At 62.0% G+C, this 726782-nt stretch carries 723 protein-coding genes, 7 tRNA genes, 7 pseudogenes and 3 riboswitches (1 of these 740 only partly in view); of the genes and pseudogenes, 339 read left to right on the top strand and 398 right to left on the bottom strand.

All coding sequences use genetic code 11. The features are described 5' to 3' along the window. The 3 genes and pseudogenes from NANH_RS0119675 to NANH_RS0119665 form a co-directional block, all read left to right on the top strand. Positions 1 to 444, top strand: a 444-nt coding sequence (locus NANH_RS0119675; protein WP_027263622.1) for an ATP-binding protein, incomplete at its 5' end; no start/stop codon positions are given. Positions 445 to 496: 52 nt separating this feature from the next. Then, positions 497 to 811 (top strand): annotated as a pseudogene (locus NANH_RS26625) (Lin0512 family protein); the annotation flags it as partial. Then, positions 804 to 1190, top strand: coding sequence for a Lin0512 family protein (locus NANH_RS0119665; RefSeq protein ID WP_027263621.1), 387 nt, complete (start codon positions 804 to 806; stop codon positions 1188 to 1190). The pseudogene NANH_RS26625 and the gene NANH_RS0119665, both read left to right, overlap by 8 nt. Here NANH_RS0119665 and NANH_RS0119660 read toward each other — a convergent pair. Continuing rightward, entirely contained in the window at positions 1160 to 1417 is a 258-nt protein-coding gene (locus NANH_RS0119660) for a BolA family protein (RefSeq protein WP_027263620.1), read from the bottom strand. The two genes, NANH_RS0119665 and NANH_RS0119660, sit on opposite strands and share 31 nt — an antisense overlap. A gap of 106 nt (positions 1418 to 1523) precedes the next feature. Here NANH_RS0119660 and NANH_RS0119655 point away from each other — a divergent pair, with 106 nt between their 5' ends. Then, positions 1524 to 2150, top strand: a complete 627-nt coding sequence (locus NANH_RS0119655; RefSeq protein WP_027263619.1) for a DnaJ domain-containing protein — start codon at positions 1524 to 1526, stop codon at positions 2148 to 2150. Positions 2151 to 2154: 4 nt separating this feature from the next. Here the strand turns inward: NANH_RS0119655 and NANH_RS0119650 are convergent, their stop codons facing one another. Next, a complete protein-coding gene (locus NANH_RS0119650; protein ID WP_027263618.1) occupies positions 2155 to 2370 on the bottom strand; it encodes a hypothetical protein in 216 nt (71 codons plus the stop codon). Between the two features lie 217 nt (positions 2371 to 2587). On the opposite strand from NANH_RS0119650, the gene cobS reads away from it, so the two are divergent. Genes cobS through cobT form a run of 3 tightly spaced genes read left to right on the top strand, consistent with a single transcriptional unit; the run spans position 2588 to position 6953 of the window. Then, positions 2588 to 3571 (top strand): cobaltochelatase subunit CobS, encoded by a 984-nt coding sequence (cobS, locus tag NANH_RS0119645; protein ID WP_027263617.1) that lies wholly within the window; start codon positions 2588 to 2590, stop codon positions 3569 to 3571. Beyond that, positions 3571 to 5082 carry a glycosyltransferase family 25 protein gene (locus NANH_RS0119640; protein WP_027263616.1) on the top strand — a complete coding sequence of 504 codons (1512 nt, stop codon included), beginning with the start codon at positions 3571 to 3573 and terminating at the stop codon, positions 5080 to 5082. The genes cobS and NANH_RS0119640 overlap by 1 nt, the downstream gene beginning before the upstream one ends. Next, complete coding sequence (gene cobT, locus NANH_RS0119635; protein ID WP_027263615.1) at positions 5079 to 6953, top strand: cobaltochelatase subunit CobT; 1875 nt, start codon at positions 5079 to 5081, stop codon at positions 6951 to 6953. Before NANH_RS0119640 ends, cobT begins: the two co-directional genes overlap by 4 nt. Positions 6954 to 7005: 52 nt before the next feature. On the opposite strand, the gene NANH_RS0119630 is transcribed toward cobT, so the two are convergent. Next, entirely contained in the window at positions 7006 to 7356 is a 351-nt protein-coding gene (locus NANH_RS0119630) for a hypothetical protein (protein ID WP_027263614.1), read from the bottom strand. Between the two features lie 233 nt (positions 7357 to 7589). Between NANH_RS0119630 and NANH_RS0119625 the strand changes: the two genes are divergently transcribed. Together NANH_RS0119625 and NANH_RS0119620 are read left to right on the top strand one after the other, a co-directional pair. Next, entirely contained in the window at positions 7590 to 9380 is a 1791-nt protein-coding gene (locus NANH_RS0119625) for an aminopeptidase P family protein (protein ID WP_027263613.1), read from the top strand. A gap of 67 nt (positions 9381 to 9447) precedes the next feature. After that, positions 9448 to 9792 carry a DUF427 domain-containing protein gene (locus NANH_RS0119620; RefSeq protein WP_027263612.1) on the top strand — a complete coding sequence of 115 codons (345 nt, stop codon included), beginning with the start codon at positions 9448 to 9450 and terminating at the stop codon, positions 9790 to 9792. A 37-nt stretch (positions 9793 to 9829) separates the two neighbouring features. On the opposite strand, the gene NANH_RS0119615 is transcribed toward NANH_RS0119620, so the two are convergent. The 16 genes from NANH_RS0119615 to ftsW all read right to left on the bottom strand — a co-directional run bounded on the left by NANH_RS0119615 (position 9830) and on the right by ftsW (position 27171). Beyond that, a complete protein-coding gene (locus NANH_RS0119615; RefSeq protein WP_027263611.1) occupies positions 9830 to 10486 on the bottom strand; it encodes a hypothetical protein in 657 nt (218 codons plus the stop codon). 101 nt (positions 10487 to 10587) lie between these two features. Beyond that, positions 10588 to 12276 carry a chloride channel protein gene (locus NANH_RS0119610; RefSeq protein ID WP_027263610.1) on the bottom strand — a complete coding sequence of 563 codons (1689 nt, stop codon included), beginning with the start codon at positions 12274 to 12276 and terminating at the stop codon, positions 10588 to 10590. 555 nt (positions 12277 to 12831) lie between these two features. Next, positions 12832 to 14481, bottom strand: a complete 1650-nt coding sequence (gene recN / locus NANH_RS0119605; RefSeq protein WP_027263609.1) for a DNA repair protein RecN — start codon at positions 14479 to 14481, stop codon at positions 12832 to 12834. Between the two features lie 39 nt (positions 14482 to 14520). Continuing rightward, on the bottom strand, positions 14521 to 15366 hold the full coding sequence (locus tag NANH_RS0119600) for an outer membrane protein assembly factor BamD (RefSeq protein WP_027263608.1): 846 nt from the start codon (positions 15364 to 15366) through the stop codon (positions 14521 to 14523). Between the two features lie 129 nt (positions 15367 to 15495). Next, a complete protein-coding gene (gene lpxC / locus NANH_RS0119595) occupies positions 15496 to 16416 on the bottom strand; it encodes a UDP-3-O-acyl-N-acetylglucosamine deacetylase (RefSeq protein ID WP_027263607.1) in 921 nt (306 codons plus the stop codon). A gap of 210 nt (positions 16417 to 16626) precedes the next feature. After that, the gene (gene ftsZ / locus NANH_RS0119585) at positions 16627 to 18261 is read right to left on the bottom strand and encodes a cell division protein FtsZ (protein ID WP_027263606.1); all 1635 of its coding nucleotides are present in this window, start codon (positions 18259 to 18261) and stop codon (positions 16627 to 16629) included. A 175-nt stretch (positions 18262 to 18436) separates the two neighbouring features. Next, a complete protein-coding gene (ftsA, locus tag NANH_RS0119580; RefSeq protein WP_027263605.1) occupies positions 18437 to 19771 on the bottom strand; it encodes a cell division protein FtsA in 1335 nt (444 codons plus the stop codon). A 3-nt stretch (positions 19772 to 19774) separates the two neighbouring features. Next, on the bottom strand, positions 19775 to 20647 hold the full coding sequence (locus NANH_RS0119575) for a cell division protein FtsQ/DivIB (protein WP_027263604.1): 873 nt from the start codon (positions 20645 to 20647) through the stop codon (positions 19775 to 19777). Beyond that, positions 20635 to 21555, bottom strand: a complete 921-nt coding sequence (locus NANH_RS0119570; protein WP_027263603.1) for a D-alanine--D-alanine ligase — start codon at positions 21553 to 21555, stop codon at positions 20635 to 20637. The genes NANH_RS0119575 and NANH_RS0119570 overlap by 13 nt, the downstream gene beginning before the upstream one ends. 105 nt (positions 21556 to 21660) lie before the next feature. Next, the gene (murB, locus tag NANH_RS0119565) at positions 21661 to 22596 is read right to left on the bottom strand and encodes a UDP-N-acetylmuramate dehydrogenase (RefSeq protein ID WP_027263602.1); all 936 of its coding nucleotides are present in this window, start codon (positions 22594 to 22596) and stop codon (positions 21661 to 21663) included. Then, a complete protein-coding gene (locus NANH_RS0119560; RefSeq protein WP_027263601.1) occupies positions 22593 to 22889 on the bottom strand; it encodes a hypothetical protein in 297 nt (98 codons plus the stop codon). Before NANH_RS0119560 ends, murB begins: the two co-directional genes overlap by 4 nt. A gap of 22 nt (positions 22890 to 22911) precedes the next feature. Next, positions 22912 to 23178, bottom strand: a complete 267-nt coding sequence (locus NANH_RS0119555; RefSeq protein WP_027263600.1) for a DUF2484 family protein — start codon at positions 23176 to 23178, stop codon at positions 22912 to 22914. Beyond that, on the bottom strand, positions 23175 to 23432 hold the full coding sequence (locus NANH_RS0119550) for a DUF2484 family protein (protein WP_027263599.1): 258 nt from the start codon (positions 23430 to 23432) through the stop codon (positions 23175 to 23177). The genes NANH_RS0119555 and NANH_RS0119550 overlap by 4 nt, the downstream gene beginning before the upstream one ends. Before the next feature lie 59 nt (positions 23433 to 23491). Beyond that, entirely contained in the window at positions 23492 to 24889 is a 1398-nt protein-coding gene (gene murC, locus NANH_RS0119545; RefSeq protein WP_027263598.1) for a UDP-N-acetylmuramate--L-alanine ligase, read from the bottom strand. A gap of 24 nt (positions 24890 to 24913) precedes the next feature. Then, a complete protein-coding gene (locus NANH_RS0119540; RefSeq protein WP_027263597.1) occupies positions 24914 to 26008 on the bottom strand; it encodes a UDP-N-acetylglucosamine--N-acetylmuramyl-(pentapeptide) pyrophosphoryl-undecaprenol N-acetylglucosamine transferase in 1095 nt (364 codons plus the stop codon). Next, a complete protein-coding gene (gene ftsW, locus NANH_RS0119535; RefSeq protein ID WP_027263596.1) occupies positions 26005 to 27171 on the bottom strand; it encodes a putative lipid II flippase FtsW in 1167 nt (388 codons plus the stop codon). Before ftsW ends, NANH_RS0119540 begins: the two co-directional genes overlap by 4 nt. A gap of 127 nt (positions 27172 to 27298) precedes the next feature. Between ftsW and NANH_RS0119530 the strand changes: the two genes are divergently transcribed. Beyond that, positions 27299 to 28480 (top strand): BaiN/RdsA family NAD(P)/FAD-dependent oxidoreductase, encoded by a 1182-nt coding sequence (locus NANH_RS0119530; RefSeq protein WP_027263595.1) that lies wholly within the window; start codon positions 27299 to 27301, stop codon positions 28478 to 28480. Positions 28481 to 28575: 95 nt separating this feature from the next. Here NANH_RS0119530 and murD read toward each other — a convergent pair whose 3' ends face one another. From murD to NANH_RS0119480, 10 genes are all read right to left on the bottom strand, one after another. After that, positions 28576 to 29976 carry a UDP-N-acetylmuramoyl-L-alanine--D-glutamate ligase gene (gene murD, locus NANH_RS0119525; protein ID WP_027263594.1) on the bottom strand — a complete coding sequence of 467 codons (1401 nt, stop codon included), beginning with the start codon at positions 29974 to 29976 and terminating at the stop codon, positions 28576 to 28578. Beyond that, on the bottom strand, positions 29973 to 30548 hold the full coding sequence (locus NANH_RS0119520; RefSeq protein ID WP_027263593.1) for a DedA family protein: 576 nt from the start codon (positions 30546 to 30548) through the stop codon (positions 29973 to 29975). Before NANH_RS0119520 ends, murD begins: the two co-directional genes overlap by 4 nt. A gap of 57 nt (positions 30549 to 30605) precedes the next feature. After that, on the bottom strand, positions 30606 to 31688 hold the full coding sequence (gene mraY, locus NANH_RS0119515; protein WP_027263592.1) for a phospho-N-acetylmuramoyl-pentapeptide-transferase: 1083 nt from the start codon (positions 31686 to 31688) through the stop codon (positions 30606 to 30608). 11 nt (positions 31689 to 31699) lie between these two features. After that, entirely contained in the window at positions 31700 to 33124 is a 1425-nt protein-coding gene (locus NANH_RS0119510) for a UDP-N-acetylmuramoyl-tripeptide--D-alanyl-D-alanine ligase (RefSeq protein ID WP_027263591.1), read from the bottom strand. Then, positions 33121 to 34614: a UDP-N-acetylmuramoyl-L-alanyl-D-glutamate--2,6-diaminopimelate ligase gene (locus NANH_RS0119505; RefSeq protein ID WP_036050100.1), complete on the bottom strand. Its 1494-nt coding sequence runs from the start codon at positions 34612 to 34614 to the stop codon at positions 33121 to 33123. The genes NANH_RS0119510 and NANH_RS0119505 overlap by 4 nt, the downstream gene beginning before the upstream one ends. A gap of 15 nt (positions 34615 to 34629) precedes the next feature. Then, positions 34630 to 36414 carry a peptidoglycan D,D-transpeptidase FtsI family protein gene (locus tag NANH_RS0119500; protein WP_027263589.1) on the bottom strand — a complete coding sequence of 595 codons (1785 nt, stop codon included), beginning with the start codon at positions 36412 to 36414 and terminating at the stop codon, positions 34630 to 34632. Then, positions 36411 to 36761, bottom strand: a complete 351-nt coding sequence (gene ftsL, locus NANH_RS0119495; protein ID WP_027263588.1) for a cell division protein FtsL — start codon at positions 36759 to 36761, stop codon at positions 36411 to 36413. Before ftsL ends, NANH_RS0119500 begins: the two co-directional genes overlap by 4 nt. Then, positions 36758 to 37753: a 16S rRNA (cytosine(1402)-N(4))-methyltransferase RsmH gene (gene rsmH / locus NANH_RS0119490; protein ID WP_027263587.1), complete on the bottom strand. Its 996-nt coding sequence runs from the start codon at positions 37751 to 37753 to the stop codon at positions 36758 to 36760. The genes ftsL and rsmH overlap by 4 nt, the downstream gene beginning before the upstream one ends. A gap of 4 nt (positions 37754 to 37757) precedes the next feature. Further along, the gene (gene mraZ / locus NANH_RS0119485) at positions 37758 to 38276 is read right to left on the bottom strand and encodes a division/cell wall cluster transcriptional repressor MraZ (RefSeq protein ID WP_027263586.1); all 519 of its coding nucleotides are present in this window, start codon (positions 38274 to 38276) and stop codon (positions 37758 to 37760) included. Positions 38277 to 38925: 649 nt separating this feature from the next. Then, positions 38926 to 39996, bottom strand: a complete 1071-nt coding sequence (locus NANH_RS0119480) for an Mrp/NBP35 family ATP-binding protein (protein ID WP_027263585.1) — start codon at positions 39994 to 39996, stop codon at positions 38926 to 38928. Positions 39997 to 40229: 233 nt separating this feature from the next. On the opposite strand from NANH_RS0119480, the gene NANH_RS0119475 reads away from it, so the two are divergent. After that, positions 40230 to 40436 (top strand): DUF1127 domain-containing protein, encoded by a 207-nt coding sequence (locus NANH_RS0119475; RefSeq protein WP_027263584.1) that lies wholly within the window; start codon positions 40230 to 40232, stop codon positions 40434 to 40436. Positions 40437 to 40733: 297 nt separating this feature from the next. Beyond that, entirely contained in the window at positions 40734 to 42161 is a 1428-nt protein-coding gene (gene cls / locus NANH_RS0119470; protein ID WP_036050097.1) for a cardiolipin synthase, read from the top strand. Between the two features lie 105 nt (positions 42162 to 42266). On the opposite strand, the gene NANH_RS0119465 is transcribed toward cls, so the two are convergent. Continuing rightward, positions 42267 to 44627, bottom strand: coding sequence for an ATP-dependent helicase (locus tag NANH_RS0119465; RefSeq protein WP_027263582.1), 2361 nt, complete (start codon positions 44625 to 44627; stop codon positions 42267 to 42269). A gap of 307 nt (positions 44628 to 44934) precedes the next feature. Here NANH_RS0119465 and NANH_RS0119460 point away from each other — a divergent pair, with 307 nt between their 5' ends. Next, positions 44935 to 46092, top strand: a complete 1158-nt coding sequence (locus NANH_RS0119460; protein WP_036050094.1) for an alpha-hydroxy acid oxidase — start codon at positions 44935 to 44937, stop codon at positions 46090 to 46092. Positions 46093 to 46227: 135 nt separating this feature from the next. Next, positions 46228 to 49668 (top strand): pyruvate carboxylase, encoded by a 3441-nt coding sequence (locus tag NANH_RS0119455; protein ID WP_027263580.1) that lies wholly within the window; start codon positions 46228 to 46230, stop codon positions 49666 to 49668. 226 nt (positions 49669 to 49894) lie between these two features. Here the strand turns inward: NANH_RS0119455 and NANH_RS0119450 are convergent, their stop codons facing one another. Continuing rightward, entirely contained in the window at positions 49895 to 50248 is a 354-nt protein-coding gene (locus NANH_RS0119450; protein WP_027263579.1) for an MmcQ/YjbR family DNA-binding protein, read from the bottom strand. A 420-nt stretch (positions 50249 to 50668) separates the two neighbouring features. On the opposite strand from NANH_RS0119450, the gene NANH_RS0119440 reads away from it, so the two are divergent. After that, positions 50669 to 50743: transfer RNA gene (locus NANH_RS0119440), tRNA-Gly, on the top strand. A gap of 130 nt (positions 50744 to 50873) precedes the next feature. Here NANH_RS0119440 and NANH_RS0119435 read toward each other — a convergent pair. Beyond that, complete coding sequence (locus NANH_RS0119435; protein WP_027263578.1) at positions 50874 to 51113, bottom strand: Lrp/AsnC ligand binding domain-containing protein; 240 nt, start codon at positions 51111 to 51113, stop codon at positions 50874 to 50876. A 167-nt stretch (positions 51114 to 51280) separates the two neighbouring features. Here NANH_RS0119435 and hisB point away from each other — a divergent pair, with 167 nt between their 5' ends. Next, positions 51281 to 51868 (top strand): imidazoleglycerol-phosphate dehydratase HisB, encoded by a 588-nt coding sequence (hisB, locus tag NANH_RS0119430; RefSeq protein WP_027263577.1) that lies wholly within the window; start codon positions 51281 to 51283, stop codon positions 51866 to 51868. A 4-nt stretch (positions 51869 to 51872) separates the two neighbouring features. Further along, entirely contained in the window at positions 51873 to 52511 is a 639-nt protein-coding gene (gene hisH / locus NANH_RS0119425; protein WP_027263576.1) for an imidazole glycerol phosphate synthase subunit HisH, read from the top strand. A 12-nt stretch (positions 52512 to 52523) separates the two neighbouring features. Here hisH and NANH_RS0119420 read toward each other — a convergent pair whose 3' ends face one another. From NANH_RS0119420 to NANH_RS0119370, 11 genes are all read right to left on the bottom strand, one after another. Beyond that, positions 52524 to 53891: an aspartate aminotransferase family protein gene (locus NANH_RS0119420; RefSeq protein ID WP_027263575.1), complete on the bottom strand. Its 1368-nt coding sequence runs from the start codon at positions 53889 to 53891 to the stop codon at positions 52524 to 52526. A gap of 98 nt (positions 53892 to 53989) precedes the next feature. After that, complete coding sequence (locus tag NANH_RS0119415) at positions 53990 to 55687, bottom strand: Na(+)/H(+) antiporter subunit D (protein ID WP_027263574.1); 1698 nt, start codon at positions 55685 to 55687, stop codon at positions 53990 to 53992. Next, on the bottom strand, positions 55680 to 56027 hold the full coding sequence (locus NANH_RS0119410; protein WP_027263573.1) for a hypothetical protein: 348 nt from the start codon (positions 56025 to 56027) through the stop codon (positions 55680 to 55682). The genes NANH_RS0119415 and NANH_RS0119410 overlap by 8 nt, the downstream gene beginning before the upstream one ends. Beyond that, positions 56017 to 57501: a proton-conducting transporter transmembrane domain-containing protein gene (locus NANH_RS0119405; protein WP_027263572.1), complete on the bottom strand. Its 1485-nt coding sequence runs from the start codon at positions 57499 to 57501 to the stop codon at positions 56017 to 56019. Before NANH_RS0119405 ends, NANH_RS0119410 begins: the two co-directional genes overlap by 11 nt. Before the next feature lie 9 nt (positions 57502 to 57510). Next, positions 57511 to 59037, bottom strand: a complete 1527-nt coding sequence (locus NANH_RS0119400) for a monovalent cation/H+ antiporter subunit D family protein (protein ID WP_051372513.1) — start codon at positions 59035 to 59037, stop codon at positions 57511 to 57513. Further along, the gene (locus NANH_RS0119395; RefSeq protein WP_036050085.1) at positions 59037 to 59471 is read right to left on the bottom strand and encodes a cation:proton antiporter subunit C; all 435 of its coding nucleotides are present in this window, start codon (positions 59469 to 59471) and stop codon (positions 59037 to 59039) included. The genes NANH_RS0119400 and NANH_RS0119395 overlap by 1 nt, the downstream gene beginning before the upstream one ends. Positions 59472 to 59473: 2 nt before the next feature. Next, entirely contained in the window at positions 59474 to 59914 is a 441-nt protein-coding gene (locus NANH_RS0119390) for a Na(+)/H(+) antiporter subunit B (RefSeq protein WP_027263569.1), read from the bottom strand. Beyond that, complete coding sequence (locus tag NANH_RS0119385) at positions 59914 to 60453, bottom strand: DUF4040 domain-containing protein (RefSeq protein ID WP_281171044.1); 540 nt, start codon at positions 60451 to 60453, stop codon at positions 59914 to 59916. The genes NANH_RS0119390 and NANH_RS0119385 overlap by 1 nt, the downstream gene beginning before the upstream one ends. 8 nt (positions 60454 to 60461) lie before the next feature. After that, entirely contained in the window at positions 60462 to 60830 is a 369-nt protein-coding gene (gene mnhG / locus NANH_RS26620) for a monovalent cation/H(+) antiporter subunit G (RefSeq protein WP_245601471.1), read from the bottom strand. Continuing rightward, a complete protein-coding gene (locus NANH_RS0119375; protein ID WP_245601470.1) occupies positions 60823 to 61113 on the bottom strand; it encodes a monovalent cation/H+ antiporter complex subunit F in 291 nt (96 codons plus the stop codon). The genes mnhG and NANH_RS0119375 overlap by 8 nt, the downstream gene beginning before the upstream one ends. Then, positions 61110 to 61592: a Na+/H+ antiporter subunit E gene (locus NANH_RS0119370; RefSeq protein WP_036050082.1), complete on the bottom strand. Its 483-nt coding sequence runs from the start codon at positions 61590 to 61592 to the stop codon at positions 61110 to 61112. Before NANH_RS0119370 ends, NANH_RS0119375 begins: the two co-directional genes overlap by 4 nt. A 273-nt stretch (positions 61593 to 61865) precedes the next feature. Here NANH_RS0119370 and NANH_RS26615 point away from each other — a divergent pair, with 273 nt between their 5' ends. Beyond that, on the top strand, positions 61866 to 62351 hold the full coding sequence (locus NANH_RS26615) for a rhodanese-like domain-containing protein (RefSeq protein WP_036050079.1): 486 nt from the start codon (positions 61866 to 61868) through the stop codon (positions 62349 to 62351). Next, complete coding sequence (locus NANH_RS0119360) at positions 62348 to 63172, top strand: alpha/beta hydrolase family esterase (RefSeq protein ID WP_245601469.1); 825 nt, start codon at positions 62348 to 62350, stop codon at positions 63170 to 63172. The genes NANH_RS26615 and NANH_RS0119360 overlap by 4 nt, the downstream gene beginning before the upstream one ends. Here the strand turns inward: NANH_RS0119360 and mdoH are convergent, their stop codons facing one another. From mdoH to NANH_RS0119330, 6 genes are all read right to left on the bottom strand, one after another. Beyond that, complete coding sequence (gene mdoH, locus NANH_RS0119355; protein WP_027263564.1) at positions 63173 to 65038, bottom strand: glucans biosynthesis glucosyltransferase MdoH; 1866 nt, start codon at positions 65036 to 65038, stop codon at positions 63173 to 63175. Next, positions 65035 to 66537, bottom strand: coding sequence for a glucan biosynthesis protein (locus NANH_RS0119350; RefSeq protein ID WP_027263563.1), 1503 nt, complete (start codon positions 66535 to 66537; stop codon positions 65035 to 65037). Before NANH_RS0119350 ends, mdoH begins: the two co-directional genes overlap by 4 nt. Further along, positions 66534 to 67778, bottom strand: a complete 1245-nt coding sequence (locus NANH_RS0119345) for an OpgC family protein (RefSeq protein ID WP_027263562.1) — start codon at positions 67776 to 67778, stop codon at positions 66534 to 66536. The genes NANH_RS0119350 and NANH_RS0119345 overlap by 4 nt, the downstream gene beginning before the upstream one ends. Before the next feature lie 23 nt (positions 67779 to 67801). Continuing rightward, positions 67802 to 69169: a tetratricopeptide repeat protein gene (locus tag NANH_RS0119340; RefSeq protein ID WP_027263561.1), complete on the bottom strand. Its 1368-nt coding sequence runs from the start codon at positions 69167 to 69169 to the stop codon at positions 67802 to 67804. Positions 69170 to 69410: 241 nt separating this feature from the next. Further along, positions 69411 to 71030, bottom strand: coding sequence for a thiamine pyrophosphate-binding protein (locus NANH_RS0119335; protein ID WP_027263560.1), 1620 nt, complete (start codon positions 71028 to 71030; stop codon positions 69411 to 69413). A gap of 78 nt (positions 71031 to 71108) precedes the next feature. Next, on the bottom strand, positions 71109 to 71585 hold the full coding sequence (locus NANH_RS0119330; RefSeq protein WP_051372512.1) for a DUF302 domain-containing protein: 477 nt from the start codon (positions 71583 to 71585) through the stop codon (positions 71109 to 71111). A gap of 123 nt (positions 71586 to 71708) precedes the next feature. Between NANH_RS0119330 and selD the strand changes: the two genes are divergently transcribed. Beyond that, a complete protein-coding gene (selD, locus tag NANH_RS0119325) occupies positions 71709 to 73874 on the top strand; it encodes a selenide, water dikinase SelD (protein WP_027263558.1) in 2166 nt (721 codons plus the stop codon). Here selD and mnmH read toward each other — a convergent pair. Genes mnmH through NANH_RS0119310 form a run of 3 tightly spaced genes read right to left on the bottom strand, consistent with a single transcriptional unit; the run spans position 73850 to position 77266 of the window. Beyond that, positions 73850 to 74926, bottom strand: a complete 1077-nt coding sequence (gene mnmH, locus NANH_RS0119320) for a tRNA 2-selenouridine(34) synthase MnmH (RefSeq protein ID WP_027263557.1) — start codon at positions 74924 to 74926, stop codon at positions 73850 to 73852. The genes selD and mnmH overlap by 25 nt on opposite strands. A 42-nt stretch (positions 74927 to 74968) precedes the next feature. Then, the gene (locus NANH_RS0119315; RefSeq protein WP_027263556.1) at positions 74969 to 75631 is read right to left on the bottom strand and encodes an SOS response-associated peptidase; all 663 of its coding nucleotides are present in this window, start codon (positions 75629 to 75631) and stop codon (positions 74969 to 74971) included. 57 nt (positions 75632 to 75688) lie between these two features. Then, positions 75689 to 77266, bottom strand: a complete 1578-nt coding sequence (locus NANH_RS0119310) for a bifunctional metallophosphatase/5'-nucleotidase (RefSeq protein WP_027263555.1) — start codon at positions 77264 to 77266, stop codon at positions 75689 to 75691. A 134-nt stretch (positions 77267 to 77400) separates the two neighbouring features. On the opposite strand from NANH_RS0119310, the gene NANH_RS0119305 reads away from it, so the two are divergent. The 3 genes from NANH_RS0119305 to arsC are packed head-to-tail and all read left to right on the top strand — an operon-like array spanning position 77401 to position 79135. Further along, positions 77401 to 77739 (top strand): DUF952 domain-containing protein, encoded by a 339-nt coding sequence (locus tag NANH_RS0119305; RefSeq protein ID WP_027263554.1) that lies wholly within the window; start codon positions 77401 to 77403, stop codon positions 77737 to 77739. Further along, positions 77736 to 78794 carry a quinone-dependent dihydroorotate dehydrogenase gene (locus NANH_RS0119300; RefSeq protein ID WP_027263553.1) on the top strand — a complete coding sequence of 353 codons (1059 nt, stop codon included), beginning with the start codon at positions 77736 to 77738 and terminating at the stop codon, positions 78792 to 78794. The genes NANH_RS0119305 and NANH_RS0119300 overlap by 4 nt, the downstream gene beginning before the upstream one ends. After that, positions 78791 to 79135, top strand: a complete 345-nt coding sequence (gene arsC / locus NANH_RS0119295; RefSeq protein ID WP_027263552.1) for an arsenate reductase (glutaredoxin) — start codon at positions 78791 to 78793, stop codon at positions 79133 to 79135. The genes NANH_RS0119300 and arsC overlap by 4 nt, the downstream gene beginning before the upstream one ends. On the opposite strand, the gene NANH_RS0119290 is transcribed toward arsC, so the two are convergent. From NANH_RS0119290 to NANH_RS0119280, 3 genes are read right to left on the bottom strand one after another with little or no spacing between them, the layout of a single operon-like run. Beyond that, positions 79132 to 80460, bottom strand: a complete 1329-nt coding sequence (locus NANH_RS0119290) for an MATE family efflux transporter (protein WP_027263551.1) — start codon at positions 80458 to 80460, stop codon at positions 79132 to 79134. The genes arsC and NANH_RS0119290 overlap by 4 nt on opposite strands. Then, positions 80453 to 80974, bottom strand: a complete 522-nt coding sequence (locus NANH_RS0119285; protein WP_036050076.1) for a PaaI family thioesterase — start codon at positions 80972 to 80974, stop codon at positions 80453 to 80455. The genes NANH_RS0119290 and NANH_RS0119285 overlap by 8 nt, the downstream gene beginning before the upstream one ends. After that, complete coding sequence (locus tag NANH_RS0119280) at positions 80974 to 81393, bottom strand: PaaI family thioesterase (RefSeq protein ID WP_027263549.1); 420 nt, start codon at positions 81391 to 81393, stop codon at positions 80974 to 80976. Before NANH_RS0119280 ends, NANH_RS0119285 begins: the two co-directional genes overlap by 1 nt. A gap of 121 nt (positions 81394 to 81514) precedes the next feature. On the opposite strand from NANH_RS0119280, the gene NANH_RS0119275 reads away from it, so the two are divergent. The 6 genes from NANH_RS0119275 (at position 81515) to NANH_RS0119250 (ending at position 88809) form a co-directional block, all read left to right on the top strand. Beyond that, positions 81515 to 81883 carry a MerR family transcriptional regulator gene (locus tag NANH_RS0119275; protein WP_027263548.1) on the top strand — a complete coding sequence of 123 codons (369 nt, stop codon included), beginning with the start codon at positions 81515 to 81517 and terminating at the stop codon, positions 81881 to 81883. A 216-nt stretch (positions 81884 to 82099) separates the two neighbouring features. Continuing rightward, a complete protein-coding gene (locus tag NANH_RS0119270; protein WP_027263547.1) occupies positions 82100 to 82501 on the top strand; it encodes a MerR family transcriptional regulator in 402 nt (133 codons plus the stop codon). Positions 82502 to 82555: 54 nt separating this feature from the next. Next, positions 82556 to 84337, top strand: a complete 1782-nt coding sequence (locus NANH_RS0119265) for an acyl-CoA dehydrogenase C-terminal domain-containing protein (RefSeq protein ID WP_027263546.1) — start codon at positions 82556 to 82558, stop codon at positions 84335 to 84337. Positions 84338 to 84729: 392 nt separating this feature from the next. Then, positions 84730 to 85365: a glutathione S-transferase family protein gene (locus NANH_RS0119260; RefSeq protein WP_027263545.1), complete on the top strand. Its 636-nt coding sequence runs from the start codon at positions 84730 to 84732 to the stop codon at positions 85363 to 85365. Positions 85366 to 85375: 10 nt separating this feature from the next. Then, positions 85376 to 86587: an acetyl-CoA C-acetyltransferase gene (locus NANH_RS0119255; RefSeq protein ID WP_027263544.1), complete on the top strand. Its 1212-nt coding sequence runs from the start codon at positions 85376 to 85378 to the stop codon at positions 86585 to 86587. Between the two features lie 23 nt (positions 86588 to 86610). After that, on the top strand, positions 86611 to 88809 hold the full coding sequence (locus NANH_RS0119250; RefSeq protein WP_027263543.1) for a 3-hydroxyacyl-CoA dehydrogenase NAD-binding domain-containing protein: 2199 nt from the start codon (positions 86611 to 86613) through the stop codon (positions 88807 to 88809). Between the two features lie 66 nt (positions 88810 to 88875). On the opposite strand, the gene NANH_RS0119245 is transcribed toward NANH_RS0119250, so the two are convergent. Beyond that, complete coding sequence (locus NANH_RS0119245; protein WP_027263542.1) at positions 88876 to 90036, bottom strand: WD40/YVTN/BNR-like repeat-containing protein; 1161 nt, start codon at positions 90034 to 90036, stop codon at positions 88876 to 88878. An 83-nt stretch (positions 90037 to 90119) separates the two neighbouring features. Continuing rightward, positions 90120 to 90785 carry a sulfotransferase family protein gene (locus NANH_RS0119240; RefSeq protein ID WP_027263541.1) on the bottom strand — a complete coding sequence of 222 codons (666 nt, stop codon included), beginning with the start codon at positions 90783 to 90785 and terminating at the stop codon, positions 90120 to 90122. A 112-nt stretch (positions 90786 to 90897) separates the two neighbouring features. Here NANH_RS0119240 and NANH_RS0119235 point away from each other — a divergent pair, with 112 nt between their 5' ends. Next, on the top strand, positions 90898 to 92523 hold the full coding sequence (locus tag NANH_RS0119235; RefSeq protein WP_027263540.1) for an AMP-binding protein: 1626 nt from the start codon (positions 90898 to 90900) through the stop codon (positions 92521 to 92523). A 91-nt stretch (positions 92524 to 92614) separates the two neighbouring features. Beyond that, a complete protein-coding gene (locus NANH_RS0119230; RefSeq protein WP_027263539.1) occupies positions 92615 to 93628 on the top strand; it encodes a hypothetical protein in 1014 nt (337 codons plus the stop codon). A 13-nt stretch (positions 93629 to 93641) separates the two neighbouring features. Here the strand turns inward: NANH_RS0119230 and NANH_RS0119225 are convergent, their stop codons facing one another. Continuing rightward, positions 93642 to 94040, bottom strand: coding sequence for a DUF2147 domain-containing protein (locus NANH_RS0119225; RefSeq protein ID WP_027263538.1), 399 nt, complete (start codon positions 94038 to 94040; stop codon positions 93642 to 93644). 131 nt (positions 94041 to 94171) lie between these two features. Between NANH_RS0119225 and hisA the strand changes: the two genes are divergently transcribed. Further along, a complete protein-coding gene (hisA, locus tag NANH_RS0119220; protein WP_027263537.1) occupies positions 94172 to 94894 on the top strand; it encodes a 1-(5-phosphoribosyl)-5-[(5-phosphoribosylamino)methylideneamino]imidazole-4-carboxamide isomerase in 723 nt (240 codons plus the stop codon). A gap of 4 nt (positions 94895 to 94898) precedes the next feature. Here the strand turns inward: hisA and NANH_RS0119215 are convergent, their stop codons facing one another. Next, positions 94899 to 95351 carry a DUF302 domain-containing protein gene (locus tag NANH_RS0119215; protein WP_027263536.1) on the bottom strand — a complete coding sequence of 151 codons (453 nt, stop codon included), beginning with the start codon at positions 95349 to 95351 and terminating at the stop codon, positions 94899 to 94901. A gap of 121 nt (positions 95352 to 95472) precedes the next feature. Here NANH_RS0119215 and hisF point away from each other — a divergent pair, with 121 nt between their 5' ends. Then, entirely contained in the window at positions 95473 to 96234 is a 762-nt protein-coding gene (hisF, locus tag NANH_RS0119210; RefSeq protein ID WP_027263535.1) for an imidazole glycerol phosphate synthase subunit HisF, read from the top strand. Continuing rightward, positions 96231 to 96548 carry a phosphoribosyl-ATP diphosphatase gene (locus NANH_RS0119205; protein WP_027263534.1) on the top strand — a complete coding sequence of 106 codons (318 nt, stop codon included), beginning with the start codon at positions 96231 to 96233 and terminating at the stop codon, positions 96546 to 96548. Before hisF ends, NANH_RS0119205 begins: the two co-directional genes overlap by 4 nt. A gap of 114 nt (positions 96549 to 96662) precedes the next feature. Here the strand turns inward: NANH_RS0119205 and NANH_RS0119200 are convergent, their stop codons facing one another. The 3 genes from NANH_RS0119200 to NANH_RS0119185 form a co-directional block, all read right to left on the bottom strand. Further along, on the bottom strand, positions 96663 to 97133 hold the full coding sequence (locus tag NANH_RS0119200; protein WP_027263533.1) for a CoA-binding protein: 471 nt from the start codon (positions 97131 to 97133) through the stop codon (positions 96663 to 96665). Between the two features lie 191 nt (positions 97134 to 97324). Then, the gene (locus tag NANH_RS0119195) at positions 97325 to 97789 is read right to left on the bottom strand and encodes a YHS domain-containing (seleno)protein (protein ID WP_245601468.1); all 465 of its coding nucleotides are present in this window, start codon (positions 97787 to 97789) and stop codon (positions 97325 to 97327) included. Positions 97790 to 97895: 106 nt separating this feature from the next. After that, positions 97896 to 98216: a hypothetical protein gene (locus NANH_RS0119185; protein WP_027263531.1), complete on the bottom strand. Its 321-nt coding sequence runs from the start codon at positions 98214 to 98216 to the stop codon at positions 97896 to 97898. Between the two features lie 120 nt (positions 98217 to 98336). On the opposite strand from NANH_RS0119185, the gene NANH_RS0119180 reads away from it, so the two are divergent. Next, the gene (locus NANH_RS0119180) at positions 98337 to 99209 is read left to right on the top strand and encodes a hypothetical protein (protein WP_245601467.1); all 873 of its coding nucleotides are present in this window, start codon (positions 98337 to 98339) and stop codon (positions 99207 to 99209) included. A gap of 1 nt (position 99210) precedes the next feature. Here NANH_RS0119180 and rlmB read toward each other — a convergent pair whose 3' ends face one another. Beyond that, positions 99211 to 99984 (bottom strand): 23S rRNA (guanosine(2251)-2'-O)-methyltransferase RlmB, encoded by a 774-nt coding sequence (gene rlmB / locus NANH_RS0119175; RefSeq protein WP_027263529.1) that lies wholly within the window; start codon positions 99982 to 99984, stop codon positions 99211 to 99213. A gap of 120 nt (positions 99985 to 100104) precedes the next feature. Here rlmB and NANH_RS28660 point away from each other — a divergent pair. Next, positions 100105 to 100188: transfer RNA gene (locus NANH_RS28660), tRNA-Tyr, on the top strand. A 403-nt stretch (positions 100189 to 100591) separates the two neighbouring features. On the opposite strand, the gene NANH_RS0119170 is transcribed toward NANH_RS28660, so the two are convergent. Then, the gene (locus tag NANH_RS0119170; protein ID WP_161631375.1) at positions 100592 to 101605 is read right to left on the bottom strand and encodes a helix-turn-helix domain-containing protein; all 1014 of its coding nucleotides are present in this window, start codon (positions 101603 to 101605) and stop codon (positions 100592 to 100594) included. A 140-nt stretch (positions 101606 to 101745) separates the two neighbouring features. Between NANH_RS0119170 and NANH_RS26610 the strand changes: the two genes are divergently transcribed. The 7 genes from NANH_RS26610 (at position 101746) to NANH_RS27555 (ending at position 105663) form a co-directional block, all read left to right on the top strand. Next, positions 101746 to 102093: a hypothetical protein gene (locus tag NANH_RS26610; protein WP_027263527.1), complete on the top strand. Its 348-nt coding sequence runs from the start codon at positions 101746 to 101748 to the stop codon at positions 102091 to 102093. A gap of 115 nt (positions 102094 to 102208) precedes the next feature. Continuing rightward, a complete protein-coding gene (locus NANH_RS28655) occupies positions 102209 to 102421 on the top strand; it encodes a hypothetical protein (protein ID WP_139236357.1) in 213 nt (70 codons plus the stop codon). A gap of 47 nt (positions 102422 to 102468) precedes the next feature. After that, positions 102469 to 102843: a YmgD family protein gene (locus tag NANH_RS0119155; protein WP_027263526.1), complete on the top strand. Its 375-nt coding sequence runs from the start codon at positions 102469 to 102471 to the stop codon at positions 102841 to 102843. Between the two features lie 60 nt (positions 102844 to 102903). Beyond that, positions 102904 to 103974, top strand: a complete 1071-nt coding sequence (locus NANH_RS0119150; RefSeq protein WP_081710488.1) for a DUF1214 domain-containing protein — start codon at positions 102904 to 102906, stop codon at positions 103972 to 103974. 41 nt (positions 103975 to 104015) lie between these two features. After that, positions 104016 to 105020, top strand: a complete 1005-nt coding sequence (locus NANH_RS26605; RefSeq protein WP_036050071.1) for a DUF1214 domain-containing protein — start codon at positions 104016 to 104018, stop codon at positions 105018 to 105020. Positions 105021 to 105088: 68 nt separating this feature from the next. Next, a complete protein-coding gene (locus tag NANH_RS27560) occupies positions 105089 to 105313 on the top strand; it encodes a hypothetical protein (protein WP_051372511.1) in 225 nt (74 codons plus the stop codon). A gap of 2 nt (positions 105314 to 105315) precedes the next feature. Next, positions 105316 to 105663 carry a hypothetical protein gene (locus NANH_RS27555; protein ID WP_051372510.1) on the top strand — a complete coding sequence of 116 codons (348 nt, stop codon included), beginning with the start codon at positions 105316 to 105318 and terminating at the stop codon, positions 105661 to 105663. A gap of 405 nt (positions 105664 to 106068) precedes the next feature. On the opposite strand, the gene NANH_RS0119135 is transcribed toward NANH_RS27555, so the two are convergent. The 17 genes from NANH_RS0119135 to NANH_RS0119055 all read right to left on the bottom strand — a co-directional run bounded on the left by NANH_RS0119135 (position 106069) and on the right by NANH_RS0119055 (position 123348). Further along, the gene (locus NANH_RS0119135; protein ID WP_051372509.1) at positions 106069 to 108795 is read right to left on the bottom strand and encodes a TrlF family AAA-like ATPase; all 2727 of its coding nucleotides are present in this window, start codon (positions 108793 to 108795) and stop codon (positions 106069 to 106071) included. Between the two features lie 34 nt (positions 108796 to 108829). Next, on the bottom strand, positions 108830 to 110320 hold the full coding sequence (locus NANH_RS0119130; protein ID WP_027263523.1) for a class I SAM-dependent DNA methyltransferase: 1491 nt from the start codon (positions 110318 to 110320) through the stop codon (positions 108830 to 108832). Then, the gene (locus NANH_RS0119125; RefSeq protein ID WP_027263522.1) at positions 110317 to 111234 is read right to left on the bottom strand and encodes a GIY-YIG nuclease family protein; all 918 of its coding nucleotides are present in this window, start codon (positions 111232 to 111234) and stop codon (positions 110317 to 110319) included. Before NANH_RS0119125 ends, NANH_RS0119130 begins: the two co-directional genes overlap by 4 nt. Further along, positions 111231 to 112718 (bottom strand): restriction endonuclease subunit S, encoded by a 1488-nt coding sequence (locus NANH_RS26595; protein ID WP_027263521.1) that lies wholly within the window; start codon positions 112716 to 112718, stop codon positions 111231 to 111233. The genes NANH_RS0119125 and NANH_RS26595 overlap by 4 nt, the downstream gene beginning before the upstream one ends. Continuing rightward, positions 112715 to 115471: a type I restriction endonuclease subunit R gene (locus tag NANH_RS0119115; RefSeq protein ID WP_027263520.1), complete on the bottom strand. Its 2757-nt coding sequence runs from the start codon at positions 115469 to 115471 to the stop codon at positions 112715 to 112717. Before NANH_RS0119115 ends, NANH_RS26595 begins: the two co-directional genes overlap by 4 nt. Positions 115472 to 115647: 176 nt before the next feature. Then, positions 115648 to 115845: a hypothetical protein gene (locus NANH_RS0119110; protein ID WP_027263519.1), complete on the bottom strand. Its 198-nt coding sequence runs from the start codon at positions 115843 to 115845 to the stop codon at positions 115648 to 115650. Positions 115846 to 116009: 164 nt separating this feature from the next. After that, positions 116010 to 116174, bottom strand: a complete 165-nt coding sequence (locus NANH_RS28650; protein ID WP_154665586.1) for a hypothetical protein — start codon at positions 116172 to 116174, stop codon at positions 116010 to 116012. A 329-nt stretch (positions 116175 to 116503) separates the two neighbouring features. After that, a complete protein-coding gene (gene mobV / locus NANH_RS27550) occupies positions 116504 to 117649 on the bottom strand; it encodes a MobV family relaxase (RefSeq protein ID WP_074920580.1) in 1146 nt (381 codons plus the stop codon). Positions 117650 to 117902: 253 nt separating this feature from the next. Continuing rightward, complete coding sequence (locus tag NANH_RS0119095) at positions 117903 to 118085, bottom strand: hypothetical protein (RefSeq protein ID WP_139236355.1); 183 nt, start codon at positions 118083 to 118085, stop codon at positions 117903 to 117905. A gap of 80 nt (positions 118086 to 118165) precedes the next feature. Continuing rightward, positions 118166 to 118570, bottom strand: a complete 405-nt coding sequence (locus tag NANH_RS0119090; RefSeq protein ID WP_139236353.1) for a hypothetical protein — start codon at positions 118568 to 118570, stop codon at positions 118166 to 118168. A gap of 5 nt (positions 118571 to 118575) precedes the next feature. Continuing rightward, entirely contained in the window at positions 118576 to 119580 is a 1005-nt protein-coding gene (locus NANH_RS0119085; protein ID WP_074920578.1) for a type IV secretion system protein, read from the bottom strand. A gap of 2 nt (positions 119581 to 119582) precedes the next feature. Next, positions 119583 to 120077, bottom strand: a complete 495-nt coding sequence (locus NANH_RS0119080) for a hypothetical protein (protein WP_027263515.1) — start codon at positions 120075 to 120077, stop codon at positions 119583 to 119585. 88 nt (positions 120078 to 120165) lie between these two features. Beyond that, positions 120166 to 120954 carry a hypothetical protein gene (locus NANH_RS0119075; RefSeq protein ID WP_027263514.1) on the bottom strand — a complete coding sequence of 263 codons (789 nt, stop codon included), beginning with the start codon at positions 120952 to 120954 and terminating at the stop codon, positions 120166 to 120168. Between the two features lie 14 nt (positions 120955 to 120968). Then, the gene (locus NANH_RS0119070; RefSeq protein WP_036050069.1) at positions 120969 to 121166 is read right to left on the bottom strand and encodes a hypothetical protein; all 198 of its coding nucleotides are present in this window, start codon (positions 121164 to 121166) and stop codon (positions 120969 to 120971) included. Positions 121167 to 121261: 95 nt separating this feature from the next. Continuing rightward, positions 121262 to 121930 (bottom strand): hypothetical protein, encoded by a 669-nt coding sequence (locus NANH_RS0119065; protein ID WP_027263512.1) that lies wholly within the window; start codon positions 121928 to 121930, stop codon positions 121262 to 121264. After that, a complete protein-coding gene (locus NANH_RS0119060) occupies positions 121923 to 123113 on the bottom strand; it encodes a tyrosine-type recombinase/integrase (RefSeq protein WP_027263511.1) in 1191 nt (396 codons plus the stop codon). Before NANH_RS0119060 ends, NANH_RS0119065 begins: the two co-directional genes overlap by 8 nt. A 147-nt stretch (positions 123114 to 123260) precedes the next feature. Beyond that, a tRNA-Ser gene (locus NANH_RS0119055) sits at positions 123261 to 123348 on the bottom strand. A gap of 1072 nt (positions 123349 to 124420) precedes the next feature. On the opposite strand from NANH_RS0119055, the gene NANH_RS0119045 reads away from it, so the two are divergent. Both NANH_RS0119045 and cydB read left to right on the top strand, forming a co-directional pair. After that, positions 124421 to 125833: a cytochrome ubiquinol oxidase subunit I gene (locus NANH_RS0119045; RefSeq protein WP_027263509.1), complete on the top strand. Its 1413-nt coding sequence runs from the start codon at positions 124421 to 124423 to the stop codon at positions 125831 to 125833. After that, complete coding sequence (gene cydB, locus NANH_RS0119040; RefSeq protein WP_211237101.1) at positions 125796 to 126830, top strand: cytochrome d ubiquinol oxidase subunit II; 1035 nt, start codon at positions 125796 to 125798, stop codon at positions 126828 to 126830. The genes NANH_RS0119045 and cydB overlap by 38 nt, the downstream gene beginning before the upstream one ends. 72 nt (positions 126831 to 126902) lie before the next feature. Here the strand turns inward: cydB and NANH_RS0119035 are convergent, their stop codons facing one another. Then, positions 126903 to 127442, bottom strand: a complete 540-nt coding sequence (locus NANH_RS0119035) for an adenine phosphoribosyltransferase (protein ID WP_027263507.1) — start codon at positions 127440 to 127442, stop codon at positions 126903 to 126905. A gap of 70 nt (positions 127443 to 127512) precedes the next feature. After that, positions 127513 to 128142: a LysE family translocator gene (locus NANH_RS0119030; protein ID WP_027263506.1), complete on the bottom strand. Its 630-nt coding sequence runs from the start codon at positions 128140 to 128142 to the stop codon at positions 127513 to 127515. A 282-nt stretch (positions 128143 to 128424) separates the two neighbouring features. Here NANH_RS0119030 and NANH_RS0119025 point away from each other — a divergent pair, with 282 nt between their 5' ends. Then, entirely contained in the window at positions 128425 to 129129 is a 705-nt protein-coding gene (locus tag NANH_RS0119025) for a hypothetical protein (protein WP_027263505.1), read from the top strand. A gap of 17 nt (positions 129130 to 129146) precedes the next feature. On the opposite strand, the gene NANH_RS0119020 is transcribed toward NANH_RS0119025, so the two are convergent. From NANH_RS0119020 to coxB, 12 genes are all read right to left on the bottom strand, one after another. Then, positions 129147 to 130022, bottom strand: coding sequence for an S-methyl-5'-thioadenosine phosphorylase (locus NANH_RS0119020; protein WP_027263504.1), 876 nt, complete (start codon positions 130020 to 130022; stop codon positions 129147 to 129149). Between the two features lie 93 nt (positions 130023 to 130115). Beyond that, complete coding sequence (locus NANH_RS0119015) at positions 130116 to 131531, bottom strand: FAD-binding oxidoreductase (protein WP_027263503.1); 1416 nt, start codon at positions 131529 to 131531, stop codon at positions 130116 to 130118. Positions 131532 to 131558: 27 nt separating this feature from the next. Next, entirely contained in the window at positions 131559 to 132389 is an 831-nt protein-coding gene (locus NANH_RS0119010) for an MBL fold metallo-hydrolase (RefSeq protein ID WP_036050066.1), read from the bottom strand. Between the two features lie 146 nt (positions 132390 to 132535). After that, complete coding sequence (locus NANH_RS0119005) at positions 132536 to 133120, bottom strand: GNAT family N-acetyltransferase (protein WP_027263501.1); 585 nt, start codon at positions 133118 to 133120, stop codon at positions 132536 to 132538. A 21-nt stretch (positions 133121 to 133141) separates the two neighbouring features. Continuing rightward, a complete protein-coding gene (locus tag NANH_RS0119000) occupies positions 133142 to 134404 on the bottom strand; it encodes a M16 family metallopeptidase (protein ID WP_027263500.1) in 1263 nt (420 codons plus the stop codon). After that, positions 134401 to 135789, bottom strand: coding sequence for a threonine synthase (thrC, locus tag NANH_RS0118995; RefSeq protein WP_027263499.1), 1389 nt, complete (start codon positions 135787 to 135789; stop codon positions 134401 to 134403). Before thrC ends, NANH_RS0119000 begins: the two co-directional genes overlap by 4 nt. Before the next feature lie 5 nt (positions 135790 to 135794). Next, complete coding sequence (locus tag NANH_RS0118990) at positions 135795 to 136466, bottom strand: SURF1 family protein (protein ID WP_027263498.1); 672 nt, start codon at positions 136464 to 136466, stop codon at positions 135795 to 135797. Positions 136467 to 136562: 96 nt separating this feature from the next. Beyond that, positions 136563 to 137375, bottom strand: a complete 813-nt coding sequence (locus NANH_RS0118985; RefSeq protein WP_027263497.1) for a cytochrome c oxidase subunit 3 — start codon at positions 137373 to 137375, stop codon at positions 136563 to 136565. A gap of 22 nt (positions 137376 to 137397) precedes the next feature. Beyond that, entirely contained in the window at positions 137398 to 137973 is a 576-nt protein-coding gene (locus tag NANH_RS0118980; RefSeq protein ID WP_027263496.1) for a cytochrome c oxidase assembly protein, read from the bottom strand. Next, complete coding sequence (locus NANH_RS28975; protein WP_169730252.1) at positions 137973 to 138134, bottom strand: hypothetical protein; 162 nt, start codon at positions 138132 to 138134, stop codon at positions 137973 to 137975. The genes NANH_RS0118980 and NANH_RS28975 overlap by 1 nt, the downstream gene beginning before the upstream one ends. Then, on the bottom strand, positions 138131 to 139072 hold the full coding sequence (gene cyoE / locus NANH_RS0118970; RefSeq protein ID WP_027263494.1) for a heme o synthase: 942 nt from the start codon (positions 139070 to 139072) through the stop codon (positions 138131 to 138133). Before cyoE ends, NANH_RS28975 begins: the two co-directional genes overlap by 4 nt. A gap of 64 nt (positions 139073 to 139136) precedes the next feature. Further along, positions 139137 to 140003, bottom strand: coding sequence for a cytochrome c oxidase subunit II (coxB, locus tag NANH_RS0118965; RefSeq protein ID WP_027263493.1), 867 nt, complete (start codon positions 140001 to 140003; stop codon positions 139137 to 139139). Positions 140004 to 140183: 180 nt separating this feature from the next. Between coxB and tldD the strand changes: the two genes are divergently transcribed. The 5 genes from tldD (at position 140184) to NANH_RS0118940 (ending at position 147313) form a co-directional block, all read left to right on the top strand. After that, positions 140184 to 141605, top strand: a complete 1422-nt coding sequence (tldD, locus tag NANH_RS0118960) for a metalloprotease TldD (protein WP_027263492.1) — start codon at positions 140184 to 140186, stop codon at positions 141603 to 141605. Between the two features lie 225 nt (positions 141606 to 141830). Continuing rightward, the gene (gene dprA / locus NANH_RS0118955; protein WP_027263491.1) at positions 141831 to 142982 is read left to right on the top strand and encodes a DNA-processing protein DprA; all 1152 of its coding nucleotides are present in this window, start codon (positions 141831 to 141833) and stop codon (positions 142980 to 142982) included. Between the two features lie 280 nt (positions 142983 to 143262). After that, a complete protein-coding gene (gene topA / locus NANH_RS0118950) occupies positions 143263 to 145911 on the top strand; it encodes a type I DNA topoisomerase (RefSeq protein WP_027263490.1) in 2649 nt (882 codons plus the stop codon). 82 nt (positions 145912 to 145993) lie between these two features. After that, entirely contained in the window at positions 145994 to 146689 is a 696-nt protein-coding gene (locus tag NANH_RS0118945) for a CoA transferase subunit A (protein WP_027263489.1), read from the top strand. 3 nt (positions 146690 to 146692) lie between these two features. Beyond that, positions 146693 to 147313, top strand: coding sequence for a 3-oxoacid CoA-transferase subunit B (locus NANH_RS0118940; protein WP_027263488.1), 621 nt, complete (start codon positions 146693 to 146695; stop codon positions 147311 to 147313). A gap of 63 nt (positions 147314 to 147376) precedes the next feature. On the opposite strand, the gene NANH_RS0118935 is transcribed toward NANH_RS0118940, so the two are convergent. After that, positions 147377 to 148270 (bottom strand): lytic transglycosylase domain-containing protein, encoded by an 894-nt coding sequence (locus NANH_RS0118935; protein ID WP_081710486.1) that lies wholly within the window; start codon positions 148268 to 148270, stop codon positions 147377 to 147379. Positions 148271 to 148620: 350 nt separating this feature from the next. Here NANH_RS0118935 and NANH_RS0118930 point away from each other — a divergent pair, with 350 nt between their 5' ends. The 14 genes and pseudogenes from NANH_RS0118930 to NANH_RS29380 all read left to right on the top strand — a co-directional run. Continuing rightward, positions 148621 to 148806, top strand: a complete 186-nt coding sequence (locus NANH_RS0118930) for a hypothetical protein (RefSeq protein ID WP_027263486.1) — start codon at positions 148621 to 148623, stop codon at positions 148804 to 148806. Between the two features lie 96 nt (positions 148807 to 148902). Beyond that, positions 148903 to 149079, top strand: coding sequence for a hypothetical protein (locus NANH_RS28970; RefSeq protein ID WP_169730251.1), 177 nt, complete (start codon positions 148903 to 148905; stop codon positions 149077 to 149079). Between the two features lie 151 nt (positions 149080 to 149230). Continuing rightward, positions 149231 to 150088, top strand: coding sequence for a Flp pilus assembly protein CpaB (gene cpaB / locus NANH_RS0118920; protein WP_027263485.1), 858 nt, complete (start codon positions 149231 to 149233; stop codon positions 150086 to 150088). A 194-nt stretch (positions 150089 to 150282) separates the two neighbouring features. Next, positions 150283 to 151707 (top strand): type II and III secretion system protein family protein, encoded by a 1425-nt coding sequence (locus NANH_RS0118915; RefSeq protein WP_027263484.1) that lies wholly within the window; start codon positions 150283 to 150285, stop codon positions 151705 to 151707. Between the two features lie 16 nt (positions 151708 to 151723). Next, positions 151724 to 152356, top strand: a complete 633-nt coding sequence (locus NANH_RS0118910) for an OmpA family protein (RefSeq protein ID WP_027263483.1) — start codon at positions 151724 to 151726, stop codon at positions 152354 to 152356. 199 nt (positions 152357 to 152555) lie between these two features. Beyond that, positions 152556 to 153794: an AAA family ATPase gene (locus NANH_RS0118905; RefSeq protein WP_027263482.1), complete on the top strand. Its 1239-nt coding sequence runs from the start codon at positions 152556 to 152558 to the stop codon at positions 153792 to 153794. A gap of 19 nt (positions 153795 to 153813) precedes the next feature. Then, positions 153814 to 155274, top strand: a complete 1461-nt coding sequence (locus NANH_RS0118900; protein WP_027263481.1) for a CpaF family protein — start codon at positions 153814 to 153816, stop codon at positions 155272 to 155274. Next, a complete protein-coding gene (locus NANH_RS0118895; protein WP_027263480.1) occupies positions 155274 to 156242 on the top strand; it encodes a type II secretion system F family protein in 969 nt (322 codons plus the stop codon). The genes NANH_RS0118900 and NANH_RS0118895 overlap by 1 nt, the downstream gene beginning before the upstream one ends. A gap of 10 nt (positions 156243 to 156252) precedes the next feature. Next, entirely contained in the window at positions 156253 to 157236 is a 984-nt protein-coding gene (locus NANH_RS0118890; RefSeq protein ID WP_027263479.1) for a type II secretion system F family protein, read from the top strand. Between the two features lie 4 nt (positions 157237 to 157240). Further along, on the top strand, positions 157241 to 157831 hold the full coding sequence (locus NANH_RS0118885; protein WP_027263478.1) for a tetratricopeptide repeat protein: 591 nt from the start codon (positions 157241 to 157243) through the stop codon (positions 157829 to 157831). A 28-nt stretch (positions 157832 to 157859) separates the two neighbouring features. Next, a complete protein-coding gene (locus tag NANH_RS0118880; RefSeq protein WP_027263477.1) occupies positions 157860 to 158708 on the top strand; it encodes a tetratricopeptide repeat protein in 849 nt (282 codons plus the stop codon). Between the two features lie 5 nt (positions 158709 to 158713). Then, a complete protein-coding gene (locus tag NANH_RS0118875) occupies positions 158714 to 159208 on the top strand; it encodes a prepilin peptidase (protein WP_027263476.1) in 495 nt (164 codons plus the stop codon). Between the two features lie 155 nt (positions 159209 to 159363). Further along, positions 159364 to 160671, top strand: a complete 1308-nt coding sequence (locus NANH_RS0118870; RefSeq protein ID WP_027263475.1) for an ATP-binding protein — start codon at positions 159364 to 159366, stop codon at positions 160669 to 160671. Between the two features lie 71 nt (positions 160672 to 160742). Beyond that, positions 160743 to 161261 (top strand): annotated as a pseudogene (locus NANH_RS29380) (DEAD/DEAH box helicase); the annotation flags it as partial. A 492-nt stretch (positions 161262 to 161753) separates the two neighbouring features. On the opposite strand, the gene NANH_RS27545 reads toward NANH_RS29380, so the two are convergent. Further along, the gene (locus NANH_RS27545) at positions 161754 to 162521 is read right to left on the bottom strand and encodes a LytTR family DNA-binding domain-containing protein (RefSeq protein WP_051372506.1); all 768 of its coding nucleotides are present in this window, start codon (positions 162519 to 162521) and stop codon (positions 161754 to 161756) included. A gap of 131 nt (positions 162522 to 162652) precedes the next feature. Between NANH_RS27545 and NANH_RS0118850 the strand changes: the two genes are divergently transcribed. Further along, positions 162653 to 163093 (top strand): PaaI family thioesterase, encoded by a 441-nt coding sequence (locus tag NANH_RS0118850; RefSeq protein ID WP_027263473.1) that lies wholly within the window; start codon positions 162653 to 162655, stop codon positions 163091 to 163093. Here NANH_RS0118850 and folD read toward each other — a convergent pair. The 17 genes from folD to ruvC form a co-directional block, all read right to left on the bottom strand. Beyond that, positions 163090 to 163983, bottom strand: coding sequence for a bifunctional methylenetetrahydrofolate dehydrogenase/methenyltetrahydrofolate cyclohydrolase FolD (folD, locus tag NANH_RS0118845; protein WP_027263472.1), 894 nt, complete (start codon positions 163981 to 163983; stop codon positions 163090 to 163092). The two genes, NANH_RS0118850 and folD, sit on opposite strands and share 4 nt — an antisense overlap. A 53-nt stretch (positions 163984 to 164036) precedes the next feature. After that, complete coding sequence (locus NANH_RS0118840; RefSeq protein WP_027263471.1) at positions 164037 to 164348, bottom strand: chorismate mutase; 312 nt, start codon at positions 164346 to 164348, stop codon at positions 164037 to 164039. A gap of 185 nt (positions 164349 to 164533) precedes the next feature. After that, the gene (locus tag NANH_RS0118835; RefSeq protein WP_027261753.1) at positions 164534 to 166210 is read right to left on the bottom strand and encodes a formate--tetrahydrofolate ligase; all 1677 of its coding nucleotides are present in this window, start codon (positions 166208 to 166210) and stop codon (positions 164534 to 164536) included. Positions 166211 to 166386: 176 nt separating this feature from the next. Then, positions 166387 to 166965, bottom strand: coding sequence for an MOSC domain-containing protein (locus tag NANH_RS0118830; protein WP_027263470.1), 579 nt, complete (start codon positions 166963 to 166965; stop codon positions 166387 to 166389). 148 nt (positions 166966 to 167113) lie between these two features. After that, entirely contained in the window at positions 167114 to 169027 is a 1914-nt protein-coding gene (gene ftsH, locus NANH_RS0118825; protein ID WP_027263469.1) for an ATP-dependent zinc metalloprotease FtsH, read from the bottom strand. A 76-nt stretch (positions 169028 to 169103) separates the two neighbouring features. Next, positions 169104 to 170357: a tRNA lysidine(34) synthetase TilS gene (tilS, locus tag NANH_RS0118820; RefSeq protein WP_074920619.1), complete on the bottom strand. Its 1254-nt coding sequence runs from the start codon at positions 170355 to 170357 to the stop codon at positions 169104 to 169106. Continuing rightward, positions 170354 to 171202 (bottom strand): tol-pal system protein YbgF, encoded by an 849-nt coding sequence (gene ybgF, locus NANH_RS0118815; protein ID WP_036050059.1) that lies wholly within the window; start codon positions 171200 to 171202, stop codon positions 170354 to 170356. Before ybgF ends, tilS begins: the two co-directional genes overlap by 4 nt. A 1-nt stretch (position 171203) precedes the next feature. Then, positions 171204 to 171710, bottom strand: a complete 507-nt coding sequence (pal, locus tag NANH_RS0118810) for a peptidoglycan-associated lipoprotein Pal (RefSeq protein ID WP_027263466.1) — start codon at positions 171708 to 171710, stop codon at positions 171204 to 171206. 70 nt (positions 171711 to 171780) lie between these two features. Further along, positions 171781 to 173100, bottom strand: a complete 1320-nt coding sequence (tolB, locus tag NANH_RS0118805; RefSeq protein WP_027263465.1) for a Tol-Pal system beta propeller repeat protein TolB — start codon at positions 173098 to 173100, stop codon at positions 171781 to 171783. Beyond that, positions 173097 to 174125 (bottom strand): hypothetical protein, encoded by a 1029-nt coding sequence (locus tag NANH_RS0118800; protein ID WP_027263464.1) that lies wholly within the window; start codon positions 174123 to 174125, stop codon positions 173097 to 173099. The genes tolB and NANH_RS0118800 overlap by 4 nt, the downstream gene beginning before the upstream one ends. A 9-nt stretch (positions 174126 to 174134) precedes the next feature. Further along, complete coding sequence (gene tolR / locus NANH_RS0118795) at positions 174135 to 174608, bottom strand: protein TolR (protein WP_027263463.1); 474 nt, start codon at positions 174606 to 174608, stop codon at positions 174135 to 174137. A gap of 3 nt (positions 174609 to 174611) precedes the next feature. After that, the gene (gene tolQ, locus NANH_RS0118790) at positions 174612 to 175307 is read right to left on the bottom strand and encodes a protein TolQ (RefSeq protein WP_027263462.1); all 696 of its coding nucleotides are present in this window, start codon (positions 175305 to 175307) and stop codon (positions 174612 to 174614) included. A gap of 104 nt (positions 175308 to 175411) precedes the next feature. Further along, positions 175412 to 175798, bottom strand: a complete 387-nt coding sequence (ybgC, locus tag NANH_RS0118785; protein ID WP_027263461.1) for a tol-pal system-associated acyl-CoA thioesterase — start codon at positions 175796 to 175798, stop codon at positions 175412 to 175414. Next, positions 175795 to 176418 carry a hypothetical protein gene (locus NANH_RS0118780; RefSeq protein WP_027263460.1) on the bottom strand — a complete coding sequence of 208 codons (624 nt, stop codon included), beginning with the start codon at positions 176416 to 176418 and terminating at the stop codon, positions 175795 to 175797. Before NANH_RS0118780 ends, ybgC begins: the two co-directional genes overlap by 4 nt. 62 nt (positions 176419 to 176480) lie before the next feature. Then, positions 176481 to 177500, bottom strand: a complete 1020-nt coding sequence (gene ruvB / locus NANH_RS0118775; RefSeq protein WP_027263459.1) for a Holliday junction branch migration DNA helicase RuvB — start codon at positions 177498 to 177500, stop codon at positions 176481 to 176483. A gap of 49 nt (positions 177501 to 177549) precedes the next feature. Further along, positions 177550 to 178215: a Holliday junction branch migration protein RuvA gene (ruvA, locus tag NANH_RS0118770; protein ID WP_027263458.1), complete on the bottom strand. Its 666-nt coding sequence runs from the start codon at positions 178213 to 178215 to the stop codon at positions 177550 to 177552. After that, positions 178212 to 178709 (bottom strand): crossover junction endodeoxyribonuclease RuvC, encoded by a 498-nt coding sequence (ruvC, locus tag NANH_RS0118765; RefSeq protein WP_027263457.1) that lies wholly within the window; start codon positions 178707 to 178709, stop codon positions 178212 to 178214. The genes ruvA and ruvC overlap by 4 nt, the downstream gene beginning before the upstream one ends. Before the next feature lie 361 nt (positions 178710 to 179070). Here ruvC and NANH_RS0118760 point away from each other — a divergent pair, with 361 nt between their 5' ends. Next, positions 179071 to 179289, top strand: a complete 219-nt coding sequence (locus tag NANH_RS0118760) for a DUF1127 domain-containing protein (RefSeq protein WP_027263456.1) — start codon at positions 179071 to 179073, stop codon at positions 179287 to 179289. Between the two features lie 592 nt (positions 179290 to 179881). On the opposite strand, the gene NANH_RS0118750 is transcribed toward NANH_RS0118760, so the two are convergent. The 3 genes from NANH_RS0118750 to NANH_RS0118740 are packed head-to-tail and all read right to left on the bottom strand — an operon-like array spanning position 179882 to position 183387. Further along, complete coding sequence (locus NANH_RS0118750; protein WP_027263454.1) at positions 179882 to 180754, bottom strand: 50S ribosomal protein L11 methyltransferase; 873 nt, start codon at positions 180752 to 180754, stop codon at positions 179882 to 179884. After that, positions 180754 to 182148 carry an MATE family efflux transporter gene (locus NANH_RS0118745; protein ID WP_027263453.1) on the bottom strand — a complete coding sequence of 465 codons (1395 nt, stop codon included), beginning with the start codon at positions 182146 to 182148 and terminating at the stop codon, positions 180754 to 180756. The genes NANH_RS0118750 and NANH_RS0118745 overlap by 1 nt, the downstream gene beginning before the upstream one ends. A 6-nt stretch (positions 182149 to 182154) precedes the next feature. Then, positions 182155 to 183387 (bottom strand): MFS transporter, encoded by a 1233-nt coding sequence (locus NANH_RS0118740; RefSeq protein WP_027263452.1) that lies wholly within the window; start codon positions 183385 to 183387, stop codon positions 182155 to 182157. 127 nt (positions 183388 to 183514) lie between these two features. Here NANH_RS0118740 and NANH_RS0118735 point away from each other — a divergent pair, with 127 nt between their 5' ends. Beyond that, positions 183515 to 184576 carry a YeeE/YedE family protein gene (locus NANH_RS0118735; protein ID WP_027263451.1) on the top strand — a complete coding sequence of 354 codons (1062 nt, stop codon included), beginning with the start codon at positions 183515 to 183517 and terminating at the stop codon, positions 184574 to 184576. A gap of 12 nt (positions 184577 to 184588) precedes the next feature. Here NANH_RS0118735 and NANH_RS0118730 read toward each other — a convergent pair whose 3' ends face one another. Both NANH_RS0118730 and NANH_RS0118725 read right to left on the bottom strand, forming a co-directional pair. Beyond that, entirely contained in the window at positions 184589 to 185056 is a 468-nt protein-coding gene (locus NANH_RS0118730; protein WP_027263450.1) for a hypothetical protein, read from the bottom strand. Positions 185057 to 185123: 67 nt separating this feature from the next. Beyond that, entirely contained in the window at positions 185124 to 185576 is a 453-nt protein-coding gene (locus NANH_RS0118725) for a methylated-DNA--[protein]-cysteine S-methyltransferase (protein WP_027263449.1), read from the bottom strand. A gap of 287 nt (positions 185577 to 185863) precedes the next feature. Here NANH_RS0118725 and NANH_RS26575 point away from each other — a divergent pair, with 287 nt between their 5' ends. Continuing rightward, positions 185864 to 186526 carry a VPLPA-CTERM sorting domain-containing protein gene (locus NANH_RS26575; protein ID WP_139236426.1) on the top strand — a complete coding sequence of 221 codons (663 nt, stop codon included), beginning with the start codon at positions 185864 to 185866 and terminating at the stop codon, positions 186524 to 186526. A gap of 88 nt (positions 186527 to 186614) precedes the next feature. On the opposite strand, the gene NANH_RS0118715 is transcribed toward NANH_RS26575, so the two are convergent. The 7 genes from NANH_RS0118715 to NANH_RS0118685 all read right to left on the bottom strand — a co-directional run bounded on the left by NANH_RS0118715 (position 186615) and on the right by NANH_RS0118685 (position 195212). Further along, entirely contained in the window at positions 186615 to 187454 is an 840-nt protein-coding gene (locus tag NANH_RS0118715) for a DMT family transporter (protein ID WP_027263448.1), read from the bottom strand. A 64-nt stretch (positions 187455 to 187518) separates the two neighbouring features. Next, a complete protein-coding gene (gene ileS, locus NANH_RS0118710; RefSeq protein ID WP_027263447.1) occupies positions 187519 to 190440 on the bottom strand; it encodes an isoleucine--tRNA ligase in 2922 nt (973 codons plus the stop codon). 213 nt (positions 190441 to 190653) lie between these two features. Next, positions 190654 to 191370 carry a VIT1/CCC1 transporter family protein gene (locus tag NANH_RS0118705; protein WP_027263446.1) on the bottom strand — a complete coding sequence of 239 codons (717 nt, stop codon included), beginning with the start codon at positions 191368 to 191370 and terminating at the stop codon, positions 190654 to 190656. A gap of 77 nt (positions 191371 to 191447) precedes the next feature. After that, a complete protein-coding gene (locus NANH_RS28820) occupies positions 191448 to 192197 on the bottom strand; it encodes a class I SAM-dependent methyltransferase (protein WP_051372503.1) in 750 nt (249 codons plus the stop codon). Between the two features lie 161 nt (positions 192198 to 192358). Continuing rightward, on the bottom strand, positions 192359 to 193354 hold the full coding sequence (locus NANH_RS0118695; RefSeq protein WP_027263445.1) for a YcjF family protein: 996 nt from the start codon (positions 193352 to 193354) through the stop codon (positions 192359 to 192361). Continuing rightward, a complete protein-coding gene (locus tag NANH_RS0118690) occupies positions 193351 to 193800 on the bottom strand; it encodes a GNAT family N-acetyltransferase (protein WP_027263444.1) in 450 nt (149 codons plus the stop codon). Before NANH_RS0118690 ends, NANH_RS0118695 begins: the two co-directional genes overlap by 4 nt. After that, positions 193797 to 195212: a YcjX family GTP-binding protein gene (locus NANH_RS0118685; protein ID WP_027263443.1), complete on the bottom strand. Its 1416-nt coding sequence runs from the start codon at positions 195210 to 195212 to the stop codon at positions 193797 to 193799. Before NANH_RS0118685 ends, NANH_RS0118690 begins: the two co-directional genes overlap by 4 nt. Positions 195213 to 195309: 97 nt before the next feature. Here NANH_RS0118685 and truA point away from each other — a divergent pair, with 97 nt between their 5' ends. Beyond that, on the top strand, positions 195310 to 196077 hold the full coding sequence (gene truA, locus NANH_RS0118680; protein ID WP_027263442.1) for a tRNA pseudouridine(38-40) synthase TruA: 768 nt from the start codon (positions 195310 to 195312) through the stop codon (positions 196075 to 196077). A 252-nt stretch (positions 196078 to 196329) separates the two neighbouring features. Here the strand turns inward: truA and NANH_RS0118670 are convergent, their stop codons facing one another. From NANH_RS0118670 to gcvT, 4 genes are all read right to left on the bottom strand, one after another. Next, positions 196330 to 196509, bottom strand: coding sequence for a hypothetical protein (locus NANH_RS0118670; RefSeq protein ID WP_027263441.1), 180 nt, complete (start codon positions 196507 to 196509; stop codon positions 196330 to 196332). A gap of 235 nt (positions 196510 to 196744) precedes the next feature. Next, positions 196745 to 199594, bottom strand: coding sequence for an aminomethyl-transferring glycine dehydrogenase (gene gcvP, locus NANH_RS0118665; RefSeq protein WP_027263440.1), 2850 nt, complete (start codon positions 199592 to 199594; stop codon positions 196745 to 196747). A 103-nt stretch (positions 199595 to 199697) separates the two neighbouring features. Then, a complete protein-coding gene (gene gcvH, locus NANH_RS0118660) occupies positions 199698 to 200057 on the bottom strand; it encodes a glycine cleavage system protein GcvH (RefSeq protein ID WP_027263439.1) in 360 nt (119 codons plus the stop codon). A gap of 21 nt (positions 200058 to 200078) precedes the next feature. Next, positions 200079 to 201203 (bottom strand): glycine cleavage system aminomethyltransferase GcvT, encoded by a 1125-nt coding sequence (gcvT, locus tag NANH_RS0118655; protein ID WP_027263438.1) that lies wholly within the window; start codon positions 201201 to 201203, stop codon positions 200079 to 200081. Positions 201204 to 201290: 87 nt separating this feature from the next. After that, positions 201291 to 201353, bottom strand: a riboswitch (glycine riboswitch). Positions 201354 to 201357: 4 nt separating this feature from the next. Next, positions 201358 to 201444, bottom strand: a riboswitch (glycine riboswitch). 173 nt (positions 201445 to 201617) lie between these two features. Here gcvT and NANH_RS26565 point away from each other — a divergent pair. Continuing rightward, complete coding sequence (locus NANH_RS26565) at positions 201618 to 202733, top strand: DUF2855 family protein (protein ID WP_051372502.1); 1116 nt, start codon at positions 201618 to 201620, stop codon at positions 202731 to 202733. A gap of 223 nt (positions 202734 to 202956) precedes the next feature. Here the strand turns inward: NANH_RS26565 and NANH_RS0118645 are convergent, their stop codons facing one another. After that, entirely contained in the window at positions 202957 to 203232 is a 276-nt protein-coding gene (locus NANH_RS0118645) for a DUF1467 family protein (protein WP_027263437.1), read from the bottom strand. A 21-nt stretch (positions 203233 to 203253) separates the two neighbouring features. Then, positions 203254 to 203658, bottom strand: a complete 405-nt coding sequence (mce, locus tag NANH_RS0118640; RefSeq protein WP_027263436.1) for a methylmalonyl-CoA epimerase — start codon at positions 203656 to 203658, stop codon at positions 203254 to 203256. A 152-nt stretch (positions 203659 to 203810) separates the two neighbouring features. Here mce and NANH_RS0118635 point away from each other — a divergent pair, with 152 nt between their 5' ends. Together NANH_RS0118635 and NANH_RS29595 are read left to right on the top strand one after the other, a co-directional pair. Next, positions 203811 to 204530, top strand: a complete 720-nt coding sequence (locus NANH_RS0118635) for a response regulator (RefSeq protein WP_027263435.1) — start codon at positions 203811 to 203813, stop codon at positions 204528 to 204530. A 1-nt stretch (position 204531) separates the two neighbouring features. After that, a complete protein-coding gene (locus NANH_RS29595; protein WP_281171032.1) occupies positions 204532 to 204660 on the top strand; it encodes a hypothetical protein in 129 nt (42 codons plus the stop codon). Between the two features lie 29 nt (positions 204661 to 204689). On the opposite strand, the gene NANH_RS0118625 is transcribed toward NANH_RS29595, so the two are convergent. The 6 genes from NANH_RS0118625 to NANH_RS0118600 all read right to left on the bottom strand — a co-directional run bounded on the left by NANH_RS0118625 (position 204690) and on the right by NANH_RS0118600 (position 211677). Further along, positions 204690 to 205412 (bottom strand): GNAT family N-acetyltransferase, encoded by a 723-nt coding sequence (locus tag NANH_RS0118625; protein WP_027263434.1) that lies wholly within the window; start codon positions 205410 to 205412, stop codon positions 204690 to 204692. A 29-nt stretch (positions 205413 to 205441) separates the two neighbouring features. Next, entirely contained in the window at positions 205442 to 206593 is a 1152-nt protein-coding gene (locus tag NANH_RS0118620; RefSeq protein WP_027263433.1) for a DUF1501 domain-containing protein, read from the bottom strand. Positions 206594 to 206603: 10 nt separating this feature from the next. Then, positions 206604 to 207977, bottom strand: coding sequence for a DUF1800 domain-containing protein (locus tag NANH_RS0118615; protein WP_027263432.1), 1374 nt, complete (start codon positions 207975 to 207977; stop codon positions 206604 to 206606). Positions 207978 to 208092: 115 nt separating this feature from the next. After that, positions 208093 to 209871 (bottom strand): aspartate--tRNA ligase, encoded by a 1779-nt coding sequence (gene aspS / locus NANH_RS0118610; RefSeq protein ID WP_027263431.1) that lies wholly within the window; start codon positions 209869 to 209871, stop codon positions 208093 to 208095. A 64-nt stretch (positions 209872 to 209935) separates the two neighbouring features. After that, the gene (locus tag NANH_RS0118605) at positions 209936 to 210601 is read right to left on the bottom strand and encodes an aminotransferase class IV family protein (protein ID WP_027263430.1); all 666 of its coding nucleotides are present in this window, start codon (positions 210599 to 210601) and stop codon (positions 209936 to 209938) included. Then, positions 210556 to 211677, bottom strand: a complete 1122-nt coding sequence (locus NANH_RS0118600) for an aminodeoxychorismate synthase component I (RefSeq protein ID WP_027263429.1) — start codon at positions 211675 to 211677, stop codon at positions 210556 to 210558. The genes NANH_RS0118605 and NANH_RS0118600 overlap by 46 nt, the downstream gene beginning before the upstream one ends. Before the next feature lie 186 nt (positions 211678 to 211863). On the opposite strand from NANH_RS0118600, the gene carB reads away from it, so the two are divergent. Then, complete coding sequence (gene carB / locus NANH_RS0118595; RefSeq protein ID WP_027263428.1) at positions 211864 to 215220, top strand: carbamoyl-phosphate synthase large subunit; 3357 nt, start codon at positions 211864 to 211866, stop codon at positions 215218 to 215220. Positions 215221 to 215253: 33 nt separating this feature from the next. Here the strand turns inward: carB and NANH_RS0118590 are convergent, their stop codons facing one another. Then, complete coding sequence (locus NANH_RS0118590) at positions 215254 to 216321, bottom strand: hypothetical protein (protein WP_027263427.1); 1068 nt, start codon at positions 216319 to 216321, stop codon at positions 215254 to 215256. A 137-nt stretch (positions 216322 to 216458) separates the two neighbouring features. Further along, complete coding sequence (locus tag NANH_RS28645; protein WP_154665584.1) at positions 216459 to 216629, bottom strand: hypothetical protein; 171 nt, start codon at positions 216627 to 216629, stop codon at positions 216459 to 216461. 8 nt (positions 216630 to 216637) lie between these two features. On the opposite strand from NANH_RS28645, the gene NANH_RS0118580 reads away from it, so the two are divergent. Next, the gene (locus NANH_RS0118580; protein WP_027263426.1) at positions 216638 to 216886 is read left to right on the top strand and encodes a ParB N-terminal domain-containing protein; all 249 of its coding nucleotides are present in this window, start codon (positions 216638 to 216640) and stop codon (positions 216884 to 216886) included. A gap of 163 nt (positions 216887 to 217049) precedes the next feature. Here NANH_RS0118580 and NANH_RS0118575 read toward each other — a convergent pair whose 3' ends face one another. Further along, a complete protein-coding gene (locus NANH_RS0118575) occupies positions 217050 to 217271 on the bottom strand; it encodes a hypothetical protein (RefSeq protein ID WP_139236429.1) in 222 nt (73 codons plus the stop codon). 217 nt (positions 217272 to 217488) lie between these two features. On the opposite strand from NANH_RS0118575, the gene NANH_RS0118570 reads away from it, so the two are divergent. Together NANH_RS0118570 and NANH_RS0118565 are read left to right on the top strand one after the other, a co-directional pair. After that, on the top strand, positions 217489 to 218613 hold the full coding sequence (locus tag NANH_RS0118570) for a beta-ketoacyl-ACP synthase III (RefSeq protein WP_027263424.1): 1125 nt from the start codon (positions 217489 to 217491) through the stop codon (positions 218611 to 218613). Positions 218614 to 218618: 5 nt separating this feature from the next. Further along, positions 218619 to 218876: a hypothetical protein gene (locus tag NANH_RS0118565; RefSeq protein ID WP_154665583.1), complete on the top strand. Its 258-nt coding sequence runs from the start codon at positions 218619 to 218621 to the stop codon at positions 218874 to 218876. Between the two features lie 108 nt (positions 218877 to 218984). On the opposite strand, the gene NANH_RS0118560 is transcribed toward NANH_RS0118565, so the two are convergent. The 5 genes from NANH_RS0118560 to NANH_RS0118540 all read right to left on the bottom strand — a co-directional run bounded on the left by NANH_RS0118560 (position 218985) and on the right by NANH_RS0118540 (position 222166). Continuing rightward, positions 218985 to 219935, bottom strand: coding sequence for a 2-hydroxyacid dehydrogenase (locus NANH_RS0118560; RefSeq protein ID WP_027263422.1), 951 nt, complete (start codon positions 219933 to 219935; stop codon positions 218985 to 218987). Next, entirely contained in the window at positions 219935 to 220273 is a 339-nt protein-coding gene (locus NANH_RS0118555; RefSeq protein WP_027263421.1) for a tRNA-binding protein, read from the bottom strand. Before NANH_RS0118555 ends, NANH_RS0118560 begins: the two co-directional genes overlap by 1 nt. Then, positions 220266 to 221081, bottom strand: a complete 816-nt coding sequence (gene proC, locus NANH_RS0118550) for a pyrroline-5-carboxylate reductase (RefSeq protein ID WP_027263420.1) — start codon at positions 221079 to 221081, stop codon at positions 220266 to 220268. The genes NANH_RS0118555 and proC overlap by 8 nt, the downstream gene beginning before the upstream one ends. 32 nt (positions 221082 to 221113) lie before the next feature. Next, the gene (locus NANH_RS0118545) at positions 221114 to 221614 is read right to left on the bottom strand and encodes a type III secretion system chaperone family protein (protein ID WP_027263419.1); all 501 of its coding nucleotides are present in this window, start codon (positions 221612 to 221614) and stop codon (positions 221114 to 221116) included. Between the two features lie 303 nt (positions 221615 to 221917). Further along, positions 221918 to 222166, bottom strand: coding sequence for an accessory factor UbiK family protein (locus NANH_RS0118540; protein ID WP_027263418.1), 249 nt, complete (start codon positions 222164 to 222166; stop codon positions 221918 to 221920). Positions 222167 to 222261: 95 nt separating this feature from the next. Here NANH_RS0118540 and lgt point away from each other — a divergent pair, with 95 nt between their 5' ends. The 4 genes from lgt (at position 222262) to NANH_RS0118520 (ending at position 225904) form a co-directional block, all read left to right on the top strand. After that, the gene (lgt, locus tag NANH_RS0118535) at positions 222262 to 223152 is read left to right on the top strand and encodes a prolipoprotein diacylglyceryl transferase (protein ID WP_027263417.1); all 891 of its coding nucleotides are present in this window, start codon (positions 222262 to 222264) and stop codon (positions 223150 to 223152) included. Then, positions 223149 to 224216: a class I SAM-dependent methyltransferase gene (locus NANH_RS0118530; protein WP_027263416.1), complete on the top strand. Its 1068-nt coding sequence runs from the start codon at positions 223149 to 223151 to the stop codon at positions 224214 to 224216. Before lgt ends, NANH_RS0118530 begins: the two co-directional genes overlap by 4 nt. Further along, positions 224213 to 224968 (top strand): peptidoglycan editing factor PgeF, encoded by a 756-nt coding sequence (gene pgeF / locus NANH_RS0118525; protein ID WP_027263415.1) that lies wholly within the window; start codon positions 224213 to 224215, stop codon positions 224966 to 224968. The genes NANH_RS0118530 and pgeF overlap by 4 nt, the downstream gene beginning before the upstream one ends. Positions 224969 to 225118: 150 nt before the next feature. Beyond that, positions 225119 to 225904 (top strand): Hint domain-containing protein, encoded by a 786-nt coding sequence (locus NANH_RS0118520; protein ID WP_027263414.1) that lies wholly within the window; start codon positions 225119 to 225121, stop codon positions 225902 to 225904. A 12-nt stretch (positions 225905 to 225916) separates the two neighbouring features. On the opposite strand, the gene NANH_RS0118515 is transcribed toward NANH_RS0118520, so the two are convergent. Continuing rightward, positions 225917 to 226417 carry an Lrp/AsnC family transcriptional regulator gene (locus tag NANH_RS0118515; RefSeq protein WP_027263413.1) on the bottom strand — a complete coding sequence of 167 codons (501 nt, stop codon included), beginning with the start codon at positions 226415 to 226417 and terminating at the stop codon, positions 225917 to 225919. A gap of 214 nt (positions 226418 to 226631) precedes the next feature. On the opposite strand from NANH_RS0118515, the gene trxB reads away from it, so the two are divergent. Continuing rightward, positions 226632 to 227573, top strand: a complete 942-nt coding sequence (gene trxB, locus NANH_RS0118510) for a thioredoxin-disulfide reductase (RefSeq protein ID WP_027263412.1) — start codon at positions 226632 to 226634, stop codon at positions 227571 to 227573. Positions 227574 to 227786: 213 nt separating this feature from the next. Then, positions 227787 to 229502: a bifunctional sulfate adenylyltransferase/adenylylsulfate kinase gene (locus NANH_RS0118505; RefSeq protein ID WP_027263411.1), complete on the top strand. Its 1716-nt coding sequence runs from the start codon at positions 227787 to 227789 to the stop codon at positions 229500 to 229502. 387 nt (positions 229503 to 229889) lie between these two features. Here the strand turns inward: NANH_RS0118505 and NANH_RS0118495 are convergent, their stop codons facing one another. From NANH_RS0118495 to NANH_RS0118480, 4 genes are read right to left on the bottom strand one after another with little or no spacing between them, the layout of a single operon-like run. Beyond that, on the bottom strand, positions 229890 to 230756 hold the full coding sequence (locus tag NANH_RS0118495) for a glycosyltransferase family 10 domain-containing protein (protein ID WP_027263409.1): 867 nt from the start codon (positions 230754 to 230756) through the stop codon (positions 229890 to 229892). Beyond that, complete coding sequence (locus NANH_RS0118490; RefSeq protein ID WP_027263408.1) at positions 230753 to 231640, bottom strand: PhzF family phenazine biosynthesis protein; 888 nt, start codon at positions 231638 to 231640, stop codon at positions 230753 to 230755. The genes NANH_RS0118495 and NANH_RS0118490 overlap by 4 nt, the downstream gene beginning before the upstream one ends. A gap of 38 nt (positions 231641 to 231678) precedes the next feature. Next, the gene (locus NANH_RS0118485) at positions 231679 to 231903 is read right to left on the bottom strand and encodes a DUF1150 family protein (RefSeq protein WP_027263407.1); all 225 of its coding nucleotides are present in this window, start codon (positions 231901 to 231903) and stop codon (positions 231679 to 231681) included. A gap of 3 nt (positions 231904 to 231906) precedes the next feature. Next, entirely contained in the window at positions 231907 to 232320 is a 414-nt protein-coding gene (locus NANH_RS0118480) for an Hsp20 family protein (RefSeq protein WP_027263406.1), read from the bottom strand. Positions 232321 to 232480: 160 nt separating this feature from the next. Here NANH_RS0118480 and NANH_RS0118475 point away from each other — a divergent pair, with 160 nt between their 5' ends. From NANH_RS0118475 to NANH_RS0118465, 3 genes are read left to right on the top strand one after another with little or no spacing between them, the layout of a single operon-like run. Beyond that, positions 232481 to 232705 (top strand): YdcH family protein, encoded by a 225-nt coding sequence (locus NANH_RS0118475; protein ID WP_027263405.1) that lies wholly within the window; start codon positions 232481 to 232483, stop codon positions 232703 to 232705. 49 nt (positions 232706 to 232754) lie between these two features. After that, positions 232755 to 233243 carry a 5-(carboxyamino)imidazole ribonucleotide mutase gene (gene purE / locus NANH_RS0118470; protein ID WP_027263404.1) on the top strand — a complete coding sequence of 163 codons (489 nt, stop codon included), beginning with the start codon at positions 232755 to 232757 and terminating at the stop codon, positions 233241 to 233243. Next, complete coding sequence (locus NANH_RS0118465; protein ID WP_027263403.1) at positions 233236 to 234309, top strand: 5-(carboxyamino)imidazole ribonucleotide synthase; 1074 nt, start codon at positions 233236 to 233238, stop codon at positions 234307 to 234309. Before purE ends, NANH_RS0118465 begins: the two co-directional genes overlap by 8 nt. Positions 234310 to 234395: 86 nt before the next feature. Here NANH_RS0118465 and NANH_RS0118460 read toward each other — a convergent pair whose 3' ends face one another. From NANH_RS0118460 to NANH_RS0118450, 3 genes are read right to left on the bottom strand one after another with little or no spacing between them, the layout of a single operon-like run. After that, positions 234396 to 235547 (bottom strand): alpha-D-ribose 1-methylphosphonate 5-triphosphate diphosphatase, encoded by a 1152-nt coding sequence (locus NANH_RS0118460; RefSeq protein WP_027263402.1) that lies wholly within the window; start codon positions 235545 to 235547, stop codon positions 234396 to 234398. Beyond that, positions 235544 to 236317, bottom strand: a complete 774-nt coding sequence (locus tag NANH_RS26560) for a lipase family alpha/beta hydrolase (protein WP_036050054.1) — start codon at positions 236315 to 236317, stop codon at positions 235544 to 235546. The genes NANH_RS0118460 and NANH_RS26560 overlap by 4 nt, the downstream gene beginning before the upstream one ends. Positions 236318 to 236353: 36 nt before the next feature. Further along, on the bottom strand, positions 236354 to 237208 hold the full coding sequence (locus tag NANH_RS0118450; protein ID WP_027263401.1) for a DMT family transporter: 855 nt from the start codon (positions 237206 to 237208) through the stop codon (positions 236354 to 236356). Positions 237209 to 237538: 330 nt separating this feature from the next. Here NANH_RS0118450 and NANH_RS0118440 point away from each other — a divergent pair. The 6 genes from NANH_RS0118440 (at position 237539) to NANH_RS0118410 (ending at position 242116) form a co-directional block, all read left to right on the top strand. Continuing rightward, positions 237539 to 237612 (top strand) — tRNA-Gly (locus NANH_RS0118440). Positions 237613 to 238164: 552 nt separating this feature from the next. Next, positions 238165 to 239040: a TIGR01459 family HAD-type hydrolase gene (locus NANH_RS0118430; protein ID WP_027263399.1), complete on the top strand. Its 876-nt coding sequence runs from the start codon at positions 238165 to 238167 to the stop codon at positions 239038 to 239040. Between the two features lie 102 nt (positions 239041 to 239142). Next, positions 239143 to 239586, top strand: coding sequence for a MaoC family dehydratase (locus tag NANH_RS0118425; protein ID WP_027263398.1), 444 nt, complete (start codon positions 239143 to 239145; stop codon positions 239584 to 239586). 87 nt (positions 239587 to 239673) lie between these two features. Beyond that, entirely contained in the window at positions 239674 to 240606 is a 933-nt protein-coding gene (locus NANH_RS0118420; RefSeq protein WP_027263397.1) for a bifunctional riboflavin kinase/FAD synthetase, read from the top strand. Beyond that, positions 240603 to 241073: a YcgN family cysteine cluster protein gene (locus NANH_RS0118415; protein ID WP_027263396.1), complete on the top strand. Its 471-nt coding sequence runs from the start codon at positions 240603 to 240605 to the stop codon at positions 241071 to 241073. The genes NANH_RS0118420 and NANH_RS0118415 overlap by 4 nt, the downstream gene beginning before the upstream one ends. Then, positions 241073 to 242116 (top strand): threonine aldolase family protein, encoded by a 1044-nt coding sequence (locus NANH_RS0118410; RefSeq protein ID WP_027263395.1) that lies wholly within the window; start codon positions 241073 to 241075, stop codon positions 242114 to 242116. Before NANH_RS0118415 ends, NANH_RS0118410 begins: the two co-directional genes overlap by 1 nt. A 275-nt stretch (positions 242117 to 242391) precedes the next feature. Here NANH_RS0118410 and NANH_RS0118405 read toward each other — a convergent pair whose 3' ends face one another. Beyond that, a complete protein-coding gene (locus tag NANH_RS0118405; protein ID WP_027263394.1) occupies positions 242392 to 242994 on the bottom strand; it encodes a 2-hydroxychromene-2-carboxylate isomerase in 603 nt (200 codons plus the stop codon). Positions 242995 to 243101: 107 nt separating this feature from the next. Between NANH_RS0118405 and NANH_RS0118400 the strand changes: the two genes are divergently transcribed. Continuing rightward, the gene (locus NANH_RS0118400; protein ID WP_027263393.1) at positions 243102 to 244121 is read left to right on the top strand and encodes a ribose-phosphate pyrophosphokinase; all 1020 of its coding nucleotides are present in this window, start codon (positions 243102 to 243104) and stop codon (positions 244119 to 244121) included. Between the two features lie 241 nt (positions 244122 to 244362). On the opposite strand, the gene NANH_RS0118395 is transcribed toward NANH_RS0118400, so the two are convergent. Next, complete coding sequence (locus tag NANH_RS0118395; protein ID WP_027263392.1) at positions 244363 to 245319, bottom strand: L-malyl-CoA/beta-methylmalyl-CoA lyase; 957 nt, start codon at positions 245317 to 245319, stop codon at positions 244363 to 244365. Between the two features lie 276 nt (positions 245320 to 245595). Here NANH_RS0118395 and dgcN point away from each other — a divergent pair, with 276 nt between their 5' ends. The 4 genes from dgcN (at position 245596) to NANH_RS0118375 (ending at position 249843) form a co-directional block, all read left to right on the top strand. Further along, positions 245596 to 246597 carry an N-acetyltransferase DgcN gene (gene dgcN, locus NANH_RS0118390; RefSeq protein WP_027263391.1) on the top strand — a complete coding sequence of 334 codons (1002 nt, stop codon included), beginning with the start codon at positions 245596 to 245598 and terminating at the stop codon, positions 246595 to 246597. A 68-nt stretch (positions 246598 to 246665) separates the two neighbouring features. Then, positions 246666 to 247631, top strand: coding sequence for an N-acetyl-D-Glu racemase DgcA (gene dgcA / locus NANH_RS0118385; RefSeq protein ID WP_027263390.1), 966 nt, complete (start codon positions 246666 to 246668; stop codon positions 247629 to 247631). Positions 247632 to 247644: 13 nt separating this feature from the next. After that, positions 247645 to 248505 carry a D-amino-acid transaminase gene (locus NANH_RS0118380; protein WP_036050051.1) on the top strand — a complete coding sequence of 287 codons (861 nt, stop codon included), beginning with the start codon at positions 247645 to 247647 and terminating at the stop codon, positions 248503 to 248505. 387 nt (positions 248506 to 248892) lie between these two features. Then, complete coding sequence (locus NANH_RS0118375; protein ID WP_027263388.1) at positions 248893 to 249843, top strand: alpha/beta fold hydrolase; 951 nt, start codon at positions 248893 to 248895, stop codon at positions 249841 to 249843. Positions 249844 to 249851: 8 nt separating this feature from the next. Here NANH_RS0118375 and NANH_RS0118370 read toward each other — a convergent pair whose 3' ends face one another. From NANH_RS0118370 to NANH_RS0118360, 3 genes are all read right to left on the bottom strand, one after another. After that, positions 249852 to 250166: a DUF1244 domain-containing protein gene (locus tag NANH_RS0118370; protein WP_027263387.1), complete on the bottom strand. Its 315-nt coding sequence runs from the start codon at positions 250164 to 250166 to the stop codon at positions 249852 to 249854. Between the two features lie 78 nt (positions 250167 to 250244). Next, positions 250245 to 250484: a DUF6868 family protein gene (locus NANH_RS0118365; RefSeq protein WP_027263386.1), complete on the bottom strand. Its 240-nt coding sequence runs from the start codon at positions 250482 to 250484 to the stop codon at positions 250245 to 250247. A 123-nt stretch (positions 250485 to 250607) separates the two neighbouring features. Beyond that, entirely contained in the window at positions 250608 to 251342 is a 735-nt protein-coding gene (locus tag NANH_RS0118360; RefSeq protein WP_027263385.1) for an N-formylglutamate amidohydrolase, read from the bottom strand. Between the two features lie 130 nt (positions 251343 to 251472). Here NANH_RS0118360 and pyk point away from each other — a divergent pair, with 130 nt between their 5' ends. The 5 genes from pyk (at position 251473) to NANH_RS0118335 (ending at position 255036) form a co-directional block, all read left to right on the top strand. Continuing rightward, the gene (gene pyk / locus NANH_RS0118355; RefSeq protein ID WP_027263384.1) at positions 251473 to 252918 is read left to right on the top strand and encodes a pyruvate kinase; all 1446 of its coding nucleotides are present in this window, start codon (positions 251473 to 251475) and stop codon (positions 252916 to 252918) included. Between the two features lie 30 nt (positions 252919 to 252948). After that, a complete protein-coding gene (locus NANH_RS0118350; RefSeq protein WP_027263383.1) occupies positions 252949 to 253173 on the top strand; it encodes a hypothetical protein in 225 nt (74 codons plus the stop codon). Positions 253174 to 253411: 238 nt separating this feature from the next. Continuing rightward, complete coding sequence (rpmI, locus tag NANH_RS0118345; protein WP_027263382.1) at positions 253412 to 253612, top strand: 50S ribosomal protein L35; 201 nt, start codon at positions 253412 to 253414, stop codon at positions 253610 to 253612. A gap of 15 nt (positions 253613 to 253627) precedes the next feature. Continuing rightward, positions 253628 to 253993 carry a 50S ribosomal protein L20 gene (gene rplT / locus NANH_RS0118340; RefSeq protein ID WP_027263381.1) on the top strand — a complete coding sequence of 122 codons (366 nt, stop codon included), beginning with the start codon at positions 253628 to 253630 and terminating at the stop codon, positions 253991 to 253993. A 353-nt stretch (positions 253994 to 254346) separates the two neighbouring features. Then, positions 254347 to 255036, top strand: a complete 690-nt coding sequence (locus NANH_RS0118335; protein ID WP_245601465.1) for a VPLPA-CTERM sorting domain-containing protein — start codon at positions 254347 to 254349, stop codon at positions 255034 to 255036. Between the two features lie 62 nt (positions 255037 to 255098). On the opposite strand, the gene NANH_RS0118330 is transcribed toward NANH_RS0118335, so the two are convergent. Continuing rightward, positions 255099 to 255749, bottom strand: coding sequence for a GntR family transcriptional regulator (locus NANH_RS0118330; RefSeq protein WP_027263379.1), 651 nt, complete (start codon positions 255747 to 255749; stop codon positions 255099 to 255101). A 48-nt stretch (positions 255750 to 255797) separates the two neighbouring features. After that, positions 255798 to 256478, bottom strand: a complete 681-nt coding sequence (locus NANH_RS0118325; RefSeq protein ID WP_027263378.1) for a M48 family metallopeptidase — start codon at positions 256476 to 256478, stop codon at positions 255798 to 255800. A gap of 103 nt (positions 256479 to 256581) precedes the next feature. Between NANH_RS0118325 and NANH_RS0118320 the strand changes: the two genes are divergently transcribed. Beyond that, positions 256582 to 256908, top strand: coding sequence for a TIGR02300 family protein (locus NANH_RS0118320; protein ID WP_027263377.1), 327 nt, complete (start codon positions 256582 to 256584; stop codon positions 256906 to 256908). A gap of 78 nt (positions 256909 to 256986) precedes the next feature. Beyond that, positions 256987 to 257062, top strand: a tRNA-Ala gene (locus tag NANH_RS0118315). Here NANH_RS0118315 and NANH_RS28065 read toward each other — a convergent pair. From NANH_RS28065 to NANH_RS28060, 6 genes and pseudogenes are all read right to left on the bottom strand, one after another. After that, positions 257033 to 257497, bottom strand: coding sequence for a hypothetical protein (locus tag NANH_RS28065; protein ID WP_027263376.1), 465 nt, complete (start codon positions 257495 to 257497; stop codon positions 257033 to 257035). The genes NANH_RS0118315 and NANH_RS28065 overlap by 30 nt on opposite strands. A gap of 291 nt (positions 257498 to 257788) precedes the next feature. Beyond that, positions 257789 to 258217, bottom strand: a complete 429-nt coding sequence (locus tag NANH_RS0118305) for a VOC family protein (RefSeq protein WP_027263375.1) — start codon at positions 258215 to 258217, stop codon at positions 257789 to 257791. Positions 258218 to 258614: 397 nt separating this feature from the next. Continuing rightward, a pseudogene (locus NANH_RS0118300) lies at positions 258615 to 259055 on the bottom strand (hypothetical protein); the annotation flags it as partial. Continuing rightward, positions 259040 to 259228 carry a hypothetical protein gene (locus NANH_RS29835; protein WP_027263373.1) on the bottom strand — a complete coding sequence of 63 codons (189 nt, stop codon included), beginning with the start codon at positions 259226 to 259228 and terminating at the stop codon, positions 259040 to 259042. The gene NANH_RS29835 and the pseudogene NANH_RS0118300, both read right to left, overlap by 16 nt. Before the next feature lie 198 nt (positions 259229 to 259426). Next, the gene (locus NANH_RS0118285; protein ID WP_027263371.1) at positions 259427 to 260392 is read right to left on the bottom strand and encodes a TIR domain-containing protein; all 966 of its coding nucleotides are present in this window, start codon (positions 260390 to 260392) and stop codon (positions 259427 to 259429) included. Positions 260393 to 260521: 129 nt separating this feature from the next. Then, positions 260522 to 261277, bottom strand: a pseudogene (locus NANH_RS28060) (IS5 family transposase). A 249-nt stretch (positions 261278 to 261526) separates the two neighbouring features. Between NANH_RS28060 and NANH_RS0118270 the strand changes: the two are divergent. After that, a complete protein-coding gene (locus tag NANH_RS0118270) occupies positions 261527 to 262486 on the top strand; it encodes an IS110 family RNA-guided transposase (protein WP_036049701.1) in 960 nt (319 codons plus the stop codon). Between the two features lie 307 nt (positions 262487 to 262793). Here the strand turns inward: NANH_RS0118270 and ychF are convergent, their stop codons facing one another. Further along, positions 262794 to 263891 (bottom strand): redox-regulated ATPase YchF, encoded by a 1098-nt coding sequence (gene ychF / locus NANH_RS0118265; protein WP_027263370.1) that lies wholly within the window; start codon positions 263889 to 263891, stop codon positions 262794 to 262796. A 110-nt stretch (positions 263892 to 264001) separates the two neighbouring features. Here ychF and ttcA point away from each other — a divergent pair, with 110 nt between their 5' ends. The 9 genes from ttcA (at position 264002) to NANH_RS0118220 (ending at position 273038) form a co-directional block, all read left to right on the top strand. After that, a complete protein-coding gene (gene ttcA / locus NANH_RS0118260; RefSeq protein ID WP_027263369.1) occupies positions 264002 to 264877 on the top strand; it encodes a tRNA 2-thiocytidine(32) synthetase TtcA in 876 nt (291 codons plus the stop codon). A gap of 247 nt (positions 264878 to 265124) precedes the next feature. After that, positions 265125 to 266672, top strand: coding sequence for a putative bifunctional diguanylate cyclase/phosphodiesterase (locus tag NANH_RS0118255; protein WP_027263368.1), 1548 nt, complete (start codon positions 265125 to 265127; stop codon positions 266670 to 266672). Positions 266673 to 266922: 250 nt separating this feature from the next. After that, entirely contained in the window at positions 266923 to 268740 is a 1818-nt protein-coding gene (yidC, locus tag NANH_RS0118250) for a membrane protein insertase YidC (protein WP_027263367.1), read from the top strand. Further along, positions 268737 to 269480, top strand: a complete 744-nt coding sequence (locus tag NANH_RS0118245) for an MOSC domain-containing protein (protein WP_027263366.1) — start codon at positions 268737 to 268739, stop codon at positions 269478 to 269480. The genes yidC and NANH_RS0118245 overlap by 4 nt, the downstream gene beginning before the upstream one ends. Continuing rightward, on the top strand, positions 269480 to 270130 hold the full coding sequence (yihA, locus tag NANH_RS0118240) for a ribosome biogenesis GTP-binding protein YihA/YsxC (RefSeq protein ID WP_027263365.1): 651 nt from the start codon (positions 269480 to 269482) through the stop codon (positions 270128 to 270130). The genes NANH_RS0118245 and yihA overlap by 1 nt, the downstream gene beginning before the upstream one ends. 56 nt (positions 270131 to 270186) lie before the next feature. After that, positions 270187 to 271050, top strand: a complete 864-nt coding sequence (gene argB, locus NANH_RS0118235; protein ID WP_027263364.1) for an acetylglutamate kinase — start codon at positions 270187 to 270189, stop codon at positions 271048 to 271050. Positions 271051 to 271218: 168 nt separating this feature from the next. Further along, a complete protein-coding gene (locus NANH_RS0118230) occupies positions 271219 to 271905 on the top strand; it encodes a hypothetical protein (protein ID WP_036050044.1) in 687 nt (228 codons plus the stop codon). Beyond that, positions 271902 to 272396, top strand: a complete 495-nt coding sequence (locus tag NANH_RS0118225) for a SixA phosphatase family protein (RefSeq protein ID WP_027263362.1) — start codon at positions 271902 to 271904, stop codon at positions 272394 to 272396. The genes NANH_RS0118230 and NANH_RS0118225 overlap by 4 nt, the downstream gene beginning before the upstream one ends. 213 nt (positions 272397 to 272609) lie before the next feature. Continuing rightward, the gene (locus NANH_RS0118220) at positions 272610 to 273038 is read left to right on the top strand and encodes a GNAT family N-acetyltransferase (RefSeq protein ID WP_027263361.1); all 429 of its coding nucleotides are present in this window, start codon (positions 272610 to 272612) and stop codon (positions 273036 to 273038) included. A gap of 54 nt (positions 273039 to 273092) precedes the next feature. Here the strand turns inward: NANH_RS0118220 and NANH_RS0118215 are convergent, their stop codons facing one another. From NANH_RS0118215 to NANH_RS0118115, 20 genes are all read right to left on the bottom strand, one after another. Beyond that, entirely contained in the window at positions 273093 to 273884 is a 792-nt protein-coding gene (locus NANH_RS0118215) for an amino acid ABC transporter ATP-binding protein (RefSeq protein WP_027263360.1), read from the bottom strand. A 12-nt stretch (positions 273885 to 273896) separates the two neighbouring features. Then, on the bottom strand, positions 273897 to 275267 hold the full coding sequence (locus tag NANH_RS0118210; RefSeq protein WP_027263359.1) for an amino acid ABC transporter permease: 1371 nt from the start codon (positions 275265 to 275267) through the stop codon (positions 273897 to 273899). 1 nt (position 275268) lies between these two features. Further along, positions 275269 to 276537 carry an amino acid ABC transporter permease gene (locus NANH_RS0118205; RefSeq protein ID WP_027263358.1) on the bottom strand — a complete coding sequence of 423 codons (1269 nt, stop codon included), beginning with the start codon at positions 276535 to 276537 and terminating at the stop codon, positions 275269 to 275271. Between the two features lie 131 nt (positions 276538 to 276668). After that, positions 276669 to 277685 carry an amino acid ABC transporter substrate-binding protein gene (locus NANH_RS0118200; protein ID WP_027263357.1) on the bottom strand — a complete coding sequence of 339 codons (1017 nt, stop codon included), beginning with the start codon at positions 277683 to 277685 and terminating at the stop codon, positions 276669 to 276671. A 212-nt stretch (positions 277686 to 277897) separates the two neighbouring features. Then, entirely contained in the window at positions 277898 to 278602 is a 705-nt protein-coding gene (locus NANH_RS0118195) for an ATP12 family chaperone protein (RefSeq protein ID WP_027263356.1), read from the bottom strand. After that, positions 278599 to 279282 (bottom strand): HAD-IA family hydrolase, encoded by a 684-nt coding sequence (locus NANH_RS0118190; protein ID WP_027263355.1) that lies wholly within the window; start codon positions 279280 to 279282, stop codon positions 278599 to 278601. Before NANH_RS0118190 ends, NANH_RS0118195 begins: the two co-directional genes overlap by 4 nt. Further along, a complete protein-coding gene (locus NANH_RS0118185) occupies positions 279279 to 280322 on the bottom strand; it encodes an RluA family pseudouridine synthase (protein WP_027263354.1) in 1044 nt (347 codons plus the stop codon). Before NANH_RS0118185 ends, NANH_RS0118190 begins: the two co-directional genes overlap by 4 nt. Beyond that, a complete protein-coding gene (gene crcB, locus NANH_RS0118180; RefSeq protein WP_027263353.1) occupies positions 280319 to 280699 on the bottom strand; it encodes a fluoride efflux transporter CrcB in 381 nt (126 codons plus the stop codon). Before crcB ends, NANH_RS0118185 begins: the two co-directional genes overlap by 4 nt. A gap of 129 nt (positions 280700 to 280828) precedes the next feature. Continuing rightward, positions 280829 to 282133: a replication-associated recombination protein A gene (locus NANH_RS0118175; protein ID WP_027263352.1), complete on the bottom strand. Its 1305-nt coding sequence runs from the start codon at positions 282131 to 282133 to the stop codon at positions 280829 to 280831. A 3-nt stretch (positions 282134 to 282136) separates the two neighbouring features. After that, positions 282137 to 283519, bottom strand: a complete 1383-nt coding sequence (locus NANH_RS0118170) for a trypsin-like peptidase domain-containing protein (protein ID WP_027263351.1) — start codon at positions 283517 to 283519, stop codon at positions 282137 to 282139. 62 nt (positions 283520 to 283581) lie between these two features. Beyond that, positions 283582 to 283995, bottom strand: coding sequence for a hypothetical protein (locus NANH_RS0118165; protein WP_027263350.1), 414 nt, complete (start codon positions 283993 to 283995; stop codon positions 283582 to 283584). An 85-nt stretch (positions 283996 to 284080) separates the two neighbouring features. Further along, on the bottom strand, positions 284081 to 284500 hold the full coding sequence (gene rplQ, locus NANH_RS0118160; protein ID WP_027263349.1) for a 50S ribosomal protein L17: 420 nt from the start codon (positions 284498 to 284500) through the stop codon (positions 284081 to 284083). Positions 284501 to 284617: 117 nt separating this feature from the next. After that, positions 284618 to 285634 carry a DNA-directed RNA polymerase subunit alpha gene (locus NANH_RS0118155; RefSeq protein WP_027263348.1) on the bottom strand — a complete coding sequence of 339 codons (1017 nt, stop codon included), beginning with the start codon at positions 285632 to 285634 and terminating at the stop codon, positions 284618 to 284620. Positions 285635 to 285752: 118 nt separating this feature from the next. Next, positions 285753 to 286142, bottom strand: coding sequence for a 30S ribosomal protein S11 (gene rpsK / locus NANH_RS0118150; RefSeq protein ID WP_027263347.1), 390 nt, complete (start codon positions 286140 to 286142; stop codon positions 285753 to 285755). Positions 286143 to 286154: 12 nt separating this feature from the next. Continuing rightward, entirely contained in the window at positions 286155 to 286523 is a 369-nt protein-coding gene (gene rpsM, locus NANH_RS0118145) for a 30S ribosomal protein S13 (RefSeq protein ID WP_027263346.1), read from the bottom strand. A gap of 545 nt (positions 286524 to 287068) precedes the next feature. After that, complete coding sequence (locus NANH_RS0118140) at positions 287069 to 287713, bottom strand: adenylate kinase (protein ID WP_027263345.1); 645 nt, start codon at positions 287711 to 287713, stop codon at positions 287069 to 287071. Continuing rightward, positions 287710 to 289074 (bottom strand): preprotein translocase subunit SecY, encoded by a 1365-nt coding sequence (gene secY / locus NANH_RS0118135; protein WP_027263344.1) that lies wholly within the window; start codon positions 289072 to 289074, stop codon positions 287710 to 287712. Before secY ends, NANH_RS0118140 begins: the two co-directional genes overlap by 4 nt. 111 nt (positions 289075 to 289185) lie before the next feature. After that, positions 289186 to 289659 (bottom strand): 50S ribosomal protein L15, encoded by a 474-nt coding sequence (gene rplO, locus NANH_RS0118130; protein WP_027263343.1) that lies wholly within the window; start codon positions 289657 to 289659, stop codon positions 289186 to 289188. A 511-nt stretch (positions 289660 to 290170) separates the two neighbouring features. Beyond that, positions 290171 to 290377, bottom strand: coding sequence for a DUF1127 domain-containing protein (locus NANH_RS0118120; protein ID WP_027263341.1), 207 nt, complete (start codon positions 290375 to 290377; stop codon positions 290171 to 290173). A 218-nt stretch (positions 290378 to 290595) separates the two neighbouring features. After that, positions 290596 to 291033 carry a GFA family protein gene (locus NANH_RS0118115; RefSeq protein ID WP_027263340.1) on the bottom strand — a complete coding sequence of 146 codons (438 nt, stop codon included), beginning with the start codon at positions 291031 to 291033 and terminating at the stop codon, positions 290596 to 290598. 391 nt (positions 291034 to 291424) lie between these two features. On the opposite strand from NANH_RS0118115, the gene NANH_RS0118110 reads away from it, so the two are divergent. From NANH_RS0118110 to NANH_RS0118060, 11 genes are all read left to right on the top strand, one after another. After that, complete coding sequence (locus NANH_RS0118110) at positions 291425 to 292300, top strand: branched-chain amino acid aminotransferase (RefSeq protein WP_027263339.1); 876 nt, start codon at positions 291425 to 291427, stop codon at positions 292298 to 292300. Positions 292301 to 292367: 67 nt separating this feature from the next. Next, positions 292368 to 292823, top strand: coding sequence for a universal stress protein (locus NANH_RS0118105; RefSeq protein WP_027263338.1), 456 nt, complete (start codon positions 292368 to 292370; stop codon positions 292821 to 292823). A 166-nt stretch (positions 292824 to 292989) separates the two neighbouring features. Then, positions 292990 to 293553, top strand: a complete 564-nt coding sequence (locus tag NANH_RS0118100; protein WP_027263337.1) for a NifU family protein — start codon at positions 292990 to 292992, stop codon at positions 293551 to 293553. Beyond that, positions 293543 to 294142 (top strand): tRNA (adenosine(37)-N6)-threonylcarbamoyltransferase complex dimerization subunit type 1 TsaB, encoded by a 600-nt coding sequence (gene tsaB, locus NANH_RS0118095; protein ID WP_027263336.1) that lies wholly within the window; start codon positions 293543 to 293545, stop codon positions 294140 to 294142. Before NANH_RS0118100 ends, tsaB begins: the two co-directional genes overlap by 11 nt. Next, on the top strand, positions 294142 to 294555 hold the full coding sequence (locus tag NANH_RS0118090; RefSeq protein WP_027263335.1) for a GNAT family N-acetyltransferase: 414 nt from the start codon (positions 294142 to 294144) through the stop codon (positions 294553 to 294555). Before tsaB ends, NANH_RS0118090 begins: the two co-directional genes overlap by 1 nt. Positions 294556 to 294713: 158 nt before the next feature. Then, on the top strand, positions 294714 to 295712 hold the full coding sequence (locus NANH_RS0118085; RefSeq protein WP_027263334.1) for a BMP family lipoprotein: 999 nt from the start codon (positions 294714 to 294716) through the stop codon (positions 295710 to 295712). A gap of 8 nt (positions 295713 to 295720) precedes the next feature. Further along, a complete protein-coding gene (locus NANH_RS0118080; RefSeq protein WP_027263333.1) occupies positions 295721 to 297277 on the top strand; it encodes an ABC transporter ATP-binding protein in 1557 nt (518 codons plus the stop codon). Between the two features lies 1 nt (position 297278). Then, entirely contained in the window at positions 297279 to 298373 is a 1095-nt protein-coding gene (locus NANH_RS0118075) for an ABC transporter permease (protein ID WP_027263332.1), read from the top strand. Further along, positions 298373 to 299380, top strand: coding sequence for an ABC transporter permease (locus tag NANH_RS0118070; RefSeq protein ID WP_027263331.1), 1008 nt, complete (start codon positions 298373 to 298375; stop codon positions 299378 to 299380). The genes NANH_RS0118075 and NANH_RS0118070 overlap by 1 nt, the downstream gene beginning before the upstream one ends. Positions 299381 to 299477: 97 nt before the next feature. Then, a complete protein-coding gene (locus NANH_RS0118065) occupies positions 299478 to 300401 on the top strand; it encodes a sulfite exporter TauE/SafE family protein (protein WP_027263330.1) in 924 nt (307 codons plus the stop codon). A gap of 2 nt (positions 300402 to 300403) precedes the next feature. Then, the gene (locus NANH_RS0118060) at positions 300404 to 301162 is read left to right on the top strand and encodes a TIGR02186 family protein (RefSeq protein ID WP_036050042.1); all 759 of its coding nucleotides are present in this window, start codon (positions 300404 to 300406) and stop codon (positions 301160 to 301162) included. Positions 301163 to 301191: 29 nt separating this feature from the next. Here NANH_RS0118060 and NANH_RS0118055 read toward each other — a convergent pair whose 3' ends face one another. From NANH_RS0118055 to NANH_RS0118025, 7 genes are all read right to left on the bottom strand, one after another. Continuing rightward, on the bottom strand, positions 301192 to 301926 hold the full coding sequence (locus NANH_RS0118055; protein WP_027263328.1) for an SDR family oxidoreductase: 735 nt from the start codon (positions 301924 to 301926) through the stop codon (positions 301192 to 301194). After that, positions 301923 to 303452 (bottom strand): ATP-dependent DNA helicase, encoded by a 1530-nt coding sequence (locus NANH_RS0118050; protein ID WP_027263327.1) that lies wholly within the window; start codon positions 303450 to 303452, stop codon positions 301923 to 301925. The genes NANH_RS0118055 and NANH_RS0118050 overlap by 4 nt, the downstream gene beginning before the upstream one ends. 61 nt (positions 303453 to 303513) lie before the next feature. Continuing rightward, positions 303514 to 304152, bottom strand: coding sequence for an acyl-homoserine-lactone synthase (locus tag NANH_RS0118045; protein WP_027263326.1), 639 nt, complete (start codon positions 304150 to 304152; stop codon positions 303514 to 303516). Between the two features lie 82 nt (positions 304153 to 304234). Then, positions 304235 to 304954 (bottom strand): helix-turn-helix transcriptional regulator, encoded by a 720-nt coding sequence (locus NANH_RS0118040; RefSeq protein WP_027263325.1) that lies wholly within the window; start codon positions 304952 to 304954, stop codon positions 304235 to 304237. Then, positions 304893 to 305111, bottom strand: coding sequence for a hypothetical protein (locus tag NANH_RS28965; RefSeq protein WP_036050039.1), 219 nt, complete (start codon positions 305109 to 305111; stop codon positions 304893 to 304895). Before NANH_RS28965 ends, NANH_RS0118040 begins: the two co-directional genes overlap by 62 nt. Before the next feature lie 217 nt (positions 305112 to 305328). Beyond that, the gene (gene ccrA / locus NANH_RS0118030; RefSeq protein WP_027263324.1) at positions 305329 to 306615 is read right to left on the bottom strand and encodes a crotonyl-CoA carboxylase/reductase; all 1287 of its coding nucleotides are present in this window, start codon (positions 306613 to 306615) and stop codon (positions 305329 to 305331) included. A 109-nt stretch (positions 306616 to 306724) separates the two neighbouring features. Then, positions 306725 to 308158, bottom strand: coding sequence for a 1-acyl-sn-glycerol-3-phosphate acyltransferase (locus tag NANH_RS0118025; RefSeq protein WP_027263323.1), 1434 nt, complete (start codon positions 308156 to 308158; stop codon positions 306725 to 306727). A 146-nt stretch (positions 308159 to 308304) separates the two neighbouring features. On the opposite strand from NANH_RS0118025, the gene NANH_RS0118020 reads away from it, so the two are divergent. From NANH_RS0118020 to deoD, 3 genes are all read left to right on the top strand, one after another. Beyond that, complete coding sequence (locus NANH_RS0118020; protein ID WP_027263322.1) at positions 308305 to 310272, top strand: protein meaA; 1968 nt, start codon at positions 308305 to 308307, stop codon at positions 310270 to 310272. Between the two features lie 112 nt (positions 310273 to 310384). Next, on the top strand, positions 310385 to 310708 hold the full coding sequence (locus NANH_RS0118015; RefSeq protein ID WP_027263321.1) for an H-NS histone family protein: 324 nt from the start codon (positions 310385 to 310387) through the stop codon (positions 310706 to 310708). 18 nt (positions 310709 to 310726) lie between these two features. Then, a complete protein-coding gene (gene deoD / locus NANH_RS0118010) occupies positions 310727 to 311434 on the top strand; it encodes a purine-nucleoside phosphorylase (RefSeq protein ID WP_027263320.1) in 708 nt (235 codons plus the stop codon). 99 nt (positions 311435 to 311533) lie between these two features. Here the strand turns inward: deoD and NANH_RS0118005 are convergent, their stop codons facing one another. The 16 genes from NANH_RS0118005 to NANH_RS0117930 form a co-directional block, all read right to left on the bottom strand. Beyond that, positions 311534 to 312382 (bottom strand): urea carboxylase-associated family protein, encoded by an 849-nt coding sequence (locus tag NANH_RS0118005; protein ID WP_036050036.1) that lies wholly within the window; start codon positions 312380 to 312382, stop codon positions 311534 to 311536. A gap of 122 nt (positions 312383 to 312504) precedes the next feature. Continuing rightward, complete coding sequence (locus NANH_RS0118000; protein ID WP_036050951.1) at positions 312505 to 313686, bottom strand: type III PLP-dependent enzyme; 1182 nt, start codon at positions 313684 to 313686, stop codon at positions 312505 to 312507. Positions 313687 to 313882: 196 nt separating this feature from the next. Then, on the bottom strand, positions 313883 to 314098 hold the full coding sequence (locus tag NANH_RS0117995; protein WP_027263317.1) for a hypothetical protein: 216 nt from the start codon (positions 314096 to 314098) through the stop codon (positions 313883 to 313885). 33 nt (positions 314099 to 314131) lie between these two features. Beyond that, the gene (locus NANH_RS28960; RefSeq protein WP_169730250.1) at positions 314132 to 314281 is read right to left on the bottom strand and encodes a hypothetical protein; all 150 of its coding nucleotides are present in this window, start codon (positions 314279 to 314281) and stop codon (positions 314132 to 314134) included. A 119-nt stretch (positions 314282 to 314400) separates the two neighbouring features. Then, positions 314401 to 315120 (bottom strand): ZIP family metal transporter, encoded by a 720-nt coding sequence (locus NANH_RS0117985; protein ID WP_175543416.1) that lies wholly within the window; start codon positions 315118 to 315120, stop codon positions 314401 to 314403. A 24-nt stretch (positions 315121 to 315144) separates the two neighbouring features. Beyond that, positions 315145 to 315924 (bottom strand): succinate dehydrogenase iron-sulfur subunit, encoded by a 780-nt coding sequence (locus NANH_RS0117980; RefSeq protein ID WP_027263315.1) that lies wholly within the window; start codon positions 315922 to 315924, stop codon positions 315145 to 315147. 67 nt (positions 315925 to 315991) lie between these two features. After that, entirely contained in the window at positions 315992 to 316819 is an 828-nt protein-coding gene (locus NANH_RS0117975; protein WP_027263314.1) for a hypothetical protein, read from the bottom strand. A gap of 10 nt (positions 316820 to 316829) precedes the next feature. Further along, positions 316830 to 318635, bottom strand: a complete 1806-nt coding sequence (gene sdhA, locus NANH_RS0117970; protein ID WP_027263313.1) for a succinate dehydrogenase flavoprotein subunit — start codon at positions 318633 to 318635, stop codon at positions 316830 to 316832. A gap of 49 nt (positions 318636 to 318684) precedes the next feature. Next, entirely contained in the window at positions 318685 to 319056 is a 372-nt protein-coding gene (gene sdhD, locus NANH_RS0117965) for a succinate dehydrogenase, hydrophobic membrane anchor protein (RefSeq protein ID WP_027263312.1), read from the bottom strand. Between the two features lie 13 nt (positions 319057 to 319069). Then, positions 319070 to 319456 (bottom strand): succinate dehydrogenase, cytochrome b556 subunit, encoded by a 387-nt coding sequence (gene sdhC / locus NANH_RS0117960; protein WP_027263311.1) that lies wholly within the window; start codon positions 319454 to 319456, stop codon positions 319070 to 319072. Between the two features lie 188 nt (positions 319457 to 319644). Then, the gene (locus NANH_RS0117955; protein WP_027263310.1) at positions 319645 to 320316 is read right to left on the bottom strand and encodes a DUF1194 domain-containing protein; all 672 of its coding nucleotides are present in this window, start codon (positions 320314 to 320316) and stop codon (positions 319645 to 319647) included. A gap of 84 nt (positions 320317 to 320400) precedes the next feature. Then, on the bottom strand, positions 320401 to 320847 hold the full coding sequence (locus NANH_RS26545; protein WP_036050026.1) for a DoxX family protein: 447 nt from the start codon (positions 320845 to 320847) through the stop codon (positions 320401 to 320403). 103 nt (positions 320848 to 320950) lie between these two features. Further along, entirely contained in the window at positions 320951 to 321982 is a 1032-nt protein-coding gene (locus NANH_RS0117945; RefSeq protein WP_027263309.1) for a MaoC family dehydratase, read from the bottom strand. Between the two features lie 15 nt (positions 321983 to 321997). After that, positions 321998 to 322204: a DUF1737 domain-containing protein gene (locus tag NANH_RS0117940; RefSeq protein ID WP_027263308.1), complete on the bottom strand. Its 207-nt coding sequence runs from the start codon at positions 322202 to 322204 to the stop codon at positions 321998 to 322000. Positions 322205 to 322224: 20 nt separating this feature from the next. Then, on the bottom strand, positions 322225 to 322779 hold the full coding sequence (locus tag NANH_RS0117935; protein WP_027263307.1) for an NnrU family protein: 555 nt from the start codon (positions 322777 to 322779) through the stop codon (positions 322225 to 322227). A 6-nt stretch (positions 322780 to 322785) separates the two neighbouring features. Beyond that, positions 322786 to 323643, bottom strand: coding sequence for an HpcH/HpaI aldolase/citrate lyase family protein (locus NANH_RS0117930; RefSeq protein ID WP_027263306.1), 858 nt, complete (start codon positions 323641 to 323643; stop codon positions 322786 to 322788). A gap of 311 nt (positions 323644 to 323954) precedes the next feature. Here NANH_RS0117930 and NANH_RS0117925 point away from each other — a divergent pair, with 311 nt between their 5' ends. The 10 genes from NANH_RS0117925 to lpdA all read left to right on the top strand — a co-directional run bounded on the left by NANH_RS0117925 (position 323955) and on the right by lpdA (position 335720). Next, positions 323955 to 324272, top strand: a complete 318-nt coding sequence (locus NANH_RS0117925; protein WP_027263305.1) for a hypothetical protein — start codon at positions 323955 to 323957, stop codon at positions 324270 to 324272. A gap of 408 nt (positions 324273 to 324680) precedes the next feature. Then, positions 324681 to 325643 carry a malate dehydrogenase gene (gene mdh / locus NANH_RS0117920; protein WP_027263304.1) on the top strand — a complete coding sequence of 321 codons (963 nt, stop codon included), beginning with the start codon at positions 324681 to 324683 and terminating at the stop codon, positions 325641 to 325643. A 255-nt stretch (positions 325644 to 325898) separates the two neighbouring features. After that, positions 325899 to 327092 (top strand): ADP-forming succinate--CoA ligase subunit beta, encoded by a 1194-nt coding sequence (sucC, locus tag NANH_RS0117910; protein ID WP_027263302.1) that lies wholly within the window; start codon positions 325899 to 325901, stop codon positions 327090 to 327092. Between the two features lie 2 nt (positions 327093 to 327094). After that, entirely contained in the window at positions 327095 to 327421 is a 327-nt protein-coding gene (locus NANH_RS0117905) for a hypothetical protein (RefSeq protein WP_027263301.1), read from the top strand. Positions 327422 to 327433: 12 nt separating this feature from the next. Further along, positions 327434 to 328315 carry a succinate--CoA ligase subunit alpha gene (gene sucD / locus NANH_RS0117900; protein ID WP_027263300.1) on the top strand — a complete coding sequence of 294 codons (882 nt, stop codon included), beginning with the start codon at positions 327434 to 327436 and terminating at the stop codon, positions 328313 to 328315. A 3-nt stretch (positions 328316 to 328318) separates the two neighbouring features. After that, entirely contained in the window at positions 328319 to 328858 is a 540-nt protein-coding gene (locus tag NANH_RS0117895; RefSeq protein WP_027263299.1) for a DUF805 domain-containing protein, read from the top strand. Then, positions 328855 to 331815, top strand: coding sequence for a 2-oxoglutarate dehydrogenase E1 component (locus NANH_RS0117890; protein ID WP_027263298.1), 2961 nt, complete (start codon positions 328855 to 328857; stop codon positions 331813 to 331815). Before NANH_RS0117895 ends, NANH_RS0117890 begins: the two co-directional genes overlap by 4 nt. 6 nt (positions 331816 to 331821) lie before the next feature. Then, a complete protein-coding gene (odhB, locus tag NANH_RS0117885) occupies positions 331822 to 333336 on the top strand; it encodes a 2-oxoglutarate dehydrogenase complex dihydrolipoyllysine-residue succinyltransferase (protein WP_027263297.1) in 1515 nt (504 codons plus the stop codon). Between the two features lie 440 nt (positions 333337 to 333776). Continuing rightward, entirely contained in the window at positions 333777 to 334166 is a 390-nt protein-coding gene (locus NANH_RS0117875; RefSeq protein WP_027263295.1) for an MAPEG family protein, read from the top strand. Between the two features lie 165 nt (positions 334167 to 334331). Further along, positions 334332 to 335720, top strand: a complete 1389-nt coding sequence (gene lpdA, locus NANH_RS0117870) for a dihydrolipoyl dehydrogenase (RefSeq protein WP_027263294.1) — start codon at positions 334332 to 334334, stop codon at positions 335718 to 335720. A gap of 36 nt (positions 335721 to 335756) precedes the next feature. Here the strand turns inward: lpdA and NANH_RS0117865 are convergent, their stop codons facing one another. Genes NANH_RS0117865 through NANH_RS0117850 form a run of 4 tightly spaced genes read right to left on the bottom strand, consistent with a single transcriptional unit; the run spans position 335757 to position 338659 of the window. Further along, positions 335757 to 336359 (bottom strand): pyridoxamine 5'-phosphate oxidase family protein, encoded by a 603-nt coding sequence (locus tag NANH_RS0117865; protein ID WP_027263293.1) that lies wholly within the window; start codon positions 336357 to 336359, stop codon positions 335757 to 335759. Beyond that, positions 336346 to 337086 carry a lysophospholipid acyltransferase family protein gene (locus NANH_RS0117860; protein ID WP_027263292.1) on the bottom strand — a complete coding sequence of 247 codons (741 nt, stop codon included), beginning with the start codon at positions 337084 to 337086 and terminating at the stop codon, positions 336346 to 336348. Before NANH_RS0117860 ends, NANH_RS0117865 begins: the two co-directional genes overlap by 14 nt. Continuing rightward, positions 337086 to 337985: a cell division protein FtsX gene (locus NANH_RS0117855; protein WP_027263291.1), complete on the bottom strand. Its 900-nt coding sequence runs from the start codon at positions 337983 to 337985 to the stop codon at positions 337086 to 337088. Before NANH_RS0117855 ends, NANH_RS0117860 begins: the two co-directional genes overlap by 1 nt. Continuing rightward, complete coding sequence (locus NANH_RS0117850; protein WP_027263290.1) at positions 337982 to 338659, bottom strand: cell division ATP-binding protein FtsE; 678 nt, start codon at positions 338657 to 338659, stop codon at positions 337982 to 337984. The genes NANH_RS0117855 and NANH_RS0117850 overlap by 4 nt, the downstream gene beginning before the upstream one ends. Positions 338660 to 338841: 182 nt before the next feature. Here NANH_RS0117850 and NANH_RS0117845 point away from each other — a divergent pair, with 182 nt between their 5' ends. Further along, positions 338842 to 339573 (top strand): zinc-ribbon domain-containing protein, encoded by a 732-nt coding sequence (locus NANH_RS0117845; RefSeq protein WP_027263289.1) that lies wholly within the window; start codon positions 338842 to 338844, stop codon positions 339571 to 339573. A 43-nt stretch (positions 339574 to 339616) separates the two neighbouring features. Here NANH_RS0117845 and NANH_RS0117840 read toward each other — a convergent pair whose 3' ends face one another. From NANH_RS0117840 to argH, 5 genes are all read right to left on the bottom strand, one after another. Next, positions 339617 to 342175: a TIGR02302 family protein gene (locus NANH_RS0117840; protein WP_027263288.1), complete on the bottom strand. Its 2559-nt coding sequence runs from the start codon at positions 342173 to 342175 to the stop codon at positions 339617 to 339619. 34 nt (positions 342176 to 342209) lie between these two features. Further along, positions 342210 to 343475, bottom strand: coding sequence for a diaminopimelate decarboxylase (gene lysA, locus NANH_RS0117835; protein WP_027263287.1), 1266 nt, complete (start codon positions 343473 to 343475; stop codon positions 342210 to 342212). A gap of 70 nt (positions 343476 to 343545) precedes the next feature. Further along, a complete protein-coding gene (locus NANH_RS0117830; RefSeq protein WP_027263286.1) occupies positions 343546 to 343725 on the bottom strand; it encodes a hypothetical protein in 180 nt (59 codons plus the stop codon). A 13-nt stretch (positions 343726 to 343738) separates the two neighbouring features. After that, positions 343739 to 343939, bottom strand: a complete 201-nt coding sequence (locus NANH_RS28955; protein ID WP_027263285.1) for a hypothetical protein — start codon at positions 343937 to 343939, stop codon at positions 343739 to 343741. Next, on the bottom strand, positions 343939 to 345327 hold the full coding sequence (gene argH, locus NANH_RS0117820) for an argininosuccinate lyase (protein WP_027263284.1): 1389 nt from the start codon (positions 345325 to 345327) through the stop codon (positions 343939 to 343941). Before argH ends, NANH_RS28955 begins: the two co-directional genes overlap by 1 nt. Positions 345328 to 345349: 22 nt before the next feature. On the opposite strand from argH, the gene NANH_RS0117815 reads away from it, so the two are divergent. Further along, on the top strand, positions 345350 to 345907 hold the full coding sequence (locus NANH_RS0117815; RefSeq protein WP_027263283.1) for a TlpA family protein disulfide reductase: 558 nt from the start codon (positions 345350 to 345352) through the stop codon (positions 345905 to 345907). Positions 345908 to 346005: 98 nt separating this feature from the next. Continuing rightward, positions 346006 to 346215, top strand: coding sequence for a DUF3955 domain-containing protein (locus NANH_RS0117810; protein ID WP_027263282.1), 210 nt, complete (start codon positions 346006 to 346008; stop codon positions 346213 to 346215). Here NANH_RS0117810 and NANH_RS0117805 read toward each other — a convergent pair. Then, complete coding sequence (locus tag NANH_RS0117805; protein WP_027263281.1) at positions 346212 to 346796, bottom strand: DNA-3-methyladenine glycosylase I; 585 nt, start codon at positions 346794 to 346796, stop codon at positions 346212 to 346214. The two genes, NANH_RS0117810 and NANH_RS0117805, sit on opposite strands and share 4 nt — an antisense overlap. 148 nt (positions 346797 to 346944) lie before the next feature. Between NANH_RS0117805 and NANH_RS0117800 the strand changes: the two genes are divergently transcribed. The 3 genes from NANH_RS0117800 (at position 346945) to phbB (ending at position 349955) form a co-directional block, all read left to right on the top strand. Beyond that, positions 346945 to 347781: an EAL domain-containing protein gene (locus NANH_RS0117800; RefSeq protein ID WP_027263280.1), complete on the top strand. Its 837-nt coding sequence runs from the start codon at positions 346945 to 346947 to the stop codon at positions 347779 to 347781. A gap of 194 nt (positions 347782 to 347975) precedes the next feature. Beyond that, positions 347976 to 349151: an acetyl-CoA C-acetyltransferase gene (locus tag NANH_RS0117795; RefSeq protein WP_027263279.1), complete on the top strand. Its 1176-nt coding sequence runs from the start codon at positions 347976 to 347978 to the stop codon at positions 349149 to 349151. 81 nt (positions 349152 to 349232) lie between these two features. Further along, the gene (gene phbB, locus NANH_RS0117790; RefSeq protein ID WP_027263278.1) at positions 349233 to 349955 is read left to right on the top strand and encodes an acetoacetyl-CoA reductase; all 723 of its coding nucleotides are present in this window, start codon (positions 349233 to 349235) and stop codon (positions 349953 to 349955) included. Between the two features lie 197 nt (positions 349956 to 350152). On the opposite strand, the gene NANH_RS26540 is transcribed toward phbB, so the two are convergent. The 3 genes from NANH_RS26540 to NANH_RS0117775 all read right to left on the bottom strand — a co-directional run bounded on the left by NANH_RS26540 (position 350153) and on the right by NANH_RS0117775 (position 351426). Beyond that, positions 350153 to 350317 carry a YdcH family protein gene (locus tag NANH_RS26540; RefSeq protein ID WP_074920517.1) on the bottom strand — a complete coding sequence of 55 codons (165 nt, stop codon included), beginning with the start codon at positions 350315 to 350317 and terminating at the stop codon, positions 350153 to 350155. Between the two features lie 123 nt (positions 350318 to 350440). Next, positions 350441 to 351214 carry a tRNA1(Val) (adenine(37)-N6)-methyltransferase gene (locus tag NANH_RS0117780; protein WP_027263277.1) on the bottom strand — a complete coding sequence of 258 codons (774 nt, stop codon included), beginning with the start codon at positions 351212 to 351214 and terminating at the stop codon, positions 350441 to 350443. Continuing rightward, positions 351211 to 351426 carry a putative signal transducing protein gene (locus NANH_RS0117775; RefSeq protein ID WP_027263276.1) on the bottom strand — a complete coding sequence of 72 codons (216 nt, stop codon included), beginning with the start codon at positions 351424 to 351426 and terminating at the stop codon, positions 351211 to 351213. Before NANH_RS0117775 ends, NANH_RS0117780 begins: the two co-directional genes overlap by 4 nt. A 54-nt stretch (positions 351427 to 351480) precedes the next feature. Here NANH_RS0117775 and NANH_RS0117770 point away from each other — a divergent pair, with 54 nt between their 5' ends. Beyond that, positions 351481 to 352479 (top strand): polyprenyl synthetase family protein, encoded by a 999-nt coding sequence (locus NANH_RS0117770; protein ID WP_027263275.1) that lies wholly within the window; start codon positions 351481 to 351483, stop codon positions 352477 to 352479. 6 nt (positions 352480 to 352485) lie between these two features. Here the strand turns inward: NANH_RS0117770 and NANH_RS0117765 are convergent, their stop codons facing one another. The 4 genes from NANH_RS0117765 to soxR form a co-directional block, all read right to left on the bottom strand. Next, the gene (locus NANH_RS0117765; RefSeq protein WP_027263274.1) at positions 352486 to 353358 is read right to left on the bottom strand and encodes a 4-(cytidine 5'-diphospho)-2-C-methyl-D-erythritol kinase; all 873 of its coding nucleotides are present in this window, start codon (positions 353356 to 353358) and stop codon (positions 352486 to 352488) included. Then, positions 353345 to 355066: a tetratricopeptide repeat protein gene (locus NANH_RS0117760; protein WP_027263273.1), complete on the bottom strand. Its 1722-nt coding sequence runs from the start codon at positions 355064 to 355066 to the stop codon at positions 353345 to 353347. Before NANH_RS0117760 ends, NANH_RS0117765 begins: the two co-directional genes overlap by 14 nt. Positions 355067 to 355168: 102 nt before the next feature. Beyond that, on the bottom strand, positions 355169 to 356818 hold the full coding sequence (locus NANH_RS0117755) for an electron transfer flavoprotein-ubiquinone oxidoreductase (RefSeq protein WP_027263272.1): 1650 nt from the start codon (positions 356816 to 356818) through the stop codon (positions 355169 to 355171). A gap of 181 nt (positions 356819 to 356999) precedes the next feature. Then, entirely contained in the window at positions 357000 to 357452 is a 453-nt protein-coding gene (gene soxR, locus NANH_RS0117750; protein ID WP_027263271.1) for a redox-sensitive transcriptional activator SoxR, read from the bottom strand. A gap of 79 nt (positions 357453 to 357531) precedes the next feature. Here soxR and NANH_RS0117745 point away from each other — a divergent pair, with 79 nt between their 5' ends. From NANH_RS0117745 to NANH_RS0117720, 5 genes are all read left to right on the top strand, one after another. Then, positions 357532 to 357912: a VOC family protein gene (locus tag NANH_RS0117745; protein ID WP_027263270.1), complete on the top strand. Its 381-nt coding sequence runs from the start codon at positions 357532 to 357534 to the stop codon at positions 357910 to 357912. A gap of 130 nt (positions 357913 to 358042) precedes the next feature. Further along, on the top strand, positions 358043 to 358513 hold the full coding sequence (gene greA / locus NANH_RS0117740) for a transcription elongation factor GreA (RefSeq protein WP_027263269.1): 471 nt from the start codon (positions 358043 to 358045) through the stop codon (positions 358511 to 358513). Between the two features lie 11 nt (positions 358514 to 358524). Next, the gene (locus NANH_RS0117735) at positions 358525 to 359544 is read left to right on the top strand and encodes a hypothetical protein (RefSeq protein ID WP_027263268.1); all 1020 of its coding nucleotides are present in this window, start codon (positions 358525 to 358527) and stop codon (positions 359542 to 359544) included. 472 nt (positions 359545 to 360016) lie between these two features. Beyond that, a complete protein-coding gene (locus tag NANH_RS0117725; RefSeq protein ID WP_027263266.1) occupies positions 360017 to 360724 on the top strand; it encodes a Crp/Fnr family transcriptional regulator in 708 nt (235 codons plus the stop codon). Beyond that, positions 360721 to 361281, top strand: a complete 561-nt coding sequence (locus tag NANH_RS0117720) for a DUF4202 domain-containing protein (protein WP_027263265.1) — start codon at positions 360721 to 360723, stop codon at positions 361279 to 361281. The genes NANH_RS0117725 and NANH_RS0117720 overlap by 4 nt, the downstream gene beginning before the upstream one ends. On the opposite strand, the gene NANH_RS0117715 is transcribed toward NANH_RS0117720, so the two are convergent. The 8 genes from NANH_RS0117715 to NANH_RS26535 all read right to left on the bottom strand — a co-directional run bounded on the left by NANH_RS0117715 (position 361271) and on the right by NANH_RS26535 (position 370201). Next, the gene (locus NANH_RS0117715; protein WP_036050012.1) at positions 361271 to 361540 is read right to left on the bottom strand and encodes a cytochrome C oxidase subunit IV family protein; all 270 of its coding nucleotides are present in this window, start codon (positions 361538 to 361540) and stop codon (positions 361271 to 361273) included. The genes NANH_RS0117720 and NANH_RS0117715 overlap by 11 nt on opposite strands. Next, positions 361537 to 362097, bottom strand: a complete 561-nt coding sequence (locus tag NANH_RS0117710; RefSeq protein WP_027263263.1) for a cytochrome c oxidase subunit 3 — start codon at positions 362095 to 362097, stop codon at positions 361537 to 361539. The genes NANH_RS0117715 and NANH_RS0117710 overlap by 4 nt, the downstream gene beginning before the upstream one ends. Further along, positions 362094 to 364025, bottom strand: coding sequence for a nitric oxide reductase activation protein NorD (locus NANH_RS0117705; RefSeq protein ID WP_407694960.1), 1932 nt, complete (start codon positions 364023 to 364025; stop codon positions 362094 to 362096). Before NANH_RS0117705 ends, NANH_RS0117710 begins: the two co-directional genes overlap by 4 nt. A gap of 3 nt (positions 364026 to 364028) precedes the next feature. Continuing rightward, positions 364029 to 364835: a CbbQ/NirQ/NorQ/GpvN family protein gene (locus NANH_RS0117700; protein ID WP_027263261.1), complete on the bottom strand. Its 807-nt coding sequence runs from the start codon at positions 364833 to 364835 to the stop codon at positions 364029 to 364031. 5 nt (positions 364836 to 364840) lie between these two features. Further along, complete coding sequence (locus NANH_RS0117695; RefSeq protein WP_027263260.1) at positions 364841 to 366238, bottom strand: cbb3-type cytochrome c oxidase subunit I; 1398 nt, start codon at positions 366236 to 366238, stop codon at positions 364841 to 364843. A gap of 15 nt (positions 366239 to 366253) precedes the next feature. Continuing rightward, complete coding sequence (locus NANH_RS0117690) at positions 366254 to 366706, bottom strand: c-type cytochrome (RefSeq protein ID WP_027263259.1); 453 nt, start codon at positions 366704 to 366706, stop codon at positions 366254 to 366256. A gap of 166 nt (positions 366707 to 366872) precedes the next feature. After that, entirely contained in the window at positions 366873 to 368066 is a 1194-nt protein-coding gene (locus NANH_RS0117685) for an NnrS family protein (protein WP_027263258.1), read from the bottom strand. Beyond that, on the bottom strand, positions 368063 to 370201 hold the full coding sequence (locus tag NANH_RS26535; RefSeq protein ID WP_245601464.1) for a NosR/NirI family protein: 2139 nt from the start codon (positions 370199 to 370201) through the stop codon (positions 368063 to 368065). The genes NANH_RS0117685 and NANH_RS26535 overlap by 4 nt, the downstream gene beginning before the upstream one ends. Before the next feature lie 36 nt (positions 370202 to 370237). Here NANH_RS26535 and NANH_RS0117675 point away from each other — a divergent pair, with 36 nt between their 5' ends. The 15 genes from NANH_RS0117675 (at position 370238) to NANH_RS0117605 (ending at position 382146) form a co-directional block, all read left to right on the top strand. Next, positions 370238 to 371992 carry a nitrite reductase gene (locus NANH_RS0117675; protein WP_027263257.1) on the top strand — a complete coding sequence of 585 codons (1755 nt, stop codon included), beginning with the start codon at positions 370238 to 370240 and terminating at the stop codon, positions 371990 to 371992. A 77-nt stretch (positions 371993 to 372069) separates the two neighbouring features. Continuing rightward, the gene (gene cobA / locus NANH_RS0117670; protein ID WP_027263256.1) at positions 372070 to 372855 is read left to right on the top strand and encodes a uroporphyrinogen-III C-methyltransferase; all 786 of its coding nucleotides are present in this window, start codon (positions 372070 to 372072) and stop codon (positions 372853 to 372855) included. Further along, on the top strand, positions 372821 to 373156 hold the full coding sequence (locus NANH_RS0117665; RefSeq protein ID WP_074920510.1) for a c-type cytochrome: 336 nt from the start codon (positions 372821 to 372823) through the stop codon (positions 373154 to 373156). Before cobA ends, NANH_RS0117665 begins: the two co-directional genes overlap by 35 nt. Beyond that, complete coding sequence (locus NANH_RS0117660; RefSeq protein ID WP_027263254.1) at positions 373153 to 374295, top strand: cytochrome D1 domain-containing protein; 1143 nt, start codon at positions 373153 to 373155, stop codon at positions 374293 to 374295. The genes NANH_RS0117665 and NANH_RS0117660 overlap by 4 nt, the downstream gene beginning before the upstream one ends. 3 nt (positions 374296 to 374298) lie before the next feature. Continuing rightward, a complete protein-coding gene (gene ahbB, locus NANH_RS0117655) occupies positions 374299 to 375291 on the top strand; it encodes a siroheme decarboxylase subunit beta (protein ID WP_027263253.1) in 993 nt (330 codons plus the stop codon). Beyond that, a complete protein-coding gene (locus NANH_RS0117650; RefSeq protein ID WP_027263252.1) occupies positions 375288 to 375737 on the top strand; it encodes an Lrp/AsnC family transcriptional regulator in 450 nt (149 codons plus the stop codon). Before ahbB (NANH_RS0117655) ends, NANH_RS0117650 begins: the two co-directional genes overlap by 4 nt. Beyond that, positions 375734 to 376222 (top strand): siroheme decarboxylase subunit beta, encoded by a 489-nt coding sequence (gene ahbB / locus NANH_RS0117645; protein ID WP_027263251.1) that lies wholly within the window; start codon positions 375734 to 375736, stop codon positions 376220 to 376222. The genes NANH_RS0117650 and ahbB (NANH_RS0117645) overlap by 4 nt, the downstream gene beginning before the upstream one ends. Before the next feature lie 4 nt (positions 376223 to 376226). Next, positions 376227 to 377447, top strand: coding sequence for a heme d1 biosynthesis radical SAM protein NirJ (nirJ, locus tag NANH_RS0117640; protein WP_027263250.1), 1221 nt, complete (start codon positions 376227 to 376229; stop codon positions 377445 to 377447). Then, positions 377419 to 378966: a nitrite reductase gene (locus NANH_RS0117635; protein ID WP_027263249.1), complete on the top strand. Its 1548-nt coding sequence runs from the start codon at positions 377419 to 377421 to the stop codon at positions 378964 to 378966. The genes nirJ and NANH_RS0117635 overlap by 29 nt, the downstream gene beginning before the upstream one ends. Next, complete coding sequence (locus NANH_RS26530; RefSeq protein WP_051372499.1) at positions 378923 to 379672, top strand: CbiX/SirB N-terminal domain-containing protein; 750 nt, start codon at positions 378923 to 378925, stop codon at positions 379670 to 379672. The genes NANH_RS0117635 and NANH_RS26530 overlap by 44 nt, the downstream gene beginning before the upstream one ends. Continuing rightward, positions 379669 to 379905, top strand: coding sequence for a hypothetical protein (locus NANH_RS0117625; protein WP_027263248.1), 237 nt, complete (start codon positions 379669 to 379671; stop codon positions 379903 to 379905). Before NANH_RS26530 ends, NANH_RS0117625 begins: the two co-directional genes overlap by 4 nt. A 282-nt stretch (positions 379906 to 380187) precedes the next feature. Continuing rightward, the gene (locus NANH_RS0117620) at positions 380188 to 380394 is read left to right on the top strand and encodes a cold-shock protein (RefSeq protein ID WP_027263247.1); all 207 of its coding nucleotides are present in this window, start codon (positions 380188 to 380190) and stop codon (positions 380392 to 380394) included. 114 nt (positions 380395 to 380508) lie between these two features. After that, on the top strand, positions 380509 to 380859 hold the full coding sequence (locus NANH_RS0117615; RefSeq protein WP_027263246.1) for a DUF3147 family protein: 351 nt from the start codon (positions 380509 to 380511) through the stop codon (positions 380857 to 380859). A gap of 139 nt (positions 380860 to 380998) precedes the next feature. Further along, positions 380999 to 381553 (top strand): L,D-transpeptidase, encoded by a 555-nt coding sequence (locus NANH_RS0117610; RefSeq protein ID WP_027263245.1) that lies wholly within the window; start codon positions 380999 to 381001, stop codon positions 381551 to 381553. A 62-nt stretch (positions 381554 to 381615) separates the two neighbouring features. Continuing rightward, complete coding sequence (locus NANH_RS0117605) at positions 381616 to 382146, top strand: DUF4329 domain-containing protein (protein WP_051372498.1); 531 nt, start codon at positions 381616 to 381618, stop codon at positions 382144 to 382146. A gap of 22 nt (positions 382147 to 382168) precedes the next feature. On the opposite strand, the gene NANH_RS0117600 is transcribed toward NANH_RS0117605, so the two are convergent. Next, positions 382169 to 382786: an SOS response-associated peptidase gene (locus NANH_RS0117600; RefSeq protein ID WP_027263243.1), complete on the bottom strand. Its 618-nt coding sequence runs from the start codon at positions 382784 to 382786 to the stop codon at positions 382169 to 382171. A 3-nt stretch (positions 382787 to 382789) separates the two neighbouring features. Continuing rightward, entirely contained in the window at positions 382790 to 383458 is a 669-nt protein-coding gene (locus NANH_RS0117595; protein WP_027263242.1) for an arylesterase, read from the bottom strand. Positions 383459 to 383485: 27 nt separating this feature from the next. On the opposite strand from NANH_RS0117595, the gene NANH_RS0117590 reads away from it, so the two are divergent. Continuing rightward, positions 383486 to 384181 carry an ABC transporter ATP-binding protein gene (locus NANH_RS0117590; RefSeq protein ID WP_027263241.1) on the top strand — a complete coding sequence of 232 codons (696 nt, stop codon included), beginning with the start codon at positions 383486 to 383488 and terminating at the stop codon, positions 384179 to 384181. Next, positions 384178 to 386706, top strand: coding sequence for an ABC transporter permease (locus NANH_RS0117585; protein WP_027263240.1), 2529 nt, complete (start codon positions 384178 to 384180; stop codon positions 386704 to 386706). Before NANH_RS0117590 ends, NANH_RS0117585 begins: the two co-directional genes overlap by 4 nt. On the opposite strand, the gene NANH_RS0117580 is transcribed toward NANH_RS0117585, so the two are convergent. Continuing rightward, entirely contained in the window at positions 386707 to 387153 is a 447-nt protein-coding gene (locus NANH_RS0117580; protein ID WP_027263239.1) for an RrF2 family transcriptional regulator, read from the bottom strand. It lies immediately after the preceding gene. Positions 387154 to 387246: 93 nt separating this feature from the next. Between NANH_RS0117580 and NANH_RS26525 the strand changes: the two genes are divergently transcribed. Beyond that, positions 387247 to 387822: a gamma-glutamylcyclotransferase family protein gene (locus NANH_RS26525; protein WP_036050006.1), complete on the top strand. Its 576-nt coding sequence runs from the start codon at positions 387247 to 387249 to the stop codon at positions 387820 to 387822. Between the two features lie 39 nt (positions 387823 to 387861). Here NANH_RS26525 and gltX read toward each other — a convergent pair whose 3' ends face one another. Together gltX and NANH_RS0117565 are read right to left on the bottom strand one after the other, a co-directional pair. Continuing rightward, positions 387862 to 389190 (bottom strand): glutamate--tRNA ligase, encoded by a 1329-nt coding sequence (gene gltX / locus NANH_RS0117570; protein WP_027263238.1) that lies wholly within the window; start codon positions 389188 to 389190, stop codon positions 387862 to 387864. A gap of 62 nt (positions 389191 to 389252) precedes the next feature. Beyond that, positions 389253 to 389681, bottom strand: coding sequence for a DUF1801 domain-containing protein (locus tag NANH_RS0117565; protein ID WP_027263237.1), 429 nt, complete (start codon positions 389679 to 389681; stop codon positions 389253 to 389255). 116 nt (positions 389682 to 389797) lie between these two features. On the opposite strand from NANH_RS0117565, the gene NANH_RS0117560 reads away from it, so the two are divergent. After that, on the top strand, positions 389798 to 390724 hold the full coding sequence (locus NANH_RS0117560) for an MBL fold metallo-hydrolase (protein WP_027263236.1): 927 nt from the start codon (positions 389798 to 389800) through the stop codon (positions 390722 to 390724). 120 nt (positions 390725 to 390844) lie between these two features. Beyond that, complete coding sequence (locus NANH_RS0117555) at positions 390845 to 391237, top strand: metallopeptidase family protein (RefSeq protein ID WP_027263235.1); 393 nt, start codon at positions 390845 to 390847, stop codon at positions 391235 to 391237. A 21-nt stretch (positions 391238 to 391258) separates the two neighbouring features. On the opposite strand, the gene NANH_RS0117550 is transcribed toward NANH_RS0117555, so the two are convergent. Beyond that, positions 391259 to 392917 (bottom strand): NAD+ synthase, encoded by a 1659-nt coding sequence (locus NANH_RS0117550; protein ID WP_027263234.1) that lies wholly within the window; start codon positions 392915 to 392917, stop codon positions 391259 to 391261. Positions 392918 to 393073: 156 nt separating this feature from the next. Here NANH_RS0117550 and NANH_RS0117545 point away from each other — a divergent pair, with 156 nt between their 5' ends. The 4 genes from NANH_RS0117545 to NANH_RS0117530 all read left to right on the top strand — a co-directional run bounded on the left by NANH_RS0117545 (position 393074) and on the right by NANH_RS0117530 (position 397781). Then, on the top strand, positions 393074 to 394507 hold the full coding sequence (locus NANH_RS0117545; RefSeq protein ID WP_051372497.1) for an MORN repeat-containing protein: 1434 nt from the start codon (positions 393074 to 393076) through the stop codon (positions 394505 to 394507). Positions 394508 to 394748: 241 nt separating this feature from the next. Beyond that, positions 394749 to 396323 (top strand): 2-isopropylmalate synthase, encoded by a 1575-nt coding sequence (locus NANH_RS0117540; protein ID WP_027263232.1) that lies wholly within the window; start codon positions 394749 to 394751, stop codon positions 396321 to 396323. Between the two features lie 210 nt (positions 396324 to 396533). Then, entirely contained in the window at positions 396534 to 396845 is a 312-nt protein-coding gene (locus NANH_RS0117535) for a hypothetical protein (protein WP_027263231.1), read from the top strand. Positions 396846 to 396941: 96 nt separating this feature from the next. After that, positions 396942 to 397781 carry an amino acid ABC transporter substrate-binding protein gene (locus NANH_RS0117530; protein WP_027263230.1) on the top strand — a complete coding sequence of 280 codons (840 nt, stop codon included), beginning with the start codon at positions 396942 to 396944 and terminating at the stop codon, positions 397779 to 397781. Between the two features lie 28 nt (positions 397782 to 397809). Here NANH_RS0117530 and NANH_RS0117525 read toward each other — a convergent pair whose 3' ends face one another. Further along, the gene (locus NANH_RS0117525; protein WP_027263229.1) at positions 397810 to 398385 is read right to left on the bottom strand and encodes a PA14 domain-containing protein; all 576 of its coding nucleotides are present in this window, start codon (positions 398383 to 398385) and stop codon (positions 397810 to 397812) included. 310 nt (positions 398386 to 398695) lie between these two features. On the opposite strand from NANH_RS0117525, the gene NANH_RS0117515 reads away from it, so the two are divergent. The 6 genes from NANH_RS0117515 to NANH_RS0117490 all read left to right on the top strand — a co-directional run bounded on the left by NANH_RS0117515 (position 398696) and on the right by NANH_RS0117490 (position 405275). Continuing rightward, entirely contained in the window at positions 398696 to 399742 is a 1047-nt protein-coding gene (locus tag NANH_RS0117515; protein ID WP_027263228.1) for a rod shape-determining protein, read from the top strand. Positions 399743 to 399803: 61 nt separating this feature from the next. Then, positions 399804 to 400715, top strand: coding sequence for a rod shape-determining protein MreC (gene mreC, locus NANH_RS26520; protein WP_036050003.1), 912 nt, complete (start codon positions 399804 to 399806; stop codon positions 400713 to 400715). Then, a complete protein-coding gene (locus tag NANH_RS0117505) occupies positions 400708 to 401247 on the top strand; it encodes a hypothetical protein (RefSeq protein ID WP_027263227.1) in 540 nt (179 codons plus the stop codon). Before mreC ends, NANH_RS0117505 begins: the two co-directional genes overlap by 8 nt. Next, the gene (gene mrdA, locus NANH_RS0117500; protein WP_027263226.1) at positions 401244 to 403187 is read left to right on the top strand and encodes a penicillin-binding protein 2; all 1944 of its coding nucleotides are present in this window, start codon (positions 401244 to 401246) and stop codon (positions 403185 to 403187) included. The genes NANH_RS0117505 and mrdA overlap by 4 nt, the downstream gene beginning before the upstream one ends. Then, complete coding sequence (gene rodA, locus NANH_RS0117495; RefSeq protein WP_027263225.1) at positions 403184 to 404335, top strand: rod shape-determining protein RodA; 1152 nt, start codon at positions 403184 to 403186, stop codon at positions 404333 to 404335. Before mrdA ends, rodA begins: the two co-directional genes overlap by 4 nt. Before the next feature lie 7 nt (positions 404336 to 404342). Continuing rightward, positions 404343 to 405275: a 2-hydroxyacid dehydrogenase gene (locus NANH_RS0117490; protein ID WP_027263224.1), complete on the top strand. Its 933-nt coding sequence runs from the start codon at positions 404343 to 404345 to the stop codon at positions 405273 to 405275. Positions 405276 to 405354: 79 nt separating this feature from the next. Here NANH_RS0117490 and NANH_RS0117485 read toward each other — a convergent pair whose 3' ends face one another. The 6 genes from NANH_RS0117485 to NANH_RS0117460 all read right to left on the bottom strand — a co-directional run bounded on the left by NANH_RS0117485 (position 405355) and on the right by NANH_RS0117460 (position 411960). Then, complete coding sequence (locus tag NANH_RS0117485; RefSeq protein ID WP_027263223.1) at positions 405355 to 407370, bottom strand: M3 family metallopeptidase; 2016 nt, start codon at positions 407368 to 407370, stop codon at positions 405355 to 405357. Between the two features lie 72 nt (positions 407371 to 407442). Next, on the bottom strand, positions 407443 to 408507 hold the full coding sequence (locus NANH_RS0117480; RefSeq protein ID WP_027263222.1) for a HesA/MoeB/ThiF family protein: 1065 nt from the start codon (positions 408505 to 408507) through the stop codon (positions 407443 to 407445). Beyond that, positions 408507 to 408962, bottom strand: coding sequence for a dUTP diphosphatase (gene dut, locus NANH_RS0117475; RefSeq protein WP_027263221.1), 456 nt, complete (start codon positions 408960 to 408962; stop codon positions 408507 to 408509). The genes NANH_RS0117480 and dut overlap by 1 nt, the downstream gene beginning before the upstream one ends. A gap of 25 nt (positions 408963 to 408987) precedes the next feature. Then, positions 408988 to 410190: a bifunctional phosphopantothenoylcysteine decarboxylase/phosphopantothenate--cysteine ligase CoaBC gene (gene coaBC / locus NANH_RS0117470; protein ID WP_027263220.1), complete on the bottom strand. Its 1203-nt coding sequence runs from the start codon at positions 410188 to 410190 to the stop codon at positions 408988 to 408990. A gap of 76 nt (positions 410191 to 410266) precedes the next feature. Further along, a complete protein-coding gene (locus NANH_RS0117465) occupies positions 410267 to 411085 on the bottom strand; it encodes a ChaN family lipoprotein (RefSeq protein WP_036049998.1) in 819 nt (272 codons plus the stop codon). After that, positions 411082 to 411960 (bottom strand): RNA polymerase factor sigma-32, encoded by an 879-nt coding sequence (locus NANH_RS0117460; RefSeq protein WP_027263218.1) that lies wholly within the window; start codon positions 411958 to 411960, stop codon positions 411082 to 411084. Before NANH_RS0117460 ends, NANH_RS0117465 begins: the two co-directional genes overlap by 4 nt. 103 nt (positions 411961 to 412063) lie before the next feature. Between NANH_RS0117460 and cobU the strand changes: the two genes are divergently transcribed. From cobU to NANH_RS0117440, 4 genes are all read left to right on the top strand, one after another. Then, complete coding sequence (gene cobU / locus NANH_RS0117455) at positions 412064 to 412585, top strand: bifunctional adenosylcobinamide kinase/adenosylcobinamide-phosphate guanylyltransferase (RefSeq protein WP_027263217.1); 522 nt, start codon at positions 412064 to 412066, stop codon at positions 412583 to 412585. Beyond that, positions 412582 to 413160, top strand: coding sequence for a histidine phosphatase family protein (locus NANH_RS0117450; protein WP_027263216.1), 579 nt, complete (start codon positions 412582 to 412584; stop codon positions 413158 to 413160). Before cobU ends, NANH_RS0117450 begins: the two co-directional genes overlap by 4 nt. Positions 413161 to 413219: 59 nt before the next feature. After that, positions 413220 to 413906, top strand: coding sequence for a glutathione S-transferase (locus tag NANH_RS0117445; RefSeq protein WP_027263215.1), 687 nt, complete (start codon positions 413220 to 413222; stop codon positions 413904 to 413906). 75 nt (positions 413907 to 413981) lie between these two features. Beyond that, a complete protein-coding gene (locus NANH_RS0117440) occupies positions 413982 to 415490 on the top strand; it encodes a YifB family Mg chelatase-like AAA ATPase (RefSeq protein ID WP_027263214.1) in 1509 nt (502 codons plus the stop codon). A 3-nt stretch (positions 415491 to 415493) separates the two neighbouring features. Here NANH_RS0117440 and gshB read toward each other — a convergent pair whose 3' ends face one another. The 3 genes from gshB to rsmI form a co-directional block, all read right to left on the bottom strand. After that, positions 415494 to 416429: a glutathione synthase gene (gshB, locus tag NANH_RS0117435; protein ID WP_027263213.1), complete on the bottom strand. Its 936-nt coding sequence runs from the start codon at positions 416427 to 416429 to the stop codon at positions 415494 to 415496. 61 nt (positions 416430 to 416490) lie between these two features. Continuing rightward, positions 416491 to 416862 carry a YraN family protein gene (locus NANH_RS0117430; protein ID WP_027263212.1) on the bottom strand — a complete coding sequence of 124 codons (372 nt, stop codon included), beginning with the start codon at positions 416860 to 416862 and terminating at the stop codon, positions 416491 to 416493. Between the two features lies 1 nt (position 416863). Continuing rightward, positions 416864 to 417721 carry a 16S rRNA (cytidine(1402)-2'-O)-methyltransferase gene (gene rsmI / locus NANH_RS0117425; protein ID WP_027263211.1) on the bottom strand — a complete coding sequence of 286 codons (858 nt, stop codon included), beginning with the start codon at positions 417719 to 417721 and terminating at the stop codon, positions 416864 to 416866. Between the two features lie 85 nt (positions 417722 to 417806). Between rsmI and NANH_RS0117420 the strand changes: the two genes are divergently transcribed. The 3 genes from NANH_RS0117420 (at position 417807) to murJ (ending at position 423548) form a co-directional block, all read left to right on the top strand. Further along, positions 417807 to 418982, top strand: a complete 1176-nt coding sequence (locus tag NANH_RS0117420) for a penicillin-binding protein activator (RefSeq protein WP_027263210.1) — start codon at positions 417807 to 417809, stop codon at positions 418980 to 418982. After that, the gene (locus NANH_RS0117415) at positions 418942 to 421779 is read left to right on the top strand and encodes a [protein-PII] uridylyltransferase (protein ID WP_027263209.1); all 2838 of its coding nucleotides are present in this window, start codon (positions 418942 to 418944) and stop codon (positions 421777 to 421779) included. Before NANH_RS0117420 ends, NANH_RS0117415 begins: the two co-directional genes overlap by 41 nt. Positions 421780 to 421952: 173 nt before the next feature. Next, the gene (murJ, locus tag NANH_RS0117410) at positions 421953 to 423548 is read left to right on the top strand and encodes a murein biosynthesis integral membrane protein MurJ (RefSeq protein ID WP_027263208.1); all 1596 of its coding nucleotides are present in this window, start codon (positions 421953 to 421955) and stop codon (positions 423546 to 423548) included. 7 nt (positions 423549 to 423555) lie between these two features. Here the strand turns inward: murJ and NANH_RS0117405 are convergent, their stop codons facing one another. After that, positions 423556 to 424242: a rhomboid family intramembrane serine protease gene (locus NANH_RS0117405; RefSeq protein WP_027263207.1), complete on the bottom strand. Its 687-nt coding sequence runs from the start codon at positions 424240 to 424242 to the stop codon at positions 423556 to 423558. A 100-nt stretch (positions 424243 to 424342) separates the two neighbouring features. Between NANH_RS0117405 and trpS the strand changes: the two genes are divergently transcribed. Together trpS and NANH_RS0117395 are read left to right on the top strand one after the other, a co-directional pair. Further along, entirely contained in the window at positions 424343 to 425368 is a 1026-nt protein-coding gene (trpS, locus tag NANH_RS0117400; RefSeq protein WP_027263206.1) for a tryptophan--tRNA ligase, read from the top strand. A 99-nt stretch (positions 425369 to 425467) separates the two neighbouring features. Next, positions 425468 to 425950: a VOC family protein gene (locus tag NANH_RS0117395; protein WP_027263205.1), complete on the top strand. Its 483-nt coding sequence runs from the start codon at positions 425468 to 425470 to the stop codon at positions 425948 to 425950. 128 nt (positions 425951 to 426078) lie between these two features. On the opposite strand, the gene NANH_RS0117390 is transcribed toward NANH_RS0117395, so the two are convergent. The 18 genes from NANH_RS0117390 to NANH_RS0117305 all read right to left on the bottom strand — a co-directional run bounded on the left by NANH_RS0117390 (position 426079) and on the right by NANH_RS0117305 (position 439464). Further along, positions 426079 to 426489 (bottom strand): GFA family protein, encoded by a 411-nt coding sequence (locus tag NANH_RS0117390; protein WP_027263204.1) that lies wholly within the window; start codon positions 426487 to 426489, stop codon positions 426079 to 426081. Between the two features lie 200 nt (positions 426490 to 426689). Beyond that, a complete protein-coding gene (rpmD, locus tag NANH_RS0117385; RefSeq protein ID WP_027263203.1) occupies positions 426690 to 426878 on the bottom strand; it encodes a 50S ribosomal protein L30 in 189 nt (62 codons plus the stop codon). A 12-nt stretch (positions 426879 to 426890) separates the two neighbouring features. After that, the gene (gene rpsE / locus NANH_RS0117380) at positions 426891 to 427463 is read right to left on the bottom strand and encodes a 30S ribosomal protein S5 (RefSeq protein WP_027263202.1); all 573 of its coding nucleotides are present in this window, start codon (positions 427461 to 427463) and stop codon (positions 426891 to 426893) included. 104 nt (positions 427464 to 427567) lie between these two features. Continuing rightward, positions 427568 to 427927 (bottom strand): 50S ribosomal protein L18, encoded by a 360-nt coding sequence (gene rplR, locus NANH_RS0117375; protein ID WP_027263201.1) that lies wholly within the window; start codon positions 427925 to 427927, stop codon positions 427568 to 427570. A gap of 11 nt (positions 427928 to 427938) precedes the next feature. Next, entirely contained in the window at positions 427939 to 428472 is a 534-nt protein-coding gene (gene rplF / locus NANH_RS0117370; protein ID WP_027263200.1) for a 50S ribosomal protein L6, read from the bottom strand. A gap of 10 nt (positions 428473 to 428482) precedes the next feature. Further along, positions 428483 to 428875 (bottom strand): 30S ribosomal protein S8, encoded by a 393-nt coding sequence (gene rpsH / locus NANH_RS0117365; RefSeq protein WP_027263199.1) that lies wholly within the window; start codon positions 428873 to 428875, stop codon positions 428483 to 428485. A gap of 13 nt (positions 428876 to 428888) precedes the next feature. Continuing rightward, positions 428889 to 429194, bottom strand: coding sequence for a 30S ribosomal protein S14 (gene rpsN / locus NANH_RS0117360; protein ID WP_027263198.1), 306 nt, complete (start codon positions 429192 to 429194; stop codon positions 428889 to 428891). Positions 429195 to 429212: 18 nt separating this feature from the next. After that, the gene (rplE, locus tag NANH_RS0117355; RefSeq protein ID WP_036049995.1) at positions 429213 to 429776 is read right to left on the bottom strand and encodes a 50S ribosomal protein L5; all 564 of its coding nucleotides are present in this window, start codon (positions 429774 to 429776) and stop codon (positions 429213 to 429215) included. After that, positions 429769 to 430080 carry a 50S ribosomal protein L24 gene (rplX, locus tag NANH_RS0117350; RefSeq protein ID WP_027263196.1) on the bottom strand — a complete coding sequence of 104 codons (312 nt, stop codon included), beginning with the start codon at positions 430078 to 430080 and terminating at the stop codon, positions 429769 to 429771. Before rplX ends, rplE begins: the two co-directional genes overlap by 8 nt. 2 nt (positions 430081 to 430082) lie before the next feature. Continuing rightward, the gene (gene rplN, locus NANH_RS0117345) at positions 430083 to 430451 is read right to left on the bottom strand and encodes a 50S ribosomal protein L14 (protein WP_011567679.1); all 369 of its coding nucleotides are present in this window, start codon (positions 430449 to 430451) and stop codon (positions 430083 to 430085) included. A 70-nt stretch (positions 430452 to 430521) separates the two neighbouring features. Continuing rightward, the gene (gene rpsQ / locus NANH_RS0117340) at positions 430522 to 430752 is read right to left on the bottom strand and encodes a 30S ribosomal protein S17 (RefSeq protein ID WP_027263195.1); all 231 of its coding nucleotides are present in this window, start codon (positions 430750 to 430752) and stop codon (positions 430522 to 430524) included. A gap of 13 nt (positions 430753 to 430765) precedes the next feature. Next, entirely contained in the window at positions 430766 to 430975 is a 210-nt protein-coding gene (gene rpmC / locus NANH_RS0117335) for a 50S ribosomal protein L29 (RefSeq protein WP_027263194.1), read from the bottom strand. A 521-nt stretch (positions 430976 to 431496) separates the two neighbouring features. Continuing rightward, a complete protein-coding gene (locus NANH_RS0117330) occupies positions 431497 to 433986 on the bottom strand; it encodes a GcvT family protein (protein ID WP_027263193.1) in 2490 nt (829 codons plus the stop codon). Between the two features lie 181 nt (positions 433987 to 434167). Continuing rightward, positions 434168 to 434326: a cbb3-type cytochrome oxidase assembly protein CcoS gene (gene ccoS / locus NANH_RS0117325; protein WP_027263192.1), complete on the bottom strand. Its 159-nt coding sequence runs from the start codon at positions 434324 to 434326 to the stop codon at positions 434168 to 434170. Positions 434327 to 434330: 4 nt separating this feature from the next. Further along, complete coding sequence (locus tag NANH_RS0117320) at positions 434331 to 436511, bottom strand: heavy metal translocating P-type ATPase (RefSeq protein ID WP_027263191.1); 2181 nt, start codon at positions 436509 to 436511, stop codon at positions 434331 to 434333. Between the two features lie 6 nt (positions 436512 to 436517). Then, positions 436518 to 436976, bottom strand: coding sequence for a FixH family protein (locus NANH_RS0117315; RefSeq protein WP_027263190.1), 459 nt, complete (start codon positions 436974 to 436976; stop codon positions 436518 to 436520). A 3-nt stretch (positions 436977 to 436979) separates the two neighbouring features. Continuing rightward, positions 436980 to 438425, bottom strand: coding sequence for a cytochrome c oxidase accessory protein CcoG (gene ccoG, locus NANH_RS0117310; RefSeq protein ID WP_407694965.1), 1446 nt, complete (start codon positions 438423 to 438425; stop codon positions 436980 to 436982). A 169-nt stretch (positions 438426 to 438594) separates the two neighbouring features. Next, a complete protein-coding gene (locus tag NANH_RS0117305) occupies positions 438595 to 439464 on the bottom strand; it encodes a LysR family transcriptional regulator (protein WP_027263188.1) in 870 nt (289 codons plus the stop codon). Between the two features lie 101 nt (positions 439465 to 439565). Here NANH_RS0117305 and NANH_RS0117300 point away from each other — a divergent pair, with 101 nt between their 5' ends. Then, the gene (locus NANH_RS0117300; protein WP_139236261.1) at positions 439566 to 439748 is read left to right on the top strand and encodes a hypothetical protein; all 183 of its coding nucleotides are present in this window, start codon (positions 439566 to 439568) and stop codon (positions 439746 to 439748) included. Positions 439749 to 439775: 27 nt separating this feature from the next. Here the strand turns inward: NANH_RS0117300 and NANH_RS0117295 are convergent, their stop codons facing one another. The 5 genes from NANH_RS0117295 to ccoN form a co-directional block, all read right to left on the bottom strand. Further along, complete coding sequence (locus NANH_RS0117295; protein WP_036049991.1) at positions 439776 to 440819, bottom strand: fatty acid desaturase; 1044 nt, start codon at positions 440817 to 440819, stop codon at positions 439776 to 439778. Positions 440820 to 441111: 292 nt separating this feature from the next. Continuing rightward, positions 441112 to 441990, bottom strand: coding sequence for a cytochrome-c oxidase, cbb3-type subunit III (ccoP, locus tag NANH_RS0117290; protein ID WP_027263185.1), 879 nt, complete (start codon positions 441988 to 441990; stop codon positions 441112 to 441114). Continuing rightward, positions 441987 to 442196: a CcoQ/FixQ family Cbb3-type cytochrome c oxidase assembly chaperone gene (locus NANH_RS0117285; protein ID WP_027263184.1), complete on the bottom strand. Its 210-nt coding sequence runs from the start codon at positions 442194 to 442196 to the stop codon at positions 441987 to 441989. Before NANH_RS0117285 ends, ccoP begins: the two co-directional genes overlap by 4 nt. Positions 442197 to 442205: 9 nt before the next feature. Continuing rightward, positions 442206 to 442931: a cytochrome-c oxidase, cbb3-type subunit II gene (gene ccoO / locus NANH_RS0117280; protein ID WP_027263183.1), complete on the bottom strand. Its 726-nt coding sequence runs from the start codon at positions 442929 to 442931 to the stop codon at positions 442206 to 442208. 13 nt (positions 442932 to 442944) lie between these two features. Continuing rightward, a complete protein-coding gene (ccoN, locus tag NANH_RS0117275) occupies positions 442945 to 444552 on the bottom strand; it encodes a cytochrome-c oxidase, cbb3-type subunit I (protein ID WP_027263182.1) in 1608 nt (535 codons plus the stop codon). A 206-nt stretch (positions 444553 to 444758) separates the two neighbouring features. Here ccoN and NANH_RS0117270 point away from each other — a divergent pair, with 206 nt between their 5' ends. Beyond that, positions 444759 to 445598 carry a universal stress protein gene (locus NANH_RS0117270; RefSeq protein WP_027263181.1) on the top strand — a complete coding sequence of 280 codons (840 nt, stop codon included), beginning with the start codon at positions 444759 to 444761 and terminating at the stop codon, positions 445596 to 445598. A 52-nt stretch (positions 445599 to 445650) separates the two neighbouring features. Here NANH_RS0117270 and NANH_RS0117265 read toward each other — a convergent pair whose 3' ends face one another. Then, on the bottom strand, positions 445651 to 445905 hold the full coding sequence (locus NANH_RS0117265; RefSeq protein ID WP_027263180.1) for a GlsB/YeaQ/YmgE family stress response membrane protein: 255 nt from the start codon (positions 445903 to 445905) through the stop codon (positions 445651 to 445653). A gap of 91 nt (positions 445906 to 445996) precedes the next feature. Between NANH_RS0117265 and NANH_RS0117260 the strand changes: the two genes are divergently transcribed. Beyond that, entirely contained in the window at positions 445997 to 446248 is a 252-nt protein-coding gene (locus tag NANH_RS0117260) for a hypothetical protein (protein WP_027263179.1), read from the top strand. A 278-nt stretch (positions 446249 to 446526) separates the two neighbouring features. Here NANH_RS0117260 and fnrL read toward each other — a convergent pair whose 3' ends face one another. Then, positions 446527 to 447270 carry a transcriptional regulator FnrL gene (gene fnrL / locus NANH_RS0117255; protein ID WP_027263178.1) on the bottom strand — a complete coding sequence of 248 codons (744 nt, stop codon included), beginning with the start codon at positions 447268 to 447270 and terminating at the stop codon, positions 446527 to 446529. A gap of 60 nt (positions 447271 to 447330) precedes the next feature. Between fnrL and hemN the strand changes: the two genes are divergently transcribed. Then, positions 447331 to 448686: an oxygen-independent coproporphyrinogen III oxidase gene (gene hemN, locus NANH_RS0117250; protein WP_027263177.1), complete on the top strand. Its 1356-nt coding sequence runs from the start codon at positions 447331 to 447333 to the stop codon at positions 448684 to 448686. A gap of 16 nt (positions 448687 to 448702) precedes the next feature. Here hemN and NANH_RS0117245 read toward each other — a convergent pair whose 3' ends face one another. After that, a complete protein-coding gene (locus NANH_RS0117245) occupies positions 448703 to 450928 on the bottom strand; it encodes a primosomal protein N' (RefSeq protein ID WP_175543394.1) in 2226 nt (741 codons plus the stop codon). A 61-nt stretch (positions 450929 to 450989) separates the two neighbouring features. Between NANH_RS0117245 and fsa the strand changes: the two genes are divergently transcribed. The 8 genes from fsa to NANH_RS0117205 all read left to right on the top strand — a co-directional run bounded on the left by fsa (position 450990) and on the right by NANH_RS0117205 (position 458276). Beyond that, the gene (gene fsa / locus NANH_RS0117240; RefSeq protein ID WP_027263175.1) at positions 450990 to 451643 is read left to right on the top strand and encodes a fructose-6-phosphate aldolase; all 654 of its coding nucleotides are present in this window, start codon (positions 450990 to 450992) and stop codon (positions 451641 to 451643) included. Between the two features lie 156 nt (positions 451644 to 451799). After that, positions 451800 to 452507, top strand: coding sequence for a DUF484 family protein (locus NANH_RS0117235; RefSeq protein ID WP_027263174.1), 708 nt, complete (start codon positions 451800 to 451802; stop codon positions 452505 to 452507). Then, a complete protein-coding gene (locus tag NANH_RS0117230; RefSeq protein WP_027263173.1) occupies positions 452504 to 453424 on the top strand; it encodes a tyrosine recombinase XerC in 921 nt (306 codons plus the stop codon). Before NANH_RS0117235 ends, NANH_RS0117230 begins: the two co-directional genes overlap by 4 nt. An 86-nt stretch (positions 453425 to 453510) precedes the next feature. Then, the gene (locus NANH_RS0117225) at positions 453511 to 454218 is read left to right on the top strand and encodes a CDP-alcohol phosphatidyltransferase family protein (protein WP_027263172.1); all 708 of its coding nucleotides are present in this window, start codon (positions 453511 to 453513) and stop codon (positions 454216 to 454218) included. Positions 454219 to 454369: 151 nt separating this feature from the next. Next, complete coding sequence (locus tag NANH_RS0117220) at positions 454370 to 455332, top strand: metal ABC transporter solute-binding protein, Zn/Mn family (RefSeq protein WP_027263171.1); 963 nt, start codon at positions 454370 to 454372, stop codon at positions 455330 to 455332. A gap of 1 nt (position 455333) precedes the next feature. Beyond that, positions 455334 to 456140 carry a metal ABC transporter ATP-binding protein gene (locus tag NANH_RS0117215; protein WP_027263170.1) on the top strand — a complete coding sequence of 269 codons (807 nt, stop codon included), beginning with the start codon at positions 455334 to 455336 and terminating at the stop codon, positions 456138 to 456140. A gap of 4 nt (positions 456141 to 456144) precedes the next feature. Then, positions 456145 to 457350: a metal ABC transporter permease gene (locus NANH_RS0117210; protein WP_027263169.1), complete on the top strand. Its 1206-nt coding sequence runs from the start codon at positions 456145 to 456147 to the stop codon at positions 457348 to 457350. After that, complete coding sequence (locus tag NANH_RS0117205; protein WP_027263168.1) at positions 457347 to 458276, top strand: metal ABC transporter permease; 930 nt, start codon at positions 457347 to 457349, stop codon at positions 458274 to 458276. The genes NANH_RS0117210 and NANH_RS0117205 overlap by 4 nt, the downstream gene beginning before the upstream one ends. A 4-nt stretch (positions 458277 to 458280) precedes the next feature. On the opposite strand, the gene NANH_RS0117200 is transcribed toward NANH_RS0117205, so the two are convergent. Both NANH_RS0117200 and NANH_RS0117195 read right to left on the bottom strand, forming a co-directional pair. Beyond that, positions 458281 to 460299, bottom strand: coding sequence for a DEAD/DEAH box helicase (locus tag NANH_RS0117200; protein ID WP_027263167.1), 2019 nt, complete (start codon positions 460297 to 460299; stop codon positions 458281 to 458283). Positions 460300 to 460400: 101 nt separating this feature from the next. Then, the gene (locus NANH_RS0117195; RefSeq protein WP_027263166.1) at positions 460401 to 463976 is read right to left on the bottom strand and encodes a hydantoinase B/oxoprolinase family protein; all 3576 of its coding nucleotides are present in this window, start codon (positions 463974 to 463976) and stop codon (positions 460401 to 460403) included. Positions 463977 to 464099: 123 nt separating this feature from the next. Between NANH_RS0117195 and mutL the strand changes: the two genes are divergently transcribed. The 4 genes from mutL (at position 464100) to rarD (ending at position 468664) form a co-directional block, all read left to right on the top strand. Continuing rightward, positions 464100 to 465944, top strand: a complete 1845-nt coding sequence (gene mutL / locus NANH_RS0117190; protein WP_027263165.1) for a DNA mismatch repair endonuclease MutL — start codon at positions 464100 to 464102, stop codon at positions 465942 to 465944. Next, entirely contained in the window at positions 465941 to 467170 is a 1230-nt protein-coding gene (locus NANH_RS0117185) for a DNA recombination protein RmuC (protein WP_027263164.1), read from the top strand. Before mutL ends, NANH_RS0117185 begins: the two co-directional genes overlap by 4 nt. Positions 467171 to 467284: 114 nt before the next feature. Then, positions 467285 to 467602, top strand: coding sequence for a DUF3775 domain-containing protein (locus NANH_RS0117180; RefSeq protein WP_027263163.1), 318 nt, complete (start codon positions 467285 to 467287; stop codon positions 467600 to 467602). 141 nt (positions 467603 to 467743) lie between these two features. Beyond that, on the top strand, positions 467744 to 468664 hold the full coding sequence (gene rarD, locus NANH_RS0117175) for an EamA family transporter RarD (RefSeq protein ID WP_027263162.1): 921 nt from the start codon (positions 467744 to 467746) through the stop codon (positions 468662 to 468664). Positions 468665 to 468831: 167 nt separating this feature from the next. Here the strand turns inward: rarD and NANH_RS0117170 are convergent, their stop codons facing one another. Together NANH_RS0117170 and NANH_RS0117165 are read right to left on the bottom strand one after the other, a co-directional pair. Further along, complete coding sequence (locus NANH_RS0117170) at positions 468832 to 469584, bottom strand: hydroxypyruvate isomerase family protein (RefSeq protein ID WP_027263161.1); 753 nt, start codon at positions 469582 to 469584, stop codon at positions 468832 to 468834. Positions 469585 to 469726: 142 nt separating this feature from the next. Beyond that, the gene (locus NANH_RS0117165; protein WP_027263160.1) at positions 469727 to 470308 is read right to left on the bottom strand and encodes a DUF1285 domain-containing protein; all 582 of its coding nucleotides are present in this window, start codon (positions 470306 to 470308) and stop codon (positions 469727 to 469729) included. Positions 470309 to 470376: 68 nt separating this feature from the next. Here NANH_RS0117165 and NANH_RS0117160 point away from each other — a divergent pair, with 68 nt between their 5' ends. The 4 genes from NANH_RS0117160 to NANH_RS0117145 are packed head-to-tail and all read left to right on the top strand — an operon-like array spanning position 470377 to position 477057. After that, positions 470377 to 471384, top strand: coding sequence for an AAA family ATPase (locus NANH_RS0117160; RefSeq protein ID WP_027263159.1), 1008 nt, complete (start codon positions 470377 to 470379; stop codon positions 471382 to 471384). Then, entirely contained in the window at positions 471381 to 472256 is an 876-nt protein-coding gene (locus NANH_RS0117155) for a DUF58 domain-containing protein (RefSeq protein ID WP_027263158.1), read from the top strand. Before NANH_RS0117160 ends, NANH_RS0117155 begins: the two co-directional genes overlap by 4 nt. Continuing rightward, positions 472253 to 475018 (top strand): DUF4159 domain-containing protein, encoded by a 2766-nt coding sequence (locus tag NANH_RS0117150; protein ID WP_027263157.1) that lies wholly within the window; start codon positions 472253 to 472255, stop codon positions 475016 to 475018. The genes NANH_RS0117155 and NANH_RS0117150 overlap by 4 nt, the downstream gene beginning before the upstream one ends. After that, a complete protein-coding gene (locus NANH_RS0117145; protein WP_027263156.1) occupies positions 475015 to 477057 on the top strand; it encodes a DUF7408 domain-containing protein in 2043 nt (680 codons plus the stop codon). The genes NANH_RS0117150 and NANH_RS0117145 overlap by 4 nt, the downstream gene beginning before the upstream one ends. 20 nt (positions 477058 to 477077) lie before the next feature. On the opposite strand, the gene pbpC is transcribed toward NANH_RS0117145, so the two are convergent. Together pbpC and NANH_RS0117135 are read right to left on the bottom strand one after the other, a co-directional pair. Beyond that, entirely contained in the window at positions 477078 to 479120 is a 2043-nt protein-coding gene (pbpC, locus tag NANH_RS0117140; protein ID WP_081710479.1) for a penicillin-binding protein 1C, read from the bottom strand. Next, positions 479117 to 484549 (bottom strand): alpha-2-macroglobulin family protein, encoded by a 5433-nt coding sequence (locus tag NANH_RS0117135; protein WP_027263154.1) that lies wholly within the window; start codon positions 484547 to 484549, stop codon positions 479117 to 479119. The genes pbpC and NANH_RS0117135 overlap by 4 nt, the downstream gene beginning before the upstream one ends. Positions 484550 to 484686: 137 nt before the next feature. On the opposite strand from NANH_RS0117135, the gene NANH_RS0117130 reads away from it, so the two are divergent. After that, entirely contained in the window at positions 484687 to 487143 is a 2457-nt protein-coding gene (locus NANH_RS0117130) for a response regulator (RefSeq protein WP_027263153.1), read from the top strand. 21 nt (positions 487144 to 487164) lie between these two features. Here NANH_RS0117130 and yaaA read toward each other — a convergent pair whose 3' ends face one another. The 3 genes from yaaA to NANH_RS0117115 form a co-directional block, all read right to left on the bottom strand. After that, on the bottom strand, positions 487165 to 487935 hold the full coding sequence (gene yaaA / locus NANH_RS0117125) for a peroxide stress protein YaaA (RefSeq protein ID WP_027263152.1): 771 nt from the start codon (positions 487933 to 487935) through the stop codon (positions 487165 to 487167). 33 nt (positions 487936 to 487968) lie between these two features. Next, positions 487969 to 490008: a DNA helicase RecQ gene (gene recQ, locus NANH_RS0117120; protein WP_027263151.1), complete on the bottom strand. Its 2040-nt coding sequence runs from the start codon at positions 490006 to 490008 to the stop codon at positions 487969 to 487971. A gap of 77 nt (positions 490009 to 490085) precedes the next feature. Next, entirely contained in the window at positions 490086 to 490373 is a 288-nt protein-coding gene (locus NANH_RS0117115; protein ID WP_027263150.1) for a YggT family protein, read from the bottom strand. 125 nt (positions 490374 to 490498) lie between these two features. Here NANH_RS0117115 and NANH_RS0117110 point away from each other — a divergent pair, with 125 nt between their 5' ends. The 10 genes from NANH_RS0117110 to NANH_RS0117065 all read left to right on the top strand — a co-directional run bounded on the left by NANH_RS0117110 (position 490499) and on the right by NANH_RS0117065 (position 499317). Next, the gene (locus NANH_RS0117110; RefSeq protein WP_027263149.1) at positions 490499 to 491047 is read left to right on the top strand and encodes an acyl-CoA thioesterase; all 549 of its coding nucleotides are present in this window, start codon (positions 490499 to 490501) and stop codon (positions 491045 to 491047) included. A gap of 44 nt (positions 491048 to 491091) precedes the next feature. Next, positions 491092 to 492459 carry an MFS transporter gene (locus tag NANH_RS0117105; protein ID WP_027263148.1) on the top strand — a complete coding sequence of 456 codons (1368 nt, stop codon included), beginning with the start codon at positions 491092 to 491094 and terminating at the stop codon, positions 492457 to 492459. Next, positions 492456 to 493334: a penicillin-insensitive murein endopeptidase gene (gene mepA / locus NANH_RS0117100; protein WP_027263147.1), complete on the top strand. Its 879-nt coding sequence runs from the start codon at positions 492456 to 492458 to the stop codon at positions 493332 to 493334. The genes NANH_RS0117105 and mepA overlap by 4 nt, the downstream gene beginning before the upstream one ends. Beyond that, positions 493307 to 494218: an esterase-like activity of phytase family protein gene (locus tag NANH_RS0117095; RefSeq protein WP_027263146.1), complete on the top strand. Its 912-nt coding sequence runs from the start codon at positions 493307 to 493309 to the stop codon at positions 494216 to 494218. Before mepA ends, NANH_RS0117095 begins: the two co-directional genes overlap by 28 nt. A 63-nt stretch (positions 494219 to 494281) precedes the next feature. Continuing rightward, positions 494282 to 494911: a queuosine precursor transporter gene (locus tag NANH_RS0117090; protein ID WP_027263145.1), complete on the top strand. Its 630-nt coding sequence runs from the start codon at positions 494282 to 494284 to the stop codon at positions 494909 to 494911. Between the two features lie 270 nt (positions 494912 to 495181). Continuing rightward, on the top strand, positions 495182 to 495601 hold the full coding sequence (gene arfB / locus NANH_RS0117085) for an alternative ribosome rescue aminoacyl-tRNA hydrolase ArfB (RefSeq protein ID WP_027263144.1): 420 nt from the start codon (positions 495182 to 495184) through the stop codon (positions 495599 to 495601). A gap of 57 nt (positions 495602 to 495658) precedes the next feature. Next, a complete protein-coding gene (locus NANH_RS0117080) occupies positions 495659 to 496405 on the top strand; it encodes an SDR family oxidoreductase (protein ID WP_027263143.1) in 747 nt (248 codons plus the stop codon). After that, positions 496402 to 497415, top strand: coding sequence for a P1 family peptidase (locus tag NANH_RS0117075; protein ID WP_027263142.1), 1014 nt, complete (start codon positions 496402 to 496404; stop codon positions 497413 to 497415). Before NANH_RS0117080 ends, NANH_RS0117075 begins: the two co-directional genes overlap by 4 nt. A gap of 43 nt (positions 497416 to 497458) precedes the next feature. Further along, positions 497459 to 497992 (top strand): isopentenyl-diphosphate Delta-isomerase, encoded by a 534-nt coding sequence (gene idi / locus NANH_RS0117070; RefSeq protein ID WP_027263141.1) that lies wholly within the window; start codon positions 497459 to 497461, stop codon positions 497990 to 497992. A 68-nt stretch (positions 497993 to 498060) separates the two neighbouring features. Continuing rightward, complete coding sequence (locus NANH_RS0117065) at positions 498061 to 499317, top strand: flavin-dependent oxidoreductase (protein WP_027263140.1); 1257 nt, start codon at positions 498061 to 498063, stop codon at positions 499315 to 499317. Between the two features lie 128 nt (positions 499318 to 499445). On the opposite strand, the gene NANH_RS0117060 is transcribed toward NANH_RS0117065, so the two are convergent. After that, positions 499446 to 500462, bottom strand: a complete 1017-nt coding sequence (locus NANH_RS0117060; RefSeq protein WP_027263139.1) for an alpha/beta fold hydrolase — start codon at positions 500460 to 500462, stop codon at positions 499446 to 499448. A gap of 353 nt (positions 500463 to 500815) precedes the next feature. On the opposite strand from NANH_RS0117060, the gene pnp reads away from it, so the two are divergent. From pnp to NANH_RS0117045, 3 genes are all read left to right on the top strand, one after another. Further along, positions 500816 to 502948, top strand: a complete 2133-nt coding sequence (gene pnp, locus NANH_RS0117055) for a polyribonucleotide nucleotidyltransferase (RefSeq protein WP_027263138.1) — start codon at positions 500816 to 500818, stop codon at positions 502946 to 502948. Positions 502949 to 503066: 118 nt separating this feature from the next. Continuing rightward, positions 503067 to 503441 (top strand): hypothetical protein, encoded by a 375-nt coding sequence (locus NANH_RS26515; protein WP_036049986.1) that lies wholly within the window; start codon positions 503067 to 503069, stop codon positions 503439 to 503441. Between the two features lie 84 nt (positions 503442 to 503525). Further along, on the top strand, positions 503526 to 504242 hold the full coding sequence (locus tag NANH_RS0117045) for a glycosyltransferase family 25 protein (protein WP_027263137.1): 717 nt from the start codon (positions 503526 to 503528) through the stop codon (positions 504240 to 504242). A 41-nt stretch (positions 504243 to 504283) separates the two neighbouring features. On the opposite strand, the gene NANH_RS0117040 is transcribed toward NANH_RS0117045, so the two are convergent. Beyond that, the gene (locus tag NANH_RS0117040) at positions 504284 to 504934 is read right to left on the bottom strand and encodes a peroxiredoxin (protein WP_027263136.1); all 651 of its coding nucleotides are present in this window, start codon (positions 504932 to 504934) and stop codon (positions 504284 to 504286) included. Positions 504935 to 505105: 171 nt separating this feature from the next. Between NANH_RS0117040 and NANH_RS0117035 the strand changes: the two genes are divergently transcribed. Continuing rightward, the gene (locus tag NANH_RS0117035) at positions 505106 to 506545 is read left to right on the top strand and encodes an aldehyde dehydrogenase family protein (RefSeq protein WP_027263135.1); all 1440 of its coding nucleotides are present in this window, start codon (positions 505106 to 505108) and stop codon (positions 506543 to 506545) included. A gap of 187 nt (positions 506546 to 506732) precedes the next feature. Here the strand turns inward: NANH_RS0117035 and rnr are convergent, their stop codons facing one another. The 3 genes from rnr to NANH_RS0117020 all read right to left on the bottom strand — a co-directional run bounded on the left by rnr (position 506733) and on the right by NANH_RS0117020 (position 510598). Beyond that, entirely contained in the window at positions 506733 to 509012 is a 2280-nt protein-coding gene (rnr, locus tag NANH_RS0117030; protein ID WP_027263134.1) for a ribonuclease R, read from the bottom strand. Between the two features lie 77 nt (positions 509013 to 509089). Beyond that, positions 509090 to 510232: a succinyl-diaminopimelate desuccinylase gene (dapE, locus tag NANH_RS0117025; protein WP_027263133.1), complete on the bottom strand. Its 1143-nt coding sequence runs from the start codon at positions 510230 to 510232 to the stop codon at positions 509090 to 509092. A 30-nt stretch (positions 510233 to 510262) separates the two neighbouring features. Continuing rightward, positions 510263 to 510598 (bottom strand): hypothetical protein, encoded by a 336-nt coding sequence (locus NANH_RS0117020; RefSeq protein WP_027263132.1) that lies wholly within the window; start codon positions 510596 to 510598, stop codon positions 510263 to 510265. Positions 510599 to 510817: 219 nt separating this feature from the next. Here NANH_RS0117020 and NANH_RS0117015 point away from each other — a divergent pair, with 219 nt between their 5' ends. Then, a complete protein-coding gene (locus NANH_RS0117015; RefSeq protein ID WP_027263131.1) occupies positions 510818 to 512389 on the top strand; it encodes a choice-of-anchor L domain-containing protein in 1572 nt (523 codons plus the stop codon). A 68-nt stretch (positions 512390 to 512457) separates the two neighbouring features. On the opposite strand, the gene dapD is transcribed toward NANH_RS0117015, so the two are convergent. Both dapD and NANH_RS0117005 read right to left on the bottom strand, forming a co-directional pair. Then, positions 512458 to 513285 carry a 2,3,4,5-tetrahydropyridine-2,6-dicarboxylate N-succinyltransferase gene (gene dapD / locus NANH_RS0117010; RefSeq protein ID WP_027263130.1) on the bottom strand — a complete coding sequence of 276 codons (828 nt, stop codon included), beginning with the start codon at positions 513283 to 513285 and terminating at the stop codon, positions 512458 to 512460. A 72-nt stretch (positions 513286 to 513357) separates the two neighbouring features. Beyond that, positions 513358 to 514293 carry a threonine/serine dehydratase gene (locus NANH_RS0117005; protein WP_027263129.1) on the bottom strand — a complete coding sequence of 312 codons (936 nt, stop codon included), beginning with the start codon at positions 514291 to 514293 and terminating at the stop codon, positions 513358 to 513360. A 79-nt stretch (positions 514294 to 514372) separates the two neighbouring features. Between NANH_RS0117005 and NANH_RS0117000 the strand changes: the two genes are divergently transcribed. Beyond that, positions 514373 to 515215, top strand: a complete 843-nt coding sequence (locus NANH_RS0117000; RefSeq protein WP_027263128.1) for an LOG family protein — start codon at positions 514373 to 514375, stop codon at positions 515213 to 515215. 30 nt (positions 515216 to 515245) lie between these two features. Here NANH_RS0117000 and NANH_RS0116995 read toward each other — a convergent pair whose 3' ends face one another. From NANH_RS0116995 to NANH_RS0116985, 3 genes are all read right to left on the bottom strand, one after another. Then, a complete protein-coding gene (locus tag NANH_RS0116995) occupies positions 515246 to 516007 on the bottom strand; it encodes a DsbA family protein (RefSeq protein WP_027263127.1) in 762 nt (253 codons plus the stop codon). Between the two features lie 10 nt (positions 516008 to 516017). Next, entirely contained in the window at positions 516018 to 517193 is a 1176-nt protein-coding gene (gene rlmN, locus NANH_RS0116990) for a 23S rRNA (adenine(2503)-C(2))-methyltransferase RlmN (RefSeq protein WP_027263126.1), read from the bottom strand. 123 nt (positions 517194 to 517316) lie between these two features. After that, on the bottom strand, positions 517317 to 517847 hold the full coding sequence (locus NANH_RS0116985; protein WP_027263125.1) for an invasion associated locus B family protein: 531 nt from the start codon (positions 517845 to 517847) through the stop codon (positions 517317 to 517319). A 169-nt stretch (positions 517848 to 518016) separates the two neighbouring features. Here NANH_RS0116985 and NANH_RS0116980 point away from each other — a divergent pair, with 169 nt between their 5' ends. Next, entirely contained in the window at positions 518017 to 519030 is a 1014-nt protein-coding gene (locus tag NANH_RS0116980) for an asparaginase (RefSeq protein ID WP_027263124.1), read from the top strand. Here the strand turns inward: NANH_RS0116980 and NANH_RS0116975 are convergent. The 4 genes from NANH_RS0116975 to serB are packed head-to-tail and all read right to left on the bottom strand — an operon-like array spanning position 519017 to position 521089. Then, positions 519017 to 519331, bottom strand: a complete 315-nt coding sequence (locus NANH_RS0116975; RefSeq protein WP_027263123.1) for a YciI family protein — start codon at positions 519329 to 519331, stop codon at positions 519017 to 519019. The genes NANH_RS0116980 and NANH_RS0116975 overlap by 14 nt on opposite strands. Positions 519332 to 519346: 15 nt before the next feature. Beyond that, positions 519347 to 519820: an SRPBCC family protein gene (locus NANH_RS0116970; RefSeq protein ID WP_027263122.1), complete on the bottom strand. Its 474-nt coding sequence runs from the start codon at positions 519818 to 519820 to the stop codon at positions 519347 to 519349. Continuing rightward, positions 519817 to 520152: an ArsR/SmtB family transcription factor gene (locus NANH_RS0116965; protein ID WP_027263121.1), complete on the bottom strand. Its 336-nt coding sequence runs from the start codon at positions 520150 to 520152 to the stop codon at positions 519817 to 519819. Before NANH_RS0116965 ends, NANH_RS0116970 begins: the two co-directional genes overlap by 4 nt. Positions 520153 to 520210: 58 nt before the next feature. Further along, the gene (gene serB / locus NANH_RS0116960) at positions 520211 to 521089 is read right to left on the bottom strand and encodes a phosphoserine phosphatase SerB (RefSeq protein ID WP_027263120.1); all 879 of its coding nucleotides are present in this window, start codon (positions 521087 to 521089) and stop codon (positions 520211 to 520213) included. 221 nt (positions 521090 to 521310) lie between these two features. On the opposite strand from serB, the gene NANH_RS0116955 reads away from it, so the two are divergent. The 4 genes from NANH_RS0116955 to NANH_RS0116935 all read left to right on the top strand — a co-directional run bounded on the left by NANH_RS0116955 (position 521311) and on the right by NANH_RS0116935 (position 524612). Further along, on the top strand, positions 521311 to 521961 hold the full coding sequence (locus NANH_RS0116955; protein ID WP_027263119.1) for a 50S ribosomal protein L25/general stress protein Ctc: 651 nt from the start codon (positions 521311 to 521313) through the stop codon (positions 521959 to 521961). Between the two features lie 135 nt (positions 521962 to 522096). Continuing rightward, positions 522097 to 522783, top strand: coding sequence for an aminoacyl-tRNA hydrolase (pth, locus tag NANH_RS0116950; RefSeq protein ID WP_027263118.1), 687 nt, complete (start codon positions 522097 to 522099; stop codon positions 522781 to 522783). A gap of 275 nt (positions 522784 to 523058) precedes the next feature. Then, complete coding sequence (locus tag NANH_RS0116940; protein WP_027263116.1) at positions 523059 to 524222, top strand: serine hydrolase domain-containing protein; 1164 nt, start codon at positions 523059 to 523061, stop codon at positions 524220 to 524222. A 12-nt stretch (positions 524223 to 524234) separates the two neighbouring features. Beyond that, positions 524235 to 524612 carry a DUF2237 family protein gene (locus NANH_RS0116935; protein WP_027263115.1) on the top strand — a complete coding sequence of 126 codons (378 nt, stop codon included), beginning with the start codon at positions 524235 to 524237 and terminating at the stop codon, positions 524610 to 524612. 11 nt (positions 524613 to 524623) lie between these two features. On the opposite strand, the gene NANH_RS0116930 is transcribed toward NANH_RS0116935, so the two are convergent. From NANH_RS0116930 to miaB, 18 genes are all read right to left on the bottom strand, one after another. After that, positions 524624 to 525475, bottom strand: coding sequence for a hypothetical protein (locus tag NANH_RS0116930; RefSeq protein WP_027263114.1), 852 nt, complete (start codon positions 525473 to 525475; stop codon positions 524624 to 524626). A 182-nt stretch (positions 525476 to 525657) separates the two neighbouring features. Then, positions 525658 to 526890, bottom strand: a complete 1233-nt coding sequence (gene trpB, locus NANH_RS0116925; protein ID WP_027263113.1) for a tryptophan synthase subunit beta — start codon at positions 526888 to 526890, stop codon at positions 525658 to 525660. A 157-nt stretch (positions 526891 to 527047) separates the two neighbouring features. Continuing rightward, entirely contained in the window at positions 527048 to 527542 is a 495-nt protein-coding gene (locus NANH_RS0116920) for a fasciclin domain-containing protein (protein ID WP_027263112.1), read from the bottom strand. 105 nt (positions 527543 to 527647) lie between these two features. Next, positions 527648 to 528301: a phosphoribosylanthranilate isomerase gene (locus NANH_RS0116915; RefSeq protein ID WP_027263111.1), complete on the bottom strand. Its 654-nt coding sequence runs from the start codon at positions 528299 to 528301 to the stop codon at positions 527648 to 527650. Positions 528302 to 528308: 7 nt separating this feature from the next. Next, positions 528309 to 528659 carry a lipopolysaccharide assembly protein LapA domain-containing protein gene (locus NANH_RS0116910; RefSeq protein WP_027263110.1) on the bottom strand — a complete coding sequence of 117 codons (351 nt, stop codon included), beginning with the start codon at positions 528657 to 528659 and terminating at the stop codon, positions 528309 to 528311. 4 nt (positions 528660 to 528663) lie between these two features. Next, positions 528664 to 528945, bottom strand: coding sequence for an integration host factor subunit beta (gene ihfB, locus NANH_RS0116905; protein WP_027263109.1), 282 nt, complete (start codon positions 528943 to 528945; stop codon positions 528664 to 528666). A gap of 279 nt (positions 528946 to 529224) precedes the next feature. Beyond that, complete coding sequence (gene rpsA, locus NANH_RS0116900; protein WP_027263108.1) at positions 529225 to 530904, bottom strand: 30S ribosomal protein S1; 1680 nt, start codon at positions 530902 to 530904, stop codon at positions 529225 to 529227. Between the two features lie 225 nt (positions 530905 to 531129). Then, positions 531130 to 531336: a hypothetical protein gene (locus tag NANH_RS0116895; RefSeq protein ID WP_027263107.1), complete on the bottom strand. Its 207-nt coding sequence runs from the start codon at positions 531334 to 531336 to the stop codon at positions 531130 to 531132. A gap of 136 nt (positions 531337 to 531472) precedes the next feature. After that, positions 531473 to 532090 (bottom strand): (d)CMP kinase, encoded by a 618-nt coding sequence (gene cmk, locus NANH_RS0116890; protein ID WP_027263106.1) that lies wholly within the window; start codon positions 532088 to 532090, stop codon positions 531473 to 531475. Further along, positions 532087 to 532623: a hypothetical protein gene (locus tag NANH_RS0116885; RefSeq protein ID WP_027263105.1), complete on the bottom strand. Its 537-nt coding sequence runs from the start codon at positions 532621 to 532623 to the stop codon at positions 532087 to 532089. Before NANH_RS0116885 ends, cmk begins: the two co-directional genes overlap by 4 nt. Beyond that, on the bottom strand, positions 532623 to 533984 hold the full coding sequence (gene aroA / locus NANH_RS0116880; protein ID WP_027263104.1) for a 3-phosphoshikimate 1-carboxyvinyltransferase: 1362 nt from the start codon (positions 533982 to 533984) through the stop codon (positions 532623 to 532625). The genes NANH_RS0116885 and aroA overlap by 1 nt, the downstream gene beginning before the upstream one ends. Positions 533985 to 534108: 124 nt before the next feature. Beyond that, a complete protein-coding gene (trmB, locus tag NANH_RS0116875; RefSeq protein WP_027263103.1) occupies positions 534109 to 534810 on the bottom strand; it encodes a tRNA (guanine(46)-N(7))-methyltransferase TrmB in 702 nt (233 codons plus the stop codon). Positions 534811 to 534864: 54 nt separating this feature from the next. After that, a complete protein-coding gene (gene metK, locus NANH_RS0116870; RefSeq protein ID WP_027263102.1) occupies positions 534865 to 536046 on the bottom strand; it encodes a methionine adenosyltransferase in 1182 nt (393 codons plus the stop codon). 5 nt (positions 536047 to 536051) lie between these two features. Further along, positions 536052 to 536100, bottom strand: a riboswitch (SAM-SAH riboswitch). A gap of 50 nt (positions 536101 to 536150) precedes the next feature. Further along, positions 536151 to 537641, bottom strand: a complete 1491-nt coding sequence (gene lnt, locus NANH_RS0116865; RefSeq protein ID WP_027263101.1) for an apolipoprotein N-acyltransferase — start codon at positions 537639 to 537641, stop codon at positions 536151 to 536153. Continuing rightward, positions 537638 to 538537, bottom strand: coding sequence for a hemolysin family protein (locus NANH_RS0116860; RefSeq protein ID WP_027263100.1), 900 nt, complete (start codon positions 538535 to 538537; stop codon positions 537638 to 537640). Before NANH_RS0116860 ends, lnt begins: the two co-directional genes overlap by 4 nt. A 23-nt stretch (positions 538538 to 538560) precedes the next feature. After that, complete coding sequence (ybeY, locus tag NANH_RS0116855) at positions 538561 to 539073, bottom strand: rRNA maturation RNase YbeY (protein ID WP_027263099.1); 513 nt, start codon at positions 539071 to 539073, stop codon at positions 538561 to 538563. Between the two features lie 56 nt (positions 539074 to 539129). Next, entirely contained in the window at positions 539130 to 540146 is a 1017-nt protein-coding gene (locus tag NANH_RS0116850; RefSeq protein ID WP_027263098.1) for a PhoH family protein, read from the bottom strand. Positions 540147 to 540299: 153 nt separating this feature from the next. Beyond that, positions 540300 to 541628, bottom strand: coding sequence for a tRNA (N6-isopentenyl adenosine(37)-C2)-methylthiotransferase MiaB (gene miaB, locus NANH_RS0116845; RefSeq protein ID WP_027263097.1), 1329 nt, complete (start codon positions 541626 to 541628; stop codon positions 540300 to 540302). A 125-nt stretch (positions 541629 to 541753) separates the two neighbouring features. Here miaB and NANH_RS0116840 point away from each other — a divergent pair, with 125 nt between their 5' ends. Beyond that, on the top strand, positions 541754 to 542620 hold the full coding sequence (locus NANH_RS0116840) for a hypothetical protein (protein ID WP_027263096.1): 867 nt from the start codon (positions 541754 to 541756) through the stop codon (positions 542618 to 542620). A 4-nt stretch (positions 542621 to 542624) separates the two neighbouring features. On the opposite strand, the gene NANH_RS0116835 is transcribed toward NANH_RS0116840, so the two are convergent. From NANH_RS0116835 to irrA, 3 genes are all read right to left on the bottom strand, one after another. Further along, positions 542625 to 543410, bottom strand: coding sequence for an ion transporter (locus NANH_RS0116835; protein ID WP_027263095.1), 786 nt, complete (start codon positions 543408 to 543410; stop codon positions 542625 to 542627). A gap of 49 nt (positions 543411 to 543459) precedes the next feature. Next, on the bottom strand, positions 543460 to 544263 hold the full coding sequence (locus NANH_RS0116830; protein WP_027263094.1) for a phytanoyl-CoA dioxygenase family protein: 804 nt from the start codon (positions 544261 to 544263) through the stop codon (positions 543460 to 543462). A gap of 91 nt (positions 544264 to 544354) precedes the next feature. Continuing rightward, the gene (gene irrA, locus NANH_RS0116825) at positions 544355 to 544771 is read right to left on the bottom strand and encodes an iron response transcriptional regulator IrrA (RefSeq protein ID WP_027263093.1); all 417 of its coding nucleotides are present in this window, start codon (positions 544769 to 544771) and stop codon (positions 544355 to 544357) included. A gap of 287 nt (positions 544772 to 545058) precedes the next feature. Between irrA and NANH_RS0116820 the strand changes: the two genes are divergently transcribed. The 5 genes from NANH_RS0116820 to NANH_RS0116800 all read left to right on the top strand — a co-directional run bounded on the left by NANH_RS0116820 (position 545059) and on the right by NANH_RS0116800 (position 549187). Beyond that, positions 545059 to 545922: a DUF2189 domain-containing protein gene (locus tag NANH_RS0116820; protein ID WP_027263092.1), complete on the top strand. Its 864-nt coding sequence runs from the start codon at positions 545059 to 545061 to the stop codon at positions 545920 to 545922. 130 nt (positions 545923 to 546052) lie between these two features. Then, the gene (fabA, locus tag NANH_RS0116815) at positions 546053 to 546565 is read left to right on the top strand and encodes a bifunctional 3-hydroxydecanoyl-ACP dehydratase/trans-2-decenoyl-ACP isomerase (protein WP_027263091.1); all 513 of its coding nucleotides are present in this window, start codon (positions 546053 to 546055) and stop codon (positions 546563 to 546565) included. 34 nt (positions 546566 to 546599) lie between these two features. Next, positions 546600 to 547829: a beta-ketoacyl-ACP synthase I gene (gene fabB, locus NANH_RS0116810; RefSeq protein ID WP_027263090.1), complete on the top strand. Its 1230-nt coding sequence runs from the start codon at positions 546600 to 546602 to the stop codon at positions 547827 to 547829. A 9-nt stretch (positions 547830 to 547838) separates the two neighbouring features. Beyond that, positions 547839 to 548630 carry an enoyl-ACP reductase FabI gene (locus NANH_RS0116805; RefSeq protein WP_027263089.1) on the top strand — a complete coding sequence of 264 codons (792 nt, stop codon included), beginning with the start codon at positions 547839 to 547841 and terminating at the stop codon, positions 548628 to 548630. A gap of 116 nt (positions 548631 to 548746) precedes the next feature. Continuing rightward, positions 548747 to 549187: a PACE efflux transporter gene (locus tag NANH_RS0116800; protein ID WP_027263088.1), complete on the top strand. Its 441-nt coding sequence runs from the start codon at positions 548747 to 548749 to the stop codon at positions 549185 to 549187. A gap of 19 nt (positions 549188 to 549206) precedes the next feature. Here NANH_RS0116800 and NANH_RS0116795 read toward each other — a convergent pair whose 3' ends face one another. Then, complete coding sequence (locus NANH_RS0116795; protein WP_027263087.1) at positions 549207 to 549635, bottom strand: FKBP-type peptidyl-prolyl cis-trans isomerase; 429 nt, start codon at positions 549633 to 549635, stop codon at positions 549207 to 549209. A gap of 97 nt (positions 549636 to 549732) precedes the next feature. Next, positions 549733 to 550077, bottom strand: coding sequence for a hypothetical protein (locus NANH_RS27540; RefSeq protein WP_051372495.1), 345 nt, complete (start codon positions 550075 to 550077; stop codon positions 549733 to 549735). A gap of 121 nt (positions 550078 to 550198) precedes the next feature. Between NANH_RS27540 and NANH_RS0116785 the strand changes: the two genes are divergently transcribed. The 10 genes from NANH_RS0116785 (at position 550199) to NANH_RS0116740 (ending at position 559065) form a co-directional block, all read left to right on the top strand. After that, on the top strand, positions 550199 to 550885 hold the full coding sequence (locus NANH_RS0116785; protein WP_027263086.1) for a haloacid dehalogenase type II: 687 nt from the start codon (positions 550199 to 550201) through the stop codon (positions 550883 to 550885). Beyond that, positions 550885 to 551715 carry an alpha/beta fold hydrolase gene (locus tag NANH_RS0116780; protein ID WP_027263085.1) on the top strand — a complete coding sequence of 277 codons (831 nt, stop codon included), beginning with the start codon at positions 550885 to 550887 and terminating at the stop codon, positions 551713 to 551715. The genes NANH_RS0116785 and NANH_RS0116780 overlap by 1 nt, the downstream gene beginning before the upstream one ends. Beyond that, positions 551712 to 552689, top strand: coding sequence for a threonine ammonia-lyase (locus NANH_RS0116775; protein ID WP_027263084.1), 978 nt, complete (start codon positions 551712 to 551714; stop codon positions 552687 to 552689). The genes NANH_RS0116780 and NANH_RS0116775 overlap by 4 nt, the downstream gene beginning before the upstream one ends. Before the next feature lie 33 nt (positions 552690 to 552722). Next, positions 552723 to 553511 (top strand): 3-oxoadipate enol-lactonase, encoded by a 789-nt coding sequence (pcaD, locus tag NANH_RS0116770; protein WP_027263083.1) that lies wholly within the window; start codon positions 552723 to 552725, stop codon positions 553509 to 553511. 21 nt (positions 553512 to 553532) lie between these two features. Next, positions 553533 to 554876 (top strand): lyase family protein, encoded by a 1344-nt coding sequence (locus tag NANH_RS0116765; RefSeq protein ID WP_027263082.1) that lies wholly within the window; start codon positions 553533 to 553535, stop codon positions 554874 to 554876. Positions 554877 to 554918: 42 nt separating this feature from the next. After that, on the top strand, positions 554919 to 555992 hold the full coding sequence (locus NANH_RS0116760) for an MFS transporter (protein WP_245601463.1): 1074 nt from the start codon (positions 554919 to 554921) through the stop codon (positions 555990 to 555992). Between the two features lie 84 nt (positions 555993 to 556076). Continuing rightward, on the top strand, positions 556077 to 557162 hold the full coding sequence (locus NANH_RS0116755; protein ID WP_027263080.1) for a Zn-dependent alcohol dehydrogenase: 1086 nt from the start codon (positions 556077 to 556079) through the stop codon (positions 557160 to 557162). Between the two features lie 22 nt (positions 557163 to 557184). Continuing rightward, a complete protein-coding gene (locus tag NANH_RS0116750; protein ID WP_027263079.1) occupies positions 557185 to 557442 on the top strand; it encodes a hypothetical protein in 258 nt (85 codons plus the stop codon). Beyond that, the gene (locus NANH_RS0116745; RefSeq protein WP_027263078.1) at positions 557439 to 558671 is read left to right on the top strand and encodes a mandelate racemase/muconate lactonizing enzyme family protein; all 1233 of its coding nucleotides are present in this window, start codon (positions 557439 to 557441) and stop codon (positions 558669 to 558671) included. Before NANH_RS0116750 ends, NANH_RS0116745 begins: the two co-directional genes overlap by 4 nt. A 109-nt stretch (positions 558672 to 558780) precedes the next feature. Next, the gene (locus NANH_RS0116740; RefSeq protein ID WP_051372642.1) at positions 558781 to 559065 is read left to right on the top strand and encodes an ArsR/SmtB family transcription factor; all 285 of its coding nucleotides are present in this window, start codon (positions 558781 to 558783) and stop codon (positions 559063 to 559065) included. A gap of 35 nt (positions 559066 to 559100) precedes the next feature. Here NANH_RS0116740 and NANH_RS0116735 read toward each other — a convergent pair whose 3' ends face one another. Further along, complete coding sequence (locus tag NANH_RS0116735; protein WP_175543393.1) at positions 559101 to 562163, bottom strand: ABC transporter transmembrane domain-containing protein; 3063 nt, start codon at positions 562161 to 562163, stop codon at positions 559101 to 559103. A gap of 163 nt (positions 562164 to 562326) precedes the next feature. On the opposite strand from NANH_RS0116735, the gene NANH_RS0116730 reads away from it, so the two are divergent. Then, complete coding sequence (locus NANH_RS0116730; RefSeq protein ID WP_027263075.1) at positions 562327 to 562725, top strand: DUF3307 domain-containing protein; 399 nt, start codon at positions 562327 to 562329, stop codon at positions 562723 to 562725. A 24-nt stretch (positions 562726 to 562749) separates the two neighbouring features. On the opposite strand, the gene NANH_RS0116725 is transcribed toward NANH_RS0116730, so the two are convergent. Both NANH_RS0116725 and NANH_RS0116720 read right to left on the bottom strand, forming a co-directional pair. Beyond that, entirely contained in the window at positions 562750 to 563169 is a 420-nt protein-coding gene (locus tag NANH_RS0116725) for a RidA family protein (RefSeq protein ID WP_027263074.1), read from the bottom strand. An 80-nt stretch (positions 563170 to 563249) separates the two neighbouring features. Continuing rightward, positions 563250 to 563708: an Lrp/AsnC family transcriptional regulator gene (locus tag NANH_RS0116720; RefSeq protein WP_027263073.1), complete on the bottom strand. Its 459-nt coding sequence runs from the start codon at positions 563706 to 563708 to the stop codon at positions 563250 to 563252. A 139-nt stretch (positions 563709 to 563847) separates the two neighbouring features. Here NANH_RS0116720 and NANH_RS0116715 point away from each other — a divergent pair, with 139 nt between their 5' ends. Then, positions 563848 to 567279: an indolepyruvate ferredoxin oxidoreductase family protein gene (locus tag NANH_RS0116715; RefSeq protein WP_027263072.1), complete on the top strand. Its 3432-nt coding sequence runs from the start codon at positions 563848 to 563850 to the stop codon at positions 567277 to 567279. Between the two features lie 243 nt (positions 567280 to 567522). Here the strand turns inward: NANH_RS0116715 and NANH_RS0116710 are convergent, their stop codons facing one another. The 5 genes from NANH_RS0116710 to NANH_RS0116690 all read right to left on the bottom strand — a co-directional run bounded on the left by NANH_RS0116710 (position 567523) and on the right by NANH_RS0116690 (position 572471). Beyond that, a complete protein-coding gene (locus NANH_RS0116710; protein ID WP_027263071.1) occupies positions 567523 to 568692 on the bottom strand; it encodes an acetyl-CoA C-acetyltransferase in 1170 nt (389 codons plus the stop codon). A 63-nt stretch (positions 568693 to 568755) separates the two neighbouring features. Beyond that, positions 568756 to 569385: a glutathione S-transferase family protein gene (locus NANH_RS0116705; RefSeq protein ID WP_027263070.1), complete on the bottom strand. Its 630-nt coding sequence runs from the start codon at positions 569383 to 569385 to the stop codon at positions 568756 to 568758. A gap of 10 nt (positions 569386 to 569395) precedes the next feature. Continuing rightward, positions 569396 to 570550 carry an acetate/propionate family kinase gene (locus tag NANH_RS0116700; protein ID WP_027263069.1) on the bottom strand — a complete coding sequence of 385 codons (1155 nt, stop codon included), beginning with the start codon at positions 570548 to 570550 and terminating at the stop codon, positions 569396 to 569398. A 13-nt stretch (positions 570551 to 570563) separates the two neighbouring features. Then, positions 570564 to 571934 (bottom strand): bifunctional enoyl-CoA hydratase/phosphate acetyltransferase, encoded by a 1371-nt coding sequence (locus NANH_RS0116695; protein WP_211237100.1) that lies wholly within the window; start codon positions 571932 to 571934, stop codon positions 570564 to 570566. A 39-nt stretch (positions 571935 to 571973) separates the two neighbouring features. Beyond that, the gene (locus tag NANH_RS0116690; RefSeq protein WP_027263067.1) at positions 571974 to 572471 is read right to left on the bottom strand and encodes a class I SAM-dependent methyltransferase; all 498 of its coding nucleotides are present in this window, start codon (positions 572469 to 572471) and stop codon (positions 571974 to 571976) included. Positions 572472 to 572701: 230 nt separating this feature from the next. Between NANH_RS0116690 and NANH_RS0116685 the strand changes: the two genes are divergently transcribed. The 6 genes from NANH_RS0116685 to NANH_RS26505 all read left to right on the top strand — a co-directional run bounded on the left by NANH_RS0116685 (position 572702) and on the right by NANH_RS26505 (position 579399). Continuing rightward, entirely contained in the window at positions 572702 to 574474 is a 1773-nt protein-coding gene (locus NANH_RS0116685) for an ABC transporter ATP-binding protein (protein ID WP_027263066.1), read from the top strand. Beyond that, entirely contained in the window at positions 574467 to 576425 is a 1959-nt protein-coding gene (locus tag NANH_RS0116680; RefSeq protein WP_036049979.1) for an ABC transporter substrate-binding protein, read from the top strand. The genes NANH_RS0116685 and NANH_RS0116680 overlap by 8 nt, the downstream gene beginning before the upstream one ends. Beyond that, entirely contained in the window at positions 576425 to 577453 is a 1029-nt protein-coding gene (locus tag NANH_RS0116675) for an ABC transporter permease (protein ID WP_027263064.1), read from the top strand. Before NANH_RS0116680 ends, NANH_RS0116675 begins: the two co-directional genes overlap by 1 nt. After that, entirely contained in the window at positions 577450 to 578604 is a 1155-nt protein-coding gene (locus NANH_RS0116670; protein WP_027263063.1) for an ABC transporter permease, read from the top strand. The genes NANH_RS0116675 and NANH_RS0116670 overlap by 4 nt, the downstream gene beginning before the upstream one ends. Then, positions 578594 to 578920 (top strand): hypothetical protein, encoded by a 327-nt coding sequence (locus tag NANH_RS0116665; RefSeq protein ID WP_027263062.1) that lies wholly within the window; start codon positions 578594 to 578596, stop codon positions 578918 to 578920. The genes NANH_RS0116670 and NANH_RS0116665 overlap by 11 nt, the downstream gene beginning before the upstream one ends. 122 nt (positions 578921 to 579042) lie before the next feature. Further along, positions 579043 to 579399 (top strand): hypothetical protein, encoded by a 357-nt coding sequence (locus tag NANH_RS26505; protein ID WP_081710477.1) that lies wholly within the window; start codon positions 579043 to 579045, stop codon positions 579397 to 579399. A gap of 228 nt (positions 579400 to 579627) precedes the next feature. On the opposite strand, the gene NANH_RS0116655 is transcribed toward NANH_RS26505, so the two are convergent. The 3 genes from NANH_RS0116655 to NANH_RS0116645 form a co-directional block, all read right to left on the bottom strand. Continuing rightward, a complete protein-coding gene (locus tag NANH_RS0116655; RefSeq protein ID WP_027263061.1) occupies positions 579628 to 579888 on the bottom strand; it encodes a hypothetical protein in 261 nt (86 codons plus the stop codon). Between the two features lie 99 nt (positions 579889 to 579987). Next, entirely contained in the window at positions 579988 to 580179 is a 192-nt protein-coding gene (locus NANH_RS0116650) for a hypothetical protein (protein ID WP_027263060.1), read from the bottom strand. Positions 580180 to 580204: 25 nt separating this feature from the next. Continuing rightward, positions 580205 to 582550, bottom strand: a complete 2346-nt coding sequence (locus tag NANH_RS0116645; protein ID WP_036049976.1) for a mechanosensitive ion channel family protein — start codon at positions 582548 to 582550, stop codon at positions 580205 to 580207. 347 nt (positions 582551 to 582897) lie between these two features. On the opposite strand from NANH_RS0116645, the gene NANH_RS0116640 reads away from it, so the two are divergent. From NANH_RS0116640 to rpe, 8 genes are all read left to right on the top strand, one after another. Then, positions 582898 to 584109, top strand: coding sequence for a glycosyltransferase family protein (locus NANH_RS0116640; RefSeq protein ID WP_027263058.1), 1212 nt, complete (start codon positions 582898 to 582900; stop codon positions 584107 to 584109). After that, positions 584106 to 585350 carry a glycosyltransferase family 4 protein gene (locus NANH_RS0116635; RefSeq protein ID WP_027263057.1) on the top strand — a complete coding sequence of 415 codons (1245 nt, stop codon included), beginning with the start codon at positions 584106 to 584108 and terminating at the stop codon, positions 585348 to 585350. Before NANH_RS0116640 ends, NANH_RS0116635 begins: the two co-directional genes overlap by 4 nt. Continuing rightward, positions 585350 to 586438 carry a glycosyltransferase family 4 protein gene (locus NANH_RS0116630; protein ID WP_081710476.1) on the top strand — a complete coding sequence of 363 codons (1089 nt, stop codon included), beginning with the start codon at positions 585350 to 585352 and terminating at the stop codon, positions 586436 to 586438. The genes NANH_RS0116635 and NANH_RS0116630 overlap by 1 nt, the downstream gene beginning before the upstream one ends. Continuing rightward, positions 586435 to 587022, top strand: a complete 588-nt coding sequence (locus tag NANH_RS0116625; RefSeq protein WP_027263055.1) for a histidine phosphatase family protein — start codon at positions 586435 to 586437, stop codon at positions 587020 to 587022. The genes NANH_RS0116630 and NANH_RS0116625 overlap by 4 nt, the downstream gene beginning before the upstream one ends. Then, the gene (locus NANH_RS0116620; RefSeq protein WP_027263054.1) at positions 587013 to 588146 is read left to right on the top strand and encodes a glycosyltransferase family protein; all 1134 of its coding nucleotides are present in this window, start codon (positions 587013 to 587015) and stop codon (positions 588144 to 588146) included. The genes NANH_RS0116625 and NANH_RS0116620 overlap by 10 nt, the downstream gene beginning before the upstream one ends. Further along, positions 588143 to 588910, top strand: a complete 768-nt coding sequence (locus tag NANH_RS0116615; protein ID WP_027263053.1) for a polysaccharide deacetylase family protein — start codon at positions 588143 to 588145, stop codon at positions 588908 to 588910. Before NANH_RS0116620 ends, NANH_RS0116615 begins: the two co-directional genes overlap by 4 nt. Then, positions 588897 to 589373 (top strand): class I SAM-dependent methyltransferase, encoded by a 477-nt coding sequence (locus NANH_RS0116610; protein ID WP_027263052.1) that lies wholly within the window; start codon positions 588897 to 588899, stop codon positions 589371 to 589373. Before NANH_RS0116615 ends, NANH_RS0116610 begins: the two co-directional genes overlap by 14 nt. Before the next feature lie 72 nt (positions 589374 to 589445). After that, positions 589446 to 590135: a ribulose-phosphate 3-epimerase gene (gene rpe, locus NANH_RS0116605; protein ID WP_027263051.1), complete on the top strand. Its 690-nt coding sequence runs from the start codon at positions 589446 to 589448 to the stop codon at positions 590133 to 590135. A gap of 133 nt (positions 590136 to 590268) precedes the next feature. On the opposite strand, the gene NANH_RS0116600 is transcribed toward rpe, so the two are convergent. The 8 genes from NANH_RS0116600 to NANH_RS0116565 all read right to left on the bottom strand — a co-directional run bounded on the left by NANH_RS0116600 (position 590269) and on the right by NANH_RS0116565 (position 599138). After that, positions 590269 to 590631: a hypothetical protein gene (locus tag NANH_RS0116600; protein ID WP_027263050.1), complete on the bottom strand. Its 363-nt coding sequence runs from the start codon at positions 590629 to 590631 to the stop codon at positions 590269 to 590271. A gap of 132 nt (positions 590632 to 590763) precedes the next feature. Continuing rightward, entirely contained in the window at positions 590764 to 592272 is a 1509-nt protein-coding gene (locus NANH_RS0116595; RefSeq protein WP_027263049.1) for a class I adenylate-forming enzyme family protein, read from the bottom strand. After that, the gene (locus tag NANH_RS0116590; RefSeq protein WP_027263048.1) at positions 592269 to 593045 is read right to left on the bottom strand and encodes an oxepin-CoA hydrolase, alternative type; all 777 of its coding nucleotides are present in this window, start codon (positions 593043 to 593045) and stop codon (positions 592269 to 592271) included. Before NANH_RS0116590 ends, NANH_RS0116595 begins: the two co-directional genes overlap by 4 nt. Further along, positions 593042 to 593455 carry a PaaI family thioesterase gene (locus NANH_RS0116585; protein ID WP_027263047.1) on the bottom strand — a complete coding sequence of 138 codons (414 nt, stop codon included), beginning with the start codon at positions 593453 to 593455 and terminating at the stop codon, positions 593042 to 593044. Before NANH_RS0116585 ends, NANH_RS0116590 begins: the two co-directional genes overlap by 4 nt. Then, positions 593445 to 594572: an acyl-CoA dehydrogenase family protein gene (locus NANH_RS0116580; protein ID WP_027263046.1), complete on the bottom strand. Its 1128-nt coding sequence runs from the start codon at positions 594570 to 594572 to the stop codon at positions 593445 to 593447. The genes NANH_RS0116585 and NANH_RS0116580 overlap by 11 nt, the downstream gene beginning before the upstream one ends. A gap of 4 nt (positions 594573 to 594576) precedes the next feature. Next, positions 594577 to 595767: an acyl-CoA dehydrogenase family protein gene (locus NANH_RS0116575; protein ID WP_027263045.1), complete on the bottom strand. Its 1191-nt coding sequence runs from the start codon at positions 595765 to 595767 to the stop codon at positions 594577 to 594579. A gap of 102 nt (positions 595768 to 595869) precedes the next feature. Beyond that, entirely contained in the window at positions 595870 to 597045 is a 1176-nt protein-coding gene (locus tag NANH_RS0116570) for an acetyl-CoA C-acyltransferase (RefSeq protein ID WP_027263044.1), read from the bottom strand. Further along, positions 597045 to 599138: an FAD-dependent oxidoreductase gene (locus tag NANH_RS0116565; RefSeq protein WP_027263043.1), complete on the bottom strand. Its 2094-nt coding sequence runs from the start codon at positions 599136 to 599138 to the stop codon at positions 597045 to 597047. Before NANH_RS0116565 ends, NANH_RS0116570 begins: the two co-directional genes overlap by 1 nt. A gap of 358 nt (positions 599139 to 599496) precedes the next feature. On the opposite strand from NANH_RS0116565, the gene NANH_RS0116560 reads away from it, so the two are divergent. From NANH_RS0116560 to NANH_RS0116525, 8 genes are all read left to right on the top strand, one after another. Next, positions 599497 to 600315: a cyclase family protein gene (locus tag NANH_RS0116560; protein WP_027263042.1), complete on the top strand. Its 819-nt coding sequence runs from the start codon at positions 599497 to 599499 to the stop codon at positions 600313 to 600315. Further along, positions 600315 to 600719 (top strand): carboxymuconolactone decarboxylase family protein, encoded by a 405-nt coding sequence (locus NANH_RS0116555; RefSeq protein WP_027263041.1) that lies wholly within the window; start codon positions 600315 to 600317, stop codon positions 600717 to 600719. Before NANH_RS0116560 ends, NANH_RS0116555 begins: the two co-directional genes overlap by 1 nt. A gap of 285 nt (positions 600720 to 601004) precedes the next feature. Continuing rightward, the gene (locus tag NANH_RS0116550; protein WP_027263040.1) at positions 601005 to 601229 is read left to right on the top strand and encodes a DUF1127 domain-containing protein; all 225 of its coding nucleotides are present in this window, start codon (positions 601005 to 601007) and stop codon (positions 601227 to 601229) included. Between the two features lie 186 nt (positions 601230 to 601415). Then, complete coding sequence (locus NANH_RS0116545) at positions 601416 to 602912, top strand: caspase family protein (protein ID WP_245601462.1); 1497 nt, start codon at positions 601416 to 601418, stop codon at positions 602910 to 602912. Between the two features lie 444 nt (positions 602913 to 603356). Further along, positions 603357 to 603875, top strand: a complete 519-nt coding sequence (locus NANH_RS0116540) for a sigma-70 family RNA polymerase sigma factor (RefSeq protein ID WP_051372639.1) — start codon at positions 603357 to 603359, stop codon at positions 603873 to 603875. Beyond that, on the top strand, positions 603872 to 604507 hold the full coding sequence (locus tag NANH_RS0116535; RefSeq protein WP_027263037.1) for a ChrR family anti-sigma-E factor: 636 nt from the start codon (positions 603872 to 603874) through the stop codon (positions 604505 to 604507). The genes NANH_RS0116540 and NANH_RS0116535 overlap by 4 nt, the downstream gene beginning before the upstream one ends. Positions 604508 to 605205: 698 nt before the next feature. Continuing rightward, on the top strand, positions 605206 to 607626 hold the full coding sequence (locus tag NANH_RS0116530) for a GcvT family protein (protein WP_027263036.1): 2421 nt from the start codon (positions 605206 to 605208) through the stop codon (positions 607624 to 607626). 753 nt (positions 607627 to 608379) lie between these two features. Continuing rightward, the gene (locus NANH_RS0116525) at positions 608380 to 608682 is read left to right on the top strand and encodes an SH3 domain-containing protein (protein ID WP_027263035.1); all 303 of its coding nucleotides are present in this window, start codon (positions 608380 to 608382) and stop codon (positions 608680 to 608682) included. Positions 608683 to 608946: 264 nt separating this feature from the next. On the opposite strand, the gene NANH_RS26500 is transcribed toward NANH_RS0116525, so the two are convergent. The 5 genes from NANH_RS26500 to trpA form a co-directional block, all read right to left on the bottom strand. Then, positions 608947 to 609786, bottom strand: coding sequence for a CpsD/CapB family tyrosine-protein kinase (locus NANH_RS26500; protein WP_051372493.1), 840 nt, complete (start codon positions 609784 to 609786; stop codon positions 608947 to 608949). A 37-nt stretch (positions 609787 to 609823) separates the two neighbouring features. Next, on the bottom strand, positions 609824 to 611368 hold the full coding sequence (locus NANH_RS0116515) for a GumC family protein (protein ID WP_027263034.1): 1545 nt from the start codon (positions 611366 to 611368) through the stop codon (positions 609824 to 609826). Continuing rightward, the gene (locus NANH_RS26495; RefSeq protein ID WP_051372492.1) at positions 611365 to 612222 is read right to left on the bottom strand and encodes an ExeA family protein; all 858 of its coding nucleotides are present in this window, start codon (positions 612220 to 612222) and stop codon (positions 611365 to 611367) included. The genes NANH_RS0116515 and NANH_RS26495 overlap by 4 nt, the downstream gene beginning before the upstream one ends. Before the next feature lie 179 nt (positions 612223 to 612401). Further along, positions 612402 to 613565, bottom strand: coding sequence for an alpha-hydroxy acid oxidase (locus tag NANH_RS0116505; protein ID WP_027263033.1), 1164 nt, complete (start codon positions 613563 to 613565; stop codon positions 612402 to 612404). 78 nt (positions 613566 to 613643) lie between these two features. Beyond that, positions 613644 to 614435 carry a tryptophan synthase subunit alpha gene (gene trpA / locus NANH_RS0116500; protein WP_027263032.1) on the bottom strand — a complete coding sequence of 264 codons (792 nt, stop codon included), beginning with the start codon at positions 614433 to 614435 and terminating at the stop codon, positions 613644 to 613646. A gap of 146 nt (positions 614436 to 614581) precedes the next feature. On the opposite strand from trpA, the gene NANH_RS0116495 reads away from it, so the two are divergent. From NANH_RS0116495 to NANH_RS0116480, 4 genes are all read left to right on the top strand, one after another. Continuing rightward, the gene (locus NANH_RS0116495; RefSeq protein WP_027263031.1) at positions 614582 to 615148 is read left to right on the top strand and encodes a helix-turn-helix domain-containing protein; all 567 of its coding nucleotides are present in this window, start codon (positions 614582 to 614584) and stop codon (positions 615146 to 615148) included. A 107-nt stretch (positions 615149 to 615255) separates the two neighbouring features. After that, positions 615256 to 616443: a glycine C-acetyltransferase gene (locus tag NANH_RS0116490; RefSeq protein ID WP_027263030.1), complete on the top strand. Its 1188-nt coding sequence runs from the start codon at positions 615256 to 615258 to the stop codon at positions 616441 to 616443. Beyond that, on the top strand, positions 616440 to 617477 hold the full coding sequence (gene tdh, locus NANH_RS0116485; RefSeq protein ID WP_027263029.1) for an L-threonine 3-dehydrogenase: 1038 nt from the start codon (positions 616440 to 616442) through the stop codon (positions 617475 to 617477). Before NANH_RS0116490 ends, tdh begins: the two co-directional genes overlap by 4 nt. A 73-nt stretch (positions 617478 to 617550) precedes the next feature. Next, positions 617551 to 618519, top strand: coding sequence for a PLP-dependent cysteine synthase family protein (locus NANH_RS0116480; protein WP_027263028.1), 969 nt, complete (start codon positions 617551 to 617553; stop codon positions 618517 to 618519). On the opposite strand, the gene NANH_RS0116475 is transcribed toward NANH_RS0116480, so the two are convergent. The 5 genes from NANH_RS0116475 to dnaE form a co-directional block, all read right to left on the bottom strand. Continuing rightward, the gene (locus NANH_RS0116475; protein ID WP_036049973.1) at positions 618504 to 619232 is read right to left on the bottom strand and encodes a metallophosphoesterase; all 729 of its coding nucleotides are present in this window, start codon (positions 619230 to 619232) and stop codon (positions 618504 to 618506) included. The two genes, NANH_RS0116480 and NANH_RS0116475, sit on opposite strands and share 16 nt — an antisense overlap. Positions 619233 to 619294: 62 nt before the next feature. After that, complete coding sequence (gene serA / locus NANH_RS0116470) at positions 619295 to 620890, bottom strand: phosphoglycerate dehydrogenase (RefSeq protein WP_027263026.1); 1596 nt, start codon at positions 620888 to 620890, stop codon at positions 619295 to 619297. Between the two features lie 83 nt (positions 620891 to 620973). Continuing rightward, entirely contained in the window at positions 620974 to 622128 is a 1155-nt protein-coding gene (locus NANH_RS0116465; protein WP_027263025.1) for a phosphoserine transaminase, read from the bottom strand. Positions 622129 to 622425: 297 nt separating this feature from the next. Next, positions 622426 to 623811: a glutamate decarboxylase gene (locus NANH_RS0116455; protein WP_027263023.1), complete on the bottom strand. Its 1386-nt coding sequence runs from the start codon at positions 623809 to 623811 to the stop codon at positions 622426 to 622428. A 162-nt stretch (positions 623812 to 623973) separates the two neighbouring features. Continuing rightward, the gene (gene dnaE / locus NANH_RS0116450; protein ID WP_027263022.1) at positions 623974 to 627486 is read right to left on the bottom strand and encodes a DNA polymerase III subunit alpha; all 3513 of its coding nucleotides are present in this window, start codon (positions 627484 to 627486) and stop codon (positions 623974 to 623976) included. A 341-nt stretch (positions 627487 to 627827) separates the two neighbouring features. Here dnaE and xdhA point away from each other — a divergent pair, with 341 nt between their 5' ends. The 7 genes from xdhA (at position 627828) to NANH_RS0116415 (ending at position 637132) form a co-directional block, all read left to right on the top strand. Beyond that, on the top strand, positions 627828 to 629195 hold the full coding sequence (gene xdhA / locus NANH_RS0116445) for a xanthine dehydrogenase small subunit (protein WP_027263021.1): 1368 nt from the start codon (positions 627828 to 627830) through the stop codon (positions 629193 to 629195). Continuing rightward, on the top strand, positions 629192 to 631513 hold the full coding sequence (xdhB, locus tag NANH_RS0116440; protein WP_027263020.1) for a xanthine dehydrogenase molybdopterin binding subunit: 2322 nt from the start codon (positions 629192 to 629194) through the stop codon (positions 631511 to 631513). Before xdhA ends, xdhB begins: the two co-directional genes overlap by 4 nt. Further along, the gene (gene xdhC / locus NANH_RS0116435; protein ID WP_027263019.1) at positions 631503 to 632438 is read left to right on the top strand and encodes a xanthine dehydrogenase accessory protein XdhC; all 936 of its coding nucleotides are present in this window, start codon (positions 631503 to 631505) and stop codon (positions 632436 to 632438) included. Before xdhB ends, xdhC begins: the two co-directional genes overlap by 11 nt. Then, entirely contained in the window at positions 632435 to 633952 is a 1518-nt protein-coding gene (locus tag NANH_RS0116430) for an ABC transporter ATP-binding protein (protein WP_027263018.1), read from the top strand. The genes xdhC and NANH_RS0116430 overlap by 4 nt, the downstream gene beginning before the upstream one ends. Positions 633953 to 634024: 72 nt before the next feature. Further along, on the top strand, positions 634025 to 635104 hold the full coding sequence (locus tag NANH_RS0116425; RefSeq protein ID WP_027263017.1) for an ABC transporter permease: 1080 nt from the start codon (positions 634025 to 634027) through the stop codon (positions 635102 to 635104). 1 nt (position 635105) lies between these two features. Continuing rightward, positions 635106 to 636026 (top strand): ABC transporter permease, encoded by a 921-nt coding sequence (locus NANH_RS0116420; RefSeq protein WP_027263016.1) that lies wholly within the window; start codon positions 635106 to 635108, stop codon positions 636024 to 636026. A 32-nt stretch (positions 636027 to 636058) separates the two neighbouring features. Beyond that, positions 636059 to 637132 (top strand): BMP family ABC transporter substrate-binding protein, encoded by a 1074-nt coding sequence (locus NANH_RS0116415; protein WP_027263015.1) that lies wholly within the window; start codon positions 636059 to 636061, stop codon positions 637130 to 637132. Between the two features lie 166 nt (positions 637133 to 637298). On the opposite strand, the gene NANH_RS0116410 is transcribed toward NANH_RS0116415, so the two are convergent. Continuing rightward, positions 637299 to 637706 (bottom strand): hypothetical protein, encoded by a 408-nt coding sequence (locus NANH_RS0116410; protein ID WP_051372491.1) that lies wholly within the window; start codon positions 637704 to 637706, stop codon positions 637299 to 637301. A 96-nt stretch (positions 637707 to 637802) separates the two neighbouring features. On the opposite strand from NANH_RS0116410, the gene NANH_RS26490 reads away from it, so the two are divergent. Beyond that, entirely contained in the window at positions 637803 to 638612 is an 810-nt protein-coding gene (locus tag NANH_RS26490) for a LysR family transcriptional regulator (RefSeq protein ID WP_051372490.1), read from the top strand. A 139-nt stretch (positions 638613 to 638751) separates the two neighbouring features. Here the strand turns inward: NANH_RS26490 and def are convergent, their stop codons facing one another. Further along, complete coding sequence (def, locus tag NANH_RS0116400) at positions 638752 to 639270, bottom strand: peptide deformylase (RefSeq protein ID WP_027263013.1); 519 nt, start codon at positions 639268 to 639270, stop codon at positions 638752 to 638754. A gap of 94 nt (positions 639271 to 639364) precedes the next feature. Between def and NANH_RS0116395 the strand changes: the two genes are divergently transcribed. Continuing rightward, a complete protein-coding gene (locus tag NANH_RS0116395) occupies positions 639365 to 640561 on the top strand; it encodes a MalY/PatB family protein (RefSeq protein ID WP_036049962.1) in 1197 nt (398 codons plus the stop codon). On the opposite strand, the gene NANH_RS0116390 is transcribed toward NANH_RS0116395, so the two are convergent. Further along, positions 640562 to 640912: a hypothetical protein gene (locus NANH_RS0116390; protein WP_027263011.1), complete on the bottom strand. Its 351-nt coding sequence runs from the start codon at positions 640910 to 640912 to the stop codon at positions 640562 to 640564. A gap of 217 nt (positions 640913 to 641129) precedes the next feature. Between NANH_RS0116390 and NANH_RS0116385 the strand changes: the two genes are divergently transcribed. Then, positions 641130 to 642119: a glutathione S-transferase family protein gene (locus NANH_RS0116385; protein ID WP_027263010.1), complete on the top strand. Its 990-nt coding sequence runs from the start codon at positions 641130 to 641132 to the stop codon at positions 642117 to 642119. Here the strand turns inward: NANH_RS0116385 and NANH_RS0116380 are convergent. After that, positions 642101 to 642463, bottom strand: coding sequence for a response regulator transcription factor (locus tag NANH_RS0116380; protein ID WP_027263009.1), 363 nt, complete (start codon positions 642461 to 642463; stop codon positions 642101 to 642103). The genes NANH_RS0116385 and NANH_RS0116380 overlap by 19 nt on opposite strands. A 189-nt stretch (positions 642464 to 642652) precedes the next feature. Here NANH_RS0116380 and cobD point away from each other — a divergent pair, with 189 nt between their 5' ends. Together cobD and cbiB are read left to right on the top strand one after the other, a co-directional pair. After that, positions 642653 to 643615 carry a threonine-phosphate decarboxylase CobD gene (gene cobD / locus NANH_RS0116375; protein WP_051372488.1) on the top strand — a complete coding sequence of 321 codons (963 nt, stop codon included), beginning with the start codon at positions 642653 to 642655 and terminating at the stop codon, positions 643613 to 643615. Continuing rightward, a complete protein-coding gene (cbiB, locus tag NANH_RS0116370; protein WP_027263007.1) occupies positions 643612 to 644535 on the top strand; it encodes an adenosylcobinamide-phosphate synthase CbiB in 924 nt (307 codons plus the stop codon). The genes cobD and cbiB overlap by 4 nt, the downstream gene beginning before the upstream one ends. A gap of 18 nt (positions 644536 to 644553) precedes the next feature. Here cbiB and NANH_RS0116365 read toward each other — a convergent pair whose 3' ends face one another. Continuing rightward, positions 644554 to 644928, bottom strand: a complete 375-nt coding sequence (locus tag NANH_RS0116365; RefSeq protein WP_027263006.1) for a hypothetical protein — start codon at positions 644926 to 644928, stop codon at positions 644554 to 644556. A 215-nt stretch (positions 644929 to 645143) separates the two neighbouring features. On the opposite strand from NANH_RS0116365, the gene NANH_RS27535 reads away from it, so the two are divergent. After that, on the top strand, positions 645144 to 645698 hold the full coding sequence (locus NANH_RS27535) for a PRC-barrel domain-containing protein (protein WP_139236253.1): 555 nt from the start codon (positions 645144 to 645146) through the stop codon (positions 645696 to 645698). A 56-nt stretch (positions 645699 to 645754) separates the two neighbouring features. On the opposite strand, the gene smc is transcribed toward NANH_RS27535, so the two are convergent. Together smc and NANH_RS26480 are read right to left on the bottom strand one after the other, a co-directional pair. After that, positions 645755 to 649210 carry a chromosome segregation protein SMC gene (smc, locus tag NANH_RS0116355; RefSeq protein WP_027263005.1) on the bottom strand — a complete coding sequence of 1152 codons (3456 nt, stop codon included), beginning with the start codon at positions 649208 to 649210 and terminating at the stop codon, positions 645755 to 645757. Positions 649211 to 649371: 161 nt separating this feature from the next. Next, positions 649372 to 649779, bottom strand: a complete 408-nt coding sequence (locus NANH_RS26480) for a hypothetical protein (RefSeq protein WP_074920504.1) — start codon at positions 649777 to 649779, stop codon at positions 649372 to 649374. Between the two features lie 119 nt (positions 649780 to 649898). Here NANH_RS26480 and NANH_RS0116345 point away from each other — a divergent pair, with 119 nt between their 5' ends. After that, positions 649899 to 650666, top strand: coding sequence for a FadR/GntR family transcriptional regulator (locus NANH_RS0116345; RefSeq protein ID WP_027263004.1), 768 nt, complete (start codon positions 649899 to 649901; stop codon positions 650664 to 650666). Positions 650667 to 650751: 85 nt separating this feature from the next. Here NANH_RS0116345 and NANH_RS0116340 read toward each other — a convergent pair whose 3' ends face one another. The 6 genes from NANH_RS0116340 to NANH_RS0116315 all read right to left on the bottom strand — a co-directional run bounded on the left by NANH_RS0116340 (position 650752) and on the right by NANH_RS0116315 (position 654451). Continuing rightward, entirely contained in the window at positions 650752 to 651618 is an 867-nt protein-coding gene (locus tag NANH_RS0116340) for a DUF5672 family protein (protein ID WP_027263003.1), read from the bottom strand. Positions 651619 to 651820: 202 nt separating this feature from the next. Further along, entirely contained in the window at positions 651821 to 652381 is a 561-nt protein-coding gene (locus NANH_RS0116335; protein ID WP_027263002.1) for a F0F1 ATP synthase subunit B, read from the bottom strand. Between the two features lie 5 nt (positions 652382 to 652386). Then, the gene (locus tag NANH_RS0116330; protein WP_027263001.1) at positions 652387 to 652962 is read right to left on the bottom strand and encodes a F0F1 ATP synthase subunit B'; all 576 of its coding nucleotides are present in this window, start codon (positions 652960 to 652962) and stop codon (positions 652387 to 652389) included. Between the two features lie 83 nt (positions 652963 to 653045). Further along, positions 653046 to 653282 (bottom strand): F0F1 ATP synthase subunit C, encoded by a 237-nt coding sequence (locus tag NANH_RS0116325; RefSeq protein WP_027263000.1) that lies wholly within the window; start codon positions 653280 to 653282, stop codon positions 653046 to 653048. A 65-nt stretch (positions 653283 to 653347) separates the two neighbouring features. Continuing rightward, positions 653348 to 654103 (bottom strand): F0F1 ATP synthase subunit A, encoded by a 756-nt coding sequence (locus NANH_RS0116320; RefSeq protein WP_027262999.1) that lies wholly within the window; start codon positions 654101 to 654103, stop codon positions 653348 to 653350. 18 nt (positions 654104 to 654121) lie between these two features. Further along, positions 654122 to 654451 (bottom strand): AtpZ/AtpI family protein, encoded by a 330-nt coding sequence (locus NANH_RS0116315; RefSeq protein ID WP_027262998.1) that lies wholly within the window; start codon positions 654449 to 654451, stop codon positions 654122 to 654124. A gap of 230 nt (positions 654452 to 654681) precedes the next feature. Between NANH_RS0116315 and NANH_RS0116310 the strand changes: the two genes are divergently transcribed. Next, positions 654682 to 655014: an ArsR/SmtB family transcription factor gene (locus tag NANH_RS0116310; RefSeq protein WP_027262997.1), complete on the top strand. Its 333-nt coding sequence runs from the start codon at positions 654682 to 654684 to the stop codon at positions 655012 to 655014. Between the two features lie 124 nt (positions 655015 to 655138). Here the strand turns inward: NANH_RS0116310 and NANH_RS0116300 are convergent, their stop codons facing one another. Both NANH_RS0116300 and NANH_RS0116295 read right to left on the bottom strand, forming a co-directional pair. After that, on the bottom strand, positions 655139 to 656020 hold the full coding sequence (locus NANH_RS0116300) for a DMT family transporter (protein WP_027262996.1): 882 nt from the start codon (positions 656018 to 656020) through the stop codon (positions 655139 to 655141). Positions 656021 to 656031: 11 nt separating this feature from the next. Then, positions 656032 to 656910, bottom strand: coding sequence for a LysR family transcriptional regulator (locus tag NANH_RS0116295; protein WP_027262995.1), 879 nt, complete (start codon positions 656908 to 656910; stop codon positions 656032 to 656034). 115 nt (positions 656911 to 657025) lie between these two features. Between NANH_RS0116295 and NANH_RS0116290 the strand changes: the two genes are divergently transcribed. From NANH_RS0116290 to fahA, 16 genes and pseudogenes are all read left to right on the top strand, one after another. After that, on the top strand, positions 657026 to 657607 hold the full coding sequence (locus NANH_RS0116290; protein ID WP_027262994.1) for an FMN-dependent NADH-azoreductase: 582 nt from the start codon (positions 657026 to 657028) through the stop codon (positions 657605 to 657607). Between the two features lie 239 nt (positions 657608 to 657846). Beyond that, positions 657847 to 658659, top strand: a complete 813-nt coding sequence (locus tag NANH_RS0116285; protein WP_027262993.1) for a peptidoglycan-binding protein — start codon at positions 657847 to 657849, stop codon at positions 658657 to 658659. 199 nt (positions 658660 to 658858) lie between these two features. Continuing rightward, complete coding sequence (gene ffh / locus NANH_RS0116280; protein ID WP_027262992.1) at positions 658859 to 660352, top strand: signal recognition particle protein; 1494 nt, start codon at positions 658859 to 658861, stop codon at positions 660350 to 660352. A 6-nt stretch (positions 660353 to 660358) separates the two neighbouring features. Further along, a complete protein-coding gene (locus NANH_RS0116275) occupies positions 660359 to 660922 on the top strand; it encodes a GNAT family N-acetyltransferase (RefSeq protein WP_027262991.1) in 564 nt (187 codons plus the stop codon). Further along, a complete protein-coding gene (locus NANH_RS0116270; protein ID WP_027262990.1) occupies positions 660919 to 661524 on the top strand; it encodes a GNAT family N-acetyltransferase in 606 nt (201 codons plus the stop codon). The genes NANH_RS0116275 and NANH_RS0116270 overlap by 4 nt, the downstream gene beginning before the upstream one ends. A gap of 110 nt (positions 661525 to 661634) precedes the next feature. Continuing rightward, on the top strand, positions 661635 to 661931 hold the full coding sequence (locus NANH_RS0116265; RefSeq protein WP_027262989.1) for a chorismate mutase: 297 nt from the start codon (positions 661635 to 661637) through the stop codon (positions 661929 to 661931). 58 nt (positions 661932 to 661989) lie between these two features. Then, positions 661990 to 662361, top strand: coding sequence for a 30S ribosomal protein S16 (gene rpsP / locus NANH_RS0116260; RefSeq protein WP_027262988.1), 372 nt, complete (start codon positions 661990 to 661992; stop codon positions 662359 to 662361). Beyond that, the gene (gene bluB, locus NANH_RS0116255) at positions 662362 to 663009 is read left to right on the top strand and encodes a 5,6-dimethylbenzimidazole synthase (protein ID WP_027262987.1); all 648 of its coding nucleotides are present in this window, start codon (positions 662362 to 662364) and stop codon (positions 663007 to 663009) included. A gap of 159 nt (positions 663010 to 663168) precedes the next feature. After that, positions 663169 to 663675, top strand: a complete 507-nt coding sequence (gene rimM / locus NANH_RS0116250) for a ribosome maturation factor RimM (RefSeq protein ID WP_027262986.1) — start codon at positions 663169 to 663171, stop codon at positions 663673 to 663675. Positions 663676 to 663755: 80 nt separating this feature from the next. After that, the gene (locus NANH_RS28055) at positions 663756 to 663917 is read left to right on the top strand and encodes a DUF1328 family protein (RefSeq protein WP_027262985.1); all 162 of its coding nucleotides are present in this window, start codon (positions 663756 to 663758) and stop codon (positions 663915 to 663917) included. 50 nt (positions 663918 to 663967) lie between these two features. Next, on the top strand, positions 663968 to 664813 hold the full coding sequence (trmD, locus tag NANH_RS0116240; protein ID WP_027262984.1) for a tRNA (guanosine(37)-N1)-methyltransferase TrmD: 846 nt from the start codon (positions 663968 to 663970) through the stop codon (positions 664811 to 664813). A 260-nt stretch (positions 664814 to 665073) separates the two neighbouring features. Next, complete coding sequence (rplS, locus tag NANH_RS0116235) at positions 665074 to 665457, top strand: 50S ribosomal protein L19 (protein WP_027262983.1); 384 nt, start codon at positions 665074 to 665076, stop codon at positions 665455 to 665457. A gap of 11 nt (positions 665458 to 665468) precedes the next feature. Further along, positions 665469 to 665690, top strand: coding sequence for a 50S ribosomal protein L31 (gene rpmE / locus NANH_RS0116230; protein WP_027262982.1), 222 nt, complete (start codon positions 665469 to 665471; stop codon positions 665688 to 665690). A 256-nt stretch (positions 665691 to 665946) separates the two neighbouring features. Further along, positions 665947 to 666756, top strand: a complete 810-nt coding sequence (locus NANH_RS0116225; RefSeq protein ID WP_027262981.1) for a division plane positioning ATPase MipZ — start codon at positions 665947 to 665949, stop codon at positions 666754 to 666756. A 132-nt stretch (positions 666757 to 666888) separates the two neighbouring features. After that, positions 666889 to 667335: pseudogene (locus NANH_RS26475) on the top strand (homogentisate 1,2-dioxygenase domain-containing protein); the annotation flags it as partial. Positions 667336 to 667415: 80 nt separating this feature from the next. Beyond that, positions 667416 to 668672 carry a fumarylacetoacetase gene (gene fahA, locus NANH_RS0116210; protein ID WP_027262978.1) on the top strand — a complete coding sequence of 419 codons (1257 nt, stop codon included), beginning with the start codon at positions 667416 to 667418 and terminating at the stop codon, positions 668670 to 668672. Positions 668673 to 669230: 558 nt separating this feature from the next. Here the strand turns inward: fahA and NANH_RS0116200 are convergent. From NANH_RS0116200 to NANH_RS28050, 4 genes are read right to left on the bottom strand one after another with little or no spacing between them, the layout of a single operon-like run. Next, positions 669231 to 670244, bottom strand: coding sequence for an imelysin family protein (locus tag NANH_RS0116200; protein ID WP_027262976.1), 1014 nt, complete (start codon positions 670242 to 670244; stop codon positions 669231 to 669233). Next, entirely contained in the window at positions 670241 to 671716 is a 1476-nt protein-coding gene (locus NANH_RS0116195) for a di-heme oxidoreductase family protein (protein ID WP_027262975.1), read from the bottom strand. The genes NANH_RS0116200 and NANH_RS0116195 overlap by 4 nt, the downstream gene beginning before the upstream one ends. A gap of 22 nt (positions 671717 to 671738) precedes the next feature. Further along, complete coding sequence (bfr, locus tag NANH_RS0116190) at positions 671739 to 672224, bottom strand: bacterioferritin (RefSeq protein WP_027262974.1); 486 nt, start codon at positions 672222 to 672224, stop codon at positions 671739 to 671741. Then, positions 672172 to 672405, bottom strand: a complete 234-nt coding sequence (locus NANH_RS28050) for a (2Fe-2S)-binding protein (protein ID WP_245601538.1) — start codon at positions 672403 to 672405, stop codon at positions 672172 to 672174. Before NANH_RS28050 ends, bfr begins: the two co-directional genes overlap by 53 nt. Here NANH_RS28050 and NANH_RS29375 point away from each other — a divergent pair. After that, positions 672355 to 672492 carry a hypothetical protein gene (locus NANH_RS29375; RefSeq protein WP_245601546.1) on the top strand — a complete coding sequence of 46 codons (138 nt, stop codon included), beginning with the start codon at positions 672355 to 672357 and terminating at the stop codon, positions 672490 to 672492. The genes NANH_RS28050 and NANH_RS29375 overlap by 51 nt on opposite strands. Positions 672493 to 672625: 133 nt before the next feature. On the opposite strand, the gene NANH_RS0116180 is transcribed toward NANH_RS29375, so the two are convergent. The 5 genes and pseudogenes from NANH_RS0116180 to NANH_RS26470 all read right to left on the bottom strand — a co-directional run bounded on the left by NANH_RS0116180 (position 672626) and on the right by NANH_RS26470 (position 676284). After that, positions 672626 to 673888, bottom strand: a complete 1263-nt coding sequence (locus tag NANH_RS0116180; RefSeq protein WP_027262973.1) for an imelysin family protein — start codon at positions 673886 to 673888, stop codon at positions 672626 to 672628. Between the two features lie 11 nt (positions 673889 to 673899). Next, positions 673900 to 674361 (bottom strand): hypothetical protein, encoded by a 462-nt coding sequence (locus NANH_RS0116175; protein ID WP_051372638.1) that lies wholly within the window; start codon positions 674359 to 674361, stop codon positions 673900 to 673902. 5 nt (positions 674362 to 674366) lie between these two features. Further along, positions 674367 to 674531, bottom strand: a complete 165-nt coding sequence (gene hemP / locus NANH_RS28045; protein WP_074920624.1) for a hemin uptake protein HemP — start codon at positions 674529 to 674531, stop codon at positions 674367 to 674369. Positions 674532 to 674900: 369 nt separating this feature from the next. Continuing rightward, positions 674901 to 675521, bottom strand: coding sequence for an enoyl-CoA hydratase/isomerase family protein (locus NANH_RS0116165; RefSeq protein ID WP_027262971.1), 621 nt, complete (start codon positions 675519 to 675521; stop codon positions 674901 to 674903). Beyond that, positions 675518 to 676284: pseudogene (locus NANH_RS26470) on the bottom strand (SDR family oxidoreductase). Before NANH_RS26470 ends, NANH_RS0116165 begins: the two are co-directional and overlap by 4 nt. A 125-nt stretch (positions 676285 to 676409) precedes the next feature. Between NANH_RS26470 and NANH_RS0116155 the strand changes: the two are divergent. The 6 genes from NANH_RS0116155 (at position 676410) to lpxK (ending at position 682766) form a co-directional block, all read left to right on the top strand. Beyond that, positions 676410 to 677936, top strand: coding sequence for a hypothetical protein (locus NANH_RS0116155; RefSeq protein ID WP_027262970.1), 1527 nt, complete (start codon positions 676410 to 676412; stop codon positions 677934 to 677936). A 174-nt stretch (positions 677937 to 678110) separates the two neighbouring features. Continuing rightward, a complete protein-coding gene (locus tag NANH_RS0116150; protein ID WP_027262969.1) occupies positions 678111 to 679457 on the top strand; it encodes a TldD/PmbA family protein in 1347 nt (448 codons plus the stop codon). Then, positions 679444 to 680232, top strand: a complete 789-nt coding sequence (locus NANH_RS0116145; protein WP_027262968.1) for a 3'(2'),5'-bisphosphate nucleotidase CysQ — start codon at positions 679444 to 679446, stop codon at positions 680230 to 680232. The genes NANH_RS0116150 and NANH_RS0116145 overlap by 14 nt, the downstream gene beginning before the upstream one ends. A 66-nt stretch (positions 680233 to 680298) precedes the next feature. Then, positions 680299 to 680541 carry a DUF4170 domain-containing protein gene (locus NANH_RS0116140; RefSeq protein WP_027262967.1) on the top strand — a complete coding sequence of 81 codons (243 nt, stop codon included), beginning with the start codon at positions 680299 to 680301 and terminating at the stop codon, positions 680539 to 680541. 4 nt (positions 680542 to 680545) lie between these two features. Next, a complete protein-coding gene (locus NANH_RS0116135; RefSeq protein ID WP_051372480.1) occupies positions 680546 to 681781 on the top strand; it encodes a 3-deoxy-D-manno-octulosonic acid transferase in 1236 nt (411 codons plus the stop codon). Next, positions 681768 to 682766: a tetraacyldisaccharide 4'-kinase gene (gene lpxK, locus NANH_RS0116130; RefSeq protein ID WP_027262965.1), complete on the top strand. Its 999-nt coding sequence runs from the start codon at positions 681768 to 681770 to the stop codon at positions 682764 to 682766. Before NANH_RS0116135 ends, lpxK begins: the two co-directional genes overlap by 14 nt. A 35-nt stretch (positions 682767 to 682801) precedes the next feature. Here lpxK and NANH_RS28950 read toward each other — a convergent pair whose 3' ends face one another. From NANH_RS28950 to NANH_RS0116110, 5 genes and pseudogenes are all read right to left on the bottom strand, one after another. Continuing rightward, on the bottom strand, positions 682802 to 683101 hold the full coding sequence (locus NANH_RS28950) for a hypothetical protein (protein WP_169730243.1): 300 nt from the start codon (positions 683099 to 683101) through the stop codon (positions 682802 to 682804). Beyond that, positions 683058 to 683260, bottom strand: a pseudogene (locus NANH_RS28040) (IS21 family transposase); the annotation flags it as partial. The gene NANH_RS28950 and the pseudogene NANH_RS28040, both read right to left, overlap by 44 nt. Before the next feature lie 262 nt (positions 683261 to 683522). Next, positions 683523 to 684647, bottom strand: coding sequence for a CaiB/BaiF CoA transferase family protein (locus NANH_RS0116120; protein WP_027262963.1), 1125 nt, complete (start codon positions 684645 to 684647; stop codon positions 683523 to 683525). Continuing rightward, positions 684647 to 685315 (bottom strand): DsbA family protein, encoded by a 669-nt coding sequence (locus NANH_RS0116115; RefSeq protein WP_027262962.1) that lies wholly within the window; start codon positions 685313 to 685315, stop codon positions 684647 to 684649. The genes NANH_RS0116120 and NANH_RS0116115 overlap by 1 nt, the downstream gene beginning before the upstream one ends. A 12-nt stretch (positions 685316 to 685327) precedes the next feature. Continuing rightward, a complete protein-coding gene (locus NANH_RS0116110) occupies positions 685328 to 685834 on the bottom strand; it encodes a DUF721 domain-containing protein (protein ID WP_027262961.1) in 507 nt (168 codons plus the stop codon). A gap of 82 nt (positions 685835 to 685916) precedes the next feature. On the opposite strand from NANH_RS0116110, the gene mutY reads away from it, so the two are divergent. Together mutY and NANH_RS0116100 are read left to right on the top strand one after the other, a co-directional pair. Further along, on the top strand, positions 685917 to 686969 hold the full coding sequence (gene mutY / locus NANH_RS0116105) for an A/G-specific adenine glycosylase (protein ID WP_027262960.1): 1053 nt from the start codon (positions 685917 to 685919) through the stop codon (positions 686967 to 686969). 70 nt (positions 686970 to 687039) lie between these two features. Next, a complete protein-coding gene (locus NANH_RS0116100; RefSeq protein ID WP_027262959.1) occupies positions 687040 to 688173 on the top strand; it encodes an alkane 1-monooxygenase in 1134 nt (377 codons plus the stop codon). Between the two features lie 157 nt (positions 688174 to 688330). Here the strand turns inward: NANH_RS0116100 and NANH_RS0116095 are convergent, their stop codons facing one another. The 5 genes from NANH_RS0116095 to NANH_RS26455 form a co-directional block, all read right to left on the bottom strand. Next, positions 688331 to 689434: a site-specific DNA-methyltransferase gene (locus tag NANH_RS0116095; RefSeq protein ID WP_027262958.1), complete on the bottom strand. Its 1104-nt coding sequence runs from the start codon at positions 689432 to 689434 to the stop codon at positions 688331 to 688333. Positions 689435 to 689548: 114 nt separating this feature from the next. After that, a complete protein-coding gene (locus NANH_RS0116090; RefSeq protein WP_027262957.1) occupies positions 689549 to 690157 on the bottom strand; it encodes a ribonuclease HII in 609 nt (202 codons plus the stop codon). A 73-nt stretch (positions 690158 to 690230) separates the two neighbouring features. Next, positions 690231 to 690914: a 5-formyltetrahydrofolate cyclo-ligase gene (locus NANH_RS0116085; protein WP_027262956.1), complete on the bottom strand. Its 684-nt coding sequence runs from the start codon at positions 690912 to 690914 to the stop codon at positions 690231 to 690233. Next, complete coding sequence (locus tag NANH_RS26465) at positions 690907 to 691938, bottom strand: NAD(P)H-dependent flavin oxidoreductase (RefSeq protein WP_036049946.1); 1032 nt, start codon at positions 691936 to 691938, stop codon at positions 690907 to 690909. Before NANH_RS26465 ends, NANH_RS0116085 begins: the two co-directional genes overlap by 8 nt. A 141-nt stretch (positions 691939 to 692079) precedes the next feature. Next, a complete protein-coding gene (locus NANH_RS26455) occupies positions 692080 to 692526 on the bottom strand; it encodes a group III truncated hemoglobin (RefSeq protein ID WP_051372479.1) in 447 nt (148 codons plus the stop codon). A 101-nt stretch (positions 692527 to 692627) separates the two neighbouring features. Here NANH_RS26455 and NANH_RS0116070 point away from each other — a divergent pair, with 101 nt between their 5' ends. The 5 genes from NANH_RS0116070 to NANH_RS0116050 all read left to right on the top strand — a co-directional run bounded on the left by NANH_RS0116070 (position 692628) and on the right by NANH_RS0116050 (position 697184). Further along, positions 692628 to 693050 carry an Rrf2 family transcriptional regulator gene (locus tag NANH_RS0116070; protein WP_027262955.1) on the top strand — a complete coding sequence of 141 codons (423 nt, stop codon included), beginning with the start codon at positions 692628 to 692630 and terminating at the stop codon, positions 693048 to 693050. Between the two features lie 35 nt (positions 693051 to 693085). Next, complete coding sequence (locus tag NANH_RS0116065; protein ID WP_027262954.1) at positions 693086 to 693319, top strand: hexameric tyrosine-coordinated heme protein; 234 nt, start codon at positions 693086 to 693088, stop codon at positions 693317 to 693319. Then, entirely contained in the window at positions 693316 to 693594 is a 279-nt protein-coding gene (locus NANH_RS0116060) for a DUF6522 family protein (RefSeq protein ID WP_036049942.1), read from the top strand. Before NANH_RS0116065 ends, NANH_RS0116060 begins: the two co-directional genes overlap by 4 nt. 191 nt (positions 693595 to 693785) lie before the next feature. Then, the gene (locus NANH_RS0116055; RefSeq protein WP_027262952.1) at positions 693786 to 696092 is read left to right on the top strand and encodes a coiled-coil domain-containing protein; all 2307 of its coding nucleotides are present in this window, start codon (positions 693786 to 693788) and stop codon (positions 696090 to 696092) included. 30 nt (positions 696093 to 696122) lie between these two features. Further along, a complete protein-coding gene (locus NANH_RS0116050) occupies positions 696123 to 697184 on the top strand; it encodes a TAXI family TRAP transporter solute-binding subunit (protein WP_036049940.1) in 1062 nt (353 codons plus the stop codon). Between the two features lie 142 nt (positions 697185 to 697326). Here the strand turns inward: NANH_RS0116050 and NANH_RS27530 are convergent, their stop codons facing one another. The 3 genes from NANH_RS27530 to pheT form a co-directional block, all read right to left on the bottom strand. Further along, the gene (locus tag NANH_RS27530) at positions 697327 to 699816 is read right to left on the bottom strand and encodes an AAA family ATPase (RefSeq protein ID WP_051372475.1); all 2490 of its coding nucleotides are present in this window, start codon (positions 699814 to 699816) and stop codon (positions 697327 to 697329) included. A gap of 167 nt (positions 699817 to 699983) precedes the next feature. Then, positions 699984 to 700844, bottom strand: a complete 861-nt coding sequence (locus NANH_RS0116040; RefSeq protein WP_027262950.1) for an SDR family oxidoreductase — start codon at positions 700842 to 700844, stop codon at positions 699984 to 699986. Between the two features lie 694 nt (positions 700845 to 701538). Then, on the bottom strand, positions 701539 to 703935 hold the full coding sequence (gene pheT / locus NANH_RS0116035) for a phenylalanine--tRNA ligase subunit beta (protein WP_027262949.1): 2397 nt from the start codon (positions 703933 to 703935) through the stop codon (positions 701539 to 701541). Positions 703936 to 704152: 217 nt separating this feature from the next. Here pheT and NANH_RS0116030 point away from each other — a divergent pair. Further along, positions 704153 to 704228 (top strand) — tRNA-Thr (locus NANH_RS0116030). 127 nt (positions 704229 to 704355) lie between these two features. Here NANH_RS0116030 and NANH_RS27525 read toward each other — a convergent pair. Continuing rightward, positions 704356 to 704916 (bottom strand): phage minor head protein, encoded by a 561-nt coding sequence (locus NANH_RS27525; RefSeq protein ID WP_027262948.1) that lies wholly within the window; start codon positions 704914 to 704916, stop codon positions 704356 to 704358. Positions 704917 to 705032: 116 nt separating this feature from the next. Here NANH_RS27525 and NANH_RS0116020 point away from each other — a divergent pair, with 116 nt between their 5' ends. Both NANH_RS0116020 and NANH_RS26440 read left to right on the top strand, forming a co-directional pair. Further along, on the top strand, positions 705033 to 705638 hold the full coding sequence (locus NANH_RS0116020) for a hypothetical protein (protein ID WP_211237099.1): 606 nt from the start codon (positions 705033 to 705035) through the stop codon (positions 705636 to 705638). Continuing rightward, positions 705635 to 706582 (top strand): AAA family ATPase, encoded by a 948-nt coding sequence (locus NANH_RS26440; RefSeq protein ID WP_051372473.1) that lies wholly within the window; start codon positions 705635 to 705637, stop codon positions 706580 to 706582. The genes NANH_RS0116020 and NANH_RS26440 overlap by 4 nt, the downstream gene beginning before the upstream one ends. A gap of 358 nt (positions 706583 to 706940) precedes the next feature. Here NANH_RS26440 and NANH_RS0116010 read toward each other — a convergent pair whose 3' ends face one another. Together NANH_RS0116010 and NANH_RS28035 are read right to left on the bottom strand one after the other, a co-directional pair. Beyond that, positions 706941 to 707993: a hypothetical protein gene (locus NANH_RS0116010; RefSeq protein WP_027262946.1), complete on the bottom strand. Its 1053-nt coding sequence runs from the start codon at positions 707991 to 707993 to the stop codon at positions 706941 to 706943. Between the two features lie 1648 nt (positions 707994 to 709641). After that, complete coding sequence (locus NANH_RS28035; protein ID WP_211237098.1) at positions 709642 to 709866, bottom strand: helix-turn-helix domain-containing protein; 225 nt, start codon at positions 709864 to 709866, stop codon at positions 709642 to 709644. Between the two features lie 102 nt (positions 709867 to 709968). Between NANH_RS28035 and NANH_RS0115995 the strand changes: the two genes are divergently transcribed. The 12 genes from NANH_RS0115995 (at position 709969) to NANH_RS0115935 (ending at position 721215) form a co-directional block, all read left to right on the top strand. Then, entirely contained in the window at positions 709969 to 710190 is a 222-nt protein-coding gene (locus NANH_RS0115995) for a hypothetical protein (RefSeq protein ID WP_139236440.1), read from the top strand. A gap of 198 nt (positions 710191 to 710388) precedes the next feature. Beyond that, positions 710389 to 710991, top strand: a complete 603-nt coding sequence (locus tag NANH_RS0115990; protein ID WP_027262943.1) for a hypothetical protein — start codon at positions 710389 to 710391, stop codon at positions 710989 to 710991. Then, on the top strand, positions 710991 to 712976 hold the full coding sequence (locus tag NANH_RS27520; RefSeq protein ID WP_051372471.1) for a head maturation protease, ClpP-related: 1986 nt from the start codon (positions 710991 to 710993) through the stop codon (positions 712974 to 712976). The genes NANH_RS0115990 and NANH_RS27520 overlap by 1 nt, the downstream gene beginning before the upstream one ends. Before the next feature lie 388 nt (positions 712977 to 713364). Beyond that, complete coding sequence (locus NANH_RS26425) at positions 713365 to 714453, top strand: tyrosine-type recombinase/integrase (RefSeq protein WP_051372469.1); 1089 nt, start codon at positions 713365 to 713367, stop codon at positions 714451 to 714453. A 198-nt stretch (positions 714454 to 714651) separates the two neighbouring features. Further along, the gene (locus tag NANH_RS0115970; protein ID WP_027262942.1) at positions 714652 to 715956 is read left to right on the top strand and encodes a tyrosine-type recombinase/integrase; all 1305 of its coding nucleotides are present in this window, start codon (positions 714652 to 714654) and stop codon (positions 715954 to 715956) included. Further along, the gene (locus NANH_RS0115965) at positions 715953 to 716801 is read left to right on the top strand and encodes a hypothetical protein (protein ID WP_027262941.1); all 849 of its coding nucleotides are present in this window, start codon (positions 715953 to 715955) and stop codon (positions 716799 to 716801) included. The genes NANH_RS0115970 and NANH_RS0115965 overlap by 4 nt, the downstream gene beginning before the upstream one ends. Before the next feature lie 31 nt (positions 716802 to 716832). Beyond that, the gene (locus NANH_RS28030; protein WP_027262940.1) at positions 716833 to 717018 is read left to right on the top strand and encodes a helix-turn-helix transcriptional regulator; all 186 of its coding nucleotides are present in this window, start codon (positions 716833 to 716835) and stop codon (positions 717016 to 717018) included. 3 nt (positions 717019 to 717021) lie between these two features. Further along, the gene (locus NANH_RS0115955) at positions 717022 to 717414 is read left to right on the top strand and encodes a winged helix domain-containing protein (RefSeq protein ID WP_245601461.1); all 393 of its coding nucleotides are present in this window, start codon (positions 717022 to 717024) and stop codon (positions 717412 to 717414) included. Positions 717415 to 717505: 91 nt separating this feature from the next. Then, a complete protein-coding gene (locus NANH_RS0115950; RefSeq protein WP_027262938.1) occupies positions 717506 to 718390 on the top strand; it encodes a DUF7146 domain-containing protein in 885 nt (294 codons plus the stop codon). Next, positions 718387 to 719883, top strand: a complete 1497-nt coding sequence (locus NANH_RS26420) for a YfjI family protein (RefSeq protein WP_051372467.1) — start codon at positions 718387 to 718389, stop codon at positions 719881 to 719883. The genes NANH_RS0115950 and NANH_RS26420 overlap by 4 nt, the downstream gene beginning before the upstream one ends. Before the next feature lie 326 nt (positions 719884 to 720209). Then, positions 720210 to 720764, top strand: a complete 555-nt coding sequence (locus NANH_RS27515) for a hypothetical protein (RefSeq protein WP_139236436.1) — start codon at positions 720210 to 720212, stop codon at positions 720762 to 720764. 28 nt (positions 720765 to 720792) lie between these two features. Beyond that, positions 720793 to 721215, top strand: coding sequence for a hypothetical protein (locus NANH_RS0115935; protein WP_211237097.1), 423 nt, complete (start codon positions 720793 to 720795; stop codon positions 721213 to 721215). 378 nt (positions 721216 to 721593) lie between these two features. On the opposite strand, the gene NANH_RS0115925 is transcribed toward NANH_RS0115935, so the two are convergent. The 4 genes from NANH_RS0115925 to NANH_RS0115910 form a co-directional block, all read right to left on the bottom strand. Further along, positions 721594 to 721670 (bottom strand) — tRNA-Arg (locus NANH_RS0115925). Positions 721671 to 721724: 54 nt separating this feature from the next. Next, positions 721725 to 723113 carry a sensor histidine kinase gene (locus NANH_RS0115920; protein WP_027262936.1) on the bottom strand — a complete coding sequence of 463 codons (1389 nt, stop codon included), beginning with the start codon at positions 723111 to 723113 and terminating at the stop codon, positions 721725 to 721727. Positions 723114 to 723129: 16 nt separating this feature from the next. Further along, positions 723130 to 724548 carry a dihydrolipoyl dehydrogenase family protein gene (locus NANH_RS0115915; RefSeq protein ID WP_027262935.1) on the bottom strand — a complete coding sequence of 473 codons (1419 nt, stop codon included), beginning with the start codon at positions 724546 to 724548 and terminating at the stop codon, positions 723130 to 723132. Positions 724549 to 724552: 4 nt separating this feature from the next. Then, positions 724553 to 725287 (bottom strand): TVP38/TMEM64 family protein, encoded by a 735-nt coding sequence (locus NANH_RS0115910; RefSeq protein ID WP_027262934.1) that lies wholly within the window; start codon positions 725285 to 725287, stop codon positions 724553 to 724555. Positions 725288 to 725579: 292 nt separating this feature from the next. Between NANH_RS0115910 and rpmH the strand changes: the two genes are divergently transcribed. From rpmH to yghU, 4 genes are all read left to right on the top strand, one after another. Next, positions 725580 to 725714, top strand: a complete 135-nt coding sequence (rpmH, locus tag NANH_RS0115905; protein WP_027262933.1) for a 50S ribosomal protein L34 — start codon at positions 725580 to 725582, stop codon at positions 725712 to 725714. Between the two features lie 23 nt (positions 725715 to 725737). Further along, on the top strand, positions 725738 to 726160 hold the full coding sequence (rnpA, locus tag NANH_RS0115900; protein ID WP_027262932.1) for a ribonuclease P protein component: 423 nt from the start codon (positions 725738 to 725740) through the stop codon (positions 726158 to 726160). Then, complete coding sequence (gene yidD, locus NANH_RS0115895; protein WP_027262931.1) at positions 726157 to 726405, top strand: membrane protein insertion efficiency factor YidD; 249 nt, start codon at positions 726157 to 726159, stop codon at positions 726403 to 726405. The genes rnpA and yidD overlap by 4 nt, the downstream gene beginning before the upstream one ends. Positions 726406 to 726554: 149 nt before the next feature. Continuing rightward, on the top strand, positions 726555 to 726782 hold the beginning of the coding sequence (yghU, locus tag NANH_RS0115890; RefSeq protein WP_027262930.1) for a glutathione-dependent disulfide-bond oxidoreductase. 654 nt of this gene lie beyond the right edge of the window; the window shows 228 of its 882 coding nt (coding positions 1-228); its start codon is at positions 726555 to 726557; the stop codon falls past the right edge of the window.

Below are 726782 nucleotides of genomic sequence, written 5' to 3'. Positions count from 1 at the left end.
CATGTCGCCACCGCTCTTGGCATCCAAGCGATCGAACATCACCGTAAACGCGTCCGCTTCTTCTCGACGGTTGAGTTGGTCAATGCGCTGGAGCAGGAAAAGGCCCAAAACAAGGCGGGGAAGATCGCTGAGGCGCTGGTGAAAACCGACTTGGTGATCCTGGATGAGTTGGGATATCTGCCGTTCAGCGCTTCGGGAGGCGCGTTGTTGTTCCACCTTCTCAGTAAACTCTACGAGCGCACCAGCGTCGTCATCACCACGAACTTGAGCTTCAGCGAATGGGCCAGCGTGTTCGGCGATGCGAAAATGACCACCGCGCTACTCGACCGCCTTACCCACCGCTGCCACATCCTGGAGACCGGCAATGACAGCTATCGGTTCAAGGCCAGCTCGGAGACAGCGAAAAAGAAACGAAAGGAGACAGCAGCATTGACGCCATCATGACGCAAAGAACATAACAGCTGGGTGGGTCAAGTCTCGGTGACAATGCCGGGTCAGTTCTCAGCGACAATCAACAACCCAAGCCGCCAAACGCGCGATCGAGGACGCCCTGTGGCACAACTCGATCAACATGGCCGAACTGTTTGGGTTCCCCAAAGAGGCGATGCAGATCAGCGTCGAGATCGGCGTGCAACAACCCGACCGCGTCCAGGTTGCCGATCTGTTGGACATCTTCCCCTATGGGCAGCCCACCGTGACGCTGCACGAGGGCGGGCTGGACATCCCGCGCCCAGACGGCGACGGCAACCCGACGCTCATCGCCAATGCCGCCCTGTCGGTCAGTTTCGACATGGAGCGCGCCAATGGCTGAACACCGCATGATCATCGAAATGGGCATGGGCAACGACCAGTATGGTATGGATTACACCAAGGCCGCCGCCCGCGCGATCGAGGACGCGATTCGCCATTCGGCCCTGCCGATCTTTGCTACGCTGGAGTTGACCACCGACGCGATGCGGGTTCACGTGACGGTGGGCGTACAAGAGCCTGACGAGGTTGATACCGACGCCCTGGCAGCCCGCCTGCCCCGCGGTCATGTCCAGGTCCGCGCTGTAAAGGGCGGGCTGAACGTGGTCAATCCGGCCGGCAACACCATCGTCATCGCAAGCGCGGCGGTCGAGGCATTCCTGCCCAAACAGGTCGGTTGGAAACTAAAGCATCAGACGTCGATATCCAGCGACAGCGCGTGAATACGCCCGACCAGACTGGCCCCCAGAGCCGCATGTACCGCGCGGTGCCGCTGAATGCGGGACTGGCCCTGAAACGCCTGTGACCGAATGCGGACATTGAAATGGCTCTCGCCTCCCTCACGGTGTCCGGCGTGACCACGATGGCTTTCGCTGTCGTCCACCACCTCGAGCACGGACGGGTCAAACGCCTCCTGCAGCCGGTCTTGAATGTCTTGTGTTACGCTCATCTGGTTCAATTGCGGAAAAAACTTTGCCGCACCCTCTTCTATCTGCCCACACATACTCTAAACTCCTGTCTCCGAGTCGAAAAGATGTGTCGAGAAGGTGCCCACAATGACAAAATCAGACCCGTTCGGTTTCGACATGTCCGTCAAGTCGGCCAAAAAGAAGAATCCACGCGGACGGCGCGGCATGTCCGGCGCGTCCGAAACCTCGGTGCGGCAGTGCCATCACGACGGATGCCAGGAGGCCGGCAAGTTCCGCGCACCGAAGGCTCCGGATGTGCTGGATGACTTTTTCTGGTTCTGCCAACAGCATGTGCGCGAATATAATCTGAAATGGAACTTCTTTGACGGCACGACCGAGGCCGAGATCAACGCGCAACAGACCAAGGACAAGGTCTGGGAACGCGCGACCAAACCGATGACCGACCCCGAAGCCCGTGCCTGGGCACGGCTGGGCATCGAAGATCCGCATCAGGTGCTGGGCGCAAACGCGACGCAGAATCCGGGTCGCAACGGCGGTGCCGCCAAACGTCTGCCACCCACGGAACGCCGTGCGGTCGAGATTCTGGAGGCCAAGGACAACTGGACCAAAACCGAAGTACGCAAGGCCTATAAGAAGCTGATCAAGGTGCTGCACCCCGACATGAACGGCGGCGACCGCAGCCAGGAAGAGCAATTGCAACTGGTGGTCTGGGCCTGGGATCAGATCAAGGCCAGCCGCAACTTCAAGGACTGACGCTTCATTCGCTTTCCCCGAACCGTGACGCCTGTCTTTTGATCCATGCGGGTCCTTCAAGCAGCACATAGGCACGTTCGGTGAACGGGTCGGCGACAATGCCGGAAAAAGCGGCCGCATAGGGATTGATGACAGGCACGGCTGCGGTTGGCCGCACAATGAACGGGAGCCTGCCGTCCTTCACTATCAGAACGGCGATGAATCCGGCCGCCGCTCCCATCGGCGCGTCGGCAGTCTGACGGATGTTGATCGGTTGCTCGGCGACCGCCCCTTTAGAGGGGCGCGCGTCTTTCCCGTTTCAGTTGTGGTCCTCTGCGGTATTCCTCGTGTACCGTGAGAATTTCCACAGCGCTCCCCTTGCCCTTGGGCGCGATATGTTGCACCACGTCTGAGTTTCGGGGGCGGTTCCCAGAGCAGCAGCAACGAGGACGACGGGCATGGCCGATGGCGTGATTGACATGAATGCGAAACCCACCGAGGACATCTCGGTCCAGGATGTGTTCGGAATCGACACGCCGATGGTGGTCAAGGGCTTTGCCGAGGCCACCGACCGCGTGCCCGAAGTCGACAATACCTACAAATTTGATCCTGACACGACACTGGCGATCCTGGCTGGCTTCAGCCACAATCGCCGGGTGATGATCCAGGGCTATCACGGCACCGGGAAATCGACCCACATCGAACAGGTTGCGGCGCGGCTGAACTGGCCCACCGTGCGGGTCAACCTGGACAGCCACATCAGCCGGATCGACCTGATCGGCAAAGACGCGATCAAACTGCGTGACGGCAAGCAGGTGACGGAATTCCACGAGGGCATCCTGCCTTGGGCGCTGCGCAACCCGACCGCCATCGTGTTCGATGAGTACGATGCCGGTCGCGCCGATGTGATGTTCGTGATCCAGCGCGTGCTTGAACATGACGGCAAGCTGACCCTGCTGGACCAGAACGAAATCATCACTCCAAACAAGTATTTCCGCCTGTTCGCCACCTCGAACACTGTCGGTCTGGGCGACACCACCGGGCTGTATCACGGCACCCAGCAGATCAACCAGGCGCAGATGGACCGCTGGAGCCTTGTGGCGACGCTGAACTATCTCAGCCACGATGCCGAAAGCGCAATCGTGCTGGCAAAGTCGCCGCATTACAACACCGCAGAGGGCCGCAAAAAGATCGGTCAGATGGTGACCGTCGCCGACCTGACCCGTACCGCGTTCATGAATGGCGACCTGAGCACTGTGATGAGCCCGCGAACGGTGATCACCTGGGCACAGAACGCCGAGATTTTCCGCAATGTGGGCTATGCTTTCCGCCTGTCGTTCCTGAACAAATGCGACGAACTTGAACGTCAGACCGTTGCCGAATTTTATCAGCGCTGCTTTGACGAGGAATTGCCGGAAAGCGCTGCGTCGCTAGCAGTGTGATGGCTGTCGGCAAGGGCCTTGCCGAAGGTATGGCTGTCGATCTGCTGCCTGAATGGATTGGGGATCGGATCGTGGTCAGCCTTGCCGATGACCGTGTGCGCCGCAACAGGATGAAGAGCTACCTCCCGGCCAATGGAATCGCCGCGGCCCGCTTTTTCGATGCCAGCGCCCCCGGATCTGCCGACGTTCGTGCGTTGTATGATGACGACAAGGTGCGCCGCTATCCTTCCTGTTTTCGATGCAACAGGCTTCGCTGTGCAAATGACGCATGCAACAATGTGCTTATTCCGCCTCAAGTGGCGAATTTTGCGTCCTTCCTGCGGGTCTGGCAGCACATCTGTGAAACCCAACTCATCACTCTTGTTATGGAAGACGACATCTGCGTGCATCCCTGGTTCGAAGCGGGAATGGCATGGTTGGACGCTGGCCTTGCCAAGGGGCGCATAGATTTCAGTCCGGATTTGCCACGGCTTATCCGGCTGGGTTGGGCATTGAACGACGATCACGAACAGGCCGGATCTTTTCAGCTGAGGGAAATAACGCGCATGAGCAACTGCATGCACATCCTGACCCCGGCCTATGCCCAAAAAATGCTGGAGCGATTTGAGGGCGTCGACACCACTTCAGATATCTATCTCCACAAAAACGCTGCCCGCCCGGGTGAAACCATGACGCTTTTCCCTCCGCTCGCATCCGAACTCTCTTGGTCGACCGGGCAAATCCCCAGCCGGATTCATCCCAAGGAAAAACACAGCGTCTACCTTCGATCCATCGGCGCCGAAAAAGATGCGCAAGAAAACGATCGCCTGATCGCAACTCATTTCAAACACATCTATTACCGTCCGCTCTTGATCACCGGCCACCCAAGATCAGGAACCGGCTATGCGGCAGGGCTGTGCCAGCAGCTGGGTCTGGACGTGGGGCACGAAAACGACGGCCAGGATGGCGTATCGTCGTGGATGATGGCGGTTGAGGCCGACGAAAACCCCTGGGCGGGGCACCCCGTCGCCAAATCGCGCAAAGCATTTCATTGCGATCTCATGATACAACTGGTCCGGGACCCGCGCACAGCAATCCCGTCGATCATACGTGAAAACCGCCATGCACCGAAGTCATTGGCGTTTCGTCGCACGCACATTCTGTCGCACACTGGTGTGGATATCGTCGAGAACCGTACGGAGATGGAAACCGCCTGTCTTTCTCTTTGCCTTTGGGCCGGGATAATCCGGTTGCAGCACCCCGGTTTTGTGTCCCGACTAGAGGACAAGCCCGAGATTTTGAGCCGCTTTCTTGAACGGTCCGGATATCCTGTCAAAAAGGTGACGCGGTTCGATACCACCAGGATCAACGCAGGCAAGCGATATCAGGGGTGCGTCTACCCCAAGCCGGACCTGACCGGTGCGGATTGGTCGGGTCTAACGATTGACGTGGTGGAACTTCTCGATGACTACTGCAAAACATATGGATACGCTCGGATTACGCCCATGAATGAGGATGCAGGCAGGACATGAACAAGCGCTCTGACAACCCCGCCGACCCGTTCAAAAAGGCCCTGGCCGAAGCCACCAAGGTGATGGCAGACGATCCCGAACTGAACATCAGCTATACGGTCGACCCCTCGGGCATGACCGGCGATTCGATGCGCCTGCCCCAGGTCAGCCGCCGGATGACCCGCGACGAGGTTTTGCTCGCGCGCGGGACCGCCGACGCGCTGGCCCTGCACCGCAAATACCATGACGCGGGCACCCATACGCGCTATGCCCCCCCCGGCGACATGGCACGCGATCTCTACGAGGCCATGGAAACCGCCCGCTGCGAAGCCATGGGTGCGCGCGAAATGCCCGGCACCGCTGGCAATATCGACGCCAAGATCGGCAACGACGCACTGCGCCGCGGCTATGACCAGATCACCCAGGCCTCTGAGGCACCGCTGGCCACGGCGGCGGGCTATCTGATCCGGCATCTGGCCACCGGGCGCGACATGCCACGCGGCGCGCAAAACGTGATGGACCTGTGGCGCGGCTTCATCGAGGATCAGGCTGGCGGAACACTGGAGAGCCTGCAGGAGCAACTGGCGGATCAGGCCGGTTTTGCGCGGTTTGCACGGCAGGTGATCTCGGACCTCGGCTATGGCGATCAGCTGGGCGACGATCCGGATATGGAAGACGAGAACCAGGAAGACGAGGCCGAAGATGACCTCCAGGACGAACAGGATCCCGACAGCACCGGCCAGGATGACGACGATCAGAACGCCGATGCCGACCCCGAACAATCCCAGGAAGACCAGCAGGACCAGTCGCAGGCTCAGGTCAGCGCCGATGACTTGGCCGATCAGGAGATGGGTGAAGACGCCGAGATGCCCGAGGGCGACGCGCCGCTGGAGCCCCCCGCGCCACAGCCGATGTCAGAGGCTGACCCCAGCTACAAGGTCTATCTCGCCGCACATGACGAAGAGATCGCCGCCGAAGACCTGGCCGAACCGGTCGAACTGGAGCGGCTGCGGGCCTATCTGGATCAACAACTGGAACCGCTGAAGGGGGCCGTGAGCCGTCTTGCCAACAAGCTGCAACGCCGCCTGCAGGCGCAGCAGAACCGCAGTTGGGAATTTGACCGGGAAGAGGGTATTCTGGACGCCGGTCGGCTGGCCCGCGTGGTTGCCAACCCAACCACACCGCTCAGCTTCAAGGTCGAAAAGGACACCGAATTCCGCGACACTATCGTGACCCTGCTGCTGGACAATTCCGGCAGCATGAGGGGCCGCCCGATCTCGATCGCCGCAATTTGTGCCGACGTCCTGGCGCGCACATTGGAACGCTGCAACGTCAAGGTCGAGATTTTGGGCTTTACCACCCGGGCCTGGAAGGGCGGACTGGCACGCGAGGCGTGGCTTAACGATGGCCGTCCGCAACAGCCGGGGCGTCTGAACGATCTGCGCCACATCATCTATAAACGCGCAGACGCCCCGTGGCGGCGGTCGCGGGACAATCTGGGCCTGATGATGAAAGAGGGGTTGCTTAAGGAGAACATCGACGGCGAGGCTCTGGAATGGGCACATCGGCGCATGGTCAACCGCCGCGAGGCGCGCAAGATCCTGATGGTGATTTCCGACGGCGCTCCGGTCGACGATTCGACCCTTTCGGTCAACCCGGCGAGTTATCTGGAAAAGCACCTGCGCGACGTGATCGCCATGGTCGAGAAACGCAAGGCCGTGGAACTACTGGCTATCGGTATTGGCCATGACGTGACCCGGTATTATGACCGCGCGGTGACCATCACCGACGTGGAACAGCTGGCCGGTGCGATGACGGAACAGCTGGCGGCGCTGTTTGACAAGGACCCGCGCGCGCGGGCGCGGTTAATGGGCATCCGCAAGGCCAGCTAGGGCATGTTGCGTTCAGTCCCGGACCTCGCATGCGAAACGCCGGGCCGACCCGTCAGTTCCGGTGGGTCTTGTAGCTTTCGCTGTAACAATCGCTGAACAGGCCGGTGACATTGCGTACCGATGTTACCTCGGTCCTGTCGGCGTTAAAGGTCATCTGCCAATACGTCAGGCCGATAAAATTTCCGTTGGCGTCATGCGCGTTGCTGGTGGCACAGATGACTGCATGGCCGCCAGAGCCATAGACCGGAGACAACTCCAGCCCCCGGATATGCTGAGGCCCGCCGACCTTTTCGAACAGCGCATCGGCAGCAAGATCCGCCGGATCGACCTTTTCCTCGCTGCCCTGCGCAAGCGCGGCGACTGGCAAGGCCATCAGGCAGGCGGCAAGGGTCAATCGCGTCATCGGCTCGCATCTTTTCTGACTTCACTGCCACGGTAGAGCGGACGCACCGAAAACAAAACAGAATTTACCTCTCACCAATCGCTCTGCCGGTGAATGTGCCCCCGGGGGCGCGGAAAATTTACCTGGCGCTGCCCATATCGCTGCGCACGATTGCCCCACAGGACGGCGCGCTGGACATTTGCACGCCGCACGCTCAGGTTTCCGCACATATCGGTGAATCAGACAGGATGCGCATGTTCCAAAGTTTCGAAGTGACCGCCCGCCCCGAACAGGGTCCGCCCCGTCTGGACCGGCTTCGTGCCGAATTGCAGGCCGAGGGGCTGGACGGCTTTCTGGTGCCGCGAGCCGACGCCCACCAGGGTGAATATGTGTCCGATCACGACGCCCGGCTGGCCTGGCTGACCGGCTTTACGGGATCGGCAGGGTTCTGCGCTGCGCTGCGCGAGGTGGCGGGCGTGTTCATCGACGGGCGCTATCGCACCCAGGTCAAATCGCAGGTGGCGGATGTTTATACCCCGGTGCCCTGGCCCGATGTCACCCTGCCCGACTGGCTGAAACAGCAACTGCCCGACGGCGGGCGCGTCGGCTTTGATCCGTGGCTGCATACCCTGGCCGAGGTCGAGCGCTGGGGAGAGGCTCTGACCGATTCGGGGATCGAGATGGTGCAATGCGCCAATCTGGTCGACCGTATCTGGACCGACCAGCCGGCCCCGCCGATGGCACCAATCAAAGCCCATCCGCTGGAATTCGCGGGCGAAACCGCAGGTGACAAATGCACCCGGCTGGCGGCTGAACTGCGCGAGGCCGGGCATGATGCGGCGGTGCTGACACAGCCGGACTCGATCATGTGGCTGCTCAACATCCGCGGCGCGGACATCCCCCGCAACCCGGTGGCGCATGGTTTTGCAGTCCTGCACGACGACGGGCGGGTCGATCTGTTTATGGCGGCGCAGAAACTCTCGGATCTGGGCACCCACCTGGACCGCCACGTGACGGTCCACGACCCCCAGGCCTTTCTGTATGCGCTGACACAGCTGTCGGGCCGGGTGCGGCTCGACAAAACATCGGCACCGCAAAAGGTCGCCGATGCGCTGGGGGACAGGGCGGTTCCCGGCGACGATCCCTGCGCCCTGCCCAAGGCCCGCAAAAACGCGGCCGAGATTGCAGGCAGCGCAGCCGCACATCTGCGCGACGGGGCCGCGCTGGTCGAACTGCTGGCCTGGCTGGACAACCAGCCCGCCAACAGCGTCACCGAAATCCAGGTGGTCCGCCGTCTGGAGGAACTGCGCCGCCGCGACAACGCCCTGCAGGATATCAGCTTTGAGACCATTGCCGGAACCGGACCCAACGGTGCGATCATGCACTATCGGGTCAGCGAAGATACCGACAGTCGGCTGCAGGACGGTCACCTGCTGGTGCTGGACAGTGGCGGGCAATATCTGGACGGCACCACCGACATCACCCGCACCATCGCCATCGGCCAGGTCGGAGAGGAAGAACGCGCCGCATTCACCCGCGTATTGCAGGGCATGATCAACATGTCCCTGCTGCGCTGGCCGCGCGGTTTGGCCGGGCGCGATATCGAAGCGGTGGGCCGGATGCCATTGTGGCTGGCGGGGCAGGATTTCAACCATGGCCTGGGCCACGGGGTCGGCGCCTATCTCAGCGTACACGAAGGCCCGCAGCGCCTGAGCAGGCTATCTACCGTGCCGCTGGAACCGGGTATGATTCTGTCCAACGAGCCGGGGTATTACCGCGAAGGCGCATTTGGCATCCGGATCGAGAACCTGATCGTGGTGCAAGACGCGCCCGCGCTGCCCGGCAGTGACGCGGAACGGCAGATGCTGACGTGGCGGACGCTGACCTATGTGCCCATCGACCGGCGATTGATCGTCACCGACATGCTGACATCCTCACAGCGCAAATGGCTGAATACCTATCACGCCGAGGTCCGCGAAAAGATCGCCCCACGGGTGGGCAAGGCGGCAAATCTGTGGTTGGATGCGGCAACAACCCCGTTGTGAACCCGGGGAAAGCCCTGTCGCGGCCCGTTCCAGTCGGCCGCGACGTCCGTTTCAGGGAGTGAAAACGATGGCCGATCATATTCGTATCCGCAAGGCGGGCGGCACCTGGACCGTGCGATCAGGCGGGGCCGTACTGGGGGAAACAACCAATGCGCTCGAACTGAGCGAGGGCGATTACCCCCCGGTGATCTATTTTCCGCGCGCCGACATCGCCATGGCAATGCTTGAGCCAACCGACACATCGACCCATTGTCCACACAAGGGAGACGCGCGCTACTTTGACATCGTCAATAAATCGTCGGTCAGCAAAGATGGCGCCTGGAGCTACGAAGAACCGCTGAACACCGTGGCCGGGATCAAGGATCATCTGGCATTCTACACCAATGACTCGGTCAAGGTCGAACAGATCTGAAGCCCCTTTCCGGGCCGGGTATCCGCAGTACCGGGACCTAGCCGATCAGTTGCGCGCCCAGGGCGAAAGCCACCGCAATCACGCCGCCGCATGCCGCCAGAATCGACCAAAGCTGGGCCGGGCGCATCGCGCCAATGATCTGTCCGATGGTCAAGGTTTCAGGCGTCAATGGCGCTGTGTCCTGCGCCGGTACCGCCTGATCTCCGGGTGGTTTCAACTTCTCCTTCCAACTGGCTAGGATCCCGTTGAATGCCTGGGAATTCAGAGCGCTGACATCCAGCGGCACCGCATGGACATACCAGTCATAGCCCGGCTCCAGCAGCCCCTCTTCGCGGATCCCTTCCTGGACCAGAACCAGCAACGGCAAGCCACGGCTGTAGGACATCGCCGCTTCGATCTGGTTCCAGGGGGTGGCCAGCCGGGTTTCACCCATTGCCTGTTCCTTGTCGCCTCCGCGCTTTTGGACGCCCTGCGGGAAATAGGTTCGCTCCAGCGCAACCACGATGGTTCCCGAACAGGCGCTCATCAGCCGCTCGACCGTGGTGAGCGGAGCATCCGAAGAAAACGTGTTGCGCCCGACCGTGTTGGGCACCAGCCCCTCGGCGCGCAGCCGTTGTTCCAGCGCGGTGACAAACGCCTCTTGCCGATCATTCGCCGTGCCTCCTACGCTTAGAAAAACATCCTTTCCCGACACTGAACCATCCTTCTCGCCAAGAGATCTTTAGCATGGACGCAATACCTGAGTTGGGCAAGCTCCACCCCAATCGCCCCCGCTCCAAACGGCCCCCGTCCCGGTCAGGAATGTTCCTCGGCTGCGGTTTCCGCCAGCGCGCGATTATACGCCTTGAGCGCATCGATGTGAAACAGCGCGCCAACCAGACGCGGGGTCGCATCGTTCTTGTCCAGGATGACCACAGGAACAAACCCATCTTCTGACCGTTCCAGTTGCGCCAGGGCCGTTTCCAGCGTGACCGAGGGCGTGATGCATATGCCCTGCGCAACCAGTTCGGCACAGCGGTCCGGATCTGCGGCCCGGTCATCTTCGGTCGTGCGCATCACCCCGCCGACTCGGATCATCGACATCAAATAGGCCTGTGGGCCGGCCGCCAAATGAATGTCGCGGCGTTCCAGTTGCGTCAAAAAGAACGACCGGTCCACCAACCGGCTGGCCAGGGCCGTGGACATGCTGATCGAGACCATGACCGCAATCCCGATCTGCCAATCCCCCGTCAGCTCGAACACGATCAGCGTGGTCGAGATCGGCGCGCCCAGTACGGCGGCGGCCACCGCCCCCATCCCGGCAAAGGCATACAATGTGTAAGCACCCGATACATCCGGCAGAACCCCGGTCGCGATGATGCCAAACGCCAGCCCGGACAGCGCGCCCACCATCAGCGACGGGGAAAACACCCCGCCTCCCATACGCCCGCCAAAGGTGATGGCCACCGCGACGGTTTTCAGAACCGCGAACACGATCGCCTCGTTCAGCAGCAACTGGCCCTTCAGTGCCAGCAGCGTGGTTTCATAGCCGACCCCGATGATATGGGGATACCAGATCGCAATCCCTCCCAGCATCGCCCCCGCCAGGGCCGGGCGCAACCATCGCGGAATCCCGAAACGGTCCTGCACATGGCTCCCCATATCCTCGGCCCAGAAAATCGACCGCATGAACACGGCCGCGATCACGCCGCAAACCAGACCCAGAATCAGGAACGCGGGCAGTTCGACATAAAACTGCAATGCACCGGGCGTGATCAGGTTGAACTCGGCCACGTCGCCAAAATTCAACCGGTTAATCACCGTTCCGGCCACCGAGGCAATCACGATCGGCGCAAAGGCATGCACCGCAAAATGGCGCAACACGACTTCGAGCGCGAACAGCGCTCCGGCAATCGGGGCATTGAAACTGGCCGACACGGCCGCCGCAACGGCACAGCCCAGCAGGTCGCGCCCGGTGATGCCGTCCGCATGGATACGATCGCTGACCCAGGTCGAAATCACCCCGGCCATATGCACAACCGGTCCCTCGCGCCCGGACGAGCCGCCCGAACTGAGCGTGATCAGCGAGGCGAAAACCGACGCAATCCCTGCGCGGGTTTCAACCCGACCTTCACCCAAAGCGGACCCCTCGATCACGTCCGCAACGGCGCGTACCCGGGCATCATCGGTGAAACGGTGCAGGATCAGCCCGACAATCAGCCCCCCGGCAATGGGAATGCCCAGGATCCAGTACCACGGCAACGATACCGCATGACTGTGCAGAAGCTGAACGTCATCCGTGCCATAAAGCGCGGCCTGCAATTCCGAAATACCCAGACGAAATCCGAGCGCGGCGAACCCTGCCGCGATTCCGATGACCAGGGCGATGAACCAGAACTGGATCTGGCTGGGGCCGCGGTGCCGCAATACCTGCAAACCCTGCTTGCAGGCGGCCCCTGCCTGCGCAAGCTGCTGTGACAGGATCGAGCGGAGAGAAACGGCCATCAGAGCCTCGCGCGGGGTCGTTGGGCTTCCTGTTTAGGACAGGGTCAGGGCCGGGAAAACCCCGGACCTGAATTCAGGTCCGGGCCGAGACGTTTATGCCGCGATCCCAGTCGATACTGCAGATATCCACACCCGGGCGGATCCGGCCTAAAAACAGGGATCCAGCTTGTCGCCCCTGCAGACTTGATCGGGAACCACGAACCCCGGAGGGGCGTTGCGGCTGACCCGATCGACTCGACCGTTGCGCCTGAACGGGTCGTTGCTTTCGCCACCAGCTTCTGCAGCGGCGGGGGTAGGATCCGGCGCGGCCGGCGTGGGATCCGGCGCAGGCGATGGACCCACAACCGCAGAGGCAGCCGAAGCAGACAGAAGTGCGCATGCAAAGAGAAGAGAGGGCGCACAGCGCCGAACGACACTAACAAACGTCATAATAATCACCACAAAACTAGGTACAACTTGATAAAAATACACCCATACGGCGTCGTGTCAAAATCAAACACCCTGCAACCGGGAAATTCGTCGGCCGTGGTTAACTCGGCCAACGGGCGGATTCGGTCACCCGCCCAACAGCGCCCGAGCCGCGGCGCGGGCCTCGGCGGTGATGGTGTCGCCGGCCAGCATCCGCGCAATCTCGTCGGTTCGCTCATCCCCGGGCAGCGCCACCACCTCAGACAGCGTCGCGCCATCCACAACCTGTTTCTGCACCCGCCAGTGATGCGTGCCCCGGGCCGCCACCTGCGGGCTGTGCGTGACGACCAGAACCTGGCCGCCCCGCGCCAGGTCCGCCAGCCGCCGCCCGACCGCATCCGCCGTCGCACCGCCCACCCCCCGGTCGATTTCATCGAAAATCATCGTCAATCCGCTATCGGTTCCCGTCAGACACACCTTGAGCGCCAGCAGAAAACGGCTCAGCTCCCCCCCCGAGGCGATCTTGTTCAGCGGCCCCGCCGGAGCACCGGGATTGGTGGCGACGGTAAAGGTGGCGGTGTCCGTGCCTTCGGGGCCGGGATCGGCGGGGGTCAGGACCGTGTGGAACTCGGCCCGCTCCATCTTGAGCGGTGCAAGCTCGGCCATCACCGCCCGATCCAGCGCCTGACCGGCCTGCGCACGTTGCGCACTCAGCGATTGAGCGGCCCCATCATACACGGCCTGCGCCGCCTGCAATTCCGCCTGTTGCCTGGCCAGATCGGCATCGCCGGCATCCAGCGCCGCCAATCGGCCTCGCAGGCTTTGGGCCAGATCGGCCAGCTCATCCGGCGCGGTGTCGTGTTTGCGCGCCATGGCCCGGATCGCGAACAGGCGCTCTTCGGTCGCCTCCAACTCGTTGGGGTCAAACTCCAGCGCATCCAGGCTGGCCTGAACCCCCGCGTGCGCCTCGCCCAGTTCAATCATCGCCCGGTTCAACGCCGCCAGCGGCGCCTCCAGCGTCCCGTCGGCCCGTTCGATCACCCCGTCCAGCCAGCGTAACGCCTCGCCCATGGAGCCTTCGGCACCGTTACTGCCCAACAGATCATAGGCGCGCGCGACATCGTCGCGTATCCGCGCAGCGCCCTGCATCCGGCGGCGATCCGCGTCCAGCGCGGCGTCCTCGCCCGGCTGAGGATCCAGCGTGTCCAGTTCTGCGACGGCATGGCGCAGGAATTCCTCTTCGCTGCGGATCGCATCCAACGCGGCCTGCGTCGCCGCCACCGCCTTGCGCGCCACCCCAAGCGCAGCCCAGGCCGCACGCGTCGCATCGCGCGCCGCCTCAAGGCTCCCGAACGAATCCAGCATGGCACGATGTCCGCGCGGGTCCAGCAGGCCCCGATCGTCATGCTGTCCGTGCAGCTCGACCAGCGTCTCCGACAGTGCCCGCAGCACCTCTCCCGAGCAACGCCGGTCATTGACCCAAGCCGTCTTGCGCCCGTCCACGGTATTGATGCGCCGCAGAATCAGCTCGTCACTGTCGGGCAGCCCCGCTGCGGCCAGAACCGCGTGGGCCGCATGGCCTGCGGGCAGATCAAAGACCGCGACCACTTCACCTTGAGCGGCACCCTGACGCACCAGTTCGGCCCGGCCACGCCAGCCCAGAACGAACCCCAGCGAATCCAGAAGAATCGATTTCCCCGCCCCGGTTTCGCCGGTCAGCACGTTCAGCCCCGGTTGAAACGCAAGGTCGAGCCGATCGATGATCAGCATGTCGCGAATATCAAGCGTGCGCAGCATATTCAGCTTCGCGGATCGGGCATCGGGCCCACCGCGCCCCTACAACCACTGGCCCTTGACAGATTGACGATAGATGTTGCTCAGCCAATTGTTGCCCCGGTCCTTCATCTTCAGGCCCTGGCTTGTAAGCAGTTTGTACGCATCCTGGTACCATTCCGAGGATTGATAGTTGTATCCCAGAATCGCTCCGGCGGTTTGTGCCTCGTCAACCAGCCCCAGCGACAGATAGGCCTCGATGAGGCGGAACAGGGCTTCGGCGGTGTGGCTGGTGGTCTGGAAATCCTCGACCACGACCCGGAACCGGTTGATCGCCGCCGTGAAATGATTCCGCCGCAGGTAATACCGCCCGATCTCCATTTCCTTGCCCGCCAGGTGGTCGAACGCCAGCTCGAACTTCAGGATCGCCGTGGTGGCATATTCACTGTCCGGATACACTTCGATCACCGTGCGCAGCGCCTGCAGGGCCTGAAAGGTCAACCCCTGGTCGCGCCCGACCTCGTCGATCTGATCATAATAGGACAGCGCCAGCAGATATTGGGCATAGGCCGCATCTTCGTCCGCCGGGTAAAAGTCGATATAGCGCTGCGCGGCCGAGCGGCTGTTGGGGTAGTCCTTGTCCTGATGATAGGAATACGCCTGCATGATCAGCGCCCGTTTCGCCCAGGTCGAATAGGGATACAGGCGCTCGACCTCGGAAAAGAAATAGGCCGCGTTTTCGTTCTGATCGCGCTCCAGTTCGAATTCGCCACGCTGATAGATTTGCTCGGGCGAATAGGCATCCAGCGACTCGGTACGATCAACCCTGTCCCTGCCGCTGCATGCGGCCAGAACAGCCATGATTAGAACGGCACCAATGAACTTGGCCCTGGATTTACCACCGATCATGCTTGACCAACCTCGTCGCCCTCTGCGGGGTCTTCCCCTGCTCGCGCTTGGGTCTAGCACATTAATTTCTGGTGCAAAACGTCTTAAAGTCATTGGCAGAGGCGAACTTGGCACCGCGTGTGTGAACGGCTATGCGACCTGGGGTATTTCCGACCAGACAAGCCCCTGCCCCGGCAGACGCGACGCCATGTCGCCATCACAGACAACCATACGCACCGCACCGGGTGTCGCAAAGAGTTCACGCAACAGGGTGTTCGTCAGCGAGTGCCCCGAACGTTCGCCAACATAGCGCCCCAGAATTGGTCCACCCGCCAGTGCCAGGTCGCCCAAGGCATCCAACATTTTGTGGCGCACCGCTTCGTCCACATGACGAAATCCGCCGGGACTCAGCACATCGTCGCCATCAACCACGACCGCGTTGTCCAATGTGCCGCCCAGGGCGAGCCCATGCTCGTGCATCGCATCCACATCCGCCTGCCGGCAGAAGGTGCGGCTGTCACACAGCTCGCGGGCAAAGGCACCGTTGCGCATGTCCAGAACCTTGCTCTGGCGACCGATCGCACTGTCTTCGAAATCGATATGAAATTCGATCTCGAACCTGTCGGACGGCAGCAGCGAAGCCCGCGCGCCATCCTTTTCAACCGTGACCGGTTTCAGAATTTCAAGAGCCAGCACCGGCGCGGCCTGCACCTGTACACCCCGTGCCATTATGCCGCGCACAAAGGGGGCCGCCGAGCCGTCCAGAATCGGAACTTCGGGACCGTCGATTTCAATCAGCGCATTGATGACACCGCAGCCCGACAGCGCGGCCATTACATGCTCCACGGTGGAAACCGACACACCGGCCTCGTTCACCAACCGGGTACACAGCGGGCTGCGGTCGACTTTGCTCCAGACGGCCGGAATGACGGCGTTGCCCAGTTCGATATCGACGCGGCGAAACCGGATGCCATGGCCGGGCTGTGCCGGACGCAGAACCATACGTGTCGCCGCACCGCTGTGCAGTCCGACACCTTCAAACACGACGGGGCCTTTAAGCGTATGTTGCAAGATGAGCCTCTATCCGTTGCTCCAGCCACGTTCGGGCTGGTGTGCAATCAGTTAAGATGCTGTGCCGCCAGGCTCAACTCAATCTTTGCAACCGATTGAAACATGGCTGTAACATATCGGCAGAACACCGCTTCGCGCATTGTAATGCCATGTTTTAAAATGAAAAAGGGCCACGAAACCGTGGCCCTCAAATCGCATTTTGTGACGAGTTCAGTTCGCCTGGCGGCGCAGAAATGCCGGGATCTCGATCCGATCCTGATCCTGGGCCGCCTCGTCCCGCGCCTGTTCCCTTACGTCAGGCTGGCGCATCGTGGGCTGGTGCCGCACCGCCTGCGCACCACGGTCCGCCGGTGTGTCGGCGGCATGGCCGGTCATACGGTTGATCAACGAGTTGACACTGAAACGGGCCTTGTCCGCACCGGACTGGGCATTCTGAACATCCTGACCGCCTTGCACCACATTCATGCCCCGCTGCGGTGTCGGAGTTGCCTTTTGCGCTGCGACCTGCAACCGCTTCAGCGTATCAGGCGAAGGCGTGCCCGGCGCAGGTGCGCGCGGTGCGACAAATGTATCCGGCTCGGCATCCATCTGCGCGGTGCGCGGTTCAAACGCGGGCATCTGCGGCTTGTAGGCCGGGGGCGGCAACCCGTCATCCTCGATCCGTTCGTCGAATTCGGGTTCGAACAGATCCTGAGCCTGCGCGGCGATCGCTTCGCGCGGTTGAGGGTCGCCAAACAATTCCGGTTCGTCTTCGGCTTCGCTCACCGCGGCCATGACCGGCTGCGGCGCGTCTTCGCGGTGTGTCTCTTCGGCGGCCACGGTCTGGCGCAGCGGCGTGGACATCGAGCGGCGCGGCACCGGGATTTCGGTATTCACATCCATTGCATCGATGCCGGTGGCCACGACGCTGACCCGCATGGTGCCTTCCATCGCGGTGTCAAGCGTGCTGCCGACGATGATATTGGCTTCGGGGTCGACCTCTTCACGGATCCGGTTGGCGGCCTCGTCCAGTTCGAACAGGGTCAAATCGTGGCTGCCGGTGATGTTGATCAGAACGCCCTTGGCGCCCTTGAGGCTGATTTCGTCCAGCAGCGGGTTTGCAATGGCCTTTTCGGCAGCCTGGATGGCGCGGTCTTCGCCCTCGCCCTCGCCGGTGCCCATCATCGCCTTGCCCATCTCGTCCATCACCGCGCGCACGTCGGCAAAGTCGAGGTTGATCAGGCCGGGGCGCACCATCAGGTCCGTCACACCCTTGACGCCCTGATACAGCACATCGTCCGCCATGCTGAAGGCTTCGGTAAAGGTGGTCTTCTCGTTGGCCAGACGGAACAGGTTCTGGTTCGGGATGATGATCAGCGTATCGACCATCTTCTGCAGCGTCTCAACGCCATCCTCGGCCTGGCGCATGCGCTTGGCACCTTCGAACTGGAACGGTTTGGTGACGACGCCTACGGTCAGCACACCCAGTTCCCGCGCCGCCTGTGCGATGATCGGGGCCGCGCCGGTGCCGGTGCCCCCGCCCATGCCCGCCGTGATGAAACACATATGCGCGCCCGCCAGATGGTCGACGATCTGCTCGATGCTTTCCTCGGCGGCTGCCGCGCCGACACTGGCCCGTGCTCCGGCTCCCAACCCTTCGGTCACCTTGACGCCCAACTGAACGCGGTTCTGCGCCTTGCTTTGTTGCAGCGCCTGCGCATCGGTGTTGGCGACCACGAACTCGACCCCGTCGAGTTGCTTTTCGATCATGTTGTTGACCGCGTTGCCGCCTGCCCCCCCAACACCGAACACGGTGATCCGAGGTTTCAAGTCGTCCTGTCCGGGCATCGAAAGGTTCAATGTCATTGTAGGTTCCGCCTGTGCTGCCGACCCGCATTCGCGAGTGTTTTTACCGTAATATTCCCCCGACTCTACCTGTCTGCGTGTCGGGCGTCACCAAAAAAACGCAAAAATACCCCAAAATATGGGCAGAATCATGCTTGTCCCCGCGCGATCTGGCTGAACTCGCCAGATATAGCGATCACCAATTGTCCCGGAACCATTTGACCGCCCGCTTGAGCGAGCGTTTCGGATAGCGGTCCACGGGAATTTCGAAATCCCACCACTCGTCCTGGGGATGGGCCGCGAACAGAGACAACCCCACCGCCCCGGCAAAACCCGGCCCCGTCGCAGCCTGCGGCAGACCGTGAACCCGCAGGGGGCGGCCCAGCCGAACCTGTTGTCCCAACATGCGGCTGGCCAGCCCGCCAAGGCCCGGAATCTGACTGCCGCCACCGGTCAGCACGATCTGCTGGCTGGGCAGGTGCTCAAAACCCGCCGCGTCCAGCCGGATGCGAACCTCTTCCAGTATCTCCTCGACGCGGGGGCGCATGATGCCGATCAGTTCGGCACGCGATACGCGACGCCGGTCGTGTTCATAGTCACCGGTATCGCCGCCGATCTCGATCATCTCGCGGTCGTCCATGCCGGTCGCATGCACCCCGCCATAAAAGGTCTTGATCCGCTCGGCATTGGCCGCCGGAATACCCAACCCCATGGAAATGTCGCTGGTAATGTGATCACCCCCCATGCGGACGCAATCGGCATAGATCAGGTGTTTCTTCATAAAGATCGACACACCGGTCGATCCGCCGCCCAGATCGATACAGGCCGCACCCAGTTCCTGTTCGTCCTCGACCAGCGCGGAAATTCCGCTGGCATAGGCGGAACTGGCGATCCCGGCCAGTTCCAGATCGCAGCGTTTGACACAATGGACCAGATTCTGCACCGCATCCGCATCCACGGTCAGCATGTGCATGTCCACCGACAGGGTCTGGCCCAATTGTCCGCGCGGGTCCGACAGCCCCGAGCGGTGATCCAGCGCAAAGTTCACCGGCTGCGCATGCAGCACCTCGCGCCCGGTGCCGTATTCCGGCACCTCGCAGGCGGCCAGCACGCGGGCGACCTCGTGTTCGGTGACGACCTGACCTTCCAGCTCGGTCTGCGCATCCAGCCCATAGCTGCGCGGATTGGCGCCCGAAAAACAGGCGATCACGTGATCGACACGTATCTCGGCCATCTTCTGCGCCGCCTGCACCGCCGTGCGGATCGCCCGTTCGGTTTCCTGCATCGCGGTGATTTCACCAAACTGCACCCCGCGCGAGCGGGTGGTGGCCGCGCCGATGACGCGAAATCCCGATTGCCCCGCCAGCGAGCCGATCGAGTTGTCCTCGCTCAGCCGCCCGATGCCGTCAAAGCGCAGCACCAGACAGGCGGTCTTGGAACTGCCCACATCCAGAATGGCAATGACACCGCGTTGCAGGGCCTGCCGCCGCATCTGCCGCATCGCGCGTTGGGTATGATAGAAATCCGCCATTCTTTACTGCCCGCTTCCGTTGATTTCCCGGATTCGCCACCATTCCTGAACGGCGTCCGATGTCATTCTTAGGGTTGGCCGGTTTGCCAGCCGCAAATCGACCACCGCCACATCCCGTTCCAGCATGTCCTGCGCCTCGCTCAGCGCAATGACCCGTTCCAGCGCCCCCACCGGACGGTCCGGCGGCAGCAATATGCGCTGATCCCGGTCCAGCACCACATCCCAGCGGCGCTCGCCGATCCGCACCAGTCCGCGCAGCCGCGCCTTCAACGGTTTTGCCGCTGCGATCAGCGCCAACGCCTCGTCCACGGCACCATCGGCACCTTCCCCGGCGATCAGCGGCAGATCCGCGCGCTCGGTCCGGTTCGGGATCGCATAGATATGGGCACCGGTCGCATCCAGCAACGACACGCCGGCGCGGGTGCGCCAGACAATCACCGGGACCCGTTCGGTTACATCCACCTGCAACACACCGCCCGGACGGATGCGCAACCTGACCGACTGTACCGGGTCCAGCCCGGCAATGGTTGCGCGGATGGCCTCCAGATCCAGATCGAACGAGCTGGCCGGAAATTCCAGCGGAACCGCATCGCGAATCTCTTGCGCCAGAGTCGGACCGGCCCCATCGATCGCCATCAGTTCCACCATGAACTCGGGGCGTTCCTCGATGCTGGCACGCAGATCGGCCACAAACTGAACCAGCCCGTCGCGGCGGCCCTGATCGGCCAGATACCCAGCAACGCCAGCCACAATCAGCGCCAGCGGAATACCGATCCGCATTCCATGCCGGATACCGGGCGTCAGCATCCAGCGCTGCAACCTGTACCGCAGGCGCGACGGCGCCGGATCGCGTGGAATAGGAGTCATCGATTGCATGACGCGTCCTCGACCATCCAGCGGCACAGAGCCCCAAAACCCAGCCCCGCCGCCAATGCCTGTTCGGGCGACAGCGAAGTCGGCGTCATGCCCGGCTGCGTGTTGGTTTCCAGCAAATACAGCCCCTCGACCCCGCGCGCTTCATCCCATCGGAAATCGGTGCGGCTGACACCGCGGCACCCCAACGCCCGATGCGCACGCAAGGCATAGTCCATGCACAGGTCGAAAATCTTGTTCGGGATGTCGGCAGGCACCACATGGCGCGACCCGCCAGGCTTGTATTTGGCGTCATAGTCATACCAGCCATCCGTCAGAATATCGGTCACCGTCAGGGCCCGATCGCCCATCACCGTCGTGGTCAGCTCGCGCCCCGGCACAAAGGTTTCCACCATCACCCGTTCGGGCATCTCAGCCGACAGCTGCGGCGGCCCGTTTGCCGCCTCATGCACCAGATAGACACCGACCGACGACCCTTCGCTATTGGGTTTGACCACATAGGGCGGCGCCATCACATGCCGCGCCATCACGTCGATCTTGTCGCGGATCTGGCTGTCCGCCACCGGCAGACCGGCGGCCCGGAACACGGCTTTCGTGCGCTGTTTGTCCATCGCCAACGCCGAGGACAGAACACCGGAATGGGTATAGGGCAGACCCAGCCATTCCAGCAGGCCCTGGACACAACCGTCTTCGCCCCAGCGACCATGCAGGGCGTTGAACACAACATCAGGAGACAGGGCGCGCAAACGCCCACAGAGGTCTGCACCGGCATCCAGCTCGGTGACCTCAAATCCTTCGCCCCGCAGAGCGGCTGCGCACTCGCGCCCGCTGGACAGTGACACCTCGCGTTCAGCCGAGGGTCCGCCCATCAATACCGCCACCGTCAGGGGAGTCCTGCTCGACTGACCCACGACAATTGCCTCGATTTGCCCGGACCTTATAAATGGCCGGTGCCTTGCATTTTCCCCGTCTGCACCGCGTCCGTTTTTGCCTGTCGGTGTCGCGGTCGGAGAGTTTTATGTATCCGCGGGTTCGCCGACCCGCATGATTTCCCACTCTAGCGTGATCCCGCTGGAATCGTAAACCTTTTTTCGCACTTCTTCGCCCAGACCCTCGAGATCGGCGGCGCTGGCTGTGCCGGTGTTGATCAGGAAATTCGGGTGTTTCTCGCTCATCTGGGCGCCACCGCGCCGCGCGCCGCGCAGCCCGGCCTGATCAATCACCTTCCACGCCTTGAGGTCATGCACATCGTCCGCGCGCCCGGTGCTGGAAAATCCGGCCGGATTGCGAAATGTCGACCCGGCGCTGCGGTCGCGGGTGGGTTGGGTTTCATCGCGCTTTTGCAGCTGCGCCGCCATACGCGCGTGCAATTCCTTGCTGTCGGCCCTTGGCCCGGTCAGCACCGCCTCGATCAGCACCGCCCCTTCGGGCAGATCGGACTGGCGGTAGCGCAGGTTCAGATCCTGCGGCGTCAGCGTCACGATCTCACCCGACCGGGTAACCGCACGGGCCGAGACCAGATGGTCGGCCACATAGCTGCCGTAACAGCCCGCATTCATACGCACGGCACCGCCGATACTGCCCGGAATCGTGCGCAAAAAGGTCAGATCCACCCCGGCATCCGCCGCTTTGCGCGCCACATGCCCATCCAGGGCCGCAGCGCCAGCGGTGACGCTGTCGCCTTCGATCCCGATGCCGTTGAACCCGCGCCCCAGCCGGATCACCACCGCACGCAGGCCTCCATCCCGCACGATCAGATTGCTGCCAACGCCCATCGGGAACACCGCGACCTGCGGATCCAGAGCGGCCAGAAACCGTGCCAGATCCTGTGCATCGGCGGGCTGAAACAGCCAATCAGCAGCCCCGCCGACCCGCAACCATGTCAAATCCGACAACTCCCGGTTCGGCGTCAGGCGGCCGCGCAGAGTCAGCGGGTCAGGGATGGCAGTCATGCGTCCAGGGTGCGTTTGCGCAGAGCCCGCCCGCCCATGGTCCCCATGATCGACGCAAACAACGCTGGCAACACACCGCCGGTCAGCCACACAAAAGGTCCAAAAGCCGCCTCTTCATTGCCCGGCTGGATCATCGCCAGCTGCACGATCAGCACCAGCGCCCACACCGACAGCGCAACAATCAGCACCCACAGCCCGCGACCGGTCAGAAAGCGCCCGCAGATCAGCCCCGCAATGGCCCCCGCAATCATCGCGGTGAGCGGCAGATAGGCAATGGTTCCGGATACGTCCATGTTTCTCGTCCTCCAGCAAGCGTCAGTCCTCGGCGGCGGTCTTGCCCTGCATCAGGCGCTTTGTCCAGCGGCCCAGATAAATCACTGGCCAACGCAGCATCCACATGCCCGCCAGCAAGACCGCCATCCCGACCCACGGGCCGTTCTGAAAGGTGACATAGCCCAGAATCGGAATGCCCACGATGATCAGGCCGTATGCCCGCCGCCAATGGTTGTCACGACTGGGCAGCATCGCGAGAATATTCGCACCCAACGCCCAAAGGGCTGCCAGAATCAGGGACGGGGTCATTTCGGCTCCTTCGTCAAAACCCGGGCGCGCCATATGGACCCGTAATACCGCAGCGGCGTACGAAACATCGACGCAAGGCCCAGCAGCCCCGCCGTCGCGGCGATCCAGCCATGCTGGACCCCCAGAAACACAATCAGACCCGGAGCGATCAGCAACAGCGCACCGCCGGGCAAATACTGACGTTGCATCGGCAGCAAGGCAACCGTGGTTGCCGCCACCGCCCAGAGCGCCGCCAATGTGATCGACAGGCTCATGCCGGTGGCCCGATCGTCAGCGGTTCACTCCGGATGTCGATCCTTGCCCGCATCGCCCGTCACCCCTTCAGGCGCTCCGGCAAGCCATTGGCCCAGGTGCTGATGGTCCCGGCGCCCAGACAGACCACCATATCGCCCGGCTTGGCCTGTTCACGCACCAGGCGCGTCAAGTCGTCCTCATCGACGATGGCGCGGGCATGACGGTGACCGTGCCGGATCAGGCCCGCCACCAGATCGTCGCGGCTGGCCCCCGGAATCGGGTCTTCGCCCGCCGCAAAGACTTCGGCGATGGCAACTACATCGGCGTCGTTGAAACAAGCGCAGAAATCGTCGAACAGGTCGTGCAACCGGGTATATCGGTGCGGCTGGTGCACGGCGATCACGCGGCCCTCGGTGGCCTGTCGCGCGGCGCGCAATACAGCGGCGATTTCCACCGGATGATGGCCATAATCGTCAATGATGGTGACGCCATCGATCTCGCCCACCTTGGTGAAACGCCGGTTGACCCCACCAAAATTTGCCAGCGCGCTGCGGATTTCGCCGGTCTTCATGCCCAGATGGCGGGCAACGGCCACCGCCGAAAGGGCGTTGGACACGTTGTGATCGCCCGGCATCGGCAGGGTACAGCCCTCGATCACGCGATCCTCGGTCTGCAACTGGATATCGAAATGCGCTACACCGGCCTTGTAGGTCAGGTTCACGGCGCGCACATCCGCCTGGGCATTGAACCCATAGGTCACCACCCGGCGATCCGTGATCCGCCCGACCAGCGCCTGTACCTCGGGGTGGTCGGTGCAGCAAACCGCCACGCCGTAGAACGGGATGTTGGACACGAAATCCAGAAACCCGTTGCGCAGAGTATCGAAATCGCCCCAATGCTCCATGTGCTCGGGGTCGATATTGGTGACGATGGCAATGGTCGCGGGCAGCCGGTTGAACGTGCCATCGGACTCGTCCGCCTCGACCACCATCCATTCGCCCTGTCCCATACGGGCGTTGGAGCCATAGGCGTGGATGATCCCGCCATTGATCACCGTTGGATCGAACTGTCCGGCCACCATCAGCTCGGCCATCATCGTGGTGGTGGTGGTCTTGCCATGGGTGCCGGCCACGGCGATGTTGGATTTCAGCCGCATCAGCTCGGCAAGCATCTCGGCCCGGCGCACCACCGGCAACCCGCGCGCACGCGCCTCGTCCAGTTCGGGGTTGCCGCATTTGATCGCGGACGAAATCACCACCACCTCGGCTTCGCCCAGGTTCTGCGCATCCTGTCCGACAAACACGGTCGCCCCCAGGGTCTGCAACCGCTCGGTAATCTTACTGGATTTCAGATCGCTGCCCTGCACGGTGTATCCGTGGTTCAACAGAACCTCGGCGATGCCCGACATGCCGATACCGCCGATGCCCACAAAATGGATCGGTCCCACATCGAGGGGCAGTTTGGTTGCAGCATTCATAACAGGGCTTCCATCCATCATGGGTCAGTCGGTCCTTTCCGCCAATTCGGTTACAACGGCAACCAGACGTTCTGTCGCGTCCGGCAGCCCTGCGGCCAGCGCCGCCTGGCTCATGTGCAGCGCCGCGTCCGGATTGCTCAGGACGGCGGCCATTTGCGCCCCCAGGCTGGCGACGTCAAGCGCCGATTCCGGAATCAGGATGGCCGCCCCGGCGTCAACCAGCCCACGGGCGTTGGCGGTCTGGTGATCGCCCGCCGCCGCCGCATAGGGGATCAGAATCGCCGGGCGGCCGATCACCGTCAGATCGGCGATCGAACTGGCCCCGGCCCGGCTGATCACCAGCTGCGCCTCGCTCATGCGGCGTGGCACGTCCTGAAAAAACGCCTGTACCTCGGCATCGATGCCCAACGCGCCATAGCGAGCGGTCACCCGGTCGATATCCTCGGGCCGGGCCTGATGGCCGACCCGCAGATGCCGCCGGATATCGTCCGGCAGGTTGGCAATGGCATCCGGAACGACGTCCGACAGAATGCGCGCGCCCTGGCTGCCACCCATCACCAGAATCGACATCGGGTAGTCGCCGGGCACGATATAGGACGCCCCGGCACGGTCCAGAACCGCCTTGCGCACAGGATTTCCCACATACACGCCACCCGCCCCTTCGGGCAGATCGGTGGGCCAGACCCCACAGGCAACACAGGCGACACGGCTGGCAAACAGCTGGTTCACCCGCCCCAACACTCCGTTCTGTTCATGGATCATGCGCGGTCGCTTCAACAGCACCGCCGCCCCCAGCGCCGGGATCGACGGGTAACCGCCAAACCCCACCACCACATCGGGACGATCCCGCATCATCTGCCGCGCCGCCGACAGCACACCGGCGGCGATGCGCGGCGCCACCATCGCCTTGGCCACCAGACCGCCACGGGCAAACGTGGCGCTCGACACCTCGGTGATTTCGGTGGAATGGGAAAACCCGCCAGTGTACCGCGCGCCACGCGCATCGGTCGACAGGCGCACCCGCCAGCCCCGGTTCAGCATCGCTTCGGCCAGGGCCTGGGCCGGGAACATATGGCCCCCGGTCCCGCCCGCCGCCATCAACAGCAGCGGCTGGCTCATTGCCGATACCCCCGCAACAGATCGCCGAACTCACCCTGCGGTCGCGTGCGGGTAAAGGCCAGCAACATGCCCACGGCGATCCCTCCCGCAATCAGCGACGAGCCGCCATAGCTGACAAAAGGCAGCGTCATGCCCTTGGCTGGCAGCAAGCGCACGGCAACGCCCATGTTGATCATCGCCTGAACTCCGAACACACAGGCCAGACCGGTGCCCGCCAGCCGGATGAACGGATCGCGCTCGCGCATCAGCCGCAACAGCGAACGCACCACAATGCTGGCATAAAGCGCGATGATGATCAGCACCAGAACCAGCCCGTACTCCTCGGCGGCAACGGCGACGATGAAATCCGTATGCGCATCCGGCAGCGACCATTTCACCTGCCCCTCGCCAACGCCAACGCCAAACAATCCGCCCTCGCGGATCGCATTTGTGGCATAGCCAAGCTGCGTCGTCGGATCGACGTCCGGCGACAGAAACCCGTCGATCCGGCGCGCGAAATGTTCCGAGTTCGAATAGGCCAGCGTTCCGCCCAGCACCACCAGCGCCGCCATCCCGACCAACAGGATCATCGGCGCCCCGGCGACAAAATACATCACGCCCCAGCCGAACAGGATCAGACAGGCCTGGCCGAAATCGGGTTGCAGCGCCAGCATCAGCACGATGGCGACACACAGGGCAAAGGACCAGGCCGTACCCGGCGGGCCGTTGATCTGCTGGTTCGCCGCCAGCATCCAGGCCGCCACAACGATGAAACCCGGCTTCAGAAACTCCGAGGGCTGCACACTGGCAAATCCCAGCGAATACCAGCGCACCGCACCCTTGCCGAAATCGGTGCCCAGAACCGGCAGCAGGGCCAGCGCGACAAAGGCAACCAGAAACCCCAGCACCGCCAGCCGCCGCACCATCGTGGTCGACATCATCGAGGTGAGCAGCATCGCGATCAGCGCCGCAAAGCCGAACACCGCCTGCCGGGTCACGTAATGGAACGGGTCGAATCCGTTGCGCGCCGCCAGCGGTGGGCTGGCCGCCAGCCCCAGCAGCAGACCGATCACGAACAGCATCAGAACACAGGACATGGACCACTTGTCCAGCGTCCGCCACCACTTGGGAAGAATAGGCTCGCCACCCCGCTCGGGGAGCGCGCCATACACCATTTCTGTCATGGTTAACCGCCGTTTTTGCCTCAGATCGCCCCTTTGCGGGGTCTATAGCCGCAAGCTACAGCAAAAATCCGGTTCAGGCCAGTCTCTTCCTCTTGTCTTTGGCGCTAATCCACGCCAACCGGCGCCCATGGAGTTTCAAACTGTCATCCTGGGCGCCGGTGCCGCCGGCCTGATGTGCGCCGCCCATGCCGGGCCGGGCGTGCTGCTGGTGGATCACGCCAGGGCACCGGGCGAAAAGATCCGCATTTCCGGAGGCGGGCGCTGCAACTTTACCAACATGCATGCGACCCCCGAGAATTTCCTGTCACAGAATCCGCATTTCGCCAAATCGGCGCTGGCGCGCTACACCCAATGGGATTTCATCGACCTGGTGGATCGCCACGCCATCGCCTGGCATGAAAAGACGCTGGGGCAATTGTTCTGCGACGGCTCGGCAAAACAAATCGTCGCCATGCTGCTGGCCGAACTGGACCGCGCCGGGGCCGGTCTGTGGCTGAACACATCGCTGCGCGAACTGCGCAAGACCGACGACGGCTTTGCGCTCGATCTCGACCGTGACGGCGCACGCTGTCGCGTGAGCTGCCGCAATCTGGTGCTGGCCACCGGCGGCAAATCGATCCCCAAGATGGGCGCGACCGGGCTGGCCTATGACATCGCGCGCCAGTTCGACCTGCCGCTGACCGAAACCCGCCCGGCGCTGGTGCCGCTGACTTTCGACAACGCCCGCTTTGCGGCGCTGGCCGGTGTCGCGCTGCCCGCGCGGCTGTCCAATGCCCGCACCAGCTTTGACGAAGCCCTGCTGTTCACCCACCGCGGACTGTCCGGCCCGGCGATTCTGCAACTGTCGTCCTATTGGCGCGAAGGCGAAGAGATCCGCGCCAACCTGATTCCCGACCTGCCGCTGATGGATCTGCTGCGCGCTCAACGCCAAAGCGCGGGGCGCCGCCAGCTCGGCACCGAACTGGCGCGTCACCTGCCGGCACGGCTGGTCGATCACCTGGCCACCTTCCTGCCCCTGACGGGACGGCTGGCCGATCAGTCCGACACCGCCCTCGCGGCGCTGGTGGATGCACTGGCGGACTGGGTCCTGACGCCCTCGGGCAGCGAAGGGTATCGCACCGCCGAGGTCACGCTGGGCGGCATCGACACGTCGGCCCTGTCCTCGCGCAGTATGCAAGCCAGGTCCGTACCCGGCCTCTACGCGATCGGAGAAGCGGTGGATGTCACCGGCTGGCTGGGCGGATTCAACTTTCAATGGGCCTGGTCCTCGGGCCATGCCGCCGGAACCGCCATCGCCGCCGGGTCCTGACCGGCCTGCCGCGCCGCCCCCTTTCCTCTTGCAAAAAAATACTCCGGGGGTGAACGGAGGAAATCTGCGATTTTCGCCGGAGGGGGCAGCGCCCCCTACCCGGCCAACCGCCCCAGCACCTGGGCGGCAAAATCATCGCCGCGCTGCTCGAAATTGTCGTATTGATCGAAACTGGCCGCCGCCGGGGCCAACAGCACCGTATCGCCCGGCTCGGCTTCGGCCACCGCGCGCGCCACCGCCTCGGCCATGGTGGTGCAGATCTCGGTCTCGACATCCAGCTGCAACGCGAACCCGGCGGCCTCGCGTCCGATGACATAGGCCTTGGCCACTGCACCGGTCGCCCCCAGCAGTATGTCCAACCCCCCGTCCTTCTGCAATCCGCCACAGATCCAGCGGATCCGCTTGAACGCGCTCAGGGCCTTGGCAGCGCTGTCGACATTGGTGGCCTTGCTGTCGTTCACATAGGTCACGCCACCCGCTTCGGCGATGATCTGGCTGCGATGCGGCAGGCCCGGATAGCTGTGCAACGCCTGCTCAATCACCCGCGGTGCCAGCCCCAGAGATCTACAGGCCGCATAGGCGGCACAGGCGTTTTGGTGATTATGCGCCCCGGGCAACCCGCGCATCGGACGCAGATCGATCGACGCTGCCTGTCGCCCCTTGCGATATTCCGACAAAAAGCCCTTGCGCGCAAAAACCTGCCAACCCCGCCCGGTCAGCTTTTGGGTGACCGACACCCGGATCACCCGATCGTCTGTCGGCCCTTCGGCCAGCTGCCCGGCCAGATACTGCCCTTCGTCCTCATCCACGCCGATTACCGCGCGATCCGGCCCGCCTTCGGCAAACAACCGCCGTTTGGCCGCGAAATAGCCGCCGATGCCCCCGTGCCGGTCCAGGTGATCCGGCGACAGGTTGGTAAACACCGCGATATCCGGCGTCAGGGCCCGGGCCAGGTCGGTCTGATAGCTGGACAGTTCCAGAACGACCACCTCGCCATCGCGCGCCGGATCGATATCCAATACGCCGCGGCCGATGTTGCCTGCCAGCTGCGTCGGCCTGCCCGTCGCGGTCAGGATGTGATGGATCAAGGCCGAGGTGGTGGATTTGCCGTTTGATCCGGTGATGGCGATCACACGCGGCGTGGTGTCGAAACTTTCCCAATCCGAGGTCGCGAACGAGCGAAAGAACAGCCCGATGTCGTTGTCCACCGGCACCCCGGCGCGCAGCGCTGCGGCGACCACCGGGTTGGGCGCAGGATAGAGATGCGCGATGCCGGGGCTGACGATCAGCGCCGCGACATCGTCAAACGCCCCCGGCCCGTGCAGATCGCGACAGGCGAACCCCTCGGCCTCGGCCGCATCGCGCGCCGCCGGGTTATCGTCCCAGCACAGTGCCGTCGCTCCGCCCGCGCGCAACGCCCGCGCCGCACTCAGCCCCGAACGCCCCAGCCCCAGCACCGCCACGTCTTGATCCGCCACACCCGCCACAGTGATCATTGCCGCTCTCCCGTCTGTTTGCGCCGCCGATGCAGCACCTGCCCCAATGCCGCCACCGCAACCAGAAACATCGCCACGGCAATTGCAAGGTGCAAATGCAGCTTCAAGCGACCGAACGCAGCCGCAATCGCCGTTCCGGCACCATAGCCCAGCCCGACAAGCACCAGCGCCCACAGCAGCACACCCACCGCATCCAGCAGTACGAACCGCAGCCAGCCGATCCGGGTCGTCCCGATCAGAATCGCACCCGCGGATTTCATGCCATAGATGAACCGAAAGCCCAGGATCGCCGGCACCGGATACCGCTCCAACCGGTCTCGCAGCGCCAGAACCGGCCCGCGCGCCAACTGCCGCTGCACAAACGGTCGCTGACCGGCATGACGCCCGACCAGAAACAGCACCAGATCGATCAGCGCCGCCCCAAGTGCCGCCGCCAACACCACCCCCGGAAACGACAGGATCCCGCGATGGGCAATGACCCCGCCCAAAAAGGCGATCGCATCGCCCTCGATTACCGTTCCGACGACAACGCCCGGCAGACCGAAATTCTGGATTATCGTTTCAAGTGACATCGCGGCCCCCGGCGCATAATCCTCGGGACGGCACCCAGTGCGCACACGGGGCGCGCGTTACCGAACCTTGAGCGTGGCCAGACCGATCATCGCAAGAATTAGCGAGATGATCCAGAAGCGGATGACGATGGTCGGTTCCGCCCAGCCTTTTTTCTCGTAATGGTGATGGATCGGGGCCATCAGGAACACGCGCTTGCCGGTCTTCTTGAAATAGAGCACCTGAATGATCACACTCAGCGCCTCGACCACAAACAGACCGCCGACGATCGCCAGCACCAGTTCGTGCTTGGTGACGATGGCAATGGCCCCCAGGGCACCGCCCAGGGCCAGCGATCCGGTATCGCCCATGAACACGGCCGCCGGCGGCGCGTTATACCACAAAAAGCCCAGCCCGCCGCCAAACAGCGCGGCGGTAAAGATCAGGATTTCGCCGGTTCCGGGCACATAATGCACGTCCAGATATTCGGTAAAGTCGACCCGCCCGACCGCATAGGCGATAACCCCCAGCGTCGAGGCCGCGATCATCACCGGCATGATCGCCAGCCCGTCCAGCCCGTCGGTCAGGTTGACCGCATTTGCGGCCCCGACAATGACGCAGATCGAAAACGGGATATAGAAATAGCCCAGATTGACCAAAGTATCCTTGAACACCGGCAACGCCAGACGGCCCTGCAACTCGACCGGGTGAAATTGCGCCGCCCACCAGGCGGCGATCGCCGCGATCAGGATCCCCAGCAGCAACCGCACCTTGCCCGGCACCCCGGATGTGTTCTGTTTGCTGACCTTGGCATAGTCATCCGCGAACCCGATCACAGCAAAGGACAGGGTGACAAACAGCACCAGCCAGACAAACGGATTGTCCAGCCGCGCCCACAGCAATGTCGCCGTCACCAGCGCCCCGACAATCAGCAAGCCCCCCATGGTCGGCGTTCCCGCCTTGACGAAATGTCCCTCGGGGCCGTCGTCGCGGATCGGCTGACCCTTGCCTTGCCGGCGGCGCAGCACGTTGATCAGGGGGCGGCCGAAGACGAACCCGAACACCAGCGCGGTCAGAAACGCCCCGCCCGCGCGGAAGGTGATATAGCGGAACAGGTTAAAGACATCGCCCCCGTCCGACAGCGCGGTCAGCCAATAGAGCATGTCAGCAGGTCCTATTCGTCATCTTGTGTCACCAGATCGCGCTGCGCATGGCCCATTTTTCGGATGGCGTCAACGATCAGCCCCAGTTTCATGCTCAGAGATCCCTTGACCAGAACCGCATCACCGGGGGCCAGACACCTGCGCAAGGTCCGGGCCATCGCGGCGCTGGTGTCATGATGGCTGCCGCGCTTTTCCTGCGGCAACGCCGCATAGAGGGCCTGCATCAGCGGACCGATGCAATGCACCTGGTCGATCCGTTGCATCGCTGGCAGATCGGCCAGATCGGCATGGAACCGTTCCGCATTTGGACCCATTTCCTTCATGTCGCCCAGAATTGCGATGCGCCGCCCCACCCCCGTGCCCGAGGCGGCCAGCACCTCGAGCGCCGCCGCCATCGAGGTGGGATTGGCGTTATAGGCGTCATCCAGCAGAGTCATCCGCTGATCGCTCAGGGACGGATCCAGCGTGATGGTCTCACGCACGCCGCGCCCCTGATAGGGGCTCCAGCGCCCCAGCGCCAGCGCGGACAACGCCGGATCTGCCCGCACCGCGGCACAGGCGGCCAGCGCGCCCAGCCCGTTCATCGCAAAATGCTGACCGGCGGTGGCGATCTTGAACAGTATCGGCTCGCCCCAAACCTCGGCACGGGCCACTGTCGTTTCCCCCTGAACCGCAACATCCAGCAGACGATAGCCCTGTGCGCTGAATCCGAAATCCACCACATTTGCGCCGATTGCATCTGCTGCATCGCGCAGGATCGCGGCCTGTTCGATATCGGCATTCAGCACCGCCGTACCGCCCGGCTCCAGCCCCTGCAGGATCGCGGCCTTTTCGCGGGCAATGTCGTCGACGCTGTCGAACGCGGCCAGATGCACCGCCGCAACCGTGGTGATCATCGCCACATGCGGGCGCGCCATCCGGGCCAGCGGCGCGATCTCGCCGGGGTGGTTCATGCCAATCTCGATCACCGCAAACTCTGTGTCGCGCGGCATCCGCGCCAGGGTCAGCGGCACACCCCAATGATTGTTGTAACTGGCGACGCTGGCGTGGGTCACCCCCTGATCGCCCAGCATCCGCGCCAACATTTCCTTGGTCGAGGTCTTGCCGACGCTGCCGGTCACCGCCACCACCCGCGCCGTGCTGCGCCCGCGCCCCGCCCGGCCCAGAGCTTCCAGCGCCGCCTGGACGTCCTCGGCGATCAACAGCGGCGCATCCTCCGCCACGCCATCGGGAATATGCGACACCAGCGCAGCCGCCGCGCCCTTGGCCAGCGCCTGCGCCACAAAAGCATGCGCGTCGCGCTCGGCCTTGAGCGCCACAAACAAATCGCCCGGCTGCAGGGTGCGGGTGTCGATGGACACTCCGCTTGCAGTCCACTCGCCCTGCGCCCGCCCACCCGTTGCGGTGGCGGCTTCGGCGGCGCTCCACAGACTCATGCGCTTCCTCCATCCAGGGCGGCCACAGCCACGCTGGCCTGTTCAACATCGTCAAAGGGCAGGATATCGTCGCCGACGATCTGCCCGGTTTCATGGCCCTTGCCCGCGATCAGCAGCGCATCCCCCCGCCCCAGCGCATCGACCCCGCGCAGGATCGCCTCGGCCCGGTCGCCGACCTCGCTCGCGTCGGGCGCACCGGCCAGCACGGCGGCCCGAATCGCCGCCGGATCCTCGCTGCGCGGATTGTCATCGGTCACGATCAGCAGATCGGCGTTTTCCGCCGCTGCCCGGCCCATCAGCGGGCGTTTCGTGGTGTCGCGATCGCCCCCGGCGCCAACAATGGCGATCAGACGTCCCATCACATGCGGACGCAATGCCCGCAGTGCCGTGGCGACCGCATCCGGCGTATGCGCATAATCGACAAACGCCGTTGCGCCATTGGCCCGTGTCGCGGCCAGCTGCATCCGGCCGCGCACGGTGGTCAGCCGCTCCAACGTATCGAACACGTCCCCCGCCGCATCGCCACAGCTGATGGCCAGCCCACAGGCCATCAGCACGTTCTGCGCCTGAAACCCGCCGATCAGGTTCAGCCGGGTCTGATAGACCCGCTCGCCATGACCAAAGCGCAGGTCCTGTCCGGTGGCGTCAAACCGCTGGCTCAGCAGGTTGATGTCGCCGACCCCCTGCCCGACGGTGATGACCCGCTGGCCCCGGGCCGCCGCAATGGCGCGCATCTCGGCCCCGCGCGAATCGTCCAGATTGACCACCGCCGTCCCATCGGCGGGCAATACCCGTCGAAACAGCCCCGCCTTGGCGGCAAAATACGCCTGAAACGTGTCGTGATAATCCAGATGGTCCTGGGTGAAATTGGTAAATCCGGCCGCTTTCAGACTGACCCCATCCAGACGGCGCTGCTCCAGCCCGTGACTGGACGCTTCCATCGCCGCATGGGTGATTCCCTGCGCCGCCGCCGCCGCCAGGGCACGATGCAAAGTGATCGGTTCGGGCGTGGTATGGGCCAGCGGCGCGCTCCAGGCTCCCTCGACGCCGGTGGTGCCCAGATTGATCGCCGCATGTCCCAGCTCGATCCAGATCTGCCGCAGGAATGTCGCCACCGAGGTCTTGCCATTGGTGCCGGTGACCGCCGCCATCGTTGCCGGCTGTGCCCCAAACCAAAGTGCGGCGGTAAAGGCCAGCGCCTGGCGCGGATCCTCGGCCACCACCAGCGCCGCCCCCGACGCCGCCAGTTCCGTTTCGGCAAGGCGCGCGCCCTCTGCATCGGTCAGAATCGCCGCCGCCCCCATCCGCAACGCGTATTGGATGAACTCGCCGCCATGTACCCGAGTGCCCGGCAGGGCGGCAAACAGAAAGCCCTCGCGCACCTCGCGGCTGTCCACGGCCAGCCCGGTGACTATTGGATCCGCCCCGCCGCGCGAACTCAGCGCCAACTGGCTCAGCGGTTTGGCCGCAGGTGTTTCAGCAATGCTCATCCGACGGCCCCCGCCTCAGTTCGAGGCCAGCGTTATACCAGCGAATTGTCCGGGTTCAACGTCCGGTCGCAGCCCCAGCAAGGGCGCAATCCGGCCAATCATCTCGGCGGCCACCGGAACCGCCGTCCAGCCGGCAGTCCGGCGGGGTTTCTTGCCCGAGTTCTCGGATGGCTCGTCCAGGGTCACGATCAGCACATATTTCGGATCATGCGCCGGGAACATGCTGGCAAAGGTGGCGATCACCTTGTTTTCGTAATAGCCGCCGCGCGGTTTGGGCTTGTCCGCCGTGCCGGTCTTGCCCCCCACCGCATAGCCCGGCACCTCGCCAAAGCTGGCGGTGCCGTCTGTCACCACCTGGCGCAGCATCCGCCGCGATGCCGCCGCCGCCTGCGATGAAATCACCTGCGGGCCGTATTGCGGACCCTCCTGCCGCAGGATCGTCGGTTTGACGTAATATCCGCCATTGGCAATTGCGGCATAAGCCGCCGCCAGATGCATCGGGCTGACCGACAATCCGTGACCATAGGAAATCGTCATCGCGCTCAGCTCGGACCAGTTCTTGGGCAACAGCGGCTGCGCGCCCGTGGCCTCGACAATCTCGAACGGGGTCGAATCCAGCATTCCCAGCGCAGTCATGAACTCTCTCTGACGGCTCACGCCGATCTGCTGGGCCAGCCGGGCGGTGCCGATGTTGCTCGATTTCACGATGATCTTGGTCACCGACAGTTCAGGACCATAGTTTTTAAAGTCACGGATCCGGAACTTGCCCCAGCGCAGCGGGCCGCGGATGTCGACAATGGTTTCCGGCCCCACCAGCCCCAGATCCATCGCCTGTGCCACCGCAAATATCTTGAAAGTAGAGCCCAACTCGTACACGCCCTGCACCGCGCGATTGAACAGCGGACTGTCCGATGGGTCGTCCCCGCTTGTCGGTGGACGCGGACGCTTGTTGGGATCGAAATCCGGCAGCGACACAACCGAGATCACCTCGCCGGTCTGCACATCCATCAGAATCGAGGTCGCGCCCTTGGCATTCATCAGCTTCATGCCGCCATACAGCACCCGCTCGGCGGCAGCCTGCACTGTCAGATCCAGCGACAATTGCAACGGTTTGGCCCCGTTGGCGGGATCGCGCAGATAGTCGTCGAACTGCTTTTCCACCCCGGCAACGCCAATCACCTCGGCGGCGTTCACCCCTTCCTTGCCGAAACTTGCACCGCCCAGAACATGCGCCGCCAGCGTGCCGTTGGGATACAGACGCATTTCGCGCGGGCCGAACAGCAGGCCGGGATCGCCCAGATCGTGCACCGCCTGTTTCTGCTCGGGGCTGATCTTCTTCTTGATCCAGACAAATTTGCGCTTGCCGCTGAAATCCCTCAGCAGCCGTGCCTCGTCCAGATCCGGAAAAATCCGCACCAGCCCCGCCGCGGCCGCAGCGGGATCGATCAGATTTGGGGGCTGGGCATACAGCGAATGGGTTTCGAAATTGGTCGCCAGGATACGACCGTTGCGATCCACGATATCCGCACGTTGCGTAGCAATGGCGCTGCCGCCCGCGCTGGCGCGCGGCTCGACCGCTTCCGAGGTCGCCAACAGCCCCATGCGCCCGCCCACCACAGCAAAAGCACAGAAAAAGAACAGCCCCAGCACCAACAACCGTCCTTCGGCGCGGCTGCGGGCGCGGTCGCGCATGTCCTCATGGCGGCGGCGGATATTCTCGCGTTCGATGACGTCTGGATTTTCGCCCTTGGCGCGGGCCGACAGGATGCGGGCCAGCGGGCGCAGCGGTGTGCGGATCACAGCGGATCCTCCTCTGCCATGGTCGACACATCCACCGGATTGGTGATTGGCAACAGATTGACGACCGGATAATTGACTTCGTCCACCCGCCCGAACTGATCCGGGCGCAGAGGCAACAGACCCAGCCGGTCAAAATTGATCTCGGCCAGATCCCGCAGCCGGTTCGGCCGGTTGAGATAGGCCCATTCCGCCCGCAGCACCGACAGGCGCACCTGCGCCTTGCCGATCTGGAGTTGCAGGCGCTGGGTTTCGGACAGGGCGCGCTGGGTGGCGTAATTTTCGCGATAGGCCCAAAAGGCCAGACCGAATACCGCCAGCGCCGCCAGAACATAAGCGATGCTTTTCATGTCCGGGTCTCCCTGAGACGCGGCATCCCGATAGAGTACGACTCGATCGCCCCCGCCGGTGCATCTGTGCGGACGGCAACCCGCAGCTTGGCCGACCGTGATCGCGGGTTGTCCGCCAGTTCCGCGTCGTCCGGGCCTATCGCCTTGCGCGATCTGACGATGAATTGCGGCGCGTCCTGTTGGGTTTCCGGGGCATAGCGGTTGGCCCGCCCGCCCTGTCCGGCCCGCGCGGTCAGGAACCGTTTGACCATCCGGTCCTCGATGGAATGAAAGGTGACAACCGCCAGTTGCCCACCGGGCTTCAATGCCCGCTCTGCCGCCATCAGCCCCTTGAACAGCTCGTCATATTCCTCGTTCACCGCGATCCGCAACGCCTGAAAACTGCGGGTGGCCGGGTGCGATTGCCCCGGCTTGGGACGCGGCAGGCAGGATTCGATGATCCCCGCCAGTTGCAACGTGGTGGTGATCGGCGCCTCGGCACGGGCGCGCAGGATGGCGCGGGCAATGCGGCGGCTTGCGCGTTCTTCGCCATAGTGAAACAGGATGTCCGCCAGCACGCTCTCGCCCGCCGTATTGACCAGATCCGCCGCCGACTCACCGGTCTGGGACATGCGCATGTCCAGCGGCCCGTCCTTCATGAAAGAAAATCCGCGCTCGGCCAGATCCAGCTGCATCGACGACACGCCCAGGTCCAGCACCACGCCATCCAGCTCGCTGGCATAGCTGTCCAGACGCGAAAACACGCCCTCCTGCATCACCAGCCGGTCGCCATATTGCCCCGCCCAGCCCCGCGCCATCTCAAAGGCCAGGGGGTCGCGATCCACCGCGATCACCCTGTCCGCCCCCGCCTGCAACAGCGCGCGGGTATAGCCGCCAGCGCCAAAGGTGCCGTCCAGCCAGGTGCCCGCGACCGGTGCCACCGCCGCCAGAAGCGGGCGCAGCAGAACGGGAATATGGGACTCGGTATCTTTGGGGGGGTGGGCAGCGGCCATCGTCTCAGCCCTCGCCCGCGCCATCCGGTTGGGCGCCATCCAGGTAGACAAGCGGATCGAAATCATCAGGCAACTCGTCCAGCCAGGCCTCGGCCTTGGCCAGCTCCTCTTCTTCGTAGGTTGTCGGGTTCCAGATCTGAAAGGTATCGCCGGCGGCGATAAAGAACGCCTCGCCGTCCAGTCCGATCTTGCTGCGCAGCTTGGCCGGCAGAACCAGCCGGCCGGTTTCGTCCACATTGGTGGGAAAGGATTGTCCGTGAAACATGCGCTGCAACATCTTTCGCTGCATCGAGCCCCGCGGCAATGCATCGATCTTGGCGTCGACCTCATCGATCGCCTCCATCGTATAACATTCCAGGTATGTGCGTCTGTGATCGCCATACACGATCACCAGTTCGGGGCTTTCGCCGGATTTCCAGTTCGGGTCACCGGCTTCCAGTACACGGCGGAAAGAGGCCGGGATCGACACCCTGCCCTTTGCATCCACCTTGTGCTGGCTTTCGCCCCTGAACCTGCGGCCCAACTGTCCCGTCCCTTATTCTTGCGCGCCCCCGCGTCCGAAATCCTGCCCCCTGAATGTGAAAACGACGGGTTGATCCGCTGCCACTGATCAACCCGCCGCCCTCGTCCCGCTGTGCGGGTAAGTCCAGTCGCGCGCGCCACCTGGGGGGATGTCTGCTCGCTCACGCGCCGGATCTCTTGGTCTGATGAAGTCGAAGCCTGTATGAAACCTGCTTATTATTGGTTCGGGGTCGTTTGGTGCCCCTGCTGTCTTCCTCATCCGATGAACAAGGGATGCCATGGGAATTCATGGGTGGCAACAGTTTTTTGTGGGAAAACGTATATTCTCTTGGGAGATCGAGAGATGATCGCAAGAAAAATCCGGTAACCTTTGCTTAATACTTCGCCCTTTTGGTAGGCATGTGGCCGCCAAGCCACAAGATATGGCACATGGGCGGCAAAACAGAAGCTGGCCCACGATTTCCCAAAAAACTTTGACCCATTTGTTCGATTTTTTGATATTCGCGCTTTGTTCCCAACAGGATTGCCAATTTCACCTCCGCAACCGGAGGCCGAAACAGCGATTCCCGTCGCGCGCCGACTGCGTCAGGCCGCCCCGTCCCACGATTTCCCATACCGCATCCCGCAATTTTCCGCGACGCGGCGGCCCGTCAGGCCATGCCCCCCGCGATCAACCGTTCCGCCATCTGCGCATAGGCCTGTGCTGCCGGCCCATCGCCCGCCGCAATCGGCGTGCCCGCATCCCCGGCCAGCCGGGTGTCCAGATCGATCGGCAAGCTCCCCAACAGCGGTACACCCATCTTTTCGGCCTCGGCCGCCACGCCGCCATGGCCGAAAATCCGATGTTCCGATCCACAATCGGGACAGACAAAGGTCGACATATTCTCGATCAAACCCAAAACCGGTGTCTTGAGCGTGGCAAACATGTCCAGCGCCTTGCGCGCATCGATCAGCGCCACATCCTGCGGCGTGCTGACCACGATGGCCCCGGTCAGCTGGCTTTTGGTACATAATGTCAGCTGCACATCCCCGGTGCCCGGCGGCAGATCGACAATCAGCACGTCCAGCTTGCCCCATTCGACCTGACCCAGCATCTGTTGCAACGCCCCCATCAGCATCGGTCCGCGCCAGATCACCGCCTTGCCCTCTTCCATCATGAAGCCGATCGACATCAGCGTGACCCCATGGGCCTGCAGCGGAATGATGGTCTTGCCATCCGGGCTGGCGGGACGTCCCGATGCCCCCATCATCCGCGGCTGGCTGGGACCGTATATATCCGCATCCAACAGGCCCACCTTGCGCCCCGCCCGCGCCAGCGCCACCGCCAGATTCGACGAGACCGTCGATTTGCCCACCCCGCCCTTGCCCGATGCAATCGCCAGAATGCGATCCACGCCACCCGGTTTGGTCGGGCCGTCCTGCGCCTTGGGATGCCCGCCGATCTTCAGGCCCGGCGCCGCCGGTTTCTGCGCGGGGCCATGGGCGGTCAGCGCCACCGACACGCTCTCGACCCCGTCCAGCGCGGCCACTGCCGCCTCGGCCGCACGCCGCAGCGGTTCCATATGGCGCGCAATCTCGGGTGTCGGAGCCTCGATCACAAAGCGCACCGCGCGCCCTTCGATGGTCAGGGCCCGAATCATATCGCGGCTGACAAGGGTGCCGCCATCGGGCAATTCCAGCTTTGACAGGCTGTTTTCGATTTCCGTGCGTGTGACGGCCATGCCGTTTTCTCCCATCTATCAAAGGTGACGTGGCATCCTATGCGCAGAGCGCACAAATGGCGATCATTCGTGACAACTGTTTCGCGCAAGTGCCGGATATTTAGCCATTTCTCCTATGCATTTTCTGCATAGCAGCAATGACTTTGTGTCTATTGTGCAAGTGCAGCAATTGGCTATCTTGGTTGCAAGTTAAGGCGCTAACAGTCGCGCCGATTACACGAAGGTTCAAGACCATGGCTCATGCCCTGACCGCATCACACGAGGCCCCGCGGCTGATACGCCTCCTGCAGACCGTAAAAGAGCGGTTTATACGCCACCGTCTGTTCCGGCAGACCGTTGACGAGCTGTCAGGCCTCAGCAACCGGCAACTGGCCGATCTGGGCATGAACCGTTCGATGATCCGCCGCGTTGCCTATCAGGCGGCGTACGACATGCGCTGAGGCGCAAAACAGTTTTTCCAGTTCAGGCTTGCCTCTCCTCCTCCCTGGCAATTCTGTTGATCGCGGCGGCACCTCTCCTCCTCCCTGGTGTCGCCGCACCTAATACCGGTCTCAACACCGGATCCGTATACACCGGGCGCTCTCCTCCTCCCTGCGTTTCGGTGTTGCAAGAGAACGGCGGCACCTCTCCTCCTCCCTGGTGCCGCCGTTTTCACTGCAACGCAGCTTCGTTGCCAAACCCGCAAAAATGCTCTCTTTTAGGCCCGTCGCCTTTTGGCTTATCGGACCGGACGCTTGATGCTTGTTCTCTCACTACACATCCTGCTTCTGGCCGGGTTTTCACTGAGATTGCTGCTGCGCGACGATCTGGCCGCAGCGACCCGACTCAGCTGGTTCATGGTCATTCTCGTGCTGCCGTTTTTTGGCAGCCTGATCTATTTCCTGTTTGGCGAGGCCAACCTGGGCTATTCCACCCGCGACCGGATTGCCGAGGTGGCGCATTCGGTACACGGACACGCCGCAGAATTGTTCGGCACCGGCGCGTCTGCATTGCACGCCCTGCCGGAACGTTTTCGCCCCGCATTTCTCTATAGCCAGTCGATCAACGGGTTCCCGCCCGTGGCCGGAAACGCCGCCGAACTGATGCCCGATGCCGCCACCGCCCGCCAGCGGTTGATCGCGGATATCGACGCGGCCCAAAACCATGTGCATGTTCTTTATTATATCTGGCTGGATGACGAGACCGGCACCAACACCGCCCGGGCCCTGATCCGAGCCGCGCAGCGCGGCGTGACCTGCCGCGCCATGGCCGACGGGCTGGGCTCGCGTCATTTCGTGCGCTCGCCGCTGTGGCAACAGATGCGCGACGCCGGGGTGCAGGTGGCCGTGGCCCTGCCCATCGGCAATCCGCTGGCCACAGTGCTGAAAAGCCGTCTGGACCTGAGAAACCATCGCAAGATTACCATTATCGACGGCGAAATCACCTATTGCGGCAGCCAGAACTGCGCCGACCCCGAATTTCGCGTCAAAGCCAAATACGCGCCCTGGGTGGACATCATGTTGCGCGCCAAGGGGCCGGTGGTGGCGCAGAATCAGCTGCTCTTTGCCGGCGACTGGATCGCCCATTGCGGCGGCACCCTTGCGGATTTCCCCCTGACCGCCACGCCGCAGGACCCCGGTTTTGTGGCGCAGATCATGGGCGACGGCCCAACCGAACGCCGCCTGGCGACACCGCACTTGTTCGCCGCGCTGATGAACGCGGCCCAACGCCGGGTGATCATCTCGACACCCTATTTTGTGCCCAATTCCATCGTTTTGGAATCCCTCTGCGCCGCCGCTTTCCGGGGCGTGTCGGTGACGATGATCTTTCCCCGCGTCAACGATTCCTGGATCGTCGCCGGTGCCAGCCAATCCTCCTATCACCGCCTGCTCGAGGCCGGTGTGACGATCTGGGAATACGATGGCGGCTTGCTGCACGCCAAAACGCTGACGATCGACGATGAAATCAGCTTTATCGGCTCGTCCAATCTGGACCTACGCAGCTTCGATCTGAACTATGAAAGCAACATATTGCTGCACGACTACGCAATCACCCGGGCCATCGCCCAACGGCAGGCCGACTATATCGACGCATCGCAACCGGTCACCCTGGCGGATGTGAAATGCTGGCCGGCCCATAAACGTATGTGGAACAACGCCATCGCCACGATGGGGCCGGTGCTCTAAAGCGTTTGCACTTTGACCCGAGATATCGGACCCCACCTATCGCATTGAAACCTTTATTTTTCAGGCCGCGTCAGGTGAGACCGGTTTAGGACGAAATGCCCGCGCCTAGAACGGAATGTCATCGCTGGCTGAAACGTATCGCGCAACGATCTTTTTCACCCCGGCCTTTTCGAAATCGACCTCCAGCTTGTCGCCTTCGATCCCGGTCACCGCGCCATAGCCGAACTTCTGGTGAAACACCCGCTCGCCGACGGTAAAGCTGCTGACCGCGTTCAGATCGATCACCGTGTTGCGGCTTTCCTTGGGTTGCGCCATGCCGCGTTGCGCCGCGCGGGCCTGCAACCGCTTCCAGCCGGGCGAATTATAGCCATCCGCCTGCGCCACCCGGTCGGAAATATCGGAATGTTCCGCAGGCGACGACGCCATGCCCGCCGCCCCGTACCCACCGCCATACAGCCCCGGCGGCGTCAGCACCTGCACATGGGCCTCGGGCAGCTCGTCAATGAACCGCGACGGCAACTGCGACTGCCACTGCCCGAACACCCGCCGGTTGCCCGCAAAGGAAATCGTACAGATCTCCTCGGCCCGCGTGATCCCCACATAGGCCAGCCGGCGTTCCTCTTCCAACCCCTTCAGCCCGCTCTCGTCCATGCTGCGCTGGGACGGAAACAGCCCGTCCTCCCAGCCGGGCAGGAACACGGCGGGAAACTCCAGCCCCTTGGCCGCATGCAGGGTCATGATGCTGACCTTTTCCTCGTTGTCGTCGCTGCTGTTGTCCATGATCAGGCTGACATGTTCCAGAAACCCTTGCAGGTTCTCAAACGATTCCAGTGCCTTGATCAGTTCCTTTAGGTTTTCCAGCCGCCCCGGCGCCTCGGGCGTCTTGTCGTTCTGCCACATCCCGGTATAGCCGCTTTCGTCCAGGATGATCTCGGCCAGCTCCATATGGGTCATGCCCGCGTCGCCCGCCATCCGGCCCCAGCGCGCGATGCCGTCGACCAAGGCGCCCAAGGCGCTGCCGCCCTTGCCCTTGATCAGCCCGCCCTGCACCGCCAGCCGCGCCCCTTCCAGCAGCGACACGCCATTGCTGCGCGCCGTGGTCTGGATGGTCTGCTGCGCCTTATCGCCCAGCCCGCGTTTGGGCGTGTTCACGATGCGCTCGAACGCCAGATCGTCGTCGGGGCTGACCACGACGCGGAAATAGGCCATCGCGTCGCGAATCTCCATACGCTCATAAAATCGCGGCCCGCCGATCACCCGATACGGCAGCCCGATGGTCAGGAACCGGTCCTCGAACGCCCGCATCTGGTGGCTGGCGCGCACCAGAATCGCCATCTCGTCCAGCCCGATGGCGCGCATGCCCCGCGTGCCGCGCTGCATCGCCTCGACTTCCTCCCCGATCCAGCGCGCCTCTTCCTCGCCGTCCCAATGGCCGATCAGCCGCACCTGTTCGCCGCCCTCGGCCTCGGTCCACAGCTCTTTGCCCAACCGTCCCTCGTTGCCGCGAATGACCCCGCTGGCCGCACCCAGAATATGCGCTGTGCTGCGATAATTCTGCTCCAGCCGCACCACATGGGCACCGGGAAAATCCGCCTCGAACCGCAGGATATTCCCCACCTCGGCCCCGCGCCAGCCATAGATCGACTGGTCGTCATCGCCGACGCAACAGATGTTCTTGTGCCCGCCCGCCAACAGCCGCAGCCACAGGTACTGGGCGATATTGGTATCCTGATACTCGTCCACCAGAATATAACGGAACCAGCGTTGATATTGCTCCAGAATATCCGGATGGGCCTGGAAAATCGTTACCATATGCAACAGCAGATCGCCGAAATCGACCGCGTTCAGCTCGCGCAGGCGGATCTGGTACTGGCCGTACAGCGCCACACCCTTGCCGTTATAGGCCCCCGCATCGGCGGCGGGCACTTTGGTCGGTGTCAGCGCGCGGTTCTTCCAGCCGTCGATCACTCCGGCCAGCTGGCGCGCGGGCCAGCGTTTGTCATCGATCCCGGCCGCCGCCACCAGTTGCTTGAGCAACCGCAGCTGATCGTCGGTGTCCAGAATGGTGAAATTGCTTTTCAGCCCCGCCAGCTCCGCATGCCGCCGCAACAGTTTCACACAGATCGAATGGAACGTGCCGAGCCACGGCATCCCCTCGATGCTTTGCCCCAGCATGCCGCCGACACGGTTCTTCATCTCGCGCGCGGCCTTGTTGGTAAAGGTCACCGCCAGGATCTCGTTGGGGCGCGCGTTGCCGGTGGTCAGCAGATGCACGATTCGCGCCGTCAGCGCCTTGGTCTTGCCGGTTCCGGCCCCCGCCAGCATCAGCACCGGCCCCTGCAGGGTCTCGACCGCCCGGCGTTGTTCGGGGTTCAGGCCATCCATATAGGGCTGCGGACGCGCGGCCATCGCGCGCGCCGACAGCGAGGCGCCTTCAAAGGCGTCAGTCTCGTCAAAACCGCTCATGATGCGACCATATCCCAGCGCGCCGGGCAGGGAAAGATCTGTTCCAGTAATGTTCCATCCGATTTTTTCACCAAACCACCCCGTTTTCCGGCGGACGGACTCCACCGGCCCGGGGCGCGAAGCGGCATTAAGGTTTTGCAAACCACGATCCGTTCGCGGCATAGTCGACGCATGGAACAGAGCCCGCCGACCGCCGTTCAAACGCGGCATTCGTTTTTTGTCAAACCGGACGGGTGCTCGGGCATCCGCCGCGACAAGCACAGACCAAGACCGGCGACCCGGCCGTGCATGTTCAGGGTCGCCTGACGTGAGCGAAACCGATTTGCAGGCACGGTTTCCCGGCGTTGCCGATCTCAGGGCGCGCGCCCATCGGCGGTTGCCGACATTCGTCTGGGACTATCTCGACAGCGGCACCGGGATGGAAACCACCAAGGCGCGCAACCGCGCCGCACTGGACCGGGTCGGCTTCATGCCGTCGATTCTGCATGGCCAGATCGACCCGGATCTGTCCACCACCTTTCTGGACCGCGCGTTCGCACAGCCTTTTGGCATCGCACCCATCGGCATGTCCGGGCTGATCTGGCCCGATGCCGAGCACCTGCTGGCCCGTGCCGCGCGCACGGCGGGTCTGCCCTTTTGCCTGTCCACCGTCGCCAGCCGCAGCCCCGAGGACCTGGCCCCCGATCTGGGCGACCATGCCTGGTTTCAGCTCTATCCGCCAAAGGCGCCGGAAATTCGCCGCGACCTGCTGGACCGCGCCCGTGCCGCCGGGTTTTCGACGCTGGTGCTGACGGTGGATGTGCCGATGGCCTCGCGGCGCGAACGCCAGACCCGCTCGGGTCTGACGCAACCGCCCCGAATGACGCCGCGCCTGCTGGCGCAGATCGCCCAGCGTCCCGCCTGGGCGATGGGCATGGCGCGGCGCGGCCTGCCTCGGATGCGCACGCTGGACAAATACATCACCGGCGCGCAGGCAAACCTGCCCCCCACCGCCCATATCGGCTATCTGCTGCGCACCTCGCCGGACATGGACTACGTGAAATGGCTGCGCGACCACTGGGACGGGCCGTTCATCGTCAAAGGTGTGCTGCGCGCGCCGGACGCGGCCTCGCTTGAGGCGGCAGGTGTCGATGCGCTATGGGTGTCCAATCATGCGGGGCGGCAATTTGACGGCGCTCCGGGCGGCATCGAATGCCTGCCCGATCTGCGCGCCGCCACCCGCCTGCCGCTGGTGTTTGACAGCGGCATCGAGGGTGGGCTGGACATTCTGCGCGCGCTGGCGTTGGGGGCCGATTTTGTCATGCTGGGGCGCACCTTTCACTTTGCCCTTGCCGCCCTGGGGGCCACAGGCCCTGCGCATCTGATCGACATGCTTTGCAAGGACATGCAGGCCAACATGGGCCAGATCGGCGCGCATACACTGAGCGATCTGCCGCCCGCGATCCAACTGTCCGGCACGGTCTGAACCGCTCTGCCAACGGCCCCCGGCGTCTCGTATGCAAGTGCAGCATAAATTTCGCATTCTGCGGCAAGGAAACATTTACGTGACGTCACAACCCGCCTACACAGTCCTGCAACACTTTCCTGAACCGAGGCCCCGATGACAGTTTTCCACAAGATCCTGATAGCGAACCGCGGCGAGATCGCCATTCGTGTGATGCGTGCGGCGAATGAAATGGGCAAGCGGACGGTGGCGGTTTATGCCGAAGAGGACAAGCTGGGCCTGCACCGTTTCAAGGCCGACGAAGCTTACCGCATCGGCGAGGGCATGGGGCCGGTTGCCGCCTACCTCAGCATCGACGAGATCATCCGCGTGGCGCGCGAATGCGGCGCCGATGCCATCCACCCCGGCTATGGGCTGCTGTCGGAGAACCCGGATTTCGTCGACGCCTGCGACGCCGCCGGCATCGCCTTTATCGGCCCGCGCGCCGAAACCATGCGCGCGCTCGGCGACAAGGCCAGCGCGCGGCGTGTCGCCGTCGAGGCCGGGGTGCCGGTGATCCCGGCGACCGAAGTGCTGGGCGATGACATGGACGTCATCCGCGCCGCGGCCGAGACCGTCGGCTATCCGCTGATGCTCAAGGCGTCCTGGGGCGGCGGCGGGCGCGGCATGCGCCCGATCCAGTCCCCCGACGAGCTGGCGGAAAAGGTCCGCGAGGGCCGCCGCGAGGCCGAGGCCGCATTCGGCAATGGCGAGGGCTATCTGGAAAAGATGATCCTGCGCGCGCGCCATGTCGAAGTGCAGATCCTGGGCGACAAGCACGGCGGCATGTACCACCTGTTCGAACGCGACTGTTCGGTGCAGCGGCGCAACCAAAAGGTCGTCGAACGCGCCCCCGCCCCCTATCTGAGCGACGCCCAACGCGCCGAGATCTGCGAACTCGGTCACCGGATCTGCAAACATGTGAACTATGAATGCGCCGGCACCGTCGAATTCCTGATGGATATGGACGACGGCAAATTCTATTTCATCGAGGTCAACCCCCGCGTTCAGGTCGAACACACCGTGACCGAAGAGGTCACCGGCATCGACATCGTGCGCGCCCAGATCCTGATCGCCGAAGGCAAGACCATCGCCGAGGCCACCGGCAAACCGGCACAGGACGACATCCGCCTCAACGGCCACGCGCTGCAAACCCGCGTCACCACCGAGGATCCGCAGAACAATTTCATCCCCGACTATGGCCGCATCACCGCTTACCGCTCGGCCACCGGCATGGGCATCCGGCTGGACGGCGGCACCGCCTATGCCGGCGGGGTGATCACGCGCTATTACGACAGCCTGCTGACCAAGGTCACCGCCTGGGCCCCTACGCCCGAGGCGGCGATCGCCCGCATGGACCGTGCCTTGCGCGAATTCCGGGTGCGCGGCGTGTCCACCAACATCGCCTTTGTCGAGAACCTGCTGAAACACCCGACCTTTCTGGACAACAGCTATACCACCAAATTCATCGACACCACGCCCGAGCTGTTCCAGTTCGCCAAGCGCCGCGACCGCGGCACCAAGGTGCTGACCTATATCGCCGACATCACCGTCAACGGCCACCCCGAGGTCAGGGATCGCCCCCGCCCGCCCGCCGACCTGCGCCTGCCGCGCGCCCCCGCCCGGCACGGCGAACCGATGATGGGCACCCGCAACCTGCTGGAACAGAAAGGCCCGCAGGCGGTGGCCGACTGGATGAAGGCACAGCGCCAGCTGCTGATCACCGACACCACGATGCGCGACAGCCATCAATCGCTTCTGGCGACCCGGATGCGCAGCATCGACATGATCCGCGTCGCCCCGGCCTATGCCACCAACCTGCCCGGCCTGTTCTCGGTCGAATGCTGGGGCGGGGCAACATTCGACGTGGCCTACCGCTTCCTGCAGGAATGCCCCTGGCAGCGCCTGCGCGATCTGCGCGCCGCCATGCCCAACGTGATGACCCAGATGTTGCTGCGCGGCTCCAACGGCGTTGGCTACACCAACTATCCCGACAACGTGGTGCAGGAATTCGTCCGTCAGGCCGCCGAGACCGGCGTCGATCTGTTCCGGGTCTTTGACGCGCTGAACTGGGTCGAAAACATGCGCGTGGCGATGGATGCGGTGCTTGAGTCCGGCAAGCTCTGCGAAGGCTCGATCTGTTATACCGGCGACATCAACGACCCGGACCGCGCCAAATACAACCTGAAATACTACGTCACCGCAGGCAAGGAACTGCGCGATGCCGGGGCGCATATCCTGGGCCTGAAAGACATGGGCGGCCTGCTCAAACCCACCGCCGCCAAGGCGCTCGTCAAGGCGCTGAAAGAAGAGGTCGGCCTGCCGATCCACTTTCACACCCATGACACCGCCGGGGTCGGCTGCGCCACCATCCTCGCCGCCAGCGAGGCCGGGGTGGATGCGGTCGATTGCGCCATGGACGCGCTGTCGGGCAACACCAGCCAGCCGACCCTGGGTTCGGTGGTCGAGGCGCTGCGCCGCACCGACCGCGACACCGGGCTGAACATCGGCGCGATCCGCGAAATCAGCGAATACTGGGAGGCGGTGCGGGCGCAATATGCCGCGTTCGAATCCGGGCTTCAGGCCCCCAATTCCGAGGTCTACCTGCACGAGATGCCCGGCGGGCAGTTCACCAACCTCAAGGCCCAGGCCCGCAGCCTCGGACTCGAGGACCGCTGGAGCGATGTGGCCCAGACCTATGCCGACGTGAATCAGATGTTCGGCGACATCCCCAAGGTGACGCCCAGTTCCAAGGTGGTCGGGGACATGGCGCTGATGATGGTCAGTCAGGGGCTGACCCGCGCCGATGTCGAAAACCCCGATGTCGACGTGTCCTTTCCCGACTCGGTTGTGGGCATGATGCGCGGCGATCTGGGCCACCCGCCCGGCGGGTTCCCCGATGTGATCGCCCGCAAGGTGCTCAAGGGCGACGCGCCCAACATGGAACGTCCGGGCAAACATCTGCCCGCCGTCGATCTGGAAGCGATCCGCGCCGAGGTCAGCAAGGAACTCGAAGGCAAGGCGGTCGATAACGAGGATCTGAACGGCTATCTGATGTATCCCAAGGTGTTCCTGGACTACATGGGCCGCCATCGCCTCTATGGCCCGGTGCGCACCCTGCCGACCACGACGTTCTTTTACGGCATGCAACCCGGCGAAGAACTGAGCGCCGAAATCGACCCCGGCAAGACACTGGAAATCCGCATGCAGGCGGTGGGCGAAACCGACGAGGCGGGCGAGGTCAAGGTGTTCTTCGAACTCAACGGCCAGCCCCGCGTGGTGCGCGTGCCCAACCGCATGGTCACCGCCACCACCGTCACCCGCGCCAAGGCCGAACCGGGCAACGCCAACCACATCGGCGCGCCGATGCCCGGCGTGGTGGCCACCGTCGCCGTCACCGCGGGCCAGCAGGTCAAGGAGGGCGATCTGCTGCTCACCATCGAAGCGATGAAGATGGAAACCGGCCTGCACGCCGAACGCGACGCAACCGTCAAAACGGTGCACGTCGCCCCAGCCAGCCAGATCGACGCCAAGGATCTCCTCATCGAAATGGAATAGCCATCGGCGATCGGCGGAGCCGTGCCCGGCTCCGCCGTTTGCAATCCGCCATCGCACGCGGTGTTTACCCGGCCGATCCCCACCGGGATGGCCATCGCGTATGTACGGCATATGTCCAGGATATGTACGCGGTCCATACGGCACCCTGACCATGACACACAGGCGTTGACGCCACGATCGCCGTAGCGCGCGAATTTGGTTTACAGACTGTTGCGCACCCCAGCTGTCACAGCCCCAATTCGGCGCGCAGCTTCTTGGTCAGCTTGGCAACGATCATGTCATAAGACAGGCGGATGTGGCGCTGCAACTCGGCGTCCGACAGGCCCGGCGCCGCATAATGCTGTAACCATTTCATCCCGCGTGACGCCAGATAGGGCGCGGGCCGGATGCCCGGCATATCGCCCAGAACCTCGAACGCGATCTCGCTGACCTTAAAGGTGAACGCGTCCTCGCCATCGGCCCAGCCGCAGATCGCAAACACCTTGCCGCCGACCTTCCAGACATCGGCATTGCCCCATTGCACCACATGCGTGGTCTGAGGCAAACCCTTGCAAAATAGGTTGAATTCCTCGCGTGTCATGCCAGCCTGCCCCTGTTTGCGCCCCTGCCCGACGTCCATCGCGACGCCCGGTGCAGGGTTGATATGGCACGCCTCCGACGCGCCGCGCAACCGGGGCTGGCGCTCACATGACCCGGCGCGGCTCGATCTTCTGCGTCTTTACGGCAGGCGGCCCGCTGAACCCCGTGGATAGCAAAGCCTGCCTCTCCTGCGTATCCGGCAGCGCCAGAGCCACGCAGATGCAGCTGATCAGAATACCCAATTTGACCGTTTCCCGGCAGATCATCGCATTCCCTTCCCGCCTTTGACCTGGTGTTACGATGTTCAACGCATGACCACGCCGGATCCGTCGTGCGGCGGGTCAATTTTTTTTACGATTCTCTTTGTTTTTCCTCTTGCGGGTTCGGTCAGTTGTTTATATCTCACGCCTCACCCAAGGACGCGGGCGTAGCTCAGGGGTAGAGCATAACCTTGCCAAGGTTAGGGTCGTGAGTTCGAATCTCATCGCCCGCTCCATTTTCACCAGACACGATCGGAAATGGGGCGCCGCCGGGGTCGGTAGAGACAAATAAAATGTCCAAGCTTCAATGCCATGTCGGCAGGCTTGTCCTGACGTGGACAAGCGCGCCGTTTTTCCCGTCCGGCGTTAGAACGCCTTGAACGTGATCGTTGTCAGCGAGCGTTCGATTCCCGGAATGCTCAGCAGATTCTCGTTGATATACTTCCCCACATCCGCGTCACCCGGAATATACAGCTTCATCAGCAGATCATATTCGCCACTGGTCGAATAAAGCTCGGAATGGATTTCACGCAGGGCGATTTCTTCCGCCACCTTGTAGGTGGTGCCGGGTTTGCAGCGCAGCTGAATATAGACGCAGGTGGTCATCGGGTGGCCTCATTTCTGGTTTGCGGGCACGCTGGCACGACGCGCGTCAGGGTGCAATCCCCTGCTGTCGCGGCTTGGCAGCCACAGGCAGGGCGTGACGGGCCCGGAACCGCTTGGAACCCAGCCCCGCTGGCCCTATAAGCGGCCCAAGCAGACAGGACAGCACCATGCGCAGCGCCACCATCACCCGTAAGACCGCAGAAACCGACATTACCGTGCAGATCGACCTGGACGGCACCGGGGCCTATGACAACAAGACCGGTGTGGGGTTCTTTGACCACATGCTGGATCAGTTGGCCCGCCATTCGCTGGTCGACTTGACGATCCGCGCCACCGGCGATCTGCACATCGACGATCATCACACGGTCGAGGACGTCGGGATCGCGCTGGGACAGGCCCTGGCGCAGGCCCTGGGCGACAAGCGCGGCATTCGCCGGTACGGTGCCTGCCTGTTGCCGATGGACGACGCGCAGGTGCGCACGGCGCTGGATCTGTCGGCGCGCCCGTTCCTGATCTGGAACGTGGATCTGCCAACACCCAAGATCGGCACGTTTGACACCGAACTGGTGCGCGAATTCTTTCAGGCGCTCTCGACACATGGCGGCATCACACTGCACGTGGACCGGCTGCACGGGCTGAACAGCCATCACATCGCCGAAGCGGCGTTCAAATCCGTGGCCCGCGCCCTGCGCGAGGCGGTCGAGATCGATCCGCGCAAGGCCGATGCCGTGCCGTCCACCAAAGGCGCGCTGTGATGCGATGCTGACAGCGATCGTCGATTACGAAAGCGGCAACCTGCATTCCGCCGAAAAGGCGTTTCAGCGCATGGCCCGCGAGGTGGACGCCGGCACGGTTGTGGTAACGGGTGACGCAGACGTGGTGGCCCGCGCCGATCGTGTGGTCCTGCCCGGCGACGGTGCCTTTCCCGCCTGCGCAGCCGCCCTGCGCGACCATTCGGGGCTGTTCGATGCCCTGGTCGAAGCGGTCGAAATCCGCGCCCGCCCCTTTCTGGGCATCTGCGTCGGCATGCAACTGATGGCCAGTTGGGGCCGCGAATACGAAGATTCGCCCGGGTTGGACTGGGTCAAGGGCGAGGTGGTTCGTATCACGCCCGCAGATGCAGCCCTGAAGGTGCCGCACATGGGCTGGAACGATCTGGTCATCGACACGCCGCACCCTGTGTTCGACGGCATCGAGACGGGCGATCACGCCTATTTCGTGCATTCCTACCAGTTCCACGTCGCCGATCCCGCCCAGCGGCTCGCGCATGTGGATTATGGCGGAGATGTCACCGCCGTGATCGGTCGGGGCACCATGCTCGGGATGCAGTTCCATCCCGAGAAAAGTCAGGCGGCGGGCCTCCGGATGATTGCCAATTTCTTGCGCTGGACTCCATAGGTCCAACCGGCCTCAACCAAATTCGACCAGCGTTTCATCCAGAGATTTGCGCAGGGCAACCAGCAATCCATCAATGTCGGATCGCGTCACGATCAGGGGCGGGCACAGGGTGATGGTATCCACTGCCGCCCGTGAAATCACGCCGTGTTCGAACAACCTTGCTGCCGCATACCCGCCCAGCTTGCCCGGCGTTTCCGCCGCTGTCTTGGCGGCCTTGTCCAGTACCAGTTCGATCCCTGCAATCAGGGCGACGCCGCGCACCTCGCCCACCAGAGGATGGTCCGCCAGCGTGCGCAGTTCGGCCTGCAAATAGCCGCCGACCTCTGCCGAATTGGCCACCAGGTCGCGCTCCTGGATGATGGCGAGGTTTTCCAGTGCGATGGCTGCGCCAACCGGATGCCCGGCACCGGTGAACCCGTGGCCCAGAACGCCGATCCGGTTGCTTTCGTCGGCGATCGGTTCGAACACACGCGCGTTGATCATGAATGCGGACAGCGGGAAATAGGTCGAGGTCAGTTGTTTGGACATCACCAGGATGTCCGGTTTCATACCATAGGTCTGCGAGCCAAACATCTGCCCGGTACGGCCAAAGCCACAGATCACCTCATCCGCGATCAGCAGGATATCGTGCCGGTTCAGCACCTGCTGGATCTTGTCCCAATAGGTCGCCGGGGGGACCACAACGCCCCCCGCGCCCATCACCGGCTCGGCGATAAAGGCCATCACGGTTTCCGGCCCCTCGGCCTGAATCATCGCTTCGAGATCGTCCGCCAAACGGGTGGCAAACTGCTCTTCACTCTCACCCTCCAGCCCCTCGCGATAATGGTGCGGACAGCCGGTGTGCAGCACATTGGCAATCGGCAGATCAAACGACGCGTGGTTGATCGGCAGGCCCGTCATGCTGGCCGAGGCGATGGTGACCCCGTGATAACCACGCAGCCGGCTGATGACCTTCTTGCGGTGTGGCTGGCCCATGGCGTTGGATCGATACCACAGCAGTTTGAGCACGGTGTCGTTGGCCTCGGACCCAGAATTGGTAAAGAATACCTTGCTCATGGGCACCGGCGCGAGTTCGATCAGCTTTTCCGCAAGATCGATGGCCGGCCCGTGCGAGCGGCCGCCAAAGCTGTGGTAATAGGGCAGCTTCTCCATCTGCCGCGCCGCCGCCTGTGCAAGGCGCCGCTCGCTAAAGCCGACGGCGGTGCTCCACAACCCGGCCATGCCCTCGAAATACCGGTTGCCTTCGCTGTCGTAGACATAAGCACCCTCGCCCCGCTCGATCACCACCGGTCCAGTCTGTTGATGGGCACGCGCATTGGTATATCCATGCAGGTGATAAGCGACGTCGCGGGCTTCGGCTGAGTTGGGGTGCAGGGTCATGGCAGCGGTCCAATATTTCGGTAACAAGGCAAGTATTTACGCACCATGCACCGGCCTGCGCAGCATTTCCAGACCTTTAACGCCGCCCAGGGACTGCCTCAGCTGGCATAGCTTACCATCAGCGTGATCCCCAACAGAACAGCGATCCAAAGCACCATCGCACCGGTTGGCCAGAACTGTGACGTCCGTCCCTGCGGGCCGAATGAGTGGTACAGGGTGATGATCATCCCTTTCAGCCATGTGGTTTTCAGGATTTCGATGCCCTTGAAAATCCCGCCCACCGGGCCGGACAGCCATTGGATCAGGCGGGGCAGCATCCGCCGATAGGTCCAATCGGTGTCCAGATTTATGGCCCGGATCTCTGCCGGATGAATGCCGGTGCGCATCAGGAAGCAGAAGGCGAGAAGCGCAAAGCACAACAACTGCAGCTGCGTCACCACATGCCCCACGGTATAGGGCTGATATTCGACCTCATATGGCAGCAGAGCATACAGCGGTTCAGGAAAGATGCCGATCAGGATGCACAGGGCTGCGGTGATGCCCATGGCCAGTTGCATGTGCACCGGTGCCTCTTTGGGACGTTTGCCACTGTCATGGGCGAAAAAGGTGAAATACGGAATCTTGATGCCCGAGTGGCTGAGAACACCCGCCGAGGCAAACAGCATAATGGCCCAGATCCACGGGTAATTCTCTTCCGCCGTGGCGCTCATAACCAGCGATTTGGTGACAAACCCCGAAAACAGCGGAAAGGCCGAGATCGACGCGGCACCGACGAGACAGAACATGGCGGTGCGCGGCATGGTGCGATACAACCCGCCCAGCTCCGACGCCTTGGATGTGCCGGTTCGGAACATCACCGCCCCCACGCTCATGAACAACAGCGCCTTGTACAGGATATGCGCAAAAGCATGGCTGGCGGTGCCGTTCAGCGACATCTCGGTGCCGATGCCGATGCCCACGACCATGAACCCCAACTGGTTGTTCAGGCTATAGGCCAGCACCCGGCGCAGATCGTTTTCAATCTCGGCAAAGAAAATCGGGAACAGCGTCATGATCGCGCCGATATAGATCAGGATTTCGGTGCCCGCGAACCCACGCGCCAAGGCATATACCGCCAGCTTGGTGGTAAAAGCCGACAGGATCACCGTGCCTGTGACAGTTGCCGCCGGATAGCTGTCCTGTAGCCAGTTGTGCAGCAACGGAAAGGCACATTTGATCCCGAAGCTGAGAAAGATCAGCCAGGTCGCCGGGCTACCAAGCTCCATGCGCTCAAAGGCGATGCTGCCGGTATCCACATACATCAGGATAACCCCGGCCAGCAGGATCACACCCGATCCGACCTGAATGATCAGATACCGCATGCCGGTATGAAACGACCCCACCGTCCTCCTTGCCCAGATCAGAAAGACCGAGGAAATCGCGGTGCCTTCCCAATAGAAAAACAGGGTGATCAGATCGCCCGCAAACACCGCCCCGATGGCCGCACCTGCATACATCAGCGCCGCGACCTGCTGTACGATATCGCGCACATGCCACGCGTAGAGATTACCCAGAAACGCGGCGATACAAAAAATCAGCGCAAAAACCCGGCTCAGCTTGTCGACCCGCATCAGATCCAGTGAAAAGCCAAAAAACTCGAGCTGCACCAGATTGCCCAACGGCAAGGACCAGACCTGCAAGGCTGCGATCGCCGGTATCGCCAGCAGCACAACACCGCGGATTGCGCCGCGGGGCAGCACCGGCAAGGCGAGCGCCGCCAGAAAGTACAGGAATGCGGTGGGGATCTGCTCAAGCATCGTAATCCACCTCGTCCAACTCATCCACAGGGTATTCCTCGCGGTCGATCGCCTTGTCGCCGTAATAATTCTCGGGTCGTTTGATAAAGAACCGCAGGGTCTTGGCCACCAGGATCAGGGCGGAGAACATGACAAAACCGTAGATGCCGTAAAATCCGGGAATTTCTTCAGCGGTGAAATACGGGTGCTTTTTATAGGTGAAATCGGCGAGAAAGAGCACCACGCAAACGCCTGCCAGCGCATAAACGATCTTGTCCACGTTGCCGGGACCATCGACCCACAACAGCGCACGCCCCAAAGGCGGAAATCTGTCTGGGTTGTCGGGTTTCTTATTGGCCATTGCTCACCCCCGTTTCTGCGACCAGCGGCATCAGGAAGGTCTGGATATCGCCTGCATAGAAGAACAGCACCAGGCAGCCAAACGCGGTCAGGGCCGGGGGCAGCCAAACCAGAACCCCGGCTTCCGCCGATTTGGCACCGGCCGCGATCTCGGGGTTCGGAAGAAAGAACCCGCGCCCGACGATGGACAACAGATAGGCCACGTTCAGCAGCGAGCTGACCATCAATACGACGATCATCACCCACTGCCCGGTATCCGCCGCGCCCATGACCAGCAGCCATTTGCTCCAGGATCCACCCAAAGGCGGCAGGCCGATGATTGACAGCGCGCCAATCAGAAACGCACCAAAAGTGATCGGCATAACACGACCCAATCCGGTCATCTGGCTGATTTCCGTCTTGTGCACCGCTACATAGATCGAGCCTGCGCACATGAACAACGTGATCTTGCCCATCGCGTGCATGGCAATATGCATGCCGCCGCCCAGCACCCCCATTGACGTCGCCAGCGCCATGCCCAGCGTGATGTAACTCAGCTGGCTGACGGTGGAATAGGCCAGCCGCGCCTTAAGGTTATCCTTGGTCATCGCGACGATGGATGCGGCAACGATGCTGAACGCGGCCAGCCACATCAGCCACTCGGACGCACCGGTTTCGGCCAGAAAATCGATACCAAAAATATAGATCCCGACCTTGAGCATGGTGAACACCCCGGCCTTGACCACGGCGACGGCGTGCAGCAGCGCGGACACCGGCGTCGGGGCCACCATGGCGGCAGGCAGCCAGCGATGAAACGGCATCAACGCCGCCTTGCCGACGCCAAAGGCATAGAGCGCCAGCAACACCGCTACCATCGGCCCGGCGATGTGCCCTTCAAGAATACCGCCCTTGGTGAAGTCCAGCGTGCCGGTGATGGTCCAGGTCCAGATCACCGCCACCAGTTGCAGACCGATCGACGTACCGATCAGTATGCCCAGATAGGTGCGCGCGCCTGCGGTCGCCTCGGGCGTGCCCTTGTGTGCGACCAGCGGGAAGGTGGACAGGGTCAGCGCCTCGTAGAACAAGAACAGGGTGAACATATTGGCGGAAAAGGCGATACCCATGGTGGTCGAGATCGCCACCGAGAAGAAACAGAAGAACCGGGCGTGGTTATCCTCGTTGTTGCCGCGCATATAGCCGACGCCATACAGATGCGTGACAATCCACAAACCGCTGGCAACGATAGCAAACAACAGACCCAGGGGTTCGACGTTGAACGCCAGATCCAGTCCCGGCATCACCGAGAACAGGACCAGGGGCTCGGTGGTGCCGTTGCCTTCGTTGTACAGGATGTTCAGAACGCTGCCAAAGGTCAGGATCGCCGCAACCAGCGTCATGCCATCCCGCAGGTTGGGGGAATCGCGCAGCACCAGATTGCCGATGGCCGCCAGGGCCGGGATCAGCATGCAGGCCAGAATGGCGGTATTGGTATCCATGCCGACCCCCTATCGCATTCCGGCGGAACCGGACATCAGACCCTGTGCGGCGGTCTGGGCCGCGCTCAGGGTGAGGTCCGTGTTCAGGCCGAAATAAATACACGCCAACGCCGCGATCCACATGGGAACCACCATCGACATGGGGGCTTCACGCACCTCGCAGTTTTCTGGCGTCGGGCGCATATACAGCACCTCAATCACCCGCCAGACATAGATCACCGCCAACAGGCTGGACGCAACGATCAGAATGGCCACCGGCCACCAGCCCTTTTCCAGCGCGCCCTGCACCAGCACCCATTTCGAGATGAACCCGGCGGTTCCCGGCACGCCGATCAGGCTGAGCCCGCCGACGACCACCGCTGCCGATGTCAGCGGCATCCGCCGCCCCAGCCCCTGGATCGTATCGTAATAGGATCCGTTGGCGGTGAAGACATAAGCGCCGACAGCCATGAACAGCGTCGCCTTGGTGATGCCGTGATTGAACAGATGCGCAACCGCTGCGGTCACACCGGTTTCCGTCAGAAACGAAATCCCCAGCAGTATATACCCAATTTGCGCCACACTTGAAAAGGCCAGCATCATCTTGAAATCGCTTTGAAAGATGGCCACGAAACTGCAAGCAAACATGGCGATAAGCGCGAAGGGCAGGATGATAAATTCCAGCGTATTGAATTCGAACAGGAAATTTGGCTGGAAAACCGAAAAGATGAACCGCAGCATCACATAGACCGCAACCTTGGTCGCCGTTGCCGCCAGAAACGCGGTTACCGCCGAAGGCGCATATGTATAGGCGTTTGGCAGCCACCTGTGCAGCGGGTACATCGCCACCTTCAGCCCGATCCCGACAACGATAAAGGCAAAGGCGGCGCGGATCGTGCGGTTGCTGCCCTGCTCGGCAATCCGATCGGCGATATCCGCCAAGTTCAGCGTTCCCGTCGCCATATAAAGAAACCCGATGCCAATGACGAAAAAGGTCGCGCCGACGGTCCCCATGATCAGATAGTCGTAGGCCGCCGTCAGCGCCCGTTTGTCCCGCTCGGCCCCTTGGGCGATCAGCACATAGGTAGACAGCGACGACACTTCCAGGAAGACAAAGACGTTGAACGCATCCCCGGTGATGGTCACTCCCAACAGCCCGCTGAAGCACAGAAGATAGGCAGCATAGAAGGCGGTGTGATGCCGGGTCGAGATTTCCTTGCTGAAACTGGTGCGGGCATAAGGCAGCACCACGGTGCTGATGGCCGCGACCAGGAACAGCACAAAGGCATTGGCTGCATCCACCCGGTATTCGATCCCCAAAGGCGGCGCCCAGCCCCCCATGCGATAGGAAATGATGCTGCCATCCAGAACCTGGCTCAACAAAATGGCGGCAATGACCAGTGACAGCGCGCTGGCGGCAAAGGCAATCGGCCATGCCAGGCGACGGCTTCCGAGAACGACAATCAGCGGGGCCGCGATGAACGAGACCAGAATCTGAAGCGCGGGCAATTGGTCGACCAGCGTCAACGCCGTGTGGAGAACAGTTTCCGTAGCCATCAGCCGCGCTCGCCGATCACTTCACTATGCTGGCGAACATCCTGCAGAGCCATTTCCTTTTCAATCTTTAGAATCTCGTCTTCCTCGATGGTGCCATATTCCTCGCGGATGCGTACAATCAGCGCCAAGCCCAGCGAGGTCGTGGCGATGCCAACGACAATGGCTGTCAGGATCAGAACGTGGGGCAGCGGGTTCGAGTACACGACTGCCGGATCAACATTCATGTCCAGCGGAAAAATCGGCGCAGTGCCTCCCGTGACCTTGCCGATCGAGATGTACAACATGAAAACGGCGGTCTGAAAGATGTTCAGCCCAACAATCTTCTTCACCAGGTTTCCCTTGGCCACAACGATATAAAAGCCGGTCATCATCAACACGATGAACAGCCAGTAATTTATGTGGCCGACTACGAACTCCCAATCGATTGCCTGCATCGTCACCACGCCTCATCATCCATGATCGGGGTCCGCGAGGTGAAGGCATAGTAGATTGTCACCATGACCCCGGTCACGGTAACACCAACCCCCAATTCGACCAGAAGAATCCCATAATGCTGGCCCTTTTCCGGGTAATCCGGGCTGAGCGCAGTATAATCCAGAAAGCCGTATCCGACGAACAGGCTGTAGACACCCGTCGCGGCATAGATCAGAACCCCCAGCGCCGCCATCTTGTGAACCACCCACGGCGGCAACACGCGCTGTGCCTCGTCGAGGCTGAACACCACGCCGTAAATGATAAAGGCCACCGCCATGATCACACCGGCCTGAAAGCCCCCGCCGGGCGAATAGTCGCCGTGAAACTGCACATACAGCGCGAACAACATGATCGAACCGATCAGAAGCTTGGTAATCACGCGCAAGATCAGGTGATGACGCATCAGACGTCCTCTCTCTTGTTCCGGCGACGGCGACGCAACCCGCTGAGCAGCAACAGCACGCCGATCCCGGCGGTGAAAACCACCGCCGTCTCGCCCAGCGTGTCAAAGCCACGATAACTGGCAAGAATGGCAGTCACGATATTGGGTACGCCGATCTCATGCACGCTGCGCTCGAGATACTCGGGTGCCACATGTACCTGCGCTGGCGCCGTTGCCGAACCGAAATTCGGCATATCCAGCGTGCCATAGATCAGCGTTGCACCTGTCACCAGGACCACGAACAGCGGAATCGCAGGCGAATGGGACGGCGCGCTTTCAAAACGACGCGTCAATGCCAGCGTTCCCAGCATCAGAACGGTCGAAATTCCAGCCCCGACGGCGGCCTCGGTAAAGGCGACATCGACAGCATCCAGCACCACCAGCAACAGCGCCGACAACAGGCTGAACACCCCCGACAGCATGGCGGTGGCAAACAGGCTTTGCGTGCGCACAACCGCCAGCGCCGTCGCGACCAGCAAGGTGAACAGGGTGATATTGATAAAAGTTTCTATGTCGGGCCTGCCTTGTCGTCCTGTGTGGCCGCGTCGGCGTCGTCGCGGTCCACCGATGATCTGGGTTTCAGGCCGGACACCAGCGCCGCATTGGCCACCGCATGGGTCGATGTCGGGCCGGTGATGAACAGAAAGGCCAATATGAGCAACAGCTTCACGGTCACCAGGGTCAGCCCGGCCTGCAATGCCATTCCAACGATCAACAGGATCACCCCGGCGCTATCAGTCACCGAAACCGCGTGCAGCCGCGACCAGAAGTCCGGGAACCGGACCAGCCCGACGGCCCCGACGATCGCAAAGAACGATCCGCCGATGATGAAGATCCAGCTCAGGATATCGATCACTGCCTGCATGTTCTCACCCATCCGTTTCGGCCGTATCGCGCCGCACATCGCCAATGGCACGGTAACGGAAAAATTTCAGGATCGCGATGGTCCCGACAAAATTGATCAAGGCGTACAACAGGGCTATGTCCAGGAAGTCGGGACGGCCGTTCAAAAAACCGACCACGCCGATGAACAGCACCGTGTGTGTCCCGAACGAGTTCAGCGCCAGAACCCGGTCATACAGCGACGGTCCCACGAACAGGCGAATCAGCACCAGTACCATGGCAATGAACAGGGCAATGACAGCCAGAATGAACATCATGCCACCTTCGGGTGTTCAATGGCACTGACCCGCCCGTCCATGTCCGCCAAGGCGTCCATGTCCTCGGGGGCATAGGCCAGCGCATGCACTAGGAAATAACCCAGATCGGTTTCGACCGTCAGGGTCCCCGGCGTCAGCGTGATCGAATTGGCAAAGATCACCTGGCCCAGATCGGTTTTCTGCGTATGAGGCACCGAGAACAGATGTTGAACGATTGGCATTTTCGGCGACAGGACAATCCGCGTTACGGACCAGCTCGACTTGGCGATTTCAGCCAACAGCCAAATAAAATATCCGACCGACGCCAGCGGCTTCAGCCGGATTTCGACCCGGTCACCGTCTACTGTATCCATGCGTTGCAGCACGTAGACCACCAGCACGACAGAAACGGCACCCAGCCCGACCACCATCGTGGTGTAAACACCCGACATCAGCAGCCACAGGCCAGCGAGAACAACAGCAGTTCCGATTACGCGCACCCGAAGCCCCCACCCTGTCGACAGCCGCAGCCATGAATATCAGGGGGCACTGGCCGTTCTTGTTTTATCGATTCGGATAATTGTAAAAAAACTTTTCATCTTTGTACACCGGAACCCATTGGCCCTGCACAATTCTGGTGGCGATTGACGGCTCAGGACAAGCAGCGCAATTGTGCTGACGGGATCTTGATCGGGCGTGCCTCTGGCAAACCGGATCAAAACGGTGTTTCGTGGGGAGCAAACCCGGCCCCATGGAACCCCCCAGGACACCAGATGCCAGAGACCGAAACAGACGAAACGCGGCCAGACCGGCGCTCGGTGCTGCTCGTGGGGCTTGGGATCCTAGTCACAGGGGGGCTGGCCTATCGCGAAATCTGGCTGGCACCGGATTATGCGGGCAAGGCATTCAGCGTCTCCGAGGCCTACGATCTGGCTTCGGCAGGGCATATTTTGCTGATTGACATCCGCCGCCCGGACGAGTGGCGCGACACCGGCCTGCCCCAAGGTGCACTTCCGATCGACATGCGCAGCGACGATTTTACCGCCGCCCTGATCAAGGCTGCCGGAACCGACTTGACCAAGCCCATCGCCCTGATCTGTGCGCGGGGGGTACGCTCGGCCCGGCTGGCCAACCGTCTCAGCCAGGCGGGTTTTATTAACGTTGTCGATGTTCCCGAGGGCATGTTGGGATCAAGCGCGGGTCCCGGCTGGCTGGCCGCGAACCTGCCGGTGGAGCCCTATACCGGAGACGCGCAGTGATCCGAGCCCTGGGTCTTGTACTGGGCCTGTGCGTGATCGCGTCCACGGCACAGTCCGCCTGCGGTTCCGCCCCGACGGCCTGCAAGATGCCTGCCGGCGAATACCACATTGCGCTGCCGGAGTCCGGGTCCGCGCCAATCGTCGTATTCCTGCATGGTGCGGGCAGCAACGGGGCGAACGTGATGCGCAACACAGGCATGGTGAACAGCCTGCGCAGGCGGGGCTATGCCGTGCTGGCCCCGACCGGAGCCCGGATCTTTGGCAAAGGGCCGGGGCGCAGCTGGAATTTCCTGCCCGAAATGCAGGGCCGCGACGAAACCCGGTTCCTGCAGGATGTCGTTGCCGACGCCGCCGACCGCTTTGATCTGAACCCCAAGCGGGTGCTGCTGGCCGGGTTTTCCGCCGGCGGGTTCATGGTCAACTATCTGGCCTGCACCGCCCCTGACACATTTGCCGCCTATGCCCCGGTGTCAGGCGGCTTCTGGCGACCGCAACCCGAGCGTTGCGGCGGGCCGGTCAGGCTGTTTCACACCCACGGCTGGCGCGACGCCACCGTACCGCTTGAGGGTCGTTTTCTGGGCGAGGGCCGCTATCAGCAGGGCGACATCTTTGCCGGGCTTCAGCTCTGGCGCGCCACCAATCTGTGCGGCGATGAAAAACCCAGCAGCACCGCCCTGACCGATCCGTTCTGGCGCCGCAAATGGGAGGACTGCACCCAGGACAGCGCGCTGGAACTGGCGTTGTTTTCCGGCGCGCACCAGGTTCCGCCGGGCTGGGCCGACATGGTGCTCGACTGGTTCGAGACCCCGCTGAAAAATTGACTATTCCGCCGCGGTCGCCGCCGCGCGCCGATCAAGCCGGGCTTTCAACTCGCTGCGGTAATGCCGCGCCGCGCGCGTAATCAGCGGTTCGCGGTACACTTCGCGGGTGCCCATCCAGCCCCCCGCCATCGACAGGCCGCTCAAGGCCGACAGCGGCACGGCGCAGATCAGGCTGACGGCAATCGGCAATAACCAGGGCGAGACCACCCCCGCCACAATGCCGCTCGTCAACACCACTCCGCTCAGGGTTTCCAGCGCATGGCATTTCATCAGCGTGCCCAAGCCATATCGCCCGCCTTCGCGGGCCTGCGGTGACCAGCCGTGCTGCAAGCCCAGCCAGGTGCGGAACACGGCGATCATCTGTTGTACCATCAGGATCGGCGCATACAGCACCGACAGCAGCACTTCGGACAAGAACGACAGCGCAAACCGCCAGCCGCCACCAAAATCGCGGAACCGCGACCCCGTCAGCGGCAACGCGGCGATGCCCAACAGTTTCGGCGCCAACAGCATGGCATACATCAGCACGATGATCAGCACATGCCGCGCCTCGGTCATCTCCGGCCAGGTCGGCATCAGCGGGTTGGTTTCGCTGAAATAGGTCAGAACGCTGGCGTCCTCGGCCACCCCGATCAAGGCCCACATCACCAGCAGCGCAAACCAGATCGGCGACATCAGATAGCCCACCGCGCCGTGGAACATATGAAACCGGCTGATCGAACGGAAGCCCCGCGACCACAGCAGATTGAGGTGTTGCAGGTTGCCCTGACACCAGCGCCGGTCCCGCAGGATATGGTCGACCAGAGTCTGTGGCGTTTCCTCATAGCTGCCCCGAATGCGCGGCAAGAATCGCACGCCCCATCCGGCGCGGCGCAACAGTCCGGCCTCGACGAAATCGTGACTCATGATCAGCCTGTCCTGACCGCGCCAGGTGCGCAGATGCGGCAACCCGGCACAGGAGGCAAAGGCCTCGGTGCGGATGATAGCATTGTGCCCCCAATAGTTGCCTTCCTGACCGCACCAGCGCGACACCCCCTCGGCGAGGGCGGCACCATAAACACCGTTGGCAAACTGCTGCATCCGCGCAAACACCGATTGCGCACCGATCAGCTGCGGAAAGCTCTGGATCAGCCCTGCGCCCGGATCGGCCGACAGCGCCTCGGTCAGCCGCAGAATCGCCCGCCCGGTCATCAGGCTGTCGGCATCCAGAACAAGCATCGCCGGATAGTTTCCGCCCCAGTTTGCCACCCAGTCGGCAATGTTGCCCACCTTGCGATCCGTATTCTGTTGCCGACGGCGATAGTACAGGTTGACGCCCGGCAACAGCGAAGCCTGCAAGGCCAGAACGCTCTCCTGCTCTTGCGCCGCGATGGCGTCGTCCTGCGTATCGCTGAGGATGAACATCGAATAGTCATGCCCACCGCCATGGGCGCGCAGTTCTTCCAGCATCGATCGCGCATTGCCCAGAACATACCATGGCACCTCGTTATAAATCGGCATCAACAGAGCGACTTTCAGAGGCTGCGACCGGGTGCGAACCGTAGGGACACGCCGCTGCGACAACGAGAACATTCCCAACCCAACGGTGCTGACGGTGAAGGCGATCCAGAAAAAGTTGAAACAGATCAGAACCAGCAGGATTGCCTCGACCGCGCTCAGCCCTGCGTCGTCAAACCAGCCGTATATCACCCAGGTCAGGCCCAGCGTAGCCAGGATGGCCGGGCTGAACGCCATCAGACGCGCCCGCCAAAGGCCGCGCACCGGTGCCGCGCCAGGCGCGCTGCAGTCATGGAATACAGTATTGAAATCCTGTTCCGGCATCGCCACTGGTGCGCGTGGTGGCATGATATGCAAATCGCCGCTCATGCGGTCCACCGATACAGCCAGACTTCACTGGCCATCTGGTCGCCCTTGCGCAACTGGGCCCGCAATTCCACCATCTGGCGGTCGCCAGGCTCAAAGCCAAAGGCCAGACGCAGACCGCCGGTTTCAGGGTTGTGCTGCAACACGCCGGGCGTGGTCTCGACCTGCGGCGAGCTGACATGGATCTGAAGCGCGTCAATCCCGTCGTCAAACAGCGGATCGGCTTCGAAATCCACGGTCACCACGCGATTGCCGTGAAATCCCTGCCCCATCCGTGTGTTCAGCACGCGGGGATATTGCACCGCAACCGGCGCCTGCCCCCCCCAGCTGAGCCGATAGGACAGATCGATCCGCGCTCCGGGCGGATACGCGGTCGCAGGGCGCCAGAACGCGACGATATTGTCATAGATCTCGCGATCTGCCGGGATTTCGACCAGCGTCACCGCCCCGTTGCCCCAATCGCCGCGCGGTTCGACCCACACGCCGGGGCGACGATGGTAATGCGCTTCGAGATCGGCAAAATCCGACAGTTTGCGCGCGCGCTGCATCAACCCGAACCCGCGCGGTGCTGAATCGACAAAAGACGACACCTGCAACTGTTTTGGATTGGCCAGCGGTCGCCACAACACCTCGCCCGCGCCGTTCAGGATCATCAGACCGTCGCTGTCATGCACCGCCGGGCGGAAGTCGTCGAAACGATTGCGGTTGGTCTCGTCGAACAGGAACATGCTGGTCAACGGCCCGAACCCGACATGGTCCAGTTCCGCGCGCGCAAATAGCGTCGCCTGCACGTCCATGACGCAGGCGGCACCGGGGGTGATTTCGAACCGGTATGCCCCGGTCACGCTGGGGCTGTCCATCAGGGCGTGCACCACCATGCTGCGCTGGCCCGGTTCCGGACGCTCCAGCCAGAACCGGACAAAATCGGGGAACTCTTCGCCCGCCGGGTCGCCGGTGCGCAGGGCCACCCCCCGCGCGGACAGACCATAGACCTGACCCAGCCCGATGGCGCGAAAATAGCTGGCACCCTGAAACACGCAAAACTCGTCGGTCTGTCCCGGGCGGTGCATCTCGGTGCGCAACCGCAATCCCGAGAACCCCAGCGTCTCGTCCACCGGCAGATCGGGAACGCTCTCGGATTTCTCGAACATCGACAGATCGAACGCCACCTGCGATGCGGTGCCGTCTTGAACTGTGTCGACCTTGATCGCGCGGGGAAAGTACAATCCGGGCGTAAAGAAATCGACGTTGAAGGGCGCGTCGCTGCCATACCACAGGGCGGCCTCGGGTCGAAAACGGATCAGCTTGTACTGTTCATATGTCAGATCGCGCCACACCTGCGGCACGGTCTCGCGCGGCGTGTATCTGGTTGCGGCGCGGGCCTCGGCCATGGCCACGATCTGCGCGGGATCGAAGCCCGCGCCAGTGGCCCCGGCCACACCGGACGCAGCCAGTGCAAAGGCCGAAGTGGTGGCTAAAAAATGTCGACGTGTCAATGTCATGCGCGTTTGCTCCGCCACGGATGCGACTTGAACCAACCCGCGATATAGGCAACCGCAATAATCATTGCAAAGCCCGCGAGATTGACCAGCAAAACGGCGGCGGAACTCCGCCCGATCTGATCCAGAACAAAGCCCAACAGGCGGGCGACCGCCATCGAAAACACAAAAACCGCCAGCGATTGCTGACCGACCTTGGTGATGATTTTCAACACCACCTGCCAGACCTGTGCAAACGCACCGGTGCCCGCCGCGCGCAACCGCTGCCCACCCTCTCCGGCGGCGATCCAGGCCAGATAGGCCAACGCCAGAAAATGCAGGTACCGCAGCACGCCAAAGTTGGTCTTGTCGCGCAGGCTGAACCCGGTGGCGGTCTCTTGCGCGCTGAACAACGACCAGACCTCGCGGAAGCGCTCGCCCAGAGCCGGGCTGGCATCGTTTACCCAGTTGAACACCTTCCACGACCCGAATGGCGCGGTCAGGATCAGAAAGGCAAAACAGGCCCAGGCCAGCGTCCGCGACACCGGCGGAGCGGGCAACCAACCGCGCATCAGGGCGAAGCCGGTGAAAAACAGCAACTGCCAGCCAAACGGATTAAAGAACCACGGCCGTTCGGACCAGGGCTCGGCGGGCAGCGACAACAGGTTCAGCGTCGCCCCCAGCCAGATCACGATACTGGCAACGGCCACGGCCCGCAGATCGATACGGGCCAGCGCCATGAACAGCGGCATCAGCGCCAGCACCACCAGATACATCGGAAGAATGTCGAAATAGTTCGGCACATAGGTCAGGGTGAACATGCCGACGATCTGCGGCATCGGATCGGCAAAAAAGCGACCCAGGTTCAGCCCGTCGACATAGCTTTTATCGAACACGCCATAAGTGTCGAGCGCCGCCATCAGCATCGCAACAAAGAAGAACAGCCCGATATGCGCCCAATAGACCTGCCAGACCCGAAACACGACCCGCGCTGTGCCCATTGCCCAGCCCCTGCGCGCATAGGCCCCGCCAAAGGCGATGGCCGACGCCATGCCCGAACAGAACACAAAGATCTCGGTGGCATCGGACCAGCCGAACCGGGCCGGAATCCAGCTGCTCCAGGGGTTGAACGGGATATGCGCGATCAGGATGATGAACATCGCGATGCCGCGGTAGAAATCAAGCCGCGGGTCACGTTGGGCCGCCGCCGCAACAGGTGTCGCAGGCGGAGACAGGAATTGCGTGGGGGGCGAAACTGTCGCCATTGTCGTGTCCTGAGTAAGTAAAATCACTGAGCCGGAAGGCTTTGGGCACCGGCCTGCCCGCGACCAACCGCAATCAGATCGCGCCGGGCAGCGGCATAGGCATCCTCGGTTCCGGCACGGTACAACTGACGTTCGTTCAGAATCGCCTCGGCCTGATCAAGATGCCCGGCCCGCAGCCCTGCGTCGATGGTCAGGCGTTCAAATACATCACGTTGTGCGTGACTGCCACCCGCCATCTGCATGGCTGTGCGCGCGTGCAACAGTTGTGCAAAAGCCTCGCCATAACGCGCCTCGCCAAAGGCGCTCAGGCCCTGCGCCGCAGCCAGGCCCGGATCTGCCATTCGGGCATTCATGTCACCGGTACCCTGCGCATCCCGATGCATTCGGCCCAACATCTGTGCCACCTCGGCCTCGCGATTGTCCGCCGTGAGGGCCAGCAGATAGTGCAGGTCGGCAAAGATCAAACAGCCATCTTCCGTGCGCGCCGCGCTGAGATCGGCCAGTTCCCGCCACCGCGCTCCGACGTCGAAACCTTCCAGCTCCAACCGCATCAACAGAGAGGTGGCATTGGAGATGTCGCGGTAATCATCGGTCTTGTCGGCCCGGATGGCCGTGTCATACAGATCCAGCACCGCGTCGATCTGGCCCTGATCCAGATGCATCAGTGCCTTGTGCCACCAGACGTGGTAGCGGAAGTTGTTGCAATGGGACCAGGCCGCTTCGCGCCCCGCCAGCCAATCCAGCCCCTTGGCGGCGTTGCCTGTCATGTCATGCACATGCGCAACCGCATGCAGCCCCCATGCATCGTCCGGCGCGGTCCAAAGCGCCTGGCGCCCGACGATCTCGGCCCGTTCATAGTCGCCGGTTTCCTCGAGCGCAAAGGCGTGGCATCCCAACACGTACCCGTGCGCGGCATGGTCGGAGCGATAGGCAGGCAACACCCGCTCCAGCGACCGGCGCATGCCCTTGGCATCGCCCAGCACAAAGCGAACCGCATGGATGAGCTTCATTGCCAACGCGTCTTCGGGATGATCGCGCAGCACGTCTTCGAGCAGGCCGACAGCCCGCCGGGGCCAGCCTTGCATCCAGCTATCCAGCGCCTGGACATAACGCCGTTCGCGCAGATCGGCATGACCGGCGGCAAGACCGGACTGCGCCGCCGCAAGATCGTCGCGGGCAACCGTCAGCAGCTCTCGTCGCCCCAACAGCAGATAGAACATCCCCTTGACCGCATGTCCCAGAGCAAATCCCGGTTCGGCCTGCAAAACGGCCAGCAGATGCTTGGGCGTCACCGCAGCATGGGCCAAAAATCCCAGCATCGCGGCATTCCAGTCCTGCAGGCTGCCGGTTTGGGTCAGACTGGTTGGCTGGCCGAAAATGTCGTGCTGCATGCGCAAGTCCTGTTCTGTTAAGTGCGGTTCGCTCCGCATGACGCTTAACAAACTGTAAGCCCTTGAAATATCTCTATCGACGCCACTCGCGTATTGGTGAAAGCCCGTGTGGGCAATGCGAGGATTGTTGCCATCGGCCGCTCGTCATTTGGGCGGATTGCCGCGCGGCGTGGGGCCAAATGATGCGGCGGAACGACAACAAGGCCAACGCCCCGCCACCAGCGGCGCAATCGAATCGGGGTCAGAGACGGCCGTCGTAGGCCGCCGGATCGATCTGCGCCGCAATCACCGTAAACCGATCGGCATCCATCGCATGCTGCAAGGCCGCGCGCAGCTCGCCGCGGTTGCGCACCGTGACCCCGTTGCCGCCAAAGGCCTGCCCCATCGCGGCAAAATCGTGCCGGGCGAAATCAACGCCGAGATTGGGCATCTGACGCTGACGCTGTTTCAGCTCGATCAACGCCAGACTGGCATCGACAAACACGACAAAGATCGCCGCCGTGCCAAGTTCGGCTGCCGTTGCCAGTTCGCCCGCCACCATCAAAAGGCCCGCGTCGCCGGAAAAGCTGACCACCGGTCGGGCCGGTTCCGACAACTTTAGTCCGATGGCCATTGGAACCGCACACCCCATGGTGCACAGCGCCGAAGACTGGATCAGACCACGCGCCTCGTGACAGGACCACATCTGCGACAGCAGGATGCGGTGTGCGCCGCTGTCGGCGGTGGCCAGCGTCTCGGCGGGCAACACAGCGCGGGTTTCGGCGATGATGGCGGCCGGACCCCATGGCTCGTCTACCGGAAAGGCCTGTGCCAGACCGGCCTTTGCCGCAGCCGGTTCGCCCCGAGGCCAGGTCGCCTGAGCCTTGACGTTTTGTGCCAGCGCTTCCAGCGTTGCGCCGATATCCGCCACAAAATGCAGGCCGGCCTGATGCATATAGTGGCTGTTCGCTTCTGCCGCGATGTCGATGACGTTCTGGCGCAGCGGATCCCAGGCCTCGCGCCAGCCGGGGCGCATCTCGATCGGATCGTACCCGATGGCAAGTATCAGATCGGCCCGTTCCACCAGCGGCAAAAGCTGGCGGTCGGCCAGCGGGGACAGCCCCGCCGCCCCCAGACACAGGGGATGATCCTCGTCGACCACGCCTTTTGCCTTGTAGGTGGTCACAAAGGGAATGGCGAAATGCTCGACAAACGCCCGCAGCACCGGGCCGATGTCCGCGCTCAACACATCCAGACCGATCACCACCAGCGGTCGCTCGGCCTGTGTCAGCCACGCCTTGGCCAGCGCCAGATCTGCCCCTTGGGGCACCACCTTGCCGATCGCCGCGCGCCGCCGCCGTGGCGCTGACGGGGCCGGCGCATCCGCAACATTGATCGGAACGTCAACATGCACCGGGCCCGGGCGCGGGTCGGTCGCGATTGTCACCGCCTTGTCGGCAATTGTATCCGCCCCCCCGGACGTCAGCCGGAAACTTGCCTTGGTGATCGGGCGAAACACCGCCTGATGATCCAGAACCTGATGGGTATAGGTCAGCGCCTCGTCGGCATCGACACAGCCGGTCAGGACGATCATCGGCACCCGGTCTTGCAACGCGTTGGCCACCACATTGACACCGTTCATCGCGCCGGGTCCCAGCGTCGCCACCAGAAGGGCCGGTGCATGGTCGCGATGATGCACGCCTTCGGCCATGAAACCGGCAGCATTTTCGTGCTTGGCCAGATGAAAGGCAATTCCGGCCCGCTCCAACGCATCAACCAGCGTCAGAACCTCGCCGCCGGGCATACCGAATGCATGGCGGCACCCCGCCTCGTACAACCGTTGCGCCAAAACATCGGCGGCACGAAGGGTCTGGTCGGGCATGAGGCGGGCTCCGGTGATTTCTGCCGGTGCAGATTGCCCGGCCCGGCTCCCTTCGCAACCCCGGTCACAGCAGTGTGACTACTGTGTCGCAGCCGTGGCGATGGCGGCAAACCGGGCATCCAGCGCCAGGGCCAATGCCGCCAGGTCCTCGCCACCTTCTTCCATATAGGGCATGAGGACATGGCTCGGGGTCTTATAGGACAGGGTGCCTCGGCCATCCGGATTTTCGGTGACATAGAACCGGATCGGCGTCTCGATCATCGCCGCTGTGGACAGCGCAAGAATCTGAACTGCAAAATCATTGTTGAACACGCCAATGACCCGGTTGCCGGCAATGGTGATGCCACGGCTGGCCGCCCTCTGGGTCGGGCCGGCCTCGGTCACAACGCCCATGCCATTGGCTCCGGCCGCGGATTTCACCGCCTCGATCAACTCGGCATAGGGTTTGTCGGTTGCCTGTACCACCCAGCCTTCGCGCGCGGTCAGCCCCTGTGCCAACAGGCTGTTGACCCAGATCAGGCTGCAAATCGGGATCCAAAGCAGGCCTGCGCGCATCGGGTCTCTCGTGTTGTGCCGGTTCAGACCACCCTGCACGCGCCAGCCGCGTTTGGATAGTCACAATCACGTATTGCGGCAGCCCCCGCTTGCACGGCGATCAAAAGCGGATAGAACCGCGTCATGCAGCATCCTGACCTTCCCCTTACCCATGACCTGGTCCTGATCGGCGGCGGCCACACACATGCGCTGGTTCTGCGCAAATGGGGCATGCGCCCGCTGCCCGGTGCGCGGGTCACGCTGATCAACCCCGGTCCGACCGCCCCCTATTCCGGCATGCTGCCCGGATTTATCGCCGGTCACTATACGCGCGACGAATTGGATATCGACCTTATCCGACTGGCGCGATTTGCCGGGGCGCGGATCGTGTTGGGCGCAGCACAGGACATCGACCTCACCCACCGGCACGTGATCGTGCCGGACCGCCCGCCGATTGCATTTGACGTCTGCTCGATCGATGTGGGCATCACCTCGGCCATGCCGACCCTGCCAGGCTTTGAAGACCACGCGATACCGGCCAAACCACTGGGCCGGTTCGCCGCACAGTGGGACACCTATCTGGCGGGCACCACACCTGCACGGATAGTCGTGCTGGGCGCGGGCGTCGCCGGGGCGGAGCTGGCGATGGCCATGACCCATGCGCTGCGGACGCGTGACCGGGACGGCACCGTCACCCTGATCGACCGCTCCGACGCCCTGACGGCCATTGGGGCCGCCGCAGGCGACCGGGTTCTGCGGCAGATGAATGACCTGGGTATCACGGTGCTGACCAACACCAAAATCGCCAGGGTGACCGGGCAGGCTGTCATGTTGTCAGATGGCCGCGCCATTGAGGCCGATTTTGTCACCGGTGCCGCCGGAGCGCGGCCTTATGACTGGCTGGCGAACACCGGTCTGACACATGACCACGGGTTCATTTCGGTCGATGCCACACTGCAAACCAGCGACCCGGCGGTCTTTGCGGTCGGGGACTGTGCCCAAATGACGGCCGCGCCACGCCCCAAGGCCGGGGTCTATGCGGTGCGGCAGGCACCGATCCTGTATGACAACCTGTGCGCCGCACTCGCGGGTGGCCCGATGCGACGGTACCGGCCACAGCAGGGCTATCTCAAGCTGGTATCTCTGGGCGGACAATCGGCGCTGGCAGAGCGGTTCGGGCTTGCGCTCAGCGGTCCCTCGATGTGGCGCTGGAAGGATCGTATCGACCGCAAATTCATGAACCGGTTCCGCGATCTGCCCGCCATGGGGGCCGTCGATCTGCCGCCGGTGCACACCACCGGGCTGGTCGAGGCGATGGGCGACAAACCGATGTGCGGCGGATGTGGGGCCAAGGTCGGGCGCGGGGCGCTGCGCGACGTCCTGGCGGAGTTGCCCGCCAATCAACGTGACGACATCACCGCCCTTCCCGGCGACGACGCGGCCTTGCTGCAAACCGGCGGTGCGCAGCAGGTGATGACATCCGACCACCTGCGCGCCTTTGTGAACGATCCGGTGATCATGACCCGCATCGCCGCCATTCACGCGCTGGGGGATATCTGGGCGATGGGGGCCGCGCCACAAGCCGCCACCGCAACCGTCATTCTGCCGCGCCTGTCTGCGCCGATGCAGCAACGCACCCTGCTTGAAATCATGCAGACCGCCAACGAAACCATCCGCGCCGCCGGGGCCGAGATCGTTGGTGGCCACACCTCGGTCGGCAGTGAGCTGACCATCGGGTTCACCCTCACCGGCCTGTGCGACCGCGCCCCGATCACCCTGGCGGGCGGGCGGGCGGGAGATGTGCTGATCCTGACCAAACCGCTGGGAAGCGGGGTTCTGATGGCGGCAGAAATGGCCGGAAAGGCCAAAGGGGCGTGGATTGCAGCGGCGATCCGGCAAATGACTCAATCACAGGCGAAGGCATCGCAGATTCTGGCCATGGCCCATGCAATGACCGACGTCACCGGGTTTGGCCTGGCCGGTCATCTGCTTGGGATCTGCGAGGCCTCGGGTACCGGTGCGACGCTTGATCTGGCCGCGATACCGGTGATGGCGGGCGCAGAGCAGATGGCCGGTGCCGGGGTGCGCTCCACCCTGTTCGCCGCCAATCGTGTGCAGGTTCCCTCGCTTCCTGACGGCGGCAAGGCCGATCTGCTGTTTGATCCGCAAACCGCGGGCGGGCTGCTTGCGGCGGTCAAGGCGGATCGGGCCGATGATATGGTAGCGGAGCTAAAGCAACAGGGTTATCCTGCGGCCAGGGTCGGCGTGCTGACCTCTGAAACCGCTCAGATTGCGCTGGGGTCCGGCTGAACACCGGCCATCAACACCCGTTCTATTTCTGACGCCGCCCTGTCCAGCCCGGATGCGTCCAGGGCAGAGGCCTGCACCCGCGCAATCACCGGGGCATCCACGGCCAGGCGCGACTTGTCGTAAGACGGGTCGTAGTGCTGCTGCATCAGATCGCGGGTCAATCCGGGCTTGTCTCCGGCCTCGATCCGTTCGAACCAGCCATCGACGATGGCGTGACCACGATGGGGCCGCAGCTTGTCCAGTTGCGTCATCAGGCTGTCGGCCTCTGACAAGATATCATCATAAGCCCGCACCAGATAATCGGTCCGCGCCGAAATCGGGGCGGTGATCGCGATCCGGGGGGCCGTTTTCATCGCCCCCCATACACTCGGCGGCAGAAACAGCCGCCCGATCTTGCTGGACTCTGCCTCAATCAGCACCGGTCGCGCCGGATCCAGCGCGCTCAGGGCCACGGCCAGTCGGGTCTCGAACGCTTTCTGACTGGGCTGACCGCCCGGCATCTGCCCCAAAAGCGATCCGCGATGCCCGGCCAGCCCCTCAAGGTCCAGCATCTGCCCGCCGCGCGCCTCCACCAGATGCAGCAATTCGGTCTTGGCCGTGCCGGTGTACCCGTCCAGCGCAATCAGGCGATGCGGCAGCGGCTGTTGGTACAGGGCCGCATTCACCAGCCTGCGATAGCTGCGATAACCGCCTTCGATCACTTCGGACCGCCAGCCGATCTGGCCCAGCATCCAGCCAAACGAGCCCGACCGCTGCCCGCCTCTCCAGCAATAGACCAGAGGCCGCCAGCCGCCGTCGAAATCGCGCAGGGTGGTGTCGATATGTGCGGCGGTGTTGCGAAACACCAGTGCCGCACCGATCTTGCGGGCCAGAAACGGGCTTTGCTGCACATAGATCGTTCCGACCTCGGCGCGTTCGTCATTGTCCAGCACCGGCAGGTTGATCGCCCCGGGCACATGATCTTCGGCATATTCGGCGGGGCTGCGCACGTCGATCACGGTATCAAAGCCGTGGTTCAAGAGGGCGGTCAGCGTATCAAAGCGTTGCGACATACCCCCCTGTAGCGCGCCGCGTGTCCGGGCGAAAGTCCGCGATTATGCGACCAGTGGATCGATCAGCCCGGCCCCGGTGGCGCGGTTGGCATTCACCGCCGGATCGACCCGATGAAATTGCAGCACATCCTCTGCGCCCGGTCGCATCAGCTGCGCCGCCCCTCTGCCCGCCTCTCCCAGCCACAATGGCCAGTCCGACGGCTCCAGGATCAGCGGCATCCGGCGGTGTATGCCCGACAGGGTGCGATTGGCCGCCGTGGTGACGATAGCGCAGGTATCTTGGGGCATTTCCCTGCCCCACCCCTGCCAGACACCGGCAAAGGCAATCGCGGCCGCATCGGTTCGCCGGATATACCATGGCAGCCGGTTGCCGGCCTCGTCTTTGGTCCATTCATAAAAACCGCTCGCAACGATCAGGCACCGCCGCTTGCGGCAGGCCAGACGAAACGCCGGCTTTTCTGCCAATGTCTCGGCGCGGGCGTTGATCAGCAGGGGCCCGGCATTCTCCGCCGTGTACCAATGCGGCAGAAACCCCCAGCGCATCGCCACCAGCCGCCGCCCGGTTTCCCCCTGGCACACCACATGCACGGCGTTGGTCGGGCAGACGTTATAGTTGGGCACCTGCGGCATCCTGTTCGCCGGCCGCGCGGCAAACAGTTGCGCCATGGCATCGCCGGGCAGGGTTATGGCAAAGCGTCCACACATGCCGGTCAGCAAGGACCGGAACGAAGTGCGCGGCCATTCCGCACCATCGTCCGGCGGTTACTTCTGGCTGATTCGCCCGTCCAAATAGGGCTGATAAGGCTTGTTTTCCGCCAGGAATTCGGCCGTCACATCGGCCAGATCGGGACCATAGTCATAAGCGTCCTTGTCATCGCCCGCGAACATCTTGAAGCCGTCGCCGCCATTGCGGACATAGTTGTTGGTGACCACCAGATAGCTGGCCGCCGGATCGATCGGGGCAAAACCGTCCTCGGTGGCAACCATCACCTCGATGATGCGGCCTTGGTTCGGGGCCACGGACGGATCCCAGGTGAATTTCAGCCCGGCCACTTGCGGGAACCGGCCCTTGACCTCTTCCACCTGGCTGACCCCGTTCTCAAGCGCGTCGATCACGGTCTGTCCACTGATCCGAAAAGTCGACAACGTGTTCTGGAACGGCAGCACGGTCAGGACCTCGCCCATGGTCACGTCGCCCGCATCGATACTGGCGCGCAGCCCGCCGGAATTGGCAATCGCGATCTGTGCGCCCTGATCCGCGACCCGGTTCAGCATCGCATCGGCCACAAGGTTGCCCATCTCGCATTCCTGCACCCGGCAAACATCACGCTCGCCATTGATCGGAGCCGCCGCCGCCGCCACCACCTGATTACGGATTTCCTCGAGCGGGGCGGCCAATTCGGCAATCCGTGTCACGGTCGCCTCGTCCTGCACCACGGTGCCATCCATCACAATCGGCTCGCCCACCGCCTGGGTCAAGTTGCCGTTGTCATCAAAGGTAACGTTCAGCTCGCCCAGGAACTTGCCATAGGCATAGGCCTGCACAATCGCCGTATCGCCCACCATCGTCGGATAGGGACCGACGGCACCGTCCCTGGCGTTACTGAGCAGGGTGTTGGAATGCCCGCCCACGATCACGTCGACCCCGGTCGTTTCCGCCGCGACCCGCTTATCGACCGCATAGCCGGAATGGCTGAGCACGATGATCTTGTTGACCCCCTCGGCCGTCAGGCGATCGACCTCGGCCTGTACCGCCGCGACCGGGTCGGAAAAGGTGATGTTCGGTCCCGGCGCGGCCAGATCGCCGGTGTCCTCGGGTGTCAGCCCGATCAGACCCAGCTTTTGCCCGCCGCGTTCGATCACGGTGGATTTCTGCAACTTGCCTGCCAGCAATTCTTCGGCGGATATGTCGGCATTGGACATCAACACCGGAAAATCGACCGCATCCATAAAACCGCGCAATACTGCGGGGCCATCGTCGAATTCGTGGTTGCCCACGGTCATCGCATCATAGCCCAGCTTGTTCATCATCTCAGCCGCGACCTTGCCCTTGTAATAGGTATAAAACAAAGTGCCCTGGAACTGGTCGCCCCCATCCACCAGGATCGATGTGTCCGACCGTGCCCGCGCATCCGCAATCGCCGTGACCAGCCGGGCGATGCCGCCAAAACACTTGCCCTCGGCATTGTCCGCAGGGTCGCAACCGCTGTCATATTTGCTGATCGGCTCGAACCGGGCGTGAAAGTCGTTGGTATGCAGGATGGTCAGCGCATAGTCGGCGGTCGCAACACCGGCGGTCAGGCCAAGGGCCGCAGCGCAAGTCAGAAGGCGGGTCAGCATGATGGATCTCCCAGGTTTTTTTCGTTTCGTATTTGGCCAGATCGTGCGCCGCTTTGGCGCGCGTGTCAAAGGGAGAGGCGGCACATTGCCAAACCGGCTTGACCCGTGAAACCGTGCAGGGCATCACCGCCACCATGCTGATATACAAAATTTTCCGCGCCGACGAATGGGCCACCTTGCAACAGCAGGGGGAAACCACCGGCGCGCCGGTCGATCTGGCCGATGGTTTCGTGCATTTTTCGACCGCAGCACAGGTGGCGGAAACTGCGGCCAAGCACTTTGCCGGGGTCGACCACCTGCACCTGCTGGCGATGGACTCCGATGCGATGGGCGATGCGCTGAAATGGGAACCTTCGCGCGGCGGAGCACTGTTTCCGCATCTTTATCGCCCTCTGCGGCTGGACGAGGTGATCTGGGCCAAACCCCTGCCGCTGATCGACGGAACACATGTGTTTCCGGGCGGCATGACATGAGCCGGCTGGAAAAGCTGGGTCTGGCGCTGTTGCACCGGGTTGATCCGGAAACTGCACACGGGCTGGCCATGCGCGCGTTGCAGGCCGGGCTGACCGCCACGCCAGGGCCGGTCACGTCGGATCGCCTGCGCTGTACCCTGGCCGGGATCAACCTGCCCAACCCGGTCGGGCTGGCGGCCGGGTTCGACAAGAACGCCACCGCCCTGCGCCCGCTGTCGCGCGCCGGATTCGGGTTCATCGAGGTTGGAGCCGCCACCCCCCGCCCGCAACCGGGCAACCCGCGCCCGCGCCTGTTCCGGCTGACCGAAGACCGGGCCGCGATCAACCGGTTCGGCTTTAACAACGAGGGCATGCAAGCCATCGGCGCGCGCCTCACGCAACGCCCAGCCGGTGCGGTGATCGGGCTGAATCTGGGGGCCAACAAGGACAGCGACGACAGGCCCGGAGATTTCGCGCGGGTTCTGCGTCACTGCGGGGCACATCTGGACTTTGCCACTGTCAACGTGTCGTCCCCCAACACCGAGAAACTGCGCGACCTGCAAGGCAAGGCGGCACTCAGCGCGCTGCTGAACGATGTGCTGCAAACCCGCGACACCCTGCCCCGCCCCATTCCGGTGTTCCTGAAAATCGCACCGGATCTGACCCCGGACGAGCTGGCCGATATCGCGGACGTGGCCCGCGAAACCCGCATCGATGCGGTGATCGCCACCAATACAACGCTGGACCGCGACGGGTTGCACAGCGCCCATCGCGAACAGGCCGGCGGGTTGTCGGGCGCGCCGCTGTTTGACAAATCCACCCGCGTTCTGGCCCATCTCAGCCGTCGGCTGGATGGCTCTATCCCGCTGATCGGGGTCGGGGGCATCGGCAGCGCCGAGCAGGCCTATGCCAAGATCTGTGCCGGAGCGTCGGCGGTGCAGCTCTATACCGCGCTGGTCTATGGCGGGCTGGCGCTGGCCCATGACATTGCAAGCGGGCTGGACCGCTTGCTGAAACGGGACGGATTTGCCAACGTGTCCCAGGCCGTGGCAAGCAAACGAGAGGATTGGCTGTGATCGAATTCTGGCACAACCCGCGCTGTTCCAAATCGCGTCAGGCGCTGACGCTGTTACAGGCGCGCGGCATCGAGATTCGCGAGCGGCGATATCTGGAAGAGGCCCCCAGCCTGGAGGAACTCGCATCGGTCCGCGCAGCCCTGGGACAGCCTCCGGCGGTCGATATGATGCGCGTGGGCGAGAAGCTGTTTCGCGAGCTGGGGCTGAGCAAGACGGACGATGACGCCACCCTGATGCAGGCCATGGCCGATCATCCGATCCTGATCGAGCGCCCGTTGGCCATCTCCGGCCGCCGCGCGGTGATCGGCCGTCCGCCTGAACGGGTACTGGAACTGCTTTAGAGTGCCCCCGCCCCGGCCGCACGTTCCAGAGCCGGATAGCGCGCGCCCAGGGTGATCGCACGGGCGACGAAGGAAAACAGAAAGGCGATCCACAGACCGTGATTGCCATGATCCGGCACCAGCAACAGCGCCGCCACGACATAGGCCCCGGTAGACAGGATCGCCATGTTGCGCATGTCTCTGGTACGGGTTGCGCCGATGAACACACCATCCAGCATCCAGCTGGCCACCCCCAGCAACGGCACCATCAACATATAGGACAGATAGACGCGCGCTTCGGCCCGCACTTCGGGCGCTTTGGCCATCAGATCGATGATCGCCCCGCCCCACAGCGCAAAGGCCAGCGACAACAGCACTGTGCCCACCACGGCCCAGAACGACGCCAGCAGGATGCTACGGCGCAGGCGCGTCACACTGGCGGCCCCCACGGCCTGCCCCACCAGCGCCTCGGCGGAAAACGCAAAGCCGTCCAGCGCATAGGCGGTGATCTCGATGAACTGCAACAACACCTGGTTTGCCGCCAGAGTCACATCGCCAAAGCCGGAGCCCAAGAACAGGAACGACACAAAGATCGCCATCAGCAGCAGCGAACGTATCAGGATATCCACGTTGACCACCACCATGTGCCGCAGCCGTTCGCGGTCAAACACCCGCGCCCAGTTGCGCCAGGCCGGATTGGCAAATGCGTCCCGGCACAGCCACAAGGCCAGCGCAAAACCGCTCCACTCGGCCAGAAAGGTGGCAAAAGCGACCCCGTTCACACCCCAGCCCAGCCCCAGCACGAACCACAGATCCAGCAGGATGTTCAGCCCGTTCATCCAGACCTGCAACACCAGCACGCCGCGGGTGCGCTCCTGTGCGATAAGCCAGCCGGTGATGCCGAAAATCGCGATTGCCGCCGGGGCGGACCAGACCCGGATCTGCATATATCCGCGCGCCATCGCCTCGACCTCGCGCGAGGCCGGGGACACCTGAAAAGCGCCCCAGAACAGCGGCACCTGCAACACGATGACCGCCGTTCCGCCCAACACGCCAACCATGACCGCACGGGTCAACAACGCGGTGACCTCGCCCATCCGCCCGGCCCCCAGCGCCTGGCTGGTCAACCCCGTGGTGCCCATGCGCAGAAAGCCAAAGAACCAGTACAGCGAGGCAATGATGATCGCCCCGATCCCGACCGCTCCAATCGGAGCGGCCAGCCCAAGCTGGCCCACGACGCCAGTATCCACCGCACCCAGAATCGGCACCGTAGCATTGGAAATGACAATCGGAATCGCGATCTTCAGCACCCGGGCATGGGTAATGCCCGGCGCGGTCTCAGCCATTGTCGGGCGCGTCGCGCGGCGGCATCAGAAAATGCCCGGCGGCCTGGGCGAACAGCTTGTCGCGATTGTCCTGCCAGGCTTCGACCCGCATCGAGGCATAGCGCCGCCCGGACCGGCTGACCGTGGCGCGGGCATAAGCATCCCGCGGCAGCCCCGAGCGCAGATAATCGACGGTAAAGTTGATCGTCTTGGGCAGGCGGGGCAGATCCTCGGCCCCCATCTTCTCGGGGTCGAAAGCCCCCGATTCGATATCCGGCCACAGATAGGCCCAGCTGAGCGTGATGATCATCGTGGTTTCCAGGAACGCCGCCGTGACACCGCCGTGGATCGCGGGCAGGAACGGATTGCCAATCAGCTTGTCGTCAAAATTCAGCAACGCGGTCAACTCGTCTCCGCGGCGTTCGAATTCGATTCCCAGAAAGCGGATATAGGGCACGCCTTCGACCAGCGCCTTGAGCGCGGCATCGCGGCGCTGCTTGACCACCTGGATCGGTTCGGGACGGGGGCGCGACATCAGCGACGCTCGACCGTGAATGCGCCGGACGCCGTCGCGACCGGGCGGTCTGCGTCATCATCCGTCGCCGTGGCGCGGACAAAGGCGACCGACCGGGTGATGTGATAGCAGGTGGCCGAGGTCCGGATTGTCTGCCCCGGCGTGGCGGCGCGCATATAATCGATGCGCAGATCGATTGTGGCCGTACCGCCCGGGGCCGACGGGTGGCTCATCACTGCCGCACCACAGCAGGTATCCATCATCGCCGACACCGCCCCCCCATGCACGACGCCGGTTTTCGGGTCGCCCACCAGTTTCTTGTCATACGCCATTTCAATCTGCGCATTGCCAGCGCCGATATCGGTCAGCCGCATGCCCAGCGCCTTTGCGTGTGGAATCGCCTCGATGAATTTCCGCGCCAGTTCCACCTTGTCCACCATGGCCGATCCCCTTGTCTTGCCTTTACCGCCTTTATGATCAGTGCGGCGACAAAAGGGCAACCCCGGCGGTTGCGCTTGGCGAAACATGGGCTTACCGTCAGCGCAACGAAAAGAGGGATCCATGGCTGACTTACGTTTGTCATTCAAGGAGATGTGCGCCGAGTTCGATGTGACTCCGCGGACACTGCGGTATTACGAATACATTGAATTGCTTCAGCCCGACCGCGAGCGTCGCGCGCGCTTCTATGGGCCGCGCGAATGCGCCCGCATGAAACTGATCATGCGCGGTCGCAAGTTCGGGTTTCAGCTGGAAGAGATCCGCCAATGGCTGATGATCTACGAAAACGAAGGCAATGCAGCCCAGATGCAGGCCTTCGTGGACATGGCCGACCGTCAAATGCAGGAATTGGAAAACCAGCGCGAGCAGCTGGACGAGGCTATGTCCGAATTGAAAACCCTGCGCGACGCAACAGCCAAGATCGTGACCTGATTGCGCCACATCTGCCTGCTAGCAGAGCGCATCGAACTGGTCCGGGCGTGATTCACGGATCCGTTTCATTGTCGGCGGTGGGATCGGGGAAATGCTCTTACGTCACAAAATGCGTGACGCAACGTCCGACTTACGTCAACGTCAATCACATGTTGTAAACCCACCAAATGATCCTCATCTCATTGCCACAGTGGATGGCAAACGGGAGTATTCTTGATGTCTGAAGAGACAATGACGATCCGCCAAATGTGCGACGCCTTTGATGTGACGCCCAGAACCTTGCGCTTTTACGAGTCCAAGGAACTGCTGTTCCCCGAACGCGCGGGCCAGAAGCGGCTGTTTACCAAACGTGACCGGGCCCGGCTGAAACTGATCATGCGCGGCAAGCGGTTCGGCTTCAGCCTTGAGGAAATCCGCCAGTTGCTGGACCTGTACCATTTGGGCGACCAGCAACAGACCCAGTTGGCGCGCACCGTTGCAATTGCACGTGATCGCCTGGCCGACATGGAGCGTCAGCGCGACGATCTGATCCAGACCATTAACGAAATGAAGATGCAGCTGGAATGGGGAGAAAAGATCCTCGCCAGTGCGGCTGAACAGAAAAAGGCAGCCGAATAAGGCCCGTCTTCAATCCAGAACTCAAAAATTCCCGGAAAATCTCGGAGTCCAGATATGCCCAGCTATACCGCGCCAACCAAAGACATGCAGTTTCTACTGCACGACGTTCTCAAGATCACCGAAGCCGAGATTCCCGGCTATGACGAGTTGGAGCGCGATTTCACCGGCGCGATCCTGGAAGAGGCCGGCAAGATCAGCTCTGCGGTTCTGCAACCGCTGAACACCATTGGCGATACCGAAGGCTGCACGCTGGAAAACGGCGTCGTGCGCACCCCGACCGGGTTCAAGGCCGCATTTGAGCAGGTCAAGGAAGGCGGCTGGCCCGGTCTGGACATGCCCGAAGAATACGGCGGGCAGAACATGCCCTACGTTCTGGGCACGGCGGTCGGGGAAATGTTCTCGGCCTCCAACCAGGCCTTTACCATGTATCAGGGCCTGACCCACGGTGCCGCCAGCGCGATCCTGGCCCATGGCAGCGACGAGCAGAAAAACACCTACCTGCCCAAGATGGTCGCCTGCGACTGGACCGGCACCATGAACCTGACCGAGCCCCATTGCGGCACCGACCTGGGCCTGATGCGCACCAAAGCCGAACCGCAGGCCGACGGCAGCTTCAAAATCACCGGCCAAAAGATTTTCATCTCGGCCGGCGAGCATGACATGTCCGACAACATCATCCACCTGGTGCTGGCCAAGATCACCGGCGGCCCCGAAGGCATCAAGGGCGTGTCGCTGTTCATCGTTCCCAAATTCATGGTCAACGAAGATGGCAGCCTGGGCGCGCGCAACGGTGTCGCCTGTGGCAATCTCGAAGAAAAGATGGGCATCCACGGCAACTCGACCTGCGTGATGAACTATGACGGCGCCACCGGCTATCTGCTGGGTCAGGAACACAAGGGCATGCGCGCCATGTTCACCATGATGAACGAAGCCCGTCTGGGCGTCGGAATGCAGGGGCTGGCGCAGGCCGACGCCGCTTATCAGAATGCGGTGATCTATGCCAAGGACCGCCTGCAGGGCCGCGCCGTGACAGGCGCCGAAAACCCCGATGGCCCCGCCGATCCGTTGATCGTACACCCGGACATTCGCCGCAGCCTGATGGATCAGAAATCGTTCACCGAGGGCGCGCGGGCTTTCATCCTTTGGGGGGCCACGATGATCGACCGGGCCCACCGCGGCGGCGATGCCGATGCGGACGGGCTGATCTCGCTGCTGACACCGGTGATCAAGGGCTTCCTGACCGACAAGGGCTATGACATGACCGTGCAGGCACAGCAGATTTACGGCGGGCATGGCTATATCGAAGAATGGGGCATGTCGCAGTACACCCGCGATGCCCGTATCGCGATGATCTATGAAGGTGCCAATGGCGTTCAGGCGCTGGACCTGGTGGGGCGCAAGCTGGCGCAGGACGGCGGCAAACACGTGATGGCATTCTTTGACATGGTGAAATCCTATATCAAGGAGAACGCCGGTCAGGACGACGCCTTTGACCGGGATTTCATCGAGCCGCTGAAAGCCGCGTCCAAGGACCTGCAGGCCGCTGGCATGTACTTCATGCAGAACGGCATGAAGAACCCCAACCACGCGCTGGCCGGGTCCAACGACTTCATGCACATGTTCGGCCATGTCTGCCTGGGTCTGATGTGGGCACGGATGGCCAAGACCTCGGCCGATGCGCTGGCCGCAGGCACAGGGGACGCTACGTTCCACGAGACAAAGCTGGCCACCGGGCGCTATTACATGGCGCGTCAGCTTCCTGCGACAGCCATGCATCTGACCCGCATCCAAACCGGAGCGGATACGGTGATGGCGCTGGACGCCGCCAACTTCTGATCGCCCAATGGCGGCCCGGTTTCCGCCGGGCCGCTGTGGGCATCTTCTTGATTTGGGTTGGAAATGCCAAAGCGCTTTCGCCTGCCCCGTGCGTGCCGGATGCACTGACCAAAACGCTGCTGCGATCAAGGAAACGGATGAATACCCAGGCGACGGCCTTCCCCGGATGGGCAGCCCCACCGGAACGACACGAATTTGGGCATGTCTCGGTCCGGCGGGGCATTGCCGTTTACCGCATTGGCTCTCCAGCCGACGTGGCATGAAAAAAATGCGGCGTTAATCTTAACAAAAGGTAAAGGCAAATCGCGGATAGGTTGTTTTCTTAATAAAATTTTCACAACTTGCGCCAGCACGGCATCGTGGCAACAGGCGACTTCGGGGAGAAACGGACAATGACAATCAAGCTTTATTGCTTTGGCGAAAGCGGCAATGCCTACAAGGCGGCCCTGACCCTACAACTCAGCGGGCTGGAATGGGAACCGGTCTATGTCGACTTTTTCAACGGCGAGACCCGCACCCCCGAATTTCGCGCCATCAACGCGATGGGCGAAGTCCCGGTCATGGTCGACGGCGATCTGACCCTGTCGCAATCGGGCGCGATTCAGGATTTCATCAGCACCCGCTCAAGCAAGATGGGCGGTCACAGCGCCAATGAACGCCGCGACATCATGCGCTGGATCCTGTGGGACAATCACAAACTGTCGTCGGTGGCGGGCCTGACCCGATTCCTGATAAACTTCTTGCCCGAAGACAAACGCCCCGCCGAAGTAATCGCGTTTAACCAGGGACGGCTCAAGGCCGCCTATACCATCCTGAACGATGAACTGGCCGACAAGGACTGGCTGGTCGGGGATCGCCTGACCATCGCCGACATCGCCTGTTGCGGTTACCTGTTCTATCCCGAACCGTTCGGTTTTGACCGCGCGGATTGGCCCCATATCGACGCCTGGCTGACCCGCATCAGCGATCAGCCTGGCTGGAAAGCACCCTATGACCTGATGCCCGGCAACCCGTCGGATCGAGCTTGAGGAGACAACTATGACCGAAGCCTATATTTATGACGCGCTGCGCACCCCGCGCGGCAAGGGCCGCAAAGACGGCAGCCTGCACGAGTTGACCAGCCTGCGGCTGAGCGCACAGACCCTGAATGCGGTCAAGGAGCGCAACAATCTGGACGGCCACGCCGTCGAAGACGTGATCTGGGGCAACGTGACCCAGGTTATGGAACAGGGGGGGTGCCTCGCGCGCTCGGCGGTTCTGGCCTCGGATCTTGACGAATCCATTCCCGGCCTGGCCATCAACCGCTTCTGCGCCAGTGGCATGGAGGCCGTGAACCTGGCCGCCAATCAGGTGCGCGGCGGTGCCGGCGAGGCCTATATCGCTGGCGGGGTCGAGATGATGGGCCGGGTTCCCATGGGCAGCGACGGTGCCGCCATTGCCGTCGATCCCAGCGTCGCCTTTGACACCTATTTTGTGCCCCAGGGCATTTCGGCGGATATCATCGCCACCGAATACGGCTTTACCCGCGATCAGGCCGATGCCCTGGCGGTGGAAAGCCAGCGCCGCGCCAAGGCGGCGTGGGACGACAAGCGGTTTGCGAAATCCGTCATCACCGTGCGCGACCAGAACGGGCTGCCGATCCTGGACCATGACGAATACATGCGCCCGCAGACCGACATGCAGTCCCTGGGCGCGCTGAACGCCAGCTTTGCCATGATGGGCGAGCAGATGCCCGGTTTCGACAAGATCGCGCTGATGAAATACCCGCATCTTGAGCGGATCAACCACATCCACCATGCAGGCAACAGTTCGGGCATCGTCGATGGCGCCGCCGCCGTTCTGATCGGCAACAAGGAATTTGGCGAAAAGCATGGCCTGAAACCCCGTGCCCGCATCAAGGCCACGGCCAAGATCGGCACCGATCCGACGATCATGCTGACTGGGCCGGTACCGGTGACACAGAAAATTCTGGCCGAAAACGGCATGACCATTGGCGACATCGACCTGTTCGAAGTCAACGAAGCCTTTGCATCCGTGGTGCTGCGTTTTCAGCAGGCGTTTGACGTCGATCCCGAACTGGTCAACGTCAACGGGGGCTCGATCGCCATGGGCCACCCGCTGGGCGCCACCGGAGCCATCATCATCGGCACGCTGCTGGACGAGTTGGAACGCACCGGCAAACAGACCGGCCTCGCCACCCTGTGCATCGCATCCGGCATGGGTGCTGCAACGATCATCGAGCGCGTGTAAACGAGCGGATCAGGAGATAACACATGACTGATTTCACCATGAAGACAGACGCCGACGGCGTCGCCATCATCACCTGGGATTGCCCCGGCCTGACCATGAACGTGATGAAGACCGAAGCCTTCCGCGTGCTGGACGACCTGATCGACCAAGCGCTGGCGGATGATGCGGTCAAGGGCATCGTCATCACCAGCGGCAAGGCGGATTTCGCCGGCGGCATGGACCTGAACGAACTGGGCGCGATGCGCGATGCGGCCGGCGACAACCCGGCACAGGGGCTGTTTGACGGCGTCATGCAGATGCACACCGTCCTGCGCAAGATCGAGCGCGCCGGCATGGACCCCAAGACCAACAAGGGCGGCAAGCCGATTGCCTCCGCCCTGCCCGGCACCGCAGTCGGTATTGGCCTCGAACTGCCGCTGGCGACCCACCGCATCTTTGCCGCCGACAATTCCAAGGCCAAGATCGGCCTGCCGGAAATCCTGGTCGGTATCTTTCCCGGCGGCGGCGGTACCACCCGTCTGGTGCGCAAGCTGGGCGTGATGGGCGCTTCGTCCTTCCTGCTCGAAGGCAAACTGGTCGCACCTGACAAGGCCAAGGCCGCCGGTCTGATCGATGAGGTAACCGCCGACCCGGTCGCCGCAGCCCGCGACTGGGTGCTGAATGCCAAGGATGCCGATCTGGTCAAGCCGTGGGATGCCAAAGGTTATAAAATGCCCGGCGGAGCCCCCTATCATCCGGCCGGTTTCATGACCTTTGTCGGCGCCACCGCTATGGTACACGGCAAGACCCAGGGCGCTTTCCCCGCCGCCAAGGCGCTGCTCAGCGCGGTCTATGAAGGCGCGCTGGTGCCATTTGACACCGCGCTCAAGATCGAGGCGCGCTGGTTCACCAACGTGCTGATGAATCCCAGCTCCAGCGCCATGATCCGCTCGCTGTTCGTGAACAAGGAAGCGCTTGAGAAAGGTGCGGTCCGTCCCAAGGACGTGCCGGATCAGCGGGTCAAGAAACTCGGCGTTCTGGGGGCGGGCATGATGGGCGCGGGCATCGCGCTGGTCAGCGCGCAGGCGGGCATGCAGGTGATCCTGATCGACCGTGATCAGGCTGCGGCCGACAAGGGCAAGGCCTATACCGAAGCCTATCTGGACAAGGGCATCGCGCGTAAAAAGATCACCCCCGAAAAGAAAGAGACGATGCTGGGTCTCATCACCGCGACGCCGGATCTCGACCAGTTGAAAGACTGCGATCTGATCATCGAGGCGGTGTTCGAAGACCCCAAGGTCAAGGCCGAGATGACCCAGAAAGTCGAAGCGATCATCCCCGAGGATTGCATCTTTGCCTCCAACACCTCGACCCTGCCGATCACCGGGCTGGCCAAGGCCTCCAAACGCCCCGAGCAGTTCATCGGCATCCACTTCTTCTCGCCCGTCGAACGGATGCTGCTGGTCGAGATCATCAAGGGCCGCGAAACCGGCCCGCGCGCCGTCGCCAAGGCGCTGGATTATGTGCGCCAGATCCGCAAGACGCCGATCGTGGTCAACGACGCGCGGTTCTTCTACTGCAACCGCTGCATCATCCCCTACGGCAACGAAGCGGCCCGCATGGTCACCGAGGGTGTCGCGCCGGTGCTGATCGACCACGCGGCGCAACAGCTGGGCTTCCCGGTGGGTCCGATCCAGCTTGGCGATGAAACCAGCATCGATCTTGCCGCCAAGATCACCCGCGCCACCAAAGAGGCGATGGGCAATGACTATCCCGCATCCGAGGCGGACGATCTGGTGTTCTGGATGGAAGATCTGGGCCGTCTGGGCCGCAAATCCAAGGCCGGATACTTCGACTATGACGACAAGGGCAAGCGTCTCGGCTACTGGAAAGGCATCCACGACAAATACCCGCTGGCCGAAGAGCAGCCCGACCTGATCGAGGTGCAGGAACGGCTGATGTTTGCCCAGGTTCTGGAAGCCGTGCGCGCGCTGGAAGAGGGCGTGGTCGAGGACATCCGCGAAGCCGACGTGGGCGCGATCCTGGCCTGGGGCTTTGCACCCTGGTCCGGTGGCCCGCTCAGCTGGCTCGATATTCTCGGTGCGCCCTATGCGGCCGAACGCTGCGATCAGCTCGAAGCCAAATTCGGCGAACGGTTTAAATGCCCGGCGCTGCTGCGTGAAATGGCCGAAAAGAACCAGACGTTCTATGGCCGCTTTGCCGCCAGGGCACAGGCCGCCTGATCCCGGTCGCACCAAGGATCGACCCGGGGGCGCAGCGATGCGCCCCTTTTCTTTCTGGCGCGGGGTTCAGGCGCGGTCCATCGCCTCGACGGCCAGAATGGTCGGCAAGTGACGGACAATTTCGTCCCATGTGTCGCCCTCATCCAGGCTGGCAAACACCGACCCGCTGTTGGTGCCAAAATAGACCCCCGCCGGGTCACGCGCGTCTCCGGCCATCGCCTGGCGCAGCACCGTAAAGAAACAGCTTTGCTGTGGCAGGCCAGCGCGCAGATCATGCCAGCTTTGCCCGCCGTCGCGCGACCGCCACACCGCCGCCGCCGCATCCGGCGGATAGCGCCCGGTGCTGTCGCCATTCAGCGGCAGGGTCCAGATTGTATCCGGATCGCGCGGATGCACCCGAATCGGAAATCCAAAGGTCGACGGCAACCCCGGCGTGATGTCCTCCCAGCTGCGCCCGCCGTCGCCGGACCGCCAGACGCCATGGTGGTTCTGTTGATACAGCAGATCCCCGGTCCCATTGGCGCGCATCATGTTGTGCACGCAATGTCCGGTTTCTCCGTCGCGCGGTGCCGCCGGATGGTCATGCCCCGCGCAAGCCCCGGCGTTGGACAGCCGGTTGCGCCGCTCCCATGTCGCGCCCCCGTCCTCGGTCGCAAACACCCCCGCCGCCGAAATCCCGACCCACAGCTTTTGCGCATCCGCCGGATTGCTGACGATGGTGTGCAGCACCAGCCCCGCCGCGCCGGGGTTCCAGCCCTGCGCCGTGGGGTGGTCGCTCAGCCCCTGCACCCGGTGCCATGTCTCGCCGCCGTCCCTGCTGGCCAGCAGGCCAGCAGGCTTGGTTCCGGCATAAAGCGTGCCATGCGCCTGCGCCAGCGACCAGATCTGGGTGAACTCGTCGCCAAAGGGCAAAGGTTGATCGGTCCAACCGATCAGTGCCGCAAAATCGGGATCGTTCGCTGCCCAGTCATCCGTCGTGCCCTTGGTCAACCGCACATTCTGCCAACTGGCGCCGCCGTCGCACGATTTCCAGACGCCCGCGCCAGTCCACTCGCCGCCGCCCCCGGCCCACAGGGTTCCGGTTTCGGCGTCGCCAATGATATGGTTGATCGGCCAGCCGTCGCAATACGGGCCCTCAACGGCCCACCCGCCCCGGTCCTGTCCACCGCAAGCCAGGAAAACACCCTTGGTGGTTCCCAGCAAAAGGGTCAATCCGGATGCGACCATGACACCCTCCCGCGCCTGAAAATTTGCGCCAGCATACCACGGATCCAGAGCCGCCGACAGCGTCCCGGACCATCCAAGCGGCATCAGCCCGCCGGGTCGAGCGCGCCGAACCCATAGCCGAACCGCGCGATATCCTCGGCGCAGCTGTCAGCAACCGCATCCGCGGCAGCGTCCGTATAATACCGCCGATAGTCCCGGTCCCGTTGCGATGCGTTCAGACGCGGCAGGGTCAGATCGAACCCCAGATGGGCCATCAGAGACGCGGCATCGCGTTCAAACCGCTCGATCCGGATATAGGCGCTACACTGTTCGACCCCATCCGCCCGGCGCATATAGCGCGCCGCCGGCCAGGCCCGGAACCCGTCCCGCGTCTGCGCATGGGTCGCAAAGGCGTCAAACGGCAATCGCCGCGCCAGGTCCACCGCCGGATGGTCAAAGCTCTGCCCCTGCAACCAGTGGTAATAACTGACCGCCCGGTCCCAGGGATTGCGCACCAGAGTAAAGGCAAACAGCCCCTCCAGATCCGGACCGGGCACCAGACCGTCAATATCCGCCATCGTCGCATGTTTCCACAACCGGCCCCGCGCGGCGACGGTGTTCAATCGCCGCCGCCGTCTGTGCGCCTTGGGCGTGTCCCCCAGCAGGATGTCATCCTTCATCGCCCGCGCCTCTAGCGCCATGGCCAGTGAGGTTCCACCGGTCTTGGGAATATGAATGAATACAAAACGGCGACCGGTGCTCAGGATCATGGGTACAGGCTAGCGGAATCAACGCCAATCGCAATGATCTCAACGCGGGCTTTTCTTTGCCGCGCCCGCGTCGCAGTATCACGCCGAAACCAAATCCATTGCGGAGGATGACATGGGCTGGATGCAAGATGAAACCGGGCTGGAAAAAACCGCCGCGAACCATGTGCCGCTGACGCCGCTGTCCGCGCTGCGCCGGGCGGCGCATGTCTTTGCCGATGAGATGGCCGTGGTCTACGGAGCGCACCGCAAGACCTATGCCGAGCATTACGACCGCTGCACCCGGCTGGCCTCGGCTCTGGCGGGCATGGGTGTTGAGCCTGGCGATGTGGTGGCCACGATTCTGCCCAACATCCCCGCCCATGCCGAGGCGCATTTTGGTGTGCCTGCCTGCGGCGCGGTGCTGAATGCGATCAACACCCGGCTGGATGTGGGCACGGTGGCCTATATTCTGCAACACGGCGGCGCCCGGGTCGTTCTGGTGGACAGCCAGTTCCTCGAACTGGCCGAGACCGCAATCAAGCGGCTTGAGGGCCGCGCTCCGCTGATCATCGAAGTCCCCGACATGCCCGCCGGTCACCCGGCCAGCGGTCGCCACGCCACCTATGAACAGGTGCTGGGCAATGCACCTCACGATTTTGACTGGATTCTACCGCAGGACGAATGGGAAAGCATTGCGCTGAACTATACCAGCGGCACCACCGGACGCCCCAAGGGCGTGGTTTATCACCATCGCGGCGCTTATCTGAACGCGATGGGTCAGGTGATCAGCTGGGGCATGGTGCTGCGCCCGCGCTATCTGACCATCGTGCCGCTGTTTCATTGCAACGGCTGGTGCCATACGTGGATGATGCCCATGGTCGGGGGCACAATTGTCTGCTGCCGCGACATCACCGCTCCGGCGATCTTTGACGCCATCGCCGACGAAGGCGCGACCCATTTCGGCGGCGCACCCATCGTGCTGAACATGCTGGTCAACGCGCCCGACAGCGAACGCCGCAGCTTTGATCACACGGTTCAGGTCTTTACCGCCGGTGCGCCCCCCGCCCCGGCCACGCTGGCGAAAATCGAACCGATGGGCTTTCACGTCACCCAGGTCTATGGGCTGACCGAGGTATACGGCCCGGCGACCGAATGCACCTGGGGGCCGCATCTGGATCATTTAGAGGGCAAGGAACGCGCCGCGATCAAAGCCCGGCAAGGCGTGGCCATGCCGTTCATGGAACATATCACCGTGGTGGACGATCAGATGGGCCAAATCCCGATGGACGGGGTCGCACAGGGCGAAATCGTGATGCGCGGCAATGGCGTGATGAAGGGCTATCTGAAAAACCCCGAGGCCACCGCCGAAGCGTTCAAGGGCGGCTATTTTCACACGGGCGACATCGCGGTGCAGCATGCCGATGGCTATATCCAGATCGCCGACCGGGCCAAGGACATCATCATCTCGGGCGGCGAAAACATCAGCTCGGTCGAGATCGAAGGCGTGCTGATGGGACACCCCGACGTGCTGCTGGCCGCCGTCGTCGCCAAACCGGATGAAAAATGGGGCGAGGTGCCTTGCGCCTTTGTCGAACTCAAACCCGGTGCCAGCGCCACCGAGGCCGATCTGATCGCATTCACACGCGAAACCCTCGCGGGCTTTAAAACCCCCAAGCGGGTGGTGTTTCAGGAACTGCCCAAGACCTCGACCGGCAAGATCCAGAAATTCGAGCTGCGCCAGATCGCCGCCACCGCATGATGCGTCGGCCTCAGCGGTGCAAAGCGGTTTGCCGCACGCCTGACCGCCATGCTAGACCCGCGCAGAAATACAGGCGCGGTACAGTCAAATCATGACGGCACTCAAGGAATACGAACGGCTCGAGGCTTCGGGCCTTTGGCGTCCCGGTCCCGAAGAACAGCGCCGCGAAGTCGTCCTGTCGATCGGCGAGGCGACGCTGACCATTTCCGACATGCGCGACCGCCCTCTGGCCCATTGGTCGCTGGCGGCGCTGGACCGGCTGAATCCAGGCACGTTGCCCGCGATCTATGCGCCGGACGGCGATCCCGGCGAGACGCTTGAGATTGCCGAGAACGAAACCGACATGGTGGCCGCCATCGAAAAGCTGCGCCTGGCCATCGAACGCGCCAGGCCCCGGCCGGGCCGTCTGCGGATGGCCAGCACCCTGACCGTGATCGTGGTTGTCGCCGCCGCCCTGCTGCTGTGGCTGCCCGGGGCGCTGACGCGCCACGCGGTCAATGTCGTGCCCCAGATCCAGCGCCAGGCCATTGGCCTTTCCCTTTTGGGGCGCATCGAACGGGTGGCCGGGCGGGCCTGCGCATCCACCGATACCGCGCCGGTTCTGGCCCGGCTCGCGCGCCGCACCAAGGTGCGAAAACTGGTGGTTCTGCGCACCGGGCTTGCTGATGCACGCCACCTGCCCGGCGGCATCGTACTGCTCAACAAGGCCCTGATCGAAGATTTTGAGGACCCGGCGGTCGTCGCGGGCTATATCCTTGCCGAACGCACCCGCGCCCAGGGGGCGGACCCGCTGGCGGCCCTGCTGCGGGCCAGCGGGCCGTTTGCGACCTTCCAGTTGCTCACGACCGGCAAGCTAAGCCGCGAAAGCCTCGATAACTATGGCGAAACCGTGCTTGTCGCGCCCGCCGCACCATTGCCGGACGCGCCGCTGTTGCAGGCCTTTGCCGCCACCGCAGTCCCGTCGACGCCTTATGCCTATGCCCGCGACATCACCGGCGAATCTGTTCTGCCCCTGATCGAAGCCGACCCGATGGCCGGACAATCCCCCGCCCCCGTACTCAGCGACCGCGACTGGGTGCTGCTGCAAAGCATCTGTGGCGGCTGACCCGTCGCGACAGTTACTTGATCCGGGTCCAGGTCTGATCGAAACACAGCAACCCGCCCAGAACACAGCCCGCCGGGTACAGCGTGTCGCCCTTCAGGGTCATCTTGCCGATATAGGTCTTGCCATTGGACGGCCTCCAAGCCTTGCCTTTGTAGGTTCCATCACCCTGTGGCACCATGTCGAGGATCAGCTTCTTGCCGATATTGGGCGATTTGTACTCGCCCCCGCTGTTGAACGTGCGCACCATCGTGCCACAGAATGCGCCGCCGCAGGGGGCCATCGCCACATGCGCATAGGCACCGTCATCCACTTCGGTCTGCCAGGTGCCCTCAACCGGGTCCGCCATCGCCCCCCCGGCCAGACCCAATGCCACCACGGCTCCCAAAACGATTTTCTTCCCGATCCGCCTCATCCGGCCGCCTCCTCTGCTTGACGCAATCTGACCTCGCCCCGGGCGCCGTGGCAAGCCTGATCTTGCGGCGCGTTGCAATCCCGCCCCGCCCCGTGCCATATCGCGGCCAAACTGTCGCGAAAGGCCCCCCAATGATCCTCTATCCCGCAATCGACCTGAAAGATGGACAAGCCGTGCGCCTGGTGCGCGGCGAGATGGAGCAGGCCACCGTATTCAACGACGACCCCGCCGCCCAGGCCCGCGCCTTTGTCGAGGCCGGATGCGAGTGGCTGCATCTGGTCGATCTGAACGGTGCCTTTGCTGGCACACCGGTCAACGCCGCCCCGGTCGAGGCGATTCTGGCCGCCTGTGACGTGCCCGCCCAGCTGGGCGGCGGCATCCGCGACATGGCCACCATCGAAAGCTGGCTTTCCAAGGGTCTGGCCCGCGTCATCCTGGGCACCGTGGCGGTGGAAAACCCCGATCTGGTGCGCGAGGCGGCCCGCGCCTTTCCCGGCCAGGTCGCGGTCGGTATCGACGCGCGCAACGGCATGGTCGCCACCAAGGGCTGGGCCGAGAAAACCGACGTGAACGTCACCGATCTGGCAAGATCGTTCGAAGACGCGGGCGTCGCCGCCATCATCTATACCGACATCAACCGCGACGGCGCGATGCAGGGCCCCAACGTCGCGGCCACCGCCGCGCTGGCCCGCGCGGTTTCGATCCCGGTGATCGCCTCGGGCGGGGTGTCCTCTCTGGATGACCTCATCGCGCTACGCGATTGTGGCGTTGCGCTGAACGGCGCGATCTCGGGCCGGGCGCTTTATGACGGCGCGCTGGACCTGAAACAGGCCCTGGCAACGCTGAGGGGCTGACCACTCAGCCGCCCGCCGCTTTGGCCGTCAGCTTGTCCAGCGCACCCTGCATCTTGCCGATCGCCGGCAAATCGTCGTCGACCGCCAGATCGTCCAGCATTTCGGCGGGGTCCTGATAGGCCAGCCAGACCTGCCCGTCGCCATCGGCATAGGCCAGCACCTTCAGCGGCAGGAACAGCCCGGCCAGGGGGTCGGCCTGCATCACCGGCGTGCCCAGCTTGGGATTGCCGAAGATGAGCAGTTCGGCATCGTTCATTTCAAGGCCCGCGCCGCGTGCGCCCGCGGCATGATCGACGCGCGCGAACACCGTTGCCCCGGCCCCTTCGACCGCCGCCTGCAACGCGTCCATCGCCGCATCCACCGATTTGCCGGTCTTGACCCGTACCAGATCATCCGCCCCGGCCTGTCCGGCCCCCGCCAGCGCAACCGCCGCCGCCAGAATGATATGTCCACGCATGTCGAACTCCTTTCCGTTTATCCGATGACCCGCATGTCTTCATGCCCGGCGGGACGGGTCCAATCACTTCTCTGGTATCGGCGCGATTTTGCGATTAGGACATGGCTCAAAAGGACCGGACATGCTCAAGACCCGCATCATCCCCTGTCTCGACGTTGCCGATGGCCGCGTGGTCAAGGGTGTCAATTTCGTCGATCTCGTCGATGCCGGCGACCCGGTGGAATCCGCCCGTGCCTATGACGCCGCCGGGGCCGACGAGCTGTGCTTTCTGGACATCCACGCCACCCATGAAAACCGCGGCACCATGTTCGACGTGGTGCAGCGCACCGCCGAGCAGTGTTACATCCCGCTGACCGTCGGCGGGGGTGTGCGCAGCCGCGAAGACGTGCGCGACCTGCTGCTGGCCGGGGCTGACAAAGTGTCGTTCAACTCGGCCGCCGTGGCCCGCCCTGACGTCGTGGCCGAAGCCGCCGATCAGTTTGGCAGCCAGTGCATCGTTGTCGCCATCGACGCCAAGACCGTCAGCCCCGGAAAATGGGAAATCTTCACCCATGGCGGGCGCAAACCCACCGGCATCGACGCAGTGGAGTTTGCGCGCACCGTGACCGCAAAAGGCGCGGGCGAAATCCTGTTAACCAGCATGGATCGCGACGGCACCCGCGCCGGGTTCAATCTGCCCCTGACCCGTGCCATATCGGACGCGGTAAGCGTGCCGGTGATCGCCAGCGGCGGTGTCGGTACGCTGGATCACCTGGTGCAGGGCGTGACCGAGGGCGGTGCCAGCGCCGTGCTGGCCGCGTCGATCTTTCATTTCGGCGACTTCACCATCGGTGAGGCCAAACAGCATATGGCCGCCGCCGGCATCCCAATGAGGCTGACATGAGCATTCTGACCGAGCTTGCCGAAACCATTGCCGCCCGCAAGGATGCCGACCCTGACAGCAGCTGGACCGCCAGGCTGTTGGCCAAGGGCCCCGAGAAATGTGCTGAAAAATTCGGCGAAGAAGCGGTCGAGGCGATCATCGAAGCGGTCAAGGGCGACCGCGCCGCGCTCACATCCGAGGCCGCCGACGTGCTCTATCACCTGCTGGTCATGCTGGCCGCGCGCGACGTGCCCCTGTCAGACGTTCTGAACGAACTGGCCCGTCGGCAGGGCGTCAGCGGCATCGCAGAAAAATCCGGGCGTAAGGCGCAGTAGAATCGGGTCCACAGCAGGTCCGAGCCTCACAGTGTATGTACGGGGTATGTACAACATCTGTACGCCCGGCTCAGGCGCGTTTTTCGTAAATTCGGGCCTGCGGACCTGCCCCAATCACAATTTGGACGAGATGATCCCGGTGGCGAATCCGCCCATGCGCAATTCGCCGAACAGGCGCTGATACTCGATTTTGGGGCACCGGTTCTGAATCACCGTCACCCCGCGCGCTTCGGCCCTGGCCGCCGCCTCGGCATGCTCTACTCCGATCTGCATCCAGATCGTCTGCAACGCCGGAAACGCCTGCAACGCTTCGTCCACAATCGGCGGAACCGCGTCGGATCGGCGAAAAATATCCACCATATCCACCGGCCCCTCAATGTCCGACAGCGACGCCATCACCGTTTCGCCGAACAGTTCGGCACCGGCATGCCCCGGATTGACCGGGATCACCCGGTATCCCTTGAGCGCCAGATATCGCGCCACATAAAAGCTGGGGCGTACGGAATTCATCGACACACCGACCACGGCAATCACCTTGGTCCGCTTCAGAATCTGTCTGAGATGGTCATCGGAATAGTTGGTCATGGGATCAGTCTAACCGCTTCTGCCGTCATAAAAAAGCGCCCAAGACCGAATAAGGTCCAGGGCGCAGGTATCGGAACGAGGGACAGTGAAATGATCCACGGAAGTTCCAGTCCGTGGTCCCAATTGATATAGGAACGAATCCGGTCCGTTGAAGCCCCGCTCGCAAAGCCGTGAAACCCCGGTGCCAGAAATCAATGAGAAGCCAGAACCCGGGGCCAATTGGCATCCGCCCGCTCTATGTTGCCCGGTACGTCCTGGATCCATTTGTCCCAGACCGCGGCATTGTGGATCAGATACAACTTGCCATCGCGGATCTGCCAGACACGCGGATCCGTGCGCAGAACCAGCCCCGACGACACCCCATAGGCGCAATAGCCGCCGAATTGCGGCGCATAGGCACGCGGGTTGGCCTCGAATCTCTCGCGATTCTCATCCGATATAAAAAGCCAGACCGCGCCTTTCCACAGCACCGCAATATCCGGATCGCCCGACGTCGGTTCGCCTGTCGTGAAATAGGCCACCACATCATACCCGTCGATGGCCGCCCCATCGCGCGCATTAAAAATGGGCTCGTCCGCCCGGGCCGCAATGGCCCAGAACACAATGGCCCCACCCAAGAGGCAAAGCCGGATGGCGGGCAAGAATGGAAAGCGCACGGATCTTGTCATTGGCAGACAATGGCAACTGTCGCGCGGTCTGAAAACCCGGGAAACGCAGATGTGAAGCGCGCGTGGCGCAGCTGTGATCATTGTTTCAACGGGTTCAGTCCAGCAAATCCTCGATCGCGTCCCAGGCCTCTTCCATCAACTTGTGCATCAGGCCCTTGCGCTTCTTTCTCGGCTTGTTCCCGATCTTCTTGACCGGCTTGCGACGTGGCGAAAGAGCCGCAGATGCGCCGACCCGGGATTTGCCAAGCACAGGCCGGTCCGGTCTGGCCATGGCATCGCACCGCAGGCGTTTCAGCTCGTGCAGGGGGGCGCCACAGGCAGAACAGGCCAGTTCGTGTCGCATTGCCTTGCCCAGCACCAGCGCCGCTCGGGTACCACAGTAACAACATGTGGCGATCTTGGTCGTCTGGAGCATCTGCGCGGGCCTCGAAACTAATCAGTTCTCAATATCGTGCCGTACGCCCTGTTTACAACATGCACACCAATTCTTGTCCTGTTTGACGCAGTAAATCGCACCCTGAAAAGGATGAAATTCATGCCGGACATCTCGCCTGATCTGCCCTTTTCCATCAGCCTGCGCCGAGTTAACCAATGCGTCGGATATGTTGCATTGCTACTGCCTTTGGCCCTGGTCGCACTGACCCTCCTGGGAGGGCTTTGTTTTCGCGCATCCATCAGCCACTATTATTTCAGTCGTCTCGGCGGCGATCTGTTTGTCGGGGCGCTGGTGTTTGTCGGCCTGTTGCTGGCTGCGTTCTATGATTTCGAGCCGCAGGAGACCGAGGGTTGCCTGCAACACCGCTGGTACGATCTGTGGCTCGTCAGGCTGGCGGGGATCTGCGCTCTGGGGGTTGCCTTTGTGCCGACAGCGGATTCCGGCTGCGCCTATCAGCCATCCGATGTCGCCCGCGTGTTCCTGACCCAGCCCCAGGGTTCCGAGACCGCGTCCGTTCCCGGCGGGCGAGTCACCGGCACCATCAGTCATGATTTCTGGGCCAGCTTCGAAGGTTTGGGCGGTGGCGATACGGTGCCGGTGGCCCTGCGCATGCTGCATGTCTCGATGGCAGGCGTGATGTTGGTCATCCTGGCCTACTACGCGTTCTTCGTCTTTACCCGAGGCAATAGTTCGGCCTCATCGGGTCCGGTCCCTCCCGGCAGCCGCAAAGCCCTGCGCAACCGCTGCTATCGCGTTTTGGGGCTGGCAATTGCCCTGTCCGTCGCCGCCATCGCGACCAAGACCGGCTGCGTGAACTGGCTGTTGTCCGCCACTCAGGCCCAAAGGCTCGATGCCTGGTGGGACGCGCGGCGGCTGACCTTTGTTCTGGAAACAATTGCCCTGGGAAGTTTCGGCCTGAGTTGGCTGATCAAGGGGCGTTTTATCTCGCTGCTAAAGGACGAAGGGCCGTGAATCATCCTCGACGCGACGCGTATAGTGCGACCGCTGCGGCGTTGGACACATTCAAAGACCCAAATAACCCGGCGGCATCAATCCGGACCAGTTGATCGACGGTCTCTTTGGTCTTCTGACGCAGCCCCGGCCCCTCGGCCCCCAGAACCAGAGCCACGGCCCGATCTGCCCGCCCGGCCACAGCGGTTTCGATCGTATCCTCCGCCTCGCCGTCCAGACCCAGAACCAGATATCCCATGTTCTGCAATTCGGTAATTGTATCCGCGAGGTTGCGCATCCGCAGATAGGGCTGACGCTCCAAAGCACCGCTTGCGGTTTTGGCCAACGCGCCGGTCTCGGGCGCCGAGTGATGCCGTGTGCCGATCACGGCGCTGGCCCCCAGCACCTCGGCACTGCGCAAGATCGCGCCGACATTGTGCGGATCGGTCACCCGGTCCAGCAGGATGACCCTGGGGGCATGTGCCCCGATGCAGACTTCGCTCAGGCTGCCCCAGGACAACGGCTTGACCTCCAGCGCCGCGCCCTGATGCACCGAACCGGGATCGATAGGCGCGGAAAACCTCCGCGCATCGTCCAGTTCCGGCGTAATTCCGGCCTCGGCAATGGCATCGGCCAGCTTGGCCTGGGCATTCAGCGTCACGATCAGCCGCAATTTCTCGCGGCGCGGATTGACCAGCGCATCGCGTACCGCGTGCAGACCGAACAGCCAGACTGTTTCGTCCCCTTGCGCCTTGCGTGCCTGTTCCTTTTCGACCACCCACTTTGGTTTTTTCATCGCGCCGTCCTCTGAGCCAAGCAACTGAAAATCGAGACCATATCAGCAGATTTTCCTGTTGACGCCCCTTGGGTGCGCTTGTAATCACGCCTCCACGTCAGGCGCAATGCGCATGACAGTGGGCGACAGGCCGCAAGGTGTGGCAGGGGACTGTAACTCCCTCGCGGAGACGCACGCCTGGTTCGATTCCAGGGTCGCCCACCATTATCCATTGAATATATTGGATAGATTCGGATTGTACGGCTTTTGCTAAGCATCGCCTAAGCCGTGGATTCTGGTAAACGGCCTGAATGCGTGCTGGGTCGATAACAGAAACGTGCACCGCTCAAGCAAGGTGTGTACTATCGCTTAGGTGTTCAGGACCGGCCCGCCCGTCACGGCACCACGCATCTGGAAGCCGTCTTTTACAGCCCCGACGCCAATGATTGAAATCTCTCCCATAGACGCTCTCTCCTTCAGCCTGTGCTACGACACCACGAGTTCGGCACATGCAATTTCGTCAGCGGAGAGCGGCATTTAATCCATTTCCAACTCAGGACTGCATTGTAGCTGCCAGTACTGCGAACAACCGGGCATCGGCGGGCGCTGCGAGGCCGCCCTGGCCACCTCAAGCGGTGTTTTTCTGAAACTGCCCTGCGGACCGGTAGCCCATCGGCGACACTCCGGTCCATCGCTTGAACGCACGCCGGAAACTTTTCGGTTCGGAATATCCCAGGTTCTCGCCAATCTTCTCAATTGGCATGTCGGTATCGCGTAATAGCGACTGCGCGCGATGCTCTATGAAATCATCACGAATACGGCGAAAGGATGTGCCTTCAGCCTTCAGCGCGCGCTGCAAGGTTCTGGGTCCGATGGCCAGTAGACGGGCTACGGCGTCCTCCGACGGTATTGCCCTAATCTGCATGATGTTCATCACCTGAACCACCGCCTCTTGCATCGTCTGCACCGGTTTGACGCCCATCAGCGACCCAAGTTCCTCAAGCGACAAGGCCCGGTCCGACCTCGGCGGCCCGGGATTCCGCGCGGCAAGGTCGGCCAGAGGAATTGAAATTGCGGGCACCCTGCATCCCAGGCGAACCGGGGCATCCACCAGCTTGCCGAGCGTTACGGCTTCGCTTTCGCAGGTCGCGGGGATTTCCACCCAGGCTGGCCGCCACTCATTTCCAAGGAAATGGCGTGCCACGTGTCCGATCACCAACAGCGCGCCCTCGTCCAGGTGCCGGTGACCGATCACGGAAAAACCCTCGGAATTGCGCCCGACAACTAGGTGGTGTTCGGTTTCCCGAATGACGATCTCCGAGCCGGGGTGGGTCAGGGACAAGGCGCGTCTGCCCCGGTCGAGTGCCGAGGCGAGATCGGGCGCCCCCAGCACGTAATGTGCATAGGCACCATAGGCTGCATAGTCGAATTCCAACCCGATCCGGGCGCCAAGGTGCCGGTCGCCAATGGCCCGCGCGACGGTTTCGAAAAGGATGGCTTCGCTGTCATAGGGCAGGAAACCCGTGCTGCCGGAAAACATGGCGCGGTCCAGACCAACGGACCGCAGCGCCCTGTCGACGATGGCACGCGACGCGTGGCGGTCCAGCAGTTCGATCACGTGTCTCAGCTCAAGGAGATTCACCAGTTTCCTATGCATGGACCCAAATTGTCGGAAAATGACCGGTAGGACAATGATAGAACCTTACCGAGCGGTTTGACTGGTCGCAAGATGACCGCTCGTACCAGTGTTAAACTCACGGACGACGAAGAGGCACGACCGAAATGCGAGCAGCAATCCTGACCCTGATCCTGACCCTTGCCGGGCCATTGCGCGCGCAATCGCTTCCCGATTGGGAGTTCCGGCTCACGCCCTATCTCTGGATGGCGGGGCTGCAAGGCCAGGTCGGCACCGTTCCCGGCCTGCCGCCGGTGGATGTGGACCTGTCCTTTTCCGATATCCTCGACGACCTGGAATTCGGCAGCATGGTCATGGGATCGGCGCGCAACGGGCCGTGGGTAATCTATCTGGACACCACCCATGTGCAGCTGTCCACCACCGAACCGCTGGGCGGGGTGATGTTCGATGTCGCCCAATCCGGCCCGACCCCGGGGGTGACATTCCGGTTCTGACCCTGGTCCGCATTTCGGTGACCCGGCTGCGTGACACAAAACAGCTCGCCCGCCCCGCGCGGAACGGCCTTGAGACAACCCGACGCCTCGCAGAGGCCACCTTGGAGGCAGCATCATGAAAACACTTCGAATTCCAGTCCTCGGCACGGTCCTTCTCGGCCTCGTGCTCACTGTGAGTGCGCCGTCGCCCGCCGAGGCCAACCGCAAGCGGGCCAAGAACACGGTTGGCGGCGCGGTGATCGGCACAGGCGTCGGCTATCTCGTCGGCGGCAGCAAGGGCGCGCGCGCCGGAGCCGTGGTCGGTGCGATCGCGGGGGCCACCAAATGACGACCGGGCGGGCCCGGGGCACGCATCAGGGAAAGGGAGGTTTGCCCATGTCGAAGATTTCCACAACGGCGGCGGCGGCCCTCTGCTTGCTCGCATGGGCCGGGCTGGCGCAGGCCGATGACCAGATGGAGCAGATCCTGGATGCGGCCATGCCCCACATGCACCACAGCTGTGAAAGCGTGATCGACACCTACCCGGACGACGCGGATCAGGTTGCCGAGATCGTCCGCCTGATGGCCATGGTGGCGCTCTACAATCGCCAGATCGACGTTCTGGCGGTCATCCCGGACAAGGCCGACCGCGCAGGCCTCAAGGATGAGTTCGTCGAAGAGCTGGAAGACGCCTGTGACGACGATCCGGGCCGGCTTCTGGCCGGGGCGGTGGATCTTGCCGTCCGGGATACGATCGACGCCTTCGACTGATGCCCTGAGCCCCGTCCCGAAGGGGCGGGTTTCCAAATTCGATAGCAAATGAGTGAGCCCATGAAGACACCCACCTTCCGCCGCACCGCACCGCTGGCCCTGACCCTGGCCCTTGGGACCCTCCTCAGCGCCCCGGCCTCGGCCCAGATTGCCGACGACAACCTCGACGCACAGCTGGAGGCACGCGAAATCTCCGTGACCATCGACAATTTCAACCGCGCGGCCACCGATATCGAACTGGCAAAATACGTGGCGCTGGCGGGCGGGGTGAACCGCTTTTACCATTTCCGCGAACCGACCCCGGTCGAGGATCAGCCCACGATCCGCATGAACCGCGACACGCTCTACAGCACCGCTGTGGTCGATATCCGCAAGGGCGCGACACTGACCCTGCCCGACGCCGGCGATCGTTACATGTCGGCGATGGTGGTCAACCAGGATCACCACATCAACGCGGTGTTCCACGGCGGCGGCAGCTACACGCTCGACATGGAGACGCACCATACGCCCTATGTGATCGTCTACATGCGCACGCTGGTCGATGCCGCCGACCCGCAGGACGTGGCCGGGGTCAACGCCCTTCAGGACCGGATGACGATCGAGGCCGCCTCGGCTCAACCCTTCATCCCACCGCCCTATGACTCGGAAAGCTATGAGGGTCTGGTGCGCGCCATCCTCGGTCTCGTGCCGTACATCCCGGACAGCACCCGCGTGTTCGGATCGAAGGACCAGGTGGACCCGCTGCGCCATTTCATGGGCACCGCGATCGGCTGGGGCGGATTGCCCGAGACCGAGGCGTTCTATGTCGGTGTCGACCCAAAGCTTCCCGTGGCAGCATACAGGATCGAGGTGCCCGCGGATGTCCCGGTGGGCGCCTTCTGGTCGGTCAGCCTCTACAATGCCGCCGGGTTCTTTGAACCCAACGCGCTCGACGGATATGTGATCAACTCGGTGATGGGAACGCGCAACGCGGACGGCTCCATGACCGTGCATCTGGGCGGCTGCGAGGACGGACGCGTGAATTGTCTGCCGCTGATGGAGGGCTGGAACTACACCGTGCGGATGTATCAGCCGGGGCCGGAAATTCTCGACGGCCGCTGGCGATTCCCAAGCGTTCAGCCTGTGAATTGACCCGCACGCGCAACCAAGTGTTTACCAGGAAAGGACAAAAAATGAAACGCCTTCTCACCCTGTTCTTCATATTTGCCAGCCCCTTCGCCCTTGCCGAGGAGGTGACGCTCGACAATGTCGTGCGAGCCGAATCCGACCACATGTTCCGGGCGACGTTGGCCGGCTATGGTGTGGGCCTGGGCGAGATCGTCCACGAGCGCAATACCGTGAGCGCCGAGGGCCCCCAGCCGATCATCCGCGCCAACCAGGACACGCTCTATTCCGCGATCGTTCTGGACCTGTCCGAGCCGGTGACCATCACCCTGCCCGAGAGCGACGGCCGCTTTCAGTCCATGCTGGTCATCAGTCAGGACCATTACAACTTCGTCGAGGTCAAGCCGGACATCTACACGCTGACCCAGGACGAGGTCGGCACGCGCTTTGCCTTCATCCTGTTCCGCACCTTCGTCGATGCGGGCGACCCGGATGACCTGGCCAAGGCCCATGCGACCCAGGACGGCATCGCCATCAGCGGCGGCGGCGACGGGCCGTTCGAGACCCCGGACTGGGACCAGGAGAGCCTGGCCGAGGCGCGCAAGGCCGTCAGCGACCTGGCCAGCGCGGTGGGGTTCGACGTGGCCCGCGCCTTTGGTCGCAAGGACGAGGTCGATCCCGTCGACCACCTGGTCGGCGCCCTGGCCGGCTGGGCCGGGCAGCCCGCCACCACCGCCTCGGCCATCCTCGACGCGGTGGGCGCCAATGATGGCGAGACCCCGCATGTGGTGACGGTCAAGGATGTGCCGGTCGACGCGTTCTGGTCGATCACGGTCTATGACGCCGACGGCTATCTGGCGCCGAACGATCTGGGCCGGAACAGTTACAACAACACCTCGGCCATGCCGAACCAGGACGGCTCTTTCACCATTCATTTCGGCGGCTGCGTGGACGGGCGCGTGAACTGCATCCCGGTGACGCCCGGCTGGAACTATACCGTGCGCCTCTACCAGCCGCGCGAAGAGATCCTGAACGGCAGCTGGACCTTCCCCGAGGTGGTCCCCGCGGACTGACCCAGGACCTGGCCAACCCAATCGCGGCCATCATCTCACTGCCCTTCCAGCTGAATTACGACGACGACTTGGGCGCGGCGGGAACAGGCACACGCACCACGCTGAATTTCCTGCCGGTGGTGCCCTTCGCGCTGGAAAACGGCGCCAATATCGTGACCCGCACCATCATCCCCTATGTCCGGCAGCGCGACGTGGTGCCCGGCACCTCGCAAAGCGGGGTTGGCGACATCCTTCTGAACGCCTGGTATGTTCCGCCCACGGTGAACGGGCTGACCTGGGGGGGCCGATCCTGAGTGTGCCCACCGGCAGCCGCGTCTCGACCGATACCTGGGCGGCGGGGCTGACGGGCATCGTGCTGAAACAGACCGGCCCCTGGACCTTTGGCGCGATGGCCAACCATCTGTGGGATCTCGAAAGCAATCCCGCCACGCCAACCAACGCGACTTTCGTTCAGCCCTTCTTCGCCTATACGACGCCGGGCGCCTGGACCTATTCGCTGCAAAGCGAAAGCACCTATGACTGGAACTCCGAACAATGGTCGGTCCCGGTCAATGTCTCGGTCTCCAGGCTCGCGGTAATCGCGGGACACCCCGTGAACCTGCAGGCCGGTGCCGGATACGGTCGTGTCCATTTGCTCCGATAGCATCAAGATGAACTTAGGGCCTGCCAGCTTTTCGAACGTCGAACGAACTTCAAAGGTATCATTCGTGTTTATCAAGGGTGTGAACCGCACGGTTCCACCTTCCAAAACGTTGCCGACACGCTCCGCAGAGAGATACTTGTACAAAAATCGGGGCGGTGGTGGCGGGTTGTCGAAGTCGTCTAGATCGAAGGTTTCGGCCATTCCAAGGCCCTTTCAGGCTGTGGGCACTTCGTGGGCAGATTGGCCGACGTTAGATTTAATCTAATGAAATCAATGTGAAATGGCGGAGACGATGTCTTACGCATTTTTTAGTTAAATATTTGATTCAAAAGGTATCTTCAACATACCAATAAGCCCATACCACAACTTATACCACTAGACGTACTGAGTTCTGTGCAGCCAAGCTCAGAAACCATACTTGGTTCGACGGGTTGTGAACGCCTGCTCGCCCCCCTCGAGCAAGTCCTTGATGAGCTGCTGGACCGAAACCTTGTCAATCGAGCCACAGTCATCATCGAAAACTTTAGTGCGATCACTGGCATCCTCAACTGTTGGTGTCAGCCCGATGATCTGATCGGCATCGCCAAGAACTGGTATGTTTGGGTTGTGGCTGGAAAAGATGAACTGCCGTCGCTTTTTTCCAGTACGCATGATCGGGACGACCCGACCTGCAATGAACTGGTTGTCCAAATCATCTTCCGGTTGGTCGATAATCAAGGGCGCATCGGCGTCCAGTAGCAGCAACAGAAGGACCGCAGTTGCTTTTTGCCCAGCCGACAAGTTTTCGAGCCTTTTCCAGTTGTCGCTACCATCTCGGCCAACGTTGAGTTCGATCAGGGCTTCTGGGGGTATCCGGCATTCCTCCACCTCCAGTGCAAGCGCCTCGCCAGCATCAGCGATCTTCCTCGCGCTGGTTTCTGTGAATCCATACTCGGTCATCAGAGCTTGGGCCCCGTCCCGGATTCTCTCTGCAAGCTTTGACAGAGATAGTGCCTCAACCTCTTCGAGCTTGCCAAATGCTTGACTTATGTTGCCATCAACGTGGCTGCGGAAGACCTCCCGCAGCGGTTCGATTGTCGAACTGGGTTGAATTACAGCCTTGACGGTGCCTTTGAGTTTCTTCGAGACCCGCTTCGCTGCCTTCTCCAACTCTGTGTAGGCTTGAGTATCCGCCTTTTCCCATTCATCTATAATCCCCTGCCTTGCTTGGCGAAGCGACGCCAGTTCGCCTTCAAGCCCCTGCTTTTCCGCCTGTTTTGGTTCAAGACGGGCCACCTGATCATCGAGACTGACATATTCGTCGGGATTATGCCCTTCTTCTGCAAGCAGGGCCTTCAGGTCTTCGAAGCGCTTGTTCGCCGCATCCCGCAATGGCTCCCAGCTCGTCTTTACCGCTGCAAGGTCTGCCTCAGTGGCTTTGTGCGCTGTAGTAAGTGTATCTGATGCTGAGCGTAGGGCGTCGTTTATGCCCTGAACGATCCTCTGAAGTGGTTCCAAAGTCGAACGATGCGGAAGCTTTTGATCGGTTTCATTGGGCAAAACAGGTTCTGCCGTATCTTGCGTTGGTCGCAGCTTCTTCGACTGGGCCTCAAGCTCCGCTACCATGCCCGCCACTTTTTCGATCAATCTAGCTTCAGCCTGAACCGCTGTTTTTTCCTCAGCATGCTCCTTAAGGTTTGTGGCCTGGAACCTCTTTAGTTTTTCGCGCAGGCCCGGCAGTGCGGCCAACGCTTCATTCAACTCCTCGATCTTCTGACGTTTGCCGGCAATCCCGCCCCGAGACTCTCTAAGACGTGAACGTAGGTTGTCCATCGCGACGCTCACTCGATCATCGTCGCCGACAAACCGCTTGAGTAATTCGGCGAGCTTGGCTTTGTCCCGTGTCAGCTCAGAGATTTCGTGCTGACCATAGACCTCAAGTCCAGGAACCAAATCTATCGGCTTGAGGTCATTGATGATGTCGCCGTTCTGATCCTTTACGCGCGGGTCTTGGCCATAAACGCGCTCAACAAGGTAGTAGCCGGGAGAGGGTCGTGGCGAGTGCAACAAGACAGCGACACTGGCTTTCTGCCCCATCAACTCCTTCATCATGGCCTTGTGCGTAGCCGATGCGTCCTTGCCTTTCGGCTCCAGTCCAAAGGCATAGCGGATGCTCTCGACTACAGTAGATTTGCCCGCACCGCGGCCGCCGATCAGGACGTTCAGACCGGCGTTCAGGGCGACCGATTGCTCTGACAGCAACCCGCGATCCCATGACAAGGCAACCAGGCGTGTATAGTCGGAAGGAACGCCGTCCGAGTTAAGCAATATACGCCCCTCTGCGTCGAGAAACGCTTGCTTCAAGCCCTCTATAGACACGTCCGTCATCTTAACAAGACACGTTGCGCTATCTTTCTTGAAATCGTCAGGCTTCGAAACATCTGATGCGTTAACGAACGCGATAGCACGGCTGCGCTTATGCTGTGCGTCCTTATTCTTACAGATTTGGCTGTAGTCGGTCGGCACATCTTCAACCGGCCCCGGAATGGCCGCCGCAAGATGATAATCAGACTTCCATACATTCATCCGGGTTTGACCGCTCAGGTTTTTGAGCATACCAGCAGCTGACGTGACATGTGCAGAGATTGCGATTCCTCCCAACTCTTGGACGAGCCGCATCAACTGCTCGCAAGTTTTGTTCGATATTGGGGACTCTGCCTTTAGATCGCGGACTTCACATGCGCCAATGTGCGTGTTCATCTCCGATCCTGTGGTTTCTGGTGGAAACAGGCAGAGTATGTGCACGCCCTCTGAAGAGTTGGCCTCGAACCCTGGAAAGACGACAATGCCATCCGCCCGGAGGCGCTCGGCTAGTTTCTCGGAACTGTCGAAGCGGAAATGGTCAGTAACTGCAACGACTTGGATACCATTTTCCCGGCAGGCCTTAGCCACCGCATCGTTGTAATCGTCTTCTGACGAAAACCCTGCGTCTTTGGCGTGACGCTGGCCGTACTGATGCGGATTCACTTGAAACGCGCAGCGATAGAACCGGCTTCCGCTCGGCTTTCCGAGGGCTTCAACTATGCCCTTGGGCGTTGCCGTATGAGCGATCAGCGTTTCAAGACTTGAATCGTGTTGGTAAGTCACTTCCATTCTCAATCAATCTCCAGCCCGCGGGGAAGGCCATTTACCTTTCTGCTCCAGTCAACTCTGCTTGTACGCTGCGAAAGCTCTCCAAACCTGCCTCAAGCTCTTCAATAATCTCCTCAGCCAGTATGTCAGGTGCAGGCAAATTCTCCATGTCCGTCAGGCTCTTGTCCTTCAGCCAGAACACGTCAAGGCTGGCCTTGTCCCGGTCGAGCAGCTCTTTCAGATGATACTTCCGCCAGCGGCCGTCTGGCGCATCTTCAGACCAGGTTTCGGCCCGTTGGTGCGTCTCGCCAGCTTTGAAACACGCCACGAAGTCCGCCAGGTGCTCATAGGTCATCGGCTTTTTCTTCAACGTGTGATGCACGTTCGTACGGTAGTCGTAGAACCAGACCTCTTTCGTCTGGGCATCTGGGCTCGCTGGCTTATTGTCGAAGAACAAGACATTCGCCTTCACGCCTTGCGCATAGAAGATACCTGTCGGCAAGCGTAAAATGGTGTGCAGATCGGTGGATTGCAGCAACTTGCGCCGGACCGTCTCACCTGCGCCTCCCTCGAACAGCACGTTGTCTGGCACCACGACAGCCGCGCGACCGTTACTCTTCAGCATCGATCGTATATGTTGGACAAAGTTCAACTGCTTGTTCGATGTGGTCGCCCAGAAATCCTGCCGGTTGTAGGTCAGGTCATCCGTTTCTTGCTCACCCTCGTCATTGGTAAAGCTCATTGAACTTTTCTTGCCAAAAGGCGGGTTGGCCAGGACGTAATCGAAAGTCTGCGGTGAGGCCGTCACAAGCGCATCATTGGGCGACACGCAGCTCTCGCCGTCAATCTCGCCAATGTTGTGCAGCATCATGTTCATCAGGCACATCCGGCGCGTATTGGCGACGATCTCGTTCCCGAAAAAGGTATCGTGTTTAAGGAACGCTTTCTGATCGCGGTCCAGACCACCGTGTCTTGGGTCGTTTAGATAGTCGTATGCCGCGAGAAAAAAGCCACCGGTTCCGCAAGCTGGGTCCGCAATCGTCTTGCCCGGTTCTGGCGCCAGGCATTCCACCATGGCTGAAATCAGGGAACGAGGCGTGAAGTACTGGCCTGCACCAGATTTTGTATCCTCGGCGTTCTTCTCCAGAAGACCTTCGTAGACATCCCCCTTCACGTCAGCGCCAAGCATCACCCAATCGACGCCATCCACCATGTCGATTAACCGGTAGAGCTTCGCCGGATCCTGAATCTTGTTCTGCGACTTCGTGAAGATCTGTCCCAACATCCCCGGCTTAGTACCAAGCGTTCGAAGCAGATCGACGTAGTGAACCTCAAGCTCCGCGCCGCGCTTTGCCTTCAGCGATGCCCAGTCAAAACCCTCAGGCACACCGACGCTCCGATTGTGTGGTGGCTTGGAATACTCATCAGCCATCTTGAGAAAGATCAGATAAGTCAGCTGTTCCAGATAGTCGCCATACCCCACGCCGTCGTCACGCAGAGTAGTGCAGAAGCTCCAGACCTTTGAAACAATGGGGGCTGTATTCATGTTGTTGCCTCTTCCTCTGTCTGCTCTGCCTTCGCGGCTTCATAGTCGCCATAGTTCTTCGTTTGATCACTCTCCAGCAGCCAAGCACCTGTGCCTGACGTTGGTCGCCCTGTCACAACCGATGCGGCAGCACTCACGCTGTTAAAGGCATAGCTTTGCAGAAATTTCCTAGCCCCGTCTTGATCCCCGATCACGCCTTGCGACACGAGCGATTCATAGAGCCGGCCATATGTTGAATCCTTGCTTGTTGATCCGACCCACTTGCTACGTGCGTCCGAACCTTCCTCAACGACAAAATCTCCACCCTCTTGCCTCGCTCGAGCGGCTACTTCCTTAGTCGAAAGCACAAAGAACACGGGCTGATTTTCAGGCTCACTCGACGTGGTGGCAACCTTCGGCTTGGTTTGTTCCGTCAGGAAATCAAACCTCAATGCAGGCAAAACCAGCCGCAAATTCTTCAGAAAGTCCTCCATATGTGCGAGGGCTGCTTTGCTGAGCGGGCTTTCAGTAGGAGCCTTATTGTTTGCCAGTGCAACCTTTGAGATCCGCGATGCCAGCCCATAAATCCGGCTTTCAAGATAGCGCGCATGCGCCTTGTTGAGTGGCTCGCCTTGCGCCGTCACAAAGATAGCCCGCTCCCACCAGTCCTTGGACGCATCCTTGATGTGCTGATTGATCCTTGTGCGGATTTCGTCCGTCTCTCCCACGTAAAGCGTCAGGCCGTTTTCGGTTTCGCCGACCAAAAGGTAGATGCCAGGCTGCGACGCCTCCGGCTCCTTAAGTGCGTCGAAAACCTGCGTTCGGTTTGTGACCAGAACATGCCCTGTCCACTGAAATGGGATTGTTGCCGTCGTCATTCCATCGGGGTCGCCGTCATGGAAGAAGAGTTCGATTGAGCGTCCTTGCGATGTCATGCGGGCGTCTTTCGTTTGCGCTTAGGCTTTGGGGCTGCATCCCGCTCGGCCTTGATGCGGGCGAGGAGAGCTGATGCGGGTTCGTCGGTGGGGTCTTGGGGGACGAGTTTGCCCTCAAAAGCGCGTTTGAGGATGGACTGTCGCAGTGCGCGCGAGCGTGCGAGCTGGCGGTCGATGTCCGCCTCAAGCGCGTCGAGGGTGGAGAGTTTGGCTTCGAGGCGGCTGACGATTTCGGCTTGTTCAGCAGGCGAGCAGAGCGGAAAAACAAATCCCGAGATATGATCTTGATTAATCTTGTAGATTCCTGCTGTGGTTCTTGCAGCTTCCTCGATTTGGTCCCTGAGTATGCGTGAATTCCACACCCTCCCGAAGTACCCAGACGCCACCACGCCAAGGTCCAATCGCAATCGTATCATGGTGTCGGGGAAGGCCGTCTCAAACGTCACGTTGCTCGCGAGAGAGCCAAGTCCAACTAGCTTCTTGCTTCCGTTCCCGCGGGCGACGTAGAAATCGCCCTCTTCAACTAAGTATGGCAAAGCCTCTGATCGGTTCCACGCACCATTCTTATATTCCGAAAGATCAAGTTTTTCACCTTTTAGCGCTGTCAATCGCAGAACGGGAAACCCATCTGCTCGGTCTTTAACTGACCGCCCATTGATCAATGGAGCGCGAAGGAGCGAAAGCACTGAAACCCAAATCCAAGACTCGCAAGTGTGATAATTGTCCGGCGGGTCAACTCTTTCAGTCGCCGGTGGACGCTTCGGCTTCGCGGGCTTTTTCCCCTCTTCCCCATCAGCGCGCCATTTGGTCAGGGCGGTTTGCCAGTCGTCGAGGGCTTGTTTGTAGCGGGCGTCGCGTTCTTCCTGGATGCGGGTCAGGAGGGTTTCGGGGTCTTCGAGTTTGTCGGGGTTGGCGGCGCGCCAGTCGGCGGTCAGGTGGCCCTCGAAGGCGTGTTTGAGCAGGGATTGCCGGTACAGCCCCGCCTTGTCCCGCGCCGCCCGCAAGCTCTCCTCGCCCTTGTCAAGCAAGTCAAAAAGCTGCTCGATCTTCTCAACGATGCGGCGTTGTTCAAATGACGGAGGAAGCAAAAATGGGCGATCGAAAGACGCTTTTGTTTTTACAAAGGGCTGACCGCTTCCACCCTTGACCCAAAACTCTTCGTTGTTCAGGAGATACCAGAAGAACTTGGCATTTAGCTCGCCACTGGCAGGCTTGACCACATGTGTATTTGCGATAGCCGTCCATTTACCTTTTGCGAGAAAACACTTTCCGCAACGTGCACCAACGGCAGAGATGATGATCGCAGTGCCCTCTTGCTCGTAGTGGTCCAACCAAACGTCGGCCCCAGATGCACTGAAGCCTTGGTATCTGCCCTCACTGGGAGAGCTATGCAGCTTGCCCTTGATGAGTTTTGAGTTCCCGCTGTGGTGCCCAAGAATCTCGGAGAATTTGGTTTCGGCCCACCCACTCGGTAATTCACTCATCCTGCCACAGCCTCATTCATCTCTGCCATCAGTGGCTCCATGTCATCCCCGAACAGTTGGTACATCCGGCCCAGTCCGCCTTGCCCGTCAAAGGGGGCAAAGTCCAGATCATCCCTTTCGATGTGGAAGCTACTGGCCAGATGATCGCGGATCATGCGCAGCCAGGTCATTTGCTCCTCGTCAAACTTGGCACCTTTGCCCGCATGACGTTTCAGAACCCAGTTCTGGAAATTCTTGCGAACACGATCCGCATGGGGCGTAAGCTTGTTATCCAACCCAACCACGCGGCGGATCAGGGCAACCAGCGCCTCCAACTCTTTCTCGGGCGCTGCCCCCTGCACCTCGTCCAGATGCGCGTAGGCCCGCCACACATTGAGCGGGGCCAAGCGCGGGGCATCAGCGCGCAATGCCTCCAACACATCGCGGATCATGGCGAATGTGATCTCTGACCGGCGTGCTGGCTGGTTAAAGAATATCGTTAGCGCCTCAAGCCGGTCACGATTGTCATTGAGATAGGCCTCAAAATCCTGGCTGAGCGCTTTTGCGTTCTCATCCGTATCGCCCGCCCATTCAGCCTTGGTCACATGATCAAGGTTTTCGTGATCAACCGTTTGTTCCAGATCGCGCCGAATGGTTTCGAGCGTATTGATGAGCGTGCCGCTCAGCATCTTGGCCGCTTCACCCACTCGTTTGGCCCGCGCCGCGTCCTGAGCGGCCTCGTCAGGCTCATCCTGGCCCGTTGCGGCCTTGGCATCGGCCAAGACATCATCAGCGTCGATGGCATCAAACAAGCCCTTGATCACCGAGCGCAAGGTGCGACCCGCAGCAGTCTCTACCTGCGTGCGTTGCTGATCATCAATTTGTCTATCGATCCGCGCAAGGCGGCCCGCAAGGGACGTGACTGATGCCTCATCCCGCGCAGCACCCATCATAACACCCATTGCGAGGTCTTTGAGAGGAACGGAAGGCTTGGTGTCCAAAGGCTGGCTCGCCGTTTTCACCGACTTCGTCACGCCGATCGCATCGACAATCACATAATGACTTTTTGCGCGGGCTGACGGCGTGACCTTTTTCAGATCGTCAGCTTTCACCACACGGGTGCCGCGCCCTTTCATCTGTTCAAAGTAGTTCTTCGACTTCACGTCGCGCATGAACAGCAGGCATTCGAGCGGTTTGACATCAGTTCCCGTGGCGATCATGTCCACTGTGACCGCGATGCGCGGGTAGAAGTCATTGCGGAAAGCCGCCAGGACGGATTTCGGATCGCCGTCGGTCTTGCTGGTGATCTTTTTGCAGAACTCGTTGCCCTCGCCAAATTCCTGCCGCACGGTTTGAATGATGTCGTCGGCGTGGCTGTCGGTCTTGGCAAAGATCAGCGTTTTAGGCACTTCGTTTCGACCCGGAAAGATGTTGGGCAGGTTGTCCTTGAAAGCCCTGATGACCGTCCGGATCTGGTCAACATTCACAACTGAGCGGTCGAGTTGCTTTGCCGAGTAGGCCTCATCCTCGTCTTGCTGTTCCCAGCGTTTCTTTCTGGTCAGCTTTTCGCGGCGCTCGACCTGCTGCTTTGCGACCAGTTTTGCCCCCTTCTGGGTAACTTCGGTTTCGATCACATAAATTTCGTTGCCGACATTCACGCCATCAGCAACGGCGTCTTCATGCGTGTATTCGCTCACAACATTCTTCTGGAAAAACCCGAAAGTGCGATCGTCGGGCGTGGCCGTGAGACCAATCAGGAAAGCATCAAAATACTCAATGACCTGACGCCATAGGTTATAGATCGAGCGGTGCGCCTCATCGATGACAATAAAATCGAAATACTCAGGCGGGATCTTCTCGCTATAGACCACAGGAAGAGGCTCACGTTTGCGCTTCCATTGTTCGGCTGGGTTTTCATCTTCTGCGCCTTCTGGCAGCTCCTCATCCTTGAGGATCGCGTACATGCGTTGGATGGTTGAGATGCAAACCTGGCTATCCCCGGCGATGTGGCGCGACTTAAGACGCTGGACGTTGTAAAGCTCGGTGAATTTCCTGTTATCGTCGTTTGGGACATAGGACATGAACTCTTGCTCGGCCTGTTCCCCAAGGTTCTTGGTGTCGACAAGGAAAAGAACCCGCTTGGCATCCGCGTGCTTGAGCAGCCGGTAGATTTCTGTGATCGCCGTGAAGGTCTTGCCCGATCCCGTAGCCATCTGGATCAGCGCCCTGGGGCGGTTTTCCTTGAGAGATCCCTCCAGCTTAGTAATCGCGCTGGTTTGGCATTCCCTTAACCCATCTTCGTTCAGCCCAGGCAGGTCTTGCAGCGCTGCTCTGAGAGACTGGGCTTGTTTGCTCCACTCCGCCAGAGTCTCTGGTCTATGAAACGAAAACACTTCCCGAGATCTTGGTTTGGGATCACGGCCGTCTGTGAACCGGGTAATTGCGCCGGTGCTTTCGTATACAAACGGCAACGGGCTGGAATTGCTGATCCATTTCAGCTGCGCTGACGCATAGCCCCCGGATTGCTCTTCAACTGTTGTAAGCTTTTGCCCCCATTCCTCGGGCTTGGCTTCCAATACCCCCACAGCAAGACCGTCGACGAACAAGACATAATCAGCCGGGCCAATGTCGGTCTGGTATTCACGAACTGCGACACCCTGTGATGCCGAGGGGTTGAGCTCTGACTTGCTCTGAACAACCCAACCCGATGCTCGAAGCAGTTCGTCAATCTTGTCGCGTGCAATCTGTTCCGGATTTTGGTTGATTTCGTTCAATTCGTTCTCACCTACTTTTCACCGCAACCTTAAAGTGTAAGCAGATGATTGAAAATGAAAAACAATGAACAGAATGGAAAACTACTGAACCAGATTGTTGTGTCGCCCTGAGCATATTGGCTTACACGCAGAAACAACCCACCGAACTCGCCCCCTGGTAAAACTTTGCACCCTCTTTACTCGCGCGGGGATAACCGTTCCTTCAGCGCGTCCACCATCAATTGTTCTATGTCAGCCAGGCGCATATCCTCCTCATAAGCCAGGCGGTAAACCAGATCGGCGATTTCTGAATTCTTGGGGCCAAAGTGGTGCCAGTCGTTCAGCTCATGAGAATCTGGATGGTGCCTGCTACGCAAAGGGTTTGAACCAGTCATCGTATTTCCTTCGTCTTCAACGCGACAACTCTCCCAACATACTTCAAGAGGTACACTCGCGCATTGAATTACCGAATTTGGGCAAATTGGGTGCGACAGGCAGTTTACTTCATCAGCTGCCGCCCACCAGCACATAGCCTTGGCTTGCCTCGACCGCAGCCATGTCAACCGAATCCGATCATCGAGTTCAAGACGACCACACCAACAACAATCGTGAGCATAAAGACTTGAGCCGTCAGAACCGATTGGCAAACATCTGACTTCTTAAGCATGTTCCTCTCGATTTGATCGAGGCGCAACATCAGGTGTTTAAACCGTTCTTCGCTCATTTACTCACTCACGATGAAGTTCATTCACAATTTAGGCTGAAAACCACCGAGGAGCAATAAAATCGCTGCCCCGATTGGTCATGCCCACAAAACCGAACGCGGGCAACGCCCTCTGAGAGGCACCGAAGCACCGAAGCACCGAAGCACCGAAGCACCGAAGCACCGAAGCACCGAAGCACCGAAGCACCGAAGCACCGAAGCACCGAATTTCGGCAAATTTTGACGCGACAGGCAAGAAATTTCGTCTGGTGACGACTGTCGTCTGACGGCTTTAGCTGGCCTCGCCTGAGCTATGCAGGGCTCCGCTCGGCCAGCTTGAGCCAGGATGGCTAAAGGTCCAAATCAGTTTCTCTACTTCGGCCCCGTTTTTTACCCATTTCTATTGGTTCCAGCGAAAAATCTTGAACAAGAGACGTCTGAATCGTTTCCTTGGCAGCGTCCGGTAACTTACTCCATGATCGTTTCGTCTCACTGACAAACCTGTCGATAAGACCCTTTTGATCCTCCTTCGGGCTACGGAGAATGCCATCGAGGGCGCAAAGAGCTGCAACCCCGAGGCTCGAACGATCTGCAATTTCGCGATTGAATTGCACTTCCGTGCGCGCTTCCATTAGCTGCGCCTGCAAATAGTCGATGTCGCGAGACAACTCCCCCCGTTCGGCCAGCGAGACCGCGATTGTTTGGCGAAGGGCTTCACTCGCCTCAGCTGAAGCACGCTCGCGCCAATCCTCATCTTTTTCGGGCAAATCTGAGCCTACACTGACCGAACGCTCTGGCAGCTCAACGGAGATTTGATCCAAAGCCGCCAACTGAGCATAGTATTTCTTGATGCTTTGATGGGTTGCGCCGGAACGTTCCAACCCGCGCTCCAATCCGAAGTTTGCCCCCACCCGCGTAGCAAACTCCGTCTGCATGGCAGACAGCTGCCCTTTGCCTCCGATCAATCCACGTGCATTCAACCGCCCACGGTGATCGATCGGAATAATCAGGGCCTGAAGGTGAGGTGTCGTTTCGTCATCGTGGATCACAGCCGAGAGGATGTTTTCCTCACCGTGACGCTCTTTCAACCAATCCAGGGCTTGTTCGAGATAGGCATTTGAATTCTCGGCCCCAATCCGTTCCATCGCTTCTGGCGAGGCTGTTACCACATACTCTAACGCCCGCACTGCGTTCTTTCGCACCTTTTCGGGTGCCCGAGCATTCCACAGCTCTGCTATCTCTTCAGATCCAGTAGCTCCCAAAAGAACCTGATTGCTATCCTTACGGTTCGGGTCGGCATTGTCGGCATCTCGCTCGCGAAAATTGTGGCGCGCCGCCGCCGCCAAATCGCCGGCTGTCTTGATCTTTTTCACGCGAAGGATCGCATACCGCCTTTGACCCTTCGGCGGACGGACTCTTGGCCCACGCGTATCAGATGAACCTGGAGCGAAGCGGGATTTCAGCGGTTCGAGCTCTGGTACGATTTCATTGTTCATAGTGAGGTCCTCAATCGATATTTTTTTAAATGTCCACTCACTAGACAATTTGCTTCGCAATTGTCGTTCGACCCGATCGGGTCGGGTACTTGGACATTTAAATCCACTCTTTCCGCATTTCCGCTTTTCCGGTTTTCCGGTTTTCCGGTTTTCCGGTTTTCCGGTTTTCCGGTTTGAAGCAATTACCGACATCCTGAGGTGTCAAGAAGACCCAGAAATTCAAACATCAAACGGCCCTAATTATCAGGTTGGTTCACTCGTCATCGCGGTCCGAGTAGGAAAGCTCCACCTCTCTGCCATCATGGCTGCGCCGCACCCAAACGCCATCTGAACGGCGCTGAACAAGAGGTGTTCCGCGCAATTGTTGGTCTCGCAGGAGCTTTCGCTGTTTGGCTTGGACGCTGCCCATATTTGCTTTGCATTGATCATCGGCCATTCTTCCCTCACGCTTTGTCATAACAACGCTACTCCATGCCCTGGAATGCTGCCGCGGTCAGCAAGCATTGGTCATAAATATCAAAGATGGTCAGCCCGTCCTTGCCAAATCTCCGCCCACCCACTCGCGCCTCTGGCGGTGGCTCGTACACCCAGCTCGGCGGCTGCATATTTTCGAACAAATCTATGCGCTTGCTCATCCTCGTATGCATTCGTTAATTCAGATTCTGACGGAACGACGCAGCTGCAGACGACACGAAAAAACGAAATAAGCGCGAACAAGAAGGCGAGGACAAAGGCGACCTTTACCGATGCTTTGACGTATGAGTCACCATCTTCGAAGATCGAGACCCCGTGCATGGTCGAATACGCAAAACCTACGGCGACGGCAATAATGGCGGCTATGAACAGCGCCCAAGGAGAGCGCGAGAAATCGAGTATTTCGAGCTGATCGTTCACCGCCGCCAACACAACTTTCCAACTCATGATCACTACCTCATTCGTGACGCGAGATACCGCACCTTATCCACGGTATTGTAGCCGACTTGCCGCGCGGCTGAAGACGCCTGTGGTAGTTCTCGGCCAATTCCCGCTTCCGCTGCTCCCCTCATACCAGCCCCGACATCCCGAACCGCACCAGAGCTGAGTCTCGCTGCTCCGGTGCCCATACGCTCAGCATTGCGGGCGACGGCTCCGATCTCAATGCGCGTTTGGGCCAGTGCTTCGGCCCATCCCGGCACCTGGCGAAGCAATAGCAGCCCAAGCCCCATGGCGAACACAAACCCGAGCGCATCTCCGATAGCTGCCACATTTTCGCTATTGCCTGGCGAAAGTTGATTTTCGAAAGCGATCACAACCCCCAACGCGGCGGCGACCAACAACGATACCATCGCAGCCCCCAGCGAGACCTTAATCCACCCCTCGAAAAGTGGTGCAGATTGCTTGAACAAGGTGGCAGCGATTGCGACCGGCGCGACCACGATCATGACTGCAAGAACTGTCTTGGCGATGATCAGTATCCCGACGGCCACTACCAGCGTTATCATCGTCACGCCCACGATAGCGATGCTGGCGAGGGCACCGGAAATATAACCGCTGCCATCAACAACGGCCTGCCCGAGATCGAGACTTTCCTGAAGGAGGCGGTCCAACTCCGGATAGAGACCGGCAATATCCTGACTATATCCGAGCGTTGACAGCACCACACCGCCGACTTGTTCTGGTGCCTGCGTCAAAGCCATATAGACCAAAGAAAAGTTCGCCCAAGAAGGCAGAAATACCATGACCACTGAAAGGCGGATGATCAGATTCACGCCATTTGCCAACGACATCGGAACCGCCTGGATCATCAGATTTATTCCGAGGATCGCGATGACAAGAACCGCTGAAAGCTGGAAGGCAGGCATCAGCGCCGCGCCTACTTGATCGTAGGCGCTTTGACCGACCGAGGCGACGACCGTGTCAACAAACGCCATGAGGGATGCTATGTAATCCACGATCAATCTCCTTGGCAGTTTGCGTTGCGGAACTCGGTATAGCGGCCGAGAATGTCTGAGAGCTCCTGCGATCTCCAATCGCGTAGCTGAATGACATCATCCTGCGTAAGTTCGTTAGGCGATTTTCCCAAATGCCCGAGAACGAAGGAGGAGAAAGACCAATCGAACATGCAAGGACAGCTGCCTTCCTCAAGAAAGCGCTTTTGCGCGGCTAGTTGATAGGCTTGTTCGACGTGCATCCGGTTCGCAAAATGCTGGGAGAAAACCGGCAACTCTGGCACGTTCATGACGCATGTCGATGCTGTAGGCTGGAAAACCCACATTTTGCGGCGGCGGATCTCCTCCATCGCTGCCATCAGGTTTTCATGATCACCAGCTTCAACCGCATCTCGCACGGCGGTTTTCAACTCCGGTTTGGAAAGGCTCGCCAACCCTTCAGCTACAATTTGGTGGGTTGTTGCCAGCAGCAACAAAGCCGCGGCTTGAAGGAGTTTCATCGCGGCCCCCCTACCAACAACGCCTCACCAAGCGGCGGACAACCATGTCGGACATTGGCCGATTTGCTCTTTGCCATTCGCAACCGCTTCATTTCTGCGATCCCCTCGCTTCCATAGCCAATCGACTATTCATTGTTTCCGATAGAGGCGAAGCGCTCACGATGTGCTTTCCATCATGGACGACGTTTGTTTTCTTTTGATTTTTTATATTCTCCTCTCCTGTCATCTCTTGTTTCGAAACGGTTTCGAAACCCTTTCGAAAGGGTTCCACCGTGCTTGGGCCACCGCTGGAAAGCATGTGAAATACGGCCTGGATAGCGCCGAATGTATCCTTCCCCGACGCGTTGATCTCATTCTCAAGGATTTCACCGAAGCCGGTCCCAAACTTGAAATGCAAATATTTCAAGAAAGTTCTGAAGGCGTCATTAACCTTGCGATGTTCCGGGCTGTCGTTTTCCCAAAGAGAGGCAGCCGAGAAACTCGAAACGGTAAATTCGGCGACCGAACGGCACAGCATTTCTGGATCACAACGAGACAGGCCTAGGAAGCTCTTGATGTGCCCCTTCATTTGGTTCCCATTGCGGGGTCCATTCAAGGTGTAAAACCAGCCAATCAGTCTCAATGTTTGAGTGTCTTGATCATATTCAACCAAGCCTTTTGCTTCTAGCTCTGAAAGAGCTGCTTGAATTTCTGCTGGCTTGACGTTGGAATCGTAGCTCCAAATCTCGATTGGATAGCGAAAGATCCCTAAGTAATTGCTGAGCTTTGAGCAATGCGCCGTCAGATAGATGAACCGTACATCGTTTGAGGAAAGGCCTCTAAACTTTGGGTCCGAGAATAGATCAAACTCGATCTGCGCGTAGTGTTTTACCGCCATTGTCGCACCCAAACTCAACCAGCCGGAGAGACGCGATTTTCTTCAACAAACGCGTTCAGATCTGTACCCAGGTATTTCACTCGCCGCCCAAATTTGACGAAAGCCGGCCCAACGCGACGATGGCGCCATTGCGCACGTTTGTTCCTTGTTGCGATCAGATCCAGTTCAGGATCAGCGTCATCATAAACACGTTCATCTTCAAAGACTTTCATTCGCTTCACCGCTCCTTGTTTTGCAAGTCATCATTGCGGTTCAGCATTTATCGTTTGCATTCAGCGACCTACTGAATAAGAAATTCAAAAACAAATCATTCAAAATCAAGATGATAGAGAGCGTCAATTTTGAGCGGTCGAGACTTGGAAATCTTGCCAATCTGGTAAAGGAAGATCTCAGGCATATACTTCAGGTCTTCGAATTGGACGTTCCCTGAGATTTCTCTGGCGGCAACCTGCTGTCGGAGCGTTTCTGCGTATACATATGGAAGAACCACCTCATATTTATTCCAAAGCTCTCCAAGAGTCCGAGCACCTTTCCCCTGGTAAAAGAGGGATGCTCGCTCAGCATCCCCCTCGTCGCGCAGGAGCTTTGCGGCTTGCTGGCTTTCTTGTTGCAGGTATTCCAGAGCTTTGGTTTTCGGCATCTTCTTGATAAACATTGCGCTCAGAACCCTGTTCATCTGCAGCAAATCCAAACGCATCTTCTTGCTGCCTGCTGCAAATTGCCCGACGGCGAAGCGAACCAGTAATTCCATCTCCCTTCTTGTTAAAGACTGCGACTTCCCAAATTGTTCTTCAGCATCTCCGGTTTCGTCGGCATCTCTTGACTTGAGAGAGAGGAGGCCAAGATAAAGGGTTTGGAAATCAGAACCACTGCTACAAGACAGGATCAATGCCCGCACAGCCATCCACGCTGCGTCTTCCGGTGTTACGAAGCTTAAACCGAATACCTTTGCTGGAGTTCTGACGAAGTCAGTCATTGGAATTCTCCAGCTTACTACACACGAACTCGGACCAACGCCGCAACAGTTCGCGTCTTCGGTCGAGCAAGTCGGACCGCGCATAGGCCCGTTCAACTTCGGTCCCTACTTTGTGCCCAAGGCTCATTTCCGCGACTTCTCGGGGAGTATCGCCTTTCTCGGATGCCCAATCCCGAAACGCGGATCTGAACCCATGTACCGTGACGTTTTCGACGCCCATTCGCCGAAGCAACATCAGCATCGACATGTTCGACAATGGCTTGTGTCGACGCTGCCCCTCAAAAACGCTTTCTGATCGCAAAGCCTTCAGAGGTTCGAGAATCTCAAGCATTTGATCGGTAAGCGGCACGCGATGTTCCGCCCCGGTCTTCGTCCGATCCTGTGGGATGATCCACAGCAGATCATCAAAACTGAATTCGTCCCACGAAGCGTTTAGAACCTCTCCAGTCCGGCAAGCCGTCAGACATGTAAACATCAACGCACTTGCGGCTGTGCCCTTTTGCTCGGACAGCTGAGCATAGAATGCTGGTACATCCTGCCACCGCATCGCGTTGTGGTGCTTCACTTTAGCCTTCACACGTGGCAGCACCCTGGCATCCATCACCACCGTCACGGGGTTTTCCCCTTCGCGATAGCCCCGTGATCGCGCCACATCGAGGACTGCCTTCATCCGCTGCGCCACTCTGCGCGCAGTTTCATGCTTCTCGGTCCAAATCGGCGACAGTACCTGCAAGATTTCCGGTTGGTCGATATCCGAAACCGGCATCCGACCGATCTTGGGGAAAGCATAGTCGGCAAGCGTGTTGATCCACTGTTGCCCGTGCTTCGGGTTCTTCCAAGTGGGCAACCGCTCGATATGAACTTGCCTTGCGACTTCCTCAAAGCAAGGCACGTCCTGACCGCGGTGATATTTCGGGTTCAACCCTTGCTTGGCTAAGCGGCGGTATTCTAGGGCACGCTCTCGCGCGACGTTGAGTGTCACCACATCCGCGCCACCGAGGCCGAAATCGGTACGCAGAGGTTTTCCCTGGCGATTCCGCTGCCCTTTAACCGTGACACGCACAATCCAGCGTCTTGCACCGGACGGGTCGACAACAAGATACAGCCCGTTACCATCACCATGCCGGCCTGATCCGAGCGTTCGAACGAGATTCTTGGTCAGTTTCCCCGCAAGATAGGCCATGAAGATACCACCTTTCATACCACGAAATGAACAGAACCCAATGCAATCGAAGAAAACCGAAAACAGCAAATCAATGCTAATGGGTGCGTTTTATCAACAGTTTATACGCTAAACCGCTGCTCTGTGCAGATCAATGAAAATGGTGGGTGGCGGAGACGATGGGATTCGAACCCACGAAACCTTGCGGTTTACTCCCTTAGCAGGGGAGCGCCTTCGACCACTCGGCCACGTCTCCACAGACGCGTATAGCCAAGTGAACATATGGGTTACAAGGCGAAAATCCCCGATTTTGAGATTTTTCTGCTCGGGACGAAATCCTCTCAAAATGGCCTTGAGAGCCACAGAATGGCACTGGGTTTGGGAGACATTTGGGCAATTTCCCTTGCAGGCAAAGCGCCTTGGGCTTGGGCTGCCGGAGCAGGCAGAGGCTATCACTTGAGATCGCTTATGGCGATTTAAGCAACGGCCCCACCCGCACCAACCGACCAGTACCGCACGGACTCATCAAAATAATTCTCACTATAACCTGGGCTTGGCGCGGATTGTGCCGCTCCTTGGAGCACGCGTCATGTCACAAAGGAGAACAGCCATGGCATCGCGACAGAACCCGCGGTTTCGCGTTGAAGCGGTTTGCGTGGCATTGACGAGGGGCTTGGCAAAGAACCGCCCTTACCAATGGAACGGCTGGTCACCGTGCCCTGGGCATGATGGATGCGCTGGCCACCCTCCCTGCCGAGGGCACAAGGCCGACACCGCGATCATACCCTGATCGATACAGGCGGGCGGCACAAAACCGCGCCATGCGTCGCCACCCCGTGGCGCAGCGCGCGCCCGCAGCCGTCAAGCGGTTCCCTCAGCGAAGCCAACTGAACCTCTGCGGCGAACCTTGGATGGGTGGCTAGGCAACAGGTATGTTTTCCAATAGCATAGGATGCAAATGAGCAGGGAGAACCTGAGGAGCGCCGCCATCAAACATCTCCTGATCCTTGGCACAGCTTGGTTGTTTTCGGGTGGCATCGGAAGCGGGTTCACCGCCCCCCGCCCTCTTGTGAAAACCAACGCTCCGGCCAAATGGCCGTCTCGCGGCCTCCACGACGGTTGGGTGCCGGCTTGCAATCTCAAGACCGGCGACCGCCAGCGCAAGACCACCGTTGCCAATAACAGGATGATGTGCGCCGCCCACGCCCAAGACACCGGCAAGGGCTGCGGACGACGCTTCAATGCAAGCAGCGTTGGCGCACACCTGTCCCAAGGGGCTTTCCCGAAACCGCCGATGCCCGGTACCGCTGCGGATCGCGAGGCCTGACATGGACATTCTCGACCCGGTAACCTTGTCGCGGATCCAGTTCGGGTTCGTGATTTCATTCCACATCATCTTCCCGTCCTTCACCATCGGACTGGCGGCGTGGCTGGCCACGATCGAGGCGATGGGGCTGGCGACCGGCAATCTTCTGTATCGGCGCGTCTTCGATTTCTGGCTGAGGGTGTTTGCGGTATCCTTTGGCCTCGGCGTGGTGACGGGGATCGTGATGGCCTTCCAGTTCGGCACCAACTGGGGTGTCCTTGCCGAAAGGACCGGCTCGATTCAGGGACCGCTGCTGGGCTACGAAGCCTTTACCGCCTTCCTGCTCGAGGCGACATTCTTCGGGGTGATGCTTCTGGGCCGCGATCGGGTTTCGCCGCGCTTTTACCTGTTTGCCTGCTGCATGGTTTCGCTTGGCACGATGTTCTCGTCCTTCTGGATCCTTGCCAACAATTCCTGGATGCAGGTTCCGGTGGGTCACGAGATCGTCGATGGCCGGATCGTTCCCGCCGACTGGCGCGAGATCGTGCTTGGACCGGTGATGATGGTGCGCTGGCCACACATGCTGCTCGCGGCATTCCTGACCACGGCGATGTGCGTATCGGCCACCGGGGCGTGGTATCTGCTGCGGCGGGTCCACTTTGCCGAAGGCCGGGCGATGCTGCACTGGGGCCTCGGTCTGGCGGCGGTTCTGATCCCGGTGCAACTGTATTTCGGGCATCTGACCGGGCTCTACGTGTACAAACACCAACCGGCGAAATTCGCCGCGATCGAGGCGCGCTGGCATACCGAGCAACCCGCGTCCGAGGTTCTGATTGCCTGGCCGGATCAGTCCGAACGCCGTAACTTGTTTGCGGTCACGGTGCCCGGGCTCGGCAGCTTCATCGCGTCGGGCAACTGGACATCGCGCGAAACCGGACTCGACGCGTTTGCGCCCGAGGATCAGCCGCCGGTGCTGATCCCCTTCTTTGGCTTTCGCATCATGGTGGCGATGGGGTTGATCATGCTGGCGCTCTCGTGGGGCGGCGCATTGCTGCGTCTGGCCGGGCGGCTTGAGACCGCGCGCTGGTTCTTGTGGCCGACCTTTTTGGCCTTCCCCACCGGCTTTGTCGCCATCCTCAGCGGTTGGTACACCGCCGAGGTCGGACGCCAGCCCTGGGTGGTTTACGGTATCCTGCGGACCAAGGATGCGGTGACACCATCGCTGCAAACCGGCGACGTGCTGGTGTCGCTGATCGGCTATATGATTGTCTATGCCATCGTCTACAGCTTTGGCATCCGGTATATTTATCTGCTGCTGCGCGAAGGCCCTGCGGCGCAGGCCGAGACGGGGCCATACGCAACGCCAAGCCGGCCAATGGCTCTCGCAGGAGACGCCGATGACGCAAACGGGCCTGGAGGAAACCGCGATGGATGATCCAAGCAATCTCGCGCTGTTCTGGGCGGCGGCGATTGCCGTTTCAATCCTGATCTATGTGCTGCTGGACGGTTTCGATCTCGGGGTCGGCATCCTGTTCGGAACCACCCGGGACGAAGCGATGCGCGAACGGATGGTGCAAAGCATCGCGCCATTCTGGGACGGTAACGAGACCTGGCTGGTGGTCATAGGCGCAAGCCTCTTTGCGGCGTTCCCGGCGGTCTACACGGTGTTTCTCGGTGCGTTTTACCTGCCGGTGCTGCTGATGCTGTTCGGACTGATCTTTCGCGGCGTGGCGTTTGAGTTCCGCTATCGCAGCAATCGCATGCGCGGGGTTTGGGACCGCGGCTTCTTTCTCGGTTCGCTCGTCGTCGCCTTTGTGCAGGGGGCAGCGGTCGGCGCGCTGATGCGCGGCATTCCGGTGCGCGACAATCAATATGCCGGCGGCGGGCTGGACTGGTTGCATCCGTTCCCCATCCTGACCGGGATCGGGCTGGTGCTCGGCTATATGCTGCTCGGCGCGGGATGGCTGATCCTCAAGAACGACGGGGCATTGCGCGACTGGGCCTATGCCCGGCTAAAGACCTTGGCGCTGGCGACGTCGGCCGTGCTGGCCCTGGCATTCCTGATCGTGGTGACCGTCGATATCAGCGTCGGCCTGACCCTGGGCGCCTCGCGGCTCGACCGCTGGATGTTGGGTCTGCCGGCCCTCTGCGCCGCGGCACTCGCGGGGGTCGCAACAGGCGCGCACTGGCGCATCGACGCGCTGCCGTTTGCGCTGACCGCGGTGTTCTTTGTCGCCGCCTTGCTGACACTGGGGCTGATGATGTGGCCCTTCATGATCCCCTATTCCATCACCGTGGCCGACGCCGCCGCCCCACAGGCATCGCTCAGCTTCTTTTTCTGGGGCGGGGTGGTCGTTTTGCCGGTGATCGGGGCCTACACAATCGGAGTTTACTGGGTTTTTCGTGGTAAATCGGACCGTATCGGACAGTAAAGGCCACCTGATGCCAATGAAACCGCCGCTTTGAAAACGATCCGCACGACACAGCCCCCAGATCAGTCCCGATCAGTCCCCCTCAAAGGCGCAGAGGGCATGCACATCCATGCCCAGGTTCTCCAGAACCTTGCGCCCGCCCAGATCCGGCAGGTCGATCACAAACGCGCACGAGACGATTTCGCCGCCCAGCCGTTCAATCAGCTTGATCCCCGCCGCCGCAGTGCCACCTGTCGCCAAAAGGTCGTCCACCACCAGGATCTTTTCGCCCGGCCGAATCGCGTCGTCATGGATCTCGACGATCGCCTCGCCATATTCCAGCTTGTAATCCTGGCTGATCGTGGTGCCGGGCAGCTTGCCCTTCTTGCGGATCGGCACAAAGCCGACCGATAACTGATGTGCGATCGCCCCGCCCAGAATAAATCCTCGCGCCTCAAGCCCCACCACCTTGTCGATCTGCTCGCCCGCATAGGGATGCAGCATCTGGTCGATGGCCATGCGAAACCCCCGCGCATCGGCAAACAGGGTCGTGACATCGCGAAACATGATACCCTCGTGCGGGAAATCGACGATGGTGCGGATATAGTCGCGTACCGTGGTCTTCTTGGGCATCGGTGCCTCGCAAATTGCAAATGTATTCCTGCGGTGTCGCCAATCCGGTGGCGTTGCGCAAGAGCTGGTATCAGGTGGGACGGCGCAGCAAGGCCGTCGCGATCCCCATCCCAATCAAAGTCGCGCCACCCGTTCGCGTCAGCCCGGCGATGACACCCGGCCGTCCGATGGTGCGCCGCAGCCGGTCCGCCAACAGCGCATAGGCCAGCGCATTCAGCCAGGCCAGGGCAACAAACGTGGCGATCAGAATGGCAAATTGCGGCAACAGCGCCAGTTCCGGGCGCAGGAACTGCGGCACAAAGGCAATGAAAAAGGCGATGGATTTGGGATTCAGCGCCGTGACCGCCGCCGCATGGGAAAATACCGCCCGTGCGCCGACATCGGGGGCCGCCGATACGGCGTTTCGCCCGGTTGACGGGGCGCTGCGCAACAACCGGACCCCCAACCACACCAGATAGGCGGCACCGACCCATTTTAGCGCCACAAACAGCGTCGCCGAAGCTGCAACCAGCGCCCCCAATCCGGCCAAGGACGCGCTCATCGCGATCAGATCGCCCAGGGCAACGCCCGTGGCCGACGCCACCGCCACACCGCGCCCTTTGGACAGGGCATAGCTCAGCACCAGCAAGACCGTTGGGCCGGGGATCAAAAGCAATGCCGTCGAGGCGGCAACAAAGGTCAACCAGAGATCGAGGGGCATCGGCAATTTCCACTTTTGAAATGACGTCGAAGTTCTTGCAGATCGAAACGCCGGGATCAAGTTGCCCGCTGTGTAATCCAGGTTACATCGGGCGGCACACACCTATGGTATAAAGGTCACATTATTAGAAAATCTTAAGTTGAATGCTCGCACGAAAGGAGAGAAAACAATGAAATTCATTTCCGCTTTGGCTGCCGCCGCATTTTTCGCTTCCACCACTGCCGCGTTCGCCGCCTGTCCACAGGGGTATTACAACTGTGGCAGCAACCTGTGTTGCCCCGGATGACCTCCTCCAGCCCCCCGCAAACCGCCACGTCGCCCCGAAAGGTGGACTATAAATTCTGGACCATTGCGGTGCTGATCGTGTCCGGCCTCGGCTTCAACGTTATCGAGCGCCTTGTGCTGGATGCCGACGAGGCCGATATCAGCTATGCCCGACTGATCGTTCCGGCAAACCGCGTTACCGATCCGCACCCCGGCGACATCTTTGTTTTCAATCATGAAAACGACGCCTTTGTCGAAAGCAAGTTTTGCTCATTGCAGTATTTCGAAGAACCGCAGCCGATTTCCGAACATCTGACCGCCTCCAACCTTTGGGGCAGCAGTGTAAACGATACAATCGCGTCGATGGCTGACTATGTCCCGAATAAGATCTCGGGCCTGGCAAGGGTCGACAATGCCGAGAAAACCTGGACCTATTCGAAAACCCACCGCAAAGAAGTCCGCGCCCCGATGGAAGCGGCCTGCCTGCAAACCGTGGTCGCCACGGCGTTCAACCCCAACCTGACCCCCTTTGTCGTCGATGCGATCTATCAGGTCGACGATGCCGTCGGTCAATCCAAATGGGTACGGTTCGCCAATCCTCTGATGCTGGACCCGGCCTCGTGCCAGGATGGTTGCCCACAACCGAAACGCCTGAAAGAAATCGTGCAGGCCGACGCTATCACCCGCTTCAAGGCGGCATGGGGTATCGTGCGCATCGAATAGCCGGTGCAGGTGGCGCGTCAGGTCAACACCCGCCCGGCCACCGCATCCAGCTTTGCCACCAACTGACCGTCCCGGGCCTCTGGGGCGGTCAGAATCGCATGCTCCAACGCCCGGTCACAGCCATGCGGGCACGACGCGCGATCCGTCCCCAACAGGTCGGGCAACCGCTCAACCAACGCGCGCGCCTTGTCCGCATTCCCCGCCAGTGTCGCGATGATATCGGTAATATCCACCGCCCCGTGGTCCGGATGCCAGCTGTCGAAATCGGTAATCATCGCCACGCTGGCGTAACAAAGCTCGGCCTCACGGGCCAGTTTGGCCTCGGGCATGTTGGTCATGCCGATCACGTCACAGCCCCAGACATCGCGGTACAGCCGCGATTCCGCCATGGTCGAAAACTGCGGCCCCTCCATCGCCAGATAGGTGCCACCGCGATGCACCGTAACCCCGGCCCCCCGCGCCGCCGTTTCGCAGGCCTCGCTCAGCCGCGCACAGGTCGGATGCGCCACGCTGACATGGCCGACGCAGCCGGGGCCGAAAAAGGACGTATCGCGCGCAAACGTACGGTCGACAAACTGATCCACGATCACAAAATCGCCGGGGGTCATATGCTCGCGAAACGAACCACAAGCCGAAACGCTGATCACATCCGTCACCCCCAGCCGCTTGAGCGCGTCGATATTGGCACGGTACGGAACGCTGCCGGGACTGTACACATGTCCCCGCCCATGCCGCGGGAGAAACGCCATCTCGACGCCCGCCAGCTGCCCGGTCAGGATCGCATCCGAGGGCGCTCCCCAGGGGCTGTGCACATCAACCCGTCGCGGGTTCTGCAAGCCATCAATCTCATACAGCCCCGATCCGCCGATGATCCCGATTTTTGTCAAAGCCATGGGGTCTCCCGTTCACATACCGTGCAGCACCTGGCCGCCTGACCGCGATCTTTTCGGAATTTTGCGCCGCCAACAACCCAATTCGGCTGCCCCTTATCCCCGCAGCACCGCGCCAGGGTTCATGATGCCATGCGGGTCGAGGGCGGCCTTGATCGCCCGCATCGCCGACAGCTTGACCGGGTCGCCATAATGCTCCAGATCCGCCACCTTCAACCGGCCGATACCATGCTCGGCGCTGAACGATCCGCCCAGCGACGCCACCAGATCATGGATAACCTGTCGAATCCGCGCGCCGTACTGTGTGTAATCGGCCCTGTCATGGCCCCGCAACGGAAACACATTGTAGTGCAGGTTGCCGTCGCCCAGATGGCCGAAACAGTTGATGCGAAATGCCCCGATCCCGGCAATCGCCGCTCCGGCGCGCGCGATGAACTCGGGCAAGACTCCCAGCGGCACGGAAATGTCATGGCTGGATACCGACCCGACGCGCCGGTTCGCCTCGGGGATCTGCTCGCGGACCGCCCATAACGCGTCGCGCTGCGCCGCAGATTGCGCGATCACCCCGTCACTGGCCAGATCCAGCTGCTGCGCGCTCTCGAACAGCCCGGCCAGCGCCGCCTGCGGGTCCAACCCGGCGGCCACGCCAATCTCGATCAGAACACACCATTCCGGCGGGCTGGCAAAGGGCTGGCGCAGATCGGGCAATTCTTCGGCCAGAAACTCCAGCCCCTGCCGGTGCATCAGCTCAAACGCGCTGACCGTCTCGCCCAGCCGATCCCGCGCCAACGTCAACAGCTTCAGCGCCGCCTCGGGCGACGGCACCACAATCAACGCCGTCCCCTCGCCCGCCGGGATCGGCGCCAGCTTCAGCGCCGCCGCCGTGATAATGCCCAATGTGCCCTCGGCCCCGATCAGCAGGTTTCTCAGATCATAGCCGGTGTTGTCCTTGCGCAACCGCGTCAACCCGTTCCAGATCCGCCCGTCCGGCAGCACCGCCTCCAGCCCCAGACACAGATCGCGGGCATTGCCATACCGCAGCACATTGACCCCGCCCGCGTTGGTCGACAGGTTGCCCCCGATCCGCGCCGACCCTTCCGAGGCCAGCGACAGCGGAAAAAACCGCCCCACCCCGCGCGCTGCCGCCTGTACATCGGCCAGAATGGTGCCCGCCTCGGCGATCAGCACGTTTTCCTGCGGATGCACGCTGCGCACCGCCGTCATCCGCTCCAGCGAAATCAGCAACGGTGCCGGGCCGTCCGGGGCAATCTGCCCACCGACCAAGCCGGTTCCGCCGCCAAATGGCACCACACCCACCCGCGCCGCGGTAGCCGTGGCGATCAAAATCGCGACCTCCTGCGCACTGCGCGGCAGGGCCAGCACGCCCGCCTGCCCCCGATACAACCCGCGCGGCTCTTGCAGGTAACGCGGCGCAACCGGGCGCAGCACCGCCTCCGGCAGCTTGGCGCGCAACTGTGCCGCAAACCCTTCATCGGCTGAATTGAGTGTCATGTCTGTCCTGCTGTCGATTGCCTCGGTTCAATCCACATCTGTCAGATATTGCGGCCGCAACACAACCACCGTCGGGCGGTTCGGCAAATCGCGCAGCGACAGGTCGATCGACGAGGTGCCGGGGCGCGAGATGGTGAAATCTTCGGCCATGCCGATCAGAAAGGCATCCAGCGCAAAGCCGCTGAACCAATGCATCGGAATCACCACCGAAGATTTCAGCCGTTGCAGCACCGCGATCATCTCGGGCAACGGCAGCGTCAGCCCGCCATCCACCGGGGCCATCACCACATCCAGCCGCCCCAGGGCGGCGAATTGTTCGTCGTTGGGCACGTGATGCAAATGCCCCAGATGGCCGATGCACAGCCCGGCGACTTCAAAGACAAAGATCGAATTGCCGTTGTCCTCGACGCCGCCAAACCGCGACCGGATATCGGTCGATACATTGCGCACCAAAATCTCGCCCAGATCCAGATGATGGTCGATCCCCTCGCCAAATGCGCCCCAACCGGGCAGCGCATAAGGGATCGCCGGATCCGGAAAGGCAGTCCAGTGCGTCTCATGCGCATGGTTCATCGTGACCACATCCGGGACCATGTCCGCCGTGCCGATGAAACCGGTAAAATCGGTCACCACATTCAGCCCGCCGGATGTCTGCAACAGGAAACTGGCATGGGCGATATAGGATAGGCGCACCGCATACTCCGGCACCGGATCGCGCCACGCGGCCTGATGCAGATACTGCAGTCCCGGCGCTGCATCGGCAATCGCGATGCAATGGCTGGGGCGGCGATCCTGCGCCGCTGCCGCCGTGGCCAGCATCACCAGCCCTGCCAGCAGACATGAACCCGGTTTCCTCATGAGACACAGGATAGATCGGTTGGCGCAAAAGTCAGCAGGGATTCCCGCATATTTGGCGGATCACAACGGGTCCGCCTGCGTCAGACAAAACATGAAATGCGCCGCAAGGCGCGCCTTTGGATCAAACCCGGCCCAAAGGCACGCGCTCAGCCGGCGTCGGTCCGCCCCCGCCGATCGCTGCGCAGCGCCGCATACAGCACATGGGTGCGCCAGCGCCCGTTGATCTGCAAATAGGATTGCGCCACGCCCTCGTATTTGAACCCGGTGCTTTCCAGCAACCCGCGCGACGCCGCGTTTTCCGGCAGACAGGCGGCCTCTATCCGACTCAGATCCAGCTGCGAAAACGCGTGATGCACCACAGCCACGATGGCTTCACGCATATATCCCTGCCGCGCAAAGCACTGTCCGGTCCAATAGCCCAGCGTACCCGCCTGGGCCGGGCCTCGGCGGATATTGTCCAGCGTGATCGCACCCAGCAGTTCCTGATCGCCGCGCCGCAACAGAAACAGCGGCACCGCCGAGCCGCCCGAAACCGAGCGCTGCGCCCAATAGACCCGATTGGTAAAGGCCTTGCGGGTCAGATGGTCCGGCGCCCAGCTGGGTTCCCACGGGGTCAGGAATTCGCGGCTCTGATGCCGCAGCGCCGTCCAGGAGTGAAAATCGCCATGGGTCGGCGGGCGCAGCGTCAGCCGCTCGGTTTCGATCTTCAGTTTGCGTTTGACCAACAGCATCGGGCGCGGTTCAGGCCAGCATCAGGCGGCCCGCCTGTCCTGCAACTCGGCAAGGCTGGGGGCGGCCTCGATCGGGCCATACAGCGCCAGCGCCATCGGTGCCTGCGCGGCGATATGTTCGGCAAATTCGCGCACATCGCCGGTGTTCACCGCATCGATATGGGCGATGGTGTCCTCCAGCGGCGGCACCACATCCCAGATCTGCACCAGCCGCGCCAACCGTTCGGCGCGGTTGGACGGGCTCTCCAGCCCCATCAGCATCCCCGCCTTCATCTGTGCGCGGGCACGGGCAACCTCTTCGGGGTTCATGTCGCTGGCCGCGCGCTTCATCTCGTCAAAGGTGATCGCGGCCAACTCCTCAATCTGCGCCGCACTGGTGCCGGCATAAATCGTAGTGGTGCCGGTATCGGCATAGGCCCCTGTCTGGGCAAAGATCGTGTAACACAGCCCGCGCGCCTCGCGCACCTGCTGGAACAGGCGGCTCGACATGCCGCCCCCCAGCGCACTGGAATAGATCTGCGCGGTATAGATCGCATCCTCGCGATAGCCCGGGCTCTCGAACGCCAGCGCAAAATGCGCCTGCTCCAACGCCTTGACATTACGGGTCTCGCCACCGGTGAACCGCGCGATGTCAGGCGTGAACAGCGGCGTTGGCTTCAGATGTCCGAACAGGGCCTCTGCCGTGCGCACCAGCGCGTCGTGGTCCACCGCTCCGGCAGCCGACAGGATCATCTGCTCCGGGCCATAATGCTCGGCGACAAAGCCAGACAGATCCTCGCGTGAAAAGGCGCTGACCCGCTCGGTCGGACCCAGAATGGTGCGCCCGAGCGGCTGATCGCGATAGCTATCGGCCTGCAACCAGTCGAAAATCACGTCGTCCGGCGTATCGTGCGCCTGTCCGATCTCCTGCAGGATCACCCCGCGCTCCACCTCGATCTCGCCCGCATCGAACACCGGATTCAACACGATATCGGCAATCACATCCAGCGCCAGCGGCACGTCATTCTGCAACACCCGTGCATAATAGGCCGTGACCTCGCGGCTGGTATAAGCGTTGATATAGCCGCCCACATCCTCGATCGCCTCGGCAATCTGAACCGAGCTGCGCCGTTTCGTGCCCTTGAACGCCATATGTTCAAGGAAATGCGCGATGCCGTTCTGCTCGACCCGTTCATGCCGCGCCCCGGCAGTCACCCAGATGCCAATCGAGGCCGATTGCAGCCCCGGCATGTTCTCGCTGACAATGCGAAAGCCGTTGGCCAATGTGTGTTGCTGAACCGTCACTTGGCGATATGCCCCCTGATGTAATCTTTCATCGCGTCCAGATCGTTGGCGATCCGGTGCACGCGTTCCGGCCTCTCATACAGATCCGACATCCGGGGGGGAAGAGGCGGATGTATGCCGCTTGCCTTCTGCACCGCGGCCGGAAACTTGGCCGGATGCGCGGTGGCAAGGGTGATCATCGGAACCTCCGGATTGCGCAGCTCCCTGGCCACTTTCACACCCACGGCGGAATGCGGGCACAACAGTTCGGTACTGTCGCGCAGCGTTTCGCTGATGGCTGCCAGCGTTTCCGCCTCCGAGGCCCGGCCCGAGTCGAACTGCTCTTGCAGGAACTCCATCGCCCCCTGACTGACGTCAAAGCCACCTGCGTTCAGTTCCGCCATCAACTGCGCCACCGCAGCCCCGTCGCGACCATAGGCATCAAACAGGACGCGCTCAAAGTTTGAACTGATCTGGATATCCATCGACGGGCTGATCGACGGGTGCGTCGGTCCCTTGTGATATCCCTGCCCGCTCAGACAGCGATGCAGGATATCGTTCTGGTTGGTCGCCACCACCAGCCGGTCGATGGGCAACCCCATCCCCTTGGCGATATAGCCCGCAAAGATGTCACCGAAATTTCCGGTGGGCACGGTAAAGCTGACCTTGCGATCCGGCGCACCCAGACTGACGGCGGCGCTGAAGTAATAGACCACCTGCGCCAGAACCCGCGCCCAGTTGATGCTGTTGACCCCGGCCAGCCTGACCCCGTCGCGGAACTGAAAATCGTTGAACATGTCCTTCAACGCGGCCTGACAATCGTCGAAATCGCCATCCACCGCCAGCGCATGCACATTCGATTCGGTCGGTGTGGTCATCTGACGGCGCTGCACCTCGGAGACCCGGCCATGGGGAAACAGGATGAACACATCCACATTGGACAACCCCTTGAACGCCTCGATGGCGGCAGACCCCGTGTCGCCGCTGGTGGCCCCCACGATTGTCACCCGGTCGCCACTGCGTTCCAACGCCGCCTGAAACAGCTGACCGATCAGCTGCATGGCAAAATCCTTGAACGCCAGCGTCGGGCCGTGAAACAGCTCGAGCAGGAAATGGTTCGGCGCCAGTTGCACCAGCGGCGCGCGGGCGGCATGGCCGAACCCGTCATAGGCCCGCGCGATGATGGCGCGGAAATCCTCGTCGTTGAACGTATCGCCGACAAACGGGCGCATCACCCGGAACGCGGTCTCCTCATAGGACAGACCGGCCAACGCGGCGATCTCGGCAGCGGTCATCCGGGGCACCTCGGCGGGTACATACAGCCCGCCGTCGCGCGCCAGCCCGGTCAACATCGCCTCTTCAAAGCTCAGCTCAGGCGCGGTGCCCCGGGTCGAGATATATTTCATGTCAGTCAGCCCTTGTCGCCGGCGCGGGTGCGCCACAGAAAATAGCCGGTCATCAAAGCCCAGATCAGGGCCAGCGAAAACCAGGTGATTGCATATTGCAAGTGATCGTTCGGAATACCCGCCGTGTCCACCGGCAACGGCGTCACCGCAGGGCCGGTTTGCGACCGCGCCACCACCAGGACCGGCTGCGTCTCCAGCGCCGCCGCCATGGCGGGAACGTCACGTGCGAACCAGATGTTGGCGGCCATATCCGGCACAGGCGTATAGCTGTCGGTCTCCTGCGGCCAATGCAGGTTGCCGGTCACGGTCAGCGGCCCGGTGCTGCGTGCCGCGTCAGCGGCTTCGGTGCGCACAAAGCCGCGGTCCAGCAGAATGCGGCGGCCATCGTCGGTCAGGAACGGCGCGATAATGCGATAGCCGGGTCCGACACGCTTGATCGATACCAGCACATGCAATTCGCCCGGCAGAACCGTACCGTCGACCGTCACTGGCAGATACTTGTCTTCCGCCGGGTCGGGCGTGGCGGGCAACGGCACCGGATCGGCCCCGATGCGGCTGTCCATCTGCGCCAGAACGCCCTGTTTCCAATCCAGACGCTGCATTTGCCATGTGGCCAGCCCGATCAGCACGGAACATCCGGCCACGCCAAAGATCAACAGGAACAGGATGCGGCGCATCGGCAATAGGCCTCTTGGTAAATGACAAAGCGCGCGGAAACCCCGCGCGCTTCGCTTGATAAGGTCTGAGCGCGGTTTTTCAACCGCAATCGCAGATCAGCCCAAGTTGGCCGTGCCCCAGATATAGACAACCACGAACAGAAACAGCCAGACCACATCGACAAAGTGCCAATACCAGGCGGCGGCCTCGAACCCGACATGTTGCTCGGGGGTGAAATCGCCCTTGATCGAACGGATCAGGCAGACAGTCAGAAAGATCGTGCCGATCACAACGTGAAAGCCGTGAAAGCCGGTGGCCATGAAGAAGTTGGAGTAGAAGATGTCGTCGCCGAACTTCCAGCCTTCATGCAACAGGTGCGAGTATTCATAGGCCTGCAGCGCGGTAAACCCGATGCCCAGCACAACGGTCAGCGCCAGCCCGGCAATCATGTCCTTGCGGTTGTTTTCATGCACCAGCGCATGGTGCGCCCAGGTCAAGGTACAACCCGACAGCAGCAGGATCACAGTATTGATCAGCGGCAATTCGAACGGCTCGACCGGATAGATATAGGGCTGAATATACTCGGTGCCGGCATATTCCTGCATGGAATAGATCAGATGCTTGAACACCGACCAGAACCAGGCCGCAAAGAACATGACTTCGGACATGATAAACAGGATGAAACCATAGCGCAGGCCGATCCGTACCACCGCTGTGTGGTCGCCGACATGGCTTTCATGCACCACTTCGGACCACCAGCCGAACATGGTGTAAAGCACACCCACCAGCCCGATCCAAAAGACATAGGGCGTGATCGAATGCATCCACAGCACCGCGCCAGCCAGCATGACAAAGCCGGCGGCAGCGCCCAGAAACGGCCAGACCGAAGGATGCAGAATGTGATAATCGTGGTTCTTTGCGTGTGCCATTAATGTCCCTCACCTTGCGGCGTTAGTTCGTTTTTGTTTGCGATCCCGTGTCAAGAGCCGCCTGGCCCCCGGGCAGATCGATTTCGTAGAAAGTGTACGACAGCGTGATCGTATGCACATATTTTGCGTCCCTGTCGGTGACGATTTCCGGATCTATATAGAAAGTTACCGGCATCTGCACCCGTTCACCGGGCTGCAGCACTTGCTCTGTAAAGCAGAAACACTCGATCTTGTTAAAGAACGGTCCCGCCTCGTAGGGAAAGACATTATAGCTGGCCTGCCCTGCAATCGGCTGGTCGGTCGGATTGTAGGCCTCGTAGAAGGCCAGCCCGGTCTCACCGATCTGCAACTCCATTTCGCGCACCACCGGCTTGAACGTCCAGGGCATGCCACGCGTCAGCGAGCCGTCAAAACGAATCTTGATGGTCTGCTCCAGCACCTCGTCCGCCCCGGCCGTATCGACCTGGGTGGTGCCGCCAAAGCCCGTGACCCGGCAGAACCAGTTATAAAACGGGACCGAGGCCCAGGCCAACGCCCCCATGGTGATCACCACGGTCACCAATTGCAGCACGGTCCGGTTGGGTCCCGACATTGCCATCAGTTAAAGCTCTCCGCGCTGGGAACTTCAAAATCGCCGCTGGTCACCTTGACCATGGTCAGGCCAAAGACCAGTGCGGCAAACGCCGCCAGAATCAGCCCGACTCCAAGGTTGCGCCCGAACCGGCGATGATGCAACTCGTGCGTGGTCTTGATACTCATGTCCAGCCTCCCAGGCCATAGGGCCGCAATACCGCTTCGGCCAGGATCGCGCCGAAATGCAGGAAAAGATACAGCAGCGACAGCTTGAAGAACCGCCGCTCGACGGCAAAATTGTCGCCCTCGGCATCGGTTTCGTCGCGCCTCCAGATACGTACGGCGCCCAGCAGGAACAAACCGTTCAGCACCACCGACACGGTCAGATAGATCGGCCCGCCGATGCCGGTAAAGCTTGCTCCGATCGCAAGCAGCGCAAGCAGCACGGTATAGACGAGAATATGCACCCGCGTCGCGCGACGACCGTGTGTCACGGTCAGCATCGGCACACCGGCATCATCGTAGTCGCTGCGCATGAACAGGCACAAGGCCCAGAAGTGCGGCGGCGTCCACATGAACACCAATGCAAACATCAGCCACGGCTCGACCGCCATCGTCCCGGTTGCGGCCAGCCAGCCGATCACCGGCGGGAACGCCCCCGCCGCGCCGCCGATCACAATGTTCTGCGGCGTGCTGCGTTTCAGCCACATCGAATAGATCACGACGTAGAAAAAGATGGTAAAGGCCAGCATCGCACCGGCCATCAGGTTGGTGGCCAGCGCCAGCATCATCACCGACAGCCCCGACAGCGCCAGCCCGATCGCCAGCGCATCCTGCCCGCTCACCTTGCCGGACGGGATGGGGCGATTGCGGGTGCGGCGCATGATGCGGTCGATATCGGCATCCCACCACATGTTCAGCGCGCCCGACGCACCGCCGCCGATGGCAATGAACAGCACGGCGCTAAATCCGATCAGCGGATGCACCGATACCGGGGCAGCCACCAGTCCGACAAGGGCGGTGAACACGACCAGCGACATCACCCGCGGCTTGAGCAGGGCGAAGAAATCGCCAAACTCCGCCTCGCCCTCGCGCAGGCCTGTATTGAAACTGACGTCGCTCATCGCAAACCCTTGTGGCGCAAATGGCACGGCGGGCTTACCCGCCATGCGCTTTCAACTCAAATCTTCAGTTCGACGCGACGGTCACACTGCGCGGTTTGCCCGCGTATTCCTCGATCGCGCCGTCCAGCCATGCGTCATAGGCTTCCTGGCTGACAACTTTGACGGTGATCGGCATATAGGCGTGGTCCTTGCCGCACAGTTCGGAACACTGACCGAAATAGATGCCTTCCTTTTCGGCGGCGAACCACAGCTCGGCCAGACGGCCCGGAACCGCATCCTGCTTGACGCCAAAGGCCGGGATCGTCCAGCTGTGGATCACATCCGCGCCGGTCACCTGCATCACCACGGTCTTGCCCACCGGCACCACCACGGCAGTGTCGGTCGCCAGCAGGAATTCATCTTTGCTATAGCCCGCCTCTTCCAGCTCGGCGATCACCTCGTCGTTCAGAACCTTGCCATCGCCGATCAGGAAGCTTTCAAAGCCGAATTCGTGATCGACATATTCATAGCCCCAGTACCACTGATACCCGGTCACCTTGATGGTAATGTCCGCCTCGGGGATCTCCTGCTGCTTGAACAGAACCGGCAGGCTGAAGGCGCCGATGAACACCAGAATCACGATCGGAATGATCGTCCAGGCCACTTCCACCGGCGAATTGTGGGTAAAGCTGGCCGGATTCGGGTTTCTGCTGCGGCTGTACCGGAACATCGCATACAACAGCAGTCCGGTCACAAAGACGCAGATCGCGGTGATGATCACGAGAATCAACCAGTCCAGCGACTGTTGGTCGCGGGCCAGTTCGGTCGCCGCAGGCTGAAACCCGGTCAGACCGTCGACCGGCTTGCCGATGATTTCAAGCCCGTCTTGCGCCAGTGCAGGAAGGGCCGAAAGGGCTGTAACGACCCCGGAAAGCGTGAAAGCGTTCTTCATGTTATGTCCTGATCGTTTGATCGCGTTTTTCGGTGAGGTACAGGCGGATTCATCAAAACGCACCTGCCCCGTTGTCTTTAGTGTCGCTAGAAACCATATTCCGGCAAGCAGATAAAGCCATCTGATTGCGTCAAACGGACGCTTTTTTTTGATTTAGATCAAATCGAGAGGTCTCCGGCGATGACAAATACCCCCTTCCGCCCCTTTGAAACCACGCTGCCGCTGGACGCCGCGCTGTCAGAGCTGCGCGCGGCCACCGACGGGGCGGATGACGGCGAAATCTTTGCCGAACGTCGCAAATCCGAAGCGCTTGTGTTCGATGACGGGCGGCTCAAGACCGCCAGCTATGACGCTTCCGAAGGATTCGGGCTGCGCGCTGTCAACGGCGAGGTGACCGGCTATGCCCATGCGACCGAGATGAGCATCGCGGCGCTGAAACGGGCCGCTGAAACCGCCCGGCTCGCGGTCGGCAATGGCGGCGGCACTCTGGCGGACGCGCCGCAACCGACCAATGCGCGTCTCTATACCGATGCCGATCCCATCGCCGGACAGCCCTTTCCGGTCAAGATCGACACCCTGCGCGAAATCGACGCTTTTGCCCGCGACATGGACAGCCGCGTCGTCCAGGTCTCGGCCAGCCTCGCGGCCTCTTTGCAAGAGATCGAGATCCTGCGCCCGGACGGGGTGCATCTGCGCGACGTGCGTCCGATGACGCGGGTCAATGTCTCGGTCATCGTCGAACAAGGCGGGCGGCGCGAAACCGGCAGCGCCGGCGGCGGTGGCCGCATCGGGCTGGACGGGCTGATCGCCCCCGCCGATTGGCAGGCCAAGGCGCGCGAGGCGCTGCGCATCGCTCTGGTCAATCTCGATGCGGTCCCCGCCCCCGCCGGGGTGATGGAGGTCGCGCTTGGCCCCGGCTGGCCCGGCATCCTGCTGCACGAAGCCATCGGCCACGGGCTCGAAGGCGACTTCAACCGCAAGGAGACCAGCGCCTTTGCCGGGCTGATGGGCCGGCGGGTTGCCTCGCCCGGCGTGACGGTTCTGGATGACGGCACACTCCCGGATCGGCGCGGCAGCATCACCATCGACGACGAAGGCACGCCCTCGCGCCGCAATACGCTGATCGAGGACGGTATCCTGGTCGGGTATATGCAGGACCGCCAAAATGCGCGGCTGATGGGGGTTTCGCCCACCGGCAACGGACGGCGGCAAAGCTATGCCCATGCGCCGATGCCGCGCATGACAAACACCTATATGCTGGGCGGCGATTCCGATCCGGCCGATCTGGTGGCCCAGATCAGGGACGGGATCTGGGCGGTCGGGTTCGGCGGCGGGCAGGTCGACATTACCAACGGCAAGTTCGTGTTCTCCTGCACCGAGGCCTACCGCGTCCAGGACGGCAAGATCGGCGCCCCGGTCAAGGGCGCAACCCTGATCGGCGATGGCGCCACCGCCCTGACCCGGATTCGCGGGCTGGGCAATGACATGGAACTGGACCCCGGCATGGGCAATTGCGGCAAGGACGGCCAATGGGTGCCCGTGGGCGTCGGCCAGCCAACAGTGCTGATGGGCGGGCTGACCGTGGGCGGCTCGGCCGCCTGAACTGATCGCAGGAACGCATCGGCCCGGCGCGCCGATGCGTACATGCCGTATGTACGGTGTATGTACGCGATCCGTACGGCTGCCATATCGCAAATTGGCCACGAAATCCGAGCCTCAAACCTGTTCCCGGCGCTTTTGTGAAAAATGCACAAAAAATCTGTCGCGCTTTACGACCTGTTAACCTCGTGGGCGCTACACCTTCCCTGCAAGCAGGCGGAGCGACGGATGACCGAGGAAACGATTTCTTCCACTCACCCCCCACTCCCACCCACCACGGAAGACGATCGGTTTGCGTGGCTCCGTCTGTTGCGCTCGCGCAGGGTCGGTATCACCACGTTTTACCGCCTGCTGGCAGAGCATGGTACAGCGCAGAACGCGCTGGCCGCGTTGCCCGAAGTGGCGCGCGCCGCCGGAGTAGACGGGTATGAAATATGCCCGGCCGGCGTCATAGCCGCAGAAATGAAGGCCGCAAAAGCCGCGCGTGCGCGGCTTTTGTGCCTTGGCGATGCGGCATATCCGAACATGCTGACAGACCTGTCCGACGCCCCGCCGATGCTGTGGGTGATCGGCGATATATCGCTGCTCGGCCGCCCCACCGTGGCGGTGGTGGGAGCCCGCAACGCCAGCTCTCTAGGTACCCGCATGGCCCGCGCCCTGTCGCAGGATCTGGGAACCCAGGGGAACGTCATCGCCTCGGGTCTGGCGCGCGGAATTGACACAGCCGCCCATATCGCGGCGCTGAAAACCGGTACCATCGCGGTGATGGCCGGCGGAGTCGACGTGGTTTATCCGACCGAAAACACCCAGCTGGCCCGCGACATCGCCGCCACCGGGCTGCTGGTCTCGGAGCAGCCTATGGGCACCACGCCACAGGCCCGCCATTTTCCTTGCCGCAACCGGATCATTTCGGGACTGGCCCAGGCGGTCGTGGTGGTCGAGGCCGCCGCCAGGTCAGGCAGCCTGATCACCGCACGCGACGCCCTGGACCAGGGCCGCGAGGTCCTGGCCGTGCCAGGCCATCCGTTTGACGCCCGTGCGGCAGGCAACAACATGCTGATCCGCGACGGTGCGACCCTGGTGCGCAATGCAGAAGACGTGATTGCCGCCCTGCCCGACACCGCGCCACCCCCCATGCAGGTCCAGCCCGACATGCTGGACGATCTGCCGCCGCCACCGCCCGAGCGCCGCAATCTGGGACAGACCGCAGCCCTGCATCAGCAAATTCTGTCGCGGCTGGGCCCCTCGCCGGTGGCCGAAGACCAATTGATCCGCGATTTATCCGCCTCGGCAGGCGAGGTGGCTCCGGCCTTGGTCGATCTGGAACTCGAGGGCAAGATCAAGCGCCAATCGGGCGGGTTGCTGTCACTGGATCCGTGAGCGGTGCGCCACGCCCCGTTTCTGAGCCGATCGGCGATACAGCACCCAGTTGGACACTCTATCGATACACTCAAGATCCCGTTTTCCACAGATGAATGCCAGAGGGCGGGAGAGCAGGTGTTTTCGCCCCATTCTGAACCGACGTCGATCCCGGTCGTCAAGGCCCAGCCTGTCCTGCGAACATGCGCCCATTTTGCACGGATTGACAATCGGGACTTGCACCCCACATCTTGCCCCGCCATAGAAGCCCAACCGTCCGCCGCATGAGGTTACCCGTTAAATGCCTGTAGTTGTTGTAGAATCCCCAGCCAAAGCAAAAACCATCAATAAATACCTGGGTCCCGACTACACGGTTCTCGCGTCCTATGGCCATGTGCGCGACCTGCCCCCCAAGGATGGATCGGTCGATCCCGACCAGGATTTCGACATGAAATGGGAGGTCGCAAGCGACAGCAAGAAGCACGTGAAGGCCATCGCCGATGCACTGGCCAAAGACAACGCTTTGATCCTCGCGACAGACCCCGACCGCGAAGGCGAAGCGATCAGCTGGCATCTGCAAGAAGCGCTGACCAAGCGCAAATCGATCAAGAAGGATACGCCGGTTTCGCGCGTCACTTTCAATGCCATCACCAAGGCTGCCGTTGAAGAGGCCATGGCCCACCCCCGGCAGGTCGACATGCCGCTGGTCGAAGCCTATCTGGCCCGCCGGGCGCTGGATTACCTCGTCGGTTTCAACCTGTCGCCGGTGCTGTGGCGCAAATTGCCGGGTGCAAAATCGGCCGGGCGGGTGCAATCGGTCTGCCTGCGTCTGATCGTCGAGCGCGAAATGGAGATCGAAGCCTTCCGCGCCCGGGAGTACTGGTCGGTCAAGGCCCTGCTGGCCACGCCGCGCGGTCAGGAATACGAGGCGCGTCTGACGCTGCTGGCCGGCAAGAAATTGGACAAGTTCGATATCGAAAACGAAACCCAGGCCGAACTGGCGGTACAGGCGATCACCAGCCGCGACCTGACCGTCAAGTCGGTCGAGGCCAAGCCGGCCAACCGCAATCCCAGCGCGCCCTTCATGACCTCGACCCTGCAACAGGAAGCCAGCCGCAAATTCGGAATGGGCGCGCGGCAGGCCATGAGCGTCGCCCAGCGGCTGTATGAGGCCGGGCACATTACCTATATGCGGACCGACGGCATCGATATGGCGCCCGAGGCGGTGCATGCGGCGCGCGATGCAATCAAGGACCGGTTTGGCGCCGAATACGTGCCCTCCAGCCCGCGGATGTACAAGAACAAGGCCAAGAACGCGCAGGAGGCGCATGAATGTATCCGCCCCACCGACATGACCAAGGACACCGCCGCGTTGAAACTGATGGATGCGGATCAGCGCAAGCTGTACGATCTGATCTGGAAGCGCACCCTTGCATGCCAGATGGAAGGCGCACGCCTTGAGCGCACTACAGTCATCGTTGCCAGCAAGGATGAACAGGTCGAGATGCGCGCAACCGGTCAGGTGCTGCTGTTTGACGGTTTCTTGCGAGTTTACGAAGAAGGCCGCGACGATGCTGTCACGGACGACGACGACAAGCGACTGCCGCAGATTTCACAGGGTGAGCCGGCGGCCAAGCGCAGCGTCACCCCCGAACAGCATTTCACCCAGCCGCCACCGCGCTATACCGAGGCAACACTCGTCAAGCGGATGGAAGAACTGGGCATCGGACGGCCCTCGACCTATGCCAGCATTGTCACCACGATTCAGGACCGCGAATATGTCCGAAAGGACAAGAACCGGCTGATCCCCGAGGACAAGGGGCGCTTGGTGATCGCGTTCCTGCAGAACTATTTCCGCAAATATGTCGGCTATGATTTTACCGCCGGTCTCGAAGACGAACTGGATCAGGTCAGCGCCGGGGATGCGGACTATAAGGCCGTTCTGAACCGGTTCTGGCGCGACTTTTCCGCTGCCATCGCCGAAACCAGCGATTTGCGCATCACCGAAGTGCTGGAAAAGATCAACGAGGTGCTTGAACCACACCTGTTTCCGCCCAACGAGGACGGCACCGACCCGCGGCTGTGTCCGAATTGCGGCGCCGGACGGCTGTCCATGCGCACAGCACGCTCGGGAGGGGCATTCATCGGCTGCTCGAACTACCCCGAATGCCGCTATACCCGCGCCTTCGGCCCTCCGGGGGCCGAAGATGACGGCGCGATCCCGCCCGACGGCAAGCTGTTGGGCGAAGACGCGGGCGACGAGATCCGTGTGTTCAAGGGGCGGTTCGGCCCCTATGTGCAGCGTGGACCGGTCACCGAAGAGAACAAGAAACCGCCGCGTCAATCCGTGCCCAAGGACTGGCCCCCCCAGGAGATCGATCTGGCACAGGCGCTGAAATTACTGTCCCTGCCCCGTCCCATCGGCCCGCATCCCGAAGATGGTGTGATGGTCTGGGCTAATATCGGGCGTTATGGGCCATATCTGAAACATGCGGCCAGCACCTCGGAACGCGGTGGCACCAATGCCAACCTCGAGTCGCTTGACGAAGTGTTTACCGTTGGCATGAACCGGGCTGTGCAATTGCTGGCCGAAAAGGTCGCCAGCCGGGGCGGGCGCGGTGCTGCCGCCAAGACCCTGCGTGAACTGGGCGAGCACCCCGACGAAGGCGGTCCGGTCAATATCATGGAAGGCAAATACGGCCCCTATGTGAAATGGGACAAGGTCAACGCCACCCTGCCGAAAGAGATCGAGGCGACGGCCCTGACCATGGAACAGGCGGTCGAACTGATCGCCGAAAAGGCCGCCAAAAAGGGCACTCGGCGCAAGGCCGCTCCAAAAAAGAAGGCTCCGGCCAAGAAACCGGCGACAAGAAAAACCGCGTCCGCCAAGGCCCCCGGAAAGAAGCCCGCGGCAGCAAAGGCGACCGACAAGAAGCCGGCGGCAGAATAGCCGACCGGCCGCCTGCCATTTCGTTGACTCTCCTGCGGTGCAGCGGCACAAGCATGGAACACCAATTTTCGGGGAGTTTTCCATGAAGAAAGTCTATTCCACCGCCACCGAGGCCTTGGAGGGGCTGCTGTCGGACGGCATGACGATCGCAGCCGGCGGGTTTGGCCTGTGCGGCATTCCGGAACTGCTGATAGACGCGCTGGTGGACAGCGGCGTCAAGGATCTGACCATCGCGTCCAACAATTGCGGCGTCGACGGGTTTGGTCTGGGCAAATTGCTCGACACCAAGCAAATCAGGAAGATGATGTCGTCCTATGTGGGCGAAAACGCCGAGTTCATGCGCCAGTACCTGAGCGGCGAGCTTGAGCTGGAATTCAACCCGCAGGGCACCCTGGCCGAACGGATGCGCGCGGGCGGCTGCGGCATTCCGGGCTTTTATACAAAGACCGGTGTGGGCACGGTGATCGCCGACGGCAAGGAGAGCAAGGAATTCGACGGTCAGGACTATATTCTGGAACGCGGCATCGTCGCGGATCTGTCGATCGTCAAGGCTTGGAAGGCCGATGACACCGGCAACCTGGTGTTTCGCAAGACCGCGCGCAACTTCAACCCGCCGGCGGCCATGTGCGGCAAGGTCTGCGTCGCCGAGGTCGAGGAAATCGTGCCACGCGGCAGCCTGGATCCCGATACGATCCATCTGCCCGGCATCTATGTTCACCGCCTGATCCAGGGCGATCACGAAAAGCGCATCGAACAGCGCACCATCCGGGAGGCCTAAGCTATGTGGGATCGCAATCAGATGGCCGCACGGGCCGCGCAGGAACTTGAAGACGGCATGTATGTCAACCTGGGCATCGGCATTCCGACGCTTGTGGCCAACTATGTCGGCGACAAGGACATCACCCTGCAAAGCGAAAACGGCATGCTGGGCATGGGTCCATTCCCGACCGAGGACGAGATCGACCCCGATCTGATCAACGCCGGCAAACAGACCATCACCGAACTGGCGCGCACCAGTTATTTCGACAGCGCCACAAGCTTTGGCATGATCCGGGGCGGCAAGATCGCCGCCGCGATCCTGGGCGCCATGGAGGTGGCCGAAAACGGCGACCTGGCAAACTGGATGATCCCCGGCAAGCTGGTCAAGGGCATGGGCGGCGCGATGGATCTGGTCGCGGGCGTCGGGCGCGTGGTGGTGGTGATGGATCACACCAACAAGCACGGCGACAGCAAGGTGCTGAAATCCTGCACTCTGCCGCTGACCGGCAAGGCGGTGGTCGACCGTATCATCACCAACCTCGGCGTGCTGGACGTGGTGCCGGGCGGATTGAAGATCGTCGAATGCGCCGACGGCGTCACCGAAGACGACCTGCGCAACGCAACAGAGGCAACCATCGTCTAGGCTTGCCGCCCTCGTGAAGATCAAATCGGGGCCGGCATCCACACCGGCCCCATCAAGCCCAGATCAGTTCATCGCCACGAACACACAGCCGTCGCTGATCAACTCCGGCGGCGTCGCGCATAATCCGCTGGCAACCTGAAACGCCGCCAAGACCTTGGGCACATAGTCCCGGGTTTCGGCATAGGGCGGCACACCGGCGTGGCTATAGACCGAACCCTCCCCCGCATTGTAACCGGCCAGAACCAGGATGGGGTCATTGTTGAATTCCCCCATCAACCAGTCCAGGTACTTCACCCCTCCGGCGATGTTCTCATCCGGTTTCAGGCTGTCATGCACCCCGAACCGCGCCGCGGTATCGGGCATCAGCTGCATCAACCCCTGCGCCCCGGCCCCGCTGACTGCGTCCGACCGCCCGGCGGATTCGACCGCAATCACTGCCAGCACCAGTGCGGGAGATACCCGGGTTCCAACGGTCGAGCGCAGGATCGGAACGCCCTGCATGCGGGCAATTTCCTGCATCGCCTGCAGGCGCGGCGCAGAAATCTTGCCGGACCCGTTCAACGTTTTCAGCGCCTCCGGCAGCCTTCCTGGGCCGGTGCTCGTCATTTCAGGTGAAATCGCGTCCCAGAACCAGGTGTATTTGCCGACCGGTTCGCGAACCGACACAGGAACGTCCGCCAAAGGCGGCAACGGTGCCGGTCGTTGTGCGTCGGGATCGATCTGAATTGTGATACGCTTGGCGGCATCGGACGTGGGTGGTCTGACCCGCCGCGCCTGAAAATCGCTGAACGGCTGGGGCGCGCGTCTAGAGACCGGTTTTGCCACGGGTATCGATGTTTCATCGATCTGTTCAGGCCGCTCCGATACCTCTCGCAGTACCAGACGTTCGGCAAGGGATGGTCCGGCACTACAAAGGCAGAACACGATTGCAGGCACGATCCAGGCACGCTTGAACATTTGCAGGCCTCACTGCTCGGTTTTTTGCAACTGTTCTCCAAATCCCGTTCCAAAGCCAGAACTGCGGCCCGAATTCTGTCGATTTTGCCCGATTTGGGTCCTGTTTGCATCGCCGGAACGAAGCGAGCCACCCCCAAAAATCACAAATACGCGTTATATTTCATGCTCTTAGAAAATATCTTATCGAAATATTAAATGTGGCAGAAGAATCCATTTTTCCGCCCAACTCCTGCCATCGGCACCCGTCTATATGGCTGCATACCACGTCGGACATGGGTCAAGCGAAGAAACGTCCCGATCAGAACGACGCGGTTTGCAGGTAAAGCAATGATCCTTAGGAGGGACAAGACATGATCAAATTTTTCAAGAATTTCCGCAAGGACGAAGACGGTGCCGTGACCGTCGACTGGGTTGTGCTGACAGCAGCCGTCGTTGCCCTGGCCGTTGTCGCCTATGAGTCGATCGGCAACAACACCAAGCTGTTGTCCGACGCGGTTGCAACCGAAGTTGGCACAACATTGCCGACCTTCGAGTGATCGCAATACGTGGCCATACTACAGAAGGGCTGCGTCATTGCATTGCAAGACGCAGCCCTTCTGCACTTTAGACCCGGCTCATCTGGAGGGCGTGACGTGATCAATATCATGAAAACATTCCTGTCCGACCAAGAGGGCGCGGTGACGGTCGATTGGGTCGTGTTGTGTGCTGCTGTGGTCGCTCTGTCGGCCATCGGTATGAACAAGATTGCCGACAACACTTTGGACCTGGGGGGCGCTGTCGGAACCGAGATCGCAAGTCAGGCCGAGTGACAAACGAATAACGGTGCTGCACGGAACCGGCCACATTACGACAACGTCAAAAACCCCGTACGGTCGTGTTTCGCCGCAAGGCTGGCAAACCTGCGTTGTCGGGCCCCGGGCAAGACCCAGGCCGAAATCACAACAACGGAAAGGGTAGAGCATGCGAACAGTATTTGGATTGGTCCTGATCGTCGGGGTCGCCCTTGCGGGTGGTGCCGTCATGATGGCGAAGAATTATATCACCGCCTATCAGGCCGAATTGCAAAAGGAACGCGCTGCGCGCGCCCAGGTCGTGCCGACGGTAGAGGTTTTCGTCGCCACGCGGTCGCTGAAATATGGCGAGTCCCTGAATCCGGACGACGTACGCAAGGTGCGTTGGCCCGAAAACGCCATTCCCGAAGGGGCCTTTATCAATCAGAGCATTCTGTTTCCGCCCGAATTGACCGAGCGGCGCGTGGTCCTGCGCGCAATGGAAAAAGACGAGGCGATCATGGCGCTCAAGGTGACCGAACCAGGCAAGGACGCCGGCCTGACCTCGCAGCTGGACCGCGGCATGCGCGCCTTTGCCATCAAGGTTGACGTTTCGTCTGGCGTGTCGGGCTTTCTGCGGCCCGGAGACCGGGTCGACATCTATTGGACCGGTGGTATTGGAGATGCGGTCGAAGGGGCGCGGGGCGATGTGACCCGGCTGATCGAGGCAAATGTCTCGCTGATCGCAGTGGACCAAAGTGCCGGCGGTGATGTGGACAGCACAACAATTGCGCGCACGGTCACTGTCGCGGCCCGGCCCGAACAGGTCGCCGCACTGGCCCAGGCTCAGACCACGGGTAAACTGTCTCTGTCTCTGGTCGGGGCCGAAGATGACACGATTGCCTCTGCGATCGAGGTCAACCAGCGCTCGCTGCTGGGGCTGGGAGCGGTCGAAATAGCACCTCAGCAAGCTGAAAAGAAGGTTTGTACGATCAGAACCCGCCGTGGTGCTGAAGTGGTCGAGTTGCCGATACCCTGCACAAACTGAAACGATACCAAAGCCTTATCACAACCATGACGTGCATTGCGCATGTCAGGTTTTTTGTATTGTTGCCAGATGTCCACATAAGAAAGACTGCGGAAGCCGTTGATTCTTGCAAAAAATATCGATGTGGCGCACAGTGCTGTCTAGATCGGGCAACAAGACCCGACCAACGAGGCGTGATCGGAGAGGCAGGTCACATGAAATTCGACAGTACCCTTAAGGCCGCCCTGTTCGGGCTTTCATTGGCGTTTGCCCCGGTTGCGGGCAGTGCGCAGGCTGAAAGCCTGACTGTGGTCAAGAAAGGCACCGAGGCAACGCTGGATGTTCCGATGAACCGGGCCGTGGTTGTCGAGAGCGACGTGCCCTTTGCCGAACTCAGCATCGCCAATCCCGGAATCGCCGACATTTCATCCCTTTCGGACCGCACTATCTATGTGCTGGGTAAATCTCCGGGCATGACCACCCTGACACTGCTGGACGCAACCGGACGGCTGATCACCAATGTGAATGTGCGGGTTGCGGCGGATGTGACCGAATTCAAGGAACGCCTGCGCCAGATCCTGCCCGGCGAACGCATCGAGGTGCGCACCGCCAATGACGGCATTGTCCTGTCCGGTGTCGTGAGCAGCACGGCGCGTCTGCAACGGGCGCTGGACTTGGCCGAACGGTATGCGCCCGAACGGGTCTCCAACCTGATGAGCGTCGGCGGCGTGCAACAGGTGATGCTCAAGGTCCGGTTTGCCGAAATGCAAAGATCGGTTTCCAAGTCACTCAGCGCATCGCTGGGGTTCAACGGTACGATCAACGGTGGCAGCACCGGCCTGAACGGTGGCACCGGCCGGTTCAGCAATCAGCTCGGCCAGTCGAACGGCCAAGCGGGCAGGCTGCCGTTGGCGAATGACAATACCGGCGCGGTGCTGTTCGGGTTCAATGCCGGTTCTGTACAGGTCGGCCTGCTGCTGGAGGCGCTGGAACAGAAAGGCGTCGTGCGCACCTTGGCCGAACCCAACCTGACGGCGTTGTCTGGCCAAGAAGCCAAATTTCTCGCCGGTGGCGAATTCCCGATCCCCGTCGCGCAACGAGACGGGCTGTTTTCGATTGAATACAAACCCTTTGGCATCGAGCTGAATTTTGTCCCGCGTGTGGTGGACAAGGATGTGTTCAATCTGGAAATGATGGCGGCCGTCTCGGCCATCGACCCCACCTTGGGCGTCGATATCAACGACATGCAGGTCCCTGCCTTTTCCCGCCGTGAAACATCGACAACGGTGGAGATGCGTGACGGTGAAAGCTTTGCCATTGCCGGGTTGATACAGGATGAATTCCTGGACAATGCCTCGCAGATCCCGTGGCTGGGCGACGTGCCGGTGCTGGGCATGCTGTTTCGCAGCGCCGACTATCAGCGCAAGCAAACTGAACTGGTAATCATCGTAACGGCCCACCTTGTGACGCCGACACGCGGCGAGGCTTTGGCCCTGCCGACAGACCGCATTACTCCGCCCAGCGAAAGCGAGTTGTTCATGTTCGGTCAGATGAGCAAGGTTGGACAGGGCAAGGATCGCGCTGCCAATGAGGTCGCGAAACAGGATTTCAGCGGCTCTTATGGCTATGTCATGGACTGAGCAGAGGAACGGGACTATGCAGAAACTCATCCTTGCGGCGGGCATGACCCTGACCCTGGCGGGGTGCGCCCAGGAAGCCGGGGACTTTGTCAGAACCGGAGATTTCGGCGAAGCCACGATGAACAACGGCCTGGTGATGCGCGGCGACAAGAGCTATGCGATCAGCCTGGGTCAACGATTCGCCCGCGAAACGCCGACCACGGTCAATTTTGCCTTCAACAGCGATCGACTGGATGGCGAGGCGCAGCAGATCCTCGATCGGCAGGCAGACTGGATACGCCAGTTTCCCGAAGTTCGGTTTGCCGTCTATGGCTATACCGACGAGGTGGGCACCCAATCCTACAACTATGGCCTGGGGCGCAGACGCGCGACCGCGGTGGTCCGTTATCTGTCCTCGCGAGGGATCAACCGTTCCCGGCTGAAAGCCTTGGTGTCATATGGCGAGACCCGCCCGGTCATCGATGTCCCCGGACCGGAACGCGCAAACCGCCGCAGCGTAACCGAAGTGGCCGGTTTTGTGGAGCGCCACCCCACGGTACTGGACGGCAAATACGCCGAAGTCATTTATCGTGAGTATGTCATCAGCGCCCAGCCCATCGACCGGCTGACCCGGCGCAACAACACCGGCGGGTTTGGCGAAACACAATAACCGCAGTTATTGCCTGATCGTCGCTCAATTCCCTACAATTGGGGTTTTTTGGCCCAATTCTCGCCCAGATTTCCGGCAACATTGTCCTCAATAGGTGATGTGCGACCAGTTGCGGTCAAACGTCGGCGAAAGCAGGACAGCAAGAACGGGCCCGGCCCGCAGCACCCTGCCAAGCCTCGCAGTTTTGAGGATAAAGGCAATGAGCAGTGGACACGCACACCCCGAGATGAATCCGATCGTGGCCTGCACGATCAGTCGAGACGTTCAGAATTTCGATCTGCTGATCGAGGACATGGAGGCCGCCCTGGGCGAAAGCTGGGGCGATCTTGGGTTTGCAGAGGCCCTGGTTTTTTTCAGCCAACCCGAGGCCGATGCGCTGGAGTTCGTGGCCCTGGCACTGGACAGCAGCGACGAAGATAACCTTGTCCTGATGGGTGAGATCATAAACCAGGCCAAGGCCCGCGGCATCCGGGTGATCCTGATTGCCGAAGACGTGACACCGGCTTCACTGCATCAACTGTTGCGCCAGGGGGCCGATGAATTTGTCCCCTATCCGCTGCCCGAAAATGAATTGCAGTCCGCCATCGACCGGCTGAACGCACCCGAACCCGAACCCGAGGCGATGCAACACAATACGCATCAGCTGACATCCGGAACCTCCAAGGAAGGCGCGGTGGTGGTCGTGCACGGGTTGGCCGGGGGGGTCGGTTCGACAACCATGGCGGTCAATCTGGCCTGGGAACTGGCCAATATCGATGACGCAACGCCTCCCAGCGTCTGCCTGCTGGATCTGGACCTGCAATTTGGCTCGGTGGCTACCTATCTTGACCTGCCGCGGCGCGAAACCGTGTTCGAGATGCTGTCGGATCTCGAGAATATGGACGAAGAGAATTTTGGTCAGGCCCTGCTCAGCTTCGAAGACAGGTTGCAGGTTCTGACGGCCCCGGCCGAGTTGGTCCCGCTCGATGTTCTGGGGCCAGCAGACATCGAACAGGTGATCGCCATGGCACGCAGCCATTTTGACTATGTCGTGATCGACATGCCCTCGACGCTGGTGCATTGGTCCGAAACCGTTCTGCAAGCAGCGCATGTCTATTTTGCGCTGGTCGAACTGGACATGCGATCGGCGCAGAATGCACTGCGGCTCAAAAAGGCGCTGCAATCCGAAGACCTGCCGTTTCAGAAAATGCGCTTTGCGTTGAACCGGGCCCCCAAATTCACCGATCTCTCCGGCAAGAGCCGCGTCAAGCGCCTGGCGGAAAGCCTGGGCATCTCGATCGACTTGCAATTGCCCGATGGGGGGAAACCCGTCAGCCAGGGCGCCGATCACGGGCTGCCGCTGGCAACATCGGCCGCCAAGAACCCATTGCGCAAGGAAATCGCCAAGTTGGCGCAATCCTTGCACCAACTGGGCAGCAGCGACGTCAAAGCAGCGTAAAACTCAGGGGCACGACCAGATGTTTTCCAGATACAAGAAATCCGCTCCAGCTTCTCCGGCAACGAGATCCTCCGCAAAGGTCGCCAAGATTGCCGAGATACAACCCGCCGCCAAAGACATCGGCATTCAGGCAGCCAGCCTGCGCCGTCCGATGCCGCTCAAGGCAGCCGAAGCCAGTTCGGCAGACAAGGATCGCAAGCGCAAGGAACGTTTGAGCGAAATCAAGGTCGAGATGCATCGATCCCTTTTGGACAACCTGAACCTGGCGGCACTGGAACGCGCCAGCGAGGCCGAACTGCGCACCGAGATCAGCAACATCGCCAGCGAACTGCTCGAAGAAAAGGGTATCGTGCTGAACCGCGAGGACCGGCAGACCCTGAACAAGGAGTTGTATGACGAAGTAACCGGCCTCGGCCCGCTGGAAAGCCTGCTGCAAGACGATAGCGTCAACGATATTCTGGTGAACGGCCCGCAACAGGTGTTTGTCGAACGCGACGGCAAGCTGGAACTGAGCGACATCACCTTTAAGGATGAACGCCATCTGCTTCGGATCATCGACAAGATCGTCAGCGCCGTCGGCCGGCGGGTGGATGAATCCAATCCTTATGTCGACGCCCGCCTGGCAGACGGGTCTCGCTTCAACGCCATGGTGCCGCCAATCGCAGTGGACGGCAGCCTGGTGTCGATCCGCAAATTCAAAAAGGACAAGCTGGGCATCGACGATCTGGTCCGCTTTGGTGCCTTCTCCGAGGAAATGGCCGCATACCTGCAGGCCGCTGTCGCCACCCGGTTGAATGTAATCGTGTCAGGCGGCACCGGGTCGGGCAAGACGACAACGCTGAACGCGCTCTCCAGCTTTATCGACAATGCCGAACGTATCCTGACCATCGAGGATACGGCGGAACTGCAATTGCAGCAGATCCATGTGGGCCGGATGGAAAGCCGCCCTCCGAACGTCGAAGGCAAGGGCGAGGTCAGCCCGCGCGACTGTCTCAAAAACGCTCTGCGGATGCGCCCGGACCGGATCATCGTCGGCGAAACCCGAGGCGAGGAAGTCATCGACATGCTCCAGGCGATGAACACCGGCCACGACGGGTCGATGACCACGATTCACGCCAACAGTGCGCGAGACGGGGTCAGCCGCCTGGAAAACATGATCGCGATGGCCGGCATCGAGATGCCGCTCAAGGCGGTGCGCAGTCAGATCTCGTCGGCTGTCAACCTGATCGTGCAAGCTTCTCGTCTGCAGGACGGCAGCCGCCGCATGACCTCGATCACCGAGATCACCGGCATGGAGGGCGACGTGATCTCGATGCAGGAAATCTTCAAATACCAACGCGTCGGTCTGACACCGGACAACAAGATCATTGGCCATTTCACCGCCACGGGTGTGCGCAGCCACTTTGCCGAACGGTTCCGGATGTGGGGCTATGACCTGCCGGCCTCGATCTATGAACCCACCGCGATGGAGCAGAACTGATGGAACTGAGTGCCGAACCGATAATCTATGGCCTGATCTTTGTCGGGGTCCTGGTTCTGGTCGAGGGCATCTATCTTGTCGCCTTTGGCAAGTCGATCAGCCTGAACAGCAGAGTAAACCGCCGCCTGGAAATGCTGGACAAGGGCACCGGGCGCGAACAGGTTCTGGAACAGCTGCGCAAGGAAATGCAGCAACACATGAAATCGCGCACCATCCCGCTGTATTCGTTGCTGGGGGAAAAGGCGCAAAAGGCGGCGATCGCGTTTACCCCCCGGCAGTTGATCCTGATCATGGGAGGCTTGTCGGTGGTGGCCTTTGTCGGGCTGACAATCGGAACCGTAACCGAATTGCCGGTGCGTATTGTGGCCTCGGTCGGGATCGGGATCGGCGGGGTGTATTTCTGGGTCAACTCAAAGGCCAAGAAACGCATGGCAATGATCGAGGAACAACTGCCAGATGCCGTCGAACTGATGGTGCGCAGCCTGCGGGTCGGACATCCGTTTTCCTCCGCCATTTCGATTGTATCCAAAGAGATCGAAGACCCGTTGGCCACCGAATTCGGCATCATCGCCGATGAGAACGCCTATGGCCGCGACGTTGGCGAGGCGCTCAAGGACATGGCCGAACGGCTGGATATGCAGGATATGCGTTTTCTCTCTGTTGCCGTCAGCATCCAGCAGCAGTCGGGCGGAAATCTGGCCGAAATCCTGGCCGGATTGGCCCAGGTGATCCGTGCCCGTTTCCGCCTGTTCCGCAAGGTCAACGCAATCACCGCCGAGGCGAAATGGTCGGGCAAGTTCCTGTCCGCCTTTCCGCTGGTCTGCCTGTTAATCATCACCGTGAACGATCCGAACTACTATGACGAAGTGTTGGATCATCCATGGTTTATCCCGGCCTGTTTTGTCGTCGGCATCCTGCTGGGCATGAATTTGGTGGTGATGCGGTTTCTTACCAACATCAAAGTCTGAGGAGACGCCGATGGATTTTCTGACCCCGATCAACGACATGATTACCGATTCGCTGGGCGCGTTCGGCCCAATCCTGTTACTTGGCGTCGTGGGCCTGTTCATGGTGCTGGCGACTATCCCGTTCATGTTGAACCAACGCGAAGATCCGCTGAAAAAGCTTCAGCGTACCAACGCCGCGAACGGCAGGGCGGACTCCAAGAAGGAGCGCCTGCGCCAGACCGGGCGCAACGAACAATTGCAGAAATTCGCAACCTTCCTAGAGCCCAAGGACGAAGAAGAGCTGTCGGCGATTCAGCTGAAACTGCGTCAGGCCGGATATCAATCCAAGGATGCGGTACGGTTCTATCATTTTGCCCAGTTCGCGCTTGGTATCCTGGGCCTGATTGCGGGCGCAGCTTATGTTGCCATGCTGAATTCCCAGGGGCAGGAATTGGACAACAAGATGCTGCTGTTGTACGTTCTCGGCCCAGGTGGCGCAGGCTATATGATCCCGAAATACTGGGTGACCCGCCGTGTCGCCGCCCGCAAGGAGGCGATCGAACAGGGGTTTCCCGACTCTCTGGACATGATGTTGGTCTGTGTGGAAGCCGGGCAATCTCTGGATCAGGCCATTGTCCGTGTCGCGACCGAATTGCGCGCCTCTTATCCCGAACTGGCCGAGGAATTCGAGGTTGTGGCCTATGAGATGAAGGCGGGCAAGGACAAGAGCGCGGTCCTGCGCGATATGGGGGTGCGGTGCGGCGTGCAGGACGTGCAGTCGTTTGTGACTGTGCTGATCCAATCCTCGACTTTCGGCACTCCGATTGCAGACGCATTGCGGGTTTATGCCAGCGAGATGCGCGACAAGCGTGTGATGCGGGCGGAAGAGGCCGCAAACAAGTTGCCAACCAAAATGACCCTTGCCACAATGGGGCTGACGGTGCCGCCGTTATTGATCATCCTCGTCGGACCTTCGGCACAAGGCATCTCGAATTTGGGCAACATGAGCAAATAACCCCATGGCATCACCGCGAGCGACGCCACACGCGACGACCCGCAACGTTATTCTGGCCACCGCCCTTGCAGGGGCGATGGCTGGCTGTGCGCCAGACCCCGGTGCGGACCTGACCCAAGGGCCCTATGCCCCTGGTGTAGATCACAAAAAGACGGCCATCGACGGCCTCGACGTCGGCAATCGCCTGATGTCTGCAGGCGAGTATGAACTGGCGCTGGATGCTTTTACCCGTGCCGCGTTGGACCAGGGCATGACCCCCGAGGTTCTCACCGGGTTGGGGACTGCCAATCTGGGGTTGGGGCGGCTGGGGCAGTCCGAACGACAGCTGCGCCGCGCGGTGGCGGACGCGCCCGACTGGCCCGAAGCCTGGAACAACCTCGGGGTTGTATTGATGGAACAGGGCAAGCTGGGCGAAGCGCAACAGATCTTTCGCAAGGCCTATGCCCTGGACAATGGCCAAAGTGACTCAATCCGGGACAATTTGCGCTTGGCCCTCGCAAAAACCGAAAATTCTGCTAATACTGCTGGACAAAATGAAGACTATAAATTGGTGCGGCGGAGTGGCAGCGAATACCTGATCCGCAAGATACCATGATCGAGGCAACAGCAGCAGAGGACGCAGGATGCGCCACCTTTTTCGGATTTCGGTCGTATTGGCGGCTGGCTTGGGTCTGGTCGCCTGTGCTGACAAGGGCGATGAAACGGTCGAGCGGGCATTTCAGGACGTGAATGTCGTCGACGAAAGCGACCTGAACGATGTGATGCTAACCGTCGCCGACCCGAACGAGGCCGTCGACTATTTCAAGCGCAGCTTGCAACAAAATCCGAACCGGCTTGACCTGCAGCGTGGGCTGGCCCTGTCTCTGGTGCGAGCCAAACGCAATCCCGAGGGCGTCGCCGCCTGGACCAAGCTGGTCGGAATGACCGGATCGACCCCGGACGACAAGGTTGAACTTGCCGATGCCCAGATCCGCAACGGCGACTGGGCCGCAGCGGAAAAGACCCTGGACAAAGTGCCCCCCACCCACGAAACCTTCAAGCGTTACCGGCTCGAGGCAATGGTCGCGGATGCAAACAAGGAATGGACAAAATCCGACAGTTTCTATGAAACCGCCGTCGGATTGACCACCAAACCGGCCGGCGTGATGAACAACTGGGGCTATTCAAAACTGACCCGCGGCGACTATTCCGGCGCGGAACGCCTGTTTGGCCAGGCCATCCGCCAGGATCCATCCCTGTTTACCGCCAAGAACAATCTGGTCCTGGCCCGCGGCGCACAGCGCAATTATTCCCTGCCGGTGGTCCCGATGGATCAGATAGAGCGCGCAGAACTGCTGCACACCATGGCGCTGACAGCGATCAAGCAGGGCGATATCAAGACGGGCGAAGGACTGCTGCGCGAAGCAATCGACACCCATCCACAGCATTTCGAAGAAGCGGCCCGGTCCCTGCGGGCGCTGGAAAGCTCCTGACCGCGATGTCGGTTTCTGCATCGGCCGCATTCTGGTTCCTGCCATTTGTCCTGCCGATCTGTTTCTACGTCTCCTTTACCGACCTGCGCGAGATGCGCATCACCAATCAGGCGGTCCTCTTGTTGGCAGCGGTTTTCGTTCTGGTTGGCCCGATTATTTTGCCACTGACCGCCTATGGCATGGGTCTGGTGCAGATGGGTGCGGTTCTGGTAATCGGCATCATCCTGAATGCCGCTGGCGCTGTCGGTGCAGGCGACGCCAAATTCGCCGCCGCCGCCGCCCCCTTCATCGCGGTTGGCGATCTGCGCCTGTTGATCGCGATCTTTGCCGCCAACCTGATGGCCGCTTTTTTCTCACACCGGCTGGCAAAACACAGCCCACTGCGCCGCATCGCGCCAGGCTGGAAAAGCTGGGACGCAGGCCTGAAATTTCCGATGGGGTTGTCGCTGGGCGGCACTTTGGCGATCTATCTGATTCTGGGGGCCAACTTCGGTCTCTAGGCAACCGGATCACATTCATCAATTCTCAAGCCCTATGTCGCAGATTCGCGCGTAACGCGGGGACCATGATCGCAATCGTGTGCCTCCGCCGCAAGAATGCCCGATTTCCCAGCTAGGCTCGATAGCCGAACCCACCTTTGACACAGGCAAATTCTATGAACATGCACACCACCGCCGTAATGGCTCCACCGGCCCCCCGAGGCATGGCCGAGATGCAATTACCGATGGTGATGATGCGGGATATCCTGCTAAAGACGATGTTTCGCAAGAACGCCGACACCGTATCCGAAATTGCGCAAGCCATCTGTTTGCCGATTCAGGTGACTCAGGAATTGGTCGACATCGCACGCGATCAGCGCCTACTCGAAGCAACCGGCACGCTGAACGCCAACAGCGGCAACGAGATGGGGTATCAGCTGACCGATGTTGGCAAGGCTCGCGCATTGGATGCCTTGGCGCAGTCCGAATATTTCGGCGCCATGCCCGTTCCGCTGGATGTTTACCGCGAACAGGTGAAACGCCAGTCAATTCGCAATATCCAGGTCAGCCGGGACCAACTGACCAGTGCGATGGGACATCTGGTCCTGCCCGATAGCCTGCTGGATCACCTTGGGCCGGCCGTCAGCGCGGGCCGCTCGATCCTGATGTACGGCCCACCGGGAAATGGAAAATCCTCGATTTCCAACGGTATTCGGGATGCGCTTGGCGACAAGGTCTATGTGCCTCGTGCCATTGAATATTCCGGCCAGGTGATCACTGTGTATGACCCGATCGTACATTCCGCCGTCGAGGAAATTCGCGACGATCCCAATGCGTTGCGCCGCATAAAACGGTTCGATACCCGCTATGTCTGCTGTGAACGGCCAACTGTTGTCACCGGTGGCGAACTGTCGTTGAAAATGTTGGATCTGGTCTACAATCCAACGGCGCGCACCTATCAGGCTCCGCTTCAGTTAAAATCCACCGGCGGGATCTTCATTGTCGACGACCTCGGTCGGCAAGAGGAACCTCCGCAGGCTCTGATCAACCGGTGGATCGTGCCACTGGAAGAGAACAAGGACATTCTGGGGCTGCAATCGGGCGAGAAATTCGAGGTACCCTTTGACACGTTGGTCATTTTCTCGACCAATTTCCACCCGAACGAGATTTTCGACCAGGCCGCACTGCGCCGGATCTTTTTCAAAATCAAGATCGACGGCCCAAGCCAGGAGAACTTTCTCAAGATCTTTGCTCTGGTTGCCCGAAAAAAGGGGATGCCGCTGAATGAACCCGCTCTGCTGCACCTGCTCAAGGTCAAATATCCGACCATCGGCAACATATATGCCAACTACCAGCCGGTTTTCCTGATCGACCAGATGATCGCAATCTGCGAGTTCGAAGGGCTTCCCTATCAGATGTCACCAGACTTGATTGACCGGGCTTGGGCCAACATGTTCGTCAAAGACGAGACCATCGTAAATTAGCGAGCCGCGCAAAATTCCCACATGGAGTGCCAAGGCCTTTCCACATGTCTTGACCGCGCTATCTCAGGGGCATGCAATTGCCCCCGCCTATCATGGACTGGTTTACCATCTGCGGCTGGCACCTTCATTCGCACCGGCAAAAGATGCTGACCGCGGCGGATCAGTCCGCCACCCTGCTGATCGCGTCTACGGGCGGGGGCAAGACAATGACCGGATTTCTGCCCATATTGGCGAACCTGGCCACAGCCCCCAAGATGGCTTGTTCCTGCCGTATATCAGCCCGCTAGCAGCCCTGGCTGCCGGCACTGAACGCACCCTGCCTACCCCCAGTGAATGAAATTGGACTGCCGATCCGGATCGAGAGCCGGTCTGGCGACACGCAAGAAACGCCAGCGTGCCAAAACGGCAATGGTACGCGGCGAGTTGTACGCAATCGTCTGCACCGGAAGCCTGGATTTGGGCATCGACTGGAGAGACGTGGATCTTGTGATCCGAATCAGGGTGCTCAAGAACGTAACCGGCTGGTTCAACGCATCGGTCGCGCCAACCTTCGTTACAACGCTCCGTCAAAGGCACCCTTGGTGCCCGCTACCCTGACGGTTCGGTTGAACGGTTTTGATGCGCAAGCAACAGGACATGAACGGAATACCCTTCTCCCTGTACATGGCACAGTTGGTCGTTTTGCCTTCGGGTGGCCTGAGCAGCGGTTGTTGTGTGTCACCGATCTGCATCTGGGCAAGTCCAGACGTATCAGCCGATGCAGCCGCCCCTATGCTTTCGGCATATTGCCAAACCCGCCGCCTGCGACGAACTATCCGGCCACGACCCTGCCAAATCGCAATTGCGAGCCCGGCACGCACAGTCACGCGTCCCGCCTTTCCCATGGATCGTAGTAACAGGGCGATCCTTCCGGCCTTTGGCATCTACACCGCAGGATTGCACAGCCACGGCCCGGTTCTGAATCAACTGATGCAACCGGACGCTGTGGCCCTGCTGACGGGTGCGACCGTTAACGCCATCCCGTTTCCACGATCAGACCGCTAAAGCACACGATATGACCTCTGCCAATTTCCACGCGGTCATCATAACAACCCGGCCTCTTCCAACTCAGGTCGATATTTGCGACTGACCGGCACCAGATCGCCATTGGTCAAGAGCAAAAAAATCTTTTCTTTCTTCCACTCGCTGCCAACGATTGCATCGCGCGCCACCCAATGCGATCGGTGTGTGTAATGCCCAACAACGGTATCCATCTCGTCAATGGCGTCCGCAAACCGCGAACGAATTGTTTCGATCCCTGCGGCGGAGACCACATCGACAAAGTGGTCTCGCACGGCGAGCCGCAGGATCGGCCCCTGGAACTCCGGAGACAGCCGACGGGTCAGCCGCGGCGGCGCTGTCGGCTCCTGAACCGACGTTCCAAAGTATCCGACGGTTTCGAAACCCGGCAAAATGCGGCGCGCCACACAAATCGCTATGGTAATTGTCGCGACATGGTAGGAAAGTCTCGCCAATACCGGCCCATTCTCGGTCGGATGGATCAGCACCCCGTTGGTGAGGGCCCAAAGCAGCGGCGTGAAAATCACTGTCATCAACGCACTCATCAGCAGATCTGTCAGAATCGGACGGTGCCTTGGAACCAGATGGCGGGCGATCTCGTGACACCCATGTCCGATCAGAACAGAAGAAATACCCACCAGCCCCCAATAGATCAGCCGCCTCAAAAAGCTCTGCGATTCGAACGTGCCAAACGGGCCGATCATTGCCGCAATCAGGACGCACAGGCCCAGAAGGCCCAAGTTGCGCCACGTGAGCAGCGCTTTATAACTTTCTTTGATGGGCTTGATCATTCGGAAGCTGTCAAAAATTTCATTTCTGCACCGCGTCCAATCTACTTTAAAGTGTATACGCCATCAATCGCGAGACCAATGCGCATCCCTTACCCCTTTGCGCAATTATGGACCCAAGAATAGGGAAATAAATGTCTGAAAACAATGCACACGCTGTCAGCCGCCGGATCTGCGCAAGTTTCAGCCAACAGGGGCTGATGGCGACATTTGGCGCCCGGGTCGCGTCGGTCGCTCAAGGCCAGGTTGTGATTACCGCCCCCTTGCAGCCCTCGACCAGCCAGCAGCACGGATTCGCCCATGCCGGGCTGACCTTTGCACTTGGCGACTCTGCCGCGGGCTATTCAGCCCTGACTTTGATGCCTGCGGATCAAGAGGTCATGACCGCTGAAATCAAAATTAATTTATTGGCCCCCGGAAAGGGTGACTTCCTGCGCGCCACCGGGCGGGTCATCAAGCCCGGCCGCCGCCTGATGATCGTTTCCGCCGAAGTTCATGCCGTCGACGGCGATACCGAAACCCTGGTGGCGGTATTGATGGGCACGATGGTGCCGGTCGCAATCTCTACCACCTAAGCCGTCAGGCCAGTTGTTTCTGGGATATTGTTGTCTCTGCAGGTTGCGGTGAGGGTGTTGGCGAGGAGGCAGGCGATGGTCATGGGGCCTACGCCGCCGGGGACGGGGGTGATGGCGCCGGCCACGGCGGCGCAGCTGTCATAGTCGACGTCGCCGACCAGCCGGGTGCCGCCCCCGTCCTTTTCGATCCGGTTGATGCCCACGTCGATCACCGTGGCGCCAGGTTTGATCCAGTCGCCGGGAACCATCTGTGCGCGCCCCACGGCGGCGACCACGATGTCGGCGCGGCGCACCACGGCGGGCAGATCCCTGGTGCGGCTGTGCGCGACGGTCACCGTACAGCTGTCGCCCAGCAGCAGCTGCGCCATCGGTTTGCCCACGATATTGGAACGCCCGATCACCACCGCGTCCAGGCCCGACAGGGATCCATGGTGCGCGCGCAACATCATCAGGCAGCCCAGCGGCGTGCAGGGCACCATCGATTTCTGCCCCGTTCCCAACAGCCCCACATTGCTGATGTGGAACCCGTCCACATCCTTTTGGGGCGCGATGGAATTGATCACCAGGTCTTCGTTCAGATGATCCGGCAAAGGCAATTGAACAAGGATACCATTGACTTGCGGGTCATTGTTCAACTTATCGATCAACGCCAGAAGATCTGCCTCGGAGGTGTCGGCCGCAAGCTTGTGCTCAAAGCTGTTCATCCCGACCTCGACTGTCATCTTGCCCTTTGAGCGCACATAGACCTCGCTGGCCGGGTCCGCGCCCACCAGCACCACCGCCAGCCCCGGGATGAGACCGTGATCCGCCTTCAACCGCGCCACCTGCTCGGCCACCTGGCCCCGCACCTTGGCCGCAAAGGCCTTGCCGTCGATGATCGTCGCTGTCATGTCCTGTTCCTCTTTCGCTTTGCCGCAGGGCGGGTTACCGCGCCCGGGATCTGTCAATTCTCGGGGATGGTCCGCGCCTCACGGACGATCGACCACTCTACCAGCACCTGCCACAGCGCCTCGGCCAGCGCCGGATCCAATCCCGCCTGCCCGGCCGCGGCGCGCGCGTTCGCGATCACCTGCTCGACCCGCTCCGGGATCCGCGCCGGCCAGCCATTGGCCGCCTTCAGCTCGGCTGCCCGGTCGATATAGCCCGCACGCTGCGCCAGCAGTTGCACCAGGTCTGCGTCCAGCCGGTCGATCTGCGCCCGCACCGACCCCATATCGGCACAGTCGGCGGGGGATTGGGCGTCCGGCTGGTTCATCTCTGGCTCCTGCGGTCCGGTTGTCTGTCCGGGCCGCTTGTATCCGCATGGCGCGGGGCGTGCCAGCAGATCCCGGAGACACCGTTGCGCGGACCCACCCCTTTGTGCGCCATTTTCGCGGTGTGGGGTCCGCAGGTCTTGCAGGCAAGACCCCCTATACCCCACCCCGTTTTGACCGGCGCTCCCTAAAACAGGCCTTCGATCTGGCCGTCGGAGTTGAGGCGGATGTTTTCGGCGCTGGGGGTTCTGGGCAGGCCGGGCATGGTCATGATCTCGCCGCAGACCACCACCACAAACCCCGCCCCCGCGCTCAGGCGCACTTCGCGCACCGGCACCGAATGCCCGGTGGGTGCCCCGCGCCGGTTCGGGTCGGTGGTAAAGCTGTATTGCGTTTTGGCCATGCACACCGGCAGGTGGCCATAGCCCGCCGCCTCCCAGTCGCGCAGCTGGGTGCGGATCTTGGCATCCGCCAGCACCTCATCGGCGCGGTAGATCCGCTTGGCGATGGTTTCGATCTTGTCGAAAAGTCCCATCTCGTCCGGGTAGATCGGCGAGAAATTCGCCTGACCGGCATCGACGATCTCGACCACCTTGCGGGCCAGATCCTCGGCCCCTTCGCCGCCCAGTTCCCAGTGCCGGCTCAGCACCGCCTGCGAGCCGTGGCTGGTCACGTAATCCTTCACCGCCGCCACCTCGGCATCGGTGTCGGTGACAAAATGGTTGATCGCCACCACCACCGGTACGCCAAAGGACTTAACATTTTCGATATGCCGTCCCAGATTGGCGCAGCCGGCGCGCACCGCCGCGACATTTTCCGCCCCCAGATCCGCCTTGGCCACGCCGCCGTTCATCTTCATCGCCCGCACCGTCGCCACCACGACCACCGCCGACGGCGCGATCCCGGCCTTGCGGCACTTGATGTTCATGAACTTCTCGGCTCCCAGATCGGCGCCGAAACCCGCCTCGGTGACCACATAATCGGAAATCTTCAGCGCCGTCTTGGTCGCGATCACCGAGTTGCAGCCATGGGCGATATTGGCGAAGGGGCCGCCATGCACAAACGCCGGGTTGTTCTCCAGCGTCTGCACCAGATTGGGCTGCATCGCGTCCTTGAGCAGCACCGTCATCGCCCCGTCGGCCTTGATGTCACGCGCATAGACCGGCGTCTTGTCGCGCCGATACGCCACGATGATGTCCCCCAGCCGCTTTTCCAGATCCCCAAGGTCGTTGGCCAGGCACAGGATCGCCATCACCTCGGACGCCACGGTGATGTCGAACCCCGCCTCGCGCGGAAAGCCGTTGGACACCCCGCCCAGAGACGCCGTGATCTGGCGCAGCGCCCGGTCGTTCATGTCCACCACCCGGCGCCACACCACCCGGCGGGTGTCGATGCCCAGCTCGTTGCCCCAGTAGATGTGGTTGTCGATCATCGCGCTCAGCAGGCTGTGCGCGCTGGTGATGGCGTGAAAATCGCCGGTGAAATGCAGGTTCATGTCCTCCATCGGCACAACCTGCGCCTGACCGCCACCCGCGGCCCCGCCCTTCATGCCGAAGTTCGGACCCAGGGACGCCTCGCGGATGCAGATCATCGCCTTCTTGCCGATCCGGTTCAGACCGTCCCCCAGACCAACCGTCGTCGTCGTCTTGCCCTCGCCCGCAGGCGTCGGGTTGATCGCCGTCACCAGGATCAGCTTGCCGCTCGCATTCCCCTGAACGCTGTCGATAAAACCCTGGCTCACCTTCGCCTTGTCATGCCCGTACGGCAAAAGATCGTCACTCCCGATCCCCACCTTGCCACCAATCTCCACGATCGGTAACTTAACCGCGCCTCGCGCTATCTCTATGTCGCTCTTAAAGGGCATTGCTGGATTCCCGGCTGGCTGTTTTCTATTGTCTCTTGGGTAACCGTCCTCCGGACAAAGACAACGCCGGAATCCGACATTTCCGCATCGCGATGCGTCGTCGCGCGACCCAACGCATTCCCCAGCATCAATATCGGCGCGCACGGTCGCGGATCGGAAACCGGCCCGCGCGGGGTTCAGGGCGACCAGGCGGCCTGATCGGGAACGAAGAGGCACAAGCGGTCTCCGAGGGCCAGGACACCGGGGCATTCGACCCAGGCCGTTACGCCACGGCGATTCCGCGCCGCAGGTTTGAACAGTTTGCCATGACCTGGAAATTCGGCTTCGATCTCACGGCCCGGAAAGACACAGGGGCCATTTTCCAGATCCACGGTCACGACCGCACCCGAAGGGGCCTGCAGCCGCGAAGCCGGTGGAACATGCGAAAAATCCCCGATCCCGCGCAGCACCATTGATGCGCCAAGCAGTCCGGGGTCCAGATCGGACAATCCCATAGCGGTGGCGATTGCCGCGAGTTCTTCGGCAGACAGAATGCTGAGTTGGCGGCTGTTCACGATTTGCGTACCGCGCGGATAGAGGTTGGTCACCCGCGCGCAGGAGGGGCGCTGAAGGCCATGATGCCGTTCGCCTTCGACGCCGCCAAACTGCAAATCCAGCCTGTCCCGGGAACTGGATCGCAGCGACCCACCATCGACCGGAATATGCCCAAGCCAGACGATTTCACCGACAAACCCGGTCTTTCTGAGCTCAGCCATACGCTTTCCCGTGCCCATCCGCGGCGCAAGCTTTGCGCCATCGCCGATACGAACCATACCTATCCTGGCCGTGGAGAACCAGATGAAAAGGAAACGCCCGAAGCGCGGTTCACACTTCGGGCGATATCAGATCAATATGTACCTGAATTCAAACGCTAGGTTCAGGCTCCATCCCGCCTTCGGGCGGCGATTTCTTGGGCTTGGTTTTCGGGATCGCCGTCACGCTGGGTGCACTGCCCTCATCCGATGTATCGTCGCCGTCGTCCACATTCGGCGGATCGCCCGCCATCACCCGCTTGATTTCGTCCCCGGTCAGGGTCTCATATTCCAGCAAGCCCTGCGCCAAGCGCTCCCACTCCTCGGATTTGTCCTGAAGGATACCGTAAGCACGCGCATACGCCTCTTCGATGAACCGTTTGACCTCTTCTTCGATCAGCTCTTTGGTATGAGCCGAGACAGAGAACCCGGGGGTCTGGCCGGAATAGCCTTCGTGCGCCTCGGCATAGTCGATGTTGCCGACCTTTTCCGACATTCCCCAGCGCAATACCATGGCACGGGCCAAGGCGCTTGCCTGCTGGATATCACCGGCCGGGCCGTTGGAAACGTTGCCTTCGCCCCATTTCAGGATTTCTGCGGCCTTGCCCGCCATGGTCATGGCCAGCTTTTGTTCGCATTCGGATTTGTGCCAGTTCAGCCGATCGATTTCCGGCAAGGACACCACCATACCCAGCGCACCGCCACGCGGGATAATTGTGGCCTTATAGACAGGATCGCATTCCGGCAGGTTCATCCCGACAACCGCGTGGCCCGCTTCGTGATAGGCGGTCTTTTCCTTTTGTTCGGCGGTCAAAACCATGCTGCGGCGCTCGGCCCCCATCATGACCTTGTCCTTGGCGTTCTCGAAATCTTCCATCGTGACAAAGCGTCGTCCGACACGTGCCGCCATCAGCGCCGCCTCGTTCACAAGGTTGGCCAGATCAGCCCCCGAGAACCCCGGCGTGCCGCGTGCAATGATCCGCAAATCGACATCCGGACCCAGCGGAGTCTTGCGGGCGTGAACGCCCAGGATTTTTTCGCGCCCCTTGATATCGGGGTTGGCCACAGTGACCTGACGGTCAAAGCGTCCCGGACGCAGCAATGCGGGGTCCAGCACGTCCTTGCGGTTGGTCGCGGCCAGGATGATGACACCTTCGTTGGCCTCAAACCCGTCCATTTCAACCAGCAGCTGGTTCAGGGTCTGCTCGCGCTCGTCATTGCCACCGCCATAGCCGGCACCACGATGGCGGCCCACGGCGTCAATCTCGTCGATGAAGACGATGCAGGGCGCGTTCTTTTTGGCCTGTTCGAACATATCGCGCACGCGGGACGCACCGACACCGACAAACATCTCCACGAAATCCGAACCGGAAATGGTGAAAAACGGCACACCCGCCTCACCCGCGATTGCCCGCGCCAACAACGTCTTACCGGTCCCCGGAGGCCCCACCAGCAATGCGCCCTTGGGTATCTTACCGCCCAGACGGCTGAATTTCTGCGGATTACGCAGGAATTCGACGATCTCTTCCAACTCTTCCTTGGCTTCGTCAATGCCCGCAACATCGTCAAAGGTCACGCGGCCGTGCTTTTCGGTCAGCATCTTGGCCTTGGACTTGCCAAATCCCATCGCGCCGCCTTTGCCTCCGCCCTGCATGCGGTTCATGAAATAAACCCAGACACCAATCAAAAGCAGGAAAGGCAGCAGGGTCATCAGGAACGACTGAAAGCCGGATTGCTCCTGCTTTTCGGCCCGCACCGGTATTTCATTGGCAATCAGCAAGTCGGTGATCGCGGCATCCGCAGGTTTGACGGCCATATAGTCGCCGCCGTCAGCGCCGCGGAAACGAATCTGTTCGCCATCCAGGGTAACCTGACTGACCTCGCCGCTTTCGACCGAGGTAACGAATTGCGAATATGGAATTTCACGGCTTTGCATCGTTCCGCCCGGACCGCTGAACAGGTTGAACAGTGCAAGGATCAACAGGAACAGGACGACCCAAAAGGCTATATTGCGTGCATTTCCCAAGGGAACTCTCCTAAATACAGGGCGGCAAAGCTTTGCCGCCCGCTTGCCTCTTAAAATAGAGAGGAAACGCGCAGGTTCAATGCGATAATAGCGATGAAAGGAATGTGTCCCTGCTGCCGGACATCTGTATCTGCCAACCTTGCGGCCAACCGGCCAGTGGCGCGGCAATCAGACGCCCCCCATGCCACAGGCCCGGAGTCGCCATCAAGGCGGCACGGGGGCGCCCGGCGGCCCGCCAATCGGGGCATTGCGCCAATCCCTTGGGACCCAAAGCGGCCAGACAGGATTCGGGTTCGGGTTCGCCGATCAGCCGCCAGCGCCGGTCCCAACAGTGCCTTGCCGGAACCCGCAGATCACGCACTGCGGCATATTCGCGGCAGAGCCGGATCGTAGAGCCGCCGCACAGCAGGCGACAGCCTGCCAACGTCATCCCGCGCCCGGCCCGGATTGCCGCCAACGCATCCAGCACCGGTGCCCGTCGGGGGGGATGCTGTGCGCCACCAATCCAGCAGATCGCTCCTACCAGCAGCCGCCGCGCAATTTCAGTTGGCAGCTTCCTTACCCCGTGTGCGTCCAATACAATATCACCGCCATCGATCTGCATCAGCTCACATGCCGCCCGATGGGTGGCGTGATCCAACGCGGCGCGGGCGTCGGCCATGTTGCCGGCCACATCCACTAGCGCCTGCGCGGTCAACCCCAGCGGCTCCAATAGCGCCAGGGCGGCACGCGCCCGGACCCGGTCAAACCGGGTGTCGTCGTTTGACGGATCTTCGGCCCACCCGATGTCATGTCCCGTCAGATAGTCGCGCAGATCCTGACGCGTCAGGTCCAGCAGCGGGCGGATTACCTTCAGACCGAACAGCGTGCACTGCATCGGCATCGCGGCAAGACCATCCACGCCCGACGCGCGCGCCAGTCGCATCAGGACCGTCTCGGCCTGATCGTCCGCCGTGTGCCCCAGAGCAACCATGTCCAGGTTCAGCGGCTCCGCCCATTCGTGCAACAGCCTGTATCGTGCTTTTCGCGCCTGATCCTGCAAATTTCCGCTGTGGTTCCAACCGGTCCAGTGCAATGTGTTGTGGGGCAGGCCCATTTGCCCGGCCAGTTGCGCCACGGCCTGGGCCTCGACTGCGGCTTCGGAGCGCAACCCGTGATCGACTGTTGCCACATGCAACTGAACCGTCCCGGCGTCGAAACAGCGTGACAATATGTGCATCAGAGCGACCGAATCACCCCCGCCGGAGACCGCAACCCCTATACGCGCCGGGGGCGTATCGCCAAGCCTGGCCCGGACACGAACCAGGATATCGGCATCCGAAAGCGTCAAGAGCAGCCCAGGGTGTCCATTTCCTGACGCGCCGAGTTCACCGCATCGGCGGTCGGGAACCGGGCCGACACCTCACCCAGCGTGACACAGGCCTGATCCTTCTGCCCCAGCCGCCCCAGAGCCGCACCCAGCTCATACAGGGCCGTGGGGGCCTCGGCCCCGGTGGTATTGGCGGTAAAGCTGGCCAGATAGGCACGCGCCGCCTCGCGGGTGTCGCCCATCGCGTCCAGCGCCCGGCCCCGGTTCAGTTCGGCCTGCGCGGATAATGGACTGCCGGGATAGGCGGTATTGAACTGCGCGAACAGGTCTGCGGCCCGGACATTGTCCCCCTCTTCCATCGCAGCGATGGCCGCCTTGAAATCGGCCTCCTCTCCCACCGCGAGCTCTCCGGTTTCCAACACCGGTTGCGGTGGGGTCGGGACTGCGGGCACGGGCGCTGCGGTGGCCGTAGTCTGACCGCCCAGTGTCGTGGTCTCGCCCAGCTTGCTGACATCGCCCCCTTCCAGTTCTACCAGCCGGAATTCCAGATCACCGATCCGGTTGGTGCCGTCAGTCACCACGCGGTTGATCCGGTTCTCAAGCTGTTCGGACTGGGCGGTCAGGCGCTGCAGCTCCGCCTCGAACGCGCTGACCCGGTCCAGTACACTGGACCCGGACAGCGTACCGCCCGCCGTGCCGGTGGTAGACAGTTCGCGCTTGAGTTTCTGCACTTCGACATACAACACTGTCAGCTCCTGACGGATATCCGCCAGAGTCTGCTGATCCTGCGCAGCCAGAGAAACCGGCCCAAGGGCCAAAACCCCTGCCAGTGTCACTGCTGCGATACGCCCCGCAAAACTGCGCATCTCAGCCGGTCAATCCCGAGGACAGCACCGTGACCGCACGCCGGTTACGGGTGTAACACGCTTCTTCGCTGCAAATCTCGATCGGGCGTTCCTTGCCAAAACTGACGGTCTTCAGCCGGTTGCCGGCCACACCGCGCGAAATCAGGTATTCGCGCACCGAATTGGCACGGCGCGCGCCCAGGGCCAAGTTATATTCCCGCGTGCCCTGTTCATCCGCGTGGCCCTCGATGACCGCATTGTAATCGGCATTGGCCGTCAACCACTGGGCCTGGCCGTTCAGAATGGTCTGGTTCTCGGTCGAAATTGTCGACTGATCCACCGCAAACAGCACCCGGTCGCCCACGGCCTGTTGGAAATAGGCGACCGACGTCGGATCCGACGGCAGTCCCGTACCGATGATACCGGCCCCGGTTCCACCGCTGCCCGCGCCGCCCAACCGGGACGGGTCGTTACAGGCCGCCAATGCCAGGACGGCACCCACCATCAGGAATTTATTCAGAAATTTCATGCCACGTGCCTCGCCATTCGGACTTGTTAACGATTTTCTACCACAGCCCGTTCCCCTTGTGAACGGACCCTTATTTCTGCAGCGGGGACCAGGACGGATCCGATGCCCCGTCCGGCGTACGCACCTGCTTAAGATTGCGCCCGGTAATATCCACTGAATACAGCGACGCCCGCCCGCCTGCGCCCTGGGTTTCACGGGCAAACATGATCACCCGCCCATTCGGTGCCCAGGTCGGCCCCTCATCCAGAAAGGATGCCGTCAACAGACGCTCTTCACTACCGTCCAGTCGCATGACGCCAATATGAAACCGCCCCTTGCTCTGCTTGGTAAAGGCCACGAGATCACCGCGCGGCGACCACACCGGAGTACCATAGCGCCCCTGCCCAAAGCTGATCCGCTGAGCCTCGCCACCAGTGGCTGGCATCACATACAACTGCGGCGATCCGGACCGATCGCTTTCGAATACGATCTGGCGACCGTCGGGCGAAAAACTGGGGGCGGTCTCGATCGACGGCGCGTTGGTCAGCCGGGTTTGTGCGCCACTGCCGATATCAAGCGAATACAGATCGGTATTGCCACCCTGTTCCAGCGAAAACAAAACCGTGCGCCCATCCGGCGCAAAGCGGGGTGCAAAGCTCATGGTGCCTTCGGTTTGTTCCAGCAGCCTGCGCTGCACCTTGCCCACGTCCAGCACATAGATGCGGGGAAAGCCGCTTTCATAGCTGGTATACAGAACTCGGTCGCCAGTCGGCGAAAACCGCGGCGCCAACACAATCGACGAACTGTCGGTCAGGTACTGCACGTTGGCACCGTCATAATCCATGATCGCAAGCCGCTTGTGGCGGTCGTCCTTGGGTCCGGTTTCTGAAACGAACACCACCCGACTGTCGAAGTAGCCCCCCTCTCCGGTGATCCGACTGTACACTTCATCCGCAACCTTGTGCGCCATGCGCCTCCAGCCATCTGTACTGCCCGCAAACTGCAGCCCGGTCCCCAGTTCTGCCCCGGAAAACACATCATACACCCGGAACCGCACAGTCAGCTTGCCATCCGACACGTTGACCGCCCCGGTGATCAGCGCCTGGGCGTTGATGGCTTTCCAGTCGGCATATTGAACCGGCGCGGCGAAATCCGTGACCTGGCTGATAAAGGCGCTGGACGGGATCTCGCGAAACAGCCCGGTGCCGGTCAGGTCCGCCGCAATCACCTGTGACAGTTGCCGGGCCGTATCGGCAGCCCCGGGTGTGTCGGGAACAAACCCGGGAACCGCAAAGGGCAGCGGTTCGATCACGCCTTCGGTTATTTCAATGCGCAACGGCCCGGTCTGAGCCGCAAGCGGGGCCGCAAACAGGGTTGCGCCAATCAGCAGGCCAGTCAGAATTCTGATCATTTGATCCGCATCCTTTCGGGATTGAATGTCATCTCGATATCCCGCCATTGACCATATTTTTCGGCCGGCAGGTCAAATCCTTTCGCACCGCATCGAATAATAGCCCGCCGCGCCGCGCCAAACGCATCCCGCGCCGACCCGTCACTGCCACCGGAACTGGACAGCATCCGGATCGAATCGGCGATCGGCTTGCCATCCGGCGTCATCGATACAGCGACCACCACCGTGGTCTTGAGCGCATCCGACGACAACGACCCCACATTCCAGCATTGCGACACGGCCACCCGCAGCGCGTCCTTTTCCACCGCCGACAGGGGCGGGCCGGTGGGAGCGTCGGGAACCGGGTCGCCGCCGGCCAGAGCCTCGGCCAGGGCCGCGTTGACCGCGTTTGCGGTTTCCGGCGCGGGCGTCGGGTCGGGCTGGGCCGCAGGTATCACCGCCGGTTCGGGGCGGTCCGGCCGTACCTTGGGTGGGCGTCGCGACTGCAACGGTGCAAGCGTGGCGGTCTCATCCGCCTCGGTCACGATACGATCGACGGCTTCTTCCGGCGCGCGCGCCTGCTGCTGCTCCTGCGGCGTATCCGCCCCCTGATCCAGCGTCACGTCTGGCTGCGCCACGACATCGGGCCTTGCCTCTTCGGGCGGGGCTTCGACCGGATCCGGCGCGACACGTTCGACCGGACGGATTGCCGGCGGCTCGGGAGCGATCGCCGGTGCGGGCTCGTCCGGAACCTCGGGCTCTTGCGGCGCGACAATGGGTTCGGGCTGCACCGGAGTGGTTTCAGGTGTCGGCGCGGGGTCCGGCGGTGTTTCTGCAACCGGTTCCGGTACGGCGGGTTCTTGCGGTTGCGGGGCGGTCCCGGCAGGTTCGCGCGGCGCTGTCAGTGCGGCATAGTCCTCGGCCGAGATCATTGACACCTCATGCACCTCGAACGGCAACGGTTCGCTGCGAAACGCCCCGCCAAAGACCGCCACGGCGATCAGCGCCGCATGGGCGCCTGCTGAAATTTTGGTGCCGGTTTGCAAACCGCCGCCTCACTGCCCGTCGCTGTCCAGAGTCGGACCGCCGACATCTGTCACCAGACCCACGTTGGAAAATCCACCCGCATTCAGCGCGCCCATCACCTGCATCACCGCCTCATAGGGGATCGACCCATCGGCACGCAGAAAGACCCGGTCGGTCTCGCGCTCGGCGGCAATGGCGCGCAGCTTGCCGACCAGTTCGCCGCGCACGGTCGGCGTGGTCTGGATCTGTACTTCGCCGGTGGCGGTGATGGTCACAGTCAGCGGTTCCTCGGAATCTGCGGCCAAGGCATTGGCGGCGGTCTTGGGCAGCTCTACCGGCACACCGACCGTCAACAGCGGCGCGGCGACCATGAAGATAATGAGCAGCACCAGCATCACGTCGACAAACGGCGTGACGTTGATCTCGGCCATCGGCCGCGTGCGCCCACGTCCGCGCCTGCGGCGACGTGCGCCGCCATCCGCCTGTTGAACCGCAGCCCCCATCGCTCAGCTGTCCAGCTGACGCGACAGAATCGTCGCGAATTCGTCGGCAAAGGCTTCGTAACCCGCAACGATACGGTCGCTGTCGGCACTCAGCTTATTATAGAAAATGACCGCTGGGATCGCCGCCAACAGCCCCAGACCGGTGGCCAGCAGCGCCTCGGCGATGCCCGGCGCAACCACGGCCAGATTAGTGTTCTGCTGCTCTGCAATCTCGATAAACGCATTCATGATGCCCATGACGGTACCGAACAGCCCGACAAAGGGCGCGGTCGACCCCACGGTGGCCAACACCGGTAATCCCTTTTGCAGCGCTTCGGCTTCTTTGTTGATGGCAACGTCCATGGATCGGTCGATGCGCGATTGTGCCCCCGCGATCAACCCGCCGTCCTGACGGTGGCTGCGCCGCCATTCGGTCATTCCGGCGGCAAATATCTTTTGCGAACTCCCGTCGGGCTGCACCCCTATTTCTTCGAACAACCCGTCCAGCGGCTCGCCAGACCAGAACGCGCGATCAAACACCTCGGCTTCGGCCCGGGCGGCACGATAGGCGATCAGTTTCTGGATAATGATCGACCAGGACCAGAACGAGGCGACAATCAGCAGGATCATCACCAGCTTGACGGTAAAGGTCGCGCGCGCGAATAGGCCCCACAACGAGAAATCAATCTCCTGTGCCAGCGCCAGGGTTTCTGCTTCCATTTGCCTGCTCTTTGCCTGTTTCCGCTTGTGTGCGGTCTATTGATTGCGGCGATTCTATCCCAGATCGGGTCGGATTGCCAACAGTACCACCGATCACATCTGCATCACGTCAGCAATGCGCGAATCTCCGCTGGCAATCGCACCGGCTTGCCGGCCGTGGTCATGCAGACCGCCGTGACCACGGCGCGAAAGATCTCTTCGTCGCCGCGTTTCACCACCTGGTCCATCACCAGCCGCGCCGGGGACAGCCGATTGATGCTGGTTTCCACAACCAGTTCGTCCTCGAATTTGGCCGTCGCCAGGTATTCCGCCTCAAGCCGCCTCACCACCCAGACCAGCCCACCGTCTCGCATAGCGTTCTGGTCGTTGCCCAACTGGCGCACCCACTCGCTGCGGGCGCGTTCGATATAACGCAGATAATTGGCGTGATAGACGATTCCCCCCATGTCGGTATCCTCGTAATAGACGCGCACTGCGAACCGGTGAGTCACCTGGCAACCTCCAGTCGGGCAAACAAGCGCAACGCGTGGGACGCCTCCTGCGTCGCTGCGGGCAGCACCGGATCATAGGCGGCGCGGATCACCCCGGCAATGTCGGGCCTCAAAATCACCGTCTCCTGCGCGATCGCCAGGGGCGAACGGTCGGCAAAAGCACGATCCGACCACAACAGCACCGTCTGCACCACCTGCCCCAGCATCAAGGTCTCGGCCGGCATCTCGGCCAATTCCGCATCCATACGCAAGAACACAAAAGCCGCCTTGATCGCCCCGGCCTCGTCGAAGCGAAACACCCGGTACTGGTTGGCATCCGTCGCTTTCAACCGTTCGACAATCGACACAAGACCCGGCACCAACCGGTCCAGATCGGGCACCTCGGGCAATTCATCCCAGGCGCGGCAAAAAAACACCATACAGTTGCTGCCCAACTCGGGGTCGGTTTGCGCCATCTGGAGCCCGGCCAAGGCGCAAACCGCCTCAAACGCACCCTTTATCACCGGCAGGGTCTGATCCTGCACGCCAAACGCGATAGGCACGACAGGCCGCCCCCAACGGGCAAAGACAAAGGACCCGTCATTGCGGGTGAACAGGGCTTCGATCTCTTGCGGTGTCACGCCTTGGCTTCCTCTTGCCGGAAATACTCCCGCCGGAGGCATAGAATCTGTGGCCCGACAGTTCAATCAAACAGATCGTTCCGCCCCCTGGGCGCGGCCATTCCCAGATGATCCCACGCCTTGTGCGCCAGCATACGGCCGCGCGGGGTGCGTTGAATCAGCCCTTGCTGCAACAGAAAGGGTTCGATCACGTCCTCCAGCGAATCGCGGCTCTCGCTCAGGGCGGCGGACAGGGTTTCGATCCCCACCGGCCCGCCCATGTAATTCTCGGCGATCAGCCGCAGATACCGCCGGTCGGCCCCGTCCAGGCCCAGATGATCGACACCCAACCGGGTCAACGCCCCATCGGCCAATGGTTGGTTGATCGTGCCATCGCCCTCGACCACGGCAAAATCCACCACCCGGCGCAGCAAGCGCCCGGCAATCCGTGGCGTGCCGCGCGCGCGCTTTGCGATTTCCCGCGCGCCCGCCGAATCCGCCGGGGTTCCCAACAGGCGGGCATTGCGAGTGACGATCTCGTGCAACTCATCCACCGTATAAAACTGCAACCGGGTCGGGATGCCAAAGCGGTCGCGCAAGGGCGTGGTCAGCAATCCCATACGTGTCGTCGCCCCGACCAGGGTAAAGGGCTGCAATTCAATCCGCACCGTGCGCGCCGCCGGCCCCTCGCCGATCACCAGATCCAGTTCGAAATCCTCAAGTGCGGGGTACAGCACCTCTTCCACCGCCGGGTTCAGGCGATGGATCTCGTCGATGAACAACACGTCACGGGCTTCGAGATTGGTCAGAATCGCGGCCAGATCGCCCGCCTTTACCAGAACCGGACCGCTGGTCATGCGAAAGTTCACCCCCAGTTCGCGCGCCATGATCTGCGCCAGCGTAGTCTTGCCCAGGCCGGGCGGGCCATGAAACAGCGTGTGATCCATCGCTTCGCCCCGACGCCGCGCGCTTTCAATAAAGATCTTTAGATTCGCACGGGCCTCGGCCTGTCCGATAAACTCGTCCAGCCCCTGCGGGCGCAGGGCACGATCATTGTCCTCAGGCAACGGCTCGGGCCGCACGGTTGGGTCGGTCTCCATCATCGCACCTCTCCCGCGAGACCGCCCGACACACCGAAGGTATGCACCCGGATCATCCTTTTGGCGCCAACAGCTTCAGCGCGGCGCGGATCAAATCGGCCTCGCTTGCCTCCGGCAGGGCACCGGCCGCCTCGGCCACCGCCGCCGCCGCATCACTGGGCCCATATCCCAGGTTCGACAGGGCCGACAGCGCATCGGCCTGCGCCGAATGACTGGCACCCGCTGGTTTCGATGCCCTGGCAGCGGGTTCGATCACCTCGTCGGTCGGGGCCCGCAACGGCGTTTCGCCGCGGGCATGAGCGCCCATCGCCATCACGCCCGGTGCCTTGTCCTTGAGATCCAGAACCACACGTTGCGCTGTCTTGGGGCCGACCCCCTTTGCCACCGTCACGCTTTTCCAATCGCCCAGAGCAATTGCACGCCCAACGCCATCCGCCCCCAGCGCCCCCAGGATCGCCAGAGACGCCTTGGCCCCGATCCCCTGCACGCTCATCAGCAGGCGATGCCATTCCTTCTCGACCAGGCTGGTGAACCCAAACAGCTGCAACAGATCTTCGCGCACCAACAGATCGGTATACAGCGACACCGCCTCGCCCACACCGGGCAGGGTCGCCAGCGTCCGGTCCGAGCAGAACACGATATAGCCGACCCCCTGCACGTCGATCAGGATGTGATCGATCCCCCGATACTCCAGCCTGCCCCGCAGCCGCCCGATCATGCCCGCACCTCGCGCAACTCGGGCCGCGCGGCCCCGCCATAGAACGCATGGCAGATCGCAATGGCCAGCGCATCCGCCGCGTCTGGGCCCGCCGGTTCGCATCCCGGCAACTGCAGCCGCACCATGTGCATCACCTGCCCCTTGTCCGCGTGTCCCACGCCGACCACCGTCTTCTTGACCCGGTTGGGCGCGTATTCCCCGACGGTCAGCCCGGCCTGCGCGGGAACCAGCATCGCGATCCCGCGCGCCTGCCCCAGCTTCAGCGTGCCGGCCCCGTCCTTGTTGACAAAGGTCTGCTCGACTGCTGCGGCCTCGGGCGCGTATTGCAGCAATACCTGCCGCAATTGGTCATACAGAGACAGCAACCGCGCGCCCAGATCTGGCCCTTCGGACCGAATCTGCCCGTTGGCAACATGACTCAGCCGCGATCCTTCCGAGTCGATGATGCCCCATCCCAGGGTTCGCAGCCCCGGATCAATGCCCAAAATCCGCATGTACCGCCCGTTTCTGCCTGTTTTCGTTGCGCCCACACCGGATGGTGCAGCCGGTTTGTTGCTTTTTTGATGCACTAGCACGAAACGCGAACACGGTCCAAGCGTTTTGCGTCACCGCACAAATACGGCACCTCTGACCCATGCGCGACAAGACAGGCTGTTTCCGACCTGCCCAAAGTTCGAAAACGACATATCGACGTCCGCATTTTTGTGTTTCTTTAAAGATGGTTAAGGCGCAGGTGAGCCATGCAAAAAACGCATAATAAGGTTGCGTTTTCTGCGGTTGCACCAAGCATTTCCCACCTCTATCTGCAGCTGGTCACGAAACAAAAGTCACACTCTTAAACAAAGGACGATGGATATGGCTGCTTTTGACACCACCCGTACCACCTATGGCTCCCACGGCCTGACTGGCCGTATCGGCGGCCTTTTCGCAACTCTTGGCGGAATGTTCGCCGCTTGGAACGACGCACGGGTCACCCGCAACGCGCTGTCCGGTCTGACCGACCGCGAACTGGAAGACATCGGTCTGGTCCGGGGCGACATTGACGCCGTGGCAACCAGCCGGGCGCGGTTCTGAGCTGCCTCACGGCAGACAATCGGTATTTGGAAACAGCCGTATGCCAAAAGGCATGCGGCTTTTCATTGGCCAGAAACTGAGTGCAGGAGCGTCCCGATCTGACGCGCGATGTGCTCGATCCCACGGTTTGATGGTGCGACCCTTTCTCAGGCTTGGAAGGAAGCATTATGGGACAAGTTCGTCAGGGGAACGACGACCCAAATCACCCGGCAGGTCCAGATAGTCTTCCCAGGGTCAACCTTGCTCTTCGATCGGACCGTCCCAACGGATTCCAGGGGTGTCGATGACGTCCCAGTTAGGACCAGATGGCAGACGACGGGCGTTTTCGGCTTCGTCTGAAAGCTCGCCACGCAAACGTCGGGATCACTCGTATCACCGCGCCGCCCTTTGCGCCGCAACAGCTTTGCGGCCAATCCCGCCGGGGCCACGGAATCGAATGACGTGATTTTCTTTTTCCTGCAGTTTTGGCGGCCAGAAGAGTCAAGGGTTCGTGGCGTTCCACATGACAGCCTCGCAGCAACTGGCCCCCAGTTGACGCCGATCATTATGTGCAAAATGTGGCAAAACCGGGACAGCGGCCATGCCCCCCGGTTTACGCCTTATTGTTCAGGATTAGCGTGGTCCAGTCGCCAATCTGTTCGCGCCCCGCCAGATCGTTTCCGCATTCGCCATAGACTGCGACCACATCGTCGGCCTGTTCGTTCAGAATCCCCGACAGGATGGCATATCCGCCCGTGCGCAGATGCGCCGTAAGATCGGGGGCCAGAGCCACCAGCGGTCCTTTGAGGATATTGGCAAAGATCAGATCATACGGGGCAGACGCCTGCAATTCGGGATGGTCGAACCCGGCGGCTTCGACACAATGCACCTGCCCGATCATCCCGTTGGCGCGCAAATTGGCCTCTGCCACATCAACGGCGACCCGGTCGATGTCGCTGGCCAGGATGGTGCCGCTCCAGACCCGTGCCGCCGCCATCGCCAGAACCGCAGTTCCACAGCCGATATCGGCAACGCGGTCGGCAACAAACCCCTGCCCGATCAGCGTTTCAAGCGCCCTCAGGCAGCCCAGCGTGGTGCCATGGTGCCCGGTGCCAAAGGCCATCGCCGCCTCGATCAGCAGCGGTTCGCAATCATCAGGCACCTTGTCGGCATCGTGGCTACCATAGACAAAGAACCGTCCCGCCTGCACCGGTGCCAGTTCGCGACGCACATGTGCCACCCAATCGGTTTCCGGCACTTCGGAGATAACAAAGGGCTTGGCGTCAAACGCTGCCGCCAGCAAGGCCAGCGCCGCCCCGTCAGGCTCCGCCTCGAAATAACCGCCAACCTCCCACAGGCCAGAGCCATCCTCGACCTCAAACACACCGACCCCGGTCGGTTCCGGGGCAAGGCGTTCCATGGCGTCGCCCAAGGCTTCGGCACCCGGTTTTCCAGTCAGCGTGGTCAGGGCAGTATAAGTCGGCATCATCGTCTCCTGAAGCGGTCCGCATGGGCGTAGGGGCGCGGCGGCTCAAGGTCAAGCGGCGGACGCATGTCCCGGCCAAGCCCGACAACATAACGCCAGCCCCAGGCCGCCGCGCCCAACCCGATCACCACGCCGGTCGCGGCCTGGGCATAAACCACACCCTGTGCCCCGAACCACCCGGCAAAGACCATCCCGAACGGCAAGGTCAGTCCGGCCTCGCGCAGCCAGTTCAGCAGGGTCGCCCGGATCGGACGTCCCAGCGCATTGAACGCCGAATTGGCAACATACAGGCCGACCGTAAACAGAAACCCGCCAGCAGCGAGATTGGTAAAGGACAAAACCACATCCACGCCCTGTGCCGTCAGCCCAAAGGCGCGCGCCACCGTCCCGCCAAGCAGCGCCAGCAGCGCCCAGGTCGCCAGCACATACAGCAATCCGAACAACAGCGCATCGCGATAGGTCTGCATCACACGTCGATGTTCGCAGGCCCCGAAATTCTGCCCAAAAATTCCGCCGATCGCCCCCGCCAACGAAAAGACGCCGCCAAAGGCAACCACCAGCAGCCGCCCGACCACGGCCCAGCCCGCCATCGCGTCATCGCCGAACTGCGACATCACCCCGGTCAGCATGTAATTTCCGACCGGCGTTGCCAGCTGGGTCAGGATCGCAGGCAAGGAAATGGCGAAATAGGGCGCAAAACTGGCGCGAATATCGACCAGACGCGGGCGCGCGATCAAGTCATGCGTGCCGATGGCAAACCGCAGCGCGACGGACAGCATGACGCATCGAAACAGCACCAGGCCGATCGCGGCACCATCCAGCCCCCAGCCCAGACCGTAGATCATGACCGGATCCACAATCATCGCCACCGCGCCGGAAAACAGTGTGACGAACATCGAACGCCGCCCGTCGCCCTCGGCCCGCAAGGTGCCATTGGCGATCATCCCCACCGCCATGAGGCCCAGCGAAGGCAGCGAGATCAACAGATAGCGCGCGGCCAGCGCCGCAGTCTCACCCGTGGCTCCGGCCATTGCCAGCACCTCGTGCCGGAACGTTACCAGCAGCAACGCGATACAGCTTTGTACAACGGCCGCCATGACAACGGCACTGCCCGCCTGTCGCCGCGCCAGACCCCGGTCGCCCGCTCCGATGGCGCGGGAAACCAGCGCGGTACTGGCAATCATCAGACCGATTCCGGACGAAACCGAGAAGAACTGAACCGCAAAGGCAAACCCGACCGCCGCCATCAGCTGCGGATCACCCAGTTGCGAAACCCAGAACAGGTTGGCGGCATCGACCACAAAGACAAAGGTAATGCCCATCGCCCCTGTCATCGTCATGCGCACCACGTGTCCCATGGTCGAGCCGGTCAAAAAGCGGCCGCGCTGGCTCATGCCGGTCTACTCTGCCGGGGCGGGCAATCCGCGGGCAAAGACGGTTTCATACCCCGGTTCAGGATGGCGCGGGATCAGCATCGCCAGCGACAACGAAATCAGCGCCATGCAGGCCGCCAGCGCGAACACCGCCGCCGGTGACACCACCCACAACAGCCCCAGCAGCACCGGCAGAAACACCGCCGCGATGTGATTGATGGTAAAGGCCACCGCCGCCGTCGGGGCAATGTCGCCAGGATCCGCAATCTTTTGGAAATAGGTCTTCAGCGCCAGCGCAAAACCGAACAGGATATGATCGATCACATACAGCGTCGCCGCCAGAAAGACGCCCCAGCCGAACCAATAGATGCCGCCATAGGCCGCAAACACGATCGCAAGCCCGATGTATTCGCAGATCAGGGCCCGGCGTTCACCGAAATAGCCCACCGCCCGGCCCAGAAACGGGGCTGCCAGCATGTTGACCACCAGATTGATCAGATACAGCCCGGTCAGTTCATGCACCTCAAAGCCGAATTTCTCGACCATCATGAACCCGGCAAACACCATGAAAATCTGCCGCCGCGCGCCCGACATGAATTGCAGCGCATAATACAGCCAATAGCGTTTACGCAGAATCATCTTCTTGATCTGCGGATGCGGGGCCTCAAATTGCGGATAGGCGAACAGACACACCACCGCCATGACAAGGGTAAAGCCGCCCGCCGTCATGAACACCAGGTTATAGGTCAGCCCCAGCGGTTCCCACATCAGCACGATCAATACAAAAACCACCAGCGTCATGGCCGAACTCGCACCCATGATCCAGCCCAGCATTTGCGGCGCACGGTCCTGTGGCAGCCATTGCAATTGCAGCGACTGGTTCACGGTTTCATAATAATGAAATCCGATCGAGCTGAGCAGGGTCAGAAACAACAGCCCGCCGAGGCTGGGGAACCAGGCGGTGAACGCGGTCGCGACCCCCAGCATGGCCAGCGACACCAGCCCCAGCACCTGTTCGCGTACAAAGATGATGATGGCAATGACACCCACGGCCAGAAAGCCGGGAATTTCGCGCACCGTGTGCAACAGCCCGATGTCAGCGCCGTCAAACCCCGCCACCTCGATGACAAAGTTGTTCAGCAGCGCATACCAGGCGTAGAACGCCACCGGCATCGACATTGCCATCACGAACAACAGCGTCACAGGCCTGCGCCAGACCGGCATTTCCATGGCATCCGATATGGGCACAATGTTTGTCATGTGAACCACATACGCCTGTCGGGCGAACTTGGCGAGACAAAACCACAGAATGCACATCTGATCTGCATCAAAGCACGCATTCACGGGACCGAATACCTTGGCGCTGATTTTCGGATCGGAGCCCTGAATGGATCTTGTCACCCTGATCGACCGCATCGGCGAAGCCCCCACCGCAGCCCTGTTCGGCCTGCTGACCGGAACGGCGTTCGGAATCGCAGCGCAACGTTCACGGTTCTGCCTGCGCGCGGCTACGGTCGAGTTTTCCCGGGGTCAGATGGGCGACAAGGTCGCGGTCTGGCTCCTGACCTTTTCGACGGCTCTGGTCTGGGTGCAAAGCGCCCAGTTGCTGGGTCTGATGGACGGTGCGGACGCCCGCATGATGGCGGTCCCGGGCAGTTGGTCGGGTGCAATTCTTGGCGGGTTGATGTTCGGTGCCGGTATGGTTCTGGCGCGCGGCTGCTCGGGACGGCTGCTGGTTCTGGCGGCCACCGGCAACCTGCGTTCGGTGGTGTCCGGGCTTATCTTTGCCGTGGTCGCGCAGATGAGTCTGTCCGGGATCCTGTCGCCTCTGCGCGACCGGCTCGCTGCATTATGGATCACCTCGGGCGGGCGTAACATGGATCTGCTGGCCGCGCTGGGTCTGCCCCAGGTGGCCGGGCTGGGGCTGGGACTGGCAATCGCGGTGCTGGCGCTTGTCCTGTCTTACCGCAACCGGATTGGCATTGCCCGTCTGATCTTTGCCTCGGGCGTCGGCTTTGCCGTGGCCATGGGGTGGGTTCTGACCTATGCGCTCAGCCAGGTGGCCTTTGATCCGGTACAGATCGAAAGCGCGACCTTCACCGGACCCTCTGCCCATACGCTGATGTTTTTCCTGGATCGCAATTCGGTGCTGGAATTCGACATCGGCCTGGTGCCGGGCGTGTTCCTGGGGGCAATGATCGCCGCCGGACTGGCCGGTGAAATGAAACTTCAGGCGTTCGACGGCCCGGTTACCATGCGCAAGGCGATGATCGGTGCCGTTCTGATGGGCTTTGGCGGCATGCTTGCAGGGGGCTGCGCCATCGGTGCGGGGGTCACCGGCGGGTCGATCTTTGTCGGCACCGCATGGTGCGCGCTGGTATTCATGTGGATCGGCGCGATGGCCACCGACTACCTGATCGACCAGCCCGCGCGCGCAGCGATGGCCTGACCCGACCGTGGTTCAGAGCACCTCGTCCAGGGTCATTTCACGCCCGTTAAAGGAAAAGGCATCGCCCGCCTGCAACCCGTCGATAGCCTTGTAGATCGGGCTTTGCGTCGAAATCCCCATATAGGTAATGCCATCGCAATCGAACCTCGCCGTCGATACGACGACGACAAAGTGCCGATTGTTGAACGACACCACCGCACCGGGCCGTACCGTGTCGGTCAACGAGAAATCAGTGTTTTCGATGGCGTCGATCTTGGCATGATGCGCCTGGACCGGATGATCGAAGGCCGCAGCCAGATCGGCGTTTTCACGCGCATCGGCGATATCGTCCTTGTCATGCGCCTCGCGCCGGTCCAGTTGCGCTTCCTTAAGAAAACTCTCGTAATGCGCTTTGGCCGTTGCCAACTCGGCCGCTTCCAGCGACATCAGCTTGTCATGTACCGCCTGTTTGCGGGCGGCGCGATCCTGGGTTTTGCTCACCGGTTGTCTCCTCTTGTTCCGACCAAAGTGGGGTGCGGGGCCGCAGGATGCAATCGCAAACTGCGGCTCAGATCAGCAAACCCGCCGCCCGTTCGTGACGCAACAGCGCCACCTTGGTTTCCACACCACCGGCACCGGAAAATCCCCCGAGCCCATTGGCACCCAGGACGCGGTGGCATGGGATGATGATGGGGATCGGATTGCCGCCACAGGCCTGCCCGACCGCTTGGGCAGGACTTCCAAGATCGCGGGCAATCGCGCCATAAGTACGTGTCTCGCCCGGCGGTATCGCCCGCATGAGATCGCAGACGGCCCGCTGAAACTCCGAACCTTCAATCCGAAGGGGCAGATCGAACCGGAATTCGGGGTCTGCAAAATACGCGATCATCTGCACCGCGGCCCGATCCAGAACCAGGCTATGATCGGCACCCTGCCCGCCCCATTCCACCCGCGTGATCGCACCATCTTTTTCGTTCAGGGTTACCGGGCCGGTCGGGGTGTCTACGGTCAGCTTGGGCATGGGGTCAGTATCGCAGGACGGCCAGCAATGGACCAGCCCTCGCAGGCCTGTCTGCACTTGCGAATCATCCAGGCAATCACCGGTGCCACCGGCCGTTAACGTTAAGCGGGATTAACATATGCGCCATCTCAACTGTCACGAGAGAGCAGCCGCCACAGATTTCGGGATTTGCACGTATACTGGGCCAAAACATCGAAACCGGCTGCGGATTCATTGTCGATTTTTCGAAAATAGGTTAACGTAATGCGATACTAAACTTGGATTTTACCAGCGGAATTGGGGTTATCATGAAAACTGTATTAATTGCATCGGCCATGGCGGCTTTTTCCATAGTAGGGTCTGCTGGCGCGGCAACGTTGAACGGAACATTCTCTTTCGACATATACCAGAGGACCGACGCGAATTCCGCACAGTCCGAAGCGACCACGGGAAACATCGCCGCCAGCACCTTTCTGCAGAACGTCACCTATTCCGGCGACATCGATTTTGGAACGTTCAACGGCAACGCGACAACCATCGGCGATTGGCTCGGATCCGGCGTCAACGGTGCGGTTAGCGGTTTGACCAACGCCGTCGCCGCATTGCAGTTGAGCAAATCCGATATCGGCAACGGTACGGCAACAACCACCTTCTTTGATATCACCGCAACTTTTGCCTCGAGCTTTGATTCCATCATCCGCCATGACGATGGCATCACCGCTTTTGACGATGGCATCGCCTATGCCACGTCGGCCCAGCCGACCACGGTCATCGACACGATTGCAAACGGGTTTGACGGCGGCCAATGGCGACTGATCTACGCCGCGACCAACAACGACCCCTCGGTGCTGAAGGTAACAGGCGACAATCTGCCAACACCGACTCCGGTTCCGCTGCCCGCGGGCGGTCTGCTGCTGATCACCGGCATGGGGGCTGTCGCGGCCCTGCGCCGTCGTAAGAAAGCGGCCTGATCCACCGATCTGAGACAGATTTCCAAAGGGCCGATCACATGTCGGCCCTTTTTCTATTTGATCCCGCCGTTTCCGGGTGCGCCGAGCTTTATAGCCGCGTCATTACCATGCCCAGAACGATCAAACCCGCCGCCAGCGCCTTGGCGCGATCCATGCGATCGCCCAGGACCAGCCAACCGATCAATACCGCAAACAGGATCGATGTCTCGCGCAGCGCCGCCACCAAGGCAATAGGTGCCTGCGTCATTGCCCACACCGCAATCGCATAGGCCCCATACGAGGCCACCGCCGCCAGGCTGCCCAGCAGCCAGTCCCGGCGTCTGGACCGGAAGACCACCGCTGTGCCGCGTAGCGCAAGACAGACCGGCGTAAACATCACCGCGTCCAGCGCAAACATCCAGCCGACAAACAAAACCGCGTCTCCGGCGACGCGCGCCCCCAACCCGTCGACCAGCGAATAGCCTGCCGTCATCATCGCCGATCCCAGCGCCAGCGGCACAAGGCGCCGCGATTCGCCGTTGGCAAAAGCACCCCTCGCCATCACCGCTATCCCGCCGCCAAGCACAAAGATCCCGGCGTATTCCATTGGCGCGATCACATCCGCCAAGACCAGGGCGCTGACCGCCGTCACGATCATCGGCGCGGTCCCGCGGGCAATCGGATAGACCCGGCTCAGGTCGCCCTGTTCATAGGCATAGGCAAGAAACAGCTTGTAGGCCGAGTGAAACAGCCCGGATGCCAGCAGCCAGACCCAGACGTCAGCACCCGGCCAGGGCCGCGTCAGCGCAATCGCCAGACCGACGATACCCTGCACCAGCGTCAGGATCAGCATGCCGGTCATCTTCGACGTCCCGGTCTTGATCAGCGCGTTCCACAGAGCATGCAGAAACGCCGCGACCAGGACCGAAACAAAGACAAACAGGCTCATTTACGAAACCGGACCGCAACCGACGTCACGGCCCCTGCACCCCGGTCTCGGGATACCGGACGGTTCAGTTCAATGCCGCGTCGCATCGGTCGCACACCCCGGTGTGGTCGTGGCGTCCGACATCCGGCAGGATCTTCCAGCAGCGCTGGCACTTCTCGCCCTCAGCCTTCTCGAACACCACGCCAACCCCATCGATTTCCGGCAGACGAAAGGCTTCGGCCGGGCTGGGGTCGGATGTCGTGGTGATGGCCGAGGTGATGCAGATGTCATCGAACGGCACCGATTTCAGCACCGCCAGAACGTCAGCTTCGCGCACATGCACCACCGGCGCGGCCTCAAGGCTGGCACCGATCACCTTGTCGGTGCGCTGCACCTCAAGCGCGGCGGTCACCACCCGGCGCACCTTGCGGATCTCGGACCATTTGGCCGCCAACGCCGCATTCCGCCATTCCGCCGGGGTTTCGGGCATATCGGTCAGGTGAACCGAACTGTCGTCCCCGGGGAACCGCTCCAGCCAGACCTCTTCCATGGTGAACACCAGGATCGGTGCCAGCCACGTGGTCAGACGGTGAAACAAAATATCCAGCACCGTGCGTGCCGCGCGGCGGCGCTCGGTGTCGCCATCGCAATACAGCGCGTCCTTGCGGATATCGAAATAGAACGCGCTCAGATCGACTGTGGCAAAGGTGAACACGGCCTGAAACACGCCCTGGAAATCGAACGCGCCATAGCCTTTGCGCACCACCTCGTCCAATTCGGCCACCCGGTGCAACACCCAGCGCTCCAGTTCGGGCATTTCGGCGGGATCCATCCGGTCACTGTCGCTGAAGTCGTTTAGCGAGCCCAGCATGAACCGCATGGTGTTGCGCAGCCGGCGATAGCTGTCGGCAACCCCTTTCAGGATTTCGGGGCCGATACGCTGGTCGCTGGTATAATCCGTCTGGGCCACCCACAGGCGCAGGATATCGGCACCGTATTGCTTGACCACGGTATCCGGCACGATGGTGTTGCCCAGCGACTTGGACATTTTCGCGCCTTTTTCATCCAGCGTGAACCCATGCGTGACCACGTTGCGATAAGGGGCGCGTCCCAGCGTGCCGCAGGCCTGCAACATCGAGGAATGGAACCAGCCCCGATGCTGGTCGGTGCCCTCCATATAGACATCCGCGATACCATCCGCCGTTCCGTCAGCCCGGTCGCGCAGCACAAACGAATGGGTCGATCCGGAATCAAACCACACATCCAGCACGTCGAACACCTGCTCATAGGCCTCCGGATCGGCGGCATTGCCGATGAACCGCTCTTTCGCGCCCTCGGCATACCAGGCATCCGCACCCTCGATCTCGAATGCGTCGGTAATACGGGCGTTCACCGCCCCGTCGCGCAGCAGGTAATCGGGGTCTGTGGGCATCGCACCCTTCTTGACGAAACAGGTCAGCGGCACGCCCCAGGCGCGTTGGCGGCTCAGCACCCAGTCTGGCCGCGCCTCGATCATCGAATACAGCCGGTTGCGCCCGGTCTTGGGCGTCCATTTCACCAGCTGATCGATCGAATTCAGCGCCCGTTCTCGGATCGTGGTGCCGTAGGTGTCCAGCCCGTCGCCCACCGTCTTGTCGATGGCCGCGAACCACTGCGGCGTATTGCGATAGATCACCGGTGCCTTAGAGCGCCAACTGTGCGGATAGCTGTGCTTGATCTTGCCGCGCGCCAGCAGCCCGCCAACCTCGACCAGCTTGTCGATCACCGCCTTGTTGGCATCGCCTTCCTTGCCGTTGGGTTTCAGGATCGCCTTGCCGCCAAACAGCGGCAAATCGGCGCGGAAACGGCCATCGGGATCGACATTATAGGTGATCACCTCGGCCAGCATTCCGGCGTCGCGATACAGCTCGAATTCGTCCATCCCGTGGCTGGGCGCGCAATGCACGAATCCGGTGCCGTCCTCGTCGGTGACAAAGGGCGCGGCACGGAAATCGCGCGGCTGATCCCATTCGCCGTTGCCGCCTTCGACCCCGGCCAACGGGTGCATCAGGGACAAGTCAGCCAATTCATCCGAACTGACATCCCTGACACGTTTCCACATGCCATCTTCCAGCCGCGCACGGCTCATCACATCCCCGGCCCGCTTGTCCGCCAGAATGAAGCGGTCGCCGACATTGGCCCAGGATTCATCCGGCGTGCCGGTGATCTCATACAGACCATAGTCATAGTCCTGACCATAAACGACGCCCTTGTTGGACGGGATGGTCCAGGGCGTGGTGGTCCAGATCACGACATATGCGCCGTTCAGGTCGGCTGCCGCGGCCTCGGAAACTGCAAACTTCACCCAGATGGTGAAGCTCTCCTTGTCGTGATACTCAACCTCGGCCTCGGCCAGCGCGGTCTGCTCGACGGGGCTCCACATCACCGGCTTGCTGCCCTGATACAGGGTGCCGTTCATCAGGAATTTCTGGAACTCGGCGGCGATCACCGCCTCGGCGTGGAAATCCATCGTCAGATACGGATCGGCCCAGTTTCCGGTGATGCCCAGACGCTTGAACTCCTCGCGCTGGATCTCGACCCAGCCCTCGGCGAATTTGCGGCATTCGGCGCGGAAATCGTTGATCGGCACCTCGTCCTTATCCTTGCCCTTGGCGCGGTACTGTTCCTCGATCTTCCACTCGATCGGCAGGCCGTGACAGTCCCAGCCCGGCACATAGCGCGCATCAAACCCCATCATCTGGTGGCTGCGTACGATCATGTCCTTGATGGTCTTGTTCAGCGCGTGGCCGATATGCAGATGCCCGTTGGCATAGGGCGGCCCGTCATGCAGCGTGAACGGCGTGCGGTTCTGTTTTTCGCGCAGACGGTCGTAAACACCGATCCGCTCCCAGCGTTCCAGCCACTCGGGTTCGCGCTTGGGCAGGCCCGCGCGCATCGGAAAGTCGGTTTTCGGCAGGTTCAGCGTGGATTTATAGTCGGGCGTCTGGGTCGTCGTGTCGGCGCACATGTGGGGCGTCCTTTGGATCTGTCGTGTCGGAAATTGCAGCAAGCGGTCGGTGCGATGGCTCAAACACCTTTGCCCGGCGTCTGAAGGTCAGAGCGCCGGGGAGATAATTCGAATAATGCTGAGACTGAAACGGCTCATGCGCGCGGTTATAGGCGCGTGTGTGGCCGGGGTAAAGTGGCGCATTCCCGCAGGGGAAAACGCGCCGAACCGACGCTAGGGCACGGCCTGAAACAGGGTGCCCACCCCATAGGCGATGGCGGCCGCAATCCCTCCGATCGTCAGGGTTTCCAGCCCCGAGCGCCACCAGGGCGCCAGCGACCAGCGGCTCTTTGCGGCGCCGATGGCGAAAAACACCCCCAGCGTCATACCTGCGGACAGGGTGAACGCCTCTGGCAGCGCCAACAGGAACGGCAGCAGCGGGATCATCCCCGCCACCAGAAACGCACCAAAGGTCGCCAGCGCCGCGCGTATCGGGTTCGGATCGATGCCGCCCAGCCCGTACTCGCCTTCCAGCATCAGACCGATCCAGTTTTCCTTGTCGGCGGTGATCGCGCGGGCCGCGTCCTGCAACACCTGACCGCTCAGACCCTTTTGCGCCAGTATCTCGACCACCTCGCGGCGCTCGCCCTCGGGATAACGGGCGATGTGGCGTTCCTCGACGGCACGGATGCGGCGGATGTTGTCCTGTTCGGCCTTGGTGCCGGAATAGTTGCCCGCCGCCATGGAAAACCCGTCCGCCAGCACATTGGCCAGCCCCAGCGCAACGATGACAAACGGCGACAGCCCCGCCCCGGCCACCCCGGCAACGATGGCAAATGTGGTCACCGATCCGTCAATCGCGCCGTAAACCAGGTCGCGCAACACGCCCCGCCCCTGGGGCGCATTGATGCGCGCGGCAATTTCCTGCTGGCTGTGCCCGTGTTCCGGCATGGCTGGCCCTCTCGTTCCTGACAGAACCAGAGTGATTGACAGCTGCCGCAGCCGCCTTGCGCCAGATCAACCGCCCCCTACTCAGGCAAACAGGCGATGATCTCAATCGGGGCTATGTGCCCCGCGTCCAGCGCCGCGACCAGGTTCGCGCGTTTGGCCGGGAAATCCTCGCCCATAACCAGATGCTGCCCCAATGGCGGAGCCCCCCCGGCCGCCGCCTGCGCTGCCGCCAGGCGGACAAAAAAGGCCTGGGCTGCCTCGCTCCGGTCGGTTTCGGATACGATCTTGAAACCGGCGGAGTCCAAGGCTTCGCGATAGGTTTGCCGCGATGCCAGCGCGCTGTGTTCGGGTTTGGACGCCCATGGTACCGGAAAGACCACCGGATTCTCGTGCATTGCCATCACATCATAGACACCGAACTGTCCGCCGGGCTTGAGCACCCGCGCGACCTCGGCGAACAGTGCCTCCTTGTCGCCGATATTCATCCCCACATGAATCATATAGGCGACGTCGAATCGCGCCTCCTGAAACGGCAGGTCCATAATGTCCCCCTGCCGCAGATCGACCAGATCCACCATCAGGGCCATGCCGGTCAACTCGCGTCCGGTTTCGATAAATTCGGCGGACAAATCCACCCCCGCCACCCGCGCCCCCGTCGCTCCCGCGATGTAACGCGCGGGGCCACCCAGACCGCAGCCCAGATCCAGCACCCGGCTGCTGGCATTAATCCGCAGATTTTTCACAAAGGCTTTGGTGGCCTGGCGTCCCCCGATGTGAAACTCATCAAACAACGCCAGAGTGTCCAGATTCAGGGGGGGGATGAACACCCGATCGTGCCAACCCGTCCTTAATCCGCTCCAGCAGTCCGCCGCTGCTGTAATGCGCGGCCACTTGGGATGTATCCGGCATCTTCCTGCCCCCCATTCGTCGGCCACCCTATCACATCTTTTTGATGTTCTAAATGCCAGACGCGCAACCACGGCGGTATTCAGGCGGATTTTGTGCCGAACACCCCGCTCAGGGCTCTTCCGATGATGCCACGCACCGAAGGGCGGCGGTTGCGGCTGAATGGCAGGGGTCGGCAGACCTCCATCGCCGCCACGCCCACCCGGGCCGACAGCGCACCATTGACCAGCCCCTCGCCGAACCGGCGCGACAGCTTGGACAGGATCGACCCCCCCAGCACCGGTTCCAGCAGATCGTCCCCGACGGCCACAGCCCCCGTTGCCACCAGATGGGTGAACACCGCACGGGTCAGACGCCACCCGCCGATCAGCCCCGAACGCCCGCCATAGATCTCGGCCACCCGCCGGATCATCCGCAGATTGGCGGCCAGGGCCGTCGCCACGTCGGCCAGCGCCAGCGGCACCAGTGCGGTGACGGTTGCAACCTGACGGGCCGCGGCCTCGACCTCGCGGCTGGCGGCAGCATCCAGCGGCGCCAACAGCTCGTCTTCTGCCAATTGCAACAGGGCGACGGCATCGAACTGCTCGCCCATACGCTCGGCCAGCCGTTGCCGCCCCCATCGCGTGTCATCGCGCCCGGCATAGAACGCGATCAACCGGTCGGTCAGCGCACGGGCTTGCGCCAGATCCCGATCCGCCAAGGCCGCATCTGCGGCGCGGTGCAGGCTGTCGATCCGCCCCAGACGGAAAATCGCCGCCATCTCGCGCAGCGCGATCACCGCCAGCACCAACAGCAGCGCCGCGATCAGACCGGTGACGATCCAGCCCAGAACCGGCGCACGATCCACCATCCCGGCGGCAAAATCCCATGCCGCAACCGAAATCATCGCCCCAACCAGCGACGCCGCCAGCCCCCAGAACCACCGCGCCAGCCGCGAGGGGCGGCGCGCGGCGACGCGGGCGGCCATCTGCATCGCCTGCCCGGTGGGCGCTTCGATGTCCGGCACCGGAGGGGCGTCGGCCACCGGAACCGGCGGGGTATCGTCGTCCAGATCGATCAGAACCGGGCCCTGGGTCATCGGGCAGCCTCCTTTGGCCAAACATAGGTGATATCGGGCAGGTTTTCGGCGTTGTCGCGGCCGTCGCAGCGCGCGACCTCGACAAATCCGGCCCGCCGATAAAAGCGATTCGCGCGGGCGTTGGCCTCAAAACTGCGCAGGCGCAGCGCGCGCGCCTGGCTTTTGGCATCGTCCAACAGCAGGCGGGCAATCCCCTTTCCCCAGACCGCACGGTTCAGATACAGCGCACAGATCTCCTGGCCATCGCGCGCCAGAAAGCCAACGATCCGCCCGTCGGCCTCTGCCACTGTCACCCATCCCCGGTCGATCATCTTGCCGCAAAAGGCGATGGTTTGCGCCCCTGAATACAGATTGGGCATCCACCCGGTTTCACGCAGGTACCGCCAAAGGATCTCGCCCGTTGCGCCCGCGTCCAGGGGCCGCGCCGCGCGCAGAACCACGGTCACAGCCGATCGCCGATCAGAAATTGCGCCGCCCGGTCCAGCCGGATATGCGGCGGCCCGTCTCCGGGTTTCAGGCTCAGTTGCGCGGGCGCGAAATTCATCACCTGGTACTCCGCATCCAGCCATGCATCGGCCCCCGCACGCGCCGGACCCAGCAATCGCGCCGGATCGTCGGGCAGCGCGCCGGGGTAAAACGCCGCAGTCTTGCCGGTCTCAAGCAGCGTTCCGCGCACACAATTCAAGTCGCGCCCATCGTGGCTTCGGGTCTCTTCTGTCGTGGCCCGCAACGACGCGATGGCCATGGCGGCGGTCTCGGCCCCGGCAAAGCTGGCCCGGTCGCGCGCCTCACGGATCAGCGCCTCGATGATCGCTGTCAACCGGCCATGTTGAAGATGGTGCAGATGATCCGCCTTGGTGGCGGCGAACAGTATTTTCTCGACCCGCCGGCCCAACAGCAGACGGGTCAGAAACGCATTGGTTCCGGGGCGAAAGGCGGACAGGATGTCGGCCATGGCCCCGCGCATATCCTCGACCGCCTGCGGTCCCTTGTGGATTGCACCCAACGCATCGACCAACACCACCTGCCGGTCGATGCGCGAGAAATGATCGCGGAAAAAGGGTTTGACCACCTGCGCCTTGTAGGCCTCGAACCGCCGCTCCATCTCGCGCCACAGCGACCGGCGCGGCGCGCCCGATTCGGGCGGCAGCGGCGCAAAGGTCAGAACCGGCGATCCCGCCAGATCGCCCGGCAGCAGGAACCGCCCCGGTGTGCAGTCATAGAACCCGGCGTCCCGCGCGGCGTTCAGATAGGCGGTGAACGCCTTGGCCAGCGCCTGCGCGCGGGTCTCCTCCAGCGCCTGGGCGCTGTCTTCGGCCTGCGCCCGCGCGACGAACTCCGCCGCCGTGTCCCGATCGGTAATTCGGGTCAGGGTTTCTTCGGACCACTGCCCATAGGATTTTTCAAGCAATGCCAGATCCAGCAGCCATTCGCCGGGATAATCGACGATATCCAGATGCACCGTGCGCGGCCCCTGCAACCCGGCCAACATCCCCGTGGGCCGCACCCGCAACGACAGGCGCAGTTCGGAAATCGCGCGCGTGCTGTCAGGCCAGTGCGGGCTGCGCGCGGTCAGCGCCCCAAGGTGGGTTTCATAGTCGAATCGCGGCACCGTATCGTCGGGCTGCGGCTGCAAAAACGCCGCCTCGATGCGCTCCTCCTGGGCGGCCACCAGCCCCGGCATGCGGCCCCGGTCCATCAGGTTGGCCACCAGCGAGGTGATGAATACCGTCTTGCCCGAGCGCGCCAGCCCGGTCACCCCCAGCCGGATCACCGGCTCGAACAGTGTTTCGTTGATACTGTCGCCGACGGTTTCGAACCCCCGAACCAGCCCGTCCGCCAGGGATGAAATGACCAAACCCGTGCCCTGCCCAAATTGTTTGCCCCAAGATAGTTCGCACCCGCGCGCGATACCAGCCTTGCCGTTGCGCGACACACAGGATAGCAGCGCGGCCATGCCCCGCTACGCGCTGAAAGTCGAATATCAAGGTGCCCCTTTTTCCGGCTGGCAAAAGCAGAAAGAGCTGCCGTCGGTTCAGGGGGCGATCGAGGCCGCTCTGGCCCGGCTGGAGCCGCGCGCCCATACCATTGCCGCCGCCGGGCGCACAGATGCCGGGGTGCATGCACTGGGTCAGGTAGCCCAGTGTGACATGGCCCGCGACTGGGATCCGTTTCGCTTGTCCGAAGCGCTGAACCACCATCTGAAACCCGCCCCCGTTGCCATCGTCGCCTGTGCGCAGGTGGACGACAGCTGGCACGCGCGTTTCTCGGCAGTCGAGCGGCAATATTTGTTTCGCATCCTGATGCGCCGCGCCCCGGCGACCCACGAAGCCGGACAAGTCTGGCGGATCAACCGCACGCTGAACGTCGCGGCCATGCAGGCCGGGGCCGATCAATTGATCGGGCGGCACGATTTCACCACCTTCCGCTCGTCAATCTGTCAGGCTGCCAGCCCGCTCAAGACACTGGATGAGTTGCGCGTACAGGCGGTCGACGGGTTTTCCGGACCCGAAGTGCATTTTCACGTGCGCGCCCGGTCGTTCCTGCACAACCAGGTGCGCAGCTTTGTCGGAACCCTGGAACGGGTCGGTGCCGGTGCCTGGTCGCCTGATGACGTGGGAGCGGCCCTGCGGGCCCGCGACCGCGCCGCCTGCGGTCCGGTCTGCCCGCCGCATGGACTCTATCTGGCCGCGGTGCGCTATCCGCAATCCCCGTTCGGCTGAATCCGGCTCCGGGCGATCAGCGCCATCTTGCCGTCGCGCCCCGCATATCAGTACCGATCGTCCCGGTTTTTCGGCGCGGTGCCCTTTGCATGGGCGGCGGACATCTCGGCATCCAGCTTGGCCACATACACCCTAGGCCCCGCCCCGCAGAGAGCGAGGCCGGGCCGCAGCATCGCAGAGGTTTTCAAGGTCGCGACGGACCAGTCCGGCACCGCCCAAAAAGGCGATGCCCCTGGTCAACGTCGAAACGCTTCAGATCGGCGCGCAGACGGTTGCGCCGGTCTCGGTGGTTGCCAGCTGATAGCCTGCCGTACAGCTTGCGTTGCCGGCCTTGTCAAATGTCGGTTGCACATAGACCGGGACTGGCTCGGGCTGGGCGCAGGCGGCCAGCGTCAGGGCGGCGGCGGTCAGGGCGGAAAACGGGAGTTTCATTGGCTTCAATCCTCTTGCTATCGTACAAAAAATTCTGTCGCACGTACCGATTGAGCGTAATCGACGCATTGCAAGCTGGCAACCTTTGCCTGGTCTTATGGCCGATATCTGCCGGACACATCGCCGACCGGGGCGACACGCACCCCGCCCCTTGCCGGTTGCGGTTCCCGTTCACCCCGATCGCAAGCAAGGCGGGACCAGATGCCCCGCCTTGCCCCAGCCGATCCGCCGACCGTTATTCTGCCGCCTCGGCGTATTCCTCCATCGGCGGGCAGGAACAGATCAGATTGCGGTCACCATAGACATTGTCGACCCGGTTGACCGGCGGCCAGTATTTATCGACCCGAAAGGCTCCCGGCGGAAAACAGCCCTGTTCACGCGAATAGGGACGGTCCCAATCGCGCACCAGATCCTCCATCGTGTGCGGCGCGTTCTTCAGCGGGTTGTTGTCCTTGTCGATCCGGCCCTCTTCGATATCGGCAATCTCGCCCCGGATCGCCAGCATCGCATCACAGAACCGGTCCAGTTCGGCCTTGGTCTCGCTTTCGGTCGGCTCGATCATCAGCGTCCCCGGCACCGGAAAGCTCATCGTGGGGGCGTGAAACCCGCAATCCATCAGCCGCTTGGCGATGTCATCCACCGTGACGCCGGCGCTGTCGGCAAAGGGGCGGGTATCGATGATACACTCATGCGCCACCCGCCCGGTCTTGCCGCGATACAGCACCTCAAACGCGCCCTCCAGCCGCCTGGCGATGTAATTGGCGTTCAGGATCGCCACCCGCGTCGCCTGGGTCAGCCCCTCGCCGCCCATCAACAGGCAATAGGCCCAGCTGATCGGCAGGATCGAGGGCGAACCGAACGGCGCCGCCGACACCGGACCTTCGGTGCCCCCGGTTTCCGGGTGGCCCGGCAAATGCGGCTCCAGATGCGCCTTGACGCCGATTGGACCCATGCCGGGACCGCCGCCACCATGCGGAATGCAGAACGTCTTGTGCAGATTCAGATGGCTCACGTCCCCGCCCAGATCACCGGGCCTCGACAACCCGACCATGGCGTTCATATTGGCCCCGTCGATATAGACCTGCCCACCATGCTGATGGGTGATCGCGGTAATATCGGTCACGGTTTCCTCGAACACACCATGGGTGCTGGGATAGGTGATCATGCAGCCGGCCAGATTGTCGCTGTGCTTTTCCGCCTTGGCGCGGAAATCGTCCAGATCGATATCGCCATTGGCCGCCGTCTTGACCGGCACCACCTTCCAGCCGACCATATTGGCGCTGGCCGGGTTGGTGCCATGGGCGCTGACCGGAATCAGGCAGATGTTGCGATGCCCCTGCCCGTTGGCACGATGCCAGGCCGAGATCGTCAGCAACCCGGCATATTCCCCCTGCGCGCCGGAATTGGGCTGCATCGAAATCGCGTCATAGCCGGTGATCTGGCACAGCTTGGCCGACAGATCCGCGATCAACTCGCCATACCCCCGGGCCTGATCGGCAGGGCAGAACGGATGCAACCGCGAAAACTCGCGCCAGCTGACCGGCATCATTTCGGCGGCCGAATTCAGCTTCATCGTGCAACTGCCCAGCGGGATCATCGCCCGGTCCAGCGCCAGATCGCGATCCGCCAACCGGCGCATATAGCGCATCATCTCGGTTTCGGCCCGGTTCATGTGGAAAATCGGATGGGTCAGATAATCGGTCTGACGGTGCAAATCTTCGGGTACGCGATATTGCGCATCAAACACGTCATCCTTTTTGAAAATGCCAAAGGCCCGCCAGACCGATTCGACATTCTCCGGGCGGGTGCATTCGTCCAGGCTGATGCCAACACGATGCTCGCCGACACGGCGCAGGTTGATCCCCTCATCCACTGCCGATTTCAGCACCGCCGCCTGCAACGGGCCGACATCCACCGTGATCGTATCAAAGAACACCTTGGGATCTACCTTGAACCCCGCCGCCTCCAGCCCGTTGGCCAGGCGCACGGTCTTGCGATGAATGCGCTGCGCGATGGCTTTCAACCCCTTGGGGCCGTGGAACACCGCATACATCGACGCCATAACCGCCAACAACGCCTGCGCGGTGCACACATTGCTGGTGGCCTTCTCGCGGCGAATATGCTGCTCGCGGGTCTGCAGCGACAGGCGATAGGCGCGGTTGCCGTGACTGTCCACCGACACGCCGACCAATCGGCCCGGCATGGCGCGCGCATGGCCCGCCTTGGTCGCCATATAGGCCGCGTGCGGGCCGCCATATCCCAATGGCACGCCAAACCGCTGGGTGCTGCCCACGGCAATGTCCGCACCCATCTCGCCCGGCTCTTTCAACAGCGTCAGGGCCAGCGGGTCGGCGGCAACGATGCCGATGGCCTGCGCCGCGTGCAGGGCGGAAATCTGATCGGTGAAATCGCGCACATGGCCATAGGTTCCGGGGTATTGAAACAGCGCACCAAAAACCTTGTCGGCCTCCATCTTGTCCGGATTGCCCACAATCACCTCGATGCCCAACGGCGCGGCACGGGTCTGAATCACGGCTATGTTCTGCGGATGACAATCCCGGTCGACAAAGAACGCCTTGGCCTTGGATTTGGCCAGCCGCTGCGCCATGGTCATCGCCTCAGCACAGGCGGTGGATTCATCCAACAGCGACGCATTGGCAATCTCCAGCCCGGTCAGGTCGCTGACCATGGTCTGATAGTTCAGCAGCGCCTCCAGCCGGCCCTGGCTGATCTCGGGCTGATAGGGCGTATAGGCGGTGTACCAGGCCGGATTCTCCAGAATGTTGCGCTGGATCGCGGGCGGCGTCACCGTGCCGTAATACCCTTGCCCGATAAGGCTGGTCAGGACCTTGTTCTTGGCCGCCGTCAGACGCACATGATGCAGCAGTTCGCGCTCGGACTTGGCTTTGCCGAAATCCAGCGGTGCATGCTGCCGGATGGCGGCCGGGACGGTGTCGTCGATCAGCGCCGTCAGGCTCTCGGCCCCCACGGTCTCCAGCATCGCCGCCATCTCTTCTTGCGACGGGCCGATGTGGCGGCGATTGGCGAAATCATAAGGCAGATAGTCAGTTGGCGTGAACGACATTCCATGTCTCCCGTAAACACAGAGGCCACCAGCTGCGGCGCGCCCCTGTTCTTTCTCTTGCCGAAAATATCCCCGCCGGAGGCACCCGCCCCCGGCCACGGGCTCAGGCGATAAAGTCCTTATAGGCGGCTTCATCCATGTAATCGTCCATCGGGCTGAGGTCCGACGGCTTGATCTTGAAGAACCACGCCCCGCCCTCGGCATCCTCGTTCACCAGACCCGGCTTATCGGTCAGCGTCCCGTTCACCTCGACAATCTCGCCATCCAGCGGCGCCAGGATATCGCTGGCCGCCTTCACGCTCTCGATCACCACGATCTCTTCATCCTTGGTGACTTCGGTGCCCGCCTCGGGCAGCTCGACAAACACCACGTCGCCCAGCTGTTCGGCCGCATGCTCGGTGATGCCGACCACGATCAGATCGCCTTCTTCCAACAGCCATTCGTGTTCTTCCGTGTATTTCATATGTCCTGTTTCCTTGTTGGACTAGCGTTTGAAATTCGCCGCCACAAAGGGCAGCCGGGTGACCGTCAGCGGCAGACGCTTGCCGCGCAGCTCGCCGTAAACCGTGGTCCCGGGCGCGGCCTGATCCGTCGGGACATACCCCATCGCCACCGGCCCGCCGACGGTGGGCCCAAACCCGCCCGAGGTGATCGCACCGATCCGTTCACCGCCGCTGTCGGAGGCAAACAGCGCCACACCCTCGCGCATCGGCGCGCGACCTTCGGGCCGCAGACCGACCCGCTTGCGTGCCGCGCCCTGCACGATCTGGTCCAGCACCGCATCGGCGCCCGGAAATCCGCCCGCGCGATCGCCGCCATGGCGGCGCACCTTCTGGATCGCCCAGCTCAGCCCCGCCTCCGCAGGCAGAGTCTGTGTATCGATGTCGTGACCATACAGGCACAGCCCCGCCTCAAGCCGCAGCGAATCCCGCGCTCCCAGGCCGATCGGCATCACGTCCTCATGCTCCAGCAACAGCCGCGCCAGCGCCTCGGCATGGCGCTCGGGGACCGAAATCTCGTACCCGTCCTCACCGGTATAGCCCGACCGCGACACCCAGCATTCAACCCCGTCCAGCATCACCGTCGCGACATCCATGAAATCCATGTCGGCAACGGCGGCGTTGATCTTCATCAATGCGACTTCCGCCTCGGGACCCTGCAACGCAATCAGGGCGCGGTCGGTCACCTCGGTCACCTTCACGCCCGGCTCCAGCGCCGCTTTCATGCGGGCGATATCCTCATGCTTGCAGGCCGCATTGACCACCACAAACAGATGATCGCCGCGATTGGCGAACATCAGATCATCCAGAACGCCCCCCGCCTCGTTCAGAAACAACCCATAGCGTTGCCGCCCCCTGGGCAGTCCGATCACATCCATCGGCACCAGCGCCTCGAACGCCGCCGCGATCTCGGCCATCGGCGCGCCGGACAGGATCACCTGCCCCATATGGCTGACATCGAACAACCCGGCCTTGGTGCGCGTGTGGATGTGCTCCGCCATGATCCCGGCCGGAAACTGCACCGGCATGTCATAGCCGGCAAACCCCACCATCTTGCCGCCCAGCTCATCATGCAAAGCATGCAATGGCGTCATCCGCAAATCGGTCATATCCGCTCCTGTCGTTACAGGCCGTGGTGATTCTGCTAAATCATCCGGCATCTCATTGCCGCACACAAGTGCGCTCTGCGATGCCCCCTCTGTCTTTTTGCCTGAGATCGTTATCCCGTCGGCGGACGCTGCCTGCGCCTCTCTCCAGAGTCCGTGTACGCCCGCGGTCCCTTCGGCCTGAGAGTTTCCGGGGCGGTTGCTCCTTCGGCACCGGTAAATCCGGTTCTCCCGCATGCGCAGGTATACCGTAGCGCCCGGCGTCACGCCCGGCAAGAGGCAGCTTGGCCCGACCTGCAACAAACTGCCGAACCGGTGCGGCCCCATCGGATACCCCGGCAGATCGCGCTTGCCGTGCCGCCCCGCTGATGCATGATGGTTCAACCGCCGTTGCCTGCCCACAGCCAAGGACCGCCCATGCTCGATACCAGCCCCGCTTTGCATAGCCAGATCAGCCGCAATGTCATCGTTCGCCGCACCGACCTGACCCAGGCCCGCGTTGAAACCGCCGACCTGCCGGACACCCTGCCCACGGGCAGCTGCCTGCTGAACATCGACGGGTTTGCGCTGACGGCCAACAATATCACCTACGGAGTCGCAGCGGACATGCTGGGATATTGGGATTTCTTCCCGACAGACTCTGCCACGGACGGCCGCATCCCGGTCTGGGGATTCGCCACCGTCGTCGCCTCGACCCATGCCGACATCGCCCGGGGCACGCACGTCTATGGCTATCTGCCCATGTCCACCCATCTGATCGTGCAACCGGGACAGGTCACCGCCTATGGCTTCATGGATGCCGCCCCGCATCGCGCCGCGCGCGCCGAGATCTACAACACCTACACCTTCTGCCGCGCCGACCCGCAATGGCAGCCCGAACTGGAACCGCTGATCAGCCTGTTCCGCCCGCTGTTCACCACCTCCTTTCTGCTGGATGACCTGCACCGCGAAAACAAGTCCTTTGGCGCCGAACAGATCATTATCTCCAGCGCCTCCAGCAAGACCGCGATCGGCCTGGCCTTTCTGCTGTCGCAACGCGCGCCCGAAGGCGTATCGGTGGTCGGGCTGACCGGTGCCGCGAACCGGGACTTCGTCCAGGGGCTGGGCTGTTATGACCGCGTGTTCTGCTATCACGATATCGACGACCTGCCCCGCGCGCCCGCGGCCTATGTGGACATGGCCGGCAATGCCGATCTGCGCCGTCAGGTCCACGAACACTTCACCGACGCGCTCTACAGCAGCCGTGCCGTGGGCATGACCCATTGGCAGGACTCCTCGGGCCTGGGCGGCGATCTGCCCGGCGCGCGGCCCGAATTCTTCTTTGCCCCCACCTATGCCCGTGACCGGATTCAGGCCCTGGGGCGAAAACAGTTCCAGACCCGGCTGAACACCGCCTGGACAGCCTTTGCCGAACGGGCTCAGGGCTGGTTCACCATCGTGCACGATCAGGGCGAAGAGGCGGTCCTGGCGCGGTATCACGCGCTGCTTGAGGGACGGATCGATCCGTCACAGGGCTATTACCTGACGCTGTAACACCGGATAACACTGGCACACATGTGCTGTCACAGCGACCGACGGAAACCACATCGATCCGCGTGGTCGGCGAAACCGTCTCGTTCCACAAGTTCTGGACCCCAGATTCTTGGCCGCAGGTTATGGGTTGGGGGTTTGGGGGGCCAGGCCCCCCAAAGGCCTGCGTGGCCTGAACGCAAAAAATCGAATGCGCCGCAGGCGCACCTTCAGAAAACCGGCCCCCCTACTGTTGCGCGCCCATCCGGTTGAACCAGTCCAGATCCCGCACACTGATCACGCCGGACAGGATGATGGTCACCGTGATGCCCCAGATCACCACGGCAACGGCGGTGGTGATCAGCGCCTTTTTCTTCAGGTTGTGCACCTCGGGTGCCCCGGCATGGGTACCCGGCACCACGTCGCCCGCATCGCCCTGGGTGGTGACCCGGATCGGCAGGGCAATCAGAAACGTCATGAACCAGATGACGGCGAACAGCACGATTGCCGATGTGATGGCCATATGGCCCCCTTTCCGGTCCGCTCAGACCTGTTCCAGTTCCACCAGGCAGCCATTGAAATCCTTGGGGTGCAGGAACAGCACCGGCTTGCCATGGGCACCGATCTTGGGCGCGCCATCGCCCAGCACCCGCGCGCCGGTCTGTTGCAGGTGATCGCGCGCCGCGATGATATCCTCGACCTCGTAGCAGACATGGTGAATGCCGCCCGACGGGTTCTTGTCCAGAAAGCTCTGGATCGGGCTGTTCTCGCCCAGCGGGTACAACAGCTCGATCTTGGTGTTGGGCAACTCGATGAACACCACCGTGACCCCATGATCTGGTTCGTCCTGCGGTGCCCCCACCTTTGCTCCCAGGGCATTGGCATATTGCGCCGATGCGGCCTCCAGATCAGGGACGGCGATAGCGACATGGTTCAGGCGGCCGATCATGGCAGAGCTCCTTGTTCAACTCGGGTTCAATTCGATTGCGCGCCTTATGCAGCGCGGCGGTACCGGCGGCAAGAGGACCAATTCGCACGCCCGTTAACGGCCTGTTAGCCAACGGTGCCTAGCGTGAGTCGCGTCTGCAAGAGGAGCTTACCATGGACGAGTTTGATCCGTTCTCTGCCCCGCACCGCATTTCAACCGCGAACCGGCCGCTGCTGGGTCTGACCATTCTGGTTGTCGAAGACAGCCGCTTTGCCTGCGAGGCGATGCGTCTGCTGTGTCTGCGCAGCGGCGCGCGGATCCGCCGAGCGGATTGCCTGAAATCGGCGCGACGGCACCTGCAGGTCTATCGCCCGGCGGTTCTGATCGTCGACCTCGGCCTTCCCGATGGCTCCGGAACCGACCTGATCGAGGAACTGGCGCGCGCCGCGCCGCGGGTGCCGGTGATCCTGGCCACCTCGGGCGACGAATGTGTCGAAGACGCGGCCATCGCCGCCGGGGCCGACGGCTTTCTGGCCAAACCGATCACTTCGCTGGCAGTGTTTCAGGACGCGGTCCTGTCCCGCCTGCCCCCCGAACAATGCCCGCTGGGTCCACGCGTGATCAATGACGAAGTGATCTGCCCCGACCCGATCGCCTATCAGGACGACATGGCCCATGTGGCAGATGTGCTTAGCGAACAGGCCGAGGGAACGACCCTGGACTATGTGGCGCAGTTTGTCGGCGGGGTGGCACGCAGTGCACAGGACACTATTCTGGCCCAGGCTGCGGACTCCCTGGCCCAGGCGCGAAAACGCGGCGGACCGGTTGCCATCGACACCGCGCGCATCGCCGGGCTTGTACAGGAGCGCCTGAACCAGAAAAGGGCAATCTGAGATGTTGGCCAGTTTTTTCATCGCACTGTGTTCGCTGGGTCTGGTGCTGACCATACAGGCCCGCTTGGCCGCGCGCGAACAGCGCCGCCACCAAGACCACACCGGACGCGGCACAACCGCCTGGCGCTGATCGCGGGCGCGCCCGCTGACGGCACGTCGCTACAGCGTTGGGTCCGACGCGACCCGCACCGGCGCAGTCAGGTCGCCCAAACGACCGATCTGGTGCCCCGCTTCATCGAAATTGTCTGGGGCCAGCCATTGCTGGAACGCCCGGCGCAGCGCAGGCCAATCGCTGTCGATCGCGGCAAACCAGGCGGTATCGCGGTTGCGCCCCTTGACCACCAGCGCCTGCCGGAACACGCCCTCATAGCTAAAGCCCAGCCGCTGCGCCGCGCGCCGCGACGGCGCATTCAGCGCGTTGCATTTCCACTCGTACCGCCGGTATCCCGCGTCAAAGGCCCACCCCATCATCAGGGCCATCGCCTCGGTGGCGGCACGGGTGCGCTGCAAAGCGGGACCGTAATTGATATTCCCCACCTCGATCGACCCAGCCTTCGGATCGATCCTCAGATAGCTGGCCACCCCCCCGACAACACCGCTTTGCAGATCCGTGATCGCATAAAACAGGTGCCCCGGATCGGCCACCGTGTCGCGGATCCAGTCGGCGAACGCGGCCTCGGTGTCAAACGGGCCATAGCCCATATAGTCCCACAGCGCGTCATGCCCGCCATAGGCCCGGTGCAGTGCCCCGGCATGGGTGTCCGCATCCAACGGGTCCAGCCGCGCATATCGCCCCTGCAGCACCGCGCCGGTCGGAACCGGCGGCGGGGTCCAGTTTGCAACCAGCGGACCAATCGGGCGGGGGGCGGAAACATCACTCATGGCGCGACACTAGGCCCAGCCTTGCACCTTCACAACAGCAGACCGGGATCGCGCCCCATATCCAGCCCGGGAAACACCACCCGCTCCAGCGCGGACCGCTCCAGCCCTGCCAGGCCCCGCATCAGCCAGGCGGCCGGCGCGCGCACATCGCCGGTGGGCATCAGGTCACGACGGCCATAAAGGTCCGCCTCGTCCAACCCCGGCCAGTCGCCCAGAACCCGCCCACCGCGAATCGCACCGCCCGCCAGCACCATCGCGCCACCGGTGCCGTGGTCCGTGCCGCCAGTGCCATTCAACCGGGCGGTCCGCCCGAATTCGGTCATCGCCACAATCGCCGTGCGCTCCCAAATCGCCGCGCCCACCCCGTCACGCAGCGTCAGAATTGCATCGGATAATCGCCCCAGCGCACCGTTCAGCGCCCGCTGCTGGGCGCGGTGCGTATCCCACCCGTTGATCGAAAACGACGCCACCCGAGTGTCGCCGCGCAGCTGTTCGGCCACAAACGCCGCGATCTTCTGATGCGGTTTACCCTTGGTCCGCGTGCCCCGGGTCTGCGACAACATCGCCGCTTCGGACAACGCGGCGTGAAAGGCCGGGTCGTCCTGCATCACCAGCTCCGCCAGCCGCATCGCCTGCGGGCTGATCGTCAGCTTGGCATCCGGGGTCCAGTCGGCAACCGGAGCCGGCCCGGCCAGCACCTTCATCTCGCCGCGCCCGACGGCAAAGGCGGTACGGGCCTGCACCCCCGTCATCTGCCCCAGCATCCGGTTCAGCCAGCCATCGCGCACCCCCTCCAGGGTCACAGTGCCCGCCTCCAGCAGATCCTGACCGTCAAAATGACTGCGCTTGTCGCGATACGGGGTCGACACCGCATGAACGAAGCCCAGATCGCCCCGCGCCCACAGCCCCATCAGCGGTGCCAGCGCCGGGTGCAGGGCAAAAAACCCGTCCAGATCCGGCCCGGCCTGCCGGTCGGGCCGCAACCCGGCGTATTCCGGCGCGCCATGCGGCTGCACCACCGCCAGCCCGTCCATCCCGCCGCGCAGGATGATCACCACCAGCCGCGTTTCCCAGGGGGCCGCGGCAAAGCTGACCGGCGTCACCAGCGGGCTGGCCGCCAGCGAACAGCCCGCAATCGTGCTGCGGGCGAGAAAGGCGCGGCGACTAAGGGGCGCGGGCATCGGGTCTCTCCTATCTGCGTTGAAAGCCGGGCGCGGCCAGAACCAGCCCGATGGCATCGGACCGGCTTTCGGCGGCACCGGCGGCAAACCGCACCGGTTGGGTGGCCCGCTCTCCCAGCGCCCGATCGACAAAATCTCGCGGATCCGGCAGATCGGTACACAGCACCCCTGGCGCGGACAACGCCCATCGCAGCCGCGCCGACACCGCCTGTGGCGTCACCCACGCGGCATCGTCTTCGGGCCAGCCGTCTGGCCCGTTAGGGCGCATCAACGGCTGCCCCATCAGGGCCAGCGGGCGCAGCAGGTGATGCTGTACCTGTTTGCGCGAAAGCCCCTGCAGGGCTTCGGGCCGCACCGCCAGTGCGCGACAGGCGCTGGCGATAAAATCGAGCGGTGGCTTGACGTTCCCCGCCTCGCTGCCCCATGCGGCGGGATGTTCGATCAGTGCGCCATACACCGCCATCAGATCGCCATCGGTTGCCAGATACCGGGCCTGCACATGCGCCACCAGCGCCGGATCGGGGGTATCGGCGACAAAATGCACCGCCAGCTTGCGTGCGATATGCTGCGCCGTGGCCGGATGCGCCGCCAGATCGCGCAGCGCCGCGTGGATCGGTGCCAAGGCCGACGTGCCGCCATAGCGTGCTCCCATGACGGTCTCCGCCCCCGGCTCGGCCAGGTTCTTGCGAAACCGGAACCCGGCACCGTATCGATAGGTCAGTCCGGTGAACAGCTCGGCCAGCTGCGTCACGTCGGCCTGCCCATACGGCCCCCCAACCCCCAGCGTATGCAGTTCCAGAACCTCGCGGGCCAGGTTCTCGTTCAGCCCGCGCATCCGTTTCACCCGCCCCGCCGCCGCGCTGTTGGGACCGATCGAGCCGCTCTGATCCAGAAAATGCAGCATCAGCGGATGAGTCACCGCTGCGATCAACAGATCGGCGAACCGGCCCGGCAGGTTGGGCCGAATCGCATCCTCGACATAGGGAAACCCGGCCGACGCCATCAACATGACCTTGCCCCGCGCCGTGAAATGGTCGGCCCAGAACAGCGCCAGCCGTTCGCGCAGCGGGGCCTCGGTCCAGCTCCAGCGCAGCAAGGTGTTCACAAACCAGCCGCGATGCTCCGCGGCCAAACCCTTGCCGATCTCCACGATCCTGGGCCGGTCCGTGTCCCTCGCACCCGTCTTGCGCGCCCGAAGGCGGATCCGGGCGACCTCGGCCAGCTGGCGGTCGTAATCGGCAAACCCGGCAATCGGGAACCGCTCTGCCACGCTGTCCGGCGCGCGCAGCCCGTCGAGCAGACCCACAGCGTCAGACGGCGGCGTCAGGACCGGCGACAATCCACATCCGAAACGGATGGCGGCCAGTTGGGGGGCAAAGGGCACGGGCGAAACCTGTGATAGGGCCAGTTAGCGACAGGATATAACACCGACGGCGGTGGGTTTCACCACCGCCCGTGCAATTCTTCCCGCCGTCGCCCTTGCCTGCGCGCCGACCCGCTCAGTCGTCCTGCGGGATAACCCGCAGGCCCAGCTCCATCAGCTGATCGCTGGTCGGATCAGAGGGCGCGGCCATCATCAGATCCTCGGCGCGCTGGTTCATCGGGAACATGATGACCTCGCGGATATTCGCCGTATCCGCCAGCAGCATCACGATCCGGTCGATGCCCGCCGCACAGCCCCCGTGCGGCGGCGCGCCGTACTGGAACGCGTTGACCATGCCGCCAAAGCGTTTCTCGACCTCGTCCTTGCCATAACCGGCGATTTCGAACGCCTTGAACATGATCTCGGGCTTGTGGTTGCGGATCGCGCCGCTCACCAGCTCATAGCCGTTGCACGACAGGTCGTACTGATACCCCAGCACGCTCAGCGGATCGCCCTCCAGCGCGTCGATCCCGCCCTGCGGCATCGAGAACGGGTTGTGTTCAAAGTCGATCTTGCCGGTTTCCTCGTCCTGCTCGTAGATCGGGAAATCGACGATCCAGGCAAAGGCAAAGCGGTCCTTTTCGGTCAGCCCGAGATCCGCACCGATCGCGTCGCGCGCCTTGCCGGCCACCTTCTCGAACACCTTGGGCTTGCCGCCCAGGAAAAACGCCGCATCGCCGACACCCAGACCCAGCTGCTGGCGGATCGCCTCGGTGCGCTCGGGTCCGATGTTCTTGGCCAGCGGTCCTGCGGCTTCCATGCCCTCGCCCTGATCGCGCCAGAAGATATAGCCCATCCCCGGCAGGCCCTCTTTCTGCGCGAACGCGTTCATCCGGTCGCAGAACTTGCGCGACCCGCCGGTGGGGGCGGGAATGGCGCGGATCTCGGTGCCGTCCTGTTCCAGCAGCTTGGCAAAGATCGCGAACCCCGAGCCGCGGAAATGCTCGGAGCAGTCCTGCATCTTGATCGGGTTGCGCAGGTCGGGCTTGTCGGTGCCATACCACAGCGCGGCATCGCGATAGCTGATCTGCGGCCAGTCGGCATCGACCTTGGCCCCCTGCCCGAATTCCTCGAACACGCCCCGTAACACCGGCTGGATGGTGTCGAACACATCCTGCTGGGTGACAAAGGACATCTCAAGGTCAAGCTGATAGAAATCCGTGGGCGAGCGGTCGGCGCGCGGGTCCTCGTCGCGAAAACACGGTGCGATCTGGAAATACTTGTCGAACCCGCTGACCATGATCAGCTGTTTGAACTGCTGCGGCGCCTGCGGCAGCGCATAGAACCGGCCCGGATGCAGACGGCTCGGCACCAGGAAATCGCGCGCGCCCTCGGGGGAACTGGCGGTGATGATCGGCGTCTGGTATTCGCGGAATCCCTTGTCCCACATCCGGCGGCGCATGCTGGCCACCACGTCGCTGCGCAGGGTCATGTTGCGCTGCATCGCCTCGCGGCGCAGATCCAGATAGCGATAGCGCAGGCGGGTTTCCTCGGGATATTCCTGATCGCCGAATACGATCAGCGGCAATTCCTCAGCCGCGCCCAGCACTTCGACCTCGCTGACATAAACTTCGATCTCGCCGGTCGGCAGCTTGGCGTTGACCAGATCGGCGGCGCGCGCCTTGACCGTGCCATCGATACGCACGCACCATTCGCTGCGCACCTTTTCCAGCGCGGCAAAAGCGGCGCTGTCGCCATCGCACAGCACCTGGGTGACGCCGTAATGATCGCGCAGGTCGATGAACAGAACCCCGCCGTGATCGCGGACCCGATGGACCCAACCGGACAGGCGGACGGTATCGCCGACATTGGCGGCGGTCAGATCGGCGCAGGTATGGCTGCGATAGGCGTGCATGGGAAATGCCTCGTTTTGGGTGGTTTCTGGCGTCGCGCCGGTACACAAGGCTGCGCCGCAAAAGTCAAGCCGTGTTGACCCCGCCCCTGACCTGAAACCGCCCCCGTATCAGCCCGCGCAGCGCATTTCCGACCCAGATCGCCACCGCGTCGTGCAAATCGTCCGGCCTCAGCACCTGTTCGCCCCACTCGCCACTGGCCAGCAACCGCCCCCGCAAGACCCCCGGCAACAGCCCGCAGGACAGGGGTGGCGTGACCTGCCGCCCGTCCCCCAGCCGCACAAAGAGACTGGTGATCGTGCCCTCGCACAGCGCGCCACGTTCATTCAGAAACAACAGCTCGTCCACGCCCTCCGGCAGCGCCGCGCGACACCGGTCATACAGGCCGCGATTGGTGGTCTTGTGCCGCAACCAGGGATCGTCCGACCTCACCCGTTCGGTGGCCAGCGCCAGCGTCCAGACCGGCGCTGACGCCCCCAACGGCGCGGTCGTCAGCGCAATATCCCCGTCCAGCCTCAGCGTCAGACGGCAGCGCAGCGGACGATCTCCCGTCAGCTCCGCCAACAGCTTCGCGGCCCGGACCCGATCGAACCCAACGCCCAGCGTGCGCGCCGACGCCGCCATCCGCTCAAGATGCGGATCCGCATCCACCGCCCCCAGCCCCGGTCGCCAGGCCAGGGTCTCGATCAGACGGGTATCGGGTGGGATATCTTTGAAAACCGGGCTTTCCATAATGCCTCGTCATATTCGCTGTCGGCGTCGCTGTCATAGACCACACCGCCGCCGACATTCAGCCGCGCCTGCCCGCGCTCCAGCAGAACGGTGCGGATCGCCACGTTGAAACCGGCCCGCCCATCCGGCGCGACCCAGCCGATACTGCCGCAATAGATGTCCCGCGCCCCCATCTCCAGCGCGCGGATCACCTCCATGGCGCGGATCTTGGGCGCCCCGGTGATCGACCCACAGGGATAGAGCGCCCGCAGAATGTCCCCCACCCCGGCGCCGGGCTGCAATTGCGCCACCACCTGCGACACCATCTGGTGCAGGGTCTCATAGGTCTCGACATGATACAGTCGCGGCACCCGCACCGATCCCGGCAGGCTGACGCGCGACAGATCGTTGCGCAACAGATCGACGATCATCAGGTTTTCGGCCCGGTTCTTGATGTCGCTTTCCAGAAACGCCCGCCGCCGCGCATCTTCGGCGGCATCGCGCCCCCGCGGCTGAGTGCCTTTCATCGGCATCGTCTCGACCCGCCCAGCGCCATCCGTGCGAAAAAACAGTTCGGGCGAGCGGCACAGCAGATCGGGCAACCCGTCCTGTTCCACCAACGCGCCAAACCCCACCGGCTGGCGCGCCGTCAACGCCGCATACAGCGCCTGCGCCCCGCCCTGCGCCGTCGCGTGCAAGGGAAAGGTCAGATTCGCCTGATAGATATCCCCGGCGCGGATCAGCGCATGCACCCGTTCAAATGCCCGGCGATACTTGGTCCGGCTCCACCCCGGCACAAACCGCCCGAAACCGGCCTCGCCCCCGGCCAGCGCCCCCTGCTGCGGTGCGTCGTAAACCCCGAAACAGATCAAAGGCAACCGTCGCCGCTGCGGAATCAAACCCGTCAGCCGCGGTTCCAGCGCATAGCCCAGTTCGTAACTGCAATATCCGGCCAGCCAGTACCCTTCGGCCTGCGCCGCTTCCAGCCCGGCCAGGGCCATCGCCACCTGCCCCGCCTCATCGGCCCGGATCAGACGCCGCGGCCTGCGAAACCAGTCGCCCGGCCCCTGTGGCCCATGATCGAAGCGAATATCCAACTGTGTCACATGCCCCCGCCAATCGCGCCCTCATAGCGGCAACACCGGCACCCGGCAACCGATGCAGATCCCCCGATACGGATTCTTGCCGCTTCGGCCCTTGCACCCGCGCGGCCCATCCCTATAACGCAGGACAATTTGGGCACATGGGGGTGCCCGGGACTCACCAGCCAGAGGGGCCGCACCATGCCGAAGAGAACCGACATCCAGTCGATCATGATCATCGGAGCCGGGCCCATCGTCATTGGACAGGCCTGCGAGTTCGACTATTCCGGGGCCCAGGCCTGCAAGGCGCTGCGCGAAGAAGGCTACCGGGTCATTCTGGTCAACTCCAACCCGGCCACGATCATGACCGACCCGGGCATGGCCGACGCCACCTATATCGAACCCATCACCCCCGAAGTTGTCGCCAAGATCATCGCGAGTGAACGCCCCGACGCGCTGTTGCCGACCATGGGTGGCCAGACCGGGCTGAACACCTCGCTGGCGCTCGAAGAAATGGGCGTGCTGGCCAAATACGGCGTCGAAATGATCGGTGCCAAGCGCGAGGCCATCGAAATGGCCGAAGACCGCAAGCTGTTCCGCGAAGCCATGGACCGGTTGGGCATCGAAAACCCCAAGGCCACCATCGTCACCGCCCCCAAGGACGCAAACGGCAAAAAGGATCTGGCCGAAGGCGTGCGAATCGCGCTGGAAGCGCTGGAAGAGGTCGGTCTGCCCGCCATCATCCGTCCCGCCTTTACCATGGGCGGCACCGGCGGCGGCGTGGCCTATAACCGCGACGATTACGAACATTTCTGCCGCTCGGGCATGGATGCCAGCCCGATGGGCCAGATCCTGATCGACGAATCCCTGCTGGGCTGGAAGGAATTCGAGATGGAGGTGGTGCGCGACACCGCCGACAACGCCATCATCGTGTGTGCCATTGAAAACATCGACCCGATGGGGGTGCACACCGGCGATTCGATTACCGTGGCCCCGGCGCTGACCCTGACCGACAAGGAATACCAGATCATGCGCAACGGCAGCATCGCCGTCTTGCGCGAGATCGGCGTCGAAACCGGCGGCTCCAACGTGCAATGGGCGGTGAACCCGGCGGATGGCCGCATGGTGGTGATCGAAATGAACCCCCGCGTCTCGCGGTCCTCGGCGCTGGCGTCCAAAGCGACCGGCTTCCCGATCGCCAAAATCGCCGCCAAACTCGCTGTCGGCTATACGCTGGACGAGCTGGACAACGACATCACCAAGGTGACACCGGCCAGCTTTGAGCCGACCATCGATTATGTCGTCACCAAGATCCCGAAATTCGCGTTCGAAAAATTCCCCGGCTCCGAGCCCTACCTGACCACGGCGATGAAATCCGTGGGCGAAGCCATGGCGATTGGCCGCACCATCCACGAATCGCTGCAAAAGGCGCTGGCCAGCATGGAATCCGGGCTGACCGGCTTTGACGAAATCGCCATCCCCGGCCTGACCGTCGGCCAATGGGACATCGCCGAAGACAAGACCGCCGTGATCAGGGCGATCAGCCAGCAGACGCCCGACCGCATGCGCACCATCGCCCAGGCCATGCGCCACGGCATGACCGACGACGAGATCCACGCCGTGACCATGTTCGACCCCTGGTTCCTGGCCCGCATCCGCGAAATCGTCGAGACCGAGGCAAGCCTGCTCAAATCCGGCCTGCCCACCACCGCCCAAGGGCTGCGCGACCTCAAGATGATGGGCTTCACCGACGCCCGACTCGGCGCGCTCACCGGGCGGGACGAGGACAACGTGCGCCGCGCGCGCCACAACATGGGCGTCACCGCCGTGTTCAAACGCATCGACACCTGCGCCGCCGAATTCGAAGCCCAGACCCCCTATATGTACTCGACCTACGAAACCCCGATGATGGGCGAGGTCGAATGCGAGGCCCGCCCGAGCGATCGCAAAAAGGTGGTGATCCTGGGCGGCGGCCCCAACCGTATCGGTCAGGGGATCGAGTTCGACTATTGCTGCTGTCACGCCTGCTATGCGCTGACCGATGCGGGCTATGAAACCATCATGGTCAACTGCAACCCGGAAACCGTATCCACCGACTATGACACCTCCGACCGGCTGTATTTCGAACCGCTGACCTTCGAGCATGTGATGGAAATCCTGCGGGTCGAACAGGAAAGCGGCACCCTGCACGGCGTCATCGTGCAATTCGGCGGCCAGACGCCGCTGAAACTGGCCAATGCGCTGCAAAACCAGGGCATCCCGATCCTGGGCACCACGCCCGACGCCATCGACCTGGCCGAAGACCGCGAACGCTTCCAGCAGCTGGTGCAGAAACTCGGCCTGAAACAACCCCACAACGGCATCGCCAGCACCGACCAACAGGCGTTCGAAATCGCCAAGGACATCGGCTTTCCACTGGTGATCCGCCCCTCCTATGTGCTGGGCGGGCGCGCGATGGAGATCGTGCGCGATCAGGCCCAGCTCGAACGCTATATCTCTGACGCCGTGGTGGTCTCCGGCGACAGCCCGGTGCTGCTCGACAGCTACCTGTCGGGCGCGGTCGAACTGGACGTCGATGCGATCTGCGACGGCACCGATGTGCATGTCGCCGGTATCATGCAGCATATCGAAGAGGCCGGCGTGCATTCGGGCGACTCTGCCTGCTCCCTGCCGCCCTACTCGCTGTCCGCCGAGATCATCGCCGAGGTCAAGACCCAGACCCGCGCCCTGGCCCATGCGCTGAACGTGGTCGGGCTGATGAACATCCAGTTCGCGGTGAAAGACGGCGAGATCTTCCTGATCGAGGTCAACCCCCGCGCGTCGCGCACCGTGCCCTTTGTCGCCAAGGCCACCGATTCGGCAATCGCCAGCATCGCCGCGCGCGTCATGGCCGGTGAAAAACTGGCCGATTTCCCGATGCGCCCGGCCTATGACGTCGATGCCGATTACGACACCGTGCTGCCGCTGGCCGACCCGATGACCCTGGCCGATCCCGACATGCCGTGGTTCTCGGTCAAAGAGGCCGTGCTGCCCTTTGCCCGCTTTCCCGGCGTCGATACCATCCTGGGTCCGGAAATGCGCTCCACCGGCGAGGTCATGGGCTGGGACCGCGATTTTCCCCGCGCGTTCCTCAAGGCCCAGATGGGCGCGGGCATGGTGCTGCCGACCTCGGGCTGCGCGTTTCTGTCGATCAAGGACGCCGACAAGACGCCGGAAATGTTGCAGGCGGCGCAGATCCTCACCGGCCTTGGCTTTACCATCGTCGCCACCCGCGGCACCCAAAGCTGGCTCGCCGCTCAGGATATCCCCTGCGGCGTCGTCAACAAGGTCTACGAAGGCCGCCCGGACGTCACCGACATGATGAAGGACGGCGGCATCCAGCTGGTGATGAACTCGACCGAAGGCGCGCAGGCGGTCGAGGATTCGAAATCCATCCGCACCATCGCGCTTTATGACAAGATCCCCTATTTCACCACCGCCGCAGGTTCGCACGCCGCAGCACTTGCCATCAAGGCCCAGGCCGAAGGCGATGTGGGGGTCAAGCCGTTGCAGGGGTGATTTCACCACGACCTGCAACAAACGCCCACACAGTCAGCTTTTCGGTTTCCTTTGCGTGGATTCGACGACCAGTTTGTTCAACCGCTCCAACATGCTTATGAAACTGTTCTGCGCAAATCCGAAAATAAACGCCAGCAGGGACGCCCCTGCGGCACCGCTGGCATAAACCGGTGAAACTATGGCGCTGGGAATGATCAGCGTTGCCACCAGCAACCCCACAAAGCCGCCAAATACCGTGCGCAGCAACACCTCACCGAACCGCGGCTCTTTCGGATCATTGTTTATCATCAAATTCAAACAGTAGATGATCGCGCCCAAAGCCCCGTTCAAAATGGGCAACCACCATCGGGTCACAACCGACAGCCTGGAGTTCAATTTTTGCACTAGGACCTCGTTTGACCCTGGCCCTACCCCGCTCAGCATCAGCGACGCGGCCGAAATTTCCAGTAATGAGGAAAAATCCGTCAAACTTGCCTGCCAGATTTTCGTCCGCGATGCCAAATCTCCCCGCCCGGCAGATATGCTTTCGCAGAACTCCTTTGCCGACGTGTTTTCCTTGGCAATTGGCATCAACAATTGCTTTTGCGGAATTTCCGGCTTTTTCCTGAACAGACTGCCAACACTGAATTTCAATTGTTCCAGGGTAAACGTGTTGATCAATTCGGTTGCGCCGCCTCGGGCGTACAGAAACAAGGCCTGATGTTTTTGCAACGAGCGCCCCAAACGCATTATGCGCGCAACGTCGGCTGACGACAGGTCCTTTTCGGCTTGATGACAAATGTCATAAGTCAAAACCAGATCCGTGTAATCCACTTGATCGAAAACAGCGTTAACCAGCTGAAAGTTTGCAAAAACGTTTTTTGCCTGAATAACCCAACTGTTCCAGAACAGCGTGAGAGCCATCAGAATCAATCCAATCACGGCGGTCCAGATCTGGGTCGAACTGCCTCTGAAGCCTCGTTTTCTTGGGCTGTCCGGCTGGCGCTGGTCGGCCTCGGCTGAATCGGTCATCAGAACAGGGTGCCGGGTATTGGGTCCCCATCCGGCCCCGGACAGGAACACGGTGCGCCCGGCACGCCCGGAACGATAGCCCAGCACCACCCCAGTTCAGTTCCGCACCGCAATCCCGGCGCCTGCGCGAACTCGGCCAGTGCCCCAGAACTGTGAGACGTGGTTGCAACAGCAATCAGAACCAAGGCACAACAGGTTTTCGAATTGATCTTCAAAAATGAATGCATTCAACTACCTTTCTGCCCCATCACGAAATAACGTGGGCGAACAAAATTTTCAGCGAACACCTGAAAGTAGCAGAAAAACGGGATTTTTGCAAACATCTTGATATTTGCACGTGTTATCCAGGGGCAAACATCCACATCAAGTGTCTGGTCAAATCCTCCCAGCCCGGTCATGCTCGCGCATGCTCGTAAAACAAACGATCGCCCTCACCGACATCCGCGTCCCCGCCAAGCGGGCCAAAACGCTGGATGCGGACAAGGTGCAGACCCTCGCCGAAGACCTGATCGACAATGGCCAGACCACCCCGATTCAGGTCCGCGCCGATGGCACCGGCTTTATCCTCGTCGAAGGGCTGCACCGGCTCGAAGCGATGCGGGCGCTGGGGGAAACCACAATCACCGCCTATCTGGTGCGCGCCCGCCTGCACTGACCCCGCCAAAGCGTGTTGCGCTCGATTGCATTCAGGTGATGGCCCGAACGCATTTGCAAGAAAACGCTGTCTCTGGCCGTCGCCTGAATACCTGTTTCTGATTGTCCGCAACCCGCCCTATTCCCCGCGATGTTCGCGCATCATCTTGCCCAGATCGCCGAACTCAGGCCGGTCGCGGTCGGCCCAGCGGGTCTCGCGGTATTCCGTCATCGTCTCGCCGCCCCCCCATCAGCACGTCCTGTTTCACCCGCATGGTGATCCTGCTCTTGTGATGGCAGCGGTCGGTATAGATCTGCTCCCATTCGACCGGGATGCGCCGCATGTGGTTCAGATGGATGTGCAGATCGTATTCCAGCCGCTGCAACGCCTCGTTGACGCAATACACATTCTCGCCTCGCGTTTCGTCGTTTCGGCTTGCCACCCACGTCCGGTGTCATCGTGGTCTCCCTGTTTCGGATCTGGGATCAATTCTGCTGCCAAATCCGAAACAACCGGCTGTACCACCGGTCTGTACGCAGTATGTACGCGTGCCATACCCCGCTGTGGCTTGACCTTGCGCCGGGTTTGGGTCCACATCTGACGACCCTTTTCAGGAGCCCGTCATGCACACGCCCGCCATCACCGGCACCGGTGTTTTCACCCCCGAACTGACCATCACCAACGCCGAACTGGTGGTTGCCTTCAACGCCTATGCCGACCGCTACAATGCCGAAAACGCAGACGCGATCGCCGCCGGAGAACTCGACGCCAAAGACCATTCCAGCGAGGATTTCATCGTCAAGGCATCGGGCATCGAACAACGCTATGTCATTGACAAATCAGGCGTTCTTGACCCGACCCGGATGTACCCGGCGCTGCGCCAACGCGCCGACGACGAACCCGCCCTGATGGCCGAAATGGGTGTCGATGCCGCGCACAAGGCACTGGCCGCGGCCGGGCGCACGGCGGCTGAGGTGGATCTGGTGATCTGCGCCGCCTCGAACATGGAACGCGCCTATCCCGCCGTGGCCATTGAAATCCAGAATCTTCTGGGTATTCAAGGCTTTGCCTTTGACATGAACGTCGCCTGCTCCTCGGCCACCTTCGGCATCCAGGCCGCTGCCGACATGGTCCGCACCGGCTCGGTCAGCAAGGCGCTGGTGGTGAATCCGGAAATCTGCTCGGCCCATCTGGAGTGGCGCGACCGCGATTGCCACTTCATCTTTGGCGACGTTGCCACTGCCACCCTGATCGAACGCGCCGAAGACGCAAAAGGGGCATATTTCGAAATAAAATCAACTCGTTGCGCAACCTCATTTTCCAACAACATTCGCAACAACAACGGATTTTTGCGCCGCTCGCGCCCGGATGGCGTCAAAGAGAGGCGCGACATGCAGTTCATGCAGAACGGGCGCAAGGTGTTCAAGGAAGTGCTCCCCATGGTCAGCGCCCATATCGCCGATCACATCGCGGCAGAGGGTATTCACGCGTCGGATCTCAAACGCCTGTGGCTGCATCAGGCCAACAAGGCGATGAACGATTTCATCGGCAAAAAGGTTCTTGGCCGCGCCCCGACCCCCGGCGAGCAGCCCAACATCCTGCAGGATTACGCCAACACATCCTCGGCCGGTTCGATCATCGCATTCTCAAAATATTCCAGCGACTTGCAGGATCGTGACCACGGGCTGATCTGTTCCTTCGGGGCCGGATACTCGGTGGGATCGGTGCTGGTTCAGCGCCACGGGTGAGCGGGGTGCCAAACCAGAAATCGCGTGCGCCGCAGGCGCTCCGCCAGGGAACGGCCCCGACGCTTTCTTCTTCCAGAGAACCCTTTATTTCGATCAACACCTGTTGCAACATCAAGGTTTCACGCAACAAGCGTTTTGCCTCGTTGATTGAGATCGCCCCATCCACGATGGGCTGCCGATACGAGGCCATCGGCATGGAAACCCGCAGTCTCAACGCGGTTACGTCCGAATTGGCGCCGTCTGTCCCTTGGGTGTTTGACTGACGGTTGTCGCCACTCTGACCGTATCCCGTGCCGTGGCTTCCGCTCCGATCGCGGTCCTTCATTAGGCGACGGCATCCGGGGTGTTGCAATTGTGTCGGCCACCGCTTGTCACACCGGATTTGGCAATTCCGCTCCGTCAAAAAACGCGGCGACATTGTCCAGCGCCATGTGCCCCATCGCCGTACGAACGTCCAGCGCTCCGGTTCCGAGATGCGGCAGCAGCACCACGTTTTCCATATCGATCAACGCTTGCGGAACCTGTGGCTCAAACTCGTAAACATCCAGCCCCGCCCCGGCGATGCGCCGCTGACACAGCGCATCAATCAATGCCGTCTCATCCACCACATTCCCGCGCGAGATATTGACCAGATACGCGCCGGGGCGCATCGCGGCCAGAACGTCGGCGTCAATCAGATGATGCGTCTGCGGACTGCCGGGCACTGCGGCCACCAGCACATCCACCCCGGAGGCCAGTTCCGCCAAACTACCGGCCCGCTGCGCCGGAAACTCGACAGTCTTGGCCGAGCGCGAGTGATAGTGAACAGTCATTCCAAACCCGTAATGACACCGGCGGGCGATGGCTTGGCCGATGCGGCCCATCCCGACAATGCCAACAGTCCGCCCAGTGACATGCATCCCCAACAATTGCGTCGGATGCCATCCCTGCCAACGGCCCGCCCGGACCAGACGCTCGCCTTCGCCAGCCCGACGCGCACTCATCAGAATCAGCGTCATGGCAATATCCGCCGTCGCATCCGTCACTGCACCGGGCGTGTTGCTCACCGCGATCCCCACCGCCCGCGCCGCAGCAACGTCAATGTGGTTATACCCAACGCCGAAGTTGGCCAGCACCTTGCACCGCGGCTGTTGTGCCGCATCAAAGATCTCGGATGTGAACCGGTCGCCCAAGGTAGGCATCACCGCATCGAACCCCTGCAACGCGTTGATCAACTCGCCACGATCCAGCGGCGCGTTACGCTCGCGGATCTCACAGTCAAATGCAGCGGTGGCCCTGTCCTGAACCTCGGCTGGCATCGGTCGCGTTATCAGCAGGCGCATCAGTGCATCCTCCCACCATTGGGCACCGATCCGTCGGGACCGATGAGCACGATCTGCCCCGCCGCATCCGGCAATCCCAATACCAAAACCTCGGACATGAATTTGCCAATCTGGCGCGGCGGGAAATTGACCACCGCCAGCACCTGTTTTCCGACCAAGGCCTCCGGCTGGTAATGCGCCGTAATCTGCGCCGAGGTTTTCCGCTCGCCGATCTCGCCACCGAAATCGACCCACAGCTTGATCGCAGGCTTGCGCGCCTCGGGATACTCTTCGGCCCGCAGAACCGTTCCGACGCGAATGTCCACCTTCAGGAAATCATCAAACGATATGTCAGCCACGGGACAACTCCCTGGATCTTTCGGTCGCTGCGGCGACGGCGCGCTCCAGCAAGGCGGGAAAGCCGGATGTCTCATTCATCAGCACCTCCAGCGCGGCCTGTGTCGTGCCATTCGGACTGGTGACATTCACCCGCAATTGGGTTGGGTCCTCCCGGGCGGTCTCTGCCAGCGCACCTGCCCCGGCAACGGTCGCCTTTGCCAGCTTCATCGCCAGATCGGCTGGCAACCCCTGCGCCTCGCCGGCCGCTGCCAGAGTTTCAATCAGATGAAACACATAGGCCGGACCCGATCCACTGACCCCGGTCACAGCGTCCATCTGCGCCTCGGTGTCCAGACGCACCGTCTGGCCAACGGCCGATAACAACGCCTCGGCAAGGTCCAGATCTTCGGCTCCCGCAGTGGCATTGCCGATCAGCGCCGTGATCCCACGCCCCACGGCTGCAGGGGTATTCGGCATCGCGCGCACGATCGGCGTGTCAGCCCCGAACGCGGCTTCAAACGCCGCAATCGGGGTGCCCGCCGCGACCGAGACGAACAGCGTCTTGCCGCCCCCCAGTTCCGCCAAAGCCGGCAAAGCCTCGCCCATCATCTGTGGCTTGACCGCCACCAGAACAATCGCCGGTTGCGGCGGCAGGCGTTCGTTCAGATGCAGCCCCTGCGCCTTGACCCAATCGGAGGGCTTCGGATCAATCACCCAGACCGAGCCGGCAGCCAATCCACCATCCAGCCATCCGGCCAACATGGCGGACCCCATCTTGCCACATCCCAGCAATACCAAGCCGCGTTCGGCAACCCTCGACATATCCATGAAACCCCTCCCCATCCGGTTCAGGGCGGGGTTTACGCGCGCCCGTAAGCCTCTGCAATGGCGACCTGCATCGCCTCGCGCGGGGTGCGGTCGCCCCAGACCATCAATTGGACTGCCGGATAATAGCGCTCGGCGCTCAATACCGCGGCGCTGATCATCGTATCGATCTGCTCGGGGCTGGCCATCTGGCCGCCGCTCAACACCAGACCGTAACGATAGACCATCAGCTTCTGTTCGCCCCAATAGGTAAAGGCACCGGCCCAGCATTGATCGTTCATCTCGTTGATCAACTCATAAAGCTGGCCCAACTTGTTCTCGGGCGGATCCATCTCGAAGGTACAGACCATACGCAGGGTTTCGTCATATCCGGACCAGGCAAGCGTGATCGAATAGGTGCGCCATTGTCCTTCGACCGCCATCGCGATCTGATCGTCGCCGATGCGATCGAAATCCCAATCGTGATCGGACGCGATGTGCTCGACGATATCGATCGGGTGAATGTCGTCTTCCAGATACTGCTCGGAAAGGGCCATGATGCCACCTCACTGATCTCTAGCGAAGGGGTCTGTGCAGCGCCCCAAGCGCTAGCTGCCTGCTCTACAGACCGGGGCGATCCCCCGTATCCATACCAGATATGGTGCGCCGAGGGTGGCGCTGTGACAACCCCCTATTTGGGGGGAGGCCGCAATAAGTTGTGGATAGCCTGCACTTTTGGCCGAGATGTCGCGGGCAGCCCGTACAAAAGGCATCCGGGCAAGGGAAAGGCGCGACACCGCTGTGGTGCGTCGCGCCTGAAAAACGGTGGATAAGATTGGCGCGGCAGCGCCGCCTTTGGATCAGTCCTGGCTCTTGGTCTCCAGCGCCGCGATGCGCGCAGCAAGCGTCTCGTTTTCCTCGCGCGCCTTTTGCGCCATGGCGCGCACTGCATCGAATTCTTCGCGCGTGACAAAATCGCGATCGGCCAGCCAGCGGTCCAACATCGATTTCATCGCTGTTTCCGCTTCGTCCTTGGCCCCTTGGGCGACGCCCATGGCGTTGGTCATCAACTGCGAAATGTCGTCCAGGATCTTGTTGCGGGTTTGCATCTGTCATCTCCGTGTCGCGATGCCCTCTTTATGGGCAATACAAACCGCAGGGACAAGGTTGACTTCCGCATTATCCCACGGGCATTGAAGCGCCCATGTATGCAGTTCTCCAATTTCCCGATCTGTCCCCCAACCTCTTCTCGATCTCGCTGTTCGGGATGGAGTTCGCTCTGCGCTGGTATGCTCTGGCCTATATCGCCGGCATTCTCATCGCCTGGCGATTGGGAGTCGCGGCGGTGCGCCGGTCCAACCTGTGGCCGAACGACACCGTCCCCATGACGCCTGAACAGATCGAAGACATGCTGACCTGGATCATCCTGGGGGTGATCCTGGGCGGGCGGCTGGGATTCGTGCTGTTTTACCAACCCGCATATTACCTGCAGAACCCGGTCGAGATCCTTCGCATCTGGCAGGGGGGCATGTCGTTTCACGGCGGGCTGACAGGGGTCGTCATCGCCGTCTGGCTCTACACCCGCCGACATCGGCTGCCCGCGTTGGGCGTGGCCGATCTGGTCGCCCACACGATACCCGCGGGGTTGTTACTGGGTCGGCTCGCCAATTTCATCAACGCCGAACTGTGGGGACGGCCCACCGACCTGCCCTGGGGCGTTATCTTTCCCGGTGCGGCAGCACAGGATTGCCCCGGTATTGCGGGCCTGTGCGCACGCCACCCCTCGCAATTGTACGAAGCGGTGCTCGAAGGCGCGCTCCTGGGTGCCCTGTTGTTGTGGCTCGTCTACCGGCGCAGCGGTTTGAAACGGCCTGGCCTGGTCAGCGGAACGTTCTTTGCCGGATATGGTCTGGCGCGGTTTCTGGTGGAGTTCGTGCGCCAGCCAGACGCCCAGTTCGTCACCCCCGGCAACCCATTGGGATTGGCCTGGCATCTGAGCGGATATGGGCTGACCATGGGACAAATCCTGTCGCTGCCGATGATCGCACTCGGGCTGTGGCTCGTCCTGCGGGCGCGGTGCAGAGGCGCCATATGACGCCAAAGCAACGCCTTGTCGAACGCATCCGTCACGACGGACCGATCAGCATTGCCAGCTTTATGCACGACTGCCTGCTGCACCCGACGCTGGGATACTACACAACCCGCGACCCGCTGGGCGCGGATGGGGATTTCACCACCGCGCCCGAAATCAGTCAGATGTTCGGCGAGCTGCTCGGGCTGGCACTGGCGCAATCCTGGATCGATCAGGGCCGCCCCACTCCGTTTACCCTGGCCGAGCTTGGGCCTGGCCGCGGCACGCTGATGGCGGATCTGCTGCGTGCCACCCACGCCGTGCCCGGATTTCATCAGGCCGCGCAGATCGCGTTGATCGAAGCTTCGCCCACCCTGCGGGCAAAACAGGCGCTGGCGCTGGCCGGTCATGCCCCCGAATGGCTGCAGGAAGCCGACCGGTTGCCTGACCGGCCCTTGTTCATTATCGCCAATGAGTTCTTTGACGCGCTGCCAATCCGCCAGTTCGTCCGCGCAGGCGATTGCTGGCAGGAACGGAGAGTCGGCGTTTCAGGGGATGATCTGGTCTTTGGCCTGACCGAACCCACGCCAAACCCAGCGCTGGCATATCGGATCGGCGACACCCAGGACGGCGATCTGATCGAGACCTGCCCCGCCGCCAGCGCGATCATCGATGCGGTGGCCCGGCGAATCGCCAGCCATGGCGGGGCCGCTCTGATCGTCGATTATGGCGACTGGCGCTCGTTGGGGGACACGTTGCAAGCGCTCCGACATCACGAAACAACGGACGTTCTCGCCTCACCGGGAGAGGCCGATCTGACCGCACATGTGGATTTCGAGGCGCTAGCCACCGCTGCCGGCGCCGCAGGTTGTGCCCATAGCCGCCTGACAACGCAGGGGGTTTTTCTGGAACGGCTGGGCATCACTACGCGCGCCCGGGCCCTGGCAGGCACATTGCAGGGCGCGGCGCTGGAAGCGCTGATCGCCGCACATCGCCGGTTGACGCATCCCGATGAAATGGGAAACCTGTTCAAGACGCTGGCCCTGTTCCCTGCCGAAAGCGTTCCGCCACCCGGATTTGATCGATGACCCTGGAAATATTGACAGCTGACATATTGTCACCTCTGCGCCACGGGTTCTTCACCCGGCGCGGCGGGGCATCCTCCGGCGTGTTCACCGGGCTGAACTGTGGTAGTGGATCGTCCGATCAGACCGACATGGTGACGATCAACCGCGCCCGCGTCGCCGATGCGATGCAGGTCGATCCCCAGGCGCTCGTCGCAGTCCATCAGGTGCATTCCCCCGACGTGGTGTGCGTAACGGCCCCGCTGCCCGACAAGCCACGCGCCGATGCATTGGTGACTGCAACGCCGGGTCTGGCCCTGTCGGTGCTGACCGCCGATTGCCAGCCGGTGCTGTTTGCGGATGCACAGGCGGGCGTGATCGGTGCAGCCCATGCCGGATGGCGCGGAGCACTGGACGGAGTGCTCGAGGCAACCGTGGACGCGATGGAACAGCTCGGCGCGGAGCGTCAGAACATCGCGGCGGTGATCGGCCCCTCGATCAGCCAGCGGGCATATGAGGTCGGGCCAGAGTTTCTGGACGCGTTCATGGCCGATGACACCGAAAACGCCCGGTTCTTTGCCAATGGCGAGGGTGATCGGCTGCAATTCGACCTGCCCGGCTTTGGATTGCACCGGCTGCGCCGCGCCGGTGTCGGTCAGGCCGAATGGACCCGGCACTGTACATATTCCGATCCCGACCGGTTCTATTCCTATCGCCGCAGCACCCACAAAAAAGATGCGGACTATGGGCGGCTGATCTCTGTCATCCGACTGTAGAGGGTTAACCAAACCGCCGACAGTTCGTTGACATTTTTAATGAAATTCGGCCAAAACTGTCCCCATGCAGATTTGATACACACCTGTGTCGATCTGCGTTGTCGGTGGGGGCCGACGCAGATTCGACCCGCCGGAACGGACCGACCGACCATGACACCGCCAGCCCCATTGCCGCGCTCTGTCCAGCGCGCATTGCAAACCGCACCATTTGCAATAAACGATCCTGCCGCCCTGCGCGCCCAACACAAACCGCAATTGCGCCGATACGAGGTTCTCTCCCTGCGCCCCGGAGGCGGGATTGCCGAGACTTGTCATGTCGCCCCTGCCCTGCAGCTGTTCGAGGATGCGTTCTGTGCCTTTTCACGCGGCTCGATGGTCGAAACCGAGACCGGGCTTGTCGCGGTCGAAGACCTGTTGCCGGGCGACCGGATCATCACCGGCGACGGAACCGCGCAGCCTCTGCTTTGGAAGGGACGGACCACCCTGGTGCCGGGACGCCCGGGCTCGCAGGGCCGCAATCTGCGCCTGACCCGGATCATGGCGGACAGTTTTGGCATCCAGCGTCCGATGTCCTACGTCCTGGCCGGCCCATCCGCCCGGTTGTTGAACACGCCCGATCACCTGCGCGCCCAGGCGGACGGCATGCGTGTCCTGACGCCGGTGCAACAGTTTCAGGATGGGATGAACGTGATCGAAACCGCACCGCCGACTGCCGTCGAACTGTTCCATATCTGCCTGCCGCGTCATGCGGTGATCCGTGTCGCGGGGCTGGAGTTCGAAACCTACCACCCCGGCCCCGACGCGCTGCGCACGCTCAGCCCCGCAATGCGCGCGGTTTACCTGAACCTGTTTCCCCATATCGATCAATGTGCAGATTTTGGAGATCTGGCCCATGCCCGCGCGGGCGACGGGCCGATGGATGCACGCGATACCTGAGCGGCAACGCAATCAGGCGCTGCGGCTCAGGCGCTGTTCCAGAATATCGAACGGCACGCCCGGGTCGTCTTTGGCCCCCCGGATCACCAGCGACGTCTTGACGCTGCCCACGTTCGGAGTGCTCAGCAATTCACCCGTCAAAAAGCTCTGAAAACTGCTTAGATCCGGGGCGACGCATTTCAGGATGAAATCCACTTCGCCGTTCAGCATGTGGCATTCGCGCACCAGCGGCCAGTTGCGGCATCGTTCTTCAAAGGCGATCAATTCGGCTTCGGCCTGACTGTCCAGCCCGACCATGGCAAAAACCTGCACCTCGAATCCAAGTTCGCGGGCATCGACTTCGGCGTGATAACCGCGGATCAGACCTGATTCTTCCAACGTCCGCACGCGGCGCAGGCAAGGCGGCGCCGAAATCCCGACCCGCTTGGCCAGTTCCACGTTGGTCATCCGACCATCAGCCTGCAATTCCGACAGGATCTTGCGATCAATCGGATCAAGGCGTATTGCGACCATTTTCTGCTCCCAGGGATTTTCGTTTCTTATAGCAGTGCAACCGGTACACGCAATAATGTTTCCCCAAACGTCGCGACCGTTTGTAGGGGCGGACCCACCCCGGCGTCCCCAGGGCACCCCTCGTGGATATGGGGTTTAAGCTCGTCGGGTCCATCGCTATATCGACTTTCCGAAGGGCCAATGGCCTACACATCACACTGCAATGGGGATTGTCATGGGCGAATCGCGTCACACCAGGGTTCTGATTATCGGCTCGGGCCCGGCGGGCTATACTGCGGGCGTCTATGCCAGCCGCGCGATGCTGAACCCTCTTCTGGTGCAGGGGCTTGAACCCGGAGGACAGCTGACCACCACCACCGAGGTCGAAAACTGGCCCGGTGATTCCGAGGTGCAAGGCCCCGATCTGATGCTGCGGATGGAAGCCCATGCCAAGGCGATGGGCTGCGAGATCGTGGGCGACATCATCACCGATCTGGAGCTGTCCAAACGCCCTTTCACCGCCAAGGGGGACAGCGGCACCACCTATACCGCCGATGCGGTCATCCTGGCGACCGGAGCGCGGGCGAAATGGCTGGGCCTGCCATCCGAGGAGAAGTTCAAGGGCTTTGGCGTCTCTGCCTGTGCCACCTGTGACGGGTTTTTCTATCGCGGTCAGGAAATCGTGGTGATCGGCGGCGGAAACACCGCCGTCGAAGAGGCACTGTTTCTGACCAATTTCGCCAGCAAGGTGACATTGATCCATCGCCGTGACGAGTTGCGTGCCGAAAAGATCCTGATCGACCGTCTGATGAAGAACCCCAAGATCGTACCGATGTGGTTCCACGAACTGGACGAGGTTGTCGGCACCGAAAGCCCGCTGGGCGTCGAAGCCGTGCGGGTGAAACACGTGCAAACCGGTGAAATCACCGAAATCCCGGCCATGGGAGTCTTTGTCGCCATCGGCCATGCCCCGGCCAACGAACTGGTCAAGGACGTGCTGGAAACCCACATGGGCGGCTATGTCGTCACCAAACCGGACAGTACCGAAACCAGCATTCCGGGTGTTTTTGCGGCCGGCGATCTGACAGATCACAAATACCGCCAGGCGGTGACCAGCGCGGGTATGGGCTGTATGGCGGCGCTGGAAGCAGAGCGGTTCCTGGCCGAACAGGACTAGCTGCCGCGCGTCGAAACTGCGGCGGAACTGCCTCTTTCGCCCCGGTCGGATTCGCGGAATATTGTCGCGAATCTGCCGCAAGCTGCGCCATAACCTCCCGATTTACAGGTTTTGCGTCCAATTCCCTAGACTTCTCCGATGCTCCGGGTCTATGCCGCGCGCGACCGGGCTGATCGCGGCCCGATGCACACACGCACAGCTGAGAGAGTACCGATGACGATGCTAGCCAACCTGGCTCCGATCCCCGAGCTATATGTTTCCTATGACTCCGCCCAAAAGCTGAAGGTCGAAGCCGGTGACCTCAAAAGTCATGACCTGACCCCGCGCCAGATCTGTGATCTGGAACTGCTGATGAATGGCGGCTTCAACCCGCTCAAGGGGTTCCTCGACCAAGCCGATTATGACAGTGTTGTCGAGAATATGCGCCTGGCGGACGGCACTCTTTGGCCGATGCCAATCAATCTGGATGTCTCCGAAGCCTTCGCGGAGTCCCTGGAAATTGGCGAGGACATCGCCCTGCGCGACCAGGAAGGCGTGATCCTGGCGACCATGACCGTTGCCGATCGCTGGACACCCAACAAGGCGCGCGAGGCGAAGATGGTGTTTGGCGCCGATGACATCGCGCATCCGGCGGTAAATCATCTGCACAACCAGGCCGGCGCGATCTATCTGGGTGGCCCGGTAACCGGTATTCAGCAGCCCGTGCATTACGACTTCCGGGGCAGCCGCGACACGCCGAACGAGTTGCGCGCCTATTTCCGCAAGCTGGGCTGGCGCCGGATTGTCGCGTTTCAGACGCGCAACCCGCTGCACCGTGCGCATCAGGAGTTGACCTTTCGTGCCGCGCGCGAAGCACAGGCCAACCTGTTGATTCACCCGGTTGTCGGCCTGACCAAACCTGGCGATGTCGATCACTTTACCCGCGTGCGGTGTTACGAGGCGGTGCTGGACAAGTATCCTGCCGCCACCACCTCGATGAGCCTCTTGAATCTGGCAATGCGCATGGCCGGCCCGCGCGAGGCGGTCTGGCACGGGCTGATCCGCAAGAACCACGGCTGCACCCACTTCATCGTCGGACGTGACCATGCCGGCCCTGGCAAGAACAGCGCGGGCGAGGATTTTTATGGCCCTTACGATGCCCAGGATCTGTTTCGCCAGCACCAGGACGAAATGGGCATCGAAATGGTCGATTTCAAACACATGGTCTATGTGCAGGAACGCGCCCAATACGAGCCCAACGACGAGATCGAAGATCGCGACAATGTCACGATCCTGAACATCTCCGGCACCGAACTGCGCCGCCGGCTGCAGGAAGGTCTGGAAATCCCCGAATGGTTCAGCTTTCCCGAGGTTGTAAAAGAGCTGCGCCGCACCCGTCCCCCCCGGTCCAAGCAGGGCTTTACCGTGTTTTTCACCGGCTTCTCGGGGTCGGGAAAATCCACTATTGCCAACGCACTTATGGTCAAGCTGATGGAAATGGGCGGACGTCCGGTGACGCTGCTGGACGGCGATATCGTGCGCAAGAACCTGTCCAGCGAGTTGGGATTCAGTAAAGAACACCGCGACCTGAACATCCGCCGCATCGGTTACGTGGCCAGCGAGATCACCAAGAACGGCGGCATCGCCATCTGCGCCCCGATCGCACCATATGCCACGACCCGGCGCGCCGTACGCGAGGACATCGAAGCTTATGGCGCGTTTCTCGAAGTCCATGTCGCCACCAGCATCGAGGAATGCGAACGCCGCGACCGCAAGGGCCTGTACAAGCTGGCGCGCGAAGGCAAGATCAAAGAATTCACCGGAATCTCCGATCCCTACGACGTCCCCGAAAACCCCGAACTGCGCGTCGAAACCGAAGGCACCGATGTGGATAACTGCGCCCATCAGGTTCTGTTGAAGCTGGAAAACATGGGCCTGATCGCCGGGTAGGCTGCCAGCCCGATGCATGACCCTATGTCCGCCGCCTCGTGCGGCGGGCCTATGCCTTTAGCCCAAGCCGGAATTGGAGCTACCGTACCAACTGACCCAGGTCGTTTGACCGCAGGTGAGCGACCGCAGATCAAGCACGGGCTTTCTTGCAGGCTGAGCGTATTTCGAACCGGTGACGCTGCCCCGATCAATGCGCAGGCCGCGCATTCGGACGGCCGGCGGGAACCGGCAGACACAACCGGAATATCCATCAATATCGGATTTCAGAGTGGCCATAACCCAGCCCTGCAGGTGAAAGGCGGCCTGCCCGATGGCAGTATCCGGCAGCACAACAACATGCGGTCCTTTATCGCGCTGTATTTACTGCAAGAAATCCAGAGCAACACCTTACATGCTGTCACGCAACGCCGTAGCCGCGCGGGTTTCCAGGTGATCGTACGCCGCTGCGACGGGCTTTAGCTCCTGTAGCGCCGCCAGACGGCGGTCATAGTCTGCAGCGGATGCCGACCGGATCGCCGCCTGCATTTGCGCCGCATCCTGACACAGAATCATGGCCGATGTGTCCATGAAATCGCTGATGTTCGGACAGCCCCAATAGATTGGCACGGTTTCACACAAAATTGCATCGATCAGCTTTTCGGAGAAATAGTTTCGCTGCTGGACGTTCTCGATCACGATCGAGAACCGGAACGGCGCCAGCCCGTCGGATTTCTGCTCGAACGGCGTATATCCGCGCCCCATCACCTGAACATCCAGGCCCTGATTCTGTACAAATTCGACCATGTCATGGCGCAGCTTGTGACCCGGATGATCCCGTTTCCCCGAGGCGATCAGCGACATCGTTGCGGTCTTGTCAATCTTCAGATCCCGCCAGTCCGGCACCCAGGTCGTGCCATAGGGCAAAAACAGGCCATTCGGAATTCGCGCCAGAAAATCTTCATCATAACTGAACACGCGAAAGAACCGCCTGTGGGTTGCCCGCAGCAACCGCAGATGATGACCATGCATGATGTTGGGTTCGACGACCATGATCGACACCCGCGCCGGGCAGTGCCAACGCAGCCGGAAATGCAATGCCGTCTTGGGATAGACGATCAGGTGATCTGTCGGAGCCAGATCTGATATGCGCCCGCCCCGCAACCGGTCCGGGCAGCCCAGAGGCCAACTCAAATCGACCAGCGGCCGATCCGCCGCCTCAGCCCCCAGCGTCAGCCCATAGGGCAGAACCGCGATGGCTGGCTCAGATGCGCTCACCGTTGCGGCTCGGGCAGGTCAATTTCGCCCCGCATCAACACATATCCCTCGCCCGCCACCTTGATCCCGGTCATGGCGTCTCTGGGACCAACGCGAATGACCCGCGCCTGACCCGGGCGGCCCATCCAATGGCCCTGCTGGGCGATGAAACAATCCTTGTCGATCAATCCGTGGTGCCACAGATAGGCCGCCATCGCCCCCGTAGCCGATCCGGTAAATGGATCTTCGGGCGGGCTGGGCGGCGCCAGAAGCAGCCGAGAGAACGTGTCGCCCTCGACCGTTGCGCCGCCCAGCGTGACCAAAAACGGTTCCATGACATCGGTGTCGTCATGGCCCAACTCGACCGCGAGATTCCGCAGGGCTTCAACGTTCAGCCGTGCGGCGCGCAGATCGGCCTGGTCCCGCAGCACGGTGATGCAGAACGGCAGCCCGGTAGACACCAGTTGGGGCGGCGCGACAATGGTCTCGGGCATCAGGCCAATGGCCATCGCCACCCGCGCAGCATTGGGTTTTGCACCGAACTTTGGCGCGACCTGGGTCATTTCGATCAGATCGCCATCCAGTGTCACCGTCACCAGCCCGGCACCGGTCTCCAGCGTCAGGCTGTTGCTTTCGATCAGACCGCGCGATCGCATTGCGGCGACGGTTGCGATGGTCGGATGCCCGGCAAAGGGGATCTCACGGCTGGCCAGAAAGTAACGCACACGGATATCCGCCACACGCGAAGGCCCAGTAAAGGTGCACTCGACCAGCGATGTCTCGCGCACAAAGGCCATGCAGACGTCTGCATCCAGGTCAGCGCCCTGATGCACGACTGCACAGCCATTGCCGCTGAACGGGCGGGCGGTAAAAGCATCCACCCAGTCAAAAAGATAGGTCGCCATGGCAGCCCTTTCCTGTCAGGCGGACAGCCTGCGAGAAGTCAGTGTACCGCCACCGGCGCATAGTCATGCTGGCGCGCAAGCGTAAAGGCCATCCGCCGATCGGCGACCAATGCCAGTTGCTCTCCGTCCACGGTATGCACCGAATAGAGTTGCGTCAAATCACCCACCTCGGCCTGCACCTCGTCGGGCAAATCTGCAACGTCTACGGTTTTGACATAGACGATCCGATTGTCCATGTGATCGAAATTGTAAGGAGTATCCATAACTTACCCTTTCCTGATATTGATGGTTTGCACTACGGCCTCGGGCACCGCCCGCGTCAGATCCACGTGCAGCAGGCCGTTTTCCATGACCGCTTCGCCCACTTCGACGCCGTCGGCCAGAACGAACATGCGTTGGAACTGGCGCGCTGCGATGCCACGATGCAAAAACACCCGCCCCTCGCTGTTGTCGCTTTGACGGCCACGAATAACCAATTGCCGGTCCTCGACCGTGATCGACAGATCCGCCTCGGCGAAACCGGCCACGGCCAGTGTGATCCGATAGGAAAAATCCGAGGTCTGTTCGATATTGAACGGGGGATAACCTTCATTGCCGGTCTTTGAGGACCGTTCCAACAGGCGTTCCAATTGCTCAAATCCCAGCAGATGCGGATAGGAGCCCAGAGTAAGTTTCGACACGTTTTCGTCCTTTGGTATCTAAAGCGACGGTGCGCGCGGTCCCGGTTCGGCAACCGCACGCAACAAATATGGGGGGAAACCTTGTTCGCAACAAGGTCTAGGTTAAAACATCTTATCCGCGTATCCTTGCGACAATGCCGAAACGATTCTGGATCCGCCAATGAACGTCCAATCCGATCTGTCGATGAAAACCGATGAAGTGTTGCGTGTCGAACTGGAGGTCTTTCGCCGCCAGCATCGCGACCTGGACGAGGCAATCGCGGCGCTGGTTGAACGCGGTACGGCGGACCAACTGACCCTGAAGCGCCTGAAAAAGCAAAAATTGCGACTGAAGGACATTATCGCAAGGATTGAAGACCGTTTGACCCCGGACATCATTGCCTAGGCGCGCTATCCCGATATAGTGCGCGCTCTTTTGATTGCGAGGGCGGGCAATGACCGAGACTAACGTGGGCATCATCATGGGCAGCCAGTCGGACTGGGCGACCATGAAACCGGCCGCCGACATTCTGGATGAACTGGGCATATCCTACGAGAAACGCATCGTGTCAGCACATCGCACGCCGGACCGCTTGTGGGACTACGGCAAAACCGCCGTGGCGCGCGGATTGCGGGTGATCATCGCCGGGGCTGGCGGGGCGGCGCATCTGCCGGGCATGATGGCATCAAAGACCCGCGTGCCGGTGATCGGCGTCCCGGTACAGACCCGCGCGCTGTCCGGTGTGGATTCGCTGTATTCGATCGTGCAGATGCCCAAGGGGTTTCCCGTTGCCACCATGGCCATCGGCGCGACCGGGGCTGCCAATGCCGGGCTTATGGCCGCTGGTATCCTCGCCCTTGGGGATGTCGCTCTGGCCGGGCGACTGGACAACTGGCGCGCAGCGCTCTCCGCATCCATCGCCGAGGAGCCGATCGATGAGTGATCCGTTGCAGCCCGGTGCCGTCATCGGAATTCTGGGCGGAGGCCAATTGGGGCGCATGCTGTCGATGGCGGCCGCACGGCTGGGCTTTGCCACCCATATCTTTGAACCCGGTGCCAACCCGCCTGCCGGTCAGGTTGCCGACCGGGTGACAACCGCCGCCTATGACAATACGGATGCGCTGGCCGCTTTTGCCAAAAGCGTCGATGTCGTCACCTATGAATTCGAGAACATCCCCACCGCCGCTTTAGACGTGTTGGAGGCACACCGCCCGATTCATCCCGGGCGCGAGGCACTGCGGATCAGCCAGGATCGGTTGACGGAAAAGACTTTCCTGCGGCAACTGGGTCTGCAAACCGCCGCCTTTTCCGATGTCTATGATCTTGCCAGCCTTGCGGCGGCCATCGCTGAAACCGGCACCCCGGCAATCCTCAAGACCCGGCGCCTGGGCTATGACGGCAAGGGCCAGGCACGGCTGTCTGGGCCACAAGACGCCTCCCGGGCACTTGAAGAGATGGCGGGTGCCCCGGCCCTGCTCGAAGGGTTTGTGGATTTCAGTCACGAGGTTTCCGTGATCGCCGCGCGCGGTTTGACCGGCGAGGTCGCATGTTTCGATCCGGGCGAGAACGTTCACCGCGATGGCATCCTGCATACCACCACCGTGCCAGCCCGCCTGTCCTCCGCACAGCGCACCGACGCGGTTCTTCTGGCCGCCAACATCCTGAACGCGCTGGATTATGTCGGTGTTTTGGGTGTCGAACTCTTTGTCACGCCACAGGGGCTGGTCGTCAATGAAATCGCTCCGAGGGTGCATAATTCGGGCCACTGGACTCAGAACGGCTGTGCGGTGGACCAGTTCGAACAGCACATCCGCGCCATTGCGGGTTGGCCATTGGGCAACGGGCAACGCCATGCCGATGTGGTGATGGAGAACCTGATCGGTGCGGATATGGACCGCGTGCCCGATCTCGCCCGCGATCCCGACACCGCATTGCATCTTTATGGCAAGGCCCAGATCAAACCCGGACGCAAGATGGGTCACATCAATCGAATCCAGCGCACCGGCTGAGCCACGCGCCTCGAAAATCCCGCGGATTTTCGTGCGCGGCAACGACGGCTCAACGAGCCCGAGGCGTCGCGCGCCCCTTTTGCGGCCTATCTCAAAAACCGCGCGGCGACATCGCCGGTCATATAGCTTACCCTGCCCCCCGAAAGCGTTGCCGCAACCCGGTGGGATTTCTGCTCCAGAATCACCAGATCCGCCCGCTGTCCGGGCGCGAGCTCGCCGCGATCGGCCAGGCCCAGCACCCTTGCGGGTTCACGCGACACCAACCCCCATGCATCGGAAAATTCACAAATCCCGCTGCGTGCCAACATCAACGCCGCCCGGCGCGGGCTGGGATAATGATAGTCCGAGGCCAACGCATCGCATAATCCCATCGCCACCAGCTCGAGCGCACTGACATTGCCCTTATGCGACCCGCCCCGCACCAGATTCGGAGCCCCCAGCACCACGCTATCCCCGCCTGCGCGCGCCGCCTCGGCGGCCTCGAGCGTTTCTGGGAACTCGGCAATCCGCACCCCGCGCGCGCGCCATCTGTCGCGATCCGCCGCCGTTCTATCGTCGTGGCTGCCCAAACGAACACCCGCCTTGACCAATCTGGGCGCCAAATCGTCCAGCGCGGCCTGAACGTCACTGCCAGCCGCATGCAAATCCCGCAACAACTGCAAATGCCGATCCGGATTGCGCCCCGCTTTCAACGCCTGCCCGGTCAAGCGCGGTGGAATTTTTCCCGCAGCAAGCCGCTCGTGGGGCAAATGATCGTTGAACACCACATAGGATACCCCCCAGTTTGCAAGCCGTTGGGGCAGATCGGCATAGTCCGCCAACAGATGCGTTTCAAACCGCAATTGAGGGATGACATCCGTCACCACCCCGTCGCGCATCTGCCGGATGGCCATAAACACCTGTTCGGCAAACTCGGGACCGCGCAACCCACCCTCCCAGCTGTAGAACTGGGCCAGAACGGCGGTGGTCATGCCATTGGCGGCCAGCTCGGCTTCGGCGGCGATCACCCCTTCGGACATCTGCTTCATCGCACCCCGTCGGGGGGCCATATGGCGCTCGAACCCGTCCCCATGGATGTCGATGATGCCCGGCAGCACCAGATAGCCCGACAAATTCACCCGTCGGCCCACCGGATCGGCCTGGATCAACCCATCCGCCAGGGACAAGGTCGCGGGCCCCAGCCCAGCCTGGGGCAGCAGAACCTCGGCCCCGTGCAGATCCAGCGCCAGGCTGTTCACGGTTGCTCCTTATGCGGCTGCGGCGCGTCGCACAGACCGGTCTCGCACAGCGTCTCGATCGTGCCGAATACGGCATCCATCCACGAGATATCCGGATCGAAACGGCCGAATTCTATGAAATGCAACGCCTCGGCAATAACACGCGGATTGTTCATCATGAATGTATGGGTAACCGGAAGCTGGATATGGTCCGTCATCCCCTGAACGCGGGTCGACTGTACCGAGACCTTGCCATCGTCCGGCCCGTCGATAAGGGCCGAGAACAGCGGGTTCAGCGAATTGGTTCCGGCGATTACCCCCAATGGAAAGTCCACCGGCGGCAACCGGCGCGGCAGACTGTCGCGCCCGGTGCCCAGTTGCAGCCCGGCGGGACCGTTCAATACCCCGAAAACCTCTAGATCGCCCAGTTCATCGACCAGCTCACTGCCCTGATTGGGCGGGCCCAACATCACAACCCGGCCCAGTTTTTCGGGCCTCGTGCGACGAAACCAATAGCGGATCAGGATGCCCCCCATCGAATGGGCGATGAAATGCACGGTCTGATCGCCACATTGTGCAACCGCCTCAGGCAGTGTCTGTTCGGCCAGAGCAGGGATTGGCAGGTCGGTCGACGGGTATCCGGGCCGCACCACGTCATAGCCGCGGGCCAGCAGAACCTGCTCCATGATCGCAAAGGATGCTTCGGTCCGCGCCAGCCCGTGCAGCAGCACAACGCAATCCGCCCGACCGGATGTGGGCAGCATAAGCAACAAGAGGAACGCCAGTCTCATATGCGCCGAATACGCCGGATCCGGACGCGGGGAAAGTCACTTGGTCGTATTCGACTCCGGGGTCATGCGCACCGACAGGGCGATCCCGCCCAGAACCAGCACTGCCCCCGCCACCAGTCGCAGACTGGCCACCTCTCCCAAGAGCAATACGCCTGCAATCAGGGCGATCACGGGGGCCGCCAATTGCACGATCGCCGCCATCGCCGGAGAAAACCGCCCCACCACCGAATACCAAAGCGCATAGCCAAGCCCCGACGTCACCGCGCCGGACAGCACCGCGAATGCCGCACCGGTCAGGCTGACAACCGGCTCGCCGCCCAGAATCAGTGGCGCCAGCAGCACCGGCGGCAGGGCCATGCAGAAATTCGCCGCCGTGCCCGCAAGCGCGTCCGGCTCGCTGCGCCCCGCGAGAGTATAGACAGCCCAGCCCACGCCGGCGGCGGCCATGAACGCCACCCCGGCGGGATCGACGACCACTGTCTCCGATGGCGACAAAACCCAGGCCAGCCCACCAAAGGCAATCGCCGCCCCCACGATCTGGCGAAGCTGCGGCGGAGCACCGCGTAGGCTGGCCAACACAAAGATGGTGATCTGCACCACTCCGAACAGGATCAGCGCCCCCAACCCGGCGTCCAGCGTCAGATACGCAGCCGAGAAACCGATCATGTACAGCACCAGCGATCCCGCCCCGATGATGCGGCGCGGCACCAACAGCGGCAGAGATCGGCCCCGCCACCGGACCAGCAGGGCCAGCACCAGGGCACCCGCCGCCACCCGCAACACTGCAAAGCTGGCCGGATCGATGGTTCCGCTGTCCACCGCCAACCGGTTCAGAATCGAATTTGCCGCAAATGCGGTCATGGTCAGGGCGGTCAATAAAAACAGGCGCATGCGTTCTGAATAGCGACATCAGGCCGAATGATAACGTAGAAAATCAATCGCCCCTTCGATTTCCGCACCGCTCAGGAGGTGCCGATCGCCCCGGAAGCCGACCATTTTATGGCACGCAATCTCAGCGCCCGCAGCTTCGCCCGGGCGCGGCCTGAAATCTGATTCCAGAATCGATGAATGGCGCACTGGACAAACGAAATCTGATACGGCCGACCGGCCAAAGGTCAGGCCCGGGCTGGAAAACCGGATGACCCCGAGGCTCATAAACTGCGATTGGCGACATACCACTTGACGCGAAAAGTCCTATGAAATAGTGAGCAAATCCAGTACGCGGGCGTTGTGTAATGGTAAGACCTCAGCCTTCCAAGCTGATGATGCGGGTTCGATTCCCGCCGCCCGCTCCATTGGCGCCCGTCAGGTCACTCACACTCTGTAGATAATCTGATGCGCGCCGTTGGCCCAAGACCCCTTCCAGGACAGATGGGGCGCAAATCGAAATGCCTGTCGTCATGAATTGGAACGTCACCGACGGCGTGTAAATGGAGCGTACACCGGGCCTGCTCCGATCTTGCCGTTCCCAATACTCAATCATACGGCCCGCAATTCCGAAGCCCGGGGCCGGCTTTCCGGGGTTAGGCCCCGGACAACGACGGGCCGTTGGCGCAAATTTGCCTCGATCGCCGTGGTCCAGACGTGATGTCCGACAACCTGAACATCATGAACGGAATGACAGAGGGAAACCCAAATTGTCCTGCTCTGGTTGACCGGGGCGCCCCCGACCGAACCCACGCCACATCGGCAATGATATTCACAGCCCCGGCCTTGGTGTTTCAAATGCAAGCGCGCGGCACCTAAATGCGGTGGGATGCCATCGCGCCGTATAATCGCAATCGGGTTTCGGGCTTGCGGTCTGCCGCCTGTACGATCACGGTCATGCCAAACCAGATGAGGATGCCATGACCCAGATCATTTCCGCGCTCAGCGAGATTTCAGACCGCTACAAGGCCCTGTTTGTCGACCTGTGGGGCTGTGTGCACGACGGAGTGCGTGCGCTGCCCGGTGCGGTCACGGCTTTACAGACCTATCGTCAAACCGGCGGAACCGTGGTGCTGGTCACCAACTCGCCCAAACCCCGTGCTGGGGTGCGGGACCAACTTGTGCAATTTGGCGTGCCGGACGACGCATGGGATACCATTGCCACATCGGGCGACAGCGCACGCGCCGCCATGTTTCGCGGCGCGGTGGGGGAAAAAGTCTGGTTCATGGGCGAAGAGGTCCGCGATGCCGGCTTTTTCGAACCGCTCGCGGTCATCGACAACCCGGTACAAATCACCCGCGTGCCGCTGGATCAGGCCGAGGGCATCGTCTGTTGCGGCCCGTTCGATCCCATGGCGGACCCGGCCGAGAACCGGCCGCAATTTCTGTATGCCAAGCAGAAGGGCCTGAAACTGCTGTGCGCCAACCCGGATATCGTTGTCGATCGCGGCGAGACCCGCGAATGGTGCGCCGGCGCGCTGGCCCGGCTGTATACCGAGATGGGTGGCGAGAGCATGTATTTCGGCAAGCCATATCCGCCGATCTACGATCTGGCCCGTCGTCGGCTGGCAGAACTGGACCGGATGGTGCCTGATTCGTTGATCCTGGCCATCGGCGACGGCATCCACACCGACATATCGGGGGCCATGGGCGAAGACATTGATTCTCTCTTCATCACCGGCGGGTTGGCCGCAGCGGAAACCAGGACCGCCGATCACCCGGATACCAAGGCGCTAGAGCTCTATCTTCAAAAGGAAAAAATCAGCCCGCGCTACAGCATAGGTAAATTGCGCTGACCTAAAAAAAGCTTGATTTTCTGCACCTGCAAAGTAATAAAGTTACCAACCGACGCAGCGTTGCTGTATTTTTATTACCTGCACGATGACGAAAGAGGAACCATGTTGGACAATCTGCCCCGCGGAACGATCTGTATCGAAGATATCGAGATGGGCATGTCGCGCCATCTGCGCAAAACCGTGACCGATCAGGATATCGAAATGTTCGCACAAGTGTCCACGGATCGGAATCCGGTACATCTGGACGATGACTATGCCCGCGACACAATCTTCGAAGGGCGCATCGCGCATGGCATGCTGACGGCGGGGCTGATCTCGGCAGTGATCGGCGAACAATTGCCCGGTCATGGAACGGTCTACATGGGTCAGTCGCTGAAATTCCTGGCTCCGGTGCGCCCGGGCGATACGGTCTATGCCGAGGTCAAGGTCATCGATATCGATATGGGCAAACGCCGGGTCAAGCTCGAATGCCACTGTGCGGTGGACGGCAAGAAGGTTCTGATCGGCGAGGCCGTGGTTCTCGCCCCCAGCCGCAAGTTCGACTGACGATCCCCCCCGTTCAGGCAAAATCAGGGCCCGCAAAAGCACATCCGGGCTCTTGCGCAACCGCGCCATGAAAGCTACGCAACGGCCATGCGGATCGTGCGGGATTATCAGTTTGTCGAACCCCAGGATCGCGGCGCCAGCGTCGCGATCGGCAATTTCGACGGTGTTCATCTGGGCCATCAATCGGTCATGGATCTTGCGCGGCACGCGGTTCGCGGCGCCCCGTTCGGCGTGCTGACCTTTGAGCCCCATCCGCGTGAGTTTTTTGCGCCCGACGCGCCTCCTTTCCGCCTGATGGGTCGGCAGGCCCGCTGCCACCGGCTGGAAAAACTGGGCGTGCAGCGGCTGTATGAGCTGGCATTCAACACCGGTTTGGCAGGCCTCAGCCCCCGCGAATTCGCACGCAACGTCATCACCGACGGGCTTGGCCTGTCCCATGTGGTTGTCGGTGCCGATTTCTGCTTTGGCAAGGGGCGCGCCGGACGCGCCCGGGATCTGGTTCAATTCGGAAAAGACATGGGCTTTGGCGTCACCATCGCGCCGCTGCTGGAGAACGGAGAGCACACCGTATCCTCGACCGCCATCCGCCAGGCGCTCAGCGACGGGCGCCCCCGGGATGCGGCGGCAATGCTGGGGCACTGGCACAGAATCGAAACCAAAGTGATCAGCGGCGAACAACGTGGCCGCGACCTCGGCTTTCCCACCGCCAACATGTCTATCGACGGCCTTCACCCTCCGGCATTTGGCGTCTATGCAGTCCTCGTCGATGTGCTGGACGGCCCCCACAAGGGCAGCTATCAGGGCGCGGCATCGATTGGCGTGCGCCCCATGTTCGGCGAAAATCGCGCCAATCTGGAAACCTTCCTTTTCGACTTCTCCGGCGATCTCTACGGCACCACCCTGTCCGTAGCCTTGGTCGCATATTTGCGCCCCGAGGAAAAATTCGACTCGCTCGACGCCCTGATCACCCAGATGGACGCCGACTGCGCCCGCGCCCGCGCCCTCCTGAGCGCCGAATGAACGATCCGATCAATCGCGCCGGGCTCGGCCATCGGTTCTGGGAGCGCAAACCGCTCTCCAAGCTGTCCCAACAGGAATGGGAAGCCCTGTGCGACGGTTGCGGCAAATGCTGTCTGAACAAGCTGGAAGACGAAGACACCGGTGAAGTCGAGCTGACCCGCGTCGCCTGTCGGCTGCTGGACGACAGCACCTGCCGCTGTTCGCAATACGATATCCGCCATCAATTTGTACCCGAATGCATCGTGCTGACACCCCGGAACATCGACAGCCACGCCTATTGGATGCCTTCGACCTGCGCCTATCGCTTACTGTACGAGGGCCAGCCGCTCTATGATTGGCACCCGCTGATTTCCGGCACCGCGCAATCGGTTCACGATGCGGGCGTATCGGTGCAGGGCTGGACCGTGCCAGAATTCGAAATCCCCGAAGAAGAGTGGGAAGATCACATAATCGTGGAGCCAATCTGATGTTTTTTGCCTCAGACAATGCGGGTCCAGCCCACCCCCAGGTGATGGCAGCCCTGAATGACGTCAATGCCGGTTTTGCGATGCCCTATGGGGTCGATCCGCTGATGGACGAGGTGCGCGCGCAGATTCGCGACCTGTTTGAGGCCCCCCAGGCCGCCGTCTATCTGGTCGCCACCGGCACCGCCGCGAATTCTCTGGCTCTGGCCACCCTGACCCCCCCCTGGAAGACGATTTTCTGCTCACCCGTCGCCCATATCCACGAAGATGAATGCAATGCGCCCGAATTCTTTACCGGCGGCGCCAAGCTGACACTGGTGCCCGGCCCGGACAAAATGACCGCCGCGGCGCTGGCCGCAACCATCGCCAAGGAAGAAACCCGCGGTGTCCATGGGCCGCAGCGCGGAGCCGTTTCGATCACCCAGGTCACAGAGCGAGGTTCAGTTTATTCCCTGGCCGAGTTGCGGGCAGTGAGCGATGTTGCAAAGGCGCATGGCCTGCCGGTGCATCTGGACGGCGCGCGCTTTGCCAATGCGCTGGTTCAACTGGGCTGCACCCCTGCCGAGATGACCTGGAAATCGGGGGTCGAGGCGGTGTCCCTTGGGGGCACCAAGAACGGCTGTATGGGGGTCGAGGCGGTGGTGTTTTTTGACCCTGAAAAAGCCTGGGAGTTCGAATTGCGTCGCAAGCGGGGCGCACACCTGTTTTCCAAACACCGCTACCTGTCCGCCCAGATGGCCGCCTATCTGCGCGACGATCTGTGGCTGACACTGGCGCGCACGGCAAATGCCGCCTGTGCGCGGCTCTCCACCGGGTTGCAAGCCGCCGGAGCCGAATTTCTGCATCAACCTGACGCCAACATGATTTTTGCCGCATTCCCCCGCGCCGCGCATCAACGCCTGCACGATGGCGGTGCGGTGTATTATATCTGGGAGGGCGAACTGAAGGGCGACGATCCCGACGAAATGCTTGCGGCGCGGCTGGTCTGCGACTGGTCAATCACGGATCAGCAGATCGACCGGTTCCTGGCGCTTCTCGCCGGCTAGCGGGTCGGCCTGGACGGTGCGCAGGTCGGATCGAAAGCGGGCGAAGACGCGGGGTGATGGGCAACATATGCCCGCACCGGCAATTTGCACCTGCACGCTTTACGCCGCGCCGACACGTCATCCTGCACGCAAATCACCCTGTGACATGTCTCTCTCAGCACCAAAGTCGGCATCGCGCCCCGCTTCGCAACACTCGGCGCAAGCATCCCGGCGCGCTCGTGATACAAGGCGCATCGCAGGCCGGAACCACACCTGCGGGGCCTTGTCGGCCTTCCTCATGCCTTCAGTTTGGCCAGATGCGCGTCCAGATCCTCCAACCGGTCCTGCCCCCAGAACCGCCCGCCGTCCGACGTGATATAGAACGGCGCGCCGAACACGCCGCGTTCGGCGGCTTCCTCCAGGTTGGCGGCATAGGTTTCAGCCCCTTGCAACAATCCACTGTCGGCCAGTGCCGGATTGAATCCAGCCGCTTGCAGGCAGGCGCGGATTACATCGTCCTGGGCAATGTCCTTTTCCTCGGCCCAGCAGGCGCGCAGAAAAGACTGCACCAGCGCGCCAACATCGCCCCCGCCCGCCAATTGCGCCGCGATGATGGCATATGAGGACGGTGCCATATTGGTCGGCCAATGCGCCGGTTTAAGGTTGAACGGCATCTTCAGCTTGGCGGACTGGCGCAGCAATTCGATGGCGCGGTATTCCTGCCGCGCCGGGTGCCGGTCCCTGGGCGGCACCCCGCCTGTCCGGCCGAACAGGGCGATCAGGTCAAGCGGCTTGTAAGCGATTTTGGCCCCGTGTTTTTCCGCAATCCGCTCCAACCGGTCGCCCGCCAGATAGGCATAGGGCGATAACGTCGCAAAAAAGTAGTCGATGTCAGCCATATGTCGATTTCCTTCCGCCAATTTGTTTGCGCGACGGTAAGGCCATGCTAAGCGGTGTCAACATCACGAATCTGTCACATTGCCCTAGCTGCCCGGGAACCCAAACCATGCCGACACTGACCGAACCCAAGCTGATCGCGGGGAACGCCAATCTACCATTGGCCCAGGCGATCGCCAGACGGATGACCATGCACCGTGGCGTGCATACGGGGCTGGTCGACGCCCGCGTCGAGCGGTTCAACGATGGCGAGATATTTGTCGAAGTCTACGAGAACGTGCGCGGCGAGGACATGTTCATCGTTCAGCCCACCTCGAACCCGGCGAATGACAACCTGATGGAACTGCTGATCATGGCCGATGCATTGCGCCGGTCCTCGGCCGCGCGCATCACCGCCGTATTGCCCTATTTCGGCTATGCACGCCAGGACCGCCGCACCAAGGCACGCACGCCGATTTCCGCCAAGCTGGTCGCCAACATGCTGGTGGGTGCCGGGATCGAGCGGGTGTTGACGATGGATCTGCATGCCGCCCAGATTCAGGGGTTCTTCGACATCCCGGTGGACAACCTTTATGCCAGCCCGGTTTTTGCGTTGGATATCAAGACCCACTTCAAGGACCAGATGAACGATCTGATGGTGGTGTCGCCCGACGTCGGCGGAGTGGCACGCGCACGCGAGCTGGCCAAGCGGATCAACTCGCCGCTGGCGATCGTGGACAAACGCCGCGAAAAGGCCGGCGAAGTGGCGGAGATGACCGTGATTGGCGACGTAAAAGACAAGATCTGCCTGATCGTGGATGACATGTGCGACACCGCCGGTACCCTGTGCAAGGCGGCCGAGGTGCTGTTGGAGAACGGTGCCAAAGAAGTGCACTCCTATATCACCCACGGCGTGATGAGCGGCCCCGCTGTCGAGCGGGTGACAAACTCGGTGATGAAATCTCTTGTCATCACCGATACGATTCAGCCCACCGCCGCCGTACAAGCGGCACCCAATATCCGGATCGTGCCAACCGCGCCGGTCTTTGCCCAAGCGATTCTGAACATCTGGAACGGCACGTCCGTATCGTCCCTGTTTGATGACGACACCCTGACCCCGATCTACGAGTCGCTCTATTCGGCGGCCTGATCTTATCGGCGGCTCGCCCGCCCAAAAGGTTCACAAACAGGCTTGCCGAACGTCATCCGAACAGGGTCCTCGACCTCGTCGCAGGTGTTGCGGCCGGAAAAATCCAGGATAGAGACTCCGCCGGACAAAACGCCAGCGGCGCCCATTGCCCGGTGGTCCCCCTGCCGCCAGTCCGCCCCCCATGGCGCGGGGCGGGACGGCGGGCCTTGCGGTCGCTCGTGCGCCCGCCCCGCAGAGGGTACTAGCCGGCAATCATCTCGGATTGACGCACGATCACCTCGGCCTGTTTGATGCTGGCAATATCGACCAGCCGCCCCTTGTAGACGGTGGCGCCTTCGCCATTTGCCTTGGCCTGTTCCATCGCCGCCAGGATCTCGCGCGCCTCGGCGACCGCCTCATCGGACGGGGTGAACACCTCGTTGGCCAGGGCGATCTGCTTGGGGTGGATCGCCCATTTACCAACCATGCCCAGCGTCGCCGAACGCCGGGCCTGGGCCCGGAACCCTTCGTCATCCGAGAAATCGCCGAATGGGCCGTCAACCGGCAACACGCCGTGGGTGCGGCAGGCGGCGACGATGGCGGTCTGCGCCCAGTGCCACGGATCGGACCAATGTTTCTGGCCCTCGTGAAGCATGTAATAGTTTTCCTGCGTACCGCCGATGCCGGTGGTTTGCATGCCCATCGACGCGGCAAAATCGGCAGCGCCCAGGCTCATGGCGACCAGCCGGGGCGACGCGGCGGCAATCTCTTCGACATGGGCGATGCCCGCAGCGCTTTCGATGATCACTTCGAAATCGATCCGCTTGCCGCGTCCCTTTGCGGCCTCGATCGCGGTGACCAGGGCATCGACCGCATAGAGATCGCCTGCGCAGCCGACCTTGGGGATCATGATCTGGTCCAGACGTTCGTCCGCCTGCTCCAGCAGGTCGACCACGTCGCGATACCACCATGGCGTGTCCAGCCCGTTGATGCGCACCGACAGCGTCTTGGTGCCCCAATCGAGCGCACCGATGGCCTGGATGATATTCGCGCGGGCCGCGTCCTTGTCGGTGGGGGCAACCGAATCTTCCAGATCCAGATTGATCACATCCGCCGCGCTGGCTGCCATCTTTTCGAACAGAGCCGGGCGCGAGCCGGGGCCGAACAACTGACAGCGGTTGGGACGGGCCGGTGCGGCTGGCTGGAGGCGGAAGCTCATGATCGGGGCCTTTCGGGTAAGGATGTTGCGATATCTTTCCCTGGCGGGATATTAAATTGCGCAGACCGGCGCAAGCGGGATTATGCAGCTGCAGCAAGCGAACCGCCCTCGCGGGAGAAACAGCGAATCTTATGCCAGAGTTGTGCAAGAAAGCCCGACCTAAAGCGCCGTTATCAGAATAATCGTGCGACTTTCTGCAGTTGCACAACCGAAAACGCGACACACTCGTTCTGCACCTGCTTTAGGGTGCCGATAATTTACAAGGAGTGCAGCCCGATGATCGAGACCCCATATCTTTTGTTTCTGGGCGATGCGCCTGACCAACTGGCCGCCAAGGTGGCCCAGGGCATCAAGGACTGGCGACCCGAAAATGCGGTTGGACAATTCCGCATGGCGGGGTGCAAGGCCGATGTCGGGCTGTCCGACATGACGTTGGCCGAGGCGAAATCTGCCGGGGCCAAAACCCTGGTGATCGGCGTCGCCAACCGTGGCGGCGTGATTTCACCGGCATGGAAAGAGGTGCTGATCGCCGCCCTTGAAATGGGCTTTGACCTGGCGTCGGGGCTGCACAACCTGTTGCGTGACGAAGGCGACCTGGTGGCGGCCTCCCAGACCCATGGCGGAACCCTGCATGATGTGCGGGTGCCGTCGGTGGGCTATCCGATTGCCAACGGCATCAAGCGCAGCGGCAAGCGGGTTCTGGCAGTGGGCACCGATTGCTCGGTCGGCAAGATGTACACGGCACTGGCGCTGGACGAGGCGATGCGCAAGCGGGGCCTGAAAAGCACCTTTCGCGCCACCGGGCAGACTGGCATCCTGATTACCGGACACGGGGTGCCGCTGGATGCGGTGATTGCCGATTTCATGGCCGGTTCGGTCGAGTATCTGACGCCGGACAATGACGATGACCACTGGGATATCATCGAGGGGCAAGGCAGCCTGTTTCACGTCTCGTTCTCGGGCGTGACCATGGCGCTGATTCACGGTGGGCAACCCGACGCGCTGATCCTGAGCCACGAGCCCAGCCGGGCGCATATGCGGGGGCTGCCGGGCTATACATTGCCCAGTCTCGAAACACTGCGTGACACGGCGCTGCCGCTGGCCCGGATCTCGAACCCGGCGTGCCAGGTGGTCGGAATCGCGGTGAACACCCAGCACATGACCGAGGACGAAGCGCTGAGCTATCTGGCCGAGGTCGAGGCGCGCATGGGGCTGCCTGCGGTGGACCCTTATCGTCAGGGGGCCGATCGTCTGGTGGACGCTCTGGCCGCAGTATAGGCACGGCCTGGGCCGGTGGCATCAGTCGGGTGCCACCGGCGGGCGTATTTAAGGCAAGGGGAAGCACCGTGCGAATTGATGTAACTCGCGATATTTTCAAGCTGGCGCAAGCGTTTACCATTTCACGCGGGTCACGCACCGAAGCCCGGGTTCTGACGATAACGGTGACAGACGGGGGCCATCGCGGCTGGGGTGAATGTGTGCCCTACGCCCGTTATGGCGAAACGCTGGACAGTGTGCAGGCACAGATCGAATCGCTGTCGGGTGAAGTGACACGCGCCAGGCTGGCGGCAGCGCTGCCAGCGGGTGCGGCGCGCAATGCGCTGGACTGCGCGCTGTGGGACCTTGAGGCCAAGCGCGCGGGAAAACGGGTCTGGGAGCTGGCTGGCCTGCCTGTTCCCGGTCCGGAAATCACTGCCTATACCCTGTCGCTGGACACTCCGGAAGCGATGCGGGCGCAGGCCGAAAAGAACGCGCATCGCCCGTTGCTGAAGATCAAACTGGGTACGCCAGACGACATGCCCCGGCTGGAAGCGGTGCGCGCGGGGGCACGCAATTCGCGCATCATCGTGGATGCCAACGAAGGCTGGAGCGCGCCGGTCTATGCCGATCTTGCGCCGCATCTGGTGCGGTTGGGTGTGGCGCTGGTGGAACAGCCCCTGCCCGCCGGCGAGGACGAGGCGCTGATCGGGATGGACCGCCCGGTGCCGGTCTGTGCCGATGAAAGCTGTCACGACCGCGCCAGCCTGCCGGCGCTGACCGGCAAGTATGATGTGGTCAATATCAAGCTTGACAAAACCGGCGGCCTGACCGAGGCGCTGGCACTGAAATCTGCTGCGGTATCAGCCGGTTACGGCGTCATGGTGGGCTGTATGGTTGGGTCGTCTCTGGCGATGGCCCCGGCCACCCTGCTGGCGCAGGGGGCGATGGTCACAGACCTTGACGGGCCGCTCCTGTTGGCCGAAGACCGTGACAACCCTTTGACATTCGATGACAAGGGCGTGCATCCGCCGATCGCGGCACTTTGGGGATAGGAGAACAGACATCATGCGCACCGTCTATGTGAACGGCGAATACCTGCCGGAAACCGAGGCCAAGGTCTCGATCTTTGATCGCGGATTCCTGATGGCCGACGGGGTCTATGAGGTGACCAGCGTGCTGGGAGGCAAGCTGATCGATTTCGACGGTCACGCGGTGCGGCTCGAGCGCAGCCTGCGCGCGTTGGAGATGGCCAGCCCGGTCACCAAGGACGCGTTGCTGGAGATTCACCGCGAACTGGTCAGACTGAACGGCATCGACGAGGGCATGATCTATCTGCAGATCACCCGTGGTGCGCCCGGCGATCGGGATTTTGCCTTTCCCGACCCCGGTCGAACCCCCGCCACCGTGGTGCTGTTCACCCAGAACAAGCCCGGTCTCGCCAATAATCCAGTAGCGAAAAAGGGCATCAAGATCATCAGCATAGACGATATTCGCTGGGGCCGGCGCGATATCAAGACGGTACAGTTGCTGTATCCCAGCATGGGCAAGATGATGGCCAAAAAGGCCGGGGCCGACGATGCCTGGATGGTCGAGGATGGGTTCGTGACCGAAGGCACCAGCAACAATGCCTATATCGTCAAGGGCAACAAGATCATCACCCGTGGCCTGAGCCATGACATCCTGCATGGCATCACCCGCGCCGCCGTTCTGCGGTTTGCCCGCGAGGCGCAGATGGAGGTGGAAGAGCGCAATTTCACCCTTGAGGAAGCGCGCGAGGCGGACGAGGCTTTTGTCACCTCGGCCAGCACGTTCGTGATGCCGGTGGTTGAAATCGACAGTGCCCGGATCGGAACCGGAGCTCCGGGCCGCGTGGCGCCGCGTCTGCGCGAAATCTATCTTGAAGAAAGCCTGAAGACCGCGATCTGAGACGGGCCGCGCAACGGCTTGGCAAGGGCAGCCCCGGACATCGGGTTACGCCCTTGTCTTCAAGGCCGGGTGGCCGCTGGCTCACGGTACATACCGCGTACATACGCGGCGTAGGAATTCGGGCGAAAACCGACGGTTAACGCGGCGTGCGGCCCCAGGCGTTGCCAAAAGGTCACCCCAGCCGCCGGGCCGCGCCGCGTCTGCTGCGGTGTGCGTGACGGAAAACCGGTTTCCCTGCCCCGGCTGGCGTTCCATGGCGTTTCGTCCTTGGCCCGGGACATCGCCTAGCGCGTTGAAATCTCTGATCTCCGACAGCGATAGACGATACAAGTTTGAGACAGGATGCTTTAGGCTTCGGATCTCATCCACCTTGCGGAGCCTGATTTCATGTCCCCGATCCTTTGGCTGATCGTCATCCTTGTTCTGGCTCTGTTGGCCCTGGCTGTCCTGCGCACCCGCAGCATGGCGCGTCAGGCGGAACGGCTGGTGCCGCAGGTCGGGCAGATCCAGACCGTGCGGGGCGGGTCGGTGCATTATATCGAGACCGGGGCCAGGGACGCGCCGCCGGTGGTGCTGATTCACGGGCTGAGCGGGCAGTTGCAGCATTTCACCTATGCCATCGCCGATCTGTTGGCGGATGAGTTCCGGGTGATCGCGGTGGACCGGCCGGGATGCGGCTATTCGCGGCGCGACAGTGACGATCTGGCCACCCCGACCGAACAGGCGCGGATGATCGGCGAGGCGCTGGATGCGCTGGGAATCGAACGCCCGGTTCTGGTTGGCCATTCCCTGGGCGGCGCGGTGGCCCTGACCATGGCGCTGGAGCGCCCCGAAAAGACCGGGGCGCTGGCCCTGCTGTGCCCGGCGACCCAGGATCAGACCGAGGTGCCCGAAGTGTTCAGGGGATTGCAGATAAAATCGCCATGGCTGCGCCGCCTGATCGGCAACACCATCGCGGTGCCATTGGCGGCGGCAACCAAGGACAAGGTGCTGGCGATCGTCTTTGCGCCCGAGCCCTGCCCCGAGGATTTCATGATTCGGGGCGGGGCGGTGCTGGGGATGCGCCCGCAGGCCTTTGTCGCCGCCTCGGCCGATGTGGTGGGGATGCAAAGCGACGCGGCGCGGGTCTCGGCGCGCTATGCAGCCGAACTGACTGTTCCCGGCGGCATCCTGTACGGCGCGGCGGATGCGATCCTGTCGCCGGCGGCGCATGGTCACACGATGCAGGCGCACGGGCTGGACTATGAAACCCTGGAAGCGCGCGGCCACATGATTCCGATCACCGCCCCTGCGGACTGCGCCGATTTCATCCGCCGGATGGCGGCCAGGGCCCGCTGAACCGGCCGTCAGTCCTTGCCGGTGACATTCTCGGCAAAGGACACCTTGAAGTCGGCCTGCTGCTGCGGGCTGGCGTCGGTCTGATAGGTTGCTTTCCACTCGGCCATGGTCATTCCGTAGAAATGTTCGCGCGCGGCCTCTTTGCCGATGTCGATACCCTTTTCGGCGGCGGCTTCCTGGTACCAGCGCGACAGGCAATTGCGGCAGAACCCGGCCAGATTCATCAGGTCGATGTTCTGAACATCGGTGCGATCCTGCATCAGATGTTTTTGCAGGCGACGAAACGCGGCGGCCTGAAGTTCGATTTCGGTTTGTTCATCCATGGCGGTGATCCTTTTGCAATACAGCGGGAGGGGCAAGACGTTTGTGAACGCCCTGCCCGGTTGGGCAACCGGGCCTGTCTACATCAGTCTGAGCGCGACATAAGGCACGATGCTGAACACCATCGCCGCGATCTTGTAGTTTCCGAGCCAGGTGAAATAGGCGAGTCTGAGGTCGGTTTCGTCCACGGGGAACATGCGTTGATGGATGCCAAGCACCCAGTTCTGCACCCCCAGAAGAGCCAGGGCCGCCAGGGTCAGATAAGCGATGTTCAGAACCGCCATCCAGCCGAAGAACGTTGTCAGGGTTTCCACAGTCATTTCAAACCTCCGGTTTCGGGCAGCAAATGGACCTGCCTGCCCGAAATATGGCGTGGGCGGTTGCGCGAAACAAGCGACGCCGGGATCTGGCATCGGGATCCGCACCGCGCCCATGGCGGTCGATCAGATCGCCGCCGCCGTCAGCGCCGCCGTCAGGATCGGGGCCAGACGGTCCGCCCACTGCCTTTGCCCGGCGTCATCGGCGATCAGGTCGTTGCGCAGCTCGATCAGCACGTTGGGTCGGCCCTGGGCGATGGCGTGCTTGTCGATCGAATCCCCCGGCAGGTGGCCCGAATAGGGTTCGTTGTCGCCGACACACATCCCGTCGGCGGCCAGCAGCTCGATCAGCGGGCGCGCCAGCCTGTCGTCGTCGGCATACAGTACGCCAACCTCCCAAGGGCGCGGTTCACGGCCCCGGAGCTGACGGGTATAGCTGTGGACCGACAGGATCACCGCATGGGGCAGCGCGGCCATGCGTGCAAGTTCGTTGTGATAGGGGCGATAGCACAGGTTCAGACGGCGCTGGATCTCGGCGGCATCGGCGTGGCGGTTGGCCGGTATGACCGAGCCGTCGTAGAGTTTCATCAGCAGGGTCGGATCGTCCTCGCCCCGGTTGGGGTCGATCACCAGACGCGAGAAATTCGATGCGATCACCGGTGCATCCAGCAGCACGCCCAGATGCTGTGCCAGCCCGTAAGCACCGACATCATAGGCAATGTGGCGCTCCATGTCTTCGCGGGGCAGGCCAAGATCGCCGCCCGCCACCAGCGGTGGCACGGTGTTGGTTGCGTGATCGCAGGTGATGAGCCAGCGGTTGGGCCGGGTTTCGCCGTAGAGGTAAAATGGGGTATATGTCATGGGCCTGTCATTTTGTTGCGTACAGCTTTAGGCCAGTTGCCTGCAAATGGGAATTGCGCCATAAGCGGCACCGATATGTTTGCGATAACATGTTTGCTACAACATATATGAAATTGGGGGCAGTCTGCCGATGAAACGCCAGCGTAATGTCAAGATCGTGGCCACCCTGGGGCCCGCTTCGGATACATATGAGATGATCCGGGCGCTGCACGAGGCCGGTGTCGATGTGTTCCGGCTGAACATGAGCCACGGCACCCAGGACGAGATCCGCCAGAAGCACGAGATTATCCGGCAGGTGGAACAGGATCTCGACAGCCCGATTGCGATTCTGGCCGATTTGCAGGGACCCAAGCTGCGGGTTGGGAAATTTGCCGGCGGCGCGCACGATCTGGACGTGGGGGCGTCGTTCCGGATGGATCTGGACACCGCCGATGGCGACGCGACGCGGGTGTGCCTGCCCCATCCCGAGATCTTTGCGGCGTTGCGGCCCGGCGTGTCGCTGTTGGTGAACGATGGCAAGATCCGCTTGAAAGTCGAGAAATGCGGCCCCGATTTCGCCGAATGCACGGTGATAGCGGGCGGCACCATCAGCAACCACAAGGGCGTCAACGTGCCGGATGTCGAATTGCCGCTGGCGGCGCTGTCGGACAAGGATCGCAGCGATCTGGAGTTCGCCTGCGCGCTGGGGGTCGACTGGCTGGCGCTGAGCTTTGTGCAGCGGGTACAGGACGTGGCCGAGGCGCGCGACCTGGTCAAAGGGCGGGCGGCGATCATGTGCAAGATCGAGAAACCCAAGGCGGTCGAGCGCTTCGACGACATTCTGGCGGTCAGCGACGGCATCATGGTGGCGCGCGGCGATCTGGGCGTCGAACTGCCCGTGCAGGCGGTGCCGCCGATCCAGAAGCGGCTGGTGCGCCGGTGCCGGGCGGCGGCCAAACCGGTGATCGTGGCGACCCAGATGCTGGAAAGCATGATCGAAAGCCCGATGCCCACCCGCGCCGAGGTCAGCGACGTCGCCACGGCGATCTACGAAGGCTCGGATGCAGTGATGTTGTCGGCAGAGTCGGCGGCCGGACGGTTTCCGGTGCAGGCGGTGCAGACCATGGACCGGGTGGCGATCGAGGTCGAGGCCGACCCGACCTATGCCCAGATCATCGCCGCCTCGCGCAATGTCAAAGGCACCAGCGTGGCGGACGGCATCGTCGCGGCGGCACGGGAAATTGCCGAAACCACCGATATCAAGGCAATCTGCTGTTTCACCCAAAGCGGCACCACCGCCCTGTTGACCGCGCGTGAACGCCCCGGCGTGCCGATCATCGCGATGACATCGCAGCGCGGCACCGCCCGGCGTCTGGCGCTGAGCTGGGGCTGTACCTGTGTGATGACGGTGGAATTGCAGCGGTTCAAGGGCGCGGTGGTCAACGCCGCCCGTGCCGCCCGCGCCGGAGGGTTCGCCACCGAGACCGACCAGATCGTGATCACCGCCGGGGTGCCGTTCAACGTGCCCGGAACCACCAACATTCTGCGCGTCGCTCCCTGCGATGAACGATTGATTTACCGAACTGATCCAGAATAGCGCCCCAGAGGCGAAAATGGGACAGTTACGATGGAACCGGATCTGGCACTGACACTGGGTGTGATCGTGGGGGTATTCTCGATCCCCTCGATCCTGTCGGCAATCAGCGGCAGGCGCGCGCCGCGGGCTCCTGCGCTGACGATCCTGATTGCGGGCGGGTTGATTCTGTTCGCGCTCAGCACCAAGCCCGGCGGCTATCGGATCGACCAGATCCCGGATACGGTGTTGGGCGTGATCGCGGGCATCGCGTCATAGATATCGCGTCACAATCGTTGTTTCCGCCGCCGCGCTGACCGGGGGCGGGGCAGCAAAATCCGCCTGTATGCCCGGTTTTGCCGGAAGCCCTGTTATTTTCCGGCAAACGGGCCGATTTCCCGCCTGCGCCCCTTGCCAGCCCGATCCGATTTGCGTAACAGGCGCTTCTGACCGCGCGACCGGCCAAAGTGGCATGCCGAGTCGCGTTTTGTACCGACCCAAGAACGAGGAGACGGAAATGCCCAAGATGAAGACGAAATCGAGCGCCAAGAAGCGCTTTAAGGTGACGGCCACTGGCAAGGTCATGGCCGGCCAGGCCGGCAAGCGCCACGGGATGATCAAGCGGACCCGCAAGTTCATCCGCGATGCGCGTGGAACCACCACTCTTTCTGCCCCCGACGCGAAAATCGTCAAGGGCTTTATGCCCTACGACCGCTGATAGGAGGCTGAACATATGTCACGCGTAAAAAGCGGTGTGGTCACCCACGCCCGTCACAAGAAAGTCATCAAGGCCGCCAAGGGCTATTACGGCCGCCGCAAGAGCGCCTTTAAGGTCGCGACCCAGGCGGTCGACAAGGCGAACCAGTATGCCACACGCGACCGCAAGAACCGCAAGCGCAACTTCCGCGCGCTGTGGATCCAGCGGATCAACGCCGCCGTGCGCAGCCATGACGAAGCGCTGACCTACAGCCGCTTTATCAACGGCCTGTCGCTGGCCGGCATCGAAGTGGACCGCAAGGTTCTGGCCGATCTGGCCGTGCACGAACCCGATGCGTTCGGTGCCATCGTTGCCAAGGCACAGGCGGCGCTGACCGCCTGAGGGCGGCACAGAATCGATCTCAATTGGACCCGCCGGATTTCCGGCGGGTCTTTTTGTTGGCAGCGGACAATCCTGGGCGCGCGCAGCGATTGTTGCACCATCCGCTACACGCCGCGCCCGCCCCGGAACTTTTCGAAGTATCGCCCGTCGCCCTTGAATCGGGGAAAACCCGGCAAGAAACGTCAAAAAACCGCATATTCCGGCCAGAACCGGCGTTTCTGACATCATGCCGCCACCGGATCATGCGACCCGGCTCTTGACGGATTGGCAACCTTTCACCTATGGACCTCGGCAAGTCGCGCAAATTGTATCTATCGGCGCGGCATGTATGTGTAACGAATTGGATTTTGACGATGAAGACGATGCGATTGGCCGCTGCGGCGGCACTGGCAACCTTTGTGGCTGCAAACGGCGCTTCGGCGCTCTCCCTGGAATTCGATGGCTGGACCAACGGCAATCAGAGCGTGAATGTCACCGCTCCTGGCTATAACGGGGCCGCCGGCGCCTTTGAAATGAAGGACACCAGCACCCAGAACAGCTTTGTGGTGTTTTGCCTGGATATCATTGGCAAGATCTATTCCGGCCAGACCTATGATTACGCACCCACGGCGACTCCGTTCAGCAACAGCACCGATCTGATTGCAAATGGCGGTGTGAACCGGATCCAGAAGCTGTTTGACTCGGGCTTTGACACCGCGCTGAACAGCACCGTTGAATCGGCGGGCTTTCAGGTCGCGCTGTGGAATGCTGTCTATGACACCGACTGGAGCGTCTCCAATGGCGATGGCGTGTTCTATGAAACCGCTGCCAATAATGGCGTTCAGGCACAGGCCAACGCATACTTGGCCGATGCCGAATCCTATACCGGACCCAGCATTTGGGATCTGACCTATTTCGAAGGCCTGAATACCGACCCGAACCGGGTACGCAGCCAGAACCTGGTGACCGCCGAGCTGGCCCCCGTGCCGCTGCCCGCAGCCGGTATCATGCTGGTGACGGCACTTGGCGGTCTGTTTGCCGCGCGCCGCCGCAAGGCCGCCTGAGAGCCCAGTTTCCGGTGTGAAGACAAAAGGCCGTCCGTTTGGGCGGCCTTTCTGCTTGCCCGTCAGCCGGTCAGCATCCGCAGCCCCTGGGTCACGTCCGAGCGCACCGCCAGACGCAGCCCCGGCTCGTCTCCGGCCTTGAGCGCAGCGATGATCAGCTTGTGGAAATGCGGGGCCTCGGTGCGGCGCAAACGGCCATAAAGCGCCCGCATGGTCGGACCCAGTTGCAGCCAGACGGTTTCGGCCATCGCCAGCATCGCGGGGGCCTGAGCGCGCAGGTACAGCGCACGGTGAAATTCCAGATTGGTGCGGATGTAACCGACAGCGTCACGGTTGGACACGGTTTCGGTAATGGTGCCGTTGATGGTCTGCAACCGGTCGATCAAAGCCATGTGGGCGCGCGGCAGGGCGCGGCTGGCCAGTTCAACCTCGAGCAGGGCGCGCAGGGCGGCCAGTTCCTCGATCCGCTCCTGGCTGAGTTCGGGGGTCGAGACCCGGCCCGAACTCGACAGGAACAGCGCGCCTTCGGCCACCAGACGCCGCACGGCTTCGCGGGCCGGGGTCATCGAGACGCCGAATTCCTTGCCGATGCCGCGCAGGGTCAGTGCCTGACCGGGCGCGATGTCACCATGCATGATACGCGCGCGCAGGGCGCGATAAACGCGGTCATGCGCCGCAACCAGGGTCGGTTCGTTGGGACGGGTGGTCAGCATGGGGTCTTTTGTGATCACAACCGCCCCCAAGGTCAAGTCTCGTCGGACTCAGAACCGAAACCCGTGCAGATCGTTGCCATGCCGACGCAGCCACTGCCGCTGATCCCTGTAGGGGCCGTGCAGGCGCTGCACCGTGGCCCAAAAGGCGGGCGAGTGGTTCATCTCGGCCAGATGGGACACCTCGTGGGCGACGACATAGCGCAGGATTTCGGGCGGCGCGAGGATCAGCCGCCACGAGTACATCAGCGCGCCCCGTGACGTGCACGAGCCCCAGCGCGACCGTGTATCGCGCAGGGTCATACGCGCATAGGGCCGCCCCAGAGCGGCGGCATAGTGATCTGACGCCGCGGTCAGCCGGTCGCGGGCCAATTCGCGCAGCCAGCCCGCCAACCGGCGTCCGGCGGCATCGGGGGGCACCGCAATTTCGCCCTCGCGCACAGTCACCCGCCGTCCCTGCGCGGCCACCACGCGGTGCAACGCCCCCTCGATCGGGATTTCGGTTCCGACGCCGACATCGGTCGGCTCCACCCGCGCCTCGAGATGATCGCGGATCCAGTCCTGTTTTGAACGCGCAAAGGCCAGCGCCTCGGAATCCGGCACCCCCGGTGGCAGGGTAAGCGTGACCTGCCCGTCCAGCCGCGAAATTCTCAGGGTGATCCGGCGCGCGCGCCCGGACCGGCGCAACGTCACCGCCACTGGTGGCGCACCGGGCAACAGATGTTCCGCCATGTCCACGTCCCTTTCAACCGCTTAAGGCTTTGACAGTGCCCACCTCATATGGCATGCGACCTGAATCGTCGATCCGACTCATCAGATAATCAAGGGGATTCACATGCCCAACGAAGAATGGGGCACAAAGCGTTTGTGCCCGACAACCGGTAAACGGTTTTATGACCTGAACAAAGACCCCATCGTCAGCCCCTATACGGGCGAAACGGTTGTTGTCGTCGCGGGCAAAGGCCGCATGATCGCCGCCGATTCCGAAGACGCCGCGACCGTGAAAGCCAAGCAAAAGGCGGCCCCGGACGACGATGCTGTTCTGGATGACGATGACACTGTCGATGTCGATCTGGACGATGATATCCTGGAAGACGACGACGACGATGACGATGTCTCGCTGGAAGAGATCGCGGACGTCGCTGTCGAGGATGACGACTGACGCAGCAAATCTGCGACGGGCGGGATTTTTTCACTTGATCCCGCCCGATCTTGCGCCTAGACACCGGCGCACGGTAACGGGGCCTTAGCTCAGCTGGGAGAGCGCTTGCATGGCATGCAAGAGGTCAGGGGTTCGATCCCCCTAGGCTCCACCACTCCGCACTTAATTGCAGAAAAATCCCTAACATATTGAATGGTAAGGTCGTTTTTGCGGTTCGAAGCCCTGTTTTTCGGCAGTAGGAAACAGGCTCGGAGAACGCCATCCTGATCACCGTTCGGCGCAGTCCAAGGTGTCCCGTTTCCCATATTTTCCAAGGGTTTGAGAGAAACCTCATTGCGAGTTCGAACATCTCCTCGAAGGAGGCGGCTGGCTTACCCGCGTTTTGCATTCGATCCTCCAGCAATCTCTTGTCATGCTGCATGCGTTCTATCCGCTGTTCATAGGCTTTCACGACGCTGTCAGAGTCAGCGTCCACAAGACGATCAACCAGCCTGTCGATCTTCAGCTGGAGCTGCTGAGCGTCTTGCTTCATGAACAGGGCTGTTTTGGCGCTATCCTCACGACGCAGTTCCCATGCATCGCGGAACATCGCGCGGCATATGCGGAACAGTGATTCCTTCGGGCGGAGGCTCTTAAGCACATCCTCGAATGGCTCCTCGATATCCGCGCGGCGGACAGACTTGCGCTTGCTCAGGCCGCCAACTGGCCCAAAACCTCTGACGACGGACAGGTTCGGGGTTCTATGGTGAAACAGCCCTTCGCTGCCGTTGACGGGAGGGTCCGCAGTGCGGGACTTTGCCGCCGTTCACCATGCAAAACTCAGTGTCGACTCTTCAGAACGGGAGCGAAGCTGCAAACCAGCCGCGTGTTGATCTTAGTATTAGAATTCGATCACTACCGATGGCACGCTGCGCTGTGCCTCACCATGGTATACGGCCTCAATGTTGTTTCCGTCAGGGTCAAGCACGAAAGCAGCGTAATACCCCGGATGATAGGCCCGCTCACCGGGCGCGCCGTTATCACGCCCTCCATGGGCCAGCGCCGCGCGATAAAAGGCATCCACCCTCGCGCGGTCCTTTGCTTGAAAGGCGAGGTGGTGTCGGCCCGTCAGAGCGCCAAGCGCCGCTGGGCTTTCAGCAGAGGATACCACGAGTTCGTCAGCCCAGAAGAAGTCCTCACGCGTTCCCACGATAGGGATCTCCAACACGGCCAGAACCGCCGTGTAGAAGTCCTGACTGGCTTTAAAGTCGCGTACGACAAGTTGGACGTGGTCGATGAGCCGACCACGATGCAATTGATTGGTTTCCATAGTCATTCTCCATACCAAAACGGCAACATCGGCCTGTAGCACCTCTTCCGACCTTGATAAGAGAAAACTGGCCGATTTGTGGGGCGAAATTACAAGGACACGATGACAGAAGCGGCCATTAGCCGCATCACAGCGCAGCGTGACATTGGGCTCGGAGCAGCCTTGTGGCGGCGCGGCGAGAGCCGATCGGATAGCGGACAAAGCCGACCTCCCCCCTGCACGCGCCCTGTGAATCTAAAATTCCCAGTCGACACGATGGCAAAGGTAGAGCGTGGGAATGACTACGATCTGACCCTGCCAATGCGTCGGAAAGACTACAATCTCACTATTTAACTCAGGTTGCTGCTAGCAAAAAACTCTCCCTTGGCTGCGTCAGCTCGCTATAACTGGATACCTCTCAAGTCATGCCTTTCGGGTCCAGTAATCGCCCCATGCCTTTACCGCCGAGCGCGGCAATTTCGCTCGGACGGTAGGATGCCGCCTGAAGACAGTTCTCATCCTCGCTCAATCCATTTTCGAAACCGTCCCACTTAGCAGCCGCGATAGTTTCGTCAATCTGCCCAAGGCCTTTGAGAAGCCGCTCATCGGGCGGGGGCGCATCAGACGCAGGCGGGAACCATTCTGCGTAGCCGGGCCGAAGATTTCGGATGACATCCAGTGTCGCACCGCCAAACCCACCGGCCAAGTACAGCGGTTGCTTACGCTCCAGCGCAAGCAGGACCTCTTCAAGAATGCCTGGCATGATACCCTGGAATCCGGCGCGTTTGCCGCCGATGACTATGCGCGCGCTGGTATTGGTCGTCACGTAGGTCCGCAAACCTGTCAGAGAGCGGGAGCACTCGTCGGCTGGCGGATCACTGTGCGGGCCAACTCCCCGAGCGTCATCCGAAAATGCGTATCCAGCAGCCCCAGCCGGTCAAGATCGGGACTGTCGGATACCGATAAGCCAAGCTGTTTACCGTGTAGGGCATCCGCCGAAAGCAGATCGGTCCTGTGCTGTTCAGCGGCCACTGTTTTCCCCTCTCGTCGCAAGCTGGCGCGGGGTCATGGTATCGATCTCCCGTCCAAGGCGGGTTGTCCGCGCATGGTTCATGAGTACGTCCCGCTCTTCGGGACCCAGCGGCGGATCGGGATGCAGAATCCGGACAGTCTCATCTCTACCGACGTCGCCGTTATGTTCCAGGTAGATATCGATCCAGCGCGACAAAGTCAGCGGTTCGGGTGCATGCGGTGCCCATCACGCAACATCGAGTTCAGGGTGATCGTGAGCGAGTTCTTTCTGGTGCATCCAGAGCGCGCGCTTCTGCATTCATCGACCAGGAGATTGAGGGCGCGATAGACGTCCTGTCGTTGCCAGCATCCGTCCGCTTTCCTGACTGCGATCCGCCGCATATGGTCCATCAGGAACGATCCGCGCTCTTCGCCGGTGCCGATGGCATCCATCATGATCACCGGCATGCCATGCGTCTTGGCGATAGCCACCTCGCGCTGACACCATTCCCGGCTGGAATACAGGTCCGTGCGCGGCGCGAGCATCGCGCTTGTACCGGATTTGTCGCGCAGTTCCTGATCCCAGGCGGTGCCCGGTTGCAGGTCGTTGGCATCGAAGAACTCGTTTAGGCGCGTGTTGCGGATGACCTCCCGCACCAGATCGACCAAGGCATCGACATCTTCACCTTCCCCCTGGCTGTGCCGCTTGGTGTGGCTGATAAACACCGTCAATCGGTCCATCTCATCAGGGGATACCAACTGCGCAAGCCCCTGCGTCAGGTCACGGCAAAGCATGCTTTTGACATCTTCGCCGCTCCGGTCGGGATTGCCCGCCGCCACGAATTGGAAAGTCCCCAGAATATCCTGAAGCTTTGTGCCGTTCGTGGCCCCTGCATCCAATGCGTAGGGGAACACGCCGACACGTTCGGGCGATGCCTGATGCAAGTCCCGGATCGCATTTACATAGCCATGCCACTGTGTGTTCTCGTTTTCGACACACGCCGCCATTTCAGTACCGAGCAAGGGCACCACAACCACGAAGCTTGCGGGCCGGATACCGTCCGGCGCGGCTTGGCCTTCGGCACAGACAGGTCTGGGCACGCTGCCCGGACCGTCCCATCCCGTGCTTCGCAAAGAGACCTGCACACCGCCGCCGATCACACCGGAGAAGGTTGGCCCTTCCATGAAGTGATCGAAGATCGTCTCGGCGAACTCTGCGCCTTACTGGTCGTCCGGGTGCCAGAGCACGAAGATTTCAAGGAGGGACGGTAGCATCTAATTCCTATCGATTACAGGACGATCTAGGATCAGGACTCATAGCCAAGAGATGACGGTTACGGCGGGCGCGATTGCCGAAAGGAAGACCTTGGGACATCGATCATATCGGGTTGCCACGCGCCGCCAATCCTTGAGCCTGCCGAACACGATCTCGATGCGGTTGCGCCGTTTGTAGCGGCGCTGGTCGTACTTCACAGCCTGCTTGCGTTGCTTTGCCGGGGATGCAGGCGCGTATGCCTTTGTCTTTCAACACTTCTCGGAACCAATCCGCATCGTAACCTCGATCTCCGAGCAACCGATCCACGTTCGGCAGGCTGCCCAGCAATGCTCGCGCACCGATGTAGTCCCTGACATGTCCGGCGGTGACGAACAGGTTGATCGGGCGCCCCTGGCTGTCGCAGAGGGCGTGCGGTTTGGTGTTCATGCCGCTCTTTTTGCGCCCGATCAGGCGTCCACGCGCCCCTTTTTCACGCCCGTGCTGCTCGCGGTTCTGTGGCACTTGAGATAGGTTGCGTCGATCGTGACGGCCTTCGTCTCGCCGTGCTCGGCGGCCAAACCAGCCATCATCCGGGCGAAGACGCCCTTGTCGCGCCACCGATTCCAGCGATTGTAGAGCGTCTTGTGCGGGCCGTATTCCTTGGGCGCATCGCGCCACCTTAAGCCATTGCGATCGATGAAGATAATCCCACTCGACACGCGCCGGTCGCCAACGCGCGGTTTGCCGTGAGGCTTCGGGAAGTATGGTTTGAGACGTGCCATTTGCGCGTCGCTCAGCCAGAAAAGATCAGACATGTTCACCGCTCGTTTTCAGACCGTGAATCACGCAGCCAGGCGGAAATCAATGGGTCCTGACCCTTCTGTATCTGCGCTTTGCTAATCTCCTCCCACCACCGACCTTGGCCGAGGCCGGTGGTGGGACGGTGTATGGCGTCTGAGCCTTGTGGCCTGACCACGTTTGCTAGCGAGCCAGCACCGTCTCTCTTCATCGTCTCGAACAGTTGAATGTGGCCGATCAGGACCACGAAGCAGAAGGAAGAGAGCATGGAAACGGTAGCACACGACCGGATCATCGGCATAGATGTCTCGCGGGATTGGCTGGACATTCATTGCCTGCCGGATGGCAAGTGGTTGAGATTGCCGAACGCGGATGAGGGGCACGAACAGCTGGTGCGGTTGGCTCGGGACGTCAACGGCCTGGTCTGCTTCGAGGCAACCGGAGGCCAGGAATGGCGTTTATGGGCGGCGCTGGAGGCCGCCAGCGTGGCGACGCGACAATTGCCGCCAGCGCAAATCAAGGCCTTCGCCGCAAGCCGGGGCACACGGGCCAAAACGGATCGGATAGATGCGGAACTCATCGCCCGGTTCATGATGTTCCGGCCCGGTGCCGGGCGCAGTCTGCCACATGAAAAGCTGCGGGTTCTCAGAGCCTTGACGTCAAAGCGCGGGCAGCTCGTTGAGAGCAGAAAACGCCTTCTGGCACAGATAAAGGCGCATGGGAAACTGGGATCTGCCGAGATGTTCGCGAGTATGGACGACCAGCGGCGCACGCTTCTCGACCGCCAAATCGCGGATCTGGAGGCGCGGATTGAACAGACCATCGCTGCAGACGATGAACTGGCCGCAACTGCCGGTATCCTGCGGTCCGTCCCCGGGGTCGGCCCGGTTGCCAGCTCGATGTTGATCGCCGAGATGCCAGAACTTGGTCAGATCACAGGCGAGCAGGCCGCCGCGCTCGCGGGCCTCGCACCGATTGCACACGACAGCAGAGCGATGCGTGGTAAGCGCGCTATCGGCGGAGGGCGACGACTGCTCAGGCACGTAATATTCCAGGCGGCCCTCGTTGCCAGCCACCACAATCAGGTCCTGAAAACCTTCGCGGATCGTCTGCGTGCCGCAGGTAAACCACACAAGGTCGTCATTGTCGCCGTCGCCCGAAAGCTTGTGACCATCGCAAATGCCCTCGTCAAATCAGGGCAAAAATGGACGCCTCATCCAGAATGAACAATACAGTTGCTAGGTTCCAGACTCATTGATTTACAGCCAGAACAAGACGGTGGGCTTGGAAGGGCTCGCACACCGCATGAGCGCGTTGGCGCCATGGCCATCAGCCGCCGCCGGTACGATCCCGGTTTGCGCGCAATGTTGCGACCGATGACACGGGCAAGTGATTGGCGGTGTTTTGCACCCTGCCCTGTTGGCACCACATATGAGTCGTGGCCGAAGTTCACTCGCCGAATATGCGGTCACCACTCACGGCGACGGGTGCGGCATCCTTCATGCGGCACCCGTTTGCCCGAAGAGAGACGGCTTATGTATTGAACAGGAAATGCAACACGTCGCCATCCTGAACCACATAGGTCTTGCCCTCGGCGCGCATCTTGCCCGCTTCCTTGGCGGCCTGTTCGCCGCCCAGCGACACAAAGGCGTCATAGGCGATGGTTTCCGCCCGGATGAACCCCTTTTCGAAATCGCCGTGGATCACCCCGGCGGCCTGCGGCGCACGGGTGCCGGTGCGGATGGTCCAGGCGCGGGCCTCTTTCGGGCCGACAGTGAAGTAGGTTTCCAGATGCAGCAGCTCGTACCCGGCGCGGATCAACCGGTCGAGCCCGGCTTCGGTCAGGCCCATCTCTTCGAGGAACATCTGTGCCTCGTCCAGATCGAGCTGGCTGATTTCCTCTTCGATCTGTGCACTGATGACCACATGGGCATTGCCTTCGGCCGCGGCCATCTCGGCCACTCTGGCGGAATGGGCATTGCCGGTGGCGGCATCGGATTCGCTGACGTTGCAGACGTACAGAACCGGCTTGGTGGTCAGAAGCTGCAACAGTTTCCAGGCCCGCACATCGTCTTCGTCGACCGGGACGACCCGCGCCGGCTTGCCCTGCTCCAGCACTTCCAGCGCCTGTTTCAGCAGCCGCTCCTGCTGCACCGCGTCCTTGTCGCCGCCGCGCACCTTGCGCACCAGCCCTTGCAGGCGTTTCTCGATGCTTTCGATATCGGCCAGCATCAGTTCGGTCTCGATGGTCTCGGCATCCGCCACCGGATCGACCCGGCCCTCGACATGGGTCACGTCGCCATCCTCGAAACACCGCAACACGTGGGCAATGGCATCGACTTCGCGGATATTGGCCAGAAACTGGTTGCCCAGCCCCTCGCCCTTGGACGCGCCCTTGACCAGCCCGGCGATGTCCACAAAGGTCATCCGCGTCGGGATGATCTGTTTGGACCCCGCAATCTCGGCCAGCTTGTCCAGCCGCGCGTCGGGCACCGCAACCTCGCCGACATTGGGCTCGATGGTGCAGAACGGGAAATTGGCGGCCTGTGCGGCAGCGGTGCGCGTCAACGCGTTGAACAGGGTGGATTTGCCCACATTGGGCAGGCCCACGATTCCCATCTTAAAACCCATGGTGGTCTCCGATCTGGTGTCGGGCCGCTTCTAGTGACCCGCAAGGGGCGGCGCAAGCGCAACTGCCTGCGGGGCTTGCCGGGTCATGGCAACTCGACTAAAGCAACGCCATGTTGGATCAGGACGATGACATCCATGCGCTGTTTGCCGGCGCGCCGCGCACCACCGCGTTCAGGAAGCTGCGCAAACGCATCGTGCGCCAGACGCGCGAGGCAATCGAACAGTACGGAATGGTTGCCCCCGATGCCCATGATCCCGCAGCACCGCGTGCGCGCTGGCTGGTCTGTCTGTCGGGCGGCAAGGACAGCTATACCCTGCTGGCGGTGCTGCATGAATTGCAATGGCGCGGGTTGTTGCCGGTGGATCTGCTGGCCTGCAACCTCGATCAGGGCCAGCCCGGCTTTCCCGCCACCGTCCTGCCCGCGTTCCTGGAGCAGATGGGCGTCTCCCATCGCATCGAATATCAGGACACCTATTCCATCGTGATGGACAAGGTGCCCGCCGGTCGGACGTTTTGCGCGTTGTGTTCGCGGCTGCGGCGCGGCAACCTGTATCGCATCGCCCGCGAGGAAGGCTGCAGCGCCGTTGTGCTGGGCCATCACCGCGATGACATCCTGGAAACCTTCATGATGAACCTGTTTCACGGCGGGCGGCTGGCGACCATGCCGCCCAAGCTGGTAAACGAAGCGGGCGATCTGTTCCTGTATCGGCCGCTGGCCCATGTGGCCGAAGAAGATTGCGACCGCTTCGCCAGGGCAATGAACTATCCGATCATCCCCTGCGATCTGTGTGGATCGCAGGACGGGCTGCAACGCCAGCAGGTCAAGCAGATGCTCGACGGCTGGGAGGCAAATCATCCCGGGCGGCGGCAAAAGATGTTCCGCGCCCTGATGAATGCACGCCCCTCGCATCTGCTGGATCCCGACCTGTTCGATTTCGCGGCCCTGTCTCGCGATACCGACAAGGGCGACCGCGCCGACGGTTAACCCTGACACGCCAGCGCGCGGTTCCGCCGCCTGTCGGCGCAACCTGTTCCCCCGAATCAGAACACACTCGGACCCACACCCGTTTCCAGGCGGTACTGCCTCTGCACGCCAATTTTTACCCACCGTCAACCAACGGGACAAAATAGGAGCAATTCGCACGAAATACATCTCCTGCGTTAACCTCGGGGTCAGAACGCACTGCCTAGGTTGATCCGTGCCACTGTGCCAGAAAGTGAAAGGTTCGATCATGTCCAAGCAGCCGTCCGGCCCGTTGACCCGACTTCAAAATCGGATCATTCCGGTTCTGACCGGACCGCCAATCCTGGCCTTTCTGCCTGCCGTGACACTGGGGGCGTTCTGGTTGGGCGGCGAACAGGCGTTGGTCGTGGCATCATTGCTCCTGCCGCTGGGTTTTGCTTTGCTGGGCGCGTTCGGAGGCTGGCCCAATCGGACCGGGGTGCCCCGGGACAGCGTCACCGGGCTGATCTTGCGGGACGGTTTTGACGCCGTCATCGCACAGGTTTACGAGGATACCGAGACATCGGGCCTGCGCTCGGCCTGTTTTGTTCTCGAATTGGATGACTATCAAGAGGTGGTCGACCGTCACGGGCAGGCCGCCGCCGACATCGTCGCGCAGCGCTGCGGCGAGCGGATCATCTCGACCCTGCGCGACGGGGACACCGTGGCCAGAATGGGCGACAGCCGGTTTGCCATATGCCTGCTCGCGGTGCGCCAGCTCGACCTTGAGCTTTGCATCCAGATTTCCGGACGCCTGCAGTCCGCGATCGAGGAACCTGTCTCGCTGGACGGTCTCTCGGTCTATGTGTCCTGTTCCATCGGGTTCTGCCTGCGCAGCAGGTCGCCGGGCAACACCGGCCAGGACTGGATGGATGCGGCTTCGGCGGCTTTGAGCGATGCAAAACAGACCTCTCCCTCCGCAATCCGCGCCTATTCGGTCGAGATTCACCGCAAGACCAAGGCCCGCAGCGACCTGCGCGACGATGCGGTCGCCGCGTTGGAAAACGGTCAGATCCAGCCCTGGTATCAACCGCAGATCTCGACCGACACCGGCAAGGTCACGGGATTCGAGGCCCTGGCACGCTGGGCGCACCCGGTGCATGGCCTTATTGCGCCGGACACCTTCCTGCCGACGATGGAAGAATCCGGTCTGATGGAACGTCTGGGGCAAGTCATGTTGTATCATGCTCTCACCGCGCTCAAGGCGTGGGACAGCGCCGGCGTCGACGTGCCGCGGGTCGGAGTCAATTTTGCCACGGACGAGCTGCGCAATCCCGGGCTGGTGGACAAGGTGCGTTGGGAGCTGGACCGTTTTGAGCTGGCCCCCGAACGGCTGTCGGTTGAAATCCTTGAAACCGTCGTCACCGATTGTCCGGACGATGTCGTGACGCGCAATATCGCCGGGCTGGCCGCCATGGGGTGCCGGATCGATCTGGACGACTTTGGCACCGGCCATGCGTCGATCGCGTCAATCCGCCGTTTTGCCATCTCACGCATCAAGATCGACCGCTCCTTCGTGATGAAGGCGGATCGCGATCCCGAACAGCAACGCCTGATCGGTGCCATACTGACAATGGCGGAACGGCTCGAATTGGAAACTCTGGCAGAGGGGGTGGAAACCGTCGGCGAACACGCGCTGCTGGCGCAGCTGGGGTGCGATCACGTGCAGGGGTTTGGCATTGCCCGCCCGATGCCGTTCGACCAGACCCTGGACTGGATCACCTCCCATCAGGCAAAACTGCAGGATGCCCCACGGATCGGTCGCGACGTCAGCTGAGCAACGTCTCGCATCCGCGTGGCCCGCCGCGGCCTGACGCGCAACGGCACGCCAGCCCTGATCCCGGGCATCGGATCGAAATGTCCCAGCCAGTTTTGCACGGCGGTCAGACCCGCCGGGGGCCTTCCGTGCCGCCCCGGACTGTGTGATTGTGCACCGGCAGCACGCGATCCGGGCGAATCCGCTTGACCTTTTGGGCGCACCTCTGTTGAACCACCGTGTCTTTGCAAGCACAAGGTGGCAGTCCCCGATGGACGATCAGAACAAGAACCTCATCCTCGCAACCGCGCTCAGTTTTGCGGTGATTCTGATATGGTTCGTTCTTTTTCCGCCCCCGGAAGCCGACCCTGTGCCGGAAACCGAAACGGCGGTCCAGATCGGCGAAGGCGACGCTTTGGCCACGGCCCCGACCACTGCCGAAGCCCAGGCCACGGCGACTGCGCAGGTCGAAACCCGCCAGGACGCGCTTGCCGAAGCCCCCCGCGTGCAGATTGATACCCCCCGCCTGACCGGCAGCATTTCGCTGCTTGGCGGACGGATCGACGATCTGTCTCTCAAGGACTATCGCAAAACCATCGACCCGGATTCGCCCATTGTCACGCTGCTGTCTCCGGTCGGCACGCCGTCGGCGTATTACGCGCTGTATGGCTGGGCCCCCGGTGCCGGTCTGCTGCCCGGGGACGTGCCAGGGGCAAATACCGAATGGGCCCTGGAAAGTGGCGAGACGCTTGGTGTCGATACCCCCGTCACCCTGACCTGGGATAACGGCAAGGGGCTGACCTTCCGTCGCGAACTGGCGATTGACGACAACTATATGTTCACCGTCACCCAGTCGGTCGAAAACGCATCCGGCGGCCCGGCCAGCATGGCGCCCTACGGCATACTTGCGCGGCACGGCGAACCGCAGGATCTGAAGAATTTCTTCATCCTGCATGAAGGCGTGGTGGGGATGGCCGACGGCACCCTGACCGAGACCGACTATGACGACATGACCGACTTCCCGAGCGACACCCGTGAAGGCGCGCGCGCCGAGGTGGTACAGGTCACCGAAAACGGCTGGATCGGATTTACCGACCACTATTGGATGTCCACCCTGATCCCGGCTCCCGGCAGCGCCTTCAAATCGGTCGCCAAATACGACGACCGCCGGGACATCTATCAGACCGAGGCAGTCCTGCCGACCGAAACGGTGGCCGATGGGCAAACCGTCACTGTCACCACCCAACTTTTCGCCGGGGCCAAGGAATGGGAAGCACTGCGCACCTATGAAACGAGCGGCATCCAGAATTTTGTCGACAGCATCGACTGGGGCTGGTTCTTTTTCCTGACCAAGCCGATTTTCTGGCTGTTGCACAACATCCACAATCTGATCGGCAACATGGGCTGGTCGATTATCGGCCTGACCCTGATCCTCAAGGCGCTGCTGTTCCCGCTCGCGTTCAAGTCCTATGTTTCCATGGCGAAAATGAAGGAATTGCAGCCGCAGATGGAGGCCCTGAAGGAAAAGGCAGGCGACGACCGCCAGAAGATGCAGCAGGGCATGATGGAACTGTACAAACGGGAAAAGGTGAACCCGGCGGCGGGCTGCCTTCCGATCCTGCTGCAGATCCCGATCTTCTTTTCGCTGTACAAGGTGATCTTTGTCACCATCGAACTGCGTCAGGCGCCCTGGTTCGGCCCGTTTCAGGATCTGTCGATGCCGGATCCGACCTCGATCATGAACCTGTTTGGCCTGCTGCCCCTCTCGGGTCCCGAGCCCGGCACGATCATGGCGACGATCTTTATCGGCATCCTGCCCTTGCTGTTGGGGATTTCGATGTGGTTGCAGCAAAAGCTGAACCCGGCGCCTTCGGATCCGACGCAGCAGATGATCTTTGCCTGGATGCCATGGGTATTCATGTTCATGCTGGGCAGCTTTGCCAGCGGGCTGGTGGTGTACTGGATCGCCAACAATACCATCACCTTTACCCAGCAGTATCTGATCATGCGCAGCCAGGGCTATAAGCCGGATGTGTTCGGCAACATCAAATCCGGCTTTGGCAAAAAGGCGAAAACGGAAAAGAAATGACCGGTTCCGTCACCAGCCTCTGGCGCCACCCGATCAAGGCGCACGGGCGTGAACCCTTGCAAACCGTCACGCTGATCGCCGGGCAGACCATGCCCGGCGATCGCATTTGGGCGGTAGCGCATGAGGCAAGCAAGGCCGACGGCAGCGCATGGGTGCCCTGCGCCAATTTCAGCCGCGCCGCCAAGGCGCCGGACCTGATGGCGATCACCTCCCGGCTGCACGAGGACGGCGCGCGGATCACGCTCAGCCACCCGTCCCGGCCGGACCTGAGTTTTGCGCCGGACGGGCCCCCCGAGGTTTTTCTGGACTGGGTCAGACCGCTAATGCCCACAAGCCGCGCGGCGTCTGCCCGGCTGATCCGGGTGCCGGGACGCGGCCTGACAGACAGCGACTTTCCCTCGGTCAGCCTGTGCAACATGGCCAGCCACAGGGCGGTCGAGCAACAGATCGGCCAGGATCTGTCGATCCATCGCTGGCGCGGCAACATCTGGTTCGACGGGCTGCCGGACTGGGCCGAATTCGACTGGATCGGCCGCGAGGTACAGATCGGCGGCGCCGTCTTGCAGGTGCGTCAGCGGGCCACCCGCTGTGCCGCAACCACGGCCAATCCCGAAACCGGCGAACGGGACGCGGCGATTCTGGAGACATTGGATCGCTGGGGGCACCGCGACTTCAGCGTCTATGCCCAGGTTGTGCGGGACGGTCCGGTCCATATTGGTGACAAGCTACAGGTGCTGTAATGCAGATGACATTTCCCGAGGCCGACGCGCCTGACGAAATCACCACGGAAAGGGGGCGGCTGCTGTTTGCCCGTGAATCCATATTCGTCAAGGGTGTGGTCGCCATGTCCGGCCTGCCGCCGGCAGATCGGCTCGAAGTCTGCTTCGCCGGACGCTCCAATGTCGGTAAATCGACCCTGATCAACGCGTTGACCGGCACCAAGGCATTGGCGCGGGCGTCAAACACCCCCGGCCGCACGCAGGAAATCAACTATTTCACCCAGGGTGACGATCTATACCTGGTCGATTTGCCCGGCTATGGCTATGCCAACGCCCCCCTGCCGGTGGTCGAAAAATGGCAGAAGCTGTTGAAACAATACCTCTCCGGGCGTCAGACCCTGCGCCGGGCGTTTGTGCTGATCGACGCACGACACGGGGTCAAACCCGTGGACGACGAAATCATGAGCCTGCTCGACAGCGCCGCCGTGACCTTTCAATGCGTGCTGACCAAGACCGACAAGATCAAGGCCGCCGACCGTACCCGCGTGCTCGATCAGGTGCGCAAGGCGCTTGCCAAACATCCCGCAGCCTATCCGGAACTGGTGCTGACCAGTTCGGAAAAGGGTGACGGGATCGCCACGCTGCGCGCGATCATTGCCGGGTTGACGTAACGGCCCTTGCGGTCTCCCGGCGAACCATGACATCCCTGCACAAACGGATGGCCCAGATGAAGACACGAGATATGAACCGCGACTGGATTGCCACGGCAGCAACGCTGTCAAGCGCCCTGCCCTATCTGCAACGCTATACCGACGCCATCGTCGTCATCAAGCTGGGCGGGCACGCCATGGGCAGCGACGAGGCCATGGATACGTTTGCGCGTGACATCGTGCTGATGCAGCAGGTCGGGGTGAACCCGGTGATCGTGCATGGCGGCGGGCCGATGATCAATGCCATGCTGGACAAGCTGGACATCAAATCCGAATTCGTGAACGGCAAGCGGGTGACCGACAAGGCGACGGTCGAAGTGGTCGAAATGGTGCTGTCGGGCCTGGTGAACAAGCGCATCGTACAGGCGATCAACCGTCAGGGCGGTCGCGCCGTGGGCCTGTCGGGCAAAGACGCCAACCTGATGATCTGCGAGCAGACCGACCCGTCTCTGGGATTTGTCGGCACGCCCAGCCAGATGGACCCCAAGCTGCTGCACACCCTGTTTGAACGTGACATGATCCCGGTGATTGCGCCGCTCGGGGCCGGAACCGAAGGCGAAACCTATAACGTCAACGGCGACACCGCCGCCGGGGCCATTGCCGCCGCGCTCAAGGCCGACCGCCTGTTGCTGCTGACCGACGTGTCCGGCGTGAAAAATGCCGATGGCGATGTTGTGACCGAACTCAAGGCCGGGCGAATCCGTCAAATGACCGAGGACGGCGTGATTGCTGGCGGCATGATCCCCAAGACCGAGACCGCGCTGGATGCGATTGCCGGCGGGGTGCGGGCGGTGGTGATCCTGGACGGGCGCGCGCCCAATGCCTGCCTGCTGGAGCTGTTCACCGAACATGGCGCGGGTTCGCTGATCCGCCCGGACTGAACCCCCTGTTGCGCCCGGTCTGCGCAAGCTGCCGTGGTCTGCGGCCCGGTCTCTTTTGATTTCAACCGGTTACACGGATTTGTTTCGCGCGCGAAACGGTGCGTACGGTCAGAGACCGTTTACCAATCGGGTTTGACAGGCGCGGCACAACCTGCCACCCAGAGGGCAATGAGTCAGCTTTCGGGGCCTATGTCGCAAGATTTCCATACCAGGATCTGCCTGGCCGCCTCTGCCGCCGGGCTGTTGCCAATGGGCGCATTGCATCCCCACCGCGTCGCGGCCCGGGGGTTGGATCACGGCACCCTTGTCCTGCTGGGCACCGGTTCCGGGTTCTGGACCGCCTTTCAGACCTCGCCGGAGTTTCGCGATGGCGCGCCCGATCCGGTGGATCGCTGGTCGCGCCGAATCGTGGATACGCTGGCAGAGCGCTTCGGTGCCACCGCGCTGTATCCTTTTGGCGGTCCTCCCTATCTGCCCTTTATCGACTGGGCCGAAAAATCCGGGCGCGCGCATCCCAGCCCCACCGGAATGCTGGTGCATAACCGCGTCGGGCTGATGATCTCGTATCGCGGTGCGCTGCATTTTTCCGACTGTTTCGACATTCCCGACGCCGACCAGCCCGCCCCCTGCAAGACCTGCGACCGCCTGCCCTGCACCACGGCCTGTCCGGTCGGGGCGCTCTCGGCCACTGCCCCCTATGATGTCGCCGCCTGTCATGCTTATCTGGACACGGCGGCAGGCCGGGACTGTTTGGACAATGGCTGCGCCGCCCGCCGTGCCTGCCCCGTCAGCGCGGGCGCTGCGCGCAGCCCCGCCCAATCCGCCCTGCATATGAAAGCGTTCCATCCCAAATGACCCGCACCTTGATCCTGATGCGCCACGCCAAGTCCAGCTGGGACAACCCGGTTCTGGACGACCACGACCGCCCCCTGAACAAACGCGGCAAACGCGCCGCCAAATCGCTGGGAAGATGGCTGCGCGGACAGCTCTGGCAGCCCGATCAGGCGATCGTATCGACCGCAATCCGCACCCGTGACACCTTTGGCGGCCTGGGATTGGCGCTGGGCGCGGAATTTTCGCCCGAACTTTATCACGCCAACTCTGCCGAAATGCAGATGGTATTGGAAATGGCCAGCGGCGAAACCGTGCTGATGATCGGCCACAACCCCGGTATCAGCGAATTCGCCAATGACATGGCGGCCCGGGCGCATTCGCACGAACGATTCCCCGACTTTCCCACCGGCGGGACGGTGGTGATGCGATTTGACATCGCCACATGGGATCAGGTCGAACCGGGCACCGGTCAGGTTCTCGACTTTGTGGTGCCGCGCGAATTGCCCGAGTGAATCGCGGGCAGGCTTGCCAACATCGGCGCGGCAGGCCAAACTGGCATCGTGAAAATGGAGATTTGATGTCCCGCTGAACGCGGCACCACGGTGCCACCCGGCAATCTGAAACGAAAACACCGGCGCCACCGGCGCTGTGGTGTTGTCTGATTGCCACGTTCCATACACATCAATGCGCTGCCACCGGCAGCATCCAGCAAGGACATCCTGACCATGATCAGATCCTACGCCGCGACCGACAAAGAGGTCGTTCTTTCAATCTGGCGCGACGCCAGCGCCCTGGCCCACCCGTTTCTCAGTGCGCAAGCCACCGAACAGGCCCACGCCATGATCCGGGACAGGTTTCTGGACATGGCCGAAACCCATGTTGCCGTAGTTGACGGCCAGCCGGTCGGCTTTATCGCCCTGATCGGCAATGAGGTCGGCGGCTTGTTTGTGCGCCCCGCCTTTCATGGTCAGGGGCTGGGCACGGCCCTAATGGACAGGGCTGTGGCCCTGCGGGGCAGCGTCGAACTGAGCGTTTTCAGCGCCAACGCCATCGGGCGGCGGTTTTATACCCGGTACGGCTTTGCCGAGGGCGAGGAACGGATCGCCGCGTTTTTCGGCCACCCGGAAATCCGGATGCACTATCCGTCCTCGTGACAAAAAGGCCCCCCGGTGCAGACCGGGGGGCCGGTCGTTACACCGTGTCCGCCATCAGTGCCCCAGGATCTGGCTCAGGAACAGTTTGGTGCGCGGGTTCTGCGGGTTGTTAAAGAACTCTTCGGGCTCGTTCTGTTCAACGATCTGGCCCTCGTCCATAAAGATCACCCGGTTGGCAACCTGGCGTGCAAAGCCCATTTCGTGGGTCACGCACAGCATGGTCATGCCCTCTTCGGCCAGTTCGATCATGGTGTCGAGCACCTCCTTGATCATCTCCGGGTCCAATGCCGAGGTCGGTTCGTCAAACAGCATGATGCGCGGCATCATGCACAGGCTGCGCGCAATCGCCACGCGCTGCTGCTGGCCGCCCGACAACTGACCGGGGTATTTGTCGGCCTGCTCGGGGATCTTGACCTTTTCCAGATAGTGCATCGCGCGTTCCTCGGCCTCGCGGCGCGGCGTCTTGCGCACCCAGATCGGTGCCAGGGTCAGGTTTTCCAGAATTGTCAGATGCGGGAACAGATTGAAGTGCTGGAACACCATCCCGACCTCGCGCCGGATCTTGTCGATGTTCTTGAGATCGTTTGACAGTTCGGTGCCATCCACCACGATCCGTCCCTGCTGGTGTTCCTCGAGCGCGTTCAGACAACGGATCAGCGTCGATTTACCTGACCCCGAAGGGCCGGCAATGACGATCCGCTCGCCCTCATTCACCGTAAGGTTGATGTCGCGCAGCACATGAAAAGCGCCGTACCACTTGTTCATATTGCTGATTTCAATCGCAATTTCGTCGCTGACCTGCATTTTGCTGCGGTCGACTTTCCGATCGGTAGCCATATCAGACATGTTCATGTTTCCTTATCTGTGGCCAGTCTGAAGCTTGCGCTCCAGATACATGGAATAACGGGACATGGTGAAACAGACGACAAAGAACAGGGCACCGATAAAGGCGAACAGTTCCCAGTAGATGCCATTCCATGCGGTATCGGCGCGGATTGCACTGGCCAGGCCGATCACGTCGAACAGGCCGATGATCGACACCAGCGTGGTATCCTTGAAGATGCCGATGAACGTGCTGACGATGCCGGGGATCGAGATTTTCAGCGCCTGCGGCATGATGATCAGCCGCTGCGCCTGCCAATAGTTCAAACCCAGACTGTCGGCCCCCTCGTATTGCCCCTTGGGAAGGGCAGCCAGGCCACCGCGCACCACTTCGGCCATATAGGCGGCGGCAAACAGCGTCATCATGATCATGACCCGCAGGATCAGGTCGAAGTTCGTACCCGGCGGCAGGAAATAGTTCAGCAGCAGCGAGGCCACGAACAACAGGGTGATCAGCGGCACGCCGCGAATGAACTCGATGAAACCGATGCACAGGTACTTGACGATCATCAGATCCGATTGCCGCCCCAGCGCCATGAGAACTCCCAGCGGCAACGAGCACCCGATGGCAACCACGCCCAGCACGATCGCCAGCATGTAGCCGCCGAAATCGCGGCTTTGCACCGGCGCGATGCCGATATCAAGAACCGATGACAGCGCTCCGGAAACCGGACCGACCGCAAACAGCCACCACAGCAGCGGCAACACGACCGCGGCAATCAGCGCACTCAGCGCCCCCAATCGCGGCGAGATCAGGACAAAGGCAAGATACCCGATGCCAAACCCGGCTGCGACCAGCAGCGGAACCCAGATCGCCCCGCCCCACAGCAACCAGGGCAGGATGAACGGATAGGCCGCCGACAGATACAACAGCTTGCGCGGCGCGCCCGAGAACAGCACCGGCAACAGCGCCAGGATCAGCAGGATCAGGGTCAGGTTGGGCCGGAAATAGGCCGGCCACCAGTGACCGTCCGGCGGGGCGCTGAAATTCGCGTCCGGATAGGCCGGGTACGGCGGGTAAAAGCCGTACAGCAGTTGCAGCCAGCGATCCTTGATCACCCCCCAACAGGCATGGCCATGGGTATCGCCCCAGGTCGCGGTCATGATCTCGCGGCATTCGGTCAGCGAATTCGCATTCCAGACCGACTGAAACACCCAGGGCAGGATGCCGGACAGCACGTAATAGATGAACGCCAGTGACACCAGCGTCAGAATGGTGTTCAGAACGCCGGAAAACAGGTTGGCGCGCATCCAGCCAATCGGCCCGACCGTGGTCAGCGGCGGTTCCTGTTGCGGCAACATGGTGTCGCGTACGAAGGTGACGGTCTCTGCATGTGTGTCGCCCATTCTACCGCTCCACCAATTTCATGCGTTTGTTGTACCAGTTCATCACCGACGAAATGCACAGGCTGATCGCCAGGTAGACCAGCATCAGCAACAGAACGCATTCCAGTTCGCGCCCGGTCTGGTTCATGGTGATACCGCCCAGCGTGCCGGTGATGTCCATATAGCCCACGGCGATTGCCAGCGAACTGTTTTTGGTCAGGTTGAGATAGTTCGAGATCATCGGCGGAATGATGACACGCATCGCCTGGGGCAGAACCACCAGCCGCATGATTCTGCCCGAGCGCAAACCCAGTGCGGCGGCGGCCTCGGTCTGGCCATGGGAAATCGCCAGGATGCCACCGCGTACGATCTCGGCGATGAAGGCGGCGGTATAGAGTGACAGGGCGAGCCACAGGGCGATCAGCGAATTGCGCAGATGGGTGCCGCCGGTAAAGTTGAATCCCTTGAGCTCGGGATACCCGAGGTAAAATCCCAGTGCGACCAGCAGGGTCAGCAACGGAACGAACAGGATGCCAAGCTGGATGTACCAGGTCTTGGGCCGCACGCCGGTCTCTTCCTGGATCCGCGCGGCGCGGGCCGCAACCTTGCGCATGGCAAAGATGCTGGCCGCCAGCACCGCCAGGACAGCGACCAGATCCAGCGATATATCGAAACGCAGGCTGCTGTCGCCAAATATGTGCAGGTTGCCAAGGCTGTTTGTGAACAGCGGTTCGGGAATATAGACCCCGCGGTTGGTGATGGCGACCGTCCCGAACATATCCATCGTGGCCGCCGGGTCTTCGCCGCGAAAATCGCGCGGGCTGGGCAGGCTCTCGATCAGGATTGCCATGGCAAAGACGATCCACAGCAGAACCGGCACATTGCGAAAGATCTCGACATAGACGGTCATGATCCGGGCCACCAGCCAGTTGCTGGACAGGCGCAAGATGCCGACAAAAACCCCGATGATCGTCGCGGTGATACAGCCCAAAACCGCCACCACAAGGGTGTTGAGCAGACCGATCAGCGCCGCCCGCAGATGGGTATCGCGCGAGTCGTATTCAAGCAGCCGCTGGTTGATGTCATAGCTGGCGGATTCGGTGAAAAAGCTGAAAGAGATCGGTTTTCCCAGTGCGGCCAGGTTTTGCGCCGCATTGCTGATCAGCCAGGCGGCCAGCAGCATGAATCCGAACATTGCGAGAACTTGAATGGTGGCTGAACGATACCGTGTATCGTAAAGCAGCATCGACAGGCGGAACTGTTGTTTCGGCGGGTCGCTGAGTGTCGTCATGACAGTCGTCCCTGTTGTTTTCCGGTTCGATTTCCAGGCAAGGTTTGTTCCTCGCTCCGCAAAAACCGGATGTTATTGTCAGTCTTAATAATAAGGGCGCAGGAAACCCTGCGCCCTTATCGTTTCAGCCCTTAGCGGAAGGGCGGTGCGTACAGCAGGCCACCGTCGGTCCACTGTGCGTTCAGACCGCGTGCCAGCCCGATCGGAGTGGTTTCGCCGATGTTCTGGGCAAAGACCTCGCCATAGTTGCCACCGGCCAGAATTGCCCGCTTGGCCCATTCGTTGTCCAGACCCAGCATCTCGCCCAGCGTGCCTTCGGTGCCCAGAAGACGCCGGATTTCCGGGTTCTCGGTGTTGCTGGCGATCTCGCTGACATTGGTCGAGGTAACACCCAGCTCTTCGGCGGTGATCAGCGCGTTCAGGGTCCAGCGCACCACATCGCCCCAATTGTTGTCACCATGGCGTACCAGCGGGCCCAGCGGTTCTTTCGAGATGATTTCCGGCAGGATCACATGCGCCGACGGATCTTCGAACGCGGCCCGTGTCGCCGCCAGACCCGACGCGTCCGTGGTATAGGCGTCGCAAGCACCGGCAAGGTACTGCTGCTGGCCTTCGGCATTGGTTTCGATCGGAACCGGCTCGTAGCTGATGTTGTTGACCCGGAAGAAGTCCGCCAGGTTCAGCTCGGTCGTGGTGCCGGTCTGGATACAGACGGTTGCGCCGTCCAGTTCCTTGGCCGAGCTCACGCCCAGTTCCTTGGGCACAAGAAAGCCCTGGCCGTCATAATAGTTCACACCGATGAAATCGAACTTCAGGTCGACATCGCGCGAAAATGTCCAGGTGGTGTTGCGGGCCAGAAGGTCGATTTCGCCCGAGGCCAGCGCCGTAAAGCGGGTCTTGCCGGTGGTCGGCACAAATTCCACGGCAGATGCATCGCCCAGAACCGCAGCGGCAACCGCACGGCAGATCGCGACATCAAAACCCTTCCATTCGCCATTCGCATCCGGCGCGCCAAAGCCCGCCAAACCGGTGACCACACCACAGTTCAGCTTGCCGCGTGCCTTGACATCATCCAGCGTTCCCGCAGCAGCAGCGCCCGCTGCCAAGCTGGCGACCGTAAGTGCGCCAAAAAGTACGGATTTCTTCATTTTAACCTCTTCCTGATTTTCCGCCACGCTCTGGGGCGGTTTACCCGGCACTGATCGCGCCGGATCGTACACCGAAAAAGGGGGCATCCCCTTCAGTGGGGCCAAGTTTGGGCGGATTCATCCCCAAACGTCAAGGCATTGATCCAACAATTCCACTGGCCGTCCGGCAGATCGCCCCTTGCGGGCGAATGGGATTTTCGCCGCTGGCTTGCTCAGGAAAAGTCAAAAAACCGTTTGGCGTGCAAAAACGCCTGTCGTTTGATTTCCGCCATTTCCTGCGCTTCTTCGTCAGGACCCCATTGTTCCTGTTGCCACAGCTCGTCCAGCCGGGACAGGGTCCAGATCCCGTCGGCATCGCGCCAGCCGCGCGCTGCGGCAAAGCCCAGCACCAGTGAACCCGACAATGTCACCAAATCGTGAAACCCCGCCAGCTGAAATGGCGTCATCGCATGGACCCGTTTGGCCAATGCGGCCAGGGCATCGGCATCCTGCGGATGGTGAATCACGCCGCGGTGCGGGGTCAGCCGCGCGCCCAGGGCCGCATGCGCCCAGTCCAGCACCGGATCCCATGCCTCGGATTGGCGCGCCACCAATTCTTCGGGGGCCTCGGCGCGGTAGCACAGCAAATCGGCATCGCCATAGGCCGCCAGCATCTCGGCCACCTCGGCCTGCTGCGGGATCACCTTGTCGATGGCGCTGTTGGCGGAACGGGTGACCGGCATCGTCAGCGGGTTGATCGCATCGGCCTGCGCGTCCCATTCGGCGGCCATCGCGTCGGCCATCGGGCGGGACGGCAGGATCAGCGGTGCCTTGCCCGGCGTCCTGACCCACCGCCCGTCCAGCTCGACCGCATGGCCATCGTCAACCGCAACCACGGTCACCGCCGTCCAGAACCGCTTTTGTTTCCACTCGCTCATGCCGTCGTCTTCCAGATCTCGTTCAGGCAGGCCGGCAGCGCGTCGAACCCGTCGATCACCTGCCGCGCCGCGCTGAGCTGCGCGCGCCCGTGATAGCCCCAACTGACACCGATCCCGGCGACATTCGCGGCACGGGCCATGTCCATATCGTAGCTGGTATCGCCAATCATTACCGTCTGCTCCGGCGCAACACCGGTCTCGGCCATCGCGGTCAGGATCATCGACGGGTGCGGCTTGGACGGGTGATGGTCGGCCACCTGCGTGGTGACGAACATCCGCTCGAGCCCATGTGCCGCCAACAGCGCCCGCAAGCCGCGTTGCGATTTGCCGGTGGCCACACCCAACAGCGTGCCGGGCGCGGCGTTCAGCTGTTCGAGCATTTGCAGCGCGCCGGGATACAGCGGCGATCCCCGCGCCGCGCCATCGGCCTGGCCCTGTGCGTTATAGGCGTGTTTGTATCCCGCGACCAGCTCCGCCTGTCGCGTGCGGGGCAGATCGGGGGCCAGCCGCGCCATGGCGTGATCCAGCGACAGCCCGACAATGGACAGGATCGCCGCACGCGCGGGCACGTCCAACCCGAGACCTGCAAACGCCGCCGTCATCGCCGCCACGATTGCGCCCTGGCTGTCCACCAGGGTGCCGTCGACGTCAAACAGGATCAGGCACGGCGGAGCGCTCATTGCAGTGTTTCGAACGGATCGTCGGCGGCCAGATCCTCGGTCCAGCCAAAGGTGTCCCAGCTGGCTTTCATGTGATCCGGCAACGATGCGGTGATCGACACCGGCTTGCGCGTGACGGGATGTTCGAATTGCAGGCTGCGGGCGTGCAGATGCAGTTTCTTGCTGATGATCCCGCCCAGTTGCGCGCCCCAGCCGTCACCCTGGTTGTCCTGACCCGACCCGCCATATTTGCCATCGCCCACGATCGGATGCCCGATACCGGCCATATGCGCGCGCAGCTGATGGGTGCGGCCGGTCACCGGCTCCATCGCCACCCACGAGGCCCGCCCGGCCACCCGGTACAGGGTGGCGTAATAGGTATGCGCCCGTTTCGCGCCCGGCGTCTGGTCGATCTCGGACGGATCGACGGCGATCATCTTTTCGCCCTCGCCCTGACCTCCGTGGCCCATGGCCTTGACCAGCCCGGTCTTGATCTCGCCCAGATAGGGCGTCGGCACCCCGGCGACCAGCGCCCAATAGATCTTGCGGGTGTTGCGGTGACGGAACGCCGCCGTCAGCCCCTTGGCCGCCTCGCGCGTGCGCGCCAGCAGCAGAACCCCCGAGGTGTCCTTGTCCAGCCGGTGCACGAGGCGGGGTTTTTCGTCTAATCCAAAGCGCAGCGCATCCGACAGCCCGTCCACATGGCGGCTCTGTCCGCTGCCGCCCTGCACCGCCAGCCCGGCGGGCTTGTTCAGCGCGATCACGTGATCGTCACGATAGATCACGCAGGCCTGCATCATCTTGCTGTCCGCCTCCGAAATCCGCGTTTGCAGCGGCGCGGGGCGATGTTCGCTGTCGGGCAGCGGCGGAATGCGCACCTTTTGCCCGGCCGTTACGCGGGTTGCGGGTTTGACCCGCCCGCCATCGACGCGCAGTTCGCCCTTGCGGCACATCTTTTCAATGCGCCCCTGGCTGACATGCGGCAACAGGCGGCGCAACCAGCGGTCCAGCCTCTGATCGGCGTCCGCGTCCTCGACCGTGATGGTTTGCACACCGCTCATGCCAGTATCTCCCTTGTTGCGATCAGACCCAGTGCCAGCGCTCCGACCGACAACCCCACCGACAACAGGATGTACAGCCCTGCCTGCGCGGTCTGGCCGCGCTCGACCAATGTCATGGTTTCCAGCGAAAAGGCCGAAAACGTGGTGAACCCGCCGAGCAGGCCGGTCATCACGAAGGGGCTGTAATGGGTCAGCCCGCGATGCGCCGCCAGCACCACAAAAACCCCCATCAGAAACGACCCGATCACGTTGACGGTGATGATTGCGAGCGGAAAGTCATGATGGCCGAACAGCCGCAGCACGCCGATACCGGTCAGGTATCGCAACGCCGCACCGATCGCGCCGCCAAACGCCACAAGGGATACTGTTGTTATCATGGGCGGGATGTCGCGCGGTACGCGCGCTAAGTCAAGGACCTGCGGTACGCGCGCTAAGTCAAGGACCTGCGGTACGCGCGCTGAGTCAAGGACCCGCAGCACGCGGGCGAAGCCTGCGACCGCGGAGCGTCAGCCCTGGCGCTGCGTCCGCAGCCTGGCAAAGTAATCCAGCCGCTTTTTCAACTCGCGTTCGAACCCGCGCTCGACCGGAGCATACAGAACCGGGCGTTTCACATCGTCGGGGAAATAGTTCTGGCCTGAAAACCCGTCTTCGGCGTCGTGATCATAGGCATAGCCGGCACCATACCCCTGATCCTTCATCAGCCCGGTGGGCGCATTCAGGATATGCTTGGGCGGTGGCGTGCTGCCAGTCTGTTTCGCCAATCGCATCGCGGCCTTGAACCCGGCGTATCCGGCGTTGGATTTCGGTGCCAGCGCCAGATAGGTCACCGCCTGCGCCAGCGCCAGTTCGCCCTCGGGGCTGCCCAGCCGTTCATAGGTTTCCCAGGCATGCAGGCACACCGACTGGGCCTGCGGATCGGCCAGCCCGATGTCTTCGACCGCCATCCGGGTGATGCGCCGGGCCAGATATCGCGGATCTTCGCCGCCGGTCAGCATCCGGGCAAACCAATACAGCGCCGCGTCCGGGTCCGAGCCGCGCACCGATTTGTGCAGCGCCGAGATCAGGTTGTAATGCTCATCGCCCGACTTGTCGTATTTGGTCGCCCGCCGCATCAGCCGCTTGCCCAGGGCTTCGGAATCCAGCGGCGCATCGCAGCTCCAGGCCGCAACCTGCTCGACCAGATTCAGCAAGGCGCGCCCATCGCCATCGGCCATTTCCTGCAACGCGTCGCGCGCTGATCCGGTCAGTGGCAACGTGCGGCCCAGTTCCTGTTCCGCGCGCTGGGTCAGATGCTCCAGCTCGACCAGGTTCAGCCGTTCGAGCACCAACACCTGTGCACGGCTCAGCAGGGCGGCATTCAGCTCGAAACTGGGGTTTTCCGTTGTCGCCCCCACCAGCAGGATGGTGCCATCTTCCATATGCGGCAGGAATCCGTCCTGCTGGGCCTTGTTGAAACGGTGGATTTCATCGACGAACAACAGCGTGCCCTGCCCGTTCTGCCGCCGGATCCTTGCCGCCTCGAACACCTTTTTCAGCTCTGGCACGCCGGTGAAAATAGCGCTGATCTGCACAAAATGCAGATCGCTTTCATCCGCCAGAAGCCGTGCGATGGTGGTCTTACCCACGCCGGGCGGACCCCAGAACACCAGACTGCTCAGGCTGTCTGACGCCAGCATCGCCCCCAGCGGCGCCTCCGGGCCAAGCACCTGACCCTGTCCGATCACCTCGGCCAGGGATTTGGGCCGCAACCGATCCGCCAGCGGGCGATTGCGCGACGGTTCGGCCGCCCCGGTATCGAACAGATCCACCACCGCCTACAGCCGGAACCGAAGGCCCAGCCGCTGGCCCCGGCGCAGCAAGTCCAGGCTGACCGTGCGCCCGGGCCGGGTCAGCGCCGCCTTGACGTCGCCGCTGGTGTGCATTTCGTCGCCGTTGATCGCGCGGATCACGTCACCCGTCTCCAGCCCCACGCGCGCCCCCAACGGGCCGGGATCGGTCACCAGCACCCCCTGCGTGGTCAGCGACAGGCCGAACCGGGCAATCACCGCCGGGTTGGCCCGCGCCACGGTCAGATCCGGCAGCACCGTACCTTTGCCCAGGGTGATTTCCTGCGCCGGAGGCTCGTCCGGGGCGGCCAGCATCGTCACCGTGCTGTCGCGTTGCTCGGAATCGCGCATCCAGCGGACCTGCGCCGTCTCGCCGATCCCGGCCACGGTCATGCGAAACAGCATTTCCTGCGGTGAATTCACCGGCTGCCCGCCCACATGGGTGATCACGTCGCCGACGGTCATGCCCGCCTGCGCAAACGGGCTGGACGGGTGCAGATCGGAAATCACGATGCCATCGGGCACCGCCAACCCCAGCGATTCGGCCAGATCCGAATTCACCGGCTGCCCGGACATGCCCGCCCAGGGGCGTTCGAACCGGTCATTGCCCGCCCGCGCCTGATGCACGAATTCGGCCACCAGCCTGGCCGGGATGGCGAACCCGATGCCGTTGGAGCCGCCCGAGCGGCTGAGGATCGAGGTGTTGATGCCAATCAGATCGCCGTTCACGTCAATCAGCGCCCCGCCCGAGTTGCCCGGGTTGATCGCCGCATCGGTCTGGATGAAATAACCCCGCGCCTGCCCGGTGGCCGCGCCGGAGCGCGCCAGCCCGGACACGATGCCGCTGGTGACGGTCTGCCCGACGCCAAACGGGTTGCCGATGGCCATGGCCAGTTCGCCGACCTCGACCTGATCGGAATCGCGCAGGGTCAGGTAGGGCAGGTCTTCGGCCTGCTCCAGTTGCAGGATCGCCAGATCGCTTTCCCGATCGCCCAGAAGCACCCGCGCCGAATATTCCCGCCGATCCGTCAGCACCACACGAATGTCGGTCGCCATGCCCACGACATGATAATTCGACACCACGATCCCATCCGCCGACAGGATCACCCCCGACCCCAGCGAGTTCTGAACCCGCGGCTGCGGGTTGGCAAAACTGCGAAAGAAATCCTCGAAAAACGGATCGTTCATGAACGGGGTCTGGCGCGCCTCGACCACGCGGCGGGCATAGATGTTCACCACCGCCGGAGCGGCCTGTTTGACCAGAGGCGCAAACCCCAGCGAAATCTCGGTCCGGGATTGCGGAATGCGGGTCTCGGCCTGAACCGGCAGGGAAACCGTCAATGTCAGAAACAACAGCAGGGAACGGATCATTCGGGGCCTCACCTTTTTGCCCTGATATGCGAGCCAGACCAGGGAAATGCAAGCGCCGCGGATCAGCGGCGGCGTCTGAGAAATTTCAGCCCGGACCAATCCGCATCCACGGCGCAGACCTTTACATCCACCCAGCCCAGAGGCAGCACGGCTGCGCGCAAGGCATCTTCGGTCACTCCGACATGCAGCGCAGAGGATTTCTTGGCCCAGGAGAGCCACAACATGCCGCCGGGTTTCAGCCTCTCGATACCCCGCATCGCCACCGTGGCGATCCCGTCGGTGTCGCGCAGAAACAGGTGCGCCGCGTCATAAGCGGCTTGCCCGCCTGAATGATCCAGCACCACGCCGTGCCCGGCTCCCAGCAGATCGTCATACCGCTTTGGCGCGTTTGACACCCGGACATGCCAGCCGGACCTGAACCCCAGCTTCCGGATCAAGGGCGTCCCGGAATACCCGGCGTCGGATGCGCTGTTCATGTCCGTACATTACGCGATTCAGCGCAACAAAAAAACCCCCGCCGGTCCCGGCGGGGTTCGAACATCGGCCTAACGGCGGGATGCCTTATTCGTCTGCGGCCTCTTCGGTCGCTTCGCGGGCCTTGTCAGCGGCACCCTTGGCATCGCGATCGCGATCGACGAATTCGATGATCGCCATCGGCGCCATGTCCCCATAGCGGAAACCCGCCTTCAGAACCCGGACATAGCCGCCCTGACGATCCTTATAGCGCGGACCCAGAACGTCGAACAGCTTGGCGACGTCCTTGTCTTCTTTCAGCTTGCTGGCCGCCTGACGGCGGGCATGCAGATCGCCGCGTTTTGCCAGGGTGATCATCTTTTCGATGATTGGGCGCAATTCCTTGGCCTTGGGCAAGGTCGTCTTGATCTGCTCATGTTCGATCAGCGAACCGGCCATGTTCGAGAACAACGCTTTGCGGTGTTCATGTGTCCGGTTCAGGCGGCGGTAACCACGTGCGTGACGCATTTTCAACTTCCTTCTACAGGTTTATACTTTGTACGGCCCCTGATGCGTGTCAGGGGCTCTGTTGGGGCATCAACGCCCGGATGTCCCCGCCTGCGCGGGCATTGGCGAAGACGCGCCTTAGAACGCGTCTTCGAATTTCTTGGCCAGATCCTCGATGTTGTCTGGCGGCCAGTCTTCGACATCCATCCCCAGATGCAGCCCCATGCCCGACAGCACTTCCTTGATCTCGTTCAGGGACTTGCGGCCAAAGTTCGGCGTGCGCAGCATTTCGGCTTCGGTTTTCTGGATCAGATCGCCGATATACACGATGTTGTCGTTCTTCAGACAGTTGGCCGAGCGCACAGACAGTTCCAGCTCGTCGACCTTCTTCAACAGCAGCGGGTTGAATTCCAGACCGTCATCGTCATCCTGACGCGACGCGCTTTCCGGCTCGTCGAAGTTGACAAAGATGCTCAGCTGATCCTGAAGAATGCGCGCGGCGAACGCCACCGCATCGTCCGGGGTCAGCGACCCATCGGTGACGATCTTCATTGTCAGCTTGTCATAGTCCAGAACCTGACCTTCACGGGTGGGCTGCACGTCATAGCTGACCCGTTTGACCGGCGAATAGATCGCGTCGATCGGGATCAGACCGATGGGAGCATCCTCGGGCTTGTTCTTTTCAGCCGAGACATAGCCCTTGCCGGTGTTCACGGTCAGTTCGATGAACAGATCGGCCCCATCGTCCAGGTGACAGATGACGTGATCGCGGTTCAGAACCTCGATCCCGGAGGATTCAGAGATGTCGCCAGCGGTCACGACCGCCGGACCCTTGGCCTGAATCGACAGGCGCTTGGGGCCTTCGACTTCCATCCGCAGGCTGACGCCCTTGAGGTTCAGGATGATGTCGGTCACGTCTTCACGCACACCGGCAACGCTGGAAAACTCGTGCAGAACGTTGTCGATCTGTACCGAGGTGATTGCAGCGCCCTGCAGGCTGCTCATCAGGATACGGCGCAAGGCGTTGCCCAGCGTCAGGCCAAAGCCGCGTTCCAGCGGTTCGGCGATGACGGTGGCCTGACGCGCGGGATCATTACCCGGTTTCACGTCCAGCTGAGTCGGTTTGATCAGCTCTGCCCAATTTTTGTGGATCATGTGTCCCTCCATTCCTGCGTGCACCCCATGACCAAATCAGATGCAAGCGCCCGAGGTTTCAACAAACGCCATACTGGGGCCGTGCGAATACACGCGACCCCAGTACGATAATCAGTCCTTAGACGCGGCGGCGCTTCGGTGGGCGGCAACCGTTGTGCGCCATCGGCGTGACGTCGCGGATCGAAGTGATGTTGAACCCGACAGCCGCCAGCGCGCGCAACGCACTCTCGCGGCCCGAACCGGGACCCTGCACTTCGACTTCCAGCGTTTTCACGCCGTGATCCTGGGCCTTTTTGCCCGCATCTTCTGCAGCCATCTGGGCGGCATAGGGGGTCGATTTGCGCGATCCCTTAAAGCCCATGGTGCCCGCAGACGACCAGGCAATCGCGTTGCCTTGAACGTCCGAGATCAGGATCTTGGTGTTGTTGAAGCTGCTGTTCACATGCGCCACACCGGCGGCGATGTTCTTGCGCTCTTTTTTCTTGGTGCGTGTCTTTTCGCGTGCCATGGATCAGACCCCCTATTTCTTCTTGCCGGCAATGGCCTTTGCAGGGCCTTTGCGGGTGCGAGCGTTGGTGTGGGTCCGCTGTCCACGGACAGGCAGGTTACGACGATGACGCAGACCGCGATAGCAGCCCAGGTCCATCAGACGCTTGATGTTCATCTGCGTTTCACGACGCAGGTCGCCTTCGACGTTGCAATTGGCGTCGATGTATTCGCGGATCTGCAAAACTTCGCTGTCGCTCAGTTCATTGACGCGACGGGACAGGTCGATGCCCACGGCCTCGCAAATGGTCTTGGCGGTGGTGTTGCCGATTCCGGTGATATAGGTCAGGGCGATTGGTACCCGCTTGGCAGTCGGGATGTTTACGCCGGCAATACGTGCCACGTGTCACTTTCCTTTTCGTTGCGGGTCCGTAGCGCCAGACCCTTTTTTCACAACGCTTAGCCTTGGCAGTGCCGCCAGCGGACTCAGCATTCCATGAGGTGGTCCCGCACGCCAGGACAGACGGCGCACGGATTCGATTCTCTTGCGAGATGGCGTGAGATATGGGCATTGACGTCAGAGGTCAACCCCTTGGATGCCGCACCCGCAAAAAGCGTGATCGCGGGCCGAAAATCCGCCGCGGACTCTGCTATCGGACATGGCAGATCCCGGCAAGGGGTGTCTGGTTTTCCACCGGATGCGAACACCGCAAAGACGTTGCACCACAGCGGCATAGGGACGAAACCCACGTCGCAGATTTCCCTGCTCACGGCGGGTTCATACCGGCTGTTTGCCCCGAGCCGCTTTTGACAAACGAAGTCGTGCGTGGCTATTTTGCCGTGCCTATCGCGATCCGCCGATATCGTGCCAGCCCGGCTGGTGCACAAAGCGTCTGAGGTCTGGCCTGCGGTCCCTCCGACCGCCCGAGACCGCCCGACCGACAGGATCTATTGCTTCAGGACGCCCGCGATTTCACTTTGGACGGCGTCGATATCGCCCAGCCCGTCAACGGTGAAAAGCTGTCCCTTGGCATAATAGTACCCGATCAGCGGCGAGGTTTTCTTGTAATATTCCATCAGCCGGGTTTTCAGGCTGTCCTCGTTGTCATCCGCGCGGCGGCGAAAATCGCTGGCGCCGCAGTTGCTGCATTTGCCATCCGCGGGCTGCGGTTTGGTCAGGTCGTTATAGACCTCGCCGCAGGCGCCACAGGTCGACCGCGCGGTGATCCGCGCCACAAGCGCGGCGTCATCCACCGCCATCTCGATCACCGCATCGAGCTTGTGACCGGTGGACTGCAACAGCGCGTTCAGGGCATCTGCCTGTGCCAGCGTGCGTGGGAAACCATCGAAAATGAACCCCGACCCGCCACCGGACTCCAGCTTTTCGCGGATCAGGCCGATCACGATCTCGTCGGTGACCAATTCGCCGCGTGCCATCACCGCCGCGACGCGCTGGCCCATCTCGGTGCCGCTGTCCTTGGCCTCGCGCAGCATGTCGCCGGTACTCAGCTGCACCATGCCGCGGGTGTCGACCAGATGACGGGCCTGGGTGCCTTTGCCCGCCCCCGGCGGTCCCAACAGAATGATGTTCATCTGCGCGCTGGTCCCCGCTTGGTGCGTTTCTTGGATTTGCCGCGCAGCTGCGACTTTTCGATCAGACCTTCATACTGATGCGCCAACAGATGGCTCTGCGCCTGCTGGATCGTATCCATCGTCACGCTGACCACGATCAGCACCGATGTGCCGCCGAAATAGAACGGAATGGCGAATTGCCCGCGCAGGATTTCCGGCAGCAGACAGACAGCCGCCAGATAGGCCGACCCCAGCACCAGAACCCGGTTGACCACATATTCCAGATATTCCGCCGTTTTCTTGCCCGGACGAATACCCGGCACAAACCCGTTCTGGTTTTTCAGGTTGTCGGCCACCTCATCGGGCTTGAACGACACGTTGAACGTATAGAAATAGGCGAAGAACACGATCATGCTGACGAAGAACAGCAGGTACAGCGGCTGACCGGGACCAAAATTGGCCAGCAGCCACGACATCACCGGACCCGATGCGGTTCCCTGGCTGAACGCCGAGATCGTCACCGGCAACAGCAGCAGCGAGCTGGCGAAGATCGCCGGAATCACGCCCGCCGGGTTGACCTTGACCGGCAGATGGCTGGAGCCGCCGTCATAGACCTTCATGCCGACCTGGCGGCGCGGGTACTGAATGTGGATCTTGCGCAGGGCGCGTTCCATAAACACCACAAAGGTGATCGTCGCGACCACCATCAGGATCACCCCGACAATCACCGCCGGGCTGACCGCGCCCGACCGGCCCGAGGCCAGGAACTGAGCGATCGCGGCGGGCACTTCGGCGATGATGCCGACAAAGATGATCAGCGAAATACCGTTGCCGATGCCACGGGCGGTGATCTGCTCGCCCAGCCACATCAAAAACATGGTGCCGCCCACCAGCGTGATCATACAGGCCATGCGAAAGAACATGCCCGGATCGGTCGCCAGATCGCCGCTTTCCAGCGACACCGCCAGGCCATAGGCCTGAACGGTGGCCAGAGCCACGGTGCCGAACCGGGTGTATTGGTTGATCTTCTTGCGCCCCTGCTCGCCCTCTTTCTTGAGCTGCTCAAGGGCCGGCACCATCGAGGTCAGCAACTGCACGATGATCGAGGCCGAAATATAGGGCATGATGCCCAGCGCAAAGATCCCCATCCGGCCCAGCGCGCCGCCGGTGAACATGCTGACCATGCCGCCGATGCCCTGGCCCGCCTGCTCCATGAACTCGCGCAGCGCAAGCCCGTCGATGCCGGGAACCGGGATATAGGTGCCCAGACGATAGACGATCAAAAGGCCGAGGGTGAACAGGATGCGATTACGCAGGTCGGTCGCCTTGCCCAGCGACGCCCAGCTTGTATTCGCCGCCATTTGTTCTGCTGCTGATACCATGAAATGGGGTCTCTTTTATAACAACGCCGCCCGGAACCGTTTTCCGGCTCGGGCGGCGTCATGGGAAAACTTGCGAGTTATGTAAGCGGCATCCTCACCGCTCACAACCCGTTATTCTGTGGCAGCCGCAGTTGTGACCGTCAGTGAACCGCCCGCCTTCTCGACCGCCTCGACGGCGGACTTGGACGCGCCGGTGACTTCCAGCGTGACCTTGGCGGTGATGTCGCCCTTGGCCAGCACCCGGATACCGTCCAGCTTGCGCCGCACCAGACCGCTTTCGATCAGCGCATCCTCGGTGATCGGCTTGCCGGCGTCGATCTTCTTGGCGTCGATGAATTTCTGGATCAGGCCCAGGTTCACAACAGCAAAAGCCTTGCGGTTCGGCTTGGTAAAGCCACGCTTGGGCAGACGCTGGTACAGCGGCATCTGGCCGCCCTCATAGCCGTTGATGGCCACGCCCGAACGCGAATTCTGACCTTTGATACCACGGCCACCGGTCTTGCCCGTTCCCGAACCCGGACCACGGCCAATGCGTTTGCGTTTCTTGGTTGCGCCGTCGTTATCGCGCAGTTCATGCAGTTTCATGTCGCTTCTCCTTTTGCCGGATGCGACCCCCAGCGACGGGAGCGGCCGAACGCGGCGTTTCAAGACTGAGTCGTGCGGACTGCGTCAGCCCACCGGGGGCGTATAGACGCGGATGGCCTGCGGTTCAAGCCATGTCTGCGCCGTCATGGCACTGACCTCGCCAGCGCGCGCTTCAGTGGCAGTGAACCCTGCCTTTTTTTGTATCCATATGACAGCATTGGCCCGGAGGAGAGCTTTTTCTGCATCCTCCCCCATGAAAAACGGGGCCTTCACTGGATGAAACGGTCACCTCCGCGATTGCGCCGGAAATAGCCGGGGCTGGAACGACCATTGAGGCGACGCCGGAGACTAAAACAAAGCAAAAAGACAAACGCATTCCGAACCCCTGAACAAGCGAAAGATATCCGGCCTTGTTGCCCGTCCCCCCACGCGAACGCAAGTGAGTACAGGGAACAATCCGGTCGGTATCGCCGCCCCGAACCGCTCTAGCGCTTCTTGTGCACGGAAGCCGTCAGGCCTGTTCGGCCTGGTCCCGCGCCAGGTCGACCAGATCGGAGCGGTGCAACCCGAACTCCATCAATTCCCGGTCGCTCAGCATCTGCAACTCGGCATAGGCGCGGTTGAAAGCCGCGCGGCGGGCCTGTGCGGCTTTGAAACCGGCGATCAGCCGGTGGACAAGGCCAAGGCCTTCAAAAGGCAGTGTCAGTGCATGTGTCATTTCGTGGATCCATTCCTGTGATGGCGGTGGCGCAGTCCGGCCAGCCAGCCTCATAATTCGATCTGCTTCAGGTAAGGCGCACCGCGAGCGGTAACAACGGCCAGAACGGACATGCCGCCATGCAGGGACCGCATGGCGCGAATACCGCCAGCGCGACACACTGCGGGCACCCCGATGCCGCCGGAGCGCCCTATGTCATCCGGAATGGGACGTTGTGGTCAGGACCCCTGCGGCCAGACGAAATCGGGGCGCAGGGCTTCATGCACCGGTTTGCCGTCGTTTGGGCGCGCAACCCCGGTCGCCGGGTCATAAAAGGCGTGATAGGTGGTATCGGGAAACGAGTCCGCATAGCCCATCAGGTTGGGCACGATCACCCGGATACGGTTCTGCTTGTCGTCCAGCATGATCGGCGTGCCGCAGTCCTTGCAGGTGCACAGTTCCAGCGGCCCGTCCGGGTTGTTGGCATTGAACGGTTGGCGGTTCAGCCCGTCGGGATTGTCCACCTCGACATCGTCATGGTTGAAAAAGGCGACATGGGTGGTCGGCTGACCAGTCACGCTTTTGCAGACCGAACAGTGACAGGTATGGTTGTCGATCGGATCGTGATCCGCATGGGTATGCACATGATCGCAACCGCCGGAATATTTGTGAGACATGGTTTCCTCCCGTTGAAACATTGATGTTCTGACGCACGGGTCAGAGTCAGATTAATGCCGATGCGGGCCGATCCGTACAGATAGACATAGGCATGTACTGGGGCATGTACTGAACCGTGCCCGGCGTTGGCCGTTATCCATTGATTAAGGTTTCGCACCGCACACCGTGTTGAGCGGGATCGTGGCATGCGCGCGTATGTACTATGTACGCGGTATGTACAGGCTATGTACGGGTTGCCATCGGGCGGATTTCCCACCGGCCATGGCGATTAACGCCGTTTCGCGGCCCTCGGGCAAAATCCGGGTGCGGACGTTGCGCGCGACCGGTTGTCACAAGGTCTGGACGCCTGACCTAATCACGCCTACGGTCGCGCGCAGGAGGACTTGGCACATGGCGACCGGCAGCAATATCCGCACTTATTTCAACGGCACCTGGCAGGACGGCGACGTCGCGATCATGCGCGCGGCGGACCACGGATCGTGGCTGGGCAGCGGCGTGTTCGATGGCGCGCGCATGTTCAATGGCCTGGCCCCGGACCTGCGCCCGCACTGTGCCCGCGTCAACCGGTCTGCCAGGGCGCTGATGCTGACGCCGACGGTCGGGACCGATGAGATGACCGCCATCATCCACGAGGGGCTGGCCGCCTATCCCAAGGATGCCGCCGTCTATATCCGTCCGATGTACTGGGGCATCGACGGCGATCTGACCGCCATCGTGCCCAGCCCCGACACCACCGGCTTTGCCATCTGCCTCGAAGAAATCCCGATGGCCCCGCCCGACGCCAGTGCCACCCTGACCCGCACCCGCTTTCGCCGTCCGGTGATGGACGACGCGGTGGTCAACGCCAAGGCTGGCTGTCTTTATCCCAACAATGCCAGGATGTTAGCCGAAGCGCGCAGCAAGGGGTTTAGCAACGCACTGGTGGCCGATGCGATGGGCAATGTGGCGGAAACCGCGACCGCCAACATCTTCATGATCCGCGATGGCGAGGTTCTTACCCCGATTCCCAATGGCACTTTTCTTGCCGGGATCACCCGCGCGCGCCACATCTCCAACCTGGCCGCCGACGGGGTCACGGTGCATGAAACGGTGCTGGGCTTTGACGATTTTGCCACCGCAGACGAAGTGTTCATGACCGGCAACATGTCCAAGATCACCCCTGTCACCGCCCTTGACGACAGGCAATACCAGATCGGCCCGTTCACCCGGCGTCTGCGCGACATGTATTGGGACTGGGCCGCGTCCGAAGCGGCCGCAGCAGCCTGAGGCGTCTAAATCATTGCCAGTACGATACGGCTGCGGCATGATTGTGCCGCAAAAGGAAAGAACCGCCATGCGCAAGTTTCTTGTCGTCCTGGACGACAGCCGAGAATGTCTGAACGCAATGCGTTTTGCCGCCATGCGCGCCGCCCATACCGGCGGTGGCGTGGCGATCCTGTCGATCATTCCACCGGATGAGTTCAACCACTGGATCGGCGTCGGCGAAGTGATGCGCGAAGAGGCCCGTGAACGCATTCATGTCCATTTCGAGGTCTTCGCCAAATGGATGCGCGACCGTCAGGGAATCGACCCCGAACTGGTGATCCGCGAAGGCGAGGCGGTTGCCGAGATCATCGCTCAGATCAAGGACGACCCCGAAATCGGCGTTCTGGTTCTGGGTGCGGGTGTCGACAAGAAAGGCCCCGGCCCGCTGGTGTCGCAACTGACCCGGACCTCGGGGTCCCTGCCGATTCCGATCACCATCGTGCCCGGCGATCTGAGCAAGGAAAAGCTGGAAGCGATCACCTGAATCGGCGCGCCGCGCGATCACATTTTGCCGCGCATACGACCTGTTCTTGTCCACACCGGCCCATACCGGCCCGGCCCAGGTGACAAATCTTAGAATCATTCCAATCCTTGACCTTAGAGGGTCGCGGGCTCATATAGTGTTGCAAAGCAAGAAAGGCGCATCTCAGATGTTCATACAGACGGAATCGACTCCGAACCCCGCGACACTGAAATTTCTGCCCGGACAGACTGTGCTCGCTGCTGGCACTGCTGATTTTCCCGCACCCGACACCGCAGAAAAGTCGCCGCTGGCCCGGCGCATCTTTGCGGTCGATGGGGTGTGCGGCGTCTTCTTCGGCAATGATTTCGTCACCGTCACCAAACAGGACGGGATCGAATGGGACCACATCAAACCCGCCATTCTGGGCGCGGTCATGGAGCATTACCAATCCGGTCAACCGGCGATGGACGACGGCAGCACCGCCGCTTCGGGCCATGCGGAACACAGCGGTGAAGACGCCGAAATCGTCAATCAGATCAAAGAGCTTCTGGACAGTCGTGTGCGTCCCGCCGTGGCACAGGATGGCGGCGACATCACGTTTCACGGCTTTGAGCGCGGCGTTGTCTATCTGCACATGCAGGGGGCCTGCGCCGGATGCCCGTCTTCGACGCTGACCCTGAAAATGGGCATCGAAAACCTGTTGCGCCACTATATTCCCGAAGTCACCGAGGTGCGGCCGGTTGCCGTCTGATGCACTGATTCTGGGCTTTGACACATCGGCCGCGCATTGCGCGGCCGCTTTGCTGTTGGGTGACCGGGTTCTGGCCGCCCGGTGCGTGCCGATGCAGCGGGGCCAGGCCGAAAGCCTGATGCCGCTGCTCGAAGAGATCCTTTCCGAGGGCCGGCATGTCTGGGGCGACCTTGACGCCATCGGAGTCGGGGTCGGCCCGGGCAATTTCACCGGCATCCGGATTGCGGTTTCGGCGGCCCGGGGGCTGGCGCTGGGCCTGGAGATTCCGGCCGTCGGCGTTACCGGATGCGAGGCGCGCAGGCTGCTGGATCCGGCGGCGGATCATGCCATTCCGGCACCGCGCGACCAAGTGTACCTGTGTACGCCCGGCGATCCGACGGCAATGCCCCGGCTGATGCCGCTGGCCGAGGCCGAAGGCCTGGCACAGCGCCGTCTTGTCGCGGACCCCAGCCCGCAAGGCTTGGCCGAGGCAATCGCCCGCGTGGCCGCCACCCGCTGGCGCACGACCACACACCCACCGGCCCCGCTTTATGCCCGCGCCGCGGATGCGGCCCCGTCCCGCGATCTGCCTCCGGTCTTGCTGGACTGATGACTCCGCAAGACCTGGCAACCACCCATGCGGCGGCGTTCAGAACCGCCAGACCCTGGAGCGCAGAGGAATTCGCGACCCTTCTGGACAACCGGTTTTGCCACGTCTTTGGCGACAGCCGCTGTTTTGCCCTGATCCGGGTGATTGCGGACGAGGCCGAACTGCTGACCATCGCCACCCTTCCCGACGCCCAGCGCCAGGGCCTGGCCCGCGCTTGTATGGAGCGATGGCAGTCTGCGGCGGTGAAACTGGGGGCAACACGCGCTTTTCTGGACGTGGCGGCCGACAACCGGGCGGCGCGGTCGCTCTATGCCGCTTGCGGCTATGATCGCTGCGGACAGCGTGTCGGGTATTATGCCCGAGAAACCGGCGATCCGGTCGACGCCATCCTGATGGCGCGTGCCCTGCCCTGACGGCGGCCGCGCAAATCCCGGACCCGGCAGATAAAAATCGGTTGACCCTTAGCACGGCCTGCGTCCTTATTTATCCCATCGCGGCAGAATTGCCCACGGACCGGGCCAACGGGACTTTCCGATGGCCCCAAACACAAAAACCAACCGGGAGACTCTACATGACTCTAATGAAATCCCTGATGGGTGCAGCCGCCGGCCTCGCGCTGACAGCGGGCGCGGCCCTGGCTGAACCGGCGCTGATCTTTGATTTGGGCGGCAAGTTCGACAAATCCTTCAACGAGGCTGCATTCAACGGCGCGCAACGCTGGGCCGACGAAACCGGTGGCAGCTTTCGCGAAATCGAGATGCAATCCGAAGCGCAGCGCGAACAGGCCCTGCGCCGCTTTGCCGAGGCCGGAGCAAATCCGGTGATCACCATGGGCTTTGGCATGGCTGACCCGCTCAGTTCGGTTGCGCCGGATTACCCCGATACCAAATTTGTCGTGATCGATGTGACATGGCTGGACGCTGCGAACATCCGTCAGGTCGGATTTGCAGAACACGAAGGATCGTACCTGGTCGGCATGTTGGCGGCAATGGCCAGCAAGACCGGCACGGTCGGCTTCATCGGTGGCATGGACGTGCCGTTGATCCGCCACTTTGGCTGCGGTTTTGCACAGGGCGTCAAGGCGGCGAACCCGGATGCGACGATCATTGCCAACATGACCGGCACCACCCCCGCAGCCTGGAACGACCCGGTTAAGGGATCCGAACTGACCAAGGCACAGATCAGCCAGGGCGCGGATGTGATCTATGCCGCTGCGGGCGGCACCGGCGTGGGCGTTCTGCAAACCGCTGCTGACGAAGGTATTCTGTCCATCGGTGTCGACAGCAACCAGAACCACCTGCACCCGGGCAAGGTGCTGACCTCGATGCTCAAACGCGTCGACGTGGCCGTGTATGACGCCATGAAGGCCGGTACGGACGTGGAAACCGGCGTGTTCGTTCTGGGTCTGGCCGAAGACGGAGTCGGCTATGCCGTGGACGAAAACAACGAAGCCCTGCTGACCGACGAGATGAAAGCCGCCGTCGATGCCGCCCGCCAGAGCATTATCGATGGCGACACCAAGGTCGTCAGCTATTATGAGAACGACAGCTGCCCGGACCTGAGCTTCTGACGGTGGGAATGCAAGACGATACGGGGCGGCCGACCACCGCCGCCCCGGCGATTGAACTGCGCGGGATCTCCAAGGCGTTTGGACCCGTACAGGCCAACAAGGATATTTCCATCCGCGTGATGCCCGGAACGATCCATGGCATCATTGGTGAAAATGGCGCCGGCAAGTCGACCTTGATGAGCATCCTGTATGGGTTTTACAGGGCCGACGCGGGCGAGATTTTTATCGCGGGCAAGAAGACGGAAATCCCCGACAGCCAGGCCGCCATTGCGGCCGGTATCGGCATGGTGTTTCAGCATTTCAAGCTGGTCGAGAATTTCACCGTTCTGGAAAACATTATCCTCGGTGCCGAGGACGGCCGGCTGTTGAAGCCCAGTCTGGCCAAGGCCCGCGCGAGTCTGATTGATCTGGCGCAGGAATACGGGTTGAACGTCGACCCGGATGCGCGGATCGAAGAGATCGGTGTTGGCATGCAGCAGCGTGTCGAAATTCTCAAGGCGCTGTATCGGCAGGCCGATATCCTGATCCTGGACGAGCCCACCGGTGTGCTGACCCCGGCTGAGGCCGATCAGTTGTTCCGTATCCTGCATCGGCTGCGCGAAGAGGGTAAAACCATCATCCTGATCACCCACAAGCTGCGCGAGATCATGGACACCACAGACACCGTCAGCGTGATGCGGCGCGGACAGATGACAGCGACGGTCAAGACCAGCGAAACCGGCCCCGAGCATCTGGCCGAACTGATGGTCGGTCGCAAGGTGCTGTTGCGGGTCGACAAGGTACCGGCCACACCGGGCAAGGCGGTCCTGCAGATCGAGAACCTGCATGTGGTTGACGACAAGGGTGTCGAGCGGCTCAAGGGCATCGATCTGACGGTGCGCGCGGGCGAGATTCTGGGCATTGCCGGGGTCGCCGGGAACGGGCAGTCTGAACTGTTGGAAGTGCTGGGCGGAATGCGTCCCGGCACCGGAAGCATCCGTCTGAACGGAGTCCCCCTGGCCCTGTCCGGCCCCGATGCGGACGGGCAAGCCCGACGCGCACAACACATCGCACATGTCCCCGAAGACCGTCAGCGCGAAGGGCTGATCATGGAGTTCCACGCCTGGGAAAACGTCGCATTCGGGTATCATCGCGACCCGGCCTATCGCTCTGGCCCGCTGATGAACAATGCCGTCTTGCGCGCGGATACCGAGGCCAAAATGGAAAAATTCGATGTCCGCCCGCCGGATCCGTGGCTGGCGGCCAAGAACTTCAGCGGCGGCAATCAGCAGAAAGTCGTCGTGGCGCGGGAAATCGAGCGCAATCCCGACCTGTTGCTGGTGGGCCAGCCCACACGCGGCGTGGATATCGGGGCCATTGAATTCATTCACAAACAAATCGTCGCGCTGCGCGATCAGGGCAAAGCGATCCTGTTGGTCAGCGTCGAGTTGGAAGAGATCTTTGGCTTGGCCGACCGGATCGCGGTGATGTTTGACGGCCAAATCATGGGCGAGCGTCTGCCGGGCCGAACCGATGAAAAGGAACTGGGCCTTTTGATGGCCGGTGTCAACGGAGAGGCCGCGTAACATGGAAGTGATGCCGAAATGGGCCGACGTGGTTCTGATCCCGCTGATCAGCCTGCTGCTGGCGGCGATCCTGTCCGCGCTGGTCATCATCGGCATCGGTGAAGACCCGATTGCCGCCGTCAAACTGATGGTCGAGGGCGCGCTGGGGTCCACCTATGGCTGGGGCTATACGCTGTATTATGCCACCAATTTCATCTTTACGGGGCTTGCGGTTTCGGTCGCCTTTCACGCCCGCCTGTTCAATATCGGCGGCGAAGGTCAGGCAATGCTTGGCGGGCTGGGCGTTGCCCTCGTCTGTATCTATCTGCCCTGGCCGCACTGGTCGCTGGCCCTGATCTTTGCCAGCCTCGCCGGTGCCCTGTTTGGGGCGGCCTGGGCTGCCATCCCCGCCTATCTGCAAGCCCGTCGGGGCAGCCACATCGTGATCACCACGATCATGTTCAATTTCATTGCCGCGGCGGTTCTGAATTATGTCCTGGTCAACCTGATGCGGCCCAAGGGGTCGATGGACCCCGCATCCCAACGATTTCCCGACGCGGTGCACCTGCCATCGTTTCAGGACATGTTCTCGACCGCTGAAACCGCCTTGTTTCGTGGGGCTCCGGTCAATGTCACGTTTTTTGTGGCGGTTCTGGCCTGCGTGGCGGTCTGGCTGCTGATCTGGCGCACCCGTCTGGGCTATGAAATCCGCGCCTATGGCCATTCCGAAACCGGAGCGCTGTACGCCGGTATCTCGCCTTTTCGCATCACCATGATCGCGATGCTGATCTCGGGCGGATTGGCTGGGCTGATGGCGATCAACAACGTGATGGGTGAAGCCGAGCGTCTGGTGCTGAACGCCACCGAAGGCGCCGGGTTCATTGGCATCGCTGTGGCCCTGATGGGGCGCAGCCACCCGTTCGGGGTGTTCCTGGCCGCCATCCTGTTCGGTTTTCTGTATCAGGGCGGCGCAGAGCTGGCCCTGTGGACGACCATCCCGCGTGAGCTGATCGTGGTCATTCAGGCGCTGGTGATCCTGTTCACCGGCGCGCTGGACAATATGGTACGGATGCCTCTGGAGCGGTTGTTCCTGTGGCTGCGTAAAAGGAGCGGCTGATGGATTTTCTGACGATCATCCAGGTGCTGGACAGCACCATACGTCTGGCAACGCCGCTGTTGCTGGCCTGTCTGGCCGGTCTGTTTTCCGAACGTGCCGGGATCTTTGACATCGGGCTCGAAGGCAAGATGCTTGCCGCAGCCTTCTTTTCCGCCGCCGTGGCCGCCATCAGCGGCTCTGTCTGGCTGGGCCTGCTGGCCGGAATCGTCGCCTCGCTGGTGCTGGCGGCACTGCACGGGTTGGCTTCAATCACCTTTCGCGGCAACCAGCTGATTTCCGGCGTCGCGATCAATTTCCTGGCCGCCGGCATGACGGTTCTGATTGCGCAGGACTGGTTCAAGCAGGGCGGGCGCACCCCGTCCTTGCTGACGCAGGGACGCTTTGGCGGCATCGAGTTGCCTTTTGCCATCGGCCCGTCGGACGCCGCGGCATACGGTCGGCCCTTGTCGGAATTGATTTCCGAAACCAACGTGGTCCAGCAAGTGTATTCCGAGCTGATCTCCGGACATTCGATCCTGGTTTACGCCGCTTTTCTCGCCGTTCCGCTGACTTGGTGGATTCTGTTTCGTACCCGCTTCGGTCTGCGCCTGCGCGCGGTCGGGGAAAACCCCGCGGCAGTCGATACCGCGGGCGTTTCCGTGGTCGGTTTGCGTTACGCCGCCGTTGCAATCTGCGGTGTCCTGTGCGGCATTGCAGGGGCCTATCTGGCCACGGCGCTGCAAGCCGGGTTCGTCAAGGACATGACGGCCGGGCGCGGTTTCATCGCCTTGGCCGCGCTGATCTTTGCCAAGTGGCGGCCCTGGCACGCGCTTTACGCCTGTTTGCTGTTCGGTTTTCTGCAGGCCGTCGCCCTGCGGTATCAGAACATCCACCTGGGCAGTTTCGTGATCCCGGTTCAGGTGATGGATGCCCTTCCGTACATTCTGACGGTTGTTATCCTGGCCGGATTTGTCGGCAAGGCGATCCCTCCGCGCGCCGGCGGCGAACCTTATGTGAAAGAACGCTAAGCTGAATTGCCCGTATTCCATCACAGGCCAGCTGGGTTGCTGCTGCATGGCAGCATCCGTGGTTGATTTTGGACGTTAGAGGGGGCTAACAAGGATCATGCAGATCTATCTCCCCATCGCAGAAGTCTCAGTGAACCTGTTCCTGGTTCTTGGGCTGGGCGGGCTAGTTGGCATATTGTCGGGCATGTTCGGTGTCGGCGGCGGATTCATCATGACGCCGTTGCTGTTCTTCATCGGGATTCCCCCCGCCGTCGCCGTCGCAACCGGCGCAAATCAAATCGTCGCCTCGTCGATTTCCGGTGTACTCGCGCATTTCCGCAGAAAGACCGTCGACCTGAAAATGGGCACGGTGCTGCTGATCGGTGGCCTGATTGGCGCGGCTCTGGGCATCGTCGTGTTCAACTATCTGAAAAGCGTGGGTCAGGTCGATCTTCTGGTGCAGATGTGCTATGTCGTCTTCTTGGGCATCATCGGCGCGCTGATGTTCGTCGAAAGCCTGAACGCCATCCGCAAGAGCCGCAAGGCGGGGGGCAAGACCCCGTATGTCCGCCGCCAGCGGACCTGGGTTCACGCGCTGCCGTTCAAGATGCGGTTCCGCACCTCGGGTCTGTATATCTCGGTCATTCCGCCGTTGGGCGTTGGTCTGCTGGTCGGCGTCCTGGCCGCGATCATGGGCGTCGGCGGTGGTTTTATCATGGTGCCGGCGATGATCTATATTCTGGGCATGCCGACCAAAGTTGTTGTCGGCACATCCCTGTACCAGATTATTTTTGTAACCGCCTTTACCACCCTGCTGCACGCCACAACGAATTTTACCGTGGACGTCATTCTGGCTCTGCTGCTGCTGATCGGTGGGGTGATCGGCGCCCAGGTCGGAACGCAGATCGGTTTGCGGATGAAGGCGGAACAACTGCGGGTCCTGCTGGCCCTCATGGTGTTGGTCGTCTGCGGCAAGCTGGCCCTGGACCTGTTGCTGCAACCTCGCGAGCTTTACTCGCTGGCAACTTCCGGAGGCATGTGATCATGCGCCTCGTTCTGTGGCTGGCAGTATTGATGACCCCCGTTTCCCTTGCCGCCGAAGAGGTGGTGCTAGGTCTGAGCAAAGACAAGGTCGCCATCACGACCAGCTTTGACGGATCCGAGATCCTGATTTTTGGTGCGGTCAAACGCGAAGAACCCATTCCCACGGATGCCCCGTTGCAAGTGGTCATAACAGTGGCCGGACCATCCCATCCGATCACGGTTCGGCGCAAGTCGAAACAATTTGGCATCTGGGTCAACACCGATGCGGTCGAGGTCGATCGCGCGCCCAGCTTCTATGCGGTTGCCACGACCGGACCGTTCTCGGAGGTCCTGAGCAATGTCGAAGACCTGCGGCACGGGATCTCCATCAATCGGGCGATCCGCGCGGTTGGTGCCCCTGCGACGATCTCCGATTCAGCCAGCTTTACGGATGCCGTCATCCGGATCCGCAGCAAAGCGGGGCTTTATCAGCAGCTCGAAGGCCAGGTCGCTCTGGATCAACAGACCCTGTTTCGCACCGCGCTCAAGATGCCGGCGGATCTGACCGAAGGCGACTATGATACCCGCATCTTTCTGACCCGCAACGGCAACGTGGTGTCGGAATACTCGACCCGCATAGACGTCCGCAAGGTCGGGTTGGAACGCTGGCTGTTCAGCCTGTCCCGCGAACAACCGCTGGTCTATGGCCTATTGTCTCTGGCCATCGCCATTGCGGCCGGTTGGGGGGCATCCACAGCATTTCGGTTGTTGCGCAGCTAAGTACTGTCGCCCGACAGGACAATGTGCGTCTACCCTCGTCCGATATAGGCCATCTTGGTCGCCATCACCGTCATGAACTGTACATTCGCGTTCAGCGGTAGGCTAGCCATGTGCAGCACCGATTCTGCCGCGTCCCGCACAGACATCGTGGGATCCGGTTCCGCCTGCGGGTCGGCCTTCAGTTTTCTTGCGTTCAAAGCTTCCACCATCGGTGTCTCGGCATTGCCGATATCGATCTGGCCACACGCAATATCGAACGGGCGCCCATCCAGCGACAGACTGCGGGTCAGGCCGGTAATCGCATGTTTTGTGGCCGAATAGGGTATGGAGCCGGGACGCGGCACATGGGCGGCAATCGATCCGTTGTTGATGATGCGCCCGCCCTGTGGGGTCTGGGTCCGCATCACGGCAAAGGCGGCACGTGCGCACAAGAACATCCCGTTCAGGTTTACGTTCACCGCTGCGTACCAGTCCGCGATGTCTATTTCGTCGATCGTCCCTGACGGCGTAAAGATTCCGGCATTGTTGAACAACAGATCCAGACGCCCGACCCTGTCCACAAACGAGTCGAACGCCGCCGCAACCGCGTCCGGGTCGGTTACATCCGCGACGAGGGGAATCGCCTCGGGAAATCGGTCTGCCAATTTCTGCAGCGGCGCAGCGCTGCGCGCCAAAGCGCCGACCCGCCAGCCCCGGTCCAAAAACAATTCTGCTGTCGCGCGGCCAATACCGGAACTGGCTCCGGTGATCAAAACGGACTTCATTGTTCTTCCACATCTAGGGTCAAGGACGGCGCGGCAACACTGCGCAGATCATCGACGCGCAGCCCGTGCGTGGGCTTTGACAGCCTATTGCGTACAACCCAGATGAGCCGCTCCTGCGCGCGGGTAATCGCGACATAGGCCAATCGTTTCCACAGCGGTTGGCCCGCCTCGACCCGCCCCATGCGTGCGGCGACAAAAAGGTCTGGCGCAAACACCTGTACCGTGTCCCATTGCGAGCCCTGCGCCTTGTGGATCGTAACGGCCGCACCGTGCAGAAAGGTTGCGCCCATGCGCGCTGCATAGGGGATAAAAGGTTCTTCTTCGTCGGGCATCTCTATTTTGACAATCGAGGCCGCGCTGACCTGCGGGTCCTCGGCTCCTATGACGTGCAGACGGGAAAAACCCGACCGCTTCCCCGAACCAAGATAGACAACCTGAGCGCCTTTGATCAGCCCGCGCGCCTCGAGGTCGAGCCGTTTCTTACGGTGTTTCAGCGGCAGTTCGATCCCGTCGCAGATCAGCGGCTCACCTTCCAGAAGCGCATCTTCGGGTGCCCCGTGAACGGTTCGAAACGCATTGATCAGCCTGATGCGCGTGGCATTGCGCCAGACAAGAACCGGGCTGCGCGCCATCAGATCGACTTCGACCCGTTGGCCCCAGACTACCCTGTCGTCGCGACCGGCCGTTTCTTCGACCATCCGTTCAAAATCGTGGAACTCGAGTTGCGGGTCGGCCAAAGCGTGTGCCAGATCCAGAATCGGGTTATCCGCATCCTGCCGATGCACCCGGTGCAGTTCCAGTTTGCGTTCGCCCGGAAGGCTGTCAAACACCATGCTTCCCGATTGGTTCACCGGAGCAAGCTGCGCCGGGTCGCCGAACAGAACCAGCGTTGGGAAAATGTCTTTCAAATCCTCGAACTGGCGGTCATCCAGCATTGATGATTCGTCGACGAACCCGATATCGAGCGGGTCTTCGCGACGCTTCCAACCGGTAATGAAATCGGAACCGCGCAATCCTGCAGCAGCCAAGGCCCCTGGAATCGACTTGTTGTTGGCATAAAACGCAGCGGCACGATCCAACGCCTGGTCCGTTAGGGCTTCGATGTCGGGCCGCTCGCCGTTGTTCGCCAACCATTCGGCAATTCGCTCGTATTCCGGATCATAGACCGGAGTATAGAGGATCCGGTGGATCGTGGTGGCCGGCACGCCCCGCAAACGCAAAACGCTGGCGGCCTTGTTGGTCGGAGCAAGAATCGCAAGCGTGCGTTTGTCCTTGCGGCGGCGGCTTTCGAAATCGCCGGACACGATCTCGACGCCAGCCGCTTGCAAAGCATGGTACAGTTCGGCCAGCAGCAAGGTTTTTCCTGACCCCGCCTTGCCAACCAGCGCCATGACGCCCGAGCCACTGTCGCGCGGTGGCGCAAGCAGGCTGTTGTCCAGATCGATTCCCGCGTTCCGCACCAAGTCAGCCACGCTGTCGTAGGCGGCTGCCTGGTCTTCTGAAAAGGTCAGCTTTGGCGCGGTCATGACAAGACCCTACAACCGCGCTTATCGGTTCACCAGATGTCACAGACGTTTTTGGTCTGGATCACGCCGTCATTGCAAACTGCTGTCTCATCGACGCCCCAAACGCTCGGCTAAACCACAGCTTGGACAGTTCGGGCGATATGCCAGCACGGCGGGCGATTTGGGCTTTGGCTTCGGGTGAAAAGGCCCACAGGCCAACGCTGATCTTGTCGCGCCCTTCGCCATCGCTGCCCAACACCTCGGGCGAAGATCCTATCAGGCGATATATCCGCACCATCCGTGCATCAAATACGCCGACGAAGTGGCGAACGCCAAACCCGTTCATGATTTCCCCCCCTGCCAACATCAAGGCGGCGGCAACATTTGAACCGGCTTTGCGCGACAGGCAAAAGCGCGTGCATTCCCAGATCAACGGACTTGAAATGGTGGTCCCACCGGTCAAATGCCCGAACACGTCGTTTACCATCACCGGACCTGTCGTCGGCAGAAAGCGCATCGAACCGCCATGGCTGCCATCGGGCTGCTCCCAGATAACATACAACGGATTCAACCGGTCGTAGCTGTCTTTTTCCTGCCCCTTGGCATCGATATCAACATCCCACCCCAACCGTGTCTTGAACTGGTCGGCCCGGTCTTCAAACATAGTACGCGCAAGTTTCGGATGATTGTGAAGGTCGTTTGCATAAATATAGCGCAGCATGATCATGTCCCCTTGTCGTCCTGGCTGAGAACAAAGGTAGGACAAAGATAGTTAACATAGCGTCAGCAGCCCGCGCGGCGGGTCAAACCACGATTAACCCGCGGCTCATTGCACGGGCTACGGCGTGGGTCGTATTCAATGCGCCCAGCTTGAACCGGGCGCTTTCGATGTAGACACGTAGTGTGTGTTCTGAGATCGAAAGCGTGTCGGCAACCTGTGCCCGGCTGTAGCCCATCGCCAGCAACGTCATCGCATCCACTTCGCGCGGGGACAGCGCTCGGGATTGTTCCGGTTGCCGGGTCTTTTCGAATTCGAGCGCCTTGCGGTTGAAGAAATGTGCAATCAGGATCAAATCCCGACCGTGCGCCTCGGTAAAGTCTGCCCAGATTGCGTCTTCACAATTGTGGCTGACCGTAAATAACGCGAATTGCCCGTTTGGTCCGCGGATCGGAATGGAAAAACCCTGGTTGCCGACACCATACGCCAATGCTTCGGTGTGAAAGTGCCGCGCCGCCTTGCTGGACCAGTCCAGCCGCTTCCAATCTACCGGATGGAACCGTTGGAAACAGCCGATAATAACCGGATCGATCCGATGGTAGTTTTGTACGACATAGCGGTCTCTCCATTCATCTGAATATGTTCCGCAGCCGTATTGGTCGCCTGCGCTGTCTACCCAATGATACACCATGTGATCGACGCGAAAGGCATCACGCAGCGCCACAATGATGTCTTGCAGATCCTCAAGCGCGCTGGTGGCGTCCAAGTCCTGTAATATTTGATCCAAGTTGACCGTGTTCGCCATTTAGTTGCGCACGCGCCTCTTCCTTTTGGGACGCGATTTCAGCGGCGGCGATCAGCGTGGTGTCATCCAGCTGTTCGGCCAAGGCACCCAAGCCATTTGCAGAGGCAAATGATTTGAGGTCCGCCAGAACGTCCAGTATCCAGTCATTTTGCATCATCAGAGTCGCCCCGGAGTAGTTAACGAAAGATTAACACAACTCTACCACGAGCGGATATGTTAGGAAATTCGCTGGTTTCCACTCCCCAGAAACAGCGAGGAAGGTAATCGCAAGCCCCTGATATTACAAAACCGGGCATCTCATGCCGAAACGCCCGCGACACAGTGAAGTGATTCGCGGGCGTTTGCAGTGTGGTCAGCTTATCTTAACAAAGGCTTCAGTTGCCGGCGTCGAGCACTTCTTCGATGGTGCGCAAGCCCGTGACTGGCGATTGCACCAATACTGACATGTTTCCGGGCTTGTGCTCGTTTCGCAGCATCTTCATATGCGCCTGTGGCAGGTCGGCCCAAGAGAACACCTCGGACATGCAAGGGTCGAGCCGTCGCTCCAGCATCAATTTGTTCGCAGCGCTGGCCTGCTTGAGATGGGCGAAGTGGCTGCCCTGAAGCCGCTTTTGATGCATCCACATGTACCGCACGTCAAAGGTCAGGTTGAACCCCGAGGTGCCGGCGCAAATTACAACCATGCCGCCCTTCTTGACCACCAGGGTCGACACCGGAAAGGTTGCTTCGCCCGGATGCTCAAAGACCATATCCACGTTCACACCTTTGCCGGTGATGTCCCAGATCGCCTTGCCAAACTTGCGCGCTTCTTTGAGCCAGTCGTTATATTCCGGCGTGTTGACCGTGGGCAGTTGACCCCAACATTTGAAGTCGCGCCGGTTGATCACACCCTTGGCACCAAGATCCATGACGAAGTCGCGCTTGCTCTCATCCGAAATCACGCCGATCGCATTGGCCCCTGCGGTATTGATCAGCTGGATCGCATACGAGCCCAGCCCGCCCGACGCCCCCCAGACCAGAACATTCTGCCCGGGCTTCAGATCGTGCGGCTCATGGCCAAACAGCATGCGATAGGCCGTGGCAAGCGTCAGCGTATAGCAGGCGGCCTCTTCCCAGGTCAGATGCTTGGGCCGCGGCATCAGCTGCTGCGCCTGCACCCGCGTGAACTGGCTGAACGATCCGTCAGGCGTCTCGTATCCCCAGATTCGCTGGCTGGGCGAATACATCGGATCGCCGCCGTTGCATTCTTCATCGTCGCCATCGTCCTGGTTACAGTGCACCACGACCTCGTCGCCAACCTTCCAGCGCTTGACCTTGTCGCCAACCGCCCAGACGATGCCTGCGGCATCGGAACCGGCAATGTGGTAAGGTTGTTTATGGCCGTCAAACGGGCTGATTGGTTTTCCCAATGCGGCCCAAACCCCGTTATAGTTTACGCCTGCGGCCATCACCAGAACCAGCACATCATGGCTGTCCAGCGTCGGCACTTCCACGACCTCTTGCAGCATTGCCGTGTCGGGTTCGCCGTGGCGTTCCTTGCGAATGGCCCATGCATACATCTGCTTGGGAACATAGCCCATGGGCGGCAGTTCGCCAATTTCATACAGGTCCTTTTCAGGTGCCTCGTAGGGGGCAATGTCGCTGTTGGTGTCCAAAGCCATGCTGGCCTCCTTTATGCTCGTGGTCGCTGCGATGCAGAATCACATTTATCAGATTGGGATATGAACAGCCACGCAATATTGCAACAGCAATCCGCCCCATTTGGTAATTTTATGACCCTGCGACCGCAGAATAATCCTTCGCAACCGCAGAATAATCCTTCGCAACCGCAGAATCCACCTTGGCCGGGGTGGGCATGAGATGACGGATCGAATTGGCATAAAAGCGCAGAATGTCCACCTGCCCCGCATCCGGAACATACCGGCCCCGCTCTGATCTCAGGATCTTTCGCTCTACCAGCTGGCGCACTCCCACCTCGACCGCATAGACCCGATTGTTACGGGGCAGATGCGTGTGGGCATCCGGGCTCATGTTCAAAACCTTCGCAAATCCCAATTCAATCTCTTCACGCGTCATAGGCCCGTTCTGCATAACGAGCCACGCCACCAGAGGTACAGGCAGAATCGGCACGATGGCACCGATATCCCGCATCAACATCCGCGCCAGCGGCACAGTTGGATCCCCGTCCACACGCGCGACAACCGCCCGCAGAGACACCGGCTTGCCAAAGCTGACGGCGGCATAGCCAAACCGGTGATAGCGCCCGGTCGCACGCAACCACACTTGCTTCAGAGCCTTGCCGGTCACTACTCCAATACTTGCCTTGAACCGCCCCTTGGGGTCCCTGGCGGCCGCCACAAGAATACGATCTTCCAGCACGCGGTCATAGTTCAGCGCAACCGGCACAAAGACGACATCCCGGCCTTCGGGGTCAAACTCATCGACGATGTATTTCAGCAAACCCAGTTTTGGCGGCATCAGCGCCCCGGACTGGCTCAGCCCTCCTTCGGGAAACATCGCTTGGGTCACCCCTGCGTCGGTGGCCAATCTGACGTAGCGGGCCAGAACCTTGCGATACAGTTCGTTGCGCGATTTGCGACGAATGAAATACGCCCCCATTGCCCGGATCAGCCCGCTGAGCGGCCAGACCTGCGCCCACTCCCCCACCGCATAGGACAAGGCGGACCGTTCCGCAGCCAGATAGGTCACCAGCACGTAGTCCATGTTGCTGCGGTGGTTCATGACAAAGATCACAGTCGCCTCGGGATCAATGGCCTTCAGGCCGGCTTCGTCCTGATGGCCCAGACGCACGCGATACAGCGCGTTCGACAGAAACCGCGCCGCCCGGATGGCAAAGCCGAAATAGGCCGAGGCGGAAAACGAGGGCACGATCTCTCGCGCATAGCGGCCGGCCTCCTCAAACGCGACGCTTTCGGGAATGCCTTGCGCGCGCGCATGATCGCTGACCGCCTGACTGACCATGGGGTCATAAATCAGCCGTTGGATCATGTCGTACCGGCGCGCCAACTTGAACGGCTGGATCGGACGCTCCAGCCTTTGGTTCACCCGCGCCACAACGCGCTCCAGCCTGCGGCGGAAAAACCACCGCACCGAAGGAATCATCACCTTGTCCAATGCCGCTATCAGGGCAAAGCCCAGGATCAGCATCAGCAGCCAAAGGGGTATTTCCACGGATTGCGTCATTCACGCAACTTGACAGTAAACGGAACGGCTCACAATGTTTTCAACCACCACGGATGCCGCGACGCAGCGAATTGACATATGCCGAAAATTTCTGTTTAGACGTCTGTGACGTAATATTATTGCTCAAGTGACTCGCGAGGCTCGAAATGACGCAGATGCAGAAAGACCGCCCATGGCTGATCCGGACCTATGCGGGTCATTCCACTGCGCAGGCCAGCAACGCCCTGTACCGCGGCAACCTGGCCAAGGGCCAGACGGGCCTGTCGGTCGCCTTCGATCTGCCGACACAGACCGGATATGACAGCGATCACACCCTGTCACGCGGCGAAGTCGGCAAGGTCGGCGTTCCGGTGGCGCATCTCGGGGATATGCGCGCGCTGTTCGATCAAATCCCGCTTGAACAGATGAACACGTCGATGACGATCAATGCCACGGCACCTTGGCTGCTGGCTCTCTATATTGCGGTCGCAGAAGAACAGGGCGCCGACATCAGCAAACTGCAAGGTACGGTTCAGAACGATCTGATCAAGGAATACCTAAGCCGGGGGACTTACGTCTGCCCACCCAAGCCGTCGCTCAAGATGATCGCGGACGTAGCCGAATACTGTTATACGAACGTCCCTAAATGGAACCCGATGAACGTGTGTTCCTATCATTTGCAAGAGGCCGGCGCGACGCCGGAACAGGAATTGGCCTTTGCGCTCGCAACCGCAATCGCCGTATTGGACGAATTGCGTCCCCGCGTGCCCGCCCAGGATTTCCCAATGCTGGTTGGCCGTATTTCATTTTTTGTCAACGCAGGCATCCGTTTCGTGACCGAAATGTGCAAGATGCGCGCCTTTGTCGATCTGTGGGATGAAATCTGCGAAACCCGCTATGATGTAGACGATGCCAAGATGCGCCGCTTCCGCTATGGGGTACAGGTCAACTCTCTGGGTCTGACCGAGCAGCAGCCGGAAAACAACGTCTATCGCATTCTGATCGAGATGCTGGCAGTCACCCTGTCCAAAAATGCCCGTGCCCGCGCTGTGCAATTGCCCGCCTGGAACGAGGCATTGGGTCTGCCACGCCCCTGGGATCAACAATGGTCGATGCGGATGCAGCAAATCCTGGCCTATGAAACCGATCTGTTGGAATTCGACGACCTGTTTGACAACAATCCTGCCGTAGATGCCAAGGTCGAGGAACTCAAGGCGGGTGCGCGGGCCGAACTGGCCAATCTGGACAGCATGGGCGGCGCGATCTCTGCCATCGAATACATGAAGTCGCGGCTGGTCGAATCCAATGCCGACCGTCTGAACCGGATCGAGGCAGGGGAAACCACGGTTGTCGGTGTGAACAGGTTCACCACCACCGAACCCTCGCCCCTTATGAGCGAGGACGGTGGGATCATGGTTGTAGACCCCGCAGTCGAACAAGAGCAGATCGACCGACTGAATGCCTGGCGCGCGCAGCGCGACGATACAACGGTCACCGCAGCCTTGCGAACGCTGCGCGAAGCCGCCGCCAGTGGCGCAAATGTGATGGAACCGTCGATTGCCGCCGCCAAGGCCGGTGCGACCACCGGCGAATGGGCCGAACAGATGCGGCAGGTTTTCGGCACCTATCGTGGGCCAACCGGTGTTTCCGGATCGCCGTCAAACAAGACCGAAGGCCTGGACGAAATTCGGGAAGCGGTCAACGCGGTCAGCGATCGGTTGGGCCGTCGGCTGAAGTTTCTGGTCGGCAAACCAGGGCTGGACGGTCATTCCAACGGTGCCGAACAGATCGCGTTTCGGGCACGCGATTGTGGCATGGACATATCTTACGACGGAATTCGCCTGACGCCCGAAGAAATTGTTGCCAGGGCGATATCCGAAAATGCACATGTCGTTGGTCTCTCGATCCTGTCCGGAAGCCATATTCCTTTGGTTCAGGAATTGGTGATGCGAATGAACGAAGCGGGACTATCTCGGATTCCGGTGATCGTGGGTGGAATTATTCCAGATGATGACGCCCAAAGGTTGATGGAAATTGGCATTTCCAAGATTTACACGCCCAAGGATTTTGAGTTGAACACGATCATGATGGATATCGTATCTTTGGCCGATCCAAAGGCGATTGCCGCTCAATAGGTCGATTTTTGCCAATAGGCGAAAAATGGCACTGATATAATTGAAAAAAACGTTACTATGCTCTGTAGCGGGGTAGAACTAGCCCGTTGCGGAACAAAAAAAGGAACGACGAATGGCAATTGATCTGAAGTCAATGTCGCGCAAGGATCTGAACCAGCTTAAAAAAGATATCGACAAGGCTCTGAAAGATGCTGAGCTTCGCGAACGCCGGGAGGCTCTTAAAGCCGCCGAAATGGCCGCAGCGGAATACGGTTTCTCGCTTGATGAGCTGTCCAGTGACAAAAAGGTGCGCGGCACCGCAAAAGCTTTGAAAGCCATGCCAAAGTACCGCAATCCCGAAAACCCAGAGCAAACCTGGTCGGGCCGCGGGCGCAAACCGAAATGGATTCACGATGCACTGGCGAAGGGCGTCAAGATTTCCGATCTGGAAATCTGATCACACCGGAGCCAATCCATGACAATTCATATCGGCGCCGAGCAGGGTGCCATTGCAGAAACGGTGCTGCTCCCCGGCGATCCCTATCGCGCGAAATGGGCTGCGGAAACCTTTCTGAGCGATGTACAACTGGTCAATCAGGTGCGTGGGATGCTGGGGTTCACCGGTACGTGGAACGGGCATCGTGTAACCATCCAGGGCAGCGGTATGGGAATGCCGTCACTGTCGATCTATGTCAACGAACTGATCCGGGACTACGATGCCAAGACCTTGATTCGGATAGGATCTTGTGGCGGCATGCAGGATCATGTCGCGGTTCGGGACGTGATCGTGGCGATGACGGCCAGCACGGTGACGACACCGTCGCGGGGGATCTTCAAAGAGTTCAATTTCGCGCCTTGTGCGGATTGGTCTTTGTTGCGCGCCGCCGTGACCGCCGCTGAGGAACGGGGCACCAAAACCCATGTCGGCGGGATTTATTCGTCAGATGTTTTCTACGACGAACGTCCCGATCTGAATGAACAAATGGTGCGTCACGGTATTCTGGGCGTCGAGATGGAAGCGGCGGAGTTGTACACTTTGGCCGCGCGCTATGGACGTCGTGCGCTGGCGGTTCTGACGGTGTCCGATCACCTGATCACCGGTGAAGCACTGCCTTCGGATCAGCGCGAAACCAGTTTCGGCGATATGGTCGAGATTGCGTTGACGGCTGCGTTCAACACATAAACAGCGGCACAGGGCGGGGAGGAAATCCGCCCTGTGCCAAGCCTACATACCCCGTACATACGCCGTACCTACGCAGCGTGCCGCCCATCCGCCCCGGCATCATCGCCCGTGCGAGCGGTCATATCCGTTGGCTGGCGGGCGGGACCATCCGGTCAGCGCATCGGCGGACGGTGCAAAAATCTCGACCAGCAGCGGATGGCAGGATGCCGTATCGCTGGAATGCTCGGAACTGCAATCGCCACCTGGACAGGCGCTGAGGCCACCCAGCAGGTCGATCTCGGCAAAGAGTTCGAGATAATCGCCCGGACGTACCGGGCTGGCCTTCATGAAATACTGGCCGGTGTCGCGCGTAAAGCCGGTGCACATGAACACGTTCAGAACGTCGTGCACATGCAGTTCAGCCTGCTCCAGAGAAATCTCCAGATGATCCGCCAGGGCGCGGGTCAGGTTGGAATGGCAACAGTGATGATATTGCCCGCCTGACAGCAGGTTGCCGGTATAGGGGTCGCAACGGGTGCCGATCACGTCATGTACCGACCCGCCAAATGCGTCCTTGCCGTACCAATCCAGCGTGTCGGTGACGATGGTGGCCATGGGCCGCAGATGGGGAAAGCTGCTCCACATGCGCTGGCCGGTGGTCAGGTGGGTGCCGTGCAGGGCGCGGGTCTTGCCGGAATAGAACCGCTCGGTCAGATCGCTCGCATTCCACAGGTTCAGATCGCCGACCTGCGGCCCCTGGACACTGGTGATACGAAAGAAATGCCCGGCCGGTACGGTGAAACAGGCGGCGGTGCGAGGCGGCACCAGCACTTCGCCGGTCCTGACCGCGTCCGCGCGGGCGGCCCGGTACAGCGCCAGATCAGGGTGCGGCAAGTCGTCGGTAGGATAGCAGATGACGGGCGGAATGGCGCGACGAGAGTCGGCATCTGCGGGGGGATCAAAGGGCATCTGGCACGCTCCGTGGATGTCTGATCCCGAGAGTGCGCCAGACGGGCGGGCAAGGAAACCCCTGCCCTGCCAGATCTTCTCGCTGTAGAGCCCCAGGCGATTCCTGCTGACCCGGACCCGTTTTAGATCACCACGATGTCCAGCGGCGGGAAGCCATTGAAACCGATCGAGGCGTAGGTCGAGGTATAGGCACCGCAGTTGCGGATCAGGACCCGATCACCCGACCGCAGACCCAGCGGCAGAGCCACGGGGCGTTTTTCATACAGCACGTCGGCGCTGTCACAGGACGGACCGGCCAGAATGCAGGGGCCGGTGCTCTCGTGATCGCGGTCGGTGACGAACTGATAGCGGATCGCTTCGTCCATGGTTTCGGCCAGCCCCGAAAATTTTCCGATGTCCAGATAGACCCAGCGGTGCAGATCACTGTCCGACTTGCGGCTGACCAGCAGCACTTCGGCGGCGATCATGCCAGCTTCGGCCACCATGCCCCGGCCCGGTTCGGCCATGATCTGCGGCACGTCGCCGAACCGCTGGGTAATCAGGTCGATGACCTTGGCGGCATAGGGGGTGGGCGATTCGATTTCTTCGCCGTAGAACGCAGGGAAACCGCCGCCGATGTTCAGCAGGGTCAGGTGGTGACCGGCGGCTTTGGCGTCAAACCAGATCTGCGCCACCTGATCCAGGGTTGTGGTCCACATTTCGGCCTGCCGGGTCTGGCTGCCGACGTGGAACGAGAACCCGACCGGGTCCAGACCCAGTTCGACCGCCATATCCAGCAGCTTGATCGCCTTATCCCGCGCGCAGCCGAATTTGCGCGACAGAGGCCAGTCGGCCTGAGACGCATCGACGATCAAGCGGATATAGACGCGGGAGCCGGGCGCATGCTCGGCGATCTTTTCCAGCTCTTCCTCGGCATCTGCCGCAAACAGGGTGACCCCGGCGTGATAGGCAAATGCAATATCCGAAGCGCGTTTGATCGTGTTGCCGAAAGAGATGTGATCGACATCCGCACCCAGCGACAGGCACAGTTCGATTTCTGCACGGCTCGCGGCATCAAAGCCCGAGCCCAGATTCACCAGCTCTTCGATGATTTCGCGCTGCGGGTTGGCTTTGACGGCATAGTGGATCTGCGCACGGCCCAGACCGGCCTGCAGGGCGCGGAACTGGCGGGCCACGGCCGCGATGTCCAGAACCAGCGTCGGACGCTCAAACCGGGCGGTTTGCAGGAAGGTCTCGATACGGTTCAGAGGGGCGACGGGCGCAATACGTGCGGCTGCCGACAAATCGGTTACGATAGCGTTCATGGTCATCTCCAACAGACCCGGCCATATATGACCGCTCACTTCTATTCAGAGACGTTACCGTCGCTACGTAACCATGGGGGCTAACCCTGGGGACAGAGGCGCGTGCGTTGGCGTCTTATTCGCGCATATCGGGCCAAACGCGATTCCAATCAAGAGGGAAAATTGGCCTGTTTCAATTTTTATGCGTTCCGGGGCCTCAGTCCGAATTGCGTGGCACGCGCGCCACACAATGACGCGGTGGGGTGCCATTGTCGGTCCGGGTCTGCCCGCCACAGCTGGCACAGCTATATCGACCGGGGCCAGCGGCGCGATCGGCGCGCCACCGGCAGTTGCGGGTCAAGCTGCTGCCGCGACGGCTCAGATAAACCCAGAACAGCAGACCGATGCCCAGCGGGATCAGCAGGAACAGCATTGCGCCGCCCGCCCGATCCGCAGGCCGCTTGGGTCAGGCCGCCGGAGCATATTCGTAATATTCCACCTGAGCCTTTCTGGCATCCGGTGTGGGGGCTTTGGGTGTGTAATAGGCATAGGCCTGCTCCAGCGCTTCAACAGCTTCGCGGGCCTTGACGTCGGGCAGCTTTGTCAGGGTGTTCATGGGTCTCTCCGAGGGGTGTTGTCCCTCCCCAACGCCAATTTAGTCCTTGCTCACACAATTTGCACCCGATGATTGGACAATGCAGCCATGCGTGATCCGAAGGGCCGGCGCGCCCATGGTCACACCACCATCATGTGACCGGCCAGCCCCAGACCGAATCCCGCCACCGCGCCAAGGGGTGGAGCCCAGTGGCGTTCCAGCGGCACCTGCGGAGCGACATCTTCGAACAGCAGGTACAGGATGCCGCCACTGGCAAACATCATCACCGCCCCCAGATGCGCCGGATGATCCGCCAGATAGGTGCGCCCAAGATGCGCCGCCAGTGGACCGATCGGCACCATGAACACGAACAGCACCAGCAGCCTCATGCGCGAGGCTCCGCCGTCCTGGGCCATTTCGCGGAAGGCGTTGAACCCTTCGGGCAGGTTCTGCAGTGCAATCAGCACCGCCATCAGGATGGCCAGCTCCAGGTTGTCCGCGAGCAACGCGCCCAGGGCCATCGCCTCGGGTACATAATCGAGCATCATCGCCAGAAATTGCGCCGCGTGGCCACCTCTGGCTGCAAGCGTCCGGTCGATGAGAAAGAACGCCAGCCCGCCCAGTGCGAACCACACCAGCGTCGGCGCGATCGCCAGGCGGGCCGCCCCTTCGGGCACCAGCACAAGCGCCACCGCCGACATCAACGCACCGCCGCCAAAGGCGACAACCGAATGGCGGAACTCTTCCTGCAGCCAACCGGGCAGAAAGCGGTCATAGGTGGACAGGGCCGCGCCAATAGGGATCGAGGCCCCGGCGAGTGTGGCCAGGGCCGTCGCGATATAGAATTCGTCGCTGATCATCGCCATTTGCCCGTTGAACCGGGGCTAGACGGCGCGTTCGACCATCATCTTTTTGATTTCAGCAATCGCCAGCGCCGGGTTCAGCCCCTTGGGGCAAGTCTTGGCACAGTTCATGATGGTGTGGCAGCGGTACAGCTTGAACGGATCTTCCAGCTCGTCCAGACGCTCGCCGGTGGCTTCGTCGCGCGAATCGATGATCCAGCGATAGGCATGCAGCAGGGCGGCGGGACCGAGGTAGCGGTCGCTGTTCCACCAGTAGGACGGGCAGGATGTCGAGCACGACGCGCACATGACGCATTCATAGAGACCGTCGAGTTTCTTGCGGTCTTCGATGGACTGTTTCCATTCCTTGGCCGGGCGATTGGTCTTGGTTTCCAGCCAGGGCATGATGCTGGCGTGCTGGGCATAAAAATGCGTCAGGTCCGGGATCAGATCCTTGACCACCTCCATGTGGGGCAGCGGATAGATTTTGACGTCGCCCTTGATCTCGTCCAGCCCATAGATACAGGCCAGCGTGTTGATGCCGTCGATGTTCATAGCGCAGGATCCGCAGATGCCTTCGCGGCACGAGCGGCGGAAGGTCAGGGTCGGGTCGATCTCGTTCTTGATCTTGATCAGCGCGTCCAGAACCATGGGGCCGCATTTGTCCATGTCGAGAAAATAGGTGTCGACGCGGGGGTTCTGACCGTCGTCCGGGTTCCAGCGATAGATCTGCACCTTGCGCAGATTGGTGGCCCCTTCGGGCTTGGGCCAGGTTTTGCCGGTGGTGATCCGCGAATTTTTCGGCAGAGTCAGTTGGACCATTGGGTTGCCTCCTGGGGAATGGCGGGTTTTGCAGTCAAAGACGCAAATTGGGGGAACGGGGCGGGCATCATGCGGGCTCCGAGACAAACAGGGAATGCTGGGCGGTGACCAGATCGGCGACACGGCGGCGCGCCGGCCTTTCCAGACCCAGAGTGTTGAGCAGGCGCAGGAATTCCAGCGCCCCGGCGTTCAGGGCCGGATTGCTGCGCGCCCGTTGTGGTTTCAGTGCGGCGATGTCGTCCGCGGTCAGCCCGGCGTGGCGCAACAACTGGCTGCCGGGACGCGTGGGGTCGGTTTCGTCCTCGACCCGGAAGATGCGAACCCGCTCCGCCCCCAGATGGCCGATCAGACGCTGGCACAGATCATCCCATGTACCGCAACCGGCGGTTTCGGCCAGAAAATCCGCCAGTGGTTTGCCGTACCGGTCCGAACGCACCGCCTGACCGTAAACGCTGTGTTTCCAGTCGGCCATGTCGCGGGTGTAGAGCACAAAGTCACAGTCCATCGGCGCAAAAGCGTCTGTCAGGACGGTGACAATCGTTTCCAGATGCGGATACAGCGTATTGGTGCCACCATTACCCAGCATCGCGCCGGGCAGGTTTTCGTGGCTGATCAGCACCGGCGTGGTCCCATCCGCCAGTTGATCGCGCAACTGACGCGCGGTTTCGGCCAGCGCTGTGCGGGTCTTGGCATTGGGGGTCAGGCTGAACCGGGTCGCAGCACGCCCCAGATCGCGGGTCACGGACCCTTTGGTCGGGGTCAGCACAGTCAGCCGGTCGGCCAGGGCCGCCCCGTTGCGCCCCAGCATATGGTGCAGCGCAGTCGAGCCGGTTTTCTGAACACCCAGATGGAGGATCAGCCGCCGGCCCGTGGATATGCTTGCGTGCGGTGCCAATTCGCGCGCCTCAGAACGTCCGTGCCTTGGGGGCGATTTTCTTCAGCGCAATGCCGCCCTCGGCCTCGGTGGTCAGCGGGTCGACCACAACCGGACGATGCGCCAGCGTCACATCCTTGCCGTTGACCCGGCTGATGGTGTGCACGCGCCAGTTCTCGTCGTCGCGGGTGGCAAAGTCTTCATGCGCATGCGCACCCCGGCTTTCATGCCGGGCCTCGGCCCCGACGATGGTGGCCAGCGCATTGGGCATCAGATTGGTCAGCTCCAGAGTCTCCATCAGGTCGCTGTTCCAGACCAGACTGCGGTCGGTGACCTTGAGGTCATCCAGCTTGGCGGCGATGGTGTCCATCTTCTGCACCCCCTCGGCCAGGGTTTTGGAGGTGCGGAACACGGCGGCGTCAGCCTGCATGCATTTCTGCATTTCCAGCCGCAGTTCCGCTGTCGGCACACCCCCATTTGCGTTGCGCAGCCTGTCAAAGCGATCAAACGCCGCATCCACCGAGGCCTGATTGAGTGTCGGGTTGGGCGCATCGGCGTCCACCACCTTGCCGGCACGAATCGCGGCGGCGCGGCCAAACACCACAAGGTCGATCAACGAGTTGCTGCCCAGACGGTTGGCACCATGCACCGAGGCGCAGCCTGCTTCGCCCACGGCCATCAGGCCGGGAACAACGGCGTTCTGGTCCTGTTCCGTCGGGTTCACCACCTCGCCCCAATAGTTCGTCGGGATGCCGCCCATGTTGTAATGCACCGTCGGGATCACCGGGATCGGTTCCTTGGTCACGTCGACCCCGGCAAAGATACGCGCGCTTTCCGAGATGCCCGGCAGACGTTCGTGCAAGGCTTCGGGCGGCAGGTGCGACAGGTTCAGGTGGATATGGTCGCCTTCGGCGCCGACACCGCGGCCTTCGCGGATTTCCATCGTCATCGAGCGGCTGACATAGTCGCGGGGGGCAAGGTCCTTGTAGTTGGGCGCGTAGCGCTCCATGAACCGCTCGCCTTCGGAATTGGTCAGATACCCGCCCTCGCCGCGCGCGCCTTCGGTGATCAGGCAGCCCGAGCCGTAGATGCCGGTGGGGTGGAACTGAACGAATTCCATATCCTGCATCGGCAAACCCGCGCGAGCGATCATGCCGCCACCGTCACCGGTGCAGGTGTGCGCCGATGTGGCACTGAAATAGGCGCGGCCATAGCCGCCGGTGGCCAGCACGACCATCTTGGCGTTGAAGACATGCATGGTGCCGTCGTCGAGCTTCCAGCAGACGACGCCCTGGCATTGCCCGTCGTCGGACATGATCAGGTCGATGGCGAAATATTCGACGTAGAATTCGGCGTTGTTCTTCAGGCTTTGGCCATAAAGCGTGTGCAGGATGGCATGGCCGGTGCGGTCGGCGGCGGCACAGGTGCGCTGCACCGGGGGACCATCGCCGAATTCGGTGGTGTGCCCGCCAAACGGGCGCTGATAGATCTTGCCCTCTTCGGTGCGCGAAAACGGCACGCCGTAATGCTCCAGCTCGTAGACCGCCTTGGGCGCTTCGCGAGCAAGGTATTCCATCGCGTCGGTATCGCCCAGCCAGTCGCTGCCCTTGACGGTGTCGAACATGTGCCATTGCCAGTTGTCCGGACCCATGTTGGACAGCGAGGCGGCAATGCCACCCTGGGCGGCCACGGTATGGCTGCGGGTCGGGAACACCTTGGTCACGCAGGCGGTGCGCAGCCCCTGTTCCGCCATCCCCAGGGTGGCGCGCAGACCGGCACCGCCGGCCCCGACCACAACGACGTCATATTCATGTGTTTCGTATTCGTAAGCAGCCATGTGTCAGCGTCTTTCGTTGCGGGTTAGAGCGCGATGCGCGCGATAGCAGTCAAAGCGCGATACGCGCTATGGCAAACAGGCCGGTTGCCGCTGCGGCGTAGGACAGGCAGATCACGCCAATGATCAGCACCTTTTGCGCCAGACCGTGCACGTAATCCTCGATCAGCACCTGCGCGCCATCGGCAAAATGCTTGAAGCCCACGATCATGGTGAGCGCGGCGACGATCGCGGGGAACGGCCGTGAGAAATGGTCGATCACCGCGTCATGCGGCGCGCCCAGCATCGGACCGAAGGTAAAGACAAACAGCGGAATCAGGATCAGCAGCGCGACCGAGCTGACCTTCATGGCCCAGAAATGGGCGACCCCGGATTTGGCCGAGCCCATGCCCACGGCGCGTTTGCGGTCGGTGAGGTAATTCATTGATACGTCTCCGTTACGCGATGACGACGAGGGTCAGCAGAGTCAGGACGACCGAGCCGCCGATGACCGCATAGCCCAGTTTATAGGCGGTGGGGATGTCCAGGCCGATGGCATTGTCCCAGATCAGGTGCCGCACACCGGCCAACAGGTGATACCACAGCGCCCACAGCGACAGGGTCATGATCAGATCGCCAAGGAACGAGGTGATGACCGCATCGGCCAGCGCAAAGGCTTCGGGCGAAGTTGCAGCGGCAAGGAACCACCAGACGATCAGCATTGCAGCCAGCAGCAGGGCGTTGCCCGTGATCCGCGTCAGGATCGATGTCAGCGAGGTCAACTGGGGGCGATAGATCGTGAGATGTGGCGAAAGCGGGCGTTTGCCCCGGTTCACATCGGCCATGACAACTCCTTTTGCGGTCAGCGCTGGCTTGTTTTTATACCTTTTTCAGCCGCTGTCACCCGCATCGCACATATCAAGGCGCGGTTTTTTGGCGCGGTTCGGCACAAATCACACGGTCTGTGATCACAGCGCGGCAACCTGTGATCACAGGATTGGGCGCGAATCATGTTGCCCGGCATTCGGGCGCGTCATTGCCCCGGTACAAAGCCCCGGGCGGTCTGACGTGTGACTTCGCGCAGCAGTTTCTTGCGGATCCGCGCGGGATATTCGGCAAAGCTGCGGGCCGGGACCACAAACGCCCCCTCGCCCACAATCACATTCTCGTAGAAATAAGCGGTGAGATCCGATTCGCTGGCCTCGATGGCGATGGCGTTGACAGTGATTCCCGCTCGTTTCAGGCCGGGATGCAGCGCAGTCGGCGCAATGCCTTCGTTGGACAGCCCATCGCCGGAAATGTCGATCAGGTGACGTTTGCAATGGCCGACCTGCTGAAAGGCGGGCATCACAAAGGCCAGCGCCTCGCCGATGGCGGTGGAATAGTTGCGCCAGATCCGGTTATCGGCGGCGACCCGGTCGGCGAACTGATCCAGCGCGGCAAAGCTGTCGATCCGCATCCAGGGGACGGTGATCTGCTGGCGGCTGGACCCGGTCCATTGCACCAGCATGACCTCGGCCCGACCGCGCACCAGAGCTTCGGAAATGACCCCATCGCGCAAAGCCGCGGCCAGACCGTCCATCTGGATGCGATATTCCTGTGCATCCACCGATCCGGACACATCCACCGCCAACGCCAGTGCCAGATCGCAGCACACTGCCGGCCCGCCAAGGACCGTGAGAAGAGATGCAACAGTCAGGCGCATGGGCCAACAGTAGCCCGGTTTGCTGACCTTGTCCTGCCATGTCGCAGCGATCACACCAAAGTTCCCCTGAACCGGCAAGCCGGATCAGACGCTGTTACCTCTGAAAACAAAGTACATGCCGATGGCAATCAGCGTCACCTGAAACTCCATCCCACCCAGCGGATGGGTGGCGGTTGGCGCAAAGCTCCATTGCCCCCAATGTGCCACGGAAATCGCACCGATCAGCACCGCAATGGCGCACAGGCCGCCAAGGCGCGTCATCAGATCGCCCAACTGGCTGGTCATCAGACCGCCCAGACACAGCGCAACCGGGGCGGTCAGTTCCACCATGGCGGCGACGGTCAGAATCTCGGGCGACAGGCCAAAATTCTGGGCCGTGGCCGCAGGATCGCCCAGCTTGCCAAGCCCGTGGAACAGAAATGTCGCCGAAAGCGCGGCACGCAGCAGCCAATGCGCCATCGGCGCATCGGTGGTGGCAATGATTTCAATGTTGTCGGGAAGATAGTCCAATTCTTTATGGCGTTCGGTCACAGTTTCACCCTCTTTATGGCGTGTCCCTCACCATTCCGCGAGCATAACAGATTCGGCCCCGCTTGTGCGGGGCTGATTGCGATGTGATCGATATTGTGACCGCTTACAGCGGCATCAGTGCCCAATAATCCAGATCGAGCAGCACATGAGAGCGGTATTTGCCATCTTCGCCGCGCAGATCGAACGGCGCATGGCCTTTGGTCGCGACCAGCCTCAGGCGAATCGCCCCGACGCCGGGCGCGGCGGTTGGTGCCTTGTCCAGCACTTCGGACCAGGCATGGATCGTATCGCCAGACAGGCAGGGGTTGGCGTGCGCGCCCGCGTTCAGTCCGGCAACCATCTGCGCATTGGCCAGCCCGTTAAAGGACAGCGCACGTGCCATGGAAATCACGTGACCGCCATAGATCAGGCGGGTGCCATCGGGACGCGCCCCGACGTCAAAATGCACCTTGGCGGTGTTCTGCCACAGACGGGTGGCCATCATGTGTTCGGCTTCCTCGACGGTGACGCCGTCGACATGGTCGATCTGCTCACCGATGGCATAATCGCCCCAGCGGTGCGGCTCGCCCGCCAGCGCAAAATCGTAGCCGGTGAAATCCAGCCCCTGCGGAATCGCGAGCGACGCCGGCTCTACCGCCTTGGCCAGTTCGGGCACCACCGGGTCGGGTGCGGCGGCGTCCGTGTCGCGTTTGCGCACCATGACCCAGCGCACATAGTCCATCACCACTTCGTCGCGCTGGTTCATTCCGCGGGTGCGCACCCAGACCACACCGGTCTTGCCGTTGCTGTTCTGCTTGACCCCGATCACCTCGGAGACCGACCGCAACGTGTCGCCGGGATAGACCGGCACCCGCCAGCGCCCCTCGCCATAGCCCAGATTGGCGACAGCATTCAGCGACACATCCGGCACGGTTTTGCCGAAAACCACGTGAAAAGCGGCCAGATCATCCAGCGGGCTGGCGGGCAGACCGCAGGCGCGGGCGAACTCGTCTGACGAATACAGTGCGTGCCGGGCCGGATACAGCGCGTGATACAGCGCCCGCTCGCCACCCGATACCGTGCGGGGCACCGCATGAGCCAGCACGTCGCCGACGGCGTAATCCTCGAAAAAGCGGCCCGGATTGGTCTTGGCGATGGTGTCAGCCGGCATTCATTGCTCTCCCAGTTTCATGTCGGGGGTATAGTCGGCGGCAACCTCCTTGATCACCGCCTGGCCACAGCGCATCACGCCATACGTGGCGTCAAAACTCTGGGTCGGCGACCCGTAGAGCGTCCATCCCTGGGCCAGCGCCTTGCTGACTTTGTGGCAAAAGGCCGATGTGTCCTGTTCCGACAGGAAGCGATACAGCGTGCTCATGTAAGGATCCTGTTCTGCCCTTAACCGGGGAAGGGCCAGTAGCCCAGCCAGCCGTGAATATAGCCGATCACCGCCAGCAACACGATGGATGCCGCCATGAACATGGCATCCTTGGCCAAGGTTCCCGGCTCGCCCGGTGCCCACTCGGGCTCGGCCCGGTTGATGACCACGACCTCAAGCATGCCCCAGACCAGCAGGCCGCCAAACAGGAGGATCGAAGCCAGATCGCCGTTGACCAGCAGATGCGCCATCGCCCAGGCCCGGAACCCCATCAGCATCGGATGGCGGACCTTGTTCAGGATCAGCCCCTTTTGACCGGCCGGACTCATCATCCAGATGGCGATCAGCACCAGCAGGTTATTCACGTGAACCATGAAGGACGGCGGCGTCCAGACCGCGACATAGGGCGTGGCGCGAAAGCCGATAACCATCAGGACGATGGACGCGACAATGGCCAGGGCAACGATGCCCTTGCCCGCATTGCCCATCGCCGCGCGGCGCGCAGGCATCAGGCGTTTGAAAAAATGCGCCGCCCACCACAGGGCGACCCCCAGTATCAGAAGAACCCAGCCCATCTCGGACTACCCCGCTTGCAAAGCCTCTATCATTTCTGCTTTTGCCAGCAATTCGCGGGCAGTTGCAACGTGAAGGTTTTCCACGATGCGCCCATCGACCACGGCGACTCCCTGCCCTTGCGCTTCGGTTTCCTCAAACGCAGCGATCTGACGACGGGCCAGTTCGACTTCTTCGGGGGAAGGTGCAAAGGCGCTGTTGGCGATTTCAACCTGCGCTGGATGGATCAGCGATTTGCCGTCAAAGCCCATATCGCGGCCCTGAATGCACTCTTGCTCCAGCCCTGCGTCGTCCTTGAACGCATTATAGACCCCGTCGATGATGATGACGCCCTCGGCCTTGGCGGCCAGCAGGCACAGGCCCAGCGACGTCATCAGCGGGGCGCGGTCGGTGCGAAAGCGAGCGTTCAGCTCCTTGGCCAGATCGTTGGTGCCCATGACAAAGCCGGCCATCAACGGGTGCGACGCGATGGCGTGGGCGTTCAGCATCCCCTGCGGCGTTTCCAGCATCGCCCAGATCGGTTTGTCTCCGGTGATCGCCGCCAGCGCATCCACATCCGCCGGGCTGCCGACCTTGGGCAGCAGGATTGCATCGGCATCCATGTCACGCGCGGCCTCGGCGTCCGCTTGGCCCCATTGCGTGTCCAGCCCGTTGATCCGCACCAGCCGCGTGCGGTTGCCATAGCCGCCCTGAGCCAGGGTTTCCGCCAGCAGGGCCCGCGCGTTGGGCTTTTCCTCGGCGGTGACGGCGTCTTCGAGATCAAAGATGATCGCATCCACCGGCAGGGACCGCGCCTTGTCCAGCGCCCGCGATTTGGAGGCCGGAATATAAAGGACGGATCGGTACGGGCTGGCGATGGTCACCATGAGTCTCTCCAAAAGTCATTTTGTTGCGCGGAAGAGGGCATTTTTGATGTAAAAGATCAAGCGCAAATCGCCGCGACGCAGCATTTTGATCGCGGATCCCGTCGCACCGCACGGGCCATTAACCACTTTTCAGCACTCATTTGGCAGTGTTTTGGCGTCAGCTTCGATCACGACAGACCGTTTCGGTGAGGCCACCGATCCATCGGGCAGCGGGGCGGACAGCGGACCAACACTGGGCGTGCCGGCCCGGCGCACCGGGCAACCGGCGGGCCTAACCGGACAGGCAGGCCTCAGGGGAAAGGGTAAAACCCATGAAGAAGACAATTTTGAACATGACGATCGGGCTGGGTGTGATGGTTCTGGCGGCGCAGCAGGTCGCGGCCCAGCAATCTCGCAACTGCGCCCCGCGCGATACGGTGGTCGAACGCCTGGCCACGGGATACGGCGAAACTCGCCAAAGCATCGGGTTGGGCGCTCAGGGCACGGTGGTCGAGGTGTTTGCCTCCGATGATACCGGGTCCTGGACGATCACGGTCACCACTCCGAACGGTTTGACCTGTCTGGTGGCGTCGGGTCAGTCGTTCGAGCAATTGGCCGAGGCGCTGCCGCCTAAGGGCAACGACGCCTGAGCCTGCGCGGTGACATAGGCCGGGCACCGACGGACCTGGCCTGTCGCCACCCGCCGACGGGCCACCAGAATCGGCACGGATAGGTTTCCGGCAAAATCCGACCGCCAAAGCCAGATCTGTTTTGGCGGTACCGACACCAGAATCGAGCCCCTATCAGAGCCGTTCCGGTGCCGCAGCGCTTGGTCAACCGCTTGCTGGATACGCCGATCGGGGACGAAACCGCAAAATTCCAATCCTTCCGCCTGGACATTCTGGACCACCTAGAACTCTAATATATATATACTTTCTCTGAAATCCGTATGCCCGCGCCGGTTCCGCGCTCGCCTATGCCGCAGCGCAGAACGCTTGCGCGGAGCAGCGTTAGGCACTAGGCAACGCGCAATTTTCATCGGATCGGAGACAATACCAATGGCCAGACCCAAGATTGCGCTGATCGGCGCAGGTCAGATCGGCGGCACGCTCGCCCACCTCGCAGCCCTGAAGGAACTGGGCGACGTCGTTCTGTTCGACATTGCCGAGGGCACCCCCGAAGGCAAGGCGCTGGACATCGCGGAATCGGGCCCCTCCGAAGGCTTCGATGCCACCATGAGCGGCACCCAGTCCTATGCCGATATCGCCGGCGCGGACGTTTGCATCGTCACCGCCGGCGTGCCACGCAAGCCTGGGATGAGCCGGGACGACCTGCTGGGCATCAACCTGAAGGTCATGAAATCGGTTGGCGAAGGCATCCGTGATCATGCGCCGAACGCGTTTGTGATCTGCATCACCAATCCGCTGGACGCGATGGTCTGGGCCCTGCGCGAATTTTCGGGCCTGCCGCATGAAAAAGTCTGTGGCATGGCGGGCGTACTGGACAGTGCACGGTTCCGCCATTTCCTGGCCAGCGAATTCAATGTGTCGATGAAAGACGTCACTGCCTTTGTGCTGGGTGGCCACGGCGACACCATGGTGCCGCTGGTCCGCTATTCGACCGTTGCCGGTATCCCGCTGCCCGACCTGATCAAGATGGGCTGGACCACCCAGGAAAAGCTGGACGGGATCGTTCAGCGCACCCGTGACGGCGGTGCTGAAATCGTCGGCCTGCTCAAGACCGGTTCGGCGTTCTATGCGCCCGCCACCAGCGCCATCGAAATGGCCGAAGCCTATCTGAAAGACCAAAAGCGGGTTCTGCCCTGTGCTGCCTATGTCGACGGTGCGCTGGGGCTGAAAGGCATGTATGTGGGTGTGCCGACCGTGATCGGGGCCGGTGGCATCGAGCGGGTCATCGACATCAAGATGACCAAGGACGAACAGGCGATGTTCGACAGTTCGGTGGCCGCGGTCAAAGGCCTGGTCGAAGCCTGCAAGGGCATCGACAGCTCGCTGGCCTGATCGGTTCCAACGTTGCCCTAAAGGAACGCCGCCCTGGACCGGGCGGCGTTTTTTTGTGCCCTGGCGATTCGAAACACAAGGTCCCGGCGGGCAAGCCTGACCCCTCCGGCAATATTTGTGATCACGCGTTTTTCCCACGTGATCACATATGTCGCTTTTTTCGCCAATTCCTGCCCCTGCGTCAAAATTTCGTTTAACTGCACGTCATAAGCGCGCGTATACCGCCTTCAATTGCAGCCAAACGGGACAGATTCCATGAACATCCACGAATATCAGGCCAAGGCCCTTCTTCGCAGTTATGGCGCGCCGGTGTCCGATGGGCGCGTCGTACTTCGCGCCGAGGAAGCTAAGACAGCGGCCGGCGAAATGGACGGCCCGCTGTGGGTGGTCAAGGCTCAGATCCACGCCGGTGGACGCGGCAAGGGGTCGTTCAAGGAGGCCGATGCCGGTGAAAAGGGCGGTGTACGCCTGACCAAATCGGTGGAGGAAGCCGCCGAAGAAGCCAAAAAGATGCTGGGCCGCACCCTGGTGACGCACCAGACCGGCCCGGTCGGCAAGCAGGTCAACCGCATCTATATCGAGGACGGCAGCGGCATTCAGACCGAGATGTATCTGGCGCTTCTGGTGGATCGTCAGACCAGCCGCGTCAGCTTTGTCTGCTCGACCGAGGGCGGCATGGACATCGAAGAGGTTGCCGCCAGTACCCCGGAAAAGATCCTGTCGTTTTCCGTCGATCCGGCCACCGGCTATCAGCCCTTCCATGGCCGCCGCATCGCCTTTAACCTGGGGCTGAGCGGCAAGCAGGTCAAACAATGCGTCGCGCTGATGGGCACGCTGTATCGCATGTTCATCGAAAAGGACATGGAGATGCTGGAAATCAACCCGCTGATCGTCAGCGACACAGGCGATCTGAAATGCCTGGACGCCAAGATGGGCTTTGACGGCAACGCGGTCTATCGTCATGCCGACATCGCCGAGTTGCGCGACACCACCGAAGAAGACCCCAAGGAGCTGGAAGCGTCCAAGTTCGATCTGAACTATATCGCTCTGGACGGCGAGATCGGCTGCATGGTCAACGGCGCGGGCCTGGCGATGGCGACGATGGACATCATCAAGCTCTACGGTGCGGAACCGGCCAACTTTCTGGATGTGGGCGGCGGCGCGACCAAGGAAAAGGTCACCGAGGCGTTCAAGATCATCACCTCGGACCCGCAGGTCAAAGGCATTCTCGTCAACATCTTCGGCGGTATCATGCGCTGTGACGTGATCGCCGAGGGCGTGGTTGCCGCGGTAAAAGAGGTCGGCCTGAAAGTGCCGCTGGTGGTGCGCCTGGAAGGCACCAACGTCGAAGAGGGCAAGAAAATCATCAACGAAAGCGGTCTGGACGTGATTGCGGCAGACAACCTCAAGGACGGCGCCCAGAAGATCGTCAAGGCGGTGAAGGGCTGAACATGGCGTCTCCGATCGAAGGAAAAGCTATCCGGATCACGGGGGGGAATGTGGATAACAACCACATTCCGATAACCTATGTGAAAGAACTATTTCCTGCGGACTGTTTCGGCGGCTCAAGCAAGTCGAATAGCGGCAATCCGGTTCAGATCGACTTGGACGGTGTCGGCCTCATTGAGACCGACATCGCCTCTGAAAAAAACATTCTTCGCATCCGCGAACAGAGTGCAGTTGCAAAATTCTACAAGCTTGGAGGCGCTAAAGACGGTTCGCGAGTTTTCTTTGAAAGACTCGAACCGCGCCAATTCCGGGCAACCGTAATCAAATAAGGAGCCAAAACCATGGCAGTCCTCATCGACGAAAACACCAAAGTCATCTGTCAGGGCCTGACCGGCAGCCAGGGCACATTTCACTCCGAACAGGCAATCGCCTATGGCACCAAGATGGTTGGCGGCGTGACCCCCGGCAAGGGCGGGATGACCCATATCGGCCTGCCGGTGTTCAATTCGGTCCACGAGGCCAAGGCGAAAACCGAGGCCAACGCCACGGTGATCTACGTGCCGCCGCCCTTTGCCGCCGACAGCATCCTCGAGGCGATCGACGCAGAGATGGAAGTCATCGTGGCCATCACCGAGGGCATCCCGGTGCTGGACATGATGCGGGTCAAACGCGCGCTCGAAGGCTCCAGCAGCCGCCTGATCGGGCCCAACTGCCCCGGTGTCATCACCCCCGACGCCTGCAAGATCGGCATCATGCCCGGCCACATCCACAAGCGCGGCTCCTGCGGCGTGGTCAGCCGCTCGGGCACCCTGACCTATGAGGCGGTCAAGCAGACCACCGATGTCGGTCTGGGCCAGTCCACCTGCGTCGGCATCGGCGGCGACCCGATCAAGGGCACCGAGCATATCGACGTGCTGGAATGGTTCCTGGCGGATGACGAGACCCATAGCATCATCATGATCGGCGAGATCGGTGGCTCCGCCGAGGAAGAGGCGGCGCAGTTTCTGGCCGACGAGAAAAAGAAAGGCCGCTGGAAGCCGACCGCCGGGTTCATCGCCGGACGCACCGCGCCTCCGGGCCGCCGCATGGGCCACGCGGGGGCCATTGTTGCCGGTGGCAAAGGCGGTGCCGAAGACAAGATCGAGGCGATGAAGGCCGCCGGGATCGTCGTCGCCGAAAGCCCCGCAGGGCTGGGCGAAGCGGTGCTGGAAGCGATCGGCTAAGCCATGGGCTTTGGCGAATCCATAAAGGCGTGTTTCGCCAGATACGTCACCTTTTCAGGGCGGGCCTCTCGCCCTGAATATTGGTATTTCTTTCTGTTCACGTTGATCGTGAGCATTGCCGCCGGGCTGATCGACTGGCTGTTTTTCACCTCCATCACCACGCTGGAAACCGAAACGTCCAGCACGACCACCGCCATCAGCGACGGCCCGGTTCAGGGGCTGGCGGCGCTGGTCCTGTTCTTGCCCCAACTCGCGGTCGCCTGGCGGCGGATGCACGATACCGGGCGCAGCGGCTGGTACGTTTTGCTGCCGACCTTGCTGGCGGCGGGCGCGTTCGCGGTGCTGATCCTGGGCATCGGCGCGGCCAGCCATTTCCACGGCGGCACGATGGACCGCCTGCTGACCGACGCAACCCTGCTGATCCTGATCCCGACGCTGATCGTCCTGCTTGTCTCGCCCTTGATCGTGCTGTGGTGGCTGACCCGCCCCAGCCAGCCCGGCGCAAACCGATACGGTCCCAACCCACATGAGGTAATCCCTTGACCGAACAAATCCCCAATGACCAGTTCCATGCCTCAAGCTTTATGCAGGGACACAATGCGGAATATCTGGAGCAGCTCTATGCCCAGTTCGCCAACGATCCCAACGCGGTCGATGCCGCCTGGGCCGAGTTCTTCAACCAGTTGGGCGATGCGGAGCTGGATGTAAAAGCCGACGCCAACGGCCCCAGCTGGGCGCGCCGCGACTGGCCGCCGGTCCCGCATGACGATCTGACCAATGCGCTGACCGGTGAATGGCCGGAACCCGCTGTCGAGGCCAAGGCCGCGGGCCGAAAGATCGCCGACAAGGCCAGTGCCGCCGGGATCAAGGTCTCTGACGAGCAGATCAAGCGTGCGGTGCTGGATTCGATCCGCGCCCTGATGCTGATCCGGGCCTATCGCATCCGCGGCCATCTGGTGGCCGAACTCGACCCGCTGGGCATGCGCGATCAGTCCGTACACCCGGAGCTGGACCCCAAGACCTATGGGTTTTCCGAAGGCGACATGGATCGTCCGGTGTTCATCGACAACGTGCTGGGCCTGCAAATCGCGTCGATGCGCCAGATCGTCGAGATCGTGAAACGTACCTATTGCGGCACATTCGCGCTGCAATACATGCATATTTCCAACCCCGAAGAAGCCGGCTGGCTCAAGGAACGGATCGAAGGGTTTGGCAAGGAAATCCAGTTCACCCGCGAGGGGCGCAAGGCGATCCTGAACAAGATGGTCGAGGCCGAAGGCTTTGAGAAGTTCCTGCATGTCAAATACATGGGCACCAAGCGGTTCGGTCTGGACGGCGGCGAGTCGCTGATCCCGGCGATGGAGCAGATCATCAAGCGCGGCGGTGCGCTGGGGGTCAAGGACATCATCATCGGCATGCCGCACCGGGGCCGCCTGTCGGTTCTGGCCAATGTGCTGCAGAAACCCTATCGCGCCATCTTCAACGAATTCCAGGGCGGCAGCTTCAAGCCCGAGGATGTCGACGGATCGGGCGACGTAAAATACCATCTTGGCGCCAGTTCGGACCGCGAGTTCGACGACAATTCGGTACACCTGTCGCTGACCGCCAACCCCAGCCACCTCGAAGCGGTGAACCCCGTGGTTCTGGGCAAGGCCCGCGCCAAGCAGGACCAGAACAACGACAAGGACCGCACCAGCGTTCTGCCGATTCTGCTGCATGGCGACGCCGCCTTTGCCGGACAGGGCGTGGTCGCCGAGTGTTTCCAGCTGTCTGGTATTCGCGGCCACCGGACCGGCGGCACCATGCATGTCGTGGTCAACAACCAGATCGGGTTCACCACCGCGCCGCATTTCAGCCGCAGCTCGCCCTATCCCACGGATATCGCGCTGATGGTCGAGGCCCCGATCTTCCACGTCAACGGCGACGACCCCGAGGCGGTGGTGCATGCCGCCAAGGTCGCCACGGAATTCCGCCAGAAGTTCAGCAAGGACGTGGTGATCGACATCTTCTGCTATCGTCGCTTCGGTCACAACGAGGGCGACGAGCCCATGTTCACCAACCCGATCATGTACAAGCGGATCAAGACCCACAAGACCACGCTGTCGCTGTACACCGAACGGCTGGTCAAGGACGGGCTGATCCCCGAGGGCGAGATCGAGGACATGAAGGCGGCGTTTCAGGCGCATCTGAACGAAGAGTTCGAGGCCGGAAAGGACTATAAACCCAACAAGGCCGACTGGCTGGACGGGCGCTGGTCGCATCTGGACAAGAACAAAGAGGAATATGTGCGCGGCAAGACCGCCATCAGCAAGAAGACCTTTGCCGAGGTCGGGACCGCCCTGACCCGCGCGCCGGAAGGGTTCCCTCTGCACCGCACGGTGACCCGCCTGCTGGCGGCCAAAAAGGAAATGTTCGACACCGGCAAGGGGTTCGACTGGGCCACTGGCGAGGCGTTGGCCTTTGGCTCGCTGCTGACCGAGGGCTATCCTGTGCGCCTGTCCGGGCAGGACGCGGCCCGCGGCACCTTTAGCCAGCGCCATTCCGCGCTGATCGATCAGGACACCGAAGAACGCTATTATCCGCTGAACAACGTGCGTCAAGGCCAGTCACATTACGACGTGATCGACTCGATGTTGTCGGAATACGCGGTGCTGGGGTTCGAGTATGGCTATTCGCTGGCCGAACCCAATGCGCTGGTGCTGTGGGAGGCCCAGTTCGGAGATTTCGCCAACGGTGCGCAGATCATGTTCGATCAGTTCATCAGCTCGGGCGAAAGCAAATGGCTGCGCATGTCCGGTCTGGTCTGCCTGCTGCCGCATGGCTACGAAGGCCAGGGCCCGGAACACTCCAGCGCCCGGCTCGAGCGATTCCTGCAGATGTGCGGTCAGGACAACTGGATCGTTGCCAACTGTACCACCCCGGCCAACTATTTCCACATCCTGCGCCGACAGATCCACCGCAGTTTCCGCAAGCCGCTGATCCTGGTGACGCCGAAATCGCTGCTGCGCCACAAGCTGGCGATTTCCGATGCCGCCGATTTCACCACCGGCTCCAGCTTTCATCGGGTATTGTGGGATGACGCGCAAAAGGGCAACTCGGAAACCCGACTGGTCGCGGACGACAAGATCAAGCGCGTGGTGATGTGTTCGGGCAAGGTCTACTACGATCTTCTGGAAGAGCGCGACGCCCGCGGCATCGACAATATCTATCTGATGCGGATCGAACAGTTCTATCCCTTCCCGGCCATCTCGCTGGTCAAGGAGCTGGAACGCTTCAAGGGGGCCGAAATGGTCTGGTGTCAGGAAGAGCCCAAGAATCAGGGGGCCTGGACCTTTATCGAACCCAACATCGAATGGGTCCTGAACCGGATCAAGGCCAAGCACAATCGCCCGGCCTATGTCGGTCGTGCCACCTCTGCCTCGCCCGCCACCGGGTTGGCCAGCCAACACAAAGCCCAACAAGACGCGCTCGTGAACGACGCGCTGACCATCGAAGGATAACCGAAAATGACAACCGAAGTCCGCGTCCCGACCCTGGGCGAATCCGTCACCGAGGCGACTGTCGCGACCTGGTTCAAGAAACCGGGCGACAGCGTCGCCGTCGATGAAATGCTGTGCGAGCTGGAAACCGACAAGGTGACTGTCGAAGTACCCAGCCCCGCCGCAGGCAGCCTGGGCGAAATCGTCGCCGCCGAAGGAGAAACCGTCGGGGTCGACGCCCTGCTGGCCACCATCGCCGAAGGCGCATCCGCCGCCGCCCCTCAGGCGGATGCCGCCCCCGCAGAAGCCGCACCGGCCAAATCCGCAGACGCGTCGCCCTCGGTCGACGTGATGGTGCCCACCCTGGGCGAATCCGTCACCGAAGCCACCGTCAGCACCTGGTTCAAAAAGGTCGGAGATACCGTCGCCCAGGACGAGATGCTGTGCGAGTTGGAGACCGACAAGGTCAGCGTCGAGGTGCCCGCTCCCGCCGGCGGCGTGCTGGCCGAAATCACAGCGCCCGAAGGCTCGACAGTGGACGCCTCCGCCAAGCTGGGCGTGATCAGCGGTGCCGCCGATGGGGCCGTGGAACCCACCCCGCGTCCCGACAAGGCCGAGCCAGCCGCGACGACACACAGCGGCGATGTCGAGGATGCCCCCAGCGCTAAAAAGGCAATGGCCGAGGCCGGACTGTCACGCGATGCAGTCACCGGAACCGGCCGCGACGGGCGGATCATGAAAGAGGACGTGGCCCGCGCCGTGTCTTCGGCAGCGGTCGCCCCGGCGCCTTCGGCGACCGCGCCCGCCCCCGCCCCAAGAGCTCCGGTGCCAGCCGATGACGCCGCCCGCGAGGAACGGGTCAAGATGACCCGCCTGCGCCAGACCATCGCGCGCCGCCTCAAGGACAGCCAGAACACCGCCGCCATGCTGACCACCTATAACGAGGTCGACATGACCGAGGTGATGGCCCTGCGCAGCACCTACAAGGACCAGTTCGAAAAGAAGCACGGCGTGCGGCTCGGCTTTATGTCCTTCTTCACCAAGGCCTGCTGCCACGCCCTGCGCGAAGTGCCCGAGGTCAATGCCGAAATCGACGGCACCGACATCGTCTACAAGAACTTCGTGCACATGGGCGTCGCCGCCGGCACCCCCACCGGCCTTGTGGTGCCGGTGATCCGCAATGTCGACACAATGTCCTTTGCCGACATCGAAAAGGCCATCGCCGAGAAAGGCAAGCGCGCCCGCGACGGCAAGCTGTCGATGGCGGAAATGCAGGGCGGCACCTTCACCCTGTCCAACGGCGGCGTCTACGGCTCGCTGATGTCCAGCCCGATCCTGAACCCGCCGCAATCCGGCATCCTCGGCATGCACAAGATCCAGGACCGCCCGATGGCCATTGACGGGCAGGTCGTCATCCGCCCGATGATGTACCTCGCCCTCTCTTACGACCACCGCATCGTCGACGGCAAAGGGGCCGTGACCTTCCTCGTGCGGGTGAAAGAGGCGCTGGAAGACCCGCGGCGGTTGCTGATGGATTTGTGAGGAATAGAGCCTTGTTGATGTCCAGCCGCATCTTGTGCGCCGCGGAAGAAAATTTGGCCTTGCAGAGCGCCTATGAGTGATCACCGGGAGAAGGTAATCGAAGAGTTGGGGATGTTGGCTCTCAGGAGTCTTATCACCCTTAACGCTGGAGCATTCATTGTGTTACTGACATTTGTGGGTAATACGTCTGCTGATAGTGCGTTCCAACTCTCGATATCTGCGCTTAGAAATAGTCTCATCTGCTTCGCGACAGGTCTCGGCTTCACTTCCGTCGCCATTGTCATTGCATATCTTACCGCACAAGCACTCGTAGACGAAGCACCGCCAAAGATACTGGCAGGCACCAAGCGGTTTTTAGTGATTACAATGACATGCCCCTTGTTGGCCCTTGTGTCATTTCTTACCGGTGTCGGATTTGCGATTTCGGGGGTCACGGTGACATGACCCCCGAACTCACCGCCCTCACCCTCGCCGCCCTGCTGCAAGTGCTCCAGTTCACCGCCTACTCGGTCACGGCCAATCGTCAGGTCGGCAGCAAAGCCGCCCTCGGCCCCCGCGACACGCCCACGCAACTGACCGGCAACGCGGGCCGGTTGCAACGCGCAATGAACAACCATTTCGAAGGGCTGATCCTCTTCACCATCGCCTGCACAGTGATCGCCCTCAGCAACCAGTCCACCCCCTACACCGCCGCCTGCGCCTGGACCTATTTCGCGGCCCGCATCCTCTATGTCCCCGCCTACGCCCTCGGCCTGTCCCCGTGGCGTTCGCTGATCTGGCTGGTCGGGCTGCTCGCCACCCTGCTGATGCTGTTGGCGGCGCTGACATGATCTTCCTCTTGCACGAAATATCCCGGGGTGAGGCGCGGCACGCGCCGAGGGGCAGCGCCCCTTTCCCCGGCCCAACTCGCACGCCCCCGGTGGTACACGCGTATATACGCGGTATGTACGGCATATGTACGCCCGGCAAACCCCGAATTCTGATAGGAGACCCCCATGGCAAACTATGACGTCATCATCATCGGCGCTGGCCCCGGCGGCTATGTCTGCGCCATCCGCTGCGCGCAGCTGGGCCTGAAAACCGCCGTCGTCGAAGGCCGCGAAACTCTGGGCGGCACCTGCCTGAACGTCGGCTGCATCCCCTCCAAGGCGCTGCTGCACGCCAGCCACAGCCTGCACGAGGCGCAAGAGAATTTCCCGAAAATGGGCCTCAAGGGCAAATCCCCCTCGGTCGACTGGACCCAGATGAAGGCCTATAAGGACGACGTCGTGACAACCAACACCAAAGGCATCGAATTCCTGTTCAAGAAGAACAAGATAGACTGGCTCAAGGGCTGGGGGTCGATCCCGGAGGCCGGCAAGGTCAAGGTCGGCGACGAGATCCACGAGGCCAAGAACATCGTCATCGCCAGCGGCTCGGAGCCGTCATCCCTGCCCGGTGTCGACGTCGACGAAAAGGTGGTCGTCACCTCGACCGGCGCGCTGGTTCTCAACAAGATTCCGCGCAAACTGGTGGTGATCGGCGCCGGTGTGATCGGGCTGGAACTGGGCAGTGTCTATTCCCGCCTCGGCTCCGAGGTCACGGTGGTGGAATATCTCGATGCCGTCACCCCCGGCATGGATGCAGAGGTTCAAAAGACATTTCAGAGAATACTGAAAAAACAAGGTCTTGAATTCATCATGGGCGCGGCGGTTCAAAAAACCGAAGCCACCAAAACCAAGGCCAAGGTGCACTACAAGCTGCGCAAGGATGACAGCGAACATGTGCTGGATGCCGATGTGGTACTGGTGGCAACCGGGCGCAAGCCCTTTACCGACGGGCTCGGCCTTGAGGCGCTTGGCGTCGAGATCACACCGCGCGGGCAGATCAAGACCGGCAAGGACTGGCAGACCAACATCAAAGGCATCTATGCCATCGGCGACGCCATCGACGGTCCGATGCTGGCCCACAAGGCCGAAGACGAAGGCATGGCCGCAGCCGAACAGGTCGCGGGCAAGCATGGCCATGTGAATTATGGCGTCATTCCCGGCGTGATCTACACCTGGCCGGAAGTTGCCAATGTCGGGGCCACGGAACAGGATCTGAAAGAAGCAAAGCGCGCCTATAAGGTTGGCAAGTTCAATTTCATGGGCAACGGTCGCGCCAAGGCGAACTTTGCCGGTGACGGGTTCGTCAAGATTCTGGCTGACAAAGACACCGACCGCATCCTGGGCGCGCATATCATCGGTCCCAGCGCGGGCGAGCTTATCCACGAGATCTGCGTCGCGATGGAATTCGGCGCGTCGACCGAGGATCTGGCCATGACCTGCCATGCCCACCCGACTTATTCCGAAGCCGTCCGCGAGGCCGCACTGGCCTGCGGGGATGGCGCGATTCACGCCTGATTCAGCGCCTCCAGGCGGAAACAGACACGCGCGCAGCTACCACAGGCTGCGCGCGGCGCGGGCGGGCCACTCGCGGTCATAATCGGCGCCGCCTTCCTCACCATCGGTCATCTCGTCCAGGATTTCACCCGCGCCCGGCAAATCGGCGCTGTCATCCCGGCTCCAGATCCCGGCGCGCATCAGCGCCCGGGCACATTGGGTGTAAACCTCGGATATCTCGATCACGATAACCGTCGCAGGCAGGCGGCCCTGGCGCGCAAAGCGCCCGCGCAGCGTTTCCTCTGCGGTCAGCCGTGCCTGCCCGTTGACCCGCACAACCGAATTTGACCCCGGCACCAGAAACATCAGCGACACACGCCCATCGAGGACGATATTGCGCAGCGAATCCAACCGGTTGTTGCCGCGCCAATCTGGCATCGCCAGGGTTCCGGGGTCCAGTTCGGCGACCACGGGGCCGTCATCTCCCCGAGGGCTGCCATCGGTGCCTTCCGGTCCCACGGTCGTCAACACGCACAGGCGCGATGTCATGATCCATTTGCGGTAAAGCGGCGTCAGGCGGCGCGCCACCTTGCGCAGCGCAGGCGCGCCGGGTTTGCCATACAGCGCTTCCAGAGCGGCGATGCTGTCAAGAAATTCCATCAGGATCAAACCCCGCTTCGCGCATCAAGGCATCCGAACGCGCCTCGACCGTGTCTTCCAGTTGCCGCATGAACCTGTCACGCTCAACGCCCGGCGCAATCGGGTCCAGAAATTCGACCACCGCCAGCCCCGGTTTGCGCAGAATTCCCTTGCGCGGCCAGAACACACCGACGTTTGTCGCCGCAGGCACACAGGGCTGGCCAAGCGCCCCGTACAGAATGCCAGTCCCGACCTTATAGGGTTTTTTTGCCCCCGGCGCGACGCGTGTGCCCTGTGAATAGATCACCAACTGCCCCGGTTCGGAAAACTCGGTGGCCACATCCCGCACCATTTGCGCAATCGCCGCGCCGCGTTTGCCGCGATTGACAGGAATACACCCCAGACGCTTGGCATAAAGACCGATCACGGGGGTCCACAGCAATTCACGTTTCATGATGAACTTGGCATGGGGAACCGCGTCAAAGATCAGCAGAATATCGAAAAACGATTGATGTTTCGCGGCGATCATAACCTCGCCCGTCGGGACCGTCCCACGCACCTGGCTGCGCAAGCCCAGCATCCAACCGGCCAGCCAGATCGTACTGCGCGCATAGGTCTTGCAGGCGCGCAACGCACCACGTTTGGAAAAGATCGCATAAGGCAGAAACAGGATGCCCAGCACCACCATCCACAGGTAGATCACGATGATGAAGATCAGGGAACGCAACCACTGAAACGCATGGGACATCAGCTCAACTCCGACAGGCTGCGCCGCGCAGCTGCCCATGTGGCGGCAAAGGCGACCGCCGCGCCCAGGATGGGGATCAGCAGCGGCACCAGCCATCCAGCCCCCTGAAAGCCCAAACCTGTGAGAAATCCGCCGCCTTCGCTGGCCGAGGGCATCAGCGCCACGCCCAGCATCCCCAGGAACATGCCCGCCCCGGCACCGATCAGGGCGCGCAGGGTAAAGCGGCGCACAAAGGCCTGTGCAATATAGCGATCCAATGCGCCGACCAGCCGCAGCACCTGGATCACCTGCGCATTTGCCGACAGAGCCGCATTGGCGGCCAGGGTGATCATCGCCGCCGTCGCCCCGCCGATCAACAGGATCGAAATCAGCCCCAGCCGCCGCAGGCTATTGGCCGCATCGACCAGCGGCGCGCGCCAGCGGGTGTGATCGTCCAGCACCGCTCCGGGCACTTCTCCGCTCAGCCGCAATCGCAGCCCGGCGGCGTCATAGGCCGGATCGCCCGCGATTATCTCGATCAGCTGCGGCACCGGCAGGCTTTCGAGGGGCAGATCCGGGCCGAACCACGGTGCCAGAAGGTCGGCCTGCTCCGCAGCGCTCAGCGCACGCGCAATGGCGACACCGGGGGTCTGATGCAGAATGTCCAGTGCCGCCTGGGTCTGGGCCGCGCGCTGATCCGGAGGTGCCGAAATGCGCAGGGTCGCGCTGCGGGCCAGTTCCTCGGCCCACCGGTCCGCCAACCGCCCCGACGCCATGGACAGGGCCAGTGCAAAGACCGCCAGAAAGGCCATTGCCCCTGAGACGAACAGGGTCAGATGCGCGGTAAAGCCGCTGGGCGGAACCACACGATCGGCCTGGGCATCGCCGACCAGGAAAGCGCGGATTGCGCCCCGGCTCACAGGTCCGCCCCCGCAAGTTGCAGGGTCTTGTCCGAAATCCGCAGCACCCGGGCCTGAACCTGGCTTTTGGCGGCCCGGATCAGCGCCAGATCGTGGCTGGCAATCAGCACCGTCTTGCCCATCTTGTTCAGTTCAAGCAACAGGCGCAGCAGGCGCTGGGACATCTCCCAATCCACGTTTCCGGTGGGCTCATCCGCAAGAATCAGATCCGGCGACATGATGACGGCACGGGCCAGCGCCGCACGCTGGCGCTCGCCCCCCGACAGTTCCGGCGGCAAGGCATCGGCGCGTTCGGACAGGCCGACCCAGTTCATCAGTTCCCCAAGATTGCTGTTTTCGGCCCCCATGTCGCGACCGGATACGGTCAGAGGCAGGGCGATGTTGTCCGCCAGCGGCAGATGATCGAGAAACCGGCAATCCTGATGCACAACACCGATACGACGGCGCATCATCGCCACCTGGTCGCGGTCCAGCGTCGACACGTCCAGATCAAAGGCTTGCACCCGCCCCGATGTCGGCACCAGCGCACCATAGCACAGTTTCAGCAAGGTCGTTTTACCCGCACCCGACGGCCCGGTCAGGAAATGGAACGATCCCGGCGCCAGGCGCACGGAAACATCGCTCAGCAACGCACCGCCGCCATAGCTATACCCAACATGCTCCAGCTCGATCACGGCTCATCCCCTGATATCCGCCCGCCTTGTGCCTCAGGTCTGCGACAGTTTCAATGCCAAGCGGTTCCCCGTCTCGGGTTGGGCGGCCAGACCGGGAATTTCCAGCTATGCCAAGGAAACGTAAACACATATGGTTTAGCACATGAGTCCAGGCACAAGCAGGCAGCGATCAGGAGGGGCCCATGCGATTGACATGCCCGAAATGTAACGCCCGGTACGAGGTCGGCCAGGCGGCGCTCCCGACCGAAGGGCGCGATGTCCAGTGTTCCGGATGCGGAAACACCTGGTTTCAGGCCCATCCCGATCACCCGTCACAACCGGATAGGGCGGCGGCAGCTGGGGACATGCCGGGACGCGATCATCAACCACCCGACACAAACGAAGCCTTTGTCGCGGAGCGGGCACATCGCGAGCTTGATCCCGCCGTCATCGAGATCCTGCGCCATGAAGCCGAGCGCGAATCCCGTCTGCGGGCGTTGGAACGCGGTGCCGGGCTGGAAAGCCAGCCGGATCTGGGGCTGGACTTTGCCGGTCCCGGGGCTCCCGGTCAAGCGCCGCGCAGGGGCGGCGGATCTCGTCCTGCAAGCTTGCCCTCACATGCAGAGGGCAGTGGAGCCTTGCCCGACGTCGGCAACCTGAACGCGACGCTGCGCCCCCAGGCCGATCCCGATTTCGAGGCCGAGCCGGTTCCCGCGGCGACCCGCGCCGGGTCATCCAGCGGTTTCGTGTCCGGGTTCGGTTTGGTTGCGGTCACGGCGCTGGCGCTGGTCCTTGTCTATTCCAATGCGTCGCGGATCAGAAATTCGTTGCCGCAGGTCGCGCCAGTGATGGACATCTATGTCGCCAAGGTCGATCGCGGCCGGGTCTGGCTGGACAGCACAATCGGCAGCTATGTGCCGAAACAGGTGCCATAGCGCCAGACGGGTCGGCAACCGCAATGGGAGGGCTCCGCACCGGTCAGAACCGTTCCAGCAACCGTTGCAGATAATTGCGTTCCACTTCGGGGCGCTCGCCTTCGCCCGAGCGGCGGCGAATTTCATCCAGCAACTCGCGCGCCCGTCGATAGACATCCTCTCCCTGCAACAGATTCTCTGGCGAGCCGAGCGATCCGTTTGACCCCGTATTGCGACCCAACGGGTCGCGGTTCTGGGTCTGCATATCGCCTTCTGCGCTGCCCTGCCCCGGTTGGCTTTGCTGTTGCTCGGCCATCGCCTCACCCAGCGCCCGCATGCCCTCGCGCAGGGCCTCCATCGCCTCGGATTGTTGGTCGATGGCACCTGCATAGTCGTCCTGACGCAAGGATTGCTCGGCCCCTTCCATGGCCCGCCCGGCCCGGTCCAGCGCCTCGCGCGCGGCATCGCCTGCCGGCGTTCCGGCACCGGGCATGCGGCCCTGCTGGCGGCCCAGTTCATCGCGCAGCGCCTGCTGGCGATCCGCCAGCGACTCCTGACCCTGTTGTGTCCCATCGCCGTCGTCACCGTCCGCCTGACCACGGCCCTGGCCCTCGCCCTGGTGGCTTTGTCCACGCCCCTGACCGCCATTGCGGCCTTGGTTGCCCTGGCTTTCGCCCGCCTGCGCACCGGGGTTGAACTGTTCCTGCAAATCGCGAAAGGCCTGATCCGACAGCCCCTGCTGTTCACGCAGGGTCTCGGCCAGCCCCTCCATCGCCTGCTGGCCCGCAGATTGACTGCCCTGTCCCTGGCCTTGCGTCACGCGCATGTTTTCCATCATCTGCTGCAACTCCTGCAGCGCCTGTTCTGCCTCGGCCATGCGGCCCTGTTCCATCAACTCCTGGATCCGGTCCATCATCCGTTGCAGGTCGTCCTGGGTCATCTGCATCGAATTCTGCGCCTGCTGCTGGTCGCCTTGCTCGCCGTTTTGCTGAGCCTGGCGCGACAGTTGCTGCAGATAGTTATCGGTGGCCTGGCGCAATTCCTGCATCAACTCAGCGATCTCCTGATCGCTGGCACCGTCTTTCATCGCCTCGCTCAGCCGTTCCTGCGCCCGGCGCAGACGTTCCAGCGCGTCGGCCAGGTCCCCCTCTTCCAGTTGAATCGCCAAGTCCCACAGCGCCTCGGCCAACTCCTCTTGCTGTTCCGCTTTCAGCCCCCGGATCGTCGCGGTTTCCAGTCGACGCAGAATGAAACGCAGCCGCAGATAGGCGGTCTGCGAGCGGAACAGATCCTCTGGCCGGTGTGACACCGCCCGCAGAATCTGCGCCACGCGCGGCGCATTCGCCCGCGCCCACAACAAGTCACGACGCTGTTCGATGACCGCAGCGGCCAGCGGATCAAAGAACCGGCGTGCGGGCAGGACCATGGCAGTGGCGGGCGTCTGCGTCACCTGCCCGGCGGCATCTTCGACCGACAGGGTAAAAGTGACCGGCAGATTGGCCCAGGCGTGTTTGGAATAATCCTCGATGAGGGTTTCGCTGAACGCCCGTCGATCCCCGGCAATCGGCATCGGCAAAGGCACCAGCAAAGCCTCGCGCGCATCGGGATCGGCGGCCAGACCATAGCGGCGCACGATCGCGTCCTGATCCAGCGCAATCACCGCCTGCCCCGCGATCACACCATAATCGTCGCTGGCCGTGAACGGCAGTTTCATCTCGCCCGTGGCCTCGGCCTCGGCGGTCCCTTCGATGGCGATTTCCGGGGCGGCGTCGGGCACGATCCGCACAGCCCAGCCGCGCCCACCCGGTCCGTCGATACGCAATTCGCCGTTCCGCGCCACGGTGAAATCCTGTACCGGATCGGATGCGGGCGGCGCCTCACCGCGCTGCGAGACAGTTTCCGCCAGACTCAGCGCGCCCACTTCACCGTAAAAGCGCAGGGTTATGCGGCTGCCCTCGGGCACCGGCAGATCGTTGCCCCTGACATCCGCCAGATACAGGGTTGGCTTCGCGGTATAGCGGGGCGGCTCGACCCAGCCTTCCCAAGCGGGTCCAGACGCCAGATCCAGCTTGCTGGGGGCCATATCCGCCACTGTGGCCACGCGCCAGATCGATCCAAACAGCAAGGCGACAAGAAAGGTCAGCAAAGCCACATACCGCAGCGCAAACGGATCGCTGCGCGCCAGACGCAGATCAGGTGCCGGGGCTTGTGCCGTAGCGACGCGTTCGGCCATCCGCGCCTGATGCGCCCGCCAGACTGCAACCGAAGCCGCGTCCGTGGATCCGATCGCCTGATCGTCCAGCAGCGCCTGGATCGGACGCCCGGGCAGGGTTTCGTCCAGCCGCGCCAAAGCCTGAGCCTGGGTTGGCCATTGCAACCGCCGGATGCCCCGAATGCCGGTGACAACCGCCGCCAATACGCACAGCGCCCCCATGCCCCAGACCACTTCGACCGGCACCAGATCGTGAAGTCCCAGCATCGTCAGGGCCAGGGCAAACAACACAATGCTGATCAGCGGCCAAAAGGCACGCAGAACCGCTTGGGCCATCAGCCCGCCCCACGTCAGGGCCAGCGGCAGACGCAGCTTGCGCATCACGAGACCGGGGCCTTTGGGCAGGGCCATCACATACTCCGAACGGCCAGACCGCAGGATTGCGTCACAGCCACTCGGGGATGGTATCGCGATTTATCATTTCGTCAAAGGTCGGACGCGGGCGAATGACCGCAAATTGATCGCCATTGACCAGAACCTCGGGGATCAGAGGCCGGGTGTTGTATTCGCTTGCCATCACTGCGCCATAAGCACCGGCGCCGCGAAAGGCGATCAGATCGCCAGCGGCAAGCGGTGGCATATCGCGTTGCCTGGCAAAGGTATCGCCGCTTTCGCAGACCGGCCCAACGATATCATAGGGCTGTTGTTCGGTGCCCGCCGCCGGTTCGATCACCGGCACGATGTCGTGATGCGCGTCATACATGGCCGGGCGGATCAGGTCGTTCATCGCCCCGTCGATGATCAGGAAATCCCGCCCTTCACCGGATTTCAGGTAAATCACCTTGCTGACCATGATGCCCGCGTTGCCCGCAATCAGTCGGCCCGGTTCGATTTCGATTTCGCACCCCAGATGCGCCAACGTACGTTTGATCAGCGCGCCATAGTCCAGCGGCAGCGGTGGCGCGCTGTTGGAGCGCTCATAGGGGATGCCCAGACCGCCCCCCAAATCGAGGCGGCGAATGTCATGCCCGTCGGCGCGCAGCTGTTCGGTCAGTTCCGCAACCTTGGTATAGGCCGCCTCGAAGGGCGCGAGATCGGTCAGCTGACTGCCGATATGCACGTCGATGCCGATCACATCGAGCCCCCGCATTGCCCCGGCCATGGCATAGACCGCGCGGGCCCGGGCTATGGGAATGCCAAATTTGTTCTCGGATTTTCCGGTGGCGATCTTGGTATGGGTTTTGGCATCCACGTCCGGATTCACCCGGATGGTAATCGGAGCAACCTTGCCGAGCGACAGGGCCACCGCGTTCAGCACCTCCATCTCGGGTTCGGATTCGACGTTGAACTGACGGATACCGCCCTGCAACGCGGTGCGGATTTCGTCACCGGTCTTGCCGACGCCAGAAAACACGATCCTTTCGCCCGGCACCCCGGCGGCACGCGCACGCAGGTATTCGCCCATCGACACCACGTCCATGCCCGCCCCGGCCTGTGCCAGTGTCCGCAGGATCGCCTGGTTGCTGGCCGCTTTCATCGCATAGCAGACCAGATGGTCGGTGCCCGCGAGCGCCTCGTCGAACAGTGCGAAATGACGCAGCAGCGTGGCGGTCGAATACAGATAGAACGGCGTGCCCACAGCGGCAGCGATCTCGGTGACAGGCACGTCTTCGGCGTGCAGGACACCATTGCGATAGAGAAAATGATCCATACTGCGCGATTAGACCGAAACCACAATCCGGATCAAATGGAATCGCCGCGCCCGCAGCGAACGGACGGCTTCAGAAACCCAGATAGACCGAAAGCGGTCCCTGAAAAAAGCCGACACCGCCATAGGTGTTCACTCCGCCAGACCCAACCCCGACGCCCAGGTTGACCGCGGGTTGAACCGGCTCCTGAGAGGCATCGCACCCGCTTAGCAGGAACGCGATCGTCAACAGGCCAGTTGCAAGCGCGCGCACGGGCATTGCCCCCTTAACCGTTTGGGTCACTGGAGGGCAGCGACCACAGCGGAGTCACTGCGCCACGGGTGATCGCGATCCCGGCACGCGCCTCGCCGGAGACTCGAATGCCGGACTTTTTCTCGGGCTTGGGCGCGGGCGGAATTGGCTCGCCATCCACCCCGCAACCGATCAACGGCAGCATCAGCATACAGGCGCAAAACATACGGATCATCACAGAATTGCCTTCCAACGTTTGATCTGGGCGCGGACCTGTTCAGGCGCGGTGCCCCCATAGGACATACGTGAGTTTACCGAATTTTCCACCCCAAGGACACCAAACACATCCGCAGTGATGCCTGCATGGGCCGATTGCATCTCATCCAGGCTCAGGTCGGGCAGGTCGCAGCCCTTGCTTTCGGCCAGCGCCACCAGAGATCCGGTGACATGATGTGCGTCACGGAACGGCAGCCCAGGCACCCGCACCAGCCAGTCGGCAAGATCGGTCGCGGTGGAGAACCCGCTGCCCGCCGCCGCCGCGAGACTGTCGCGGTTGGCGGTCATGTCGCGCACCATACCCTCCATCGCCGCCAGAGCCAGCATCCAGTTGTCGGCGGCGTCAAACACCTGTTCCTTGTCTTCCTGCATGTCCTTTGAATAGGCCAGCGGCAATCCCTTCATCACCATCATCAATGCGGTATTGGCGCCAAAAATACGCCCGACCTTGGCGCGGATCAGCTCGGCGGCGTCGGGGTTCTTTTTCTGCGGCATGATGGACGATCCGGTCGAGAACCGGTCAGACAGAATCACAAACCGGAACTGGGCCGAGGACCAGATCACCAGCTCTTCGGCCATACGCGACAGGTGCATGGCGCTGATACTGGCCACGCTCAGAAACTCCAACGCGAAATCCCGGTCGCTGACCGCATCCAGAGAATTGGCGGCGGGCCGGTCAAACCCCAGCGCCCTGGCGGTCATCTCGCGATCAATCGGGAAACTTGTGCCCGCCAGGGCCGCCGCGCCCAAAGGCGATTCGTTCATCCGCGCGCGCGCGTCCCGAACCCGGCTCAGGTCACGCCCGAACATTTCCACATAGGCCATCATGTGATGGCCCCAGGTCACCGGCTGCGCGGTCTGCAGATGGGTGAAACCCGGCATCACCCAATCGGCCCCGGCCTCGGCCTGCCCCAACAGGGCGCGGATCAGCACCGACAGCCCCTGTTCAGCAGCGTCCAGCTGGTCACGCACCCACAGTTTGAAGTCGGTGGCGACCTGGTCGTTCCGGGAACGACCGGTGTGCAGACGCCCCGCCGGCTCGCCGACAATCTCTTTCAACCGTGCCTCGACATTCATGTGAATGTCTTCGAGTGCGGTGGAGAACTCGAATGTCCCGCCTTCGATTTCTGACAATACGGTGAGCAGGCCTTTCCCTATCGCTTCGGCATCGCTATCGCTGATCACGCCTGTTGCGGCCAGCATCGCCGCATGGGCCCGCGAGCCGGCAATGTCTTGCGCCGCCATCCGACGGTCGAACCCGATCGAGGCATTGATCGCCTCCATGATCGCGTCCGGTCCGGCGGCAAAGCGGCCGCCCCACATCTGGTTCGAGGATTGATCTGTCATGCCGTGCACCCCTGGAGGAAATATGCGCCTGTTCCGTTCCGCTCTCCTTTATCTAGCCCTGTCTCTGGGTGCAAACACAGCGGCTGCCGCCGACATCGCCACGCTTGATGCGCTGCGCGAGGGCGACATGAAAAAGTTGACGTTCCACGCCGAGCCGAAACCGGTCGGCGCCGCAACGTTCGAGTTGGCGGATGGCGCCGGGACAGCAACGCTGGCCGATTGGCAGGGCAAATACGTGCTGCTGAATTTCTGGGCCACCTGGTGTGCACCCTGCCGCAAGGAGATGCCGATGCTATCCGCCCTGCAGGAGCGTTACGGCGGCGAGAATTTCGAGGTTCTGACCCTGGCCACCGGGCGTAACTCGCCGGTTGGCATCCAGAAGTTCTTTGACGAGATCAAGGTAACCAACCTGCCGCGCCATCAGGACCCGAAACAGGCTGTTGCGCGTGAGATGGCGGTCTTGGGTCTGCCGATTACCGTGATTCTGAACCCCGAGGGCCAGGAAATCGCCCGCCTGATCGGCGATGCGGATTGGAATTCGGACAGCGCCCACGCAATTCTGGATGCGCTGCTGAACTGACGAACACGCCCGACCGACACCGCCTGCGACTTGAGGGCTGAGGTTGCAATCCGGAAGATCGAGACTAAGTGCGTCCGGAACCTTTCCGGAGCCTGAATATGTCCAGACCCTTCCTCATCTTTCTGACCCTCGGGCTTGCAGGCTTGGGTTGCACGCTTCTGTATTCGGTCATTGGCTCCAGTGTCGACGCCCAAGGTGTCTTGCGCGAACCGTTCTTTCTGATTCCGATCGGATTTGCCATGGTGTTTCTCGGGGTGATCGGAACCCTGGGAACAACAATCGTACGGCTGTTTCGGAGAACCGCCTAAGTGGCTCGACTTGCGCCCGCCTGCCGCGCCACCAGGTCGTGGCACGGGCAAGTGATCAGGTGGTCGTTGACCATTCCGACCGCCTGCATGAATGCATAAACGATAGTCGGGCCGCAAAACCGGAACCCCGCCTTTTTCAGATCCTTCGATATCTGCATGGAGAGCGGCGTAAAGGTCGGCACCTCAGCCAAACTGGCCCATGTATTCTGAACCGGTTTTCCACCGACATACCTCCAAAGGAACCGGTCGAACCCCTGTTCCCGCTCAATCTTCTGCCAGGCATGCGCATTGCCGATTGTGGCCTCGATCTTGCCACGATGACGAACGATGCCGGGGTCACCCAACAGCCGCTCGATCTCGGGTTCGCCCCACCCCGCAACGACATTCGGGTCGAAACCCGCAAATGCGCTGCGAAAATTGTCTCGCTTTCTAAGGATCGTGATCCAGCTCAGCCCGGCCTGAAAGCCGTCGAGGATCAGTTTTTCCCACAAGGCGCGGCTGTCATATTCCGGCACCCCCCACTCAGTATCATGATATTGCAGGTAAATCTGTTCTTGCCCGGCCCAGCCGCAACGTTCCATTGCCGTCTCCTGTCCTATTGCATCAGAAGTGACTCAAAACCGCGCCAAATGCGAGCTTTAAGACGGGCTTTACCCCGGCGAGTCAGGTGTCTTGCAACGCGATTCATCGGGGTCGCCAGAAATTCGACCGCTACCAGCCGGGGGCCACATGCTGACACGCCGAAAAATGTATGCCGATGTGCCTGCCGGCCAATACAGCCCGCTGGAGGCCGCTGTTGGCGCGCGCGATGGCGGCACCATAGAGATGGTGGAACAGGCTGTGCGGCACCGCCAGACCATGCTGGCCTATCAGCCGGTGATGCAGGCACATCCGCCTCACCAGACCGCATTTTACGAGGGGCTGATCCGCATTCTGGACGACACCGGACGGGTGGTGCCCGCCCGCGACTTCCTGCCAATGGTCGAAAACACCGAGCTGGGTCGGGAAATCGACTGTGTGACACTGGAAACCGGGCTGCGCACGCTGGCCGAAAATCCGTCGGTGCGGTTGTCACTGAACATGTCGGCCCGCTCGATCGGCTATAAACGCTGGATGCGCATCCTGGACCGTCACCTGAACAAGGACCAAACCCTGGGCGAGCGGCTCATGCTTGAAATCTCCGAGGCCTCGGCAATGACGGTTCCAGAACTGGTGATCGACTTCATGGACCGGTTGCAGGACCGCAGCATTGGCTTTGCGCTCGACGACTTCGGCGGCGGTATGACCGCATTCAGATATCTTAAGGATTTCTTTTTCGACGCGGTCAAGATCGACAGCCAGTTCGTACGCGGCGTGCATGCCGATGCGGACAATCAGTCGGTAGTGCGCGCCCTTATCGCAGTGGCCAAGCAGTTCGACATGCTGATCATCGCCAATCAGGTGGAAACCGTCGAAGATGCCGAGTTCCTGGCCGCCAATGGAGTAGATTGCCTGCAGGGCTACCTTTTTGGCGCACCCACGGTCCGCCCGCCCTGGATCCCCGAGGGGAAATCAGCAACCGGCTGACCGGAGCGCAAAGCGGGCGCGGGCACCAGCCGGCCACGCGCGAAAATTTCTCTGAGACACACTGCCCGTTGCTGACCCAACGGCAATCCTTTATGTCCGTCTCGGGAGGAGGGGGATTCCCGGATGCGTAGCGTCGCAGGGCGATACGGATCCGTCGGCCCCCGCTAACGCTCAGTGGCAAAGGATTCACAGAAATGACGAACGTAGTAATAGCATCGGCCGCCCGAACCGGGGTTGGCAGCTTTGGCGGTTCTTTCGCCAATACAACCGCCCACGACCTGGGTGCCGCCGTGCTGGAAGCCGTGGTCGCTCGCGCCGGTGTCGACAAGGCCGACGTGTCAGAAACCATCCTGGGTCAGGTGCTGACAGCGGCACAGGGACAAAACCCGGCACGCCAGGCGCATATCAACGCCGGTCTCCCCATCGAAAGCGCCGCCTGGGGCATCAACCAGGTCTGCGGATCCGGCCTGCGGGCCGTGGCATTGGGTGCGCAGCATATTGCTCTGGGTGACGCGGACATAGTCGCCGCCGGCGGCCAGGAAAACATGTCCATGTCGCCCCATGCCGCCAACCTGCGCAACGGCCACAAGATGGGCGACATGAAATATATCGACACCATGATCCGCGACGGGCTGTGGGATGCGTTCAATGGCTATCATATGGGCCAGACCGCTGAAAACGTCGCCGAGAAATGGCAGATCAGCCGCGAGCAACAGGACGAGTTTGCCGTCGCCAGCCAGAACAAGGCCGAAGCGGCACAGAAAGCCGGAAAATTCGCCGATGAAATCGTGCCCTTCATCATCAAGACCCGCAAGGGCGACATCGTGATGGATCAGGACGAATACATCCGCCATGGCGCCACCATGGAAGCCATGGCCAAGTTGCGCCCTGCCTTCACCAAGGACGGATCGGTCACCGCTGCCAATGCATCGGGGTTGAATGATGGCGCAGCCGCCGTGCTGCTGATGTCCGCGGACAATGCCCAAAAGCGCGGGATCGAGCCAATGGCCCGCATCGCGTCCTATGCAACCGCCGGTCTGGACCCGTCGATCATGGGCGTCGGCCCGATCTATGCCTCGCGCAAGGCGCTGGAAAAGGCGGGCTGGAAAGCCGAGGATCTGGACCTGGTGGAAGCCAACGAAGCCTTTGCCGCCCAGGCCTGTGCCGTGAACAAGGACATGGGTTGGGATCCCGCAATCGTGAACGTGAACGGCGGCGCCATCGCCATCGGCCATCCTATCGGTGCCTCGGGTGCGCGGGTCCTGAACACGCTGCTGTTCGAGATGAAGCGACGCGACGCCAAGAAAGGTCTCGCCACCCTGTGCATCGGCGGCGGGATGGGTGTTGCCCTCTGCGTCGAACGCGACTAAACGGAACTGGGTGCGCAATATAATTGCGCACCCAGACCAATTTACCGCAACTAAGTTGCTTACGCATTATTGGAGACAAGAATGGCTCGAACAGCTCTCGTAACCGGAGGCAGCCGCGGTATCGGCGCCGCCATTTCCACCGCCCTGAAAGCCGCCGGATACTCGGTTGCCGCGACCTATGCCGGCAATGACGAAGCCGCTGCCAAGTTCACCGAAGAAACCGGCATTAAGACTTACAAGTGGAACGTTGCCGATTACGACGAAAGCAAGGCCGGCATCTCACAGGTCGAAGCCGATCTTGGCCCGATCGACGTTGTCGTTGCCAACGCCGGCATCACCCGCGACGCCCCCTTCCACAAAATGTCTCCGGAGCAGTGGAAAGAGGTCATCGACACCAACCTGACCGGCGTATTCAACACCGTACATCCGATCTGGCCGGGGATGCGCGAACGCAAGTTCGGCCGCGTCATCGTGATCAGCTCTGTCAATGGCCAGAAGGGCCAGTTCGCACAGGTCAACTATGCCGCCACCAAGGCCGGCGATCTGGGCATCGTCAAGTCCCTGGCCCAGGAAGGCGCGCGCGCCGGCATCACCGCCAATGCCATTTGCCCAGGTTATATTGGCACGGATATGGTCATGGCCGTGCCGGAAAAGGTGCGCGAAAGCATCATCGCGCAGATCCCCGCAGGACGTTTGGGCCAACCCGAAGAGATTGCCCGTTGTGTGGTCTTCCTGGCCTCCGACGACTCTGATTTCATCAACGGATCCACCATCAGCGCAAACGGAGCCCAGTTCTTCAGCTGAGCCACTCCCGGGCAACCGAATCATCATACGACAAGGGGCCAGTCCTGATCCGACTGGCCCTTTTTCATTGGGTGCCGGGCATGGGGCATGTTACCCCGCGATCCGCAAAACAAAAACGGCGCCTGGGCAAATGCCAAGCGCCGCAGCGAGTTCCGGAAGGCGACCCAGTTAACTTACGGATCGCGAAACAAACCTGTCTAGACCGACAGTCGCTCGATTTCTTCCTTGAGTTTCAGTTTCTGTTTCTTGAGGTCCGCCACATGTAGCCCATCAACACCCGGTGCGCGCTGCGCCTCTTCGACTTCCGTACTCAGGTGCTGGTGCTTCTTTTTCAGTTCCGTCAGGTGCGAGCTCAAGCTCATGGCAATCCTCCTCTGAATAAGTTGCGCACCCGATTTGAGCATATTCCCGACCTCCTGTCACGCAACATACACAATAGAATTGTAGCTTGGTGTTGAGTGCGCAAAAATCCACTCAACCTTCGGTCACGATATTGGCCACTCCAGCGCCCGCCCGTCACGCAGAATCCGGTTGAGTTCGGCTGCATAGCTTTCCCCATCCTCCTGATGGCGCGGCCCATCATGCAAAATCACCGGCGCATGCAGCCGGAACGCCGCTCGTCCCTCTTTACGCGCGCGCAGGATGACAAGATGCGGCGCTCGCCCCGCCCGCGCCGCAAAAGGCAACAGTTCAACCGAGCCCAGACGCTTTTCGCACGCCGCCAGCATGTCGGGCACCCGATCCACCCGCTGGATCATGTGCAGATAGCCCTTGGGCACCAGACGTCGCGCTGCAACCGTGATCCAATCGGACAATTGCGTGGCACGCTCGCCCAGGGCCAGGGCACGCCCATCGTCCCGCGCGGGGCTATGGGCCCCGGCGCGATAATAGGGCGGATTGGCCAGAACATGGTCAAAACGGGAGTGGCGCACAGGCTGAGGAAGTTCTGACAGATCGGCCGTGACCACCGCCAGGTCGATTCGATTGTCATGCGCGTTGCGCCTTGCCAGTTCGGCATAGGCGGGTTGCAATTCGACTCCTACCGACGACAAATCCGGCACCCTTGTTGCGAGACATAACACCGCAGCCCCCGCGCCACAGCCCAGTTCCAGCACCGATTGACCGGGTCGCGCCGGAATGCTGGCCGCCAAAAGCACGGGATCAATGCCCGCACGATACCCATCGCGTGGCTGAAACAGATGCAGGCGCCCGCCCAGGAACGCATCCCGCGTCAAATGTTCCGCACAAAAGGCTGTCACAGGCTCACATCGATCTTGTTGTCGCGCATCACCCGAACCGCACGCGCATAATCCGCGCTGCGCACCAGCATCCTGCGCGGGAAAATTCCGATGCCTCCTTCGAGGATGCTCATATTTACGTCCATCTGAAAGCAGTCTATATCCTCGCCCTGAAGAAGGGCGGACGCAAATGCCATCACAGTGGGATCGGTGCTACGCAAAAGTTCCTTCATGACGGGGATTTAAGGGCAAGGATCGCAGTTGTCGAGCCTTGTAGCGGGAGCGTGATGAACACCAGCGCAGCGACAAAACCACACGATATGCTGGCGCAAGCACTGGCAGAGGAAATGGCCGCCGTAAACCGGCTGATCCAGCAGCGGATGGCATCCGAACATGCGCCGCGGATTCCCGAGGTGACGGCGCATCTGGTCGAAGCGGGCGGCAAGCGTCTGCGCCCGATGTTGACGTTGGCAGCGGCCCGGCTGTGCGGCTATGACGGCCCTCATCACATCCACCTCGCGGCGACGGTCGAGTTCATCCATACGGCAACCCTGTTGCATGATGACGTGGTCGACGAAAGCGGCCAACGACGCGGTCGCCCCACCGCTAATCTGCTGTGGGACAATAAATCCAGCGTTCTGGTGGGCGACTATCTGTTTGCGCGCAGTTTCCAGTTGATGGTGGAAACCGGGTCGTTGCGGGTGCTTGACATCCTGGCCAATGCCGCCGCCACGATTGCAGAGGGCGAAGTGTTGCAGCTGACTGCCGCGCAAAACCTGGCCACCGACGAATCCGTTTATCTGCAGGTAGTGCGCGGCAAGACGGCAGCGCTGTTTTCCGCCGCAACCGAGGTTGGTGGCGTGATCGCAGGCGCACCTGCGGCTCAGATTCAAGCGCTATATAAGTATGGCGATTCCCTGGGCGTCGCGTTTCAGATCGCTGACGACTTGTTGGACTATCAGGGCGACAGCATGGCAACCGGCAAGAACGTGGGCGATGATTTTCGCGAACGCAAGTTGACGTTGCCCGTGATCAAGGCCGTGGCCCGTGCCACCCCGCAAGAACGGGCGTTTTGGCAGCGCACCATCGAGCAGGGCAAGCAACACGATGGCGACTTGCAGACGGCAATGGCCCTGATGGAGAAACACGGCACGATCAAGGCCACGCGCGATGACGCGGTCGGCTGGGCTGACAAGGCGCGCATGGCGCTGGACACCTTGCCCGATGATCCGCTCCGGGACATGTTGCGGGATCTCGCGGCCTATGTGGTGGCACGTCTGAATTGATCGCGGTCAGGCTGGTCTAGAGAGGCGCGGCGCCAGCGTCGTTGCCCGGATCCACCACCCCAAACGGGCCTCGGTCAGGGCCCGCGCGGCTGCCGTCGCGGTTGCAAGGCTGTCAAATAGCCCAAAACAGGTGGCGCCCGACCCGCTCATCCGGGCCAGCACAGCGCCTTGGTTTTCCAAGGCGTCCAGCACCACGCCCACGACCGGAACCATATTCACCACCGGTGCCTGCAGATCGTTGCGCTGTGCAGCCAGCCAATCGCAACAGGCTGCGGTATCGGCAAAGTCGGGAATCGAGGGCATTGCCGCACCGTTCTTGATCATCAAGGCGCGAAACGCGTCGGGTGTATGGACCTGAACACCTGGATTGATCAGAACCGCCGCAAGCGACGGAAAGCCCGCTACGGGTGCGAGACGCTCGCCAATGCCCGACATGCGGGCTGTCGTCGCAGCCAGGCACACGGGAACATCCGCCCCCAGGCGCAACAGCCTACCTCCGGACAGGGGCCGCACCTTGTGGCTGCGCGTCAACGCCCGCAATACAGCCGCCGCATCTGACGATCCCCCGCCAATTCCCGAAGCGGCAGGCAGATGTTTGTCCAAAGTGATTTCGGCTCGGGTCACACCGGCGGCGTGTGCGGCGCGCAGGACCAGATTGCTGTCATCCACCGGCACACCGGCGGCCATCGGGCCTGTCACCTTGAACCGCATCCGGTCCGCGCGCCGAACCGCGATCCGGTCGCCCACATCGGCGAACACGACCAGTGAATCCAACAAATGATAGCCATCGGGCCGCTGGCCGGTGACATGCAGCGTCAGATTGATCTTGGCCGGTGCAAACTCCTGTACGGCGTCGGCGCAGGGTTCAGCCGCCGTCATTGACCACCTTCAGCGGCGGCGATCCCTCTTCGGCCAGCACAGCGTCAAGCCCGACCTTGAGCTTGCTACGGATCCTTTCGGGATCGGCCTCGCTGTCAGTATCTTCCGGGTCAATGAAGGACAGCGCGCGCCTCCACTGGAATTCGGCCTCGCGCAGACGTCCGACAGCCCAATAGACATCGCCAAGATGATCATTGACCACAGGATCCACCGGCATCAGTTCAACCGCTGTCTCCATGTGATCGACCGCTTCGTCATAGCGTCCCAGGCGATAGAGAACCCAGCCCAGGCTGTCGACAATATAGCCGCTGTCGGGGCGGGCGGCGACGGCCTGTTCGATCATCGCCAGCGCCTCATCCAATTTGATCTGCCGCTCAACCAGAGAATAGCCCAGATAGTTGAGCACCTGCGGCTGATCCGGATTGATCTCAAGCGCGCTGCGAAAATCTGCTTCGGCCCGCTCCCAATGCTTGAGCCTCTCATGGCTAATGCCGCGCGCATAAAACAGGAACCAGCGCGCCCGCGCTTCGGGGTCTGAATATTCCAGCGCCCTGTCATAGGCCTGAATGGCGGCGGCATATTGCTCCTGTTGCCGCAGCAGATCGCCAAGGGCGGAATGCACCGGAGCCAATGTCGGCTGCTCGCGCGCCAGTTGTTCCAGCACCTCGATCGCCGCATCGGGTTTGGCGGCACGGCGCAACGCCTCGGCCCGGCCCATTTCAGCGGCATGATAGTCGGGGCTGGATTGTGATATCTGCTTGTAGGTTGCGACGGCCAGATCGTACTGGCCCAGCTTGTCCAGCAACTGCGCGCTCAGCAACAATGAATCGATGTGATTTGGGCGCAGATAGGTTGCGGTGCGAATATAGACCAGCACAAAGTCATCCGCCGCTTCGCCGTTCAGCGCCTGTCCGATGGAATAGAAGACTTCGGCCATGCCATCGCGCACCGACGTGACATGGTCAAACGCAAGCTGTTCGCCCGCTTCCAGCCGGTCCGCCAGAGCCTGCAGACCGGGATCCAGCGTCGCGCCAAAGGCATTGTGCAGATAATCCAGCGCGTCTTGATTGCGCTGAAGTTGCGACAGCACCTGTGCCCGCGCGACACCCGCGCCCCGCGACAGCAGGGACACGCCCGAGGTCTCGTCGGCAAATATCGCTTCGGCCCCTTCGAAATCGCCAACAGACGCCAGCGCCAGCGCCTTGTGATACAACGCAAAGGCGCGCAGGCCGTTTTCCTCGGCAACCGAATCGAACTGCGCAAGGGCCTGCGCGACCGAGCCCGCGCCCACATGCGCCCAGGCCGTCACCAACCCATCCACCAAGGGCCCGATGCCCAGGGTTTCAACATCGCGTGCCAACAGCTCGTCATATTTTTCAGTGGCGATCAGGTCGGCAACCACAACCATATGGGCCACCTGACTGCGATAGCCTCGGCTTTCCATCAACCTGGCAACCGGCAAAGCCTTGTCGATCCGGCTGAGTGCCAGTTGCGACAGGACCAGGTTTTCCATCAGCCTGGGGTTATCGCGATCCCGGCTAAGCGCGCGCGCGTAATATTCGGCAGCCGAGTCGAAATTGCTGTCGATGATCGCCTGCCGTCCGGCCAGATAGGCCCCGGCGGCCGTGTCCGCCTGCGCGACCGCGGGGGCCAACAGTGCAGCGGCGACCACCGCAAGTGCCGTGGCGCGAAGAAATGATGTGTTCAAAAGACCTGCCTCGTCGGATGCTCTGCCCGACAAAATAGGCCCTTGTCCGCAGCTAAGCAATGGCACAGCCGGTGCTGGCTGTGCCATTATGACGGATTTTGCCTACATATTGGGGTAATTCGGCCCGTCTCCGCCCTGCGGAGTGACCCAGGTGATGTTCTGGCTGGGGTCCTTGATGTCGCAGGTCTTGCAATGCACGCAATTCTGGAAGTTGATCACGAACTTGGTGTCCTTGCCCGCCTCTTCGACAAACTCGTATACGCCGGCCGGACAATAGCGCGCGGCAGGGCCGGCATATTTCGGCAGGTTGACCTGAACCGGAACGGAGGGGTCTTTCAGTTGCAGATGCGCCGGCTGGCTTTCCTCGTGGTTGGTAAAGGAAAACGCGACGTTGGTCAGGCGGTCGAACGACAGCGTGCCATCCGGTTTCGGGTACTCGATCGGCTGATGCTTGCTGGCCTCTTCCGTCGCGTCGGCGTCGGTCTTGCCATGTTTCTGGGTACCGAACAGGGAAAAGCCAAGCGTGTTGGTCCACATGTCGAACCCGCCCAGAACCAGCGACGGCATCAGCCCCCATTTGGACCAAAACGGCTTGACGTTGCGAACCTTTTTCAGATCCCGACCAATCGCACCGGTGCGCACTTCATCCTCGTAGGCCGACAGTTCGTCGCCCGCGCGCCCAGCCGCGATGGCGGCATGGGCGGCTTCGGCGGCCGCCTTGCCCGACAGCATCGCGTTATGGTTGCCCTTGATGCGCGGCACGTTGACCATGCCCACCGAACAGCCCAGCAAGGCCACACCGGGCGCAACCATCTTTGGCATCGATTGATATCCGCCTTCGGAAATCGCCCGCGCGCCATACGCCACGCGCTTGCCACCCTTCAGCAGGTCGGCGACCATTGGATGGTGCTTGAATCGCTGGAATTCCATATAGGGGAACAAATACGGGTTCTTATAGTTCAGATGCACCACGAACCCGACGTAGACCTGATTGTTTTCAAGGTGGTAGATGAACGACCCACCCCCGGCATTTCCGCCCAGAGGCCAGCCCATTGTGTGGGTGACCGTGCCTTCGCGGTGCTTGGCCGGGTCGATCTCCCAGATTTCCTTCATTCCGATGCCGAATTTTTGCGGCTCGTGGCCCTGGCTCAGATCGTATCTGGCAATCACTTCCTTGGACAGCGATCCGCGCACGCCTTCGGACAGGAACACGTATTTGCCGTGTAGCTCCATGCCCGGTTCATAGTTCGCTCCGTGACGACCATCGGCCTCTTTGCCGAATTCACCCGCGACCACGCCCTTGATGCCGCCCTTGTCGTCGAACACCAGTTCCGAGCAAGCCATGCCAGGAAATATCTCGACCCCAAGTTCTTCGGCCTGCTCCGCCATCCAGCGGCAGACGTTGCCCATGCTGACAATATAGTTGCCGTGGTTGTTCATCAGCGGCGGCATCGGCCAGTTCGGCACCCGGATCTTTCCGGCTTCGCCCAGCATATAAAAATTGTCTTCGCGCACGGGCACGTTCAGCGGCGCGCCTTTTTCCTTCCAATCGGGGATCAAGGCATCCAGACCGCAAGGATCCAGAACCGCGCCCGACAGGATATGCGCCCCGACTTCACTGCCTTTTTCCAGCACAACTACGTTGATATCCGCGTCCAACTGCTTGAGACGGATCGCAGCGGATAACCCGGCAGGGCCGGCACCGACGATCACAACGTCATACTCCATCGCTTCGCGTTCAGTCTCGGCCATCGGGGCGCTCCTTGGCTAACGGTTCAATGGCGCCTTCCCAGGCGCAATTATGTTTCGCGGCTGATACCTTTTGTCAGGCCACAGCGTCAATCGCAACACTGCGTCAGACCCTGTTAACGCAACCAGGCAAGGTCAAAGCCGGAATTCTCGCAATCGATACGCCTTGCGCATGCGCCAAACGCTATTCCGGCCTGTCCCCCATCAGATACCGTGGCCCGCGCCCCTTGCTGCGCACCCGGTCATCCGGATTGTACAGCTTGCATTTGGGCAGGGACAAACAGCCACATCCGATGCAGCCATCCAGGTTGTCACGCAGGTTTTGCAAAGCCTCGATCCGCTGATCCAACCGGTTGCGAAAACCGGTACTGAGTCTGCGCCAATCTGCAGGTGTCGGGGCACGACTGCCCGGTAACTGATCCAGCAACGCGCGGACCTCGGGCAGTGAAAAACCGAACTGCTGCGCGATCATTACAAAGCTCAACCGACGGATGTCGGCGCGCAAGAACCTGCGCTGGCCACCTGCATTACGCCAGGGCGAGATCAAACCCTGAGACTCGTAGTACCGGATGGCCGAAACCGCCAGACCGGTCCGGTCCGCCAATGCCCCGATGGAAAGGCCGTGGGATGTCGTCATGTTTCGCCCGAAAAAATTCCTTGACCTCAAGTTAGGTTAAGGAATTACCGTCAGAAAATCAACCGAGAAAGGACTTCTGATGACTGCAAGACTGGAACATGCAAATTTCACCGTCGCCGATCCCGACGCCACTGCCGCCTGGATGTGCGCGCTGTTTGGCTGGCATGTGCGCTGGTCAGGCGCGGCGATGCAAACCGGGCGCACCGTGCATGTGGGCACCGACACCGCCTATCTGGCGCTCTTCTCCCCCGGCGATCCCGCCAAACCCACGGATGACAATTATCAAACGATTGGCGGGCTGAATCACATCGCCGTCGTGGTCGATGACATTGCGGCGCTCGAAGATAAGGTTACGGCCGCCGGATTCACTCCGATAAACCACGCCGATTACGAACCTGGCCGCAGGTTCTATTTCCACGACGGCGATGGCATTGAATACGAGGTGGTGCAATACGACTAGGCCGGGTTTTGCCGCACGAACGACCCTGCCTCTTGCAATCCTGCGCGCGATTGGGTCAGGTATCGCTTGACCTAATCTATCGTCCCGGCGTTTTTACGGCGGGGCGTCTCATTTTGTGTGGATCAACAGCATGGAAAAAGTTCCGATGACCCCGGCCGGCCACGCCGCGCTTGAAACCGAGTTGAAGCAGCTCAAGTCGATTGAGCGGCCCGCGATCATCAAGGCCATTGCCGAAGCGCGCGAACATGGCGATCTGTCGGAAAACGCCGAATACCACTCGGCCCGCGAAAAGCAGTCCTTTATCGAAGGCCGCATCAAAGAGCTTGAGGGCGTGCTGTCACTGGCCGACGTGATCGACCCCAAGAAACTGACCGGTGCGATCAAGTTCGGCGCCAAGGTGACGCTGGTGGACGAGGATACCGACCAGGAAAAAACCTGGCAGATCGTGGGAGAATACGAAGCCAGCATCGAAAACGGCCTGCTCAATATCAAATCACCGATTGCCCGCGCGTTGATCGGCAAGGAAGAAGGTGACAGTGTAGAGGTGCGCACGCCCGGTGGCCAAAGGTCGTATGAGGTCGTGAGCATCGAGTATTCCTGACGGAGCGCGTCATGTCCCGTTCCAAGTCCGATCCAGAAGGCGCACGACCGACGCCATTGGGGATCTATGACAGGCCCAGCCTGCAATCGATCACCGGCATCGAGATCACCGCGATCGCCCTGACCGTGATCTGGCTGGGCGGGTCATTTGTGCTCTATTTACTGGCCCCCGACGGCGAAAGCACCGGGTTTGACGGGCTGCGGTTCGCCATCACGATGCTCACCGTGTTCATGCCGGTCGCGATGATCTGGGTCGCGGCCACGGCAGCGCGCTCCAACCGGGTGATGCGCGAAGAGAGTCGGCGGCTTCAGGCCGCTATCGATGGCATTCGCCATGCCTATGTCGCGCAGGCGCAGCGCGGCGTGATGGGGCCGGAGCCTTCGGTCACCAAGAAACTGGACGAAATTGCCGCCGCCGCCAAAAAGACCGAAACCGCCCTGGCCACATTCTCGACTCGCCGCGATCCCGACCGCGCCCCCGCGACCAGACCGGCGGTCGTACAACCGCCGGCCGGTCAGGGCTCTCTGGCATTAGGAACTTCGGCCGAGGACCTGGCCCCGCCACTGGCCACCCAGGATTTCATACGCGCGTTGAATTTTCCGGAAACCACCGACGACGAGGCCGGGTTCGACGCCCTACGCCGGGCATTGAAGGATCGCAAGGCGGCGCAGCTGATCCAGGCCAGCCAGGATGTGCTGACATTGCTCAGCCAGGATGGCGTTTATATGGACGATCTGCGCCCTGACATGGCCCGCCCCGAGATCTGGCGCCAATTCGCCCGTGGCGCGCGTGGGCGCGAGATCGCTGCCCTGGGCGGGGTGCGCGACCGCACGTCACTGGCCCTGACTGCCGGGCGGATGAAACAGGACCCCATCTTTCGTGACGCGGCACATCATTTCCTGCGTCTGTTCGATCGAATGTTCGCCGAATTCGAGACCGAGGCCTCGGATGCCGACATTTCCGCCCTGGGCGACACCCGAACAACAAGGGCTTTCATGTTGCTGGGCCGCGTTGCCGGCACCTTTGACTGAAGACTGACCGCCGTCGGGCGTTGACGCATCTCTTGCCTGCAAGGATGGCCCCGACATTCAGGGCGTTTGAAATCAGCGCCATTCAGCGCTGGACACAGCCGATACAAATCGCCCTTCGTTGCTGCGTGCATTGCCTGCGGCCCCTGGTGTTTGCGACCACGATCGCGAACGACGCGGGCATGCTCGGCATGGCCGTAACGGTACCGATCAGCGAACGTTTCCATTCGAATGTATCACCGGCATCGCAATGATCCATATTCCGTCGGTGATACGCGCCATGTTCCCTTGCCGGCCTTCTCGCGGCTGGCGAGATTTTGCGCCGTGGGTCACCAGTAACGATGGGTTGCGGATCGGCCTGTGCTAAAATGGCCGATTGCGTTACATTGATCCATGGGCAAAACCGCACCCCGTAAGTCAGCTCATTAAGAACTACCCCAAACGGCGGACACGAATCGCCAGAGATAAGGCCGCAATGACCATAGAAACAGATCTGAATGTGGCGCGTAATTCACTGTTGTTAAAAAGTCTGCCAGAGGAAATTAGCGAAACCCTGCTACGCGGCGCGACAACCCGTCATGCCGGGCGCGGCGAGACCCTGTTTCTGCAGGGGGAAACCGCCCATGTGGTGCACATCGTGCTGGATGGCTGGGTCAAACTGTATCGGATCTCTCCGAACGGGAACGAGGCGGTGGTCAGCGTATTTTCCCGCGGCAGCAGCTTTGGCGAGGCAGTGGCCTTTCGCCACGCCGACTATCCCGTCTCGGGCGAAGCAGTCACCGATTGCGTTTTGTTGCTTATCCAGGCCAACGCCTTTGTAGCCTTGATGAAAGACAGCCCTGAAATCTGCATGTCGGTTCTGGCCTCGACCTTTCAGCACCTCCATTCACTGGTCGGGCAGATCGAACAGATCAAGGCCCAGACCGGGGCACAGCGCGTTGCCGAATTCCTGTTGGGTCTGTGCAATTCCAACACCGGCAGCTGTGTGGTTACCCTGCCCTATGACAAGGTGCTGATTGCCGGACGACTGGGCATGAAACCGGAAAGCCTGTCGCGCGCCTTTTCCAAGCTGCGTCAGCAAGGGGTGCGTATTGCCAAGAACCATGCATCCATAGACAATATCGAAACGCTTCGCGATTACGCAGATACCGACCCTGCCACAGCCTGGAACAAAGCCTTATGAGTGATCTTGCCGCCGCGCTCGCCGCGATCGACACCGCCAATGCGTCCGACCCGGACCTGTCCGAAGGCACGCCCGCCGCGCAGCTCTATGGCCAGCGGATGAGCGCGGAACTGGCCCGGCTGTTTCCCGATGCCTCGGAACCGCTGCAGATCGCCGCGCGCGGCCAGCATATCGAACGCTGGGTCCTTAAACGGGCGGACTACCCGAATGGGCGCGAGGGGTATCTGAACTGGCGGCGCGATCTGGCCAAACACCACGCTGAACGCGTCGGGCAAATCATGCGCGACACCGGATATTCCGATGCCGAGGCCGAGGCCGCCGGCAAGATGATCCGCAAGGAAGGAATCAAGCGAGACGCACAGGTCCAGACACTGGAAGATGTGATTTGTTTCGTGTTCCTGAAGTGGTATTTCGCGCCGTTTTCCTCCACACAGGACCCCGAAAAACTGCGTCGCATCGTTGTCAGGACCGCTCGCAAGATGTCCGATGCGGCCCGCGCCCGGGTTCTGGACGAATTCAAGTTGCCCGAGGAACTGGCCGCCGCATTCAAAACATGAGCGGGGCCAGATAGAGCCCCAGCAACAGGACACAGAACAGTCCCAGCGCGATGCCAAAACCACGCGCCCAGAACGGGGCGCTGTCCAAGCCCAGATAGCGGCCGAGAATCACCCGCGCCTTGAGCCAGGCCAGTATCAGAATGGCAGTTCCGGCGAGCGCCTGCCATCCATCCGGAAACGACCACAACGAAATCACCGTCGAGATCAGGCTGAGCGCCATCAGGGTGAGCCACCCGGTTCTCAGGGCGCGCTGACTCATTGCAGCAGATAGATGACGGGAAACAGCAGCACCCAGACCAGATCGACCATGTGCCAGAACGCGGCCCCCACCTCGATATTACGTGGGGCGTCACGCCAGGCAACCAGCCATAGAATCAACACACCAAACACCACATGCGCCGCGTGAAACCCGGTCAGCAGATAGTAGAAAGTGAAAAAGGCATGGCTCTCCCAATTGATGCCATGGGCCGCCTTATCCGCGAACTCGGCCCCTTTGATGACCAGAAACAGCACCCCCAGCAGGGAGGCCGCGATCAACGCCAGTCGCGCGCGCGCATTTTGCCCGGCTTCGCGCAACGGCAGCGCCAAGGCCGCCAGGAATCCGCTGGTCACCAGAACGATGGTGTTGATGCCAGCCGCGGTGCGGTTCAGCAGGTTCTGCGCTTCGGCAAACCCCACCGGATCGGTCACGCGCACCGCAAGAAACGCCGTCAGACCGGCCCCGAACACCAGCAGCTCGCTGATGATCAGAACCCACATCATCAGATCGCCGGGAAGCTCATCCAGCACAGACAGTTCGGAAGCGGCCTCGCTCATGCACCGACCAACTCTCGATAGATCTGCGGCAGGGCTTCGGTCAATCGGTCGGGATGCGGGATCACATGAAAGCCACCGCGCCCGAACAGGCGTGGGAACCAGCTTTTGGCCTGTTTATCTATGGTGACGCCGAACACCGAATGCCCGGCCCGACGGGCTTCGCGCACGGCCATAGCGGTGTCTTCGATGCCGTGACGCCCTTCGTAATGGTCCAGATCGTTGGGCTTGCCATCGGTGATGACCAAAAGCAGGCGACGCTTCTTGCTCTGGCGCGCCAGATCGGCCGAGGCATGGCGCACCGCGGCACCCAGCCGCGTATAGAATCCGGGACGCAACGCACCGATGCGATCTTCGATACCCGTGTTCATCGCCTCTCCAAAGGCTTTGCATTGCTGGATATAAACCCGATCCCGTTTCAGCGACGAAAATGCGTGGATGGCGAAATCGTCGCCGCAAGCGTCCAGCCCCCAGGCCAGCGCCGCAAGCGCTTCACGTTCGATGTCGATGACCGCCCGCCCGGTGACGGCGCTTTCGGTCGAGCGGGACACATCCAGCAGGATCGACACCGCCAGATCGCGGGCCTGTGGCAGCGATTGCCGCCAGATGCGGTTGCTGCCGACGCCATTGGCCAGAATATCGACCCGCGCACGCACCACCGCCTCCATGTCCAACTCGTCACCATCAAGGCATCCAGGCACAAAGACACGGCCCGGACGCAACGCCTCGAACTGACGTTTGACCTGGCGAATGCGGCGCATGGCGCGTGGATCCTCGCGAAACGAGGGGACGCAATCCCCCGCTTCTGCAATGCTGTGCAAGACACGCACATGGTCCGGCAGATAGGCCCCCGCCCGCGCGTCCCATTCGGGATAGGTATGGATGCCGGACAGGCGTTCGCGGTCCACATCCTCGGGCGCGAGGTCAAGATGCAGTTTCAGCCGCGTGGCCGGGGCCTTGGAAATCTGGCCCAACCCGATCTCGTCCTGATCGTCGGCCGCCTTCTTGGCATTGTCGGGGTCATCGTCGTCGACCCGCCTGTTCAGGTTCAGGAACTCGGCCCAGGACAGGATCGCCTCGAACTTGTGCAGGATCAGGCTATCCTTGCGCTCGGCCTGATCGGCCTGGCGGCGGCGGGCGCGGTGGGTGCCTTCGGCCCCGTCTTCGGGCGGGCCGTCGCTGTCGCGGGATTCGACCGTATCGGACGCGCTGAAAGACAGCTCGCGCAGGTCCGGCCACAGCGGCACCGGCTGAAACGGCTGGTAATTGCCCGGTGCATAGACCGTCTCGACCGGTTTCTGCTGCAATTGACGCGCCGGCTCTGACAGCGGAGCGGGATCCCCGAGAGCCTGACGCACCAGAGCCTCGATGGCGGCCTCATACAGCGGCAGCCGCGCCACGCGGCGCTGATGCAAGGCGGCCTGACACAGGGTTCGGTACAGATCATGCAGCCCCGGGGCCTGTTCCAGCGCCGCTTCGACCGTCACCCGCGCCGCCGCGATCGCGCGCAGGTCGGCGCGCAAGGCATCGGTTTCAGCGGCGGGATCCTGTGCATGGGCGGCTGCGGCGGTCAGCCACAGGTACAGTGCGCCGTTGGCTTCGCGGCTGGGAAAAACCCCGAGACGATCTGGCAGGCGCAGGATTTCCCCATCGAAGCTGGCCCGCGGCAGGATTTCGGCCTCCGCCCCCAAGCGCCGCAGAAAACTCAGCCGGTGGCGGCTGACTTCGGGGCTGACGGCGCGCAGTTCGACCGAATGCGCGCCACCCAACCCGCGGAAAAAAACAGCCAGCCGCCCGCTGACCTCGGAAAGGTCGACGCTGGCTCCGTGATGCACCTGTGGCGCATCCAGACGGCTGGCAAAGGCGTGCCACAGTTTCCCGACGGTTTCTTCGGGTTCCCATGGCTCGATTTCAATCTTGCCCACGGCCATGCCTCACCCAAAGATGGCCGCGACAAGATCTAGGAGCCCGCGTTTCACGTCGGCGTCGTCGGTCAGGGGCTCGATCATTGCCGCCTCGACCGCACGGTCGATGGACATGCCCTGCGCGATCAGCGACGCGGCATAGACGATCAGCCGGGTCGAAACGCCTTCTTCCAGATCCTGTCCCTTGAGCGCCCGCAGCTTGCCGGCCAGACGCACAAGCGGCTTGACCCGCTCGGGCGCAAGACCGCTTTCGCGCGCGACCACCTCGATTTCCACATCGGGTGTCGGGAAATCGAACTCGACGGCCAGGAACCGTTGGCGGGTCGACGGTTTGAGGGTCTTCAGAATATTCTGATAGCCGGGGTTATAGGACGCCACCAGCATGAAGCCGGGCGCAGCTTCCAGTTCTTCGCCGGTGCGGTCGATGGGCAGAATACGCCGGTCATCGGTCAACGGGTGCAGAACCACGGTCACGTCCTTACGCGCCTCGACAACCTCATCAAGATAACAGATCGCTCCTTCGCGCACCGCACGGGTCAAAGGCCCGTCGACCCATACGGTTTCCCCGCCCTTAAGCAGATAACGCCCGATCAGGTCGGCAGCAGACAGGTCATCGTGACAGGCAACCGTATACAAAGGGCGACCCAGCCGAGCGGCCATGTGGGAGACAAAGCGTGTCTTTCCGCATCCGGTCGGTCCTTTCAGCAGGATCGGCAGGTTGTTGGCGCTTGCGGCCTCAAACAGGGCGCATTCGTCGCCCTGCGCCAGATAGAAGGGGGCGTCCGCCGCCCCCTTCAGATTGGTATGTGCGTTCATCGCCATCACTCCGCGGGAATATGGTCGGGATCATCTTCAAGGCGATGACGTTCGATCGGGCCGGGCCGCACCATTTCGCGGCGTGGCATGAAGACCGAATAGAGGAACAGCGCAACACCCAGAAACACAACCACACCGGCCCCCAGACGCATCCAGTAGAAGATGGCGATGCTGTCCTGCACGTCCATGTAGTAGTCGCCGATGACACGCTGCATATGGGTCTGCACAGTACCGGCAAAGGTCAGGGTGAAGGTCATGAACACCATCCCTCCAGACATCAGCCAGAAAGACGCCATATTCAGCACCTGGTTGTACGGATCGCGCTGTTTCAGGATCGGCATGGCATAGGTTATCATCGCCAGATTCAGACAGACATAGGCCCCGTAGAACGCCAGGTGGCCATGTGCCGCGGTGATCTGTGTGCCGTGGGAGTAATAGTTAACCCCATGCAACGTGTGCAAAAAGCCCCAAACGCCGGCGCCGAAAAACGCCAGAACCGAACAGCCCAGCGACCACAACAGCGCCGCCTTGTTCGGGTGATCGCGGCGGCCTTTCCAGACCATGACGAAAGCGAATGACATCATCGCAAAGAACGGAACGATCTCGAGCGTCGAGAAGATCGACCCGATCCACTGCCAGTAGCCCGGCGCGCCAATCCAGTAATAGTGGTGACCGGTGCCCAGGATACCCGAGAACAGCGCTGCCGCAACGATGACATACAGCCATTTCTCGACGATTTCACGGTCCACCCCCGTCAGCTTGAGCATCAGGTACGCCAGGATCGAGGCCATGATCAGCTCCCAAACACCCTCAACCCAAAGGTGAATCACGTACCACCAATACATCTTGTCCAGCGCCAGGTTGGATGGGTTGTAAAACGCAAACAGGAACAGCAGCGCCAATGCCCAGAGGCCCAGCAGCAGGATGTTGGTGATCGCGGTTTTCTTGCCTTTCAATACCGTCATGGTGACGTTGTAGAGAAACAGCAACGCAGCAACGACGATCCCCATCTTGACCCATTTGGGCTGTTCCAGAAACTCGCGCCCTTCCTTGCCCAGCAACCAGTTGCCCTCGAAGAGGTTGAACAGGTAGGTCACCACCACACCCAATGTGCCGACCACCAGGATGATCAACTGCAGATAGGCAATCTTGGGCGAATGTATTTCGCGTTCCGATTCCTCCGGGATCAGGAAATACGCCGCCCCGAAAAAGCCCAGCAACAGCCACACGATCAGAGAATTGGTATGCAACATCCGGATGATATTGAACGGCACCAGTTCGGACAGGGTATTTGGCATGACATAGACAACCCCCGCCAACAGCCCGCCCAGGATCTGCACCGCGAACAGGGCAAGCGCGACCCCGAAATACGCGTATGCGATTTTCTGAGATTGATATTTCATCACTCGTGTCCTTTCTCAGCCGGCGTCGTTGGGCGGCCAGCCCTGTGCGTCGATTTCGCCGGTCCACAGCAGGAAATCGCTGAGGGCGCGGTATTCTTCGTCTGTCAGATCGAAATACGGCATCTGGCGGCGGCCCTCGACACCCGTGGGCATCGCCTGCATCCAGCCTTTCAGCGTTTCAAAGGCCGCCTCGGGATCGTCCTGCACCCCCCAGCGTGTCATCACGTTCATCAGCTCGGGGGCGAAATACGCACCCTCGCCCATGATCGTATGACAGTTGATGCACGCATTGCGTTCCCAAACGTGTTTTCCAAGCACAACGCTTTCGGTGAGACCCTCTTTGTCGGTCGAAGTGTTCACCATGTAGTTGTGTGTATGGGCGGTCAGCCCGACGAAAATGATAATAAAGAACAGTGACCCGCCAAAAAAGATATTGCGGGCCATGCTCTTTGTCATGACTTCGCGCATTGCGCTCTCCTTTGCGCTGCGTTGATTATGGCTGCACCATGGCGATCAGAGCGACAATCATCCTTGGCAAAAGTCAAGTCAACCGGAATGGAACCGAGATTTATACCTGCCAATAAGGCGGCGCGGCCCGGCATGGGGGCTTTGCTGGATGTCGCGTCTGTTTCCGCTAGAGGTTGTGGCGCGACAAACGCGCCGACAAAATTGCCGGAGCAAGTGCAGCCAGAAACAGGACAAAGGCCAGAATCCAGGTCGCACCGGCCGCCAGCACGAGGCAAATGTCGATTTCCGCCGACACTTCCGAGCCGAGCCAGCGCAAAGCAGCTGAAAACGCTATCAGAGCATAAGCAATGGCCACACTCTTTGGAGCCAGAATCTCGCGCCCCGTATGGCTGAGAATTGCGCGGCTCATGATCGCCAGCGTCATGCCCCCCAACGCCCCGATGCCCAAGACATGCAGCGCCGCGATTTCGCTGCCGATCCCCTGCAGACCTGCGCCATACGACACCAGACCAAGCGCCAGCATCAGCAGCGCCAAATGCAGTGACCAAAGGATCGGTTGCCGCCAGATGCGATAGCCGCGCCACAGCGCCAGGCGGATCAGTTGCGCCCCCCCGGCAGCGATTGCCAGGGCCGCAATTGCTGGATCCGCAAGGTCGAGCAACACGGCAACGGGCAGCAATAGCGCCAGACCGTTCGCCGCCTGCGACACCCCTGCCGGGCTGCGCGGCCAAAGCGTTTCCGCCACCCCTTCGCGTTTCATCGCGTTGCGGGTGAATCCTGGCGCAACGCGGCCACCCAGAACCGAGATCATCGCGCAAAAGGCGAACAATCCAGCGGTCAGTCCGCGATCCAGCGTATCGTCGGTCAGGCCAACCCATTGCAAATGCATCATAAGGTTCCCGGTCCAGACCAATATCACGAACAGCAGGAACACCAGAATCTGCGGCTTGGGTCGCCGCAGAGCCTGAATCACCAGCCTGACCGCCATCAGGGGCAGAAAGGCCAGGTCGACCGCCGCCACCGTGACAGGCGAAAATACCCCCGCCCCCCAGACCCCCAGCCGCCCGGCCAGCCAAAGCGCAACTGCCACTGCAATGAACAGATGCGGTCGCCCCCGCGCGCCGGTCCAACCGGGTGTCGCGGTCAACAGAAACCCGCCCATCGCCGCAGTGCCATAGCCAAAAACCATTTCGTGCGCGTGCCACAGACTGGGGGACATGCCAGATGGCAGATCAGGAAAACCGCCCTCTGTGAGCAGCCAGAGTTCCCAGATCAGGACCGCCAGCGCCGCAAACACACCCGCGGCCAGAAAAAACGCCCGAAACCCTTCGCTGAACACCCGTTTGACGGGGGTCATCATGTGCTGGCGCTTGCCGGTGCTGTCTGACGTTTGCGTCGCTTCAGCACCGGGCAGGTATTGTCGTCGTTCATCACGACCTGACAGCGCAGGCACAGCACGCATTCGTTCGGATTGATCCGCCCGAGCGGGTCGATAGCGCCGACGGTACATTTTGTTTCGCACAACCGGCATTCGCGTCCGCATTGGGGCCGCCGATGCAACCAGTCAAACACTTTCAGCTTGGCGGGAATGCCCAATGCGGCCCCCAGCGGGCAAAGATAGCGACAATAGAACCGCTCGATGAACAATCCGGCGCCAAGCAGGACCAGCACGAACAGCACGAACGGCCAGCCCCGCATCATGCGCATCGAGATCGCGGTCTTGAACGGTTCAGCCTCGGCCAGGATCAGCGCGTCTTTCATCGAATAGAACGACAAGGCCAGGATGGCCACAAACAGGGTGTATTTGATGATCCACAGCCGTTCATGCAGCGCATGCGGCACCGCGATCTGACGCACGCCCAGCTTTTGCGCCAATTGATTTGTCAGCTCCTGCAAAGCTCCGAACGGGCATAGCCAGCCGCAGAACACGCCCCGGCCCCAGAACAGCAGACCCAGTGCGACGCCACCCCACAGGGTGAAAATGATCGGCTCGATCAGAAAGGTTTCCCAGTGAAACCCGGTCAGCAATGATTGCAGAAAGGCGATCACCTGAACCACCGACAGTTGCCCGTTCAGCACCCACCCCAGCCACACCAGTGTCACACTGAGAAAGGTCAGCCGGGTCGCGCGCCACAGGCGCGGACGGCGCACCAGCGATTCCTGAAACAGCAGGATCAGGGTCAGCAGAACCTGCATCGCCGCCACGGTGACGACCGCCACTTTCTTGTCCTCCCAGGTCTGCCGCCACAGGGGCGCGGCCTCGGGCGGGGGCGCCAGGACATAGCGGCCAGGCAAGGCATAGGGTATCGTCACGACAAATGAGACATCGCCGCCTACTGCCGCAGGGCGCGACGCCGTCAGTTCCAACGCAAAGGGTTCTGTCGGGTCGAACCCGTTGCCGCCAATTCGAAACAGGCTGCGCTCCTTGAGGTCAGGCGCATCCGCTATCGGCAACTTGTCGATCCTGATATAGCCTGCGTCGGTTAACGGCAGCCGAAGTTGGCCCTGTACAAGGGTCAGCCGGTCAAACACACCGCTGCGCCGCCATGCCGTCCCGCGATGGGAATACAACCCGCGAGAAGCAACAAACAGCACCACCTCACCCGGACCCAACGCCCCAACCGCACGGGAATATTGCTGTTGTCCCAATATGTTGCGACCGATGGTTGGCGGATCTGCCAGTGCGATCCACAGCTCGACAAATGGCGCATCCCCAGTGGGAACCGGCGGCGTGGAACCAGCCAGCCGGTCGCGCGCTTCGCTGAGCGTCACTCTTATATGGCTGATCGCCTGTTCGGCCTGCAACACCGCCCAACTGGCCGGGTCAAACCCGACGCGATCGATGCCGCCGCCCGGCAGCAACCCCCGCCCAATGGCCAGGGTTCGCGCCGTACGCAGTATCGAATCGCGGATCACCCCGGTCGAAACCGTGGCGCGGGAAATGATATCGGGCATGTCCGGACCGGTTTTGACACCATCCGGGTCCATCAGGTCGATCCCCGCGAACCCGCCGACAAAGCGCTCGATGTCCGCATCCGACAATCCAAGGGTCAGAATCGGTTCGCTGTGCCGCATCAACTGTGCGGCGGCAATCCGCCCCTCGGGCTCGACGGCAACCAGAACATCCAGAGGCCGCCCGGAATAGCCGACGGAACCGGCGACCTCCCATGTCGATGCAATGTGACCCACAAGCCCGTCAGGACCGGTGACGGTCCAACCCGGCACAGGGGCGTCATCGCGCAGGACAACGGGCAACGCGTCCAGGGCGAACATCTGCGCCGCAAGCTGTGCGGTCGGTGCAACCGGCGCGATCGTTTGCTCGAACGCAGGCCGTAACGCCTGAGAGTGCGCGGGCGCGACGAAGCCGACCCCGAGCAAAGCAATCGCCGCGACAAACAGCTGTTTCGCACCGAACCAATTCATGGCCTCTTGTCGCGTCAGGATCGCCGGATTGCCTTGATTAAGGTCAAGGCGGGTTTTTTTGAATCCGGTCACCTTCGCGCTGCCTCACCAGCGAACGGAGTATTCGTAATGAAATCCACAACAGCCATCCGGCGTGCCACGCTTATGACAAGCGCGGCGGTCGCTTTGGGTCTTGCCGTCAGCGGTGCATCCGCTCAGGACAAGCCAAAGGACCATGCCGACAGCGCCGCTGACATGTATGTCCCCTCAATGACCACACTCGGCGAGATCCAGGTCGAAATCCCCGGACGCAAACCTGACGATCCGGTCCTGACCGACGAAGAGTTCCAGCGTGCCACCAAGATCTATTTCGAGCGTTGCGCCGGTTGCCACGGCGTGTTGCGCAAGGGTGCGACGGGCAAGGCCCTGACCCCCGACATCACCCGCGAAAAGGGTTTTGAATACCTGCGCGACTTTATCACCTATGGCTCGCCTGCCGGCATGCCCAACTGGGGGACTTCGGGCGACATGACCGAGGCGGACGTCGACATGATGGCCCGCTACGTGTTGCTGGAACCGCCTGCGCCGCCCGAATTCGGGATGGACGACATGCGCGCCACCTGGAAAGTGCATGTCGCGCCCGAAGACCGCCCGACTGAAAAGATGAACGACTGGGACATCGACAACCTGTTCTCGGTCACGCTGCGCGACTCGGGTGAAATTGCCCTGATCGACGGGGCCTCCTACGAGATCAAGAAAATTCTCAAGACCGGGTATGCGGTACATATCAGCCGGATTTCCGCTTCGGGCCGCTATCTCTTCGTGATCGGCCGCGATGCCAAGGTCAACATGATCGACCTGTGGATGGAAAGCCCCGACACTGTGGCCGAAATCAAGATCGGGGCCGAAGCCCGGTCGGTCGAGACCAGCAAGTTTGAAGGCTACGAGGACAAGTACGCCATCGCCGGGGCCTATTGGCCGCCGCAATTCGTGATCATGGACGGCGATACGCTGGAACCGTTGCGGATCAAGTCGACCCGTGGCATGACCTATGACGAACAGACCTATCACCCTGAACCGCGCGTCGCGGCGATCCTCGGATCGCACTACAAGCCCGAGTTCCTGGTCAACGTCAAGGAAACCGGCAAGATCATGATGGTGGACTACTCCGACATCGAGGCCTTGAAGATCACCGAGATCAATGCCGAGCGCTTCTTGCACGATGGCGGTCTGGACAGCACCCAGCGGTACTTCCTGACGGCAGCCAACGCACGTGGCAAAGTGGCGGTAGTCGACACCAAGGAAAGCAAGCTTGTAGCGGTGGTCGAAACCGAAGGCCAAACGCCGCACCCGGGCCGCGGTGCCAACATCGACCACCCGACCTATGGGCCGGTCTGGGCGACATCGCATCTTGGGGATGACACCGTGGCGCTGATCGGGACCGACCCCGAAGGTCACCCCGAAAATGCCTGGAAAATGGTGCAGCAGCTCTATGGTCTGGGTGGCGGGTCGCTGTTCGTCAAGACCCACCCGGAGTCAGAGCATCTCTATGTCGATGCAACCCTGAACCCGGATGCTGAAACCTCTGGCTCGGTCGCCGTGTTCAAGGTCGCCGATCTCGTGGAGGAAGAACCCGAATTCACGGTTCTGCCGATCGTCGAATGGGCCGGTATCGCCGAAGGGCAACCACGCGTCGTTCAGGGCGAATTCAATCAGGCCGGCGACGAGATCTGGTTCTCGGTCTGGAACGCCAAGGACCTGGAATCGGCCATCGTCATCGTCGATGACAAGACGCTGGAGCTGAAACACGTGATCAAGGACCCGCGCCTGATCACGCCGACCGGCAAGTTCAACGTCTACAACACCCGCGCCGACGTTTATTGATCAGCGCCGTCCGGGGGCCGCACGTCGGTCCCCGGGCCTTTCCCGAATTCATGCAGCCACGATCCAGGAGCCAGCATATGACCCCGACGGGCAAGGTATATTTGATCGGCGCGGGCCCCGGCGATGCCGAACTGCTGACGCTGCGCGCATTGCGCATGCTGCAAGAGGCCGATGCGGTGGTCTATGACCGGCTGGTGTCCACCGAAATTCTCGAACTATCGCCTGCTGGCGCGCGGATGATCGCGGTCGGCAAGGCCCCGAAATGCCACACCGTCCCGCAACACCGCATCAATGAAATCCTCGCTGAACTGGCCGCCGAGGGTCTGACCGTGGCCCGATTGAAAGGCGGCGATCCGCTGATCTTTGGTCGCGGTTCGGAAGAGGCTGCCTATCTCGTGCAGCGCGGTATCGCGGTCGAATACGCCCCTGGCATCACTGCCGCGCAGGGCATGGCGGCCGCCACCGGCGTGCCTCTGACCCATCGCGGTCTGGCCACCGGCGTGCGCTATGTGACCGGTCACCGCGCTGCCGATCAGCGACTGGATCTGGATTGGGCCAGCCTAGCCGATCCCGATACCACGCTGGTGGTCTATATGGGGGCGGCCAATATCCCGGAAATCGCCCTGAATTTGATGCGCGAAGGCATGCCCGCCGGCCTGCCCGTGCTGGCGATCTGTGCTGCGACGACGCCGCAGGAACGACGGTTCGTGTCCCGGCTTGGCCAGATCGGTGTCGATATCCGGACCATGCCGATGCCAGCCCCGGTGCTGTTCGTCATCGGGCATGTGGTATCGCTCTATGCTGCCCGACCGGGAGAAATCAGACATCATGCAGAGCACGCGGCGGTCGCGGCTGGTGAATAGGGTCCTGTTTTACCTGGCGATGAGCGGTGCCGCCGCAGCGGGCGAGACCGCTGCGGTTGATGCGCCGGCATTGGAACGGCTGGTTCGCCAGGATTGCGGATCGTGCCACGGTCTGACGCTGAAAGGCGGGCTGGGTCCGGATATCCGCCCGGACGCATTGGCGCATTACGACGCCGACACCCTGTCGGCGGTGATTCTGGACGGTGTCCCAGGCACCCCGATGCCACCTTGGCGCCCCTTGCTGACTCAGCCCGAGGTCGATTGGATCGTGACCTATCTTTTGAATGGAGACACACGATGAAACGGTTTGTTCTGGCGGCAATGGCCAGCCTTACCCTGTGGGTGCCCGCGCTCGCACAGTCGACCGGCGATCTGGGTCTGGTTGTGGAACGGGCCAGCGGCTCGTTGTTGGTGGTCGATCAATCCGAACGCGCCCGCATCGGGCGGATCACCGGGCTGGGCGATTTGTCCCATGCCTCGCTGGTTTATTCTCCGGATGAACGGTTCGCCTATGTGTTCGGTCGCGATGGCGGTCTGACCAAGGTCGATATTCTGGAACAGTCCATCGTAAAGCGGGTGATGCAGGCGGGAAACTCCATTGGCGGTGCGATTTCAGACGATGGGCTCTATGTCGCGGTCTCCAACTATGAGCCCGGTGGCGTGCGGGTGTTTGACGCCGAAACCCTGGATCTGGTTGCCGATATTCCAACCGGGTCCAAGACCATCGGGCTGGTGGACGTTCCCGGAACCCGGTTTGTGTTTTCCCTGTGGGACACGGGCGAGACATGGATCGCGGATCTGTCCGGCGCAACGCCGCAGATCACCAGGATCGCCGGTATGGGCGCCAACCCCTATGACGCGCTGGTCACGCCGGACGGGCGCACCTATATCGCCGGCCTGTTCGGTGATGATCGTCTGACCGCGCTGGACCTGTGGCAGGATCCGCCAACACCGCAACCGATCCTGCAGGGCTATGCCGCCGACCGCGAAGGATTGCCGGTCTATAAGATGCCCCATCTGGAAGGCTGGGCCCTGGCGGGCGGCGAATTCGTTCTGCCAGCCGTCGGACAGCACGAGGTCCTGTGGGTCGATGCCCGCAGCCTGCGCGAAACCGGACGAACCGCGACCCACGGTCAGCCGGTGTTTGCCATCGCGCGCCCAGACGGGCGGCATGTCTGGGTCAATTTTGCGCATCCCGACAACGATACGATTCAGGTCATCGACACGATGACCAAACAGGTCGTCCACGAATTCAAACCCGGCCCCGGCGTGTTGCACATGGAATTCACGCCCCGCGGGCACGAGGTCTGGCTGTCGGTACGCGACGCGGGCAAGGTGATGGTTTATGACACCGAGACATTTGAAAAACTGCGCGAGATCGATGCCGAAAGCCCCTCGGGCATCTTTTTCACCGCCCGGGCGCACAGGACGGGGTTATAGACCATGGAAGGCGTAAACGACCCGCTTGATCAGGCCCTTCTGGACGACTGGCAGCGCAATTTTCCGATCACGCCGCAGCCCTTTGCAGAACTGGCGTGCAGCCTTGGGCTAAGTGAAAATGAAGTGATCGCGCGCCTGCAACGGCAAGTGGACAATGCCCGCGTCACCCGCGTCGGAGCCACCTGTGCGCCCAATATTATCTCGGCCAGCACCTTGGCGGCGGTGGCCGCACCCGAAAGCCGCATAGAAGAGGTCGCCGCCGTCATCGGCGCGCAGCCCGGTGTCAACCATTCGTATCTGCGAGAAAACGACTGGAACCTGTGGTTCGTCGCAACCGGTCCCGACCGGGCGCATGTGGATGCCACGCTGGCCCAAATCGCCGCGCAGACCGGGTTGCGTGTGCTGGATCTGCGACTGGTGCGGGCGTTCAATGTCGATCTGGGGTTTGCACTGCGCGGCAAAACGACGGTCTGGAAGCCGGGCCGTACGGTGGACGCCGCAGCCTTTCAACCGGGCGACCGCGCGATCCTGCAGATGTTGATGAAGGGACTGCCGCTGGTGCCACGCCCCTATCGGGTTGTGGCCCAATCCCTTGACCTTGATGAACAGTCGGTTCTGGATCGGGTGCGGGTGCTCACCGGGGCGGGGATCATCGCCCGGCTGGGCATCATCGTGCGACACCGCGCGCTTGGCTGGCGCTCGAATGCGATGGTGGTCTGGGACATGACGCACGCGCAAATCACGCGGGCGGGTCCAATCCTGGCCGCCCAGCCAGGTATCACCCTGTGTTACGAACGAACACCGGTGCCTGGGGTCTGGCCCTATCGGTTGTATTCGATGATTCATTCGCGCAGCCGCGTTGATGCAATGGCAACATTGACACAGGTGTGCACTCTGCCCGAATTTGCCGAGGTGCCGCATCTGCCGCTGTTCTCGCTACACTGTTTCAAACAGACCGGTGCCATGGTGGCCGCGCCGGAAAAGGAAATCGCATGACGCTGGACGATACAGATCGCCGCATCTTGAACCGGCTGCAGGATGGTTTTCCGATCACCCCGCGCCCTTTTCACGATGTGGCCGCAGAACTGGGCATCGCTGAACCGGACTTGCTCTCCCGCCTTGAGGCGATGAAATCCGCCCGCATCATGACGCGGTTCGGACCGTTCTTTGACGCCGCGGCCATGGGCGGGGCCTTCTGCCTGTGTGCCATGGCGGTGCCCGAGGCTCGATTTGATGCGGTGGCCGAGCAGGTCAACGCCCGCCCTGAAGTGGCGCATAACTATCAGCGCACGCATCGCCTGAACATGTGGTTCGTCCTGGCGACGGAAACCCCTGACGAGATCCAGCAGGTGGCCGATCAGATAACCCAGGACACCGGGATCAAGGTGTTGTGCTTTCCCAAGTTACAGGAATTCTTCATCGGTTTTCGGGTGGCAGCATGAGCATCGACGCCATCGACCGCCGCATCATCGAGGCCACGCAGGCGGGACTGCCGCTGGTGCCGCATCCCTATGCTCATGTGGCGCGGGGGCTGGATCTGACCGAAGAAGACCTGTGCGCCCGCATGCGCACCCTGCAGGACAGCGGCGTGATCCGGCGAATCGCTCTGGCTCCGAACCATTACAAGCTGGGCATGACCGCCAATGGCATGTCGGTCTGGGACGTGGCCGACGACCGTCTCGCGGACCTGGGCCAGCAAGTCGGCAACCTGGCCTTTGTCAGCCATTGCTACGAACGCCCCCGCGCGCTGCCGGACTGGCCCTATAACCTGTTTGCCATGTTGCATGGAACCTCGCGCGACGAGGTCGAAGACCTGCGCGCGCAGGTGGCCGGGCTGCTGGGAGAAGCCTGTCGCGGACATGATATCCTGTATTCCACCCGTATTCTGAAAAAGACCGGGCTGCGTCTGCGCAGCCAGAAAGGCTGACCGAATGTTTCGCATGTCCGAATACATGCACCAATTGGTGCACCCAACTCCTGTCAAGATCCGACGTGGCAGTGGCGGCGTAAAGCCGGTTGTGATCTGGAATCTCACCCGACGGTGCAATCTGCGCTGCCGGCATTGTTACACGGTCTCGGCCGATGTTCATTTTCCCGGCGAGCTGACACATGAACAAGCGATGGCCAATGTGCAGGACATGGCCGATTTTGGCATCCACGCCCTGATCCTGTCGGGGGGCGAGCCCCTGGACCGGTTCGACTTTTTCGACATTGCGCGTGCCGCGCGTCCGCATACGCGGATGCTGGCCCTGTCCACCAATGGCACCAAGATCCATGGCGAGAATGCCGACAAGGTGGAACAGATCGGCTTCGACTATGTCGGGATCTCGATCGACGGGATCGGCGCGACAAATGATTGGTTCCGGGGCGTCGACGGTGCCTTTGACGATGCGGTCCGCGGGGTGCGCGAATGCAAGCGGCGCGGCATCAAAGTAGGTCTGCGTTTTACCCTGACGCGCGACAATGCGGAGCAACTGCCCGATCTGCTCAAGCTGTGCGATGACGAGGGCGTGGACAAGTTCTATCTGTCACACCTGGTCTATGCCGGGCGCGGCGACAAGAACCGGGGCGAAGACGCGGTGCATGACCACACCCGCGCCGCATTGGACCTGCTGATCGAGCGCGCCTGGCGCAATGCAAGCGACGGCCATCCGCTGGACATCGTCACCGGCAACAACGATGCCGACGCGGTTTACATGATGCGGTGGGCGCGGGACCGGTTCGATGAGGCGCGGCTGAGCAACCTGCGCGACCATCTGCAGGCCTGGGGTGGCAATTCGTCGGGGCTGGGCGTGGCCAATATCGACCCGCAAGGCAATGTGCATCCCGATACCTATTGGTCCGACTACACCGTGGGCAGTATCAAGCACACCCCGTTTTCGCGACTTTGGACCGGCACCGACCCGATGCTGGCGCAGCTGCGCCGCCGTCCGCGGCCGCTCAAGGGGCGCTGCGGGGCCTGTGCCCATCAGTCGATCTGCGGCGGCAACACCCGCATCCGCGCCCTGCAACTGACCGGTGATCCCTGGGCCGAAGATCCGGCCTGTTACCTGTCCAACGCCGAAATCGGTGTCGCAGATACCGATGACCGCCTGACCGTCACGCCATTTCGGGGAAAACGCCATGATCCGGCGCATGATTTCAGCCTCTAGCCTGCTGTTTCTGGCCTCTTTCGCGATGGCGGACCCGGCGCGGGACTACGCCGACAATTGTGCTGCCTGTCATGGCGAAACCCGTCTTGGCGGGACCGGTCCGGCGCTGATTCCGCAAACCCTCAAACGGATGCGGGGGCCAAATCTGGAAAAGGTCATCACCCATGGCCGTACCGCGACCCAAATGCCGGCATTCGCCGAGACATTGACGGCGCAGGCGATCGCCGATCTGGCCGCGTATCTGCAAACGCCGCTGGACACCGCACCGGAGTGGGGCGCGGACCGGATCGCCGAAACGCTGTGGCTGGACCCTGACTATGTGCCTGCAACATCCCCGGCTTTCGACGCCGATCCGATGAACATCACGCTGGTGGTCGAAACCGGCGATCATCATATCAGCGTGCTGGACGGCGACACATTCGAGGTTCTGGACCGGTTCGAGACCCCTTTTGCCGTGCATGGCGGACCCAAGTTTTCGCCTGACGGGCGTTTTGTCTTTATCATGTCCCGCGATGGCTGGGTGCAAAAATACGACATCTGGTCCCTGCATCAGGTCGGTCGCATCCGTGCCGGGCTGAACAGCCGCAACATCGCCATCAGCCGCGATGGGTTGCATCTGGCGGTGGCAAACTATCTGCCGATGACCCTGACCCTGCTGTCCACAGCCGACCTAAGCGTCGAAAAGGTAATGCCGGTGATCTCGAAATCCGGGGTCCACAGCCGGGTGTCTGCGGTCTATCAGGCCCCCCAACGGGACAGCTTTATCCTGGCGCTCAAGGACGCCCCGGAAATCTGGGAGGTTGCCACCGATCCAAACGCGGAACCGGTTTACGAAGGGTTCGTACACAGCCGCGAAAAGAACATGATCGAGGCGATCCCCTCATCCCAGGGGCTTTTCGCGCGCCGCCGGATCGAGATCGCCGAGCCGCTGGACGATTTCTTTTTCACCGACGACTATCGCCACCTGATCGGGGCGGCGCGCGATGGCGCCCGCGGCGTGGTGGTGAACCTGAATGTCGGTCGCGAAATTGCGGAATTGCCGCTCCCCGGCATGCCGCATCTGGGCAGCGGGATCAGTTGGGAAAAAGACGGTCGCCGGATCATGGCCACCCCGCATCTGAAAGAGGGCAAGCTGTCGGTGATCAATACCGAGGACTGGTCGATCCTGCAGACCATCGACACCAAGGGGCCGGGTTTTTTCCTGCGCAGTCACGAAAATTCGCCGTATTTCTGGTCGGACGTGTTCTTCGGACCAAATAAGGACCTGATGCATGTGATCGACAAACAGAGCCTGGAAATCGTCAAGACGCTGCAGCCGGAGCCCGGCGCAACCGTGGCGCATGTGGAATTCACCCGCGATGGGCGCTATGCACTGGTGTCGATCTGGGAGGACGACGGCGCGGTGATCGTCTATGACGCCGCCACGCTGGAAGAGCTTCGCCGCCTGCCGATGCGCAAACCGTCGGGAAAGTACAATGTCTGGAACAAGATCACATTTTCGGAGGGCACAAGCCATTAATCGCCGCGCCATCATCGTCAGCCATGGTCAGCCCTCCGATCCAGCCCCGGCCGAGGCGGCCCTGGCCGAGCTGACCGCCCACGTCGCCGCCTTGATGCCGGGCTGGTCCTTGTCCAGCGCCACGCTGGCGGCGTCGGGCGCACTGGACGCCGCAGCCGAGGCGGCGGGGACCGGCGCGCTGATCTATCCGCTGTTCATGACCGACGGCTGGTTCACCCAAACCACTCTGCCCAAGCGGCTGAAAGGACGAAACGTCAGGATTCTGCCGCCGCTGGGGACCGACCCGACGCTGCCGGATCTGGCATGCAACTGGCTGGCTGCGGAATTGCAAAACCGTGGCTGGCAGATGCGGGATACCTGCCTGATCGTCGCCTCGCACGGATCGGGCAAAAGCCGCAATTCGGCCCGCGACACGGAACGGTTTGTAACGGCTCTGGCCGAGCGGACCGGTTTCGCCGACATCCGCACCGGCTATATCGAAGAACCGCCTTTTCTGGGCGACGTTGTGTTCGACACCGGGTCCCGGGCAATCTGTATGCCGTTCTTTGCCGCCGGCGGCGGCCATGTCGTGGAAGATATCCCCGAAGCGCTGGATCTCGCCGATTTTGAGGGGGTGCGCCTGCCGCCGATCGGCATCCACCCGCAGGTGCCGCGCCTGATCGCGGCGGCGTTGCTTTCAGAGGCAAAACAGGTGAACGCGGCATGACCACGACCGAAAGCCCCTCGTTCGGCAGGCTCTATGCGCTGCTGTATGTCTTTACCACCGGGGCCGTCGCGATCAATCTGTTCATGCTTGGCCTGATGGCTCAGGCCATTGGTCTGCCCGCCTTGTCCCCGGTTGCGGCATTGCTGCTCAGCATCCCCTTGGGGCTCCCCGCCAACTGGCTGGTGACGCGTTGGGTACGCCGCCTGATCGACGAGGCGGAAGGCCGCAGATAGGGCGGTCCGCTTTTCACAATGACCCTTTGCAACAGGCGTTTGGACGCCCGTCTGGCATGGCGCGCAGCCGGGAAAAGGGCTGCCACTGGCACTTTTCTGCCAGTTGCTCCGACACACAAGATTTATCTTGCCTAGAATCAGCCAACCTGCCATACGGCACATCGCTAACGGTACTCTTTTTCGACCCACTGTCTCCTTTCACGGCGCTCAGTCTTCGATCCAGACCAACCACGCCGGGCTGTCGCACTTCCGCGGACAGCGACTACTACAGGAGACACGGATATGGCCACTGGCACCGTGAAATGGTTTAACTCAACCAAAGGCTTCGGCTTCATTGCACCCGATGGCGGCAGCAAGGACGTTTTCGTCCACATCTCTGCTGTTGAGCGCGCAGGCCTGACCGGTCTGGCCGACAACCAGAAAGTCACGTTCGACATCGAAGCAGGCCGTGACGGCCGCGAGAGCGCGACCAACCTGGCTCTGGCCTAAGGTCCAGGCTTCGGCCTGACAGGAATGCGAAGGCGGGCAATTTGCCCGCCTTCTTTGCGTTTGGGTCCCGTGTTCGCAATTGCATGACCCAGTTCTACGCAGCAAACTGCGCCCATGGGTTATTTTCTGTTCAAGGCGCTGTTATCCGGCGCGATCATTGCTCTCGTTTCCGAGGTCGCCAGGCGCCAGCCGGTATTCGGCGCCCTGATTGCCTCGTTACCGTTGATTTCAGTGCTGGGCATGATCTGGCTTTGGCGCGACAAACCAGACGCCGTGAACATGGCGCACCATTCCGCCGCGACCTTCTGGTACGTGCTGCCATCGCTGCCCATGTTTCTGCTGATCCCGGCGCTGTTGAGTCGGGGGTGCACATTCTGGGCCGCGCTCGGACTGGGATGTCTGCTGACCGTTGTACTGTATCTCTGCGTGGTCTGGATGGCCGGACATTTCGGATTTGACCTCTGATAGGTCGATTTTTCGGCGTTTTCCTGTGCCTTTACCGCCGCAACCGCGATCACATCACGCTGAACTGCGCCGCCACGGCATTGACCCACCGTCCACATCAAAGAAAAATGGCGCTGTTCCTATCCTAGCGAGACCGGTCATGATCACACGCCGTACATTCCTTGCCTCGACCGCCGCTGCGGCCTTTGTACCGCGCGGCACACAGGCCCAGGCCCCCGATTTCGATCCCACCCCGCAATACGTCCGGATCAAAAAGGACTTTCTGCCCGGGCAGATGCTGATCCTGCCTCGGTCTTACTATCTGTATTTCGTGACCGAACCGCGCAAGGCGATTCGCTATGGTGTCGGCGTCGGCAAGGCCGGGCTGGAGTTCACCGGCACAGCGGTAATCCAGGTCAAGAAGGAATGGCCAACCTGGCGCCCGACCGACGAGATGATCGAACGGGACCCCCGATCCTATGCCCGTTTCAAGGACAACGACTATGTGCAACCGGGTGGGCCGGACAACCCGCTGGGCGCAAGGGCGCTGTACCTGTTTCAGAATGGCGTCGACACCTATTTCCGCATCCATGGAACGACCCAGCCGCAAACCATCGGACAATCGGCCTCGAACGGCTGTATCCGCATGCTGAACGCGCATGTCACGGATTTGTACGAACGTGTCCCGATCGGTACCGTGGTCACGGTTCTTTGACGCCTCTACGCAATTGCGCGAAGACATCCCGCACCGTGTCCACGACCGGCTGAGCGGACGCGATGCTTGCCGCCCTGACCCTGATCGCGCTGTCGCTGTTGCTGCACGGTCCCACGGCCACCTTGCCGCCTCAGTCGGAACATGCCGCCGCGCTACAATGGCTGGCCCGCGCACAGCGGCTGTCCTTTGCGACCGACCGCGAATATTGTGGCTATTTGGGCCGCACCGCGGAGGGCGAGATCGGTTTCACCCAGATGCAACGCGGCGGTCACGATGGCTGTACCCCGCTTCTGCCCGACACCGGGCTTAAACTGATTGCGTCGATGCACACACATGGGGCCTATGATCCGGACGTTCCTGCCGAGTTCCCGACCGCGTTGGACATTGCCAGCGACGCCCGAGAAGGTGTCAACGGATATATCTCGACCCCAGGCGGGCGGCTCTGGTATGTCGATGGGACCGCGCAGGTGGCCATTCAGCTATGCGGTCTGGGCTGCATGCCGCAGGACCCGGCCTTTCACGCCGGCGATGACGGGCCGATCCGCATGACGTACAGCCGGGCGCAATTGTTGCGACTAGAGGCGTCGCACTGAATTCGCGGCCCGGGCTTCACCGTCACGGCCCGCTCCAATCGACATCCTTTGCCATTTCGACCTGCAAACGCCCTTCCGGCCAGGGCACCATCACGCCGGTCAGAGCGTCTGGTGCCCCCCGCAACCAACGCATCACGTCGCCGGGCGCCAGGATCACGGCCATGCGGTCGTGGACATCACGCACATCCGCCGAGGGCGCACAGGTGACCGTCGCCAGCTGCGGCACCTTCTGACCGCCCGGGGCGGTCCAGACATCGGTGATCGCGGCAAACAGCAGCAGCCCACCTTGGCGCGGACGAATGCGCCAGGCGGTCTTGCGGCGGGTCTTGCCGGTCCATTCGTACCAACCGCTGACCGGCATGACCGCGCGCCCCACACCGGCAAATGCGGATTTTTGAAACAGGGTCTCAGAGCGGGCATTCACAATCGTCTCCATCACCGGACGACCGCGCGCATTCACCCGCCCCACCGGGATCATACCCCAGCGCATCCGCGTCAGCCCATCGCCTGTCAAGGCGATCACCTGTTGCCCCGGTGCAATGTTGTGGCGCGACGGTTCGTCGGCCATCGGATCGGACGACACCCCCAATGCCGCGGCGATGGCCGCAGGTGGATCAGTCAGGAACACCCGACCCGGCATCGGTCAATTGCCCGCTCGGGCCAGTGCGACAAGCTGCAACACGCTGGGCCCCAGTGCCTCGACAATGCGCCGGACACCTTCGGGGTTGGGATGGATTCCATCCGCCTGCATAAAGGCGCGCATTTCAGATGGGTCTGCATCCTCTCCGGCGATACCGGTAAAAAAACTGTCGGCATAGAGCGTTCCGTAAGTTTCGGAAAGCTCGGGATAGATTGCATCGAACGCGATCTTGTATTCAGGACCATAGTTGCCCGGCGCCTGCATCCCGACCAGAAGAACGGGTACATCCGCCACCTGTGCCGCTGCCAGAATCGTTTCAAGGTTCGCCCGGCTCACTTTCGGGTCCAGGCCGCGCAACAGATCGTTGCCCCCCAGCGCGACGATCATACCGTCCACATCCGGCGTCAGGGTCCAGTCCACGCGCGCCGCCCCGCCTGCCGTGGTGTCACCCGACACGCCCGCGTTGACAAGGACAACCTCGGCCCCCTGCGCGCGCAGCCAGCCCTGCAGCTGCGGCACAAAGCCGTCCTGCTGGACAAGGCCATATCCTTGGGTCAGGCTGTCCCCCAACGCGGCGATCGTCACTGGCTCGGCAGCCGCCGCAAATCCGCACAAAGAAAAGGCAAATGCCGCCAAGACCTTGCGCATTTCGCTCATCGCTCCATATGCCATCAAATACACCTCTGAAATGTAGGGCCCATGACCGACCCAATCCTTTCCCTCAAAGATGCCTCTTTGTCGCTGAATGGCAATGCCGGCCCTGTCGATATCCTGCATTCGATCACACTGGATGTGGCCCGGGGCGAAACGCTTGGCCTGATCGGCCCATCCGGATCCGGCAAATCCTCGCTGCTGATGCTGATGGGGGGGCTGGAACAGGCCACGGGCGGTTCGATCACGGCGCTGGGGCATGACCTGACCGCAATGGGCGAAGACGCGCTGGCGCGGTTCCGCCGCGATCACATGGGGGTGGTGTTTCAGTCGTTTCATCTGATCCCGACCATGACCGCACTGGAAAACGTCGCAACGCCGCTGGAACTGTCCGGTGCCCGCGACGCCTTTGAACGCGCTGCCGCCGAGCTGGAAACCGTGGGTCTGTCCAACCGGGCCAATCACTATCCGGCGCAGATGTCGGGTGGCGAACAGCAGCGCGTGGCGCTGGCGCGCGCCTCGGCCCCGCGCCCGCATATCCTGTTGGCAGATGAACCCACCGGCAATCTGGACGAAGCCAATGGCGCCGCGATCATGGATCTGTTGTTTGGTCTGCGTGATCGCCATGGCGCGACTCTGGTGCTGGTCACCCATTCGCATGAGCTTGCGGCGCGCTGCGACCGGATAATCCGGTTGCGTGACGGCCATATAGCCCCCGAAACGGCCCGGAAAGCCGCCGAATGAGCCTGCGATTAGCGGCCAGATTTGCCCGGCGCGAACTGCGTGGCGGCTTGCACGGGTTTCGCATTTTTCTGGCCTGCCTGACGCTGGGCGTTGCCGCTATCGCTGCGGTAGGATCGGTCCGCTCCGGCATCGAGGCCGGGCTCGCCCGCGAAGGCGCGTCGCTGCTGGGGGGCGACGCCGAAATGCGGTTCACCTATCGCTTTGCCTCGGACGCCGAACGGATCTGGATGCGCGACACCGCCACCGAACTCTCCGAGGTGGTCGATTTCCGCTCGATGGCCGTCGTCGATCGCGACGGGACCACCGAACGGGTGCTGACCCAGGTCAAAGCCGTCGATGCGGCCTATCCGCTGGTTGGCACACCGCGGCTGGATCCAGAAATACCGCTGGAACAGGCGCTGGCGGGCGAAAACGGCCTGCCCGGCGGTGTGATGGCCCGCGTTCTGATCGACCGCCTCGGCCTCGTCCCCGGTGACAGCTTTCGGCTGGGCACGCAGGATTTCGTATTGATGGCGGCGCTGGTGCACGAACCGGACGGCGCGGCGGATGGCTATGGTCTGGGCCCCCGCACTCTGGTGGCCACCGATGGCCTGCAAAAGTCGGGTCTGTTGGCACCGGGGACCTTGTTCGACACCAAGTACCGTATGATCCTGCCCCCCGGCAGCGACCTGGACCGTCTGGCCATCGAGGCGCGCGCGCGGTTCGATGGCACCGGAATGCGGTGGACCGATGCCCGCAACGGCGCGCCGGGCGTGGCCAGTTTCGTGCAACGGCTCGGGTCATTCCTGGTTCTGGTCGGCCTGTCCGGGCTGGCGGTCGGCGGGGTGGGCGTGTCCGCTGCCGTGCGGGCGTATCTGGCAGCCAAGACCGGCGTCATCGCCACCCTTCGCACCCTGGGGGCGGATCGCGCCACGATCTTCCAGACCTATTTCCTGCAAATCGGCATCCTGTCGCTCGTCGGCATTGCCATGGGTGTGGTTCTGGGCGCGCTGGTGCCGGTGCTGCTGGCACCGCTGATCGAGTCCCGCCTGCCAATTCCGGCGGCGTTTGCAGTCTATCCCGCCCCGCTTGCCGAAGCCGCGATCTATGGGCTGCTGACGGCGCTGATCTTTACACTTTGGCCGCTGGCCCGCACCGAAGAGGTGCGCGCCGCAACCCTGTTTCGCGATGCGCTGGACAGCGCCCGCCTGCTGCCACCCTGGCGGTATCTGCTGGCCATCCTGATTGGCCTCGCCGCGCTGGTCGGTCTGGCCGCATGGTTCAGCGGCACGGCGCGGCTGACCCTGTGGACCACGGGCGGTCTGGCGTTTGCCCTGGTGCTGCTGACGGTCTCGGCCATGGCCATTCGCACGCTGGCCCGCCGCAGCGGCATTGCCGCGCGGGGCCACCCGGCGCTGCGATGGGCGCTTTCCGCGATCTCGGGCCCGCGTGAAGGCGCGGCTTCGGTGGTGCTGTCGCTCGGATTGGGCCTGTCGGTGCTGGCCGCAGTCGGGCAGATCGACGGCAACATGCGCAACGCGATATCCGGCAATCTGCCCGACATTGCGCCGTCCTATTTCTTTGTCGATATTCAAAAGGACCAGATCGACGGTTTCACCAAACGCCTGACCCATGACCCGACCGTTAGCCGGGTGGAAACTGCGCCGATGCTGCGTGGCGTTGTCACGCGGATCAATGGCAAACCGGCACGCGAGGTCGCGGGTGACCACTGGGTCGTGCGCGGCGACCGGGGCCTGACCTATGCCACCGAATTGCCCGAAACCACCCGTCTGGTCGCCGGAACCTGGTGGGGGCCGGATTATGACGGTCCGCCCCAGATCAGCTTTGCCGCCGCAGAGGCCGCCGAGATGGGCCTGTCCCTTGGAGATACTCTGACCGTCAACATCCTGGGCCGGGACATCACCGCCACCATCACCAGCTTTCGCGAGGTCGATTTCTCGACCGCCGGGCTGGGGTTTGTGCTGACAATGAACCCCTCGGCGCTGTCGGCTGCGCCGCACAGCTTTATCTCGACGGTCTATGCCGAAGAGACGGCCGAAGCAGAAATTTTGCGCGATCTGGCCACCGCCTATCCCAACATCACAGCGATCCGGGTCCGCGATGCAATCGACCGGGTGTCCGGGGTTCTGGCCGGAATCGCCGCCGCCACATCTTATGGCGCCGCCGCGACCCTGTTGACCGGATTTCTGGTGCTGATCGGTGCTGCGGCGGCGGGCGAGCAGGCCCGCACCTACGAAGCAGCGGTCCTGAAAACGCTCGGGGCATCGCGCCGCCGCATCCTGAGCAGCTTTGCCCTGCGCGCCGCCATCCTGGGTGCCGCTGCCGGGATCGTCGCCCTGGCCGCGGGTATTGCAGGCGGCTGGGCGGTCAGCCGGTTTGTCATGGAGACCGGTTTTACCGTGATCTGGCCCTCGGCTCTGGGCATCGTGACCGGCGGGGTCGTGGCAACTCTGCTGGCCGGGCTGGGGTTTGCCTGGCGCCCGCTGGCCGCCCGCCCCGCACAGGTTTTGCGCGGTCGCGAATGATCAGCGCGGACAGGATGCCGGCTGGAGGATCTTGATCAGGTCAAAATTGTCACAGACCAGCGAGTCCAGCGAAATCGCATCCAGCGACGCATAGAACGCCTGTGCCGCGTCGGTCAGCGCCACGCGCAGACGACAGGCCGACACCAGCGGACAGGTGTTATCCGCATCCGCGAAGCATTCTGCGATCGGCAGCCCGCCCTCGACATCGCGAAAGACATCCCCGATGCGGATATCGGCGGCCGGGCGGCCCAGACTCATGCCGCCGTTCCGCCCTCTCTGGGTGCTGAGATAGTTCAGCTGGCTCAATTGATTGATGACCTGCGCAAGGTGATTCTCGGAAATGTTGCAACATTGCGCAATCTCGGCCTTGGTCACCAACCGGCCACCATTGGTGGCGCAATACATCAGCAACCGAACCGCGATATTTGTCCGCTTGGTGATTCGCATGGGATCGCTCCTCGCATAGCCCTGATTGAAGTTTGTCGCATATCGCTGCAAAAGTTGGTTTGACTTACATCAATAAGACAATGGTGCACCCGGATGACAACAGATCCCTATTTCTTTGGATATGGCAGCCTGGTGAACCGTACCACGCATGATTTTGCCAATCCGCAACCGGCGCAGTTGTCCGGCTGGTGTCGGGCATGGCGGCACACCGATCTGCGCTCGGTCGCGTTTCTGACGGCCATTCCCGCGCCCGGATGCGTCATCGATGGCATGATTGCCCATGTCCCTGACGGAGACTGGCTGGCGCTGGACAAACGTGAATGGGCCTATGATCGGGTGCCCGCCAACGGCTCAGTCGACCATGCACTGGGCGACGGGATCGACGTGGCGGTCTATGCGGTCCCCGAGGATCGGCACACGCAGCCGACCGACCGCTATCCGATCCTGCTCAGCTATATCGACGTCGTGGTTCAGGGGTATCTGCACGAATTCGGCCCGGATGGTGCGGAACGCTTCTTTGAAACCACACAGGGATGGGAGACGCCTGTGCTCAACGACCGCGCGGAACCGCGCTATCCGCGCCATCGGCAACTGTCACCGAGCGAAACCGCATTTGTCGACGACCGGCTGTCCGGGGTTGGCGTGCGGACCGTGATGCCCACGTCCTGACCGGCCACCCCGCCGGGACCCGCACCGGATGCGCCCGCCTCAGGCGCGGGCGCGCACCACCTGTAACAGCGGCATCAGGGCGGCCATCTCTGGCCCACGTTCGCGCCCTGTGACAGCCTTGCGCAGCGGCATGAACAGGCCTTTGCCCTTGCGCCCGGTTGCGTCTTTGACCGCGGCCGTCCAGGTGCTCCATGTGTCGACGTCAAACGGGCCATCGGGCAGCAGACCCATCGCCTCGGCGATAAACGCTCGGTCCTCATCCGCGATCAGCGGATCGGCCCCGTCGCGGCACAACTCCCACCAGCCTCGCAGATCGGCCAGCGTTGTAATGTTGTCGCGCGCCATCAGCCAGAAGGGTTCGGCCAGATCGTCAGGCACACCCAGTGCCGCCACGTGATCGCGCACAGCCGACAGCGGCAGCCCCTGCAGATAATGCGCGGTCAGAGGGAACAGATCTTCGACATCGAACTTGGTGGGCGCACTGCCAAACCGGGTGATGTCGAACCCGTCGATCAACTCGCTCATCTCTGTGCGCAGCTCGACCGGATCCGAAGACCCCAACCGCGCCATCAGGCTGAGCAGCGCCATCGGCTGCACGCCGCGTTCGCGCAGGTCGCGCAGGGCCAGCACCCCCAGTCGCTTGCTCAGGGCTTCGCCCTGCGGCCCGGTCAGCAGCGAATGATGGGCAAATTGCGGCACCGTTCCGCCCAGCGCCCTGATGATCTGAATCTGCGTCGCCGTGTTGGTGACATGATCCGACCCACGCACAACGTTGGTCACCCCCATTTCCGTGTCATCCACCACCGAGGCCAGCGTATACAGCACCTGCCCGTCGGCCTTGATCAGCACCGGGTCGCTGACGCTGGCGGCGTCTATCGAAATGTCGCCCAGGATCCCGTCGGGCCATTCGATCCGCTCGTGATCCAGCTTGAACCGCCATACACCCTGCCCGCGTTCGGCCCGCAGCGCATCCTTTTCGGCCTCGCTGAGCGCCAGCGCGGCGCGGTCATAGACCGGCGGCTTGCCCATGTTCAGTTGCTTCTTCTTGCGCTTCAGATCCAGTTCCGTGGGGGTCTCGAAAGCCTCGTAGAACCGCCCCATTTCACGCAGACGGTCGGCGGCCTCGGCATACCGGTCCAGCCTTTGCGACTGTCGCTCGACCCGGTCCCAATGCAGACCCAACCATTCCAGATCCCGCTTGATCGCGTCGACGTATTCTTCTTTCGACCGCTCGGGATCGGTATCGTCGATGCGCAGGATAAAGGTTCCGCCGGCCTTGCGGGCGATCAGATAGTTCATCAGCGCCGTGCGCAGGTTTCCGATATGGATGTAACCGGTGGGCGAAGGGGCAAAGCGGGTGGTGGTCATGGCTGTCTCCTGTTGCGCGATCTGTTGTCACAGGGCCGCGCCTTTGTCCAGCGACCCGCAGTTCAGACCGGATGAACAGGCCACCTTTGGTCCAGATCGTCCAGCCCGGCACGGATCAGTCTGGCCAGAACCCCCAAGTCGATATCGGCCAGCTTGGCCACATACAGGCAGGACTTGCCGATGCGGTGTTTGCCCAGCCGGTCCAGAATTGAACTGAAATCCGTGTACCCAGGCAGGATATAAATCGAAAATGCCGCCTTGCGCGGTGCGAACCCGGTGGCCAGCAAGTCCCCCTGCCGCACGCTGTCATAGACATAGCAGTACCGCCCATAGCCGATGATCGACGCGCCCCACATGCGTGGGGCAAAGCCGGAAACCTCCTGAAAAAGCCGATCCAACCGGCGCGCATCCTCTGCCTTGTGCGCGGGCAGAACAGTGCTCAGAAACGCCTCTACATCGGCATTGTTCTGTTGGGTCTTGTTCCGGGTCATGCCTTTCAGCCTATCACAGAGTGCGCGCACGGACAGGAACCTCGCAAATTTGTCAGTCGCCCACGGCGCGATACACGCTATGTCTCGAATACCGATCACACCCAGAGGATCCAGACATGTCCAGAACGAATGCCCAGATCACCCGCCGCGCCGCGATGGTCGGCGCCGCCGCGCTGCCGCTGACCGTTGCAGCAACGGCGTCGCGTGCCGCCGCCCCGATGATGGGGGCCGCAAGCGCGCCCTTCAACCGCCTTAAGCTGGGCGATTTCGAGGTCACCACCATTCTGGCCGGCAGCCGAACGGTCCCGGATCCGCAGCAGATCTTCGGCATGAACGCGTCACCCGAAGAATTCGCCAAGGTCTCCGCCGACGCAAATCTGCCCATCGACCGGGCCCGGTTCTTCTTTACCCCGACCCTGGTCAACACAGGGTCCGAGCTGATCCTTTTTGACACCGGGCTGTCGGCTGTGGGAACCACGGCGGCACTGACCGCCGCGGGATATACGCCGGACATGGTTGATATCGTGGTGATCACCCATATGCACGGCGATCATATCGGCGGGCTGATGAACGGCGACGCCCCGACCTATCCCAACGCACGCTACGTCACCGGGTCGGTGGAATTCGACGCCTGGGACATGGCCGGGAACGACACATTCGAGACCCAGATGCGCCCGTTGGCAGAACAGACCGCCATGATCGCGGGCGGCGCCGATGTTGCCCGCGGCATCACGGCAATCGAGGCGTTCGGCCATACGCCGGGTCACATGGCCTATATGCTTGAAAGCGGTGGCAAACAGCTGTTGCTGGGCGCGGATTTTGCCAACCATTACGTGTGGTCCCTGGCGCACCCGGACTGGGAGGTCAAGTTCGACCGCGACAAGGAGATGGCCGCCAAAACCCGGCGCAGGCTGCTGGATATGCTGGCCGCCGACACCGTGCCGATGATCGGCTATCACATGCCCTGGCCCGCAGTTGGGTATGTGCAGACCGACGGAGATGGCTATCGCTATGTGCCGCACAGCTATCAGCTGATGCTGTAGCGACGCGCCGGGGCCGGGTCCGGACCGGATGCCGGGCCTGATCCCGCTGCCATCGCCGCGCCACGGCCGGACAAGTGGCCCCCCCTTCCCTAGACCGCTGGCAATGGGCATATGCACCCAATGACCCAGGATACGTCACTTGCCCATTTCGAAATCATTGCCCGTGCCACGGTGTCGGACCTGCCACCTGCCTTTCACCCTGCAGCTGACGCGGTCGCGGTGCGGGTTGTGGATTGGCCGGATACGCCGATGCTGCGTGACTTGGGAATGGCCGACCGGTTGCAGTTGACCGGACTGTACGAGGGCGTGCCTCTGACCCAGAAATCCGTCTGGGATCAGCCCATGGGGCCAGATCTGGTCTGGCTGTTTCGCCAGCCGATTCTTGCCGAATGGCGCGAGCGGGGCGATGTCGCGCTGGACGACCTGATTGCCCATGTCACGATCCACGAATTTGCCCATCACTTTGGCTGGTCCGACGACGACATTGCACAAATCGACCGGTGGTGGGAATGAGCGCCGGACCGGGCCTTGCGCTCAGCCGGGGTCGCGCCATCGGTTAACGATGGGATACCGCCGATCCAGCCAGAACGCCCCCTTGGTCAGCCGCACACCGGGGGCGGACTGAAACCGCTTGTATTCGCTGATATAGATCAGATGCTCAACCTTCTTGGCCGTGGTCCGGTCGAACCCCGCAGCCACGCAATCGGCGATCGAGCCGTCGCGATCCACCAAAATCTCAAGCATTGCGTCCAGATCCGGATAATCCGGCAAGCTGTCGCTGTCCTTCTGATCCTCGCGCAGCTCGGCCGATGGCGGCTTGTCGATCACGCCCGCGCGGATCACCTCGCCCGCAGGGCCCATCATCCAGTCGCGGTGATTGGCATTGCGCCAGCGGCAGGTCTGAAACACGCGGGTCTTGTACAGATCCTTGATCGGGTTGTAACCGCCCGCCATGTCGCCATAGATCGTGGCATAACCCACCGCAACTTCGGATTTATTGCCGGTGGTCAGCAACATCTCGCCGAATTTGTTGCTCATCGCCATCAACAGCAACCCGCGCAGGCGGGACTGGATGTTCTCCTCGGTCAGGCCGGGTTCCAACCCTTCGAACAACGGTGCCAGCGTGCTGGTGATCGCGGCCCGCCCTTCGCTGATCGGCACATAATCGTATCGGCACCCCAGCGCACCGGCAACCGCCTCGGCGTCCTCAAGACTTTCGGCGCTGGTGTATTCCGACGGCAGCATGACGCAGCGCACATTATCCGCCCCCAATGCGTCCACCGCGATTGCGGCCACAATTGCGCTGTCCACCCCGCCTGAAAGGCCCAGCAGCACCTTTTTGAACCCGGTCTTGGCCATATAATCGCGCAGGGCGAGAACCATGGCATGGTAATCCTGCTCATACGCATCGGGATGGGCATGTTCCACACCCGGCACGATGCGCCAGCCTGTCTCGCCGCGTTCCAGATCCAGATGGGTGACATCTTCCTCAAAAAAGGGCATCTGCAACGCCAGTTCACCGCCCGGGTTCAAGGCGAATGTCCCGCCATCGAACACCTGATCGTCCTGTCCGCCCACCATGTTCAGATAGATCAGCGGCAGACCCGTTTCGACGACCCGCGCAACCATATGGTTCAACCGGGTTTCGAACTTGCCGCGGTAATAGGGAGAACCGTTCGGGACCAGCAGGAACTCGGCCCCCGTTTCGGCCAGGGTCTCGGCAACGTCCTCATGCCAGGCATCCTCGCAGATCGGGCTGCCGATGCGCACGTTGCCCACCGCATAGGGTCCGCCCAGCGGTCCGGCGTCAAATATCCGCACCTCGTCGAATACGGTTTCATTGGGCAGGTGATGCTTGCGTACCGTACTGACGATCTGGCCGCCCTTCAGGATCAGATAGGCGTTGTACAGCTGCGCCCCTTCCAGCCACGGACCGCCGATGGCCAGCGCCGGGCCATCGGCGCAGTCGGCGGCCAGCGCCCGCATCGCCTCGATGGCAGCAGTGTGAAAGGCGGGCTTCATCACAAGGTCTTGTGCGTTATAGCCGGTGATGAACATTTCCGGCAGCGCCACGAGATCGGCCCCCGCATCGGCCCCCCGCCGCCAAGCGGCGCGAGCCTTGGCGGCGTTGCCCGCCAGATCCCCGACCACCGGGTTCAACTGCGCCAATGTCACGCGAAATCGGTCAGCCATCCTGCCCTCATGCCATTCCCTGTTGCATGCCATTTACCAGATCAGACCGTGAGGGAAAGACAACATGACCAAAAGACATTGCCCCTGCGCCTGTGCTGGCCTAATTTCCCCGCAGATGACACGACGCCGGACAATTGCGGGGCAACGGACCATTTCATGACTCATCTCGGAACCTTTCGCCTCACCGGGCCAGGATTACTCCTGTCTGCGGCCCTCGTGCTGTCGCTGACCCTGGGCGCGGCCAGCCTCGCGCAGGCGCAGGACGGCGACGTGCTGACCACGCAGGACGACATCGGCGGGGTCTATAATGGCACCTTTCGAGGTGGCTTGCAGCACGGCACCGGCACCTACACCCTGCCCAACGGCTATGAATACACCGGCGAATGGGTCGATGGAGAAATCAAGGGCAAGGGCGTGGCCCGGTTTCCCAACGGCGCGATCTACGAAGGCGAGTTCGCAAAGGGCAAACCGGAAGGCGTGGGCAAGATCACTTTTGCCGACGGCGGAACCTACGAGGGCGAATGGGCTGACGGCGTGATCCAGGGTCAGGGCATCGCGACCTACGCCAACGGCGTGCACTATGAAGGCGGCTTTCAGAACGCGCAACACCACGGCACCGGCACCATGCGCACCCCGACGGGCTATGAATACACCGGCGACTGGGTTCAGGGCGCCAAGCAAGGCAAAGGGGTCATCACCTATTCCGACGGCGCGGTCTATGACGGCGAGATCAAGTCCGGCAAGCGCAGCGGTCAGGGCAAGCTGACCCTGCCGGACGGGCTGATTTATGTCGGCAGCTGGAGCAACGACCAGTTCGATGGCAGCGGCAAGCTGACCCAACCCAATGGCGACGTCTATACAGGCCAGTTCGTCGGCGGTCGGCGGCAGGGCAAAGGCCGGGTGGAATATGCCAATGGCGATATCTATGATGGCGATTTCACCGAAGACCGCCGCGACGGGGTCGGAACGTTCACCGGCACCGATGGCTATGTCTATATCGGCGACTGGAAGGCCGGCCAGATCGAAGGCACGGGCAAGGTCACCTATCCGGACGGCTCGGTCTATGTCGGGGACTTCATTGCCGATCTCGCGGACGGCACCGGCAAGATCACCTATCCCGACGGAGCAACATACGAGGGCAGCTGGGCCGCGGGCGTGATCGATGGCACCGGCACGGCAACCTATCCCAACGGCGTGGTCTACAAGGGCGAATTCAAGAACGCCTTGAACCACGGACAGGGCGTGATGACCTATTCCGATGGCTACCGCTATGAAGGCGAATGGGCACAGGGTCAGCGCGACGGCACCGGCGAGGCAACCTATGCCGATGGCACCGTTTATACCGGCCAGTTTCAGGCCAACCTGCGCCACGGCACCGGCGAGATCGTGATGGCAAACGGATTTAAATACGCCGGTCAATGGCAGAATGGCGAGATCAACGGCGAAGGTGTTGCCACCTATGCCAATGGCGACGTTTACGAAGGCAGCTTTAAGGACGGAAAACGCCAGGGCAACGGCACGATGCGCTATTCCAGTGGGCAGGAAGCGACCGGAAACTGGAAAAACGGCGCGCTGAATGACGGCGGCTGAACCGCGCGCTATCCTGGGGCGGACCAATCGGCAAAATTCGGCCTTCCCATTTCTGATCATCGCGATATAAGCTGACTCCATGACCAATGCCGCACATATCCCTATGCCGACCGCCACCTGTGGCGCGTCGCTGCGCGGCCTACTGATCCTAACGCGCCTCTGAGCGTGCCATTCGGCGCGCCCGCTCAGAGGATGCAGCCCGCGCGCCATTGGCCTTAGGACAGATACGAAAGAACCCGACATGACACAGACCACCGACAAAGATCGCGTATGGATCTTCGACACCACACTGCGTGACGGCGAGCAAAGCCCGGGCGCGACCATGACCCACGATGAAAAGCTCGAAATCGCCGGCCTGCTGGACGATATGGGCGTGGATATCATCGAGGCCGGCTTTCCCATCGCCTCCGAAGGCGATTTCAAGGCGGTATCGGACATCGCCAAAAACGCCCGAAACAGCGTGATCTGCGGTCTCGCACGCGCCAACCTGACCGATATCGACCGCTGCTGGGAAGCGATTCAGCACGCCGGGCGGCCGCGCATCCACACATTTATCGGCACTTCGCCGCTGCATCGCGCCATTCCCAACCTCACGATGGACGAAATGGCCGACCGCATCCATGAAACCGTGACCCATGCGCGCAACCTGTGCGACAATGTGCAGTGGTCGCCTATGGATGCCACCCGCACCGAATGGGACTATCTCTGCCGGGTCGTCGAAATCGCGATCAAGGCCGGAGCCAGCACCATCAACATCCCCGATACCGTGGGTTACACCGCCCCGGTGGAATCCGCCGAACTGATCCGACGGCTGATCGCCGAGGTGCCGGGGGCCGAAGACGTGATCTTTGCCACCCATTGCCACAACGATCTGGGCATGGCGACCGCCAACAGCCTGGCGGCTGTGGCCGGGGGTGCACGTCAGATCGAATGCACGATCAACGGGCTGGGCGAACGCGCCGGCAACACCGCGCTGGAAGAGGTGGTGATGGCGCTCAAGGTCCGTCACGACATCATGCCCTGGCGCACCGGGGTCGACACCACCAAGATCATGAACATCAGCCGCCGCGTCGCCACGGTCAGCGGTTTTCCCGTGCAGTTCAACAAGGCCATCGTCGGCAAGAATGCCTTTGCCCACGAAAGCGGTATCCATCAGGACGGGATGCTGAAAAACCCCGAGAACTTCGAAATCATGCGTCCGTCGGACGTGGGGCTTTCGGATACCAATCTTGTGATGGGCAAACATTCGGGCCGCGCCGCGCTGCGCGCCAAGCTGTCGGATCTGGGATTTGAGTTGGGCGACAACCAGCTCAAAGACGTGTTCGTGCGCTTCAAGGAACTCGCGGATCGCAAGAAAGAGGTCTATGACGACGATCTCGTCGCGCTGATGCGGGTGGGCGAAGACCCCGAAAACGACAGGCTCAAGATCAAGTCGCTGGCCGTGGTCTGCGGCACGGATGGCCCGCAAAAAGCCGATCTGGTGATGGCGATCGACGGGGTCGAGCACTCGACCACACAGACCGGCGACGGTCCGGTCGATGCCACGTTCAACGCGGTCAAGGCACTGTTCCCGCATGACGCGCAATTGCAGCTCTATCAGGTGCACGCCGTGACCGAGGGCACCGACGCCCAGGCCACCGTGTCCGTTCGGATGGAAGAGGACGGGCGCATCGTCACCGGCCAGTCCGCCGATACCGATACCGTCGTCGCCAGCGCCAAGGCCTATGTCAACGCGCTGAACCGGCTGATCGTGCGGCGGGCGAAATCCGCCCCCGGCAGCGACACGCGCGAAATCAACTGGAAAGACGTCAGCTGAGGCCAGACCCAAAGGTCCGGGCGGGATGTGACACGCCCGGACCCCCCGTGCCAGAGCGCGATTGGACTGGGCGGGGCAACTATATTGGCAGAACCGCGCAATTGTTACGTCACGCGGCGGGTTCCGGACCCTCCGATTGCCCCGATGCACAATTTATGTTTATCCTTTTTGGCGTGCAATTGTGAACGGCACTTAAGAAAGGATTAACGAATGGCTTTTTTCTTTGTAACTTTCGATATCAACCACGACGATGGATACGAACACTATCCGAAATTTGTCGAAGAGCTGAACAAGATACGGGCGCATCGCATCATGAACAACGCCTGTCTGGTCAATGTGAAAACCGGCAGCGCCAAAGCTCTGGTTGAGCACCTCAAAGCCCTTCTGGAAGAGACCGACCGCATCTTTGCAGCGCGGCTCGACACCGAAAACTCGTATTTCCTGCACGCCTATCCGGGAACCAACGAATGGCTCGAGCACAACCCTCTCCCGACCCCGGCTCCGATCAAACTGGACTCCTGACGCGTTCTCTCGGGGACCGGGCATCGCGCGACATTTCGGATTGCGCCGGGGACGGCGCAGTCTAAGCTGGCCCGAACCCCACAGAGAGGACATTCGATGCGAAACCCGATTTACCCGCTGCTGGCAGCGGCCTTGTTTGCGTTGCCCGCCTCGGCACAGACGCTGGAGCGGATCAAGGAAACCGGCGAGGTGCATTTCGGCTATCGCGTCGATGCCGCACCCTTGTCGTATCAGAATGCCAACGGCGATCCGGCGGGATATGCGCCGTTGATCTGCGTCCACATCGGTCAGGCCATCGCCAATTCGCTACAGATGACGGATCTCGAAGCGTCCTTTGTTCCGGTCGATGCCTCCAACCGGTTCGACAAGGTCGCCAGCGGCGAGATCGACCTTCTGTGTGGCGCGTCCACGATCACATTGACCCGGCGCGAGACGGTCGATTTCTCGGACCCGATCTATGTGGACGGAACGGCAATCCTGCAACTTCAGGGTGCATCCGGTAGCTTTCCGGATCTGGCGGGCAAGAAGCTCGGCGCACGCGATGCCACCACCACGCTTGAGGCGCTGAACACCACATTAGGAGAAACCGGGATGCAGGCCGACGTCGTGACCTTTGCCGACCATGACGCCGCAATTGCGGCGCTGGAGGCCAAGGACATCGACGCCTATTTCGCCGATCAGTCGATTCTGGCCAGCCTGATAGCCAACAGTGGCAAGGCCGAAACCCTGCAAATGTCCAGTGAAATCATGACCATCGAGAAACAAGGCCTGGCGCTGGCACGCGGCGACGCCGATTTCCGTCTGCTGGTCGATTTTGCCCTGTCCGAGCTCTATGCCAGTGGCCGTATGCGAGCGATTTTCGACGAGGCGATGCCCGGCGCGAAACCGGGCGCGGCCCTGCAGGCCATGTATCTGCTGGCCCCTACCGCGCGCTGATCTCCAAACAGTCCTGGGGTTCGGGCGTTCAGCGTCCGAACGCCGAATTCGCCACCCACTGGCGTTTCTTCCCGGCGGGGCCCATCTTCATCATCAGACAAGCGGTCCCGGCGTTCTGGAAATAGAACAGGTTCAGGTCGTACCACCCGGCAACCGGCGCTTCGACCTGGGTCACAACCGTGCCTTCGCAGGGATTGATGCCATCCGCGTACCCCACCTGCTGACCGCCAATCGTGGCCTCAAGCCCGTCATTGACGAAGAACTCGATGTCATAGACCCCCGGCGCGTCAATCTTGAAATACCCGGTGATCTGCGCCGCCAGATACCAGGGCGCAGTTGCCGTCAGCGCGTTTTCGCCAAACTCGGTATCGCGATAATCCAGCCCCCGCAACGGCTTGCCCGGTTTGGCAGTCGAGTTGTAGATGCTATGTGCAAGTCGCAGCGATTTGAACTTGTCCGACGCATAGCCGTATTTGACGTTCAGACCGCTCTTGAGCCCGCTCGGTTGCGGGTTGGCAGGTTTCAGCTTGAGCGGCGCGGCTGACAGTGCCGAGGTGCAGGCCAGACCTAACGCGGCGACAATCCCCAATACAACAGACTTCATGACGTTCCCCCTGTTTTGACAGAACCCTAGAACAGCACCGTCCCTGCGACAAGATTGCCGCGGCGTTCCCCTTCATATGCCCTGGCCGATTGTCAGATCGCACAATCACACCCGCAAATGGGGAAGTTTTCGCGCACTCAACCCGCTGTCCGCCCTGCGGCAGTCCGATTCGCCGGGCGTGCTGGCGAATTCGCGCTGACCGGTGCGCATTCGGACCTTTCACCTATGTCTGTGGAAGCCTATAACACAGTCGGCCTGCTTGCTTTCACGAGTCGCGGACCCAATGGCAGTACACTACAGGATCCCGCACATGTCTTGGTTTGGAAATTTTGGTGGACTCTTTGCTGCGGACATGGCGATCGATCTGGGCACGGCCAATACATTGGTCTACGTCAAGGGGCGCGGCATAATCCTCAGCGAACCGTCGGTGGTGGCCTATCACGTCAAGGACGGCGTGAAAAAGGTGCTGGCCGTGGGAGAGGACGCCAAGCTGATGCTGGGCCGCACCCCCGGCAGCATTGAGGCAATCCGCCCGATGCGCGAAGGTGTGATCGCCGATTTCGACACCGCCGAAGAGATGATCAAGCATTTCATCCGCAAGGTGCATAAACGCTCGACCTTCTCCAAGCCCAAGATCATCGTCTGCGTCCCCCATGGCGCAACCCCGGTGGAAAAACGCGCGATCCGCCAGTCGGTCCTGTCCGCCGGTGCCCGCAAGGCCGGGCTGATCGCAGAACCCATCGCGGCGGCCATCGGCGCGGGCATGCCCATCACCGATCCCACCGGAAACATGGTGGTGGACATCGGCGGCGGCACCACCGAGGTCGCGGTGCTGTCCCTGGGCGACATCGTCTATGCCCGCTCGGTGCGGGTCGGCGGAGACCGCATGGATGAGGCGATCATTTCCTATCTGCGGCGCCAGCAGAACCTGTTGATCGGCGAATCCACCGCCGAACGCATCAAGACCAGCATCGGCAGCGCCCGGATGCCCGACGACGGGCGCGGGGCCTCGATGCAGATCCGTGGTCGCGACCTGTTGAACGGTGTCCCCAAGGAGATCGAGATCAGCCAGGCCCAGGTGGCCGAGGCGCTGGCCGAACCGGTGCAGCAGATCTGCGAAGCGGTGATGACCGCGCTGGAAACCACACCGCCCGACCTGGCCGCGGATATCGTCGACCGGGGCGTGATGCTGACCGGCGGTGGCGCGCTGCTGGGCGATCTGGATCTGGCGCTGCGCGAACAGACCGGGCTGGCGGTGTCGATTGCCGATGAATCGCTGAATTGTGTTGCTCTGGGCACCGGCAAGGCCTTGGAATACGAAAAACAGCTGCGCCACGCAATTGACTACGACAGCTAGGGCGCGCACCCTTTAGTAATGTGAACAACCGGCGTCAAACCGCGCCGTAGCAGAGGTTCCATTGGCCAAGGACCGTTCGCACCGCGATGATTATGCTGGCCCCCTGCGTCGCTTTCTGCTGGGGGTGATTTGCCTGTGTCTGCTGGCAATCTTTCTGGTCTGGCGCATCGACAGCCCCCGCGTCGAGCGGTTTCGCGCTCAGGTGACCGACCGGGTCGTGCCGGGCATGAGCTGGGCCATGGCGCCGGTCACGGGCGCAATCAATCTGGTGCGCGATTTCCAGAGCTATCAGCGCCTGACCGAACAGAACCGGGAACTGCGCAGCGAACTGCGTCAGATGCAGGCCTGGAAAGAGGCGGCGTTGCAGCTGGAGCAGGAAAACGCCCGGCTGCTGGATCTGAACCATGTCCGTCTTGACCCGCGTCTGACCTATGTGACCGGGGTGGTGATGGCCGACAGCGGCTCGCCTTTTCGCCAATCGGTGCTGTTGAACGTGGGCGCGCGCGACGGCATTGTCGACGGATGGGCCGCAATGGACGGTATCGGGCTGGTCGGGCGAATCTCGGGCACCGGTCAATCCACCGCACGGGTGATTCTGCTGACCGACGCGGCCAGTTCGGTGCCCGCATTGATTCAGCCTTCGGGCCAAAGCGCGCTGATTGCGGGTGACAATTCCGCCGCGCCCGTGATCGACTTTCTCGAGAACCCCGATCTGGTGCGCCCCGGCGACCGGGTGGTCAGTTCAGGCGATGGCGGCGTTTTCCCCCCCGGATTGCTGATTGGCCAGGTCGCAGCCGACCCTTCCGGTCGGCTGCGGGTACGTCTGGCTGCGGATTACGAGCGGCTCGAATTCCTGCGGGTGCTGCGCCATCACGGTGCCGAGGGCATTGCCGATCCAGGCGGAATTGTCAGCGATGGCGCGCCGCCCAGTTTGATCGGCCCCAAACAACCCACAGGTGGCGCGGATGGGTAAGCTGTCGGTGCCCCATATCTGGTCCATGCGCATCTGGTTCCTGGGTCTGGCGCTGGCGATCATGTTCTTTCATCTGTTGCCGCTGGACACGCAGCCGCGTCGCTGGGCACCGCCGGACCTGTTGATCGCCTTTGGGTTCGCATGGATCATGCGCAGGCCGGACTATGTTCCAGCGTTCTTGCTGGCCGGTGTGATGCTGTTGGCCGACCTGCTGTTCCAACGCCCCCCCGGCCTGCTTGCCCTTCTGGTGGTGCTGGGAAGCGAATACCTCAAGAACCAGGCCGCCGGGCTGAGCGAGGCCAGCTTTGTGGGGGAATGGATTTCGGTCTGTTTCGTTATCGCCGCAATCACGCTGTTGTATCGGTTGGTCCTAACCCTCACATTGGTGCAGCAGGCCCCGCTGGCGCTCAACCTGATCCAGATGGTGCTGACCATGGTGGTATACCCGCTGGTGGTATTTGTGACGCAAACCCTGATGGGCGTGCGCAGATTGTCGCCCGGCGACGCCGAAGTCTTTGGAGCGCGCGGATGAAACGAAACCCGAAAGAGCTGGACAGCATCCACCGCAAGCTGACCCGCCGTACGCTGATTCTGGGCGCGGCACAGCTCGGCGTGGTCGGCACGTTGGGCATGCGGATGCGCTATATGCAGGTCGAGCAGGCCGACCAGTTTCGTCTGCTGGCCGAAGAAAACCGCATCAACATCCGCCTGATCCCACCCGCGCGGGGCGAGCTGTTCGACCGCAACGGCAAGGTTATCGCGCAAAACTCGCCCAGCTATCGCATCATCATCGTACGGGAAGACGCCGGTGACGTCGAAAAGGTGATCGCCGACCTGTCACGGCTGGTCAAACTGGACGAAGAAGATCTGAACCGGGCGATGACCGAAATGCGTCGCAGCCCGCCGTTTCTGCCGATCACCCTGGCCGATCAGGTCACCTGGAACGAAATCAGCAAGGTTGCCGTCAATGCCCCCGCACTGCCCGGCATTACTCCCGAGGTCGGCCTGACCCGCGACTATCCGCAGGGCGCGGATCTGGCGCATGTGGTCGGCTATGTCGGGCCGGTCAGCGATTATGACCTGGGCCAGATCGCCGATCCCGAACCGGTGCTGCGCATTCCGCGATTCCAGATCGGCAAGGTCGGCCTTGAAGCCAAGCGCGAGGACGTTTTGCGCGGCAAGGCCGGGGCCAAGCGGGTCGAGGTCAACGCGACCGGGCGCATCATGCGCGAACTGGACCGGCGCGAGGGTCAGTCAGGCGCGGATCTGCAATTGTCGGTCGATGCCGATCTGCAAGGCTATGTGCAGGCCCGCCTGGGCAGTGAAAGCGCCGCCGCCGTGATCATCGATTGCGAAACCGGCGATTTGCGGGCGATTTGCTCATCACCCAGCTTTGACCCAAACCTGTTCGTACGCGGCATCTCGGTCGCGGATTATCGCGGCCTGACCACCAATCCCTACCGCCCGCTGGCAAACAAGTCGGTCCAGGGCACCTACCCACCCGGGTCGACCTTCAAGATGGTGACCGGTCTTGCCGCGCTCGAGGCGGGGTTGATTGGCGCGGGCGACACCGTCTGGTGCCCCGGTTACCTCGAGGTTTCGGGACGCCGCTTTCACTGTTGGAAACGCGGCGGCCATGGCCACGTCAACCTGAATGCATCGCTCAAACGCAGCTGCGATGTCTATTATTACGATGTGGCGCTCAAGGTCGGAATCGACAAGATCTCGGAAATGGCAAAACGCCTTGGCTTGGGCGTGCGGCACGACCTGCCGATGTCCGCCGTCGCCGAAGGCCTGGCACCCGATCGCGCCTGGAAGCAACGGGTGCATGACGATGTCTGGCGCGTCGGCGACACCGCCAACTCGTCGATCGGTCAGGGTTTTATGCTGGCTTCGCCACTGCAGCTGGCGGTCATGTCTGCGCGCATTGCCACCGGCCGTGCCGTCACGCCGCGGTTGGTGAAATCGATCAACGGCGTCGAACAACCCAGCGGCGCGGGAGATCCCATGGGGCTGAACGAAAACAACCTGCGCCAGGTCCGGCGCGGCATGTATGACGTCAGCAACGATCGGCGCGGCACCGCCTATCGCAGCCGCATCATCGCCGAGGAATTCCGCATGGCCGGCAAGACCGGCACCAGCCAGGTGCGCAACATCACCAAGGCCGAGCGCGCCGCCGGCGTCATCAACAACCGCGACCTGCCCTGGGAACGGCGCGACCACGCACTGTTCGTTTGCTTTGCGCCCTTTGACAAACCGAAATATGCGGTCTCGGTGGTGGTGGAACACGGCGGTGGGGGCTCGACAGCCGCAGCGCCGATCGCACGGGACCTGCTGTTGCAAGCGTTGTACGACGGCACGCCGCCGCTGACCGCCTATCCAAAAGGCGATCGCGGCAAGATCCGGGCCCAGCAGGAACAGCTGCATCGCGATTACCCCGGCATCGCCGCCCCGGCAAGCGACCGCGCATGAGCTATCTCGAACATAACGTCAAATCGACTCCGACCGGGGTCCGCAAGATATTGCATATGAACTGGCCCCTGACCCTGCTTCTGTGCAGCGTCGCCAGCGTCGGTTTCCTGATGCTGTATTCGGTCGCCGGCGGATCGTTCACGCCCTGGGCCGAACCGCAGATCAAGCGCTTTGTGCTTGGGCTGGCGGTGATGACGGTGGTGGCCATGGTGCCAATCTGGTTCTGGCGCAATATGGCGGTGGTGGCCTATGGCCTGTCAGTGCTGCTGTTGATCCTGGTCGAAGTCATGGGGACGGTCGGCATGGGTGCCCAGCGCTGGATTGACCTTGGGTTCATGCGCCTGCAACCCAGCGAACTGATGAAAATCACGCTGGTGATGCTGTTGGCGGCCTATTACGACTGGCTTCCCGCCAAACGCACGTCGCACCCGTTCTGGGTGTTGATACCGGTGATCATGATCCTTTTCCCGACCTTCCTGGTGCTGCGTCAACCGGATCTTGGCACCTCGATCCTGCTGGTGACGGCAGGGGGCGGACTGATGTTTCTGGCCGGGGTTCACTGGGTGTACTTCGCCGCCGTGATTGCCGCAGCGATTGGTCTGGTCAGCGCCGTGTTCCAGAGCCGCGGCACCGATTGGCAATTGCTCAAGGACTATCAGTACCGGCGCATCGATACCTTCCTGGACCCGTCCACCGACCCCCTTGGCGCGGGTTATCACATCACCCAGTCCAAGATTGCGCTGGGGTCGGGGGGCTGGACCGGGCGCGGTTTCATGCAGGGCACCCAGTCGCGGCTGAATTTTCTGCCGGAAAAGCACACCGATTTCATCTTTACCACATTGGCCGAAGAATTCGGCTTTGTCGGCGGCTTCTCCCTGCTGACGCTCTATACCCTGATTATTCTGTTCTGCATCGCCACCGCAATGGCCACGCGCGACCGGTTTTCCGCGCTGGTCACCTTGGGGATCGCGATCAACTTCTTCCTGTTTTTCGCCGTCAACATGTCGATGGTCATGGGCCTTGCCCCGGTGGTGGGCGTGCCCCTGCCGATGGTCAGCTATGGCGGCTCGGCCATGCTGGTGCTGATGGTCGCGTTCGGCATTGTCCACAGTGCCCATATCCACCGCCCCCGCCAACAAGGATACTGACCTTACAATGACCGTGAACATCCTGTTTGCCGCCAAGGCAGAACGCTGGGACAGCTATCGGACCCCGCTCACCGCAGCCCTGCGCGCCGCCGGGATTGATTTTGATTTACGAACCGATTTTGCACCCGCCGATGTGGACTATATCGTCTATGCCCCCAACAGCACGGTACAGGATTTCACCCCCTACACGCGCCTTAGGGCCGTGCTCAACCTCTGGGCCGGAGTCGAGGATGTGGTTGACAACGACACTCTGCACGTGCCGCTGGCCCGGATGGTCGATCATGGACTGACCCAGGGGATGATCGAATGGGTGACAGGCCACGTGCTGCGCCACCACCTGGAGATGGACAAGCACCTATTCGGTCAGGATGGCGTCTGGCGCACCCACGTTCCGCCGCTGGCGCAGGACCGCCCGGTCACCATCCTGGGCATGGGCGAACTTGGCAGGGCCTGTGCCGCGACCCTTGCGGGTTTGGGCTTTCCGGTCACCGGCTGGGGCCGCACCGCCCGCACGGTGCCGGATGTCACCACCTGTCATGGGGCAAACGGGCTGGACGCCGCCCTCTCACAGGCGCAGATCCTTGTGCTGCTGCTGCCCGATACTCCGGCCACCGCCAACATCCTGTCCGCGGATACTCTGGCCATGTTGCCCCGTGGAGCGCACATCCTGAACCCGGGGCGCGGCACGCTGATCGACGACACCGATCTTCTGGCGGCCCTGGACAGCGGCCATATTGCCCGCGCCACGCTGGACGTGTTCCGCACCGAACCCTTGCCCGCCAATCATCCCTATTGGGCGCATCCAAAGGTCACGGTCACCCCGCATATCGCCTCGGCCACCCGGGAAACCAGCGCCAGCCGTGTCATCGCCGAAAACATCCGGCGCGGGGAAGCGGGCGAGCCGTTTCTCAACCTCGTCGACCGCAGCCTCGGCTACTGACCACGCCCTTTCCTCTTGCCGGAAATATCCCCGCCGGAGGCTTGCGCCAAAGGCGCAATCGGTTCCATAGCATTTCGCCTTAACCCGCGCCCAATCCACGCCCCTTCAGCAATGCCTCGACACCGGGCAACCGCCCCCGGAATGCCTTGTACAAAACATCCGGTTCCCTTGATCCGCCGGTTGACAGGATGTTATCTTCAAGCGCCTGCGCACGTTCGGGGTCAAACGCGCCGCCCGCCTCTTCAAAGCCGGCAAAGGCATCCGCATCCATCACCTCGGACCACATATAGCTGTAATAGCCGCTCGAATATCCATCCCCGGCAAAGACATGGGCAAAATGCGGCGTAGCGTGGCGCATGCCGATGGCATCGGGCATCCCCAGATCGGCAAGAACCTCGGCCTGTCGCGCCATCGGATCGGCAGGCGGCTCACCTTCGTGAAAGGCCAGATCGACCAGTGCCGAGGCGATGTATTCCACGGTCTGGAACCCCATGTCGAAATTCGCTGCGGCCAAGACCTTGTCCAGCATCGCCTTGGGCATCGCTTCGCCGGTTGTTGCATGGGTGGCGAATTCGCCCAGAACCTCGGGCACTTCCAGCCAATGCTCATACAGCTGGCTGGGCAATTCGACAAAATCCCGCGCCACCGAGGTGCCGGAAATACTTTCATAGGTCACATCCGACAGCATCTGGTGCAGCGCATGACCAAATTCGTGAAACAGGGTGCGCGCATCGTCCCAGGACAACAGCGCCGGATCGCCCTTGGCGAAATTACACACGTTGATCACCACCGGGGCCTGCGGCTGTGGAAATTTGGCCTGGGCGCGCATCGCGCTGCACCATGCACCCGAGCGTTTGCTGCCGCGGGCGAAATAGTCTCCGATGAACACCGCCACATGCGCGCCGTTTCGGGTCACCTCCCAGGCGCGGCAGTCCGGGTGATACAGCGCGATGTCCAGCGGCGCGAACTGCAGTCCGAACAGACGGTTGGCGCATGAAAACGCCGCCTCGATCATCCGCTCAAGCTGCAGATAGGGCTTCACCGCCGCTTCATCCAGATCGTGCTCGGCCTTGCGGCGCTTCTGCGCATAATAGCGCCAGTCCCAGGCTTCCAGCGCCCCGTTCACCCCGTCGGCCTGCATCATCCGCGTCAGCAGCTCGGCATCCGCATCCGCGCATGCCCTGGCCGGTGCCCAGACCGCCATCAACAGGTCGCGCACCTTGTCCGGGCTGCGCGCCATCTCGGTTTCCAGCTTATAGTCGGCAAAGCTGTCATAGCCCAGCAGCGCCGCCCGTTCCGCCCGCAACTTCAGGATCTCGGCCGCAATGGCCCGGTTGTCCGTTTCCCCACCGTTCGCGCCACGCGCCGCCCAGGCCCGATAGGCCCGTCGGCGCAGATCCCGCCGTGGCGAAAACTGCAAAAACGGCACGATGATCGACCGCGACAGGGTAACGATCGGCCCGTCCAGCCCCTTGTCCCTGCCCGCCGCAACTGCGGCATCGACGACAAATTGCGGCAGCCCCTCCAGATCGGCCCGATCCAGTTCCATGTGCCAATCGCGCTCATCCGCCAGCAGGTTCTGGGTGAACTGGGTGCCCAGCGTCGCCAACCGGCCCTTGATGTCTTTCATACGCCCCTTCTGCGCCCCTTCCAGGGCTGCGCCCGCGCGCACGAAACCGCGATGTGTCAGCATCAGCACCCGCGCCTGCTCATCCGTCAGCCCCAGATCGTCCCGGCGCGCCCACAAATCTTCCACACGCCGAAACAGTACCGTGTTGGCGGAAATATCGGCATAATGCGCCGCCAGCTTCGGCGAAAACATCCGTTGCAACTCTTCCCGTCTGGGATTGCTGTCCGCCCCCGCAACGGTGAAGAACACCGACAAAACCTTGTCCAGTGCCGCGCCCGCCGCCTCCAGGGCCTCGACCGTATTGGCAAAGCTGGCCGTATCCGGATTGTCGGCGATGGCCACAATCTCGGCCTGGTGTTCCGCCAGGGCCGTGTCCAGCGCCGGGGCGAAATCCTCGTCGGAAATCGCATCGAACGGCGCAATCTGAAACGGCGTGGTCCAGTCGGACAGGATCGGGTTGCTCATGCTGGGTCTCCTTTGGCCCCAAGCTAGGCACCCGCCCCAGCGCCTGCAATGGCGGAAATGGAGCTTACGCGATCACGGACCGGGTGCGCGCCGTTTGAGGCCACCGCACACCGGGCAATCGGCACGCGATTTCAGCCGGATGGTGCGGGTTTCGCCATAAAGCGCGTCATAGATCAGCATCTGCCCGCGCAGGGGCGATCCGGCCCCGGTGATCAGCTTGATCGCCTCGACCGCCATCATGGTGCCGATCACGCCGGGCAACGGGCCGATCACCCCGGCCTCGGCGCAGGACGGTGCCAGTCCGGGGGCCGGAGCTTCGGGGAAAATGCACTGATAACACGGACCGTCCCGGCCCGGATCGAACACGCTCAGCTGCCCTTCCCATTGCGACAGAGCGCCCGACACCAACGGTTTGCGCGCCGAGACAGCCGCCGCATTGGCCAGATACCGGGTTTCGAAATTGTCCGTGCCGTCCAGAATCACATCGTAATCGGCGAACAGCTCGGTCGCGATCTCTTCGGTCAATCGCCGGTGATAAGGGCGCACATCCACCGCCGGGTTCTGCGCCTGCATCGCCGCCTGGGCCGAAAACACCTTGGGCATGCCGATATCGGCATCTCGGTGAATGACCTGCCGTTGCAGATTGGCGTTCTCCACCGCATCGTCGTCGATCACACCGATGGTCCCGATCCCCGCGGCCGCCAGATATTGCAGCGCCCCGGCCCCCAGCCCGCCTGCCCCGATCACCAGGACGCGAGCCTGTTTCATCCGTTTTTGCCCGGGTCCGCCGATTTCGCGCAGCACGATGTGGCGGGCATACCGGCTCAGTTCGGCCTCGGTGAACGTCCCCGCGGGATTTGGTTCGGGCGCGGGCGTATTTTTTCCGGCGCGTTTGCGCAACACCGACACGCCCCGCCCATACAGCGCCACCATCGCCGCGAACCCACCCAACAACAGCCACAAGGCGGGGGATTGCCCGGTCGCCTCGCGGATCGGATGCCCATCCGGCAACACCAGCTGCATCAGCATCACCACACCAAACAGCACCGCCAGCAGGCTCAGCCGCGCCCCACGCGACACCCCCATCAGCGCGCCCAGCCCCCATAGCAGGGCCGCAAGAAACAGAACCAGCAACATCAGCCGCGCCCGGTCGAGCCAAATCCGCCCGCGCCGCGCGCGGTGTCGCCCAGATCGTCGGTCACCTCAAACCGTGCCTGCACCACCGGGGCCACCACTATCTGCGCGATACGGTCGCCATGCGCGACGACAAACGGGGCCTCACCGGCATTCATCAGAATCACGCCCAACGGCCCGCGATAGTCGCTGTCTATGGTTCCCGGCGCGTTTGGCACGGTAATACCATGTTTCAGCGCCAGCCCGGACCGCGGCCGGATCTGCACCTCGTACCCGGTGGGAATCGCAATCCGCAGCCCGGTCGGAACCAGCGCCCGCGCCCCCGGCGCCAGCGTGATGTCTTGCCGGTCCGGCAGGTTTGCGCGCAGATCCGCCCCCGCCGCGCCGTCGCTTTCATAGCTGGGCAAGGCCACGTTGGTGTCGGCCCCATCCTCATGTTTCATCTGGACGACAACCATGCCGCACACCCCTGTTACTGTCCGGTCAATTCGATGCGCCCAGCGCCTGGGCAATGCGGTCTGCCAGCCGCCGGGCCACCGCGTCCTTGTCCATGCGGGGCCAGGTCTCCGCCCCCTTGTCGCTGATCAGCACCACCGCGTTTTCGCTGCCGCCCATGATTCCGGTTGCCGGGCTGACGTCGTTCGCCACGATCCAGTCACAGCCCTTGCGCAGCCGCTTGGCGGTGGCATTGTCCAACACATCGTCGGTTTCAGCGGCAAAACCGACCACCAGACCGGGGCGCCCCCGGGTCATCCGCGACACCGAGGCCAGAATGTCGGGGTTCTCGGCAAATTCCAGCTTTGGCATGCCGTCGCGGGTCTTTTTCAACTTGCGGTCACTGGCGCTGGCCACGCGCCAATCCGCCACCGCGGCGGCGAATACACCTGCGTCCACTGGCAGCGCATCGTGAACGGCCTCGGCCATCTGCTGCGCGGTCTGAACCCGCACCACCTGCACGCCCTCGGGCGGCGGGACGTCTGCAGGACCGGTGACAAACACCACCTCGGCCCCCAGCCCGGCCAGCGCACGGGCCACCGCCGTGCCCTGCGATCCGGACGAGCGGTTGGCGATATAGCGCACCGGGTCGATCGGCTCGTGCGTCGGCCCCGAAGTGACCAGCACACGCCGCCCCCGCAACGGACCCTCCGCCAGCGCCGCGTCAATTGCCGCGATAATTTCCATCGGTTCGGCCATGCGGCCGGGACCGAATTCGCCGCAGGCCATGGAGCCGTCGTTGGGGCCGACCACGCGAATTCCGTCTGCACGCAATTGCACCAGATTGCGCTGCATCGCCGGGTGTTGCCACATCCGCACGTTCATCGCCGGCGCGATCAGAACCGGAGTGTCGGTTGCCATCAACAGGGTCGAGGCCAGATCGTTGGCCAACCCATTCGCCATCTTGCCCATCAGATCCGCCGTGGCCGGGGCCACCACCACCAGATCGGCACTGCGCGACAGCTGGATGTGGCCCATTTCGGCCTCGTCCCCCAGATCGAACAGGTCGCGGTAAACCTTTTGCCCGGCCAGCCCCGACACGGACAGCGGCGTGACAAATTCCTCGCCCGCGCGGGTCAGCACCGGCGTCACCAATGCGCCGCGATCCTGCAACCGACGGATCAGTTCAAGCGATTTATAGGCGGCAATCCCGCCGCCGATGATCAGCAATATGCGTTTGGATGCTGGCATTTGGCGCTTCCTTTGTCCGGGCCGTCCCGACCATAGGCCCGCGCGCCCCGATCTGCCAGTGCTTATCGGCGCGGTTTCACTCGCTGCCTGTGAACGCCGCGCAGGGATCTTCGCGCGGCACCGGTAGGCTGTCCAATACCACGTCGAATTGCCCTTCGATCTGGCCCTGTTCGGATTGTCCCAGCACAAAGATCTTCGTTCCCGGCCGGACCCTTTCTACATATACCGGAATACCCCAATCGCGCCTCGCATGGCCGTTGCCGGTAATCACCGCTACCGGCCCGCCGGTTTCCTTCAATGCGCGCAATGCCTCGCGCGCCAGAACCGCATCGCGCAGCCGCTGAATACCGACCATTGCGGCCAGGCGATCCTGCGGCATCGCTCCGCAATGGGCCTGCATCTGCAACAGTTCGCGCGCGGCCTGCTGCTCCGGCGGCAGACCGATATTCAGCCCGTACCGCGCCGCATCCGCGCCAAACGCCACGGCCGGACCGGCCTGCATCGCCGCCCGCGCCGCCTGCCTGGGCACCTCGCCACCGTAAAGCCGCGCGTCGGGGGCGGCCTGAAAAATCGGCAGGTACATCGAAAAGTCAGGCCAACGGGAGTCGGCCCATTGCAGCACCTGTTCCAGCTTTTCCGGGTCGCGGATCAGCGTCGCGTTGACCAGGCCTGCCTCTTTTGCGGTCAGCATTTCCCAGACAACGGCCTTGGGCATCAATTCCGCAACGATCCGGGCCTGGATCTCGTGATGGGCGGGATTGTCATGCATCTCGCCCAGGATCACAACCTCTGCTGCCGCGGCCCGGGGCATCAGATCCGGCTGCAAAGAAGCCGCCCTGATCGGGGCGGCCCACAGCGCAACGGATGCGCAAATCAGAAGATATGTCAGTCTCATGCGAGAAACTGTTGCACCTCACACGATTGGGATTCAAGGTTCTTTCGCATCTTCTGGAACGCCACGACCTCAAGCTGGCGCACCCGCTCCTTGGACAGGCCCAGATCGTCCCCCAGGCTGGCCAGCGTCCGTGGCTTTTCGCGCAGCTTGCGCTCGCGCACGATCAGCCGCTCGCGCTCGGTCAGGGTCTGCATCGCTGCCAACAGCCATTCACGCACCTGTCGCCGGTCATGCCGCTCCTCGACCACTTCTGCGGCCTGCGCACGATCATCTTCCAATGCGTCGATCCACTCACGGCCTTCGTCTTCGGTGGACTGGGTTGCGTTCAGCGAAAAATCCGACCCGGACAATCGCCCCTCCATCATCTCGACATCGCGCAACGGCACGCCGATCTCCGACGAGATCAATTGCCGCAACTGGTGCCTGTCCAGCTTTTCACCCTGCGCAGCCGCCTCGCGTTCCAGACGTGCCTGCACCCGCCGCATGTTGAAGAACAACGATTTCTGGCTGCTGGTCGATCCGGTGCGCACCATAGACCAGTTGCGCATCACGTAGTCCTGGATCGACGCCTTGATCCACCAGACCGCATAGGTCGAAAACCGCACCCCCCGGTCCGGATCGAACTTGTCCGCAGCCTTCATCAGCCCCAGCCCGGCCTCCTGGATCAGATCGCTCATCGGCGCACCATAGCGGCGGAATTTGCTGGCCATCGAAATCCCCAGACGCATATAGGCGTTGATCAACCGGTGCAGCGCCGCCTCGTCCCGATGATCGCGCCATGCACAGGCCAGCCTTCGCTCGGTCTCCGCATCCAGAAATTCGGCCTTCATCGCCCGTCGCGACATCGAGTCTCCGGTCGGTGCATCCAACGCCATGTTTCACCTCCAAGGTCAGTGAACGGTATCTGCGGCTTGTCTTGCCTTTATGTGACGATTACGCAGGGTAGCGGAGTTTGGATCAACCAAAGGTAACATATACGTGCACCCAGCAGTCACCCTGGTTCTCGGCGGCGCGGCCTCGGGCAAGTCAGATTTTGCCGAATCCCTCGCCGTGCACTCGGGCAAGGCACGGGTCTATCTGGCCACGGCACAGGCATATGACGCCGAAATGCGCCACAAGATCGACCGCCATATCGCTCGGCGCGGCGCGGGCTGGACCACGGTCGAGGCCCCGCTGGATCTGGCCCCGGCGCTGCAGGGGCTGACCGGCCAACAGGTCTGTCTGCTGGATTGCGCCACCATGTGGCTGAGTAACCAGATGATGGCCGAAACCGATATTGGCACAGCACAGGCCGGGTTCCTGTCCGCGCTCGATGCCTGCCAGGCCCAGGTGATCGTGGTGACAAACGAGGTCGGACAGGGCGTCGTCCCGGACAATGCGCTGGCGCGCCAGTTTCGCGAGGCGCAGGGACGGCTGAACATCGCCCTCGCGACCCTTGCCGACCGGGTGGTGCAGGTCACCGCGGGCCTGCCGCTGGCCCTGAAAGGGAAACTGCAATGACAACGTTCCATTGGGTCCGCCACGGGCCGACACACGAAAAAACCTTTGTCGGCTGGCGCGATGTTCCGGCGGATCTGTCCGACACCGCCCGGATCGCCCGCCTGCACGCTCATCTGCCGTCCACCGCGGTGCTGGTGTCCTCCGACCTGTGCCGTGCCTCGGCCACGGCGGATGCGGTGGCAATGGGGCGTGCCCGCCTGCCCGACGATCCGCATCTGCGCGAGTTCGATTTCGGCGACTGGGATGGCAGGCATTTCTCCGACGTGGCCCAATCGCACCCCGACCTCAGCCGGGCCTATTGGGAAACCCCCGGCGACATCGCCCCGCCCAACGGCGAAAGCTGGAACGCCGCCGCCGCCCGCGTCAATGCCCGCGTCGATGCCCTTTGCGCCGCACACCCGGGTCAGCAGATCATCGCCGTCGCGCATATCGGCGTGATCCTGACGCAGGTGCAGCGCGCCCTTGGCCAACCGGCCAGCGACATCATCGCCCACAAGATCGACAATCTGTCCGTAACCAGCCTGACACGGTCGGAAACCGGCTGGCAGCTCGGGCGCATCAATCATCTGCCGTGATGATGCGGCGCACAAATCGTCGATTTACCGGGGCGCCGCAGCCCGCCTAATCTGCCCGCATGACATACGATCTTTTTATTGGCGACCGGATGTATTCCAGCTGGTCGCTGCGCGGCTGGCTCATGTTCGAGAAATTCAACATCCCCTGCCGCACCCACATGGTCGGCCTTTACACCGGCACCATGGCGCAGGACATGGCCGCCCTCGCGCCGGCCCGGCTGGTGCCCGCCATCCGCACGCCCGAGGGCACGGTGATCGGCGAAAGCCTCGCCATCGCCGAAACCCTGGCCGAGCGTCACCCCGACGCCGGTCTGTGGCCAAAGGATACCGCCGCCCGCGCCACCGCCCGCTGGCTCTGTGCCGAGATGACCGCCGGATTCACCGCCCTGCGCACTGACTGCCCGATGCAGTTTCAGCACTGCTATTGCCGGTTCGATCCACGTCAGCCAGTGCTGGATGACCTTGGCCGTATTGAAACCCTCTGGGCCCATGCCCGTGCTGTGTCTGGCAGCGACACAGGCTGGCTGATGGGGGATTATTCGCTGGCCGATGTGTTCTACACCCCCGTCGCCGCCCGCATCGTCGGCTACGGCCTGCCCGTCAGCGATGCGGCGCAGGCCTATTGCGCCGCCCTGCTGGGCGATGCCGCCGTGCGCGACTGGCGTCGGGCCGCAAAACAGGTTCGCTATGACCCCGAACCCTATGCGCTGGACCTGCCAAAAGCGCCTTGGCCGGATTTTGTCTAGCGGGGCATCGTTAACCATTCCTAAACCCCGCATCCGTTAGCGGTTAACCGGTCGTTTACCGGGTTGGGGGTTCAGATGGTCGCACGGGCCTATACGGTTGCATTCCAGGGGGTCGATGCCCGCCTGGTCGAGGTGCAATGCGCGGTCAGCCCCGGATTGCCTGCCTTTTCCGTGGTCGGATTGCCCGACAAGGCGGTTTCCGAAGCCCGCGACCGGGTGCGCGCGGCACTTGCTTCGATGGCCATCGCCCTGCCATCCAAACGCATCACCATCAACCTGTCGCCCGCGGATCTGCCCAAGGAAGGCAGCCATTTCGATCTGCCCATCGCGCTGGCCCTGCTGGCGGCGCTCGACATCGTGCCCGCCGATGCCACCGAAGGCGTTGTGGCGCTGGGGGAATTATCGCTGGATGGCTCGCTGATACCGGTGCTGGGGGCTTTGCCCGCCGCGATGGCCGCCGCCGAAGCCGAATGCGGCCTGCTCTGCCCGCAGGCCTCGGGGGCCGAGGCCGCCTGGGTCGGGGCCGCCCAGGTCATCGGCGCGCCCAGCCTGGCCGACGTGGTGCGCCATTTCACCGGCCAGTGTCCGATTGTCCCGGCTGAACCGGGCGAGGTCAAATCACCGCCGCTGGACCGCGACCTGCGGGACGTCAAGGGTCAGGAACGCGCCAAGCGCGCCCTTGAAATCGCCGCCGCCGGGCGTCATCACCTGATGCTGGTCGGCGCGCCGGGATCCGGCAAATCCATGCTGGCCGCCCGCATCCCCGGTATTCTGCCGCCTTTGACGGCACCCGAGGCGCTGGAAACCTCGATGATACAGTCCCTGTGCGGCCTGCTCGACGAAGGCGGCATCAACCGCGCCCGCCCGTTCCGCGAACCACACCACACCGCTTCAATGGCCGCAATCGTCGGCGGCGGGCGCAACGCCAAGCCTGGCGAAATCAGCCTGGCGCACAACGGCGTGCTGTTCATGGACGAATTCCCCGAATTCAGCCGCGCCGTCCTGGAAACCCTGCGCCAACCGATCGAGACCGGCGAAATCATGGTCGCCCGCGCCAATGCCCATGTGAAATACCCCTGCAAATTCATGCTGGTGGCGGCGGCTAACCCGTGTAAATGCGGCGATCTCACCGACCCGGCGCGTGCCTGTGCCCGGGTTCCGGCCTGTGGCCAGGATTACATGGGACGCATATCCGGCCCGCTGATGGACCGGTTCGACCTGCGCCTCGAAGTCCCGCCCGTGGCCTTCACCGATCTCGATCTCCCCCCCGCCGGAGACAGTTCGGCAACGGTCGCCGCGCGTGTCGCCGCCGCGCGGCAGGTACAGGCGGACCGGTTCGATGGTGCCGCCGGGCTGCGCCAGAATGCCGATGCCGAAGGTGCAAAGCTCGAAGACATCGCCACCCCCGATGCGGACGGGCGCGATCTGCTGATCCGCGCCGCCGAACGGTTCGGCCTGTCGGCGCGCGGCTATCACCGGGTTCTGCGCGTCGCGCGCACCATTGCCGATCTGGATCACTCGGGCGACGTGCGCCGCCCGCATGTGGCCGAAGCGCTGAGCTTTCGGTTGACCAACGCCGCGTGACCGTCAGCCCCGTTTCGCCTCGATCGCCTGCCAGATCTTTTCGGCCACATTGATCCCGTCAAACCGTTCCAGTTCCTGTATGCCGGTGGGCGAGGTGACATTGATTTCCGTCAGATAGTCGCCAATCACGTCGATGCCGACAAAAATCTGGCCCTTTTCGCGCAACAGCGGCCCGATCCGGGCGCAGATCTCGCGGTCGCGCTCCGACAGCGCAATCTTTTCCGGCCGTCCGCCCACATGCATGTTCGAACGGGTTTCCCCCGCCGCCGGCACCCGGTTGATCGCACCGGTCGCGTCGCCATCCACCAGGATCACCCGCTTGTCGCCATTGCTGACATCGGGCAGGAATTTCTGCACGATCAGCGGCTCGCGCGAAAAGCCGGTGAACAGCTCGTGCAGAGACGTCAGATTGCGGTCGTTGGCGTCCAGCCGGAACACCCCGGCACCGCCATTGCCATACAACGGCTTCAGGATGATGTCGCCATGTTTGGCCTTGAACGCCTTGATCGTGTCCAGATCGCGCGCCACCGTGGTCGGCGGTGTCAGGTCCGGAAAATCCAGCACCAGCAGCTTTTCGGGGTAATTGCGCACCCAGAACGGGTCGTTCACCACCATGGTCGTGGCCTTCAGCCGATCCAGCAGATGGGTCGAGGTGATGTAATGCATGTCGAACGGCGGGTCCTGGCGCAGCCAGACCACATCGAACTCGGCCAGATCGACCTCGCGCGGCGCGCCCAGAATCGCCGGGTTGCCCGCGATCCGCTGCACCGTCATATCCTGTCCGCGCGCGGTGATCCGGCCCTCCTGATAGGCCAGCCGGTCCGGGCCGTAGAAAAACAGCTCGTGCCCGCGCGCCTGTGCTTCTTCAGCCAGCCGGAAACTGCTGTCGGCGTCGATATCCACGTCCCCGATCGGGTCCATCTGAAAGGCGATCTTCATGGCACAGGCTCCTGTTCTGCCCCTCGTACATGGCGCAGCCGGTCACAGGGTTCAATCCCGATCAGCCGTGGCCAAATGCGTTTTCGATGATTTCAAACGCACCGCTGGCATCCACCAGCGCCACGTCGAACCGCATCGGGGTCAACTGCCCCATCGGCTCGCTCTCCAGGAAATCTAGCGCCGAGGCATAGATCCGCGCCATCTGCCGGCGGCCGAGCCGCTCCGCCGCGGCGTCACGGGTGTGGCTTTTCTTGACTTCGACAAAGACGACCTCGCCGCCATCCCGCACGATCAGGTCGATCTCACCGCCCGCACCCCGCCAGCGGCGGCAGGCCACAACATGACCGCGCCGTTCATAATCCTGCGCGATCTGCAATTCCGCCGCCGCGCCCCCGTAATGGGCCATCTGTCCCCGGCTTGTCGAATCGGCCATGTCACTCCCTGGTCAGGTTCAGCGCCATCTGATAGGCCTTGCGCCTGGGAATGCCGTGAATACCCGACACCATATCGGCGGCATCGCGTACCGAATGATCCACCAGCGCGGCCCTCAGATCCTGTTCTATGTCCGAATCCTTAACAACCACCGAACCGGCACGATCCACCACCAGAACGATCTCGCCCCGCACCTTGCCGTCGGTCAGCTCCTCGGTCAGGCTGGCCAGAGTGCCGCGCCGGATCTCCTCGAATTTCTTCGTCAGCTCCCGGCACAGCGCGGCAGGACGGTCGCCGCCCAGAACCTGCACCATGTCCGACAGGCTGGCCGCAACCCGTTTCGGTGATTCGTAGAATACCAGCGTACCGGGGACCTCTCTCAGCACCTCCAGCCGCGCCTTGCGGGCCGCGGTGGCATTGGGCAGGAACCCGGCAAAGAAAAACGCATCCGTCGGCAACCCGGCCAGCGTCAGCGCCGTCAACACCGCCGAAGCGCCGGGCGCGGCGGTCACGAGATGGCCCGCCGCACTGGCATCCCGGCTCAGGTCGTACCCCGGATCGGCGATCAGCGGCATTCCCGCCTCGGACGCGTAAGCCACCGATTGGCCCTGCTCCAGCGCTGCCAAAAGCCGTGTACGCGCGCCCTGGCCACTGTGATCGTGATAGGACAGCAACGGCCGTCCCTCCAGCGGGACGCCGTGTATGTCCATCAGGTGACGCAGGCTGCGGGTGTCTTCGGCGGCGATCACATCCGCCGAGGCCAACACATCCAGCGCCCGCAAAGTGATGTCGCGCGCCGTGCCGATCGGAGTCGCGACAAAATATAGCCCGGGGGCCAATCTGACCTTTTGATGATTCAACGCTGGACCCGCCCTTGCTGACGTTTATTATCCCGGATCGACAAAGCAGCGGCACCAAGCCGCCGGAAAAGGGAGCTGCCATCTCATGTTTGCCGTTTTTTCCACGCCCCGCAAGGTGGCCCTGTATTTCATGGCGCTTGTGTCGCTGTTGGTCCTGTCCGCCTGCGATACCCTGCCCGGCGGGGGGGGGCCGACGATCAACACCAACGCCCCGGTGCCCGTGGCGCTGTTGGTGCCGCGCAGTTCGGCCCAGTCCGGCGATTCGGTGCTGGCGCAAAGCCTCGAGAACGCGGCGCGCCTCGCCATCGCCGATCTGGGCGGCACCGTACAGATCGACCTGCGGGTCTATGATACCGGCGGCAACGCCTCCACCGCAGCCGCGCAGGCGACACAGGCGGTGAACGATGGGGCCCGGATCATTCTGGGACCGGTCTATGCCGAATCCGCCAATGCGGTCGGGCTGGCGGTGCGCGGCCAGAACGTCAATGTGCTGTCGTTTTCCAACAACGCCTCGATTGCCGGCGGCAACGTCTTTGTGCTCGGGCCGACCTTTGACAACTCTGCCGAGCGGCTGACCCAGTTCGCCGCCCGCCAGGGCAAGCGGAGCATCGTTCTGGTGCATGGCACGGACCTGTCCGGACAGTTGGGGGCCGCCGCCATTCAGCGTGCGATCAGCGGAAGTTCGGCACGATTGGCAGGCACCGTCGCCTACGATCTGTCGCAACAGGCGGTCATCGGTGCCGTTCCGCGCATCAAGAGCGCAGTCGAAAGTTCCGGCGCCGATTCGATTTTCCTGACCTCGACCACCGCCGGTGCGCTGCCGCTTTTCACCCAATTGCTGCCCGAATCGGGCGTCTCGCCAGCCACGACCCAGTATATCGGCCTGACCCGCTGGGATATTCCATCCCAGACTCTGGCTTTGCCCGGCGCGCAAGGCGGCTGGTTCGCTCTGCCTGATCCCTCCAGGTCGCAACAGTTCGTGTCCCGCTACTCCGCCGCCTACGGCGCCGCTCCGCATCCGATCGGGGGGCTGGCCTATGACGGGATTGCCGCCATCGGTGCGCTGGTCGGGGCCGGCAAATCCGATGCGCTGACCGGCGCGGCCCTGACACAGGGTGCGGGATTTCAGGGCGTTAACGGCATCTTCCGGCTGCGCCCGGACGGCACCAATCAACGGGGGTTGGCCGTGGCCACGATCCAGAACAAACAGGTGGTTGTGATTGACCCTGCCCCAACAAGCTTCAGCGGCGCCGGTTTCTGATCCGGATGGCACGGATCGGTTCCGGCCCATCGCGCCGGGTCCGTTGATCTGCGAGCAGACAGCGATCTTTGACGCCGATGCCGTCCAGGCGCGTATCTCCGAGGCCGCCACGGTCGCGCCGGACAACCAGCACCTGCGCGCTGCGGTGGTGGACATCCTGCTGGACGTGCAGAAGGCCGGGCGCAGCGCCATCGCCGCCGCCTTTGCCGAAGATCCGTTTGCCGCGCGCCCTTTGACGCGCTCCTATACCTATCTGACCGACGGGCTGGTCATGACGGCCCTGCAGGTCGCCAGCACCCGGCTGCACCCGCGCCCCAACCCGACCGCCGGCGAACATATCGCCGTCATCGCCGTGGGCGGCTATGGCCGGGGCGAAATGGCCCCGTTTTCGGATGTCGATCTGCTGTTTCTGACGCCCTACAAGATCACCCCTTGGGCCGAAAGCGTCATCGAATCGATGCTGTATATGCTGTGGGATCTCAAACTGAAGGTCGGGCACTCCAGCCGGACGATCAAGGACTGCATCCGCCTGGGCAGAGAAGATTTCACCATCCGCACGGCGATGCTGGAACACCGTTTTCTGACCGGCCATGCCCCGCTGGCCGAAAAGCTGGACGCGCGGCTGAAATCCGATCTGTTCTCGGGCACCGGGCGCGATTTCATCGAGGCCAAGCTTGACGAGCGCGACGCCCGGCACCTGAAACAGGGCCAACGCTATATGGTCGAGCCCAACGTCAAGGAAGGCAAAGGCGGGCTGCGCGATCTGCAATCCCTGTTCTGGATCGCGAAATACATCCATGGCGTCCAGACCGCCGCGGAACTCGTCCCGCTGGGGGTGTTTCGCCCGGAAGAATTCGCCAAATTTGTCACCGCCGAGGATTTCCTGTGGGCCGTCCGCTCGCATCTGCACCTGATCACCAAGCGGGCAACCGAACAGCTGACCTTTGACATGCAGGTCGAGGTTGCCGACCGCATGGGCTATCGCGATCTGGCCGGGCGGCGCGGCGTCGAGATCTTCATGCAGGACTATTTCCGCCAGGCCACCGCCGTTGGCGACCTGACCCGCATTTTCCTGACCAAGCTGGAAGCGGATCACCTGAAATCCGAACCGCTGCTGGAACGTATCTTTCGCCGCCGCCGCAAGGTGCGCCCCGGCTATGTGGTGATCAACAATCGTGTTGGCATCAAGGATCCGGCCGATTTTCTGCAGGACGGTCTGAATCTGTTACAGCTGTTCGACGAAGGCCTGCGCACGGGAATGCTGATCCATCCCGACGCAATGCGGCTGGTGACCGCCAATCTGCACCTGATCGACGATGCCCTGCGCAACAGCCGCGAGGCACAGAAGCTGTTTCTGGGGTTGCTGCTGAAACACGGCAACCCGGAACGCGCCCTGCGCCGGATGAACGAGCTGGGGGTGCTGGCCGCCTTTGTTCCCGAATTCGAACCCATCGTGGCGATGATGCAGTTCAACATGTACCACAGCTATACGGTGGACGAGCATACGATCCAGTGCATCGCCACCCTGGCGCAGATCGAAAAGGGCGAGCTGATCGAGGAGCTGCCCGTTGCATCGGCCATCCTTGAGCGGGGCATCAACCGCCGGATTCTGTATGTCGCCCTGCTGCTGCACGACATCGGCAAGGGCCGCCCCGAAGATCACTCGATCCTGGGGGCCCAGATCACCCGCAAAGTCGCCCCCCGGCTGGGCTTGTCCAAAGCCGATTCCGAAACCGCCGAATGGCTGGTGCGCTATCACCTGCTGATGTCGGATATGGCGCAGAAACGCGACATTGCCGACCCGCGCACGGTGCGCGATTTCGCCAAGGCGGTGAAAACGGTCAAGCGCCTGGATCTGCTGACGGTGATGACGGTCTGCGATATTCGCGGCGTCGGCCCCAATGTCTGGAACAACTGGAAGGCCGCCCTGCTGCGCGCGCTCTATCGCCAGACGCGACGGGCGCTGGATGACGGGATGGAGGTTCTCAACCGCGAAAATCGCGGTGCCGAAGCCAAAAAGACCCTGCGCGACGCCTTGCCCGACTGGCCCAAATCCGCGCTCAAAACCGAAACCGCACGCCACTATCCGCCCTATTGGCAGGGCCTGCACGTCACCGCCCATATCGATTTTGCCCATATGCTGCGCGAAATCGAAGACCCCGAACGGGCCGGCGATATCATCGTCCGCATGCACCCGGACGAAGACCGCGACGCCACCCGCGCCTGTTTCGTGATGGCCGACCATCCGGGCATCTTTGCCCGCCTTGCCGGGGCGCTGGCGCTGGTCGGGGCCAATGTGGTCGATGCGCGCAGCTATACGACCAAGGATGGTTATGTGACCGATGCCTTCTGGATCCAGGACAGCGAAGGCCACCCCTACGAGGCCGACCGCCTGCCCCGCCTGACCAAGATGATCCACAAGACGCTCAATGGCGAGGTGATCGCCCGCGACGCCCTGATCAGCCGGGACAAGATCAAGAAACGCGAAAAGGCGTTCAACGTCCCGACCCATATCAGCTTTGACAATGAAGGATCGGAAATCTACACGATCATCGAGGTCGACACCCGCGACCGCCCCGGCCTGCTGTACGATCTGGCGCGCACCCTTGCGGCGGCAAATGTCTATATCGCCAATGCCGTGATCGCGACCTATGGCGAACAGGTGGTCGATACCTTTTACGTCAAGGACATGTTCGGGTTGAAATACCACGCCGAATCCAAACAACGTTCTCTCGAAACCAAGCTGCGCACGGCCATCGACGAAGGCGCTCAGCGCGCCGAGGGGCCAAAACCCTGAGCCCCCGCGCGATGGCTCTGCACCCCTCTCCGGACCTATCGCGCGGCGGACACACTGTGCGGTGCAGGGCCTCATGTCCCTTTCCACGGATGCGCGAACCCGCTAAGCGTGCCGCAGCATTCCCAGCATAAGGCCCGGCCAATCGTGACCGTCCCAAATTTCGCGGCAGGCGCATGAAACCGATCCGGTTGATGTCCGGCTTTCTCACCGTCGGGGTCTGGACCCTGCTCAGCCGGGTGCTGGGCTTTGTGCGCGACATCCTGATTGCCGGCTGGCTGGGCACCGGGCCGGTGGCCGAAGCGTTTCTGATCGCCTTCAGCCTGCCCAACATGTTTCGCCGCTTCTTTGCCGAGGGCGCGTTCAACACCGCCTTCATCCCGTTGTTTTCCAAGAAACTGGAAACCGCCGACGCGCCGGAGAAATTTGCCAACGACGCCTTTGCCGCGCTGGGAACCCTGCTGATCGGGTTCACCCTGGTGGCGCAGGTGTTCATGCCGTGGCTGGTGCTGGCGATGGCCAGCGGATTTGTCGGCGACGCGCGGTTCGATCTGGCGGTCTTCTTCGGCCGTATCGCCTTTCCCTATATCCTGTTCATTTCACTGGCCGCACTGCTGTCCGGCGTGCTGAACGCCACCGGGCGCTTTGCCGCCGCCGCCGCCGCACCGGTGTTGCTCAATATCATTCTGATCGGCGCGATGCTGCTGGCGGAATCCGGTGTCCTGGGCGGGATGATGCAGGTCGAGACCGGCAGCGGCGCGGCCCGCACCGGGCTGCATCATGGCACCGTTCTGGTCTGGGGCGTGCTGATCGCAGGGGTGGCCCAACTGGCCCTGTTGTGGGCCGCCGCCGCCCGTTCGGGGTATCGCATCCGCCTGCAATCGCCGCGCCTGACCCCGGATCTGAAACGTCTCGCGATGATCGCGCTGCCCGCGATGCTGGCGGGCGGCGTGGTACAGATCAACCTGCTGGTGGGGCGTCAGGTCGCCAGCTTCTATGACGGTGCCATCGCCTGGCTGTCCTATGCCGACCGGCTTTATCAACTGCCCCTGGGCGTGGTCGGCATCGCGGTGGGAGTGGTCCTGCTGCCGGATCTGTCGCGCCGCCTGGCCGCGCGAGACGACGACGGCGCGCGTCATGCGCTCAGCCGCGCGGGCGAGGTCTCGCTGGCGCTGACCGTCCCGTCGGCCGTGGCGCTGGTGGTCATCCCGCTGCCGTTGATCTCGGTGCTGTTTCAACGCGGCGCGTTTGACGCCACAGACAGCGCCGCAACGGCGCTTGCGGTGGCCATCTACGGGCTGGGTCTGCCTGCCTTTGTGCTGCAAAAAGTGCTGCAACCGCTGTATTTTGCCCGCGAAGATACCCGAACCCCGTTCCGCTTTGCGGTTGTTTCAATGGTCGTCAATATCGTCGTTGCGGTCACTATGGCCTATCTGGTTGGCTATTTAGGCGCCGCCATCGGCACCACCGTCGCGGCCTGGACCATGGTGGTGCAACTGGCGCGCGGCACCTCGGGCATGGGCATCGTCGCGCGGTTCGATGACCGGTTCCGCACCCGCTTGTGGCGCATCTGTGCGGCGTCCGCGATCATGGGCGCGACCCTGTGGCTCGTCGCATGGGCGCTGGCCCCCGCACTGATCACGCCGGGCTGGCGGTATCTGGCGCTGGCCGCCCTAGTCGCTGTCGGCATCATGGTCTATTTCGGCGCGGGACAGATCATCGGCGCGTTCCGCCTGACCGAGTTTCGGGGGGCCGCGCGCCGCCGCCGCTGATCCCGGTTCAATCGTGCCGGATACGCCCGCGTATCCGCGCCCAGCCCCCGGGCGAGACAAAGAATGAGAGACCGAACCCGGTGACAAACCCCGCAAGGTCCGCCACCCAGTCGTTATCCGCCCCGAACAGCAGCCCGAAGATCAGCTGGATCCCCATCAGGAAACTGATCAGCGTAAAGGCACGCGACTGGTTCGCCCCCACCCGCGACAACGACCGCCACAGCATATAGGTAAACGCCCCGATCAGCCCATAGACGGGCGGAAAGCCCCCGATCAGCGGGACCGGATCGTTCAGAACCAGCGCATAGGCCAGGGCACCGCCAATGCCCGACAGCACAAAGATCAACAGAAACGCCAGATTGCCAAATACCTCGGCCACCATCTTTCCCATCGCCAGCAGGAACACCCCGACAAACAGCGCATGGGTAAAGGTTGCATGCACAAACGGATAGCTGACAAACCGGAATACATGCTCCAGCGGCCAGCGGTTGGTCTCGATCATCCAGTCAAAGATCTGCGATGAAAACGCATAGGACTGAATCGCCTCCAGCCGCCAGCCCACCGCCACCGGCCCGCCGATCATCCCGCGCGCGCCCAGTTGAAACACCACCTCGATGGCCATGATGATCAGAAATAGCGCCGCCACCACCGGCGGCAGCGGATTCACCGCCGGAATGCTGTCTTCATTGCTCATCTGCCCGGTCTCCTTGCGGCCTGGTGTCGGTGCCTGTTGACGCCCCTTGGCCCCATGGGTAAGCGAGGCGGACCGATATTTCCAGCCGGGAGTTGCCACCATGTCCACCACCCCCTTCACGCCCCGCGTGTTTTCGGGCATCCAGCCATCGGGCGACCTGCACCTGGGCAATTACCTGGGGGCGCTCAAACGCTTTGCCGATGCCCAGAACCAGGGCGTCGAATCGATCTATTGCATGGTCGACCTGCATGCGATCACGGTCTGGCAAGACCCCCAGGCGCTGCGCCACAGCACCCGCGAGCTCTGCGCCGGGTTCATCGCCAGCGGCATCGACCCGCAGAAATCCGTCCTGATCAACCAAAGCCAGGTGCCCGAGCACGCGCAATTGGCCTGGGTGTTCAACTGTGTCGCGCGTATGGGGTGGATGAACCGCATGACCCAGTTCAAGGACAAGGCCGGCAAAAACGCCGAAAAGGCCAGCCTGGGCCTGTATGCCTATCCGTCGCTGATGGCCGCCGATATTCTGGTCTATCACGCCACCCATGTCCCGGTGGGCGAGGATCAGAAACAGCACCTGGAACTGACCCGCGACATCGCCACCAAGTTCAACCACGATTACGGCGTCGACTTCTTTCCGCTGACCGAACCGGTGATCGAAGGCACCGCCACCCGGGTCATGAGCCTGCGCGACGGGCTGAAAAAGATGAGCAAATCCGACCCCTCGGACATGAGCCGCATCAACCTGACCGATGACGCCGACACCATCGCCAAAAAAATCCGCAAGGCCAAGACCGACCCCGAGCCCCTGCCCGACACTTTCGAAGAGCTCAAGGACCGCCCCGAGGCCCGCAATCTGGTCAATATCTACGCGGCGCTGGCCGATTGTACCGAAGCCGAGGTGCTGGCAACCTATGGCGGCAAACAGTTCGGCACCTTCAAACCGGCGCTGGCCGATCTGGCGGTGGCGCGCATGTCGCCGATCTCGCAGGAAATGGCCCGGTTGATGAACGATCCCGCCGAAATCGACCGTATCCTGACCACCGGCGCACAGCGCGCCCGCGAGATCACCGCGCCGATCCTGCGCAAGACCTATGACATTGTCGGCATGGTCGGCCCCACGGTCTGATTGACGCGCGCCCTGTGCATCAGCGCAGGCCTGTTGCGCGATGCCGGGGCTGTCATGAGGGCCGGTTTCCTCCCATATCGACGGGGAAAGGATGTTGCCATGCCCCCTGTTCTGCCTGCCGAAACCCGTATCGGCCACGTTCACCTCAAGGTCGCGGACCTGGACCGCGCCATTGCCTTTTACGGCGGTGTTCTGGGCTTTGAGGTCATCCAGAGATACGGTCCCCAGGCCGCCTTTCTGGGCGCCGGCGGCTATCACCATCACATCGGGCTGAACACCTGGGAAAGCGCTGGCCGCACGCCGCCGCCGCCGGGACACACCGGCCTCTATCACACCGCCTTCCTGTTTCCCGACCGCGCGGCGCTGGCTGCGGTGCTAAAGCGGGTTCTGGACGCGGGCATCCAACTGGACGGTGCCGCCGATCATGGCGTCAGCGAGGCGATCTATCTGCGCGACCCCGACCAGAACGGTGTCGAACTCTACCGCGACCGCCCCCATGCGGACTGGCCCCGCGATGCGCAGGGCAATCTGGCCATGAGCAACGCCCCGCTGGACATAAAGGCGCTGCTGGCCGAGGCCTGATCTGCCAAGACACCCGCTGAACGAAAAGGGCATGCCTGGAATCTTTGCTGGCCGCGCATGCGGACGAAGCCGACGATCGCGTTCTTGTCGTCGGGCGATTGTTCGAGATGCATCATCGGCTCGACCGTTCAGCCGGGAAGCCCGTCGATCCTTTCGATGAAGGCCAGGCCGTTGTCCCAGTTCGCGCGACTGGAACAGCAGATATGCGCGTTGGCCCGTATGTCGATCCGGCTGTCAAGCGATCCTGCTGGCACCACAAGCAAACCAACCTCCGGCTGGGAAACTGGCAGCGCGGACCCGCAGTCGGAGCAAAAGCTCTTCACGTGGCGTGACCCGGAGAGCCGGAACGTCTTGATGTTTTCCTCGCCTGACACCCAGGTGATTCTGGCAGTGGACGAAAACAGGTTTGCCGAATGGGCCGAACCGCTGTCCTTGCGGCAGCGGGCGCAGTGGCACAGGAAAAAGCTCTCGAACTCTCCCGATATGCGGAATTTCACAGCGCCACAAAGGCATTGTCCGGTGGCCGGATTGTCGTCCATTCACACTCCTCTCGACAGGCAAGCCCCCCTGCTGCCGGTCGAACGCATTTTTAGTGACCCGTTGTATCCGCCTGTTGAATCAAGGTCAAAAGAGGCCCCAAGCGGACCCTGGCAGATCCGATGGTTCAGGACGTTGGACAAAATAAAACGCCCCGGATCTCTCCGGGGCGTTCTTTCTGTCAGGTCAGGGCATCGCGCGCTCAGTCGCGCTCTTCAACGATCTCGACCATATGCGAGATGCTGTTGACCATACCGCGCACGCTGGGGGTGTCTTCCAGCTCGCGGGTCTTGTGCATCTTGTTCAGGCCCAGGCCGATCAGCGTTGCACGCTGTTTGGCGGGGCGGCGGATCGGGCTACCGATCTGCTTGACGACGATGGTTTTTGCCATGTTCCCGGCTCCTTACGCTTCGGCGGCTTCGGCCACGGGCGCGTCGTCGCGCTTGGGCAGAATGTCAGCCACTTTTTTGCCACGACGCTGTGCAACCGAACGGGGGCTGGATTCCTTGCGCAGCCCGTCCATGGTGGCACGGATCATGTTATAGGGGTTCTGGCTGCCGATCGACTTGGACACGACGTCCTTGATGCCCAGCATTTCGAACACGGCCCGCATCGGACCACCGGCGATGATCCCGGTGCCTTCAGGCGCGGTGCGCATCACCACCCGACCGGCGCCGTGACGACCTTCCATGTCGTGGTGCAGGGTGCGGCCTTCGCGCAGTTGAACGCGGATCATCTGGCGCTTGGCCTGCTCGGTGGCCTTGCGAATGGCCTCGGGGACCTCTTTCGCCTTGCCCTTGCCAAAGCCGACACGGCCTTTCTGGTCGCCTACGACGACCAGCGCGGCAAAGCCGAAACGCTTACCGCCCTTGACGGTTTTGGAAACGCGGTTGATCGCAACCAGACGATCTGCGAATTCCGGAGTCTCGTCGCGCTGATTGCGGCGACCGCCACGTTGATTTGGTTCTCTGGCCATGCAGGCCTCCTGTTTTGCGGTGCCCGGCACCTTTGTCTCAACCCAGGTGAGCGCAAAGGCTCCCGGATCATCGAGGCGGCCCCGTTAAGAGCCGCCTGCAAGTCTCAGATCTTCAGACCACCCTCGCGGGCGGCGTCGGCCAATGCCTTGACCTTGCCGTGGAACAGAAAACCGCCACGGTCGAAATAGGCTTCTTCAACACCGGCCTTCTTGGCACGCTCGGCAATCGCCGCGCCCACCTTGGTGGCAGCTTCGATGTTGTTCTTGCCGACAACGCCCAGATCTTTTTCCAACGTCGATGCGGCCGCCAGAGTGACGCCATTCACATCGTCGATCAGCTGGACGCTGATGTTCTTGTTGCTGCGGTGCACCGACAGACGCGGACGTCCGGCGTTGACTTTGCGCAGCTTGTTCCGAACGCGCAGGCGGCGCTTCAGAAACAGGGTTCTTTTGCTGTTTGCCATATCCTGGGTCCTTACTTCTTCTTGCCTTCTTTGCGGAAGATGAACTCGCCCTTATAGCGGATGCCTTTGCCCTTATAGGGCTCGGGCTTGCGCCATGCGCGAATGTTCGCGGCAACCTGACCGACCAGTTGTTCGTCAGTGCCTTCCACAATGATTTCGGTCTGCTTGGGCGCGGTTACGGTCACACCTTCCGGTGCGGTGTAATCCACGTCATGGGACAGGCCCAGGTTCAGCTTCAGCGTGTTGCCCTGCATGGACGCACGATAACCCACACCCTGGATCTCCAGCTCTTTCTTAAAGCCGGTGGTCACACCGGTCACCAGATTGGCAACCATGGTGCGCGACATGCCCCACTGCTGACGCGCGCGCTTTGAGCTGCCGCGCGGCGAGATGGTGATGACGTTATCCTCAATGGAAAAGGTCACATCGTCGGTGGCATGAAAGCTGCGCGAGCCTTTCGGCCCTTTGACTTCGATGGTCTGACCCGACACAGAGGCGGTAACGCCGCTGGGCAGCTCGACCGGTTTCTTACCAATACGAGACATCAGGCTCTCCTTAGAATACGGTGCAAAGCACTTCGCCGCCAACATTGGCATTGCGTGCGGCTGCATCCGACATCACACCCTTGGGGGTAGAGACAATCGACACACCCAGGCCCTGACGGACAACGGGGATGTCATTGACGCCCATATAGACGCGGCGACCGGGTTTGCTGACCCGTTTCAGTTCACGAATGACAGGTTCGCCATCGTAATACTTGAGGCTGATCTCGATGGCCGGATGGCCGTCGGCACCGGTGGTTTTCTCGTAGCCGCGGATATAGCCTTCGTCCGCCAGCACGTCCAGAACCCAGGCCCGCAGCTTGGACGCCGGGGTGAATACAGTGGACTTGCCGCGCAGGGACGAGTTGCGGATCCGGGTGAGCATGTCTGCGATAGGATCGTTCATATCAGTCTCTCCCTTACCAGCTCGATTTCACCATGCCGGGGATTTGGCCAGCAGAGCCAAGATCCCGCAGCGCGATCCGCGAAATTTTCAGTTTACGATAATACGCATGCGGACGACCGGTCAGTTGGCACCGGTTGTGCAGACGCGTTGCCGAGCTGTTGCGCGGCAGTTTCGCCAGTTTCAGACGCGCTTTGAAACGCTCTTCCATCGGCTTCGTGTCGTCATTCGCGATCTCTTTCAGCTCGGCACGCTTGGCGGCGTATTTCTTCACCAGCGCTTCCCGCTTCTTTTCGCGTTCGATCATTGCTTTCTTAGCCATGTCTAATCCTTCCCGCGCTTATGAATTGAAGGGCATGTTGAATGCTTTCAACAGCGCCTTGGCTTCAGCGTCGGTTCTCGCTGTGGTGGCGATGATGATGTCCATCCCCCAGTTTTCGTCGACCTTGTCGAAATCGATCTCGGGGAACACGATGTGCTCCTTCAGGCCCATGGCATAGTTGCCGCGGCCATCGAACGATTTGCCCGACACACCGCGAAAGTCGCGGATACGGGGCATGGCAATGGTGATCAGACGATCAAGGAATTCATACATCCGGTCGCCGCGCAATGTGACCTTGGCCCCCAGAGGCATCTCTTCGCGGACCCGAAAGCCGGCGATCGATTTCTTGGCGATCGTGGTCACGGCATGTTGCCCGGCGATGGTCGTCAGGTCCTGCTGCGCCGACTTGGCTTTCTTGCTGTCACGAACAGCTTCGGCACCACATCCGATGTTCAGGACAATCTTGTCCAGACGCGGGATCTGCATGTCGTTCTTGTACCCGAACTCTTCTTTCAGAATCGCCTTGATGCGCTCTGCATAGTCGGTCTTCAGACGCGGGGTGTAGTTCGCAGTATCAAGCATCGATCACGTCCCCCGTGGTTTTGGCAAAGCGCACTTTCTTCTCGCCTTCGACCTTGAAACCCACGCGGGTGGGTTTGCCGTTGGCATCCAGCAGCGCCAGATTGCTCAGCTGGATCGGCATCGCCTTGGGGATGCGACCGCCCTGATTGTTCTGGCTCTGACGGGTGGCGCGGATGGCGATGTTCACACCATCGACGACGGCTTTTCCGGCTTTGGGATCAACAGAGGCGATGGTGCCTTCCTTGCCCTTGTCCTTGCCGGCCAGCACGACGACCTTGTCGCCTTTGCGGAGTTTTGCAGCCATGGTTACAGCACCTCCGGAGCGAGCGAGATGATTTTCATAAAGTTCTTGGCGCGCAGCTCGCGAACAACCGGGCCAAAGATACGTGTACCAATGGGCTCGTTGTTGTTGTTCAGGATGACAGCGGCGTTGCGATCGAAACGGATCGCGGTGCCGTCTTCGCGACGGACTTCCTTAGCGGTGCGCACGACGACTGCCTTGCGGACGTCGCCTTTTTTCACGCGACCGCGTGGGATGGCTTCCTTGACCGAGACGACAATGATGTCGCCGACGGATGCGTATTTACGCTTGGAACCACCCAGGACCTTGATGCACTGAACACGGCGGGCGCCGCTGTTGTCAGCTACATCCAGATTGGTCTGCATCTGGATCATGTGGTTTCTCCCGACCTTTGGGGACTGATGGTCTGCCCCAGGGTTTCGTTAAACTGTCAGGTCTGTCGGCTTACGCCTCCAGAACCTCCCAGCGTTTCGTTTTCGAGCGCGGCGCGCATTCGATGATGCGGACGGCGTCGCCGACCTTGTAGGCGTTCTTCTCATCGTGCGCCCGGTACTTCTTGGACTTACGAATGGTCTTTTTCAGAACCGGGTGCGTGAAACGGCGTTCCACGGAAACGGTCACTGTCTGTGCGTTGGCGTCGCTGGTCACGGTGCCGGAAAGAATTCGCTTGGGCATCTGTCAGGCTCCCTTATTCAGCGTCAGCGGCCGCGGCGGCGGCCTTTTGGTTCAGAATGGTCTTGACCCGCGCCGCGTCGCGGCGGGCGGCCTTGATGCCGGCAGTGTTTTCCAGCTGACCCGAGGCCTGCTGAAAGCGCAGGTTGAAGCTGGCTTTCTTCAGGTTGACCAGTTCCTCACGAAGCTGGTCCGGTGTCTTGTCGTGCAATTCCTTGGCGTTCATCGCCCGGTTCCTTTCTCAAAACACCAGAAGGCCCCGAGGGCGGGTCACCTTTGACCTGGTGGATGAATGATAGACAAGCGAATCCCCCGCCATCGGCAGGAGACATGCAAGATGCCGCTCTATAGGGGGTCGTTGGCCGGGGGGCAAGCGAAAGTTTCCAGGTTCGGCCAAACGCGGCTTGGCCTCTGCTTGGTCGGGGCGCTGCATCGTGCGACGCTGGCCCAAGGCGTCTCGCATCCAGCATCATACCCGTCGGCAGCCAACCAAACCTATGCATGAAGGGACGCGTCGTGAAAACGCTCATCTCGGTCCCGATTCTGTTTATTGGTTCAGCCACAGCCGCGTTCGCGCAAATGTCGAAAGAAGCATCGACAGTTGCACCGAAGAGACCATCGACGGTGTCGTCAATGGTCTCTTCGTCACCGCGCAAGGGCGCAGTTCCGAATGGATTGGCCGCGACGTCAGCGGTGATTTCAGCAATCACCGCCTGGTACTGCGCTCAGACATCCCCGGCCATACGGTCAGCCATCCTTGCGGATCACCTCGTTTTTCGGATCATAAGGGCTGTCCTGCACGATCTCGGCATCCCACAGCTGGTTCAGCATCCGCACTTGCAGCCTGGTGCCCGGCACGGCCAGATCCGGGGGCACATACCCCATGCCGATGCTCTTGCCGAAATGCACGGAATAGCCGCCAGACGTCAACCGCCCGACGCGCCGATCGCCATGATACAGTGCCTCTCGGCCCCAGGGGTCGGCGTCTTCGGGCCCATCGATCAGCAAGGTGACACAGGTGCTGCGAATACCCGTAGCCTGCATCGCGTCCTTGCCGTTAAACTCCTTGGTCAGGTCGACAAATCGCGGCAGATCCGCCTCCAGCGGTGTGGCGTCGCGGCCCAGTTCGGTGCCAAAGGCGCGATAGGATTTCTCCTGCCGCAGCCAGTTCTGCGCCCGCGCGCCGACCAGCTTCATGCCGTGTTTGGCGCCCGCCGCCGTCAGCTGATCCCACAGATAGTTCTGCATCTCGATCGGGTGGTGCAACTCCCAGCCCAGCTCGCCGGTATACGCCACCCGGATCGCGCGCACCGGGCACATGCCCAGTTCGATGTTGCGTATGGTCAGCCAGGGAAAGCGCTTGTTGCCCAGAACGGTCGCCGGGTCCGCATCCTTGACGATCTCATTCAGCACATCGCGCGATTTCGGTCCGGCAATGGCAAAGACGCCCCATTGGGTCGTGACATCCTGGATCTCGATATAGCCAAACTCACCCGCCTTGTCCGCCGCCGCCTTGCGCAGGAAATCGGCATCGTAAGCCGTCCACGCCCCGGCGGAGACCAGGTAAAACTCGTCCTGCCCCAGCCGCACGATGGTGTATTCGGTGCGTGTGGTGCCATGATCCGTCAGGGCATAGGTCAGGTTTATCCGCCCCACGGCGGGCAGCTTGTTGCAGGTGAACCAATCCAGAAACTGCACCGCGCCCGGCCCTTTGACGACATGTTTGGTAAAGGCCGTCGCGTCGATCAGGCCAACACCCTCGCGGACTGCCCTGGCTTCGTCATGGGCATATTGCCACCACCCGCCGCGCCGGAAACTGCGGCTGTCATGGTCGTTGAAATCTGCTGGAGCGTAGTAGTTGGGCCGCTCCCAACCGTTGACAAAGCCGAACTGTGCCCCCAGCGCCTTTTGCCGATCGTAGGCGGGCGCGGTGCGCAGGGGCCGACAGGCCGGGCGCTCTTCGTCCGGATGGTGCAGGATATAGACGTGGTCATAGCACTCTTCGTTCTTGCGCGCCGCGAACTCGGTCGTCATCCAGTCGCCGTACCGCTTGGGATCCAGGCTGGCCATATCGATCTCGGCCTCGCCCTGAACCATCATCTGCGCCAGATAATATCCGGTGCCGCCAGCGGCGGTGATGCCGAAACTAAACCCTTCGGCCAGCCACATGTTGCGCAATCCCGGCGCCGGGCCGACCAGCGGGTTGCCATCGGGCGTATAGCAGATCGGTCCGTTGAAATCGTCCTTCAACCCACAGTTCTCGGCACTTGGCATGCGATGGTTCATCGCCATGTACTGTTCCTCGATCCGTTCCAGATCGAGCTGGAACAGATCGGCACGGAAACTGTCGGGCACGCCATATTCGAACCGCGCCGGGGCATTCTTTTCATAGACGCCCAGGATCCAGCCACCGCGCTCTTCGCGCACATAAGATTGCGCATCGGCATCGCGGATCACCGGGTGCTCGGGATGATCCTTGCGGAACTCCACCAGCTCGGGGTCCTGATCCATGACGATAAACTGGTGCTCAACCGGGATCGCGGGCATCTTGATGCCCAGCATCTTTGCGGTGCGCTGCGCATGGTTGCCGGATGCCGTGACCACATGTTCCGCCGTGATCACGATCTGCTCGTCGCTGGGCACCAGATTGCCGCCCTTTTCGACCATCTTGGTGGCGGTTACCTCCCAGGCCTCGCCAGTCCAGTTGAACGCATCCGCCTGCCATTTGCGTTCGATCATCACGCCGCGCTGGCGCGCGCCCTTGGCCATCGCCATGGTCACATCGGCGGGGTTAATATAACCGTCGGTGTGATGATACAGCGCGCCCTTCAGGTCCTCGGTGCGGATCAGCGGCCAACGCTCTTTGATCTGATCCGGGGTCAGGAATACATAAGACACATCGCAAGTCTCGGCGGTGGATGCGTACAGCATGTATTCGTCCATGCGCGCATCGGTCTGGGCCATACGCAGGTTGCCGACCACGGCGAACCCGGCGTTCAAACCGGTTTCCGCTTCCAGTGACTTGTAGAAATCAACCGAGTATTTGTGGATATGGGTCGTGGCAAAAGACATGTTGAACAGCGGCAACAGCCCAGCCGCATGCCATGTGCTGCCGCTGGTCAGCTCGTCGCGTTCCAACAGCATGACATCGTCCCAGCCCGCCTTGGCCAGATGATACGCAATCGACGTTCCGACGGCACCGCCGCCGACAACCAGTGCTTTGACGTGGGTTTTCATGGGGCCATTCTCCGGCTTGAGTCTGTTTGACTGGGTTTATGCCCGCACATTGCGAAATCCGCCAAATCGATCCGACCCAAATCCGCACAAAACCGACCTCGCGGGATCGAACGATACCCCGTCCACCGTCCGCGGCAGCACGTTCGACCGGGGCTCGATGCCCCGGGCGAACGTTCCACCCTTACGGCTTTGGGTGATCGTCCCACTCATCGGACAGAATGCGGCGGCTGTCGCCTTCGGGGTCATCATACTGATTGCTGCGAACCGTATAGACGAATGCCAACAGGCCAACGGCCCCCAGACTCAGGGAAATCGGGATCAGATAGGCGAGCACCGACATGCATTTACCTCAGGCGCAGGGCGTTCAGGGAAACGGTGATAGAACTGGCCGACATTGCCAGCGCCGCAATCAGCGGCGTTGCCAGCCCGGCCACCGCCAGCGGCACCGCGATTACATTGTAAACCGTGGCAATGCGGAAATTCTCACGGATCCGTCGGGTGGCGCGTTTGGCGGTATCGCAGGCCTCGGCAATCGGGGTCAGGTCCATCCCCAGCAAAACGATGTCCGACGCCACCCGCGCCGCATCCAGCGCGGACGCGGGCGAGATTGAAACATGCGCCGCCGCCAACGCTGCCGTGTCATTCAACCCATCGCCAACCATCAGCACCTTGCACCCCTGGGCGCTCAGCTCCGCGATGCGCGCGGCCTTGTCCTGCGGCAGCGCTTCGGCCTGCCAGTCGTCAATCCCCAACCGCTGCGCCAGCACCTGAACCGCACCGGGGCTATCGCCTGACATCAACATCACATCCTTGCCTGCGCCGCGCAGGGCAGCCACAGAGTCGGCCGCACCCGGACGCAGATTGTCGGCAAAATGAAAGGCGCGCGCGCGCGTCTCCCCCACGGCGAGCCAGGCAGCAGTCTGGTTGCCCTGCTCCGCCCCGACCCAGGCGGCGCGGCCCAAGCGCACCAGCTGGCCCAAATACCGCCCTTCGGTTCCATAGCCCGGGCGCTCGACGATACCGTTGACTTCGGCGGCCTTTACCCCGGCGGCCTTTACAGCGCGGGTCAACGACACCGACAGCGGATGCGCCGAGCCTTGAGCCAACGCCAATGCGATCGCCAGTTCGGATTGGGTGAAACCGTCAAGATTGGTCAACTCTGGCGTACCTGTGGTCAGCGTGCCGGTCTTGTCGAAGATCACCGTGTCCACCTGCGCCAGCCGCTCCAGCGCGGTGGCGTGTTTGATCAGCATACCGCGCCGAAACAGCCTGCCGGAGGCCGCAGTGGTCACCGCAGGCACCGCCAGCCCAAGCGCACAGGGGCAGGTGATGATCAGCACCGCCGCCGCGATATTCAATGCCACCCGCATATCACCCGACCACAGATACCAGCCGACAAAGCTGAGCGCCGACAGGATATGCACGCCCGGAGCATAGAGTTTTGCCGCCGCATCCGCCAGCGACGTATAGCGCGAGCGCCCGGATTCCGCGATGGCAACCAGATCGGCCATGCGATTCAGCGAGGTGTCCTGTCCCACGGCACTGGCGCGAATGGTCAGGGGGCCGGTCAGGTTGACCTCGCCCGCGCTGACCGCCTGCCCCGGTCCGGCAAAAACCGGCACGGTTTCGCCCGTCAGCAAGGAGCGGTCCAGTTCGGACCGACCGGTCACGATCTCTCCGTCCACCGGCATCCGGCCACCGGGGCGCACCAGCACCAGATCGCCAACCGTCAGTTCGGACACAGCGACCTCGTGCTGGTCATCGCCAGTGCAGCGAATGGCGCGCGGCACTTCAAGCGCCGCCAATTCCTCGGCTGCGGAACGGGCAATGGCGCGGGTGCGAAAATCCAGATAGCGCCCGGCCAGCAGAAAAAACGTCAGGGTCAGAGCCGCGTCGAAATAGGCGTGCTCACCCGACAGCGACGTTTCCCATACCGACGTCGCCAGCGCCAGAACGATGGCCAGCACAATCGGCACATCCATGTTCAGCCGCCCCGCTGACAGCGCGCTGCGGGCATTGCGGAAAAACGGTTGGGCACAATAGGCGATGGCCGGCAGGGTGATCGCCGCCGAGATCCAGTGGAACATGTCACGCGTGGCATCCGTCGCCCCGGACCAGACCGAGACCGACAGCAACATCACGTTCATCGAAGCGAACCCCGCCACCGCCAGCCGGATCAGCAGGTCCCGCCCGGCCCGGTCGGTCTGGGTCGCCTGCAACGCACCCGGGTCCAGTTCGTGCGCCTCATAGCCCAGCCCGTCCAACACGGCGATCAGGTCGCGTGCCGTCACCCCATCGTCGGCCTGGATCAGCGCCCGTTTCAACGTCAGATTGACCCGCGCGTCGGCCACGCCGGGATGCGCATTCAACCCGCGTTCCACAGCCGAGATACAGTTCTGGCAGTGGATCGTTGGCAGGGACAACGCAATACGGGCCGTTTCGGGCGGTGGGATGATCGCCTCGGCAGGTGTGGCCAGACAGCCCGGACAGGCCGCAGCCGACGGGGGGCGCAACGCGGCGGTCATGTCCGCCTAGCCCCGGACATGCAGAACGACGCGCTGGGTGAATTCGGTGCCGTCGTCGGCCTGCGCCACCAGGCGGATGTTCCAGTTCCCCGCCGCCAGATCAACCGGAGCGACATAGGCGGAGCCGTCAAAGACGAACTCGGGCGAAATGTCGTCCTTCACCTGGGTTGCACGCCCCAGAACCGCCGACAGCTTGGCCACCTCGACCGGGGCACCGTCTGGATCGGTGATCGACAGGATCACCTGCCCGTCGCGCGCTTCGGCCCAGACCGTCCAGCCCAGAGCCTGTTGCTGCTGCAGGCGCGTGTTGAATTCCTGGCTGGCGACATACGAGTTTTCGACCTCGAGGCCGGGAAACGTCTGAACAGCACTGTAGGCCAGCACGAGATTGACCGAGATGATCACCCCGAAGGCCCCAATAAACAAGGCGGCAGCGTGTCGACCGGTAAACTCGCGCTGTGCCATGGTTCAGTTTCCTTTGCCGTTGAACGTGGTGTCCTTGTAGGCCCGGTCGCCATTGCCCAGATCCTCGACCCATATGCGAACATCGGTGTTGGCGGCCATGGACGGGGCCGAACGGCCCGGCGACACGATGTATAAGCGCTGCAACGTGGCGGTGTCGGCGGGCACTTTGATCGAGTCATACGGCGTGCCCTCGAGCTGAACGCGCAGGGTCGGATCGCCACGCACCGAAAGCCGGAACTGGCGCGGCTCGCCCAGCTTGTTCAGCAGCCGAACGTCATAGGTGTTACGGATTGAGCCATCGGACATCGTGACAAAGGTCGGGTTGCGGATCGGTGCCACCGTCATCTCGATATCCTGACGCATAAACAGCGCAAACACCAAACCAAATCCGACCAGAGACCACAACGCCGTGTACATGATCGTGCGCGGGCGCAGGATGTGTTTCCAGATACTCCGGGGCGGCTTCCCCGACCGTTCGCGGCCTTCATCCGACAGGGCCATATAGTCGATCAAACCGCGCGGCTTGCCGATCTTGGCCATGATGTCGTCGCAAGCGTCGATACACAACGCACAGGTGATGCATTCCAGTTGCTGGCCATCGCGGATATCGATTCCGACCGGGCAAACGTTGACGCAGGCCATGCAGTCGATGCAGTCGCCCTGCGGTTCGCCCGCCTTGATCGCTTCGGAGTGCTTGCGCGGTTCGCCCCGCCATTCTCGGTAGCCCACCACCAGCGTGTCCTCGTCCATCATTGCGGCCTGGATACGGGGCCAGGGGCAGGCATAGATGCAGATCTGTTCGCGCATGAACCCACCAAAAACAAAGGTGGTCATCGTGAGGACCGCGATGGTGGTATAGGCCACCGGGTGCGCATTCAGCATTACGAGATCGCGCAACAGGGTCGGTGCATCCGCGAAATAGAACACCCAAGCCCCGCCGGTGGCCAATCCGATCAGCAACCAGACGACCCATTTGGTCAGGCGCAGGCGAAGCTTGCGAAAGTCCATCTTCTTTTGCCGGTGCAGGCGCAGGCGCGCGTTGCGGTCGCCTTCGATCCAGCGCTCTACCAGGATGAATAGGTCGGTCCAGACCGTCTGGGGGCAGGCATAGCCGCACCAGACCCGCCCAAGGGCGGAGGTGAACAGGAACAATCCCAGGCCAGCCATGATCAGCAATCCGGCGACGAAATAGAATTCGTGTGGCCAGATTTCGATCCAGAAGAAATAGAAACGCCGATTTGCGAGGTCCAGCAGCACCGCCTGGTCCGGCAGACTGGGACCGCGATCCCAGCGGATCCACGGAGTGAGATAGTAGATACCAAGCGTAACCGCCAGGATGATCCATTTCAGATTGCGAAAGGGACCAGAGACGCGCTTTGGAAAAATCGGCTCCCGCGCGGCGTAAAGGCTGGATGCTGGTTCGGTGCTGCTCACGGAATCACTCCGAATAATGTCTCTGTTTAGATGACGTTGTCACAGAAGCATCAGATGCGAACTTTGATATGGGTCAAAAAGCGTATCGGACACTAATGTTTTCAGCTTATCCCAACCAGAGCCGAAGCGCACCCATCGCCACGGGTGTGTCGGGGCGACAAATCGTTGCGCCCCGGCGACATGATCAGCCTCTTTGATGCCGCAGCCAACGCAAGAAGACACGCGCCGGAGTCCGCATCACCCCTGGGCGTGTAACGATGTGATAGCCCGCCGGGCTGTCTTCTGTGAACAGAGCCACCAACCGTCCGGCACGCAGATCGGGTTCGACGAACTGGCGCACCATCACCGCAACCCCCTGCCCGTCGCGGGCGCCGTCCAGCAGCAGGTTGCCCGGCACCTGAATGCGTCCGCCGACAACGCCGCGATGAACGCCGTTGGCGCGCAGCCAGCGGCCCGATTCGGTGGTGCCCAATTCTTCAAGCCAGGGCAATTCGGCCAGATCGTCGGGGCTGTCGACCCGGCGACCATGCAGCAGCGAAGGCGCGGCCACGATCACCATCGGAGCGGCCAGCAACCGTTCTGCGACAAGACCGGACCAATTCCCGTCCCCATAGCGCAGCGCGACGTCAATACCGCCCGGCAACAGATCGGCCAGTTGGGCGCTGGGGTCCAGCATCAGGTCAATTTCCGGGTGTTTCGCGCGGAAATCCGGCAGGCGCGGCATCAGCCAGAGGGCCGCGAATGTGGGGGTGGTGGAGATGTGCAGGGGTCGTTGTTCGTCGGCAGCCGACAGCTCCTGAACCGCATTGCCGATAGCGCTGAACCCAAGGACCAGCGCATCCGCCAATCGCTGGCCCTGCTCCGTCAGGGCCAGCGCACGGCCCGAGCGATCCAGAAGAGTTGTGCCCAGACGGGTCTCGAGCCCGCGCAAATGCTGGCTGATCGCCGCATGGCTGATATTCAGCGCCTGTCCGGCGGCGACCACCGACCCGGTCTCGGCAAAGGCGGCAAAGGCCCGCAAGCTGGCCAGCGGTGGCAGCGTCAGCCAATCCATATGTAACTCCAGCTTACATTTTACATGCCATAGTGAGTCGCAGGAATCAGCAGTTTGGTCAACAATGAACGCATCGCATCAAGCCAGTACAGGAGATGACCATGCTGGGAATTTATGCTCGCAGCTTCATGACCGCGACCCGCACCGACACCGCTATGCCAGCACAGCCCGGAACGGGAGCCCAGATCCGCGAACGGCGTTGGCTGCCCGAGGGCCATTGGTGGCTGCGCCGGGATCGGAAACAGGATCCGAAAGACAATGCCGATCGCCCGGCCAGTCGCTAGGCTGTCACTGGCCCGTCACTTACCCCGTCAGGGCGCGCCGTAAAGGGCGTTGGCCTGACGGAAGGACAACAGCCGCTTGTGACGCTCATCCCATAGGTGAAGACGACTGCACGCCAGGCTCTCCACCAGCGTCATCCGGTTCATCCCGGTCAAAACCTTGTGGTCCCGCAACACCTCGGGCAAGCGATAAAACGGGATGCGACTGTACAGATGGTGGACATGATGCACGCCAATATTGGCCGTGAACCAGCGCAGCACTGCGGGCAGATCGTAAAAGGAACTGCCGTGCAGCGCCGCGTCATGCAATTGCCAGTCCTCTTCGTCGTTCCAACTGGTTTCTTCAAACTGGTGCTGGATGAAGAACAGCCAGACTCCGATGGACGCCGCAATCACGGTTGTCGGCAGAAACACCAGCAACAGCGGCGCGACTCCGCCAAAATACAGGATCAGCGCCAAGGCACCGGCAATCGCGAGATTTGTGCCCATGGCGCTGGTCCAATAACGCCAGCCAGCAGTCATCAGGCCGATCGGCAGACGATTCTGCAGAATAAAGATATAGCCCGGTCCCAACCCGAACAGGGTCAGCGGGTGACGATAGACCCGGTAGTGCAGCCGCCACAGGGGCGACAGCGCACGGTATTCATCCACTGTCAGCGTGTGCACATCGCCAATGCCGCGACGAGACAGGTTCCCAGCCGCGGAATGGTGCATCGAATGGGTGCGCCGCCACACATCATAGGGCGTGAGCGTCAAAACCCCCAGCACCCGGCCGACCCAATCGCTGACCTGCCGGTTGTTGAAGAACGCACCGTGACCGCAATCGTGCTGAATCGCAAACAGGCGGACGAGGAATCCGGCATTTAACACCGAGATCCCCAGTGCCAGCCAATAGCTGACCGTCAGGGCCCAGCATGCCAACGCCCACAACAGGACAAAGGGCGCCAAACTGACCGTCAGTTCGAACAGGCTGCGCCACAGCTGTGGCTCGCGGTATTTTGACAGGACCTGAACCCATTCGCGCGGCGAAGTGGTCCCAGGCTCTTGCGGATCGCTCGGTTGGGGAATGCTCATGCGCCTGCTATGTTGGATTGTACCTGCCCACCCCGATATACGAGCACCGCTGTGAGGCAAGTGAAATCTGCCTCGTTTGCGATCAGTTTGTTGCGATCTGAGTTACCGAAAGGCTAGCGCACAGACTGAAACCGCCTGTACCGCTCAAAATGTTCGCCAGTGGGGCGGCGAGCAACGAAACGGTAATTCGTTTAAAAAGGCACCGACTTTCCAGGAAACGCGCGAACAGATCGGAAAGCCGGTGCCTGGTGTCCGGTCAGCCAAAGGCTGACCGGAACTGTCTGGCATGCGACTACTCGCCGCCGCCAAGCTGATGCACATAGATCGCCGCCGCGCGCACCTGGGCGTCAGTCAAGCGGCCGCTCCAGGCCGGCATGACGCCGAAGCGGCTGTAGGTGACGGTTTCAGCCACGGTGTCGTAGTCACCGCCATATAGCCAAATCGCATCGGTCAGATTGGGTGCGCCCTGTTCGCGATCACCGGTCCCTGCCTCCATGTGGCAGGACGCGCAATTATCCGCGAACACCACCGCACCAGCTTCGACCTGATCCGGATCCTTGGGCTCCGACCCCGACAGCGTCATCACAAAGTTGACGACCTGCGAGATTTCCTCGGGTTCAAGAATCTCACCGAAGGCCGGCATTTCTGAATATCGGGCATCGTCGTCATCTTCGTTCCGAATGCCGTGGCTGACGGTGGTGTAAATCGCGTCTACATCCCCGCCCCACAGCCAGTCGTCATCCAGCAGGTTCGGATACCCGGCCCCCTGAACACCCGAGGCACCGGCTCCGTGACATTGCGCACACCAGGTCCGATAGACCGCAGCCCCTGCCGACACAGCATACCCGTAAAGTTCAGGATCGTCGTTGATGGCGTTCAGATCGGTTGTTTCCAGCCTGGCGTTGATGGCCGCATTGACCTCGTCAAAGGCGACAATCTCTTGTGCCAGCTCGCCCCGCGAGGACCACCCCAGGATACCCGCCGTGGCACTATTAATCAGTGGCCAGGCCGGATAGGCGATGGCATAGCCGATGGCCCACACGATGGTTGCATAGAAGGTCCAGAGCCACCAGCGTGGCATCGGGTTGTCCCATTCTTCGATTCCATCCCATTGGTGGCCGGTCGTGCCGTGACCCTGCTCGCTGGTCTTGTTGCTTTTCTTGCCGCTCATGACCGCGCCTCCTTGGATTTTCCGGTGATATCGCCGACTTGCGGGGCAGGTTTGTCCTCGTGACGGAACGGAATATTAGCCGTGTCCTGATAGGTTTTTCTGCTGCTGGGACGAAACACCCAGATCACCACCCCGATAAAAAAGAGGAACAAAAGGACCAGCATCCAACTGTCCGCGAACTGCCGCAGGAAAGTATATTCTTCCATCCGTTCCTCCTATCGGCTCGCATCGGGCGTGAAGGTCGAGAAATCGACCAGCGTACCCAGCATCTGCAGATAGGCGATCATCGCGTCCATCTCGGAGATCCCCGCCTGCCCGTCGAAATTGCGCACCTGCGCGCCGGGATAGCGCTCCAGCATCGCGTCATAGTCGCTGTCCGGGTCTGCCTGAGCGCGGAAATCCGCCGCCGCGGTCTCGACCATTTCGTCGGTGTAGGGCACGCCAACCATCCGCTGGGCGGCCAGCAGATCCTCGATATAGGTCGGTTCGATCAGCGTGCGTTCGAGAAACCCGTATTTCGGCATCACCGATTCAGGAACCACCGCCTGCGGGTTGCGCAGGTGGTCGCGATGCCAGTCGTCGGAATAGCGTCCACCGACCCGGGCCAGATCGGGCCCGGTGCGTTTTGATCCCCACTGGAACGGGTGGTCGTACATCGACTCGGCCGCGAGGCTGTAGTGACCGTAGCGTTCGACCTCGTCGCGCATCGGGCGGATCATCTGACTGTGGCAGACATAGCACCCCTCGCGCACGTAGATCTCGCGCCCGGTCAACTCCAACGGCGAATAGGGACGCATGCCGTCGACCTTTTCGATCGTATTCTCCAGCCAGAACAACGGAGTGATCTGTACCAGCCCCCCGATCGTTACGACCAGAAAGCTGAGCACCAGAAGAAGGGTGGCGTTGGTCTCGATGACCTTGTGTTTGTCCAGAATTGACATGTTTCCGCCCTCCTTATTCAGCCGGGACTGCATGGGCGAGGCTGGCTTCCTTGGCCGGCGCACGCTTTACGGTCATCCACAGGTTATAGCACATGATGACAGCACCCGAGAGGAACAGAACCCCGCCCAGACCGCGCACCACATACATCGGGAACTTGGCGGCCACGGTGTCGGCGAAGGAATTCACCAGGAAACCATTGGCATCCACTTCGCGCCACATCAGGCCCTCCATGATACCCGTCACCCACATCGAGGCAGCGTAGAGAACAATGCCGATGGTGGCGAGCCAGAAGTGCCAGCTGACCAGAGACAGCGAATACAGACGCTCGCGCTTCCACAACACCGGCACAAGGTAGTACAGTGCGCCAAAGGTGATCATCCCGTTCCAGCCCAATGCTCCGGAATGGACGTGGCCGATGGTCCAGTCGGTATAGTGGCTGAGGCTGTTGACCGCGCGGATCGACATCATCGGCCCTTCGAAAGTGGACATGCCGTAAAAGCCGATGGAAATCACCATCATGCGGATGACCGGATCGGTGCGCAGCTTGTCCCAGGCACCCGACAGGGTCATTAGCCCGTTGATCATGCCGCCCCAGCTGGGCATCCACAGCACGATGGACATCACCATACCCAGAGTCGCGGCCCAGTCGGGAAGCGCTGTATAATGCAAGTGGTGCGGACCGGCCCAGATATAAAGGAAGATCAGCGCCCAGAAGTGGATGATCGACAGCTTATACGAATACACCGGACGCTCGGCCTGTTTGGGCACGAAATAGTACATCATGCCCAAAAAGCCCGCCGTCAGAAAGAACCCGACCGCGTTGTGTCCGTACCACCACTGGGTCATGGCGTCCTGCACCCCGGAAAAGGCAGAAATCGATCGACTGCCCCAGAACGAGACCGGCACGGCCAGGTTGTTGATCACATGCAACATCGCGACAGTGACGATAAAGGCCAGATAGAACCAGTTGGCCACATAGATATGCGGCTCTTTGCGTTTGATGATCGTACCAAGGAAAATCGCCAGATAGGCCAGCCAGACAATGGTCAGCCACAGATCCACATGCCACTCGGGTTCGGCATATTCACGCGATTGGGTGGCGCCGAACAGATAACCGGTCGCAGCCAGGACGATGAACAGCTGATAGCCCCAGAACACGAACCAGGCCAGGTTGCCGCCCCAGAGGCGCGCGGCGCTGGTACGCTGAACCACGAAAAAGGACGTTGCAATCAGTGCATTGCCGCCAAATGCAAAGATCACAGCCGACGTGTGCAGGGGACGCAGCCGACCAAAATTGCCGTATCCGTTCAGCCAATCGAAATTGAGCTGCGGAAAGGCCAACTGGAAGGCGATAAAGGTGCCGACCAAGAACCCGACCACACCCCACATGGCGGTCGCGATCACCCCGGCGCGCACCACGGAATCAAAGTATTCGTTTTGTGGCGCCGCGGCCGGCGCGGGTTCTTCGGTGCGACGCACCGTATACAGAAACAACCCACCGGCCACGAACATCACAATGATGGCGTGGACCATGTAAGCCGTATCGCGCGCATAGTTGATTCCGATCATCGCAACCAGCGTGACCAGACCAAGCGCGACAAGCTTGATGTAGTTTGACATTTTACGTCCCTCTTTGCGTCCCTTAGGTCATTCCCGGCGGGGCGTTTCAGCTGCACCGGCGTCCAAGTCTGCGTGCTTCATGCAAAACCCGGTATCGATCCGCATTGATCTGCATCAAAACACCTGCTCCAATTCCGTGACAGGTATCATGGTACATCAATCCGGGTGCTTGAACAGTCCGGGAACACAAAAAACGCGAGACACAAATGGCTTACAAATCTTTGCTGACCGTTCTGACTGATGCGAAACTGGCCGATGCGCCGCTGAACCAGCTTGTCGCCTTGGCCGAAGCGCAAGATGCCCATGCCGACGCCCTGTGCCTAGGCGTGGATCGAACCCAGACCGGGTACTATTATGCCGGGGCCAGTGCGATGGTCCTGCAAGAGACACTGTCGCGCGCCACCGCCGAAGCCGAAGATGTCCTGACCTATGCCAATGCCATGCTGAGCAAGTCCGGCGTGCGGTGGTCCGCCGAAAGCGGTGTCGCGCAGATTGCCGACCTCGGACGCCACGTGGCCCACCGGGCGCGGTTTTCAGACCTGGTGGTGCTACCCCGCCCGTATGGCGAGAACCACGGTGCCGAAGTCGAACCGATTGTCGAGGCCGCGCTTTTTGAAGGTCATGCGCCGGTTCTGGTGGTGCCGGACGATCAGAAGCCGGTGACACAGCCAAAGCTGATCCTGGCAGCCTGGAACGAAAGCGTGGAGGCGCTCAGTGCCATTCGACGGGCGTTGCCTTTCCTGCAAGCCGCCGATCTGGTGCGGATCGTGGTGATTGACCCACCCACACACGGCCCAGAGCGCTCTGACCCCGGCGGGCTGTTGTCGCAAATGCTGTCACGACATGGGGTGACATGCGAGATCGACGTGCTGAGCAAGACAATGACCCGGGTCTCGGATGTGCTGAACCGTCATGCGACAGACACCAGCGCCGACATGCTGGTGATGGGAGCCTATGGCCATTCGCGATTCCGCGAAGCCATCCTGGGCGGTGCCACACGCAATATGCTTGAAAAGGCCACGGTACCGGTGTTCATGGCGCGGTAAATTCAGACGCCCAGCCAGCCGGATGGGCGTCTCTACAAAATTCCAGCGGCTGTCAGGCCCGTCTGACCAACCCGATCACGAACAGCAGAATCACCGATCCGATGGTGGCGTGAAAAATCGATGCGATCACGCCACCTCCAACTGCGAACCCAAGCGTCGGAAAAATCACCCCGGCCAGGAACGCGCCGACGATGCCGACGATGATGTTGCCAAACAGGCCAAATCCCCGGCCTTTCATTAACTTGCCCGCGATCCACCCGGCGATCGCACCCACCAGCAGCATGGCGATCACGCTGTTGAATTCCATTGCAGTCTCCCTTGTGCTTTGCCAGTTCAATGCTGACACCACGTGGGCAGGGATGCAAGCCGCAGGCTCGCTGCGGCAATGATGCAGGCCCATGAACCGGGACCGCAGATCTCGGCTGCGGGGGATAATCGAGGCCGATTTTGCCGCGCCGAAATTCGCGGTCATGCCGGGAAACGCAATCGCGTCGAGCCGTTACGCGATCTCCGCGTCATTGGGAATGGTCGATCCCTTCGCCGGGCCGCCGAGGCTCTTGCAGCTGCTCATGGACATCATTCACGCGCTTCGCAAGCGATTGGCCCAAACGCCCCCGCGCATTGGCGCGCTGCGTCAAACACCACCTTGACGCCAACCTCGCGGGCAATAGGCGCACTGCGGTGGCCTCCGGCCCCGTCCCCGTACTTGTCGCCAGAACACGGTCCGCGAAGGGCGCCCGCCCGGACCGGCGGCCAGGAAGGCCTCGGCGCGCGGGTTTACTCTGTTGGTCGCAGGGTTCGGCCTGAAACGCTCGTGGTCATGAATTTGCCGGTTCTGTACGATCGGGCGGTCAATCCGCTCCTCAGCTTGCCGTACGGATGGAGCGCCAAAAAAGGCGGGAAACTGGCTGATGGCCAACGCATGCAATCAGGCGAAAACGCCACCATCCGCATCGTCGCCAGCCTCTTCCATCAGTCGGGACATATCGGGCACCGTCACGTGGCGTTTCCCTTCCAGCTGGATCACGCCATCCCGCTTTAACGCCGACATCTTTCGGCTGACGGTTTCCAGCGTCAGCCCCAGATAGTCCGCCATCGCCTCGCGGGTCAGTGGCAGGTCGAATACCATCGGTCCGTGGGTTGCGGTCGGGCGCAGCGACGCGTCTCGACGCGCCACGATGCTGAGCAGGCTGGCGATCTTTTCGCGCGCCGTCTTGCGCCCCAGCACCAGCATCCACTCGCGCGCGGCATCCAGTTCGTCCAGAGTCATTTCCAGCAAACGATGGGCGATGTGCGGGGTGTCGGCCATCATTTTTTCAAACGGATTCTTTCGAAAGCAGCACATCACGATGTCTGTCGTGGCCACCACGTCATAGGCCGCCCCGGACCGACCGGGTCGCCCAACGAAGTCCGACGGCAGCAACAGACCGACCATCTGGGTGCGGCCATCCTCCATGGTCTGGGTCAGGGTTGCGATTCCCGAAACCACAGAGCCGACAAAATCCATCTTGTCGCCCGACCAGATGATGGTCTGACCCGCCTCGAAGCTGCGGTAATACTTGATGCTTTCCAGCGCAGCCAACTCGTCCGCTTCGCAGCGTGCGCAGACGGCACGGTGCCGAATTGGGCAGTCCATGCAACTGGGTGATATGGCTTGTCCTGGCACGTTCATGTGAGTCCCGCTTGATCTGGGTCAAGGATGTACGATTTCGACCCCGCCTATATTATGCACATGGTAACACAATCTCAATTGGCCAAGCTGGGACTCTTTGACGCCAAGGTTCCCCGCTATACGAGCTACCCGACCGCACCTCAGTTCAGCAACGATGTGGGGCCCGATCTCTATGCGGGCTGGATCCAACAGATCCCCGAAGACGGCACCGTGTCGCTCTATGTGCATGTGCCGTTCTGTCGGCGCCTCTGCTGGTTCTGTGCCTGTCGTACCCAGGGTACACAAAGTGACGCACCGGTGGTGGCCTATCTCGAGACGCTCAAGGCGGAGCTCGCCCTGCTGAAGCAGCACCTGCCACGCGGCGTTACCCTGTCTCGTCTGCATTGGGGCGGCGGTACACCGACGCTGTTGAACCCGGACATGATCCGGGACCTGTCCAGCGCGATTTTCGATGTGGCACCTCTGGGACCGGAGGCCGAATTCTCGGTCGAGATCGACCCGAACGAAATCGATGCCGCAAGGCTGGACGCGCTGGCGGCGGCAGGGCTGAACCGGGCCTCGATCGGAGTGCAGGATTTCGATGACGAAATCCAGCAGACCATTGGGCGGATCCAGGGCTATGACATCACCCGCGATGCGGTCGAGATGATCCGTGACCGCGGCATTGTCAGCCTGAACGCCGATATCCTGTTTGGGCTGCCGCATCAGACCCAGGCGCGGATGACGGAAAGCGTGCAAAAACTGCTGTCGCTCAGCCCCGACCGTGTCGCCCTGTACGGGTATGCACATGTGCCATGGATGGCCAAGCGGCAGCAATTGATTCCGTCTGACGCGCTGCCGACGCCCCAGGAACGGCTGGCCTTGTTTGAAACCGCACGCAAACTGTTCCTGTGGGACGGGTACGCGGAGATCGGCATCGATCATTTCTCCACCCAGCGGGATGGGTTGACCCTTGCGCAGAAGGCAGGGCGGTTGCGACGTAACTTTCAGGGCTATACCGATGATACCTCGGATGTTCTGATCGGCGTCGGTGCCTCGTCAATCTCACGATTTCCACAAGGCTTTGCCCAGAACGCTGCGGCCACCTCGGCCCATACCGGCAAAATCCGCGAGGGCCGGTTCTCGACCTCGCGCGGCCACAGATTTCAAGGGCAGGACAAGCTGCGTGCCCGGTTGATCGAAGCGTTGATGTGCGACTTTCATATCGATCGGGACGAAATCACCTCGCGGTTCGCGATAACGCAGCACGAGCTGGGTGAAATATTCGACACGGTAGACCGCGCAGTTCCGGGCGTTCTGTCGATCACCCGCGATGGCCTGATGATCCCGCCCGCCGCGCGCCCGCTGACCCGGATCATTGCACGGGCGTTTGATGCCTATGACCTGAGCAATGCGGGCCATAGTTCGGCGATCTGAATCCGCTCAGACCTGTTCAGAGAAAGCTCTGGGGGTCGATATCTACACTGAGCCGCAGATCGCCCTTCAGACGGAAAGGTGCGATCCAGCGCGCAAGCGCCTCTTGCAGCGCGGCCCCCTTGGCCGCCTTAACCAACAACCGCACCCGGTGGCGCCCCCGCACCCGCGCGATCGGGGCGGGCGCAGGCCCAAAGACCTGTGCCCCGATCTGCCGCAGCGGGGCATCATTTCGGGCCAGCGCGTTGCCCAGATCGAACACCTGCGCTACATCCGTTCCCGACAGGATGATCCCGGCCATGCGCCCGTAAGGTGGCACTCCGGCCACCTCGCGTTCTGCGGCCTCGGCGCGCCAGAACCCGGTCTCATCCCCCGCCAGAATCGCCCGGATCACCGGATGTTCGGGCTGAAACGTCTGCAACAGGGCGGTTCCGGGGCGTTCGGCCCGTCCGGCACGCCCCGCCACCTGCCGCATCAGCTGGAAGGTGCGCTCTGCGGCACGCAGGTCCGAGCCTTGCAGGCCCAGATCTGCATCAATCACCCCAACAAGCGTCAAATATGGGAAATTGTGCCCCTTGGCCACCAGCTGGGTGCCGATGATGATATCCGCCTCACCCGCCGCGATTCGTTCGATTTCCGCTTTCAGCGCCCGTGCACTTCCAAACAGGTCCGAACTCAGCGTCACGACCCGCGCCTCGGGAAACAACGCCGCCGCCTCTTCGGCCAAACGCTCGACACCGGGGCCAACCGGGGCCAGCCGATCCTCGGCCCCACACGAGGGGCAGACGGTGGGCAGAGGGCGGGTTTCACCGCATTGGTGGCACATCAACCGCTTGAGAAACCGGTGTTCGACCATCCGCGCATCGCAGTGATCGCAGCCGATCTGCTGCCCGCAGGCCCGGCACAGAGTCACCGGGGCATAGCCGCGCCGGTTGATGAACAACATTGCCTGTTCGCCCTTGGCCAGCCGGTCCTGCACCGCCCCGCGCAGGGTCGGTGAAATCCATGTCCCGGCCTTCAGCTTTTCGGCGCGCATGTCGATGGCACGCATATCCGGCAACTCCGCTGCCCCAAACCGTGCCTTCAATTCCACCATGTCGTACTTGCCCGACTGCGCATTGGCCCAGCTTTCCAGGCTGGGTGTGGCGCTGGCCAGGACCACCCGCGCGCCACAGATCGCCGCGCGCAGAACGGCCATGTCCCGCGCGTTGTACAGCACGCCGTCTTCCTGCTTGTAGCTGGTATCGTGTTCCTCATCGACGATGATCAGGCCCAGGTTCTGAAACGGCAAAAACAGTGCCGAACGCGCGCCAACCACCAGTTGCGCGTTGCCCTGCCCGACCATCTTCCAGATCCGGCGGCGCTCGGTCATGGGGACGCCCGAATGCCATTCGGCCGGGCGGGCCCCGAACCGGGCATCGACGCGGGTCAGGAATTCGGCAGTCAGGGCGATCTCTGGCAACAGCACCAGCGCCTGCCGCCCCATGCGCAGACATTCCGCCACCGCTTCGAGATAGACTTCGGTCTTGCCCGATCCGGTGACACCGCGCAGCAATGTCGTCCCATAGCGGTCGCTGCGCAACGCCGTGCGCAGACTGTCCGCCGCCGCGGCCTGATCCCCGGTCAGCTCCTTGCCGGGTCGTTCCGGATCCAGATGCGGCAGCGGCATGTCGCGCGGGCTGTCAATCTCATCCACCGCGCCCTGCTTGGTCAGGCCCTTGATCACAGACGATGTCACCCCGGACATCTCGGCCAGTTCCTTGAGCGTAAAGGCCAGCCCGCCATATTCGATCAATGTATCCAGGACCCGGCGGCGCGCATCGGTCATCCGGTCCGGTTCGCGCTGCCCCAACCTGTAGACCTTGCGCATCGAAGGCGGATCGCCCAACCCCGGCGCCCGCGTCGCCAGACGCAGCATCGCCGGCATCGGCGTCAGGGTGTATTCGGCGGCACGGGTCAGAAAATTCTTCATCTCGTCACGCATCGGAGCCACATCCAGCACCCGGATCACCGAGCGGATCCTGCTGCGATCAAAATCGCCCTGGCCCGCTCCCCAGATCACACCGATCACCTTGCGCGGCCCCAGCGGCACCTCGACAAAGGCCCCGCGCAAGCAGCCGCCTTCGGGCGCCTTATAATCCAGCGTCCGATCCAGCGGCTGCGTGGTCAGAACCGCGACCAATGCGCCCTGGTCAAAGAATTCCGGCTCGCTCACTGTCGCTTGCCTCCCGGGGGGTTTCAGCATTACGGCTCTTGGGGTAAAGCCATCGCGAACCAAGGCCAACCCATCAAAGGAAGCAAGCCCCATGAAATTCTTCGTCGACACTGCCGAAATCGACGCCATTGCCGAGCTGAACGATCTGGGCATGGTGGATGGCGTCACCACCAACCCGTCGCTGATTCTGAAATCCGGTCGCGACATTCTAGAGGTTACCAGGGAAATCTGCGATCTGGTCGACGGACCGGTTTCGGCCGAAGTCGTGGCGCTGAACGCTGATGACATGATCGCCGAGGGCCGCAAACTGGCCCAGATCGCCGACAACATCGCGGTCAAGGTTCCGCTGACCTGGGACGGGCTGAAAACCTGTAAGGTGCTGTCCGGCGAAGGCCACATGGTCAACGTCACCCTGTGTTTCTCGGCCAATCAGGCGTTGCTGGCGGCCAAGGCCGGCGCAACCTTTATCAGCCCGTTCATCGGGCGACTGGACGATATCAACCTGGACGGCATGGATCTGATCGCGGACATCCGCACGATTTACGACAACTACGGTTTTGACACCCAGATCCTGGCCGCCTCGATTCGCACCGTGAACCATGTTACCGAGAGCGCGCGCATCGGGGCGGACGTGATCACGGCCCCTCCGGGTGTGATCAAGGCGCTGGCCAACCATCCGCTGACCGACAAAGGGCTGGATGCATTCATGGCCGATTGGGCCAAGACCGGCCAGAAAATCCTGTAAAGGGCGCACTGCGCTGTGGCCGAATGAGCCGCCGAGCCCGGCAGACCTGCTGCCGGGCTGTTGTAATTAAGACAAAATTCACCATTGCCGCTGACGTTTCAGCCCAAAACCAAGAACAGGCATGTTATAGACATGCCACGACAGCATGAGGCCCCGATGAGCAGCGACCCGAAACTGGAAGACACCCTGCGCAAAGCGATCATCGCCGAACCCGACGCGATCCTGGACGACAAGGACGTGATGCGCGCGCTGGTGTCCGCGAACGAGCGTCTGATGGGCGGCAATATCGTCGATCTGCGCGGCGTCGCAATGGAACGGCTGGAATCGCGGCTGGACCGATTGGAAGACACCCACCGGAATGTAATCGCGGCGGCCTATGAAAACCTGGCCGGGACCAATCAGGTACATCGCGCCATTCTGCGGCTGCTGGAAGCGATGACGTTCGAGGAAGTGCTGCGCGACCTCAGCGGCGAGGTGGCTGACATCCTGCGCGTGGACGCTGTGACGCTGGTGCTGGAATCCGCGCAGAATGACACGGCTCCGGCAATCGACCGGATGGGCGAGATCCTGACTGTCGTCGAACCCGGTTTTATCGACAGTTATATCACCCAATTGCGCGGCGGCGCGCCACGGCAGGTTACGCTGCGCCCGGTGCAGATGGTACCCGACCGGTTGTATGGTGACATGGCCGAGAACATCCAGTCCGAGGCCTGTCTGAAACTGGACTTGGGGGCGGGGCGACTGCCGGGCCTGCTGGTCATGGGGTCCAAAGACCCGGCTCAGTTCAACCCGCAGCACGGCACCGACCTGCTGGCCTTTTTCGGCGGTGTGTTCGAACGGTCGATGCGCCACTGGCTGTCGTGACACTGATTTCCCCCGCATGCCGAGACGCCCTGCAGTATTGGCTTGAGGGCCAAAGCGCCTTGTCGGGGGCATCGCAGAACACGATTACGGCCTATCGTGGCGATGTCGGCGAATTTCTTGCCTTCATGACTCTGCACCACGGCAGCCCGCAGGGCCTGGGCGCGCTGGAACGGATCTCGATATCGGACATGCGGGCCTGGATGGCCCAATCACGTAACGGCGGCGTCGGTGCGCGCTCGCTGGCGCGCAAACTGTCGGCAGTCAAAAGCTTCTATCGCTGGCTTGCCGAACGCGAAGGGTTCGAGGCCACCGCCGTTTTGTCCACCCGGTCACCCAAGTTCACCAAGAAGCTGCCCCGCCCGCTGGCCGAGGACGCCGCCCGCGCGATGATCGACACCGTCGAATTGCAATCTTCCGACAGCTGGGTCGCGACGCGGGATGTGGCCGTTGTCACCTTGCTGTATGGATGTGGCCTGAGAATATCCGAGGCACTGGGGCTGACAGGGGCCGATGCTCCCCTGCCTGCCACGCTGCGCATTATCGGCAAGGGCGGCAAGGAACGCGTGGTTCCGGTGCTGGATGCCGCCCGTGACGCGGTCAACACGTATCTACAGCTGTGCCCACACCCCCAGGAACCCGCCGCCCCCCTGTTTCGCGGCGTGCGCGGAGGCCCCCTGAACCCGCGCATCATTCAGGGCGTGATGGCGCGGGCACGCATGCAACTGGGCCTGCCCGCCACCGCCACACCACACGCCATGCGGCACAGTTTTGCCACCCATCTGTTGGCTGCCGGGGGGGATCTGCGCTCGATACAGGAACTGTTGGGCCATGCGTCCCTGTCCACCACTCAGGCCTATACCGCCGTGGACACGGCCCGTCTGATGGAGGTCTACAACCGCACCCATCCCAAGGCCTAGGGTCGTGTCGCAAAATCCATCCACCGCCCTGCGCAATTTTCCGCCTTTTGCTTTGCATCGGACGCACTGATCCGGCAATAGGGGGCATGTCCAAAAGTCTCAGCGCCCTGCTTGTCCATCTGTTCACCGCCACTGGTGCCGTTTTCGCCATGCTGGCCATGTTGGCGGCGGCTGAAACCAAGTGGAGCCTGATGTTTCTTTGGCTGGTTGTCGCATTCTTTGTCGATGGCATCGACGGTCCGCTGGCCCGAAAATACCATGTCAAACACTATGCGCCGCAATTCGACGGCGTGCTGTTGGACCTGATTATCGACTATCTGACCTATGTGTTCATCCCGGCCTTTGCGCTTTTCCAGTCCGGCCTGATGGACGGCTGGACCGGATGGGTCGCGATCATCGTCATCACTTTTGCCAGCGCGATGTATTTTTGCGATACGCGGATGAAGACCAAGGACAATTCGTTCTCGGGCTTTCCCGGGTGTTGGAACATGGTCGTACTGGTGGTCTTTGCCCTGCAGCCGAATTTCTGGGTCACCCTGACCTTGGTTACAGCTTTGTCGATCACCATGTTCCTGCCACTGAAATTCGTGCATCCGGTCCGCACCGAACGTTGGCGCAAGGTGACTCTGCCGATGGCGCTGGCCTGGACCTTCTTTGCCGGCTGGGCCGCGTGGGTGGATTTCCATCCACAAAGCTGGGCCCATTGGGGACTGGTCATCACCAGTGTCTATCTGCTGTTTGCAGGCATTGCCCAACAGATCCTTCCACAGCACGACGCGCCGATCGCAGACTGAACGCTGTCCGACTTTTTCAACATGATGTTACGTAACTGACCCGATCCAGTGATGGGTTTCGCTTTTCTCTTGCGAATAATTCTCAATAGCATTGACTTGGTTGCGAGCCACTCTCATATACTCTCGGACAGACATAAACTGGACGGATCCAATGATTCCACGCCGAACAACCCTTTTTGCCCTCGCCGCAGCACTGGTTCTGCCCTTTGCCGGTCCAGCACTTGCCGGACAGCCACTGAAAGTGGTGGCGACGACGGGCATGATCGCGGATGCGGCGCGGCAGGTTGGCGGCGATCTGGTCGAGGTCAAGGCCTTAATGGGTCCTGGAGTCGATCCGCATTCCTACCGGCAGACACGCACCGATATCGTCGCAATGACTCGCGCCGATCTGGTACTCTGGCACGGCCTGTATCTCGAAGCGCAAATGGAAAATTTTTTTCAGGATCTTGGACGCAAGCGCAACGTTGTGGCGGTGGCAGACGGTCTGCCACATGAACTGCTTCGCGGCCACGACAGCTATGCCGACAAGTTCGACCCCCATGTCTGGATGACGCCGGTGCTTTGGAAAAAAGTCGTCGAACAGGTGCAGATTGCCCTGAGCGAAACCCAACCCGAAAACGCCGATACGTTTGCCGCCAACGCCGCTGTGCATCTGGCCGACCTGGACCGGCTGTCTGACTATGCCAAAGCCAGCATGGCGCTGATTCCGCCCGAGAACCGGGTATTGCTGACCGCCCATGACGCGTTCGGCTATTTTGGTGTGTCCTACGGCATCGAAGTTCTGGGCATTCAGGGTATCTCGACCGAAAGCGAGGCCGGGCTGAACCGGATCAAGGCGCTGGTCGACACGCTGGTAGAGCGTGGCATCACCGCCGTATTTGTCGAAAGCTCGGTGTCGGACCGTAATATCCGTGCGGTGATAGAAGGCGCGGCGGCCAGGGGCCATACCGTCAGCATCGGTGGCGAGTTGTACAGCGACGCAATGGGTCCGGATGGCACATATGAAGGCACATATCTCGGAATGATCGACCACAACGTGACCGTGATTGCCGCAGCGCTGGGAGCAGATGTTCCCGCGCGCGGCATGGCCGGAAAATTATTGGCGGGATCCTGAAATGACGATTGAACTTGCAACTCTGGACGGCAAGGCACCGCAGCCTTCCAGGGCCATGGAAAGCCCCTTGTCGATCCGTGGTCTGACTGTGTCATACGGTCAGAAACCCGCTGTCTTTTCGGTGGATATGGCGGTTGAGGCTGGCAAGATGACCGCAATCATCGGCCCCAACGGCGCGGGCAAGTCCACCCTGCTTAAGGCCGCGCTGGGAATCGTCAAACCGCTGTCCGGGCAGATACAGGTATTTGGTGCGCCGCTGGAGCGGCAACGCGCTCGCATCGCCTATGTGCCGCAGCGCGCCAGCATCGACTGGGATTTTCCCACCCGCGTCATCGACGTGGTTTTGATGGGCCTCTATCGCCAATTGGGCCTGCTGGGCCGCGTCCGCAACACACATCGGCTGCGCGCGAAACACTGCCTGGAACGCGTCGGCATGGCCGATTTCGCCGAACGCCAGATCGGGCAACTGTCTGGCGGCCAGCAGCAACGGGTATTTCTTGCCCGGGCGCTGGCACAGGATGCGGATCTGTATCTGCTGGACGAACCCTTTGCCGGAGTCGATGCCGCGACGGAAAAGGCGATCATCAATGTGCTGAAGTCGCTGCGCGCCGAGGGCAAGACCGTTGTCGTCGTGCATCACGATCTGGCCACCGTGCGAGACTATTTCGACAACGTGTTCCTGATCAACACCAGCAAGGTCGCCGAAGGTCCGGTTGACACCTGCTTTACCGCCGAAACGCTGCAAGCCACCTATGGCGGGCGGTTGGCAACGGCACAGGTGGACCAATTGGCCGCCGCGCTGGTGTGATGCAATGATACGCGACGCGCTGCTGTTGCAACTAGGCTATAACGCCAGCCTGGTCGCCGTTGGTGCGACCTTGTTGGGCATTGCCGCCGGGGCCACGGGCACCTTTCTGTTTCTACGCAAACGCGCTCTGGTCAGCGATGCCATCAGCCACGCAACCTTGCCCGGCGTATGTCTGGCGTTCATCCTGATGGTCGCCCTGGGCGGGGATGGGCGCAACCTGTTGGGATTGCTGACGGGATCGGCCATTTCTGCCTGGATCGGCTTGTTGTGTCTCGGCTGGCTGGTACGCCACACCCGATTGGCCGAGGATGCCGCCATCGGGGCCGTGCTGTCCGTCTTTTTCGGGTTTGGCATCGTGCTATTGACGGTGATTCAGACCATGGGATCGGGTCGGCAGGCGGGGCTCGAGAGTTTCCTTCTGGGATCAACCGCCGGAATGCTGTGGTCGGACGCCATTGTAATCACACTTGGCGGCGCGTTGACCTTGGCGCTGCTGTTGGTGCTGCGTCGGCCGATGACACTGGTGGCGTTCGATCCCGAATATGCAGCGGCACGCGGGTTGCCGGTGCATCGGATCGATCTGGCGATGATGGGGCTTGTGATGGCGGTCACCGTTGTCGGGCTGAAGATCGTCGGGCTGATCCTGATCGTGGCCCTGCTGATCATCCCCGCCGTTACTGCCCGGTTCTGGACCGAACGCAGCGACCGGGTCGTGCTGTTGGCAGGCCTGTTGGGCGGAATGTCCGGCTATGCCGGCGCGGCAATTTCTGCGTCGGCCCCGAACCTGCCAACGGGGCCAATCATCGTGCTGGTCAGTTTTGTGTTGTTTGCCGCGTCGCTGCTTTTGGCGCCCGGGCGTGGGGTTCTGGCCGCCGTGTTGCGACATTTGCGGTTTCAGAAACGGGTGCACCTGCGTCAGGGATTGCTGGCACTGGCCCAAGGCCACCTGATCTATGAACCGCTGACCCTGCGTCTGTTGAAACGCGCCGGGCTGGCGCGTCCCGACGGTGTGGCCACCGATCAGGGACGCGCCCGCGCCGCCAAGGCATTGCGGGACGAACGACGCTGGCAGATGATCCGGTCGGATCAGGACTATGAAGCCGCAGCGGCGCTGTATGACGGGCTTCGCGATATAGAAACCGTGCTAACCCCCGACCAGATCACCGAGCTTGACCGCGCCATCGGTGGCCCGAAAGGAGTGGTCGCATGACTGGTGCCGAGTTCGTTCCGCTGTCGTTGTCCCCGTTGCTGATTGGCACGCTTGCGGCCGTTGCCTGCGCGCTGCCCGGGAATTTTCTTGTATTGCGGCGACAGGCGCTGATCGGGGATGCGATCAGCCATGTGGTGCTGCCCGGCATCGTGGTCGCCTTTCTGGTCACCGGGGTCATATCCACCTGGCCGATGATGGCTGGCGCCGCCGGAGCCGCCGTCCTGGCGGTTATGCTGATCGAGGCCATCCGGCGTCTGGGCCGGATCGAACCCGGCGCGGCGATGGGTGTGGTGTTCACCTCAATGTTCGCTGCGGGCGTGCTGTTGCTAGAGCAATCGGATACCTCGACCGTACATCTGGACGTAGAGCACGCGCTGTACGGCAATCTGGAAAGCCTCATCTGGCTGGATGCCACCGGCTGGGCCTCTCTGCTGGATCTCGAGGCACTGCGCGGCTTGCCACCGGAATTGCCTCGCATCGCCGTGACGCTGATAGCCGTGGTTCTGTTTACCGTGGTGTTCTGGCGGCCCTTGAAGCTGTCAACCTTTGACGAAGGCTTTGCGCGCACCCTCGGCATTCGAACCAACCTTCTCGGACTGGCGCTGGTGGTCACGGCAGCGATTGCGGCGGTGGCGTCGTTTGACGCAGTCGGATCGATCATCGTGATAGCCATGTTCATCTGCCCGCCCGCAGCGGCACGGCTGATGACCAACCGGCTGGAACATCAGGTCCTATGGAGCGTGATCTTTGCGGTCACCGCAGCGGTCAGCGGGTATGTTCTGGCCGGGTATGGACCGCTGTGGCTGGGCGGTCAGGACGCGGTCAGCGCTGCGGGCATGATTGCAACCATGTCAGGGCTGATCCTGGCGGTCGCAGCCCGGTTCGGCCCTTGCCGCACCCGCGCAGGGGCACCGCAACAGGGCTGATCCATCACGATTTCGGCGTGTGCCGTTTGGGTGGCTTTTCTCCGCCTCGGGGTTTTGACGCCGCGGCAGCGGCGCGGGCCTTGTTTTTCTTGCTGTTGGGTTTGCCCGCCGCGGGGGCCTGCCCTGGTGCGGTGGTCTTTGGCTTGCGCTTGCCCACGGCGCTGCCGCGCGGCTGATACGGTTGGCTGGTGTCTTCGGGCCGACCGGCAATAGCCTGCCTGGGCCGCTTGGATTTCGCGGCAGTGCCCTTGGGTTTCACCCCCGGCTTCGGCTTTTTCACCCGCGCTGCGGGGGCGTCGTTCCAGTCGATCGGTGCGGCGGCAGCTGCCTTGACCGGCGCTGGTTCGGGTACCGGCTGTTCCGGCACGGTATCAGGTTCGACCCGGCGGGGTCCCCGATGCGGTTTGGGTTGACCGGCAAAGGGTTTGCTGCCTGGGCGCGACGAGCCACCCAGATCGGGGGCCTTGTCCAGCCGGGTGACCTTGGCATTGTCCTCGACCGTCATGTCCGGACCAAGAGCCGCAGCAAATCCATCGGCACTGGCCTGACGAATTTCGACATAGCTTTCGTTGAACTGGATCCGGATCGCGCCGATGTCGTCCTTGGTGATATTACCTGCCTTGCACAGAATTGGCAGCAATCGGCGGGTTTCAATCCCGGCCTTCTTGCCGCCAGACACTGAAAACCACACGCTGGGGCCAAAGGCCGCGCGGGGTTCGGGCTTGCCTACCGGACCGGGGGCCAACAGTTCTTCGGGTGCGGAATGGCGGGTTTCATACAGCGCCACATAGGCTGCCGCGATCTGTTCGGCACTGAATTGCGCAACCAGCGCCTGTGCAGCATCCGACAATTCGACCGGCTGCGCCCAAACCGGATCGGCCAGCATTCTTTCGCCATCGCGTGCGCGCACCTCCTCCGCCGAAGGGGCCTCGGCCCAACCCGCCGTCAGTTTGGCAAACCGCAACAGGCGCTCGCATTTCTTGCGTGCGGCGGGCGGCACGATCAGTGCGCTCACCCCCTTGCGTCCGGCCCGCCCGGTGCGACCCGACCGATGCAGCAGGGTTTCATGACTGGTGGGCAGTTCCGCATGCACCACCAGATCAAGACTGGGCAGGTCGATGCCCCGCGCGGCAACATCGGTGGCAACACAGACCCGCGCACGGCCATCCCGCATCGCCTGCAGGGCGTGCGTGCGCTCAGCCTGCGACAACTCGCCGGACAGGGCCACAACCGAAAAGCCGCGATTTGACAGCCGCGTGGTCAGCCGGTTCACCATGGCGCGGGTGTTGGCGAAAACCAATGCGTTGGGCGCTTCGTAAAACCGCAATACGTTGATAATGGCGTTTTCCGTATCGCGCGCGGCAACCGAAAGGGCGCGATATTCGATATCGCTGTGCTGGCGGTTCTCGGCGGCGGTGGTGATGCGTTTGGCATCGGTCTGGTATTTACCAGCCAGATTGGCGATGCCACGCGGCACCGTAGCTGAAAACATCAGGGTGCGGCGGGTTTCTGGTGCCTCGGCCAGGATGAATTCCAGATCCTCCTGAAAGCCTAGGTCCAGCATCTCGTCGGCCTCGTCCAGCACGATGGCCCGCAGAACCGACATATCGATAGAACCGCGCATGATGTGATCGCGCAGCCGCCCCGGCGTCGCCACCACGATATGCGCGCCGCGCGCCAATGCCCGGCGTTCGTCGCGCATGTCCATGCCGCCAACGCACGAGGCCAGATGCGCGCCCGCCTTGCCAAATAACCAGGAAAGTTCGCGCTTGACCTGCAGCGCCAATTCACGGGTCGGGGCGATGACCAGCGCAAGCGGAGCGGCGGCAGCGGCGAAATGATCGCCCTCGCCCAGGATGGTTGGCGCGATGGCCAGTCCGAAACCGACAGTCTTGCCCGATCCGGTCTGGGCCGAGACCAGCAGGTCCGAATGTCCCAGTTCGGGGTCGGTCACGGCCTGCTGGACCTGTGTCAGGGTATCATAGCCCTGCTGGCTCAGCGCATCTGCAAGTGTCTGTTTCAAGTTCGGCGCCCTTGTTTTGTTGGCGCGTTCGGCCGCGCGCATGGCTCAAGCGCCGGCTCCTATCCGGTTGGCTTGCCAATGTATAGCACAATCGCCGGCGGTCAGGCGCCCCAGCCACCGCCACCGGGGGTGAACATGCCGAACACTGCCCCGGCGGGCAGATCGATTTCGTCGTTGCCTTTCAGATCGACGCGCGTGCCATCAGGCAGCTCGGCCCAGTTCACTCCGACCGCCCCCGGCGCACCGCCATCGACTCCAAAGGGAGGGATTTTGCGATGCGAACACAGGGTGGTAACGGTAACAGGCGCAAGAAACCGCATCATCCGTGTGGCCCCATTGCCCCCATGCCAACGCCCGGCCCCTCCCGAGCCCGCACGAATTCCGAACTCATCAAGCCGCACCGGAAAGCGTTTTTCCAGAATTTCGGGGTCAGTCATGCGTGTGTTGGTCATGTGGGTCTGGATTGCGTCGCACCCGTCAAACCCCGGCCCGGCCCCGGTACCCCCCGCGATGGTTTCGTAATTTTGGAAATCGTCATTGCCCCAGACAAAATTATTCATCGTCGCCTGACTGCCCGCGATGACATGCAGTGCACCGTACAGCGCGTTGCACATGGCCTGACTGACCTCGGTATTGCCGGCAATCACCGCCGCCGGATAGGCCGGGTTCAGCATGGTGCCCTGCGGCGCAATGATGCGCAGCGGATGCAGGCAGCCCTCGTTCAGCGGAATGATGGTGCCCACCAGCGTCCGGAACACGTACAGCACAACCGCCCGGCAAATCGCATAGGGCGCGTTATAGTTGCCGCGGTGCTGGGCTGAGGTGCCGGTGAAATCGATCACCGCCTCTCGCGCCTCTTGATCAACGGTGACCCTGACGCGGATCTCGGCACCATGGTCCATGGGATAGGTGAACTCGCCTCCGGGCAGTTGCCCCAGGACCCGGCGCACACTTTCTTCGGCATTGTCCTGAACATGGCCCATATAGGCCGTGACCACATCAAGCCCATAATGCGCGGCGATCTGCAGCAACGCCTGTCGCCCGGTTTCGTTTGCCGCCACCTGCGCCTTGAGATCGGCCATGTTTTGCGGGATGTTGCGACAGGGATATTTGCCCGATCCCAGCACCTGTTCCGCCGTTTCTTGCTGAAACTCACCGCGCGCGACAAGACGCACGTTGTCGATCAGAACGCCTTCTTGGTCGATATGGGTGCTATCGGGTGGGGCGCTACCGGGGGTACGCCCGCCGATATCCGCATGATGACCCCGGCTGCCCAACCAGAACACAGGCTTGCCATCGGCAAACACCGGCGTGATCACGGTCACATCAGGCAGATGGGTGCCGCCGTTATAGGGCGAATTCAGCATAAAGGCGTCACCCTCGTGAATATCGCCCGCGTTCTCGCGCATCACGGTTTTCACGCTGTCGCTCATGCTGCCCAGATGCACCGGCACATGCGGGGCGTTGGCCACCAGGTCGCCGTTGACATCAAAAATCGCACAGGAAAAATCCAGCCGCTCCTTGATGTTCACAGACCACGAAGTATTGGCCAGCGTCGCGCCCATCTGATCGGCAACGGACATGAACAGATTTCCCATCACCTCGAGCAGTACGGGGTCGGCCTCGGTCCCGGCGGCAAGCCTGCGGGTTTTCACCTGGGTCCGTTCCAGAATCAGGTTGCCCAAATCGTCCAGCCGCGCGGCCCAGCCGGGTTCGACCACATTGGTGCCGGTGGCTTCGGCGATGATGGCCGGGCCGACAAGGGCTGCGTCCTGTGGCAAACCCTCGCGGCGAAACAGCGGCACCGTCTGCCATTCGCCGTCGCAGTACATCTCGATCTGGGCGCGCGGGGCGGGATCGTCGCCGAAAGGAGTCGCGCCGGGGGTCTGGCCGGTGTCCCCAATCGCTTCGACTGCAACCATTTCAAACAAGATCGCCCGCTCGGGCGAGACAAAACCAAACCGGTTTTTGTGTGCGGCCTCAAACGCCGATTGCATCTGTTCGCCGGTCCCGAACGGAACTTCAAGCGCCTGATGCGAACCGTCATATCGCAGATGCGCACGGCGGACGCACTGGATCCGGGCGGCCCCCTGTTCGCGCACTTCGTCCTCAGCCTCGTGCTGAATCTCGGACAATGCGGCGGCAGCGGTCTCGGTGTCTTGCAGCGGCGCATCCACCTGGACCTCGCGCAACGCGCGGATCTCGGCCAGCCCCATGCCATAGGCCGACAGCACCCCGGCATAGGGGTGGATGAACACCCGCGACATGCCCAATGCATCCGCCACGAGACAGGCGTGTTGTCCGCCCGCCCCGCCAAAGCACTGCAAAGCGTAGCCGGTCACGTCATGCCCGCGCTGCACACTGATCTTCTTGATCGCATTGGCCATGTTATCCACGGCGATCTGCAGAAATCCGGTGGCGATGTCTTCGGGTGCCCGAGGGTCTTCCCCTGTGTCCTGCGCAACCTCTTGGGCAAGTGCCGCAAACCGGACGCGCACAGTTTCGGCATCCAGCGGCTGATCTCCGTTCGGGCCAAATACATGTGGGAAATGATCGGGGTTCAGTTTGCCCAGCATGACATTGCAATCCGTCACCGTCAGCGGCCCGCCCCGGCGATAACAGGCCGGGCCGGGATCGGCCCCCGCACTTTGCGGGCCAACCTGAAACCGTCCCTCGGCAAACCGGCAGATCGATCCGCCCCCGGCGGCCACGGTGTGGATATCCATCATCGGCGCGCGCATCCGCACGCCCGCGACCTCGGTTTCAAAACTGCGCTCGTACGTGCCGGCATAGTGACTGACATCGGTCGAGGTGCCGCCCATGTCAAAGCCGATCAGCCGGTTGTGTCCGGCAACCTCGGCGGTCTTGACCATGCCGACGATACCGCCCGCGGGACCGGACAGGATTGCATCCTTGCCCTGAAACAGCCGCGCATCGGTCAGCCCGCCGCTGGATTGCATGAACAGCAGGCGATCGCAGGCCCGGCCCATATCGAGCGCACCAGCAACCTGGTCGACATAGCGCCGCAAAATCGGCGACAAATAGGCGTCGACCACGGTGGTGTCGCCCCGCCCGACCAGTTTGGCCAGTTTGCTGACCTCGTGACTGGCAGAAATCTGGGTGAACCCGATCTCGCGCGCCACTTGGGCGACGCGCTGTTCGTGCACCGGGTTCAGATAGGCATGCAGCCCGACAATGGCGACCGCCCGCAACCCGCTGTCAAAAGCCGATTGCAACGCCACGCGAACCAGACTTTCGTCCAGCGGGCGCACGACCCCGCCATCGGCATCCAGCCGTTCGTCCATTTCGACCACGCTCTGATACAGCAGTTCAGGTCGGACGATATGCAGGTCGAACAACCGCGGGCGGGTCTGATAGCCGATTTGCAAAAGGTCCCGGAAACCCTTGGTAATCAGCAGCAGGACCGGTTCGCCCTTGCGTTCCAGCAGCGCATTGGTCGCCACCGTCGTGCCCATCTTGACGGCGTTGATAGCGCCCTCGGGAAACCCTTTGCCTGCCCCCATGACTTCGCGGATGCCCTGCACAGCGGCGTCGGCATACCGCTCGGGGTTCTCGGACAACAGCTTGTGCGTGACCAGAGCGCCATCGGGTTTGCGCGCGACCACATCGGTAAATGTGCCCCCCCGGTCGATCCAGAATTCCCACTGTCCGCTCATGGCACCCTCCGTCCGCGTCCGACGCAAGCCTTTGCGGTGCAGGGCGTGGATGTCAATCGGCAGCGTCTGGTTGCGCATCAATCGGGTGGCAGAATCGGTGCGGGACATGCTAAGTATTGCGGTATGGTACAGGCAAACCCCAATATCGGCGAACACCACCCAATCATCCGCCAGTTGGACGAGGCCGCGATCAATCGTATCGCGGCGGGCGAAGTTGTGGAACGCCCCGCCTCGGCGGTCAAGGAACTGGTGGAAAACGCCATCGATGCCGGGGCAACGCGCATCGGCGTGGACATCGCCGATGGCGGCAAGATACTGATCCGGGTCACGGATGACGGCTGTGGAATCACGGCCGATGAGCTCCCCCTGGCTTTGTCACGCCATGCGACATCGAAAATCGACGGTTCGGACCTGCTGAATATTCACACCTTTGGATTTCGTGGCGAGGCCCTGCCCTCGCTGGGGGCTGTCGGGCGGCTGACCATCACCAGCCGGGTTGCCGGGGCTGACGCTGCCAGCATCCGGGTCGCCGCAGGACAGACCGGCCCTGTCAAGCCGGCGGCGCTGAGCGCGGGAACGGTCGTCGATCTGCGCGATTTGTTCTATGCCACGCCCGCACGGTTGAAATTCATGCGCACCGACCGCGCCGAAGCACAGGCGATCACCGATGTGGTCAAGCGGCTGGCCATGGCAGAGCCGGCCATCGGGTTCACTCTGCGCGATGTCAGCGGCGGTGGCGAAGGCCGCGTTGTGTTTCGCTCGGACCCGGAGAACGGCGATCTGTTCGATGCGCTGCACAAGCGGTTGGGGCGCATCCTGGGTCGCGACTTTGCCGATAACGCACTGCGCATCGACGCCACCCGTGACGGTATTCGCCTGTTTGGCTATGCCGCCCTTCCAACCTATTCGCGGGGCGCGGCGGTGGCGCAATATCTGTTCGTCAACGGACGTCCCGTGCGTGACAAGATGTTGGGCGGGGCCCTGCGGGCAGCCTATTTCGATTTCCTGTCCCGCGACCGGCACCCGGCGGCAGCGCTGTTTCTGGATTGTGACCCCACGCTGGTGGACGTGAACGTGCATCCGGCCAAATCCGAGGTTAGGTTTCGCGATCCGGGCATTGCGCGGGGACTGATCGTTTCGGCCCTGCGTCATGCCCTGGCCGAGGCCGGGCATCGCGCCTCCAGCACCGTGGCCAATGCGACATTGGGCGCAATGACGCCCGAACCCACCGGCGCGCGGGTCTATCAGATGGACCGCCCGTCATCAGGCGCACGCGCAACGTCCTACGTGGCGCAATCGCCCGGCTTTGCCGAATTCAACGGGGGCTTTGGCGCGCGGGTGGTCGAGGTGGCGCAAGATCCGCAATCGGATGAACCTGCCCCCGAAACCCTGCCTCTGGGTGCCGCGCGTGGTCAGGTCCACGAGAATTACATCATCGCACAGACCGCAACCGGCATGGTGATCGTCGATCAGCACGCGGCGCATGAACGGCTGGTTTATGAAAAGCTGAAACGCCAGATGGCCGAAAACGGGGTGGCCGCACAGGCATTGCTGATCCCCGAAATCGTGGAGCTGTCTGCCGGTGAAGCGGCACAGTTGATGGAGATCGCCAGCGACCTGACCCGACTGGGCCTGACCATTGAACCCTTTGGCGGTGGGGCCATCGCGGTGCGCGAAACCCCGGCGATTCTGGGCGAGGTCGATGCCCAGGCGATGATCCGCGACATCCTGGACGAACTCGCGGATCTGGGCAGCAGCCAGACCGTGCAGGCCCGGATCGAGGCGATCCTGTCCCGCGTTGCCTGTCACGGCTCGATCCGTTCGGGTCGCAGGATGCGCGCCGAAGAGATGAACGCCCTGCTGCGCGACATGGAGGCCACGCCGCATTCCGGCCAGTGCAACCATGGGCGGCCAACCTATGTCGAATTGAAGCTGGCCGATATCGAACGGCTGTTCGGACGCACATGATACAGATCGGCGACACCGCTTTTGTGCTGGACGATCCGATGGTGCTGCTGGGGGCGGGGCTGATCCTGCTGGTTCTGGCCCTGCTGGTTCTGTCGTTGCGCGCTTCGGCGCGGTCCGCCCGCAATCTGGAACCCCTGGCGCGGCAGATGTCGCTGTTGGGCCAGAACCTGCAGCAGCTGAGCATGGGGCAAGAGCAACTGCGAGGCGGGTTGCAGCATGTGTCCGATGCCCAGGCCAATGCGCAGGTCCATTTGGTCCAGACCGTCGAAACCCGCCTGGCCGACGTGCAGCAGCAGATGAACGACCGGCTGGCCGACAACATGATGCGCCAGAACCGTGCCCTGACCGAAATGCAGGAGCGGATGAAGGAAACCCTTCACGGCAGCAGCAAGCAAACCGCGACCTCGCTGACCCAGTTGCAGGAGCGGCTGGCGACCATCGACAAGGCGCAGGACAATATCACCAAGCTTTCGGGCGACGTGCTGAGTTTGCAAGATATCCTGAGCAACAAGCAGACGCGCGGGGCCTTTGGCGAAATCCAGCTGAACGATATCGTGTCCAAGGCGCTGCCCAAGGACAGCTATCAGCTGCAGGCGACGCTTTCCAACGGCAAACGCGCCGATTGCCTGATCCGCCTGCCCAATCCGCCCGGTCCCATCGTCATCGACAGCAAATTCCCGCTTGAGGCCTATGAGGCGCTGCGCCGGGCCGAGACGCAATCGCAAGTGACCGAGGCATCGCGGATGATGCGCGTGGCCGTGCGCGCCCATATCAAGGCGATTTCCGAACGCTATATCATCGAGGGTGAAACCGCCGACGGGGCGCTGATGTTCCTGCCCTCCGAAGCGGTCTATGCCGAGTTGCACGCCAATTTCCCCGAGGTTGTCCGCGACGGGTTCGAGGCAAGGGTCTGGATCGTATCCCCGACCACCTGCATGGCGACGCTGAACACCATGCGCGCGATCCTGAAAGATGCCCGGATGCGCGAACAGGCCGGTGCGATCCGTAAGGAACTTGGCCTGTTGCACAAGGATGTCGACCGGCTCGGTGATCGGGTTGTCAACCTGGACCGGCATTTCGGCCAGGCGGCCAAGGACATCGCCGAAATCAAGGTCAGCGCCGACAAGGCCGGACGGCGCGCACTGCGGCTGGACAATTTCGATTTCGAAGACTTGCAGGAAGACGACGCCCGGAATGTGGTTGCCCTGGGCAAACGCGACGCCTGAGCCATTCGGCGTCGATCCGCAATGCCGCAGGTGCCGAATTGCGCAAGATCAAAGACACTGACCCTGCACCCGTTATCTGTTACCGTGCAAGGCATGCGAACAGGAGGGCAAAGGATGCTGGAAATTTCCCCGCGCAAGGTGGCTCAGGTCATTCTGATGGGGCGCGAATTACACCGGGCCGAGGGCGAATTGCGCGCCTTCATCGACCGGCTCAGCGAGGACGAACAAGCCGAGCTGGTCGCGATCATGTGGGTCGGTCGCGAAAGCTTTGATGTGGACGATCTGGCCGAGGCCATCGCCACAGCCAAGGCCGAAGCTTCGGTCCCCTGCGCGGACTACATTCTGGGAACGCCTCACATGACCGACCACCTGGAAAACGGGCTGGACGCCTTGGGCATCTCGGCAACCGATGTAGAAGACGAACTGATGTAGCCCTCTTGCGACCGCAGCCCGCGACCAGGCGATGCAACTTGCATCGCGACAGCGTGCATTGCACCCGGAGCGGCTTGATGGTTAACAGGGCAAATATGCGGAAGGCGACCATCCCCGCCTTGCAGTTTTCCGAGGGTCATCATGTCAGCCGCCAACCAGGACAGCCTACGCGGTTTTGCCTTTGCCGTCACAGCCTATGTGCTTTGGGGTTTTCTTCCGATTTATATGAAGGCACTGGCGCATATTCCACCAAGCGAGGTCATCGCACATCGGGTGATCTGGTCGGTACCCGTCGCCGGGGCAGTGCTGTGGCTGACCGGACGCACCCAGGATCTGAGGATCGCCCTGACGTCGCCCCGGATGCTGGGCATGGCGATTGTAACCGCGACGCTGATCTCACTGAACTGGGGAATCTATGTCTGGTCGATTGCTGCGGGGCATACGCTGGACGCGGCACTGGGCTATTACATCAACCCCTTGTTCAGCATTTTCCTTGGTGCCGTCCTGCTGCGCGAACGGCTGAGCCCGGCACAGATTGCCGCGATTGTTGTGGCCGCCGCTGCGGTGGCGGTACTGACGTGGCAGGCTGGCAAGCTACCTGTTGCCGCCGTGGCCCTGACGCTGACCTGGGGAGGCTATGCATTTCTCAAAAAATGGCTTCCGATCGGCCCCAATCAGGGTTTCACGCTTGAGGTGCTGTTGCTGTTGCCACCGGCGCTGGCCTATGTGGCCTGGCTGGTTGCAACCGGGCAGAACCACATGTTGGTCGGCAATGCCACCGACAGTTGGTTGTTGTTCGGGTGTGGCCTTGTCACCGCTGCACCGCTGATGATCTATGCTAACGGTGCAAAATTGCTGCGCCTGTCGACCATCGGGCTCCTGCAATACATCGCCCCGACCATGATCTTCCTTACGGCTGTCTTCGTGTTCGGCGAAGAGTTCGGACCCGCGCGGATGATTGCCTTTCCGATGATCTGGCTCTCGCTGATCATCTACACGGCATCAATGGTCCAGCAAAGCCGCCGCACGCGGCGCAAGGTCCCGGTGCCCAAGGTCCTGTAAAGGTCAGTCTTCGCCGCGCACGCGACCGCAATGGTATCGCGGCCACGACCGGCACAACGGGAAATGCAACGGCTCAACTGTTCCAGGACCCCATGCAGGTGCCGACAAGCTCTGTCAGTCCTGATCGCGGATGCAACATCGGGCCGATTTCCTGCCCCAGTAGTTGCTTACCCCATCCAATGCAGGCTGTCTTGGGTGCGTTTGGTTGTCGGCGTGTATTCCGCACCGACCCAGCCGGAATACCCGCTGGTGTCGATAGCGCTAAACAGTGCCGCAAAATCAACCGGCCCGGCCCCCGGTTCGCTGCGGCTTGGCGGGTTTCCGATTTGCACATGCGTCGATCGCGCACCGTATGTGCGCCAAACCTCGACCGCGTCACCGTGGATGACATGGGCATGATAACTGTCATATTGCAGGCCGACATTGGGGCGGTCCACCGCATCCAGAATCTTTGCGGCCAAATCGTAATCGTCCAGGAAATAGCCAGGCTGATCGCCCGGATTGAGCGGCTCAATGGTGAACCCCTGGGTCGGCTCCAAGTCCGCCGCCCATTTTAGATTGCGCACAAAGGTCTCTTCGGCTTCGGCGTTCTTGGTATAGCCGGCCATCACGTGGATCAGCATCGGCTTTAGCTGCTCGGCGTAGCGCAGCACCCGGCGGATATCGTGCTGAAACCGTCCTTCACCGCCCGGAACCGCACCATACCCGGGTGTCCCGCCGGTATAGTTTGGCGGCGGCGCATTGATCAGCACCAGGTCCAACCCGTTGCGCAACAACGCGCGCTGCGTCTCCTTGGCCGGGATATCATAGGGAAACAAGATCTCGACCGCCGCGAACCCCGCCTGAGCCGCAGCGTCGAACCGATCCAGATAAGGCAATTCCGTAAACAGCAGAGACAGGTTGGCTGCAAATCTGGGCATAATATCTCACTCTTTAAATATGTCGGCGACTCTATCCCGCCGGACCTAGTGGTGCCAAGGTCAGGAAATCCGGACAATACCGAAAATTGACGCGGTTTGCCGCGATATCCGACCCTGGCTGAGAATCCGATCGGGGCCCGGCTCAGGTCTCTTCCAAATCATGCGAGGGGATTATCGCAAAGAACTGCCCCCCCGACCACACCCCAAACCAGCCGTCCTTATGCACGCCCAATTCGACCAGCCGATAAAAACTTTTGCGGTCGATCAGAGCCTCGAGTTCGGCGCGGATCAGGACATAGGGCGACGGCTCGCCGGTCTCGGGGTCCCTTTCAACGCGGATCGGGCGGTCTGGCCCGGCCGCAGCCGTGTCACCGACATGGGTGGTAAAAGTCAGCACCTGCCGCTGTCCCTCGCCCTCAGATTCGAAATCGACCGCCACAAACGGCGCATCATCCACGGTAATGCCGACCTTTTCCACCGGAGTGACCAGGAAATACTTGCCATCCTCTTTCTTCAGGATCGACGAGAACAGCCGCACCAGTTCGAACCGGCCAATAGGTGTTCCCAGATAGAACCAGGTGCCATCCCGCGCAATGCGCATGTCCAGATCGCCGCAGAACGGCGGGTTCCACAGATGCACCGGTGGTAGCCCACGCCCCTTGCTTGCCCGTACCGATGCGGCGATCCCCTCGGCCGATGGGGTAACAGCTTTTTGTCCGCTCATTGCTTTTGCCATTTCCTCTGCGCACGATACACTTACATTGGAAGTATAAGCCCCTTGAAAGGAATGTCATGTCCGATCCTGCCGATCTGGTCGCCGAGATTGAGGCGCTCGCAGACAAGTTGGCGCTGGCCCGCGCGTCGATCACCCGCCGGTTCATCGGCCAGACCCGCGTCGTCGACCTGACTTTGACGGCCCTGCTGTGCGGCGGGCACGGGTTGCTGATCGGCCTGCCTGGATTAGGCAAGACCCGGCTGATCGAAACCCTTTCGACGGTGATGGGACTGGATGGCAATCGCATCCAGTTCACCCCCGACCTGATGCCCGCCGACATTCTGGGCTCCGAAGTGCTGGACACCGCGGCCGACGGCACCCGCGCCTTTCGATTTGTACCCGGACCGATCTTTTGCCAGCTGTTGATGGCGGATGAAATCAACCGCGCCAGCCCGCGCACCCAGTCGGCCCTGTTGCAAGCGATGCAGGAACGCACCGTTACGGTCGCGGGCGAAGACCGGCCATTGGGCGATCTGTTTCATGTGCTGGCCACCCAGAACCCGATCGAACAGGAAGGAACCTATCCCCTGCCCGAGGCCCAGCTGGACCGGTTCCTGGTACAGATCGACGTCGACTATCCGGACCGCGACACCGAGCGTGACATCCTGATCGCCACCACCGGCGTCCACGAGGACCAGTCCCCCCGGGTGTTCAGCCGCGATGAATTGCTGGCCGCCCAGACCCTGCTGCGGCGCATGCCGGTGGGCGAGTCGGTGGTCGAGATGATTCTGGATCTGGTGCGCGCCTTCCGCCCCGAAGAATCCGAAGCGTCGGACCGGGTTCGCGAAACAGTCGCATGGGGTCCTGGACCGCGCGCGGCACAGGCGCTGATGTTGACGGTGCGTGCCCGCGCCTTGTTGCAGGGCCGACTGGTTCCCAATGCCGAAGACGTGATCGACATGGCCCGGCCGGTGCTGAGCCACCGCATGGCGTTGAACTTCGCTGCCCGTGCACGTGGTGACAATCTGGCCGATCTGATCGAAACCACCGCCACCGGCCTGAGTCGCACCGAGGCGGCCGCGTGACACCAACCCCGACCCTGCGCGAACGCTCCGAGGCCGAAGCCAGCCGCCTGCCGCCGCTTCTGGCGCGGGCGGAACAGTTGGCCGGTACCGTGCTTTTGGGGGAACATGGGCGCAGACGCGCCGGGTTGGGGGACGATTTCTGGCAGTACCGGCCGGCGCAGGCGGGCGACAGCAAGCGGTTGATCGACCATCGCCGCTCGGCCCGGGGGGATCAGCAGTTCGTGCGCGAACGCGAATGGCAGATCGCCCAGTCGGTGATGCTGTGGACAGATCAGGGCGCTTCGATGCGGTTTGCCTCGCAGGATGGCTTGCCGACCAAGGCCGATCGCGCCCGGTTGCTGAGCCTGGCCATCGCGATCCTGCTGGTGCGTGGCGGGGAACGGGTCGGGCTGACCGGTACCGCCCTGCCGCCCCGTCGCGGCAATGCCCAGATCCTGCGGCTGGCGGAGGCCCTGACCGTCGACATGGATCAGGATTACGCCGCACCCGAACACAGGGCGATGATCCCCCATGCACGAGCGGTGTTCGTGTCCGATTTTCTGGGTGACATCGCAGAGGTCGAACTGGCCCTGACCAAGGCCGCTGATCGTGGCGTACGCGGAATCCTACTGCAAATCCTCGATCCAAGCGAAGAACAGTTTCCCTTTCGCGGTCGCACCATATTCGAAAGCGTCGGGGGCACGCTGTCGCACGAGACGCTCAAGGCGGGCGATCTGCGCGACAGGTATCTGACCCGGCTGGCCGAACGCAAGGACCGGCTAGACCATCTTTGCCGTCTGACCGGCTGGCAACTGGGACTGCATCATACGTCGCAAAGCGCCCAGCCGGCCCTGTTGTGGCTGTATCGCGCGCTGGATCGGGGGCGGTCGTGACCGTTCTTGCCGGTATCGGTTTCGCGTCGCCGTGGCTGTTGCTGGGCCTGCTGGCCCTGCCGATTCTGTGGCTCATCCTGCGCGCCATTCCCCCTGCCCCAATTCGCAGGCGTTTTCCCGGCGTTGCCCTGTTGCTGGGGCTAAAGGATGACGAAAGCGTATCCGACCGCACGCCATGGTGGCTGCTCTTGCTGCGGATGCTGGCGGCGGCAGCGGTGATCGTCGGGCTTGCAGGGCCGGTTCTGAACCCGCAAAAGGCGCAGGATGGCGCCGGGCCGCTGTTGGTCCTGCTGGATGCCAGTTGGGCCGGGGCGACACGCTGGCCCGACACCAGAGAGTTTGTAGCGAAACATCTCTCCGAAGCGGGCCGGGCCGGACGTCCCGTATCGGTTCTGCGGTTGAGCGACCCCGAAACGCCGGTGTTTCAGGCCTCGGATGTCTGGCGCAGCCGATTGGCCGGGCTGACGCCCGCACCATGGCAACCCGGACGGGCGCAGATCGACGTGACGCTGGAGGCTTTGAAAACCATCGACCACGGCTTTGACACCCTTTGGATCAGCGATGGACTTGCGTATGATGCGCGCGACACGTTGCTATCCACGCTGGAAACGCGCGGTGCTGTTCGGGTGTTTCAAACCGGCAACGCGGTTCTGGGCCTCTCTCCCGCCCGGTTTGAAGATGGCGCAGTACAATTGACCGCGTATCGGTCGACCCCGGGATCGGAGCGCGAAATCGTCATTCTTGCGCAAGGACGAGACCCCGGTGGCACGATGCGGATTTTGGCATCGGTTCCCGCCCGCTTCACAGCCGGCCAGCGCACTGCACAAGCCACACTCTCGCTGCCATCCGAACTGCGCGCCCGCATTACACGGTTCGAGATTCAGGGTCAGCATTCCGCTGGCGCGCTCAGCTTGACCGATGACAGCCTGCGCCGCCGCGAAATCGCTTTGATCGCCGGACGCGAAGATCGCGAGGGGCTGGAGCTGCTGTCGCCACTGCATTACCTTGAACAGGCGTTGCTGCCCACTGCCGAACTGCTGGACGGTGCATTGCTGGACCTGCTTCCCGCCAATCCGGACGTGATCGTACTGGCCGATGTGGCAACCTTGTCGACCGCCGAAGAGAATGCGCTGGTCGAATGGATCGAGTTAGGCGGAATGCTCTTACGTTTTGCCGGGCCACGTCTGGCCGCCAGCGACATCGGCCGCGATACAGAGGATCCGCTGATGCCGGTGCGCCTGCGCGCGGGGGGGCGCAGCGTCGGCGGCGCGATGAGCTGGGGCGAACCCAAGGCGCTGGCCCCTTTTGCCGAGGGTTCGCCGTTTTTTGGACTGTCCTTGCCCGCCGATGTGACCGTCAGCGCCCAGGTGATGGCGCAGCCCGATCCAACGCTGGCCGACCGCGTGATCGCCGAACTGTCAGATGGCACGCCCCTGGTCACGCGCAAACCGCTCGGTCGGGGACAGGTGGTGCTGTTTCACGTCACGGCCAATGCCGAATGGTCCAGCCTGCCGCTGTCGGGCCTGTTTGTCGAAATGCTGGAACGGCTTGCGGTGTCCTCGACCGCAAAGGCACCGCAAGCCGGCGATCTGGCAGGCACGATCTGGACTCCGATGCAGGTGATGGACGGTTTCGGGTCGCTGTCGGACGCAAGCGCATTGCCTGGTGTCGACGGTGCCGACCTGGTCGATGCAGCGGTCGGACCCGGCCTGCGCCCCGGTCTGTACGCCAGTGAAGACCGGCGGCTGGCACGCAATGTCCTGACGGATGAGGCCGACCTGATCCCCGCGCTATGGCCCGACCGGATCCCGGTTCAAGGCCTTTCGGTCGAGCGGGAACGACCGTTGGGTGGTATCCTGCTAAGCTTGGCGATCATGCTGCTGGTGTTGGACGTAATTGCCTCTCTGGCACTGTCGGGGCGGCTGATACCGGGTCGGCTGTCCGCCGTGCTGGCGCTGGCTTTGCTGTCTGCCCACCCCGGACCGGCACATTCGCAGAACAGCGCCGACACTTTTGCCATTGACGCCACAAAAGAACTGGTGCTGGCCCATGTGCTGACGGGGGACAATGGCATCGACCGCGTTGCACAGGCCGGGCTGCGCGGCCTGTCGGACACCCTGTTCTTTCGCACCTCGGTAGAGCCCGCCGTTCCGATGGGTATCGATCTCGAGCGCGACGAGCTGTCGTTCTTTCCGCTGCTCTACTGGCCAATCACCCCGGATCAGCCAATCCCCTCCGCCGAGGCCTATGGGCGGCTGAACGAATACCTGCGTTCGGGGGGGGTGATCCTGTTCGACACCCGCGACGCCGACATTGCCGGTTTTGGCACCGCCAGCCCGAACGGACGCAGGCTGCAGCAGCTGGCCGCGCCGCTTGATATACCGCCGCTGGAACCCCTGCCCGCCGATCACGTTCTGACCCGCACCTTTTACCTGTTGCAGGACTTTCCCGGCCGCCATGGCAGACGCGAGGTTTGGGTCGAGGCCGCACCACCGGATGCCGAACACATCGAGGGGATGCCGTTTCGCAATCTCAACGACGGGGTGACGCCGGTGGTGATCGGCGGCAATGACTGGGCTGCGGCCTGGGCCGTGGATGACAATGGCCGCCCGATGGTGCCGGTCGGACGCGGCTTTGCAGGTGAGCGGCAGCGCGAACTGGCCTATCGTTTCGGGGTCAACCTGGTGATGCATGTGCTGACCGGGAATTACAAATCCGATCAGGTACACGTGCCTGCGTTGCTCGACAGGTTGGGCCAATGACCGGAACCGTGATCTTTGATCCGCTGATCCCCTGGCCCCTGATTACCGCGCTGGCGGTGCTGGCGTTTGCGGGTGCGGCGCTGGCCCTGTGGCGCGGGTTGTCAGGGTGGGCGCTGCGCGCACTGGCGGCACTGGTTCTGCTGGGGGCCTTGGCCGGGCCTGTCTATCAGGTCGAGGACCGTGCCCCGCTGACCGACATTGTGATCCTGCTGGAAGACGAAAGCGCCAGCCAGACTCTGTCGGACCGCTCCGATCAGAGGACCGCGGCCGCTCAAACCCTTGCCGCAGAGATCGCAACGCGAGCCAATACCGAACTGCGCCGTGTCACCATACCCGATGGTGACGGCGATGCCGGAACAGAGTTGATGAGCGCTCTGTCCGCAGTGCTGGCCGAAGAACCTCGCGCCCGCATCGCCGGAATCATCGCGCTGAGCGATGGGCAGGTACACGACATCGACCGCGCGCCAGACCTGCCGGCCCCATTGCATCTGTTATTGACCGGGCTTGACTCCGACTGGGACAGACGGCTGATCGTGCGCAACGCCCCGGCCTTTGCCATCATTGGCGAGTCCGTGGTCCTGACCCTGCGAATCGAGGACAGCGGCGCGGTGCCCCAGGCCGCCGCGACCGCTCCGCTGCAAATTTCGGTCGACGGTGGCGCGGCACAGACCTTCGATGTGCCGGTCGGCCAGGATATTGAACTGCCGGTCACCTTGCCCCACGGCGGGCGCAACGTCATTCAGTTCACAGTGCCCAAAGCCGAGGGCGAGATCACGGATCGCAACAACAGCGCGCTGATTCAGATGAACGGCGTGCGTGACCGGCTGCGGGTGTTGCTGGTTTCAGGCGAGCCGCATCCAGGTGGGCGTACCTGGCGCAACCTGCTGAAATCGGACAGTTCGGTGGATCTGGTGCATTTTACCATCCTGCGGCCGCCTGAAAAACAGGATGGCGTACCGGTCGGCGAACTGTCTCTGATCGCCTTTCCGACACGCGAATTGTTTCTGGAAAAGATCGAGGATTTCGACCTCATCATCTTTGATCGCTACAAACGCAGGGGCATCCTACCCGCGATCTATCTGGACAACGTGGCGAATTACGTGACCAACGGCGGCGCGGTTCTGGTCGCGGCGGGGCCGGATTTTGCCGGGGCTGACAGCATCTATCGCTCGCCCCTTGCCCCGGTGTTGCCAGCCCAACCCAGCGCCCGTGTGATCGAGGAAAAATTTCGCCCCAAGGTGACGGATCAGGGCAAGCGTCATCCCGTCACCGCCGATCTGCAAGGGGACGAAACCTGGGGATCGTGGTTGCGCCAGATCGACGTGACACCGCAATCCGGGTCCGTTTTGATGTCGGGCGTCGACGACCGCCCCCTGTTGATTCTGGATCGGGTCGGTGAGGGCCGCGTTGCCTTGCTGGCGTCGGATCACGCGTGGTTGTGGAACCGGGGCTACGAAGGCGGCGGGCCGCAACTGGAGTTGCTGCGGCGGCTGGCCCACTGGATGATGAAAGAACCCGAACTTGAAGAAGAAGCGCTGTGGGGCGATGCCACCGGTCAGACCATGCGCATTATTCGGCGCACGCTAGAGGATGAAATCGGGCCGGTGACGATTACCAATCCGGACGGATCGACCGACGAAATCACGCTGCAGGAAGTGTCTCCGGGGCGTTTCGAAGCGCTGTACGATGGCCCCGAGATCGGCCTGTATCGTCTGGCCGAAGGAGAGCATGAGACGGTGATCGGCCTAGGCCCCCCAGCCCCGCGTGAATTCGAGGACACCATCGCCTCGGGCGACCTGCTGAAACCGGTGATCGAGTCGATGCGCGGAGGCGTGTTCCGGCTGGAGCACGGATTGCCCGGCCTGCGCGATATACGCGAGGGCCGTCCCGCTGCGGGGCGCGGCTGGATCGGGCTGACGCCGCGCGGTGCCTATGAAACCCGTGATGTGACCCAATCGCCCCTGTTGCCGGCGTGGCTGGTTCTCGTTCTGGCGTCGGCTCTGATTGTTGGCGGTTGGCTGCGCGAGGGCCGCCGATAACACCGGTTTCGGATGCCCGATCAGTTCAGCCGGATCGTCACCCGGTCGGACCGCCCCTTGCGATCGACCACCACCAGCGTTGAAAACCCCGCACCCGGGTTCGGAATGTCAAATTCGGTGTTATACTGTTCAGAAACCAAAGGACGTCCATTTGCCAGCACCAGATATGGACCCACACCGCCGCGCAACTTCATGGTAACGGGTCCGCCCGCGAGATCGAACTGCGCGCCATCGGGTGGGTACAGGAGCGCGGGCGCATCCTCGGACTGAGTGAAATGGGCATTGCGCGAGCGAAAGCGCTGCAACGGCTGCGGCAATGCGGCACTGCCCGGTATCAACGTCGCAGGTGGTGGCGGCGAGAGCGGATCAAACCCGTGTTTCAGACGCCCAAACGCCTCAAACAACAGTGGTGCGGCCAGGTCTGCACCAAAGGCTCCGGGCACAGGCGTTCCATCGGCCCGCCCCATCCAGACGCCGATCACATGTTGTCCGTCATATCCAATTGCCCAGGCATCCCGGTGCCCGTACGATGTGCCGGTCTTATAGGCCAGCACCCCTGCTGGCGCACCAGGCGGCGGGGTCAACCCGGACAGGATATTGCTGACCTGCCATGCGGCAACATCCGACATCATACGCTGCCCCGACTGGGGCGGTGCATCTTTCCGCACGTGCAGCAACGGCCCCTGTCCGCCTTGCGCCAACCCCGCGTAAAGCTGAACCAGATCCTGCAGGCTGATCCCGACACCGCCAAGCGCGATGGCCAACCCGGGTGCGCCTCCGGGCAGCGCGGCCTGTGCACCCGAGCGGTCCAGCGCCGCCATCACCCGCGCCGGACCCAACTCGTGCGTGAGCTTGACCACCGGGATGTTCAACGATTGCTGCAACGCATCGCGTATCCGGATATCGCCGCGAAACTGGCCATCGAAATTGCGCGGAGCATATCGGCCGAACCGGACCGGCCCATCGTGAATCAACGTATCGGGATGCACCAGCCCCTGGTCCATGGCCAATCCGTAGATCAACGGTTTTAGGGTCGAGCCAGGCGAACGGATGGCCTGGGTCATGTCAACATACCCTTGCCGCCCCTGATCCGCGTCATAAGCCGGCGAGCCAACCGAGGCGATGATTTCTCCGGTGCGATGGTTCGCCGCGACCAGCGCCGCGGAAACCCGCGATCCGGCCTGTCGAGCGGCGTCGCCGACCAACTCTTGCAGAACCGTTTGCACCGGCGCCTGTAGTGTCAGATCGATTTTCAGCTGGTCCAGGGCTGCGGTTCGGACCCGGTCCGCAAGGTGCGGTGCGAGCCGGGGAAACGGCCGCATCCTGTCGGGCAAGGGCGAGCGGGCTGCCGTCTCGTCCGCATTTTGAGGCAGGATTTCCCGCTGTGCCGTCCGTGCCAGAACACGGTTTCGGGCGGCGCGCGCCGCTGTTGGGTGGCGATCCGGGCGGCGGCTCTCGGGTGACTGTGGCAGAGCCACCAGCAATGCGGCCTGTCCCTGTGTCAGACGCTGCGGTTCCTTGCCGAACCAGGCCAGGCTGGCTGCGCGAATACCTTCCAGATTGCCACCATAGGGCGCATGCGTCAGGTACAGGGTCAGGATCTGACGCTTGCTCAGCTGCCGCTCGAGCGCAAGCGCCAGGCGGATTTGGCGCAGCTTGCCTGCCCACTTTCCGGTACTGCCGTCCTCGACCAGCCGTGCCACCTGCATGGTCAGGGTCGAGCCGCCGGAAACCGCGCGCCCATGCCACACCGCCTGTGCACCGGCCCGCAACATCGCCAGCAGGTCGACACCGGAATGATTCCAGAATCGCTTGTCCTCGAACCGCACCAGCATCCGCAGATACCCCGCATCCACCTTGTCCAGTTGCGGTGCCAGACGCCAGATACCGTTGCCCACAGTATAGGCGCGCAGCAAGGTCCCCGAACGATCCCGAATCTCGGTCGAGGTCTCGGCCAGGGTCAAGGGCAACTGTGTCGCATCGATCCAATCATCCACCGCATCGCGCAACGCCGCCGTCGTGAACAACAGCACCGTCAGCGCGATCAGGCCGGGACGTTTCATTCCGTCACAACCATACGTGCGGTATCTGTCCGGGCACCGAAACGGGGACGGTACATATCCTCGACCGAGGCCGCCGGGTGATGAAAATCACCCGGTGTCACCGCACGGGCGATATAGGCCAGCGTGATCGGTTCCGCCGTGCGCATGTCCACCGCCGCGATAAACCGGTCGCTGCGGAACTCGGCATGTTCTGCGGGCGATGGTTTCAGCCAGTCCAAAGCCCGCACATCGCCCGACCGCAACAGGTTGGGGTTGTCGATCTCCAGACCGGCAGGCAAAGGATCGTCGATGATCAGGCGGGCTGCGGATTTCTCAAACGGGATGACCCGCAACACGGTCACGACGCGGTCGCCAACCGCGAGGCTGTGCCCTTCAACGGGGGCTCCGTCGATGGTGTAATAGTCGCGGGTGATCGCGTATCCGGTGCCACCCGCCTCTGGCGCAACCACCGGGATGCCGATTGTGGTCAGGGTAATGTCGGCAGCCTGCCCGTCGCGGACGGAAATCGTCATGTCCTGACCGCCGCCCCGCAGAACCTGCACAAAGGCACCGTCACCCGGCACGCCATCCAGCAGCAAACCGGATTGCTCGGGCGTGTCGATCAGTGCCTGCGCGGCCAGGAGAGACCAGGCAGCCTCTTGCGTGGACCGGGGGCCAGCGACACCGGTGATGCGGTCGCTCAGCGCGCTCACATCGACCGCTGCGCTGCCTGCCTCGGTCGCCAGCGCCAGCACACCTGCCGCATCGCGCAACTCGGTGCCATAGTCGGCGCGCCACAGCAGCGGGTCCTCTGTCGCGGTCGCAACGCGCTGTGCGGCGCGGGCGAACATCGCGTCGGCACGGGTCTGATCGCCATAGGATGCCAGCGCGGCCCCCAACTGCGCCGCCGCCAACGGGGTCGCAAAGGCCGACCCTTTGACATCGGCATAATAGCGCAGATCGCCCATCGCCGCAGCGCCTTCGCGGGCCAGCACCATCAGCGCATAGGCGATATCCTCGCCACCGCTGTCAAAGTCGGGCGCATAGTTGATCCGGTTGCGCAGGTTATCCATCGCCAGCCGAAAGGCACGATCCGGCACCGCAAAACCCTGCGCCCGTGCCCGGCTGAGAAAGTCCGAGACATAGGCATCCAGCCAGAAATCCCCCGACCCGGCCTGCCACAGTCCAAAGGCACCATTCGCGGATTGCCGCGTCAGGATCCGCCCAATGGCCTCATCCAGCCGGGCCTGAACCACAGGCCCATCGCCCAACCCGGTCGCACGGGCCACCGACGACAGGTACAGCAGTGGCAGCGCCTGCGATGTGACCTGTTCGGTACAGCCATAGGGATAGCGGTCCAGCATCGCCAGCAACCCCGGCGCATCGAACTTTGCCAATGCGCCAGCCGACAGGATCGCCTTGCCGGTTCCGGAACGCAGATCGGCAAAGACATCATCACTGAAGGCGAATGTTTCGCCCGCGCCCAATGTGAACCGCCGCGTCCGTGCGACCATCGGGTCATTGGCCCGCACCGCCATTCGCAGACTTTGACGCATTTCGCGCCCCTCCGGAGTTGTCAGTACAACGTCGATCATCTGGTCGCCAACGGCTTGAGCCGTGACCGGAACCTGAAAGCTGGCCTTGCCACCAGCGGCAAGGTCGAACGGTTCCGGTGACGCCCCCAGATCCAGGCCTGCACCATCAGTGGCTAACGCCACCTGCATCGTCCCTGCCGGTCCGTCCGCATGCACCACCTCCAGCAGGATGCGGCTGGTGTCTCCAGGAGCCAGGAAATTCGGCAGAGTGGCCGTCACCACCACCGGGTCACGCACCAGCATATCGGTCTGGGCCTGCCCAACCGCTCCATTCGACCAGACGACAGCCATCAGCCGCACCGTACCATTGAATGCGGGAAGGTCGACATCCACCAGCGCGACACCATCCGGTCCGACCCGCACCGGTCCGCTGAAAGCCGCCATCGGGTCCTGCGTTGGCGGCGGCGACTGCAGACGCATCCCCGCCCCATTATCCCCGCCCGACCGCACCGTTCCCAGCGCGCCGTTCATCCCGTCGATCAGTCTGCCGTAGACATCGCGCAATTCCATCCCCAGCCGCCGCTGGCCGAAATAGTGCTGCACCGGATCCGGGCCGCTAAAGCCGGTCAGGTTGAGGATGCCCAGATCCACGGCGGCCAACGTCAACCAGACCTCGTCACCCTGCGCGGCACCGGCAACAGTCACCTGCACCTTCTGCGTCTGACGCGGTTCAGCCACCTCTGGCACATCGATGGCCACATCGAGCAGCTTGCCCACCGGTTCGACACTGGCATGGGCCACGCCGAGCGACCGCGCGGGGTTCTGTCCCGCAGCCACATCCATCGGACGAATCACCGCGGCGCTGACATAGGCGCCGGTGCCCCAATCCTCTGTCACCTTCAGAGGAATTACCGTTTCGCCCGCTGGCACCTCGACGGCCTGGCGGTGGATCAGCCGGTTGGACATTACCGAAATCAGGGCCGAACCCGCAGCGCGCGGCACGATGCGCAGCAGCGCGGTATCGCCGGGGCGATAGTTTTGGCGGTCCAGCGACAGGTCCAGCCGGTCGGGCGTCGCCGATGCATCCGCCGGGGCATACCATCCAGCCTGAAAACCCGCCGAAGCGGCGACATACTCGCCATCCAGCCGCTCGACCACCAGTTCGTACGCGCCCCAATCCACCGGTTGCGCCAGCGCCAGAGATCCATCCACTATGGCCTCGCCAGTGGCGATGCGGCTGCGCCGGGTCGTCGGCTCCCAGTTCCAGTTGCCGTACAGCTGATACCACTGGTACCGCGTTTCGACCCGGTTCAGCGTCCAGCGCACGCGCATTGGCTGTGGTGTCAGATCCGCAGCCAGACCGATGACCTCGAACCGGGCTTCGCCGCCTTCGGGCAGAACGCCCTCAAACATTGGCTTGATCCCGATCACCGGCATCGACGGCAGCACCTGGGCAGTGATTTGCCGCTCGACGGGTCGCCCGGATCCATCCGCCAGCCGCGCCGCGACGGTCAGTTCATACGGCAGTCCCGATACCTCGGTTTCTGGCAGATCCAGCGCCACGCTCGCCTGCCCTTGTACATCGGTCCGTTGGCCGGAAAAATGGCTGCTGACGGGGGCTATTGCAACGTCGTGCCGACCGAACCCGTACCCCGGCCAGTCCGCCAGTTCACGGGCGGCTCTCAAGGTCGCCTGTCCTTCTACGGACAGGTCCGCCCCCGGCGCGCCAAATAGATAGCGGGCCGATATGTCCAGAACCGGACTGTCACTGGCCCGCAGCGGCCCATCCGGCAATGCAAGGTCGAAATCAATCCGTTCGGGCAGAAAATCTTCGACCAGCACTGTCTGGCTGGCCAGAGCCGGAGCGTCCGGGTCGCCGAAAATCTGCAGCCGCCATGTGCCACGCGGAGCGTCCAGGCCGACCGGCAACGCAAAGACATGCCCGCCCGCGACTCCGGCACCCGACACCATGCGCCGATACTCTACCCCGTCCGGGCGGCTGAGGGTCGCAATCACGGGGAGCCCTGCGATGGCATCCGCCGATCCGTCACGCACCAGGATCGTAGCGTGGATAGTTTCGCCCGCGCGGTACGCTCCGCGGTCCGTGGTCAGGAATACGTCCACCGGTCCGGCGGGTGCACGGCCTTCGACGCCACGGTCCGACAGGTCAAAGGCCGGGTCGGTCAGCGACAGGAACCCGATATCATCCGTGCCCTCTTGGGCCAGAACCAGCGCCGGGGCCGCGCCGCCTGTTCCCCGCGTCAATCCGGGCTCAAAGCGCGCAAAGCCATCGGCATCGGTCGTCGTGCTGGCCAACACGGCATTGGCGCGCGACACCAGCGTGACTTCGACACCCGCACGGGGCGCCGCATCTCCCAGACCCCGCACCGCCAGATGCAGCCCGTCTGTCCCCGACATGGTACTCAACCCCAGATCGGACAGAACGAACCACTGGGTGGTTCCCGGATCGTCATAGGGATCTGCCCCCGGCACCCGCGCTGTCAGCGCATAGATCCCGGCGGGTTGCCCCGCAATCGCGTCTCCCAACGGCAGGCGGGTGGTCATCTCGCGGTTCAACTGGTTGCCGACCACAGCGCTGCCTGTCCAGATCTCCTCTGCGATTTCGCTGGCAAAGGTCTGGTCCTGCCATTGCGACAGCGGTCGCCCGAAATAGCCATCCTGCACCGCCCGCAACAGGTTTCGGTCGCTGACCCGTCGCAGGCGCAAATCAACGTCCGTCAGATTGACGGTATCGATCGGAAGCGCCGCATCGTCGGTTTTCGGCAACACATATGCACGACCGGGAAAACGGACGCTGGGGGTCCGATCACGCACATAGTGGGTCAGTTCAACGTCCTTGGCCAGGCCTTCGCCACTGGCCGCCGGCAGCCCGGCGCGCAGGGTCACACGATAGCGCTTGCCATGTTCCACCCCATCGATGCACAGCTGGCTGCCGTCCACCTGCACCACCAGTCCCGCCTGCGGCAGCCGGACATAGGGGTCATAATCGATTCCGGCCTGCACCAACGGCTCGGAAAAAACAGCACAGATGCGCGGGGCTGCGCTGTCGCTTTCGACAGTGCTGTCCTGCACACGAAACCCGTATTTTGCGATCGCACCGCCCAGAGCGCCGCCAATGTCTTCGCGCGGCTGGATTTGCTGCGCCAGCCGCAGGGTCGGGATCATGTCGCGCCCCTGCCCCATCCGTTCGAGAGCCCGCGACAGAACCAGCAATGCGCTGGTCTGTTCTGCCGGGGATCGCCCGCGAAGATAGGCGTTGATCGCAGCGCCGGTGGCACGTTCCGCATTGTTGCGGGCTTCGTCGCTGTTGTCGGTCTGGATTGTCATCAGTAGCCTGGCGTATTCCACCCAGAGATCCGACCGATCGCTGAGCGACACCGCCGCACCGGCCCACCCCGCCGCTTGCGCAATTTTCCCGGCTTCACGGCGCGCGGCTATTGTATCCAGCACCTGAGCCAGATCGAAACTGCCAGCCTGATGGCGCAAGCCCAGATCGCGCCCCAGCGCCATCGCCTTGTCCAGCGCACCGGCACCCAGAAAGCCCAGCTCGGCACGGCGGCTTTGCGCCTGCTCCACAATAGCGGGATCGTTGGCCACCTTGATGGCGGAAATTGCGCCCTCATAGGGCGCCCGTTCGGTGATCTGGCGTTTGGGGAAACAGGCGTTGGACCGGGAGTTGAAGGTAAACGCCGTACACGCCGCAGTTGCGTTACAGGCCCGCACGCAGCTGTCCAGATCGGTGTCAAACAAAGCATCGAGATCGGAGCCGAGGAAATCCATATCGCGGGTCACAACGTACCGATAATCCGGCACCGCTTGCTGCGCCCCAACCGCAGCGACGCAGCCCAGCCAGAGACACAGCGCCCCCCCCACCATTCGACCAAATCGTAGCATGTCTGCCTCCGTATTTTCAGGCAGGTTGACATGGAGCGCACGTCACAGGCAAGGATTCCCGGTCCTGTTCACAACTTAAGCACTTGTTCACCGAGTCACCCGATGCTGCAGTCACCACAACTGCGGAGCCTGCAAGTATGAGCCTTGCCAACAAACTTGCCGAGGAAAGGCGGTCGCGTCTCGCGGCTGAACGTTTGCTGGAACTTAAACAGGCCGAACTGACGGCCGCAAATCGCAAACTCGGGCGCCATGCCCTGGCCCTGACCAGACAGATCGGCGAAACGCAGGCCGAAGTTGCAACCGTTCGGGACGAGAACAAGAAGGTCAAATCCGAACTTGGCGTCGCCCATGAGAAAATCGAAATCGCCGAACGCCGCCTGTGGCACTCGATTCAGACCATCAGCGACGGGTTTGCGGTTTTTGATTCAGACAGCATTCTGCTGGGGGCCAATGCCGCCTATTTCAGCATTTTCGATCAGCTGGAAGAGGTTGCGCCGGGTATCAGTTATGTGCGGATCCTACAGATCCTGACGGACGAAGGCATCATCAACACCGAAGCCATGGCGCCGGATGAATGGCGTGCCATGATGGCAGAGCGCTGGCTGCAAGTCAGCCCGCAACCGATCGTGATGCGTCTGTGGAACGACCAGTATATCAAGCTGATAGATCAACGCGGGCATGATGGCGATATGGTCAGCCTGGGTCAGAACATAACTTCAACCGTCGAATACGAAGCCAAACTCAAAAACGCGCGCATGAAAGCCGAAACCGCCAACCGGGCGAAATCCTCGTTCCTGGCAAATATGAGTCACGAAATCCGCACGCCGATGAATGGCGTCGTCGGCATGGCCGATCTGTTGGCCGATACCCCGCTGGACGAGGAACAAAGGCTCTATGTGAACACCATCAAAAGCTCTGGCGAAGCATTGTTGGTGATCATCAACGACGTTCTGGATTACTCCAAGATCGAAGCGGACAAGCTGGTCCTGCACCCTGAGGAATTCGACCTCGAACGCTGTGTGCACGAGGTGGTGATGTTGTTGCAACCGATCGCGCGCGACAAAGAACTGGCCCTGCTGCTGGACTATGATCTGTTCCTGCCAACCCGTTTCGTTGGCGATCCGGGTCGCATTCGTCAGGTGCTGACGAATATCGTCGGGAATGCCCTAAAGTTCACGCTAGAAGGACACGTGATTATCAGGATCACCGGCATACCGACCAGCAACGACACAGCCAGTGAAATTCATGTCACGGTCGAGGACACCGGCATCGGCATTCCCAAGGACAAGGTCGATCACATCTTTGGTGAATTCAACCAGGTCGAGGACGAGCAGAATCGTCAATTCGAAGGCACTGGCCTGGGCTTGGCGATCACCAGACGGCTCATTGAAATGATGGGCGGGGGCGTCTGGGTCGAAAGCGAAGAAGGCAAGGGTTCATGCTTTGGCTTCAAGATGACCCTGGACCTCGCCAGCGGCGAACAGCCTGCACCACCCTTGTTGTCGAACAATCTGCGGCACGTAATGGTGGTCGATGATCAGGCGACCAATCGGGCCATCCTTGAAAAACAATTGACCCAACTGGGGATCACCGTCACAAGCTGTGCTTCCGGGTCAAGCGCGCTGGACTGCATGAATGCTGAGATTGATCTGGTACTCGGCGATCACAACATGCCCGACATGGATGGGCTGGAACTGGCCGAGGCATTGCGCCAAGGTGCCTGGCCCGAGGTGCCCTTTCTTCTATTGAGCAACAGCGCCAGCTTTGCCCAGAACGATCCCGCGTTCCAGCATGTTCAGGGGGTCTTGCAAAAACCCTATCCCCGCCATGAACTGTTGGCTCGTCTGGCCCGGCTCGACGATGCACCCGACAATCGCACCGAGGCCGAGCCGCCCGCCATCTCGGCAAATGCTCGACCCGCCGCCATATCGCTGGCCGAGGCCACCAGCGTCCCCAAAGCGGAAATTGCTTCCGATGCGGATGCGCCCAGTCCGCCCGGGCCCGGCCCGGTGACGTTCCGGCATGCCCGGCGTCTGCATATTGGTCGCGAGACAAACCCTGTGGCTCCGACACGCGACGCGCCCGCGGAACACTGCAGCAAACCAAGGGCCGTCAACGATTCAGATCCCGCTAGCCCCGAACCGAAGGCCGACACTGACCGCAAGCCGGATGCGGACACCAAGCAAAGGCTGATGAGGGTGCTCGCCGCCGAAGACAATATGACCAACCAATTGGTGTTGCGAAAGATGGTCAAGGAAATGAACATCGAATTAAAATTCGTCAAAAACGGCATAGAGGCCGTGGCGGCGTTTTCCGAGTTTCGGCCTGACATGATCTTTATGGATATCTCAATGCCAAGGATGGACGGCAAAGAGGCCACGCGGGAAATTCGAAAGCTCGAGCGAGCCTGCGGCGGGCATGTGCCGATCGTGGCCCTGACCGCCCATGCCATCGACGGGGACTCTGACGAAATCCTGTCAAACGGTTTGGATCACTATATGACCAAACCACTGCGCAAGGCCGCAATACAGCAAAGGATTGCATCTCATCGTCCGTGTGAAACGCAGCCCGTTCTGCCGGACACCGAACCCTAGATATGCCGACGCGCTACCGCTTTAGCCTTGGTAGGGTCGGACAAAAACCGGATTGTCCGGCGCGGAAAGATCTGGCCTGAACTCATACCCTCCGCTGTCAAAATCGGACAGGGCTGCCGGGTCGCACAAACGGTTCTGAATGATGAATCGCGCCATCGCCCCGCGGGCTTTCTTGGCAAAGAAACTGATAATCTTTGGCGCATCCCCCTTGTCCTCCATGAAGGACGGCGTGATCACTCGCATCTTCAGCGCTTTGGGCACCACGGCACCGAAATACTCCTGGCTGGCGCAGTTGACCAGAACATCGGTCCCGACCCGTTGGGCCTGTGTGTTCAGCGCCTTGGACAGGCTGTCGCGCCAATAGTCGTACAGCGACTTTCCACGTCGGGTTTTCAGCCGACTTCCCATTTCCAGCCGATAGGCCTGAATCGCATCCAGTGGCCGCAACAGACCATAGAGGCCGGACAGGATGCGCAGATGCTCTTGCGCCCACGCCAGTTCAGCGGCATCCAGCGAAGCGGCTTCAAGCCCCTGATACGTGTCCCCGGCAAATGCCAGCGCCGCCGGGCGGGTCACATCCGTCTCTGGCGAGGTGGCAAACGCCTGAAATCTAGCACGATTTAACCGAGCCAGATCCGGGCTGATGTCCATCAGTTTCTGCAGATCTCCCAGGGTCAGGTTTCGCGCGGTTTTGGCAAGCCGGTTGGCATCCGGCAGGAACGCCGGTTCGGTTGTCACGATATCTCGTTCCGCCCAGTCCAACCGCTTGGCCGGAGAAATTACAACCAACATGGCCGCTCCCAGTTTTGTTTTCTATCGACTGATCTAATCTGAGCTGCGCAGAACGTCCAGAAAGGCCGCGCCAAACCGTTCGGCGCGGCGGTCCCCCAAAAGCCGCAGGATCCCATCTGCGTCTCCCGGCTGCATCGCAGCAACCTTGGCCAGTTGCGCAGCCGAACAGCTGAGCGGTTTGTCTATCCCTTGGGTGCCGCGTGTAAGATCGGCCTGGACCGCCAGTAACCGGTCATACAGCGACCCCGCTGACCGCCCTGCAAGTTTGCGCCGCGCCGGGTGCACCGCCTCGGTGGCACCAGTGATCACCGCCAGGAACATATCGCCGTAGCGGTCCAGTTTCTTGGCGCCAACGCCGCTGATCCGGGCCATCGCGTCCAGCGTGGCGGGCCGGGTCTCCGCCATTTCGATGAGCGTGCGGTCGGTAAAGATGACATAGGCTGGTACGCGGGCGGATTCGGCAAGTGCGCGGCGCTTGGCCTTGAGCGCAGACAACAAAGGTGCGTCTTCGTCCGAGACCAGAGATTTGACCGCAGGATGGCGATTGGCCTTGCGTATCGTGTCGCGGCGCAGGCTGATTTCGGCCTCGCCACGCAGGATAGGACGCGCGGCTTCAGTCATGCGCAGAGCTCCGTGCCGCTCTGGGTCCGGGCGCACCAGATCATGCCCCATCATCTGCCGGAACACCGCCTGCCACTGACGTTTATCGTATTCCTTGCCGCAGCCGTAAGTGGGCAATTGATCGTGCTGGCGGGCGCGGATCTTGTCAGTGTCCGCCCCTGTCAAGATGTCGATCAGATGCCCGGAGCCGAACCATTCCTCGGTGCGCAAAATCGCCGACAGTGCCTTGCGCACCGCCGTTGTGGCGTCAAACACCTCGGGGGGGGTATCGCAAAGATCGCAATTGCCGCATGGCCCGGAGTCTTCGCCAAAATAGCGCAGCAGCACCTGACGGCGGCAGGCCAGCGCCTCGGCCAGACCCAGCAGCGCATTCAGCCGGGCGTGATCCGCGGTGCGGCGGGCGGGTGGAGCCAGCCCTTCGTCGATCTGGCTGCGGCGCAATCGGATGTCCTCGGGGCCGAACAAGGTCAGGGTTTCCGCCGGAGCGCCATCGCGACCGGCGCGACCAATTTCCTGATAGTAGGATTCGATGCTTTTGGGCAGGTCCGCATGAGCGACCCAGCGGATGTCCGGCTTGTCGATCCCCATGCCAAAGGCCACTGTCGCCACAACGATAAGCCCGTCCTCGCGGGCAAAGCGGGTTTCGACCAGGCGTCGATCTTCGGCCTGCATGCCGCCATGATAATAACAGGCGCTGTGGTCCGCGTCGTTCAGCGCCCGTGCCAGCGATTCGGTTTTTGCACGCGTGCCGCAATAGACGATGCCCGATTGGCCCCGCCGGGCTGCGGCAAAGTCCAGGATCTGCCGGCGCGGGCCGTCCTTGGCGCCAAAGGCGAGATGGATGTTGGGCCGATCGAACCCGTGCAGAAAGCGGCGCGGCGCGGCACCGTCAAACAGCTTTTGCACGATTTCGTCCTGGGTTTCGGCGTCTGCTGTGGCGGTGAATGCGGCCAATGGCACGCCCAATGTCTTGCGCAATGCTCCTATACGCAGATAGTCGGGGCGGAAATCATGACCCCACTGGCTGACGCAATGGGCCTCGTCCACCGCGATCAGACTGACCCCCGCACGGCGCAACAGACCTTCGGCCGACCCCGCCGCAAGACGTTCGGGTGCCATGTAAAGCAATTTCAGCTCGCCGCGTTCCAATGCCTCGAATACAGCATCGGTTTCTTCGGGCGTATTGCCGGACGTCAGGGCACCGGCGCAAACACCGGCCTCTTGCAAGGCGCGGACCTGATCGCGCATCAGCGCAATCAGTGGAGAAATGACAACCGTCACCCCGTCACGCATAAGCGCCGGCAGCTGAAAGCACAGAGATTTTCCACCGCCGGTCGGCATGATGGCAAGGACGTTCTCGCCGTCGGCTACCGCTTGAACGATCTCGGATTGGCCGGGCCTAAAAGCGTCGAACCCGAATACGTCGCGCAAGAGCGGGACAGCGTCCAGCATGCCTGTGGCCTCGTGTTTATTGTCTGTCTGCTCGTTGCGCGTACAGTTTCACACCCGGATTCGTTGAACAAGGCCCGTCAATAGAATGCCGCGGCATTGTTCACCAGAATGATCCGCAAAGCGAAAATACCCAGCAACACCACCAAGGGCGCCAGATCCAGCCCTTGCATCGGCGGCAAAAGACGGCGAACCGGGCCATACAACGGCTCAAGAATACGCTGCAACATGCTCCAGATCTGGGCCACAAGGGGTTGGTGCAGGTTCAGCACCTGGAAATTGATCAGCCAGCTCATGATCACATGCGCGATAATGAAAAACCATACCACGTCCAGGATCAGCATCAGGATTTGAAACAGCGACTGCATGAAGCATCCTCAATTTGTTTGAGGATCACCTAAGGGCACCACGGCAAAAGAGCAAGTGTGCCGCAGGGTTGCAGTTGACGGCCCGTCGTGCCGAGCCAAAGAAAAGGCATCACAAGGAGAATACCATGTTTCCAGTTGTCCGCCTGTTCAAGGATATGCTGTTCGCGCGCCGTCTTCCGCCATTGCCGCTGGATGGCACCCATGTGTCCCGCCACATCTGTTGGCCCTGGGATCTGGATCTTTGGCTTGAACTGAACAACGGCAGGGCGATGACACTGTACGATCTGGGGCGCAGCGTAAACGCTCAGCGCGTCGGGTTGGTCCGGGTGATTGTCAGGCACCGTTGGGGCATGACAATGGCAGGCAGCACCGTGCGGTTTCGGCGTCGCATCCGGGGGTTCGAACGGTTCGAGATGCGCAGCCGGACAGTCTGTTGGGACGATCGATTCCTGTATCTGGAACAATCGATGTGGAAGAGGGACGGCGACTGCGCCAGCCATGTCCTGTTCCGCGCCGCAGTGACGGACCGGAATGGCATCGTGCCACCCGCCCGGGTGCTGGCCGCGATGGGACAGGCAGACACATCCTCGCCCGAAATGCCGGTATGGATCCGAGCCTGGTGTGCGGCGGATGCACACCGTCCCTGGCCGCCGATGCAGGACGCGCTTGATTGATCGCCCAAAGCCCTGTCTTATGCCGATCAAAAGGCGGAGCAGGCATGGCAGCGATTTCGGCGCGCAAGCGTATCTGGGGCTGGTTCTTTTTCGACTGGGCCAGCCAGCCCTATCACACCTTGCTGGTGACCTTTGTATTTGGACCCTATTTCGCCGGGATGGCGGCCGAATACTATGCCACACACGGGTTGGACGGACAGGCCGCAGGAGCCAGGGCACAAGGCCTTTGGTCGCTGTGTCTGACCGTCACCGGGCTGTTGATCGGGTTCGGCGCGCCTGTCCTGGGTGCGCTGGCGGATACGACCGGCAAGCGCATCCCCTGGATCGCTTTGTTTTCGATGATGTATGTGGTGGGGGCCGGTGCGTTATGGTGGACCCTGCCCGACGGCACGGGCATGTGGTTCGGATTGATTGCGTTCGGGTTCGGCTTTATCGGCGCGGAATACGCACTGATTTTCATCAATTCGCAATTGCCCGATCTTGGACCTCCCGAGGAGGTCGGCAAGATATCCGGCTCGGGTTTTGCTTTTGGCTATACCGGTGGACTGATGGCGCTGGCCATCATGCTGTTGTTGTTCGTTGAACAGACCAACGGCAAGACCCTGATCGGGCTGGACCCGGCCTTTGGCCTGGATGCCAGCCAGAAAGAAGGAACCCGATTTGTCGGCCCCTTCTGCGCCATCTGGTACGCAGTTTTCATGATCCCTTATTTCATGTGGATGCGGGACAGGCCGCGCAACCGGCCCACCGGCACCGCCCGCGAAGCCTTTGCGATGTTGGGCAAACTGCTGCGCAGCCTGCGTCACCGGATCAGTCTGTCAGCCTATCTTGGGTCGTCGATGTTTTATCGCGACGCCCTTAATGGCCTGTACGGTTTTGGCGGGGTCTATGCGAAACTGGTGTTGGGCTGGGAAATCACCCTGATCGGGATCTTTGGCATCCTGGCGGTGCTGTCCTCGGCGGTATTCTGCTGGATCGGCGGAGGGCTTGACAAAAAATGGGGGCCAAAGCCGGTCATCATCTTTTCGATCTGGGTTCTGATTCTGGTCTGCCTGACCATCGTCAGCATGTCGCGCGACCAGATCTTTGGCATTGCTCTGGCACAGGGTTCGACATTGCCGGATGCGGTGTTTTTTGTCTGCGGCGTGTTGATAGGCGGGTTCGGCGGCATTCTGCAGGCCTCCAGCCGCAGCCTGATGGTCCGCCATTCCCATCCCGACGCCCCAACCGAGAGTTTTGGCCTCTACGGCCTGTCCGGGCGGGCCACGGCCTTTATGGCTCCGGCCTTGATCGGGCTGTTCACCGCCTGGACAGGCAGTGCCCGCCTGGGCATCTCGCCGGTGATCGCATTGTTTGTCACCGGCCTTATCCTGTTGATCTGGGTAAAAGCAGAAGGAGATCAGACCCAATGACCTTTGTGCGCCTCATCACCGCCCTGTTAGGGGTCGTGCTGGCCATGCCGCTGTCGGCGGCGCCACTGGCCAAACAGCTTTTCGGTGCCGAAAAGTCTGCCAGCAGACAATCCCCTGCCCCCTACGGCAGCTACTCCAAAGGCTGCCAGGCCGGAGCCGTGCAATTGCCCGAGACCGGCCCCACCTGGCAAGCCATGCGACTGTCGCGCAACCGCAACTGGGGGCAGCCGCAAACCATCGAGTTCATCCGGGATCTCAGCCGGGTTGCAGCAAAACAACCGGGTTGGAGCGGATTGTATATCGGTGACATCAGCCAGCCGCGCGGCGGCCCCATGCTGTCCGGACACCGCAGCCACCAGATCGGGCTGGATATCGATATATGGATGCGACCAGCCAACAACCTGCGCCTGTCCCGACAACATCGTGAAAAGATCTCTTCGATCGCCGTAGCCACCAAGAACGGGGCCTATATGACACAGAACTGGAGCAGCGCGCATTACGAGATCCTCAGGGCCGCCGCGTCGGACCGCAAGGTGGCGCGCATCTTTGTCAGCCCCAGCATCAAGGTTCAGCTGTGCAGCGAGGCGCGCGGCAATCGCAAGTGGCTGCGCAAGATCCGCCCATGGCCCAGCCACAACTACCATTTCCATGTGCGGCTGGCCTGCCCGCGCGGCATGCGCGGCTGTATCGATCAGGATCCGCCTCCGCGTGGCGACGGCTGTGCCCAGGCGCAACAATGGGTCAACAATATCCTGAAACCGCCGCCGCCGAAAAAGGCCGATCCGAACGCCCCCAAGCCAAAACCAAAATCCCGCCGCGACTATGTTCTGGCCGATCTGCCCCAGCAATGCGCAGCAGTCCTGCGCGCGGACTGATCGCCGCCCTGATGCTTGCCGGGTGCTCCGCCTCTGCCAATTGTCAGCGGGCGGTGTTTCTGGGGGATTATGCATGGGATCTGCCGCAAGACTGGTTTGGCGGAGTATCGGGTTTGGAACTGTCCGACGACGGGCGCCAGATGGTGGCCATTACCGACCGCGCGCGCGTGGTGACTGCAGAACTCCATCGTCAGGATAACCGGATCACCTCTGTCACGCCGGGCCGCTGGTTTAGGTTGCGCGCACAGAACGGCAAACCCCTGATTGGCAGCACGGTCGATTCTGAAGGGCTGGCGATTGCGGCTGATGGCAGCCTGTTCATTTCGTTCGAGCGCATCCACCGGGTGTCGCAGTATCGCACACCGTCCGAACCGTCGCGGGGCCTGCACCGCCCAACTGCGTTTCGAGATCTGCCCTTCAACGGCGGTTTCGAAGCCTTGGCAATCGATTCCAGCGGGCAATTGTTTGCTGTCCCCGAGAAACATCGCACTGACCAGGGCGAAATTCCCCTGTTCCGCTGGCAGAACGGCAGGTGGTCTCAGCCTTATGTTCTGGGCACAGATGGGCGGTTCCTGCCGGTAGGTGCCGATTTCGGACCCGATGGACGGTTCTATCTGCTGGAACGCGGCTTCAACCTGTTTGGCTTTCGCTCGCGTGTGCGCAGTTGGCGGCTGACGGAAACCGCAGTTCAGGATGAACGCTGCGAGTTGCAGACCGACACCGGCACCCACGACAATCTGGAAGGAATCGCCGCGTGGCGCGATGGCCGCGGCCAGCTGCGCCTGACCATGATCGCGGATGACAATTTCTTTTTCTTGCAGCGCACCGAACTGGTGGAATATGCCCTGACGGATGGGCTTGCCTATTTCTCCACCAGCCGTTAGCAGCGGGTCGCCTGCCAGTTTGGTGGGCCAAGTCGCCGCAACCTTGCAAAAACGGGCATCAAAATGACACGCGCACATCTTCCCGGCATCCTTGCCATGGCCGCCATCGTCGTGGCCTCGAACATCCTGGTCCAGTTCCTGTTCGGCCAATGGCTGACCTGGGGGGCCTTTACTTATCCGCTGGCTTTTCTAGTCACCGACCTGATGAACCGCGTCTACGGTGCCGGTCCGGCCCGCACCGTGGTGTTCATCGGGTTTCTCGTGGGCGTGTTCTGTTCGTTGATCGGTACGCAGATCCACGGCGAATTTGGCCCGCTTGTCACCTTTCGCATCGCTCTGGGATCCGGTCTGGCCTTTCTGACCGCACAAATGCTGGACGTCAGTATTTTTGCCGCCTTGCGTCGCCGCCGCTGGTGGCAAGCGCCACTGGCGTCGACCCTGATTGGGTCATCAGTCGATACGGTCCTGTTCTTTTCTGTCGCCTTTTCCGCCCAATTTGCATGGCTGGAACCGGCCAACGACATTGGGTGGGCCAACGAAGCCCTGCCCCTGCTCGGTCTGGGTCCGATCGTTCCGTTGTGGGTCTCGCTGGCGCTGGCGGATTGGATGGTCAAACTGTCTCTGGCCTTGCTGGCCCTGATCCCTTTCCGCCTGATTGTTCAGCGTTTGGACTCTACGTCGATCCGGCTGTGACGATTTTTCTTGGCGATTCGAAAAAGGCATGCCAACCTGAATGCAACTTCAACAGCAGTAAAGGAGGTGATCCAGTGTCAAGAAAGGTATTGGAGCAAGGAGTCGGAACAGCTTGGGGGGATGCCCGGTAAGGCAACCCTTGGCGGGGATCCCGCCCAAGGCGATCTGGCACAGGTCGATCCGACCCTGCCTCCGAATGACTTTCGAAAGGGCTGCCCGAGTAATCGAGCGGCCCTTTTTGTTGCGTTGCGAACCATGTAACAACACCCCATGCTGCATGTAACCGATGATATTGCGATCCATGACTGGGAGCTGACCGAAAGCTTCGTGCGCGCCTCGGGGCCGGGCGGGCAAAACGTCAACAAGGTGTCCAGCGCCGTCGAATTGCGGTTCGAGGCGGAACGCTCGCCTTCGCTGCCTGCCCCGGTCAAGACCCGGTTGAAACGCCTGTCCGGGCGACGCTGGACCAAGGATGGTGCGCTGGTGATCCAATGCGACGAAACCCGCAGCCAGGCCCGCAATCGCGACATTGCCCGCGACCGGCTGATCGAGTTGATCCGCCGGTCCCTGACCACCCCGAAACGGCGCATCGCCACCAAACCCACCAAAGGCTCTATTCGCCGCCGCCTGCAGGCCAAGAAGGTGCGCGGCGAGGTCAAGGCGCTACGCGGTTCGGTCACCGACGACTGACATTGTGAACTCCATCGGGCTGATCTAACTTGCGGCCAAACCATGCGGGGAGTGCACATGCGACTGAGCGGAAAAACAGCCATCGTCACCGGCGGGGCATCGGGGTTTGGTGCCGGGATCGTGCGCAAGTTCGTGGCCGAGGGCGCGCGGGTGATGATCGCCGACATCAATGGCGATGCAGCCGCTGCCATGGCCTCTGAAATCGGCGATGCCGCTTGTGCACAGTCCGTGGATGTGGGCGATGGGGCATCGGTACAGACGATGGCACAGGCCGCGCTGGGGGTATTCGGTCACCTGGATATCCTGATCAACAACGCCGGCGTCACCCATATGCCGACACCGATGGAAGACGTCAGCGAGGACGATTTCGACCGGGTGTTCCGGGTCAACATGAAATCGGTCTACCTGACCGCGCGCGCGTTGGTACCGCATATGAAATCGCGCCGCAGCGGCGCGATTCTGAATGTCGCCTCGACTGCGGGGGTCTCTCCACGCCCCAATCTGAACTGGTACAATGCCTCCAAGGGGTGGATGATTACCGCAACGCGCACCATGGCCGTTGAACTGGCCCCAGCGGGCGTACGGGTCAATGCCCTGAACCCGGTCGCGGGGGAAACGCCTTTGCTGAAATCCTTCATGGGCGAAGACACACCGGAAATTCGTGCCAAGTTTCTGTCGACCATTCCGCTAGGCCGGTTCAGCCAGCCCGAAGACATGGGCAACGCTGCCTGTTTCCTGTGCTCGGACGAAGCCAGCATGATCACCGGAGTCGCCATGGAAGTTGATGGCGGCCGATGCATATGATCCCCGGCCCTCGCAACCTGATCACCGATGTTCCCGGCCTGCTGGTTGGCAACGCACAGAACGCAGCGCTGAAATCCGGCAGCACGGTCCTGCTGGGCCAGCAGGCCCTGACCGCATCCTATTGCGTCATGGGCGGTGCGCCGGGCACCCGCGAAACCGACCTGTTGGAGCCGGACAAATCCGTGGCCCAGGTCGATGCCATCGTGTTGTCGGGCGGGTCGACCTATGGTCTGGACGCCGCTTCGGGCGTGGTTGCGGGCCTGCGTGACCAGGGGCGTGGGTTTGCCCTGCACAACCTGCGGATTCCGCTGGTGCCTGCGGCAATCATTTTTGACCTTCTGAACGGCGGCACCAAGGACTGGGCGGAAAACCCGTATCCGGCCTTGGGCCGGGCCGCGCTTGACAACGCCACCGCCGACTTTGAGATTGGATCGGCCGGGGCCGGTACTGGCGCGCTGACAGGGATGGAAAAAGGCGGGCTGGGGTCGGCCTCGCTGGTGCTGGACAGCGGCATCACCGTGGGTGCGCTGATTGCCGCCAATCCGGTGGGCAGCGTGACCACACCGGGCGGGCGGCATTTCTGGGCCGCGCCGTTCGAAGTGGGCGATGAATTCGGTGGTCTGGGTCCGGACCCGCGTGCCGGGTTGGGCCGTGTCATCGAAAGCCGCAAACTTGCTGCGTTTGAGCAATTTGCCAACACTGCTGTCGGCATTGTGGCGACGGATGCCCGGGTGACCAAGGCGCAGGCCAAGCGCATCGCCACGGTCGCACATGATGGGCTCGCCCGCGCGATCCTGCCATCGCATCTGCCCAACGACGGCGATCTGATTTTCGCGGTTTCTACGGACGACCGACAGATGCGCACGCCCGAAGCCGATCTGCGCGAAATCGGTCATGCGGCCTCGATCTGCATCGCGCGGGCCGTGGCGCGCGCGATTTTCCATGCCCGGCCCATGCCTGGCGATCTGTTGCCCTGCTGGTCAGACGGCATCTTGCCAGCCAGGGGCTGAACGACTAGCTACGCGGCGCAGTGCAGCATACCGGAACACATACATGGACACTCTCATCCCGGCCTGGGTCGATGGCGACCTGACCCCGATCGACAAACTGGCCGCGCATGTGCAGGGGTTAAAGCATCAGGCCGTGTCGGTTTTTGTCGTGCGCGGCGATCAGATCCTGATCCAGCGCCGTGCCCTGGGCAAATATCACACGCCGGGCCTGTGGGCGAACACCTGTTGCACCCATCCACTGTGGCAAGAGCCGCCGCTGGACTGTGCCCACCGCCGCTTGCAACAAGAGCTTGGTATCGGCGGCCTTGACCCGCAGCACCGCCAGCAACTGGAATACCGCGCCGAAGTCGGGGGCGGTCTGACCGAACACGAGGTGGTGGATGTGTACCTGGCGCATGCCCCGCAGCAACTGGACATACGGCCCAATCCTGACGAGGTGATGGACACCCGCTGGATCGCCTATCGCGATCTTCTGACCGAAGTTTCCGACGATCCCGCACGGTTCACTCCCTGGCTGCGGATCTATCTGCGCGATCACGCAGAAACGATACTGGGCGCTGATCTGGCGAGTGGCTGAGCCACCGCAGGCTTGCACCAATCGGGTTCTGCTGCTTTGCTTGCGCCATCAAGCACAAGGACCATCCGATGACCGTACTCATCGCCGGCGCTGGCATTGCGGGGCTGACACTGGGGCTGACACTACACCAGATCGGTGTGCCTTTTCGCATCGTGGAAGCGACGCAAGAGATCCGCCCGTTGGGGGTTGGGATAAACCTGCAACCCAATGCAGTCCGGGAATTGTTCGATCTAGGACTCGCGCCGGACCTGGAACGGATCGGCGTCCAGACGCGGCAGATCGGCTTTTACTCCAAATCGGGACATCTCATCTGGGAAGAGCCGCGCGGGCGACGGGCGGGGTATGCCTGGCCACAATATTCGGTGCATCGCGGGCAGTTGCAGGTCATGTTGTATCAGACACTGATCGCGCGCGCCGGGGCGGATTGCCTGCGCACCGGCGCGCGTGCCGCCGGGTTTTCAACCGGAACCGACGATGCCCAACTGCAATTACAGGGGGGCGAGACGGAAAGTGGCGATCTGCTGATCGGAGCGGATGGCATCCACTCGGCGCTGCGGGCGCAGATGTATCCGGACGAGGGCGCACCGATCTGGAATGGCCAGGTGTTATGGCGTGCCACGACGCAGGCTCCGGTCTATTTCGGTGGCGGCGCGATGGTGATGATCGGCCATGACAGCCTGCGGCTGGTGTCCTATCCGATCACCGATCCGGACCCCCGGACCGGGCTGGCAACGATCAACTGGATCGCCGAAAAACGGTTCGACCCGGCCATCGGCTGGCAGCGCGAAGACTGGAACCGTGCGGCGGATATCTCTGATTTTATCGATGACTTTTCGCAGTGGCGGTTTGAATGGATCGACGTGCCGGCGCTGATACGGGGCGCGCAACAGGTGCTGGAATACCCGATGGTGGACCGCGATCCGCTGCCGCGCTGGACCGAAGGGCGCGTGACATTGATGGGGGATGCCGCCCATCCGACCTATCCGGTGGGCAGCAACGGCGCGAGTCAGGCGATCATAGACGCCCGCGTGATCGGCGCGAAACTGCTGGAGCATGGGCTGACACCTGCGGCGCTCACTGCTTACGAGTCCGAGATGCGCCCCATCACCACGCGGGTGGGTCTGGCCAATCGGGGCAGCGGTCCGGACGCGATCCTGCAGCGGGTCGAGGAGTTGTGCGGCGGGCAATTCGACGACATCTCGCAAGTGATCCCGCTGCAGGAATTGCAGGATCATTCGGACAAGTACAAGGCGCTGGCCGGGTTCTCGATTGAAGAATTGAATGCAAAACCGCCGATCATCGAAACGGGTGTCCGCATCAGTTAACCGACCGAAAGACCGGGTTGTTGTTGGCCTTGTACAGCCGCCAACAAGGGAATACCGGTCCAGCCCCCGCTTTCCGTGCAGCACCCGACCAGTCCGCCAATGGCATTTTCGGCCGTCTCCGAAACGCGTTAATTCTGCCAGGCACAGATGCCCAACGTCGCGCCATCGCCCGGCGCTTCGTCAGCCGGGACAAGTTGCGAGACGCCATCCCGGCAGATCACCAGCTTGTCCCCCATGCCGGCCATGTCGACCAGGATCTGATCCCAGTGGCGATATTGAACGTCGTGACCGCCGTCCGGATAGTCCCGCCGCACAGCCACGTTGGAATAGACCTCGGCCCAGCGGTCGGCATTTGCCGGCGTCACCTGCGTATCCTGACCGCCCTGGTAGATATAGACCGGCGCGGACACCTTGGACACGTCGGGCAGTGGCAGGGTGCAATAGCGCATGAATTCGGCGACTTCGGCCTGACCGCTGCCCTTTTGCCCGGCGATGCCAAAGGTCCGCGCGCCGTCATCGGCGGCAGCTGATCCAAAACCGGGAATCTTGTGGGTCGGGCTCTCTGCCGGAAACCCCCACCATTTCAGCGGGTGCGCCGCAAAGTCGTCGAAGATTTCCGACATCTTGGCTTCGCCCGCCTGGCAAAGGCCCGATGGCGTTGCCAATGCGGTCGCGGCAGCCAGATGGATCGACCGTACCCGGTCGGCGTTCTGCGCCGCAAAGGCCGCGCTGTACGGTCCACCACCGGAAATCGCCAGGATTGCCACATCCCGAATTCCGAGGTGATCGAGAACCGCGGTCGCATCAGCCGCATAGTCGTCGAATGACCAATTCTCGGCAGGATCGGATTGTCCGAACCCGGCGCGCCCAACTGACACCAGGCGCAGGTCAAGCGACTCGCGCATGGTGCGCAAAAAGTCCGTCAAACGGGTGACGGCCGCACTTGTACCGGTACCGCCAATGAACAGAACGGCCTGACCATTCTCTGGACCGGTATCGACGAAGGCAACATTCCGCCCATCCGGCCCAGTCATCGTCTGGACCACGGGGCCCATATAGTCGAACGTTTCAGGCAGGTCGATTTCGGCACGGGCAGCGCCGGAAACGGTAAGGGTTGCCAAAAATACGGTTACGGCTCGCAGCATCGTTAATTCCCCCAAATGCGTGGCATGCCTGACTGCGATACCGGATCGTCACAATCATGATTATCCGGCCGCAACCAGAGTGGAATGGCCAGTGTAACACCGCCCTTGCAGCAGGCAACTGCCGCGCCGCCGCCGCTGGGCCGATATGGCTGCGGTTACAGGGCCATCGCACACCCCCTCGGGCATATCGCTCTTTCAATTTTTGCGAAACTCCTGTAATGCGCGGAAATCTGAGACGTGGTGCCCGGACCCCGGTGCCGTGAAGGATTGATACAAGGGGTCGGCGGCAATGGGGCCGCCATTCAAACGCGAGACCCGGAGGGCCGGGAGTGCTCGCATACAGGAAACGATAGATGTTTAAAGTAACGACAAAGTCGATGCAGTGGGGCGAAGAGACGCTGACACTGGAAACGGGTAAGGTTGCCCGTCAGGCCGATGGCAGTGTCATCGCAACCTTGGGCGAAACCAGTGTCATGGCCAACGTGACCTATGCCCGCAAGCAGAAACCGGGACAGGATTTCTTTCCGCTGACGGTGCATTACCAGGAAAAATATTATGCTGCCGGCAAGGTGCCTGGCGGCTTTTTTAAGCGCGAAGCGCGCCCGACCGAAAAAGAGACCCTGACCGCGCGCCTGATCGACCGTCCGATCCGCCCGCTGTTTGTGCCCGGCTTCAAGAACGAAGTTCTGGTAATGTGCACCGTGCTGTCCCACGATCTGGTCAATGACCCGGACATGGTTGCGATGATCGCCGCCAGCGCCGCGCTGACGCTGTCAGGCGCGCCTTTCATGGGGCCGATTGCCGGCTGTCGCGTGGGCTTTGAGGATGGGGACTATGTCCTGAATCCGACCGTAGACGACATGCAGGACCTTCGTCTGAACCCGGAACAGCGTCTGGATCTGGTTGTCGCCGGAACCAAGGACGCGGTCATGATGGTCGAGTCCGAAGCCTATGAGCTGTCCGAAGCCGAAATGCTGGGCGCTGTGAAATTTGCCCACGAGCAGATCCAGCCGGTGATCGACCTGATCATTGCTCTGGCCGAAGATGCGGCGAAAGAGCCGTTTGACTTCCAGCCGGTGGATTACTCTGACCTGTACGAGGCCGTGAAGGCCGCTGGCGAAACCGAGATGCGGGCCGCCTTTGCCATCGCCGACAAGCAGGAGCGCACCGCCGCTGTTGCCGCCGCACGCGAGAGCATCCTGTCCAAGCTGAGCGAAGAACAGCAGGAAGACAGCAATTTGGGGTCCGCCCTGAAAAAGCTGGAAGCCGGCATTCTGCGCGGTGACGTGGTTAAAACCGGCAAGCGCATCGACGGGCGCAAAACCGATGAAATCCGTGATATCGTTGCCGAAACCGGTCTGCTGCCCCGCACGCACGGCTCGGCGCTGTTCACCCGTGGGGAAACCCAGGGGCTGGTCGTCACCACGCTGGGCACCGGCGATGACGAACAGTTCATCGACGCGCTGCATGGCAACTTCAAATCCAACTTCCTGCTGCACTACAACTTCCCGCCCTATTCGGTTGGTGAAGTTGGCCGGGTGATGGGTCCGGGCCGTCGCGAAATCGGCCATGGCAAGCTGGCCTGGCGGGCGTTGCAGGCGGTTCTGCCGGCCAGCACCGACTTCCCCTATACCATCCGCGTGGTGTCCGAGATCACTGAGTCCAACGGGTCCAGCTCGATGGCGTCGGTCTGTGGCGGCTCGCTGTCGATGATGGATGCGGGCGTGCCGCTGAAAGCACCGGTGGCTGGCGTTGCCATGGGGCTGATCCTAGAAGACGACGGATCCTATGCGATCCTGTCCGACATCCTGGGTGACGAAGACCACCTCGGCGACATGGACTTCAAGGTTGCGGGAACCGAGAATGGCATCACCTCCCTGCAGATGGACATCAAGATCGCGGGCATCACACCCGAGATCATGGAGAAAGCTCTTGAGCAGGCCAAGGCCGGTCGCATCCATATCCTGGGCGAGATGAACAAGGCGCTGTCCGGCGCTGCGGACTTCTCGATCCATGCGCCGCGCATCGAGACCATGCAGGTGCCGACCGACAAGATCCGTGAAGTCATCGGATCGGGCGGCAAGGTGATCCGTGAGATCGTCGAAGTGTCCGGTGCAAAGGTCGATATCAACGACGACGGCATCATCAAGATCGCCTCGCCCAATGCCGAAGCCATCCAAAAGGCCTATGACATGATCCATTCGATCGTGGCCGAACCGGAGGAAGGCAAGGTTTATACTGGCAAAGTGGTCAAGATCGTCGACTTCGGGGCCTTCGTGAATTTCTTTGGCAAGCGCGACGGTCTGGTCCACGTGTCCCAGATCGAAAACCGCCGCCTGAACCATCCTTCGGACGTTCTGAAGGAAGGCCAGGAGGTCAAGGTCAAGCTGCTGGGATTTGACGATCGCGGCAAAGTGCGCCTGTCGATGAAGATGATCGACCAGGAGACTGGCGAAGAGATGAAGAAAGAAGAAGCCGCCGAGTAACGGTTGCCTTGAACCGACAAAGGAAGAGCCCCGGATTTGGTGTCCGGGGCTTTTTCGTGCAACATGTCATCATTTGTCGGGATTGGTGAAACTGGAGTTTCACAAGGGAAACTGAAAAATGACATTGCACAAAACATCTCTCTTGATTGCAGTTCTCGCAGCATTTTCCGCAGTCGTGACACCCGCTGACGCGGCGGGGTTCAAACGGATCAAATCGGCGGACGACTTCAATAGCAAAATTGTTGGCAAGACATTGGCGAGTGGAAAAAGTGCATTCGTCCTGCAGCCCAACGGCGCGATAACGGGCTCTTCGCCGGGTGGAAAAGTCGTAGGAAAATGGAACTGGCAGAAGGGATATTACTGCCGCGCCCTGCGCATCGGAAAAAAGGAATATCCCTCCGACTGTCAGACCGTTTATTTCGACGGCAGTGATTTCTATTCGGTCGGACAGCAAGGCAAGGGCGACAAAAGCCCGGTGTTCTCGGTCAAATAGACACGAGACCGGCGCAACCACAGGATCGTGGTGGACATGCAACATGCTCTTTCAAAGGGATTGTTTCCGCTGTAGTCACTAGTCATGCGGTCGCTTATCATTCACATGTCCTCCAGCATCGCCCGGCGACCCAATGCAGAGCGTTTGCGGGACATGCTTCCCCAGGCCGAGTTGATCGAGGCCGTCGACGGGCGCAATCAGACGAGCATACCAGATGTCGCAACCCTGCCCGGCAACCTGCATCGGCCGCATTATCCCTTTCCCCTGCGCCCGGCCGAGATCGGGGTGTTCCAAAGCCACCGGCGCTGCTGGCAAACAATCGTGGATCGGGGCTGGGACTGGGCGCTGATCGCCGAGGATGACTTGCAGGTCGATCCCGAAAAACTGGCCACCGCGTTGGATCTTGTCGCCCGCCACGGGTCGGTTGACATGTATGTGCGCCTGCCAGTCAAGGCACGCGAAACCCCGGCGCAGGTCCTGGGCAGCGCGGGCGACATGCAGTTCATCCTGCCCCGTGTGATCGGGCTGCAATGCATCTGTCAGGTGGTGGGGCGCCACGCTGCCGCCCGTCTGCTGGCGGTGACCGCCGCAATCGACCGTCCGGTGGACACGCTGTTGCAGATGCACTGGGTGACCGGCCAGCCGATCCACGCGATCCTGCCCAACGGCAATGCCGAGGTCGCGCATCAGATCGGCGGCTCAACAATTCAGGTCAAGACACGCGCTGCGGGCAAACTGTTGCGTGAACTGAACCGAGCCTGGTATCGGGCGCAGGTTGCCCTGCGCCCACAGAAACAGTGAATGCCCCAGGGGGACGCGTCAACGCCCCCGGCTGACTGGCCCTAGGCCGGGGCTTTGGTCTTGCGCAGATAGGGAAAGATCGTCTCGAATTCGCCAAACTTTTCCTTGGCATCCGCGTCGCTGACCGAGGGCGGGATGATGACATCTTGGCCAGGCACCCAGTTGGCGGGGGTGGCAACGCCCTTGTCCGACATCTGAAGCCCATCCAGCGCACGCAGGATCTCGGCAAAGTTACGCCCCACCGTCATCGGGTAGGTCATCGACAGTTTCAGTTGCTTGTCCGGCCCGATGATGAAAACCGACCGCACCGTGGCGCTGTCGGCAGGGGTGCGGCCATCGGGCAGATAGGCCTCGGCGGGCAGCATGTCGAACGCCTTGGACACAGCCAGCCCCTCGTCGGCAATGATCGGGAAACCGGCGGCTGCGTTGCCGTATTTCTCGATGTCGCCCTTCCACTTCTTGTGGTCCTCGACACCGTCGACCGATACCCCGATCACCTTGGTGTTGCGGCTTTTCCATTCCTCGGCCAGCTGAGCGACAGCCGAGAATTCCGTGGTACAGACCGGAGTGAAATCTTTGGGGTGGCTGAACAAGATCGCCCAGCTGTCGCCGATCCAGTCGTGGAACTGGATCGTGCCCTGATCCGTTTCGGCGGTGAAATTCGGAACCGTATCGTTGATGCGCAAACCCATATTGTTCTTCCTTTAGTCAGTAAAATCCGTGACGACTCGGCGTCAGAGCCAAAATAGTCCTATCGCGGCTCTGTTACATCCCCTCTCTTGCTCTGCTTGCACAGCAGTGACAGAGTGCCGCGAATCCCCGACCGTCCGGTCGGGACAGTGGCAGATACGGGAGATCGAACCATGATCGAGAAACGCGATTTTTACATCAACGGGCAATGGGTGGCCCCGGCGCAGACGAATGATTTCGAGGTGATCGACCCGTCGACTGAAGAACCCTGTGCCGTGATCTCGCTGGGGGGCGAGGCCGACACCAACGCCGCAGTTGCCGCCGCCAGGGCTGCGCTGCCCGGTTGGATGGCGACACCGGTTGGCGAACGCATCGCGCTGGTTGAAAAACTGATCGAGGTCTACCAGACCCGTACCGAGGATCTGGCCCAGGCGATGAGCGCCGAGATGGGAGCCCCGATCGACATGGCGCGCAGCCAGCAGGTCGGCGCCGGTGCCTGGCATCTCAGCAACTTCATCAAGGCCGCCAAGGCGTTCGAATTCGACCGCCCTCTGGGCGATCACGCCCCCAACGACCGCATCATCCACGAGGCGGTTGGCGTCGCGGCCCTGATCACGCCCTGGAACTGGCCGATGAATCAGATCACGCTCAAGGTTGGGGCGGCGGCGATTGCAGGCTGCACGATGGTCCTGAAGCCGTCCGAGCAAAGCCCGCTGAACGCGATGGTCTTTGCCGAGATGATGCACGAGGCGGGCTTTCCGGCCGGGGTGTTCAACCTGGTCAATGGCGATGGAGCAGGCGTCGGCAGCCAGCTGAGCGCACATCCGGATGTTGATATGGTCAGCTTTACCGGCTCGACCCGCGCTGGCACGGCAATTTCCAAATCCGCCGCCGATACGTTGAAGAAGGTGCATCTGGAACTGGGCGGCAAAGGGGCCAATGTCGTCTTTGCCGATGCCGACGACAAAGCGATCAAGCGCGGCGTGCTGCACATGATGAACAACACCGGCCAATCATGTAACGCGCCCAGCCGGATGCTGGTGCAACGCGATATCTATGACCAGGCGGTCGAAACCGCTGCCGAAGTCGCCAAGGCGGTCACGGTCGGCAACGCCCATGACGAAGGCCGCCATATCGGTCCGGTGGTCAACGATGTGCAATGGGGCAAGATCCAGGATCTGATCCAGAAGGGCATCGACGAGGGGGCGCGGCTGGTCGCGGGCGGCACCGGTCGGCCAGACGGGCTGAACAAGGGGTTCTATGTCAAGCCGACGGTGTTTGCCGACGTGAACAACCAAATGACCATCGCGCGTGAAGAGATCTTTGGCCCTGTGCTGTCCATGATCCCGTTTGACACCGAGGAAGAAGCGATCGAGATCGCAAACGACACGCCCTATGGTCTGACCAACTATGTCCAGACCCAGGATGGCACCCGCGCCAATCGCATGGCGCGCGCGCTGCGGTCGGGCATGGTGGAAATGAATGGCAAGCCCCGCAGCGCCGGATCTCCATTTGGTGGCATGAAGCAATCCGGCAATGGCCGCGAAGGCGGCATGTTTGGCATAGAAGATTTCCTTGAGGTCAAAGCCGTCAGCGGCTGGACCGTCGACTAAAGCGTTTCGACTTTAAATTGTGTCATCGGGTATCACCTATCGCGTTGAAATCTTTGTTTTCAGGCCGTGATAGGTGATACAGGTTTAAGTCGAAATACTCTAAGCGCACCGCTGGAATCGTTCGCCACGCAAAAGCCCGGCGCAGATTTCCTGTGGCGGGCTTTTGCGTGGCAGGCGCACATCGCCGTCATTTGCGCCTGCGGGCGACCTTGCGTTTGATCTTGTCGGTTTTGCGTTTTCCGCGCACGGCCTTGCGGCGCGGGCTGCGACCGGCAGGGGACTGGCCCTTTGGCATGGGCTTGTCCTCGACCGTGAGCAGCTCCAGTTCCAGCCCGCCGGTGACCGGCGTGGCCTGGGCCAGGCGCACGGTGACACGTTGGCCGATGCCGATGATAAACCCGGTATCGGCCCCCATCAGAGTGCCCGCTTCGCGGTCGAAATGGAAATATTCGCGCCCCAGCGAGCGGACCGGGATCAGCCCGTCAGCCCCGGTCTCGTCCAGCTTTACGAATGCGCCGAACCGGGCGATACCGCTGATCCGACCTGAGAACTCATTGCCCACACGTTCGGACAGATAGGCGGCAAGATAGCGGTCCGTAGTGTCGCGTTCGGCCATCATCGAGCGGCGCTCAGTGTCCGAAATCTGCTCGGCGGTGCGCTCCAACCGGTCGATATCTTCGACCGACAGGCCGTCCTTGGGTCTCCCCCCGCCGACAGTTTCCGCACCCCAACCATGCGCCGTAATCAGCCCCCGGTGCACGATCAGGTCGGCATAGCGCCGGATCGGCGAGGTGAAATGCGCGTAATGTTGCAAGGCAAGGCCGAAATGGCCGAAATTCTCCGGGCTGTAATAGGCCTGCGTCATCGAACGCAGGGTCGACATGTTGATCAGTTCGTCATTGTCGCTGCCCTCGGCGGCCCGCAGCAGGGCGTTCAGGTGCCGAGTCTGCAGCACCTGCCCCTTGGCGAGATTATACCCGGCGGCCTGGGCCACCTCGCGCAGACTGTCTAATTTCTCGGGCGATGGCTCTTCGTGCACCCGAAACAGCAGCGGCGAACGTTTGGCGATCAGCGTTTCAGCCGCCGAGACATTGGCCAGGATCATGAATTCCTCGATCAGCCGGTGCGCGTCCAGCCGTTCGCGGAAACTGACCGAGGTCACGGTACCGTCCTCGTCCAGTACGATCCGACGTTCGGGCAGGTCCAGATCCAGTGGCTGACGCGCGTCACGGGCGCGGGCCAAGACCGCGTAGGCGGCGTAGAGCGGTTTCAGAACCGCATCCAACAAGGGGCCGGTGCGATCGTTCGGGGTGCCGTCAATGGCCTCTTGCACCTCGCCGTAATGCAGCGACGCGACCGAGCGCATAAGCCCGCGCACAAAGCGATGCCCGATCTTGTTGCCATCCTTGTCCAGTTGCATGCGCACTGTGATGCAGGCGCGCGGCACGCCCTCGTGCAGCGAACACAGATCCCCGGACAGTCTGTCGGGCAGCATGGGCACCACGCGGTCGGGAAAATAGCTGGAATTGCCACGTTTGCGGGCCTCGCGGTCCAGCGCGCCACCGGGACGCACATAGGCTGCGACATCGGCAATCGCCACCCAGACAACGTGGCCATCGGGGTTCTTGGGGTCGTCATCGGCCTGCGCGAAACAGGCATCGTCATGGTCGCGCGCATCCGCCGGATCGATGGTGATCAGCGGCATGTCCCGCAGGTCTTCGCGCCCGTTCAGCCCCTGCGGCGTGCAGCCGTCGGCCTCGGCGATGACGTCATCCGGAAACTGGTCCGGGATGCCGTGTTGGTGGATGGCAATCAGCGACACCGCGCGCGGCGCACTGGGATCACCCAGTCGGTTGACAATGCGCGCACGCGGCAGGCCCATGCGCTGTTTCGGGCCGGCCTGTTCGGCCTCGACCAGCTCGCCATCCCTGGCGCCGAAACGGTTGTCCTCGGCCACTGTCCATTCAATGCCCTGCGCCTTGTCGATGGGAACAATACGCCCACCTTCCGCACCTTTGCGGAACACACCCAGAATGCGTTTCGGGTTGGTGCCGATGCGCCGGATCAGCCGGGCTTCGTAATTGTGATCCTCGGCGGTCACCACGGTAAGACGGGCCAGAATCCGGTCGCCCTGCCCCAGGGCGGGATCAGAGGCACGCGGCACCACCAGCACGATCGGCTCGACCCCCTCGCCATGCCATTCCAACGGACGCGCGAACAGATCGCCATCGGCATCGGGCTCTTTGATCTGCAACACGCTCACCGGCGGCAACCGTTCCGGGTCGCCATAGGATCGCTTGCGCCGGGCGAGATGGCCCTCGACTTCAAGTTCCTTGAGGATCCGCTTGAGGTCGATACGGTCCGACCCCTTGATGCCAAAAGCCTTGGCAATATCGCGTTTGTTGGTTTGGGTCGGGTTGGCCGAGATCCAGTCGAGAATTTCGGCCTTGCTGGGAATGCGCGTCATGGCTCCGACCTACCATGCCACTGCGGTTGCGTCATCGGCAAAAGTGACAGCGGCCGCCTGTGCGCGGCGTTTTCCGGTCAGGCGAAATAATCCCCCAGAATACGGCTGTAAATCGCCTTGAGCTGATGGATATGCGCCACCTCGACCCGTTCGTCGACCTGATGCATGGTCTGGCCCACAAGCCCGAATTCCACAACCGGGCAATGATCCTTGACGAACCGCGCATCCGAGGTGCCCCCCGTGGTCGACAGCACCGGTTGCACCCCGGTTTCGGCCTGAACCGCGCCCGCCACAAGGTCAGACAACGCGCCCGGCGGGGTCAAAAAGCTCTCGCCCGAGATTTTGATCGTCATGCCGACCTCGACCCCGAATTCGGCTGCGACCGCGTCCGCCTGCGCCCGCAGCCAGGCCGAGAGGTCCGCCCCGGTATGGGCATCGTTGAAGCGGATGTTGACTGTGCCGCGACATTGCGCGGGGATCACGTTTGTGGCCGCGTTACCAGTATCGATCGACACAACGGCGAGAGTCGAGGCATCAAAATGTTCGGTGCCGCCATCCAGTGTGTGACTGGCCAGCCGGTCCATCAACCGTGCCATCGCGGGCAACGGGTTGTTGGCGCGATGTGGATAGGCAGAATGCCCCTGCACGCCGATCACCGTGAACCAGGCGGTCATCGAGCCGCGTCGGCCGATCTTGATCATCTCACCCATGGTTTCAGGGCAGGTCGGCTCGCCCACCAGGCACACTGACATTGCTTCGCCGGTGGATTGCATGTGATCCAGAAGGGCGGCGGTGCCGTCGACTGCATCGCCCTCTTCATCCCCGGTGATGGCCAGAATGATGGCCCCGTCCGGCGGCGTGCCACGGGTGAAATCGATTGCTGCGGCGACAAAGGCGGCAACCCCGGATTTCATGTCGCTCGCACCGCGCCCATATAGGACGCCGCCTTTCACCTTGGCTCCGAAGGGCGGCATGGTCCACGCCGCTTCGTCGCCCAACGGCACCACATCGGTATGGCCGTTAAAGCCGAATGTGCGGGCGTGCCCCTTGGCCCCCCAACGCGCCAACAGATTACTGACTCCGCCGCGGTCCACGCGGGTACAGTCGAATCCGGCCACGGTCAGTTCACGCTCCAGCAGTTCCAATGCCCCGCCTTCATTGGGCGTGACCGATGGGCATTGGATCAGGCGCGCAGTCAGATCAACTGGGTCAGTGGGCATCGGGGCTTCCTCTTCATCGGGTCGGCTGGCTCAGGTATCGTCGCCAAAGAACGGTGTCACCTGCGCAACGATCACGGCATTCTCATCCAGCGCCCTTTGCATAAGCGCGCGCTCCTCGGCATCGATCTCGTGTCCCTCGGCTTCGCGTTCGGCCAGGGTGCCATGGCCGGTGACATCCAGCGGCGCGGTATCGGCCTGCTTCAGGATCGCCACGGTCTCGCGGACCGCTTCGGCCTCGTCAATGCCGCTGGCAAAACACATCAGCGCAGCCCCGGTCGCACCCTTGGGCAGCCCGTCGCCCGCCTTGCGACCAATCTGCACGACGAGGGTATAGACCTGCTGGCGAGAAGGTTTCTTGATGTTCATGCCGGGGCCATAGCGGTGCCGGGCGGCGGCGGTCAAGCGCAACAGCTGCTTTTGCGTCGAATTCTGGCTTCCTTTACCCGACAAGGTCGCGTCAACGCTCGTTCAAGTATCTGATTTTTGTCAATTTTTAGAAAAACCATGGGACCAAAAATGACGATCGGTAAAGGTTTTTGGCTCATCTAGGAACTGACCCAACTACAACCGGAACGAGCGTCTCTTATGCCTACAGCCTCGGAACTGCCAATCGATACCTCTGCCACTGCGCAGCAGATGGCCGAAACCATTTTCGGAGACAGCATCAAGATCGTTTCGGCCAGCTACACTGGGGCCGATACGGCTTCGGGCATCTACACCAACGGTGATTCGGTTGCCGGCATGCTCACCCCCTCGGATACCGGCGTGATCCTGTCCACAGGCAATGCCTCGGACATTACCCAAAGTTCCGGGGATGCCAACAGATCTGCCAGCACCTCGACCGATCACAACCGCGCCGGCGACCAGGATCTCGAAGACATCGCCGGAGCCAAGACTTATGATGCGGCGGTGTTTGAATCGACCTTCATCCCCGAGGGGTCCGTTCTGACCATGCAGGTCACGTTCTCATCCGAGGAATACCTGGAATATGTCAACAGCGGCTTCAACGATGCGGTCGGTGTCTGGGTCAACGGCGTCAAGGCCGAGCTAACGATCGGGGATGGCGACATCACCATCAACAATATCAACGACCAGACGAATTCGAATCTGTATGTCGACAATCCCGCCAACGCCGAAATCGCGAATACCGAAATGGATGGTTTCACCGCGACCCTGACCTTGAAGGCACCGGTAATACCGGGCCAGAATAACACGATCAAGATTGCTATCGCGGATGGCGGTGACAGCGCTTATGACAGCAACCTGCTAATCGCGGGTCACTCGGTTCAGACCGCGCTGGTTGCGGATGATGATGCGCTGACCGTCTATGGAACCGCACCCGGTACGATTGACGCGCTGGCCAATGATTCCTCGACCGCCAGCGGATCTCTGACGATCACCCACATCAACGGGCAACCAGTCAGCGCCGGCGATACGGTCACCCTGCCGACCGGCGAAAAAATCACGCTCAACGCCGACGGAACCTTTGAAATCGTTTCGGATGGCGATGACGAAACCAACACGTTTTCCTATGCGGTCGAGGATTCCGAGGGCAATACCGACACCGGTTTTGTCACCCTTACCACGGTTCCCTGTTTCGTCGCCGGAACCCTGATCGATACGGCCCAAGGTCCGGTTCCGGTCGAGACCCTAACGCCAGGTGTGCTGGTGCGGACCCGCGATAACGGCAGCCAGCCACTGCGCTGGATCGGGCACACGCGGCGCTCCGCCCGAGGCAGGGACGCTCCGGTGGTCTTTGCCAAGGGTGCGCTGGGGGATCATGACCGCATCGCACTGTCCCCCTGCCACCGGGTGCTGATCACCTCTTGGCGGGCCGAACTGCTGTTTGGCACCCCCGAAGTTCTGGTCAAGGCCAAATCACTGGTCGATGACAATCGCATCCGACCGCGCGCGGATGGCAGCACCGTGCACTACGTTCATCTGTTGTTTGACCGTCACGAGATCATCTGCGGCAATGGGCTGGCCAGTGAAAGCTATCACCCAGGTGCCGAAACCCTGGACGCGTTCGACGCCGAGACACGTGCCGAACTGTTCGATTTGATGCCAAATCTGGCCGCCCAGGATGGTCCTGCCTATGGCCCAGCGGCCCGGATGTCCCTGAAAGCACATGAGGCTAAGGTGCTGTTCGCCGACTAGGCCGACGCGCCACGCAAAAAACCCGGCACCCTCGGGGCACCGGGCCAAAGATCGCGCTGCTTTGGATGTCAGTCGCGCAACAGATCGTTGATGCCGGTTTTCGAACGAGTCCTGGCATCAACCCGTTTCACGATCACCGCGCAATACAGATTGACATTGTTCTTGCTGGGCATCGACCCTGCAACCACCACCGAATAGGGCGGAACTTCGCCATACATGACATCGCCGGTTTCGCGGTCGACGATCTTGGTTGATTGGCCGATAAACACGCCCATGCCCAGAACCGAACCTTCGCGCACGATGCAGCCCTCGACCACTTCAGAGCGCGCGCCAATGAAACAGTTGTCCTCGATAATGGTGGGTCCCGCCTGCATCGGTTCCAGCACGCCACCGATGCCGACGCCGCCGGACAGGTGGACGTTCTTGCCGATCTGCGCGCAACTGCCGACCGTGGCCCAGGTGTCCACCATCGTGCCCTCGTCCACATGGGCACCCAGATTGACAAAAGACGGCATCAACACCACCCCCGGCGCGATATAGGCCGATTTACGCACGATGCAGTTGGGAACGGCGCGAAAGCCCGCCTTTTTCCAGTCCTTCTTTTTCCAGCCGGCGAACTTGCTGTCGACCTTGTCCCACCAGCCGCCATCCTGCGGGCCACCGGCCTGCCGCTCCATGTCCTTGAGGCGGAACCCCAACAGGACCGCTTTCTTGGCCCATTGGTTCACATGCCAGCTGTTGTCGGCCTGTTTCTCGGCAACGCGCAGCTTGCCGCCGTCCAGCGCATCCAAAGTTGCCTCGATCGCATCGCGGGTTTTGCCCCTGGTCTCGGGCGTGATCGTATCGCGCGCTTCCCAGGCGGCTTCGATGGCGGTTTCCAGCTGGGCATTGGACATGGCGGTGATCTCCTGTGATGAAGGTTTAGCGCCCTATAGCGGCAGTGGCCCTGACAAACAATGCGAAGAACGCTAGCGGGGGATGGCTTGCAGGAACGGATCCGGCGCAATATTGCCGCCACACACCAGCACCGCGACGGTTTCGCCCTGCGCCGGGCGGTAGGCCCCGGACATCAGCGCCGCAAGGGCCGTGGCCCCGGCGGGTTCGACCAATTGCCGATGTGCCTGCCACAAGGCACGTTGCGCGGCAAGGATCGCGTCGTCGCTCACCAGAACCGAGGGGATCTGGTGCTGCTGCGCGAGATCGAGACAGATCTGCCCGATGCGGCGCGCACCCAGCGCGTTTGCGGCAACGCCCGACACCTCGACATCCACCGGCTGGTCGGCGGCCAGCGCCGCGTGCAGCGCGCAGGAGGTTTCCGGCTCGACCGCGACCACCTTGCGCGCGCCGTCCAGCCAGCCCAGTGCCCCGGCGATCAGCCCGCCTCCACCAACCGCGATCAGAACGGTATCGGCCCGCAGCCCCTGTTCCTCCCATTCGCGCAGGCACGTCCCCTGCCCCGCCACCGTTGGCAAAGCGTCATAGGCATGGATCTGCATCGCGCCTGTCCTGGCTTCGTAATCCTGTGCCATCTGCATCGCATTGGCGTATTCGCCCGGCACAACGGTCAATTCCGCCCCGATGCCCCGGATCAGCGCGATCTTGGACGGTCCGGCCATCTCGGGCACGAAGATCTGCGACCGATGACCCAGCGCGCGCGCGGCAAAGGCAACAGCCGCGCCATGATTGCCGCCGCTGGCGGCCACCAGCCCGGCCTCGGGCACCGAAGCGCCAAGCAGGGTGTTGAACGCGCCGCGTGCCTTGAAGCTCCCCGTATGCTGCATCTGTTCGAGCTTCAACTCTACCGGATGGTTCAGGCCAAACCCATTCGCGATCAGCACCGGGGTTTGTACCACGTGATTTCTGATCCGCCCTGCGGCGGCAATAATCTCGGATTTCCAACCCATTGCCATACTCCCCTCACTGGTCTTGCCGCGGCGAACCCTATAGGGCTGAGAAAGACACGCAAGCAGGGAACCGCCCTAGATGAAAGAAGACCGCCCAAGCCCGTTCCGCGATGCGCACCTGGACCGCGACACCGCTGAACATGTGCCTTCGACGCCACAAACCCGGTCGCCGGCCTATCGGCTGGCCTTTGCGGATGACGATTTCCTGTGCCGAGACGAATTGCGTCCCGTGCGGTTGCAGTTGGAATTGCTCAAGCCGCAGATGATGCTGGACGAGCAAGGCATCGAAAGCACCATCGTGATGTTTGGCGGTGCCCGCATTCCGGACCCCGTGCACAAGGCCGAGGCCCGCACCGAGACCCTGGCCGAGTTGTCGCGGTTCTATGATGTCGCGCGCGATTTTGCGCGACTGATGACCGCAAAGTCACTGGACAGCAACGGGCGTGAAAACGTCATCGTCACCGGCGGCGGCCCCGGCGTCATGGAGGCGGGAAATCGTGGCGCGCAAGAGGCCGGCGGGGTTTCCATCGGTCTGAACATCGTGCTGCCGCATGAACAGGCACCCAATCTCTATGTGACCCCGGAACTCAGTTTCAATTTTCATTATTTTGCCATCCGCAAGATGCATTTCCTGATGCGCGCGCGGGCGATCTGCGTCTTTCCGGGCGGCTTTGGCACCCTGGACGAGATGTTCGAATCCCTGACCCTGATTCAGACCGGACGAATGGAGCGGGTGCCGTTTCTGCTGTTTGGCCGCCCCTTCTGGGAGCGGGTGATCAACTGGCAGGCGCTGGCCGAGGCCGGGACGATTTCCGACGACGATCTGGATCTGTTCCGTTTTGTCGATACGGCCGAGGACGCGGTGCAGTTGATCGAGAATTGGGAACCGGCCCCCGCGCGGGCCACGATACCAGGGCGCTGAACCCCTCCGGCAGCCCGTCCCGGCGCGCGGTCATCCTGCAGGGCAGCCGGCAAAGGGCACAGCCTGTTCCAGTTCAATCAGGCGCAGCAATTCATCGCGGGTGATTTCACCGACGACCAGCGTGCGGCCGACCAGCAGCGACGGCGTACCGATGATGCCAAAGACGGCGGCAACCGCGGCGGAGCGTTCAAGCCGGTTCTCGGTCGCAGGGCCGGTCACGTCGCGCAGGAACCGGTCCGGATCCATGCCGAAATCCGTCGCCAGCCGAACCAGAGACGCGTCCCCCGGACGCAACACGCCCCGCATCAGGCGCTGGTGCACGGGCAAGTATTGCCCTTGTGCCCCGGCCGCGATGGCCGCGCGGGCGGCGGCCTCTGAACGTGGCCCCAGCACCGGCAGATCATGCCAGGTGACGGCAATCGGCGCACCAGTCTCGATCAGGTCCACAACGATCCCGCTAAGGTCCGGGCAATATGGGCAATTGTAGTCGGTGAAAACCGCAACCGGCAAACGGTCCTCGGACCCGTCGATGCGGTCAAATACCGCCTGACAGGGGTCTTGTACGACCTGTTGGCGCAACTCGGTCTGGCGGGCGCTGGCAGGATGCAGGCCGGTCAGGATGAAATCGCCACCGGATCCACCAGAGATGGCACCTGACTGCAGGCGGCGGAATCCCGGTAGGCCGGGTAGCGGTTCAAAGTCAAAAGATCGTCCCCGCCGCCGCAGCACCGGCGGCAAGGCCACTGCCGCGCCAATGGCTGCCAACAGGATCAACAGGTCACGCCGTCGCATTGCCACCCGTTTACAGCCCCGCCTCGGCCTCGATCTGACGGCGCGACTTGCGCGCGCGCTCTGTGGCCGATTTCAACTGACCGCAGGCGGCCATGATGTCCTCGCCCCGCGGCGTGCGAATCGGGCTGGCATACCCGGCCTTGTAGACGATGTCCGCAAAGGCGTGGATACGATTGCCCGAGGACCGCGTATAGGGCGCACCGGGCCATTCGTTGAAGGGGATCAGGTTGATCTTGGCCGGGATGCCCTTGATCAGTTCAATCAGGCGACGGGCGTCCTCATCGCTGTCGTTCACACCCTTGAGCATCACGTATTCAAAGGTGATGCGTTCCGAGTTCGACACCTTGGGATAGCTGCGCAGCGCCTCGAGCAGTTCAGCGATGTTCCAGCGTTTGTTGATCGGCACCAGCTTGTCGCGGATTTCATCCGTGGTGGCGTGAAAGGACACCGCCAGCTGACAGCCGATTTCCTGTGCGGTGCGGGCGATTTCGGGCACCACGCCCGAGGTGGACAGGGTGATGCGGCGGCGCGACAGTTGAATGCCCTCGGGATCCATCGCGATCTTCATCGCGTCGCGCACGTTTTCAAAGTTGTACAGCGGCTCGCCCATGCCCATCAGGACGATGTTGGATAACAGACGGGTTTCATCCTTGGGCGCACCGATTTCAGGCCATTCGCCCAGATCGTCGCGTGCCACCATCACCTGCCCGACGATCTCGCCGGCAGTCAGGTTGCGCACAAGCTTCTGCGTGCCGGTATGACAGAACGAACAGGTCAGCGTACAGCCGACCTGCGAGCTGATACACAGGGTCCCGCGCCCGTCTTCGGGAATATAGACCACCTCGACCTCATGGCCGCCGGCAATACGCACCAGATACTTGCGGGTGCCGTCGCCGCTGAGCTGCCTGCTGACCACTTCGGGAATTTCGATCACAAAAGTCTCGGCCAACTGCGCGCGGTACGCCTTGGCGAGATTGGTCATTTCGGCAAAGTCGCGCACACCCCATTGATAGATCCATTGCCAGATCTGCCCGACCCGCATCTTGGCCTGCTTTTCCGGCGTACCGTGGGCGATCAGGGCATCGCGCATCGCGTCACGGGTCAGTCCGACCAGATTGATCGGCCCGTCGGGCAGTTTACGCGGAATGGTCATCACGTCCTGGGTGATTGGCGCGGTGGCGGACATGGGGTTACCTTCGGGTTACGAGCAGCAGACCGCTCCTATATAGGAACTCTGCGCATTTTCAAAACACTTCGGCCCTGCCGCTTGCGCAACAAGGCCGAATCAGGGTCGCCTGGGCGGTTGAATTCAACCGCCGCAGCGCTTTTCCGCATCCTCGACCGCAGCGGTAAAGCCCAGCAGCGAGAACGTATCCTTGGTCTGTGTTCCGCGCGCCGAGCGTGCCGTGATTGTGGCCGCCGCACCGCGTTTCATCGCTGTAATGATCTTGGCATCATCCGCAGCGGTGGCAGGCCAGGCCCATTCGCCCTCGGCGAACAGCTCAAACTCGTTGCCCGAGATATCCAGGTTCACGGTCGAGCCCGGCGCAAACGGATAGCCGCCGGTAAAGGTGACCTGCCCCTTGACCCCTGCCGCGGGGCGATGGAACACAAACAGCAGGATGTCGCTGCGCCGCACCGCCACCACCCGGCCGTCGCGGGTGTTCACGGTTTCCTTGGGTGCAGAGACACTCCAGCATTCTTTGGGATCGTCCTCGACGAACACGCTCCAGTCGGTCTTGGCCGCGACCCGGTTGGTGCTTTGATCCTGTGCTTGTGCAGTGCTGGCCAGCCCGACCATGCAAAGGCCCGCAACCGCGCGGGCGAAATTCATTCCCATTGTCCAGCCTCCAGACTGTCCTTGACCTCAATAACCATGGGGGCACCCTGCGGTTTTGGGCAAACCGTCTGACCGCGCCCCGCTGCTTGCCGACGCATACACTCTATCGTAACTTGCGCCACCTGCGAAAGACCGATTGGCGGGATTTCGCCAAGTTGTGAGGCCCGATTTGACCCAACCCGTTCCAATGACCGAACTCTGGCGCGGCACGATTCTGGAAAGCCTGCATCTGGGCCACGCCGTGATCTGTGATGACAGCGGTCTGATCGTGCACGCGTGGGGCGATCCGGATGTCACCATATATCCGCGCTCGTCCTGCAAGATGGTGCAGGCGCTGCCGCTGCTGACCTCGGGCGCGGCGGACAAATATGGGCTGAACAGCGAACATCTGGCGCTGGCCTGTGCCTCGCACGATGGCGCCGCAATTCACACTGACCGGGTTCGGGCATGGCTGTCGCAACTCGATCTGGACGAGGATGCGTTTCGCTGCGGCCCACAAGAGCCCGCCAACATTCCGGCGCGCGACGGTCTGATCCGGGCCGGGGTCTCGCCCTGTCAGATTCACAACAATTGTTCGGGCAAGCATACGGGTTTTCTGACCCTGTGCAGCCATATGGGCGCAGGGCCGGAGTATGTCGAGGTGAACCACCCGGTCCAACAGGCCGGATTGGCGGCTTTCGAGGACACCACCGGACAATCCAGCCCCGGGTTCGGCATCGATGGCTGTTCGGCCCCCAATTTTGCCACCACCGTGCACGGTCTGGCGCGCGCCATGGCATATTTTGCTTCGGCTGCGGACCGCTCGGACCGGCAAAGCGCCGCAGCCGCACGGCTGACGCAGGCGATGATGCAACATCCCGATCTAGTTGCAGGTGAAGGCCGGGCCTGTACCGAACTGATGCGCGCCATGGGGGGGCATGCGGCGATCAAGACCGGGGCCGAAGGCGTCTATGTCGCCATCATTCCGGAAAAACGTCTGGGCGTGGCGCTGAAAATCGCCGATGGCACCACCCGGGCGGCCGAATGCGCCATCGCCGCGATCCTGACCGGGTTGGGAGTGCTTGAGGCCGACCACCCGGCCACCCGCAAGTTCATGAACGCACCCGTTCTCAGCCGCCGGGGTCTGCTTGCAGGGGAAATTAAACCGACGACCGAACTGATGCAGGCGTTTACATCTGCATGATTTCCGCCACCTCGACCGAACCAGAGCCATCCAGAACCATCGGGTTCGATTTGGCGATGGCACAGGCCGCGTCGATGTCGGCGGCAGAGACAATGGTATAGCCCGAGGCCGGATTGGCCCCGCCATCGTCGGCAACGCCGCCGCTGCTGACGGTCTTGGACATGCCAACCGGGTTGCCGGGCTCGACCAGGCTGGCCCCGTTGTCTTCCATCCATTTCCCCCAGGCCGCCATGACCCGGTCGATGTCTTCTTGTGATTCGGGGCGTCCGCCACCGTGATAAACAAACAGGAAATTGGGCATTTCTGGTCTCCTTTACTAGGTTGGTGTGGATAGTGTCGTGACGAATTGATCCAGCCGGTTCAGGGTCGACAGCCAGCCACGGCTGTGGCTCTGTGCGGAGTCCACGGTTGCCAGATCCCTATGGGTCAAGGTGAACCGTGCGCCGGTTTCGATCGGAGCGACCGTAAAGGTAACATGGCTGTCAGGTCCGCGCGCATCGGTGTCGTCATGCCATCCCCAGGTGAACCCGACCGACCCTGCACCGCCGTTCTGTGGTGGGGTGACATGGGTAACATGACCCGAAACCTTGAAGCGGTTGCCGCTGTCCGTGCCGATCATGACACACAGCCACGGGCCGGTCTGTGTCAGGTCCAACTGACAGGTTTCCAGCCGCACCCCTTCGGTGCCAAACCATTGCACTACCTGATCGGGTCGGGTGACGGCGTTCCACAACCGGGAAACGCTGACAGCGTATTCGCGGATGAACTCCACATCATGCAGGTCTTTCATGGGGTATCCTCTCCTTCGGGGTCCAGGGCCAAAAGGCTGTCCAATCGCGCCAGACTGCCCTGCCAGAACCTGCGGTGATCTATCGTCCAGCGAACGATGGCCTGCATCGCCTGCGGTCGCACGGCATAGTACCTATGGGTGCCGGACACCCGTTGCCGGACCAGCCCGGCCTCGCGCAACACCCTGAGATGACGCGAGACCGCCGGAGCGGAAACAGAGGAGTCAGCCACCAGATCGCCGGCGGACAATTCGCCCTGTGCCATCAGTTTTTCAACCATCGACAGGCGCGTGGTATCGGAAAGGGCCGCAAAGGTACGGGTCAGATCGGTCATGCTCCGATACTTAACCAAATCTCTATTTAACGCAATTGTTAATTTTAAGTTTCCGGCGTCAGCCCGCGGCGAACTCATCGCGGGCATAGCCCTGCACATACAGCAACGCCGTCAGATCCCCATGGTTGATCCGCACATCGCATTGCGCCGCCACCGAAGGCTTGGCATGCAGCGCCACACCTGTCCCCGCACGCACCAGCATGCCCAGGTCATTGGCGCCGTCGCCCACGGCGATCACCTGGCTTTCGTCGAGACCAAGCCGCTCGGTAATCTGCTCCAGCGCCTCGATCTTGGCCGCGCGACCCAGAATCGGCCGCGCCACATGGCCGGTCAGTTGCCCGTCTTCAATCAACAGCGTATTGGCCCGGTTTTCATCAAACCCCAACTGCGCCGCAACCGAAGCGGTAAAGGCGGTGAAACCGCCCGACACCAGCGCCGCGTGACCGCCATTGGCCTTCATCGTTGCCAGCAATTCACGGCCGCCGGGCATCAGGGTGATCCGCTCGGCCAGGACACGGTCAATCACTGCCGCGTCCAGTCCGGCCAGCAACCCGACCCGCTCGGTCAGCGCGCCCTCGAAGTCGAGCTCACCGTTCATCGCCCGCGCGGTGATTTCCTTGACGCGCTCGCCGACGCCTGCGACCTCGGCCAGTTCATCGATGCATTCCTGCTGAATCATGGTGCTGTCCATATCGGCCAGCAGCATGGCCTTGCGCCGCCCCTCGGCGGGTTGAACCACCAGATCGACCTTCAGCTTTTGCAGATCCTCCCAGACCTGCCACTGGTTGGCGGGACGGTCCCGAACCGGAAATTCCGCAGCCACGTCGGGCGACAGCCACTGTACCGCCCCCCCGCCCCAGGCATTTCGCAGCGATTCGACCAGAGCCGGCTGCAGACAGGGCGTGTCCGGATTGGTCAGAAGGGTCACGATATGCATGGGCCGGTATCCGATAGGTTCAGGGCAAGCTCTTGCCGCGCTATAACGGCGAACCGCGCCCGGTGGAACCCACCACGGACGGTACGGTCCGTACCAGAATCGGCGGCAGCTCACCCGCCCGGTATTTTTGCTTTCCAAAACCGGGATTCGGGTCTATACGCGCGACTTCACGCGGGGATACAGCCTTGGAGGATCCCTGCCCTAACACTTGGAGAGATACAATGGCCGGAGAGATCCCAGATCTTCACGCCGAGGAACGGACGGGGACAGGCAAGGGCGCCGCTCGTCAGGCACGCCGCGACGGCAAGGTTCCCGGAATCGTATTTGGTGGCGACGTTGACCCGCTGCCCATCAATATTCCATTCAACAGCCTGCTGACCCAATTGCGTCAGGGCCGGTTCAAGTCCACCCTGTTCAACCTCAAGGTTGACGGTCACGACGACGTGAGGGTGATCTGCCGCGACGTACAGCGCGACGTGGTCAAGGATCTGCCGACGCATCTGGACCTGATGCGCCTGCGCCGCACCACCAAGATCAGCCTGTTCATTCACGTCGACGTTGTCGGCGAAGATGTATCGCCGGGCCTGAAAAAAGGTGGCGTTCTGACCCTGATCCGCCCCGAAGTCGAACTGGTCGTGACCGCGGGTGACATTCCCGATCACATCACCATCGACGTGTCGGAACTGGAAATCGGTGACAACGTGACCATTTCCTCGGTCAAGCTGCCCGCGGGCGCGAAACCGACCATCGACCGCGATTTCGTCATCGCCAACGTGTCCGCCCCGTCGGGTCTGCGCGCGGCCGACGACGAAGACGACGATGCCGAAGAGGTCGCCGCCGACGAGGTCGAAGCGATCAACGTCGAAGACTGATTCTCGCTTTTGGCGGGACACGAACGGGGCCCATCGGGCCTCGTTTTTTTTGCCGCACAGGCCAACCGCAGGGGCTGGAAATTTCGTGCTGCCTGGGGCATCACGGCTGCAATTGTTTGCGCAGTGAGGTAGGCCATGAAGCTGTTTGTCGGACTGGGAAACCCCGGCGCGAAATATGCCGCAAACCGGCACAATATCGGCTTTATGGCGGTCGACCGGATAGCGGATGACCACGGTTTTGGACCATGGAAGAGCAAGTTTCAGGGACAATTGACAGAAGGGATTTTGGGAAGCGAAAAGGTTCTGCTGCTCAAGCCGGAAACCTTCATGAACAACTCCGGCCAGTCGGTGGGCGAAACCATGCGGTTCTACAAGCTGACACCGGCGGATGTCACCGTATTGCATGACGAACTGGATCTCGCTCCGGGCAAGGCGCGGGTCAAACAGGGGGGTGGGCATGCCGGGCACAACGGGCTGCGGTCGATCCACGCCCATATCGGCGAAGGCTATGGTCGGGTGCGCCTGGGCATCGGCCACCCCGGACGCAAGGAACTGGTCGCAAGCTATGTTCTGCGCGATTTTCCCAAGGCCGATGCGAATTGGCTCGACGACCTGCTGCGCGGCATTTCGGACGGTGCGGCAGACCTGGCCAGAGGCGACGCCGGCCGGTTCATGAACACGGTCGCCTTGCGTGTGACCCCTCCCCGAGCCTCGAACAGCACGGCAAAAACGGCCAGATCCGCAAGCGACCCAACGGCCCCAGCACCCGAACCCGAAGACACTCGATCCGCCCTGCAAAAACTGGCCGACCGGTTCCGGTGAGCCTGTGCGCCGCCTTTCTGACCCAGGCACGCGCCTGCAAGGCGCTTGGGTCGCCTTTTATGGACCGGCGGCTGACACTGCTCGCAGACCATTGGCCAGCCGAAACCGAGCTGGGTCGGCTATGCAGCCAATGGCCCGGCGATTTGCGCCGGACCTTGGGGCGCGCCGATTTCCATGGCCGTTGGGTATCGTGGCAAGCTCCCTGATGGGGGGCGCAACGTCGGATTCGCCTGACCATGCGCGGGCCACTCGTCTTGGGGAAATGAAAGAGACACATGCGTACAATCGGAAAATGGCTGGGCCGGATACTGTTGTCATTGGCTCTGGCCGCAGCGGCAATCGGCGTCTGGAAACGCCACGATATCATGCGTCTGATGGCGGTGAATTCGCTGTTTGATGCCGACCGGATCGTGACCAATTTCTCGCATATGGACCGCGCCTTTCTGACAGCAGCCTTGCCGCGCGGCCCTCTGGCCACCAGCGCATTGCCATATGGCCCTGCGAGCCAATTGCCCGGCGGGGCTGGGCAATGGATCAAGGATCGCTCCATAACCTCGCTGCTGGCGATGAAGGACGGACAAATCCGTTACGAGGAGTATTTCCTTGGCACCGCGCCCGAAGACCGGCGGATTTCCTGGTCGCTGGCAAAAAGCTATCTGTCGGCCCTGCTTGGCATTCTGATGGCAGAAGGACAGATCGCGTCGCTGGATGACCCGGTCACAAAATATGCACCGACGTTGAAAGCTGGAGCCTATGACGGTGCCTCTATCCGCAACGTGCTGAACATGGCCAGCGGCGTGGTCTTCAACGAGGATTACCTGGACGGCAATTCCGATATCAACCGGATGGGCCGGGTGATTGCCCTGGGCACCACGCTGGACGAATTCACCGCCAGTTTCACCCGGACCTTTGCGCCCCCCGGCGAGACCTGGGAATATGTGTCCATCGACACCCATGTGATCGGCATGGTCATCCGGGGGGCCACCGGGCGCAGCGTAACCGAATTGATGGCGGAAAAGATCATTGCGCCGCTGGGACAGGAGCACGATGGCTATTACCTGACCGACGGGGCTGGTGTGGCCTTTGTTTTGGGTGGGTTGAACCTGACCACGCGGGACTATGCGCGGTTTGCGCAGATGATCCTGCAGAACGGCCAGTTTGGCGAGCGGCAGGTGGTGCCGGCAGACTGGGTCGAGACTTCAACCGCGGCCAGCGCCCCGACCCAACCGGGGCAGGCTGGCTTTGGCTATCAATGGTGGATACCGCTCAAGGCCCGCCCCGGTGAATTCATGGGTCGTGGCATTTACGGACAGTATCTCTATATTGATCAATCAACGGGCGTGATCATCGTTGTCACGGCCGCCGACCGCAAATTTCGCGATCCCGGAGTGGATGACGGCAATGTTCAGATGTTTCGCCGGATCGCCGACAGTCTTTAAGGAGAGTCCAAGATGGAGCCGGACAAGAGCATCAACGTTCTGGGCGGCGCGCTGAGCGCCTGTTCGAGCGACCCGGTAACCGGCTTCTTTCGCGATGGGCATTGCAACACCTGCGCCGCCGACCATGGCAGCCATACCGTCTGTGCGGTGATGACCGACGAGTTCCTCGCATACTCGAAATACGTCGGCAACGACCTGTCCACTCCGCGGCCACAGTTCAACTTTGCCGGGCTGAAGGCAGGCGACCACTGGTGTTTATGCGCCGGGCGGTTCCTACAGGCCCACGACGAGGGCTGCGCGCCCCGGGTCAACCTGGCCGCCACGCATCAGCGGGCACTGGAGATCGTACCGCTTGACGTGTTGCGGGTGCATGCGTTGCACACGAACTGAACACGCGCGCTTTAGTATTGCGGTCTTGGCAAAGAGGCGCAATCGACTTGGCCGCTGCGCGGGAACGTCAGCCCGTTGATACCCGCCCTTGCGCCACACATCGACTGGCGGCACAACCCGTCCCGATCCGTCAGTTCCAACCCCTGATCGCGGGTTAACAGAATTTCCAGATGACAGGCCGTTCCGGCGACGTTTTCGTCATAGGCCCAGCCACCGGCGATAGGCACAGCGCGGCCTTGTGCGCCACAATGATGCCCGTTGGCTTGCCAACTGTCGAACATAAAGGCGGCACTGCCATCCGGCGCAAGATCCAGCCACAGCGAGTCGTCGCGCGCCTTGTAACAGTAGCTGCTTGCGCCCGCGCCCGCCGTCACCGCCGCCTTTGGCGTGCAGGGGATCAGCGACACGCGGTACCCCGGTCCGGCAATATCGTCGATCTTCCAGAACCCGTCTTCGACGATGAAATCGTAAATTACCCGCGCCGGGGTCCCGAAGGTGCTGAACGTGGCGGTCACGCTGGTGCCTGCTTCAAGGGTTTCACTGCTCAGAGACAGTGTACGCAGGATTTCGGCCCCGTCAAAATCATTGCCGGGGATTTCCAGCCCGTAAGTGATGCAGGCTGTGGCTGGGTCGCCGCCATGGCTGTCGTTTGCCGCAAGGAACTGCACAAAACGGCGGCTGAAAAAATGCGCGCGCTGTTCCGGCGAACTGAGATAGCCCAGCCCCCGCATCTGACCACTGCCAGGTTGCGCCATCGACTGATATATCCAGCGCACTGTTTCCTCGGGCGATTGCGCGTACGCAGCCTGTCCGGCCATCAGGCACAGCATAAACAGCCCCAGAAACCGTTTCGACCAAACCATCGTCAGCCCCCTGTCAATCCGGGGCAAGTCTAACCGCCGATGAGGCCTGAAAACAACTGCGGCTTGCAGGGCGCCGAGCGGAACCGGCAGGCACGGTAGCCGCTTCGCCTGGAAAAGGCCAGAAACGCACCCCGGTCTGTGACTGAAACAGGACAGATGCCCCGGACCCCAGCTCCGCTGGATCAGTCCGCTTCATCCATCGTGAACCCGAGCGCTTTGGCGACGGTAAAGATATCCTTGTCGCCGCGCCCACACATATTCATGCAGATCAGGTGATCTTCGGGCAGGGTTGGCGCGATCTTCATCACATGGGCCAGCGCATGGCTGGGTTCGAGCGCCGGGATGATACCCTCTTGCAGGCAGCACAGCTGGAACGCTTCCAGCGCCTCGACGTCGGTGATGCTGACATATTGCGCGCGACCGATATCGTGCAGCCAGGAATGTTCGGGTCCGATGCCGGGATAATCCAGCCCCGCCGAAATGCTGAATCCTTCCAGAATTTGCCCGTCGTCGTCCTGCAGCAGATAGGTGCGATTGCCGTGCAGCACGCCGGGGCGGCCACCGGTCAGAGACGCACAATGCTCCATCTTTTCATTTACGCCCTTACCGCCAGCCTCAACGCCGATGATATTGACCGACGCGTCATCCAGGAATGGAAAGAACAGCCCCATGGCGTTTGATCCGCCCCCGATCGCTGCAACCAGGGTATCTGGCAGACGGCCCTCGGCAGTCAGCATCTGCTCCTTGGCTTCCTTGCCGATGATCGCTTGAAAATCGCGCACCATCGCCGGGTACGGATGCGGCCCGGCCACGGTTCCGATGCAATAGAACGTATCGCGCACATTGGTCACCCAGTCGCGCAAGGCATCGTTCATCGCATCTTTCAGCGTACCGCGCCCCGAGGTAACGGGGATAACCTCGGCACCCAGCAGGCGCATCCGAAACACGTTGGGTTTCTGGCGCTCGACATCGTGCGCGCCCATATAGACCACGCATTTGAGCCCGAATTTGGCGCAGACCGTGGCGGTGGCGACGCCGTGCTGGCCCGCACCGGTTTCCGCGATGATCCGCGTCTTTCCCATACGTCGGGCCAAGATGATCTGGCCCAGCACGTTGTTGATCTTGTGCGCGCCGGTATGGTTTAGCTCGTCGCGTTTCAGATAGATCTTGGCCCCGCCCAGATGATCGGTCAGGCGTTCGGCAAAATACAGCGGGCTTGGACGGCCAACGTAATGGGTCCACAGATCGTGCATCTCGGCCCAGAACGCGTCGTCGGTCTTGGCCTTTTCGTACTGTTCTTCCAGACTCAGGATCAGCGGCATCAGGGTCTCGCTGACGAACCGCCCGCCAAAATCGCCAAAGCGACCGTTTTCATCCGGGCCGGTCATGAAGGAATTGAACAGATCGTTGGCCATGATGGTCCCCCTTGCGTCGCTTGCCTTGTTCATATGGGGCAGTTTCAGGAATTGCCATGCAAAAAGTGGTTTCACCCCTGTCGCGTTTGCCCGGCACAGCAACGCCACGCATGTAGCGTAGCGTTCCGGTACCTGATAGTCGGTTGACGAAGCTGAATTAGTCTTCGGGGATCAACACTTTGTCGATGACGTGTATCACGCCGTTCGATGCGCCAACATCTGCGGCGACAACCTTGCTTGATCCGACTTTGACGCCGCCGCCCATGCCATTGACGCTGAGCCGGTCGCCTTCCACAGTGAGAACCTTGGTGCGTTTGCCGGCAAGTTCACCCGACATCACCTTGGCCGGGACCACGTGATAGGTGAGAATTTGCACCAGCTGGTCCTTATTCTCAGGCTTCAGGAGCATTTCGACAGTGCCTTCGGGAAGCGCGGCAAAGGCTGCGTCCGTCGGAGCGAAGACGGTGAAGGGCCCTTTGCCCTTGAGCGTGTCGACGAGCCCCGCAGCCTGCACCGCTGCAACAAGTGTCGTGAAGGACCCGTTTGACACGGCGGTATCGACGATATCCATCTCGGCGGCCTTGACCGGGGACATTGCCGTGCCTGCGATCATTGCGGCACCGATAACGGTTAGAAAGTTGCGACGAAACATCTGCTGTTCTCCTCTGGTTCAGACACAGGGGTTACGCAGTGAAACGCGGGGCGGATCACATGCGGGATCCCTGTTTCACCGAAGTCACAGGCCCGTGTTCTGTTGTCAGATTGCGTGTGCAGATGTCGCGGCGATGAATGCGCGGATCAGGGCCGCGTCTTTGACTCCCGGCGCGCTTTCGACGCCTGACGATACATCAACCTGCTGGGCGCCGGTCATGGCAATGGCTTCGGCCACAGTGTCAGGCGTCAGCCCCCCCGCCAGCATCCAGGGCACCGACCAGCGCCGCCCGGCGATCAGGCGCCAATCAAACGCCAGCCCGTTGCCTCCGGGCAGAACGGCGGTTCTGGGCGGCTTGGCATCGACCAGCACCTGATCCGCGACGCGCAGATAATCGTCCAGACGGGGCAGATCGGATTCTTCCGCCAGGCCGACCGCTTTCATCACCGGCAGGCCATAACGCTGCCGGACCTCAGCCACTCGGTCGGGGGTTTCGCTGCCATGCAACTGCAACATGTCCAGCGGCACCGCCTCGATCAACCGGTCCAGCGCTGCGTCATCCGCATTGACGGTCAAGGCCACTTTGCAGAGCCCTTCGGGCACCACAGCGGCCAGTTCGGCGGCGGCAGCGGGTTCCAGATGGCGGGGCGATTTGGCGAAGAAAACGAAACCGACATAGCGCGCGCCAGAGTCTACCGCGACGCGCACCGACTGGCGGTCGGTAAGACCGCAAATCTTTACGTTGATGCCCCCTGGCATGTCAGACTCAGCTGGCTTCGTCGAGAATCGCAAGAACCTCGTCCTTGCCCTGGTGTTTCTCGGTCTTCAACCGATCCACCCTGCGTTCGAGCTTGCGCACTTCGCGGGATTTCTCGGCGGCTTCCCGGCGATGCTTGTGCTCGCGCATCCATTCCCACAGGAAACCAATCACCAGGCCCGCAACGATTCCACCCAGCACCACCACGAACAGCGGCAGCGAGATAGTCATGTTGAATCCGACGAGCTGCGCCAGTGCATCGGGCATCAGCTTGAGCGTGACCAAACCACGATTGGCCAGCGACACTGAAATCAAAACGATTCCCAATATCGCCAGAAAGGCGTAGCGAATATACCGCATCAGTTCATTTTCCGTTCAAACGATCCCGCAAAAGTTTTCCGGTCTTGAAGAAAGGCACGTGCTTTTCCTCGACATGTACAGTTTCACCCGTTCGGGGATTACGACCGATTCGCGCATCGCGCTTTTTCACCGAAAACGCCCCGAACCCGCGCAGCTCGACCCGGTCGCCGCGGGCCATCGCGCCGGTGACCTCTTCGAAGACGGTGTTCACGATACGCTCGACATCGCGCTGATAGAGATGCGGATTTTCATCAGCGATCTTCTGTATCAATTCCGACCTGATCATTAAGCCGTTTCCTCCCAAGGTATCACTGTGCGAACACTACCGGTTGCAGGAACTATAGGCGCAATTTTCCGGTTCTGGAACCAGAACTCTTTAGCAAGCAAAGGAAAAATTGGCGTCAGGTCGGCAAACCACCGCCAAATCGGCCTCCGTTCGCAGGCGGCGCACGCTCTGCGCGCCTTCATTACGCGACGCGAGCAGGCGCGGGCAAATCTTGATTCGCACGAAAACGGCCCCGCCCTTGGGGGGCGGGGCCGCTGATTTTCGCGATCCGATAACGGATTATTCGTCGCCCTTGAGAGCGGCACCCAGGATGTCGCCCAGCGATGCACCCGAGTCCGAAGACCCGTACTGTGCAACGGCCTCTTTCTCTTCGGCGATTTCGCGCGCTTTGATCGACAGACCCAGACGGCGGGTCTTGCTGTCGACATTGGTCACACGCACGTCGACCTTGTTGCCGACGCTAAAGCGCTCGGGGCGCTGCTCGGCACGGTCACGGGACAGGTCAGAGCGGCGGATAAAGGACTTCATGCCTTCAAACACCACTTCGATACCGCCATCCTCGATCGCTGTCACTTCGACGGTGATGATCGAGCCGCGCTTGACGCCGCCAACGGCCTCGGCAAACTTGTCGCCACCCAGAGCCTTGATCGACAGGCTGATGCGTTCTTTTTCAACATCGACTTCGGAGACAACGGCCGAAACCATGTCGCCCTTGCGATAGTTCTGAATCGCATCTTCGCCGCGCTCGTCCCAGGACAGGTCGGACAGGTGAACCATGCCGTCGATGTCGCCGTCCAGGCCAATGAACAGACCGAATTCGGTGATGTTCTTGACTTCGCCTTCGACTTCGGTGCCCTCGGGATGCGTTTCCGCAAACACTTCCCACGGGTTGCGCATGGTCTGTTTCAGGCCCAGCGACACACGGCGCTTGGCACCGTCGATCTCCAGAACCATGACTTCGACTTCCTGGCTGGTGGATACGATCTTGCCCGGATGGACGTTCTTTTTGGTCCAGGACATTTCGGAAACGTGCACCAGCCCCTCGACACCCGGCTCCAGCTCGACAAACGCGCCGTAATCGGTGATGTTGGTGACGCGGCCCTTGTGAACCGAGTTCAGCGGGTACTTGGCACCGACCAGATCCCACGGATCTTCCTGCAGCTGCTTCATGCCCAGGCTGATACGGTGGGTTTCTTTGTTGATCTTGATGACCTGAACCTTGACGGTTTCGCCGATCGCCAGGATTTCAGACGGGTGGTTCACACGGCGCCATGCCATGTCGGTAACGTGCAGCAGCCCGTCAACACCGCCCAGATCAACAAAGGCACCGTATTCGGTGATGTTCTTGACCACACCGTCCACGGCCTGACCTTCGTGCAGGTTGCCGATGACCTCGGCGCGCTGCTCGGCGCGGGATTCTTCCAGAATGGCACGACGCGAAACAACGATGTTGCCGCGGCGGCGGTCCATTTTCAGAATCTGGAACGGCTGCTTCAGACCCATCAACGGGCCGGCATCGCGCACGGGGCGCACATCGACCTGCGAGCCGGGCAAGAATGCAACGGCACCGCCCAGATCGACAGTGAAACCGCCCTTGACGCGACCAAAGATTGCACCTTCGACACGCTCTTCGTCGGCATAGGCCTTTTCCAGACGATCCCAGGCTTCCTCGCGACGAGCCATTTCGCGCGAAATGACGGCTTCACCGCGCGAATTCTCGACCTGACGCAGGAATACTTCGACCTCATCGCCGGGGGCGATATCGGGAGATTCACCGGGATTTGCAAATTCTTTCAGATCAACGCGGCCTTCCATCTTATAGCCGACGTCGATGATGGCTTGTCCCGCCTCAATTGCGATGACTTTGCCTTTGACAACAGACCCTTCTTCGGGTGTGTCCATTTCGAAGCTTTCGTTCAGGAGGGCTTCGAATTCCTCCATGGATGCGTTAGCGGACATATATAGGTCGTTTCCTTTTCACATTTTTACGGGCCGTGCGGTTGTCTCCACCGGTCTTTGGGGTTCCAATTGGTCTACGCGGTCGCTCAAACAGACTTAGGGCCGTGGAATTCCCCGGCCCTGCTCGTGGTGTCTGCGATCTGGACTGCCGCTTGGACATCGCGGCGTATAAGCCCTTGGTCGTCTGATGGCAAGCCTTCAATGGCCCGCCGTCCGGACAGCACCCTAGCCGAACACAAAGTCGTCAATATATGTCGACGTAACGGTCCCCAGCAGGGGATCTTCAAATCCCAGCAGGGGGTCTTCGAAATCGCCAGTGCCGGGGATGACCGGATCCACATGCATGCCGCGCTGAGATTCTCCGGCAATATCCGGTATCTTGACAACGCGTCCGGTTTCGCCGCTGACGGGTCTGAATACAAAGCTGTCCATCTGAAAACACTCCTGACTTTCAATCCGTGCGGCGCGCCCCACTCGGGTCCGTGCCGTGTGGTTTAAGGCTAGCAATCCGCTTTTGGTAACGTCAGTCCGGTTTTCCTGACCGAGGATTTCCTGACCTTGACACGGCTCAGGCTCCGTCCGTCATACGCTGTTCGATCACCCGGATCGCGGCATCGACCGCCGCCTTGATGCCGAGGTCCGACGTATCGATCAGCACCGCATCGTCCGCAGGCTTCAGCGGCGCGTCGGCGCGGTTCATATCCCGCTCGTCGCGCGCCAGAACCTCGGTCAACACGGTCTCATAACTGTCCGTCGATCCCTGTGCGGCCTGCTCTTGATACCGCCGGCGGGCGCGCACTTCGGGGCTGGCGGTGACGAACAGTTTCACCGCTGCATCGGGACAGATCACCGTCCCAATGTCGCGCCCGTCCAGCACCGCCCCATCGGAATGCCGGGCAAAATCGCGTTGAAACGCGACCAGCGCCAGGCGGACTTCCGGGATTGCCGCCACCTTGCTGGCCATCTGCGCCACCTCGGCGGTGCGCAGGTTTTCGACCTCAAGATCGCCGGCCGACAGGTCCTGCGCAACAGCTATCGCATCCTCCCCCGTCAGGGTACGCGCTGCGACTGCGCGGTACAGCAATCCGGTGTCCAGATGGGCCAGCCCAAGATGCTCTGCGACGGCCTTGCTGATCGTGCCTTTGCCCGCCGCAGCAGGCCCGTCGATAGCAATCGTGATCGTCATGACCTTCTCCTGAACCAAGCCAGACTGCGGGCAACCACATGGCCAATGATGCACAGCAACAGCAACAGCACCGACGCGTCGAACAGCTGAAACTTGAGCACGGTGTATGCGCTGGCGGCTTCGACCGACTGCGCGGTCACCTCGGGCGCCTTCAGCAGCCGGGCGACAGCCGCGTTTTCCAGCAGGTCGACATAGAAGTAGCCCAGCGGCAACAGGGCACCGACGATGGCGGCACGCCCAGCCTTGCGCCGCAGGCCCAGGTATATTCCCAACGTCAGAACACCGGTCAAACCGACTGGAAACAGCGTATCCAGAACTCTCTGCGCTCCGAGATAGGTCGAAACGCCATCCGGCCCCATCCGAGCGAGACACGTCACGGCCTGCCCCAGATCATAGCCCTGCCGACGCAGATCGAACATCTGAAAATCGCCGGTGTTCGCGGTGATGATCGGAATGGTCCAGACCTGCATCAGCCCAGAGCTGGCCGTTGCCAAAACCGCAAAACCAACCAGAGCAAACCACGCGCGGCGCATCAGATGTCCGGCTGCTCCGGGTGCGACAACTGGGCCCCAAGACGGGTCATCAGCGGCTCGAATATGGGAAACGAGGTGGCAATCGGGCCGCCATCGTCCACAGTCACCGGGTGTTGTGTGGCCATGCCCATCACCATGAACGACATGGCGATACGGTGATCCAGGTGGCTGGCGCAGGTGGCACCGCCTGTGACCGAACCGGGCCCGTGACCGGTGACCGACCACCAATCCTCGCCCTCTTCGACCGCGACGCCATTGGCGCGCAGGCCGGTCGCCATGGCGTCGATCCTATCGCTTTCCTTGACCCGCAATTCGCGCACGCCGCGCATCATCGTCACGCCACTGGCAAAGGCGGCAACCACCGACAGCACCGGGTATTCGTCGATCATGCTGGCGGCGCGCTCGGGCGGCACGTCGATGCCGCGCATGTCGGGCGAGAACCGCGCACGCAGGTCGGCAACCGGTTCGCCGCCTTCGGTGCGCTGGTTTTCATAGGTCAGATCCGCCCCCATGTCGCGCAGGGTGGCAAACAGCCCCGCCCGCGTCGGGTTCAGCCCGATGCCCGGCACCAGAACGTCGGATCCCGGCACGATCAGCGCGGCACAGACCGGAAACGCCGCACTGGACGGATCGCGCGGCACGGAGATAACCTGCGGTGCCAACTCGGGCTGTCCGGTCAGGGTGATGACACGCCCTTCATCGCTGTCTTCGGTGGTGATCTCGGCGCCGAACCCGGCCAGCATCCGCTCGGTATGGTCGCGGGTCGCCTCCTGCTCGATCACCACGGTCTGCCCGGGCGCGTTCAGCCCGGCCAGCAAAACCGCCGATTTCACCTGGGCCGAAGGCACCGGCACCGTATAGCGCACCGGCACCGGATCGGCCGCCCCGACAATGGTCATCGGCAAACGCCCCCCCGATCGCCCCACCGCCTGTGCGCCAAACAATGCCAACGGGTCGGTCACCCGCGCCATCGGCCGCTTGTTCAGGCTGAAATCACCAGTAAAGGTGGCGCTGATCGGGCTGGTGGCCATCGCCCCCATGATCAGCCGCACACCGGTACCGGAATTGCCGCAATCGATCACCTGATCGGGTTCGGCGAAACCGCCCACCCCGACGCCATGCACCGTCCATTCACCGCCACCGCGATTGGTGACTTCGGCCCCAAAGGCGCGCATCGCACGCGCCGTGTCCAGCACGTCTTCGCCTTCCAGAAGCCCGGAAATCCGGGTTTCGCCCACCGCCATCGCGCCCAGGATCAGAGACCGGTGGCTGATCGATTTGTCGCCGGGCACATCGGCCACGCCGGACAGCGCCCCGCAGGGGGCGGACCTCATCGGTTTGGGTGTGCCGTGACCGGACATTGTGCGCCTTTCTTCAAGTCAATCGCGCCTGCTTTAACGCATGGCAGCGGGCGGGTCCACGCCCCGGATTTCCTCTTGCCGTAAATACTCCCTGCGGAGCGATCCGCGTCAGCCGCATTGCCCCTCATAACCGGCGAAAGGTCAGATAATGCGGCACACGGCCTTCGCGCAGCGCCTTTTGTTCATACCGCGTCGAAATCCAGTCGTCCCAGGGCGCGCGCCAATCCGCCGGACGTTCTGCCAGCCACTCGAACCCGGCCCTTGGTACCTCTTCCAGCGTCTGGCGCACATAGTCTGGAATATCCGTCGCCACCCGCAAGATCGCACCCGGAGCTAAAACGCGATGCAGCGGCACAAGATGTTCAGGCGTCACAAACCGGCGGCGGTGATGGCGTTTCTTGGGCCACGGATCGGGATAGAGCAGAAAAGCGCGGGAAATCGCCCCCCCCGGCAGCACATCCATCAGGTCGCGCGCATCTCCGGGATGCACCGCCAGATTTTCGACCCCGGCGCGGCGAATCTTGCCCAGCAGCATCGCCACCCCATTGATATAGGGTTCTGCACCGACGATCCCCACATCCGGATTGCGCGCGGCTTGATGCACCATATGCTCGCCACCGCCAAATCCGATCTCAAGCCAGACCGGCCGCTCACCGAACAGCGCGTTCAGATCCAACGGCACACGGTCCGGGTTCTCTTGCCAACTGACGGCTCCGGGCGACAACGCGGCCAGATCTTCGTCCAGATATGTCTTCTGGCTGCTCTTGAGGCTTTTGCCCTTGAGGCGGCCATAGAAATTGCGGTGCGGGCGTTCGGGATGTGTCATGGCGCGGGGTTTAGCCGCTGATCCGGGGCGGTGCAACGGGCCAGCCGGACCGGATCAGAGCGCCGCTTTCAGCGCGTTTGTCAGATCGGTCTTTTCCCAGCTGAAACCGCCGTCGGCCTCGGGCTCACGTCCGAAATGCCCATAGGCTGCCGTGCGCTGATAGATCGGCCGGTTCAAACCCAGATGCTGGCGAATGCCCCGTGGCGTCAGATCCATCACCTTGCCGACCGCGCTTTCTATCGCCTCGTCCGGTGCCAGGCCGGTGCCGTGGGTGTTGACATAGATCGACAGCGGGCGCGACACGCCGATGGCATAGCTCAGCTGCAGGGTCGCGCGGTCCGCCAGACCCGCAGCGACGATGTTCTTGGCCAGATAGCGCGCAGCATAGGCCGCCGAGCGGTCCACCTTGGTCGGATCCTTGCCGGAAAATGCGCCCCCGCCATGCGGAGCGGCCCCGCCATAGGTGTCCACGATAATCTTGCGCCCGGTCAGACCGGCGTCGCCATCGGGGCCGCCGATAACAAATTTTCCGGTCGGGTTCACATGCCAAACGGTCTGGTCGGTCAGCCAGCCCTCGGGCAGCACTTCGGTGATATAGGGGGCCACGATGGCGCGAATATCGTCACTGGTCAGATCCGGATCGATATGCTGGGTCGAAAGCACGATGGAATGCACGCCCATCGGGACGCCGTTCTCGTAATTCACCGACAACTGGCTCTTGGCATCCGGACCCAGAGCGGGTTCGCTGCCATCCTTGCGCACTTCGGCAAGCCGCCGCAGAATCGCGTGCGCATACTGGATCGGTGCGGGCATCAGCGCCGGAGTTTCGTTGGTGGCATAGCCGAACATGATGCCCTGATCGCCGGCCCCTTCGTCCTTGTTATCCGCTGCGTTCACCCCTTGGGCGATATGCGCGGACTGTTCGTGCAGCAGGTTGGTAACTTCGCAGGTGGCATGGTGAAACTTGTCCTGCTCGTAACCGATGTCCTTGATACAGGCGCGCGCGATGTCTTCCATCCGCTCCATATAGTCGTGCAGCTTGTGCTGATCCGACAGCCCCACCTCGCCGCCGATCACCACCCGGTTTGTGGTGGCAAACGTTTCTGCCGCCACCCGCGCTTCGGGTTCTTCGGCCAGCAGTGCGTCCAATACGGCATCCGAAATGCGGTCACAGACCTTGTCGGGATGCCCTTCGGATACCGATTCCGAGGTGAAAACAAAATTCTTGCGGGACATGAAAGCGCTCCATTCGGTTTATCCTGTCACGTCAGGAAGCCGTTGTGACAGGTCTGAGCCGACGTATGCCCGCGTTGCATCCGGGTCAATCGGCTAAACGGGTTTTATTTGCGACGTTGCGTGGCCACCCCAAACCCCAGAGCCACAATCGCCAGCAGCACCGGCAGGTCCCCGGTGCGGGAATATACCGTGGGCGGCAGCGGCGCGGCAAGCGCAGCATCGACAAATCCCGCCTCGCCCAACGGCAGGCTGGCGATTGTGCGCCCCAGCGGATCGATCACCGCGGACACCCCGGTATTGGCGGCGCGCACCAGCGGCAGGCCCTGTTCGATCGCCCGCATCCGGGCCTGTGCAAGATGCTGATACGGGCCGATATACCGGCCGAACCAGGCATCGTTAGTGACCTGCAACAGAAATTCCGGACGCTGCGGTGTGCCGGTCACGTCCTGTGGAAACACCGCCTCGTAGCAGATCAGTGGCAGCGCCCGCCCCATCGCACCGAAATCGACCACCTGCGGCCCCGGCCCCGCGCTATAGCCATCGCCGTCACGGGCCGCAAATCCGCGCAACCCCAGACCGGCGGCCAGATCGCCGCCGGGAAAATACTCGCCAAACGGCACCAGATGATGCTTGTCATAGATCGCCGCTACCTGCCCTGCCCCGTCCAGATACACCAGAGAATTATAGCTGCGCGACCCTTCGCGGCGCTGAATGCCCAAGGCGACCGGGGTGCCGTTTGCAGCCGCCGCGATGGCTTCAAACGCCGGACCCGCCCATTCCAACAGGGTTGGCACTGCGGTTTCCGGCCAAACGATCAGGTCCGGCCGCGGCGATTGGCCCGTAAACCCGATCAAGCGATCAAAGAACACCGGCATCATGTCGGGGTCCCATTTCTGCTGCTGCGGTGCATTCGGCTGGACCACGCGGACCGTCTTGCCAGTGTTGCTGACGTCCGGCGCCCCGGCGACGGCTGCAGCGATGGCGGCAACAAAAACCCCCGCCACGGCGGCGAACACCGGCCTGGCCAGGCGCACCCGCGCGACGGCCAGCCCGGCAGACAGCCCCACCGCCAATGTCGCTACACCCATCCCCTGCGGGCCGATCCAAGCCAACAGCATCGCGGCGGGACTGTTGGCCCAGACCTGCGCAAACCCTGCCCATGGGAATCCCGTCAACACATAGGCGCGGGCGAATTCAGCCAGCGTCCAGGTGCAAATCAACAGTCCCACCCGCCAAAAGGCGGACTGGCGGGGGACAGCGGCTATCCAGAACGCCGCCGCCCAGAACAACGCCAGCCCTCCGGCCAGAAACGCCAACGCAAACGGGGCCATCCACCCATGGCGCGCGACATCCACCAAAAACGGCTCGACAATCCAGACCAGCCCAAAACCGAAATAGCCCAGACCGAAGATCCAGCCGATCAGCGCGCTGGCCCGCCGCGTAGGCGCGGCCAGAAAAAGCGGCACCAGCAGCGCCAGCGCGGCCAGCGTCAGGTACCACAGGAAGAACGGAGCCAGCCCCAGGGCCGCCAGCATGCCCAGTCCCAGCGGCAGGCCAAGCCGCAGCCGCTGCGGCCACACCCAGGAAAGGCTCATTCGCCGGACTGCGGCAATCGTACGCGCAAACGCTTGATGCGACGTGGATCGGCATCGACGACTTCGAATTCCGGACCATCGGGATGCAGCACCACCTCACCCCGCGCGGGCACCCGTCCGGACAGCATAAAGACCAACCCGCCGAGCGTGTCGATCTCTTCCTCGTCCACCTCATCGTGCTCGGTCAGAGATTGTCCGATTTCGGCCTCGAACTCATCCAGCGGCGTCTTGGCCAGCACGTTGTAGCAACCCGCCTTCTCCTTGACCCAGGATTGGTCCTCGTCGGTGTCGTGCTCGTCCTCGATCTCGCCCACCACCTGCTCGATCAGATCCTCGATGGTCAACAGACCGTCCACCCCGCCATATTCGTCGATCACCAACGCCATATGGCGACGCTCGGTCTGCATCTTGGTCAACAAGACCCCAATCGGCATCGACGGCGGCACGAACAACAACGGCCGCAGCATCGAATCCAGATCGAATTCGACGCTTCCGCCGTTGAACCCGTGAGTCAGCGCAAAATCCTTGAGGTGAACAAACCCCCTGGGCGTGTCCAGCGTACCTTCATAGACCGGAATCCGGGTCATGCCGCTGTCACGAAACACCTGCACAAGTTCGTCGCGCGAGATGGTATCGGACACGGCGACAATTTCGGCGGTCGGAATGGCAACGTCTTCGACCCGCATCCGGCGCAGGTTCACCATGCCGCGCAGCGTTCCGTTCACTTCGCTGGGCTGCGGGTCTTCCGCAGGGCTCAGCGCTTCGATGATGCGACCAAAAAACCCGGATCGCTCCGTGCTTTCCACCTCGGCCGGACTGTCCGAAGACTCGCCCACCGTCTGGTTCTGGGGTTGCGCGCTATGCGCCGCGCCAGAACTGCCGTCTGAATCGCCCATCTCTTCCTTCCGAATGCAGGGCCTCAGGCCCCTTCTGTTTCCCTATATGGGTCATCCATACCCAATCTGCCAAGTATCTCGATCTCAAGTTGCTGCATCAAAGTGGCATCCGGGTCACGGATATGGTCAAAACCCAACAGATGCAGGACCCCGTGCACCACCAGATGGGTGACGTGATCGGCAAGCGGCTTGTCGGCCTCGGCAGCTTCACGGACACAGGTATCCCAGGCAATGGCAATATCGCCCAGCCCCATCTCGCCGGTAAAATCCGGTTGCGGTAGCGCAGGTTCGGTGCCGGCGACCTCTGGCGTCAGATCTTCGGACGGCCAGCTCAGAACGTTGGTAGCGCCGTCCTTGCCGCGAAACTCGCGGTTGAGTTGCGCGATCCGTGCGTCGTCACAGGCCAGCAAACCGATCTCGCATTGCTCAGCGTCCAAATGCCGCGCTGTCAGCACCGCATTGGCCGCCACCTCTGCCAAAGTCGGCAGGTCCAGCGCCAGCCAGCGGGAATCGTCTATGTCTGTCTCAATCGGCATGGACGGCTTGCACCTGAAAACCGGCACCGGGTCAAGGCCCGGAGACGTGCATCGGCTCAGCCGACCGGGCCGTCGGCCTCATAGGCCTCAATGATCGCGGCAACCAGTGGATGGCGCACCACGTCTTTGGAGGTGAAATAGTTGAAGCTGATCTTGGGAATGGCCTTGAGCAACCGCTCGGCATCGGCCAGCCCCGACGGCACACCCCGCGGCAAGTCGATCTGGGTGCGGTCGCCGGTGATCACCATGCGGCTGCCTTCGCCGAGGCGGGTCAGGAACATCTTCATCTGCATGCTGGTGGCGTTCTGGGCCTCGTCCAGCACTACAAACGCATTCGCCAACGTCCGCCCGCGCATAAACGCCAGCGGTGCGATCTCGATGCGCTTTTCCTCGATCAGCTTGGCCAGTTGCTTGCCGGGCAAGAAATCGTTCAACGCATCGTACAGCGGTTGCATATAGGGATCGACCTTGTCTTTCATGTCTCCAGGCAGAAAACCCAGCCGCTCGCCCGCCTCGACCGCAGGGCGCGACAGGATGATCCGGTCGACATGGCCCCCCAGGAACATCGACACGCCCACGGCCACCGCCAAATAGGTCTTGCCGGTGCCCGCCGGGCCAATGCCAAAGGCCAATTCATTTGCAAACAGCGACTGGACATAGGCCTTTTGCGCCTCGGTGCGCGGTTCGACCAGCTTCTTGCGGGTCTTGATTTCGACCGCAACGCCCTTGAACATCTCGAGTTGATCGCCATCGCGCACCCCGGTGCCCGCATCCGACCCGCCCATGCGCAATTCGCGATCGATATCGCCGGTTTCCACCTCGCGCCCGGCCTCAAGCCGTTCATACAGCGATTGCAGCACGTCGGCGGCCTGTTTCTGGCTATCCTCGTCGCCCAGGATCGACAGCCGATTGCCACGGCGCACGATCTGTACGCCCAGCTTCTGTTCGATATCGGCCAGATTGCGGTCATATTCCCCGCAAAGGTCGATCAACAAGCGATTGTCTGGAAATTCGATCAACACCTCGGGCGGTGCCATCTCGGTCTGCGGTGGGGTCAGGGCGCCTGTGGCCAATCCACTCTCCTGTATTGCCGTTCCGGCCGTTTGACCCAAGCGTGCCAAGTTCGGCAGCGCAGCGCAAGCCGCTGGATGCGAATTTCACAGGACTGAAACAAAAATACTGTCAGCCCGGCCTTTTGGCAGAGATTTTTGGCTCCGGCAGGCAGATCAGGATGCGGCGACGATCTCGCCCGCCAGCGAATTCGACCCCGACCCCGTGATCCGAACCCTGCACAGCGCACCGATATCCACTTTGGCATCGTTCACATGCACCGCGTGCAGATATTCGGACTTGCCAACCATCTGGCCGTCAAATCGACCTTGTTTTTCGAACAGCACGCTCACCTCACGCCCGACCATGCCATCCTGTATCGCACGCTGCTGGCGGGTGATCAGCCCTTGCAGGCGGTGCAGACGCTCGGATTTCACATCCTCGTCCACCTGGGCGCGTTCCGCGGCAGGGGTGCCGGGCCGGGTCGAATACTTGAAGGAATAGGCGTAGCCGTAACCGACCTCTTCGACCAGATCCATCGTGGCCTGAAAATCGGCTTCGGTCTCTTCGGGAAAACCGACGATGAAATCGCCAGACAACAGGATATCGGGCCGCGCCGCGCGGATACGCTCGATCAGCCGAAAATAGCTGTCTGCCGTATGGCTGCGGTTCATGCGCTTGAGGATCTTGTCGCTGCCCGATTGCACCGGCAGATGCAGATAAGGCATCAGCTTGGCACAGTCGCCATGCGCCGCGATCAGATCCTCACTCATGTCGTTGGGGTGGCTGGTGGTGAATCGGATGCGTTCCAGCCCATCCACCTTGTCCAGCGCCCAGATCAACTGCGCCAGTGTCATATCCCCATCCGGACCCGCCCCGTGATAGGCGTTGACGTTCTGCCCCAGCAGGGTGATTTCGCGCACCCCGCGATCCACCAGATCACGCGCTTCGGTCAGGATGCGGTCCGCCGGGCGGCTGACTTCGGCACCGCGCGTATAAGGCACAACGCAGAACGCGCAGAATTTGTCACAACCCTCCTGGACGGTCAGAAACGCGGTCGGCCCGCGCGCCGCCTTGGGGCGCGATTTCAACGCCTCAAACTTGTCTTCCTCGGGGAAATCCGTGTCCAGCGCCTTTTCCCCGGCACGGGTCCTGGCCTCCATCTCGGGCAGGCGATGATAGCTTTGCGGCCCGACCACCAGATCGACCAGCGGCTGGCGGCGCATGATCTCCTGACCCTCGGCCTGGGCGACACACCCGGCGACACCGATTTTCAGATCCGGATTCTCCGCTTTGAGCCCCTTGAACCGCCCCAGTTCGGAATAGACCTTTTCGGCGGCCTTTTCGCGAATGTGACAGGTGTTCAACAGGATCATGTCGGCATCTTCGGGTGTTGCCGTTTCCACATAGCCCTGCCCGCCCAGGGCCTCGGCCATGCGCTCGCTGTCATAGACATTCATCTGGCAGCCGTAGGTCTTTATGAACAGTTTCTTCGGAGCCGTCATGCGCTTGGCCTCTAACCGGTGGATCAGCGGCCTGACTTAGACCGATTGGCGATGGCTTGCAATGCACCCGGAATTAACCGAATTTGAGGCAAAACACCAGAATGACCACCGCCCGGGCAGATCAAATGACACATCCAACACTGCACGGCTTTCTGAATCGGGGCCGCAGCGCTCTGGCGCGGGGTCCGGTGGCGTTGATCTTTGTCGAGGACGCCGTCGAGCTGGACAGTACCCTGCGCCACCATCTGGACTGCGGTTTCAAATCGGTCGTGGCGCTGATGCCACCAGAGTTTGATCTGCCCGCCGATCTGGCCGCGCGCATTCATCGGGTCACCTATGATTGCACTGCCGCGGGCGCGGTTTGCGAGGCGGTCAACCGCATCATCGCGGCGGCACCGGGCATCTGGCTCTATTATTGTTTCAATGCCGAATACCTGTTCTACCCGTTCCGCGAAACCCGCAGCGTTGGCGAACTGCTGACCTTTCACGCGGGCGAGCGGCGCAATGCAATGCTGACCTATGTCATCGACCTGTACGCCGGGGATTTGACCCGGCATCCCAATGCAGTTTCGCGCGCGCATGCGTTTCTGGACAAATCAGGCTATTACGCCCTCGCCCGCCTGGCACCGGACAACAATAACCCGCGCGAACGACAGCTGGATTTCTTTGGTGGCATGCGCTGGCGATACGAGGAACATATCCCCGACTCCAGCCGCAGGATCGACCGGATTTCGCTGTTTCGGGCGCGTCCGGGGCTGCGGCTGTTGCCCGACCACACGTTCGATGACCAGGAATACAACACCTATGCCTGTCCCTGGCACCATAACGTCACAGCAGCGGTCTGCTCGTTTCGCACCGCCAAGGCGCTGAAACGCAATCCTGGATCGACCTGTGCAATCGACAGCTTTCGGTGGCACAATTCGGTGCCGTTCGAATGGAAATCGCAACAGTTGCTGGACCTGGGATTGATGGAGCCGGGACAATGGTTCTGAGCGGTTAAGTCACGCCTTCGGTCTCGATCTTCAGCGGCTCGCCACAATGTTTGCAATGGACAGCGTCGGGATCGTGTTTCAGCAGACCGCAGGTCGGGCATTTGTGCCGTATTTTTGACGGCTGAATCACCGCCTGTGCCAGCCGTACGAACAACGCGACCCCCACCACCATGACAAAGACCGAAAACAGCTTTCCCCCCATCGTCACCGGCGTGATATCACCATACCCGGTGGTCGTCAGTGTGGACACGGTGAAATACAGCGCGTCCACATACCCTTCCAGCCCCGGCTGAACGTTCGGGTATGTGTCAAAAAACAGCGTATAGACAGCGGTGGTGGTCAAAAGGACGAACACCAGCAGGTTGACCGCCGCAATCACGGCATCTTCATAGCGCCGAAAGAACGGGCTGACCCGCCGCAGATCGCGCAACAGGTGATAGGAATGGATCAACCGCAACCCACGCAGGATGCGCAGAAAAGCCACGTCCTCGTGCAGGAACGGTGCCAGCAACAGGGACGCCACGACAATCACGTCTGCGATCGTATAGATCTGCCGCAGCATCGCCTTGCGATTCGGCGCGATCCAGAGCCGCGCGGCAAAATCCATCAGAATCAACAGCCCGATCACGGTTCCGGCGATTTCCATCTCCGGGGTCTGGCGCATCGGGGTAGTGACGATAAAATACAGGATCGTTGCGGCATCAAACGCGATCAGCCCATAGCGAAACAGTTCCGCACGACGCGACGCGCCGCGATAGAGCCGTGTCAGAGCCTGTTTCAAGCCAGCCATCATCGCGACGACCTGATCCCAGATTGCAAATGGATGCAACCGCGCCGGATCAGCCGTCGCGCCGCCAGATCACCGGGAACCAGTCCTCGCGCAGCCGTTGCCCCGGCTGCATGCCGTGGCCGGGAAAGGGGGGCGATGTCGGCCCCGCGCGCTGAACATACCGCGCATCGTCCCCGAGCAGCCGCAGCGAGAACGCCCGGCGCCGCGTGTCGCTGACGTTGCCCCGCGCGCCGTGCAGGGTGCGATAGCTGAACGCCACCGCGTCTCCGGGCTGCATCGGGAATTCAAGAATGCGCATGCCTTCGGCTTCCGGATCGGGCACCGGCATGTATTGTCCATCATCGGCAAAGAACCCCTCTTCAGATACCCAGCGGGTCGGCAGCACGTCCTTTTCCCAAAGGTGCGACCCGGCCACGCAGCGCAACGTGGCGTCCGTCACCGGATCCAGCGGCGACCAGAAGCTGACGGTTTGCGCACCTTCCACGAAATAATACGGCCGGTCCTGATGCCAGGGCGTTGCCATCGACGTGCCAGGCTCCTTGACCAGCACATGATCGTGGAACATCTGCACCGTCTGCGATCCCATCAGATCGGCAGCCACCTCGGCCGCGGGCGAATCGTGGATCACCTGCGCAAACTCGGGGATACGCGTCCAGTTGCAATAATCGTCGAAAAACCGCCCGGACTGCCCCTCTTTGCGATTCTCCGACGCATAGGGTCCAGGATGCTCCATGTTCGCCGCGACCCCCGCCCGCAGGGCGTCCACATGGTCAGCAAACAGACCCCCGATCATCACCACGCCGTCGCGCCGGTAGCTGTCGATCTGATCCTGGGTGACAAGAGCATGGGTCATGGCGGGCCTCGCTTGGGATGCCGACACCCTGCCGCATCGGCACGACCGGACGCAAGAAGAACGCAGCTCTAACGACGCGGTTTGGCCGGTGTCAGGTGCGGCGCAGGCGGATCACCACATCAACCGAGGCAATCTCGGTGCCCTTTGGCGCACCGGGCAGGCGATTGATCACCAACTGGTCGGCAGGTGCATCGCTCAGACGCCCCTCGTCCTCCCAATAGAAATGCGGGTGATCGTGGGTGTTGGTATCGTAATAGCTTTTGGCGCCGTCCACCGCGACCTCTTGCAACAGCCCCGCATCGCAAAACGCCCGCAGGGTGTTATAGACCGTGGCCAGCGAAACCACCGCACCGACCGCCCGAGACGCTTCGAACAGGCTTTCGGCGGTGACATGGCGATGCTGCCCGTCCCCGACCAGCAATTCGGCCAGGGCCAAACGCTGCCGCGTCGGGCGCAGCCCGGCCCCGCTCAACCACTCGGTTGCAGTCCGTATTGCAGGCGACATCATTATCGGCACTCACGTTTATACATATCGCCATGTATATGGGTCCAAGACGCCTAATTTCAATTGAAATTCATTCGCAACCCGATCGGACGGCGATTCGCGTCCGCGCGTACGGGCCTCGCGGGGGCCCTTGCACGTCTGCGTGAGGGACGCTGCTGCCCCGCGACAGACGTACGCAATGGTGCTAGGCTTTGATCCGGATGGATTTTCCTGGGCCTGCCCCGCGGTTCAATACCACCACCCGCCCGGATAACGGCCTGCAACGCTGATCGATGCAAAGCGAGGTCAAAATGGCAAAGACAATTGGCAACCCGGTTTCGTGGACCGCAAAGATGTTCGGGCACGGCTCGCACAGCCTGGGATCCGGCACCGGCGAACTCTCGGGCAAGGACACCGACCCGATCATACTGCGGGATCTGACCCTTGCGGACCTGCGCACAGCGCTGTCCGAAGGGTTTCAGGACTTCACCGCCCTACGCACGGACGTCATGTTCATCGTTCTCGTCTATCCGGTTCTCGGCGTGCTGCTGACCTGGTTCGCGCTGAATCGCGATATGCTTCCGCTAGTGTTTCCGCTGATGTCGGGCTTTGCCATCATCGGACCGGTCGCCGCCGTCGGGCTATATGAAATGAGCCGCCGCCGCGAGGCCGGACAACCAACCGGCTGGGGCGACGCCTTTGGCATAATGACCTCGCCTTCTTTCATGCCGATCATTGTGCTGGGCGGGTATCTGGCGGTGCTCTTCGTTGGCTGGATGTTCGCGGCCGACACGATCTACCGGCTGACGCTTGGCCCCGAAGCACCGCAATCCCTGGCCCAGTTCGTGCAGGATATTTTCGGCACCGCAGCTGGCTGGACCATGTTGATCGCCGGTCTGGCGGTGGGTCTGGTTTTTGCCCTGGCCTCACTGGCGATTACGCTGGTGTCATTTCCCCTGTTGATCGACCGGCAGGTGGGCCTGCCTCGCGCGGTTGTCACTTCGGTCCGGGTGCTGCGGCGATCTCCGGTTGCGGCTCTGACCTGGGGTCTGGTTGTGGCACTGCTGCTCGCGCTCGGCGCGGCGACCCTGTTCGTGGGGCTGATTTTTGTTCTTCCGATCCTGGGTCACGCCACCTGGCATCTCTACCGGCGCGCAGTCGAGCCGCACCGCTGACCCGACCCGACCTGATCGCACCCCGCGCCGGGCGCACGTTCCGGTCGGGGGCAGGCGGCTCTTGCAGGACCCTTTGCCCGGGTGTTAGACGGGATTGCAACCGCAGATCTCGAGCAGGAGAGGCGCAAGAATGGCCGACTACCCCAACAGCTTTGACAAAGAGGGCTTGCTTAAATGTGCCCGTGGCGAACTTTTTGGCCCCGGAAACGCGCAGTTGCCCGAACCGCCGATGCTGATGATGGACCGCGTCACCGAAATCAGCGCCGATGGCGGCAGTCATGGCAAGGGTCATGTGATCGCTGAGTTCGACATCACCCCGGATCTGTGGTTCTTTTCCTGCCATTTCCCCGGCAACCCGATCATGCCCGGCTGTCTGGGGCTTGACGGGCTGTGGCAGCTGACCGGCTTCAACCTGGGCTGGCGCGGCATGCTGGGTCAGGGCATGGCGATGGGCGTCGGCGAGGTCAAGCTCAAGGGCATGGTCAAACCGGACCGCAAAATGTTGACCTATTATGTCGACATGACCCGCATCATCGACCGCAAGCTGAAACTGGGTGTGGCGGATGGACGGGTTGTCGCCGACGGTGAAGAGATTTATGCCGTGAAGGACATGAAGGTTGGTCTGGCTTCGGCCGAGACCTGATTGCCCGCACGGGCCGCCAAATAGGAGACCGCCGATGCGTCGCGTCGTTGTCACTGGGCTGGGCATTGTCTCGTCCATCGGAAACAATGCAGCCGAGGTTCTTGCCGCGCTGAAATCCGGCACGTCCGGAATAGAGGCCTGCCCGGAAATGGCCGAACACGGGTTCCGCAGCCAGGTCGCCGGAACGCTCAAGATCAACGTGGCGAACCATGTCGACAAGCGCACCCTGCGCTTCATGGGTCCCGGTGCCGCCTATGCTCATATCGCCATGGCCGAGGCCATCGCCGATGCCGGGCTTGAGGAAAGCGACATCGTCAACCCGCGCACCGGCCTGGTGGCGGGGTCCGGCGGACCTTCGACCAGCGCCATACTGACCGCGCATCAGACGGTGCTCAAAACCGGCGCGACCAAGCGCATCGGCCCCTTTGCCGTTCCCAAATGCATGTCCTCGACGATTTCCGCCAACCTGGCGACCGCCTACAAGATCAGGGGCATCAACTATTCCATCACCTCGGCCTGCTCGACCAGCCTGCATTGCATCGGCAATGCCGCGGAACAGATCATGATGGGCAAACAGGACGTGATGTTCGCCGGCGGCGGCGAGGAGTTGGACTGGACCCTGTCCTGCCTGTTCGACGCCATGGGCGCGATGAGCAGCAAGTATAACGATGCCCCGGAAACCGCCAGCCGCGCCTTTGACGCCGACCGCGACGGCTTTGTGATCTCTGGCGGCGGTGGCATCCTGGTTCTGGAAGATCTGGAACACGCCCAGGCCCGCGGTGCAAAAATATATGCCGAGGTTACGGGCTATGCCGCCACCAGCGATGGCCATGACATGGTCGCCCCGTCGGGCGAGGGCGGCGAACGCGCCATGCGGCTGGCGCTGCAATCCCTGCCCGAGGGCCGCAAGGTCAGCTATATCAACGCCCATGGCACCAGCACACCCGTCGGCGATGTCGGCGAAGTAGAAGCCGTACGCCGGGTATTCGGGCAAGGGTCCACCCCGCCAATCAGCTCGACCAAATCGATGACCGGCCACGCACAGGGGGCGGCCGGGGCGCTCGAGGCAATCTTCAGCCTGCTGATGCTGGACAACGACTTCATCGCCCGCTCGATCAACGTGCAAACGCTGGACCCGGCGCTGGATGCGTCGGAAATCGCGCTGGAGACGGTGCACAACGCCGGGCTGGACAGCGTGATGACCAACAGCTTTGGATTTGGCGGTACCAACGGGTCGATGATCCTGTCGAAATTCAAAGGATAGGATCCGGACATGACGCAAGCACTTGCAGGAAAGCGCGGTCTGATCATGGGCGTCGCCAATGATCGCTCGATTGCATGGGGGATCGCCAAGGCCATGCACGAAGCCGGTGCCGAGCTGGCCTTTACCTATCAGGGCGACGCCTTTGGCAAACGCCTGGAACCGTTGGCAGCCTCGGTCGACTCGGATTTCATGGTCGATGCGGACGTAACCGACGACGCCTCGCTGGACACGGCCTTTGCCCGACTGGCAGACCGCTGGGCGACCATCGACTTCGTGGTGCATGCCATTGCCTTTTCGGATAAATCCGAACTGACCGGGCGGTTCCTGAACACCAGTCGCGCCAATTTCAAGAATTCACTGGATATCAGCGCCTATTCCTTTATCGAGATCGCCCGCCGGGCGCATCCGATGATGGTCGACAACGGCGGCACCCTGTTGACCCTGACCTATCAGGGCAGCAATCGCGTGGTGCCCAACTATAACATCATGGGCGTGGCCAAGGCGGCACTGGAATCCGCCACCCGCTATCTGGCCAACGATCTTGGCCCCGAAGGCATCCGGGTCAACGCGATTTCGCCCGGCCCGATGAAAACCCTAGCCGGGGCGGCCATCGGCGGGGCGCGAAAGACTTACAAGCACACCGATCTGAATGCGCCCCTGCGCAGCAACGCCACGCTGGCGGCCGTGGGCGGCACCGCCGTCTATCTGGCCTCGGATGCGGGGGCCTGTACCACGGGTGAAATCATCCGGGTCGACGGCGGCTATCACGTTCTGGGCATGCCCCAGCCGGACCACCTGTAACCCCGGCGCGCCTGCGTTCGTCAGGCGCGGCCCATATCGGGGCTCCAAGCGAGGACGACCTCCCCCGCATTGGGACATTTCATTCGGGACGACCCGAAGAACTGACAGGGGGCCTCATGCGCACCACCGCAGACCGCATCCGACACGCCATCAGTTTTGAACTCATCGGGCTGGCCCTGATCACACCGCTGGGGGCCTGGGCCTTTGGTATGGCGGTTTACGACATCGGCGTCGTTGCCGTGGTCAGCGCCACACTCGCAACCGGCTGGAACTATGCCTACAACCTGCTGTTTGACCGCAGCCTGATGCACCTGACCGGCAGCACCCGCAAATCGCTGCGGCTGCGCGTGCTGCACGCAGTCCTTTTTGAAACCGGATTGTTGCTGGTATTGATTCCGTTCATCGCCTGGAATCTGGGCGTCACGCTGGCGCAGGCCTTTGTAATGGATCTGTCGTTTGCGGTCTTCTATCTGGTCTACGCTTTTGCGTTTAACTGGGCCTACGACCTGATTTTTCCCGATCCGGGCGTCAGGCGGGTGTCGGCAACGGAGGGATAGCCCCCCGCCGCACGCACCGTCAGGTAATCGACACCAGTTCGATGGCGAACACCAGATCCTGACCGGCCAGCGGGTGATTGCCGTCCAGCGTCACCTCGTCTTCGGCAATTTCGACCACGGTGACCGGCACCGCCTGCCCGTCGGCGGCCTGGGCCTGCAGTTGCAGACCGACTTCCAGCGGGATCTCGTCGGGGATGTTGCTGCGCGGCACCGACTGGCGCATCTGAGGCTGAATTGCACCATAGGCCTGATCGCAGGGCACGTTCACGGTTTTCTTGTCGCCCACCGCCATGCCCGGCAGCGCCTCGTCCAGACCCGCGATAATCTGGCCCGAGCCGACCTCGAACTCCAGCGGCTCACGTCCTTCCGAACTGTCAAAGGTGCTTCCGTCCAGCAGGGTACCGGTATAGTGGATGCTCACGGTGTCGCCGGTCTTGACCTGGGTCATGTATATCCAATCTGCGGGTCTCTTGGCCCGCGTTGTCGTCAAAGGGAATCGTCGGCGCGCACCCTAGACGATAAGACCTCGATGTAAACCCGCCACCCTATTCAGCGCCGCGTCGGCGCAGAAGCACCGCCACCACGATCGCACCCAACGCCGGAAACAGCACGGTTCGGGCCAGATCCAGCGCGCTGACCCGCCATCGCGGCGCACCGAGCGTGGCCAGATCGTCGCGCAGATCAAGCACCTCCATCCCGCACCCCAGCATCGCCGCAACACCCAGCGCCCAGACAAACGGGGCCAGCCGCAGCCGCCCATGGCTGGCCACCAGCGCCATCCCCAGCAACACCAGCCCGATCAGAACATGAAAGGTATCGCGCTCCAGGCCCACATGGCTTTGCACCCATATCTTGGCCGTTTGCCAGGCCGAGCTTTGCATTTCTGTCATTCCCGGCCTCTCTCGTGGCTTTGCGTGCAGGCAAACTGCGACCGGTTCCGACGCTAACACGTCTCGGGTGCTTTCAACAGCCGCGCGCCTGTGCCAGTCTGCGCCAAAACCGGAGTCCCCGATGCCTGTTACGACCTGTGTCTTTGACGCCTATGGCACCCTGTTCGACGTCTCCGCCGCCGCGCGGCAGGCCGCCACCGAAGCTCAGCATCCCGTACTGGCGGATCGCTGGCGGCAGGTCGCCGACCACTGGCGTCTGAAACAGCTGCAATACACCTGGCTGCGGGCCGTGGCCGGTGCCCATACCGATTTCTGGGAGGTGACGCAAAACGGGCTGGACTGGGCGCTCGAAGCCACCGGGCTGGACGGCGATGCGGCCCTGCGCCAGCGGCTGCTGGATCTGTATTGGGAACTTTCGGCCTATCCCGAAGTGCCCGCCATGCTGGCCGCGCTGAAAGACGCCGGGTTGCAGACCGCGATCCTGTCCAACGGCTCGCCTGCGATGCTGGACGCAGCAGTGCAATCGGCCCGGATCGGCGCGTCGCTGGACGATGTGCTTTCGGTGGAAAGCGTCGGCATCTTCAAACCGGCGGCGGCGGTCTATGACCTCGTCGGGCAGCGTTTCAACTGCAACCGCGACGCGGTCCTGTTCGTCTCGTCCAACGGCTGGGACGCAGGATGTGCCGCCGGCTATGGGTTTCAGACCGTCTGGGTCAACCGAACCGGCGATCCTGTCGACCGGCTGCCCTGGACGCCGGGGAAAATCCTGACCGATCTCACCACAATCCCCGACCTGGTGCGCAGCTGATGGCGCGGTTCATCGCACAGGACGGGCTGAGCCTGCATTTTGAGGACACCGGCAGCGGCCAGCCGCTGCTGTGCCTGCCGGGACTGACCCGCAACACCCGCGACTTTGACTTTGTCGCACCGCACATGACGCAATACCGCATGATCGCGATGGATTACCGCGGGCGCGGCCAGTCCGATCATGCGCCGGATTTCAGCACCTACAACGTGCCGCAAGAGGCCCAGGATGCGATTGCCCTGCTCGATCATCTCGGGCTGGACAAGGTCACCGTCCTGGGGACATCGCGCGGCGGGCTGATCGCCATGGCGTTGGCGGCGGGGCACGCGGACCGCCTGGCGGGGGTAATCCTGAACGATGTGGGCCCCGAAATCGCACCGGGCGGCATTGCACGCATCATGGAACACGTCGGTCGCGAACCGGCGGCGCGCACGCTGGACGAAGCCTCAAAAACCCTGGCCGCCGCCCTGGGGCCACAGTTCCCCGGTGTCGCGGACGCGGTCTGGACCCAGATGGCGGCGGCGCAGTATGAACAGTCCGACACCGGGCTGACCCTGCGCTACGATCCGCATCTGCGCGACGCCTTGCTGGCACAGATACAAGCCGGACCCACAGCCGATCTTTGGCCACTGTTTGACGCGCTGCGCCCACTGCGTGTCGGCGTGCTGCGCGGCGCGAATTCCGACATCCTGTCATCCGAAACCCTGGCCCGGATGCAGGCCCGCCACCCCGGCCTGATCGCCACCACGGTCCCGGATCGCGGTCACGTTCCGTTGCTGGACGAACCGGCCAGCCTCGACCTTATTCATCGCATTCTAAAGGACACCGCATGAGTAATTTGCAGATGATCCAAGCCGCCGCCGCGCGGCTGGACGGGCATGCGCGGCGCACACCGCTGTTGTCGTCGCCGTTTCTGGACGAGATCGCCGGGCGGCGGGTTCTGGTCAAACCGGAATGCCTGCAACATACCGGCAGCTTCAAGTTCCGCGGCGGCTGGTCGGCCGTCTCGGCGCTAGACGAAGCGACACGCAAGCGCGGTGTGATCGCCTTTTCCAGCGGCAACCACGCGCAGGGCGTGGCGCTGGCGGCACGGCGCCACGGCGCTCCGGCGGTGATCGTCATGCCCTCTGACGCGCCCCGGGTGAAAATCGACAACACCCGCGCGCTGGGGGCCGAGGTGGTGCTGTATGACCGCGGCAGCGAAGATCGCGACGCCATTGGCGACCGGTTGGCCGCAGAACGCGGACTGACCCTGATCAAACCGTTTGACGAACCGCAGGTCATCGCCGGTCAGGGCACCGCCGGTCTGGAAATCGCGCAACAGGCGACCAAGGCGGGCATCGATACGGCTGACGTGCTGATCTGCTGCGGCGGCGGCGGGTTGACCTCGGGCATTGCACTGGCGCTCGAAGGCCACGCACCCGGTTTGCGCGCCCGCCCGGTCGAACCGGAGAACTTTGACGATGTCGCCCGTTCGCTGCGCTCGGGAAGGATCGAGCGCAACACCCGCACCTCGGGGTCGCTCTGCGATGCCATCATCACGCCGGAACCCGGTCGGATCACCTTTCCGATCATGGCCCGCCTCTGCGGCCCCGGTCTGGTGGTCACCGAAGATCAGGCCATGCACGCCGTGGCGCTGGCCTTTGCACGGCTCAAGATCGTGGTGGAACCGGGCGGCGCCGTGGCGCTGGCCGCAGCCCTGTTTCACCCGGAGCAGATTGAGGGCGACGCCGTGATCGCCGTGGCCAGCGGCGGCAATATCGATGCCGAGGTGTTCCGCGACGCGTTGGCAAGGTTCCCCGCCTAGTTTAGGGTCGCGCAAAACCGGAAAGGAGCCCCCATGCACATAGCCGATCTGGGCGATGTCCAGCTGCATTACCGTGTCGATGGCGACCCGGACGGCGCGCCGCTTGTGTTTGCCAACTCGCTGGGCACCGACCTGCGCCTGTGGGATCCGGTGCTGCCGCTGTTACCCAAGGGGCTCAAGATCATCCGCTACGATAAACGCGGCCATGGACTGTCGTCAGCCCCGCCCGCCCCCTACGGCATGGGTGCGCTGGTGCGCGATGCGGAACGGCTGCTGGATCGCCTGCAAGTGCGCAACTGTGTCTTTGTCGGCCTGTCGATCGGCGGCATGATCGCCCAGGGGCTGGCGGTGAAACGGCTGGATCTGGTGCGCGCCATGGTGCTGTCCAACACCGCCGCCAAGATCGGCACCGCCCCGATGTGGCAAGACCGGATCGACGCCGTGAACGCAGGCGGCATCGAGAGCCTGGCCGACGCGGTGATGGAACGCTGGTTCAGCAAGGCGTTCCGCGCCACGCCCGAACTGGCCCTGTGGCGCAACATGCTGGTGCGCCAGCCGGTCCAGGGCTACGCGGGCTGCTGCGCTGCCATTGCCGGCACCGATTTCTTTACCCCGACCAGTGGGTTGCGGCTGCCGACGCTGGGCATTGCCGGCGATCAGGACGGCGCAACGCCGCCCGATCTGGTGCGCGAAACCGTCAACCTGATTCCCGGTGCACAGTTCCACCTGATGCGCGGGGCCGGGCATCTGCCCTGCGTCGAGAACCCGATTGAATACGCGCGGGTTCTCGGCGATTTTCTGGCCAGTACCGGCCATGTCTGACCACCTGGCGGGGTATTTCTGATGGCCGCTTCGGTCTTTGACAGCGCACTTTACGCACATCTTTTTCCCACCGGCGAGGTGGGCCGGCTGTTCACCGACAGCGCCGAGATCCGCGCCATGCTGCTGGTCGAAGGCGCACTGGCCCGCGTTCAGGGTGCGGCAGGCCATATTCCCGCCGACAGCGCCGCCGCGATTGCCCGCGCGACGCTTGAGGTGCATATCGACGCCGCGACCCTCGCCAAGGCCACCGGCGGCAACGGGGTCAGCGTCCCGGCGCTGATCGCAACCCTGCGTGACGAGATGCAGGCCCCCGAGCACGCCCAATACGTCCATTGGGGGCCTACGTCACAGGACATCGTCGACACCGCGCTGATCTTGCGGTTGCGTCAGGCCCTGGCGCTGATCGAAGCCGACATGCGCACGGCTCTGCGCGCCCTCGCCACGCTGGCCGAAACCTGGGCCGATCTGCCGATGGCCGCACGCACCTATGGCCAGCATGCCACCCCCACCAGTTTTGGCGCGGTTGCCGCCGGTTGGGGCAGCCCTCTGCTGAACCTGTTGGGCGAATTACCCGCCCTGCGCGATACCTGTCTGCTGGTGTCGCTGTCCGGCGCTGCGGGCTCCGCATCGCAACTGGGCCCCGATCCGGCCCAACTGCGCAGCGAACTGGCGCTGGCGCTGAACCTGAAGGATCCGGGACGCAGCTGGCACAGCGACCGCACGCCGGTGCTGCGCCTCGCCGACTGGCTGACGCGCGTCGCGCTGGCGCTGGGAAAGCTGGGCGAGGATACCATCCAGATGGTGCAATCGGGCATCGGTGAAATCGACCTCGGCGGCGGCGGAGCCTCGTCGACCATGCCGCAGAAACAGAACCCGGTCGCCCCGTCGGTGATGGTGGCGCTGGCGCGTCACACTTCCGGTCAGCTGGCCGTTCTGCAGGGGGCGGCGATGCCGCGCAACCAACGCGACGGCGCCGCGTGGTTCACCGAATGGCTGTGTTTGCCGCAGATCGTGCTGGGGGCCGCCGCCGCCGCGCAAACCGCCGCGCCACTCTGTACCGCGATAACCCCCAATGGCGATCGAATGGCAGACGGGCTGTCGCAGGGGCTGGGGCTGATCCATGCCGAGACGCTCGGCTTTGCGCTGGCCGCAGCGATGCCCCGCCCGCAGGCGCAGGCCGCGGTCAAGGCCCTGTGCCGCGAGGCTCAGAACAGCCAAACGCCCCTGTCTGTACTCGCCGCACGCGCCCATCCAGATCTGGACACGGCGGCGCTGTTCGACCCGGTGCGGCAGATGGGGCAGGCTCCGGCCGATGCGCGCCGCTTTGCCGCCGATGTGGCCGCAGCCTTGGCAGACACTGCGTGAGCTTTGCCGCGCCCCTGCGCACCTGACCCGATGGGACCCGCTGTGCGCCTGCCTGTCCTGTTCATCCTGATCACCGTGATGCTGGACGCCATGGGCATCGGGCTGATCGTGCCGGTGATGCCGGATCTGATCCGCGAGATTCAGGGCGGAACATTGGCCGGCGCCGCCCTGTGGGGCGGAGTGCTGTCCACCGTCTTTGCCGTCATGCAGTTCCTGTTCAGCCCGCTTCTGGGCAATCTGTCAGACCGCTTCGGACGCCGCCCGGTCCTGTTGATCTCTCTGGCGGTGATGACCCTGGACTATCTGGTGATGGCGGTTGCCGGCTCGATCTGGTTGTTGCTGGCCGGACGGCTTGTCGGCGGCATTACGGCGGCGACCCATGGCACTGCCAGCGCCTATATGGCCGACATTTCCGCCGCCAGGGACAAGGCCGCGAATTTCGGTCTGATCGGCGCGGGATTCGGCATCGGATTCGTTCTTGGGCCGCTTATCGGTGGCACATTGGGCGAATTCGGCACCCGTGCCCCGTTTTATGCCGCCGCCGCCCTGGCGGCGCTGAACACCGCCTTTGGGTATTTCATCCTGCGCGAAACCGTCACCGACCAGATCCGCCGCCCGTTCCTGTGGTCCCGCGCCAACCCGCTGGGAGCCTTTCGCAGCGTCGCCCGCCTGCCCGCCATCGGCAATCTGCTCTGGGTCTATTTCATCTATTCGGTGGCGTTTCACGTCTATCCCGCCGTCTGGTCCTTTTTCACAATGGAGCGGTTCGGCTGGAGCCCGCAGACCGTCGGCCTGTCGCTGGCCCTGTTCGGCATCATGATGGCGCTGGTTCAGGGTGGGCTGATCCGGCTGGTGCTGCGCTGGCTGGGTGAATGGCGCACCGTGGTCTATGGCCATCTCTTTGACACCGTTGCCTTTGGCCTGATCGCCATTGTCACCAGCAGCACCCTGGCCCTGGCGATGATCGTTTCGCCGCTGATGATGACCTCGGTCTTTGCTGCATTCACCCGGCCCGGCGCAGCGGTTTATTTCCCCGGCGCACCCTTTATCGTATCGCTGCTGCTGATGTTGCTCAGCCTGGCGCTCTTTTTGCGCAGCCGACCCCCCGCAGCCTGAGGCGACGGGCCTGCGCCGGTTTCGGTCTTGCAGCGCGTTCCAACCCGGTCCACCCTGCCGACAACACTCAGGGGAGAGAATGCCATGCAAACCGTCAAAGCCGCCGTATGCCGTGAATTCGGCGCGCCACTGACGATCGAAGAGATCCAGCTGGACGCACCTGGCATCGGTCAGGTTGAAGTGACCTTGGATGCGGTGGCGATCTGCCATTCCGACATCTCCTTTGCCGAAGGCGCGTGGGGCGGGCACCTGCCCGCGGTCTATGGCCACGAGGCCGCCGGCGTCATCACCGCGACCGGTACCGCCGCCGGCGGTTTTCAGATTGGCGATACCGTCGTTGTCACCCTGATCCGGGCCTGTGGATCCTGCCCCAACTGCGCGGGTGGCAAGCCGACGATCTGCGAATCCCCGGCCGACAACGTTCAGGGGCCGATCCGAACCAAGGACGGCACCCCTCTGATGCAGGCGATGGCCTGTGGAGCCTTTGCCGAAAAAGTCGTGGTCCATCACAGCCAGATCGTGCGTATCCCCGACACTCTGTCGCGCGAGGTCGCCTGTCTGCTGTCCTGCGGCGTCATTACCGGGGTCGGCGCGGCCATCAATGCCGCAGGGCTCCGTCCGGGACAGGATGCCGTTGTCATCGGCGCTGGGGGCGTCGGGCTGAATGCCATCCAGGGTGCTCGCATCGCCGGGGCCCGGCGCATCGTGGCCGTGGACATGACCCAGGAGAAACTCGACATCGCCAAAAGCTTTGGCGCCACCCACGGCGTTCTGGCGAGCGCCCCAAAACCCTGGCGGGCGGCGCAAAAGGCGCTTGGCGGCCGGGGCGCGGATGCGGTTCTGGTCACCGTCGGGGCGATACCGGCCTATGACGACGCGCCAAAATATCTGGGCTGGGGCGGCAAGGTGGTGATGATCGGCATGCCCCATGCCGAGGGCATGGCGACCTACAATCCGATGGGCATGTCCTATCAGGGCCAGGGGCTGATCGGATCGAAAATGGGCGACACTGTGATTCAGCGCGACATTCCCTGGATGGTGGATCTGTATGAACAGGGTCGTCTCAAACTGGACGAACTGATCTCGGGACGCTGGCGGTTCGACCAGATCAACGAGGCGATTGCCGATACCAAGACCGGCAGCGCCAAACGCAATGTGATCGTGTTCTGATCCAAACCCGAGGAGTGCCGGCATGACGACCCCGACAGCGACACTGGAACAGGACGGCGACGTGCTGCGCCTGTGCTGGCCCGGCATGCCCGATCTGCGGGTCCATGCCATCCGGCTGCGCGACAACGCATTGGACCGTGAACACAGCGGCGACCTGCCCCAGGATGCGCAGATCCGGGACGGTCAGGACAAAATCTCCGGGCCGACACCCCCGCCGTTTGAACATGACGCCCCCCTGTTGCGGCGGGGCGTGGTTTCCCACAAAGGGCACACGGCATGAAGCTGCAGGACCTCGACATCATCGTCACCGCGCCACCGGCTCCGGGTTGGGGCGGGCGCTATTGGATCCTGGTGAAACTGACAACCGACACCGGTCTTACCGGCTGGGGCGAGTGTTATGCCGCCTCTGTCGGCCCCGAAGCGATGCGGGCGGTCATTTCCGATGTGTTTGAGCGCCACATGGCCGGGGAAAACCCGGAAAACATCGAACTGATGTTCCGCCGCGCCTATTCGTCGGGGTTCACCCAGCGCCCGGACCTGACCGTTATGGGCGCGTTTTCAGGGCTGGAAATCGCCTGCTGGGATATACTGGGCAAACACCGTGACCGGCCGGTACATGCGCTGATCGGTGGGCGGATGAATGACCGCATCCGCGCCTATACCTATCTCTATCCCCTGCCCCATCACGACATCGCAGCATTCTGGAACAGCCCCGATATGGCCGCCGAAACTGCTGCCGAAATGGTGGCCCGGGGCTATACCGCGATCAAGTTCGATCCCGCCGGCCCCTATACATTGCGCGGCGGCCATATGCCCGCGATGAGCGACATCAGCCGATCGGTTGCCTTTTGCCGTGCCATCCGCGCGGCGGTGGGCGACAAGGCGGACCTGCTGTTTGGCACCCACGGACAATTCAGCACTGCCGGGGCGATCCGGCTGGGTCAGGCGCTGGAACCCTATGCGCCGCTGTGGTTTGAAGAACCGATCCCACCCGACAATGTGGCCGAGATGGCCCGCGTTGCGCAGGCCGTCCGCATCCCCGTCGCCACCGGCGAGCGGCTGACCACCAAGGCCGAATTCGCCGCCGTGCTCGACGCGGGTGCCGCCAGCATCCTGCAACCGGCGCTGGGACGCGCAGGCGGCATCTGGGAGATGAAGAAGGTCGCGGCCATCGCCGAGGCGCATAATGCCCAGATGGCACCGCATCTCTATGCCGGTCCCGTCGAATGGGCCGCCAACATCCAGTTGGCGGCCAGCATCCCCAACATCCTGATGGCCGAAACCATCGAAACCCCGTTCCATTCGGCCCTGATCAAATCGTCGATCCGGGTCGAAAACGGCTTTGTCATTCCGCCCCTTGCCCCGGGTCTGGGCATCGAGGTGGACGAGGATCTGGCCCGCGCCCACCCCTGGACCGGCACCGGTCTGCACCTGGAAATGCAGGAAACACCCTGCGATTACGCCAAAGGCAACGCTTTTCAGGGTGGTGCCCCCGCAACAGAGGGGTGACAGGTGGGCAAAGGATAGGGCATGATATATTCCGGATATATTTTTTCGGGGTATCAGCGACGTGACAATCCAAACAGCGCAGAAAATCTCGGCCGAGGCGCCAAAGGACATGGCGGAACGGGCCTGTGACGCGGCGGCCTTTCTCAAGACGCTCGCCCACGAAGGCCGGCTGATGATCCTGTGCCACCTGGGCGCAGGGGAAAAGTCGGTCGGCGAATTGGAAAACCTGCTCAATATCCGGCAGGCGGCGGTCAGCCAGATGCTCGCCCGTCTGCGCGACGAGGGGCTGGTGCAAACCCGGCGCGATGGCAAGACGATTTTCTATTCGCTGGCCGACAGCAACACCGAACAGATGATCGGGCTGCTGCACACACTTTTCTGCCGCGACACCTGACACGGCGGGCCAGCCTGGCGCACCGACCGGCAGGATCAGTTGCGTACGTACCCTGCCACCACCTGCAACAGCTTGAAGGCGGTAGCCGCGTCATTCTCGACCACCGACAGGAATTCCTCGGCACCGACCCGCAGACAGGTCAGATCGCTGGCCGCGAACATGCTCAGCGCCCTGGGCTCATTGCGGATCAGCCCCAATTCGCCAACCAGCGCGCCGGGGCCGACCGTGGCAATCACCCTGGCCTCTTCTCCCTCTCTGGACAGAATCAGATCGGCCTCTCCCTGAAGCAGCACATAGGCCCCATCGGTCGGTGCATCGCCGCGCAGAAACACCCCCTCGCCCTTTGACGCCTGAAACCACCGAGCGCCGAACGCCAGCAACCGCAACTGCTTGCGGTTCAGATCGGCAAACAGATCGGTCTGCTCGAGCGCCCGCAGTTTCTTGGCCAGATCGGCCCCGGCGGCGCTGTCCGGCTCGCCGATCAGCTGCATGTCCTCTCGGACCATCCGACCTCTCTGAAGCTCGAAATACACGTCAAAGACATCGGCTTTCTTGAACGCGTCATTCACGTAGATCAGCGTGGTTTCCGGCAACAGCGCCCGCAGGTTGCGGTGCACGGCCACCTGCGTGTCCAGATCATAGCTGGCCAGCGTCTGCTCCAGGATCAGGATATCGGGCCGCTTGATTGTGGCCCGGCTGAACGCCAGCGGTTCGGCGAACAGATTCGGCAGATTTGCCCCGTTCAGGGCGATCGGCAGATCGAAGAACAGGTCCACAACCAGTTTCTGTGCATCGTTTGCAACCAGAACGTCCGCGATCAGCTTGCGCAATTCGTCCGCCCTGCCCCCGGCTGATTCCGAGATCTTGCCAAACAGCGCGTTTTCGATCACCGACAGCCCCGGGGCAAACGCGCCCATGTCCAGCGGCGCGAACAACCCGGACATCAGCCGCTGCATGTCCGACAAGTGAGTGCGGCGCAATTCGACCACCCGCGCCTTCATCTCTTCGGGAAAGGCCGGCCCGATCTGTTCGGCGGTGATCTGGAACGGCACCCGCAGCAAGATCCAGATCTCGTCGTCGCGCAGCCCCTCGACCCCGCTCTTTCGGGTGCGGTCCACCAGCGTGACAGCCGCTTCAAACACCTGCGGGTCCAGCCCCAGCCGTTGAAACAGCGGATGGTCCGTGCCGTCCAGACCAAAGATGCGGCGCAACACATCGATCACATCCCGACTCAGTGAAATCAGATCACGATCAAGTTTCAGCGCCCTGAGCTGCTCCATGAACCCGGTCTGCTGCGACAGCAGTTCCTGGGTGATCGGCCTGCGCGGGGTGGCATGCAACAGGTTTTCGGCCACGGGCAACCCCGGATTGTACAGGTCGCGCTTGAACAGGAACACATGGCGGCGCAACCCGGCATCGCGCACCGCCTGCTGTACCAGAGGACGCAGATCAACCAGCTTCTGGGCCAGTTCGGGATGCTTGCCGGGGTCGAACACCTGATCCAGTCCGCGCCGGAACAGGGCGGTGCCGCTGCCCATGCCTTCGATCAGCTGCAGCCACCAGGCCCGCAGGGCCTTGGCATCCTCAAGCCCCGCCAGTCCCGGTTGCAGCCAATCCCCCGCCAGCGAATCCGGGCTGTTGCCAGCGCGGATCGCCTCTTGCACCGCAGCGTCCTGCGGATCGCCTCCCTGTGGGTGGGTTCGGACCGGCATCATCACATTGTCGCCGAATGTGCCCTGAAACAGCACCGGACGGGACGTGGCATGGCCGATGCGGGCTGCGATCACCGACTGGTGCAACCCCGCCAGATCATGCCCGGCCACGGTGATCTTCCCTGCCGAGGGTTTGACCTCGCGCATCAGCAGCTCGGCAATGGCACGCCGGTCCTCGGACCCGGGTGCGGCGATTCCGACCACCGACCCGGCAGGCACGGTTCCGGTCAGATCCTCAAGTACCGCGTTGCCGTCGCGATCGCGCACGGTAACATGATCCAGCACGATATCCCCGCGCAACCGAACGATCTCTGCCGGCGGATCGTCAAACAGCGCCGCGTCCACCATCCCGTCCGGCGCGAAACGCTCGTTGATCACATCCCAGCGCAGCGCCATGTCCTGGGTTTGATTGTAATACGCCAACAGCTCTTTCCACGGGCTGGACAGATCCTTATAGGCCGCCAGCGCCGCCACCAGCGCCCCCAAAGTCACCGCCCCCTGAAGCACCAGATACCCGCCCACCGAAAAGAAAAAGAACGGCGTCAGCTGCGAAATGAAGTTGTTGAGAAACTTCATGAAGAATTTCTTCTGGTAGATGCGAAACCGGATGTCGAACAACCGGCCCAACTGATCCGTGATCACGGCCAGCCGATAGCGCCAGCCGCCATTGCTGCGCAGGGTCGCGGCCCCGGCGGCGCTTTCGCCGATGGCACTGGCCAGCACGCGGACCTCTTTGATGCGCTCCTTGTTCAACAGGTTGATCTGACGCTGCAAACGCGGGATCAGCCAGGCCTGCAAGGGAATCAGGGCCACCGCAGCCAGCCCGAACCAGACGCTTTGCAGAAACAGGAATCCCAGAATCGTCAGCATCTGCCCGCCCTGCAACACCGGCTGGCTGATCGCATCTCCCATCAACCCGCCCATCGGTTCGGATTCCGCCGTGACCATGGACACCAGTTCGCCCTGGCTGACCCGTTCGAAATAGGGTTGCGGAAACCGCAGGATGCGCGCGATCAACTGATACCGGAACCGCCGCAGCATGCGTTCGGACAACACGCCCTTCATCGTGTTGATCCGCATCTTGAGCAGCCCATGCGCCAGAACCGCCACCAGAAACGCACCACAGAGCAGCCACAGGAAATTCACCTGGCTGATGGTCATGCCCACCACCTGCACGGTCGCGCCCTGCGCGCCAATGGCGTCGTTGATGATGCGCTTGGGCAGTTCCAGCGTCAGGTAAAGCAGTGGAAACAGCAAGGTGGTGACGACCAGCAGAATCAGCTGATCGCGTTTCGAATACTTCCATATGAACTCAAATAGGCTACGTTCTATCAGATCATTCCAAAACCACGTCCGATGCCGCGAAACGCGGCCCGATCCCCCCATCACCAAATCCAGTCCAAACCTAGCAACCGTTCCTATCGTCAGGCAAACGATTAATGACCGGCATCATTCCGCCCGGCGATCTCTGGCCACCGGATCCCGCAAGGATTGCAGCTTTGGCGGGAAACCCCTAAGCTGACAGTCATAGTACGGACGGGAGGCTTAATTGTCCGAGTTAGTAAGTACGGTTTTTATCCTGTTCTGCCTGTTGCAGATCAAACATATGTTCGCAGATTATTTTCTTCAGACCCCGCGCATGCTGGCGGGACGAGCGACCTATTGGCATCTGGGCCGCGCCCAGCATGCGCTGATTCACGCCATCGGGTCGGCCGCCGCCCTGTTACTGATTGGCGCCCCAATCGGGTTCATCCTCACAATCTGCGCCGCGGAATGGGTGGTTCATTTCCACATCGACTGGGCCAAGGCGCACCACTCCGAAACCTGTGGGTATTGCCCGAACGACGCCGGGTTTTGGCGCGCCGCCGGGATCGATCAGGCCCTGCACCAGTTCACCTATATCGCCCTGGTCTGGGCCTGGGTCCGGTTCAGCACACATCTCGCCTAGGGCGCAAACGACTCCGAACCGCACCTACCCGGCTGCGGTTGACCCATTCCAACCGGTAATGATCGCATCGGCTTCCAGTTCGACCAGCCATTCAGGGTTGACGAAACGATCCACCGCCATGATCGTGTCCACTGGGCGGATATCGCGAAAGTACTCTTTGCGCACATCAATGGCGGCTTTCCAGTCATCTATATTTGTCAGAATGACCCGCGTGCGGACCACATCCTGCAATCCCGCCCCCGACTGTTCCAGCGCCGCCTTGATGATCTCGATACACTGACGGGTCTGCGCGCCAACATCGCCGATCCCGACTGTCTTGCCATCCGGGCCCACGGGCGCGGTTCCGCCAATCGAAATGAACGGCCCTACGCGCACAGCTCTCGAAAAACCGACCACCCGTTCCATCGGATTGCCGTTTGAAATCAGTTCCCGGTCATAGGTCATCGCCTTTCCCTTCATTGCAAATACGATCGTACACGTCAGCCCGGGTATACGCGGGCAGGAAGCGGGAATTCAGGCCCGCACTACACCCGCACCGGCCCGTTGCGCTTGATTGTGCGCAGAACGACATTGGTCTGGGCGCTGTCCACCGCCGGCAGACGAAACAAGAAATCTTCGAGAAACCGATTATAGGCGTCCAGATCCCGGCACAGCACCCGAAGGTGGTAATCGCTCTGCCCGGTGGTGGCGTAACATTCCTGTACCTCCGGTCGCCGGCCCACCGCGCGGATGAATTCGTCCAACCGGTGCTGTTCGTGCCGCGTCAGTTGCACATGCACGATGGCATGAAACCCCAGATCCAGCCGCGCCGGATCGACCACCGCGCCATAGCGTTCGATCACACCAGCCTCTTCCAGACCGCGCACCCGCCGCCACAGCGCCGAGGCCGACATGCCCACGGCCTGGGCCAGATCGGCATTGGACACGCGGCAATCTTTCTGCAGATGGGTCAGGATCTGAATGTCGCGATCGTCCAGCTGCATCGATGTGGTCCATCCTTTCGATAAGTACCCCCATTGTGACACATAATTTCATGTCTTCAACCGATCGCAACCAATTCTGACAGGATTTTTCGCCGGTTTCGCGCTATTCTGCCCCACCCGTGCCAGCAGGAGGCCAGCCGTGACCGTGCCAAACCCGACATTCGCCACCTATCAACTTGAAGATCGCTATGCCCGCACCGAAGGTCGCGTCTTTCTGACCGGAACCCAGGCGCTGGCCCGGATCATGCTGGACCAATCCCGCCGCGACCGGGATGCGGGGATGAACACCGCCGGGTTCATCTCGGGGTATCGCGGCTCGCCGCTTGGGGCGCTGGATCTCGAACTGTGGCGGGCGCGCAAACGGCTATCCGAGGCGCGGATTACCTTTATGCCCGCCGTCAACGAAGACCTTGGCGCCACGGCGGTTCTGGGCGCGCAACAGGCCAGTCTGGACCCCCGGTGCCAGGTCGAAGGCGTGTTTTCCATGTGGTACGGCAAAGGCCCCGGCGTGGACCGCTCGGGCGATGCGCTGAAACACGGCAACGCCTACGGCAGCGCGCCCAAAGGCGGCGTGCTGGTGGTTGCAGGCGACGATCACGGTTGTGTCTCATCCTCGATGCCGCATCAATCCGACGTCGCCTTCATGGCCTGGTTCATGCCCACGCTGAACCCCGCCTCGGTCGAGGAATATCTGGAATACGGCGAATACGGCATTGCCCTGTCGCGGTTCACCGGCACATGGGTCGGGTTCAAGGCAGTGTCCGAAACCGTCGAATCCGCCCGCTCGGTCGACCTGCGCCCGGCCCGCCAATTCACACAACCGGACTTTACCGGACCTGCGGGCGGGCTGCATGTGCGCAGCGCCGATCTGCCCAGCCCCGAAATCGAAACCCGCATTGGCCACAAGCTGGACGCCGTCACCGCCTTTGTCGAGGCCAATCCGATCGACCGCGCGATCTATGGCATCGACAACGCCACCCTCGGCTTCGTCAGCACCGGCAAAGGGCATCTGGACCTGCTGGAGGCGCTGCGCCTGCTGGGTCTGGACGAACCCGCCTGCCGCCGTCTGGGCATCGACATCTACAAGATCGGCATGGTCTGGCCACTGGCCCATCGCGACGCGCTGAAATTTGTCACCGGCAAGCAAGAGGTGCTGGTGGTCGAAGAAAAGCGCGGCATCATCGAAAGCCAGTTCAAGGAACATTTCTATGACTGGCCCGGCGCCAAACCGGACCGCATGGTGGGCAAGTACGACAGCCAGATGAACCCGCTGATCCCCTGGACCGGCGAACTGTCGCCCTTGCTGCTGGCCCCCATTGTCGCCAACCGGCTGGATCGGTTCTTTCCCGACGAAAACCTGCCCGCCAAGGCCAGGGCGTTGACCGAGACGCCCCCTGTTCCGCTAAGCGTTTCCGGGGCCAGCCGCACCCCATATTTCTGCTCGGGCTGCCCGCACAACACCAGCACCAAAGTGCCCGAAGGCTCAAAGGCCGCCAGCGGCATCGGCTGTCACGTCATGGCCAGCTGGATGGACCGCAACACTGTCGGCTATGCCCAGATGGGCGGCGAAGGCGTGCCCTGGGTCGCCGCCAGCAAGTTCAACGGCGGCGCGCATATCTTTCAGAACCTGGGCGAAGGCACCTGGTATCATTCCGGCAGCCTTGCGATCCGTCAGGCGGTCGCGGCGAACACCAACATCACCTACAAGATCCTGTATAACGACGCCGTGGCGATGACCGGCGGGCAACCGGTGGATGGTCCGGTTTCGGTCGCGGGCATTGCCCAGACCTGCCGCGCCGAGGGCGTTCAGCGCATCGCGCTGGTCAGCGACAACATCGACAAGTTCAACACCGGCGACTTTCCCCGCGACACCACGTTCCACGACCGCAGCACACTGGACACCGTCCAGCGCGAATTGCGCGACATCCCCGGCGTCACTGTCCTGATCTATGAACAGACCTGCGCCACCGAGAAACGCCGCCGCCGCAAGCGCGGCGCGCTAGAGGATCCGCCGACATTCGCCTGGATCAACGATCTGGTCTGCGAAGGCTGTGGCGATTGCTCGGTCGAAAGCAACTGCCTGTCGGTCGAACCGCGCGACACCCCGTTGGGGCGCAAACGCAAGATCAACCTGAACTCCTGCAACAAGGATTTCTCCTGCCTGAACGGATTCTGCCCCAGCTTTGTCACCGTTTCGGGGGCAAAACGGCGCAAACCGCAGGCGGCCAAACTCGACATCGCCGCACTGACGCGCGATTTGCCCCCCGTGTCCATCCCATCGCTGGCGGAGCCGTTCAATCTGCTGGTCACGGGGGTGGGCGGCACCGGCGTGGTCACCGTCGGCGCGCTGATCACCATGGCCGCGCATCTGGAAGGGCGCGGCTCATCCGTGCTGGACTTCACCGGCTTCGCGCAGAAGTTCGGCACCGTCCTCAGCTATATCCGCCTGGCCGACGGCCCCGAGGCGGTGAACCAGGTGCGCATCGACACGCGCGGGGCCGATGCGGTGATCGGCTGTGACGTGGTGGTCAGCTCGGCGCCCAAGGCGTCGGTGCATTACCGCCCCGGCACGGCGATGGTGCTGAACCGCGCCGAGATGCCGACCGGCGATCTGGTGTTGCACCGCGATGCCAGCCTGCGCGTGGACGAGCGCGAGGCGCTGATCGCGCACACCATCGGCGCGGACAACCTGTCGGCCTTTGACGCCAACGCGGCGGCAGAAACCCTGCTGGGCGATGCGGTCTATGCCAATGTGATGATGCTGGGCGCGGCCTGGCAGAAAGGTCTGGTCCCGGTCAGCGACGCCGCGTTGCAGCAGGCGATCCTGCTGAACGGCGTGCAGATCGAGACGAACCACACCGCCTTTGCCCTGGGCCGGGTGCTGGTCGCCGCCCCGGACCGGCTGTCCGCCCATCTGGGCCGCGACGAGCCTGCGGCGGAAACGCTGGATCAGCTCGTCGCGCGGCGTGCGGCCTTTCTGACCGACTATCAGGATGCCGCCTATGCCACCCGCTATCGCGACACGCTGGCGGCATTTTCCGCCGCCCTGCCCGCCGATGCGCCCGAGGATCTGCGCCGGGCGGCGGCACGCGGGTTGTTCAAGCTGATGGCCTACAAGGACGAATTCGAAGTCGCCCGCCTGCACACCCATGCCGGGTTCGCGGAGGAGCTGAAGACCCAGTTCGAAGGCGAGTTCAAGGTCAACTACCACCTGGCCCCGCCGCTGCTAGGCCGGCGAAAAGACGCGCGCGGGCGCCCGCAGAAACGCGCCTTTGGTCCCTGGCTGACGCCGCTCCTGCGCCAACTGGCACGAATGAAGGGGCTGCGCGGGCGCTGGTACAACCCTTTCGGGCATCATTCCGAGGCCCGGATGCACCGCGACCTGCTGAGGTGGTATCAGGATCTTCTGCCCCGCGTCGCCGCCGCCTATGACACCAAAAGCCACAACGACTGTCTTGCGATCGTTGACGCCCCACGCGGCATACGCGGCTATGGACCGGTGCGCGCCGAAGCTGCGGCAAAGGCCAAATCCGCAGTACACACAGCGTTGAAAAACCTCACCGCGCGGTAAATTTACCGCGCGAATACAATGGTTTACCCACGGTAAACAAATTCTGAAAACCGATTGTTTCGCGCGCGAAACATTTCGCTGCAACCCTTTGGAATCGCCCAGCCTGGGTCGGAGTGCCGCGGTTCCGCGATCCGGTAACGGCGGGTGGAGCTGTTGCGCCGCCTTCGGCGTCGCGACGGGCGAGGGGCTCTGCCCCTCGCGCTCCCCGGGATATTTCCAGCAAGAGGAAGACATGAACGCGGGTCACAGCGCCTCGATGATTGTCACGTTGGCAATGCCACCGCCTTCGCACATGGTTTGCAGACCAAACCGTTTGCCACGCGCCCGCAACGCATGCACCAGCGTTGTCATCAGCTTGGCCCCCGATCCGCCCAGCGGATGGCCCAGAGCGATGGCACCGCCGTTGACGTTCAGGCGCTCCGGATCCGCACCGGTGCGTTTCAGCCAGGCCAGGGGCACGGGTGCGAAGGCTTCGTTCACCTCGAACAGGTCGATATCGTCAATCCGCAGGCCTGCGCGTTGCAGGGCACGGTCGGTGGCGAACAGCGGCTCTTCCAGCATCACCACCGGGTCACCCGCCGTCACGGTCAGATGATGAATCCGAGCCAGCGGTGTCAGATTGTGCGCCTTCAACGCCGCCTCGGACACCACCATCACCGCCGCCGCACCATCGCAGATCTGGCTCGCGTTGGCGGCCGTGATCACGCCGCCCTCGACCAAGGGGCGCACCGCACCGATGCTGTCCAGCGTGGCGTCGCAGCGAATGCCTTCGTCGATGTCATGCACATCCGGGCCACCCTCGGTCTGGATCTTCAGCGGCAGTATTTCTTCGGCAAAGGCACCGCTGTCTGTGGCGGCAATCGCACGCTGGTGGCTGCCCAGCGCATAGGCATCCAGATCGGCGCGACTGAAGTTCCATTTGCGGGCAATCATTTCCGCTCCGGTGAACTGGCTGAACATCACCTCGGGATAGGCACGCGCCAGCTTGGGGCTGGTCGGACTGCCTGGCACCGCCCGCCGCGCCCAGCGCCCGGTCGATCCCATCGCGACGCGACTCATGCTTTCGGCACCGGCGGCGATGACGATGTCCTGGGTGCCCGACATCACCGCCTGGGCGGCAAAGTGGATCGACTGTTGGCTGGAGCCGCATTGCCGGTCGATTGTCACCGCAGGTACCGATTGCGGCAGGCCCGAGGCCAGCACCGCGTTCCGCCCGAAATGCAGACCCTGTTCGCCCACCTGGCTGACGCAACCCATGATCACATCGTCCACCGCGTCCGGCGCGATACCGGCACGGGCGACGACCTCGTCCAGCGCCGCGGCGGCCAGATCGACCGGGTGCCAGCCGGCAACACGACCCTCGCGTTTGCCTCCGGCAGTGCGGGTGGCGGCGGTGATATAGGCCTGGGGCATGGCGGATTCCTGTCTGTCGATTGTTGGTTCTCCCGAGTCCGGTATCCGGCAGGGACAACCCCGTCACATCCGCGCGCTAGGACGTGCGGCGATATTGTCAAACCACGTGCGGGTGGCCCGATGGCTTTCGGGGATGCGCGCTTTGATGACGCGGGCGAAGTCGATGAATACAAATGCCGTCAGATCGGCCAGCGTAAAATGGTCGGTGGCCAGAAACGGGCTCTCGCGCAACCGCTGATCGATCAGATCGAAAAACGCGGCAACCCGTGCCTGCCCGCGTTCAGCCAGTGCCGGGATCTGTTCATAGTTGTGCGGCCCCGGAATGGCGCGGCCCTTCATCCGGGGATTGGCATTGCGCAGCACTTCGGCCACCGGCTGTGCACCCTGCTGTTCGGCAATGGCGGTCCACATCGCCACCAGCCCCTTTTCATCCGGCGTGCGGCCCAAAAGCGGCGGCTCTGGCTGCATCGCTTCGAGATAGGCGGCAATGCCGAGGTTCTCGGTCAGCACCGTTCCCGAATCCGTAACCAACACAGGCACGGTCGCGCGCGGGTTCACGGCCAGGAATTCCGGCTGCAACTGTTCGCCATCCGCGATGCTGACCTGCCGGGTCTCGATCTTTAGCCCCTTTTCGGCAATGAACATCCGCGCGCGTCGGGGGCTGGGAGCGGTAGAGCAATCATAAAAAATCATAACGGTCCTTTCAGGTTGCGGTGGCCGAGGGCAATGCGGCGGCCACCGCGCGGGCGATCACCCGTTCCTCGTCGGTACGGATCACCAGCACCTGCGCCGGGCCACTCCCGATTTCAATCGCGCCGGTTTCGTTGGCGGCGGGATTCAGTGCAAGCCCCAGAAACGCCATGCCCTCGATCACCCGGGTTCGGATCGGCGCGGCGTTCTCGCCGATGCCGCCGGTGAACACCACACCGTCCAGCCCGCCCAGAATGGCGGCCATCGCCCCCAACTCGCGGCGGATGCGAAAGACATAATAGTCGATCGCCTGCGCGGCGCGAGGGTCGTCGCTGGCCAGCAGGGTGCGCATGTCATGGCTGATGCCGGACAGGCCCCGCAACCCGCTGTCGCGATACAGCATCTGTTCGATCTGGGCGCGCGCCATGCCCTGATCCATCAGGTACAGCAGCACGCCGGGATCCAACTGACCGCAGCGCGTGCCCATGGGCAGCCCGTCCAGCGCCGAAAACCCCATGGTCGAGCCGATGCTGTGGCCATTTGCGACAGCGCACATCGACGCGCCGTTGCCAAGATGGCAGATCGCCACCCGGCCCTGCGCCAACTTGGGCCAGTCCCGCGCCAGAACACCGCTTACATAGTCATAGGACAGCCCGTGAAACCCATACCGGCGCACCCCCTGATCATACAGGTGACGCGGCAGGGCAAAGGCGTCATTGACGAACGGGTGGCCACGATGGAACGCGGTGTCAAAGCACCCGATCTGCACCGCGTCGGGAAAGATCGTGCGCGCCGCTCTGACAACCGCCAGATTGTTCGGCTGGTGCAACGGGGCAAGCGGCACCAGCGCGTCCAGCTGCGCCAGTGTGGCGTTGGTCAGCGCCACGGGGTCGCCAAAGCTTTTGCCGCCATGCACGATGCGATGCCCGACGCCGGCCACCACGCGCCCATCCAACACCGGCTCTACCGCCTGCAGGATCGCGGTCAGGGCGACGGCGTGATCGGCCGGGCCGATCTCGCGCGTTTCGCCACCCTTGATCTCCAGCCGCGCGACCGGCCCCAGGTTTTCGACCTGCCCCGTCTGCAACAGGTCTGGCTCTGCCACCGCGCTGTAAACGGCGAATTTCAGCGACGAACTGCCCGCGTTCAGCGTCAGGATCACGCTCATGTCGGGTCCTCCTTCATTGATCTCGCATCGCGTGCAGCGCGGCAATGGCGCAGGACGCCAGCCGGGATTGCTCGTCATCCGAGCGACTGGTCAGGATGATCGGACATTTTGCCCCCATCACAATGCCCCCGGCGCGGGCCTGGGCCAGAAAAGTCAGTTCTTTGGCCACCATATTGCCTGCCTCCATGTTCGGCGCGACCAGGATATCGGCCCGCCCCGCCACCAGCGAGGTGATGCCCTTGGTCGCCGCCGCGCCCAGATCCACCGCATTGTCCATTGCCAACGGCCCATCCACCAATCCGCCGGTGATCTGGCCACGATCTGCCATCTTGGACAGGATCGCCGCATCCAGCGTCGAGGGAATCGCCGGATTCACGGTTTCCACGGCGGACAGAATCCCCGCCTTGGGCTGCTCTATTCCCAGCGACAGCGCCAGGTCGATGGCGTTCTGGGTGATGTCGGCCTTGGTTTTCAGGTCTGGCGTGATGTTGATGGCCGCATCGGTCACCAGCAACAGATGGTCCAGCCCCGGCACATCCATCACAAACACATGACTCAGCCGCCGCCCGCCCCGGCGCAGCCCGCCATCGCGTTTCAGCACTTCGCTGAGCAGAATGTCGGTGTGCAGATGCCCTTTCATCACTGCCGCCGCCTGTTTGTCCAGCACCATCCGCACAGCCATCTGCGCTGCCAGGCGATGATCGCGGGCCTCGACGATGCGATAGGGCGACAGGTCGATGCCTTCGGCTTCGGCGGCCTCGGCAATGCGGTCGGGATGGCCAATCAGGATCGGGTCGATCAGCGTGTGCTCGGCGGCCAGGATCGCCCCCGCCAGCGCATCCGGCTTTTCCGGCGCGACCACGGCCGTGGATATGGCAGGCAGGGGTTCGGCCAGGGCCAGCAGCCGGTCGAAATGCTGATACCTGCGCACCGTCAGACCGGGTACGTCGCTGGCATCGAAACGCACCGAGGTGGCGGGCGCAATCACCACCGCCTCGCCCTCGACAATGCGCACCCCGGCGGCGGTTTCGACCCAGGTGTCAAAACGCACGCGGCGGTCCGCGTCTTTGGCGGTCAGCCGCACGCTGACGACCAGCATGTCGCCGGCATGGGCCTGCGCCAGAAAGCGCAGGGTCTGGGACTCGTACAAGGTGCCGGGTCCGGGCAACTGGCCGCCCAGCAAACCCGAAATCAGCGAGGCCACCCACATCGACGGCGCAATCGATTCGGGTATGCCGTCGCCGTCGCCATCGGCTTTGGGCAGATGCATCGGGTTCAGGTTGCCGGATGAATTGGCAAAGACATAAAGGTCGTCGGCACGGCATGGGCGGCTGAGGGTGGCCTCCATCCCGATGCGAAGGTCATCATATGGAATGTTCTGCATTGGCCCGTCCATGACTTGCTGCGATATGGTCCGTCCGGGTCAACCGGCCGGTCTGCGATAGACAAAACAGCGTTCCGGCACCGCCCCCGTTGGCAGGGGCAGTTCCTCAAGCGCGTCGAAATACATCCGGTCGCTGGAGACCATCAGCCCGCCGGGCGCAAGCAGCGGTTCGACCAGTGGCGAAATCAGGCGCGCAAAAGCATCGTTCTTGGCCCGGTTGTGCCCCCCCAGATCTGCATGAATCAGGCTGGCCACCGCGCCCCTTTGCGCCAATGTCGCTGGCAGGGTGTCAGTGACCTCGCCCAGCACCGTCAGCTCCGGAGGCGGGGTGCTGTCGGGGTGGCTGGCCACGGCGCGCTCGAACACCAGGATATCGCGCCCGGTCACCCGATTGCGGATGTGGTGATAGGTGCGCCCGTTGCCCAGCCCCAACTCGTAGATCGGCCCGCCCATGCCGGCGGTTTCGGAAATGGCATAGTCCAGGCAGGCGCGCTGGGACACCATGCGATCAATGAACAGATCGAGACGGCTGGACATAAAAAACCTCCGGTTTGACCGGGCCCCGTGCCCGCCCGCCCGTCATGCCAAATATCCGCCGGGATGTGTAGGGCCAAGACCCGCCCGCAACAGGAGAATTTGGCGCAACATCGCGAACAAATGGGAAATTGGTTTGACTATGGGGCAAAGGCCAAGTGAAACTGCCGGCAAGACATGGGGGACCTCACGTACAACATGCTGCTGACTTACGGCCATACGGAACTGCGCCGATGACTCCGCTACTTTCTGTCCGGGATCTGACCATCGGGTTCGGCAAGGGGCCGGACGTGGTCAGGAACGTCAGCTTTGACGTGATGCCGGGCCAGACACTGGCACTGGTCGGCGAATCCGGCTCTGGCAAGACGGTGACCTGCCGCGGAATCCTGCGTATCCTGCCCAAGGTGGCACAGATCCGGTCGGGCCGGATCATGCTGTACGGGCGCAGCGGCGAGGTCGATCTGACCGCGATCAGCGAGCGGCGGATGCGCGATGTGCGCGGGGACGCGGTGTCGATGATCTTTCAAGAGCCGATGCGCTCGCTGTCGCCGCTGCACAAGATCGGCAACCAGGTCAGCGAAGTGCTGTGGCTGCACAAGGGGGCCAGCGAGCGCGAAGCCAAGCGTCTCGTGCTTGAGAAATTCGAGCGCGTCGGCTTTCCCGATCCGGAACGCGCCTATGGGTCCTATCCGTTCGAGCTGTCCGGCGGCATGCGCCAGCGGGCGATGATCGCGATGGCGATGGTGTCTCAACCCGACCTGCTGATTGCGGACGAGCCGACCACGGCGCTGGATGTCACCACGCAGGCGCAGGTGCTGGGTTTGATGAAGGAGCTGCAGAAAGACACCGGCATGGCGATGGTGCTGGTGACCCACGATCTGGGCGTGGTTGCGAACATGGCCGAACAGGTGGTGGTGATGAACAAGGGCCGGGTGATGGAGGCCGGCCCGGCCGAGCCGCTGCTGAACGCGCCGGCACATCCCTATACGCAACAGCTGTTTGAGGCCGCGCCGTCGATCCCCGCACAGCCCCATCTGGCTCCGGCGCTGCCCGAAGACGATCTCATCCTGCAGCTGCGGAATGTCTCCAAAACTTACCGGATGCGGGGCAAGTCGGCATGGAAACCGGATGTTCTGATCCATGCCTGTCGCGGCGTCGATCTGAACCTGCCGCGCGGCAAGACGCTGGCCATCGTGGGCGAGAGCGGGTCCGGCAAGACCACGGCGGCGCGAATCGCGCTGGGGGCGGAACCGCCGGATGCAGGTGGCGAAGTGCTGTTTCGCGCCACGCCTGACAGCGACCCGATCGCGGTGCATAAAATGGACCGCGCCGCACGCACCGCGTTTCAGAAACAGGCGCAGATGGTGTTTCAGGATCCCTATTCCTCGCTCAGCCCACGCATGCGCATTCTGGGCGCGCTGACCGAACCGCTGGACATTCACAACATCGGCACCCGGTCCGAGCGCCGCGATCTGGCGGCCCGGCGGCTCAAGGCGGTGGGGATGAATCCCGACATGCTGCAACGCTATCCGCATGCGTTTTCCGGTGGCCAGCGCCAGCGGCTGTCGATTGCGCGCGCGCTGATGCTTGAACCCGCGCTGCTGGTATGTGATGAACCCACCAGTGCGCTGGACGTCAGCGTGCAGGAACAGATCCTGACCCTGCTCGAAGAGATCCGCGACCGGATGAACCTGTCCTATCTTTTCATCAGTCACGATCTGGCGGTGGTGGCGCGCATTGCCGACGAGGTTGCGGTGATGCGCCAGGGGCTGGTCGTGGAACAGGCCCCGCCGGACACGTTGTTCTATAATCCCAAACATCCCTATACCAAGGCGCTGATCGCGGCGCAGCCGACCCCGGACATCAACCGCCCGATCGATCTGAAACTGGTGGCGCAGGGGGCGGGATCACCGGACAGCTGGCCCGAGGCCTTTCGTTTTTCCAACACCGTGATACCTTCGCTTATGCAACTGGAACCCGGGCACAAGGTGCGCTGCCATGTTTGATCGTTTCCGCCGTTTTCTGCTGGCCACGCCGCTGGCCGCCCTGGCCGCCCTTTCACCAGCCTTGTCACCGGCCTTGTCACCGGCCCTGGCCGCGCCGCCGCTGCCGCCCTTGCAGGAAAGCTCCTTCTGGCTGCAGGAGGTCGAGCGGGGCGATCTGCCCCCGGTGGCCGAACGCATCCCCACCTCACCGCTTGTCGTCGATCTGGAAGGCCGGGGCCGCACGCCGGGTGTGCAGGGCGGCACGCTGCACACCATGGTCAGCCGCAGCAAGGACATCCGCCAGATGGTGGTTTATGGCTATGCCCGGCTGGTCGGATACGACCATAATTACCAGTTGGTACCGGACCTGCTGTTGGATTTCGAATCCGATCAGGACAAGGTGTTCACCCTGCGCCTGCGCCCCGGACATCGGTGGTCAGACGGCGCGCCGTTCACCTCGGCGGATTTCGAATACTGGTGGAAAAACATCGCCAACAACAAACTGCTCAGCCCGGCAGGCCCGCCCGATTTCCTGCGCGTCGAAGGGCAGATGCCCACCGTGACCTTCCCCGACGAAACCACGGTGGTCTTTGCCTGGGACAATCCCAATCCGAACTTTCTGGCCAGCCTTGCCCTGGCCCGCCCCCCGTTTATCTATCGCCCCGCGCATTTCCTGAAGAAATTCCATGCGGATTCCGCCGACTCCGCCGAGCTGGCCGCCGAAGTCGAGGACGCCCGCGTCAAGAGCTGGGCCGCGCTGCACAACAAGCTCGACAACATGTACAAGTTCGACAATCACCGGCTGCCGACACTGCAACCTTGGATCAATGCCAGCTCGGGCAAGAAAATCCGCTATAACTTTGTGCGCAACCCGTATTTCCACCGCGTCGACCCCAACGGGGTGCAGCTGCCTTATATCGACATTGTCGAGATGGAGATCGTCAGTGCCGGGCTGATTGCCGCCAAGTCCAATGCCGGAGAGGCCGATCTGCAGGCGCGTGGGCTGGATTTCCGCGATATCTCGATCCTGCGCAAGGGCGAGGCGGACGGTGGCAATTACAAGACCTATCTTTGGGGCAACGCGGTGGCGAGCCAGATCGCGATCTATCCCAACCTGAACTATGAGGACGACGCCTGGCGCGCGGTTCTGCGCGATGTAAGGGTGCGCCGTGCACTCAGCCTGGCCATCGACCGCGATACAATCAACAAGGCGCTGTATTTCAAACTGGCAAAGCCCGGCGCGATGGCGGTTTTACCCCAAAGCCCGTTCTTCACAGAGGCCAACCGCAACGCCTGGGCAACGCTGGACCCGGACACCGCCAACAGCCTGCTGGACGAGGCCGGTCTGGACCGGCGCGGCCCGGATGGCATCCGCCTGTTGCCCGATGGCCGCCCGATGGAGATCGTGATCGAAACCGCGGGCGAGCGGCAAGAAGTCGAGAACGCCCTGCAGATTATCACCGACGACTGGCGCAATATCGGCGTCAAACTGGTGATGCGCCCGCTGGATCGCGACATCCTGCGCAACCGGGTCTATGCCGGTTCCAGCATGGCGGCGGTCTGGTACGGCTGGGACAACGGCATCCCGCAGGCCTATACCTCGCCCGATTATGTCGCCCCGCGCCAACAGGAATTCTTTGCCTGGCCGAAGTGGGGCCAGTATTACCAGACCAACGGTGCCGCAGGCGAACCGCCCGACATGCCCGAGGCGATCAGACTGATGGAACTTGCGCATGACTGGGAGATGGCAACCACCACCGAACAGCGCAGCGCGATCTGGACCGAGATGCTGGCGATCCATGCAGATCAGGTCTTTGCCATCGGCACCCTGGCCGAAGCCCCGCAACCGGTGGTGGTGAACAAGGCCCTGCGCAACGTGCCGGAACAGGCGTTGTGGGCCTGGGATCCGGGCGCGCATTTCGGCATTCACCGGATCGACGAATTCTATTTCGATCCCAACGGTAGCGACTGATGGCGATACTGCGCTATGCGGTTTACCGGTTCGGAACCATGTTGCTGACACTGCTGGTGGTGTCGGCACTGGTGTTTCTGATCATCAACCTGCCGCCCGGCGATTACCTGTCCAACCAGATCAGCGAGTTGCGGGCCAGCGGTCAGTCCGCCGGGGTGGCCAAGGCCGAGTTCCTGCGGGCGGAATATGCGCTGGACCGGCCGCTGTATCAGCAATACCTGATCTGGATCGGCTTCATTCCGGGACCGCAGGGGTTTTCCGGGCTGATCCAGGGCGATTTCGGCTGGTCCTTTGAGTTCGACCGCCCGGTGGCGGAAATCGTCGGTGAATCGCTTTGGCTGACTGTGCTGGTCAATCTGGCCGCCGTGCTGTTCGTCTATCTGATCGCCCTGCCCCTGGGGGTGCTGGCGGCGGCAAAGTCCAAAACCTGGGTCGATTACACATCGGCGTTTGTCGGCTATCTGGGGCTGGCGACACCGAATTTTCTGTTGGCGCTGATCCTGTTCTATTACGGGCACAAATATTTCGATCTGCCGATCGGCGGGCTGATGGATCCGCAATACGAAGGCCTGCCGATGAGTTGGGACAAGGTGAAATCGATCCTGATCCACCTGATCGTACCAACCTTCGTGATCGGCACCTCGGGGGCGGCGGCGATGATGCAGCGGTTGCGCGCCAACCTGCTGGACGAGCTGGGCAAACCCTATGTGGAAACGGCCATCGCCAAGGGCATGAGCCCGCCGCGCATGCTGATCAAATATCCGCTGCGCATGGCGTTCAACCCGTTTGTGGCCGATATCGGCAACCTGCTGCCCTCGATGATCTCGGGCTCGGTCCTGGTGTCGGTGGTGCTGGGGCTACAGACCATCGGCCCGACCCTGCTGACCGCGCTGAAGACGCAGGATCAGTTTCTGGCCGGGTTCGTTCTGATGTTTGTGGCGCTGCTGACGCTGATGGGCACGATGATCTCGGACGTATTGCTGGTGCTGCTGGATCCGCGCATCCGCTATGAGGGGCGTGAGGCATGACGAACCTGCCCGATGGCCGCTATGTCGACGATACCCCGTTCGACGCAACCGCCAATATCCAGACACTGGAGCGGCAGGATCTGGACGCCCCCGCCTGGCTGCTGGTCTGGCGCAAGTTCCGCAGGCACAGGCTGGGGCTGGTGTCGGGCATCTTCCTGTTGCTGTGTTATATGATACTGCCCTTCGTCGGGTTCATCGCGCCCTATACCGCCAATGAACGCGACTCCGATTACCTCTTTGCGCCGCCGCAATCGGTGCAGTGGTATCACGAGGGCGACTTTATCGGGCCTTTTGTCTATCCCACCGTGGCCGAGGCGGATCTGGAGACCTTTCAGTGGAAATTCGTGACCGACACCACCACGCCGCTGCCGCTTAAGTTCTTCTGCCAGGGCGAAAGCTATCCGCTGGCCGGACTGATCGAGACCGATGTTCATCTGTTCTGCGCCCCCGAAGGGGCGACGATCTTTCTGTGGGGGTCGGATCGGCTGGGTCGCGATGTGTTCTCGCGTATCCTGTATGGCGCCCAACTGTCGCTGACCGTTGGGCTGATCGGCATTTCCGTGTCCTTTGTGCTGGGCATCGGATTTGGCAGCATCGCAGGCTATTTCGGGGGCAAGATCGATTGGGTGATCAACCGTGTGATAGAAATTCTGCGCTCTTTGCCGGAATTGCCCCTGTGGCTGGCCCTGTCCGCAGCGGTGCCGTCCAACTGGGGGCCGGTGGCGGTGTTCTTCATCATCTCGATCATACTGGGTGTATTGGACTGGCCGGGGCTGGCGCGGGCGGTGCGAGCCAAGTTCCTGTCCCTGCGCGAAGAGGAATACGTACGCGCCGCCGAGATGATGGGGGCCAGTTCCGGGCGGGTGATCCGACGGCATCTGTTGCCGAATTTCATGAGCCACCTGATCGCCAGCGCCACCCTGTCGATTCCGGCGATGATTCTGGGGGAAACCGCGCTTTCGTTTCTGGGGCTGGGCCTGCGGGCCCCGGCGGTCAGCTGGGGGGTTATGCTGAACGATGCGCAGAACCTGGCCAGCATCGAGATCTATCCCTGGACGGCCATTCCGATGCTGCCGATCATCGTGATCGTGCTGGCCTTCAACTTTCTGGGCGACGGGCTGCGGGATTCGCTGGACCCCTATGCGGACTGATCCGCGCCTGTTGGTGTTGGTACTGAGCTGCGGGCTGGGCGCGTCCTCTGTCGCCGCGGACAGCTGGAGCGTACGTAAATGCGCGTTGTACCGCGATGCGTGGCAACAGGTATTGGACACCCAGCCCCCGGAGGGCACAAGCGACGGTTTCATGGCCCGGCATCAGGATTTTGTCGATAACGGCTGTCCCGCAGCCACCCGCATCTGCGCCAGAACCGACGGCGATGTCACGTTGGCGAACCTGATGACCATCCTGTCGATGAACGAAGGGATGGCCAGTACCTTTGTCCCGTTCGGCTGCCCGGATCGGGACTGAGAACAGCCGGGCACATCCGTGGCGGGAAATCCACGGAACATTTCCCCTTGATTGTCAAGTCCCATGGATACAGAATAGTAAGTATTTTCGCGTTAGTATCCATTAATAAGTTGAGTTTGGTAATGAGTATGTCCTTTTTCCGCCCCGATCAGCCCCTTCATACTGTCTGGAGTGACCGCCCACGCGGCCCCGAAGAAACCGCACTGGATTGCGAAACCGCGGTGACGCTGGCCTGTCTTCTGGGACCCGCCTTTGCTGCGGCCCCGGATTGGGCACGTTTGATCGCCACCCTGGCCGACAACGGTTTTCGGCTGGAGTTCCAGGACAGCCGGTTGGTACTGGTCAATGAAATGACCGAAATCGGTTTGTGTACCTGTGCGTTTCTGGGTCACAGCCTGGCCACCCTGTCAGATCGGCTGGGCAAACCCTGCGTGCAGGCAGGCACAGGTCGTCTGGTTGCGAAACCCGAAAACGGCTGATCTACGCGGCTTCGGTTGCGTTTCGACGTCGATGTCGACTTGAGACGGCAACTCTCATCTGTCGCATTGAGATCCCCGATTTCAGGCGGCGACAGGTGTTTCAGGTCTAACTCGAAACGCTTTCGCGTTGAAAGGAGGCTGCCAGCAACCGAAACAGCGGCGTTTCCAGATTGCCCAGCGATAACCGCAGGGCCAACCCTTCGTTGCCTGACCCCTATCCCCGATAGGTCACCCCGACGGACCAGGCATCATTGATGCTGTAAGAGCCGCCGGGGTTCCAGCAATCGTGCCATACCCATCGGAGTACCCATAGGTCCGGGCTTCGTAGGCCGGTGTCGCCCGGCGATTGAAGTTCTCCGAAACCGGATTGTAGGCGACATAGCCGGCGACCCCGAAACGATCTCCCAGCGGATAGGCCAGTGTCAGTTTTGCCTCGCCACAGCAATCGCCGCTGTCGTCATAATAATGGCGGGCATAGCCGATATCCATATAGAGTTCACTGGCAAACAGGTGGCGGCATCCCAGATAGACGCCAATTTCCCCGTCGCCGCCATCGCCAAAATCGACGTTCGATGCCCGGAGTCCGGCCTAAAACCCACGCAGGGTGGGCTCGATATAAGGTTGGATCGCGGGCTTGCCATCTGTCTGCGACGCGCCGTCCGCGACATGGCCGGACACCGCGTCCACACCGGCGATGACCTTCAGCCCGTCTTTATGTGCCGCCGCTGTTGAAGCAAGGCGCGAGGCCAGACCGGCCAGCGCTGTGCGATGTGGTCTCATTGCCGTGCCGATTTTCTGCGGATTTCTAGCGATCCGGCCCGTTGTTGTCCGGCCCGTCGAACTCATCGTCGATCACGCCCTGGACCGCACCGGTCACGGCCTTTTTCTGTTCCTCGGTCAGGTCGTCCGCAGCCGCATCCGCCAGCCGCACCGTGACCTCGCGATGGGCGAAATGGATCCCCTCGCGGGCGAACAGCGCGCGGATATCTTCATAGACCTTTTTGCGTACCAACCACTGATCGCCCGGCTTTGTCATGAACTTGACCCGAATGATCATGGCGCTGTCCTGCATTTCGATCACGCCCTGGCTCTTCAGCGGCTGGATGAAATTGTCGCCGATCACCGGGTCGGTCAACAGCTCCTGGCCAAGCTTCTTGATCAGCTTGCGCACCTTTTCCACATCGGTGTCATAGGTCACCCGCAGGGGAAGTTTCATGATCACCCAGTCGCGGGAATAGTTGGTCAGAACCTTGATTTCGCCAAACGGGATCGTGTTCAGCGCGCCCAGGTGGTGCCGCAGCTGGAACGAGCGCACCGAGATTTTCTCGACGGTGCCCTTTACGTCGCCAATGTCGATATATTCGCCCTTGCGAAAGGCATCGTCGACCAGAAAAAACGCACCCGAGAAAATATCGCGCACCAGGGTCTGAGCCCCGAACCCCACGGCCAGACCGACCACACCGGCACCGGCGAACAGCGGACTGACGTTGATACCCAGTTCCAGCAGAGCGATCAGCCCGATCGACACCACGACCACGGCCAGAATGGCACCGCGAAACAGCGGCAGCAGCGTAGCCAGGCGGCTGGCACTGTTGGCGCCCCCCTCGTCGCCAAGTTCACCTTCTTCTTGCTCGACGGTTTCTTCGGCGATCTTGCTGTCGATCCAGATGCGGAAGAAGTGATAGACGACATAGCCGATGAACAGAATGGTGATGACATCGAGGGTCCGGCCGAACACGGAATTCGGCAGCACCTGGTTTTCCGGGTCCCACACCCGCAACATGGCATAGGCCCCCGCGACAAAGGCCAGTATGCCGGCAACGCGGCGGGCCAGGGCCTCGTAGGTCATAAGCGCATGGCGTGGAGCCGGCGGCATGTCGTCGTCGCTTTCCGCAGCTTCTGCGGCGGCCAGTTCCTGGTTCAACCGCTCAACCGAACGGCTTCGGTCAAAGAAGCGTTCGATCACGTAGTTGATCGCGCCATAGACAATCACGATCGACAGAAACACCACGTAGGCACCGGCAATCATCGGCACCGATGTTTCGAGTTCCAGCACCAGATCAAAGGCCAGTTCCAGCCAGCCAAAGATGATGTACCCGATCATCAGCGGTGCCCAGGAAAATGACACGAACCGTGTCAGCCAGACAACGTCCTGGGCGGATTTGCCGCCCCGGATCGCATTGGAAATCACGCCCGTGTTGAACAGGACCATCAAGATGTTCCCCACCGCCTCGACCAGCGACAACAGCCCGTAAAGAATGGCATAAACGTTATAGTTCAGGCCAAAATCGGCGATCCACGTGGCGAGAATGGTCGAAGTGATACTGAACGTGCCCAGAATCCACGCCCAGTGATACAACCGCTTGGCATCGCGATCCGACAGGACCGGAATGCGGTATTGGGTCAGAAAGGGAGACAGAATCATCCGCCACAGGTCCGACACCGTCCAGGACAGGAAAATCGCCAGATAGATCGCCGCGATGGTCAATTCGATCGATGAATCATCGACCGGATCAAAGATCAGGTATCCGGCCACATAGGCCAGGGACATTGTCAATACCGAGCCCCCGACCCCCAGAAAGAACCGGAATACCAGGAGCGGCATCTTCTGGCGATAGCCTTGCGGGTTTTCCAGTGATCGCGCGATCATCTGTCCCTTGGCGAAATGCATGCCATACGTCATCCGGACCACGATTCTGGCCACAAAGAACAACGCAAGCGTCCAGAACAGAACCTCGGCATAGGTCGCGATCCGCCCGTCCGGACTGGTGGCGCGCAGAATAAACGCAACCTCGGACAGTGAATTGGGCAAGGCATCCAGACGCTCGGACAGAGTCTCTCGGAATTTCTTGACCTGGGTCTGGGCGCGCATCAGGGGCGAAGCGTGCTCCATCGCGCCTTTGGGTGCATCCACAGCCTCCTTCGCTGCCGGGGTGGCCGCAGCGACCAGCTTGCCGGTGCCGTCCAGCACGATCACGTTGACACCGCTGTCCGCTGCTTGCCGGATGGCATCGGCCAGCGCACTGTCCCCGGCCGGGGTCTCGGACTTGGCAGTGCCTCCGATCCCCGGCAGCAGCTGTGCGTTGGCCGAAAGTGCAAACAGAGCCGTCAGCAGAGCCGTCAGCGCGGCGCGAACCAGAAATTGCCACATGCGGTAAAGAAGTCCCAGATTTCCTGCTGACGGAAACGCTACAGCAGCAGGGTAACCTGTGCAAATGGCTTTGGATTACGGCCCCCGACCAAACGCACATTATGGTTTGCATTCGAGCGCGGTTTTAATAGTAGGGACCGGACAACCCGACCCGGGATGTCGCCACGGCCCTCTGACCGCGGCGGGTCCGGGTCCAGCAGCACGATCGCGGGAACGAGGATGGGTCAGCAGATGACACTGGGGTGGACACCGGATCGGGCGGATGTACCGGTGCGCGCCCCGCAATCCTGCCCCGTGAGGGCGGTACGGCCCCGGTCGCGCGCGCGTCTCCAAAGTGGAGCGCCAGGATGATGCCAAGGCCCCCGACACCGCCCGGACGTGCGCCACGGATCATGCTGTACAGCCACGACACCTTTGGCCTGGGGCACCTGCGCCGATCGCGGGCGCTGGCAGAGGCCATCACACGCGCCAATCCCGAAGCCTCGGCGCTGATCCTCACCGGATCGCCGGTGGCCGGTCGGTTTACCTTTCCGCCACGGGTAGACCATGTGCGGCTGCCCGGCGTGACCAAGCTGCGCGACGGCAGCTATGAATCCCAGACCATGGGTCTGGACATCGACCAGACCACCGACCTGCGGGCCGGGCTGATCAAGGCCACGGCCGAACAATACGATCCCGATATTCTGATCGTGGACAAAGAGCCGACCGGCTTTCGCGGCGAACTCTTGCCGACGCTGGATCTGTTGGCCGATCAGGGGCGCGCCAAGATGGTGCTGGGGCTGCGTGATGTGCTGGACGAGCCCGAGGTGCTGGCCGTCGAATGGGACCGCAAGGGGGGCATTGCCGCCACCGAGACATTTTATGACGAATTATGGATCTATGGCCTCCATTCGATCTACGATCCGACCGCCGGGCTGAATCTGAGCGCCGCAGTCAGGGCGCGCATGCACTGGACCGGCTATCTGCGCCGCAGTGTCGGCAGCACGGCCGCCCCGCCAAAACAGCCCTATATCCTGGTCACCCCCGGCGGTGGCGGCGATGGGCAGGCGATGGTCGATCTGGTGCTGTCGGCCTACGAACAGGACCCGGATCTGAACCCGCGCGCGATCCTGGTCTATGGCCCGTTCCTGTCGGGCGACACCCGTGTGGATTTCGAAACCAGGGTGGCCAAGCTGAACGGGCGGGTGACGGCGGTGGGGTTTGAATCGCAGATCGAGACCCTGTTCGCCGGAGCCCATGGGGTGGTCAGCATGGGCGGCTACAACACGTTTTGCGAGGTGCTGTCCTTTGACAAGCGCGCGGTGATCGTACCGCGCACCGTGCCCCGGCTGGAACAATATATCCGCGCCAGCCGTGCCGAGGGTCTGGGCCTGGTGCGGATGCTGGACGAAACCCGCGACGGCATGACGGTGCAGGCGATGATCCGCGCCATCCGCGCGCTGCCGGGTCAACCGCTGCCCAGCCAGGCCTTTGGTGAAGGGCTGCTGGACGGGCTGGACTATGTCACCCGAAGGGTCGCGGCCTTGTTGGCGAAACAAGCCGAGCAGGCAGCCGAATGAGCGTACCACTGGCCGTTGTCGTCAAGGGCTGGCCGCGGCTGTCCGAGACCTTTATCGCGCAGGAACTGGTGGCGCTGGAAGACGCCGGGCACCGGTTTGACATCTGGTCGCTGCGCCATCCGACCGACACCAAGACCCATCCCTTGCATGACTGCCTGCGGGCGCGGGTGCGCTATCTGCCCGAATACCTGTACCAGGACCCCGTCCGCGTCTGGCGTGCCCGCGCCGCAGCCCGCAGCCTTCCGGGCTATGCCGCCGCCTATGAGATCTGGCGGCAGGATCTGACCCGCGATCAGGATAAGAACCGCATTCGCCGTTTTGGTCAGGCGTGTGTTCTGGCCACCGAACTGCCCCCCGGAACACAGGGGTTGTATGCGCATTTTCTGCACACGCCCGCCTCGGTCGCGCGCTATGCAGCGATCATGCGCGGCCTGCCCTGGGGGTTTTCCGCCCACGCCAAGGACATCTGGACCTCGCCGGATTGGGAAATCGCGGAAAAGCTGGCGGACGATGGCACCGGTGCGGCCTTTGGGGCCACCTGCACCGCCTATGGTGCGCGCCAGCTGCGCAGATTGGCGGCGGACCCGGCACGCATCGATCTGGTTTATCACGGGCTGGATCTGTCGCGGTTTCCCGATCCGCCGGAGCGCGCCCTGCGTCATGCGAGCGATCCGCTGCGGCTGCTATCCGTCGGGCGGCTGGTCGAGAAAAAGGGCTTTGACCGGCTGATTGCGGCGCTCGCCCTGTTGCCGGACGGGCTGGACTGGAACTGGACCCATATTGGCGGCGGCCCTTTGGGAGAAGCCCTGGCGAAGCAGGCGCAACAGGCCGCAATCGCCGACCGCATCGTTTGGCGCGGGGCCTGCGATCAGCCCGAGGTGATCGCCGCCATGCGTGCCACCGATCTGTTTGTGCTGCCCAGCCGGGTTGCGTCGGATGGCGATCGCGACGGATTGCCCAATGTGCTGATGGAGGCCGCCAGCCAGCGCCTGCCGATCCTGTCCACAGCCGTTTCCGCGATCCCTGAATTTATCGAAACCGGCGTGCACGGTCGGCTGTCCGACGACACCCCCGCCGCATTGGCAAGCGCGATGACCGAGATGGCTCGGGATCCGGCCGGAACTGCCGCCATGGCCGAGGCCGCATTGCACCGGCTGCGGGCCGAATTCGTGATGCAGCCGGGCATCGACCATCTGTCCGCACGCCTGAGCGCCATGCTGAATGGCGCGCGGAGCGGCTGATGCGGGTGGCTTTTTATGCCCCGATGAAACCGCCCGATCACCCGGTACCCTCTGGTGACCGCGCCTTTGCCCGCGCGCTGTTGACGGCCATGGCCACCGACGACGTGCGCATCGATGCGGTTTCGCAGCTTCAGGTTCACGATAACCGGGGCGATCCCGCCCGGCAGGCCGTTCTGCATGCGGCGGCCGAGGCCGAAATCGCCCGGCTGATCCCGCTATTGACCCGTGACCGCCCTGCCCTCTGGGTGACCTATCACAACTATTACAAAGCACCCGACTTGCTGGGTCCGGCGATCTGCGCCGCCCTTGGCTTGCCCTATGTGCAGATCGAGGCCAGCCGCGCCAAAAAGCGTCTGACCGGCCCCTGGGCCGGGTTCGCCGCCGCCGCCGAGGCGGCAACCGATGCCGCCGATCTGGTCTTCTATCTCACCGCACATGACCTGATCACGCTGGACCGCCATCGCCCACCGGGCCAGCGGCTGATCCACCTGCCACCGTTTCTACCCCGGGCCGACCTGCCGGAACCGGCCGAATGCGGCGCGGAGGGCCGCGGGATGCTGGCGGCGGGCATGATGCGTGCCGGCGACAAAATGGCCAGCTATCGTGTGATCGCGGACACGCTGGCGCAACTGGGTGCATCCAGCTGGCAATTGAACATCGCCGGGGACGGCCCCATGTGGGCGGAAATCGAGACGCTGATGGCCCCCTTCGGCCCGCAGGTGAGGTTTCTGGGGCAACTGGATGCATCGGACATGGCCCGCGCCTATCGCAACGCGGCGCTGTTTTTCTGGCCCGGCGTCAACGAGGGATTCGGCATGGTGTATCTGGAAGCGCAGGCGGCCGGGTTGCCGGTGGTGGCCCAGGACCGTCCCGGCGTGCGCGACATACTGGCACCGGGCCTGTACCCTTCGCCCGAGGCCGGGCCAGCCGCCCTGGCGCAGCGGATCGATCAATTGCTCGCCGATCCGGATCTGCGCCAGGCCCAAGGCGCGACGGCCCGCGGCACGATGGCCAGAAAGCACCTGATCGGCACCGCGCGCACCACCTTTTGGGCAGGGGTCGCCCCGCTGCTGGAGAGGCGCGCATGATCCGCCTCGCCCTCTTGCGTCACGGTCATACCGAATGGAACCGCGCGGGCCGCATTCAGGGCAGCAGCGACATCCCCCTGGATGGGGCTGCGCGCGCGGAGCTGTGCGAATTGCGCCTGCCGCCCGATTGGGAGGCTGCCGATTTATGGTCCAGCCCATTGAAGCGGGCGGCTGAAACCGCGCATCTGGTAGCCGGGCGCGCGCCTCGCCTGGCCCCCGAGCTGACCGAGATGAGCTGGGGCGATTGGGAGGGTTTGCGCGGCGTTGACCTGTTGGCGCAACCGGACTCCGGCTTTCGTCATATCGAGGATTGGGGCTGGGGCTATCGCGCGCCGGGCGGGGAAAGTCCCGCGCAGCTGGATGCGCGGCTGCGACCCTGGCTGGCCGGATTGCGGCAGGATGCGGTAGCGGTGTGCCATATCGGCGTGATGCGCGTGCTTTTGGCGCGGGCGCATGGCTGGGATTTCCGCGGCCCGGCGCCGTTTCGGATCAAACGCAATCGGCTGTTTGTTCTGTATCTGGAGGGCGAACAGGTCACGGCCGCACCCGATCAAATCCGGTTGGAGCGCCGCGCATGCGGGTGATGATCGCTGTCACCCATCTGCTGGGCACGGGCCATCTGCGCCGCGCCCTGATGCTGGCGCGCGCGTTCGCCCTGGCCGGTCACGATGTTCTTCTGACCAGCGGCGGGATGCCTGTTGCGGGTCTGGATTTCGGCTCTGTCAGGCTCTTGCAATTGCCGTCGCTAAGCTCGGACGGCGTGGATTTTACCCGGCTGATGGATCAAACCGGGCAGCCCGCGGGCACGGCGGTGCTGACCGCACGTCGCGACGGGCTGTGTCGCGCCGTTGTCGATTTCAAACCAGACGTGGTGATCACCGAGCTTTTCCCCTTTGGCCGCCGTGTGCTGCGCGACGAATTCCTGGCCCTGCTGGAGACGGCAAAACGCCTGCCGCAGCCGCCGGTGATCCTGTCATCGGTCCGCGACATCCTTGCGCCGCCGTCCACCCCCGCCAAGGCCGCCCGAACCGACGATCTCGTCCGCAAATGGTACGATGCGGTGCTGGTCCATGCCGACCCGCAAGGCACGAAACTGGAGGTCAGCTGGCCGGTCAGCCCGACGCTGGCGCCACGGCTGATATATACCGGCTATGTCGCGCCCGCTGCCGCCGGGCCGCATCCGGACCGCGCCGGGACGGACGAGGTTCTGGTCAGCGCGGGCGGCGGGCCGGTTGGCGACCAGTTGTTCCGCTGTGCCGGCGACGCGGCCCGCCTGATGCCCGAACGGCGGTGGCGGTTGTTGGTCGGCGGCCAGAATCCCGGCGCGCGCCTCACGGATCTGGCCAGCGGCAGCCCGGCGGTGATCGAACCCGCGCGCGCGGACTTTCGGCAGATGCTGCACCATGCCGCCGCCTCGGTCAGTATGTGCGGCTATAACACCGCGCTGGATCTGTTGCAGACCGGCACGCCAGCCGTGTTTGTGCCGTTTGACGACGGCAACGAGGTCGAACAGACCCTGCGGGCACAGTCGCTGGCCCGGTTGCCGGGCATGGCGACTCTGCGCACTTGCGAATTGACGCCGCAGCGCTTGTGTGATGCGGTCCGGCAGGTCCTGAGCGCCCCGCGCCGCGGCAGGGCGGCCCTGCAACTGGATGGCGCGGCACAGACCGTGACGATCGCAACCCAAATGGCGGGCGCACGTATATGACACCGGACTGGAGCGAACTGGATCGTGAACTGGACCGATGGGCGCAGGCCGGGCTGAGCTTGCCGCTGTGGTGGCGTGACGATGACGCAATTGCACCGACACCGGCGCTGATCCGGCTGGCGGATCTGGCCGCCCGGTTGGGTATTGCGGTCCATCTGGCGGTCATTCCGGCCCATGCGCAGGATGCGCTGGCCGATGCTTTGCCAATCGGGATGATCCCGGTGGTACATGGCTGGGCCCATATCAGCCACACGCCCGAGGGCGAAAAGAACGCCGAGTTCGGCGCGGATCGCACCATGCAGGCGCTTGGGATGGACGCACAACAGGGGCTACGGCGTTTGCGCGCCTTGTTCGGCCCTCGCCTGGTGCCCATGTTTGTGCCGCCATGGAACCGGGTGAGCGACAATCTGTTGCCCCAGCTCCCGGAGCTGGGGTTTCGGGCGGTTTCCACCTTTACCCCGCGCGCGGCCCCGCTGGCGGCACCGGGGTTGGCGCAGATCAATACCCATCTGGACCCGATCGCCTGGCGTGGGGGACGGGGTCTGGCCAACCCGCGGGTCCTGATCGCACAGGTCGCCCGGCAACTGGCGGACCGGCGCGAAGGGCGCGCGGATGCCACCGAACCCTATGGCATCCTGACCCATCATCTGGTTCATGACCAAGCGATCTGGACCTTTACCGAGGCGTTGCTGACCCGTCTGCTGGCCGGGCCGGGTCAACCCTGGACCGCCGTCGACACAGGAGAGACGAATGAGCCGACTTGATTCCATGCTGCGCCGCTTTACCGCGCAGCGCGACGGGCTGAACTGGGCCGCCCAGCACATCGCCGGGCTGCCCGGCGATGTGCTGGACCTGGGGCTCGGCAACGGGCGCACCTATGATCATCTGCGCGAAATCCTGCCCGACCGGCGCATCTGGGTGATCGACCGGGTGCTGCAATGTCACCCGTCCTGTGTTCCCCCAAAGCAGGATTTCCTGGCCGGCGAAGCGCGGCCGATGCTGGAAAAACTGCATTGTCTACGCGCGCGGATCGCCTTGGCCCATTACGATTTCGGCAGTGGAATCAAGGCCGAAGACGTGGCCGAAGCGGCGCGGCTGAGTCCGGTGATTGCCCGGGTCATGCAGCCCGGCGGTTTGATCGTTTCGGGGCAGCCGCTGGTCGGATTTCAACAGATCTGCGGTCCTGACACCATTGCACCGGAGCGCTATCTGTTCTACCGCGCGTGACGCGACGGCCTGCCCCCTACCGCCGCGCACACCGGCGCAGTATATGTCGACAAACTCAGCCTGAGGTACCCCATGTCCTTTGACCGCAAGATCAAGATCGCCCCGTCCATTCTGGCCGCCGATTTCGCCAATTTCGGGGCCGAATGCCAGGCCATCGAAGCCCAGGGGGCGGATTGGGTGCATGTAGATGTGATGGACGGGCATTTTGTCCCCAACATCACCTTTGGTCCAGCCACCTGCGCCGCGATCCGTCCACACGTTCAGGGCGTTATGGATGTTCACCTTATGATCGCGCCGGTCGATCCCTATGTCGAGGCCTTTGCCAACGCGGGCGCGGATGTGATTACCGCGCATGTAGAAGCCGGACCGCATATCCACCGCACCTTGCAGGCGATCCGTGGGGCTGGGGCCAAGGCGGGAGTGGCGCTGAATCCGGGCACGCCCGCCGGCGCGGTGGCCGAGTTGATGGACATGGTCGACCTGATCTGCGTGATGACCGTAAATCCCGGATTCGGCGGGCAAAAATTCATCGACATGACCGCCAAGATCCGCGCCCTGCGCGGCATGATCGGTGACCGCCCGATCCATATCGAGATCGACGGCGGGGTCGACCCGAGCACCGCGCCGCTGGTGGTACAGGCCGGAGCGGATGTCCTGGTGGCCGGTTCGGCGGTGTTCAAGGGGGGATCTGTCAGTCACCCCGACGCCTATGGCAGCAACATACGTGCCATCCGCGAGGCCGCCGAAGGGGTCTGGACCTGAGCCGTTTCACCCATCTTCTACAGGTATGTTCCGGACATCCCAACTGACCCCGGCGGTGGTTCCGGGGGGCGCATGGCGCACTGGATCAGCCCTGAGAAGCCGGCCCTCACGTCGTGAAGGCCGGATCTTTGAGTCAGCCGACGACGTTGTAGCCGCGGTTGCGCATGCAGTTCTTGACGATGCTTTCCTTGTTTTGGCTCTTTTGGATCGCATTCGACGTCAGGCCAGCGACGGCCCCCACGGCAGCAGCACGGCCCAGGTTGTCGCTGTTGTCGTTCCAGATCACCGAAGACGCCGCGCCCAAACCTGCGCCAGCTGCGGCAGCACCGGCGGTGCTGCTGTCAATGGTGCCCTGCGAGGCAGCCAGGGATTGGCACTGCGCCAGATCGTTGTTGTAATTGGCGCTGACCGGCCCGTCGATCACGGGCGTATATTTGGCGCCACTGTTCTCGCAGGCCGCGATCAGGGAAACCAGCGGGAGAATGGATAGGGTCATGAGGCGAGCCAAGGGGAGTCCTTTCGACTGTCAGGTATTGGGTTTCAGCACAACATGGGGGATGTGGAGGCGCAGCGCAAGCGCTGCGCGATCCGGCGCGGCACATGGGCAAAACCCGGCGCAGCGCCTGTCCTAGTGTGCTGGCGGGTCGGCCAGTTCGGCGGCAAAGGTCTGAACCAGTTTGTGTTTCAGGATCTTGCCGGTGGGCGCGGCGGGCAGATCGGTGGCCAAGACGATACGCGACGGGCGTTTGTACCCGGCCAGCCGCCGTGCCGCAAAGGCGCGCAGATCGTCGATGTCGGGCATGTCATCCGGCGCGGCCTGCACGAAGGCGAGGACCTGTTCGTCGCCGTCGTGGGTGCGTCCGACCACGGCGCATTGGATCACCTGCGGATGCTCGTTCAGCGCCGCCTCGACCTCGGGAGGATAGACGTTGAAACCGCCGTGGATGATCAGCTCTTTGGAGCGCCCCAGAATGTGCAGATGGCCACGTGCGTCGATGCGGCCCAGGTCGCCGGTGTGCATCCAGCCGTCACCGTCCAGCACGGCGGCAGTGGCCTGTGGATTGCGATAGTAGCCCCGCATCACGTTGGGGCCGCGCACCAGAACTTCGCCCGCGCCATCGCCGCCGCCGGGCACGGTTTCGTCAATGGCGATCTCGCAGCCGGGCATCGCCGGGCCGGTCGAAACGTCTGGATCGCCGATGGCGTTGCGGGTGACGCAAACCCCGGCGGTGGTTTCGGTCATGCCATACCCATTCTGGAGGGCGACGCCATAGAAAGCCTCGGCTTTGCGCTTCCAGGCGGGATCCAATGGCGCTGCGCCCGACGTCACGACCCGCAAGCTGTTACTGGCAAGGCGGGTGTGGCCCTGTTCCTTGGCGTATTGCATCAGATGCGCGTGCATCTGCGGCACCGCAGAGAGCAGGGTGATGCCCTGGCTCAGGGCGTGATACAGACGGGCCGCCGAGAACCGGGGCTCAAAGCGAATGAACCCGCCCGCGAAGATGACGGCGGTGACGATCGAGGCAAGACCGAAGACATGGGTGATCGGCAGCACGCCATAGATGACGTCATCAGAGGTCAGGCCGCGAACCGTCGCCGAAGCCTGACCGCCAAACAACATGTTGGCATGGGTCAGCATCACGCCCTTGGGGTCGCCCGTGGTTCCGGTGGTATAGAGGAGGACCGCCAGATCGCGGTCGGTGTCCGGACTGCTGGGATGGGGCGTGGCCAGGTGCAGCGTGCCAAAGGGGCCGTTGATCGCGCGGGCGCGCATCCGGGCCGCGTGGGCCGCAGCATCCGGCGAGACCGCGCTGGTGAACAGAACTGCGGCGGGGCGGGCGTGGTCCAGGATGCGCTGGATTTCGCGGTCGGTCTGGCGTGCGTTGACCGGCACGGCGCAGGCACCGAGGCGCGAGATGGCAAACAAGGCGGACACGGCGGCGGCACAGTTTTCAGACAGCACCATCACCCGGTCGCCCGGCTGTACGCCCGCCACCGTCAGCGCGTTCTTAACCGCGTCGCAAGCGGCGTTAAGGTCGCCATAGCTCCAGTGTGTACCAAGCGAGTCGCTGAGCGCGGGGGCACCGGACCGCTGTGCAACCTGCGTATCGAGATAGTCGTGCCAGCGCGCGGTCATTTCCCGAACTCGGGGGCGCGTTTGCCCAGGAAGGCCGCGATGCCCTCGGCGGCCTCGGGACCGCCGGAGGCACGGGCCATGGCATCGCGTTCGGCATCCAGCTGGTCGGTCTCGCGGCACTCATAGGCGGCGCAAACCAGTCCGCGAATAACGCCCTGTGCGGTGCGGGGGCCGGCGGCCAGGGCATCGGCCAGCGCATTGGCGGCGGCATCGCATTGGCCGGGGGCGACCACCTCGTTCACCGCGCCCAGCATCGCCATGCGTTCGGCGCTGACCGGGCGGGCCAGCAGGCACATCTCCATTGCCAGCGGGCGCGGCAACATACGTGCCAGCGCCGAGGTCAGGCCGCCATCGGGCACCAGCCCGGCCTTGACATAGGCAGCGGTGAATTTGGCCCCCTCGGCAGCGACGATCAGATCGCAGGCCAGCGCCAGCGACGCCCCTGCCCCGGCAGCTCCGCCCTCGACCGCGGCGATCACCGGCACCGGGCAGGCGCGGATCATGCGGACCAGATCGTGCAGGTCCTCAATCTTGGCGCGACGGCTGTCCTCGGGCAGGTCGCGGCGTGCGATCAGCACGTTCAGATCGCCCCCGGCACAAAAGAACCCGCCCTCGGATGTCAGGATCACCGCCCGGATGCGGGGGGTATCGGCGGCCTGCATTGCCTGCGCGATGGCGTTGTATAGATCTGGCGACAGCGCCCCGCGCCGTGTCGCGTTCATGTTGACGACAACCAGCCGGTCGCCGCGATCGTCCATACGTGCCAGTGTCATGTCCCGTCCTTTCCCCGCCAGTATTTGAAAACCCCGTTGCCAGTCGCCAGCAGGGTACCTGTGGCGTCATGTAATTCGGCATCGGCATAACAGATCGCTCCGCCAGCGCGTTTCACATAACCGGTCGCCGTTACCCGACCGTCCATGGCCGCCGCCAGATATTGCGTGTTCAGCGCCACGGTCACCACCGGGGTCAGGTCGGCCCCGCGCGCCATGGAGGCGGCAAACCCCGCGCTGGCGTCCAGCATCATCGCAATGATGCCCCCATGCAGGCTGCCATTGCGGTTCAGGTGCTGGGGTGCGATGTCCAGCACCACCCGCGCGCGCCCATCGTCCCCCGACAGATCAATGTCATAGCCGATCAGTTCATGCGCGCCGCTGGCGGGCGGAACCGGAGTTTCACGCGGCACTGAGGGCAATAAACCGTTCCAGATGATAGTCGGTATCGCCGAACCGGTGGTCATTCATCACGATGCGCTTGGCGATATGGGCCAATTCGTACTCCTGGGTCATCGCTATGCCGCCATGCATCTGGATCGATTCCTCGGCCACCAGCCGTCCGGCGCGACCGATCAGGTTGCGCGCACTGGCGATCTGACGGTCGCGATCCGCCGTGTCCAGATGTCCGGCGGCGTTGATGACGGCAGACCGGGCCTGTTCCAGCTCGATCAGCAGGTCCGAGAACCGGTGCGCCAAAGCCTGAAAGGTGCCGATCGGACGGCCAAACTGCTTGCGCGTCATCAGATAGTCGCGGGTCAGCTCGGTTGCGGTTTCCATCGCGCCCAGGGTCTCGGCGGCCAACGCCACATTAGCTGCGGCAACCTGTGTTGCGATCGCGCCAAAGGCATCGCCCGCCGCGCCCAAACGCGCGGATGTGGGCAAGCGCACATCATCCAGCGTGACCTCGGCGGCGCGCCCGCCCGACAGCATCGGATAGCCGCGCAGGGTCAGACCCTTGGCCTCCGCAGGAACCAGAAACAGGGAAATCCCCGCTTCGTCATCCGCCGCGCCGCTTTCGCGGGCCGAGACGATCAGATGCCCGGCGGCCTCGGCATTGGCGACAACCGCCTTGCGCCCGTTCAGCACGATACCGTCATCCTCTGCCTTGGCCGTGGTCTGCACCCGCGACAGGTCATAGCGGCTGGTCGGCTCGCCATGGGCAAAGGCCAGGTGCAGCCCGCCGCCGATGACCTGTTCGACCATGGCTTGCTGATCGTCGGTGCCAAGGGCCGCGATCAGCCCGCCGCCCAGGATGGCGGTGTCCAGAAACGGTTCGACCACACCGGCGCGGCCCAGTTCTTCGAACACCACCGCGATGTCGAACCCGGCCCCCCCGAAACCACCGTGATCCTCGCCAAACAGCGCGCCGATCACCCCCAGTTCCGCCAGTCCGGTCCAGATGTCGGCGCTGAAACCTGCCTCGGACTCGATGATCTTGTTGCGGTTTTCGGTGGTATAGCGGTCCTTGAGAAACCGGCGCAGCGTGTCCTGCAGCATCTGGCGTTCTTCGGTCAGATCGAAATTCATGGTCTCAGCCCCCCATTTTCACTTTGGCAATGATACCGCGCTGGATTTCGTTGGATCCGCCAAAGATCGACAGCTTGCGATAGTTGAAATACTGCGCCGCCACCGGACCGGCATAGTCCGGGCCAATGGGGTCGTTGTCGCCTTCGACCATTTCGCTGGCAAAGGGCATCGCGTAGGGGCCCGCTGCACGGCGCGCCAGATCGTTGATCTCCTGGCGGATGATGGTGCCCTTGACCTTGAGCATGCTGGCCTCGACGCCGGGGGCCTGCCCCACCGCCGCCTTGGAAATAATGCGCAGGTTGGTGGTGCTCATCGCCATCAGGTCGATTTCAACCTGCGCGATACGGGCGGCGAATTGCGGGTTCTGCATCAGCGGCTTGCCGCCTGACATCTCGGCCCGCGCCATGCGCTTGACCGCATCCAGCCCCGCCGCCGAGGCACCCACACCGGCGATATTGGTGCGCTCATGCGTCAGCAGGTACTTGGCATAGGTCCAGCCCTTGTTTTCTTCGCCCACCAGATTTTCCACCGGCACCTTGACGTCGGTGAACCAGACCTCGTTCACCTCGTGTGTGCCGTCCAACAGGATGATCGGGCGCACTTCGACACCCGGCGTGGCCATGTCGATCAGCAGAAAAGAGATGCCCTCTTGCTGTTTGGCATCGGGATCGGTGCGCACCAGACAAAAAATCCAGTCCGCATATTGCCCCAGCGTGGTCCAGGTTTTCTGCCCGTTGACGATGTAGTGATCGCCCTCGCGCACCGCCCGGGTTTTCAGACTGGCCAGATCCGAGCCCGCGCCCGGTTCGGAATAGCCCTGACACCACCAGTCGGTGCCATCCAGAATACGCGGCAGATAATGATCGCATTGCGCTTTACTGCCGAATTTCTGCAGCACCGGGGCCAGCATCGACAGACCGAACGGAACGATGCGCGGCGCGTTGGCAAAGGCGCATTCCTCCTCAAAGATATGCCGTTGCACCGCATTCCATTCGGCCCCGCCAAACTCTTTGGGCCAATTCGGCGCCAGCCAGCCCTTTTCATTCAGAAGCGCATGCCAGCGTTCCTGGCCTTCCTTGCCCAGTTCCTCGCCATTGCGGATCTTTTCAGCGGTGTCCTTGGGCAGTTTTTCCGCCAGAAAGGCGCGAACCTCGTCGCGAAAGGCGATATCTTCGGGGGAATAGCTCAGATCCATGCGTGCTCTCCTCTTTTGCACGGGGTCAGCGGCGGGAACGTCCGGCGCAACGCGACGGACGGCGCGGGCCCGGCCCTCGATGGGCCGGTCCGCGCCCTTGCCTCAGTAAATCTCGAACAGGCCGGCGGCACCCATGCCGCCGCCAATGCACATGGTCACCACGCCCAGCTTGGCGCCCCGGCGCTTGCCTTCGCGCATGATGTGCCCGACCATCCGCGCACCGGTCATGCCAAAGGGGTGGCCGATGGCGATCGAGCCGCCGTTGACGTTGCAGATCTCGTCATCGATGCCCAGCCGGTTGCGGCAATACAGCGCCTGGCTAGCAAAGGCTTCGTTCAGCTCCCAGATGTCGATGTCGTCGATCTTCAGCCCGTGGCGTTCCAGCAGGCGCGGCACCGCGAATACCGGGCCGATACCCATTTCATCCGGCTCGCAGCCCGCGACGGCAAAGCCCCTGAAGGCGCCCATCGGTTCCAGACCCTTCTGCTCGGCCTGCTTGCTGTCCATCACCACAACGGCGGCGGCACCGTCCGACAATTGGCTGGCATTGCCCGCGGTGATGAACCTGCCCTCGCCACGCACCGGTTGCAGGCTCGCCAACCCCTCCAGGGTAGTGCCCGGACGGTTGCATTCGTCGCGGTCCACCGTGACTTCGCGCTGGCTGATTTCGCCGGTTTCCTTGTCTTTGACGGCCATGATCGCCTGCATTGGCACGATTTCATCGTCGAACTTGCCGGATTGCTGGGCGGCGGCGATGCGCTGCTGGCTGCGCAGCCCATAGGCGTCCTGATCCGCACGGCTGATGCCATAGCGATCCGCGACGATATCGGCGGTTTCGATCATCGTCATATAGATCGCGGGCTTGTGCTCCATGATCCAGCTTTCTGGCGCATGACGGGCCTTGGGCTGCACCATCGAGATGCTTTCCACGCCCCCGGCAACCATCGGACCCGCGCCTTCGGCGGTGATGGCATTGGCGGCCAGGGCGATGGTTTGCAGCCCCGAGGAACAGAACCGGTTCACCGTCATCCCCGATGCGGTTACCGGCAATCCGGCGCGGATGGCGATCTGGCGGGCAATGTTTGAGCCGGTTTCCGCCTCGGGCGCGCCGCAGCCCATGATGCAATCCTCGATCTCGCCCCCGTCCAGACCCGCGCGCTGCACTGCAGAGGCGACGGCGTGCCCCCCCATGGTGGCGCCGTGGGTGATGTTGAACGATCCCCGAAAGGACTTGGCCAGACCGGTGCGGGCGGCGGATACGATAACGGCTTGTTTCATCACGAGGCTTCCTTGTTCAGATCGTCAAAGTTGCGCCCTTCGGCGACGAGTTTTTCCAGCAGGGGGGCGGGTTGCCAGAAATATGCATCTTCCTTGGCGTAGGATTTGATATCCTCCAGCAGGCCCTCAAGGCCCTGGATATCGGCCCATTTCAGCGGCCCGCCGTTGTAACGCGGGAAGCCGTAGCCAAACAGCAGCGTCATATCCACGTCCAGCGGCCGCCGCGCGATGCCTTCGCCGACAACCTTGGCGGCTTCGTTGACCATTGCAGCCATGTACCGGCGCACGATTTCTTCGTCGGTGAACTCACGCGGGGCGATGCCCTGCGCCGCCCGCTCGGCCTCGATCAGCGGCATGACATCGGGGTTGGGAACCCGCGATTTCGGCCCGGCGGCATAGTCATAATAGCCCTTGCCGGTTTTCTGTCCGAAATGCCCGTCTTCGCACAGCTTGTCGGCATAGGAACTGTCGCGCGCGCGCGGGTCGATGCCCTCGGCGCGCTTGCGTTTGCGCACGGCCCAGCCGATGTCCAGCCCGGCCAGATCCGCCACCGCAAAGGGGCCCATGGCAAAGCCGAACGCCTCCAGCGCCTTGTCGATCTGGTAAGGCGATGCCCCGTCCAGAATCATGTGATCGGCACAGGTGCGATAAGTGCTCAGGATGCGGTTACCGATAAAGCCATCACAGACTCCGGCGCGCACGCTGATCTTGCCCAGCCGTTTCCCCAAGGCAAAGCCGGTGGCAACCACATCGGCCGCGGTCTGATCGGCGACCACAACTTCGAGCAGTTTCATCACATGAGCGGGCGAGAAGAAGTGCAGCCCGATCACGTCCTGCGGGCGTTTGGTTATCGCGGCGATGTCGTTGACATCCAGATACGAGGTGTTGGTGGCCAGGACCGCACCCGGCTTGCAGACCGCATCAAGCTGGGTAAAGACCTTTTTCTTGACGTCCATTTCCTCGAACACCGCTTCGATCACCAGATCGGCGTCTTTCAGCGCCTCATAGTCGGTGGCCAGCGTCAGCGCCTGTTCAGTCAGGGTTTCGAACTGCTCCTGGCTGATCTTTCCGCGTTTCAGCGCCCCCTGAAGGTTGCCGGCAATACGGCTCTTGGCGGCCTCGGCGGCCTGGGGGGACATTTCCAACATGGTGACGGAAAGCCCTGCCAGCAGGGCGGCTGTTGCGATTCCCGCGCCCATGGTGCCGCCGCCGATGACGCCGATGGCATTCAGATCCCGTGGTGCGACCCCCTTGAGTTCGGGCAGTTTGCTCACCGCACGTTCGGAAAAGAACGCATGGATCAGCCCCAGACGCTGGTCGGTGTTCATCAACTCCATGAACAGCTCGCGCTCGCGTGCAATGCCCTGCCTGAACGGCAGCTCCGTCGCGGCCTGCACCGCGCGTACCGCAGTGGCCGGAGAGAGCTGGCCGCGTCCCTTTTTCAGAACCGTATCGTAAACCGCGTCGAAATCCACTGGCGCGGGGGATGGCATTTCGCTGACCGGGCGGCGGGGGGCATCTGCGTCCAGCAACTGCTGCACATAGGCCAGACCGATCTCGCGCGGCTCGCCCGCCTCGACCTTGTCCAGAATGCCCAGCCTGAGCGCTTCGGCGGCGGGCACATGGCGACCGGTTGTGATCAGATCCAGTGCCGCCTCGACCCCGGCCACGCGCGGCAGTCGCTGGGTGCCCCCCGCCCCCGGCAGGATGCCCAACAGCACCTCGGGCAGACCGACCCTGGCCGAGGGAACAGCAATGCGATAGTGCGTCGACAGCGCCACTTCGAGCCCGCCGCCCAGAGCCGTGCCGTGCATGGCCGACACCACCAGAAGCGGGCTGGCTTCAATGCGGTCGCAGACTTCGGGCAGCCCCGGTTCGCGCGGCTTCTGGCCAAATTCGCGGATGTCGGCCCCGGCGAAATAGGTTGCCCCATCGCCATAGATCAGCACCGCCCTGGCGCCTTCGTCCTCGGCGCGGGCGATCCCCTGCATCAACCCGACACGGACGTCGTACCCCAGTGCGTTCACCGGTGGGTTCTGCGCCTTTAGAATGGCAATATCCCCAGTGCGTTCATATCCGATGGCGTCGGTCATGCTGCCCCCTTCTCTGTGTGTTCGGCACCAAGTGCCTGCTATGGATTTCTAACCACCCGGCAACGTCCTGCGCAAACCTGCAACTGCCGCATCCGGCATGAACCTTGCGTCACATCGCGCGCTCGGCGCCATGCTCGGGCCAGCCCAAGGCTTTGGCAAGGGCGAATCCCCGGTTTCACCTTGCGAAACCCTATTCCACAAAATCGTTAGACGCCAGATGGTGCATTCACTCCGGCGTCCAATTGCCGGTGCGCGCGCGAACGCTGGACAGACTCGGCTTTGCAAGTGTTAGCTGGAGGCTGGCGGGGGGCGTTTCGGCCCGTCACATCCAATGTGATCCAACCAGGGAGAAATACTCATGTGCGATATCTGTGTGATGAACACGGTGAAGGACAGGATGCTGTCGCGCCGGTCCTTTTTTGCAACCGGCGCTGCCGTCGCCGCGACAGGCATGCTCGCGAGCGGGACAACCACACCGGCAATGGCAGCGGGGCATGGCGGCGTGGTGGACATGACACATGTCTATGATGGCGATTTTCCGACCTATTTCGGCGCACCCGGGTTTTCCGCCGAACAGCTGTTCAAATTCGACAAGGACGGGTTCAACCTGTTCCAGCTGATGATCAATGAACATACCGGCACCCATGTGGACGCGCCGCTGCATTTTTCCGCCGACGGGCAGTCGGTGGACGAAATCCCGGTCACCAATCTGGTTTGCCCCTTGGCAGTGATCGACATCGCCGCACGCGCCGCCGAGGATGCGGATACACAGGTAACGCCCGATGACATCAAGGCCTGGATCGACGCCAACGGCCCGATCCCCCAAGGCGCCTGTGTGGCGATGCATTCGGGCTGGGCGGGCAAGGCCACTGGCGACGGGTTCCGCAATGCCGATGACGACGGCGTGATGCATTTCCCCGGTTTTCATGTCGAGGCTGCCAAAATGCTGATCGAAGAAACCGCGGCCGCGTCGATTGCGGTAGATACGCTGTCACTGGACTTTGGCCCCTCGCCGGATTTTGTCACACACTACGCGTGGCTGCCGACCAACCGGTACGGCATCGAATGCCTGGCCGGGCTCGACCAGATGCCCGCCAGCGGCGCGACCCTCGTGGTCGGGGCTCCGTCGCATCGTGGCGGCTCGGGTGGACCGGCGCGCATCTTTGCGATGATCTGATGGCGACGGTTCCGTTGTTGGGCGACGAAGAGGCCAGCGCCGATGCGCTGGCCGTCTTCGACGAAATCCGTACCCTGCGCCAGACCGACTATGTCAACAATTTCTGGCGGTCTCTGGCGCATGATCCGGCCCTGTTGCGCGCCACGTGGGAGCGGTTGAAGGTGGTGATGGCCCCCGGTGCGCTGGACCCTCTGATCAAGGAAATGATCTATGTTGCCGTGTCCACCGCAAACGGGTGTTCCTATTGCGTGCATTCGCACACGGCGGCGGCCACGGCCAAAGGCATGACCCCCGAGATGCACGGCGAGCTGTTGGCGGTGATTGGCATGGCCGCGCAGACTAACGCGCTGGTGACCGGGCTGCAAACGCCGGTGGATGACAGGTTTCAAGCGAACCCGGAATGAGCGGTCGCGCGGCTCCCGAAGGCTTTGAGCGCGAATTGCACCGACGGGATATCACGAAACCGGCACCGCGATCCGTCACCTCATCAGTCTTGTCACCTCGACCGAACGGTTTGCGGTCGCCGGGGCCGCGTTCTGTGTGTTCGCGAACGATCCGGTCTGAGGCTGCCTACCGCAGCCATGACCGGGACGCACAACGGCTATTCGCTCTTGTCTCTGGCTGTGCCGCCTTGCCAAGCCTATGTGCCCAACTCGTAAGCGAACAGAAACAACCTGGACTGGTTTCCAATGGCACACTATTCGACAGATCATCAGGCATTCCGCCCGATCCCGAACCCGATCAGCCGCATCTTTGCGGCCATCGGGAATGCTCTGGTGCTGATGAGCACATCCAATGACCGCATGCGTCAGGTCGACGCCCTGCAAGCGCTGAGCGACGAAGACCTGGCAAAGCGCGGCCTGAAACGCGATGAAATCGCCCGCTACGTCTTTAACGACGTGTTCTGGCACTGATTGGCAATGGGGGCGGCCCTGGTCGCCCCCGCCCCGGCACAACGGCCCTGCAACGCGCCGATGGATGTGCCGCCCATAGTCCCCTGATGCCCCGCAAGGTCACGAATAACTGACCTGTTCTTTTGCCGTTTGTAGGATAGACTGCTGCCGGCGGGAACAATTGATTCAACGGGATAGATTATGGGAATGGCGATACGCTTGGTCGCAATCTGGGCATTGTGCATGCTGGCCGGGGTTGCAAGCGCTGCAACCGATCGGGTGGCGCTTGTGCTGGGCCTGGGCGCGTATCAGACCATCGAGCCGCTGGACAACACCCGCAACGACGCCCGCGCCATCGCCGGCGCGCTCAAAGGTATCGGCTTTGACGTCACCCTGTCGCTGGACGCCACCAGTAGCCAGCTGCGCCAACTGATGGACGATTTTGCTTTTCGGTCAGAAACCGCCGACCTGGCGCTGATCTATTTCGCCGGGCATGGGGTCGAAGTGCAGGGCGAGAATTTCCTGATCCCGGTAGATGCCGACATCAATTCCAATCTGGACGTACAGCGCCAGTCCATTTCACTGAAACAGCTTCTGACCACGGTCGAGCGCGCCCGCAAGATGCGGATCGTGATTCTGGACAGCTGCCGTAACAACCCACTGGGCGACGTGATCGATCTGGCAAAGATCTCACCGGAGGCCACCCTGACCACCAACCAGACCACGCGCGGTGGCGGCGGTCTGGCGGCGGCAAAACCGGATCGTGGAACATTGGTTGCCTTTGCTGCCAAGGATGGCCAGGTGGCGCTTGACGGTACCGGCGGCAACAGCCCCTATGCCCGCGCGCTGATTGACAAGATGGTCAAGCCAGGGCTGGAAATCAGCCTGATGTTCCGTCAGGTGCGCGACATGGTGCTGCAAGAAACCAACAACCTGCAAGAACCACATACCTACGGGTCGTTGACCGGCATTCCGTTCTACCTGGCTGGCGCGGCCGACGGGCAGGTGGATATTTCCGGCAATATCGGCCAGGCGGCCTGGGCGGCGATCCGCCCCGATCAGGAAGAGCAGATGATCGCGCTGGCCAACCTGGGCGACACGCGGTCGATGTTGGGGCTGGCCTATATGCGCCTGAATCCCAGCGAGGGACGGTTTGATCCGACCGAGGCGGTGGCCTTTCTGGAAAAGGCCGCGGGGGCCGGCTCGGCCGAAGCGCAGTTCGAACTGGCCAAGGTCTATGAACGCGGTACCGGAGTACCGCCCGACCCGGCCCGCGCACTGGACCTGTACCAGACGGCGGCCGCGCAGAACTATGCCGATGCGATCAACGATCTTGGCTTTCTGCATTATCAGGGCGGGCTGGGACTGGCACCTGATCCGCAAAAAGCGCTGGAGCTGTTTGAGCGCGCCGCCGATCTGCGCCACCCGCAGGCCCAGTTCAACTTTGCCGCGCTGATCGACGACGGGCTGATCGAAAGCAAGGGCCCGGCGGACGCGGCGCATTACCTTTACGAGGCGCTGCGCTCGGGCAGTTCGGACGTGCTGGACCTGCTGACCTCGCGCCCGCAGATGTTCAGCCGGCAAACCCGCCGCGCATTACAGGGCCAGTTGAAGGATTACGACTTCTACGCTGGTGCGCTGGACGGCGAATTCGGTCCCGGCACAAAAAAGGCGATCCGGCTGGCCTATGGGTTGAAAGAGTAGTCGTTCAATCCCGGCATCTGGTGGATCGGATCCAGGATGAAATGATCTGGCTCCGATGTCCGGATCTTGCAGGCGTCGAGAGGGGGACCTTGTCAGACGGTGCTCGATCCCGTTTGCCCCACAGACGATGTCAAAGCCATCTGCCCCAGGGATCCGTGCGCTGCGCCCATGACGCACTTGTCCCATAGTGCTTTCTTGCATTCCAACCACAGGATCGCACTATCGAGCAGTTAGGGGCACGACAGAGTTGTCGATATTCGCCGATGACCTGCATGGCAGACCCCACTATTCGAAATTAGTGATCCATATGGAATGCCGCGTCGTATTTGGGTTATGTTGACACAGACCCAAGATACACCTCGCCTTCGACGTCCGACCATAGGCGGTGATGAAAGCAAAAACTTGTCACATAGCGAAACTGTTCTCTCGCAACAAACCATCTGGATGATCGCCATCCGCGATGATCGGGATCGCAACGCATTTGCCGCGCTCTTTGACCATTTCGCCCCGCGTCTGAAAGGCTTTATTATCCGGTCAGGCGCGCCCGCCCATCAAGCGGAAGAAATTGTTCAGGACGTGATGCTGACGATCTGGCGCAAGGCGGCAATGTTCGATCCGCATCGGGCGCAGGTCTCGGCATGGATCTACCAGATTGCCCGCAATCGCCAGATTGACATTGCGCGCAAGGAAAACCGCCCGATGCCGGAAGAGCTCAGACAAGAGCCCGGATCGGAACCAGATGCCAGCCAGATTCTGGGGCTTGAACAAGAGGCAGGACAGTTGAAACAAGCGCTTTCCAGGCTCAAGCCTGAGCAGCGCGAGATGATCGAAAAGGCCTATCTGGGCGAGCTGACCCATATGGAGATCAGCGCCCAGACCGGCCTCCCTCTGGGCACAATCAAATCACGTATCCGGCTTGGACTGCAACGGCTGAGACACGAGTTAAAGGACCTCGACCAATGAGTGCTATTACTCACCACCCCTCCGATGCCATGTTGGCAGCCTATGCGGCCGGAAATTTGCCACATCCGTTTGCCGTGGTTGTGGCCAGCCATGTGTCGTTGTGTGGACAGTGCCGTGCAACGTTTGAGGCCCATCAGGCCGTTGGCGGCGTGGTGTTGGAAGAGTCCCATGCCGTGCCGGTTTCACCGTCACTGAGGGAAAACCTCTTTGCCCAGCTTGATGCACCATTTGCTCCGGAACCGGTCTATGAGCGTTCCGGGGTCTATCCCGGCCCGGTGATGGAAGCCTTCAAGGGGCGCGCGCCGCGGTGGAAAACGCTGGGCATGGGTGTCCGGCAGGATATCCTGTCGCGAGACGTCAACGGCTCTGTCCGCCTGCTGTACATCCCGCCGGGACAGGCGGTGCCAGACCATAGCCACGGTGGCTTGGAACTGACCCTGGTGCTGCAGGGCAGCTTCAGCGACGAAACCGGGCGCTTTGGGGTCGGGGATCTGGAGATTGCCGACGAAGCGCTTGAACACACGCCGATTGCCGACGAAGGTGAGGCCTGTATTTGCCTGGCCGCCACCGATGCGCGGCTGCGCTTTCGCGCCCTGGTGCCCCGCCTTCTGCAGCCGATCTTCCGGATCTGACGGTTGGCCCGTTTGAAGTCGACGGCTCTTCAGGCGTCTCAGAATCCAGGACCGCCTGAAACCCCTGCCGGTTCCCGCGCGGTCAGATGAATTCCAGACGGCGCGGCGAGCGATCCGGCCTGACATTCGGAAACATCCAGGGTGTTCAGAAACACCAAACACCGCCGTCTCTTGCCGGGAACAGCCAAGTGCTGCGCGGTCTGAGGACCATGTGCACGGTCCTTGACGCGGGGCAGAGATTGCGCGGCGGAGTCGTTCACTTTGCACGCTGCGCTGCGGCAGCGGATATTGAAACAGCGCCCAGCCGAACCTTCGAAGTCGAAATTAAAACAGACCGGAGTCGTCCCCGAAACTCCGGCGGACAAAACAATTCCCGTCGGGCTTCGGAAAAATGACATCGGTGTTGATTTCGGACGCCCGGAAGGGCTTTGTGGATCGTATATTGTTGATGTCACCAGCGGAGAGGTGGACCACAGAGATGACGTTCTATCCCCGGAAGCACGCGAGACAAATGAATTCATGTGTGTCTGCGTATCGCGTGTCAAATCCGGAAAACCGATCCTGAAACTCTAGCAGCCAGTGCCACACCTCACGACGCCACACATGAGCCCACTGGAACGCGGATTTGGAGTAAGCTGCGTTCGGCCGACTTGAAGCCAGGGCACAGACGCGAACACACTTAACCGAGAAGAGAACTCATGCGTAAAACAGCTCAAGCGGTCGTCATCGGGGGCGGCGTTATTGGATGCTCTATCCTGTATCATTTAACCAAACTCGGCTGGAAGGATGTCGTTTTACTGGAACGGGACGAATTGACCTCCGGTTCCACCTGGCACGCGGCCGCGAATATTCATGGATTGCATGACAGCACGAACATCAGCCGTATCCAGCATTATACGATGACGTTGTACAACGATCTGGAGGCTGAGACCGGCCAGTCCTGCGGAGTGTTTCAACCTGGCTCTCTTTATCTGGCGCAAACCGACGAACGCGTGCATCAGCTGCGCCTACAGGCGGCCAAAGCCAGGCTTTATGGCATGAATTTCTATGAAATTTCTATCGAAGAGGCCCGTGAACTGAACCCGATGGTGAATTTCGAGGGGATCAAATGCGTGATGTACGAGCCGGATGGTGGCAACGTTGACCCGTCGGGCGTCACCAATGCCTATGCAATCGGCGCGCGCCAGCGCGGTGCGGAAATCAATCGGTTCACACCCGTTACCGCAACCCAAGCGCAACCTGACGGGTCGTGGATCGTGAAAACGCCCAAAGGTGATATTCACACCCAATGGGTGGTGAATGCAGCCGGCCTTTGGGGACGCGAAGTTGCCGCGATGGCCGGACTTGAGCTGCCTTTACAACCGACCGAACATCAGTACTTCGTGACCGAAAGCATACAAGAGATCGCTGCATCTGACCGCCGTTTGCCCTCGGTCTCTGATCGCGACGGCGAGTATTATCTGCGCCAGGAGGGCCAGGGCCTGCTGGTCGGAGCCTATGAAAAGGACATGAAGTTCTGGGCCGAGAACGGGACGCCGCTTGATTTCGCCCACGATTTGTTCCCTGACGATCTGGAGCGGATCGAAGAGAATATGATGAACGCCATTGAACGGGTGCCAGCGGTGGCCGAGGCGGGCATCAAGCGGGTAATCAACGGGCCAATGATCTGGTCGCCAGATGCAAATGTGCTGTTCGGACCTGTGCCTGAACTGGACAACTATTTCTGTTGCAACGGTATCATCCCCGGTTTCAGCCAATCTGGCGGCATGGGCCTGATGGCAGCGCAGTGGATCGTTGAAGGCGAAACCCATTACGACATGTTCGCGTGGGACATTGCACGTTTCGGCGATTGGACCACAAAAGCGTTTACCATGGCCCGCGTCCAGGACAGCTATGGGCACCGGTTCGCCATTCATTTCCCGAACGAAGAACGCACTGCCGGCCGCCCTGCTCGGGTGCGCCCCGTCTATGAAATACAGAAACAGATGGGTGCGGTGTTTGGGCTGAATGTGGGCTGGGAACACCCGCTTTGGTTCGCAAACACCACGGGCACCCAGGACACCAATGGCTTTACCCGCCAGAACTGGTGGGGGCCGGTCGGTGAAGAATGCAACATGCTGCGGGATCGCGCGGGCATTATAGATATCTCGAACTTTGCCAAGTATGTTTGCAAAGGTGCCGGAGCGGAGGATTGGCTGAACAAGGTCTTTGCAAATACCATGCCCACGGCTGTGGGGCGGTCTTGCCTGACACCTCTGATCGGCAAACGCGGTGGCATTGCCGGCGATTTCACCGTGACCCGTGTGGGCCATGACGAATTCTGGATCATCGGATCAGGCATGGCCGAGCGCTATCACAAGCGCTTTTTCAGGCAGGTGGATCTGCCGGACGGCACGACGTTCGAAAGCCGGACCGAGGCCCTGTGCGGCTTTAATGTCGCGGGGCCAAAGTCGCGCGATATTCTGCAACGTCTCACCAATGCCTCGCTGAGCACTGACGACTTCCCGTTCATGCACTCAAAGACGATAGAGCTTGCAGGCGTGGAGCTGCTTGCCCTGCGGGTCTCGTTTACAGGCGATCTTGGGTGGGAATTGCACTGTAAGGCCGAAGATCAAAAGCGGCTTTACACGGCTCTGCTTGAGACCGGAAAAGAATTTGGCGCAGGCCCGGTGGGCAGCCGCGCCTTGATGTCGCTGCGGATCGAAAAGGGCTACGGCAGTTGGTCGCGCGAGTATTCGCCCGAGTATTGGCCGCAAGAAGTTGGTCTGAGCCGGCTGTGCAAATTGAACAAGGCGTTTCTCAACAAGGATGCGGCTGTCGAAACGATCGGACGCGCTGCCCGCGATGCGCTGGTGTTGCTTCATGTCGACGAGGCCGATGTCTCTGCGTCCAACGCGGATGCGAGCGGCGGCGAGCCGATTTTCATGAACGGAAAAGGCATCGGGCGGGTCACGTCAGGGGCCTACGGATATTCAGTCGGCAAGAGTCTCGCGCTTGGATTCGTCAAAGACGTCCAAGCCGGAGACCGTGTCGACGTGATGATATTAGGCCAGCCGCATAAAGCGACTGTTCTGGCAGAGCCTCCTTTCGATCCAAAAGGAACCCGCCTGCGCGCATGAGATCCGGATCATCATCAAAACAGGGAGCGCGGCGTATCCATCAAAGAGCCGCTCAGGTAGCGGGACATTTTGAAATGTCATTCTGACGCGTTTTGTATGGGCCGCGCTTCCTAAGTGCCGCTACATTCCCATGACCCGCGCGCCAAGTTCCCTCATGCTTTGCGCGGGGTCCTTGGGGTTCCCCAAGCTTGGAGCGCCGGAAGCTGGATTTTCCCGGCTTTTTCACGATGACGGGCTGGTGACGCCATTGGGATCGCGCTGTGGGGCCTGTCCTCGTTGCAGTGTCTACGCCACCCCTCCGGCTTTTCTCGGGCATCCGCAAGGTTCATCACCCGTTCTCCGTGGGCTTTCCGGACCACGAGCCGTCAATCGTGACACCGTTGGCATAGGTCCGGAGATCGAGCTCGCGAGAGATGAACCCGCGGACGTTTTCAGCCCTGATCGTTCCCGTGTATCCGCCGGACCCCGCCTCAAAGCTATTGTTTTGCCGTCAACCGTGAGGGAAGTTTTACTACAATCGACAACAAGGGCCTCGGGTCCCTTTTTTCGTATTCGGGGCTGGCCCCTATCGCGCCCATCGCCAAAGTTCATTCCAAAACCAGCGTGGACGGCCCTGTTCCATGTCATAGAGTTGGAGGCAGAACGGATTGCCGGGAAGTCGGTCCAGGATCGGTGAAGCAGCTTCAAAAAGCCTATTGCCTGTACGGCAGGCTGAGATCTACTTTGCCATCGAGGCAGAAACAGGAGAAAACGATGCGCAGAGCCATCCTCGCGGCGCTTGCCGCGGCGCTGCTGGGAGCGGTCCCGGAGGCCGGGTCCGCAGATGCTGGGTCGGGTCAATATTACGAGGTCGTCGGGGTCGAGGGCGAGGATATGCTCAAACTGCGCGCCGGGCCAGGAATCGGGTTCAAGATCATTCTCGGCCTGCCGAATGGCACGATCCTGCGAATCCACGGCTGTGAGCAGACTGGCGGCACCCGCTGGTGTAAGGTCTCGTTGAAGCAGTCGCGCAAGCTCAAGGGCTATGCCTCGTGGGCTTACTTGCGAGAAATGTGAAGCAGCGTGCCACACCAGGCACGCTGCGGTATTCTGAAGCTGTAACGATGGCGCATCCCCGAGTCTGGCCATGAACTGCGGCGCCCCCGCGCTGTCGGTTGGCGTCTGGGCGCAATCCCCGTTGCGGTCGCGGCGCCAGCTGTCGGTTCCATTCCGGGGCAGACAACAGGTGCCTGGCTCACAGGCAGTGGAACGAACACGGGCTGGTCGCCTTGGTACCGAACACCGGCTGCTGTCTCAGGCAAAACAGCGGTCCGGGCCGCTTCAGTAATATTCGTTTTCGTAGCCATGCGCGCCGGTGGTATAGCGGCAACGATTCAATACGATTCCCATGACATTTGTCAGCTCGCCGAGTTGTCGTTCGGCAACGTCTATCTGCTCCATCGGAGTTTTCTCGGCAACGACGATCAACAGGGCGCAGTCCACCGACCGCAGAAATCCGTGGCTGTCGTCATTGGCCATCAGGGGGGGCATGTCAAACAGCATGACATCGGGCTGATAGGTGCGCTCGATCTCGTCCAGGACATCCGACGTCTGCCGACTCTGAAGAATTTCAGATGGGTGCCGCCCCGAGCGGGCGTTTAGACCAAAGGCGACATTGCCGTTCAGGCAGCACGCCACATCCGCGAAATCGGCCTCGCGCACCAGAACGTCGGGCATGCCTTGCGTCGGGGTCTGCCCCAGCACCCTGCCCAGCCCCATACGCCGAAGATCGAAATCCATCACGATGGTGCGCAGTTCGGTCATCCGACTGAAACTGTAGCCCAGATTCGCGGCAATCGTCGATTTCCCGCAGGCGCTGTGCGGTGACACCAACGCAACACGCCGCCAGTTGTTCTTCTTGGCCTGTTGCAGCACCTTGGTGCGCAGCATGTCGAACGGGATCGCCAGTTCTCCGCTGGTATGCGCCACAAGTCGATTGTTGACGACAGCTTTCGGATCGACGATCAGGGGGGTCAGCCTTTGCCAGGCGTCCTGCACAGGCGTGCGCTTTTGTGGTGCACGTGACGACACGGATTGCGGCATCTGTGGCCGGGACGCGCCGACGCGGCTTTCGCGTTCGCTCCGCGCCTTTTTGATTGCCTGCTGAAGCCGATCGGTCACGATGTCCTCGCCGCTGCTGCCATATTCTTGAAACCTCTTACCATCTTACACCCAATTTGTTCATCACCCGGTCGGCAAGCAGATCCAGCGGCTGATAATAGATATGGATCGCCCAGACCACCAGCGGGACACCCACCAGGATCATCAGGATCACGAACAGTTTGATCCCGCGCTGGATGAACAGTTCGCGCCGCGTGCGGACATAGGGCAATGTCGCGATAGGCCAGACTTCCAGCTTGCGGATCAGGTCCTCGGGACGTCGCGGGGCACCGTTGAAAAACAGCATCATCGCAACCAGCCCGGCACCCAACCCGATACCCAGCATCGTACCGCCGCCTGCAATCTTCATCCTGTTGGGCTTGGTCGGCTCACTGGGAACTGCGGGCTGTTCGATGACCGAGATCCGTTCGCCACGCGACATCAATTCGATGCGTTCGCCGGTATCTGCATCCGCCAGCCGCTGCACCGCCGGATTGTACTGGCTGAGAATGTTCTCATAATCCCGCTCCAGATCTTCGAGCACGACCGCATTGTTGGGTGTCTTGCTGATCGACTCTTCCAGCCGGGTGATCTGATCCTGCAGTGACTTTTCCTGACGTTCCAGGATCTCCACCCGGGTATCCAGGCTGGCCAACTGGAAGTCCAGCGTGGTGTTGCCGGACGTCTGTTCCGGTTCTTCCGGCGATGCGCCCCGTTCCGTGGCAACCTGTTCGCGCAGCTGTTCGACCCGCGCCTTGAGCAGCTTGATGCGGGGGTTGGTCTCGGAATAGACCAACAGGGCATTGTCCAACTCGTCCTGGGTTTGAGACAGGCGCTGTTCCGTCGGGCTGACCTGCACCAGTGTCGTGGATCCGACCTGACCGGTTTGGCTGAACAGGTCGATCAGCTGCTGGCGCTGGGTTTTAAGTGTAAAAATCTCACGCCCGACCTCTTCGAGACGCTGTTGCCGGGTGGCCAGCTGGTCCTGCCGGAACGGCAGACCATCGGGCAGATCGCCGGCGTTTTCATTCTTGAACGCAAGAATCTCTTCGGCCTTCTGCTCGAGCGCCGCACCGAGGCGCGCGACTTCCTGCTCGAAGAAATCCATGGTCTGGCCGGCCCGGTCCTTGCGGAACGAGGCATCGTTGGCCTGAACCAGTGTCAGGTACTCGTTCAGAACCCCCGCCGCGAGCCGCGGCGAACGGGCCTCGAACGTGACCGTCATGATGCTGGCCTCTTGATTGCTGCGGGTCTTGGTCACGCGGGTTCTGGCCCGCATCGCCTGCAGGATCTCGTCCGGGTTCATGTCCTGCTGGTCCTGAAGAACCTTCAGCCGGCGGGCAATATCCAGAAGGTTGGCGCGGGTCAGCAACCGCTGTTCGATGATCTGCAACCGCTGCGGCCCCGGTGTCTTGACCGTGCTGGGGGCCAGCGCATCCGGAATCTGCGGCGCTTCTACGATCAGCACCATCCGCGATTCATAGGCCGGCGGCAGCGTGAAGGCGACGACAATCGAGACCGTCGCCACGCTGGCAGCCACCAGGAGAAAGGCGGGCAGCTTGCGCAGGAAGAACCAAAAATAGAACCGCAAGTCGGACATCATGCCTGCGCCTCCCTTTCCATGTTCTGTTGGCAAAAGAAAACACCATCGTCAATCACCGACTGGACCATCTTGCACGACACGGTTTTTCCGGTTTCCTCGGACCAGCCATACAACAGCGCGAAATCGCACAGTTGATTGACCAGACGCGGCACACCGCCGGTCACGTCATGCACCAGCAGGCCGGCCGCCGGAGTGAATTCGTCGCCCTCGCCGCCCGCAGTTTTCAACCGGTGGCTGATATAGCCCTGCGTCATTTCCGCACTCATACGATTAAGGTGAAAGCTGGCCGAAACACGCTGCGCAAGCTGGTTCATCGCGGGGTGCCGGACCATGTCGCGCAATTCCGGCTGGCCGACCAGGATCAACTGGACCAGCTCGTCCTTGTTGGCGTTGATATTGGTCAGCATGCGCAATTCCTCCAGCCCCTCCTGCGAGATATTCTGGGCCTCGTCAAAAACCAGAACCACCCGCCGACCCAGGGCATATTCCGCAATCAGGAAATCCTGCAACTTCTGAAAATTCTGCACATAGGTCGCGTCTGAATCGATGGGCAGATCGAGCGCGTTCAACACCCACTGCAACAACTCGCCCCGGTTCCCCTGGGCATTTGACACCAGACCAACGGTGACATCCTCTTCGATCTGTCCCAGCAGGTTTTGCAGCAACGTGGTTTTTCCCGATCCGATTTCGCCTGTCAGCAGGGTGATCGGCGCCCTGGACAAGACCCCGAACTCAAGCACCGAATACGCGCGCTTGTGCTGGGGCGACCAGAACAGGAACTCCGGGTCTGGCACCAAGGTGAACGGCCGTTCGTTCAGGCCATAATAGTCCAGATAGAATGACGACTGTGACATGGTACGTCAGATACTCTTAAACACATTGACACTTATATAATATCCGAGAGGATGAATGAAACCTGTAAACCGAGTCATTCTGGAAACGTCTTTTTACACAAACTCGATACAATTGCGGGCCGAAAGCGTGCGCAGACACCGGGTGTCATGACAGATGATGCGGCACCGCCCACGCCCGCCTAGACCCAGTCGCCGCCAAAGTTGCGCGGCACCAGAAGGTTGTGCCGCCCCAGATTGGCAACATTCTTTTCGCCACAGAGCGCCATGGTGGTGTCCAGTTCCTTGTGGATCACCTCAAGCGCCGTGGTCACGCCCTGTTGCCCCATCGCGCCCAGACCATAGACAAACGCCCGCCCGATCATGGTGCCCTTGGCCCCCAGCGCCAGCGCCTTGAGCACGTCCTGACCCGAACGGATACCGCTGTCCAGATGCACTTCGATGTCATCTCCGACCGCATCCATGATTTCGGGCAACACCCGGATCGAACTGAGCGCACCGTCAAGCTGGCGGCCGCCGTGATTGGAGACGACGATGGCATCGGCACCGACTCTGGCCGCCATTTTGGCGTCCTCGGCATCCAGAATACCCTTGAGGATCACCTTGCCGCCCCACATCTCGATCAACTGACGCACCCGGTCCCAGTCCAGCGCATGATCAAAGGCCTCCTGAGTCCAGCTGGTCAGCGAACCGGGATCCGAAACGCCCTTGGCATGGCCGATCACGTTGCCGAAAAAGCGCCGCTTGGTGCCCAGCATGCCCATGCCCCAGCGCCATTTGGTCATCATGTTGGCAACCGATTTGGCCGTCAGCTTGGGGGGGGCGGACAGGCCGTTCTTGATGTCCTTGTGCCGTTGCCCGCCGATCTGCAGATCCAGCGTGATGACGATCGCAGAGCAGTTGGCGGCCCGCGCCCGCTCGAACAGACGCCGCATGAAGTCGTCATCCTTGAGCGTATAGACCTGAAACCAGAATGGTGCGGGCGAATGTTCGGCGACATCCTCGATGGAACAGATCGACAGCGTCGACAGGGTGAAAGGTACGCCAAATGCGGCAGCGGCGCGGGCGGCCTTGATCTCGCCATCGGCACATTGCATCCCGGTCAAGCCCACAGGGGCAAGCGCTACGGGCATCGCCACGTCCTGTCCGATCATCTGGCTGGCAGTGCTGCGCCCCGTCATGTCCACGGCAACGCGCTGGCGCAGCCGGATATCGGCGAAATCGCTGCTGTTGTCGCGAAAGGTCTGCTCGGTCCAGCTGCCGGTTTCGGCATAGTCATAGAACATCCGCGGCACGCGCCGTTCATAGATGCGTCTGAGGTCCTCGATATTGGTGATCACGGGCATTGCGGACCCCTCCTTTTCGCTTTTGTCCGCCCATGGGTAGCGGTGGCGGGGCGGAAACTCAATGCGTGGGCGGGCGGATCAGGCGCTGTGCGCCCCGTCCGCCAGAGACTTAACAAAGGACAGGATCTCGCCCACCGGTTTGCCCGCGCCGATCTGGCTGACAATGGCAGAACCAACAACAGCACCGTCCGCGACGCTGGCGATGGCACGCGACTTTTCGGGTGTGTTGATGCCGAAGCCGACGATGATCGGCAGGTCGGTCCCGGCCTTGATCCGCGCGACTTCGGGACCGACATCCGTTGCACTGGCCTCGGCGGCACCGGTGATGCCGGTGATCGAAACATAGTAAACGAATCCCGACGTGTTCTGCAGCACGCGCGGCAGGCGCTTGTCGTCCGTGGTGGGCGTGGCCAGCCGGATAAAGTTCAGCCCCGCCGCCTGGGCCGGGATGCACAGTTCGCTGTCTTCTTCGGGGGGCAGGTCGACCACGATCAGCCCGTCGATGCCTGCGGCCTTGGCCTGCGTCAGAAACGCATCGACGCCGCAGCTGTAGATCGGGTTGTAATAGCCCATCAGCACGATCGGTGTGGTATCGTCGGTCTTGCGGAATTCGGTGGCCAGATCCAGTGTCTTGCGCAGGGTCATGCCCGCCGCAAGCGCCCGTTGTCCGGCCAGCTGGATCGTCGGCCCATCCGCCATCGGATCGGTAAATGGCAAACCCAGCTCGATGACATCGACCCCGGCGGCCGGCAGCCCCTTCACCACTTGCAGCGAGGTCTCATAGTCCGGATCGCCCGCCATCACATAGGCAACAAAGGCCTTTTTTCCCTGCGCTTTCAGATCTGCGAACTTGGCGTCGATACGGGTCATGGTCGATGTTCCTTCTGGCTCAGGATGCCATGCCAAATGCCATGGCGGAAATCAATGCGGTTCTGCAATTCGCGCCCGCAGGCGGCACGAAACCCGGCGGATCGGCGGCATTGACAATCCGGTATTTCCGGCGTCAGGATTCCGTCATGATGGACAGCCCCGACGATATCCTGACATTGCTGCCCGCCCGCCTGAAAGAGGCGCGGCGCACGCAAGGCCTGTCACTGGAAGCGGTCGCCAACCTGTCGGGCGTGTCGCGCTCGATGGTCAGCCAGATTGAACGCGGCGAAAGCAGCCCGACCATTGCCACCCTGTGGAACCTGACCCGCGCGTTGCAGGTGGATTTTGCCGGGTTGCTGGATGGCGAACCCGCCAGCGACCGGATCGAGGTGATCCGCACCGGCGACGTGCCGCGAATCGACAAGATGGGTCAGGGCCTGCGTATCCGCATCCTGTCAGCCCCCGAAGAGGCCGGGCAGCACGAGGTCTATGAGCTGTTGTTCGAGCCCGGCGGTACGTTGGTCAGCAAACCCCACACCAGAGGCGCGCGCGAACAGCTGTCGGTCATCGAGGGAACGCTTGTTGTCAACTCGGGTCAGGCCACCCAGACCGTGAATACCGGCGATACGGCGCGCTATGCGGCGGATGTTACCCACAGCATCACGGCCAGCAACGCCGCGGCACGGGCCTTTCTGGTGGTGCGCCACGCCTGAGCGGGCAGCAAAATTCCATCATTACGGATTCTCGTTCGTCAAGCCGGAAATCCCCTATTTCGGAATTGCATCCGCTATGATAGACATCGAGTCGAAGGAGCCGCATCATGTCCACTGCATTTCTGAGCCATATCACCGGGACCCTTGCACAGATCGAAGCCGAAGGGATGACCAAGACCGAACGTCTGATCACCTCACCACAGGGCGGCGAGATCACGGTCGGCGGACGCCAGGTGATCAACCTGTGCGCCAACAACTATCTGGGCCTGGCCAATCATCCCGATCTGATCGCCGCAGCCAAAGGCGCGATGGCGCCCAAAGGATTCGGCATGGCCAGCGTGCGATTCATCTGCGGCACGCAGGATCTGCATCGCGAGCTGGAACAGCGTCTTGCCCGGTTCCTGGGCATGGACGACGCTATCCTGTTTGCCGCCTGTTTTGACGCCAATGGCGGGCTGTTCGAGCCGCTGCTGGGTCCCGAAGACGCGGTGATTTCCGACAGCCTGAACCATGCGTCGATCATCGACGGCATCCGGTTGTGCAAGGCAAAACGCTATCGCTATGCCAACAGCGACATGAACGATCTCGAAACCCGGCTGAAACAGGCCCGCGCCGATGGCGCGCGGCACATCATGATCGCCACCGACGGCGTGTTCAGCATGGATGGCTATCTGGCAAAGCTGCCCGAGATCCGGGCGCTGGCGGACAAATACGACGCCATACTGATGGTCGACGATTGCCACGCAACCGGCTTTATGGGGCCAAAGGGCGCGGGGACACCGGCCCATTTCGGCATTCAGGCCGATATTCTGACCGGGACCCTGGGCAAGGCTCTGGGAGGGGCCATCGGCGGCTATATTGCCGGACCGCAACCGGTGGTCGATCTGCTGCGGCAGCGGGCGCGGCCCTATCTGTTTTCCAATTCGCTGCCGCCCGCCATCGTCGCCGCCGGGCTGACCGCGATTGATCTGGTGGAACAGGGCGATGACCTGCGAGAGGCCCTTTTCGAGAACGCCGCCTATTGGCGCGCCGGGCTGGAAAAGCTGGGGTTCGATCTGTTGGCGGGCGAACATCCGATCATCCCCGTCATGCTGGGCGAGGCGCAACTGGCACAGGACATGGCGGCGCGGCTGTTTGACGAAGGCGTCTATGTCTCGGGCTTCTTCTTTCCGGTGGTGCCGCGCGGGCAGGCCAGGATCCGCACGCAAATGAATGCCGCGCTGACGCGGGACGATCTGGACCGGGCGCTGGCCGCCTTTGAGACCGCGGGCAGGGCAACAGGAGTTCTGACATGAAAAACACGATGAAAGCGCTGGAAAAATCAAAGGCGGCCGAAGGGCTGTGGATGATCGACGCGCCGGTGCCCGAGATCGGACCCGACGACGTGCTGATCCGAATCAACAAGACCGGCATCTGCGGCACCGACATTCACATCTGGAACTGGGACGACTGGGCGCAAAAAACCGTACCGGTGCCCCTGATCACCGGTCATGAATTTGCTGGCCAGATCGTCGAAATAGGCGGCAATGTCGAAGGGCTGCAAATCGGCCAGCGCTGTTCCGGAGAAGGGCACCTGATCGGCAAGACCTCGCGTCAGAGCCGGGCCGGAAAGTTTCACCTCGATCCGGCGACCCGCGGCATCGGGGTGAACGAACAGGGGGCCTTTGCGCAATACCTGCGCCTGCCCGCGTTCAATGTGGTGCCGTTGCCCGACGAGATCAGCGACGACATCGGGGCAATCCTGGACCCTTTGGGCAATGCCGTTCACACGGCGTTGAGTTTCGACATGGTGGGCGAGGATGTGCTGATCACCGGCGCGGGGCCCATCGGCATCATGGCCGCCGCCGTCGCGCGGCACGTGGGCGCGCGCCATGTGGTGGTGACGGATGTCAATCAGGCGCGGCTGGATCTGGCGGCGCAGGTGGCCGATGTGGTGCCGGTGAATGTCGCCAACGAGGATCTGGCCCCGGTGATTTCGCGTCTGAAGATGAAGCAGGGCTTTGATGTCGGGCTGGAAATGTCCGGCAACCAGCGCGCGCTGGATCAGATGGTCGAAGCCATGACCATGGGCGGGCGTATCGCCATGCTGGGCATCCCGCCTGGCAAATCTCCGGTGGACTGGTCGCGGATCGTGTTCAAGGCGATCACCATCAAGGGTGTCTATGGCCGCGAGATATTCGAAACCTGGTACAAGATGATCGCGATGCTGCAGAACGGTCTGGATGTCAGCGCGGTGATCACCCATCGTTTCGGCGTGGACGATTTCGAACAGGGCTTTGCGGCGATGAAATCCGGACAAAGCGGCAAGGTCGTTCTGGACTGGACCTGAACAGGGGGCGCGGCCCCCGTCGCCCGCCGGGCGACTCCCCCGGAGTATTTTTTGCAAGAGGAAGGCAGGCGGTATGGCAGGAGCGTCGATCGTCGATGTGATCGGGCGGACCCCGGCAATCTGGCTGGACCGTATGGTTGAGGCGCGCGGGCTTGAGGGGCGCATTCTGGCCAAGCTGGATTACCTGAACCCCGGTTTCTCAAAGAAGGATCGCGCGGCGCGCGGGATCATCGAGGCCGCGCGGGCCGATGGATCGCTCACGCCGGGGCAGGTCGTTGTCGAGTTGACCAGCGGCAACATGGGCACCGGGCTGGCGATTGTCTGCGGCCAGCTTGGCCATCCGTTTGTGGCGGTGATGAGCCGGGGCAACTCGCCCGAGCGGGCGCGGATGATGACAGCGCTGGGGGCCGAGGTGGTTCTGGTCGACCAGGAGCCGGGCAGCTTGCCGGGCCAGGTTTCGGGCGCGGATCTGGCCCGGGTCGAGGCCGAGGCACAGCGCATCGCCCGCGAACGCGGCGCGTTCCGGGCCGACCAGTTTGCACATGCGGGCAATGCGCAGGCGCATTTTGACACCACCGGTCCGGAACTGTGGGCGGACAGCGATTGCAGCCTGACCGCTTTCGTCGATTTTGCCGGGTCCGGCGGCACCTATGGCGGCACGATCCGGGCGCTCAGGCGACGCAACCCGGCACTGCGCGGTTATGTGGTCGAACCTGCGGGGGCTGCGGTCCTGGCGGGGCAAGGAGCGCGACAGCCGGGGCATCCGATTCAGGGAGGCGGCTATGCGATGGCCGATCTGGCGCTGCTGACCGATGTGCCGGTAGATGGGTATCTGACCATCTCCGGGTCCGAGGCGCGCGACACTGCGCGGGCGCTGGCGCGCGAAGAAGGGGCCTTTGCCGGGTTTTCCGCCGGGGCCAACGTCGCGGCGGCGCTGAATTTGCTGGCGGGTCCAGAACGCGGCGGGCGCGTTGCGGTGATCCTGTGTGACAGCGGGTTGAAATACCTGTCGACCGACCTTTGGGATCAGGGCACCAGCTGAAGCCGCCCGCTTTCAGTCAGAAGCCAGCAGTCGCGGCCCTCAAAAACTGCCGGCAGAAGCGGCCGCCCATAGCCCGCGCCGCCGTCAAGATCGATCCGGTTGCCAAAATGATAGGGCATTTCCAGCGCGGTATGACCATGCACCACCAACCATGGATGCGGCCCGGAATATTTCAGAAACGGATCGCGGATCCAGATCAGGTCATCTTCGGTCTGTTGGAGCAGCGGCACGCCGGGCGCAATACCGGCATGGACAAACAGCAGCTCGCCCCGCTGCAGGTACAGATCCAGTCCCTGCAGGTATTCCATATGCCGGGCCGGAACCGCCGCCTGCGCCGCCGCGTGGATCTGGGCGGGGGTCAGCCCATCCGTTTCAACCCCATAGGAAGCAAGCGTGCTCGGCCCGCCCAGACGCGGATGCAGCCAATCCAGCCTGGACAGGATCCGCGCGTCCCCGGCCACGCCCTGAGTCACGAACCGCGTGAACATACGGTCGTGGTTGCCCTTGATCACATGCCAGTTGCGCCCTTCAAGCTGCCCATCCAGCAAACGCTGAATCACCGCGCGGCTGCTGGCCCCCCGGTCCACCAGATCACCCAGAAATACAATCTCGGCCTCGGGGCCGCCATCGGCATCAATCAGCGCAAGCGCCTGTTCCAGCTGTTCCAACTGGCCGTGAATGTCGCCAACGGCATAGATCGGCGTGTCGCTCATGTGGTCTCTCCGGCGCAAAGGTCCGTTCGACGGCCCCGCAACCGGGGCCGCCGCATTTTGGCTCAGGCGACGTCGAACTCCAGCGGCTTGATCTGGCGGAACATGCCGGTCGCCGCCAGTTTCTCGCGCACCGGAGCGGGCACCTCGTTGTCCACGTACAACAGCGCGATCGCCTCACCGCCCTTGTCCGCCCGCCCGAGGGTAAAGTTGGCGATGTTGACGCCGTTTTCTCCCATGGTCTGGCCCAGTGTCCCGATTATGCCGGGCACGTCCTCGTTGGTGGTGTACAGCATATGTGCGCCGACCTCGGCATCGATGTTGATGCCCTTGATCTGGATAAAGCGCGGCTTGCCATCGGAAAACACCGTCCCCGCGATCGAGCGTTCGCGTTTCTCGGTCACCACGGTCACCTTGATATAGCCGTCAAAGGCACCCGACTTGTCCTGATTGGTGGTGCTGATCTTGATGCCGCGTTCCTTGGCAATGACCGGCGCGCTGACCATATTCACGTCAGGGTTGGCCTTTTTCATGATCCCGGCAACGGCCGCGCAGTTCAGCGCCTCAAGGTTCATCGCGGCGACGGTGCCGTCATACAGGATGTTGATCGCCTTGATCGGCTCGTCCGTCATCTGACCGATGAACGCCCCCAGATGCCCGGACAGCTTGACCCATGGCCCCATGATCTTGGCCTCTTCGGCAGTGACGCTGGGCATGTTCAGCGCATTGGTCACGGCACCGGTCAACAGGTAATCCGACATCTGCTCGGCCACCTGCAGGGCGACATTTTCCTGGGCCTCGGTGGTTGCGGCCCCCAGATGCGGCGTGCAGACCACGTTGGGCAGACCAAAAAGCGCATTCTCGGTCGCCGGCTCCTTGGCGAACACATCAAAGGCCGCGCCCGCGACGTGACCGGATTTCAACAACTCGGCCAGAGCCTCTTCGTCCACCAGACCGCCACGGGCACAGTTGATGACCCGCACGCCCTTCTTGGTCTTGGCCAGATTTTCCCGCGACAGGATGTTGCGGGTCTGATCCGTCAAGGGCACATGCAGGGTGATGAAGTCGGCGCGGGCCAGCAGATCGTCCAGATCGACCTTTTCCACGCCCATCTTTTCGGCCTTTTCCTCGCCCAGGAACGGATCATAGGCGATGACCTTCATTTTCAGACCACGGGCACGGTCGCAGACGATACCGCCGATATTGCCCGCGCCGATGACGCCCAGGGTCTTGCCGGTCAGTTCGACGCCCATGAATTTGGACTTTTCCCATTTTCCGGCGTGGGTGCTGACGCTGGCCTCGGGGATCTGACGCGCCACGGCGAACATCATCGCGATGGCGTGTTCGGCGGTGGTGATCATGTTGCCAAACGGCGTGTTCATCACGATCACACCCTTTTTGCTGGCGGCTTCCTTGTCGACATTGTCGGTGCCGATCCCGGCGCGGCCCACCACCTTGAGATTGTCGGCGTTGCGCAAAATGGTTTCGGTGACCTTGGTGGCGCTGCGAATCGCCAGGCCGTCATATTTGCCGATCACCTCGGCCAGCTTGTCCTTGTCCTTGCCCAGGTCGGGTTCGAAATCGACCTCGATGCCGCGATCGCGAAAGATCTGCACGGCGGTGGGCGAAAGTTTATCGGATACGAGTACTTTGGGAGCCATGTTTCTGGTCCTTATGAAAAAGATCGGGGAGAGGTGCGCAGAAATGCGCACCTGCTAACTGTCAGAAAACCGCAAGCGGTTGATCAGGCTGCAACGGCCTGCGCTGCGATCTCGGCCTCAAAGGCCCACTCCAGCCAGGGCAGCATCGCCGCGACATCCGCGGTTTCCACCGTGCTGCCGCACCAGATCCGCAGACCGGCTGGGGCATCGCGATAGGCCCCGACGTCCAGCGCCGCGCCTTCGGTCTCCATCCGCTTGGCCACCGCCTTGGCAAAAGCCGCACCGTCCTCGATGCGCGCGTCGGTGAATTTCAGGCAGACCGAGGTGTTGGAGCGCGTCGCCGGTTCAACGGCCAGAAAGTCGATCCAGTCATGCGTGGCGACAAAATCGGTGATCGCGGCGGTATTGGCATCGGCCCGCGCAATCATGCCGCGCAACCCGCCGACCGAGCGCGCCCAGTCCAGCGCCACCAGATAATCCTCGACACACAACATCGACGGGGTGTTGATGGTTTCGCCCTTGAACACACCGTCGATCAGCTTGCCCCCCTTGGTCAGGCGGAAAATCTTGGGCAGAGGCCAAGCGGGGGTATAGCTTTGCAGCCGCTCCACCGCACGCGGCGACAGGATCAGCATGCCGTGGGCCGCTTCGCCGCCCAGAACCTTTTGCCAGCTGAAGGTGGTCACATCCAGCTTGTCCCAGGGCAGATCCATCGCAAAGGCGGCGCTGGTGGCATCGCACAGGGTCAGCCCCGCACGGTCCGCCGGGATCGTCTCGCCATCGGGAATCCGTACACCCGAAGTGGTGCCGTTCCAGGTGAAACACACGTCCTTGTCAAAATCGACGGTCGCCAGATCGACGATATGGCCATAGTCGGCGGTCTTGACGATGGCATCCAGTTTCAACTGCTTGACCACATCTGTGACCCAGCCTGCGCCAAAGCTTTCCCAGGCCAGCATCTCGACCGGGCGGGCACCCAGCAGATTCCACATCGCCATCTCAAACGCGCCGGTGTCAGAGGCGGGCACAATGCCTATCTTGTAGTCGGCGGGCACGCCCAGAATATCGCGGGTTTCTTCGATCGCGGCGAGCAGCTTGGCCTTGCCAACAGCAGCGCGGTGACTGCGGCCCAAAGGCGCGTCAGACAGTTTCGCCAGATCGAAAACGGGGGGTTTGGCACAGGGGCCAGAGGAAAAACGCGGGTTGGCCGGCCGCGTTGCCGGTTGTGAAATAGCCATTAATGCTACCCTTTCAGATAAGCGCCCTTCGTTGGGGAAGGGTGTCCCACCTGGCGGGATACTCAACGCCGGGAAAAACAGCAATAGGAAAAGAGACCCGGTCGCGACATCCGGCCTGAAAGACCGCTCAGCGCCGGGATGCGCACCAAGCCCCTTTCGATGCGCGCGCGCCAGAACACTGGACCCTCGGCCAGAGTCAGACGGCGCGGTGTCGCAAATGGCCCCGCCCCGCGACCGCCATTCAACAGCATGTTCTATGCCGCGCCGCTCACGTAACTGAATGCATCCTCTGTTGCTTCAATGGTGAAACCCGGATGCGTCATCGCTGGCCAGCGGTGTCTGTGCCGGATGTTTGTCCAGATGTGCCAGCGCATCGCGCATGTCCTCCAGCAGCAAACCCGCGAGATCGCGACTGACACCATTGCGCACCAGGATGCGTTGAATCGCCGTGTCCTGCCGGTTGGCGGGCAAGGTATAGGCCGGCACCTGCCAGCCCCGCACCCTGAGGCGGTCGGCCAGATCAAACAGCGAAAACCCGTGATCGGCTCCGGGTTTCATGGTCCAGCACAGACACGGAATGCCCGCATCCGGCGCGCCGTCATAGACGATATCAAAAGGGCCCATCCTGGCGATTTCATCGGCCAGATACTGCGCCGTGTCGTAACATGCGCCGTGCACCTGGGCATACCCGCTGCGCCCAAGCCGCAAAAAGTTGTAGTATTGGCAGACGATCTGCCCGCCCGGCCGGGAAAAATTCAGCGCGATGTCGCGCATGTTGCCGCCAAGATAATTGACATAAAACACCATTTCTTCGGGAAGGTCGGCTTCGCTGCGCCACATGACCCAGCCGACACCCAGCGGAGCAAGGCCAAATTTGTGGCCCGACGCATTGATCGAACGAACGCGCGGCAGGCGGAAATCCCATTCCAGATCCGGTGCGCAGAACGGTGCGAGAAACGCGCCGCTGGCCCCGTCCACATGGATCGGGATGTCCAGCCCGCTGTCGGCCTGCAGCGCATCAAGCGCATCTGAAACCGCCTTGACCGGTTCATATTGTCCGGTGAACGTCACGCCCAGCGTCGGCACCACTCCGATGGTATTCTCGTCACAGCGCGCGGTAACCTCTTCGGGCGTCATCAGCAGCCGCCCGTCTTCCATCGGGATTTCACGATGCTCGATATCCCAGTAGCGGGTGAATTTGTGCCAGCAGATCTGTACCGGGCCGGTGACGATATTGGGCTTTGCAATGGGTCTGCCCGCCGCTTTCTGCCGTGCCTCCCAGCGCCGTTTCATCGCCAGCCCGCCCAGCATCGCGGCTTCGGACGAGCCGGTGGTCGATGTCCCCACGCCAGACCCGCCGCCGGGCGCGTTCCACAGATCGGCGAGCATCCGCACGCAGCGGGCCTCGATCTCGGCGGTCTGGGGATATTCGTCCTTGTCGACCATATTCTTGTCGATGCAGTCATCCATCAGACGGTGCAGTTCCGGCTCTTCCCAGGTCTGACAGAATGTCGCGAGGTTCTGGCGGGCGTTGCCGTCCAGCATCAATTCGTCCCGGATCGCCGCATAAGCATGACGCGGGTCGCGGCCCTCGCCGGGAAATTCGGACCGCGGCAAGGAAGACGACAGCCCCTTCGCCCCATAGAGTTCAGCTGTGGGGTTCTGGTGTCGCAATTTCGGCATGGTTTTTTCCTCAAGATCACTCTGGCGCGCTCAGACATTTGCGCCTTCGATTGTGCCACCAACGAGATACGATGACGTGACAGACCGCAAGCACCATTGCCCCCGCGCCCGGCGATCCCCGCAGCAGGCGCGGATTTCCGAGGTCCTTCAGTTGCGGGTGCGCTACAGGTCTTCGACTGTCAGAACGCCCACCAGGCTTTTGATCGCGCCCTTGATCTGTGGGTTAATCGCATAGTCGCGCCCCAGATCCATTTCGACCTCACCGGGCAGGGCCGGGTCCATCAGGCAGAACTGAACCGGTCCGCGCGCGGCATTGCGCGCCGCAGTTTCGGCATCTTCCAGCACCGACGCCACCGTGTCGACCGTGCTCGCCTCTTCGATAAACACCCGCAACCCGGTGGCCCCGACATCGGCAATGGCAACGTCGATTGCAGCCACCGAACGGCCCAGCAGCTTGAGCTGGTCGCTTTCCAGCGTCGCCTCGACCGTCACCACCACCTTGGATCCGGCTTCAAGATGCTCGCGCGATTTCTCCAGCGTTTCCGAAAACAGCGTGACCTCGTAGGCCCCGGTCGAATCCGACATCTGGGCAAAGGCAAAACGGTTGCCGCGCGCCGATTTGCGTTCCTGCCGGCCGGCGACAACACCCGCCAGCTTCGCCACATGCGGGCCGCTCCGGGCCTTTTCCTGCACCTCGTCCAGGGTCATCACGCCTTTGCGTTTCAAAAACGCGGAATAATCATCCAGCGGATGGCCGGACAGATAGAAACCGACCGCCTTGAACTCTTCGGCCAACCGTTCCGCGGGCAGCCAGTCATTGGCGGGTGACAGGCGCGGTTCGGGCAGATCGTCGCCCGCCTCGCCAAACAGCGACACCTGGTTTGAATTTTTCTGATCGTGCACCGCGGCGGAATAGGCCACCAGCGCATCCAGGCTGTCAAACACCCGCCGCCGGTTCGGATCCAGCTGATCGAACGCACCCGAGCGTGCCAACATCTCGATCGGACGCTTGCCGACCCGCTTCAGATCGACCCGGCGGGCCAGATCGAACAGGGTGGCAAAAGGTTTGTCGACGCCGTCGATCTTGCGCCCCTCGGTCACCAGCCGCATGGCCTCGACCCCGACATTCTTGAGCGCCCCCAGTGCATAGACCAGCGCGCCATCCGCCACCTTGAACGTCGCATCGCTGCGGTTCACGCAGGGCGGCACCCAGGGCAGGTTCAGCCCCTTGCGCACCTCTTCGAAATAGATCGCCAGCTTGTCGGTCAGGTGGATGTCGCAGTTCATCACCCCGGCCATGAATTCAACCGGGTGATTGGCCTTGAGCCAGGCGGTCTGATAGCTGACCACCGCATAGGCCGCCGCGTGGGATTTGTTGAACCCGTAATTGGCGAATTTCTCCAGCAGGTCGAAAACCTCGGAGGCCTTCTTCTTGTCGACCCCGTTTTCCATCGCCCCTTTTTCGAACTTGGGGCGTTCCTTGGCCATTTCCTCGGCAATCTTCTTGCCCATGGCGCGGCGCAACAGGTCGGCCCCGCCCAGCGAATAGCCGGCCATGACCTGCGCGATCTGCATCACCTGTTCCTGATAGACGATGATGCCCTGGGTTTCCTCAAGGATGTGATCGATCAGCGGATGCACCGATTCGCGCTCTTTGACCCCGTTCTTGACCTCGCAATAGGTCGGGATATTCTCCATCGGGCCGGGACGATACAGCGCCACCAGCGCCACGATATCTTCGATACAGGTCGGCTTCATGCGCTTGAGCGCATCCATCATGCCGCTGGATTCCACCTGAAACACCGCAACGGTTTTTGCCGCCGCATACAGTTTGTAGGACGCTTCGTCATCCAGCGGGATGGTGCCGATATCGTCGATCAGCCCTTCGGGTGGCTCGAACAGTTCGGTGCCATCCGCCGTAATGTGCAAATGCCGGCCGCTGGCCTTGATCTGATCGACCGCGTTCTGGATCACGGTCAGGGTCTTCAGGCCCAGAAAGTCGAATTTGACCAGTCCGGCCTGTTCCACCCATTTCATATTGAACTGGGTCGCCGGCATATCCGAACGCGGATCCTGATACAGCGGCACCAGCGCGTCCAGCGGCCGGTCGCCGATCACTACGCCGGCGGCATGGGTCGAGGCATTTCTCAGCAACCCTTCGACCTGTTGGCCATAGTCCAGCAACCGCGCAACCACCTCTTCGGCCTTGGCCTCTTCGCGCAGGCGCGGCTCATCCGCCAGCGCCTTTTCGATGCTGACCGGTTTCACGCCTTCTACCGGGATCATCTTGGACAGGCGGTCGACCTGGCCATAGGGCATCTGCAACACGCGCCCGATGTCACGCACCGCTGCCTTGGACAGCAACGCACCAAAGGTGATGATCTGACCGACCTTGTCGCGGCCGTATTTTTTCTGGACATAGCGGATCACCTCTTCGCGGCGATCCATGCAGAAATCGATATCGAAATCGGGCATCGACACCCGTTCCGGGTTCAGGAACCGCTCGAACAGCAGGCTGTATCGCATCGGGTCCAGATCGGTGATGGTCAGCGCATAGGCCACCAGTGACCCGGCCCCCGACCCCCGCCCGGGACCCACCGGAATGTCATGGTCCTTGGCCCATTTGATGAAATCGGCCACGATCAGGAAATAGCCGGGAAAGCCCATGCCTTCGATAATGCCCAGCTCGAATTCCAGCCGCTTTTCGTAGTCTTCGACCGAGGTGGCGTGGGGAATGACCGCCAGGCGGTCCTTCAGCCCCTGCTCGGCCTGGCGGCGCAGTTCCACCACCTCGTCATCGGCAAATTTCGGCAGGATCGGTGCGCGGCGATAGGCCATGAATGCACAGCGGCGCGCAATCTCGACCGTATTCTCGATGGCTTCGGGCAGATCGGCGAACAGCGTCGCCATTTCCTGCTGGCTCTTGAAATAATGCTGCGGGGTCAATCGCCGCCGCGGTTCCTGCTGATCGACATAGGCACCATCGGCGATGCAGATCAGCGCATCGTGGGCCTCGTACATCTCGGTGGCGGGGAAATAGACGTCATTGGTCGCCACCAGCGGCAGATCCATTGCATAGGCCATTTCCACATGGCCGCGTTCGGTGCGCCGCTCGGGCTCGGGCGCGCCGCTCTCGCCGGGATGGCGCTGCAGTTCGACATACAGCCGGTCGGGAAAGGCGGCGGCCAGACTGTTCATCAGCGCCTCGGCCGCCGGGCGCTGCCCGGCCTGCAGCAGCATCCCCACCGGACCGTCCGGCCCCCCGCTCAGACAGATCAACCCCTCGGCATGGGCCGTCAGTTCGTCCAGCGAGACCTGCGGCAACTGACCATCCTTGCCAATATACAGGCATGAATTCAGCTTCATCAGGTTTTCATAACCGGCCTCGGATTGCGCCAGCAGAACCAGCGGCGCGGGAGGCCTGGGTTTTTCGCCGGGCCGGGGCTCGACATAGGTCAGATCGACCTGACACCCCAGGATCGGCTGAATGCCGGCCCCGCTGGCCGCGACCGAAAACTCCAACGCCGCGAACATGTTGTTGGTGTCGGTCACCGCCACCGCCGGCATATCGTTACCAGCACAAAGCGCGGCCAGCTTCTTGAGCCGCACCGCCCCTTCCAGCAAGGAATATTCGGTGTGGACACGCAGGTGAATGAATCGGGGATTGCTGCTCATGCCGCCACGCTATCCCAGCGGCCACACCAAGGAAAAGCGCCTTTTGGCTTTGTAGCCCAGATACTGACGGACCTGGATTGTTCGGATCGTTTTGAAGCTCTTTCCTGTGGGCTGCAGCCGGTGGGCATTCCAAGCCGATGATTCAACCTGACTAATTTCCCCGCACCCGGCGCTGCAGGCGGACCCGAAGCACCGGAATCCCGGCTTGGTACACAGGTTTCCCTTGCCAGAATGCACCCCGGCTTTCTAACGTGGATACAACAATCGGCCTGCCGCTTTTTCTACGTCGCATCGAGAGAGCGCAGCATGGACCACAACAGGGTACAGCGACGGGTTTCGCAATGGATATCACGTTTCTTCTGAACGGAGAGACCGTGGCCTTGTCAGGCGTTTCGCCGACGCAAACGCTGCTGGACTGGCTGCGCGAAGAACGGCGCCTTACCGGAACCAAAGAAGGCTGCAACGAAGGCGATTGCGGGGCCTGCACGGTGATGGTGACGGATCGGGACGGGGCCAGGGCGCTGAACGCCTGCATCCTGTTTCTGCCCCAGTTGCAGGGTAAGGCCGTGCGCACCGTCGAGGGCGTTGCCGGGCCAGGCGGGGCGCTGCACCCGGTGCAACAGGCGATGATCGCCCATCACGGCAGCCAATGCGGGTTCTGCACACCGGGTTTCGTGATGTCGATGGTGACTGCCCATGCCAATGGCGCCACCGATCACGACACCCAACTGGCCGGAAACCTGTGCCGCTGTACCGGCTATGCGCCGATCATCCGCGCCGCCCAGGCGGTGACGGATGCGCCGGTGCCGGAGTGGGTGGCACGCGACCGCCTGGATTTGCCACAGGTGCCAGGTGCCGCCCACAGCCCGCAAAGCGCGGACGATCTGGCGCTGGCCTTTGCGGCACAGCCGGACGCGGTTCTGGTGGCCGGGGCGACCGATGTCGGCCTTTGGGTGACCAAGCAGCTGCGCGAACTGACCCCGGTGATCTTTCTGGACCGCTGCGCGGACCTGAAAATCATCGACATCGGCACGGACGAGATCCGGTTCGGCGCGATGGTCGACATGAACGCGATGGGGGCTGCGCTGGCCGATCTGCACCCCAGCTATGGCGAAATGATCCGTCGCTATGCCAGTGTGCAGGTGCGCAATGCGGCAACCGTCGGCGGCAATATCGCCAATGGCTCGCCTATCGGGGATAACCCCCCGGCGCTGATCGCACTGGGGGCAACCCTGCATCTGCGGCGGGGCGATGACCGGCGGTCCCTGCCGCTCGAAGCTTTCTTTGTCGATTATGGCAAACAGGACCGCGCGCCGGGTGAATTTGTCGTGGCAGTCAGCTTTCCACGCCAGCCCGACCGGCTGAAATGCTACAAGCTGTCCAAACGCTTCGATCAGGATATCTCGGCGGTTTGCGGCTGTTTCAACATCACCGTGCAGGATGGCATGGTGCGCGCCGCGCGCATCGCCTTTGGCGGCATGGCCGGGGTGCCCAAACGCGCCCACGCGGTCGAGGACGCGTTGACCGGCCAGGCCTGGACCGCCGAGACCGTCGCAACCGCCCAGACCCGCTTTGACGCCGATTTCGCCCCGATGAGCGATATGCGCGCCTCGGCGCGCTATCGGCTGGAAACCGCACGGGCGATGCTGGCGCGCTATCTGGCCGAGGATCGGGGCGAACCGGTGTCGGTGCTGGAGATCGCACCATGAGTGTCGCCACCCCCCTGCCCCACGACGCCGCGCAGCTGCATGTCACCGGTGCCGCGCGCTATGTCGACGATATCCCGACGCCCGCAGGCACGCTGCATCTGGCCTTTGGCCAGAGCACGATTGCACGGGGTCGCATTATCGCGATGGATCTCGCGGCGGTGCGGGCCGCCCCCGGTGTCGTGGCGGTGTTGACGGCGGACGATTTGCCCTTTGCCAATGACGTATCGCCCTCGGCCCATGATGAACCCCTGCTGCCGGACGGCACCGTCCATCATGTGGGCCAGGCGATCTTTGCCGTGGTGGCAACCAGCCATCTGGCGGCACGCAAGGCGGCGCGATTGGGTCGGCTGGACTATTCAGAAGACACACCGATCCTGACCATCGAGGCGGCGCTGGCCGCCGGGAGCCGGTTCGAGGACGGCCCGCGCATCTATCAGAAAGGCGACGCGGCGGCGGCCATAGCGGCGGCGGACCATGTGATCAAAGGCACGCTGGAAATCGGCGGGCAGGAACATTTCTATCTCGAAGGTCAGGCGGCCCTGGCCCTGCCGCAGGAAGGCGGCGACATGCTGGTGCATTCCAGCACCCAGCACCCGACCGAGATCCAGCACAAGGTGGCCGAGGCCATCGGCGTTCCAATGCACGGCGTGCGGGTCGAAACCCGGCGCATGGGCGGTGGCTTTGGCGGCAAAGAGAGCCAGGGCAATGCGCTGGCGGTGGCCTGCGCGGTGGCCGCCCGGTTGACGGGACGGCCCTGCAAGATGCGCTATGACCGCGATGACGACATGATCATCACCGGCAAGCGGCACGATTTCCGCATCGCCTATCGCGCCGGGTTCGACGGCGAAGGGCGAATTTCGGGCGTCGACTTCGTGCAATTTACCCGTGGCGGCTGGGCACAGGATCTGACGCTGCCGGTTGCCGACCGCGCCATGCTGCATGCGGACAATGCCTATCGGTTGCCCAATGCGCGGATCGAAAGCCATCGGTTGAAGACCAACACCCAAAGCGCCACCGCCTTTCGCGGCTTTGGCGGCCCGCAGGGGGTGCTCGGGATCGAGCGGGTGATGGACCATATCGCCCACGACCTGGGGCTGGATCCGGTTCTGGTGCGGCAGCGCAATTATTACACCGGGGCGGATGGGCGATCTGCCCCCGCCAACCGGACCGGCAACATGACAACAAACACCACGCCCTATGGCATGGTGGTCAAGGATTTCGAACTGCTCGGCATGACCGAGGCCCTGCTGGCCAGTTGCGATTATGCGGCCCGCCGCGCGGCAGTGGCGCAGTGGAACGCCAGCCACGCGGTGATCAAGAAGGGGCTCGCCTTTTCGCCGGTGAAATTCGGGATTTCATTTACCCTGACCCACCTCAATCAGGCCGGGGCGCTGGTGCATGTCTATCAGGACGGATCGGTGCATCTGAACCATGGCGGCACCGAAATGGGTCAGGGGCTGTTTCAAAAGGTGGCGCAGGTGGCCGCCAGCCGGTTCGCCATACCGTTGCAGAGCATCAAGATCACCGCCACCGATACCGCCAAGGTCCCCAATACCTCGGCCACCGCCGCATCGTCGGGCAGCGATCTGAACGGGATGGCGGTCAAGGCCGCCTGCGACACGATCCGCGCGCGACTGGCCGAGTTCCTGGCCCAACGGCATCAGGCAGACGCAGGCGCGGTGCGGTTCGTCGATGGGCAGGTGCATGTAGAGGACGCGTCCTATTCCTTTGCCGAAGCCGTCGGGCTGGCCTATGCCGGGCGCGTCAGCCTCAGCGCCACGGGATTCTACAAGACTCCCAAGGTCGAATGGGATCGAATTCTGGGACAGGGGCGACCATTTTTCTATTTTGCGCAGGGCTGTGCGGTGACCGAGGTGGCAGTGGACACACTGACCGGCGAGAACCGCATCCTGCGTGCGGATATCCTGCATGACGCCGGTGCATCACTGAACCCGGCCATCGACATCGGGCAGATCGAGGGCGGGTATGTGCAGGGCGCGGGCTGGCTGTCAACCGAGGAACTGGTCTGGGACGAGGCGGGTCGGCTGACGACCCACGCCCCCAGCACCTATAAGATCCCTGCCTGTTCGGACCGCCCCGACGTGTTCAACGTGACGTTGTGGGACTGCGACAATCGCGAAGAAACGATTTATCGGTCCAAGGCGGTGGGCGAGCCGCCGTTCATGTTGGGCATCTCGGCCTTTCTGGCGCTCAGCGATGCGGTCGCCAGCTGTGGAGACAGCTATCCGGCGCTGGATGCCCCGGCGACCGCCGAACAGGTCTGGACCGCGATCCAGAGGGTCCGTCATGGGGTTTGATCTGGCAAAGCTGCGTGCCGCGGTCGCCGAACATGGCCGCGTGGTGCGTGTTGTGATTGCCGCGATCCGCGGCTCCTCGCCGCGCGAGGTGGGGGCGGCGATGCTGGTCTGGCGGGACGGGCAATCGGGCACCATCGGCGGCGGCACACTGGAACACCAGGCGGCGCGGGCGGCACGCGGCCTGACGGGACCGGTGCTGAGCCAGCATGCGCTGGGGCCGGACCTGGGCCAGTGCTGCGGCGGGGCGGTGACCCTGCTGAGCGAGGTTTTCGATGCCGAATCGGTGACAACCCTGGACGGCGACGTGATCGCGCGTCCGGTCAGGGTCGATACGGCGATGCCCATGGCGGTCAAACGGATCCTCGCGCAAGCGCGCGGCCAGGGCGTGCCCGTACAGCCCCAACTGACCGAGGGCTGGATGATCGAACCGGTGCATCGGCCCGACCGGGGGGTGTGGATCTGGGGTGCGGGCCATGTGGGCCGGTCCCTGGTGCAGGTTTTGAGCCCCTTGCCCGAGATCGCGCTGACCTGGGTCGACACCGCACCCGACCGGTTCCCCGAAATCGTGCCCGACGGCGTGACCGTGGTGCCGGTCGCGAACCCGGCCGATCTGGTGCGTCATGCGCCGGCCGACGCCGCGCACCTGATCGTGACCTATTCCCATGCGCTGGATCTGGACCTATGTCATCGGTTGCTGGCGCACGGGTTCGCCTTTGCCGGGCTGATCGGGTCGAAAACCAAATGGGCGCGGTTCCGGTCGCGCCTGACGGCGCTGGGACATACGCCCGACCGCATCGCCGCGATCACCTGTCCGATCGGAGATCCGGCCCTGGGCAAACATCCGCAGAGCATCGCGGTGGGCGTGGCGGCCATGCTGCTGCACCCCGCGGACAGTAGCTGCACAACAAAGGATCTGAGCGCGTGACCGTTCCTCTTCTGAGCCTGCAGGGCCTGACCAAGGCCTATCCCGGCGTCGTGGCCAACAACAACGTGTCCTTTGATATCGGCACCGGGCAGGTCCATGCCCTGCTGGGCGAGAACGGCGCGGGAAAATCCACTCTGGTCAAAATGATCTATGGATTGGTGAAACCGGACAGCGGCGTGATGCTGCTCAACGGCTCGCCCTATGCCCCGAGCGAGCCGCGCGCGGCGCGCGCTGACGGGATCGCCATGGTGTTTCAGCATTTCTCGCTGTTTGACGCGCTCAATGTGGCCGAAAATATCGCCTTGGGTATGGAAACCCCGCCCGCCATGCGTGATCTGGCCAAGCGCATCCGCGAGGTCAGCGAAACCTATGGCCTGCCGCTGGACCCGTTCCGCACGGTTGGGGATCTGTCGGCGGGCGAACGTCAGCGGGTCGAGATTATCCGTTGCCTGTTGCAGGATCCCAAGCTCTTGATCATGGATGAACCCACCAGCGTTCTGACCCCGCAAGAGGTGGACATCCTGTTTGAAACCCTGCGCAAGCTGAAATCCGAAGGCACCGCGATCCTGTATATCAGCCACAAGCTGGAAGAGATCCGCGCCCTGTGCGACCACGCCACGGTGCTGCGTCTGGGCGAGAACGTGGGCGAATGCGTGCCCGCCGACACCAGCGCACGCGATATGGCGGAACTGATGGTCGGCACCACGTTGCAGACCCCGGAACGCTCCGGGCGCGACCTGGGCGACGTGGCGCTGGACATCAGCGGGTTGTCGGTGGCGTCACCCGGCGAGTTCGGAACCGCCCTGAAGAACCTGCACATTACGGTGCGCCAGGGCGAGGTTCTGGGCATCGGCGGCGTGGCTGGCAACGGCCAGGACGAACTGCTGGCGGTGCTGTCCGGCGAGATCCAGACTGCGGCGGATGCGGTGCGCCTGAACGGGCAGCCTGTGGGCAATCTGGGGCCGACGGCGCGGCGGCGGCTGGGCCTGTTGACCGCGCCCGAGGAGCGGCTGGGCCATGCGGCCGCCCCGGATATGAGCCTGACCGAGAACGCGATGCTGACCGGTTCGGTGCGCGAGAGCCTGGAACGCCACGGGTTCCTGAAATGGCGCGAGGCGCAGGGTTTTGCCGAAAGGATCATCCACGATTTCGACGTGCGCACGCCGGGTCCCGACAATGCGGCGCGGTCGCTGTCGGGCGGCAATCTGCAAAAGTTCGTGATCGGACGCGAGGTGCTGCAACGCCCCGAGGTGCTGGTGGTGAACCAGCCCACCTGGGGTGTGGATGCCAGCGCCGCCGCCGCGATCCGACAGGCGATCCTGGATCTGGCTGCAAATGGCGCGGCGGTGGTCTGTATCAGTCAGGATCTGGATGAGTTGATGGAGATCAGCGACCGCTTTGCGGCGCTGAACGAGGGCCGTCTGAGCACCCCGCGCGACACCAGGGATCTGACCATCGACGAGATCGGACTGATGATGGGTGGCGCACACGGTATGGAGGTGGCGCATGTCTGAATCGGAGCACCCAAGAGTTTTCGTGCCTTCGGCGAGGATATTTTCGGCAAGAGGAAGCCTGGGGGTGTGGCAATGATCGTTCTGGAGAGACGGCCGCAGCCGTCGCGCAACTGGGCGCTGGCGACGCCGCTGGTGGCGGTTCTGGCGACGATGGTGTTTGGCGGCCTGTTGTTTGCCGTGCTGGGCAAGAACCCGGTCGAAGCGATCCGAACGATATTCTGGGATCCGCTGTTCGGCGAGTTCGCGTTCTATTATCGCCCGCAGCTGTTGGTGAAAGGCGCGCCATTGGTGCTGATTGCCATCGGGCTGAGCCTGGGGTTCAAGGCCGGGGTCTGGAATATCGGTGCCGAAGGGCAGTATATCATGGGCGCGCTGGCGGGGGCGGGCGTGGGGCTTGCGTTCTATCCGCTGGATGCCTGGTACGTGTTTCCATTGATGGTGATCGGCGGTGCCCTGGGCGGTTGGGCCTGGGCGATGATCCCCGCCATTCTGAAAGTGCGGTTCGGCACCAACGAGATCCTTGTGTCGCTGATGCTGGTCTATGTGGCCGAGCAATTGCTGGCCTCGATGTCGCTGGGGCTGATGCGCAACCCGGAAGGCCACGGCTTTCCCGGCAGCCGCAACCTGAATGATTACGCGGCAGCGACAAGCTGGATCAACCAGAATGCCGGGCTGCACTGGGGCGTTGCGGCGGCGTTGATTGCGGTGATCTTTGCCTATGTCCTGCTGAACCGGCACATGCTGGGCTTTCATATCCGCCTGACCGGCGAAGCCCCGCGCGCGGCGCGATTCGCAGGGGTCAACCCGGCGCGGCTGATCCTGTTCTGCCTGGGTATTTCGGGGGCGCTGGCCGGGTTGGCAGGGTTGTTCGAGGTGGCCGGTCCGGCCGGTCAGGTCAGCATCGATTTCAACATCGGATACGGCTTTACCGCAATCATAGTCGCTTTTCTGGGCCGTCTGCATCCACTGGGCATTCTGCTGGCCGGCGGGCTGATGGCCCTGACCTATATCGGCGGAGAAATCGCGCAATCGCAACTGGGCCTGCCCGCTGCGGCGATTCAGGTGTTTCAGGGCATGCTGCTGTTTTTCCTGCTGGCGCTGGACCTGCTGACCCATTTCCGCATTCGGCTGCGCAAGAGAGAGGTCGCGTAAAATGGATCTGAGTTCAATCAATCCGGTCCTGCTGATTGCCTCGCTGATGGTGGCGGCGACTCCGATCCTGTTGGCGGCCATTGGCGAGTTGGTGGTGGAAAAGGCCGGCGTTCTGAACCTGGGCGTCGAAGGCATGATGATCACCGGCGCGATCTGCGGTTTTGCCATCGCGGTGGAAACCGGATCGCCCTGGCTGGGCTTTGGCGGGGCGGCCATCGGCGGGGCGGCCCTGTCGCTGCTGTTCGTGCTGCTGACACAGGTGGCGCTGGCCAATCAGGTCGCCTCGGGGCTGGCGCTGACCTTGTTCGGGCTGGGTCTCAGCGCGCTGCTGGGCCAACGCTATGTCGGGATCAAACCTCCCCCGACACCGCGTCTGGATATCCCGCTACTGGGCGATTTGCCGGTGGTGGGGCCGATCCTGTTCGGTCACGACCTGATCCTGTACCTGGGCATCGCGCTGATCGCGGCGGTCTGGGCGGCGCTGAAATACAGCCGCGCCGGATTGATCCTGCGAGCGGTCGGCGAAAGCCACGATGCCGCCCATGCGCTGGGGTACAAGGTGGTGCGTATCCGCATCCTGGCGATCCTGTTCGGCGGGGCCTGCGCCGGGCTGGGCGGGGCTTATATCAGCCTGGTGCGGGTGCCCCAGTGGACCGAGGGCATGACCGCCGGGGTCGGCTGGATCGCGCTGGCACTGGTGGTGTTCGCCAGCTGGAAGCCCTGGCGGGTGCTGTTGGGGGCCTATCTTTTTGGCGGCATTACGGTTTTGCAACTTAATCTGCAAGCGGCAGGCGTTGCCATTCCGGTCGAGTATCTGGCAATGTCGCCCTATCTGATCACCATCCTCGTTCTGGTGATCCTGTCCAAGGACAAAAGCCGCGCCCCGGCCTCGCTGGGTAAAATATTCCACGCTTCTCACTGAGGGGCCAAAAAAACCAAAATAGGGGAATCAGAATGAAACTCACTGCTCTTTTTGCCAGCGCCGCGATGGTGCTGGGACTTGCGACCGGCGCCGTGGCGCAGGACAAGACCAAGATCGGATTTGTCTATGTGGGGCCGGTCGGCGACGGCGGCTGGACCTATGAACACGACCAGGCCCGCCAGGCCGTCGTGGCCGAATTCGGCGACAAGGTGGAAACCGTCTTTGTCGAATCCGTTCCCGAAGGTCCTGATTCCGAACGTGTCATGACCCAGATGGCGCTGAATGGCGCCGACCTGATCTTTACCACCTCGTTTGGCTACATGGACTCCACGATCAACGTCGCCAAGAAATTTCCCAACGTGAAATTCGAACATGCCACCGGTTACAAAACCGCCCCGAATGTCTCGGTCTATTCCGCCCGCTTCTACGAAGGCCGCGCCGTGCAGGGACATATCGCCGGCAGGATGACCAAGTCAAACATCGTGGGCTATATCGGCTCTTACCCGATCCCCGAAGTGATCCGGGGCATCAACAGCGCCTATATCCACGCCAAAAAGGTCAATCCGGACGTTCAGTTCAAGATCGTCTGGGCCTACACTTGGTTCGATCCGGCCAAAGAGGCCGACGCGGCCAAGGTTCTGATCGAACAAGGGGCGGACGTGATCCTGCAGCACACCGATTCCACCGCACCGCAGGCCGCGGCCAAGGCTGCGGGCAATGTGATCACCTTCGGGCAGGCCTCGGACATGAGCGAATATGCGCCCTCGCCGCGCGTGTCCTCGATCATCGACAACTGGGCCCCCTATTACATCGCGCGCACCCAGGCGGTGATGGATGGCACCTGGGAGTCCGTCAACACCTGGGACGGCATCGGGGCTGGCATGGTCGGCATCGGTGAAATCAGCGACGCGGTCCCGGCCGAGATCAAGGCCGAAGCCCTGGCGCTCAAGGACTCGATCGCCGCGGGCGACTATCACCCGTTCACCGGCCCGATCCGCAAGCAGGACGGCAGCGCCTGGTTGGCCGAGGGCGAGGTTGCGGATGACGGCACGCTGGCGGGGATGAACTTTTATGTCGAAGGCATCGAGGGCGACATCCCGAACTGACCCCGCGCCCGGGGAACACAAAACCCCGCCCCCGCAGACACCTGCGGGGGCGGAGCGCGTTCTAAAGGCCGGATCGCGAGAGCCAGCGGACAACTGCGATTGGTTCACTGATATCCGCGATCTGTTCGCCGGTCCTGCCGTGGATAGAGAAGCGCAACGCGCCTGATCAGACCTCTACGATCGTGGTGACGGTCTCGCGGAAAAAATCCAGCAAGCCGTCCGTCTCGTGCGAGACGATATATGTCAAGCTCGTGACATCCCGCTGTCTCTCGCCATAGAAAAACTTCTGGTTAAACCGGATCAGATGCCAGCCGTCTCCCAGGGCGAAACTGTCGATGCCCAACGCCTCGGTCCCTTTGGGAAACACGTCCTGGCCCAGCCGCCCGATTACCTCCGCCAAGCCTTCACGGGACGTGGCCTGCTGCCAGCTTGTATCCGCCTCGTCGCGGTAATGGTCGATGCGGAAATCGACGTCTTCCGAGATCAGTTCAAAGAGCGACGGGTCGCCGGCGATGAATTTGGCGAGGACTTGCCCGATGGCTGTTTCCTCGGATTTGACGGGGCGCATTTGCATGATCAGTCGTCCTTTTTGCTGTGATGGAGCCTAGATACGGTCGCGCCGAAACTTAGTGAATTGCTATTTTAACTATCCATTGTATAGTCATTGCCTATGATTGATCTGAATACGCTGCGCTATTTCACCAGCGCATTTGAGACCGGGACGTTTAGCCAGGCCGCGCGCGCAAACGGCGTCAGCCAGCCGACCGTGTCGGCGGCAATCCAGAAACTGGAGGACAAGCTGCGCGCCCCGCTGTTTCAGCGGTCGAAATCAGGGCTGACGCCGACAACGCTTGCGCGCAGGCTGTATCACGATGCGGAACAAAGCGTCACGCATCTCTCGACGCTCGAGAACCGCCTGCGCGACGAGCCGCAGAAAATCGTCCGGGTTCACTGCGCTCTCGACATTCTGATCCGGGGAATCGCGCCGGGGCTGAACAGTCTGCGCCGGCAATCCGATGCCCTCGTCTTCAGCTTTACCGCAGAACCGCAGGACAGTGATATCGCCTATGTGTCGGATATTTGCGTGCCGGACAACCATGCGTTCATTCCCCTGGCGGACGAGCCGTTTCGCGTCGCCGCCGCCCGGTTCCATCCGCTTGCCGCCCAAACCGGCGTGCGTCTGGCCGATCTTGTGGATCACCCGCTGATTCAACGGCCCTATTGCCCCAACGCCGATCACATGAAGCTCGGGTCTGTGCAGGTGTCCGCCGCGGCGCGGGCCATGAACGATACGCAACTGCTGGAACTGGTCGCCGCGGGGCTGGGGATCGCGTTTGTCCCGCGATCGCACGCGGACGGGCGCGACGATATCGCGGTGTTGCCTCTGCTCGACGCGGATGCCGGGACCCGCAGGATCGGCATTTCGCATCGCAAATCCGCCTTTGCAAAGGGATTGGCCGAGAGGCTTACGCTGACCTAGCGTTCACATCGTCCGGCGGCGCCGACCTGGATTGTTATCGCGGCGACGCGTCCCCGCTGGCCCGCGCCGTCCAGTGCCGCAAAGCGTTTCAGCCGCCATTCCGAGAGGCGCGCGCAATATATTGGCCGACAAACGGCGCTCAGGCGCGGGCTAGTTCGCGTTTCAGTTTCTGCATCTTGCGGGTGATCATCTGCCGTTTCAGCGGTTTCAGATAGTCGATGAACAGCTTGCCGTTCAGATGGTCGATCTCGTGCTGCACGCAGGTGGCCCACAGCCCGTCAAAGCCCTCTTGCCGCGCCTTGCCGTGCTCGTCGATCCAGGCGACCTCGACCTCGGCGGGGCGGGTAATTTCGGCATATTGCTCGGGGATCGACAGGCAGCCTTCGTCATAGACGCTGGTCTGTTCGCTCGCCGCCACAATCTCGGGGTTGAACATCACCAGAGGGCGCGGCGCGGCACCGTCTTCCTTGATGCAATCCAGCACGATCAACCGGCTCAGCACGCCGACCTGCGGCGCCGCCAGACCGATGCCCGGCGCGTCATACATGGTTTCCAGCATATCCTTGGCCAGCATGCTCAGCTCGCCGGTGACATCGGCCACCGGATCACAGACCTTTTTCAGGCGCGGATCGGGATGGATCAGAATAGAACGTTTCATGCCGGATTATTTAGGGGATTGCCCGCCGTATCGCAACGCCCCTTGCACCCAGCGCCATTCCGAATAACTTGCGCGCAACCAACAGGAGAAAGCCATGAACCTGACCCATACGATTGCCAGCCGTTTTGACGACCCCATCGACCGCCGTGGCACCCACAGCAGCAAGTGGGACAAGATGGAGCAGCTGTTCGGCGTCTCTGCCGAGGACGGTCTGGCAATGTGGACCGCCGATTCCGATTATGCCAGCGCGCCCTGCGTGATCGAAGCGGTGCGCCAGGCGGCGGATCTTGGGGTGTTTGGGTATTCCTGGGAGCATCTGGCCTATCGCGACGCTATCCAGTGGTGGATGAAAAACCGGCACGGCTGGGACATCGACACCAACTGGATCCTGACCTCGCAGGGGCTGGGCAATGCCATTGCCCTGTGCCTGGACGTCTGGACCGCCCCCGGCGATGGCGTGGTGATCTTTCCGCCGGTCTATCACGAATTCGCCCACAAGATTAACAAGTCCGGTCGCAAGGTGCTGGAATGCCCGCTGGTGCGCGACGGCGACACCTATGCGCTCGATCTGGACGATGCGCAGAACCGCCTGACCGGCAGCGAAAAAATGCTGTTCTGGTGCTCGCCCCAGAACCCCTCGGGCCGGATCTGGACAGCGGATGAACTGCGCGCGGTGGCCGAGTTTGCACGGCGCAACGACCTGATGCTGGTCTCGGACGAAATCCACCACGATCTGATCTACAGGGGCCACACCTTTGTGCCGATGGACGTCGCCGCGCCGGAAATCCGGGATCGGCTGGTCATGCTGACCGCTCCATCCAAGACCTTTAACATCGCCGGGCAGCGGACCGGCAACATCATCATCCCCGACGATGGCCTGCGCGCGGCCATGGCCAACCGCCTGAACACGCTGGACTATGCCCCCGGCTCACTGGGTGTGCAGATGATCACGGCGGCCTATTCCCCCGAAGGGGCGGAATGGGTCGATGCGCAAATGGAATATCTCGACGGCAACCGGCAGCTGTTTGACGCCACCATCGCCGACATTCCGGGCCTGTGGTCGATGCCACTGCAAGCCACCTATCTGGCCTGGGTCGACTTTTCCGGCACCGGGATGAGCTATGACGACATCACCGCCCGGGTCCGCAACGATGCCCGTATCGCCGCCTCGCCGGGGCCTGGATTCGGCACCGGCGGCGAGATGCATATGCGCTTCAACCTGGCAACCCAGCGCGCCCGCGTCCAAGAGGCGTGTGAGCGCCTGCGCACCGCCTTTGCCGACCTGCAGTAATCAGTCGCGCGGCAACAGACCCATCGGGGCCTCCGGCGCGCGATAGTGGTCCAGCGGAGCCTTGTCCACGGCGGCGGTATTGCGTTTGAATTCATAATGCCGCTCGCCGGCTTCGGGCTCGGACGCGATGATCAGGCATTGGTACATATGCCGCCCGCCATCGTACAGATCAACCAACCCGCGCAGCGCCGGAACCGAGTCGTCTTCCACCGCGAACCCGTCACGCCAAAGGCGCAGGACGGTATAATACTCCTCGCCGACCAGAACCCGCAAACGGCTGGCCTTTTTCAGACCGGCCAGACGGGCCGCGTTCAATTCATCGCGAATCTCTTTGGAGACATAGGTGGACATGGCGTATTTCTCCCCGGCAACGGGCCAATGCTGACAGCGGGACCAAAAAAATCAAGCCACACTTCTGTAACACGCCACGTCACCAGACGGCCCGATCCCCAAACAGGCCACCAGGACCGGCAAATGTGCAGCAATGCAGGCGGGTTGCGCGATTGTCGACCTGTGCAGCACCGCCGTGCCGCCCTACCTTGTGTGGGGAAACAACCGGAGAACCGAAATGGGATTGTTGATTGACGGCACCTGGAGCGACCAATGGTACGATACCAAATCCACCGGCGGCAAATTCGAGCGTTCCGCCGCACAGTTCCGCAACTGGGTCACCGAAGACGGCGCGCCCGGACCATCCGGTCGCGGTGGGTTCGCCGCCGACTCCGGGCGCTATCATCTCTATGTCAGTATGGCCTGCCCCTGGGCTCACCGCACCCTGATCTTTCGCCGGATCAAGGGGTTGGCAAACCATATCGGCGTCTCGGTGGTGCATCCCGACATGCTGGGCGACGGCTGGACCTTCCAGACCGACTCGCATGGTGCGCAGGGCGATGGCCTGTTCGGGCTGGACTATCTGCATCAACTCTATACCCGTGCCGATCCGGCCTATAGCGGCCGCGTCACCGTACCGGTTCTGTGGGACACGCACCACAACACCATCGTGTCCAATGAAAGCTCGGAAATCATCCGCATGTTCAACGCCGCCTTTGACCGGCTGACCGGCAATACCCGGGACTACTGGCCCGAACCGATGCGCGACGCGATCGAACAGGTCAACACGCGGGTCTATGACACCGTCAACAACGGCGTCTACCGGGCCGGTTTCGCCACCAGCCAATCGGCCTATGATCAGGCGGTACAGGCGCTGTTTGACAGTCTGGACTGGCTCGAGACCCGGCTGTCAGCCAAACGCTACCTGATGGGCACGCAACTGACCGAGGCGGACTGGCGCCTGTTCACGACACTGGTGCGATTTGATTCGGTCTATCATCTGCATTTCAAATGCAACCGGTCCCGGCTGATCGACTATCCCAATCTCTGGGCCTATGTGCGCGAGTTGTATCAGGTGCCCGACGTCGCGGACACGGTGAACATGGCGCATATTGTGCGCCACTATCATTACAGCCACGACAGCATCAATCCGAACCGGATCATACCGATCAACCCGCAGCTCGATTTTCTGGCCCCGCACAACCGCGATCAGCGTCCCGCCGCATAATGTTCGACCATCGCCGCCAGATCCTCCGGCGGGGTTTCGCTTTGCACATAGGCGCAGGCGTTCGGCGAATGGGCAAAAATCGACCCGTCCGAGAAAAAACTGGTGTTGGTGACAAAGATCACCCGCGCCTCTGGGCGGCGATAGCTGGCAAAATCCGCCACGGCCAACGCGCTGCCTTCTTCCAGCACCAGATCCAATACAATAATCTCGAAATTCCCGGCATAAAGCGACAGGATGGCCGCTTCCTGCGTGTGAACCAGGGTCACAACCGCACCCTGGCGTTCAAGATGCCGCCGCCACAAAAGCCCGAGCTCGGGCCGACTTTCAACAATGAGCACGTTCATAATGATATCCCAGCACGAATTGCCGTATAGTGAGTGTGCCTCTCCCTAATCGCTCTGATCTGCCCATTCTATTAACAAAACCTTAACGAAAAACTAAGTCAGGTTGACGCTAGGTAACTTCCTTGTGCAACGGGCAAAAATCCGCTTAACCCTGTCGAATCGACACCAAAAATGTTCAGGAATCCGCCTATGCCCAAACCAGAGCTTGCCATGATCCTGCCTCATCGCGACCACGGAGGTGGCCTGGATGCCACAATTCGCAGGCACGGTGGAACGCGCGAGACCTGGCTCGATTTGTCTACCGGCATCAACCCGGATCCGTATCCGCTGGTCCCGTTCCCGTCACAGGACTGGACCGCCCTCCCCGATCAGGCCGCTCAACACGCCATCTGCGCGGCGGCACGGCGGTTTTGGGCGGTGCCTGACGACGCGGCAATCCTGCCCGCGCCCGGTGCATCGGCGCTGATTGCCCGCTTGCCGCATCTGGCCGCGCCCGGTCGGGTGCAGATCACTATGCCCACCTATAACGAACATGCCGCCGCCTTTCGCGCCCAGGGCTGGACCGTCACCGAAACCGGCCCGGCACAGGCCCGCGTTCTGGTGCATCCCAACAACCCCGACGGACACCTCTGGCAGGCCGATGACGCCGATGCCGCCCTGACCGTGATCGACGAAAGCTTTTGCGACACCCGCCCCGATGCCAGCCTGATCCACCTTGCCAGCCGCCCGGGCTGCGTGGTGCTGAAAAGCTTTGGCAAGTTCTGGGGGCTGGCCGGACTGCGGCTGGGCTTTGCCATCGCCACGCCCGATGTGATTCGCGAACTGGCGGCGATGCTGGGGCCATGGCCGGTTTCGGGCCCGGCCCTGCGCCTGGGCGCGGCGGCATTGTCCGATGACATCTGGGCACACACCACCCGCGCGCGGCTGGCGCGCGATGCCGGCCGGCTGGATCAGGCGATGATCGCACGCGGCGCGCAGGTGGTTGGCGGCACCGATCTGTTCCGCCTTTACGATACCCCCGATGCCGCCGCGTGGCAGGACCGATTGGCCGGGCGGCACATCTGGACCCGCATCTTTCCCTATTCCGACCGCTACCTGCGCCTGGGCCTGCCGCCCGCACAGGGCTGGGACCGGCTGTTGGACGCCTTGTGAGCACCGCCCTGCCCTTGGCATTGGCGCTGCTGCTGGACGCCGCCATCGGCGAACCGCGCTGGCTGTGGTCGCGCCTGCCGCACCCCGCGGTGGTGATGGGGCGCGCGGTGGGCAGGCTGGATCACGCCCTGAACCGAGGTCCGATGCAGCGGCTCACCGGCGTGGCGGCGGTGCTTGTGCTGGGGTCGGGGGCCATCGCCATGGGTCAGGCCCTGTCGCATCTCGGCCCGCTGGTTCAGATCCTGTGCGCCGCCATCCTGCTGGCCCAACGGTCGTTGGTGCAGCATGTGCAGGCGGTGGCCGATGCCCTGCGCCTGTCGGTCGGGGACGCCCGTCAGGCGGTCGCGATGATCGTCAGCCGCGACTGTAGCGGCATGACCGACGCCCAGATCGCCCGCTCGGCCATCGAAAGCGCGTCGGAAAACCTCAGCGACGGGGTCATTGCCCCCGCCTTCTGGTTTCTGCTCGCCGGACTGCCCGGTCTGCTGCTGTACAAAGCGATCAACACCGCCGACAGCATGATCGGTTATCGCAATGAACGCTACGCCCGGTTCGGCTGGGCGGCGGCGCGCCTTGACGATGTGCTGAACCTGATCCCCGCGCGGCTGACCGCCGCGATGATCGCGCTTCTGGCGGGGCAACTGCCGCACTGGGCGGACATTGCCCGCGATGCCCGCCGCCACCGCTCGCCCAATGCCGGCTGGCCCGAGGCCGCCATGGCCCGGGCCCTGAATCTGGCACTGGCCGGGCCGCGCAGCTACGACGGGCAGATGCAGGATCTGGCCTGGGTCAACGGCACCGCGCGGCGCCAGATCGGCGCCCCCGAGATCGACGCCGCCGTGGCCATGCTGTGGCGCATCTGGCGGCTGACGCTGACCGGGATCGCTGTCCTTGCCACCGCCCACTTGCTGACAGGCTGACACTCATTCACCGCTCGCTCACGGTTCCAGCCCCAGCGTCAGGCGCACGGGAAAGCGTTCACCCGCCTCGCTCAGCATGAGCAGAACCCCGTTTTTGCGCACATAGATATCGCAACGGCTGAACCCGTTGCGATAATTGATGCACACGCGCCCGTCCTCGGCGATATGAAACACCCCAAAGGCCGATCCGCCGCCATTGGCATAGGTATAGGAATACGCACCGCCAGCCGAAAACTTCGACACACCGCCGTCATGATAGGTCAGCGTCGCGCCATCGGCCAAATCCCTCAGATCCTGCGCCGACAGGCGTATGTCACCGCCGCGCACCGCCCAGTCCTGAGCCGCCAAAGGCCCGGCAAGGCACAGGGCCAGGGCCATAAAATGTCCGCGCATGTCGCATCCTCTTCGTCCTGGTGACCTATCCTAGCGCACCCTGGCACCCGCGCCCTCTCACGTCTGCGGCATCATTGCTGACCCCAGGGTCAGCCGTGTCTTGGGAAAAATTCTGCACCCCAGCGGAACCGATCCCGCCCTCGCCCGTTATCCCAGCACACCAAGACGGTGACGGGCGCAACAAACGCCCGGCGCAAAACACAGGAGAAGTCGAGATGAAAAATTTTCTGACGACCACAGCAGTTGCCCTGGCACTTGCACTGCCCGCTTATGCCGCTCAGGACGAAGTCAAGGAGCAGATCAAGGACACCGCCAGCGAAGCTGCAACCGCCGTTGAAAACACCGCCGACAAGGTTGGCGAAACGGTGGCCGAGACCGCCGACAAGGTCGGCGAGACCGTGGCCGAAACCGCCGACAAGATGACGCCGGACACCGACCAGTCGATGGTCCAGCCGCCCGCCATCATGCCCGCCGAAGGCTATGCCGTCGTTGAACCGGCCACGGTCACAGTAGAAGAGCTGGAAGGCGCACGCGTCTATGACGCCAACAATGAATGGATCGGTGAAATCTCGAAGATCATCGCCGAACCCAGCGGCCAGATCACCACGCTGGTTGTCGATGTGGGGGGCTTTCTGGGCATTGGCGAAAAGCCCGTCGCGTTGAATTTCGACAGCTTCCGGCTGTTCCGTGCCGACGACGGAAAAGACCTGAAGGCCCATGTTTCCACCACTCAGGAAGAGCTGGAAAACATGCCGGAATACGAAAGCTGACACGCACGCAAAGCCAACTCTCAGGGGGGCCTCACCGGTCCCCCTTTTTTGTCGGCTCAGGCCACCAGCGATTCGGCCCGTTTCAAATCAACCGACACCAGCTGGCTGACGCCCTGCTCGCCCATCGTCACCCCAAACAGCCGGTCCATGCGGCTCATGGTGACGGCATGGTGGGTGATGATCAGGAACCGGGTGTCGGTCTGGCGGCACATCTCGTCCAGCAGATCGCACAGCCGCGTCACATTGGCATCGTCCAGCGGCGCGTCGACCTCGTCCAGCACGCAGATCGGGGCCGGATTGGCCAGGAACACCCCAAAGATCAGCGCCGTCGCGGTCAACGTCTGCTCGCCGCCCGACAGCAACGACAGGGTGCTCAGCTTCTTGCCCGGCGGCTGACACATGATTTCCAGCCCGGCGTCCAGCGGATCGTCGCTTTCGACCATCACCAGATTGGCCTCGCCGCCGCCGAACAGGTGCTTGAACAGCAGCGCAAAGTTGCTGTTCACCTGCTCGAACGCTGTCAGCAACCGTTCGCGCCCCTCGCGGTTCAGACTGGCAATGCCGCTGCGCAGGGTGCGGATCGCTTCTTCCAGATCGGTCTTTTCATTGGCCAGCGTGTCATGCTCTTCCTGCACCTCACGGGCATCTTCCTCGGCCCGCAGGTTGACCGCCCCCAGCGCATCGCGCTGGCGCTTGTGGCGGCTGACCTCGGCCTCCAGCGCCTCGGCGGTGGGCATCCGGTCCGGGCTCACATCCAGCTGGTTCAATAACTGGTTCGGCGTCAGCTGCTGATCCTCGGCAATGCGCTCGGCCGCGTGGGTCACGGTTTCGCGCGCGGCTTCGGTGCGCGCCTCGGCCGCCGCGCGGGCTTCGCGCGCTTCGGATGCGGCCCGTTCGGCGTCGCGCTCGGCCTGCACCGCCTCGCGTTGCTCTGCCTCGGCCCCGGTCAGCTTGTCGGTCGCCTCGGTGCGCCGGGCCTCGGCCTCGGCAATCGCAACCGACAGTTCATCGCGCCTTGCGGCAATCTCGGCAGGCACGGCACCCGCCTGGATCAACTCGGCTTCGGAGCTCGCCTTGCGCTCGGCCAGCTCGGCGATACGCTTTTCCGCCGTGTCCAAACGGTGCCGCCAACCGCTCAACTCCTTGGTCACTTCCTGGCTGCGCCTGGTGCGCGCCTCGCCCTCACGGCGCAGCTCGTCATGGGCGGACCGCCGCGACATCATGGTGATGCGACTGGCCTCAACCGTCATCTTGATGTCTTCGGCGGCGGCACGGGCGGCGTCCAGATCGCCCAGATCGGCCCGTGCGCGCTCCGCTTCCAACAGCTGCGCGCGCGCCGCCATCGCCTCTTCCTCGTGGCGCTTGACCGCCAGTCCCAGCGATTCCAACCGCCCCTGTGACAGGTTGCGCTCGGCCTCGGCCCGGCTCAGCGCGCGGCCCGCATCTGTCACCGCCCGATCGGCGTCGCGGCGCGCGGTACGGGCGCGCTGATCGGCCTCGGCCAGTTCCGCAAGTTGCCGGGTCAGACTCTCATGCGCCTGCACCGCCCCTTCGGCTTGGGCCGTGGCCTGAACCAGAGCCTGCTTCAACTCTTCCAGCCGGTTCAGCTGTTGCAACCGCAACGCCGCCGCACTGGGCGCATCCTCGGCCCAGGCGCGATAGCCGTCCCACCGCCACAGATCGCCCTCAAGCGAGACCAGCCGCTGCCCCGGCAACAGATCGCCTTGCAGGCGCGGGCCATCATCGGCGGCCACCAGCCCAATCTGCCCCATCCGCCGCATCAGCACATCCGGCACCGATACGTGGTTGGACAGCGGCGTGATCCCGCCGGGCAACGGCTGCGCCGCATCGTATTGCGGCAACACGGTCCAGCCCGACGGCCCGTCGCCCTCAACCTCGGGCGCGCGCAAATCATCGGCCAACGCCGCTCCCAGTGCCTTTTCAAACCCCTGCTGCACCTGCAGACGGTCCAGAATCTGGCCGCCCTCGGCGGTATCGCGCTGCAACAGCTTGCTCAGCGCCGTCACCTCGGCCTGCAACGCGTTCAACTCGCCGGTCGCCTCGGATCGTTCGGCCCGTGCATCGGCCTCGCGCTCATGCGCCTCGGCGCGCTCGGCCTCGGTCCGGCTCAGCGCCTCTTCGGCCCGCGCCGCCGCCGCCACCGCTTCGGCCTCGGCCTCGGTGGCAACCGCAAGATCCTGTGCCGCCCTGGCCAGCGTCTCTTCCGAGGCCGCCATGGCCGCGCGGGCCTTATCCGCCTCGGCTTCGGATTTTCCCTGGGTCTTGCGGCTGTCATCCAGCAAGCGCTGCGCCGACTGATGCCGCGCCGCCAGACGGGCCACATCCTCGGTCAACTGGCTCAGATCGGTTTCGCGCATCTGCAACACGGCGGCAGCGTCATGCGCCATCTCGGACGCTTCCTCCAGCCGGTCCGCGTGGCCCTCGCCCGCCTTGGCCAGTTCGCGCTGTTCCCATTCCAGCCGCTCGATGGTCTCTTCGGCATCGTGGTTCAGCCCGGCCTCGCGCTCGATGTCCCGACCCAACTGTTCGATGCGCCCGGTCAGGGTGTCGATGGTCTGACGCGCGCGGCTTTCCTGATCGGCCAGCGTATCGCGCTGCACCTGCAAGCGCTGCAACACGGCGGCGGCAATCGCCTCTTCCTCGCGCAGCGGCGGCAGCGCGGCTTCACATGCGCCGCGCCGTGTGCTGGCCTGCCGTGCGGCCGCCTCGGCCTGTGCCGCCTGGGCGGTACGATTGCCCAGGACCTCTTCGGCGGCGGCCCGGGCCGCGTCGGCCTCAGCCCAGCGGCGATACAGCAACATGCCCTCGGCCTGGCGCAGCTGTTCGCCGATCTCGCGGTAGCGCGCCGCCTGCCGGGCCTGACGCGCCAGTTGCGCCAGCTGAGCGGCCAGCTGCTCCAGCACATCATCGACCCGCAACAGATTGACTTCGGCCCCTTTCAGCTTCAGCTCGGCCTCGTGCCGACGCTGATACAGGCCGGAAATCCCCGCCGCTTCTTCCAGAATCCGCCGCCGCGCCTTGGGCTTGGCCCGGATCAGCTCGCCGATCTGGCCCTGACTGACCAGCGCCGGCGAATGCGCCCCGGTCGAGGCGTCGGCAAACAGCATTTGCACGTCGCGGGCACGCACATCCTTGGCGTTGACCTTATAGGCGCTGCCGACATCGCGGGTGATGCGGCGCACGATATCCAGTGAATCGCTGTCGTTGAACCCCGCCGGGGCCAGCCGTTCGGTGTTGTCGATCTGCAGGCTGACCTCGGCAAAATTGCGCGCCGGACGGGATGACGCACCGGCAAAGATCACGTCCTCCATGCCCGAGCCGCGCATCGTCGTGGGCCGGTTCTCGCCCATGACCCAACGCAGCGCCTCCAGCAGGTTCGACTTGCCGCAGCCATTCGGCCCGACCACCCCGGTCAGCCCGTCCGCGATCAACAGATCCGTCGGGTCCACAAAGCTCTTGAAACCAGTGAGTCGAAGCTTGGAAAAACGCAATTGCCTGCCTATGCCGTATGAGTCCTGCCTGACCTCGCAATGTTGCGCCTCGTGCGCAACGAGTCAATATCTTTGCGCAGCATCTAGGGAAATCCGCTGATTTATCCACAATATATTGATGCCTACCCTCTTGAGGCAACGCACAGGCCACGGCGCAGGCCCTAGTACGGGTCGCAATCGTATTCCGGGTATGGCCCGCCGGGAATGTGATACCCGCGCAGGCTGATCTCAAGACAGCTGAACGATCCTGTTTCGCGCGGAAACGCCACCGGCGGCGGCCGCCCATCACAGGACAGAACCCCGGTGGCCACCGCCTGATCGCCGCGTATCTCGACCACTTTGCAGCCGCTGACCTTGGCCATGGCAAAGGCGGCGCGCCCCCGGATCGGGCCGAACCGGGGGGCATATTGCGGGTTTATCCGCACGGCTTCGGCCAACGCGCCCCGCACCCGCACATCGAACACGCTGTCAGCCACCGTGATCCGGGTGGCGGGGGCGGCCCGGAAATACGGGCTTGGCCCGCCACAGGCGGCCAGCAGGGTCAGCGCAATGAACAACCATCGAAACATGCGGCCACACTGCCCGCACCATGGTTAACAACGCCTGAACCGGGACGGCAACCAGGCAGAAACGGCTTGCCGCAACCGTCAACCGGTCATATTAATTTACCAATCAACCGGAACGCCCCATGCCCTTTCACAAGATCCAGGCCGAGAAACTGTCGACCTCCGTCGTGCGCCAGATCGAACTGCTGATCCTGCGCGGCATCCTGCGCCCCGGCGAACGCCTGCCCTCCGAACGTGAACTGTCCGAGCGTCTGGGCGTGTCCCGCCCCAGCCTGCGCGACGCGGTGGGCGAATTGCAGGGCAAAGGCCTTCTGAGCAGCCGCGCCGGGTCGGGCATCTATGTCGCCGACGTGCTCGGCTCGGCTTTCTCCCCGGCTCTGACCCGCCTGTTTGCCAGCCATGACGAAGCGGTGGACGACTATATCTCGTTTCGCCGCGACATCGAGGCATTGGCCGCACAGCGCGCGGCGCATCTGGGATCGGACAGCGATCTGGCGGTGATCCAGACCGCTTTCGACCGGATGCAGGCCGACTCTCCGCGCCGCAGCCCCGAGGACGAAGCCCGCCTGGACGCCCAGTTCCACAGCGCCATCATCGAGGCCAGCCACAATGTGGTGATGCTGCACATGATGCGCGCGATGTTCGATCTGCTGCGCGAGGGCGTGTTCTATAACCGGCAGGTCATGTTCCGGCAACGCACCACCCGTGCCGCCCTGCTGGACCAGCACCGCGCCATCAACGACGCGCTGCAAGCCCGCGATCCCGCCGCCGCCCGCGCCGCCGTCATCGCGCATCTGGATTTCGTCGAACAGGCCCTGACCGATCAGCGCCGCGCCCGGCGCAACGAAGAGGTCGCCCGCCAGCGGCTGGAGCATGAAACGTCGAAGTGATCCGCGGTCTGAGGCGGCTGAAACGGCCCCATATTCGCCGCGCGGCACCGTTTGCACATAACGGCGCAACGCGTCACCGCGCCGCTTAGGCCGAAGGCTCCGGCGCAGCTTGCCGGGCTTGCGCATCCAGAGCTGGCACCAGGGACGAAGGCGCATGAAGCCGCCAAAAATCCGGCTCATATCGCGCAAAGGCGTGGCACCCCAGGGGCAGACGCCCCTCTGACAGGTCAAGCATTTCGGACGGGCAGGTTTCGAATGCGAACCGCAACGCGGTCCGCGGCGCAGGCAGGCGAAACTCCGGGACCAAGCGCGCCACCTGGCCGGTCCAGAACATGTCCTCGTTCAGCCCTCCGCGCTGAACCAGCAGCCGCCTGAACCCGAAGAGCGACGACAGAAAATTGAACCCGCCGATCAGACCGGCTTTTTCGGCGGCACGCACCCACCGCGCGCCGCGGACGATCACTATCCCGTCAAGAGCGTCGAGGGCCGCCCGGACATTGCGCAGCGATAACCCACCGTTCAGCGTTCCGAGAAATTTGAGCGGGTGTTTTGGTTCATGAAACCCTTCGAGCATCGGCGCTCCGACAAAGGCATATCGGCCATCCAGCCAGGGTTCCAGATTCGAATCCAGGATCAATGCATCGTGCTGGCAGATCAGAATATAAGAGCTGTCCGAGAAACGTTCGAAAAACGCACGGCTCGTCAAAAGATGGTTGTACCCCGGAATGCTGGCGAAATAGCAATCCTCAAAGGTCTCAATCGACATCTCGCTGGAGCCTTCGCCGCACAGCATTTCCCGCACACCGGACAAGAGCGCGCGTTGACCATGCCCTCCGACAAGAACCGCCGGATAACGTTTTAGAAGCGCCAGATTATGACGCATGACAGCAATCTCGGCCTCCGAGAAGCGGCGATAAACCGGGATCACGATTCGACAGGGCCGCTTGCTCATTTGCTCAATCTTTCCGCGCACATTTATCCAAGCCTCCGCATCCGAGACCGTATCGGCAAGCGGCCAAGCCACCCGTACCGCGCCGGATAGCGTATTGTCGAAGCCGGTTTTGCCAGAATTTCCCCTTCACGCCAAGCAAAAGCCCCGGCGCGGATGGCGTCCGGGGCTTTCACGATTGGTACACAACCGCAGCGCGGGCGGGTCAGTGCAGCTTGGCGTCGACCTGCACGATGGCGTCGTCGATCAGCTTGTTGCCGTCGGCGGCGGTCATCTGCTTGGCGATGACATCCTTGGCGGCGGCCACGGCGATAACGATCGCCTGATCACGCACGTCCTTGATGGCCGAGGCCTGGGCCGACGCGATCTGATCCTCGGCAGCGGCCAGACGGCGCGCGATCGAGACTTTCAGATCGTCCTGCGCCTTTTGCGCTGCCGCCTTGGCGTCTTCGCCAGCGGCCTTGACGATGCGGTCGGCCTGTTCCTGCACTTCTTTCTGCTTGCGCTCGTAAGACGCCAGAATGGTCTGGGCTTCCTCCCGCAGCGCACGGGCCTCGTCCAGTTCGGATCTGATGCCCTCGGCGCGCTTATCCAACATACCGTTCAGCAGGCCGGGCACCTTGAAATAGACCAGCACCCCCAGGAACAGAAGAAAGGCCAGCAACACCACAAAGTTGGTGTTGTGCAGCGATATGAACGGACCGCCGGCGGCAAAAGCGGGGCTTGCGACCCCGGTGGCCAGGACAAGGGCGAGTATCTTGCGCATGTCTCTTATCCTTTCAACCGGCTAGCGACGGCGGCATCCACCGCCTTGGCATCCACCGAACCACCCAGAACCGAAACCAGTTCGGCTGCGGTGTCTGTGGCCACGGCCTTGACGCTGTCCAGCGCCCCGGCGCGGATTTCCGCAATGGCCTTTTCGGATTCCGCCGATTTGGCGGCGATCTCGGCATCTGCCTTCTGGATGGCGACATCCAGTTCGGCCTGAATATCCGCCTTGGCCTTGGCGACGATTACCTGCGCCTCGGTCCGGGCATCGGCCAGCGCCTGATTATAGGCCGCTTCGGCCTCGACCGCCTTGGCCTTCAGGTCTTCGGCGGCGGCGATATCGTTGGTGATGGTGCCCTGGCGCTCGGCCAGAATGGCCGCAATACGCGGCAGCGCCACACGCGACAGCACCAGAAAGATCACGACCAGAGTGACCGCCAGCCAGAACATCTGGTTGGGGAACCAGTCAAAGCAGAGCTGCGGCATGCCGATGGCGCCGCCGTTCGCGTCGACACACATGCCGGCCTCTTCAAGCGCAAGAGGTTCGACGTGTTGGGCTGCTGTGGTTTCGGTTGCCATGTCGTTCTCCTTGGGAACTTAGCCTACACCGGGCGGCACGCCTCTGCGCACCGCCCGACCGTAAGGATGAAGCTTCCTAAGGTTTAGACGGCGAACATCAGCAGAAGCGCGACGAGGAACGAAAAGATCCCCAGCGCTTCCGAGAATGCGATACCGATGAACATGGTCGCCATCTGGCCGCCAGCCGCCGACGGGTTGCGCAGCGCGCCGGACAGGTAGTTGCCGACAACGTGACCCACACCGACAGCAGCTCCGCCCATACCGGTACAAGCCAGACCTGCGCCGATATATGCGCCCATTTGAACGATGTCACCTTCCATGATATTTCTCCTTACGATGGAATGAGTTGGTTTCGTTGGGCCCGCGAAATGCGACCCCGTGTTCTTTAGTGTTGCGGGTGCAATGCGTCCTTGAGATAGACACAAGTCAGGATTGCAAAAACATAGGCCTGGATGAACGACACCAGGATTTCCAGCGCATAGATCGCACTGATCGCCAGCACCGAGACCGGCGCGATGACGGCAAGCCCGGCAAAGGCGGCGAACACTTTCATCACCGCGTGTCCGGCCATCATGTTGCCCATCAGACGAATCGAGTGGCTGACCGGGCGCACGAAATACGAGATCACCTCGATCAGCGCCAGAATCGGACGCAGCACCAAGGGTGCCTGCTCGATCCAGAACAGCTTGAGGAAACTGACCCCGTGCAGGTAGAACCCCAGAACGGTGACGGTCAGGAACACCGCCAGCGCCATCACCACCGTGACGGCCAGATGGCTGGTCGTGGTGAACGAACCGGGGATCAGCCCCAGAAAGTTCGCACAGACGATGAACAGGAACAGCGTCATGATATAGGGGAAATACTTGATGCCATCCTTGCCGGTGACATCCTCGACCATCTTGTAGACGAAGCCATAGGCAAGTTCGGCAATGGACTGACCGCGGCCAGGCACGATGGCGCGTTTTCTGGTGCTCAGAACCATCAGCGCGATGATGGCCAGAACCGCCAGCGCCATCCACAGGGTGACGTTGGTCGGCGTGTACCAGGCAATCGGCCCGTCGCCAAACAGCGGCTTGACGATGAACTGATCCATCGGGTGAAAAACCAGACCGCTTTCCTCCGAAACGTGCTCTACACCCATCGATTCGCTTGCCAAGGTTCAGTCCCTCTCGTTCTTTTCGGCCTCGTCGGCCAGTTGTGTCGTCTGGATCTCGCGTGCGCTGCGCAGCATCGTCTTAATGCCCGCCGCCAGACCCAGCAATGTAAACGGGATCAGAAAGATCGGCAGCGTCCCGAACAGACGATCCAGCCCATATCCAATCCCAAAGCCGATCCCCAGACCGACCACAAGTTCAATCACCATGCGCCAGGCCAGATGCGCCTGCGAATAATGTTCGTCGGCGTGGGATTTGCTCGGGGCTTCCCCCTTGGCCGCGTCGATCCGGGCCTCCAGCCGCGCCAAACGCTGCTTTTGGTCCTCGTCGGTCACCGCGATATCCCTCACGCTTTGTCTGGCATGGTGCTAGTGCCTGCGGGCCACAGAGTCAATTGCCCGATCGGCTTCGCCGAACCGCACTCAACCAACTGTTTTAAATAAGTTTTCCAACCAGAACCACACCTCGGGAAAATCTGTCGCGGTCGGATTCCCCGCGCCGGGGCGCAAATCCCATATTCAACCATATGGTTGACGATCCCGCCCGCCTGCGGCTAGGGCAACACATGTCCGATACGCTGGAATCCGTTTTTGCCGCGCTTGCTGACCCGACCCGTCGGGCGATCCTGTCGATGTTGCTCGAAGACGACATGGCCGTGACCGACGTGGCCGAACCGTTCGACATGTCGCTGGCGGCGATCAGCAAACACCTGACCATCCTCACCCGCGCCGGGCTGATCAGCCAGGAAAAACGCGGTCGGGTGAAATGGTGCAAGCTCGAACCCGACGCCCTGCGCGGCGCCTCGGTCTGGATGCAGGGGTTCGGTCAGTTCGAGCCGGTGAACCTCGACGCCTTCGAGCGGTTTCTGGCAGCCGAACTGGACCACCGCGAAACCTGAACAACGCACGGTGGCCAAAGGCAGCGGTCACCGCTTTATCACCCGCTGCCGCCACACCTCATTCGGCTGCGGGAACGCCGCCTTCCACTGCTCCGAGTTGTCGACGATCGCCTGCGTGGCGCGCTCAGCCCTCATCCCGCAGCAACAGCAACAGCGCCACCACCGTCAGCGCGATCCCGATCAGGATCAGCCCGGTGGGCGCGCCCTTGCCCAGTGCGATCTCCCACAGGATCACCCAGCTGGGCGTGAGATAGGTATAGGCCATCACCTTGGCCGAGGGCAGCCGCAGCGCCGCGATCCGCACCAGCAGAAAGGTGCCGGCGGTGGCAAAGACCGACACATACACCAAGGTGATCCAGACAATGGCAGGCAGCTTGGCCCAGTCGGTGGCGCGGATCTCGGACCAGCCCACAACGGTCAGAATCAAAAAACCCGCCACCACCACGCCAAAGGTAAAGGCCGGGGCCGACTCGCCCCGGCTGAGGCGGCGCATCAACGCCGGATAAATCGCATGGGCAATGCAGCCGAAAAAGAAAATCGCCTCGCCCCGCCCGATTTCAAAGGCCCGCAACGCGCCCCAATCGGCGCGAAAGATCACCCACAGCGCCCCGATGGCCCCGATGCCCAGCGCCAGCACCATGCGCGGGGTCATGACCTGGCGCAGCAGAAACCAGCCGAACAGGCCCGCGATCACCGGGGTCAATGTGAACACGGCGGCGGCGCTGACCGGCGGCGCGGTCTTCAGCCCTTCGAACATGGTGACGAAATAGACCACATACAGCCCGCCCAGCACCAGATACCGCCACGGCGCGGCAAAGGTCGACCGGGGCAGCCCGTCGGCCCCCCAGGCCACCGCAGCCATGATCAGCGATGCAAGCCCGAACCGCACCGCCGTCAGCGCGGTCGGCGCGATTTCGTTGGCGACCAGCGATCCCAGCGAAAACGACCCCGCGACCAGCGCCGAAAACAGCAGCATCGACAGGTGGCCGACCGTCTGCGGCCTCACAACGCCCAATCTCACAGCGCCCAGTCCCCGGCGCGGGTCTTGAGATATTTGGTAAAGCTCTGCACCTTGGTGCTGCGGTGCAGGTCCACATGGGTCACCAGCCACAGGCTGGAGGACCAGTCCGGCTGCGGTGCCATCACCTGCACCAGATCGTCGCGCTGCGCCGCCATCCATTCCGGCAGAAACCCGATTCCGGCCCCCGCCATCACCGCATGTTCGTTCGCCATGCCGCTGCTGGCGCGAAAGGTGATCGCCTCGGGGGCAACCGTGGCGCGCAGCCAGCGAAAGAACGGCGCGCGATTGTTTTCATCGTCATGGCCGACAAAGCGATGTCCGGCAAACTCCTCGATACCATTGGGGATGCCATGGGCCTCGGCATAGTCCCTGCTGGCATAAAGCCCCGCGCGCAACGTCGTGAATGGCTGCACCACATTGTCCGGCTGCTCGGGCACCGACCCGGCGCGGATCGCCACGTGGGCCTCGCCATATTCCAGCCGGAACAGCCGGTCTCCGGTCAGGTACCGCACCATCAGATCGGGATGCGCGCGCTGAAAACCGGTCAGGACCGGTGCCAGCAGCGGCGACAGGCCGACCAGCGACGTCACCACCAGTTCGCCACTGACCGCGTCGCCCTGCCCCTTCAGCCGCCCGACCAGCTGGTTGAACTGATCGTCCGTCGCCTGCGCCACCCGCAACAGGTCGGCGCCTGCCTCGGTCGGCGTATATCCCCGCGCATGGCGCTGAAACAGCTTGACCCCCAGCCGCGCCTCGATGGCGTCGATATGGCGGATCACGGTGGCATGGTGCACGCCCAGTACCCCGGCCGCACCGCTCACGGTGCCCATCCGGGCAACATGAAAGGCCGTCCGCACTTCATCCCAGTTTTCCATTCGCCACCCCATGTGCAAATTTCAACATCACCCGTTTTTTTTCGCCCGTTGCGTTCAAATTTGCAAGGGCTAACTCTGCATCACATCACAGCCACCCTCCACAAGGACCAAACCGATGACACAGACCCTCTTGCATATCGACACCTCAGCCCGCCACCACGGCTCTGTCTCGCGCGATCTCAGCGCCCGTATCGTGGATCGCCTGTCGCCCGACCACCTGATCCACCGCGACCTGTCCCAGGCCCTGCCGCAGATCACCGAGGCCTGGGTCGGGGCCACCTTCACCCCCGACGACGTCCGCACCGATGCCCAGCGCGAGACCCTCGCCCTGTCCGATCGGCTGGTCGACGAACTAGCCGCCGCCGATACCATCGTGATTGGCACCCCGATGTACAATTTCGGTATTCCTGCCAGCCTCAAGGCCTGGGTCGACCTGATCGCCCGCGTCGGGCGCACCTTTGAATACACCGAAACCGGCCCGCGCGGGTTGCTGACCGGCAAGCGCGCGATCATCGCCATCGCCACCGGCGGTGCCGAAATCGGCTCGGACGCGGATTTCGCCTCGGGCTATCTGCGCTTTGTCCTGGGCTTCATGGGTGTCACAGATGTGCAGATCGTTGCCGCCGACCGGCTGAACGCGGACCAGGACGCCGCGCTTGACTCCGCCGCCGCACAGATCACCGCCCTGGCCGCCTGAGGCCGGGTCCGGCGTGGCTCGCTCGACCGGGCCACGCCGGCTGATCCACGTCACCGACCGGCTTGCTCTCTGTCCTGTTTCTGTCCCCCTCAGACCTCTGTCAAAACCGCCACCCCGGCACCGGACCCCGGGACCAAACGGCCCGCTCTGCGCGACATGCGAGAAAAAGCTTAGCAAGAATCACCCATCAAGTGCATAATCGCTCTTATTTAATTCAAAATTTTTGGAAGGAGCGGTTCATGGAAAACCGGCATTTGCAGATGTTGCTGGCCTCGTGCGGATTCTATCAAGGCGGCATCGACGGCGTGCTTGGCCCGATCACCCAGGCGGCGATACGCGCGGTAGAGGCCAAGCACAAAGACGCATACACCTTCGATCCCACCACCACCTTCGAGAAGCGTCGCGAAACCGCCGCTGTGCAGGCCTGTCTCAACGAACTCGGCTTTGACGCCGGCGATGTCGATGGCTGGCACGGTGTGAACACCGAAGAGGCGCTGAATGCCTATCTGTTCAAACAGATCAACGGGCACGAGGAAACGATCGACCGCACGCCCCTGCCCAGCCCCGCGGGGGGCGGAACGATTCCCAAACAGAACACCGTCGGCACGGTCTACGGCACCCCCGGCCCGGCCATCGAAGCGCAGCTGGTCCGGCTCGAATTTCCGTTCGACTTCCGGATCGACTGGAACCTGCGCCAGAAAACCAACAAGATCCGCGTCCACAAGGACTGCGCGCCACAGCTTGAAAAGGCGCTGACGGAAATCCGAAATCACTATGGCGAAGCCAGGTGGCGCGGCCTTGGCCTCGACCGCTACGCCGGGGCCTACAACCACCGCAAGATGCGCGGATCGAACAATTGGTCGATGCATGCCTACGGATGCGCCATAGACTTTTTCGCGGCACCGAACGGATTGCGCACCCGATGCCCGGGCGCGCTGTTCTGCGGTGCCGAATACAAGGATTTCCTCGACATCATGGAGGCCAACGAATGGCTTCCGGCGATCCGCCTGTGGGGCAAGGACGCGATGCATTTCCAGCGCGCGCGGCTCTGACCCCCATGAACTGACCCCTTGACTCGCCCCGGCAGGAGCGGCTAACCGCTGTTGCAATCGTCCGGAAGTGTCAGATCTTCCGGTCCCCTTCATGGGGATCGCCCTCCACCAGCGTGTTACGCCCGTGGGGGCGATTGCGCATTTAGTCGCCCCATCCCATGTTGGGGGCATCGGAAACCGGCACGGAGGCCACGCGGCCATGTTTGAAAACCTATCCGAACGCCTTTCAGGTGTTTTTGACCGGCTGACCAAGCAGGGGGCGCTGTCTGACGAGGATGTCAAAACCGCCCTGCGCGAGGTCCGCGTGGCCCTGCTCGAGGCCGACGTGTCGCTGCCGGTTGCCCGCGACTTCATCAAGAAAGTACAGGATCAGGCCACCGGACAGGCGGTGACCAAATCGGTCACCCCGGGCCAGCAGGTCGTCAAGATCGTGCACGATGCGCTGATCGACGTGCTGACCGGCGAAGGCGACCCCGGCAAGCTGAAAATCGACAATCCGCCCGCCCCGATCCTGATGGTCGGCCTGCAAGGCTCGGGTAAAACCACCACCACCGCCAAGCTGGCCAAGCGGATGAAAGACCGCGAAGGCAAGCGCGTGCTGATGGCGAGCCTCGACACCAACCGCCCCGCCGCGATGGAACAGCTGGCGATTCTGGGCAACCAGATCGGCGTCGACACCCTGCCCATCGTCAAGGGCGAAACCCCGGTACAGATCGCCAAACGCGCCAAGACCCAGGCCTCGCTTGGCGGTTATGACGTCTACATGCTGGACACTGCGGGGCGATTGCATATCGACGCCGAACTGATCCAGCAGGCCGCCGAGGTGCGCGACGTGGCGAACCCGCGCGAAACCCTGCTGGTCGTCGACGGGCTGACCGGGCAGGACGCGGTCAATGTCGCCACCGAGTTCGACGACAAGATCGGCGTCACCGGCGTGGTGCTGACCCGGATGGATGGCGACGGGCGCGGCGGTGCCGCCCTGTCGATGCGCGCGGTGACCGGCAAGCCGATCCGCTTTGTCGGCCTTGGCGAAAAGATGGATGCCATCGAGACGTTTGAGCCGGACCGCATCGCCGGGCGCATCCTGGGCATGGGCGATATCGTGTCGCTGGTCGAAAAGGCCCAGGAAACCATCGAGGCCGAACAGGCCGAAAAGATGATGAAGCGCATGATGAAGGGTCAGTTCAACATGAACGACCTGAAAATGCAGCTGGAACAGATGATCCAGATGGGCGGCATGCAGGGCATGATGGGCATGATGCCCGGCATGAAAAAGATGGCCAAACAGGTCGAAGACGCCGGGTTTGACGACAAGATCCTGAAACAGCAGATCGCCCTGGTTCAGTCGATGACCAAAAAGGAACGCGCCAACCCGCAGATCCTGCAGGCCAGCCGCAAGAAACGCATCGCCGCCGGTGCCGGCATGCAGGTGTCTGACCTCAACAAGCTGCTCAAGATGCACCGCCAGATGGGCGACATGATGAAGAAGATGGGCAAGATGGGCAAAGGCGGCATGCTCAAACAGGCGATGAAGGGCATGTTCGGCAAGGGCGGCATGCCCGCCGACATGGACCCGGCCGCACTCGAGGCGGCGGCCAAGCAGATGGGCGGCAAGATGCCCGGCGGCCTGCCCGGCCTTGGCGGCGGCATGGGCCTGCCCCCCGGCCTGTCGGGTTTCGGGAAAAAGAAATAAACCGTTATGGTCTCGCCCGTCACCCTCCCCTGCCCCGGCGCATCGATCGCCGCCGCCGCGCACATGGCGCTGCCGGTTCTTGAAACCGAACGGCTGGTCCTGCGCGCACCGCTGCTGGGGGATTTCGACCTGTTCGCGCGGCTGTTTTCCGCGCCCTCGGCGAAATTTCTCGGCGACGCCCCCGACGAGGATGCGATCTGGGCGCAGTTCACCAACTATGCCGCCGGATGGGTGCTCCGGGGCGATGGAATGTTCACCGTTCTTCGCAACGACAGGTCAGTGGGTTTTGTCTTTGCCGGGGTCGAACCCGGCGATCAGGCCATCGAACTGGGTTTTTTCATTGCCCCCGAGGCCCAGCGCCAGGGGTTTGCCTTTGAAGCCGCGCAAGCCGCTTTGACCCATCTGCGCAGCCTCGGACCGGAACAGATCGTCAGCTATGTCGCACCCGCCAACGCTGCCAGCCAGGCGCTGGTGACCAGACTGGGCGGCAAGCCAACCGGCACGCTCGACGGAGCATTGGTGTTCACCTACCCGCTCGATGACGACGGCAGCATGGACGCATACGCATGAGCACCGTCACCATCCCCACACTTGAAACCAAGCGTCTGATCCTGCGCGGCCCCGAACCCGACGATTATCCGGATTTCAAGGCCACCTTCACCAGCTATCGCGCCCGCTTCATGGGCGGGCCGCTGAATGCCTATGAAAGCTGGATGCTCTATGCCGCCGAAATCGGCCATTGGGCGATCCGCGGCTTTGGCATGTGGATGATCCACGACCGCCACAGCGACCATACCTATGGCATGGCCGGGGGCTGGAAACCGGCGAAATGGCCCGAGGCCGAACTCGCCTGGGTGATCTGGCCCGACGCCGCCGGGCGCGGCATCGCGCTCGAGGCCACCCATGCCGCGCGGCGCTATCTGTACCACGTGCTGGGCTGGGACACCGCCGTCAGCTATCTCGACCCCAAGAACCTCGACAGCATCCGGCTGGCCGAACGTCTGGGCGCGGTCAGGGACCGCGAGGCCGCCACCATCGACGGCAGCGACACGGCCTATCGCCACCCCGCCCCCGCGCGGCTGGACGGCACGCAGCTGGCGCATGGCATCGAGATGGAAATCGGCCATTACCAGGATCCGCTGTTCAAACCGAAAGGCTGGGCCATTGACTGATCTGTTTCGCGCCCGGTCGCCATACCTCGCGTATGTACGCGACATGTACAGGGTATGTACGCCTGCCATACGGGCGTTCGCCCCGGTTTTTCCGCCCAAAGGAGCCGCCGATGTCTGACCCCGTCGCCCGCGCCGCGGCGCTGCTCAAAGAGCACCGCCAAAGCATCGATCGTCTGGATGCGATCCTCGTCTATACTCTGGGCGAGCGGTTCAAGCACACTCAGGCGGTTGGCAAGCTCAAAGCCGAACACGACCTTCCCCCGTCCGATCCGACCCGCGAAGCGGCCCAGATCGCACGTCTCGAAGACCTGGCGAAACAGGCCGATCTGGACCCCGAATTCGCCAAGGCTTTCCTGAATTTCATCATTCAGGAAGTCATACACCACCACGAAAAACACCAATCGTAACAAAGACCTGGCCGGAACATACCCCGCGCCGAAAACGCCATTCAAAGGAGAAACACCAATGGCCATGAAAATCCGTCTCGCCCGTGGCGGCAGCAAGAAACGCCCGTTTTATCGCATCGTCGCCGCCGACTCGCGCATGCCGCGCGATGGCCGCTTCATCGAAAAGCTGGGCACCTACAACCCGCTGCTGCCCAAAGACAGCGAAGACCGCGTGAAAATGGATATCGAGCGCATTCAGTACTGGCTGGGCCAGGGCGCCCAGCCCACCGACCGCATCGCCCGTATGCTGGAAGCCGCTGGAGCCAAAGAAAAAACCGAGCGCAACAACCCGAAAAAAGGCACCCCCGGCGACAAGGCCAAAGCCCGCGCCGAAGAGAAAGCGGAAAAGGCAGCTGCCGCGTCCGCTCCTGCCGGGGAACCCGCAGAGTAAATGGCGGAACCTGTTGAAACGCCCGGGTTTTCCCGGGCGTTTCGCGACGACTTGGTCAGGCTGATGGCCTGGCGCCGGGACATTCGCCGGTTCCATCGCGATCCGGTGGATCAAACCGTGCTGGACGCCTGCCTGGCCACCATGGCGCTGGCCCCTTCGGTCGGGCTCAGCGAACCATGGCGCATCGTGCGCCTGTCCTCGCAACACGCCCGTGATCGCGCTCTGAAGAACTTTCAGGCGGCAAACGCCGACGCGCTCAAAGGCTATTCTGGCAAGGATGCGCGAATCTATTCCGAGCTCAAGCTTTCGGGCATGGTGGACGCTCCGGTGCAACTGGCGATCTTCTGCGATGACGGCACCCGGAAGGGCCGCAATCTTGGCACCAACACAATGCCGGAAATGCGCCGTTATTCAGTGGTTTGCGCGATTCAGCAATTTTGGCTGGCGGCACGGGCAAATGACATCGGGGTCGGCTGGGTCTCGATCATCGACCCCGTTCAGTTGGCCACGGATCTTGACGTGCCACAGGACTGGACTTTGATCGCCTATCTCTGCGTCGGGCATTCCCAGGAGGTGTCGGACATCCCCGAACTGGCGCGCGCGGGCTGGGAAACCCGGGCTGGTGCGCCCGAATGCGTTATCCGTTGATCAGGGGTAGAACCACGTCATGTTCCGGCTCATCCGACTATTGATGTTCACGACAATCGCATTTGTCGCCGGTTTGCTCTACGAGCGTTTCCAGAACTCCGAACGCTGCGTGGCGGCGGGCGGCCAACCGGAACGGGGACTATGCATGGAGACCAAAAATTGACTGCGGACCTGATCTGTGTCGGCACCGTCGGCGGCGCTTTTGGCGTGCGCGGCGAAGTGCGGTTGAAAAGCTTTTGCGCTCGGCCCGAAGACATCGAAACCTATTCCCCGCTGCTGACCCAGGACGGCAGCCAGAGCTATTCCGTGGCCCTGATCGGATCAATCCAGAACGGGTTCACGGCGCGGTTGAGCGGCGTTTCCACCAAGGAACAGGCCGATGCGCTGAAGGGCTTGCGCCTGTATGCCCGGCGCGATCAGTTGCCGTCGTTGCCGGATGACGAATTCTATCATACCGACCTGATCGGGCTGATCGTGCTGGACCCCGGCGGCACCGAATTGGGCCGGGTGCGTTCGGTGCAGAACCACGGCGCCGGCGATCTGCTGGAAATCCACGGTCCCGACCTCAAGGATACGGTGTTGCTGCCCTTTACTTTGGAAAACGTTCCAACGGTCGATCTGACTGCGGGCCGCATCGTTGTCGATCCTCCAGAGGGCGCCCTCTAGGCTGCGACGGAACTTTCGGGCCGACTGTGCGTTAATCCCCTGAAGCCGGCGCAGATGCCCGGCAAAGGAAAGGTGTGAACATGCTACAGTGGATTCTCATACTGCTGGCCGTCGCCGCAATCGCCGCTCTGCTGGGCTTTGGTCGACTGTCCGGAGCCGCACTGTCCGGTGCCAAGATTCTCATCGTCGTCGCGCTTGTGCTGTTCGTTCTCATGTTGCTCGGCGTGTTTGCCATCGCGTGACGGTCGCATTTTCCGTTTCCATGGCCGCGTCCTTGGCCTAAGACGCGGTCATGTCCGATCCGTCACCCCCATCCGCCAAGCCCCCTCGTGCACAAGGCCGCAAGACCATCCGCGCGTCCCTGCAGCCGCGCGAACTGATGACACCTGTTCCGGATCTCAAAGACGTCTGGAAAGCCAAGGTCATCACCTTGCTGCCCGCCGCGTTTCCCGGTGTTCTGGGCGAAAGCCTGACCGGTAAGGCGTTGCAGGACGGGTTGTGGCAACTCGAAACCATCGACCTGCGCGCGTTCGGCATCGGCAAACACCGCAACGTCGATGACACCCCGGCCGGCGGGGGGGCGGGCATGGTGCTGCGCGCCGATGTTGTCGGGCCCGCGATTCAGACCGCGCAGGCGGGAACGTCCGGCAACTGGCCGCTGATCTACCTGTCCCCCCGCGGAAAACCGATGAGTCAGCAGATGATGCAAGATCTGGCAAAGGCCGATGGCGTCACCCTGTTGTGCGGCCGGTTCGAAGGCGTCGATGAGCGCGTTCTGGATCATTTCGGCGTGCAAGAGGTCAGCCTGGGCGATTTCGTCCTGACGGGCGGCGAGATCGCGGCGCAGGCCTTGATCGACGCCACGGTGCGGCTGATACCCGGCGTGCTGGGCAATGCGGAATCGACCGAAGAAGAGAGTTTTTCGGCCGGGCTGCTGGAGCATCCACAATATACCCGCCCGGCACAGTGGAACGACCGCCCGATTCCCGATATTCTGATGTCCGGCCATCACGGGCGCATCGCACAATGGCGCGCTGCGCAGTCCAAAGACCTGACCCGCATCCGACGCCCCGATCTATGGGCCTTGCGCCAGGGCAGCGACGATGACGATGACGATGACGATGACGATCGGGCTTGATCCGAACCCGGGTTTCGCCTAAAGCACGCTGTGTCTGGAATCGCTTCGGCGGCTGCGGACCTGTAATCCGTATCCCAACTTTAGGATTTGGCATTCTTCTGCCATCTACCATGGAAATCCGGATTGCGCGGAAAGGAACAGACGACCTGAACTCTGGCGGGCGCCTTGACCCTATCGGTAGGCGAACACGGTGAAGACCAAGAGCTCTGAGGCGCACAAACCTTCGTGGGTCAACCACGAGCAGTTTAGGAGATGATCAGATGGACCTGATCGCACAGCTGGAGGCGGAACAGATCGCCGCCTTGGGGAAAGAACTCCCCGATTTCAAAGCCGGTGACACCATTCGTGTCGGCTATAAAGTGACCGAAGGGTCGCGCACCCGTGTGCAGAACTATGAAGGCGTCTGCATCGCCCGCAAAGGCGGCGATGGCATCGCCGGCGCGTTTACCGTGCGCAAGATTTCCTTTGGCGAAGGCGTGGAACGCGTGTTCCCCCTGCATTCGACCAATATCGAGAGCATCACCGTTGTCCGCCGCGGCCGTGTCCGCCGGGCCAAGCTCTATTATCTGCGGTCGCGCCGCGGCAAGTCGGCCCGTATCGCCGAAGATTCCCACTACAAGCCCAAAGCGGGCGCGCAGGCGTAAGGACCGGACAGATGAAAAACGACATCCATCCCGAATACCACCTCATCGACGTCAAAATGACCGATGGTACCGTGGTTCAGATGAAATCGACATGGGGCAAGGAAGGCGACACGCTGTCGCTGGACATCGATCCCAGCGTCCATCCCGCATGGACCGGTGGCGGTACCCGCCTGATGGATACCGGCGGACGGGTCTCCAAGTTCAAGAAGAAATACGAAGGTCTTGGTTTCTGAGACCAACGGTCAGCGAGACATTTCAAACGCCGCCCTATCCAGGGCGGCGTTTTCCGTTGTCGGCGACCGGTGACCAAATGGAAAGGGTTTGCTGCAAGACTGTGCCCCTGCAAGAGGCGTACCGCGCTGCGCCCAAAACCGGATGGACATGACAATGGGCAAGCAAGACAGGACAGCGCTTTCCAACGACGAAGACGCCACATATAGATGTCAAAAAACGGCAGACCGCGCAGAAGCTGCGGCAGAGGAAGCGAGCATGGCGCATATCATCGTCGTCGGAAACGAAAAGGGCGGAGCGGGCAAATCCACGGTCTCGATGCACCTGGCCACGGCTCTGGCGCGGATGGGGCACCGGGTCGGCACGCTGGATCTGGACCTGCGTCAGCGCTCTCTGGGGCGCTACACAGAAAACCGGGCCGAGTTCATCCGCAAATCCGGTATGCAGCTACCGACCCCAGCCTATCACGACCTGCCCGAAATGGACCCGGCCACCGTACCGCCAGGCGAAAATATTTATGACCGGCGCCTTTCCGCGGCGATTGAGACCATGGAGGCGGATAGCGATTTCATCCTGATCGACTGTCCCGGATCGCATACACGGCTCAGCCAGGTGGCGCACTCGCTGGCCGATACCCTGATCACCCCGCTGAACGACAGTTTCGTCGATTTCGACCTGCTGGCCCGCATAGACTCGCAAGGCGAAAAAATCCTTGGCCCGTCGGTCTATTCCGAGATGGTCTGGAACGCACGCCAGTTGCGCGCCCAGGCCGGGCTGAAGCCAATCGACTGGGTGGTGGTGCGCAATCGCGTCGGCTCGCAGCGCATGGTCAACAAGGAAAAGATGGAACGCGCCGTGGATCTGCTGTCTCAGCGGATTGGCTTTCGCGTGGCACCGGGGTTCAGCGAAAGGGTGATCTTTCGCGAACTGTTCCCGCGCGGCTTGACGCTGCTGGATCTCAAGGACATTGGCGTCAAACAGTTGAACATGTCCAACATCGCGGCCCGCCAGGAGCTGCGCGACCTGATGAAGGCCCTGAACCTAAAGGGCGTCGAAGTGACGATCTGATCCCGGCTTCGGGTCGTAGATCGTGAACACGTTCTGCGGCCCCGACACCCCACGCAGCATCACACGGCCCAACGACACCAGATCATACCCTGTTTCGCCGGCGACCGAACCAGATCTCCAGGAAGGGTCGCTGACCACCCCGACCCCTCGATCTTTACCGTTCTGACCGCGCCCTCCTCGTCGCCGGGCACCGCCAATATCGACTTTGTGCTGTTCCGCGAACGCTGGATGACAATGGAAAATACCTTCCGCCCGCCCTGGTACCACAAGAATGTCATGAGCGAGATGAGGGGCAACATCTATGGGCAGTACGACGCCAAGCCTCAAGGCTTTGTGGCCGGTGGCCTGAGCCTCCACAACATGATGCTGCCGCACGGACCCGACCGCACGGCGTTCGAAGCCGCCAGCAACGCCGATCTCAAACCTGAAAAGCTGGACAATACCATGTCCTTCATGTTCGAAACTCGCTTTCCGCAGCATTTGACCGAATTCGCCGGAAAAGAGGCACCGTTGCAGGACGATTACATTGACTGTTGGGCCAATATCGAAAAGAAATTCGACGGGACGCCCGACAAGAAATGGGGTGCAAGAAGGCCGCAGCTTTCCTGCCGGGGCATTGAGCGTCCCTGGAGCCCCGAAACACGACCATTGGAGAAAAAATGCCACTGCTAAAATCCTGGGTGAGCTCGGCCAATGACCCGGCTAATCCGTTTCCCCTGAATAACCTGCCCTATGGCGTTTTTGCCACTCAAGGTACCGCCCCGCGCTGTGGTGTGGCAATCGGCGACATGATCCTTGACATGCAATCCGCCGAGGAAAACCGGCTGATAGATCTGACCGATGCCGCGCTGTTCGAACTGCCGTTCTGGAACGACCTGATGGAAGAAGGCCCCGCCGTCTGGGCCGCGCTGCGCAAACGGTTGACGGCGCTGCTGGCCGAAGGCGCACCCGAGCGGGACAAGGTCGCGCCATTGCTCGTGCCGATGGATCGGGCCGAGATGCACATGCCCCTGATGGTCAGCGAATACACCGATTTCTATGCCGGTCGCCACCATGCCACCAATGTCGGCACCATGTTCCGCGGGGCGGAAAACGCGCTGCCACCGAACTGGTTGCATATCCCCATCGGTTATAACGGGCGTGCCTCGTCGGTCGTTGTATCAGGCACGGATATCCGCCGCCCGTGGGGACAGTTAAAATCGCCCGATCAAGACAAACCCGCGTTCCTGCCCTGCCGCCGATTTGACTTGGAACTGGAGATAGGCGCGATTGTCGGCGTTGCCAGCGACGGGCCAATCACGGTGCAAGAGGCCGACAATAATATTTTTGGCTATGTGCTGCTGAACGACTGGTCCGCTCGCGACATCCAGGCATGGGAATACCAGCCGCTGGGGCCGTTTCAGGCCAAGGCCACCGCCACCAGCATCAGCCCCTGGATCGTGACCCGAGCCGCGCTGGAACCGTTTCGCACCGACACGCCCGCGCGGGAATTCGAATTGCTGGATCACCTCAAGGATTGCGGCCCGATGCTCTATGACGTCGATCTCTCCGTGACCCTCGCCCCCGAGGGCAAGGCCGAAACCACCATCGCGCGGACCAACTATAAGGAAATGTACTATTCCTCGGCCCAACAACTGGCGCATCACACCACCTCGGGCTGCCCGATGAATGTGGGCGACCTGCTGGGGTCCGGCACCATTTCCGGCCCCGGAAAATCTCAACGCGGCAGCCTGCTGGAACTCAGTTGGGGCGGCAAGGAGCCCCTGACGCTGGACAGCGGTGAAACCCGGACGTTCCTTGAAGACGGTGACACGCTGTCCTTGCATGGCGCGGCACAGGGTGACGGGTATACCATTGGGTTCGGAGCCTGCACAGGCACGGTTCTGCCCGCATTGGACGATCCTTACAGCAGATAGCCAGCGTTTCCTCCTGCTCGGAACAGGCCTGCCGATGCCCCCCCTTTTCGGCCGGCGCAGGCCTCACTGCCTTTCCCGCCAAGGGATCCCGACAGCGATGTGACCGTTGGTGACGGACGATCCTCCAGCCCCGGGCAATCCCGCGTCCGCCAACAAGGTGACCGACAAACCGATCCGTCAGATGGTTCAAGCCTGTTTTCACGGTGCCTGCTATTGCGGCGACCGTCTTGGCATGGGTGAGCGGATGCTGGAAACCTGCGTGATCTGGAAAGTTGGGAGCAGTTTCAGCGCGGCAAGGAAGTCTACAGCCTTGATCTGCTGCTCAGGGCTGAGCCCACATCGGAACGCTCTGAATAACGTAGCGATGTATGCCCATGCGGCTTCGAAGACAGGCAATTCCATGCCCCGAACGCGCGGCTGGTGCGGCTGGAGGCTGGACGGCGGATCGATGCCGCCTATGGCGTTTCGGGTTTCAGCCGAGACATCGGACCCCACACATCACGGGTATGCCAATGGCAAGAGGCCGCGATGCGTGAAACAGTTCTAGGCCGAAACGCGTTAGTCTCCGTCCAGCGCGTTAAAGCCTGCGGCAACGCCCAGTTGCGGACCCAGGTCTTCTGCGACAATGGCGCGGATTTTGTTCACCTGGGTTTGCAGGGCTTCGACCCGGATGCGGCCTTGCGGAGTCATCACATTGGCAAGGGTCGGATCGTCCAATCGGCGCGCCGCCATCAGCGCGGCATCGAATGCGGACACCAACCGGGCCACCAGTTCCCGGTTCTCCGCCGCCAGATCCTCTGCCAGATCCCGCGCCGCCGTCAGCGACAGGGTCACATTGCGCAATGACCGTCCCGAACGTCGGGACTCGGCGCGGTTGGGGCGGGGTTTCTCGAACGTCCCCATCGGGCGGCCAAGCCGGGCGTCGGCAGTGAATTGCAGCCCGCTTCCCAGCGCCTTGAACAGTTCCTGCGCGGCTTCTTCGTCGCTTTGGTAGGGCCCGTCCGCACCGGGATCGATCAGCTTGGCGGCATAATCGTCATGCCAATCGGCTGCGATCGCCGCCCCGTTGGCCGCCACGTCATAGGTGATCGCCCGCATCAGGGCACAGCGCGTTGTGTCCTTGCCCTGTTGACGCAACGCATCGTCAAAAAGCAGGTATTCCAGCGCATACAGCCCGCGCGCCGCCACCGATACGTCGCGAAATGCGCGCGGGTCGGTCAGGGCCGCATCGTCACCAGCAATCAGCGCCGCCAGTGCCTTTGGGGTTGCGCCGCGACTATCGGGCCAGAACGCGATGGCAAAGGCGCGGTCGGCAACCTCGGTCGGGCCAAAGCGCAGGTGGCTCATCGCGATCCAGGCGTCAAAGGCCGTGTGATAGGCCTCGCGCAGGCCGGAATCTTCCGGATCGCAGGTCGAGGCGGAAACTGCCGCCAGATCGGCAGCGGCGGCGGCAAACCCATCGACCCGTACCAGCACATGCTGCTGCACGGTCGCCCGTACGATCTCCGGCAGCCCGGCGACCGCCCGCAAGGGCAGCAGCACCAGCAGCAGCGACAGCAACGCGCGCGTCACAGGCTGCCCAGGAAGCGCAACAGCGCCTCCCGATCCTCTTTCGCCATCGTGACGACCGCATCGCGGGCCGGTTGTGCCTCGCCCCCGTGCCACAGGATCGCCTCGAGCAGCGAGCGCGCGCGCCCGTCGTGCAGGAAATAGCTGTGGCCGCTGACCTGTTCGGTCAAGCCGATGCCCCACAGCGGCGGCGTGCGCCATTCGCGACCGTCGGCGACCGCCTCGGGGCGGTTGTCGGCCAACCCGTCGCCCATGTCGTGCAGCAGCATATCGGTATAGGGCCAGATCAATTGAAAGCTTTGTTCGGGGCGGTCTTTCAGCCGCTGGGTCACAAATTTTGGCCGGTGACAGGCGGTACAACCGGTTTCATAGAAAAGCTGTTTGCCGCGCAACACCTGGGCATCTCCTAGATCGCGCCGGGCGGGAACCGCCAGATTGCGGCTGTAGAACGTCACCAGATCCAAACCTTCGGCATCGATTTCAAATCCATCGCGTGCGTCGTCATCGCCGTGGGGGGCTGCGCGGCACGCGCTCTGCTCTGCCGAACAATCGCCCCACAATTCGGGGTACAACGGGTTCGAAATGCCGATATCCCCGGCAAAGGCCGCTGCCGACTGTTCGATAATCGACGGTGCCCCGGCCTTGAGCCCGAAACGTCCCAGCATCGGTTCGCCAAACGCCCGCGACCAGACGATATTGGGACGTCCGGAGATTCCGTCGCCATCGCTATCCTCGGGATCTGCCCCCGCCAAGATATCAGCGGCAGCCACCGCTTCGAGCAGACCCAGCCCGATCATCTGCGGCGCGACACGGGGACTGAACATGGCCTGCGGGCCAAAGGGGCCATAGCCGGGATCTGCGGCGGTATAGACCGGTTTGCGCAGGATCGCGGTTTCGCCATCGGACATCGCCACAGTTATATCCTGATAGGCGATATCCAGCCGGTATTCGGCGGCCATCCCGGCCACACCAAAATCCTGAAGTTGACCGCCATAGACCGGGTGCGCCTGGGTCGCGTGATAGCCCGGTATGCCGTAGGTGTCCCCGCCAGGCACCGACACCCGCAGGAACATCGAGGTGGCGGCATCTTCGGCCCCCTCGGGCGGGTGGCCACGCCCATCCTTGATATGACACCTCTGGCACGAGCGGGCATTGAACAGCGGCCCCAGCCCGTCAGACGCCAGCGTCGAGGACGGCGAAGACACCCAGAGTTTACGGAACAGCCCGTTGCCGACCTTGAAATCCAGCTCGCCTTCAAAGCCCATGTTGGCTGAAGGCTGCGAAAACGCATCGCGATTGGCACGGGCACGCACAGTGGCGGCCCCTGCGGGCAGGTCTTCAAACCGTTCCGGAGCGGTGAAATCCGTGGTCGGCGCAGTCACGGCGGCGACGCGCGCGGCCTCTTGGGGTGTTCTGGGAACAGAGGCAAGATGTGGGTCGCCAAGGTCAGCGGCAGCAAGGGCGGTCGCCGCCATAGCGGCAACCGCTATGAAAACCCTACTCGGATTCGTCCATTTTCGAGGCATTGAGTTGTGCATATTTCTCTGCGCCGACACTGTCGTACAGTTCCAGCTGGGTTTCCAGAAAGTCGATGTGGCCTTCTTCGTCGGCCATCAAGTCTTCGAACAGCTTCATCGTCACGTAATCGCCGGCGTCGCTGCAGACCTCGCGCGCCTCTTTGTACAGGGCGCGAGCGGACACTTCGGCGGCCAGATCGCATTCCAGCGTCTCGCGTGCGTTTTGACCGATGCGCAGCGGGTCGAGTTTCTGCAGATTTGGGTGGCCTTCCAGAAAGATGATCCGGTCGATCAGCTTGTCGGCGTGTTCCATTTCCTCAATCGATTCTTCGCGGCTCTTCTTGGCCATATGGCCAAGGCCCCAATCGGCCTGCAACCGATAGTGCAGCCAGTATTGGCTGACTGCGGTCAGTTCATGGCGTAACGCCTTGTTGAGGTATTCGATGACTTTCGGATCGCCCTTCATGTGAAATCTCCCTTTGTTTTCTGGCACGCAGGCTGCGTAATTCCATTGGAACACACAAATTATCATTCGCCCGCATGGTGTCTAGGAAAAGCGGCATACAACCGCCACAATCGGCAGATTTGCCAAGGGCATGATAGATCTTGCCGGGGCTGATGACCGTATCCGGATCAGCGGCCCGCATCCAATCGATGGCGGCGTGGATCTCGTGATCCGCAATCTTGGCGCAATGACAGACGATCATCGCAATGCCTTTCAGTCCTGTGAGTGAGCTGGCGATTCCTCATTTCCGACTCTAATAGTCGGAAATAGGCGCACACACCAGTCAAATCCTTAGTGTTTTAATCGGAAATGCAGCTATGTGTGGCGCTTACCACCGGTAACCGGGTTCAGCGCCACAGGCGTCACTGAAAGACCGCATCAGGGTTATCCAGGCTTTCCGACCCCTCGAACGCGATGTTGTCCAGCCCCAGCACGGTGACCACCCGCTCGATGGTCTTGGCCTGATCGACCAAGGCATTCACACCGCCCATGATCAGCTTTTCGCCCTTTTCGTTGCCCCGTTCCAGCATTTGATCGTAAGCGAAACCGGCCTCGGCTTCGGACTTGATTGCGCCCAAGGCCTGCATGGTCTGGCTCAGCCTGGCTTGCATTTCGGCATCCAGCGCAGGATCCGTTTCAGTCACCAGATCCGCCAGGGACGCCCCGCTCAGCACCGAACCGTCCGGGCGGGTATAACTGCCCAGGTACACGTTCCGGATGCCAAGCCCGTCGAAATAATGGCTGTTGTGAGTGTTATCCGAGAAACAATCCTGTTCTTCTTCGGGGTCGTTCAACATCAGGCCCAGCCGCATCCGTTCGCCCGCCAGTTCCCCATAGGACAGACTGCCCATGCCCGTTAGCATGGCGACGATGCCCGCATCCTCGTCTGCGGTCACCGCATTGCGGCCCTGCCCCCCGTCGCGCCATTGCGCTGCCATCCATTCAAGGTCGCGGACCAACAGTTCGGTCGCAGCCATCAGATATTGCGCGCGGCGGTCACAATTGCCCCCGGTACAGGTCTCGTTCCGGGCAAAATCCGTGGCTGGACGTTCACCTGCCCCGGTACCATGGCCATTCAGATCCTGCCCCCACAGCAAAAATTCGATGGCATGATATCCGGTGGCGACATTGGCCTCGATCCCGTCTGCCTCGTGCAGGGTGTCCGCCAACAGTTCGGGCGTGATAAGCTCCGCATCGATGGTCTTGCCCGACAACGCAAAGCTGGGGTTGGCGATGACGTTGAGCACGGCAAAGTCATTTTCATCCGTCGGACCGCCATAGGCTGCGTCGACATAGTCGATCAACCCCTCGTCCAGCGGCCAGGAATTCACCTTGCCTTCCCAGTCATCGACAATGGGATTGCCGAACCGAAACACCTCGGACTGCTGATAGGGTTCACGCGCAGCGATCCAGGCCGCGCGGGCGGCCTGGAGATTGGCCCCGGTCGGGTCAGAGACCAGCGTTTGTACAGCGGTTTGCAGCGTTCTGGCGGCGGCAAGGCTGTCTGAATAGGTCGCCTGAGCGATATCGGCATAGAAGGTCAGCACCTCTGCCTTAGTGGTCGCCATGGCTGCCGATCCAAGACCAAATGTCAAAAGCGTGGTTGCAAGCAGAACAGATTTCATGGGCGGTCCCTTTAGTGGAATGTGCTCGGTTTCACGGCAGGCCGGGCCGACAGGCGCAAGGCATACAGCGACAGGATTCGACCCAGCGTTTCGGCATGGGCCAACAGGTACAGTACGCAATCCGCCCGCACCAACAATGTCGCCATCAGCAGCGCATCCTCGCGCCGCCCTTCGGTTGCATTGGCGACGAACTGCGCGAAACAGGATTCATCTGCGCCCAGGCAGGCGCAACTTGCCTGGTGGCACATCAACGGACGGCGACCATGCCGACAGCACAGTTCGCACAATTGGCAAACAGTTTCGCGGATCGTCTCGGCACGGTCATGTCCCAGGTTGGCCCGGATAACATCGATTTCTTGCCTCAGCGCTTTGGGTCCGTTGCTCCAGGCGCGCATCAGGCGGACGGCGGCTTGCTCGACCGGACCCAAATGTCCCAGATGCCCGACCGGCGCGCCGCCCCTGGGGTTCGTCATCGCGTTCATTTTGTCAGGATCAGTTTGCTGGCGCGGGTGATCCGCAACACATATTCAGCCTCGCCCAGTTTGATCCGGGCGGTCGCGCCGCCCTGGGTCAGATCCTCGGCGGACCAACTGGGGACGGTCTGCGACGAGGTTTCGATCCGAGGTTTGTTTTCCACCTGCATCAGTCTGTCCTTTCCTCTGCGGATATGCGGTCCAAAAGGACCTCAAGGTTCCAATCTGCGGGCCAGGAATGCTGTGCCCCTGCGAGCGCCAGTCCGGGCCGCAAACGGTCGCGGCTCTCGCGTTCACCGCAAGACTGCGGGTGGCTGAACGTGACATTCCATTGCTCTTGCATCTGCGGCGCTCCCTATCCTGGCTCGCCGGTAAACCTGACTTTTATTGTCAGATTAGTCAATCCTAGTTTTTTAGTCGGAATCATATTTTCGCCCAACCGACCGCACACTCTGGTGAAAGTGCCGCTTGGGTCGATCAGGGCTTGGCGGTGAAACAGACGGGATCGCCCGGCCGGAAACCGGGCGATTCATTCACAATCAACCGACAGTCTTGCCGCACAAAGCCGCAATTCCGGTCGCTGCCGCAGGATTGGCGGCGCACGTGTCGGCCGCCCAATCCCGTGCGGTCGCCAATAGCTTTTCCTGCGGCACGAGGCTGTCGACCAAACCAAAGGTCAGCGCCTCGTCCGCAGTGATCTTTTGTCCAGCCATCAGGATCAGCCGGGTCCGTGCCGGTCCGATCAAGGCGGTCATGCGCGCCGGATCCGACGGCTGGGGCAGAAACCCCAGCTTCATGACCGGATAGAAAAACCTGGCCCCCGGCACCGCAAGGCGCAGGTCGCAGGCCAGCACCATGCCCATGGCACCCCCGGCCAGGGTGCCGTTCAGCGCGGCGATCGTAAGACAGGGCAACCGCGCGATCGCTCCGGACAGCCGCTCCCACAGATCGGAGGTCGCCAGGCCGGCACGGGCCTCATCCAGATCGGCCCCGGCGCTGAACACCTTGCCCTTTCCCGTCAGGATAAGGGCGCGGGCCTCGGTGGCGGATTCGGCGATCTGGGCCAGTTCCGTCAACATTGCGCCGGTCAGGGAATTGGCCTTGTCCGGGCGGTTCAGTGTAACGGTCCACAGACCACCGTCCTTGTGCAGTTCGATCATACCAGCCCGACCCGCTTACGCACGGCGTCGTCGCGCAGGGAAATCTCGGTGCCGATGAAATCATCCGCCTCGGGTGAGCACATCCACAACAGTGCACGCGCGGGCCAGTCGGCTGGAATGTGGTCTTCCCATTCCAGCTTGCTGATCGGATTGATGCCGCTGGATTTGATCTCGCGCTGCATCTGGGTCGCCACCGTGCCCGGTGACAAACCCATGGCCCGGATGCCTTGATCGCGGTTTTCCTTGTCGACACAAGAGGTCAGCATCGCCGCGCCGGCCTTGGATGCGCAATAGTGGCTCCAGGCTTCTACCGGGCCATGTGCCGCGCCGGAACTGACAGTCAGGATGGTTCCTCCGCCACGCTCTATCATCACCGGCAGCGCTGCGCGCATGCCGTGAAATACCCCCTTGAGGTTAATATCCACCGCATGGCCCCAGCCTTCGGGGTCGGCGCTGGCCAAATGCGAGATCGGCTCGATCACTCCGGCATTTCCGATCAGTACGTCCAGCCCGCCAAACCGGTCAACGCAGGCCTTTACCGCCGCCTCGCCTTTACCGCCGCCTCGACCTGACGATAGTCGCCGACATCGCAGGCCATGCCAAAGGCGCGCGCGCCCAGATCGTCGGCCAGCGCCTCGACCTTGTTGCCACTGCGCGCCAACAGCCCCACATTTGCCCCTGCAAGCGCAAAGATCCGGGCGGCTTCGGCACCGATACCACGGCTGGCACCGGTGATCAGTACGGTTTTGTCTTTCATGTCCATCTGGCTGACCTTTCACATTGTCGTTGCCCCCTGTGGTAATGCTGCGAATTGAACGGGTCCACCCCTTGACGACCGCCCGCCAAGCGCAGACCATGCGCCGCAAGTTTGTCAGGAAAGGTTCACTCATGACCACGTTTATTGCGCGCAGTGCCGGGGCCGCGCTCGCCTATGCTGTTGCGACCCAGGCCGCCTATGCGGATCTGACGGCCCTGGATGTCTGGTCGGATTGGAAGACCTATCTGTCTTCGGCCGGCTATACGGTCAGCGGCGACGAACAGTCATCCGGGACCACCCTGACCGTGCAGAACATGACCCTGACGATGGCGATGCCCGAAGAGGACGGACTGTTCGCGGTCAAAATGGACAGTCTGGCGTTCACCGAAAACGGCGATGGGTCCGTCGCCATAACCATGCCCGACAGCGTACCGATGTCGTTTGAAGGCTCGGACGGGGGCGAAGACCCGGTATCGGGCGTCATCACCTACAGCCAGTCCGGCGGCAGCCTGACTGCAACCGGAAGCATCGAGGATATCACCTATGCCTATGACGCGGACCGGATCGGGCTGGACCTGACGTCGCTGGTCGTCGACGACGAAGCGGTGCCACCCGAAGTGGCACGGGTCTCAGTCGCGATGGCCAAGGTCGCCAGCAACACCCAGATGCAGCTGGCCGAGGTGCGCAGCTATGTTCAAAGCCTGCGGGCGGATTCGCTGACATTTGATTTTGCCTTTGACGATCCGGAGTCCGAAGACCGGGGCAGCATCAAGGGACAGATGCAAAATGTTGGGTTTGACGGCAGCGGCGCGATCCCCTTGCAGATGGATCCGGCGGATTTGAACCAGATGTTGGCGGATGGCTTCAAGCTCGACGGCACGTTCCATTATGGTTCGGGCAGCTCGGATGCCGAGGGGATTGGCGACGGCGCACCGTTTGCCATGTCCAGCGCCTCGCAAGGGGGTAGCGTTGCGGTCAAGATGGACGAAAACCAAATCGCCTATGACGCACAGCAGCAGCAGACCGCGCTGACCATGACCGGAGCCGAACTGCCGTTCCCGATCGCGCTGAATGCGGCTGTCACAGCCTTCAACATCGCCATTCCGGTGGCCAAGTCAGATGCCGACCAGGATTTTTCCGCCGGTCTGACCCTCTCTGATTTCACCATGTCTGACATGCTGTGGGCCATGTTCGACCCCGCCGCGCAATTGCCACGCGACCCGGCCTCCGTTGCGCTGGATCTGACCGGCAAGGCCAAGGTGCTGTTCAACTTCCTCGACCCGAACGTGGCCGCGTCGCTGGAAACATCGGGCGAAACCCCGGTTGAGCTGAGCGCTTTGACGATCAACAAGCTGCTGATATCGATGGTCGGAGCCAAGCTGTCCGGAACCGGCGATTTCATCTTTGACAACAGTGACACCGAAACCTTTGACGGCATGCCCCGGCCCACCGGCCACGTCGACTTGCAACTGGTCGGGGGCAACGGCTTGCTGGACAAGTTGATTGCAATGGGCTTCGTCGGCAACGAAGAAGCCATGGGCGCACGCATGATGATGGGCATGCTGGCGGTTCCAGGGTCCGAGCCGGACACGCTGAACTCGAAACTCGAAATCAACGACCAGGGTCACGTCCTGGCGAACGGACAACGCATCCAATAGGCGTGATCCCGCACGTCCCCGCCACCGGAGAATTGCAAATCGTCGGGGCGGGGACTTACTGCGACCACAGATCGCCCAACATCCCCTTCCGGGGCCGGTCAGGTCTTGCGACAGTGCCCGCTGATGATTAGCTGCTGACATGGTTTTGGATCGCAACGTCCGGGAAAGGCCTGCATGACAGATTCACTAGAAGTCCTCGGGGCTGCGATGTTGCAGGCCGCGCGCAAGGCCGGGGCAGATGCAGCGGATGCGCTGGCGGTGCGTGGCACCTCGGTGTCGATTGACGTGCGCGCCGGCGGGCTGGAACAGGCCGAGCGCTCCGAAGCAGTGGATCTGGGTCTGCGAGTGTTTTTGGGACGACGCCAGGCCATTGTTTCGGCGTCCGACACCAGCACTGCCACCCTCGCGGCCATGGCGGAACGCGCCGTGGCGATGGCGCGCGAAGCGCCTGAGGATCCGTTTGCTGGGCTCGCCGACCCGGATCAGTTGGCACAGGACCCGGACTGCGCCGCGCTCGATCTGGTCGATCCGGCGCCCGAACCATCACCCGCCACGCTGGAACGGGACGCACTGCGTGCCGAGGCTGCTGGGCTGGCGGTCGCGAACGTGTCACAGGTGCAGTCGGCCAATGCATCCTATGGCGAACACCAGGTTCATCTGTCGGCCAGCAACGGATTCAGCCAGGGCTACGCGCGTACCAGCCGCTCGGTCAGCTGCGTGGCCATCGCGGGCTCCGGAGCGGGTATGGAGCGCGACTATGACGGTGACGCGCGCAGCCACCAGTCCGATCTGCGCAGCCCCGACGACATCGGACGATCCGCAGGTGCGCGCGCCGCACAGCGCCTGAACGCCCGCAAGCCTCAAACCGGCAGCTATCCGGTCCTGTTTGACGAACGCATTTCCTCGTCGCTGATCGGCCATCTTGTAGCCGCAGCCAACGGGGCCGCGATTGCCCGTGGGTCCTCGTGGTTGCAGGATGCCCTGGGCCAGCCGGTCCTGCCCGATCACCTGTCGCTGATCGAGAATCCACACCGCCCACGCGTTTCCGGCTCGCGCCCGTTCGATGCCGAGGGCCTGCCGACCCAGCGGCGCGCCATCGTGGACAGCGGCGTACTGACCGGCTGGACACTGGATTTGGCCAGCGCCCGCAAACTGGGCATGATCCCCACCGGAAACGCCGCCCGCGGCGTGTCGTCTTCACCCTCCCCGGCCAGTTGGAACCTGGCGCTGACCCAGGGGGAAAAAACCCGCGCCGAGTTGCTCGCGGACATGGGTACGGGGCTGTTGGTGACCTCGATGATCGGCAGCACGATCAACCCCAACACCGGAGATTACTCGCGCGGCGCGGCTGGCTTCTGGATCGAGAACGGCGAAATCGTCTGGCCGGTGAACGAATGCACCATTGCCGGCAACCTGCGTGACATGTTGCGCCGAATTATTCCGGCTAACGACGCCCGCACGCACCTGTCACGGGTGGTCCCTTCACTGCTGATCGAAGGGATGACCCTTGCCGGCAACTGATCTTGCGCTGCTGATCGATGCCGCCCGCGAGGCAGGCGAGATCGCGACTGCTTTTACCGGATCGACCGCACGGCGCTGGGACAAACCAGACGGTGCCGGTCCTGTGACCGAAGCCGATATCGCGGTGAACGACATGCTGTACGACCGGCTCCGGGCGGCACGGCCGGACTATGGCTGGCTATCCGAAGAAACCGAGGACACCCCTGACCGGCTGGCACATGACCGGGTCTTTGTCGTCGATCCCATCGATGGCACCCGCAACTTTGCCGAAGATGGACACACCTGGGCCCATGCGCTGGCCGTGGTCGAGCACGGCAAGGTGACCGCCGGGGTGGTGTACCTGCCGATGCGCGATCTGATGTATTCGGCCGCCGCCGGACAGGGCGCGTTTGTCAATGCAACGCCCATCGCACCCAGCAAGACGGCCATTTTGGACAAGGCCGATATTCTGGCCACCCGACCCAATATGGACGAACGCCACTGGCGCGGCGGGCGGGTCCCCGCCTTTACCCGCGCACATCGTCCGTCGTTGGCCTATCGCATGGCGTTGGTGGCCGAAGGGCGGTTTGACGGAATGCTGACCCTGCGCCACTGTTGGGAATGGGACATCGCGGCGGGCGATCTGATCCTGCGCGAAGCCGGTGCAATGTGCACAGACCGCGCCGGTAGCCCATTGCGATTCAACAACCCGCGCCCCACCCAGAATGGGGTTGTCGCGGGCGGCCCGCTGGTTCACGCTCAGATCCGCACCGCCTTGCACCCGGTCCCGGCTTGACGCACAGGCCTCATGGCGTAGGTTGCGGCGACCCCTGACAGTGCCTCGATGCAAAGGAAGTCCGACATGGCCCAACGCCTTCACCTTGTCTTTGGCGGCGAATTGATCGACCCCAGCAAGAATGCCTTTAAGGATGTGAACGACATCCATATTGTCGGCATGTTCCCCGACTACCAATCCGCCTTTGATGCCTGGAAGGACAACGCACAGCGCACCGTGGACAACGCGCATATGCGCTATTTCATAGCCCATATCCACCGCCTGCGCGAAGAGGAATCCGAAGCCTCCTCGACCGAGGAACTGGGTTGAACTGATGGCTCCACTGATCGGTCCTGCGGTGTTCCAGGCATCCGCCGATCTGTCGGACCGTACCGGCCCCGAGACCCGGCAAACCCGACCCAGCGGCGATCTGGTCTGGGCTCATGCCACCAATCGGGCCCGGTATTCCGCCCTGTGCGATCTGGGCATGCGGCTGCGGTCGCTGCAGCCGGATCTGCATTTCCTGATCACCTATGACGCTGCCCGCTTCGGATCGGCCCCCGCGCCCCTTGAGGGGTGTGACCGGCTGGTTATGCTAGGTCCGGACCAGGCGGGCGCGGCACGGGCGTTTCTGGACAAATGGCAACCGAACCTGATGCTCTGGACCGGCAGCGACCTGATGCCAACCCTGATCGGCGTGGCCGCCGCCCGGAAACTGCCGATGATCCTGCTGGATATCGGAGAAACAGATCTGTCGACCCGTCGGCACAAATGGTTTTTTGATTCGACGCGCAGCTGCCTGAACCGGTTTGACGCGATCCTAGCAAGCAGCCCCGCCAGCGCGGCACTGCTTCACCGCATGGGGGTCAGCGCACCGGATATCCGCACCACCGACCGATTGCACAACAGCGCCACGCCACCACATTGCTCGGACGAGGAACTGAACGATGTGACCAAGGATATTGCCGGCCGCCCGGTCTGGCTGGCCGCGCATCTTCGCACCGACGAGTTCGAACAGGTCCTGACCGCTCATCGCGCGGCACTGCGGCTTCTGCATCGCCTGCTGCTGGTGGTGGTCACGGATCGCGACGCCGACACGGATGCCCTCAAACAGCGGTTGGCCACGATGAACCTGCGCAGCATCGACTGGGATACAGGAGACGCAATCGACGACAATACCCAGGTCGTGGTGTCACGGGACGAAGACAACCTGGGACTGTGGTACCGGCTGGCCCCACTGACCTTCATGGCCGGCTCGCTTGTACCGGGCAGCGGAGGCCACAGCCCGTTGGCGGCGGCGGCGCTGGGATCGGCGGTGCTGTACGGCTCGCATGTGGGCGATCACCTCGAAGCCTATGCCCGCCTGGCCGCCGCGGGGGCCGCGCGGGCGGTCCGGGATGGCGACGGGCTGGCAGGGGCGGTGGTTCAGCTGTCCGCGCCGGATCACGCCGCGGCAATGGCGCTGGCCGGTTGGGAGGTCGTCACCGAAGGTGCACATCTGACCGACAGCCTTGTCGAGCTGATCCTCGAGGTTCTCGAAAACAGAGGACATGACAATGCGCGCGCCTGAGTTCTGGGCCACCGCACCGCACCGCCCCGATTGGCGGGCGCGGGTTCTGGCACCGCTGGGCTGGGCCTATGGCGCGGCAACGGCACGACGTGTGGCGCAACCCGCTGCGGTGCGCCCGACGGTACCGGTGATCTGCATCGGCAATCTGAATGCGGGCGGGACCGGCAAGACGCCAACGGTGATCTGGCTGCTCGAAACCCTGCGCAACGCGGGACACGAACCCCATGTCCTCACCCGAGGCTATGGCGGCAGCCTCGCCGGCCCGGTCTGTGTAGATCCCTCGATTCATACCGCCTCTCAGGTCGGCGACGAACCCCTGCTGCTGGCCGCCTTTGCCCAAGTCTGGGTGGCCGCTGACCGCGCTGCAAGCGCACAGGCGGCAACACAAGCCGGGGCCAGCATAATTGTATTGGACGATGGTTTCCAAAATCCTGCAATAGCCAAAGATCTGTCCCTGATCGTGGTCGATGCGGCTCAGGGTTTCGGGAATGGCCGCTGCCTGCCAGCCGGCCCCCTGCGCGAACCGGTCGCCGCCGGGCTTGCGCGAGCGGATCTGCTCCTATCGCTTGGCCCGGAGGCGGCACAGCGCCAATTCGCCGCCATCTGGGCCGACAGCATACTGGTGCCCCACCTCACCGGTGTGCTCGAACCGCTGCAAACCGGTATGGACTGGCACGGCTCCCCGTTCCTCGCCTTTGCGGGCATCGGCCATCCGCAGAAATTCTTTGACACCTTGCGCAGCCTGGGGGCCGATCTGCGCCGCTGCGAACCGCTTGACGACCATCAGCCGCTGACACCGGCTCTGATGGGACGCCTGGACTCCGAGGCGCGCACGCTGGGCGCGCAGCTGGTGACCACCGAAAAAGATGCCGTCCGCTTGCCGCCTGCGTTCCGCAACAAGGTGATCACGCTTCCGGTACGCTTGCAGATCCCGCAATCCGACCTGCTGCGCGACCGCGTCCTGGCCGTGGCACCGCCTCCCTGACGCCACGCAATCCCAGTGTTTCTGGGCGGCGCGCCTCACGGCCTGCGGGATTTTCGGCAATGCCCATCGGATGGATTGATTTGCGAACTGCGCGGGCATTTCCGCACACTGCACAAGCCATCCTTGGTCGAAGCGCCAGGCGCCTTGTCGAGCAATGCTATATCTCTTTGGATACCGTTTTCCTTGCCCTCCACATCGTCCATCATGACGAGCGCGAGGGCAGTTTCAAGGTTACGCGCGCGCACCTTTGACACGCTCCCTATGTCCCGCCTCACCGCTGTCGCGATGATCTCATCGCAGGCGGCCTTCATGCGGCAAGGCTTCAGCGGGCTCATTGCGCCTAGCACCCGTGATCTTTCCATGGTTGGGCCGTCGTAGCGTTTGCAATCGGCCACGGCCCCGCAGGCCGGTCGCAACGCGTCCCGCGTATCGATGGCCAGCGGCGGCGGCGTCTCACGATGTCGGGCCAGGATGTTGATGACGACCGAGGCCGCGAGGCCCCTTCGTTCAGCGCGCCGATGACATCGCCAGCCATTTCCCAACCGAACGCCAGGTCAGAAAATCCGCGATCGACGATTGGCGGCACCGCTCCAAACGCCGCCGCGGGTCATCCGGTATTCCCCCCTACCCGCCGGGCGATCCTGGACAGGCCGCGCGCTGTCGGTCTCTTCCGGTATCGGACTGGGAGATAACGAACAGTGGCCTGAACGCGAGACATCGTATCCGCCACAGGCGCACCGTCACCGAAATACCGCCTCAAAGCGCCGCCGCGTCATCCTCGCCCAGTTTCGGCGCCGGGCGGTGCAGCGATAATTCGGCATCGGAAAAGGTGAACGGAGCCCGCACGCCGGGCACTCCGTCCAACTCGATCTGCAAGCCGCGCGCGACCACTTGCGGGTCGGCCATCACCTCGGCCAGATCGTTGATCGGCCCGGCCGGAATACCCTGGGCCTCACAACCGGACAGCAGTTCGGCCTTGGTCCAGCCCACAGTCGCACCATTCAGCCGCGCGATCATCACCCGACGATTGGCCAGCCGGTCCTTGTTAGTGGCGAACTCGGGCGCTTGGGCCATGTCGTCCAGCCCCAGCAGGCGGCACAGGCGCTGATACTGCGCATCATTGCCGGTGGCGATGATGATATGGCCATCGGCGCAATCGAACGCCTGATAGGGCGTCAGGTTCACATGCCCATTGCCCATTCGCTGCGGCGGCATCCCGGTTGTCAGATAGTTCAGCGCCTGATTGGCGGTAACCGCCACCGCCACATCCAGCAGCGCCATGTCGATATGCTGCCCCCGGCCGGTGCGGTCGCGCTGATGCAGCGCCGCCAGAATGCCCGCAACGCTGTAGACGCCGGTGAAGAGATCGGTGATCGCCACGCCGGATTTCTGCGGCTGTCCATCCGGCTCGCCGGTGATGGACATCAGCCCGGACATGCCCTGGATGATAAAATCATACCCGGCCCGATGGGCATAGGGTCCGGTCTGACCGAACCCGGTAATCGAACAATAGATCAGGCGCGGATTGACCTTGGACAGGCTCTCAAAATCCATGCCGTATTTGGCCAGCCCGCCGACCTTGAAATTCTCGATCAGGATATCGGCATCCCTGACCAGCTCGCGCAGGCGCGCCTGACCCTCGGCCGACGCGAGATCGACAATGATCGACGCCTTGCCCCGGTTGGCTGAATGGTAATAGGCTGACGACTCGTCTTCGCCGCGCTTCACAAACGGTGGCCCCCATGCGCGGGTATCATCTCCGCGCGGGGCTTCGACCTTGATCACTTCGGCCCCCAGATCCGCCAGGGTCTGACCGGCCCAGGGGCCAGCCAGAACGCGGGCAAGCTCTATGACTTTCAGCCCGGTCAGTGGAGCCATCATCAGCCGCCCAGTTCTGCGTCGATCAGGGCCGCGAAATCGGCATAGGGCTGGTTCGCGACCTTCTTGCCATTGACGATAAAACTGGGCGTGGAATTCACCTCATCCGCTTCGGCGTTTTTCTGGAACCACGCGACCAGGGTCTGCGCTTTTTCGCCGTCCTGCATGCAGGCGTCCAGCGTAGCGTCTTCCAGCCCGGCCATCTTGCCGATCTTGCGCAACTCGGCAACGATGGCGTTGCCGTCCCCGGCGCGGGCCCAATCGCTCTGGCTCTTGAACATCAGCTCGCTGATGCCAAAGAATTTTTCTGCACCACCACAGCGCGCCACCATCGATGCCCACAACCCGTAACGGTCAAAATATACCTCGCGGTAGATAAGCTTGACCTTGCCGGTGTCGATATAGTTCTTCTTGATGTCCTGATACGCGCCCTCGTGGAACGCGGCGCAATGCGGGCAGGTAAACGAAGAATATTCGATGATCGTCACCGGCGCGTCCTCGGCGCCTTGCACCATCTCGACGATGGTCGAGGTATCGACATTGGCAGCGTCCTGCGCATTGGCCTCCCCGACCAGCAGATTGCCGATGGGCGATCCGGTGCCGGACTTGAAAGCAAATCCACCCACCGCAATCGCGGTCGCGGCACCCATCAGAGCAAATCTTCGGTTCATGTCTTGCCTTTCTCAGTGTTTCGGCTTGCTTAGAACGTTGCGGCCCAGCCGTTCAAGGGCCGCACGCAGTTCATCATTTTCGATCGGGCGGGCAGCGCTGGCCGCCTGCGCGGTCGTTTCGGGGTCGGGTTCCGGCGGCGGTGGCGCCTGCTGGGCCAGAAACACCGCCTGTCCTTCGGCAAATCCGGTCGGCGCGGTCTGGGTGATACGCACCCGGCTGATGGCATTATAGCCATAAACCGCGTTGACCTTTTCACGCAGCTTTTCCTTTTGCATCTCCAGCATCGGGGCCTGAGCCCCCGTTGTCAGCACCGTCAGCGTCGCCCCAAGCCCACCCCGCCCATAGCCGATGTTGACCGGCCGTGCGATGGCAGCGATCTCGGGGCCGGCGATCTCGGCCCAATGGGTCAGAATGCGCGAAACCGCAAATCCGCGGCTTTCGCCTGCGCGACGAATGCGTTCGCTCAGAACGCTGGCGGTGCGCGTGAAGCCGCGTGTAGACGATTGCCGACGTGCCATGACTGGTTTCCGTTGCAGTTGCGCCTAATGTAGTGAACGAACGAGTGGACGCCAGCGAAACCGGCAACTGGATACATAAAGAATGCGTGACGCAGAAATCACAGTGTGCAACGTGGCCGAGGCGATGCTGGCATGGTACGATCGCAATGCCCGCGACCTGCCCTGGCGCATCCCCCCCGGCGACGATACGCCGCCCGATCCCTATCGCGTCTGGCTGTCCGAGGTGATGCTGCAACAAACCACGGTGGCCGCAGTACGTGAGTATTTTCTCCGTTTCACCACGCGCTGGCCCACCGTTTCCGATCTGGCTGCTGCACCGGATGCGGACGTGATGGGGGAATGGGCAGGGCTGGGTTATTACGCCCGCGCGCGCAATCTGTTGAAATGCGCACGTGTGGTTGCGGATCGGCACGGCGGAACCTTTCCCGACACCTACGACAGATTGCTGGCCCTGCCCGGTATCGGCCCGTATACGGCGGCAGCGATGTCCGCCATCGCCTTTGGCCGCCCCGAAACCGTGCTGGACGGCAATGTCGAACGGGTCATGGCGCGGCTTTATGAGCTGCACACGCCCTTGCCTGCGGCAAAACCGGTCCTGCACGCGTATGCGACAGCATTGACGCCGCGCAACCGCCCCGGCGATTATGCCCAAGCTGTGATGGATCTGGGCGCGACGATCTGCACGCCAAAATCTCCGGCCTGCGGTATCTGTCCTTTGCGTGACCGTTGCGCTGCACGACTGGCCGGAAACGCGGCGCAACTGCCCAAAAAGACGCCCAAAAAGCCCAAACCCACGCGGCGCGGTACGATTTATCTGGCTCAGCGCAGCGATGGTGCCTGGTTGATGGAACGCCGCCCCGATCACGGACTCCTGGGCGGGATGCTGGGCTGGCCCGGCTCGGATTGGGCCGAAACCGCGCAAGATGCTCCGCCGCTACAGGCCGACTGGACCCTTTTGCCGGGCGAGGTGCGCCACACCTTCACCCACTTCCACCTGATCCTGACGGTGATGACCGCAACGCTGCCTGCTGACAGCGCACCGGACAGCGGATTTTTCCTGGCCCCGGATCAGTTCCGCCCATCGGACCTGCCCACCGTGATGCGCAAAGCCTATGACCTGGCACGCAGCAAATGACGCCCCCCTTGGGCGAGCCGTGCGAATCCGATATGGCACGTCCACGTCCCCTCACCTGCCGGAGAGCCCGATGATTGCATCCGATACCGTCGCCCGCTGGCAAAGCGCCGCGCCCTTCTGGGTCTCGTATCTTCTGATACCGCTGGCGTGGTTCAGCGCGATTCACGGTGGCTGGGCGGTGCTGTTGCTGCCGCTGGTGACCTGGTATCTGTTTTCCGCGCTGGACGGGCTGGCCGGGCTGAATCTTGAAAACGCCGATCCGTCCACCCCCGAGGAAGACCTGGAATGGTACAAGGCCCTGACAATCATCTGGGTGCCGGTGCAATTCGCCACTGTCTTCACGCTGATCTGGTATGTCAGCGGGACCGACCACCTGTCTGCCCTTGAAAAGCTACTGATGTTCTTTGGCGTCGGGGTGATCACCGGCACCATCGGCATCAACTACAGCCACGAACTGATGCATCAGAAAAGCCGTTTGGAACGTAGCCTGGCGGACATCCTGTTGGCCATGGTGCTGTATTCACATTTCCGCAGCGAACATCTTCTGGTGCATCACCGCTATGTCGGAACACCCCGCGATCCGGTCACCGCACGCTATAACGAGGGGTTTTACCGGTTTTATCCGCGTGTTCTGCACCAAAGCCTGGTCTCGGCTTTTCGCGCGGAGGCGGCCAGGCTGGCACGCAGGGATCTTCCCTGGACCAACACCGCCAATCCGTTCTGGAAATACTGGGTGTTGCAGGCCGCGATGCTGATATTGGCCTATGCCCTCGGCGGCTGGACCGGCGTGGGGCTGTTGCTGCTGCAGGCCGGCGTCGCGATCTGGCAGTTGGAACTGGTCAACTATGTCGAACACTACGGTCTGACTCGCAAACATCTGGGCGAAGGCACATATGAACACGTCCAGCCGCGTCATTCGTGGAATGCCGCGCAAAAAGTGTCGAACTGGCTGCTGATCAACCTGCAGCGCCATTCCGATCATCACTACAAACCGGACCGACGCTTTCCGCTGTTACAGACCCACGCAAGCGACGTGGCACCGCAACTGCCCTATGGCTATCCGCTGATGACGGTGGCGGCGATGGCCCCGCCCCTGTGGCGACGCGTGATGAATCCGCGCGTGCGGCGCTGGCGGGCGATGTATTACCCCGAAATCACCGACTGGAAACCCTATAATGAGATGACCCTGCCCTTGCCGCGCTAAAGAAATCGCAAAATACATGCATCAGCTATCGCTGCCTGGAAACAAAGATTTCTACGCTATAGTGCGGACATAAAAAGGCCCCGCCATGACGGCGGGGCATAGTCAGGTGCCCCATGACAGGCCACAGGCACCGGCGGTAAACGAAAATTCCGTTGGATCAGTTGTTCATTTCCGAACGTATCTGCTGGCGCAAGACGTCAATGGGTACGTGTTTGCCTTCCTTCTTGAAGCACCAGTAGGTCCAGCCATTGCAGCTGGGTGCTTTTTCGTAGGCCGCGCCCACCTGATGGATCGATCCTTTGACGTCGGTGCCGACCAGTGTTCCGTCAGCACGCACCTTCGCCTTGAAGCGACCGTTCAGCGAATACAGGTCTTCGCCCGGACGCAACATGCCGCGTTCCACCAGCTGACCGAAGGGCACACGCGGCTCGGCGCGCTTGCTGGCGCTGACCTGCAATGCTTCGCGGTCGAATTTGCGCACATTAGCGATGCGTTTCTCGGCCACTTTGCGATAGGCCGCTTCGCGCTCGATGCCAATGAATTCGCGCCCCAGCATCTTGGCCACGGCCCCGGTGGTGCCGGTGCCAAAGAACGGGTCCAGCACCACGTCGCCCGGATTTGTCGACCCGACCAGCACCCGGTGCAGCAGGCTTTCGGGTTTCTGCGTCGGATGCGCCTTGTCGCCGTTTTCATCCTTGAGCCGCTCGTGCCCGGTGCAGATCGGCAGAACCCAGTCGCTGCGCATCTGGATACCTTCGTTCAGCGCTTTCAGCGCCTCATAGTTGAAGGTATATTTGCCGCCCTCTTCCTTGGACGCCCAGATCATCGTTTCATGGGCATTGGTGAACCGCTTGCCGCGGAAATTCGGCATCGGGTTGGATTTGCGCCAGACCACATCGTTCAGGATCCAGTAGCCGGCATCCTGCAACGCCGCCCCGACACGGAAGATGTTGTGATAGCTGCCAATCACCCAGATCGCCCCGTTGGGTTTCAGGATCCGGCGCGCAGCCTTGAGCCAAGCGCGGGTAAAGGCGTCATAGGCGGCAAAGGACGAAAACTGATCCCAATGGTCATCGACCGCATCGACCTGGCTGTTGTCGGGGCGGTGCAATTCCCCCTTGAGCTGCAGGTTATAGGGCGGATCGGCAAAAATCAGATCGACCGAGTTTTCCGGCAGATTGTTCATCACCTCGATGCAGTCGCCATCAAGAATCGTGTTCAACGGGAGCGCAGCCGCGCCCTGTGTCTTGGTCTTTGTCATTTTCTGCCTCTGAATCCGTGGCGCTTATTGCGCTCTGTGGTTGACAACAGGATGAGTCAAAGGCGATTCGCCGTCAAATCCTTTTTTGAATCAGTGACTTACAGATTTATCTTGCTACAAGATATTGTGGACAGGCTTAAACGAACGTCTATGGTGTGGGGTCACCCCCAGATTTTGAAGCGCCAACCTGTGACTTTTTGTTGGATAGCCGGCGTTGGTCTCCCAGCCGTACCCGGGGTGCTGTTGCGCCAAATCCACCATGATGCGATCACGTGCCGTTTTGGCCACAATCGACGCTGCCGCGATCGACACAGACCGAGCATCACCGCGCACCACCGCCTGCGACGGCAGGGTCAGACCGCGCGGGATCAGATTGCCGTCGATCAGCAAGAAATCCGGCTGCGGGTTCAGCGCCGCAACCGCGCGCTCCATCGCCAGGTGACTGGCGCGCAAGATGTTCATCTGGTCGATTTCGGTGACGCTGGCATGGGCGACGCTGACCTCGGCCCCGATCAGCAGTTCCGCCTCCAGCATCTCGCGTTTACGCGCCGACAGTTTCTTGGAATCGTTCAGCCCCTCTGGAACCGCCCGCAAGTCCAGCACAACCGCCGCCGCTGTCACCGGCCCGGCCAATGGCCCACGCCCGACCTCGTCGAGACCGGCAATGCGTAAATAACCGCGCTTTTGCGCCGCGCGTTCCAATGTGTCATCGGGATTCACCATGCCCCTTGCTGGCCCAGCAAGACGCCGTGCCGCAAGCCCGTTTTGCGGTCAAACCGCAAAAAATGGCCCGATCTCAGGACATCGCCGACCACTGCATCCCGGCTTCGGTCACGATGGCGTCAAGCCGGATATCGTGCGGCTGCGGATAGATCGTCCGCAGCCGCGCACCCTGAAACCCGACCCCGATGGCAAACGCCGGCGGCTGTAGCACCGCCAGCGTGCGGTCAAAGTATCCGCCGCCATAGCCCAGCCGATAGCCTTTGCCATCCCAGCCCACCAGCGGAGCAAGGGCAATCGTCGGGATTACAGTGTCATCGGTGTCAGGTTCCAGAATGTTCCAGTGTCCGCGCCGCATCGGCATGTCGATGGTCCAGGGCCGGAACACCAATGGCGCGGCGCGAGCCGCCACCACCGGCAGTGCCATGGTCGCGCCCCCCCGCATCAGGCGCAGCATCCACGGGCGCAGGTCGGCCTCTGACTTGATCGGCCAATAGCCAGACACCACCTGCCCCTTCAGATCGCCAAAGCGTTCCGCCAAAAGCGCGTCCAGATGTTTGGCCAAGGCCTGTGCAATCGGCAACCGTTGCGCCGCACCGGGGCGTGCCTCCAACAAGGCACCCCGCTGCGCCTTGCGCCAGAGGGCCACATCCTGTGCCTGTTGCCTGTCGGTCGCCAGCGGATCGAAATAATCGGGTGCAATCTCGGCAGCCATACAGGGTGACGACGCGTAGCCGCCTGGACGGTCGGTATCAGACATGGACGATCTCTCCCTCGGGGTATTTCAAAACGCTCAGCCGGGATTCGGCCTCGGCCACGATCCGCCGCAACCGTTGGGCGGCGGGCACGATATCGGTGATGGCCTGAACACTTTGCCCGGCAAAATGCGGCATCGCTTCAAGATCTCCGGTGGTGTTGCGCAACGGTGAATCGGTGCTGTAGCGCAGGATCGGTCTTTCGCCCTCGTGTGCGATCACCTCATGCCCCAGTTGCGCCGGGTCATGACCCAGCTGACGGTACCCCAGTGCATGCGTGACGCTGTTGCCGATCACCCGGACCGCCGCTTGAGCGGGCCAGTTCAGCACGAACACATCGGTCAACACCGTGTCGTCTGCCTGCGCCGTAACCACGTTGCGCTTGTGCGTATCATGGGCAAAGGATTCGTCCGTGGCCAGAAAGGCCGTACCGCATTGAATGCCCTGCGCGCCCAGCGACAGTGCCGCCACCATTCCGGTGCCGGTGGCGATGCCCCCCGTGGCGACAACCGGGACCGGCGACAGCGCCGCCACCGCTTCGACAAAGGCCAGCGTTCCGGTGCGGCCATGCACATGCCCGCCCGCCTCGACTCCCTGCGCGATCAGCACATCCGCCCCCGCATCCAATGCCGCCTGCGCCGCATCCAGCGTGCCGACCTGATGCAGCACCAGACAGCCCGCCTGTTTGACCCGTACCACGGCATCAGGCACGACATCCCAGAAAAACGTGAATGCGGGCACCTCCAGCGCAAGGCATCGATCGATCTGGCGGTCCAGCAGCCCCGGTTCCGTCGCCGCCGGGATCAGATTGACTGCAAAGCGGCGATCCGTGGCCGCCCGCAGCGCCGCCACCTCGGCTGCGATCAATTCCGGGTCTTCGCGCACCATGCCCAACATGGCGAACCCGCCCGCATTGGCCACTGCCGCTGCCAGCTCCCATCTTGAAACACCGCCCATCCCGGCCAGCAAAACGGGGACGTCACATCCCAATTGATCGCATAGCGGGGTATGCAAAACCGATGTTTTCATCTGAGATCCTCTCGGATGTGCCGTCTGTGCAATGGAGAATCCCACAAAAGCACATACGCCCACGTCGCTGCCTGTGCGCGCTTGGCTCGAACCGCCTTGGCAAACTGCAGATCGGTCATGTTGGCATCCTCTTGCAGCAGATCACAAAACAGGAACCGCACCGCGGGCTGCACCGGCATGATCCTGCACCGCAAAATGCAGCGATCGCGCGATGCGCTCGGCGCGCTCGATCACATGGCGCGCACCGGTGGGCGAACAGGTTTCACCAGCTGTTTCGCGAAACAGCTCCAGCCAGCGCTCGAAGTGCTCCCAGGTCACCGGCAGCGTCTGATGGGCCGGCACCGGTGCCCCGTGATATCGCCCGGTCATCAGGGCAACCGAAGACCAGAACGCCACCATGCGCTCCAGATGCGGCCCCCAATCGTCGATCCGACCGGCAAAGATCGGGCCCAAAACCGGATCGGCGCGCACCTTTTCATAAAACCGATGAACCAACGTCGTGAGGCGTTCGTCATCCAGACCGGTCTCGGCCATCAGCGCCGCCGTCATAGCGGGCCGGGCCGACAGGATTTGCGGATTGTCGGACATGGGCGCGGGCCCTCCCTGCCTGGTAGCCCTGCGATCAGGGGTTGTCTTCAGACGTAATCCAGTCAATAAGTATTGTAAATACCAATTTAGTGGATTCCCCTTTGCGCCTCACCTCATTCACCGACTACGGCCTGCGCGCCCTGATGCGCATCGCAAGCGCACCCGAGCAGGGTTTTTCCACCGCTGAGCTGGCCGAGGAATTCAACCTGTCACGCCATCACCTCAGCAAGATCGTGCAGCGTCTTGCCCAAGGCGGCATCGTGACCACGCGGCGCGGCGGCGGCGGCGGTGCCCGGCTGGCACGGCCCCCCCAGCAAATCAGATTGGGCGAAGTCGTGCGGCTATTGGAACAGGATCAGGCGCTGGTGAACTGTTTCGAACGCGACGGGGGGGCATGCACCATCACCGGGTGCTGCAAGCTCAGGGCGCGGCTGCGCTCGGCCGACGCGGCCTTTCTGGCCGATCTCGACCGCTCGACGCTGGCCGACATCGCCCTGCCCCAGCTCGCACCCCAACCGACCTGAATTCTGGCCCCGCCCTCTTGTGAAAGGCAACTGACATGGACACCTGGCTTCCCTCTCTGATCACCGAAACACCGCAGGACGGCTATGATCTGGCCGTGAAACTGTCCCGCGTCGCGGTCAAGCTGACCCAGCCCGATGCCGAGATACGCGACCGGCTACGACCGGAATATGCCCAGGATGCCGAGGCGCTGATCGCCGTCAGCCAGGTCGTCGCAACCCATTTCGCCACCGTCGCCGCAGCAAACGGGTATTGGAAACCGTCGAAATGATCCGAGTCACGCCAACTCCCGACGGGTTCACGGTCGACGCCGAGATCATCGGCAACGGCTTTGGCCTCGACCCGGAGCAGGTGCCGGGACTGATGCGGACAGGTCAAATCACCAGCCGCAGCGAAACCGGCGTCGATGCAGACGCCGGGCGTTTTCGGCTGACCTTTTTTTATGCCGGTCGCAGCCTGCGGCTGACGGTCGATCCCCAGGGGCGCATTCTGTCACGATCGTCCTTTGACAGCCCGATACGACCCGATACCGCCACGACACGATAAGGCCCTGCCCGACTCGGCCCCGTCCAAGCAGAGCATGCGAATCTGCGACCGCGCCGATGTCGAAATTCAGCGAATTCAGGCACCAAGGGCACCGACCCGCACCTTTTTTCCACAAATATTTAGACCGCAATGAAAAGTTGTGTAAAAAATCATTTGTGCAATTGTTGGGAACAATGCGGGGGAGATATGCAATGGGTGATTTGATGCGGCTGCTGGGTACTACACTTGTTTTGGGGCTGGCGGCCCTGCAACCTTTAGCGGTCAGCGCCCAAGTCACCGAACCGGCTACACAGGATGACACCGCCGCCCTGTCCGAACAGGCGGCCTCGTTCCGGCGCATCATTGCCCTGCTTGAAGAAGACATCGCCGCGCTTGAGGAAGATATCGCCAACGCCACAACCGAGCGCGAAGCGCAGGCCGAGCAACTGAAACAGGCCCAGGATGCCCTGGATCAGGCAGATGCGGCTCGTGCCGCCGCAGTCGAGGCCCGCAACGCGGCAGCGGCCGACCTGGCCGATCTGACGGCGCAAAGGGACGCGCTGACCGCCGATATCGACAGCGCCCGCCAACAGCTGCAAAGCCTGCGCAGCGAAGCCGACAGCACCCGGGACGCCAGCGTGCAGCACGCTGACCTGACAGCCGAAATCAAAGCAAAAGAGGCGCAGTTGGCCGAGGTCGCCGAAACCCTCAACGCCGCCCAGGCCGAAATGGCGCGCGCTGAATCTGACCGGGAAGAAGCCCGCGCACAACGCATGCAGATCCAGGACGAGGTCAACCAGTTGAACGACCAATTGTCCAAGGCCAGGGACGAGCTTGAGCAGATCGAAAACGACAACATACGACTCGCCACAGCCGGTGCTGAGGTCGAAACGGCGATGCAAGCCACCGCTGCCGCAAAGTCGGAGGCCGAAACCGCCCTGGCGACCCTGACAGCACAGTCCGACAACCTGCGCGCCCAGATCGAGACGGATCAGCAGACCCTGGCGGGCATGACGGAACAATCCGAAGCCCTGCGCAATCAGATCGAAACCGGCCAACAAGAACTTGCAGCGCTGACAGCAGATCTGGATCAACAGCGCACGGCCCTCGACGCCGGTCAGGCCGAACTGACCGCGCTGGAAACCCGCCGCGCCCAGGTCCTGGCCGAGTTCGACCAAACCGGGACGCAATCGACCGCCCTTGCCGATCTGCAAGACCGGATCGCACAGCGCAAAGCAGAGATCGCAGCGATGGAAGTGCGCGAAACCGAACTAACCGACCGCATCCAAACCCTTCAGACCGAGGCGCGCAACGCCGAAGAGCGCATTGCCACCCTCGCGGCGCAAGAGGCACAGTCGCAGGAGGCGGCGACAGCCAAGGCCGATGAACTGGCCCGGATTGAGACCGCAATTTCCGCCGCAACTGCTGACCGGCAATCCGCCGAGGCGGAACGAGATGCCGTTCTGGCCGATCTTGAACAGGCACTGGCGGACCGGAAAACTCAACTCGCCAACGCGGATCAGGCGCTGGCCGAAAAGGCCGATCTGGCAACTGCGGCCGAAGCCAGGCTGACCGAGACCCAGACCCGGTTACAGTCCGCGCAGGCGACATTGGCAGATACCGAGCAACAACAAGCCGACCTGACCGAACAGGTCGCTGCATTGCAACGTGATCAGGCGCAGGTGCAGCAGGAACTGGAAAAAAAGACTGCCGAGATGGCCCAGGCGGACATCGCCTCATCCGAGCGTCAGGCTGCGCTGGAAGAACAGAACGCGGCGTTGGCGCAGGCCGCCGAACAGGTTGAATCGGCCAAAACCGAACTTGCCGAACTGCAGACGAGCCTGGACCAACGCCAGGCCGCATTGGACGCCGCGCAGGCGGCGCTTGCACAAACCGCACAGCAACAGACGGATCTGTCCGCCCAGGTCGCCAGTTTGCAAGAGCAACAGGCCAGCCTGAAAAGCGACGTGCAGGTCAGTCAGGAAAGCCAGTCCGAAGAGGTGCAACAACTGCGGTCCCGACTGGCCGATCTGGGACAAAAGGAACAGACCAGCCGCGCGTCTCTGGCCGAAACCCAGGCCCAATCCGACGCATTGAAACAACAGCTTGAAGACGGGCGGGCCGCAATCGCAGACCTGCAAGCCCAGCGTGACCAGATGCAGGCCGGACTGGACGATCTGGCGAGTGCACGCGCCGACAGCGAAGCCCGGCTGGCCGCCCTGCAACAGCAGATCGCAGCGGCACAGGCCCGCTTGCCGGCGGCCCAGACCGGCACACCGACACCGCCCTCCGTCCCGCCGTCTCCGCCCCCGGCGGTCGGCGACGCCCGCCCGCCCGCCGTGGTTGCCGCAGCGCTTCAGGCTGCTCCGGGCTTGCCGTCCTCGGGCAGTGTCCAGGTCGGACGGCTGCAGACTCTTCTTGTCCAGGGGGCGTGCCCGATCGACGCCCTGCGGGAGTCTTTTGGCTCGATCAACCGGCAGACCCTTGTCTCGCTGGTCCGATCTCTGGGTCCCTGCTGACGCATTGAACTGATTGAATTGGAGTAGAAAATGAAACCCGCACGCATATTCCTGTTACAGACCCTGGCGCTTGTCGCCACGCTGACCTGCCTATTGACGCCCGCTCAGGCGCAGGGGTTCGAAAAGAACATCCTGACGGGCGGACCCAGCGGCACCTATATCCAGTTCGGTCGCAACATCAGCGACGCCGCCGCCAAATGCGGCATCACCCTGAACGTGCACGAAAGCGCCGGCTCGCTGGAGAACTTTCTGGGCGTGCGCAAACGCCGCTTTACCCAGCTGGGAATCGTCCAGTCCGACGTTCTGGAGTACCTCAAGACCTTTGCTGCCGACGATCCTGGCGTGGCACGCGCGATTCTGGGCGTTCGAATCGCCTTTCCGCTTTACAACGAAGAAGTCCATATCCTGGCCCGCCGCGACCTGAACTCGCTGGCAGATCTGAACGGCAAGACCGTCGCCATCGGCGTCGAAGACAGCGGCACCTTTCTGACAGCCTCGCTGGTTCTGGACCTGGCTCAGGTCAACCCGGAGGAACGGCTGTCCATCAATGCCGAGGATTCGCTGGCCGCCCTGCTGGCCGGTCAGATCGACGCGTTCTTCTACGTGGCTGGCGCACCGACCAAGATCTTCCAGTCGCCAGAAATCGATGCCGAACGCTTTCATCTTCTGCCAATCAACGACCCCACCCTGCAAGCGGTCTATCAACCCGGCGTGATCCCGGCCGGATCCTATCCGTTCCAGCAACAGGCGGTGGACGTGATCGCGGTCAAGGCGGTTCTCATGACCTATGAATACGACCCCGGCCGCAACCCCTATCATCGCGCCAGCTGCAAGGCGGTTTCCGACATCACCAATGTGATCGCCACCCGGTTCAACGAACTGCGCGAAACCGGCCACCCGAAATGGCAGCAGGTTGACCTGAACGATCTGCCGCCGGGCTGGAACATCGGTGCCTGTGTGAACGCCGGCCTTGATCCCAACTATACTCTCACATGTGAAGGCGACGCCCCGCCCGCCCTGCCACAGGCGACACCTGAAAGTGCCGCAAATTCGGCCTATCGGAAACGGATCTGCGCGTCGATCGGCTGTTGACGCGTTTCGACTTTAGAATGAGCCACTGCATATCGCGCTGAAATGTCTGCTTCCAAGGCCGCGACAGGCGTCCAGGGTTCAAGCCGACCTGTCTAGACTGCGCTGAGACACCCGCGCCCGGCCCCGATGGTCCGGGCGTTTTTCAGGGCGCGGGCAAGGTCACCGTGATTGCGCCGGGCAACGGTGGTACGCCGTCCTGCCCCGCGACCGGCCCCAGTTTGACCGCCGCTTGGGTGCCGAACAGGTCGGCAACTAACTTTGCGATCTCACGGTCGGTTTCATAGGCATGGGTGATCGTCGGCGCGACCGCGTTTCCGCCTTCCCCGCTGCGGGTGCTGAACTGAAAACCAGCCGACACCAGCCTCTCGGTCGCCAGCGTTTTCTGCGCGGGCGAAATGTCTGCGGGCAACAGGACAGTAACCTGCGGCGCAACCGGTGCAGGATCGTCAGAACCGGTTTGCGGATCAGCCCCCAACGGCTGCCACGCCGAAGCGGCATAGCGCCCGCCGACCGGATCAACGGCCAATACCCGCCAGATGCGCGCTTTGCCCAGATCATCGACCCGCTGTGCCGACAGTTTTTGTGGTGCCAGACGTCGTGCCGGGCCATCGGGCGTCTCGGCCAGTTCGACCAGATACAGCGGCGCATCGGCACCGTCACCTCCGGTCCAGATCAGTTCGCCGCCACCATCGGCCAACGGCCCGCCCAGCACCGGACGGGGTGCGGCCAGATCGCCGGTTTCCGGCGGCCCCAGTTCCGCCAGACGCCGCTTGCCGCTGCGCAGATTGGGTCCGGAAAGCTCGTACCACGCCCGTGCCAGGGCCAGGTCGCGGGGCACTCCGTCGCCGGTCTCATACAGCTGCCCAAGATAATACGCCGCCCGCGCCTCGCCCCGCAGGGCCGCACGGGCATAATCCAGCGGCGCGCCTGCCCCACCGTCCAGGGCCCGCTCCAGCAACGCCGCCCCACCGGGGTCTTCCAGCGGGGTCAGTGGCAGGTTCCGGGTCTCGTCCAGGGCCGGGGCGGGCTCGCCGGGCGTCTGGATCGGGGCCGTAGCCGGGGAGATTTCCGGCGCCGTCACCAGGTCCGGAGTTGCCGGCATCTGTGGCGCCTGATTACGGTCTTGCGGCAGAATCGCGCTATAGATCACAGCCCCCGCCAGCAACAGCGCCAGCGCGGCATCCAACCCATGGTCTATCGCTGCCAGTGTCAGGTTCCGTGCCGCCGGGCGCGCCGAGGACGAGCCCAAAGCGACCCCGGTCTCGGAGGCCCTTGTCTCTACTGGGATGGGCTGGTCCGGGTCTTGGTCGCCCGTATCGTGTTGCGACACCACGTCGGCAACCGCCGAACCTTCGGGCTGCTTAACCGAGGCCACCCGGTCAAAGAGTTCCGGAAGATCCACCAGTTCGGAGTCATCCAGCCGATAGGGCCTATCGCCCTCATCCGACTTCTCGGCCCTTGGCGGATCCTCTTCGATTTCGACTGCGGCATCCTCACCGGCATTGCCGGTTCCGGTCTGGGCCGTGTCCTGTTGCGCACCACTTGGACGGGCCAGCCTGGATGCCATGACCGATTCCATGATCTCGGCTTCTTCCGGCTGGGCTGTCTCGGGATCGGCCTGTTCCGCAAGCTCGGTGACAGAGCGATCCCTGGCGATCAGGGGCTGATCTTCTGGGTCATTTTGCAGCGGTGGATGGGTCACCAACCGGATCCGCTGTGCCCGCTGGCCTGACCGGCCAATGGTCACGGGGCTCGATGGCAGCGGCGCATCGCGGGGCGGTGTCACCTCGGTCCCCTCTGCGGTCAGGGTCACCGGCAGATGCGCCATCATCCCGTTCTCTGCGGCCTCGGCAAGAAATGTGTCCAGATAGGCGGAATCGATCGTGTCTACCTCGTCGCCAAATGCCGCAACCAGTGACAGTTCGCAGACCACATTGATCAGCCGCGGCACACCGCCCGACACCTGGTGAACGCGCATCAGCGCGCCGTCATCGAAAATGTCGCGGGTGGCCCCTGCTACCTTCAACCGGTGACGCACATAATTGACAGTGTCCTCGGCGGACATCGCCCCCAGATGAAACGCCGCGCCGACCCGCTGGGCGATCTGGTTGTTGTTGGGTTGTCGCAACCGGTCGCGTAACTGCGGCTGGCCGACCAGAAACAGCATGAACAACGAATCCTTGCCAGCGTTGATGTTGGTCAACATGCGCAACTGTTCCAGATCGGGGTCCGAGACGTTCTGCGCCTCGTCCACGATCAGCACACAGCGCCGCCCGGCGGCATATTCCGATACCACAAAATCCTGAAACACCCGGAACAGCGCGACCTCGCTGCCGCTGGCCTTTAGGTCAAAGGCGTTCAGGATCCACTGGTACAGCCCGCCCATGCCGCTCCAGTAATTCGAGATCAGCCCCACGGTCATATCCGTCGGAGCCTCTTCGAGAAACTGTTGCAGCAAGGTGGTCTTGCCCGCACCGACATCTCCGGTCACAACGGTGATCGGCACCAGTTGTTCGATCCCGAATGCCAGAATGCTGGCGGCACGGCGATGCTGCTTGTTCCAATAGATGAAAGCTGGATCAGGGGTGATCTTGAAGGGCAGCGCGTTCAGGCCAAAAAAAGATTCATACATGGCGCGATCCCGACACCCAGTGCAACCCTGACCGATCTGTCCCCCGAATAAGCAGCGACATACATCCTCCGGCCATCAATTAGCCGCACCACCCTAGCAACCGCTGCGCCGGGAAACAATCGTGGCGGCAAATGCACCACATATATCAATAAGGCACCAACTGCGGCCTAGCTGTGATCCTCCACCATTGCCGCCAGCCCTTCGCGATAGGTCGGGTACAATAGGTCGACCCCCAGATCGCGCTTGATCCGGTCGTTTCGGACCCGCTTGTTTTCGGAATAGAAACTGCGCGCCAACGGGGTCATCTCGACCTGATCAAAATCCTGCGCTGGGGGCAGCGGCAAACCCAGCAGCGCTGCGGCATGTGCGATGACCTCCTGCGGCGGGGCCGGGTCATCGTCGCACAGGTTATAGACCGCGCCGGGATCGGGCCGGGCAATCGAGACCGCCAGGGTCTGCGCAATATCATCGACATGGATACGCGAAAACACCTGCCCTGGCTTGATGATCCGTCGTGCGGTGCCATTTCTCACCTTGGCAAATGGTCCGCGACCGGGACCGTAAATGCCCGCCAATCGAAAGATATGCAGCGGCAGGCCTTCAATCGCGGACCAGTCTTTCTCCGCCTGCACCCGCCAGCGGCCCCGGCGCGTGCCAGGGGTCAGCGGCGTGGTTTCATCGACCCAGTCCCCGCCATGGTCGCCATATACCCCCGTTGTCGACAAATACCCGACCCAACGCAGATCGGCAGCGGCGAGCCGCTCGCGCAGCGCCTGCAACACCGGGTCGCCATCGGCGCCGGGCGCAACCGACACCAGAAGATGGGTGGCCTCATCCAGCGCCTCACTGAGCGCGGAGTGGCTGTTCCCAGCCGGAAACACCAGCGTCTCAACGCCGGAGGCACGCAACGCAGGTGCCTTGTCTTCCGACCGGGTGGTGCCGATGATACGCCAGCCGCGTGGCAGAAGACGGCGCGCCAATGCTTGCGCCGAATATCCGTGTCCAATCGAAAGCAGGGTTTCAGTCATGCCCCTAGATTGTCCGGACCAACGCCAAATACAAGAGCCGCGCGATGGGTGTTTTGACGCGGACCCTCGCAACGCCGCTTGCTCCGCCCCCCGGTTGGGCATTGACGGACAAATCTGGTGAGGTCCGGATTTCGCCTTATCGCAAATGGATTTATCCTGCGGCTTCCGTGACCTATATACCAAGAGCCGCGCAACGATTATGCGCCGTGTATGCGCCGTGCGATACGGATTTGGATTTCTGTAATCTGGCGGTCGACGTCCCGCACCATGAGCGACGGCCCCAGGTGTTTCCGGCGAGTCCCCGGCAATCCGCCAGGGAAGCGGTACAGCCGTCGACGTTTGCCGCTCGGCAGTGGCGGCCAAGCCATCCCGGGATCGAACCGGATTGAAAGCGGTCCACACCGCGACTACGCGATGTGGGATGACCCGTTTGTGGTCTTGCCCTTCGTAGGAGCAAAGCGGCACATGACATCCAGGTATCGTGCTGGATACGTGACATGTATCCCCATTAGCCGTTTGGGCGGCTTAACCCTCGACCGTCCAACCCGCTGGGTCACTCGCACTCTCGCAAGGCCCTGAAAGCGCTGGGTTAGTGATGAACCGGCCATCTTAAACCAAAGGCGCGAGGCCCATGAAATAACGCCGCGAACCGGGTCAAGTGCGCGCGGGTGCCGTGTTCCTTGCGATCAAAGGCCTAGCCGCGCAATTCACCGCCTGTGGCCTTGGCCACTTTGTCAACGATCTTGGCGCTGACCGCTTCGATATCCGACTCTTTCAGGGTTTCCCGGGTCGGCTGCATCCGGACCGTTACGGCGAGAGATTTCTTGCCTTCGCCAAGGTTGCCTCCGATGTATTCGTCAAACACCCGAACGCTTTCAATCAGCGCCTTGTCGGCCCCCGAGGCGGCATTGACCAATGTCAGCGCCTCGACGCGCGCATCCACCACAAAGGCGAAATCACGCTCGACCGCCTGCAAGTCCCGCAGCACGAGCGCGGGGCGGGTGGCACCGCTCTTGCGTGGCAAAGGCACCTCATCGGGCCAGATGGAAAAGGCCATCGCAGGCCCTTTGATATCCATCGCAGCCAGAACCTTGGGGTGCAGCTCGCCGAATATGCCCAATACCTTTTTTGGACCGAGACAGATCTGACCATGTCGGCCCGGATGCCACCATTCACGCCCATTGCGCAGGATCTGCACTTTGGCGGGGGCACCGATCGCGGCCAGAACCGCCTCGGCATCCGCCTTGATGTCGAAAACGTCGACCGCGCGCGCGGCGCCCTGGACATCTTTGGGACCGTTACGCCCAATCAGTAGCCCGGACACCATGCTGCGCTGTTGGCCCGGCTCTCCGCCATGAAACGCCGGGCCGACCTCGAACAAGGCAAGATCCATGAATCCGCGCGCTTGGTTGCGTGCCGCCGCCAGCAGAAGGCCGGGCAACAGGTCCGGGCGCATATGGCTCATTTCCGAACTGATAGGATTTTCCAGCATGCTGGCGTCATCGCCGCCGCCGAAAAGCGCCGCGCTGGCCTGATCAATAAAGGAATAGGTGACGCATTCGTTGTAACCCAGCGCCGCACAGCTGCGCCGGGCGGCTTGGTGACGCCGTTGCGTCGGTGTCATCACCGGGCGTGGCACACCTGGCGTCAGGCGCGGCAGGGGACGGCCCTGCAACTGGGTCAGGGACGCAACGCGCGCAACTTCTTCGACCAAGTCCGCTTCGCCCTGCACATCGGGGCGCCAACTGGGGACATGGGCCATATTACCCTCAAGCCTAAATCCCAGGCGGGTCAGCGTCTGGCGCTGCTCGCTCTCGGGAATCCGCATCCCGACCAGGCTCTGAACCCGCTCGGCATCCAGCTTGTAGGCGCGGGAATGATCGGGCACAGCGCCGGCGATTACCACATCGGATGCCTCGCCGCCGCACAGGTCCAGGATCATCTGCGTTGCCAGCTCCAGCCCCTCCAGGGTGAATTGCGGGTCAATACCACGTTCAAACCGGTACCGCGCGTCCGAGTTGATTTTCAGCGCCCGGCCCGTGAGCGCGATCTGAACATGATCCCAGAACGCACTTTCCAAAAAGACATCCACCGTGTCCTCGGTGACACCCGTTTCCTGCCCGCCCATGATTCCAGCAATGCTTTCGGGGCCGTTGTCATCGGAAATGACCATCATGCCCTTAGCGATTGTATAGGCTTTTTCGTCCAGCGCCGTGAGGGTCTCTCCGCCCATGGCCCGATGCACCCGTAGCCCGCCAGCCACCTTTCCCGCGTCGAACACGTGCAGAGGGCGGTTTCGGTCGAAGGTGAAATAGTTGGTAATGTCGACCAGCGCCGAGATCGGTCGCAGCCCGATGGCCCGCAACAGATCTTGCAGCCATTGCGGCGAGGGCCCGTTTTTGACGCCCCGGATCACCCGACCGCTGAACAGCGGGCAACCATCCAGCGTATCCGCCTCGATGGTCACCGGAACCGGGCAAGGGAAATCTCCCGGAACGGGTGCATAGTCGCGCGACTTCAACGCGCCAACGCCGCGTGCCGCCAGATCACGGGCAATACCCTGCACCCCCAGCGCGTCGGGCCGGTTCGGCGTTATCGCGATCTCGATCACAGGATCGACCTTGGCCGGATCGTTTTCCATCAGCCAATCGACGAACCGTTCACCAACCTCGCCGCTGGGCAGTTCGATGATGCCGTTATGTTCGTCTGACAGTTCCATCTCACGTTCGCTGGCCATCATACCAAAGCTCTCGATGCCGCGAATCTTGCCGACGCCGATGGTGATGTCGATACCCGGCACATAGACGCCGGGTTTGGCGACCACGACAGTGATACCCTCGCGCGCATTGGGAGCACCGCAGACGATCTGCAGTTCACCTTCGTCGGTGGCCACCTTGCAGATCTTCAGGCGATCGGCCTCAGGGTGCTTTTCCGCATACATGACCTTGCCAATAGTGAAATCGGCCAGCCGCGCTGCCGGATTGGTCACCTCTTCGACTTCGAGCCCCAGATCCGTGAGCGCGTAGACGATCTCGTCTAAGCTAGCTTGGGTATCCAGATGGTCTTTCAACCAGGAAAGCGTGAATTTCATGCGACAGGCCCCTGCGCTGGAAAATGCGTCGGACTGGCAATGGCAAAGATTGACCCAAGGTGCAAGCAATAGGGCGCTATGTGGGGCAGGCACAGGCAATAAGGGTATGGTGACCGGGAACGATCAGACAGATAGACAGGGGTGTTGCATTCGACCGAATTTCCCAGTAACCACGCGGCAGTTAATTTGCGGTTGCTGCAAATGCAGCCTAGCGATTGCCCCTATAGCTCAGCTGGTAGAGCAACTGATTTGTAATCAGTAGGTCCGCGGTTCGAGTCCGTGTGGGGGCACCATTTTTATCCAGATAAATCAGATAGTTATCGCGAAAACCAAATGACTTGGTTTTACAGTTTCGGACCCTAAGGTCGAATTTTGAGATTTTTCGTGAATCGTGATCGAATGTTACAGTTTGGAGCGATTTTAAAGCGATAACAGCTCATCTATCCTCAGTTCCCGCCCATTCGTATCAACAAACCGATCAAGGCTGATGTCCCCCGATAGAAAGATGTCAGCCTTGCGCTTGCCCATGACCTCTTCGACAAAACCACGCGGCTGACGGCGCAACCATTGCTCATAGGATGGTTCGACCACATCGTCCCCGCTTACGAATACGGGCACCATGACCGAACGGCAGTTGAAATGTGCCGGGGGTCGTGGCCCTTCGAAGGGTTGATAGACCTCGCCAGACCGGGCGCGACAGATCGCGGATGTCTTGCCATCCAGAACCGATGTCCACCGCAAGCCGCGCAGGTCATCAAGATCAGCGCTTGCCACATTGTCCAGAACAGTTGCCTGAGCGTGGGCGTAGATAGTCCGCGCGGTGCCCAGTACATATTTTGCCGTGCGGGGGAAAACGGTTTGCCGCAAGCCGCCTATCACTTGGCCGACACCTTGCCCCGCTGTGACCGCAGAGCGCACCAGACGCGCCGTGCGGGTCGTGTCGGACGATTGCAGCGCGGCCAAGTGCCCATCGACGGTCATCCGCGTTCGCCACGTGGCAGATCAGCAGGAACAGGCGGCTTCGCCGCCTGATCTGCAAATCAACCCTGATTTTCCGAAAGGGAAGTCAGAAAAATCGAAACCAAAGGCAGTGCGATGTGGCGTTCAGGGACACAAAAAAGGAAAGGTTCTGTCGCAAATGGAAGAACTATGTGTCGCCTGACAAAAGGGAAGTGGCGGACCGAGGAGGAAGCGGTGTTCTCCCTGTTTCCAACGGCTTGACCCGTCGAACCGCCCCCGAAACCCCCTTTGAAACATCACAACAAAGCGCGCCTCTGTCGAACTACGTTCCGCATACATCGCAAGCGGTCAAGTTCGTCGTGAAGTGTATCGCCGCGCTCGACGAATACGATATTGAGGAATTGGCTAATGAAATCTGGAATGAAGCCGACCAAGAGCTTGCGGACAAACTGCGCGAGGAAAGCAGTATCAACCGCGAAGTCTATGGGTCCAAGTCCCTGTTTGCCGAGGTCGCCGAGGAATACCGCCGCAACCGGGCGGATGATCCGCATCCTGAAATCGAGTGCGATCTTCCTGATTTTGACGATCCCGATTTTCTGACCAAGCTGCACACCGACAACGCGCCTCTGGCCGATAGAAAGCAGCTTTTTGTCCGGTTGTGGAATGGATTTGAGAATGAGGACAAGCGGGCCTTCATGTCGCGTGTGGACCCGAACGGCGTGTTCCGGCAGGTGGCGGCATGAGCGACTTTGACAACGTGACACCGATGCGAAGCGATCCGGCGCTATTGAAGCCGAAAGCCAAGGCATTGCTGGCGGCGGCAACATGGGCGGGAAATTTTGAGCCGTCCTTGGACCGGGATTATCTCGTCAAGGGTTGGTTGGATAAGGGAACGCTCACTGTTGTCTTTGGCCCGTCCAACGTGGGTAAATCGTTCTTTGCGCTCGACTTGGCGCACCACATTTCCAAGGGCGAAGCATGGGGCAATCGCCGGGTCAACAAGGGCAATGTTCTCTACATCGCGGCGGAGGGCGGGTCGTCCTTCCCGAACCGGGTTTCCGCTTTGGATGATCCCGAATTTTGGGTCATTGCCGCGCCGGTGACCTTCGCGGGCAAAGCATCCGATGCGCCCTCAATGGTCGAAATGGTGCAGCACTTGGCATCACAAACGGGCCGGTTTGATCTCATCGTGGTTGATACCTTGTCTCGCGTGATGGGTGATGGCGATGAAAACACCGCGCCGGATATTGCTGATCTGGTCAGAAATCTCGATGTGCTGCGTCGGGGAACCGGATCGAATATCATGCTGATCCACCACTCCGGCAAGGATGTTGCGCGTGGTGCCCGTGGTCACTCGTCCCTGAGGGCTGCGGTTGATACCGAAATCGAGCTGACCCGTGATGAGCTGGGGGTGATCACCGCAGAGGTGACCAAGCAGCGGGACGGACCTACCGGCTATAAGTTCAACTATTCCCTGCGCCAGATTGAGCTTGGCCGCGATCAGGATGGTGATCCTGTCACGACATGCCTTGTAGAACCGAGCAAAGATGCAAAGAGTGATCGATTGGGAGTCAGCGGCCCGGCTCTTGCCGCTCTCAATGTCCTAGAAGTAATTCTTCAAGAGCGTGGTGAATGCTTGCGCGACCCCAGATATCCCGGCACGCCATGCATTGCTCACAAAGACTGATTGGAAGATTGTGTTAACAGTGGTCAACTATCCACCTCGCAAAAGCGCGAAACCCACCGGCGGGTTTTTAATCGGGAAGTTAAAAACCTGAAAAAAATGCGGATTGATCTGCGTTCGTGACGATCTAGTTTGGCGGCTCGATAATTCTAATAGGCTCTGATCTTGGCCCCCGGGTCCAGTCAGTAAGGGAGGGCAGCAGGTCGACACAATAGTTTGGTTGTTTACCTGAAGCTCTCCTTACCAAATGCTGCATGTCCCAAGCATTCCGACTATCGGGCGTTGCTGCTAAACGCGGTGAGTGCAGGGGGCCTCGTGGTGCTAGAAGCTAGGGGCTGCCAAGTAGACGATGCTGTCGACACTACTTTCCGCCCAGTAGGTCTTTTAGATTTAGATCAATCTTAACCGAAACGATTTGGGACAGCTTGGTAATAAGCCCTTCACTAGGCCGAACCTTTATCGTTTTGCGAAAGGCTTCTCCCCCTTCGGACAGTTCGGTTGTAAACTCCCCTTCCATGACATATCCCTCGATTTTTAGCTGAGCCATGGTTTCACGCAAATTTTCAGCATCAGGAACGATAGTGTTCTTCGACAACTCATGCCCCTGAACCTGTGCCAAATTGAAGCTGGCTGCGATATCTTCTTCCGACGATACGTTTCGGTCGATTAAACCAAGCGCGAGACGGTCGGTTGGAGGAAAAAAGTACTGAAAGATGTCAAGATCCTTTAGTCGCGACTGGATTTCATCGATTTGTTTGTTTTTGTGAAAGAGCTCCCAATCTGCTTCCGTTAATTCGTAAGTCGGAATTGGACAAATGCCCTGCGCTCTATCGCCAGCCAAATTGTCCACCTGAGAAAATTGCGTAAGTACGTCAGCCGCAGATTGCAGGTAGTTGCCGTCGACGGGCGAAGAAACCTTTCCCCAATCAAATGCAATGAATTGGTCGACCACACTTAGGACAATGGTGCTAATTCTCAGGGAACTCATCTTTACCCCCGTAAGCAGTCCTTTCGCTTCTGGGCCTAACATCTCAGTGAGTTGATCTTTACCATCTTCACCGGCTTGGAAAAGCTCTACTGCTTGAAGAAGCTTGCCTAATTCCAGAGCTCCACTTTCGGTAAAGAACATGCTTCGTGCTGCGTGCGCCAAATCTATCGCAAGAGGTCTTGCCACTAAGACCCTCATACTAGGCATCGTGGCCTGCACATCACCCCTCATAAGCGCTGAAATGCGTGGATTGAATTCGCTCGATACGAGGACGATACGTTTGCCCTTATCATCAACTCCGATAGCTTCGACGGGATGAACCAGCCCGCTCGCCCCTATGATTTCCTTTGCACCGCGGTGCTCCGTGCCCAACGCTGTGCAGAATGCGTCCCAAATTGGGGGGGTGTCTTCGATTTCTTCGCTCATGGGGTCGATTTTTCCACCGACTATTCAAATGATATTTGTATCTGCGATGGCAGGTTAGAGCGGTAACCGGGATTGTCGAGGCTACATCGTCGAGCTTCCCCATCAAAATAGACCCATCGGATATCGATCAGAGACCACCCAGAATACCGCTTATCGCTGGGCTACTAGCGTCTGCGACAGCTAGGTCGAAGGGTGAAAGGTCTGCGCAATCGGTGTTCGCTGTTTGCGTCCACCGCCACCCGACAGGACGCGTCCAACTGAGCGTGATATGCGAGTTTTGGTGGGGAAGAGAGTGCCAACCGCACCATTGGGGGCTCTGCGAGTCCTCTCCGTGACTCTTGGGGCTGTTCCTGGAGCGTGGGACGCTGGCCTATCAAGCAAGCCGCAAATTTCCAATACAGACCATGAGAGCGGTCCGCCGCTAAGCGAGTCACTGAGCGCGGGTTATGCGGCTTGGCGGGAAAGGGGGCCGGAGGGGCCTAGAGGCGCTCTGTAAGTCCTCTCTGCGGCTCTCAGAGCTAATTCTATTGCACAGGCCCCCATAGATCGCGGCATGCGGCGGATTCACCCTCCAAACAATAAGAGTTTCGCATGGGCAAGCTGCCGAGATCAACTAATGTCTTGCACGATTTGTCTGTTGCTCTGGTCCCTACGATAAGGTGCGGCTGGCTCGTGGTCGCATTTGAAAATCGGGACAAGCACAAAGTCTCAGGGTGTAGACCGGGACAAGGGGGACCCCCCTAAAGGGGGGTACCCTCCCCCCCTGTCCCACTCCACTATCACCGGGACAGGGTGGGACAGAGTGGGACAGGATCGTTTTGTCCCGCTTTGATCGGAGGTATGCGAACCGGTTGGTGATAGGCGTCGAGTGTTGGGTTTGGCTTGCGTAGCGTGCTGACGGAGCGGGGTGGCGCGCGCGGTCATTTTTTACCTCATCGAAGGGGCGGCTTGACAGCCTTGGGTCCTTCCCGGCCCCTTGGCTCATGCGGGTAATTCGCGCCCCATGTAATTGCTGTATATGGGGTATTATAATACCTACAGATTTGGGTTGTTGTTGTTGATCTGGTTGGCGGGGTGGCGATCAGAATGCACACGCGATCCAAATTGCCGCTGGCTGCGGCAAATAGGGCGGCGGGCACGCATGGCATCGGCCTCCCATACGCCGCCGGGTTGCTTTTCGTGGTCGATCACTGGGGCGTGCGGTGCTGAGTTGGGATTAGTGATGCCGTTTGGGATTAGCTTGGGATTAGCTAAAATCGTTAATCCCAAGCCTAAACCGTTGATTTAATTCCCATTTACTGCACTTTTTTCTCATTTGGGACTATGGGATTAGTTTTCCCCTATATGTAAGGGAAAAATAAAAAATATGACAGAATAATGGCGCTCCACATAGAGAGGCCTCAAAACCTATTCCCAACAATCCCCCAATCCCAAGCCCGAGGTTAAGTCATTGAAATAGGGTGATTTTCACCCTAAATCCTGAATTTCACTAATCCCAAGCCAATCCCAAATCAGGCCAGCTAATCCCAACCTTGGGACTAAAGCCGCTCAAACTCCCGCGCGCGGCTTGCCGCTGAGGCGCGTGCACCCAGATCATTCCACTCTTGTCGAATGCCGGTGCCGCCCGCAAGGCGGCAGCGTACCGGTGTTAGGAACGTGCAAGGCGAACTCCTGCGCCGCCACCGTTCTCCGGAATAAAAACTACGCCACCATCTTCAAGTGTCCGCTTGAGGCACGCAACTGTCGAGGTGCGCGTATCTGAGCCATTTTCAATGCGGGAAATCGTGTTTGCGGTGATCCCGGATTTTTCCGCTAGGTCGCGCACCGACCATTTTAGCGCGGCGCGTGCCATTCGAAGCTGTTCTGCGTTCATTGTGCATTTGTCCAAATTTGTGTTGACATCACCCCTATGTGTGATGGTAATTTGTACAGTATCACCTTAAAAGGTGTGAAACAACAAATATGGAATGCTGACATGAAATTTGCTGAAACGGCTGAATACGAAGAAAACCTGATCAAACTGAAATCTTGGGCGCATGTCTTGGAGCTCGCCCTTCTCGCCCCTGATGGTGAGGTAACCTACCAAGGCCGGGATGCTCTGGTGAGGGTCGCCTGTGACCTCGCGCGGCTGGCGGTTGTCGTGGAATGTGACGCGATGAGCGCGGCTAAGCAGCTTCGCAGGATGAATGCTGTATAGTCTGCGGCGTGGGTGGCGCATGCCGGGTCGGGGATGCGCCGCGATCTTCCCTGATAGGAGGGCTGCTATGGTGTTCTATTTGAGCCCTGAACGGGAGCTTTGCAGACTCTGTCTGCTTTTCCTTGATATGCAGACAGAGTTTGCCTATATAGCAGTTATTGACAGCTAGATGAAAGCAAAAAGATGAAACTTGGACGAATGATTGAACTGGCCGGGGGCGGCAAGAGTGACTTTGACGGTGCGAAACGCCGTGAGGTGCTGCCGTTCAAACCGATAGGTAGCTACTCGTCTGCCGCCGATGGTATGGTGGGTGATTTCGCCCAATACGGGCCTTACACCCTTTTGCACGCGGTGCTGTTCAAGGTCTATTTGGACCTGACGCGCTCCGGCATGGTCGGCAAGGAGGCACAGGTATTCGCTCGCGCAGTCCGGCGATTTGGGGCTACTCCTCGCGGCATTTCGAGGGACGACTACAAGACGCCCAATTTCTTAGATCATGACGGCGATGATTTGTGGATCGCCCGTGAGGTGTTTACCGGAAATTATTTCTCAGACCCACGCGTTGGTTACACGAAAGGCGAATATTTCGAGGTTGAGTATTGGGCAGGCACGCGGGCCGATATTGATCAGTTCATCGCATTGACGAATGCCAGCCGTAGTGAGGATGAGCGCGAAACCATGTCGCTTCACCTCTACAACTTTTCGAAAGCGGTCCGCGAGGTTCGCGGCAAGGCCGCTGCCCTTGGCATGATTGAGGCCCACGACAAGGGGCCTTTCGACGCGCGGTCTCGTTTTCTGTGATGGCGCGTGAATTCACCCTTTCTGGCGTTGTCGGCATCGACTTTGATGCTGAAACCGTGTCGGAGGCTCTTGCTTATGGGTCCGGTCCTGTCCGTATCCGGTTGAACTCTGGCGGCGGCATCGCCTTTGACGGGGCGGCGATCCACTCGGTTCTGGCTGACTACAAGGGGCACGTCACTATTGTAGTTCAGGGCATCGCCGCAAGCGCCGCCTCTGTGATCATGATGGCCGGTGATCGGATCGAAATGTCTGCGGGGTCAATCCTGATGATCCACGATCCCTCGCAGGATATGACCAGCTATCGCGGCACAAGCGAGGAACACCGCCGGGTAGCGGCTAGCCTGGACAAAATCTCCGAGGCCGTTGCCCATATCTACGCTCAGCGGTCAAGTAAGCCGATCAGCGAAATCCGTCAGATCATGTCGGCTGAAAGCTGGTTCACGCCAGATGAGGCCGTGTCGGCTGGTTTCGCGGACGTCGCTGTCTCTGATGGTGAGCCTGCGTCACCGGCGGAATTTGATTACCGGGCGTATGCCCACTCTCCCACAAACCTGATCCAAATGTCGGTTCACAACCATTGGATTAACGATTTTACAAAGGGTGCCAAAATGGCAAAGCAATCAACAGCACAAACCAAAACAGCTGCGGCCCCAGTCGCTCTGCCTGATAGCCTCGCGCCGGTGATGGCTGCGGCAGACCGCAGCGATCCACGCAAGGAATTGGAGCGGGTCAAGGGCTTGACTCAGTTGGCTACGAGTGAATTCGGACAGCGGGTAGACGCTCTTTCCCGGCTTGATGGCTGGATCAGCGAGGGCGTTACGTTAGATGCCGCACGCACTTTTGTCATGAATGAGGTTGCTGCGCAGAACGCGCCCCCGAGCAAGGCATACCTTTACGACAGCGAGGGTGGCCGCAATTCGGTTGGCCACTCTTGGGATGGTGGCGACGGGCTCACCAGCAAGATTGTCGATGGCATCTATTCGCGTGTAAACCGGAACCACAAGCCGACAATGGGCCGCGAATATGCGGGCGCATCGCTCTCCGAGGTCGCTGACATTTGCCTGCAGCAGTGCGGCAAAAGCACCGCGATGGCCTCCGTCGCCTCTCGGGTGGAAATGGCGCTGCACGGCACTAGCGATTTTCCCAACATCCTGCGCGATGTGGGCAATATGTCTCTGTCGCATGCCTATGAGGCGGCGCAATCGGCTATCAAGCAGACCAGCCGGGAAATCGCGGCATCCAACTTTCGGGGGCTGCACTCGGTCAAGGTGTCGGCGGGGTCCGATCTTGAGGAAGTCAATGAACAAGGCGAATTCAAGTCCGGGACCATTGAGGAAGGCGCGGAAACCTTCGCGGTCAAAACATATGGCAAAATCTTCGGCATCACCCGCCAAGCTATCGTCAATGACGATCTCGACGTATTCTCGAACATGTTCCCCTTGCTGGGTCAGGGCGCGGCTGGCACTGAGGCCAAGCTGTTTGCCAGATTGCTGGAAGAAAACGCCGGGCTTGGTCCCAAGCTCTCGGATGGAAAAACGCTTTTCCACACCGCGCATGGAAACCTCGCCCCTTCGGCATCGGCGTTGTCGGTGACAAGTTTGGGCGCGGCACGGGTCGCCATGCGCCGCCAGACGGGCATTGCGGGCGAGGCGATCAATGTGGTCCCGGCCTTCCTTGTGGTCCCGCCCGAGCTGGAAACCCTCGCCGAGCAAGTCCTGACCGAGATCGCGGCAAGCGCAAACCCGTTTGCAGGCAAGCTGAAACTGCTTGTCGAGCCTCGCTTCACCAGCGCATCGGCGTGGTATCTCTGCGCCGCTCCGGGCGCGCCTGACAGCTTGCAGCACGCCTATCTTGATGGCGCAACCGGGCCGCAGCTTTTCACGCGTGAGGGCTTTGAGGTTGACGGTATCGAGTACAAGGTCCGCATGGATTTCGGTGCGGGCTTCACGGATCATCGCGGCTGGTACATGAGCCCTTCGGCATAGGCTGAGGGTTCGGCTTATCGCCGCTGAGATCGTGTGACAGGTTTTTCAACCTTCTCCTGTTGCACGTACCGGGATGCTTGGTGTCGCAGATCGAGCATCCCTCAAAGACCCGGTGAGGTCCAACCTTACCTCACCGGGCGACTTCACCGGGATACGAATATGTCAAACTCTCCATTTCCACCGAATGCGCCCGCGATTTGCGTGAGCAAATCCAGCGCCGCCGCGATGCTGAACCTGTCACCCGGCAAGTTCTCTGAGCTGGTCCTGTCGGGCGCTATGCCAAGGCCCCGTTGCGTCGGCTCTCGCCGCCTGTGGTTGGTCAATGAGCTCTACACCTCGCAGCGGCGCTGCCCTCGCAGGATGAGGACGATACTTGGGGCGATCTCTGATGGCCCGCCGGATCAAGCGCGAGTTTCCCGGCGTGACCGCGTATTTTGATCGCCACCAGAAACGCCGCTACCGGTTCCGCCAGAAGGGCTTTTCAACCGAAATCCACGGCGAATACGGTTCCGATGAATTCCGCCGCAACTACGAGCGCGCTATCAGGGGCTACAGATCGCAGGAAATTGGCGCAGCGGCCACAAAGCGGGGCACGATCAATGCCCTCGTTGTCTCCTACTACAAGAGCCCCGAGTTTGTGTCGCTGAGTGACAGCACCAAGGCGACTTACCGGCGCGAGATCGAGCGTCTACGTGATGAGCACGGGCACCGGCTGGTTGAGCAAATGAAGCGCGCCCATGTCGTGAAGCTCCTTGAACCGCTGGTGGATCGCCCATCGGCCCGGAACAATCGCCTGAGAATGCTGCGGATGTTGCTCAACCATGCCGTTGAAATCGGTTGGCGGGCTGACAATCCAACGGCGGCGATCAAGAAAATGCGCACCGGATCGCAGGGGTTTCACACTTGGACGGATGATGAGCTTAGTGCCTTTTTCGCCCACCATGAGATCGGCTCAACGGCTCATACAGCCGTGACGCTTATGCTCTACACCGCTTGCTCTCGCGTTGATGCGGTTCGGCTCGGTTGGCAGAATGTGAGCGGCTCCCGCCTCCAATATCGTCGACAAAAAACTGAGCGATTTTCTGAGGTGGTCGTGGATATTCCGGTCCATCCAGACCTTCAAAGGGTGCTAGACGCCCTGCCCAAATCACAAATGACGTTCCTTGAGACGTCAGGCGGGCGCTCACGTTCGGCAAACGGCTTGGGCAACGCCATGCGCAAATGGTGCAACGCCGCCAAGCTGCCCGACTGCACGTCTCACGGGCTGCGGAAAGCTTGCGCCACACGATTGGCGGAGGCAGGGGCATCAGAGCGGGAAATCATGGCGTGGACGGGTCACACATCGCCGCAGATGGTCCAGATTTACGCGGGAAAGGCACGGCGTGGCCTTATGGCGGATCAGGGTTTTGCCAAGCTGCGACAGAACGAAATAGGTTCAAATGTTGACGAACCCAAAGAAGATGGTTCGACAAAATGAATGAAAAATATAATGAAATCAAAGACAAGGGGCGTGAAGTGGCGGACCGAGGAACCGCCATAAGAAATTCCGGCACTATCCATGAAACTCAAAATATGCCTTTAAAATAAGGGATATTTTTACTTCCATTGTCCAGATTTATCCGGCACATTCCGGGGCATTCCGCTACAAAGTGGGGGATATAATGGGGGATACATTATGCCGGATGTTGGAGTTAGAAAACCTCAAAACTCGCTAACCGCACGCTTTGTGGAAACGGTGACGGAACCGGGAAAGCACTTTGACGGACACGGGCTGTTTCTTCGCGTGCGTGCGAACGGTGGCAAGCAATGGGTGCAGCGCATCACCATTCGTGGCAAGCGTAGCGAGCTCGGACTAGGTAGCCCCCCGGCTGTGTCGCTGGCGATGGCACGAAAGATGGCACTCGAAAACCGGGGCAAGGCGATGTTGGGCGGCGACCCCTTGGCAGAACGACGCCAAGCGGCGGCGGTGCTGACTTTTGACGCAGCCGTTGAAACCTATCTGGCGGTAAAGCTGGACGAATTCAGAAACGAAAAGCACCGCAAGCAATGGCGCTCGACATTGACCACCTACGCAAGCCCGGTGCTGGGACCAAAGCGGGTCTCCGAAATCTCAGTGCAGGATGTGCTTCGCGTGCTGGAACCTATCTGGCAAACCAAGACCGAAACCGCGAAGCGCCTGCGCGGACGCATCGAAAACTTATTGTCATGGGCGGCAGTGGCAGGGCACCGGAAGGGCGACAATCCTGCGCGATGGAAAGGCAATCTGTCAGAAATCCTGCCGAAACCTTCCAAGGTTGGGAAAGGCGATAATCACCCCGCGTTGGCGCTGGGCGACGTTGCGGGCTGGTGGGCAGCGCTAGAAGGCCGCGATGGAATAGCAGCAAAAGCACTGCAATTTTTGACCCTGACCGCTGCGCGCTCGGGAGAAGTCCGGGGTATGACATGGGATGAAATCGACTTTGGTGAAAAGGACACAAACGGCACGGCACCTGTTGCGACACTTGCGACGTCTGCGACATGGACCATTCCAGCTTCACGCATGAAAGGGGGCCGAGAACACCGCGTCGCGCTCACACCCGAGGTGGTGGCTATTCTCAAAAGTCTGCCCCGGATGGACGGATCACCTTTCGTGTTTTTCGCACCGCGCGGCGGGATGCTATCGGATATGTCCATTTCAGCCGTTATGCGGCGGATGCAGGAAAGCGAAATCAAAGCGGGCCGCGCGGGCTTTCTGGACCCGCGTAGCAAACGCCCCGCCGTACCGCACGGTCTGCGCTCGACCTTTCGGCAGTGGGCAGCGGAACGGGGATACCAGCGCGATATGGCCGAAATCGCTTTGGCGCATTTCATCGGCTCGGACGTGGAGCGCGCCTATCAACGCAGTGATATGCTGGAACGACGCCGGGCGATGATGGCCGATTGGGGCGCATTTCTTCGAAATGACTCGTTCCTGGCCGTCAACACGATGAGGCTGGCATGAGCGACGACCATGTTCCTCACCCAGATGACCTTTTATCGGTGCAGGTAGAAGCAGACGCCAAAGATGGATGGTTTTTTAGGCTATGGTCAGAACAGTGTGCTTCACAGGGCAAGCCGGATGGCACATCTGAAGATATGCCTTTGGATTACTCGAACCCGCCAAATATTGTCCAAGAACTGAAAGACGCATTCGACAGATTTGAGGCTGGCAACGTGATAGCTCTTTTAGATGCTCTACACATTTGCCGATCAGACAACTTACCTACGCCAGATTGGATATTGTCCGGAATGGAGAAGTTCATCCTAGGGACCATCATGGATGGCGCGCCCGGCAAGCCTGGACGAAGTAACAACCCTCTCTCACGGGCGCGCCAAGCTTTGAAGCATGAAAAACAAAGAGAGGTGATTCGAGGCATCAGGAATGCGCAGAAATTCCCGCCCGAAGCGGAGTGGTTTCACGCACTGGCTTTACCGAATGAAGTGAAGAGATTCTTTGAAGCACACGGACCGCGACCACTTGGAAGCAACTTGCAAGATGCGGTCGAAATCGCGGAAATTTGCCTTCGAGGCACTGAGTATCAGGCGACATTTTCGACGCTCGAAAGGCTGGCGAAGTCGGCTTCGGAAGCCACTTATGAAATCAGTGAACAGTCCGTGCGTGAAGCCTTGGGACTAAATGCACTTGACGATCCGCCAGCGTCCTATGGTTCCTTTAGTTTTGGTTGGCCTGACGCCTTGGAAGGCACAAAACCGGAAAGCCAACAGGAACAAGTCACTGACACGGTGAAGGAAACCGCCGTGTTTTGGTTCACTGTTCGACAGGGAAGCATACGTCCAATCTCCTAGCCATACTCAACCGGACCCAAAAGGAACCGATATGGCTGAAATACTGTTACGCCGCCCGGACGTGGAAGCTCGCACGGGGCTGTCTCGCTCAACAATATACGACTGGATGAAACGCGGGGAATTCCCGCAACCCGTTAAGCTGGGTGCGCGAATTGTGGCTTGGCGTGCTAGCGACGTGGTTGCGTGGCTCGAAGCGCGCGAAACGAAGGCCGTATAAACAATGGCTGCAAAGCGAAACCCCGGTGCGCTGGCGGGCGCAACCGGGGCCGGGACGCCAATCCATGCGACAGCGGACGGCACCCGAAACATAGCACGGAAATCGCGCGGGGGCACGCCCTATCGAATCACGTCCGGCAATGGCGACCCTTTCCGCATCGTGGTCACGGGCCGCGACCGCTGGGCGCTAGAACAGTTACGAAAAGCCGGGGCGCAGGGCTGCACACCCTTCAAGAACCCCGCCCCCCGTTGGAGCGCGTATGTGTTCAACTTGCGCGAACTTGGGGTGCGGATTGAAACCATCACCGAACTGCATGGCGGCGAATTCTCGGGGCATCATGCGCGCTATGTGCTGCGCTCTGGCGTATCCCCGGACTGGAAAGGGGGTGCGGAATGACCCGATTGCAAATCCTCTACCTGCGTCGCCTTCACGGTCTGACCGAGGCACAGGCGCACGCTCTTGCGGTGCTGATCTGGGGGGCAGGCATATGAGTGATGCACGCGACCTGACGCGCGCGCTTGGCGGCAGGTGGTATCGGTGTTACGGGGCGGCACCCTGCCCCGTTTGCCAACCCCAGCAGAGCAAACGCCAGAACGCGCTGACCCTGGCCGATGGTCGCAACGGGCGGCTGGTGCTGGACTGCAAGAAATCGGCTTGCGCCTTTCTCGACATATTGACGGCGGCAGGCGTGCGCGCGGGGGATTACACGCCCCCCGACGCGGCAATGCATGCCCAGCGCGAAGCCGAACAGCGGGCCGTAGCGAACAAGCGGGAGGCACAAGCTGTGCAGGTCTGGCAGGACGCCCAGCCCATCGCGGGCACGGTGGCTGAAGCCTATCTTCGGCGGCGGGCCATTGCCTGCCCCCTCCCGGACACACTGCGCTTTCATCCCGCGTGCTGGCACGGACCGACCGCAAAGCGGTATGCCGCACTGGTGGCGCTGGTGGAAGGCGGCGACGGCATGGCCGTGCATCGCACCTACCTGCGCCCCGATGGCACGGGCAAGGGCGACATTGACCCGGCGAAGTTAATGCTGGGGGCGACTTCTGGTGGCGCAGTGCGGCTCACCTATGGACCGGGGCCGCTGGTGGTGGCTGAGGGCATCGAAACGGCGCTGTCGTTAGCCTCCGGGCTTCTGCGCACAGCTTCGACGGTCTGGGCCGCATTGTCCACATCCGGCATCCGAAGCCTGCGCTTGCCGGACGTGCCGGGACGGCTGACAATTGCGCCCGATGGCGACACGGCAGGCCGTGAAGCTGCAAACGCGCTGGCCGCACGCGCTCACGCACTGCGCTGGCAGGTATCGCTTTTGCCTGCCCCCGATGGTCGCGACTGGAACGACATTCTCAACATGAAAGGGGAATCCGCATGAACGCGCCCCACGCTGTCCAATATTGCCCCGAAGGGCCGCAACCGCTGGTGCGCGATATTGCACCCGGCACAGCCTATCCTGTTCACGCGCTCGGGCCGCTGCGCGCCGCTGTTGAAGCTGTGCAAGGCATCACGCAAGCCCCAGTGGCAATCCCGGCGCAATCGGCGCTGTCGGTGGCATCGCTAGCGGTGCAGGGCTTTGCTGATGTGGGCACGCTGGGTGGGCTGCGCCCCGTATCGCTGTACGCCCTGACAATGGCCCTTAGCGGCGAACGCAAATCAGCCTGCGATGCGCCCCTGATGGCCGCACTGCGGGACCATGAACGCGAACAGGCAAAGGCTCAGCGCGACGAAATGCAAATCTGGGCCGATGCGCAGGCGCTTTGGAAAGGGGAGCGCGACCGCATCCTGGCCGAAGCCAAAAAGAGCAAAGGCGAGAAGCGCACCGCTGCACAGGCCGACCTCGAAGCCTTGGGGCCGGAACCAGGCGCGCCCCCATCGGCTGACCGCACCGTGTCCGAACCGACCTTTGAAGGGCTGACCAAGCTATTCGCAACCGGCCAACCCAGCCTTGGCCTTTTCTCGGATGAAGGGGGGCAATTCCTTGGCGGGCACGCGATGAACAGCGACAACCGACAAAAAACGCTGGCCGCGCTCAATGACCTTTGGCAAGGCAACCCGATCCGACGGACCCGTGCAGGCGACGGGCACGCAACACTTTACGGGCGACGGTTGGCGGTGCATCTGATGGTACAGCCGACTGTGGCGCGGGCCTTCATGGCCGACCCGCTTGCAGCGGATACGGGCTTTCTGCCCCGCTTCCTGATGTGCGAACCGCCCAGCGCAATCGGGACAAGGATGCAGGCAAACGCACGGCGCGATGATGTGGCATTAGTTGCTTTTGCCGAACGGCTGCGCGCTATACTCGACACCCCCCTGCCGATGGACGAAGAAACCCGCGAACTGCAGCCGCGCATCCTTGGCCTTACCCCGGACGCTCGCGCGCTTCTGGCGAGCTTTGCCGATGCAATCGAAGCCGCACAAGCCCCCGGCGGCAACCTTGCCCATATCACCGGCACGGCATCAAAGGCGGCGGAACAGGCTGCACGCATCGCAGGCGTGCTGACGCTATGGGCGGATCTGGACGCGCAGGCCGTGAAAGCCGATGTGATGGTTGACGCGATAACACTGGCACAATTCTATCTGACCGAAGCTTCACGGCTTGCTAGTGCTGCAACCGTATCGGTGGAAATCGACAAGGCCGAAGCCCTGCGCAAATGGCTGCTGGAAATCTGGCCGCATCCTGACGTGATGGCGCGCGACGTGGTACGGCGCGGGCCGAACCCGTTGCGAGAAAGTCCAAAAGCACGGGCTGCGCTGCGCATCCTCGAGAAGCACGGTTGGCTTGTGAGACTTGACGCGGGCGCAGTGGTGCGAGGGGCGGCAAGGGCCGAGGCGTGGCATATCGTGCGGAGCAGCAGCGATGTGGTTTGACGCAAACGCCGCTTTATCGGAACTCGGAGCGGGCCGTGATAATGACACCCAGCCCTCTGCGACAATCGCGACATCTGTGACACAGGCCCAACGAACGCCCCGCAATGTCGCAGGTATCGCAGGTGTCGCAACGCCCCCGGCGCAGAAACGCGAAATCGATGTGTTCCGGCATGACGTGTCTGCCGCAGGGCACCCGCTCACATGGACGGGCCGTGTCGTGTCACTGGCAGACTGGCGCAAGTTGACCGAGTGGGAACGTCACGGGCCAGATGGGCGGATGTGGAATGGCATCAAGCAACGGTGCGAACGAAACGAAGGGAAGCAACATGACCAATCAGAACAGCACTCATGAGGGCGAAAACGCACTGACTGAAACGACACGCAAGCCGCCAAGCATGGAAATGCTATGGAATGATGATGGAACCTTGAATGCTGAACTGTCCGGCGATTTTGAGCGCATTAAGTCAGCAATCTCAAATTCGGATGTTTCCAGCGGCTTGGTGGTGCAGATTGCAGCACTGGGTTCTTATGGCAATCGGGTGGACGAACGGGCTGCAAACTTCACGCTGGGCTTCGTGGACGCTATGCGGCCAAAGAATGCAGCCGATGCTTTGTTGCTGACGCAAATGGCTGCAACGCATCAAGCGATGATGATGATGGCACGGCGGCTCAATCATGTTGAGAACATCCCGCAACAGGATTCGGCGGAACGGGCGCTGAACAAGCTGGGACGAACCTTCGCGGCGCAAATGGTAGCGCTGAGACAGTATCGCTCAAAAGGGCAGCAGACGATTCGCGTTGAGCGAGTGACCGTGCAGGACGGCGGACAGGCGATTGTTGGAAGCGTAGAAACCGGGGGGCGGGACCGCGAAGAAAAGTGACGCTTACCCCATGCACTTTGCTAATTGTATGAGCAAAGCAACTCGGATGAATGGAGGTTCCCACGAAATGGAGCACTCGAACGAAGAGAGATTGACAGAATTGGAAACAAAGGTACGCAATCAACAATCAGAAATCGATGGCCTAGTGGGTGCGCTATCGGATCTCTTGGCGGCACATACTGTTCTCCATAAGGACGTTCGGCTTTGTGAGTTTCTAAAGGAATATCGGGACAGTGACAGAAAAAAGGCGGCGCAGGGCGGGGGGATACACGTCCCCGCCTCGTACTTCATGGCGCGGGGGGAGATTTTCGGTCGCCTGCTTGAACAGACTGCCGACAGCATAGTCTTCACGCAATACTGGTTTAGAAGCGTGTTCAGGCGGCGGGAAGAAAAGCAAATACGCGCACTCAAAAAGATCCGCGACGCAGTGCAGGCTAAAGTCGATGGCTAGATGGTTGGCTATGCACGACGCCCCTCGTTGCTCCGCGAAGTCAAAACGCACGGGCTTGACCTGCAAGAGTCCGGCGGTGCGGGGTTGGGCAGTTTGTCGAATGCATGGAGCACGGGGCGGTGCGAAACCCGGCAAGGCGCATCCGAATTATCAGCATGGCGAACGCAGTCGCGAATCTTTGAGCCTTCGCGCGCTGGTGAACACCCTTTGTCGTGAAAGCCGGGAAACGGCGCACAAGCTAGCCGACGATTGAATTCGTCAGATTGGTGCGTTGCCTTGTTCCGGCATATTCCGCGCTAATCCGCTGCAAGGTGGGGGACAAGGCGGGGGATGTACTTTTCACTTATTCAGCAAAAGCAATGGCTTATTAAGGGTAAATGGCGGACCGAGGAGGATTCGAACCCCCGACCCCTTGATTCGTAGTCAAGTACTCTATCCAGCTGAGCTATCGGTCCACTGAGAGTGGCATTTAGAGACAGCCGGCGGGGTTTGCAAGCCAAAAAAGCGCATTAGATCGTCCCATCTCCTTTTGGCAGGCACAACACAAAGGTGGTCCCTTTGGGTCCGGTGCTGCCCAGCGCCAGACTGCCTCCGTGGCCCTGCAACAATTCCATGGCAATCGCCAATCCCAGACCCGATCCGCCCTTGCGAGTGCCACCCTGGAAGGGGGTGAACAAATGCTCGCGCGCTTTTGGTGGAAGACCCGGCCCGGTGTCGGCCACTTTGATCCACCAGTTGTCGTCGTCTTCATAGGCACTGACCGTGATTTCACCGGAGCGGCCTGACGCCGCGATTGCCTGACGGGCATTGCGCACCAGATTCTGGAGGATGCGGTACAGTTGCTCGGGATCGGCGCGCACCGAGAGCAGCGGTGGCACGTCCCGGACCCAGGCCACGGTTTCGGGTTCGATTGCCAGCCGTTCGCTGTCAATCACGTCGTCGACCACATCCGCGAGCGCGACCATGCCAAGGGTCGGTGCCGGTTCCTCGGCGCGCCCGAAAGCCAGCGTGCTTTCACAGAGTGAGACCGCGCGGGTGATCGAATTCACCAGTTTGGGCGCCAGCCGCCGCACCAGCGGATCGGCCGATGCTTCGATCCGGTCGGTGAACAGCTGCGCACTGGTCAGGATGTTGCGCAAATCATGGCTGATCTTGCCCACTGCGGCGCCCAACTGCGCCAGGCGCTGTTTCTGTTTCAACGCATGCGTCAGCTCGGTCTGCAATTTCATCAGCGCTTCTTCGGCTTCGCGCAGTTCGGTCAGCTTGGCATGTGGGCGGATAATGCCGCGGGCATCCTCTGGCGCGGCCGCATAGCGTTGCATATACCCGATCACCCCCTTGATCGGGCGCACCATCAACACCCGCACCGCCGCAAACAACAGCACCGCCGTGAAGATGGAGATCGCCGCCGACAAGGCCAGAACCCGCAGGCCATAGTCGATCATCGCCATGCGCAGCGGCGCGGTTTCCAACGTCACCTCGATGAGAAGGCCCGCATCGCGCACGGGGGCACCGATCACCCGCACCACCTGATTTTCGCGGGTGAACAGGCGCATCATCGCATCGTGGATCAAGGTCAGCCCGCCGGGGTCGCGCAAATCAAAGCTGGCCGCGATGGTTTTTTGCGGCATTGGCGAGCTCAGCGCAAGTTCCCGCATCTCTTCGCGCAGCAACACCACGTTGAACACGCCTGCCGTGTCCAAAAGCTCGGCCTCAAGCTCTGTGGACAGCATATTGTCAGCTTCCAACGCCAACGACGCGATCTGGGCCCGTTCCAGCCGGTCCAAAAGATAATCTTCTCGGAACCGCGCCACCGAGGGCACAAAGATCAACACCTCGGCCAACATCACGAAAACGATCGTGAGGATCAAGAACCTGCCCGAAAGCGTGCTCAGCATGGCGCCCCTTTTCCGGTCAGGGCAGCCATTTCTGAACAAACCCGACCACCTGTTTGATCATAGGGTTATCAAACAGTCTCGGCGAGAAATAGACCCCAGCGGCGCGTTTGTTGATCTCGCCAATCGTGGGATACGGGGCGACCATGGCCGCGATCTGGCTCATCTTAAGGTTGTTGGCCAGGGCCAGCGCCCACAGGCCGATCAGCTCGCCGGCCTGCGCGCCCACGATGGTGGCCCCGACCGGGCGGCCCCGTATCACCATGACCTTGATCGATCCGGTGGTGTTGCGTTGTGCGATAGCGCGGTCATTTTCGTCATAATCAAAACGCACGACCTCGACCCGGTCTCTGTACTGGTCGCGCGCCTGCGCTTCTGTCAGCCCGACCTGCGCCAGCTCCGGATCCGTGTAAGTTGCCCATGGAATATGGCCGGTCCTGGCCTTGGACGGCAAGCCGAACAGGATCGAGCGGATCACCACACCGGCGTGATAGCCCGCCACATGGGTGAATTGCAGACCGCCCGCTATGTCGCCAATCGCATAGGCCCGGCGGTTGGTGGTCCGCAGGCTATCGTCGACCTTGATACCCGTTTTCGTCGTCTCGATACCCGCGACCTCAAGATCCAGCTTGTCGGTGTCGGCCTTGCGCCCCACGGCCATCAGCAGGTGGCTGCCCTTGAACAGGCGCCCGTCCTTGACTTCGACTTCGATGGCCCCGGCCTGTCCGCGGATTTCCGCTGCCAGCGCGTCTTCGGCGATCTCGACACCTTCTGCTCGCAGCGCATCCAACACAACACCGGCCATTTCCGGGTCATCTTTGCCGAGAGCCTTGGCCCCTTCGATCACGGTCACCTTGCAGCCCAGCCGCACATGGGCCTGCGCCATCTCCATGCCGATCGGACCGCCGCCGATAATCAGCAGATGCTCGGGGCGATCCCGCAGATCGAACAGCGTTTCGTTCGTCAGATACGGCACCCGATCCAGGCCCGGTATCGGCGGCACCAGCGGCGACGAGCCGGTGGCGATGACGATGCGGCGCGCGGTGATGACCGTCTCGCCGGCCTGAACCTCGGTCGGCGAGACAAAGCGTCCGTATGCGCGGATCACCTGAACGCCCAGACCCTCGAAGCGTTCCTGACTGTCAACCGGAGCGATGCGCGCGATGACGTCGGACACATGTTGCATCGCGGCACCATAATCCACCTGTGGGATCTGGTCGGCAACGCCGAATTGCGCCGTATGCGACTGATCCCAGGCGGCGTCTGCCGCTGCGATCAGCGCCTTTGACGGCACGCAGCCATAGTTCAGGCAATCGCCCCCCATCTTGTGGCCTTCCAGAAGCACGACACTGGCCCCCATCTGGCTGGCCCCGGCCGCCACCGACAATCCACCCGACCCGGCCCCGATGACCAGAATGTCCGTCTTGATGCGTGGCATGATGTCAAATCTCTTTCCGGCCACGCAGGGCCTTTATGACAATCGGCAGTGCCGCAAGAGCGCACAGCCCCAGGATCGGCCCCAGAATATGCGGCTCGCGGATCAGCGACAGATCCGGGGTGGCTCCGCGATCGAAGACCTCGCCCAGCCCGACACCGATCCAGGTAAAGACGATCGCGCCGGGAATAATGCCAAGGGCGGTCGTCAACAGGAAGTTGCGGAATTTCACCCCCACCAGAGCCGGCAGCAGGTTCGCGACAAAGAAAGGGACGGCGGGCACCAGTCGAAGAAGCAACAGCACGCTTATCTCGTTGTCGCGCAGCCCGTCCTTGACTCGTTTGATCTTGCCCTCGGAGGCGTCCAGCCGGGCCGTCAACGACGCCCCCAGCCCCCAACGCGCGGCCAGAAAGATCGCACAGGCACCGATGGTTGCCGAGACTACGTTCACGACCGTGCCGAGGGTCAGACCAAACAGGAACCCACCCGTCATCGACGCAATCGCCGCCCCGGGCAGGGAAAACGCGACGATGGCAACATAGGCGACAACAAAGATCGCCGCGAGACCGACAAAATTTTCATCGCGAAAGGCCAGCAGGGTTTCGCGATTATGCCGCAGGGTCTCGAATGTCAGCCAATCGCTCAGCGTGTACCACCCGATCAGCGCCACGATGACAATCGCCAGAAGCGGAATGTGGCGGCCAAAGCCGTGTCTGGACGAATCCTGGGCGTCGCTCATCATGGGGGTCCACGGGGTTGGGTCGGTTGCGCACACCAGCATGCGCCGCCATGACGCAAAGCAACAGGGGCATCACGGCGCCTTGATGGCAAACGCCAGTTTCGTGAGATTCGCAGCAAACGACACGGCGTTTGAAACAATTCGGCGCCGCGCACAGCGTAAATTGTTGCAATCCCCCCTGAAACCCGCTCACAGGGTTTGACTTAGCCGCAAAGCCGCTTTAGAGGACGGGCTTCACAGATGACACGGGGGGCGATTCCGCGCCGTACCCGACCGTAAGACTGGAGACGGAGCGATGAAACGCACCTTTCAACCCTCGAACCTGGTTCGCAAACGCCGCCATGGTTTCCGTTCGCGTATGGCCACAAAGGCCGGTCGCAAGATCCTGAACGCACGCCGTGCGCGTGGCCGCAAGGAACTGAGCGCGTAAGCGCAGCGAACGTTCTGACGGACATGACACCGCCGAGGGCTTCCGGGACAGGCACGGCCACCCCGGAAAACATGCCCCCGGCGGTGTCCGTTTCTGCGGCCACCCCCTTGACCACGCTGATAAAGCGCGCAGATTTTCTGCGCGCTGCACGCGCGCGGCGTCAGGGAACCGGTGGCATGATGCTACAAGGACGCAAGCGCGCCGCCGGTGAGGCCGCGGGCATTCGTGTGGGGTTTACCTGCTCGAAAAAGGTTGGCAATGCCGTGGCGCGCAATCGCGCAAAACGGCGCCTGCGCGCGGCTGCCCGCCTGGTGCTGCCGGACCATGCGCTGGACGGTTGGGACTATGTCCTGATCGGCCGCGCCGAAGCCACCGCCAGCCGCCCGTTCGAGGCGCTGTTGGGTGATCTGCGCTATGCCCTGCGCAAGGTGCACGGCGTGACATGACCCCGCTGGCGAAGATCTTCGCCCTTCCGGTGCGCGCCTACCGTCTGGTTTTTTCGCCCTGGGTCGGCTTTAACTGCCGCTATCAACCGACCTGTTCAGCCTATGCGCTTGAGGCGCTGGAACGACACGGCGCGCTGAAGGGCGGCTGGCTGGCTGCCCGCCGCATTGGTCGCTGCCACCCCTTTGGCGGGTCCGGTTATGACCCCGTGCCGCCAAAGGATGGCGACCAGAAACAGGCACCTTGATCGCGTCGACAGCGCGATTCGCCGCAGGCCATTGAACCTGCATTTGCATTTGCGAAGGTCGCATCGCGAATGGCTGCACAACTGCGGCAATGGACAATCTCGCCTCCAACCGTAAATGTGCGCGCATCACTTTTCAGGAGACGTGCGACATGACCGATCAAGCCGAATACATCCCGCCCGAAGTGTGGACCTGGGACACCGAAAGCGGCGGCAGATTCGCCAGCATCAACCGCCCGATTGCCGGCCCGACCCACGACAAGGTGTTGGAGGTCGGCAAACATCCCTATCAGTTGTATTCGCTGGCCACACCCAATGGCGTCAAGGTCACCGTCCTGTTCGAGGAACTGCTGGCAGCCGGGCACGCAGATGCGGAATAT

The sequence above is a fragment of the Sedimentitalea nanhaiensis DSM 24252 genome (assembly GCF_000473225.1).
Lineage (GTDB): Bacteria > Pseudomonadota > Alphaproteobacteria > Rhodobacterales > Rhodobacteraceae > Sedimentitalea > Sedimentitalea nanhaiensis.
The sequence above is the reverse complement of the archived record's forward strand: the minus strand, read 5'-3'. Positions and strand labels throughout refer to the sequence as shown.

Coding starts and splice junctions, on each gene's coding strand:
- NANH_RS0119665 (WP_027263621.1), top strand. CDS start 804: ATGGCTGAACACCGCATGATCATCGAAATGGGCATGGGCAACGACCAG.
- NANH_RS0119660 (WP_027263620.1), bottom strand. CDS start 1,417: ATGAGCGTAACACAAGACATTCAAGACCGGCTGCAGGAGGCGTTTGAC.
- NANH_RS0119655 (WP_027263619.1), top strand. CDS start 1,524: ATGACAAAATCAGACCCGTTCGGTTTCGACATGTCCGTCAAGTCGGCC.
- NANH_RS0119650 (WP_027263618.1), bottom strand. CDS start 2,370: ATGGGAGCGGCGGCCGGATTCATCGCCGTTCTGATAGTGAAGGACGGC.
- cobS (WP_027263617.1), top strand. CDS start 2,588: ATGGCCGATGGCGTGATTGACATGAATGCGAAACCCACCGAGGACATC.
- NANH_RS0119640 (WP_027263616.1), top strand. CDS start 3,571: ATGGCTGTCGGCAAGGGCCTTGCCGAAGGTATGGCTGTCGATCTGCTG.
- cobT (WP_027263615.1), top strand. CDS start 5,079: ATGAACAAGCGCTCTGACAACCCCGCCGACCCGTTCAAAAAGGCCCTG.
- NANH_RS0119630 (WP_027263614.1), bottom strand. CDS start 7,356: ATGACGCGATTGACCCTTGCCGCCTGCCTGATGGCCTTGCCAGTCGCC.
- NANH_RS0119625 (WP_027263613.1), top strand. CDS start 7,590: ATGTTCCAAAGTTTCGAAGTGACCGCCCGCCCCGAACAGGGTCCGCCC.
- NANH_RS0119620 (WP_027263612.1), top strand. CDS start 9,448: ATGGCCGATCATATTCGTATCCGCAAGGCGGGCGGCACCTGGACCGTG.
- NANH_RS0119610 (WP_027263610.1), bottom strand. CDS start 12,276: ATGGCCGTTTCTCTCCGCTCGATCCTGTCACAGCAGCTTGCGCAGGCA.
- recN (WP_027263609.1), bottom strand. CDS start 14,481: ATGCTGCGCACGCTTGATATTCGCGACATGCTGATCATCGATCGGCTC.
- NANH_RS0119600 (WP_027263608.1), bottom strand. CDS start 15,366: ATGATCGGTGGTAAATCCAGGGCCAAGTTCATTGGTGCCGTTCTAATC.
- ftsZ (WP_027263606.1), bottom strand. CDS start 18,261: ATGACATTGAACCTTTCGATGCCCGGACAGGACGACTTGAAACCTCGG.
- ftsA (WP_027263605.1), bottom strand. CDS start 19,771: ATGGCGGATTTCTATCATACCCAACGCGCGATGCGGCAGATGCGGCGG.
- NANH_RS0119575 (WP_027263604.1), bottom strand. CDS start 20,647: ATGCAATCGATGACTCCTATTCCACGCGATCCGGCGCCGTCGCGCCTG.
- murB (WP_027263602.1), bottom strand. CDS start 22,596: ATGACTGCCATCCCTGACCCGCTGACTCTGCGCGGCCGCCTGACGCCG.
- NANH_RS0119560 (WP_027263601.1), bottom strand. CDS start 22,889: ATGGACGTATCCGGAACCATTGCCTATCTGCCGCTCACCGCGATGATT.
- NANH_RS0119555 (WP_027263600.1), bottom strand. CDS start 23,178: ATGACCCCGTCCCTGATTCTGGCAGCCCTTTGGGCGTTGGGTGCGAAT.
- NANH_RS0119550 (WP_027263599.1), bottom strand. CDS start 23,432: ATGAGCCTGTCGATCACATTGGCGGCGCTCTGGGCGGTGGCGGCAACC.
- murC (WP_027263598.1), bottom strand. CDS start 24,889: ATGAATGCTGCAACCAAACTGCCCCTCGATGTGGGACCGATCCATTTT.
- NANH_RS0119540 (WP_027263597.1), bottom strand. CDS start 26,008: ATGAGCCAGCCGCTGCTGTTGATGGCGGCGGGCGGGACCGGGGGCCAT.
- ftsW (WP_027263596.1), bottom strand. CDS start 27,171: ATGACAGAAATGGTGTATGGCGCGCTCCCCGAGCGGGGTGGCGAGCCT.
- NANH_RS0119530 (WP_027263595.1), top strand. CDS start 27,299: ATGGAGTTTCAAACTGTCATCCTGGGCGCCGGTGCCGCCGGCCTGATG.
- murD (WP_027263594.1), bottom strand. CDS start 29,976: ATGATCACTGTGGCGGGTGTGGCGGATCAAGACGTGGCGGTGCTGGGG.
- NANH_RS0119520 (WP_027263593.1), bottom strand. CDS start 30,548: ATGTCACTTGAAACGATAATCCAGAATTTCGGTCTGCCGGGCGTTGTC.
- mraY (WP_027263592.1), bottom strand. CDS start 31,688: ATGCTCTATTGGCTGACCGCGCTGTCGGACGGGGGCGATGTCTTTAAC.
- NANH_RS0119510 (WP_027263591.1), bottom strand. CDS start 33,124: ATGAGTCTGTGGAGCGCCGCCGAAGCCGCCACCGCAACGGGTGGGCGG.
- NANH_RS0119505 (WP_036050100.1), bottom strand. CDS start 34,614: ATGAGCATTGCTGAAACACCTGCGGCCAAACCGCTGAGCCAGTTGGCG.
- ftsL (WP_027263588.1), bottom strand. CDS start 36,761: ATGAAAAGCATCGCTTATGTTCTGGCGGCGCTGGCGGTATTCGGTCTG.
- rsmH (WP_027263587.1), bottom strand. CDS start 37,753: ATGGCCGCTGCCCACCCCCCCAAAGATACCGAGTCCCATATTCCCGTT.
- NANH_RS0119480 (WP_027263585.1), bottom strand. CDS start 39,996: ATGGCCGTCACACGCACGGAAATCGAAAACAGCCTGTCAAAGCTGGAA.
- NANH_RS0119475 (WP_027263584.1), top strand. CDS start 40,230: ATGGCTCATGCCCTGACCGCATCACACGAGGCCCCGCGGCTGATACGC.
- cls (WP_036050097.1), top strand. CDS start 40,734: ATGCTTGTTCTCTCACTACACATCCTGCTTCTGGCCGGGTTTTCACTG.
- NANH_RS0119465 (WP_027263582.1), bottom strand. CDS start 44,627: ATGAGCGGTTTTGACGAGACTGACGCCTTTGAAGGCGCCTCGCTGTCG.
- NANH_RS0119455 (WP_027263580.1), top strand. CDS start 46,228: ATGACAGTTTTCCACAAGATCCTGATAGCGAACCGCGGCGAGATCGCC.
- NANH_RS0119450 (WP_027263579.1), bottom strand. CDS start 50,248: ATGACACGCGAGGAATTCAACCTATTTTGCAAGGGTTTGCCTCAGACC.
- NANH_RS0119435 (WP_027263578.1), bottom strand. CDS start 51,113: ATGACCACCTGCGTCTATATTCAGCTGCGCTGCAAACCCGGCACCACC.
- hisB (WP_027263577.1), top strand. CDS start 51,281: ATGCGCAGCGCCACCATCACCCGTAAGACCGCAGAAACCGACATTACC.
- hisH (WP_027263576.1), top strand. CDS start 51,873: ATGCTGACAGCGATCGTCGATTACGAAAGCGGCAACCTGCATTCCGCC.
- NANH_RS0119420 (WP_027263575.1), bottom strand. CDS start 53,891: ATGACCCTGCACCCCAACTCAGCCGAAGCCCGCGACGTCGCTTATCAC.
- NANH_RS0119415 (WP_027263574.1), bottom strand. CDS start 55,687: ATGCTTGAGCAGATCCCCACCGCATTCCTGTACTTTCTGGCGGCGCTC.
- NANH_RS0119410 (WP_027263573.1), bottom strand. CDS start 56,027: ATGGCCAATAAGAAACCCGACAACCCAGACAGATTTCCGCCTTTGGGG.
- NANH_RS0119405 (WP_027263572.1), bottom strand. CDS start 57,501: ATGGATACCAATACCGCCATTCTGGCCTGCATGCTGATCCCGGCCCTG.
- NANH_RS0119400 (WP_051372513.1), bottom strand. CDS start 59,037: ATGGCTACGGAAACTGTTCTCCACACGGCGTTGACGCTGGTCGACCAA.
- NANH_RS0119395 (WP_036050085.1), bottom strand. CDS start 59,471: ATGCAGGCAATCGATTGGGAGTTCGTAGTCGGCCACATAAATTACTGG.
- NANH_RS0119390 (WP_027263569.1), bottom strand. CDS start 59,914: ATGCGTCATCACCTGATCTTGCGCGTGATTACCAAGCTTCTGATCGGT.
- mnhG (WP_245601471.1), bottom strand. CDS start 60,830: ATGGGTGAGAACATGCAGGCAGTGATCGATATCCTGAGCTGGATCTTC.
- NANH_RS0119375 (WP_245601470.1), bottom strand. CDS start 61,113: ATGATGTTCATTCTGGCTGTCATTGCCCTGTTCATTGCCATGGTACTG.
- NANH_RS26615 (WP_036050079.1), top strand. CDS start 61,866: ATGCCAGAGACCGAAACAGACGAAACGCGGCCAGACCGGCGCTCGGTG.
- mdoH (WP_027263564.1), bottom strand. CDS start 65,038: ATGAGCGGCGATTTGCATATCATGCCACCACGCGCACCAGTGGCGATG.
- NANH_RS0119350 (WP_027263563.1), bottom strand. CDS start 66,537: ATGACATTGACACGTCGACATTTTTTAGCCACCACTTCGGCCTTTGCA.
- NANH_RS0119345 (WP_027263562.1), bottom strand. CDS start 67,778: ATGGCGACAGTTTCGCCCCCCACGCAATTCCTGTCTCCGCCTGCGACA.
- NANH_RS0119340 (WP_027263561.1), bottom strand. CDS start 69,169: ATGCAGCACGACATTTTCGGCCAGCCAACCAGTCTGACCCAAACCGGC.
- NANH_RS0119335 (WP_027263560.1), bottom strand. CDS start 71,030: ATGCCCGACCAGACCCTTCGTGCCGCCGATGTTTTGGCGCAACGGTTG.
- NANH_RS0119330 (WP_051372512.1), bottom strand. CDS start 71,585: ATGCGCGCAGGCCTGCTTTGGATCCCGATTTGCAGCCTGATCTGGGTC.
- selD (WP_027263558.1), top strand. CDS start 71,709: ATGCAGCATCCTGACCTTCCCCTTACCCATGACCTGGTCCTGATCGGC.
- mnmH (WP_027263557.1), bottom strand. CDS start 74,926: ATGTCGCAACGCTTTGATACGCTGACCGCCCTCTTGAACCACGGCTTT.
- NANH_RS0119315 (WP_027263556.1), bottom strand. CDS start 75,631: ATGTGTGGACGCTTTGCCATAACCCTGCCCGGCGATGCCATGGCGCAA.
- NANH_RS0119310 (WP_027263555.1), bottom strand. CDS start 77,266: ATGCTGACCCGCCTTCTGACTTGCGCTGCGGCCCTTGGCCTGACCGCC.
- NANH_RS0119305 (WP_027263554.1), top strand. CDS start 77,401: ATGCTGATATACAAAATTTTCCGCGCCGACGAATGGGCCACCTTGCAA.
- NANH_RS0119300 (WP_027263553.1), top strand. CDS start 77,736: ATGAGCCGGCTGGAAAAGCTGGGTCTGGCGCTGTTGCACCGGGTTGAT.
- NANH_RS0119290 (WP_027263551.1), bottom strand. CDS start 80,460: ATGGCTGAGACCGCGCCGGGCATTACCCATGCCCGGGTGCTGAAGATC.
- NANH_RS0119285 (WP_036050076.1), bottom strand. CDS start 80,974: ATGTCGCGCCCCCGTCCCGAACCGATCCAGGTGGTCAAGCAGCGCCGC.
- NANH_RS0119280 (WP_027263549.1), bottom strand. CDS start 81,393: ATGGTGGACAAGGTGGAACTGGCGCGGAAATTCATCGAGGCGATTCCA.
- NANH_RS0119275 (WP_027263548.1), top strand. CDS start 81,515: ATGGCTGACTTACGTTTGTCATTCAAGGAGATGTGCGCCGAGTTCGAT.
- NANH_RS0119270 (WP_027263547.1), top strand. CDS start 82,100: ATGTCTGAAGAGACAATGACGATCCGCCAAATGTGCGACGCCTTTGAT.
- NANH_RS0119265 (WP_027263546.1), top strand. CDS start 82,556: ATGCCCAGCTATACCGCGCCAACCAAAGACATGCAGTTTCTACTGCAC.
- NANH_RS0119260 (WP_027263545.1), top strand. CDS start 84,730: ATGACAATCAAGCTTTATTGCTTTGGCGAAAGCGGCAATGCCTACAAG.
- NANH_RS0119255 (WP_027263544.1), top strand. CDS start 85,376: ATGACCGAAGCCTATATTTATGACGCGCTGCGCACCCCGCGCGGCAAG.
- NANH_RS0119250 (WP_027263543.1), top strand. CDS start 86,611: ATGACTGATTTCACCATGAAGACAGACGCCGACGGCGTCGCCATCATC.
- NANH_RS0119245 (WP_027263542.1), bottom strand. CDS start 90,036: ATGGTCGCATCCGGATTGACCCTTTTGCTGGGAACCACCAAGGGTGTT.
- NANH_RS0119240 (WP_027263541.1), bottom strand. CDS start 90,785: ATGATCCTGAGCACCGGTCGCCGTTTTGTATTCATTCATATTCCCAAG.
- NANH_RS0119235 (WP_027263540.1), top strand. CDS start 90,898: ATGGGCTGGATGCAAGATGAAACCGGGCTGGAAAAAACCGCCGCGAAC.
- NANH_RS0119230 (WP_027263539.1), top strand. CDS start 92,615: ATGACGGCACTCAAGGAATACGAACGGCTCGAGGCTTCGGGCCTTTGG.
- NANH_RS0119225 (WP_027263538.1), bottom strand. CDS start 94,040: ATGAGGCGGATCGGGAAGAAAATCGTTTTGGGAGCCGTGGTGGCATTG.
- hisA (WP_027263537.1), top strand. CDS start 94,172: ATGATCCTCTATCCCGCAATCGACCTGAAAGATGGACAAGCCGTGCGC.
- NANH_RS0119215 (WP_027263536.1), bottom strand. CDS start 95,351: ATGCGTGGACATATCATTCTGGCGGCGGCGGTTGCGCTGGCGGGGGCC.
- hisF (WP_027263535.1), top strand. CDS start 95,473: ATGCTCAAGACCCGCATCATCCCCTGTCTCGACGTTGCCGATGGCCGC.
- NANH_RS0119205 (WP_027263534.1), top strand. CDS start 96,231: ATGAGCATTCTGACCGAGCTTGCCGAAACCATTGCCGCCCGCAAGGAT.
- NANH_RS0119200 (WP_027263533.1), bottom strand. CDS start 97,133: ATGACCAACTATTCCGATGACCATCTCAGACAGATTCTGAAGCGGACC.
- NANH_RS0119185 (WP_027263531.1), bottom strand. CDS start 98,216: ATGCTCCAGACGACCAAGATCGCCACATGTTGTTACTGTGGTACCCGA.
- NANH_RS0119180 (WP_245601467.1), top strand. CDS start 98,337: ATGCCGGACATCTCGCCTGATCTGCCCTTTTCCATCAGCCTGCGCCGA.
- rlmB (WP_027263529.1), bottom strand. CDS start 99,984: ATGAAAAAACCAAAGTGGGTGGTCGAAAAGGAACAGGCACGCAAGGCG.
- NANH_RS26610 (WP_027263527.1), top strand. CDS start 101,746: ATGCGAGCAGCAATCCTGACCCTGATCCTGACCCTTGCCGGGCCATTG.
- NANH_RS28655 (WP_139236357.1), top strand. CDS start 102,209: ATGAAAACACTTCGAATTCCAGTCCTCGGCACGGTCCTTCTCGGCCTC.
- NANH_RS0119155 (WP_027263526.1), top strand. CDS start 102,469: ATGTCGAAGATTTCCACAACGGCGGCGGCGGCCCTCTGCTTGCTCGCA.
- NANH_RS0119150 (WP_081710488.1), top strand. CDS start 102,904: ATGAAGACACCCACCTTCCGCCGCACCGCACCGCTGGCCCTGACCCTG.
- NANH_RS26605 (WP_036050071.1), top strand. CDS start 104,016: ATGAAACGCCTTCTCACCCTGTTCTTCATATTTGCCAGCCCCTTCGCC.
- NANH_RS0119135 (WP_051372509.1), bottom strand. CDS start 108,795: ATGGAAGTGACTTACCAACACGATTCAAGTCTTGAAACGCTGATCGCT.
- NANH_RS0119130 (WP_027263523.1), bottom strand. CDS start 110,320: ATGAATACAGCCCCCATTGTTTCAAAGGTCTGGAGCTTCTGCACTACT.
- NANH_RS0119125 (WP_027263522.1), bottom strand. CDS start 111,234: ATGACATCGCAAGGACGCTCAATCGAACTCTTCTTCCATGACGGCGAC.
- NANH_RS26595 (WP_027263521.1), bottom strand. CDS start 112,718: ATGAGTGAATTACCGAGTGGGTGGGCCGAAACCAAATTCTCCGAGATT.
- NANH_RS0119110 (WP_027263519.1), bottom strand. CDS start 115,845: ATGACTGGTTCAAACCCTTTGCGTAGCAGGCACCATCCAGATTCTCAT.
- NANH_RS28650 (WP_154665586.1), bottom strand. CDS start 116,174: ATGAGCGAAGAACGGTTTAAACACCTGATGTTGCGCCTCGATCAAATC.
- mobV (WP_074920580.1), bottom strand. CDS start 117,649: ATGAACAATGAAATCGTACCAGAGCTCGAACCGCTGAAATCCCGCTTC.
- NANH_RS0119095 (WP_139236355.1), bottom strand. CDS start 118,085: ATGGCCGATGATCAATGCAAAGCAAATATGGGCAGCGTCCAAGCCAAA.
- NANH_RS0119090 (WP_139236353.1), bottom strand. CDS start 118,570: ATGAGTTGGAAAGTTGTGTTGGCGGCGGTGAACGATCAGCTCGAAATA.
- NANH_RS0119080 (WP_027263515.1), bottom strand. CDS start 120,077: ATGAAACTCCTTCAAGCCGCGGCTTTGTTGCTGCTGGCAACAACCCAC.
- NANH_RS0119075 (WP_027263514.1), bottom strand. CDS start 120,954: ATGGCGGTAAAACACTACGCGCAGATCGAGTTTGATCTATTCTCGGAC.
- NANH_RS0119070 (WP_036050069.1), bottom strand. CDS start 121,166: ATGAAAGTCTTTGAAGATGAACGTGTTTATGATGACGCTGATCCTGAA.
- NANH_RS0119065 (WP_027263512.1), bottom strand. CDS start 121,930: ATGACTGACTTCGTCAGAACTCCAGCAAAGGTATTCGGTTTAAGCTTC.
- NANH_RS0119060 (WP_027263511.1), bottom strand. CDS start 123,113: ATGGCCTATCTTGCGGGGAAACTGACCAAGAATCTCGTTCGAACGCTC.
- NANH_RS0119045 (WP_027263509.1), top strand. CDS start 124,421: ATGGACATTCTCGACCCGGTAACCTTGTCGCGGATCCAGTTCGGGTTC.
- cydB (WP_211237101.1), top strand. CDS start 125,796: ATGACGCAAACGGGCCTGGAGGAAACCGCGATGGATGATCCAAGCAAT.
- NANH_RS0119035 (WP_027263507.1), bottom strand. CDS start 127,442: ATGCCCAAGAAGACCACGGTACGCGACTATATCCGCACCATCGTCGAT.
- NANH_RS0119030 (WP_027263506.1), bottom strand. CDS start 128,142: ATGCCCCTCGATCTCTGGTTGACCTTTGTTGCCGCCTCGACGGCATTG.
- NANH_RS0119025 (WP_027263505.1), top strand. CDS start 128,425: ATGACCTCCTCCAGCCCCCCGCAAACCGCCACGTCGCCCCGAAAGGTG.
- NANH_RS0119020 (WP_027263504.1), bottom strand. CDS start 130,022: ATGGCTTTGACAAAAATCGGGATCATCGGCGGATCGGGGCTGTATGAG.
- NANH_RS0119015 (WP_027263503.1), bottom strand. CDS start 131,531: ATGACACTCAATTCAGCCGATGAAGGGTTTGCGGCACAGTTGCGCGCC.
- NANH_RS0119010 (WP_036050066.1), bottom strand. CDS start 132,389: ATGAGGAAACCGGGTTCATGTCTGCTGGCAGGGCTGGTGATGCTGGCC.
- NANH_RS0119005 (WP_027263501.1), bottom strand. CDS start 133,120: ATGCTGTTGGTCAAACGCAAACTGAAGATCGAAACCGAGCGGCTGACG.
- thrC (WP_027263499.1), bottom strand. CDS start 135,789: ATGAAATATATCTCGACCCGGGGCACCGCGCCTGAGCTGAGCTTTGAA.
- NANH_RS0118990 (WP_027263498.1), bottom strand. CDS start 136,466: ATGCGCCGCATCCTGTTCCTGTTGATCTTTGGCGTGGCCGGATGTTCC.
- NANH_RS0118985 (WP_027263497.1), bottom strand. CDS start 137,375: ATGGCACACGCAAAGAACCACGATTATCACATTCTGCATCCTTCGGTC.
- NANH_RS0118980 (WP_027263496.1), bottom strand. CDS start 137,973: ATGGCAATGTCGGGACCCAACCGGACCGTGCTGCAATTGGTGACCGTG.
- NANH_RS28975 (WP_169730252.1), bottom strand. CDS start 138,134: ATGAGTATCAAGACCACGCACGAGTTGCATCATCGCCGGTTCGGGCGC.
- cyoE (WP_027263494.1), bottom strand. CDS start 139,072: ATGAGCGACGTCAGTTTCAATACAGGCCTGCGCGAGGGCGAGGCGGAG.
- coxB (WP_027263493.1), bottom strand. CDS start 140,003: ATGAAGAACGCTTTCACGCTTTCCGGGGTCGTTACAGCCCTTTCGGCC.
- tldD (WP_027263492.1), top strand. CDS start 140,184: ATGACAAATACCCCCTTCCGCCCCTTTGAAACCACGCTGCCGCTGGAC.
- dprA (WP_027263491.1), top strand. CDS start 141,831: ATGACCGAGGAAACGATTTCTTCCACTCACCCCCCACTCCCACCCACC.
- topA (WP_027263490.1), top strand. CDS start 143,263: ATGCCTGTAGTTGTTGTAGAATCCCCAGCCAAAGCAAAAACCATCAAT.
- NANH_RS0118945 (WP_027263489.1), top strand. CDS start 145,994: ATGAAGAAAGTCTATTCCACCGCCACCGAGGCCTTGGAGGGGCTGCTG.
- NANH_RS0118940 (WP_027263488.1), top strand. CDS start 146,693: ATGTGGGATCGCAATCAGATGGCCGCACGGGCCGCGCAGGAACTTGAA.
- NANH_RS0118935 (WP_081710486.1), bottom strand. CDS start 148,270: ATGTTCAAGCGTGCCTGGATCGTGCCTGCAATCGTGTTCTGCCTTTGT.
- NANH_RS0118930 (WP_027263486.1), top strand. CDS start 148,621: ATGATCAAATTTTTCAAGAATTTCCGCAAGGACGAAGACGGTGCCGTG.
- cpaB (WP_027263485.1), top strand. CDS start 149,231: ATGCGAACAGTATTTGGATTGGTCCTGATCGTCGGGGTCGCCCTTGCG.
- NANH_RS0118915 (WP_027263484.1), top strand. CDS start 150,283: ATGAAATTCGACAGTACCCTTAAGGCCGCCCTGTTCGGGCTTTCATTG.
- NANH_RS0118910 (WP_027263483.1), top strand. CDS start 151,724: ATGCAGAAACTCATCCTTGCGGCGGGCATGACCCTGACCCTGGCGGGG.
- NANH_RS0118905 (WP_027263482.1), top strand. CDS start 152,556: ATGAGCAGTGGACACGCACACCCCGAGATGAATCCGATCGTGGCCTGC.
- NANH_RS0118900 (WP_027263481.1), top strand. CDS start 153,814: ATGTTTTCCAGATACAAGAAATCCGCTCCAGCTTCTCCGGCAACGAGA.
- NANH_RS0118895 (WP_027263480.1), top strand. CDS start 155,274: ATGGAACTGAGTGCCGAACCGATAATCTATGGCCTGATCTTTGTCGGG.
- NANH_RS0118890 (WP_027263479.1), top strand. CDS start 156,253: ATGGATTTTCTGACCCCGATCAACGACATGATTACCGATTCGCTGGGC.
- NANH_RS0118885 (WP_027263478.1), top strand. CDS start 157,241: ATGGCATCACCGCGAGCGACGCCACACGCGACGACCCGCAACGTTATT.
- NANH_RS0118880 (WP_027263477.1), top strand. CDS start 157,860: ATGCGCCACCTTTTTCGGATTTCGGTCGTATTGGCGGCTGGCTTGGGT.
- NANH_RS0118875 (WP_027263476.1), top strand. CDS start 158,714: ATGTCGGTTTCTGCATCGGCCGCATTCTGGTTCCTGCCATTTGTCCTG.
- NANH_RS0118870 (WP_027263475.1), top strand. CDS start 159,364: ATGAACATGCACACCACCGCCGTAATGGCTCCACCGGCCCCCCGAGGC.
- NANH_RS27545 (WP_051372506.1), bottom strand. CDS start 162,521: ATGATCAAGCCCATCAAAGAAAGTTATAAAGCGCTGCTCACGTGGCGC.
- NANH_RS0118850 (WP_027263473.1), top strand. CDS start 162,653: ATGTCTGAAAACAATGCACACGCTGTCAGCCGCCGGATCTGCGCAAGT.
- folD (WP_027263472.1), bottom strand. CDS start 163,983: ATGACAGCGACGATCATCGACGGCAAGGCCTTTGCGGCCAAGGTGCGG.
- NANH_RS0118840 (WP_027263471.1), bottom strand. CDS start 164,348: ATGAACCAGCCGGACGCCCAATCCCCCGCCGACTGTGCCGATATGGGG.
- NANH_RS0118835 (WP_027261753.1), bottom strand. CDS start 166,210: ATGCCCTTTAAGAGCGACATAGAGATAGCGCGAGGCGCGGTTAAGTTA.
- NANH_RS0118830 (WP_027263470.1), bottom strand. CDS start 166,965: ATGGCTGAGCTCAGAAAGACCGGGTTTGTCGGTGAAATCGTCTGGCTT.
- ybgF (WP_036050059.1), bottom strand. CDS start 171,202: ATGCGCAGTTTTGCGGGGCGTATCGCAGCAGTGACACTGGCAGGGGTT.
- pal (WP_027263466.1), bottom strand. CDS start 171,710: ATGAAATTTCTGAATAAATTCCTGATGGTGGGTGCCGTCCTGGCATTG.
- tolB (WP_027263465.1), bottom strand. CDS start 173,100: ATGATCAGAATTCTGACTGGCCTGCTGATTGGCGCAACCCTGTTTGCG.
- tolR (WP_027263463.1), bottom strand. CDS start 174,608: ATGGGGGCTGCGGTTCAACAGGCGGATGGCGGCGCACGTCGCCGCAGG.
- tolQ (WP_027263462.1), bottom strand. CDS start 175,307: ATGGAAGCAGAAACCCTGGCGCTGGCACAGGAGATTGATTTCTCGTTG.
- ruvB (WP_027263459.1), bottom strand. CDS start 177,500: ATGATGGAGACCGACCCAACCGTGCGGCCCGAGCCGTTGCCTGAGGAC.
- ruvA (WP_027263458.1), bottom strand. CDS start 178,215: ATGATCGGGCGGCTGCGGGGCAGGCTGGAGTATCGGGGGATCGATCAC.
- ruvC (WP_027263457.1), bottom strand. CDS start 178,709: ATGCGGATTTTGGGCATTGATCCGGGGCTGCGAACCCTGGGATGGGGC.
- NANH_RS0118760 (WP_027263456.1), top strand. CDS start 179,071: ATGGCTGCTTTTGACACCACCCGTACCACCTATGGCTCCCACGGCCTG.
- NANH_RS0118750 (WP_027263454.1), bottom strand. CDS start 180,754: ATGCCGACTTATACTGCCCTGACCACGCTGACTGGAAAACCGGGTGCC.
- NANH_RS0118745 (WP_027263453.1), bottom strand. CDS start 182,148: ATGAGCCAGCGCGGCCGCTTTTTGACCGGCTCGACCATGGGACACGTG.
- NANH_RS0118740 (WP_027263452.1), bottom strand. CDS start 183,387: ATGACAAACATTGTGCCCATATCGGATGCCATGGAAATGCCGGTCTGG.
- NANH_RS0118735 (WP_027263451.1), top strand. CDS start 183,515: ATGGATCTTGTCACCCTGATCGACCGCATCGGCGAAGCCCCCACCGCA.
- NANH_RS0118725 (WP_027263449.1), bottom strand. CDS start 185,576: ATGCCCAAGCTGACCGTAGACACCCCGACCGGCCCGGTAACCCTGAAC.
- NANH_RS26575 (WP_139236426.1), top strand. CDS start 185,864: ATGAAAACTGTATTAATTGCATCGGCCATGGCGGCTTTTTCCATAGTA.
- NANH_RS0118715 (WP_027263448.1), bottom strand. CDS start 187,454: ATGAGCCTGTTTGTCTTTGTTTCGGTCCTGGTCGCGGCGTTTCTGCAT.
- ileS (WP_027263447.1), bottom strand. CDS start 190,440: ATGTGCGCCGACACGACGACCCAGACGCCCGACTATAAATCCACGCTG.
- NANH_RS0118705 (WP_027263446.1), bottom strand. CDS start 191,370: ATGCCGGAACACGGGCACAGCCAGCAGGAAATTGCCGCGCGCATCAAT.
- NANH_RS0118695 (WP_027263445.1), bottom strand. CDS start 193,354: ATGACCCAGGGCCCGGTTCTGATCGATCTGGACGACGATACCCCGCCG.
- truA (WP_027263442.1), top strand. CDS start 195,310: ATGCCCCGCTACGCGCTGAAAGTCGAATATCAAGGTGCCCCTTTTTCC.
- NANH_RS0118670 (WP_027263441.1), bottom strand. CDS start 196,509: ATGAAACTCCCGTTTTCCGCCCTGACCGCCGCCGCCCTGACGCTGGCC.
- gcvP (WP_027263440.1), bottom strand. CDS start 199,594: ATGTCGTTCACGCCAACTGACTATCTGCCTTATGATTTCGCCAATCGC.
- gcvH (WP_027263439.1), bottom strand. CDS start 200,057: ATGAAATACACGGAAGAACACGAATGGCTGTTGGAAGAAGGCGATCTG.
- gcvT (WP_027263438.1), bottom strand. CDS start 201,203: ATGACCGATTTGCGGATGACGCCATTGCATGCTTTGCATGATGAGCTG.
- NANH_RS26565 (WP_051372502.1), top strand. CDS start 201,618: ATGCTCGATACCAGCCCCGCTTTGCATAGCCAGATCAGCCGCAATGTC.
- NANH_RS0118645 (WP_027263437.1), bottom strand. CDS start 203,232: ATGGCCATCACATCGGCAATCGTGCTGTTCGCCGTCATCTGGTTCATG.
- mce (WP_027263436.1), bottom strand. CDS start 203,658: ATGATCGGCCGCCTGAACCATGTCGCTATCGCCGTCCCTGATCTGGAG.
- NANH_RS0118635 (WP_027263435.1), top strand. CDS start 203,811: ATGGACGAGTTTGATCCGTTCTCTGCCCCGCACCGCATTTCAACCGCG.
- NANH_RS29595 (WP_281171032.1), top strand. CDS start 204,532: ATGTTGGCCAGTTTTTTCATCGCACTGTGTTCGCTGGGTCTGGTGCTG.
- NANH_RS0118625 (WP_027263434.1), bottom strand. CDS start 205,412: ATGAGTGATGTTTCCGCCCCCCGCCCGATTGGTCCGCTGGTTGCAAAC.
- NANH_RS0118620 (WP_027263433.1), bottom strand. CDS start 206,593: ATGCCCGCGCCCCTTAGTCGCCGCGCCTTTCTCGCCCGCAGCACGATT.
- aspS (WP_027263431.1), bottom strand. CDS start 209,871: ATGCACGCCTATCGCAGCCATACCTGCGCCGATCTGACCGCCGCCAAT.
- NANH_RS0118605 (WP_027263430.1), bottom strand. CDS start 210,601: ATGGAAAGCCCGGTTTTCAAAGATATCCCACCCGATACCCGTCTGATC.
- carB (WP_027263428.1), top strand. CDS start 211,864: ATGCCGAAGAGAACCGACATCCAGTCGATCATGATCATCGGAGCCGGG.
- NANH_RS28645 (WP_154665584.1), bottom strand. CDS start 216,629: ATGACCGGGCTGGGAGGATTTGACCAGACACTTGATGTGGATGTTTGC.
- NANH_RS0118580 (WP_027263426.1), top strand. CDS start 216,638: ATGCTCGTAAAACAAACGATCGCCCTCACCGACATCCGCGTCCCCGCC.
- NANH_RS0118570 (WP_027263424.1), top strand. CDS start 217,489: ATGCACACGCCCGCCATCACCGGCACCGGTGTTTTCACCCCCGAACTG.
- NANH_RS0118560 (WP_027263422.1), bottom strand. CDS start 219,935: ATGCGCCTGCTGATAACGCGACCGATGCCAGCCGAGGTTCAGGACAGG.
- proC (WP_027263420.1), bottom strand. CDS start 221,081: ATGGATATGTCGAGGGTTGCCGAACGCGGCTTGGTATTGCTGGGATGT.
- NANH_RS0118545 (WP_027263419.1), bottom strand. CDS start 221,614: ATGGCCCTTTCCGAGCAGTATCTGGAAGACGACATTCACCCGATCGAT.
- NANH_RS0118540 (WP_027263418.1), bottom strand. CDS start 222,166: ATGCAAACCCGCAACAAGATCCTGGACGACATTTCGCAGTTGATGACC.
- lgt (WP_027263417.1), top strand. CDS start 222,262: ATGTATGCAGTTCTCCAATTTCCCGATCTGTCCCCCAACCTCTTCTCG.
- NANH_RS0118530 (WP_027263416.1), top strand. CDS start 223,149: ATGACGCCAAAGCAACGCCTTGTCGAACGCATCCGTCACGACGGACCG.
- pgeF (WP_027263415.1), top strand. CDS start 224,213: ATGACCCTGGAAATATTGACAGCTGACATATTGTCACCTCTGCGCCAC.
- NANH_RS0118520 (WP_027263414.1), top strand. CDS start 225,119: ATGACACCGCCAGCCCCATTGCCGCGCTCTGTCCAGCGCGCATTGCAA.
- NANH_RS0118515 (WP_027263413.1), bottom strand. CDS start 226,417: ATGGTCGCAATACGCCTTGATCCGATTGATCGCAAGATCCTGTCGGAA.
- trxB (WP_027263412.1), top strand. CDS start 226,632: ATGGGCGAATCGCGTCACACCAGGGTTCTGATTATCGGCTCGGGCCCG.
- NANH_RS0118505 (WP_027263411.1), top strand. CDS start 227,787: ATGACGATGCTAGCCAACCTGGCTCCGATCCCCGAGCTATATGTTTCC.
- NANH_RS0118490 (WP_027263408.1), bottom strand. CDS start 231,640: ATGGCGACCTATCTTTTTGACTGGGTGGATGCTTTTACCGCCCGCCCG.
- NANH_RS0118485 (WP_027263407.1), bottom strand. CDS start 231,903: ATGGATACTCCTTACAATTTCGATCACATGGACAATCGGATCGTCTAT.
- NANH_RS0118475 (WP_027263405.1), top strand. CDS start 232,481: ATGAACGTCCAATCCGATCTGTCGATGAAAACCGATGAAGTGTTGCGT.
- purE (WP_027263404.1), top strand. CDS start 232,755: ATGACCGAGACTAACGTGGGCATCATCATGGGCAGCCAGTCGGACTGG.
- NANH_RS0118465 (WP_027263403.1), top strand. CDS start 233,236: ATGAGTGATCCGTTGCAGCCCGGTGCCGTCATCGGAATTCTGGGCGGA.
- NANH_RS26560 (WP_036050054.1), bottom strand. CDS start 236,317: ATGAGACTGGCGTTCCTCTTGTTGCTTATGCTGCCCACATCCGGTCGG.
- NANH_RS0118450 (WP_027263401.1), bottom strand. CDS start 237,208: ATGCGCCTGTTTTTATTGACCGCCCTGACCATGACCGCATTTGCGGCA.
- NANH_RS0118430 (WP_027263399.1), top strand. CDS start 238,165: ATGACCCAGATCATTTCCGCGCTCAGCGAGATTTCAGACCGCTACAAG.
- NANH_RS0118425 (WP_027263398.1), top strand. CDS start 239,143: ATGTTGGACAATCTGCCCCGCGGAACGATCTGTATCGAAGATATCGAG.
- NANH_RS0118420 (WP_027263397.1), top strand. CDS start 239,674: ATGCGGATCGTGCGGGATTATCAGTTTGTCGAACCCCAGGATCGCGGC.
- NANH_RS0118415 (WP_027263396.1), top strand. CDS start 240,603: ATGAACGATCCGATCAATCGCGCCGGGCTCGGCCATCGGTTCTGGGAG.
- NANH_RS0118410 (WP_027263395.1), top strand. CDS start 241,073: ATGTTTTTTGCCTCAGACAATGCGGGTCCAGCCCACCCCCAGGTGATG.
- NANH_RS0118405 (WP_027263394.1), bottom strand. CDS start 242,994: ATGGCTGACATCGACTACTTTTTTGCGACGTTATCGCCCTATGCCTAT.
- NANH_RS0118400 (WP_027263393.1), top strand. CDS start 243,102: ATGCCGACACTGACCGAACCCAAGCTGATCGCGGGGAACGCCAATCTA.
- NANH_RS0118395 (WP_027263392.1), bottom strand. CDS start 245,319: ATGAGCTTCCGCCTCCAGCCAGCCGCACCGGCCCGTCCCAACCGCTGT.
- dgcN (WP_027263391.1), top strand. CDS start 245,596: ATGATCGAGACCCCATATCTTTTGTTTCTGGGCGATGCGCCTGACCAA.
- NANH_RS0118380 (WP_036050051.1), top strand. CDS start 247,645: ATGCGCACCGTCTATGTGAACGGCGAATACCTGCCGGAAACCGAGGCC.
- NANH_RS0118375 (WP_027263388.1), top strand. CDS start 248,893: ATGTCCCCGATCCTTTGGCTGATCGTCATCCTTGTTCTGGCTCTGTTG.
- NANH_RS0118370 (WP_027263387.1), bottom strand. CDS start 250,166: ATGGATGAACAAACCGAAATCGAACTTCAGGCCGCCGCGTTTCGTCGC.
- NANH_RS0118365 (WP_027263386.1), bottom strand. CDS start 250,484: ATGACTGTGGAAACCCTGACAACGTTCTTCGGCTGGATGGCGGTTCTG.
- NANH_RS0118360 (WP_027263385.1), bottom strand. CDS start 251,342: ATGACATATACCCCATTTTACCTCTACGGCGAAACCCGGCCCAACCGC.
- pyk (WP_027263384.1), top strand. CDS start 251,473: ATGAAACGCCAGCGTAATGTCAAGATCGTGGCCACCCTGGGGCCCGCT.
- NANH_RS0118350 (WP_027263383.1), top strand. CDS start 252,949: ATGGAACCGGATCTGGCACTGACACTGGGTGTGATCGTGGGGGTATTC.
- rpmI (WP_027263382.1), top strand. CDS start 253,412: ATGCCCAAGATGAAGACGAAATCGAGCGCCAAGAAGCGCTTTAAGGTG.
- rplT (WP_027263381.1), top strand. CDS start 253,628: ATGTCACGCGTAAAAAGCGGTGTGGTCACCCACGCCCGTCACAAGAAA.
- NANH_RS0118335 (WP_245601465.1), top strand. CDS start 254,347: ATGAAGACGATGCGATTGGCCGCTGCGGCGGCACTGGCAACCTTTGTG.
- NANH_RS0118330 (WP_027263379.1), bottom strand. CDS start 255,749: ATGCTGACCACCCGTCCCAACGAACCGACCCTGGTTGCGGCGCATGAC.
- NANH_RS0118325 (WP_027263378.1), bottom strand. CDS start 256,478: ATGGCGGAACATCTGTTGCCCGGTGCGCCACCAGTGGCGGTGACGTTG.
- NANH_RS0118320 (WP_027263377.1), top strand. CDS start 256,582: ATGCCCAACGAAGAATGGGGCACAAAGCGTTTGTGCCCGACAACCGGT.
- NANH_RS28065 (WP_027263376.1), bottom strand. CDS start 257,497: ATGTTCCGCGATGCATGGGAACTGCGTCGTGAGGATAGCGCCAAAACA.
- NANH_RS0118305 (WP_027263375.1), bottom strand. CDS start 258,217: ATGGAAACCAATCAATTGCATCGTGGTCGGCTCATCGACCACGTCCAA.
- NANH_RS0118285 (WP_027263371.1), bottom strand. CDS start 260,392: ATGGAAGGGCCAACCTTCTCCGGTGTGATCGGCGGCGGTGTGCAGGTC.
- NANH_RS0118270 (WP_036049701.1), top strand. CDS start 261,527: ATGGAAACGGTAGCACACGACCGGATCATCGGCATAGATGTCTCGCGG.
- ychF (WP_027263370.1), bottom strand. CDS start 263,891: ATGGGTTTTAAGATGGGAATCGTGGGCCTGCCCAATGTGGGCAAATCC.
- ttcA (WP_027263369.1), top strand. CDS start 264,002: ATGTTGGATCAGGACGATGACATCCATGCGCTGTTTGCCGGCGCGCCG.
- NANH_RS0118255 (WP_027263368.1), top strand. CDS start 265,125: ATGTCCAAGCAGCCGTCCGGCCCGTTGACCCGACTTCAAAATCGGATC.
- yidC (WP_027263367.1), top strand. CDS start 266,923: ATGGACGATCAGAACAAGAACCTCATCCTCGCAACCGCGCTCAGTTTT.
- NANH_RS0118245 (WP_027263366.1), top strand. CDS start 268,737: ATGACCGGTTCCGTCACCAGCCTCTGGCGCCACCCGATCAAGGCGCAC.
- yihA (WP_027263365.1), top strand. CDS start 269,480: ATGCAGATGACATTTCCCGAGGCCGACGCGCCTGACGAAATCACCACG.
- argB (WP_027263364.1), top strand. CDS start 270,187: ATGAAGACACGAGATATGAACCGCGACTGGATTGCCACGGCAGCAACG.
- NANH_RS0118230 (WP_036050044.1), top strand. CDS start 271,219: ATGAGTCAGCTTTCGGGGCCTATGTCGCAAGATTTCCATACCAGGATC.
- NANH_RS0118225 (WP_027263362.1), top strand. CDS start 271,902: ATGACCCGCACCTTGATCCTGATGCGCCACGCCAAGTCCAGCTGGGAC.
- NANH_RS0118220 (WP_027263361.1), top strand. CDS start 272,610: ATGATCAGATCCTACGCCGCGACCGACAAAGAGGTCGTTCTTTCAATC.
- NANH_RS0118215 (WP_027263360.1), bottom strand. CDS start 273,884: ATGTCTGATATGGCTACCGATCGGAAAGTCGACCGCAGCAAAATGCAG.
- NANH_RS0118210 (WP_027263359.1), bottom strand. CDS start 275,267: ATGGGCGACACACATGCAGAGACCGTCACCTTCGTACGCGACACCATG.
- NANH_RS0118205 (WP_027263358.1), bottom strand. CDS start 276,537: ATGACGACACTCAGCGACCCGCCGAAACAACAGTTCCGCCTGTCGATG.
- NANH_RS0118200 (WP_027263357.1), bottom strand. CDS start 277,685: ATGAAGAAATCCGTACTTTTTGGCGCACTTACGGTCGCCAGCTTGGCA.
- NANH_RS0118195 (WP_027263356.1), bottom strand. CDS start 278,602: ATGAGCGAGTGGAAACAAAAGCGGTTCTGGACGGCGGTGACCGTGGTT.
- NANH_RS0118190 (WP_027263355.1), bottom strand. CDS start 279,282: ATGAGCGCTCCGCCGTGCCTGATCCTGTTTGACGTCGACGGCACCCTG.
- NANH_RS0118185 (WP_027263354.1), bottom strand. CDS start 280,322: ATGAGCGGTGTGCAAACCATCACGGTCGAGGACGCGGACGCCGATCAG.
- crcB (WP_027263353.1), bottom strand. CDS start 280,699: ATGATAACAACAGTATCCCTTGTGGCGTTTGGCGGCGCGATCGGTGCG.
- NANH_RS0118170 (WP_027263351.1), bottom strand. CDS start 283,519: ATGATCCGTTCCCTGCTGTTGTTTCTGACATTGACGGTTTCCCTGCCG.
- NANH_RS0118165 (WP_027263350.1), bottom strand. CDS start 283,995: ATGAACAGCGCATCCGACGCCGGGTATTCCGGGACGCCCTTGATCCGG.
- rplQ (WP_027263349.1), bottom strand. CDS start 284,500: ATGCGTCACGCACGTGGTTACCGCCGCCTGAACCGGACACATGAACAC.
- NANH_RS0118155 (WP_027263348.1), bottom strand. CDS start 285,634: ATGATCCACAAAAATTGGGCAGAGCTGATCAAACCGACTCAGCTGGAC.
- rpsK (WP_027263347.1), bottom strand. CDS start 286,142: ATGGCACGCGAAAAGACACGCACCAAGAAAAAAGAGCGCAAGAACATC.
- NANH_RS0118140 (WP_027263345.1), bottom strand. CDS start 287,713: ATGAACATCATTCTGTTGGGACCGCCGGGGGCGGGCAAAGGCACCCAG.
- secY (WP_027263344.1), bottom strand. CDS start 289,074: ATGGTATCAGCAGCAGAACAAATGGCGGCGAATACAAGCTGGGCGTCG.
- rplO (WP_027263343.1), bottom strand. CDS start 289,659: ATGAAACTGCATGAACTGCGCGATAACGACGGCGCAACCAAGAAACGC.
- NANH_RS0118120 (WP_027263341.1), bottom strand. CDS start 290,377: ATGACACATGCACTGACACTGCCTTTTGAAGGCCTTGGCCTTGTCCAC.
- NANH_RS0118115 (WP_027263340.1), bottom strand. CDS start 291,033: ATGTCTCACAAATATTCCGGCGGTTGCGATCATGTGCATACCCATGCG.
- NANH_RS0118110 (WP_027263339.1), top strand. CDS start 291,425: ATGGCGACCGGCAGCAATATCCGCACTTATTTCAACGGCACCTGGCAG.
- NANH_RS0118105 (WP_027263338.1), top strand. CDS start 292,368: ATGCGCAAGTTTCTTGTCGTCCTGGACGACAGCCGAGAATGTCTGAAC.
- NANH_RS0118100 (WP_027263337.1), top strand. CDS start 292,990: ATGTTCATACAGACGGAATCGACTCCGAACCCCGCGACACTGAAATTT.
- NANH_RS0118090 (WP_027263335.1), top strand. CDS start 294,142: ATGACTCCGCAAGACCTGGCAACCACCCATGCGGCGGCGTTCAGAACC.
- NANH_RS0118085 (WP_027263334.1), top strand. CDS start 294,714: ATGACTCTAATGAAATCCCTGATGGGTGCAGCCGCCGGCCTCGCGCTG.
- NANH_RS0118080 (WP_027263333.1), top strand. CDS start 295,721: ATGCAAGACGATACGGGGCGGCCGACCACCGCCGCCCCGGCGATTGAA.
- NANH_RS0118075 (WP_027263332.1), top strand. CDS start 297,279: ATGGAAGTGATGCCGAAATGGGCCGACGTGGTTCTGATCCCGCTGATC.
- NANH_RS0118070 (WP_027263331.1), top strand. CDS start 298,373: ATGGATTTTCTGACGATCATCCAGGTGCTGGACAGCACCATACGTCTG.
- NANH_RS0118065 (WP_027263330.1), top strand. CDS start 299,478: ATGCAGATCTATCTCCCCATCGCAGAAGTCTCAGTGAACCTGTTCCTG.
- NANH_RS0118060 (WP_036050042.1), top strand. CDS start 300,404: ATGCGCCTCGTTCTGTGGCTGGCAGTATTGATGACCCCCGTTTCCCTT.
- NANH_RS0118055 (WP_027263328.1), bottom strand. CDS start 301,926: ATGAAGTCCGTTTTGATCACCGGAGCCAGTTCCGGTATTGGCCGCGCG.
- NANH_RS0118050 (WP_027263327.1), bottom strand. CDS start 303,452: ATGACCGCGCCAAAGCTGACCTTTTCAGAAGACCAGGCAGCCGCCTAC.
- NANH_RS0118045 (WP_027263326.1), bottom strand. CDS start 304,152: ATGCTGCGCTATATTTATGCAAACGACCTTCACAATCATCCGAAACTT.
- NANH_RS0118040 (WP_027263325.1), bottom strand. CDS start 304,954: ATGGCGAACACGGTCAACTTGGATCAAATATTACAGGACTTGGACGCC.
- NANH_RS28965 (WP_036050039.1), bottom strand. CDS start 305,111: ATGATGCAAAATGACTGGATACTGGACGTTCTGGCGGACCTCAAATCA.
- ccrA (WP_027263324.1), bottom strand. CDS start 306,615: ATGGCTTTGGACACCAACAGCGACATTGCCCCCTACGAGGCACCTGAA.
- NANH_RS0118025 (WP_027263323.1), bottom strand. CDS start 308,158: ATGACGCAATCCGTGGAAATACCCCTTTGGCTGCTGATGCTGATCCTG.
- NANH_RS0118020 (WP_027263322.1), top strand. CDS start 308,305: ATGACGCAGATGCAGAAAGACCGCCCATGGCTGATCCGGACCTATGCG.
- NANH_RS0118015 (WP_027263321.1), top strand. CDS start 310,385: ATGGCAATTGATCTGAAGTCAATGTCGCGCAAGGATCTGAACCAGCTT.
- deoD (WP_027263320.1), top strand. CDS start 310,727: ATGACAATTCATATCGGCGCCGAGCAGGGTGCCATTGCAGAAACGGTG.
- NANH_RS0118005 (WP_036050036.1), bottom strand. CDS start 312,382: ATGCCCTTTGATCCCCCCGCAGATGCCGACTCTCGTCGCGCCATTCCG.
- NANH_RS0118000 (WP_036050951.1), bottom strand. CDS start 313,686: ATGAACGCTATCGTAACCGATTTGTCGGCAGCCGCACGTATTGCGCCC.
- NANH_RS0117995 (WP_027263317.1), bottom strand. CDS start 314,098: ATGCTGTTCCTGCTGATCCCGCTGGGCATCGGTCTGCTGTTCTGGGTT.
- NANH_RS28960 (WP_169730250.1), bottom strand. CDS start 314,281: ATGAACACCCTGACAAAGCTGCCCGACGTCAAGGCCCGCGAAGCTGTT.
- NANH_RS0117985 (WP_175543416.1), bottom strand. CDS start 315,120: ATGATCAGCGACGAATTCTATATCGCGACGGCCCTGGCCACACTCGCC.
- NANH_RS0117980 (WP_027263315.1), bottom strand. CDS start 315,924: ATGGTCCAACTGACTCTGCCGAAAAATTCGCGGATCACCACCGGCAAA.
- sdhA (WP_027263313.1), bottom strand. CDS start 318,635: ATGGCTGCTTACGAATACGAAACACATGAATATGACGTCGTTGTGGTC.
- sdhD (WP_027263312.1), bottom strand. CDS start 319,056: ATGAATTACCTCACCGACCGCAAACGCGCCGTGGGCATGGGCTCGGCC.
- sdhC (WP_027263311.1), bottom strand. CDS start 319,456: ATGGCCGATGTGAACCGGGGCAAACGCCCGCTTTCGCCACATCTCACG.
- NANH_RS0117955 (WP_027263310.1), bottom strand. CDS start 320,316: ATGCGCCTGACTGTTGCATCTCTTCTCACGGTCCTTGGCGGGCCGGCA.
- NANH_RS0117940 (WP_027263308.1), bottom strand. CDS start 322,204: ATGAGCACGCTGTATCGCTTCCTGTCGGAACAGGACACATCGGCCTTT.
- NANH_RS0117935 (WP_027263307.1), bottom strand. CDS start 322,779: ATGGGCTGGGTTCTTCTGATACTGGGGGTCGCCCTGTGGTGGGCGGCG.
- NANH_RS0117930 (WP_027263306.1), bottom strand. CDS start 323,643: ATGGTGACCATCGCCAGCCCGTACCGATCCGTCCTTTATATTCCGGCC.
- NANH_RS0117925 (WP_027263305.1), top strand. CDS start 323,955: ATGAAGAAGACAATTTTGAACATGACGATCGGGCTGGGTGTGATGGTT.
- mdh (WP_027263304.1), top strand. CDS start 324,681: ATGGCCAGACCCAAGATTGCGCTGATCGGCGCAGGTCAGATCGGCGGC.
- sucC (WP_027263302.1), top strand. CDS start 325,899: ATGAACATCCACGAATATCAGGCCAAGGCCCTTCTTCGCAGTTATGGC.
- NANH_RS0117905 (WP_027263301.1), top strand. CDS start 327,095: ATGGCGTCTCCGATCGAAGGAAAAGCTATCCGGATCACGGGGGGGAAT.
- sucD (WP_027263300.1), top strand. CDS start 327,434: ATGGCAGTCCTCATCGACGAAAACACCAAAGTCATCTGTCAGGGCCTG.
- NANH_RS0117895 (WP_027263299.1), top strand. CDS start 328,319: ATGGGCTTTGGCGAATCCATAAAGGCGTGTTTCGCCAGATACGTCACC.
- odhB (WP_027263297.1), top strand. CDS start 331,822: ATGACAACCGAAGTCCGCGTCCCGACCCTGGGCGAATCCGTCACCGAG.
- NANH_RS0117875 (WP_027263295.1), top strand. CDS start 333,777: ATGACCCCCGAACTCACCGCCCTCACCCTCGCCGCCCTGCTGCAAGTG.
- lpdA (WP_027263294.1), top strand. CDS start 334,332: ATGGCAAACTATGACGTCATCATCATCGGCGCTGGCCCCGGCGGCTAT.
- NANH_RS0117865 (WP_027263293.1), bottom strand. CDS start 336,359: ATGGAATTTCTTGACAGCATCGCCGCTCTGGAAGCGCTGTATGGCAAA.
- NANH_RS0117860 (WP_027263292.1), bottom strand. CDS start 337,086: ATGTCCCATGCGTTTCAGTGGTTGCGTTCCCTGATCTTCATCATCGTG.
- NANH_RS0117845 (WP_027263289.1), top strand. CDS start 338,842: ATGCGATTGACATGCCCGAAATGTAACGCCCGGTACGAGGTCGGCCAG.
- NANH_RS0117840 (WP_027263288.1), bottom strand. CDS start 342,175: ATGGCCCTGCCCAAAGGCCCCGGTCTCGTGATGCGCAAGCTGCGTCTG.
- lysA (WP_027263287.1), bottom strand. CDS start 343,475: ATGGATCATTTTCTCTATCGCAATGGTGTCCTGCACGCCGAAGACGTG.
- NANH_RS28955 (WP_027263285.1), bottom strand. CDS start 343,939: ATGATCCGTATGTTTTGCGCCTGTATGCTGATGCTGCCGTTGATCGGT.
- argH (WP_027263284.1), bottom strand. CDS start 345,327: ATGACAGATCAATCCTCGAACCAGATGTGGGGCGGCCGCTTTGCCGCC.
- NANH_RS0117815 (WP_027263283.1), top strand. CDS start 345,350: ATGCGCCTGTTCCGTTCCGCTCTCCTTTATCTAGCCCTGTCTCTGGGT.
- NANH_RS0117810 (WP_027263282.1), top strand. CDS start 346,006: ATGTCCAGACCCTTCCTCATCTTTCTGACCCTCGGGCTTGCAGGCTTG.
- NANH_RS0117805 (WP_027263281.1), bottom strand. CDS start 346,796: ATGGAACGTTGCGGCTGGGCCGGGCAAGAACAGATTTACCTGCAATAT.
- NANH_RS0117800 (WP_027263280.1), top strand. CDS start 346,945: ATGCTGACACGCCGAAAAATGTATGCCGATGTGCCTGCCGGCCAATAC.
- NANH_RS0117795 (WP_027263279.1), top strand. CDS start 347,976: ATGACGAACGTAGTAATAGCATCGGCCGCCCGAACCGGGGTTGGCAGC.
- phbB (WP_027263278.1), top strand. CDS start 349,233: ATGGCTCGAACAGCTCTCGTAACCGGAGGCAGCCGCGGTATCGGCGCC.
- NANH_RS26540 (WP_074920517.1), bottom strand. CDS start 350,317: ATGAGCTTGAGCTCGCACCTGACGGAACTGAAAAAGAAGCACCAGCAC.
- NANH_RS0117775 (WP_027263276.1), bottom strand. CDS start 351,426: ATGAAGGAACTTTTGCGTAGCACCGATCCCACTGTGATGGCATTTGCG.
- NANH_RS0117770 (WP_027263275.1), top strand. CDS start 351,481: ATGAACACCAGCGCAGCGACAAAACCACACGATATGCTGGCGCAAGCA.
- NANH_RS0117765 (WP_027263274.1), bottom strand. CDS start 353,358: ATGACGGCGGCTGAACCCTGCGCCGACGCCGTACAGGAGTTTGCACCG.
- NANH_RS0117755 (WP_027263272.1), bottom strand. CDS start 356,818: ATGGCCGAGACTGAACGCGAAGCGATGGAGTATGACGTTGTGATCGTC.
- soxR (WP_027263271.1), bottom strand. CDS start 357,452: ATGACGACATCCCACGGCCTTTCCATCGGGGCATTGGCGGACCGGACC.
- NANH_RS0117745 (WP_027263270.1), top strand. CDS start 357,532: ATGACTGCAAGACTGGAACATGCAAATTTCACCGTCGCCGATCCCGAC.
- greA (WP_027263269.1), top strand. CDS start 358,043: ATGGAAAAAGTTCCGATGACCCCGGCCGGCCACGCCGCGCTTGAAACC.
- NANH_RS0117735 (WP_027263268.1), top strand. CDS start 358,525: ATGTCCCGTTCCAAGTCCGATCCAGAAGGCGCACGACCGACGCCATTG.
- NANH_RS0117725 (WP_027263266.1), top strand. CDS start 360,017: ATGACCATAGAAACAGATCTGAATGTGGCGCGTAATTCACTGTTGTTA.
- NANH_RS0117720 (WP_027263265.1), top strand. CDS start 360,721: ATGAGTGATCTTGCCGCCGCGCTCGCCGCGATCGACACCGCCAATGCG.
- NANH_RS0117715 (WP_036050012.1), bottom strand. CDS start 361,540: ATGAGTCAGCGCGCCCTGAGAACCGGGTGGCTCACCCTGATGGCGCTC.
- NANH_RS0117710 (WP_027263263.1), bottom strand. CDS start 362,097: ATGAGCGAGGCCGCTTCCGAACTGTCTGTGCTGGATGAGCTTCCCGGC.
- NANH_RS0117705 (WP_407694960.1), bottom strand. CDS start 364,025: ATGGCCGTGGGCAAGATTGAAATCGAGCCATGGGAACCCGAAGAAACC.
- NANH_RS0117700 (WP_027263261.1), bottom strand. CDS start 364,835: ATGAACGCACATACCAATCTGAAGGGGGCGGCGGACGCCCCCTTCTAT.
- NANH_RS0117695 (WP_027263260.1), bottom strand. CDS start 366,238: ATGAAATATCAATCTCAGAAAATCGCATACGCGTATTTCGGGGTCGCG.
- NANH_RS0117690 (WP_027263259.1), bottom strand. CDS start 366,706: ATGCGCGAAGTCATGACAAAGAGCATGGCCCGCAATATCTTTTTTGGC.
- NANH_RS0117685 (WP_027263258.1), bottom strand. CDS start 368,066: ATGATGACCCCCGTCAAACGGGTGTTCAGCGAAGGGTTTCGGGCGTTT.
- NANH_RS0117675 (WP_027263257.1), top strand. CDS start 370,238: ATGAAATCCACAACAGCCATCCGGCGTGCCACGCTTATGACAAGCGCG.
- cobA (WP_027263256.1), top strand. CDS start 372,070: ATGACCCCGACGGGCAAGGTATATTTGATCGGCGCGGGCCCCGGCGAT.
- NANH_RS0117665 (WP_074920510.1), top strand. CDS start 372,821: ATGCAGAGCACGCGGCGGTCGCGGCTGGTGAATAGGGTCCTGTTTTAC.
- NANH_RS0117660 (WP_027263254.1), top strand. CDS start 373,153: ATGAAACGGTTTGTTCTGGCGGCAATGGCCAGCCTTACCCTGTGGGTG.
- ahbB (WP_027263253.1), top strand. CDS start 374,299: ATGGAAGGCGTAAACGACCCGCTTGATCAGGCCCTTCTGGACGACTGG.
- NANH_RS0117650 (WP_027263252.1), top strand. CDS start 375,288: ATGACGCTGGACGATACAGATCGCCGCATCTTGAACCGGCTGCAGGAT.
- ahbB (WP_027263251.1), top strand. CDS start 375,734: ATGAGCATCGACGCCATCGACCGCCGCATCATCGAGGCCACGCAGGCG.
- nirJ (WP_027263250.1), top strand. CDS start 376,227: ATGTTTCGCATGTCCGAATACATGCACCAATTGGTGCACCCAACTCCT.
- NANH_RS0117635 (WP_027263249.1), top strand. CDS start 377,419: ATGATCCGGCGCATGATTTCAGCCTCTAGCCTGCTGTTTCTGGCCTCT.
- NANH_RS26530 (WP_051372499.1), top strand. CDS start 378,923: ATGTCTGGAACAAGATCACATTTTCGGAGGGCACAAGCCATTAATCGC.
- NANH_RS0117625 (WP_027263248.1), top strand. CDS start 379,669: ATGACCACGACCGAAAGCCCCTCGTTCGGCAGGCTCTATGCGCTGCTG.
- NANH_RS0117620 (WP_027263247.1), top strand. CDS start 380,188: ATGGCCACTGGCACCGTGAAATGGTTTAACTCAACCAAAGGCTTCGGC.
- NANH_RS0117615 (WP_027263246.1), top strand. CDS start 380,509: ATGGGTTATTTTCTGTTCAAGGCGCTGTTATCCGGCGCGATCATTGCT.
- NANH_RS0117610 (WP_027263245.1), top strand. CDS start 380,999: ATGATCACACGCCGTACATTCCTTGCCTCGACCGCCGCTGCGGCCTTT.
- NANH_RS0117605 (WP_051372498.1), top strand. CDS start 381,616: ATGCTTGCCGCCCTGACCCTGATCGCGCTGTCGCTGTTGCTGCACGGT.
- NANH_RS0117600 (WP_027263243.1), bottom strand. CDS start 382,786: ATGCCGGGTCGGGTGTTCCTGACTGATCCACCTGCGGCCATCGCCGCG.
- NANH_RS0117595 (WP_027263242.1), bottom strand. CDS start 383,458: ATGGCATATGGAGCGATGAGCGAAATGCGCAAGGTCTTGGCGGCATTT.
- NANH_RS0117590 (WP_027263241.1), top strand. CDS start 383,486: ATGACCGACCCAATCCTTTCCCTCAAAGATGCCTCTTTGTCGCTGAAT.
- NANH_RS0117585 (WP_027263240.1), top strand. CDS start 384,178: ATGAGCCTGCGATTAGCGGCCAGATTTGCCCGGCGCGAACTGCGTGGC.
- NANH_RS0117580 (WP_027263239.1), bottom strand. CDS start 387,153: ATGCGAATCACCAAGCGGACAAATATCGCGGTTCGGTTGCTGATGTAT.
- NANH_RS26525 (WP_036050006.1), top strand. CDS start 387,247: ATGACAACAGATCCCTATTTCTTTGGATATGGCAGCCTGGTGAACCGT.
- gltX (WP_027263238.1), bottom strand. CDS start 389,190: ATGACCACCACCCGCTTTGCCCCTTCGCCCACCGGTTACATCCATATC.
- NANH_RS0117565 (WP_027263237.1), bottom strand. CDS start 389,681: ATGACCCGGAACAAGACCCAACAGAACAATGCCGATGTAGAGGCGTTT.
- NANH_RS0117560 (WP_027263236.1), top strand. CDS start 389,798: ATGTCCAGAACGAATGCCCAGATCACCCGCCGCGCCGCGATGGTCGGC.
- NANH_RS0117555 (WP_027263235.1), top strand. CDS start 390,845: ATGACCCAGGATACGTCACTTGCCCATTTCGAAATCATTGCCCGTGCC.
- NANH_RS0117550 (WP_027263234.1), bottom strand. CDS start 392,917: ATGGCTGACCGATTTCGCGTGACATTGGCGCAGTTGAACCCGGTGGTC.
- NANH_RS0117545 (WP_051372497.1), top strand. CDS start 393,074: ATGACTCATCTCGGAACCTTTCGCCTCACCGGGCCAGGATTACTCCTG.
- NANH_RS0117540 (WP_027263232.1), top strand. CDS start 394,749: ATGACACAGACCACCGACAAAGATCGCGTATGGATCTTCGACACCACA.
- NANH_RS0117535 (WP_027263231.1), top strand. CDS start 396,534: ATGGCTTTTTTCTTTGTAACTTTCGATATCAACCACGACGATGGATAC.
- NANH_RS0117530 (WP_027263230.1), top strand. CDS start 396,942: ATGCGAAACCCGATTTACCCGCTGCTGGCAGCGGCCTTGTTTGCGTTG.
- NANH_RS0117525 (WP_027263229.1), bottom strand. CDS start 398,385: ATGAAGTCTGTTGTATTGGGGATTGTCGCCGCGTTAGGTCTGGCCTGC.
- NANH_RS0117515 (WP_027263228.1), top strand. CDS start 398,696: ATGTCTTGGTTTGGAAATTTTGGTGGACTCTTTGCTGCGGACATGGCG.
- NANH_RS0117505 (WP_027263227.1), top strand. CDS start 400,708: ATGGGTAAGCTGTCGGTGCCCCATATCTGGTCCATGCGCATCTGGTTC.
- mrdA (WP_027263226.1), top strand. CDS start 401,244: ATGAAACGAAACCCGAAAGAGCTGGACAGCATCCACCGCAAGCTGACC.
- rodA (WP_027263225.1), top strand. CDS start 403,184: ATGAGCTATCTCGAACATAACGTCAAATCGACTCCGACCGGGGTCCGC.
- NANH_RS0117490 (WP_027263224.1), top strand. CDS start 404,343: ATGACCGTGAACATCCTGTTTGCCGCCAAGGCAGAACGCTGGGACAGC.
- NANH_RS0117485 (WP_027263223.1), bottom strand. CDS start 407,370: ATGAGCAACCCGATCCTGTCCGACTGGACCACGCCGTTTCAGATTGCG.
- NANH_RS0117480 (WP_027263222.1), bottom strand. CDS start 408,507: ATGTTGCTGGTTCTGTTTCTTGCGGCCCTGCTATGGGGGCTGGGCGCG.
- dut (WP_027263221.1), bottom strand. CDS start 408,962: ATGGTTGTCGTCCAGATGAAACATGAGGATGGGGCCGACACCAACGTG.
- coaBC (WP_027263220.1), bottom strand. CDS start 410,190: ATGCCAGCATCCAAACGCATATTGCTGATCATCGGCGGCGGGATTGCC.
- NANH_RS0117465 (WP_036049998.1), bottom strand. CDS start 411,085: ATGAGACTGACATATCTTCTGATTTGCGCATCCGTTGCGCTGTGGGCC.
- NANH_RS0117460 (WP_027263218.1), bottom strand. CDS start 411,960: ATGGCGTTGGATGCACCGACCGGAGACTCGATGTCGCGACGGGCGATG.
- NANH_RS0117450 (WP_027263216.1), top strand. CDS start 412,582: ATGACAACGTTCCATTGGGTCCGCCACGGGCCGACACACGAAAAAACC.
- NANH_RS0117445 (WP_027263215.1), top strand. CDS start 413,220: ATGACATACGATCTTTTTATTGGCGACCGGATGTATTCCAGCTGGTCG.
- NANH_RS0117440 (WP_027263214.1), top strand. CDS start 413,982: ATGGTCGCACGGGCCTATACGGTTGCATTCCAGGGGGTCGATGCCCGC.
- gshB (WP_027263213.1), bottom strand. CDS start 416,429: ATGAAGATCGCCTTTCAGATGGACCCGATCGGGGACGTGGATATCGAC.
- NANH_RS0117430 (WP_027263212.1), bottom strand. CDS start 416,862: ATGGCCGATTCGACAAGCCGGGGACAGATGGCCCATTACGGGGGCGCG.
- NANH_RS0117420 (WP_027263210.1), top strand. CDS start 417,807: ATGTTTGCCGTTTTTTCCACGCCCCGCAAGGTGGCCCTGTATTTCATG.
- murJ (WP_027263208.1), top strand. CDS start 421,953: ATGAAACCGATCCGGTTGATGTCCGGCTTTCTCACCGTCGGGGTCTGG.
- NANH_RS0117405 (WP_027263207.1), bottom strand. CDS start 424,242: ATGAGCAATGAAGACAGCATTCCGGCGGTGAATCCGCTGCCGCCGGTG.
- trpS (WP_027263206.1), top strand. CDS start 424,343: ATGTCCACCACCCCCTTCACGCCCCGCGTGTTTTCGGGCATCCAGCCA.
- NANH_RS0117395 (WP_027263205.1), top strand. CDS start 425,468: ATGCCCCCTGTTCTGCCTGCCGAAACCCGTATCGGCCACGTTCACCTC.
- NANH_RS0117390 (WP_027263204.1), bottom strand. CDS start 426,489: ATGGACGACAATCCGGCCACCGGACAATGCCTTTGTGGCGCTGTGAAA.
- rpmD (WP_027263203.1), bottom strand. CDS start 426,878: ATGGCAAAAACCATCGTCGTCAAGCAGATCGGTAGCCCGATCCGCCGC.
- rpsE (WP_027263202.1), bottom strand. CDS start 427,463: ATGGCCAGAGAACCAAATCAACGTGGCGGTCGCCGCAATCAGCGCGAC.
- rplR (WP_027263201.1), bottom strand. CDS start 427,927: ATGGCAAACAGCAAAAGAACCCTGTTTCTGAAGCGCCGCCTGCGCGTT.
- rplF (WP_027263200.1), bottom strand. CDS start 428,472: ATGTCTCGTATTGGTAAGAAACCGGTCGAGCTGCCCAGCGGCGTTACC.
- rpsH (WP_027263199.1), bottom strand. CDS start 428,875: ATGAACGATCCTATCGCAGACATGCTCACCCGGATCCGCAACTCGTCC.
- rpsN (WP_027263198.1), bottom strand. CDS start 429,194: ATGGCTAAGAAAGCAATGATCGAACGCGAAAAGAAGCGGGAAGCGCTG.
- rplE (WP_036049995.1), bottom strand. CDS start 429,776: ATGCTTGATACTGCGAACTACACCCCGCGTCTGAAGACCGACTATGCA.
- rplX (WP_027263196.1), bottom strand. CDS start 430,080: ATGGCTGCAAAACTCCGCAAAGGCGACAAGGTCGTCGTGCTGGCCGGC.
- rplN (WP_011567679.1), bottom strand. CDS start 430,451: ATGATCCAGATGCAGACCAATCTGGATGTAGCTGACAACAGCGGCGCC.
- rpsQ (WP_027263195.1), bottom strand. CDS start 430,752: ATGCCCAAGCGAATTCTTTCCGGCACCGTGACCAGCGACGCCAACGCA.
- rpmC (WP_027263194.1), bottom strand. CDS start 430,975: ATGAACGCCAAGGAATTGCACGACAAGACACCGGACCAGCTTCGTGAG.
- NANH_RS0117330 (WP_027263193.1), bottom strand. CDS start 433,986: ATGAAAACCCACGTCAAAGCACTGGTTGTCGGCGGCGGTGCCGTCGGA.
- ccoS (WP_027263192.1), bottom strand. CDS start 434,326: ATGTCGGTGCTCGCCTATCTGATCCCGATTTCCCTGAGTCTGGGGGCC.
- NANH_RS0117320 (WP_027263191.1), bottom strand. CDS start 436,511: ATGACCGCCGCGTTGCGCCCCCCGTCGGCTGCGGCCTGTCCGGGCTGT.
- NANH_RS0117315 (WP_027263190.1), bottom strand. CDS start 436,976: ATGGCACAGCGCGAGTTTACCGGTCGACACGCTGCCGCCTTGTTTATT.
- NANH_RS0117305 (WP_027263188.1), bottom strand. CDS start 439,464: ATGGATTGGCTGACGCTGCCACCGCTGGCCAGCTTGCGGGCCTTTGCC.
- NANH_RS0117300 (WP_139236261.1), top strand. CDS start 439,566: ATGCTGGGAATTTATGCTCGCAGCTTCATGACCGCGACCCGCACCGAC.
- NANH_RS0117295 (WP_036049991.1), bottom strand. CDS start 440,819: ATGAGCATTCCCCAACCGAGCGATCCGCAAGAGCCTGGGACCACTTCG.
- ccoP (WP_027263185.1), bottom strand. CDS start 441,990: ATGAGCGGCAAGAAAAGCAACAAGACCAGCGAGCAGGGTCACGGCACG.
- NANH_RS0117285 (WP_027263184.1), bottom strand. CDS start 442,196: ATGGAAGAATATACTTTCCTGCGGCAGTTCGCGGACAGTTGGATGCTG.
- ccoO (WP_027263183.1), bottom strand. CDS start 442,931: ATGTCAATTCTGGACAAACACAAGGTCATCGAGACCAACGCCACCCTT.
- ccoN (WP_027263182.1), bottom strand. CDS start 444,552: ATGTCAAACTACATCAAGCTTGTCGCGCTTGGTCTGGTCACGCTGGTT.
- NANH_RS0117270 (WP_027263181.1), top strand. CDS start 444,759: ATGGCTTACAAATCTTTGCTGACCGTTCTGACTGATGCGAAACTGGCC.
- NANH_RS0117265 (WP_027263180.1), bottom strand. CDS start 445,905: ATGGAATTCAACAGCGTGATCGCCATGCTGCTGGTGGGTGCGATCGCC.
- NANH_RS0117260 (WP_027263179.1), top strand. CDS start 445,997: ATGAACCGGGACCGCAGATCTCGGCTGCGGGGGATAATCGAGGCCGAT.
- fnrL (WP_027263178.1), bottom strand. CDS start 447,270: ATGAACGTGCCAGGACAAGCCATATCACCCAGTTGCATGGACTGCCCA.
- hemN (WP_027263177.1), top strand. CDS start 447,331: ATGGTAACACAATCTCAATTGGCCAAGCTGGGACTCTTTGACGCCAAG.
- NANH_RS0117245 (WP_175543394.1), bottom strand. CDS start 450,928: ATGCTGAAACCCCCCGGGAGGCAAGCGACAGTGAGCGAGCCGGAATTC.
- fsa (WP_027263175.1), top strand. CDS start 450,990: ATGAAATTCTTCGTCGACACTGCCGAAATCGACGCCATTGCCGAGCTG.
- NANH_RS0117235 (WP_027263174.1), top strand. CDS start 451,800: ATGAGCAGCGACCCGAAACTGGAAGACACCCTGCGCAAAGCGATCATC.
- NANH_RS0117225 (WP_027263172.1), top strand. CDS start 453,511: ATGTCCAAAAGTCTCAGCGCCCTGCTTGTCCATCTGTTCACCGCCACT.
- NANH_RS0117220 (WP_027263171.1), top strand. CDS start 454,370: ATGATTCCACGCCGAACAACCCTTTTTGCCCTCGCCGCAGCACTGGTT.
- NANH_RS0117215 (WP_027263170.1), top strand. CDS start 455,334: ATGACGATTGAACTTGCAACTCTGGACGGCAAGGCACCGCAGCCTTCC.
- NANH_RS0117210 (WP_027263169.1), top strand. CDS start 456,145: ATGATACGCGACGCGCTGCTGTTGCAACTAGGCTATAACGCCAGCCTG.
- NANH_RS0117205 (WP_027263168.1), top strand. CDS start 457,347: ATGACTGGTGCCGAGTTCGTTCCGCTGTCGTTGTCCCCGTTGCTGATT.
- NANH_RS0117195 (WP_027263166.1), bottom strand. CDS start 463,976: ATGAGCGGACAGTGGGAATTCTGGATCGACCGGGGGGGCACATTTACC.
- mutL (WP_027263165.1), top strand. CDS start 464,100: ATGGTACAGGCAAACCCCAATATCGGCGAACACCACCCAATCATCCGC.
- NANH_RS0117185 (WP_027263164.1), top strand. CDS start 465,941: ATGATACAGATCGGCGACACCGCTTTTGTGCTGGACGATCCGATGGTG.
- NANH_RS0117180 (WP_027263163.1), top strand. CDS start 467,285: ATGCTGGAAATTTCCCCGCGCAAGGTGGCTCAGGTCATTCTGATGGGG.
- rarD (WP_027263162.1), top strand. CDS start 467,744: ATGTCAGCCGCCAACCAGGACAGCCTACGCGGTTTTGCCTTTGCCGTC.
- NANH_RS0117170 (WP_027263161.1), bottom strand. CDS start 469,584: ATGCCCAGATTTGCAGCCAACCTGTCTCTGCTGTTTACGGAATTGCCT.
- NANH_RS0117165 (WP_027263160.1), bottom strand. CDS start 470,308: ATGAGCGGACAAAAAGCTGTTACCCCATCGGCCGAGGGGATCGCCGCA.
- NANH_RS0117160 (WP_027263159.1), top strand. CDS start 470,377: ATGTCCGATCCTGCCGATCTGGTCGCCGAGATTGAGGCGCTCGCAGAC.
- NANH_RS0117145 (WP_027263156.1), top strand. CDS start 475,015: ATGACCGGAACCGTGATCTTTGATCCGCTGATCCCCTGGCCCCTGATT.
- pbpC (WP_081710479.1), bottom strand. CDS start 479,120: ATGAAACGTCCCGGCCTGATCGCGCTGACGGTGCTGTTGTTCACGACG.
- NANH_RS0117135 (WP_027263154.1), bottom strand. CDS start 484,549: ATGCTACGATTTGGTCGAATGGTGGGGGGGGCGCTGTGTCTCTGGCTG.
- NANH_RS0117130 (WP_027263153.1), top strand. CDS start 484,687: ATGAGCCTTGCCAACAAACTTGCCGAGGAAAGGCGGTCGCGTCTCGCG.
- yaaA (WP_027263152.1), bottom strand. CDS start 487,935: ATGTTGGTTGTAATTTCTCCGGCCAAGCGGTTGGACTGGGCGGAACGA.
- recQ (WP_027263151.1), bottom strand. CDS start 490,008: ATGCTGGACGCTGTCCCGCTCTTGCGCGACGTATTCGGGTTCGACGCT.
- NANH_RS0117115 (WP_027263150.1), bottom strand. CDS start 490,373: ATGCAGTCGCTGTTTCAAATCCTGATGCTGATCCTGGACGTGGTATGG.
- NANH_RS0117110 (WP_027263149.1), top strand. CDS start 490,499: ATGTTTCCAGTTGTCCGCCTGTTCAAGGATATGCTGTTCGCGCGCCGT.
- NANH_RS0117105 (WP_027263148.1), top strand. CDS start 491,092: ATGGCAGCGATTTCGGCGCGCAAGCGTATCTGGGGCTGGTTCTTTTTC.
- mepA (WP_027263147.1), top strand. CDS start 492,456: ATGACCTTTGTGCGCCTCATCACCGCCCTGTTAGGGGTCGTGCTGGCC.
- NANH_RS0117095 (WP_027263146.1), top strand. CDS start 493,307: ATGCGCAGCAGTCCTGCGCGCGGACTGATCGCCGCCCTGATGCTTGCC.
- NANH_RS0117090 (WP_027263145.1), top strand. CDS start 494,282: ATGACACGCGCACATCTTCCCGGCATCCTTGCCATGGCCGCCATCGTC.
- arfB (WP_027263144.1), top strand. CDS start 495,182: ATGCTGCATGTAACCGATGATATTGCGATCCATGACTGGGAGCTGACC.
- NANH_RS0117080 (WP_027263143.1), top strand. CDS start 495,659: ATGCGACTGAGCGGAAAAACAGCCATCGTCACCGGCGGGGCATCGGGG.
- NANH_RS0117075 (WP_027263142.1), top strand. CDS start 496,402: ATGATCCCCGGCCCTCGCAACCTGATCACCGATGTTCCCGGCCTGCTG.
- idi (WP_027263141.1), top strand. CDS start 497,459: ATGGACACTCTCATCCCGGCCTGGGTCGATGGCGACCTGACCCCGATC.
- NANH_RS0117065 (WP_027263140.1), top strand. CDS start 498,061: ATGACCGTACTCATCGCCGGCGCTGGCATTGCGGGGCTGACACTGGGG.
- NANH_RS0117060 (WP_027263139.1), bottom strand. CDS start 500,462: ATGCTGCGAGCCGTAACCGTATTTTTGGCAACCCTTACCGTTTCCGGC.
- pnp (WP_027263138.1), top strand. CDS start 500,816: ATGTTTAAAGTAACGACAAAGTCGATGCAGTGGGGCGAAGAGACGCTG.
- NANH_RS26515 (WP_036049986.1), top strand. CDS start 503,067: ATGACATTGCACAAAACATCTCTCTTGATTGCAGTTCTCGCAGCATTT.
- NANH_RS0117045 (WP_027263137.1), top strand. CDS start 503,526: ATGCGGTCGCTTATCATTCACATGTCCTCCAGCATCGCCCGGCGACCC.
- NANH_RS0117040 (WP_027263136.1), bottom strand. CDS start 504,934: ATGGGTTTGCGCATCAACGATACGGTTCCGAATTTCACCGCCGAAACG.
- NANH_RS0117035 (WP_027263135.1), top strand. CDS start 505,106: ATGATCGAGAAACGCGATTTTTACATCAACGGGCAATGGGTGGCCCCG.
- rnr (WP_027263134.1), bottom strand. CDS start 509,012: ATGACGCGCATTCCCAGCAAGGCCGAAATTCTCGACTGGATCTCGGCC.
- dapE (WP_027263133.1), bottom strand. CDS start 510,232: ATGCCCACTGACCCAGTTGATCTGACTGCGCGCCTGATCCAATGCCCA.
- NANH_RS0117020 (WP_027263132.1), bottom strand. CDS start 510,598: ATGAACATCAAGAAACCTTCTCGCCAGCAGGTCTATACCCTCGTCGTG.
- NANH_RS0117015 (WP_027263131.1), top strand. CDS start 510,818: ATGCCTACAGCCTCGGAACTGCCAATCGATACCTCTGCCACTGCGCAG.
- dapD (WP_027263130.1), bottom strand. CDS start 513,285: ATGTCCAATGCCCAGCTGGAAACCGCCATCGAAGCCGCCTGGGAAGCG.
- NANH_RS0117005 (WP_027263129.1), bottom strand. CDS start 514,293: ATGGGTTGGAAATCCGAGATTATTGCCGCCGCAGGGCGGATCAGAAAT.
- NANH_RS0117000 (WP_027263128.1), top strand. CDS start 514,373: ATGAAAGAAGACCGCCCAAGCCCGTTCCGCGATGCGCACCTGGACCGC.
- NANH_RS0116995 (WP_027263127.1), bottom strand. CDS start 516,007: ATGCGACGGCGTGACCTGTTGATCCTGTTGGCAGCCATTGGCGCGGCA.
- rlmN (WP_027263126.1), bottom strand. CDS start 517,193: ATGTCCGCCACCGCGCCAATCACCCAGGACGTGATGACCATTCCGCGT.
- NANH_RS0116985 (WP_027263125.1), bottom strand. CDS start 517,847: ATGGGAATGAATTTCGCCCGCGCGGTTGCGGGCCTTTGCATGGTCGGG.
- NANH_RS0116975 (WP_027263123.1), bottom strand. CDS start 519,331: ATGCCCAATTTCCTGTTTGTTTATCACGGTGGCGGACGCCCCGAATCA.
- NANH_RS0116970 (WP_027263122.1), bottom strand. CDS start 519,820: ATGAAAGACCTGCATGATGTGGAGTTCATCCGCGAATACGCTGTCAGC.
- NANH_RS0116965 (WP_027263121.1), bottom strand. CDS start 520,152: ATGACCGATCTGACCCGTACCTTTGCGGCCCTTTCCGATACCACGCGC.
- serB (WP_027263120.1), bottom strand. CDS start 521,089: ATGCATATCGTGACCCTTCTGACCAATCCGGACACGCCCTGTCTGCAG.
- NANH_RS0116955 (WP_027263119.1), top strand. CDS start 521,311: ATGGCCGGAGAGATCCCAGATCTTCACGCCGAGGAACGGACGGGGACA.
- pth (WP_027263118.1), top strand. CDS start 522,097: ATGAAGCTGTTTGTCGGACTGGGAAACCCCGGCGCGAAATATGCCGCA.
- NANH_RS0116940 (WP_027263116.1), top strand. CDS start 523,059: ATGCGTACAATCGGAAAATGGCTGGGCCGGATACTGTTGTCATTGGCT.
- NANH_RS0116935 (WP_027263115.1), top strand. CDS start 524,235: ATGGAGCCGGACAAGAGCATCAACGTTCTGGGCGGCGCGCTGAGCGCC.
- NANH_RS0116930 (WP_027263114.1), bottom strand. CDS start 525,475: ATGGTTTGGTCGAAACGGTTTCTGGGGCTGTTTATGCTGTGCCTGATG.
- trpB (WP_027263113.1), bottom strand. CDS start 526,890: ATGGCCAACGATCTGTTCAATTCCTTCATGACCGGCCCGGATGAAAAC.
- NANH_RS0116920 (WP_027263112.1), bottom strand. CDS start 527,542: ATGTTTCGTCGCAACTTTCTAACCGTTATCGGTGCCGCAATGATCGCA.
- NANH_RS0116915 (WP_027263111.1), bottom strand. CDS start 528,301: ATGCCAGGGGGCATCAACGTAAAGATTTGCGGTCTTACCGACCGCCAG.
- NANH_RS0116910 (WP_027263110.1), bottom strand. CDS start 528,659: ATGCGGTATATTCGCTACGCCTTTCTGGCGATATTGGGAATCGTTTTG.
- ihfB (WP_027263109.1), bottom strand. CDS start 528,945: ATGATCAGGTCGGAATTGATACAGAAGATCGCTGATGAAAATCCGCAT.
- rpsA (WP_027263108.1), bottom strand. CDS start 530,904: ATGTCCGCTAACGCATCCATGGAGGAATTCGAAGCCCTCCTGAACGAA.
- NANH_RS0116895 (WP_027263107.1), bottom strand. CDS start 531,336: ATGGACAGCTTTGTATTCAGACCCGTCAGCGGCGAAACCGGACGCGTT.
- cmk (WP_027263106.1), bottom strand. CDS start 532,090: ATGACGATCACGATTGCTATCGACGGGCCTGCTGCGGCGGGCAAAGGC.
- NANH_RS0116885 (WP_027263105.1), bottom strand. CDS start 532,623: ATGCGCCGCGCGTGGTTTGCTCTGGTTGGTTTTGCGGTTTTGGCAACG.
- aroA (WP_027263104.1), bottom strand. CDS start 533,984: ATGTCCGGTCACGGCACACCCAAACCGATGAGGTCCGCCCCCTGCGGG.
- trmB (WP_027263103.1), bottom strand. CDS start 534,810: ATGACACATCCCGAACGCCCGCACCGCAATTTCTATGGCCGCCTCAAG.
- metK (WP_027263102.1), bottom strand. CDS start 536,046: ATGTCCCGCAAGAATTTTGTTTTCACCTCGGAATCGGTATCCGAAGGG.
- lnt (WP_027263101.1), bottom strand. CDS start 537,641: ATGAGCCTTTCCTGGGTGTGGCCGCAGCGGCTGCGGCTTGGCCTGCCG.
- NANH_RS0116860 (WP_027263100.1), bottom strand. CDS start 538,537: ATGGGCGATTCAGACGGCAGTTCTGGCGCGGCGCATAGCGCGCAACCC.
- ybeY (WP_027263099.1), bottom strand. CDS start 539,073: ATGCCGATTGAGACAGACATAGACGATTCCCGCTGGCTGGCGCTGGAC.
- miaB (WP_027263097.1), bottom strand. CDS start 541,628: ATGACGGCTCCGAAGAAACTGTTCATAAAGACCTACGGCTGCCAGATG.
- NANH_RS0116840 (WP_027263096.1), top strand. CDS start 541,754: ATGACACATCCAACACTGCACGGCTTTCTGAATCGGGGCCGCAGCGCT.
- NANH_RS0116835 (WP_027263095.1), bottom strand. CDS start 543,410: ATGGCTGGCTTGAAACAGGCTCTGACACGGCTCTATCGCGGCGCGTCG.
- NANH_RS0116830 (WP_027263094.1), bottom strand. CDS start 544,263: ATGACCCATGCTCTTGTCACCCAGGATCAGATCGACAGCTACCGGCGC.
- irrA (WP_027263093.1), bottom strand. CDS start 544,771: ATGATGTCGCCTGCAATACGGACTGCAACCGAGTGGTTGAGCGGGGCC.
- NANH_RS0116820 (WP_027263092.1), top strand. CDS start 545,059: ATGGCAAAGACAATTGGCAACCCGGTTTCGTGGACCGCAAAGATGTTC.
- fabA (WP_027263091.1), top strand. CDS start 546,053: ATGGCCGACTACCCCAACAGCTTTGACAAAGAGGGCTTGCTTAAATGT.
- fabB (WP_027263090.1), top strand. CDS start 546,600: ATGCGTCGCGTCGTTGTCACTGGGCTGGGCATTGTCTCGTCCATCGGA.
- NANH_RS0116805 (WP_027263089.1), top strand. CDS start 547,839: ATGACGCAAGCACTTGCAGGAAAGCGCGGTCTGATCATGGGCGTCGCC.
- NANH_RS0116800 (WP_027263088.1), top strand. CDS start 548,747: ATGCGCACCACCGCAGACCGCATCCGACACGCCATCAGTTTTGAACTC.
- NANH_RS0116795 (WP_027263087.1), bottom strand. CDS start 549,635: ATGACCCAGGTCAAGACCGGCGACACCGTGAGCATCCACTATACCGGT.
- NANH_RS27540 (WP_051372495.1), bottom strand. CDS start 550,077: ATGACAGAAATGCAAAGCTCGGCCTGGCAAACGGCCAAGATATGGGTG.
- NANH_RS0116785 (WP_027263086.1), top strand. CDS start 550,199: ATGCCTGTTACGACCTGTGTCTTTGACGCCTATGGCACCCTGTTCGAC.
- NANH_RS0116780 (WP_027263085.1), top strand. CDS start 550,885: ATGGCGCGGTTCATCGCACAGGACGGGCTGAGCCTGCATTTTGAGGAC.
- NANH_RS0116775 (WP_027263084.1), top strand. CDS start 551,712: ATGAGTAATTTGCAGATGATCCAAGCCGCCGCCGCGCGGCTGGACGGG.
- pcaD (WP_027263083.1), top strand. CDS start 552,723: ATGCACATAGCCGATCTGGGCGATGTCCAGCTGCATTACCGTGTCGAT.
- NANH_RS0116765 (WP_027263082.1), top strand. CDS start 553,533: ATGGCCGCTTCGGTCTTTGACAGCGCACTTTACGCACATCTTTTTCCC.
- NANH_RS0116755 (WP_027263080.1), top strand. CDS start 556,077: ATGCAAACCGTCAAAGCCGCCGTATGCCGTGAATTCGGCGCGCCACTG.
- NANH_RS0116750 (WP_027263079.1), top strand. CDS start 557,185: ATGACGACCCCGACAGCGACACTGGAACAGGACGGCGACGTGCTGCGC.
- NANH_RS0116745 (WP_027263078.1), top strand. CDS start 557,439: ATGAAGCTGCAGGACCTCGACATCATCGTCACCGCGCCACCGGCTCCG.
- NANH_RS0116740 (WP_051372642.1), top strand. CDS start 558,781: ATGGCGGAACGGGCCTGTGACGCGGCGGCCTTTCTCAAGACGCTCGCC.
- NANH_RS0116735 (WP_175543393.1), bottom strand. CDS start 562,163: ATGGGGGGATCGGGCCGCGTTTCGCGGCATCGGACGTGGTTTTGGAAT.
- NANH_RS0116725 (WP_027263074.1), bottom strand. CDS start 563,169: ATGACCTATGACCGGGAACTGATTTCAAACGGCAATCCGATGGAACGG.
- NANH_RS0116720 (WP_027263073.1), bottom strand. CDS start 563,708: ATGCAGCTGGACGATCGCGACATTCAGATCCTGACCCATCTGCAGAAA.
- NANH_RS0116710 (WP_027263071.1), bottom strand. CDS start 568,692: ATGCCCCAGGCCTATATCACCGCCGCCACCCGCACTGCCGGAGGCAAA.
- NANH_RS0116705 (WP_027263070.1), bottom strand. CDS start 569,385: ATGATTTTTTATGATTGCTCTACCGCTCCCAGCCCCCGACGCGCGCGG.
- NANH_RS0116700 (WP_027263069.1), bottom strand. CDS start 570,550: ATGAGCGTGATCCTGACGCTGAACGCGGGCAGTTCGTCGCTGAAATTC.
- NANH_RS0116695 (WP_211237100.1), bottom strand. CDS start 571,934: ATGCAGAACATTCCATATGATGACCTTCGCATCGGGATGGAGGCCACC.
- NANH_RS0116690 (WP_027263067.1), bottom strand. CDS start 572,471: ATGTCCAGCCGTCTCGATCTGTTCATTGATCGCATGGTGTCCCAGCGC.
- NANH_RS0116685 (WP_027263066.1), top strand. CDS start 572,702: ATGACTCCGCTACTTTCTGTCCGGGATCTGACCATCGGGTTCGGCAAG.
- NANH_RS0116680 (WP_036049979.1), top strand. CDS start 574,467: ATGTTTGATCGTTTCCGCCGTTTTCTGCTGGCCACGCCGCTGGCCGCC.
- NANH_RS0116675 (WP_027263064.1), top strand. CDS start 576,425: ATGGCGATACTGCGCTATGCGGTTTACCGGTTCGGAACCATGTTGCTG.
- NANH_RS0116670 (WP_027263063.1), top strand. CDS start 577,450: ATGACGAACCTGCCCGATGGCCGCTATGTCGACGATACCCCGTTCGAC.
- NANH_RS0116665 (WP_027263062.1), top strand. CDS start 578,594: ATGCGGACTGATCCGCGCCTGTTGGTGTTGGTACTGAGCTGCGGGCTG.
- NANH_RS26505 (WP_081710477.1), top strand. CDS start 579,043: ATGAGTATGTCCTTTTTCCGCCCCGATCAGCCCCTTCATACTGTCTGG.
- NANH_RS0116655 (WP_027263061.1), bottom strand. CDS start 579,888: ATGGATATCGGCTATGCCCGCCATTATTATGACGACAGCGGCGATTGC.
- NANH_RS0116650 (WP_027263060.1), bottom strand. CDS start 580,179: ATGAGACCACATCGCACAGCGCTGGCCGGTCTGGCCTCGCGCCTTGCT.
- NANH_RS0116645 (WP_036049976.1), bottom strand. CDS start 582,550: ATGTGGCAATTTCTGGTTCGCGCCGCGCTGACGGCTCTGCTGACGGCT.
- NANH_RS0116640 (WP_027263058.1), top strand. CDS start 582,898: ATGATGCCAAGGCCCCCGACACCGCCCGGACGTGCGCCACGGATCATG.
- NANH_RS0116635 (WP_027263057.1), top strand. CDS start 584,106: ATGAGCGTACCACTGGCCGTTGTCGTCAAGGGCTGGCCGCGGCTGTCC.
- NANH_RS0116630 (WP_081710476.1), top strand. CDS start 585,350: ATGCGGGTGGCTTTTTATGCCCCGATGAAACCGCCCGATCACCCGGTA.
- NANH_RS0116625 (WP_027263055.1), top strand. CDS start 586,435: ATGATCCGCCTCGCCCTCTTGCGTCACGGTCATACCGAATGGAACCGC.
- NANH_RS0116620 (WP_027263054.1), top strand. CDS start 587,013: ATGCGGGTGATGATCGCTGTCACCCATCTGCTGGGCACGGGCCATCTG.
- NANH_RS0116615 (WP_027263053.1), top strand. CDS start 588,143: ATGACACCGGACTGGAGCGAACTGGATCGTGAACTGGACCGATGGGCG.
- NANH_RS0116610 (WP_027263052.1), top strand. CDS start 588,897: ATGAGCCGACTTGATTCCATGCTGCGCCGCTTTACCGCGCAGCGCGAC.
- rpe (WP_027263051.1), top strand. CDS start 589,446: ATGTCCTTTGACCGCAAGATCAAGATCGCCCCGTCCATTCTGGCCGCC.
- NANH_RS0116600 (WP_027263050.1), bottom strand. CDS start 590,631: ATGACCCTATCCATTCTCCCGCTGGTTTCCCTGATCGCGGCCTGCGAG.
- NANH_RS0116595 (WP_027263049.1), bottom strand. CDS start 592,272: ATGACCGCGCGCTGGCACGACTATCTCGATACGCAGGTTGCACAGCGG.
- NANH_RS0116590 (WP_027263048.1), bottom strand. CDS start 593,045: ATGACACTGGCACGTATGGACGATCGCGGCGACCGGCTGGTTGTCGTC.
- NANH_RS0116580 (WP_027263046.1), bottom strand. CDS start 594,572: ATGAATTTCGATCTGACCGAAGAACGCCAGATGCTGCAGGACACGCTG.
- NANH_RS0116575 (WP_027263045.1), bottom strand. CDS start 595,767: ATGGATCTGAGCTATTCCCCCGAAGATATCGCCTTTCGCGACGAGGTT.
- NANH_RS0116570 (WP_027263044.1), bottom strand. CDS start 597,045: ATGAAACAAGCCGTTATCGTATCCGCCGCCCGCACCGGTCTGGCCAAG.
- NANH_RS0116565 (WP_027263043.1), bottom strand. CDS start 599,138: ATGACCGACGCCATCGGATATGAACGCACTGGGGATATTGCCATTCTA.
- NANH_RS0116560 (WP_027263042.1), top strand. CDS start 599,497: ATGTGCGATATCTGTGTGATGAACACGGTGAAGGACAGGATGCTGTCG.
- NANH_RS0116555 (WP_027263041.1), top strand. CDS start 600,315: ATGGCGACGGTTCCGTTGTTGGGCGACGAAGAGGCCAGCGCCGATGCG.
- NANH_RS0116550 (WP_027263040.1), top strand. CDS start 601,005: ATGGCACACTATTCGACAGATCATCAGGCATTCCGCCCGATCCCGAAC.
- NANH_RS0116545 (WP_245601462.1), top strand. CDS start 601,416: ATGGCGATACGCTTGGTCGCAATCTGGGCATTGTGCATGCTGGCCGGG.
- NANH_RS0116540 (WP_051372639.1), top strand. CDS start 603,357: ATGATCGCCATCCGCGATGATCGGGATCGCAACGCATTTGCCGCGCTC.
- NANH_RS0116535 (WP_027263037.1), top strand. CDS start 603,872: ATGAGTGCTATTACTCACCACCCCTCCGATGCCATGTTGGCAGCCTAT.
- NANH_RS0116530 (WP_027263036.1), top strand. CDS start 605,206: ATGCGTAAAACAGCTCAAGCGGTCGTCATCGGGGGCGGCGTTATTGGA.
- NANH_RS0116525 (WP_027263035.1), top strand. CDS start 608,380: ATGCGCAGAGCCATCCTCGCGGCGCTTGCCGCGGCGCTGCTGGGAGCG.
- NANH_RS0116515 (WP_027263034.1), bottom strand. CDS start 611,368: ATGATGTCCGACTTGCGGTTCTATTTTTGGTTCTTCCTGCGCAAGCTG.
- NANH_RS26495 (WP_051372492.1), bottom strand. CDS start 612,222: ATGTCACAGTCGTCATTCTATCTGGACTATTATGGCCTGAACGAACGG.
- NANH_RS0116505 (WP_027263033.1), bottom strand. CDS start 613,565: ATGCCCGTGATCACCAATATCGAGGACCTCAGACGCATCTATGAACGG.
- trpA (WP_027263032.1), bottom strand. CDS start 614,435: ATGACCCGTATCGACGCCAAGTTCGCAGATCTGAAAGCGCAGGGAAAA.
- NANH_RS0116495 (WP_027263031.1), top strand. CDS start 614,582: ATGATGGACAGCCCCGACGATATCCTGACATTGCTGCCCGCCCGCCTG.
- NANH_RS0116490 (WP_027263030.1), top strand. CDS start 615,256: ATGTCCACTGCATTTCTGAGCCATATCACCGGGACCCTTGCACAGATC.
- tdh (WP_027263029.1), top strand. CDS start 616,440: ATGAAAAACACGATGAAAGCGCTGGAAAAATCAAAGGCGGCCGAAGGG.
- NANH_RS0116480 (WP_027263028.1), top strand. CDS start 617,551: ATGGCAGGAGCGTCGATCGTCGATGTGATCGGGCGGACCCCGGCAATC.
- NANH_RS0116475 (WP_036049973.1), bottom strand. CDS start 619,232: ATGAGCGACACGCCGATCTATGCCGTTGGCGACATTCACGGCCAGTTG.
- serA (WP_027263026.1), bottom strand. CDS start 620,890: ATGGCTCCCAAAGTACTCGTATCCGATAAACTTTCGCCCACCGCCGTG.
- NANH_RS0116465 (WP_027263025.1), bottom strand. CDS start 622,128: ATGGCTATTTCACAACCGGCAACGCGGCCGGCCAACCCGCGTTTTTCC.
- NANH_RS0116455 (WP_027263023.1), bottom strand. CDS start 623,811: ATGCCGAAATTGCGACACCAGAACCCCACAGCTGAACTCTATGGGGCG.
- dnaE (WP_027263022.1), bottom strand. CDS start 627,486: ATGAGCAGCAATCCCCGATTCATTCACCTGCGTGTCCACACCGAATAT.
- xdhA (WP_027263021.1), top strand. CDS start 627,828: ATGGATATCACGTTTCTTCTGAACGGAGAGACCGTGGCCTTGTCAGGC.
- xdhB (WP_027263020.1), top strand. CDS start 629,192: ATGAGTGTCGCCACCCCCCTGCCCCACGACGCCGCGCAGCTGCATGTC.
- xdhC (WP_027263019.1), top strand. CDS start 631,503: ATGGGGTTTGATCTGGCAAAGCTGCGTGCCGCGGTCGCCGAACATGGC.
- NANH_RS0116425 (WP_027263017.1), top strand. CDS start 634,025: ATGATCGTTCTGGAGAGACGGCCGCAGCCGTCGCGCAACTGGGCGCTG.
- NANH_RS0116420 (WP_027263016.1), top strand. CDS start 635,106: ATGGATCTGAGTTCAATCAATCCGGTCCTGCTGATTGCCTCGCTGATG.
- NANH_RS0116415 (WP_027263015.1), top strand. CDS start 636,059: ATGAAACTCACTGCTCTTTTTGCCAGCGCCGCGATGGTGCTGGGACTT.
- NANH_RS0116410 (WP_051372491.1), bottom strand. CDS start 637,706: ATGCAAATGCGCCCCGTCAAATCCGAGGAAACAGCCATCGGGCAAGTC.
- NANH_RS26490 (WP_051372490.1), top strand. CDS start 637,803: ATGATTGATCTGAATACGCTGCGCTATTTCACCAGCGCATTTGAGACC.
- def (WP_027263013.1), bottom strand. CDS start 639,270: ATGAAACGTTCTATTCTGATCCATCCCGATCCGCGCCTGAAAAAGGTC.
- NANH_RS0116395 (WP_036049962.1), top strand. CDS start 639,365: ATGAACCTGACCCATACGATTGCCAGCCGTTTTGACGACCCCATCGAC.
- NANH_RS0116390 (WP_027263011.1), bottom strand. CDS start 640,912: ATGTCCACCTATGTCTCCAAAGAGATTCGCGATGAATTGAACGCGGCC.
- NANH_RS0116385 (WP_027263010.1), top strand. CDS start 641,130: ATGGGATTGTTGATTGACGGCACCTGGAGCGACCAATGGTACGATACC.
- NANH_RS0116380 (WP_027263009.1), bottom strand. CDS start 642,463: ATGAACGTGCTCATTGTTGAAAGTCGGCCCGAGCTCGGGCTTTTGTGG.
- cobD (WP_051372488.1), top strand. CDS start 642,653: ATGCCCAAACCAGAGCTTGCCATGATCCTGCCTCATCGCGACCACGGA.
- NANH_RS0116365 (WP_027263006.1), bottom strand. CDS start 644,928: ATGCGCGGACATTTTATGGCCCTGGCCCTGTGCCTTGCCGGGCCTTTG.
- NANH_RS27535 (WP_139236253.1), top strand. CDS start 645,144: ATGAAAAATTTTCTGACGACCACAGCAGTTGCCCTGGCACTTGCACTG.
- NANH_RS26480 (WP_074920504.1), bottom strand. CDS start 649,779: ATGTTTCGATGGTTGTTCATTGCGCTGACCCTGCTGGCCGCCTGTGGC.
- NANH_RS0116345 (WP_027263004.1), top strand. CDS start 649,899: ATGCCCTTTCACAAGATCCAGGCCGAGAAACTGTCGACCTCCGTCGTG.
- NANH_RS0116340 (WP_027263003.1), bottom strand. CDS start 651,618: ATGAGCAAGCGGCCCTGTCGAATCGTGATCCCGGTTTATCGCCGCTTC.
- NANH_RS0116335 (WP_027263002.1), bottom strand. CDS start 652,381: ATGCGCAAGATACTCGCCCTTGTCCTGGCCACCGGGGTCGCAAGCCCC.
- NANH_RS0116330 (WP_027263001.1), bottom strand. CDS start 652,962: ATGGCAACCGAAACCACAGCAGCCCAACACGTCGAACCTCTTGCGCTT.
- NANH_RS0116325 (WP_027263000.1), bottom strand. CDS start 653,282: ATGGAAGGTGACATCGTTCAAATGGGCGCATATATCGGCGCAGGTCTG.
- NANH_RS0116320 (WP_027262999.1), bottom strand. CDS start 654,103: ATGGGTGTAGAGCACGTTTCGGAGGAAAGCGGTCTGGTTTTTCACCCG.
- NANH_RS0116310 (WP_027262997.1), top strand. CDS start 654,682: ATGTCCGATACGCTGGAATCCGTTTTTGCCGCGCTTGCTGACCCGACC.
- NANH_RS0116295 (WP_027262995.1), bottom strand. CDS start 656,910: ATGGAAAACTGGGATGAAGTGCGGACGGCCTTTCATGTTGCCCGGATG.
- NANH_RS0116290 (WP_027262994.1), top strand. CDS start 657,026: ATGACACAGACCCTCTTGCATATCGACACCTCAGCCCGCCACCACGGC.
- NANH_RS0116285 (WP_027262993.1), top strand. CDS start 657,847: ATGGAAAACCGGCATTTGCAGATGTTGCTGGCCTCGTGCGGATTCTAT.
- ffh (WP_027262992.1), top strand. CDS start 658,859: ATGTTTGAAAACCTATCCGAACGCCTTTCAGGTGTTTTTGACCGGCTG.
- NANH_RS0116275 (WP_027262991.1), top strand. CDS start 660,359: ATGGTCTCGCCCGTCACCCTCCCCTGCCCCGGCGCATCGATCGCCGCC.
- NANH_RS0116270 (WP_027262990.1), top strand. CDS start 660,919: ATGAGCACCGTCACCATCCCCACACTTGAAACCAAGCGTCTGATCCTG.
- NANH_RS0116265 (WP_027262989.1), top strand. CDS start 661,635: ATGTCTGACCCCGTCGCCCGCGCCGCGGCGCTGCTCAAAGAGCACCGC.
- rpsP (WP_027262988.1), top strand. CDS start 661,990: ATGGCCATGAAAATCCGTCTCGCCCGTGGCGGCAGCAAGAAACGCCCG.
- bluB (WP_027262987.1), top strand. CDS start 662,362: ATGGCGGAACCTGTTGAAACGCCCGGGTTTTCCCGGGCGTTTCGCGAC.
- NANH_RS28055 (WP_027262985.1), top strand. CDS start 663,756: ATGCTACAGTGGATTCTCATACTGCTGGCCGTCGCCGCAATCGCCGCT.
- trmD (WP_027262984.1), top strand. CDS start 663,968: ATGTCCGATCCGTCACCCCCATCCGCCAAGCCCCCTCGTGCACAAGGC.
- rplS (WP_027262983.1), top strand. CDS start 665,074: ATGGACCTGATCGCACAGCTGGAGGCGGAACAGATCGCCGCCTTGGGG.
- rpmE (WP_027262982.1), top strand. CDS start 665,469: ATGAAAAACGACATCCATCCCGAATACCACCTCATCGACGTCAAAATG.
- NANH_RS0116225 (WP_027262981.1), top strand. CDS start 665,947: ATGGCGCATATCATCGTCGTCGGAAACGAAAAGGGCGGAGCGGGCAAA.
- fahA (WP_027262978.1), top strand. CDS start 667,416: ATGCCACTGCTAAAATCCTGGGTGAGCTCGGCCAATGACCCGGCTAAT.
- NANH_RS0116195 (WP_027262975.1), bottom strand. CDS start 671,716: ATGGCGGCGACCGCCCTTGCTGCCGCTGACCTTGGCGACCCACATCTT.
- bfr (WP_027262974.1), bottom strand. CDS start 672,224: ATGAAGGGCGATCCGAAAGTCATCGAATACCTCAACAAGGCGTTACGC.
- NANH_RS29375 (WP_245601546.1), top strand. CDS start 672,355: ATGATAGATCTTGCCGGGGCTGATGACCGTATCCGGATCAGCGGCCCG.
- NANH_RS28050 (WP_245601538.1), bottom strand. CDS start 672,405: ATGCGGGCCGCTGATCCGGATACGGTCATCAGCCCCGGCAAGATCTAT.
- NANH_RS0116180 (WP_027262973.1), bottom strand. CDS start 673,888: ATGAAATCTGTTCTGCTTGCAACCACGCTTTTGACATTTGGTCTTGGA.
- NANH_RS0116175 (WP_051372638.1), bottom strand. CDS start 674,361: ATGACGAACCCCAGGGGCGGCGCGCCGGTCGGGCATCTGGGACATTTG.
- hemP (WP_074920624.1), bottom strand. CDS start 674,531: ATGCAGGTGGAAAACAAACCTCGGATCGAAACCTCGTCGCAGACCGTC.
- NANH_RS0116165 (WP_027262971.1), bottom strand. CDS start 675,521: ATGATCGAACTGCACAAGGACGGTGGTCTGTGGACCGTTACACTGAAC.
- NANH_RS0116155 (WP_027262970.1), top strand. CDS start 676,410: ATGACCACGTTTATTGCGCGCAGTGCCGGGGCCGCGCTCGCCTATGCT.
- NANH_RS0116150 (WP_027262969.1), top strand. CDS start 678,111: ATGACAGATTCACTAGAAGTCCTCGGGGCTGCGATGTTGCAGGCCGCG.
- NANH_RS0116140 (WP_027262967.1), top strand. CDS start 680,299: ATGGCCCAACGCCTTCACCTTGTCTTTGGCGGCGAATTGATCGACCCC.
- NANH_RS0116135 (WP_051372480.1), top strand. CDS start 680,546: ATGGCTCCACTGATCGGTCCTGCGGTGTTCCAGGCATCCGCCGATCTG.
- lpxK (WP_027262965.1), top strand. CDS start 681,768: ATGCGCGCGCCTGAGTTCTGGGCCACCGCACCGCACCGCCCCGATTGG.
- NANH_RS28950 (WP_169730243.1), bottom strand. CDS start 683,101: ATGAGCCCGCTGAAGCCTTGCCGCATGAAGGCCGCCTGCGATGAGATC.
- NANH_RS0116120 (WP_027262963.1), bottom strand. CDS start 684,647: ATGATGGCTCCACTGACCGGGCTGAAAGTCATAGAGCTTGCCCGCGTT.
- NANH_RS0116115 (WP_027262962.1), bottom strand. CDS start 685,315: ATGAACCGAAGATTTGCTCTGATGGGTGCCGCGACCGCGATTGCGGTG.
- NANH_RS0116110 (WP_027262961.1), bottom strand. CDS start 685,834: ATGGCACGTCGGCAATCGTCTACACGCGGCTTCACGCGCACCGCCAGC.
- mutY (WP_027262960.1), top strand. CDS start 685,917: ATGCGTGACGCAGAAATCACAGTGTGCAACGTGGCCGAGGCGATGCTG.
- NANH_RS0116100 (WP_027262959.1), top strand. CDS start 687,040: ATGATTGCATCCGATACCGTCGCCCGCTGGCAAAGCGCCGCGCCCTTC.
- NANH_RS0116095 (WP_027262958.1), bottom strand. CDS start 689,434: ATGACAAAGACCAAGACACAGGGCGCGGCTGCGCTCCCGTTGAACACG.
- NANH_RS0116090 (WP_027262957.1), bottom strand. CDS start 690,157: ATGGTGAATCCCGATGACACATTGGAACGCGCGGCGCAAAAGCGCGGT.
- NANH_RS0116085 (WP_027262956.1), bottom strand. CDS start 690,914: ATGTCTGATACCGACCGTCCAGGCGGCTACGCGTCGTCACCCTGTATG.
- NANH_RS26465 (WP_036049946.1), bottom strand. CDS start 691,938: ATGAAAACATCGGTTTTGCATACCCCGCTATGCGATCAATTGGGATGT.
- NANH_RS26455 (WP_051372479.1), bottom strand. CDS start 692,526: ATGTCCGACAATCCGCAAATCCTGTCGGCCCGGCCCGCTATGACGGCG.
- NANH_RS0116065 (WP_027262954.1), top strand. CDS start 693,086: ATGGACACCTGGCTTCCCTCTCTGATCACCGAAACACCGCAGGACGGC.
- NANH_RS0116060 (WP_036049942.1), top strand. CDS start 693,316: ATGATCCGAGTCACGCCAACTCCCGACGGGTTCACGGTCGACGCCGAG.
- NANH_RS0116055 (WP_027262952.1), top strand. CDS start 693,786: ATGGGTGATTTGATGCGGCTGCTGGGTACTACACTTGTTTTGGGGCTG.
- NANH_RS0116050 (WP_036049940.1), top strand. CDS start 696,123: ATGAAACCCGCACGCATATTCCTGTTACAGACCCTGGCGCTTGTCGCC.
- NANH_RS27530 (WP_051372475.1), bottom strand. CDS start 699,816: ATGTATGAATCTTTTTTTGGCCTGAACGCGCTGCCCTTCAAGATCACC.
- NANH_RS0116040 (WP_027262950.1), bottom strand. CDS start 700,844: ATGACTGAAACCCTGCTTTCGATTGGACACGGATATTCGGCGCAAGCA.
- pheT (WP_027262949.1), bottom strand. CDS start 703,935: ATGAAATTCACGCTTTCCTGGTTGAAAGACCATCTGGATACCCAAGCT.
- NANH_RS27525 (WP_027262948.1), bottom strand. CDS start 704,916: ATGACCGTCGATGGGCACTTGGCCGCGCTGCAATCGTCCGACACGACC.
- NANH_RS26440 (WP_051372473.1), top strand. CDS start 705,635: ATGAGCGACTTTGACAACGTGACACCGATGCGAAGCGATCCGGCGCTA.
- NANH_RS0116010 (WP_027262946.1), bottom strand. CDS start 707,993: ATGAGCGAAGAAATCGAAGACACCCCCCCAATTTGGGACGCATTCTGC.
- NANH_RS28035 (WP_211237098.1), bottom strand. CDS start 709,866: ATGAACGCAGAACAGCTTCGAATGGCACGCGCCGCGCTAAAATGGTCG.
- NANH_RS0115995 (WP_139236440.1), top strand. CDS start 709,969: ATGAAATTTGCTGAAACGGCTGAATACGAAGAAAACCTGATCAAACTG.
- NANH_RS0115990 (WP_027262943.1), top strand. CDS start 710,389: ATGATTGAACTGGCCGGGGGCGGCAAGAGTGACTTTGACGGTGCGAAA.
- NANH_RS27520 (WP_051372471.1), top strand. CDS start 710,991: ATGGCGCGTGAATTCACCCTTTCTGGCGTTGTCGGCATCGACTTTGAT.
- NANH_RS26425 (WP_051372469.1), top strand. CDS start 713,365: ATGGCCCGCCGGATCAAGCGCGAGTTTCCCGGCGTGACCGCGTATTTT.
- NANH_RS0115970 (WP_027262942.1), top strand. CDS start 714,652: ATGCCGGATGTTGGAGTTAGAAAACCTCAAAACTCGCTAACCGCACGC.
- NANH_RS0115965 (WP_027262941.1), top strand. CDS start 715,953: ATGAGCGACGACCATGTTCCTCACCCAGATGACCTTTTATCGGTGCAG.
- NANH_RS28030 (WP_027262940.1), top strand. CDS start 716,833: ATGGCTGAAATACTGTTACGCCGCCCGGACGTGGAAGCTCGCACGGGG.
- NANH_RS0115955 (WP_245601461.1), top strand. CDS start 717,022: ATGGCTGCAAAGCGAAACCCCGGTGCGCTGGCGGGCGCAACCGGGGCC.
- NANH_RS0115950 (WP_027262938.1), top strand. CDS start 717,506: ATGAGTGATGCACGCGACCTGACGCGCGCGCTTGGCGGCAGGTGGTAT.
- NANH_RS26420 (WP_051372467.1), top strand. CDS start 718,387: ATGAACGCGCCCCACGCTGTCCAATATTGCCCCGAAGGGCCGCAACCG.
- NANH_RS27515 (WP_139236436.1), top strand. CDS start 720,210: ATGACCAATCAGAACAGCACTCATGAGGGCGAAAACGCACTGACTGAA.
- NANH_RS0115935 (WP_211237097.1), top strand. CDS start 720,793: ATGAGCAAAGCAACTCGGATGAATGGAGGTTCCCACGAAATGGAGCAC.
- NANH_RS0115920 (WP_027262936.1), bottom strand. CDS start 723,113: ATGCTGAGCACGCTTTCGGGCAGGTTCTTGATCCTCACGATCGTTTTC.
- NANH_RS0115915 (WP_027262935.1), bottom strand. CDS start 724,548: ATGCCACGCATCAAGACGGACATTCTGGTCATCGGGGCCGGGTCGGGT.
- NANH_RS0115910 (WP_027262934.1), bottom strand. CDS start 725,287: ATGATGAGCGACGCCCAGGATTCGTCCAGACACGGCTTTGGCCGCCAC.
- rpmH (WP_027262933.1), top strand. CDS start 725,580: ATGAAACGCACCTTTCAACCCTCGAACCTGGTTCGCAAACGCCGCCAT.
- rnpA (WP_027262932.1), top strand. CDS start 725,738: ATGACACCGCCGAGGGCTTCCGGGACAGGCACGGCCACCCCGGAAAAC.
- yidD (WP_027262931.1), top strand. CDS start 726,157: ATGACCCCGCTGGCGAAGATCTTCGCCCTTCCGGTGCGCGCCTACCGT.